At 67.2% G+C, this 922,746-nt stretch carries 831 protein-coding genes, 9 tRNA genes, 3 rRNA genes, 2 other RNA genes, 20 pseudogenes and 4 riboswitches (2 of these 869 cut by a window edge); of the genes and pseudogenes, 549 read left to right on the top strand and 316 right to left on the bottom strand.

What is annotated here, in order from left to right; translation table 11 throughout:
* Together J6U32_RS21385 and J6U32_RS21380 are read left to right on the top strand one after the other, a co-directional pair.
* A protein-coding gene (locus J6U32_RS21385; RefSeq protein WP_208792038.1) for a flavin-containing monooxygenase crosses the window boundary here: on the top strand, positions 1 to 1,435 show its 3' portion. The gene continues 62 nt to the left of window position 1, outside the view; 1,435 of the gene's 1,497 nt are visible here — the last part of the coding sequence; the start codon falls outside the window, past its left edge; its stop codon occupies positions 1,433 to 1,435.
* A gap of 2 nt (positions 1,436 to 1,437) precedes the next feature.
* Positions 1,438 to 2,470: pseudogene (locus J6U32_RS21380) on the top strand (zinc-binding alcohol dehydrogenase family protein).
* A gap of 16 nt (positions 2,471 to 2,486) precedes the next feature.
* On the opposite strand, the gene J6U32_RS21375 reads toward J6U32_RS21380, so the two are convergent.
* The 3 genes from J6U32_RS21375 to J6U32_RS21365 form a co-directional block, all read right to left on the bottom strand.
* Positions 2,487 to 3,236 (bottom strand): SOS response-associated peptidase, encoded by a 750-nt coding sequence (locus J6U32_RS21375; RefSeq protein WP_208792037.1) that lies wholly within the window; start codon positions 3,234 to 3,236, stop codon positions 2,487 to 2,489.
* Between the two features lie 47 nt (positions 3,237 to 3,283).
* Positions 3,284 to 3,784, bottom strand: coding sequence for an aminoacyl-tRNA deacylase (locus tag J6U32_RS21370; RefSeq protein ID WP_208796264.1), 501 nt, complete (start codon positions 3,782 to 3,784; stop codon positions 3,284 to 3,286).
* A 148-nt stretch (positions 3,785 to 3,932) separates the two neighbouring features.
* A complete protein-coding gene (locus tag J6U32_RS21365) occupies positions 3,933 to 4,967 on the bottom strand; it encodes a linear amide C-N hydrolase (protein ID WP_208792036.1) in 1,035 nt (344 codons plus the stop codon).
* Positions 4,968 to 5,789: 822 nt separating this feature from the next.
* On the opposite strand from J6U32_RS21365, the gene J6U32_RS21360 reads away from it, so the two are divergent.
* From J6U32_RS21360 to J6U32_RS21315, 10 genes are all read left to right on the top strand, one after another.
* Positions 5,790 to 6,530, top strand: coding sequence for an ATP-binding cassette domain-containing protein (locus J6U32_RS21360; protein WP_208796263.1), 741 nt, complete (start codon positions 5,790 to 5,792; stop codon positions 6,528 to 6,530).
* A gap of 3 nt (positions 6,531 to 6,533) precedes the next feature.
* A complete protein-coding gene (locus J6U32_RS21355) occupies positions 6,534 to 8,495 on the top strand; it encodes a YhgE/Pip domain-containing protein (RefSeq protein ID WP_208792035.1) in 1,962 nt (653 codons plus the stop codon).
* A gap of 79 nt (positions 8,496 to 8,574) precedes the next feature.
* On the top strand, positions 8,575 to 9,984 hold the full coding sequence (locus J6U32_RS21350) for a glutamate decarboxylase (RefSeq protein ID WP_208792034.1): 1,410 nt from the start codon (positions 8,575 to 8,577) through the stop codon (positions 9,982 to 9,984).
* Positions 9,984 to 10,682, top strand: a complete 699-nt coding sequence (locus tag J6U32_RS21345; RefSeq protein ID WP_244332260.1) for a hypothetical protein — start codon at positions 9,984 to 9,986, stop codon at positions 10,680 to 10,682. The genes J6U32_RS21350 and J6U32_RS21345 overlap by 1 nt, the downstream gene beginning before the upstream one ends.
* 4 nt (positions 10,683 to 10,686) lie before the next feature.
* On the top strand, positions 10,687 to 11,772 hold the full coding sequence (locus tag J6U32_RS27550; RefSeq protein WP_244332258.1) for an AraC family transcriptional regulator: 1,086 nt from the start codon (positions 10,687 to 10,689) through the stop codon (positions 11,770 to 11,772).
* A 277-nt stretch (positions 11,773 to 12,049) separates the two neighbouring features.
* On the top strand, positions 12,050 to 12,922 hold the full coding sequence (locus J6U32_RS21330; RefSeq protein ID WP_208792033.1) for a sigma-70 family RNA polymerase sigma factor: 873 nt from the start codon (positions 12,050 to 12,052) through the stop codon (positions 12,920 to 12,922).
* Positions 12,919 to 13,230 carry a mycothiol system anti-sigma-R factor gene (gene rsrA, locus J6U32_RS21325; RefSeq protein ID WP_208792032.1) on the top strand — a complete coding sequence of 104 codons (312 nt, stop codon included), beginning with the start codon at positions 12,919 to 12,921 and terminating at the stop codon, positions 13,228 to 13,230. The genes J6U32_RS21330 and rsrA overlap by 4 nt, the downstream gene beginning before the upstream one ends.
* Positions 13,231 to 13,324: 94 nt before the next feature.
* Positions 13,325 to 13,399, top strand: coding sequence for a 50S ribosomal protein bL37 (locus J6U32_RS27905; RefSeq protein WP_369758845.1), 75 nt, complete (start codon positions 13,325 to 13,327; stop codon positions 13,397 to 13,399).
* Between the two features lie 136 nt (positions 13,400 to 13,535).
* Positions 13,536 to 13,757: a biotin/lipoyl-binding carrier protein gene (locus J6U32_RS21320; protein WP_208792031.1), complete on the top strand. Its 222-nt coding sequence runs from the start codon at positions 13,536 to 13,538 to the stop codon at positions 13,755 to 13,757.
* A gap of 36 nt (positions 13,758 to 13,793) precedes the next feature.
* The gene (locus tag J6U32_RS21315) at positions 13,794 to 15,320 is read left to right on the top strand and encodes a sensor histidine kinase (RefSeq protein ID WP_208792030.1); all 1,527 of its coding nucleotides are present in this window, start codon (positions 13,794 to 13,796) and stop codon (positions 15,318 to 15,320) included.
* A 96-nt stretch (positions 15,321 to 15,416) separates the two neighbouring features.
* Here J6U32_RS21315 and J6U32_RS21310 read toward each other — a convergent pair whose 3' ends face one another.
* Complete coding sequence (locus J6U32_RS21310) at positions 15,417 to 15,671, bottom strand: WhiB family transcriptional regulator (RefSeq protein WP_006330074.1); 255 nt, start codon at positions 15,669 to 15,671, stop codon at positions 15,417 to 15,419.
* Positions 15,672 to 16,144: 473 nt separating this feature from the next.
* Positions 16,145 to 17,092: a diacylglycerol/lipid kinase family protein gene (locus J6U32_RS21305; RefSeq protein WP_208792029.1), complete on the bottom strand. Its 948-nt coding sequence runs from the start codon at positions 17,090 to 17,092 to the stop codon at positions 16,145 to 16,147.
* Between the two features lie 183 nt (positions 17,093 to 17,275).
* Between J6U32_RS21305 and J6U32_RS21300 the strand changes: the two genes are divergently transcribed.
* Together J6U32_RS21300 and J6U32_RS21295 are read left to right on the top strand one after the other, a co-directional pair.
* A complete protein-coding gene (locus J6U32_RS21300; RefSeq protein WP_208792028.1) occupies positions 17,276 to 17,755 on the top strand; it encodes a hypothetical protein in 480 nt (159 codons plus the stop codon).
* A gap of 107 nt (positions 17,756 to 17,862) precedes the next feature.
* Positions 17,863 to 18,654 (top strand): ParA family protein, encoded by a 792-nt coding sequence (locus J6U32_RS21295; RefSeq protein ID WP_006368657.1) that lies wholly within the window; start codon positions 17,863 to 17,865, stop codon positions 18,652 to 18,654.
* A gap of 50 nt (positions 18,655 to 18,704) precedes the next feature.
* On the opposite strand, the gene J6U32_RS21290 is transcribed toward J6U32_RS21295, so the two are convergent.
* Both J6U32_RS21290 and J6U32_RS21285 read right to left on the bottom strand, forming a co-directional pair.
* Positions 18,705 to 19,928, bottom strand: a complete 1,224-nt coding sequence (locus J6U32_RS21290) for an Rv3212 family protein (RefSeq protein ID WP_244332256.1) — start codon at positions 19,926 to 19,928, stop codon at positions 18,705 to 18,707.
* 125 nt (positions 19,929 to 20,053) lie between these two features.
* Complete coding sequence (locus J6U32_RS21285; RefSeq protein WP_208792027.1) at positions 20,054 to 21,712, bottom strand: DEAD/DEAH box helicase; 1,659 nt, start codon at positions 21,710 to 21,712, stop codon at positions 20,054 to 20,056.
* A 377-nt stretch (positions 21,713 to 22,089) separates the two neighbouring features.
* On the opposite strand from J6U32_RS21285, the gene J6U32_RS21280 reads away from it, so the two are divergent.
* Both J6U32_RS21280 and J6U32_RS21275 read left to right on the top strand, forming a co-directional pair.
* The gene (locus tag J6U32_RS21280) at positions 22,090 to 22,779 is read left to right on the top strand and encodes a ferritin-like fold-containing protein (protein ID WP_208792026.1); all 690 of its coding nucleotides are present in this window, start codon (positions 22,090 to 22,092) and stop codon (positions 22,777 to 22,779) included.
* Between the two features lie 155 nt (positions 22,780 to 22,934).
* Positions 22,935 to 23,165: a DUF3107 domain-containing protein gene (locus J6U32_RS21275; protein ID WP_123929171.1), complete on the top strand. Its 231-nt coding sequence runs from the start codon at positions 22,935 to 22,937 to the stop codon at positions 23,163 to 23,165.
* 76 nt (positions 23,166 to 23,241) lie between these two features.
* Here J6U32_RS21275 and J6U32_RS21270 read toward each other — a convergent pair whose 3' ends face one another.
* Positions 23,242 to 23,934, bottom strand: a complete 693-nt coding sequence (locus J6U32_RS21270) for a TetR/AcrR family transcriptional regulator (protein ID WP_208792025.1) — start codon at positions 23,932 to 23,934, stop codon at positions 23,242 to 23,244.
* A 398-nt stretch (positions 23,935 to 24,332) separates the two neighbouring features.
* On the opposite strand from J6U32_RS21270, the gene J6U32_RS21265 reads away from it, so the two are divergent.
* From J6U32_RS21265 to J6U32_RS21255, 3 genes are all read left to right on the top strand, one after another.
* Positions 24,333 to 25,280 (top strand): DUF3152 domain-containing protein, encoded by a 948-nt coding sequence (locus J6U32_RS21265; protein WP_208796260.1) that lies wholly within the window; start codon positions 24,333 to 24,335, stop codon positions 25,278 to 25,280.
* 88 nt (positions 25,281 to 25,368) lie between these two features.
* Positions 25,369 to 26,544 (top strand): adenylyltransferase/sulfurtransferase MoeZ, encoded by a 1,176-nt coding sequence (gene moeZ / locus J6U32_RS21260; protein WP_244332254.1) that lies wholly within the window; start codon positions 25,369 to 25,371, stop codon positions 26,542 to 26,544.
* Between the two features lie 64 nt (positions 26,545 to 26,608).
* Complete coding sequence (locus J6U32_RS21255; protein ID WP_208792024.1) at positions 26,609 to 27,463, top strand: TIGR02569 family protein; 855 nt, start codon at positions 26,609 to 26,611, stop codon at positions 27,461 to 27,463.
* A 785-nt stretch (positions 27,464 to 28,248) separates the two neighbouring features.
* Here the strand turns inward: J6U32_RS21255 and J6U32_RS21250 are convergent.
* Positions 28,249 to 29,427, bottom strand: a pseudogene (locus J6U32_RS21250) (DUF222 domain-containing protein); the annotation flags it as partial.
* Between the two features lie 51 nt (positions 29,428 to 29,478).
* Here J6U32_RS21250 and J6U32_RS21245 point away from each other — a divergent pair.
* A pseudogene (locus J6U32_RS21245) lies at positions 29,479 to 30,748 on the top strand (IS3 family transposase).
* A 30-nt stretch (positions 30,749 to 30,778) separates the two neighbouring features.
* On the opposite strand, the pseudogene J6U32_RS27900 reads toward J6U32_RS21245, so the two are convergent.
* Positions 30,779 to 30,931 (bottom strand): annotated as a pseudogene (locus J6U32_RS27900) (HNH endonuclease); the annotation flags it as partial.
* Between the two features lie 471 nt (positions 30,932 to 31,402).
* On the opposite strand from J6U32_RS27900, the gene J6U32_RS21235 reads away from it, so the two are divergent.
* The 6 genes from J6U32_RS21235 (at position 31,403) to J6U32_RS21210 (ending at position 38,224) form a co-directional block, all read left to right on the top strand.
* Positions 31,403 to 31,597 carry a hypothetical protein gene (locus tag J6U32_RS21235; RefSeq protein ID WP_208792023.1) on the top strand — a complete coding sequence of 65 codons (195 nt, stop codon included), beginning with the start codon at positions 31,403 to 31,405 and terminating at the stop codon, positions 31,595 to 31,597.
* Between the two features lie 166 nt (positions 31,598 to 31,763).
* Positions 31,764 to 33,263, top strand: coding sequence for a nitrate/nitrite transporter (locus tag J6U32_RS21230; protein ID WP_208792022.1), 1,500 nt, complete (start codon positions 31,764 to 31,766; stop codon positions 33,261 to 33,263).
* On the top strand, positions 33,260 to 35,854 hold the full coding sequence (gene nirB / locus J6U32_RS21225) for a nitrite reductase large subunit NirB (RefSeq protein ID WP_208792021.1): 2,595 nt from the start codon (positions 33,260 to 33,262) through the stop codon (positions 35,852 to 35,854). Before J6U32_RS21230 ends, nirB begins: the two co-directional genes overlap by 4 nt.
* Positions 35,851 to 36,315, top strand: coding sequence for a nitrite reductase small subunit NirD (gene nirD, locus J6U32_RS21220; protein ID WP_208792020.1), 465 nt, complete (start codon positions 35,851 to 35,853; stop codon positions 36,313 to 36,315). Before nirB ends, nirD begins: the two co-directional genes overlap by 4 nt.
* Positions 36,312 to 37,484, top strand: coding sequence for a uroporphyrinogen-III synthase (locus J6U32_RS21215; RefSeq protein ID WP_208792019.1), 1,173 nt, complete (start codon positions 36,312 to 36,314; stop codon positions 37,482 to 37,484). Before nirD ends, J6U32_RS21215 begins: the two co-directional genes overlap by 4 nt.
* Positions 37,481 to 38,224 carry a sirohydrochlorin chelatase gene (locus J6U32_RS21210; protein ID WP_208792018.1) on the top strand — a complete coding sequence of 248 codons (744 nt, stop codon included), beginning with the start codon at positions 37,481 to 37,483 and terminating at the stop codon, positions 38,222 to 38,224. The genes J6U32_RS21215 and J6U32_RS21210 overlap by 4 nt, the downstream gene beginning before the upstream one ends.
* Before the next feature lie 48 nt (positions 38,225 to 38,272).
* Here the strand turns inward: J6U32_RS21210 and J6U32_RS21205 are convergent, their stop codons facing one another.
* Entirely contained in the window at positions 38,273 to 38,581 is a 309-nt protein-coding gene (locus tag J6U32_RS21205; protein WP_208792017.1) for an MGMT family protein, read from the bottom strand.
* A complete protein-coding gene (locus J6U32_RS21200; RefSeq protein WP_208792016.1) occupies positions 38,578 to 39,363 on the bottom strand; it encodes an alpha/beta fold hydrolase in 786 nt (261 codons plus the stop codon). Before J6U32_RS21200 ends, J6U32_RS21205 begins: the two co-directional genes overlap by 4 nt.
* A 114-nt stretch (positions 39,364 to 39,477) precedes the next feature.
* Here J6U32_RS21200 and J6U32_RS21195 point away from each other — a divergent pair, with 114 nt between their 5' ends.
* From J6U32_RS21195 to J6U32_RS21160, 8 genes are all read left to right on the top strand, one after another.
* On the top strand, positions 39,478 to 43,107 hold the full coding sequence (locus J6U32_RS21195; protein WP_208792015.1) for an ATP-dependent helicase: 3,630 nt from the start codon (positions 39,478 to 39,480) through the stop codon (positions 43,105 to 43,107).
* Positions 43,100 to 46,549, top strand: coding sequence for an ATP-dependent helicase (locus J6U32_RS21190; RefSeq protein WP_244332252.1), 3,450 nt, complete (start codon positions 43,100 to 43,102; stop codon positions 46,547 to 46,549). The genes J6U32_RS21195 and J6U32_RS21190 overlap by 8 nt, the downstream gene beginning before the upstream one ends.
* 53 nt (positions 46,550 to 46,602) lie before the next feature.
* Positions 46,603 to 47,673, top strand: coding sequence for a potassium channel family protein (locus tag J6U32_RS21185; RefSeq protein WP_208792014.1), 1,071 nt, complete (start codon positions 46,603 to 46,605; stop codon positions 47,671 to 47,673).
* A gap of 1 nt (position 47,674) precedes the next feature.
* Positions 47,675 to 48,601 (top strand): NAD(+) diphosphatase, encoded by a 927-nt coding sequence (gene nudC, locus J6U32_RS21180; protein WP_208792013.1) that lies wholly within the window; start codon positions 47,675 to 47,677, stop codon positions 48,599 to 48,601.
* 74 nt (positions 48,602 to 48,675) lie between these two features.
* A complete protein-coding gene (locus J6U32_RS21175; protein WP_006372925.1) occupies positions 48,676 to 48,948 on the top strand; it encodes a mycoredoxin in 273 nt (90 codons plus the stop codon).
* 100 nt (positions 48,949 to 49,048) lie between these two features.
* Positions 49,049 to 51,166: an ATP-dependent DNA helicase UvrD2 gene (locus tag J6U32_RS21170; RefSeq protein ID WP_208796257.1), complete on the top strand. Its 2,118-nt coding sequence runs from the start codon at positions 49,049 to 49,051 to the stop codon at positions 51,164 to 51,166.
* Between the two features lie 118 nt (positions 51,167 to 51,284).
* Complete coding sequence (locus tag J6U32_RS21165) at positions 51,285 to 51,560, top strand: hypothetical protein (protein WP_208792012.1); 276 nt, start codon at positions 51,285 to 51,287, stop codon at positions 51,558 to 51,560.
* A gap of 153 nt (positions 51,561 to 51,713) precedes the next feature.
* Positions 51,714 to 52,031 carry a WhiB family transcriptional regulator gene (locus J6U32_RS21160; protein ID WP_244332250.1) on the top strand — a complete coding sequence of 106 codons (318 nt, stop codon included), beginning with the start codon at positions 51,714 to 51,716 and terminating at the stop codon, positions 52,029 to 52,031.
* A 53-nt stretch (positions 52,032 to 52,084) separates the two neighbouring features.
* Here J6U32_RS21160 and J6U32_RS21155 read toward each other — a convergent pair whose 3' ends face one another.
* The 3 genes from J6U32_RS21155 to J6U32_RS21145 all read right to left on the bottom strand — a co-directional run bounded on the left by J6U32_RS21155 (position 52,085) and on the right by J6U32_RS21145 (position 55,999).
* Positions 52,085 to 53,398, bottom strand: coding sequence for an ABC1 kinase family protein (locus J6U32_RS21155; protein WP_208792011.1), 1,314 nt, complete (start codon positions 53,396 to 53,398; stop codon positions 52,085 to 52,087).
* Positions 53,399 to 53,455: 57 nt separating this feature from the next.
* Entirely contained in the window at positions 53,456 to 54,436 is a 981-nt protein-coding gene (locus tag J6U32_RS21150; RefSeq protein ID WP_244332248.1) for a hypothetical protein, read from the bottom strand.
* Between the two features lie 93 nt (positions 54,437 to 54,529).
* Entirely contained in the window at positions 54,530 to 55,999 is a 1,470-nt protein-coding gene (locus J6U32_RS21145; RefSeq protein ID WP_079930529.1) for a zinc-dependent metalloprotease, read from the bottom strand.
* 141 nt (positions 56,000 to 56,140) lie between these two features.
* On the opposite strand from J6U32_RS21145, the gene J6U32_RS21140 reads away from it, so the two are divergent.
* Complete coding sequence (locus tag J6U32_RS21140; protein ID WP_208792009.1) at positions 56,141 to 57,190, top strand: YlbL family protein; 1,050 nt, start codon at positions 56,141 to 56,143, stop codon at positions 57,188 to 57,190.
* Between the two features lie 74 nt (positions 57,191 to 57,264).
* On the opposite strand, the gene J6U32_RS21135 is transcribed toward J6U32_RS21140, so the two are convergent.
* Positions 57,265 to 57,852, bottom strand: a complete 588-nt coding sequence (locus J6U32_RS21135; RefSeq protein ID WP_244332246.1) for a PPA1309 family protein — start codon at positions 57,850 to 57,852, stop codon at positions 57,265 to 57,267.
* Between the two features lie 189 nt (positions 57,853 to 58,041).
* Between J6U32_RS21135 and J6U32_RS21130 the strand changes: the two genes are divergently transcribed.
* The 12 genes and pseudogenes from J6U32_RS21130 (at position 58,042) to J6U32_RS21075 (ending at position 70,463) form a co-directional block, all read left to right on the top strand.
* Positions 58,042 to 61,062 (top strand): UPF0182 family protein, encoded by a 3,021-nt coding sequence (locus J6U32_RS21130; protein ID WP_208792007.1) that lies wholly within the window; start codon positions 58,042 to 58,044, stop codon positions 61,060 to 61,062.
* A gap of 110 nt (positions 61,063 to 61,172) precedes the next feature.
* Positions 61,173 to 61,249 (top strand) — tRNA-Met (locus J6U32_RS21125).
* A gap of 130 nt (positions 61,250 to 61,379) precedes the next feature.
* Positions 61,380 to 63,095: a phospho-sugar mutase gene (locus J6U32_RS21120; protein ID WP_244332244.1), complete on the top strand. Its 1,716-nt coding sequence runs from the start codon at positions 61,380 to 61,382 to the stop codon at positions 63,093 to 63,095.
* Between the two features lie 302 nt (positions 63,096 to 63,397).
* The gene (locus J6U32_RS21115) at positions 63,398 to 63,724 is read left to right on the top strand and encodes a histone-like nucleoid-structuring protein Lsr2 (RefSeq protein ID WP_208792006.1); all 327 of its coding nucleotides are present in this window, start codon (positions 63,398 to 63,400) and stop codon (positions 63,722 to 63,724) included.
* 51 nt (positions 63,725 to 63,775) lie between these two features.
* The gene (locus tag J6U32_RS21110; RefSeq protein WP_208792005.1) at positions 63,776 to 64,039 is read left to right on the top strand and encodes a DUF2630 family protein; all 264 of its coding nucleotides are present in this window, start codon (positions 63,776 to 63,778) and stop codon (positions 64,037 to 64,039) included.
* Between the two features lie 264 nt (positions 64,040 to 64,303).
* Positions 64,304 to 66,217 (top strand): propionyl-CoA synthetase, encoded by a 1,914-nt coding sequence (locus J6U32_RS21105; protein WP_280118963.1) that lies wholly within the window; start codon positions 64,304 to 64,306, stop codon positions 66,215 to 66,217.
* A 170-nt stretch (positions 66,218 to 66,387) separates the two neighbouring features.
* A complete protein-coding gene (locus J6U32_RS21100; RefSeq protein WP_244332242.1) occupies positions 66,388 to 67,095 on the top strand; it encodes an FUSC family protein in 708 nt (235 codons plus the stop codon).
* A gap of 2 nt (positions 67,096 to 67,097) precedes the next feature.
* Positions 67,098 to 67,173: riboswitch (Fluoride riboswitch) on the top strand.
* A gap of 20 nt (positions 67,174 to 67,193) precedes the next feature.
* Complete coding sequence (crcB, locus tag J6U32_RS21095; RefSeq protein WP_208792003.1) at positions 67,194 to 67,697, top strand: fluoride efflux transporter CrcB; 504 nt, start codon at positions 67,194 to 67,196, stop codon at positions 67,695 to 67,697.
* Complete coding sequence (gene crcB / locus J6U32_RS21090; protein ID WP_208792002.1) at positions 67,694 to 68,062, top strand: fluoride efflux transporter CrcB; 369 nt, start codon at positions 67,694 to 67,696, stop codon at positions 68,060 to 68,062. Before crcB (J6U32_RS21095) ends, crcB (J6U32_RS21090) begins: the two co-directional genes overlap by 4 nt.
* Before the next feature lie 146 nt (positions 68,063 to 68,208).
* The gene (locus J6U32_RS21085; RefSeq protein ID WP_244332240.1) at positions 68,209 to 68,553 is read left to right on the top strand and encodes a universal stress protein; all 345 of its coding nucleotides are present in this window, start codon (positions 68,209 to 68,211) and stop codon (positions 68,551 to 68,553) included.
* Between the two features lie 165 nt (positions 68,554 to 68,718).
* Positions 68,719 to 69,745: pseudogene (locus J6U32_RS21080) on the top strand (amidohydrolase).
* Between the two features lie 88 nt (positions 69,746 to 69,833).
* Positions 69,834 to 70,463, top strand: coding sequence for a pyridoxamine 5'-phosphate oxidase family protein (locus J6U32_RS21075; RefSeq protein ID WP_208792001.1), 630 nt, complete (start codon positions 69,834 to 69,836; stop codon positions 70,461 to 70,463).
* Between the two features lie 18 nt (positions 70,464 to 70,481).
* On the opposite strand, the pseudogene J6U32_RS21070 reads toward J6U32_RS21075, so the two are convergent.
* From J6U32_RS21070 to J6U32_RS21050, 5 genes and pseudogenes are all read right to left on the bottom strand, one after another.
* A pseudogene (locus J6U32_RS21070) lies at positions 70,482 to 70,891 on the bottom strand (Lrp/AsnC family transcriptional regulator); the annotation flags it as partial.
* A 329-nt stretch (positions 70,892 to 71,220) separates the two neighbouring features.
* Positions 71,221 to 72,342: an N-methyl-L-tryptophan oxidase gene (gene solA, locus J6U32_RS21065; protein ID WP_208792000.1), complete on the bottom strand. Its 1,122-nt coding sequence runs from the start codon at positions 72,340 to 72,342 to the stop codon at positions 71,221 to 71,223.
* Positions 72,343 to 72,372: 30 nt separating this feature from the next.
* Positions 72,373 to 73,506 (bottom strand): tyramine oxidase subunit B, encoded by a 1,134-nt coding sequence (locus tag J6U32_RS21060; protein ID WP_208796254.1) that lies wholly within the window; start codon positions 73,504 to 73,506, stop codon positions 72,373 to 72,375.
* Positions 73,507 to 73,591: 85 nt separating this feature from the next.
* On the bottom strand, positions 73,592 to 75,082 hold the full coding sequence (locus J6U32_RS21055) for an APC family permease (protein ID WP_208791999.1): 1,491 nt from the start codon (positions 75,080 to 75,082) through the stop codon (positions 73,592 to 73,594).
* Positions 75,083 to 75,121: 39 nt separating this feature from the next.
* Positions 75,122 to 77,092, bottom strand: coding sequence for a primary-amine oxidase (locus J6U32_RS21050; protein WP_208791998.1), 1,971 nt, complete (start codon positions 77,090 to 77,092; stop codon positions 75,122 to 75,124).
* 188 nt (positions 77,093 to 77,280) lie between these two features.
* On the opposite strand from J6U32_RS21050, the gene J6U32_RS21045 reads away from it, so the two are divergent.
* Positions 77,281 to 77,874: a TetR/AcrR family transcriptional regulator gene (locus J6U32_RS21045; RefSeq protein WP_208791997.1), complete on the top strand. Its 594-nt coding sequence runs from the start codon at positions 77,281 to 77,283 to the stop codon at positions 77,872 to 77,874.
* 74 nt (positions 77,875 to 77,948) lie between these two features.
* Here the strand turns inward: J6U32_RS21045 and J6U32_RS21040 are convergent, their stop codons facing one another.
* Together J6U32_RS21040 and J6U32_RS21035 are read right to left on the bottom strand one after the other, a co-directional pair.
* On the bottom strand, positions 77,949 to 79,886 hold the full coding sequence (locus J6U32_RS21040; RefSeq protein ID WP_208791996.1) for an FAD-binding monooxygenase: 1,938 nt from the start codon (positions 79,884 to 79,886) through the stop codon (positions 77,949 to 77,951).
* Positions 79,887 to 79,889: 3 nt separating this feature from the next.
* The gene (locus tag J6U32_RS21035; RefSeq protein ID WP_208796253.1) at positions 79,890 to 81,203 is read right to left on the bottom strand and encodes an MFS transporter; all 1,314 of its coding nucleotides are present in this window, start codon (positions 81,201 to 81,203) and stop codon (positions 79,890 to 79,892) included.
* Positions 81,204 to 81,559: 356 nt separating this feature from the next.
* Between J6U32_RS21035 and J6U32_RS21030 the strand changes: the two genes are divergently transcribed.
* The 8 genes from J6U32_RS21030 to J6U32_RS20995 all read left to right on the top strand — a co-directional run bounded on the left by J6U32_RS21030 (position 81,560) and on the right by J6U32_RS20995 (position 90,777).
* A complete protein-coding gene (locus tag J6U32_RS21030; RefSeq protein ID WP_432277001.1) occupies positions 81,560 to 83,011 on the top strand; it encodes a fumarylacetoacetate hydrolase family protein in 1,452 nt (483 codons plus the stop codon).
* Positions 83,008 to 83,706, top strand: a complete 699-nt coding sequence (locus tag J6U32_RS21025; protein ID WP_208791994.1) for a GntR family transcriptional regulator — start codon at positions 83,008 to 83,010, stop codon at positions 83,704 to 83,706. Before J6U32_RS21030 ends, J6U32_RS21025 begins: the two co-directional genes overlap by 4 nt.
* A gap of 55 nt (positions 83,707 to 83,761) precedes the next feature.
* Positions 83,762 to 85,279, top strand: a complete 1,518-nt coding sequence (hpaE, locus tag J6U32_RS21020) for a 5-carboxymethyl-2-hydroxymuconate semialdehyde dehydrogenase (protein ID WP_208791993.1) — start codon at positions 83,762 to 83,764, stop codon at positions 85,277 to 85,279.
* A 78-nt stretch (positions 85,280 to 85,357) separates the two neighbouring features.
* Positions 85,358 to 86,521, top strand: a complete 1,164-nt coding sequence (gene hpaD / locus J6U32_RS21015) for a 3,4-dihydroxyphenylacetate 2,3-dioxygenase (protein WP_208791992.1) — start codon at positions 85,358 to 85,360, stop codon at positions 86,519 to 86,521.
* Positions 86,521 to 87,306: a 2-oxo-hept-4-ene-1,7-dioate hydratase gene (hpaH, locus tag J6U32_RS21010; protein ID WP_020170609.1), complete on the top strand. Its 786-nt coding sequence runs from the start codon at positions 86,521 to 86,523 to the stop codon at positions 87,304 to 87,306. Before hpaD ends, hpaH begins: the two co-directional genes overlap by 1 nt.
* Positions 87,307 to 87,314: 8 nt before the next feature.
* Positions 87,315 to 88,091 carry an HpcH/HpaI aldolase family protein gene (locus tag J6U32_RS21005; RefSeq protein WP_208796252.1) on the top strand — a complete coding sequence of 259 codons (777 nt, stop codon included), beginning with the start codon at positions 87,315 to 87,317 and terminating at the stop codon, positions 88,089 to 88,091.
* Positions 88,092 to 88,184: 93 nt separating this feature from the next.
* The gene (locus J6U32_RS21000; protein WP_079930512.1) at positions 88,185 to 89,312 is read left to right on the top strand and encodes an NDMA-dependent alcohol dehydrogenase; all 1,128 of its coding nucleotides are present in this window, start codon (positions 88,185 to 88,187) and stop codon (positions 89,310 to 89,312) included.
* 58 nt (positions 89,313 to 89,370) lie between these two features.
* Positions 89,371 to 90,777: an aldehyde dehydrogenase family protein gene (locus J6U32_RS20995; protein WP_208791991.1), complete on the top strand. Its 1,407-nt coding sequence runs from the start codon at positions 89,371 to 89,373 to the stop codon at positions 90,775 to 90,777.
* Between the two features lie 18 nt (positions 90,778 to 90,795).
* Here the strand turns inward: J6U32_RS20995 and J6U32_RS20990 are convergent, their stop codons facing one another.
* The gene (locus J6U32_RS20990) at positions 90,796 to 91,473 is read right to left on the bottom strand and encodes a hypothetical protein (RefSeq protein WP_208791990.1); all 678 of its coding nucleotides are present in this window, start codon (positions 91,471 to 91,473) and stop codon (positions 90,796 to 90,798) included.
* A 137-nt stretch (positions 91,474 to 91,610) separates the two neighbouring features.
* Between J6U32_RS20990 and J6U32_RS20985 the strand changes: the two genes are divergently transcribed.
* Positions 91,611 to 92,918: an MFS transporter gene (locus J6U32_RS20985; RefSeq protein WP_208791989.1), complete on the top strand. Its 1,308-nt coding sequence runs from the start codon at positions 91,611 to 91,613 to the stop codon at positions 92,916 to 92,918.
* A 138-nt stretch (positions 92,919 to 93,056) separates the two neighbouring features.
* On the opposite strand, the gene J6U32_RS20980 is transcribed toward J6U32_RS20985, so the two are convergent.
* Both J6U32_RS20980 and J6U32_RS20975 read right to left on the bottom strand, forming a co-directional pair.
* The gene (locus tag J6U32_RS20980) at positions 93,057 to 94,277 is read right to left on the bottom strand and encodes an acyl-CoA dehydrogenase family protein (protein WP_208791988.1); all 1,221 of its coding nucleotides are present in this window, start codon (positions 94,275 to 94,277) and stop codon (positions 93,057 to 93,059) included.
* A 27-nt stretch (positions 94,278 to 94,304) separates the two neighbouring features.
* On the bottom strand, positions 94,305 to 95,684 hold the full coding sequence (locus J6U32_RS20975; RefSeq protein ID WP_208791987.1) for an acyl-CoA dehydrogenase family protein: 1,380 nt from the start codon (positions 95,682 to 95,684) through the stop codon (positions 94,305 to 94,307).
* Between the two features lie 208 nt (positions 95,685 to 95,892).
* On the opposite strand from J6U32_RS20975, the gene J6U32_RS20970 reads away from it, so the two are divergent.
* Both J6U32_RS20970 and J6U32_RS20965 read left to right on the top strand, forming a co-directional pair.
* Positions 95,893 to 96,552: an MBL fold metallo-hydrolase gene (locus J6U32_RS20970; protein ID WP_208791986.1), complete on the top strand. Its 660-nt coding sequence runs from the start codon at positions 95,893 to 95,895 to the stop codon at positions 96,550 to 96,552.
* A 587-nt stretch (positions 96,553 to 97,139) separates the two neighbouring features.
* Positions 97,140 to 98,811, top strand: a pseudogene (locus J6U32_RS20965) (DUF222 domain-containing protein).
* Between the two features lie 497 nt (positions 98,812 to 99,308).
* Here the strand turns inward: J6U32_RS20965 and J6U32_RS20960 are convergent.
* Positions 99,309 to 99,707, bottom strand: a complete 399-nt coding sequence (locus J6U32_RS20960; protein ID WP_208791985.1) for a VOC family protein — start codon at positions 99,705 to 99,707, stop codon at positions 99,309 to 99,311.
* A gap of 122 nt (positions 99,708 to 99,829) precedes the next feature.
* Positions 99,830 to 100,633 (bottom strand): histidinol-phosphatase, encoded by an 804-nt coding sequence (hisN, locus tag J6U32_RS20955; RefSeq protein ID WP_208791984.1) that lies wholly within the window; start codon positions 100,631 to 100,633, stop codon positions 99,830 to 99,832.
* A gap of 45 nt (positions 100,634 to 100,678) precedes the next feature.
* On the opposite strand from hisN, the gene J6U32_RS20950 reads away from it, so the two are divergent.
* The 10 genes from J6U32_RS20950 (at position 100,679) to J6U32_RS20905 (ending at position 108,933) form a co-directional block, all read left to right on the top strand.
* Positions 100,679 to 101,077 carry a hypothetical protein gene (locus J6U32_RS20950; protein ID WP_208791983.1) on the top strand — a complete coding sequence of 133 codons (399 nt, stop codon included), beginning with the start codon at positions 100,679 to 100,681 and terminating at the stop codon, positions 101,075 to 101,077.
* A 31-nt stretch (positions 101,078 to 101,108) separates the two neighbouring features.
* A complete protein-coding gene (prfB, locus tag J6U32_RS20945; RefSeq protein ID WP_014360767.1) occupies positions 101,109 to 102,224 on the top strand; it encodes a peptide chain release factor 2 in 1,116 nt (371 codons plus the stop codon).
* Positions 102,211 to 103,221, top strand: a complete 1,011-nt coding sequence (locus J6U32_RS20940) for a mechanosensitive ion channel family protein (protein WP_208791982.1) — start codon at positions 102,211 to 102,213, stop codon at positions 103,219 to 103,221. The genes prfB and J6U32_RS20940 overlap by 14 nt, the downstream gene beginning before the upstream one ends.
* Complete coding sequence (locus J6U32_RS20935) at positions 103,221 to 103,961, top strand: hypothetical protein (RefSeq protein WP_208791981.1); 741 nt, start codon at positions 103,221 to 103,223, stop codon at positions 103,959 to 103,961. Before J6U32_RS20940 ends, J6U32_RS20935 begins: the two co-directional genes overlap by 1 nt.
* A gap of 91 nt (positions 103,962 to 104,052) precedes the next feature.
* On the top strand, positions 104,053 to 104,739 hold the full coding sequence (ftsE, locus tag J6U32_RS20930) for a cell division ATP-binding protein FtsE (RefSeq protein ID WP_006372873.1): 687 nt from the start codon (positions 104,053 to 104,055) through the stop codon (positions 104,737 to 104,739).
* Positions 104,740 to 104,834: 95 nt separating this feature from the next.
* A complete protein-coding gene (gene ftsX, locus J6U32_RS20925) occupies positions 104,835 to 105,749 on the top strand; it encodes a permease-like cell division protein FtsX (RefSeq protein WP_006372872.1) in 915 nt (304 codons plus the stop codon).
* A gap of 19 nt (positions 105,750 to 105,768) precedes the next feature.
* Complete coding sequence (smpB, locus tag J6U32_RS20920; RefSeq protein ID WP_006372871.1) at positions 105,769 to 106,242, top strand: SsrA-binding protein SmpB; 474 nt, start codon at positions 105,769 to 105,771, stop codon at positions 106,240 to 106,242.
* Between the two features lie 37 nt (positions 106,243 to 106,279).
* On the top strand, positions 106,280 to 107,557 hold the full coding sequence (locus J6U32_RS20915) for a glycoside hydrolase family 27 protein (protein ID WP_208791980.1): 1,278 nt from the start codon (positions 106,280 to 106,282) through the stop codon (positions 107,555 to 107,557).
* A gap of 127 nt (positions 107,558 to 107,684) precedes the next feature.
* Positions 107,685 to 108,059, top strand: a transfer-messenger RNA (tmRNA) gene (gene ssrA / locus J6U32_RS20910).
* Positions 108,060 to 108,396: 337 nt separating this feature from the next.
* Positions 108,397 to 108,933: a S8 family serine peptidase gene (locus J6U32_RS20905; RefSeq protein WP_244332235.1), complete on the top strand. Its 537-nt coding sequence runs from the start codon at positions 108,397 to 108,399 to the stop codon at positions 108,931 to 108,933.
* Positions 108,934 to 108,981: 48 nt separating this feature from the next.
* On the opposite strand, the gene J6U32_RS20900 is transcribed toward J6U32_RS20905, so the two are convergent.
* Positions 108,982 to 109,887, bottom strand: a complete 906-nt coding sequence (locus J6U32_RS20900; RefSeq protein ID WP_208791979.1) for a hydroxymethylglutaryl-CoA lyase — start codon at positions 109,885 to 109,887, stop codon at positions 108,982 to 108,984.
* Positions 109,887 to 111,131, bottom strand: coding sequence for a CaiB/BaiF CoA transferase family protein (locus J6U32_RS20895; protein ID WP_208791978.1), 1,245 nt, complete (start codon positions 111,129 to 111,131; stop codon positions 109,887 to 109,889). The genes J6U32_RS20900 and J6U32_RS20895 overlap by 1 nt, the downstream gene beginning before the upstream one ends.
* 162 nt (positions 111,132 to 111,293) lie before the next feature.
* Here J6U32_RS20895 and J6U32_RS20890 point away from each other — a divergent pair, with 162 nt between their 5' ends.
* From J6U32_RS20890 to J6U32_RS20845, 10 genes are all read left to right on the top strand, one after another.
* Positions 111,294 to 112,157 carry an ABC transporter permease gene (locus J6U32_RS20890; protein ID WP_208791977.1) on the top strand — a complete coding sequence of 288 codons (864 nt, stop codon included), beginning with the start codon at positions 111,294 to 111,296 and terminating at the stop codon, positions 112,155 to 112,157.
* A 6-nt stretch (positions 112,158 to 112,163) separates the two neighbouring features.
* Positions 112,164 to 113,030: an MlaE family ABC transporter permease gene (locus tag J6U32_RS20885; protein WP_208791976.1), complete on the top strand. Its 867-nt coding sequence runs from the start codon at positions 112,164 to 112,166 to the stop codon at positions 113,028 to 113,030.
* Positions 113,027 to 114,079, top strand: coding sequence for an MlaD family protein (locus J6U32_RS20880; RefSeq protein ID WP_208791975.1), 1,053 nt, complete (start codon positions 113,027 to 113,029; stop codon positions 114,077 to 114,079). The genes J6U32_RS20885 and J6U32_RS20880 overlap by 4 nt, the downstream gene beginning before the upstream one ends.
* The gene (locus J6U32_RS20875) at positions 114,076 to 115,110 is read left to right on the top strand and encodes an MlaD family protein (protein WP_208791974.1); all 1,035 of its coding nucleotides are present in this window, start codon (positions 114,076 to 114,078) and stop codon (positions 115,108 to 115,110) included. The genes J6U32_RS20880 and J6U32_RS20875 overlap by 4 nt, the downstream gene beginning before the upstream one ends.
* On the top strand, positions 115,107 to 116,141 hold the full coding sequence (locus J6U32_RS20870) for an MlaD family protein (RefSeq protein WP_208791973.1): 1,035 nt from the start codon (positions 115,107 to 115,109) through the stop codon (positions 116,139 to 116,141). Before J6U32_RS20875 ends, J6U32_RS20870 begins: the two co-directional genes overlap by 4 nt.
* A gap of 1 nt (position 116,142) precedes the next feature.
* Positions 116,143 to 117,249: an MlaD family protein gene (locus tag J6U32_RS20865; protein ID WP_208791972.1), complete on the top strand. Its 1,107-nt coding sequence runs from the start codon at positions 116,143 to 116,145 to the stop codon at positions 117,247 to 117,249.
* The gene (locus J6U32_RS20860) at positions 117,249 to 118,301 is read left to right on the top strand and encodes an MlaD family protein (RefSeq protein WP_208791971.1); all 1,053 of its coding nucleotides are present in this window, start codon (positions 117,249 to 117,251) and stop codon (positions 118,299 to 118,301) included. The genes J6U32_RS20865 and J6U32_RS20860 overlap by 1 nt, the downstream gene beginning before the upstream one ends.
* Complete coding sequence (locus J6U32_RS20855; RefSeq protein WP_208791970.1) at positions 118,298 to 119,257, top strand: MlaD family protein; 960 nt, start codon at positions 118,298 to 118,300, stop codon at positions 119,255 to 119,257. The genes J6U32_RS20860 and J6U32_RS20855 overlap by 4 nt, the downstream gene beginning before the upstream one ends.
* A 76-nt stretch (positions 119,258 to 119,333) precedes the next feature.
* Positions 119,334 to 120,035 (top strand): hypothetical protein, encoded by a 702-nt coding sequence (locus J6U32_RS20850; protein ID WP_244332233.1) that lies wholly within the window; start codon positions 119,334 to 119,336, stop codon positions 120,033 to 120,035.
* Positions 120,036 to 120,070: 35 nt separating this feature from the next.
* Positions 120,071 to 121,867: a long-chain-acyl-CoA synthetase gene (locus tag J6U32_RS20845; RefSeq protein ID WP_208791969.1), complete on the top strand. Its 1,797-nt coding sequence runs from the start codon at positions 120,071 to 120,073 to the stop codon at positions 121,865 to 121,867.
* Here J6U32_RS20845 and J6U32_RS20840 read toward each other — a convergent pair.
* Positions 121,810 to 123,042: an MFS transporter gene (locus J6U32_RS20840; protein WP_208791968.1), complete on the bottom strand. Its 1,233-nt coding sequence runs from the start codon at positions 123,040 to 123,042 to the stop codon at positions 121,810 to 121,812. The two genes, J6U32_RS20845 and J6U32_RS20840, sit on opposite strands and share 58 nt — an antisense overlap.
* An 87-nt stretch (positions 123,043 to 123,129) precedes the next feature.
* Here J6U32_RS20840 and J6U32_RS20835 point away from each other — a divergent pair, with 87 nt between their 5' ends.
* Complete coding sequence (locus J6U32_RS20835) at positions 123,130 to 123,594, top strand: MerR family transcriptional regulator (RefSeq protein WP_208791967.1); 465 nt, start codon at positions 123,130 to 123,132, stop codon at positions 123,592 to 123,594.
* 35 nt (positions 123,595 to 123,629) lie between these two features.
* On the opposite strand, the gene J6U32_RS20830 is transcribed toward J6U32_RS20835, so the two are convergent.
* Complete coding sequence (locus tag J6U32_RS20830; protein ID WP_208791966.1) at positions 123,630 to 124,250, bottom strand: alpha/beta hydrolase; 621 nt, start codon at positions 124,248 to 124,250, stop codon at positions 123,630 to 123,632.
* A gap of 98 nt (positions 124,251 to 124,348) precedes the next feature.
* Here J6U32_RS20830 and pgm point away from each other — a divergent pair, with 98 nt between their 5' ends.
* Both pgm and J6U32_RS20820 read left to right on the top strand, forming a co-directional pair.
* On the top strand, positions 124,349 to 125,989 hold the full coding sequence (gene pgm, locus J6U32_RS20825; RefSeq protein ID WP_208791965.1) for a phosphoglucomutase (alpha-D-glucose-1,6-bisphosphate-dependent): 1,641 nt from the start codon (positions 124,349 to 124,351) through the stop codon (positions 125,987 to 125,989).
* 10 nt (positions 125,990 to 125,999) lie between these two features.
* Complete coding sequence (locus J6U32_RS20820; RefSeq protein ID WP_208791964.1) at positions 126,000 to 127,073, top strand: PHP domain-containing protein; 1,074 nt, start codon at positions 126,000 to 126,002, stop codon at positions 127,071 to 127,073.
* An 11-nt stretch (positions 127,074 to 127,084) separates the two neighbouring features.
* Here the strand turns inward: J6U32_RS20820 and J6U32_RS20815 are convergent, their stop codons facing one another.
* Positions 127,085 to 127,999, bottom strand: a complete 915-nt coding sequence (locus J6U32_RS20815; RefSeq protein WP_432277000.1) for an alpha/beta hydrolase — start codon at positions 127,997 to 127,999, stop codon at positions 127,085 to 127,087.
* Positions 128,000 to 128,132: 133 nt separating this feature from the next.
* Here J6U32_RS20815 and J6U32_RS20810 point away from each other — a divergent pair, with 133 nt between their 5' ends.
* On the top strand, positions 128,133 to 128,633 hold the full coding sequence (locus J6U32_RS20810) for a methylated-DNA--[protein]-cysteine S-methyltransferase (protein WP_432276999.1): 501 nt from the start codon (positions 128,133 to 128,135) through the stop codon (positions 128,631 to 128,633).
* Positions 128,634 to 128,774: 141 nt separating this feature from the next.
* Here J6U32_RS20810 and J6U32_RS20805 read toward each other — a convergent pair.
* Positions 128,775 to 129,131: pseudogene (locus J6U32_RS20805) on the bottom strand (HNH endonuclease signature motif containing protein); the annotation flags it as partial.
* Between the two features lie 385 nt (positions 129,132 to 129,516).
* On the opposite strand from J6U32_RS20805, the gene J6U32_RS20800 reads away from it, so the two are divergent.
* Positions 129,517 to 130,611: an IS110 family transposase gene (locus J6U32_RS20800; RefSeq protein ID WP_208791962.1), complete on the top strand. Its 1,095-nt coding sequence runs from the start codon at positions 129,517 to 129,519 to the stop codon at positions 130,609 to 130,611.
* Between the two features lie 324 nt (positions 130,612 to 130,935).
* Here J6U32_RS20800 and J6U32_RS20795 read toward each other — a convergent pair whose 3' ends face one another.
* The 5 genes from J6U32_RS20795 to J6U32_RS20775 all read right to left on the bottom strand — a co-directional run bounded on the left by J6U32_RS20795 (position 130,936) and on the right by J6U32_RS20775 (position 136,122).
* The gene (locus J6U32_RS20795; RefSeq protein ID WP_079930453.1) at positions 130,936 to 131,592 is read right to left on the bottom strand and encodes an NUDIX hydrolase; all 657 of its coding nucleotides are present in this window, start codon (positions 131,590 to 131,592) and stop codon (positions 130,936 to 130,938) included.
* Positions 131,565 to 132,965 carry an adenylosuccinate synthetase gene (locus J6U32_RS20790; protein ID WP_208791961.1) on the bottom strand — a complete coding sequence of 467 codons (1,401 nt, stop codon included), beginning with the start codon at positions 132,963 to 132,965 and terminating at the stop codon, positions 131,565 to 131,567. The genes J6U32_RS20795 and J6U32_RS20790 overlap by 28 nt, the downstream gene beginning before the upstream one ends.
* Complete coding sequence (locus tag J6U32_RS20785) at positions 132,962 to 133,915, bottom strand: hypothetical protein (protein ID WP_208791960.1); 954 nt, start codon at positions 133,913 to 133,915, stop codon at positions 132,962 to 132,964. The genes J6U32_RS20790 and J6U32_RS20785 overlap by 4 nt, the downstream gene beginning before the upstream one ends.
* Positions 133,916 to 133,955: 40 nt before the next feature.
* On the bottom strand, positions 133,956 to 134,900 hold the full coding sequence (locus tag J6U32_RS20780) for a hypothetical protein (RefSeq protein WP_208791959.1): 945 nt from the start codon (positions 134,898 to 134,900) through the stop codon (positions 133,956 to 133,958).
* Positions 134,901 to 134,967: 67 nt separating this feature from the next.
* Entirely contained in the window at positions 134,968 to 136,122 is a 1,155-nt protein-coding gene (locus J6U32_RS20775) for a PLP-dependent aminotransferase family protein (RefSeq protein ID WP_208791958.1), read from the bottom strand.
* A gap of 241 nt (positions 136,123 to 136,363) precedes the next feature.
* On the opposite strand from J6U32_RS20775, the gene J6U32_RS20770 reads away from it, so the two are divergent.
* Both J6U32_RS20770 and J6U32_RS20765 read left to right on the top strand, forming a co-directional pair.
* Entirely contained in the window at positions 136,364 to 137,128 is a 765-nt protein-coding gene (locus J6U32_RS20770) for a MerR family transcriptional regulator (RefSeq protein ID WP_208791957.1), read from the top strand.
* Entirely contained in the window at positions 137,125 to 137,784 is a 660-nt protein-coding gene (locus J6U32_RS20765; protein ID WP_208791956.1) for a hypothetical protein, read from the top strand. Before J6U32_RS20770 ends, J6U32_RS20765 begins: the two co-directional genes overlap by 4 nt.
* Here J6U32_RS20765 and J6U32_RS20760 read toward each other — a convergent pair.
* The 3 genes and pseudogenes from J6U32_RS20760 to J6U32_RS20750 all read right to left on the bottom strand — a co-directional run.
* Positions 137,711 to 137,995, bottom strand: a pseudogene (locus J6U32_RS20760) (cytochrome P450); the annotation flags it as partial. The gene J6U32_RS20765 and the pseudogene J6U32_RS20760 sit on opposite strands and share 74 nt — an antisense overlap.
* A 19-nt stretch (positions 137,996 to 138,014) precedes the next feature.
* Entirely contained in the window at positions 138,015 to 138,167 is a 153-nt protein-coding gene (locus tag J6U32_RS20755) for a hypothetical protein (protein WP_208791955.1), read from the bottom strand.
* Positions 138,168 to 138,372: 205 nt separating this feature from the next.
* Positions 138,373 to 139,479, bottom strand: coding sequence for a helix-turn-helix transcriptional regulator (locus J6U32_RS20750; protein ID WP_208791954.1), 1,107 nt, complete (start codon positions 139,477 to 139,479; stop codon positions 138,373 to 138,375).
* 183 nt (positions 139,480 to 139,662) lie between these two features.
* Between J6U32_RS20750 and J6U32_RS20745 the strand changes: the two genes are divergently transcribed.
* Positions 139,663 to 140,451: an alpha/beta fold hydrolase gene (locus J6U32_RS20745; protein ID WP_208791953.1), complete on the top strand. Its 789-nt coding sequence runs from the start codon at positions 139,663 to 139,665 to the stop codon at positions 140,449 to 140,451.
* Positions 140,452 to 140,493: 42 nt separating this feature from the next.
* On the opposite strand, the gene J6U32_RS20740 is transcribed toward J6U32_RS20745, so the two are convergent.
* Complete coding sequence (locus J6U32_RS20740) at positions 140,494 to 141,078, bottom strand: DUF1707 SHOCT-like domain-containing protein (protein ID WP_208791952.1); 585 nt, start codon at positions 141,076 to 141,078, stop codon at positions 140,494 to 140,496.
* Between the two features lie 318 nt (positions 141,079 to 141,396).
* On the opposite strand from J6U32_RS20740, the gene erm reads away from it, so the two are divergent.
* From erm to J6U32_RS20725, 3 genes are all read left to right on the top strand, one after another.
* A complete protein-coding gene (gene erm, locus J6U32_RS20735) occupies positions 141,397 to 142,152 on the top strand; it encodes a 23S ribosomal RNA methyltransferase Erm (RefSeq protein ID WP_208796249.1) in 756 nt (251 codons plus the stop codon).
* Between the two features lie 216 nt (positions 142,153 to 142,368).
* A complete protein-coding gene (locus J6U32_RS20730; RefSeq protein ID WP_006368460.1) occupies positions 142,369 to 143,739 on the top strand; it encodes an LLM class flavin-dependent oxidoreductase in 1,371 nt (456 codons plus the stop codon).
* Between the two features lie 118 nt (positions 143,740 to 143,857).
* Positions 143,858 to 144,313, top strand: coding sequence for an SRPBCC family protein (locus J6U32_RS20725; RefSeq protein ID WP_208791951.1), 456 nt, complete (start codon positions 143,858 to 143,860; stop codon positions 144,311 to 144,313).
* A 72-nt stretch (positions 144,314 to 144,385) separates the two neighbouring features.
* On the opposite strand, the gene J6U32_RS20720 is transcribed toward J6U32_RS20725, so the two are convergent.
* The 15 genes and pseudogenes from J6U32_RS20720 to J6U32_RS20650 form a co-directional block, all read right to left on the bottom strand.
* Positions 144,386 to 145,003 (bottom strand): hypothetical protein, encoded by a 618-nt coding sequence (locus tag J6U32_RS20720; protein WP_208791950.1) that lies wholly within the window; start codon positions 145,001 to 145,003, stop codon positions 144,386 to 144,388.
* Positions 144,954 to 145,706: a hypothetical protein gene (locus tag J6U32_RS20715; RefSeq protein WP_208791949.1), complete on the bottom strand. Its 753-nt coding sequence runs from the start codon at positions 145,704 to 145,706 to the stop codon at positions 144,954 to 144,956. The genes J6U32_RS20720 and J6U32_RS20715 overlap by 50 nt, the downstream gene beginning before the upstream one ends.
* A gap of 344 nt (positions 145,707 to 146,050) precedes the next feature.
* Entirely contained in the window at positions 146,051 to 146,404 is a 354-nt protein-coding gene (locus tag J6U32_RS27895) for an Imm8 family immunity protein (protein WP_208791948.1), read from the bottom strand.
* Between the two features lie 313 nt (positions 146,405 to 146,717).
* Positions 146,718 to 146,879: a hypothetical protein gene (locus J6U32_RS20705; protein ID WP_208791947.1), complete on the bottom strand. Its 162-nt coding sequence runs from the start codon at positions 146,877 to 146,879 to the stop codon at positions 146,718 to 146,720.
* Between the two features lie 286 nt (positions 146,880 to 147,165).
* Positions 147,166 to 148,476: an ISL3 family transposase gene (locus J6U32_RS20700; RefSeq protein ID WP_208791946.1), complete on the bottom strand. Its 1,311-nt coding sequence runs from the start codon at positions 148,474 to 148,476 to the stop codon at positions 147,166 to 147,168.
* A gap of 122 nt (positions 148,477 to 148,598) precedes the next feature.
* Positions 148,599 to 148,844 carry a hypothetical protein gene (locus J6U32_RS20695; protein WP_208791945.1) on the bottom strand — a complete coding sequence of 82 codons (246 nt, stop codon included), beginning with the start codon at positions 148,842 to 148,844 and terminating at the stop codon, positions 148,599 to 148,601.
* 422 nt (positions 148,845 to 149,266) lie between these two features.
* Positions 149,267 to 150,577, bottom strand: a complete 1,311-nt coding sequence (locus tag J6U32_RS20690) for an ISL3 family transposase (protein ID WP_208791944.1) — start codon at positions 150,575 to 150,577, stop codon at positions 149,267 to 149,269.
* A gap of 194 nt (positions 150,578 to 150,771) precedes the next feature.
* Positions 150,772 to 151,220, bottom strand: a pseudogene (locus J6U32_RS20685) (transposase); the annotation flags it as partial.
* Between the two features lie 704 nt (positions 151,221 to 151,924).
* Positions 151,925 to 154,327 carry a hypothetical protein gene (locus tag J6U32_RS20680; RefSeq protein WP_208791942.1) on the bottom strand — a complete coding sequence of 801 codons (2,403 nt, stop codon included), beginning with the start codon at positions 154,325 to 154,327 and terminating at the stop codon, positions 151,925 to 151,927.
* Positions 154,328 to 154,872: 545 nt separating this feature from the next.
* Positions 154,873 to 155,247: a hypothetical protein gene (locus tag J6U32_RS20675; protein WP_244332225.1), complete on the bottom strand. Its 375-nt coding sequence runs from the start codon at positions 155,245 to 155,247 to the stop codon at positions 154,873 to 154,875.
* 105 nt (positions 155,248 to 155,352) lie between these two features.
* A complete protein-coding gene (locus J6U32_RS20670) occupies positions 155,353 to 156,000 on the bottom strand; it encodes an MspA family porin (protein WP_244332223.1) in 648 nt (215 codons plus the stop codon).
* A gap of 570 nt (positions 156,001 to 156,570) precedes the next feature.
* A tRNA-Ala gene (locus J6U32_RS20665) sits at positions 156,571 to 156,643 on the bottom strand.
* 106 nt (positions 156,644 to 156,749) lie between these two features.
* Positions 156,750 to 157,550, bottom strand: a complete 801-nt coding sequence (locus J6U32_RS20660; RefSeq protein ID WP_238534722.1) for a DsbA family protein — start codon at positions 157,548 to 157,550, stop codon at positions 156,750 to 156,752.
* Positions 157,551 to 157,652: 102 nt separating this feature from the next.
* Positions 157,653 to 157,997 (bottom strand): histone-like nucleoid-structuring protein Lsr2, encoded by a 345-nt coding sequence (locus tag J6U32_RS20655; protein WP_026919984.1) that lies wholly within the window; start codon positions 157,995 to 157,997, stop codon positions 157,653 to 157,655.
* Between the two features lie 184 nt (positions 157,998 to 158,181).
* Entirely contained in the window at positions 158,182 to 158,940 is a 759-nt protein-coding gene (locus J6U32_RS20650) for a hypothetical protein (protein WP_244332221.1), read from the bottom strand.
* Positions 158,941 to 158,974: 34 nt separating this feature from the next.
* On the opposite strand from J6U32_RS20650, the gene J6U32_RS20645 reads away from it, so the two are divergent.
* The 6 genes from J6U32_RS20645 to J6U32_RS20620 all read left to right on the top strand — a co-directional run bounded on the left by J6U32_RS20645 (position 158,975) and on the right by J6U32_RS20620 (position 164,698).
* Complete coding sequence (locus J6U32_RS20645) at positions 158,975 to 159,871, top strand: rhodanese-related sulfurtransferase (RefSeq protein ID WP_208791940.1); 897 nt, start codon at positions 158,975 to 158,977, stop codon at positions 159,869 to 159,871.
* Entirely contained in the window at positions 159,868 to 161,016 is a 1,149-nt protein-coding gene (locus tag J6U32_RS20640) for a CobW family GTP-binding protein (protein ID WP_208791939.1), read from the top strand. The genes J6U32_RS20645 and J6U32_RS20640 overlap by 4 nt, the downstream gene beginning before the upstream one ends.
* A 223-nt stretch (positions 161,017 to 161,239) precedes the next feature.
* A complete protein-coding gene (locus J6U32_RS20635; RefSeq protein WP_208791938.1) occupies positions 161,240 to 162,349 on the top strand; it encodes an N-acetylmuramoyl-L-alanine amidase in 1,110 nt (369 codons plus the stop codon).
* 32 nt (positions 162,350 to 162,381) lie between these two features.
* Positions 162,382 to 163,314 carry an SDR family oxidoreductase gene (locus tag J6U32_RS20630; protein ID WP_208791937.1) on the top strand — a complete coding sequence of 311 codons (933 nt, stop codon included), beginning with the start codon at positions 162,382 to 162,384 and terminating at the stop codon, positions 163,312 to 163,314.
* Positions 163,295 to 164,086 (top strand): fructosamine kinase family protein, encoded by a 792-nt coding sequence (locus J6U32_RS20625; RefSeq protein WP_244332219.1) that lies wholly within the window; start codon positions 163,295 to 163,297, stop codon positions 164,084 to 164,086. Before J6U32_RS20630 ends, J6U32_RS20625 begins: the two co-directional genes overlap by 20 nt.
* Before the next feature lie 24 nt (positions 164,087 to 164,110).
* Positions 164,111 to 164,698 carry a nucleosidase gene (locus J6U32_RS20620; protein ID WP_208791935.1) on the top strand — a complete coding sequence of 196 codons (588 nt, stop codon included), beginning with the start codon at positions 164,111 to 164,113 and terminating at the stop codon, positions 164,696 to 164,698.
* A 36-nt stretch (positions 164,699 to 164,734) separates the two neighbouring features.
* On the opposite strand, the gene J6U32_RS20615 is transcribed toward J6U32_RS20620, so the two are convergent.
* The 4 genes from J6U32_RS20615 to J6U32_RS20600 form a co-directional block, all read right to left on the bottom strand.
* Positions 164,735 to 165,742: a DUF6542 domain-containing protein gene (locus tag J6U32_RS20615; protein ID WP_208791934.1), complete on the bottom strand. Its 1,008-nt coding sequence runs from the start codon at positions 165,740 to 165,742 to the stop codon at positions 164,735 to 164,737.
* 76 nt (positions 165,743 to 165,818) lie between these two features.
* Positions 165,819 to 167,054: a DNA recombination protein RmuC gene (locus J6U32_RS20610; RefSeq protein ID WP_244333017.1), complete on the bottom strand. Its 1,236-nt coding sequence runs from the start codon at positions 167,052 to 167,054 to the stop codon at positions 165,819 to 165,821.
* Positions 167,055 to 167,113: 59 nt separating this feature from the next.
* Positions 167,114 to 167,713, bottom strand: coding sequence for a methylated-DNA--[protein]-cysteine S-methyltransferase (locus tag J6U32_RS20605; protein ID WP_208791932.1), 600 nt, complete (start codon positions 167,711 to 167,713; stop codon positions 167,114 to 167,116).
* A complete protein-coding gene (locus J6U32_RS20600) occupies positions 167,710 to 169,362 on the bottom strand; it encodes a DNA-3-methyladenine glycosylase 2 family protein (protein WP_208791931.1) in 1,653 nt (550 codons plus the stop codon). The genes J6U32_RS20605 and J6U32_RS20600 overlap by 4 nt, the downstream gene beginning before the upstream one ends.
* Before the next feature lie 131 nt (positions 169,363 to 169,493).
* Here J6U32_RS20600 and J6U32_RS20595 point away from each other — a divergent pair, with 131 nt between their 5' ends.
* The 4 genes from J6U32_RS20595 to J6U32_RS20580 all read left to right on the top strand — a co-directional run bounded on the left by J6U32_RS20595 (position 169,494) and on the right by J6U32_RS20580 (position 173,932).
* Positions 169,494 to 169,772: a hypothetical protein gene (locus J6U32_RS20595; RefSeq protein ID WP_014360687.1), complete on the top strand. Its 279-nt coding sequence runs from the start codon at positions 169,494 to 169,496 to the stop codon at positions 169,770 to 169,772.
* 84 nt (positions 169,773 to 169,856) lie between these two features.
* Positions 169,857 to 171,134, top strand: coding sequence for an AI-2E family transporter (locus tag J6U32_RS20590; protein WP_208796246.1), 1,278 nt, complete (start codon positions 169,857 to 169,859; stop codon positions 171,132 to 171,134).
* Between the two features lie 51 nt (positions 171,135 to 171,185).
* The gene (gene ychF / locus J6U32_RS20585; RefSeq protein WP_208791930.1) at positions 171,186 to 172,265 is read left to right on the top strand and encodes a redox-regulated ATPase YchF; all 1,080 of its coding nucleotides are present in this window, start codon (positions 171,186 to 171,188) and stop codon (positions 172,263 to 172,265) included.
* Positions 172,266 to 172,444: 179 nt separating this feature from the next.
* Positions 172,445 to 173,932 (top strand): MFS transporter, encoded by a 1,488-nt coding sequence (locus J6U32_RS20580; RefSeq protein WP_208791929.1) that lies wholly within the window; start codon positions 172,445 to 172,447, stop codon positions 173,930 to 173,932.
* A gap of 38 nt (positions 173,933 to 173,970) precedes the next feature.
* Here the strand turns inward: J6U32_RS20580 and J6U32_RS20575 are convergent, their stop codons facing one another.
* Complete coding sequence (locus J6U32_RS20575; RefSeq protein WP_244332217.1) at positions 173,971 to 174,744, bottom strand: RCC1 domain-containing protein; 774 nt, start codon at positions 174,742 to 174,744, stop codon at positions 173,971 to 173,973.
* A gap of 68 nt (positions 174,745 to 174,812) precedes the next feature.
* Positions 174,813 to 175,391, bottom strand: coding sequence for a TetR/AcrR family transcriptional regulator (locus tag J6U32_RS20570; RefSeq protein WP_035726852.1), 579 nt, complete (start codon positions 175,389 to 175,391; stop codon positions 174,813 to 174,815).
* Positions 175,392 to 175,476: 85 nt separating this feature from the next.
* On the opposite strand from J6U32_RS20570, the gene J6U32_RS20565 reads away from it, so the two are divergent.
* The 3 genes from J6U32_RS20565 to J6U32_RS20555 all read left to right on the top strand — a co-directional run bounded on the left by J6U32_RS20565 (position 175,477) and on the right by J6U32_RS20555 (position 177,968).
* Positions 175,477 to 176,358 (top strand): SDR family oxidoreductase, encoded by an 882-nt coding sequence (locus J6U32_RS20565; RefSeq protein ID WP_208791927.1) that lies wholly within the window; start codon positions 175,477 to 175,479, stop codon positions 176,356 to 176,358.
* A gap of 64 nt (positions 176,359 to 176,422) precedes the next feature.
* Positions 176,423 to 176,938, top strand: coding sequence for a GNAT family N-acetyltransferase (locus J6U32_RS20560; protein ID WP_208791926.1), 516 nt, complete (start codon positions 176,423 to 176,425; stop codon positions 176,936 to 176,938).
* A gap of 85 nt (positions 176,939 to 177,023) precedes the next feature.
* Entirely contained in the window at positions 177,024 to 177,968 is a 945-nt protein-coding gene (locus J6U32_RS20555) for a glycoside hydrolase family 43 protein (protein ID WP_208796245.1), read from the top strand.
* 10 nt (positions 177,969 to 177,978) lie between these two features.
* On the opposite strand, the gene J6U32_RS20550 is transcribed toward J6U32_RS20555, so the two are convergent.
* Entirely contained in the window at positions 177,979 to 178,812 is an 834-nt protein-coding gene (locus J6U32_RS20550; protein ID WP_208791925.1) for a LysR family transcriptional regulator, read from the bottom strand.
* Positions 178,813 to 178,902: 90 nt separating this feature from the next.
* On the opposite strand from J6U32_RS20550, the gene J6U32_RS20545 reads away from it, so the two are divergent.
* From J6U32_RS20545 to J6U32_RS20530, 4 genes are all read left to right on the top strand, one after another.
* Complete coding sequence (locus tag J6U32_RS20545; protein ID WP_208791924.1) at positions 178,903 to 179,928, top strand: bile acid:sodium symporter family protein; 1,026 nt, start codon at positions 178,903 to 178,905, stop codon at positions 179,926 to 179,928.
* Between the two features lie 40 nt (positions 179,929 to 179,968).
* Positions 179,969 to 180,532, top strand: coding sequence for a dihydrofolate reductase family protein (locus J6U32_RS20540; protein ID WP_208791923.1), 564 nt, complete (start codon positions 179,969 to 179,971; stop codon positions 180,530 to 180,532).
* Between the two features lie 690 nt (positions 180,533 to 181,222).
* The gene (locus J6U32_RS20535) at positions 181,223 to 182,809 is read left to right on the top strand and encodes an HNH endonuclease signature motif containing protein (protein ID WP_208791922.1); all 1,587 of its coding nucleotides are present in this window, start codon (positions 181,223 to 181,225) and stop codon (positions 182,807 to 182,809) included.
* A 251-nt stretch (positions 182,810 to 183,060) separates the two neighbouring features.
* Positions 183,061 to 183,573, top strand: coding sequence for an HIT family protein (locus tag J6U32_RS20530; protein ID WP_208791921.1), 513 nt, complete (start codon positions 183,061 to 183,063; stop codon positions 183,571 to 183,573).
* Here the strand turns inward: J6U32_RS20530 and J6U32_RS20525 are convergent, their stop codons facing one another.
* Genes J6U32_RS20525 through J6U32_RS20510 form a run of 4 tightly spaced genes read right to left on the bottom strand, consistent with a single transcriptional unit; the run spans position 183,574 to position 187,598 of the window.
* Complete coding sequence (locus J6U32_RS20525; protein WP_208791920.1) at positions 183,574 to 184,902, bottom strand: diacylglycerol/lipid kinase family protein; 1,329 nt, start codon at positions 184,900 to 184,902, stop codon at positions 183,574 to 183,576.
* Entirely contained in the window at positions 184,899 to 185,255 is a 357-nt protein-coding gene (locus J6U32_RS20520) for an HNH endonuclease (protein WP_208791919.1), read from the bottom strand. The genes J6U32_RS20525 and J6U32_RS20520 overlap by 4 nt, the downstream gene beginning before the upstream one ends.
* A 28-nt stretch (positions 185,256 to 185,283) precedes the next feature.
* Entirely contained in the window at positions 185,284 to 186,348 is a 1,065-nt protein-coding gene (locus J6U32_RS20515) for a 2Fe-2S iron-sulfur cluster-binding protein (RefSeq protein ID WP_208791918.1), read from the bottom strand.
* A 5-nt stretch (positions 186,349 to 186,353) separates the two neighbouring features.
* Positions 186,354 to 187,598: a cytochrome P450 gene (locus J6U32_RS20510; protein ID WP_208791917.1), complete on the bottom strand. Its 1,245-nt coding sequence runs from the start codon at positions 187,596 to 187,598 to the stop codon at positions 186,354 to 186,356.
* A gap of 215 nt (positions 187,599 to 187,813) precedes the next feature.
* Here J6U32_RS20510 and J6U32_RS20505 point away from each other — a divergent pair, with 215 nt between their 5' ends.
* The 3 genes from J6U32_RS20505 to J6U32_RS20495 all read left to right on the top strand — a co-directional run bounded on the left by J6U32_RS20505 (position 187,814) and on the right by J6U32_RS20495 (position 191,329).
* Complete coding sequence (locus tag J6U32_RS20505; RefSeq protein WP_208791916.1) at positions 187,814 to 188,806, top strand: AraC family transcriptional regulator; 993 nt, start codon at positions 187,814 to 187,816, stop codon at positions 188,804 to 188,806.
* Between the two features lie 115 nt (positions 188,807 to 188,921).
* Positions 188,922 to 190,163, top strand: coding sequence for an acyl-CoA dehydrogenase family protein (locus J6U32_RS20500; RefSeq protein ID WP_208791915.1), 1,242 nt, complete (start codon positions 188,922 to 188,924; stop codon positions 190,161 to 190,163).
* Between the two features lie 20 nt (positions 190,164 to 190,183).
* Complete coding sequence (locus tag J6U32_RS20495) at positions 190,184 to 191,329, top strand: acyl-CoA dehydrogenase family protein (protein WP_208791914.1); 1,146 nt, start codon at positions 190,184 to 190,186, stop codon at positions 191,327 to 191,329.
* Here J6U32_RS20495 and J6U32_RS20490 read toward each other — a convergent pair.
* Positions 191,293 to 192,387 carry an oxygenase MpaB family protein gene (locus tag J6U32_RS20490; RefSeq protein ID WP_208791913.1) on the bottom strand — a complete coding sequence of 365 codons (1,095 nt, stop codon included), beginning with the start codon at positions 192,385 to 192,387 and terminating at the stop codon, positions 191,293 to 191,295. The two genes, J6U32_RS20495 and J6U32_RS20490, sit on opposite strands and share 37 nt — an antisense overlap.
* A 128-nt stretch (positions 192,388 to 192,515) precedes the next feature.
* On the opposite strand from J6U32_RS20490, the gene J6U32_RS20485 reads away from it, so the two are divergent.
* Positions 192,516 to 193,148 (top strand): TetR/AcrR family transcriptional regulator, encoded by a 633-nt coding sequence (locus J6U32_RS20485; RefSeq protein WP_208791912.1) that lies wholly within the window; start codon positions 192,516 to 192,518, stop codon positions 193,146 to 193,148.
* Here the strand turns inward: J6U32_RS20485 and J6U32_RS20480 are convergent.
* The 4 genes from J6U32_RS20480 to J6U32_RS20465 form a co-directional block, all read right to left on the bottom strand.
* A complete protein-coding gene (locus J6U32_RS20480) occupies positions 193,070 to 194,140 on the bottom strand; it encodes a hypothetical protein (RefSeq protein WP_244332215.1) in 1,071 nt (356 codons plus the stop codon). The two genes, J6U32_RS20485 and J6U32_RS20480, sit on opposite strands and share 79 nt — an antisense overlap.
* A 66-nt stretch (positions 194,141 to 194,206) precedes the next feature.
* Entirely contained in the window at positions 194,207 to 195,649 is a 1,443-nt protein-coding gene (locus tag J6U32_RS20475) for a S1C family serine protease (protein ID WP_244332213.1), read from the bottom strand.
* A 95-nt stretch (positions 195,650 to 195,744) separates the two neighbouring features.
* A complete protein-coding gene (locus J6U32_RS20470) occupies positions 195,745 to 196,539 on the bottom strand; it encodes an ABC transporter permease (RefSeq protein WP_208791910.1) in 795 nt (264 codons plus the stop codon).
* A complete protein-coding gene (locus J6U32_RS20465; protein WP_208791909.1) occupies positions 196,539 to 197,459 on the bottom strand; it encodes an ABC transporter ATP-binding protein in 921 nt (306 codons plus the stop codon). Before J6U32_RS20465 ends, J6U32_RS20470 begins: the two co-directional genes overlap by 1 nt.
* A gap of 124 nt (positions 197,460 to 197,583) precedes the next feature.
* Here J6U32_RS20465 and J6U32_RS20460 point away from each other — a divergent pair, with 124 nt between their 5' ends.
* Positions 197,584 to 198,789 (top strand): sensor histidine kinase, encoded by a 1,206-nt coding sequence (locus J6U32_RS20460; protein WP_208791908.1) that lies wholly within the window; start codon positions 197,584 to 197,586, stop codon positions 198,787 to 198,789.
* Positions 198,790 to 198,820: 31 nt separating this feature from the next.
* Positions 198,821 to 199,474, top strand: a complete 654-nt coding sequence (locus J6U32_RS20455; protein WP_208791907.1) for a response regulator — start codon at positions 198,821 to 198,823, stop codon at positions 199,472 to 199,474.
* 8 nt (positions 199,475 to 199,482) lie between these two features.
* On the opposite strand, the gene J6U32_RS20450 is transcribed toward J6U32_RS20455, so the two are convergent.
* Positions 199,483 to 200,730 (bottom strand): multidrug effflux MFS transporter, encoded by a 1,248-nt coding sequence (locus J6U32_RS20450; protein WP_208791906.1) that lies wholly within the window; start codon positions 200,728 to 200,730, stop codon positions 199,483 to 199,485.
* A 22-nt stretch (positions 200,731 to 200,752) separates the two neighbouring features.
* Between J6U32_RS20450 and J6U32_RS20445 the strand changes: the two genes are divergently transcribed.
* Positions 200,753 to 201,241 (top strand): MarR family winged helix-turn-helix transcriptional regulator, encoded by a 489-nt coding sequence (locus J6U32_RS20445; RefSeq protein ID WP_208791905.1) that lies wholly within the window; start codon positions 200,753 to 200,755, stop codon positions 201,239 to 201,241.
* A 130-nt stretch (positions 201,242 to 201,371) separates the two neighbouring features.
* Complete coding sequence (locus tag J6U32_RS20440; RefSeq protein ID WP_208791904.1) at positions 201,372 to 201,812, top strand: hypothetical protein; 441 nt, start codon at positions 201,372 to 201,374, stop codon at positions 201,810 to 201,812.
* A gap of 15 nt (positions 201,813 to 201,827) precedes the next feature.
* On the opposite strand, the gene J6U32_RS20435 is transcribed toward J6U32_RS20440, so the two are convergent.
* A complete protein-coding gene (locus J6U32_RS20435; RefSeq protein WP_208791903.1) occupies positions 201,828 to 202,328 on the bottom strand; it encodes an acyl-CoA thioesterase in 501 nt (166 codons plus the stop codon).
* A 103-nt stretch (positions 202,329 to 202,431) separates the two neighbouring features.
* Between J6U32_RS20435 and J6U32_RS20430 the strand changes: the two genes are divergently transcribed.
* A complete protein-coding gene (locus tag J6U32_RS20430) occupies positions 202,432 to 203,649 on the top strand; it encodes a cation:proton antiporter (RefSeq protein WP_208791902.1) in 1,218 nt (405 codons plus the stop codon).
* Positions 203,650 to 203,779: 130 nt separating this feature from the next.
* Here the strand turns inward: J6U32_RS20430 and J6U32_RS20425 are convergent, their stop codons facing one another.
* Positions 203,780 to 204,109: a transglycosylase family protein gene (locus tag J6U32_RS20425; protein WP_208791901.1), complete on the bottom strand. Its 330-nt coding sequence runs from the start codon at positions 204,107 to 204,109 to the stop codon at positions 203,780 to 203,782.
* Positions 204,110 to 204,571: 462 nt separating this feature from the next.
* Between J6U32_RS20425 and J6U32_RS20420 the strand changes: the two genes are divergently transcribed.
* Complete coding sequence (locus J6U32_RS20420; protein ID WP_208791900.1) at positions 204,572 to 206,158, top strand: LCP family protein; 1,587 nt, start codon at positions 204,572 to 204,574, stop codon at positions 206,156 to 206,158.
* 127 nt (positions 206,159 to 206,285) lie between these two features.
* Positions 206,286 to 207,107, top strand: a complete 822-nt coding sequence (locus J6U32_RS20415) for an enoyl-CoA hydratase (RefSeq protein ID WP_208791899.1) — start codon at positions 206,286 to 206,288, stop codon at positions 207,105 to 207,107.
* A 17-nt stretch (positions 207,108 to 207,124) separates the two neighbouring features.
* Here the strand turns inward: J6U32_RS20415 and J6U32_RS20410 are convergent.
* Positions 207,125 to 208,318, bottom strand: a pseudogene (locus tag J6U32_RS20410) (AI-2E family transporter).
* A 348-nt stretch (positions 208,319 to 208,666) separates the two neighbouring features.
* Between J6U32_RS20410 and J6U32_RS20405 the strand changes: the two are divergent.
* Positions 208,667 to 209,947 carry an acyl-CoA dehydrogenase family protein gene (locus tag J6U32_RS20405; protein ID WP_208791898.1) on the top strand — a complete coding sequence of 427 codons (1,281 nt, stop codon included), beginning with the start codon at positions 208,667 to 208,669 and terminating at the stop codon, positions 209,945 to 209,947.
* Positions 209,948 to 210,004: 57 nt separating this feature from the next.
* Here the strand turns inward: J6U32_RS20405 and J6U32_RS20400 are convergent, their stop codons facing one another.
* Positions 210,005 to 210,472 carry a hypothetical protein gene (locus tag J6U32_RS20400; protein WP_208791897.1) on the bottom strand — a complete coding sequence of 156 codons (468 nt, stop codon included), beginning with the start codon at positions 210,470 to 210,472 and terminating at the stop codon, positions 210,005 to 210,007.
* On the bottom strand, positions 210,469 to 211,137 hold the full coding sequence (locus J6U32_RS20395) for an RNA polymerase sigma factor (RefSeq protein WP_208791896.1): 669 nt from the start codon (positions 211,135 to 211,137) through the stop codon (positions 210,469 to 210,471). The genes J6U32_RS20400 and J6U32_RS20395 overlap by 4 nt, the downstream gene beginning before the upstream one ends.
* A 164-nt stretch (positions 211,138 to 211,301) precedes the next feature.
* Between J6U32_RS20395 and J6U32_RS20390 the strand changes: the two genes are divergently transcribed.
* From J6U32_RS20390 to J6U32_RS20355, 8 genes are all read left to right on the top strand, one after another.
* Positions 211,302 to 211,802, top strand: a complete 501-nt coding sequence (locus J6U32_RS20390; RefSeq protein WP_208791895.1) for an Asp23/Gls24 family envelope stress response protein — start codon at positions 211,302 to 211,304, stop codon at positions 211,800 to 211,802.
* Positions 211,799 to 212,233, top strand: coding sequence for a hypothetical protein (locus J6U32_RS20385; protein WP_208791894.1), 435 nt, complete (start codon positions 211,799 to 211,801; stop codon positions 212,231 to 212,233). Before J6U32_RS20390 ends, J6U32_RS20385 begins: the two co-directional genes overlap by 4 nt.
* Positions 212,226 to 212,408 carry a hypothetical protein gene (locus tag J6U32_RS20380; RefSeq protein WP_006367671.1) on the top strand — a complete coding sequence of 61 codons (183 nt, stop codon included), beginning with the start codon at positions 212,226 to 212,228 and terminating at the stop codon, positions 212,406 to 212,408. The genes J6U32_RS20385 and J6U32_RS20380 overlap by 8 nt, the downstream gene beginning before the upstream one ends.
* Entirely contained in the window at positions 212,401 to 213,006 is a 606-nt protein-coding gene (locus J6U32_RS20375) for an Asp23/Gls24 family envelope stress response protein (RefSeq protein WP_208791893.1), read from the top strand. The genes J6U32_RS20380 and J6U32_RS20375 overlap by 8 nt, the downstream gene beginning before the upstream one ends.
* Positions 213,003 to 213,611, top strand: a complete 609-nt coding sequence (locus tag J6U32_RS20370) for a DUF6286 domain-containing protein (protein WP_208791892.1) — start codon at positions 213,003 to 213,005, stop codon at positions 213,609 to 213,611. The genes J6U32_RS20375 and J6U32_RS20370 overlap by 4 nt, the downstream gene beginning before the upstream one ends.
* The gene (locus J6U32_RS20365; RefSeq protein ID WP_208791891.1) at positions 213,608 to 214,165 is read left to right on the top strand and encodes a hypothetical protein; all 558 of its coding nucleotides are present in this window, start codon (positions 213,608 to 213,610) and stop codon (positions 214,163 to 214,165) included. The genes J6U32_RS20370 and J6U32_RS20365 overlap by 4 nt, the downstream gene beginning before the upstream one ends.
* A 131-nt stretch (positions 214,166 to 214,296) precedes the next feature.
* Positions 214,297 to 214,494, top strand: coding sequence for a CsbD family protein (locus J6U32_RS20360; RefSeq protein ID WP_006367667.1), 198 nt, complete (start codon positions 214,297 to 214,299; stop codon positions 214,492 to 214,494).
* Positions 214,495 to 214,534: 40 nt separating this feature from the next.
* Positions 214,535 to 215,911: a hypothetical protein gene (locus J6U32_RS20355; protein ID WP_244332211.1), complete on the top strand. Its 1,377-nt coding sequence runs from the start codon at positions 214,535 to 214,537 to the stop codon at positions 215,909 to 215,911.
* Between the two features lie 19 nt (positions 215,912 to 215,930).
* Here J6U32_RS20355 and J6U32_RS20350 read toward each other — a convergent pair whose 3' ends face one another.
* Both J6U32_RS20350 and J6U32_RS20345 read right to left on the bottom strand, forming a co-directional pair.
* Entirely contained in the window at positions 215,931 to 216,893 is a 963-nt protein-coding gene (locus tag J6U32_RS20350; protein WP_208791890.1) for a hypothetical protein, read from the bottom strand.
* Between the two features lie 19 nt (positions 216,894 to 216,912).
* Positions 216,913 to 217,491 carry an HhH-GPD-type base excision DNA repair protein gene (locus J6U32_RS20345; protein ID WP_208791889.1) on the bottom strand — a complete coding sequence of 193 codons (579 nt, stop codon included), beginning with the start codon at positions 217,489 to 217,491 and terminating at the stop codon, positions 216,913 to 216,915.
* A gap of 155 nt (positions 217,492 to 217,646) precedes the next feature.
* Here J6U32_RS20345 and J6U32_RS20340 point away from each other — a divergent pair, with 155 nt between their 5' ends.
* Positions 217,647 to 218,120 (top strand): hypothetical protein, encoded by a 474-nt coding sequence (locus J6U32_RS20340; protein ID WP_208796242.1) that lies wholly within the window; start codon positions 217,647 to 217,649, stop codon positions 218,118 to 218,120.
* A 226-nt stretch (positions 218,121 to 218,346) separates the two neighbouring features.
* A complete protein-coding gene (locus tag J6U32_RS20335; protein WP_208791888.1) occupies positions 218,347 to 219,834 on the top strand; it encodes a sugar porter family MFS transporter in 1,488 nt (495 codons plus the stop codon).
* A 7-nt stretch (positions 219,835 to 219,841) separates the two neighbouring features.
* On the opposite strand, the gene J6U32_RS20330 is transcribed toward J6U32_RS20335, so the two are convergent.
* The 4 genes from J6U32_RS20330 to J6U32_RS20315 form a co-directional block, all read right to left on the bottom strand.
* Entirely contained in the window at positions 219,842 to 220,531 is a 690-nt protein-coding gene (locus J6U32_RS20330; RefSeq protein ID WP_208791887.1) for a lysoplasmalogenase family protein, read from the bottom strand.
* Positions 220,528 to 221,799 carry an alpha/beta hydrolase family protein gene (locus J6U32_RS20325; protein WP_208791886.1) on the bottom strand — a complete coding sequence of 424 codons (1,272 nt, stop codon included), beginning with the start codon at positions 221,797 to 221,799 and terminating at the stop codon, positions 220,528 to 220,530. Before J6U32_RS20325 ends, J6U32_RS20330 begins: the two co-directional genes overlap by 4 nt.
* Positions 221,796 to 222,809, bottom strand: a complete 1,014-nt coding sequence (locus tag J6U32_RS20320) for a hypothetical protein (protein WP_208791885.1) — start codon at positions 222,807 to 222,809, stop codon at positions 221,796 to 221,798. Before J6U32_RS20320 ends, J6U32_RS20325 begins: the two co-directional genes overlap by 4 nt.
* Positions 222,810 to 223,011: 202 nt before the next feature.
* On the bottom strand, positions 223,012 to 223,842 hold the full coding sequence (locus tag J6U32_RS20315) for an Rv1157c family protein (protein WP_208796241.1): 831 nt from the start codon (positions 223,840 to 223,842) through the stop codon (positions 223,012 to 223,014).
* Positions 223,843 to 224,287: 445 nt separating this feature from the next.
* Between J6U32_RS20315 and J6U32_RS20310 the strand changes: the two genes are divergently transcribed.
* The 4 genes from J6U32_RS20310 to J6U32_RS20295 are packed head-to-tail and all read left to right on the top strand — an operon-like array spanning position 224,288 to position 228,481.
* Positions 224,288 to 225,337, top strand: a complete 1,050-nt coding sequence (locus tag J6U32_RS20310) for a thiamine ABC transporter substrate-binding protein (RefSeq protein WP_425324078.1) — start codon at positions 224,288 to 224,290, stop codon at positions 225,335 to 225,337.
* Positions 225,313 to 227,031: an ABC transporter permease gene (locus J6U32_RS20305; RefSeq protein WP_208796240.1), complete on the top strand. Its 1,719-nt coding sequence runs from the start codon at positions 225,313 to 225,315 to the stop codon at positions 227,029 to 227,031. Before J6U32_RS20310 ends, J6U32_RS20305 begins: the two co-directional genes overlap by 25 nt.
* Positions 227,031 to 228,074: an ABC transporter ATP-binding protein gene (locus tag J6U32_RS20300; RefSeq protein ID WP_208791883.1), complete on the top strand. Its 1,044-nt coding sequence runs from the start codon at positions 227,031 to 227,033 to the stop codon at positions 228,072 to 228,074. Before J6U32_RS20305 ends, J6U32_RS20300 begins: the two co-directional genes overlap by 1 nt.
* Positions 228,071 to 228,481 carry a (deoxy)nucleoside triphosphate pyrophosphohydrolase gene (locus J6U32_RS20295; RefSeq protein WP_208791882.1) on the top strand — a complete coding sequence of 137 codons (411 nt, stop codon included), beginning with the start codon at positions 228,071 to 228,073 and terminating at the stop codon, positions 228,479 to 228,481. The genes J6U32_RS20300 and J6U32_RS20295 overlap by 4 nt, the downstream gene beginning before the upstream one ends.
* A gap of 163 nt (positions 228,482 to 228,644) precedes the next feature.
* On the opposite strand, the gene J6U32_RS20290 is transcribed toward J6U32_RS20295, so the two are convergent.
* Positions 228,645 to 229,319, bottom strand: coding sequence for a lysophospholipid acyltransferase family protein (locus J6U32_RS20290; RefSeq protein ID WP_208796239.1), 675 nt, complete (start codon positions 229,317 to 229,319; stop codon positions 228,645 to 228,647).
* Between the two features lie 64 nt (positions 229,320 to 229,383).
* Between J6U32_RS20290 and J6U32_RS27890 the strand changes: the two genes are divergently transcribed.
* Positions 229,384 to 229,986, top strand: a complete 603-nt coding sequence (locus tag J6U32_RS27890; protein WP_208791881.1) for a TetR/AcrR family transcriptional regulator — start codon at positions 229,384 to 229,386, stop codon at positions 229,984 to 229,986.
* 291 nt (positions 229,987 to 230,277) lie between these two features.
* Here the strand turns inward: J6U32_RS27890 and J6U32_RS20280 are convergent, their stop codons facing one another.
* The gene (locus J6U32_RS20280; protein ID WP_208791880.1) at positions 230,278 to 230,454 is read right to left on the bottom strand and encodes a hypothetical protein; all 177 of its coding nucleotides are present in this window, start codon (positions 230,452 to 230,454) and stop codon (positions 230,278 to 230,280) included.
* A gap of 152 nt (positions 230,455 to 230,606) precedes the next feature.
* Between J6U32_RS20280 and typA the strand changes: the two genes are divergently transcribed.
* The 7 genes from typA (at position 230,607) to cofG (ending at position 239,735) form a co-directional block, all read left to right on the top strand.
* Complete coding sequence (gene typA, locus J6U32_RS20275) at positions 230,607 to 232,532, top strand: translational GTPase TypA (RefSeq protein WP_208791879.1); 1,926 nt, start codon at positions 230,607 to 230,609, stop codon at positions 232,530 to 232,532.
* A gap of 91 nt (positions 232,533 to 232,623) precedes the next feature.
* On the top strand, positions 232,624 to 234,507 hold the full coding sequence (locus J6U32_RS20270; protein WP_208791878.1) for an ABC transporter family substrate-binding protein: 1,884 nt from the start codon (positions 232,624 to 232,626) through the stop codon (positions 234,505 to 234,507).
* Complete coding sequence (gene mshB / locus J6U32_RS20265) at positions 234,504 to 235,433, top strand: N-acetyl-1-D-myo-inositol-2-amino-2-deoxy-alpha-D-glucopyranoside deacetylase (RefSeq protein WP_208791877.1); 930 nt, start codon at positions 234,504 to 234,506, stop codon at positions 235,431 to 235,433. Before J6U32_RS20270 ends, mshB begins: the two co-directional genes overlap by 4 nt.
* Positions 235,430 to 235,804, top strand: a complete 375-nt coding sequence (locus J6U32_RS20260) for a facilitated glucose transporter (RefSeq protein WP_208791876.1) — start codon at positions 235,430 to 235,432, stop codon at positions 235,802 to 235,804. Before mshB ends, J6U32_RS20260 begins: the two co-directional genes overlap by 4 nt.
* A gap of 50 nt (positions 235,805 to 235,854) precedes the next feature.
* Positions 235,855 to 236,982, top strand: a complete 1,128-nt coding sequence (locus J6U32_RS20255; RefSeq protein ID WP_208791875.1) for an FO synthase — start codon at positions 235,855 to 235,857, stop codon at positions 236,980 to 236,982.
* Positions 236,979 to 238,484 (top strand): flavin-containing monooxygenase, encoded by a 1,506-nt coding sequence (locus J6U32_RS20250; RefSeq protein ID WP_208791874.1) that lies wholly within the window; start codon positions 236,979 to 236,981, stop codon positions 238,482 to 238,484. The genes J6U32_RS20255 and J6U32_RS20250 overlap by 4 nt, the downstream gene beginning before the upstream one ends.
* 6 nt (positions 238,485 to 238,490) lie before the next feature.
* Positions 238,491 to 239,735, top strand: coding sequence for a 7,8-didemethyl-8-hydroxy-5-deazariboflavin synthase CofG (cofG, locus tag J6U32_RS20245; RefSeq protein ID WP_208791873.1), 1,245 nt, complete (start codon positions 238,491 to 238,493; stop codon positions 239,733 to 239,735).
* A gap of 11 nt (positions 239,736 to 239,746) precedes the next feature.
* On the opposite strand, the gene J6U32_RS20240 is transcribed toward cofG, so the two are convergent.
* Both J6U32_RS20240 and J6U32_RS20235 read right to left on the bottom strand, forming a co-directional pair.
* Positions 239,747 to 240,121 carry a rhodanese-like domain-containing protein gene (locus tag J6U32_RS20240; RefSeq protein WP_208791872.1) on the bottom strand — a complete coding sequence of 125 codons (375 nt, stop codon included), beginning with the start codon at positions 240,119 to 240,121 and terminating at the stop codon, positions 239,747 to 239,749.
* Between the two features lie 18 nt (positions 240,122 to 240,139).
* Positions 240,140 to 240,769 (bottom strand): cysteine dioxygenase, encoded by a 630-nt coding sequence (locus J6U32_RS20235; RefSeq protein WP_208791871.1) that lies wholly within the window; start codon positions 240,767 to 240,769, stop codon positions 240,140 to 240,142.
* Positions 240,770 to 241,126: 357 nt separating this feature from the next.
* Between J6U32_RS20235 and fdxA the strand changes: the two genes are divergently transcribed.
* Genes fdxA through J6U32_RS20220 form a run of 3 tightly spaced genes read left to right on the top strand, consistent with a single transcriptional unit; the run spans position 241,127 to position 243,291 of the window.
* The gene (gene fdxA / locus J6U32_RS20230; protein WP_014360612.1) at positions 241,127 to 241,459 is read left to right on the top strand and encodes a ferredoxin; all 333 of its coding nucleotides are present in this window, start codon (positions 241,127 to 241,129) and stop codon (positions 241,457 to 241,459) included.
* Between the two features lie 7 nt (positions 241,460 to 241,466).
* A complete protein-coding gene (dapC, locus tag J6U32_RS20225; protein WP_208791870.1) occupies positions 241,467 to 242,582 on the top strand; it encodes a succinyldiaminopimelate transaminase in 1,116 nt (371 codons plus the stop codon).
* A gap of 13 nt (positions 242,583 to 242,595) precedes the next feature.
* Entirely contained in the window at positions 242,596 to 243,291 is a 696-nt protein-coding gene (locus J6U32_RS20220) for a helix-turn-helix domain-containing protein (protein WP_208791869.1), read from the top strand.
* On the opposite strand, the gene J6U32_RS20215 is transcribed toward J6U32_RS20220, so the two are convergent.
* The 3 genes from J6U32_RS20215 to J6U32_RS20205 all read right to left on the bottom strand — a co-directional run bounded on the left by J6U32_RS20215 (position 243,273) and on the right by J6U32_RS20205 (position 245,136).
* Entirely contained in the window at positions 243,273 to 243,683 is a 411-nt protein-coding gene (locus J6U32_RS20215) for a VOC family protein (RefSeq protein ID WP_208791868.1), read from the bottom strand. The genes J6U32_RS20220 and J6U32_RS20215 overlap by 19 nt on opposite strands.
* A gap of 78 nt (positions 243,684 to 243,761) precedes the next feature.
* Positions 243,762 to 244,727: a 2,3,4,5-tetrahydropyridine-2,6-dicarboxylate N-succinyltransferase gene (gene dapD, locus J6U32_RS20210; RefSeq protein ID WP_208791867.1), complete on the bottom strand. Its 966-nt coding sequence runs from the start codon at positions 244,725 to 244,727 to the stop codon at positions 243,762 to 243,764.
* Positions 244,728 to 244,833: 106 nt separating this feature from the next.
* Positions 244,834 to 245,136 carry a hypothetical protein gene (locus tag J6U32_RS20205; RefSeq protein WP_244332209.1) on the bottom strand — a complete coding sequence of 101 codons (303 nt, stop codon included), beginning with the start codon at positions 245,134 to 245,136 and terminating at the stop codon, positions 244,834 to 244,836.
* Positions 245,137 to 245,386: 250 nt separating this feature from the next.
* Between J6U32_RS20205 and J6U32_RS20200 the strand changes: the two genes are divergently transcribed.
* The 10 genes from J6U32_RS20200 to J6U32_RS20155 all read left to right on the top strand — a co-directional run bounded on the left by J6U32_RS20200 (position 245,387) and on the right by J6U32_RS20155 (position 254,355).
* On the top strand, positions 245,387 to 245,893 hold the full coding sequence (locus tag J6U32_RS20200) for a DM13 domain-containing protein (RefSeq protein ID WP_208796237.1): 507 nt from the start codon (positions 245,387 to 245,389) through the stop codon (positions 245,891 to 245,893).
* Positions 245,894 to 245,978: 85 nt separating this feature from the next.
* The gene (dapE, locus tag J6U32_RS20195) at positions 245,979 to 247,073 is read left to right on the top strand and encodes a succinyl-diaminopimelate desuccinylase (RefSeq protein WP_208791866.1); all 1,095 of its coding nucleotides are present in this window, start codon (positions 245,979 to 245,981) and stop codon (positions 247,071 to 247,073) included.
* A 66-nt stretch (positions 247,074 to 247,139) separates the two neighbouring features.
* On the top strand, positions 247,140 to 248,024 hold the full coding sequence (locus J6U32_RS20190; protein ID WP_244332207.1) for a TIGR00730 family Rossman fold protein: 885 nt from the start codon (positions 247,140 to 247,142) through the stop codon (positions 248,022 to 248,024).
* A gap of 133 nt (positions 248,025 to 248,157) precedes the next feature.
* Complete coding sequence (locus J6U32_RS20185; RefSeq protein ID WP_208796235.1) at positions 248,158 to 248,697, top strand: TIGR00730 family Rossman fold protein; 540 nt, start codon at positions 248,158 to 248,160, stop codon at positions 248,695 to 248,697.
* An 80-nt stretch (positions 248,698 to 248,777) separates the two neighbouring features.
* Positions 248,778 to 250,547: a long-chain-acyl-CoA synthetase gene (locus tag J6U32_RS20180; RefSeq protein ID WP_208791865.1), complete on the top strand. Its 1,770-nt coding sequence runs from the start codon at positions 248,778 to 248,780 to the stop codon at positions 250,545 to 250,547.
* Between the two features lie 31 nt (positions 250,548 to 250,578).
* Complete coding sequence (gene folP / locus J6U32_RS20175; protein WP_208796234.1) at positions 250,579 to 251,478, top strand: dihydropteroate synthase; 900 nt, start codon at positions 250,579 to 250,581, stop codon at positions 251,476 to 251,478.
* Positions 251,475 to 252,536, top strand: a complete 1,062-nt coding sequence (locus J6U32_RS20170; protein WP_208791864.1) for a glucosyl-3-phosphoglycerate synthase — start codon at positions 251,475 to 251,477, stop codon at positions 252,534 to 252,536. The genes folP and J6U32_RS20170 overlap by 4 nt, the downstream gene beginning before the upstream one ends.
* A gap of 100 nt (positions 252,537 to 252,636) precedes the next feature.
* Positions 252,637 to 253,116, top strand: a complete 480-nt coding sequence (locus tag J6U32_RS20165) for a DivIVA domain-containing protein (protein WP_208791863.1) — start codon at positions 252,637 to 252,639, stop codon at positions 253,114 to 253,116.
* A 172-nt stretch (positions 253,117 to 253,288) separates the two neighbouring features.
* Positions 253,289 to 253,456, top strand: a complete 168-nt coding sequence (locus J6U32_RS20160; protein WP_007320197.1) for a DUF3117 domain-containing protein — start codon at positions 253,289 to 253,291, stop codon at positions 253,454 to 253,456.
* Positions 253,457 to 253,527: 71 nt separating this feature from the next.
* Positions 253,528 to 254,355: a putative RNA methyltransferase gene (locus tag J6U32_RS20155; RefSeq protein ID WP_338837848.1), complete on the top strand. Its 828-nt coding sequence runs from the start codon at positions 253,528 to 253,530 to the stop codon at positions 254,353 to 254,355.
* Between the two features lie 25 nt (positions 254,356 to 254,380).
* On the opposite strand, the gene glgA is transcribed toward J6U32_RS20155, so the two are convergent.
* Positions 254,381 to 255,547, bottom strand: a complete 1,167-nt coding sequence (gene glgA, locus J6U32_RS20150; protein ID WP_208791862.1) for a glycogen synthase — start codon at positions 255,545 to 255,547, stop codon at positions 254,381 to 254,383.
* A 156-nt stretch (positions 255,548 to 255,703) separates the two neighbouring features.
* On the opposite strand from glgA, the gene glgC reads away from it, so the two are divergent.
* The gene (gene glgC / locus J6U32_RS20145; protein WP_208791861.1) at positions 255,704 to 256,918 is read left to right on the top strand and encodes a glucose-1-phosphate adenylyltransferase; all 1,215 of its coding nucleotides are present in this window, start codon (positions 255,704 to 255,706) and stop codon (positions 256,916 to 256,918) included.
* Positions 256,919 to 256,952: 34 nt separating this feature from the next.
* Here the strand turns inward: glgC and J6U32_RS20140 are convergent, their stop codons facing one another.
* From J6U32_RS20140 to cofD, 3 genes are read right to left on the bottom strand one after another with little or no spacing between them, the layout of a single operon-like run.
* Complete coding sequence (locus tag J6U32_RS20140; RefSeq protein ID WP_208791860.1) at positions 256,953 to 257,534, bottom strand: NUDIX hydrolase; 582 nt, start codon at positions 257,532 to 257,534, stop codon at positions 256,953 to 256,955.
* On the bottom strand, positions 257,531 to 258,895 hold the full coding sequence (locus J6U32_RS20135; RefSeq protein ID WP_208791859.1) for a coenzyme F420-0:L-glutamate ligase: 1,365 nt from the start codon (positions 258,893 to 258,895) through the stop codon (positions 257,531 to 257,533). Before J6U32_RS20135 ends, J6U32_RS20140 begins: the two co-directional genes overlap by 4 nt.
* Positions 258,892 to 259,932 (bottom strand): 2-phospho-L-lactate transferase, encoded by a 1,041-nt coding sequence (gene cofD, locus J6U32_RS20130; RefSeq protein ID WP_208791858.1) that lies wholly within the window; start codon positions 259,930 to 259,932, stop codon positions 258,892 to 258,894. Before cofD ends, J6U32_RS20135 begins: the two co-directional genes overlap by 4 nt.
* Positions 259,933 to 260,694: 762 nt before the next feature.
* Here cofD and J6U32_RS20125 point away from each other — a divergent pair.
* Positions 260,695 to 260,916 carry a WhiB family transcriptional regulator gene (locus J6U32_RS20125; protein ID WP_208796232.1) on the top strand — a complete coding sequence of 74 codons (222 nt, stop codon included), beginning with the start codon at positions 260,695 to 260,697 and terminating at the stop codon, positions 260,914 to 260,916.
* A 59-nt stretch (positions 260,917 to 260,975) separates the two neighbouring features.
* Here J6U32_RS20125 and J6U32_RS20120 read toward each other — a convergent pair whose 3' ends face one another.
* Entirely contained in the window at positions 260,976 to 261,479 is a 504-nt protein-coding gene (locus tag J6U32_RS20120) for a metallopeptidase family protein (protein ID WP_244332203.1), read from the bottom strand.
* Between the two features lie 162 nt (positions 261,480 to 261,641).
* Between J6U32_RS20120 and J6U32_RS20115 the strand changes: the two genes are divergently transcribed.
* The 3 genes from J6U32_RS20115 to manA all read left to right on the top strand — a co-directional run bounded on the left by J6U32_RS20115 (position 261,642) and on the right by manA (position 264,599).
* On the top strand, positions 261,642 to 262,109 hold the full coding sequence (locus tag J6U32_RS20115) for a DUF3499 domain-containing protein (protein ID WP_208791857.1): 468 nt from the start codon (positions 261,642 to 261,644) through the stop codon (positions 262,107 to 262,109).
* A 124-nt stretch (positions 262,110 to 262,233) separates the two neighbouring features.
* A complete protein-coding gene (locus J6U32_RS20110; RefSeq protein ID WP_208791856.1) occupies positions 262,234 to 263,355 on the top strand; it encodes a hypothetical protein in 1,122 nt (373 codons plus the stop codon).
* Entirely contained in the window at positions 263,352 to 264,599 is a 1,248-nt protein-coding gene (manA, locus tag J6U32_RS20105; RefSeq protein ID WP_208791855.1) for a mannose-6-phosphate isomerase, class I, read from the top strand. The genes J6U32_RS20110 and manA overlap by 4 nt, the downstream gene beginning before the upstream one ends.
* Before the next feature lie 5 nt (positions 264,600 to 264,604).
* Here manA and eccE read toward each other — a convergent pair whose 3' ends face one another.
* Positions 264,605 to 266,404 carry a type VII secretion protein EccE gene (gene eccE / locus J6U32_RS20100; RefSeq protein WP_244332201.1) on the bottom strand — a complete coding sequence of 600 codons (1,800 nt, stop codon included), beginning with the start codon at positions 266,402 to 266,404 and terminating at the stop codon, positions 264,605 to 264,607.
* A gap of 283 nt (positions 266,405 to 266,687) precedes the next feature.
* Here eccE and eccB point away from each other — a divergent pair, with 283 nt between their 5' ends.
* Positions 266,688 to 268,193 (top strand): type VII secretion protein EccB, encoded by a 1,506-nt coding sequence (gene eccB / locus J6U32_RS20095; RefSeq protein ID WP_208791854.1) that lies wholly within the window; start codon positions 266,688 to 266,690, stop codon positions 268,191 to 268,193.
* Between the two features lie 59 nt (positions 268,194 to 268,252).
* Here the strand turns inward: eccB and hpxO are convergent, their stop codons facing one another.
* Entirely contained in the window at positions 268,253 to 269,416 is a 1,164-nt protein-coding gene (gene hpxO, locus J6U32_RS20090; RefSeq protein WP_208791853.1) for an FAD-dependent urate hydroxylase HpxO, read from the bottom strand.
* A gap of 115 nt (positions 269,417 to 269,531) precedes the next feature.
* Complete coding sequence (locus tag J6U32_RS20085) at positions 269,532 to 270,158, bottom strand: TetR/AcrR family transcriptional regulator (RefSeq protein ID WP_208791852.1); 627 nt, start codon at positions 270,156 to 270,158, stop codon at positions 269,532 to 269,534.
* A gap of 94 nt (positions 270,159 to 270,252) precedes the next feature.
* Between J6U32_RS20085 and J6U32_RS20080 the strand changes: the two genes are divergently transcribed.
* The 7 genes from J6U32_RS20080 (at position 270,253) to J6U32_RS20050 (ending at position 276,911) form a co-directional block, all read left to right on the top strand.
* On the top strand, positions 270,253 to 270,822 hold the full coding sequence (locus tag J6U32_RS20080; protein ID WP_208791851.1) for an NAD(P)H-dependent oxidoreductase: 570 nt from the start codon (positions 270,253 to 270,255) through the stop codon (positions 270,820 to 270,822).
* Between the two features lie 374 nt (positions 270,823 to 271,196).
* A complete protein-coding gene (locus tag J6U32_RS20075) occupies positions 271,197 to 271,430 on the top strand; it encodes a redoxin NrdH (protein ID WP_208791850.1) in 234 nt (77 codons plus the stop codon).
* Positions 271,431 to 271,651: 221 nt separating this feature from the next.
* Positions 271,652 to 272,137, top strand: a complete 486-nt coding sequence (nrdI, locus tag J6U32_RS20070) for a class Ib ribonucleoside-diphosphate reductase assembly flavoprotein NrdI (protein ID WP_208791849.1) — start codon at positions 271,652 to 271,654, stop codon at positions 272,135 to 272,137.
* An 88-nt stretch (positions 272,138 to 272,225) separates the two neighbouring features.
* The gene (gene nrdE / locus J6U32_RS20065; RefSeq protein WP_208791848.1) at positions 272,226 to 274,433 is read left to right on the top strand and encodes a class 1b ribonucleoside-diphosphate reductase subunit alpha; all 2,208 of its coding nucleotides are present in this window, start codon (positions 272,226 to 272,228) and stop codon (positions 274,431 to 274,433) included.
* A 13-nt stretch (positions 274,434 to 274,446) separates the two neighbouring features.
* Entirely contained in the window at positions 274,447 to 275,208 is a 762-nt protein-coding gene (locus J6U32_RS20060; protein ID WP_244332199.1) for a maleylpyruvate isomerase family mycothiol-dependent enzyme, read from the top strand.
* Positions 275,209 to 275,260: 52 nt separating this feature from the next.
* Complete coding sequence (gene nrdF / locus J6U32_RS20055) at positions 275,261 to 276,262, top strand: class 1b ribonucleoside-diphosphate reductase subunit beta (protein ID WP_006367603.1); 1,002 nt, start codon at positions 275,261 to 275,263, stop codon at positions 276,260 to 276,262.
* A 133-nt stretch (positions 276,263 to 276,395) separates the two neighbouring features.
* Positions 276,396 to 276,911 carry a TrmH family RNA methyltransferase gene (locus tag J6U32_RS20050; RefSeq protein ID WP_208791847.1) on the top strand — a complete coding sequence of 172 codons (516 nt, stop codon included), beginning with the start codon at positions 276,396 to 276,398 and terminating at the stop codon, positions 276,909 to 276,911.
* Between the two features lie 8 nt (positions 276,912 to 276,919).
* Here the strand turns inward: J6U32_RS20050 and J6U32_RS20045 are convergent, their stop codons facing one another.
* Complete coding sequence (locus J6U32_RS20045; RefSeq protein WP_208791846.1) at positions 276,920 to 277,723, bottom strand: hypothetical protein; 804 nt, start codon at positions 277,721 to 277,723, stop codon at positions 276,920 to 276,922.
* Between the two features lie 25 nt (positions 277,724 to 277,748).
* Positions 277,749 to 280,718: a DEAD/DEAH box helicase gene (locus J6U32_RS20040; RefSeq protein ID WP_208791845.1), complete on the bottom strand. Its 2,970-nt coding sequence runs from the start codon at positions 280,716 to 280,718 to the stop codon at positions 277,749 to 277,751.
* A gap of 78 nt (positions 280,719 to 280,796) precedes the next feature.
* On the opposite strand from J6U32_RS20040, the gene J6U32_RS20035 reads away from it, so the two are divergent.
* Positions 280,797 to 282,191 carry a DUF2252 domain-containing protein gene (locus tag J6U32_RS20035; RefSeq protein ID WP_208791844.1) on the top strand — a complete coding sequence of 465 codons (1,395 nt, stop codon included), beginning with the start codon at positions 280,797 to 280,799 and terminating at the stop codon, positions 282,189 to 282,191.
* Positions 282,192 to 282,216: 25 nt separating this feature from the next.
* On the opposite strand, the gene J6U32_RS20030 is transcribed toward J6U32_RS20035, so the two are convergent.
* The 3 genes from J6U32_RS20030 to J6U32_RS20020 form a co-directional block, all read right to left on the bottom strand.
* Positions 282,217 to 282,708, bottom strand: coding sequence for a beta-class carbonic anhydrase (locus J6U32_RS20030; protein WP_208791843.1), 492 nt, complete (start codon positions 282,706 to 282,708; stop codon positions 282,217 to 282,219).
* A gap of 108 nt (positions 282,709 to 282,816) precedes the next feature.
* Positions 282,817 to 283,605: an isocitrate lyase/PEP mutase family protein gene (locus J6U32_RS20025; protein ID WP_208791842.1), complete on the bottom strand. Its 789-nt coding sequence runs from the start codon at positions 283,603 to 283,605 to the stop codon at positions 282,817 to 282,819.
* Positions 283,592 to 284,632, bottom strand: coding sequence for an ABC transporter substrate-binding protein (locus tag J6U32_RS20020; RefSeq protein WP_208791841.1), 1,041 nt, complete (start codon positions 284,630 to 284,632; stop codon positions 283,592 to 283,594). The genes J6U32_RS20025 and J6U32_RS20020 overlap by 14 nt, the downstream gene beginning before the upstream one ends.
* Positions 284,633 to 284,907: 275 nt before the next feature.
* Here J6U32_RS20020 and ctaD point away from each other — a divergent pair, with 275 nt between their 5' ends.
* From ctaD to J6U32_RS20000, 4 genes are all read left to right on the top strand, one after another.
* Positions 284,908 to 286,677, top strand: coding sequence for an aa3-type cytochrome oxidase subunit I (gene ctaD, locus J6U32_RS20015; RefSeq protein WP_079930316.1), 1,770 nt, complete (start codon positions 284,908 to 284,910; stop codon positions 286,675 to 286,677).
* Positions 286,678 to 286,760: 83 nt separating this feature from the next.
* The gene (gene serB, locus J6U32_RS20010; protein ID WP_208791840.1) at positions 286,761 to 287,978 is read left to right on the top strand and encodes a phosphoserine phosphatase SerB; all 1,218 of its coding nucleotides are present in this window, start codon (positions 286,761 to 286,763) and stop codon (positions 287,976 to 287,978) included.
* Positions 287,975 to 288,736 carry a peptidyl-tRNA hydrolase gene (locus J6U32_RS20005; protein ID WP_208791839.1) on the top strand — a complete coding sequence of 254 codons (762 nt, stop codon included), beginning with the start codon at positions 287,975 to 287,977 and terminating at the stop codon, positions 288,734 to 288,736. Before serB ends, J6U32_RS20005 begins: the two co-directional genes overlap by 4 nt.
* On the top strand, positions 288,733 to 289,239 hold the full coding sequence (locus J6U32_RS20000; RefSeq protein ID WP_208791838.1) for a cupin domain-containing protein: 507 nt from the start codon (positions 288,733 to 288,735) through the stop codon (positions 289,237 to 289,239). Before J6U32_RS20005 ends, J6U32_RS20000 begins: the two co-directional genes overlap by 4 nt.
* A gap of 6 nt (positions 289,240 to 289,245) precedes the next feature.
* On the opposite strand, the gene J6U32_RS19995 is transcribed toward J6U32_RS20000, so the two are convergent.
* Positions 289,246 to 290,235 (bottom strand): LLM class flavin-dependent oxidoreductase, encoded by a 990-nt coding sequence (locus tag J6U32_RS19995; RefSeq protein ID WP_208791837.1) that lies wholly within the window; start codon positions 290,233 to 290,235, stop codon positions 289,246 to 289,248.
* A gap of 178 nt (positions 290,236 to 290,413) precedes the next feature.
* Here J6U32_RS19995 and J6U32_RS19990 point away from each other — a divergent pair, with 178 nt between their 5' ends.
* Positions 290,414 to 291,280: an ABC transporter ATP-binding protein gene (locus tag J6U32_RS19990; protein ID WP_208791836.1), complete on the top strand. Its 867-nt coding sequence runs from the start codon at positions 290,414 to 290,416 to the stop codon at positions 291,278 to 291,280.
* A 112-nt stretch (positions 291,281 to 291,392) separates the two neighbouring features.
* On the top strand, positions 291,393 to 292,235 hold the full coding sequence (locus tag J6U32_RS19985) for an NUDIX hydrolase (protein ID WP_208791835.1): 843 nt from the start codon (positions 291,393 to 291,395) through the stop codon (positions 292,233 to 292,235).
* Here J6U32_RS19985 and J6U32_RS19980 read toward each other — a convergent pair.
* Positions 292,225 to 293,181, bottom strand: a complete 957-nt coding sequence (locus tag J6U32_RS19980; protein WP_208791834.1) for a quinone oxidoreductase family protein — start codon at positions 293,179 to 293,181, stop codon at positions 292,225 to 292,227. The genes J6U32_RS19985 and J6U32_RS19980 overlap by 11 nt on opposite strands.
* A gap of 78 nt (positions 293,182 to 293,259) precedes the next feature.
* Here J6U32_RS19980 and J6U32_RS19975 point away from each other — a divergent pair, with 78 nt between their 5' ends.
* Positions 293,260 to 293,901: a TetR/AcrR family transcriptional regulator C-terminal domain-containing protein gene (locus tag J6U32_RS19975; protein ID WP_208791833.1), complete on the top strand. Its 642-nt coding sequence runs from the start codon at positions 293,260 to 293,262 to the stop codon at positions 293,899 to 293,901.
* A gap of 46 nt (positions 293,902 to 293,947) precedes the next feature.
* Here J6U32_RS19975 and ligD read toward each other — a convergent pair whose 3' ends face one another.
* Positions 293,948 to 294,937 (bottom strand): non-homologous end-joining DNA ligase, encoded by a 990-nt coding sequence (gene ligD, locus J6U32_RS19970; RefSeq protein WP_208791832.1) that lies wholly within the window; start codon positions 294,935 to 294,937, stop codon positions 293,948 to 293,950.
* Positions 294,938 to 294,960: 23 nt separating this feature from the next.
* Positions 294,961 to 295,554: a TetR/AcrR family transcriptional regulator gene (locus tag J6U32_RS19965; protein WP_208791831.1), complete on the bottom strand. Its 594-nt coding sequence runs from the start codon at positions 295,552 to 295,554 to the stop codon at positions 294,961 to 294,963.
* Between the two features lie 148 nt (positions 295,555 to 295,702).
* Between J6U32_RS19965 and J6U32_RS19960 the strand changes: the two genes are divergently transcribed.
* From J6U32_RS19960 to J6U32_RS19950, 3 genes are read left to right on the top strand one after another with little or no spacing between them, the layout of a single operon-like run.
* Positions 295,703 to 296,683, top strand: a complete 981-nt coding sequence (locus tag J6U32_RS19960; RefSeq protein ID WP_208791830.1) for an NAD(P)-dependent oxidoreductase — start codon at positions 295,703 to 295,705, stop codon at positions 296,681 to 296,683.
* A complete protein-coding gene (locus J6U32_RS19955) occupies positions 296,676 to 297,464 on the top strand; it encodes an enoyl-CoA hydratase/isomerase family protein (RefSeq protein WP_208791829.1) in 789 nt (262 codons plus the stop codon). Before J6U32_RS19960 ends, J6U32_RS19955 begins: the two co-directional genes overlap by 8 nt.
* Before the next feature lie 23 nt (positions 297,465 to 297,487).
* The gene (locus J6U32_RS19950; RefSeq protein WP_208791828.1) at positions 297,488 to 298,522 is read left to right on the top strand and encodes a class I SAM-dependent methyltransferase; all 1,035 of its coding nucleotides are present in this window, start codon (positions 297,488 to 297,490) and stop codon (positions 298,520 to 298,522) included.
* A gap of 92 nt (positions 298,523 to 298,614) precedes the next feature.
* Here the strand turns inward: J6U32_RS19950 and J6U32_RS19945 are convergent, their stop codons facing one another.
* The 3 genes from J6U32_RS19945 to J6U32_RS19935 all read right to left on the bottom strand — a co-directional run bounded on the left by J6U32_RS19945 (position 298,615) and on the right by J6U32_RS19935 (position 301,556).
* Complete coding sequence (locus J6U32_RS19945) at positions 298,615 to 299,871, bottom strand: SMI1/KNR4 family protein (RefSeq protein ID WP_208791827.1); 1,257 nt, start codon at positions 299,869 to 299,871, stop codon at positions 298,615 to 298,617.
* Positions 299,872 to 299,949: 78 nt separating this feature from the next.
* Positions 299,950 to 301,131: an alpha/beta hydrolase gene (locus tag J6U32_RS19940; protein WP_208791826.1), complete on the bottom strand. Its 1,182-nt coding sequence runs from the start codon at positions 301,129 to 301,131 to the stop codon at positions 299,950 to 299,952.
* 71 nt (positions 301,132 to 301,202) lie between these two features.
* Entirely contained in the window at positions 301,203 to 301,556 is a 354-nt protein-coding gene (locus tag J6U32_RS19935) for a hypothetical protein (protein ID WP_208791825.1), read from the bottom strand.
* Positions 301,557 to 301,629: 73 nt separating this feature from the next.
* On the opposite strand from J6U32_RS19935, the pseudogene J6U32_RS27730 reads away from it, so the two are divergent.
* Positions 301,630 to 302,814 (top strand): annotated as a pseudogene (locus J6U32_RS27730) (THUMP-like domain-containing protein); the annotation flags it as partial.
* Here the strand turns inward: J6U32_RS27730 and J6U32_RS19930 are convergent.
* Positions 302,737 to 304,155, bottom strand: coding sequence for an MFS transporter (locus J6U32_RS19930; RefSeq protein WP_208791824.1), 1,419 nt, complete (start codon positions 304,153 to 304,155; stop codon positions 302,737 to 302,739). The pseudogene J6U32_RS27730 and the gene J6U32_RS19930 sit on opposite strands and share 78 nt — an antisense overlap.
* Before the next feature lie 54 nt (positions 304,156 to 304,209).
* On the opposite strand from J6U32_RS19930, the gene J6U32_RS19925 reads away from it, so the two are divergent.
* Complete coding sequence (locus J6U32_RS19925) at positions 304,210 to 305,193, top strand: GlxA family transcriptional regulator (protein ID WP_208791823.1); 984 nt, start codon at positions 304,210 to 304,212, stop codon at positions 305,191 to 305,193.
* Positions 305,194 to 305,235: 42 nt separating this feature from the next.
* Here the strand turns inward: J6U32_RS19925 and J6U32_RS19920 are convergent, their stop codons facing one another.
* Entirely contained in the window at positions 305,236 to 306,570 is a 1,335-nt protein-coding gene (locus J6U32_RS19920; protein ID WP_208791822.1) for a PQQ-binding-like beta-propeller repeat protein, read from the bottom strand.
* Positions 306,571 to 306,686: 116 nt separating this feature from the next.
* Between J6U32_RS19920 and J6U32_RS19915 the strand changes: the two genes are divergently transcribed.
* On the top strand, positions 306,687 to 307,457 hold the full coding sequence (locus J6U32_RS19915) for an acyltransferase (RefSeq protein ID WP_208791821.1): 771 nt from the start codon (positions 306,687 to 306,689) through the stop codon (positions 307,455 to 307,457).
* A gap of 3 nt (positions 307,458 to 307,460) precedes the next feature.
* Here J6U32_RS19915 and J6U32_RS19910 read toward each other — a convergent pair whose 3' ends face one another.
* The 3 genes from J6U32_RS19910 to J6U32_RS19900 are packed head-to-tail and all read right to left on the bottom strand — an operon-like array spanning position 307,461 to position 311,176.
* Positions 307,461 to 308,783: a glycosyltransferase family 4 protein gene (locus J6U32_RS19910; RefSeq protein WP_208791820.1), complete on the bottom strand. Its 1,323-nt coding sequence runs from the start codon at positions 308,781 to 308,783 to the stop codon at positions 307,461 to 307,463.
* Complete coding sequence (locus tag J6U32_RS19905) at positions 308,783 to 310,369, bottom strand: 1,4-alpha-glucan branching protein domain-containing protein (protein ID WP_208791819.1); 1,587 nt, start codon at positions 310,367 to 310,369, stop codon at positions 308,783 to 308,785. The genes J6U32_RS19910 and J6U32_RS19905 overlap by 1 nt, the downstream gene beginning before the upstream one ends.
* Before the next feature lie 3 nt (positions 310,370 to 310,372).
* Positions 310,373 to 311,176 carry a class I SAM-dependent methyltransferase gene (locus J6U32_RS19900; protein WP_208791818.1) on the bottom strand — a complete coding sequence of 268 codons (804 nt, stop codon included), beginning with the start codon at positions 311,174 to 311,176 and terminating at the stop codon, positions 310,373 to 310,375.
* Positions 311,177 to 311,316: 140 nt separating this feature from the next.
* On the opposite strand from J6U32_RS19900, the gene J6U32_RS19895 reads away from it, so the two are divergent.
* The 11 genes from J6U32_RS19895 (at position 311,317) to J6U32_RS19845 (ending at position 325,959) form a co-directional block, all read left to right on the top strand.
* Positions 311,317 to 312,102 carry an electron transfer flavoprotein subunit beta/FixA family protein gene (locus J6U32_RS19895; protein WP_006371767.1) on the top strand — a complete coding sequence of 262 codons (786 nt, stop codon included), beginning with the start codon at positions 311,317 to 311,319 and terminating at the stop codon, positions 312,100 to 312,102.
* Between the two features lie 100 nt (positions 312,103 to 312,202).
* Positions 312,203 to 313,159, top strand: coding sequence for an electron transfer flavoprotein subunit alpha/FixB family protein (locus tag J6U32_RS19890; protein ID WP_014360556.1), 957 nt, complete (start codon positions 312,203 to 312,205; stop codon positions 313,157 to 313,159).
* A 100-nt stretch (positions 313,160 to 313,259) separates the two neighbouring features.
* A complete protein-coding gene (locus tag J6U32_RS19885) occupies positions 313,260 to 314,177 on the top strand; it encodes a GNAT family N-acetyltransferase (protein ID WP_208791817.1) in 918 nt (305 codons plus the stop codon).
* A complete protein-coding gene (locus J6U32_RS19880; protein ID WP_208791816.1) occupies positions 314,174 to 315,232 on the top strand; it encodes a lysophospholipid acyltransferase family protein in 1,059 nt (352 codons plus the stop codon). Before J6U32_RS19885 ends, J6U32_RS19880 begins: the two co-directional genes overlap by 4 nt.
* Complete coding sequence (locus tag J6U32_RS19875) at positions 315,199 to 315,696, top strand: DUF4334 domain-containing protein (protein WP_006371760.1); 498 nt, start codon at positions 315,199 to 315,201, stop codon at positions 315,694 to 315,696. Before J6U32_RS19880 ends, J6U32_RS19875 begins: the two co-directional genes overlap by 34 nt.
* 102 nt (positions 315,697 to 315,798) lie before the next feature.
* A complete protein-coding gene (locus J6U32_RS19870; RefSeq protein ID WP_244332193.1) occupies positions 315,799 to 317,343 on the top strand; it encodes an MFS transporter in 1,545 nt (514 codons plus the stop codon).
* A complete protein-coding gene (locus tag J6U32_RS19865) occupies positions 317,340 to 320,948 on the top strand; it encodes a BTAD domain-containing putative transcriptional regulator (RefSeq protein ID WP_208791815.1) in 3,609 nt (1,202 codons plus the stop codon). The genes J6U32_RS19870 and J6U32_RS19865 overlap by 4 nt, the downstream gene beginning before the upstream one ends.
* 165 nt (positions 320,949 to 321,113) lie before the next feature.
* Entirely contained in the window at positions 321,114 to 322,475 is a 1,362-nt protein-coding gene (locus tag J6U32_RS19860) for an FAD-binding oxidoreductase (protein ID WP_208791814.1), read from the top strand.
* 121 nt (positions 322,476 to 322,596) lie between these two features.
* The gene (locus J6U32_RS19855) at positions 322,597 to 323,796 is read left to right on the top strand and encodes a cysteine desulfurase family protein (protein WP_208791813.1); all 1,200 of its coding nucleotides are present in this window, start codon (positions 322,597 to 322,599) and stop codon (positions 323,794 to 323,796) included.
* On the top strand, positions 323,796 to 324,935 hold the full coding sequence (gene mnmA / locus J6U32_RS19850; RefSeq protein WP_208791812.1) for a tRNA 2-thiouridine(34) synthase MnmA: 1,140 nt from the start codon (positions 323,796 to 323,798) through the stop codon (positions 324,933 to 324,935). The genes J6U32_RS19855 and mnmA overlap by 1 nt, the downstream gene beginning before the upstream one ends.
* A gap of 4 nt (positions 324,936 to 324,939) precedes the next feature.
* On the top strand, positions 324,940 to 325,959 hold the full coding sequence (locus tag J6U32_RS19845; protein ID WP_208791811.1) for a vitamin-B12 independent methionine synthase: 1,020 nt from the start codon (positions 324,940 to 324,942) through the stop codon (positions 325,957 to 325,959).
* A gap of 10 nt (positions 325,960 to 325,969) precedes the next feature.
* On the opposite strand, the gene J6U32_RS19840 is transcribed toward J6U32_RS19845, so the two are convergent.
* Both J6U32_RS19840 and J6U32_RS19835 read right to left on the bottom strand, forming a co-directional pair.
* The gene (locus J6U32_RS19840; RefSeq protein WP_208791810.1) at positions 325,970 to 327,241 is read right to left on the bottom strand and encodes an MFS transporter; all 1,272 of its coding nucleotides are present in this window, start codon (positions 327,239 to 327,241) and stop codon (positions 325,970 to 325,972) included.
* Between the two features lie 136 nt (positions 327,242 to 327,377).
* Positions 327,378 to 327,815: an MmcQ/YjbR family DNA-binding protein gene (locus J6U32_RS19835; protein ID WP_208791809.1), complete on the bottom strand. Its 438-nt coding sequence runs from the start codon at positions 327,813 to 327,815 to the stop codon at positions 327,378 to 327,380.
* A gap of 410 nt (positions 327,816 to 328,225) precedes the next feature.
* On the opposite strand from J6U32_RS19835, the gene J6U32_RS19830 reads away from it, so the two are divergent.
* On the top strand, positions 328,226 to 329,899 hold the full coding sequence (locus J6U32_RS19830; protein WP_208791808.1) for an HNH endonuclease signature motif containing protein: 1,674 nt from the start codon (positions 328,226 to 328,228) through the stop codon (positions 329,897 to 329,899).
* Positions 329,900 to 330,229: 330 nt separating this feature from the next.
* Entirely contained in the window at positions 330,230 to 332,311 is a 2,082-nt protein-coding gene (gene ligA, locus J6U32_RS19825) for an NAD-dependent DNA ligase LigA (protein ID WP_208791807.1), read from the top strand.
* On the opposite strand, the gene J6U32_RS19820 is transcribed toward ligA, so the two are convergent.
* Complete coding sequence (locus J6U32_RS19820; RefSeq protein WP_425324077.1) at positions 332,271 to 333,197, bottom strand: LysR family transcriptional regulator; 927 nt, start codon at positions 333,195 to 333,197, stop codon at positions 332,271 to 332,273. The genes ligA and J6U32_RS19820 overlap by 41 nt on opposite strands.
* Positions 333,198 to 333,326: 129 nt before the next feature.
* On the opposite strand from J6U32_RS19820, the gene J6U32_RS19815 reads away from it, so the two are divergent.
* Positions 333,327 to 334,109 (top strand): SDR family oxidoreductase, encoded by a 783-nt coding sequence (locus tag J6U32_RS19815; RefSeq protein WP_208791805.1) that lies wholly within the window; start codon positions 333,327 to 333,329, stop codon positions 334,107 to 334,109.
* Between the two features lie 38 nt (positions 334,110 to 334,147).
* Positions 334,148 to 334,498, top strand: coding sequence for a nuclear transport factor 2 family protein (locus tag J6U32_RS19810; RefSeq protein ID WP_208791804.1), 351 nt, complete (start codon positions 334,148 to 334,150; stop codon positions 334,496 to 334,498).
* A gap of 114 nt (positions 334,499 to 334,612) precedes the next feature.
* Here the strand turns inward: J6U32_RS19810 and J6U32_RS19805 are convergent, their stop codons facing one another.
* On the bottom strand, positions 334,613 to 335,281 hold the full coding sequence (locus J6U32_RS19805) for an amino acid-binding protein (protein ID WP_208796229.1): 669 nt from the start codon (positions 335,279 to 335,281) through the stop codon (positions 334,613 to 334,615).
* Between the two features lie 247 nt (positions 335,282 to 335,528).
* On the opposite strand from J6U32_RS19805, the gene J6U32_RS19800 reads away from it, so the two are divergent.
* The 3 genes from J6U32_RS19800 (at position 335,529) to gatA (ending at position 338,129) form a co-directional block, all read left to right on the top strand.
* The gene (locus J6U32_RS19800; protein WP_208791803.1) at positions 335,529 to 336,140 is read left to right on the top strand and encodes an antibiotic biosynthesis monooxygenase; all 612 of its coding nucleotides are present in this window, start codon (positions 335,529 to 335,531) and stop codon (positions 336,138 to 336,140) included.
* Positions 336,141 to 336,279: 139 nt separating this feature from the next.
* The gene (gene gatC / locus J6U32_RS19795) at positions 336,280 to 336,639 is read left to right on the top strand and encodes an Asp-tRNA(Asn)/Glu-tRNA(Gln) amidotransferase subunit GatC (protein WP_244332187.1); all 360 of its coding nucleotides are present in this window, start codon (positions 336,280 to 336,282) and stop codon (positions 336,637 to 336,639) included.
* Positions 336,636 to 338,129 (top strand): Asp-tRNA(Asn)/Glu-tRNA(Gln) amidotransferase subunit GatA, encoded by a 1,494-nt coding sequence (gene gatA, locus J6U32_RS19790; protein WP_208791802.1) that lies wholly within the window; start codon positions 336,636 to 336,638, stop codon positions 338,127 to 338,129. Before gatC ends, gatA begins: the two co-directional genes overlap by 4 nt.
* Positions 338,130 to 338,140: 11 nt before the next feature.
* Here the strand turns inward: gatA and J6U32_RS19785 are convergent, their stop codons facing one another.
* Both J6U32_RS19785 and J6U32_RS19780 read right to left on the bottom strand, forming a co-directional pair.
* The gene (locus J6U32_RS19785; RefSeq protein WP_244332185.1) at positions 338,141 to 339,325 is read right to left on the bottom strand and encodes an alpha/beta-hydrolase family protein; all 1,185 of its coding nucleotides are present in this window, start codon (positions 339,323 to 339,325) and stop codon (positions 338,141 to 338,143) included.
* Positions 339,322 to 339,948, bottom strand: coding sequence for a hypothetical protein (locus J6U32_RS19780; protein ID WP_244332183.1), 627 nt, complete (start codon positions 339,946 to 339,948; stop codon positions 339,322 to 339,324). The genes J6U32_RS19785 and J6U32_RS19780 overlap by 4 nt, the downstream gene beginning before the upstream one ends.
* 177 nt (positions 339,949 to 340,125) lie before the next feature.
* On the opposite strand from J6U32_RS19780, the gene J6U32_RS19775 reads away from it, so the two are divergent.
* The 3 genes from J6U32_RS19775 (at position 340,126) to J6U32_RS19765 (ending at position 343,290) form a co-directional block, all read left to right on the top strand.
* On the top strand, positions 340,126 to 341,430 hold the full coding sequence (locus tag J6U32_RS19775; RefSeq protein ID WP_208791801.1) for a sensor histidine kinase: 1,305 nt from the start codon (positions 340,126 to 340,128) through the stop codon (positions 341,428 to 341,430).
* Positions 341,431 to 341,440: 10 nt separating this feature from the next.
* On the top strand, positions 341,441 to 342,124 hold the full coding sequence (locus tag J6U32_RS19770) for a LuxR C-terminal-related transcriptional regulator (RefSeq protein WP_208791800.1): 684 nt from the start codon (positions 341,441 to 341,443) through the stop codon (positions 342,122 to 342,124).
* Positions 342,125 to 342,255: 131 nt separating this feature from the next.
* Complete coding sequence (locus J6U32_RS19765; RefSeq protein WP_208791799.1) at positions 342,256 to 343,290, top strand: 6-phosphofructokinase; 1,035 nt, start codon at positions 342,256 to 342,258, stop codon at positions 343,288 to 343,290.
* Between the two features lie 13 nt (positions 343,291 to 343,303).
* On the opposite strand, the gene J6U32_RS19760 is transcribed toward J6U32_RS19765, so the two are convergent.
* Positions 343,304 to 343,531, bottom strand: coding sequence for a PspC domain-containing protein (locus J6U32_RS19760; RefSeq protein ID WP_208791798.1), 228 nt, complete (start codon positions 343,529 to 343,531; stop codon positions 343,304 to 343,306).
* 128 nt (positions 343,532 to 343,659) lie between these two features.
* On the opposite strand from J6U32_RS19760, the gene gatB reads away from it, so the two are divergent.
* A complete protein-coding gene (gene gatB, locus J6U32_RS19755) occupies positions 343,660 to 345,162 on the top strand; it encodes an Asp-tRNA(Asn)/Glu-tRNA(Gln) amidotransferase subunit GatB (protein ID WP_208791797.1) in 1,503 nt (500 codons plus the stop codon).
* A gap of 19 nt (positions 345,163 to 345,181) precedes the next feature.
* On the opposite strand, the gene J6U32_RS19750 is transcribed toward gatB, so the two are convergent.
* Positions 345,182 to 346,267 carry a PQQ-dependent sugar dehydrogenase gene (locus J6U32_RS19750; protein WP_208796225.1) on the bottom strand — a complete coding sequence of 362 codons (1,086 nt, stop codon included), beginning with the start codon at positions 346,265 to 346,267 and terminating at the stop codon, positions 345,182 to 345,184.
* Between the two features lie 193 nt (positions 346,268 to 346,460).
* On the opposite strand from J6U32_RS19750, the gene J6U32_RS19745 reads away from it, so the two are divergent.
* Positions 346,461 to 347,750: a DoxX family protein gene (locus J6U32_RS19745; RefSeq protein ID WP_208791796.1), complete on the top strand. Its 1,290-nt coding sequence runs from the start codon at positions 346,461 to 346,463 to the stop codon at positions 347,748 to 347,750.
* Positions 347,751 to 347,840: 90 nt separating this feature from the next.
* Here J6U32_RS19745 and ilvD read toward each other — a convergent pair whose 3' ends face one another.
* Both ilvD and J6U32_RS19735 read right to left on the bottom strand, forming a co-directional pair.
* Positions 347,841 to 349,685, bottom strand: coding sequence for a dihydroxy-acid dehydratase (gene ilvD / locus J6U32_RS19740; protein WP_208791795.1), 1,845 nt, complete (start codon positions 349,683 to 349,685; stop codon positions 347,841 to 347,843).
* A 240-nt stretch (positions 349,686 to 349,925) separates the two neighbouring features.
* Positions 349,926 to 350,432, bottom strand: coding sequence for a PH domain-containing protein (locus J6U32_RS19735; RefSeq protein WP_208791794.1), 507 nt, complete (start codon positions 350,430 to 350,432; stop codon positions 349,926 to 349,928).
* A gap of 369 nt (positions 350,433 to 350,801) precedes the next feature.
* On the opposite strand from J6U32_RS19735, the gene J6U32_RS19730 reads away from it, so the two are divergent.
* The 7 genes from J6U32_RS19730 (at position 350,802) to J6U32_RS19700 (ending at position 357,285) form a co-directional block, all read left to right on the top strand.
* Complete coding sequence (locus J6U32_RS19730) at positions 350,802 to 352,733, top strand: acetolactate synthase large subunit (protein ID WP_208791793.1); 1,932 nt, start codon at positions 350,802 to 350,804, stop codon at positions 352,731 to 352,733.
* Positions 352,730 to 353,230 (top strand): acetolactate synthase small subunit, encoded by a 501-nt coding sequence (ilvN, locus tag J6U32_RS19725; RefSeq protein WP_006371017.1) that lies wholly within the window; start codon positions 352,730 to 352,732, stop codon positions 353,228 to 353,230. The genes J6U32_RS19730 and ilvN overlap by 4 nt, the downstream gene beginning before the upstream one ends.
* Before the next feature lie 78 nt (positions 353,231 to 353,308).
* A complete protein-coding gene (ilvC, locus tag J6U32_RS19720) occupies positions 353,309 to 354,322 on the top strand; it encodes a ketol-acid reductoisomerase (protein WP_006371018.1) in 1,014 nt (337 codons plus the stop codon).
* 150 nt (positions 354,323 to 354,472) lie between these two features.
* Positions 354,473 to 354,772, top strand: coding sequence for a hypothetical protein (locus J6U32_RS19715; RefSeq protein ID WP_208791792.1), 300 nt, complete (start codon positions 354,473 to 354,475; stop codon positions 354,770 to 354,772).
* Positions 354,772 to 356,058, top strand: a complete 1,287-nt coding sequence (locus tag J6U32_RS19710) for a hypothetical protein (RefSeq protein WP_208791791.1) — start codon at positions 354,772 to 354,774, stop codon at positions 356,056 to 356,058. The genes J6U32_RS19715 and J6U32_RS19710 overlap by 1 nt, the downstream gene beginning before the upstream one ends.
* Positions 356,055 to 356,894 (top strand): hypothetical protein, encoded by an 840-nt coding sequence (locus J6U32_RS19705; protein ID WP_208791790.1) that lies wholly within the window; start codon positions 356,055 to 356,057, stop codon positions 356,892 to 356,894. Before J6U32_RS19710 ends, J6U32_RS19705 begins: the two co-directional genes overlap by 4 nt.
* Positions 356,887 to 357,285 (top strand): hypothetical protein, encoded by a 399-nt coding sequence (locus J6U32_RS19700; protein WP_208791789.1) that lies wholly within the window; start codon positions 356,887 to 356,889, stop codon positions 357,283 to 357,285. The genes J6U32_RS19705 and J6U32_RS19700 overlap by 8 nt, the downstream gene beginning before the upstream one ends.
* A gap of 95 nt (positions 357,286 to 357,380) precedes the next feature.
* Here J6U32_RS19700 and J6U32_RS19695 read toward each other — a convergent pair whose 3' ends face one another.
* Complete coding sequence (locus tag J6U32_RS19695) at positions 357,381 to 358,046, bottom strand: hypothetical protein (RefSeq protein ID WP_006371022.1); 666 nt, start codon at positions 358,044 to 358,046, stop codon at positions 357,381 to 357,383.
* Between the two features lie 295 nt (positions 358,047 to 358,341).
* Between J6U32_RS19695 and serA the strand changes: the two genes are divergently transcribed.
* The 4 genes from serA (at position 358,342) to J6U32_RS19675 (ending at position 362,463) form a co-directional block, all read left to right on the top strand.
* The gene (gene serA / locus J6U32_RS19690; RefSeq protein WP_208791788.1) at positions 358,342 to 359,937 is read left to right on the top strand and encodes a phosphoglycerate dehydrogenase; all 1,596 of its coding nucleotides are present in this window, start codon (positions 358,342 to 358,344) and stop codon (positions 359,935 to 359,937) included.
* Complete coding sequence (locus tag J6U32_RS19685; protein ID WP_208791787.1) at positions 359,934 to 360,944, top strand: 3-isopropylmalate dehydrogenase; 1,011 nt, start codon at positions 359,934 to 359,936, stop codon at positions 360,942 to 360,944. The genes serA and J6U32_RS19685 overlap by 4 nt, the downstream gene beginning before the upstream one ends.
* A 179-nt stretch (positions 360,945 to 361,123) precedes the next feature.
* The gene (locus J6U32_RS19680) at positions 361,124 to 361,474 is read left to right on the top strand and encodes a GntR family transcriptional regulator (protein ID WP_208791786.1); all 351 of its coding nucleotides are present in this window, start codon (positions 361,124 to 361,126) and stop codon (positions 361,472 to 361,474) included.
* A complete protein-coding gene (locus tag J6U32_RS19675) occupies positions 361,471 to 362,463 on the top strand; it encodes a hypothetical protein (RefSeq protein ID WP_208791785.1) in 993 nt (330 codons plus the stop codon). The genes J6U32_RS19680 and J6U32_RS19675 overlap by 4 nt, the downstream gene beginning before the upstream one ends.
* Positions 362,464 to 362,470: 7 nt before the next feature.
* On the opposite strand, the gene J6U32_RS19670 is transcribed toward J6U32_RS19675, so the two are convergent.
* Positions 362,471 to 363,691, bottom strand: a complete 1,221-nt coding sequence (locus tag J6U32_RS19670) for an MFS transporter (protein WP_208791784.1) — start codon at positions 363,689 to 363,691, stop codon at positions 362,471 to 362,473.
* Positions 363,692 to 363,832: 141 nt separating this feature from the next.
* On the opposite strand from J6U32_RS19670, the gene J6U32_RS19665 reads away from it, so the two are divergent.
* From J6U32_RS19665 to J6U32_RS19645, 5 genes are all read left to right on the top strand, one after another.
* A complete protein-coding gene (locus J6U32_RS19665) occupies positions 363,833 to 364,606 on the top strand; it encodes a fumarylacetoacetate hydrolase family protein (RefSeq protein WP_123928621.1) in 774 nt (257 codons plus the stop codon).
* Positions 364,603 to 365,427 (top strand): alpha/beta fold hydrolase, encoded by an 825-nt coding sequence (locus J6U32_RS19660; protein WP_208791783.1) that lies wholly within the window; start codon positions 364,603 to 364,605, stop codon positions 365,425 to 365,427. Before J6U32_RS19665 ends, J6U32_RS19660 begins: the two co-directional genes overlap by 4 nt.
* 34 nt (positions 365,428 to 365,461) lie before the next feature.
* On the top strand, positions 365,462 to 366,970 hold the full coding sequence (gene gltX, locus J6U32_RS19655) for a glutamate--tRNA ligase (protein ID WP_208791782.1): 1,509 nt from the start codon (positions 365,462 to 365,464) through the stop codon (positions 366,968 to 366,970).
* Positions 366,971 to 367,054: 84 nt separating this feature from the next.
* Positions 367,055 to 367,126 (top strand) — tRNA-Gln (locus J6U32_RS19650).
* Between the two features lie 17 nt (positions 367,127 to 367,143).
* A tRNA-Glu gene (locus J6U32_RS19645) sits at positions 367,144 to 367,216 on the top strand.
* 88 nt (positions 367,217 to 367,304) lie between these two features.
* Here the strand turns inward: J6U32_RS19645 and J6U32_RS19640 are convergent.
* Both J6U32_RS19640 and J6U32_RS19635 read right to left on the bottom strand, forming a co-directional pair.
* Complete coding sequence (locus tag J6U32_RS19640) at positions 367,305 to 367,802, bottom strand: PPOX class F420-dependent oxidoreductase (RefSeq protein WP_208791781.1); 498 nt, start codon at positions 367,800 to 367,802, stop codon at positions 367,305 to 367,307.
* A 90-nt stretch (positions 367,803 to 367,892) separates the two neighbouring features.
* Positions 367,893 to 368,624: an IclR family transcriptional regulator gene (locus J6U32_RS19635; protein WP_208791780.1), complete on the bottom strand. Its 732-nt coding sequence runs from the start codon at positions 368,622 to 368,624 to the stop codon at positions 367,893 to 367,895.
* 104 nt (positions 368,625 to 368,728) lie between these two features.
* Here J6U32_RS19635 and leuC point away from each other — a divergent pair, with 104 nt between their 5' ends.
* The 3 genes from leuC (at position 368,729) to J6U32_RS19620 (ending at position 371,667) form a co-directional block, all read left to right on the top strand.
* Positions 368,729 to 370,207 (top strand): 3-isopropylmalate dehydratase large subunit, encoded by a 1,479-nt coding sequence (gene leuC / locus J6U32_RS19630; RefSeq protein WP_244332181.1) that lies wholly within the window; start codon positions 368,729 to 368,731, stop codon positions 370,205 to 370,207.
* Between the two features lie 77 nt (positions 370,208 to 370,284).
* Positions 370,285 to 370,878: a 3-isopropylmalate dehydratase small subunit gene (leuD, locus tag J6U32_RS19625; RefSeq protein ID WP_208791779.1), complete on the top strand. Its 594-nt coding sequence runs from the start codon at positions 370,285 to 370,287 to the stop codon at positions 370,876 to 370,878.
* A 189-nt stretch (positions 370,879 to 371,067) separates the two neighbouring features.
* Entirely contained in the window at positions 371,068 to 371,667 is a 600-nt protein-coding gene (locus J6U32_RS19620; RefSeq protein ID WP_006371035.1) for an HU family DNA-binding protein, read from the top strand.
* Between the two features lie 185 nt (positions 371,668 to 371,852).
* Here the strand turns inward: J6U32_RS19620 and J6U32_RS19615 are convergent, their stop codons facing one another.
* The 3 genes from J6U32_RS19615 to cofC form a co-directional block, all read right to left on the bottom strand.
* A complete protein-coding gene (locus J6U32_RS19615) occupies positions 371,853 to 372,791 on the bottom strand; it encodes an NUDIX hydrolase (protein ID WP_208791778.1) in 939 nt (312 codons plus the stop codon).
* 105 nt (positions 372,792 to 372,896) lie between these two features.
* The gene (locus J6U32_RS19610) at positions 372,897 to 375,080 is read right to left on the bottom strand and encodes an RNA degradosome polyphosphate kinase (protein ID WP_208791777.1); all 2,184 of its coding nucleotides are present in this window, start codon (positions 375,078 to 375,080) and stop codon (positions 372,897 to 372,899) included.
* A 7-nt stretch (positions 375,081 to 375,087) separates the two neighbouring features.
* A complete protein-coding gene (gene cofC, locus J6U32_RS19605) occupies positions 375,088 to 375,888 on the bottom strand; it encodes a 2-phospho-L-lactate guanylyltransferase (protein WP_244332175.1) in 801 nt (266 codons plus the stop codon).
* 129 nt (positions 375,889 to 376,017) lie between these two features.
* Between cofC and J6U32_RS19600 the strand changes: the two genes are divergently transcribed.
* Positions 376,018 to 377,025 (top strand): NAD(P)H-dependent glycerol-3-phosphate dehydrogenase, encoded by a 1,008-nt coding sequence (locus J6U32_RS19600; protein WP_208791775.1) that lies wholly within the window; start codon positions 376,018 to 376,020, stop codon positions 377,023 to 377,025.
* Positions 377,026 to 377,044: 19 nt separating this feature from the next.
* Here J6U32_RS19600 and J6U32_RS19595 read toward each other — a convergent pair whose 3' ends face one another.
* Positions 377,045 to 377,683 (bottom strand): DUF3515 domain-containing protein, encoded by a 639-nt coding sequence (locus J6U32_RS19595; protein ID WP_208791774.1) that lies wholly within the window; start codon positions 377,681 to 377,683, stop codon positions 377,045 to 377,047.
* Positions 377,684 to 377,779: 96 nt separating this feature from the next.
* Complete coding sequence (locus tag J6U32_RS19590) at positions 377,780 to 378,025, bottom strand: Lrp/AsnC ligand binding domain-containing protein (RefSeq protein ID WP_208791773.1); 246 nt, start codon at positions 378,023 to 378,025, stop codon at positions 377,780 to 377,782.
* 161 nt (positions 378,026 to 378,186) lie between these two features.
* Here J6U32_RS19590 and thiL point away from each other — a divergent pair, with 161 nt between their 5' ends.
* The 3 genes from thiL (at position 378,187) to J6U32_RS19575 (ending at position 380,566) form a co-directional block, all read left to right on the top strand.
* Positions 378,187 to 379,284, top strand: coding sequence for a thiamine-phosphate kinase (gene thiL, locus J6U32_RS19585; RefSeq protein ID WP_208791772.1), 1,098 nt, complete (start codon positions 378,187 to 378,189; stop codon positions 379,282 to 379,284).
* Positions 379,285 to 379,361: 77 nt separating this feature from the next.
* A complete protein-coding gene (locus J6U32_RS19580) occupies positions 379,362 to 379,883 on the top strand; it encodes a gamma carbonic anhydrase family protein (RefSeq protein WP_208791771.1) in 522 nt (173 codons plus the stop codon).
* 2 nt (positions 379,884 to 379,885) lie between these two features.
* Positions 379,886 to 380,566 (top strand): uracil-DNA glycosylase, encoded by a 681-nt coding sequence (locus tag J6U32_RS19575; RefSeq protein WP_006370593.1) that lies wholly within the window; start codon positions 379,886 to 379,888, stop codon positions 380,564 to 380,566.
* Positions 380,567 to 380,745: 179 nt separating this feature from the next.
* On the opposite strand, the gene bluB is transcribed toward J6U32_RS19575, so the two are convergent.
* From bluB to rpmB, 3 genes are all read right to left on the bottom strand, one after another.
* Positions 380,746 to 381,402, bottom strand: coding sequence for a 5,6-dimethylbenzimidazole synthase (bluB, locus tag J6U32_RS19570; RefSeq protein ID WP_208791770.1), 657 nt, complete (start codon positions 381,400 to 381,402; stop codon positions 380,746 to 380,748).
* On the bottom strand, positions 381,383 to 382,195 hold the full coding sequence (locus J6U32_RS19565) for an enoyl-CoA hydratase/isomerase family protein (protein WP_208791769.1): 813 nt from the start codon (positions 382,193 to 382,195) through the stop codon (positions 381,383 to 381,385). Before J6U32_RS19565 ends, bluB begins: the two co-directional genes overlap by 20 nt.
* A gap of 110 nt (positions 382,196 to 382,305) precedes the next feature.
* Positions 382,306 to 382,497 (bottom strand): 50S ribosomal protein L28, encoded by a 192-nt coding sequence (gene rpmB, locus J6U32_RS19560; protein ID WP_006370596.1) that lies wholly within the window; start codon positions 382,495 to 382,497, stop codon positions 382,306 to 382,308.
* Positions 382,498 to 382,917: 420 nt separating this feature from the next.
* Between rpmB and J6U32_RS19555 the strand changes: the two genes are divergently transcribed.
* The 3 genes from J6U32_RS19555 to J6U32_RS19545 all read left to right on the top strand — a co-directional run bounded on the left by J6U32_RS19555 (position 382,918) and on the right by J6U32_RS19545 (position 387,675).
* On the top strand, positions 382,918 to 384,549 hold the full coding sequence (locus J6U32_RS19555; RefSeq protein WP_208791768.1) for a DAK2 domain-containing protein: 1,632 nt from the start codon (positions 382,918 to 382,920) through the stop codon (positions 384,547 to 384,549).
* Positions 384,549 to 386,951 (top strand): ATP-dependent DNA helicase RecG, encoded by a 2,403-nt coding sequence (gene recG, locus J6U32_RS19550; RefSeq protein ID WP_208791767.1) that lies wholly within the window; start codon positions 384,549 to 384,551, stop codon positions 386,949 to 386,951. Before J6U32_RS19555 ends, recG begins: the two co-directional genes overlap by 1 nt.
* Positions 386,952 to 387,027: 76 nt before the next feature.
* The gene (locus J6U32_RS19545; protein WP_425324076.1) at positions 387,028 to 387,675 is read left to right on the top strand and encodes an HNH endonuclease family protein; all 648 of its coding nucleotides are present in this window, start codon (positions 387,028 to 387,030) and stop codon (positions 387,673 to 387,675) included.
* Between the two features lie 46 nt (positions 387,676 to 387,721).
* Here the strand turns inward: J6U32_RS19545 and J6U32_RS19540 are convergent, their stop codons facing one another.
* Positions 387,722 to 388,393 carry a fasciclin domain-containing protein gene (locus J6U32_RS19540; protein WP_208791766.1) on the bottom strand — a complete coding sequence of 224 codons (672 nt, stop codon included), beginning with the start codon at positions 388,391 to 388,393 and terminating at the stop codon, positions 387,722 to 387,724.
* 244 nt (positions 388,394 to 388,637) lie between these two features.
* On the opposite strand from J6U32_RS19540, the gene J6U32_RS19535 reads away from it, so the two are divergent.
* The 12 genes from J6U32_RS19535 to holA all read left to right on the top strand — a co-directional run bounded on the left by J6U32_RS19535 (position 388,638) and on the right by holA (position 401,502).
* On the top strand, positions 388,638 to 390,224 hold the full coding sequence (locus J6U32_RS19535; RefSeq protein ID WP_208791765.1) for a molybdopterin-dependent oxidoreductase: 1,587 nt from the start codon (positions 388,638 to 388,640) through the stop codon (positions 390,222 to 390,224).
* A gap of 138 nt (positions 390,225 to 390,362) precedes the next feature.
* Entirely contained in the window at positions 390,363 to 391,634 is a 1,272-nt protein-coding gene (locus J6U32_RS19530) for a glutamate-5-semialdehyde dehydrogenase (protein ID WP_208791764.1), read from the top strand.
* Positions 391,635 to 391,648: 14 nt separating this feature from the next.
* Positions 391,649 to 392,575: an AAA family ATPase gene (locus tag J6U32_RS19525; protein ID WP_208791763.1), complete on the top strand. Its 927-nt coding sequence runs from the start codon at positions 391,649 to 391,651 to the stop codon at positions 392,573 to 392,575.
* Positions 392,575 to 394,002: a vWA domain-containing protein gene (locus J6U32_RS19520; RefSeq protein WP_208791762.1), complete on the top strand. Its 1,428-nt coding sequence runs from the start codon at positions 392,575 to 392,577 to the stop codon at positions 394,000 to 394,002. The genes J6U32_RS19525 and J6U32_RS19520 overlap by 1 nt, the downstream gene beginning before the upstream one ends.
* A 61-nt stretch (positions 394,003 to 394,063) precedes the next feature.
* Positions 394,064 to 394,837: a nicotinate-nucleotide adenylyltransferase gene (gene nadD / locus J6U32_RS19515; protein WP_208791761.1), complete on the top strand. Its 774-nt coding sequence runs from the start codon at positions 394,064 to 394,066 to the stop codon at positions 394,835 to 394,837.
* Between the two features lie 61 nt (positions 394,838 to 394,898).
* Positions 394,899 to 395,270 (top strand): ribosome silencing factor, encoded by a 372-nt coding sequence (gene rsfS, locus J6U32_RS19510; RefSeq protein WP_208791760.1) that lies wholly within the window; start codon positions 394,899 to 394,901, stop codon positions 395,268 to 395,270.
* On the top strand, positions 395,267 to 395,980 hold the full coding sequence (locus tag J6U32_RS19505; protein ID WP_208791759.1) for a histidine phosphatase family protein: 714 nt from the start codon (positions 395,267 to 395,269) through the stop codon (positions 395,978 to 395,980). Before rsfS ends, J6U32_RS19505 begins: the two co-directional genes overlap by 4 nt.
* Positions 395,981 to 396,039: 59 nt before the next feature.
* A complete protein-coding gene (gene octT / locus J6U32_RS19500; RefSeq protein WP_208796222.1) occupies positions 396,040 to 396,801 on the top strand; it encodes a diglucosylglycerate octanoyltransferase in 762 nt (253 codons plus the stop codon).
* A 46-nt stretch (positions 396,802 to 396,847) separates the two neighbouring features.
* Positions 396,848 to 397,711: a DegV family protein gene (locus J6U32_RS19495; protein WP_208791758.1), complete on the top strand. Its 864-nt coding sequence runs from the start codon at positions 396,848 to 396,850 to the stop codon at positions 397,709 to 397,711.
* Between the two features lie 111 nt (positions 397,712 to 397,822).
* On the top strand, positions 397,823 to 398,998 hold the full coding sequence (locus J6U32_RS19490; protein WP_208791757.1) for a ComEA family DNA-binding protein: 1,176 nt from the start codon (positions 397,823 to 397,825) through the stop codon (positions 398,996 to 398,998).
* On the top strand, positions 398,999 to 400,537 hold the full coding sequence (locus tag J6U32_RS19485; RefSeq protein WP_208791756.1) for a ComEC/Rec2 family competence protein: 1,539 nt from the start codon (positions 398,999 to 399,001) through the stop codon (positions 400,535 to 400,537).
* On the top strand, positions 400,525 to 401,502 hold the full coding sequence (holA, locus tag J6U32_RS19480; protein ID WP_208791755.1) for a DNA polymerase III subunit delta: 978 nt from the start codon (positions 400,525 to 400,527) through the stop codon (positions 401,500 to 401,502). Before J6U32_RS19485 ends, holA begins: the two co-directional genes overlap by 13 nt.
* A gap of 170 nt (positions 401,503 to 401,672) precedes the next feature.
* Here the strand turns inward: holA and rpsT are convergent, their stop codons facing one another.
* The gene (rpsT, locus tag J6U32_RS19475) at positions 401,673 to 401,933 is read right to left on the bottom strand and encodes a 30S ribosomal protein S20 (RefSeq protein ID WP_208791754.1); all 261 of its coding nucleotides are present in this window, start codon (positions 401,931 to 401,933) and stop codon (positions 401,673 to 401,675) included.
* A gap of 335 nt (positions 401,934 to 402,268) precedes the next feature.
* Here rpsT and J6U32_RS19470 point away from each other — a divergent pair, with 335 nt between their 5' ends.
* Positions 402,269 to 403,414: a sulfotransferase family protein gene (locus J6U32_RS19470; protein ID WP_208791753.1), complete on the top strand. Its 1,146-nt coding sequence runs from the start codon at positions 402,269 to 402,271 to the stop codon at positions 403,412 to 403,414.
* An 86-nt stretch (positions 403,415 to 403,500) separates the two neighbouring features.
* Here the strand turns inward: J6U32_RS19470 and J6U32_RS27520 are convergent, their stop codons facing one another.
* Positions 403,501 to 403,668, bottom strand: a complete 168-nt coding sequence (locus J6U32_RS27520) for a hypothetical protein (RefSeq protein WP_244332170.1) — start codon at positions 403,666 to 403,668, stop codon at positions 403,501 to 403,503.
* A 61-nt stretch (positions 403,669 to 403,729) separates the two neighbouring features.
* Between J6U32_RS27520 and J6U32_RS19465 the strand changes: the two genes are divergently transcribed.
* Genes J6U32_RS19465 through J6U32_RS19455 form a run of 3 tightly spaced genes read left to right on the top strand, consistent with a single transcriptional unit; the run spans position 403,730 to position 407,180 of the window.
* Positions 403,730 to 405,355, top strand: coding sequence for a circularly permuted type 2 ATP-grasp protein (locus J6U32_RS19465; RefSeq protein WP_244333004.1), 1,626 nt, complete (start codon positions 403,730 to 403,732; stop codon positions 405,353 to 405,355).
* A complete protein-coding gene (locus tag J6U32_RS19460; protein ID WP_208791751.1) occupies positions 405,352 to 406,335 on the top strand; it encodes an alpha-E domain-containing protein in 984 nt (327 codons plus the stop codon). The genes J6U32_RS19465 and J6U32_RS19460 overlap by 4 nt, the downstream gene beginning before the upstream one ends.
* Positions 406,332 to 407,180, top strand: coding sequence for a transglutaminase family protein (locus tag J6U32_RS19455; RefSeq protein ID WP_208791750.1), 849 nt, complete (start codon positions 406,332 to 406,334; stop codon positions 407,178 to 407,180). Before J6U32_RS19460 ends, J6U32_RS19455 begins: the two co-directional genes overlap by 4 nt.
* On the opposite strand, the gene J6U32_RS19450 is transcribed toward J6U32_RS19455, so the two are convergent.
* Both J6U32_RS19450 and J6U32_RS19445 read right to left on the bottom strand, forming a co-directional pair.
* Positions 407,181 to 407,645 (bottom strand): type II toxin-antitoxin system PemK/MazF family toxin, encoded by a 465-nt coding sequence (locus tag J6U32_RS19450; RefSeq protein WP_208791749.1) that lies wholly within the window; start codon positions 407,643 to 407,645, stop codon positions 407,181 to 407,183.
* Positions 407,642 to 408,307: an alpha/beta hydrolase family protein gene (locus tag J6U32_RS19445; protein WP_208791748.1), complete on the bottom strand. Its 666-nt coding sequence runs from the start codon at positions 408,305 to 408,307 to the stop codon at positions 407,642 to 407,644. The genes J6U32_RS19450 and J6U32_RS19445 overlap by 4 nt, the downstream gene beginning before the upstream one ends.
* 186 nt (positions 408,308 to 408,493) lie before the next feature.
* On the opposite strand from J6U32_RS19445, the gene lepA reads away from it, so the two are divergent.
* From lepA to J6U32_RS19405, 8 genes are all read left to right on the top strand, one after another.
* A complete protein-coding gene (gene lepA, locus J6U32_RS19440) occupies positions 408,494 to 410,419 on the top strand; it encodes a translation elongation factor 4 (protein WP_425324075.1) in 1,926 nt (641 codons plus the stop codon).
* The gene (locus tag J6U32_RS19435) at positions 410,416 to 412,491 is read left to right on the top strand and encodes a M3 family metallopeptidase (protein WP_425324074.1); all 2,076 of its coding nucleotides are present in this window, start codon (positions 410,416 to 410,418) and stop codon (positions 412,489 to 412,491) included. The genes lepA and J6U32_RS19435 overlap by 4 nt, the downstream gene beginning before the upstream one ends.
* A 4-nt stretch (positions 412,492 to 412,495) precedes the next feature.
* Positions 412,496 to 413,401 (top strand): cation diffusion facilitator family transporter, encoded by a 906-nt coding sequence (locus tag J6U32_RS19430; protein ID WP_208791746.1) that lies wholly within the window; start codon positions 412,496 to 412,498, stop codon positions 413,399 to 413,401.
* A gap of 134 nt (positions 413,402 to 413,535) precedes the next feature.
* Positions 413,536 to 413,736, top strand: coding sequence for a hypothetical protein (locus tag J6U32_RS19425; protein ID WP_208791745.1), 201 nt, complete (start codon positions 413,536 to 413,538; stop codon positions 413,734 to 413,736).
* A gap of 381 nt (positions 413,737 to 414,117) precedes the next feature.
* On the top strand, positions 414,118 to 415,170 hold the full coding sequence (locus J6U32_RS19420) for a sulfate ABC transporter substrate-binding protein (RefSeq protein WP_244333002.1): 1,053 nt from the start codon (positions 414,118 to 414,120) through the stop codon (positions 415,168 to 415,170).
* Positions 415,167 to 416,051: a sulfate ABC transporter permease subunit CysT gene (gene cysT / locus J6U32_RS19415; RefSeq protein ID WP_208791744.1), complete on the top strand. Its 885-nt coding sequence runs from the start codon at positions 415,167 to 415,169 to the stop codon at positions 416,049 to 416,051. Before J6U32_RS19420 ends, cysT begins: the two co-directional genes overlap by 4 nt.
* Complete coding sequence (gene cysW, locus J6U32_RS19410) at positions 416,048 to 417,043, top strand: sulfate ABC transporter permease subunit CysW (RefSeq protein ID WP_208791743.1); 996 nt, start codon at positions 416,048 to 416,050, stop codon at positions 417,041 to 417,043. Before cysT ends, cysW begins: the two co-directional genes overlap by 4 nt.
* A 1-nt stretch (position 417,044) precedes the next feature.
* Positions 417,045 to 418,040: a sulfate/molybdate ABC transporter ATP-binding protein gene (locus J6U32_RS19405; protein WP_208791742.1), complete on the top strand. Its 996-nt coding sequence runs from the start codon at positions 417,045 to 417,047 to the stop codon at positions 418,038 to 418,040.
* 55 nt (positions 418,041 to 418,095) lie between these two features.
* On the opposite strand, the gene J6U32_RS19400 is transcribed toward J6U32_RS19405, so the two are convergent.
* The 5 genes from J6U32_RS19400 to J6U32_RS19380 are packed head-to-tail and all read right to left on the bottom strand — an operon-like array spanning position 418,096 to position 423,707.
* Positions 418,096 to 418,836: a sirohydrochlorin chelatase gene (locus tag J6U32_RS19400; protein ID WP_208791741.1), complete on the bottom strand. Its 741-nt coding sequence runs from the start codon at positions 418,834 to 418,836 to the stop codon at positions 418,096 to 418,098.
* Positions 418,833 to 420,197 (bottom strand): sulfate adenylyltransferase subunit 1, encoded by a 1,365-nt coding sequence (locus J6U32_RS19395; RefSeq protein ID WP_208791740.1) that lies wholly within the window; start codon positions 420,195 to 420,197, stop codon positions 418,833 to 418,835. Before J6U32_RS19395 ends, J6U32_RS19400 begins: the two co-directional genes overlap by 4 nt.
* Complete coding sequence (cysD, locus tag J6U32_RS19390) at positions 420,197 to 421,141, bottom strand: sulfate adenylyltransferase subunit CysD (RefSeq protein WP_244332168.1); 945 nt, start codon at positions 421,139 to 421,141, stop codon at positions 420,197 to 420,199. Before cysD ends, J6U32_RS19395 begins: the two co-directional genes overlap by 1 nt.
* The gene (locus tag J6U32_RS19385) at positions 421,138 to 421,887 is read right to left on the bottom strand and encodes a phosphoadenylyl-sulfate reductase (protein WP_208791738.1); all 750 of its coding nucleotides are present in this window, start codon (positions 421,885 to 421,887) and stop codon (positions 421,138 to 421,140) included. Before J6U32_RS19385 ends, cysD begins: the two co-directional genes overlap by 4 nt.
* Positions 421,884 to 423,707: a nitrite/sulfite reductase gene (locus J6U32_RS19380; RefSeq protein ID WP_208791737.1), complete on the bottom strand. Its 1,824-nt coding sequence runs from the start codon at positions 423,705 to 423,707 to the stop codon at positions 421,884 to 421,886. The genes J6U32_RS19385 and J6U32_RS19380 overlap by 4 nt, the downstream gene beginning before the upstream one ends.
* Before the next feature lie 304 nt (positions 423,708 to 424,011).
* Here J6U32_RS19380 and hemW point away from each other — a divergent pair, with 304 nt between their 5' ends.
* The gene (gene hemW, locus J6U32_RS19375; protein WP_244333000.1) at positions 424,012 to 425,325 is read left to right on the top strand and encodes a radical SAM family heme chaperone HemW; all 1,314 of its coding nucleotides are present in this window, start codon (positions 424,012 to 424,014) and stop codon (positions 425,323 to 425,325) included.
* 13 nt (positions 425,326 to 425,338) lie between these two features.
* On the opposite strand, the gene J6U32_RS19370 is transcribed toward hemW, so the two are convergent.
* The gene (locus J6U32_RS19370; protein WP_244332166.1) at positions 425,339 to 425,797 is read right to left on the bottom strand and encodes a MarR family winged helix-turn-helix transcriptional regulator; all 459 of its coding nucleotides are present in this window, start codon (positions 425,795 to 425,797) and stop codon (positions 425,339 to 425,341) included.
* A 26-nt stretch (positions 425,798 to 425,823) separates the two neighbouring features.
* On the opposite strand from J6U32_RS19370, the gene J6U32_RS19365 reads away from it, so the two are divergent.
* The gene (locus tag J6U32_RS19365; protein ID WP_208791735.1) at positions 425,824 to 426,918 is read left to right on the top strand and encodes a substrate-binding domain-containing protein; all 1,095 of its coding nucleotides are present in this window, start codon (positions 425,824 to 425,826) and stop codon (positions 426,916 to 426,918) included.
* On the opposite strand, the pseudogene J6U32_RS19360 reads toward J6U32_RS19365, so the two are convergent.
* A pseudogene (locus tag J6U32_RS19360) lies at positions 426,909 to 428,052 on the bottom strand (AAA family ATPase). The gene J6U32_RS19365 and the pseudogene J6U32_RS19360 sit on opposite strands and share 10 nt — an antisense overlap.
* Positions 428,053 to 428,211: 159 nt before the next feature.
* On the opposite strand from J6U32_RS19360, the gene J6U32_RS19355 reads away from it, so the two are divergent.
* Positions 428,212 to 429,249 carry an aliphatic amidase gene (locus J6U32_RS19355; protein ID WP_208791734.1) on the top strand — a complete coding sequence of 346 codons (1,038 nt, stop codon included), beginning with the start codon at positions 428,212 to 428,214 and terminating at the stop codon, positions 429,247 to 429,249.
* 24 nt (positions 429,250 to 429,273) lie between these two features.
* On the opposite strand, the gene J6U32_RS19350 is transcribed toward J6U32_RS19355, so the two are convergent.
* Positions 429,274 to 429,735 (bottom strand): type II toxin-antitoxin system VapB family antitoxin, encoded by a 462-nt coding sequence (locus J6U32_RS19350; RefSeq protein ID WP_208796218.1) that lies wholly within the window; start codon positions 429,733 to 429,735, stop codon positions 429,274 to 429,276.
* A 156-nt stretch (positions 429,736 to 429,891) separates the two neighbouring features.
* Between J6U32_RS19350 and hrcA the strand changes: the two genes are divergently transcribed.
* The 13 genes from hrcA to J6U32_RS19285 all read left to right on the top strand — a co-directional run bounded on the left by hrcA (position 429,892) and on the right by J6U32_RS19285 (position 442,960).
* Positions 429,892 to 430,926, top strand: coding sequence for a heat-inducible transcriptional repressor HrcA (gene hrcA / locus J6U32_RS19345; protein ID WP_208791733.1), 1,035 nt, complete (start codon positions 429,892 to 429,894; stop codon positions 430,924 to 430,926).
* A 138-nt stretch (positions 430,927 to 431,064) separates the two neighbouring features.
* Positions 431,065 to 432,222 (top strand): molecular chaperone DnaJ, encoded by a 1,158-nt coding sequence (gene dnaJ / locus J6U32_RS19340; protein WP_208791732.1) that lies wholly within the window; start codon positions 431,065 to 431,067, stop codon positions 432,220 to 432,222.
* A 10-nt stretch (positions 432,223 to 432,232) separates the two neighbouring features.
* Positions 432,233 to 432,982: a 16S rRNA (uracil(1498)-N(3))-methyltransferase gene (locus J6U32_RS19335; protein WP_208791731.1), complete on the top strand. Its 750-nt coding sequence runs from the start codon at positions 432,233 to 432,235 to the stop codon at positions 432,980 to 432,982.
* A gap of 34 nt (positions 432,983 to 433,016) precedes the next feature.
* On the top strand, positions 433,017 to 433,787 hold the full coding sequence (locus tag J6U32_RS19330; protein WP_208791730.1) for an alpha/beta hydrolase family protein: 771 nt from the start codon (positions 433,017 to 433,019) through the stop codon (positions 433,785 to 433,787).
* Between the two features lie 130 nt (positions 433,788 to 433,917).
* Positions 433,918 to 436,092, top strand: coding sequence for a PhoH family protein (locus J6U32_RS19325; protein WP_208791729.1), 2,175 nt, complete (start codon positions 433,918 to 433,920; stop codon positions 436,090 to 436,092).
* Complete coding sequence (gene ybeY, locus J6U32_RS19320; RefSeq protein ID WP_208791728.1) at positions 436,089 to 436,691, top strand: rRNA maturation RNase YbeY; 603 nt, start codon at positions 436,089 to 436,091, stop codon at positions 436,689 to 436,691. The genes J6U32_RS19325 and ybeY overlap by 4 nt, the downstream gene beginning before the upstream one ends.
* On the top strand, positions 436,688 to 438,109 hold the full coding sequence (locus J6U32_RS19315; RefSeq protein ID WP_208791727.1) for a hemolysin family protein: 1,422 nt from the start codon (positions 436,688 to 436,690) through the stop codon (positions 438,107 to 438,109). Before ybeY ends, J6U32_RS19315 begins: the two co-directional genes overlap by 4 nt.
* Entirely contained in the window at positions 438,106 to 438,465 is a 360-nt protein-coding gene (locus J6U32_RS19310; protein WP_208791726.1) for a cytidine deaminase, read from the top strand. The genes J6U32_RS19315 and J6U32_RS19310 overlap by 4 nt, the downstream gene beginning before the upstream one ends.
* Entirely contained in the window at positions 438,462 to 439,373 is a 912-nt protein-coding gene (gene era, locus J6U32_RS19305) for a GTPase Era (protein ID WP_208791725.1), read from the top strand. The genes J6U32_RS19310 and era overlap by 4 nt, the downstream gene beginning before the upstream one ends.
* 56 nt (positions 439,374 to 439,429) lie before the next feature.
* The gene (locus J6U32_RS19300; protein ID WP_208791724.1) at positions 439,430 to 440,944 is read left to right on the top strand and encodes a YhgE/Pip domain-containing protein; all 1,515 of its coding nucleotides are present in this window, start codon (positions 439,430 to 439,432) and stop codon (positions 440,942 to 440,944) included.
* 12 nt (positions 440,945 to 440,956) lie between these two features.
* Positions 440,957 to 441,748 (top strand): DNA repair protein RecO, encoded by a 792-nt coding sequence (recO, locus tag J6U32_RS19295; protein WP_208791723.1) that lies wholly within the window; start codon positions 440,957 to 440,959, stop codon positions 441,746 to 441,748.
* Positions 441,729 to 442,550, top strand: a complete 822-nt coding sequence (locus J6U32_RS19290) for an isoprenyl transferase (protein WP_208791722.1) — start codon at positions 441,729 to 441,731, stop codon at positions 442,548 to 442,550. The genes recO and J6U32_RS19290 overlap by 20 nt, the downstream gene beginning before the upstream one ends.
* Positions 442,547 to 442,960, top strand: a complete 414-nt coding sequence (locus J6U32_RS19285; protein ID WP_208791721.1) for a hypothetical protein — start codon at positions 442,547 to 442,549, stop codon at positions 442,958 to 442,960. Before J6U32_RS19290 ends, J6U32_RS19285 begins: the two co-directional genes overlap by 4 nt.
* Here the strand turns inward: J6U32_RS19285 and J6U32_RS19280 are convergent.
* Both J6U32_RS19280 and J6U32_RS19275 read right to left on the bottom strand, forming a co-directional pair.
* Positions 442,933 to 443,376 carry a Fur family transcriptional regulator gene (locus J6U32_RS19280; RefSeq protein WP_208791720.1) on the bottom strand — a complete coding sequence of 148 codons (444 nt, stop codon included), beginning with the start codon at positions 443,374 to 443,376 and terminating at the stop codon, positions 442,933 to 442,935. The genes J6U32_RS19285 and J6U32_RS19280 overlap by 28 nt on opposite strands.
* Positions 443,373 to 443,801 (bottom strand): ArsR/SmtB family transcription factor, encoded by a 429-nt coding sequence (locus J6U32_RS19275; protein ID WP_208796217.1) that lies wholly within the window; start codon positions 443,799 to 443,801, stop codon positions 443,373 to 443,375. The genes J6U32_RS19280 and J6U32_RS19275 overlap by 4 nt, the downstream gene beginning before the upstream one ends.
* 129 nt (positions 443,802 to 443,930) lie before the next feature.
* Here J6U32_RS19275 and J6U32_RS19270 point away from each other — a divergent pair, with 129 nt between their 5' ends.
* The 4 genes from J6U32_RS19270 (at position 443,931) to J6U32_RS19255 (ending at position 448,191) form a co-directional block, all read left to right on the top strand.
* On the top strand, positions 443,931 to 444,713 hold the full coding sequence (locus tag J6U32_RS19270; protein WP_208791719.1) for an oxygenase MpaB family protein: 783 nt from the start codon (positions 443,931 to 443,933) through the stop codon (positions 444,711 to 444,713).
* Between the two features lie 142 nt (positions 444,714 to 444,855).
* The gene (locus tag J6U32_RS19265) at positions 444,856 to 446,256 is read left to right on the top strand and encodes a glycine--tRNA ligase (RefSeq protein WP_208791718.1); all 1,401 of its coding nucleotides are present in this window, start codon (positions 444,856 to 444,858) and stop codon (positions 446,254 to 446,256) included.
* A gap of 116 nt (positions 446,257 to 446,372) precedes the next feature.
* Positions 446,373 to 446,876, top strand: a complete 504-nt coding sequence (locus J6U32_RS19260) for a cold-shock protein (RefSeq protein ID WP_208791717.1) — start codon at positions 446,373 to 446,375, stop codon at positions 446,874 to 446,876.
* Positions 446,869 to 448,191, top strand: a complete 1,323-nt coding sequence (locus J6U32_RS19255; RefSeq protein ID WP_425324073.1) for a deoxyguanosinetriphosphate triphosphohydrolase — start codon at positions 446,869 to 446,871, stop codon at positions 448,189 to 448,191. The genes J6U32_RS19260 and J6U32_RS19255 overlap by 8 nt, the downstream gene beginning before the upstream one ends.
* A 42-nt stretch (positions 448,192 to 448,233) precedes the next feature.
* Here the strand turns inward: J6U32_RS19255 and J6U32_RS19250 are convergent, their stop codons facing one another.
* Positions 448,234 to 450,501, bottom strand: coding sequence for a glycoside hydrolase family 3 C-terminal domain-containing protein (locus tag J6U32_RS19250; RefSeq protein ID WP_208791716.1), 2,268 nt, complete (start codon positions 450,499 to 450,501; stop codon positions 448,234 to 448,236).
* A gap of 331 nt (positions 450,502 to 450,832) precedes the next feature.
* On the opposite strand from J6U32_RS19250, the gene J6U32_RS19245 reads away from it, so the two are divergent.
* On the top strand, positions 450,833 to 452,122 hold the full coding sequence (locus tag J6U32_RS19245) for a PE-PPE domain-containing protein (RefSeq protein WP_208796215.1): 1,290 nt from the start codon (positions 450,833 to 450,835) through the stop codon (positions 452,120 to 452,122).
* A gap of 67 nt (positions 452,123 to 452,189) precedes the next feature.
* Positions 452,190 to 454,106 carry a DNA primase gene (gene dnaG, locus J6U32_RS19240; RefSeq protein WP_208791715.1) on the top strand — a complete coding sequence of 639 codons (1,917 nt, stop codon included), beginning with the start codon at positions 452,190 to 452,192 and terminating at the stop codon, positions 454,104 to 454,106.
* A gap of 22 nt (positions 454,107 to 454,128) precedes the next feature.
* On the opposite strand, the gene J6U32_RS19235 is transcribed toward dnaG, so the two are convergent.
* Positions 454,129 to 454,293: a hypothetical protein gene (locus J6U32_RS19235; RefSeq protein WP_185091005.1), complete on the bottom strand. Its 165-nt coding sequence runs from the start codon at positions 454,291 to 454,293 to the stop codon at positions 454,129 to 454,131.
* Between the two features lie 557 nt (positions 454,294 to 454,850).
* Here J6U32_RS19235 and J6U32_RS19230 point away from each other — a divergent pair.
* The 3 genes from J6U32_RS19230 to J6U32_RS19220 are packed head-to-tail and all read left to right on the top strand — an operon-like array spanning position 454,851 to position 460,002.
* Positions 454,851 to 457,097, top strand: coding sequence for a glycerol-3-phosphate 1-O-acyltransferase (locus J6U32_RS19230; protein WP_208791714.1), 2,247 nt, complete (start codon positions 454,851 to 454,853; stop codon positions 457,095 to 457,097).
* Positions 457,094 to 458,581, top strand: coding sequence for an HAD-IB family hydrolase (locus J6U32_RS19225; protein ID WP_208791713.1), 1,488 nt, complete (start codon positions 457,094 to 457,096; stop codon positions 458,579 to 458,581). Before J6U32_RS19230 ends, J6U32_RS19225 begins: the two co-directional genes overlap by 4 nt.
* Positions 458,578 to 460,002: a wax ester/triacylglycerol synthase domain-containing protein gene (locus J6U32_RS19220; RefSeq protein ID WP_208791712.1), complete on the top strand. Its 1,425-nt coding sequence runs from the start codon at positions 458,578 to 458,580 to the stop codon at positions 460,000 to 460,002. The genes J6U32_RS19225 and J6U32_RS19220 overlap by 4 nt, the downstream gene beginning before the upstream one ends.
* 42 nt (positions 460,003 to 460,044) lie before the next feature.
* Here J6U32_RS19220 and J6U32_RS19215 read toward each other — a convergent pair.
* From J6U32_RS19215 to J6U32_RS19195, 5 genes are all read right to left on the bottom strand, one after another.
* Positions 460,045 to 460,117: transfer RNA gene (locus J6U32_RS19215), tRNA-Asn, on the bottom strand.
* 123 nt (positions 460,118 to 460,240) lie between these two features.
* Positions 460,241 to 461,839 carry a regulator gene (locus J6U32_RS19210; protein WP_208791711.1) on the bottom strand — a complete coding sequence of 533 codons (1,599 nt, stop codon included), beginning with the start codon at positions 461,837 to 461,839 and terminating at the stop codon, positions 460,241 to 460,243.
* An 88-nt stretch (positions 461,840 to 461,927) separates the two neighbouring features.
* The gene (locus J6U32_RS19205) at positions 461,928 to 462,620 is read right to left on the bottom strand and encodes a cysteine hydrolase family protein (protein ID WP_208791710.1); all 693 of its coding nucleotides are present in this window, start codon (positions 462,618 to 462,620) and stop codon (positions 461,928 to 461,930) included.
* A gap of 39 nt (positions 462,621 to 462,659) precedes the next feature.
* Positions 462,660 to 464,138 (bottom strand): allophanate hydrolase, encoded by a 1,479-nt coding sequence (locus J6U32_RS19200; protein ID WP_208791709.1) that lies wholly within the window; start codon positions 464,136 to 464,138, stop codon positions 462,660 to 462,662.
* Between the two features lie 115 nt (positions 464,139 to 464,253).
* Positions 464,254 to 464,946 carry a GntR family transcriptional regulator gene (locus J6U32_RS19195; RefSeq protein WP_208791708.1) on the bottom strand — a complete coding sequence of 231 codons (693 nt, stop codon included), beginning with the start codon at positions 464,944 to 464,946 and terminating at the stop codon, positions 464,254 to 464,256.
* Positions 464,947 to 465,139: 193 nt separating this feature from the next.
* Between J6U32_RS19195 and J6U32_RS19190 the strand changes: the two genes are divergently transcribed.
* Positions 465,140 to 465,213, top strand: a tRNA-Ile gene (locus tag J6U32_RS19190).
* Between the two features lie 51 nt (positions 465,214 to 465,264).
* A complete protein-coding gene (locus J6U32_RS19185) occupies positions 465,265 to 465,690 on the top strand; it encodes a pyridoxamine 5'-phosphate oxidase family protein (RefSeq protein WP_208791707.1) in 426 nt (141 codons plus the stop codon).
* An 18-nt stretch (positions 465,691 to 465,708) separates the two neighbouring features.
* Here the strand turns inward: J6U32_RS19185 and J6U32_RS19180 are convergent, their stop codons facing one another.
* On the bottom strand, positions 465,709 to 466,461 hold the full coding sequence (locus J6U32_RS19180) for a GntR family transcriptional regulator (protein ID WP_208791706.1): 753 nt from the start codon (positions 466,459 to 466,461) through the stop codon (positions 465,709 to 465,711).
* A 163-nt stretch (positions 466,462 to 466,624) separates the two neighbouring features.
* On the opposite strand from J6U32_RS19180, the gene J6U32_RS19175 reads away from it, so the two are divergent.
* A complete protein-coding gene (locus J6U32_RS19175) occupies positions 466,625 to 467,482 on the top strand; it encodes a hypothetical protein (protein ID WP_244332164.1) in 858 nt (285 codons plus the stop codon).
* Position 467,483: 1 nt separating this feature from the next.
* Here the strand turns inward: J6U32_RS19175 and J6U32_RS19170 are convergent, their stop codons facing one another.
* Positions 467,484 to 468,653 (bottom strand): TetR/AcrR family transcriptional regulator, encoded by a 1,170-nt coding sequence (locus J6U32_RS19170; RefSeq protein WP_208791705.1) that lies wholly within the window; start codon positions 468,651 to 468,653, stop codon positions 467,484 to 467,486.
* Between the two features lie 183 nt (positions 468,654 to 468,836).
* On the opposite strand from J6U32_RS19170, the gene J6U32_RS19165 reads away from it, so the two are divergent.
* From J6U32_RS19165 to J6U32_RS19145, 5 genes are all read left to right on the top strand, one after another.
* Positions 468,837 to 469,664 carry an enoyl-CoA hydratase-related protein gene (locus J6U32_RS19165; RefSeq protein WP_208791704.1) on the top strand — a complete coding sequence of 276 codons (828 nt, stop codon included), beginning with the start codon at positions 468,837 to 468,839 and terminating at the stop codon, positions 469,662 to 469,664.
* A 91-nt stretch (positions 469,665 to 469,755) separates the two neighbouring features.
* A complete protein-coding gene (fadD5, locus tag J6U32_RS19160; RefSeq protein ID WP_208791703.1) occupies positions 469,756 to 471,360 on the top strand; it encodes a fatty-acid--CoA ligase FadD5 in 1,605 nt (534 codons plus the stop codon).
* Positions 471,361 to 471,593: 233 nt separating this feature from the next.
* A complete protein-coding gene (locus tag J6U32_RS19155; RefSeq protein WP_208791702.1) occupies positions 471,594 to 472,724 on the top strand; it encodes an NDMA-dependent alcohol dehydrogenase in 1,131 nt (376 codons plus the stop codon).
* Between the two features lie 27 nt (positions 472,725 to 472,751).
* Positions 472,752 to 473,597: a serine hydrolase domain-containing protein gene (locus J6U32_RS19150; RefSeq protein WP_208791701.1), complete on the top strand. Its 846-nt coding sequence runs from the start codon at positions 472,752 to 472,754 to the stop codon at positions 473,595 to 473,597.
* Between the two features lie 124 nt (positions 473,598 to 473,721).
* Entirely contained in the window at positions 473,722 to 474,240 is a 519-nt protein-coding gene (locus J6U32_RS19145; RefSeq protein ID WP_006371495.1) for a DUF3145 domain-containing protein, read from the top strand.
* Between the two features lie 361 nt (positions 474,241 to 474,601).
* Here the strand turns inward: J6U32_RS19145 and J6U32_RS19140 are convergent, their stop codons facing one another.
* The 6 genes from J6U32_RS19140 to aceE form a co-directional block, all read right to left on the bottom strand.
* Positions 474,602 to 476,053, bottom strand: a complete 1,452-nt coding sequence (locus J6U32_RS19140; protein ID WP_208791700.1) for an acyl-CoA carboxylase subunit beta — start codon at positions 476,051 to 476,053, stop codon at positions 474,602 to 474,604.
* A gap of 29 nt (positions 476,054 to 476,082) precedes the next feature.
* On the bottom strand, positions 476,083 to 477,354 hold the full coding sequence (locus tag J6U32_RS19135; protein WP_208791699.1) for a KasA/KasB family beta-ketoacyl-ACP synthase: 1,272 nt from the start codon (positions 477,352 to 477,354) through the stop codon (positions 476,083 to 476,085).
* A complete protein-coding gene (gene acpM / locus J6U32_RS19130; protein WP_208791698.1) occupies positions 477,351 to 477,656 on the bottom strand; it encodes a meromycolate extension acyl carrier protein AcpM in 306 nt (101 codons plus the stop codon). Before acpM ends, J6U32_RS19135 begins: the two co-directional genes overlap by 4 nt.
* A 133-nt stretch (positions 477,657 to 477,789) precedes the next feature.
* Positions 477,790 to 478,698: an ACP S-malonyltransferase gene (locus tag J6U32_RS19125; protein ID WP_208791697.1), complete on the bottom strand. Its 909-nt coding sequence runs from the start codon at positions 478,696 to 478,698 to the stop codon at positions 477,790 to 477,792.
* Positions 478,699 to 478,893: 195 nt separating this feature from the next.
* On the bottom strand, positions 478,894 to 480,165 hold the full coding sequence (locus J6U32_RS19120; protein WP_208791696.1) for a PucR family transcriptional regulator: 1,272 nt from the start codon (positions 480,163 to 480,165) through the stop codon (positions 478,894 to 478,896).
* 111 nt (positions 480,166 to 480,276) lie between these two features.
* Complete coding sequence (aceE, locus tag J6U32_RS19115) at positions 480,277 to 483,183, bottom strand: pyruvate dehydrogenase (acetyl-transferring), homodimeric type (RefSeq protein WP_244332162.1); 2,907 nt, start codon at positions 483,181 to 483,183, stop codon at positions 480,277 to 480,279.
* Positions 483,184 to 483,459: 276 nt separating this feature from the next.
* Between aceE and J6U32_RS19110 the strand changes: the two genes are divergently transcribed.
* The 4 genes from J6U32_RS19110 (at position 483,460) to J6U32_RS19095 (ending at position 486,040) form a co-directional block, all read left to right on the top strand.
* The gene (locus J6U32_RS19110) at positions 483,460 to 483,987 is read left to right on the top strand and encodes a hypothetical protein (protein ID WP_208796212.1); all 528 of its coding nucleotides are present in this window, start codon (positions 483,460 to 483,462) and stop codon (positions 483,985 to 483,987) included.
* Positions 483,988 to 484,129: 142 nt separating this feature from the next.
* Positions 484,130 to 484,567 carry a DUF3052 domain-containing protein gene (locus J6U32_RS19105; protein ID WP_208791695.1) on the top strand — a complete coding sequence of 146 codons (438 nt, stop codon included), beginning with the start codon at positions 484,130 to 484,132 and terminating at the stop codon, positions 484,565 to 484,567.
* The gene (locus tag J6U32_RS19100; RefSeq protein WP_208791694.1) at positions 484,564 to 485,046 is read left to right on the top strand and encodes a peroxiredoxin; all 483 of its coding nucleotides are present in this window, start codon (positions 484,564 to 484,566) and stop codon (positions 485,044 to 485,046) included. The genes J6U32_RS19105 and J6U32_RS19100 overlap by 4 nt, the downstream gene beginning before the upstream one ends.
* A 109-nt stretch (positions 485,047 to 485,155) precedes the next feature.
* Positions 485,156 to 486,040, top strand: a complete 885-nt coding sequence (locus tag J6U32_RS19095) for an SGNH/GDSL hydrolase family protein (protein WP_208796211.1) — start codon at positions 485,156 to 485,158, stop codon at positions 486,038 to 486,040.
* A gap of 26 nt (positions 486,041 to 486,066) precedes the next feature.
* On the opposite strand, the gene J6U32_RS19090 is transcribed toward J6U32_RS19095, so the two are convergent.
* The 4 genes from J6U32_RS19090 to J6U32_RS19075 all read right to left on the bottom strand — a co-directional run bounded on the left by J6U32_RS19090 (position 486,067) and on the right by J6U32_RS19075 (position 495,318).
* Positions 486,067 to 488,937, bottom strand: a complete 2,871-nt coding sequence (locus J6U32_RS19090; RefSeq protein WP_208791693.1) for an acyltransferase family protein — start codon at positions 488,935 to 488,937, stop codon at positions 486,067 to 486,069.
* Between the two features lie 544 nt (positions 488,938 to 489,481).
* The gene (locus J6U32_RS19085) at positions 489,482 to 491,542 is read right to left on the bottom strand and encodes a protein kinase domain-containing protein (RefSeq protein ID WP_208791692.1); all 2,061 of its coding nucleotides are present in this window, start codon (positions 491,540 to 491,542) and stop codon (positions 489,482 to 489,484) included.
* A 52-nt stretch (positions 491,543 to 491,594) separates the two neighbouring features.
* Positions 491,595 to 494,207 carry a protein kinase domain-containing protein gene (locus tag J6U32_RS19080; protein WP_244332152.1) on the bottom strand — a complete coding sequence of 871 codons (2,613 nt, stop codon included), beginning with the start codon at positions 494,205 to 494,207 and terminating at the stop codon, positions 491,595 to 491,597.
* A 193-nt stretch (positions 494,208 to 494,400) separates the two neighbouring features.
* Positions 494,401 to 495,318: a YfaP family protein gene (locus tag J6U32_RS19075; RefSeq protein ID WP_208791691.1), complete on the bottom strand. Its 918-nt coding sequence runs from the start codon at positions 495,316 to 495,318 to the stop codon at positions 494,401 to 494,403.
* A 298-nt stretch (positions 495,319 to 495,616) separates the two neighbouring features.
* Here J6U32_RS19075 and J6U32_RS19070 point away from each other — a divergent pair, with 298 nt between their 5' ends.
* The 4 genes from J6U32_RS19070 (at position 495,617) to J6U32_RS19055 (ending at position 498,478) form a co-directional block, all read left to right on the top strand.
* Positions 495,617 to 496,795, top strand: coding sequence for a tyrosine-type recombinase/integrase (locus tag J6U32_RS19070; protein ID WP_208791690.1), 1,179 nt, complete (start codon positions 495,617 to 495,619; stop codon positions 496,793 to 496,795).
* Between the two features lie 577 nt (positions 496,796 to 497,372).
* The gene (locus J6U32_RS19065) at positions 497,373 to 497,639 is read left to right on the top strand and encodes a hypothetical protein (RefSeq protein WP_208791689.1); all 267 of its coding nucleotides are present in this window, start codon (positions 497,373 to 497,375) and stop codon (positions 497,637 to 497,639) included.
* 235 nt (positions 497,640 to 497,874) lie between these two features.
* Positions 497,875 to 498,045, top strand: a complete 171-nt coding sequence (locus J6U32_RS19060; RefSeq protein ID WP_208791688.1) for a hypothetical protein — start codon at positions 497,875 to 497,877, stop codon at positions 498,043 to 498,045.
* A 10-nt stretch (positions 498,046 to 498,055) separates the two neighbouring features.
* Positions 498,056 to 498,478: a hypothetical protein gene (locus tag J6U32_RS19055; RefSeq protein ID WP_208791687.1), complete on the top strand. Its 423-nt coding sequence runs from the start codon at positions 498,056 to 498,058 to the stop codon at positions 498,476 to 498,478.
* 272 nt (positions 498,479 to 498,750) lie between these two features.
* Here the strand turns inward: J6U32_RS19055 and J6U32_RS19050 are convergent, their stop codons facing one another.
* The 17 genes from J6U32_RS19050 to J6U32_RS18970 form a co-directional block, all read right to left on the bottom strand.
* Positions 498,751 to 499,131, bottom strand: a complete 381-nt coding sequence (locus tag J6U32_RS19050; RefSeq protein ID WP_208791686.1) for a hypothetical protein — start codon at positions 499,129 to 499,131, stop codon at positions 498,751 to 498,753.
* Between the two features lie 154 nt (positions 499,132 to 499,285).
* Positions 499,286 to 499,612 carry a hypothetical protein gene (locus J6U32_RS19045; RefSeq protein ID WP_208791685.1) on the bottom strand — a complete coding sequence of 109 codons (327 nt, stop codon included), beginning with the start codon at positions 499,610 to 499,612 and terminating at the stop codon, positions 499,286 to 499,288.
* Positions 499,609 to 499,977, bottom strand: coding sequence for a hypothetical protein (locus tag J6U32_RS19040; RefSeq protein ID WP_208791684.1), 369 nt, complete (start codon positions 499,975 to 499,977; stop codon positions 499,609 to 499,611). Before J6U32_RS19040 ends, J6U32_RS19045 begins: the two co-directional genes overlap by 4 nt.
* A 1-nt stretch (position 499,978) precedes the next feature.
* Entirely contained in the window at positions 499,979 to 500,818 is an 840-nt protein-coding gene (locus J6U32_RS19035) for a phage major capsid protein (RefSeq protein ID WP_208791683.1), read from the bottom strand.
* A 137-nt stretch (positions 500,819 to 500,955) separates the two neighbouring features.
* On the bottom strand, positions 500,956 to 501,468 hold the full coding sequence (locus J6U32_RS19030; RefSeq protein ID WP_208791682.1) for a hypothetical protein: 513 nt from the start codon (positions 501,466 to 501,468) through the stop codon (positions 500,956 to 500,958).
* Positions 501,465 to 501,776 (bottom strand): hypothetical protein, encoded by a 312-nt coding sequence (locus J6U32_RS19025; RefSeq protein ID WP_208791681.1) that lies wholly within the window; start codon positions 501,774 to 501,776, stop codon positions 501,465 to 501,467. Before J6U32_RS19025 ends, J6U32_RS19030 begins: the two co-directional genes overlap by 4 nt.
* Positions 501,773 to 501,937: a hypothetical protein gene (locus J6U32_RS19020; protein WP_208791680.1), complete on the bottom strand. Its 165-nt coding sequence runs from the start codon at positions 501,935 to 501,937 to the stop codon at positions 501,773 to 501,775. The genes J6U32_RS19025 and J6U32_RS19020 overlap by 4 nt, the downstream gene beginning before the upstream one ends.
* Entirely contained in the window at positions 501,930 to 502,142 is a 213-nt protein-coding gene (locus J6U32_RS19015) for a hypothetical protein (protein WP_208791679.1), read from the bottom strand. The genes J6U32_RS19020 and J6U32_RS19015 overlap by 8 nt, the downstream gene beginning before the upstream one ends.
* Before the next feature lie 19 nt (positions 502,143 to 502,161).
* Positions 502,162 to 503,208: a helix-turn-helix domain-containing protein gene (locus J6U32_RS19010; protein WP_208791678.1), complete on the bottom strand. Its 1,047-nt coding sequence runs from the start codon at positions 503,206 to 503,208 to the stop codon at positions 502,162 to 502,164.
* A gap of 758 nt (positions 503,209 to 503,966) precedes the next feature.
* Positions 503,967 to 504,548, bottom strand: a complete 582-nt coding sequence (locus J6U32_RS19005) for an HNH endonuclease (RefSeq protein WP_208791677.1) — start codon at positions 504,546 to 504,548, stop codon at positions 503,967 to 503,969.
* On the bottom strand, positions 504,545 to 504,751 hold the full coding sequence (locus J6U32_RS19000; RefSeq protein WP_208791676.1) for a helix-turn-helix domain-containing protein: 207 nt from the start codon (positions 504,749 to 504,751) through the stop codon (positions 504,545 to 504,547). Before J6U32_RS19000 ends, J6U32_RS19005 begins: the two co-directional genes overlap by 4 nt.
* 268 nt (positions 504,752 to 505,019) lie before the next feature.
* Positions 505,020 to 505,094 (bottom strand) — tRNA-Val (locus J6U32_RS18995).
* A 91-nt stretch (positions 505,095 to 505,185) separates the two neighbouring features.
* Positions 505,186 to 505,938: a CPBP family intramembrane glutamic endopeptidase gene (locus J6U32_RS18990; protein WP_208791675.1), complete on the bottom strand. Its 753-nt coding sequence runs from the start codon at positions 505,936 to 505,938 to the stop codon at positions 505,186 to 505,188.
* A 4-nt stretch (positions 505,939 to 505,942) separates the two neighbouring features.
* Entirely contained in the window at positions 505,943 to 507,013 is a 1,071-nt protein-coding gene (locus J6U32_RS18985) for an NAD(P)H-binding protein (protein WP_208791674.1), read from the bottom strand.
* A gap of 96 nt (positions 507,014 to 507,109) precedes the next feature.
* Positions 507,110 to 508,093 (bottom strand): helix-turn-helix transcriptional regulator, encoded by a 984-nt coding sequence (locus tag J6U32_RS18980; RefSeq protein ID WP_208791673.1) that lies wholly within the window; start codon positions 508,091 to 508,093, stop codon positions 507,110 to 507,112.
* Positions 508,094 to 508,156: 63 nt separating this feature from the next.
* Entirely contained in the window at positions 508,157 to 509,809 is a 1,653-nt protein-coding gene (locus J6U32_RS18975) for a serine/threonine-protein kinase (RefSeq protein WP_208791672.1), read from the bottom strand.
* Between the two features lie 13 nt (positions 509,810 to 509,822).
* Positions 509,823 to 510,758 (bottom strand): alpha/beta hydrolase family esterase, encoded by a 936-nt coding sequence (locus J6U32_RS18970; RefSeq protein WP_244332150.1) that lies wholly within the window; start codon positions 510,756 to 510,758, stop codon positions 509,823 to 509,825.
* Positions 510,759 to 511,006: 248 nt separating this feature from the next.
* On the opposite strand from J6U32_RS18970, the gene J6U32_RS18965 reads away from it, so the two are divergent.
* Complete coding sequence (locus J6U32_RS18965) at positions 511,007 to 511,825, top strand: maleylpyruvate isomerase family mycothiol-dependent enzyme (protein ID WP_208791671.1); 819 nt, start codon at positions 511,007 to 511,009, stop codon at positions 511,823 to 511,825.
* A gap of 1 nt (position 511,826) precedes the next feature.
* Here the strand turns inward: J6U32_RS18965 and J6U32_RS18960 are convergent, their stop codons facing one another.
* Positions 511,827 to 512,669, bottom strand: coding sequence for a spermidine synthase (locus tag J6U32_RS18960; protein ID WP_208796209.1), 843 nt, complete (start codon positions 512,667 to 512,669; stop codon positions 511,827 to 511,829).
* 35 nt (positions 512,670 to 512,704) lie between these two features.
* On the opposite strand from J6U32_RS18960, the gene J6U32_RS18955 reads away from it, so the two are divergent.
* Entirely contained in the window at positions 512,705 to 513,370 is a 666-nt protein-coding gene (locus tag J6U32_RS18955) for a Type 1 glutamine amidotransferase-like domain-containing protein (protein ID WP_244332147.1), read from the top strand.
* 16 nt (positions 513,371 to 513,386) lie between these two features.
* A complete protein-coding gene (locus tag J6U32_RS18950) occupies positions 513,387 to 514,343 on the top strand; it encodes a cobalamin biosynthesis protein (protein ID WP_208791670.1) in 957 nt (318 codons plus the stop codon).
* A 232-nt stretch (positions 514,344 to 514,575) separates the two neighbouring features.
* Here the strand turns inward: J6U32_RS18950 and J6U32_RS18945 are convergent, their stop codons facing one another.
* The 4 genes from J6U32_RS18945 to J6U32_RS18930 form a co-directional block, all read right to left on the bottom strand.
* Positions 514,576 to 516,255 carry an HNH endonuclease signature motif containing protein gene (locus tag J6U32_RS18945; RefSeq protein ID WP_208791669.1) on the bottom strand — a complete coding sequence of 560 codons (1,680 nt, stop codon included), beginning with the start codon at positions 516,253 to 516,255 and terminating at the stop codon, positions 514,576 to 514,578.
* 404 nt (positions 516,256 to 516,659) lie between these two features.
* A complete protein-coding gene (locus J6U32_RS18940) occupies positions 516,660 to 517,700 on the bottom strand; it encodes an SURF1 family cytochrome oxidase biogenesis protein (RefSeq protein ID WP_208791668.1) in 1,041 nt (346 codons plus the stop codon).
* 119 nt (positions 517,701 to 517,819) lie between these two features.
* Positions 517,820 to 518,302 carry a low molecular weight protein-tyrosine-phosphatase gene (locus tag J6U32_RS18935; protein ID WP_208791667.1) on the bottom strand — a complete coding sequence of 161 codons (483 nt, stop codon included), beginning with the start codon at positions 518,300 to 518,302 and terminating at the stop codon, positions 517,820 to 517,822.
* On the bottom strand, positions 518,295 to 518,978 hold the full coding sequence (locus J6U32_RS18930; RefSeq protein ID WP_208791666.1) for an HAD hydrolase-like protein: 684 nt from the start codon (positions 518,976 to 518,978) through the stop codon (positions 518,295 to 518,297). Before J6U32_RS18930 ends, J6U32_RS18935 begins: the two co-directional genes overlap by 8 nt.
* 33 nt (positions 518,979 to 519,011) lie before the next feature.
* Here J6U32_RS18930 and cobC point away from each other — a divergent pair, with 33 nt between their 5' ends.
* The 6 genes from cobC (at position 519,012) to J6U32_RS18900 (ending at position 524,747) form a co-directional block, all read left to right on the top strand.
* A complete protein-coding gene (gene cobC, locus J6U32_RS18925) occupies positions 519,012 to 520,082 on the top strand; it encodes an Rv2231c family pyridoxal phosphate-dependent protein CobC (protein ID WP_208791665.1) in 1,071 nt (356 codons plus the stop codon).
* Positions 520,083 to 520,107: 25 nt separating this feature from the next.
* Complete coding sequence (locus J6U32_RS18920; protein WP_208791664.1) at positions 520,108 to 521,220, top strand: Nif3-like dinuclear metal center hexameric protein; 1,113 nt, start codon at positions 520,108 to 520,110, stop codon at positions 521,218 to 521,220.
* Positions 521,221 to 521,323: 103 nt separating this feature from the next.
* Complete coding sequence (locus J6U32_RS18915; protein WP_208791663.1) at positions 521,324 to 522,061, top strand: zinc ribbon domain-containing protein; 738 nt, start codon at positions 521,324 to 521,326, stop codon at positions 522,059 to 522,061.
* Between the two features lie 47 nt (positions 522,062 to 522,108).
* Positions 522,109 to 522,726: a histidine phosphatase family protein gene (locus tag J6U32_RS18910; RefSeq protein WP_208796207.1), complete on the top strand. Its 618-nt coding sequence runs from the start codon at positions 522,109 to 522,111 to the stop codon at positions 522,724 to 522,726.
* Between the two features lie 101 nt (positions 522,727 to 522,827).
* An RNA gene (gene rnpB / locus J6U32_RS18905) (RNase P RNA component class A) lies at positions 522,828 to 523,234 on the top strand.
* A 100-nt stretch (positions 523,235 to 523,334) separates the two neighbouring features.
* Positions 523,335 to 524,747 (top strand): RNB domain-containing ribonuclease, encoded by a 1,413-nt coding sequence (locus J6U32_RS18900; RefSeq protein WP_208791662.1) that lies wholly within the window; start codon positions 523,335 to 523,337, stop codon positions 524,745 to 524,747.
* Between the two features lie 49 nt (positions 524,748 to 524,796).
* Here the strand turns inward: J6U32_RS18900 and J6U32_RS18895 are convergent, their stop codons facing one another.
* Together J6U32_RS18895 and pip are read right to left on the bottom strand one after the other, a co-directional pair.
* Positions 524,797 to 526,290, bottom strand: coding sequence for a CYTH and CHAD domain-containing protein (locus J6U32_RS18895; protein ID WP_208791661.1), 1,494 nt, complete (start codon positions 526,288 to 526,290; stop codon positions 524,797 to 524,799).
* Positions 526,291 to 526,339: 49 nt separating this feature from the next.
* The gene (pip, locus tag J6U32_RS18890; RefSeq protein WP_208791660.1) at positions 526,340 to 527,314 is read right to left on the bottom strand and encodes a prolyl aminopeptidase; all 975 of its coding nucleotides are present in this window, start codon (positions 527,312 to 527,314) and stop codon (positions 526,340 to 526,342) included.
* A 212-nt stretch (positions 527,315 to 527,526) separates the two neighbouring features.
* Between pip and J6U32_RS18885 the strand changes: the two genes are divergently transcribed.
* Complete coding sequence (locus J6U32_RS18885; RefSeq protein WP_208791659.1) at positions 527,527 to 527,709, top strand: hypothetical protein; 183 nt, start codon at positions 527,527 to 527,529, stop codon at positions 527,707 to 527,709.
* 48 nt (positions 527,710 to 527,757) lie between these two features.
* On the opposite strand, the gene panB is transcribed toward J6U32_RS18885, so the two are convergent.
* Entirely contained in the window at positions 527,758 to 528,684 is a 927-nt protein-coding gene (panB, locus tag J6U32_RS18880; RefSeq protein ID WP_244332145.1) for a 3-methyl-2-oxobutanoate hydroxymethyltransferase, read from the bottom strand.
* 248 nt (positions 528,685 to 528,932) lie between these two features.
* On the opposite strand from panB, the gene glnA (J6U32_RS18875) reads away from it, so the two are divergent.
* The 4 genes from glnA (J6U32_RS18875) to J6U32_RS18860 all read left to right on the top strand — a co-directional run bounded on the left by glnA (J6U32_RS18875) (position 528,933) and on the right by J6U32_RS18860 (position 535,064).
* A complete protein-coding gene (gene glnA, locus J6U32_RS18875; protein ID WP_208791658.1) occupies positions 528,933 to 530,273 on the top strand; it encodes a type I glutamate--ammonia ligase in 1,341 nt (446 codons plus the stop codon).
* A 78-nt stretch (positions 530,274 to 530,351) separates the two neighbouring features.
* Positions 530,352 to 533,360, top strand: coding sequence for a bifunctional [glutamine synthetase] adenylyltransferase/[glutamine synthetase]-adenylyl-L-tyrosine phosphorylase (locus J6U32_RS18870; RefSeq protein WP_208791657.1), 3,009 nt, complete (start codon positions 530,352 to 530,354; stop codon positions 533,358 to 533,360).
* Between the two features lies 1 nt (position 533,361).
* Entirely contained in the window at positions 533,362 to 534,303 is a 942-nt protein-coding gene (locus tag J6U32_RS18865) for an endonuclease/exonuclease/phosphatase family protein (protein ID WP_208791656.1), read from the top strand.
* Positions 534,300 to 535,064 carry a heme oxygenase (biliverdin-producing) gene (locus J6U32_RS18860; protein WP_208791655.1) on the top strand — a complete coding sequence of 255 codons (765 nt, stop codon included), beginning with the start codon at positions 534,300 to 534,302 and terminating at the stop codon, positions 535,062 to 535,064. The genes J6U32_RS18865 and J6U32_RS18860 overlap by 4 nt, the downstream gene beginning before the upstream one ends.
* Positions 535,065 to 535,102: 38 nt before the next feature.
* Here J6U32_RS18860 and J6U32_RS18855 read toward each other — a convergent pair whose 3' ends face one another.
* Positions 535,103 to 535,918: a TetR/AcrR family transcriptional regulator gene (locus J6U32_RS18855; RefSeq protein ID WP_208791654.1), complete on the bottom strand. Its 816-nt coding sequence runs from the start codon at positions 535,916 to 535,918 to the stop codon at positions 535,103 to 535,105.
* Between the two features lie 97 nt (positions 535,919 to 536,015).
* On the opposite strand from J6U32_RS18855, the gene J6U32_RS18850 reads away from it, so the two are divergent.
* Positions 536,016 to 537,551 carry an MFS transporter gene (locus J6U32_RS18850; RefSeq protein ID WP_244332143.1) on the top strand — a complete coding sequence of 512 codons (1,536 nt, stop codon included), beginning with the start codon at positions 536,016 to 536,018 and terminating at the stop codon, positions 537,549 to 537,551.
* 19 nt (positions 537,552 to 537,570) lie between these two features.
* On the opposite strand, the gene J6U32_RS18845 is transcribed toward J6U32_RS18850, so the two are convergent.
* Together J6U32_RS18845 and glnA (J6U32_RS18840) are read right to left on the bottom strand one after the other, a co-directional pair.
* A complete protein-coding gene (locus J6U32_RS18845; protein WP_026920045.1) occupies positions 537,571 to 537,756 on the bottom strand; it encodes a hypothetical protein in 186 nt (61 codons plus the stop codon).
* Positions 537,757 to 537,949: 193 nt separating this feature from the next.
* A complete protein-coding gene (glnA, locus tag J6U32_RS18840; protein ID WP_208791653.1) occupies positions 537,950 to 539,383 on the bottom strand; it encodes a type I glutamate--ammonia ligase in 1,434 nt (477 codons plus the stop codon).
* Between the two features lie 341 nt (positions 539,384 to 539,724).
* Here glnA (J6U32_RS18840) and J6U32_RS18835 point away from each other — a divergent pair, with 341 nt between their 5' ends.
* Positions 539,725 to 540,222 carry an RDD family protein gene (locus J6U32_RS18835; protein ID WP_006370568.1) on the top strand — a complete coding sequence of 166 codons (498 nt, stop codon included), beginning with the start codon at positions 539,725 to 539,727 and terminating at the stop codon, positions 540,220 to 540,222.
* Between the two features lie 40 nt (positions 540,223 to 540,262).
* On the top strand, positions 540,263 to 541,714 hold the full coding sequence (locus J6U32_RS18830; protein WP_208791652.1) for a hypothetical protein: 1,452 nt from the start codon (positions 540,263 to 540,265) through the stop codon (positions 541,712 to 541,714).
* Between the two features lie 31 nt (positions 541,715 to 541,745).
* Here the strand turns inward: J6U32_RS18830 and J6U32_RS18825 are convergent, their stop codons facing one another.
* The 6 genes from J6U32_RS18825 to J6U32_RS18800 form a co-directional block, all read right to left on the bottom strand.
* The gene (locus J6U32_RS18825; protein WP_208791651.1) at positions 541,746 to 542,492 is read right to left on the bottom strand and encodes a DUF4191 domain-containing protein; all 747 of its coding nucleotides are present in this window, start codon (positions 542,490 to 542,492) and stop codon (positions 541,746 to 541,748) included.
* A 64-nt stretch (positions 542,493 to 542,556) separates the two neighbouring features.
* Positions 542,557 to 543,681: a lipoyl synthase gene (gene lipA / locus J6U32_RS18820; protein ID WP_208791650.1), complete on the bottom strand. Its 1,125-nt coding sequence runs from the start codon at positions 543,679 to 543,681 to the stop codon at positions 542,557 to 542,559.
* Positions 543,678 to 544,442 carry a lipoyl(octanoyl) transferase LipB gene (lipB, locus tag J6U32_RS18815; RefSeq protein WP_208791649.1) on the bottom strand — a complete coding sequence of 255 codons (765 nt, stop codon included), beginning with the start codon at positions 544,440 to 544,442 and terminating at the stop codon, positions 543,678 to 543,680. Before lipB ends, lipA begins: the two co-directional genes overlap by 4 nt.
* On the bottom strand, positions 544,432 to 545,319 hold the full coding sequence (locus tag J6U32_RS18810; protein WP_208791648.1) for a TIGR01777 family oxidoreductase: 888 nt from the start codon (positions 545,317 to 545,319) through the stop codon (positions 544,432 to 544,434). The genes lipB and J6U32_RS18810 overlap by 11 nt, the downstream gene beginning before the upstream one ends.
* Positions 545,320 to 545,325: 6 nt before the next feature.
* A complete protein-coding gene (sucB, locus tag J6U32_RS18805; protein ID WP_208791647.1) occupies positions 545,326 to 547,116 on the bottom strand; it encodes a 2-oxoglutarate dehydrogenase, E2 component, dihydrolipoamide succinyltransferase in 1,791 nt (596 codons plus the stop codon).
* 164 nt (positions 547,117 to 547,280) lie between these two features.
* Complete coding sequence (locus tag J6U32_RS18800) at positions 547,281 to 548,831, bottom strand: leucyl aminopeptidase (protein WP_208791646.1); 1,551 nt, start codon at positions 548,829 to 548,831, stop codon at positions 547,281 to 547,283.
* Positions 548,832 to 548,968: 137 nt separating this feature from the next.
* Here J6U32_RS18800 and J6U32_RS18795 point away from each other — a divergent pair, with 137 nt between their 5' ends.
* From J6U32_RS18795 to J6U32_RS18785, 3 genes are all read left to right on the top strand, one after another.
* Positions 548,969 to 549,580 carry a CHAP domain-containing protein gene (locus tag J6U32_RS18795; protein ID WP_208791645.1) on the top strand — a complete coding sequence of 204 codons (612 nt, stop codon included), beginning with the start codon at positions 548,969 to 548,971 and terminating at the stop codon, positions 549,578 to 549,580.
* A gap of 50 nt (positions 549,581 to 549,630) precedes the next feature.
* Positions 549,631 to 550,740 carry a glycine cleavage system aminomethyltransferase GcvT gene (gcvT, locus tag J6U32_RS18790; RefSeq protein ID WP_208791644.1) on the top strand — a complete coding sequence of 370 codons (1,110 nt, stop codon included), beginning with the start codon at positions 549,631 to 549,633 and terminating at the stop codon, positions 550,738 to 550,740.
* Between the two features lie 83 nt (positions 550,741 to 550,823).
* The gene (locus J6U32_RS18785; RefSeq protein WP_208791643.1) at positions 550,824 to 551,930 is read left to right on the top strand and encodes a branched-chain amino acid aminotransferase; all 1,107 of its coding nucleotides are present in this window, start codon (positions 550,824 to 550,826) and stop codon (positions 551,928 to 551,930) included.
* A gap of 7 nt (positions 551,931 to 551,937) precedes the next feature.
* Here J6U32_RS18785 and J6U32_RS18780 read toward each other — a convergent pair whose 3' ends face one another.
* The 4 genes from J6U32_RS18780 to J6U32_RS18765 are packed head-to-tail and all read right to left on the bottom strand — an operon-like array spanning position 551,938 to position 555,802.
* Positions 551,938 to 552,474, bottom strand: a complete 537-nt coding sequence (locus J6U32_RS18780) for a hypothetical protein (protein WP_208791642.1) — start codon at positions 552,472 to 552,474, stop codon at positions 551,938 to 551,940.
* 41 nt (positions 552,475 to 552,515) lie between these two features.
* Positions 552,516 to 553,304 carry an adenosylcobinamide-GDP ribazoletransferase gene (locus tag J6U32_RS18775; RefSeq protein ID WP_208791641.1) on the bottom strand — a complete coding sequence of 263 codons (789 nt, stop codon included), beginning with the start codon at positions 553,302 to 553,304 and terminating at the stop codon, positions 552,516 to 552,518.
* A gap of 7 nt (positions 553,305 to 553,311) precedes the next feature.
* A complete protein-coding gene (gene cobT / locus J6U32_RS18770; protein ID WP_208791640.1) occupies positions 553,312 to 555,114 on the bottom strand; it encodes a nicotinate-nucleotide--dimethylbenzimidazole phosphoribosyltransferase in 1,803 nt (600 codons plus the stop codon).
* Between the two features lie 4 nt (positions 555,115 to 555,118).
* Complete coding sequence (locus J6U32_RS18765; RefSeq protein ID WP_208791639.1) at positions 555,119 to 555,802, bottom strand: DUF3043 domain-containing protein; 684 nt, start codon at positions 555,800 to 555,802, stop codon at positions 555,119 to 555,121.
* A 114-nt stretch (positions 555,803 to 555,916) separates the two neighbouring features.
* On the opposite strand from J6U32_RS18765, the gene J6U32_RS18760 reads away from it, so the two are divergent.
* From J6U32_RS18760 to J6U32_RS18750, 3 genes are all read left to right on the top strand, one after another.
* Positions 555,917 to 556,978, top strand: a complete 1,062-nt coding sequence (locus J6U32_RS18760) for a glycerate kinase family protein (RefSeq protein ID WP_208791638.1) — start codon at positions 555,917 to 555,919, stop codon at positions 556,976 to 556,978.
* Between the two features lie 188 nt (positions 556,979 to 557,166).
* Complete coding sequence (locus J6U32_RS18755; protein ID WP_006370552.1) at positions 557,167 to 557,526, top strand: HesB/IscA family protein; 360 nt, start codon at positions 557,167 to 557,169, stop codon at positions 557,524 to 557,526.
* A 136-nt stretch (positions 557,527 to 557,662) separates the two neighbouring features.
* Positions 557,663 to 558,628 (top strand): carbohydrate kinase family protein, encoded by a 966-nt coding sequence (locus tag J6U32_RS18750; RefSeq protein WP_208791637.1) that lies wholly within the window; start codon positions 557,663 to 557,665, stop codon positions 558,626 to 558,628.
* A gap of 12 nt (positions 558,629 to 558,640) precedes the next feature.
* On the opposite strand, the gene asnB is transcribed toward J6U32_RS18750, so the two are convergent.
* The gene (asnB, locus tag J6U32_RS18745; protein ID WP_208791636.1) at positions 558,641 to 560,566 is read right to left on the bottom strand and encodes an asparagine synthase (glutamine-hydrolyzing); all 1,926 of its coding nucleotides are present in this window, start codon (positions 560,564 to 560,566) and stop codon (positions 558,641 to 558,643) included.
* 437 nt (positions 560,567 to 561,003) lie between these two features.
* Between asnB and ctaC the strand changes: the two genes are divergently transcribed.
* Both ctaC and J6U32_RS18735 read left to right on the top strand, forming a co-directional pair.
* On the top strand, positions 561,004 to 562,071 hold the full coding sequence (gene ctaC / locus J6U32_RS18740) for an aa3-type cytochrome oxidase subunit II (protein ID WP_208791635.1): 1,068 nt from the start codon (positions 561,004 to 561,006) through the stop codon (positions 562,069 to 562,071).
* Positions 562,068 to 562,484 carry a cytochrome c oxidase subunit 4 gene (locus J6U32_RS18735; protein WP_208791634.1) on the top strand — a complete coding sequence of 139 codons (417 nt, stop codon included), beginning with the start codon at positions 562,068 to 562,070 and terminating at the stop codon, positions 562,482 to 562,484. Before ctaC ends, J6U32_RS18735 begins: the two co-directional genes overlap by 4 nt.
* A 64-nt stretch (positions 562,485 to 562,548) precedes the next feature.
* On the opposite strand, the gene J6U32_RS18730 is transcribed toward J6U32_RS18735, so the two are convergent.
* From J6U32_RS18730 to ctaE, 6 genes are all read right to left on the bottom strand, one after another.
* Positions 562,549 to 563,790: an alpha-amylase family protein gene (locus J6U32_RS18730; RefSeq protein ID WP_208791633.1), complete on the bottom strand. Its 1,242-nt coding sequence runs from the start codon at positions 563,788 to 563,790 to the stop codon at positions 562,549 to 562,551.
* 99 nt (positions 563,791 to 563,889) lie between these two features.
* Positions 563,890 to 565,407, bottom strand: coding sequence for a bifunctional phosphatase PAP2/diacylglycerol kinase family protein (locus J6U32_RS18725; RefSeq protein WP_208791632.1), 1,518 nt, complete (start codon positions 565,405 to 565,407; stop codon positions 563,890 to 563,892).
* 135 nt (positions 565,408 to 565,542) lie between these two features.
* Complete coding sequence (gene qcrB, locus J6U32_RS18720) at positions 565,543 to 567,162, bottom strand: cytochrome bc1 complex cytochrome b subunit (protein WP_208791631.1); 1,620 nt, start codon at positions 567,160 to 567,162, stop codon at positions 565,543 to 565,545.
* Positions 567,159 to 568,334 carry a cytochrome bc1 complex Rieske iron-sulfur subunit gene (qcrA, locus tag J6U32_RS18715; RefSeq protein WP_208791630.1) on the bottom strand — a complete coding sequence of 392 codons (1,176 nt, stop codon included), beginning with the start codon at positions 568,332 to 568,334 and terminating at the stop codon, positions 567,159 to 567,161. Before qcrA ends, qcrB begins: the two co-directional genes overlap by 4 nt.
* On the bottom strand, positions 568,331 to 569,263 hold the full coding sequence (gene qcrC, locus J6U32_RS18710; protein WP_208791629.1) for a cytochrome bc1 complex diheme cytochrome c subunit: 933 nt from the start codon (positions 569,261 to 569,263) through the stop codon (positions 568,331 to 568,333). Before qcrC ends, qcrA begins: the two co-directional genes overlap by 4 nt.
* Positions 569,264 to 569,371: 108 nt before the next feature.
* Positions 569,372 to 569,989 (bottom strand): aa3-type cytochrome oxidase subunit III, encoded by a 618-nt coding sequence (gene ctaE, locus J6U32_RS18705; RefSeq protein ID WP_170320210.1) that lies wholly within the window; start codon positions 569,987 to 569,989, stop codon positions 569,372 to 569,374.
* Between the two features lie 141 nt (positions 569,990 to 570,130).
* On the opposite strand from ctaE, the gene J6U32_RS18700 reads away from it, so the two are divergent.
* Positions 570,131 to 570,652 (top strand): hypothetical protein, encoded by a 522-nt coding sequence (locus J6U32_RS18700; RefSeq protein WP_244332140.1) that lies wholly within the window; start codon positions 570,131 to 570,133, stop codon positions 570,650 to 570,652.
* A 64-nt stretch (positions 570,653 to 570,716) separates the two neighbouring features.
* Entirely contained in the window at positions 570,717 to 571,784 is a 1,068-nt protein-coding gene (gene trpD / locus J6U32_RS18695) for an anthranilate phosphoribosyltransferase (RefSeq protein ID WP_208791628.1), read from the top strand.
* A 4-nt stretch (positions 571,785 to 571,788) separates the two neighbouring features.
* On the opposite strand, the gene J6U32_RS18690 is transcribed toward trpD, so the two are convergent.
* Positions 571,789 to 572,067, bottom strand: a complete 279-nt coding sequence (locus J6U32_RS18690) for an Lrp/AsnC family transcriptional regulator (protein ID WP_006370539.1) — start codon at positions 572,065 to 572,067, stop codon at positions 571,789 to 571,791.
* A 4-nt stretch (positions 572,068 to 572,071) separates the two neighbouring features.
* Positions 572,072 to 573,916 (bottom strand): DEDD exonuclease domain-containing protein, encoded by a 1,845-nt coding sequence (locus tag J6U32_RS18685; protein WP_208791627.1) that lies wholly within the window; start codon positions 573,914 to 573,916, stop codon positions 572,072 to 572,074.
* A 637-nt stretch (positions 573,917 to 574,553) separates the two neighbouring features.
* Positions 574,554 to 574,723, top strand: a riboswitch (cyclic di-AMP (ydaO/yuaA leader).
* A 16-nt stretch (positions 574,724 to 574,739) separates the two neighbouring features.
* On the opposite strand from J6U32_RS18685, the gene J6U32_RS18680 reads away from it, so the two are divergent.
* From J6U32_RS18680 to J6U32_RS18665, 4 genes are all read left to right on the top strand, one after another.
* Positions 574,740 to 575,327, top strand: a complete 588-nt coding sequence (locus J6U32_RS18680; RefSeq protein WP_208791626.1) for a C40 family peptidase — start codon at positions 574,740 to 574,742, stop codon at positions 575,325 to 575,327.
* Between the two features lie 141 nt (positions 575,328 to 575,468).
* Positions 575,469 to 576,548, top strand: coding sequence for an NlpC/P60 family protein (locus J6U32_RS18675; RefSeq protein ID WP_208791625.1), 1,080 nt, complete (start codon positions 575,469 to 575,471; stop codon positions 576,546 to 576,548).
* A 25-nt stretch (positions 576,549 to 576,573) separates the two neighbouring features.
* Positions 576,574 to 578,079: a peptidase MA family metallohydrolase gene (locus J6U32_RS18670; RefSeq protein WP_244332138.1), complete on the top strand. Its 1,506-nt coding sequence runs from the start codon at positions 576,574 to 576,576 to the stop codon at positions 578,077 to 578,079.
* Between the two features lie 19 nt (positions 578,080 to 578,098).
* Complete coding sequence (locus J6U32_RS18665) at positions 578,099 to 579,226, top strand: glycosyltransferase family 4 protein (protein WP_208791624.1); 1,128 nt, start codon at positions 578,099 to 578,101, stop codon at positions 579,224 to 579,226.
* A 96-nt stretch (positions 579,227 to 579,322) separates the two neighbouring features.
* Here the strand turns inward: J6U32_RS18665 and J6U32_RS18660 are convergent, their stop codons facing one another.
* A complete protein-coding gene (locus J6U32_RS18660; protein WP_208791623.1) occupies positions 579,323 to 581,125 on the bottom strand; it encodes an AMP-dependent synthetase/ligase in 1,803 nt (600 codons plus the stop codon).
* A 138-nt stretch (positions 581,126 to 581,263) separates the two neighbouring features.
* Between J6U32_RS18660 and J6U32_RS18655 the strand changes: the two genes are divergently transcribed.
* The 6 genes from J6U32_RS18655 (at position 581,264) to J6U32_RS18630 (ending at position 585,789) form a co-directional block, all read left to right on the top strand.
* Entirely contained in the window at positions 581,264 to 581,686 is a 423-nt protein-coding gene (locus J6U32_RS18655; protein ID WP_208791622.1) for a hypothetical protein, read from the top strand.
* Positions 581,686 to 582,123 (top strand): SRPBCC family protein, encoded by a 438-nt coding sequence (locus J6U32_RS18650; protein WP_208791621.1) that lies wholly within the window; start codon positions 581,686 to 581,688, stop codon positions 582,121 to 582,123. The genes J6U32_RS18655 and J6U32_RS18650 overlap by 1 nt, the downstream gene beginning before the upstream one ends.
* 20 nt (positions 582,124 to 582,143) lie before the next feature.
* Complete coding sequence (locus J6U32_RS18645; RefSeq protein ID WP_208791620.1) at positions 582,144 to 583,322, top strand: ArsA family ATPase; 1,179 nt, start codon at positions 582,144 to 582,146, stop codon at positions 583,320 to 583,322.
* A 121-nt stretch (positions 583,323 to 583,443) separates the two neighbouring features.
* Positions 583,444 to 583,944, top strand: coding sequence for a hypothetical protein (locus J6U32_RS18640; RefSeq protein ID WP_208791619.1), 501 nt, complete (start codon positions 583,444 to 583,446; stop codon positions 583,942 to 583,944).
* Positions 583,944 to 584,921, top strand: coding sequence for an ROK family protein (locus tag J6U32_RS18635; RefSeq protein ID WP_208791618.1), 978 nt, complete (start codon positions 583,944 to 583,946; stop codon positions 584,919 to 584,921). The genes J6U32_RS18640 and J6U32_RS18635 overlap by 1 nt, the downstream gene beginning before the upstream one ends.
* A 160-nt stretch (positions 584,922 to 585,081) precedes the next feature.
* Positions 585,082 to 585,789: a lysophospholipid acyltransferase family protein gene (locus J6U32_RS18630; RefSeq protein WP_208791617.1), complete on the top strand. Its 708-nt coding sequence runs from the start codon at positions 585,082 to 585,084 to the stop codon at positions 585,787 to 585,789.
* A 41-nt stretch (positions 585,790 to 585,830) separates the two neighbouring features.
* On the opposite strand, the gene J6U32_RS18625 is transcribed toward J6U32_RS18630, so the two are convergent.
* Complete coding sequence (locus J6U32_RS18625) at positions 585,831 to 587,162, bottom strand: glycosyltransferase 87 family protein (protein WP_208796202.1); 1,332 nt, start codon at positions 587,160 to 587,162, stop codon at positions 585,831 to 585,833.
* 68 nt (positions 587,163 to 587,230) lie between these two features.
* On the opposite strand from J6U32_RS18625, the gene J6U32_RS18620 reads away from it, so the two are divergent.
* On the top strand, positions 587,231 to 587,722 hold the full coding sequence (locus tag J6U32_RS18620; RefSeq protein WP_208791616.1) for a polyadenylate-specific 3'-exoribonuclease AS: 492 nt from the start codon (positions 587,231 to 587,233) through the stop codon (positions 587,720 to 587,722).
* Between the two features lie 114 nt (positions 587,723 to 587,836).
* A complete protein-coding gene (locus J6U32_RS18615) occupies positions 587,837 to 589,243 on the top strand; it encodes a class II 3-deoxy-7-phosphoheptulonate synthase (protein WP_014360366.1) in 1,407 nt (468 codons plus the stop codon).
* 54 nt (positions 589,244 to 589,297) lie between these two features.
* On the opposite strand, the gene J6U32_RS18610 is transcribed toward J6U32_RS18615, so the two are convergent.
* Positions 589,298 to 590,479, bottom strand: a complete 1,182-nt coding sequence (locus J6U32_RS18610) for a protein kinase domain-containing protein (RefSeq protein WP_208791615.1) — start codon at positions 590,477 to 590,479, stop codon at positions 589,298 to 589,300.
* Between the two features lie 126 nt (positions 590,480 to 590,605).
* Here J6U32_RS18610 and J6U32_RS18605 point away from each other — a divergent pair, with 126 nt between their 5' ends.
* On the top strand, positions 590,606 to 590,971 hold the full coding sequence (locus J6U32_RS18605; protein WP_208791614.1) for an Rv2175c family DNA-binding protein: 366 nt from the start codon (positions 590,606 to 590,608) through the stop codon (positions 590,969 to 590,971).
* Here J6U32_RS18605 and J6U32_RS18600 read toward each other — a convergent pair.
* Complete coding sequence (locus tag J6U32_RS18600) at positions 590,968 to 592,527, bottom strand: alpha-(1->6)-mannopyranosyltransferase A (RefSeq protein WP_208791613.1); 1,560 nt, start codon at positions 592,525 to 592,527, stop codon at positions 590,968 to 590,970. The two genes, J6U32_RS18605 and J6U32_RS18600, sit on opposite strands and share 4 nt — an antisense overlap.
* Positions 592,528 to 592,530: 3 nt before the next feature.
* Positions 592,531 to 593,688 carry a polyprenyl synthetase family protein gene (locus J6U32_RS18595; RefSeq protein WP_208791612.1) on the bottom strand — a complete coding sequence of 386 codons (1,158 nt, stop codon included), beginning with the start codon at positions 593,686 to 593,688 and terminating at the stop codon, positions 592,531 to 592,533.
* 145 nt (positions 593,689 to 593,833) lie between these two features.
* Here J6U32_RS18595 and J6U32_RS18590 point away from each other — a divergent pair, with 145 nt between their 5' ends.
* Positions 593,834 to 594,793, top strand: a complete 960-nt coding sequence (locus J6U32_RS18590) for a methylenetetrahydrofolate reductase (RefSeq protein WP_208791611.1) — start codon at positions 593,834 to 593,836, stop codon at positions 594,791 to 594,793.
* A 42-nt stretch (positions 594,794 to 594,835) separates the two neighbouring features.
* On the opposite strand, the gene J6U32_RS18585 is transcribed toward J6U32_RS18590, so the two are convergent.
* From J6U32_RS18585 to J6U32_RS18575, 3 genes are read right to left on the bottom strand one after another with little or no spacing between them, the layout of a single operon-like run.
* Positions 594,836 to 595,879 (bottom strand): LppM family (lipo)protein, encoded by a 1,044-nt coding sequence (locus tag J6U32_RS18585; protein ID WP_208791610.1) that lies wholly within the window; start codon positions 595,877 to 595,879, stop codon positions 594,836 to 594,838.
* Positions 595,876 to 597,546, bottom strand: coding sequence for a phytoene desaturase family protein (locus J6U32_RS18580; RefSeq protein ID WP_208791609.1), 1,671 nt, complete (start codon positions 597,544 to 597,546; stop codon positions 595,876 to 595,878). Before J6U32_RS18580 ends, J6U32_RS18585 begins: the two co-directional genes overlap by 4 nt.
* Positions 597,543 to 598,271 (bottom strand): GNAT family N-acetyltransferase, encoded by a 729-nt coding sequence (locus tag J6U32_RS18575; RefSeq protein ID WP_244332136.1) that lies wholly within the window; start codon positions 598,269 to 598,271, stop codon positions 597,543 to 597,545. Before J6U32_RS18575 ends, J6U32_RS18580 begins: the two co-directional genes overlap by 4 nt.
* 305 nt (positions 598,272 to 598,576) lie before the next feature.
* Between J6U32_RS18575 and J6U32_RS18570 the strand changes: the two genes are divergently transcribed.
* The 22 genes from J6U32_RS18570 (at position 598,577) to ileS (ending at position 625,199) form a co-directional block, all read left to right on the top strand.
* Positions 598,577 to 599,044 carry an SAV_6107 family HEPN domain-containing protein gene (locus J6U32_RS18570; protein WP_208791608.1) on the top strand — a complete coding sequence of 156 codons (468 nt, stop codon included), beginning with the start codon at positions 598,577 to 598,579 and terminating at the stop codon, positions 599,042 to 599,044.
* A gap of 221 nt (positions 599,045 to 599,265) precedes the next feature.
* Positions 599,266 to 599,685, top strand: coding sequence for a DUF3040 domain-containing protein (locus J6U32_RS18565; RefSeq protein WP_208791607.1), 420 nt, complete (start codon positions 599,266 to 599,268; stop codon positions 599,683 to 599,685).
* A gap of 425 nt (positions 599,686 to 600,110) precedes the next feature.
* Positions 600,111 to 600,551, top strand: coding sequence for a division/cell wall cluster transcriptional repressor MraZ (mraZ, locus tag J6U32_RS18560; protein WP_208791606.1), 441 nt, complete (start codon positions 600,111 to 600,113; stop codon positions 600,549 to 600,551).
* A 324-nt stretch (positions 600,552 to 600,875) separates the two neighbouring features.
* The gene (gene rsmH, locus J6U32_RS18555; protein WP_208796201.1) at positions 600,876 to 601,853 is read left to right on the top strand and encodes a 16S rRNA (cytosine(1402)-N(4))-methyltransferase RsmH; all 978 of its coding nucleotides are present in this window, start codon (positions 600,876 to 600,878) and stop codon (positions 601,851 to 601,853) included.
* A complete protein-coding gene (locus tag J6U32_RS18550) occupies positions 601,850 to 602,719 on the top strand; it encodes a hypothetical protein (RefSeq protein WP_208791605.1) in 870 nt (289 codons plus the stop codon). Before rsmH ends, J6U32_RS18550 begins: the two co-directional genes overlap by 4 nt.
* Positions 602,720 to 602,740: 21 nt before the next feature.
* Entirely contained in the window at positions 602,741 to 604,636 is a 1,896-nt protein-coding gene (locus J6U32_RS18545; protein ID WP_208791604.1) for a peptidoglycan D,D-transpeptidase FtsI family protein, read from the top strand.
* A gap of 201 nt (positions 604,637 to 604,837) precedes the next feature.
* Complete coding sequence (locus J6U32_RS18540) at positions 604,838 to 606,487, top strand: UDP-N-acetylmuramoyl-L-alanyl-D-glutamate--2,6-diaminopimelate ligase (protein WP_208791603.1); 1,650 nt, start codon at positions 604,838 to 604,840, stop codon at positions 606,485 to 606,487.
* Positions 606,484 to 607,116 carry a UDP-N-acetylmuramoyl-tripeptide--D-alanyl-D-alanine ligase gene (locus tag J6U32_RS18535; RefSeq protein ID WP_208791602.1) on the top strand — a complete coding sequence of 211 codons (633 nt, stop codon included), beginning with the start codon at positions 606,484 to 606,486 and terminating at the stop codon, positions 607,114 to 607,116. Before J6U32_RS18540 ends, J6U32_RS18535 begins: the two co-directional genes overlap by 4 nt.
* A 16-nt stretch (positions 607,117 to 607,132) precedes the next feature.
* Positions 607,133 to 608,230, top strand: coding sequence for a phospho-N-acetylmuramoyl-pentapeptide-transferase (mraY, locus tag J6U32_RS18530; protein WP_208791601.1), 1,098 nt, complete (start codon positions 607,133 to 607,135; stop codon positions 608,228 to 608,230).
* 4 nt (positions 608,231 to 608,234) lie between these two features.
* Positions 608,235 to 609,860: a UDP-N-acetylmuramoyl-L-alanine--D-glutamate ligase gene (gene murD / locus J6U32_RS18525; protein ID WP_208791600.1), complete on the top strand. Its 1,626-nt coding sequence runs from the start codon at positions 608,235 to 608,237 to the stop codon at positions 609,858 to 609,860.
* Positions 609,857 to 611,716, top strand: coding sequence for a putative lipid II flippase FtsW (ftsW, locus tag J6U32_RS18520; RefSeq protein WP_208791599.1), 1,860 nt, complete (start codon positions 609,857 to 609,859; stop codon positions 611,714 to 611,716). The genes murD and ftsW overlap by 4 nt, the downstream gene beginning before the upstream one ends.
* Before the next feature lie 84 nt (positions 611,717 to 611,800).
* Positions 611,801 to 613,018, top strand: a complete 1,218-nt coding sequence (gene murG, locus J6U32_RS18515; RefSeq protein ID WP_208791598.1) for an undecaprenyldiphospho-muramoylpentapeptide beta-N-acetylglucosaminyltransferase — start codon at positions 611,801 to 611,803, stop codon at positions 613,016 to 613,018.
* Between the two features lie 71 nt (positions 613,019 to 613,089).
* A complete protein-coding gene (gene murC / locus J6U32_RS18510) occupies positions 613,090 to 614,730 on the top strand; it encodes a UDP-N-acetylmuramate--L-alanine ligase (RefSeq protein WP_208791597.1) in 1,641 nt (546 codons plus the stop codon).
* Complete coding sequence (locus tag J6U32_RS18505) at positions 614,730 to 615,428, top strand: cell division protein FtsQ/DivIB (RefSeq protein WP_208791596.1); 699 nt, start codon at positions 614,730 to 614,732, stop codon at positions 615,426 to 615,428. Before murC ends, J6U32_RS18505 begins: the two co-directional genes overlap by 1 nt.
* A gap of 184 nt (positions 615,429 to 615,612) precedes the next feature.
* Positions 615,613 to 616,782, top strand: coding sequence for a cell division protein FtsZ (gene ftsZ, locus J6U32_RS18500; protein ID WP_006370500.1), 1,170 nt, complete (start codon positions 615,613 to 615,615; stop codon positions 616,780 to 616,782).
* A gap of 2 nt (positions 616,783 to 616,784) precedes the next feature.
* Positions 616,785 to 617,552, top strand: coding sequence for a peptidoglycan editing factor PgeF (gene pgeF, locus J6U32_RS18495; RefSeq protein ID WP_208791595.1), 768 nt, complete (start codon positions 616,785 to 616,787; stop codon positions 617,550 to 617,552).
* Positions 617,549 to 618,280, top strand: a complete 732-nt coding sequence (locus tag J6U32_RS18490; protein ID WP_208791594.1) for a YggS family pyridoxal phosphate-dependent enzyme — start codon at positions 617,549 to 617,551, stop codon at positions 618,278 to 618,280. The genes pgeF and J6U32_RS18490 overlap by 4 nt, the downstream gene beginning before the upstream one ends.
* Positions 618,281 to 618,378: 98 nt before the next feature.
* A complete protein-coding gene (locus J6U32_RS18485) occupies positions 618,379 to 619,152 on the top strand; it encodes a cell division protein SepF (RefSeq protein ID WP_208796200.1) in 774 nt (257 codons plus the stop codon).
* Between the two features lie 136 nt (positions 619,153 to 619,288).
* Complete coding sequence (locus J6U32_RS18480; protein WP_014360347.1) at positions 619,289 to 619,606, top strand: YggT family protein; 318 nt, start codon at positions 619,289 to 619,291, stop codon at positions 619,604 to 619,606.
* Positions 619,607 to 619,880: 274 nt separating this feature from the next.
* Positions 619,881 to 620,708, top strand: a complete 828-nt coding sequence (gene wag31, locus J6U32_RS18475; RefSeq protein WP_208791593.1) for a DivIVA-like cell division protein Wag31 — start codon at positions 619,881 to 619,883, stop codon at positions 620,706 to 620,708.
* Positions 620,709 to 620,732: 24 nt separating this feature from the next.
* Positions 620,733 to 621,605, top strand: a complete 873-nt coding sequence (locus J6U32_RS18470) for a hypothetical protein (RefSeq protein ID WP_208796357.1) — start codon at positions 620,733 to 620,735, stop codon at positions 621,603 to 621,605.
* A gap of 324 nt (positions 621,606 to 621,929) precedes the next feature.
* Positions 621,930 to 625,199, top strand: coding sequence for an isoleucine--tRNA ligase (gene ileS / locus J6U32_RS18465; RefSeq protein ID WP_280118962.1), 3,270 nt, complete (start codon positions 621,930 to 621,932; stop codon positions 625,197 to 625,199).
* A gap of 84 nt (positions 625,200 to 625,283) precedes the next feature.
* On the opposite strand, the gene J6U32_RS18460 is transcribed toward ileS, so the two are convergent.
* Positions 625,284 to 625,721, bottom strand: a complete 438-nt coding sequence (locus J6U32_RS18460) for a MarR family winged helix-turn-helix transcriptional regulator (protein WP_208791592.1) — start codon at positions 625,719 to 625,721, stop codon at positions 625,284 to 625,286.
* Between the two features lie 249 nt (positions 625,722 to 625,970).
* Here J6U32_RS18460 and J6U32_RS18455 point away from each other — a divergent pair, with 249 nt between their 5' ends.
* Positions 625,971 to 626,666, top strand: coding sequence for an MFS transporter (locus J6U32_RS18455; RefSeq protein ID WP_244332134.1), 696 nt, complete (start codon positions 625,971 to 625,973; stop codon positions 626,664 to 626,666).
* A 79-nt stretch (positions 626,667 to 626,745) separates the two neighbouring features.
* Positions 626,746 to 627,641: pseudogene (locus J6U32_RS27885) on the top strand (alpha/beta hydrolase fold domain-containing protein).
* Here J6U32_RS27885 and J6U32_RS18445 read toward each other — a convergent pair.
* Positions 627,624 to 628,361, bottom strand: coding sequence for a TetR/AcrR family transcriptional regulator (locus tag J6U32_RS18445; RefSeq protein WP_208791591.1), 738 nt, complete (start codon positions 628,359 to 628,361; stop codon positions 627,624 to 627,626). The pseudogene J6U32_RS27885 and the gene J6U32_RS18445 overlap by 18 nt on opposite strands.
* Before the next feature lie 76 nt (positions 628,362 to 628,437).
* On the opposite strand from J6U32_RS18445, the gene J6U32_RS18440 reads away from it, so the two are divergent.
* Together J6U32_RS18440 and J6U32_RS18435 are read left to right on the top strand one after the other, a co-directional pair.
* Entirely contained in the window at positions 628,438 to 628,881 is a 444-nt protein-coding gene (locus J6U32_RS18440) for a nitroreductase family deazaflavin-dependent oxidoreductase (RefSeq protein ID WP_208791590.1), read from the top strand.
* A 66-nt stretch (positions 628,882 to 628,947) separates the two neighbouring features.
* Positions 628,948 to 630,432 carry a DNA polymerase IV gene (locus tag J6U32_RS18435; RefSeq protein ID WP_208791589.1) on the top strand — a complete coding sequence of 495 codons (1,485 nt, stop codon included), beginning with the start codon at positions 628,948 to 628,950 and terminating at the stop codon, positions 630,430 to 630,432.
* Positions 630,433 to 630,466: 34 nt separating this feature from the next.
* Here J6U32_RS18435 and J6U32_RS18430 read toward each other — a convergent pair whose 3' ends face one another.
* A complete protein-coding gene (locus J6U32_RS18430; protein WP_208791588.1) occupies positions 630,467 to 631,456 on the bottom strand; it encodes an asparaginase in 990 nt (329 codons plus the stop codon).
* A gap of 193 nt (positions 631,457 to 631,649) precedes the next feature.
* Between J6U32_RS18430 and J6U32_RS18425 the strand changes: the two genes are divergently transcribed.
* Positions 631,650 to 632,201 (top strand): hypothetical protein, encoded by a 552-nt coding sequence (locus J6U32_RS18425; protein WP_006370485.1) that lies wholly within the window; start codon positions 631,650 to 631,652, stop codon positions 632,199 to 632,201.
* A gap of 99 nt (positions 632,202 to 632,300) precedes the next feature.
* On the opposite strand, the gene J6U32_RS18420 is transcribed toward J6U32_RS18425, so the two are convergent.
* The gene (locus tag J6U32_RS18420; protein ID WP_208796198.1) at positions 632,301 to 633,233 is read right to left on the bottom strand and encodes a hypothetical protein; all 933 of its coding nucleotides are present in this window, start codon (positions 633,231 to 633,233) and stop codon (positions 632,301 to 632,303) included.
* Between the two features lie 99 nt (positions 633,234 to 633,332).
* Here J6U32_RS18420 and lspA point away from each other — a divergent pair, with 99 nt between their 5' ends.
* The 5 genes from lspA (at position 633,333) to J6U32_RS18395 (ending at position 640,943) form a co-directional block, all read left to right on the top strand.
* Entirely contained in the window at positions 633,333 to 634,127 is a 795-nt protein-coding gene (lspA, locus tag J6U32_RS18415) for a signal peptidase II (RefSeq protein ID WP_208791587.1), read from the top strand.
* Complete coding sequence (locus J6U32_RS18410) at positions 634,120 to 635,046, top strand: RluA family pseudouridine synthase (RefSeq protein ID WP_208791586.1); 927 nt, start codon at positions 634,120 to 634,122, stop codon at positions 635,044 to 635,046. Before lspA ends, J6U32_RS18410 begins: the two co-directional genes overlap by 8 nt.
* A 187-nt stretch (positions 635,047 to 635,233) precedes the next feature.
* A complete protein-coding gene (gene dnaE, locus J6U32_RS18405; protein ID WP_208791585.1) occupies positions 635,234 to 638,782 on the top strand; it encodes a DNA polymerase III subunit alpha in 3,549 nt (1,182 codons plus the stop codon).
* 82 nt (positions 638,783 to 638,864) lie between these two features.
* Positions 638,865 to 640,535: a potassium channel family protein gene (locus tag J6U32_RS18400; RefSeq protein WP_208791584.1), complete on the top strand. Its 1,671-nt coding sequence runs from the start codon at positions 638,865 to 638,867 to the stop codon at positions 640,533 to 640,535.
* 141 nt (positions 640,536 to 640,676) lie between these two features.
* The gene (locus J6U32_RS18395; RefSeq protein ID WP_208791583.1) at positions 640,677 to 640,943 is read left to right on the top strand and encodes a hypothetical protein; all 267 of its coding nucleotides are present in this window, start codon (positions 640,677 to 640,679) and stop codon (positions 640,941 to 640,943) included.
* On the opposite strand, the gene J6U32_RS18390 is transcribed toward J6U32_RS18395, so the two are convergent.
* A complete protein-coding gene (locus J6U32_RS18390; RefSeq protein ID WP_208791582.1) occupies positions 640,886 to 641,887 on the bottom strand; it encodes an SMP-30/gluconolactonase/LRE family protein in 1,002 nt (333 codons plus the stop codon). The two genes, J6U32_RS18395 and J6U32_RS18390, sit on opposite strands and share 58 nt — an antisense overlap.
* Positions 641,888 to 642,114: 227 nt before the next feature.
* Here J6U32_RS18390 and ilvA point away from each other — a divergent pair, with 227 nt between their 5' ends.
* Entirely contained in the window at positions 642,115 to 643,515 is a 1,401-nt protein-coding gene (gene ilvA / locus J6U32_RS18385) for a threonine ammonia-lyase IlvA (RefSeq protein ID WP_208791581.1), read from the top strand.
* A 9-nt stretch (positions 643,516 to 643,524) separates the two neighbouring features.
* On the opposite strand, the gene treZ is transcribed toward ilvA, so the two are convergent.
* Positions 643,525 to 645,318, bottom strand: a complete 1,794-nt coding sequence (gene treZ / locus J6U32_RS18380) for a malto-oligosyltrehalose trehalohydrolase (RefSeq protein ID WP_208796197.1) — start codon at positions 645,316 to 645,318, stop codon at positions 643,525 to 643,527.
* Positions 645,319 to 645,680: 362 nt separating this feature from the next.
* Between treZ and J6U32_RS18375 the strand changes: the two genes are divergently transcribed.
* The 9 genes from J6U32_RS18375 (at position 645,681) to J6U32_RS18335 (ending at position 655,219) form a co-directional block, all read left to right on the top strand.
* Positions 645,681 to 646,478, top strand: a complete 798-nt coding sequence (locus J6U32_RS18375; RefSeq protein WP_208796196.1) for an MlaE family ABC transporter permease — start codon at positions 645,681 to 645,683, stop codon at positions 646,476 to 646,478.
* A 1-nt stretch (position 646,479) separates the two neighbouring features.
* Positions 646,480 to 647,346, top strand: a complete 867-nt coding sequence (locus J6U32_RS18370; RefSeq protein WP_208791580.1) for an MlaE family ABC transporter permease — start codon at positions 646,480 to 646,482, stop codon at positions 647,344 to 647,346.
* A 9-nt stretch (positions 647,347 to 647,355) separates the two neighbouring features.
* Positions 647,356 to 648,684: an MlaD family protein gene (locus J6U32_RS18365; protein ID WP_208791579.1), complete on the top strand. Its 1,329-nt coding sequence runs from the start codon at positions 647,356 to 647,358 to the stop codon at positions 648,682 to 648,684.
* Positions 648,681 to 649,712 (top strand): MCE family protein, encoded by a 1,032-nt coding sequence (locus J6U32_RS18360; protein ID WP_208791578.1) that lies wholly within the window; start codon positions 648,681 to 648,683, stop codon positions 649,710 to 649,712. Before J6U32_RS18365 ends, J6U32_RS18360 begins: the two co-directional genes overlap by 4 nt.
* 8 nt (positions 649,713 to 649,720) lie before the next feature.
* A complete protein-coding gene (locus tag J6U32_RS18355) occupies positions 649,721 to 650,701 on the top strand; it encodes an MCE family protein (protein ID WP_208791577.1) in 981 nt (326 codons plus the stop codon).
* Positions 650,695 to 651,816, top strand: a complete 1,122-nt coding sequence (locus J6U32_RS18350; RefSeq protein ID WP_208791576.1) for an MCE family protein — start codon at positions 650,695 to 650,697, stop codon at positions 651,814 to 651,816. The genes J6U32_RS18355 and J6U32_RS18350 overlap by 7 nt, the downstream gene beginning before the upstream one ends.
* Before the next feature lie 89 nt (positions 651,817 to 651,905).
* Positions 651,906 to 652,991 carry an MlaD family protein gene (locus J6U32_RS18345; RefSeq protein WP_208796195.1) on the top strand — a complete coding sequence of 362 codons (1,086 nt, stop codon included), beginning with the start codon at positions 651,906 to 651,908 and terminating at the stop codon, positions 652,989 to 652,991.
* Positions 652,988 to 654,160 (top strand): MCE family protein, encoded by a 1,173-nt coding sequence (locus tag J6U32_RS18340; protein ID WP_208791575.1) that lies wholly within the window; start codon positions 652,988 to 652,990, stop codon positions 654,158 to 654,160. The genes J6U32_RS18345 and J6U32_RS18340 overlap by 4 nt, the downstream gene beginning before the upstream one ends.
* Before the next feature lie 99 nt (positions 654,161 to 654,259).
* Entirely contained in the window at positions 654,260 to 655,219 is a 960-nt protein-coding gene (locus J6U32_RS18335; protein WP_208791574.1) for a hypothetical protein, read from the top strand.
* A 14-nt stretch (positions 655,220 to 655,233) separates the two neighbouring features.
* Here the strand turns inward: J6U32_RS18335 and treY are convergent, their stop codons facing one another.
* From treY to J6U32_RS18315, 4 genes are all read right to left on the bottom strand, one after another.
* The gene (gene treY, locus J6U32_RS18330) at positions 655,234 to 657,600 is read right to left on the bottom strand and encodes a malto-oligosyltrehalose synthase (RefSeq protein WP_208791573.1); all 2,367 of its coding nucleotides are present in this window, start codon (positions 657,598 to 657,600) and stop codon (positions 655,234 to 655,236) included.
* A gap of 4 nt (positions 657,601 to 657,604) precedes the next feature.
* On the bottom strand, positions 657,605 to 660,370 hold the full coding sequence (gene glgX, locus J6U32_RS18325; protein WP_208791572.1) for a glycogen debranching protein GlgX: 2,766 nt from the start codon (positions 660,368 to 660,370) through the stop codon (positions 657,605 to 657,607).
* 86 nt (positions 660,371 to 660,456) lie between these two features.
* Positions 660,457 to 662,649, bottom strand: coding sequence for an acyltransferase family protein (locus J6U32_RS18320; protein ID WP_208791571.1), 2,193 nt, complete (start codon positions 662,647 to 662,649; stop codon positions 660,457 to 660,459).
* A gap of 69 nt (positions 662,650 to 662,718) precedes the next feature.
* The gene (locus J6U32_RS18315; RefSeq protein ID WP_208791570.1) at positions 662,719 to 663,288 is read right to left on the bottom strand and encodes a TetR/AcrR family transcriptional regulator; all 570 of its coding nucleotides are present in this window, start codon (positions 663,286 to 663,288) and stop codon (positions 662,719 to 662,721) included.
* Between the two features lie 178 nt (positions 663,289 to 663,466).
* Here J6U32_RS18315 and J6U32_RS18310 point away from each other — a divergent pair, with 178 nt between their 5' ends.
* From J6U32_RS18310 to J6U32_RS18280, 7 genes are all read left to right on the top strand, one after another.
* Positions 663,467 to 664,765 carry an adenosylmethionine--8-amino-7-oxononanoate transaminase gene (locus tag J6U32_RS18310; protein WP_208791569.1) on the top strand — a complete coding sequence of 433 codons (1,299 nt, stop codon included), beginning with the start codon at positions 663,467 to 663,469 and terminating at the stop codon, positions 664,763 to 664,765.
* Positions 664,762 to 665,952 (top strand): 8-amino-7-oxononanoate synthase, encoded by a 1,191-nt coding sequence (locus tag J6U32_RS18305; RefSeq protein ID WP_208791568.1) that lies wholly within the window; start codon positions 664,762 to 664,764, stop codon positions 665,950 to 665,952. Before J6U32_RS18310 ends, J6U32_RS18305 begins: the two co-directional genes overlap by 4 nt.
* A 62-nt stretch (positions 665,953 to 666,014) precedes the next feature.
* A complete protein-coding gene (gene bioD / locus J6U32_RS18300) occupies positions 666,015 to 666,782 on the top strand; it encodes a dethiobiotin synthase (protein WP_208796194.1) in 768 nt (255 codons plus the stop codon).
* On the top strand, positions 666,779 to 667,819 hold the full coding sequence (gene bioB, locus J6U32_RS18295) for a biotin synthase BioB (protein WP_208791567.1): 1,041 nt from the start codon (positions 666,779 to 666,781) through the stop codon (positions 667,817 to 667,819). The genes bioD and bioB overlap by 4 nt, the downstream gene beginning before the upstream one ends.
* 47 nt (positions 667,820 to 667,866) lie before the next feature.
* Entirely contained in the window at positions 667,867 to 668,127 is a 261-nt protein-coding gene (locus J6U32_RS18290; RefSeq protein WP_208796193.1) for a hypothetical protein, read from the top strand.
* Positions 668,124 to 668,747, top strand: a complete 624-nt coding sequence (locus tag J6U32_RS18285; protein WP_208791566.1) for a DUF2567 domain-containing protein — start codon at positions 668,124 to 668,126, stop codon at positions 668,745 to 668,747. Before J6U32_RS18290 ends, J6U32_RS18285 begins: the two co-directional genes overlap by 4 nt.
* Before the next feature lie 155 nt (positions 668,748 to 668,902).
* On the top strand, positions 668,903 to 669,619 hold the full coding sequence (locus tag J6U32_RS18280; protein WP_244332119.1) for an NUDIX hydrolase: 717 nt from the start codon (positions 668,903 to 668,905) through the stop codon (positions 669,617 to 669,619).
* A gap of 43 nt (positions 669,620 to 669,662) precedes the next feature.
* Here J6U32_RS18280 and J6U32_RS18275 read toward each other — a convergent pair whose 3' ends face one another.
* On the bottom strand, positions 669,663 to 670,121 hold the full coding sequence (locus J6U32_RS18275; RefSeq protein WP_208791565.1) for a response regulator transcription factor: 459 nt from the start codon (positions 670,119 to 670,121) through the stop codon (positions 669,663 to 669,665).
* 261 nt (positions 670,122 to 670,382) lie between these two features.
* Between J6U32_RS18275 and nadA the strand changes: the two genes are divergently transcribed.
* Both nadA and nadC read left to right on the top strand, forming a co-directional pair.
* Positions 670,383 to 671,444, top strand: a complete 1,062-nt coding sequence (gene nadA / locus J6U32_RS18270; RefSeq protein ID WP_208791564.1) for a quinolinate synthase NadA — start codon at positions 670,383 to 670,385, stop codon at positions 671,442 to 671,444.
* A gap of 4 nt (positions 671,445 to 671,448) precedes the next feature.
* Positions 671,449 to 672,348, top strand: a complete 900-nt coding sequence (gene nadC / locus J6U32_RS18265) for a carboxylating nicotinate-nucleotide diphosphorylase (protein ID WP_208791563.1) — start codon at positions 671,449 to 671,451, stop codon at positions 672,346 to 672,348.
* Positions 672,349 to 672,439: 91 nt separating this feature from the next.
* On the opposite strand, the gene J6U32_RS18260 is transcribed toward nadC, so the two are convergent.
* Positions 672,440 to 673,327, bottom strand: a complete 888-nt coding sequence (locus J6U32_RS18260; RefSeq protein WP_208791562.1) for an alpha/beta fold hydrolase — start codon at positions 673,325 to 673,327, stop codon at positions 672,440 to 672,442.
* Between the two features lie 257 nt (positions 673,328 to 673,584).
* On the opposite strand from J6U32_RS18260, the gene J6U32_RS18255 reads away from it, so the two are divergent.
* A complete protein-coding gene (locus J6U32_RS18255; protein ID WP_208791561.1) occupies positions 673,585 to 674,358 on the top strand; it encodes an SDR family NAD(P)-dependent oxidoreductase in 774 nt (257 codons plus the stop codon).
* A 10-nt stretch (positions 674,359 to 674,368) separates the two neighbouring features.
* Here J6U32_RS18255 and J6U32_RS18250 read toward each other — a convergent pair whose 3' ends face one another.
* Both J6U32_RS18250 and J6U32_RS18245 read right to left on the bottom strand, forming a co-directional pair.
* Positions 674,369 to 675,895 (bottom strand): glycosyltransferase family 39 protein, encoded by a 1,527-nt coding sequence (locus J6U32_RS18250; RefSeq protein WP_244332117.1) that lies wholly within the window; start codon positions 675,893 to 675,895, stop codon positions 674,369 to 674,371.
* Positions 675,896 to 676,073: 178 nt separating this feature from the next.
* Complete coding sequence (locus J6U32_RS18245) at positions 676,074 to 677,102, bottom strand: alpha/beta hydrolase (RefSeq protein WP_208791560.1); 1,029 nt, start codon at positions 677,100 to 677,102, stop codon at positions 676,074 to 676,076.
* 245 nt (positions 677,103 to 677,347) lie between these two features.
* On the opposite strand from J6U32_RS18245, the gene hisD reads away from it, so the two are divergent.
* The 21 genes from hisD to J6U32_RS18140 all read left to right on the top strand — a co-directional run bounded on the left by hisD (position 677,348) and on the right by J6U32_RS18140 (position 702,826).
* Positions 677,348 to 678,688: a histidinol dehydrogenase gene (gene hisD, locus J6U32_RS18240; RefSeq protein WP_208791559.1), complete on the top strand. Its 1,341-nt coding sequence runs from the start codon at positions 677,348 to 677,350 to the stop codon at positions 678,686 to 678,688.
* A gap of 80 nt (positions 678,689 to 678,768) precedes the next feature.
* The gene (locus J6U32_RS18235) at positions 678,769 to 679,920 is read left to right on the top strand and encodes a histidinol-phosphate transaminase (protein WP_208791558.1); all 1,152 of its coding nucleotides are present in this window, start codon (positions 678,769 to 678,771) and stop codon (positions 679,918 to 679,920) included.
* Positions 679,921 to 680,571, top strand: coding sequence for an imidazoleglycerol-phosphate dehydratase HisB (gene hisB, locus J6U32_RS18230; RefSeq protein ID WP_208791557.1), 651 nt, complete (start codon positions 679,921 to 679,923; stop codon positions 680,569 to 680,571). It begins immediately after the preceding gene.
* The gene (hisH, locus tag J6U32_RS18225) at positions 680,568 to 681,209 is read left to right on the top strand and encodes an imidazole glycerol phosphate synthase subunit HisH (RefSeq protein WP_208791556.1); all 642 of its coding nucleotides are present in this window, start codon (positions 680,568 to 680,570) and stop codon (positions 681,207 to 681,209) included. Before hisB ends, hisH begins: the two co-directional genes overlap by 4 nt.
* Positions 681,206 to 681,478, top strand: a complete 273-nt coding sequence (locus J6U32_RS18220) for a hypothetical protein (RefSeq protein WP_006371438.1) — start codon at positions 681,206 to 681,208, stop codon at positions 681,476 to 681,478. Before hisH ends, J6U32_RS18220 begins: the two co-directional genes overlap by 4 nt.
* 18 nt (positions 681,479 to 681,496) lie before the next feature.
* Positions 681,497 to 682,240, top strand: a complete 744-nt coding sequence (priA, locus tag J6U32_RS18215) for a bifunctional 1-(5-phosphoribosyl)-5-((5-phosphoribosylamino)methylideneamino)imidazole-4-carboxamide isomerase/phosphoribosylanthranilate isomerase PriA (protein ID WP_208791555.1) — start codon at positions 681,497 to 681,499, stop codon at positions 682,238 to 682,240.
* Positions 682,237 to 683,088 (top strand): inositol monophosphatase family protein, encoded by an 852-nt coding sequence (locus J6U32_RS18210; protein ID WP_208791554.1) that lies wholly within the window; start codon positions 682,237 to 682,239, stop codon positions 683,086 to 683,088. Before priA ends, J6U32_RS18210 begins: the two co-directional genes overlap by 4 nt.
* A complete protein-coding gene (hisF, locus tag J6U32_RS18205) occupies positions 683,085 to 683,933 on the top strand; it encodes an imidazole glycerol phosphate synthase subunit HisF (protein ID WP_208791553.1) in 849 nt (282 codons plus the stop codon). The genes J6U32_RS18210 and hisF overlap by 4 nt, the downstream gene beginning before the upstream one ends.
* A 4-nt stretch (positions 683,934 to 683,937) precedes the next feature.
* On the top strand, positions 683,938 to 684,303 hold the full coding sequence (gene hisI, locus J6U32_RS18200) for a phosphoribosyl-AMP cyclohydrolase (protein WP_208791552.1): 366 nt from the start codon (positions 683,938 to 683,940) through the stop codon (positions 684,301 to 684,303).
* 52 nt (positions 684,304 to 684,355) lie between these two features.
* Positions 684,356 to 684,535 carry a tautomerase family protein gene (locus J6U32_RS18195; RefSeq protein ID WP_006371433.1) on the top strand — a complete coding sequence of 60 codons (180 nt, stop codon included), beginning with the start codon at positions 684,356 to 684,358 and terminating at the stop codon, positions 684,533 to 684,535.
* Positions 684,532 to 686,118 (top strand): anthranilate synthase component I, encoded by a 1,587-nt coding sequence (locus tag J6U32_RS18190; protein ID WP_208791551.1) that lies wholly within the window; start codon positions 684,532 to 684,534, stop codon positions 686,116 to 686,118. Before J6U32_RS18195 ends, J6U32_RS18190 begins: the two co-directional genes overlap by 4 nt.
* Entirely contained in the window at positions 686,111 to 686,875 is a 765-nt protein-coding gene (locus J6U32_RS18185) for a TIGR02234 family membrane protein (RefSeq protein WP_208791550.1), read from the top strand. Before J6U32_RS18190 ends, J6U32_RS18185 begins: the two co-directional genes overlap by 8 nt.
* 110 nt (positions 686,876 to 686,985) lie before the next feature.
* Entirely contained in the window at positions 686,986 to 687,804 is an 819-nt protein-coding gene (trpC, locus tag J6U32_RS18180; RefSeq protein WP_006371430.1) for an indole-3-glycerol phosphate synthase TrpC, read from the top strand.
* 59 nt (positions 687,805 to 687,863) lie between these two features.
* A complete protein-coding gene (trpB, locus tag J6U32_RS18175) occupies positions 687,864 to 689,258 on the top strand; it encodes a tryptophan synthase subunit beta (protein ID WP_208791549.1) in 1,395 nt (464 codons plus the stop codon).
* On the top strand, positions 689,255 to 690,076 hold the full coding sequence (gene trpA / locus J6U32_RS18170) for a tryptophan synthase subunit alpha (protein ID WP_208791548.1): 822 nt from the start codon (positions 689,255 to 689,257) through the stop codon (positions 690,074 to 690,076). Before trpB ends, trpA begins: the two co-directional genes overlap by 4 nt.
* Before the next feature lie 74 nt (positions 690,077 to 690,150).
* On the top strand, positions 690,151 to 691,770 hold the full coding sequence (gene lgt / locus J6U32_RS18165) for a prolipoprotein diacylglyceryl transferase (protein ID WP_208791547.1): 1,620 nt from the start codon (positions 690,151 to 690,153) through the stop codon (positions 691,768 to 691,770).
* A 185-nt stretch (positions 691,771 to 691,955) separates the two neighbouring features.
* Entirely contained in the window at positions 691,956 to 696,527 is a 4,572-nt protein-coding gene (gltB, locus tag J6U32_RS18160; RefSeq protein WP_208796190.1) for a glutamate synthase large subunit, read from the top strand.
* Positions 696,520 to 698,025, top strand: a complete 1,506-nt coding sequence (locus J6U32_RS18155; RefSeq protein WP_014360295.1) for a glutamate synthase subunit beta — start codon at positions 696,520 to 696,522, stop codon at positions 698,023 to 698,025. Before gltB ends, J6U32_RS18155 begins: the two co-directional genes overlap by 8 nt.
* Positions 698,026 to 698,225: 200 nt before the next feature.
* A complete protein-coding gene (gene pyk, locus J6U32_RS18150; protein ID WP_208791546.1) occupies positions 698,226 to 699,659 on the top strand; it encodes a pyruvate kinase in 1,434 nt (477 codons plus the stop codon).
* Between the two features lie 303 nt (positions 699,660 to 699,962).
* Positions 699,963 to 700,841, top strand: coding sequence for an acyl-CoA thioesterase (locus tag J6U32_RS18145; RefSeq protein ID WP_208791545.1), 879 nt, complete (start codon positions 699,963 to 699,965; stop codon positions 700,839 to 700,841).
* A gap of 152 nt (positions 700,842 to 700,993) precedes the next feature.
* Positions 700,994 to 702,826, top strand: coding sequence for an AMP-dependent synthetase/ligase (locus tag J6U32_RS18140; protein ID WP_208791544.1), 1,833 nt, complete (start codon positions 700,994 to 700,996; stop codon positions 702,824 to 702,826).
* On the opposite strand, the gene J6U32_RS18135 is transcribed toward J6U32_RS18140, so the two are convergent.
* The 3 genes from J6U32_RS18135 to J6U32_RS18125 form a co-directional block, all read right to left on the bottom strand.
* Entirely contained in the window at positions 702,784 to 703,488 is a 705-nt protein-coding gene (locus J6U32_RS18135) for a DUF998 domain-containing protein (RefSeq protein ID WP_208791543.1), read from the bottom strand. The two genes, J6U32_RS18140 and J6U32_RS18135, sit on opposite strands and share 43 nt — an antisense overlap.
* A 170-nt stretch (positions 703,489 to 703,658) precedes the next feature.
* Entirely contained in the window at positions 703,659 to 703,979 is a 321-nt protein-coding gene (locus tag J6U32_RS18130; protein ID WP_208791542.1) for a hypothetical protein, read from the bottom strand.
* 107 nt (positions 703,980 to 704,086) lie between these two features.
* Positions 704,087 to 704,644 (bottom strand): TetR/AcrR family transcriptional regulator, encoded by a 558-nt coding sequence (locus J6U32_RS18125; RefSeq protein ID WP_244332115.1) that lies wholly within the window; start codon positions 704,642 to 704,644, stop codon positions 704,087 to 704,089.
* Between the two features lie 117 nt (positions 704,645 to 704,761).
* Here J6U32_RS18125 and J6U32_RS18120 point away from each other — a divergent pair, with 117 nt between their 5' ends.
* The gene (locus J6U32_RS18120) at positions 704,762 to 705,937 is read left to right on the top strand and encodes an oxygenase MpaB family protein (RefSeq protein WP_208791541.1); all 1,176 of its coding nucleotides are present in this window, start codon (positions 704,762 to 704,764) and stop codon (positions 705,935 to 705,937) included.
* Here J6U32_RS18120 and J6U32_RS18115 read toward each other — a convergent pair.
* Both J6U32_RS18115 and J6U32_RS18110 read right to left on the bottom strand, forming a co-directional pair.
* Positions 705,883 to 706,827 carry an MBL fold metallo-hydrolase gene (locus J6U32_RS18115; RefSeq protein WP_208791540.1) on the bottom strand — a complete coding sequence of 315 codons (945 nt, stop codon included), beginning with the start codon at positions 706,825 to 706,827 and terminating at the stop codon, positions 705,883 to 705,885. The genes J6U32_RS18120 and J6U32_RS18115 overlap by 55 nt on opposite strands.
* A gap of 3 nt (positions 706,828 to 706,830) precedes the next feature.
* A pseudogene (locus J6U32_RS18110) lies at positions 706,831 to 707,648 on the bottom strand (SDR family oxidoreductase).
* A 178-nt stretch (positions 707,649 to 707,826) separates the two neighbouring features.
* Between J6U32_RS18110 and J6U32_RS18105 the strand changes: the two are divergent.
* Entirely contained in the window at positions 707,827 to 708,219 is a 393-nt protein-coding gene (locus tag J6U32_RS18105; RefSeq protein ID WP_208791539.1) for a YchJ family protein, read from the top strand.
* Between the two features lie 31 nt (positions 708,220 to 708,250).
* Here the strand turns inward: J6U32_RS18105 and pcaC are convergent, their stop codons facing one another.
* The 4 genes from pcaC to pcaH are packed head-to-tail and all read right to left on the bottom strand — an operon-like array spanning position 708,251 to position 711,173.
* Entirely contained in the window at positions 708,251 to 708,598 is a 348-nt protein-coding gene (gene pcaC, locus J6U32_RS18100; RefSeq protein WP_244332986.1) for a 4-carboxymuconolactone decarboxylase, read from the bottom strand.
* A gap of 32 nt (positions 708,599 to 708,630) precedes the next feature.
* Positions 708,631 to 709,836: a lyase family protein gene (locus J6U32_RS18095; RefSeq protein WP_208791537.1), complete on the bottom strand. Its 1,206-nt coding sequence runs from the start codon at positions 709,834 to 709,836 to the stop codon at positions 708,631 to 708,633.
* Between the two features lie 3 nt (positions 709,837 to 709,839).
* Positions 709,840 to 710,391 (bottom strand): protocatechuate 3,4-dioxygenase subunit alpha, encoded by a 552-nt coding sequence (pcaG, locus tag J6U32_RS18090; protein WP_208791536.1) that lies wholly within the window; start codon positions 710,389 to 710,391, stop codon positions 709,840 to 709,842.
* Complete coding sequence (gene pcaH, locus J6U32_RS18085; RefSeq protein ID WP_208791535.1) at positions 710,391 to 711,173, bottom strand: protocatechuate 3,4-dioxygenase subunit beta; 783 nt, start codon at positions 711,171 to 711,173, stop codon at positions 710,391 to 710,393. Before pcaH ends, pcaG begins: the two co-directional genes overlap by 1 nt.
* An 84-nt stretch (positions 711,174 to 711,257) precedes the next feature.
* On the opposite strand from pcaH, the gene J6U32_RS18080 reads away from it, so the two are divergent.
* Positions 711,258 to 712,010 carry an IclR family transcriptional regulator gene (locus tag J6U32_RS18080; RefSeq protein ID WP_208791534.1) on the top strand — a complete coding sequence of 251 codons (753 nt, stop codon included), beginning with the start codon at positions 711,258 to 711,260 and terminating at the stop codon, positions 712,008 to 712,010.
* 57 nt (positions 712,011 to 712,067) lie between these two features.
* Here the strand turns inward: J6U32_RS18080 and J6U32_RS18075 are convergent, their stop codons facing one another.
* Entirely contained in the window at positions 712,068 to 712,700 is a 633-nt protein-coding gene (locus J6U32_RS18075) for a DUF2461 domain-containing protein (RefSeq protein ID WP_208791533.1), read from the bottom strand.
* Between the two features lie 36 nt (positions 712,701 to 712,736).
* The gene (locus J6U32_RS18070; RefSeq protein WP_244332113.1) at positions 712,737 to 714,050 is read right to left on the bottom strand and encodes an ATP-binding protein; all 1,314 of its coding nucleotides are present in this window, start codon (positions 714,048 to 714,050) and stop codon (positions 712,737 to 712,739) included.
* Between the two features lie 233 nt (positions 714,051 to 714,283).
* Between J6U32_RS18070 and J6U32_RS18065 the strand changes: the two genes are divergently transcribed.
* From J6U32_RS18065 to J6U32_RS18055, 3 genes are read left to right on the top strand one after another with little or no spacing between them, the layout of a single operon-like run.
* The gene (locus J6U32_RS18065) at positions 714,284 to 714,535 is read left to right on the top strand and encodes a BatC protein (RefSeq protein WP_208791531.1); all 252 of its coding nucleotides are present in this window, start codon (positions 714,284 to 714,286) and stop codon (positions 714,533 to 714,535) included.
* A 9-nt stretch (positions 714,536 to 714,544) separates the two neighbouring features.
* Positions 714,545 to 715,780 (top strand): cupin domain-containing protein, encoded by a 1,236-nt coding sequence (locus tag J6U32_RS18060; protein ID WP_208791530.1) that lies wholly within the window; start codon positions 714,545 to 714,547, stop codon positions 715,778 to 715,780.
* Complete coding sequence (locus J6U32_RS18055) at positions 715,777 to 716,697, top strand: sucrase ferredoxin (protein ID WP_208791529.1); 921 nt, start codon at positions 715,777 to 715,779, stop codon at positions 716,695 to 716,697. Before J6U32_RS18060 ends, J6U32_RS18055 begins: the two co-directional genes overlap by 4 nt.
* Here the strand turns inward: J6U32_RS18055 and J6U32_RS18050 are convergent.
* On the bottom strand, positions 716,674 to 717,363 hold the full coding sequence (locus J6U32_RS18050) for an MBL fold metallo-hydrolase (RefSeq protein WP_244332111.1): 690 nt from the start codon (positions 717,361 to 717,363) through the stop codon (positions 716,674 to 716,676). The two genes, J6U32_RS18055 and J6U32_RS18050, sit on opposite strands and share 24 nt — an antisense overlap.
* Positions 717,364 to 717,644: 281 nt before the next feature.
* Here J6U32_RS18050 and J6U32_RS18045 point away from each other — a divergent pair, with 281 nt between their 5' ends.
* From J6U32_RS18045 to J6U32_RS18035, 3 genes are all read left to right on the top strand, one after another.
* Positions 717,645 to 717,944, top strand: a complete 300-nt coding sequence (locus tag J6U32_RS18045; RefSeq protein WP_244332109.1) for a hypothetical protein — start codon at positions 717,645 to 717,647, stop codon at positions 717,942 to 717,944.
* A 182-nt stretch (positions 717,945 to 718,126) separates the two neighbouring features.
* Positions 718,127 to 719,458: an ammonium transporter gene (locus tag J6U32_RS18040; protein ID WP_208791528.1), complete on the top strand. Its 1,332-nt coding sequence runs from the start codon at positions 718,127 to 718,129 to the stop codon at positions 719,456 to 719,458.
* On the top strand, positions 719,459 to 719,677 hold the full coding sequence (locus tag J6U32_RS18035) for a hypothetical protein (protein WP_208791527.1): 219 nt from the start codon (positions 719,459 to 719,461) through the stop codon (positions 719,675 to 719,677). It begins immediately after the preceding gene.
* A gap of 16 nt (positions 719,678 to 719,693) precedes the next feature.
* Here J6U32_RS18035 and J6U32_RS18030 read toward each other — a convergent pair whose 3' ends face one another.
* Both J6U32_RS18030 and J6U32_RS18025 read right to left on the bottom strand, forming a co-directional pair.
* Positions 719,694 to 721,727, bottom strand: coding sequence for an amidase (locus J6U32_RS18030; RefSeq protein WP_244332106.1), 2,034 nt, complete (start codon positions 721,725 to 721,727; stop codon positions 719,694 to 719,696).
* Positions 721,727 to 722,758, bottom strand: a complete 1,032-nt coding sequence (locus J6U32_RS18025; protein ID WP_208791526.1) for an agmatine deiminase family protein — start codon at positions 722,756 to 722,758, stop codon at positions 721,727 to 721,729. Before J6U32_RS18025 ends, J6U32_RS18030 begins: the two co-directional genes overlap by 1 nt.
* A 204-nt stretch (positions 722,759 to 722,962) precedes the next feature.
* Between J6U32_RS18025 and J6U32_RS18020 the strand changes: the two genes are divergently transcribed.
* Positions 722,963 to 724,468 carry a purine-cytosine permease family protein gene (locus J6U32_RS18020; RefSeq protein ID WP_208791525.1) on the top strand — a complete coding sequence of 502 codons (1,506 nt, stop codon included), beginning with the start codon at positions 722,963 to 722,965 and terminating at the stop codon, positions 724,466 to 724,468.
* On the top strand, positions 724,465 to 725,127 hold the full coding sequence (locus J6U32_RS18015) for a TetR/AcrR family transcriptional regulator (protein WP_208791524.1): 663 nt from the start codon (positions 724,465 to 724,467) through the stop codon (positions 725,125 to 725,127). The genes J6U32_RS18020 and J6U32_RS18015 overlap by 4 nt, the downstream gene beginning before the upstream one ends.
* Before the next feature lie 7 nt (positions 725,128 to 725,134).
* Here J6U32_RS18015 and J6U32_RS18010 read toward each other — a convergent pair whose 3' ends face one another.
* Positions 725,135 to 725,572, bottom strand: a complete 438-nt coding sequence (locus J6U32_RS18010) for a PaaI family thioesterase (RefSeq protein ID WP_208791523.1) — start codon at positions 725,570 to 725,572, stop codon at positions 725,135 to 725,137.
* A 589-nt stretch (positions 725,573 to 726,161) separates the two neighbouring features.
* Here J6U32_RS18010 and J6U32_RS18005 point away from each other — a divergent pair.
* From J6U32_RS18005 to J6U32_RS17995, 3 genes are read left to right on the top strand one after another with little or no spacing between them, the layout of a single operon-like run.
* Positions 726,162 to 727,319, top strand: a complete 1,158-nt coding sequence (locus J6U32_RS18005; protein ID WP_208791522.1) for a hypothetical protein — start codon at positions 726,162 to 726,164, stop codon at positions 727,317 to 727,319.
* 7 nt (positions 727,320 to 727,326) lie between these two features.
* Entirely contained in the window at positions 727,327 to 727,530 is a 204-nt protein-coding gene (locus J6U32_RS18000) for a hypothetical protein (RefSeq protein ID WP_208791521.1), read from the top strand.
* Positions 727,527 to 727,889, top strand: a complete 363-nt coding sequence (locus J6U32_RS17995; protein WP_208791520.1) for a hypothetical protein — start codon at positions 727,527 to 727,529, stop codon at positions 727,887 to 727,889. Before J6U32_RS18000 ends, J6U32_RS17995 begins: the two co-directional genes overlap by 4 nt.
* A 303-nt stretch (positions 727,890 to 728,192) precedes the next feature.
* Here the strand turns inward: J6U32_RS17995 and J6U32_RS17990 are convergent, their stop codons facing one another.
* Together J6U32_RS17990 and J6U32_RS17985 are read right to left on the bottom strand one after the other, a co-directional pair.
* Positions 728,193 to 729,146, bottom strand: coding sequence for a hypothetical protein (locus J6U32_RS17990; protein WP_208791519.1), 954 nt, complete (start codon positions 729,144 to 729,146; stop codon positions 728,193 to 728,195).
* Between the two features lie 54 nt (positions 729,147 to 729,200).
* Positions 729,201 to 729,446 (bottom strand): helix-turn-helix domain-containing protein, encoded by a 246-nt coding sequence (locus J6U32_RS17985; RefSeq protein ID WP_208791518.1) that lies wholly within the window; start codon positions 729,444 to 729,446, stop codon positions 729,201 to 729,203.
* 109 nt (positions 729,447 to 729,555) lie between these two features.
* Here J6U32_RS17985 and J6U32_RS17980 point away from each other — a divergent pair, with 109 nt between their 5' ends.
* The 6 genes from J6U32_RS17980 (at position 729,556) to J6U32_RS17955 (ending at position 737,407) form a co-directional block, all read left to right on the top strand.
* Positions 729,556 to 730,044, top strand: a complete 489-nt coding sequence (locus tag J6U32_RS17980; protein ID WP_208791517.1) for a hypothetical protein — start codon at positions 729,556 to 729,558, stop codon at positions 730,042 to 730,044.
* A gap of 728 nt (positions 730,045 to 730,772) precedes the next feature.
* Positions 730,773 to 731,471, top strand: a complete 699-nt coding sequence (locus J6U32_RS17975; RefSeq protein ID WP_208791516.1) for a hypothetical protein — start codon at positions 730,773 to 730,775, stop codon at positions 731,469 to 731,471.
* A 511-nt stretch (positions 731,472 to 731,982) separates the two neighbouring features.
* Positions 731,983 to 734,325, top strand: a complete 2,343-nt coding sequence (locus J6U32_RS17970; RefSeq protein ID WP_208791515.1) for an AAA family ATPase — start codon at positions 731,983 to 731,985, stop codon at positions 734,323 to 734,325.
* A gap of 563 nt (positions 734,326 to 734,888) precedes the next feature.
* Complete coding sequence (locus J6U32_RS17965; RefSeq protein WP_208791514.1) at positions 734,889 to 735,101, top strand: hypothetical protein; 213 nt, start codon at positions 734,889 to 734,891, stop codon at positions 735,099 to 735,101.
* A 240-nt stretch (positions 735,102 to 735,341) separates the two neighbouring features.
* Complete coding sequence (locus tag J6U32_RS17960; protein WP_244332104.1) at positions 735,342 to 735,998, top strand: recombinase family protein; 657 nt, start codon at positions 735,342 to 735,344, stop codon at positions 735,996 to 735,998.
* Complete coding sequence (locus J6U32_RS17955) at positions 735,998 to 737,407, top strand: tyrosine-type recombinase/integrase (RefSeq protein ID WP_208791513.1); 1,410 nt, start codon at positions 735,998 to 736,000, stop codon at positions 737,405 to 737,407. Before J6U32_RS17960 ends, J6U32_RS17955 begins: the two co-directional genes overlap by 1 nt.
* Here J6U32_RS17955 and J6U32_RS17950 read toward each other — a convergent pair.
* The 3 genes from J6U32_RS17950 to J6U32_RS17940 all read right to left on the bottom strand — a co-directional run bounded on the left by J6U32_RS17950 (position 737,396) and on the right by J6U32_RS17940 (position 738,979).
* On the bottom strand, positions 737,396 to 738,142 hold the full coding sequence (locus tag J6U32_RS17950) for a hypothetical protein (protein ID WP_208791512.1): 747 nt from the start codon (positions 738,140 to 738,142) through the stop codon (positions 737,396 to 737,398). The two genes, J6U32_RS17955 and J6U32_RS17950, sit on opposite strands and share 12 nt — an antisense overlap.
* A gap of 3 nt (positions 738,143 to 738,145) precedes the next feature.
* A complete protein-coding gene (locus J6U32_RS17945; protein WP_208791511.1) occupies positions 738,146 to 738,742 on the bottom strand; it encodes a hypothetical protein in 597 nt (198 codons plus the stop codon).
* A 160-nt stretch (positions 738,743 to 738,902) separates the two neighbouring features.
* Positions 738,903 to 738,979: transfer RNA gene (locus J6U32_RS17940), tRNA-Leu, on the bottom strand.
* A 146-nt stretch (positions 738,980 to 739,125) separates the two neighbouring features.
* Here J6U32_RS17940 and J6U32_RS17935 point away from each other — a divergent pair.
* From J6U32_RS17935 to J6U32_RS17895, 9 genes are all read left to right on the top strand, one after another.
* Positions 739,126 to 739,752 carry an ANTAR domain-containing response regulator gene (locus tag J6U32_RS17935; RefSeq protein ID WP_208791510.1) on the top strand — a complete coding sequence of 209 codons (627 nt, stop codon included), beginning with the start codon at positions 739,126 to 739,128 and terminating at the stop codon, positions 739,750 to 739,752.
* A 163-nt stretch (positions 739,753 to 739,915) separates the two neighbouring features.
* The gene (locus J6U32_RS17930; RefSeq protein ID WP_208791509.1) at positions 739,916 to 741,142 is read left to right on the top strand and encodes a branched-chain amino acid ABC transporter substrate-binding protein; all 1,227 of its coding nucleotides are present in this window, start codon (positions 739,916 to 739,918) and stop codon (positions 741,140 to 741,142) included.
* 88 nt (positions 741,143 to 741,230) lie between these two features.
* Positions 741,231 to 742,277 carry a branched-chain amino acid ABC transporter permease gene (locus J6U32_RS17925; RefSeq protein ID WP_208791508.1) on the top strand — a complete coding sequence of 349 codons (1,047 nt, stop codon included), beginning with the start codon at positions 741,231 to 741,233 and terminating at the stop codon, positions 742,275 to 742,277.
* Positions 742,274 to 743,479, top strand: a complete 1,206-nt coding sequence (locus tag J6U32_RS17920; RefSeq protein WP_208791507.1) for a branched-chain amino acid ABC transporter permease — start codon at positions 742,274 to 742,276, stop codon at positions 743,477 to 743,479. The genes J6U32_RS17925 and J6U32_RS17920 overlap by 4 nt, the downstream gene beginning before the upstream one ends.
* On the top strand, positions 743,476 to 744,453 hold the full coding sequence (locus tag J6U32_RS17915; protein WP_244332096.1) for an ABC transporter ATP-binding protein: 978 nt from the start codon (positions 743,476 to 743,478) through the stop codon (positions 744,451 to 744,453). The genes J6U32_RS17920 and J6U32_RS17915 overlap by 4 nt, the downstream gene beginning before the upstream one ends.
* Before the next feature lie 97 nt (positions 744,454 to 744,550).
* Positions 744,551 to 745,279: an ABC transporter ATP-binding protein gene (locus J6U32_RS17910; protein ID WP_208791506.1), complete on the top strand. Its 729-nt coding sequence runs from the start codon at positions 744,551 to 744,553 to the stop codon at positions 745,277 to 745,279.
* Positions 745,280 to 745,318: 39 nt separating this feature from the next.
* Positions 745,319 to 745,885: a GNAT family N-acetyltransferase gene (locus tag J6U32_RS17905; protein ID WP_208791505.1), complete on the top strand. Its 567-nt coding sequence runs from the start codon at positions 745,319 to 745,321 to the stop codon at positions 745,883 to 745,885.
* 72 nt (positions 745,886 to 745,957) lie between these two features.
* Positions 745,958 to 748,699, top strand: a complete 2,742-nt coding sequence (gene polA, locus J6U32_RS17900; protein WP_208791504.1) for a DNA polymerase I — start codon at positions 745,958 to 745,960, stop codon at positions 748,697 to 748,699.
* A 64-nt stretch (positions 748,700 to 748,763) separates the two neighbouring features.
* Positions 748,764 to 749,273, top strand: coding sequence for a hypothetical protein (locus tag J6U32_RS17895; RefSeq protein WP_208791503.1), 510 nt, complete (start codon positions 748,764 to 748,766; stop codon positions 749,271 to 749,273).
* Between the two features lie 19 nt (positions 749,274 to 749,292).
* Here the strand turns inward: J6U32_RS17895 and J6U32_RS17890 are convergent, their stop codons facing one another.
* The 3 genes from J6U32_RS17890 to J6U32_RS17880 are packed head-to-tail and all read right to left on the bottom strand — an operon-like array spanning position 749,293 to position 753,077.
* Positions 749,293 to 749,904, bottom strand: a complete 612-nt coding sequence (locus J6U32_RS17890) for a TetR/AcrR family transcriptional regulator C-terminal domain-containing protein (protein WP_208791502.1) — start codon at positions 749,902 to 749,904, stop codon at positions 749,293 to 749,295.
* Between the two features lie 38 nt (positions 749,905 to 749,942).
* Positions 749,943 to 751,538 carry an amidohydrolase gene (locus J6U32_RS17885; protein WP_208791501.1) on the bottom strand — a complete coding sequence of 532 codons (1,596 nt, stop codon included), beginning with the start codon at positions 751,536 to 751,538 and terminating at the stop codon, positions 749,943 to 749,945.
* A gap of 21 nt (positions 751,539 to 751,559) precedes the next feature.
* Complete coding sequence (locus J6U32_RS17880; protein WP_208791500.1) at positions 751,560 to 753,077, bottom strand: APC family permease; 1,518 nt, start codon at positions 753,075 to 753,077, stop codon at positions 751,560 to 751,562.
* A 160-nt stretch (positions 753,078 to 753,237) separates the two neighbouring features.
* Here J6U32_RS17880 and J6U32_RS17875 point away from each other — a divergent pair, with 160 nt between their 5' ends.
* From J6U32_RS17875 to J6U32_RS17845, 7 genes and pseudogenes are all read left to right on the top strand, one after another.
* A complete protein-coding gene (locus J6U32_RS17875) occupies positions 753,238 to 754,332 on the top strand; it encodes an isocitrate/isopropylmalate dehydrogenase family protein (protein WP_208791499.1) in 1,095 nt (364 codons plus the stop codon).
* A gap of 175 nt (positions 754,333 to 754,507) precedes the next feature.
* Positions 754,508 to 754,801, top strand: a complete 294-nt coding sequence (locus J6U32_RS17870; protein WP_244332094.1) for a transporter substrate-binding domain-containing protein — start codon at positions 754,508 to 754,510, stop codon at positions 754,799 to 754,801.
* A gap of 57 nt (positions 754,802 to 754,858) precedes the next feature.
* Positions 754,859 to 756,064, top strand: a pseudogene (locus tag J6U32_RS17865) (IS3 family transposase).
* A gap of 30 nt (positions 756,065 to 756,094) precedes the next feature.
* Positions 756,095 to 756,691, top strand: a pseudogene (locus J6U32_RS17860) (transporter substrate-binding domain-containing protein); the annotation flags it as partial.
* Between the two features lies 1 nt (position 756,692).
* Positions 756,693 to 757,661: an amino acid ABC transporter permease gene (locus tag J6U32_RS17855; protein ID WP_208791498.1), complete on the top strand. Its 969-nt coding sequence runs from the start codon at positions 756,693 to 756,695 to the stop codon at positions 757,659 to 757,661.
* Entirely contained in the window at positions 757,648 to 758,430 is a 783-nt protein-coding gene (locus tag J6U32_RS17850) for an amino acid ABC transporter ATP-binding protein (RefSeq protein WP_280118961.1), read from the top strand. Before J6U32_RS17855 ends, J6U32_RS17850 begins: the two co-directional genes overlap by 14 nt.
* 27 nt (positions 758,431 to 758,457) lie before the next feature.
* Positions 758,458 to 758,913 (top strand): nitroreductase/quinone reductase family protein, encoded by a 456-nt coding sequence (locus J6U32_RS17845; protein ID WP_208791497.1) that lies wholly within the window; start codon positions 758,458 to 758,460, stop codon positions 758,911 to 758,913.
* 21 nt (positions 758,914 to 758,934) lie between these two features.
* Here the strand turns inward: J6U32_RS17845 and J6U32_RS17840 are convergent, their stop codons facing one another.
* From J6U32_RS17840 to J6U32_RS17830, 3 genes are all read right to left on the bottom strand, one after another.
* The gene (locus J6U32_RS17840) at positions 758,935 to 759,780 is read right to left on the bottom strand and encodes a class I SAM-dependent methyltransferase (RefSeq protein WP_208791496.1); all 846 of its coding nucleotides are present in this window, start codon (positions 759,778 to 759,780) and stop codon (positions 758,935 to 758,937) included.
* A 48-nt stretch (positions 759,781 to 759,828) separates the two neighbouring features.
* Complete coding sequence (locus J6U32_RS17835; RefSeq protein ID WP_244332092.1) at positions 759,829 to 761,070, bottom strand: lipase family protein; 1,242 nt, start codon at positions 761,068 to 761,070, stop codon at positions 759,829 to 759,831.
* A gap of 208 nt (positions 761,071 to 761,278) precedes the next feature.
* Complete coding sequence (locus J6U32_RS17830) at positions 761,279 to 761,842, bottom strand: 2'-5' RNA ligase family protein (RefSeq protein ID WP_208791494.1); 564 nt, start codon at positions 761,840 to 761,842, stop codon at positions 761,279 to 761,281.
* 207 nt (positions 761,843 to 762,049) lie between these two features.
* Between J6U32_RS17830 and rpsA the strand changes: the two genes are divergently transcribed.
* Positions 762,050 to 763,525 (top strand): 30S ribosomal protein S1, encoded by a 1,476-nt coding sequence (gene rpsA, locus J6U32_RS17825; RefSeq protein ID WP_026920065.1) that lies wholly within the window; start codon positions 762,050 to 762,052, stop codon positions 763,523 to 763,525.
* A gap of 86 nt (positions 763,526 to 763,611) precedes the next feature.
* On the opposite strand, the gene J6U32_RS17820 is transcribed toward rpsA, so the two are convergent.
* Positions 763,612 to 765,015 (bottom strand): hypothetical protein, encoded by a 1,404-nt coding sequence (locus tag J6U32_RS17820; protein ID WP_208791493.1) that lies wholly within the window; start codon positions 765,013 to 765,015, stop codon positions 763,612 to 763,614.
* Positions 765,012 to 765,641, bottom strand: coding sequence for a hypothetical protein (locus tag J6U32_RS17815; RefSeq protein WP_208791492.1), 630 nt, complete (start codon positions 765,639 to 765,641; stop codon positions 765,012 to 765,014). The genes J6U32_RS17820 and J6U32_RS17815 overlap by 4 nt, the downstream gene beginning before the upstream one ends.
* A 159-nt stretch (positions 765,642 to 765,800) precedes the next feature.
* Between J6U32_RS17815 and aztD the strand changes: the two genes are divergently transcribed.
* Genes aztD through J6U32_RS17800 form a run of 3 tightly spaced genes read left to right on the top strand, consistent with a single transcriptional unit; the run spans position 765,801 to position 768,741 of the window.
* Positions 765,801 to 767,039 (top strand): zinc metallochaperone AztD, encoded by a 1,239-nt coding sequence (gene aztD, locus J6U32_RS17810; RefSeq protein WP_208791491.1) that lies wholly within the window; start codon positions 765,801 to 765,803, stop codon positions 767,037 to 767,039.
* A 53-nt stretch (positions 767,040 to 767,092) separates the two neighbouring features.
* A complete protein-coding gene (gene coaE, locus J6U32_RS17805) occupies positions 767,093 to 767,998 on the top strand; it encodes a dephospho-CoA kinase (protein ID WP_208791490.1) in 906 nt (301 codons plus the stop codon).
* Between the two features lie 35 nt (positions 767,999 to 768,033).
* Positions 768,034 to 768,741: a hypothetical protein gene (locus tag J6U32_RS17800; RefSeq protein WP_208791489.1), complete on the top strand. Its 708-nt coding sequence runs from the start codon at positions 768,034 to 768,036 to the stop codon at positions 768,739 to 768,741.
* 7 nt (positions 768,742 to 768,748) lie between these two features.
* Here the strand turns inward: J6U32_RS17800 and J6U32_RS17795 are convergent, their stop codons facing one another.
* Positions 768,749 to 769,315: a DUF402 domain-containing protein gene (locus J6U32_RS17795; RefSeq protein WP_208791488.1), complete on the bottom strand. Its 567-nt coding sequence runs from the start codon at positions 769,313 to 769,315 to the stop codon at positions 768,749 to 768,751.
* 76 nt (positions 769,316 to 769,391) lie between these two features.
* Between J6U32_RS17795 and uvrB the strand changes: the two genes are divergently transcribed.
* Both uvrB and J6U32_RS17785 read left to right on the top strand, forming a co-directional pair.
* Positions 769,392 to 771,554 (top strand): excinuclease ABC subunit UvrB, encoded by a 2,163-nt coding sequence (uvrB, locus tag J6U32_RS17790; protein ID WP_208791487.1) that lies wholly within the window; start codon positions 769,392 to 769,394, stop codon positions 771,552 to 771,554.
* Positions 771,555 to 771,690: 136 nt separating this feature from the next.
* Positions 771,691 to 772,134 carry a universal stress protein gene (locus tag J6U32_RS17785; protein WP_014360229.1) on the top strand — a complete coding sequence of 148 codons (444 nt, stop codon included), beginning with the start codon at positions 771,691 to 771,693 and terminating at the stop codon, positions 772,132 to 772,134.
* 85 nt (positions 772,135 to 772,219) lie between these two features.
* On the opposite strand, the gene J6U32_RS17780 is transcribed toward J6U32_RS17785, so the two are convergent.
* From J6U32_RS17780 to J6U32_RS17765, 4 genes are all read right to left on the bottom strand, one after another.
* Positions 772,220 to 774,562, bottom strand: a complete 2,343-nt coding sequence (locus J6U32_RS17780; RefSeq protein ID WP_208791486.1) for a HelD family protein — start codon at positions 774,560 to 774,562, stop codon at positions 772,220 to 772,222.
* Entirely contained in the window at positions 774,559 to 775,146 is a 588-nt protein-coding gene (locus tag J6U32_RS17775) for a hypothetical protein (RefSeq protein WP_244332090.1), read from the bottom strand. Before J6U32_RS17775 ends, J6U32_RS17780 begins: the two co-directional genes overlap by 4 nt.
* Positions 775,147 to 775,280: 134 nt before the next feature.
* Entirely contained in the window at positions 775,281 to 776,267 is a 987-nt protein-coding gene (locus J6U32_RS17770) for a DoxX family membrane protein (protein ID WP_094602035.1), read from the bottom strand.
* A 147-nt stretch (positions 776,268 to 776,414) separates the two neighbouring features.
* Complete coding sequence (locus tag J6U32_RS17765; protein WP_208791484.1) at positions 776,415 to 777,101, bottom strand: MBL fold metallo-hydrolase; 687 nt, start codon at positions 777,099 to 777,101, stop codon at positions 776,415 to 776,417.
* A 173-nt stretch (positions 777,102 to 777,274) separates the two neighbouring features.
* Between J6U32_RS17765 and uvrA the strand changes: the two genes are divergently transcribed.
* Positions 777,275 to 780,154, top strand: a complete 2,880-nt coding sequence (gene uvrA, locus J6U32_RS17760) for an excinuclease ABC subunit UvrA (RefSeq protein ID WP_208791483.1) — start codon at positions 777,275 to 777,277, stop codon at positions 780,152 to 780,154.
* Positions 780,155 to 780,202: 48 nt separating this feature from the next.
* Here uvrA and J6U32_RS17755 read toward each other — a convergent pair whose 3' ends face one another.
* Positions 780,203 to 780,625, bottom strand: a complete 423-nt coding sequence (locus J6U32_RS17755; protein WP_208791482.1) for a nuclear transport factor 2 family protein — start codon at positions 780,623 to 780,625, stop codon at positions 780,203 to 780,205.
* A 4-nt stretch (positions 780,626 to 780,629) separates the two neighbouring features.
* The gene (locus J6U32_RS17750) at positions 780,630 to 780,959 is read right to left on the bottom strand and encodes a PspA domain-containing protein (RefSeq protein WP_208791481.1); all 330 of its coding nucleotides are present in this window, start codon (positions 780,957 to 780,959) and stop codon (positions 780,630 to 780,632) included.
* Between the two features lie 114 nt (positions 780,960 to 781,073).
* On the opposite strand from J6U32_RS17750, the gene J6U32_RS27500 reads away from it, so the two are divergent.
* Together J6U32_RS27500 and J6U32_RS27495 are read left to right on the top strand one after the other, a co-directional pair.
* Positions 781,074 to 781,313 carry a nitrilase-related carbon-nitrogen hydrolase gene (locus tag J6U32_RS27500; protein ID WP_244332087.1) on the top strand — a complete coding sequence of 80 codons (240 nt, stop codon included), beginning with the start codon at positions 781,074 to 781,076 and terminating at the stop codon, positions 781,311 to 781,313.
* Positions 781,286 to 781,816 (top strand): nitrilase-related carbon-nitrogen hydrolase, encoded by a 531-nt coding sequence (locus tag J6U32_RS27495; RefSeq protein ID WP_338837847.1) that lies wholly within the window; start codon positions 781,286 to 781,288, stop codon positions 781,814 to 781,816. The genes J6U32_RS27500 and J6U32_RS27495 overlap by 28 nt, the downstream gene beginning before the upstream one ends.
* Here the strand turns inward: J6U32_RS27495 and J6U32_RS17740 are convergent.
* Entirely contained in the window at positions 781,807 to 782,430 is a 624-nt protein-coding gene (locus J6U32_RS17740; RefSeq protein WP_208791480.1) for a LysE family transporter, read from the bottom strand. The genes J6U32_RS27495 and J6U32_RS17740 overlap by 10 nt on opposite strands.
* Positions 782,431 to 782,498: 68 nt before the next feature.
* On the opposite strand from J6U32_RS17740, the gene J6U32_RS17735 reads away from it, so the two are divergent.
* Positions 782,499 to 782,933 carry an Lrp/AsnC family transcriptional regulator gene (locus J6U32_RS17735; protein ID WP_208791479.1) on the top strand — a complete coding sequence of 145 codons (435 nt, stop codon included), beginning with the start codon at positions 782,499 to 782,501 and terminating at the stop codon, positions 782,931 to 782,933.
* 76 nt (positions 782,934 to 783,009) lie between these two features.
* Here J6U32_RS17735 and J6U32_RS17730 read toward each other — a convergent pair whose 3' ends face one another.
* Positions 783,010 to 783,447: a DUF1844 domain-containing protein gene (locus J6U32_RS17730; protein ID WP_208791478.1), complete on the bottom strand. Its 438-nt coding sequence runs from the start codon at positions 783,445 to 783,447 to the stop codon at positions 783,010 to 783,012.
* Between the two features lie 243 nt (positions 783,448 to 783,690).
* Between J6U32_RS17730 and infC the strand changes: the two genes are divergently transcribed.
* From infC to J6U32_RS17540, 38 genes are all read left to right on the top strand, one after another.
* On the top strand, positions 783,691 to 784,338 hold the full coding sequence (gene infC / locus J6U32_RS17725) for a translation initiation factor IF-3 (RefSeq protein WP_079929905.1): 648 nt from the start codon (positions 783,691 to 783,693) through the stop codon (positions 784,336 to 784,338).
* A gap of 111 nt (positions 784,339 to 784,449) precedes the next feature.
* Positions 784,450 to 784,644 (top strand): 50S ribosomal protein L35, encoded by a 195-nt coding sequence (gene rpmI / locus J6U32_RS17720; RefSeq protein WP_006371199.1) that lies wholly within the window; start codon positions 784,450 to 784,452, stop codon positions 784,642 to 784,644.
* Positions 784,645 to 784,678: 34 nt separating this feature from the next.
* Positions 784,679 to 785,059 (top strand): 50S ribosomal protein L20, encoded by a 381-nt coding sequence (gene rplT, locus J6U32_RS17715; RefSeq protein ID WP_006371198.1) that lies wholly within the window; start codon positions 784,679 to 784,681, stop codon positions 785,057 to 785,059.
* A gap of 44 nt (positions 785,060 to 785,103) precedes the next feature.
* Positions 785,104 to 785,919, top strand: a complete 816-nt coding sequence (locus tag J6U32_RS17710) for a TrmH family RNA methyltransferase (RefSeq protein WP_208791477.1) — start codon at positions 785,104 to 785,106, stop codon at positions 785,917 to 785,919.
* A 204-nt stretch (positions 785,920 to 786,123) separates the two neighbouring features.
* Positions 786,124 to 787,200, top strand: coding sequence for a phenylalanine--tRNA ligase subunit alpha (pheS, locus tag J6U32_RS17705; protein WP_208791476.1), 1,077 nt, complete (start codon positions 786,124 to 786,126; stop codon positions 787,198 to 787,200).
* 44 nt (positions 787,201 to 787,244) lie between these two features.
* On the top strand, positions 787,245 to 789,716 hold the full coding sequence (pheT, locus tag J6U32_RS17700) for a phenylalanine--tRNA ligase subunit beta (protein WP_208791475.1): 2,472 nt from the start codon (positions 787,245 to 787,247) through the stop codon (positions 789,714 to 789,716).
* 87 nt (positions 789,717 to 789,803) lie between these two features.
* On the top strand, positions 789,804 to 790,841 hold the full coding sequence (argC, locus tag J6U32_RS17695) for an N-acetyl-gamma-glutamyl-phosphate reductase (protein ID WP_123928236.1): 1,038 nt from the start codon (positions 789,804 to 789,806) through the stop codon (positions 790,839 to 790,841).
* A complete protein-coding gene (gene argJ / locus J6U32_RS17690; protein WP_208791474.1) occupies positions 790,838 to 792,097 on the top strand; it encodes a bifunctional glutamate N-acetyltransferase/amino-acid acetyltransferase ArgJ in 1,260 nt (419 codons plus the stop codon). The genes argC and argJ overlap by 4 nt, the downstream gene beginning before the upstream one ends.
* A complete protein-coding gene (argB, locus tag J6U32_RS17685) occupies positions 792,094 to 793,089 on the top strand; it encodes an acetylglutamate kinase (RefSeq protein WP_208791473.1) in 996 nt (331 codons plus the stop codon). The genes argJ and argB overlap by 4 nt, the downstream gene beginning before the upstream one ends.
* Positions 793,086 to 794,306, top strand: a complete 1,221-nt coding sequence (locus J6U32_RS17680) for an acetylornithine transaminase (protein WP_208791472.1) — start codon at positions 793,086 to 793,088, stop codon at positions 794,304 to 794,306. Before argB ends, J6U32_RS17680 begins: the two co-directional genes overlap by 4 nt.
* A complete protein-coding gene (argF, locus tag J6U32_RS17675) occupies positions 794,303 to 795,226 on the top strand; it encodes an ornithine carbamoyltransferase (RefSeq protein WP_208791471.1) in 924 nt (307 codons plus the stop codon). Before J6U32_RS17680 ends, argF begins: the two co-directional genes overlap by 4 nt.
* Positions 795,223 to 795,735, top strand: coding sequence for an arginine repressor (locus J6U32_RS17670; RefSeq protein WP_208791470.1), 513 nt, complete (start codon positions 795,223 to 795,225; stop codon positions 795,733 to 795,735). The genes argF and J6U32_RS17670 overlap by 4 nt, the downstream gene beginning before the upstream one ends.
* A gap of 134 nt (positions 795,736 to 795,869) precedes the next feature.
* A complete protein-coding gene (locus J6U32_RS17665; RefSeq protein ID WP_208791469.1) occupies positions 795,870 to 797,072 on the top strand; it encodes an argininosuccinate synthase in 1,203 nt (400 codons plus the stop codon).
* Positions 797,065 to 798,507 carry an argininosuccinate lyase gene (argH, locus tag J6U32_RS17660; protein ID WP_208791468.1) on the top strand — a complete coding sequence of 481 codons (1,443 nt, stop codon included), beginning with the start codon at positions 797,065 to 797,067 and terminating at the stop codon, positions 798,505 to 798,507. Before J6U32_RS17665 ends, argH begins: the two co-directional genes overlap by 8 nt.
* Positions 798,508 to 798,629: 122 nt before the next feature.
* Positions 798,630 to 801,617 carry an AMP-binding protein gene (locus tag J6U32_RS17655; protein ID WP_208796184.1) on the top strand — a complete coding sequence of 996 codons (2,988 nt, stop codon included), beginning with the start codon at positions 798,630 to 798,632 and terminating at the stop codon, positions 801,615 to 801,617.
* Between the two features lie 52 nt (positions 801,618 to 801,669).
* Positions 801,670 to 801,885, top strand: a complete 216-nt coding sequence (locus tag J6U32_RS17650) for a Trm112 family protein (RefSeq protein WP_208791467.1) — start codon at positions 801,670 to 801,672, stop codon at positions 801,883 to 801,885.
* 64 nt (positions 801,886 to 801,949) lie between these two features.
* Positions 801,950 to 803,251, top strand: a complete 1,302-nt coding sequence (gene tyrS, locus J6U32_RS17645; RefSeq protein WP_208791466.1) for a tyrosine--tRNA ligase — start codon at positions 801,950 to 801,952, stop codon at positions 803,249 to 803,251.
* A gap of 467 nt (positions 803,252 to 803,718) precedes the next feature.
* A 16S ribosomal RNA gene (locus J6U32_RS17640) occupies positions 803,719 to 805,243 on the top strand.
* A gap of 443 nt (positions 805,244 to 805,686) precedes the next feature.
* Positions 805,687 to 808,851, top strand: a 23S ribosomal RNA gene (locus J6U32_RS17635).
* 119 nt (positions 808,852 to 808,970) lie between these two features.
* Positions 808,971 to 809,087 (top strand): 5S ribosomal RNA (gene rrf / locus J6U32_RS17630).
* Together the 16S, 23S and 5S rRNA genes form the textbook arrangement of a ribosomal RNA operon.
* Positions 809,088 to 809,218: 131 nt before the next feature.
* Positions 809,219 to 811,279, top strand: coding sequence for an HAD-IIA family hydrolase (locus J6U32_RS17625; protein WP_208791465.1), 2,061 nt, complete (start codon positions 809,219 to 809,221; stop codon positions 811,277 to 811,279).
* Between the two features lie 13 nt (positions 811,280 to 811,292).
* The gene (locus J6U32_RS17620) at positions 811,293 to 811,586 is read left to right on the top strand and encodes a hypothetical protein (RefSeq protein ID WP_208791464.1); all 294 of its coding nucleotides are present in this window, start codon (positions 811,293 to 811,295) and stop codon (positions 811,584 to 811,586) included.
* Between the two features lie 29 nt (positions 811,587 to 811,615).
* Positions 811,616 to 812,542 (top strand): TlyA family RNA methyltransferase, encoded by a 927-nt coding sequence (locus J6U32_RS17615; RefSeq protein ID WP_208791463.1) that lies wholly within the window; start codon positions 811,616 to 811,618, stop codon positions 812,540 to 812,542.
* A 30-nt stretch (positions 812,543 to 812,572) separates the two neighbouring features.
* Positions 812,573 to 813,658 (top strand): NAD kinase, encoded by a 1,086-nt coding sequence (locus tag J6U32_RS17610; protein ID WP_208791462.1) that lies wholly within the window; start codon positions 812,573 to 812,575, stop codon positions 813,656 to 813,658.
* 2 nt (positions 813,659 to 813,660) lie between these two features.
* Complete coding sequence (gene recN / locus J6U32_RS17605; RefSeq protein ID WP_208791461.1) at positions 813,661 to 815,409, top strand: DNA repair protein RecN; 1,749 nt, start codon at positions 813,661 to 813,663, stop codon at positions 815,407 to 815,409.
* A 95-nt stretch (positions 815,410 to 815,504) separates the two neighbouring features.
* Positions 815,505 to 816,692: a putative cytokinetic ring protein SteA gene (steA, locus tag J6U32_RS17600; protein ID WP_079929894.1), complete on the top strand. Its 1,188-nt coding sequence runs from the start codon at positions 815,505 to 815,507 to the stop codon at positions 816,690 to 816,692.
* 3 nt (positions 816,693 to 816,695) lie between these two features.
* Complete coding sequence (locus tag J6U32_RS17595; protein ID WP_208791460.1) at positions 816,696 to 817,637, top strand: copper transporter; 942 nt, start codon at positions 816,696 to 816,698, stop codon at positions 817,635 to 817,637.
* Between the two features lie 182 nt (positions 817,638 to 817,819).
* Positions 817,820 to 819,583: a CTP synthase gene (locus J6U32_RS17590; protein ID WP_208791459.1), complete on the top strand. Its 1,764-nt coding sequence runs from the start codon at positions 817,820 to 817,822 to the stop codon at positions 819,581 to 819,583.
* Positions 819,580 to 820,239, top strand: a complete 660-nt coding sequence (locus J6U32_RS17585; protein ID WP_280118960.1) for an NUDIX hydrolase — start codon at positions 819,580 to 819,582, stop codon at positions 820,237 to 820,239. Before J6U32_RS17590 ends, J6U32_RS17585 begins: the two co-directional genes overlap by 4 nt.
* Before the next feature lie 60 nt (positions 820,240 to 820,299).
* Positions 820,300 to 821,229 carry a site-specific tyrosine recombinase XerD gene (gene xerD, locus J6U32_RS17580; protein WP_079929889.1) on the top strand — a complete coding sequence of 310 codons (930 nt, stop codon included), beginning with the start codon at positions 820,300 to 820,302 and terminating at the stop codon, positions 821,227 to 821,229.
* Positions 821,230 to 821,358: 129 nt separating this feature from the next.
* On the top strand, positions 821,359 to 822,324 hold the full coding sequence (locus J6U32_RS17575) for a ParA family protein (RefSeq protein WP_020171117.1): 966 nt from the start codon (positions 821,359 to 821,361) through the stop codon (positions 822,322 to 822,324).
* Positions 822,321 to 823,175 carry a segregation and condensation protein A gene (locus tag J6U32_RS17570; RefSeq protein WP_208791458.1) on the top strand — a complete coding sequence of 285 codons (855 nt, stop codon included), beginning with the start codon at positions 822,321 to 822,323 and terminating at the stop codon, positions 823,173 to 823,175. Before J6U32_RS17575 ends, J6U32_RS17570 begins: the two co-directional genes overlap by 4 nt.
* On the top strand, positions 823,172 to 823,990 hold the full coding sequence (gene scpB, locus J6U32_RS17565; protein ID WP_208791457.1) for an SMC-Scp complex subunit ScpB: 819 nt from the start codon (positions 823,172 to 823,174) through the stop codon (positions 823,988 to 823,990). The genes J6U32_RS17570 and scpB overlap by 4 nt, the downstream gene beginning before the upstream one ends.
* Before the next feature lie 3 nt (positions 823,991 to 823,993).
* On the top strand, positions 823,994 to 825,073 hold the full coding sequence (locus tag J6U32_RS17560) for a pseudouridine synthase (protein WP_208791456.1): 1,080 nt from the start codon (positions 823,994 to 823,996) through the stop codon (positions 825,071 to 825,073).
* Positions 825,070 to 825,753: a (d)CMP kinase gene (gene cmk / locus J6U32_RS17555; RefSeq protein WP_208791455.1), complete on the top strand. Its 684-nt coding sequence runs from the start codon at positions 825,070 to 825,072 to the stop codon at positions 825,751 to 825,753. Before J6U32_RS17560 ends, cmk begins: the two co-directional genes overlap by 4 nt.
* Before the next feature lie 5 nt (positions 825,754 to 825,758).
* Entirely contained in the window at positions 825,759 to 827,207 is a 1,449-nt protein-coding gene (gene der / locus J6U32_RS17550; protein ID WP_208796182.1) for a ribosome biogenesis GTPase Der, read from the top strand.
* A gap of 47 nt (positions 827,208 to 827,254) precedes the next feature.
* Positions 827,255 to 827,521, top strand: a complete 267-nt coding sequence (locus J6U32_RS17545) for a GlsB/YeaQ/YmgE family stress response membrane protein (protein ID WP_208791454.1) — start codon at positions 827,255 to 827,257, stop codon at positions 827,519 to 827,521.
* Positions 827,522 to 827,613: 92 nt separating this feature from the next.
* Positions 827,614 to 827,687 (top strand) — tRNA-Pro (locus tag J6U32_RS17540).
* Between the two features lie 74 nt (positions 827,688 to 827,761).
* On the opposite strand, the gene J6U32_RS17535 is transcribed toward J6U32_RS17540, so the two are convergent.
* Positions 827,762 to 828,904, bottom strand: a complete 1,143-nt coding sequence (locus J6U32_RS17535) for a tyrosine-type recombinase/integrase (protein ID WP_208791453.1) — start codon at positions 828,902 to 828,904, stop codon at positions 827,762 to 827,764.
* Positions 828,891 to 829,367, bottom strand: coding sequence for a helix-turn-helix domain-containing protein (locus J6U32_RS17530; RefSeq protein ID WP_208791452.1), 477 nt, complete (start codon positions 829,365 to 829,367; stop codon positions 828,891 to 828,893). The genes J6U32_RS17535 and J6U32_RS17530 overlap by 14 nt, the downstream gene beginning before the upstream one ends.
* 158 nt (positions 829,368 to 829,525) lie before the next feature.
* Here J6U32_RS17530 and J6U32_RS17525 point away from each other — a divergent pair, with 158 nt between their 5' ends.
* The 14 genes from J6U32_RS17525 (at position 829,526) to tcmP (ending at position 839,616) form a co-directional block, all read left to right on the top strand.
* Positions 829,526 to 829,705, top strand: coding sequence for a helix-turn-helix domain-containing protein (locus J6U32_RS17525; RefSeq protein WP_208791451.1), 180 nt, complete (start codon positions 829,526 to 829,528; stop codon positions 829,703 to 829,705).
* A 43-nt stretch (positions 829,706 to 829,748) separates the two neighbouring features.
* The gene (locus J6U32_RS17520) at positions 829,749 to 831,827 is read left to right on the top strand and encodes an AAA family ATPase (RefSeq protein WP_208791450.1); all 2,079 of its coding nucleotides are present in this window, start codon (positions 829,749 to 829,751) and stop codon (positions 831,825 to 831,827) included.
* Between the two features lie 345 nt (positions 831,828 to 832,172).
* Positions 832,173 to 832,343 carry a hypothetical protein gene (locus J6U32_RS17515; protein ID WP_208791449.1) on the top strand — a complete coding sequence of 57 codons (171 nt, stop codon included), beginning with the start codon at positions 832,173 to 832,175 and terminating at the stop codon, positions 832,341 to 832,343.
* Positions 832,344 to 832,446: 103 nt separating this feature from the next.
* Positions 832,447 to 832,674, top strand: coding sequence for a hypothetical protein (locus tag J6U32_RS17510; protein ID WP_208791448.1), 228 nt, complete (start codon positions 832,447 to 832,449; stop codon positions 832,672 to 832,674).
* Positions 832,667 to 833,125, top strand: a complete 459-nt coding sequence (locus J6U32_RS17505) for a hypothetical protein (RefSeq protein WP_208791447.1) — start codon at positions 832,667 to 832,669, stop codon at positions 833,123 to 833,125. The genes J6U32_RS17510 and J6U32_RS17505 overlap by 8 nt, the downstream gene beginning before the upstream one ends.
* Positions 833,126 to 833,499: 374 nt before the next feature.
* The gene (locus J6U32_RS17500; RefSeq protein WP_208791446.1) at positions 833,500 to 834,342 is read left to right on the top strand and encodes a phage major capsid protein; all 843 of its coding nucleotides are present in this window, start codon (positions 833,500 to 833,502) and stop codon (positions 834,340 to 834,342) included.
* Positions 834,343 to 834,346: 4 nt separating this feature from the next.
* Positions 834,347 to 834,490 (top strand): hypothetical protein, encoded by a 144-nt coding sequence (locus J6U32_RS17495; RefSeq protein WP_208791445.1) that lies wholly within the window; start codon positions 834,347 to 834,349, stop codon positions 834,488 to 834,490.
* Positions 834,491 to 834,651: 161 nt separating this feature from the next.
* The gene (locus J6U32_RS17490; protein WP_208791444.1) at positions 834,652 to 835,041 is read left to right on the top strand and encodes a hypothetical protein; all 390 of its coding nucleotides are present in this window, start codon (positions 834,652 to 834,654) and stop codon (positions 835,039 to 835,041) included.
* Between the two features lie 23 nt (positions 835,042 to 835,064).
* Positions 835,065 to 835,385: a hypothetical protein gene (locus tag J6U32_RS17485; RefSeq protein WP_208791443.1), complete on the top strand. Its 321-nt coding sequence runs from the start codon at positions 835,065 to 835,067 to the stop codon at positions 835,383 to 835,385.
* The gene (locus J6U32_RS17480) at positions 835,382 to 835,792 is read left to right on the top strand and encodes a hypothetical protein (protein WP_208791442.1); all 411 of its coding nucleotides are present in this window, start codon (positions 835,382 to 835,384) and stop codon (positions 835,790 to 835,792) included. Before J6U32_RS17485 ends, J6U32_RS17480 begins: the two co-directional genes overlap by 4 nt.
* 11 nt (positions 835,793 to 835,803) lie before the next feature.
* Entirely contained in the window at positions 835,804 to 836,088 is a 285-nt protein-coding gene (locus tag J6U32_RS17475; RefSeq protein ID WP_208791441.1) for a hypothetical protein, read from the top strand.
* A 32-nt stretch (positions 836,089 to 836,120) separates the two neighbouring features.
* Positions 836,121 to 836,942: a hypothetical protein gene (locus J6U32_RS17470; RefSeq protein ID WP_208791440.1), complete on the top strand. Its 822-nt coding sequence runs from the start codon at positions 836,121 to 836,123 to the stop codon at positions 836,940 to 836,942.
* A 643-nt stretch (positions 836,943 to 837,585) separates the two neighbouring features.
* Positions 837,586 to 837,819, top strand: coding sequence for a hypothetical protein (locus tag J6U32_RS17465; protein ID WP_208791439.1), 234 nt, complete (start codon positions 837,586 to 837,588; stop codon positions 837,817 to 837,819).
* A gap of 813 nt (positions 837,820 to 838,632) precedes the next feature.
* Complete coding sequence (gene tcmP / locus J6U32_RS17455) at positions 838,633 to 839,616, top strand: three-Cys-motif partner protein TcmP (protein ID WP_208791438.1); 984 nt, start codon at positions 838,633 to 838,635, stop codon at positions 839,614 to 839,616.
* Between the two features lie 3 nt (positions 839,617 to 839,619).
* Here tcmP and J6U32_RS17450 read toward each other — a convergent pair whose 3' ends face one another.
* From J6U32_RS17450 to J6U32_RS17435, 4 genes are all read right to left on the bottom strand, one after another.
* Positions 839,620 to 840,366: a DUF5131 family protein gene (locus tag J6U32_RS17450; protein WP_208791437.1), complete on the bottom strand. Its 747-nt coding sequence runs from the start codon at positions 840,364 to 840,366 to the stop codon at positions 839,620 to 839,622.
* Positions 840,367 to 840,800: 434 nt separating this feature from the next.
* Positions 840,801 to 841,595 carry a hypothetical protein gene (locus J6U32_RS17445; protein WP_244332085.1) on the bottom strand — a complete coding sequence of 265 codons (795 nt, stop codon included), beginning with the start codon at positions 841,593 to 841,595 and terminating at the stop codon, positions 840,801 to 840,803.
* Between the two features lie 64 nt (positions 841,596 to 841,659).
* Positions 841,660 to 841,947 (bottom strand): hypothetical protein, encoded by a 288-nt coding sequence (locus J6U32_RS17440; protein WP_208791435.1) that lies wholly within the window; start codon positions 841,945 to 841,947, stop codon positions 841,660 to 841,662.
* Positions 841,944 to 843,413, bottom strand: coding sequence for a hypothetical protein (locus J6U32_RS17435; protein WP_208791434.1), 1,470 nt, complete (start codon positions 843,411 to 843,413; stop codon positions 841,944 to 841,946). The genes J6U32_RS17440 and J6U32_RS17435 overlap by 4 nt, the downstream gene beginning before the upstream one ends.
* Positions 843,414 to 844,241: 828 nt before the next feature.
* Between J6U32_RS17435 and J6U32_RS17430 the strand changes: the two genes are divergently transcribed.
* Entirely contained in the window at positions 844,242 to 845,177 is a 936-nt protein-coding gene (locus J6U32_RS17430) for an AraC family transcriptional regulator (RefSeq protein ID WP_348273367.1), read from the top strand.
* A gap of 37 nt (positions 845,178 to 845,214) precedes the next feature.
* Here J6U32_RS17430 and J6U32_RS17425 read toward each other — a convergent pair whose 3' ends face one another.
* A complete protein-coding gene (locus tag J6U32_RS17425; protein ID WP_208791433.1) occupies positions 845,215 to 846,432 on the bottom strand; it encodes an MFS transporter in 1,218 nt (405 codons plus the stop codon).
* A 78-nt stretch (positions 846,433 to 846,510) separates the two neighbouring features.
* Between J6U32_RS17425 and J6U32_RS17420 the strand changes: the two genes are divergently transcribed.
* The gene (locus J6U32_RS17420; protein WP_208791432.1) at positions 846,511 to 846,885 is read left to right on the top strand and encodes a MerR family transcriptional regulator; all 375 of its coding nucleotides are present in this window, start codon (positions 846,511 to 846,513) and stop codon (positions 846,883 to 846,885) included.
* Between the two features lie 233 nt (positions 846,886 to 847,118).
* Here the strand turns inward: J6U32_RS17420 and J6U32_RS17415 are convergent, their stop codons facing one another.
* Positions 847,119 to 847,697 (bottom strand): TetR family transcriptional regulator, encoded by a 579-nt coding sequence (locus J6U32_RS17415; RefSeq protein ID WP_208791431.1) that lies wholly within the window; start codon positions 847,695 to 847,697, stop codon positions 847,119 to 847,121.
* Positions 847,698 to 847,772: 75 nt separating this feature from the next.
* Here J6U32_RS17415 and J6U32_RS17410 point away from each other — a divergent pair.
* Positions 847,773 to 848,180 (top strand): annotated as a pseudogene (locus tag J6U32_RS17410) (VOC family protein).
* Between the two features lie 71 nt (positions 848,181 to 848,251).
* Positions 848,252 to 848,644 carry a PPOX class F420-dependent oxidoreductase gene (locus tag J6U32_RS17405; protein ID WP_006368110.1) on the top strand — a complete coding sequence of 131 codons (393 nt, stop codon included), beginning with the start codon at positions 848,252 to 848,254 and terminating at the stop codon, positions 848,642 to 848,644.
* Between the two features lie 33 nt (positions 848,645 to 848,677).
* On the opposite strand, the gene J6U32_RS17400 is transcribed toward J6U32_RS17405, so the two are convergent.
* Entirely contained in the window at positions 848,678 to 849,475 is a 798-nt protein-coding gene (locus tag J6U32_RS17400; protein ID WP_208791430.1) for a DUF1684 domain-containing protein, read from the bottom strand.
* Between the two features lie 170 nt (positions 849,476 to 849,645).
* On the opposite strand from J6U32_RS17400, the gene J6U32_RS17395 reads away from it, so the two are divergent.
* Positions 849,646 to 850,560 (top strand): exodeoxyribonuclease III, encoded by a 915-nt coding sequence (locus J6U32_RS17395; protein ID WP_208791429.1) that lies wholly within the window; start codon positions 849,646 to 849,648, stop codon positions 850,558 to 850,560.
* Positions 850,561 to 850,644: 84 nt separating this feature from the next.
* Positions 850,645 to 851,184, top strand: a complete 540-nt coding sequence (locus tag J6U32_RS17390) for a hypothetical protein (protein WP_208791428.1) — start codon at positions 850,645 to 850,647, stop codon at positions 851,182 to 851,184.
* 9 nt (positions 851,185 to 851,193) lie between these two features.
* Here the strand turns inward: J6U32_RS17390 and J6U32_RS17385 are convergent, their stop codons facing one another.
* The gene (locus tag J6U32_RS17385) at positions 851,194 to 852,069 is read right to left on the bottom strand and encodes an SDR family oxidoreductase (protein WP_208791427.1); all 876 of its coding nucleotides are present in this window, start codon (positions 852,067 to 852,069) and stop codon (positions 851,194 to 851,196) included.
* 208 nt (positions 852,070 to 852,277) lie between these two features.
* Here J6U32_RS17385 and J6U32_RS17380 point away from each other — a divergent pair, with 208 nt between their 5' ends.
* The 3 genes from J6U32_RS17380 (at position 852,278) to J6U32_RS17370 (ending at position 854,448) form a co-directional block, all read left to right on the top strand.
* Positions 852,278 to 852,754 (top strand): OsmC family protein, encoded by a 477-nt coding sequence (locus J6U32_RS17380; RefSeq protein WP_208791426.1) that lies wholly within the window; start codon positions 852,278 to 852,280, stop codon positions 852,752 to 852,754.
* Positions 852,755 to 852,823: 69 nt separating this feature from the next.
* Entirely contained in the window at positions 852,824 to 853,246 is a 423-nt protein-coding gene (locus J6U32_RS17375; protein ID WP_208796181.1) for a nitroreductase family deazaflavin-dependent oxidoreductase, read from the top strand.
* A 44-nt stretch (positions 853,247 to 853,290) separates the two neighbouring features.
* Positions 853,291 to 854,448: a GTP-binding protein gene (locus J6U32_RS17370; protein WP_208791425.1), complete on the top strand. Its 1,158-nt coding sequence runs from the start codon at positions 853,291 to 853,293 to the stop codon at positions 854,446 to 854,448.
* Between the two features lie 25 nt (positions 854,449 to 854,473).
* On the opposite strand, the gene J6U32_RS17365 is transcribed toward J6U32_RS17370, so the two are convergent.
* From J6U32_RS17365 to J6U32_RS17355, 3 genes and pseudogenes are all read right to left on the bottom strand, one after another.
* Positions 854,474 to 855,847: an NADP-dependent succinic semialdehyde dehydrogenase gene (locus J6U32_RS17365; protein WP_208796180.1), complete on the bottom strand. Its 1,374-nt coding sequence runs from the start codon at positions 855,845 to 855,847 to the stop codon at positions 854,474 to 854,476.
* A 155-nt stretch (positions 855,848 to 856,002) separates the two neighbouring features.
* Complete coding sequence (locus J6U32_RS17360) at positions 856,003 to 856,776, bottom strand: acetoin reductase (protein WP_208791424.1); 774 nt, start codon at positions 856,774 to 856,776, stop codon at positions 856,003 to 856,005.
* Positions 856,777 to 856,914: 138 nt separating this feature from the next.
* A pseudogene (locus J6U32_RS17355) lies at positions 856,915 to 857,819 on the bottom strand (alpha/beta hydrolase).
* A gap of 254 nt (positions 857,820 to 858,073) precedes the next feature.
* Here J6U32_RS17355 and J6U32_RS27485 point away from each other — a divergent pair.
* Both J6U32_RS27485 and J6U32_RS27480 read left to right on the top strand, forming a co-directional pair.
* Positions 858,074 to 858,505, top strand: a complete 432-nt coding sequence (locus tag J6U32_RS27485) for a hypothetical protein (RefSeq protein WP_244332083.1) — start codon at positions 858,074 to 858,076, stop codon at positions 858,503 to 858,505.
* Positions 858,506 to 858,513: 8 nt separating this feature from the next.
* Complete coding sequence (locus J6U32_RS27480) at positions 858,514 to 858,948, top strand: hypothetical protein (protein WP_244332077.1); 435 nt, start codon at positions 858,514 to 858,516, stop codon at positions 858,946 to 858,948.
* A 51-nt stretch (positions 858,949 to 858,999) separates the two neighbouring features.
* Here the strand turns inward: J6U32_RS27480 and J6U32_RS17345 are convergent.
* Positions 859,000 to 860,099: pseudogene (locus J6U32_RS17345) on the bottom strand (threonine aldolase family protein).
* Between the two features lie 73 nt (positions 860,100 to 860,172).
* Between J6U32_RS17345 and J6U32_RS17340 the strand changes: the two are divergent.
* Positions 860,173 to 861,192, top strand: coding sequence for an LLM class flavin-dependent oxidoreductase (locus J6U32_RS17340; RefSeq protein ID WP_208791423.1), 1,020 nt, complete (start codon positions 860,173 to 860,175; stop codon positions 861,190 to 861,192).
* A gap of 20 nt (positions 861,193 to 861,212) precedes the next feature.
* Here the strand turns inward: J6U32_RS17340 and J6U32_RS17335 are convergent, their stop codons facing one another.
* The gene (locus J6U32_RS17335) at positions 861,213 to 863,084 is read right to left on the bottom strand and encodes an acyl-CoA thioester hydrolase/BAAT C-terminal domain-containing protein (protein ID WP_208791422.1); all 1,872 of its coding nucleotides are present in this window, start codon (positions 863,082 to 863,084) and stop codon (positions 861,213 to 861,215) included.
* Positions 863,085 to 863,196: 112 nt separating this feature from the next.
* On the opposite strand from J6U32_RS17335, the gene J6U32_RS17330 reads away from it, so the two are divergent.
* The 5 genes from J6U32_RS17330 (at position 863,197) to J6U32_RS17310 (ending at position 869,570) form a co-directional block, all read left to right on the top strand.
* Positions 863,197 to 864,192: a hypothetical protein gene (locus tag J6U32_RS17330; RefSeq protein WP_208791421.1), complete on the top strand. Its 996-nt coding sequence runs from the start codon at positions 863,197 to 863,199 to the stop codon at positions 864,190 to 864,192.
* A gap of 83 nt (positions 864,193 to 864,275) precedes the next feature.
* The gene (locus tag J6U32_RS17325) at positions 864,276 to 866,717 is read left to right on the top strand and encodes a Tex family protein (RefSeq protein WP_208791420.1); all 2,442 of its coding nucleotides are present in this window, start codon (positions 864,276 to 864,278) and stop codon (positions 866,715 to 866,717) included.
* Positions 866,718 to 866,724: 7 nt separating this feature from the next.
* Positions 866,725 to 867,186, top strand: coding sequence for an NUDIX hydrolase (locus tag J6U32_RS17320; RefSeq protein WP_208791419.1), 462 nt, complete (start codon positions 866,725 to 866,727; stop codon positions 867,184 to 867,186).
* Positions 867,186 to 867,995: a shikimate 5-dehydrogenase gene (locus J6U32_RS17315; RefSeq protein ID WP_208791418.1), complete on the top strand. Its 810-nt coding sequence runs from the start codon at positions 867,186 to 867,188 to the stop codon at positions 867,993 to 867,995. Before J6U32_RS17320 ends, J6U32_RS17315 begins: the two co-directional genes overlap by 1 nt.
* A 210-nt stretch (positions 867,996 to 868,205) precedes the next feature.
* On the top strand, positions 868,206 to 869,570 hold the full coding sequence (locus tag J6U32_RS17310) for a DUF4185 domain-containing protein (protein WP_244332075.1): 1,365 nt from the start codon (positions 868,206 to 868,208) through the stop codon (positions 869,568 to 869,570).
* Between the two features lie 37 nt (positions 869,571 to 869,607).
* On the opposite strand, the gene poxB is transcribed toward J6U32_RS17310, so the two are convergent.
* The 3 genes from poxB to J6U32_RS17295 are packed head-to-tail and all read right to left on the bottom strand — an operon-like array spanning position 869,608 to position 873,016.
* Positions 869,608 to 871,359, bottom strand: coding sequence for a ubiquinone-dependent pyruvate dehydrogenase (poxB, locus tag J6U32_RS17305; RefSeq protein WP_208791417.1), 1,752 nt, complete (start codon positions 871,357 to 871,359; stop codon positions 869,608 to 869,610).
* 45 nt (positions 871,360 to 871,404) lie between these two features.
* Complete coding sequence (locus J6U32_RS17300) at positions 871,405 to 872,529, bottom strand: hypothetical protein (RefSeq protein ID WP_208791416.1); 1,125 nt, start codon at positions 872,527 to 872,529, stop codon at positions 871,405 to 871,407.
* A 58-nt stretch (positions 872,530 to 872,587) separates the two neighbouring features.
* Positions 872,588 to 873,016: a hypothetical protein gene (locus tag J6U32_RS17295; protein ID WP_208791415.1), complete on the bottom strand. Its 429-nt coding sequence runs from the start codon at positions 873,014 to 873,016 to the stop codon at positions 872,588 to 872,590.
* A gap of 95 nt (positions 873,017 to 873,111) precedes the next feature.
* Here J6U32_RS17295 and J6U32_RS17290 point away from each other — a divergent pair, with 95 nt between their 5' ends.
* Together J6U32_RS17290 and mug are read left to right on the top strand one after the other, a co-directional pair.
* On the top strand, positions 873,112 to 873,462 hold the full coding sequence (locus J6U32_RS17290) for a VOC family protein (RefSeq protein WP_020171143.1): 351 nt from the start codon (positions 873,112 to 873,114) through the stop codon (positions 873,460 to 873,462).
* Positions 873,463 to 873,480: 18 nt separating this feature from the next.
* Positions 873,481 to 874,059: a G/U mismatch-specific DNA glycosylase gene (mug, locus tag J6U32_RS17285; protein WP_208791414.1), complete on the top strand. Its 579-nt coding sequence runs from the start codon at positions 873,481 to 873,483 to the stop codon at positions 874,057 to 874,059.
* A 21-nt stretch (positions 874,060 to 874,080) separates the two neighbouring features.
* Here mug and J6U32_RS17280 read toward each other — a convergent pair whose 3' ends face one another.
* The 4 genes from J6U32_RS17280 to J6U32_RS17265 all read right to left on the bottom strand — a co-directional run bounded on the left by J6U32_RS17280 (position 874,081) and on the right by J6U32_RS17265 (position 876,903).
* Complete coding sequence (locus J6U32_RS17280; protein WP_208791413.1) at positions 874,081 to 874,380, bottom strand: DUF503 domain-containing protein; 300 nt, start codon at positions 874,378 to 874,380, stop codon at positions 874,081 to 874,083.
* A gap of 73 nt (positions 874,381 to 874,453) precedes the next feature.
* Positions 874,454 to 875,284, bottom strand: coding sequence for a polyphosphate kinase 2 (ppk2, locus tag J6U32_RS17275; protein WP_006368082.1), 831 nt, complete (start codon positions 875,282 to 875,284; stop codon positions 874,454 to 874,456).
* A 57-nt stretch (positions 875,285 to 875,341) separates the two neighbouring features.
* Positions 875,342 to 876,334 carry a malate dehydrogenase gene (locus tag J6U32_RS17270; protein ID WP_208791412.1) on the bottom strand — a complete coding sequence of 331 codons (993 nt, stop codon included), beginning with the start codon at positions 876,332 to 876,334 and terminating at the stop codon, positions 875,342 to 875,344.
* 50 nt (positions 876,335 to 876,384) lie between these two features.
* Positions 876,385 to 876,903 (bottom strand): META domain-containing protein, encoded by a 519-nt coding sequence (locus J6U32_RS17265; RefSeq protein ID WP_244332073.1) that lies wholly within the window; start codon positions 876,901 to 876,903, stop codon positions 876,385 to 876,387.
* Between the two features lie 166 nt (positions 876,904 to 877,069).
* Here J6U32_RS17265 and secA2 point away from each other — a divergent pair, with 166 nt between their 5' ends.
* The 8 genes from secA2 (at position 877,070) to gcvP (ending at position 887,004) form a co-directional block, all read left to right on the top strand.
* Entirely contained in the window at positions 877,070 to 879,580 is a 2,511-nt protein-coding gene (secA2, locus tag J6U32_RS17260; protein ID WP_208791411.1) for an accessory Sec system translocase SecA2, read from the top strand.
* Entirely contained in the window at positions 879,577 to 880,221 is a 645-nt protein-coding gene (locus J6U32_RS17255) for a CDP-alcohol phosphatidyltransferase family protein (protein ID WP_208791410.1), read from the top strand. Before secA2 ends, J6U32_RS17255 begins: the two co-directional genes overlap by 4 nt.
* Before the next feature lie 28 nt (positions 880,222 to 880,249).
* Positions 880,250 to 880,654: a glycine cleavage system protein GcvH gene (gene gcvH / locus J6U32_RS17250; RefSeq protein ID WP_208791409.1), complete on the top strand. Its 405-nt coding sequence runs from the start codon at positions 880,250 to 880,252 to the stop codon at positions 880,652 to 880,654.
* A gap of 322 nt (positions 880,655 to 880,976) precedes the next feature.
* Positions 880,977 to 881,426 (top strand): glycogen accumulation regulator GarA, encoded by a 450-nt coding sequence (gene garA, locus J6U32_RS17245; RefSeq protein WP_035727025.1) that lies wholly within the window; start codon positions 880,977 to 880,979, stop codon positions 881,424 to 881,426.
* Positions 881,427 to 881,469: 43 nt separating this feature from the next.
* The gene (gene ftsR, locus J6U32_RS17240) at positions 881,470 to 882,156 is read left to right on the top strand and encodes a transcriptional regulator FtsR (protein WP_208791408.1); all 687 of its coding nucleotides are present in this window, start codon (positions 881,470 to 881,472) and stop codon (positions 882,154 to 882,156) included.
* A 156-nt stretch (positions 882,157 to 882,312) separates the two neighbouring features.
* Positions 882,313 to 882,813 (top strand): bifunctional nuclease family protein, encoded by a 501-nt coding sequence (locus J6U32_RS17235; RefSeq protein ID WP_006368074.1) that lies wholly within the window; start codon positions 882,313 to 882,315, stop codon positions 882,811 to 882,813.
* A gap of 285 nt (positions 882,814 to 883,098) precedes the next feature.
* The gene (locus J6U32_RS17230; RefSeq protein WP_208791407.1) at positions 883,099 to 883,716 is read left to right on the top strand and encodes a MerR family transcriptional regulator; all 618 of its coding nucleotides are present in this window, start codon (positions 883,099 to 883,101) and stop codon (positions 883,714 to 883,716) included.
* 56 nt (positions 883,717 to 883,772) lie between these two features.
* Positions 883,773 to 883,888, top strand: a riboswitch (glycine riboswitch).
* Positions 883,889 to 884,021: riboswitch (glycine riboswitch) on the top strand.
* Positions 884,022 to 884,061: 40 nt separating this feature from the next.
* Positions 884,062 to 887,004, top strand: coding sequence for an aminomethyl-transferring glycine dehydrogenase (gene gcvP, locus J6U32_RS17225; RefSeq protein ID WP_208791406.1), 2,943 nt, complete (start codon positions 884,062 to 884,064; stop codon positions 887,002 to 887,004).
* 49 nt (positions 887,005 to 887,053) lie between these two features.
* On the opposite strand, the gene J6U32_RS17220 is transcribed toward gcvP, so the two are convergent.
* From J6U32_RS17220 to J6U32_RS17180, 9 genes are all read right to left on the bottom strand, one after another.
* A complete protein-coding gene (locus J6U32_RS17220; protein ID WP_208791405.1) occupies positions 887,054 to 888,244 on the bottom strand; it encodes a hypothetical protein in 1,191 nt (396 codons plus the stop codon).
* 82 nt (positions 888,245 to 888,326) lie between these two features.
* Positions 888,327 to 890,516, bottom strand: a complete 2,190-nt coding sequence (locus J6U32_RS17215) for a malate synthase G (RefSeq protein ID WP_208791404.1) — start codon at positions 890,514 to 890,516, stop codon at positions 888,327 to 888,329.
* A gap of 98 nt (positions 890,517 to 890,614) precedes the next feature.
* Positions 890,615 to 891,556, bottom strand: a complete 942-nt coding sequence (locus J6U32_RS17210; protein WP_208791403.1) for a 3-methyladenine DNA glycosylase — start codon at positions 891,554 to 891,556, stop codon at positions 890,615 to 890,617.
* A gap of 1 nt (position 891,557) precedes the next feature.
* Positions 891,558 to 892,634, bottom strand: coding sequence for a hemolysin family protein (locus J6U32_RS17205; protein ID WP_208791402.1), 1,077 nt, complete (start codon positions 892,632 to 892,634; stop codon positions 891,558 to 891,560).
* Positions 892,631 to 894,070: a hemolysin family protein gene (locus J6U32_RS17200; protein ID WP_208791401.1), complete on the bottom strand. Its 1,440-nt coding sequence runs from the start codon at positions 894,068 to 894,070 to the stop codon at positions 892,631 to 892,633. The genes J6U32_RS17205 and J6U32_RS17200 overlap by 4 nt, the downstream gene beginning before the upstream one ends.
* A gap of 7 nt (positions 894,071 to 894,077) precedes the next feature.
* Entirely contained in the window at positions 894,078 to 895,511 is a 1,434-nt protein-coding gene (locus tag J6U32_RS17195) for a GuaB1 family IMP dehydrogenase-related protein (RefSeq protein WP_208791400.1), read from the bottom strand.
* Between the two features lie 52 nt (positions 895,512 to 895,563).
* The gene (gene gndA / locus J6U32_RS17190) at positions 895,564 to 897,021 is read right to left on the bottom strand and encodes an NADP-dependent phosphogluconate dehydrogenase (protein WP_208791399.1); all 1,458 of its coding nucleotides are present in this window, start codon (positions 897,019 to 897,021) and stop codon (positions 895,564 to 895,566) included.
* 75 nt (positions 897,022 to 897,096) lie between these two features.
* Positions 897,097 to 898,053 (bottom strand): M56 family metallopeptidase, encoded by a 957-nt coding sequence (locus J6U32_RS17185; RefSeq protein WP_208791398.1) that lies wholly within the window; start codon positions 898,051 to 898,053, stop codon positions 897,097 to 897,099.
* 47 nt (positions 898,054 to 898,100) lie between these two features.
* A complete protein-coding gene (locus J6U32_RS17180; protein WP_208791397.1) occupies positions 898,101 to 898,499 on the bottom strand; it encodes a BlaI/MecI/CopY family transcriptional regulator in 399 nt (132 codons plus the stop codon).
* Positions 898,500 to 898,803: 304 nt separating this feature from the next.
* Between J6U32_RS17180 and J6U32_RS17175 the strand changes: the two genes are divergently transcribed.
* The 8 genes from J6U32_RS17175 to J6U32_RS17140 all read left to right on the top strand — a co-directional run bounded on the left by J6U32_RS17175 (position 898,804) and on the right by J6U32_RS17140 (position 905,155).
* Positions 898,804 to 899,238, top strand: a complete 435-nt coding sequence (locus J6U32_RS17175) for a PaaI family thioesterase (RefSeq protein ID WP_208791396.1) — start codon at positions 898,804 to 898,806, stop codon at positions 899,236 to 899,238.
* The gene (locus tag J6U32_RS17170) at positions 899,235 to 900,491 is read left to right on the top strand and encodes a DUF6986 family protein (RefSeq protein ID WP_208791395.1); all 1,257 of its coding nucleotides are present in this window, start codon (positions 899,235 to 899,237) and stop codon (positions 900,489 to 900,491) included. The genes J6U32_RS17175 and J6U32_RS17170 overlap by 4 nt, the downstream gene beginning before the upstream one ends.
* A gap of 143 nt (positions 900,492 to 900,634) precedes the next feature.
* On the top strand, positions 900,635 to 900,937 hold the full coding sequence (locus tag J6U32_RS17165) for an urease subunit gamma (RefSeq protein WP_123932178.1): 303 nt from the start codon (positions 900,635 to 900,637) through the stop codon (positions 900,935 to 900,937).
* Between the two features lie 17 nt (positions 900,938 to 900,954).
* Complete coding sequence (locus J6U32_RS17160) at positions 900,955 to 901,284, top strand: urease subunit beta (RefSeq protein WP_208791394.1); 330 nt, start codon at positions 900,955 to 900,957, stop codon at positions 901,282 to 901,284.
* Position 901,285: 1 nt separating this feature from the next.
* The gene (locus tag J6U32_RS17155) at positions 901,286 to 903,004 is read left to right on the top strand and encodes an urease subunit alpha (RefSeq protein ID WP_208791393.1); all 1,719 of its coding nucleotides are present in this window, start codon (positions 901,286 to 901,288) and stop codon (positions 903,002 to 903,004) included.
* A 45-nt stretch (positions 903,005 to 903,049) separates the two neighbouring features.
* Entirely contained in the window at positions 903,050 to 903,670 is a 621-nt protein-coding gene (locus J6U32_RS17150) for an urease accessory protein UreF (protein WP_208796177.1), read from the top strand.
* Between the two features lie 69 nt (positions 903,671 to 903,739).
* Complete coding sequence (ureG, locus tag J6U32_RS17145; protein WP_208791392.1) at positions 903,740 to 904,444, top strand: urease accessory protein UreG; 705 nt, start codon at positions 903,740 to 903,742, stop codon at positions 904,442 to 904,444.
* On the top strand, positions 904,445 to 905,155 hold the full coding sequence (locus tag J6U32_RS17140) for an urease accessory protein UreD (protein WP_208791391.1): 711 nt from the start codon (positions 904,445 to 904,447) through the stop codon (positions 905,153 to 905,155).
* Between the two features lie 9 nt (positions 905,156 to 905,164).
* Here J6U32_RS17140 and J6U32_RS17135 read toward each other — a convergent pair whose 3' ends face one another.
* Positions 905,165 to 906,661, bottom strand: coding sequence for an NAD(P)/FAD-dependent oxidoreductase (locus J6U32_RS17135; protein ID WP_208791390.1), 1,497 nt, complete (start codon positions 906,659 to 906,661; stop codon positions 905,165 to 905,167).
* Positions 906,662 to 906,862: 201 nt separating this feature from the next.
* Positions 906,863 to 907,438: a GNAT family N-acetyltransferase gene (locus tag J6U32_RS17130; protein WP_208791389.1), complete on the bottom strand. Its 576-nt coding sequence runs from the start codon at positions 907,436 to 907,438 to the stop codon at positions 906,863 to 906,865.
* Positions 907,439 to 907,614: 176 nt separating this feature from the next.
* On the opposite strand from J6U32_RS17130, the gene J6U32_RS17125 reads away from it, so the two are divergent.
* The 4 genes from J6U32_RS17125 to recD are packed head-to-tail and all read left to right on the top strand — an operon-like array spanning position 907,615 to position 917,143.
* Positions 907,615 to 908,097 carry an acyl-CoA thioesterase gene (locus J6U32_RS17125; RefSeq protein WP_208791388.1) on the top strand — a complete coding sequence of 161 codons (483 nt, stop codon included), beginning with the start codon at positions 907,615 to 907,617 and terminating at the stop codon, positions 908,095 to 908,097.
* 15 nt (positions 908,098 to 908,112) lie between these two features.
* Positions 908,113 to 911,589, top strand: a complete 3,477-nt coding sequence (recC, locus tag J6U32_RS17120) for an exodeoxyribonuclease V subunit gamma (protein WP_208791387.1) — start codon at positions 908,113 to 908,115, stop codon at positions 911,587 to 911,589.
* Positions 911,586 to 915,110 (top strand): UvrD-helicase domain-containing protein, encoded by a 3,525-nt coding sequence (locus J6U32_RS17115; protein ID WP_208791386.1) that lies wholly within the window; start codon positions 911,586 to 911,588, stop codon positions 915,108 to 915,110. Before recC ends, J6U32_RS17115 begins: the two co-directional genes overlap by 4 nt.
* The gene (recD, locus tag J6U32_RS17110; protein ID WP_208791385.1) at positions 915,107 to 917,143 is read left to right on the top strand and encodes an exodeoxyribonuclease V subunit alpha; all 2,037 of its coding nucleotides are present in this window, start codon (positions 915,107 to 915,109) and stop codon (positions 917,141 to 917,143) included. The genes J6U32_RS17115 and recD overlap by 4 nt, the downstream gene beginning before the upstream one ends.
* 31 nt (positions 917,144 to 917,174) lie before the next feature.
* Here recD and J6U32_RS17105 read toward each other — a convergent pair whose 3' ends face one another.
* Positions 917,175 to 917,927, bottom strand: coding sequence for a PIG-L family deacetylase (locus tag J6U32_RS17105; protein WP_208791384.1), 753 nt, complete (start codon positions 917,925 to 917,927; stop codon positions 917,175 to 917,177).
* Positions 917,928 to 918,110: 183 nt separating this feature from the next.
* On the opposite strand from J6U32_RS17105, the gene htpG reads away from it, so the two are divergent.
* Both htpG and J6U32_RS17095 read left to right on the top strand, forming a co-directional pair.
* Positions 918,111 to 920,168 carry a molecular chaperone HtpG gene (htpG, locus tag J6U32_RS17100; RefSeq protein ID WP_208791383.1) on the top strand — a complete coding sequence of 686 codons (2,058 nt, stop codon included), beginning with the start codon at positions 918,111 to 918,113 and terminating at the stop codon, positions 920,166 to 920,168.
* Positions 920,165 to 921,190, top strand: a complete 1,026-nt coding sequence (locus J6U32_RS17095; RefSeq protein WP_208791382.1) for a hypothetical protein — start codon at positions 920,165 to 920,167, stop codon at positions 921,188 to 921,190. The genes htpG and J6U32_RS17095 overlap by 4 nt, the downstream gene beginning before the upstream one ends.
* Before the next feature lie 29 nt (positions 921,191 to 921,219).
* Here the strand turns inward: J6U32_RS17095 and J6U32_RS17090 are convergent, their stop codons facing one another.
* Positions 921,220 to 921,762, bottom strand: a complete 543-nt coding sequence (locus tag J6U32_RS17090) for a hypothetical protein (protein ID WP_208791381.1) — start codon at positions 921,760 to 921,762, stop codon at positions 921,220 to 921,222.
* A 133-nt stretch (positions 921,763 to 921,895) separates the two neighbouring features.
* Between J6U32_RS17090 and J6U32_RS17085 the strand changes: the two genes are divergently transcribed.
* A complete protein-coding gene (locus J6U32_RS17085; RefSeq protein WP_208791380.1) occupies positions 921,896 to 922,369 on the top strand; it encodes a nitroreductase family deazaflavin-dependent oxidoreductase in 474 nt (157 codons plus the stop codon).
* 30 nt (positions 922,370 to 922,399) lie between these two features.
* Here the strand turns inward: J6U32_RS17085 and J6U32_RS17080 are convergent, their stop codons facing one another.
* Positions 922,400 to 922,746: the end of a crotonase/enoyl-CoA hydratase family protein gene (locus J6U32_RS17080; protein WP_208791379.1), read on the bottom strand. Its footprint extends 481 nt past the window's final position; only the last 347 of its 828 coding nucleotides appear in the window; its start codon lies beyond the right edge, outside the window — the gene reads right to left on this strand; the stop codon is at positions 922,400 to 922,402.

Raw genomic sequence — 922,746 nt, 5'->3', positions numbered from 1 at the left:
CGAATTCCGACGTCTCGGCATCGACGACCTCGCAATCCTCGAACGCGAGGACGACCTCGGTGGCACCTGGCATGTGAACCACTACCCGGGCCTGGCCGTCGACATCGCCTCGGTGACCTACTCGTACTCGTTCGCGCCGAACCCCTACTGGTCGCGATTGTTCGCGCCGGGACCCGAACTCAAACGCTATGCGACGCACGTCGCCGACACCTACGATCTCACACGGCACATGGAGTTCGGCGTCAGCGTCGAGTCCGCCGAATGGGATGAGCAGCAACAGTTCTGGGTGGTGCACACCGATGACGGCACGGCACGCACGTGCCGCTATCTGGTGACCGCCACCGGCTTCCTCTCCCAACCCCACATCCCCGACTTCCCGGGGATCGACTCCTTCGAGGGCACGGTCCTGCACACCGCCGACTGGGACGACTCCGCCGACCTCACCGACAAGCGCATCGCGGTGATCGGAACCGGTGCGACCGCGGTGCAATTGATCCCCGAGGCGGCGCGGGTCGCACGCCACCTGACGGTCTTCCAGCGCACTCCCATCTGGGTGGTGCCCAAGCTCGACATGGCGATCGCGAAGCCGGTGCAGCAGTTGTTCGCCCGGGTGCCCCCGGTGCAACGCGCGGCGCGCCTGGTGAACACGGCAGCGCTGGAACTGCTCATGGTGGTCGGTGTGCTGCACTTCCGCCAGGCCAGACTGGGCAACAAGGGTGCCGCGCTGCTGGCGCGGGCGCACTTGCGGGCGCAGGTCCCCGACGCGGCGTTGCGTCGGGCGCTGACCCCCGACTACGACTTCGGATGCAAACGACCGACGTTCTCCAACAGCTACTTCCGGTCCTTCGTTCGCGACAATGTCACCCTGGAGACGAATGGGATCGGCCACCTGGAACCCGACGCCATCGTCGCGGGCGATGGTCGGCGCACCGAGATCGACACCCTCGTCCTCGCCACCGGATTCGATCTGTGGGACAGCAACTTTCCCGCCTTCCCGGTCCTCGGGCGCGACGGCGTGGAGCTCGGGCTCTGGTGGCGGACCCGCCGGTTCCAGGCGTACCAGGGGCTGACCATGCCGAAATTCCCGAATCTGTTGTCGCTCAACAGTCCCTACTCCTACAGCGGGTTGTCGTACTTCACCACCATCGAAGGCCAGATGATCCACATCGGGCGGCTCTTCGGTGAGCTGAAACGACGCGGGGCGACGACCTTCGAGGTCACCGAGCAGGCGAATGCGCAGTTCCTCGACGAGGTCACCGCCAAGCTCGATTCGTCGGTCTTCTACCGCGGCGACTGCGCGAGTTCGCGGAGCTACTACTTCAACCACCAGGGCGAGGCGGCACTGCTGCGCCCCACGTCGACGCTGACCACCCTGCGGGAGATGGGCAGATTCCCGCTCGACGCCTACGAGTACCGGATGGCGCCTACTGTGTGAGCATGCGTGCATGGGCCGTCACCACACCTGCGCCGATCGACCCGGAGTCCGATCGCGACAGTTCGGATCGCCCCGGGCCGCTGCAGCCGGTCGACAAGCCGATCCCCGAACCCGGTGCCGGTGAGCTGCTCGTGCGGATGCGTGCGTGCGGGGTGTGTCGCACCGACCTGCACGTCTGCGAAGGTGATCTGCCGGTCCACCGGGTCGGGGTGACCCCGGGCCACGAGGTGGTCGGCGAGGTCGTCGGACTCGGCGCAGGCACAGGGATACGCGGTCGGCGACCGCGTGGGCGTCGCCTGGCTCCACCACACCGACGGAACCTGCGGCTACTGTGTGCGCGGGGCCGAGAACCTCTGCCCGAATTCGACCTACACCGGCTGGGATGTCGACGGTGGCTACGCCGAATTCACCACCGTACCCGCCGATTTCGCCTATCACCTACCCGGCGGCGTCGATGATGTGACCCTTGCCCCGCTGCTGTGCGCCGGCATCATCGGCTATCGCGCGCTGATGCGGGCGTCCCTGCCGCCCGGAGGTCGGTTGGGGCTCTACGGATTCGGCGGCAGCGCGCATCTCGCCGCGCAGATCGCCATCGCGCAGGGTGCGCGGGTGCATGTGATGACGCGGGGGGAGCAGGCGCGCGAGCTGGCACTGTCGTTGGGTGCGGTCTCGGCGGTCGATGCCTACGACGCCCCGCCCGAGCCGCTCGATGCCGCGATCACCTTCGCCCCGGTGGGTGAGCTCGTGCCGGTGGCGATGCGGGCCCTCGACCGCGGCGGGGTGCTCTCCATCGCCGGCATCCACCTCAGCGACATCCCTTCTCTCAACTACGAGCGAGAGCTGTTCTACGAGAAGGAGATCCGCTCGGTGACGGCCAACACCCGGGGTGACGGTCGCGAATTCCTGCGGCTGGTCGAGGAATACGGGATCACCGCCACCACCCACACCTACCCGCTGTCGCGGGCCGACGCGGCCCTCGCCGACCTGAAGGCCGGACGGTTCGACGGCGCGGCGGTACTGGTCCCCGACAACTGACCCATCGGCCGCGGCCTCACACCGGGTTCAGGAGCTCCGGAGAATTGTTGGCCACCCGATTCACCAGCGGTGACACCTCACGAATCACGATCGCGGCCGCGACGTCGGCACTCGGCGGTGCGAAGAGCGTATCCGGCGCACGGTGGTCGGGATCGAGCCACGCGTCCCAATTGTCGTAGGGCATGATCAGCGGCATCCGATCGTGCACCTCGCGCAGATCGCCGACGGCGTCGGTCGTCAGGATCGAACAGCTCAACAGCGGCGGCGCCGCGTCATCGGTACGGTCGTGCCACACCGACCAGAGGCCGGCCATGAACAACCGGGTCCCGTCGACCGGTGACATGAAGAACGGCACCTTGGTCGGCTTGCCCTTGGAGTCGGGCGGGCCCTTCTTCCACTCGTACCAACCGTCCATCGGGACCAGGCAACGTCGCGACTTCACCGACGCTCGGAACGAACTCTTCTCCCCGGCCGTTTCGGCGCGGGCATTGAACAGCAGCGGTCCCTTGCCGACCTCCTTGGCCCACGCCGGGACGAGCCCCCAGCGCATGGCGCGCACACGCAGTCGCGGGTCGTCGTCGGGATCATCATGGTCGTGGCGTTTGACGACGGTCATCACCGTCGTGGTCGGCGCGACGTTGTAGTTGGGCCCCGGTGAACCCGGTGTGCCCGCCGCGGCGTCCAGCGGGACCGGCACCTCGTTCACCGCGTCGATCTCGGCAGCGAGTTTCGCCGGGTCCGTGGTCACCGCATATCGTCCGCACATGACGTCATGTCTACCGCAGTGCGCCGGGGCCCGGGCGACAGTGACCGTCAGCCCGCGGCGGCGCAGATGTCGGCGGTCACCGCCGAGGTGATCGCGATCAGATCCGCGGGGGCCACCTCCACCTCGAGCCCCCGGCGTCCGGCGCTGCACCACACGTGCGGCCACCGCAGAACCGACTCGTCGACGACGGTCGGCAGCGTGATGCGCTGGCCGATGGGGGAGACCCCGCCGAGAACGTAGCCGGTGCTCCGGGTGACCGCCTTGGCGTCGGCCATCACCGCGCGCCCGGCGTCCAGCGCGGCGGCCGCTGCCTTCAGCGACAACGAGCGCGGCACCGGCACGACGGCCACCGCGAGACCCGAACGGGTGCCGGACAACTCGATGACCAACGTCTTGAGGATCTGCTCGGCAGCCACCCCGAAGGCCGCGCCGAGCACGTCGACGGCCTCGGCGCCGTATGCGGTGGTTCGCGGGTCGTGGCGGTAGCGGTGCACGCGATGGGGTATCGACTGCGCGGTGAGCGCGGCGACGGCAGGGGTGGCGGCCACATCGATGTCCTCTCGCTGCATGAGTACGGTGGCGTCCACGATGTCGTGGACGCCACCGTCACGGCAAATCGCACCGAGCCGACGTCGCTCGCCGGGGGACGCTCAGGACCTGGCGGCGCTCGCGCTCAGGGCTTCGTGGCGCTCGCGCTCAGGATTTGGTGGCGCTCGCGCCCTGGGCTTTCTCGAGCTGTTCGAGGAGTGCGAAGGACAGGAAGGTCATCGGTCCGTCGTCGGCGAAGTCCGAAGCCACGTTGCCCGCGATCCCGCCCTCGAGGGACAGTTTGCTCAGCAGGTCGAGCTTGAGTTGTCCGCTGCCCTCGGAGAAGTCGAGATCGGCGAGGTCGACCCACACCACGTTGGGTCGGGTGGTGGACTCGTACACGTACCGCTTGTTGGTCAGGTCGAGCACGACCTGCCAGATCGTCTGCGACGCATCCGGCTTGCCGGGGTCGGGGATCCGGAACGGCTGGGCGGCATTGCGTATCACGCTGAACATGCTCGCGATCGATTCGAGCTGGGTACTCGGCTGCGGCAGTCGCTTCGCGTAGTAGGCCGCGCGGGCGAAGCGGTGCTCGGCCTCGGTGTCACCGGGCAGCGGCTGATCGCCACCGAGCCCCTCCCAGCGCGTGAGCAGCGTCAGCTGTTGGTCGTAGGTCGGGGAATTGGTCATCACGTGGTAATCGGCGCTGTGATAGACCTGCGCGCGACCGTCGATGTACTCGATGATCGCCGAGTCGCCGGTGGCGTCGTCCAACGCGAGGTGGATGGTGGGCGGATTGCCACCGGTCGGATCGGGCATCTGGATGACCTGCACCGACGTCTCGTCGATCCAGGCGACCGCCTCGGCGACGGTGGCGAAATTGTCGAGGAAGTACTGCAGCCAGATCGCCTGACTCAACGCCGGGCGGGACTCGTCGAGTTGTCCGTAGGTCGACTCGGCCAGCCACAGGACGTGTCCGCCGAGGCCCGCCTCGTTGAGTCCGTCGACGGAGATGATGTCGAACGCGGTGGCGATGACGCTGCCGTATTTCGAGGTCCAGGTGAGTTCTCCCTTGACCCCGTCGTCGCGCTGCACTCCCCGGGGTTGCTTCCACAGGTTCGTCATGAGGTCTTTGTGGAAATCCATGTTACGACCGACGACAACCGAGCCGTTGGCATCCGGCCAGATCACGCGAGTGCACATTGTTGGGTCCGCTTTCTCGAGGGCGTGCGCCTGGTGCACGCGTGGTGGTCCTGCTGCAGGGGTGAATTCTTTTCGGGCGACCGTGAAAAGTGCGCGACCCCGGACTCCGATTATCCCGGTACCGATAGGTCGCCACGTCGTGTCCGGCTCGATTCTTTGGGTTATGCCGAGAACTGTCGCAGATTCGTCGGCATCATGTCCCAAATCGGGCCATGTCGCACCTCGAATGTGGTGCCCGCGGCGCTCGTGGGCCGACTCCGATCACCCCGGTGACGCCGAATCATGCTGACTGATAGCCGATCTTGTCGTCGTCACCCTAGCGGAGGTCGAGACATCGGATTCGGGACAGATGGGCAACAAATCTGTGTCACAATTCGTGCACCGCCGACACCGATGATCGGCGCGGGCCGAGGCGGCATTCACCAAGATTTCTCCACAATGCGGCGATACCGATGATAAAGTGCTCGCCCCGAGCCCGGCAGAGCCGCATCTCGCGAGGTCGCGAGCGCGGTACCGGGAGCCGCGTTGGTCCGAACGGATGAATCGATGGGCTGCTCGCGAGACGATTGTCGCTCGGATGCGAAGTGGAAGTTTGTTGGCGAATCGGCGAACGCTGAGATTAGATGACGTCGTTGGTTTCACGGCCGCGTGCAGAGAATTCGTGCGAAGTGTCGAGATGGTGGATTCTTCGGTCAGCGAACAAAAGCGGGCCGCCACGGACAACAACGTGCGTGTGGGCACGGGAGAAAGGTAGCCGTGACAGAGGCGAGAGCCGACTTCGGACCGGACGACAACGATGCCGACGGAGCACCGACCGAACAGATCCCCGTCGCCGGGACCGGCACACGGACAGACCCGTCCGACGCCGGTGAAGCGCTGCTGATCGCCGAGGACATCGGGGTCCGGGCATCATGGGGCCACATCTACGGACCCACCACCCTGACCGTTCGGCGGGGCGGCGTCACCGTGCTGGTCGGTTCGGGCGGTCGAGGCCGCACGGCGCTGATGCTGACGCTGGCCGGCCGGATGAAGCCGTCCTCCGGTCATCTCACGGCCTTCGGACGCACCAACAAGGCCCAGCACCTGTTCGCCCGGGCGGCGATCGCCGATATCGACGAGGTCGACGACATCGAGCAGACGATCCGGGTCCGCGACGTCCTCACCGAGACCATCCGGTGGCATGCGCCCTGGTACAAGTGGGTGCCGCAAGCCGACGCCGACGATCTCGAGAGGATCTGTCGGCCGGTCTTCGGCCCGTACGCGCTACCGACGATGGACGCCTACGTCGAGGAACTGCCCGAGTTGACCGCGGCGCTGTTCCGCATCGCGGTGGCCAACGTCGCCAGGCCGGAGTTGCTGGTGGTGGGGGGAGTCGACCGACTCAATCGGGTCAACAGTTCCCACATGCTGCTGCAGCGGCTGATCGACCTGGGCCGGCACCAGACCGTCGTCACCGCCGACGTCAACGGCGGCTTCTCGGATCTGGGATTCCGCGATGTCATCGAGGTGCACAACCTCACCGACCACGAATTCGTCAAGCTCGACCAAGAAGATCGGATCTAGAGGATGCTCGCCGCTTTCTCGCCTGGCAGCGATTTCAAGCGTTACTACCGGGGGCGGATGCCTCGGCTCGCCCTCATCGTCATCATCCTGATGCCGCTGATGTACGGGGCGCTGTACCTGTGGGCGTTCTGGAATCCGTTCGACGCGGTCAACAAGATCCCGGTCGCCCTGGTCAATTCCGACCAGGGCGCCACCGTGCAAGGTCAACCACTCAAGGCCGGTGACCAGGTGGTGCAGGGGCTCGTCGACTCCAAACAGCTCGACCTGCACGAGGTTTCGGCGCAGGAAGCGGCCGACGGGGTGGCCGGCGGCAAGTACTATTTCTCGATCACCTTGCCCGAGGACTTCAGCGAGGCCGTCTCGTCGCCCGCGAGCGGCAATGCGCGTTCGGCGCAGCTCGTCTTCACCTACAACGACGCCACCAACTATCTGGCGACGGTGATGGGGCAGGACGCCGCCGAGCAGGTGGTGAACCAGGTGGGCGCCCAGGTCGGCGCCCAGACCTTCGACATCGTTTTGCAGGAAGTCACCAAACTCATGCCCAAGCTCGCGCAGGTGCAATCAGGGGTGAACCAGCTCAACACCGGGATGAAACAGGCGAACACCGGGGCGCACGAACTCTCGACCAATCTCGTCACCGCCAAGGACGGCGCGGGACAGCTGGCCGCCGGCCTCGGTGAGCTGAACAGTGCCGTCGACTCGGCGACCACGCCGATCCTCAACGCGCTCAACGGAAGTTCCGGGCTCAGTCCGGCCGAGCTGAGTGCCACCGCGACCCGGCTCGCGGCCAACACCGGTGCGGTGACCACCCAGCTGAACGCGGCCGCACAGACCCAGTCGCAGGCCTACAACGCGCTCGGCGCGGTCATCGGTCAACTCCGCACCAGCCTCGACCCCAATGTCCGTGCACTGGCCGGTTCATTGGCGCCGGTGCAGGACTTCCTCGGGAATCAGGGCCTCGGGCCCACGGCGAGCAATCAGCTCACCCAGGTTCGTGGCGACGCCAACCTTCTCTCGGCACAACTGTCCGACCCCAACAGCCCGCTGCGCACCGTGATGGGTCTGCTGCAGAGTGGAACACTCACCAGCGACATTCAGGCGGCGAGGTCGGCGGCGGGTGAGCTGAGCTCGGGTGCCGACCAGTTGAGCAGCGGCCTGGTGCAACTGTCCGACGGTGCCAACCAACTCGCCTCCGGCACAACACAACTCACGGCAGGTACCCAACAGTTGGCGACCGGCGTCGACGAGGGCATCAAGGCCGTACCCCAATGGTCGCAGGCGCAGAAGGATGCACTCGCGAAGGCGCTCGGTCAGCCGGTCGCGTTGAAGGAGACCACCCTCAACGAGGCGTCGACCTTCGGAACGGGATTCACCCCGTTCTTCTTCGGCCTGGCGTTGTTCGTCGGCAGCATCATCGCCTGGATGCTGTTCAAACCCCTGCAGGCCCGGCCGATCGCCCAGGGGATCAACCCGTTTCGGGTGGTGCTCGCGTCGTATGCCCCGACGTTCTTCGTCGGATTCCTGCAAGCCCTCATCCTCTACCTGGTGGTGGTGTTCGCGGTGGGATTGCGTCCGTCGCACCCGTGGGCGACCTTCGGGTTCATGCTGCTGATGGTCGCGATGTTCCTCGCGATGATCCAGATGTTCAACGCGTTGTTCGGTCTCGCGGTCGGCAGAGTGGTGACGCTGGCCTTTCTCATGGTCATGCTCACCTCGGCGGGTGGGATCTATCCGGTGCCGACCACGACCAAACCCTTCCAGTACATCCACTGGGTCGATCCCATGACCTACACGGTGACGGGCCTGAGACAACTCACCGTCGCCGAGAACGTGGACTACAGATTCTGGGGGTCCCTGGCGGTCATACTCGTGCTGACCGCGATCTTCCTGGCGGTCTCGACCCTGGCCGCGCGCCGCAACAGGCAGTACACCATGGACCGGCTGTATCCGCCGGTGGAGGTGTAGTCCTTACGAGGCGACGACCCCGACCCCATCATTCGTGCACTCATCACCGCCCATCTCGTCAGTCGGAAGGACATCAGTCATGACCACGCGAAAGCACACCAATGCCCGCGCCACCACCAATCTCAACGATTCGTTGACGGTGAACCCGGTGTTCGTGCGTCCCGGTGAGGCCACCGAGTATCCGAAGTTCGCCATCCCCGAGGGTATGAGTCTGCCCGAGACGGCGTATCAGATCGTTCACGACGAGGCGATGCTCGACGGGAACGCGCGGTTGAATCTGGCGACGTTCGTCTCGACGTGGATGGATGACGAGGCCCGCAAGCTCTATGCGGAAACCTACGACAAGAACATGATCGACAAGGACGAGTACCCGCAGACCGCGGCGATCGAGGATCGGTGTTGGAAGATCATCGCCGATCTCTGGCACGTGCCGGATGTCGACAAGTCGATTGGGACCTCGACGATCGGGTCGTCGGAGGCGGCGATGCTCGGCGGGCTCGCGCTCAAGCGTCACTGGCAGGCCCGGCGCAAGGCGGAGGGCAAGTCGATCGAGAAGCCGAATCTGGTGTTGTCGACGGCGGTGCAGGTGTGCTGGGAGAAATTCCTCAACTATTTCGAGGTCGAGCCCCGCTGGGTGCCGGTCTCGCAGGAGCACTTCGTGTTCGACGGGCACGAATTGGAGAAGTACGTCGACGAGAACACCATCGGGGTCGTCGCGATCCTGGGCGTGACCTACAACGGCTTGTACGAACCGGTACAACAGATCTCGGCAAAGCTCGACGAGATCGAGAAGAACACCGGGCTTGATGTCAAGATCCACGTCGACGGTGCGTCGGGTGCGATGGTGGCGCCGTTCTGTCAGCCGGACCTGGAATGGGATTTCCGGGTCTCGCGGGTGGTGTCGATCAACACCTCGGGACACAAGTACGGGCTGGTGTATCCGGGTTTGGGATGGATCGTGTGGCGTGACACCGAGGCCTTGCCGGAGAGCATGGTGTTCCACTGCAGCTACCTCGGTGGTGACATGCCGACGCTGGCCCTGAACTTCTCACGTCCGGGCGCGCAGGTGTTGTTGCAGTACTACAACTTCCTGCGGCTGGGGCGCGAGGGTTATCGGTTGATCCAGCAGGGATCGATCGACGTGGCCACGTATCTGTCGTCGGCGATCGCCGAGATGGGGCCGTTCGAGCTGGTCAGCAAGGGGGACACGATTCCGGTCTTCGCGTGGAAACTGAAGGACGGTTACACCGACAAATGGTCGCTGTACGACCTGTCGGATCGGTTGCGGCTCAAGGGATGGCTGGTGCCGGCGTATCCGATGGCCGACGGGTTGGCCGACTGGACCCTGCAGCGGATCGTGGTGCGGGCGGGGTTGAGTCACGATCTGGCGACGGCGTTGGTGACCGATCTGGAGAGTGAGGTCGCGTTCCTGGATCAGCTGGAGTCGCCGATGCCACGCGAGGGAACCGGCTCCCACTTCCATCACTGATGAGCTCCACGTCCGAGAGTGGTTCGGCCGCAGCGACTCCGAGCGCCATGCAGGCGATACTGGTCCCGACCCTGACCAAACAGTGTTGGGGTTTCATGATCGGCTCGGCGCTGTTCGCGCTCGGATCCGCGCCGTGGCTGGGCATCTGGATGGGCGCCGCCAACGCCAACATCTGTTATTTCATCGGCGCGTGGTTCTTCACCGCCGCCGGACTCATCCAGGTGATCAACAGCGGCCCGGTCAGCGTGGCGGTCGACTACGCGCCCGGTCGGATGGTCCGGGCCGAATGGCTCGCCGCCGCCACGCAATCCCTGGGCACCGTGCTGTTCAACGTCAGCACCACCTCTGCGGTCACCGCCCACACCCTGGCCGCCCAGAAACATCTGGTCTGGTCGCCGGATGCGGGCGGTTCGGTGGCCTTCCTCCTGTCGGCGGCGTTCGTCCTCGTCGCGTATTCGCACAGCAACCCGATCTGGAATCCGGGTGACGTCGATTGGTGGGCGGGACAGGTGAACCTGTTGGGCTGCATCGCCTTCGGGGTATCGGCGGTCGGCGCCTACATCACGCCCAACGGTGCCACCGTCGACGACGTGCTCGCCAACACCGGCACCTTCGTGGGAGCGGTCTGCTTCTTCGTCGCCTCGCTGATCGTGCTGCCGGCGTGGCGAGCTCGAGGGCCCCGACAGCGAGTTCGGTGATCACGTGGGCCACCAGATCCGCCGGCTGGGTCTACCGACGAATCTGGTTCAGGCGTGGCGCCGACGCATCGGGGCCGACAACCCGGTGGGCAACAATCCGATCAGCTATGTCCGCAGCTCCGGGCGCGAGGGGCTGGTCAACCGGACCCCGGTCATACACGTCGCCGCCGATGTCGCCGAGGACTTCGACGAGATCGTCTTCTGGCGTCCGCTGACCGACCTGCACGCCTTCGTGATCTTGCGGACCCCGTGCACCGTGTCGCGGTCGGCGGAGCTCATCGGCGACCACCCCTCGCCCTACCTCGTGGTCACCACGACCGTGCCCGACGGCGGTCGCTTTCTCCAGGGGGACCGGTCCGTCACCGACGATTCGCGCGACAGTGTGCTGATCTTCGACAACGATCAGCCCTACTCGCGCACCTCGCAGCGGATCTCCGACATCGCCGGGATCGCGGTTCCGGTGCGTCTGCTCGGTAACGAATCGGGTCCGACGCGTCGGCCGATGTCTCCGGTGCAGTCGGACACGCCGCTGGCGCGGGCGGCGGCCGCGTTCCTCCGTACCTTCGCGTGTGACATCGCAGCCGGTGGCGCCGATACCGACCCCGGATCCGAGCTCGCCGCGATCGACCTCGTCCGGGCTTTGCTGACCCAGGATCGGTCCGACTCGGAGCTCGGCGGCGACTCGGAAAGCGGCGGCGACTCGGAAAACGTCAGGGCGGCGACGCGCGCGCTCGTCGAGCAGTACTTCCAGGATCCCGAGTTCTGCGCGGAGACCATAGCCCGGTCGCTCCACATGAGCCGCCGTCAGCTATATCGGCACTTCGCCGACAGCGAGGAGACCCCCGCGACGATGATCACCGAGCGACGGCTCGTGCGTGCCCGCGAACTCCTGCTCCGTCGGGTGCACCCGAGCCTGGACATGGTCGCCGCGGCATGCGGATTCGGCTCCGTGTCAACACTTCGCAACCGCTTTCGGGCGCAGTACCGCATGACACCCGCCGAGTTCCGCACTGCCTGGACCGAGCCGGTGGACGTGACGGAGGTCCCGCCGGTGGCCGGTGGCGGACCGGCCGATCGCGGACCGTCGTGACCCGACGCCGGCGGGCCTCTCACGCGTCTCGATAGCCCGCCGACCGCATCACCGCACGCCGGGGTGCGGTGATGCTGCCGGAACAATTGTGGTGTCGGTCCTGTTGAGTGCAGTGGCCGGGGCGGACGCGATGCCATCGACGCGATGGTCGATACGACGCTCGGCCCACGACAGACGAACGAGCCGGACACTTGTGTCGGGCATGCGGGTGAACCAGAACCCGCGCCCGGATACGACGGTGTCGGCGGTTCGACAGCGCAGAAAGGCAGGTGGGTAGGTGAGTGCGGACATGCTGCTCGACCGACGCCGATCGAGTGAACCTCGGACGCCGGTGGCCGACCCGGGATCGGTAGACTTGATCGACATCATCGGGCCACCGGCAACGGTGTCCACCGGCGTCACCACCGAAGGGATCGCAGTGACCGAACCCGATTCAGACGGCCGCGAGAGCTCCCCGGGGGCCGGTCCGGAAGCGTCGAGCCCCTCAGATGGATCGAGCCCCACGACCGGAGCGTCCGACGGACCGGGTTCGGCGGCCCCGCGGCGCGCGGACCCGGGTGAATCCGCGCAGGACCTCACCGAGCGCTTCGAGCGCGACGCATTGCCGCTGCTCGATCAGATGTACGGCGCAGCGCTGCGGATGACCCGCAACCCCGCCGACGCCGAGGATCTCGTGCAGGAAACCTACGTGAAGGCGTTCTCCGCATTCGCGTCGTTCCGCGAGGGCACCAACCTCAAGGCGTGGCTGTACCGGATTCTGACCAACACCTACATCAACGGCTACCGCAAGAAGCAGCGGCAGCCTGCGCAATACCCGACCGACGAGATCACCGACTGGCAGCTGGCCGCGAACGCCGAGCACACCTCGACGGGTCTGCGGTCGGCGGAGATCGAAGCGCTCGACGCCCTCCCCGATGACGAGATCAAGGCGGCGCTGCAGGCGTTGCCCGAGGACTTCCGGATGGCGGTGTACTACGCCGACGTCGAGGGACTTCCGTACAAGGAGATCGCCGAGATCATGGACACACCCATCGGAACGGTCATGTCGCGCCTGCACCGCGGACGCCGCCAGCTGCGTGAGTTGCTGGCCGACGTCGCCCGCGAGCGCGGGTTCAACCGCTCGGCGACGACGAGCGAGGTGGCCCGATGAGTGAGCAACCACAGGTACCGGCCGACGACGATCCGGAATTCAGCTCGCTGGACTGCTCGGCGGTGATCGCCGACGTCTGGTTGCTGCTGGACAACGAATGCGATCCGGACGCGCGCGCCCGACTCAAGGGTCACCTCGACAACTGCCCGTCGTGTCTTGCGCACTACGGCATCGAGAGTGAACTCAAAGCGCTCATCAACCGCAAATGCGGTGGCGAGCGGGCGCCGGCCGGTCTACGGGACCGGCTGCGGATCGAGATCCGCAGGTCCGTCATCGTCACCGAGACGCGCTACTCCACCGGTGACTAGGTCCCACCGCCAGGGCGATCCGGACGGGCGATTGTCGGATCGGATGCCGCACGTGGGACAATCGCTGAGCACATCTGGATGAAGGAGGCCCGTCATGGGTAAGCGCGGACGCAAGAAGCGCGCACGGAAGAAGAACGCAGCCAACCACGGCAAGCGTCCCAACGCCTGAGCGCGAACGCGAAACGCCCGGCGCGGTGATCGCCGATCGATATGATCGGCTCCCGCCCGGGCTTTTTCGTGTCCGGGCCCTGCTCGGTCTCGGGCGCTTTCGGCCCGGGGGTCGCCCATGCCCTAGATTCATGGGCATGGCTGAGGACGTCGTGGCAGAGATCGTGGCGAGCGTGATGGAGGTGCTGGTTCAGGCGGGTCAGCACGTCGAGGTCGGCGACACCCTGGTGCTCCTGGAGTCGATGAAGATGGAGATCCCGGTGCTCGCCGAGGACGCGGGCACCCTCGCCGAGGTCAAGGTCGCGGTGGGCGACGTCATCCAGGCCGGCGACGTCATCGCCGTCTACGAACGAGCGTGACCGGCCCGGTGCCGGCGTACTGAGGCCCGATCTCCGATGTCCACCCTGGTCGATCTGCTCGCCGAGCACACCACTCTTTCCGACAGTGCCGCCGGCCATCTGCAGCGGCTCGTCGCCGAATGGCAGTTGTTGGCCGACCTGTCGTTCGCCGACTTCGTCCTGTCGGTGCGCACCGACACCGGCGAGATCGTCAACGTCGCCCAATGCCGGCCGAACACCGCCTCGACGGTCTTCCCCAGTGACGAGGTCGGCACCGTGGTCGATCCGGCGGTACATCCGCAGGTGGCACGGGCCTTCGCCGAGGGCCGCATCCTGCGGGACGAGGACCCGACGTGGCTGGGCGCGATGGCCATCCGGCGCGAGACGGTGCCGGTGCGTTACGTCGACCCGTCCGGGGACGAGCGGATCGTCGGGGTGCTGACCCGTGCGGTCGACCTGACCCATCCGCGGCTGCCCTCGCCGCTCGAACTGGCGTACCAGGATTCGGCCAATGACCTGTGCCAGATGGTCGCCGACGGCACATTCCCGCAGTACGAGGGCAATCCGCAGGGGCTGTCGACCCCGCGTGCCGGCGACGGGTTCGTGCGCATCGACGCCCGCGGCATGGTCGTCTACTCCAGTCCCAACGCGCTGTCGGCGTTTCACCGCATGGGCTGGACCTCCGATCTCAGTGGCGCCCGGCTCTCGGAGGTGACCGCGACACTGCTGACCGATCCGTTCGAGTCGCAGGATGCCGCGGTGATGATCGACGCCGCCTGTGGGATCAGCGATCCGCCCGCGGGCCCCTACCGCGACATCGGGATGCGGATGGAAGCCGACGCCCGCAGTGCCACCGTGCTCATCCGCGCTGTTGCCCTGCGTCCCCGCGGCGTCAGCTCCGGGGCGGTGGTCCTGATCCGCGACGTCACCGAGGTCAAACGGCGCGACCTCGCCCTCATCAGCAAGGACGCGACGATCCGGGAGATCCATCACCGCGTCAAGAACAACCTGCAGTCGGTGTCGGCGTTGCTGCGTCTGCAGGCGCGGCGCACCACCAACGACGAGGCGCGCACCGCACTCACCGAGGCGGTACGACGTGTGGCCTCCATCGCGCTCGTCCACGAATTGCTCTCCGGCAGCGTCGATGAAGAGGTCGACCTCGACGAGGCCGTGGACCGTCTCGTGCCCACCCTCGTCGATGTCGCCTCGGGGGAGCAGCCGGTGATGGTGCGCCGCCGCGACCGGCTCGGCGTGCTCGCCTCGGATCTCGCGATGCCGCTGGTGATGGTTCTCACCGAACTCGTCCAGAACGCGATCGAGCACGGATTCGCTCCGTCGCGCACCGATGCGCGCATCGACATCCGGGCCGACCGAGACGTGCGTCGGCTCCGGATTGCGGTGCGCGACAACGGTTCGGGGCTACCCGACGGGTTCGACCTCGCGGCCTCGGATCGCCTGGGGCTGCGGATCGTGCAGACCCTGGTGTCGATCGAGCTCGGCGGCGAGGTGCGCGCCGGGGCGAATCCCGAGGGGCCGGGAGCCGAGGTTGTCCTCGTCGTGCCGCTGCGCCGCGAACCGCGCTGAGGGCCGGGGATCGCGGCGTGGGCGGGCAACAAAAAACCCGGCCGAGGCCGGGTCTCTTGTGGGCCGCCGGACAGTGGCAGCCGTGATCGCTGTTCGCTAGACGCTGCTACGGGTACGGGTGCGTGCGGTGCGCCGCTTGAGTGCCCGACGCTCGTCCTCGCTCATGCCGCCCCAGACGCCTGCATCCTGGCCCGATTCCAGAGCCCACGACAGGCACTCGGCGGTGACCGGGCACCGCGCGCAGACGAGCTTCGCATCAGCGACCTGGGCGATGGCCGGACCGCTGGTTCCCACCGGGAAGAACAGCTCCGGATCCTCGTCGCGACAGATTGCCTTGTGACGCCAGTCCATTCCTTCTCCTTCAGGTGCGCAGGGCACCACTCGATAACCGTTGGTTGGTTCGTGTTGGCTGTAACCGATCGTTCACGCGGAGGCACCGATTGTTTCCGCGCTGTTGCTTGTGAATACTTTCACGAATCCAGCCGAAGTCAATGGTGTTCCGTTAACACGTGGGCAATATCACTGTTGTCGCAATATCACTTCGGCTGACCCCCGATGGCAGGGGGTCCGTGCGTCAGCTCGAACTCCGATGATCTATCCTACGCTTCGATCACGTGTCGCGTCACGCGTTTTCCCAGGTCGGCTAGCTCTCGATCGTCCGATTGGTCACATCCTCGGGTGACGTGCAACACCAAGCGAACGTGGCAACGGTTCATGTCACAGTGATCGGGCCGCTCTGTCAAGGGTCCCCGCCGTGCTGCGGCCAGGTGTTGACACGATGACGGTGATGTTGCGTCAGGGATGTTGCGTTCGGTGATGTTGCGTCAGGCCCCCGTCGACGCGGCGGGTGCGACCACGTCGAGCGCGTCGTGGCGGTGATCGAACCGGATGTCGGTGTAGGCCCCGATGTAGTCGCCGTCCATCTGCACGTCCACCGGCTCGGTTGCCGCGAACGAGACCCAGGCCACGTCGTCGTCGCGGAAGAGATGATGGGCTTTGGGATTGCGCTGTGCGAGAAGGCGGGTCGCGAGCGGAAGATTGCGCAGTACGCCGGTCGACGTCGCGGCGAAGACGCCGAGCCGGGTGTCGAATCCGGTTCCCGGATTGATCCGGATCTCGCGGCGGCCGAGGTAGGTCCAGGGGCTGGTGTTGGAGACGAAGGCGAACCGCACGCCGGTCCTCGGGTCGTGACCCGCTGCGGTGACCGTGAAACTGGCTGTGCCACCGGCATTTCGAAGGAAGCTGGCGATGGTGGTCCACAGGTAACGGCCGGGGGTGGCGGGTTTGCCCGCGTGGCGCTTGTCCTCCATCGCGTGCACGATGATCGCGTCCATCCCCATGCCCGCGTTGAACAGGAACCATCGATCGGCCGAGTGGCCCAGCCCGATTCGTCGGTGACTGTCGCGGTCGAGCAGATCGATGATCTGACGCGTCGCCTGCAGCGGATCGGGATCGATACCGAGTGTGCGGGAGAACACATTGGCGCTGCCGCCGGGGATCACGGCCAGGGCGGGCAGGCGGGCCGGCGCGGCGTCCCCGGGCGGGCCGAGTAATCCGTTGACCGTCTCGTTGACCGATCCGTCGCCGCCGTGCACGATCACCGCGTCGTAGTTCTCGGCCACCGCGCGCGCACCGAGTTCACCTGCATGTCCGCGGTGGGTGGTGTGCTCGACGTCGACCGGGAAGTGCGCGCTCAGGGTGTTGACGAGAGCGTCGCGGCCCGCGGGGCTGGTCGCGGTGGCGAACGGATTGACGATGAGCATGACGCGCACGACACCCGAGGATATGGGGTCGGCGCCCGGCGCGGTCGGCCGGGCGGGCGCTGTGAGCCCCGTGGCGGGTCCGCTTACCCTGGACAGGTGAGCAAACGCAGTGAGCCGGGGGGTGGGCCACGAGGTCGGCGATCCGGCGATGACCAGCCGCGAGTCACCGAACCGGGCGAGTCGGACGCGTCGATGTCCCACCGCGATCCGGCGGACACCGATCGCCCGCCGACCGCCATTCGGGTGGCGGGGGCGCTGACGACCCTCGAGGGAGTGGTGGCCCTGATCATCGCCGTCGTCCTCGTGGTGCGCGGTCTGACCGAGGACCGGCACGACGCGTTCAACGGTATCGGCACCGCGTTGTGGCTCGCGATCATCTTCGGCGGTGTGCTCGCCGGTGGGGTGGCGTTGCTCGTCGGCCGCCGGTGGGGCCGGGCCATCTCGCTGGTCGCGCAGATCCTGCTGCTGCCGGTGTCCTACTACCTGTTCACCAGTCATCAGCCGCTGTTCGCGGTCCCGCTGGCCGTTCTCGCGCTCATCACCTTGGTGGGCTTGTTCACCCCGGCGTCGATCCGCTGGCTGGCCGGGGATCTCGAGCTCGACGAGCCGACGCCTCCACCCGCACGGCGGGCCGAACGCACGACGCGACGTCCACGAGGGCGCAAACATTAACCTCGCATCGTCGTGGCACCCGGCATCGCCATGGCCCGCGGTGGGCGTCGCGCTGGGGTACGGGTCGGCGCACAGTATTTGCCTGGGTAAACCCTTACAGTGGACCCATGACGCGCTTGCTTGCGGTTGCGAACCAAAAGGGTGGGGTGGCCAAGACCACGACCGTCGCGTCGTTGGGGGCGGCGCTGGCGGACCTGGACTCGTCGGTTCTCGTTGTGGATTTGGATCCGCAAGGGTGCCTTACGTTTTCACTCGGTCACGATCCGGACCAGGTGCAGTCCTCGGTACACGACGTGCTGCTCGGCGACGAGGAGATCGCCGACGTGTTGCTCGACACCGAGGACAACGTCACGCTGCTGCCCGCGACGATCGACCTCGCCGGAGCCGAGGCGCTGTTGCTGATGCGGCCCGGGCGGGAATATGCGTTGAAACGGGCGTTGGCCGAGGTGGCCGAGGATTTCGACGTGATCCTGATCGACTGCCCGCCGTCGCTGGGTGTGCTGACCCTCAACGGGCTCACCGCCGCCGACGAGGTGATCGTGCCCCTGCAGTGCGAGACGCTCGCACACCGGGGCGTCGGGCAACTGATGCGCACCGTCACCGAGGTCCAGCAGATCACCAATCCCGGGCTGACGATGCTCGGCGCGGTGGCCACCCTCTACGACGCGCGCACCACCCACAGCCGCGACGTACTCTCCGACGTCTCCGACCGCTACGGACTGCCCGTCCTCGACCCGCCCATCCCGCGTACGGTGCGCTTCGCCGAGGCGTCGGCCTCCGGGGCGTCGGTGATGCGCGGTCGAAAGAACAAGGGCGCCACCGCATATCGCGAACTCGCGGAGAACCTCTGGAAGTACTGGGACGGCGGCGGCGACGTGCGCACCGCCGACCTCGCCTGATCCGTCACAGGTCATCGAGGCCCGACTCGTCAGGCACTCGGCCCCGACCGTCAGCCCTTGGGCCCGAACACTTCCAGCTGTGCTCCACGCTGCTCGACGACGAGATCGCCGAGAACACGCAGGATCACCGTCCCGCCGTTCGTCGCGGAGCGTCGCGGCAGGGTGATGGTACGGATGTCGGCGCCGTCGGCGGGATCGCGGACGGTGATCCCCGACGGACTCGGCAGCAACAACTGATCGGCCATCACCTCACCGGGACCGAGTGCGGCCGGGATCTGATAGCGCGGGCGCAGTGACTGCGCGTCGAGGACGACGGTGGCCTCGCCGGTGTAATAGGTGATCAGCCCCGACGAGAACGTCGCGACACTGTCGGCCGGAGGTCGCGGCGCGCCCTTGACCTCGCTCGACGCGCCCGCGGCGCCGTCGGCGGTGAACAGTCGGATCCTCGGGGTGGCAGGCGTGGGTCCGTTGCCGTTGGTGCCGCCGTCGTAGACCGCGATCCCGGAGGTGCTCATCGCGATCAGCGCCGGCGGGTCGGCCGACGCCCGATCGGTGATGAGTGACGACCCGTACTGGGTGACCTGCTCGTTGCTGTCGAGTAGCGCACCGAGCACCGTCAGCCGGTATCCGGGATCGCCCGCACAGCGTTCGATGACGGCGACCCGATCGCCCGAGATCGCCGACGAATACAGGTGGCAGTCGGTGCGGCCGGGCTGCACGCCGGGCTTGACCGGTGCGGTCACGCGCCCGTATTCGATGCCGCGCACCATATTTGATCCCCACGTCTCCAGACGGCCGGGACCCTGTGCCAGGACGTAGCCGGAGTCGGTGATCAGGTGCAGCGTGTCGTCGGCATCGCTGGTGCGCGCGCCCTTGCGGACACCGGTCGAACCGTCGAGCGCGGTCACCTCCGAGCAGCCACGCGAATTGCGGTACACCGCGAGCACCTCGTTGACGCTGCCGGGCCACGCGGCCGCGGCGGTGCAGAGTGCGGAGTCACGCGAGTATCGCCACAAGACCCGGCCGGAGGAGGGGTCGTGCCCGGCAACCGTCCCGCCATCGGCGGTCACGATGGTCGATGCGGTGATCGCCGGCACGTCGGTGGCCGCGGACTCGGCAGACCACCGGGACGCGAAGGCCTCGGGCACCCCGGTGGCCGGTGTGACCGTCGGGGGAGTCGAGCGCGCCGGGACGCTGTCGGTGGTCCGCGCGGGACTGATCCACCAGACGATCACCCCCGCCACCACGAGCACGATGACGATGAACAGGCTCACCAGGAGGTCGACACGGGTGCGTCGCTCCGGGCGCACCCGCCGCGCCGGCGGCTTCCGGGATGGGGTCGACGTGCTGATCTCGAATACTCCTCGTCGCGGCTGCGCGTCGGCAGGTCCGGTGGACTCTACTCCGAGGCGCCGCTGTCCGAGGTGGCCGGCGCGTTCTGCCCGCCGCGTCGACGGGCGCCGCCACGCCGGCGACGCCGCTTGCGGGGAGCGTCACCGGTCTCGGTGGCCGACTCCGCGTCGGCCGAGCCCGTACTGTCCGCCGAGCTCCCGGCGGTATCGGTCGTCGTGGGCTCGTCGCCGGTGTTCTGTTCGCCGTCCGTGTCGACCGTCTGGCCGCCACGGGTCCGGCGGCGCGTGCGTGAACTGCGGGCGGGTCGTTCCCGACGCTCGCGTCGCTCGACGCGTTCGCCGTCGCCCTCGGCCGAACTACGTCGGGGGGCGGTGATCCGTCCGGTCGCCGACTCCGGGATGGACAGTTCGCTGAGCAGGTGCTCGGAGGTCGAGTAGGTCTCGGCCGGTTCGGGGACACCGAGTTGGAGCGCCGCGTTGATCAGTTCCCACCGGTGCAACTCGTCCCAGTCGACGAGGGTGACCGCGATCCCGGTGCGTCCGGCGCGGCCGGTCCGGCCGATGCGGTGCACATAGGTCTTGTCGTCCTCGGGGCACTGGTAGTTGATGACGTGGGTGACGTCGTCGATGTCGATGCCGCGCGCGGCGACGTCGGTGGCGACGAGTACGTCGATCTCGCCGGTACGGAACTTCTTCAACGCCTTCTCGCGGGCCACCTGGCCGAGGTCACCGTGGACCGCACCGACGGAGAACCCGCGTTCGGCGAGGTCGTCGGCAACCTTCTGCGCTGTCCGCTTGGTGCGCGTGAAGATCATCGTCGCGCCACGCCCCTCGGCCTGCAGGATGCGTGCGACGAGTTCGGCCTTGTCCAGCGCGTGCGCGCGGTAGACGTACTGTGTGGTCCGCTCGTGGACGGCGGAGTCGTTGGCGTGCTCGGCGCGGATGTGGGTGGGCTGCTTCAAGAACGTGCGCGCGAGGGTGACGATCGGGCCCGGCATCGTCGCCGAGAACAACATGGTCTGCTTCTGGTCGGGCAGCGTGGCCATGATGCGTTCGATGTCGGGCAGGAAGCCCAGATCCAGCATCTCGTCGGCCTCGTCGAGCACCAGGACCGCGACCTTGCCGAGGATGAGGTGTCCCTGCTGGGCGAGGTCGAGCAGACGACCGGGGGTACCGACGACCACGTCGACGCCGGCACGCAGATCCGCGATCTGCGACTCGTACGGGCGTCCACCGTAGATCGAGGTGATCTTCAGCGGCCGCCGGCGAGGCTTCGCGGCGGGCGCGTCGTCGCCCTCGACCGGATCAGGGCTCGGCAGGGTGACGACCAGCTTCTTGGCGGCCACCTCCAGATCGCCGGTCACCTGCAGGCACAACTCGCGGGTCGGCACGATCACCAGCGCGCGCGGGGTATTGTCCAGGGGTCGCACGCCCGACTGCTCGGGGTGGACCAGACGATGCAGCAGCGGAACGCCGAAACCGAGGGTCTTGCCCATGCCGGTACGGGCCTGACCGATCAGATCGCTACCGCCGAGGGCGAGCGGCAAGGTCAGTTCCTGGATGGCGAAGGTTCGGGTCTTGCCGTCGTCGGCGAGGGCCGACACGATGTGCTCGTCGACGCCGAGGTCGGCGAAGGTCGGCGAGGTGTGCTCCTCATCGACGATGGTCGTCTGGACCTCGTCGGTCTGGAGTTCGGGAGTAGTCATGGGTTGTGCGTGCGCCTTTCATGTGTCGCTCGAGCGCGCACGAAAGGCTCCACGAATCCTGCGAGTGGCACCGGGTCGAGTGGTTCTCGGGACTCCCGGTGGTTCGCGTTCGCCGCGCGACCGCCATGGTCGCGTCGGGCGAGCGGGTGGGCTCGGCAGTGCGCGCGCAATGTCCGGGTGGTCTGCGAGGAGTCGGTGGACTCCGACGGGGATTCCGACGGGCTCCCGAGTGTGAGAACCCCTCGGCGTCGCACGCGCGCAGGGCGCCGGAAGGCTGCCTCCACGTGCATGGACGACCGGCGTTCGCCGACCACACCGTTCACGAGTGTACGTGGTGCTCACCGGCCGCCTGCAGGCGCGACCGTTACCATCGGGGCATGTCGTCGCCCACCGCCTCGCCCGAACCGCTCCCGGCAACCCTCGACGACGAGGAGGACAGGGCCGTCGGCAAGCTCTTCGCGGTGCTCCTCGCCGGCGAGTACGCCGCGTTCTACCGGCTGATCGACGAATCCTCGATGGCCCCCGACATTCCCAGCGGGATCGCGATCGCGCGGATGGCGGCGTCGGAGATCGCGCACTTCGAACTGCTCGCCGAGCAGGTGTCACGCCGCGGACTCGATCCCGCCGAGTCGATCGAGCGCTATCGCGCCGTCTTCGACCAGTACCACCGGGCGACCACCCCACGGACCTGGCTCGAGGCCCTGGTGAAGGCCTACGTCGGCGACGGGCTGGCCGCCGACTTCTACACCGAACTCTCCGAGATGATGCCGCCGGTCGCCCAGCAGGTGGTGGCCCAGGTGATGGCCGAAACCGGGAACTCCCAGTTCGCCCGTGAGCAGGTCAAGGCGGCGATCGCCGCCGACCCGGCGCTGCGCTCGCCGCTGACCCTGTGGGGCCGACGACTGCTCGGGGAGGCCGTCACCCACGCCCAGTGGGTACTCGCGGCCGAGGAGGGCGTGACCGACCTGCTGTTCTCGGGGGCCACCTCCCTCAACGGCGTCGCCGACTTCTTCGACTCGATCACCGCACGGCACGCCGAGCGGATGTCCGACATGGGGCTGGGCTGATCGGACTCGGAGATCGTGTGCCGGTGAATGTGGCTTTTCGCTGTGAGCGGAGCCGGTGTGGGTCACGGTGATCGCTGGACTAGCCTTGTGCGGCAGGCACTCGGCGTCTCGTCCGTCGGCGTGGACGCACGAGGTTTCCACACAGAAGGGTGGCCATGACCATTGAAGTGAAGATCGGTATCACCGACAGCCCTCGCGAACTGTCGATCCAGTCTCCGCTGGAGAGCGACAAGGCGTTCGCGGCTGTCGAAGCCGTGCTGACCGGCAAGGAGCCGCTGCTCTCGCTCACCGACGAACGCGGTGCCCGCTATCTGGTGCCCGCCGCCAAGATCGCCTACGTCGAGGTCGGCGCCGCGGAGAACCGACGGGTCGGCTTCGGTTCCTGATCGATTACCCGGTACAACCCGAGAAGAACGCATCGAGCAGATCGGCTCGGTGCGTTCTCTCGTCTCAACCGGCCGACTACTCGGCGTCGGTGGGCGACTCGGCGGCGGTGTCGGCGGCGGCAAGGGCAGACGCCGCGGCGTCGATCTCGACCTGGCGCGGCACATGGGACAGCCCGCCCCACAGCAAGGCGACGGTGGTGTCCACCGCGGTCTGCTTGTCGATCGGCCGGCGAGCCTCGAGCCAATAGCGGGCGTTGACCTGGCTCGCTCCGACGAGTCCGGCCGCCAGCATGCGCGAGCGGTAGGGGTCGAGTCCGGAATCCTGCATGACCAGCCCGTACACGGCGTCCACACACGCCTCGGTGGCGCCCTCGGTACGCCGGATGACCGCCGGGTCCATCACGTCGGAGGCGAAGATCAACCGATATCCGGAATTGTCGGAGTCGATGAAGTCGAAGAACGCCTGCACTGCCGCCCGTACGCGCCGGCGATTGTCGGTGGTGGTGAGCAACGCGTTGTTCACGTCAACGACCAGCTTCTCCGCGTGCGAATCGACCACCGCGATGTAGAGGTCGAGCTTCGACGGGAAGTGTTGGTAGAGGACTGGTTTGCTGACGCCGGCGTGAATTGCGATCTCGTCCATGCCCGCCGAGTGATAGCCGCGCTCGACGAAGATCTCGCTTGCGGCCTCGAGCAACTGCAAGCGCCGTGCACTGCGGGGTAGACGGGTCCCGTTGCGCCCGGAGGAGACATTAGCCGCCGTTGACATGGTTAGAGGGTACTCGGACTCGTGACCCACAAACCGCGTGGATCGCACAAGTGAATTCACAGCCTTCGATGAGGACGTGTGATGTCGCACGTGGTATTGGTCGGTTCTGTGAGAGGGTGTGAACCGTGAGCCGCACAGATGATGCGTCGGGGACGGGGAGCGCGGAGCGCCGGACGGGGCGGCCCCGTGCGCGCGATGCCGATCCGCGGTCACCACACGCCGCCGACCAGGTGCCCGGTGGATCGTTCGCTTCCGGCGGATCGTTTGAGGCAGCCCAGACGCCAACGGGGACAGGCGAGAACCGCACGGACCAGACGCCGCCACGCACCGCCCCGTCTTCGGCAGCCGCGCCTCGGTCTGCGACGACCACCCGTCGGCGTCCGCTCCCGGATCAGCCGCTGCGAGCCCGCTGGGACCCGACCGACGACAACGGCCGGCCACGCTCGGACCGTGACAGCGCGCCACCGCGCAAGAAGCAGAGTGCGATCGGTCGATTCGTGGCGACCTACGGGTGGCGTGCCTATGCGATCCCGGTTCTGGTGGTCCTGACCATCGTGCTGCTCGTCTACACGATTCGTGACGACAACACGACCAACGCCGGCGCGCCGGTCGGCCCGGACTCGTCGGCCCGCAACGCCGAGGTCACCAAGGAGACCCGGCCGATCGGTGCACCCACCGGAGAGATCGCGCCCGCGCAACTGCCCGCGGGGGCGCTGCCGGGCGGAGGTGGCTTCACCACGGTGGGGCGCAAGACCTTTCGCGTGGTTCCGGGCACGACACCGCAGGTCGGTCGTGGCGGGCAGGTGTACACCTACACCGTCGAGGTCGAGAACGGTCTGATCCCGGCCGAATACGGTGGCGATCAGGCGTTCGCGAAGATGGTCGACGCCACGCTGGCCAACGACAAGAGCTGGATCGGTGACGGCAAGGTGTCGTTCCGTCGGATCGATCGCGGCAACCCGGACCTGCGGTTGTCCCTGACGTCGACGAACACCACGCGCGAACTCTGCGGGTACCAGATCAAACTGGAGACCTCGTGCTTCTATCCGCCACAGGAACGGGTCACCCTCAACGAGGCGCGCTGGATTCGCGGCGCGCAGTCCTACGAGGGCGACGACGTCGCCTACCGGCAATACCTGGTGAACCACGAGGTCGGTCACGGCATCGGGTATGAGCATCACGTCCCGTGCCCGGCCAACGGAGCGCCGGCGCCGATCATGATGCAGCAGTCCTTCGGGGTGTCCAACTCGGAGATCATGGCGCTCGATCCGGACATCCGCGCCAACCCGGCGCTGGTCTGCAAACCCAACCCGTGGCCCTTCCCCGATCGGACGAGCGCCGGCTGAGCCGTTGCACTTGCGGGAATGACGAGGTGCGCCGGGTCGTTGTTCGACTCAGTTCACCCGTCCGACTCGCATACTCGGGAGGCCTGCCGTGTCATCCTTGCCCCCGCTGGTGGAACCAGCGGCCGAACTCTCCAACGACGAGGTCGCGCGCTACAGCAGGCACCTGATCATCCCCGACGTCGGGATGGACGGGCAGAAACGACTCAAGAACGCCAAGGTGCTCGTCATCGGTGCCGGCGGGCTCGGGTCGCCGACGCTGCTCTATCTCGCCGCCGCCGGCGTCGGAACGATCGGCATCGTCGAGTTCGACGTCGTCGACGAGTCCAATCTGCAGCGCCAGGTCATCCACGGCCAGTCCGACGTCGGTCGGCCCAAGGCCGAGAGCGCGCGCGATTCGATCCTCGAGATCAACCCGTTCGTCACCGTCAACATCCACGATCAGCGCCTCGAGCCCGAGGGTGCCATCGAGCTGTTCTCCGGCTACGACCTCATCCTCGACGGCACCGACAACTTCGCGACCCGATATCTGGTGAACGACGCCGCGGTGCTCGCACACAAGCCGTACGTGTGGGGATCGATCTACCGTTTCGAGGGACAGGCCTCGGTGTTCTGGGAGGACGCCCCGGACGGTCGCGGCATCAACTACCGCGATCTCTACCCGCAGGCGCCGCCACCGGGCATGGTGCCCTCGTGCGCCGAAGGCGGGGTGCTCGGCATCCTGTGCGCCTCGATCGGTTCCATCATGGGCACCGAGGCGATCAAGCTGATCTGCGGCATCGGTGAGCCGCTGCTGGGCAGGCTGATGGTGTACGACGCTCTCGACATGACCTACCGCACCATCCGGATTCGCAAGGACCCCGAGGGTGAGAAGATCACCGGTCTGATCGACTACGAGGCGTTCTGCGGTGTCGTGTCCGACGAGGCCGCCCAGGCTGCCGCGGGCTCGACACTGACCGCCGTCGAACTCAAGGAGAAGATCGACGCCGGTGAGAAACTGGCGCTGGTCGACGTGCGCGAGCCGGTCGAGTGGGACATCGTGCACATCGACGGCGCGACCTTGGTGCCCAAGGATCAGATCCTGTCCGGTGCCGCACTGGCCCAGATCCCACAGGACCGGCCGACGGTGCTGTACTGCAAGACCGGAATCCGGTCGGCGGAGGCGCTCGCCGCGCTCAAGCGGGCCGGATTCGCCGACGCCACGCACCTGCAGGGTGGCATCACCGCATGGGCCAGTCAGGTCGACAAGGAACTGCCGGTCTATTGACGCGGCACCTCGTAGCCGCGTCGCTGCGCGGCTTCGGGGCGCCATCTCGGTAATCTCTGCAGACGTGAATACCGTCGAGCCCCCCGAGCACGTGCTCAACACGTTCGGGCTGACCGCCCACCCGCCCATCGCCATGGGCGAGCGCTGGGTCGGCGGGTGGCGTGTCGGGGAGGTCGTGCTGTCGCTGGTGCCCGACCACGCGCGCGCGGCGTGGTCGGCCTCGGTCCGCGAGAACCTCTACGTCGAGGGTTTGCGAATCGCGCGACCGTTCCGGGCCACCGACGGTCGGTACGTCGTCTCCGGATGGCGTGCGGATACCTACATCGCCGGCGTCCCCGAACCCCGCCACGACGAGGTGGTGTCGGTGGCCGAACGACTGCACGAGGCCATCGCCGGACTCGAGCGACCACGATTCCTGCTCCAGCAGCCTGCGCCGCCCCACACCGACGTCGACGTCTTCGCCGCTGCCGATCGCGCCGCATGGGAGGACACCCCGATGCGCTCGGCGCGTGCCGCCGGAATGGCCGAGCCGACCTCACCGGATGGCCAGGAGAGCATCGAGATCCTCAAAACGCTTGCGACTCTGCGCAAGAACGTCGACCTGCCGAGCCAGGTGGTGCACGGTGACCTGTTCGGCACGGTGCTCTTCGCCGGTGCGGCTGCGCCCGGCATCACCGACATCGTGCCCTACTGGCGGCCAGCGTCGTGGGCGGCGGCGGTAGTGGTCGTGGATTCGCTGGCCTGGGGCGGCGCTGACGACGACCTCGTACAGCGCTGGTCCGACGAGCCGGAGTGGCCACAGATGATGTTGCGCGCCACAATCTTCCGCCTGGCGGTCCACGCCCTGCATCCGCGATCGACCGCCGGTGCGTTACCGGGGCTCAAGCGCGTCGTCGACATCGTCCGGCTGATGGTGTAGTCGTCCCATCCCGGTGGTCGAGGTGCCGAGGAGCGCCTGCGACGAGCCTCGAGACCCCTTGTGCTGAGCGGCTTCCGGTCCACGGTGGTTCGGTTCCCGCACTGCTGCAAGCGGTCTCGAGGCTCGCCGCGCGCCGCTCGCACCTCGACCATCGGGGGAAGGCGATGATTCGAAGGATGCTCCGCCCTTCCCGCCCGGCGACCCTTCCCACCCGACGCTCCATCCCACCCGACGGCCTTTCCTATCCCGGTGGTCGAGGTGCCGAGGAGCGCTAGCGACGAGCCTCGAGACCGCTCGTGCCGATGGGTTTCCGGTGCACGGTGGTTCGAATCCAGCGTCGGCTCAGGTGGTCTCGAGGCTCGCCGCACGCGGCTCACACCTCGACCATCGGGGGGCGTTCCCACCCCGGGTTTCGTGCCCGATGGCCGTCCCATCTCGGTGGTCGAGGTGCCGAGGAGCGCTAGCGACGAGCCTCGAGACCGCTTGTGCCGATGGGTTTCCGGTGCACGGTGGTTCGAATCCAGCGTCGGCTCAGGTGGTCTCGAGGCTCGCCGCACGCGGCTCACACCTCGACCATCGGGGGGCGTTCCCACCCCGGGTTTCGTGCCCGATGGCCGTCCCATCCCGGTGGTCGAGGTGCCGAGGAGCGCTAGCGACGAGCCTCGAGACCCCTTGTGCCGAAGGGGTTTCCGGTCCGCGGGCACGACACCTCGACCATCGGGTGGGGATTTCGCTATGAAGTTCTCAAAGATCAGATGCGGTCCCGGCCGGGCCGGGTGCGGGAATCAGGCTGCGGCGTCGTCGAGTCGCATGGTCCGTCGGTGATAGGACGGTATCGGTCGTCGTTTCGGATCGATGCTAGCGGGTGGGATCAGCCAGGGGTGTCGGTCGAATCCCATGATGATGTCCCAGCCGTGGTGGTGGACGTCGTCGTGGCAGCTGGTGCAGAGGAGGCAGCCGTTGTCGAGGTCGGTGGGACCACCCTTGCTCCAGTGGACGAGGTGGTGTCCTTGGCATCGTCCGGCGTGGGCACCGCATTTGATGCATCCGCGATCCCGGACGAGTAGTGCTTTGCGTTGTCCGGGGGTGAAGAAGCGTTTCTCTTCACCAACACTGAGCGGTACCTCGTTGGGGTCGAGCACGATCTTGGTGATCGTGGTGTCGCACGACAACATTTTGGCGGTGGCTTCGGTGATGGCTCCCATGTTCTGCAGGTCCCCACCGAGTGCCGGGTTGTCGGCCGACCACGTCCACAACAACCCGTTGGTCGGTTTGGCCGAGAAGGTGGTGTCCGCCAATCCTTGTGCCGCAAGTTCGACGATCGTCTCAAACGCGGCAGCGCAGATCTGTTCGGGCGTCCGCGGATCCGGGGACCCATCGGGCTGCGGCTTGGGAGCCGACAAGGTTTCCATCAGGGTGCGGGTCTTTTCACCGGCGATGATGTCGAGGTTCGCCGAGATCTCCAGCCGTCCGTCGTCGGTGATGCGGTCGGTGTAGGAGTTGATCTTCTTGTCCTCGGCGGCAGGTAACCCACCCGGAGTCTCCGCGGCGAGCTCGTTACCCAACTGCCGTGCGTAGAGGTTGATCTCGGCGGGGGTGAAACCAGCGAAATAGTGGGACAGCAGTTTCCGCAGAAACTCACACCGTTGGACGGTGTCCAAAGGTTCGGGGGAGCGGGTGTCGATGTGGGCCAACCCGCGGACGATGGCATCGGTGTGTTCGGACGAGATGGACCCGTCGGCGGCATGCGCCAAAAGCAGGTCAATGTCGCTGGTGGCCGAGATCCGCACATACCGACCTGCGACGGCGGGTGCGAAACCCATGCTGATCAACAGTTCCCGCAGTCGGGTGGTTTTGTGATCGGCGACGCCCAGTCGGTCCAGTTCGCCGGTGAGGGTGGTGGCGTGGTGATCAACCAGGTTCCGCAACAGGAGGACTTGTTTCATTGCGCCGAAAGCTCGGGGTGAACATCCCCGGGTTTGGTGCACACCTCTTTGTGAGGGAAGGTTGGCATCATGCCGAAGAAGTACGACGAGGCGACGCGGGCCAAGGCTGTGCGGTTGGTCGTTGAGCATCGCGGGGAGTATCCGAGTGAGTGGGCGGCGATCACCGCGACCGCAAAGCGGTTGAAGATCACCTCGGAGACGTTGCGGAAGTGGGTCCGTCAACACGAGATCGATTCCGGGGACAAGCCGGGGGTGACTCGGGAAGAGGCTGCGGAGGTGCGGGCGCTCAAAAGCAAGGTGTCCGAGCTGGAGGAGACAGTCGAAATCCTCAAAGCGGCAACGTCTTTCTTCGCGCGGGAGAGCGACCCGCGACATCGGTAGTGTCGCGTTCATCGCCGAGCATTGTGCTCGGTTCGGGGTCGCTCAGATCTGTCGTGTGCTCACCGAGCACGGTGCACCGATCTCCCCGAGAACCTACTATGCGTGGCGCTCACGGCCGCTGTCGAAGCGGGCGTTGTGGGACATCACGATCACCGAGGTGCTGGCCGGCTACTACGAGCCTGACGCGGACGGTGAGCGCACACCAGAGTCGCTGTACGGGGCGGTGAAGATGTGGGCTCACCTGCGCCGTGAGGGTATCGAAGTGGCCCGGTGCACAGTGGAGCGACTGATGCGCGCCAACGGCTGGCGCGGGGTGACCAGACGCAGGAAGGTTCGCACTACGGTTGCTGACCCGGCTGCGGCGCGGGCTGCGGATCTGGTCAAACGCCAATTCGCGGTACCCGCACCGAACGTTCTGGTGGTGGCCGACTTCACCTATGTGCCGCTGGCGGATGGTTCCTTCGCGTATACGGCGTTCGTGATCGATGCGTTCGCCGGCCGGATCGTCGGCTGGGAATGCTCGCGCTCGAAGACCGACAGGTTCGTGCGGACCGCGATCCGCCACGCCGCCAACCTGCGAGAGGAGGAGGGCAATCCGATGTTGGGCAACACTATTCATCACTCGGATGCCGGGTCGCAATACACGTCCGTGCGGTGTGGGGAGACTCTCGAGTTATCGGGGCTCCTCGCCTCGATCGGCACCGTCGGCGACGCCTATGACAATGCGTTAGCCGAAACGACGATCGGGTTGTACAAAACCGAAGCGGTACGCGAGGATTCGCCGTTTCGGACCGGCTCATTACGTCGGGTTGGCGACGTCGAGCACCTCACCGCCCGGTGGGTCCACTGGTACAACACCCGTCGACTGATGCACCGTCTCGGACGGATCCCACCGATAGAAGCCGAAAGGAACTACTACACTCAAGTTGTCGCCACACCCGTGGAGACACACCAGTAACCAGGTGTGCACCAAACCCGGAGCGATTCAGGGTCCGGTCATGTCCGGATTCCATTGTAGGTCGCTGAGTTGGGTGACGATGGTGGCGAAGACTGCTTCGGCGTCAACATCTTTGACGTCGAGAGTTGCGGGGGATTCGATCATGGGCCCCTCCCCGGTGGCTGATCGGTGTGATGGTTCCAGTCTACAGGAAAGTATGTTCGATGCAAGGGGTGTCTTCGATCAATTCTGCTTGTGGACAACGTGTTTCGGCGCCAATTTTCTGTCGGTGGGGTGTGGTAGACGGAGCGGTTTTCGCTGTAGTTGATGGATGTGGTTGCGATACCTGTCATCTCGCCGGTTCTCGAGGCCCGGCGCCTGGGGCGCCGTGCGCCTCGACCATCGAGGGAAGGGTGTTCGACCATCGAGGGAAGGGTGTTCGACCATCGGGGGAGGGGTGCTCGAGCATCGGCGGGGAAGGGGTCTCGCACCTCGACCATCGGCGGGGAAGGGGTCTCGCACCTCGACCATCGGGAGGAAGGTCCGGCGCGTGGGGCACGGTGTTCCTGGACCATCGGGAAGGGTTCTCTGTCATGGGACAGGAAGGGTTGCTCGACTATCCTTGACCGTGGCTGATCTCACACGAAGAACACACCCGGCAGAAGGGCGTCACTGATGGATCTGCTCGTACCCGGCCTCATCATCCTCGTCGTGGTCATTGGTCTGATCATCAAGATCCGCCGCGACCGGCCGCACCCCGACGGTGAGTACTACAGTTATCCCGGCTGGGCCGCCGGAAGTGATTCGGGGTCAGGTGATTCGGGCTCGAGTGATTCGGGGTCTGGTGATTCGGGATCCAGCAGCGACTGAGTCGGCCCGGTCTCACAGACCACTGGCACAGATGTGAGAACAACGTGACGTCGCGGTCACTGCGGTGACAATCGGCGCAATACGCGCTTCGTAGTTTTGGTTCCAACGACCGACGCCGTCGTCGGTGGTCACGGCATCAGCCCACCCGAGACCGATGGGAACCCACATGGCATTCTCGACCCTCCTGCACGACCTGCGCAGAGACCACACGATCACCGACTGGGATCCGGAAGACCGGCACGCCTGGGACGCAGGCAACGCCGCGATCGCCCGCCGCAATCTGCTGTGGTCGGTGATCTGCGAGCACATCGGCTTCTCGATCTGGTCGCTGTTCTCGGTGATGGCACTGTTCATGGGCCCGCAGTACGGCATCAACGCCGACCAGAAGTTCGTTATCGCGGCGACGGCGACCTTCGTCGGCGCGTGTCTGCGCGTGCCCTACACCCAGGCCACCGCGCGCTTCGGCGGCCGCAACTGGGCGATCTTCTCCGCCGTGGTCCTGCTGATCCCGACCGGTCTGACGATGATGCTGATGATGAACCCCGGAGAGTTCGGTTTCGGCTGGTTCCTCGCGGTGGCCGCGCTGACCGGCTTCGGCGGCGGCAACTTCGCCTCGTCGATGACCAACATCAACGCGTTCTACCCGCAGCGACTCAAGGGCTGGGCGTTGGGACTCAACGCCGGCGGCGGCAACATCGGGGTTCCGGCGGTCCAGCTGATCGGTCTGCTGGTCATCTGGCTGGCAAGTGACAAACCCGAGATCCTGTGCGCGATCTACCTTGTCGCGCTTGCCGTTGCGGGAGTCGGTGCGGCGATCTTCATGGACAACCTCGATCACCAGACCGCCAGCGGGCGGGCGATGATCGATTGTCTCAAGCATTACGACAGCTGGCTGATCTCGGTGCTCTACATCGGTACCTTCGGTTCGTTCATCGGCTTCTCGTTCGCCTTCAGTCAGGTACTCAGCCTCAGCTTCCAGTCGTCGGGTCAGTCTGCCTCGGCCGCATCGCTTTCCGCCGCGCAGATCGCGTGGATCGGTCCGCTGCTCGGCTCGTTGTTCCGACCGCTGGGTGGAAAGTTCGCCGACCGGTTCGGTGGTGGGCGGGTGACCCTGTGGTCCTTCGTCGCGATGGTCGCCTCCTCGGTGATCCTGGTCGTCTCCGGAACCTTCGCCGATTCACATCCCGGCCACCGGATCGAATCCGCGCAACTGGCGGGATTCATCATCGGATTCATCCTGTTGTTCGCGATCTCGGGCATCGCCAACGGCTCGGTGTACAAGATCATTCCGACCATCTTCGAACACAAGTCGCGGACCCTGCCGGGGATCAGCGGAGGTGCCGCGGTGCTGTGGTCGCGGTCGATGTCGGGCGCTCTCATCGGTATCGCCGGGGCCGTCGGAGCACTCGGGGGCGTGGCGATCAACCTCGTCCTGCGCAGTAGCTACAAGGCCAATCATTCGGCGACGGTGGCATTCTGGATCTTCATGGCCTTCTACGTGGTGGCCGGGGTGATCACCTGGTGGTTCTACGCCCGGCGCGAGGTGGTCCTCGATCCGCACTTCCGCCACACCGGCGACATTGAGGTCGCCGACGCCGGTGGCATCGGCGACACCACACCCGCCACTCCTGTCGCCCCGGCCACCCCGGCGGTGGATGCCCGATGATGCACTCCCGCACAGATTTCCAGCCGAAATCGAGGACCGTCGTGGTGATCGGCCACGGCATGGTCGGACACCGGTTCGTGCAGTCGCTGCGAGAGCGCGATCACGGGGGGACCTGGCGCGTGGTGGTGATCGCCGAAGAGGCCGACGCCGCATACGACCGGGTGGGATTGTCGTCCTACATCGGTGCGTGGGACCGGTCATCGTTGGCGTTGTCTGGCAACGACTATGCGGGTGACGACGCGGTGCAGCTACACCTGGGGGAGGCGGTCACCGCGATCGACCGGGGCGGGAAACGGGTGATCACCGATCGGGGGGCCGAGATCGGTTATGACGCACTGGTGTTTGCGACCGGCTCATACCCCTTTGTGCCGCCGGTGGCCGGTCACGACCACGACCGGTGTTTCGTCTACCGCACCCTCGACGATCTCGACGGCATCCGGCGCGCCGCAGAGGCCTCGACGCCCGGCGCCGCCGGTGTGGTGGTGGGCGGCGGGTTGCTCGGCCTGGAAGCCGCCAATGCCCTTCGGCTGCTGGGGATGACGCCGCATGTCGTCGAGTTCGCGCCGAGGCTCATGCCGATGCAGGTCGACGCCGGGGGTGCGGCGGTGTTGCAGAACCTGGTCTCCGACCTGGGGTTGCACGTGCACACCGGGGTGGGTACGTCGTCGATCGCCGACGCTCCGGACGGCGAGTCGCTGACGGTGACACTGAGCGATGGGGCGACGATCGACGCCCCCCTGGTCGTCTTCTCCGCCGGTGTGCGTCCTCGCGACGCGGTGGCCCGGGAGGCGGGTCTTCCCGTCGGGGAGCGCGGCGGCGTGCTGGTGGACTCGGCGTGCCGAACCACCGACCCGGACATCTATGCCGTCGGCGAGGTCGCCGCGGTCGACGGGAGATGCTACGGTCTGGTCGCCCCCGGATACAGCACCGCCGACGTCGTCGCCGACCAACTCCTCGGCGGCAGTGCGACATTCGCCGGTGCTGACATGTCGACCAAGTTGAAGCTGCTCGGCGTCGACGTCGCGAGCTTCGGTGACGCCATGGGGGAGACGGACAACGCGCTGGAGATCGTCTACTCCGACCCGCTCGCCGGCCGCTACGCGAAGATCGTGCTCTCCGACGACGCACGGACCCTGCTCGGCGGGATCCTGGTCGGCGACGCATCGGCCTATGCCACGCTCAAACCCATGGTGGGGCGCGAGATCCCGGGAGATCCCGCCGCACTGATCGCCCCCGCGGCCGGGGAATCCGGCATCGGTCTCGACGCATTACCCGACGACGCGGAGATCTGCTCGTGCAACGGGGTGTCCAAGGGAGCGATCTGTTCGGCCATCACCGAGGGCGCCTGCGACATCGCCGCGGTCAAGGCGTGCACCTCGGCGGGCACCACCTGCGGCGGTTGCGTACCGAGTATCGCCTCGCTGCTGGCGGCCTCCGGCGTCGAGATGAGCAAGGCCCTCTGTGAACACTTCACCCAGTCGCGGTCGGAGTTGTTCGAAGTCGTTGCGGTGACCGGTATCCGGACGTTCTCCGAGCTGATCGCCCGGTACGGAACCGGCTCCGGCTGCGAGGTGTGCAAACCGACGGTCGCCTCCATCCTCGCGTCGACCTCGAGCGATCACATCCTCGACGGTGAGCAGGCCGCGCTGCAGGACACCAACGACCATTTTCTGGCGAACCTGCAGAAGAACGGCAGTTATTCGGTCGTGCCCCGGATGCCCGGTGGTGAGGTCACCGCCGAACAATTGATCGTCATCGGCGAGATCGCCCGCGACTTCGACCTGTACACCAAGATCACCGGTGGCCAGCGGATCGACATGTTCGGCGCCCGGGTCGAACAGTTGCCGCAGATCTGGCGGCGCCTCGTCGACGCAGGAATGGAGTCGGGACACGCCTACGGCAAGAGCCTGCGCACGGTGAAGAGCTGTGTGGGGCAATCCTGGTGCCGATATGGCGTGCAGGATTCGGTCGGGATGGCGGTGTTCCTCGAGAAGCGGTACCGCGGTCTGCGATCGCCGCACAAACTGAAGTTCGGGGTCTCTGGGTGCGCACGAGAATGCGCCGAGGCACGTGGCAAGGACGTCGGGGTGATCGCCACCGAGAACGGCTGGAACCTGTACGTGGCGGGCAATGGTGGACAGAGCCCGAAACACGCCCAACTGCTGGCCGGCGGAGTGGATGACGCGACACTGGTCGCCTACATTGATCGGTACCTGATGTTCTACATCCGCACCGCCGAGCGGCTCCAGCGCACGGCACCGTGGCTGGAGGCGCTCGATGGCGGTCTCGATCATCTGCGAGCCGTGGTGTGCGAGGACAGCCTCGGCCTGGCGGCGGAACTGGAGGCCGCAATGGACCGTCACGTCGCCGGATACCGTGACGAGTGGGCCGAGGTGCTCGCCGACGAGGAGAAGTTGTCGCGGTTCGTGTCGTTCGTCAACGCGCCGGACGTGCCCGACCCGACCATCCGGTTCACCGACGGCGAGGTCACCGGCGACCGCAAGGTCCCGGTGCTGCTGGACATGCCGCGGTTCCGGGCGCAGCAGCCGAGGACCGGCCGAACGACCGAACGCGAAGGAGTGGCCACATGACCGCCGAAACGGCGACCGGCGCAGGGTCCGCACGCCCAGGGCAGACCGGCCCAGGGCAGATCGGCGCAGGGCAGTGGGTGCGCGCCTGCCCCTTCGATCGGCTTGTTGAGGGACGCGGAGTCGCGGTCCTCGGCCCGCAGGGCAGCCAGGCGGCGCTCTTCCGGGTGCCTGCGGCCGAGACCGACCGCGAGGCGGTGGGTCGCTCGCGGATCTACGCCATCGGCAACATCGATCCGTTCGGGCGTGCCGCGGTGCTCTCTCGCGGGCTGACCGGCGATCACGGCGGTGAGCCCACGGTCGCCAGTCCGCTGGGCAAGCAGGTCTTCTCGCTGCGCACGGGGGTATGCCTCGACGACGAGTCGGTGTCGGTGCCCTCGCTGGCGACCCGCGTGGTCGACGGCGTCGTCGAACTCTGGTTCGGCACCCCCGATCGTCTCGTCGCCCCCGACGGGCTGCGATGAGTTCTGCAGCGACGCCGCCGATCTCCGACGATCTGCCGTTGACCGGATTCACCGTCGGGATCACCGCCGCGCGCCGGGCCGACGAGTTCGCCGCGCTCCTCGTGCGCCGCGGCGCCGACGTCGTCATGGCCCCGACGATCCGCATCCTGCCGCTCGTCGACGACACCGAGCTCGAGCAGGTCACCGAACGGATCATCGCCGACCCGCCGGACCTGATGGTCGCCACCACCGGGATCGGTTTCCGTGGCTGGGTCGAGGCCGCCGACGGCTGGGGGGACGCCGAGCAACTCCTCGGCGCGCTCGGCGAGAGCCGCCTGATCGCCCGCGGTCCCAAGGCCAAGGGTGCGATCCGTGCGGCCGGACTCCGCGAGGAGTGGTCGCCGGAGAGCGAGTCCTCCTCGGAGGTCCTCGACCGTCTGCTCGACGAAGGGGTGGAGGGCAAGCGGATTGCGGTGCAACTGCACGGCGCCACCAGCGAATGGGAGCCGCTGCCCGACTTCTGCGCGGTGCTGCGGGCCGCGGGCGCCGATGTCCTCGCCGTCCCCGTGTACCGCTGGAACATGCATCCCGACGTCGGGCGGATCGACGCGATGATCGCGTCGGTTGTGCGCGCAGACCTCGACGCGCTTACCTTCACCAGCGCACCCGCGGCGGCGTCGATCCTCACCCGCGCCAAGGAACTCGGCAAACTGCAGCCGTTTCTGCACGGACTGCGGACCGCGGTACCGGTGTTCTGTGTGGGCTCGGTGACCGCGGGACCGCTCGAGGCGCTGCAGATCCCGACCGTGTACCCACGCCGCTTCCGACTCGGCGCGCTGGCCCGGCTGATCACCGACGAGTTGCCCCGACGCAGCCATACTCTGCGGGTTGCCGGACACGACACCGCAATTCGAGGTCAGGCGGTGGTCGTCGACGGACAGATGCGTGAATTGTCGGCCACCGGGCATCTGCTGCTCAAGATGCTCGCCCAGGTACCGGGCCGGGTGGTGGGTCGTCAGGAACTGCTGCGCGGACTCCCCGGCGACAGCGCCGACACCCACGCGGTGGAGGTGGCCGTCGCGCGTCTGCGAGCCGCGCTCGGCGACCCGAAGATGATCCAGACGGTGGTCAAGCGTGGATACCGCCTTGCCGTCGATCTCGAGTACGACGAAGCCGAGGACGAGTCATGATGATCCGCAACGATATTCGTCCTGCCGCGGGTGACCGGTTGGGCGGGGTCCGCCCCGTGCTCGTTGCGCACGGGACCCGCAACCCCCGCGGCGTCGCGGTGATTGCAGAGATCGCCGAGAAGGTCGCCGCGACGGTTGGTCCGACGCGCACCGCCTTCGTCGACGTCCTCGGTCCGACCCCGAGTGAGGTGCTCGGCGGGCTGGATCGCCCCGCGGTCCTGGTCCCTGCCTTCCTGGCATCGGGATACCATGTGCGCCAAGATATCCCGGAACACGTTCGCGCATCCGGGGTCGGTGATGCCATCGTGACCCGCGCCCTGGGCCCCGATCCGAGGATTGCCGCGGTCCTGCGGCGGCGGTTGATCGAATCCGGGTGGCGACCCGGAGACGCCGTGGTGCTCGCCGCGGCCGGCTCATCCGACGACTCCGCCTGTGCCCAGGTGCATCTCGCCGCGCGTCAGCTCGAGGGGCTGATCGGCGGGCACATCGAGGTCGGCTTTCTCACCACCGCCGCACCGACCGTTGCCGACGCGGTCGCCGCCGCTCGAACCTCCGGTCGCCGCGTCGTCATCGCCGCATATCTGTTGGCCCCCGGCCTCTTTCACGAGCGCCTGCACGCCGTGGGTGCCGACCTGGTAGCCGAGCCGCTCGGCGCCGACCCGGCGATCGTCGAACTCATCGTCACCCGAATGCGTGCCGCGGTCAGTCCGTACCGCACCGATGCGGTCCTGCTGCGCTGACAGCGCCCGCCCTCCCGCCGACAGCGCCCGTCTCCCCGCCGACAGCGCTCAGTCGAGTATGTCGATCTCCCAACGACATTCGCGCATCAGCACCTTGCCGTCGCGGATCGGCACCCTTTCGTCGCGGAGTCGGTCGAGCTGCCGCTGGGCGAGATGCGGTGCGGGCTTGCCGCTCGCCGAGATGACCCGATGCCACGGCAGGTCCGCGGAGTCGGTGCGCATGATCCACCCGACGATCCGCGGGGAACTCAATCCGGCTGCGGCGGCGAGGTCGCCGTAGGTGCTGACCCGGCCGGACGGGATGGCGGCGACCAGGGTTCGCACCCGCTCGACGTCGTCCTCGGTGACCGCACTCACAGCAGCGAACGTACCAAGCGGGCGGTCAACCCGGGTTCGAGGAAGGGCACCATGTGTTCGCAGTCGGCGTGGTGAACCTGCACCTGTTCGCCGCGTTCGCTCGCGCAGGCCTCGAGGAACGCCGGACGCACGAACGGCGGGTCGACGCGATCGGCGACGACGACATGTGTGGGTACCCCGCGCGGCGGAAGCGTTGGCGGACGGCTCATCTCGCTCCATGAGGCGGCCGTCATCGGGGCACTGACGCGCCAGCCGACGCGCCCGCTGTCGCGGGCGGTGAGGTGCTCGGCGATCTCGGCCTCGAGGATCTCCGCGGGCACCGCCGCCCAGCCCTCGGAGAGTTTGGCCGCGCGGGCCGCGTCGGCGTCGGGGTAGTCCCAGTTGTCGAGGCCGGCGGTGGCGACCTTGAGTGCGAACTCCGGGTCGAGGCCCTGCGCGGGATCGAGTAGGACCAACCCGCGCACCGCGTCGGGCCGCTGGTTGGCCAGATGGATCGCCAGCGCGCCACCGAAGGAATGGCCGAGGACCACCAACGGCAGCGCCGCCGGATCGATGGTGGTGTCGATGAACTCCGAGAGCGCACGCACATGGTTCTCGATCGCCCACGGCGGACGCCACGGCGAGCGGCCGTGGCCGATGAGGTCGGGTGCGACGACGTGCAGGTCGGCGAGATGGTCGTGGGCCAGCGGAGCCCACCGCATCCCGTGGCCGGTGAGGCCGTGCAGTGCCAGGACCGTCGGGGCGCGCCGGTCGCCGAACTCGACGTGGTGAAGTGCCGTCACGCCGACGATTGTGCCGTATGCGGCGCAGCGCGCAGCCCCGGCCCGGACAGGGCAGACCGGTTCGGGGAGACGGGCCCACCGGCGATTGTCGGTGGGGCGTGCTTGCATGGACCCATGGCCCGTAAGCGTCCCTCGACCACGGCCGCGCCGAGCTCGCCGAAGCGGGCCGCCCCCGCCAAGCGGGGGTCGTCGCGGTCGGCGCAGGCACGCCCGCGCTCGGCCGACGGCGCGGTCGGCCGCAGTGGTACCGCTCTGCGCGCACATCTCGTCGGCGCCGACGGCGGGCCCATCGTCACCCGCGAGTGGCCGCCGAGCGTGATGCGGGTCATCGAGGCGCAGACCGCCGAGGGGACCGTCGCCGACCCGTGGCGGCCGTTCCGCGTCCACGGCGGGCCCGGCTCGGGCAAGACGGCGTTGGTGGTCGACGCGGCCGTCGCGCGTCTCACCCGTCCGGGCATCGACCCGGAGTCGGTGCTCGTGCTCACCGCGAACCGTCGCGCCGCGGTGGCGTTGCGGGAGGAGATCACCCGCCGGGTGCTGGCGCAGTCCTCGGACGTACCCGCGCTCGGCGGGGCGCTGCGTGAACCGTTGGTACGCACGGTGCATTCGTTCGCGTTCGCGATCCTGAGGCTGCAGGCGCAGGCGCACGGCAACCCGCCCCCGCGGTTGATCACCGGCTCCGAACAAGACGTCGTGTTGCGCGAACTGCTGGCCGGCGACATCGAGGACGGTGCCGAGTACTGGCCCGCCCATCTGCGTCCCGCGCTGGGGACCGATGGGTTCGCGCAGGCGCTGCGCGATCTGATGATGCGTGCCGCCGAACGGGGCGTGGGCCCCGAGGAACTCGCCGAGCTCGGCTCCCGGCACCGGCGTCCCGAGTGGGTCGCCGCGGCGCACGCATACGCGCAGTACGAGCAGAACGTCCTGTTGCGCGGCACGGTCGGATCGCAGACGCCGGGCGCCTCGGCGCCTGCGGTCGACGCCGCGGAACTCGTCGGCTCGGCGTTGTCGGCCTTCGCCACCGACCCCGACCTGCTCGCCGGGCAACGTCGGCGTATCCGGCACCTGATCGTCGACGACGCCCAACACCTCGACCCACAGGCCGCCCACCTGGTGCGGTTGATCGGCACCGGAACGGATTCGACGATCATCGCCGCCGACACCGACCAGTCGATCTTCGGATTCCGCGGCGCCAGTCCGCGGTTCGCCGATTCGCTGGCGGCACCCGGTACCGACCGTGACGTCGTGCTCGACACCGATTTTCGTCATCATCGCCAGATCGCGGTGGTTGGTCGTGCGCTCGCCGCACGGTTGCCCGGCGCGCGCCCGCATCGTTTCCCCGTGGTCCCCGACGCCGACGCACCGCCCGGCGGGGCATCGGTACGGGTGTACAGCTCCGCGGCCAAGGAGGCGACGGCGGTGGCCGATCTCCTGCGGCGTGCGCACCTCTTCGAGGGGGTGGCGTGGTCGCAGATGGCGGTCATCGTGCGGTCGGCGCATCTGGCGCTGCCCGCCCTGCGGCGGGCGTTTCGTTCGGCCGGGGTGCCGCTGACCACCCCGACCTCCGATCTGCCGCTGCACCGGCAGCGGTCGGTGGCCGCGCTGATGGTGGTGCTGCGGGCGGTGGCTGCCCGCGAGCGGCCCGAACACCCTGCGGAGCACCACGTTTACGAGGCAACGCATGTCGACGAGGCTCCGCATACCGACGAGGCTCCGCATGCCGAGGATTTCACCGCCGACGACGCGCTGGCACTGTTCACCGGTCCGGTCGGCATGGCCGACCCTGGGGCGATGCGCCGGCTGCGGCGGGGTGTGCGGCGTCGCGACGAGCAGGCGGGGGGCGAGCGCGCCGGCCGCGATTCGCTGTCGTCGCTGCGTCTGGCGCTCCTCGACCCCGAGCTCGGCGCCGAGTACCTGGCAGCGCTGACCGACCACGAGGGCGCACCGCTGGCTCGGGTGCTCGACGTGATCGCCGCCGGCGCCGCCGCCCATCGCGCAGGACGAGGTGTGGAGGAGACGCTGTGGGCGTCCTGGCAGGCGACCGGCCTGGAGCGGCGGTGGGTCTCCTCGGCGATTCGAGGCGGGCCCGGCGGCGAACAGGCCGATCGTGACCTCGACGCGATGATGGCGATGTTCGAGGCGGCCGCGAACTTCTCCGACACCTTGCCCGCCGCGGGCCCGGCCGGGTTCGTGCACTACCTCTCGCAACTGCAGATCCCGCGCGACAGCCGCACCCCGGCCGCCGCAGCCGACTCGGTATCGGTGCTCTCCGCGCACGCCGCCGCCGGCCGCGAGTGGGAGGTCGTCGCCGTCGCCGGAGTTCTCGACGGATTGTGGCCGTCGCTGCGTAGCCGCGGAAGTGTCTTGGGCACAGCCGAATTGGTGGACCTACTCGACGGGATGGATCCCGCGGCGATCGATCGGGTGGCGCGGGGCGCCGGTGCGCTCGCCGACGAGCGTCGACTGCTGCTCGTCGCGTGCACCCGCGCACGCCGACGACTACTGGTGACCGCCGTCGAGGACGGAGGAGGGGAGTCGTCGCCGTCGAGGTTCATCGGCGAGATCTCCGACGCGCTGCGGATCGACGCCCGGCGGGGCGGGGCGGGCGAGTCCGCCGACGCCGAGCAGCCCGACGATCCCGATGTCCTCGACACCGTGGCCGAGGACGAGTTGCCCATCGACCCCGGTGTCGACCGGGTGTTGTCGCTGCCGTCGCTGGTGGCGACGCTGCGTGCGGTCGTGGTGGCCGGTGCCGGTGCCGGTGCCGGCGCCGACGAACCGGACGAACGCACTCGCGCCGCTGCGCAATTGCTTGCGCAACTTGCTGATTCGGATATTCCCGGAGCGCATCCGCGGGACTGGTTCGGGCTGTCGCGGCCGAGTTCCGCCGAGCCGCTGTGGACGCCTGAGGCCGGCCCCGTGGTGCTCTCACCCTCCAACGTCGACCAACTGTCGCGCTGTTCGCTGCGTTGGATGCTCGAGCGTGCCGGAGGCCGCGACGGCGACGGCACCCCGGCCCTGACCGGCTCGCTCGTGCACACGCTGGTGCAGGCCGTCGCCGGGGAGATCGAACCCGCCGAGGTGACGTCGGCGCTGCGCGAGATCTGGGAGCGCGTCGACACCGGGGCGGTCTGGTACTCGGCGCACGAACTCGAGCGTGCCGAGGCGATGCTCACGAATTTCCGTGAGTGGCTTGCTCTTTCCCGCGACGACCTCACAACGGTGGGCGTCGAGGCGGTCATCGACGCCGTCATCCCGCCGGCCGCGGATTCCGGTGCCCCCGACGCCGCACCGGCCGAGGACGGCTCGGACCTGCCGGTACGACTCCGTGGCCGGGTCGACCGCCTCGAACGCGACGCGCAGGGCCGACCGGTCGTCGTCGACGTCAAGACCGCCAAGTCGGCCATCACCAAGGCCGACACGCTCGACCACGCCCAGCTCGCCGCCTACCAGGTCGCCATCGCGCACGGCGGGGCGCGGGAATTCCCGGGCACCGACGTCGAGCCCGGCGGTGGTCGCCTGGTGTACGTGTCGGCGCCGCACCGTTCGACCGGCGCCACCGAACGCGAACAGCCTGCGCTCACACCGGAATTGCTCGATGAGTGGCGCGCGGTGGTGCGCCGTGCCGCGCGCTCGGGTATCGGCCCGGTCTTCGAGGCGACCCCCAACCCCGGCTGCGCACACTGTGCGTTGGTGACCAGTTGCCCCGCCCAATTGCGTGGCAAGGCGGTCACCGATGACTGACGGCACCACCGGGAGCACCACCACCGAGGCACGGCCCACCCGCCCCCGGGTGTCGGCGACCTCGCTGGCCGCCGCCCTCGGGTTGCCTCCACCCACTCCGGAACAGGTCGAGGTGATCGAGGCGCCCACCGAGCCGATGCTGGTGGTCGCGGGCGCGGGCGCGGGCAAGACGGAGACGATGGCCTCCCGCGTGGTGTGGTTGGTGGCCAACGGCATCGTCGGGCCCGACGAGATCCTCGGACTCACCTTCACCCGCAAGGCGGCCAGCGAACTCGGCGCCCGCATCCGCAGGCGGCTGTCGATGCTCGCCGGCTCCCCGGCGCTGCTGACTTGGGATCCCGACGGTGCACTCGCCGCACGTCTGCGGGCCGGTGATCCGGAGGTCAGCACCTACCACGCCTATGCCGGGCGACTCATCGCCGATTACGGTCTGCTCCTGCCCGTCGAGCCGCATGCGACGTTGATGTCGGAGACCGAGCTGTGGCAGATGGCCTTCGGGATCGTGTCCTCGTGGACCGGGGAGCTGACCACCACCAAGGTGCCCTCCAGTGTCACCGAGGCGGTCTTGCGGCTGTTCGGTGAGATGTCGGAGCACCTGGTCGACCTCGACGCCCTCGCCGCATGGGGCGACGACCTGTACCGGATGGTCGACGATCTGCCCAAGGCCCCGCGCCAGCGGGGCGCACCGAACGCCGCGCTGCGCACCGTTCAGCAGGTGATCGACGAGCGCCGGGAACTGTTACCGCTCGTGGCGACCCTGATGCGCACCATGCGCGAGCAGGCCGTCCTCGACTTCGGCAGCCAGATGTCCCTGGCGGCCCGACTCGTCGCAGGAAACCCGGAAGTTGTTGCCGCCCAGCGGCAATCATTCCGCGCGGTGCTGCTCGACGAATATCAGGACACCGGTCACTCCCAGCGGGTTCTGCTCTCGGCGCTCTTCGGTGGGCAGGCGTCCGCGGGCAGCGACCCGGTGGCCGTCACCGCCGTCGGCGACCCGATCCAGTCGATCTACGGGTGGCGGGGTGCGTCGGCAGCCAATCTGCCACGCTTTGCCACCGACTTTCCCCGCGCCGACGGTTCGCCCGCGCACCGTCGCGAACTGTTGACGAGCTGGCGCAACCCGGTGCAGACGCTGCGCCTGGCAAACGAGGCGTCCGAGGAACTGCGACGTCGCGGTGTACCGGTGAGTGTCCTGCGTCCGCGGCCCGGCGCCGACGCCGGGACGGTGACGTTCGCGTTGACCGAGACGGTGCTCGACGAACGCGCCTGGCTCGCCGACCAGATCGCGGCCCGCTACCACGACGTCGACGGTTCGGGGCCGCCGACCGTCGCGGTCTTGGTGCGCCGCAACGAGGATTCGGCGCCGATCGCGGCCGAGCTGGAGGCACGCGGCATCCCCGCGGAGGTCGTCGGCATCGGCGGACTGTTGCACGTTCCGGAGATCACCGACGTGGTCGCGACGTTGCGCCTGATGGCCGACCCGATGGCCGGAACCGCGGCGATGCGCCTGTTGACCGGTTCTCGATGGCAGCTCGGTGCGCGCGACCTGGCGGCGCTGTGGCGTCGCGCCACCGAGCTGGCCGCCGGTCAGATCGCCACCGGTGGGGTGGTCACCACCCGCGAGGAACTCGACGAGGCGCTCGACGCGGTGCTGCCCACCGAGGTGGTCGACCGCGCCGGGATCGCCGACGCCGTCGTCGATCCCGGCGATCCGGAGGCCTACAGCCCCGACGGCTATGCGCGTATCCGTGCGTTCGGGGCGCAACTGGAGTCGTTGCGGCGCCGGATGGGTCAGCCGCTGCCCGAGCTGGTCGCCGACGTCGAGAACACCATCGGGGTGGCCGTCGAGGCACAGATCCGCGCACGCCGGATGCGCGGCGCGATCACCGGGCGCGAACACCTCGATGCCTTCGCCGACTACGTCACCCGCTACGCCGAGCGGCCCGGCGCGAATCTGGCGGGCCTGCTGGCGTTTCTCGATACCGCCGAGACCATCGAGAAAGGGCTCGAGCCCGGGCGGGTGGAGGTCGCCGAGCAGCGGGTCCAAATCCTGACCGTGCATGCCGCGAAGGGACTCGAGTGGGATGTCGTCGCGATTCCCCATCTGTGTCAGGGGATCTTCCCGTCGTCCAAGGGCGAGACCACCTGGATGCGCAGTGCCCGTGAGCTTCCGGGGCCACTGCGTGGCGATCTCGCCGAACCGGAACCCCGGGGCCCCGCGGCCGCGAAGCTCGCGGCGGCGCGACCGGCCGGCGCCGACGAGGGGTTTCCGGTGCTCGATCTGAGTCGGGTGGGCGACCGCAAGGAGCTCGAGGACGCGCTGACCGAACACAAGGAGGCCATCGCCGAACGCCGGCTCTCCGAAGACCGGCGGTTGCTCTACGTCGCGATCACCCGAGCCCGTCACGATCTGTTGGTCTCGGCGCATCACTGGTCGGAAACCGGGGAGAAACCCCGGGGTGGGTCGCCGTTCTTCAACGAGTTGCTGGCCATCGTGACCGAGACGGTGGAGAACGGAACCGCCGACGAGGCACGGGGTTTGACCGTCGACGTGCTCGCCGACGACCCGCCCGACGGTGCCGACAACCCGTTGGCCGAGCGGGTCGATGCCCGGATGTGGCCGACGGATCGACTCGGTGCGCGCCGCGACGCGGTGGCCGCCGCGGCCGATCTGGTCCTCGACGAACTGCGGCAGCGGGAGGCGCCGGCGTTGTTCGGGGCACCCACCGATCCCGAGCCCGATCCACAGTCGCCGGTGACCCACGACGCGCCGGTCGACGAGATCGAGGCGTGGCGCGCCGAGGTGGAGGTGCTCCTCGCCGAGCACGAGCGCACCAATCAGGCCGAGGTGGATGTGGCGCTGCCGGCTCATCTGTCGGTCAGCCAACTCGTCGACCTCGACACCGACGAGCGTGAATTCGCGCGCAAGCTCCGACGCCCGACGCCGTTTCGTCCCAACCCGATCGCACGGCGCGGCACCGCCTTTCACGCGTGGGTGGAGCGGTGGTTCGGTGCGACCCGACTGCTCGACATCGACGAGTTGCCCGGCGCCGCCGACGAGAGTGCCGCCCCCGACGCCGATCTCGACGCGCTGCGCGAGGCATTTCTGGCCTCGCCGTGGGCGGCCCGCAGCCCCAGCGAGGTGGAGGTGCCCTTCGAGACGGTCATCGGCGACACGGTGATCCGCGGGCGCATCGATGCGATCTTCGCCGAACCCGACGGCTCATGGGTGGTGGTGGACTGGAAGACCGGGGTGGAGCCGAGCGCCGACTCGTCGTCGGTGTTCATCCAGCTCGCGGCCTACCGCATCGCGTGGGCGCAATTGGCCGGGGTGCCGCTGGAGAAGGTGTCGGCCGCATTCCACTATGTCCGGTCCGGGCGCACCCTCGCGCCGCGAGACCTGCCCGATGCCGCGGCACTCGCCGCTTTGCTGGCCCGATGAGCTAGATTCCACACTGTGACAGCAGCGACCCCTCCGAGTGCGCGGTGCCGGCGATGAGATCGCGCGGATTCCGGCGTCGGTTTCGGGGCGAGGATCTCTCCGAGGGGCCCGACTACGCCCTCGTCGGGGTCGTTCGCATACCCGAACTCCAGCAGAGCCCGGGCCGCGCCATCGGCAAACGCGTGGTGTTCGCGGTCATCGCACTGTTCTTCACCGCGGTGCTGGTCTACCTCGATCGCGACGGATATCGCGATGTGCAGGAGAACCCGCTGTCGTTTCTCGACGCCCTGTATTACTCGGCGGTGACGCTGTCGACGACCGGTTACGGCGACATCACCCCGCTGACCCCGTCGGCGCGATTGCTCAACCTGCTCATCATCACCCCGTTGCGGGTGCTGTTCCTGATCGTGCTCATCGGCACCACACTCGAGGTGCTCACCGAACGCTCGCGTCAGGCCCTCAAGATCCAGCGCTGGAGGAACAACTTGCGCAATCACTCTGTGGTCATCGGCTACGGCACCAAGGGCCGTACCGCGGTCGACGCGATGATCGGCGACGGCATCAAGCCCGCCGACATCGTCATCGTCGACTCCGACCCGACGGTGCTCGAGGCCGCCGAATCCGACGGTCTGGTCACGGTGCGCGGTGACGCCACCAAGTCCGACATCCTGCGGCTCGCCGGCGTGGCGCACGCCGCGAGCATCGTGGTCGCGACCAACCGTGACGACACGGCGGTGCTCGCCACGCTGACCGCCCGGGAACTCAATCCGCGGGCCAAGATCGTCGCGAGCATCCGCGAATCGGAGAACACCCATCTGATGCGCCAGTCGGGCGCCAACTCCGTGGTGGTGTCGTCGGAGACCGCGGGCCGGCTGCTCGGCATCGCCACCATGACGCCGTCGGTGGTGGAGGTGATCGAGGATCTGCTGACCCCCGACGCCGGGTATGCGATCGCCGAGCGCGAGGTCGACCCGACCGAGACCGGCGGCTCCCCGGCACACACCCGTGACATCGTGCTCGGCGTGGTTCGTGGTGGTGTGCTCCACCGGGTCGATGACAGTGAGGTGGAGCAGATCGAAGCCGGCGACCGATTGCTCTACGTGCGGAAGGGACCGGCGGACTGACATGGGCGCCTTCGTTTTCGACCAGCCGCCGCTGCTGTCCCGCGGCACCTTCGACCGCGCCGACGAGATCCGCGATGATCCGTCGCGGATGGCGTCGGGATGGTCCACCGCCAGGGTTCTCCTGATCGACCCGGCCGGGCGCTACCCGGTGACCGAGGAACGCGCCCTGCGGTGGCGCCCGGCGGTCGAGATCGCCGACACCCCGCCGCAGGATGCGGTTTTCCTTGCCCACATCGACGTCGATCTGTGGGCGCTGCGCGTGGAGACCCTCGACGGCCGCACCGCCGACGCGCGGCGCGGGGCGGCCCGGCTCTCCGCCGACGAGGCGGGCCTGCTCGCAACCGCCTTGGGAATCCTGAATTGGCATGCGCGAGCACAATTCTCGCCGGTCGACGGCGGTGCGACCCGCCCGGCCCGCGGTGGCTGGGTCCGTCGACACGTCGAGACCGGAGAGGACGAGTTCCCGCGGACCGACCCGGCGATCATCACCGTGGTGCACGATGGCGCCGACCAGATCCTGCTGGGCCGTCAGGCCGTGTGGCCCGCGCGCTGGTATTCCACGTTGGCGGGCTTCGTCGAACCCGGGGAATCGTTGGAGCAGTGCGTGATCCGCGAAGTGCACGAGGAAGTCGGGATCACCGTCACCGATCCGCGGTACCTCGGCAGCCAGCCGTGGCCGTTCCCGCGGTCGTTGATGCTCGGCTTCGCCGCGGTCGGCGATCCGAGCGAGCCGCTGCGCTTCCTCGACGGCGAGATCGGTGACGCGGTGTGGTTCCACCGGGACGAGGTGCTCGAGGCACTTGCCCGCGGTGACGAATGGCAGCGCGACGATCCCGAACCCGACGCCGACGGCCCCCGGTTGCTGTTGCCCGGGTCGATCTCCATCGCCCACGCACTGATCACGACCTGGGCGCACGCGACGCCCTGAACGCACCGGCGCGAAGCGCGCGGTGGCGAGCATCACCGCGCGCCGCGCGGAACAGCCTGCCGTCCGATGATGTTATGGGTGCCATGAGTGAGGCAACGGCAACCCCGACCGATCAGCTGACCATGTACACCACCAGCTGGTGCGGCTTCTGTGCACGACTCAAGACCGGCTTGCGCAGCGCCGGGATCGAGTGGAACGAGATCGACATCGAGGCCCACCCAGAGGCCGCCGAATTCGTCGGCAGTGTCAACGGCGGCAATCACGTCGTCCCCACCGTGCTCTACGCCGACGGGTCCACCGCCACCAACCCCAGCATCGCCGAGGTGCGGGCCAAGCTGGGCGTCTGAGTGCCTGCACGACGTCCCTGTGGAGCGTCCCACGACGGTGTCGGGGGCGGCTGACATAGTGGAAGGCGTGCCGCAACGTTCCACGCAGAAGGGTGCCGAGATGTCCGCCCGACCGGAGGAGGGGACATCCTCGTCGCGCGATCGCGGCATTCTCGACGGACTCGATCCCGAACAGCGTGAGGCGGTACTCGCCCCGCGCGGTCCGGTGTGCGTGCTCGCCGGTGCGGGCACCGGCAAGACCCGCACCATCACCCGTCGGATCGCGCATCTCATCGACACCGGGCAGGTCAATCCGTCACAGGTGCTCGCCGTCACCTTCACCGCACGCGCGGCGGGGGAGATGCGTACCCGATTGCGTTCCTTGGGAATCGGTGCGTCCGGTCCGTCGGTGTCGGCGCAGACCTTTCACGCCGCGTCGTTGCGGCAACTCCGGTTCTTCTGGCCGCGGGTGTTCGGCAACGCGTCATGGGAATTGCTGGACAACAAGTTCCCGTTGATGGCGCGCGCGGCGCGGCGGTCGGGGCTCGGTACGTCCACCGACACGGTGCGCGATCTGCTCTCGGAGATCGAGTGGGCCAAGGCGTCGGTGATCGGGCCGGAAGGCTATGTCGCGGCGGCGACGCGGCTGATGCGCGAGTCCCCGGCGGCGCCGGAGAAGGTGGCCGAGGTCTACGCAGCTTACGAGGACGCCAAGGTGTCGCCGGAGGGGGATCGTCTGCTCGACTTCGACGATCTGCTCATCTACATGACCCAGATGATCGACGTCGATCCCGCCGTGGCCGAGGAGTTCCGCTCGCGATACCGGTGTTTCGTCGTCGACGAATACCAGGACGTCACGCCCGTGCAGCAGGGCCTGCTCGACGCGTGGCTCGGCGAACGCGACGACCTGACGGTCGTCGGTGACGCCAACCAGACCATCTACACCTTCACCGGCGCCAAGGCCGACTACCTGCTCGACTTTCCCCGGCGTTTCCCGGACGCGACCATGGTGCGCCTGGTCCGCGACTACCGGTCCACCCCCGAGGTGGTGAGCCTGGCCAATCGGGTGATCGGTGCCGCGCACGGCCGGATCGCCGGTACCCGGCTCGAACTCGTCGGCCAGCGTGCGCGCGGCCCGGCGCCCCGCTTCGTCGACTACCCCGACGAGCCGGCCGAGGCCGCCGCGGTCGCCAAGCGGATCAAGCGGCTCATCAACGATGGTGTGTCGGCGTCGGAGATCGCGATCCTCTACCGCGTCAATGCCCAGTCGGAGAATCACGAACAAGCGTTGACCGAGCAGGGCATTCCGTACCAGGTGCGCGGCGGCGAGGCGTTCTTCACCCGCACCGAGGTGCGGCAGGCGATGCGTCGCCTCGACACCGTCGCCGAACGTGGACTGCGTGAGGACGTCGACGTGACCACCGCGGTGACCGCAGTACTGCGTGAACTCGGCCTCGACGACACCGAACCCACGGGGGCGCAGGCCAAGGCGCGGTGGCAATCGCTGCGGGCGCTCGCCGAGCTCACCGAGGACATGGTTCATGAAACCCCCGACCTGACGCTGCCCCAACTCGCCGCAGAGCTGCGGACGCGCGCGCAGGCGCGGCACCCACCGACCGTGCAGGGCGTGACACTGTCATCGCTGCACGCAGCCAAGGGACTCGAGTGGGATGCGGTGTTCCTGGTCGGCCTGACCGAGGGATCGTTGCCCATCAGCCAGGCCATCAAGGGCTCTCCCGACGAGGTCGAGGAGGAGCGGCGCCTGTTCTACGTGGGGATCACCCGTGCCCGGGAGCACCTGCAGGTGTCGTGGGCGGCCGCACGCAACGAGGGTGGCCGCTCCCGCCGGCGATCACGGTTCCTGTCCGGCCTGATCCCAGACGATTCGCCGGCGTCGCGGATCGCGCCCGAACGCAAACCCAAACGCGGCCCCACCTGCCGGGTTTGTGGGTCGAAACTGATCGACGCGACGGCGACGCTGCTCGGCAGATGCGAGAGCTGCCCGTCCGATCTCGACGAGGATCTGCTGGTCGCGCTCAAGGAGTGGCGCAGACAACGTGCCAAGGACGACGCGGTTCCGCCCTACGTGGTGTTCTCCGACAAGACCCTGCTCGCCATCGCCGAGCAGCATCCCACCGACGAGCAGGCACTGGTGTCGATCTCGGGGATCGGCGCGAGCAAGCTCGACAAGTACGGACCCGACGTCATCGACATCGTGAAAACCGCAGGTCAAAAATAGGTTGTGCGATCTACGCGTCGGCCCTTAGGCTGGTGGACACATCAGCACGGGGACGGCTGTGTGTCGTGTCGGCACCGGTCACCTGCGTGGCCACACGAGACCAGAAAGGAGCGGATCAGTGAACGCAATCATTCTCGGCGCCGCCGAGTCGACGCAAGCAGCGTCGGCACCGGTGATCGACAGCGGCATCGCCGTCTTCGACAGCGGCATCGCCATGTCCCGTCGGACCGTCGCCCCTCGCTACCGCTCCTGGCTCGACGAATGTGGCCATGCCACCGATCACCGTGGCGGCGCCGTCGCTCTGGCGCAGCCCGTCGGATTTCCGGCTCCCGCGGTAGCGGCAGCACGAGCCGACAAGCGGTTCCCCGTGCAGAACCTCGTATTCAGACGCTGACAGCGTCGGAACGGCGGCCACGGGCGAATCGCGAAAGCGAACCCGTGGCCCTTTTTGGTTGACCTCCCACCCATCTCGTCGATGTGCGGCAGGGCTCCACCAACGGCTCGGGTCGAGAACATCCGAAGAATCCGAATAGAGGTGGAGACAACAATGACGACCGACTGCGTTCTCGAGTCCTGTATGCCCGCCGATCGCTTCGACGCGGTCGGCATCGCGTCCGCCCCGGCTCTCGGGCAGACCGACCTTCCCTGCCAGATGACCGACGCCGACCTCTGGTTCGCCGAGGATCCCCGTGACCTCGAGCGGGCCAAGGCAATGTGTGCCGAGTGCCCGTTGCGGGAGGCCTGCCTGGCCGCGGCCCTCGAGCGGGCCGAACCGTGGGGTGTGTGGGGCGGCGAGATCTTCGATCGCGGTGTCGTGGTGGCGCGCAAGCGTCCCCGTGGCCGCCCGCGCAAGAATGCGGCCTGAACGTGAACCGGCCGTTCCCGACGAAAGTTTTTCGGGGACGGCCGGTTTCGTTGTCAGGCCAGGCCCGGCACCCACTTCTCCATGATCGCCCGGTATGGCGCCTCGGCGTCGAGCTGTGCGGCGATGCCGACGCATCCGGCGAGCACGCGGAACACCATCACATAGTGCTTGGGGACGTTGAGGTGCCGTGAGGTCTTGTACACCTCGCCGCGTACGTCGGTCGCGTGACCGGCCGCGCGCTGCAACCACTTTCGGGTGAAATGGAACGACTCGGAGTACAGCGGATCCACGTACGGACGCAGATACGCCTGCAGGTCGGTCGGTGAGACCTTGTCGACCTGGGAGCGCAGGATGAATCCCGCCGCCACCATGTGTTCCTTGAGTTCGTCGTATTCCTTCTCGCGCGCGAGACGCAGGATCGGGCCGGTCTCCGGTGGCAGACCGTTCGGGTAGTGGCCGACCGCGCCGAAATCCAGTGCCCCGAAACGTCCGTCGTCGGTGATGAAGAAGTTTCCGGGGTGGGGGTCGCCGTGCAGCAGGCCCACGCGGAACGGTGAGGACACCTCGAAGGTCGACATCAGCGCCGCGGCACGGTCGCGAGTTGCCTTGTCGCCGTTGGTGATGATCTTCGACAGTGGTGTGCCGTTGAGCCATTCGGAGACGATGACCTTGGGTGAGCTCGCCACGACCTTGGGCACCACGAAGTCCCGATCGCCGTCGAAGGCCTTGGCGAACGCGCGCTGGTTGTCGGCCTCGCCGAGGTAATCGAGTTCGGCCTCGGTGCGGTCGATGAGCTCGTCCATCATCGATTTCACGTCGGTGCCGGGGGAGAGCTTCTGCATCAGCCCCGACATCCGGGACAACGTCTTCAGGTCGGCCTTGAGTGCGTGGTCGGCACCCGGGTATTGGATCTTGACGGCAACGTCACGCCCGTCGGACCACACCGCGCGGTGCACCTGACCGATGCTGGCCGCGGCCGCGGGCTCGTCGGAGAACTCCCGGAATCGCGATCGCCACTTCGTGCCGAGCTGTTGATCGAGCACCCGATGAACCTTCGACGCCGACAGCGGCGGCGCCTCGGCCTGCAACTTGGTGAGGGCCTCGCGGAACGGTTCACCGAACTCGTCCGGGATCGCCGCCTCCATGATGGACATGGCCTGGCCGACCTTCATGGCCCCACCCTTGAGCTCCCCGAGAACCGCGAACAGTTGCTCGGCGGACTTCTCCAGCAGCTCCTGGTTGACCTCGTCCTTGTCCCGGCCGGCCATCCGTTTGCCGAACCCGGCAGCGGCGCGCCCGGCCATACCGATGGGCAGCGAGACGAGTTTGGCGTTACGGCGACCTTGCCCCCGCGTGATGTCGGTCATAGCTTCCTTTCCCCTCCTCAGGATAGAGGACCGGCGAGGTGTTCCCCGGGCCGCGCCTCACGTCAGCGTGGCGATCTCGTGGCAACCGCACAGCGGATGCGGCAACCAGGTGGTGCTCTCGATGCGCAGCGGCGCCGGGTGTAGTTGCAGGATCCGGTTCACCAGGTGCGGGGGATCGGGCGGTACGGCACGGGCCTCGGCGTCGGGGCTCGGCGCGAGGGCCGCAGCGAGATGATCGACCTGCTCGTGGGCGAGCGCGGCGGTGGCACGGGCGATCGACGCCGAGGAGTGCCCGCTTGTCCCGGCGAGTTGCGCCGCGAGCAACGGCCATGCCGGATCGCGGTCGGCGCGGTGACGGTCGGCGCAGTTCAGGCAGCTCGACAGGCCGGGCAGCACCAGAGGACCGAGCAGCCCGCTTCCGTCGCGCAACCGGACCTGCAGGTGCGGGGTGCCGACGCGCATCAGACGTTCGACCATCCACGGCTCGTGCACGACGTGGTCGGTCAGGACGACCAGATTGGGCAGCGCGATCGGTGACATCTGCGCCGACCCCGGTGCGGTCGGGGTGGGCCGGCGGACGCTGCGTGTGACGCTGTAGCCGGCGTCGGTCAGCGACGCCGACAACAGCGTGCTCAGCGGCCCGGAGCCGTGCACACGAATGCGCAGCGCACCGACCCGTCGCGCGTACGGCGGGCGGAGGGCCTTTCCCGCGGCGACGAGGCGGTCGAGGATCGCGTCGAGTTCGGATCGGGTGAGCCCGGTGTCGACGAGATCGGAGAACACCTCGCCGCGGGTGCGCGGACCGGACAGGGACGCCAACAGGTCGGCCACCGCTCGGCCGGAGACCCGTGCGGGCAGTTCGAGCACCAACGCGGTGTGTGGGTCTGCGCCGATGTGTACCCGGTTGCCGGGCCGGATCAGGACCGCCGTTCCGTCGGCGAGGACCGGCATGCCCGTCGGTACTCGCGAGCCGGTCGCCGGCCAGGACGTCCCGGCATCGGGAGTGGCGGGATCAGATGTCGCGGCGGCCGCTGTCATGTCGATCACCATGCCACCGGCGGCACCGAGCGCCCACGGCGTTATCCACAGGCGGTGGGCGCCGCCCCGGCTGTCACGACCATCGACGTGAGGTCAGGACTTGTCGTCGCCGCCCTCGGACTTGTCGTCGGGATTGACGTCCTTGGCTTTCTCGTCCCCGGCCTCTGCGGCGAGCGACTTCTCGAGTTCGGCGATCGCCGAATCGATGTCGGAGGTGTCGCCGCCGATCACCCGGTCGATGAAGGCCGCCGGAGCATCGAGATCGGTGCCGTCGGGCAGCAGGTCGGGGTGCTCCCACACCTTGTCGCGGGTGGCCACGTCGGACGCCTCGAGCAGCGATCGCCACAATGCGGCTGCCTCGCGCAACTTGCGGGGGCGCAGTTCGAGGCCGACGAGGGTGGCGAAGGTCTGCTCGGCCGGACCACCGCTGGCCCGCCTGCGGCGCATCGTCTCGGTCAGGGCGGCGGTACTGGGGATGCGATCGGAGAGTGCTTGGGTGACAACGTTTTCCACCCAACCTTCGATGAGGGCGAGCAGTGTCTCGAGGCGTTCGAGTGCGGCCTTCTGTTCGGGGGTGGTGGTCGGTTCGAACGACGTCGAGGAGCTGATCAGTTCCTCGAGCTTGGACGGATCGGAGAACAACTCGGTGGGATCGATCCCCGCGGTCGCGTCGGTGATTCCGGAGAAGTCGATGCTGATTCCCCGCGCGTACTCCTCCACGGTGGCCAGCAGGCGCTGGCGTAGCCACGGCACGTGGGTGAACAGCCGCATGTGCGCGGCCTCGCGTGCGGCGAGGAACACGATGATCTCCTGGGCGGGGAGATCGAGGCCGTCGGCGAAGGTCGCGATCGCCTCGGGCAACAGCACACCAACACCCTCGGGCGCCAGGGGCAACCCGATGTCGGTGGAGGTCAACACCTCCTTGGCCAATTGCCCCAGACCCTGACCGAGCTGGGTGCCGAAGGCCATGCCGCTCATCTGGGTCATCATGCCCATCATCGGTCCGGCGAACTGCGCGGCCTCGGCGGGCAGATTCTGCTCCCACGTCTTGGCCAGTTGCGCGGCAACGGGATTGCACAGACCTTTCCAGGTGGGCATGGTTTCGTCGAGCCACTGCACCGGCGTCCATGCGACCGGCTTGCTGATGCCGGCCGGCAGCGTGGTGACATCGTCGAGCCACACCTCGGCCAGGCGGACCGCATCGGCGACCGCCGAGGTCTCCTTGTCGAGGACGGGCGTGAAGTTGCCGATCTGCTGACGCGCGAGGTTGGCGGCGAGCTGGTAGTTGACCGGTCCGCCGGCCGACGGACCGGTCATCGACGACCCCATCCCGCTCAGCATGCTGCCGAGTTGGCTGAACATCTGGCCCAGCGCCGACGGGTCGAGACCGGCCGACGGGTCGAATCCCTCACCCCCGAGGGCAAACCCGAACGGGTTTTGGGCTCCGAACGGGTTCTGGGCGCCACCGGGGCCGTCGTTGCCGGTCGGACCGTCGTCCTTGCGGCGGTCGTCCTTGCCGCTGTCGTCACCGGAGGACGAGAAACCGAAGGGCAAATCACTCATGCCTCCACGGTACCGCCAGCGCGTCGTCGCGACCCCCTCGATGATTTCGCCTTGAGCGTAGTCCGCGCAGGTCGGCTGCGCGGCCGACGCGTCGCGGTCTGCGCGGCGGCCGGATCGGACCCATGTCCTAGGGTGGTCGGAATGAAGGGGCCTACCTCCCGTCGCATCGTCACCGTGGCCGTGACCGTGCTGATCCTGCTGGCACTCGTCGTCGTGGGAACGACCGTTCAGGTGCCGTTCGTCGCGCTCGGGCCCGGGCCCACGGTCAACACCCTGGGCACCATCCAACTCGACAACCGCGAGGTGCCCGTCGTCGACATCAGCGGAGTGCCGACGCAGCGCACCGACGGCAACCTGAACCTGACGACGGTGTCGGTGACCGACGGACTGTCGCTGTTCCAGACGATCGGGATGTGGCTGTCGGGAACGTATTCGGTACAGCCGCGCGAGACCGTGTTCCCACCGAACCAGACCACCGAGCAGACCAATCAGCAAAACGTCGAGGACATGAGCAACTCGGAGAGCACTGCCCAGGCGGCCGCGTTGCGATACCTCGATCGGCCCACCGAGCTCGTGGCCACACTCGTCGCCCCGGACGGGCCGGCCTCGTCGGTGCTCCGGTCCGGCGACGCGATCGTGAAGGTCGGCGGCACCGAGGTCGCGACCACCGAAGACCTGCAGAAGGCGGTGCGCGCGCACAAGCCGGGCGATGAGATCGCCTTCGAGATCCGACGCGGCGGGGCCACCCAGACGGTCACCGTCAAGGCCGCTGCGCGTCCCGGCGAGCAGAACGTGGCCTACATCGGCGTCACCCCGGAGGTGCGCAATGCCGACCCGAACCTCAAGATCACATTCAACGTCGGCGACATCGGCGGACCGTCGGCCGGGTTGATGCTGACCCTCGCGGTGATCGATCGTCTCGGCACCGGTCAACTCACCCACGGCAAGTTCATCGCCGGCACCGGCACCATCGCCGACGACGGCGAGGTCGGACCGATCGGCGGCATCACGCACAAGACCCGCGCCGCACGCGATGCCGGGGCGACGGTCTTCCTCGTCCCCGACCAGAACTGCGCCGAGGCCGCCGGTGACGCCCCCGACGGACTGCAACTGGTCAAGGTCGAGTCGCTGGATTCCGCTGTCGACTCCCTCGATGCCCTCGCCGCGGGTAAGCCGGTGCCGCACTGCTGATCCGGTGATCAGTGGCGGCCGCGAGGCCCCTGGCGGCCAGCTCTTCCCAGACGGCGAGAGCGACCCCCGGCGGGTCAGCTGTCGAGGGCCGTGGCCAGCGCCTGCTGGAGATCTGCCGCCATATCGGGATGGGTCCGCAACTCGCGCGCCTCGTCGGGATCGTCGGGTACCAGCTCGAGCAGGGCCAGGCGCGCACCACCGCGCAACGCGCCGACAGCCAGTCGGGCCGCCCGCGCATCGGGGTGATCACGGGCTGCCGAGCGCAACCGGGGTGCATCCGGCTCGGCGCCGCCGGCGGCCTCGGGCAGATCGAGTCCGGCCTCGGGCGGCAGCACGACGATGTCGAGGACGACCGCCGCCCCCACCACCGCTTCCGGCCACGACGCGGTCGCGAGGAATTCCTCGAGCGCCGCGTACGGTTCGACCGCGTCGGTGTCGCCATCGTCGCCAGGGCGTCGGGCAAGCGGCTCCTCGGCGAGCAGACTCAACGTCGAGTCGTCGTCGGGGTCGACGAGTTCCGGGTGCATCCGGGCCAGCACCGGGGTCGGAACCAGCGCGAAGACCGCAGGCAGGTGATCGGGTCCGTTCGGCACGAGGAAGTCGAGCGCTTCGCGTAGCGAACGGCCGAGGTCGTCGGGGGAGTGGCGGGTCGTGTCGGACATCGCGTCCATCATGCCCGGACGGCCTTCGACCGCGGCGCCCGCACCGCCCGAGTACCCACACCGCGGCGCCGGGATCGCCCCGCTGCCCGAACCCCGCGCCGCCCAGTACAGTGGGTGGCCACGCCGGAGGGGCGGCACAGACGGTCGCCGGGCGCATGTCCGGATTGAGAACTTTGGAGAGTGGGTCAGGTGGGCGTTCGCGGGCCGGCAGGTTTGCCGACACTGTCGCGCAGGAGCAAGATCATCATCGGCATCGCGGTTGCGTTGCTGATCATCCTGCTGATCGGGCCGCGCATCGTCGGCCTCGTCACCGACTGGTTGTGGTTCTCCGATTTGGGCTACTCCGAGGTCTTCTCGACGATTCTGTGGACTCGAATCCTGCTGTTCGTGATCACCGCGGTGATCGTCGGCGGCATCGTCTTCGCCGCGATCGCGTTCGCCTATCGGTCGCGTCCGGTGTTCGTGCCCGCGTCGGGACCCGGTGATCCGCTTGCGCGCTATCGCGCCGCGGTGATGGGCCGGATTCGCTGGTTCGCCATCATCCCGCCGGTCCTCATCGGTGTGCTCTCCGGGCTCGTCGCACAGGGTTCGTGGGCGACGGTCCAGACCTTCTTGCACAGCACCGATTTCGGGGTGACCGATCCCCAGTTCGGTATCGACATCAGCTTCTACGCCTTCAAGCTGCCGTTCATCACCTTCGTCCTGAACTTCCTGTTCGTCATCGTCGTCATCGCCTTCGTGGCGAGTCTGATCACCCACTACGTCTTCGGCGGCATCCGTCTCGGCGGCGGCAGCGGATCGTTGACCGGGTCGGCCAGAATCCAGCTCGCCGCCCTGGCCGGGATCTTCTTGTTGCTCAAGGCAACTGCCTACTGGTTCGATCGGTACAGTCTGCTCTCCAGTGATCGCAAGCAGGAGATCTTCTCCGGTGCGAGTTACACCGACATCAACGCGGTGCTCCCGTCGAAGCTGATCCTCATGGCGATCGCGATCATCTGTGCTCTGGCGTTCTTCGCCGGTGTCGTTCTCAAGGATCTGCGTATCCCCGCGATCGCCACGGTGCTGATGTTGCTCGCGGCGTTGGTCATGGGTGTCGGATGGCCGCTGACGATGGAGCAGTTCTCGGTCAAGCCGAATGCGGCGCAGAAGGAAGCCGAGTACATCAGTCGCAACATCGCGGCGACGACACAGGCGTACGGCATCGTCGCCGGCAAGAACGTGGACTACCAGAACGATTGGGGCGCGACCGCGCCGAGTGCCGAGGCGGTCAATGCCGACGAGGCGACCCTGTCGAACATCCGCATCCTAGACCCCAACGTCATCGCCCCCACGTTCAACCAGCGTCAGTTCCTCAAGAACTTCTACGGCTTCCCGTCCCAGCTGGCCATCGACCGGTACAAGGTCGACGGTCAAGAACGCGACTTCATCGTCGCCGTCCGCGAACTGGACCCGACGAAATACGGTGATCAGCAGCAGAACTGGCTGAACAAGCACACCGTCTACACCCACGGCAACGGCTTCGTCGCCGCGCCCGCCAATCAGGTCGACGAGGCTTCCGGTGACGCGACGTCGGGCAGTGACCGCGGGGGACTTCCCGTGTTCTATGTCAGCGACCTGCAGACCATCCGTGATCCCAACTATGCGTCGACCGCACCGATCAAGGTGAGCCAGCCGCGGATCTACTTCGGCGAGCTGATCTCCAATGTCTCGCCCGATTACGCGATCGTCGGCACCTCCGGTGGTGCGCGGGAGTACGACGAGGACAACAAGACCTACACCTACACCTCTGATTCCGGTGTCTCGCTGAGCAATTGGTTCGTGCGGGCGATGTACGCGGTCAAGTACACCGAACGCAACTTCCTGCTCTCCGACGCCATCAACAGCAACTCGCGGATTCTCTACAACCGTGACCCGCGCGACCGCGTCAAGCAGGTCGCGCCGTGGCTGACCGTCGATTCCAAGGCCTATCCCGCAGTGATGGCCGACGGTTCGATCAAGTGGATCGTCGACGGGTACACCACCCTCGACAACTATCCGTATTCGCAGCAGACGTCGTTGCAGGACGCGACCACCGACGCGCAGGAGTTGATCAACAACCAGGCTCAGCGCAGCCAGGCGAACACGCAGGTGTCCTACGTGCGCAACTCGGTGAAGGCCACCGTCGACGCCTACACCGGCAAGGTCACCCTGTACCAGTTCGACAAGAACGACCCGGTGCTCAAGACGTGGATGAAGGTGTTCCCGGGGACCGTGCAACCGCGCTCGGAATTCGACAAGAACACCAGTCTTGCCTCACATGTCCGCTATCCCGAGGACCTGTTCAAGATCCAGCGCGAACTGCTCGCGAAATATCACGTGACCGATCCGACGGCGTTCTTCCAGAACAACAACTTCTGGTCGGTGCCCCCGGATCCGAGCAACGAGGACAACGCCAATCGGCAGCTGAACCAACCGCCCTACTACTTCACCGCGCGCAATCCGCGCGGCGGCACCGGTTCGGACTCGCAATTCCAGCTGACGACGGTGTTCACCGGCTTCCGCGAGCGCAACCTCGCCTCCTACATGACGGTCTCGTCGGACCCCGGTTCCTACGGCCAGATCACCATGAAGGTGCTGCCCACCGATCGCCAGTCCGGTGTCGGCCCGCAGCAGGCGCAGGACAACATGAACAACTACGGCGCCGTCCTCGGCGACCGAAAACAGTTGGAGGGCACCACCAAGGTGACCTACGGCAACCTGCTGACGCTTCCCGTCGGCGGGGGCGGAATCCTCTACGTCCAGCCGCTGTACACCCAGACCAACAACGGTGGCGGTATCCCCAAGCTGCACCGCGTGCTGATGTATTACAACGCCGCGGCGGGCAATCCGAAGGTCGGTTACGCGGCCACCGTCGCCGAGGCGCTGGCTCAGGTCGGTATCAGTCCGGAGGATGCGACCGCACCGCTCAACGGCGAGCCCAGCGGCAATCAGGCCGGCGCCGACCAACCGACCGTGCCGACGCCACAACCGAACCAGCCCTCCACGGGGAACGGTCAAACGGGCCAGTCGGGGAACTCCCAGCAACGGGATGCGGCCGTCGCGGCGATCGGTGATGCGCTCAACAAGCTGCGTCAAGCGCAGTCCAGCGGCGACTTCACCGCGTACGGTCAGGCGCTCGATCAGCTCAACAAGGCAGTAGCGCAATACGAGTCCCTCGGTGGCGGTAACTGACGTGGAGAGCACGAATGTGGTTGTGGTCACACGTTTTTCCGACCTGCAGGTATCGGGGTGGAGGCGATTTGCATCCGCGCCGAACCACCCTGTAACGTGGTGTTCACCAACGCGGGGTGGAGCAGCTCGGTAGCTCGCTGGGCTCATAACCCAGAGGTCGCAGGTTCAAATCCTGTCCCCGCTACCACGGAGTTTCGGCCCCCGATCGCATCAGCGGTCGGGGGCCGATTCGCATCTGCGCCCTGCACCATCGACACTCATCGATTGCGGCGCGGGCTTGATACGTTCGGGTCCACACAGACGAGCAAGAGGATGCGATGAGTGGCGTGAGCGAGGGCGTGGTCACCGACGGCGAACTGATCGCCCGCGCCGCACACTGGTGCGCACACGACCCCGACGCGGCCACCCGGGCCGAACTCGGCGCCCTCATCACCGGTGCGAGGTCCCACGATCCGGAGGCACTCGCCGAGTTGCGGTCGCGGTGTGCCGGTCCCCTCGAGTTCGGCACCGCGGGCCTGCGTGCAGCGGTGGGCGCGGGCGAATCCCGCATGAACACCGCCGTCGTCATCCGGGCCACCGCCGGGCTCGCCCGCTACCTGCTCGAGGTCGTCGGACCCGACGCCGCGGTGGTTGTGGGTTGTGATGCGCGGCATGGTTCTTCGCGATTCCGGATGGCCGCGTTGCAGGTACTGTCCGGCGCCGGCCTGCGCGCCATCGCCCTGCCCGAGCAGTTGCCGACGCCGATCACGGCGTACGCGGTGCGCGCGCTCGACGCCGACGCCGGGATCATGATCACCGCGTCACATAATCCGCCCGCCGACAACGGCTACAAGGTGTACCTGGGTGGACGAGCGACCGACGCCGACGGAGCGGGGGTGCAGATCGTGCCGCCGGCCGACGCCGAGATCGCGTCGCGGATCGCCGACAGTCCGGCGGCCGACGAAATACCGCGCTCCGACGACCGGATCACCGACGCCGATCCTGAGCTGCCGCGCGGCTACATCGCCCGCACGGCCGGTCTTCGCCGGCGTGCCGAGCTGTCACCGGTTCGCGTGGTCCTGACCGCGATGCACGGCGTCGGGGGCACCACGGCGATGCAGGTCCTGCGGGCCGCCGGCATCCGCGACGTCCACCCCGTGCCGGCGCAGTTCCTCCCGGACCCGGACTTCCCGACCGTGGCGTTCCCGAACCCGGAGGAACCCGGCGCCATCGATCTCGCGATCGCCCACGCCCGGGAGGTCGACGCCGACGTCGTCATCGCGCTCGATCCCGACGCCGACCGCTGTTCGGTCGCGACGAGCCGCGACGGACTCTGGCGGCAGCTGTCCGGCGACGAGATCGGTGCGCTGCTCGGCGAGCAGGCCGCCGCCGACGATTCCCTGCCTGGCGACACCCTGGCGTGTTCGATCGTGTCCAGCAGGCTGCTGGGCCGCATCGCCGCCGCGCATGGTCTGCGATTCGCGCAGACCCTCACCGGCTTCAAGTGGATCGCGCGCACCCCCGGCCTGCGATTCGGCTACGAGGAAGCGATCGGATACTGCACCGACCCCGACGCGGTGCACGACAAGGACGGAATCGCTGCTGCCGTCCGCATGATCGCCCTGGTCGAGGATCTCGCCGCTACCGGTGCGGTTCTGGAGGACCAGCTCGACCATCTGGCTTATGTGCACGGGCTCCACAGCACCTCGGCCATCAGCGTTCGCGTGGAGAATCCCGCGGTGATCGAGGCCACGATGACAAGGCTGCGGTCGGCCCGGACGGACCGACTGGCCGGGGAGGCGATCGTCGAGTTCCGCGATCTCGCACGTGGTGGAGATGACCTTCCGCCGACCGACGCCCTCCTGTTCCGGACCGCCGCCGACGATCGTGTCATCGTCCGGCCGTCGGGTACCGAACCCAAGCTCAAGTGCTATCTCGAGGTGGTCATTTCGGCCGACGAAGTGCGTACCGCAGGGGTGCGGGCGGCACGGGCGACGGCGCAGGCACGCCTTGGCGACGTCGCCACCGAACTCACCTCGCTGCTGGGGCTCTGACCCGCACGGCGAGGCCGGCGGCCGGACCCGCGGTGTCGCCGCGCCCGCCGCGCATCGGGTGCCGAGATAGTCGTTCTCCGTGTCGCATAATCAGACGACATAAACCTCCGAATAATCAAGGAATATCGGCGACGCGTTGTTCCAAGATGGAAAAATCTCGATTTTCTTTACATGTGACAATTATTTATTGATACTCGACGGAAAACGCCCGATCTGGCGTCCGGATACGGAGCACTAATGCCGTACGGTGCTATTGTTCGTTTTGTATTCAGCAACGCAGTACTACGAGGGGGCTCTATCCGATGGCACGTCGAACCGTTGTCACATTCGTCGATGATCTCGACGGAAAAGAACTGAAGGAAGCAGTCACAATCACCTTCAGTGTCGATAACAAAGCCTATGAATTCGATACGTCGCCGGCGCACGCCAAGCAATTCCGGCAGGATCTCGAACGATATGTGACGGCCTCACGCTCGGCCGGTAGCCGCCGGTCTAAGGCGGCCCGAAGTGCGCGTTCGTCACGCGATCTGAAGGCCGTGCGCGACTGGGCGCGGGTCAACGGTTACGACATCAGTGATCGTGGCCGTATCGCGACCGAGGTCATCGAGGCGTACCAGGCCGCGAACTGAGCGGCCGAAACTGTTCCGACGCCTGATGTGCCCGACGCGTAGTGTCGGGGCATGGCCGACGACTTTCCGAATTCCGACAGGTCCATCCGAGACCACATCACCGAGCTGATCGGGGAGGAGCACGAGTTGCGCGAGCGACTCGGGCGCGGAGATATCAGCAAAGGTGAAGAGAATGCGCGTCTGCGCGCACTCGAGGTGGACCTCGATCAATGCTGGGACCTGCTGCGGCAACGTCAGGCACGCCGACATGCCGGGCAGAATCCCGACGACGCGTCGGCCCGTCCAGCCGACGTCGTCGAGAACTACCTGGAGTGACTTCGCGTCCAGGATCGAACCCGACATCGCACACGTCGCCGATTCCACATCGCCGACACCGATGCCCGGCGAACCCATCCGATCGGACACGCTGACCTGCCCGAACGGGTGGGTTCGCCATACCGTTCGGCGCGATCTGCCGACCGATTGGCGCAGGTGATGCCAACCCCTCGCGCCGACGTGTGAGGCTGATTACCCTCGAATCGGCAGCGTGGCGGGTCGCCCGACCTCTCTGCCGCGACATCGATCGACGTGAGGATGGCAGTGGCCAGCAACAGCGACGCGCGCAGCTTCGGTTCAGACAGCTACGACAAGGCATTTCGCGACAGCATCGAGGACCGGGAGTCGTTCTGGCTCACCGCCGCCGCCGACATCGAGTGGTCGGTGCCGCCGACGGTGGCGCTCGACGACTCACACGCGCCGATCTACCGCTGGTTTCCCGACGGCACCCTGAACACGTGCTTCAACGCGCTCGATCGCCACGTCGCCGCCGGTCACGGCGATCGGATGGCGCTCATCTGGGATTCGGCGATGGTCGGTGAGGTGCGGCGCTACACCTATGCCGAGCTCCTCGACGAGGTGTCACGTTTCGCCGGGGTACTCGGCGCGGCAGGCGTCGCGGCGGGCGACCGCGTCGTCATCTACCTGCCGATGATTCCCGAGGCCGCGATCGCGATGTTGGCGTGCGCCCGCATCGGCGCCGTCCACTCGGTGGTCTTCGGCGGTTTCGCCGCACCCGAACTCGCGACCCGGATCGACGACGCCGAGCCGGTGGCGATCGTCACCGCGTCCGGAGGTCTCGAACCCGGCCGCGTCGTGGAGTATCTGCCGATGGTGCACAAGGCGCTCGAGCTCGCCGCCAAGCCCCCGACCACGGTGATCGTCAAGAACCGCGACGAGGTCCCCGGCTCGGCCGCCGACCACGATGGCTGGCTCGACTGGGACGACGAGATCGCCGACGCCACGCCGGCGGCGCCGGTGACGGTCGCGGCCACCGATCCGCTCTACATCCTCTATACCTCGGGGACCACCGGGAAACCCAAGGGCGTCGTCCGCGACAACGGCGGCCACGCCGTCGCACTGGCCTGGTCGATGCCCAACATCTACGACATCCAGCCCGGCGATGTCTGGTGGACCGCGTCCGACGTCGGATGGGTCGTCGGCCACTCCTACATCGTCTACGGTCCGCTGCTGATCGGCGCGACGACGATCATGTACGAGGGCAAGCCGGTCGGCACCCCCGACGCCGGCGCCTTCTGGCGCGTCATCTCCGAACACCGTGCCAAGGCGCTGTTCACCGCGCCGACCGCGATCCGCGCCATCCGCAAGGCCGATCCCGACGCCGCGCTGCTCGCCCAGTACGACGTCTCCTCGCTGCAGACCCTGTTCGCCGCCGGTGAGCGCCTCGACCCCGACACCTTCGAGTGGGCTGGCCAGATCCTCGGGATCCCGGTCGTCGACCACTGGTGGCAGACCGAGACCGGCTGGGCGATCGCGGCCAATCTCCGTGGGCTCCAACCGATGCCGATCAAGGCCGGCTCGCCGACAGTGCCGGTGCCGGGGTACCGCGTCGGCGTCGTCGACGCCGAGGGTGCCGCGGTGGCGCCGGGCACCGAAGGCAACATCGTCATCGAACTCCCGCTGCCGCCGGGAACCCTCGCCGGACTGTGGCAAGACGAAGAGCGCTACCGCAGTTCCTATCTCAAGGCCTTCCCCGGGTACTACCTGACCGGCGACTCCGGATACGTCGACGCCGACGGCTACGTCTTCGTCCTCGGCCGCTCCGACGACGTCATCAACGTCGCCGGACACCGGTTGTCCACCGGCAGTATCGAGGCGGTCGTCGCCGCGCATCCGGCGGTGGCCGAATGCGCGGTCATCGGCATCCACGACGACCTCAAGGGGCAGCGGCCCAGCGGGTACGTGGTGCTCAAGTCGGGAGTGGAGATCGAGCCCGACACCCTGCGCGCCGAGTTGGTCGCCATGGTGCGCAACGAGATCGGGGCCGTTGCGACCTTCCGCGACGTCACCGTGGTGCCGGCGCTGCCGAAGACCCGCTCGGGCAAGATCCTGCGAAAGACCATGCGCCAGATCGCCGATCACGAGGACTACACGGTGCCCTCGACCATCGAGGACCCGGACGTGTTGGCGGCGTTGGCGCGTCAGCTCGGCGGCTGAGCCCCTGGGCGTTCGGCGTCCGGGTGCGGTGAGGTTGGGCTAGGGTGAGCCGGTGGCTCCCGACAGCGCCCGCCCGCCACTGTTCGTCTGGAACTGGCTGCCGGCCCTGGCCGCACTCGTGGCGGGTATCCCGGCGATCGTCGTGACGGCCCTGGTCGACGTGGGCGCCGGTGCTGGCCGTCTGGTCGGCGCCCGCACTGCGCCGTCCGCGACTGTCGATGCTGCTGACGATCATGGCGCCCCCGCTGGTCGGGGTGGGCCTGAGCTCCGACGATGTGGCCGTCGGCCTGCGGATCACCGGACTGTTCCTCCTCGGTGGCCTCGCCGCCTTCGTCGTAGCCGTCGTCATCCCGGAACGCCTCGTCCCGGACGGGCCCGGCGGTGGGCCGGGTCCGCGGGTGCCGGTAATGCAGTATGGCCTGCTCGTCGGTGTGGTGGGGGCGATCACCGCGGGTATCGGATTCGCCTTCGGCTTCGATCACGTCGGATGGGCTTGCGCGGCAGCGCTTCTGGTCATGAGGCCGGATCCGGATCTCCAACTGTGGCGGACCGCCGGACGGTTCGTGTCGGTGGTGACCGGTGGTGCGGTCGTCGTCGTACTCGCCGACCATGCACCCGCCTGGTTGATCGCGCTCGTGGTCGGGGTGGTCCTCGCCGCGGCGGCGGGCACGCGCGGCAGCCGATGGTACGTCCTGCCGACCTTCACCACCTTTCTGGTCATCCTCATGCTCGGCGCGGCGACCACCGGAACCGCACCCGGACGCTTCGGTGAGCGTGTCGGCGAGACGCTTCTCGGCCTCGCGGTCGCGGCGGTGGTCGGTGTGGGTGTTCCGCTTCTGCGCCGGCGCCTGCGCCCGGAGTCGACCGACGTCGAGTAGCATCGGGCGCGGGTGATGGATCTCGCCCGGGCCGCATCGGCCCGAACCGCCGACAAGGCTGATGGCTCCTGTTCCGATTGCCGGAAAGGAGTTCTGTCATGGGCGCACCTCCGCACCCCGAGCCGACCTCGAATCCACCCGTTCCTCGTCCCGTCGACCCCGACAGCCCGGCTCCACGGCCCCTGCATCTGCAGCCGGGAGCGCTCGCGCTGGTCTTTCTCGGCGGCATTGCCGGTACCGGGATGCGGTACCTGCTCGAGGAGTTGTTCCCGGCCCACGGAACCGTTTGGCCGTGGGCGACATTCGGCATCAACCTCAGCGGTTCCCTCGTGCTGGGTGCGCTGCTCGAGGTACTCGCCCTGGCCGGGCCGGACGAGGGATGGCGACGACGCATTCGGGTGCTCGTCGGCACCGGATTCTGCGGTTCGTACACCACCTACAGCACATTCGCCCTGGAAACCGCTCAACTCGGACACCACGGCGCGCCGGGCACCGCGATCGCGTACGCAGCAGTCAGCGTGGTCGGCGGAATCCTGTGCGCCTGGGCCGGTATCGCGCTCGCCGGTGCCGCTCTACGGGGCCGGGGAGGTGAGGTCGCATGACGGTGATCGCGATCCTGCTGGTGGGTGCCCTCGGCGCGGTCGCCCGGTTCGTCGTCGACGGCAGCATCAAACGATGGCGATCGACGACATTTCCGTGGGCCACCGTCGTCATCAACGTGACCGGGTCGTTGGTGTTGGGAATGCTCGCCGGGCTGGTGATCTCGCACGGGGCGCCGACCGGGTTGCAAGCCGTCGTCGGGACCGGATTCTGCGGCGGATACACGACATTCAGCACCGCATCGGTGGAGACGATTCGGCTCGCCCAGCAGCGGCACGGAATGCTCGCGATGGCCAACGCGGTCGGCTCGGTGATTGCCTCGGTGGCTGCGTGTGCCGCCGGGCTGGCACTGACGTGGGCGATCTGAGGAGCGCGATGAGCAACAACAACCGAAACCGCTATTCCCACAACCGAAGTTCCCACAACCGAAGTTCCGACAACCGAAGTTCCAAGGACCGAGGTCCCGAGGACACCGGGCCGCTGCGCCGCCATCGACGCGGGCCCCCGCCGTCGATGACTCCACGAACCGCGCTGGTCGTCGGGCGGAATCGGCACCCCGACAGCGTCGCCGCGGTCCGCTTCGCCGTGATGCTGGCGCGTCGACTCGACGCGCACGTCCACGTGGTCCACATCGTCGATCTCGACGACGAACCACTCGATCCCGATGCGCCCGACTGGGATCAGCAGTTCGCCGCCACCGTTGACCGCGACGCACTCGCCGCCCGGGACCTGCTCGACACACTGCCCGCCTCGTGGACCTCCACAGTGGACACGGGTCGGCCGCCGACCTGCTCGCAGCGGTCGCCGACGAGTACTCGGCACTCCTCGTGGCGATCGGCAGCCCGCGGGGCGGACTGATGGCGCCGCCACCCCGAACTCGCCTTCACCGAGACACGCACGGCCGGCATCGCCGCCACCCACCTGCGAGCCGCGGGATATGTGGTGGCCGAGGGGATCGGCGGCACCGGGGTTGTCGGAGTACTGACCCGCGGAGCGGGCCCGACGGTTCTGCTGCGCGCCGACATGGATGCCCTGCCCGTGCAGGAACAGACCGGACCCGACTACGCCAGCACCGCGGTCGGCACCCACGCCGACGGGACGAGCACCCCGCTGATGCACGCCTGCGGCCATGACGTCCACACCAGTTGCCTGATCGGCGCGGCCTACGACCTCGCCGCCGACGCCACGTGGCGCGGATGTCTGATGCTGGTGTTCCAACCCGCAGAGGAGCTCGGCAGCGGGGCGCGCCATGGTCGACGACGACCTCTTCGGCCGGTTCGGCACGCCGGATGTGGTTCTCGGACAACATGTCGCGCCGCTACCGGCCGGGCTGCTCGGTGTCCACGACGGGGTTTCGTTTGCCGCGGCCGACAGCGTGTCGGTGGTGTTGCACGGCGTCGGTGGGCACGGCTCACGTCCGGAGACGACGATCGACCCGGTCGTCATGGCGTCCTCCTTGGTCATGCGTCTGCAGACCATCGTGTCGAGGACCATGCCGCCCACGGAGACCGCGGTGGTGACGGTCGGATCGTTGCACGCGGGCACCGCTCCCAACATCATCGCCGACCGCGCCGAACTCGCAGTGAGCGTACGCAGTTTCGACCCGGACGTACGCGAGACCGTCCTCGAACGCATTCGCGTTCTCGCGCAAGCGGAGACGATTGCTGCCGGCGGCCATCGTGACCCGGAGATCCGGATCGCCGAGTCGTTCCCGGCGCTGGTCAACGATCCCGGCGCGTGTGACACCGTACGGAAGGCGTTCTCGGACGTGCCCGGGGTGATGGTGGTCGATCCCGGGGTGGTGACCGGCAGCGAGGACGTCGGTCACTTCGCCGACGCGGCCGACGCGCCCTGTGCGTACTGGCTGCTGGGCGGGGCCGATCCGACGTTGTTCGCCGGTGCCGGCAGCGTCGAGGAGATCGCGGCGGTGGTCGCCGGGCTGCCGTCCAATCACTCGCCGCAATTCGCACCGGTGATCCAACCGACCCTCTCGAACGGGGTCAGCGCACTCGTCGCCGCGGCCCTCGCATGGCTGCGGCCCACCACCTGACCGCCCGGCATTTGCGGGAGCCGCAGACCAGGAACTCGCGAGGCAGAAACCGCTGGGCAGTCGCGAGGCGATCTGAGAGCATGGCGGCATGGAGATCACCACCGAAGAACAGTTGCGCGCGATAGTCGGTCATCCCATCGAGATGGTGGTCAAGAAGGTCAAGTCCGCGCTCGAGCCGGTGCACGTCGACTGGCTGGCAGCATCGCCGATGCTGTTCGTGGCCACCTCCGACGCGCAGGGCCGGATGGACGTCTCACCCAAGGGGGATCCGCCCGGCAAGGTGGTGCACGTCCTCGACGAGCACACCATCGTCATCCCCGAGCGTCCCGGCAACAAACGCGTCGACGGTTACCTCAACATCCTGCGCAATCCGCACGTGGGAACCATCGCCATCATCCCGGGACGCGGGGACACGTTGCGGGTCAACGGGACCGCACGCATCGTCGATGGCGCCGACGACGACAGCGGCGGCACATATTTCGATGAGCTCGCCGTCAAGGGTCGCCGACCGATCCTGGCGCTGGAGGTCACCGTGGAGGAGGTGTTCTTCCACTGCGCCAAGGCTTTCCTGCGGTCGGATCTGTGGCGGCCGGAGACGTGGCATCCCGACCACCTGCCGAGCACCGCGGAGATGACCAAGAAACTCATGCCCGAACTCGACGAGGTGGCCCTGCAGGAGCGCTACGCCGAGAGTAATTACCGAAAGTTGTTGTACTGAGCGCATTCCCGGGATTCTTCACCGGTATCCGGGAGCACGGGGCGTGCGGTCCGAGCGCGCGGTGCGTAGCAGTGGCAGAGCCCGATAGGGCACGATCTCCGACAGCACGACGATGCTGATGGAGCGCGCGACCGACGGTGACCGGCAAATCTCGAGCAAAGTCTCCTGCAAATCCTTGTGCGAGGCGGCCGCGACCCGGCACAGCACATCACTGGCACCGGTAGTGGCGAACGCCTCGAGCACACCGGGAATCGCCGACAACGCCGCGGTGACGGTACTCAGCTCACCTGCACCGTTTCGAGCTGGACGAAGCACTGCACGTCGAAACCGGCGGCCGCGACATCGAGATGCGGGTGATATCCGGCGATGATCCGGGCGTCCTCGAGCTTCGCCAGGCGGGACTGCACGGCGGCGCGCGCCACTCGGATTCCGAACACGGTGTCGACGCCGTGCGCGACGAGCCCGTCGACGAGTACCTCCGCAGTGGTGCGCGGGGTGGCGATCGGACGTCGGGTCTCGGCGATCGGGTGGTTGCTCGGTGCGGTGATGGTCATCGGTGGCGTCCTTTCCGCTCGAACCCTGATGTGCTGGAGACAGATGTGCTGCAGACAGATGTGCTGCAGACAACGGTGTGTTCGAGGGAACAACGCCACGTGGAGATGGTCAACAGTGGTAGTGATAACTGGCGATCCCGCGCAGATCGAGCAGCATCACCGCCGCTGATCTATACAATCTGACCGGTGTCGGCCGGTCAGGCTCATCGATGCTGGGCCGACAACGCGAACGACGGATCGTAGAGGTCGGTAGGTGTCCCGGTGATGAGGTCGGCGGCGATCTGCCCGTAGACGGGGGCGAATTTGAAACCGCGCCCGGAGAATGCGGTGAGCAGCAGCATCCCGGTGTCGGCGTCGAGATCCACCAGCGGTAGATCGCCGGGAGTACACAGCTCGTGGTGCATCGAGTACTTCACCGGTTCGGGATTGAGATCGGCAAGGAAGTTCGCCGCCCAACCGCCGATCCGGGTGAGGTCGGCGCGACTGAACTCGGGCACCTCGTCGGGGGAGCCGATGGCGGGCCAGAGGGGCTCGGTCGCGACCTTGATGCTGTACGAGTCGTGGCTGGGGGTGCCGTAGAGGTGTACACCGTCCTCGTCGCGGATGAAGACCGGGAAGCGCTCCGGGGTGAACATCTGCGGGTGGCGGGGCATGAACCAGGTCAGCGACAGCGGGATGATCGAGAGGAATCCCTTGAGATCCGGGCGCAGGCGGGTCGTCCACGATCCGGTCGCCACGACGACCTTGTCGCAGGCGATCGTGCCGTGATCGGTGATGATCTGTAGGCGCCCGCCCGCCTCGTCGAAGTCGATCACCTCGGTGTTCGTGAGTACCTGCGCACCATGGGATTTCGCGGTCTCCACGGCGGCCATCACGCTCGCTTCCGGATACAGGCTGCCGGCGCGGTGATCGAGGACCGCGACGGTGTGGTCGTTGACGCGGTGTTGCGGGTAGCGCGAGCGCAGCGCGGCAGCGTCGAGGATCTCGTGCGGGAGATCGAACTGTTCGGCCGACGCGATCGACTTGAGCAGGCTGCCGGAGCCCGCGTCGCCGATCTGCAGGGCACCGCACTCGTCGTAGAGGTGCCGGCCCGAGTCGTGCTCCAACTCGAACCACAGCTCACGCGCGCGGGCGAGCATCGGGACAAAGCGCGGCCCCTCGTGCACGGCCGATCGGAACAGGCGTGAATCACCGGCATACGAGCCGCGGGCGTGCCCGATGCCGAATTGTTCGACGCCGATGGTGCGTACGCCTCGTTTGGCCAACTGCCACAGCGCCATTGATCCGGCCGAACCCAGGCCGATGACGACGACGTCGGTCTCCATGATGTGAATGTCCTTCGGGTAGAGGGTGACTCAGGCCAGAGCCGGTGAGTCCCAGAGGTTGAGGATGGTGCCGATGCCCTTGGCGACGGCGTTGCGATAGATGACGGTGCCCCAGGCGACATCCTCGACGGGCATCCCGCCCACGGAGAACACGACGATCTCGTCGTCGGAGCGGCGCCCGACGGCGTCGCCCGCGGCGACGGCACCGAGGTCCACGAGGTCGTCGGCGGCCATTGCACCGTCATGGATCATGTCCATGAACTTGCATCCGATGATCGGGATCGTGTGGTGCGACGGGTGCCCGGTCTCCTCGGCCCATGCTTCGTAGAGGCGCACGTTGTCGACCACCTTGCGGACATCGGGTGTCTGCATGCCGGCGTCGATGTTGCAGGGGGCGGGCATGCTCAGGAATGCCCCCGGTTTCACGTCCTCACGGCGGATCGTGGGATAGGTGGCGGGATCGCCGGTGACCCCGGTCGTGCAGAAGGTGACGATGTCGGAATCCCGGACGGCCTCGCCGAGGGTGTCGACCTCGAGAATCGTGGTGATCTGCGGGAATTCGTCGCGCACCCACGCGGTGAAGGCGTCGATACTGCTCCGGCTGCGGCCCTTGATCTTGAGGGTGTCGATCATCGGGCAGGTGGCGACGAACGCCGACAACGACGTGCGGGCCATCACCCCGGGGCCGACGATGCCGACCACCCGCGAGTCCGGGCGCGCCAGGTGGCGCGCGCCGACCCCGGGGACCGCGCCGGTCCGATACGCCGACAACAGGTTCGCCGACATCAGCGCCAGCGGCGCGCCGGTGTCGGTGTCGTTGAGCATGAACATCAGGATCGAGCGCGGTAATCCCTTGTCGCGGTTGGCGACATTGGAGCCGTACCACTTCATGCCGCTGGTGCCGAAGCTGCCGCCGAGGTAGGCGGGCATCGCCATGAACCGGCGGTCGGCGGTGTTGGCGGGCATACCCTCGAACGGCGACTCGTCGGGGAAGGTGATCATCGCGCCGTGTGAGTCGCTGTTGGGTCCGGCCATGCGGTAATCGCCCTTGTGTAGCAACACGAAGGTCTCCTCCATTGCGTCGACGCAGGCGGGCATGTCGGTGACGCCTGCGGCGATCATGTCGGGTTCGGAGAGATAGCGAAAATCGATCCGGGTGGTCATCGGGCGGTCCTCGGTGGTGATCTGGTGCAGGGCAGGGGGTTTCGGCACGATCGGTGTTGTTGCTGTCGTGGCCGTGATTGCTGTCTCACTCACGGTCACGTCCCATCTCGGCGTAGAGCTGCGCTGAGCGTGAGCGGAGCACCAGCGAGGCGCCCGCCCCGAGTACCGCGGCGACGAGCAGCAGGGCAGGGAGCAGCCAGACGAGGATTCCGCCGGAACTGATGAGCAGCCCGAAGTTGGCGATCGCGTACCACAGGATCGCGATCAGGGCGATGCCGGCCACCAGCGGAGCGACCAAGGTGCGCAACAGGTTTCGTTCGAGGTCGCGGTGGCGCAGGAAGAAGGCGACCACGGCGAACGACGATGCGGCCATCAAGGCGATCACGCCGAGCGTGCCGAGGTTGGTCAGCCAGGTGAACAGTGCGAGCACCGGATCTTGGCCGGCGAGGGCGAAGATCGCGACCACGATCACCGCGACGGTGGTCTGGGCCACCGACCCGACGTGCGGGCTCTGGTGGGTGCGGTGGGTGCGCCCGGCCTGCTCGGGCAGCAGTCCCTCGCGTCCGAGGGCGTAGGTGTAGCGGGCGACGGCGTTGTGGAAGGCCAGCACCGCGGCGAACACGCTGGTGATGAACAGTAGTCGCATGATGGTCGTGAACCAGGAGCCGATGTAGGAGTTCGAGAGATCGAACAGGAAGGTCGTCGGGTCGGCGAGTTTCGCGATGTAGTCGGGGATGTTGCCCACGCCCGCACCATTGACCATCAGGAAGGTGACGGCGGTGTAGACCACGCCGATGGTGATCACGGCGAGGAACGTCGCGCGCGGCACCGTGCGCTTGGGGTCCTTGGCTTCTTCGCTGTAGATGGCGGTGGCCTCGAATCCGACGAAGGATGCGAAGCAGAACAGCAGGGCGATCGGTAGTGAGCCGGAGGTGAGGGCGCTCGGCGTCAGCGGGGTGACGCTCAGCGACGTCGTCCCGAAATCGCCGCCCTTGACCGCGATGACGATCGCCAGCACGATCACCACCAGGAATTCCGCGGCCACCAGCACCGAGAGCACCTTCACCGACAGATCGATCTGGCGATAGCCGAGGACTGCGACGATGGCGATGCCGATCAGGACGAACACCCACCAGTCGATGGACACCCCGAATTCGTCGCTGACGAATCCGGTGACCGCGGCGCCGAACAGACCCCACAGGCCGATCTGCATCGCGTTGTAACTGAGCAGCGCGAGATAGGCTGCCGCCCCACCGAATTGCTGGCGCAGGCCGCGGGTCACGTAGGAGTAGAACGCACCGGTGCTGGTGTGGTGGCGGGCCATGGTGGTGTAGCCGACGGCGAAGACGAGCAGGGTGAGTACGGCGACGATGTAGGCGCCGGGCACGCCGGGGCCGTTGCCCAGCAGCATGGCCACGGGCGCACCGCCGGCCATCGCGGTCAGCGGTGCCGCGGCGGAGATCACGAAGAACGTGACCCCGAAGACGCCGAGGCTGCCGCGCCGGAGTTGATGTTGTTCTCGGGTGGATGTGGTGGAGGTCGCGGCGGGGCTCGGCGCGGGGTGCTCGGTGGTCATGGGAACTCCAGGGAGATCGGGGTGGGAGGGATCGAAAGGTCAGCCGTGGCAGGGGGAGTCGTCGGTGGCGGCGCTGTGTGAGGTGTCGCAGGAGGATGAGGTGTTGCAGGATGCGCTCGAGGCGGGGACGTCGAGGGTGGGGTTGCGGTCGAACAAGCCGACCGGTTTGAGGGTGAATCCGGTGTAGTCGACGGGCATGATGGGCCAGTCCTCCGGGCGCGGATAATGCGTGAGACCGAAGGTGTGCCACACGACGATGTCGGTGTTCTCGACGCTGCGATCGCCGTGCACGAAGGCGGGTAGGCCCGAGCCCCCGGGGTGCTGGTTCACCAGATGGCCTGCGGCATAGAGCTCGTCGGCGTCGAAGGGTGTCACCCACAGATGTTTGGTCGCGAATGCGGCGCGACGGGCGATCGACGATCCGTCGTCGGCCAGCAGGGTCTGGCGGCCCTCCGGGAGCAGCGCATAGGCGACCGGCTGGCCGAGTCGGTTCGTCCTCCCGGGGTTGGTGACGTGCCAGACCCGACCGACGGTGTTGTCGGCGTCGCGTTGAGCCTCGGATTCGGTGTGCAGCAACGTCTTCGACAGGGTGAAGGCGTTGCCGTGCGGATTGCCGTCTCCTATCGGGACCCGGACGCTCTGCAGTTCCTCGACGCTGTTGGCATCGCCGTCGACCATCATGTCGAGCCGGGCGCTGAACAGGTGCTGGTGATACGGAGCGCCGAGTCCGGGGGCGATCTGCGAGGAGTACGGGTACTCGTCGCCGGGGTAGGCGGAGGTGAACACGATTCCCGTTGCCTTGACCTCGAATTGGATGGTCCCGTCGAGGTAGAGGTACCAGAAGAAGCCGTAGTCGTAATTGCCGATGGTGGTGAAGAACGAGATCACCAGACGCCGCTGTCTGCGGGTCTCGTGGGAGCCGGCCCACAGGTCGGCGTGTTTCCAGAGGATGCCGTAATCCTCCTCGTGCATGCACACCGCGTTGCGCAGTGTGTGCGGGGCGCCGCTCTCGTCGGCGATGACCGCATCGAAGTAGGTGATGTCGCCGACGCAGTCACAGCCGAGTTCGAGGGCATTGGCGTAACGCCCGACGAGGTATTCGCCGGTGTCGAAGTAGTTCTGCCACGAACGCACCGGCGACGGATCGCCGTAGGGCACCACCATCTCCGCGATCGACGCGCGGTGGATGATCGGCCGCACCTGGCCGCTGTCGGTGAAGCCGATCTGATGCAGGACGAGACCTTCGCGGGCGTCGAAACCGACTCGCAGACTCCACTTCTCCCACTCGACCAGATTGCCGGTCACGGTGAAGCTCGGCCCCTGCGGCTGGGTGATGGCGATGGGCTTCTGCGTGGTGCGCAGCGGGCCGGTGACCTCGGGATCGGCGAAGTTGCCGGACTCCTGCGGGATCGGCACCACGCCCAGGTCGAGGATCTGCAGGACCTCTCGTGCCGTGACGTCGACGAAGGCGACGAGTCCGTCGATCGGATGTGCCCACGGGTGGTCGGTGGGTTCGGGCTGCCAGAAGGCCAGTCCGCGCAGGATGCGGCGCCCCTCCTCGCCCGGATAGTCGAAGACGCCCGCCGAGAGGGGCGCGACGCGGACCTGCGCCACATCGAGGTCGCGGGCGGCGAGTGCCGCCAGCCATCGCTCGTCGGTGGCGAGGACCTCCTCGACGAGACCGAACTCCTCGTCGAGCACGGGCACCTGACCATCCACGGCGGTGTCGAGTACGCGGTGCGACACCACCTCTCGGTCGGTGACGTCGACGACGGCGTCGAGGGATTCGGACGTGGTGGGGTCGAGCAGCAGCGCCCGGAAGCGTCGGTGCGCCGACGCGGGCGCGTCGCGATGGAGCTGTGCCTTCGCGGGTTCGACGAGCCCGACATAGGCGAAGCGGCTCGTATCGCTGACGAGTCCGGCCGCCCTCAGGATCGCGGTGACGTCGTCGATCTCCGCGGCGGTGGGCATGGACAGGGGATGGTCCACGGTGTCAGGACTGACGGCCATCGGTGTCTCCGTTCAAGATGGTGTGCCGCAACCGGAATCGTTTTTCCTACGGTTGTAGGAAATAGTAGGCACGAGTTGTTTCCGGTGTGTGCGTTTCGTGTTACGTACCCTGTAACGGGCGTGGATCCGGCGCAGGATGCGCCGAACGAGGCGGACGGTGGTGAGGCCACCAGGAGGTGAGGGCGGACGTGCCCAAGGTGGTCGATCACGACGAGCGGCGCCGGGAGATCATCGCCGTGGTGTGGCGATTGATCGCGACCCGGGGGATCAGCGCGGTGAGCATGCGCATGATCGCCGAGGAGGCCGGCTACGCGAACGGGGTGCTGGGCTATTACTTCGCGAACAAGGACGAGGTGATCCGGCGGGCCTACGAGCACGTCTCGCTGGCCACCAACGATCGCGTGGCAAGGCGGATGGGCGACGCGCGGGGTCTCGACGCGCTGCGCATCCTGTGCGGCGAGATCATGCCCCGCACCGAGGAGGCCCTGCTCGAGGCGCGGATCGCCACGACGCTGTGGGAGCACGCCATGTACGACCCGGTGATGAAGCAGGTCAACGCCGAGTCGTGGCAGATGTGGCGCACGCAGATGGTCGGGTTTCTCGACCAGGCGGTGTTCGACGGCGAACTGACGTCGGCGGACACCGCATTGGCCGCCGACACCCTGCTGACCCTGTTGATGGGGATGCAGGTGATGGCCGTGCTCACACCCGAGTCGTTGCCGCCCGCCCGGCAGGACGAGATGTTCGAGCGATGGCTCGAGGAGTTGCGCACTGCTGGGTAGGCGGCGGACATGTCAGGCGAACGGGTGGGTGCCTGCACCGAGCGGGCAGGCGGTATCGGTGTCGGCGAGGGTGGTCACACCGACTCCTTGGCACGAGCGGATGTGCCGGCGGGCAGCAGGTTGCGGGCGAAAAACCCTGCGAGCTCGGCTCGGGCGGAGAGCGGGAGCACGTGCGCCACATACTGATCCGGGCGCACCACCACGACCGCGCCACGGCGGTCGATGCCGCGTTCGGCGAAGATGTCGACGTGCGGGTCGGTCGCGTAGACCTTCTCGTAGTCGGTGATCTGGAACGGACCCACCTTGGGCAGGAAGATCTTCGGCACCGCGTTGAGGTCGACGCGGGTGTGGTCGTGCTGGTAGATCACCTTGACGTCGAACACCGAGTCGAGGTCGGTGCCGGCGGGGGTATGACGCACCACCGGTGACTCCGGATCGGTGGCCAGCCAGGTGGCCCAGTCGTCGAGAGCCGAGACATCGGATGCGGCGTTGTTCATGCCGGCGGACGGATCGGCGGCGAATGCGTAGATCCGCCAACGTCCGTCGGCACGGTGATGATGGCCCAGCTGGACCGGATTGGCATCGCCGACGCGGACCACGGGCGCGGACTTGAACCGTTTGCCGATCGGGAAGCCGGTCGCCAGATCCTGGTGGGTGGCATCGGCGACGATCATCGACGGCGCGTACTGCGTCATGAAGCCGGCCGGGAATTCGGCGGTCTTGACGTAGAAGTCCTCCAGCTCCGACGGTGAGTCGAACTCCTCGGGACGTTTGGCCATCATCGACGACCATTCGCGATCGAAGTCGATCAGGTTCTGCGCGATCACCTGCCGCTCGGCCGAATACGTGCTCAGCAGTTCCTCCGGCGCACGGCCGGAGAGCACGTGACCGAGCTTCCAGCCGATGTTGAAGCCGTCTTGCATCGAGACGTTCATGCCCTGTCCCGCCTTGGCGCTGTGGGTGTGGCACGCATCGCCGGTGATGAACACCCGCGGGGTGCGGGTGCCGGCCTGCTCGATGTCGACGTCGTCGAACCGATCGGTGACCCGGTGACCGACCTCGTAGACACTGTGCCAGGCAACGTTTTTCACGTCGAGGGTGTAGGGATGCAGGATCTCGTTGGCCTGCCGGATGATCTCGGTGATGCTCGTCGTGCGGATCCGGCCGTTGTCGTCGGCGGGGACCTCGCCGAGATCGACGTACATGCGGAACAGGAAACCGCCCTCGCGGGGGATGTGCAGGATGGACCCGCCGGAGCCGGACTGGATCGCGCACTTGGTACGGATGTCGGGGAAGTCGGTGTCGGCCAGCACGTCCATCACACCCCAGGCGTGAAAGGCCTTGTCGCCGTGTGGTGTGCAGCCGATCGCGTCACGCACGCGACTGTGCGCGCCGTCGGAACCGACGACGTACTTCGCGCGCACCGTGCGCGTCTGGCCGTCCTGTTCGCCCGCGGTGTGGCGCAGGGTCACCGTCACCGGGTACTGCTCACCCTGGGTGATCTCGAGGTCGACGAACTCGTAACCGAAGTCCGGCGTCATCCGGGTCGGCGCGTTGGCCATCGACTCGGCGAAGTAGTCCAGGACTCGGGCCTGATTGACGATCAGGTGTGGGAACTCCGAGATGCCGGCCGCATCGTCGGGGGTGCGCGCGGCGCGCACGATTCGTGACGGATCGTTGGGATCGGGCTTCCAGAACGCCATCTCGGTGATCCGGTAGGCCTCGGCGATGATCGATTCGGCGAAACCGAACGCCTGGAAGGTCTCCACGCTGCGCGCCTGGATGCCGTCGGCCTGCCCGATCGCCAGCCGCCCCGGCCTGCGCTCGACGATACGGGTGGTGACGTCGGGGAACTGGGCGAGTTGCGCGGCGGTGATCATGCCGGCGGGGCCGGTGCCGACGATGAGCACGTCGACCTCGTCGGGGAGTTCGTCGGGCCGGTCGAGGCCGGTCCCCGCGGCGGGTTGGACCCGCGGGTCGGTGGACACGTAGCCGTGGTGATGGAACTGCATTGTCTAGGCCCTCGCCATTCCTCGGATGGGACTGATGGATTGTTGTGCTTCGTGGTCGGGGCCGAGCGGGATGCCGGTGCGGTCCCGAAGCGTCAGTGTGGCGACAAGACTGATGGCGGCCATGACCGCGAGGTAGATGACGATCGAGGTCGTGGTGCCGGTGGCGCGCATGAGTGCCGCGGCGATCGTCGGCGCGAAGGCACCACCGATGATGGCGCCGATGGCGTAGGAGATCGAGACGCCGGAGAACCGGATCGACGCCGGGAAGAGCTCGGCGTAGAGGGCGGCCTGGGGGCCGTAGGTGAAGCCGAGGCCGACGGTCAGCAGGGCCAGGCCGCAGAACATCAGCCACACGTTGCCCGTGTCGACGAGCGGGAACAGCGGGAGCAGCGCCGCCAGCAGCAGGACCCAGCCGATCAGGTAGGTGGAGCGGCGGCCGATGCGATCACTGACGCGAGCGCCGATCAGGGTGAACAGCAGCCAGGTCGCCGCCGACCCGGCGACCGCGAGGAGCACCGGACCGCGCGACAGGCCGACCGGACCGTCGGGATCGGTGGCATAACTCTGCAGGTATCCGCCGGTGGTCATGTAGCCGACGGCGCTGTTGCCGGCGAAGACGAGTGCGGCGACGAGCACCAGCCCGGCGTGCTTGCGGAACAGCTCGACGATCGGTGTCTTGGTCTCCTCGCGGCGTTCGGCGATTTCGAGGAACACCGGACTCTCCTCGACGCGGCGGCGGATGAAATGACCGATCAGGATCAGGACGAACGACAGCAGGAACGGGATGCGCCACCCCCACGTCTCGAAGGAGTCGCCGGGGGCGAGGACGGCCATCAGGGCCATCACGCCGGAGGCCAGCAGCATGCCCAGTGGCACCCCGACCTGCGGGGAGGCGCCGAAGACACCGCGTTTGCGGTCCGGGGCGTGCTCGACGGCCATCAACACAGCACCGCCCCATTCGCCGCCGGCCGAGATGCCCTGCAGGATGCGCAGGGTGATCAGCAGGATCGGTGCCGCGATGCCGATGGCGGCGTAGGTGGGCAGAAGCCCGACCAGGGTGGTCGCCACACCCATCAGGGCCAGGGTCACCATCAGGACCACGCGCCGGCCGTAGCGGTCACCGTAGTGTCCGGCCAGGAATGCGCCGAGGGGGCGGAACAGGAAGCTGATGCCCACCGTCAGGAACGACAGGATGGTCGCGACCCCGGGGCCGGCGGGCTTGAAGAACAGTTCGCCGAAGACGAGGCCCGCGGCCACCGCGTAGACGAAGAAGTCGTACCACTCGACGGTGGTGCCGACGACGGTGGCGAAAACCACTCGGCGTCGGTCCTTTTCGGTCACCACCACAGTCGGTGATGCGGTACGGGGAGGGGCGTTCATCGGGGCTCCTTCTCTGGCATTCCCGGTGTTCGGTGAGATGCCCGGTGCGGCAGTCGGTGCGGCGAGGGCCAGGGGGGTCGCCCGCGCGGGGCGTTCTGGTGGCCGGGGCCACGGTCTCGAGTCGCTGCGATCTGGATCACTTGCGCTCTGTGTCTCAGACCATATACGATCTCGTATATCGCTCGCAAGATACGTTTTCATATACGATCTGGACGACGGAGAGGACATCCGTGACGACCGACCAGCAGCCCGCGAACCGGGACGGTTCTGCAGTATCGGGTTCTGCAGCATCGGTGGCCGTACCCGCCATCGGCACACCCGGCAAGATCATCGCCGTTCATCTCAGTTACACCTCGCGTGCGCAGCAGCGTGGGCGACGACCGGCACAGCCGTCGTACTTCTTCAAGCCCTCGAGTTCGGTGGCGGCGACCGGCGGTACCGTCGAGCGGCCGCTCGGCACCGAGTTGCTCGCCTTCGAGGGGGAGGTGGCGCTGGTCATCGGAACCCCTGCCCGCCGGGTCGGTCTCGCGCAGGCGTGGGATCACGTCGCCGCCGTCACCGCCGCCAATGACCTCGGACTCTACGACCTGCGGGCGGCCGACAAGGGCTCCAACGTCCGGTCCAAGGGTGGCGACGGATTCACCCCGCTCGGCCCGGACCTCATCGACGCCCGCGCGGTGGACCCGAACGCGATCCGCATTCGTACCTGGGTGAACGGCCGCTTGGCGCAAGAGGATTCGACGGCGGGGATGTTCTTCTCGCCAGCGCAGATCGTCGCCGATCTCTCGCAGCATTTCACCCTCGAACGCGGCGATGTGATCCTCACCGGCACCCCGGCCGGCTCCTCGGTCATCGGTCCCGGAGATGTCGTCGAGGTCGAGGTCGATGTTCCCGGCGGGCCGACCTCCGGTCGGCTCGTCACCACAGTGGTGCAGGGCGACAACGGATTCGACGCCGACCTCGGGTCGCTGCCGGCCGTCGACGACACCCAGCGCGCCGAGGCGTGGGGCTCGGCGCAGGCGGCCGGACTACCGGCACCCGCCGGGCCGGTCCTCACCGACGAGTTGCGCGAGAAACTGACACGCGTGCCGGTCGCCGGTCTGTCCGGACAACTCCGCAAGCGCGGCCTCGACAACGTCTCCATCGACGGCGTGCGCGCGCAGACCCGAGGAACCACGATCGTCGGCACCGCCAAGACCCTGCGCTTCGTGCCCAACCGTGAGGACCTCTTCGACTCCCACGGCGGCGGATACAACGCGCAGAAGCGGACCTTCGACGCCGTCGGCCCGGGTGAGGTGATCGTCATCGAGGCGCGCGGTGAGACCGGATCGGGCACGCTCGGTGACATCCTGGCGATCCGCGCGAAAACCCTTGGCGCCGAGGGCATCGTTACCGACGGCGGGGTACGCGACTACGCGGCGGTCGCCGAGATCGGTCTACCGGTGTTCACCGCCGGACCGCATCCGGCGGTCCTCGGCCGCAAGCATGTGCCCTGGGATCACGACCTGACCATCGCGTGCGGCGGTGCCACGGTCCAACCCGGCGACATCATCGTCGGTGACGACGACGGCGTGATCGTCATCCCGCCGGCCATCGCCGCCGAGGTCGCCGACGCCGCGCTCGCCCAGGAGGAGCAGGACGCCTGGGTGGCCGAGCAGGTCGCGGCCGGACATCCGGTCGACGGATTGTTCCCGCCCAACGCGCAGTGGAAAGCCCGCTATCTCGAATGGAAGGCGAATCGATGAGTGAGCAACCCGGCCAGACGAATCCGAGCCGCAGCAAGTCGCAGATCGCCTACCACTGGATCAAGGAGCGCATCGCTCGTCAGGAGTACACACCCGGCTATCGGCTGGTGTTGAGCACCATCGCCAAGAGCCTGGACATGAGCGTGGTGCCGGTGCGCGAGGCGATCCGACAACTCGAGGCCGAGGGTCTGGTCACCTTCGAGACCAACGTCGGCGCTCAGGTGTCGATGGTCGACGACTCGCAGTACCGCGAGAGCATGCAGGCGTTGTCGATCCTGGAGGGTGCGGCCACCGCGCTGGCCGCCCGTCGGCTCAGCGAGGACGATCTGCGCAAGGCGCGAGACATCAACGAGCGCATGATCGAATCGCTTGGTCACTTCGATCCGGGTCTGTTCACCGCGCTGAACCAGGAGTTCCACGCGACCCTGTTCTCCAAGTGCACCAACCCGCGGATGGTCACCCTCGTCGAAGCTGAATGGGCCCGACTCGGGCACCTGCGCGCCTCGACATTCTCCTTCGTGCCCGGCCGGGCGCAGGAGTCGGTCCGCGAACACGAGAACATCGTGCGGCTCATCGAGATCGGTGCTCCGCTCGGCGAGATCGAGAAGGTCGCGCGGCGGCACCGCGCGGCCACCCTCGACGCCTACCTGGTTCACGAACACCCCGACGAAACCCTTGGCCTGCCGGCCTTCTAGTTCTTCGACGGTCCGTAACCGGACCCCGATCCCGACCCCCCGAAACGGAGAAACCATGACGAACACGGTGAGCTCACCGGTGACCGGTCACGTCCCGGCCGATCTGCCCACGCGCATCCAGCATTACATCGGCGGAGCGTTCGTCGACTCGGTCGACGGCGACACCTTCGACGTCCTCGACCCGGTGTCGAACGAGACCTACGTGCAGGCAGCTGCCGGCAAGAAGGCCGACATCGATCTGGCCGTGGCCGCCGCACGTGCCGCCTTCACCGACGGCCCGTGGCCGACGATGCTGCCGCGCGAACGTGCGCGGGTCCTGCACCGGATCGCCGACATCGTCGAATCCCGTGATGTGCGGCTGGCCGAACTGGAGTCCTTCGATTCCGGGCTGCCGATCACCCAGGCCCTCGGCCAGGCACGCCGCGCCGCGGAGAACTTCCGGTTCTTCGCCGACCTGATCGTTGCTCAGTCCGACGACACCTACAAGGTGCCGGGTAGGCAGATCAACTACGTCAATCGCAAGCCGATCGGCGTCGCGGGTCTGATCACCCCGTGGAACACCCCGTTCATGCTCGAGTCGTGGAAGCTCGGTCCGGCGCTGGCCACCGGAAACACCGTGGTGCTCAAGCCCGCCGAGTTCACACCGCTCTCGGCGTCGTTGTGGGCCGGCATCTTCGAGGAGGCAGGCCTGCCGCAGGGCGTGTTCAACCTCGTCAACGGATTGGGTGAGGACGCCGGCGATGCGCTGGTGAAACACCCTGAGGTGCCGTTGATCTCGTTCACCGGCGAAAGCCGCACCGGGCAGCTCATCTTCGGCAACGCGGCGCCATACCTCAAGGGGCTGTCGATGGAACTCGGCGGCAAGAGCCCGGCGGTGGTCTTCGCCGACGCCGACCTCGACGCCGCGATCGACGCCACCATCTTCGGTGTGTTCTCCCTCAACGGTGAGCGCTGCACCGCGGGCAGCCGCATCCTCGTCGAGCGCTCGGTCTATGACGAGTTCGTGGAACGGTATGCGGCACAGGCCAAACGGGTCGTCGTCGGATATCCGCACGAGAAGACGACCGAGGTCGGTGCGCTCGTGCACCCCGAGCACTACGAGAAGGTGATGAGCTACGTCGAACTCGGCAAGTCCGAGGGACGACTCGTCGCCGGTGGTGGTCGGCCGGAGGGCTTCGACACCGGTAACTTCGTGGCCCCCACCGTGTTCGCCGATGTCGCCCCCGATGCGCGGATCTTCCAGGAGGAGATCTTCGGTCCGGTCGTCGCGATCACTCCGTTCGACTCCGACGAGGAAGCTCTCGCGCTGGCCAACGGTGTGAAATACGGTCTGGCCGCCTACATCTGGACCAATGACCTCAAGCGGGCCCACAACTTCTCGCAGGCCGTGGAGGCGGGCATGGTATGGCTCAACTCGAACAACGTCCGCGATCTGCGCACCCCGTTCGGTGGTGTCAAGGCCTCCGGCCTCGGCCACGAGGGTGGCTACCGCTCGATCGACTTCTACACCGATCAGCAGGCCGTGCACATCACCCTCGGCAAGGTCCACAACCCGACCTTCGGCAAGCAGTAATCCCCACCGCACCAAAATCTTTCGTTCCCGACCCCTCGATCCGCCAACCCCCTCTCGACCCAGGCAAGGACGCCACCCATGACCGCTCGCGAAGAGATGACCCTGACCTCGTCGGGCTACTACGTCTCGCAGGAAGCCCCCATCCGCTCCGACAATCCCGTCTCCACCCCGCAGTCCGCGCCGCCGGACATCCTGCGGTGCGCCTACATGGAGATCGTCGTCACCGACCTGGCCGCATCGCGTCAGTTCTATGTCGACATCCTCGGGCTCTATGTCACCGAGGAGGACGACGAGGCGATCTACCTGCGCTCCACCGAGGAGTTCATCCACCACAACCTCGTGCTGCGCAAGGGTCCGGTGGCCGCGGTGGCCGTCTTCTCCTACCGGGTACGCAGCCCCGAAGACCTCGACAAGGCGGTCGCGTTCTACACCGAGATCGGTTGCCGCGTGGAACGTCGGGCGCAGGGATTCGTCAAGGGCATCGGCGACTCGGTGCGCGTGGAGGACCCGCTCGGCTTCCCGTACGAGTTCTTCTACCAGACCGATCACGTCGAGCGGATGTCGTGGCGCTACGACCTGCACTGCCCGGGCGAGCTGGTGCGTCTGGACCACTTCAACCAGGTCACCCCCGACGTGCCGCGCGCGGTCCGCCACTACCAGGATCTGGGCTTCCGGGTCACCGAGGACATCCAGGACGACAAGGGCACCGTGTACGCCGCGTGGATGCGGCGCAAGCCGACAGTGCACGACACCGCCGCCACCGGTGGTGACGGACCGCGGATGCATCACGTCGCCTTCGCCACCCATGAGAAGCACAACATCCTGGCGATCTGCGACAAGCTCGGCGGCTTGCGCCGCTCCGACGCGATCGAACGCGGTCCCGGCCGTCACGGTGTGTCGAATGCGTTCTACCTCTACCTGCGCGACCCGGACGGTCACCGGGTGGAGATCTACACCCAGGACTACTACACCGGCGACCCCGACAACCCTGTCGTCACCTGGGATGTCCACGACAACCAGCGCCGCGACTTCTGGGGCAACCCGGTGGTGCCGAGCTGGTACACCGACGCCTCGCTGGTGCTCGACCTCGACGGCAACCCGCAGCCGGTGCTCGCCCGCACCGACGACTCCGAGATGGCGGTGACCATCGGTGCCGACGGCTTCTCCTACACCCGCAAGGATGACGAGGGACAGATGCCCGAGTGGAAGCAGGGCGAGTACAAGCTGGGTGCACAGCTCTGATGCTGTCCGCCCAGACGATCACCGAGATTGCCGACGAACTCGCTGCCGCAGAACGGGATCGGACGACGATCCCGCTACTGACCGCACGCCACCCGGAGATGACCGTCGAGGATTCCTATGCGGTGCAGAACGAGTGGCGCCGGCGCGGGATCGCCGCCGGGCGTCGTCCGGTGGGACGCAAGATCGGCCTGACGAGCAAGGTGATGCAGGTCGCCACCGGTATCACCGAACCCGACTACGGCGCGATCTTCGACGACATGGTGTTCGAGAACGGCTCGGTGATCGACCACGGCCGGTTCTCCAACGTCCGTATCGAGGTGGAGTTGGCATTCGTGCTCGGGTCGGCGCTCGACGGCCCGAACGCGACGATCTTCGACGTGCTGCGGGCCACCGAATACGTGGTGCCGGCATTGGAGATCCTCAGCTCCCGCATCGAGATGGCGGGCCGCACCATCGTCGACACCATCAGTGACAACGCCGCCATGGGCGGCATGGTCTACGGCGGAAACCCCATGAAGCCGAACGAGATCGACCTGCGGTGGGTGTCGGCGCTGCTGTATCGCAACGAGACCATCGAGGAGTCCGGGGTGGCCGCCGCCGTGCTCAACCACCCGGCCACCGGTGTGGCGTGGCTGGCCGACAAGCTTGCCGCACATGGGGATCGGCTGGAGGCGGGGGAGATCGTGCTCGCCGGCTCGTTCACCCGTCCGATGTGGGTGCATGCCGGCGACACGGTGCTCGCCGACTACGGCCGGATGGGGACGGTGTCGTGCCGATTCAGCTGAGCCCGACCATGCGCGAGGCGCTCGACGCCGCCGATCGTGCGCTCTATGGCGGCTGGATCACCACCGGCTCACCGGTGGCCGCCGAGATCATGGCCGGTTCCGGCCTCGACTGGCTGCTGATCGACATGGAACACGCTCCCAACGGCCTCGAATCGGTTCTCGCACAGCTGTATGCGGTGTCGGGATATCGGTGTACACCGATGGTGCGGGTACCCGTGGGCGACGCCGTCGTCATCAAACAGGTTCTCGATCTCGGTGCGCAGAACATCCTCGTACCGATGGTCTCCGACGCCGAGCAGGCTCGGCAGATCGCCGCCGCCGCACAGTATCCGCCGCTCGGTCGGCGCGGTGTCGGCAGTGCCCTGGCACGGTCTGCCCGCTGGAATCGGGTGCCCGACTACCTCGCCGACGGCGCCGATCACGTGTCGGTGTTCGTGCAGATCGAGAGCATCGAGGCCGTCGAGCACGCCCGAGCGATCGCCGAGACACCGGGCATCGACGGTGTGTTCGTCGGTCCGAGCGATCTCGCGGCGTCGATGGGTCTGCTCGGCGCGCAAACCCATCCCGATGTCGTCGCCGCCGTGCACACGGCGTTCGACGGAGTGCGCGCTGCCGGAAAACCGTTCGGTGTCAACGCCTTCGTCGCCGACCAGGCCCGCGCCTACGTTGCCGGGGGCGCGACGTTCGTGCTCGTCGGTGCCGACGCCGCGCTGCTGGCCCGCGGGTCGGAGGCGTTGGCCGCCGACTTCATCGGCACCGGCGAAAGGAAACCCAGCAGCTATTGAACCCCGACGTCAATTGATCCCCAGCAGCCATTGAACCCCGACAGTTGTTGATCCCCAGAGCTTCTGACACATTCCCGACGAAAGAAGACACCGATGTCTTTCACCACTCGCACCGCCGTTCTCCGTGAGGCGCCCGGGCGCTACGAGACCGTCACCCTCGACCTCGACGAGCCACGCCAGAACGAGGTGACCGTGAAGATGGTCGCGGCCGGTCTGTGCCACTCCGACGACCACGCCGCCACCGGCGACATCCCGGTCGGCATCTATCCGTTCGCCGGCGGACACGAAGGGGCGGGCATCATCTCGGCCGTCGGCCCGAACACCCCGGGTTTCGAGGTCGGCGATCACGTCGTGTTCTCGTTCTTACCGGCGTGTGGGAAGTGCGAATTCTGTGCTCGCGGACTGTCGAATCTGTGCGACCTCGGCGCGACCCTGCTCTCCGGTGATCGCGCGGAGGATCCGGGGAGTTTCCGGATGCAGCTCGACGGCGCCCCGGTGGGGCAGCAGTGCGGTATCTCCACCTTCAGCGAGTACACCACCGCGTCGGTCGCCTCGGTGGTCAAGGTGGACAAGGACCTTCCGCTCAAACAGGCGGCACTGCTCAGCTGTGGTGTGCCGACGGGTTGGGGATCTGCGGTCAACTCCGCTCGGGTGCAGCCCGGTGACACCGTCATCGTGGTCGGCATCGGCGGGATCGGTGCCAACGCATTGCAGGGTGCGGCGCACGCCGGGGCCACCAGCGTCGTGGCCGTGGATCCGGTCGCGGCCAAGGAGGACAAGGCAAAACTGTTCGGCGCCACGCACTTCTACACAACGCTGGCCGAGGCCACCGAGTACGCCCGGTCGGTGACCAACGGGCAGGGCGCCGACTCGACGATCATCACCATCGGTGTGGTGTCCGGCGACGATGTGGCGCAGGCGCTGGACTCGATCCGCAAGGCGGGCACCGTGGTTCTCACCGGTCTGGGCAACATCACCGTGGCGGGTGCACCCATTCTGCTCGGTGATCTCACCCTCATGCAAAAGCGGTTGCAGGGCTCGCTGTTCGGCGAGTCCAATCCGCGTCGCGACATCCCCAATCTCGCGCGTATGTACCGGGCGGGTCAGCTCAAACTCGACGAGCTGATCACCCGCGAGTACACGCTCGACGAGGTCGCGCTTGCGTACGAGGACATGCACGCCGGCCGCAACATCCGCGGAGTGGTCGTCTTCGACGACTGAGTTTCACAGCCTTTGACGACTGAGTGTCAACAGATTTCGATCAGGAAAGAGAATCACCATGAGCACCACCTATGACAGCTTGCTGCACTCCGTCACCGATCCCGCAGGTCGCGAGATCCTCGATCCCGCGACCGGTGAGGTCGTCGGCGCGGTGGCCTTCGGTTCCGTCGCCGATCTCGATGCCGCCGTGGCCCGTGCCCGCGCCGCACAACCGGCATGGGCGGCGCGCTCCGACGACGAGCGGAAGGCGTTGCTGCTCAAGGCCGCCGACGCCATCGAGGAGGCCGCCGAACCCCTCGCCGAACTCCTCTCGCGCGAACAGGGCAAACCGCTGAACGGTCCCAACGCGCGCTTCGAGGTCGGTGCCTGTTCGGCGTGGCTGCGGGCCACCGCGGCCACCGCACTGCCGGGCGAGACGGTCGTCGACGACGAGGAGACCCACGCCGAATTGCGTTACCGCCCGGTGGGGGTCGTCGGTGCGATCGGCCCGTGGAACTGGCCGATGATGATCACCATCTGGCAGGTCGCCCCGGCCCTGCGGATGGGCAACACGGCCGTCGTCAAACCGTCGGAGTACACGCCGCTGTCGGTTCTCGCCCTGATCGAGGTCCTCAACGGCGTCCTGCCCGCCGACGTGCTCATCCCGGTCGCCGGCGAGGGTGAGGTCGGGGCCAGGCTGTCGTCTCATCCCGACATCGACAAGGTGATGTTCACCGGTTCGACTCGTACCGGTCAGGCGATCATCAGGAGTTCGGCCGACACCATCAAGCGCCTGACCCTTGAACTCGGCGGCAACGACGCCGGTGTCGTGCTGCCCGACGTCGACGCGAAAGCCATTGCGCAGGACCTATTCTGGGGATGTTTCATCAACACCGGCCAGACGTGCGCGGCGCTCAAGCGGCTCTACGTGCATGCCGACGTCTACGACGACGTGTGTGCCGCGCTCGTCGAGGTCGCAGGGCAGATGCCGATGGGTCGCGGCCTCGACGAGAACAACGTGCTGGGTCCGCTGCAGAACCGCGCACAGTTCGACATCGTCGCCCGGCTCGTCGAGGCCGCCAAGGAGTCGGGCGCCAAGGTGCTCACCGGCGGTGACCCCGACACCGCCGCCCCCGGCCACTTTTACCCGTTGACCCTGGTCGCCGACATCGACAACGACAATCCGCTGGTGACCGAGGAGCAGTTCGGTCCGGCGCTACCGATCATCCGCTACAACGACGTCGACGAGGTCGTCGCACTGGCCAACGGCCTCGACGTCGGGCTGGGCGCCTCGGTGTGGAGTGGTGATGCCGGCGCCGCGCGAGCGATCGCGGGTCGTCTGGAGGCCGGCACCGTGTGGATCAACGCGCACGGAGGCGTGCACCCGATGATTCCGTTCGGCGGTGTCAAGCAGTCCGGGTACGGATTGGAGTTCGGCGTCGAGGGTCTCAAGGGTGTCTCGGTGCCGCAGGTGATCAACGGCTGAGCGGCGAGCGCCGCCGCATCACCCGGCGGGTGGCCGGGGCGGTGGGGGACCGAAGCGCAGCACCGGGTTGTCGGGATCGGGATAGTTGATCTCGCAATAGGTGATCAGCGGTGCGTGCAGGACCAGTCCGGTGGCCGTCGGACATCGGTGGATGTCGGCCACTCCGGTGATCTGCCGTGTTACCAGCCAGGAGACGAGACCGTCGCAGGGTTGCGGCGACACCAGGGAGCCACGATCCTCGCCGGCGTCGTAGCAGCTGCCGACGTGGAGGTTCGGTGCCAGACAGATCGGGGCGTAACCGTAGGAGGTGTCGTGGAACAGGAACCGTCCGTGCACCGAGACCGAGCGCATCTCGTAGCGTGCGAATCCGCTGACATCTTTCCCGGGGTCTGGGCAGGTCATCTGGGCCTGGCCGATCGCCGGGACCGCCGGTCGGACCGCCACGACGTAGGTGGCCGCGGGGGTTGAACAGTGCACCGCGGTGTGTCTGCCGTAGCCGCCACCGGGGTGCAGCAGCGACATCTCCGGTCGGTCATGGGTGCCGACGCAGTCGCCGACCCCGACGTCGTCCCAGTCGACACCGTCACCGCGTGTCTGCAGCCACGCGTAACCGGCCAGCGCCGCCGCGACGAACACCAGCGTCAGCGCGATCGGGCGACGCCATCGTGACCTGCCGGCCGTCCTCGGTGTCCGCATCACCATCCCCCCATTCCGGCGACACGGTCAGCGAATTCGGAGGTCGGGCGTCGTCGGTTCTCGACATCGTAGTGGTGGTCTGTCCCGATCTGCGGCGATGTAGCACGATGTAGGCGCGACGAGAGGAGATCGGTCCGGTGAGCGCACCCGCCCGTGTCGGGCACCCGATGGTGGTGTGGACGGTCGCGGTGACCGTCTACTTCATCGCCGTCCTGCATCGGTCGTCGATGGCGGTCGCCGGTCTGCTCGCCGCCGACCGATTTCACATCTCGGCGTCGGCGTTGTCGACGTTCGTGGTGTTGCAGTTGCTGGTGTACGCGCTGATGCAGATCCCGGTCGGGCTCCTCGTCGACCGGTTCGGCCCGCGCCGGGTGCTGCTCACCGGCACCTTGATCCTGACGCTGGCGCAACTGAGTTTCGCCTTCGCCGACACCTACGTGTGGGCGCTCGGCTCACGGTTCTTCGTCGGGGTCGGCGACGCCATGACCTTCGTGTGCGTGCTGCGGTTGGTGACCTCGTGGTTCCCGGTGCGGCGCATCCCGCTGATGACGCAGTTGACCGGAGTGCTCGGCCAACTCGGCGCGGTGGCGGCCGCGGTCCCGATGACCTGGGCGCTGTCGAATCTCGGGTGGACGCACGCCTATTTGGTGACCGCCGCCTGCGGTGCCGCGCTGCTGGTGATCGCGGCGATCGTGGTGCGCGACTCCCCGCAGGCGCGCACCACCTCCGGGCCATTGCTCGGGTTCGCCGGCATCCGTGCCACCCTCGCCGCGGCGTGGGGTCATCCGGGTACCCGGCTGGGATTCTGGATGCACTTCTCCACGCAATTCAGTGCCACCGTCCTCGGATTACTCTGGGGATTCCCGTTTTTCGTCGAGGGCGAGGGGCAGGGCGCGGGCGCGGCGGGCACCCTGTTGACGATCATGGTGTGCTCGATCATCGGCTTCGGACCGATCTTCGCCGCGCTGATCACGCGGCATCCCTGGCACCGGTCGACCCTGGTGCTGAGCGTCGTCGGCGCCATCGCGGGCATGTGGACGATCGTTCTCGCCTGGCCCGGTCCCGCGCCGTTCTGGCTGCTGATGCTGCTGGTCATCGTGTGCGGCATGGGTGGTCCGGCATCGATGATCGGCTTCGATCTCGGCCGCACGTCCAACCCCGTCTCACGCGTCGGCAGCGCGACCGGGATCATCAACCAGGGTGGCTTCTTCGCGAGCCTGCTGCTGATGGCGATGATCGGCATCATCGTCGACTGGCGCACCCCCGATGGCGCGTCCGGCTATCCGCCCGAGGCGTTCACCGCGGCGATGTCGGCGCAGTACCTGCTGTGGGGCGTCGGAGCCCTGCAGATCTGGCGATACCGCCGCAAGGGACGGGCGCATCTGCGGCGCGAGGATCCGATGGTGTGGTCGGAGCAATCCGGGCGGCCGCTGCCGGAGGCGTGAGCCGGTTCGCGTCCTCCCGGACCGACACCGCGACGGACACCGACACATCCGCACCGACGGGAATCGCCCCGCGGACGTGGTGTCCGCGGGGCGATCTCTTGTTCAATGCCGGCCGTGGGGGTCATCGGCCGGTGCGACTCATTTCAGTTCGGCGCTGCTCTTGCCGAGCACCCGGCGGGCGATGATGAGTTGCTGGATCTGCTGGGTGCCCTCGAAGATGTCGAGGATCTTCGAGTCGCGGGCCCACTTCTCGAGCAGCAGACGCTCGGAATAGCCTGGCGTACCGGCCAATTCGACCGCCTTGTTGGTGACGTCCGTACCCGTGCGCCCGGCCTTGGCCTTGGCCATCGAGGCCTCCAGCGAGTTCGGCTGCTTGTTGTCGGCCATCCAGCACGCCCGCATGGTCAGCAGATACGCTGCCTCCCAGTCCGATTCCAGCCGGATGAACTCTGCGGCAGCGGCATGCTGGTCGGCTGCGGGGCGATCGTAGTCGACCTCGATGCCGGCCTCGTCGAGAATCCGTCGGAGTTCCTCCAGCGCGGCACGCGCCACCCCGACAGCCATGCCTGCCACCAGGGGCCGGGTGTTGTCGAAGGTCTGCATGACCCCGCCGAATCCCTTTTTGGTATCCACCTCGGGGCTGCCGAGGAGGTTCTCCTTGGGGATGCGGCAATTCTCGAAGCGGATCACCGCGGTGTCGGAGACGCGGATGCCGAGCTTGTGCTCCAGCCGTGCGATCTCGACGCCGGGATGTTCGCGTGGAACCACGAAGCTCTTGATGGCGGCACGCCCGAGGCTCTTGTCCAGGGTCGCCCACACCACGATGTGGCTGGCGCGGGAACCTGCGGTGACGTAGATCTTCTCGCCGTTGATGACGTACTCGTCGCCGTCGAGGGTGGCGGTGGTGGTGACCGCGGCCGAGTCCGAGCCGAAGCTGGGCTCGGTGATGGCCATCGCCGCCCACACCTTGCCGAAGCGCTCGAGCTGCTCGTCGGTCGCGACCGCGGCGATCGCCGAATTTCCCAGTCCCTGATAGGGAATCGACAACATGAGGCCGACGTCGCCCCAGGAGGTCTCCATCACGTTGACCACCGACTGCATGTTGCCGCCGTTGACCACGACGCCCTCGGGACGCTCCTTGCCCTTGTCCTTGCTCCGGCCGGCATCGGCGCCGGCACCGGCCTGGCCGGTCTCGGCCAGACCGTCGTACAGGCTCGCCAGGGTGTCGAGCTCGACCGGGTAATCGTGTTCGCGCAGATCGTATTTGCGCGAGATGGGACGGAAGATCTCCGCCGCGGCCTGATGGGCCTGATCGATGGTGACGCCGAGCTTCTTCGGCAGTTCCAGATTGATGCTCATGACTGTGTCCTCGATTCCCGGGTCGCCTTACAGGACGACGATGCCCTCGCCGATACCCGCGCCACGCAGGTCGCGGTACCAACGCTCGACCGGATGTTCCTTGGTGAAGCCGTGGCCGCCGAGCAGCTGGATGCCGTCGAGACCGATCTGCAGGCCCTTGTCGATGGTGAGCTTGCGCGCCAGGGCGGCCTCGCGGGCGAACGACAGGCCCTGCTCGGCGCGCGAGGCGCCGCGCAGGGTGACCAGACGGATGCCGTCGAGCTCGGTGGCGATGGTGGCGACCATGAAGGCCACCGCCTGGCGGTTGGAGATCGGCTCGCCGAACGCCTCACGCTCGTTGACGTAGGGGATGACGTAGTCGAGGACGGCCCGACCCGTTCCGGCGGCCAGTGCCGACCAGCCCAGACGCGACAGCCGCACCACGTCGCGATACGCCGCGAAGGCGGCATCGGAGGCTTCGGGCGAGCTTTCGCCGAGCAGCGCCGACTCCGGCACCGCGACGTCCTGCAGCAGCAGTCGACCCATGCCTGCGGCGCGCACACCCATGCCGGGGTCGGCCTCGACGATCAGGCCCTTGGAGTCGGATTCGACGATGAACAGTGCGGGCCGGCCGTCGAGTTGCGCGCCGACGATGAACAGTTCGGACGACCCCGCGGCCGGTACGAACGACTTCACGCCGTTGAGCCGGTAGCCGCTGGGCACGCGGGTTGCCTTGGTCTGCAACGAGAATGCGTCGAACAGCGGGCGCGGTTCGGCGATCACGACCGCCGACTGCGGGACGTTCTCACCGGCGAAGTCGGGCAGGTAGGTCTTCTGCTGGCCGTCGCTGCCGAAGTTCGTCAGCGTGGTGGCCACACCGCTCGGGGCGAGCAGCGGCAGCGCGAGACCCATGTCGCCGTAGGCCATCGCCTCGGCGACCAACGCGTTGGTCACGACCCCGCGCTCGGTGGCCGCGCCGTCGAGTTCCTCGGGGACGTTGATCATGGTGATGCCGAGTTCCGCGGAGCGCTTGACGATGCTCTCCGGCGCGGTGGCCGCGGCGTCGGCGTCGTAGGCGGCCGGACGCAGGATCTCGGTGGCGAACTCCTTGACCGTCTCGGCGATCATCTGCTGTTCGTCGTCGGGCGTGAGATTGAAGTAGCCCTTGGGTGTGGTCGTCAGCCGTTTGGCCGGAGCCGACCCGCCCTGCACCTTCGAGAAGGCGCGGTTGGCGGCGCCGAGGGTCTGGAACCCGGTCTTGGTCGCCTGGTACGCGATCCGGTTGATGGGTTCACGGATCTGGTACTTCTCGGCGAACTCCGAGCCCGTGACCGTGGTCAGCACGCGCATCGCGGTACCGATGAAGTTGCGGGGATGACGGGTCTTCCCGACGGCGGAGGTGTCGCGGGGTTCGGTGTGAGTAGACATGTTCACCATTTCTCGCAGTGGTTGACTGGGTGGGGCGGTACGGCTCCGGGATACCTTACCCGGCGGTAAGAACAGATCTTACTCATGGGTAAGAAGAATGTCACGTGTTTGTCCGCCGGGGCTCGTTCGCCGGCCGTGCGTGCCGGGGCGACCAGGGGTTATGAAGCGGTTCGCTGACACATGAGGCCGCCGGGAGCACAGTGGAGGCATGCAACTCACGCACTTCGGTCATTCGTGCCTGCTGGTCGAACTCGATGGGGCGAAGATCCTGTTCGATCCGGGAAACTTCTCCCACGGTTTCGAGGGCATCACCGGACTCGACGCGATCCTGATCACCCACCAACATCCCGATCACTGTGACCCCGCGCGGCTGCCGGATCTCATCGCGGCCAATCCACACGCCCTCCGATACGCCGATCCGCAAACCGCCCGGCAACTCAACGACGCCGACTCGGCGGGGGAGTGGACCCCGGCGCACCCCGGGCAGCAGGTGGACATCGGCGCGGTCACCGCCCGGATGACCGGCGGTCGGCATGCGGTGATCCATCCGGAGATCCCGGTCATCGACAACGTCGCCTACGTCCTCGACTCGTCGCAGGGCGCCGGGCGGTTCATGCACCCGGGCGACTCGTTCTACATCCCGTTCGAGAAGGTCGACGTCCTCGCCCTGCCTTCGGCGGCGCCGTGGATGAAACTCAGTGAGTCCGTGGATTACCTACGTGCCATGGCGCCACGCGTCGCGGTGCCCATCCATCAGGCCATCCTGTCCGACGCGGGGACCGGCATCCACTACTCACGATTGAGCGAGATGAAGGACGCGGCAACCGAATTCGTCGTAGTCGATCAGGAGTCCGCGGCCGAGTTCTGAAAGATGTGCAGTTGACGGCACATCGTCGCGTTTCAGCCGGTCCCGCATGTCGGCGACCAACACCGCGGGGAAGTCGAGCCCCAAGGTGATCGTGGCGGCAAAGCGGGATGTTCGGGCAGCGCCCCGAGGGCGGCTGCAGTGCCGCTGCTGCAGCCTCCACCGAGAACGAATCCGGGAGCTGTTGCGCGAGAAGATGTTCGGTGCAGTCCCGAGCGCATCCTCAACTGGCACAACCGGTGGGAGGCCGGTCGAGGCATGAGGTCCCCAGGTCCTTCCCAATCAATGGTCGGGGCGCTTCCGCCGGAGCCCTTTCCGATCGGTGGTCGAGGTGCGAGGCGCCCAAGGTCCTTCGCCGATCGATGGTCGAGGTGCGAGGCGCCCCAGGCGCCGAGCCGTTCATCGGTGGTCGAGGTGTGAGGCGCCCCAGGCGCCGAGCCTCGAGACCCTGCCGAACCCACGCTGAAACCCCACCATCAAACCCGTACGAAAAAACTTTCGACAACCCCTTGCCAACCCGACAAACCCGACATATACTCGAACACAACAGCACACAAACACATGTGCGCTATCGCCGGGGGGTGACAATCATGGTCGACACCGCACTGCCCGACGTTTCTGGGTTGTCGACCACCCAGAAACTCGCCCTCGCCCACACGCTGATGGACGAGTTGGCCACCGATGATTTGACCGGCCTGTCCAACGATGACCTGGTGTCGGTCGCGCAGTCCACCGAACGGTTGATCACCCGCGTCACCGTCCAAGGCGATCGGCAGATCGTCGAGTTCTCCGACCGCCATCTGGCCCGCGAGTACGGGTTCGGGTCGATCATCGACGCCATGATCGGCTTGTTGCGTGTGTCGGAACCGTGGCGGCGGTGGAAACAACTCAAAGCGACCGCCACCTTCCACACCGTCACCGGCGAGGTTGCTGCGCCGAAATATCCGGCGTTGGCTGAGGCGATGGCCTCCGGTGCGGCCGGCCCCTCGCATGCGGCGGTGGTGATCGATGTGTTGGACCGCATACCTACGACAGTGCCGTTCGACGAGAAAATGTCGGCCGACGCCACGATGGCCGGGTTCGCCCGCACCCACACCCCCCTCGGATCTGCGGATTTTGGGGGCACGGGTGTTGGCGCACCTCGACCCCGACGGTGAGTTGACCGACGATGCTGATCGGCAACGCCACCGCCAGATCCGCATCGGGCGGCAGAACGCCCAAAAAATGAGTGGCCTGTCGGGGCAGATGACTCCCACTCTGACCGCGCACCTCGAAGCAGTACTCGCCGCGTGGGCGGCGCCTGGAATGAACAATCCCGCCGATCCGGAGTCCCCGACCGGTAGTCGCGAGGATGCCGACCCCGACCAGGTGGCGGCTGCCGCGGCCCGCGATCACCGTGATCAGGTGCAACGCAACCATGATGCGTTGGAAGCAGTCCTACGCGCCGGACTCGATGTCGGACTCGGCCCGCACTCGCATCGCGGCCTACCACCGCATCTGATCATCAAAGCATCGCTGTCGGAGTTGATTGCGCAGACCGGGATGGGCGTCACGGCGACCGGCACCCTCCTCCCAATCCGGGATGTGATCGCGTTGGCTGCCCACAGTCAGCCGTGGTTGGCGGTGTTCGACGACCACACCAGTCTTCCGCTGTATTTGGGTCGGGCGAGGTTAGCGAGCCAGGGGCAGCGGATCGCCCTGTTCGCCAAAGACGGCGGTGAGTACTGCTCGTTTCCCGGGTGTACTCAACCTGCCGCGCACGTCGAAATTCATCACGCCACCAAAGATCATGCGAAAGGCGGACTCACCAACATCGGTGACCTCGCCCCCGCCTGCGGCAAACACAACCGGATGGTCGGCGACAAACCCGGACAATTCACGACCGGCATCTATCGGGACGGGCCGTGGGCCGGACGATGCTGGTGGCGCACAAACACGCCCGTCGGCGCAGCCGAACCGAACCCGAAACGCACCAACGCACTACCGGATGTCGGGGCCACCTACGCTGCGGCACTCGCGCGTATCCGCGCGGAATTGCACCCACCACCCGACCCACCACCACGTGCGGCCGCTGCTGCCGATACCGATCTCGCCACAAGCGACGACCGGGACTCGATGCTGCCCACCAACCGAATCCGCCGCAGCCGAATCCCGATCGGACACGGATACTACGACCTCGTCGAAATCCTCCACCCTGATCCCAGCCCGGACTCGCTGGTCGAAACTCGACTCGCCCAGCTCCTCGGCGACTGCGGGTTCTAGACCGTCACGTGCTTCGGTGTGGGGTTGGAAACCAGCAGCGGTGCAACAGGTCTCGAGGCTCGTCGCTAACGCTCCTCGGCACCTCGACCACCGAGAGAACGGCTCGTCGCTAACGCTCCTCGACACCTCGACCACCGGAAGGAAAGCGCCACCGGGCAGTTCGACCACCGGGATGAAAGCGCCACTGGGCTGCTCGACCACCGGGACGAAAGAGCTCCTCCGCAAATCCATCGCAGAGGAATTGGGAGACACGCCCTGCGGGGTGGGTACCGCTGACCGGTGTTCGGCACGGAACGCCGACAGCCCGCCCGTCCACAGTGATCCTCGATGTGCACGGCGCCTTTAGCGTCTGCGTTCACTCGATCATTCACGGGCCGTTAGAGTTTCGACGGTGCTGCGACGGCGCACGCCATTCCGCGGCGACGATCGCCCGGTAAAAGCCGAAACCGGCCGGCCCGGCTTCGTCACCGACCTCGACCGGGGCCGACCAACGCGATCTACGCCGGTGGGGCGAAGAACTCCAGTGCGATGTTGTCGGGGTCGCGGAAGGAGATGCCCGACCCGTACGCCGCGTGCTTGATGCCGCCGTGGGCGATGCCGAGCTCGTCGAGCCGGGTGCACCACCGCTCGAGGTCGTCCTGTCCGACCGCGAACGCTACGTGGTCGAGTCCGGTGCGCTTCTCGCTGAACACCTCCGACGGCGTCGAGTCGGTGTGGGTGTGCAGACCGAACAGCGTGCCGCCGTCGAGGGCGTACACGGCGTGGTGGAACGCGCCGGACTCCTCGTCCTCCTCGAGGACGGGCTCGGCGCCGAACAGGCGGCTGTACCAGGACCGGCTGATCTCCAGGTCGGCGACGGTGATCGCAACGTGGGTGAGGGCGGGGAAGCCGGGCATGGAGAACTCCTGACGTCGGTGCGGGTCTCCTGTCGACGCTAGGTCGAACAGGGGAGTCCCCGAAGCACTTTCGTCGGCAACTCGTCGATTGGACAGGTGCGTCCGACCCGCCCGGGTCCGTCTCAGTCCGCGGCGAGCGCGGTGAGTACCGCGTCGTGCAGCAGTCCGTTGCTGGCCACCGCGTTGCCACCCCGGGGGCCGGGCGTCCCGTCGAGCGCGGTGAAGCGTCCACCGGCCTCTCGGACGAGGATGTCGAGGGCCGCGAGATCCCACAGTGAGACCTCGGGCTCTGCGGTGATGTCGACCGCGCCCTCGGCGACGAGACAGTAGTTGAAGAAGTCGCCGTATCCGCGCACCCGCCACACCTCGTCGGTGAGCGCGATGAACTTGTCGCGGATGCCTGCCTGCGCCCACCCGGACAGACTGGAGAACGCCAGGCTCGCCGAGGCCACGTCGGCGACGCCCGACACCGACAACGACCGGGTGCGGCCGTCGAACTCCGCGAACGCACCCTGGCCCTGCGCTGCCCACCAACGCCGACGCAGCGCGGGCGCCGAGACCACACCGACCGTCGGAACGCCGTCGACGAGCAGCGCGATCAACGTTGCCCACACCGGAACACCGCGCACGAAGTTCTTGGTCCCGTCGATCGGGTCGATCACCCACTGGCGTCCCGATCTCGTCGCCTCGCCACCGAACTCCTCGCCGAGTACGACGTCGTCGGGACGCCGGCGCGACAGGTGCTCGCGGATCATCTCCTCGCAGGCCAGATCGGCGTCGGAGACCGGGGTGAGGTCGGGTTTCTGCGACACCTGTAGGTCCAGCGCCCCGAAACGCGCCATGGTGAGATCGTCGGCGGCGATCGCCAGCGACAGCGCGATACCGAGGTCGGAATCGTCGGATTCGGGAACGGGGTGGGAGGTCACGCGCGAAAGCCTAACGCGGAGGCCGGGCCCGGTAGGGTGGCCGTCATGTGGATCACCGTCACGATCGCCATCCTCCTGGCGGTCATGGCCGTCGCGATGATCATGCAGATGCGTGGCCGCCGGGTCGGCGGCATCGGAGGCAGCGCCCGCGGCGGTACCGGCCTGGTGCAGGGAACGATGACCCTCACCGGGGTCAGCGAGCGACCCGAGGCCGACAGCAAGGGCGAGGCGTTCTGCACCGTGTCGGGCACCATTGTCGGTCCGGGCACCCGACCGGCCGAGGTCTACGGGACGATGGTGCTCGAACAAGGCCAACCGTGGCCGCAGATCGGCTCCGAACACCCGGTGGTCTACAAGCCGGGCAAGGCCGAGACCAGTTGGCATTTCGGTGAACTCCCGCCGCAGCCGCAGGTCCCGGGGGAGATGCCGCCGCCGACGTCCTGACGGCGCGTCCCAGCCGGTACCCTGAATAACCGTGCATCCCGACGTGACCGCAGATCTCGAATCCCTCGACACCACCCTCACCACCGTGGAGAAGGTGCTCGACGTCGACGAACTGCGCCGTCGGATCGAAGAGCTCGAGATGCAGGCTTCCGACCCCGAATTGTGGAACGACCAGGAGCACGCGCAGAAGGTGACCAGCGAGCTCTCCCACGCCCAGTCGGAGTTGCGACGGGTCACCGAATTGCGTCAACGGCTCGAGGACATGCCGGTGCTGTACGAGCTCGCCGAGTCCGAGGAGGGTGAGGAACGCACGAGCGCGCTGGCCGACGCCGACGCCGAACGGGCCTCGCTACGGACCGACATCGCCGCGATGGAGGTCAAGACCATGCTCGCCGGCGAGTACGACGCGCGTGACGCACTGGTCAACATCCGATCCGGTGCCGGTGGCGTCGACGCCGCGGATTGGGCCCAGATGCTGATGCGGATGTATGTGCGGTGGGCCGAGCAGCACGGCTACGGCGTCGAGGTCTATGACACGTCCTACGCCGAGGAAGCGGGCCTGAAGTCGGCGACCTTCGCCGTCAAGGCCCCCTACATGTACGGCACCCTCTCGGTCGAGCAGGGCACCCATCGTCTCGTCCGGATCAGCCCGTTCGACAACCAGGGCCGCAGGCAGACCTCCTTCGCCGAGGTCGAGGTGCTGCCCGTGGTGGAGACCACCGACCACATCGACATCGACGAGAACGAACTGAAGGTCGACGTCTACCGCTCCTCGGGCCCCGGCGGCCAGTCGGTCAACACCACCGACTCCGCGGTGCGTCTGACGCACCTGCCCACTGGCATCGTCGTCACCTGCCAGAACGAGAAGAGTCAGCTGCAGAACAAGGCGTCGGCGATGCGGGTGCTGCAGGCCAAACTCCTCGAACGCAAGCGTCAGGAGGAGCGCGCCGAACTCGATGCGCTCAAGGGCGACGGCGGATCGAGCTGGGGCAACCAGATGCGCTCCTACGTCCTGCACCCGTATCAGATGGTGAAGGACCTGCGGACCAACGTCGAGAGCAACAACCCGACCGCCATCCTCGACGGCGACATCGACCAGTTCATTGAGGCGGGCATCCGCTGGCGAATGGCCGATGTCGAGGCCTGAGTTGCTCGCGGCGGCGAGTCCGCATCACGTCCTTGCTGCGACCAGTCCGCAGAACGCGACCGAGCAGCTCATCGGGTCCATCTACGTCTGGCTGGTCACCAACGGGCTGCAGATGGTCACGTGGGTCCTCGGCGGCCTGATCGTCATCCGTCTCATCCGATGGTCGGCGGCCAAGTACGCCGCGCGCGTCGACAGCAGCTTCCACAACAGCGACCTGATCGTCCAGACCGAGGACACCAAACATCGTCGGGCCCTGGTCGATGTGGTCGCGTGGGTGCTGATCGTCGTGGTCATCGCGATCGTGCTGATCCGCTTCCTGGTGATCCTCAACGTGCCCATCACCGGTCTGACCGGCCCGGGTGCGGTGATCGGTGCGGCCCTCGGCTTCGGTGCGCAGCGCGTGGTGCAGGACATCCTGGCCGGGTTCTTCGTGGTCGCCGAGAAACAGTACGGGTACGGCGACGTGGTGAGTCTCATGGTCACCGGTGGCCAGAACGCCGACGGCACCGTCGAGGACGTCACCCTGCGCGTGACCAAACTGCGCACCAGCGAGGGCGAGGTCATCACCGTGCCCAACGGCCAGATCATCAAGGCCACCAACCTGTCCAAGGACTGGGCGCGGGCGGTGGTGGATGTCCCGGTGCCGGCCAAGGCCGACATCGGACTCGTCAACGAAACCCTCGACCGGGTGGGCCGCGAGTTCTACGCGACCGCGCGTTGGCACGACCTGCTCCTCGACACACCGTCGTCACTCGGGGTCACCGACCTCGAACTGGACGCGATCACCGTCCGCATCGTCGCGCGGACGCTGCCCGGCAAACAGTTCGAGGTGAGCCGGGCTCTGCGCGTGTCGATCGTGCGCGCTCTCGCCGCCGAGGGCATCACCGTCGCCGCCGGGCACGACGCCCAGTCCGGTGCCGCCCCGCCGGCGACACTCGCCGACACCGTGAGCGCACCCGGCACCTACGGCCGTACCGACCGGGACGGGGGAGCCTGATGGCCGACCGAGAACTGCCCGGCGACAAGACGCCCGAGAACACGCCACCAGGTAAGACGCCTGGTGACCCGACGCCCGCCGGTGAGGGCGAGCCCCGCCACCTGTTGCCGGACGACGCCGCGCGGCCCGTGGTGACGCCCGCTGTGACGCCACCGGCCGCGACACCACCGCCCGCCGCGACACCACCGCCCGCCACGGCACCACCCGCCACGCCGGCTGCGACCAGGCGCACCCATGCCCCCGTCGACCCCATCGTCGACACCGACCAGATCCCGATCGTCACCGACGACGACGCCGAGTCCGACACCGGTGCCCGCGCGGCCACCGATCCCACACCAGCGACGCCGCAGCGCCGTGGGTGGCGAGACCGGAACTGGAAGCACATCAAGGGCACTCGCGTGCGCTCCGGCACGGCGATCCTGGTGGTCCTGTTCGTGGCGTGCTGGGTGATGTACGGATACACCTCGCAGCGCTACGCCCCGCCGGAGCAGCCGTCCACCGGCCGGCAGGTGGTGCGCACGAGCGAGCCGACCTATCGGGAACCGACGACCAGCTATTCGTCGACGACCTCGTCGTCGGTGTCCTCGTCGGACTCGGGCGAGTCGTCGGTGCAGTCCGGCGCGCCAGGTGCGGGGGAGGAGTCGTCGACAGGGCAGTCCTCGGCGCCGAGCGGTGGTCTCATCCCCGGCTTCCGGATGCCCTGGGAGACGACGACCACCACCACCGTGCCGACGCGCTGAGACGTGCGACCGACCGGCGCGTGAGCGAGGTCAACGCGCCGCACGTCCGCCTGAACGGGACTCTCAGGCGTCGTCGTTACACTGGCTCCCTGTGATCACGCTGGACAACGTCACGATGAAGTACAAGGCCTCCTCGCGGCCGGCTCTGTCAGAGCTGTCCCTCGAGGTCGAGAAGGGCGAGTTCGCGTTCCTCATCGGGCCCTCCGGATCGGGGAAGTCGACCTTCTTCCGCTTGTTGCTCAAAGAGGACAAGCCGACCTCCGGCCAGGTCTACGTTGGCGACTTCCACGTCAACACCCTCAAGGGCCGTCTGGTACCCAAACTGCGCCAGTCGATCGGCTGCGTGTTCCAGGATTTCCGGCTGCTGCAACAGAAGTCGGTCGCCGACAACGTCGCCTTCGCCTTGGAAGTGATCGGCAAACCGCCGTCGATGATCCGCAAGGTGGTGCCCGAGGTCCTCGACTACGTGGGTCTGGAGGGCAAGCTGGACCGCATGCCCTACGAGCTGTCGGGCGGTGAGATGCAGCGTGTGGCCATCGCCCGCGCGATCGCCAACCGGCCGCTGGTGCTGCTGGCCGACGAGCCCACCGGAAACCTCGACCCGGAGACCAGCGAGGAGATCGTTGACGTCCTCGATCGGGTGAACCGGCGCGGCACGACGGTGGTGATGGCCACCCATGACCGGCACATCGTCGACGCGATGCGCCGTCGGGTCCTCGAATTCGACAACGGGCGGCTGGTCCGCAACGACGAGCAAGGCGTCTACGGCATCGGCTGAGCGACCAGTGCCGATCCGGTTCGCGTGCACGCGATGCCGAGAACCGTCGGCGCATCCGCGCGAGCCCCCACGACCAGAAGGACATCCGAGCAGCCATGCGAGCTCAATTCATCTTCAGCGAGGTCTTCAACGGCTTCCGCCGCAACCTGACCATGACGGTCGCGATGATCATCACCACCGCGATCACCCTGGGCATGTTCGGCGGCGGGCTGTTGGTGATCCAGATGGCCGACAAGAGCCAGAAGATCTTCCTCGACCGCGTCGAGATGCAGTTCTTCCTCAACGAGGACGTCTCCAAGGCCGACGCCAACTGCCGCAATGCCCCGTGCACCACGCTGCGCGCCGACCTCGAGAAGCAACCCGGCGTCGGATCGGTCACCTACGTCAGCCCCGAAGAGGGCTATCAGCAGGCGAAGGAAATGTTCGAGGAGACCTCGCCCGAGATCGCCGATCAGATCACCCAGGACACCTTCTCGCAGGCGTCGTTCAAGGTCCGGATGTCGGATCCGGATCGTTTCGACGACGTCTACAACGCCTTCTCGGGCCGCCAGGACCTCGGCGTCGAGGGCGCCCTCGATCAACGTGAACTCGTCAAACGGATCTTCGGGGTGCTCGACGGGGTGCGCAACGCCGCGTTCTCGGTGGCCGCGATCCTCGCGGTGGCCGCGATCCTGCTGATCGTCAACACGGTGCAGATCGCGGCGTTCACCCGGCGGACCGAGGTGTCGATCATGCGATTGGTCGGCGCGACCCGCTGGTACACCCAGCTGCCGTTCCTCCTCGAGGCGATGCTGGCCGCGTTCATCGGGTCGTTGCTCGCGATCGGTGGGTTGTTCCTGGCCAAACTCTTCTTCTTCGACAGAGCCCTGGCCGGTTTGTACGGGGTCAACATCGTGCCCAGGGTGACGATCGGCGACGTGTTGTTCGTCTCGCCGTGGCTCGTCATCGGCGGAATTGTGTTGGCAGCGGTGACCGGATATGTCACGCTGCGTGTCTACGTTCGCGAGTGAAGGAGGTGAGACGGCCGACATGGTCAAGGAGAAGGGGCGCAATCTGATCGCGTCCAATCGCAAAGCGCGACACAATTACACGATCCTCGACACCTACGAGGCCGGCATCGCCCTGCTCGGCACCGAGGTCAAGAGTCTACGGGAGGGCAAGGCTTCCCTGGTCGACGCGTTCGCGACCATCGACGACGGTGAGGTCTGGCTGCGTGGACTGCACATCGCCGAATACGGCAGTGGTTCCTGGACCAATCACGCGCCGCGACGGAATCGCAAGCTGCTGATGCATCGTCGTGAGATCGACAACCTCGTCGGCAAGATCCGCGACGGCAACCTGACCCTGGTGCCGCTGTCGATGTACTTCAGCGACGGGCGGGCCAAGGTCGAACTCGCACTCGCCCGCGGTAAGCAGGCACACGACAAGCGCCAGGACATCGCGCGGCGCACCGCGCAACGCGAGGTCGCCCGCGAGATCGGCCGCCGCGTCAAGGGCATGTGATTGCGTGAGGCCGACCTCGACGCACTCGCGCCGGAGGATGTCGCACCGGCGGCTGCGCGCAGCGGTCGTGATCGTGACCCTGGTTGTGCTGGCGCTCGGGTGCACGCCCGAGGGAGACGACACCGTGCGCATCGGCGGTGACGGGCCGGCGATCGACGGAGTGCCGGCGACCCCGCCGATGGGCTGGAACAGTTGGAACAGCTTCGGCTGCACCATCACCGAGCAGATCGTGCGCGCGCAGGCCGACGCACTGGTGTCCTCGGGCCTGGCAGCCAGGGGATATCGCTACGTCGTCGTCGACGACTGTTGGATGGCGCCCGATCGCAACCCCGGCGGGCAACTCGTCGCCGACCCCGTGCGCTTTCCATCCGGGATGGCCGCGCTCGCCGACTACGTGCACGCCCGCGGGTTGAAGTTCGGGATCTACGCCGGCGCACGCGAGAAGACGTGCGCGCAGTTCGGCGGAACCTATCCGGGTACCGCCGGCAGTGGGGGTCACGAGCTCACCGACGCGCGCGCCTTCGCCTCGTGGGACGTCGATTTCGTCAAATACGATTGGTGCTTCGGTGACTCGGCGCACGACGACCAGGTCGCCTCGTTCACCGCGATGCGTGACGCGATCCGATCCACCGGACGCCCCATGGTGTACAGCATCAACCCCAACAGCGGAATCGCCGGATCGGTGCCCGGAGCCCAATTCGATTGGGGCGGTGTGGCAACCATGACGCGTGCCACCAACGACATCTCGCCGGTGTGGACCACTCGGCCGGCCGGTGCCGATGCGACACCGACATCGGGGTACCAGGGGGTCCGCGACATCATCGACGCCGTGGCCCCGATCGGCGCACGGGTTGCCGACGGCAGCTTCGTCGACATGGACATGCTCGTCGTCGGTGTCGGCAACGCGTTGACCCCGGCGATGGAGCGCACCCAGATGTCGATGTGGGCGATGATGGCCGCCCCGCTGATGGCCGGCAACGACCTCACCGCGATGAGCACCCGCACCCGCGACATCCTCGCCAACGAGGCCATCATCGGCATTGATCAGGACGACCGCGTGCGCGCCGGCGCCATGGTCGGCGACAACCCGGAGATCTGGAGCCGCGCTCTGGGTTCCAAGGGCCTCGTGGTCTCGATGACCAACCGTGCCGACCATCCCCGCACATTGACGGTGAGCTTGTCGAGCCTCGGGCTGACCGGCGACTCGTCGGTGTCGGGGGTCGACGCATGGACCGGGCGCCGGTATCAGGCGGAGGGCGGCGAGTTGTCGGTGCCCGTGGGCGTCGACGACACCGCCGTGCTGTCGATCCAGTGACGGTTTCCGCGAGGACTGGATGCGGGCGAGTAACTGCCGGGCGAGCGCCGACGGAAATGGGAATGAACCGCGCGCGTCCGGTTGTTATAATGAACTGCTCGCCGAGAAATCGGAGGGCACCTGTCTCGGGGCTGATCGGTTTCGACTCTGTACGCCGAGGCGGGGGAAGCGTGTCGGTGCAGGCCAGAGACCACCGTATAAGCGTCGCGGCAACCAATTAAGCGCCGATAAGAATCAGCGCGACTACGCCCTCGCTGCCTGACAGCGGGCCCGTAGTCTGTCGGCCCGGACTCTGCTCCCAAGTCCGGTGCCGGCATCATCTTTGGGAGCTCACCGTTCGCACCGGTCGCGGGTGCGAAGGGGACAACCAACAGCGACTGGGATCGTCATCTCGGCTTGTTCACGTGACCGGGAGATCCGAGTAGAGACCCAGTGAACTGCACACGGAGAAGCCCCGCCAACCCGACGGAGGACCCGGGTTCAATTCCCGGCAGCTCCACGATCGACAGCGCCCCACCTGCTCGCAGGTGGGGCGCTGTCGTTTCTCGACGGTGGTGCCGCCGGGGCGGTTCAGACCTGGGAGCCGGTGTAGACGCGCCCCAGGCCCAGGTTGCCCAACACGGTGTTGATGGCCGCACGCATGTCGGTGGCCTCCACCCGCATCAGGTGTTCGGCGTCGAGGTCGTCGAAGTCGATGCCGGGATCCCCGGTCGATGACGACCTGCTCGGCCGCGCCGTGCGCGCCGCTTACCAACGCAACGTGTTGGTGGCAGCCGCAGGCAACGCGGACAAGGATCGCTGCCCTCAGAATTACGGCGTCGACCCGAACGTCGGGAAATGTGACCGCCGACGACGAGCCGGCGTCGACCTCACTGACCGGTCCGTGGGTCTCGGTCGCCGCCCCCGGCGATAACGTCGTCTCATTGAGCAGCACCGGCTCCGGGCTGGTCAACCGGCAGGTCATCAAGGGTGCCCAATCATCGTTCAACGGAACGAGCTTCGCCGCCGCAGTGGTGTCCGGGGTGGTCGCCCTCGTCCGCGCCGAGCGCCCCACCATGTCTGCCGGTGAGGTGATCGAACTGATCAAGCGCACCGCCCACACAGGTGGACGGGGGCCCGACGTGGCGACCGGGTACGGTCTGGTCGACCCGATCGCTGCCGTCGACCCCGACCAGCCTCACGCGTCGAACACCGTGCTGCAGAAGCAGATCGCCGGGCCGGTCCCGCCCGACCGGGCCGCCACCCGGACACGCGACATCGCGCTCGTCGTCGGCGGGATCAGTGTCTTCCTCATCGCCGCCGCCTGGGCGTTGTTCACACCGCTGCGGCGCATGCGTGACGAGAAGACCGCCTACCGCGACATTGACGAGCACTGACCTTACGCATCCCACCGCGCACCGATATTGCGGCGAGGGGTGGCCGGTCTAGCGTGGCTCGCCGGTGGCGAGCTTCCGATCGCCCGCGCGCATCAGCGCGCTCCCGTCACCGCCACCGACCGCACCGATGGCGACGCGTCCGGCGCGGATGGCGGCATCGAGATCGACGCCGGTGTCGATGCCGCAGTCGCGCAACAGATAGACGAGATCCTCGGTGGCGATATTGCCGCTCGCACCGGGTGCGAAGGGGCATCCGCCGAGTCCGCCGACCGAGGCATCGAGCCGGGTGATGCCGGCCTGCACGGCGGCGTAGGCACTCGCCAACCCGGTACCCCGCGTGTTGTGGAAGTGTGCGCCCAGCGGCAGATCACCGATCAACGGGAACACCTGTGCGGCAAGCTCAGTCACCCGTCTCGGGGTCGTCGTGCCGATGGTGTCGGCGATACTGATGCGGTCGGCGCCCGCCGCCACCGCGTGGGTGACGATCGCGGTGACCCGCTCCGGCGGCGTCGGGCCGTCGAACGGGCAGTCCCAGGCGGTCGCAATGATCACCTCGAGTGTGGCTCCCGCGTCGTGGGCGATACCGACGATCTCGTCGATCAGTGCCGTCGACGCGTGGGTGTCGCGTCCGACATTGGCCCGGCTGTGTGAATCAGAGGCCGAGACAACATATTCCAGAGTGCTCACACCGGAGTCGAGCGCACGGCGGGTGCCGTTGACCGAGGCGATCAACGCCGAGAACCGCACATCGGGAAACTCGCCGAGGTGCGTGCAGAGGTTGGCGGCATCGGCGAGTGCGGGTACCTTGCTGGGTGAGACGAACGCGGTCACCTCGACCTCGGTCACCCCGGTATCGCAGATGGCTTGCAACAGTTCCACTTTGGCGTCGAGTGAGATCGGCTCCTCGATTTGCAATCCGTCTCGCATGGCGACGTCGCGGAGGGTGACGTTCATCAGATCACGCCCTGTTCGTGGAGTTCGTCGACCTCGGAGTCCGTCAATCCCAACAGATCGGTGAACACCGCCTGATTGTCGTGACCGGGCACCGGTGGCCCGGCATTGCGGATTCGACCCGGGGTGTCGCCGAAGCGGGGCACCACACCGGGGCCGTGGACCACCCGGCCCACCCGGGCGTCGTAATGCTCGGCAATCATCCCGCGCGCCTGCAGATGGGGGTCGGCGACGACCTGTTCGATCGTGTTCACCGGCCCGACCACGACTCCCGCCGCCGAGAGCACCTCGGTGAGCTTGTCGGCCCCGTGCTGCGCCGACCACTCTCCGATGCGGGCGTCGAGCTCATCCTGATTGCGTCCTCGGGCAGCGTGGTCGGCGAAGCGCGGGTCGGCGGCGAGTTCGGGCTGTCCCATCGCCGCGCACAGCCGGGCGAACACCGAATCCTGGTTGGCGGCGATGATCACGTGGGTTCCGTCGGCGGTCGGATACAGATTCGATGGGGCGATGCCGTCGAGACGGGTGCCCGACGGCCCCCGCACGATACCGCCCATATCGTAGTCGGCCATCGTCGACTCCTGCACCGCCACACATGATTCCAGCAGTGAGGTGTCGACGACCTGCCCCTTGCCGGTGACGGTCCGGCGGTAGAGTGCCGCGAGTGCGCCCTGCGCGGCGTACATTCCGGCGAGGGTGTCGCCCAGCGACAGCGACAGTCTCGGCGGGAGTTGCCCGGGGTAGCCGTTGATGTGGCGCAGCCCGCTGGCGGCCTCGGCGACCGAGGCATATCCCGCGCGCGCCGCGTCGGGCCCGGTCTGGCCGTACCCCGACACCCGCACCACGACCAGTCCCGCGTTGTGCTGCCACAACACCTCGGGCCCGATCCCGAGCCGTTCGAGTGTTCCGGGCCGAAAATTCTCGACGACGATGTCGGCGCGCTGGGCCAATCGCAGGAACAATTCGCGTCCGCGGTCGTCGCGCAGATCGAGGGTGATCGCCCGCTTGTTGCGGGCGTGCACCGTCCAGTAGAAGCGCTGGCCCTCGACCTCGGCCTGCCCCCAGGTGCGGATCGGGTCCGGCCGATCGGGTGGCTCGATCTTGATGACCTCGGCGCCCATGTCGCCGAGCAGGCGAGCGGCATGGGGGCCCGCGATCAGGGTGCCCAGTTCGAGCACGGTGATGCCGTCGAGTGGTCCCGTCGGTTCCGTGTCCGGGGTGATGGTCGGCGGGGAGTCGGGGTCGTCCATGCCACCAGTGTGTAACCAATCACGGTCCAGAAGCAATCCCGGCTGAGCTCGTCACAGGCCGTTGACGTGCCGCGATGCCCTGACAACCGGAAAAAACTGAAAATGAACCCAGAATTTGTTTTTCGTGTCACACTGGCACGACGCGCCCTTCGGGTGGCGTGAGTGTCGGGAGCGGACGAGGACCCGGATCGGGTCGGCGGGGACACCGGAGTGGCGATGCGTGTGAGCGAGCGGGGCCGAGTGGCGGGCATGCTGGGCTCCTCGGTGTCGACCCTCGGGCGCCTACTCGATCTCTTCGCGACCTCGGTGGGGTTCGGCGTCGCAGACGTGGTTCGGGGCCGGTTCCCGGTGCGTGAGGCCTACCGGCAGATGGTGTTCTTCGCGGGGGTCGCCGCGATCCCCGCCGCGTTGGTGGCGATCCCGTTCGGCGTGATCATCTCGGTGCAGGTGGGCAGCCTGACTTCGCAAATCGGGGCGTCCTCGATGGCCGGCGCGGCCGGTGCGCTCGGGGTGCTGCGGCAGGGTGCCCCGATTGCCACCGCACTGCTGCTGGGCGGTGCGGTCGGCTCGGCGGTTGCCGCCGACCTGGGGTCGCGGACGGTTCGTGAGGAGATCGACGCCCTGCGCACCATGGGTATCGACCCGGCGCGGCGGGTGATCGCCCCGCGCCTTGCGGCTGTGGCCGTGATCGCACCCCTGATCTGTGTGGAGATCGTCTTCGTCGGTGTGGCCACCGGATATTTCGTCAACGTCGCGTTCCAGGGCGGTGCGGCCGGCAGCTATCTCGGGTCGTTCGGCGAGTTCGCGGGCCTCGTCGATCTGTGGGCGGCGCTGGGCAAGGCCGAGATCTTCGGTCTGGTCGTCGTCGCCATCGCCTGTCAGCGTGGGATGGAGGCGCGCGGCGGTCCGCGCGGGGTCGCCGACGCGGTCAACGCCGCCGTCGTACTCAGCGTGGTCGCCAGCTTTGTGCTCAATCTCCTTGCCACCCAGCTGCTGTCGATGTTCGTGCAGACGAAGGTCGGGTGATTGCCGATGCTGGGACTCGAGGTGTACCTCGCCGCCCACCCGCGGGTGCGCCGGCTCGGCGCGATCACCGGAGCGCCGGCGCGGCTGCTGGCGCAGCTCGGCCATCAGTTGCGCTTCACCGCACAGGTGCTCGGCGCCATGCCGCACGCGCTGCGTCACTATCGTCGCCAGACGTTGGCCGTCCTCGGTGACATGATGTGGGGCAACGGCACGGTCATCGTGGGCGGTGGGACCGTCGCGGTGCTGGTGGTTCTCGGGGCGTCGGTGGGTGGCTCCATCGGGGTCGAGGCCTTCGGTTCACTGGACATGTTCGGCATGGGTCCGCTCACCGGTTTTCTCTCCGCGTATGCCACCACCCGCGAGATCGCACCCATCGTCGTGGCGATCGGGTTCGCCGCGCAGGCCGGTTGCCGGATGACCGCCGAGATCGGGTCGATGCGGATCGCCGAGGAGATCGACGCACTCGAAGCACAAGCCGTGCAACCGATCCCGTTTGTCGTCAGCACACGTGCCATCGCCGGGGTCATCACCATCATCCCGTTGTTCCTGATCACCTTGATCCTCGCCTACCTCACCTGTGCGCTGGTGGTCACCGGCATGCACGGTCAATCCAGCGGCACCTATGACCACTACTTCACCGCCTTCCTGCATCCGGTCGACGTCGTCTACTCGCTGATCAAGGCGGTGGTGTTCATCGTCGCCGTGGTCCTCGTCCACGGATATCAGGGCTACTACGCCCGCGGCGGACCCGAAGGGGTCGGGACGGCCACCGGCCGCGCCATCAAATTCAGCTTCATCCTCATCGTGGTGCTCGACATGATCTTGACCCTCGTGTTCTGGGGCTCCGACGTCGGATTCAGGTTCTCCGGATGATCGGGCCACCGATCGACGTGTCCGGGCGTGGTCCGTCCACCGGTGTGCTGACCCGGTGGGGCCTCGCGGCGATCGCGGTGCTCGCCGCCATCGCCATACCCGTGACCCTCTACGCGCGCGGAGTCTTCGACGACACCGTCGAGGTGACCGTGACCTCCGATCGCATCTCCGAAGGACTCTCGGCAGGCGCCGACGTCAAATACCAGGGATTGCTCGTCGGGCACGTCGAGTCGATCACCATCGACGATCAGGGGCATCAGCGGATGCGCCTGGCCGTCGACGCCACCCAGGCCGACCACATCGGCGGCCACCTCACCGCGACGTTCGCGCCGTCGAACATCTTCGGTGTGACCGGGATCGAATTGACCCCCACTGCACCGGGACCGGCGCTACGCAACGGACAGATCATTGCGGCGCAGGATGGTTCGTCGGACGTGTCGGCGGTGAGCGTCCTGCGTGACATCGGATCGATCAGCTCCACCCTCACCGGCTCCGAGGTCACCGCGATGATCAACCGGCTCGACGAGGTCGTCACCCAGATCTCGCCGCTGATGCGGTCGGGCTTCGATTTGTTCGCACTCGCGCATCAGCACCAACAGATGCCGTTCGCCCAGATGCTGCGTATCGCCGACGACACCCTGCGCGGTGCGGCCGCGTTGTCGGACCCCTTCGTCAACCTCTTCACCACCCTGGTGGAGAAGACCGCGATGTATGCCGACCCGCAGGAGACGGCCAAGGTCACCGGTGCGCTGACCGGCCTCGTGCAGACCTTCATCACCCTGGGCCAGGTCGTCGGCACCGATCCGGGTGACCTGGCCACCGTTCTCGACGCCTCACTCACTCTCGGGGCCCCGCTCGGCTACACCCTGTCCACCGTGCCCGCAGCAGCCGACGATGCACACGAGCTGATCGGCCGGCTCGACAAGATGCTGCCGCGCGTGGACGGCACCGTGCGGTTACGCCTCGGGCTCACGCTGGAGTCGTTGCCCGCGATCACCTCGGCCTTGCTGGCCGCAGGTGCCGTCCGTACCGGGGGTGGCGGCCGATGAACCGGGTGCGGCCCACGGCCACTGCGGGTTTCGTCCTGTTCGTCGTCGCCATGCTGCTCGCCGGGTGGGTGATCTTCCAGGCGCTCGATCCCTCGGTGCCCGGCGCCGGGCGGACGTTCACCGCCCGCTTCACCGACGTGTCGGGATTGACCGTCGGCAACGACGTCCGCGAACTCGGTGTGCGGGTGGGCAAGGTCGAATCCATCTCGCTGCTCGACGATTCCGGCGACCAGGCCCAGGCGCAGGTGCGCTTCACCGTGAACACCACCACCACGGTCTACGACGACACCCAGATCGCCATCCGCTACCTGAATCTCGTCGGACAGCGGTACCTGGACCTGCAGACCCCCGCAGGTGACTCCACCGCCCCGCAACACGAACTCGCCACCACCGCCGTCATCCCGGCCTCGCGGACCATCGGTTCCTTCGACATCACTGAGATGTTCAACGGGCTCCGGCCGCTGTTCGGCACGTTGCAACCCGACCAACTCAATTCGCTGATGAACAACATCCTGGCGGTGATCGAGGGCCGCGGCCCCGACGTGGGCTCGGTGCTGAACCAGCTGCGTCAGCTCGCCGATGTCGTCTCCGATCGTTCGACGCTCATCGCGACCGTCATCACCCAATTGGGCCGTGTCGCCGGTGAGATCCGGTACAAGTCACCGCAACTCAACGATCTGATCTCCCGGATGGGAGACGCCTTCGGGGTGCTTGCGGCGTCGGCGGACAAGACCCAGGAGTCGATGCGATTGGCCGCGCGCAGTCTCGGGCCCGTACGGCAACTCCTCGAGAGCCTCGATGAGAGTTACTACGGCAACTACGCCACCGTCGATCACCTGCTGCGCACCTGGGTGCCGGCCGTCAACACCGCGACCGCCGCCCTCGGACGACTGCCCGCGCTGATCGACGCGCTCGACGCCACGGCGCACGCCGCGGGGCAGGGTGGTTATCAGTGCGGCTCGGGACAGGCGATCCCCACGCCGCTGACGCGGGTTCTGCTCGCGGGTGTCCCGGTGGTGGTGTGCCGATGACCCGGCGACGCGACGAAGCATCGATGCGGCGCAGGCAATTCCGGCTGGGCATGATCGGCCTCGGGGTGGCGGTCGTGCTCGCCGCGGTGTGCGGGGTCATCTACCTCGACCCGTTCGGCCACCGCGATGTCCTCGTGGCGTTGAGTACCAGCGGCGGCCTGCGATCCGGCGATGAGGTCCGCATCGCCGGTGTGCGGGTTGGTGAGGTGTCGGCGATCGCCCTGCACCCCGATCGCGTCGAGGTCACCATGCGCGTGGATTCCGATGTCGCACTGGGCGATCTGACGTCGGCCGATGTCCGGTTGACCACCGCCATCGGGGGCCACTACGTCGCGTTGTTGCCGGCCGGCCGGACAGCGCTGGGCCACAACATCATCCCGATGCAACGTACGTCGGTGCCATACACGCTCAGTGACGTTCTCGCCGATTCCGGGGCCGTCGTGTCGAAGGTGAACGGACAGACCATCGCCGACACGCTGCGCAAGGTCGATGCCGCGCTGGCCGGACAACCCGACGCGATCCGGCAGATCATCGCCGACACCGAACAACTGACCACCGCGGTCGGGGCGCGATCCGACGACCTCGACGCCGCGGTCGCCCTGAGCGACGAGTACATTTCCGGACTCAACAGCGGGCGCGCCGATCTGGTCGAACTGCTGCGCCTGATCGGCTACGTCGGGGCCAAGGCCTATCAGGTCAAGGCCGAAGGGGTGGAGACCGTGCGGTCGATCGGCGCGCTGTTCGCCTTCATCGCCAAGCCGGTCGATGCCTTCACCGGCACCATCGAACCACCGTTCCGGCAGGTTCTCGACGTCCTCAACACCCTGCGCGCCCAGCCCGCCCGCATCGACGACCTCCTCGGCACACTGACCGCGATCGTCGATCAGATCGGAGATGCCATGGGCGTCACCAACTCCTCGGGTCGGGTGGATCTGTCGTCGGTGGTCGTCAACGCACCGCAGGTGCAGATCACCCCCGATCAGGTGACGGCCGGTGGGCTGTGCGTCCCGAGCCCGGATCGGCGGTGCTGAGATGTCTCGGTCACCGAAGAGGTGGCGCCGGATCATCGTCGGGGTGCTCACGATCGCGGTGATCGTCGCTGCGACGCTGGTCATCGTCGAACGGCGAGCCGGCCACGTGTCGGGGTGCGCGGACATGGCCGACGCCGTCGGCCTCTACCCGGGAAACGACGTCACGATGCGCGGCGTAAGGATCGGCTCCATCACCGCCGTGTCCCCGCAGGCCGGGCACGTGGTCGTGCGGTTCACCCTCGACACGCCCGTCGACTTCCCGGCCGATGTGTCGGCGGTGACCACCTCGGATTCGATCGTCACCGACCGGCACCTGGAGATCCCGTCGGGTCGGACCGCCGGCGCCGCGTGGGACATGAGGCGATGTATTCCGTTGGCGCGCACGCACACCCCGACCAGTGTCAGTGCCGCCTACGCCGCCTTCGACAAGCTCGCCTCCCAGGTCACCGCCGCCGCATCGGAGTCCGGCGAGCGCCGTGAACTGGTGCGCGACAGCATGAATCGCGTCGATGCGACTTTGCGCGGCACCGGCGCGGATTTCAACGCGGCGATCGCCGGGCTCGCCGCGGCGCTGGGCGACCCGGGGCTACGGGATCAACAATTGCGTTCGCTGTTGACCAACGTGGGGGAGCTGACCGATTTTTTCGTTCAGCGCTGGCCGGATCTTCAACTCGGACTGACCAAACTCGGTGAATTCGCCGAGACCTTCGATGCCTGGTTCTCGGTGCTCAATCCGGCCGTCGTCCAGACCACCCAACTGACCCCGTCGCTGTTGCGTCTCATCCGTACCTCCTCGCCGCCGGTGTTCGCCGTCCTCGACGCTCTCATGCCGTTACTCGATCGCATCCCGATGGATCAGATCCTCGCCTTGCTGCGGCGGTTGCCCCTGGTGTCGACAGGAGTCCAACGCATCCTCGCCCGTGGCGCGGCAGTCGGTGGAATCGAGACGGCTCCTCCGGCGGTGCGGGTCACCGCGTCGTCGAGCTCGGCGGTCTGCGCGGCGGTCAACGCGGTCATGGCACAGGCCTGCCGGCCGTCGCCCGGAGCCACCGGACACGTCGACCTCGCGCTGGTCCAACTCGTACTCGCGTCCGCAAGGGGCCGGTGATGATCCGATCCCGATGGTGCGCAGCGTGGGCGGCAGTGCTGGCGAGTCTCACGGTTCTCGTGGCCGCGTGCGGCGTTGCGCCGACCGATCTGCCGTTGCCCGCTACCCGCGTCGACGGTGACAGCTACCCGCTACACATCGAATTCGCCTCGGTACTCAACCTTCCCGCACGCAGCAAGGTGGTCTACAACGGCTCACGGATCGGGGTACTGCGCGGGGTGGGTCTGGCCGAACACGACGGTCGCCGGGTGGCGGTCGCGACCGTCGATCTCTCCGCCGACGTCCGGCTGCCCGCCGGCACGACCGCCGAACTCGTGCAGGCGACCCTGCTCGGCGACTTCTTCATCGCGCTGTCACCACCGGCCGGCGCCACCACCGCGACCATCGCCGCCGGCCAGACGATCCCGCTGTCGAGGACCACGGTGTCACCACAGGTCGAAGATCTTCTCGGAGGTGTGGCCGCACTCGCCAACGGAGGCACCATCGCCACCCTGCAACGCATCATCACCAACGCCAACAAGGCTTTTCCGTCCGACACCACCGAACGTGACGTCGGCATCGAGGTGCTGCGCGCGCTGATCGCGCGCAGCGCGGGTCAGGGCGACGACATCCGGTCGATGATCGATTCGATCGAGACGATCTCGCACACCCTCGACGTCAACCGGTCCCGATTGGCGTTCGCCTTCCAATTCGGGCCGCGACGGGTCAGCGGCGCGGTCTCGGCATTCCTCGGACTGTCGAACGTCTTGAATGCCTTGGGGCCCAAAGTCGTCCCCATCGGCAACCTGATCATCCCGCGCTATGCGACTCTTCAGGGCCTCATCGGGGTCGTCGACCCATTGGTCGCCACGGCCGTACGGCTCGACACACAGGCACCCGCCGACATCCGCCGTCTCGATGACTTGCTCGGCGACCGACTCGTCGCCTGGGCGGGTAACCCGTCGATCGACATCGTCGACGTCACCGAACCCGATGGCCGCAGAACCGGCGGGTCGGCGACCGACACCCGGACCGTCGCCGCGGTTCTCCGGATGATCGGGGCCATGCGATGACCGCACGCCGCACGATCGGGAGCCTGGTGATGCTGGTGGTGGTGTCGATCTCGCTCAGCGCCTACCTCGTCGTCGGCGTCCTGCATCTGCACCCGTTCACCCGATACGACACCGTATCGCTGGAACTCACCGAATCCGGTGGCCTGCAGAATGATTCGTCGGTGCTCTATAACGGCATCCAGGTCGGCACGGTGACCGATCTGCGGACCGGACCCGACGGGCTGCGGGCCACCCTCCGGATCAGGCCCGGTGCGGACGTGCCGGCCGACGCGACGGTGAGCATCGCGAATCTGTCCATGGTCGGCGAGCAGTACGTCGAATTCACCTCGACCACCGGATCGGGCCCGTACCTCACCGACGGTGCCGTGATCGGCAACGGCATCGACCCGGGCGTCTCGGTGGCCGACATGCTGACTTCCATGCACGGACTCACCAGCCAATTCGATCCGGCCACCCTCGAGGAGATCGCGCGGACCATCTCCGAGGGCTGGCAGGGCCGCGACGCCGATCTGGCGACCATCGGCCGATTCTCCTCGCTGACCGCCCGCACGATCGGCACCTACCGATCCGAGTTCTCCGGCCTGTTCGACCACGCACAGGAACTGTTGACGCGCCTCGACGGTGCCCGGATCGGCGCCGTGATGCGCGCCACCGCACCGAAGTTGGCGCACATGAACATTCCGTTCTCCACCTTGTGGAGCCTGCTGCCCGGACTCGCGCAGGCTACTGAGGGCGCCACCGGTTGGTACGACGTGATCATCCCGTTTACCCAGAAGATCGGCGAGTACCTCAACAAGACGATGCCCGACGTCGCCGCGATCATGCGGGTGCTCCAGCCCGCCCTGACCGCAGTCGCACCGGCCGGTCGGGTGAATCTGGCGACCCTGGTCGAGCAAGGATTGCGGATCGTCGACGAGAACGGCGTCCTGCGACTGACCGTGGCGGACCCGCCATGACCGCGCCACCACCGAGCCGCATCGGCCGCCACGAGCCCGAGAATCCCCACCGCCCACCGACACGAACCGAGATGACATGAGTGACACCGACGTTGCCGATACGGACACTGCCGAGGAGCAGGCTGACACGGAGCAGGCCAACACAGCACCGGACGACAGAACACCCGCCGATACCGAATCACCGTACGGGGCAACAGAATCAGACGAGAAGGTGGTAGAAGCCGACCAGCCTCCGGGACGCCGCGCGTCGCTGACGGCCCGGCTGCGTTCGCGGCCGTTCGTGGTGTCGATGATCGTCGCGGTGATCCTGGCGTTGGCAGTCGCGACGGGCGTCGTCGGGTGGCAAGCGCACCAGCGTGGCGACGAGCTCGATGCGTTGCGCGCACAGTCGGCCGACGAGGCGCACGCACGACAACTCGCCTCCGACTATGCGGTGGCCGCCGCGCGGATCGACTACCGCAATTTCGACCCGTGGTTCGCGGCGTTGCGTTCACACGTCAACCAGCCGCTGGCACAGCAGTTCCAGACCAGCGAACCCGCGTTGCGTGATCTTCTCGGGCAACTGCAGTGGGTGTCGACCGGCACGCTCGTCGGCAGCGACATCGCCACCCACAACGACGGCACGTACCACGTTCAGGTCTTCCTCGACGTGACCACCAGTAACGTCCAATCACCGGACGGGGTGAAGACGACTGCGCTATACCCGATAACGGTGGACGGCAAGAACTGGCAGATCACCGACATCAGCGGCGGCATCTCGCCCCTGCCGGGCAAGTGACGGGCACCGAGGTGGATGCCCCGGGAAAGGACGTGATGACAACTCCGCATTCGGCAGATACGGGACTTCTCCCCGACATCACCCTGCGAGACATCCTGTCGGGGCTCGCGTCTCTGCGCCCGGACCTCGGGGGAGTACTGCGGTCGTTGCCGGCGCTGATCCCGCGCCCGCCCGGTCGGCAGATGTCCATCGGGAAGCGTTTCGTCCAGTCCGTCGAGGCCTATCCCGATCGCGATTTCCTGCGCTTCGAGGGGCGGTCGATCACCTACCGTGACGCCAACGCGCACGCCAACCGGATCGCGGACTTCCTGAGTCGGCAGGGGATCTCACGCGGCGACGTCGTGGCCATCGAATCGCGCAACCATCCCGACGTGGTGATCACCATGCTGGCGATCGTGAAACTCGGGGCGATTGCGGGGATGCTCAACTTTCACCAGCGCGGGTCGGTCCTCGAACACAGCTTGGGGCTCATCGGCGCGAAGGTCCTGATCTACCAACCCGATCTCGCCGAGGTGCTCGAGTCCGTACCGGAGTCGGCGCTGCCCGAGGTCCGCCTCGACTTCGCCGAGTTACACGGAGGCGCGGCGCGGTGTTCCCCGCGCAATCCCGCCGTGACCGACTCGATCCCGATGTCGGACAACGCGTTATACATCTTCACCTCCGGAACGACGGGATTTCCCAAGGCCAGCAAGATGAGCCACTATCGGTGGCTCGCGGCGATGTCGGGCATCGGCGGGCTCGGCATTCGGTTGCGCCGCGACGACGTCATGTACACCGCGCTGCCCTTCTACCACAACAACGCACTGACGATCTCGGTGTCGTCTGTGCTCGCCTCGGGTGCGTGCCTGGCGATCGGCCGACAGTTCTCCGCGTCGGGATTCATCGACGAGATCATCGAGAACGACGCGACGGCGTTCTGCTATATCGGTGAACTCTGCCGGTACCTGCTCGCGCAACCGGAGCGGCCCACCGATCGCGCCCACCGATTGCGGGTGGCGGTGGGCAACGGCTTGCGCCCCGACATCTGGGATGCGTTCACCGAACGGTTCGGCATCGACCGCATCGTCGAACTCTATGCCGCGAGTGAGGCCAACATCGGCTTCATCAACGTCCTCGGCATCCCCAAGACGGCCGGCTGGTCGCCCCTGAAATATGCCATCGTCGAGTACGACGAGGACACCGGGCAACCGCGGCGAGGACCCGATGGCAAGGTCGTCAAGGTACCCCGGCATGGGACCGGCCTACTCCTGGCCGAGATCAACCGGCGCGTCCCGTTCGACGGCTACACCGATCCGTCGGCATCGGAGAAGAAGGTCGTCACCGGAGCGTTCACAGCCGGCGACAGGTGGTTCAACAGTGGCGATGTGGTACGCGACCAAGGGTTTTCGCACATCGGATTCGTCGACCGGATCGGCGACACGTTCCGGTGGAAGGGTGAGAACGTGGCGACCACCGAGGTCGAGGCCGTCCTCGATGCCCACCCGGCCGTCGAGGAGGCGGTGGTGTTCGGGGTGCAGGTGCCCGGGGTCGACGGCAAGGCCGGTATGGCCGCGATCAGCCTCACGTCCGGCGCCACGTTCGACCCGGTCGCCTTCGCCGAGCATGTCCGCTCCGGACTGCCCGGATACGCGGTGCCACTGTTCGTCCGGCTTACCGACCATCTCGAGCACACCTCGACCTTCAAGAACATGCGGACACAGTTGCGTACCGAGTCGTTCGGCGACACCGGCGACGATCCCGTGTACGTCCTCGACGGCGACGAATACGTCGAGTTCTACGACGGGTTCGTCACCGCACTCGCCGGACCCCGCGCTGCTGTTCGACCGTCGTGACCGGCGCGGACCGCGAGGATCGCGTTGGCCGCCAGCAAGCCCATCAGCACGATCACCGGCACCCGCCACGAACCGGACAACGCATGTAGGCACGCGAGCAGCACCGGGCCGGTGGCGGCGAGGAGGTAGCCGCCGGTCTGGGCAAAGGTGGACAACGCCGCGATCCGGTCCGGGGTCTTGCCGCGATGGGCGTACAACACCCCCGGAAGTGATTGTCCGCCACCGAGACCGGCGCCGAGAACGGTGGCTGCGACGATCGTGGCCGCGCCGTGGGCGAGGAGCACGCTGGTAAGGCCGAGCGCGCACACCGCGATGACGGCGAGAATGTGTGGCCGGTGCTCGCCACGACGCCCGGCGAGTGCCGGAGCGACGAATCCGCCGATACCAACCCCGACGATGAAACACGACTGGGCCGCGCCGGCCGTGCCGACGGCTGTGCCGCCCGCCACCAGGATCGTCGAGAGCCAGGCGAGGACCGCGTAGAACAACAGCGTCTGAATCCCGAAGAAACACAACAGACTCCACCCGAGCGCGGAGCGGTACGGGGGATCGGTCCGGGCGTGCGCCGTGGCCACGACCGGCCGGCTCGACCGCCACTGTGGGCCGATCGCGACGGCCGCGAGCGCGGCGGGAACGATGGCGACGGCGATCGCCGGTGGCCAACTGCCGGTCGCATGCGCGATCGGCACCATCATCACCGCGACGACCGCCGAACCCACACCCATGCACACGGCGTAGACGCCCATCATGATCCCGGTTGCCGAGGCGGGAAAGCGTGTGCGCACCACGACAGGGATAACGACGTTGATCAGAGCGGTGGCCGCTGCGACGATCGCCGTGCCGAGCAGCAATCCGACAAGGCCGAATGGTCGGACGAGGCAGCCGACGAGCAGGACCGCCGACGCGAGAACCAGGGTGCGGTCGTCGCCCAGGTGTCGGCGCGCCCAGCGGGTAGCAGGGGCGCACACGCCCATCAACGCCGGCGGCAGCACGCCGAGTACCGTCACCGTCGAACTGCCGAACGACGACACCGGGGCCAGTGGCCCGATCTGGCCGAACGCGACCCGACTGTTGAGGCTGACGGCCACGAAGCCGATCACCAGTGCCACCCCGGCACCGGCCGGACCCGCCGCCCGCGATGTCATCGACGCTGTCGTTCGCGTCTGTTCGGTCATCACGCACCCACTTCCGCTCGATGGTTAGGATGGCCTCATCGTGTCCTCTCAAGTGGACTTGAGCGCAACCTCGTGGGGGTGTCGGTGATGACGGTGTCGGACGGCGGGATCTACTCGATCAGTGAGGTGGCCGCGGCCTTCGGTGTCGCGGTCTCGGCATTGCGCTACTACGAGGAGGTGGGGCTGCTCGAGGCCACCGAGCGTCGTGGCCGCGTGCGGTACTACGACCGCGCGGCACTGGCCCGGCTCGCGTACCTACAGCTGTGGCGTGAGGATGGGATGATGTCGATCGAGGCGACCCGCGCGGTCCTCGGCAGCGACACCCTGGCCGACCGGCGCGCGGTCATCACCGACACCCGTGCGCAGATCCGCGACCGCATCGACGGACTTCGACGGGCGGAGGTGGTGCTGACCCACATGCTCGACTGCCGGACCGATCGCGCGCTCGAGTGCCCGATGACCGGTGGCCACATCGCGGCACGGGTCGACGCCGCGCTCGACGGCACCGAACTCGACGACGGATTCCTCCCCGTCCCCGGGCGGGCCGACTGAGCAGGCTCGTTGGGACAGGGCAGGCCCGCTCGGGTTCAGTTCTGGGGCAGGCGTTCTGATCGGCGCGCCAATTCCTCGCGGACGAACGCGAGCGCGGATCCCTGCCACAGGCCCAGATGGTCGAGCATCGGATGGTGCCCACCGGGCACCGACACATAGGTGGCGTCGACGCCACGGTCGCGCATCTCGGCGATGCCCTTGGCGGTCTTGCGGGCCAGGGTGATGGTGTCGGCGTCACCGTGGACGGCGACCACCCGGGCGTCGTCGTTGATCATCCGCCAGTCGGCGAACTGCCACCACGGGGCCAGCGCAAGCACCCCGGTGACCGTGGGGTCGGCGGCCAGTTGCGCCGCGATGCGTCCACCCATCGAGTGCCCGATGAGCACCACCGGGGTGTCGGGATGTGCACGACGCGCACGCGCCAGCGCGGCCCGCGCGTACGGCATGGGCGAGGCCTGCTCGCCGTTCCAGCCGTAGACGCGGTAGCGCACCTGGCGGACGTCGACGGCCCGACCGAAGCGCGCCCGGATCGACCAGGTGAACGGATACATGCGCAGCGCCGAGGCCTGCCACGGTGAGAACGGACGGTAACTCGAATCGGTCCCACCGGGCAAGACGAGGACGACGAGCCGAGGATCGGCGCTGCGCACGGGCATCGAGAGTGCTCCTTGCTGGCGGACGTGCGGGTGGTTCACAGTAACTGTTCGGTTCGCATCGCCCTGCGGACCGCTCGATCGGTGGCAGAATTCGTCACATGGCACACCCTCGAGCCGGTACCCCGGCACTGCCCGAAGACCTCATCGACGTGGCCGCAGTGGAAAAGGCCTACTACGAACGCACTCCTGACCCCGATGATCCGTTGCAGCAGGTCGTGTTCGGCACGTCCGGCCACCGCGGATCGAGTCTGGACTCCTCGTTCAACGAGGCGCACATCCTCGCGACGACCCAGGCGATTGTCGAGTACCGGACGGGCGCCGGGATCGGCGGGCCGTTGTTCATCGGATTCGACACGCATGCGCTGTCGATCCCGGCATGGCGTACCGCACTCGAGGTCCTCGCCGCCAACGGCGTCACCACGCTCACCGCCGAGGGGGACTCCTTCACCCCGACGCCTGCGGTGAGTCGCGCGATCCTGCAGTTCAATGCCGAGAATCCGGGTGTGGAGTCCGACGGCATCGTCGTCACCCCGTCGCACAATCCGCCGCGTGACGGCGGGTTCAAGTACAACCCGCCGTCGGGTGGACCGGCCGACACGTCGATCACCTCCTGGGTGGCCGCGCGCGCCAACGAACTGCTGCGTGCCAAGCTCGTCGGCGTCAAGCGGATTCCGTTCGAGCAGGCCCGGACCGGCGAGTTCGTCACCGACTATCCGTTCATGATGCGGTATTGCGACGGGCTGGCCGACGTGGTCGACATGGCCGCGATCCGCTCCGCGGGCTTCCGCATCGGCGCCGACCCGCTCGGCGGAGCCTCGGTCGGATACTGGGCGGCCATCGGATTCCGCTACAACCTCGACACGCTCACCGTGGTCAATCCGACCGTCGATCCGACGTTCTCGTTCATGACCCTCGACACCGACGGCAAGATCCGGATGGACTGCAGTTCACCGAATGCCATGGCCTCACTGATCGGTGCACGCGATCACTACGACATCGCCACCGGCAACGACGCCGACGCCGACCGGCACGGGATCGTGACCCCGGATGCAGGCCTGATGAACCCGAATCATTATCTGGCCGTGGTGATCGACTACCTGTTCACCCATCGGCCCGGATGGTCGGAGCAGGCCGGGGTCGGCAAGACCCTGGTCTCGTCGTCGTTGATCGATCGGGTGGTCGGTGCCATCGGGCGACGTCTCGTCGAGGTGCCGGTCGGGTTCAAGTGGTTCGTCGACGGACTCCTCGACGGCTCGATCGCCTTCGGCGGCGAAGAGAGTGCGGGAGCGTCGTTCCTGACCTTCGACGGCAAGCCGTGGACCACCGACAAGGATGGGATCATCCTGGATCTGCTGGCCTCGGAGATCCTCGCGGTGACCGGCAAGACGCCCTCGCAGCGTTACCGTGAACTCGCCGACGCCTTCGGCGAATCCGCTTACGCGCGTATCGATGCGCCGGCGTCGCGGGAGCAGAAGGCGGTTCTGGCGAAGTTGTCGGCCGACCAGATCTCTGCGACCGAACTGGCCGGGGAGAAGATCACCGCGATCATGACCGAGGCACCCGGCAATGGTGCGGCGATCGGCGGAGTGAAGGTCACCACCGAGAACGCATGGTTCGCAGCACGGCCGTCGGGCACCGAGGACGTGTACAAGATCTACGCCGAATCCTTCAAGGGGCCTGAGCATTTGGCCCAAGTCCAGGTGCAGGCACAAGAGGTGGTCGACGCGGCACTGGCGTGAGCGTGCCCCGATGAGAACGTTGGAGCCGTTGAGCGCACCCGTCGAGCCGATCGTCGCGTTGCAGCGGATCGCGTGGTTGCTCGAGCGCCAGCGGGAGAGCACCTATCGGGTGGAGGCGTTCCGCAAGGCGGCCAGGGCCGCGGCCCGACTCGACCTAGGTGATCTCGAGAGTCGTTCGCGGGAAGGCAGTCTGACGTCGATCACGGGTATCGGCAAGACCACCGCCACGGTCATCGCCGAGGCCCTCGACGGAGATCTGCCGGAGTATCTGGCGCGTCTGCAGTCGACGGAGTCGCCGTATCCGCCCGGCGCCGCCGCCGACCTCGTCGCCGCGGCGCGCGGGGACTGCCACAGCCATACCGACGCCAGCGATGGCGGTGCCCCGCTGACGGAGATGGCAGCGGCGGCGACCGCATTCGGACTCGAGTGGCTCGCGGTCACCGACCACTCGCCGAGGTTGACCGTGGCACGCGGTCTCAGTGCAGAACGGCTCGCCGATCAGATCGAGCAGATCGAGGCCTACAACCGCGGGGCGAACATGACCGGGAGGCGGCTGCCCGACACGCAGGTTCGATTGCTGGCGGGAATCGAGGTCGACATCCTCGACGACGGTGCACTCGATCAGACCGATGCGCTCCTCGACCGGCTCGACATCGTCACCGCCTCGGTGCATTCGGCCCTGCGGATGGAGCACGACGCCATGACGCGGCGATTGGTGGCAGCCGCGACCGACCCGCGGGTCGACGTGCTGGGACATTGCACCGGGCGGCGCGTACTCACCGGCCGCGGACACCGTCCACCGTCGAGTTTCGACGCCCGAGAAGTGTTCGAGGCGTGCGCAACCCATCAGACCGCGGTCGAGATCAATTCGCGCCCCGAACGTGTCGACCCGCCTGACGAACTCGTCACCATGGCGATCGAGGCGGGCTGCCTGTTCGCGATCGACTCCGATGCGCACGCACCGGGGCAGCTCGAGTTCACCGTGCTCGGCGCGCAGCGCGCCCACGAGCACGGCATCGACCCGGATCGCATCATCACCACCTGGCCGGTGGACCGGTTGCTGGCGTGGGCCGGTCATCGGTGAGCGTGGGTGCGTCAGCGGGCGAGCCGTGCGCGCAGCCACGTGTCGACATCATCGACTGCCCGCCGGCCGATGGGTGTGTCATGCATCGTGAAACCATGCGGTGCAGCCGGATACAGCCGTAGATCGACGTCGTTTCCCGCGGCGGTGAGCCGGGCGAGCATGGCGAGATTGTCGGCCAGCACCACATCGTCCTCCCCGATGACGACGAGCACCGGCGGCAGGCCCCGTAGATCGCCGAAGATCGGTGAGATGTCGGCAACGGTGCGGTCGGTGACATGACCGACGTACGCCTCGATGAAGTACTCGTCGGCAATTGTTGCACCGGAGGGGGTGTGGGCACTGAGGTCGTAGCTTCCGGCCTCGAGGACCACGCCGTCGACCTCGGAAACCACGCCGGCATCGCGCAGGCGGAGAAGTGTCGTCATCGCCAACGTGGCGCCGGCCGACATGCCACCGAGGGTCAGGGCGGTGGTGCCGAATCGTTCGGTGCCCGTCGCGATCAGCCACGATGCCACCGCCGCACAGTCGTCGGGGGCTGCCGGCCACGGCGACTCGGGGGCGAGGCGGTAGTCGACGCCGATCACCACCGCGTCGAGGGCGTCGGCGCGGCGTGCGTTCTGCGCGTCGTGCCGGGCGGCGGAATCCATGTAGAACCCGCCACCGTGCAGGTGGAGGTGAATGCCCGTGGGGTGCCCGGAATCGGGCAGGAGAATGCGGATCGGGATTCGGTGGCCGTCGACCTCGATGATCTCGGAGCGGGCTCGGGTCGGTGCCTGCGGGTCGACGGCTCGCGCGGCCCTGACGGCGGCGAGCTCGGTCGCCGAGCGCGGTCCGACACCGCCGACCCGGGTGGCATAGAACGCGCGGGTGTCGGCGAGATCCGCCGCCGACACCGGTTGCCGCAGATCGGCCAGGCCCAGCTTCACCACGGTTCCGTCATCGTCACGGCACCCACGATAGCGATCGGGGTCGCCGGGTGCCGCGGACCCTGCGGGGGTAGCGTCGGTGGTACACGCGAGAGGGAGCGGGCGTGAAGGCGACACACGGAACCAGTAGTGCATTCCGTCGGTATCGGTCGGTACCGACGCCCGTCGACGATGTTCTCCTGCTCGCAGAGGGGAGTCGCTGATCGGACTGTACTTCGCCAATCACCTTGTTCCTGAGTCGGAATGGGGATCGGTGGCCGGTGACGACGACCCAGTACTGAGCCCGGCGGTCGCTCAGCTCGACGAGTACTTCGCCGGACTCCGTCAGGACTTCGATCTGCCGCTTCTGCCGCGAGGGGGAGCCCTGGCCGAATCGATATGGCGACTCCTGCTCGACATCCCGTACGGCACGACGACGAGCTACGGTGCCATCGCGACGCAGCTCGGCGACCGATCACTGGCGCAGCAGGTAGGCCAAGCGGTGGGCCGGAATCCGATCGCGATCATCATTCCGTGCCATCGGGTGATCGGCGCCGACGGTTCGCTTACTGGATTCGGTGGTGGGCTCGAGCGCAAACGCATCCTGCTGAGTCTGGAGGAACCGTCCGCCGAGGACGCCGGACGGTTGTTCTGAAGCCCTGCCCTTTCCGTGCTCGAGACGCCTTTTCTCAGTGGTCGAGGTGCTCTTTCCTGGTGGTCGAGGTGCGACGAGCGCCAGCGAGGAGCCTCGAGACCCGTTGAGCCACAGCTGGTTCCACCCCACAGCAAAACCCCGTCACCGCGGATAGGTGACAATCACCTGCCCCGCCCGTCGGCTCCGCCACTCCACCCGCCGATCGGTGTACAACGTCGGTACCCACTCCGCGAGATGCTTCCGCTGGTGATCGGCCCGACATAGCGGGATCAGGTCACCGAGCACTGTCCAGCCTCCGGCCTCGGGGTCGGTGTGGTTGAACGGTCGCCAATGATCGAGGTCGCACAGGTGCGACGGCATCCCGCAGTAGGGGTATCGGCACCAGGCGTCGTTGGCGAGCACCTCAGCGCGCAGTGTGGCGCTGGGTGCATAGGTCAGTGCCCCAGGGGGTGGCACGGAGTGACCGCCGTGTCCGGTCGGATCCCCGGGCGGGGCCTGACCATCGGGGGGAGGGGCGAGTGTCGGATGGCGGAAGTCCTCGACCATCGATCGAAAACAACCGAGTGATACTCCTGGCGTTTCCATCCGATGGTCGAGGTGCCGAGGAGCGATAGCGCCGAGCCTCGAGACGGTGAGAATATGGGTAGGGCTTGACCGGGTGTTCTGACTTACCTCGAGACTGACCTCGAATTGGGTGTCTTCAAGTGGACCTGTCGGCATTCGGTGAAGTCCGGAATTGACACCTGGATTCGTGATGACTGGGCCGGGTGAGGTTATGACTTCATAGGAACCTGTCGGCTGCGGTTGGTCCGACTCTTCACCGTCCTGTCTGCCTCACCCGGCGTAGTCATCCTCCACCGAAGTGAAGGAGACAGGAACCGCAATGTCGAGCATGACTGTAGAGGGGGTGTCGACGCAACCGGTGTATGCCGGGGTCGATACCCACAAAGACACCCACCACGCCGGGATCGTTGACGATGATGGCCGGCAGATCAGTGACGCGCAGTTCGGTACTGATCGGGCCGGGAACGAGGCGATGTTGGAGTGGTTGGCCCAGTGGTGGGTGCATCGGGTCGCGGTGGAACAGACCGGTAGTTACGGGTTGGGGTTGACCTCGGTGCTGCGTGAGCATGGTTACACCGTCAAAGAACTCAACCGCCCGGATCCGACGGTGCGGGCCACGGTCGGCAAGTCCGATCCGGTTGATGCCTACACCGCGGCGCAGGCGGCGCGGACCGGGCGTGCCGATATCACTCCGAAGGATCATTCCGGGATCGTTGAGTCGATCCGAATGCTGTCCACGGCAAGGGCTTCGGCGGTCAAAGCGCGTAGTGTCGCGTTGAATCAGATCCGGGATCTGGTGATCACCGCACCGGTGTTACGGGAGAAGCTGGCGGGGTTGACGACCCGGAAAATGGTGGCGGTCATCTGGTCGTGGCGACCCAATCGTGGCGAGTTGGGTGACCCGGTACAGGGTGCGAAACTCGCGTTACGGGGAATCGCCGGACGGGTTCGTGACCTCGATACCGAGATCAAGGCCTACGACACCCAACTCAACACGCTGACCCGCCGGGCCGCGCCGCGGTTGCGGGCCCGCCCGCAGGTCGGTCCGATGATCGCCGCGCAGTTGTTGGTGACCGTCGGGCAATGCCCGGACCGTATCGGTAGTGATGCGCAGTTCGCGCGGCTGGCCGGGATCGCGCCGATCCCCGCGTCCTCGGGGAAGACCAGCCGGATGCGGCTGCACCGCGGTGGGGACCGCCACGCCAACTCCGCGGTCTACCTCGTGGTCATCGGCCGGTTACGTAAACACGAGAAAGCACTCGCCTACCGAGAAAAACGACGAGCCGAGGGAATGGCCGATAAAGACATCATCCGCGCCATGAAACGCCTCGTCGCCCGCGAACTGTTCTACGCCCTCAAAGCCGATCTCAAAGACCTCGACCACACCCCAAAAAACGTCTCCCAGACCCCTTGACACGTTATAGGAACGTCCCCTGTCACCGATCATTGTTCGCATCACCCGCTGAGCTGGAACCAGCACCGGTGCAAGCGGTCTCGAGGCTCGCCGCACGCGGCTCACACCTCGACCATCGGGGGAAACGCTCCGTCGTTCTACTCCGATGGTCGAGGCCTCGAGACCCGGTGAGATGATAGGTATCCGCGTCACTCGCCGAACCGGAACCAGCGCTGGCGCAGGTGGTCTCGAGGCTCGCCGCACGCGGCTCGCACCTCGACCATCGGGGAAGGGGCGGGCGTCGAATGATGGAAGTGCTCGACCATCGGGGGAAGGAATTCTCGATCAAGGGGAGTCGGTCGGGATCGGGGACCACCGCCAGATCTTGGGTGGACGACCGCCGGCGGCGGGCGCGACACCTGCTTCGGTGAGCGTGGTGATCCGGGCGAGGTCGCGATTGAGGTTGGCGCGGTGCACCTCTGCGCCGGTGAGCGAGCGGGTGATCGTGACGGCGTCGGTAGCGGTGAACTCAGGGCCGGTGAGGCCGCGCGTGAAAGTGAGTTCACGCCAGAGTTTCTCGGCAAGGATGGACCGGGTGGCGGTGATGATCTCGGCGTGATCGAACGCGGGTGGGTGGTCGCGGTCGATCGGTGTCCACACGGCCTGTTCCGTCCGGATGTCTGCCGAGTCCCAGAAGGTCGCCCACATGGCCACCGACAGTGACGGTCCGCGTGGATCTCGACTGGGCTCGTCGAAGGTCTGTAGTTGACCGATCGCCGACGGCGGCTCGTCGATGCCGAGTTTCGTGAGGGCTCGTGAGGCGGCATCGGTGAGGCGCTCACCGCTGCGCACGACGACGCCGGGGAGGGCTCGCTCGCCGAGATGCGGTTCGGTCGTACGGCGATGGGTGGCGACGAGCACCGCGCGCGCCTCGGCGTCGTAGGTCAGCGCCACCACATCGACGCTGACGACACTCAGGATGCCGGGCTCGGGCTGGGCCACGTGATACTCCTGTCGGTCCGTGCAGGCCCGGTCGCGCGGATCACGACGGGCGCCCCCGTCGCCTGCGAGATCAACTGTGCCACCCCATCGGCGTCAGCCGGAAGCTGTCGGAGATCCGGCGTGGCGTGCGCGGCGATCTCGGTCAGCCGCGCGAGTGCGGTGAGGTCGCCCCCGCGCGTGGGTGCCAGCGGAGTCGGATCACCGTCCCAGGTGTCTGCGACGCAAAGGCCTGCGGTGCCGAGGACATCGAGGTGCGAGACCGCAACACCGTCGAGCACACCCGCCACGGCCGCGGCATAGCGGAGCGCGGGAATGTCGAGATGTCCTGTCCGCCAGGCACCCTGGTAGCGTCCCTCACGATTGTGGACGTCGGGTAACACGACATCGTCGCTCTCGGTGGGCATCGGACCGTACCCGTGACGTGTTGCGTAACACCGCGTCGTACCCAGAACGTACGGACGGTGGCCGGTGCTTCGCAGCCACTGCACGAGCGGCCCGGGCACGACCGTGGACCACGTGGTGTGCGGGTGAAAGCCGTGCCATTCGTCGAGGAGCGCTCCCTGCGATCCCTCGAAAATGGTGGTACCGGCATCGATCGTCGCGTTCAGGTAGGCGGGCATGTCGTCGACGACGCGAATCGAATCGGCGATCTCACACAGCGTGTCGGCGATGTCGGTAACCGAGTCGACGGGCGCCTCGGCTTCGGGTGCGGCCGCCATCAGCGGTCGTGCGTAGGCCGCCAGCGCGTCGAGGGCACGGATCGTTGCTCGGCGATCACGGAGCAGGCCGAGAGTGGGCACAGCTGCATCCGGAGCGTCGGCATGCATCACGAAGTTGCCGACCCGCTGCCCCCGCCGGGCACCGGACTCCACTGCCAATGCATAGGCGGTGGTCTCGCCGATACCCTCACCGGTGGAGCCATGACGGGCGTTGCCACGCAGCGCTTCTCGGGCGCGATTCATGGCGATGTGCAGCGGTGTGGTGACCTGGCAGCGGGCGTCGGCGGTGAGCAATCCGAACGGGTTGCGGATACCGGCGTCGGCCAGTTCCGCCGCCTCTTGCGCCAACCGCAGGGGATTGACCATCATCGGGGCGGCGAGCAGGGTACGCACGTCGAGGAAACTCGCCGACCCGAACTGTCGGAAGGTGTGGTGCCGGCTGCCGTGGCACACGTTGTGGGCGGCCTGTGCGCCACCGGAAAACCGCACCACCGCAGTGGTATCGGGGATCATCGACGCCAAGAAGTCCACGGTCGCTCCCTTGGCCTCATCGCCGTACCCGAGACCGACGACGATGACGGGAGCGCCGGGCGCGCGCCCGGGCAGGATCTCTGCACCGGGCGCGGCCGTGGTCGACGCCGTCGTGGTTCTCACAGGTCCGCCGGCAACGTGCCGGTCCCGGTGATCGGACGGGGAGTCACCTGCGCCAATGCCTTCCCGACCGCGGATGCCGCGGCAGCACCGGCATCACGCAGATCGGCCACGCCCTCATCGACGGTGATGGCATTCTCCATCACCCCGATGGTCAGCGCGATCAGATCGGCGACCGCGTCGGGATCGTCGAGCTTGAGGAATCGCTCGCCGACGATGGCCCGCCAGTGGTCCTCGATCTGCGGATCGTCGTAGTAGCTGGTCAGATTCGGCAGGATGTAGTGAATGTGGAAGCGCTGAGCCAATTCTCGATAGACGGCGGCGACGTCACGATCCTCACCGATGTCGTCGCCGATGAACCGGCGTACGGAATCCGCGTAGAGCACATCCTTGTTCATCTCGTCGCCGATGAAGAACACGTGGCCCTTGCGGCCGCGCCGGTCCCAGGCATCGGTGACGACCCGAGTGGCCAGGAAGTACGCGGCCAGTGCGTACCCCTCACGCTTGTCGCCTCCGCCGCCGCCCTCGAGGTAGATGTCGCGCAGCTGTTCGTCGATGCGGTTGTCGGACTCGAATTGGCCGATCTGTAGTGGCACGACATCGAATTGGTCGTCGCCGATGGCTCCGACCATGATCTGGGGATCGTCGACGTAGCCGCCGCGGGTCAACAGACCGAGCAGATCGCCGAGACGTTTCTGGACGGTGATCGGCACGCGGCCCATCGAGCCCGTGACATCGAAGAGGACGACGATCGGGGTCGACCGGGGGTGGTCGATGCTGTCACGTGACTCGCGTGTGGTGACGCCGTGGGCGTTGAGCGAGGGCGCCGCGACGCGCAGGTGACGTGGCGTCTCACGCATCCGGGCCGAGTAGCCGAAGTCGTCGGCGCCGGCTGCCCGGCGGGCGGCCGCGGCGCTGCGAAATGCGCTGGTGTCCCAATATCCCTGTCCCATGATGGATTCCTATCTGGTGGTGAAGATGTGGAGGTGGCTGTCACGCCGTCATCGGCTGTGGTCTCGGCAGCGTGAACGGCCGGAATCGGCGCGGACCGTAGAGCGCCGACAACAACAGGTCGTATTCGTGTAGCCAGGTTTCCGGGTCGAGAGTCTCGGCAGCACAGGCGAATGCTCGTTGTCGAGGACAGCGGTCGCCCAGCATGACGCCGAACAACCGTGCCACGGCGTTCCCGTCGCGTGCCGGCGGGCTGCGGTCCCCGGTGGTGTCGGGGCCGGTCCACCCTGTCAACACGACACCGTGTTCGTCGGGATGGATCAGAACGGAGTGGACGCCGAGGTTGCCGTGCGGCCGATCGGCAGCGGCGAGGGTCATGACGATGCGGCGCACCATCCACGCCCAGTCGCGGCCGTCGAGTCCGGCGGGATACGACGCGTGCACCTCGTCCAGGCAGACCATTCCGGCGGGTACCCGGTAGGCGACCCAGGGATGGCCGTCGGTGACGGCGGTGTCGATGACGCTCGGCGCGAAAGCCCGCATACCGTGGCCGGCCAGATGGGCGGCGACCGTCGGCAGCGCAATCACACCCTCGACGCCGGCGATGCGCCCGATCTCGACACGAATATCGGGGTCGTCGGTGCGATACGCGCTCATCTGGTCGGTGACCCAGAGGCGTTCGCGCAGAACGTGGGTGGTCGCCCCGGTCACGAATGCCGTGGTGTCACCGGTGCCCGACGCAGCCGTCACCGTCTCGCACCAGGCGCAATACAGCGCGTTGAGGGTCAGTGCGGCGTCGCGGGCAACCTCCGGCGACAGTCCGAGGATCGTCGCGCGGTCGGGGTGTACCGCGGCGAGTAGGGCGCGGTGACGGCGGCGTGCCGCGCGCTGGGCGGACGGATCGGTCGGTGTTCCCGCGAACACGTCGCCGGGTCGGCGGGCGTTCTCGATTAGCCGGACGATCTCGAAGGGGTCGTACTCGTTCATGCCTTTTACTCTAAACGAGTAATAGCCAGGACGCAACGGTGTCGGTCGAACAGCTGACCGCAGACGGTCAGAGGTGGTCCAGCGCCGCCGCGAGTCGTCGGACGCCCTCGTCGAGTTCCGCCGGTGGCAGCGTCGCGAAACTCAGTCGCAGGTACTCGCCGAGATCGTCGGAGACGGCGAACGCACGTCCCGGCACGAAGGCGACACCCTGGTCGACGGCGGCAGGCAGGAGGTTGGAGGTATCGACGGCGTGCAGGCGCGCCCAGCAGAACATCCCGCCCTCCGGTGGGCGCCAGTCGATCCGGCTCCCGAGATGGCGGTCGAGTGCATCGGTCAGCGCGGTTGCCCGAACCCGGTACTGCGCGCACAGGCGATCCACGTGGTCGGCGAGCCACCCGGTGTCGCTGAGCAGGTCGGCGGTCATCAGTTGACTGAACGCCGAGCCGCAGAGGTCGGCACTCTGACGCAGGCGCTCGACCATGCCGACGATCGACGGCGGTGCCTGCATCCAGCCCACCCGCAACGCCGGTGCGAGGATCTTCGACGCGCTGCCGAGTCGGATGACCCGATCGCCGGGGATCGGGGCGATCGGGTCGCCGGTGAATCGCAACGCACCATAGGGGTCGTCCTCGATCACGAGAAAACCGTACTGATCGGCGAGTTCAGCGAGTCGTATGCGGGTATGCGCGCTCGCGGTGACGCCTGACGGATTGTGAAAGTTGCTGACCGTGTGCACGATCCGGGGCCGTAGCCCGGACCGAAGCCGTGTCTCGAGCTCGGCGACGTCGGTGCCGGCGCCGGTGATGGGTAGGGCGACAATTCGAGCGCACACGGCTTGAAAGCTTTGCAGCGCACCCACATACACCGGGTCGTCGACGACGACCGTCGATCCGGGATCGACGAGCGCCTGTGCCAGCAGCGAGAGTGCCTGCTGTGAACCATGGGTGATGAGGATCTGCTCGGGAGCGGCGCCCTGCAGGTGGGCGATGGCCTCGCGGCACCGCGTAACGCCGGTGCTCGCCGTGTATTGGAGCGCCGAAGCGTCGGCGATCGCGCGCTGCGCCGCAACCGCGATCCGTGCGGTGGGGATGAGGTCGGTGGCAGGCAAACCGCCCGCGAGGCTGAGCACACCGGGCCGTTCGGTGACCGCGAGGAGATCTCGGATGGCCGACCCGCGGATCGACTCGAGGGCGCGCGATGGGGGAATGGACAAGGCAGACATGGGGCATCACTTCCGAAGGGGCTGGTGGGGAAAGTGATGCGGGTGGTCACCGGATCGGCATCCGGGGTTCGATGCCTGACCAGACGGTAGCGCGCGGTATCCAAATGATGAAACCACTTTCCCATTTGTTGGGATGACCGACTGGTGGTGTGCGTCGCTGCGCATCGGGCGACACGCGGCTTGACCTTGACGCGGCGTCAACGTGTGTACTGCGATCACCACAGGCGAGAAAGGGGTGCCGATGCGGATCGGGCAGGTGGCACGGCTGGCGGGCGTCAGCACGCGCACCATCAGGTACTACCACCGGCTCGGGTTGCTTCCCGAGCCGGCACGGGATTCCAACGGATACCGAAGCTACGCACTCGACGACGTGGTGGCTCTCCTGAGGATTCGTCGGCTCACCGCACTGGGATTGGCGCTCGATGAGGTCCGGGACGTCCTTGCCGAGGACGGGGCGGCCGACCTCGACGACGTTTTGACCGAGCTCGACGCGGACCTCGCCCGTCGAGCCGAGGCGATCCAACGGCAGCGGCAGCGGATCGCCGATCTACGCGGCACGTTGTCGGCCGGCGTGCCACGGGATGAGGTCGCCGACATCGCGGACCGACTGGCCGAGATCTACTCCGGCGCGGAGACAACAGTGGAAATCGAGCATTCGCTGTTGGAGGTCTTCACCGAGCTCGATCCGCAGGTCACCTCGCTGTATCGTTCCGCCCTCGCCGACGAGAACATGGCAGCGCGTGGTGCCGAGCTCGCAACGTGCTTCGAGGCTCTGGCGACGGCCGACCCGGGAGACGACGAAGTGGAATGCCTGGCCCGCGACATCGTCGCCTGCAGCAGGGAACTCGGCGAGGTGGCGCGTGGCGAACTCGAGAGAATCGACTTCGGGGGCCGGTTCGGAACCGACGATCTGCTCGACGCACTCACCGGCGCAGACGAACTGTCGGACGCGCAACGCCGATGCGTGCAGCGAATGGTGGCATTGGGCCGGCAGGCGTGGTCATGACGGCCGCGAAAAAGCTGATCGTGCGGCCGATACGCGCGGAAACGCGTCGAGTCGCGGCCCTGACCGCATGGGTCCGGCGTGCGAGACCAACGGGTGACGCCTTCGGCTACCACCGCGACCTTCACCTCATCCTGTGGACCGCCGGGATACTGACCGTGGTGGAAGGCGCTCTCACCCATCTGATCCTGGTGCTGATCTTCGGACATCCGCCATGGGTGTGGATCGTGTTGGGGCTGCACATCTATGGCGTGTACTGGTTGTTCGGACTGCTGGCCGGGATGATGACCCGCCCGCACACGGTCGACGGCCCGATCGTGCATCTGCGCAACGCGTCCGGGACACACGTGTCCTTCCCAGTCGCCGATGTCGACTCGGTCGTACTCGGCGAGCGCTCGGAGTTCGGCCATTCTCGCTGGCGGACAAGCGATGACGGCCGAACGGCCACGATCGCTTCCGGGCCGGCAGTACTTCGCGTCGACCTCGTCGAGAATGCCGGCGTCATCCTCGACGGCAGCCCGATGCCGCTGGCCCCGAAGCATATTCATGTCAGTGCCGATGCCCCGCGGGAGTTCGCCGCGCGTCTCACCACAGCATTGTCGCGGCAGCCCGACGTCGGACGATGCGGGCCGGTACCGGCTCGGCGGCCACCATCGTGAATGGGACGGTGAGGGGGAAGTCCTCTCGGGTGGACACGATCTCCACCTGTCCGATGATGGTGGCGAGTGCCAACGTCGCCTCGAGCATGGCGAAATGATCGCCGATGCACGAGCGCGGACCCGCACCGAACGGCAGATACTGCCAGCGGTCGAGCTGTTTGGCGCGCGCGGAGACGAACCGGTCCGGATCGAAGGTCAGCGGGTTCTCCCAGGCAGCCAGCGGTCCTGCGTCATGTCGAAGAGGTTCTCGCCGGCGAGGTCACCAAGACCATCGGCGCGGCCAGCCAGGCCGGGCCGACGCCGACGTTCGTCACGTCGCCGCCGGCGTCACGCAAGACCTCCTGGCCGTTGTGCAGAGCGCGCAATTCCTTGATACGTCGCATTCCCGAGAGTCGACAGCGCGGCGGTGGTGGTAACCCGCTCGGATCGGTGTCGTGGCGGCGCCGGACATGCGGGTGTTCACGAGACGCGCCTGTCGATTGTGTTGGGGCCGAAGAAGGTTGGGCCATGATGGTGCCTCCGGGGGTGACGGTGAGCAGCAAGGGTTGTCGGACAATCGCACCATTGGTCCGATGTCCGGCGCCTCCGTCATTTAGATGAGGTGTTCGCTCCTGATGGCGTGTACGCAAGGCGGGCGGCGAGCACCGCGAGTTCGGCCTGCCGCGAGGTGTTGGTCTTGTCGAACACATGCTGCAGGTGGGTTCGGATCGTGGAGCGGGCCACGTGCAAGCGGTCGGCGATCTCGGTGAGGTCGAGGCCGGCGGCAAGCAGCGCCGCCACCCGAGCCTCGGTGTCGGTGAGACCGAAGCACTGTCGCAGCGGCTCGGGTGCATACGACGTGTTGTCGAGCTCGGCGTCGATCACGACGACGAGCGCTCGGAGCACCGAGCCCTGTCCGGCCAGCGGTGAAACGGCGGCCACGAGCGGTCGGCGACCGGACGGCCTCGGGATCACCACACCCGAGCCGCGTCGGATGCCGTGCGTGGTGGTGGCCTGGTCGAGGGCGGTGCGGAACTCGCCGTAGGCGCGCGGGGCGGCGACGAGTCGGCCTGACGGATCGACGCGCAACCCGTCGGCCTTGCCGACGAGCGTGTGTGCGGCCGGGTTCGCGAACTCGACCTCGGCGTCGGCGCGCAGCACCAGCACCGCTCGGTCGACGGCGTCGAGGGCCGACGGCAGGCTCGGGTCGAGCTCGCCCAGTCCGACGGTTCGTGCCCCGATCGCAATGGCCCGTCGCAGGTGAGGGGAGAGGAGCGCCACTGCGGCGATCCGCTCGCGGGTGGCGAAGGGATCGTCCCGACGTTCGTGGGCGCATACGAATGTGGTGGATCGGTCGACGCGGACGATTATCCCGTCGCCCATGCCGTTGCGTCGCACCCAATCGGCGTAGAACTCGGTATCGGTGTGCGGCCAGATGAGGTCGGCACCCGAGAGGGGAACCCCGATGGGGCCGGCCTCGACCTCGGCGACGACATGGTCGAGCGGTGCGTAATGGTCCATGTACTCCGTCACCGCGCCGGGTTCGAGCATCGACGCCATGATCGCGCGAGAACCGGCCGCATCCGTACGGATGATCCCGCCGCCGGTCGCTCCGACGAGGGCGTAGACGGCCGAGAGCGCATCGTGCCAACTCTCGGCGGCCGTGCCGGCGGCATAGATCCGTTCTATCGTGGCGGACAAGTGGCCGGCATCCATGGGCACTCCAGATGCTTTAGGGCGTTGAGCTGCGGAGTTGCCGACAATGATCCCACATTCCGGACCACATGTCGTCTGTGTGGCAGACACACCAGTGGCACATGACCGCGGGCGAGCACTGCGGCCCGGGCTCGGAGCAAACTCACAGCAGATGCGAAACTTCGAAGCCTATCGTCAATTGTCATGGCCTCCTTCACCAGAGAACTCATCGGCCGGTATCCCGCCGCCGTCATCGGCTCGGGCCCACCGCTGGTGGTACTCACCGGACTGACCCCGTCCACGGGGATCACCGGCGATGGCTTTGTCCGGGGCTCGTGTGCGCCGCTACGCGAGGTCACCGGTCGACAGTTGATCGTCATCAACCGTCGTCCCGGCCTCCGGTCGCCAATGACGATGAGTGAGATGGCCGACGACCTCGCCGAGTCGCTACGCGATCACCTCGATGGGCCGGCGGAGGTCCTGGGGGAGTCGACCGGCGGCAGCATCGCGCAGCAACTCGCCGCCGACCACCCCGATCTCGTTGACCGGCTGATCCTCGTCAGCACCGGCTGCCGGCTCAGCGCATCGACGCGAGAGTTCCAGGCAGCTGTCGGCGACCTCGTCGAACGTGGCGAGAATCGGCGGGCCATGGCGATGACGGTCGCCGATCTGGTGCCGCGAGGCACGCGGACGCTGGCCTATGGCGCGGGATGGCTGGGGGCGCACCGCATGATGGACGACGCGGCGGCTGCGGATCTCGTGACCACGATTCGCGCCGAGGACGGCTTCGACCTCGCGAAGGCGCCGACGATCAAGGCCCGCACTCTCATCGTTGGCGGCCGTCGAGACCGCTTCTACGACGCCGAATTGTTCTCCGAGACAGAGCGACTCATTCCGCACAGCACGTTGCTGATGGTCCCGCGCCGCGGCCACGTCACCGTGATGAGTTCGCCACGCGCGCGGATGGCCGTCGCCGGGTTTCTCGGCGCCTGAGTGGGACTCCGACGCCTCTTTTCGCAGCCCGGCCGCGCGAATTCACGAACGCTTGACGTAGAGGCCGGACATCCCCGAGATCGATCCGGACACGGTGATGATCGGTCCGCCAAGCTGCGACGGTGATCCGGCCTTGTCCTTGATCGACGACCATCCTGACCTCGATAGGTCCGGATAGCGGATCTCTTGATTGCGCCCCAGCTTGAGCTTCACGCTCGTGGCCGACACCTGCACCTCCAGGTCGAGGGCCGGCCCAAGGAAGACGGCGCTGGTGAAATCGAGATCGGCCGTACCCATCGACCCGGTGACGAGGATGCGTGGCGGTACCTCCCACACGCCCTTGCGGCGCACGGTCTCCCAGTTCGCGTCGAGCTGCATCGGAGCAGTCATCGCGAATGACTCCGAGGCGGTCGTCTGCTCGTCGGGGAACAGCACCGCCGCAGTGGGCAGCCCGTCGACGGTCGCACGGAGCTCGCCGCGGTTGCGTGCCGAATACACCGCGCCCGAGCGTTCCTCGAATGCTGCGACGTCGAGATACCCCGACGAGAAGGCGTCGTTGAGGAGGCCGATCGCCCGCTCTCGCTCGGGATGGCCCACCAAGATGTCGTCTTTATCGGTTTCGCCCATGGTCACATGGTAGGGGTGGCGGGCACTGGCCTGCCGGTACATCCGGCCCATGCCGCGGCGGAAAAGCTGTCGCGGGTGGTGCCCGTGGGCGACTACAGTCGCCGCCATGGGAACGCTGAACAGCGCGCCGTCGTCGGCGCTCAACACGAACATGGGTCGGCTGCGTCTCGCCTGACGGCGCGACGACTCATCATCTTTTTCTCGCGCCGTCGACCGAGATGTCCATCCACCTCGGCCGCGAGATCATCGCCGTGTGCGGTTCATCCGCCGCTGCCGGGGTGCTTCACGTCACGATCCACGCTGGAGCGCACCGTGCCCATCTCCTCATCTCATGGCGGACGCCATGAGCTCGGACAGAACTTCCTCGTCCACCAGCCAACCATCCAACGCATCGTCGGTCTCGTCGACATCACCCACGGGCCCATCCTCGAAATCGGCTCAGGCGGTGGCGCGCTCACCGCTCATCTGGCCGCCCTCGACCGGCCGCTGACTGCCATCGACATCGACGCCCACCTCATACAGTCTCTGCAGCAACGGTTTCCGCACATCCGCGCGCAGCATGCCGATGTGCTCAGCCACGTCATCGACGTGCCGGTGGTCGTGGGCAACATTCCGTTCCATCTGACCACCGCCATCCTGCGCAGACTTCTCGGCAACAACACCTGGACGGACGCCGTTCTGTTGGTGCAGTGGGAGGTGGCACGACGCCGCGCGGGCATCGGGGGTGCCACCATGATGACGGCGCAAGCGGCGCCGTGGTTCGACTTCGCGCTGCAAGGCCGTGTTCCGGCCCGCGCTTTTCGTCCGGCACCCACCGTCGACGGCGGAATCCTCACCATCACACGCCGCCGTCGGCCGCTGATCGATCCCCACGACCGACGTCGTTACGAACGGTTCGTTGGTGACGTCTTCACCGGCCGGGGTCGTGGCCTTGCGGCCATTCTGCGCCGCCGCGGCGGTGGTCGTGAGGTTGCCGGCGAGCTGCGCGCAGCGTTGATCCCCCCGAACGCTTTGCCGCGGGACCTCGATGTCGCGCAGTGGGTTTCGCTATGGGACTCGGTCGGCAGGCGTTGACCCGGGCTTCGTTGGTATGCGCGTTGCGGCGTTGGACAGGCGCCGCCGCCGTCGATGACTCCTCGGCGGCGAGCTTCCATCTTGTCGTCTCGCAGGTACGACCCACAGGTGCAGCCAGGTTGGTCGATGCGATCACTTAGATCACAAACCTGGGCGCAGGCGGGGCTGATCGATTGACTGGGGCGCGTAATCGCTTTCGACGCACAAGGACTCCCCATGACCCGACAGCTGCATCTCGGCGGCTTCCTGATCGCCTCACCCGTCACCCATTCGCATGCGGCGTGGCGTCATCCCGGTTCGGAGACCGACTATTTCGGACCTGAGCACTACCATCGGGTGGGGCGCATCCTGGAGCGCGGCAAGTTCGATTTCGCGTTTTTCGCCGATCTCCTGGCCGCGCCGGATCGCTTCGGCGGTGATCAGTCCGAACCGTTCCGTCGCGGTACGCAGGCTGCTGCGACGATCGACCCCAGTCTTGTCGCTGCGTCGCTGGCCGCGGTCACCAGCCGACTCGGCATCGCGGTTACCAAGTCCGCCACGTACTTTCACCCGTATGAGCTGGCACGCGTCTTCGGCTCGCTCGATCATCTGACGCGGGGCCGGATCGCGTGGAACATCGTCACATCGTTGACGCAGGCAGAGGCCCGCAACTTCGGTCATGACGCGCACGTCGACCATGAGGAGCGCTACGCACGAGCCGAGGAATTCGTCTCGACGGCCATCAAACTGTGGTCGAGCTGGGACGCCGACGCGGTGACCGCCGACAAGGTGACCGGCGTGTGGGCGGACCCGACCAAGATCCATCCCGTCGACCACATCGGCGAGCATTACCGCACCCGCGGGCCGCTCAATCAGCCGCGCTCGCCGCAACATCGACCGGTCTTGATCCAGGCGGGATCGTCGGAGACGGGTAAGAACTTCGCTGCCCGGTGGGCCGAGGCGATCTTCGAGATCGATCCGACCCCGGAGGGCCGGCGCGCCTACTACGACGACGTGAAATCGCGCGTCGTGAACTTTGGTCGCAATCCCGACCATGTGAAGGTGTTCCCGTCGTTCATTCCGTTCATCGGCGAGACCGAGTCGATCGCCCGCGAGAAGCAGGCATTCCACAATGAGCTCGCCGACCCGATCTCCGGTCTGATCACGCTGTCGGTGCACACCGACCACGACTTCTCGCAGTACGACCTCGACGCACCCGTCGAGGACGTGAGGGTGAGCGGTACGCAGGGACTGTTCGAGGTTGCACGCAGGCTCAGCCACCGCGACAGCCTGACGCTGCGCGACATCGGCAAGCTCTACGCCCAGGGCGTGCTGCTGCCGCAGTTCGTGGGTACCGCCACCGACGTGGCCGACCAGATCGAGGCGTCCTTCACCGGGGGAGAGGCCGACGGGTTCATCGTGTCCAGTGCTCAGACACCGGGAACGTTCAACGACTTCGTCGACTACGTGGTGCCCGAATTGCAGCGCCGCGGACTGTTCCGACGCGAATACGAGGGAGCGACCCTGCGTGAGCATCTCGGGCTCGGCGACGCCCACGAGGATCTCCCGGCCGACATCCGGGGGGAGGAGAGAGTGTTGGTCGGCTGACGGCTACGAGCGCCGGCTGGTTCGGGTCCGCAACCCGATGCACCACTGAACCAGGCGCGCATTACTCGCTGATTCGGGGACCTGGCGCCGACCGGGCCGAGGCACCTACGGTTGTGTCGTGTTCGATGTTTCGGAGCCGGACCCATCGATGATCGACCTCGCCGTGTTCGTCGAGCGTTCTCCCGAGGTTGCCTGGCGCGTCCTGACACGGCCGGATCTCATCGCCGAGTGGCTGGCGCCCACAACCGGCTTTGAGCCTGTGGTGGGGACGACCTTCATTGTTCAAGTGGCGGTTCCGGACAAACCGGATGCCGAGATGGCTTGCCAGGTCGTCGTGGCTGACGAACCCCACCACCTTGCGTACAGCTGGACCGACCTCCGAGGAAAGCCGCCGCTGCGATGGATGATGGATTACCGACTGATGCCCCATGGCCGCGGCGCTCGATTGTTCTGGCAGATGAGCGGTTTCGATACCGAGGACCGCTATCAGAGGTTTGCGCGCAACGGAATCGAACGGTCTTGGAACCGGACGCTGCTGCCCAAGTTCGCCGAGATCGTGAATGCGCAACGTTGACGCAGGGGCCGATTGGTCCGATCGCACCCGAGCTTGCCTGAATACGAAGAAGCTGAAATATCGTGATGAGGGTCAGAATTCCGGCCAGTCGAGATCGAGGTTGTGTAGCCACGGCAGGAACGGGTCGGCGATGTAGCCGATGCCGTCTGTGATCGGAGTGGGGTCGGCATCGAGTGCTCGGACCGGGTCGGGGTCCGTGCCGAACAGCTCAGCCAGTTTGGTAGCGGCCGTTGGGCCCGTTACGACGCGGCCGGCCGCCTGGTCGTCGATGGCACCGTCGTCGGCCGGCAGGTAGGCGCGGTAGACGCACTCGGCATCGCCGTCGGTCAGTCGCGAGCCCGATACCGTCACCCCCCATTCGTCGCCGTCTTCGCACATCACCGCTCGTCCAGCGCCCATACCCGTGAACACCTCCGCGGCAGTGCCTGCCGCGACCGCCCCGTTGACCAGCAGCGTCACCCGAACCGACGAGTCGCCGGCATCGATCTCGATTTCGGTGTCATCGAGCGGGTTTCGCATCGGGAACGGCAGATGAGTACGCCGAGTGAACGTACGGCCCAACACCTCGCGGAACTGATCGGATAACCGCTGCGCCGCATCCTCATCCGGGACATCGGCGATGACGACGGTGCCGTAGGACTCATAGCGACACCTGCGGTTCCGGGAACACCACATCACCGATCGCTTCATCCGGAACTCCCAGCAACCGCAAGCTATCGGTGCGGGCCTCCCGGATCACTGTCTCGACCGCACCTCGATCACCACTGGCCACCGCAGCCCGCAACGCGGTGAAGTACTCCTGATAGGTACGCGGATTCTTCCGCGTCGACGCATACGGCATATTCGCCTCGAGGAAACGATCAGCTAATACCGCATCGATATCGTCGAGCAATTCGTCACGCGAACGCGACCCGCACACCACTCGCATCGACACCAACCATTGCAGTGCCGCACCTTCAAATGGGTCGATGTCGGAAGATTCCCAAGAGACTCGGACATCCTCCAGCTCGTTCATTTGCACCGGCAGGTCACTAGTGCGCCGCGAGAAACACTCATGCGTCACAGCCGTGATCCATTCGGCAACCATCTGAGGAGTCTGCATCTCTTCAAACGGTCGCGGGTAACTGTCGTTCGGCATGATGAAATGATCGCTAATCGTTGGCGGCCCGTCACCCGATTGCGAAGCGTGAGGTGGCCGGCCCAGGAACGTGTTGTAAGCGATGAGCCTGCCCAGGCGGGTGTCTTCGTAGCCGACAAACTGCAGCCACCAACCGACGGGCGCCCGAACCAACCGCGTCGAGGCGCCTTTGCCCGCGAGCACCCACTCCTCACCCAGAATCTCAGCAGCGCCGACGGCGAGTTCGCGCCAGCCTCTTGCTCCTATACCCGGCATAAGTCATCCTTGATATTCATTTTCGTTCATTCCCTTCGGAATTGACGCTCCCAGCCGTTCTACTGACCAAGTGAATGACGGTACGCCTCTAACAACTCTGACGGATCTTCTCCCAGATGCGGCCAGCAACATCGGGGATCGTACGGACTCGATACAACTCCGCTTGACCTGGCGGAAAGACCAGTGCTTCGTCTAGCGATTGAAACTTGTCAACAACCGCGTCCCCGGATTCGCGGTACTTGTCTGTCGGCGGTTCGTGCCACACGGAGTGATTGAGCATATGGACTGAGGTGATCAACGACGAGCGCCAGATAGCCGGCTGCCTGCTGAAGCTCCCGGATTGCCTATGTGCGGTAGTCTTCGAACTCCCACTTGCCTACGCGGGCAATCTTCTCGGCCACTTCAGTCCAGTCTTCCCCCTCGACGCCACAAACGTACTCATCGACGAACTTGTACGCGGCAGCGAGGTCGAGCCGACTCTGCAGCAGGATATGTCGGCCAATCAGTGGGCCGCCGGTCTCAAGCTCCGGCTTCAGTGAGTCGGGTGTGCACACGAGGATGTCGAAAGACTCCTCGCCGGGCTCCCCAGGAGGGCCGCACAGAATCCGCACCCAAACGGCATCACTATCGGGGTCTTGCGACTGATAAGTAGTGACGTCGACATTCGTGCTATACCAACTCTTTATTTCTGCCTTCAACCGTCATCCTCCGTTGATACTGAGGCGAACTGTTTCTCCGGAACTTCTAGATCATCTGGATAATTCATCGACTAGTGCAAGTCCTTCTCGAATACAGCTCCGCTCCTGGAACACACGTCCATGAGTCTCCTGATGTTGCATCCGGCGAGTTCCCGTACTTTCCGGCCTCGTTCGTTTGATGCTCTCGGAAGGCTCTCAACTAAACCCATGCCGATCAGAGCGCGGATCGTGAGGTTGTTTTCTGAGTACGCGGAGTCGAAAGCAGAGAGCACTTCGGATACACCTGCCGGATCAGTCTCCACGTTCCTATCGATCAGGATGCAGTGTCTGCAAGGATCATGTAAACCGGTACGTCGAGACCATCTTCTTCGAACTCTTCCTTTCGATTGAGAAATGCGTCATGAATCGGTCTGAACCGGCGAGCCATTTGTTCAATAAAGTCTAGCTGCTCGGCGTGGTCGGGATTGTCCGTCATCGAGGAGCTCCTGATCAGTTTGCTTGATTACCAGTTGCCGGCTCGGTAGAGCGAGGAATTGTCGACCGGACGGTGGTGTTGTGATCGTGCCTTGTCCCTGTCGAGAATTGTATTCATGGCGTTCGCTTTCTGTCGTTCATTGACATTTGTCGAAGTACGTCCCGGGCCGCTACCTCGACTGCCGGCCACCGCGGGTCGCGAACGTGTCCAGCGCCGTCGTTTGCATCGTAGGCCTCCACCACCGGATCGTATTCTACGAGTAGACGTTTAAAGGGCTCTTCCTAATTCAGAGTGCATTCAGGCTTTCTGCGAGTTGGCCGGAGTGGATGAGTGACCGCAAGATGTAGTGCTTGAGGTTGCGGAACCCGAGTGCGATACCCCGGAGGTGCTCGAGGCGCCCGTTGATGGCTTCGACGGGGCCGTTGGAGGCGCCGGTGTCGAAGTAGGCGAGGATCTCGGCACGTCGGGCCCACAACGACCGTCCGAGTTGCGCTACCTCGGCGAGGCCGGCGGGTAGGCCGGTATGGATACGTTTGAGCAGCTTGTACATCGCGATCTTCCCGTCCCGCTTGTTGGACTGGTCGTAAGCGTCGATCAGATCCTGATAGATCGCGTAGGTGATGGCCACCGCCACGTGCTCCTCCCGGGCGTCCAGGCCCGTGCGTAGGCGGGTTTTCTGGTTATCGGTGAGCAGCCCGATCCGGGTCAGCAGGGTGCGGCGGATGCCGTAGAGCGGATCCCCGCTGCGGCCTCGATGTCCGCACGTATCCTGTTGCACGCGTTGACGACACAGGGTGAGTTTCTCTGCGGCGAGGTGTACGACGTGGAAGGGGTCCATCACTGCCCGTGCCTTGTCGAGGGATTCGGCGGTGGCGGTGCGGTAGCCGGTGAACCCGTCCATCGTGACCACCCGGATACGGTCGCGGAACGCCGGATCACGCGCGTCGAGCCAGTCCTTCAACGCGGCTTTGGAGCACCCGGCGACCATATCCAACAACCGGGCCGGACCGGTACCGTCCACGATTGGGGTCAGGTCGACCAGTACCGTCACGAAACTCGGATCACCCTGGCCGCGAACATGTTTCCACTTGTGTTCATCCACGCCTAATACGCGGACGCCGGCCAGGCGTGCGGGTGCGGCGGCCAGCGTCTTCGCCGCCTCACACGCCAGGGTGTTGACGGTGTTCCAGCTCAACCCCACCGCGGCCGCCGCCGCGGTGACCGACATCTTGTCGCAGATCATCGACCGCATGATCCAGGTGGTGGTACGGCGGGTGACCTGCGCACGCGGGGCCACGATCGCGCCCACGTCGGCCCGGAACACCGACGTCGCGCAGGCGTCGTTGCCGCACGTGTAGCGGGGCACCGTCAGGTGCAGCCGGGTCGGATGCCCGACGATCGGCAGATCGGCGACCTCACGGTCGACATGATCACGCAACTGCCCGGCCTGCCCGCAGGACGGGCACATGTTCTTCGGGTCCAGGAGCTGGCAGAACAGGTGGGTACGGTCCTGGCCGTCGACGGCGGCATCGGTGATCGTCACCCCCAACTCGATGGTGCGGCAAATCGTGTCGGCAATAGCGCTACGCTGCGTCATGGGTCCTGTGAGTGTTCGGATGAGTGTGTAGGAGCTTTCATCTTCACACCACAGGACCCGCCCACATCACGCGGCTCACACCCGCAAATCCGACCTACATCTTGTGGTCGATAGAACCTGTTTCACGCACCGTCAATCCTGAAGAGCCGTTTAAAGGCTGTCACTTCGTCGCCGTAAATGGCAGCGCCAACCAAGTATTCCGGGTCTGGAAATACTACGTCTACATCGTAGAGTATTTCAATACACAACGAAGGAGGATACGACGTGTAGTGCTTCTCGTGGAGCCAGTAGTCAGTATCGCAGGCGTGCGCAATCATCTCCACCGCATCTCGCACGCGGCCCCGCATTTCTGGGTAGCGCACTGTCATGGAGTGTCCCATCGCTTCCGTTGACTGTCGACGGCGACCGGCAGTTCGTTTCACCTATTGTAATTGTGCAGTTGGATTTATCTGATATATCGGGGTATCACATCGTCCGCCATGAGTTCGCGGAGTAGATGATTCTGCAAACGCAAAATTCGAGTATTCCTAACCAAGTTCTATTCCAGGTCGAAATGGGCGCGGACTTCCGCCAAAGTCATGGAGTATGCACTGGCTTTCGCTTCTAATCGGGTTCTTAACAATACAATACGCCCTGTTGGCTGTAGAACTGTTCGTCCATGGGATATAGTCCGAGCCTCGCAGCATAATCCACGAGCATTTCCTCAGTGAAACGATCCTTTACCCGGCGCTTCTGGTACGCAGCCACATCCTCAAAGGGCAGGGCGGTGTCATATCCGGCTCTTCCGAATTCAGAGTGCGTCCAGTTGTTCTGCCAGTTGGCCGGAGTGGATGAGTGACCGCAAGATGTAGTGGGTGAGGTTGCGGAATCCGAGGGCGATGCCGCGAAGGTGTTCGAGGCGCCCGTTGATGGCTTCGACTGGGCCGTTGGAGGCGCCGGTGTCGAAGTAGGCCAAGATCTCGGCCCGTCGTGACCACAACGAACGCCCGAGTTGGGCCAGCTCTGATAGTCCGGCGGGCACGCCGGTCTTGATCTTCTTGAGCAGCTTGTACATTGCGATCTTGCTGTCCCGCTTGGTGGGTTGGTCGTAGGCATCGATCAGCTCCTGGTAGATCGCGTAGGTTACCGCAACGGCCACGTGTTCCTCGCGGGCATCGAGGCCACCGCGCAGCCGGGTCTTCTGCTTGTCGGTGAGCAACCCGATCCGGGTCAACAAGGTGCGACGGATGCCGTAGAGCGGATCCCCAGATCGACCGCGATGCCCACACGTATCTTGTTGCACGCGTTGACGACACAAGGTCAATTTCTCCGCTGCCAGATGCACGACGTGGAAGGGGTCCATCACCGCACGCGCCTTGTCGAGGGCTTCGGCAGTGGCGGTGCGATACCCGGTGAACCCGTCCATCGTGACCACCCGAATCCGGTCGCGGAACCCCTGATCCCGCGCGCCGAGCCAGTCTTTGAGCGCGGCTTTGGAGCGACCGGCGACCATATCCAGCAACCGGGCCGGGCCGGTTCCATCCACGATCGGGGTGAGATCGACCAGGACGGTCACGAAACTCGAATCCCCCTTGCCGCGAACGTGTTTCCACTTGTGCTCATCGACCCCGAGGACCCGCACACCGGCCAACCGGGCCGGTGCAGCAGCCAGCCTCTTGACCGCGGCCAGGGCGAGGGTGTTGACGGTGTTCCAGCTCAACCCGACCGCAGCTGCGACGGCCTTCACACTCATCTTGCCGCTGATCATCGCTCGCATGATCCAGGTGGTGGTGCGGCGGGTGACCTGCGCTCGTGGCGCGGCGATCGACGTGAGATCAGCCCGGAACACCGATGTCGCGCAGGCTGCGTTCACACATGTGTGGCGCGGAACCTGCACATGCAGCCGCGTGGGGTGACCCACGATCGGCAGATCGGCCAGCTCCAGATCGACATGATCACGCAACCGGCCCGGCCGCTCACACGCCGGGCAGCGGTCCTTCGGGTCCAGGAGCTGGCAAAACAGGTGGGTGCGGTCTTCGCCGTCGATGGCGGCGTCGGTGATGGTGACGCCGAGTTCGATCGTGCGGCAAATCGTGTCGGCAATAGCGCTACGCTGCGTCATGGGTCCTGTTGGTGTTCGGATGGGTGTGTGAGAGCTTTCATCTTCACACCACAGGACCCGCCACGAGCGCAGCGGCTCACCACCGAATCGGACCTACACCTAGTGGACTCGCACACCCATTCGGGCACTCTCAATCAGGAAGAGCCTCATATCCTCGTAGCAACGGTAGCCGATTCATCACTCGGATGCCGGGATAACGCCCGCTTCGACAGCGGCCGTGAGCGCCACGCATAGTAGGTTCTCGGGGAGATCGGTGCACCGTGCTCGGTGAGCACACGACAGATCTGAGCGACCCCGAACCGAGCACAATGCTCGGCGATGAACGCGCACACTACCGATGTCGCGGGTCGCTCTCCCGCGCGAAGAAAGACGTTGCCGCTTTGAGGATTTCGACTGTCTCCTCCAGCTCGGACACCTTGCGTTTGAGCGCCCGCACCTCCGCAGCCTCTTCCCGAGTCACCCCCGGCTTGTCCCCGGAATCGATCTCGTGTTGACGGACCCACTTCCGCAACGTCTCCGAGGTGATCTGCAACCGCTTCGCGGTCGCGGTGATCGCCGCCCACTCACTCGGATACTCCCCGCGATGCTCAACGACCAACCGCACAGCCTTGGCCCGCGTCGCCTCGTCGTACTTCTTCGGCATGATGCCAACCTTCCCTCACAAAGAGGTGCGCACCAAACCCGGGGATGTTCATACTCACCTGAATGGTGCTCCTCGACCTGGTCCGATTGATACCATCGCAAGTTCAATCATCCCAGGTCAGGGCACCATTCTCCTTTTATGACACGAAATCAGCATGAAAGCCCGAGGCTAACCCCACAGCTTCTGGATCATTCTGCGCTTCTCATCCTCTGGTGACGATGGATCGACTGCGAGAGCGCATAGAGCAAACCATCCTGCGTGCTTGAACGCCATTGGAGATGTCTCGTCAGTGTACGCAGCCCCCCAGACGGTGATACGTGCTGAACCGACCATGTCTTGCTGCTCCGCAAAGAGGTCACGCAGACAATCTTCACTTCTCGCTGGCAGCCCCAGATGTAGCGGATTCTTGCTGAAAGGGCTCGATATCTCCTCGCCATCACGAGAGTCTTCTGGTACGACTCGGAACTCTGTCAGTGCTGATTGGTCGTTTACCAGCTCGATTCCGATCATCGCGCGTTCCAGAATCCCGCCGAGTGGTACGTATGTCTCCACACGAACGGAGCGCGCGTCAAACGGAAGGAAACTCTTCGAGTGGAATCTGGAGGAAATGTTGCGATGTTCACGTACTAGCTTTCCCGGCAAGGTTGGACTATCCCCTTTGCCCTCCCAGCGAGCCTCTACCTTCATCCCGCCTCTGGTGATAATCATCCGTGATTCTCCCATGCGTCTAGCCAGTGCTTTCTGAAATAGTTCGAGAATTGTTCCAACACTTCTCTTGGATAATTCATGTACGGGGGGTGTGTCATGTTCGCAAGTTCGTGAGCATCGTCGTAAGACATCCCGCCGTCCATTAGTTCTTTCTCGGTGAGTTCATGGCGAAGGAAATTCTGCTGGCCCTCCGAGAGCGTTCCCCCATTGTTGAGGGTGTTGCGGATGGATTCTACTGTCGCCGGGTTGTAGGGGGCAGTCGGGTACATTTCACCTGCAACTTTGCCTCCCATTGACGGGCCCATGCCAAGCTCGGGTCGCGACAGGTGCTGCGCGACGGCGTCGATGTCGGCTGTGGTGAAGGTGGTGCGGACAGCGTTGTCGCGCACGACCTGCGGTGCATTGTCGGGGATGTCCGGCATCACGCCCCGCGGTCCCGAACTTGGTAGATCGTCGGGTGAGACTCCACCGAATCTGCGACCAGCGTTGGCGGCGCCCTCAGCGAGCGGAGCGACCGCGTCCGGCACTGCGGGTGCCACTCGAGCGAAGCCTTTACCTACTGCGCCGAGACCTTTGGCAGGCGCGACCGCGAGTAGGCCGGCCATGCCGAGTTCGCCGGCCGCTTCCCAGGGATCGGTGCTGAACTTGTGGAAGTCGACTCCGGTGATCGCTTGCAGCAGCGGGCCCTCACGGTCGGGCGGACTGTAGCTGTTGGTGCCCATTGTTGCCGCCCCCGCCATGGCGTCACCCATCTTGTTGGGCAGGTACATGATCACCGTTTTCGCGCTGCCACCCAACCCTTTCCACGCGTCGGCAGTACCGTACGGTCCGAGCCCGACCAACGACGTCGCCCCGTCCCAGGTGCCCTTGGCCATATTGCTGGCACCACCAACAAACTTTTGCGCCCAGTTGCGGGTATCGGGTGCTTCCTCGAACGAGGTTTGATGGCCCTGCGGGTCAAAGGTGGCGTAGCTGCCGTTGGTGTAGAAGATCGTACCTGAGCCGTCATCGTTGATCAGTTGTGTGGCCCAGTCACCGTTGTTATCGAGGTTGGTGACTGTTTTGGTACCGTCACTGTTCCAGCGTGTCGAGGTGGTGCCGTCGTTGAGCCATCCACTGATCGGTTTCCCGGTGTCACGGTCGATCTGGATACGACCGATCTGTTTGCCGTCGGCGTCGTAGACGTTGGCGTAGGTGCCACCATAATCCGGTTCGGTGAACACATACGTCTTCTGCCCGGTTGTCGGGTCAGTGGTGATCGAGGCGCGGTTGCCGTTGCCGTCGGTGAATGTCTCGACTTTCTGGCCCTGGGAGTTGGTGAACCAGCCATCACCGTTGTGGTCGAGTTGTCCGGTCACCGTGGTGTTTTGCCCGCCTGGCCCAGACTGGGTCAACGTGGTCGATCCGTCCCCGGAGGTGGTGGTGTGCTGCCAGGTTCCGTTGGATTGCTCGACACTGTTGACCTGGGTTTGCGATCCGTCGTCGTTGTTCACGGTGGTCGACGACTGGGTCATATCGGCAGTCTGGCCGTAGGTGGAGCGCGGCGTATCAGTACCCGGGTTCGCGCCGGCATCCCACGACGCACCGTACGGATTCTGGCCTGGCGCGTCCTGCGCCCGGTAGGCCGAACTGCCGTCGGAGTTGTTTGCCCACCGCTGGTAGCCGCCCTGACCGTTCGACACGACTAACTGATTCGAGGTGACGTTCCCCTGGGTATCGGTAAAGGTCTGCTGAACGCTCTGATCGCCATTACCTTGCGGAATGGTGTTGGTGATCGTGCCCGTCTGCTGCCCGGTTGTGGGATCGATGATCGGGGTCTGCCACGTCGACCCCTCCGGACGACCCTGGGCATCAGCCAAACCGATCGACCCAGGATCGCTCTCGTCCGGATCAGCCAGAATCGGATACAACGCGTTCGGTGCTGGTTCAACGTGCTGGACCAGGTCACCGTTCTCGTCGACGGTGTACCACGTCTTCTGTGGCCGGCCGAGACTGTCGTACGCCCACGGCTTCTTCACGTACGACACCGGATTCCCCGCAGCGTCATACACCGTGGCCGACCCGTCCGGATTGATCTCGGTATGCCCACCCGGCGGCACATTCATCCGGAAGTGATATGTCCGCGGACTCGTCTGATCATGAATCAACACCAGCCGCGACGACCCGACCTGCCCACGCGTCGACCCACCCCGCTCCAGCAACGACCAACTCCGCGGCCCCGTGGATCGACCACCCAACGCCGCGCGCCGCACCCGCGGATTCGCCGCGGCGAATGCCGCTGCACCCGCCACGACCCACGCCGCGAGCGGGATGTCGGGCTGCTTCGAGCCGGAATCCAGAGCATGGGGCGGGGTATCTGGTTCAGGGTTCGCAGTGACCGCGCCCGGTACCGTCGTCACCGCAGGAGCAGCGGTCGAGGGCACCACCGGTATCTGCCCGGTGCTGTCGCCTGGTGGTACCGGTTGCGGTGCTGTGGGTCGGACGCCGCCAGTGTTCGGGTTGGTCGGCCCGGAGCCGCCGTTTCCCGCGCGTGCAGGTGGTTGCGGGGCAGCTTGTCCGGGGACGGTGACGATGGGTGTGCCGTTGCCTTCGCCCGGTCCGGGCCCGATGTTGGAACCGACCTGCGGGCCACCCGATCCCGCACCATCGCCCCCGGTCGTGGGTGCCGGGGTGTTCGTGGTCGGTTGGAAGGTGTTGGTGGGCACCGAGATACACGGCCAGTTCGAGCCGTACTGGGCGCGCATCTGATCACACAATGCGTCCGCGTGTGCCGGAGCTGGTTCACTGCCGAGCGCAGCGACCGTGACCCCGCCACCGATCGCGAGGACAGCCGCGGCCAGCAGGCCGGCGCCGAGACGGCGGCGCGGGAGTCGGTGACACCCCCGACGAGGCTTCACCGTCACCGGCCGTTGTGGGTGATCTGCGTGTTGCTGGCTACTGGGAGTCATTTCTTGTTGCCCCACATCAGGGCTCCGAGGATCGCGTCCGCACCGGCCCAGAACCAGCGTCCGGCAATCGACATCACGAGAAAGAACACCAGGAACACCGGGATCACACCCCACCGGTCCGACCATTCACCAAGATTCGACAGGTTCGCCGCAGCCAACACCAAGAGCACGCAGCCGGCGAGGAACAACACCACCTTGAGCACCGGCACACCGCCGCCACCAGCCGCGTTATCAGGTTCGCTTTCGGCGTCGATTCCAGCGGACGAGCGCCCCGCATCATCGGATGCCGCGGGGAGTTCGGTGGTTACGGCGTCGGCATCGATGCGATGTGTGCCACCCGACACCGACGACGAAAAGGTAGGAGCAGTCATACGGGATCACAGCCCTTCAGTGAAAAGATTCAAAGTACAAGGAGAGAGTGAGAGAACGTCGTGCCTCACGCACCGCATACCGGGGCGGAGGTCAGTGCCGTCGGGTCACAGGTAGTGGGGTTTGCCGTACACGTTGATCGTGTTGTCGTTCAACGCTGTTGACACGCTCACGGTCACGTACGCGCGCAGGGCGACCGGCCCAAGACAGCCGTCGACCTTCACATGCACGCCGTCGACGGTGATGCCGGCTTTCCCGGTCTGCATCTTCTTCGACCCGAACGGGATATCGGCGATCGTGCCCGGCCGCAACGTCGTGGAGATGTTCGGGGTGACCGTCGCACCGATCACCACCGCCGGCGGATAGGAAATGTTCATCTGCGCCGACGGACCACCCGAGATCCCCACCGTGGCACCCGACGTCACATCAGTGTTGCAGCCGATCTGGAATCCGGCTGCGACAGTGCCCGCCTGCATCGGCACCGAACCCGACCCGGCGATGACACCCTCACCTTTGAGACTCAGGAAACCCTCTCTCGTCCACGGTGATTGGTTTAGGGGCGGTACCGACCGCACCTGCTCGTGCGACTTGATCGCCGAGACGACCCACCCGTCATCCGTGCGTTTGGTCGTCTGCTGATCAGCAAACGAACTCGGTGCAGCACCAGAGGTACCCGCCCCGATCACCGACGCAGCCACCGCCAGCGCCGCACACACGCCTGTCAGCCCTGATCGTCTCCGCACTTCATCGCTCACCGTGACACCACCCCCACCACACTAGTGCATCACAACAAAACTGCGATGCCAGATTATGAACTGTTCTCGAATACCCAAACACGACTCACAGAATTCGGCAATCTAAAGATCGCCATCGACTTCTTTGATCCTGCAAGTGTGCTGGTCGCAGCGACACGCGAGAGTTCCGGACCGGAAACAATCCCCAAGAATGGGGACACCGGAATCGGTCAGGCAAGGGTGGCAGGAGCCACGGACAGCCCGCTGGCCGCCGATCACCTGGGAGCCCGCCTACGATCGGCCCGCCACGAGCCGTGCGGAGTAGACAGCCCGCATCGCGGAACACGTCGACCCAGCATCCTCGCCGGCGACCTCAACGGCACTCCGCTCGACATCGACGAGGTCGATCCCGCCAGTCGGCCCAGATACAAGCCGCAGAATCACCCACCGAAGCCCGCTCGAACCCCGACGTCATCGAGAAGGGCGCAACCCTCTTCAGGCGAACCTACGGGGGTCACATTTGATCGCGCCCAAGCTCACCCCTGCAACGAAGAAACCTCTCCGACCGAAGTCGGAGAGGTTCCTCTCGAGTGGAGCTAAGGGGACTCGAACCCCTGACCCCCACACTGCCAGTGTGGTGCGCTACCAGCTGCGCCATAGCCCCGTATTCTGTTCTCTCGCCCCTCGAAATGGGCACTGGCGAAGTTACACCATCGCGTGAACGGTAAACAAATCGCCTTGTCAGCGTCGCGGTCTCGGAGGGCAGTGGTTCACTCGGTCTCCTTGGTGAGAATGGCCGTCAGCCACCCTGGTCCGTCGGTGATCCCGTTGACCGGCTCTCCGTTCAGCAACACCGTCGGGGTGCCCACTGCCGTGGTTTCCATGGCCTTCTCGAGTTGAGTGCGCGACTGTGCCGCAGCCTGCTTTGCCTCGGCGAGCTTGGCGCCGGTGGCGATGCACTGCTGCGTCGGGGGAGCGGCTCCCTGCGCGGCGGCGATTTGCGCCAGCTGGGCGTTGGAGTGGTCGGAGTCGCCGTTCTCCTTGGGCTGATCGACGAACAGCGCGGTGTGGAATCGGAAGAACAGCGCCGGGTCCTTGGCGTCACCGACACATTGCAGGGCTCCCGCGGCGCGTTCGGAGTAGTCACCCGACGCCGACCTCGAGTTGAGGAACGTCAGCATGTGATAGCGCACCCGGAGTTTGCCGGAATTGACGGCATCGATGATCGGCTGGCCGGACTGCTTCTCGAACTGCTGGCACACCGGGCAGAGGAAGTCCTCGAAAACATCGATGGTGGTCGGCGCGGCGGGTTCACCCACGATCAGCGCGGCGTTCTCGTTGAGCACGGTGTCGCTGACCGGCCCCAGGTCCTTCTTGTTCGCGTTCCAGACGAAGCCGAGGATGACCAGCGCCGCCACTGCCACCACAGCGACGCCGACAAGTACATAGGTCGCCTTGCTGGAGGTCGACCGGGGCTGATGGCCGGATGGCGTCGACGTGGCGGATTTCCGCGACGACGCGGCCGAGGGCTTCGCGCGCGAGGCGTTCGAGGTCTTGCGCCGCTCAGTCACGCACTCGACTGTAACGGGTGGTCACCAACGAGCGAGCCGAGCGTTCGGACAGGGCCGCGTCGAGCGTCGGCAGGCGTCGCTGCACGGCGGTATAGGGTTGGGTCAGTGAGCCGCTTCGAAGGCCTCGAGCACGTTGGCCGGAATACGGCCCCGGTCGCTGACCTCGAACCCGTTCTTGGTTGCCCACTTGCGGATGGCCTGCGTCTGCTCTTTGCTGCGGGTGCCCGCGCCGCTCGTGGCGCGCTTGGCGGCCGGATTGCGGGCCGAACCAGCGGTGCGCGACACCTCGATGTATCGGGCTACCGCGTCGCGGAATTGCTGAGCGTGGCGAGCCGAGGTGTCGAACTCGTAATCCTTGCCGTCGATCGACCAACGAACGGTCTCGTATTCGTCGAGAATCTTGCCGTCGATGTCGTCGACGATCTCGACCGATTGAACCTTTGCCATGTGGACCTCCAGAGCCTTCACTTCTGCCCGCCCTGAATGACGGCTGCCGGGCGTCACCGAAATGTCGGCACTGCCCAGAATGTGGGGGGCGTAGCCGTATGGTAGCCGGAATCGAATAAGAGAAACCTGAAAGAATCACTCACTCTACAGACGCCGAAAATCGGCGAAAAACGTGAAGGAATCCTCAGCTTGGTGGTGCGGGATTCGACGGTTCATCGGTGTCGGACGGACTGCCGCCGGCGTCGGTGGAGTCAGTGTCGTCAAGCCCGAGCAGCGACTGCGGTGCGCGCTCGTTCGCGTAGATCTTGCGATAACCCGTTGAGGTGACCGCGAATCCGGTATCGGAGGTCGACTCGAGGCAATACGTACCCGACGGGGAGACCAGACACTGGAATCGACCGACGGCGATCGTCGTCCCGAAGTCGACAATCGAACTGCGATAGAGCACCGGATACTCGTTGGAGCAGGCGCCGTGAGTGGGGCCGTCGGCGCTCAGGGTGATCAGGTTTGCTGCCCATTGACAGGTCGATGGCTCCGATGCCGGGGGAGTGCCGTTCGCAGTGGCGTTGTTGATGCGGCATGCCAAGGTGGCCCGCCCATTGGTGCCGGTGGAACAACTGAGGTTGCGGTCGGGGGTGGAGAAGTGAAATCCCGACGTTTCTTGCAGCGGATCCGTCGAGCCGGTGGCGCCGTCGTGATAATTGGAATTATCGGCGCGTGGTGCGAGCGAGACCACTCGGCCGATACTCCAATCCGGTAATTCCGTGGCGGTGTTGGTGATCGAGGCGGTCGTCGTCGACGTGCTCGGAACATCGGACTCGGTGGTCAGCTGATCGGTCGGCGGCAGCACGATCTGGGACGGACCGTTGCCGCCCGACAGCGAGCATGCTGTCACTCCGGCGCCGAGGAGGACGATCCCGATCGCGGCCAGTGATATCGACACGCGGCGCGACCATCGCGATCCGTACCCTTGCACTGTGTCGACCCCCAAGATCGTCCTGTTCTACGTGTTCACCCCGTTGCCCGACCCTGAGGCGATCCGGCTGTGGCAGCAGGCCGTGTGTTCCTCTCTCGGGTTGCGCGGCAGGATCATCCTGTCACGGCACGGCATCAACAGCACCGTCGGCGGAGACCTCGCCGCAGTGAAACGGTACGTCAGGGCCACCCGCGAATACCCCCCGTTCGCCCAAGCCGACATCAAGTGGTCGGAGGGCGCCGGCGACGACTTCCCGCGGTTGTCGGTGCGCGTGCGACCGGAGATCGTCACCTTCGGCGCGCCTGAGGAACTGAAGGTCGATGAGTCCGGCGTGATCGGTGGCGGTGACCGGCTGACCCCCCGCGATCTGCACCAACTCGTCGAGCAGCGCGGCGACGACGTCGTCTTCCTCGACGGCCGCAACCGCATCGAATCGGAAATCGGCAGATTCGCCGGCGCGCTCACCCCGCCGGTGGAGACCACCCGCGACTTCGTGCCGCTGCTCGACAGCGGCGCCTACGACCACCTCAAGAACCGTCCGGTGGTCACCTACTGCACCGGCGGGGTGCGGTGCGAGGTGCTCACCGCGCTCATGCGCAACCGCGGATTCGAGGAGGTCTATCAGCTCGATGGCGGGATCGTCCGCTACGGCGAGGAGTTCGGTGACGACGGACTCTGGCAGGGCTCGCTCTACGTGTTCGACAACCGGATGAACGTCGCATTCTCCGACCATGCCGACGTGATCGCGGCGTGCGTCGAATGCGGATCGGCGACAAGCAATGTGGCCAACCATCCCGATCGGCTCGGCCGCGACCTCGCGGTCATCTGCGCCGACTGTCTCGCCGCCGCGGGTGTCACCGGGTCGGGTGATCCCTCACCGTCGGTGACGCCGCGATGAGCCGGGTAGGCGTTCCCGTCGTCGTGGTCGCCGGATTCCTCGGGTCGGGCAAGACAACGCTGCTCAATCACCTGCTGCGGGAGGGCGGTCGCGATGGTTCCGTCGGCGCGCGAATCGGGGTGTTGGTCAACGACTTCGGAGCGGTGAACATCGATGCCATGTTGGTCGCCGGGCAGGCCGACGGTGCGGTGAGCCTCGCCAACGGGTGCATGTGCTGCTCGGTCGACCGAGACGGACTCGACGCCGCGCTGTCGACTCTCCTGCGGCCGTCGGCCCGTATCGACGCCATCGTCATCGAGGCCAGCGGCATCGCCGAACCACGAGCACTGATCCGCATGGTCACCGGCTCCGACGATCCCCGGATGCGGTACGGGGGACTGGTCTACGTCGTCGATGCGGCGATGTTCGCCCGCACCCGACACGAGCACCCGGAGATCGACCTGCACATCGCCGTCGCCGATCTGGTGGTGCTCAACAAGATCGACCTCGTCGAGCCCGAGGCACTCGACAACATCAGAATCGTCCTGCGTGAGCTCAACCCGACCGCGGCACAGATCTCGGTGATCGACGCCCGGGTCGACCCGGCGATGCTGTTCGATCCGGTCGTCGCGCCGGATGCCGACGCACCGGATAGTGCCGGCGACGACGCAGGACCGGTGCAGCTCACCCTCGATGCGCTGTTTCATGATCCCGGACGCCGTGACTCCGAACCCCTGGATTGCGGCACCGCTGATGAGCACGACCATGACCACGGACACCATCACGGGCCGGGGGCACACTGTCACCGACACCTGCATGACGAGTTCACCTCGGTCGAGTTCACCTCGACCGCGCCGATGGACCCGCGCCGGCTCGCGCGATTCCTCGAGCGGCCGCCGGTCGGTTGCTATCGGATCAAAGGGGTCGCGCACTTCGACCTGCCGGGGCATCGGCAGCGCCACATCGTGCACGGGGTCGGCGGCTTCGTCGAGGTGCGTCGCGACTCGTGGGCCGGCCAGGCCAGGCAGACCAGCATCGTCGCGATCGGAACGGGGATCGACCGTGACGAGGTCCTCAGCGTCTTGACCGCGGCCGTCGCCGACGACGCCACCGCCGACGACGAACACGGCATCCTGCACATCACCCGACACTTGCCCGCGCGCTGACCTGCGCCGACCCCGGGTCGCCCAGGCTGGGCTGACTTCCGTGTCTCGATCCCGTGCCCGTCACGTCACAGCTGGCTAACGAATCCGATCTGCCCAGGTCACCGATTTCCGCATCGCACCCGCGACTGTTTGACTGTGTGAAAGCTGTGGCTATTGTGGCCAGTGTTGCTGCTTTGACTTGGGGTGGCGACGACCGAAACGACGACGCTGAGGATGTGCGAACATGTCGATCGCCCGGAGACGAGGCTCGCGAGCGCGACTCGCGATCACGGCTACGGCCGTCGCCCTGCTGACGGGGTCGGCGGTGCTCACCGCCACCACCGGAAGTGCACCCGCATCGGCCGCACCGGCCACGGGCACCAGCCTTGCGGGCAAGACGGTCTTCCTCGACCCCGGTCATCAGGGCGGCGCGGCCGGCCACGACCTGGCCAAGCAGGTTCCCGACGGACGCGGCGGCACCAAGGACTGCCAGACGACCGGCGCGACCGGGGTGAACGGCGTGGCCGAGCACACCGTCAACTGGGACGTCGCGCAGCTGGTGAAGGCCGGACTCGAGAGTCAGGGCGCGCGGGTGGTGCTGAGCCGACCCGACGACACCGGCTGGGGCGGTTGCGTCGACGAGCGCGCCGCCGCGGCGAGCCGGTCGGGAGCGGCCATCGCGGTCAGCCTGCACGCGGATTCGACCACCACCGGTACGGATACGACCAAAAAGGGCTTCCACATGATCGTGCCGACGCTGCCGATCCCGGATGCGACGGTCAATCAGGTACAGGGCGGCGAAGGCCTCAAGGCGTCGACGATCATGCGTGACGCCTTCCTCAAGGCGGGCTTCCCGGCCGCCAATTACGCCGGGGTGAACGACGGAATCCAGACCCGCTCGGATATCGCCGCGGTGAACCTCACCAAGGTTCCGGCAGTCTTCATCGAAATGGGCAACCTTTCCAACCCGCAGGAGGCCGCCGCGCTGGCCGCCCGTGACGGTCAGGTCAAGTACTCGATGGCCATCACCGACGGGATCATCAACTACGTCAAGGGCTCTGCGGCCGCCACGATCCCCGGCGTCAGCAACCCCGGTGCCACCACGCCCGGTACGACGACCCCGGGTTCCACGACCCCGGGAACGACGACGCCGGGAACGACGACCCCGCAGTCCGGTGACGACGACGAACTGTCGGCGGTCCTGCCGTTCATCCAGCAACTGCTCGGCACCAAGGATCCCGCGGAGATCATGCGGTTGATGCTCACCGAGGGTCAGGACGCGTCGGCGCAGGTGCTCAATGCCATGCTCGAGATCGTCTACGGCCTGTTCGACGGAAAGCTACCGATCGGCTGAGTGTCCTCGACAGTCGGATTAGGGTCGAGGTCATGTCATTACGCGATCTGATCAGAATGGACCCGCCGGTTCCCACCCTGCGCGGACGCCGGGTGTTGATCACCGGGGCGGCCAGCGGAATCGGCTTGGCCACGGCGCTCGCCGCGGCACGTGATGGCGCCGAACTCGTGCTCACCGACCTGCACGCCGACAAGCTCGACGAGGCGGTGACCACCGTCACCGAGGCCGGCGGGCACGTCGCCTTCCATTCTGCGGGCGACGTCTCCGACTACAAGTGGGTCCGCAGCTTTGCCCATGAGGTCGACTCCGAGGTCGGCGTGATGGACGTGGTGATGAACATCGCCGGTATCTCGGTCTGGGGCACCGTGGAGAACCTCGAGCACCGGCATTGGCGATCGGCTGTCGACGTCAACCTGATGGGTCCGATTCACATCATCGAATGCTTTGTCCCGCAGATGGTTCGGCGAGGACACGGCGGACACCTGGTGAATGTGTCGTCGGCCGCGGGACTGTTGGCCTTTCCCTGGCATGCCGCCTACAGCGCATCGAAGTTCGGCATCCGCGGGGTCTCGGAAGTACTGCGATTCGACCTGCGTCGTCATCACATCGGGGTGTCACTGGTTTGCCCGGGTGCGGTCGCCACCCCCTTGGTCAACAGCGTGGAGATCGTCGGCATCGATCGCAGCGACCCGCGGGTGGCCAGGCAGATCGATGCATTCCATCGCGTCTCGGTCACCCCCGACACCGCTGCCGCCGCGATCATCAAGGGGGTCAAGAAGAATCGGTTCATGGTCTACACCTCCTTCGACATCCGGTTCGGGTATTGGTGGGCACGCAAGTTCGCGTTGCCCTACGAGATCGTCATGCGGATCGCCAACGATCGATTTGCGCACCTCGCCCGGATCAGTGCGGTGTCGCAGGTGGACCCCGTGCCGGCCGACCCCGATGCCGCGCGAGAGCGGTAACTCCTTGGGCGAGAACGTCTTCCGCAAGACCCGCCGTGGCGCCGATCCGGATTTCTTCGCGGCCGAGGCCGCCGGTCTGCGGTGGCTGGCCGAGGCCGGAGCACCCGTCGTCGAGGTCATCGCGGTGTGGGACAGCGGAATCGAGCTGCAGCGTTTGGACTCCGCGGTCCCCGACGCCGACGCCGCACGTGAATACGGCGCCGCTCTGGCGCGCATGCATGACGCGGGCGCCGACTCGTTCGGGGCGCCGCCCGCGGGATACCACGGACGACAGTTCATCGGCGAACGGCCACTGAGTTCACGCACCCACGCGAGTTGGGGCGCCTTCTACGCCGCCGAACGCGTCGAGCCCTACCTCGAACCCGCGCGCCGCGCCGGATATCTCACCGCCGACGACGAGGCACTGACCCGCTCGGCCTGTGCGGCCATCGCCGACGGCGTCTTCGACGACGACGAGCCACCGAGCCGGCTGCACGGGGACCTGTGGAGCGGCAACGTGATGTGGACACCCGACGGTGTGGTGATGATCGATCCGGCCGCCCACGGCGGCCACCGCGAGGCCGACCTGGCGATGCTCGCGCTGTTCGGCTGTCCGCACCTCGACGCCATCGTCTCCGCCTACGACCAGATCCACCCATTGGCAGCCGGGTGGCGCGACCGAATCCCGCTGCACCAACTGCATCCGCTGGCCGTGCACGCCGCGGGCCACGGACCCTCCTACGGTTCGGCGCTGGGGCGGGCGGCACAGGCAACCCTCGCGCTCACCCGCTGAGAGGCGCTGACGGACAATCATCGGATGCACGCAGATTCCTCGTCGTCCGATCCCGGGATACTGGTCGTCTCCGCGACCCGGTCGGAGGCACGCCACATCCCCGACGGCACCCGGCTCCTGGTCACCGGCATCGGAAAAGTCGCCGCGTCGGTCGCGCTGACCCGGGAACTGAGCACCGGCCCCGCGGTGACACGCATCGTCAACATCGGGACCGCCGGCGCGCTGCACGACCACCATCTGCCGGTCGGTCACGAGGGGCTGTTCGTACCGTCGGCCGTCGTCGAACACGACATCAGCAGCACCGAATTGCGGGCGATGGGTTACCCGGTCGTCGACCGATGGGAGTTGCCGGACGGCGACGGCACCGTGCTTGCCACCGGCGACACCTTCGTCGCCGACCCGGTCCGACGCGCCGAACTGGCCGCCGGCGCCGATCTCGTCGACATGGAGGGTGCGGCGATTGCCCATGTGGCGGCTGCGTTCGGGGTGCCCTGCCGGCTGGTGAAGGTGGTTACCGACGGCGCCGACGAAGGGGCGATGGACTGGCCGTCACTCGTCGACGAGGCGGCCCGCACGCTCGGGCGGTGGGTGTCCGAGCACCTCACCGTGTAGGAGGTGCGCCGTCGGCGAAACGCGCCGAGGCGGCGGTCAGGAGCGGTTGCGTGAGCGCGTCGACTGGTAGGCCGCGGCAGCGCCGGACTCGTAGCGGTCGAGGTCCGCGGCCGCCGAGCGGGCGCGCGGGCGCGGTCGGTCGGTCTGATCCGTGGGAATGCGTGTGGTCTCCTCGGAGGCGACGGGGACCGGTCGTGCGGTGGTTCGGCCGGCATCGCCGGCACGACGACGCGGTGCCTCCGGTGACTCCGTGGCCTTGCGGGCTGCGTCGCCCGCACGTGCTCGCCGGGGACGCGCCCGACCCGGATCGTCGGCGGCGGTGGCTGCGGCGCCGACCACCGATGCGCTTGCGCGGGACTTCGACGCGGTGCTGCGGGCCTCGGCGTCTTTCTTTCGGGCCGTGCGGGTGCTCGACGAGGTGCTCGTGGCACCACTGGCACCGCGCGACGAACTCGTTCGAGTGGTCGCCGCGCGGCTGCTCGACGAAGTGGCGGTCTCTGTTCGACGAGTACGCGCTGCCTTGTCGCCGTCACCGCGTGCGCCGGAGGTGCGGGCGCCCTTCTCACGAGTGCTCGTGGATGCGCGTCGTTTGGCCGGCGGCTTGTTGTTCTTGCCGCCCCGGAGTTTCGCGTTCCAGCCTTCGGGCCGGGTCAGCACCCAACGGAGCAGAACCAGCACGAGCGTCACCACGAACGTGACAGCCATCCACGGGAAGTTGGCGGCGATCGGCAACAGCACCTTGAGCACCAAGGACTTGAGACCGGATGCGTTGCCGGCATTGAGGCTGTAGAGCGCCAGCACGCCGACGCAGAATGCGATCAGCGGCGGCTGCGCGGCCGCGGTGAACAACGCCCGACGACGAACGGCGAGCGCGGCCAGGCAGCACCCGACCAGCAGGCAGAAATTGAACACCGCGCCGAGGTTGCCGTGATTCTTGGCGTCCATGATCGCGCCGACCGCGGTCAGCGCTGTCGCGATGAGGACGGCACCCCACCAGGGCACCCCACGGACGGTCGGCAGCACCGACTGCTGGTCCAGTGGCACCGCGGAAGAGCTTCGTTGCGGAAAGGGCACATGTAGACGGTACCGGGTGAAGCGTGATTTCCCGCCAACCGCCGGGTCATGTTGGCCGATCCGGCGACCGGATCGGGGCGTCATGTCCGTTCTGTGTGATGTGTGCGTCGAACTGCGTGATCGGGCTCGGCCCGTACCCGTGACCAGCCGTGCGGGTCTCGCGGACGGTGTCGTGAATCGTGCGGACCGTGGTGGGCTCGTCGAGATCGCCGAGCGCCTCCAGCGATGCCAGCCGGCGGGCGGTCACACCGACCCGGGAATCCAGTGCTCCCACAGTGGAGTTGTAGGCATCGACCGCCCTGCGCAGCGACGTTCCGACCCGATCGAGATGGCCGAGTACCGAGTCGAGCCGATGATGCAGCTCGACGCCGAGCTCGTGGATCACCGCCGCGTCACGTGCCATCGCGTCGTGGCGCCAACCGAGTGCGATGGTGCGCAACAACGACACCAGACTCGACGGCGTGGTGAGCACCACATTCTTGGTGATGCCGAACTCGATGAGGGTGGGGTCGGCGCGCACCGCCCACTCGAGCACCGCGTCGGCGGGCAAGAACAGCACGACCATCTCGGGGGTGTCGTCGAAGGCCGACCAATACGACTTCGCCGAGAGCGCGGTGATGTGCGCGCGCACCGCCCGGGCATGGTCGGAGAGCAGGTCGCGCCGCATCTGCGGGTCCTCGCAGTCCGCGGCCTGCAGATACGCTTGCAGGGGCACCTTGGCATCGACGACGATGTCGCGGCCACCGGCCAGGTGCACCACCATGTCGGGGCGGACCGACCCGGCCTCCGAACTCGCCGACACCTGGGTGCTGAAGTCGCAGTGGCGCGTCATCCCGGCGAGTTCGACGACCCGCTCGAGTTGGACCTCACCCCACCGGCCCCGCAGGTGCGGGGTGTGTAGTGCGTTGGTCAGCGCCCGGGTCTGATCGGAGAGCCGCGTCGACATCATCTGCATGCCCCGCACCTGCTCGGACAGGCCGGCGTACGCGCTCGTGCGGTCGCGTTCCACACGCCGTAGTTCGTCGGCCATCTGTCCGACCAGCGTGTGCAGTGGATCGACGATGTGACTGAGCTCGGCGCCGATCGCGTTCGACTGCCGTCGGGCCGCATCCTCGGAGGCCGCGGCGAGCGACCGTCCGACCAGGTCCTGGGAGGACCGCAGCGCCGCGGTCTCGGCGCGTGCGGCAGCGACGGCGCCGGCCGATCGGCTCGTGCACGCGAGCCAACCGATTGCGACGCCGAGCACGATGCCGACGGTGAATGCGAGCACGATGCCGATCATGTCGGTGATCTTGCCCGTGACCACCGACAGAATCGGTTCGCCCCCCGCGATACCGCGGTTCAGCCGGCGTCGGGGAGCGGCGCTTCCTGGTCGGGCGTCTCCCGATGGAGCAGCGATCGCTTGATGTCCAGTCCGTAACGGAATCCGCCAAGGCTGCCGTCGCGTCGCAGCACACGGTGGCACGGCACGAACAGCGCCGCGGCATTGCGCGCGCAGGCCGAGGCTGCGGCCCGGATGGCGGCCGGTTCGCCGGCACGCTCGGCCAATTCGGTGTAGGTCACCGCGGTGCCCGCGGTGACCCCACGCAGAGCGGCCCAAGCCTTTTCGATGAACGGACCCGACCGTTGAACGACCGGTTGGGCCGCGGCCGGACCGAAGTCGTCGGCGTAGTAGGCCTCGACGGCCTCGGTGATCGTGGTCAATTCCGGTGTGCGGCCGAGCTCTGCGGGACCGCGCAGATCGTGTGGCCGCAGGTCGCGGTGCACGAGTGCGACCAGATACTCGGGGGTGTCGGTCCATCCCGATGCCAGGACGACTCCGTCGGTGTCGGCGACGACGGTGAATGCGCCATCCGGCGTCGAGACCGTCGTCCACAGGCCGGAGCCGTCCTTGGGGGTGGAAATGGTTGGGGTGGAGGGTGTTTCGAGGGTGTCGGTCATGGGGTTGCTCCTTGGGTGGTCGTGTCTGCGGTAGTGGTGGGCGGGGTACCGGCGTCTGAGGGGATGAGCCGATGGCGCCACAGGTGCATCGAGGCGTAGGACCGCCACGGTGCCCACGGGGCGGTGTCGTCGAGGTCGATGGCGAGATCGCGGGCGGCGTGGCGAACAACGAGGTCGTGCCGGAGGAGGACGTCGGGGTCACCGGTCACCTGCATCGTGACGTAGTCGGCGGTCCACGGCCCCACTCCGGGTAGGGCGAGCAATTGTGCATGAAGATCGGACGCATCGACCCCCATGTGTGGTTCCACCGAATGTTCGGCAATCGCCTGTGCCGCTCCGACGATCGCCGAGATCCGACGGGCGGGCCCGGTCAGGATCGTGCTGCCGCGTTCGGCGATGGCGGCGGCCGTCGGGAACTGTCGCCACGATCGCGCACCGTCGTAGCCCCCGTCATCGCCGGCCGTCGCCGGCCAGTCCGTCGGCTCTCCGAGGGCGTCGACCAGCCGCGTCACGTGCCGCCGTGCGGCGGCGACGCTGATCTGCTGGCCGATCATGGTGCGGATGAGGGATTCGCCGCCGTCGATGCTTCCGGGTACCCGAACCCCCGGCGCTGCGGCGACGACCGTGCCCAGGGTCGGGTCGGTGGACAGGGCATCGGTTGCAGCCACGATGTCGGCGTCGAGGTCGAACAGCCGTCGCAGTCGATTCACCGCGGCACTCAGGTCCCGGAGGTCCAGATGCTCGAGTCGCACGCGCAGGAATCCGTCACCGGGCGTCGTCTCCGCCAGCGCCGGCCCGTGCGGGAGGGTCAACACGCGCTGATGAATCCACTGCCGATCGGCGTCGGATCGATACCGCTCGACGCCGTCGACCGAGTGCGCGGCGAGATACCACCCGAACCAGGTGGTGTCGAACGGTTCGCGGTATGCCAGGCGCAGCGTGATCGCCGACGATCGCTCGCCTCTACCGGTGGCCGCGGATGCTGCGATCGGGGTGTCGATGTCGCTGCGGGAGTTGGCCCGTCGCAACGAGCGCAGCGCGCGCGGGGTCAGGCCGAACACCTCGCGGATGGTGTCGTTGTACTGACGCACGCTGGTGAACCCCGCCGCGAAGGCGATGTCGGACATCGGTAAATCGGTGCACTGGATGAGGATTCGCGCGCTGGTCGCGCGATGCGCCCGGGCCAGCGCGAGCGGGCCGGCACCGAGTTCGGTGGTCAGCACGCGTGTCAGATGCCGTGTCGAGTACCCGAGTTGGCCGGCGAGACCACCGACCCCCTCGCGTTCGATGACCCCGTCGGCGATGAGCCGCATCGCCCGCGAGGAGAGATCCTTGTTGAGATTCCAACGCGGGGAACCCGGAACCGCGTCCGGCAGGCAGCGTCGGCAGGCGCGGAATCCGCCCGCTTGCGCGCCGGCCGCGGTCGCGACGAAGGCGACGTTCTCGGGTCGCGGGGTCTGCGCCGGGCACGACGGCCGGCAATAGATTCCGGTGGTGCGCACGGTGGCGAAGAATTGGCCGTCGAAGCGCGCGTCCCGTGCCTGCAGCGCGCGGTAACACCCCTCGAAATCGAGCCCCGTCGACGCCGGGACCGGGTCGGCGCCTGCCGTCGTCGAGGACGGGGGTCGCGCGTCGGTGGAAGCGGTCATGGCTCCACCCTCTCACCGACCGGCGGGCTTTTCTGGCGGGAATCGGCCATCGCTACACCTGCCGACGACGCGCCGTCGGCCAGGTTGGGCAATTGAGTGACGTAGCTAACACTTCATGCCACGATGTGTGCATGAGCACGCAGTTCGACGGTCCTCGACAGCGAGGTCAGGAGCCGGAGACCCCGCTTGCAGAGTTACCCGACTGGGGACTCGACATCATGCGCGGGCTGTACGGACCGGACACCATCGATGCCGAATGCGCCCGTCAGCGCAGGACACGGACACATCTCGCGGGCGCCGACTCGATCGAGACCGACGATCCGGTGCGTCCGCTGTCACCTCTGGAGGCGGAGTTGGTCGCGGCCGATGCGCTCGGTGCGCTGGTGCTGCGCTTCCTGCGTCGTCGCTGACCCGATTCGCTCGGGGTCACTGATCCGTGGCCTCGAGACGTGCGAGCGCTCGCCGCGCCGCCCTCGCTCGGGGGTCTCGTCGCAGTGGTGTGTGAGGATCGTGGCGTGACCGATTCTGACGATTCGTCGCCGCGGCCCGTCCCCGCTGCGGACGGCCCGGTAGATGGGGGCATCGCCGCCCCCGCTGCCCCCTCGCGAATGCAGGTGTTCTTGAGTGGCCTGCGGTCGACCTCGATTGTCGGGTTGCAGTTCATCCTGGTGGTCGCCGCCCTGTGGGTGGTGATGTGGGTGGTCGGCCAGGTCTGGGTGATCCTGCTGCCGGTGCTTCTGGCGATCATCGTGTGCACGCTGCTGTGGCCGCCGGTGCGGTGGCTACGGGGACACGGCGTTCCGCCGGCCGGGGCTTCTCTGCTGATGATGCTCGTCGCGGTGGGCCTGCTCGGCGGGGTGATCGGGCTGATCGTGCCCTCGATCGTCGATCAATCCCCGGAACTCGCCGACCGCACCGTCAGCGGTGTCCACAAACTCCAGGACTGGGTGCAGGGTCCGCCGCTGAATCTCGGCGACGACCAGATCGACGGTCTGGTGTCGGCGATCACCCAACGTGTGCAGTCCAGTGCGAGCACCATCGCGGCCGGGGTCTTCAACGGGATCGGCACCGCGACATCGGTGCTGATCACTTTGTTCACGACGCTCATCCTGGTGTTCTTCTTCCTCAAGGACGGCCCGCGCTTTGTTCCGTGGCTGCAGCGCACGATCGGGCATCCGGCGGGTGCGCACCTCGGCGAGGTGCTGTCACGGATGTGGAACTCGTTGGGCGGCTTCATCCGGACGCAGGCGATCGTCAGCTTCGTCGACGCCTCGCTCATCGGTGCCGGACTGTTCATCCTGCAGGTCCCCCTCGCGGGGGTGTTGGTGGTGATCACCTTCCTCGGTGGCTTCATCCCGATCGTCGGTGCCTTCGTCGCGGGCGCGCTCGCGGTGCTCATCGCGCTGGTGTCCAACGGACTCACCACGGCGCTGATCGTCCTCGGCATCATCCTCGCCGTACAGCAGCTCGAGGGAAACGTGTTGCAGCCGTGGCTGCAGTCCAAGTCGATGGACCTGCATGCGGCGATCGTGTTGCTCGCGGTCACCCTCGGCGGCTCCCTGTTCGGGATCATCGGCGCATTCCTCGCGGTGCCTGCCGCGGCGACCATCGCCGTCATCCTGCGGTACCTCAACGAGCAGATCGCGATCCGGGTGGGGGAGAAGCCGCCGCCCCTCGACGAGGCATCCGACGACGGCGGGCCGGGTGTGGGAGCCAACGAGGGCTCGGAGGACGCAGAGGACACCGGCGGGGCGGTGCCGGGCACCGCCTGAGTCCGTCACCGGCCTCGGTGTGCCGAGAGCTGCCCGATAGACTGGGCGCCCGTGAGTCTCACCCTCGGTATCGTCGGACTGCCCAACGTCGGCAAGTCCACCCTGTTCAACGCGTTGACCCGCAACGATGTGCTCGCCGCGAACTACCCGTTCGCCACCATCGAGCCCAACATCGGGGTCGTCGAGCTCCCGGACGCACGGCTCGACCGTCTCGCCGAGATCTTCGGCAGTGAGCGCATCCTGCCTGCGACCGTGTCGTTCGTCGACATCGCCGGGATCGTCAAGGGCGCGTCGGAGGGTGAGGGCATGGGCAACCAGTTCCTGGCCAACATCCGCGAGGCCGACGCGATCTGCCAGGTGGTGCGCGTGTTCGCCGACGACGACGTCGTGCACGTCGACGGTCGGGTCGACCCGCTCGCCGACATCGGGGTCATCGAGACCGAGCTGATCCTCGCCGACCTCCAGACCTTGGAGAAGGCGATTCCGCGGCTGGAGAAGGAAGCCCGCAAGAACAAGGACACCGCCGAGGTGCTCGCCGCCGCGCAGAAGGCGCAGGAGATCCTGAACACCGGCACAACACTGTTCGCGCAGAATGATTCGTTCGATCTGTCGTCGGTGCGCGAACTGCATCTGATGACCGCCAAGCCGTTCCTCTACGTCTTCAACGCCGACGAGTCGGTGCTGACCGACGACGCGCGCAAGGCGCAGCTGAAAGCCGCTGTGGCGCCGGCGGATGCGGTGTTCCTCGACGCCAAGGTGGAAAGCGAACTCCTCGAACTCGACGAGTCCGATGCGCAGGAACTCCTCGATTCCATCGGGCAGGACGAGCCCGGCCTGCGGTCGTTGGCGCGTGCCGGATTCCACACCCTGGGCCTGCAGACCTACCTCACCGCCGGCCCGAAAGAGTCGCGCGCGTGGACGATTCACAAGGGCGACACCGCGCCCCAGGCCGCCGGCGTGATCCACACCGACTTCCAGAAGGGCTTCATCAAAGCCGAGATCGTCTCCTTCGACGACCTCGACGCCGCCGGCTCGATGGCCGCGGCCAAAGCCGCGGGCAAGGTGCGCATGGAGGGCAAGGATTACGTGATGGCCGACGGGGATGTGGTGGAGTTCCGGTTCAACGTTTAGCGCTGGACATGGTGCGTCCTGGTTCGTCCCGCGATCAAGTCCATCGGCGACATGAACTCGCCGATCGGCCGAAGTGAATCGCTTCGTCCATCGGAATCCTCTGTCCATGTAGGGCATCAGCTCCGATGATTCGGCGAGTCCCACGCCGGAGAGCCTGATGGTGGGCACAATGACTGATCGTGAACAGTGCAGGCGCAGTGCGCATTCGTCGGCCGGCCATGAAGTTGCCCCGGCGACCGGAATGGGTCGAGCGGTCCCCGCGGTCCCACTGGTACACCGTCGCCGGAATCAGCTTTGGCGCGTTCATGATTCAGCTGGACTCGAGCATCGTCACACTGGCACTGCCGTCATTGCAGCGGTCCTTCGACGCGTCGCTCGCGTCGGCACAGTGGGTGTCGGTGGCCTACGTGCTGACGGTGGTGGCGCTGGTCGCGCCATGCGCGCGACTCGGTGACGGCTGGGGACGCAAGAACCTGTATCTCTACGGGTATGCGATGTTCACGGTCGGTTCGATTCTCTGCAGCATCGCGCCGGACCTCGCCTCGTTGATCGCGTTTCGGGTGCTGCAGGGCACCGGTGGAGCCGCGATTGCCGGCAACGCCATCGCAATGGTCACCGACAACATTCCCAAGGAAAGATTGCGCGACGGGCTCGCCGTCCAAGCCGCCGTGCAGTCTCTGGGCCTGGCGCTCGGGCCGATGAGCGGTGGCTTCCTGGTCGACGCTTTCGGATGGAGGTCGATCTTCTGGGTGAACGTGCCGATCGGTGTCGTCGCGGTGGTCTCGGCGCTCGTGCTCCTGCCCGACGCGACACAACGGCGTTCGATGCCCCGATTCGACTGGCCCGGAACCACTCTGCTCGCGCTGGCCGCCATCGGGCTGCTGGTCGGTCTGTCCGGGCTCTCCGGCTTGCCGCTGGGGCTGGTCGGGTCACTCATCCTGCTCGTGAGTCCCGCACTTATTCTCCCGGTGTTCTGGCGGAAAGAAAAGCGTGCGGGCGCACCGCTGATCGATCCGCCGACGCTGCGCACCCCACAGATCGCGATCGGCGCGCTGGGCGCCATGGTGAGTTATCTCTTGCTGATCGCGCCGACCGTGCTCATCCCGCAACTTCTCGTCCCACTGGGCTGGTCGGTGTCGGCGACCGGCGTGATCCTGTTCGCGATGCCCGCCGGATTCCTCACGGCGACCGTTGCCTCCACCGCGTGGCTGCACTCCTGGGCCGGAAACTCCATGCGCACCGGTGTGGGATGTGTGGCGATTCTCGGAGCGATTGTGGCGCTCGCGTCCCGGCCGACCGAGATTGCGTGGATTGTCCCTGCATTGGCGGTCCTCGGCATCGGCCTCGGGGTGTACGTACCTGCCAACAACGCCTCGGTGATGGCCGCGGCCACCGCTCGCGGAACCGGTACCGCCGGATCGTTGATCGCACTGTTCCGCAATGTCGGAGTGGCCACCGGCGTTGCCGTTGTCACGTTGACCCTGCACGTTGCCGGACACGACAGCAGACGCGACGCATCCGATCCGGCCGGCGCGGCACACAATGCACTGGTGGGGGCGGCGCACTGGGCCTGGCTGGTGCTGCTCGGCTTCGCTGCTCTCGCAGCACTGGCTGCCCTCGCGGCGGCCGTCGCTGTAGGCCGTACCGCCTCCGCGGCGAGTACCTGACGGCCACGCGGGGGCGCGCCGCTCGGGTGAGCGGCAGGTCATCGATGCAGGCGCCAGGGCCTCACGTCGCACTGACCATGCGAATTCTCCCCGGTCGCGATGACGGTTCCGTCGTCGAGAAGTCCGAGCGTGTGCGCCGATCCGGCCGCGACGGCAGTAACGTCACGCCACTCTGCGACCTCGCACTGTCGGTGGTGATTGTCGCCGACCGCCCGCACGGTTCCGTCAGCGAGGAGCGCCACTGTGTGGTGGCTGCCCGCCGACACCGCGACGACGGTGCGCCATCGGCTGACGTCGCATTGGCCCGCGGTGTTGTCGCCGGTGGCCAGTGCGGTGCCGTCGACGCGCAAGCCGACGGTGTGTAGATAGCCGGCGCCGATGCCGATCAGGTCGTGCCAGCCGCCGACCGCACCCTGCCCGCGCCGATTGCTGCCGGTGGATAGTGCTGTGCCGTCGGCCAATACGGCGACCGAATGCCAGTCTCCGCACGCGATCGAGACGGCGTCTTTCCACGCGGCCACATCACACTGACCCTCCGCGGTGCGACCGGTCGCGACCACGGTGCCATCCGAGCGGAGGCCGAGAGTGGTTCTCCATCCGGCTGCCACGGCGACGATCCCACGCCATCGGCCGATGTCGGTCTGTCCGTCACCGTTCCACCCTGCGGCGAGAACCGTTCCGTCGCTGCGCAACCCGACGCTGTGGGATCGGCCGGTATTGCGCGCGGCATGCACGTTGCCGGCGGCCACGGCGTAGATACCCGACCACGACGAGACGTCACATTCCCCGGCGCGACCGTCGCCGGTCGCCACTGCCGTCCCGTCCTCCCGGCATACGACCGAGTGTCGTCGGCCTGCGGCCAGCGTGTTCATGTGCGGGATCAGCCCAGTGACCCTGCGGCCGAGCGTAATTCGCTGAGCGCTTCGAGTACGAACGGCACGAGCGGCGCGCCGTCGTCCTTCTCGCCCTCGGTCCATTTCGCGTATCCCTGTTTGAAGGCGAGCACACCGAGTTCGGCGGCGACCCGCGCGGTCGCATCCGCCACGCCGCGGGTGATGAGGGCGTCGGTCATCGCGGCGGCGAGCCCGACGCTCTTGAGGGCGTCGCGCTCCTGGAGTTCGGTGCTGGCAGCGATCGCCGCGCTGAGTCTCGGTCCGAGTTCCCGGTTCATCGGCCCCATCTCGCCGGCGGCACGCTCGAGACCTGCGCTGACCATACCGAGTGGTGTCGCGTCGGCGGGTGCCTCGGCGATTCCCTCCGCCATCAGACGGCTGAGCGTTTCCTGGCCGGCCACCAGCACCTCGCGCTTGTCCGAGAAGTGCCGGAAGAAGGTGCTGCGGGTGACGCCGGCACGGTCGGCGATCTGCGCGACTGTCGTCGCGTCGTAGCCGTGTTCGTTGAACAGGTCCACCGCGGCGAGGACGAGGCGCTCGCGTGCGCCGGGTTCCCATCGAGCCATGTGGTCATCATAGTGATGCGACATGTGTCCCGTCGTCGCGCTACAGTGATGAGATAACAGTCGCATCACTCGTCAGGGGAGATCCATGCACGTCTTCGTCACCGGCGGTACCGGCACCATCGGCTCCGCCGTCGTCTCAGAGTTGCTCGACAACGACCACACCGTGCTTGCCCTCGCTCGCTCCGACCGGTCCGCGCAGGTACTCGCCGACGCCGGTGCGCAGGTCCTGCGCGGCGGGTTGTCCGATCTCGACGTGCTGCGCTCCGGCGTCGCGCAGTCCGAGGGCGTGATCAGCCTCGCCTTCGATCGCGGCGACCACGGAGCCGACGCGCTGGCCGCGGCGATCGCTCAGGAAACCGCCGCGTTGTCGGCGATCGGGGAGGAACTCATCGGCACCGACCGTCCGATCGTCACCGTGTCGGGCACGCCGTGGATTCCGGGGCGCGCGTCCACCGAGGCCGATCCGTTGCCCACCGACGGTCCCGTCGGCGGCCGGGCCCGATCGGTGCTGGCGCTACTCGATCTCGCGTCGAAAGGCGTGCGCCCCAGTGCGATTCGTCTGCCTCGGACGGTTCACAACCATGGTGAGGGTGGGTTCGCCGGCCTACTGACCCAACAGGCACGACGCAGCGGCGTGGCCGGCTACCCGGGCGACGGCACGCAGCGCTGGCCGGCCGTGCACGCCCGCGACGCCGCGACACTGTTCCGCCTCGCGCTGGAATCGGCGCCGGCCGGGACAGCGTGGCACGCGGTCGCCGACGAGGGCGACACCGTCGCCGACATCATTTCGGTCATCGGCAGGCGGCTGCGACTGCCGGTGCAGCAGATCCCCACCGAGAGCTTCGGTGCGTTCGGTCCGATCTTCGCGGTGGATCAACCCTCGACGAGCACGCACACCCGCGAGGCACTCGGTTGGACGCCGACGCATCCGAGCCTGCTCGAGGATCTGGAGAACATCGAACCGTGAGACCTAGGATTGGCGTCCGAGTTCGGTGTCGTCACCGGGCGTTCCCGTCAGAAAGGGCCAACCGATGACGACCGACGTCGAAGGGCCCGAGCGCGACTTCGGTGACGTCCACCGGATCGGTGTCGAGCGGGCCGGTGAGATTCTCACCCTGCAACGGGCCGCGTATGTCACCGAGGCGAAGCTGCACAACGATCTCCGGCTGCCCCCGCTGGATCAGACCGTCGACGAGATCGTCGACGAATTACGGAGCCCGGAGGTGATCGCCCTGGGAATCACCTCCGGAGCACGTCTGGTCGCCGTAGTACGACTCACGGTGCACGGTGACACCGCTGAACTCGGTCGTCTCACGGTCGCGCCCGACCTGCAGGGGAGGGGTTTGGGCAGTCGTCTGCTCGACGCGGTCGACACATGGTTACCCAGTGCTGTCACCAGACTCGAGCTGTTCACCGGTGAGCACAGTCTCGCGAACATTCGCCTGTATCACCGTTTCGGTTTTCGAGAGTTCCGTCGCCGGAATGTCGGGACCTACGACCTGGTCTTCCTTGCGAGAAACGTCATCTCAGGCGAAACCGGGGGATAACGATGTGGTACCCGTGTGAGCCGAGGTGTTTGTTGAATTGTCGCCCATCACCGATACTGCTTCGGTGACGAAGCGGACGATATGCGTGGTGATATCGGCGGTCCTGGCTGTCGCGGGGTTGCTGTTCGCCGTTCCCGGGACGGCCGGAGCCGCACCACAATCCGGGTGGCGATACACGATGGTGGCATTCAGCAACGCCAGCGATCGTGACATGGACGTCTACCAGTCCGGCGACGGCACTCATTTCGACGTCCTCCAGAAGGCGGCGTATCGTCCGCCGTCCGGGTTGGTGCGCGATCCACGGATCTTCCGCAACACCGACGGGTCGTACTACCTCACCTACACCACGGCCGCCGGCGCGAGTATCGGGTTCGCGCGCAGCACCGACCTCACCCACTGGACGTTCATGCAGAACCTGGCAGTCCCGTTCTGCTGCTTCCTTCTTCCCGGTACCGGCGATGGCAAGGGGTCGTTGGGCGCGCTGGGTTCGTCGGGTTCCGCCGGGTCGAGCGACCTGCCCTCACTGTCGCCGTTCACCACCAAGGCGTGGGCGCCGGACTGGTTTGTCGAGAACGGTCGCGTCAACATCATCCTGTCGATGTCGACCGGCGGAGGCTTCATCCCGTATCTGATGACGGCGACGGACTCCTCGCTGCGGAATTGGGGGCCGCCGGTACCGCTCGTGGGTATCGGCGCCGACCACATCGATACCACCATCGTGAAGGTGGGCTCGACCTACCACGCATTCACCAAGAACGAGACCAAGAAGGTCATCGAGCACGCCGTTGCCCCCATCCTGGCGGGGCCCTACACCTTTGTCGCACCGGGCAATTGGGGCACCTTCGTGGAAGGGCCGTCGGTCATCCAACTGCCCGGCGGGGCGTGGCGGATGTACTTCGACGCCTACACCAGGGGCAAATACCTCTACTCCGACAGTGGCGACGGCCTGCGAACGTGGACGGCGCCCAAGGAACTGCCGGGGCTGTCCGGAACGGTGCGACACGCGGGAGTGATCCGCGAGCCGGCGTGACACGGCGAACTCACCACGTCGCCGACCGCAGTACCGCGAGCAGCGCTGCCTCGGCGCGCGTCGCCGGCCGCCGCCGGGTGATCACCACGACCTCGGTGAGTCCCGGGTCGGGCAGGCCGTCGAGTTCGACGACGTCGGCGGGCAGGAGCCGACGCGCATGCACCATCACACCGAGCCCGGCCAGTACCGCGGCGCGCAACCCCTGCTGATTGTTGGAGACGCAGGTGATGCGGTGATCGAGCCCCGCGTCGGCGAGTGCGGCGAGCGCCGCGGTGCGCGAGATGCTCGGTTCGGGAAAGGTCACGAGTGGAATCGGCTCACCGGGCCGCAGGACGGTGTCCGGTGCGCCCGCCCAGACCAGAGGTTCGGTGAAGATCAACTGTCCGTGCCGTTGGCCTGGATTGCGTTTGGCCAAAACCAGATCCAGTGAACCCGCACGTAGGCTCGTGTGGAGGTCCTCGCTGAGTCCGATGGTCAGCTCGATATCGACGCGCGGGTGGTCGGTCCGGAAGCGGCGCAGGATGTCCGGCGTCCCCGTGGTTACGAGGTCCTCCGACACCCCGAAGCGGATGCGTCCGGTGATGCCGTCGTCGGTGAAATAGCTCAGCGCGCGATCGCACTCGTCGAGGATGGAGCGGGCGAAGCCGGCCATCACCGAACCGTCCGCGGTCAGCTCGACCGAGTGCGTGTCGCGTCGCAACAGCGTTCTGCCGACCTGTTTCTCCAGGCGGGCGATGTGGCCGGACACAGTGGATTGCCCGACGTCGAGCTGGCGTGCCGCGGCTGAGAACCCGCCGGTGTGGACGACGGTGAGGAAGGTGCGCAGCGCGGTGGGATCGAGCACACGTCTCAGACTAGTTATCGATAAACTCGATCACAATAATCGTGGTCAACGTGTTTCCGAATGGCTCCGGCAGGCGTTGACTTATGTCTCATGCGACTGCTCAGGAAGCTCCCCATCGACGGATTTGTGCTCTCGATCCTCGCGACGGTGGCGCTCGCATCGGTGTTTCCGGTCGCGGGCGCGGCGGCGACGATTCTCGACGGAATAGTGAAAGCGGCTATCGCGCTTCTGTTCTTCCTCTACGGCACGCGGCTCTCGCCCGCCGAGGCGATGGCCGGGGCACGCCACTGGCGACTGCATCTGACGGTTCTGGCGGTCACCTTCGTCGTGTTCCCCCTGATCGGCCTCGCGCTGCGGGTGCTGACCCCACACGTGCTGAGCAGTGCCCTCTACACCGGTGTGCTGTTCGCCTGTCTCGTGCCGTCCACGGTGCAGTCGTCGATCGCGTTCACCTCGGTTGCCCGCGGAAACGTCCCGGCGGCCATCGTGTCGGCGTCGTTGTCGAACCTTCTCGGAGTCGTGCTGACCCCATTGCTCGTCGTCGCCCTCATGACCACCACCGGCGGAGTCCACGTGAGTGCGGAATCGTTCGGCGAGATCATCCTTCAGTTGCTGCTTCCGTTCATTGCCGGCCAACTGTGCCGGCCGCTGATCGCCAGACCGCTCGGACGACACCCCGTGCTGACCAAGACCGTCGACCGCGGCTCGGTGCTGCTGGTCGTGTACTCCGCGTTCAGCGCCGGTATGGCCGAGCACATCTGGTCGTCGGTCAGCATGGGGTCGATCGCCATGGTGATGGCGGTGTGCGCAGGCGTCCTCGGAGTGGTGTTGGTCTTGTCTCGATGGGCTGCAAAGGCTTTGGGCTTCGGTCGCGACGACGCCATCGTCATCCAGTTCTGTGGATCGAAGAAGAGTCTGGCCGCCGGTCTGCCCATGGCCGCAGTACTCTTCGCCGGTGCGCCGGTTGGCCTGATCATCCTGCCGCTGATGATCTTTCATCAGATCCAATTGTTGGTGTGCTCGATGCTCGCCGCCCACCACGGCCGTGTGGCATCTGAGCACGCATGTGCCCCGAGCGATGACGCGAGTCTGGATTTCGCGGTCCGTTCTCCGTAGGGTGTGCGCCACGGAGGTTTCGCCACGAGGGGGTCGGCGCATGGGACAGTTGATGTACACCACCAGCATGTCCCTCGACGGCTACGTCGCCGACGCCGATGGCGATTTCGGTTGGGGTGCTCCGGATGCGGAGATCTTCGACATGCATGTTGATCGGATGGCGGAGACCTCCGCAGAGGTGTTGGGCCGCAAGACCTATGACCTGATGCGGTATTGGGAGAGCCCTCCGGAGGACGGGAGCTGGACGGCTGCGGAACATGAGTTCGCCCGCCGATGGCAGACGATCGAGAAAGTGGTCGTATCGACGACGATGAGTCCCGACGATCTGTCGTCCGATCGCTCGCGGTTGGTACGAGAGCTCGATACCGCAGAACTTCGGCAGCTCACCGAGAGGGCTCCTGGCTCGGTCGAGATCTTCGGGCCGACCACCGCGGCTGCTGCGATCCGCGCCGGAATGGTCTCCGGTTTCCGGCTGTTCGTCGTTCCCGTGATCGTCGGAGGGGGACTCCGTGCCCTGCCCGCCGACGCTGAGCTCGACCTTCGGCTCATCGAGCAGCGGACCTTCGCCAACGGCACCGTCTATCTGCATTACGCCCCGAAGTGAGGGTGCGCTGGGCATCGCCTCCTGCCGCTGATTCTTCTTATCGAATTGCTCGCTTTCTCCCGGATGTTCGGCCCTTCCCGCCGATGGTCGAGCGCTCCCATCACCCGACACTCGCCCCTTCCCCCCGACGGTCCAGCGCGTCCACCTTCCGACGCTCGACTGTTCCCCCCGATGGTCGAGCGCTTCCACCGCCGATGCTCGACCGTTCCCCCCCGATGGTCGAGCGCTTCCACCTTCCGACGCTCGTTCTGTCCCCCCGATGGTCGAGGTGCGAGCCGCGTGCGGCGAGCCTCGAGACCGCTTGTGCCGGTGCTGGTTCGGTTCGGCGGGTGATGCGGATACCTGTCGGCGAGCGGGGTCTCGAGGCCTCGTAGCTGGCGCTCCTCGGCACCTCGACCATCGGAACGGATCTCCCGATGCTCGACCGTTCCTTCCCCCGGTGGTCGAGGTGCGAGCCGCGTGCGGCGAGCCTCGAGACCCGGCGAGATGACAAGCATCGCAACCACATCCACTACCCACTCGACGTGATAGAGCGCCCGGTCGACGAAATTCCACGCCCAGTCGATGAGTAGAAAAAGTTGTCCACAGATTTCTCGAGCCGCGCGATCGCCGGACCGGTTTTGTCGGTACCCCTTCGTACACTTGTGCCCATAGGTTGTATCACCGATCGCGGGAGGGGAGGTTGTTCGGGTGTCGAGTGTGTTGACGTTCACCGATCCGGATGCCGATGCTGCCGCGATCGCATCGATGTCGCGGGATGAGCTCACCGAGACCGGCCCGGACCTGCTCCGCCAGTCCCGCAAGTACGAGGCCCGGACGGTGCTGGCTGCTGCCGCGTTGGCGGAGAGGGTGTTTCGCGACCATCTGGCCGGTCGGCCTGAGACCGGCGTGTGGGGGTCGGTGGTCGAGCATGCCGAGAGACTCGGCCGGGCCGAGGTGTCGTTGCAATTCAAGGTCTCCCTTAGCAAAGCCGGGAGTTGGATAGCGTTGGCGGATCTGTTTGAGAAGTTCCCGCTGATCCGTGCCGCCTATCTGAACGGGGAGTTGTCGACGAATCGGGTGTCGATCATGGCGCGCGCCGCGCAGCGTGGCGGGGACACCGACACCGACACCGACACCGATAGCTTCGATACCGGTGACGAGTCCGGTGACAACGAGGAGATGTCGTTCGAAGAGATCGTCCTGGACTACGGGTCCCGCGCCACCACCGATCCGGTGCTCTCGCAACAGCTTGACGCCGCGTTGATTTCGATGAACCCCGACAGTGTCATCGAGGACCGCGACACCATCACCGACCTGGTGGGAAACGTCACCATCACCCCCGATGTCGCTGGACACTCCGCTCTGGATGCGGTGGTGCCCGCGCACTACGGGGTGTTCCTCACAACCCAGATCGATGCCCTGGTCGGTGAACGCACCTGCCGTAAGGACCCGCGTCGCGTCGGGTCGCTGCGGGTGATCGCACTTGGGGAGATCACCGGCGTGCCCGGAGCGCACCTCGACTGCGCATGCGGACAAGAGAATTGCGCGAAAGGCGGTGCTGCCCGCGACGAGTCGGCGGAAACACCCGCCGACGCTGCGGATGCACAAGCGTGGGACGAATTGCTACCGGAACCTGCCGATGAGCACGACCCAGTTGAGTTGGTGGAGCCCGTCGTCGAACCCGGGATCCCCGACACGAGTGAACCTTCCACCCCGGATGAGGTGCCGGTGGCGTTCGGGCGTGCCCTGGTGGTGCCGAGCGCGCCCGTGTTGACGGTGGTCACTGACCCCGACGGTGTGTTGGTGCCCCGGTTGCAGGGGTACGGGCCGATCGACCGTGACTACGCCACCACCCTCGCCGAGATAGCGAAAACCATCCACTACCCCGAATCCGCCCGTACGGCTAGGCCACTCATCCCGCAGATCGCCGACCGACCCCAAGCACCGCCCGCCGATCCGACCGGACACGGTGGCCACACCGTGCCACCTCCTGGGGCATTGACCTATGAACCCAGCGCCGCCTTGCGCGCTGAGGTGCTCGCCAATGATGCGTGGTGCCGATACCCCTACTGTGGCATGCCGTCGCACCTGTGCGACCTCGATCATTGGCGACCGTTCAACCATGCCGACCCCGAGGTCGGAGGGTGGACGGTGCTCGGTGACCTGATCCCACTGTGTCGGGCTGATCACCAGCGCAAGCACCTTGGGGAGTGGGTGCCGACGCTCCTTTTGGACCGGCGGGTGGAGTGGCGGAGTCGGCGGACGGGGCAGGTGATTGTCACATTCCCGCGGTGACGATCTCTATGTCTGTGGGGTGGAACCAGCTGTGTCTCAACGGGTCTCGAGGCTCGGCGCACGCGCCTCGCACCTCGACCATCGGGGGAAGGGCGCCTCGACCATCGGGGGGACGCCTCGACCACCGGGGGGAAGGGTTCTCGATCGTCGGGGGGAAGGGTCCTCGACCAGCGGGGCGAAGGGGCGACTGCAAGCCGTAGGTCGTCGCCGAACGACGACCAACGATCGCCCGACGTGGGTACCGTCGGGGTATGGCCGACGACTGGCGCGCCGATCGTGTGCGATCTGCGATCGAAGGACGCAACCCCACCGTGCTTGCTGAACTCGATGCAGCGTTCGCGGTCATCGGCGACGTACAGTTCCTGCCTGGATACTCGCTGGCGTTGACGAAGTCTCCTGGGGTCGAACGACTTTCCTCTCTGCCGCGATCCGAGCGTCTTCGATTCCTGGCGGACGTGGATCTGATCGCCACCGCCGTCGAGTCCGTGTGCGCGGCAAACGATCCGGGGTTTCGGCGGATGAACATCGAAATCCTCGGCAACACCCACCCGATCCTGCACGCACACATCTGGCCGCGCTACACCTGGGAGTCGGCGGATCGGGTGGGGATGCCGGTGTGGCGCTATCCGCAGGAGCGTTGGCATGAACCCGCCAGCGCCCTGTCGGCTGCGCACGATGAGCTGAAATCCGCCCTCAGTGCCGAGATCAACCGGCTGCATCACCTCGAGGGGAATCGCAGCGGTCGATCGATCGACGGGCGATGATCAGCCGGGCGGCCGTCCCGCCGCGATCTGCACGAGCGCCCGGACACTGACGTCGCGGGCGCGGCGGCGGGATTCGGCGAGCGGATTGTCGGAGGGCACGAGTAGACGTAAACCCTTGTGGTGGCTGCGGAATCGCAGCGGCGTGGTGAGTTCGAGGGCTTCTCCGTCGACGCCCGCATAGGCGGTACCGCCAGCCGAGGAGACCTCGAAGGTCGGGGTGGTGAACTCGTGCCAGTGCGGACTGGTCTTGCGCAGGCCGACGGCCGACAGGGCGACCAGTGTGGCCGCTTCGGCGCCGGTCCGCGGCGACACGGCGACGACGCCGAGGAGGCCGGTATCCATCCGTCGTCGTTCACCGGCGTCGAGAAGCGCGCCGGAGTACGGGTTGTTGGATACCAGGATGAGGAACGCGCCGTCGACCGCAGTGCCGTTGGCCGCGGTGAATTGCAGGTCGAAGGGTTCTGCGGTGTTGCCGAGGAGTTCGGGCAGCAGCGCCGCGGTGGTTTGAGCCTTGTCGTCGCGGTAGGAGTCCTGCTGCACGATTGTCGCGTACACCCCGAGCGAGACGTTGTTGACGAACAGACGTCCGTTGACGGTGGCGTAATCGACTCGGCGGATCACACCGTCGGAGAAGGCCTGGACGTTGCGTCGTGGGTCGGACCGGTCGAGCCCGAGATCCAGGGCGAAATGGTTGCGGGTGCCCGCGCTGACGCAGACGAACGGCAGGTCGTGTTCGATCGCGATGGCGGCGACGAGCGCTTGCGAACCGTCCCCGCCGGCCATCCCCAGACAGTCCGCACCACGCGCCACCGCGTCACGTGCGAGTTGTTCGAGATCGTCGTCGGGCCCCAGGACGACGATCTCGACACCGATCCGGTGTGCTGTCTCGACGAGTTCGAACCGATCGACCTTGCCGCCACCGGATTTCGGGTTGCAGATCAGAACCGGATGTCGGGGCCGCCACGGCGCGTGCATCAGATCCAACTCGTGCAGATGCGGCGTCAAGGCGTGACGGGCCGAGGCGACGGCGATCACCCCGAGCGCGACGGCGACGATCAGGTGCACGACGAAAGCGCCGGAATCGACGACGGCCAGCACCAGCGCACTGACGAGCGCCGCGACCCCGAGTACCCCGACGGCGATACCGACGCCACGTCGTACCCCGCGTTCGGTGATCGCCCACCACGCGCCGAGCGCGGCGACGGCCAGACCCGCCACGCCGAGCACGAAGTGCAGACCGCTGTTGACCAGGAACACCAGAATCGCCACGAGGAGTCCGGCCGCGGCCAGCAACGCGACGACGGCACTGATCCGTCGCTGGCTCGTCACCTCGAGTCGGGGTCGGTGGTGATCAGAGCGCAGATCTCGGCGTAGCGCAGCAGAAAGCGCTTCTCGTCGAGACGTTTGCGGCGCATCCACGAGGTGACCTCGGTATTGCACTTACCCGCGTTGCACGACCGGCAACTCGGCACCACGTTACCGGCGGTGTACCGGCCGCCCCGGGAAATGGCGAGAACGCAATCCTTCTGTAGCGCAACGCCATCAGCCTCGCAGTAGGCGCATCCACCCCACAGTGAGATCAACTGCTCCCATTGCTCGGGGGTGAGGTCATGGGTGACCGCGTTCATTCGGCGCCGACGACGTTTCGCGTAGCGGCGGGCACGGGTGCGGTTGGCGGGCACGACGATCAGGGTAGGCCATCACCCGGTCTCATGCGCTGAGGCCGGCCGGCACGATCCCGCTCGGTGTGTACTTCTCGCGCCGGATGTTGCGCGCGGGCATGCGCCGGCGTTTGCAGGCCTTCACCCCGGCGTCGACCATCGCCGGCGGCCCACACAGGTAGGCGACGTACCCGCGCAGCGATGCGAAGTCGTCGAGCACCGCGTCACCCACGTAGCCGGTACGCCCGTCCCACGCCGACCGACTCAGACACGGGACGTAGGTGAGCCCGCGGTGGCGCTCGGCCAGCTCTTGCCAGAACTGCTGATGGTAGAGGTCGGACTCGTGGCGGACCCCGTGGTACAGATGGATCTCGCGGTTGGGATCGTCGGTGAGAGCCTGCACCGCAATCGATGTCAGTGGTGCCAGACCGGTGCCGCCCGCGAGCAACAGCATCGGTGCCTCGGGCTCGTCGGCCTCGGGCGCGTAGGCGAAGTCACCCCACGGACCGCGCATCTCGAGTTCGTGGCCGACATCGAGACCGCCGAAGATCCACCCGTCGGTCGCCATACCGCCGGGCACCCGGCGGATCTGGAACTCCAGCCTGCTCGCCGACGCCGGGGGATTGGCCATCGAGTACTGACGCCACTCGCCGGTGCCCGGAACCACGATCTCCATGTACTGGCCGGCCGAGAAGTCCAGTGGCTCATCGATATCCACGAGCACGGTCACCGTGTCGTGAGCCACGGTCTCGATGCCGTGGACGGTCCCGACCACATCGCGGAGTCGGTGCCGAGGGCCGGTCTGCTCACCGGCGTCCACCTCGATCGTGGTGTCCGAGCGCGGACGCGACTGACACGCCAGGACGAATCCACGCGCCTGATCGTCGGCGCCGAGCACCGTCTCCGGGATCTCGGGGGCGTCGACGGTGCCCGAACACAAGCGCACCTTGCACGTTCCGCACGTCCCCTGATTACAGGAATTGGGCAGATACACGCCGTTGCGCAGGAAGGCGTCGAGCAGCGGCTGGTCTTCTGCGCAGATCACGCTCGCCGACGCGGCGCCCACGACGTCGATGCGATGGGCCTGCGAGCCGGTCGTATCGGAAGCAGCCATCGCCCTCACGCCTCCCACGTGACGTGCAGCGAGGTCGGTCCGCGGAACCCCCAACCCCAGAACTCGACGTCGGAATCGGTGTCGCGCTCCAGATTCGGAATCGATTCGAAGAGTTCCTCCAGCCCTATCCGGCACACCTGATTGGCGAAATAGATCCCCGCGCACGCGTGATTTCCGGCCCCGAAAGCCAAGTGCGGCAACGGTGGACGGGTGATGTCGTACTCCGAGGGCGCGGTGTACACAGCCGTGTCGTGGTTGGCCGAGCCGTAGGACATGAGCACGACGGTGCCCGCGGGCAGCGCCACCCCGGCGACCTCGACGTCGGCGGTGCTGATGCGCGCGGTGGCCGACCAGATCGGCGAGGTCCAGCGCATCCCCTCGGAGATGGCCCGGGGGATCAGTCCGGGTTCGTCGACGACCTGCTCCATCTGATCCAGTCGGGTGAACAATCCGACCAGCGTGGAAGCCATCGCGTGACCGGGCTCCTGCATGGCGCCGAGCAGGTAGACGAACAGGGTCGGGTAGATGTAGTCGCGGTCGCGGGTCTGCCCGTCGGGCATGCCGTCGTGCAGCCAGTGGGAGATGGCGCTGTCGTCGGGGTGGGTGATCCAGCGGTCGATCATCGGGTCGACGATCGCGCGGATCTCGGCCTTGGCCTCATCACCCTCGTCGAAACCTTCGGGATTGGTGAACTCGCCGTTCTCGTCGACGCCGGCATTGGTGAATGACCGGGACAGCTTGTGGAACCACTCGCGCAGTGTGTCCGAGCCGACCTCGCGCAGTCCGAGGAGGTCGCCGAGCGCCCGCACACTGACCGGTTCGCAGTATTGCGCGACGAGTTCGGCGTGGCCGTCGTCCTCGAACGTCTCGAGGAACCGGCGTGCGATCGGCCGGACCAGATCATCGATCCACCGATCGACCTCTTGCGGCTGCAGCGCCGGGTCGACCATCGACCGCAGGTCGTCGTGGATGTCCCCGTTAACGCCAATGACCGCGGGGTGCCCGAAGGTCCGCCCGCCGGCCTTGGTGATGATCGCCTCGAAGTGCTCGCTGGTGGCGATCTCCCGGCAGATGTCGGTCGTGGTGGCGACGTACGAGCCGAGGACGGGGATGTAGGCCAACGGGCGCTCGGCACGTAGCCGCTCGTACACCGGGTACGGGTTGCGCTCGAGCTCGGTCATGGTGATCTCGTCGATCCAGCTCGGTGCCGGAGTGGGGTCGGACGGGGTGGGTGTCTCGGTGATCGTCATGGCGTACTCCTCTGGTCGGTGGCAGGCGATCGGGACTGCTCTGGCCGGAGACGGTAGGGCCGATCGGGACCGGTCTCGACACCGATTGCGCGGGGGAGGCACCGAATGCGCGATGGAGTTGTGATCGATATCGCATCAGCCGGTCGATGTGAGGTAGACAAGACCTCAGGCCGGCGCAGCCCGCCGGCCTGGCCGACGAAAGAACCGCCACCCGAATGTTCACCGAACACACGTCCACCGAACACACGTCCACCGGACACTCGTCAACCGGGCACGGGGCACCGGACGGGGAGACCCGGGACTGGGACGCCGCGCACCGTGCCGTCGCCGATGCGTACTTCCCGCACGAACTCACCGACCTCGACGGCACCGGAGGCGTCGCGCTGTCACTGCGGACCGTCGAACTCGGCGGCGTGACGATCGGTCGACTGACTTGGGGTACCGACGTCGCGATCACCTGCGCCTATCCGGGGGCCTACGAGGTCAACATCCCGATGTCAGGACGGCTGCACTCCCGACACGAAACGCGTGAGGTGGTCTCGACCCCCGGACGAGCGACGGTCTTCGCCGCCGACCGGGAGTCGCAGATCACGCGGTGGACCGCTGATTGCGACGTGATCGGCGTCAAGTTCGATGCCGATCACCTCGAACGCGAAGCCGACCGCATCCACGTCGGTGCCGTGCGCCGACGCCTCGTCCTGCCCGATCAGATCGACGTCGCGACCGACGCCGGGCGATCGTGGCTCGACCTGGTCACGGCGTTGTCCGCGCAACATCGCGAACCCGTCGACCTGCTCGCCAATCCATTGGTGGGCCCGCAATTGGCGGGCGCGGTGACCGCGGCATTCCTGCTCACGGTCGCGCCCGATCCCGTCGACGCGGCACATCCACTGCGACCGCGCACCGTCAAAAGGGTCCTCGACGCCCTGCACGCCGACCCGGCGCGACCGTGGACACTGGCCGAGATGGCAGCGCTCGCACAGACCAGCGTGCGTCGTCTGCAGGAGGCCTTCGCCGAATACGTCGGTGCGACGCCCACGGTGGCTCTTCGTGATATCCGATTGGCATACGCGCACAACGACATCAAGCGCGGAGCGGGCACGATCTCCGACATTGCGGCGCGCTGGGGTTTCAGCAGCGCGAGCCGCTTCGCCGCGGCCTATCGGCGGCGGTACGGTGCTCGGCCGTCGGAAGTGCTGCGCAGGTGATCGCGCTCCGACAGCAACGGGGCAACGATCAGCGAGCCCCCGATGTGTAAACACAGTGACCTGTGTCGTACATTGAAGCAGATCATATATTTGATACAGACAGAGGTGCACACCGATGGACATGACCTGGTCGGATGACGACATCGCCTTTCGCGACGAGGTGCGTGAGTTCCTCGACGCCGAACTGACCCCGGAGCTGCGCGCCGCCGGCCGACTGCGCACCAGCGTGTACACCGACCACGAGGCGTCGATGGAGTGGCAGGCGATCCTGCACAAGCGTGGATGGGCCGCGCCGGCGTGGCCGGTCGAGCACGGCGGCTGCGACTGGTCGCTGACCCAGCACTACATCTTCAGCCGCGAATCGGTGCTGGCCGGTGCGCCCGCGCTGTCGCCCATGGGGATCCGCATGGTCGCCCACGCGATCATCGCCTTCGGTACCCCCGAGCAGAAAGCGTTCTACCTGCCCGGCATCCTCACCGGCGACGTCTTCTTCTGTCAGGGCTACTCCGAACCGGAATCCGGCAGTGATCTCGCCTCGCTGTCGATGTCAGCGGTCTCCGACGGGGACGATCTCGTGTGCACCGGCAGCAAGATCTGGACAACCCATGCCGCCGAGGCCAATTGGATGTTCTGCCTGGTCCGTACCTCACGCACCGGCAAGAAGCAGGAGGGCATCACCTTCCTGCTGATCGACATGAACTCCCCGGGCATCGAGGTGCAGCCGCTGGTGATGGCCTCGGGTGAGCAGGTGCAGGCGCAGGTGTTCTTCGACGAGGTACGGGTGCCGAAGAAGAACGTGCTCGGCGCGATCGACGACGGCTGGACGGTCGCGAAGTATCTGCTGGTGTTCGAGCGCGGCGGCGGCGCGGCCGCGCCGGGATTGCAGGTGATGGTGGAAAACCTCACCGATCATGCGTCGACGGTCACCGGGCCGTCGGGGGTGCCGCTGGCCGACGAGCCGGCGTTCGCCGCCAAGCTCGCCGATCTGCGCACGCGCGCAAAGGTTCTCGAGGTTCTCGAATATCGCGCGCTCGCGGAGATGAGCGCCGGACGCAACCCGGGCGCGATCTCGTCGATGCTCAAGATCCTCTCGACCGAGCTGAGCCAGCAGATCACCACCCTCGGCGTGGAGGCGGCGGGCCCCCGCGGACGGGCGTATCAGCCGCACGCCGCCGCGCCGGGCGGACCGATCGCCGACTTCGTGCCGCCGGCCGACGGATACGTCAGCGGGCAGGCGTGGCAGGCGGTGGCGCCGCTGCTCTACCTCAACGACCGTGCCGGCTCGATCTACGCGGGCAGCAACGAGATCCAGCGCAACATCCTCGCCAAGGCCGCCCTGGGCCTGCCCCAGTACTGACCGGAAAGGTATCTCCCACCATGGATTTCGATCTCACCGCCGAACAGCAACTGCTCTCCGACGGGCTCACCCGCTTTCTCGATTCCCGCTACGACCTCACCGAGAGCCGCAAGGTCGCCAAGGTCGGCGACGGATGGCAACCACAGATCTGGCGCGCCTTTGCCGACGAACTCGGCGTCATCGGTGCCTGCCTGCCCTCGACGGTCGGCGGTGACGACGGCGGCCCCGAAGAGCTGATGGTCGTCACCGAGGCGCTCGGCCGCGCCCTCGTCGTCGAACCGTTCGTCGACACGGTGGTCCTCGGCGCCGGTCTGCTCGCGCGTACCGGACACGACGGCGCACTCGAGGTCGCGCGGTCGGTGACCGCGGGCGAGACCCTCGTGGCCACCGCCGCGCTCGAGGACACCTCGGGCGGACGGCTGCACCACGTGACCACCCGCGCCGAGGAATCCGACGGCGGCTGGGTTCTCCACGGCGCCAAGGCCGTTGTCACCACCGCCCCGATCGCCGATCAGCTGATCCTCACCGCGCGGATCTCCGGCGACGACGACGACCGCGACGGCATCGGCCTGTTCCTGATCCCGCTCGGCGACGCCACGCCGGCCGGGCTGACCCAGCACGAGTTCCGTACCGTCGACGACCGCCGTGCCGCCGACCTCACCCTCGACGGCGTGCAGGTGGGTGGCGACGCGTTGATCGCCCGAGGTGCCGACGGGCTCGCGCTACTCGAACGCGCATGGGACACCGCCACCGCCGCGGTGGTCTCCGAAGCGGTCGGGCTGATGCGCAAGGTACTCGCCGACACCATCGCCTACACCACCCAGCGTCAGCAGTTCGGGCGTCCGCTCGCCGGCTTCCAGGCATTGGCGCACCGCATGGTCGACATGTACATCGAACTCGAACAGGCGGTTGCCGCACAGTATCTGGCGATCCTGTCGCTCGACGCCGAACCCGCCGAGCGGGCTGCGGCGGTGTCTGCGGCCAAGGCCACGATCAGCCGGGCAGCACGATTCATCGGCCAGAACTCGGTGCAATTGCACGGCGGGATGGGCATGACCGAGGAACTCGCGATCGGACACTACTTCCGGCGACTGACCGTCATCGAATACGAATTCGGTTCAGCCGACGCTCATCTGGCGAGGGTCGAGAAACTCGCCCGGGCCTGAGCGAACTCCGCCTCGATCTCGGCCCGACCCAGCACCGGGTCGGTGCCGGGCACATGTGTCGGCTCGGTGTGGGCGGCGCTCGTCCCACCGGCCACCCGGCGGCGGGCCGCGGTGAACTCCGGAAGCTCGCCGATGCCGGCATGCGCGGCGTTGAGCAGTGACCACACGGCGCTACGCCGGGCGCGGCGGTCGACGGGATGAGGCGGGGAATACATGACGAGTTGTCCGGCCCACCGGGGCAGGGTGTCGCGGATTGCCCAGTCGACCGCAGCCGCAGCGGGATTGGGCACATTGGTGCCGGTCGCCATCGCCGCCCCATAGGTCACCGCCAGACGCGGCAGATACGACCGCAGGCATTCGAGGGTCTCGGCCTTGGTGGTCGGGAGGTCGGTGCCCCCGAGCGCATGACCGACCCGGACGAACTCGCCGTAATAGCGATCGAGGTCGGCACCGCGCAGCGGCCGCGGATGATAGATCTCGTGTGCCGTCGCCAGTCCCCACACCACAGTGGCGTAATTCCAGCGCAACCACTCGGGATCGTCGGCGTCGTAGGTGGCACCGTCGGGACGAGTGCCCTTGATCGTGTGGTGCATGGCGCGGACCGTGCGCGCCAGTCGTTCGGCGGTCTCGGTGCTGCCGTAGGCGGTACCGATGAAGAAGGCAACCGAGTGTCCCAAGCGAATGGATGCGCCCTCGGGATCGATCCGGGGCAGTGCGGCCGGATCGTCGGAGCGTTGCACCAGCCGGGAGTGGTGCATGCCCATCCAGTAGATGCTCGGGTCGAGGCGCTCCAGATACGAGGCGCACTGCAGCCCGAAGACGAGGGCGGGCGTGTGCGAGTGGACATACCAGGTGGCGCTGTCCGGACCGAACCATCCCGGATCACCGGCGGGGTTCTCGAACTCCATGCCGCGGAAGAACTTTGCGCGGATGTTCGCGTCGAAGAAACCGGTCAGCCAGTCGCCGACCCACTGGTGCGGCAGGGCGAACGGCAGAGTCGGCAGTGGCAGGGATCCCAGGCCGCTGCGGGGCAGCTTGATCGCGGACGGAGTCTTCATCGTCTCTCCCTGCGCTCGTGGTGGTGCGCGACCGGACCGATTCTGGCCACGCGTGTACCCAGACTACGGTCTGGTCGCACCTGTGACCAGACCTTTCGTGACTTCACCACGCGCCGTACGGTGAGACGATGTCGAACACGACCCGATGGGCCGGGGTGCCGTTGAGTGATCGGCGTACCGAACGACGGGCGCTGCTGATCACCGCGGCCTACGACCTGCTGGGTACCGATCTGCTCGGTCACGACCCGTCGGCGTTGTCGGTGCGGGCGCTGTGCCGCGCGAGCGGCCTCAACTCCCGCTACTTCTACGAGAGTTTCGCCGACGTCGACGAGTTACTCGGCGAGCTCTACGACGAGGTGGCCGCCGACCTCGCGGGTGTGGTCGCGGCGGCGATCGAGTGCGCCGGCCCTTCCGTACGATCGCGTACCGCGGCGGGTATCCGCGCCGTGCTCGCCCATGCCGGCGATGATCCGCGGCGCGGTGCCATCCTGTTCACGCATGCGCGCGCCAACCCGGTGCTCGCCGCCCGTCGAGTGGCGACCGAGGAACTCCTCATGTCCTCGGTGCTGGCCGAAACCGTTCGGCGACAAGGTGATCGGACGTCACGTCCGACGGCCGATCAGGTCGGGGCGGTGATGTTCGCCGGCGCGATGGCCGAGCTGGCACGGCAGTGGCTCGGCGGTCATCTGGGGTCGGAGCTCGACGTCGTCGTCGACGCGGCGACCGCCTTCGTCCTACGATCGGCGCCCGCCCGTACCTGATCGGCGGCGGGGGTGGCGAGCACCTCACGCAACAGCATCACGCGCACCGGTGCGAGGCCGGCCACCGACACCGCGATCACGGTCAACGAAATCCACAGCAGCGCACCGCTGGCCAGCAGCAGCAACTGCAGGGTCCAGGACGGGGCGGTCAGCGATTCCGACGCCAGCTGGCGTGCCCACAGGCGCCAGTAGATCATCAGATTCACCGTGAGCCCGACGACGTAGGAGATGCCGAACGACACCAGATACGGACGCCACGTGCCGTCGCGAAGCCGCGCCGAGAGCGATTCGTGTCGCAGAGGCGCCACCACGGAGAGCACGTTGCCCACGCCGAGCCAGACGAGCACCATGACGACGAACTGGTCGATCATCGCCGCGAGGTCGAGATCGGTGGTGACGGCGAGGTAGGCGAGGATGGGTACGGCCGCGATCGCGACCCCGATCACGATCATCAGGTTCTTGGCGACCAGGATTCGCCACAGACGTTCACCGGCCCGGATGTCGGTCCACACCCGCGCGGCGTCGAAGCACAGGGCGTTGGTGCACACCACACTCCCGACGACGCCACCGAAGACATACAGGGTCAACGACCCGGCCTTCTCGTAGGTCGCCCATCCCACCGATCGATAGACGACCACCAGCGACAGGCTGATCGCGAGGGTGATGACCACGCGGATCAGCACCGCGTGCGGTCGGGTCCGCAACGCGCGCGCCACCTCGTCGGTGGTGCGCCGCAGCAGGACTCGGGCCGCGTTGACGACGAGTCGGACCGTCTCGCGACGACCCCCTGCGCGGGCGGGTGAGGCGGCGAGCGCGGCGTCGGCGACGGTGAGATCCCGACGTGCGCGGCGTATCGCGTCATCGGCCATCTGCAGCCGCAGCGCGTCCCCGGATTCCGAGGCGGCGCCCAGCTGCTCGGCCAGGCGCGCCGCGTCGGTGGCCAGTGCGGCAATCTCGGAGGACAGTGAGTCCCCGGTGTCGCTGGTGTTCATGCCGACCATCTGATCACCCGGACCCACTGTCGTGCACGGCAGGCCGCCGGATCGGACGTGCGGACATCAGGGGAAGGGCAGGCCTCCCGTGCCGCCCCCATTGCCGCCGTTGCCGTTGCCGGTGCTGGGCACCGTGGTCTGTGTGTTGTCCACGGCGCTGCCGAGCTTGACCGTGACCGTGTGCTCCTGGCCGCCGCTGGACACGGTGATGGGCACCGACGAGCCGGGTTCGTGGGTGAGGATCTGGGCCATCAGGTCGGCGTAGCTCGTCACGCGCTGATCGCCCACCTTGGTGATCACGTCACCGGACTTGATGCCGGCGGCCGCGGCCGCACCGTCCCCGCTCACCGCGGTCACCTGGGCGCCCTCGACGTCGGCGGCATTGGTTTCGGCCAGCGAACCGGTCACCCCCAGCACGGGCTTGGTCGCGTGGCCGTCGTCGAGCAACTCGTTGGCGACGCGCCGAGCCGTGTTGATGGGGATGGCGAAGCCGAGACCGAAGGCCTGGACGCCACCCTGGGATGCCTGGCCGGTGTCGACCGCCGAGTTCACCCCGATCACCTGACCGGACAGATTGACCAGCGGCCCACCGGAGTTGCCAGGATTGATCGGGGTGTCGGTCTGGAGTCCGTTGTAGACCGCGACCTGCGAACCCTGCTCGTCGCCCGCGGTCACGGTGCGCGAGAGATTGCTGATGATGCCGGAGGTCACCGTGTTGGACAGGTTCTCCGGGCTGCCGACCGCGACCACCTGCTGCCCGACCTGCAGGCCGTCGGAATTGCCGAGTGTTGCCGGGGTCAGCCCGGACGCGTTCTGCAACTTGATCACCGCCAGGTCGTAGGACGGTGAGGTACCCACGACCGAGGCCTGGTAGGTCTTCTGGTCGGCGGTGGTGACCTGGATCGCCGAGGTGCCGCCGGCTCCGGCGATCACGTGGTTGTTGGTCAGGATGTAGCCGTCGGGGGAGAGCACGATGCCACTGCCGACCGCGGTGCCCTGGCTGCCGGCGACCTCGATGTCGGCGGTGAACTTCGACGTCGCCTGCGCAGCGTAGGTGATGGAGCCCGGCTGGGCGGGGGCAGCCGTCGTCGCGGCCGGTGTGGCGAGCTGCGGTGCCGCCGACGTGCTGTGGTCGACGAGCGCGCTGCCGCCGAGAGCGACTGCGCCACCGAGCAATCCCGCGATGACCGCCGTCGCGATGATCGGTTTCATCGACGACCGGCGTGCGGTGGCTCCGGCGGGCATCGGGCCGGTGGGTATCGGTGCGGTGGTGGAGGGGCCCGTGGGGTAGTGGCCACCGGGGTGCCCGGACGGGTCGTATCCTCCGGTCGCATACGGGCCGGTCGGAGGTGGGGTGTAGCCGGGCGTCGGGCCCCACCCTCCGGCGGGTTGGCCGTACGGGTGGGTTGCGCCGGCGGGCACATGCGGTGGCGGGCTCACCGGCGAGGTGGGCGTCTCTGGGGTGCTCTCGCCCGGAACGTGGTTGTCGGGATGGCGATCTGTGGTCACCAGACCACGTTGCCCAAGATCACTGAGAGCAATCCGAGAGGATTGTGTGGAATTGGCTGTCAATTCGCTGTTGAGGCGCCCACCGTCGTCGGTGGCTACTTCACCTCACCGCGCAGGATGCGAAGCACCCCGAAGAACAGCGGGATACCGATCCACACGATTCCGGAGACGACGAGCTTGGCCCATTCGCCGCCGCTCGCCCACTGCTCGGACTGGAAGGGCGCGTTGGTCATTCCGGGGTCGACCCAGGCTCCGAGATGGTCATGGAACCACGGCACCAGCTGACTGACGAGGGTCAGCGTGGTCGGCAGCACGAAGTAGGCGACGATCGCGCCGGGCGTATTCAGGATCAGCGCGGCGAAGCCGAATCCGAGGAGCAGCCCGAACAGTTGCAGCACAAAGGAGTTCACCAGTCCCGCGGCGGTGAACGACCATGCTCCGGCCGGATCGGCGAAAGCGAGACCGGCGATCACGTTGCCCACGGCCCCGAGCACGAGGGCGAGGCCGACGGCGATCACCGAGGCGATCAGCGCCGTCAGCAGTTTCGCGACGATGATCCGTTCACGACGCGGTTCCATCGTGAACGTCGTCAATGCCGAGCGCTGACTCCATTCACCGGTGACCAACAGGATCGCCATCACCGGCAGGATGATGCCCAGCGGAATGTTCATCATGCCGAAGAACTGGCCGAAGGTGAGGTTGGTGAGACTGTTGCGGTTGGCGATCAGCATCGCCACCACGACAACCACCGACAGCAGGCCGATGGAGGCGGCCAGCCAGAATCCGGCGCGGGTGTCGACGAGTTTGCGGAGTTCGACCCGGACCAGGCGGGTCATCGGAATGCCTGCGGTGCGCGTCGGCGCGGCCGGGGCAGCGGCGAGGGTGGTCATCAGAATGCTCCTGCGGTCATCGGTTGTTCGCGTTGGGTGGAGGCGGTCAGTTCGAGGAACATCTCCTCGAGCTTGGCGCCGTCGCCGGCGCGCAATTCGGTGAGCACGATGGCGTTCGCCGCGGCGATCCGTCCCACCTGCTCGGGGTCGGCGTCGGTGGTCAGTCCGCCACCGGACTGCGGCTGCGCACCGATGCCGGAGGCGTCGAGCGCGTCGGCGAGGGCCCGGTCGTCGAGCGAGCGCACCGTGGTCCCGGTGCCGGCGAGCAATTCGGCCTTGGTGCCCTGGGCGACGATGCGTCCGTTGCCGATGACGACGAGGTCGTCGGCGACGATCTCGATCTCGTGCAGCAGATGCGAGGACAGCAGCACGGTGCCGCCACGATCTGCGTAGCCGCGCAGCAGGCTGCGCATCCAGTGGATGCCGGCCGGGTCGAGGCCGTTGGCGGGTTCGTCGAGGATCAGCACCCGCGGATCGCCCATGAGCGCGTTGGCGATTCCGAGTCGCTGCCGCATGCCGAGGGAGTAGTTGCGGACCCGGCGGCCGGCCTCCTGTGGTGTCAGGCTGACCAGTTCGAGCATCTCGTCGACCCGGGTGCGGGGCACCCCGATGGTCATCGCGGTCAGGCGCAGGATCTCCTCACCGGTACGCCCGGCGTGCTGTGCGGACGCGTCGAGGAGTACGCCGACCTCGGCCGCGGGATTGGGGATGTTGCGATAGGCCTGCCCGTCGATCGTCACCGAGCCCGACGTCGCCGGGGTCAGTCCGGTCATCACCCGCATGGTGGTGGACTTGCCCGCCCCGTTCGGGCCGAGGAAGCCGGTCACCTGCCCCGGGCGGCACGCGAACGACACGTTGTCGACGGCGACGTACTCGCCGTAGCGCTTGCTGAGGTTCTCCACTGTGATCATGGAGACCATCGTCGCCGCACCAGGTGGGTGCGCACATCGGGCGCGAGGATGGACCCGATCTACGACGAAAGTCTGACACCGCCTGGCCGTCGGGTGCAGGCGGCTCGGGGATCACCCCCACTACGGTGAGGGGGTGCGTCCCGAGGAGTATCAGCCGCCGCTGAATTGGTGGAGCCATACGTGGCGTCTGCTGCTGATGCTGGCGATCTCCGCGGTGGCGATGATCGGACGCACCGATCACGTGGGCGCTCACGTGATCTGGTGGCTGATCCTCGATCTGGCCCTCGGTGTGGTGTGCTTCGTCGCGACCTGGTGGCGCCGAACCCATCCGGTCCTGGTCTGTACCTTGACCAACCTGGCCGCCACGGTGTCGGTCAGTTCCTCGGGAGCCGGGGCGTTGGCGATGGTCTCGTTGTCCACCCGGCGGCGCTGGCGTGAGATAGCGCCGCAGATCGTGCTGGGAATCGTGTGCAGTGCGGTCGCCGATGAGTTCGTCTATCGACCCGATCCGGGTGAATCACCGTTGGTGCGATACTCGTTCATCGTCGCGATCACCGCGGTACTGGTCGCGTGGGGCATGTACATCGGGTCGCGGCGCGAACTGCTCGCGAGTTGGCGCTCGCGGGCCATGCTGGCCGAGCAGGAGCAGCAGGCGAAGATCGCCCAGGCCCGCTCGGTCGAACGGGCGCGGATCGCACGGGAGATGCATGACGTTCTGGCGCATCGAATCTCGACGGTGAGCATGTATGCCGGGGCGTTGGCCTACCGCGCCGACCTGACGCCGGAGCAGGTACAAGACACCGCGTCGACGATCGAGGAGAACTCGCGACTGGCCCTCACCGAATTGCGTGAGGTACTCGGGGTGCTGCGCGAGGGACCCGGCGATGCCGACCCGGAACAGCCGCAGGCCGGCCGCGACGACGTGGACAACCTCGTCGAGCAGAGCCGGGCGGCGGGCATGCGGGTGAGCTATGTGCGCACCGACGACCTGCAGACGGTCGCGGCCACCACCGCACGGACCCTGTATCGCTGTCTGCAGGAGGGTTTGACCAACGCGCGCAAGCATGCACCGGCGTCGGCGGTGACCGTGCGCATCGAACCCGGACGCTCGGGTGGGATCGATCTGCTGGTGGCCAATCCGCTGCCGATCGGCGACCGGTCACCGGCGCTGCCGCCGTCGGGTCTGGGGCTGATCGGGTTGGGCGAGCGTGTGGAGTTGAGCGGTGGCCGGTACTCGACGACCCGCACCGACGACGGGATGTTCATCCTGCACGTCTGGCTGCCGCCGGCCGTGACGACCAGAGACGACCCGAACAGAGACGACCCGAGAACACGATGATCAGGGCGACGGAGATTCGAGGAGGTGGCCGGTGATCGCACGGGTGATGATCGTCGACGACGACCCGTTGGTGCGGTCGGGACTGAAGTTGCTGCTCGGCGGCGAACCGGGCTTGTCGATAGCCGCGGAGGCGGCCAACGGCAGTGCGGCGCTCGACGCGCACCGCAGCGACCCGGTCGATCTGGTGTTGATGGATCTGCGGATGCCGGTGATGGACGGGATCGCGGCCACCACGGCCCTGAAGGCTGCCGAGCCGGCGCCCGCGGTCATCGTGCTGACGACCTTCGACGCCGACGACTATGTGGTACGGGCATTGGCGGTCGGTGCGGACGGGTTCCTGTTGAAGGACACACCACCGCAGCAGATCGTGGCGGCCATCGGCAACGTCCTCGACGGGCAGCCCGCACTGAGTCCCTCGGTGACCGCGGCGCTCATCAAACAGGTCGTCGACTCCGGGCAGCGGTCGGGGTCGGTCGAGGCGCGCGAGGGCATCGCGCGCCTGACCGAGCGGGAACGCGAAGTGGCGATCGCGTTGGCCAGTGGAGCGTCGAATGCCGAGATCGGCGCCGAGCTCTACATGAGTGTGGCCACCGTCAAGGCGCACATCTCACACATCTTCGCCAAACTCGGGGCGGCCAATCGTGTACAGGTGGCGATCGCCGTCCACGACGCCGGACTGGTCTGAACCTCTTCTCACACAGCCTGTTCGACCACGTGCGGCGACTCGGCGGCGCCGGCGGCGAGGAACGCACACACCGCGATCGCCGCGCAGACCAGCATGACGATTGCGAGAGGGCTGGCGGTCTCGGGCCCGGCGACGCTCACCAAGGGTGACACCAGCGCACCGAGCCCGAACTGCAGGGCGCCCAGTACCGCCGATGCGGCGCCGGCGTTGGTGACGACCGACGACATGGCCAGGGCGGTGGCGTTGCCGAAGACCAGGCCCAGGCTCGAGACCATCACGAACAACGGCACCGCCAGCCAGGCCGGCGGTGCGCCGGTCACCACCAGCAGCGCGAAACCGATGGTGGCCGTGGACATCACGGTGATCCCGACGGCGACGAGCCCGCGGACAGCGCGGGTGGCGACCAACCGTGCGGCCAGCGCGCTGACGGCCATCAGGCCCGCCGCGTTGACCCCGAACGCCAGCCCGTACACGCCGCTGGAGAGTCCCATCATGTCCTGATAGACGAACGGCGACGCCGAGATGTAGGCCATCATCACCGCGAAGGAGAACGCGAAAGTGCCGCTGTAGCCGAGGAATCCGAGCCGACGCAACTCGCGGGTCGATCTCGGGTGATCGGCGCGGCGGCGTGCGAGCCGGCGATCTCGGGGCAGGGTCTCGGTGATGACGCAGGCGATCGAGACGAGCATGACGACCGAGATCGCGAGGACCACCCCGAGGATTCCGCGCCACCCGATCGGATCGACTAGGAACCCGCCGAGCAGCGGCGCGAGCACCGGCGCCACCCCGCCGACGATCATCATCAGCGAGAACGCCCGGGCGGCTGCGCGTCCGGTCGCGAGGTCGGAGATGATCGCGCGGCCGATCACCATGCCCGCAGCTCCACCGAATCCCTGCAGGAACCGGGCGGCGACGAGCACACCGACAGTGGGGGCGAGCGCGGCGAGCACGCCGGAGGCCACACACAGCAGTGCCCCGGCCAGCAGCGGACCCCGACGGCCGAACCGATCCGAAAGCGGACCGAAGGCGAGTTGGCCGGCGGTGATGCCGATCAGAAAGGCGGTGAGCGTCAACTGGATTGCGGTCGCCCCGGTGCCCAGGTCGTCGGTCATCTCCGGGAAGGCCGGCAGATACAGGTCGGTGGCGAACGGAGCCACCGCCGACAGCAGGGCCAGCACCAGCAGAACCGGTCGAGTGACGCCGGAGCGGGTGACATCGCCGTGTTCGGCTGCGATCCCGGGTGTTGTCGACGGCATATGGTTATGAGAACATATCTTTATGGCGCGTGTCGAACGCACACCGAGGTCACGGGCAGCACTCCTCATCGAGATCGCCGACGTGGTGCTGCGCGTGGCACGCGAGGTCGAGCCCCACGGACCGCACGGTCCGTCCGGCGTGGTGCCACTCAACGGCAGCGAGGCCGCGGTGATGCGGTGGGTGCACCGCCACCCCGGCGGCACCCCGGCTCAGGGTGCCACCGCAACGAGGCTGCAGCGCAGCAACTTCAGCGTCGTCATGCGCTCCCTCGAGGACAAGACGATGATCGTTCGGGAACCCGATCCCGGCGATGGCCGCTCGGTGCGGCTGTATCCGACCGAGCTTGCCCTCGCCAGCATCGCCCGGCTCCACGAGTTCTGGGTTCACACGATGTCCGCGGCGCTGCAGGCGCAGACGGCGGCCGGGGCCGAGCCGGTCGACCTCGATCGGCTGCGCACCACCCTTGACGTGCTCCGCGAACTCGACGAGGGATTGCCCCGGACTCGGTGATCGGACCGATCGCTGTCCTCGGATCATCGCTGTCATCGGATCGATCGCGGTGGCGAAGTCGCGACCCGCTCGCCACACTGGAGACCACAGCGCCTGATGCCGACGACAGGCCACGACGGAAGGCCCAACGATGGCTGGTCACAACGAGAACTTCGGATTCGATCCCGAGGACTTCGATCGCTTCGCCCGGGAGGCCGCCGACGGCTTGCGTCAGGTCTTCGGGCGCTTCGTCTCCGAACCGGCGGCGTCGAGTGTGTTCTCGACCTTCGTCGACGCCACGTCGGGCCGCCGCACCAAGCCGGAACCGCCCACCGCGGGCGAGGTCGGGGCAGGCGTCTGGGCGGTGTTCGACGTCGACGAACGCGGCGATGCCCGGGTGGAGCAGGTCTTCGCCACCGAGATCGACGCCCTGCGCGCCAACCAGCACAACACCGACCCCCGACGCCGGGTGCGGTTCCTGCCCTACGGCATCGCGGTCAGCGCGCTCGGCGGTTCGGCGATCGCCGCCGACAACAGCGGCAGCGAGGACGAGGATCGCGGCGGTGCGGCAGGGGAGTCCACCGAGAGCTGACTGCGTGCGGACGGCTCACGTGGCCGAGCGCAGCGCCTCGCGTCGTTGCTGCGCCTCGGTGAACCGTCGGCGCTGCACGTCGTTCTCCGGGACCAGCTGCGGTACCGCGCACGGACGACCGTCGTCGTCCATCGCGACCATCGTGAAATAGCAGCTGTTGGTGTGCCGGCGCTCGCCGGTCTGGATCGACTCGGTCTCGACCCGGATACCGACCTCCATCGACGTCCGACCGGTGCAATTGATGGACGCCGACAGGATCAGTAGTTCACCGACCCGGATCGGCTCCCGGAAGATGACGCGGTCCACCGACAGGGTGACCGCATAGTGGCGCGAGTAGCGGCTCGCGCACGCGTAGGCGACCTGATCGAGCAGTTTGAGCAGGGCGCCGCCGTGCACGTTGCCGGCGAAGTTCGCGAGGTCGGGCGTCATCAGCAGCGACATGTACAGCGTCGACCGGTCGGTTCCCGGATGGATGTGCGCGTCGGGCGGCGACGGCACCTGCGCGGGCGGGGTCATCGGTGCGCTCCTCGCGATCGGGGCCGGCGCTCACGGACGACATGGCGGGCCGGTGGTCGCGTCATGATAGGCACGTCGAGGGCGATGCGGCAGGATAACGCGGGTGAGCGTGCTTGCCGAGGCGGCCTCGGATCCCGACCGCACCACCGCGGTGACCCTGTTCTGGATCGCGGTGGCGGCGGTGGCCGCGCCGCTGGTCGCCCGCCTCACCCGCCGCTACGTCCCCGAGGTCGTGGTGCTGTTGATTCTCGGCATGGTGTTCGGGCCGCACGTCCTCGCCGTGGGTGATCCGGACTCGGTGGCCGCGGTCAGCCAGCTCGGCCTCGGCATGCTCTTCCTGCTCGCCGGATTCGAACTCGATCCGACGATCTTGCGCGGCAAGCCCGGCGCGGTCGCGGGCGGGATCTGGTCGCTGAGTCTGCTCATCTCGACGATCGCGGTGGCGCTGTTGGTGGCGCCGGGCGATTTCACCGCACACGTGGCGATCGCGATCGCGATGACCTCGACGGCATTGGGGACGTTGCTGCCGATCATCAAGGCCGACGGGCTGCTCGAGCAACCGTTGGGGCGCGCGGTGATGGCACACGGGGCGGTCGGTGAACTCGGTCCGATCCTGGCGATGTCGTTGCTGTTGACCAGTCGCAACATCGGCGGCGCGGCGATCGTGCTCGCCCTGTTCGGCATTGCGGCCCTGATCCTGTTCGCGCTGCCGCGGCGAGCCGGCCGGATTCCCGCCCTGCGCGCCGCGCTCGTCGAGATGGAGGGCGGCACCTTCCAGTTGCCCGTCCGTGTCGTCGTGGTGCTGCTCGCGGCGTTCATGGCGGTGGCCGCGGTCTTCGATCTCGACGTGGTGCTCGGTGCCTTCGCCGCCGGCATCGCCCTTCGGCGCCTGCTGCCCGAGGACACCCGGGTGGTCGAGAGTCTCGAGGTCATCGGTTTCGGCCTGCTCATCCCGGTCTTCTTCGTGACCTCGGGCATGAACATCGATCCGTCGGCGGTGGCGTCGGCGCCGATGCTGTGGGTGATCCTGGTCGTCGGCATCGGGGTGGCCCGCGGCGTCCCGGTGTGGGTGGGCGAGCGGCTGGTGACCCACGACGCGAGCCTGCGCGCCGGACGCGAACGCATCTCGCTGGCGCTGTACGCGGCCACCGGCCTGCCGATCATCGTTGCCGTCACCCAGGTCGCGACGAGCAGTGATCTGATGTCACCGACGCTGGCCTCCACGCTCGTCGCTGCGGGCGCCACGACGGTGCTGGTGTTCCCGCTGGCAGCTCGATTGATCGCTCGTGAGGACGCAGCGGCGCCATCCGCGGCGTCGTGATGCCGAAGGACACGCGTGGGCGTCCGTCAGGCGAGCAAGCCCGCCAGACGAGCAAGGGGACGACCCACGCAGTGGATCGTCCCCTCGGCCGGACCCGGGACACACCGGATCCGTGCTGCGTTTTCGTCGATCAGAGGTACTGACCGCAGACGGGCCAGGCGCCCGGTCCCTGGGTGGCCAGCACGTTCTCGGCGACGCGGATCTGCTCTTCGCGCGAGGCGTAGGCCGGGTTGCCGGTGCCGCCGTTGGCTTCCCAGGTGGACTGGGTGAACTGCAGGCCGCCGTAGTAGCCGTTACCGGTGCTGATCCCCCAGTTGCCGCCGCTCTCGCATTGCGCGACGGCGTCCCAGTTGTGGCCGGTGTCGGCCGATGCGGTCGCGGTTGCCACGCCGAACGGGGCCACCGCCAAAGCGCCGATCACTCCGGCGCGCACAGCAAGCTTCTTCATGGTGGTCGTCATCCATTCCTCCTCTCATCCGCCCGGTGGTGGGCAGGTGATTCTCGGACCGGAGGCGACCCTACGGGCTCGGTAACGGTCAGGTCACGCCCACGCTTGCGACCTGCGGGAAAATCATCACGGTGAGATAACGCTGTGAAGTCACCATGAAATGCCTGCGCATCGCGGCGTGTCGCCTTCCCCGGCCAGGGGTCGGGGAGACCCTGGAAATGTGACCAAGCGCACAGTGATTTTATGGTTCATGTCACGTGTTTTCGGTTGTGTCGCTGTCCGTTTCGCGGCATTGATGTCGAAAGTTGCTCGCGGAATGCGCAATTCGTCGTCTACGTCGGACCGGGCGGGCGAGCGCGTGCTCAGTCCCCTCACAGTCCGCGGGGTTAGCCTTGCGCGGTTTACGTGCCGACGCTGCCGGCCCCAGGGGACGACGCGGCGCACAACGGCGCCCTGACGATGAGTGGAGAACGGATGGCCAGCGAGTTCGATCGACGTCGGTCGCGTGCGTCCTCCGGACGTCACCGCGCCGCACGGCCCGATCGGCCGACTGCGGGCGAGGTGTATCGCCGGGCGGCGCAGCGCGGAGCCGACGAGGACACCTCCGTCTGGACGCCGGTCGGGGGCTTCCCCGCGGAACCGGACGTATCCGATCCCCCCGATCTCGCCGGCTCCGGACCCACCGGGCCGCGGCCGAGCCGCCGATCGGTCTCCGAGGATCCGACCCGGCCCATTCCGGCTCGTCGTGGTGGCTCACGGGTCCGCCCGTCCGGCCGCGATTCCGCGCGTCCCGCGCGTCCCGCGCCTCCCGCGCGCCGGCGGACCGCGATCGGACTGGCGCGCGCGGCGGTCGTGGTGTGCTCGGTCGTGGCGTTCGTCGTCTGCGGGGCGATGTGGATGGGGGCCAGCACTTTTCGTGGTGGGCTCGGGTACTCGAACGCGCTGCAGGGTGCGCCGCGGTCGACCGATGGCGCCCAGAACATCCTGCTGATCGGGCTCGACACCCGAAAAGACAAGAACGGCAACGACCTTCCCGACGATGTGATGCGACAGCTCCACGCCGGTGACGGCGACTCGGGTGGCTACAACACCAATACGCTGATCCTGATGCACATCCCGGCCGACCGGAAGAACATCGTCGCCTACTCCATCCCGCGCGACGACCTCGTCGAGACGCCCGATCTCGACGTGTCGCAGGCCAAGATCAAAGAGGTGTACGGCCGCACCAAGGCGGCCACCGAGGACCAGCTGGCCAACGAGGGCATCAGCGATCCGGCCACCCTCGAGGCCAAGGGCCGTGACGCCGGCCGTACCGCGACGATCAAGGCGGTGCGCACCTTGACCGGGGTGCCCATCGACCGGTTCGCCGAGGTCAGCCTGATCGGTTTCTACGACGTCGCCAAGGCGCTCGGCGGTGTCGAGGTGTGCCTCAATCATGCGGTGTCCGACGACTATTCGGGCGCCAACTTCAGTGCGGGCATGCATCGGCTGTCGGCGTCGCAGGCGCTGGCCTTCGTGCGCCAGCGTCATGGGCTGACCCGTGGCGACCTCGACCGCACCCACCGCCAGCAGGCCTTCCTGCTCTCCGCCCTACATCAGGTGCAGAGCGCAGGGACGCTCACCGACGTCGGCAAGCTGAACCGCCTGATGAGCGTCGTCGACGACGACGTCGTCTTCTCCCAGGGCTGGGACGTGGTGTCCTGGGCGCAGGACATGATCGGCGTGCCCGATCAGAAGATCAGCTTCCAGACCCTGCCCGTCGTGCGGTATGCGACCGTCGACGATCAGGACGTCAACATCATCGATCCCGTCGCGATCCGCGCCGAGGTCCAGCGTGCCTTCGGGGTACCGGTCACCGCACCGGCGCCGTCCTCCTCCGGTACCTCCCAGTCCGGCGGTTCGCAGTCCGGTGGTTCGGCGTCGGACTCCGGGTCGGAGGCGACCCCGACCACCGATGACTCCTCCGACGGGGCTCAGGACGCCAGTGCCGACGACTCCGGACCGGCGCCCGACAGCGGTCCGGCCGTGGTCAACACGGGCACCATTCCCTGCGTCGACTGACCGGCTGCCACCTGCCCAGACGGACGGGCCGTGGCGGGTTCGTCGGGAAATGCCGATGCCGGGTCGAGGTGATCGGCACACTGGACCCGGGTACAGCCCTACGCGGGGTGGGAGCGAGGAGAAGACAGTGACGCACACAGCACAGCCGGCAGCAGGGGTCGGCGCCGCCTCATCGGATTCGGATCCGGTCGAGGTGGTCGTCGAGGCGCCACTGGGGATCGTGACGTTGACCCGCCCGCGGCGGCGCAATCCGCTGTCGACGGAGACGATGCGGGCCGTCACCGCGGCCCTGCGGGCGTTGGGGTCCGACGACGCCGTCCGGGTGGTCGTGATCCGTGCGCACGGGCCGGCGTTTTCCGCCGGACATGACCTGTCCGAACTCGTCGCCCGCACCCTCGACGACGAGCGCGCGGTCTTCGACACGTGTGTGGAGATGATGGCCGCGGTCCACGAACTCGATCGACCGGTCATCGCCGAGGTTGCCGGGGCGGCCTTCGCCGCCGGCTGTCAGCTCGTCGCGACCTGCGATCTCGCCGTGGCCGCCACGACCGCGACGTTCTCGACCCCGGGCGTGCGCATCGGATTGTTCTGCTCGACGCCGATGGTGGCGCTCACGCGCGCGATCGGGCGCAAGCGGGCGATGAAGATGCTGCTCACCGGTGACGCCATCGACGCCGACACCGCCGCCGACTGGGGACTGGTCAACGACGTCGTGTCACCCGACGAACTCGCGACGACGGTGCGTGAACTCGCGCTGCGCATCGCCGGGTCGAGCGCCTCCGCCCTGGCCATCGGCAAACGTGCCTTCTATCAGCAGATCGACGAAACCGAAACGCACGCATACGAGCTCATGGCCGAGACGATGGCGACCAACGCGATGACCTGCGATGCGCAGGAGGGGGTGTCGGCGTTCCTGGCCAAACGCGCTCCGGTGTGGACCGACCGGTGAGGTGTGTGCGGGCCTTCCTAGTACTTGTCGGCAGCTGAGCCGGCCGGGCCCGGGTCGTCCTGCGGCGGTGTTGCCGGATCGGGATCGTCGGCATTGTCGTCGCTCTCGACGTGTTCGTCGGACGGCGGCGTCGTTCGTTGCGGGACAGAGGAATTGAGCAGGACGTCGACCCATCGGGTGGACGGATCGATGTCGAGCAGCAGCACCTTGCACATGATGGTCAACGGCACTGCCAGGATCGCCCCGAGCGGACCGAGGACCCACGCCCAGAACAGCAACGACACGAACGTCAGGGTCGTCGAGAGTCCGACGGCGTCGCCGACGAACTTCGGTTGGATCACCGACTGGATGACGACGTTGATCACGCTGTAGACCACGATGACCACCAGCATCGTCGGCACACCGCCGTCGAGGAGCCCGAGCAGCGCGGGAGGGATGACGCCGATGACGAATCCGATGTTCGGGATGTAGTTGGTGATGAACGACAACAGGCCCCACAGGATGGGCAGCGGTATGCCGATGATCGCGAGCGCCACGCTGTCGAACACCGCCACGATCAGACCGAACAGCGTGGAGACCCACAGATAACTGCGAGTGGCCTGGGCAAAGGCGGAGAAGGCCGACGCGATGTCGGGGCGCTCGGCGCGCAGATACTCCATCCGATCGCCGAAACCGACCGAGTCGGCGGCCATGAACAACAGCAGCGCCAGGATCAGGACCAACGACGAGGCGACCCCGGCGGTCGACTGCAGGAGGTCGGTGGCCGCGCCGATGATCTTGCTGGAGTCGATGTTGTGCAGCATGTCGTGCACCTTTTGTTCACTGACCCCGTGCGAGGTCAGGAACCGCTGGAACGAGGCGACGAGATCGTTGAACTTGTCGCTGTAGTTCGGCAGGATCGTCGCCAGGCGCGCCACCGAGTAGGCCAGCGAGGCGAACAGGCCCACCAGGATTCCGTGCACCAGCACCAGGACCGTGACGAAGGCCAGCCAGGCCGGTCAACCCTTGCGTCGCATCCACCCCGCTGCCGGGGCCACCGCCACCGTCAGCATCAACGCCAAGAAGATCGGTGCCACCAGCGAGGAGACCGATCGGATACCCGCGACGGCCACCACGATGCCGGCGATCGAGACCAGCACGATGGCACCGCGCGGCATCGACCACGCCGGTGGGTTCGCGCGCGGCGACATGGGTGCGTGGCCTTTGGCCATATCGGGGGTGCCCCTTCTCCGGCGGGGCGCTCGGAGACCACCGAGCGCCCAGTGCTGACGTGCTCTCCGCAAAGACTAGGTCCGGTGATGCCCGTTGTGGGCGCTTCCGCCACCGCGAGCGCGGACAAATCACCCGGGAGGGATGAGTCACGCCGATCCGCACGCCTTCTGCGCGCGCTGCGTAGAAGTGTGGGCGGCAGCGCAGCGGCGGAGGAGACTGTCGGGGCCTCGTGTCGCGATGCCGCCAGCGGCTCCGACAGGACAGACGACATGACAGACCGCTGACCCCAGACGACCCCTGCCCCCGCGCACGTACACCGCGGCGGCCGGAGTCATGGAAGGACCACCGTGACCGCGACCACCACATCGAGCGCCGCAAGCACCTCGAGCGCCGCAAGCACCACCCCCGCGAGTGGCGAATACACCGACGCCGACCTCGATGCCGTCTTCGGGCCGGTGTTCGCCCGGATCGCCGAGGGAGCCGTCGCGCGAGAGGAGGACCGCCGCCTCGCCCACGACGAGATCTCATGGCTCAAACAGGTCCGTTTCGGTGCGCTGCGTGTCCCCGTCGAATTCGGCGGTTACGGAGCATCGGTGCAGACCCTGTTCCGGCTGCTGATCGACCTCGCGGCGGCGGAATCCAATCTGCCCCAGGCGCTTCGGGTGCACTGGTCCTTCGTCGAGGATCAACTGCTCGCCGACGACTCGCCCGCCCGACAGCGGTGGCTGCAGGCCGTGGCCGACGGCACCCTGGTCGGCAACGCCATCACCGAGCCCGGAGTGGGCGCCGTCGACCGCTATCGCACCACGGTGACCGACATCGAGGGCGGATACCGCGTCGACGGCACCAAGTACTACAGCACCGGCAGTCTCTACGCCGACCACATCCTCGTCGCCGGTGATCATGGGGGAGAACGTGTCTCGGTTCTCGTCGACGCCGACGCCGACGGGGTCGTCCAGCACGACGACTGGGACGGCTTCGGTCAGCGGCTGACCGCGAGCGGCACCACGGAGTTCACCGGTGTCGAGGTGCCCGCCGATCGGCTGCTCGGCGCCGGATACGGAGCCCCCGGCCGGACGTATGCGACCTCGTATCTGCAGCTGGTGCAGCTGGCGGTGCTCGCGGGTATCGCGCAACGCGCGCTGGACGACACCTCCGAATGGGTGCGGGCCCGCACCCGCACCTTCACCCACGCCGCGGCGGATCTGCCCCGCGAGGATCCGTTGGTGCAGCAGGTCATCGGACGCCTGGCCGCTGCCGCATACACCGCGCGCACCCTGGTCCTCGACATCGCGGGCAAGCTCGATCTGCTCCTCGACGGGGGTGCCACCGACGAAACGCTGCTCGACGAGGTCGAATTCGACGTCGCCCGCGCCCAGCACGCGGTCATCACGACGGTGCTCGACGCCACCTCAGCCCTGTTCGAGGTCGGCGGCGCGTCGATCACCTCCGAGCGGCTGCGCCTGGACCGGCACTGGCGCAACGCGCGGGTGATCTCGGTGCACAACCCGCTCATCTTCAAGCTGCGCGCCATCGGCGATCACGTCCTCAACGGTGCGGATCTCCCCTATGCGTGGAGCGCAGGTGACCGCGGGTCGGTGAAAGTCGAGGCAACACAGGGCGAGTAAGGGCAGCCCACCGCCCGGCCCGGGCGCGGGTGAAAGTGACGACGAGTGGTCGGCGGTTCACGCCGACCACTCGTGCGTTTCCAGATCCTGCCAGCGGACATCGAGGTGGCAGGCGGCCACAGCGGCGTGTTCGGGCCCGAGTAACTCGGTCAGCACGTTGGTCATGATGTCGCGCACCTGCTCCGAATCCGACGGCAACACGTCGTGGTAGCGGGCGATCAGGCCGATCCGGATGCGGTCGACGCGTCCGTCCTCGCCGTCGACGAGCAGATGCACCACCAGGCGACCCACGGTGCGGCGGAGTCGTACCGCGAGGACCTGCTTGAGGACCCGGTCGGAGACCTGAACCCCGGGAGTGTCTGTGTCGAGGGGTCGGCCCGGTCGGCGCACCCGCCCGAGGTTCGCGGTGATCGCGGTGACGAGGCGATTGGCGTCCTCGCTGAGACGGTCGGTGGCACCGTCGAGTTCACGTCCGGCAGCAACGAGCCAGGCGTCGGTCTGTTCGTCGTCGAGTTGGCTGGTCACTCCTGGGCTCCTTCCTGCGGTGTCGGGTCGGTGTCGGTTTCGGGGTCGTCGGGCGGGCCAGACGATCGGCCACCCGGCCGCCAGGGTTCCAGCCGGGTGGCGAGGTAGCGGCGACTGCGCTGAAGATGTCCGCGGACCGATCCGGTGCTGATCTGCAGAACTCGCGAGATCTCGGCCAGCGACAATCCCTCGACCTCGCGGAGCCACCACACCGCCCGGGAATTCTGCGGCAGGGTGAGCAATTCGTTACCCAGCGCCTCGACCAGGGTCTGCCGCATCGCCTCATCCGACGGTAGCGGTTCGGCGGCGGCCAGGTCGGCGAATTGGACGTCATCGGTCGGGATGTCGCGACGACGGCGTCGGTAATCGATGGTCTTGCGGTGCGCGATCGCGAACACCCACGTCTTCACACTGCTGCGAAAAGCGAAGTCCGGCAGCCCCCGCCAGGCATCGAGCAAGGTGTCCTGGGCCAGGTCCTCCGCGGTCTGGGAATCGGGCACCATCCGGCGCAGATACCGCAGCAAGGGCGGGGTCAGCCGGGCGACCAGCTCCGAGAACGCCTCGGTGTCGCCGACGGCAGCGGCCGCGGCCAACTCGTCGTCGGACAGATTGCCCAACGCCAGACCCGAAGCCTGGGAGCTGTGACCGGACTCACTCGAATTCATGCGTGCACATTTCGGTTCCACTACGACTCACCTTATACCGGCATCGCGCACCGCAATCCGGGACGACGATGAGACGCACCGAGGTCTTCTCGCCGCGCCCTGTGCGGCGGATGCCGCGAGCAGTGTCCACCGTCGAGTAGTCGAGTGAGTACAGAGGAGTTCTCGTGACCGATTCAACTGTGACCGAAAAGACCAAGACCACCGCCGCCCCAGCGACGGACACCAGCGAGCCCACCGGAAAGGGCCTGGCACTGGCCCGCGAGAGCGGCGCGCCCGGTGACCGTGGCAGGACCGTGATCGCCGATGCTGTCGTCGCGAAGATCGCCGGCATCGCGACCCGCGAGATCGACGGCGTCCACGACGTCGGTGGTGCCGCCGAGCGTGTCGTCGGAAAGATGCGTGAGGTCCTCCCGGGAACCTCGGTGAGCACCACCCAGGGCATCAACGTCGAGGTCGGCGAGAAGCAAGCGGCCGTCGACGTATCGATCGTTGCCGACTTCGGCGTCGCCATTCATCAACTGGCCGCGGCGATCCGGCGCAACGTGATCAACGCGATCGAATCCATGACCGGGCTCGAGGTCACCGAGGTCAACGTCACCGTGCACGACATCAACTTCGGCGATGACGACGACGACCAGACCGACACCCCGCCTCGGGTCCAGTGATCGCTGTGCAGGCCGAATCCGGAAGTGACCGGCTCCCCACACGTTCCGGGGAGCCGGGCGCCGACCTTGCGCAGCGGGTCGCGGACGCGGTGACCGCGGTCGACGGGGTCACCGGTCTGCACGGCGGCGTGTTCGGCGAGATCGCCACCTATCTTCCCGGCGGCCGGGTCAGCGGTGTGCAACTCGACGACGACCGCGGCGGAGTGCACGTGATCGTCGACATCTCCCACGACCTGCGTACCGTCGCCGCGAACGCGGTGGCTGTTGCCACGGAGGTCGCCGGGGTACCGGTCGATGTGACCGTCGAGGACATCAGCTTCCCGGGACAGCGGGCGGAACAAGCTCCGGAACAACAGAATTCGGGTTCCCGACGCGGCACCCCCGCCGGCGATGACACACCCGGCGCGACAGACAGGAAAAACAATGGGTAACAACGCAACCATCGGCCTGATCGTCGGACTGTTGCTTGCGCTCGCGGTCACCACCGGTGGATTCGGCGGCTTCGTCCTCGCGCTGGTCCTCGGTGGTATCGGGCTGGCACTGGGTCTACAACGCGACGGCGCCATCGATCTCGGTGCGCTGCTGCGAAGCCGGAACCGTGGCTGAGTCGTCGAACCCGACGCGCACCGGCGCCACCGTGACGAGAGGCGTCGACAACGTGCGTCCGGACGCCGTCGGGACCGCGGCACCGGCCACCGGGGATGCCAAGGGGGCGTTGATCATCGCCGACCGAGTGGGCGCCAAGATCGCCCGCCGGGCAGCACTCGACATCGACGGGGTCACCCGGTACAGCAACACGATCGGATCACTGCTCGGACCGGGAGCACTGGGCGCGGCATACCCCGCGGTGCGCGTCGACATGTCCGACACCGCCCCGCTGGTGGAGGTCACGGTTGCGCTGACCTGGCCGTGCGCGGTGGCGCAGGTGTGCCGGGACGTGCGCGCCCACGTCGCCGACGAACTGGCGCGATTCACCGGGATTCGGCCCTCGCGGGTCGATGTGACGGTGGGAACGATCACCACCGATAACGGGGACTCGACCACCCGCGACGGCTACGTGGAACTACCGGCCCCCTCGGAGATCGAGAAGCGCGATTCCGCGCCGGATGACAGCCCGTCGGATGACACCGCGCCGGATGACACCGACATCGACATGGTCACCGACACCGACACCGAGACAGTGCAGGGGAGGGTTCACTCATGACCACATCGACGACACCCGAATCCGCATCGCGGCCACGGGCCGAGATCGTCGCCGAGAACCAGGATCTCGCCGGCGGTAAGGTCTTCGCCCCGGCCGCCTACCCGGGCGCGGCGATCGTCGGGTCGGTGATCGGGCTCCTGTTCCTCGGCCTGGCGTGCGTCGGGATCCGAGATCTCATTGTGGACGCCGGATGGATCGACGGGACCCGATGGACGACGAATACCGCCGACTGGATCACGAGAAGTACCTGGCAGGACTGGATGTGGCCGGTCGCGGTGATCTGCGTGATCGTCGGACTGTGGTTGATGTGGCTGGCCGTCAAGCCCCGGCGCCGCACCCACGTCCCACTCGGAGACTTCGAGGTGATGTGGACCCGCCGCGGCGACATGGCGCGCCGCGCGAGTGCCGCACTGCTCACCGTCCCCGGGGTCGAGCACGCCACGACCGTGGTCACCCGACGACGGGCAAAGGTCACCGTCACCGTGTCGGGCGGTGTGGACGAGCAGACCATGTGCGACCGCGTTGCCGAGGCACTGGCCCCGGTGAAACATCCTCCACGCGTGGTGATCCGGCGCGTGGTCCGCAGCAAGGAGGCACGCTCGTGAACCGGCGTCCAGCGATCCTGCACCGATTCACCGCCGCGGTGATCGGCCTGGCACTTCTGGTGGTGGGTGTCGGTGCCATCGGTTGGCAACTCGACATCACCCCCATCCACGGCTGGGTCGATCATCTCGATCCCACCTGGGCGAGCCGCACCACAGCGGAGAACTGGTGGTGGGCTGTGCTTCTCGGGGCCGTCGTCATCGCGGTGGTCTGGGGGTTCGCGCTACTCGGTGCGGCGTCGCGTCCCGGTCGGGTGGACGACCTGACCCTGACCGGCAGCGGTGCCGACGGAATCCTGACGGTTCCGCCCAAGCTGATCGCCGCCGCCGTCGCCGACGAACTGTCCGAACGGACGATGTTCGACAAGGCGACCGTGCGTGCCCTCGATGATCGCGGACGCAGCATCATCCGCATCGACGTCACCGCACCGCCGCGCTACTCCTACGACGAGATCGCCGAGGTACTCGGGCCCGCCGTGGAGAACATCCGTCGCGCGGTCGACGGGGCCGACATCCACGTCCAGGCGTTGGTCCACCTACAGAATCCGAGTCGCTGAGGCTGCACACGAGCGCAGAACTCACGAATATCAGACACGACACCGCATCTCGGTGTCGCCACGAACTCGCCGGGAGCCCCCGGCAGACCCGAGCGCACTGCGCGCCGGGACCATCAAGAGAAGGAGCTGTCATGGCACTCGAGGACAAGATCTCGAACAAGGTCGAAGACGCCAAGGGCAAGGCCAAGGAAGTCGGCGGCGACGTCACCGGCGACGACAGCCTCAAGAGCGAGGGCAAGGCCGATCAGGCCTCGGCCGCGGTCAAGGACGGCATCGAGAGCGTCAAGGACGCCGCAGGCAAGGTCAAGGACAAGCTGACCGGCAACTGAGCCGCGCGCGGTCACACCGGGGCGGGCATCGTCATCGACGATGTCCGCCCCCGGCGCATCCGGCGGTAGGGTGAGCCCGGTGCAGCGGATGAGTGCCGTCGACGCGATGTGGTACTGGATGTCGTCGGCGATGCCCAGTGACCAGTTCCTGGTCTACGGGTTCACCTCGCCGCGAACGTCTCTCGACGTCATCGCCGGGTACCTGCGGCGGCGGGCCGCGACGATCGACGATCTGGGACTGCGTGTCGCCGACGTCCCGGCACATCTCGATCGGCCGTACTGGCGGCGCGCTCCGGTCTCCGCGGATCAGGTGCGGGTGACCCAGGGTCCCATGACGTGGCAGGCGTGTCTCGATCGCATCGCGCAGTCGATGGACGATCAACTCGATGCGCGACAACAGATGTGGCGGTTGTATCTCTACGGGGCGGTCGCCCCCGCCCCGGGCGTGGCCGAGGGCAGCGATCTCGTCGTCGCGGTTCTGCAGGTCGCACACGCGCTCGGCGACGGCCGTCGATCGTCGGCCATTGCGCGACAACTGTTTTCCGAGAAGGAGATCGAGGTACAGGCGCGGTGCCCGGCCGAACGGCGGCCGACGACGGTGATGCACGTCCCGGCCGCCGCGGCACTCGGTGTGGCCCGCATGCCCATCGACGTCGCACGCATGCTCTTCTGGGGCGGTCTCGCGTTTCACCGCCACCGACAGGTTTCGGGGACAACAGGTTCGGGTCAGGCGACCTCAAGTGTCGCGCCGACATCGATCAACGGGCCGCCCGGTCGCGGACGCGAACTGCGCACCCTGACCGTCCCCGCCGATGTGCTCACCGCCCGTGGCGGCACCGTCACCGTCGGGGCCCTCATCGCGATCTCCGACGCACTTCCGCGCTTCCTCGGCGACGCGTCGATGCCGGTGACGATCACCCTCACCGTCGCCCGGCGACGGGCCGCCACGGACCCGAATACCGGTTCCCGCAACGACTTCCGGACCGTCGGCATCGACCTGCGCACCGACATCGCCGACCTCGACGGTCGAGCCTCGGCGATCGCCGCCGAGATCGCCCGCGCCCGTGACGAACACATGACCCCTGAACGCGCAGCCGCCCGTCGGGCCGAACACGCCACACCGGCCCCGCTCCGAATCCTCGGCGCCCGCCAGGCGGGGGCGGCGCCGCTCCCGGAGCGCATCGACGGCATCAGCGTGGTCTCCTCCGTCGATCGGGGACCGGCCGATCTCACGCTCGGTGGGGGCAGCAGATCCGTGATCACCGCAGGCTTCCCGGCACTGTCCCCGGTGCACGGACTCAACCACGGCGTGCACGGTCTCGGTGCGCGCGTGACACTTTCGGTGATCGCTGCACCCCGCCGATGCCCCGATATCGACCGTTACCTCGCGTTGCTGACCGAAGCCCTCCGACGGTGAGCTGCCCGGAACGAGTCGGTCAGGACGTGATCTGGGGAGGGCCGTCGTCCGGCTCCGACCCACGCGTCGACGTCGGAGAATCGTTGCCGCCCCGATGGCCTCGCGTCAGGCGCTTCGGCAGGCGCTCGGCGAGCCCGCCGAGCGGGGCCACCGTCTGATTGAGCAGATCGACCGTCTCGGCCAACTCGTGCACCGTGTCCTGCATGGCGAGCAGGTTGGGTGCGAGCTGACCGATCACCTCGGTGAGCTCGGTGATGCGGTCGAGCGGGCCGTCCGGCGCGATGGCACGCTCGACCGCGCCGTTCTCGCCGACGAGCTGATCGAGCAGACCGCCGTCCTCGGCGAGGCGATCGAGGATTCCGCCGTCGGCGGTGACCTTTTCCAGGACGCCGTCGGGTGCGGTCAACTTGTCGATGATGCCGCCCTCCGACGTCAGGCGTTCGAGAATGCCCTCGTTCTCGGTGAACTGGTCGATCACCCCGCCGGTGCGGGTGAGGCGGTCCAGCGGACCGTCCTTGGCGGTCAACCGCGTCAGGATGCCGCCGTCCTCCGACATCTGATCCAGGATTCCGCCGGGCGCCGTGAGCTTTTCGAGCAATCCGTCCTTGGCGGTCAGGCGGTCGATGACGCCACCGGGATTGAGAAGGCGTTCGAGTGGACCGCCCGCGGCGACGATCCGGCCGAAAGGACGATCGGGACCGAGGAGATCGGCCAGCTGACCGAGTAACGCCAGCGGCGCGCGGGCCCCGCTGAGTTCGTCACCGGAAATACCCAGAGCGTGATTGAGCTCGTGCTGCACGCTGCCGGCGGTGATGCGTGCGATGTTCACCGCCGACTCCGCGGCGGTGAGCGTGACACCGGTGACCGCGAAACCCAACTGGAAAGGGAACTCGATCAGGGACCGGACGTCGATCGGACCAGGGGACTGTCGGCGGGGCACCGACCCACTCGCGCCGGCGTCGCCGGTGTCGGGGGAGTTCATGCGGGAACGATAGCGCGCGTCAGCGCTGAGCGGACTCGGCCTTGGCCGCCGCCTTGGCGGCCTTCTTGAACTCGCGAACCCGAAGCAGCGAATCCGCGTCGGTCACATCGGCGACCGAGCGGAAACCCTTCTTGCCGTAGTCGCCGACCACCTTCGTCCACCCGGCCGGCTTCACGTCGAGTTGTTTGGCCAGCAATGCGGTGAAGATCTTGGCCTTCTGCTCACCGAAGCCGGGGAGCTTGTGCAGCCGCGCGAACAGGTCGGCGCCGGTGGTGGCCTCGGTCCAGATCCGTGCGGTCTCACCGTCGTACTCCGCCACCACGGTTCGGGCGAGCTCCTGAACCCGCCCGGCCATCGAGCGACCATAGCGGTGAATCGCCGGCGGGGTGGCGCAGAGGTCGGCGAATTCGGCGGGGTCGGCGGCGGCGATCGCCTCGGGATCGAGCGAGCCGAAGCGGTCCTTGATCTTCGCAGGCCCGGCGAAAGCGCGCTCCATCGGGAACTGCTGATCCAGGAGCATCCCGGTGAGCAGCGCGAACGGATCGGTCGACAACAATTCGTCGGCGATGGGATCCTGGGCAATCTGCAGTTTCGCCATGGCACCAGGGTAGTGCCCCTACACTGAGCCCCATGCTGCGTGGGTCCGTGGATTCTCGGCGCTCGGGGGAGACGCCGCCGATGACAACACCGCCGACAACAACACCGTCGACGTCTGGGTTGCGTGGCCGATGCCGTCGGCGCTTCCGGTCGGCGGTGATCGCGGTCGTCTCGATGGCGGCGGTGGTGCTCGGGCTGACCGCCCAGGCCTCGGGTACGGCGTCGGCGTTACCCGACCCGCAACCCAATTACGTGACCACGCTTCGCTGCGACAGCGCCAATCCGTGGCCCGCGCCCCGCATTCCGGTGTCGGTGGACGTCTACAACCAGATCGCTTTCCCCTCCGACGGATTGCCCGGGCCGGCGATCTCGCTCGTCGGGTCCTCGCGAGCGAAGCCCGGCGTACTCGAATTCACCGTCGAGGTGACGGTCGCGTGGCGCAATCTGCGGACCGGACGCACCGGCACGGTGCGGGTCCCGACCCGAACCCAGGTGGTGGGCTGGGAAGTGGTGTTGCACCCCGGTAGCGGCCCCGTGAGCTTCACGATCAACCAGAAGATCGGTGCGCTGGCGTTCGTGCCGATGGTGAACCCGCAGTACTCCAGCTGTCGGGGCCAGGCGACCGCCTAGGCCGCCCAGAGACGATACAGCGAGGAGACGATACAGCCCAGAGTTGATACAGCCCGGAGTTGACCTGGTACACCCCGGTATGGCGAGTGCCCGAGGCCGATAACACTTCGGCCATGGCGACATGCGGGTGGGCGAAACCATGGGGGCCGGGCGAATTCGCAGGGTAGCGTAATCCGCGGTAGCCCGATCCCTTCCGATATCGGGCCCGGACGAAGGGGTTCGGATCATGTCAGAAGCGCACAACGCCGAGATCGCCGAACAACACACGGCCAAGGTCATCGGCGTCTCCATCGCCGCCGCGGTCGGCGGCTTCCTGTTCGGATTCGACAGCTCGGTCATCAACGGCGCCGTCAACTCCATTCAGGACACCTTCGAGCTGAGCTTCCTCGTCAACGGATTCGCGGTGGCCGTCGCGCTTCTCGGGTGCGCGGTCGGTGCATGGTTCGCCGGTAGGCTCGCCGACTCCTGGGGCCGCAAACGGGTGATGCTGCTCGGCTCGGCGTTGTTCATCATCTCGGCCATCGGTACCGCATACACCCAGACGCTGTGGGATCTGTTGCTGTGGCGCATCCTGGGTGGCCTCGGCATCGGTATCGCGTCGGTCATCGCTCCCGCGTACATCTCCGAGATCGCGCCCGCACGCTACCGCGGCGCCCTCGCGTCGATGCAGCAGCTGGCGATCACCCTCGGCATCTTCGCCGCGCTGCTCTCGGACACCTTGCTACAGAACCAGGCCGGCGGACCCGAGAAGGACCTCTGGTGGGGACTGGACGCATGGCGGTGGATGTTCCTCGTCGGCGTCATCCCGGCGGTCATCTACGGCCTTCTGGCGCTGTCGATCCCGGAATCCCCGCGTTATCTCGTCGGACGCAACCGTGACGAGGAGGCGGCGCGCATCCTGCAAGAGGTCACCGGTGAACCCCACCCGCTCGAGCGGGTGAAGGAGATCCGGTTGACGGTCAAGCGTGAACGCAACAGTTCGCTCGCCGACATCCGTGGTCCTTCGTTCGGTCTGCATCCCCTAGTGTGGGTGGGCATCTGGCTCGCGATCTTCCAACAGTTCGTGGGTATCAACGCGATCTTCTACTACTCGACGACGCTGTGGCAGTCGGTGGGATTCTCCACCGACGACGCGTTCACCACCTCGGTCATCACCTCGGCGATCAACGTGGGTATGACGTTCGTGGCGATCTTGTTCGTCGACCGCATCGGTCGTCGGGTGCTGCTGCTGTGGGGTTCGGTCGGCATGTTCATCGGACTGGTCATGGCGTGCGTGGCCTTCACCCAGGCGGTCACCACGGTCGTCGACGGTGAACCCAAGACGTCACTGGCCGATCCGTGGGGGCCGCTGGCCCTCGTCGGTGCCAATCTGTTCGTCGTCGCCTTCGCCGCGACATGGGGCCCGGTGATGTGGGTGATGCTCGGCGAGATGTTCCCCAACCGCATCCGCGGCGTCGCCCTCGGTGTGTGCACCGCCTTCAACTGGGTCGCCAACTTCATCATCTCGATGCTGTTCCCGCAGATGAGCAAGGTCGTCGGATTGGGGTGGATCTACGGGTTCTTCGCCTTCTGTGCGGCGGCGTCGTACTTCTTCGTGCGATTCAAGGTCCGCGAGACCAAGGGTATGGAACTCGAGGACATGGATGCGATGGCCGACTCCGAATTGTCGGCGCTACAAAGCAAATACGCGGCCAAGTCCTCGCGCGTCAAGTAGCTCTGGGTTACTCGGCGAGCGTCCCGACGAGCAATGCCTGCGCGGCGAAGTACGAGGCGAGCACCCACACCTCGACGACTCGTCGCCGCGCCGGGTCACTCATCAGATGACGGCGGTTGAGGATGCTCAGATCCGAAGCGAGGAACAACAATCCGCCGATGCGCAGGTCGGGTTGCCCGGTGGGTGCGGATCCGGCGAGCGCCGACATGGTCGCCAGCGTGTTGCCGTAGGGCCCGAGGACCGACAGCAGTCGGGGTCGGTGGTAGCCGATGACCGCCGCCGCCTCGGCGAGTGCGAGCATCCGCGGGGCGACCTCGCGCACCCGTGGGCGCGCTCCACGGCGCCACAGCAGCGAGCAGTACGACAGCTGCGCACCGGCGAACAGTGCAGCCCCCAGCACCAGCCGGGAATCCTTGGTGCTCAACGGATGTGCGCGGGGCCGACGGGTGCGCTGATCCTCCGGGGTTGTCGGCGCGAACTCCTCGGCAAGCATTGCGCGATCACCGGCCGCCGAGAACGCGACCGCAGCGCCGAGTAGCGCGTTGTCGACCGGTGCCCGTGTGCGCCAACCACGACCGACCTCGGCTGCCAGCAACGCCAGCGGTACCGGTTTGGTGAGTGCGGCGGCCCGACGGGGCCCGTAGGCGCCCGCCACAGCGGCGACACCCGCGGCGAGTGCGTAGGGTAAGCGCCTCACCGCATCAGGCCGGCGACGAAGTCACGGGTGTCGTTGTCCGACATCGAGGCTGCCTGGCGCTCGTCGAGGGTCAGGTAGGTGCGACCGGAGACACGCCGGTCGGCGGTGCGGGCGTCGTTGATGTACTTCAGGGCCAGCGGCACAACCACATTCGGGTCCTGCAGGGTCTGCGTCATCAGCACCGGTCGGGTGAAACCGCTCGACGGCAGGGTCGACGCCGACGACAGGATGGTGGTCAGCGTCGAGTTCTGGGCCAGCGGCCTGCTGAACAGCGACCCGAGTGAGAGCCCGGCCACCTCGCGCGTCAGATCGCCGACACATTGGTTCTGCGCCTTGGTCATCCACGCACGTCCGGTGTCGCTGAGGTAGCCGTCGAGGCCGACCTCGGGGTGTGCGGTGCGGATCGCGGCAAGGGTGTACAGCGCGTCGGAAACCCATCCAGGAGGTGCGGTCAGGGTCGTCGTGGGGCCGAGATTGCTGAGCAGAGAAGCAAAGTCTGCGGGAATCGACGTCGCCGCGCTGCCACGGTAATCGAGCTTCGGGCCCTGTAGTTTCGGCGCCGAACGTGCCAGGGCGATCGCCGCCGACGCGCCCTGCCCTTCACCGACGACGGCCCACCGGGCGGAGAGCTCATCGGAGATGTCGCGACCGGCGCGGACCGCGTCGACGATGTTCCGGGTGGTCGCGTCGACGTCGTAATACTGTGGCGTGCCGGTGGTTCCGAGGCCGGCGTAGTCGGTGCCGACGACGGCATAGCCACGGCGCAACCAGGTGCGCAACGCGTCGAGATCGGTGTCGGTCGGGTGGACGGATGGGGCGCAGGCGTCGGCGAGACCGCGAGAACCGTGCGCCCACACCACGATCGGGTACCCCCCGGCCGGTGCCGCCTGCGGTGGCAGGTAGAGCGATCCGGTGCTCAGATGCGGGGCACCGTCGGCGCCGACGCTCCAATAGGTGAACTGGTTGCCCTGACGTGCCCCGGCGAACAGGGTCGACCCGGGGATCTGTCGGTTGGCGTAGACGGTTCCGGCCTGCTGTCCCGCACTCGCCGACGGCATGCCCGTCGAGGTGATGGCTCCGGCGGAGGGATCTGCCGACGGGGTGGTCGAGGTGGCCTCGGCGGTGGGGTCGGCGTCCGGCGCGGCATGTGCCAGGCCGATCACCGAGCCGGTGATGCCCGCGGACACCACCACTGCGGTGGTCGCGAGGGCGGTGCCGAGTCGGGTGCGTCTGGCGACCCAGCGGGGCCGACGTCGCAGGGTGATCATGACGTCGCGTCGACGATGCCGACGGCGGGCAGAAAGAAGCAGGACTGCGATCCGTTGCGAGCCGTGCCGTACACCGCGGACAGGATGGTGCCCTTGCCGGTGTCCACCGGCGCCAGTCGAATGGCGTCGAGTGCCGGGAGCATCCTGGTCAGCAGCGCGGCCTGCGGGTTGTCGGTCAGTGACTGCAGGTCGGCGAAACCGCCCTGCAGGGTGCTGGTGTTGAACCAGGCGACCTGGATCTTGCCGTCGGTGACCGGAGAGGCCGGCACGAACGCATACCCGGTCTGGCCGTCGCGGACGAGATTGATCGGTGCCAGCGGCGGGACCTTGACACCCGGGATCATCTGCAGGATCTGGTTGATCGGGGTCGTCGGCTCGGACGTCATCGGCCACGGCCCGGCCACGGCGCCCGCTCCGGCGGTGACCAGCCCGAGTGGGTTGTCGGCAGTCGGTGCAGCGCAGAACGGTGCGATCGACGGGGTGAAGGTCTGGATGCCCGCGGCGCGCAGGACGGCCAGCGGGTCGGCGACCGCGTCGACATCGCGGCGCGCGGCGACCTGGGAGGTTCCCGAGGAGAGTCCGCCGAGCGGCAGTTGCCCCAGCAGGCCGGTGATCTGGTCGGGGGAGATCTGGCCGAGGCTGCTCTTGACGGCCTCGGCGGCCTTGAGCGCCATCTGATCCACGCCTGCGGCCTTCAGTTTGCGGACGGCGTCGGCGAGTTCGCTGTCGAGCGGGACCGCGCCGAGTTCGATCTGGTTGATCAGGTCACCGAGCTGGTCGGTGGGGGAGACGGTGGCCGTTGCGCGCGCGGTCGGGGCGTGGGTGGTCGGAGCATGCGGCGCGGGCGCCGGTGCGGCGTGTGCCAGGCCGGAACCGCCGGCCAGGGTTATCGCGGTCGCCAGGGCGATACCGCTCACGCCGAGACCCCATCGCCGACGCGTGTGTCGTGCCGAGGGCGTCGGGTGCGGAGACTGCGACGACGATGCCGTCATTCGTGGCGCGATGGACATGGCTCTCCTCAGGCGGCAACTCGCCCCTCAACCAGTGGGACGAATGTGACAGATGGTGCTCAAGTTAAAAGAAAGCATGAGGGTTGCCGGATCGACAAGTCGCGAGTCCGAGTTGTGATACGCCCGCGACCGTGGGGATATGCCCGTCAGAACACGAACGCCCCGGCCACGAGGCCGGGGCGTTGGTGTGACTGCTCAGTGCTCAGATGATCGCGATACCGATCGTCGGTGCGATCGTGCACGAGAGGACCCGGCCCTTGGTCTTGGTGGTGACGTCTCCGTAGATGGTGGAGATGATCCGGCCCTTGCCGGTGGCCGCGATCCCGGTGAACGTGCCCGGTCCCGCGGTGGCGTTGATCTTGTCGTTGCGCTTGAGCTGCAACTGGCCGGTGCGGCCGTTGTCGATGTTGAGCCAGCTCACCCAGAGCTTGCGGACCGGGCTGTTGACGGCCGGGCCGGTGCCGAGGCTGGTGTAGACGTAACCGGCCTCGCCCCTCTTGGGCCCGGGCGCGGGCGCGGCCTGTGGGCCCGCGGTCACCAGCGCCCGACCCAGGGAGTTGCCGTTACCCGGCATACAGCCGAAGCCGAGCGTCGGATACAGGAACTCCTGAATACGCGGAGCGTTCGGGCCGTGCGGGATCACCGGGTCGCCGGGCTTGGCCACGCGGGTCTCGGCGGCCCGCTGGGCAGCGAGTTGCTGACGCCCCGGATCGCCGAGGAAGTCGGTGATCTGCTTCCAGATGTCCTTGATCTGCGGCGGCAGCGCGGGATTGTCGGCGAGTGTCTGTGCCTGGGCCAGCAGGTCGGCGTTGACCTTGCCGTCCGGGCCCGGCGTGGTGACCGCACCGATGATGGCCGGCGCGAAGGCGCCGAGGGAGTCGAGTGTGCGCTGATCCGGGGTCGGCGTCTGCGGTGTCGGCGTCTGCGAGGTCGGCGCCGGGCTGGTCGGTGCCGCCATGGCGACGGCGGGGATGGCGAGCGACGTGGCGATGGCCACCGCGGTGGCGGCGATCAGGCGTCGGGATCGGCTCATCGGTGCTTGCAGACGCACGAGGCGAGGTCCTATCAAAGTCGATGTGCGCCGAGATCATTCACGGCCCACGCTGGCGTTCTCTGGCTCCGACGTCCCCCCGACACCCTCGAGCACTGCGGCGTGCCGAGTAATCGGACCCGGCGCTCAGTGAGCACACCGCGGACGTCGCCGGTCATTCTAAGCCCCTCGGGTGGGGCGGTGTCCAGGCAGCCTAACGCCGATCCGCTGTGACACGTGAGGCAATTGATGCAATTGTTACTGTTGGTGTGTCGCGGGCTGGGCTCGTGTGGGCACTGATCACCTGGTTAGATCAACGCGGACGTACGAACGCGGTGCCACGCGTCGGACATCGGCCGAACCGGTGACCGGTGGCGCCTCCGCCGAGTCCGTCCACCCGTTGCCGCGTCACCGTCCAGGGGAGCCCGTGAGTCACTACAGCGAGTCCGTGCGCAGATCCGTCCGAGCCGGCGCGTCGTCGTTGCGGCGTGTGGGGATCGCTGCCGTCGTCCTCGCCGCAGGCGCCACCCTGGTGACCGCATGTGGTGACGATGCGTCGTCGTCGGCCGATGTCGTGATGCTGACCCATGATTCGTTCAGCCTGCCGCAGTCGGTACTCGACAGTTTCCGCACCGACACCGGGCTGAATCTGAAGATCGTGAAGTCCGGCGATGCCGGCACACTTGCCTCGACGGTGTCGCTGACCCCCGGATCGCCGAAGGCCGACGTCGTGTACGGCATCGACAACACCTTCGCCTCACGTCCGATCGACGCCGGTGCCCTCGAGTCCTACAATCCGCCCGCCGCCGCCGACGGAGCCGTCCAGTTCGCGGTGCCGGATTCGAACAACGAACTGACCGCCGTCGACCGTGGCGACGTCTGCCTCAACATCGATGACAAGTGGTATGCGAGTCACCACCAGCAGCCGCCGACCAGCGTGCGCGATCTGCGCAACCCGACCTACGCCGCGCAGGCCGCGCTCATCGACCCGAGCACCTCCTCACCCGGAATGGCCTTCCTGCTCACCACGATCGGGATGTTCGGCAATGACTGGAAGTCGTACTGGCAGGACGTGACCAAGGGCGGAGCCGCCATCGACTCCGGATGGGAGATCGCCTACAACCAGCAGTTCAGCGCCGGAGAGGGCAAGGGGCCCAAGCCGATCGTGTTGTCCTACGCGTCCTCGCCCGCGGCGACACCGGGAACCAGCGCGCTTCTCGACGGGTGCTTCCGTCAGGTCGAGTACGTCGGAATCCTCAAGGGCACCAAGAACATCACCGGTGCACGCAAGGCCGTCGACTTCATGCTCAGCCCCGCAGTGCAGAAGGCGCTGCCGTCGTCGATGTATGTCTATCCGGTGCAGAAGAACACGCCCTTGCCCGACGGTTGGGCCCAGCGCGCTCCGCTGCCTCAGTGGACGGTCAGCATGCCGCCGAAATACGTTGCCGAGAACCGGGAGTCATGGCTCGAGCAATGGCGCGCCGCGGTCGGTCGTTGATCGATCCGTCCGCCGAGACGACCCGCGGGGAACCGTCCCCGCCGGGGCCGCAGCGCGACCGTGACCGACCACGACGTCAGCCTCCGACAGGGTCGGCGCGCTTTGCCATCGCGGCGCTGCAGGCGATCCCGATGGTGTTCCTCGGGGTGTTCTTCTTGTGGCCGGTGGCGGCCCTGGTGCGGCGGGCGATCGAGGTCGGTTCCGCCGGTGATTCGCCGGTCGTGTTGCTCGAACGCACCCATGCGTTGCACCTACTCTGGGTCACCCTCGGCCAGGCTGCTGCGTCCACCGTGGTCGCAGCCATCGTCGCCGCACCGATCGTGTGGCTCTACGCCCGGCTACCGGGATCGGGGTCGGTGGTCCTCACGGTGATCGTCACCGTGCCCTTCGTCCTGCCGACGGTCGTGGTGGGGGTTGCATTCCGGGCACTGCTGAACGGTCCGCTCGCCGGACTCGGGATGGGCAGCGGCTGGCCCGCGGTGCTCGCTGCGCACGCTTTTCTCAACGTCGCCGTCATGGTGCGGGTGGTGGGTGCGGCCTGGCGTTCGCTCGACACCCGCACCGAGGAGGCGGCCCGTGTGCTCGGTGCGACCCGGACCCGGGCCTGGTGGTCGGTGGTCGCGCCGCGGCTGGCCCCGGCTGCCGGTGGCGCCGCGGCCCTCGTGTTCTTGTTCTGCTCCACCAGTTTCGGGGTGATCATCATCCTCGGCGGAGGCGCCCTGCGGACTCTGGAGACCGAGATCTACACACAGGCGATCGGCTACTTCCGGCTGCCGGAGGCGGTGATGCTGTCGCTGCTGCAGATCGTCGTGGTCGTCGCGGTGTTGCTGTGCACCAGGATCGTCGCCCCGGGCGGCGCGTCCGGCGGCGCAGGCGCGCGGCGTCGGCCGTCGGCGATCACCGGCATCGGATGGATACCGGTGGTGCTGGCCTGGGCGTGGACGGTACTGGTTCTGGTGGGACCGATTGCGGTACTGGCGATCCGGTCGGTGCGTCCGACCGTCGGTGGATCGTGGACGCTCGCCGGGTATCGGGCGCTGTCCGAGCCGGTGAACGGCGTGACGCCGCTGGACACGTTGCGGTACTCGCTGCTCAGCGCGATCCTGGCCACGGTCGTCGCGCTGGTCGTCGGTGGTCTCGCGGCGATCACCCTGCATCGGTCACGGTGTGTTGCCGGCGCAGTGGGGAACACCATCGCCATGATCCCCTTGGGGATCAGTGCGGTCACACTGGGATTCGGATACCTGATCGTGTTGGCCGCCCTGCCGGCTGAGATCGCCGGCTCACCGTTGGTGATCCCGTGCGTACAGGCGCTGATCGCGATTCCTGTCGTCATCCGCATCGTCATCCCAGCCCTGGAATCGGTACCCGAGCGGTTGCGTCAGGCCGCGGCGGTCCTCGGTGCCGGGCCGTGGCGGGTATTCCGCACCGTCGATCTCCCACTGATCGGTCGATCACTCGGTGCCGCAGGCGGTTTCGCTTTCGTCATGGCGCTCGGGGAGTTCGGTGCGACGAGCTTTCTCGCGCGCGCCGACACCACCACCCTGCCGGTCCTGATCGGATCGGCCCTCAACCGTCCGGGCGCCACCGAACTCGCCACGGCGATGGCCGCATCGATGGTGTTGGTGGTCGTGACCACCGTCGCGGTGCTTGCCGTGGAGATCTTCCGGCCTCGCTCGGGGACACTGATCTGATGCTGCAGATCGAGAAGCTGAGCGTCGCCTACGGGGCCGAAGCGGTCGTCAAGGGGCTCGATTGGTCTGTGGGCGGCCAGGATTCACTTGTCACCGCACTGCTCGGGCCGTCCGGATGCGGCAAGTCGACGTTGATTCGCGCCGTAGCCGGGCTGGAACGACCAACCGCCGGGACGATTCGTTTCGACGGGGACGATCTCGCCGAGATCGCCACCCACCGGCGGGATTTCGGGGTCGTCTTCCAAGACGGCCAGCTCTTCCCGGGACGCACGGTGGCCGCGAACATCGGCTACGGACTGCGCGTGCGGGGGTGGTCGAGAGCCGACATCGCCGCACGAGTCGGCCAGATGCTCGAATTGGTACGACTTCCCGGCGTCGAGAAACGCCGCGTCGAGTCGCTCTCGGGTGGACAGGCACAGCGGGTGGCGCTGGCGCGGGCGCTGGCCCCCCGGCCACGGCTGCTGCTCCTCGACGAGCCGCTGGCCGCTCTGGACCGTCGACTCCGCGACAGCCTGGCCGTGGAGATCGCCGAAATCGTCCGTGCTGCAGGGACTCCGACGATCGTCGTCACCCATGACCACACGGAAGCGGCGTTGATGGCCGACTCCGTCGCGGTGATGCGGGAGGGTGAGATCGTCCAGACGGCGCGACCGGCCGGTCTGTGGTCGGCGCCTGCGGACGAGTGGACGGCGCGATTCCTCGGGTGTACCACCATCATCGATGCGCATAAGAAGCGAGAAGGGCTGGCCGACACCGTCTTCGGGGCGGTTGCCGTCGACCTGGCGGACTCGCGCGCACGGTTGGGTTTGCGGGCCGAGTCGGTGCTCGCCGCGCCGGCCGGCGATGGTGACACGATGCAGAGCGAGACGACGTCGGGTGCAGTCGGCACGGCGATGGTGGTCGCCGACCTTCCCGGAGGTCCTCGCGTACGGGTGGCCACCGATCACGGCGAGATCGACGCCATCGGCGCCGGAGCGATCGCGGTCGGTGACCGGGTCCTGGTGCGATTGGTTCCCGACCGGATCGCGGTGATCGGACGATGAGTCGTCGGCACGTGTTGGCCGGCGCCATCCTCGATTCCTCGGGCACGCGGATATTGCTGGCGCGCCGCGCGCGGCCGGTCGAATTGGAAGGCCTCTGGGAACTGCCCGGCGGAAAGGTCGAGGCGGGGGAGAGCGACGAGGAAGCCCTGCGTCGTGAACTCGCAGAGGAGCTGGGTATCGACGTCGGCGTCGAGTCCGAGCTAGCTGAACAGGTGACGCTCTCCGACCAACTGGTGTTGATCGCCCGCTGGGCGCGAGTGATCGCCGGCGAACCCGCCGCGCGTGAACATCAAGCGGTGCGGTGGGTCGATGCGGAGGAACTGTCGACGCTGTGCAGTGAGGGGAGTCTCGTCCCCGCCGACACCGTGTGGGTTCCGGAACTGCTGGCGCGGCTACGCCGCCCCTGATCCGCGCCGACAGCGCTCTTCATTTCGTCGACGGCGCTCTCTATCTCGCCGACAGCGCTCTCCACGTCGGCGACGGCGCTCTCCACGTCGGCGACGGCGCTCTCCACGTCGGCGACGGCGCCCTCCACCTCGCCGACAGCGCTCTGCACATCGGCGACAGAGCTCATGGTGTTGCTGTCGGCGCCTGCGGACGGCGTTCGGCGTAGGAATCCTCATAGGGCCGCCCCGCCATTGCCGCGAGTTCGAACATCAGGCGATCGGTGGCGCTCCGTAAATCGTCGTCCGCCATTGTCTGGTCGACGGGAACTGGGAATCCTATGACGATGTCGACTCGATGCGGGCGCCACATCAGACGACCCGGGGGGTTTACGCGCTCGGTGCCGCGCAGGGCAATAGGGACCACCGGCGCGCCGGTTGCCCGGGCAACCCGCATCACGCCGGTATGGCCGCGGTGCACGCGTCCGTCGCAACTACGAGTCCCTTCGGGATGGATTGCCCACGCGCCACCTCCCGACACCAGGCTGGTCGCCGTGGCCAATGTGGTGGCGGCACGGTCGCCACCGGATCTATCGATGGGAATCTGACCGGCCGCGAGAAAGAACCATCGCTGCATCCGCCCGCGCAAACCCGGTCGGTCGAAGTAGTCGCTTTTCGCGACGAAGGTCAACCGGCGAGGGAGAATGAGACACAGAAGGAGCGAGTCGATGAAGGCGCTATGTGTGGCCGCGACGATGACCGGACCAGTCGCCGGTAGGAGATCGCGGCCGACGATTCGCGGGCGACAGCTCACCCACAATGCCGGCCCGAGTAGGACGTACTTGAACAGCCAGTACCACATGCGTTCCCCTGTGCTTTTCGATGAAAGGACCGTTGAGTTGGCGTAGACACTGTCTACGCGCTCCATGGTAGACAATGTCTACATGGTTGCTGCAGAAGGAGGGAAACCCTCTGACACGACACGTTCTCGTCTGGTGGCGGCGGGAGTGGAGTTGCTCGAGACTGACGGGCTCGCAGCACTGGGGGTGCGGGCGATCGCGAGGAGCGCGGGTGTGTCTCACGGCGCCCCACGGCGGTACTTCCCGACGCACGCGCAACTCTTGGCCGCCGTCGCTCGTCGCGGACTCGACGACCTTGGTACGGAGATCGCGCCGGTACTGCGAGACCGCTCGACGCCTCCGCGGGATCGACTCGTCTCCGCGGCGAACGTGTACGTCGGCTTTGCCCGACGCCGGCGCGCGATGTTCGAGCTGATGTTCCGTCACGACATTCTTGACGGGGCTGGCGGCGACCTGCGATCGCTATCGGTACCGATGATCGCCGAATTGCACTCAGTCGCTGCGGAATTCGTTGGTGATCATCATTCGTGGACCGCCACCGTTCGTTTCTGGATGTCCATTCACGGGTTGGCCGTGCTGGTGGCCAACCGTGCGCTTGAACCGATGGCAGCGTTGATCGAGATTGACGTCGAGGCGTTGGTGATCGGTGCGGTCGACGCCATTGCGTAGTCGCTCCGCGTGGTTACAGCGCTGTCGGGGTTGGGACGGGCGCTGTCAGCGACGAGAAGGGCGCTGTCGGGGTTGGGGCGGGCGCTGTCGGCGGGACAGAGGGCGCTGTCGAGGTTGGGACGAGCGCGCTCGGCGGAACAGAGGGCGCTGTCGGCGACGAGAAGGGCGCTGTCGGGGGTAAAGAGGGCGCTGTCGGCGACGAGAAGGGCGCTGTCGGCGGGACAGAGGGCGCTGTCAGGGGTAAAGCGGGCGCTGTCGGCGGAGGGGAGGGCGCTGTCGCGAGGACTCGGGTCAGGCGGCCCGTGCCTTCTTGAGGGCCTTGCCGAGTTCCTTCTTGCTCATCGAGTCGACGTCGAGTTTGCGCATCCGTGCGATGACGACCGGGCACCGTACGCAGCGGGTCTTGGAGCGACAACACTTCTTCTTGGGCGTGAGGTCGGCGACCTTTGCCGGGTTTTTCTTGCCCATGCGCTGACGCTAGCACCGGCTGTTCACCCGCTGACACTCCGCTGTGATCGCGGTCTCTCCCACGGACCCGATACGCTGTTAGCCGTCGTCAGTCTGCCGGCGCCGGTTCCGCGTGCGCCGAGTGACCGTCCCCGTACACGAAAGAGATCTCAGTGAGCCCTGCTCCCAACTTCCGCAACGTCGCGATCGTCGCGCACGTCGACCACGGCAAGACCACGTTGGTCGATGCGATGCTCCGGCAGTCCGGGGTGTTCGGCGAGCGCGCCGAGCTCGTCGACCGCGTGATGGATTCCGGTGACCTGGAGCGCGAGAAGGGCATCACCATTCTCGCCAAGAACACCGCGGTCCACCGTCGCCAGCCCGACGGCACCGAGGTCGTCATCAACGTCATCGACACCCCTGGTCACGCCGATTTCGGCGGCGAGGTGGAGCGCGGTCTGTCGATGGTCGACGGCGTGGTGCTGCTCGTCGACGCCTCCGAGGGCCCGCTGCCCCAGACCCGTTTCGTATTGCGCAAGGCGCTGTCGGCATCGCTGCCGGTCATCCTGTTGGTCAACAAGACCGACCGGCCCGACGCGCGTATCGCCGAGGTCGTCGAGGAGACCCACGACCTGCTCCTCGATCTCGCGTCCGACCTTCCCGAAGAGGCCGCCGCGGCCGCCGAACAGGTCCTCGACCTTCCGGTGCTCTACGCCTCGGGGCGCGCGGGCATCGCGAGCACCGTGCAGCCCGCCAACGGTGAGGTGCCCGAGGGTGAGAACCTCGATCCGTTCTTCGACGTGCTGCTCGAGCACGTCCCGGCCCCCAAGGGCGATCCGGAAGCGCCCCTGCAGGCCCACGTCACCAACCTCGACGCGTCGCCGTTCCTCGGCCGCCTCGGGCTGGTCCGCATCCACAACGGGACCCTGAAGAAGGGGCAAACCGTCGCATGGCTGCGTGAGGTCACGAAGGAAGACGGAACAGCGGAGCCCGTTGTCGAACGCGCCAAGATCACCGAACTGCTCGCCACCGTCGGCGTCGAGCGCAGCCCGGCCGAGTCGGCTGTCGCGGGCGACATCGTCGCGGTCGCCGGAATGTCGGAGATCATGATCGGCGACACCCTCGCCGACGCCGAGAACCCTGTCGCGTTGCCGCGCATCACCGTCGACGAACCGGCCATCGCGGTATTCATCGGCACCAACACCTCGCCGCTGGCCGGCCGGGTCAAGGGCCACAAGCTGACCGCGCGCATGGTCAAGGATCGCCTCGACTCCGAGCTGATCGGCAACGTGTCGCTGCGTGTCCTCGACATCGGGCGTCCCGACGCCTGGGAGGTCCAGGGTCGTGGCGAGCTGGCACTGGCGATCCTCGTCGAGCAGATGCGCCGCGAGGGCTTCGAGCTGACCGTCGGCAAGCCGCAGGTGGTCACGCGCCGGGTCGACGGCAAGGTGCACGAGCCGTTCGAGCACCTCACCATCGACGTGCCCGAGGAGTACCTCGGCGCGGTGACCCAGTTGCTCGCGGCCCGCAAGGGGCGGATGGACCAGATGAACAACCACGGCTCGGGCTGGGTGCGGATGGAGTTCACCGTGCCCTCCCGCGGACTGATCGGCTTCCGCACCGACTTCCTCACCGAGACCCGCGGCACCGGTATCGCCAACGCGGTCTTCGACGGGTACGCGGCGTGGGCCGGCGAGATCCGCGCCCGGCACACCGGATCACTGGTCAGTGACCGCGCGGGTACCGTCACGCCGTTCGCGATGATCCAGCTCGCCGACCGCGGCACGTTCTTCGTCAATCCCGGTGACGACACCTACGAGGGACACGTCGTGGGCATCAACCCGCGCGCCGAGGACCTCGACATCAACGTGACCCGCGAGAAGAAGCTGACCAACATGCGGCAGTCGTCGGCCGACGTGATGGAAACCCTCGCCAAGCCGATGCATCTCGAACTCGAGGGCGCGATGGAGTTCTGTGCCGCCGACGAATGTGTCGAGGCGACTCCCGAGGTGGTGCGGGTGCGTAAGGTGCATCTGGATGCCACCACCCGAGCCCGCGAGCGTTCGCGCGCCAAGACGCGGGATGCCGCGGCGGGCTGAGCCCCGTACGCGCTCGGGTGAACGTGGTCGTGGTCTGGGGGTGAGTGGATTCGTGATGGACGTGGGATGTGAGCGGTCGAGGCGGCGTCGCGTGACGTATTCGGCCGGGCGATCACTCCTGCTCGTCCTCACGGTCCTGGCGGCGGTGCTCGGGGTGGCGGCGTGTACCGCCAACCCGCCGCCGCCGGTGCGAGACACCGCGACCCCACAGACGCCGACCGAGTATCCCGACGGCAAGACGATCTACGTTGCCACCGACTCGATCGGTACCGGTTTCAATCCGCACCTGGGCGCCGACCAGAATCCGGTGACCACGGCCATCGCCGCGATGACCCTGCCCAGTGCGTTCCTGCCGGTGCAGACGCCCGACGGCGTTGTCTGGCAACGCAACGACGCGCTGGTGACCTCGGCGGAGGTCACCTCGACCCAGCCGTTCACGGTCACCTACCGCATCCATACCAATGCGCAATGGTCCGACGGCCTGCCGGTCACCGGCGACGATTTCAACTATCTGTGGCAGCAGATGTCGCGACAGCCGAATGTGGTGGCGCCGGCCGGTTATCGGCTGATCGACTCGGTCACCTCCAGTGCGGGGAGCAAGGTCGTCGAGGTCCGCTTCGCACAGCCCTATCCGCGGTGGCGCGAGTTGTTCACCAACCTGCTGCCCAGCCACGTGCTGCGTGGCACCCCGGCCGGCTTCCAGACCGGCATGGACTCGGGGAAACCGGTGTCGGCCGGTCCTTTTCAGATCTTCTCTCTCGATCCCACCCGGGACGAGGTGCGGTTGATCCGCAACGACCGCTACTGGATGACGCCGTCGAAGCTCGACCAGGTGGTGTTGCGCCGGGCCGGTACCGACTCGCAGATGATCGATTCGATTCGTTCGGGTGGCTCGGCGCTGGCGACGGTCGGCGCGGGCCCGGCGACGACCGCCGAGCTCACCGCGGTTCCCGGGCTGACTGATCAGCGCGGGCCGACCTCGCGGGCCCTCACGGTCAGCGTCAACGCGCGTACCCCGGTGATGAATCGGGTGGAAATGCGGCGCGCGATCCTGTCGATGATCGACACCAACCTCGCGACGCTGGCCGGTGCGGGCGAATGGGTGGTGCAGCAGTACGCCAACACCGTGTACGCGCCGTCGGACCCGGGGTACTTCCCGGTGAGCCGCCCCCGGCCCGCGCCGCAGGCGATCGACGATCTGCTCGCGTCGGCGGGATACAGGCGCACACCACCCGCTCCGGACACCCCGACATCCGGCTCGCCGAGCCCATCGGGTTCGACCGGCCCGTCGAGTTCGGCGAGCCCGAGCAGTTCGTCGGCACCGAGCAGCACGCCGACGTCCGAGGCGCCCAGCGTTGCCCCGGTACCCGACGGCGTCATCCCGTTCGAGAAGGACGGGCAGGATCTGACGGTCCGGGTCGGCGCGATCAGCGGTGACCCCCGGTCGACATCGGCCGCGGCGAACATCGTCGATCAATTGCGTTCCGCCGGTGTACGAGCCGGGGTGGTGTCGCTGCCCAACAGCGATCTCTACGGCGTCGCGCTGACCGATTCACGCGTCGATCTCGTCGTCGGATGGACGGGGCTCGGTGTGCCCCCGGCGGCCGCGCTGGCCTCCCAGGTCGACTGCGACCAGCCCAAGCCCGGCACCGCGCCGTCGCTGTCGACACCCCCGACCCCCACCAGCGTCGCACCCAGCCAGGACGCGTCCGGCGCGACCACCGTCTACGCCAGCAACATCTCCGGGGTGTGCGATCCCGCGCTGATCTCCCTGGCCCGTGATGCGCTGTCGGCCGACGATCCGACGCCGATGCTCGCCGAGGCCGAGCCGTTGCTGGCCGATCAGGCGATCTACCTGCCGCTCTACCAGGACAGCATGCTCGTGGGGGTGACGCCGGCGGTGACCGGTGTGCCGCTGTCCGGGCCGATCCAGACCTCCATCTACGGCACCGCCGCCACCTGGGACATCAAATGACCGCATCGTTCGAGTCGGCAGGACGCCGACTGCTGCTGCTGCACGCCCACCCCGACGACGAGACCATCATGACCGGCGGCACCATCGCCCGGTATCTCGACGAGGGTGTCGACGTGCGCGTGGTGACCTTCACCCTGGGTGAGGAGGGTGAGGTGATCGGCGACCGCTGGGCGCAACTGGTCGCCGACGGCGGTGCCGATCAGCTCGGCGGCTACCGCATCCTCGAACTGACCCGGGCGCTCGAGGCCCTCACCCCGCCCGGTCGGCCTCCGCTGGCCCCGCGATTCCTCGGTGGTGCCGGACGCTGGCGCGACTCCGGGATGGCCGGGACGCCGTCGGCAGAGCATCCGCGCGCGCTGGCGCAGGGCCCGTTCGACGCGGTCGTCGCGGCGCTGGCCGACGAGATCGCCGAGTTCGATCCGCAGGTGGTCGTCACCTACGACACCGCGGGCACCTACGGGCATCCCGACCACATGACGGTGCACGAGGCCTCGGTGGCCGCGGTGCCGATCGCGTCGGAGCGGACCGGAACCGAGTACCTGGTGTACGAGTCGGTCACCGAGGCGAGTGCACTGCGTGCCGGTCTCGCTGCGGCGGCCGACCGCGTTCCCGACGGCTGGCGGATGCCGCTCGAGGACGAACTGCCCAGCTACCCCGACGACCGGATCACCACCGCCATCGACGTCGGCGGGGTGTATCAGCGCAAGGTCGACGCCCTGGCCGCACACGCGACCCAGGTGAAGGTGGCGCCGTCGCGGACCGAATACGCCTTGTCCAACAACATCCTTCAGCCGATCTTCGACGTCGAGCACTTCATCCTGCGCAGCCCGGCACCGGAGGGGGCCTCGACCCCCGCACCGGAGGCGTCGCGACGCAACGACGATCTGTTCACCCCGCAACGCCGTCCCGCGCAGGCGCACCCGTGACCCGCGCGCTCGACCGCTTCCTCCTCGCGATGCTGATCGTCGACGGGGTCGTGGTCGGGCTGGGATCGGTGGCGTTCTGCTACCTGCGGTTCTGGGGGCAGCCCGTTCCGGTCGTCGCCCTCGTCGCCGGCCTGGTCAACGCGATATTGCTGTGGCTGGCGGCGCGCACGACCGAGTCACCGCTGCGGTTCGCGCCGTTGGCCGCGTGGGTTCTGGTCCTACTGGTCGCGGCGTTCACCGGTCCGGGTGGCGACGTGGTGCTCTATCTCGGCGGCACCACCGTTCCCGCGACGCTGATGCTGGTCTTGTTCGGTCTCGGAATCCCGGTGGCGCTCATCTGGTCGGGACGGCTGCCGCGCCCGGACGCCTGAGCATCCCGAGCCACCCCGAACGCCCGGGACCCTGCGGTTAGAGTGGGTCCATGGTTTTGCGCGCGTGGGCGACCGATCATCGGGCGCCCGTCGAGCGGGTCGCCGCGGCGCTGGAGCGGTTGTCCGCCGCCCCGGTGGGAACGCCGGCCGACCTCTCCGACGACGAGTGGATCGCGCTGCTCGGCGCCGACGGTGATCTCCTCGACGAGCTGTGCGCGCACGCCGACGCGGCCCGCCGAGCGGTCACCGATCCCGAGGCCCTCACCTTCGTGGTGAATCGCAATCTCGACACCGCCGTGGCCGCAGGCCTGACCACCGACCCGGCACTGGAGGATCTGGTCGTCGAGGCCCGCGAGCTCGGGGCGACCGAGATCTGCATGCAGGGGCCACTACCCGCCGATGCCCCGGCCGAGGGGTACCTGAACCTGATCGAGCGGATCACCGCTGCGGCGCCGGTCCATCTGCACGCCTTTCGCCCGCCGGAGATCCGCGACGCCGCCGCCCGGCTGGGCGTCGACGTCGAGGAGTTCCTCCGCCGAGCACGTGCTGCCGGACTCGGCTCGGTGCCGGGCACCGCGGCGCAGATCCTCGACGACGAGGTCCGTGCCGTCCTCGCACCACCCGGGGCCGACCACGCCCGCGACCGATGGATCGAGGTGATCACCGCAGCGCACGAGGCGGGACTGTTTTCGACGGCGACGGTGTTGTACGGGCATGTCGAAACGCCGGGCCAGGTCGTTGCCCATCTGCGGACGCTGTCCGGGATCCAGTCGCGTACAGGCGGGTTCAGTGAGCTCATCCTGATGCCGATGGTCGCCGACAACACCCCACCCCACCTGCGGTCGGCCGCGATGGCCGGCGCCTCACGCCGTGAGACCCGCGCGATTCACGCCGTGGCGAGGCTGTTCACCCTGGGCCGGTTCGACCACATCCAGGTCGCCTGGACCAAGCTCGACGCCGGCGTCGTCGACGAGGTGTTGCGGGGCGGGGTCGACGACATCGGCGGGATGCTGCTCGACGGCACCGTGATGCCGTCGGCCGGCCCGGAGGCCGGTCGCGTCCTCGACGCCGAGCGCCTCGCCGGATTCGCCGAACGCGCCGGCCGCACGCCGGTCCAACGGACCACCGCCTATCGGCAGCCCGGCGACCAGCCGATCCTGCACCGGGCAGGCCGGTGACCGCGGCCGCACCCCAGGTCGACGTCGCGATCGTCGGGGCGGGATTCGCCGGGCTGGGCATGGCCACGCATCTGGCGCGGCGCGCGAGGGAATCGTTTGTGGTCCTCGAACGCGCCGACGCCGTCGGCGGCACCTGGCGTGACAACATCTATCCAGGCATCGCCTGCGACATCCCCGGTCACCTCTATTCGTTCTCGTTCCGTCCCCCCGCCGACTGGTCGGCGATTTATCCCGCCGGCGCCGAGATCCGCGCCTATCTCGACCGGCTCGTACACGACGAAGGACTGGCCGACCACATCCGCCTCGGCCGCGAACTCACCTGTGCCACCTGGGATGCCGAGAGCGATCGATGGCATCTGGTCACCGAAGGAGTCGACGGTGCGCAGTCGCTGACCGCCCGGATCCTGCTGCTGGCCGTCGGCCGGTTGTCGGAGCCGAGAATCCCCGACATCGAGGGCCTCGACGATTTCCCGGGGACCGTGGTCCACACGGCCGCCTGGGAGCCCGATCTCGAACTGACGGGCGCCCGGGTCGGGGTGGTCGGCACCGGGGCGTCGGCGATCCAGATCGTGCCGCATGTGGCCGCGCGCGCCGCCGAACTCGTCATCTTCAGCCGCACCCCGCCCTACATCGTGCCGCGCGAGGATCGTCGCCTCGACGCTGCCGAGCGGGCCGAGCTCGTCGACCCGCAGCGGGCGGCCGCACATCGCAACGAACTGTTGCGCAATGCCGACGCCGCGTTCGCGCAACGGCTGCGCCGCCGTCCCGACATCGACGAGATCCGGGCGCGGGCCCTGACGCACCTGCGCGCCCAGATCCCCGATCCGGTGCTGCGGGCCGAACTCACCCCCGATTACGAGATCGGTTGTAAACGAATACTTCTCAGTGACGATTTCTATCCGACGCTGTTGCGCGAGAACGTCGTCTTCGAGCCCGGCGCCCTCGAGTCGGTGGTCGAATCGAAGGCGCGGGCGGCCAGTGGCGGCAGCCACGATCTCGACATCCTGGTGATGGCAACAGGTTTCGAGGCGGCGCGACCGCCGGTCGCTACGCGCGTGCACGGCCGGGACGGCGAGTTGCTCGCCGACCACTGGCGACACGGCATGGTCTCCTATGCCTCGACCGTGGTCGCCGGTTTCCCGAACATGTTCGTGCTCGACGGCCCGAATGCGGCCCTCGGCCACAATTCGGCGATCTACATGATCGAGACGCAACTCGACTACGTCGTCGGCGCTCTCGATCACATGGCCGAGGCGGGGGTGGCCGCACTGGAGGTCACCGCCGACGCCGAGGCCGCCTACACCCGGGAGATCGACGACCGGAGTTCCGATACGGTGTGGTTGACCGGTTGTGACAGTTGGTATGTCGATCCCGAGAGTGGTCGGCTGACACTGCTCTGGCCGGGGACGGCGTTGTCGTTCCGAGAGCGCAACGGCACGTTCGAGCCGGAGCCGTTCCTCACCCGATTGTCAGCGGCCACCACCAGCGAACGAGGGGAGTGAGCACCCATGGCATCCATGAGCATGGCCGCGGCACTCGATGCCGCGACGAGCGCCGAGGTCACCGACGACGAGGTGGTGAGCACACTGTTGTCGGCGTCCGGCTCCGATCTGCATGCGCTGCAACGGATCGCCGCCGATCTCCGCGACGAGGGCCTCGCGGCCGCGGGACGAACCGGGCAGGTCACCTACTCGCGCAAGGTGTTCATCCCGCTGACCAAACTGTGCCGCGACCGCTGCCACTACTGCACCTTCGTGACGATCCCGGGAAAGCTCGCGCGCGCCGGTGCGGGGATGTACCTCGAACTCGACGAGGTCGTCGACATCGCCCGCAAGGGTGCCGAACTCGGTTGTAAGGAAGCGCTGTTCACCCTCGGCGATCGCCCGGAGGATCGATGGCCGCAGGCCGCGCAATGGCTGGCCGAGCGTGGTTACACCTCCACGCTGGACTACGTCCGCGCCGCCGCGATCGCGGTCCTGTCACAAACGGGACTGTTGCCGCACCTGAATCCGGGGGTGATGAGCGCCGAGGAGATGACCGCCCTGCGTCCGGTCGCCCCGTCGATGGGCATGATGCTCGAAACCACCTCGCGCCGGCTGTTCACCGAGAAGGGTATGCCTCACTACGGCAGCCCCGACAAGGATCCGCTGGTACGGCTGCAGGTGTTGCGCGATGCGGGTGCGGTCGGGATTCCGTTCACCACCGGAATACTCGTGGGCATCGGCGAAAGTCTCACCGAGAGAGCGCAATCGCTGCTCGCGATGGCCGAGATCGCCGCGGCGGGCGGGCACATCCAGGAAGTGATCGTGCAGAACTTCCGGGCCAAGCCGGACACCGCGATGCGCGGCACCCCCGACGCCGAGATGACCGAATTCCTCGCCGCGGTCGCGACCGCGCGGATCGTACTCGGTCCGCACATGCGAATCCAGGCGCCGCCGAACCTGGTGTCGGCAGCCGAGTGCGAGGCACTCATCGCCTCCGGCGTCGACGACTGGGGCGGGGTGTCGCCGTTGACACCCGATCACGTCAATCCCGAACGTCCCTGGCCCAACCTCGACGTGCTCGCCGATCTCACCGCCGGCGCCGGATTCACCCTGACCGAACGTCTCACCGCGCAGCCGCCGTACATCCTCGACGCGTCGTCGTGGATCGATCCGGCACTGCATGATCACGTGGCGGCCCTGAGCGATCCGGACAGCGGTCTGGCCGCCGACCGGATTCCGTCACCCCGGACGTGGCCGGCGGTGGCGTGAGCCCCGCGACATCACCGGCGATCGTGGTGCGCCGCGAGGGCCCGGTAGCCCCCGACGACATCGGTGGCCCGGTGTAATCCCAACTGCTGCAACGATGCCGCCGCCAGGCTCGAGGTGTATCCCTCCGAGCACAGGATGATCCACCGTACGTCGTGGTCGACGGCTTGTGTGATGCGCGCGTCGCTGGCCGGATCGCATCGCCATTCCAGGACGTTGCGTTCGATGACGAGTGCCTCGGGAACCTCCCCTTCGGCGGCGCGTTGCGCGGCGGGCCGGATGTCGACGAGCACGGCACCGGCGGCGAGTTCGGCGTCGAGATCCTCGGCGGGCAGTCGTTGCAGGGACTCCCGCGCGACGAGGAGCATGTCGTCGATGGTCATCGGCATGGGTTCACGATAGGTGTTCTACTCCGGTTCGTCGGTCAGTTCGGTCCGGGTCCGGCGGAGCGCGCCGCCGTCGGTGACCTCGTAGAACGACATCGCGGTCAGCGGCGGGGAGTAGGCGTGGACGCTGAGCGTCGGACCACTCGGAGTGGCCACGCTCGGAGTGGGCACGGAGGTGTCGCCCGTCGGGGCGGTGAGCCCACGCGCGGGCGGGATGCTGCCGTGGTGCTGCACGTCGTGGACCCAGCCGAGAGGAAATGCGGCCTGATCACCGGCCGAGAGGATGCGCAGCGCGAGATCGTCTCCGGTCCAGCGGTATTCGCGCAGTGCGCCGCTCAGGACGGTCAGGGCGCCGAGCGATCCGGCGTGGTCGTGCAGGTCGGTGGAGCGGTCCGGCGTCCAGCTGATCAGCCACAGGTCGAGGTCGTCGTCGGATTCCAGACGGGTCGACCACCGTTCCACCGGGTCCCAGGTTGCGGGCAGCAGGCGGTCATATCGTCCGTCGAGGACGTCGGCGACGCCCTGGTCGGTGATCCGCAGCAGGTCGGCCGGACGCAGCCGGGTCGGTAGGTGGGCGGCGGTGTGGCGGGCGGAGCGGTCCGGGCGGTACGTACGGGTTGGCTGGGTACGGGAGGGCAGGGTCGAGGTCATGAGTTCTCCTGTGAACGAGGGGCGAGGGGAGAGTGCGCCGGATACGGTGACGGCCGCGACATCGCCTCGATGGAGTGCTCACGCGACCAGGGTGGCCGGGCATCGGCGCGAGCGGGAGGGTTCTCCTCACCCTGGGTGCAACCGGGTCTCGGTGTGATTTGTGACTCAACGACCGCCGGCGAGCAGGGGCGGGTGTGGGAGGGCCTGCTGGTGGGCAGATACTCTAGGACGACACGTGTGTGCGGTGTGGAGCTGCGGATTGCCGCTGCATGCGTGTTCGGCGCGACCAGCCCTCGCGTACATCTCGGCCGGCCGGACGACGGCGGCCGACCCGAAGTGCTTGCAGCAAAGGAGTGTGTGGTGACCTACATCATCGCGGAACCCTGCGTGGATGTGATGGACAAGGCATGTGTGGAGGAATGCCCGGTCGATTGCATCTACGAAGGTGGTCGCAGTCTCTACATCCAGCCGGATGAATGTGTGGACTGTGGTGCCTGCGAGCCGGTGTGTCCGGTGGAGGCCATCTTCTACGAGGATGACGTCCCCGACGAATGGGATCCGTACGTCAGTGCCAACGCCGACTTCTTCGACGAGCTCGGCTCGCCGGGCGGTGCCAGCAAGGTCGGCAAGACCGATTTCGATCCGCCTTTCATCAAGCAACTGCCCCCGATGAACGAGGACGAGGACTGAGCTCGAGGTGACCGGTGACCGTCCGGCCCGACGCCGGGTCAGTGCCGCCCTCCCCGATTTCCCGTGGGACACCCTCGCCGAGGCGAAGGCCACGGCGAACTCCCATCCCGGCGGCATCGTCGATCTCTCGGTCGGTACCCCGGTCGATCCGGTCGATCCGGTCATCCGTGAGGCCCTCGCGGAGGCCTCGGGGTTCCCGGGCTATCCGACGACGATCGGTACCGAGGCCCTGCGTGCCGCCGCGGCTGCGGCGCTGAGCCGTCGCTACGGAGCCGTCGGCGTGGACGAGTCGAGCATCCTCCCGGTGATCGGCACCAAGGAAGCCATCGCCGGGGTGGTCTCGACGCTGGGTGTCGGTGCCGGCGAGATGGTCGTCATCCCGGAGGTTGCCTACCCGACCTATGAGGTCAGTGCCCTGCTGGCCGGTGCGACACCGGTGCGCGCCGATTCGACGGTGGCACTCGGACCGGCACGCCCGGCCGTGCTGTTCCTGAACTCACCGTCCAATCCGACCGGCAAGGTGCTCGGGGTCGACCACCTGCGCAAGGTGATCGACTGGGCACGCGAGCGTGGGACCGTCGTCATCTCCGACGAGTGTTATCTCGGTTTGTCGTGGGATGCCGAGGCCGTCTCGGTGCTCGACCCGCGTGTCTCCGACGGCGACCACACCGGTCTGCTCGCGGTCCACTCGTTGTCGAAGATCTCCAACCTGGCGTCCTATCGCGCGGGTTTCTTCGCCGGTGACCGCGACCTGATCGCCGAGCTGCTGGCCGTTCGCAAACATGCCGGGCTGATGGTTCCGTACCCGATCCAGGCGGCGATGACAGCAGCGCTCACCGATGATGCGCACGTCGAGGTCCAGCGCGCCCGGTATGCCGAGCGCCGAACCGAGCTGGCCGCGGCGGTCCGCGCAGCGGGTTTCGCCATCGACCACTCCGAAGCCGGTCTGTACCTGTGGGCCACCCGCGGCGAACCGTGCCGGGAGACCGTCGATTGGCTCGCGCAGCGAGGCATCCTCGCCGCGCCGGGCGACTTCTACGGGCCCGCGGGCGTCGACCACGTGCGGATCGCGTTGACGGCGACCGACGAGCGGATCGCCACCGCGGTGCAGCGGCTCGGCTGAGACGCGGTCGCCGGTGACATTCGCGGAGTGTCCTGCGAGGCCGGCGACGTGCTGGCGCGCCGATACCGCACCCGGCGAGTCGATCATCCTGCCGGACGGATGCATGGATCTGATCTGGACCGGTGAGGAACTGCTGGTTGCGGGTCCCGACACCGGACCGTACGTCTTCCGTACCGACCGGCACCGGGACATGACCGGATTGCGCTTCGCGCCGGGGTACGCGCCCGGACTTCTCGGTGTCCCCGCATCGGAGTTCCGGGACTCGCGGGTGTCGCTGAGCGATCTCTGGCCGGCGTCGGGCGTGCGCCGCTGGGAGGAGACACTCGCTGCTGCCGACGATGTGGGCGCGGTCCTGTCCGCGCTGTGCGACGCAGTGCCGGGTGAGCCACTCCCGCCGTGGATCGGCACGCTGGCCTCGATGCTCGTCCGTGGCGTCCCGGTCTCCGCTTGTGCCGACACGGTGTCGGTGTCGGTGCGCACCCTGCACCGGATCTCGTTGCAGTACTTCGGTTATGGCCCCAAGACTCTCGCCCGGATCCTGCGGATGCAGGCCGCGCTGGCGCTACTCGACGACGCCGGGGAGGATCTGAGCGGCATCGCTGCGCGCGCGGGATACGCCGACCATGCGCACATGTGCCGCGACTTCGCCGAACTCGCCGGCGGGCCGCCGACGGCGTGGACCGGTGGCGGTCAGGCCAGCGGGCTGTAGAGGTCGACGGGGTTGCCGTCGGGGTCGGCGATGACGGCATAGCGCTGACCCCAGAAGGCGTCGAACGGTTCGCGTATCGACCGGTGTCCGGCGGCGACGAGCGCGGTGTGCTCGGCGTCGACATCGGCGGGGGTTGCGCAGGCGAAGGCGAGCGCCATCCGGTGGCCGCCCGCGGGTTCGGTCCACCCCGGCATGAACGATTCGACGACGGCGCGGGTGTCGAAGAGAATCCTCATCGGGCCCACCGAACTCTCCGCGTGCGGGGCGTCGGCGGCGCCGGGATCGAACCGCAGACCCAGATGAGTGTAGAAGTCGACGGTGGCCGCCATGTCGGCGACGACGATGGACAGGGCGTCGAGGATCGGTCCCGTAGTGCGTGTTGTGTCGGTCATACGCTCAACGTATGGCCACCGCACCCCGGGCGTCTTGAACGTTTCGGACAGATCCCGGCAGTCGGCGGTGTGTTGGTGTCAGTTCTTGTGCAGGGCCTCGTTGAGGGCGATGCCGTCGCCCTTCCACGGGACCACCTCGACGGCGCCGTTGAGGCTGTTGCGACGGAACAGCAGATTGGACTGGCCGGAGAGGTCGCGGGCCTTGACGGTGGTCCCGTCGGGCCCGGTGACCTTGGTGCCCGCGGTGACGTAGAGGCCGGCCTCGATGACGCAGTCGTCGCCGAGCGGGATGCCGCAGCCGGAGTTCGCGCCCAGCAGGCAGCGCTTGCCGAGCACGATGCGCTCCTTGCCGCCCCCGGACAGCGTGCCCATCGTGGACGCGCCGCCGCCGATGTCGGAGCCGTCGCCGACGACGACACCCGCCGAGATGCGGCCCTCGACCATCGACTCGCCGAGGGTGCCGGCGTTGAAGTTCACGAAGCCCTCGTGCATGACCGTGGTGCCGGGCGCGAGGTGCGCGCCGAGTCGGACGCGGTCGGCGTCACCGATGCGTACACCACCGGGCGCGACGTAATCGACCATGCGGGGGAACTTGTCGATGCTGTAGACGGTCACCGCGCCGCGGGCGCGCAGCCCGGCGCGGATCTTCTCGAATCCCTCGACGGGGCACGGGCCGTGATTGGTCCACACGACGTTGGCGAGTAGGCCGAAGATGCCGTCGAGGTTGGCGCCGTGCGGCGCGACGAGGCGATGCGAGAGCAGGTGCAGACGCAGGTAGACGTCGTAGGCGTCGACTGGCGGCGCCGACAGATCGGCAATCGTGGTCGACACGGCGACGGTCTTGACCCGGCGGACGGCGTCGACGCCGACGAGGTCACGGAGGTCGCCGGGGGTAGCGGTGTCGTCCAGGATCGTCGTGCCGCTCTGCTCACTCGTACCGAGCTGCGGCTCGGGGAACCAGACGTCGAGGATGACGCCGGGATCGGCGGAACCCCCGTTGGTCACCGTGGCGATTCCGACTGCGTGTGCACCATTGTTCGTCACGGCACCCGAGCTTACCGGTGGGGCGTCGTGTGGTCGGCAGCCGGATCAGACCGCCGGGTCACGCCGCGGCGGAGCCGCCAAGTCAGGCCGCGGCGGAGCCGCCAGGTCAATCACTGTGTCGATAGTCGCGCAGGTAGTGCTCCGTCTCGGTGTCGGTGTAGTCGGGAATCAGTGCGCTGTGATGCAGCTTCCGGCCCAGCATGGTCATCGTCGTGGCGGCGACACCGAAGGCGAGCAGTCCGACGACGGCGGCGGTGACGGCCAGCGCGGTGTTGCCGACCACCACCGACACGAGCAGCACGGCCAGGCTCGCGAAACCGACGATGAGCAGGAAGAACGCCAGCACCCCCGCAGGATGCTGACCGTGGGAATCATGAGAACGGTGGACATCGTGAGAACGAGCGGACATGGCGATCATCTCCTCGGTTCGAACACTCCGCTACACCTCCACGCTACGACGGTCACGACAGTCGAGTAGACGTTTCGCCGATCATCTCCGGACACGATCGAGCTCATCTCCGGACACGATCGAGCCATCATCCGAACGGCCGAACGCGCTGGTCGTGGCCGTGTGATGTCCGTATTGTCGCATCATGGTCGAACGTGGACACCGGACTCCGCACCAGGGCGGGCCGCCCCGACGCCGGCGTTGGCCCTGGGTGCTCGCCGGACTCGGTGTGGTGGTCATCGTCGCGGCGGTGGTCGGCGGCGTGATCTTCAAGCCGTGGTTGGTGTTCGTCGACACCGAGATCGCCGACGAGATCCCGGTCGCCGCGAGCGGCGCGCCGGCGTCGGGTACCTCATCGGCCACGCCCGTGGTGCTCTCGTCGGGGACGTTCATCAGCCACGAACACGACACCACCGGTGCCGTGTCGATCATCGAGAAGCCGTACGGCTCAAGGATTCTCGCCATCGAGAACCTCGACACCACCACCGGCCCCGATGTGCACGTGTGGCTCTCGGCCGGGGAGGTGATCGGCGGCTTCGCCGGCTGGCGTACCGCAGGCGGCGCCCCGCACGTCGACCTCGGCCCGATCAAGGGCAACCGTGGCAATCAGGTGTATCAGGTGCCCGCGACCACCGACCTCGCCCGGTTCCCGGCGGTGGTGCTGTGGTGTGTGCAGTTCGACGTGTCGTTCGGCGCGGCCGAACTTCGTCCGGTATGACCCCTGTGCTGTACACAGTGCGGTGTAAACCACGCAGGCGTAACCCTTTTCGGCGCCGCGCCATCGGCTTCGTTACGGTGGGGGCGTGAATGCCCTCGACCTCCATGGCGATCCGATCGACCTAACCGCGGCGCTGGTCGACATCCACAGTGAATCCCGGGACGAAACTGCCATCGCCGACGCCGTCGAATCCGCGCTCCGGGAGCAGACCACCGGCTTCGAGATCGTGCGTCACGGCAACCGGGTGCTCGCGCGCACCGACCGGGGTCTGGGCAGCCGGGTCATCCTTGCCGGGCACCTCGACACGGTCCCGGTGGCCGGGAACCTGCCGAGCCGGCGCACCGACGACGTCACCGAGGGCGACGTCCTGCACGGGTGCGGAACGGTGGACATGAAATCCGGTGACGCGGTGTTCTTGCATCTCGCGGCAACGCTGGCCGATCCGCGCCACGACCTCACGCTCATCTTCTACGACTGCGAGGAGATCGCCGCCGAGTACAACGGCTTGGGGGTCATCGAACGTGAACTGCCGCAGTGGCTTTCCGGTGACGTGGCGATCCTCGGCGAACCCACGGCCGGGCAGATCGAGGCAGGATGCCAAGGCACCCTGCGGGTGCGGCTGACCGCGACCGGGACCCGAGCGCACTCGGCGCGAGCGTGGATGGGCGACAACGCCATTCACAAGCTGGGGGAGGTTCTCACCATCCTCGCCGGGTATTCGCCGCGCCGCGTCGACATCGATGGTTGCGAGTATCGCGAGGGACTCTCGGCCGTCGGGATCGGCGGCGGCGTGGCCGGCAATGTCGTACCCGATGCCGCCCACGTCGACGTCAACTTCCGCTTCGCACCCGACCGCAGCGTCGAGACCGCACTCGACCACGTTAGTGAGGTGTTCGCCGGGCCACTGGCCTCCGGTGCGGTGACGCTCGAACTCACCGACTCCGCCGCGGGCGCGCTGCCCGGCCTGTCGCATCCGGCGGCGGCTGCACTCGTCGACGCCGCGCAAGGACGATTCCGCGCCAAGTACGGCTGGACCGACGTGTCGCGATTCTCGGCTCTCGGCATTCCTGCGGTGAACCTCGGACCGGGGGATCCGAGCCTGGCCCACCGGGTCGACGAACGCGTCCCGGTCGCCCAGATCCGCGAGGTCACCGAGTTGTTGCGGGCCTACCTGAGCTGATCCGACGCGCACCGGGTTCCCGTCGGTGCGGCGGGGACATCGGCCGGGCGCGCTAGCGTTACGCCCATGACAACCTCTGGCAGCGAGACGACCTCTGGCAGCGAGACGACTTCTGGCAGCGAGACCACGTCAGGCAGCGAGCCCGCCGAGCGTGATCCGGTCACCGATCTCGACATCGAGGATCAGCAGGGCACCCGCTACATCGGCCCGATGCGGGTGCGTCGCACCGACACCGACGAACGCACCACCGATCGTCGACTGCTCGAGTGGGTCGATCCGCGCGACGCCGAGCGCCGGGCCGAACGCACCATGCGCGATTCCTGGCGCGTGCTGCGAATCCAGTCGGAGTTCGTGGCGGGTTTCGACGCCCTGTCCGACGTCGCCGAGGCGGTCACGGTGTTCGGGTCCGCGCGTCTGCAGCCCGGCTCACCCGATTACGAGCTCGCGGTGCGCGTGGGCAGAGCACTCGGCGCGGCGGGCTACGCGGTGATCACCGGCGGTGGACCGGGCGTCATGGAGGCCGCGAACAAGGGTGCCCACGAGTCGTCGGCGACGTCGATCGGACTCAACATCGAGCTGCCGTTCGAGCAGCATCTGAATCCCTGGGTCGACCTGGGCATGAACTTCCGCTACTTTTTCGTCCGCAAGACGATGTTCGTGAAGTACGCGCAGGCCTTCGTCTGTCTGCCCGGCGGCCTCGGCACCCTCGACGAACTCTTCGAGGCGCTGACTCTGGTGCAGACCAAGAAGGTGGTCCGGTTCCCGATCGTGCTCGTCGGCCGTGCGCACTGGGCCGGGCTGCTCGCCTGGATGCGTGAGGTCCTCGTCGCCAAGGGGATGGTCTCGGCCGAGGATCTCGATCTGGTGACCGTTGTCGACGAACCCGACGAGGCGGTCGAGGTCATCCGGGCGGCCGCGCAGCGCCGCGCAGCGCCGCGCGACGCGCGGTGACGCCGACTGACGATCCGGCCCGACCGACACCGGCCCCGACTCAGGGACCGGCAGCGTCCGGCGCGATCGGGCGAGACGAACACACATCCGCCGACCACGAGGTCTGCGGACACAGCGAGAGGGCGGGGGAATGATGAGCGCGATCTGCGTGTACTGCGCGTCGGGACGCAATGTGGGGCAGGAGTATCTGGATCTCGCGGCCGAACTCGGCACCGCGATCGGGGCGGGCGGACACACGCTGGTCTCCGGTGGCGGCAACGTGTCGATGATGGGCGCTGTCGCCGACGCCACGCGCGCGGCCGGTGGTACGACGGTCGGGATCATCCCGCGGGCCCTGATGCAGCGCGAGGTCGCCGACCTCGACGCCGATGAACTCGTCATCACCGACACCATGCGGGAACGCAAGAAGCTGATGGACGATCGGGCCGACGGCTTCATCACGTTGCCGGGAGGTATCGGCACGCTCGAGGAGTTGTTCGAGACGTGGACCGGCGGATTCCTCGGCATGCACAGCAAGCCCGTCGTACTGCTCGATCCGGTGGGTTTCTACACGCCGCTGTTGTCGTGGTTGCAGGGTCTGGTGGCCCCGGGATTCGTCGCACAGAGTTCACTGGACCAGCTCGTCGTCACCGATTCGGTGGAGGGTGCGCTGCGTCATGCTACTGACCGGTAAGGTGTGGACACGAGCTGGCGCCGTGCGTTCACGGCGGACAGCGCGCGCCATCGTCGTCCAACCGGAGAGCGAGTAAGTCGATGTCGTCCCAGGACACCGTCGGAATCACAGATCTGTTCAGAGGCGTGCTCAAGATGGCGCCGCAGGCTCCCCAGATGATCAAGCACGCACCCGGTCTGATCCGCCGGCCCGCCGACGCCAAGCGCACCATCGGCCTGATCTTCCAACAGCACGCGGCCAACCATCCGGACCGGCCGTTCGTGCGGTTCGAAGGCAAGTCGACCACCTACGGCGAGGCCAACCGGACGGTGAACCGGTACGCCGCGGTACTCGCCGACAAGGGTGTGCAGACCGGCGACGTGGTGGCGATCCTGTCGAAGAACTGCCCGACCGACCTGTTCGTGATGCTCGCGACGGTCAAACTCGGTGCGATCGCCGGGATGATCAACTACAACCAGCGCGGCAACGTCCTCGAGCACAGCATGAAACTCCTCGGCGCCCGGGTGTTCGTCCATGACCCGGAGTGCGCGGAGGCCTTCGGGTCGATCCCGGAGAGCGCGCTGCCCGAGCACGTCCTCGATTTCGCCGCACTCGATGCCGCGGCGCAGGGACGGTCGGAGTCCGACCCGAAGGTCACCGCGACCCTGCCGGCATCCACCGAGGCGTTCTACATCTTCACCTCCGGGACCACCGGCCTGCCCAAGGCCAGCGTGATGAGCCACAACCGGTGGCTGGCCAGCCTCTCGGGTATCGGCGGACTCGCGGTGCGCCTGCGCGCCAGCGACACCATGTACGTGCCGCTGCCGCTGTACCACAACAACGCCCTGTCGGTGTCGCTGTCGTCGGTGCTCGCCTCGGGCGCCTGTATCGCCATCGGCAAGCACTTCTCGGCGTCGAAGTTCTGGGACGACGTCATCCTCAATCGTGCCACCGCGTTCTGCTACATCGGTGAACTGTGCCGGTACCTCCTGGCGCAGCCGGAGAAGCCGACCGACCGCGCCCACAGCGTGCGCCTCGTGGTCGGCAACGGCATGCGCCCCGACATCTGGGACGAATTCCGCGAGCGGTTCGGCATCGACCGGATCGTCGAGTTCTACGGGGCCAGCGAACTGAACCTGGTGTTCGTCAACGCCTTCAGCGCCAGCCGCACCGCCGGGTTCTGCCCGCTGCCGTACGCGATCGTGGACTACGACGAGGACGGCAAACCCAAACGCAACGCCGACGGCCGGCTGACCAAGGTGAAGCGCGGCGGAACGGGTCTGCTCATCTCCGGTATCAACGATCGGGTCCCGATCGACGGTTACACCGATCCGGAGGAGACCGAGAAGAAGATCGTCCGCGATGCCTTCAAGGACGGCGACGCCTGGTTCAACTCGGGCGATCTCGTCCGTGATCAGGGTTTCAGCCACATCGCCTTCGTCGACCGGCTCGGCGATACGTTCCGCTGGAAGGGTGAGAACGTCGCGACCACCGAGGTCGAGGCCGGACTCGACGGGCACCCGTCGATCGCCCAGTCGGTGGTCTTCGGTGTCGAGGTCCCGGGCACAGACGGCAAGGCCGGAATGGCGGCGGTGACGCTGCGCGAGGGTGCGGACTTCGACGGCAAGGAGGTGGCCTCGCACCTCTACGAGGCACTGCCGTCGTATGCGATGCCACTGTTCATCCGGATCGTCGGTCAGCTCGAGGCCACCTCGACGTTCAAGAATCGCAAGGTCGAACTGCGCGACGAGGGCTACGAGAAGGTCGGCGACGATCCGCTCTACGTGCTCGCCGGACGATCCGATGGATACGTCGAGTACTACGACTCCTATCCCGACGACGTCGCGGCGGCCAAGGCGCCCAAGAACTGAACGCTTTCGTAGTCTGGACGTCATGGACGCCATGGACGCGCGACGTGTGAAGTACGGGGGCGAGACCCTGTGCGGCCGCCCGGTCGCGGCCGACCGCGCACTCGTGATGGCGATCGTGAACCGCACGCCCGATTCGTTCTACGACCGTGGGGCCAGTTTCACCGACGATGCGGCCAAGGACCGGGTCGACCGCGTCGTGGCCGAGGGCGCCGACATCGTCGACATCGGCGGCGTCAAGGCCGGTCCGGGTGCGGAGGTCGACGCCGCGGGCGAGATCGCGCGGGTGGTGCCGTTCATCGCGTGGATTCGTGATCGCTACCCCGATCTGCTCATCAGTGTCGACACGTGGCGCAGTGAGGTCGCCGATGGGGCGTGCGCGGTGGGCGCCGACCTCATCAACGACACCTGGGCCGGCGCCGACCCGGGATTGGTCGAGGTGGCCGCGGCGCACCGGGCCGGGATCGTGTGTTCGCACACCGGTGGCGCGGTGGTGCGGACCCGACCGCATCGGGTCTCCTACGGCGATGCGGTCACCGACGTCGTGGCCGATGTGCTCGAGGCGGTGACGTCGGCGGCCCGTCGTGCCGAGGCCGCAGGTGTCGCACGTGACTCGATCGTGATCGATCCGACGCATGATTTCGGCAAGAACACTCACCACGGGCTGACCTTGTTACGTCACGTAAAAGATCTTGTTAAGACAGGTTGGCCGGTGCTGATGGCGCTGAGCAACAAGGATTTTGTGGGGGAGACTCTGGGAGTGGACCTCGAACACCGGGTGGAGGGCACACTCGCGGCGACCGCTCTGAGCGCTGAACACGGCGCCCGGATCTTCCGCGTCCACGAGGTCGCCGCCACCCGCCGCGTGGTCGACATGGTCGCCGCGATAGCGGGCACACGGCCTCCAGCCAGAACAGTCAGGGGACTCGCATGACCAAGAAGGTACGTCGAACCCAGAACCGCCCACACGTCGCCGGACGGACACCGTCGGCATCCACCGGTCGGGACAAGGCCGCCATGTGGCCGGCGCCCGCAGACACCGTCGACCGGGGTTCGTGGTCGGCCACCCATACCTGGGAACAACCGGACTGGACGATCGACGAACTCGTCGCGGCCAAGGACGGACGCACGGTATCGGTGGTGCTGCCCGCCCTGAACGAGGAAGAGACCGTCGCCGACGTCATCGCCACCATCCGGCCGTTGGTCGGAACCCTGGTCGATGAGCTGATCGTGCTGGACTCCGGGTCCACCGACGCGACCGCCGAACGCGCGCGGGCCGCCGGCGCCGAGGTGATCAGCCGCGAGGACGCGGTCCCCGAACTCGAGCCCGTCAAGGGCAAGGGCGAAGTGCTGTGGCGCTCGATCGCCGTCGCCACCGGCGACATCATCGCCTTCGTCGACTCCGATCTGATCGACCCCGACCCGATGTTCGTGCCGAAGATGCTCGGTCCCCTGCTGGTGAATCCGGACATCCAGCTGGTCAAGGGCTACTATCGGCGTCCCCTGCGAACCGGGGGCACCCAGGACGCCAACGGTGGCGGCAGGGTCACCGAGCTCGTCGCACGACCACTGCTCGCCTCGCAGAAGCCCGAACTCACCGCGGTGCTCCAGCCCCTCGGCGGGGAGTACGCCGGTACCCGCGAGATGTTCGCGTCGGTGCCGTTCGCCCCCGGTTACGGTGTCGAGATCGGGCTGCTGATCGATACCTACGACCGCTACGGCCTCGAGGGCATCGGCCAGGTGAATCTCGGGGTGCGCACCCACCGCAACCGCCCGCTCATCGAGCTGGGTGTGATGAGCCGACAGATCGTGGGCACCTTGATGCGCCGCTGCGGCATCGAGGATTCGGGCGTCGGGTTGACCCAGTTCACCGCGGAGCCCGACGGCACCTTCACCCCGCACACCACCGACGTCTATCTCGAGGACCGCCCGCCGATGAAGACCCTGCGCGCGGTCGACATCGCCGCCGACGACGAGGAGATCGCCTCGTAGGCCCTCGCCTGGTGGGGCGCTCGCCCGCCCCTGCCGTCGCGACGTGGCATCGGACGGGCCACGGCGGCGCGACCGGTCACCTCTCTGACACCATGGGATCATGCAGACACTGTTGCTGTACCTGCTGATCATGGCGGTCGTGGTGGCCGTCGTCTTCGCCGTGGTCTGGTTCGTGTTCGGTCGCGGCGAGGACCTCCCGCCGGTCGACGCGACCTCGACGCTGACCCGTCTTCCGCGCAACGGGATCAACGGATACGACGTGCGCACACTGCGGTTCGCGCTCACCGTCCGCGGGTACAAGCAGAGCGAGGTCGACTGGGCGCTGGCCCGGCTCGCCGACGAGATCGACGACCTCCGGGCGCTGATCCAGCAACTGCAGGACCGCGACGCCGCATCCGTACACCCGGTCGCCGCGGGTATCGGTCGTCACGAGGCCGGCACGGTGGCCGAGGGAGTCGATGGTCCGCAGGCAAGCGCCGTCGAGTCGCACGCGACAGGAGCCGGGGACCACCACCCGGACGGTGCCGGGGAGGCCTCGGTCGACCCCGCTGCCGGGGCCGTGACCGAATCGCGTGACTGACTTGCGGGCGCGTGGGGCATCTGCACGTCGGTGCGCCACGTATCATTGCTCTGGCGGCAACCACCGTCACCGGCCGCATGGCCGCGATCCGGGCTTCTCCGTCTTGTCGGAATGATCGTCCGGCGACGGCCGGGAGCCCTCGGCGACGCGAGACTCTGAAGGGAGTTTGAGAATGGCGGCGATGAAGCCACGAACTGGGGATGGGCCAATGGAAGCGGCCAAGGAGGGACGTGGGATCGTCGTGCGCATTCCGATCGAGGGTGGTGGACGACTGGTGGTCGAACTGACCCCGGACGAGGCCGCAGCTCTCGGCGAAGAACTCCGCGGGGTCACCGGCTGACCGGGTCGCAGGCCCGCTCGGCGCTGACCGAGCTACTTCCCGACCTGAGGTGTCCGATCTGCTCGGATGCCCTGGATCTCACCGCCGACCACGCCGCGCTGCGGTGCGGTCGGCGACATTCCTTCGACATCGCCCGCCATGGCTACGTCGCGCTCCTCGACGGGCGCTCCGGTGCGCTCCGCGCCGACACCCCGGAGATGGTTGCCGCTCGACTCCGTGTGCACGACGCAGGCGTCCTGTCGCCGGTCGTCGAGGCCACCGCCACCGCCGTCGCCGATCTGTGCCCCGCCGACGAGCAGTCGCCCGATGCGCAGTCGCCCCTGATCGTCGATCTCGGGGGCGGCCCAGGGGTGTATCTCCGCGCGTGTCTGCGCCGGGCCCCGAACGCGCGCGGGGTGGTCATCGACCTGTCCAAGGCGTGCGCCCGGGCGGTGGTGCGCGGCGAGCCGACCGCCGCGAGTGTGGTCGCCGACGTGTGGCGGCAGATCCCGATGAGGTCCGGTTCGGCAGCGGTGGCGTTGTCGGTGTTCGCCCCGCGCAACATCGCCGAGACCGCGCGTGTCCTGCGCGCCGGTGGTCATCTCGTCATCGTGGCACCCCGTCCCGATCACCTCACCGAACTCGTCGGCCCGCTGGGCATGCTGACGGTGGCGCCGGACAAGGACGATCGGATCGAGGCCGCGTTGTCGCCGGTTTTCGACATCGTCGACCGGCACGTGGTGCAGCAGACGCGCACGGTGACCGCGCCGACGATCGCCGACCTCGTCGCCATGGGGCCCTCGGCATTTCATCACGAGCGCGCGCACATCGACGAGGTCGCCGACGGCGTGGCCGCCGCTCACGGTGGCAGCCTCGAGATCACCGTCGCGGTCACCGTCACGGTGTGCCGCATCCGCTGACCGGTCCCGCGCGTCGGGCCGCGGATCAGTGCGTGACGGCCTGATATACCGCGAGGGTCTGCTCGGCGATCGCATCCCAGGAGAATTCCGCAGCGGCCCGTTCGCGTCCGGCCTTGCCCATCGACTCGGCGGTCGCCGGATCCCGCACCACCGCATTGACGCCGTCGGCGAGGCCGCGTTCGAACGCAGCCGAGTCGGCCGGATCGTAGGGGACGAGGACACCGGTGACGGCGTCGCGGACCACCTCGGGAATGCCGCCGACCGCCGAGGCCACCACCGCCGTCCCGCAGGCCATCGCCTCGAGGTTCACGATACCCAGCGGCTCGTACACCGACGGGCAGACGAATACTGTTGCGGCGGTGAGGATTTCCCGGATGCGCGGGAGTGGGAGCATCTCCCGGACCCAGTGCACGCCATGCCGCGAGGCCGACAACGCGGCGACCGCCGACTCGACCTCCGCACCGATTTCCGGGGTATCCGGCGCTCCTGCACACAGGATGAGCTGGACGTCGGGATCGAAATGGTGGGCGGCTGCGACGAGGTGGGCGACGCCCTTTTGTCTCGTGATCCGGCCGACGAAAGCCGCGATCGGCCGATCCGGGTCGACGCCGAGCGCGGTCAATGTCGAGTCCGGACCGAACGGGTCGTCCACCGCGAACCACTGCGACGTGTCGATCCCGTTGCGCACCACGTGAACTCGACCGGGATCGAGGCGCGGATAGGTCTCGCACACGTCGTTGGCCATCCCGGAGCTGACCGCGATCACCGCGTCGGCGTACTCGACGGCGTTGCGCTCCACCCAGCTCGACACCCGATAGCCGCCGCCGAGTTGCTCGGCCTTCCAGGGTCTCATCGGTTCCAGCGAGTGTGCGGTCAATACATGTGGCACGCCGTGCAACTCGGCCGCCAGGTGGCCGGCGAGACCGGTGTACCAGGTGTGCGAATGCACCAGGTCGGCGCCGGCGGCACCCACCGCCATCCGCAGATCGGCGGACAGCGTTGTGATCGCCGCGTTGGCGCCGTTGAGTCCCGGGTCGGGTGCGTACACCGTTGCGGTGTCCCGCGGTTGCCCCATGCAGTGCACGTCGACCTCGATCAGTGCGCGCAGATGTCGCACCAACTCGGTCACGTGGACTCCGGCACCACCGTAGACCTCGGGTGGATACTCCCGTGTCATCATCGCCACCCTCATGACGACGACGCTAGTGCCCGCACGCGCAGTTCGCCACGAAAGCGGGGCAAACTCGGCAAGAGCCGGATGTCGTCGAGGCGAGAACATCGCGAACATCAGTGGATCGAGGTGTGTGTTCGTCTGGCCCGTGCACAGATTGGCGGTTAAGTTGTGAGTGTGAGATCACAGCCGCACGTGCTCGGTATCGTCCTTGCGGGCGGTGAGGGTAAACGCCTGTACCCGCTGACGATGGACCGCGCGAAACCGGCGGTCCCATTCGGTGGCGCCTACCGGCTGATCGACTTCGTCCTGTCCAATCTGGTCAACGCCGGTTACGAACGCATCTGCGTTCTGACGCAATACAAGTCGCATTCACTCGACCGCCACATCTCGCAGACCTGGTGGTCGTCGGGATTCCACGGGGAGTACATCACCCCGGTGCCCGCGCAGCAGCGCCTGGGACCGCGGTGGTACACCGGCAGCGCCGATGCGATCTTCCAGTCGATGAACCTCATCGAGGACGAACAGCCGGAGTACATCGTCGTTTTCGGTGCCGACCACGTGTACCGGATGGACCCGTCACAGATGGTCGAGGCGCATATCGACTCGGGAGCCGACGTCACCGTCGCGGGTATCCGGGTGCCGCGCGCGGAGGCCAGTGCGTTCGGGTGCATCGATGCCGACGAGTCTGGTCAGATCACCCGGTTCCTGGAGAAGCCCGCCGATCCGCCGGGTACTCCCGACGACCCCGACGTGACCTTCGCCTCGATGGGCAATTACGTGTTCACCACCGAGGCGCTGGTGGAGGCGATCCGCGCCGACGCGGCCGACTCCGACTCCGACCACGACATGGGTGGCGACATCATCCCGGCCTTCGTGAACCAGCAGCGGGCGTTCGTCTACGACTTCGCCGACAATGAGGTGCCCGGTGCCACCGAACGCGACCGTGGGTATTGGCGTGACGTGGGGACGCTCGACGCGTTCTACGACGCGCACATGGACCTCGTGTCGGTGCACCCGGTGTTCAACCTCTACAACCGACGCTGGCCGATTCGTGGCGAGACACTGCATCTGCCGCCCGCGAAGTTCGTGCAGGGCGGTCACGCCCAGGATTCGGTGGTCGGCGCCGGCTGCATCGTGTCGGCCGGGTCGGTGAGGACCTCGGTGCTCTCGGCGAACGTGATGATCGAGGACGGCGCCGTCGTGGAGGGCAGTGTGTTGATGCCCGGCGTGCGGGTCGGCAAGGGTGCGGTGGTCCGACGCGCCATCCTCGATAAGAACGTCGTCGTCGGTGAGGGTGAACAGCTCGGTACCGACCTCGAGTCCGATCGTCAGCGGTTCGCGGTCAGTGCCGGTGGCGTGGTGACCGTCGGCAAGAACATCCGCGTCTGAGCGCTCGCGTCCGTGCTCTGGGGCGTCGGTCTGCTCAGCGTTGCGGTGCCTCGCTCACGAGGCGGCGTCCGAGGGCGACGAGGGACACGATGTCGGTGCCCTCGGTGTCGGCGGGCAACGCCTCGACCGGCCACCACCGCAGATCGAGTGACTCGTCGCTGATGGTGATCGGCGGTAGGCCGCCGTCGGACGTCGGCGGGGCCACCGCGACGAAGCGCACGTCGAGGTGGCGGGTCGGCACGCCGAGCGAGCAGGTGATCGGGTGGGTGTGCAATTGCGCGAGCCCGGCCAACGCCAGGCCGTCGATGCCGGATTCCTCGCGGGCCTCACGCAGCGCGGCGTCGGCGATGGACGCGTCGTCGGGTTCGCAATGCCCCCCGAGCTGAATCCATTTGCCCACCCGCGGATGCAGCGTCAGCAGTACGTGATCGGCGCCGGCGTCGAAGACGATCGCCGACGCGGTCAGGTGACCGGGCGCGTGAGCGCGCAGACAGGCCTGCTCGGCGGCGTCGAGGAAGGCGCGATAGGTGTGGCGCAGTGAGTCCTGTTCCGGTGACGGCGCCGTCCAGGTCTCGAGAGTCGCCACCGCCGAATCGTGCAGGGATTCGGCGCTCACCGCAGGATCAGCCAGTCGTCGGTGGGCGCACTCGCACGCAGCCCGGACTCCTGCGCCGGGTGGCCGATGGCGATGGCGCCCAACGGTTCCCAGTCGGCGGGGACCTCGAGGTGGGAGGTCACCACGGGTGCGGCGAAGATGGTCGACCCGACCCAGCAGGAGCCCAGTCCGCGGACCGAGAGGGCCACGAGCAGGGCCGTGACGGCGCCACCGGCGGCAACGGTGAACATGGTGTGCTCGGCGGCATTGCGACGATCGTCGGGATAGGTGTGGGCGCCGTCGGGGATCAGGAACGGGATCACCAATTCCGGGGCGTCGTAGAGGATTCGCCCCCGCGCGACGCGTTTTTCGATCGACTCGGCGGTCTTCTCGTCGGAGCCGAGATCTGCGCGCCACGCCTCGCCCATGGCATCGAGGAGTCGTGTCCGGCGTGCGGCGTCGCGGACCCACACGAATCGCACCGGGTGGGTGTGGTGCGGAGCGGGTGCGGTGAGTGCGTCGGCGCATGCCGCGGTGATTGCCTCCGGGTCGACCGGGGCGTCGGCGAAGGCGCGCACCGATCGCCGCGTCAGCAGCGCCTCCCGGCGGCCCTGCTCGATCGCCTCGGCGGTGCCGAGGTGGAACAGGTCCTCGTCGGTGGGCCGGATCAGATCGGCCGCCCGTGACCCGTCGTCGGTGGGCTGCAACCCGCGCACCACGGCCACCGGCACGCCCGCGAGCTTGCCCTTGACCAGGTCGGCCGCGGCCGCGATCTCGTCGGCTACGGCGATGTCGGTGACCACCAACGGATTTCCGTGGCTGTCGACGCCGCCCTCGTAGGGATGGGTGACCGCGATCCCCGCCGCGCCGATCGCCACGTCGATCTGTCCGGTCCGCCATGCGCGTCCCATGGTGTCGGTGACGATCACCGCCACCTCGATGCCGGCGGCCGCGGCGAGGGACGCGCGCAGTTCGGCGGCGCTGCGGTCGGGGTTCTCCGGCAGCAGCGCGAGCGCGTCGACGGGAACATTCGACCCGTCGATACCGGAGGCGGCCTGCACGAGGCCGAGCCGGTTCTCGGTGATCAGTGTGCGGTTGCGGCGCGCGAGTACCCGCACCGATTCCTGCACGACGAGCCGTCGGCGCAGGGCGTCGCGTTCGTCGGGGTCGGTGGGGGCGGCCACCATGCGCCCCTCGGTCTTGGAGAAGACCTTGCTGGTCACCACCACTACGTCACCTGATGCCAACCACGGTGCGGCCCTGAGGATTTCGCTGGTGAGGTCGGTGGTCGTGTCGAATTCCGGCAACCCGGTCACCGGGCGCACCTCGATGATGCCCGGGGCGCGGTGATCGGTGATCGGGGAGGTGTCGCCGGCGGTCATCGATCGGCCCCGGGGGTGTCGACGCCGACCAGAGCGCACGCCGCGCGCACCATGTGCGCGGTGGCGACCGGGTCGGTCATCAGCAGGGGAGCGGCACCGATGGAGATGCCCTCGACCGCCGCCTCGTCGCCGTCGGCGATGAGCCACCCGTCGAGGATTCCGTTGCCGCTGCGCGCACCGTAGTGTGCGGCGATCGCCTCGGCGGTGGTCTCGACGCCGATCACCGACAGGCACTCGTCGGCCATACCGCGCAGTGGCCGGTTGTCGATCACGGGACTCACGCCGACGACACGCGCCCCGGTGGTGCGCAACGCGCTGCGCACGCCCGGCACGCTGATCACCGCACCGATGCTCACCACCGGGTTGCTGGGCGCGAGCAGGACGACGTCGGCCTCGGCGATCGCCTCGATCACCCCCGGCGCGGCGTGCGTGTCGTCGGAACCGACCTGGGCGAAACCGAATGTCGGGATCTTGGCCCGATGCCGAACCCACCACTCCTGGAAGTGGATTGCCACCCGCGCGCCGTCCTCGCCACCCGGAGCGGACACCACGACGTGGGTCTCGTGGCGGTCGTCGGTGGCCGGTAACAGCCGCACACCGGGCTGCCAGCGCTTGCACAGCGCGGCGGTGACGTCGGAGAGCCGGTAACCCGCGTCGAGCATCTGGGTACGGATGAGATGGGTGGCGAGATCGCGATCACCCAGCCCGAACCAGTCCGGATCGGCGCCGTAGGCCGCGAGTTCCTCCTTGGCGTGCCAGGTTTCACCCTTGCGCCCCCACCCGCGCTCGGTGTCGATGCCCCCGCCGAGGGTGTACATACAGGTGTCGAGGTCGGGGCAGATCCGCACACCGTGCATCCACGCATCGTCTCCGACGTTGACGATCGCCGTGATCTCATGGGGGCCCGGGACGGTTGCGGCCTCGTCGATCGCCGCGCCCTCGGCGGGCGCGGGAAACGGGGTCGGCCCGAACAATTCGCGGACACCCTGCAGGAATCGGGCGCCACCGACGCCACCGACGAGAACGGTCACCTTCACAGCGATCCACTGTAGTGACCCGACTGTGGTGACCCGACCGCGGTGACCCCCCACGCCCGCGCCCCGACGGCCCGACGGACACCGACCCGAGTGGCGCAGCGCCCGCGCATCCGGTAGACCGTACGGGTCGGTGTCCTGGTGCGGTTCGATGTCCTGTGCGGTTCGGTCGCAACCCGGACATCCGGCAGCGCAGGCGATGTGAGATTCCTGACGAATCGGCTTCCCCACGTGTCGCGACTCCGGTTTTCCTCGGCCAGTGGTATCAAGAAGATTTCTCTCTCGGCTTGACCTGAGTGGTCGCCAGCGTGTGTAATCACATCAGTGTCATTTTCGGTTCGAGATCGAGAATCACTGAGAGCTAAGTGTTTTCGATAGGATGTTCGACCGGATGTCGCTTCGGGTCGATGTGTTGCTCGCGTGGTGTGAGCGCGACTCGAAACGCCGGGCACTGGTGAAGATCGAACGACAACAGGTGGACGGGGTGACGCGGCAGTGACGCCGTGGCGCGAGACAGCAGCAGTACAACGACTTCCCAGGCAGGAGGGGCCGGCGATGGCATTCGACAACCCGATCGGCAATCCCCTTGAACCACAAGACCCTTCACGCACCACTGGCTCCGACGACGCGTTGTATCACGGTCTCGGACCGGTCAACGAGACATTCCTGACCTCACCGCAGGTCGGGCTCGCCGACGCCGAGTCCGATGCCCCGCGACGGCATTTGTCGTTGGTGCCCAACGAGTTCGACGATCTGTTCGACGCGATGGAGGAGCAGTGGCAGGACCGGGCGCTGTGCGCCCAAACCGATCCCGAGGCGTTCTTCCCGGAAAAGGGCGGATCGACGCGCGAGGCCAAACGCATCTGCTCCGGATGCGAGGTCAAGGCGGAGTGCCTCGAATACGCGCTCGCCAACGACGAGCGCTTCGGTATCTGGGGCGGCCTCTCCGAGCGGGAGCGCCGTCGCCTCAAGCGCGGCATCATCTGAGCCGCTGACGGCGAACGGCCGTCCAGGTGACCGTCGGCCACCGCATCACCGTGCCAGGGTCAGTCGAGTCCTCGGTCGATCGTGTCCTCGTCGACGCCGAGGTGGGTGGCGACCTGCTGCACGAGCACCTCGTGGATCAGCTCGATCAGTTCGGTGTCGCGACGCGCACGGCTCTCCAGCGGTCTGCGGAACAAGATGATCTTCGCGCGGGTCGGCTGTCCGTGGACGTCGACGCCCGCCGGGATCAGTCGCGCGAGCGGGATCGCGCCGTCGGCGGTCACCTCGTCGGGCCATTGGATGGTCTCCGGATCCCGCGGCAGCATGCGGGGGATCTCGTCGACGGCGATGTCGAGTCCGGCGAGTTCGTCGTGCCACCGCGCATCGATCTCGGCGAAGGCCTCGATGGCCACCGCGTCGAATTCGTCCGATTTGCTCCGCCATGCAGGCACGCTCGGCGGCAGTAATGGTGTCCGCAGTCCACGCCCGCGACGCTCGCGACGCCGGGCGGAGCGCGCGGGTCCGGTGCGACCGGCGTGCGGTGGCCGAAAACCATCGAATCGCATGGCGCGAGTGTAGGAGGGCGTGCACCGAATGTCTCGTGCCGGTGCCGGTCTCGTGTCGGTTGCCTGTCGGTGGGTGTCGGCCGCCGGTCTGCGTGTCCGGTGTCCATGGTTCACGCGTGTCGGGATCGCCGGATCGATCCGGGCCGGGCTAACCTCAATGACGTGAAGCTTCCCCGCCAGTGCTGCAGGCCCGGCTGCACCCGTTCCGCGGTGGCTACCCTGACCTTTGTCTACGCGGAGTCGACGGCCGTGATCGGACCGCTCGCCAGCTCGGCCGAACCGCATTCCTGGGATCTGTGCGACGAGCATGCGCGCCGGATCACCGTGCCCCGTGGCTGGGAGATGCTGCGCAGCGAGCGGGGGTTCTCGGCGCCGTTGGCCGAGGACTACGAGCTGACCGCCCTTGCCGAGGCCGTGCGCGAGGCCAGTTCCGGTGGACGTGCCGGACGGGTCGCCGCAGACATGTCGCATCCCGATCCGATCGATGCCTTCGACGACATGCGTCCGGGTCGCCACCGGGCGCCCAACCGTGACGTGCATCCCGCCGATCCCGGTCCCCGCGGCGGTGCCACCAAGCCGCGCCCGGGCCGCCGCGGCCATCTCCGGGTCCTGCCCGACCCGGTCGACTGAACTGCGCGCCTCGAGAGCCCGCAGTCGGCTTGCGCCCTCCGGCGCGCCGGAGCGGCAGGGCCGGGGATCATCGGGTCGCGCGGTGTGTGGGCGCCGTGCCGAATGCCTGACTACTGTAGGGGTCATGCGAACCGGTGCCCCCGATCTCGACGACGTCGACGACCTGATCGCGGCCGACACCGAGGGACTGCTGCATGCGGCCGCACTCGCCGGGGCGCAGGTGCGCTCGGTCGCCGAGGCCGTGCGTGAGGGTGTCGCAGAGCCGCTATCGGAGTTGCGGCCGCGCAGTGTGGTCATCGTGTGCGCTCCGGGCGGTCCGGCCGCCGGCGCCACTGCGATGGTGTGCGCGATGCTCGCCACCCGGGTCGATGTCCCCATCGTGTGCAGCTCGGCGTTGCCCGGCTGGATCGGTCCGCTCGACGTCGTCGTTCTCGCCGGCATCGATGGTGGTGACATGCGTCTCGCCGACGCCGCGGCGCGGTCGTTGCGTCGCCGCGCCGAGGTGGTGATCAGTGCGCCCATCGAGGGTCCGCTTCGGGATGCCTTGGGGGGCAACGGAATAGACTTCTCGCCTCGGGTGGACGTCGACCCCCGTTTTCGCTTCCCGGGATTCGTGGCGGTGCTGCTCGCGGTGTTCACCGCGCTCACCCAGGTCCGGTTCACCGGATCCGCACCCACGGTGGCCGACCTCGCCGACGCACTCGACTCCGAGGCGGCCGCCGACCATCCCGCGCGTGAGACCTTCCACAACCAGGCCAAGATCCTCGCCGCTCGCCTCGGTGAGGGACCGGTGATGTGGACCGGCGACTCGCCCGCGACACTTGCGGTGGCCGATCGCGCCGCTGCGGTGGTGTTCGCGGTCTCCGGAAGTCGGGGCGCCACAGCCGATCTGGCCGACATCTCGCGTGTCTCACGCGACATCTGGTCGGACGCGGATGCCGGCTCGGTCGCCGATTCCCTGTTCTACGACCCGCAGATCGACGGGCCGCGCGGCGATGCCCCGCCACGGGTGCTGGTGGCCACCACCGCCGCCCGGGAGTGGGACACACGCCGTCGTGTCGGTGCCCTGGCGTCCACGGAGGTCCTCGTCGGAGCCGACGCCGACGCGCAGGCCCCGCCCGTGGTCGGTGGGGACGCGGCCGAGCCGGCCGATGCCCCCGGCGATCTCACGTCCCTGTTGGTGTTGATGTTGCGTATCGAAATGGCAGCGGTGTACCTGCGACTGATCGGAGCCGAGCAAGGATGAAGGTCATCGAGGGAGTCGTCCGCACGTATGCGTGGGGGTCGCGCACCGCGATCGCCTCCCTGCGTGGCAAACCGGTACCGTCACCGCACCCCGAGGCCGAATTGTGGTTCGGCGCGCACAGTGCCGGTCCGGCATGTCTCGTCGAGGAGGACGGGACGACGATCGGCGCAGATCTGCTCTCGGTGATCGAGTCCGATCCGACCGCCGCCCTCGGTGCGCCGACCGTCGAGCGGTTCTCCGGGCGGCTGCCGTTCCTGCTCAAGGTCCTCGCCGCCGACGAGCCGCTGTCACTGCAGGCGCATCCGTCGTCCGAACAGGCCAGTGAGGGCTTCGCGCGGGAGAACGCCCAAGGGCTCGCCATCGACGCGCGTGATCGCAACTACGGCGATCCGTGGCACAAACCGGAGTTGGTGGTCGCGCTCACCGAGTTCGATGCCCTCGCGGGTTTCCGCGACCCGGCCGTCACCGTCGAGTTGCTGCGCCACCTGCAGGTCAGTGAACTCGACCCGTTCCTGGGAATGCTGGTGGGCCAACCGGATTCACACGGTCTGCGCGCCTTGTTCACCACCTGGCTCACGCTGCCGGAGGCCACGATCCAACGCGTGACGCCCGCCGTGCTCTCCGCTGCGGTACGAGTGCTCGAATCAGGTGAGAGCGCATTCGGCGACGAACTGCGCACCCTGCTCGAACTCGGCGAGATGTACCCGAACGATCCCGGGGTGCTCGGTTCGCTCCTGCTCAACCGGGTGCGACTGCAGCCCGGTGAGGGTCTGTACCTGCCGGCCGGCAACCTGCATGCCTACCTCGACGGGACCGGGGTGGAGATCATGGCCAACTCCGACAACGTGCTGCGTGGCGGGCTGACCTCGAAACACATCGACGTGCCCGAACTGCTGCGGGTGCTCGATTTCACGCCGGTCGACGTACCGGACCTGATCCCGGCGATCCGCACGGTGGGCGCCGAACGCATCTATCTCACCCCGGCACCCGAATTCCGGTTGTCCCGTGTGGAACTCGACGGCACCGGGATGACGCAGCCGTCGTCGATCAGTTTCGACATGCCGGGTCCGCAGATCCTCGCGGTGTTGTCGGGGACCATCGAGGTCCGTCCGGCCGGGGGTGCACCGTTGGCGGTCACGGCGGGCCGGGCGGCCTGGCTGACCGACGCCGATCCCGACGTGGTGGTCCGTGCCGCGTCGGCGCGTGCGGTGTTCTTCCGTGCGCTGGTGCCGACCCACGGGTGATCCGGCTATACCCGCTCGACGGGTGCCGGCTCACTCCGGGCGGCGGCCCCATTTCGGGCAGCGGCCTCTCCGATCATCGCCCACTCCTCGGGAAGTGCGACCATGGTCACCGTAGTCCGGCTATTCGGGGTGAGCACCGAGATCTGTTGGGGTACATGCGGATTCTGGATGAGTGAGATCGTGGCGACCGATCCGAGGCGGCGTGTGCCGTCGTCGACGACGAAACGGGTGGTGCCCGGCGGCGGGGGACCGGCCGGTGGGTCGACCCCGTCGTAGAGATCCACCCGCATTCCGCGGGGCGCGTTGTCGGACAGTGCGATGTGCACCATGGGGGGATCGGCGACCGCCGCGACGAGGTGGTGCCAGCGTTGCGGGGCGGATGTGTGCAGCACCACCGGAGCCCCGATCGCGACCGTCCGCAAGACGGTTTGGGCGATCATCGCGTACGTGCCCGAGAGAACGACCATCTCGATGCCCGGACCGACGAGGGGCAACGCGACCGCGTGACCGCTCGGATCGGCGCCGAGGAGTTGTCCGCAGCCGCCGGCGGGCAGCGCGAGGTGCTCGACGAGCCGTGTGGCCCGCGCACCTTCGGCTGCGGGTAGCGCCCGGGCCAGTCGCGGCGGGGATGCCACCGGGAGTGACGTAGTGAACGCGTCGAACTGGCGGCCGCGCAGCGGCACGGTACCGGTCGGGTCACCGCTGTTCGGACTACTGCCGTTCGGCCCACCATCGGCGGGACCACCGTCGAGACGGACCAGCGCGGCGACCCGCAGACGACCATCGGTGCCGCGTCCGAGACGCACGGTCAGCGTCGTCGCCGCGCTCGGCTGTGCCCAGATGTCGGCAGCCACCCGCGGAAGTTCGTCGGGATCGACGGCGAGCGACCGCGTGCTCAGTCGAGAGCTGCGCAACCCGTCCCACTCCTCGGTCAGCTCGTCGAGTTCGTGTCCGGCGGCGAGATGGTCGGTGACCGCGGTCATCTCGGCCGCCGAGAGTGCGGCGACGGTCAGCCCCCGCTCGGTCAGCCGGCGCGCGACCCGTTTGGTGGTGATCGTCGCGGCCCGGAGTGCACCTTCGGCGCCCCCGCCGCGCCGGGCGACGGCGTCGGGGCAGTCGCGGGGATCGAGACGCAGGATCACGAACACGTTGCGGTGTGCGGTGGCGGTCAAACGTCCCAGGGTCCGCAGATAGGTCGACGCCGCGGTGCCACGACCGCGGATGCGCGTTCCCTGGCTCACCACGTCGATCGAGGCGAGTGGGATGTCGAACGGGTCGATGCACTCGACGAGAACATCAAGGGGGACATGCGCGTCGGCGGCATCCGAGCGGTCGCTTCCCGGTACGCCGAGCCGGGTCAGCACAGGTGTGCCGGGGCGGACCCGGAGGGCGGTGATCAGGGTGTCGCCGGCCCATCGGGCGCCGATCGGCGGCTCCCCGACATCGGCGCCACGGGATCTCACGACCGCGCGGGTCGGGATGTCGAACGGCGCGGGCGTGACCTCGTCGGTGCGCCGACGGACACGCGCCCACCCGAACGCGCATCGGCGACCGATGCGCTGAAGGGGTGAGGTGTGCTCGCGCCACGGGATCATCAGAAGCGCCACCACCGCGGCGATCGCCAGCGCCGCAACGCCGAGGTGGGCGCCACCCACGGCCCAGATCGTCAGGCCGAGGGCCAGCAACACCTCGACGAGCACCACGCCGCGTACCAGGGGTGCACCTGCGGCCAACCGGTGCGCCCGCGGACGTGCGCCCGTCGCGCTCTGCCCAGAACCGTGCCGCTCCGGCCTGTTCGATGCCACCCGTGCCCCCCGTTCGATCTGTCACCCCCGACGTATCGGCGCCCGGCCCCACTTGCCACGGTCGACGTCCACCAGCAGGCCGAGCCGATCCACGCGTATCGGTTAGGGTACTACCCAAACCGCACAAATCGCCGAGGAGATGGATCGGTGAATCGGTAGTCCACAGGGGGAACCGAATGGATGTGGGGTGCGTCCAAACGGGGTAATGACCAAGCGGTATCGACCACGTGGGTTTCGACCAAAGTGGGTATCGACACCGACGTGTGCGCAGGGAGGGGATCGCGTGGCGCGGCAACTCACCACGAAGGCTCAGGTCAACGGCTACCGGTTTCTGCTGAGCAGACTCGAGCACGCCCTGGTCCGCCGTGATGCCCGGATGCTGCACGATCCGATGCGCTCGCAGATGCGGGCACTGGTACTCGGAACGGTGTTGGCATTGCTGGCGTTGGCCGGCTTCGGGATCTGGGGGCTGGTGAAACCACAGGGCAGCGTGGGCAAGTCGGCGATCCTGGTGAGCAAGAACAGCGGCGGTCTGTTCGTGGTGATCGACGAGACCTTGCATCCTGTGCTGAATCTCGCCTCGGCGCGCCTGATCGTCGGCGACGACGCCGCGCCGACCTCGGTCAGCGACCGCAAGTTGTCGGGCTATCCGCGTGGTGCCCTCCTGGGCATCCCGGGTGCGCCCGCCGGGCTGCCGGGATCGGCACACCCGGGGACGTCGACGTGGAGTGTGTGCGACCGGATCGCCGACCGACAACCGGCCGGCCGGACGGATGGGCCGCATTCGGTACGGCTGGCGGTGATCGGGGAGAGGCCGGTGCTCGGTGACCGATTCCGCACGGGCGCACCGGACGATGCGGTACTCGCCTCCGACGGCCGTTCGACCTTCCTGCTGTACACGCTCCGGCGCGGGGACAGGTCGATGCCGGTGCGCGCCGAGGTCGACACCGCGGACCCGGCGGTCATGCGGGCATTCGGACTCGAGGGGGCCACGGTGCGTTCGGTCAGTACCGGACTGCTCAACTCGGTGCCGGAGGTGGCGCCGCTGCGAGTACCCGATCTGGCCACCACGGGTGTGCCGGTGATCTCGGCGCCGGGTGTGCGGACCGGTTCGGTGGTGCGCACCGTCGGGATCGATGGTGCCGCACACTATTACGCGGTGCTCTCCGGTGCGGTTCAGCCCGTCGGGGCGGCCACCGCGGAGATGCTGCGTCTCGCCGAGGACGGCGGTGCCGCAGAGGTGATGACGGTGGCGCCGGCCGTCGTCAATGCGGTGCCGCACACCGCCACCACCTTGCCGGTCGGCGAGTTCCCCTCTCGTCCACCGCATCTGGTGGACGTGTCGGCGGCGCCGACGCTGTGTACGACGTGGGACCGAGGTGCCGACGACCCGCACGCAGCCACCTCGATGTTGTTCGGTCGCGGATTACCGATCGTCTCGTCGCAGCGTCCGGTCGCGCTGGCCAGTGCCGATGGCAGCGGCCCCGGCATCGACGAGGTCTTCCTCCGCCCGGGATCGGGTGAGTACCTCCGTGTCACCGGCAACGAGCCGGACAGTACCCGGTCCGAATCGCTGTTCTACCTGAATGATTCGGGCATTCGGTTCGGCGTCGCGGATGTGGCCACCGGCCGGATCCTGGGTCTCGGTGACGCTCCGGCGCTGGCACCGTGGTCGGTGGTCTCACTGCTCACGCCGGGGCCGACGCTGTCGCGCCACGATGCGCTCGTCGCCCACGATGCCATCGCCGCCGACCCGGCCGGCGCACCGGTCGCCGTGCCGGCCGGTTAGGGCCTGCCGTCCGAGCGGGATCCGACGCGGCCGATCGGCATCGTTATCCCCGGCGGCGTTCAGACCGGGGTGACCGGACCGCCCATGATGTTGCCGACGATCCCGCGGATGACGTTGGTGCCGTCCTCTTCCCGCAGTTCGCGATACCACTGCGCGGTCTTCTCCGGGTCCTTGGCATGGGTGACGTCGCAGCGTTTGCGGGCCCGCAACACGAGTTCGCCCGCGCGTTCGGTGCGCGCCTCCTGGTAGGCGGCGAGCGCTGCGGATACGTCGTCGGGATGGTCGCGGAACGCGTACTGCAGTGCGACGGCGTCCTCCATCGCCGAGCACCCGCCCTGTCCGATATCGGGGGTGGTGTTGTGTGCGGCGTCGCCGAGGACCGCGACCCGGCCCTTGACCCAGGTGTGGAAGGGGTCGAGGTCGAGGATCTCGACGCGATTGGTCGTCGCCGGGTCGAGGGCGGCGATCAGCGTCTGTACCCCGGGCGCCCAGTCGGCGAACTCGGCGGCGAGAATCTCTCGGGCGCTGCCCCGTTCGTACGGCACGCCCTCGGGCATCGGGACATCGAAGAAGAAGTAGAACCGGTCACCGGCCACCGGCATCACCGATACCCGGCGGCCGTCGCCGACATAGGTGGTCCACTCGGTGGCGGGTCCGATCTTCTCATCGATCGCAACGAGTCCGTTGAAGTTCACATATCCCGCGTAGCGGCGGGTGACCGGTCCGCCGAGAACATATTCGCGGGTCAACGATTTGGCGCCGTCGGCACCGATGACCAGGTCCGCGGAAACCGTGGTGCCGTCGGCGAATTCGACTGTGGCACTGTCTGAGCCGCCGCTGACCGAGGTCATCTTCTTGCCGAAACGGATGTCGTCGATCCCGTAGGCCGTCATCAGCATCAGTTGGAGTTCGGCGCGTGCCACCGGGTAGGGGCGTTGCCCGACCTCATCGATGAGTGGCTGCATCGAGAAGCGACACATGGTGTCACCGGTCTTGGCCTCGACATAGCTCATCGTCTCGACGATGCCGCCGAGCTCTGCAACCTCCCGCTCGAGTCCGAGGTGATTGAGGCACTTGACACCGTTGGACCACACCGAGATCGCCGCTCCGACCGGCTTGTTCTCGGTGACCTGCTCGAATACCTCGACCTCGATGCCGAGTTGTTTGAGCGCGATCGCCGCGCTGAGTCCACCCATACCGGCCCCGATGATGACAGCCTTCACGACACTTCCTTCCCGCAGAACCACTACAGGCTAAGGGGATCAGGGCGCTCGCGCGCGTCGAGGATGCTCCCCGACGATGCCGTCGGCGAACAATCCGCGGTCGTCACCGGCGCGGTCAGTTGGTGGCGCAGCCGGCGGCGAGGGTGCGCACCATGCGTTCCCACTGATCGGTGATGGTGGCGATGTCGAGTCCCACGGTGTCGGTGAGATGTTGCACCGACGATGCTGCCAGCGGTGCCTGTACCGCGATGGCCACGGTGTGGACGTCATCTCCGAAACCCAACTGGCGCAGCAGGATCTGCACATGCTGGGTGGAGGCACGCCAGACGGGGTGTTTCATGAACTCGCCGCTGTCGGCGCCGGCTTCGAGAAGGACGTCGAGATGGTCCACGGTCATCTTCAGTCGTGCCCGCCCGTAGGCGAGCAGGCGGTCGAGTGGTGGCGCCCCGGGGCCGAGGGGCTCGGGACCGGAGAGGTAGGCCTGCTGGAGCTCGGATTCGGAGTGGTCGAGTAACGCGTGCATCAAACCGGTACGACTGCCGAATCGACGGAACACCGTTCCCTTGCCGACGCCTGCGGCCGCCGCGACGGCATCCATCGTCACTCCCGCGGCGCCGCGGGTGTCGATGAGCGTCTGTGCGGCGGCGAGCAGTAGGCGGCGATTGCGCGCGGCGTCGGCGCGTTCGGGTTCGCCGGTGCCGGACAGGCGCAGAGACAGTGCGTTGTGCTCCGGCTCGGACACGTGATGTACCTAACTCTCGGCGTTGTGACAGAAATATTCGGACCGTGGTCCGGTTGATTCTATCAACTGATACCCGAGTGTAGGAGGAGATGTCGTGTCCGATTCGACCGTTCATGTGGTGGCGCTGGTAGGGAGTCTGCGTCGGGATTCGATCAATCGCCGGTTGGCGCGGGCCGCGGTCGACAGTGCGCCCGACGGCGTGGCGGTGACCCTGATCGACGGCCTTGACCAGCTGCCGTTTTACAACGAAGACCTCGATACCGCGACCGGATCGGAGGCCGGTGATCTCGATCCCGCCGTGGCGCGACTGCGCGCGCAGGTCGGAGCGGCCGACGCGGTTCTGCTGGCCACACCCGAGTACAACGGCTCCACCCCGGCCGTGTTGAAGAACGCCATCGACTGGCTGTCGCGGCCGTACGGAGATGGCGCGCTCAAGGACAAGCCGGTCGGCGTCATCGGTGCCGCGCTGGGACGGTACGCAGGGACCTGGTCGCGCGAGGACACCCGCAAATCGGTCGGCATCGCCGGCGGTCGTGTCGTCGAAGAAGTGGACTTCGGAATCCGAACGGCCGGGCTCGATGATGGTGCGCTCCCCGCCGACGTCGTCGACGGAGTGGGTGCGGCCGTGCGCGTCCTGGCCGAGCAGGTGCCTGCCCGCGTGTGATCGTCGCGTGTCCGCTCGCGGTGGGCGGTGGGGGTGTCGGTGGTCTGTGGGAGTGAGTAGGTGATCGGAGGGACGCGCAAACGCGACACGCCCGGCTGCAACGCAACACGCCGGGATTCGCGATTCTGCATGCATCGCGACCTGCGAGTTTCATGAATGTGATTCACAACTTCTTGGGGTGCTCTGAAATGTCAGGCACTAGGTGTAGTGTTCTCACCACCAGCAGGGCCGAGATGCACAGAGGCGTCAGAGGCCGCGGGTGAGGGCAAGATGTGGTGATCTGCGTCACGTTCTTCACGCTGGAAAACCGAACCCACCGCCACCGTTCAGACGAGCATCTGCCGATCATCACGTGACCCGAGGAGCGTTCATCAATGGCCATCACCGTCTACACCAAGCCGGCATGCGTGCAGTGCAATGCGACCTACAAGGCGCTCGACAAGCACGGGCTGTCCTATGAGGTCGTCGACATCAGCGCCGACGACGAGGCCCGCGACTACGTGATGGCCCTGGGCTACCTGCAGGCGCCGGTGGTCGTGGTCGGCGATGACCACTGGTCGGGATTCCGCCCCGACCGCATCAAGGCGCTCGCCGCCAACGCTGCCTGAGCCGGCCGCGCTCGTTCGATCCGGAGGGGAAGTCGGGATCGAACCGCAGGCGGGCCGACATGCAGCCATGTGCGCGGTTGCCTGCCCCGTGCGACCCACCGGGGCAGGCAACCGGACCACCGAAATTCTTCGTGTGATCGCGGCGTTCAATAGAGACAGCGTTCAACAGACATAGCGTCAAACAGGCACAGCGTTCATCGGACTCGGTAGGGGTGAGACAGATGACGGGCACCGCGCCACTGGTCGTCTACTTTTCCTCCGTGTCGGAGAACACCCACCGCTTCGTGCGTAAGCTGGGGCTGCGCTCGATGCGGATTCCCGTCGTCGATCGGGCCAGCATCGAATCGTTTCGCGTCGACGAACCGTTCGTGCTCATCTGTCCGACCTACGGCGGCGGCAAGTCGTCGTCGACCGCGGTCGGCGGGGGATTCGTTCCCAAGCAGGTCATCAAGTTCCTCAACAACCCCGACAACCGATCGTGGATTCGCGCGGTGATCGCCGCGGGTAACACGAACTTCGGTGAGGAGTTCTGCCTCGCCGGGGACATCATCTCGCGTAAGTGTCGCGTGCCCTACCTGTATCGGTTCGAGCTGATGGGCACCGACCACGACGTCTCGCGGGTGCGGGAGGGTCTCGTCGAGTTCGCAGCGAGTCCCGCCTTCGACCGCCCGGACATGTCAGACCCTCTCACTACAGTGTCGCGGTAGTCGTTTCACTGTCGAATCCGCACCAGGCCGACCCATCCGGTTCAGTCCATTTCGCCAAGTCCACACACCCGAAAGCACAGGAGTTCTCGTGTCGCCCACCGCATCCGTCTCCGACGTGACCACCGACACCACCACCTCGGCCAGCAAGTCGGGTGTGCACGCCTCTCCGGCGGGTCATGATCCGGGCGAGCTCGACTATCACGCCCTCAACGCGATGCTCAACCTGTACGACCGCGACGGCAAGATCCAGTTCGAGAAGGACCGCGAGGCTGCGCACCAGTACTTCCTGCAGCACGTCAACCAGAACACCGTCTTCTTCCACGACCTCGACGAGAAGCTCGATTATCTCGTCGAGGAGAACTACTACGAGCCCGAGGTCCTCGCCCGGTACGACCGGGAGTTCGTCAAACTCCTCTTCGGGCACGCCTACGGCAAGAAGTTCCGCTTCCCGACCTTCCTCGGAGCGTTCAAGTACTACACGAGCTACACCCTCAAGACCTTCGACGGCAAGCGTTATCTCGAGCGGTTCGAGGATCGCGTCTGCATGGTCGCGCTGACGCTGGCCGACGGTGACACCGCACTGGCCCGCAATCTCGTCGACGAGATCATGGAGGGCCGCTTCCAGCCGGCCACGCCGACCTTCCTCAACTCCGGCAAGAAGCAGCGCGGCGAGCCGGTCAGTTGCTTCCTCCTTCGTATCGAAGACAACATGGAATCCATTGGGCGGTCCATCAATTCGGCTCTGCAGCTGTCCAAGCGCGGTGGTGGGGTGGCGTTGTTGCTGTCCAACATCCGTGAGCACGGTGCGCCGATCAAGAAGATCGAGAACCAGTCCTCGGGTGTCATCCCGATCATGAAGCTGCTCGAGGATTCGTTCTCCTACGCCAACCAGCTCGGTGCCCGTCAGGGGGCCGGCGCGGTGTACCTGCACGCCCACCACCCCGACATCTACCGCTTCCTCGACACCAAGCGGGAGAACGCGGATGAGAAGATCCGCATCAAGACGCTCAGCCTCGGCGTGGTGATCCCCGACATCACCTTCCAGCTCGCCAAGAACAACGACGACATGTACCTGTTCAGTCCGTATGACGTCGAGCGTGTCTACGGCGTGCCGTTCGCCGACGTCAACGTGACCGACAAGTACCACGAAATGGTCGAGGACAAGCGGATTCGCAAGACCAAGATCAAGGCGCGCGAGTTCTTCCAGACCCTCGCCGAGCTGCAGTTCGAGTCGGGTTACCCCTACATCATGTTCGAGGACACGGTGAACCGGGCCAATCCGATCGACGGCAAGATCACCCACTCCAACCTGTGCTCGGAGATCCTGCAGGTCTCGACGCCCTCGACGTTCAACGATGATCTGTCCTATGCGCAGGTGGGTAAGGACATCTCGTGCAACCTCGGCTCGCTCAACATCGCCAAGACCATGGACTCGCCCGACATCGGGCAGACCATCGACACCGCGATCCGTGGGTTGACCGCCGTCAGTGACCAGACCTCGATCACCTCGGTGCCGTCGATCGAGCACGGCAACAACGAGTCCCACGCGATCGGTCTCGGGCAGATGAACCTGCACGGCTACCTTGCCCGTGAGCGCATCTTCTACGGCAGCGACGAGGGTATCGACTTCACCAACATCTACTTCTACACCGTGCTCTATCACGCGTTGCGTGCATCGAATGCCATTGCGCGCGAACGGGGTAAGGCGTTCGCCGGGTTCGAGCGCTCGAAGTACGCCAGCGGTGAGTTCTTCGACAAGTACACCGATCAGGAGTGGCTGCCGAAGACCGATCGGGTGGCGGAGTTGTTCGCGCAGGCCGAGATCACCATCCCGACCCGCGACGACTGGCGTGAGCTCAAGGTGGCGGTGCAGCGTGATGGCATCTACAACCAGAACCTGCAGGCGGTCCCGCCGACCGGCTCGATCAGCTACATCAATCACTCGACGAGTTCGATCCACCCGGTGGCGGCCAAGATCGAGATCCGCAAGGAAGGCAAGATCGGTCGCGTCTACTACCCGGCGCCCTACATGACCAACGATAATCTCGAGTACTACCAGGACGCCTATGAAATCGGCTACGAGAAGGTCATCGACACCTACGCCGCGGCGACCCAGCACGTCGACCAGGGCTTGAGCCTGACGCTGTTCTTCAAGGACACCGCGACCACCCGCGACGTCAACAAGGCGCAGATCTACGCGTGGCGCAAGGGAATCAAGACCCTGTACTACATCCGGTTGCGCCAGATGGCCCTCGAAGGGACTGAGGTGGAGGGTTGCGTCAGCTGCATGTTGTGAGCCTCGGGCGACGATGAGTCCGACTCCTGCGATGAGCTTCGAGCAATGGATGGCGGCGATCACCACCCACGGTGCGATGATCGCCGCCACCAGCACCGCCGATCTCGGTGTGCCGGTACCGAGTTGTCCCGAGTGGACGGCCGCCGACCTGATCTGCCATGTCGGCGCCGTGCACCGGTGGGCGACCGCTCGGATCGTCGGCGACGATTCGGTGCGGTCCTACGCCGACTTCCCGGCTCCTCCGGCCGACGAGCTGACCGACTGGTATCGAGCCGGGCTCCGCGGGCTCGTCGAGGCTCTCGGTACCCGGGATCCCGACACGGCGGCACCGACCTTCGTCGGCGAGCGCACCGTCGGGTGGTGGGCGCGTAGGCAGGCGCACGAACTCACCGTTCACCGATGGGATCTGGAGTCCGCGATTCGACCCGGCACGCAGCAGGTGGTCGACGCCGAGTTCTCCGCCGACGGGATCGAGGAGTGGCTCGATGTCTTCGCTCCCCGATTCCTGTCCCGGTCCGGCGGCGTCCCGCAGCACCTGCATGGAGCGACACTGCATCTCCACACCCATGACGAGCCGGTCGGCGAATGGCTGGTCGAGCTGTCCGCGGACGGGCTGACGTGGTCGCGAGAGCACATGAAAGCCGATGTGGCGCTGCGTGGTTCGGCTTTCGACTTGTTGCTCACGCTCTGGCATCGCCGACCACTGTCGGCCGTCGACACGGTTGGGGACGCCGGCGTCGCCGCCGAACTGCTCGACCTCATCCACGTCACCTGACCGCCACCGCTACCGTAGAACCCGCATCCGCATCCATGAGGAGATGATCATCATGACCGCAGGCACCCACAGCCCGGCCGACGGCGCACCCATCAAGCTGGTGAGCCGCGTCTCTGCGATCAACTGGAACCGCGTCCCCGACGAGAAGGACGCCGAGGTGTGGGATCGCCTCACCGGCAACTTCTGGTTGCCGGAGAAGGTGCCGGTGTCCAACGACATCCCGTCGTGGAACACTCTCACCGAGTACGAGAAGCAGCTGACGATGCGGGTGTTCACCGGTCTGACGCTCCTCGACACCATCCAGGGCACCGTTGGCGCGGTCTCGCTCATCCCGGATGCGTCCACCCCGCACGAAGAGGCGGTGCTCACCAACATCGCGTTCATGGAGTCGGTGCACGCCAAGAGCTACAGCTCGATCTTCTCCACGCTGTGCTCGACCAAGGAGATCGACGAGGCGTTCCGCTGGTCGGAGGAGAACGAGCACCTGCAGCGCAAGGCCCAGATCGTCATGGATTACTACCGTGGAGAGGACCCGCTCAAGCGCAAGGTGGCCTCGACCCTGCTCGAGTCATTCCTCTTCTACTCCGGCTTCTACCTGCCGATGTACTGGTCCTCGCGCGCCAAGCTCACCAACACCGCCGACCTCATCCGCTTGATCATCCGCGACGAGGCGGTGCACGGCTACTACATCGGCTACAAGTACCAGCGGGGTCTGGAGGTGCAGACCGCCGAGCGTCGTCAGGAACTCAAGGACTACACCTTCGAGTTGCTCTTCGAGCTCTATGACAACGAGTCCGATTACACCGAGGCGCTCTACGACGAGGTCGGCCTGACCGAGGACGTCAAGAAGTTCTTGCGCTACAACGCGAACAAGGCGTTGATGAATCTCGGCTACGAGGCGATGTTCCCGAAGGACGAGACCGACGTGAACCCGGCCATCCTGTCGGCGCTCTCACCCAACGCGGATGAGAACCACGACTTCTTCTCCGGCTCCGGTAGCTCGTACGTCATCGGTAAGGCGGTCAACACCGAGGACGAGGACTGGGACTTCTGATCATCCGAGACGCCGGAGCCGTTGCGTGATCGCGGGCCAGAGGTTCTCGAGCGCGCTGGGATCCTCATGTTGCGTGGACTAGCATGGTCGCCATGTCGATCACCGAAAGGGGCGCTGCGCCTCACCTGAGTTGATGGCCGGCGTTCGCGTCCGCAGGGCGGACGAACTCCGACGTTCCCGACGATCCCGCTCCCATTCCTGTTGGGGCCACCTGATTCTGGCGCCTCTGTGGGCCCAGCACGGCGCCAACCTGGGCACCCTGCTGCGCACCTGTGATGCGGTGGGCGCCTGTATGGCGGTGCCACCGCACGACTGGGTGGGTCCGGCCCTGCGACGGGGCAACACCGTTCCGGGCCGCTCATGTATCCATCGCACCGGCAACCCGGTCCGGTGGCTCGAGCGTGAGCGAGATGCCGGCGCTCACCTCATCGGCGTCGAATTGGCCGAGGGCGCAACGCGTCTGGCAGATCTACCGATCGCACGGCGACGCACCGTGGTGGTGCTCGGGCACGAACGTACGGGTATCCCCGAGTCCGTCCTCGATGTGCTCGACGACGTCGTCGAGATACCGATGGTGGGACGCGGGGCGAGCCTGAACGTCGCGGTGTCCGGGTCGCTCGTCGCCTACAAGCTCGCGGGATTGGTGTGAGACCGCCCTCAGGGTTCGACGATCCGGTCGTAGAGATCGCCCAACTCGTCGACGGCTTCGGCGATGTCGCCGGGGGCGACCCCGGAGGCCCGCAATGCCGTGCGCAGCGCGGTGCCGTCGAGGTCGGTCAGGGGATTCATCCGCGGCGGCGACGGGAGTGGGGGAGCGGTCGCGCCGGTGCCGTAGAAATCGATTCGCGGTGGCGCGGAGGCGTTCTCGTCGTCGATCCGCGTTCCCTCACGCTGCGGGAAGGAGTCTCGGGCGGGTGCGAGTTCCTCGATCGCGTCGAGCAACTCCGGCAGCGATGTCCCCATCACGGTCAACAGGGTGGTGGGGGTTCGGTCGATCTCGACGGCCACCTCGTACATCGTCGACAGGACGTGGATGCAGCGCCCGGAGTCGTCGGGGCACGTGCAGTCGCCGACGATATCGGCGCTCTCGGTGGGCAACACCAGTTCACCGACGGTTCGCGGTTGCTCGCCACGCGCGAGCGACATCACCTCGGTCACGCCGTCGGCGGCACGCAGCAACGTCGCCACCGTCGCGGTGTCGACGGTGCGGATCTCGATCGTCACCTCGAACGGTTCGAGCTGACTGCCGTCCACCGACGAGGTGACCCGGCCCGCGCCGATCGTCAGCCGATGCACGTGCCGATCGCGAAAGTACCTGCGAGCCTTGGTGATCTTGCGGCTGTCGACTGCCGCATCGGTGCCGTCGCCGGCGAAGCGGCCTTCGGCCACATCGACCAACGCCCGCGACCACGGAGTCAGCGCATATCCGCGCACCGGAACCGTGCCACGCCGTGCACTCATCGGCGTGCACTCATCTGGGCGCCGCTCATTCGCTCACCGCGTCCTCGCGCAACCGAAACAGTTCGAAGAGTTCGTCGTTGCCGAGGTCGCCCATCCAGTTCTCGCCCGCCGACACCGTCAACCGCGACAGTTCGCGCTTCTTCGCGATGAGGTCGTCGACGCGTTCCTCGAGCGTGCCGACGCACACGAAGCGTCGCACGTGCACGCGTTGCCGCTGCCCGATCCGGTACGCACGATCGGTCGCCTGGTCCTCGACGGCCGGATTCCACCAACGGTCCACGTGCACCACGTGATTGGCGGCCGTCAGATTCAGGCCGGTGCCGCCGGCCTTGAGGGTGGCGATCAGGATCGGCGGTCGGGTCCCGGTGTCGCCGTGCTGGAACCGGTCGACGAGCCGGTCACGGTCGCCGCGTGCCAGGCCTCCGTGCAGCAGCGGGATCTCGGTTCCCAACAACTCGGTGAGCCACGCCGACAGTAACTCGCCGAAGGCCGCGAACTGGGTGAACAGCAGGGCCTGATCGCCCTCGGCGACCAGTGTCGTCGCGATGTCGTCGAGCAGTTCGAGCTTCCCCGACCGGTGGACGCCCCGCCGGACCAGTGGTGTGCCGTCGGCCAGATAGTGCGCGGGGTGATTGCAGATCTGCTTGAGGCGCGTCAACGCCGCCAACACCGTTCGCCGGCGCAACGCGCGCTGCTGTTTGTCCTGCAGTGCCTCCATCAGGTTGTCGATGACCGCGCGATACAGCGCAGCCTGCTCGACGGTGAGGTTGGCGCGCACGGTGAACTCGGTCTTCTCCGGCAGGTCGGTGATGATCGACGGGTCGGTCTTCTCGCGCCGGAGGATGAATGGGCGGGTCAGTGCGGCCAGGCGGGCGAGCGCGTCGGGATCGCGGTCGCGTTCGATCGGCTCGGCGAAGCGATTGCGGAAGGTCGATGCCGACCCCAGCAGACCGGGATTGACCAGGTCGATCACCGCGCGTAAGTCCTCCAGCCGATTCTCGACGGGGGTTCCGGTCAGTGCGATCCGGTGATCGGCCGGAATCGCCCGGAGTGCTTTGGCCGCTGCGGTTCTCACGTTCTTGACGTGCTGGGCCTCATCGACGACGAGATGCCGCCAGGGGTGCGCCGCCAGCAACTCGCGGTCCCGGGTGGCGATCGCGAATGTCGTCAGCACCAGCTCGGCGCTGCCGTGGACCGCCGCGAACGCGGCGCCCTTCGCGCGATCGGGACCGTGATGGACCGCGATCGTCATGCTCGGCGCGAACCGGGCCAGTTCGGCAGACCAGTTGCCCACCACCGACATCGGGCAGACGATCAGCGTGGGGGTGTGGGTGGGGGCGGCCGCGGTGTGTGCTTCGTGGGCGAGCAACGCGATCACCTGCACCGTCTTGCCCAGCCCCATGTCGTCGGCGAGGACGCCACCGATCCCGCGGCGCGCCAGATGCGCCAACCACTCCAGGCCGCGCTGCTGATACGGGCGCAGCGAGGCCGCCAACAGTTCGGGCGGCGGGATCGGTTGTGGGCGCAGGGCTCCGGTCTCGGCGATCTCGTCGAGCCAGTCCAATCCGCGCACCGCGCCCACCGGAACCGGCAGGGTCTCGGAGTCACCGGCGAGAAGCCCGAGCAACTCGCCCATGTCGGGTGCGGCGCCCGATCCGGCCAGCGCGCGCTGGGATTTCACATAGGCGGCCGCCCGGCTCAACCGGGCGCCCTCCGCGCGCACCCACACGCCGCGGATGCGGACGAGATCGCCTTTCTGCCTGGACAACTCGTCGAGATCGGCTTCGCCCAGCGTGATCGCATCCGGGCCGTCGCCGAGTGCCAGACGCCACTCGAACTCCCGGATCTCCCGCAGCCCGACCATGCGCGCCGGAGCGCCGCCACCCACCACCGGGCGGGCCCGCATGGTCAGACTCGGCCGAACCTCGGCGATGGTGCGCGGCAACAACACCGGGAACCCGGCATCGGCCAGCGCGGCGGCGCCGGTGATGAACAGCCGTTCGGCGAGCTCGGTGGAAAGGAGGTAGTCCAGACTCGTCCGGTCCGGATCCGCTTGGTGCAGTTCGGGAAACGCCCGGACCGCGGCGGCCAGCTCGGTGGTCACCTCGTCGAGGGCGGTGGCGTCGAGCCGACCCGGCAACACCGGCGCCACATGACCGTCGATCGAGCGTCGGCACACCGCGAGACGCCACCGCAACCGGTCGGGATCGGTGAGCACACGGTCGATGTCGTCGTCGGGGCCGACGTCGTCGATCGGCGAGTCCGGGTCGTCGGGTTCGTGCAGCCGGAAGACCAGGGTGGCCTCATCCGCAGCGGCGCTCGTGCCCCAGCCCGCCCACGCCGACGTCGCCGCCGGGCGGGCGGCGGCCGTCGGCACCGCCCCGTCACCCACGAGCGCGGCGATCAACGGCGTGGCGGGATCGGCCGCACCCAGTCGTGACGCGGAAGCATCTATCCGGCAACGACATTCGTGATCGATGACCTCAGCTGCGAAGTCCATCAGAGCGGCGGCGCCGCCGTTGTCGGCGAGCGCGCCCGGCGCGCCACCGGTGATCACCGCACTCCATGCACGCCACGCCGAGGTCGGTAGCGGTGCCCAGCGGAACACCGTCTCTCCGGCGATGTCGACCAGGGTGGGGGCGACCGAGCCGGCCTCGACGAAGCGCCGGACCCCATCGACGAGATGCCGATACCAGGCGATGTCGCCGGTGACGGGTAGCGACCGGGTGGCATCGAGGAAGGAGACGGCAGAAGCCGTGCCCAGGGTCATCGTGGCGACGAAGTCGCGGCGGCCGGCCTCGTCGATGATGTCGATCTGGCGGCGAAAACGCTTGCCCGCCAACAGTGATCGCAGAGGATCGGGGAGCTCACCGGTGCGCGTGGCGTCCTCCCAGACCGCCAGTCCCACACCCGGGCGCCACAGCGCATGCAATCCGGCCGCCGACCCACCCGGAGCCGACGGCTCGCCGGAACGCGTCGCGAGGGTCGATGCCATGGCCTTCAGGGTAGTTCGCGGCCCCGACACGATCGCGAAACGGCTGCCGGTGGTGCCGACCTGCGAGAGACTTCAGGGATGACCACCCACGATGCCCCGAAGACCCACGGTGAGGCGCTCGCCTCCGGCCCCACCGTCTATTCCGGCAAGGAACACTCGGTGGGCAAGGCCGCGCGCAAGATCGTGCCACGACGAGCCCTCGGTGACTGGGACCCGTCCCGGCGCGGCCACGATGCCCTGCAGACGATCCTCGCGCAGAACGAGACGCGCGATCAGCGGCTCGTGCCCATCCGCCATGGGCGGATGGCGGCGTCGCCGTGGACCTACTATCGGGGCGCCGCCGCGGTGATTGCGGCCGACCTCGGTTCCCGGCCGAACACCGGGATCACCGTCCAGCTCTGCGGCGACGCGCACGTCCTGAACTTCGGGTTGTGGAACACCCCGGAGCGGACGCTGGCCTTCGATCTGCGCGACTTCGACGAGACCCTGCCCGGCCCGTTCGAATGGGATGTGCTGCGCTTCCTGGCGAGCCTGGTGGTGTTGGCGCGGGACAACAAGGTCGCCGACGCGGCCGCCACCGAGGCGGTGCGCGCCGGATTCCGCGGCTACCGGACGTGGATGCGTACCTACTCGGGCTGGCCGATCCTCGATGTGTGGGCCGAGAAGTTCTCGGTCGACGAGCTCACCGGCTACATCGCCACCCCGGCGAACGGGGCGCGCCTGGACAGCGTGATCGAGAAGCGGGCGCAGAAGCGGACCAGCCGGGGAGCCTCGAAGAAACTCACCCACCTCGTCGACGGGCGCCGGTTGATCAAGGAGGCGCCGCCCTATCGCGTGCACGCGTTGGCCGACTACACCGACGTCCTCAACGACGTGATCGTCGCGTATTACGCGTCGGTGCCGGAGAACGTCGCGGCGCTGCTGCGCCGCTTCGACCTCGTCGACGCCGTGCAGCAGGTCGTCGGGGTCGGCAGTGTCGGGATGCGGGTGTTCCTGAATCTCGCCGAGGAGCACGAGACCGGCGACCCGTTGTTCTTCCAGATCAAACAGGCCGCGCCGTCGGTGTACGAGAAGGTGGTCGCGCCCAGCGCCTACGACCATCACGGCCAGCGGGTCGTCAACGGTCAGCGCCTCATCCAGAGCGCCTCGGACATGTTCCTGGGCTGGACGACGATCGGCGACTGGGAGTTCTACGTCCGGCAGTTCCGCGACGGCAAGGTCATTCCGGACGGCCCGACCGTGTCGCGCGCGCTCACACAGTTCGCCGCCGCGTGCGGGCACGTACTCGCGCGGGCGCATGCGCGCAGCGGAGACGCCCGCGCGATCGCCGATTACCTGGGCACCTCCGACAAGGTCGAGGAATCGGTGGTGCGGTTCGCGCACGCCTACGCCGACCAGACCGCGCGTGATCACGCACAACTGGCCGCCGCGGTCGCCGACGGGTCGATCCCGTCGGCGCCGGGCTGGCCCTGAGCACTCGGCGACGAGGCCGGAGTCGTCAGTCGGTGACCTCGTTGAGCGTGCCGGTGGCCACGTCGAAGACGAATCCGCGCAGCGAACTGGTCTTGGTGACGAACGGGCTGTTGCGGATGCGCGCCAACGACTGCCGCACGTCCTCCTCGACGTCGGGGAAGGACTCGGCGGCCCACGCCGGCTTCTGACCGATCTCGTTCTGGATGTCGCGCTTGAAGTCGTCGTCGGTGAAGGTGAGCATGCCGCAATCGGTGTGGTGGATCAGGATTATCTCGGTGGTGCCCGGCAGCCGCTGACTGATGGCCAACGACCGGATCTCGTCGTCGGTGACCACGCCTCCGGCATTGCGGATGACATGCGCCTCACCCTCGTTGATGCCCAGCGCCCGATACACGTCGAGGCGGGCATCCATGCAGGCGACGACCGCGACGTGACGGCTCGGCGGCAGGGGCAGGGGACCGGAGAAGGTCTTGGCGTACTCGGCGTTGTTGGCGAGGTACTCGTCGGTGACAGTCATGTGTCCACGGTGCGCGCCATCACGCCCGGGGCGCGAGAGTTGCGATCACGACGGGCCGAACACATCGGCGTCGGCGCATGTATTTCGCGCCCGGTCCGCTTCGGGCGCTCATTGCCAGCGGGCCAGCAGATCCTTCGAACGTGCGGCCAGATCGGCCTGCCAGAACGGCCCGAAGCTGATCCGTCCGACGCCGAGCTCGGCCAGGTGCGTGAGCGAATCCTCGGCAGGCACGGCGATCGCGTTGACCGGCAACGGCAACGACGAGGTCAGCTCGCGGTGCACCGCGTCGGTGTGACGGCCGACGGGGTAGAGGCTGCTCGCCCCGGCCTGCGCGCAGAGGACCAGTCGTTCGATCGCGCGAGCCACGCGGTCGGTCTCGGCGCCGTCGGCACGCAGGAACAGGTCGGTGCGTGCGTTGATGACCACCCCGACACCGGCGGCGTCGGCGGCCGCGCGCAACGCGCCCACCAGATCGGCATGCTCGTGTGCCGCGCGGAGGCGTCCGCCTTCGGCGTGCACGGTGTCCTCGATGTTCAGACCCACCGCTCCGGCGTCGAGCAGCCCGTCGATCAGTTCGGCCGGAGACCGGCCGTACCCCGACTCCACGTCCACCGACACCGGAAGGTCCACCGCTGCGGTGATCTGGCGGACGCGGGTCAGCAGTTCGTCGAAGGTCATGCCCTCGTGGTCGGCGCGACCGATCGAGTCGGCAACCGGATGGGAGCCGACGGTCAGCGCCGCGAACCCGGCGTCGGCGGCCAGGGTCGCCGACCACGCATCCCAGACGGTGGGCAGCACGACCGGGCTGCCGGGCACGTGCAGATCGAGCAGTGTGCGGGCGAGGGCCGCCGGGTCCGGGGTTGTGCCCGCCGAACCGGTCCCGTCAGGAATTGCCATTCAAGGAATCCTTCACGTCGTTGAGTACGAGCCACGCCGCAGCCAGACCTGTTCCGCTGTACCAGATCTCGTCGTTGACCGAGAGGACGCGCTTCCACGTGGGCGCGCCCATGTCCAGCCAGCGATCACTGAGCAGAACCTGTTTGCCGTGATCGAGGCCGCCGTCGCCGTCGAACGACACGTAGATGAGGTCGGCGTCGGCGTCGGTGAAGTTCTTGTCGGTGACGGTGAAGCTGTCGGTGCCGCGCTGCGGGGCGGGGCGCTGCACGCCGATCATCGTCAGGATCTGACCGGCGAAAGTGCCGGTGCCGGCGATGATCTCGGAGTCCTTGGTGAACCGGACGAGCGACACCTGGTTGTGGGCGGCGTCCATGCGTCGGCCGGTCCTGGTGGCCTCGTCGGTGAACTCCTGCAGCAGGCGGGTGCCGTCGGCGGTGCGGCCGAGGGCATCGGCCACCGCCTGGAAGTGTTCCTGCCAGGTGCCGTCGGTGATCGTCGCGGTCTTGGTACCGGCGAAGGCCTGCGCCGATCCGGCGGTCGCCGGCGTGGTGAGCACGATGTCGGGAGCGGCGGTGCGCACCGCCGATGGATCGGGGGTGGTCCCGATCGCCGGAACGGAGGTCAGTTGTGGTCCGAGGTAGGCGGGGATCGTGCCGGGGGCAGCGGTCACGGCGGTCACCTTGGCACCGATGCCGAGGGCGCAGAGATCATCGAGCAGCGCCGGGTCGGTGACGACGATGCGCGCGGGGTCGGTGCGCGGGTCGGACGCGGTGGTCGGCGCCAGGCAGGTGCGCGAGTAGTCGCGGTCGGCGGAGACGACGTTGACCTCGGCGATACGCGTGGTCGAGGTGGAGATGGTCTTGCCGTCGGGGGTGGTCAGCAGCGGCTGATCGTCGGAGCAGGCACCGAGCACCACGGTTGCGACGCACACCAGCAATGCCGAGGCGACCACGCCACGCCTGCTCGACCGACTCCGAACACCGTCGCCGGATCCGCGTACGACCCGGTCCTTACCGCCACCCTGCACCCGCCCAACCTAGCAGGGCCCGATCGGCACCCACCCGACCTTGCCGCCGGGGGACCGCGGGGCGTCGCGGGGCGGTCCCACGAGCCCGGCGCGTCGGCTCCGGCGTTGCAGCTGACCTGCGCCGATGATGCTCCCGAAAAATCAAGTACGACGGATCGTAGGACCCACTCGGCCGGGGTGGGTGCAAGGGTTTAGGATCGGTAACCAGCGCTCGGTTTGTTCATGTGCCGACCGGCGGAAATCGCATCCCGACCGGTCGGGCAAGAGGAGGATCTGTGACCGCGGTAGACCAGCCCACCACGCAAGTGGCACCAGTACGTCCGTACCCGGAGCGCCATCAGCCCAAGGGTTCGTTCATCTACAAGCTGATCACCACGACCGATCACAAGTTGATCGGCATGATGTACATCGTCGCCTGTTTCGCGTTCTTCCTCATCGGCGGTCTGATGGCCCTGCTGATGCGTGCGGAGTTGGCGCATCCGGGTATGCAGTTCTTGTCGACCGAGCAGTTCAACCAGCTGTTCACCATGCACGGCACGGTGATGCTGCTGATGTATGCGACCCCGATCGTCATCGGGTTCGCCAACTTCGTGCTGCCGCTGCAGATCGGTGCCCCCGACGTCGCCTTCCCGCGGCTCAACGCCTTCGGCTTCTGGCTGTTCGTGTTCGGTTCGACGGTCGCCATCGGTGGCTTCATCACCCCGGGCGGTGCGGCCGACTTCGGCTGGACCGCCTACACACCGCTCACCGACGCGATCCACTCGCCCGGCGTCGGCGCCGACCTGTGGATCATGGGCCTCGGCGTCTCCGGTCTGGGCACCATCCTCGGTGGCGTCAACATGGTGACCACCGTCGTGTGTCTGCGCGCCCCCGGTATGACGATGTTCCGGATGCCGATCTTCACCTGGAACATCCTGGTCACCACCATCCTGATCCTGCTGATCTTCCCGCTGCTGACCGCGGCCCTGCTCGGCCTCGAGGTCGACCGTCAGTTCGGCGCCCATCTCTACGACCCGGCCAACGGTGGTGTGATCCTCTGGCAGCACCTGTTCTGGTTCTTCGGTCACCCCGAGGTGTACGTCATCGCGCTGCCGTTCTTCGGCATCGTGTCGGAGATCTTCCCGGTATTCTCCCGCAAGCCGCTGTTCGGCTACTCGGGCCTGGTGTACGCGACGCTGGCCATCGCCGCGCTGTCGGTGGCGGTGTGGGCTCACCACATGTACGTCACCGGCGCGGTCCTGCTGCCGTTCTTCTCCTTCATGACCTTCCTGATCGCGGTACCGACCGGTGTGAAGTTCTTCAACTGGATAGGCACCATGTGGAAGGGCCACATGACGTTCGAGACGCCGATGCTCTTCTCCGTCGGCTTCATCGTGACCTTCCTCTTCGGTGGTCTGACCGGTGTGCTGCTCGCCAGCCCGCCGCTGGACTTCCACCTCTCCGACAGCTACTTCGTCGTCGCGCACTTCCACTACGTGCTCTTCGGCACCATCGTGTTCGCGACCTACGCCGGCATCTACTTCTGGTTCCCCAAGATGACCGGACGCATGCTCGACGAGCGCCTGGGCAAGTGGCACTTCTGGCTGACCTTCATCGGGTTCCACACCACCTTCCTGGTGCAGCACTGGCTGGGTAACGAGGGCATGCCGCGTCGCTACGCCGACTACCTGCCCTCGGACGGCTTCACCACCCTCAACGAGATCTCCACGGCCGGCGCGTTCATCCTCGGACTGTCGACGCTGCCGTTCCTGTGGAACGTCTTCAAGAGCTACCGCTACGGCGAGGTCGTGACCGTCGACGATCCGTGGGGCTTCGGTAACTCCCTCGAATGGGCGACGAGCTGCCCGCCGCCGCGACACAACTTCACCGAGCTGCCCCGCATCCGTTCGGAGCGTCCGGCGTTCGAGCTGCACTATCCGCACATGATCGACCGGATGCGTGCCGAGGCGCACGTCGGCCCGGGTCACGGGCATGACAGCGAAAGCGCCGAACATGCCCGGCGTGACCCGCTCACCGTCGGCGACCACGAGTCCTCCGCCGACTGACGCGGCGCAGCGCGGTGGGCGACTCCCCGGATTCACACACCACTTCCGCACCCGGATCGGTTCACACCGCTCCGGGTGCGGTCGTGAAGGCGACCCTCCTGATCACCGTCACCGGACCCGATAAACCCGGTGTCACCTCGGTGCTCATGGGTGCACTTGCCGGACAACAGGTTTCCCTGTTCGACGTCGAACAGGTCGTCATCCATGACCGCCTGACGCTCGGGGTGCTCGTCGCCTGCGACACCGACCCCGAGCAGGTGCAGGACGTCGTCGAGCAGGCGATGAGTTCGGTCGGGATGGACGTCCACGTCGAGGTCGGTGGGCAGTCCGGTGGTCATCAGCCCTCGACACACGCCGTGGTGTTGCTCGGCAGTCCGGTGACCGCACGCGCCTTTTCCGCGGTGGCGGCCGAACTCGCCGGGCAGGGCGGCAACATCGACTCGATCCGCGGGGTGGCCGACTATCCGCTCACCGGGCTGGAATTGATGGTCAGTGTGGGCGGACGCGACGACGTCGCGGCCGACGCCGCGCTGCGCAAGGGCCTCGCGGGGGTGGCCACCCGCCACGGCATCGACATCGCGGTCGAACGCGGGGGGCTCGCGCGACGGGCCAAGCGGCTCATCGTCTTCGATGTGGATTCGACCCTCATCCAGGGCGAGGTCATCGAGATGCTCGCCGCCCACGCCGGCCGGGAGGCCGAGGTCGCGGCGGTGACCGAGGCGGCGATGCGCGGTGAACTGGATTTCGCGCAGTCCCTGCATCAGCGGGTCGCGGCGCTCGCCGGTCTCGACGCGAGCGTGCTCGACGACGTCGCCGCGTCGCTCGAGCTGACGCCGGGGGCCCGCACCACGATTCGCACGCTCCACCGCCTGGGCTATCACTGCGGTGTGGTGTCCGGCGGGTTCCGGCAGGTCATCGACGGCCTCGCCCACGAGCTGGAACTCGACTTCGTGCGGGCCAACACCCTCGAGGTCGTCGACGGAACACTCACCGGCCGGGTCGTCGGCGAGATCGTCGACCGGCCGGGCAAGGCCCGGGCGTTGCGGTCATTCGCCGATCAGGTCGGGGTGCCGATGGAACAGACCATCGCCGTGGGCGACGGCGCCAACGACATCGACATGCTGTCGGTGGCCGGTCTCGGTATCGCGTTCAACGCCAAGCCCGCACTCCGTGAGGTCGCCGACGCCGCGCTCAGTCACCCGTTCCTCGACGCGGTGCTGTTCATCCTTGGCGTCACCCGCGACGAGATCGAGGCCGCCGACGCCGCCGACGGGGTGCTGCGCCGGGTTCCGCTGGAATGACCGACACGTCGACCGACTCGGGTGCTGTCGTGCCCGATCCGTTCGAGGACGATCACCGACGGCTGACGGCCTATGTCGGCGGTCACGACGACCCGCCGGATCCCGCCGACGTGCTCGCCATGCAAATGGTGCTGCGCATCGAGAAGGCCGATCCGCCCGATCGCACCGAGTTGCTGGTGGCCGCCGCCCGTGCGGTCGCACTGCTGTGCCTCGATGACCGGTCCGGTGGCGACGGTCCGTGGTCGGCGCCGATGGACGCCTGGTGTGATGCGCGCATCCGCAAGATCGCGCGACGCGCACGCGGTGCGCAGTGGGTTGCCGCACAAGAGGTCTGGGGCCTCACCGCCACCGTAGGCGGCGCGCAGGCGCGGGCTCTGGTGCCCGGCCGGGTCGGCGATGTCGACAAGCGGATCTCCCGATTGCAGATCGGTGGCACCGAGGTCGATGGTGAACTGCCACCGGCGCCCGGCGGGCGTGGGGTATGCCTGTGGCTCGATCCACGACTGGAGATGACGGTCGGCAAGTCAGCGGCCCAGGTGGGTCACGGCGCGATGCTCGCTGTGCGACTGCTTGACGAGGCCACCGCCCGCGACTGGCGTGAAGCGGGATGTCCGCTGATGGTGTGCGCCGCCGACGAATCCACCTGGACGCGGCTGCTCGCCGCAGAACGTGCCGGCGAGGCGGTGGCCGTCCGGGATGCGGGTTTCACCGAGATCGCACCGGGCTCGGTGACCGTGATCGCGGAGGTGATCGTATGACGAAAGATCAAGCGGCATTACCGGAGTGGGCGCTACCGCTGAATCTGGCGCGACACCCGGAGGGCGGCTGGTATGCCGAGACGTGGCGTAGTGAGCTGACGCTGCCCGCCGCGTCGCTGCCCGGATACGACGGTGACCGTGCCGCGGGCACTGCGATCTACTTCGTGCTGCTGCCCGGAGAGGAATCGGCCTGGCACACCGTGCGCGGCGCGGAGATGTGGCTGTTCCACCGCGGTGCACCGGTGGAACTCGACCTCGGCGGTGACGGTGCTGTGCCCCTCAGCGTTGGGCCCCTCGACGTTGGGCCCCTCGGCGTCGGGCCCACCGGCATCGAGCACACCGAGACGATCGTGGTCGGACCCGACATCGCTGCCGGCCACCGACCGCAGGCGCTCGTGCCGCCGGGGCACTGGCAGCGGGCGCGTGCCGTGGGAACAGAAGCGGCGCTGGTCAGCTGCATCGTCGTACCCGGATTCGATTTCGCCGACTTCCGGCTGGCCTGACGGCGCTCAGCTCGCCGGGACCCGCGCCGGCGCCAGGTGCTCCAGCGTCTGCAGCCACACCTGCCGGTCGGGGGCGATCGACGCGACGATCACCTCGTCGGCGTCGGCATGGCCGGCGAACCAGTCGAGATACTCGCGCACCTCGTCCGGGGTGCCGACACCGCAGTAGGTGAGCATCTCGTCGATCTGGCGTCCCTGCGGCATCGACAGGATGGCGTCGGCTTCCTCGTCGGTGAACTTTCGTCCGCCACGGCCGAACAGCGCGGAGACCCGATGCCGCTTGGCCTGGTGGAGCTGGTCGCGGGCGCGCTGCGGATCCTCGTCGGCGATGACGCAGGCCCCGGCGATCACATACGGTTCGGCGAGCTGCTCCGACGGCCGGAACTGCTCCCGGTAGATCTGCACCGCCTGGGTCAGGGCGCCGGGCGCGAAATGCGAGGCGAACCCATAGGGCAGGCCGAGCGCCGCGGCGAGTTGCGCGCCGAAGAGCGACGAGCCGAGGATGTAGAGCGGCACGTCGGTACCGTTGCCCGGCGTCGCGCTCACCCCGGCCACACGCGAATGCCCGGTGAGATACCCCTGCAGTTCGAGAACGTCGTTCGGGAAACGATCGGCGGCGGCCATGTCACGGCGCAGGGCTGCAAACGTGTTCTGGTCACCGCCGGGCGCGCGGCCCAGCCCGAGATCGATACGACCGGGATAGAGCTCGCCGAGGGTCCCGAACTGCTCGGCGATCGTCAACGGCGCGTGGTTGGGCAACATCACCCCACCCGAGCCGAGCCGGATCGTGGAGGTGCGCGCCGCGATGTGGGAGATCAGCACCGCGGGCGCCGACGACGCGATCGACGACATGTTGTGGTGTTCGGCGTACCAGATGCGTTCGTAGCCCCACTTCTCGGCGCGGATGGCCATGTCGGTCGAGGCGGCCAACGATTGGCCGACGGTTTCGCCGGTGCCCACCTGGGCGAGGTCGAGGATCGAAAGAGGCACACTCATGCTCAGATCAAGGTCGTCGGGCACGTGGCTATTCCCTTGCCCGATCCCGACTTTGGTCCTCCCGCACACGGTTGCGCCGGCGGTGTCACGCCGGGGTCGGTGCACCCTCGGCGGACCCCGGCACCGGGCGGACACGCCTCGCGAGGATGGTGCCCACGGGCGCGGTGAGTAGGGCACGATGGAGTCCGTGACCGCCAGCGATCCCGTGCCCGACGAGCCCACCTCCGACCCCGACCTGTTGATCGATTTCCGCGACGTCGCGGTCGTTCGCGGCGGGAAGTCCCTGGTCGGTCCGGTCACCTGGCAGGTCGAACTCGACGAGCGCTGGGTCGTCCTCGGCCCCAACGGCGCCGGCAAGACCACCCTGCTGCGGATGGCCGCAGCCGAACTGCATCCGAGTTCCGGTATCGCCTTCGTGCTCGCCGAACAACTCGGCAAGGTCGAGGTCCGTGAACTGTCCACGCGGATCGGCGTGGCCAGTGCGGCACTGGCCGACCGCATCCCCGACGACGAGGTGGTCAGCGACGTCGTCATCTCCGCCGGCTATTCGGTCATCGGCCGGTGGCGGGAAACCTACGACGACGTCGATCGGGCACAGGCGCTCGAATCACTGGAGTCGATGGGTGCCGAACACCTCGCCGATCGTGCCTTCGGCACCCTGTCGGAGGGTGAACGCAAGAGGGTCCTCATCGCCCGGGCGCTGATGACCGACCCCGAACTGCTGTTGCTCGACGAACCGGCCGCCGGACTCGACCTCGGCGGGCGTGAAGAACTCGTCGGACGGCTCTCCGCGCTGGCCGCCGACCCCGATTCGCCGGCGATCGTGCTCATCACCCATCACGTCGAGGAGATCCCCGCCGGATTCACCCACGCCATGCTGTTGTCGGAGGGGGCGGTGGTGGAGCAGGGACTGCTGAACAAGGTGTTGACGAGCAAGAACCTGTCGACCGCGTTCCGTCAGCAGATCACCTTGTCGAAGGTCGACGGACGGTTCTTCGCCCGTCGGTCCCGCCGCGCCGGCGGACACCGCCGGTCCGCCGGCTGACTAGGGCGATCGGGGTCGGCCGCCCCTGGATGCGGTTGTGCCGCGGCCCGGCGATAGTGTCGACGGGTGTCCCGGCACACACTCCTCGTCCGGGACGGGTTGGAGGTCTTCGATGGCAGGGACGTCGGCACCGCAGGCCGCGCCGTTACGTGACGCGGCGACCGTGGTGCTCGTGCGCGACAGCGGCGAGAACAGCGGTGGTGGCGACGACAGTGGTGGCGGGATCGAGGTGTTCCTGCAGCGCCGCGTCAAGCAGATGGCGTTCGCCGGTGGCATGACGGTGTTCCCGGGCGGTGGGGTCGACCCCCGCGACAGCGATGCCGACCTCGCCTGGACCGGACCAGCGCCGCAGTGGTGGGCCGAACAGTTCTCCACCACAACCGAACTCGCGCAGGCTCTGGTGTGCGCCGCGGTCCGCGAGACGTTCGAGGAATGCGGCGTTTTGCTCGCCTCGTCGGGGGAGGAGTTCCCCGACCCCGCGACCTTGCGTGACGACCGCGCCGCCCTCGTCGACAAATCCCTGTCGTTCGCCGGATTTCTCCGCGCCCACGGCCTCACGTTGCGCGCCGATCTGCTGCGGCCGCTGGCGCACTGGATCACCCCGGTCAACGAGAAGCGCCGCTACGACACCCGGTTCTTCCTCGCGGCCGTCCCGCCCGGTCAGGAACCGGACGGCTCGACCACCGAGGCCGACGTCACGCGGTGGGCGAACGCGCAGGAGGCGATCGACGCGTGGTCGGCGGGCAAGCACTTCCTGCTGCCACCCACGTGGGCACAGTTGACGGAGGTGGCCCGATACGCGACCGTGGCCGATCTCCTCGACGCCGAGCGCACCATCGAGCCGATAGAACCGGTGGTGAGCGCCGGAAAGGGCTTGTCGGGCTTGGCTTTCACCCGTTCCGACGACTATTTCGCCGGTCTCGGCGATCAGCTGCCACCCGACATCACCCTCTAGTCCCGATCGTCACGACCAGCCGGCCGGGCTCGGGGGAGTTCCACGCCTTCTCGACGTCGGCGAGCGCCGCGGTGCGGACATCGATCGGGAGCCCACCGGCGGCGGCGAGATCGAGCAGGGCGGGGAGTTCGGCGAACAACAGACGCGGGTCGATCGAGCCACCACCCGAGCCCCAGATCGAGATCGGGCGCGCGCGCAGGATGGCGGCGTCGAGGGTGATCGAACGTCCGGCCAGCGCTCCGATCTGGACGTAGTCCACGCTGCTGTGGCGTCCGGTGAGGCTGTGCGCCCGTAGGGCTTCCAGGGCCATCTCGGCGACCGGACCCCAGAGGTAGTCGAGGACCACGTCGATCCCCTCGGCGAACGCCGCCGCCAGTCGTCCTCGGGGATCGTCGTCGAGTAGCGACACCGTCTGTACCCGCGGGTCCTCGGCGAGACGGGCCAACACCGCGGCGTTGCGACCGACCGCGACGACGCGACCCGCGCCCAGATGCAGGGCGATCCGGACGGCGAGCGTACCGGCGGTGCCGGTCGCCCCGAGAACTGCGACGGTGCCTCCTTGGGGGACACCGGATTTCACCAGCGGCATCCATGACGACATCGCGGGGTTGACCACGGCGGCGGCGGTCTCGCTCGACAACGCGTCGGGGATCGGCACCGCGAATCCTGCGGGCACCACCGTGCGTTCGGCGATGGTGCCGTAGGGGTCGGGGCATCCGCCGGTGTAGACGCGATGCCCGTCGAGTACGGCCACCCCGTCGACGCCGACGACGAAGGGGAGTTCGTCTCCCGAGGAGTAGTGCGCTCCGCCTGCGATGGATCGCACGATCTGATGCACCCCGGCGGCGAGCATCTGCACCTCGACGTATCCGTCGGCGGCGACAGGAGCGTCGAGGTCGGCGTACACCGGTGGGCGGGTGAGGTCGGTGACGAGAGCTGCTTTCATGACTTCCTCCTTTGAACACTGTTCAAAACATGACTCTGTTAGGGTGGTTGAACATTGTTCAAGAGTCAAGGGGGATCTGTGGCACGGACGCCGCTGAGCCGGGATGCGATCGTCGACGCCGCCTTCGAGCAGCTCGCCGAGACCGGCCTCGACGGGATCACGGCGCGGGCACTGGCCGGCCGATTGGGTGTGCGCGCCGGTGCGCTCTACTACCACGTCCGCGACATGACCGAGCTGACCGACGAGATGGCCACGCGGATCCTGCGGCGACTGCTCGACGAGCCGATCCCCGACGAGGCCGCCGCCGACTGGCGAGAGTTGTTGCGGACCAGCGGACATCGCATCCGGACGACGCTGCTGTCCTACCGTGACGGGGCCACGTTGGTCTCGGGAACCACGCTGCTCGACGACGAAGCCCTGCGCCGACTCGAAGAACCGGTCCGGGTGCTGGTCGCCGCGGGCATGACGTCGCTCGATGCCCAGCGAGCGCTGGTGGCGATCAACGCGTTGGTGACCGGATACGTGATCGAAGAACAGCACCGGCATCCGGTACCGGGGGAGAACCGCATCACCGCCGAGGCGCGACGCGCGCGTCTCGATCCCGACGAGCAGCCCCTGCAATATGCGCTCAGCGAGGAGATGGCGACGTTACCGGTCGACACCTTCGAGTGGGTGCTGGAGGCGCTCATCGCCGGAATCGGTGTGCGCGTGGGACTCTGAGCGGTCTGCGGTGTCACGCTCTGTGGCGTCACTCTCTGCGGCGTCCCTACTCGTCGAGGTCGACGATGTCGGCGTCGTCGCTCTTCTCGCCCGCGGCGTCGTCGCGCTCGGCCCACTCGAGGAGGTGATCGATCCGGTGGGCGACGTCATCGATCTCGGCGTGCAGGTCACCGAGTTCGGCGAATCGTGCCGGCATCGTGGCGATGGTGAAGTCGTCGGGTTCGACGTCGGCGATCTCCGCCCAGGTCACCGGCGCCGACACCGTCGCCCGCGGGTTGCCGCGCACCGAGTACGCCGCGGCCATCGTGTGGTCGCGGGCATTCTGGTTGTAGTCGACGAACACCGCCGACGGGTCGCGGTCCTTGCGCCACCAGGTGGTCGTCACGTCCGTGGGACTGCGCCGCTCGACCTCTTTCGCGAATGCCAGTGCCGCACGACGAACCTGGGTGAATCCCCATTCCGGGACGATCCGGACGTAGATGTGCAGGCCGCGCCCGCCGGAGGTTTTCGGGAACCCGCGGATGCCGAGTTCGTCGAGGACCTCGTGGACGATGCCGGCGACCCGGCGGATTCGCGCGAAGTCGCAGTCGGGCATCGGGTCGAGATCGATGCGCCACTCGTCGGGCGATTCGGGGTCGGCGCGACGGGAGTTCCACGGGTGGAACTCGACCGTCGACATCTGCACCGCCCAGATCGCGCTGCCCAATTCGGTGACGCACAATTCGTCGGCGGTACGGCCGAATCGGGGGAACCACAGCTCGGTCGTCTCCACCCAGTCGGGGGCTCCGGCCGGAATCCGCTTCTGGTGCACCTTCTTTCCGTCCACTCCCTTGGGAAAGCGGTGCAGCATGCATGGACGCTCGCGCAGGGCCCGCACGATGCCGTCACCGACGGAAAGGTAGTACTGCGCGAGATCGAGTTTGGTCTCGCCGCGCTCGGAGAAATAGACGCGGTCGGGGCTCGACAGTCGGATGGTCCGGTCGCCGACGTCGAGCATCACCGGTTCCCCTGCGTCGCTCGCTGCAGCCGGGGCCATCGCCGCTCCTCTCGGGCCGTGCGTCAGCCGACGTCGCGCCCTGATGTGCAGTCTGCCATCGCGGTGGCATGGGCGACGACAGCGGCGCGTCTGCTCGCGGCGTCGTCGGGGCGCACCGGCAGTGTCTGTACCAGGGCACTCAGTGTCCACCAGCCGACGACGAGGGAGATGACGCTGAAGAGCAATTGCTCGGCCCCGGCGCGGTCCAGGCCGGCCACTACGTCTTGAATTCCGGTGATGTTCTTTGCGCACAGCGGATTTCGAGCATCGACACCGACCGCGGAGTCGAGTTCGAGACTCTCGTAGGCCAGAAGCCGGGGCAGGTGCGGGCGCTCGGCGCACCGATCGAACAGTGCTCCGGCGAAGCGTCCGATCGCCTCGGGGCCGGCGTCATCACCCTCGAGATCGACGCCCTCGAGCAGGCTCGCCAACTCCCGGGTCAGGACCGCCGTGAACAGTCCGCGCTTGTCGCCGAAGTAGCGGTAGACCCGCTCCTTGTTCACCTCGGCGTCGCGCCCGATCGCGTCGAGGCGTGCCCCGGCAAAGCCGTGTGCCGCGAACTGACGGGTGCCCGCGTCGAGTAGTCGGCGTCGCGTCGTCTCGGTGTCCCAGGCCACGAACGAACCCTACCGAAAGTCCAAACGAATGGTTGGAAATGGCGCGTCGCCGGGTTAGGCTGCAATCTCCAAACGGATGTTTGGAAATTGTTCTGTCGGGTGATGAGCGTCGGTTTTGATGAGGCTCGGTTTTGATGAGGAGAGTGCGATGCGAGCGTTGGTGATGGGTGCCCGCGGTGCGGTCGGTCGGGTGGTGGTCGAGGAACTGCGTTCGCGCGGGCACGCGGTGACGCGAGCCGGCCGGTGCGCCGGGAACGACCTGACTCGCCTCGATCTGACTGGGCCCGAGGGGCTCCGGACGTTGAGGCATCTGTCGGAGGTACACGACGTGGTGATCAACGCATCCGGGGTGGAGACGCCGGCGCTGGCGCGCTGCGGTGCTCCGGCCGTCGTCGAGATCTCGGCGACCTCGGCGTATCTGGACGACCTGCGCCGGGCGGTGCGCGAGGCCGTCGGCGGGACCACGATGTCGGAGGCGCCGGCGGGCACAGTCGTGACCGGTGCGGGCCTCGTGCCCGGACTGAGCACCCTGTTGATCGCCGATCTCGACACGGGGCCGGGCGACGACGTCGACCTCGGAGTCGTGTTGGGCACCGGCGAACACCACGGTGCGGCCGCGGTCGAGTGGACCGCCGGGCTGCTCGGTACCCCGGTTCATCACCCACCCGAAGGATGCCGGATCGTCAATCTTCGGCAGTCCCGCCGGATCGCCGAACCCGGCGGTCGGCGCAGGCGATACCTGCGTGCGGACTTCCCCGACCACGTCTTGCTCGCCGATCGGGGTGTGCGAGTCCGTAGTCACCTCGCGTTGAGTAGTCGGAGTGCGACCGGGGCGCTCGCTCTGGCCGGTCGGGTCCCTGCCCTGCGGCCCTTGCTCGACCGCGCCCCGCATCTGGGCTCGGACGAGTGGCTGGTGGTTGCGCAGAATCGTCGAACCGGGCGCAGCCGGGCCGCTCGCGGGCGGAGGCAATCGAGGGCGACCGGTGTACTGACCGCGTTCGCCGCCGAACTCGTCGCCGACGGGGTGGTGCGCGGTGCGGTGACGATGGCCGACCTCACCGACGCCGCCGCGGCACAGGGACGGCTCGAACGGCCTGATCGTCAGACGGTAGCCTTCGACCATGGCTGAGTTCGTGACTCTCGAGACCTCCGACGACCATCCCGGTGTGGGCACCATCCTGCTCAACCGGCCACCGATGAATGCGCTGAACCGACAGGTCCAGTCCGAGCTGGCCGCCGCGGCCGCACAGGCCACCGACCGTGACGACATCAAGGCCGTCGTCGTCTACGGCGGTCCCAAGGTGCTCGCCGCGGGTGCCGACATCAAAGAGATGAACGACATGACCTACCCGGAGATGGCCAAGGTCGCCGGTCGTCTGCAGAGTGCGCTGGGGTCGATCTCGGAGATCCCCAAGCCCACGGTCGCCGCGATCACCGGTTACGCGCTCGGTGGTGGTCTGGAGGTCGCGCTCGGCGCGGACCGTCGTATCGCCGGCGACAACGCGAAGCTCGGCGTGCCCGAGGTGTTGCTGGGTGTCATCCCCGGTGGCGGCGGTACGCAGCGTCTGGCCCGCCTCGTCGGACCGGCGAAGGCCAAGGACATGATCTTCACCGGCCGGTTCGTCGGCGCCGACGAGGCGCTGCGGATCGGGCTGGTCGACGAGGTCGTGGCACCCGATGAGGTCTACAACGCGGCCCTGGCGTGGGCCGACCAGTTCGCCAACGCGGCATCGGTGGCGTTGGCGGCCGGGAAGAAGGCCGTCGACCAGGGGCTGGGAGTGGATCTGGCGACCGGGCTGAAGATCGAGGAACAGTTGTTCGCGGCACTCTTCGCCACCGAGGACCGCAAGATCGGAATGGAGTCGTTCGTGGAGAACGGCCCGGGGAAGGCCCGGTTCACGGGTAAGTGAGCCGGGAGAGGGAGAGGGGACACATGACGACGACCGAGAACGAGCCGGAGACGGACAACGAGACGGGTGGCGGGTCGCCGGTCGATCCGGCGCCCAACCCGCATGCCACCGCCGAGGAGGTCGCGGCGGCGCTGACCGACACCAAGCTCGCGCAGGTGCTCTATCACGACTGGGAGGCCGAGACCTACGACGAGAAGTGGTCGATCAGCTTCGACGAACGCTGCATCGACTATGCGCGCGGTCGGTTCGACGCCGTGCCGGCGGCGAGTGATGCAAGTGATGCTGCCGCCGGGAGCGAGCTGCCCCACAGGCGGGCGATGGAACTCGGTTGCGGCACCGGCTTTTTCCTGCTGAACCTCATGCAGTCCGGGGTGGCCGAGAAGGGGTCGGTGACCGACCTGTCGCCGGGCATGGTGAAGGTGGCGCTGCGCAACGCCGAGAACCTCGGGCTCGAGGTCGACGGCCGGGTCGCCGATGCCGAGAAGATCCCCTACGACGACAACACCTTCGACCTCGTCGTCGGACACGCTGTACTGCACCACATTCCGGATGTCGAGCAGGCATTGCGCGAGGTGTTGCGGGTGCTCAAGCCGGGCGGTCGGTTCGTCTTCGCCGGTGAGCCGTCGACCATCGGCGACTTCTATGCCCGGTGGATGAGCCGGGCCACCTGGTATCTGACGACGAATCTCACCAAGCTCGGCCCGCTGCAGTCGTGGCGCCGCCCGCAGGAGGAACTCGACGAGTCCTCGCGTGCCGCCGCGCTCGAGGCCGTCGTCGACATCCACACCTTCGATCCCGACGAGTTGGCGGGCATCGCCCGGTCGGCGGGAGCGTCGTCGGTGCAGACCGCGACAGAGGAGTTCGCCGCGGCGATGCTCGGCTGGCCGGTTCGTACCTTCGAGGCCGCGGTGCCGCCGGGCAAACTCGGTTGGGGCTGGGCCGGTTTCGCGTTCGGTTCGTGGAAGCGCCTGACCTGGCTCGACGAGAACGTGCTGCGCAAGGTGGTGCCGCCGAAGTACTTCTACAACGTCGTAGTCAGCGGGTACAAGCCCAGTTAGCCCAGGCGTGACTGTTCTTCCCCAAGACTTTCACTCTTCCGCAAGAAATCTCCAGCGGAAGAACGAAAGTCTTGGGGAAGAACTGGTCTCGGCTATTCGGAGGTGGTGTGCGGGTCCTGCGTGGCCGGGGAATCCTCGGCGACATATGCCTTGAGGTGATCGGCCGATCGGGCGGTCTCGTACAGCCGATCGGCCACCGTCAACAGGAATTCTCTGACATCGGTGGTCGGCTCATGAGTGAGGCGGTCGGTTGCGACTGCTGGGTCTCTGGTCAGGTTGCGAACGCTCCCGTCGACCACGTCGACACCCAGTATCGAGTGCACCCCGTAGGGGCCGGAGCTGACCAGGAACGGAATCGTCGATAGCCGACTCATCCGTGTGGCCAGGTTGGCTCGTCGTATGCCCAGTTCGTCATTGCTGACGAGGTGTGATTCGTACCAGGGGTCCACCGCCGCGTCGATAGCCGAGTCGACGAGTTGCTGCCAGGCATCGGTGTCGATGATCTCGGCTGCCGACACGACGCGTCCGAACCGTGGAATCACCAGTCCATCAGTGGTTTCGAGTAATTCCCGATGCAGATCGCTGAGCGGATGTCCATGTACCCCCTCAATTGACTGGAGAACTCGGGTATCCGCGGCGTCGAAGCGTTCGAATGGGCCGTCGTCGATGCGGGCACTCAATGCCTCCAGCATCTCGATGATCTCGGCGAAACCGGGCGGATCGACGCGAATATCGCGCGACCAGGCATAGGAATGCGGGCCCATCTCCTCGTGGTCGATGATGTCCCGCAATACCGGCAGCTCGTCACTCAGGTACGTATGGAGATCCGGCCACGGCGATTTCTCGTCCTCGATCACGCCCAACGAGAAGACGCCATGCACGGGATTGCCGTCGACATTGCCGCTGAACATGTAGGCGTGACTTTGGTAGCCGTTGTCGTAATGGATGATGGGGTAGGTCGGTGACCGGTCGTCGTCTGCGATCCCGAGGTGATGGGGGAGGAAGTCCGAGTCGCCATCGGACTCCCAGATCCGGAGACAATCCAGCGAGTCGATCCAGCGTTCGCTTTGTCCGAAGTCGGCCGTTCCGAGGATGGAACATCCTATTGTGTAGTCGTCCCAGCCGTCGGCGACCATCAGCATCGTACGCAGCTCTGGTGCGAGCGGGTGGCCCAGGCGTGTTTCGGCAGCGAGTAGATCGTTCTCGGTGGCGGGTGGGTTCGGCAGAGTGTGATCGGAGAACTCCGACACCGCGGCGAATCGTGCATTCTCGGCTTGCAGAGCCACGAACAGTGAGCGCCATTCCTTTTCGGATGCCGGTGGTGTGTTGGTGAGAGCTCGGTGCTTCATCGGTGTTGTCCCTTGGCAGTGGCTGTCGGACTAATCCACTACAGTAGATCAGGGATTCGCAATAGTGATGTGCCACCCTCACAATCCCGTGATCAGGTGCTCATGCATCTGCCCGAGCACGGCGGCCATATTGTATTGGGCCATCGTCGATTTCCCCTCGACGTCACGCGTGTAGGTGGCGTGACCGGCCGATCCGACGCGCCGGACACCGGTGCGGTCGACGCCGGCGCGGGTGGCGAGGCGGATCAGCGACGGGCTCTCGACGGGGTCGCTGCCGAACAGTCCGAGGTCGGCGATCTGGTCGTCGTCGTTCTTCAGGACATAAGCGGCACCGGACACGAGATTGAAACTCTCCGGCGTGTAATCGAGGTCGAATCCGCGGTCACCGCCGAGGCCGGGAGAGCCGTAGAAGATGACGTCGTCGATGAGGCCATGGGTCAGACGTAGGGCCTCGGCGGTGACCAGTGACCCGTACGAGTGGCCCAGGGCAACCAGGTGGGGTCGGCGATCCGACGCCGCGACGAGGCCGGCGAAGAACCGCGACAGGATCGGTGCGGTGTCGCGCGCCTTGCTCGACGTGGCGACATGCAGCGCGCCGCGGGCTGTGGACACGCGGCGGCCCGGTCCTTTGAAATTCGGTGTGTCATAACCGATCCAGGCGATCGCGGCGACGGTCTCGGTGGGGCGTCCGACGATGGCCAGCTGGCGCAGGGTCTCCTCGCGCAGCAGGCGCCCCTCACCGCCCATACCCTGGTAGGCCAGATCGCCGGTCAGGGACGGTTGAACGGTCGTCCCCAAACCGGGGGTGGTGACGCCGATGTGGTCGGCGGAGTCGGGATTGCCGACGGCCACCGCCGCGTGCCCGCGCTCACCGCTGTGCATGTCGAACGAGATGAGCAGCCGCGGATGGGCCGGCTCGGAGCGGTGGAGCTCCCGTTCGATCGCCCCGATGTCGGCGATCTTCGCGTCGACGTACCACTTGCGCGAATCATCGGAGGTGAACGTACCGCCGAATCGGTTGTCGGCGAGCCGTTCTGCCAATGTGTGGCTCTGCCTCTCCAGACCGGCGCGGACCGTGGGCAGCAGCGCGCGATTCGCGAGATCGCGGTCCGCGGCCGGGAGTCCGTCGCTGTTGCCGATCCACTCCGGATGCTCGGTGTGCAACCGCTCTCGCTGCGCGACAGGCAGATCCGCCCACCACGCAGCACGTGTGGTGGGCGGACCCGAGAGCTCGGCCGGACGGTCGTCTGTCGATGCCACGACGTGAGACTAACGGCTGGCCTCGTCGAAGGTCATGACCGCTGCTCTCGGAGAGCGGCGTGTGCGGCCGGTCAGTCGGTGATCGGGGTGAACGTCGAGGTCGCGACCGGGACGCCGAGAACCGAGTTGATCGCCTTGTACCCGGTACCGGTCTTGACGAAGGTGATCCGGCTGACCGGCGGGATGTCGGCGTAGGCGCCCGAGGGCGTGCTCACGAGGTCGAGGGTGCCCGCCGTCCCGATCAGCTTGTCGCCGTCGACGGTGTAGTCACCGCAGCGTTGTTCGACCGAGCTGCCGTACTGGGTTTGTACGCACAGCCGGTACGCGCCGTCGGGGAGCGCGGCAGCGGCCGCACCGGTACCGGCCACGAGTCCGCCGGCGGCGGTGGCTGCGCCGGCGAGGGCGAGGACGACTGTTCTTCTCATTCTTCCCATGGCCGACATCATCACTGAGGGTTACCTAATAAGTCAAAGGGTGGCCTAACCTTGAGTAAGGGTGATGGTCCGGGGGAGTATTGAGGCGATGGGGTATCGGTTCGGGGTAGACGATGTGGCCTTTCTGCGGTCGCGACACGGGGTGAAGGCCCTCGAGATGGTGTCGGCGTTGCCGCTGACCGATCGGTCGATGCTCGCCGATATCACCGAGGCGCGTAGCCGTTATGCCCCGCACGACGCAGCACTGATCGAGACCGTGCGGTGCCGTCGGCGCGCAGCCGGAAAGCTGCGCCACGCCGACGATCTCCTGCTCACCGATGACGCCCTGCAACAAGCGACCGCATCGTCGGTGGCCGGGCACCGGGCCACCGAGATCGCCGCCCGCTGGCCAGGGGCAGTGGTCCACGACGTCACCTGCTCGATCGGCGGCGAGCTGATCGAGCTGGCCGCTGCTCCGGGAATCGGTGGGGTGATCGGCAGTGATCTCGACCGCGTACGACTGGCCATGGCCCGGCACAACACGGTGGCCCGACGAAACACTGCGATCGGTACCGGCCGGGCCCCGACGCTGCTCGTCGCCGACGCCCTCACGCCGACATCGACCGCCGATGTGGTCATCGCCGACCCGGCTCGCCGTTCGGGCGCCGGCCGCGTCTTCCGTCTCGACGCGTTGACCCCACCGCTCCTCGATGTGCTGATGACCTATTCGGGTCGGCCACTGGTGGTGAAATGCGCTCCCGGACTGGACTATCAGGTATTGCGTGATCGATTCGGGTTCGCCGGGCAGGTGCAGGTGACATCGCTGGATTCGTCGGTGCGGGAAGCGTGCCTGTGGTCGGGCCCGGGTATCGACGACGGCCGTCGGGCGACGGTGATGCGCACCGACGCCGACGGCACGGTACAGGTGTGGGAGATCACCGACGCCGAGTCCGACGACGTGGCCGTGGGTGAACCCGGGACGTTCCTCCTCGATCCGGACGGGGCGGTGGTGCGCGCCGGTCTGGTGCGCCACTACGCGCACCGGCACGGGCTCTGGCAGATCGATCCGCACATCGCCTATCTGACCGGCGATTCGGTGCCCGACGGCGAACGCGGTTTCCGCATCATCGAGCGCGTGCCCTCGACAGGGGAGAAGGTGCTCCGCAAAGCGCTCGCCGCGTACGACTGCGGCTCACTCGAGATCCTTGTCCGCGGCCTCGACGTCGACCCGGATGTCCTTCGAAAGCGGCTCAAGCTCAAGGGTTCCCGTCCGCTGGCGCTGGTGCTCACCCGCATCGGTCGCAAGGGGGTCGGCTTCGTCTGCGAGCCCGGGCTGCGGGCGGGCTGAGAGCCGGATCGCCGCGCAGCATCCGGCGGCGATCACGCACAGGGCGGCGGCCACGTGGAAAGCGTTGTCGTAGGAGCCTTGTGCGTCGCGGATGTAGCCGGCGCCGAAGGCGGCGATCGCCGCCCCCACCTGATGGAAGGCGAAGACCCAGCCGAAGATCACCGGCGTGTCGGCGCCGAAGTAGTGGCGACAGATCGCAATCGTCGGCGGAACCGTTGCGACCCAGTCCAATCCGTAGAAGATGATGAACACCCACGTGCTCGGTTCGGCGTGGGGAGACAGCAGCAGTGGCAGCAGGAGTAGTGACACACCCCGTCCGAGGTAGTAGACGACGAGCAGGACGCGAGGATCGACACGATCGGTGAGCCAACCCGAGAACACCGTGCCAGCGACGTCGAAGATGCCGATCGTGGCCAGCAGTGAGGCCGCGACCGTCGTCGGCATGCCGTGGTCGTGTGCGGCCGGGATGAAATGCGTACCGATCAGACCGTTGGTGGTGGCCCCGCAGATCGCGAAACTCACCGCGAGCAACCAGAAGGCGCGCACTCGCATGCCGTGGAGCAATCCGCTTGCGGCGGCACCGAATCCACGAGTGGGCAGTACCGAGTCCTCGCCACCGGGCCGAGCGCCGTAGGCGGTGGTACCGACGTCGGCGGGCCGGTCGCGGATGAACAGCAGGACCAACGGCACGACGGCCAAGGCGGCCACGGTGACGACGACCGACGCAACACGCCACCCGTGGGAGTCGGTGAGGTGGGCGACGATCGGCAAGAAGATGAGCTGGCCGGTCGCCGAGGCGGCGGTGAGCACTCCGGTCACCAGGCCGCGGCGTTCGACGAACCACCGCGTGGACACGGTCGCGACGAAGCCCATCGAGATCGACCCGGTGCCGAGTCCGACGAGTACCCCCCACAACAACAGCAACTGCCAGCTCGCCGTCATGAAGACGCCCAGACCGGTGCCGGCGGCGATGAGGAGCAGCGCGATGGTCAGGATCGGCCGGACCCCGAAGCGATCCATGAGCGCCGCCGCGAACGGGGCGGTGACGCCGAACAGCACCATGTTGATCGACATCGCCAAGCCGACCGTGGCGTGCGACCAGCCGAACTCCATGTGCAGCGGATCCATCATGACGCCGGGCACGGCGCGGAAACCGGCTGCGCCGAGAATCGCGACGAAGCTGACGCCGGCGACGATCCACGCCCAGTGCGGGCGGCGTCGCAGGCGCGCGGGTGGCCCGGCGCGGTGGGTATCGGTGGTCACCCGAACAAGCATCGGGGATGGCCGGGACCGTGTGCCACTGGCATGATTGCCAATATGTCGGAAAATCGTGCCACTACGGTGCCGCACCGAATCGCGGTACTCCTCGTTTCGCCCGTGGTCGGTTTCGACGCCACCATCCCGCCCCTGCTGTTCGGGCAGGCATGTGACGAGGACGGGCGGTCGTTGTACGAGGTGACCACGGTGTCGATCAGCCCGGGGCCGGTGGCGACCACCACCGCCTATCAGCTGATCGCGGCAGCCGGCCCGGAGGCGATCGCGACGGCCGACACGGTGATCGTCCCGGGCACCCGCGACGAGAACTGTCGCCGCCGGGCGTCGATGCCCGACGGCGTGGCCGCGGCGCTGGCACGGATCCGTCCCGACGCCCGCATCGTGTCGATCTGTACGGGGGCGTTCCTGCTCGCCGCCGCCGGCTTCCTCGACGGTCGCCGTGCCACCACCCACTGGCGCTACGCCGACGACTTCCGAAGGCTGTATCCCGATGTGGCACTGGATGAGTCGGTCCTCTACGTCGACGAAGGGCAAATCCTCAGCTCGGCGGGGCTGGCGGCGGGAATCGACCTGTGCCTGCACATCATCCGTCGCGATCACGGCGCCGCCGTCGCCAATCGGGTGGCGCGGCACTGCGTGGTGCCACCCTGGCGCGAGGGTGGGCAGGGACAATTCATCGAGCGCGGGGTCCCCGGCGACACCGGTCACCTCACCCAGGCCACGCGGGAGTGGGCGCTGACCCATCTCGACGAGGCGCTGAGCGTGGAACGGCTTGCCGCACATGCGCATCTGAGTGTCCGGACCTTCATCCGGCGGTTCCGGGAGGAGACCGGAACGGCGCCGGGATCGTGGCTGCGAGACCGCCGCGTGGATCTGGCGCGCGAACTGCTCGAGACGACTGGCGCCTCGATCGACGAGATCGCCGAACGGTCAGGCCTCGGGTCGGCGGACAATCTGCGACACCATCTACGCAACGAGCTGGGCATGGCTCCGTCGGCCTACCGCAAGACCTTTCGCGGGGCGTGAACCGACCGCGCCCGCCGGCCCGGCATCACCGGGCGCGCAGGTCTACTGCCCGGCGATGTTGCGCTTGCTGTCGAAGAAATACACCTCGCCGATGTTGGTGGCGGTGGCGATCTGACCCGACGACGACACCGCGATCCCGGTGGCGAACCCGCCCGAATCCGGTAGCGGCACCGACTGTTTCGTCTTGCCGTCGGTGGTCGACACCTCGGTCAGCGACAACGTCTGTGCCCCCGCGTCGCGAACCACGGTCCACGCGGTACCGGCACTGGTCAGGGCCGAGAGGCTCACGGTGGCGAGATCATCACGCTGCCACACCTTTTCGGCGCGGTTGCCCTCGTCGCGCAGCAGGGTCAGCGGCGCCCCGATCACACCGGTGGGAATGATCAGGCCATCCGGCGAGACCGTCATGGTGGCAAAGCCGTAGCCGCCGTTGTCATAGGTCCAGCGGGTCCGGCCGGTGGCCGCGTCGAGCGCCACGATCTGGCCGAGCCTGCTGAAGGCGTAGACGGTCGCGCCGTCCGCCGAGACCGTCGCCGGCCCGATGACCCCGCCGGACACCTGGGCCTTCCACAGTTCGGTCACCGTGCGCTTGCCGTCGGTGGCGGCATAGGAGAAGCCGCGGATCTCGCTCGCGATCGCGCCGGTCGGCCAGACGTTGAGGAAGAAGCGTTGATGGGCGACGTCGACCGCTGGTGGTGCGGGGACCGTACAGCGCGGGCCGTTGGTGACGCAGTCACCGAAGCCGTACAGCGGATCCCCCGGATCGGCCTCCGGGCGCAGACGCACCTCCGGGGCCACCGGGTTCGAGGTCTGGGTGTTGAGCAGCAGGATCTGACCCTGCGTGGTGACCACCAGGACCACCCCGCTGTCGGCGAACTTCGCCGAGAGCGGCACGCCGATGACCGGCATCCGCCAGCGGATCGCGCCACCGGCGTTGAAGGCGAGGAAGGTGGTCTCCTCGCCGATGTAGGGCTGATCGTATTGATCGGTGAGCATCGCGTTGGAGGCCACGCCATCGCGCATGTTCTTGCAGAAGTTCTTGCGGCCGTTGCGCTGATCGAGCACCAGCAGGTCGCACCCCGAGGAGTTCGACGTGACGCCCACATTGCCGGTCGCCGAGATGGTCACCGGCGCGGTCACCGTGCCGCCGGTCGGACGGGTCCAGCTCAACGCGAGGTCATCGGGGACGGTGGGGTAGACGAAGTTCGAATTGGCGGCGTTGCCGCCGAAACTCGACCATCCGGCGCCGTAGACGGAGCGGATGTCGATGTGCCCGTCCGAGCAGGATGACAGTGCCATCGCGGTCACCAGACCGAGTACCACGGCGACGAGCGCCGGAAACCGGCCTCGGGCACGTGAGCGTCGGGCAACCGCCATCGGAGCTCCTCTTCGCCTGGCCGTCGGAACCTCGCACCGGCGGCGCCAACGGTAGAGCCTATCGTGTGGCCCGCCGACGACGGCCAGGCCGGGGGAGTCGATTATGGTGGCCATCCATGACGACGATGTGGAATGCCAGCTACCGGTCGAGGTGGCGGGCGGGGCGACGTCGGGATCCGGCGCAGGCGCGATTCGTCAGCCTCGACTCCCTGCGGTGGGTGCTGCGGAATCGGGCATACACGCCCTGGTATCTCGTGCGCTACGTGCGGTTGGCGCGATTCCGGCTCGCGAATCCACACATCGTGTTGCGCGGCATGGTGTTCCTGGGCCGCAATGTGGAGATCCACGCGACCCCCGAGCTGAGCCGGATGGAGATCGGTCGCTGGGTGCACATCGGTGACGGCAATTCCATCCGCGCGCACGAGGGCAGCCTGCGGATCGGTGACAAGACGGTGTTCGGTTGCAACAACGTCGTCAACGCCTATCTGGATCTGGAGATCGGTGGCTCGACGCTGATCGCCGACTGGTGCTATATCTGCGATTTCGACCACCGCATGGACGACATCACCTTGCCGATCAAGGATCAGGGAATCGTGAAGGGGCCGGTGCGCATCGGGCCCGACACCTGGATTGCGACCAAGGTGACGGTGCTGCGCAACACGATCGTCGGGCGTGGGTGCGTACTCGGCTCGCATGCGGTGGTGCGCGGGGAGATCCCCGATTACTCGATCGCCGTCGGTGCGCCGGCGCGGGTCGTCAAGAACCGCAAGGACGCCTGGGACGCCAACGCCGCCCAGCGTGCCGAACTCGAACGCGCACTTGCCGACATCGAGCGCAAGAAGGCGCAGGCCGACCTCGAGCGCAAGCAGGCGCAGTCGGAGAAGTAGGGCTCACTCCCGCTGCGGCTGCGCCGGGTCTCGTTCGGGCAGTGGGCGTTGCGCGATGATCGGGCGTCCCGACGGCTGGCGGACCCGGCGTTTGGCCGAGGCATAGACGGCCGCGGTTCGGGTCGCGACCTCTGTCCACGCGAACTCCTCCGACAACCGTGCCCGCGCCCGCCGGGCGCGCTGGGCCGACATTTCGGGATCGGTCAGGGTGGCACGTACCGCCGCGGCCAGTCCGGCGACGTCGGCGGGCTCGAACGACAGGCCGGTCACCCCGTCGTCGACCGCCTCGCCCAGTCCGCCCGCGGTGGAGGTCACCAGGGGAATCCCGGTTGCCGCGGCCTCGAGCGCCACGATCCCGAACGGCTCGTAGCGGCTCGGCAACACGATCGCGGCACACCGATGCATCAACTCCACGAGGCCCCGATGATCGACCGCGCCGAGGAAGGTCACCGCTCGCCCGACCCGATGCCGGCGGGCCTGCTCGGTCAGCCATTCCAGCTGTGTTCCGGTGCCGGCGATGGTCAGCGTCGTGCCCGGGTGGGTACGACGGATACGGGGTAGCGCGGCGAGGAGGTCCTGCACGCCCTTCTCGTATTCGAGACGGCCGGCGAAGAGCAACTCGGCGGGACCCGTCGGCGTCGGGCGCGGCGCGAACGGCCATGCACGGATGTCGATGCCGTTGTGGATCACCGTGATATCGGCGAGGCGGGGACCCGGAACGGGGCGCTCGGTGCCGGAAGGGTCGGACCCCGATGGTCCGAACAGTCGGGTCACCTCGTCGCGCATCGACTCCGAGCACGTGATCAGGGCGTCGGAGTCGGTCGCCAGCCACCATTCCACCGAGTGGACCTGCCGGTTGATGCGGCCGCTGACCCACCCGCTGTGGCGTCCCGCCTCGGTCGCATGGATGGTGGAGATCAGTGGTACATCGAAGATCTCGGCGAGTGCGATGGCCGGGTGCGCCACGATCCAGTCGTGCGCGTGGACAACCTCCGGGGTCCAGCTCGTCGCCCGTGATCCCCGCTCGCCGGCGAGGATCGTCAGCCCCGCGCGGATGAATGCGTGTCCCATCGCCAGCGTCCAGGCCATCATGTCGGTACCGAAGGAGAACTCCGGCGGGTCCTCGGCCACCGCGATCACCCGCACCCCGTCGACGACACGATCGGTCGTCGGATGCGACACCGCATCGGTACCCGACGGACGACGGGTCAGGACGACGACGTCGTGGCCGAGTCCGGCCAACTCGGTGGCCAGGTGGTGCACGTGACGACCCAGCCCGCCGACGACGACCGGTGGGTACTCCCACGAGACCAGCAGGACCCGCATCACCGGCACCGCCCGGTGGTGTGGTCGGTGGCCGCGAGGAGGCGGCGCGCATCGGCCTCGAGGAGGCGGCGCGCATCGAGGTCGGCGAACAGGTTGTCGGCGCGAGACCAGTTGCGTCGCAACCTCTCCGCTGTCGCGGCGCGGCCACGGAGGGCGGCGTCGACGATCTCGCGGGTGGCGTGGGCGTGGGTGTGGGCCCGGCCGATCGCGTAATCGGCGGCGGTGTCCTTGGACACCATGAACGGCCAGTCCGAGGAGACCGTCAGCAGTGCTTCACGGACGATCTGGTCCGCGACGCGGTTGCGGCCCGCCCGCGGGTCGACGATCTTGTCGATGGCGTCGAGCGCGGTCCGGCTCACCTCGGCGTTGAGCTGCACGAGATGCGACACCTGTGGCCCCTCCCAGACCCGCCAGTCCTTGCCCGATCCCCACGACGACGGCGGAAGATCCACGGGCGCACCGATATAACCGTGTGCGGCGGCGCCGGCGAGGGTGCCCACCCGCACGCCCGCCTCGGGCAGCCTGCGCAGCACGCGCTCGAGCCAGATCGGCCCCTCGTGCCACCAATGACCGAACAACTCGGTGTCGAAGGCCGCGACCACCAGCGCCGGCCGCCCGATGCGCTGCGACTCGGAGATCAGACGTCGGCGGACATGGCCGATGAAGTCGTCGACATGACGGTCGATCACGGCATCGGCCCGCTGCGGGTCGTAGGGCTTCTTATCTTGGGCGGCAACGGTTTTCCCGGTCACCCGAGACGGCTTGAGGCCGGTCGCGTGATCGTAGGTGTGGAAGTCGCGGTAGGCGGCATGCCCGGGATATCCCGACTTCGGGGACCACACCCGGTAGCTGACGGTCAGGTCGCGCCCGAAGGCCACGACGTCGCCGGTGCCGACGGGCCGCCCGAGCGCAGTATCACCGTGCAGTGTCGGTCCGTCGACCATGAAGTGGCCGACGCCCGCGGCGGCGTACTCGGCTTCCATTCCCGGGGCGAAGGCGCATTCGGGGGCCCAGATCCCGTGTGGCCTTGTGCCCCAGCGCAAGCGGGCATCGGCGAGGCCTTCGCCCAGGGAGAATCGCCGCAACCGGGCGTCGAGCAACGGTGCGAACGGATGGGCCAGGGGCCCGCCGAGGATCTCGGCGACCCCGCCCTCGGCCACCGCACGGATCGTCGCAGCACCCCCGTGGCGCCAATGACGCTCGAACTCGGCCAACGCCTGTGTCGCGCTGCGATGTTCACGCACGCCCAGGGCGCGGCGGTCCGGGTCGGCGTCGACGGCCGCCTCCATCGCCCGCAACCGCCAGTCGGCCAGCCACTCATACATCGACGTCGTGCAGTGCAGGTCGTCGAGCTGCGCGGCGAGCACCGGGGTGATCCCGAGCGAGACCATGTCGGAGAAACCGTCGGCGGCCAGTCGTCGCAGCATCGCGAAGACCGGCAGGTACGAGGCGGCCCACGACTGATACAGCCATTCCTCGCCGACGGGCCATCTGCCGTGATTGGCCAACCACGGCAGATGCGAGTGCAGGACCAGGGTGAACTGGCCCGGGACCGGGGACGGTGGAGTCCGCTGAGAGGTGGGCACGCGCTACGACCGCATCGCGATCGCGAGCAGATCCAGACTGGCGTCGATGTCGGCGTCCTCGGCGTCACGGATGTCGAAGTCCTCCGCGCCGATCCCGGCGACGTCGGCCACCAACTCCTCGGGCCAGGGCCGGCCGGCCAGGGCCCGCTCGATCTGTGCGTCGATGAGTGAACCGCCCCACCTGCGATCGAGATGTGCGAGCCGTTCGCCGTGGTGGACGCCGAGCATCGAGGTGAGCGAGAACCCGGCGTCGGCGAGCAATTCACTCAATTCGGCGGCGTCGAGTTCGCGGGTGTGGAACGGATTGAGCGGGGTGTCGCGGCCGGGGGAGAAGGTGATCCGGTTGGGGGTGGAGATGAGCAGTTCACCGCCCGGTCGTAGGACGCGCGCGCATTCGGCGAGGAAGGCCGGTTGATCCCACAGGTGTTCGATCACCTGGAAGTTGACCACCACGTCCACCGAGTCGTCGGGCAGCGGCAGGTCGATCAGATTGCCCTGCACGATCTCCACCTGCGGATACCGACGCCGCGTGTGGGCGACGGCCGACTCGTCGTAGTCGACGCAGGTGACCTGCGCGCCGGCGTCGGCGAGCATTGCCGCCCCGTACCCCTCGCCCGAACCGGCCTCGAGGACCCGGCGTGCGGTACACCGGCCGACGATGTGGGCGTAGGCGACCTCGTGCCGACGGAACCAGTAGTTCTCCGCGGGGATGCCGGGGACCGTGCGCTCCCCGGTGAGGGCGAGCTGTTCGTCCGTTGTCAGGGCCCGCGGCGTGCCGGGTGTTACATCCCGGTGTACGTCGGTCATCCGCACGACAATAGTCTCCCGTCCATTTTGTGAGCTAGTCGATGTTCTGCCCGATAATAGGACGGGCTAAAGTAGGGAAGACCGATGGCCTTACCCGCCGGTAAGTTGCCGAACCCGACGCAGGAGGTCGACGAAGACCCATGACAAATATTGTCGTTCTGATCAAGCAGGTCCCTGACACCTGGTCCGAGCGCAAGCTCTCCGACGGCGATTACACCCTCGATCGTGAGGCCGCCGACGCGGTTCTCGATGAGATCAATGAGCGTGCGGTCGAAGAAGCGCTGCAGATCAAGGAAGCCAACGGCGGCGAGGTGACCGTGTTGACGGCCGGTCCGGAGCGGGCGACCGAGGCGATCCGCAAGGCGCTGTCGATGGGTGCCGACAAGGCCATTCACATCAAGGACGACGCCCTGCACGGCTCGGATGCGGTGCAGACCGCCTACGTGCTCGCCCGTGCGCTGGGCACCGTCGAGGGTGTCGAACTCGTCATCGCCGGTAACGAGGCCACCGACGGTCGTGTCGGGGCGATCCCGGCGATGATCGCCGAGTACCTCGAGCTCCCGCACCTGACGCATCTGCGCAAGCTCACGCTGGAGGGCGAGACCCTGACCGGCGAGCGCGAGACCGACGACGGCATCTACCACATCACCGCGGAGCTGCCGGCGATCGTCAGCGTCAACGAGAAGATCAACGAGCCGCGCTTCCCGTCCTTCAAGGGCATCATGGCCGCGAAGAAGAAAGAGGTCCAGGTCGTCGGCCTGGCCGAGATCGACGTCGAGGCCGACGAGGTGGGTCTGGCCAACGCGGGCTCGGAGGTCACCAGCTCCACCCCGAAGCCGCCGAAGACCGCCGGTGAGCGTGTCACCGACGAGGGTGACGGTGGCGTGAAGGTGGCCGAGTACCTGGTCGCGCAGAAGATCATCTAGCACCGGCCCGCAGACCACCACCGTGCCTGCGGGCTTGCGCTCCGGCGTCATCCGAGTGCGAATTCCGCAGGGCCCCACATACATCCAGGAGTAAACGAAAATGGCAGAAGTTCTCGTTCTGGTCGAGCAGGACGCCGAGGGCGCCCTGAAGAAGGTGACCAGCGAACTCATCACCGCCGCCCGCGCGTTGGGCGCTCCGTCGGCCGTCGTGGTCGGCGCGCCCGGCAAGGCCGACGGCATCATCGACGGTCTCAAGGAGGCCGGTGCGGAGAAGATCTACGTCGCCGAGTCCGAGGACGCCGCGACCTACCTGATCAGCCCGCAGGTCGACGTGCTCGCCTCGATCGCCGAGTCGGCGTCGCCGGCCGGCATCCTCGTGGCGGCGACCGCCGACGGCAAGGAGATCGCCGGGCGCCTCGCCGTGCGGCTGGGCTCGGGAGTCCTCGCCGACGTCATCGACGTCAAGGAGGGCGGCATCGGTATTCACTCGATCTTCGGTGGCGCGTTCACCGTGGAGGCCCAGGCCAAGGGTGATGTGCCGGTGTTCTCGGTCCGTCCGGGTGGTGTCGAGGCGGCTCCGCAGGCCGGTGCCGGCGAGCGCGTTGACGTCGAGGTTCCCGCACAGGCGGAGAACGCGGTGAAGATCACCAAGGTCGAGGCGAACGTCGGTGGCGATCGTCCGGAACTGACCGAGGCCTCGATCGTGGTCTCCGGTGGCCGCGGTGTCGGCAGTGCCGACAAGTTCTCGGTGGTCGAGGAACTCGCTGACTCGCTCGGTGCTGCTGTGGGTGCCTCGCGTGCCGCCGTCGACTCCGGTTACTACCCGGGCCAGTTCCAGGTCGGTCAGACCGGTAAGACGGTCTCGCCGCAGCTCTATGTCGCCCTGGGCATCTCCGGTGCCATCCAGCACCGTGCGGGTATGCAGACCTCGAAGACCATCGTCGCGGTCAACAAGGACGAAGAGGCCCCGATCTTCGAGATCTCGGACTTCGGCATTGTCGGCGACCTGTTCAACGTTGCCCCGCAGCTGACCGAAGAGGTCAAGAAGCGCAAGTAGTCGCCTCGGCGATTCACCGAGAGCGCCCCCGGGATGTCCGATCCCCGGGGGCGCTCTCGGTGTTTGCACAGAGTTCACGCTGCCGTCGGCCGCGCGGGACGTGTTCACCCGACCAGCACCGACACGACTACCCGCCGTCGCACGCGCGATGCCCGGTCTGGCTTTCATCTCAGGTATGACATCTGGACCTGTTACCGCTCTGACCTGCACCGACCGTGGCTTGTCCCGTCGCACCCTGGTGCACGCGGGGCCGTTGCGGATCGTGCTCACCGACGACCCGGCCGACATCGCGGCCGCCCAGCGCTTCCGGTTCGAGGTTTTCGCGGCCGAACCGGGATTCTCCGATGACATCGGCGACGCCGAATCCCGCCGCGACGCCGACCATTTCGACGACCACTGTGAGCATCTGCTGGCCCGGCACGACGAGCACGGCATCATCGGCTGCGCCCGGTTGCTGCCGCCGCCACGCGCCATCGCCGCCGGCGGCTGGTACAGCTCCACCGAATTCGATCTGACCGGGCTCGACGAGATCGCCTCGATGACCGTCGAGATGGGCCGGGCCTGTGTGGCGACCGGACACCGGGACGGGTCGGTCACCGCGTTGATGTGGGCCTCGATCCTGCGCTACCTGCAGGAGTCGGGGTACCGCTACCTGATGGGGTCGGTGTCGATGCCGCTCGGGGGTCCGGCGATCGACGGTGCGGCTCGTGGCAGCGCGCTGCGCGGCGCGCGCGACGAACTCAACGAGCGCTACCCGGCCCGGTGGCGGGTGCATCCGCACGAGAGTCCCCGCATCGACGGCGTGGCGCTCGATGACATCCCTGCGCCGGCCCGGGTGCAACTGCCGCCGCTCATGCGCGCCTACCTGCGCCTCGGTGCGCGAGTGTGTGGCGACCCGGCGGTCGACCCGGCCTTCGACGTCGGCGATTTCCCGACCGTGCTGGATCTCGAGTGTGCCAACCTCCGCTATCTCGACCGGCTCCGCGACACGGTCCTTCGGCTCGGCGGCGCGGCGTGACCGCGGCGGTCAGCGTTCGGGTCCCGTTCGCGGACCCGCGGATCGAATCACCCGGCACTGGATCACCCGAACTCGACCGGTCGGCCGGTACGGTGAGCGCCCCGGGGCGTACCGACGTCGAGGTGAGGCACGCGTGGTATCCGACGAGCCCCTGCGGGTCGCACTGTCTCGACGACGCGGGGCCGCGGGCCGGGCGGATGCTGGTGGTCCTGCGGATCGCCCGTCTGCTCACTACGGCTGTGGTGATCGGATTCGCGGGCCTGATGGCCACCGTGTCGCCCCGGCTGATGCGCCGTGTCTACCTGCGATGGGCGGCACGAGAACTTCTGCGCGCCATCGGAATCCGCGTCGTCATCGACGATCGTCGCCCGTTTCCGTCGCGCGCCCGCGGACTGATCGTCGCCAACCACATCTCCTATCTGGACATCCTGGCGATCGCGGTGGTGCAGCCCGCGCACTTCGTCGCGAAGTCCGATGTCGCCGCGATGCCCGGCATCGCGACGCTGGCACGGCGACTGGGCGTCATCTGCATCGACCGCGGCTCGTTGCGGGCACTGCCGACGGTGATCACCGAGGCCGTCGCCGGGCTCGAGCGGGATTCGTCGGTGGCGGTCTTTCCGGAGGGCACCACGTGGTGCGGCCGCGCGCAAGGCGGGTTCCGGCCGGCCTTCTTCCAGTCCGCCCTTGACGCAGGGGTCCCCGTCCTGCCCATCGGTATCGCCTTCAGTGCCGCCGGAATACCCACGGCCGAACCGGGTTTCATCGGCGACGACGGTCCGTTGGACACCCTTGCGCGGGTATTGCGGATGCGGTCCGTCGCGGTCCACGTCATCCTGCACGAACCGCAGTTGCCCACGGGCGACCGTCGGATGCTGGCCGCGCGCTGCGAACAGCTGATCCGATCGACGCCACAGGTGCACGGGATGCCTCTCCGGCACCGGGAATCAAACAACATATATGATGTCGGAACGCCTGTGCGTGGCGTGACACCGTTGTTTCCCGGGCCGGAAGGGGCCGTTGCATGTCCGACACACTCTCATCCTCGACGAAGCTGACCGTCGATCAGGCGCGTGCCCGATTCGCTGACCTGCGCGCGGCCGACGGTACCGTCGACGACGCCGACCTCGACGCGATCTGGGCGGCGCTGCCGACCCTGCGCCCCGAGGAGATGCTGGGACGTTGGCGCGGTGGCGAATTCACGACCGGACACAAGGTCAACGGGATGCTCCCGCGGGTCGGTTGGTACGGCAAGACCTTCATCTCGCGCTCCGAGGTGCAGCCCCTGGTGTGTCGCAACGCCGATGGCGATCTGTACTCCAACACCGAACTCGGCAAGGGCGAGGCCAGCCTCTGGATGATCGAATTCCGCGGTGAGGTCACCGCGTCGATGGTCTACGACGGCCAGCCGGTGATCGACCACTTCAAGAAGGTCGACGACACCACCGTCATGGGGATCATGAACGGCAAGGGCGGAGTGGTCGACGGCCGGCATCTGTACTTCTACCTCGACCGGGACTGAATCGGGACCGATCTGCCGGGTGGCCAAGCGGTCGGCAAGGGGTTTCCAAGCGGGTGAGGCGACAGTCGGGTCGACAACATCGACCCGACGAGAGGCCCTGACGTGTCCCCGCAGACCGAGCGACCTGAGACAGACCATCCTGGGAGTGAGCATCCTGGGAGTGACCGTCGCACAGCGCGATTCACCCCGACCCAACGAGTAACCCTGCTCGTGGCGTGCGCCGCCACGGCGATGCTGATGCTCGACATCGCCGTGGTGAACACCGCTCTGCCCTCCATCGCACGCGACTTCGATGCCGATTTCACGAGCATCAAATGGATCGTCGACGGCTACACCCTCGCGTTGGCCACCGTCGTCCTGTCGGCCGGCGCCTGGGCCGACCGCATCGGCCGGCGGTTGGTCTTCGTCATCGGCGCGGTGATCTTCACCGTCGCCTCGGTGCTCTGTGCGGTGTCGGCGGACATGGTGATGCTCAACCTCTCCAGGGTCGTGCAGGGGCTGGGTGCGGCATTGCTGTTCGCGACGTCCCTGGCGCTGCTGGCGCACGCCTTTCCCGAGCCCGCGCAGCGAACCCGCTCGTTGGCTGCCTATGGCGCGACGATCGGTGGATCGTTCGCGATCGGCCCGTTGCTGGGCGGAGTGTTCACCGATCTGCTCGACTGGCGGGCAATCTTCGTGCTCAACGTCCCGGTCGGTGTCGCGATGCTCCTCGGCGCCCGCTGGGTCGCCGAATCACTCAGCGTCGCACCGCGTCGCGGGGACTGGGCCGGTTCGGTCAGCGTGGTGATCGGGCTCGCGTCGCTGACCTACGGGCTGATCGAAGCCAACACACGCGGCTGGACCGACCGCGTCACGCTGGCTGCACTGGGGATCTCGCTGCTCGCCCTGGTTGCCTTCGTCGTCATCGAAAGCCTTGTGCGCCAACCGATGGTGCCGTTGGTGATGTTCGCCAATGCCGCGTTCGCCGGTGCCCAGGCGGCGACCTTTGCCATCTCGGCGTCGATGTTCGCGGTGTTCGTCTACGTCACGATCTACCTGCAGAGTGTGGTCGGGATGTCGGCGATCGAGGCGGGCCTGGTGTACCTGCCGGGCACGCTGGCGATGTTCGTCGTCGCCGGACTCACCGATCGCATCGTGGGTCGGGTGGCGCCCCGATGGCTGATCGCCGCCGGATTGACTTTCGTCGCAGGCGGTCTCGCATGGATGACCGTTGCCGGTAGCGCCGGCTCCGGGTGGGAGATGGTGGGCGGATTCGTCCTCGCCTCGATCGGTGCGGGGATCGTCAATCCCGTGATGAGCGGTGTCGTCCTGGCCGAGAGCCGCCACGACGACGCCGGGCTGGCCGCGGGCATCAACGATGTGTTCCGGCAGTCCGGGATTGCGCTCGGTGTCGCCGCGCTCGGCGCGTTCTTCCCCAGCCGGTCGGTCCTGCACGGCGGCTCCCCGCAGGATTTCGTCTCCGGTCTGCACGCCGCGCTCTGGGTGGCGAGCGCGGTGGCATTGGCCGGCGCGATCATCGCCGTCGCGACCATGCGTCGAGCCCGGGCGGCAGGCGGGGAGTCGCAGGCCGACCCCGCGCCCACCGATCGCTGTGGACTGCAATCGGCGGAATCGGGCAGAGACGGCGAGTCGGTCGCGGCGCGATGACCGTGTCGAGGGCCGCCGTGGCGCATACACTCCCGGAGGAAGACGGCGGGAGTGAGGAATTCGGCGTGCGCGAGTATCGGGTGCTCGGTCCCCTCGAGATGCGTCGTGGCCGCGTCGCCGTCGACCTCGGTCCGCCCAAACAACGTGCCGTGCTCGGGGCGCTGTTGCTCGCACGCGGCTGGGTGGTCACGGTGGATCGGCTCGCCGACACCCTGTGGGGCGAGCAGCCCCCCGTCGCCGCCACGACCAGTCTGCAGGCCTACATCTCGAATCTGCGGCGGGCGCTGCGCAACAGCGGTGAGGCGTCGCCCATCGAGCGTGTGGGGGCGGGTTACCGGATCGACCTCGGCACCGATGTCCTCGACGTCGCCGAGTTCGCCGAGCTGGCCCGCAGCGCGCGCATCGCTCGTGACGAGGGGCGGTGGGCGGACGCGCTCGCCGACTCGGCCGCCGCCCTGGATCGCTGGCGTGGTGACCTCCTCGGCGGTGAACTCGACGACGTCGACTGGGTCGCCGCCGAATCGGCCGCCCTCGACGAGAACCTGATGGCCACCCAGGAGATCCACATCAGCGCGCTGATGGCGGAGGGGGATATCGGTGGCGCCCTCGGCGCGATCGTCACCTTGAGATCGCGAGAACCGTTGCGTGACAGGGGCGTCTGGCTGCACATGGCCGCGCTCTACCGCGCCGGGCGGGCGACCGAGGCGCTGGAGGTCTACGCGGAGCACCAACGCGTCCTCGACATCGAGCTGGGCTTGGTCCCCGGATCCGAGCTCGTCGACCTGCACGGCGCAATCCTGCGACACGATCCGGTGATCGCCGCGTGGCCGCGGCCACCGCACTGGTCGGGGGCGGTGACGGTGACCGGTCCGGCCGGCCCCGAGGAATCGGCGACCGAGGAATCGGTGTCGGGACAGTCGGTGCTCGGGACCGGTGGCGAGGAGGGCGCCGCATCGAATGCACCGATGTCGGGATCGATCGCCCGTGAGGTTCCGCTGGTCGGTCGGTCAGCGGAGATCGAGCGTATCCGAACGGTTTTCGGCGCGCCGGGGTCACCGACCCGATGGCTGCTTCTCGGTGGGCCGCCGGGGATCGGCAAGACGCGGCTGGCCGAGGAGGCCGCGCGCATCGGCGCCGAGACCGGCTCGGAGGTGGTGTGGGTCCGGTGCCCCGACGCCGAGGGGGTGCCGGCCTGGTGGCCCATGCGGCAGCTGTGCCGGGCGCTGGGCGTCGACCCGGCGGGTGTGCTGTCGGTGCCCGACGGGGTCGACGCCGACACCGCACGGTTCGCGGTCTACGACCGCGTCCAGACCATGCTCGAACAGGCCGCGAGCAACCAAGGCCTGACCGTCGTCGTCGACGACGCCCAGTGGGCGGACGCGATGACGTTGGGTCTGCTCACGTACCTGACGACCGTCCTGCGAGACGTGCCGATCGCGCTGATCGTGACAGCGCGCGACGGTGAGGGCGGCCACGATCTGCAGCGGTTGCGCACCGCGGTGGCGCGGGTCGGGGGAGTCGGGATCGACATCCCGACACTCGGTCGGTCCGGGGTTGCCGACCTCGTGCGCGCGGTCGCCGCCCAGGACGCCGACGCCGGGGAGCTCGACGCCGACGCGCTCGACACGCTGATGCGTCGTACCGGCGGCAACCCGCTGTTCGTCACCGAGTTCTCGCGTCTGCCCGCCGCTCAGCGCCACAGCGAGGCGGTGCCGGCGGCGATCCGGTCGGTCCTCGACCGTCGTCTGGCCACCCTGGACCCGGCGGTCCTCGACGTTCTCGGTCACGCGGCGGTGCTCGGCGAGACCATCGACGCCGGATTGCTCGCGACCGTGATGGACCGCGACGTCGGTGACCTCGCCGACCGGATCGACGAGGCGATCGACGAACGCATCCTCGTCGCAGCGGGCGGTTCGGCACGATTCGCCCACGCCTTGCTACGAGAACAAGCACTCGCCGGTGTCCGACCGCTGCGCCGGGCACGACTCCACCTGCGGGTCGCCGAGATCCTGTCGCGGCGGCACACCGCGGGCTCGACATCGCGTCGAGCCGCACACCTGCTCGAGGCGCTACCCGTGGCCGATCCCGCCGACGTCGTCGCCGCATGCCGTGCGGCCGCCGACGAGGCCACCGCACAGTGGGATTCGGAGAGCGCGGCGCACTGGCTCGGCGCCGCCCTGCGCACCCACGAGTCGGCCGGGTTGGCCGACCGCGAGGAGCGCGACGACCTGTTGATCGGGATGCTCGCCGCCCAAGCCCGAGCCGGACACGTCGAGACGGTCCTCGACGGTGTCGGGCAGCGGATGCAGCAGGCCATCACCGAGGGCGCCACCGCCACCGTCGGGCGACTCGCGAGCGCTCTGATCCGCGCCGGCGGGTCGTGGCCGTGGGTGGGCCCACACGTCGACAACGAGACCCTGCAGACGCTCCTCGATCGCGCCGAGATCGCGGTGGCGGCCGATCCTTCCGCGTCGGCGCGGGTGGTCGCGGCGTCGGCGATCGGGCAGTGCTACCACAAGGACGCGTCGGTTCCGGCCGGGTTGCTCGCCCGGGCCGATGCCCTCGCCACGGACCTCGGTGACGACGACATCACCGCCGATGTCTGGATGGCCCGGCTGATCACCTACTCGGGGGTGGCCGAGTACGCGGAGTCCTCACTCGCGCTCGCCGAGCGCCTGCGGGCGCTGCCGCACACCGATCAGGCCGTCGACGAGGTCATCATCGACACCGCGCTGACCATGGCCACCATGACCCTCGGCGACGTCGACGGGACCGCGGCCCTGGTGCGCACGGCCATCGTCGGCAGCGAGCGCCTCCGATTACCGATCCTGCGCGCCCAATTGCGGTGGATGGAAGCATCATTGGCGGTGTGGCACGGCGACTTCGCCACCGCCACACACCACTTCCGCACGGCGGTGACCGTCCATCAGATGACCGAGCTGTACGTCGCGGGGACCGGCACCATTGCGCTGCTGGCGCTGGCCGCCGAACGCGGCATGCTCGACGACCTCGCCGACACCGGGGACCGTACGCCGATGGAGTGGGCGCGGATGATCGCCGCCGACTTCACCGACGACCAGGTCGCGATCCTGCTCGCGGCCGGGATCGCGATGATCGCCGGCGCCGAGGGCGACCGCGAACTCGCCGAGCAGATGATCGTGTCCTGGCTCGCCGACGATCGGCCGATGATCTGGACGTCGTTGTGCCAGGCGGTCCTGCTCGCCCATGTGGTGGCCGATCTCGAACTCGTCGAGCACGCGGCACGATTCGCCGACTACCTGACGCCGTACCGCTCGTGTATCGCGACGCTGGGCCAACTCGGCTGTATCGGCTCGGTCGGTCTGGCGTTGGCGCGTGTGTGTTTTCTCCTCGGTCGGGTCGAGGAGGGGGAGGCGGCGCTCGCCGCGGCACGGGAACTCTCGGAGCGCGAGGGTGGGGTGCCGTCGGTGTTGCGGTGCCGACTGCTGGCCGCGCAGCGCAGCCCGCGTTCGGCTCGCCGTGACGCCGAACTCGCCGAGATCGTCGAGACCGCGAGCCGGCTCGAGGTCACGCAGGTGGAGGCCGCGGCCCGGGAACTGCTCGGCGAGCCGGATTCGCCACGCTGATCGGGGCTCGTCGCTCCGAGGTTGCATGCCTGCCGGTCTCCGACAGTGCGCCAAGCCCACTCCAAGAGGCGCCCAAGCGGTACCGAACACCATCGTGAGGCGACAGCAACGCCGTCGCCCCGGCACCGATCGGTCCGGGCCAACCCTTCCCCCAGGAGATCCCCGATGACATCCACCCGCAGCGTCGATCAGGCCGACATCGCCGCCCTGCGACGCGCCGTGCGCGGCAGCGTGCACCGCCCCACCGATCCCGGATATGCCACCGTCGGTTTCAACGTCGCCGTCGCCCAACGCCCCTGGGCGGTCGTGGATGTCGCCGACGCCGCCGACGTGGCCGCCGTCGTCGGCTTTGCCGCCGCCAACTCGATGACCGTGTCGGTGTGGGCCACCGGGCACGGCGCCACCGGAGTCGATGGGCATTCGATCCTGGTGCGCACCACCGGATTGGACGTCTGCGAGGTCGATCCGGCCACCCGCACCGCGCGGGTCGGAGCCGGGGTGCGGTGGCAGCAGGTGCTCGACGCGGCGACACCGCTGGGGTTGGCGCCACTGTGCGGTTCCGCGCCCGCGGTCGGGGTGGCGGGTTTTCTCAGCGGCGGCGGCATCGGCCCGCTGGTGCACACGGTCGGCGCGTCGTCGGATCACGTCCGGTCGATCACCGTGGTCACCGGCAACGGCGCTCTGATCCGGGCGACACCGGAGTGCAATCCGGAATTGTTCTGGGGTCTGCGCGGTGGCAAGGCCACTCTCGGGCTCATCGTCGAGGTGGTCATCGACCTGCTGCCGATTCCCGAGATATTCGGTGGTGCACTGTATTTCGACGGTGAGCAGGCAGAGGCCGTGGTGCGGGGCTGGCGACTCTGGGCGACGGAGCTACCCCGCGAGATCACCTCGTCGTTGGCCCTGATGCGGCTTCCCGCCATGCCGGGGATTCCCGAACCACTCGGCGGACGCCTCACCGTGGCCGTGCGGGTCGCCGCCGTCGGCGACCCCGGGCGCGCCGCCGAACTCTGTTCCGGGCTGTCCGCACTCGGCACGCTGGTGCTCGGCGGGCTCGGCGTGATGCCGTATGCGCGTATCGGGGAGATCCACGCGGACCCGACCACACCCATGCCGGTCGTCGAGGCCGGCGTACTGCTCGGTGAGCTGGACGAACCCGCCGTGGATGCCCTGCTCGCGGCGGCCGGACCCGCGTCGAGCACGGGCCCGGTGATCGTCGAGGTCCGCATGCTCGGCGGGGCGTTCGCCGACGAGCCGCCGGTGCGCAGCGCACTCTGTCATCGTCACGCGACGGCGCATCTGTACACGATCGGGCTCGCGGGCGGGCCCGAGGCGACACCCGGCGCCGGGGTCCTCGACGCGATGGCGCCCTGGGCGACCGGCGGCGAGCTCCCGAACTTCGCGGCGTCCGCCGATGCCGTGCGCATCCGACGTTGCTATGACGAGGACACCTTCGCCTGGCTCGCCGCACTCGCCGCCCAACACGATCCGCACGGGGTCTTCCACGTCGGGCAGGTGGTGCGCTGAGCGCATCCCCGCATCCGCGGGGGGACGCGGCGCGTCGAGAATCTCGGGCCGTCGAGAATTTCGGGCCGATGTGGAATTGGTTGGGACCCCGCGCGCGTTTATCCTTGGCAACGACATGTCCATGCCCACCCGAGCCCCCGTCTACCTCGATCACGCCGCCTCGACCGCGATGCTCCCCGAGGCCATCGAGGCGATGAATGCCGTCTACGCCCAGCCCGGCAACGCCTCGTCGCTGCACGGGGCGGGCCGGTGGGCGCGGCGTCTGCTCGAGGAGGCCAGGGAGACGATCGCGGCCTCGCTCGGTGCGCGGCCGTCGGAGGTGATCTTCACCAGCGGGGGTACCGAGGCCGACAACCTCGCGGTCAAGGGGATCTACTGGGCACGACGCCAGGCCGACGACCGACGCCGTCGGGTCGTGATCTCGTCCATCGAGCACCACGCGATCGTCGACTCGGCGCAATGGCTGGCCACGCAGGGCGCCGAACTGGTCATCCTGCCGGTCGACGACGCGGGGTTTGTCTCGCCTGCCGCACTGCGCGCCGAACTCGCCGCGCACGCCGACGAGACCGCCCTGGTGTCGATCATGTGGGCCAACAACGAGGTCGGGACGATCGAACCGATCGCCGACCTGGTCGCGATCGCCACCGAGTTCGGCATTCCCATGCACTCCGACGCGGTGCAGGCCGTCGGCCACATCCCCGTCGACTTCGGGGCGAGTGGATTGTCGGCTCTGAGTGTGGCCGCCCACAAGTTCGGCGGTCCGCAGGGTGTCGGCGCACTGCTACTCGGCCGCGACGTGGCGTGTGTGCCGCTGGCCCACGGGGGAGGCCACGAGCGCGATGTCCGCTCGGGGACCCAGCCGGTCGCGGCGGCCGTCGGTATGGCGACCGCTCTGCGGATCGCCACCGCCGAGCTGGCCGAATCGATGGTCGCGGTCGCCGCACTGCGCGACGAATTGTTCGCCACCATCCTCGACATTCCCGGCACGAGCGCCAACGGACCGCGCGACGAGCGTCGGCTGCCGGGCAACGTCCACGTGTCCTTCGAAGGGTGCGAAGGGGATTCGTTGCTGATGCTGCTCGACGCCAACGGCGTCGAGTGTTCGACCGGTTCGGCGTGTACGGCGGGCGTCGCGCAGGCCAGCCACGTCCTGTTGGCGATGGGTCTCGACATGGCCGAGGCCCGCGGCTCCCTGCGGTTCTCGTTGGCCCCGAGCACGACCCGGTCGGACATCGAGACCGTCGCCGACGTCATCGGCGAGGTGGTCGAGCGTGCCCGCGTCGCCGGACTGGTGTCGGCGCCCGGCGGAAGGACGCAGTGATGCGGGTCCTGGCAGCCATGAGCGGAGGTGTCGACTCGGCGGTCGCCGCCGCCCGCGCCGTCGACGCCGGTCATGACGTCGTCGGCGTGCATCTGGCGTTGTCGACCGCTCCGGGTGCCCTGCGCACCGGCTCGCGGGGATGTTGCTCGCGCGAGGACGCCGACGATGCCCGCCGCGCCGCCGACGTCCTGGGTATCCCGTTCTACGTGTGGGACTTCGCCGATCGCTTCAAGGACGACGTCATCGACGAGTTCGTCGCCGCCTACGCCGCCGGTCAGACCCCGAATCCGTGTCTGACCTGCAACGAGAAGATCAAGTTCGCGGCTCTGGCCGACAAGGCGATGGCCCTGGGTTTCGATGCGTTGGCCACCGGCCACTACGCGCGCCTGTCCGGAGGACAGCTGCGTCGGGCCGTCGATCCGGACAAGGACCAGTCCTACGTCCTGGCCGTGCTCACCAAGGACCAGCTCGACCGCGCGATGTTCCCGGTCGGCGACACGCCCAAACCCGCGATCCGTGCCGAGGCCGAGCAACGGGGATTGTCGGTGGCCACCAAGCCGGATTCGCATGACATCTGCTTCATCCCCACCGGCGACACCCGCGCATTTCTCGGCGCACGCATCGGCGTGCGGCCGGGTGCGGTCGTCGACGCCGGGACCGGCGAGCGGTTGGCCGATCACGACGGGGTGCACGGCTTCACGATCGGCCAACGCAAGGGCCTCGGCATCGAGGCGCCCGCAGCCGACGGTCGTCCGCGCTATGTCACCGACATCGATCCCGAGACCGGGACCGTCACCGTGGGCTCCGAGGAGCATCTGCAGGTGTATTCGATCCGTACCCGCAACGCGGTGTGGAGCTCCGGAGAGGCGCCCGATGGGCCCGTCGAGGTGACCGTTCAGGTTCGCGCGCACGGCGGCCTGGCGCCCGCGGTGGCCACCCCGGTCGACGGCCCCGACGGCCCGTTCATCGAGATCGCGCTGGGCGAGCCGTTGACCGGTGTCGCGCGTGGGCAGGCCGCGGTGCTGTATCTCCCCGATCCCGACAACGGTGATCTCGTACTCGGTTCGGGCCGAATCGCTTCCACGTCGTCGCGCACGGGATCTGCGGCCCGGCCGGTGTCGGCGTCGCTCGCCGAGTAGACCGATGACCGATCTGCCCACCGGGGTGGGAACGGGTGTCGGTTCGATGCCGGGCACCGACCCGCGCGAGGCTGCGGCGATCATCAACGGCGAACTCGACTTCGCCCATCTCGCCGAGTTGCCGGCTCGCGGAATCGGTGCGGACATGATCGGGCGGATGGCCGCGGTGCTCGTCGACCTCCCGATCGACTCGGCCACCTGGGGTTACCGGCTCGGCGCCCGTGGCTCCTCGGTGGCGCGACGTGCGCGGGGGTTCCTCGCCGCGGATCTCGACGCGATCGAGGAGATCTGGGATGCTGCCGGTTTCATCGGTACCGGACGGCCGGTGAAGGTCGCGGTCGCCGGGCCGTTCACGTTGGCCGCGTCCATCGAACTCGTCAACGGGCACAAGGCCATCCGCGATCGGGGCGCGCTGCGTGATCTCATCGACTCCGGTGCTGAGGGACTGGCCGGGCTGGTCGGCGAGGTCCGCCGCCGGCTGGGTGCCTCGGTGATCGTGCAACTCGACGAGCCGATGGTGGGGACGGTGATCGACGGTCGGGTGCCGCCGCTGACCCGGCTCGACGTGATCCCGCCGATTCCGGTCGCCGACGTCGCCGAGGACTTGCGCGCGGTGCGCGAGCACCTCGACGTGCCGATGATCGTGCACAACTGCGGCGCGCCGAGATGGGATCTCGTGCACGCACTCCCGGGTGTGGCGTACGGTATCGACGTCACGGGCATCGGACCTGCGGACACCGCGGCACTCGACGGGATCGGCGGCCTGATCGACCGCGGCGATGTGCTCGTCGCCGGGGTCCTGCCGGGCGACCACGCAGACCCCGCCATCCATGCCGAGACGGTTGCGACCACCCTCGCCGAGCTGGTCGACCGCATCGGTCTCGCGCGAAAAGTGCTGTCGGACAACGTGATCGTGACCCCCACATGCGGTCTGGCCGGATCGTCCCCGGACTGGGCGCGCACCGCGCTGAGTATCTGCGCCCGCGCCGGGGAGTTGCTGTCCGCCGATCCCGAAGCGCTGTGAAGTCGTCGCATCAGGCGACTTCTTCGACGCTGGCCTGCTCACTGCCGAACTGCACGCCCTTGCGTTCCCGACCGAACGCGGTCAGCACGATGACCGCGATCAGGACCGGGACGATCGTCACGGTCAGCGCGAACGGATAGCCGTGACTGCCGGCCACCGCCTCCTGGATCGGAAGATTGAAGGCGGCCAGGCAGTTTCCGAGTTGGTAGGTGACGCCTGGGTAGAACCCACGGATCTCGTCGGGGGACAGTTCGGTGAGGTGTGCCGGGATAACACCCCATGCGCCCTGCACCATCATCTGCATGAGGAAGGCGCCGAGTGCAAGGTAGCCGGCCGTCGAGGAGTAGGCGAACAGCGGCACGATCGGTAGCGCGAGGACCGCGCACGCGATGATCAGTGTTTTGCGGCCGTACCGTTCCGACAGTGCCCCGGCGATCAGGCCGCCGATGATGGCCCCGACGTTGTAGATCACCGCGATCCAGGTTGCGGTACTCGCGGCCAGACCGGCTCCGGAATCGTTGTGGGCCTTGAGGAACGTCGGATAGACATCCTGGGTGCCGTGACTCATCCAGTTGAACGCCGTCATCAGCAGGACCAGGAAGACAAAGCGTCGCCAGATGACGGGGTTCGACCAGATCTCGCGCGCGGTGGTCTGGGTCTGACGCACCCGGTCACGTGTGGCCTTCCACGCCTCGGACTCTTCCACGCGCGCCCGGATGAGCAGGCTGATCAAAGCCGGGATGATCGACAGCGCGAACATCCACCGCCAGTTCAGGCCGAGCCACGTGTTGAGAACCAGGAATGCCAGTGCGGCGCAGAGATAGCCCATCGAATAGCCGCTCTGTAGAAAGCCGGAGAAGAAGCCTCGGCGGGAGGCCGGGATCTTCTCCATGGCCAGTGCGGCTCCGAGGCCCCATTCGCCGCCCATGCCGATGCCGTAGAGCATGCGCAGCACCATCAACACCCAGAAGCCGGGCGCGAAGGCGCAGAGGAAGCCGACCACGCTGTAGAAGGCGACGTTGGTCATCAGTGGGATGCGCCGGCCCTTGCGGTCGGCCCACAACCCGAAGATGAACGCGCCCACCGGTCGCATCACCAGGGTCATGGTGGTGATCAGCGCCATCCGGGTCAGCGGAACCCCGAAATCCTTGGCGATCTCGGCGTAGATCAGGACGACCAGAAAGTAGTCGAATGCGTCCATTGCCCAGCCGAGATAGGCTGCGGCGAAGGAATTGCGCTGATCGGCGGTGAGTTTCTCCCGCGGGGTCGATGAGGTTGCCATGCTCGAATCTCCTACAGGCGTCGCAGATCTCGCTTTCCCGGCAGAAATCCCACTGTAGTCCGGCCGCGTCCGGAATACAGGTTATTCGCAATCCGAAATACTGACGAAATACCTTTATCGGACAATGTTTCTTGCGTCAGCGGGACGAGTCCGGCGGCAAGGGATGGCGCCGAGCGAGCGTGGTGCCGGCCTCTCGGGCATCGAGTTTCGCGAGTGACCGCTTCGGGGCGATCTGGCGGTAGCTCGCGTCGAGTAACTCGGCGACCTCGATCCAGTCGGTGGCGTCGTCGAGCAGGATTCCGAGCCAGCCTGCGGGTCCGAAATACGCGGGGACGAAAAACCTCGGATCCTCGACGAGTGCGGCACGCTCGACCGGGTCGGCGAGGAACAACACCGAACGGTCGTGGCGGATTCCGCCTTTCTCGCCGCCGCCGTAGTTGCCGAACATCTTGCCGCACCGGAATGTTGGTCGGCCGTGCGCGACCACCTCGGTGGCGTCGGGGAGTGTCAGAGCCACTTCGCGTACGCGGATGAGGAAGGGGTCGGCGTCGTCGAACATGATCGGATGTGGCACGTGTCGACTCCTCGATGCGTGGGCAACTCCGGTGGCGGAACCCTTACGCTACCGCGCCTTCGGTGGCGTGTTCTGCGTCTCGGCGCCCCGGGCTCGTCCTTTGATCGGTGGTCGAGGCATCCCATCGGCAATCGCGCATCCCATCGGCGGCCGAGCTCTTGTATCGGTGGTCGAGGTGCTTCCCGATCGGTGGTCGAGGTCCTTCCGCCGAGTCCTTTCCGATCGATGGTCGAGGTGCGAGGCGCCCCAGGCGGCGAGCCTCGAGACCCTGCCGAACCCCAGGCTGAAACCCCACCATCAAACCCGTACGAAAAAACTTTCGACAACCCCTTGCCAACCCGACAAACCCGACATATACTCGAACACAACAGCACACAAACACATGTGCGCTTATCGCCGGGGGGTGAGAAATGGTGGTCGATACCGCGTTACCGGATGTGTCTGGGTTGTCGACCACCCAGAAAATCGCCCTCGCCCACACGCTGATGGACGAGTTGGCCACCGATGATCTGACCGGCCTGTCCAACGATGACCTGGTCGCGGTCGCTCAATCCACCGAACAGTTGATCACCCGCGTCACCGTCCAGGGCGATCGGCAGATCGTCGAATTCTCCGACCGCCATCTCGCCCGCGAATACGGATACGGGTCGATCATCGACGCCATGATCGGCTTGTTGCGTGTGTCGGAACCGTGGCGGCGGTGGAAACAACTCAAAGCGACCGCCACCTTCCACACCGTCACCGGCGAGGTTGCTGCGCCGAAATATCCGGCGTTGGCCGAAGCGATGGCCTCCGGTGCGGCCGGCCCCTCCCACGCCGCAGTCGTCATCGACGTGTTGGACCGCATACCGGCGACAGTGCCGTTCGACGAAAAAATGTCGGCCGATGCCACGATGGCCGGGTTCGCCCGCACCCACACCCCGTCTGATCTGCGGATCTTGGGGGCACGGGTGTTGGCGCACCTCGACCCCGACGGTGAGTTGACCGACGACACCGATCGGCAACGGCACCGCCAGATCCGCATCGGCCGGCAGAACGCCCAAAAAATGAGTGGCCTGTCGGGACAAATGACCCCCACTCTGACCGCGCACCTCGAAGCAGTACTCGCCGCGTGGGCGGCGCCTGGAATGAACAATCCCGCCGATCCGGAGTCCCCGACCGGGAGTCGCGAAGACGCCGACCCCGACCAGGTGGCGGCTGCCGCAGCCCGCGATCACCGGGATCAGGTGCAACGCAACCATGATGCGTTGGAAGCAGTCCTACGCGCCGGACTCGATGTCGGACTCGGCCCGCAATCGCATCGCGGGCTACCACCGCATCTGATCATCAAAGCGTCTCTGTCGGAGTTGATTGCGCAGACCGGGATGGGCGTCACGGCGACCGGCACCCTCCTCCCAATCCGGGATGTGATCGCGTTGGCTGCCCACAGTCAGCCGTGGTTGGCGGTGTTCGACGACCACACCAGTCTGCCGCTGTATTTGGGTCGGGCGCGGTTGGCGAGTCAAGGGCAGCGGATCGCCCTGTTCGCCAAAGACGGCGGTGAGTACTGCTCGTTTCCCGGATGTACCCAACCTGCCGCGCACGTCGAGATTCATCACGCCACCAAAGATCATGCGAAAGGTGGGCTCACCAACATCGGTGACCTCGCCCCCGCCTGCGGCAAACACAACCGGATGGTCGGCGACAAACCCGGACAATTCACGACCGGCATCTATCGGGACGGGCCGTGGGCCGGACGATGCTGGTGGCGCAAAAACACGCCCGTCGGGGCAGCCGAACCGAACCCGAAACGCACCAACGCACTACCGGATGTCGGGGCCACCTACACCGCGGCGCTGGCTCGCGTCCGGGCGGAGTTGCATCCACCACCCGACCCACCACCAAGTGCGGCCGCTGCTGCCGATACCGATCTCGCCGCAAGCGACGACCGGGACTCGATGCTGCCCACCAACCGAATCCGGCGCAGCCAGGTCCCGATCGGACACGGATATTACGACCTCGTCGAAATCCTCCACCCTGACCCCACGTCAGACTCGCCGGTCGAGAACCGACTCGCCCAACTCCTCGGCGACCACGGACTCTAGACCGTCACGTGCTCGGTCCGTGGTCGGAAACCAGCAGCGGTGCAACAGGTCTCGAGGCTCGTCGCTAACGCTCCTCGGCACCTCGACCACCGAGAGAACGCACCTCGACCACCGAGAGGAAGGTACGCCGGGCTGGTCGACCGCCGAGATTGAAGTGTCCCGGCGGTCTTCTGTGATCGCTGGCGACTCCCCACCCGATGGTCGAGGTGCGCAGGAGCGCCAGCGACGAGGCCTCGAGACCCCGACAGCCGACACCGGCATCGCATGCTGTGCACATGTCCGCCAGAACGCTCGAGGAGGGTTGTCGGGGTGTTTCGATACGCTCGGTGGGTGGCAGAAGCAGATCAGGTGGCAAACGACGGTCCGTCTGCCGACGTGCGAGAACAGTGGTCGGCGTTGGCCGAGGAGATCCGTGAACATCAGTTCCGGTACTACGTCAAGGACGCACCGATCATCTCCGACGGAGAGTTCGACCGGCTGTTGCGGCGTCTGCAGGAACTCGAGGAGGCGCATCCGGAGCTGGCCACCGCCGACTCGCCGACCAAGCTCGTCGGTGGCGGATTCTCCACCGCGTTCACGCCCGTCGACCATCTCGAACGAATGTTGTCGCTGGACAACGTTTTCGACGCCGACGAGATGCGGGCGTGGGTCGCGCGGGTGGCCGACGAGGTGGGCTCGGGAACCGAGTATCTGTGTGAGCTCAAGATCGACGGCGTCGCGCTGGCACTGGTGTACCGCGATGGCGTGCTCGATCACGCGACCACCCGCGGTGACGGTCGAACCGGTGAAGACGTCACCCTCAACGCGCGCACCATCACCGACGTGCCGCAACGTCTGACGGCGTCCGACGAGTTCCCGATACCGCACGTCCTCGAAGTGCGCGGTGAGGTCTTCTTCCGGGTTGAGGACTTCGAAACACTCAACGCCTCACTGGTCGCCGACGGCAAGCCGCCGTTCGCCAATCCGCGCAATTCCGCGGCGGGTTCGCTGCGACAGAAGAATCCCCAGATCACCGCGAAACGTCGGCTGCGGATGATCTGCCACGGCATCGGCCACACCGAGGGGTGGCGCCCGGCGTCACTGCACGACGCCTACCTCGCGCTCGGTGCGTGGGGGCTACCGGTGTCCTCGCACACCACCAAACTCGTTGGTGCTGAGGCGATTCTCGACAAGATCGCCTATTGGGGCGAACACCGCCACGACGTCGAGCACGAGATCGACGGCATCGTCGTCAAGGTCGACGACGTCACCCTGCAACGCCGGCTGGGGGCGACCTCTCGCGCGCCCCGCTGGGCCATCGCCTACAAGTACCCGCCCGAGGAGGTCACCACCGAACTCCTCGGAATCGAGGTGAACGTCGGACGCACCGGCCGGGTCACCCCGTTCGCGGTGCTCGCGCCGGTGCTCGTCGCCGGATCGACCGTGGCACGGGCGACCCTGCACAACGGGTCGGAGGTCAAGCGCAAGGGTGTACTCATCGGCGACACGGTGACCGTTCGCAAGGCCGGTGACGTGATCCCCGAGGTCCTCGGTCCCGTCGTCGACCTGCGTGACGGCAGCGAGTACGCCTTCGAGATGCCCGACACCTGCCCCGAGTGTGGTTCGGTGCTGCGTCCGGAAAAGGACAGCGATGCCGACATCCGTTGTCCCAACGCGCGGTCGTGCCCGGCGCAACTCCGTGAGCGGCTGTTTCACCTCGCCGGACGCAGTTCCTTCGACATCGAGGCGCTCGGGTACGAAGCGGCCGGAGCGCTGCTCGGTGCCGGTGTGATCACCGACGAGGGAGACCTGTTCTCGCTCACCGCAGACGATCTCGCCAAGACCGCGTTGTTCACCACCAAGAAGGGCACGTTGTCGGCGAACGGAACGCGTCTGCTCGCCAATCTCGACAAGGCGAAGCAGGTGCCCCTGTGGCGGGTGCTCGTCGGCCTGTCGATCCGCCACGTCGGCCCGCCCACCGCTCGTGCGCTGGCGACCGAATTCGGCTCGTTGCAGGCGATCGAGGACGCCGACCCGGAACGCCTGGCCGCCGTCGAGGGGGTCGGCCCCACCCTCGCGCAGAGCATTCACGACTGGTTCACCGTCGACTGGCATCGCGACATCGTCGAGAAGTGGCGCGCCGCAGGGGTTTCCATGGAAGACGAGCGTGACGAGTCGATCGAGCGCACATTGGAGGGCAAGACGATCGTCGTCACCGGGTCATTGCAGGATTTCTCGCGCGACGGCGCCAAGGAAGCGATCCTCGTTCGCGGCGGTAAGGCGTCCGGGTCGGTGTCGAAGAAGACCGACTTCGTGGTGGTGGGGGATTCGCCCGGTTCCAAAGCCGACAAGGCCGAGCAACTCGGGGTACCCATCCTCGACGAGGACGGCTTCAAGCACCTTCTGGAGACAGGCGAGCCGGCGCCGAATTGAGAATCGCGGTCCGGAAATCGGAGACGGTGTGCGGCAGCCACAATGCCTGAATCGGGGACAGCGGTGGGTCGGTGAACTCCTTGACCACCACCCGCCCGCCGTGGGTCGAACCAGCGGGCGCGGTCACGAACGCGCACGCAGTGCTGTCCACGAGTACTGCGGTGGTCGGTGGCGTGCCCTGGACCCGATTGATCCGCAAGGTCGGTTCGAATCCCGAGCGTCGATAGTGCGCGACAAGGAAATCGGTGTAATACGAGTGGCGTTCGGGTGCCCAGACGATCACCGGGTGCTCGGCGACGTCGGACATCGAGATCTGATCGAGGGCGGCGAGTGGGTGATCGATCGTCACGGCCAGGCGCAGTTCCTGATAGCCGATCACGGCTGAGGTCAGTTCGGTCGGGGTGTCGATGCCTCGGCGCAGGACCAGATCGACCCGGTTCTGCAGCAGATCGTCGACGAACTGGGAGGGAAACACCGGTCGGGCGGTCACCGGGATGTCCTCGTGACGTTGCACCGCGGACTCGACGACCGAGAAGACCTCGGAACCCGAGAGTGCCGGGGAATGTCCCACGACGTAGACGGGTGGACGCCGCTGTGCCACGGCGCGCACCGAGCGGGTGAGATGACGTGCGCCGGTGAGGATCGCACGTGCGTTGCGGAGCAGATCCTCTCCGGCCGGGGTCAGCGTCAGCCCGCGATGCTCCCTGTTGAACAGGGACACGCCCAACTCGGTCTCGAGCCGTCGGATGGCGGTCGACAGAGCTTGCTGTGTGACGAAGACCCTGGTCGCGGCGTCCGCGAGAGTATCCGATTCGGCGACCGCGACGAATTGCTCGAGTCGACGGATGTCCGGCAAGGGCAGGGATTCTCCGGAGGTATCAGGCACATACAAATGGTAGTTGATCGGATACCAATACAAATCGATGGTGTTTGTGTGTTGTCGCTCGTAGCGTGGTTTTTGCAGGTCGAGCGGTGAAAGCCGATCGACGTCAGGACACAACGAAATGGGGGACCCATGAGCGGCACCGTCGCGGAATCGGCGATCACACAAAAGGACATGGCCGGCAAGACTGCCGTCGTCGCAGCCGGCGCCAAGAATCTCGGCGGGCTCATCTCCACCGAGCTCGCGCGCTCCGGCGCCAACGTGGTCGTCCACCACCACGGTGACTCCTCGCGTGCGGATGCCGAACGCACCGTCGCCGAGATCGCGGCACTGGGCGCCGAGGCGATCGCGGTCGCAGGCGATCTCACGCGTCCGGCCGCGGTCACCGCGCTGTTCGACGCGGCCATCGACGCCTTCGGCAGCGTCGATCTGGCAGTGAACACCGTCGGCAAGGTATTGCGTAAACCTCTCGTCGAGGTCACCGAGGCCGAATACGACTCGATGTTCGACATCAATGCCAAGAGCGCGTTCTTCTTCCTCGCCGAAGCAGGTAAGCGGTTGTCCGACAACGGGTCTGTGGTCACCATCGTCACCTCGCTGTTGGCCGCGTTCACCGATGGATACTCGACCTATGCCGGCAGCAAGAGTCCCGTGGAGCACTTCACCCGCGCGGCGGCAAAGGAATTCGCCGACCGCGGGATCTCGGTCAACAACATCGCACCCGGGCCGATGGACACCCCGTTCTTCTATCCGCAGGAGACCCCCGAGCGCGTCGAGTTCCACAAGTCGCAGGCCATGGGCGGGCGACTGACCGAGATCTCCGACATCGCACCGATCGTGAAATTCCTTGCCACCGAAGGGCATTGGATCACCGGACAGACCCTGTTCGCCAATGGCGGCTACACCACCCGGTGAGCGCGGATCGAGCCGGAACGAATGCGAGGAGTGACCCCATGACCGACGTCTTGCCCAACAGTGCCCTACCCGAACCTGTCCGCGCATCGATCGACGCAACCAATGCGGGTGATCTCGCCGCCTTTCTCGCAACATTCACATCCGATGGAGCGGTGGATGATTGGGGCCGCACGTTCACCGGCCGCGAGGCGATCGCCGCATGGAGTGACGCCGAGTACATCGGCAAGAACATGACACTCGAGGTGCTCTCGGCCGAGGTCCCCGACGCGCGTACCGTCGTCGTCAGAGCCACCGTCGGTGGCGACGGATTCAACGGCCCGTCGACATTCACCTACCGGATCGACGGTGACGAGGGTGCCGCGGTGGCGCTCATGCAGATCCGCGAATAGTGCAGAGTCGCCGACAGTCGTTGTCGGCGGCGCGGTGCACCGCGCCCTTGGTGTGGCTGACCCGTCAGGCGTCGGGGTTGCGTCGAGGTCAGGGGTGAGCTCGGCCCGGGTGGCTCACGACTCCGCCCGCAACACCGTGGAGACGATCCCTGCGAGATAGCCGAGTCGGGCGATCTCCGACGGCCGGAAGTCCGGTCCGCCGATGCGTCCCAACAGGATTGCCTTCGATCCGTCACCGAGCGGGGCGGCCGCCAACCGGGTGTCCATCTCCTGCCAACCCCCGGGTACCCAGCCGGCTTCCGAGTCGAGCCGGACGGCGCTCTGCAGCGGGAGCCAGTCCACGGTTGCCGCATGCGTCTCGGGCGCACCGGAGCTGCCGAACAGCTGCAGCACACCACCCGCGGCCCGGGTCAGCACCGTTGCCCACGACACCCGCAGCACGCGGGGCGCGTTGTCGACGAGGACCTGCAATCGGTCGTCGAGTGCCGTGGCGACCTGATCGACCAACTCCAGCTCGCGATGGGTGTCGAGGACGCCGGAGTACGGGCGGATCGAGTCCACCCGGACGCCCTTGACCTTCTCGGCGGCGGTGATCAGCGTGTCCGGCAGTGAGCCGGGCGCGACCTCGACGACGAGGTCGTCGACCGCGTAGCCGTCCGCACGTTCGACGACCTCGAGGGACAAGATGTCGGCGCCGACCGATCCGAGCTGGACGGCGAGCAGGCCGAGACTTCCGGGCCGGTCTTGGAGGTACACCCGAAGCAGGTAGGACACGGCCGCCATTGTCGCACCGGCCAGGCGGTACTGCCGAGGACGGGCGCCCGGCGCCCGGGTGCGGTCGGCGACGATGCCGCTCACGCGAACCCCCGCGCACTGTCGTCGGCGATCTCGGGTGAGGGGGAACCGCACGTTCGACAGCTTGCGAGCCAAGCGCTCGTGACGATGATCACTCCGGCGATCCTACGCTCGTCTAATCACTTCCCGACGTGGCGATGCTGCAGGGTGATCGAACCGACGCCACGATGGAACCGTGGCCGACACCAACGACGACACAGGACCCGGCGATCCGGCCGGTGCACAGGAACCCGACCGTGACGCGGCCCATGTGACCACATCGGTGGCCCGGCGTATCGAACCCGGGCGTGAGCATGACTTCGTCACGTGGACCGACGCCGGAATCGCCCTGGCGCGTACCTTTCCCGGTTTCCTCGGGGGTGGCTGGTTGCGGTCGGCAAAACAGCCCGACGAGTACTACGTCGTCTATCGGTTCGCCGACGGGCGGGCACTCGACGACTGGGACCGGTCTCCGGTTCGCCGGGCATGGCTGGCGCGAGGCGAGGGCGTGGCGGTCGAACACGCCACGCATCGACTCTCGGGTATCGAGGGATGGTTCGAACCGCAATCCCACCTGACGCATGCGGTTCGCGTGCTCGGGGCGCCGCCGCCGCGCTGGAAGCAGGCGATCACCATCTGGCTGGGGTTCTTCCCTCTGTCGGTGCTGATCAACTACCTGGTGGTTGCCCATCTCGGCGATCTGCCGCTGGCGCTCAAGACGTTGATCGCCACGCTGATCAGCACCCCGGTGATGGTGTACGTGCTGCTGCCGTGGATCACCGCACGCCTGGCGCGATGGTTGCGCTGACCGTGGCCTAGGCTTGGTGGGGTTGCCGGTCGGCAGACCGGCCGCAGCGAGATCGGGCTCAGCGACATCGGGCCCATGACCCGTCGGGCCGATGACGCACCAGGCCCGGCGAAATCCGGTACGGAAGGACACGATCGACATGGCAGGGGACTCGGAGTCCGCGAGCACGGGGTCTGTGGACGGCGGGTCCGCGGCCACCGGATCTGCGATCACCCGTGACGAGGTCGCGCATCTGGCCCGGCTGTCGCGGCTGGCGCTGAGCGAAGACGAGCTCGACGTGTATGCGCAGCAACTCGATTCGATTCTCGCCCATGTCGCGCAGGTGTCGGAGGTGGCCGCCGACGACGTGCCGCCGACCGCCCACCCGGCGGCGCTGGCCAATGTGCTGCGTCCCGATGTGGCGGTACCGGGGCTGACCACCGAACAGGCGCTGTCCGGGGCGCCCGCCGTCGAGCAGGATCGCTTCGCGGTCCCGCAGATCCTGGGGGAGGAACAGTGAGCGCGCCGTCGACCCGTACGTCCACCGAGATCACCGGCCTGACCGCCGCCGAACTGGGCGCCAAGATCGCCGCCCGCGAGGTGTCCTCGGTCGAGGTGACCTCGGCGCATCTCGATCGCATCGCCGAGATCGACGACCAGCTGGGCGCATTCCTGCACGTCAGTGGTCCGCAAGCGCTGGTAGCGGCCAAGGCGGCCGACGATGCCATCGCCGCGGGCGAGGCGCGGTCGCCGTTGGCCGGTGTACCGATCGCCCTCAAGGACGTGTTCACCACCACCGATGCGCCGACCACCTGCGGGTCGAAGATCCTCGAGGGCTGGGTGCCCCCGTACGACGCGACCGTCACCGAACGGCTGCGCTCGGCCGGCTTGCCGATCCTCGGCAAGACCAACATGGACGAGTTCGCGATGGGCAGTTCCACCGAGAACTCCGCCTACCAGGTGACGCGAAACCCCTGGGACGTCACCAGGATTCCCGGCGGTTCGGGCGGCGGTAGTGCCGCGGCACTCGCCTCGTTCCAGGCCCCGCTGGCCATCGGCACCGACACCGGTGGATCGATCCGTCAGCCCGCCGCGGTCACCGCCACCGTCGGCGTCAAACCGACCTACGGCACCGTCTCCCGGTACGGGCTCGTCGCGTGCGCGTCGTCGCTCGACCAGGGTGGGCCGTGTGCGCGCACCGTGCTCGACACCGCGCTGCTCCACGAGATCATCGCCGGTCACGACCCGCGCGACTCCACCTCGATCGACGCGCCGGTCCCGGATGTGGTCGGTGCGGCGAAGGCCGGTGCGGCGGGCGATCTGAGCGGTGTTCGGGTCGGCGTGGTCCGCGAACTGCAGGGGGAGGGCTACCAGTCCGGGGTGCTCGCCTCGTTCGAACAGGCCGTCGCCGAGCTGACCGCGCGCGGGGCGCAGGTCGTCGAGGTGTCGTGCCCGCACTTCACCTACGCGCTCGGCGCGTACTACCTGATCCTGCCCAGCGAGGTCTCCAGCAACCTCGCGCGCTTCGACGCCATGCGCTACGGACTACGCGTCGGCGACGACGGCCACCACAGCGCCGAAGAGGTCATGGCACTGACCCGCGAGGCCGGTTTCGGCCCGGAGGTCAAGCGCCGCATCATGATCGGCACCTACGCCCTGTCGTCGGGCTACTACGACGCCTACTACGGCCAGGCACAGAAGGTGCGGACCCTCATCGCCGCCGACTTCGCCGCCGCCTTCGAGAAGGTCGACGTCCTGGTCTCACCGACCACCCCGACGACCGCGTTCCGCATCGGTGAGAAGGTCGACGATCCGCTCGCGATGTACCTGTTCGACCTCGCAACACTCCCGGTGAACCTCGCCGGTGTCGCGGCGATGTCGGTGCCGTCGGGTGTCTCCGGCGACGACGGGCTGCCCGTCGGGTTGCAGATCATGGCTCCGGCCCTCGCCGACGACCGGCTCTACCGTGTCGGGGCGGCCTATGAAGCCACCCGCGGACCGATCGGGTAACTCTTCCGGCATCACGGCAGCGCGCCCTGTTCGGGCCCGTACCGGTGCCCGGTACCGGCGGGGCCGTCGAGTGCGCCGAGTAGATCCACCGATGTCTGCACGAACGACACCACGGGCAGCCACGGCGGGGTACGCATCCGCGCACCCACGATCCGGGTCTGTGCCGGCCGTGACGGCGGGCGCCACACCGATGCCGTCGACCACCGGGTGACCGGGTCGGACGCGTTGGCGAACACGATGCGCGACGATCCGCCGCCCCGTGGATCGACCGTGTCGGCGGGGACCCCAGCCAGCACGGTGCCGGCCACCGCACCCGGACGGCGGGCATCGGCCCATGCCCGCGCACGGTCGGCGCCCAGGGCGCCCAGACTCTGTCCGTAGAGGTACACCCGCGGACGAGCCAAGCCCGGTGGCAGCGTGTCCCGGGCATCGAGGACATGGCGAAGCAGGGCGACGGTTGCGGTCGCGGCCGAACCGCGGTCGGAGACGAAGACCCGCCAGGACGAGGCCGACGCGTACGGCAACGACAAGAACTCCACATCGCCGTGCAGGCGTGCGCGCATCGCCGTGGTCGCCTGCGGATCGACCCACCCCGATCCGGTGGGAACCGCGATCACCACCGCACCACGGTGCAAGCCGCCCTCGCGAACCCACGTCTCGGTGAGAACGGTTGCCGCGCGGTCGATGTCGGCGGCCGCGGGTGTGGCATCGGTCGATGCGGCAGCCGAGGTGGCGGGTGCGCCGAACAGCACGACCGTGGCGAGCGCTGCGGTTGCCGCCATCGCAGCGCGGCGCCCGAACCATGCGACGGCGACGAACCCCGCGCATCCGGCCGCGGTCAGCGCCACCGTGTATGCGGGCTCCACGCCTGCGATTCCGATGTCACTGCGGATAGCGTTCTGCCACAGAGTGTTTGCGATCGACCCGGCCACCAGTGCTGCGACCGCGAGAGAGGTGACCGACCACGACGCGAAGAGGCGTTCGGGCCGTGCCGACCCGAGCGCACGACCCACCGCCGTCATCACCGCCACGCACACGCCGGTCAGGACGGCCGCGGTGACGACATCCCGGGGCAACGAGCCCGGCCACAAGGCGATGAGCGCGCCGATGAGCCCGCCGAGCACGGTGGCCGAACCCGGCGGGGTTGAACGGCGTGGTACCGGCCGGTGAGGTGCGACTGCCGCTGCGGTGATCATCGCGCCACCCCGCTGTCGCCACCGATCTCGGCGATCACCCGAACGGCGGTCGACGCCGCGATCGTCGTCATCGACTCCGACGGTGCCGGTGGGCCGGAGTACTGCCGCCAGGTGTTGAGGGCCAGGCCGACGCGACTGAGCTCGGCGGCAGCCGAACATACGGGATCGTGGCATGCCGCGTGCATCCGCTCGATGAGCATGTGGTCGAGGGCCGGTCGGGCCCACGGGCCCAGCGGATGACCGGTGCGCTGCGCGTAGCGAAGCAGGTCATAGCCGAAATCATGTGTGCGGCAGGCTGGTTCGAATCGTTCGGGCAAGGGGATCGGCGATGAGCAGCCGCCGTCGGGGTTGGCCGGGTAGCCGTTCTCGAGCAGTGGCCGATAGCCCATGACGGCCTCGAAATCCGTGGGGAGAACCCGCAGTACGCTCTCCGGATCGGGGCCGACGAGCACATGAACCGTGTGCTCCGCGGCGGTGGTGTCGGTCGGGGAGTGATCGTGCACCGCCGATGCCCTCCCGGTAGCCATCACGTGCAACACCAGCACGGCCGCGCCGATCAGAATCCACATCACCGGACGGAAGCCACGCCGCCGCCATGTCCGTCGAGCATCGTCAGAAGTCATGCCGCTGACGCTAGGAACGACGATCACGTGGGCACATCGCCCACGCGAACCGATGGCAATCGGCTCCGCAGAGGGTGATGACAGGCCGGTCTGGCTCGGGAGTAGCGTGCGAATCCCACTCCGCAGTATGAGGACTTCGACCGATCCGCCGCCTAGCGTGGAGGCCGAGGTGATCACATGATGGGACGGATGGTCCGAGCGGCACGCACTGCGGCCGTCGATGAACTGCGCGCGTTACCGGCGCTCGCGCACCCGGGTGTACGTGCCTGGGTCCGGTCTCCGGGCAACTGGTTCTTCGCGATTTTCGCGGGGGTGCTGTTCGCCGTCTCATGGCCGACAATGCCTCTGACACTGGATGTTCCGGCGTACGCCTGGCCGATCCTGGCTGCGGTGGCGGCGTGGCCGGTGGCGATGGCGTGGAGTGCGCCGATGCTGGGCTGGGCGATCTCGGTGATCGGGGCGCAGCTCATCGGGCTGTTCATCCCCGCGGCGCCGGGGTGGCCGTGGACGATCCAGGTCACCCATATCATCGCGTTCCTGGTCCTGACGTTCATGGCGTATCTGCGCTGCCCGTTGCGGTTGCTCGCGCCGGTGTGGATCTGTGCGTCGCTGGTGATTGCCTTCGCGGCGCCGCCGGGCGCGCGGGTCGGCTGGGTGGTCGGTCTGACGTTCATGGCCGTCGTCGTGGCCCTGCTGCGCGGGTTGCTCACCTCGCGTAGACAACTCGCCGTGCGCACCGAGGAGACCAAGGTCGCCGAGTCGACCAGTGCGGTGTTGCAGGAACGTGCCCGTATCGCTCGAGACCTGCACGACGTTGTGGCACATCGGATGTCGATGGTCGTCGTGATGGCCCAGACCGCGCGGTACCGGCTGCCCGACGTCGACGAGGTCTGCGCGGCCGAGTTCGAGGCGATCGCGCAGGCCGCACGCACCTCACTCGACGAGGTGCGGCAATTGCTCGGCGTCCTCCGGGTGGAGGGCGAGGGAGGGGAGGCGGCACCCGCGCCGAGTCCCGGACTCGCCGACATCGATGCGCTGGTCACCCAGACCCGGCGGGCCGGCGCGCGGATCGCCGTGACCGACGAGCTCGACCACGCGGTGTTCGCCGAGTCGTCGGCGTTGGTGATCTATCGCATCGTCCAGGAGTGTCTGGCCAACGCGACACGCCACGCGCCGGGCAGCGCCATCGAGGTGCGTCTGACCCCCGCCGACGGCGAGCCGTACGGGGGTACTGCCGCGCAGATCAGCGTCGTCAACACCGCCCCGACCGAACCGCCGCTGCACCTGTCCGGGGCCGGCGTGGGTATTGCGGGTATGGGTGATCGCGCGCGAGCGGTGGGCGGATCCCTGACCGCCACACCCACATCCGACGGTGGATTCGCGGTGCGCGCCCACATCCCCGCCTCGGCGCGGACTCCGGTGATGTCGTCGATCGCGGGGGCACACGGTGCGGTGCCGGAGCTTCCCGCCGCCAACGGGTAGCGTTGCGGCCGTGTCGATCACGCTCGTCGTCGCCGATGACCAGGCGATGGTCCGTCAGGGATTCTCGGCCCTGCTCGCCGCGCAACCCGACCTGTCGGTGCTCGGTGACGCCGCCGACGGCATCGAGGCCGTGGAATTGTGTCGCCGGGTCCATCCCGATGTGGTCCTGATGGACGTGCGGATGCCGCGCCGCGACGGGTTGTGGGCGGCCGCACAGATTCTCGGTACCCGCGGCGCCGACGAGGTGCAACAACCGGCCGACGGCGTCGCAGGCCGCACGAAGGTCCTGATGTTGACCACCTTCGACATCGACGACTACGTGTACGAGGCGTTGCGGATCGGCGCGTCGGGGTTCCTGCTCAAGGATGCCCCCGCCGACGAACTCGTCCGGGCGGTTCGGGTGGTCGCCGCGGGCGAGGCGCTGCTGGCGCCGTCGATCACCCGCCGCCTCATCCGTGAGGTCACCGGGCGCCGGACCCGTCCGCGTTCGGATCGGGCGATCGAGGCGTTGACCCCGCGGGAGCGTGAGGTGCTCGATCTCGTGGCCGACGGCAAGTCGAACCAGGAGATCGCCACCGACCTGTTCGTCGCCGAACAGACCGTGAAAACCCATGTGAGCAGCGTCCTGACCAAGTTGGCGTTGCGCGATCGCGCCCAGGCGGTCGTCTTCGCCTACGAGAACGGACTCAAGTGAGCACCCCGAGCCTGCCGTGCGGAGACCGACGGCGGGCACGAGTGCGCCGTCGGCACTAGATTGTGTGCAGACGCGGGGTCGCGCGGAATTCCGGCGATCCCGGCTCCAACGGGCAGGAGGCTCACAGCGGTATGGCCAAGAGATTCGGGATTCTCACATCCGGCGGCGACTGCCCCGGACTGAACGCGGTGATCCGCGGCGCAGTACTCAAGGGTGAGACGGTCTACGGCCACGAGTTCGTCGGCTTCCGCGACGGCTGGTACGGCCTGGTCTACGGCGACATCATGGAACTCGACCGCTCGGTGGTGCGCGGTCTGTCCAACCAGGGCGGCACCATCCTCGGCACCAGCCGGTTCGGCCCGTACTCCGAACCCGACGGTGGCCCCGACGCCATCAAGAAGGTCCTCAAGAATCTCGGGATCGACGGTGTGATCGCGATCGGCGGTGAGGGCACCGCATCGGCGGCCAAACGTCTCTACGAGGACGGCATCAACATCGTCGGCGTCCCCAAGACGATCGACAACGACATCAACGCCACCGACTACACGTTCGGTTTCGACACCGCGGTCAACATCGCCACCGAGGCAATCGACCGGCTGCGCACCACGGGCAATTCGCACAAACGCTGCATGGTGCTCGAGGTGATGGGACGCCACGCGGGCTGGATCGCCCTGCATTCTGGAATCGCCGGTGGCGCGCACGCGATCCTGATCCCCGAACAACCCGAGAGCATGAATCAGATCTGCGCATGGGTGACCAGCGTCAAGAACCGCGGTCGTGCGCCGATGGTCGTCGTCGCCGAGGGCTTCAAGCTGCCCGACATGGGAGAAGCCCACTCCACCAAGGGGCTCGACGGGTTCAACCGTCCGCGCCTCGGCGGAATCGCCGATGTGTTGGCACCGATGATCGAGGAGCGCACCGGCATCGAGACCCGCGCGACCGTTCTCGGACACATCCAGCGGGGCGGTACGCCCACCTCGTTCGACCGGGTGCTGGCCACTCGCATGGGTATGGCCACCGCCGATCTCGTCGCCGATAAGTACTGGGGTCACATGATCGCGCTCCGCGGCACCGAGATGCACCGCATCACCTTCGACGAGGCGCTGGCCAACCCCAAGACCGTGCCGCTGGATCAGTATCAGGAGATCCGGGTCATCTTCGGCTGAGGTGCGGCCCGGTTCACGCCGGGTCGCGGGGGATCACTATCCACAGCAGCAGATACAGCAGCACCTGCGGACCGGGCAGAAGGATCGAGGCGACGAACGCCGCGCGGACCAGGGTTGCATCCCATCCGTAGCGTGCGGCGATGCCGCCGCACACCCCGCCGAGCCAGGCGTCGCCGCGTGAGCGGGTGAGCCGCCGCGCCGGGGGAACCGAGGTTGTGTGGGGTGTCTGGTGAATGGTCATCGGCCGTCCTCTCACTGAGTGTTCTGACACCTGAAACGCTAGGAGTCGGCGGCGCCGATGGCATCGGGGACGTTCCTGCTTTCGTCCCCGAGATTTGTCCCGACCCGCGGCCGCATAAACTGGTGGCCATGACTGCCGCAGCTGCCGAATTGATGGACTACGACCAGGTCATCGACGAATTCGATCCGGTGATGGGACTCGAGGTGCACGTCGAACTCGGTACCACGACCAAGATGTTCTGCGGCTGCCCCACAGCGTTCGGGGCCGACCCCAACACCCAGGTGTGCCCGGTGTGCATCGGCCTGCCGGGCTCGCTCCCGGTGGTCAACGCCACCGCCATCGAATACGCGATCCGCATCGGCCTCGCACTGAACTGCTCGATCCGACCCTCGAGCGTGTTCGCCCGCAAGAACTACTTCTATCCCGATCAGCCGAAGAACTACCAGATCAGTCAGTACGACGAGCCGATCGCCTACGAAGGTCACCTCGACGTCGCACTCTCCGACGGCACCACCTGGCGTGTGGAGATCGAGCGCGCGCACATGGAGGAGGACACCGGCAAATCGCTGCACATCGGCGGCGCGGGACGCATCCACGGAGCCGATCACTCGTTGCTCGACTACAACCGGGCCGGGGTGCCACTCGTCGAGATCGTCACCAAACCGATCGTCGGTGCCGGCGCACGCGCGCCGGAGGTGGCCCGCGCCTATGTGACCGCGCTGCGGGATCTGCTGAAATCGCTCGGGGTCTCCGATGTGCGGATGGATCAGGGGTCGCTGCGTTGCGACGCCAACGTGTCCCTGATGCGCAAGGGCGCAAGCGAATTCGGCACCCGTACCGAAACCAAGAACGTCAACTCGCTCAAGAGCGTCGAGACGGCGGTGACCTTCGAGATGCGCAGGCAGGCCGCGGTGCTCACCGCCGGCGGGGAGATCGTGCAGGAGACCCGGCACTACCACGAGACCGACGGCACCACCTCGCCCGGCCGACGCAAGGAGACCGCCGAGGACTACCGCTACTTCCCCGAGCCCGACCTGCCGCCGGTGCAGCCGGCCGCGGACTGGATCGAGGAGATCCGCGCGACCCTGCCGGAACTGCCGTGGGTGCGCCGCGCCCGTATTCAGCAGGAGTGGGGGGTGTCCGACGAGGTCATGCGTGACCTGGTCAACGTCGGCGCGGTCGATCTGATCATCGCAACCGTCGACGCCGGCGCCGCCCCCGAGGCCGCGCGCGGGTGGTGGGTGTCGTTCCTGGCACAGCAGGCCAACAGTCGTGGCAGCGACCTCGCCGATCTGCCCATCACCCCCGAGCAGGTCGCCGAGATCATCGGACTCGTCGACGAGGGCAAGCTGACCACCAAACTCGCCCAGCAGGTGGCCGTCGCGGTACTCGACGGCGAAGGCCAACCCGCGCAGATCGTCGCCGATCGCGGACTCGAGGTGGTACGCGACGACTCGGCATTGCAGAAGGCCATCGACAACGCACTGGCCGCCAACCCCGACATCGTCGAGAAGATCCGCGGGGGCAAGGTGAAAGCGGCCGGCAAGATCGTCGGCGACGTCATGAAAGCGACGCGCGGCCAAGCAGATCCGGCGCGCGTGCAGGAACTGGTGCTGGCCGCCTGCCAGTAGGTGCCGACGGGGGCGACACTCAGGTGTTGCTCGCCGAGCTCGCCGGCGGGATGAACCGCACGACGCGATCATCGGTACTCACCGGCTGCCCGTAGGCGCGGTTCACCGTCGCGAATTGCACGACCCCGTTGTCCAGTGCGGTGATCCGGCCCAGCGCTCCGTAGCGCTTCTCCAGCACCACGGTCGGCGGAGTGATGGTCGGGCGCTGCCGGGTGGGTTCGTTGATCGCTTCGATGCGTTGGGTTCGCGTCTCGGTGACGAGGATCTGCCCGCCGGTGGCGGCGCAGCCGGCGATCTGCGGTTTGTCGGGCCATGTCCACAGCACCGTCGTCGCTCCGGACTCCTCGACCGATTGCAGGCGATCTTCCGTCGGACCCTGATCCGTCATGTACAGACCACCGCCGGAGCTCGGGCACAATGCGACATTCGAGCCGAGGCCGGACGCGAGGATCTTCGGCCGGGTGGTCGACCCGGAGGACAGATCGGTGACCGCGAGGAGTTTGCCGGCGAGCGATCCGGGATCGCCTGCGGCCGCGGGGTTGCCGGCGTTGCCGGTCGCCACCAGCAGCTCCGAGGGCGAGGCGAACATCAGCGCACCCATGTTTCCGGTGGCGCCCTTGGGGATTCCGGTCAGGATCGGCTTGGCGACGTCACCCGGCGCGAGCCGTACCACCCGATTGTCGGTGGGCGTGGTGATCAACGCGTAGATCAGCTGATCCTGCTGATAGGTCGGGGAGAGGGCGAAGTCGATCAAGCCTCCGTCACCCGATCCGTCTACGTCGAAGGACGCCACGACCCGTTGTGGCCCATACCTTTTGGTAGTGATGATCTTGCCGGTCGTGCGTTCGGCGACGACGGTGACCGCGCCCTCGTCGTCGCCGGCGCGCACGCCGCCGGTGGAGGCGAGGCAGGTCGCGATGACGGCGGGGTCGGGGTCGACGCAGGGGCCCGGTGGGGGAGGACTCTCCTGTGCCGGGTTCTCCGGCGTCGACTGCGGAGGCTGGGTCGACTGCACTTCGAACGACTCGTTGTTCGGGCTGAACGGACCGGCAGCCTGATCACGATCCTGCTGCGAGAAATCCGCACAGGCGGCGACGGTCAGCATTACTGCGAGGACACCGATCAGCACCGTCACCCGGTGGCGACACGCGGCGAGCGTCCGACGGCGCCGGCCGGCGCCGGCCACTCGTCGTTGCACTTGCCGCCCCTCTCGCATGCCCACCACAGTAGGCGATTGCGATCGGCCGACCGCGCGGCGATCGGCCGCCCGACGGTCGGAAACCTCTAGCATCGGCCATGTGACCGATCGCGAGCATCCCGACGCGCCGGACAAGACGTTCCAGCCACCGAGCCCCTACGACGAACCGACGGGAGCGTTTCGCCGACCCGAGAGCGCCAGACCCGAGAGCGCCACACCCGAGCTCAGCGACGCCGACCGCGACGCCTTCTACGAGCGGCACCATCGTCGACCCGGACGGTTGTCACGAGTGGATTCGCTCGACGACCTCGATCCCGGCGAGGTGGAGACCCGGCCGATCGGCATCCCACAGCAGCCTCCACCGCGCCGCAATCCCGTGCCGATACCGCCGGTGCCGGCTGCGAATGCGGGAACCGTGGCGGACGCGGAGACGGCGGCCATCGAGAAGCCGGGCACGCCGGAGCCGGTCACCGAGAAGCTCCCCGCCACGCCGATCCCGTCGGTCGAGGAAACGTTTCCCGAACTGTCGCGGAACCGTGCGAAGCTCGCGGAGACGCCGACCCGAGCACTCCTGCACGGTGAGGAGCCGTTGCCGACCACCCGCGCGCTGGGTGAGCAAGAGCCGGCCGGGGACGATCTCGACGGCGATGTCGCGACCGACGGCGAGAAATGGGCCGGTACCGATCGCGACGACCAGCCCGAGACCGCGCGCCGGCGGCGTGGTTTGTTCGGCCGGCGCGCCGCCGACGACCTCGATGCCGTCGACGCCGACCATGCCGACGATGCACCCACCGTCGAGGCCACCCGTGCCGAACCGATCATCGTGACGGCCCCGCGCGGCACCCTCGATCTGGGCCTGCTGCTGCTGCGGTTGGCGATCGGCATCGTCGCCGTCGCGCATGGTCTGCAGAAGCTGTTCGGGCTCTGGGGCGGTCCGGGGCTGTCGGGATATCAGGAGATGCTCGCCAACAATCCCAACCCGACGATCGGCTTCCACTCCGACGTCACCCGGCCGCTGGCGATCGTCGGTGCGCTGGCCGAGACGATCGGCGGCGCAATGGTCGTCCTGGGCCTGTTCACCCCGATCGGCGCGTGCACGATCGTCTCGGTGATGCTCCTGGCATCCGCCTACAAGACGACGCTGGCCGGGGGATTCGCGTTCTTCGCCGCAGCCGGTGGCATCGAGTACGAGCTCGTCCTCGCGGTGGCGGCCGCCGCCCTGGTGTTGACCGGTCCGGGGCTCTACGCCTTCGATGCCACCCGAGGCTGGGCGCGTCGGCCATTCCTCGGGTCGGTGGCCTGGCTGATCGTGGGTATCGCCGCCGCGGTCGCGGTGTGGATGCTGTTCAACGGGACCAACCCGCTCAACTCGCCCGGCAACCCGCGGTAGCCGCGCGCTCGACTCGTTCGTCCCCGAGTATTCGGTTCTTCCCCGGGAAATCTCCCGAGGAAGAACCGAATGCTGCGGGAAGAACCGGATTCAGTCGACCTGACGGACCGCGCCCTTGTCGGCGGAGGTGGCCAGCTTGGCGTAGGCGCGCAACGCCGTGGTGACCGTGCGCTGCCGGTCCTTGGGCTGCCACGGACGTTCGGAGGCCTCCATCTTGGCGCGGCGCTCCGCGAGCACCTCGTCGTCGACGAGAACGGCGAGCTGCCGTGTCTTGACGTCGATGACGATCGGGTCGCCGTCCTCGATGAGCCCGATGACGCCGCCGGCGGCGGCTTCGGGGGAGATGTGACCGACCGACAGTCCCGACGAGCCGCCGGAGAACCGGCCGTCGGTGATCAGGCCGCACTTCTTGCCCATCCCGGTGCCCTTCATGAAGGCTGTCGGGTGCAGCATCTCCTGCATGCCCGGCCCGCCGGACGGGCCTTCGTAGCGGACGACGAGCACTTCGCCGGCCTGCAGCGTCTTGGACAGGATGACCTGCACGGCCTCCTCCTGGGACTCCACGACGCGTGCCGGGCCCTCGAAGTGCCACAGATCCTCGTCGATCCCCGCGGTCTTGAGGACGGCACCGTCCTGCGCGAGGTTGCCGCGCAGCACGCAGAGCCCACCCTCGACGGTGTAGGCGTGGTCCTTGTCGCGGATGCAGCCGCCCTCGGCGTCGGTGTCGAGTTCGTCCCACCGGTTGGCGGTGGAGAACGGGGTGGTGGTACGCACCCCGCCCGGGGCGGCGTGGAACAGTTCGATGGCCTCGTCGGTCGCCTTGCCGCCGCGGATGTCCCAGTCGTCGAGGAACGCCCCGATACTCGGGGAGTGCACGGTCGGCGCCGAGTCGTCGATCAGCCCGGCACGACGCAGTTCGCCGAGGATGGCCGGGATGCCACCGGCCCGGTGGACGTCTTCCATGTGATAATCCGAATTGGGGGCGACCTTCGACAGGCACGGCACCCCGCGGCTGATCTCGTCGATGACCGTCAGGTCGAAGTCGGCGACCTCACCTTCCTGTGCGGCGGCGAGGATGTGCAGCACGGTGTTCGTCGAGCCGCCCATGGCGACGTCGAGGGCCATGGCGTTGCGGAAGGCGGTCGGGCCCGCGATGTTGCGGGGCAGCACCGAGGCATCGTCGTCGCGGTACCACTTCTGGGCGGCCTCGACGACGACACGTCCGGCTCGGGAGAACAGGGCCCGACGGGCTTCGTGGGTGGCCAGGGTCGAACCGTTGCCGGGCAGGGCCAGACCCAGCGCCTCGGTGAGGCAGTTCATCGAGTTGGCGGTGAACATGCCCGAGCACGACCCGCAGGTCGGGCACGCCGAGCGCTCGACCTCGCCGAGTCCGGCCTCGTCGACGTTGCTGTTGGCCGATGCGGAGATGGCGGTGATCAGGTCGGTGGGCGCATGCGCGACGCCGTCGACGACGACGGCCTTGCCCGCCTCCATCGGTCCGCCGGAGACGAAGACCGTCGGGATGTTCAGGCGCATCGCGGCGTTGAGCATTCCCGGGGTGATCTTGTCGCAGTTGGAGATACACACCAGGGCGTCGGCGGTGTGGGCATTGACCATGTATTCGACGCTGTCGGCGATGATCTCGCGGCTCGGCAGCGAGTAGAGCATGCCATCGTGGCCCATCGCGATCCCGTCGTCGACGGCGATCGTGTGGAACTCGCGGGGCACACCGCCTGCGGCGCGGACGGCCTCGGCCACGATGTCACCCACGTCCTTGAGATGAACGTGTCCGGGGACGAACTGCGTATAGGAGTTGGCGATCGCGACGATCGGCTTGCCGAAGTCGTCGTCGGTCATTCCGGTGGCACGCCACAGGGAGCGGGCGCCGGCGGCTTCGCGTCCGACGGTGGTGGTTCGGGACCGCAAGGGTGGCATGGGTTTTCCTCGATCGGGTTCGCTTGCGCGCCCGCACTGCGGACGCGCACGGCACTGACGTGGGGTCAACGCGCGAACCGCTCGAGGGTAGTCACGAGCGGGTCCGACTCAGGAGGTGGGGGTGGGCTTGATTCCTCGCCGCCGGCGCTGACCGCGACCGTCGACACGATGGCGTGGACGATCAGCCGCGTCCACGGTACTCCTGGCTGACGTGCGGGAACAAAACAGTTCTCGCTCGCCTCAGCGTGCGTCGCGGGCGGCGGCGAAGGGATCGGGAATCCGGCCGGCGCTGGCGGCCGAGAGTCGCGGCATGTCCTGGAAGGTGATGGCGGGCAGGCGGACACGATCACCGTCGGCGAGTACCGCCCGTACCGGGCCCCACCGGCTGAACTGCAAACCCTCGATGTCGGGCCACGCGACCTCCCGGGAACCGAAGGTGCCGACCGCGCGTAGTCCGTCCTCGGTCACCACGGTCTTGATGCGCCAGATCCATACCGCGAGCAGGACCGGGACCGCGAAGGTCCAGCCGAACCACGCGAGGTTGGTGCCCGCCAGGATCAGCACCACCAGCAGCGTCGCGGGCACGGCGAAATAGGCGAGCTTGCTGAGCTTGAACTCCTGGGGCAATTCGATCGCGTCGGACGTCGTCCCGGCCGGTGTGGCCTTGGTCGACTCCGCCGGGGTCGACCGTGCCGAATCGGAGGAGGACGGGGTGGACGACCGAGCGCCGGAGGAAGAACGAGTCACGATCCCATTGTGGCATCCGGCAGCCGGTGCTCTCGACGCGCGGGGTGTGCCGAGGACCAGTGATTTCCCAGGATCTGGGACGCGGGGGAGGCGAGTTTGACTCTGCACTATCTGCAGTCCTACCGTGATTGACGTGATGCACAACGAGCTTCTCGTAGTAATCGGCCGGCGCGTCGTCGCCTGACCGGTCACTTCATCGACCTCCCAGCATCGACGCGCCACCCTCGAACAGCAACCGCTGTCGGGGGTTTTTTGTTGCCCACCCCCATTGACCCCGAATCCCCGGTTGAGCGGTAGTAGAGACCAGTACTGCAGTCCACCTGCGACTGAGAACGACGACCGCCGACCACGAACACGAAGGACCGTGCAGTGAGCGCACCAACAGCACGTACGGACACGACCACTCCGGGCGCCGGGTCGCGTCAGGAATCGCCGGCGGCGGGCAGCCTCCGCGCGGTACGGCAGAACACCGTTGCCCCCGAGCGCGTCAGCGGCGCGCAGTCGGTGGTCCGTTCGCTGGAAGAACTCGGTGTCGAGGTGGTCTTCGGTATTCCGGGCGGTGCGGTGCTCCCGGTGTACGACCCGCTTCTCGATTCGCGCAAGGTCCGCCACGTGCTCGTCCGTCACGAGCAGGGAGCGGGCCACGCGGCCACCGGCTACGCACAGGTCACCGGTCGTGCCGGGGTGATGATGGCGACGTCGGGTCCCGGCGCCACCAACCTCGTCACCCCGCTCGCCGACGCGCAGATGGACTCGGTGCCCGTCGTCGCAATCACCGGCCAGGTTGGTCGCGCGCTCATCGGTACCGACGCCTTCCAGGAAGCCGACATCTCCGGTATCACCATGCCGGTCACCAAGCACAACTTCCTCGTGTACAACGCGATCGACATCCCGCGGGTCATCGCCGAGGCCTTCCACATCGCCGAGAGCGGCCGTCCCGGCGCCGTGCTGGTCGACATCCCCAAGGACATCCTGCAGGCCCAGACGACCTTCTCCTGGCCGCCGCAGATCGACCTGCCCGGCTACCGGCCGGTGACCAAGCCGCACGGCAAGCAGGTGCGGGAGGCGGCGCGGATGATCAACGCCGCCAAGAACCCGGTGCTCTACGTCGGCGGCGGGGTCATCAAGGCCAACGCCTCGGCGGAGTTGCTCGAACTCGCCGAGCTCACCGGCATCCCCGTGGTCACCACCCTGATGGCGCGCGGGGCGTTCCCCGACTCGCATCCGCAGCACCTGGGTATGCCGGGGATGCACGGCACCGTCGCGGCCGTCGCCGCGCTGCAGCGCAGCGACCTGCTGATCACGCTCGGCGCCCGCTTCGACGACCGCGTCACCGGCCAGCTCTCGTCATTTGCCCAGGGCGCCAAGATCATTCACGCCGACATCGATCCGGCGGAGATCGGCAAGAACCGCCACGCGGACGTGCCGATCGTCGGCGACTGCAAAGCGGTCATCCTCGATCTGCTCGACACACTGCGTGCCGAACGGGCCACCACCGGCACCACGCCGGAGCTCGAGGAGTGGTGGGACTACCTCGACGGCATCCGTCGTACCTATCCGCTGAGCTACGACCGCCCCGCCGACGGTTCGATGTCGCCGGAGTTCGTGATCTCCCAGATCGGCAAGATCGCCGGACCCGACGCCGTCTACTGTGCCGGCGTCGGTCAGCACCAGATGTGGGCTGCGCAGTTCATCTCCTACGAGAAGCCGCGGACCTGGCTCAACTCCGGCGGTCTCGGCACGATGGGGTACGCGGTGCCCGCCGCGATGGGTGCCAAGATGGCCGCCCCCGACACCGAGGTGTGGGCCATCGACGGCGACGGCTGCTTCCAGATGACCAATCAAGAGCTGGCCACGTGTGCCATTGAGGGCATCCCGATCAAGGTCGCCCTGATCAACAACGGCAACCTCGGCATGGTGCGGCAGTGGCAGACCCTCTTCTACGAGGAGCGCTACTCCAACACCGACCTGGGGACACACTCGATGCGCATCCCCGACTTCGTCAAGCTCGCCGAGGCGTTGGGTTGCGCGGCGTTCCGCGTGGAGACCGAGGCAGAGGTCGACGAGGTCATCGCCAAGGCCCGCGAGATCAACGACCGCCCGGTCGTCATCGATTTCATCGTCGGTGCCGACGCGCAGGTGTGGCCGATGGTCGCCGCGGGCACCGGCAACGACGAGATCATGGCGGCCCGCGACATCCGGCCGCTGTTCGACGATGACGCGTCGGCCTCCGATCCCGCCGACATCCACGAAGTGGTCAATCAGAGCACCAATCTCGGCCAGGAGGGCGAGCAGAAGTGAGTACTCATACCCTCAGCGTCCTCGTGGAGGACCGTCCGGGCGTCCTGGCGCGCGTGTCGGGATTGTTCTCCCGGCGCGGATTCAACATCGAGTCCCTCGCCGTGGGACCCACCGAACTCAAGGGTGTCTCGCGGATGACGATCATGGTCTCCGTCGAGGACTTCCCGCTCGAGCAGGTCACCAAGCAGCTCAACAAGCTGATCAACGTGATCAAGATCGTCGAGCAGGACCCGTCGAGTTCGGTCTCACGTGAGCTGATGATGGTCAAGGTGCGCGCCGACTCCACGGTGCGCTCGGAGGTCATCGAGGTCGTGAATCTGTTCCGCGCCAAGGTGATCGACGTCTCCCCGGAGTCGCTGACCGTCGAGGCGACCGGCACCGCCGAGAAACTCGAGGCGTTGCTGCGGATGCTCGATCCGTACGGCATCCGGGAGATCGCGCAATCCGGCGCGGTCACCCTGGGGCGCGGCCCGAAGAGCATGTCGGCCAACCGCTGACGCACGTAAGTCACATCGCGCCCCACGCGGGATAACCGATTCGTTTGGGGCACAACACATATCGAAGGGAAGTCAACTGTGGCGATCGAATTGTTCTATGACGACGACGCCGATCTGTCGCTCATCCAGGGCCGCAAGGTCGCGGTGATCGGCTACGGCAGCCAGGGGCATGCGCACTCGTTGTCCCTGCGCGACTCGGGCGTCGACGTCGCGATCGGCCTGCGCGAGGGCAGCAAGTCGCGGGAGAAGGCCGCCGAACAGGGCCTGAAGGTCATGACCGCCGCCGAGGCAGCCGCCTGGGCCGACGTGATCATGATGCTGGCCCCCGACACCAGCCAGGCGCAGATCTTCACCGAGGACATCGAGCCCAATCTCAAGGACGGCGACGCGTTGTTCTTCGGCCACGGTCTCAACATCCACTTCGGTCTGATCAAGCCCCCGGCCAACGTCACCGTCGGCATGGTCGCCCCGAAGGGCCCCGGTCACCTCGTGCGCCGGCAGTTCGTCGACGGCAAGGGTGTGCCCTGCCTTATCGCGATCGACCAGGACCCGAAGGGTGAGGGTCAGGCGCTGGCGCTCAGCTATGCGAGTGCGATCGGTGGCGGCCGCGCCGGCGTCATCAAGACCACCTTCAAGGAGGAGACCGAGACCGATCTCTTCGGTGAGCAGGCCGTGCTGTGCGGTGGCACCGAGGAACTGATCAAGACCGGCTTCGAGGTGATGGTCGAGGCGGGCTACGCCCCGGAGATGGCCTACTTCGAGGTGCTCCACGAGCTCAAGCTCATCGTCGATCTGATCTACGAGGGTGGCATCGCCCGCATGAACTACTCGGTCAGCGACACCGCCGAGTTCGGTGGTTACCTGTCGGGCCCGCGGGTCATCGACGCCGACACCAAGGACCGGATGCGCGCCATCCTCTCCGACATCCAGGACGGTAGCTTCGTCAAGCGTCTCGTCGCCAATGTCGAGGGCGGCAACAAGGAGCTCGAGGACCTGCGTAAGAAGAATGCCGAGCACCCGATCGAGGTCACCGGCAAGAAGCTGCGCGACCTGATGAGCTGGGTGGATCGGCCGATCACCGAAACCGCCTGAACACACGCGTGATTCGTGGCCCCGTTCCCGATGGGAACGGGGCCACGGTCGTCTGCGGCGGCCGACGGGGAGGCTGTGGATGAATTCTCGGCCCGTCGACGCATCTGCTCTACGCTTGGCCCATCGGTGTCGATGTGATGGGGGAGAGTCATGGATGTCAATCCGGAAGCGTTGCGGCAGTTCGCCACTCGGGTCGACGAGGTGGGCGCACAGTGCTCCGCGTCGCCCATGCCGCACCACTTCGACGCGCTTGCAGCGTTGATGCCCGGCTCCACCACGGCGTACGCCGCACAGACCGCCGCCTCGGCGATGCGGCCGCTGTTGGCCGGTGTGGGCCACTACTTCGGGCAGGTGTCGGCGGCCGTGTACACCGCTGCCGGCGACTACGAGACCTCCGATGCCGTGCTGGCCGACCGGTTCGGTCGCGTCCCTGCTCCCGGGAGGGCGTGATGATTCCCAGCCGCACGGTGTTCGACACGTGGCGGACCGAATCGGTGGGGGCTGCCGGCCGCACGCTGTGGGACAGCGGCGAAGCACTCGACGACGAGGTCTCGGGCGCCCGGTACGCCATCTCGCGTCTGGCGCAAGACGGTCTGTGGTCCGGCGTGGCCGCGCAGTCCGGTGAGACTGCGATCGACGTCGGCTGCCTGCGGGCCACCTCGGTGAGCGCCATCGCGCGCAACTCGGCGATCGGTATCGCCCGGTCCGTTCCGGACCTCACCTCGGCGGCGTCGAAGATCCAAAACCTGTTGACGGTCATTGAATCCGGCGATCTGTTCGTCACCGACGACTGGCTGGTGCTGCCGCGCGTCAAGAACTACCCGGCGACGTTGGCCGCCACGCTGGCGACCGTCGCCGACACCTTTCAGGTGCAACTCAATCCCGCCCTGGTCGACCTGAGCCAAGCCGATCACGACATCGGCGCATTTGTGCGCCGAACACTGATGGGCGACGGTCTCGGCCTGGCCCTTCCCGAGATCGACGCGGATCCCCACGCGCCCAAGGACTTCACCGAAGCCCCGCACGGTGACAACACCGGCGGCACCAACCCCGAGTTCGGCCGCGGCCTGCAACGTGCGCGCCTCCTCGAGCACATGACCGGTACGGTCGTCGAGACCGAGACCACCACCGCCGGTGACACCACGACGACGATGGTGAGGATGCTCGACGGCTCCCGACAGACCTACACCAGCGGTCCCGGAGTGAACCGGACCGAATTCCGCAGTCCCGAAGGTGTTCTGACCGCCACGCGCACCGTCGCGGGCGATGGCACGGCAACAGTGTCGTTGACTCGTCCGGGCAAGTCGCCCGCAGTCGTTACCGAGCGCCCCGACGGTACGACCGAGGCGGTCGTCGACGGGATCACCTTCCCCATCCCGTCCTCTCGTGACTATGCGATCGCCCTGGCCGCGGGTGGCATGTCCGCGACCGAATCCGTTGTGGCACGCGGGCTTCCATACCTCACCCAGGCCCAGGTCGCGCGCCTGGAGATCGGTGCGAAAGCGGCCGGGCCGGGTCTGACGCTGCTCGGTACGGCGATGGGGGTCGCCACGGCCGAGAACGGCTACGAACGGTGTGTGGCAGGCGTGGCCGGCGGTGTCGGGTTGGGCGCCGATCTGGCACTGCTGGCATTGGCCCCGGAGATGAGTCCGCTGCGAGCCTTCTGGACCGGCGCAGGCGTGAGTCTTGGGGGTTCCATGGTGGGCAACATCGTGGGTCAGGTGCTGTGTCGATGAGGAATCTCGAGGTGGTCGGCAAGCGGCCTGCATACCATCGATGCCCACGTGCCTGGCAGGGAGCACGGTGGCGCCTGTGGGCGGGCAGGGTCTTCTGGGCCGTTGTCTGCTCGATCTTCGTGGGGGCGTCGGTGATGTCGGCTCTCGGCGGCAGCGTCGTCGTGGCGGTGGCGGCGGCGTCCGGCGCCGCGGGGGTCGCCCTGCTGCTGTTGTCCGAAGAACTCCGGTGGATGCGCACGGGCGCGACCCGACCGGACCTCCGCGGCGTGCGAATCGCGGGGGCGGCATTGGTGATTCGTGCCGATGACCGCGAACGTGCGGTGGACATTGCGTTGCCGGCGGCGTTCGCCCTCGGTGGTGCCGGGGCGTTCTATGCCGTGTTCTCCGGAGAACTCGATCTCTCCTTCGTGCAACACTCGCCGCGGCCGGTCTCGCCGTTCACCTTTCTGGCCGTCGCTGTCACCGGTGCGGTCGGTCTCGTCTGGGAAATGGTTCGGCGCCGGCCCGACCCTCTGGTGCTGACCCCGCACGCCCTGATCGTCGGCAAGAGACTCGGTCCACGGGGCGCGATCGCCTGGACCGATCTCGAACGCACCGAGCCGATGCCCACCGATGTGGGCAGACGTCGCAGGGGTGCCGACGCATGGCTGGCCATCGGCGCGGACGAGGAACCACGGCTGCGGTGCAACGTCGTGCGGCTCGGAGCGCCGGCGACGTTCTGGCTTCTGGACTTCTATCGGCGGCATCCGGAACTGCGTGATGAGCTCGGTGACGCCCGGGTGTTGCGGCGCCTGCGTGACGGATCACTCGTCGACGACGGTCGAGCCGATGTCTGATCGGGCCCACTCACCGTTGCCTCCGGAATACGTTGCGGTGCTGCGAGATCTGGCGCGCGAGCCCGCTCGCACCGAGGAGATCCGGAGCATGGTCGCCGGACTCGACGGCGTCACAGGGGTCGAAGCGGGCCTGATCGACGCTGTCCTTCCGTTGCCGAGCACCTGGCGCCCCGATGACCACGCACTGTTCTGTCGTGACCGGCGAGTCCGTGACGCGGAGCTGCGCCGGCGTATCGACGCCGCTCTCGACGAGTGGATCGAGAGCGGTGGATGGTCGTGGAGATCAGGGGGAGTCGACGCCGAGGATCATCGGCGCATCGCCGAGCTGACGCGGCGCGAATTCGAGGCCGAGCTGGCCGATCATCGCCGACGACACGGTACCGGCGGATGAATCGGCGAGGTCTGCCCGCACGCCCGGCCCCACACAGACGAGTGCGCCCCCTCCCGAGGTGGGGAGGGGGCGCACTCGATGCAGCGAGTTCAGGGTCAGTAGACCGAGAAGCCCTTGTACTTGGTGTGATTCACGTAGTTGAGGATCGGCCCGATGTTGGTGCCGGTCTCGGGGCCGAGGCACCCGAGGAAGTAGTAGGCGTTGACCATGCCGACGAGTTTGTCGCCGACGACCACCGGGCTGCCGGAATCACCCTCGATGACGCACATCTGGGAGAAGTGCACGTCGCCGTCGGAGAACCATGCGACACCGCAGGTGCTGCCGGTGGTGCGGCCTTCCTTGCACGCCACGGTCGGGAAGCCGATCGGGCGGGTGTCGATCCCGCGGATCGTCACCGACCGCACGGTACGCAGCGGTACGACCCGCGACGGGTCGAACTCGATGATGGCGACGTCGTCCTTCGGGTCCGAATAGGTCACCACGCCGGCCTGACCGCGATCCTGGAACGTCTCGGAGAGGACCTGCTGCCCGGGCTGGCCGCAGTGTCCTGCGGTGATGCCGATCAGTTGACCGGTCTTCGCATGACCGATGGTGGTCAGGGTGCACGCCTTCGCGGAGTCACCGCCCTGCAGGATCAGGATTCCTGATCCACCGCCGAGGAAGATCTTCGCCGGTGCCGCCTGTGCGGCGCCGGGAGCCCCCCAGCCGGCGAGTACCGTCGCTGCCAGGACAGCCAACAGTACTGTCAGCTTCTTCTTCATCCACACTCCACTCTGCTACCCGACCGGTGCGGCTCGTCGACCGCCGAATCGATTGTTGACACATCACCCGAAGCGCCACCGTACCGGCGGATTCGATGGGTGCCGCGGTTCGGAGACACTCTGCCGCCGCATCGCAACACTTCCGTAATGCCGCTCACAATGTACACGCCGACCCTGTGTATCCCGGCCGCCTCGATGCCCGGCTGTTCGCTGCACAAGTGGAGGTCTCTAAGCTGACTTGCGGATGCCGCTACGGCATCGAGCCCGATCTCGCCACCGATTCTGGAGAAAAACTGTGACCTCAGCTGGCCTGCCGGTCGTTCTCATCGCCGACAAACTGGCCCCCTCGACCGTGGAAGCCCTCGGCGACGGGGTCGAGGTGCGCTGGGTGGACGGACCCGATCGCCCGAAACTGCTCGAAGCCGTCGTCGACGCCGACGCGATCCTGGTGCGTTCGGCCACCACCGTCGACGCCGAGGTCCTCGAAGCGGGCAAGAAACTGAAGATCATCGCGCGCGCGGGCGTCGGCCTCGACAATGTCGACGTGCCGGCCGCCACCGAGCGCGGCGTGATGGTGGTCAACGCGCCCACCTCCAACATCCACACCGCCGCCGAGCATGCGATCTCGCTGATGCTCTCGGCGGCCCGGCAGATCCCGGCCGCCGACGCGACCCTGCGTGAACACACCTGGAAGCGTGCGTCGTTCAACGGCGTCGAGATCTTCGACAAGACCGTCGGCGTGGTCGGACTCGGCCGGATCGGCCAGCTCGTCGCGGCTCGACTGGCCGCCTTCGAAACCCACGTGATCGCCTACGACCCCTACGTCTCGCCGGCACGCGCCGCCCAGCTCGGCATCGAATTGGTCTCGCTCGACGAGCTTCTCGAGCGCGCCGACTTCATCACGGTGCACCTGCCCAAGACGCCCGAGACCCTCGGCCTCATCGGCGCCGACCAACTGGCCCGCACCAAGAAGGGCGTGGTCATCGTCAATGCCGCCCGTGGTGGTCTCATCGATGAGCAGGCGCTGGCCGACGCGGTCGTCTCCGGACAGGTCCGGGCCGCCGGCCTCGACGTCTTCGCCACCGAACCGTGCACCGACTCGCCGCTGTTCGAACTGCCGCAGGTCGTGGTGACCCCGCATCTGGGTGCCTCGACCAGCGAGGCCCAGGACCGTGCGGGCACCGATGTCGCCAAGAGTGTGCGGCTGGCCCTGGCCGGGCACTTCGTCCCGGACGCGGTCAACATCGTCGGCGGCTCGGTCGATGAAGAGGTCGCCCCGTGGCTGGAGATGGCGCGCAAGCTCGGTGTGCTCGTCGGGGCGATCAGCTCCGATTTGCCGACATCACTGGTCGTCGACGTCCGCGGCGAACTCGCCGCGAGCAATGTCGATGTGCTGGGGTTGTCGGCGCTGCGCGGCCTGTTCGAGGCCGCACTGACCGAGCCGATCACCTTCGTCAACGCCCCGAAGGTGGCGCAGGAGCGCGGTGTCACCAGCGAGGTGACCACTGCCACCGAGAGCCCCAACCACCGCAGCGTGGTCGACGTCAAGGCGGTCTTCGCCGATGGGTCGGTCCATAATGTGGCCGGTTCGCTGTCGGAGCCGCGGCAGGTGGAGAAGATCGTCAACATCAACGGACGCAACTTCGACATGCGCGCCGAGGGCTTGAACCTGCTGGTGAGCTACACCGATCAGCCGGGCTCGCTGGGCAAGATCGGTACGCTGCTCGGTGACGCGGGCATCGACATCCTGGCCGCGGCGCTCTCCCAGGACGCCGCGGGTGCCGGTGCCACGATGATCTTGCGGGTCAGCCGCGAGGTCGACGACTCGGTGGTCGAGGCCATCGAGTCCGCAGTCGGCGCAACTCTGATCGAACAGGTGGATCTGTCATGAAGCTCGCCGTCATCGCCGGGGACGGAATCGGCCCCGAGGTCATCGCCGAGGCACTCGAGGTGTTGCGGGTGGTGACCCCCGACGTCGAGACCACCGAGTACGACCTCGGTGCCCGTCGCTATCACCGCAACGGTGAATTGCTGACCGAGGCCGATCTGGATTCGTTGCGTGAGCACGACGCGATCCTGCTCGGCGCGATCGGTGACCCGTCGGTGCCGTCGGGGGTTCTCGAACGCGGACTGCTGCTCTCCATGCGTTTCGCACTCGATCACCATGTGAACCTGCGGCCCTCGCGCCGGCTGCCCGGAGTGAGCTCGCCGCTCGCCGGCGACCCCGACATCGATTTCGTCGTCGTCCGTGAGGGCACCGAGGGCCCCTACACCGGCAACGGTGGCTCGATCCGCGTGGGGACCCCGCACGAGGTCGCCACCGAGGTCAGCGTCAACACCCGCTTCGGCGTCGAGCGAGTCGTCCGGGATGCCTTCGAGCGGGCGAGCCGCAGGCGCAATCACCTGACGTTGGTCCACAAGACCAACGTGCTGACCTTCGCCGGATCGTTGTGGAGTCGGGCAGTCGCCGAGATCGGTGCCGAGTTCCCCGATGTCACCACCGACTACTGCCACGTCGACGCCGCGACCATCTACCTGGTCACCGACCCCGGACGGTTCGACGTGATCGTCACCGACAACCTGTTCGGCGACATCATCACCGACATCGCGGCGGCGGTCTCCGGTGGGATCGGGCTTGCCGCGTCGGGCAACATCGATGCCACGCGGACCAATCCGTCGATGTTCGAACCGGTGCACGGTAGCGCCCCCGACATTGCCGGTCAGGGCAAGGCGGACCCCACGGCTGCGATCCTGTCGGTGGCACTGCTTCTCGATCACCTCGGTGACGCCGAGGGCGCTCGACGCGTCGAACAAGCCGTCGCCGACGATCTGCTCGACCGCGACGGCCAGGAGTTGTCGACCTCGGAGATCGGCAAGCGCATTCGAGAGCGGCTGTAGCGCAACGCATTCTGCACTGTCCGGTGGCCCGGCTCGGTGGTGTGTGGTCGATGAGACCCCACCCCGGGACCGGGTCACCGTCATCTGTGGCCGACGCGAGAGTGTCTCGGCAGGGGATCGCGTGTGCCCCTCGCCGGCGGCCACTTGTTCTAGTTTCAATAGAACTATACAATCAGGTTGTGTTCATTCGAGTCGATCCCACCGATCGCTCGCCGATCTTCGCCCAGATCGCGGCGTCGGTCCGCGGTGCCATCGTCCGCGGTGACGTCGGCGCCGGCGAACGCCTGCCTGCCGCGCGTGAACTCGCCGCCTCGTTGGACGTGAACGTTCACACGGTGTTGCGGGGATATCAGATCCTGCGGGATGAGGGGCTCGTCGAACTGCGTCGCGGGCGGGGTGCGGTGGTGTCCGACCGCGCGCCGGAACAGGCCGAGATCGGTGAGGCCCTCGATCGGCTCGTCGGGGTGGCGCAGCGGTGGGGGCTGGGGCCCACGGAATTGTCGGCAGAGATCACCAGGAGGATGTCATGAGTGCGACGATGTCGAAACCCACTCGGGGACAACGGTTTCGTTGTGTGCTGGTGGGCTTGGTCCCGCCGGTCGTGATGCTGGGCGTCGCGGTGTCGTTGCTGGCGGCGTGGCGTGGCGAGCTTCCTGATCCGATGGCATCGCATTGGGGTACCGGGGGAGTCGACGGCACAAGCAGCGTCGCCGGGGCGATCGTGACGGTGGTGGTCGTGTGTGTACTCGCCGGCGTGGTGAGCACCGTGGCGTCCCTCGCGATGTCGCATCCCCGGCAGGTGCGGGCGAGTGTGGTGCTGATCAACTCTCTCGTGGTGGTGATCGCCGGGTTGATACCGGCCGTGGCGGCCGGGCAGCGGGGAGTGGCCGACGTGCACGACGTTGCCACGCCGGTGGTGCCGATCCTGATGACCCTCGGGATCGCGGCGGTGGTCGCGGCGGGCAGTTGGGTTCTCGTCCCGCAGTGGGCCACCGCGGTCGGCGGGCCGGTGGGTGCGGTGCCCGCCGAAGACCTCGCTTCCGGGGAACGCTTCTATTGGCAACGCTCGGTGGGGAATTCGGTGGTGGCCGATGCCTTCTACGCCGCCACCGCGGTGGCGCTGGTCGTCATCACCGCGCTGACCGGGTTGTGGTGGCTGCTGGTGGTTCCCGCGGTGATCATCGTCGGCGCCGTCCTGATGGGGACCGTGCGGGTGCGGATCGATCGCACCGCGGTGACGGTGCGCGGTGCGCTGCCGTGGCCTCGCCAGGAGATCGCCATGGCCGATATCGTCCGCGCCGAGGTCATCACGGTGCACGCCCTGCGCGACACCGGTGGTTACGGCCGCCGTCTGGCCGTTCGCGGAGAGGCCAAGGGCGCGTGGGGATTCGTGGTGCGCTCCGGTGACGCGGTGCTGGTGACACGCGTCGACGGCCGCCGCGACTTCGTCGTCGTCGACGATGCCGCGACGGCTGCCGGCCTGATCAATGCGGTTCTCGCCCAACGTCTGCCGGGTTGACTCGCGCTCATTCCGGTGTCTCGACCGACACCGGTTCCGGTTGCGGGAGCCGGTCGCGCGGAACCAATGGCGCCGCGATCATCGGTGCCACCGCACTCGCGGCGAAGGCCAGTGGGAAGCCGACCGCGGTGATGAGCGCGCCGAACAGTGGGGTGGTGGCGGCGGTGGCCAGATACTGTGCGGTGTTCTGGATGCCGAGACCGCGTCCGCTCCAGCGCGGCCCGGCGAATTCGGCGATCGCGGTGAAGGCCAGGCCGTTGTCGGCGACGGAGACGATCGAGGCCACCATCATGACGACCACACACACCGGACTGTCGGCCCAATCGGTCAGTGCCAGAACGCCCATCGCGACGCCGGCGACCACGGCGATCAGCCGGATCGGCCGCATCCGGGACAACCAGGCGTCCGACCATCGCCCGGCCGCGATGCGCCCCAGGGCGCCGAGAGTCTGGGTGATCGTCACGAGAACACCGGCCGTGGCCGGGGACCAGTGGCGGGCCACGATGAGCCAGGTCGGAACGAAGGTCCACAGCATCGACTGCGGGATCACCAGTAGCACGCTGACAGCGTGTACGCGTGCCAGGAACCAGCTGTCGCGGTACGGGTTTCGTGCTGGTGCGGTGGCGATCGTGCGAGCCGACGGCGGATCGACGATGCCCAGGACGCACGCGAGCAGGCCGAGTGCGGTCACCACGACGGGGACCACCAGCGCTGCGGCGATGCCGAGGTGTTGGGCGATCGCGGGCATGCTCAACGCGCACACCGCGATTCCCAGGGGTTGGGCCATCTGCCGGACGCCCATGGCCGTGCCGCGCTGGGCCGCGGGGAACCAGCCGACCACGATCCGGCCGCTGGCGCCGTTGGCGGCACCGGAACTCAGACCGCCGAGGAACAGCAGCGCCGCCAACGCGGTGAATGGGGCCGATTGCCATGCCGCCACTGCCGTCGCGATCGCCGCCACCAAGGTCAGTGACAGCGAGATCGTCAGGATCACGCGTTCGCCGTGCCGATCGAGCAGGCTGCCCCAACCGATGATGGCCAGCATCAATCCGACCGTGGGGACCGCGGCGAGCACCGACGCCCGCGACACGCTCATGCCCTCGGCGTGCAGGGCGGGGATGAGATAGGCGACGCCGGACACCACACAGGTCGTGGTCATCGCGGCGATCAGCGAGCACGCGAGCATCGTCCACCTGCGGGTGGTGCCGATGGTGTCGGGGGAATTCATGTCGCCTCCTCGAAGCTCTCACATGCCGCTCCGGCTGTCTCATTATTTGGGAAGTAGCTCCCATATTTTAGAACCGACGATCGGCACGAGGCCAATCGACGTCCCGAAGTGTGGACAACGGCGGTGCGATACCCTCGGGCCATGCGTCTTGGTCGAATCGCCAGTCCCGATGGTGTCGCCTTTGTCTCGCTCGAGGATTCCGGTGACGGTGTCGTCGCCAAGGAGATCGCCGAGCATCCCTTCGGCACCCCGACCTTCACCGGCCGGAGTTGGCCGCTGGCCGATGTGCGACTGCTCGCGCCGATCCTGGCGACGAAGGTCATCTGCATCGGCAAGAACTACGCCGCGCATGCGGCCGAGATGGGCGGCTCGGCTCCCGAGAATCCGGTGATCTTCCTCAAACCGAACACCTCGATCATCGGGCCGGAGGTCCCCATCGTGCGGCCGCCGTCCTCGGACCGTGTCGATTTCGAAGGTGAACTCGCCGCGGTGATCGGTCGTCCCTGCAAGGACGTCAAGGCCTCCGAGGCGGCCGGGGTCATCCTGGGGTACACCGTCGCCAACGACGTGACGGCCCGCGATCAGCAACAGGCCGACGGGCAGTGGACACGCGGCAAGGGCTATGACACCTTCTGCCCGCTGGGGCCGTGGATCGACACCGCCTTCGATCCCTCGGATGCCGAGATCCGCACCGAACTCGACGGAGAGGTGCGCCAGCGCAGCCGAACCTCGTTGATGCTGCACGACATCGGCGCCATCGTCGAGTGGATCTCCCGGGTGATGACGCTGCTGCCCGGTGACGTGATCCTCACCGGAACCCCGGAGGGGGTGGGTCCGATGGTTGCCGGACAACGGGTTTCGGTGTCCGTCGAAGGTCTGGGCACGCTGAGCAATCCGGTGGTGGACAAGCCGTGACGGCACCGGTGAGCACCGCGCGGATCAACGGGATAGACCTGTCCTACGAGGTGGCCGGCGACGGGCCCCTCGTCGTGATGGTGATGGGCACCGGCAGCCCGGGCCGGGTGTGGAAGGCCAATCAGGAACCGGCCCTGCGCAAGGCCGGCTATCGTGTCGCCCTGTTCGACAACCGTGGCATCGCCCCGTCCTCGGAGTGCGCCGCCGGGTTCACGCTCGAGGACATGGTGACCGACACCGCCGGACTCATCGAGCACCTCGGCGGACCGGCTTTCGTCGTGGGCACCTCGCTGGGTGCCCGCATCACCCAGGAACTCACCCTGGCGCGGCCCGACCTCGTCCGCGGCGCGGTGATGTTGGCCACCTACGGCCGCAGCACGCCGCTGCAGGAGGCGATCTCGGCCGGCGAGCGCGCGCTTTACGACCAGAAGATCACCCTGCCCCCGGAGTACGAGGCCGCCATCACCGCGCACCTCAACCTGTCGCCGCACACCCTCGACGACGATCGGGCCGCACAGGACTGGCTCGACATCATCGGGTTCTCACCGCAGACCGTGACCCCCGGGGTGCGTGCTCAGCTCGGACTGCACCACCGCGAGGCCAACCGTCTCGACGCATACCGGCGCATCACCCGGCCCGCGCTCGTCGTCGGATTCGCCGACGATCGCACGTTGCCGGTCAAGCTCGCACGTGAGGTGGCCGAGGCGATCCCGGGAGCCGAGTACGCCGAGGTGGCCAAGGCCGGGCACTTCGGTTATCTCGAACAGCCGGCCGAGGTGAACCGGCTCATCGTCGACTTCTGCGACCGCCACCGGGACTGATTCCCCGGGTGGTCGGTTCGATACGCTGAGCCGCATGGCCAGTACCGATTCCGCCCGCCCTGATCCCGCAGGCACCGACGCCGTGCGCGTCCGATTCTGTCCGTCCCCCACGGGCACCCCGCACGTCGGGATGGTGCGCACCGCGCTGTTCAACTTCGCGCAGGCGCGACACGACAAGGGCACGTTCGTCTTCCGCATCGAGGACACCGATGCCGCCCGCGACAGTCAGGAGTCCTACGAGGCGATCCTGGAATCGCTGCGGTGGCTCGGACTCGACTGGGACGAGGGGCCCGAGGTCGGCGGACCGTACGGCCCCTACCGGCAGTCGGAGCGTCGTGGGATCCACCTCGACGTGGTGGAGCGTCTACTGGCGGCGGGTGAGGCCTACGAGGCGTTCTCGACCCCGGAGGAGGTCGAGGCACGCCATCGCGCGGCCGGTCGGGACCCCAAGCTCGGTTACGACAACTTCGATCGCGACCTCACCGACGAACAGCGTGCGGCCTATCGCGCCGAGGGCCGCAATCCCGTTGTCCGCCTTCGTATGCCCGACCGTGACATCTCCTGGGACGATCTCGTCCGCGGCGCCACGACGATCAAGTCGAGTACTGTTCCCGACTTCGCGCTGACCCGTGCGAACGGCGATCCGCTCTACACCCTCGTCAATCCCGTCGACGACGCGATGATGCGGATCACCCATGTGTTGCGCGGGGAGGACCTGTTCTCCTCCACGCCACGCCAGATCGCGTTGTACGAGGCGCTGATCCGGATCGGCGTGGCCGAGGCGGTGCCCGTGTTCGGGCATCTGCCGTTCGTCATGGGGGAGGGCAACAAGAAACTCTCCAAACGCGATCCGCAGTCCAATCTGTTCCATCACCGGGACCGCGGATTCCTGCCGGAGGGTCTGCTCAACTACCTCGCGCTGCTCGGTTGGGGATACTCGCACGAGACCGACGTGTTCACCCTGGAGCAGATGATCGACAAGTTCGACGTCCGTGACGTGAACTCCAATCCCGCACGCTTCGACCAGAAGAAGGCCGACGCGATCAACGCCGAGCACATCCGGATGCTCGAACTCGGCGACTTCGCCGCGCGGCTCAAGGCCTACCTCGTCGAGCGCGGTCACCTGTCGGAGCCGATCGACGACGCCACCTTCACCGCCCTCGCCGAACTCGTGCAGACCCGGATTCAGGTGCTCGGCGACGCGTGGGCGTTGATGTCGTTCTGCTACGTCTCCGACGCGGAGTTCACCATCGACGAGAAGGCGGCCGCCAAGAACCTCGGGCCCGATGCGGTGCCTGTCCTCGACGCCACCATCGCCGCCGTCGAGGCGCTGTCGTCGTGGCAGACGTCGGCGCTGCACGACGCCCTCAACGCCGCGCTGGTGGACGATCTGGGCCTCAAACCACGCAAGGCGTTCGGTCCGGTGCGGGTTGCGGTGACCGGGTCACAGGTCTCGCCTCCGCTGTTCGAGTCGATGGAACTCCTGGGCCGTGACGTCAGCCTCGCGCGTCTGCGCGCGGCGCGGGAGTTGGCCGCAAAGTAGCCTCTGACCAGCCGATTTGTGGTCCAGGGGTAGTGCTCTGCTAATCTATCGCAGGTTCTTTTCCGAGAGGAAAAGAGAAAACCTTGGGGTATGGTGTAATTGGCAACACAGCGGTTTCTGGTACCGCCATTCTAGGTTCGAGTCCTGGTACCCCAGCGACCACAAAGGTCTATGGCCCCGTCGTCTAGCGGCCTAGGACGCCGCCCTCTCAAGGCGGTAGCGCGGGTTCGAATCCCGTCGGGGCTACAACGAAAGGCGCCCTTCCCGGTAATCCCGGGGAGGGCGCCTTTCGCATGCGCTGCCGGGGATGTTATCGACGCCGGAGGCAGTGGTCCTACAGATGCTGGGCCGTCGATCCGGACACCGGCGTCTGTGGCAGACCGAGCTTGCGGTGATCCCAGGAGCGCGTACGGCTTCCGGTGATGCGTACCGCGACGCGCTTGTTCATCATCTGCTCGACGAAGGGTTTGGACTCCTCGGTGTACGGGGCGGTGTAGCGCTCCCACAACGAGATACCCACCTGCAGGCAGGAATCGGTGTCGTCGAGGATCTCCGCGGTGCCCTCGATGGCGACGCCGCGCAAGGTGTCGTAGGTGTCGCCATCCTCGATGAGAACCGAACACCGATTGTTGCGCCGGAGATTGACGGCCTTCTGCGACTTGGCCTTCGTCTCGAACCAGATCTCGCCGTCGATGATCCCATACCACATGGCAACGAGATGAATGCTGCCGTCGCGTCCGGTCGTGGCGAGGGTGGCGGTTCGGCTGCGGGCGATGAACTCCTCGATCTCGTCGGGACTCATCACGATCTGGGTGCGTTGGTTTGTGCCCATTGCCCGGTCACTTCCTCCTCGTCGCCCGCGGTCGGGAATCCGGTCCGCGGATGGCCTGTGTGGTTCGAGACCGACGCTAACCCAGTGGTCCTATCGGGTCGACACCAACCTCTTGTGGATGGCGTCGGCGGCGGCGAGCAGATCCGCGGCCCAGCGGGCCCCGGGTCGGCGTCCCATCCGGTCGATCGGTCCCGAAACCGAGATCGCGGCAACGACTTCGCCAGCGGCATCGCGCACCGGGGCCGAAACACTGGCGACGCCCGCCGCACGCTCGCCGGCACTCTGCGCCCACCCGCGTCGTCGGATGTCGTGTAGTGAGCGGTCACTGAAGGCACTGTCGGCCAAAAGGTGTCGCTGGGTGCTCGTGTCGGCCCACGCCGCGAGGACCTTCGCGGCCGACCCGGCGGTCATCGGGAACCGGGTGCCCACCGGGACGGTGTCGCGCAGGCCGGTCGGTGGTTCCATCGCCGCGATACACACCCGCTCGGACCCTTCGCGGCGATACACCTGGACCGATTCGCCGGTGATCTCCCGTAGTCGCGGCAGCACCATCAGTGCGGCCTCGCGCACCGGATCATGTGCCGAGGAGGCGAGTTCGCCCAAGGCCGGCCCGGGATACCACCGGCCGGCGGCGTTGCGTGCGAGCAGGCGGTGCGTCTCGAGTCCCACCGCCAGTCGATGCGCGGTGGCCCGGGGCAGGCTGGTGCGTTCGCACAATTCCGTGAGATTGCACGGGGTCTCGGCGATGGCGCGCAGGACGGTGACCGACTTGTCGAGGACACCGATTCCGCTGCTGGTCTCCGATGCGCTATCCTTTCCCATAGGACGATACTAGCTGTCCAAATACTGAGATGCACGTCGGTCGGTGATCCGCAGCCCATTCGGGTCGCCGACAGCGACATGGAGAGACGGATGCGAGTGCAGCCATGACGAACAACCCAACCGGATCGAACAGCCCTGCGGGCGCGACACACAGCGCAGCGGACACCCTGAACACCCCAACGGGGCCACGCACTCTCGCCGAGAAGGTCTGGGAGGACCACGTCGTCGTCCGCGGGGACGGGGCGTCGAAACCCGACCTGATCTACATCGACCTCCATCTGGTCCACGAGGTCACCAGTCCGCAGGCCTTCGACGGTCTGCGGCTCGCCGGCCGTCCCGTGCGCCGGCCCGACCTGACGATCGCCACCGAGGATCACAACGTCCCGACGATCAAGACCGACCTCATCGCCGACCCGGTGTCGCGCACGCAGGTCGAGACCCTGCGTCGCAATTGCGAGGAATTCGGTATCCGACTGCACCCCATGGGAGATGCCGAGCAGGGCATCGTGCACGTCGTCGGCCCGCAACTGGGACTGACCCAGCCGGGTATGACGGTGGTCTGCGGCGACTCGCACACCTCCACCCACGGCGCATTCGGTGCCCTGGCAATGGGAATCGGCACCTCCGAGGTCGAGCACGTCCTCGCGACACAGACGCTGTCCCTGCGCCCCTTCCGGACCATGGCCATCACCGTCGACGGTGATCTGCCGCCCGGAGTCACCAGCAAGGACCTCATCCTGGCCGTCATCGCCGAGATCGGTACCGGCGGCGGGCAGGGCTACGTCCTCGAATACCGCGGCCCGGCCATCGAGAAACTGTCGATGGAGGCGCGGATGACCATCTGCAACATGTCGATCGAGGCCGGCGCCCGCGCCGGGATGATCGCGCCCGACGCCGTGACCTACGAGTACCTCCGGGGTCGCCCCAACGCCCCCACCGGGGCCGACTGGGATGCGGCGGTGGCCTATTGGGATTCGTTGCGCACCGATCCCGGCGCGGAATTCGACGCCGAGGTCCGCATCGACGCGGCCACGCTGTCCCCGTTCGTGACATGGGGAACCAATCCCGGTCAGGGCGCGCCGCTGTCGGCGACGGTGCCCGATCCGGCCGAGATGGGCGACGAAACCGCCTCCGGCGCAGCGGCCAAGGCGCTGCAATACATGGACCTCACGCCGGGTACCCCGTTGCGCGAGGTGGCCGTCGACACCGTGTTCGTCGGCTCGTGCACCAACGGGCGGATCGAGGATCTGCGTGCCGTTGCCGAAATCCTCAAGGGCCGCAAGGTGGCAGACGGACTCCGGATGCTGGTCGTGCCCGGGTCGATGCGTGTGCGTGTACAGGCCGAGGAGGAGGGGCTCGGCGAGATCTTCACTGCCGCAGGCGCCGAGTGGCGTCAGGCCGGATGCTCGATGTGCCTGGGCATGAACCCCGATCAGCTCGCCCCGGGTCAGCGCTGCGCCTCGACGTCCAACCGCAACTTCGAGGGCAGGCAGGGCAAAGGTGGGCGAACTCACCTCGTGTCACCAGCCGTGGCCGCCGCCACCGCGGTGCGCGGCACCTTGTCCTCGCCCGCAGACCTGTAGCGCCCCAGAAGTCTTGGCCCCCGGGCGCTCCCATCGAACGCCCGCCACACCTCCCATCCGCAGACCGGAGTCACATCATGGAACCCTTCATCGAGCACACCGGAATCGGCGTGCCGCTGCGCCGCAGCAACGTCGACACCGACCAGATCATCCCTGCCGTCTACCTCAAACGGGTCACCCGAACCGGATTCGAGGACGGACTCTTCGCCGGCTGGCGCTCCGATCCGGACTTCATCCTCAACGCCGAACCCTGGAACCGGGGGTCGGTCCTTGTCGCCGGACCGGACTTCGGGACCGGGTCCTCGCGCGAACACGCCGTCTGGGCGCTGTCGGACTTCGGTTTTCGGGTGGTCATCTCCTCCCGGTTCGCCGACATCTTCCGGGGCAACGCGGGCAAAGCGGGCCTCGTGGCCGCCCAGGTGGAACAGTCCGACGTCGAACTGCTGTGGAAGCGACTCGAGGAGCAGCCCGGCCTCGAAGTGACTGTGAGCCTTCCCGAGCGGACGGTGACCGCAGCAGACCTCGTGGTGCCGTTGACAATTGATGACTACACGCGGTGGCGTCTGATGGAGGGTCTCGACGACATCGGCCTGACATTGCGGCAGGTAGACGCGATTTCCGAGTACGAGAACAAGCGGCCCGCCTTCAAGCCGGTGACCCTGCCGGCCTGAGTTCCCGCACCTCGCTCGACCCACCGGCAAGCGCCGAACGCCATCGACGGAACGTGTTAGCGGCCTGAAATTTTCGCAACACGTCCCGTCGATTGGCGTGGAAGATGGACGTTTTCGCCTCGGACGTTTACCGTGTGGGGTTAGCTGGCTATATCAGATACGGCCAGAACAGCTTGCGGAGGTATATCAATGAACAAGGCAGAGCTCATCGATGAGCTGACCAAGAAGCTCGACGCTGATCGCAAGACCGCGACCGAAGCGGTCGAGCTGATCGTCGACACCATCGTCCGCGCGGTGAACCGCGGCGAGAGTGTCACCATCACCGGGTTCGGTGTCTTCGAGAAGCGTCGTCGCGCACCGCGCGTCGCACGCAACCCGCGTACCGGTGAGACCGTGAAGGTCCGCGCCACCTCGGTTCCGGCGTTCCGTCCGGGTGCACAGTTCAAGGCTGTCGTCGCCGGCAAGCAGAAGCTCTCGGCGACCGGTCCGGCCGTCAAGCGCGGCAGCGGGGCGGGCACCACCACCGCCGCGAAGAAGACTGCAGCCAAGAAGGCTCCGGCCAAGAAGACTGCGGCAAAGAAGGCTCCCGCCAAGAAGACCGCGGCCAAGAAGGCACCGGCCAAGACCACTGCAACCAAGACCGCAGCCAAGAAGGCTCCGGCCAAGACCACTGCAGCGAAGAAGACCGCGGCAAAGAAGGCTCCCGCCAAGAAGACCGCGGCAAAGAAGGCTCCCGCCAAGAAGACCGCGGCAAAGAAGGCTCCCGCCAAGAAGACCACCCGGCGCTGAGCCCGCAGCCCGGTCACACCCGGGTGACCACGATCGCACTCACCCCTGACGACCTTCCCTCGTCAGGGGTGAGTTACTGTGTGAGGCCCCGCCATCGACGAGTCGGGGAAGATTCAGTGGTGCGAGTCGCCTTCGGCTCAGTGGTGCGAGTCGCCTTCGGCTCAGTGGTGCGAGTCGCCTTCGGCTCAGTGATCGAGCCGCGGGAGTGGGGAATCGATGTGGTCGGCCGCCACCAGAGCGTCGGCACGTGTCGAGAGCACCCACACACTTCCCTTGCGGTTGCGTGCCTTCGGCAACGTCAGACCATCGTGCTCGGCCCACCACTGCATCAGTGGCGGAATCACCTTGCCCTGGCTGCAGACCGCGCGCACCCGCCCGTCCCCGGGCTCCGCGAGCTCCCGAATCCGCTCACGAGCCGGCGCCGGATCGTCGGCATACGCCGCTTCCGACAACGCAGGCTCCTCGATGATGGTGCCCCCGAGGCGATTTCGGAAGGCAGCAAGTGTCTCGACGCAACGCACCGGATTCGCACTGTGTAGTTCGCTCACCCCGAACGCCGCCAGCAAGGGCACCAGCGCCTGCGCCTGCTCACGACCGACGGCGTCGAGAGGACGCATCCGATCCTCCCCCCGATACCGAGAACGGCTGCCCGCACGCGCATGCCGCACCAGCAGCAACGTCGTGAGCTCGACGGGCAGCCGCATGAACTCCTCCAGCACGGAACGATCCAACCGATAGCTCAGACGATCCGCCGCCTGCTCCGTCGACAACCAATCCAGCTCATCGACCTCATGATTGGCCTCGAAGTGCCCACCCACCGACTCCGCCGACCAGTAGCGGACATGCTTGCGCCCGTGCGGCAGATCGTAGGACACCGTCGTCAGCAACCGACCCAGGCGCACCACATGCCCGGTCTCCTCATCGATCTCCCGAACAGCGGCATCGATCAGCGTCTCACCCGCGTCGAGCTTGCCCTTGGGCAACGTCCAATCGTCATACCGTGGCCGGTGCACCACCCCGATCTGCACCGTCCCCTTCGATCGGCGCCACAACACACCACCGGCCGCCCAAATGGTCTTCACGGGAGCGTTCCCCTGTGAATCCGACTTGCCCGACTTGGACATCGCCTCGTTTACACCTCTGCTCTTGTCGACACCCGTGAACCCTTGGGACGCGGGCGATCGTAACCGACCACGGTTACCGGACGGTGTCGACCCACCCCGGCTGGATCATGCGCCCGAGTCCCGGCGGCGATTCCGCCGCATCATCTGGCGCTGATGATCGCGCACCTCTTCACCCGCGGCGGGGGAAGCCACCCAGCTCCCGTCGGAATGCAGCACCCAACACCGGGTTCGCGGGTCCAGAGCGGAGGAGAAGATGTCGCCGAGTTCACCGGTGAGTCGCTCATCGCGCACCTGCACCATCACCTCGATCCGACGATCGAGGTTGCGATGCATCATGTCCGCGCTGCCGATCCAGTACTCGTCCTGCGCGCCGAAATGCATGATGCGCGAATGCTCCAGGAACTGCCCCAGGATCGAGCGCACCACGATGTTGTCACTGACCCCCGGCATCCCCGGTCGCAGTGCGCAGATCCCGCGCACCACGATCTCCACCGGGACCCCGCTCTGCGAGGCCCGATACAGCGCATCGATGACCTGCTCGTCGACGAGCGCGTTGGCCTTCAAGCGAATCCGCGCACGCTCGTCGCCCTTGTGATGAGCGAGGATCTCCCGATCGATCCGCTCGATGATTCCCGAACGGATGCCGTTCGGGGCGACCAAGATGTTGCGGTACTCGGTCTTGCGCGAGTAACCGGTCAGCGTGTTGAACAAATCGGTCAGGTCGGCGCCGATATCCGGTGCGGCGGTGAGCAACCCGACGTCCTCATACAGCCGGGCGGTCTTCGGGTTGTAGTTGCCGGTCCCGATGTGGCAGTAGCGCTTGATCGTCGAACCCTCACGACGCACCACCAAACAGGTCTTGCAGTGCGTCTTCAGGCCGACCAGACCATAGACGACGTGGACGCCGGCCTGCTCGAGCTGGCGCGCCCACTTGATGTTGGCCTGCTCGTCGAAACGCGCCTTGATCTCCACAAGCGCAACGACCTGCTTACCCGCCTCGGCGGCGTCGATGAGCGCGTTGACGATCGGTGAATCACCCGACGTGCGGTACAGCGTCTGCTTGATCGCCAACACGTGCGGATCGGCAGCGGCCTGCTCGATGAAGCGCTGAACGCTGGTGGAGAACGAGTCATAGGGATGATGGACGAGCACGTCGCCTTCGCGCAGCGTGGAGAACACGCTCTTGGGTGTCTCGCGTTCACCGAACGCCGGATGCGTTGCGGGAACGAACGGACGATCCTTCAGGTGTGGACGATCGAGCCCGTAGATCTCGAACAACGAGGACAGATCGAGCAATCCGGGTGCCTGGATGACGTCGGCCGGATTGACGTCGAGTTCGCGCAGCAACAGCTCGAGCATGTGCTCACTCATGTCGTCGGCGACCTCGAGACGCACCGGTGAACCGAAACGACGACGGGCGAGTTCGCGTTCGAGGGCCTGCAACAGATCCTCGTCGCGGTCCTCCTCGACCTCGAAATCGGCGTTGCGCGTGATCCGGAAGACGTGATGCTCGACGATCTGCATCTCCGGGAACAGATGTTCCAGATTCGCCGCGATCAGGTTCTCCATCGGCAACAGCACGGCGGGGTGGTGGCCGCGGCCGTCGGCCACCGCCGACCCGGGGGCGAGCTGGTCGACGCGGACGAAACGATTGACGTTGTCGGGCACCTTGACTCGCGCGAAGTGCTCACCGCCCTCGTTCGTGTCCTTCACCGTCACTGCCAGATTCAGCGACAGACCGGAGATGTAGGGGAACGGATGGGCCGGATCGACGGCGAGCGGGGTGAGCACCGGGAACACCTGCTCGTGGAAGTGCTCCACCATCCGCTTCTGCTGATCGGCATCGAGCTCCGACCACGACACCACGTGAATTCCGTTGGCCGCCAAGTCGGGTCGCACCGAATCGAGGAACACGCGCGCATGCCGGTCGGCCAGGGTCTGAGTGCGCCCGGCGATCCGCAGCAACTGCTCCCGGGGCGAGAGGCCGTCGGCGGACCGCACCGACAAACCGGTCTCGTCGCGGCGTTTGAGCCCAGCGACCCGAACCATGAAGAACTCGTCGAGGTTGGAGGCGAAGATCGCGAGGAACTTCGCGCGCTCCAGCAACGGCAACGAGGTGTCCTCGGCGAGAGCGAGCACACGCGAATTGAAGTCGAGCCAACTGAGTTCGCGATTCAGATAGCGGTCCTCGGGCAGATCGGCCGATTCGTCTGGTGCCAGGGTGGCGGCCGGCGGTGCGCCGGGGATCGCGGTGAGTGGCTGGGTCGAGGTGTCGTCTGCGGGGCTCACCGTTCAATCATGACGCATCGGTCCGGCGAGCCGCAGCCTCACTGCCGGGCTCGGGTTCGCCACGCCGCCGCACACGCGCGATCGGGCCGTCGAGACCGAGAACGGCGCGCGTGTGATCTCCCACGCCCAGTGCGACCGCGGCCTCGAGATCGGCCGCGGTGTCGACATCGGTGCGCAGATCAGGCCACCGCCGGTGCGCCGGATCGATCTCGAGTGCCCCGTCGGCGCGATGAGCCGCGGCCGAGCCGATCCCGAAGCGCGGCAGTCGATCATCGTCGGCGGGACGCAGCAGAAGCGCGGTTCCGTCACCGCCGGCGTCGGTGATCAGTGCATAGGGGACCTCGGCACACTCGTCGAGGACCGCACGGATGCTCGCCGCGTCTGCGGCCGGCAGATCGGCCTGCACCATCAGTACGCGACGAACCTCGCGGTGACGCGCTTGAATCCACTGCGTCCCCTGCGCGTAGGCGTGATTCAGAGACGAGTCGGGCCGGGCGATCTCCGGCAGCGCTCTCGCTCCGGCGGCATCGACGGCGCGCAGGACGTCGTCGTCGGGGCTGACCACGACGATCGGGGCGAGCCCTGCCGATCGCACCGCCGCCAGGGTGTCGAGCAGCATCGACAACACCAGTTCGCCGTGCTCACCGATCCGGGTGGCCGGCAGTGCCGGCGCTGCCGCCCGGCGGGTCACCGACGGTGCGAGGCGGGACGCGGCGAGACGGGTCTTGGCGGCGCGGAGGTGCTTGACGACCAGAACGGCGGCAACCGCCGGCGTCTGCGCGTGATCGTTGCTGTGCTCGCCTCCCACGCTCCCATGATGGACGACGCGGCAGAGTCGGTGGCGACCGCGTGCCCACCGGACACCCCAATCGCCGTGGATCGGCATCGGCTGCGGGCTAGGGTGAAGGCCACAATCGAACGGTGAAGGGGAGTGGACGTGCGCGCGGTGGTCATGGGTGCCGGGTCGTGGGGGACGGCAACGGCGAAGGTTCTGGTCGATGCGGGAACCGACACCGTGTTGTGGGCCCGGCGGCCCGAGCTCGCCGAGACCATCAATGCCGAGCACACCAACCCCGACTACCTCGCCGGCATCGCCCTGCCTGAGCAACTCCGGGCCTCCACTGATCTCGACGAGGTGTTGCCCGGCGCCGACATCGTCGTGTGCGCCGTGCCGTCGCAGTCGTTGCGCGACAACCTGACCGCGTGGAAGCCGCACCTCGGTTCGGACGCCACACTGGTGTCGCTGGCGAAGGGGATCGAGACGCATTCGTTGATGCGGATGAGTGAGGTGATCGCCGAGGTCGGCGACCTGCCCGAGGATCGGATTGCGGTGCTGACCGGTCCCAACCTCGCGCGGGAGATCGCCGAGGGACAGCCGGCGGCGACGGTGATCGCGTGCCGCGACGAACAGCGCGCACAAGCACTGCAGAGCGCCTTCAACACCGGCTACTTCCGTCCCTACACCAACACCGACGTCGTCGGCTGCGAGATCGGTGGCGCGGTGAAGAACGTGATCGCATTGGCGTGTGGGATGGCCAGCGGTGTCGGGTTCGGACAGAACACCCTGGCGACCATCATCACCCGTGGCCTGGCCGAGACGATCCGGCTCGGTGTCGCCGTCGGCGCGCACATCGAGACCCTCGCCGGTCTGGCCGGTATCGGTGATCTGGTGGCGACGTGCTCATCCCCGTTGTCGCGCAATCGAACCTTCGGTGCGCGACTCGGCGAGGGCGCGACGATGGAACAGGCGCAGGCCGCCACCAACGGACAGGTCGCCGAAGGCGTGAAGTCGTGTACCTCGGTGCGTGCGCTCGCCGAACGGCACGAGGTGTCGATGCCGCTGACCGATGCGGTCCACGGTGTATGCCACTCGGGGATGTCGGTCGCCGACGCGGTGGCGTCGTTGCTCGGCCGCACCACCAAGCCGGAGGTCTACCGGGACTGAGGCGCGACCGGGTCGGTGATCATCCGAAATCCAAAGGCCCGGTAGGCAATACGCGCCCGATGGCCGCCGACACGTCGGTGATCGAGGAGTTGCCGCCGCTGACCGGGACCCACAGCGCGACGTAGGGTCGGTGATCGACACACACGTAGGCCTGCCCGCGGTTCTCGATCGTGTCGGTGATGAACCACTGCACACCGTTGACCGTCTGCAGTCGACTCGACGGGGCGAGTTCACTCGGCCGATCCACGCCACAGCGCACGGTCACCGGGTCGCCGCCGTCGGAACCCTTCCACGTCGCGGTGTCACCGCTGACCTGCTTGGTGCCGAATCCCTCGAACGACTCCGGAAGCGCGGCCATCAGCGGCGCGCAGCGACCGGCGTCGGCGGAGGCGGCCGCCGCATACGAATCGACCGGCGTCTGTGGCTGATCCGACGACTTGAGGGCCGCATACGTGATGAATCCGACGATGACCATGATCGGGATGGTGACGAGCGTGGCGATCAGCGCTGGACTCAGTCGTGGGCCCGAGCCGCCCTCGTATCGGGCGTGATCGGGCTCGCCGGTGGTCTTCTCGCCGGTGGTCGTCTCGGTGGGCTCGGGTTTGTCGGGCCCGGGTGTGTCGGGCTCGTCGCCTGCTGCGTCTTCCGGGCTACTCACACGCCACACCCTAACGGTGTCCGGGCTCGCGCCCCGCGCCTGCCCGTGCCGATCCGTCGGGCCCGTGCTGATCCGTCGGGCCCCGGCCGATCCGTGTCAGTGCGCGGCGGTCACCACCGGGCAGGTGAGGGTTCGGGTGATTCCGTCGACCTTCTGGATCTGCGGGACCACGTCGTTGCGCAGATGTGCGGCATCGGCGGCGTCCACCCGGACGATCACGTCGTACGGTCCGCTGACCTCTTCTGACGCGGCGACCACCGAGATCTCTGCGATGGTCGCCGCGGCCAGCGCCGCTCGTCCGACCTCGGTCTGGATCAGTATGTAAGCCTGAACCACGGCCATCCTCTCCACATATGCCACGTCGCGGGAATCGGGCTGATGACCCCGCAGGCGGTGCCGCGGCGATCGGGCTCACAAGGCCCGAACCACTACACTGCTGGGACACATTGTCGCTGACAACCCCGGAGGTGGCGAGTCGGCACCGCAACGGAGGGGAGTTCCAGGTGGTCACCGAGCCCCTCGGTGGTCGGCCCGACCACGGTGGTGATCAGCACGGTGACGGCGGGCACGGTGCTGACCGGTACGGGGTCGATCGGTCGGCGGTCGACAGGTCCGGAACGCTCGGCGAGGTGGGGGAGCGGGCGATCATCGCGATGTTCACCACAGCCGTCGCACACGGGCCCGAATCGTCTTCCGGCAGCGACATCGTGATCGGATCGGGCGACGACGCGGCCGTTTTCGACGTCGGGCCGACCGTCATCAGCACCGACACCGCGGTGCAGGGGCGTCACTTTCGGCTCGAATGGTCCGGTGCCGCGCAGATCGGTGCGCGCACCGTCGTGCAGAGTGCTGCCGACATCGCGGCGATGGGCGGCCGGACGACCGGAGTGGTTGTGGCACTGGCCTGTCCGCCGCACACCACGGTCGGCTGGCTGGCCGATCTGAACGCCGGCATCGTCGATGCGGCGCACCGGCTCGAGGCGCGGGTGCTCGGCGGTGATCTCGTGGCGGCCGACGAGATCGTGGTGAGCATCACCTCGGTCGGAGCCCTCGACGGACTGGCGCCGGTGACGTTGTCCGGGGCGCGGGCCGGCGATGTGCTCGCGGTCAGCGGTCCGCTGGGATCGGCGGCGGCCGGGCTCGCGGTCGCCTCCCGATCCGGCGTCGCGCCGATGCGCCGGTGGCAGCGCGACAGCGATCCGCGCGCGAGCGTGGTCTCGGCATTCCTGTTGCCGGCGCCGGATCTGTCCCAGGGCGTTCGGGCCGCACGCGCAGGGGCCCATGCCATGACCGACGTCTCCGACGGTCTGGTCGAAGAACTCCGCACCATGGCCACCTCCTCAGGAGTGTCGCTGGCCGTCACCGGAGATGCGGTGCCCAGGTGTGCGGAGGTGGACCAGGTCGCTGCCCTGCTGGGTGCCGACGCGCGGACCTGGGCGCTGACCGGTGGCGAGGACCACGAACTGCTGGCGTCGTTCGCACCCGGCGCGGTGCCGCCGGGGTGGACCGAGATCGGTGAGGTGCGAGAAGGACCGGCCCGCGTCACGATCGACGGCGACGACATCGTCGGGCTCAGCGGGTGGCGCGCATTCGATCGGTGAGGCGGCCGGTGCTCGCCACGGACATATTCGCGGGGTGGCGGACGGCGACGAGTCGGTGCGGTGATTAGATCACCCCCATGGCGATCTACGCGCTCGACGACCGAGAACCGGAACTGGGGGAGGACGTCTACGTCCATCCCGATGCGACCGTCATCGGCGCGGTGACCCTCGCCGACGGCGTCTCGGTGTGGCCCGGAGCGGTGCTGCGCGGTGACTACGGCACGATCACCATTGGTCGCCGCACCAACATCCAGGACGGAACCGTCATCCACTGCACGCCGATCCATCCCACCGTCATCGGTGCGGGCTGCGTCGTCGGCCACAACGCCCACATCGAGGGCTCGACCATCGGTGACGATGTGCTGATCGCCTCGGGTTCGGTGGTGCTCAACGGCTCCACGATCGGAGCGGGTGCGATCGTCGGAGCCGGTGCGGTGGTCCCCTTCGATGCCGAGGTGCCCGCACACCGCATGGTGCTGGGCATCCCCGCGAAAGTGCGTGAGGGATACCAGGTGCCGCCCGGACATCTCGAGATGAACGTCGAGATGTACTTCCAGAACGCCCAGCACTACCGGTCATCGCTACGGAGGCTCGACTGATCATGGCGCCCAAGCCACTTGCCGAACTCCTCGACCCCGGTTGGGCACACGCACTGGAACCGGTGGCCGACGTCATCACCGAGATGGGGCAGTTCCTGCGCGCCGAGAACGAGTCGGGGCGTGGTTACCTGCCCGCCGGACAGAATGTGTTGCGCGCCTTCACCAGTCCTTTCGACGATGTTCGAGTACTCATCGTCGGCCAGGACCCCTATCCCACACCGGGGCATGCGGTGGGTCTGAGTTTCTCGGTGGCGCCGGAGGTTTCGCCGATTCCACGGTCGCTGGCCAACATCTACACCGAGTACTGCGAGGACCTCGGCTACCCGCGCCCGGCCAACGGTGACCTGACGCCGTGGGCACGCAATGGTGTCCTGCTGCTCAACCGCGTATTGACCGTGACGCCCGGAGAACCGGCCTCACACCGCGGAAAGGGTTGGGAGAAGGTCACCGAGTGCGCGATCAAGGCGCTCGTCGACCGGGACGAACCGCTGGTGGCCATTCTGTGGGGGCGTGACGCAGCGGGCCTGCAGCAGTGGATGCCCGACGTCCCGGCCATCGTCTCGGCGCACCCCTCGCCGTTGTCGGCGAGTCGAGGCTTCTTCGGGTCACGGCCCTTCAGCCGCGCCAATGCCGAACTCGAGGACCTCGGCGGCGAGCCGGTCGACTGGCGCCTGCCGTCCTGAGCGTCCGAGCGCCCCAGACCTCGCCGACAGCGCCCTTCGTTTCGCCGACGGCGCCCGATATTTCGCCGACAGCGCCCGGCGCAGTCGGGGATGAGCGCCGTCGGCGTCGGGGAGAGTGCTGTCGGCGGAAATCTGAGCGCTGTCGGCGGGGTGTGGGCCGTCGTCCCGACGCCGGCAACTCAGCGGGAAAAGCGCCGCGCGGCCGGATCGGTACGTTCCTGCCAGCCGACCCGCTCGAGTTCGGGGACCTCCGTGGTGGTTTCGGGATATCCGAGGCACAGGTAGGCGGTGAGTGACCAGGTGTCGGGCACCTCGAGCGTGCGGTGCGCGGCGGCTGCGTCGAGGATCGAGACCCATCCGAGGCCGACGCCGTGTGACCGCGCGGCGAGCCACAGCGCGGTGACGGCGGCCACCGTCGAGTAGTCGAGCGTCTCCGGCATCGTGGCACGCCCGAGACCATGCCCTTGGGGCAGTTCATGATCGGTGAACACCGCGAGGTGGACCGGGGCGTCGTCGAGCCCGGCGAGTTTGAGCCCGGCGTAGAGCCGGGCACGTTCGCCATCGTAGCCGTCCAGTGCGTCGGCGTTGCACCGCGCGAAGTTCTCCCGGATCTGTCCACGGCACCGCGGTGATCGCACCTCGACCCATCGCCACGGCTGCGAGTTGCCCACCGACGGAGACAATTCGGCGCGATGCAGGATCGTGTCGAGCAGGTCCGCATCGATCGGGTCGGTACGGAACCGGCGGACATCACGCCGAAGGGCGAACAATCGATCGAGATCGTCGCGGAAGTCCGGGCCGAACTCGGCGGCGGTGTCAGTTGTTGCGTGCGGCAACGAAATCCGGGCTTCGCTTGGCGATGAAGGCGTCGACTCCCTCGATCCCCTCGGGCTCACCACTGCGCTCGGAGATCGACCGGGCCTCGACGAGAAGATGTTCCGGCAGTGACGTGGTCGCCGACGCGGTGAGTAGACGTCGGGCGGCCGACAGTGCAGCGCGCGACCCGGCGGCGAGGGTCTGCGCCACCGCCTCGGCCTCTTTGGCGATCGCGTCGTCGTCGACGACCCGGGACAGGATGCCGATCGAGAGCGCTTCCTCGGCGCGGATCACGCGGTTGGTGAGGATGATCTCGCGAGCGCGGGCGGCCCCGACCGCCCTCGGCAGGGTCCAGGACATGCCGCCGTCGGGGGTCAGACCGATTCCGCCGTATGCGGGTCGCAGAGCCGTCGATGTTCCGCCGATCGCGATGTCGGCGTGGAGCACGATGCTCAGGCCGGCACCGGCGGCCCACCCCTTCACGGCCGCGACGACGGGGCGGTCGGCACCGGCGAGTGCGAGAACGAAGGCATGGAAGTTGTCGGCGACCTCGCGGAGGTAGGCCGGACGGTCCGGCGCGTCGGCGAAAGCGCGGACATTGCCGCCGGCACAGAAATTGGCGCCGGGACCGGTGAGGAGGATCGCGCCGACCTCGCGCTCGCCGCGGGAGATCTCGTTGAGTGCCGCGGTGGCCTCGCCGAGCGCGGTGTCGTCGAGGGGGTTGCCGGCCGAGGGGCTCGAGACGGCAATGGTCAGGACGGCGCCGTCCTGGGTCACGGGAGAGGGGCCTGTGGCGTCGGGGGTGGCAGTCATGTCCGTCACCTTAGCCGGGACACGAAAAAGACCCGACCCCGGCCCGAGCGTTCGCTCGGTGGGTCGGGTCTGCTCGCCGACGGTCGCAGGTCGTACGACCCGAATGTCGGTCAGACCAGGGAGGTCTTGCCGGCCTTCAGGCAGGAGGTGCAGACGTTCTTGCGCTTCCGGTTACCCGGGGCGACCTCGACGCGGACCGACTGAATATTCGGATTCCACCGGCGGTTGGTGCGGCGGTGCGAGTGCGAAACGGACTTGCCGAAGCCCGGACCCTTGCCGCAGACGTCACAGACGGCAGCCATAACGAACTCCTCGGGGGTGAGTGGTGTGTGGTTCTCGGTCAGCCCGCCGTCAAAAGCTCCGAACGGGCGCGACGACAGCGCGCGCCATATACCGGAGCCACGGTGGCGGCAAGGCAACCGTGTAAGGATAGCGGGCCCGGCCGTCGCCGACCAAATCCGTGCCGGACTCCCATGGCGGCGATGTAGGGAGTCCCGGCCCTGCGGAGTCCCGTCCGACACCGTCGGTCCTCGCGAGTAACCTCGACCACAGTTGTCGGCGACGCCGGCAGCTGCGGTGATTCGGTGCTCGCGCGGGTCGAGGACGCGCGTTGTCGGTGGGAGGTGGTCGTGGCGGCGTTCGATGGTGGCATGACCGATGGTGTGGGCGGCGAGGGGGCTGCAGCGCACGGGAGCATGGCGCACGGGGGTACTACACAGACGATGAGCCCGGCGCTGCTGCGTGACTGGGCTGCGGCGAGCGCCGACGGGCTCGAGGCGGCGCGCGGAGAGATCAACGACCTCAACGTCTTCCCCATCCCGGATTCCGACACCGGCAGCAACATGGCTTACACGATGCGCGCCGCCGCCGATGCCGCCGCGGCCCTGCCCCACGATGCCGACATCGCAGCGGTGGCCCGCGCACTCGCCGACGCCGCGGTGGCCGCCGCGCGGGGCAATTCCGGAATCATCCTCTCGCAGGTCCTCGTCGGGGTGGCCGACGCCGTCGAGGTCGCGGCCCCTGGGGAGTTGTCGCTGTCTTATCTCGCGAGCGCGGGCCTGCGTCTGGCCGGGCTCGCCGCCCGCCGCGCGGTCAGCGAGCCGCGCGAGGGGACGGTCCTGACCGTCATTTCGGTGGCCGCGACGACTGCGGCCGCCCACGCCGACGACCTGCCGGGCGATCTCGTGCGTGCGGTGGCCGACCGCGCCGCCGAAGCTCTCGACCGCACCACCGATCAATTGCCCGAGCTGGCCTCCGCCGGGGTGGTCGACGCGGGCGCGCGCGGATTCCTGGTGTTGCTCGATTCGCTGGTCGCGGTGATCACCGGGGTGTCGGCACGGCGACGACGCTACCGGGGTTCGCTGATGGGCGGTGGACGTCCGGGCCATCCCGACGATGCGACGTGTTCGGGGTCCTCGGAGATGGATTTCGAGGTGATGTACCTGCTCGACGGCGCCGCGGGCGAACACATCGGTGCCCTGCGCGACGAACTCGACCGCATCGGCGACGCCGTCGTCATCGTCGGCGACAGCTCCAGCGGCGACGGCGAGCGGTTCTCGGTGCACGTCCACACGTGCGAGCCGGGCAAGGCGGTGCAGGCAGGTCTGGCCGCGGGGCAGATGTCGGACATCCGGATCAGCTGCTTCGCCCTCGACGCGATCCGGTCTCAGGTCGACTCCGCCGAACCGCCGCCCCGATACAAGCGGGCCATCGTCGCGGTGGTCAAGGGGGAGGGAGCCGCCGCCCTGTTCGCCGACGCGGGCGCCGCGGTGGTGCGCGCCGACGACGGGGTGAGCACCGACGCGCTGGCGCAGGCGATCCGCGACACCGATGCCGCGCACGTCATCGTCATGGCCAATGGTGCGATGACCAGCCAGGATCTCGTCTCCGTCGCCGCCGTCGTCCGATCGCAGCAGCGGTCGGTGGTGTCACTGCCGACGCTGTCGATGGCCCAGTGCCTGGCCGCGTTGGCAGTGCACGATCCGGGTGAGTCCGCCGACGCCGATGCCTACGCGATGGCCGAGGCCGCGGCCGGTGCCCGATGGGGGTCGCTGCGCCTCGCCGAGGGCCGCATGATGACCCTGGCCGGCACCTGCGAGATCGGCGACATTCTCGGCCTCATCGGTTCCGACGTGCTCGTGATCGCCCCGGATCAGACCGAGGCCGCGACCGCACTTCTCGACCTGATGCTGGCCACCGGTGGCGAGATGGTGACGGTGCTCGCGGGTTCGGAGGTCGACGACGCCGCACTGGACAGGCTGGCCGAGCATGTGCGGCGCAACTATGCGGGTATCGAGTTGAGCGTGTACGCCACCGGTCAGGGCGACGACCTGATCCAGGTCGGGATCGAGTAGTGGCGGCCAGGCGCACCTCGACCGGTCGGTCCGGACGTACCCCGGCGGCGACGGACGACGCCGTCACGGTTCCGTCGGTGACCCCCGCGACGGTCACGCTGTCCGACGAGTTGACCGGTGTCCTCGGCCCGGAAACGGCCGCGGGTCTGGCGAGCTTGGGGATCTCGACCGTCGGCGAACTACTCCGTCATGCGCCGCGCCGTTACGTGCGACGCGGCCAGCCATCAGCCTCCGAGGAACTCGAGGAGGGGGAGTGGGTCAGCATCGTCGGCCGGGTCACCAAGGCGAACATGGCGAATATGAAGTCGCGTCCGGGGAAAATCCTGCGGCTGGCGGTGATGGACGAAAAGCGAAGCTTTGAGGTGAGTTTCTTCAATCCCTACAGCGTCGCGCGCGCGCTCACCATCGGCACCCGGGTAATGCTGGCGGGGACGGTCAAGTTCTTCCAGGGCCGCCCGCAACTGACGCATCCGCAGTGGCTGGCGCTGCCCGAGGACGGTGACGACGCGGAGAAGGTCATCGGCAGCCCGATGATGGCGGAGATGTTCGAGATAGAACGCGCCGCAAGCGAATCCGATCCCTCGGCGCCCAATCCGATGCTTGCACTGTTTGATCGGTCGATCATTCCGATGTATCCGGCGACGAGTACCTGTCAGACATGGGAGATCTGGAGCGCCATCCGGCGTGTCCTCGACCTCGTCGGGCCCCTGCCCGACGCCCTCGACGACGCGCAACGTCGCGAACGGTCGCTGATCCGTACCGATAACGCGGTGCGTTCGGTCCATTTGCCCGAGGCCGACGGCGAGATCCGCCCAGCCCGTGAACGCATGAAATTCGATGAGGCACTGGCGATCCAGCTGGTTCTCGCGCAGCGGCGGCTCGCCGGTCGCACCGACAGCGCCCCGATCTGCCCGCGCGTGCCGGGGGGCCTCGAAGATCAACTGCTCGCCCGGTTGCCGTTCACACTGACGACCGGACAGCAGGCTGTCGGCGAGGAGATCGGCACCGACCTCGGTCGCGGAGAGCCGATGAGCCGGCTCCTGCAGGGCGAGGTCGGCTCGGGCAAGACGTTGGTGGCGTTGCTCGCGATGCTGCGCGTCGTGGACAACGGCCACCAGTGCGCACTGCTCGCGCCCACCGAAGTGCTTGCCGCCCAGCACTATCGAACGATCTCGGCGATGCTCGGCGATCTGGCCTCGGCCGGGCGGCTCGGCGCCGCAGACGGTGCCACCCAACTCGCACTGATGACCGGATCGATGAAGACCAAGGACAAGCGCGAAACCCTCCTCGACGTCGTCACCGGGCAGGTGGGCATCGTGATCGGCACCCACGCCCTGCTCGAGGAGAACGTCAGCTTCTTCGATCTGGGCATGTTCGTCGTCGACGAGCAGCACCGGTTCGGTGTCGAGCAGCGCGACACCCTCCGCGGACGTGGCCGCGACGGCGTCGCACCGCACGTGCTGGTCATGACGGCAACACCGATCCCGCGCACCGTCGCGATGACCGCCTTCGGTGATCTCGACACCTCGGTACTCACCGAATTGCCCGCCGGTCGTCAACCGATCACCACCAACGTCGTGCCCATGGGTAAGCAACGGTGGGTCGAACGGGCCTGGGAGCGCGTCGACGAGGAGGTTGCCGCGCATCGTCAGGTCTACGTGGTGTGCTCACGCATCGGCGACGATCCCGATGCGCCGGCGCCGAAGAAGGCAGCGCCGAAGAAGTCGACAGCGCGCAAGGGCCGCAAGCCCGCACGCGCTGCCGACGCCGACGGTGACGGGCCCGAGGAGGAGACCGTCGCGGTGATCGATCAGTTCCACGAACTGCTCGCGGGTCCGCTCGGTGGGCATCGGATCGCGATGCTGCACGGACGGATGCCGGCAGACGAGAAGGCCGAGACGATGGATGCGTTCGGCCGGGGTGAGATCGACATCCTGGTGTCGACGACGGTCATCGAGGTCGGCGTCGACGTGAAGAACGCGACGACGATGGTGATCGTCGACGCCGAACGCTTCGGGGTCAGTCAGCTGCATCAGTTGCGCGGACGTGTGGGCCGCGGTGGCCTACCCGGCCTGTGCCTGTTGATGACCAGGGTGTCGCCGGGTTCGAAGTCGATGGAACGACTCGGGGCGGTCGCTGCGTCCAATGATGGATTCGAGCTCGCCCAGATCGATCTCCAACAGCGAAGGGAGGGTGATGTCCTCGGTTCGCTGCAGTCCGGCGGCAAGACGTCACTGCACTTCCTGTCGCTACTCGACGATGCCGAGATCATCGCCGACGCACGGGATTTCGCGCAAGAGATCATCGCTGCGGACCGGACACTGGCCGACCACCCTGCGATGGGTGCTCTGGTGGACGCGATCCTGGTACCGGACAAGATCGCTTACCTGGAAAAGTCGTAACGGACGGGCCGGTCGGCTCCTCGCACCTGCAGCGGTCACCTGGCCGCTGCGCCGCTGGGTACTCCTTCTCGTAGTGGTGGCCACCGCGGTGGGCGTCGCGGTGACCGTACATCTGGACCGACCGTCGCCCGATGAGGCCGTGCACGCCGATGCCCGCCGTGCCCTGCACTCGCTGGCCGCGATGACGGTGGTGGCGCACCGACCCGATCGCGACGACTATCAACGATCGGCGTTCGGTGCGGCATGGACCGACGCGGTCTCGGTCACCGGCGGACACAACGGCTGCGACACCCGAAACGACATCCTGGCGCGTGATCTGTCCGACGTCACCGTCGGGCCCATACGCAGTTGTCCGAGGGCCGTGCTGACCGGCGAGTTCCGCAGCCCCTACACCGGTGCGACCGTGGTCTTCCGCCGGGACCGCTCCGCACTTTCCGTACAGATCGATCACATTGTGCCGCTGTCGCTTTCGTGGGACCTGGGTGCGTGGTCATGGCCGGCGCAGCGTCGCGTCGAGTTCGCCAACGACCCCGCCAACCTGGTCGCGGTCGATGCCGCATCCAATCAGGCCAAGAGTGACGGCGAACCCGCCGTGTGGATGCCGCCGCTGCGGGCATTCCACTGCCGGTATGCGATCGCGTTCGTCGCGGTCGCCGACACCTACCGGCTGGCCGTCGATGCGGCCAGCCGGCGGGTGCTCACCGAGGTACTCGATTCCTGTTGAAGACCTATCCTGTTGGGCGGTCCGGGAGTTCGATTCCGCAGCAGGCTCAGCTCGGGGGCATCAGCACCGAATCGACCAGGTAGACGGTCGCATTCGCGGTCTTGATGCCACCGCAGACGACCGAGGTGTTGTCGTTGACCTTGATGTCGTTGCCCGACCCGGTGACCGTCACCGTGCCACCCTCGAGCGACTTGTGCTGGCCATCGATGTCGGCCGGCGGAATCTGGCCGGACACAACGTGATAGGTGAGAATCTTGGTCAGCAACGCCGAGTCGGTCTTGAGCTGATCCACGGTGGCCGCGGGGAGTTTGGCGAAGGCGGCATCGGTCGGCGCGAACACCGTGTACTGGCCGTTGTTCAGCGTGTCCACCAGGTTGACCTGCGGATTGAGCTTGCCGGAGATGGCCTGGGTCAGTGTCTTCAGTTCGGGGTTGGCTGCCGCCGCGGTGGCCAACGGCGCCATGGCCATCCCGTTCACCGAGGCCGGACCACTCGGGTTGGCCTGTGCGTAGGCGGCGCAACCGCTTCCGACGAGATCGGCGGCGGGCGCTGCGCTTTCGCTCATGCTGGTCATGCCGCTCATCCCGGACATGCTGCTCGTCGCGGTCGACGCCGACGAGCTGGAGTCGTCACTACTGGAACATCCGGTCACCAGGCCGGCTGCGAGTACGAAACCCGATGCGGCCAGGGTGATTCGGGTTGCTGCGGTGCTACGCATTTTCTTCCTCACTGTGGACGGAATGAGCCTGCCCGAGTGGGCGTGCTCACACAGTCATTCGCACCCCCCGGCGTCGCGGATGGGTCACGCGCCGAGAAACTTTCCGGTGCGTCGCGTGGTGCGTTCCGGGCGGTGCGTTCAGATGCGTTGAGACGCGGACCCATCCGGTGGGTGACACCGTGCGAACCCTCCGACGACGCGGCCGGCTGATCGGTCGGCGCGCGAACTCGGCGAGAGGTCCATCATGCATCGAACCGCAGGACGATACCTACGGGCGATGACGGTGGGAGTGCTGTCGGTCGGGGTGGGTCTCGGTGCCGGTGAACTCATCGCAGCTCTGGCCGTTGCGCCCGCATCGCCGGTGGGTGTGGTGGGCGCGCAACTCATCGACCACACACCGTCGGCGATCCGCGAGTGGGCCATCGACACTTTCGGCACCTCCGACAAGACCGCGCTGCTGAGCGGAATCGCGGTGGCCGTCGTCATACTCTCGGCGATCGCCGGGGTTCTGCAGGTGCGCAGACCGCCGTCGGGCGCAGCGGTGATCGGCGCCTTCGGCCTCGTGGGCGCCGTGTGTGCGGTGACCCGACCGACCGGCACCGCGCTCTATGCGGTGCCGTCGTTGTGCGCAGGCGTGATCGGCATTGTCGTGCTCGTCGTCCTGTGTCGGCGTGCGATCGGCAACCGTGGCCAGCCAGAACCCGAGCCCCCCGAACCCGAGCACCCGGTCCCCGACGACGCTCGACCTGTCGCAACCGTCGGGTGGTCGCGCCGTCGCTTCGTCGTGGTGTCGGGTGGGATCGCCGTGTTGATCGCCGCATCCGGCTATGCCGCCCGCTGGATCGCCGCGACCGGCGGCGCGGTCGCCGAACGCATGGGACTGCGCCTGCCCGCGGTTCGTGAGGGCGCACCGCCCATCGCGGCCTCGATGAACCTGGACGTCTCCGGTGCCACCCCGTTTCTGACATCCGCGGCGGACTTCTACCGCATCGACACCGCGCTCGCGGTTCCGCAACTGACGACTCAGGAGTGGCGATTGCGCATCCACGGCATGGTGGCCCGTGAACTCGTCCTCGACTGGGACGATCTGATGGCGATGCCCGCGCGTGAACGCGTCATCACGTTGACGTGCGTGTCGAACGAGGTGGGCGGCGACCTCGCGGGCAACGCCCGATGGCTCGGCTATCCGATGGCCGACATCCTGGCGCGGGTCGGGGTGGAGGCCGACGCGGACATGCTGTTGTCGACGAGCGTCGACGGGTGGACCTCGGGCACACCGCTGTCGGCGATCACCGACGGCCGCGACGCGATGCTGGTGATCGGGATGAACGGGTCGCCGCTGCCGCTCGAGCACGGATACCCGGTACGCCAGGTGATCCCCGGCCTGTACGGGTTCGTGTCCGCGTGCAAATGGGTGATCGATTGGGAGATCACCCGATTCGACCGCGCGCAGTCGTACTGGACCAAGCGCGGCTGGGCCGAGAAGGCGCCGATCAAGACGGCGTCGCGCATCGACCGGCCGGCACCCTTCGCCTCGCTGCCGAGGGGTCCGGTGGTGGTCGCCGGAACCGCCTGGGCCCAACATCGTGGCGTGCGTTCGGTGCAGGTCCGCGTCGACGACGGGCCGTGGCAGGAGGCGACGCTCACCCAGGAGTACTCGATCGACACCTGGCGACAATGGACCTGGACCTGGGATGCCCAACCAGGGCAGCACACGCTCTACTGCCGGGCCACCGACGCCACCGGCGCGACCCAGCCGGACACCCGCGTACCGCCCATTCCCGACGGCGCGACGGGCTGGCACAGCCGGGTGATGACCGTGCAGAGCTGAGGTGTCGTCGGCAGGTGAGCCCGACGCGGGAAGCCGTCGGTGGCCGGACGTACTCTGGTGATCGTCATAGACGCCGATCGTCACCGCCGCACAGGCGACGAGGGAACACGCACCGCCGCACACCTACCGGGAGAATTCATGAGCGCACCCGCCGTCAGTCCCACCGACAGCGGTGTCGAGCAGACCGTCACCGAGTTGGCCACGGCCGCCAAGAACGCATCCCGCGCTCTCGGCCGGCTGACCACCGCAGCCAAGAACGAGGTGCTCACCGCCGCGGCCGAGCAGATCGAGGCCGCGACCGAGTCGATCATCGCCGCCAACGCCGAGGATCTCGCCCGCGCCGAGGAGTCGGGGATCGAGGCCAGCCTGCTCGACCGGTTGCGGCTGACCCCCGAGCGGGTGGCCGGGATCGCCGCAGGGCTGCGTCAGGTGGCCGCACTGCCCGACCCGATCGGGGAGATCGTCGCGGGCAAGACACTGCCCAACGGACTGCGACTGCGTCAGGAACGTGTCCCGCTCGGGGTGGTCGGCATCGTCTACGAGGCGCGGCCCAACGTCACCGTCGATGCCTTCGGGATCGCCTTCAAGTCCGGCAACGCGGTGCTGCTGCGCGGCTCGTCGTCGGCGGCGGCATCGAACGCCGAACTGGTCCGAATCCTGCGGGACACCTTGCGCGCCAACGGGGTCACCGCCGATGCGGTGGCGTTGCTGCCCAGTGAGGACCGGGCCAGCGTGACCGCGCTCATCCGGGCGCGGGGACTGGTCGACGTGGTGATCCCGCGCGGCGGAGCGGGGTTGATCAACGCCGTCGTCGCCAACGCCACCGTGCCGACCATCGAGACCGGTACCGGCAACTGTCACGTCTACGTGCACGCACTCGCCGACGTCGACGTCGCCACCCGCATCGTGCTCAACGCCAAGACCCGGCGGCCCAGCGTGTGCAACGCCGCCGAGACGGTGCTCATCGACAAGGCGATCGCCGCCGAGGCGATGCCCAAGATCAGCCAGGCCCTCCGGTCGCAGGGAGTCGTCATCCACGGCGACGAGGCCGACATGGAACCCGCCAATGACGCCGACTGGGCCGACGAGTACCTCTCGCTCGACATCGCGATGAAGATCGTCGACGACCTCGACGCGGCCGTCACCCACATCGACACCTACGGCACCGGACACACCGAGGCCATCATCACCACCGATTTGGCTGCGGCGCAGGAGTTCACCGACCGGGTCGACGCCGCCGCGGTGATGGTGAACGCCTCCACCGCATTCACCGACGGTGAACAGTTCGGATTCGGCGCCGAGATCGGGATCTCGACGCAGAAACTGCATGCGCGCGGTCCGATGGGTCTGCCCGAGCTGACCTCCACCAAGTGGGTCGTCTGGGGCGACGGCCACATCCGCCAGGCGTGAGAGGAGTCCCTGCAGTGAGCACAACACCCACCGACACCGACACCGGCTCGACGGTGCATCCCTGCTTTGCCGACGTTCCCGACGTGGCCGCCCGTCTGCGTGGCACCGGCTACCTCGCCGACGACGCCACCGCGACCGCCACCTTCCTGGCCGACCGGCTCGGCAAACCGCTGCTGGTCGAGGGCCCCGCCGGGGTCGGCAAGACCGAGCTGGCCCGGGCCATCGCCGCCGCCACCGACGCCGAACTGGTGCGGCTGCAGTGCTACGAAGGCATCGACGAGGCGCGGGCGCTCTACGAGTGGAACCACGCCAAGCAGATCCTGCACATCCAGGCGACCGGCACCCGGGACTGGGCGGAGGCCAAGACCGACATCTTCTCCGAGGAGTTCCTGCTGCCCCGTCCGCTGTTGACCGCGATCTCGCGGCCCGGTGCCACGGTGCTGCTCATCGACGAGATCGACAAGGCCGACGTCGACATGGAGGGCCTGCTGCTCGAGGTGCTCAGCGACTTCGCGGTCACCATCCCCGAGATGGGTACCGTCGTCGCCGCCCGGCGTCCGATCGTGCTGTTGACCTCCAACGCCACCCGCGAATTGTCCGAGGCACTCAAGCGCAGGTGTCTCTACCTGTACATCGATTTTCCGGATGCCAAGCGGGAGAAGGACATTCTCGCATCCCGGGTGCCCGCCCTCACCGAGTCGCTGGCGGCCGAACTCGTCCGGGTGGTCGGCGTCCTGCGCACCCTCGACATCCGCAAGAAGCCGTCGGTGGCCGAGACCATCGACTGGGCGAACACCCTGCTCGCCCTCGGTGCCGGAGAACCGACCTCCGGGTCGTCGGCCCGGGGCCTGGACAACGGGCTGATCGCTCGCACCCTCGGTGTGGTGCTCAAGCATCGGCCGGATCTGACCACCGCCATCAAAGAACTCAAACTCGGCTGATGTCGGCTGCGCCGGAAACCGCACCGTTCGTCGCACACCTCACCGACTTCGTCGACGAACTGCGCCGACGCGGGGTGGTGGTCGGGCCGTCGAACCTGATCGACGCCGCACGCGCCGTCGAGGTCCTCGACCTGCTCGACCGCAGCAGTCTGCGAGAGGGGCTCGCGGCGACGCTGCTCGACAACCACCTGCACCGGCCGGCCTTCGATCGGCTCTTCGACCTGTGGTTCCCGGCCGCGCCCGGTGCGCGCACCAGCACCGAGGATCTGCCGCGCACCGCCGACGGCGAGGTCGACGTCGCCGCCACCCGTGACGCGCTGGCCGCGCTGCTGGCCGACCCCGACTCGGAGGCCGACGGCCGTCTCGACGCGATGGTCGCCGAGATCGTCGAAATGCTGGGGCGGTACGAATCCGCCCGCGGTGAGGCGTATTCGGCCTACCAGGCGCTGTCCTCGATCGACCCGCAAACCCTGATCGCCCGGATCGCGGCGGCGATGGCCGGCGGCTCGCCATCGGATCTCGATCTGGGTACCGAACCGATGTTCCGCCGCGCCGCCGGTGATCGGGCCGCAGCGGTGCGCGCGGCGATCGAACGCGAAACCCAACGGCGGATGTCGGCGCGCAACGGTCGCGAACGCGTCGGCGAGTACGCGGTGCCCAACCTGCCGGAGAACATCAACTTCCTCACCGCGGGCGCCAGGCAACAGGCCGAACTGCGCCGCACCATCGACCCATTGGCCCGATTGTTGGCCGCGCGGTTGGAGATCCGGCGCCGACGCGCCCACCGCGGTCCCGTCGACGTGCGGACCACCCTGCGCGCGTCGATGTCGACCGGCGGGGTGCCCATCGAACTGCGCCACCGCAAACCCCGGCCCGGACGGCCCGAACTGATCGTCATCTGCGACGTGTCCGGCTCGGTCGCCGGGTTCTCCCAATTCACCCTCAACCTCGTCTACGCACTGCGCCGGCAGTTCTCGAAGGTCCGGGTGTTCGCCTTCATCGACACCGTCGACGAGGTGACCGACCTGTTCGACCCGCGCAACGACGCCGACGCCGGATTCGGCGGGGACGCCCGGGCGGCGATGCATCGGATGATCTCGACCGCCCGGCTCATCACCCGCGACGGGCACTCCGACTACGGCAACATGCTGCGCGGCTTCGTCGACGAATACGCCGAGACGCTCACCCATCGCGGCGCACTGCTGATCCTCGGCGACGCCCGGACCAACTTCGGCTTCCCCCGCACCGAACTACTCGCCCAGCTCGTCGAACGCGCACGCCACGCCTACTGGCTCAACCCCGAAGCCGGCGCCGAATGGGGCACCGGCGACTCGGCCGCCGACGACTACGCGGAGATCATCGACATGTTCGAATGCCGCAACGCCCGCCAGCTCGCCACCGTCATCGCCGACCTGCTACCGGTATGACGATGCGCCCGCCCGCCGTCGCGACCGGCTCGCCGGGTCCCACCGCGTAGACTCACCCTTCATGTCCACCGACCGCCCGCAGGCGCGCCGTCGCATCGGCGTGATGGGTGGCACGTTCGACCCGATCCACAACGGTCACCTGGTGGCGGCCAGCGAGGTCGCACACCGGTTCTCGCTGCACGAGGTGATCTTCGTACCCACCGGCCGGCCCTGGCAGAAACTCGGCGAGGACGGTGGATCGGAGACCGGCGGGGATGACCAGCGCCGTAGTGCCGACCAGCGCCGCAGTGCCGACCAGCGCCGCAGTGCCGATCAGCGCCGCAAGGACGACGAGCGCAGCAAACAGGTCTCACCCGCCGAGGACCGCTACCTGATGACGGTCATCGCGACCGCATCCAACCCGCGCTTCTCGGTGAGCCGCGTCGACATCGACCGCGAGGGCTACACCTACACCGTCGACACACTGCGTGATCTGCACGCGATCCTGCCCGACGCGGAACTGTTCTTCATCACCGGCGCCGATGCCCTCGAATCGATCCTCTCCTGGCAGAACTGGGAAGAACTGTTCGAACTCGCCAACTTCATCGGCGTCAGCCGGCCCGGCTACGAACTCAATGCGAGTCACCTCGCCCAGCATCTGCAGGACCTGCCGCCGGAAACACTGCAGATGCTCGAGATCCCGGCCCTGGCGATCTCCTCGACCGAGTGCCGCGCGCGCGCCGCGCAAGGGCGCCCGGTCTGGTACCTCGTTCCCGACGGCGTCGTGCAGTACATCGCCAAGCGGCGCCTCTATCGACCGCTGCGCAACAACTCCGCCCGGGTGTCGGCGCCGTGACCGAACCCGCCGATCGACATCACGCCCCGCACGGGGCGACCGCCGTAATGAAAGGACCTGTGTGACTGCATCAGCCGAGGCATTGGCGATGGCGCGAGTGGCTGCCCTGGCAGCCGAGGACAAACTCGGTCACGACGTCGCCGTCATCGACGTCTCCGAACAGTTGGTGATCACCGACCTGTTCGTCATCGCATCCGCCGACAACGAACGTCAGGTCAACGCCATCACCGACGAGGTCGAGGACAAGTTGCGCGAGGCCGGCTACAAACCGGCGCGCCGTGAGGGCACTCGTGAAGGCCGTTGGGCGCTCCTGGATTACATCGACATCGTGATCCACATCCAGCACGCCGACGAGCGCGCCTTCTATGCGCTGGAAAGCCTGTGGAAGGACTGCCCGACCGTCGACGTGACCGGCGATCAGGACCCCGAGTGAGCGGCGGTCCCGACAGCGGCGACACCTCCGTCGAACGTCTCACGCCGATCGTGCGCCGGTTGATCCTGTTGCGGCACGGGCAGACCGGTTACAACGCCACCAGCCGGATGCAGGGACAGCTCGACACCGATCTCTCCGAACTCGGTGTGCAGCAGGCAAAGTCGGCTGCAGCCGCGCTGGCCGACAAGAATCCGATGGTGATCCGGTCGTCGGATCTGCGGCGCGCCCGCGACACCGCCGAGGCGTTGGCCTTGGCGACCGGACTGACGGTCGACACCGACGAGCGGCTCCGCGAAACACACCTGGGGCAGTGGCAGGGCCTGACCCATCTGGAGGTCGACGCGCAGGCACCCGGTGCCCGGGCGATCTGGCGTGATGACGCCACGTGGGCGCCGCCGGGCGGCGAGAGCCGCACCGACGTCGCCGCCCGGGCGGTACCGGTCGTCACCGAACTCGTTGCCGCACTGGATGACTGGGGGACAGGCGCATCACCTGAGGCGCCGGTCGTGCTGGTCGCGCACGGCGGGGTCATTGCCGCGATGACCGCCGCCCTGCTGGATCTGCCGGTGGCGCGGTGGCCGATTCTCGGCGGCCTGGCCAACACCAGCTGGGTGCAGTTGTCCGGGCACGCGGCACCCGGGGAGAGTCCGCGGTGGCGCCTGGACGTGTGGAACGCCTCGGCCGAGGTGGCCGACGCGGCAATCCAGTGACCGTGCCCGATCCCGCGGGGCCCGAATCCGCGGGGCCTGATCCCGCGGGGCCCGATCCCATACCGGCCGCGGGCACCGACGGTTGCCTGCTCGTACTGTCGGACTCCCTCGCGTACTACGGTCCCGGCGGCGGCCTGCCCGCCGACGATCCGCGGATCTGGCCGAACCGTCTCGGCGCACACGTCGGCCTGTCGACGCGGCTGTTCGGCCGGGTCGGGTGGACCAGCCGTGACGTGTGGTGGGCGCTGACCCAGGATCCCAACATCTGGTCGGCGGTGCCGTCGGCGCGTGCGGTCGTGCTGGCGATCGGCGGCATGGACAGCCTGCCGTCGCCGCTGCCGACAGCCCTGCGCGAACAGATCCGGTACCTACGTCCACCGCGCCTGCGGCAGGTGGTGCGCAGCGGATACCAGTGGTGGCAGCCACGCGCGTCGCGTCTCGGCTGGCCGGTGGCGCTCCCGCCGAAAGTGACCGTCGAGCATCTGGACAAGGTGGTCGACGCGCTCACCCGACTGCGGCCCGATCTGCCCATCGTGGTGTGCCTGCCGCCGACACACCGCAGTCCCTACTACGGGAATGTCCATTCCGGTCGTATCCCGACGACGGCGGCCATGCAACAGTGGGCATCGTCGGCGGGGCTGCCGACCGTCGAGTTCTACTCGATCACCCGGGCCCACTTCGCCGACTCCGCCGCGGAGATGAACCCGGACGGGATTCACTGGGGGTTCGACTGTCACCGGCAGATCGCCGATGCGGTCGCCGGGGTCCTCGACCCGATCCTGACGAACACGGAGCACGGTGGCCGAGCGCACCCGGAGTGACCCGCACCGGCGTGGGACGCCCGGATGCAACGGCTAACGTAGACCCGTGCCTGTCGTCGTCGTCACCGATTCCTCGGCCCGCCTCCCAGCTGCGATCGCCGAGTACTACCGGATCTCGGTGGTCCCGCTGCACCTCGCGCTCGACGGTATCGACTACCGCGAGGGCATCGACGACATCCCCGACGATCTGATCACCCGATCGGGTGTGACGACCTCGGGTGCCAATCCGCAGGAACTCGCCGCGGCATTCGATGCCGCGGTGGCGGCGAGCGACGGTGCCGGGGTGGTCGCGGTGATGATGTCGCGGCGCCTGTCGGGGACGTGGGGTGCCGCGCGGCTGGCCGCCGAGAACCATCCCGGGTTGATCAGGGTCGTCGACAGCCGCTCGGTGGGGCTGGGTCTGGGCTTCGCCGCGATCGCCGCCGCGCAGGCTGCGGCCGCCGGCGCCGACCGTGACCGGGTGTACGAGTCGGCGATCCGGCAGGCCTCCACCGCCGAATCACTGATCTGCGTGCAGAGTCTGGACAACCTGCGCAACAGCGGCCGGATCAGTGCGGCGGGCAAACTCCTCGGGTCGGCGTTGTCGATCAAACCCATCCTCGCCATCGACGATGGCATCCTCACCTTGCGTGAGCGGCAACGGACGTTTTCGCGGGCGGTGGCGAAGATGACCGACACGGCAGTCGAATTTGCCGACGGCCGGGCGGTGACGCTGGGCGTGCAACACTGCCAGATCCCGGACGCCGCACACGATCTCGTCATTGCCGTCCGCGAACGTCTGCGTGTGGTGACCTCTGCACTGACCGTCGACCTCGGTCCGATCCTCGGTAGTCACATCGGACCGGGCGCACTCGGCCTGACGGTGACCACCCATCTGGATCCGATCGAGGGTGCAGACCAGGTCGACTGACCCGCCGGCTTTTCCCGATCCGCAGTCCACAGATCCGCGACACTGCACAGATCGCCGGCGACGACGGCGCAGGCGACCTCAGGGGCTGTGAATCGACTTAGGCTCGCCGCCATGAGTGACACGTCACGAACACCGCGTCGGGCCGGCGTCGAGGACTCCCACGCCCGCTCCCGGCGTCGTTCGGCACTCGACCGACTCTCCGGGCTCGAGCGCGTGAGCGGTGGTGCGCTTGCTCCTGCTGTCGAACCCGATGATGTTGCGCCGCAACGTGATACCTCCGAGAACCCGGAGGTCGACACGTCACCGACGCGGACCGCGGTCGACGACGGGTGGGGTGCGGTGGCACTGCCGGGTTGGCTCGATCCGATCGCCACCGATCCCGCCCCGGCCTACCCGAACTCCGACGGCGCTGCTCACGCCGGTGCCGCCAACCGTCGTCCGGGTGACGGTGATCGGTATCCCGATGAGGACCTCGTCCCCGATCCCGACGACGACATCGAGGACGGACTCGACGACCGTCCGCGTCGTCGCTTCGCCGTCGCCCCGCCGGCCGCGATCGCCATCATTCTCGTCGGCGTCGTGGCATGTGTGATCGCCGGATTCGGCCTGTTCGGCGATTCCGGGGCGGCACCCGCGGTGGACTTCGGCGCACCGGGCGGGCCGGCCACGTCGTCGAACCCCTCGGATGCCGTATCCGCGCCGTCGCGCGCATCCGCCTCGGACACGGGGCAGCCGCCCGTCGCCACTCCCGAGGTGGTCGTCAGCGTCGTCGGACTGGTCCACCGGCCAGGTCTGGTCCGGCTCCGCAGCGACGCCCGGATCGCCGACGCACTCGCCGCCGCCGGTGGCACGCGGGAGGGCGCCGACACGGTGTCGTTGAATCTGGCGCAACCTGTTCGCGACGGCGACCAGATCCTCGTGGGCTACGCGGCCCAGGAGGGCAGGCTCGCATTGCGCAGCGCGGTCGTGCCCTCGGCAGGCACATCCACCGCCGCCGGCACCGCGGTACCGTCGGGGACCGGTGCCACCGCAGGACAGGCCTCGACAGGTGCGGGCGCGTCGTCCCCGGCCGCCGGCGCCGCCGGGAACGCGGGCGGTCCGGTCAATCTGAACACCGCATCGGAGTCCGAACTCGACGCACTACCCGGTGTCGGCCCGGTCACCGCGCAGGCGATCATCGACTACCGCACGCGCAACGGCACTTTCAGCTCCGTCGAGCAGCTCGGCGAGGTCGACGGCATCGGGCCGTCGCGGCTGGCCAAGCTGCGCGGACTGGTGACGGTGTGAATGCGTGATCAGGATCTGCGCCTGCTGTCGCCGGCGGTGGCGGTGTGGATCATCACCGCGGTATGCCTCGGCGCCACGGTGCAGGTGGCGGTGATGATCGCGGTGTCCTCGACGGTTGTCGCGGTCGTCGTCGTGCTGATGTGGCGGACACGGCGCCTGCGATGGGAGATCGCCGGCCCGGCGGTGGTGTGTGCGGTGCTCGCCGCCACGTGCGCGACGGCGATGGCGTTGCGGCTGGAAACCCGTGACCGTCATCCGGTGCACGAGATGCGTGGCAAGGTCACGATGTGGCTGACGCTGCGTGAGGATCCGGTGGCGTTCGGACCCGCCGCGGCAGGCATGGTGCGGGCCCGGGTCGAGATCGACGCCGTCGCACGGCGATCGGTGACCTCAGCTCCGGCCGAACTCGTCGGCCGGATGCAGTCGTGGGCGGGTGTGCTTCCGGGGCAACGTGTTCGCGTCCTGGTGACGGTGCGTCCGCCGCCACCGGGAGAGCTCGTCGTCGCGCGGTTGACCACGTCGGGCGCGCCGACGCTGCTGGGCCGGCCCCCACCGCACCAGCGGTTCGCCGGCCACATCCGGGAACGGTTGCAGCGCAGCGCCGCACGGGCGCTGTCGCCGGAGGCATCGGGATTGTTCCCGGGGTTGGTCCTCGGCGACGAGAGCGCGCTGTCCTCGGAGGTCCGCGACGACTTCCGGGCCGCCGGTCTGCTCCACCTGACCGCGGTCTCCGGGGCCAACTTCGCGGTGGTGTGCGGTGCGGTGATCTTCGCGTTCCGGTTGGCCGGCGCGTCACCGAAGGTGGTGGTCGTCGCCGGTGCCCTGACGATCATCGGCTTCGTCATCCTCGTGCGGCCGTCGCCGAGCGTGCTGCGCGCGGCGATGATGGGCGGGGTGGGCCTGCTGGCATTGCTGAGCTCGCGGCGTTCGCAGGCGTTGCCGGCGCTCGGCGCGGCCGTCATCGGGGGTGTGTTGTGGTGGCCGGAGCTGGCCCGAGAACCGGGATTTGTGCTGTCGGTCGTGGCCACGGCGGGCCTCGTGATGGTCGCCCCCGGTATCCGGGATGCGCTGCGGGCCGTTCGGGTGCCCGCCGGGATCGCCGAGGTGACGGCGATGGCGGTTGCCGCCGCGGTGACCACCTCCCCGATGATCGCGTACCTGTCGGGCACCCTCAGCCTGGTGACGGTGGTGGCGAATGTGGCGGTCGCGCCGGTGGTGGCCGTCGTCGGGATCGTCGGCACCGCGGCAGCGCTGATCGGGGCGGCCGGAGGGACCGATGGCGTGCCGATGATGTTCTCGGAGTTGATGATCCGCGCGATGGCACCCGAGGTGTGGTGGATGATCACGTGCGCCGATCGCCTCGGGTCGTGGCGATGGGCGGTGATCGCGATACCGGAGGGCTGGCCCGGGGTGATGGTGTCGTTGACGTGCTCGGCCGTGATCGTCGCCGTCGCGGAGGTTCTCCGGCGCATCGACGCCGACGCGGTGCGGATCGCGGTGCTCCGGTGTCGGCGGGGTCTGGCACGATGGGGCCCGTGACCGAACGTCTGCATCTGCTCCTGGGGGACGACGACTTCCTCACCGGCCGTGTCATCGACGATGTGGTGGCGCAGCGGTCGGCGGCCACCGGGACCGACGTCCCGGTGACCAGGGTGCGTGCCGGTGACGTCACCGGCCCCGAACTCGCCGAATTGCTGAGCCCGTCGTTGTTCGCCGACGAGCGGGTGGTGGTCGTCGAGTCGGCCGCCGATGCCGGTAAGCAGCCGGCGGCGCTGATCTCCGAGACCGCACGGGAGTTGCCCGAGGGCGTCACGCTGCTGGTGGTACACACGGGTGGCGGCCGCGCGAAATCGCTCGCCGCCGATCTCCGCAAGGCTGACGCCACCGTGCACGAGTGTGTCGCGCCGCGGTGGCCGTCGGAGCGTATGACATTCGTCCGCAACGAGTTCCGGACGCTGGGCGTGCGGGTCTCCAACGATGTGGTGGAGGTGATCGTCGAATCCGTCGGCGCCCAGTTGCGTGAACTGGCGGCCGCGTGCAGCCAACTCGTCGCCGATACCGGTGGCAAGGTCGACGAGGAATCGGTGCGGCTGTACTACCAGGGCCGCCCGGAGGTCAGTGGCTTCGAGGTCGCCGACAAGGCGGTCGCCGGAGACCGTGCCGGTGCACTCGAGTCGCTGGCGTGGGCGTTGCACCACGGTGTCCCGCGAGTGCTGCTGGCCGACGCCCTGGCCGAGGCGGTGCATGCGATCGCCCGTGTGCGTGCGCTCGGGAACGTCGATGCCTCCGCGGCAGCCGAATTGGGGATGTCGCCGCGTCGGGTGAAGAACGCCCAGGCGCAGGGACGGGCGTGGGATTCGGAGTCGATCGCCGAGGCAGTGGTGGTCGTCGCCGCCCTCAACGGGGATGTGAAGGGGCAGGCCGCCGACGCGGACTTCGCGTTGACCGATGCGGTCGCCCGGGTCGCCGGGCTGCGACCCGCGGGTCGCCGGCGCGCGGGCTAGGACCGGGTGCGCCCCACGCACTTCACCCCGGTGACCGCGTGGGGATCACCGGGGTGAAGTACAGAAGCAGCGTCCGATTTCTCCGGACTGCAGCAGCCGTTTCAGGCGCTCGCGGTCGGGAGGGCCCGCCGGCGGTTCGATGCCGCCAGCCGGTCAGGGTTGCCGACGATTCAGAGTTTGTTGAGAGCCAGCGCCATCGCCGACTTCTTGTTGGCGGCCTGGTTGGCGTGGATGACGCCCTTGCTGGCGGCCTTGTCGAGCTTGCGACTGGTGGTCACCAGCAGGTCGCCGGCCTTGTCCTTGTCGCCGGCGTCCACGGCCTCACGGAAACCGCGGATCGCGGTGCGCAGGGAGGACTTGACCGACTGGTTGCGCTGCCGACGGATCTCGTTGCTGCGGTTGCGCTTGACCTGGGACTTGATGTTTGCCACGCGTGTGTACCTCGTCTGTGTAGTTCGTGTTCGTGCTCGGTGTTCGTACTTGCGGTCGTGTCTCGTCGGGTTGCGATGAACCCGACGAACCCCGACGGGCTCGGGCCGGATCTCCAGACGCTCCCGAGCAGGCCGGACCCGATTCCGATGGTCGGGGTCGGGCGACACTGCGACAGCGATCGAGTTTACCAGCCGGACACCTGCCCCCAAAATCGCGACGGCGAGGAGCGTGCGTCGCTTCTCCCGCCCGCCTCATCGATGAGCCGACCCCCCAGCCGATACCCAGCATCGCATCAGCGGCATCGGAGATTTCGGGCACTATCCTGACGATCATCATGTCCGTCGTCTACATCCACATCGGGTTGCCCAAGACCGGCACCACGCACCTGCAGGACCGGCTCTGGCACAACCGGGACCTCGCCCTGCAGGAGTCGGGTCTGCTCTACCCGGGCAACGAGATCTCCGACCACTTCCACGCCGCGGCACATCTGCAGCCGGACCGCTACCTCGACTGGGTCGATCCGGCCCATGCCCGGACCTGGGCGTCGATGGTCGGGCAGATGCGGCCGTGGCCCCAGACCTCGCTGGTTTCGCACGAATTGTTCGCCACCGCCACCGCCGATCAGGCGCGGCGCCTGGTCGCGGACCTCTCGTTCGCCGACGAGGTCCACGTCATCGCGACCGTCCGAGATCTGGCGCGTCAGTTGCCGTCGGTGTGGCAGGAGAACGTCAAGAACCAGCGGCGCGCCTCGTTCGACGAGTTCGTGACCTCGGTGCGGGCACATGCGGCGTCGCCGGGCGGCGTGGCCGGGGCGCCCGCCGCTCTGCCGGAGGAAGAGCCCTTCTGGGAATTCCAGGACCATGTGCGCATCCTGGCTCGCTGGGCGGAGGTGGTCGGCGCCGAGCGGGTCCACGTGGTGACCGTGCCGCGCACCCGTGGCGTCGGCGACGGACTGTGGGAACGGTTCCTGTCGGTGCTCGGTGTCGACCCGACGCCGTTGACCGTTCCGGTCCCGAATCTCAACACGTCACTGTCGGCGGCCCAGACCGAGATGCTGCGACAGCTCAACACCCGGTTGCAGCCCGACGTCGTGGACTGGCAGCGATACGAGCGGGTCCTCAAGGAACAGGTGGTCGCCCACATCATGTCGGGCCGGTCCGACGGGGCTCCGCACGGCTTGTCACCCGAACAGCGGGCATGGGCCGCCGATCGGTCCGCCGAGATGATCGCCGGGCTGCGATCCGCGGGCTATCCGGTCGTCGGCTCACTCGACGACCTGCAGGTACCACACGAGCGCGACGACGCCGCGGCGGCACCTCACGCCGACGAGGTCCTCGCTGCGGCGCTCGACACGCTGGCCGAGATGATCATCCGGTCGCCGATGCCGGTGACACGCCCGGCTGCGCAAACGCGTGCGATGAATCTGGTGCGTCGCGCACGCCGGCGGGTCCTGGCCCTACGGCGCACGATCGGCGGCTGAGTCCCGCCTGGGCCGATCGCCCGGGCCGGCAGCGGCGTCGGGGTCCGCCGACCACCATGCCGAATCGCGGAATCTGAGGCAACATGTCAGGTTATGAGCCCTGCATCGACGGACACGCCCGCGAAGAAGGCGCGTAAGACCTCTTCGGCGAAGACGACCGCGAATCGCTCGTCGACCGCGAAGCCGGACGGCAAGCCGGCGTCGAATGGGCGGGCGGGCAAGGCGAAGACCGCCACCACCTCTGTAAAGCCCACGGAAACAGGGATTTTCGCGGACTATGAGGTGGCCAAGTCGTTCGGCCGGGCCTACGACGAGATGTTCGACCACCAGGGTGAGGTCCGGTCGGCCTACCGCGGGATCTTCAAGGTCATGGCCGAATCCGAGCGCGCCGACATCGAGGGCCGTATCGACGCGCTCGGCCGCGCCTTCATCGACCAGGGCATCACCTTCTCCCTCTCGGGCAAGGAACGACCGTTCCCGTTGGACGTTGTGCCGCGGGTGATTTCGGCGTCGGAATGGTCCAAGCTCGAAGCCGGTATCACCCAGCGCGTACAGGCGCTCGAGTTGTTTCTCGACGACGTCTACGGCGAGCAGGAGATCCTGCGCGACGGGGTTCTGCCCAAACGGCTGGTGCATTCCTGTGAGCACTTCCATCGGCAGGCCGCAAACATCCGGCCGCCCAACGGCGTCCGGATCCACGTCGCCGGAATCGACCTGATTCGCGACGCCAACGGCGATTTCCGGGTACTCGAGGACAATCTGCGGTCACCGTCGGGTGTGTCGTACGTGATGGAGAACCGGCGCACCATGGCGCGCGTGTTCCCGGATCTGTTCTCCTCGCACAAGGTCCGCGCGGTCGCCGACTATCCGAGCCATCTGCTGCGGGCGCTGCGGGCCTCGGCGGCCTTCAATGAGGCCGACCCGAACATCGTGGTACTCACCCCGGGCGTGGCCAACTCGGCCTACTTCGAGCACTCGCTGCTCGCGCGGCTCATGGGCGTCGAACTCGTCGAGGGCCGTGACCTGTTCTGCCGCGACAACGTCGTCTACATGCGCACCACCGAGGGCGAGCAGCGTGTCGACGTCATCTACCGGCGCATCGACGACGACTTCCTCGATCCGATGCAGTTCCGGCCGGATTCGATGCTCGGCGTTGCCGGTCTGCTCAACGCGGCGCGCGCGGGCAACGTGGTGATCTCGTCGGCGGTGGGCAACGGCGTCGGTGACGACAAGTTGATCTACACCTACGTGCCGGAGATCATCGACTACTACCTCGGCGAGAAACCGATCATCGCCAATGTCGACACGCTGCGGTGCTGGCTTCCCGAGGAATGCGAGGAGGTCCTCGATCGCATCGACGAGCTGGTGGTGAAACCCGTTGAGGGATCGGGTGGTTACGGAATCGTCTTCGGTCCCGACGCGACCCGGGCCGAACTCGACACATTGGCCCGTAAGGTGCGCAACGATCCGCGCGGATGGATCGCACAGCCGGTGGTGCAGTTGTCGACCGTGCCGACCAAGGCCGGAGACAACCTCAGCCCGCGTCACGTCGACCTGCGTCCGTTCGCGGTCAACGACGGCGAATCGGTGTGGGTGCTGCCCGGCGGGCTGACCCGGGTGGCATTGCCGGAGGGATCGCTGGTCGTCAACTCCAGCCAGGGCGGCGGATCGAAGGACACCTGGGTGCTCGCAACCCGCAGCTCCGAGGGTGAGCGCGAGCTCGCCGGCGCCAAGGTCGTCACCAAGAGCGGTGTCGCCGCGGCCCGACCGGCCGAGAGCGCGCCGGATCCGTTGGTGGCGCAGACCCAACAGCAACAGCAGCAGCAGAGTGTCGGCACGCACTCGGCACAGACGCACACACTGGGGTCGATGACCCAGACGCAGATGACCCAGAAGCAGTCGTCTCGATCGGTGCCGACCCAGGACGGTGATGCCCGATGATGTTGGCCCGCAACGCCGAATCCCTCTACTGGATCGGTCGTTACGTCGAGCGCGCCGACGACATGGCACGCCTGCTCGACGTCGCGATCCACCAGTTGCTCGAGGACGCCACCGCCGACGTCGACTCGTCGGTGCGGCTGGTCATCCAGGTCCTGGGACTCGACGCACCCCCGAGTGGAACCGAACTCGATGTCTGGTCGCTGACCGAACGCGTCGCCTACGCCAAGGAGTCGACCGGATCGATCGTCGACCTCATCCGTTCGGCCCGCGAGAATGCCAGGGGCGCACGCGAAGTCACCTCCAGTGAGATGTGGGAGTGCCTCAACACCACCTACAACGGTCTGGCCGATGCCGAGCGTCGATCACGCCGCCTGGGCCCTCACGAGTTCTTGTCGTATGTGAAGAATCGCGCCGCGATGTTCGCCGGACTCGCCGACGCCACGCTCAGCCACGACGACGGTTACCGCTACCTGCTGTTGGGCCGCTCGGTGGAGCGGGTCGACATGACCATCCGCATGCTTCTCGCCCGAGCCGGGGACCGAGCCGGGTCGCCCGCGTGGGTCAACGTGCTGGTGTCGGCGGGCGCACACGACACCTTCCTGCGCACCTACCGCGGCGTCATCAACGCCGAGAACATCGTCGAATTCATGTTGCTGGACCGGCTTTTCCCGCGATCGGTGTTCCACGCACTCAGCGTTGCCGAACACAATCTGGCCGATCTGGAGAAGGGCCCGAGCCGGACCGGCGCCCAGGCCGAGGCGCTGCTCCTACTCGGGCGCGCCCGCAGTTCGCTGGAATTCCTGGAGCCGGGCGATCTGCTCGACGGGTTGCAGGAGCGGCTACTCGATCTGCAGGACACCTGTCGCGCGGTCAACGAGGCGGTCACCGCCCAGTACTTCCATGTGTCGCCGTACGTGTCGTGGGCCGATGCCCGCGTCAGCGACGGTGAGGAGCATGTCATCGAGGAGAGTGAACTGTGAGCTGGCGACTGAGGGTCGTGCATTCGACGGGCTTCGCCTACCAGAGCCCGGTCACCTCGTCCTACAACGAGGCCCGGCTGACACCGCGCAGCGACAGCAGGCAGAACGTCATCGTCAATCGTGTGGAGACCGTTCCGGCGACTCGCTCGTACCGTTACACCGACTACTGGGGGACCGCGGTCACCGCCTTCGATCTCCATGCGCCCCATGAGGAACTCGAGGTCTCGGGGATGTCGGTGGTGGAGACCGAACCCGGCGAACGGCCGGAGGACGACCGCAAACGCGATTGGGACGGCATCCGTAACGAGGAGGTCGAGGACCGCTACGACGAGGCGCTCTCGAACACGCCGTACGTGCCCCGCAACCGCAGTCTGGTGGCGACCGCCAAGAGGCTGACCAAGGGCCTCGATCCCGAAGAGGCCGTCGAGGCGGTATGCCGCTACGTCTACGACGAGATGCAATACGTCCCGGGAACCACCGGTGTGCACACCACCGCGGTCGACGCGTGGAACGAACGCAAGGGCGTGTGCCAGGACTACGCCCACCTGACCCTGCTGATGTTGCGCGGCCTGGGGATCCCGTCTCGCTATGTGTCGGGGTATCTGCATCCGAAACCCAATGCGGCCGTGGACAAGACGGTTGAAGGTCAGAGTCACGCGTGGATCGAGGCCTGGACCGGTGGGTGGTGGGGCTTCGACCCGACCAACTTCACCGAGATCACCGAACAGCACGTCTCGGTCGGCGTCGGCCGCGACTACTCCGACGTCTCGCCGCTCAAGGGCATCTACACCGGTGGTCAGGCCACCGACCTCGATGTCGTCGTGGAGATCACGCGGCTGGCGTGATCACCGCCAGCCGAACCGATCACGCAGTTCCGTTGCGACCCTGTCGAATCGGGCTCGGTCCAGGATCGCGCCCTCGCGTCGGATGCCGTCGGCGTCGACGACGAGAACGCGGTCGAGACGGATGAAGCTCTCGCGATGGTCGGAGTCCCAGCCGCCCGCCCCGATCGAGAGCCAGTTGTCGTCGTCACGGTGATGGTCCTTGCTGGACAACATGAGTGCGAGGACCAGTTCCGACATGACGTCGGTGGAGCCGGCCTCACCCGCGGGGTCCTCGGCCGGGTCGCGGCCGACGACGAGCACCGGGCGATCCTTGCCCTGTGACGGATCCTCCTCGAATTCGACCCAGGTCCAGACGATCTCACCGGGATCGGCATCCCCGTCGAGGTCGGGGGAGTAGCTGATGGCGCGGGCCACCTCGGTGGTGGGGCGCATCGCGTGGCCGTTCATGCGCCGATCTCCCATCATGCGCCGATCTCCCCGAGCAGGAAGTGCTCGACCGCGTCGGCGGCGAGGGGAGCGGTCGGTTTCTTCGTCGGATCGAGGTTGTGGCCTGCCTTGGCGATCTCCACCAGCCGGGTCGGGGCGGGGATCAGGTCGATCGCCGCCTCGATCTCGTCGGTCGTGGCGAACGGGTCGGTGCTGCCGTGGACGACGAGCGTCGGGACGGTGATCGAGGGCAGATGTTCGGTGCGGGACTTCTCGGGTTTGCCCGGCGGGTGCAACGGGTAGGAGCTCAACATCAGGCCGTCGGCGGCCTCGGCGCCGTCCTCGGCCAGCACCATTGAGGCCTGTCGTCCGCCGTAGGAGTGGCCGCCGACGATCAGCGGGCCCGTCGACAACGACCGAAAGGCCGCGCAGGCGGCGCGCACACCATCACGGTCGGCGGCCGCGGTCGACGGACTCGGCGGCCCCTTGGGGCGGCGCTGACGGTAGGGCAGGTCGATCCGGGCCACGGCAAATCCGCGGCCGGAGAGTTCGCTCGCGTAGGCGAGCAGGATCGCGGTGTCCCGGTTGCCCCCGGCGCCGTGTGCCAGGACGACGGTCGCCCGCGGTGTCTGCTGGGGATGATGGATGGTCGCGACGACCGAGCCCTCGTCGTACGGTTCGGTTCCGGTGTTCTCCGCCACAGCGACACGGTATCGCGGGCGGCGCGCGCCGAGCGCTGTCGAGGGGTGGGGAGGGCGCTGTCGGCGGATACAAGAGCGCTGTCGAGGGTGGGGAGGGCGCTGTCGGCGGATACAAGGGCGCTGTGGGGGGTGGGGAGGGCGCTGTCGGGGGTTGTGGGGTGATCGGGTCGGGGCCGCACCGAGGTCGTGACCAAGCGAGGTCATGAGAAACTGGTACGACGCAGCACCGTGTTACCACCGAGGAGTAGTCCGATTCCCACCTTCGCCGACACCACGTTCACCGATCCCGCGCAGATCAGGAACTTCTGCATCATCGCGCACATCGACCACGGGAAGTCCACCCTCGCCGATCGCATGCTGCAACTCACCGGCGTGGTCTCCGATCGGGACATGCGGGCGCAGTACCTCGACCGGATGGACATCGAGCGCGAACGCGGCATCACGATCAAGGCGCAGAACGTGCGGCTGCCGTGGACGGTGACCGGCGCGGACGGCACCGACGAGAGGTACGTGCTGCACCTCATCGACACCCCCGGCCACGTCGACTTCACCTACGAGGTGTCCCGCGCGCTCGAGGCCTGTGAGGGTGCCGTCTTGCTGGTCGATGCCGCGCAGGGCATCGAGGCGCAGACCCTGGCCAATCTCTACCTCGCGATGGACAACGATCTGACCATCATCCCGGTGCTCAACAAGATCGACCTGCCCGCGGCCGATCCCGATCGCTATGCCGCGGAGATCGCCCACATCATCGGGTGCGAGGCCGACGAGGTGCTGCGGGTCTCGGGTAAGACCGGTGCGGGTGTGCCCGCGCTGCTCGACGAGGTGATCCGCCAGGTACCGGCGCCGCAGGGTGACCCGGACGCACCGGCGCGCGCGATGATCTTCGACTCCGTCTACGACACCTATCGGGGCGTGGTCACCTACGTGCGTGTGGTCGACGGCGCGATCGTGCCGCGCGAGAAGATCGCGATGATGTCCACCGGCGCCACCCATGAACTGCTCGAGGTCGGCATCGTCTCGCCCGAGCCCAAGCCGTCCAAGGGGCTCGGCGTCGGCGAGGTCGGGTATCTGATCACCGGCGTGAAGGATGTGCGGCAGTCCAAGGTCGGCGACACTGTGACCACGGCCCGGCACGGCGCGAGTGAGCCGCTCACCGGATATCGCGAGCCCCGCCCGATGGTCTACTCCGGCCTGTATCCGGTGGACGGATCGGACTATCCGGTGCTGCGCGATGCGCTGGACAAGCTGCAGCTCAACGACGCCGCACTCACCTACGACCCGGAGACCTCGGTGGCCCTCGGATTCGGGTTCCGCTGCGGGTTCCTCGGTCTGCTGCACATGGAGATCACCCGTGAGCGACTCGAGCGCGAATTCGATCTCGACCTGATCTCCACGGCGCCCAACGTGGTCTACCGGGTGGTGATGGAAGACGGCGCCGAGCACATCGTCACCAACCCATCGGACTGGCCGGAAGGCAAGGCACGCAACATCTTCGAGCCCATCGTCAAGACCACGATCATCGCGCCGAGCGAGTTCATCGGCGCCATCATGGAGTTGTGCCAGTCGCGGCGCGGCGAACTCGGTGGCATGGACTACCTCTCGGAGACCCGGGTGGAGATGCGCTACACCATGCCGATGGCCGAGATCATCTTCGACTTCTTCGATTCGCTGAAATCCCGGACCCGCGGATATGCCAGTCTCGATTACGAGGAGGCCGGTGAGCAGGAGGCCGATCTGGTCAAGGTGGACATCTTGTTGCAGGGCGAGGCGGTCGACGCCTTCAGTGCGATCGTGCACCGCGACGCCGCCTACACCTACGGCAACAAGATGGCGATCAAGCTCAAAGAACTCATCCCGCGCCAGCAGTACGAGGTGCCGATCCAGGCCGCCATCGGGTCGAAGATCATTGCGCGCGAGAACATTCGAGCGATCCGCAAGGACGTGCTGGCCAAATGCTACGGCGGTGACATCAGCCGTAAACGCAAACTGCTCGAGAAGCAGAAAGAAGGCAAGAAGCGCATGAAGACCATCGGGCGGGTCGACGTGCCGCAGGAGGCGTTCGTGGCGGCACTGTCCACCGATTCGCAGGGCGACAAGCCGAAGGGGAAATGATGACCGCCGGTGGACCGAGTATGAATCCCGTTCTCGCAGTGGGTGATCTACCGCACGGACTGCCGGACTTCGCGTCGATCTCCGACGAGGATTTCTTGCCCGCCTTCACCGAGGCCATGGGCACCCACCTCGACGAGGTCGCCGCGATCGCCGACAACCCGCAACCGCCGACCTTCGCCAACACCGTTGAGGCGCTCGAGTTGTCGGGCCGCGATCTGGCCCGTGCGGCGGGCGTCTTCTTCAACCTCGTCGGCCCTGACACCAATCCGCGGCGCAACGAGATCTCCCAGGAGTTGTCCACGCGGCTGACCGATCACGCGAACACCATCGCGATGAACCCGGCGCTGTTCGCCCGGATCTCGGAGCTGCACGGTCGCGCCGACGAGCTCGGGCTCACCGAGCCGCAACGCCGCCTCCTCGACAAGAGCTACCGCGATGCCGTGCGCGCGGGTGCGGGCCTCGATGCGTCCGGGCAGGCCCAGATGCGTGAGATCTCTTCGCGCCTGGCGTTTCTGACGACCACGTTCTCGCAGAAGATCCTCGATGACACCAACGCCTCGGCGCTGCTCGTCGACGATGTCGCCGAGCTCGACGGACTCGGTGCCGGCCAGATCGCCTCGGCGCGGCGTGCCGCGGCCGAGGCCGGTCACGAGTCCGGCTACCTGATCAGCCTGGAACTGCCCACGAGTCAGTCGGTGCTGACCGAACTGTCCGACGCGCAGACCCGCCGGCGGGTCTTCGACGCCTCGATCTCCCGCTGCGCGCGCGACAACGATTTCGACACACGGGTGTTGCTGCGCGAGATCGTCGTGCTGCGGGCCCGGCGCGCACAACTGCTCGGCTATCGCGATCACGCCGACTACGTGATGGCCGAGCAGACCGCGCCCGATGCCGCAGCCGTGGAGCAGTTGCTGACCGAGTTGATCGGCTCGGCGACGGCTGCGGGCGAGCGGGAGATCGCCGCGCTGACCGAGTACGCACGCAGCACCGACCCGGCCGTCCGGATCGGTGCCGCAGATCTCACCTATTGGCTTGCGCGGCAACGTCGTTCACGATCCGAGGTGGACCTCGACGCGTTCGCCGACTATTGCGAACTCGACACCGTGATCACGCGCGGCGTGTTCTATGCGGCCGGCGTCCTCTACGGATTGAGCTTCACCGAGCGCCCGGATCTGCGCGCCTACCACCCCGATGTGCGCATCTGGGAGGTCTTCGACGAGTCCGGCGGCAGCATCGGGCTGTTCCTGGGCGACTTTTTCGCGCGGCCGTCCAAGCGGGGCGGGGCGTGGATGAACAACATCGTCGATCAGTCGTCTCTGCTCGCGACCCAACCGGTCATCGTCAATGTGCTGAACATCCCCAAACCCGATGCGGGACAACCCGCTCTGCTGAGCGTCGATCAGCTGACCACGCTGTTCCACGAGTTCGGCCACGCCCTGCACGGCCTGCTCTCGGCCGTCGCATACCCGTCGCAGTCGGGGACGTCGGTGCCGCGGGACTTCGTCGAATTCCCCTCACAGGTCAACGAGATGTGGGCGCTGCACCCCGACGTCCTCGCCCACTATGCGCGCCACCACGAGACGGGGGAGCCGATCCCCGCCGAACTCGCCGACGCCGCACGGGCCAACGCCGGCGCCGACACCGCCCACGGCACCATCGAGTATCTCGCCGCATCGGCGCTCGATCTGGCCTGGCACCGACTGTCGGTCGCCGACGCCGAGGCGGTCACCGACGTCGAGGCATTCGAGACCGATGCATTGCGTGCGGCGGGTATCGGAACCGACCTGATCCCACCCCGCTACCGCAGCGCCTACTTCAATCACATCTTCGGCGGTGGTTACTCGGCCGGCTATTACTCCTACATCTGGTCGGAGGTGCTCGACGCCGAGACCGAACGCTGGTTCCTCGCCGAGGGTGGTTTACGTCGGGAGAACGGCACCCGCTTTGCCGCGTCGACGCTGTCTCGCGGCAACAGTGTGGATCCGCTTGTGTCGCATGAGAAGTTGATCGGGCACAAGCCCGAGATCGGGCCGCTGATGCGACGGCGCGGGTTGGTCACCGAGGACGCGTGAACCCATGGCGCGCGGGGATCTGACGCGCTACGCGCTGCTCAGTATCGTCACCGCGATCGTGGTGATCATCATGAAGCTGCTCGCCTGGCGGGTCAGCGGGTCGGTCGGACTGCTGTCGGATGCCCTGGAGTCGCTGGTCAATCTGGCGGCGGCGGTCGCGGCATTCCTCGCGCTACGGGTCGTGGCGCGTCCGGCCGATGCGGAGCACAACTTCGGCCATTCCAAGGCCGAGTACTTCTCGGCGGTGTTCGAGGGTGTGCTCATCATCGCGGCCGCCGTGGCGATCGTGGTCGCGGCCGCCGAGCGACTCGCGCACCCGGCCGAACTCGACTCGGTGGGGCTGGGCCTGGTGATCTCGGTGGTCGCCACGGTCCTCAACGGTGCCGTGGCGGTGCTGTTGCTGCGGGCGGGCAAACGGTACCGATCGATGACGCTGGAGGCCGACGGCAAACATCTGCTGACCGACGTGTGGACGACGGTCGGGGTGGTCGTCGGTGTGTTCCTGGTCATGGTGACCGGATGGCAACCGCTGGATTCGATCGTGGCGATCCTGGTCGCGATCAACATCGTGTTCGTCGGTGGTCGCCTGGTGTGGCGATCCGGTGACGGTTTGCTCGATGCGGCGCTGCCGGCCGCCGACCTGGTGAAGATCTCCGGCGTCCTGGACCGATTCCGTTCGGAGAAGGTCGATTTCCACGACATCCGCACTCGAGAGGCCGGGCACGAGCGCTTCGTCCAGCTCCACATGCTCGTGCCGGGGGAGTGGACGATCGATCGCGCCCACGATCTCGTCGAGGCCGTGGAGGACGAGTTGCACGCGACTCTCGACCACCTCCGGGTGACGATTCACCTGGAGCCGATCGACGACCCGCGCGCCTACGAACCCTGGCGGCTGGACGCGCCGGACTGAGTGGGTCGGGTCGGGGCATATGATGGCGTCCGGCCCGGGGCCGGCGCCGAGCGAGTCCGGATCGCACGATCCGAGAGTTCGAATCACGCTGATCAAAACCCCGGGACGACCGGCGGCGGATGAGGTGATCACTGGTGAAGGGGCTACTCGCCTGGTGGGACGGGGTGGAGGAATGGCTGACCGGCCTGGCCTTCGTTCCGCAGCTCCTGGTCACCCTCGTGGTGTTGGTGCCATGCGCGATCGTCGTGGCCATCGCGTTGAACGCACTGGTAAACGCCGTGATGTCGGTGATCGATCGTCGTCGGTTCGCCGATGACGACAGGAAGGGTTTGTAGTCGGTGATTCGTTCACGTGTGACCTGGGCGTTGCTCGCGCTCATCGTTCTGGTCCTGCTGGCCTGGCTCCTGACTCGATAGCATCGTCGCCCGACGGTGTAAAGAGGCGGTGTGTGACGTGCGGCCCGCCCGTGTCGGCGTTGCTAGCGTGAGTCGGTCCGCCGGACGGTACAGACCCACCGATGTGGTGCGTCTTCGCTGCCCGGCGAGCGCGATTCATGCCCCAGCCCGTCATGTCCAGTCCGTCATGTCCAGTCATGGCGACCTCAGTCACGGAGGAACGTGTCAGTGAGTAACGTGCCTGGGACTCGCGTGCCCAGCAGTGCTGCCGCCCTCACGCGACGCAGCGCACCGGTGCTGGTGTGTCTGCTGGCGCTCGCGATGGTCCTGATCTCCGGGTGCGCCGGCGGTTCCACCGACGAACCCGACGGTGTCGACATCTCCAGCGGCAGCCGGCACCTCGACCTTGTGGCGTACGCAACGCCGAAATCGGGGTTCGACCACATCATCCCGGCCTTCCGCGCGACCCCCGCAGGCGCCGACATCGGCTTCTCGGCCTCCTACGGCGCCTCCGGGGACCAGTCCCGCAAGGTCGCGCGCCGCGTGCCCGCCGACGTCGTGAACCTCTCCGTCGAGCCCGACATCACCCGGCTGGTCAAGGCCGGTCTGGTGGACAAGGACTGGAAGACCCAATTCCCGTACAACAGCACCCCCTTCGGGTCGGTGGTGGCGCTCGTGGTGCGCAAGGGCAACCCGAAGAACATCCACAACTGGAACGACCTGCTCAAGCCCGGCGTGCAGGTGGTGACCCCGAACCCCGGTAGCTCGGGATCGGCCAAATGGAATCTGCTCGCGCCGTACGCGGCGATGAGCGACGGTGGCCGCAACTCCCAGGCCGGCCTCGACTACGTCGCCCAGCTCGTCCGTGACCATGTGCGCGTGGTCCCCAAATCGGGTCGCGAGGCCACCACGGCCTTCGAGCAGGGGCAGGGTGATGTGCTGATCAGCTACGAGAACGAGGCGATCATGCTCGACCGGGCCAACGCCACCGCGAGTCCACGCAACCAGGTCGAGTACCTCATTCCGCCGCAGACGTTCAAGATCGAGAACCCGGTCGCGATCGTCAATACGACCTCCGACCTCGCCGGCGCCCGCGCATTCGTCGGATTCCTGTTCACCGATGAGGCACAACGGATCTGGGCTCAACAGGGCTTCCGGCCGGTCGCGCCCGCGATCGCCGAGCAGACCCGCGACCTGTTCCCGGGAGCCATCGAGAAGCTGTGGACGATCAAAGAACTGGGCAAGGTTCTCGGTGCCGGGACCGCCGCGAAGAACGACGGCGTGGACCTCACCGGGTGGAAGGCCGTCGACTCGGCGCTCTTCGGGACCAGTGGGGCGATCACCAAGATCTACGACGCAGGGGGCAGACAGTGACCTCGAACGTCTCGACGACCGAACCCGGAGCGGACGCGCCGCCGCCCGGCGCCGCGCCGCCCGGCGGATTCCTGGGGCGGGCACGCACGTTCACCGGGGTCAGCCCGGCCACCGTGGGGCTGGCCTGGCTGTGGCTCAGTGTCATCGTGCTGCTGCCGCTGGCGGCGATCACCGTGCAGTCCTTCGACGACGGCTGGAGCGGGTTCTGGGATGCGGTCACCGCGCCCGCCGCACTCGACGCCCTGTGGATCACCGTGCTCGTCTCGGTGTTCGCGGCGCTGATCAACGTCGTCTTCGGGACCATCATCGCCTGGGTGTTGGTCCGGGATGAGTTCCCCGGCAAGGGATTCGTCAACGCGATCATCGATCTGCCGTTCGCCCTGCCGACCATCGTGGCCAGCCTGGTGCTGCTGTCGCTCTACGGCCCCAACAGTCCGATCGACATCCAGCTCAACGCCACCAAACCGGCGCTGGTGATCGCCCTGACGTTCGTCACACTGCCGTTCGTCGTGCGACAGGTACAGCCGGTGCTGCTCGAACTCGACGTCGACGTCGAGGAGGCCGCCGCGGTTCTCGGTGCGCGCAACTGGACGACGTTCCGCAAGATCGTGCTGCCGGCACTGCTGCCGTCGATCCTGACCGGGGCGGGGCTGGCCTTCACCCGCGCGATCGGGGAATTCGGTTCGGTGGTCCTCATCGGCGGCAACATCCCCGGCGACACCCAGGTCGCCTCGCAGTACATCCAGCAACAGATCGAGATCGATTCGCCGGTCAGCGCCGCGGCGATCTCGGTGGTGCTGTTGCTCATCGCCTTCGTGACACTGCTGATCCTGCGCATCGCGGGCCGGCGGCAGTCCACCCGGGAGGACGCCGACCGATGAAAGTGTCACCCCTGACCCGATACGGGCTGCGCGCGATCGCGCTGATCTATCTGTTCATCCTGTTGATCGTGCCGGTCGGCACCATCTTCTATCGCTCCTTCGAACACGGCATCGTGCAGTTCTGGGAATGGATCACCACACCGGCGGCGATCTCGGCGTTGCAGCTGAGCCTGCTGATCGTGGTGATCGTCGTGCCGCTGAACGTGGTCTTCGGTGTGCTCACCGCACTTGCGTTGGCGCGCGGGCGATTCCCGGGCAAGGGCGTCCTGCAGGCCGTGGTGGATCTACCGTTCGCGGTGTCCCCGGTCGTCGCCGGCGTCGCACTGATCCTGTTGTGGGGGTACGGCGGGTGGTTCGGCGGAGTCGAGAGTCTCGGCTTCCGGGTGATCTTCGGTTTCCCGGGATTGGTGCTGGCCACCCTGTTCGTCACGCTGCCGTTCGTCGCGCGCGAGGTCGAGCCGGTGCTGCGGGAGATCGGTACCGAGCAGGAAGAGGCCGCGGCCACCCTGGGAGCCAATGCGTGGCAGGTGTTCTGGCGGATCACCCTGCCCGCCATCCGGTGGGGCCTGACCTACGGTGTGGTGCTCACGGTGGCCCGCGCGCTCGGCGAGTACGGCGCCGTGACCATGGTGTCGTCGAACTATCCGGGTATCTCCCAGACGCTGACGCTGTTGGTCAACTCGCGCTACACCGATGACTACAACGAGTTCGGCGCGTACGCGGCGGCCACGCTGTTGATGTTCGTCGCGATCGTGGTGCTGGTGCTGATGTCGCTGATCGAGCGCCGGGCGAAATCCCGTGTCGCCGACGCCAGTGGCACCGGTGCCGGCGGCCCGGCCTCGCCGGACACGGTTGTCGAGACCCAGCTGACCGTGCCGCACGGCCCGGAGTCGATCGACGCCCATCAGGTGGTCACCGAGCATGTCCACCACGACGCCGCGCCACACGGTTCGGCCCCCCGAAATGCCTCTGCCCGTGAGAAAGGCGTGTGACATGTCCATCTCGGTGATTGGAGCGAACAAGCGCTACGGCGACTTCGCGGCTCTCGACGACGTCTCGATCGACATCCCCGACGGTCAGTTGACCTCGCTGCTCGGCCCGTCGGGGTCGGGCAAATCGACACTGCTGCGCGCGATCGCGGGCCTGGACACCCTCGACTCGGGCACCGTGATTATCAACGGCAACGACGTGTCCAAGAAGTCACCGCAGAAGCGTGACATCGGATTCGTGTTCCAGCACTACGCGGCCTTCAAACACCTCACCGTGCGCGACAACATCGCCTTCGGGCTGAAGATCCGCAAGAAGCCCAAGGCCGAGGTGGACGCCAAGGTCGACGAGTTGCTCGAGGTCGTCGGGCTCACCGTGTTCCAGCGGCGCTTTCCCGCGCAGTTGTCCGGCGGCCAGCGCCAGCGCATGGCACTGGCCCGCGCCCTGGCCGTCGATCCCAAGGTGCTGCTCCTCGACGAGCCGTTCGGCGCACTCGACGCCAAGGTGCGCGAAGACCTGCGAAAGTGGTTGCGCCGTCTGCACGAAGAGGTCCACGTGACCACGGTGCTGGTGACCCACGACCAGCAGGAGGCGCTCGACGTCTCCGACCGGATCGCCGTGCTCAACAAGGGCCGCATCGAACAGGTCGGTGCGCCCGATGATCTCTACGACCGACCGGTCAACCCGTTCGTCGCATCGTTCCTCGGTTCGACCGTGCGACTCAACGGCGAACTGGTACGCCCGCACGACATCCGGATCGGGCGCACCCCGGAGATGGCGTGGCCGTCTGCGGACCCGACCCTGGACACCGGGGTCCTCAAGGCGACGGTGAAGCGGGTGGTGAATCTGGGATTCGAAACCCGCGTGGAACTCGTGGCGGTGGCCTCGGGTGAGGAGTTCGCCGCGCAGATCACCCGTGGCGATCAGAACGCTCTGAATCTGGTGGCCGGCGAGACCGTCTACGCGCGGGCCACCAAGGTCGCGGCGCTCTCGGAGAGCTGAGCGGTCCCGGGGCGGAGCGGGTTTCCGGAGTCGAGCGGGTTCCGGGACCGGACCGTCATCGTGAGTGATCGGCGGTCAGACCGTCGAGAGGGGAGCCCGCCACCGCCGTCGTATAACGGTCGGCGATCGCCTCGATCACATCCGGATGGGCGCCGAGCGGACCGGCGACCAGCGCGCCCGGGGCGAGCCGGTCCAGTGCGGTCTCGACGCGCTCGGTCAACAGGCCCGCGGACAAGAAGTAGGGGCTGAGGGCGATGCGCTCGGCCCCGGCGGTACGCAGGCGCCGGATCGCGGTGCGCAGGGCGATCTCACCGGTACCGAGCCGGGTCGCGAAGACCACATCGACCGGGCGGTGCAGCCGGGTCGACAGCTCGACGGCACGTCGCCGGACCACCAGCGCGGCAGCGGGATTCGTCGAACCGACGGCCGTGACCAGCAGACCGTCGGAGTCGGCGAGTCCGGCCTGCTCGAGACGATCGGCCAACGCCGCCGACAATGAGGTCGTGCCGATCACACTGGTGATCACCACATCGCCGGGCGCCCGTGTCGCGGCAACGATCTCGGGCAGATCGATGTCGCTGTGATAGCCGGGAGCCAGCAACAGCGGCACCACGACCACCCGCCCACGCAGTTCCGCCAGCTCGTCGGCGACCAGCGGCTCGTCGAGATCGAGGAACGACAGGCGCACCTCCGTACCCGGGAGACGACGGGCGACGGCGTGCCGCACACGGCGGGCCGTGTCGGCGAACCGGGGGTCCCGGCTGCCGTGCGCGACGAGCAGAAGACTCGCGCTCACACCAACTCTTGGAGGTGCAGGGACCCCAGGGCGTCACCGACCAGCCCGGCAGCCAGCGTGTTGCCGCCCTGCGGGTCGATCAGCAAGAAGCTGCCCGACTCCCGGTTCACCTGATAGTCGTCGGCCGGAATCGGCTCGGCGGTCTGCACGGTGATGCGGCCGATGTGATTGAGCTCCAACGAGTCCGGTGCATCGGTCAACGCCAGGTTCTGCTCGTCGAACAGCACGTCGAGGGTGCCGACGATGGCCTGGGTGGTCTTGGTGCCGTGCTTGAGCAGCAGACGGGCACCCGGGCGCAGAGGCTTGTCGGCCAGCCAGCACACCGTCGCGGAGAACTGCTGGATCGGCTCCGGCGCATCGACGGCCGAGGCGATGAGGTCACCACGGGAGATGTCGACGTCGTCGGCGAGCAGAAGGGTGACACTGCGACCGGTGTGCGCGGTCGCCAATTGACCGTCCGCGGTGTCGATCTGGGTGACGGTCGTGCGGACCCCGGACGGAGACACGACGACCTCGTCACCGACGGAGACCCGCCCGGCGGCGATCTGCCCGGCATACCCGCGGTAATCCGGGTATTCCGGTGTGCGCGGCCGGATCACGTACTGCACCGGGAACCGCAGCCCCACCTCCGACCGATCCGAACCGCTCGCTGCGTCGGTGACATTCGACCCGCTCGCTGCGCTCCCGGCGTCGGTCCCGTTCGGGACCGTCTCGAGATGCTCGATGAGCGTCGGGCCGTCGTAGAACGGCGTGTTCTGCGACCGGGTGGCGATGTTGTCGCCGTGCAGCGCCGACACCGGGATCGCGGTGACCTGCTCGTCGGACCAGCCCAGGGTGCGCGTCAGGGAGCGGAATTCGTCGGAGATCTCGGCGAACACGGTGGCCGCATCCTCGACGAGGTCGATCTTGTTCACCGCGAGCACCAGCTGCGGAACACCGAGCAGGGCCATCACCGCCGCGTGCCGACGGGTCTGGGAGACCACGCCGTTGCGGGCGTCGACGAGCAGCATCACCAGCTGCGCGGTGGAGGCACCCGACACGGTGTTGCGCGTGTACTGCACGTGGCCGGGGGTGTCGGCGAGCACGAATGAGCGTGCGGGCGTGGCGAAGTAGCGGTAGGCGACGTCGATGGTGATGCCCTGCTCGCGCTCGGCGCGCAGGCCGTCGACGAGTAGCGACAGGTCCGGCCCGGCCAGTCCGCGATCGACCGAGGCGCGGGTGACCGCGTCGATCTGGTCGGCGAGCACCGATTTGGTGTCATAGAGCAACCGGCCGACCAGGGTCGACTTGCCGTCGTCGACGCTACCGGCGGTCGCGATGCGCAGCAGGTCGGGGACGTGTCCGAGAGTGTTGTTGGCCATCAGAAGTATCCTTCGCGTTTACGGTCTTCCATGGCCGCCTCCGACACGCGGTCGTCACCGCGGGTGGCACCACGCTCGGTGAGTCGCGATGCGGCGACCTCGGCCAGGACGGCCTCGTTGTCGGCGGCCTCGGACAGCACCGCACCGGTCGACGAACCGTCGCCGACGGTGCGGTAACGGACCGAAAGACGTTGGAGCTCTTCGCCGTCGCGCGGCCCACCCCAGACGCCGGGGGTCATCCACATGCCGTCGCGCTCGAACACGTCGCGCTCGTGGGCGTAGTAGATCGACGGCAGCAGCACCTGCTCGCGGGCGATGTAGCGCCACACGTCGAGCTCGGTCCAGTTCGACAGGGGGAACACCCGGACGTGCTCGCCGGGGGCGTGGCGACCGTTGTACAGGTTCCACAGCTCCGGGCGCTGACGTTTGGGATCCCACTGGCCGAAGGCGTTGCGCAGCGAGAAGATCCGCTCCTTGGCGCGTGAACGTTCCTCGTCCCGGCGCCCGCCGCCGAACACCGCGTCGAAGCGGTTCTCGGTGATCGCGTCGAGCAGCGGGATCGTCTGCAGCGGGTTGCGCACCCCGTCGGGACGCTCGGTGAGCCGACCGTCGGCGAGGTAGTCCTCGACCTTGGCCACATGCAGCCGCAGGTCGTGGCGGGCCACCACCTGGTCGCGGAACTCGAGGACCTCGGGCAGGTTGTGCCCGGTGTCGACATGCAGCAGCGAGAACGGAAGCGGCGCAGGCCAGAACGCCTTGAGGGCCACATGCAGCAGAACGGTGGAGTCCTTGCCGCCGGAGAACAAGATCACCGGACGTTCGAATTCGCCTGCGACCTCACGGAAGATGTGGATCGCCTCGGACTCGAGGGCGTCGAGGGTGGTGAAGTCGTCGCTGCTGTCCACCTCGCGGTCGGCGCTGGCGACTGGATCGGTGATGGTCATGCGTGCAGCCCACATTCTGTCTTGGCGCGGCCGGCCCAGCGGCCGCTGCGCGGATCGGATCCGGGTTCGGGTTTGGCCGTGCACGGGGCGCAGCCGATCGACGGATAGCCTTCGTCGACAAGAGGATTCACGAGTACGCCGTGAGCGTCGATATAGGACTGCATCTGCTCGTCGGACCATGCGGCGATCGGATTGATCTTCACCAGCCCGAAGCCCTCGTCGAACGAGATCAGCGGCGCATTGGCGCGGGTGGGGGCCTCCACCCGACGGATGCCGGTCACCCAGGCGTCATAGGCGTGCAGACCCGACTTGAGCGGCACCACCTTGCGCAGGCGGCAGCATTCGCCGGGATCGCGGGCGAACAGGTTGCGCCCCAACAGTTCGTCCTGCTCGGCGACGGTGTGCTCGGGGGTCAGATTGATCATGTCGACGCCGTACACCTGTTCCACGGCGTCGCGGGTGCCGATCGTCTCGGCGAAGTGATAGCCGGTGTCGAGGAACAGGACCTTGACCGGATCCCCGCCGAGGAGGTCACGGTCGACGTGCTTGACGGCCAGATCGACCAGTGCCGCGTCCTGCATGTTGGAGGCGACGACGAAGTTGTCGCCGAAGGTCCGGGCGGTCCAGGCGAACAGTTCCTCGGGGGTGGCCTCGGTTCCCAGATCGGCGGCACCCTGCTCGGCGATCGCGCGTAGCTCGTCCTCGCTGAAGCGCCGCCCGGTGGTCGGTGCGGTGGAGATGGTCATCGGAGTGCCTCCTCGTCGGCACGAACGGCCCACTGCGCGAACCGTTCTCCGTCCTGGCGTTGGTCGATGAAGTTGCGGACGACGCGGTCGATGTAGTCGCCGAGCTCGGTGGAGGTCACCTTGTGCTGGCGCAGCTTGCGACCGAATGCGGCGTCCTGGCCGAGGCTGCCACCGAGGTGGACCTGGAATCCCTCGGTCTGTCCGCCCTCGCCGTCCTCGACGAGCTGTCCCTTGAAGCCGATGTCGGCGATCTGCGACCGGGCGCAGGAGTTGGGGCAGCCGTTGATGTTCACGGTGATCGGGACGTCGAGTTGGGAGTTGATGTCGGCCAGACGCTCCTCGAGTTCGGGCACCAGCACCTGCGACCGCTTGCGGGTCTCGACGAAGGACAGCTTGCAGAACTCGATCCCGCTGCACGCCATCAGGTTCCGACGCCAGTTCGACGCGCGGGCGATGAGCCCCTGCTCGGCGAGGTCGGCGATGAGCACCTCGACCTTGTCGTCGGGGACGTCGAGCACGATCAGTTTCTGGTACGGGGTGAACCGGATGCGGTCGGAGCCGACGCGTTCGGCGGCCTCGGCGACGGCGGTGAGCTTGGTGCCCGACACCCGGCCCGCGATGGCGGCGAAGCCCACCGAGTTCAGTCCGTTCTTGAGCTTCTGGACGCCCACGTGATCGCGCGGCTGGGTCAGCGGGGTGGGCGCCGGGCCGTCGATCAGCTTGCGGTGCAGGTATTCGTCCTCGAGGACCTGACGGAACTTCTCGATGCCCCAGTCCTTGATGAGGAACTTCAGGCGTGCCTTGGTGCGCAGTCGGCGATAGCCGTAGTCACGGAAGATCGATACGACGCCCTCCCAGACGTCGGGGACCTCGTCGAGCGGGATCCACGCTCCCACCCGCTGGGCGAGCATCGGGTTCGTCGACAGTCCGCCGCCGACCCAGAGATCGAGTCCCGGACCGTGTTCGGGATGCTCGACGCCGATGAAGGCGATGTCGTTGGTCTCGTGCGAGACGTCCTGCAGTCCGGAGATCGCGGTCTTGAACTTGCGCGGAAGATTCGAGTACTGCGGGTCGCCGATGTAGCGGCGCACGATCTCGTCGATGGCCGGTGTCGGATCGAGTACCTCGTCGACGGCCTCTCCGGCCAACGGCGATCCGAGGATGATGCGCGGGCAGTCACCACAGGCCTCGGTGGTCTTGAGCCCGACGCCCTCGATGCGCTCCCAGATGGTGGGGACATCCTCAATGCGAATCCAGTGGTACTGCACGTTCTCCCGGTCGGAGAGATCGGCGGTGTCGCGGGCGAACTCGGTCGAGATCTGGCCGAGGGTGCGCAGCTGTTCGACGTTGAGGGCGCCGGCATCGCAACGGATGCGCATCATGAAGTGGCTGTCCTCGAGGATGTCGATGTTCTCGTCACCGGTCCAGGTGCCGTCGTAACCCTCGGCGCGCTGGGTGTAGAGACCCCACCAGCGCATGCGGCCACGGAGATCCTGTTTGTCGATCGACTCGAAACCCTGCTTGGAGTAGATGTTCTCGATCCGCGCCCGCACATTGAGCGGGTTGTCGTCCTTCTTGACCTGCTCGTTGGGGTTCAGCGGCTCGCGGTAACCGAGCTTCCACTGCCCTTCGGCGCGCCGCTTGGTCGGGCGGGCCTTCTTGCGAGCCGGACGCTCGCCGGTGTCGGTCTTCGCCGTACCGGCTGTCGCGGACTCGGATGTCGCGGTCTCGGGGCGTGCCGAACGGGCGCGGGGGGCTGGGGAGGACTCCTCGGGGACGGGGGAGTTGCCCGCCTCGGTGAGGTCCGTCGTTGACGTCATGAACTCTCCTGTACCGGCGCACAGAGCACCGGCGATCGCACGGTCTGGGCTGTGACGTGGCGGCATACCCGCGTCAGATGCGGGGACTCTCCGGGGCCGGAACGTCGTCTAGAGACGACAGGTAGCGCTGCAGACGCGCTTGAGATCGACGTGGCGTCGCGCGGCGAGCCACACCCCGGGGAAATTCACGGGCTCCATAGTGCCACGACCATCCGTCTCGCGTCTACTTGGGAATACTTTGCACCACGGTGAGGCAAAGTGGCCTGCGGCGATGCCGACACCGTTGCCTGGCCCGACGTCGCGAATGTGGTTGCGTACCGAGAGCAAGGCCCACGCGGCGGTGGGTATTCCCCGATGTGGGGCTGGTGATTCGGGGCTGGGCGGGGTGGGCGCGCATCATGGGGTGGTGACGTCCTTTTCCACCGCCGCCGTGCCGGCCGAGGTCGTCGACGCCTGCGGGGCCGTCGATCCCGGCGTTCCGCTGGGGCTCTACCTGCACGTCCCGTTCTGCGCGTCGAGGTGCGGATACTGCGACTTCAACACCTACACGGCGGGCGAACTCGGGTCGTCGGCGTCCCCGGATTCGTGGTTCGAGGCGGTGGGCCGCGAGCTCGACCACGCCGCGGCCCTGATGACCCCGGACCGCTCGGTGTCGACGATCTTCGTCGGCGGCGGCACGCCGTCGTTGCTCGGTGGCGACGGCCTCGCCGGCCTGCTCGATGCCGTGCGTAGCCGATTCGATCTCACCGACGACGCCGAGATCACCACCGAATCCAATCCGGAGTCGACCTCGCCGGAGTTCTTCGCGCGGCTGCTCGAGGCGGGCTTCACCCGGATCTCGCTCGGGATGCAGTCCGCGGCCCCACACGTGCTGGCCACCCTCGACCGCACACATACCCCCGGCCGCGCCGTCGCCGCGGCCCGCGAGGCGGCCGCCGCCGGCTTCGCCCACATCAACCTCGACCTCATCTACGGAACACCAGGAGAGACCGACGCCGATCTCGACGCGAGCCTCGATGCGGTACTGGCCACCCCGGTCGATCACGTGTCGGCGTATGCGCTGATCGTCGAGGACGGCACCGCGCTGGCACGGCGGGTCCGCCGCGGCGAACTGCCCGCCCCCGACGACGACGTGCTCGCCTCCCGCTACCGGCGAATCGATGAACGCCTGGGCGGCAACGGTTTCGAGTGGTACGAGGTGTCCAATTGGGCGCGATCGACTGCCGCGGAATGTCGTCACAATCTGGCCTACTGGTATAGCCACGACTGGTGGGGAATCGGGCCCGGCGCGCACTCGCATGTGCACGGCGTGCGGTGGTCCAACGTCAAACACCCGGCGCGTTATGCGAGCACCCTGGCCGACGGCACCCTGCCGGTGACCACGCACGAGGTGCTCACCACCGCGGACCGTCACGTCGAATCGGTGATGCTGACGGCCCGGTGCCGCAGCGGTTTACGCCGCGACCTCCTCACCGGGGCGGAGGCGTCGTGCGCCGAGGAACTCGTCGCACGAGAACTGCTCCGTCCGGCCGGGGATGGGTGGGTTCTCACCGACCGCGGCCGCCTGCTCGCCGATGCCGTGGTGCGCGACATCCTGATCGCGGGCGAGGACGGCTGAGCGTGTCGGGCGATCAGGTCCCGATCCGGCCGAGCGCCTCGATCATGCCGACGTAGCCGCGTGCGCCGAGTGCGTCGGCGACGTCGCTTTCGACGGCCGCCTCGGCGCGTTGGACGGCAGCGATACGACGCCGGCCACGGGCGCTCAGGTGCACGACGACCCGCCGCCGGTCGACCGGATCGGCACGCCGATAGGTCAGGCCCAGTGTCACCAGCCGGTCGACCCCGCGTGTGGTGCTCGCCGGTGGTAGAACGGCCAGGCGTGACAGCTCCGACATGGTCCGGCCGTCCTCGGTGGCGAGCACCGAGAGTAGACGCCACTGTTCGGGTGACACCCCCAGTTCGGCGAGGTCGGCCGACAACTGTGACTCGACCCGGTGCGCGGCGCGCAGCAGTTGCAGCAGCAGTGGGTCGGTGGCGGTGCCGTGGTCGTCGCGCCGGGACCCGGCGTCCGGGGTAGCCTGGCGACTCACCGGACAACCCATCGCACGAGGTACCCATGACAGTCCGCCCCATTGCCGTTGGCACCGACTCCGCACGGCGCACCGTGCGGATCGCCTACGTCGTTCCGGTCCAGGGGATCGCGGGCATCTTCGGGCCGTCGTGCGAGGCGTGCGGGGAACTCGCCCTCGCCGAATTGCACTCTGCCGACGGTATTCTCGGCCGGCCCGTGGAGCTGGTCGTCATCGACGGCGGCCGCGCACCCGCACAGGTCGCCCAGGAGGTGGCGCAGCTGTGGCGGACGGGGCGAATCGACGCGATCGCCGGCTGGCACATCTCGGCGGTGCGCAAGGAGATCCTGCGCCTCGTCGGTGGTCAGCTGCCCTACGTGTACGCGGCTCTGCACGAAGGTGAGTTTCGCACACCGGGCCTGTTCATGATCGGGGAGTCGCCGTCGTCGCAGGTGTTGCCGGCATTGGACTGGTTGCGCCGCAACCGCAGTGCCGAACGCTGGTGCGTGGTCGGCAACGACTACATCTGGCCGCGTCAGCTCGCGAGCCACGCCGTCGCGCATCTGGCGGGATCCGGGATGGCCCACTGCGGTTCGACCTTTGTTCCGCTCGGAACGCGCGATTTCGAGCCGACCCTGCGATGGCTGGAGACGGCCGACTGCGACGCCGTGCTGGTTCTGCTGATCGGCGACGACGCGGTGCGGTTCGGCCGCGGTTTCGCCCGTCACGGACTCGACACCGCCATGGTGCGCTTCAGCCCGATTCTCGAGGAGAACCAGGTACTCGCCATGGGTGCGGCGGCCACGGCGAACATGTATGCGGCCGCGGGCTATTTCGACTCGCTGGTCACCGCGGCGACCGCCGATTTTGCCGGCCGCTACCACCGCGTCCTCGGGGACACGGCGCCGGTGCTCAACAGCATCGGTCAGTCCTGCTACGAGGCGATCACTCTTCTTGCTGCCCTCGCCGACCAGGCGGGTTCGCTGGCGGTCTCGCAGGTCCAGGCCGCCGCCGACGGGCTCGTCATGGATGCCACCCGCGGAACCCTCCGTCTGGCCGACAACCGCGTCGACCAGGACATCTACCTGGCCAGCGCCGGTGCGCTCGATCTCGACGTCGTCGATCGGATTCATCACGCCTGACCGTTCGCCGGGGCCGGGTTCGTCGGTCCGCTGAGGGGTTCGGTGCTGAGGGGTTCGGTGCTGAGGTGTTCGGTGCCGACGGGTTCGACTGCGACGCGGATCTTTCCGGCGTCCACCGACGTGCGCATGCGGAATGTGGTTCCGGGTTCGCGGTCCCAGCCGACGATCGCCTCGGCGAGCGGTGCGTGCAGGTGCATCCGGAGGGTGCGCGCCAGGTCACGCGCCCCGTAGACCGAATCGAATCCGATGTCGGCGAGATGCGCGCGGAGCGGGTCGTCGGGTTCCCACTGAATCTGCCGGGCGGCCAATTGTGCTGTCAGTCTGCGTAACTCGACGTCGAGGATCGCTGCGGCGACCTGTGGTCCGATGGGATCGAACCGCACGATCTCGTCGAACCGGTTGTACAGCTCGGGATCGAAAAACTCCTCGACGGCTCGGTCCACGGCGTCGGAGCCCGCGTCGCGCCGGCGGGAGCCCGGCATCGGCAGCCGCGCGCGCCATCCCCGTGACCGGGCCCGATGATGGGCGGCGATCTCGGCGGAGCCGAGGTTGGAGGTGAGTAGGACGATGGCGTTGCGGAAGTCGATCGTCGGCCAGGCGCAGTGTTCCCGAATCGAGGATCTGCAGCAACGAACGCAGCACCGTCGTGTGCGCCTTCTCCACCTCGTCGAACAGGACGATGCCCGGGCGGGACATGTTGCCCTCCACCAGTTCCCGATCGAAGAGGGTGAGCTGTTCCTTCGCCCCCGAATAGCCCGGGGGTGCCCCGGACAGGGAGGCGGCGTAGTGCTCCTGGGCCAGGGTGTTCATGTCGATCCGGCACAGTGTGTCGGCGTCGCCGGTGATCTCCGCGGCCAGGCGGCGGGCCAGTTCGGTCTTGCCGACACCGGTCGGCCCGACGAACAGCAGCGACGCGATCGGACGGCGTGGGTCACCGATCCCGGCGGCCGCGATGGTCAGGGCGCGGACCACCGCATCGATGGCTGCGTCCTGGCCGATGATCGCCGAGCGCAGCGCCGATGAGAGCTGTGCGGGCGAGGACGCCCTCCCCATCCGGAAGGCCCGGTTGTGGCCGGGGGTGAGTTGCTGACCCGAATTGAGGTCGTCGACCTTGCGTGCCAGGTAGCCCGACATTGGCCCTCCTTGTGTGAACGTCACGTAATGATTCCGAATGAAACCATAAATCTCGGGACTTCGCGGAGCGCGAGGGCAGATCGCCGTGGTATCACTTCCATACGGAAGCAATAACTCGCTGGGCGACGTGGGTGCCTGGCCATTCTCAGGAGGCGTTTCATGCGACATGGCGATATCTCATCGAGTCCGGACACCGTCGGGGTGGCGGTGGTGAACTACAAGATGCCCAGGCTGCACTCGAGGGCTGAGGTGTTGGACAACGCCCGTCGGATCGCCGAGATGGTGGTGGGGATGAAGGCGGGTTTGCCGGGGATGGATCTGGTTGTGTTCCCGGAGTATTCGACGATGGGCATCATGTATGACAACGCGGAGATGTTCAACACGGCGGCGGTGATTCCCGGGGAGGAGACCGACATCTTTGCCGCGGCGTGTCGTCAGGCCCGGACGTGGGGGGTGTTCTCGTTGACCGGGGAGCGGCATGAGGATCATCCGAACAAGCCGCCGTACAACACGCTGGTGTTGATCAATGATGCGGGGGAGATCGTGCAGAAGTATCGCAAGATCTTGCCCTGGACTCCGATCGAGGGCTGGTATCCGGGGGAGCAGACGTATGTGACCGACGGGCCGAAGGGTCTCAAGGTGTCGTTGATCATCTGCGATGACGGTAATTATCCGGAGATCTGGCGTGATTGCGCGATGAAGGGGGCCGAGTTGATCGTGCGGCCGCAGGGCTACATGTATCCGGCCAAGGATCAGCAGGTGTTGATGGCCAAGGCGATGGCGTGGGCGAACAATTGTTATGTGGCGGTGGCGAATGCGACCGGATTCGATGGTGTGTACTCGTATTTCGGGCACAGCGCGATCATCGGTTTCGATGGGCGCACCTTGGGTGAGTGTGGTGAGGAGGATTACGGGGTGCAGTACGCGCAGTTGTCGTTGTCGACGATTCGGGATGCGCGGGCCAATGATCAGTCGCAGAATCATTTGTTCAAGCTGCTGCACCGGGGTTATACCGGGGTGTATGCCGGTGGGGATGGTGACAAGGGAATCGCGGAGTGCCCGTTCGATTTCTATCGCAATTGGGTCACCGACGCCGAGGCCACCCAGAAGGCGGTCGAGGCGATCACCCGGGAGACGATCGGTGTGGCCGATTGTCCGGTCTACGACCTGCCGACCGAGAAGACCATGGACGCCTGAGGGCGCGACCGGCCGGCGTCGGGTTCACCAGCGCTGCGGTGGCGGGGTCCAGCCGGTACTGCGGGCCGCGCGTCGGTGCACCCCGCCGGCCGGGGACTCCCCGGGCGGCGGGGCGGCCCCGACGGCGGGGAGTTCGTCGGTCTCGGTGCCGAGTTGCTCGTCGAGCGGCGGCGCCCCCGGTCGCAGATCGAGCGCGTCGAGATCGAGCATCCGGGCGTGGATGACCGTGCGGTTGCGCAGCGCCGATCGGACCGCCCGGTGCAGACCGTCCTCGAGGTAGAGGTTTCCCTCGTAGCGCACCACGTGGGAGAACAGATCCCCGTAGAACGTGGAATCCTCGCTGAGCAACTTGTCCAGGGCCAGCACCGTGGTCACCGTGATCAGCTCGTCGAGACGGAACTGCCGAGGCGGGATCTTGGCCCATCCGCGATGGGTCAACGCGTGGTCGGGATACGGTTTGCCCTCCCGGACGCCTTTGAAGATCATCGCGACCTTCCTGTCGTGGGCGGCGTTCGCCGGGGCGGCGGAGATCGTCGGCGCCTCGCCGGTCGAACACGTGCACCCGTACTTCGTGGGCGGTGTTTCGTAGAATGAACCCACCTACTGTAGGGCAGAGGGCGGGTTCGAGAGGAGGTCTGGCCTGTGTCGACCACCGATGATCGGCGGTTCGAGATTCTTCGTGCCATCGTCACCGACTTCGTTTCCACGCAGGAACCGATCGGTTCCAAGGCACTCGTCGAACGGCATCAGCTCGGCGTCTCCAGTGCCACGGTTCGCAATGACATGGCGGTACTCGAGGCCGAGGGTTACATCGCGCAACCCCACACGAGTTCGGGACGAATCCCCACCGACAAGGGGTACCGGATGTTCGTCGACCGCATCAGCGAGGTCAAACCGCTGTCGTCGGCCGAGCGTCGCGCGATCCTCTCGGTACTCGATTCGGGGGTCGATCTCGACGACGTCCTGCGCCGGTCGGTGCGGCTGCTGGCCCAGCTCACCCGTCAGGTCGCGGTCATCCAGTATCCGGTGCTGTCCACCGCGACGGTGCGTCACCTCGAGGTGATCACCGTGTCGCCGTCGCGGCTGCTGCTGATCGTGATCACCGATACCGGTCGCGTCGAACAGCGTATGGTCGCGCTCTCCCAAGACCTCGACGAGGACGAGATCGTCCGGCTGCGGGACATGTTCTCCGCGGCGCTGCACGGCAAGCGACTCGAGGAGGCGTCGGCGTCGGTGGCCGAATTGGCCAACAACGCACCGGCCGATTTGCGGGACGCGACCGTGAACGTCGCGACCGTGTTGGTCGAGACCCTCGTCGAACGGGGCGAGGACCGGGTGGTGGTGACCGGCACGTCGAATCTCGCACGTGCGGCCGCCGATTTCGCCCCGGTCAACGGCGGGATGGATTCGGTCCTCGAGGCTCTCGAGGAGCAGGTCGTCGTCCTGAAGCTGCTGGCGACGAGTCAGCGGATGGGCCGGGTGACGGTGCAGATCGGGGAGGAGACGCAGACCGAGAACCTGCGTGGCACCTCGGTCGTGTCGACGGGGTACGGTGCTTCGGGCACCGTGTTCGGCGGGGTCGGGGTCGTCGGGCCCACCCGCATGGACTACCCGGGAACCATCGCGTCGGTGGCAGCCGTTGCCAAGTATGTGGGCGAGGTGCTCGCCGAGCGCTGACCTGAAGGTGGCGCAGAGCCGGTCGAGAGGAAATGGACGCGGCCGGCGTCGCGTTCGGTGAGGTAAACGATGCACCGGCTCCGTAAGGGTATCCCCGGAGCCATACGTGAGCTGTGAGAACGAAGGACCGAGACAACCGTGGCAACTGACTACTACGGAATCCTGGGCGTCGCCAAGAGCGCGACCGACCAGGAGATCAAGCGGGCCTACCGCCAGATGGCCCGCAAATTGCATCCCGACGTCAACCCGGGAGAAGAGGAGCGCTTCAAGGAGGTCACGACCGCCTACGAGGTGCTCAGCGACCCGGAGAAACGACGCATCGTCGACGCCGGCGGCGATCCGCTCGGCGGTCCGGGGGCAGGTGGATTCGGCGGAAATTTCGGCGGCGGCGGCCTCGGCGACGTGTTCGAGGCGTTCTTCGGCTCCGGCGGTGGGTTCGGCAGTACTTTCGGTGGTAGCCGCGGGCCGCGCTCGCGCGTGCAGCCGGGTGAGCCCGCCCTCGTCGCCGTCGAGCTCGACCTGGAGGAGTGCGCCTCCGGGGTGAACAAGGAAATCACCGTCGACACCGCGATCCTCTGCGATGTGTGTCACGGGTCGGGAACCAACGGCGACTCCAAGCCGATCAGCTGCGACACCTGTAAGGGTGCCGGCGAGATCCAGGCGGTCCAGCGTTCTCTGCTCGGTCAGGTCATGACGGTGCGCGAATGCCCCACCTGCCACGGCACCGGCGAGATCATCCCCGATCCGTGCCACAAGTGCGGCGGCCAGGGACGGGTGCGTTCGCGCCGCACGATGACCGTGCGCATCCCGGCAGGCATCGAGAGCGGCATGCGGGTCCGGTTGGCCGGCCAAGGTGAGGTGGGTCCGGGCGGCGGACCGGCCGGAGATCTCTACGTCGAGGTCAGCGAACGCCCGCACGAGGTGTTCATCCGCGACAAGGACGACCTGCATTGCACGCTGCGGGTACCGATCGCCGACGCCGCGCTCGGCGGTAGCTTCGAGGTCCCGACGATCCTCGGCGATCTCGCGACCGTCACCATCGAGCCGGGCACCCAGCCCGGGCAGGTCGTCAAACTGCGTGGCCAGGGCATGCCGCACGTGAACACGGGTGCACGCGGCACCCTCCACGTCCATCTCGATGTGGCGGTTCCGGCCAAGCTGACCGCCGCGCAGACCGAGGCACTGAAGGCCTTCCGCGAGGCCTCCGACGACTCCATCGACCTGGTGACGACCTCGGCGGCCGCGGCCCCGGGCGGATTGTTCTCCCGGCTGCGCAACGCCTTCGCGGGACGCTGATCGGCCGAACGTGAGCCCGCCCCTGTTCTGGGTCGACGAGGTCCCGCCGGCCGGCACCACCACCCTGCTCTCCGGGCCGGAAGGCCGCCACGCGGTGACCGTGGCGCGGCTGCGGCCGGGGGAGCCCCTGCTGCTCGGTGACGGTGCCGGGTCGGTCGCCAACTGCGAGGTGACCGCGGTCGAGGGCAAGGATGCGCTGTCGGCGCTCGCCCACCGGTTCGTGTTCACCGACCGGCCGCGGCCGTCGGTGACCCTGGTGCAGGCGTTGCCGAAATCCGAGCGCTCGGAGCTGGCCGTCGACCTCGCCACCGAGGCCGGTGTCGACCGGATCGTGCCGTGGCAATCGGCACGGTGCGTCGCCCGCTGGGCGGGCAAGGCCGACAAGGGTGTTGCCAAATGGCGGGCCGCGGCCTCGGCGGCCGCCAAACAGAGTCGGCGCCCGTGGATTCCGGAGGTCACCGACCTCGCCTCCACGATCGACGTGCGCGCCCACGCCGCCGAGGTGATCGCCGCCGGTGGTGTGGTCGCGGTACTGCACGAGGCCGCTGCGGTGTCGCTGCGGACCCTGCCGCTGGCGCAGGCACGCGAGATCATGCTGGTGGTCGGGCCCGAGGGCGGTCTGGACGACAGCGAGATCGCCGACCTCACCGCGCTCGGCGCTCACTCGGTGATCCTGGGGCCGGAGGTGTTGCGGACCTCGACGGCCGCGTCGGTCGCCCTCGGCGCGCTCGGCGTCCTCACCGATCGGTGGACCCGATGAGACGCGATCGGCGGCACCGATGAGGCGCTGTGCGGTGCACCGGACCGCGATCGCCTACGGCGAGGCGAACTCGCAGTTCGGGCACATCTATCACGCTGCCGAGGAGGCCGATCTCCCCGCCACGATGCGGCCGATCGTGCTGATCCACGGCGGCTACTGGACCACCGAGTTCTCGCTGACCATCGAGTCGGCGATCGCCCGGCAGTACGGCGAACGTGGCGCGTTGGTCTGGAACATCGAGTACCGGCGCGTGGGGGAGGACGGCGGAGGATGGCCGAACACCGGCCGTGACGTCGTCGCCGCGATCAACGCGCTCGACGGGCCGGTCCGGGACGCCCTGCCCGCAGCCGTCGCTGACCGCGTCGACTGGAATTCGGTTGCGGTCGTGGGACATTCGGCCGGTGGTCAGCTTGCGGTGTGGGCCACCGCGCAGCTGCGGGCACAGACCGCGAACACCCGCATCACCATCGTTGTCGCCCAGTCGGCGGCCCTGGATCTCGTGGCCGCGGGACAGGCAGGCCGAGAGTCGGTGCAGGCGTTGATCGGCCGTCCCTACGCACAGGCCGCGCAGCGCTATCGGGCCGCGTCTCCCATCGAGCAGGATCCGTTCGACGCGCACGTCGTGGTCATCCACGGCGACCGCGACACCGCCATTCCGGTGGAGCTCAGCCGCCGCTATGTCAGCACGGTATGCGCGCGCGGCCAGTCCGCCGAACTGATCGTCGTGCCCGAGGAGGGGCATGACGCGTTCGTCGATCCGCGCAGCGTGTGCAATCGGCAGACGATCCGGGCGCTGGGACTGTAGAGCCCCGGGCCCGAGGAGCGCGAAGGTGCGGCGAACGGAATATTCGATCGCGGATCGCCCGTTGGGCAGGGATAGACTTGACCGCACATCGCCGCACGGCGCCCCCCGAACTCCAGGAGTGATCTGATACGTGAGTGACGACAACCCCGACGGCCGCGCGCCGGCGCGAGGCGCCGCAGGGGCCGGACCTGTGGTCACCTCCACCATCGATGTCCCTCCCGAGGTGGTGTTCGGGCTGCTCGGCACCAGCGATGTCAATCTGCGCACGCTCGAGCAACTCCTGCCGGCCGACATCCACGTCCGCGGCAACCAGATCACGCTGCGTGGCCGTGGCGCCGACGTCGCCGCCGCCGAGCGCGTCATGGGTGAGCTCGTGGACCTCGTCGGTCGCGGCACTCCGCTGACCCCGGATCTCGTCCGCCACAGCGTGTCGATGCTGTCCGAGGGCGCCACCGAATCACCCGCCGACGTCCTGTCCCTCGACATCCTCTCCCGCCGCGGAAAGACCATCCGGCCCAAGACGCTCAACCAGAAGCGCTACGTCGACGCCATCGACGCCAACACCATCGTGTTCGGTCTGGGCCCGGCCGGTACCGGCAAGACCTATCTGGCGATGGCCAAGGCGGTGCAGGCACTGCAATCCAAGAGCGTGAACCGCATCATTCTCACCAGGCCCGCGGTGGAAGCCGGTGAGCGACTGGGCTTTCTACCCGGCACACTCAGCGAGAAAATCGACCCGTATCTGCGTCCGCTTTATGACGCACTGCACGACATGATGGACCCCGAGTCGATCCCCAAGCTCATGGCCGCCGGGGTGATCGAGGTGGCGCCACTGGCATATATGCGTGGCCGGGCGCAGCCGGTGTCGACCAGGGTCCTCACGCCACAGGGCTTTCGTCCGATCGGTGACATCGAGGTCGGCGACCACGTCATCGGCTCGAACGGCTCGCCGACCGAGGTCCTCGGCGTCTACCCGCAGGGGTTCAAGGACATCGTGCGGGTCACCACTCAGGACGGTGCGTCCACCCTCTGCTCCACCGATCACCTGTGGTCGGTGTACACGCGAGACGACCGTCGTCGCGGCACCGGCCCGCGGGTACTCGAGACGAAGGAGATGATCGGAAATCTCCGGGCGGCGCACTATCACCGGTTCGAGGTGCCGCTCTTGAGTGGCGCTGCCGAGTTTCCTCGCCAACCGGTGCCGCTCGACCCCTATGCGCTCGGTCTGATGCTGGGTGACGGCTGCATGGCGGGGATGGCCACGCCATCGTTCACGACAGCCGACCGAGAGCTGGTCGATGCGCTGGTCATGGCCGTGCCGGGTATTCGCGCACGGCAGCGATCCGACGTCGACTACGTCCTCAACCGGATCACCACTCCCGGTGAGCCGATCACTATCGAGAACCCGGTCACCCACGCCATGCGCGAACTCGGATTGTGGGGCACCAAGTCCCCTACGAAGTTCGTACCGAAGCAGTACCTTCTCAACTCGTCCGACGTCCGATTGGCAGTGCTGCAGGGTCTTCTGGACACCGATGGCGGCCCCGTGACCCAGACCGGCCGGTCCTGCCGTGTGCAGTACGTGACAGTCTCGGACCAGCTGCGCGATGACGTGATGTTCCTGGTGCGATCGCTGGGCGGCGTCGTCTACGGACGAACCCGCGTCGCGCAGGGACGGCCCCCTGGTAAAGCACGGGGTCGAGAGGTGTTGTACCGACACGACGCCCACGTCCTCGACATTCGTCTCCCGGATGGGCTCGCTCCGTTCCGGATGACACGCAAGGCGCAGAAATATGGTGCGACCACGGCCAAGCCGCCCAAGCGCTACATCGAGAGCATCGAATCGGTGGGTACCGACGAAGCCGTCTGCATCCGGGTGGCGGCGGAGGATTCGCTCTATGTCACCGAGGACTTCCTGCTGACCCACAACACGCTCAATGACGCCTTCATCATCCTCGACGAGGCGCAGAACACCACCGGCGAGCAGATGAAGATGTTCCTGACCCGGCTGGGTTTCGGGTCGAAGGTGGTGGTCACCGGCGACACCACGCAGGTCGACCTGCCCGGCGGTGCGCAGAGCGGACTGATGGCCGCCACCCGCATCCTCGATGGCATCGACGACATCCACTTCGCCACCCTGACCAGTCAGGACGTGGTCCGGCACCGGCTCGTCGCCGACATCGTCGACGCCTACGGGCGGGCCGAGGAGGCGGCGCGGGACAACCCGCGATTACGTGACTCGGATCGCATCGGTGGCCCCAATCGCGCCGCGCGGCGCTCGGCAAGTCAGGGACGGCGCTCATGAGCATCGAATTCGCCAACGAATCCGGCGTCGACGTCCCCGCCGAATTGGTGCTCGCCGCAGCACGATTCGCGACCGAGGCGATGGACGTCCATCCCGGGGCCGAACTCTCGGTGCTCTGCGTCGACGAGCCGACGATGGCCGACATGCACGTGCAATGGATGGACCTGCCTGGTCCCACCGACGTGATGAGCTTCCCGATGGACGAATTGGTGCCCGGCGGGCGGCCCGACGCCGCCGAACCGGGCCCCGCCATCCTCGGCGACATCGTGCTCTGCCCCGAATTCGCGGCCAAACAGGCCCGCGAGGCCCGGCGCTCACTCGAGCACGAACTCGCGATGCTCACCATCCACGGCGTCCTGCATCTGCTCGGCTACGACCACGCCGAACCCGAGGAAGAGAAGGAGATGTTCGGCCTGCAGAACCGTCTGCTCGAGGAGTTCTACGCACAGCGGCACCGTGAAGCACAGCAGCAACGCCAGGCCGATCGGGACACCCGTCTGCTGACCAACATCGGGTTCACCGACTCCCCGTTCCCCGAATTCCCGGGAGGTGACGAGGGCTCCGCGCAGCAGCGGCCCGCGGGCTCGACGGAGCAGTGACCGGCGCCGCCTATCTGTGGTTCGCGCTGTGCGCCGTCGTTCTCGTCGTCCTCAGTGGTGTGTTCGCCGCGGTGGACACCGCGGTCTCGACCGTGTCGATCGCCCGGGTCGAGGACATGGTCAAGGAGCGGCGCGCGGGTGCGGTGCGGCTCATGCGGGTGCTCGCCGCCCGCGCGACCTATGTCGGTCTCGCGGTGTTGTTGCGGGTGGTGTGTGAAACCGCCGCCGTCGCGTTGGTCGCGGTGATCGCCGTGTCCGAACTGGGCATCGGGTGGGGACTGACCGTCGCCATCGCGGGGATGGCGGTGGTGTCGTATGTGGCGGCCGGGGTCGGCCCGCGCACGCTCGGTCGTCAGCACGCCTACACCATCGCCCTGGCCTCGGCGGCGGTCCTGCAGATCCTCGGCGTGATCCTCACGCCGCTGACCCGGTTGCTGATCCTCATCGGTAACGCGGTCACGCCGGGCAAGGGATTCCGCAACGGACCGTTCGCCACCGAGGTCGAGCTCCGCGAGGTCGTCGACCTCGCCGAGGCGAGCGGCGTGGTCGCTGCCGACGAACGCCGCATGATCCAGTCGGTCTTCGAGCTCGGCGACACCAATGCCCGTGAGGTGATGGTGCCCAGGCCGGAGATGATCTGGATCGAGAGTGACAAGAGCGCCGCGCAGGCGACGAGTCTGGCTGTGCGCAGCGGGCATTCGCGTATCCCGGTGATCGGGGAGAATCCCGACGACATCCTCGGGGTGGTGTATCTGAAGGATCTCGTGGAGCGGTCGATGGGCGGCGAGGACGCCCGGACAGTGGGAGTTTCGGCGGTGATGCGTCCGGCGGAGTTCATCCCCGACTCCAAGCCGCTGGACCGGGTTCTGGAGGACATGCGGCGCACCCACAACCACATGGCATTGCTCGTCGACGAATACGGCGGGATCGCCGGACTGGTCACCATCGAGGACGTCCTCGAGGAGATCGTCGGGGAGATCGCCGACGAGTACGACACCGGTGAGGTCGCCCCCGTGGAAGACCTCGGCGACGGGCGCTTTCGCGTCTCGGCACGACTGCCGGTGGAGGATCTCGGCGAACTGTTCGACATCGACATCGATGACGACGAGGTCGAGACGGTCGGCGGGCTCGTCGGTCTCGAACTCGGTCGGGTCCCGCTGCCGGGCGCGCGCGTCGCCAGTCACGGCTTGCAATTGGTGGCCGAAGGCGGACCGAATCGGCAAGGCCGCCAGCGCATCACGACCGTGCTCGTCGAGCAGGTCGAGGAGCCCGAGGCCGAGCGGGATCCGCTCGATGCCCGAGACGACGAGCGCAACGACGCGTCGGGCAGGCGCACCGGCTCGCGGGGTGGTGAACGCTCGCGTCGCAACGGCGAATACGCTGAGCGCCGGGACGCCCAGCAGAAGGAGGCCATGTGAGCGAGCCAATGGGTGACGAGGACGCCAAGCTGGTGGTTCTCGCCCGCGGCGCACGTGGTCGGGCGCAGTCGCCGTCGGGTGCGGCGATCCGCGAGGGGGACGGCCGAACCTATGCCGGTGCCGATGTGCGGACCGCCTCGCTGGAACTGTCGGCGCTGCAGGTCGCGGTGGCCACCGCGCTGTCGAGTGGCGCCGAGTCCTTCGAGGCCGCGGTGATCGTCGGCGGTGGTGTCGACGATCCGGGACGTGCGACGCTCGCCGAGATCAGCCCGGATGCGTTGCTGGTGGTCACCGATGCCGCGGGTGCGGTGCTCGACCGGGTCCGCGCCGGCTCTGGGGCGGACGGTATCTCATGACCGAATTCCGTTCGGGCTTCGTGTGTTTCGTCGGCCGGCCGAATACCGGCAAGTCGACCCTGACGAATGCGCTGGTGGGGGAGAAGATCGCGATCACCTCCAATCGGCCGCAGACCACCCGCCACACCATCCGCGGAATCGTGAATCGGCCCGATGCGCAGCTGATCCTCGTCGACACCCCGGGGCTGCACCGGCCGCGCACGCTGCTCGGTCAGCGACTCAACGATCTGGTCCGCGACACCTATTCCGAGGTCGACGTCATCGGTGTCTGCATCCCGGCCGACGAGCGGATCGGCCCGGGCGACCGGTGGATCGTCTCGCAGGTCCGCCAGATGGCGCCGGGGACCACGGTGCTCGGCATCGTCACCAAGATCGATCGTGTCGGGCCCGAGCAGGTCGCCGCGCAGCTGCTCGCACTCTCCGAACTGCTCGGCCCCACATCGGAAGTGGTCCCCGTCTCGGCGACCTCGGGTGCACAGGTCGACGTGTTGACCGATGTGCTGGTGTCGTTGATGGAGCCCGGGCCGGCGTTCTATCCCGACGGAGAACTCACCGACGAGCCCGAACAGGTCCTGATGGCCGAGTTCATCCGCGAGGCCGCACTCGAGGGTGTCCACGACGAGTTGCCGCATTCGCTCGCGGTGGTCATCGAGGAGATCATCCCGCGCGAGGATCGGGCACCCGAGCAGGCGCCGATGGTCGATGTCCACGCGATCCTCTACGTCGAGCGGGACAGTCAGAAGGGCATCATCATCGGCCACAAGGGTGGCCGCCTCAAGGCGGTGGGCACCACGGCACGACGCCAGATCGAGGCACTGCTGGGTGTCAAGGTGTACCTTGACCTGCACGTGAAGGTGGCCAAGGATTGGCAGCGCGACCCAAAGCAGTTGCGCCGCATGGGCTTCTAGGACACCGCAGCCGGTGTGGGTGAGGTGGGCCCGCACCGCAGACCGGAGGGGTGGCGATGGGCAGGCATGAGGTGACCGGGCACGTCCCCGAGGGGGAGGAACTGGCTCGTCCGGGCGAGCATGAACGTCCGCAGCGTGACGTCCGGGTCACCACCACGATCTCCGGGGTTCTGGGCTCGCCACGGTTCTGGCTGCTCCCGCTGCTGTTGGTGGTGGTCGTGATGTCGTTCATGGCCGCCCTCTACATGGGCGCCATCGCCGATCCGGAGAAGAATCTGCACAACTTCCCGGTCGCGATCGTCGACGAGGACAGTGGCGGCAGCCTCGACAACGGCAACGGCACCACCACGCAGGTCGACTACGGCAAGCAGGTCGCCGACGGCATCATCACCAACGCCGCCAAATCCGGTATCGCCGTGCACCGCACCGACCGGGTCACCGCACTCAACGAGCTCAACGGCGGCAAGGTCTACGGCGTGGTGGCACTCGGCGCCAACTTCTCCGATTCCGTTCTCGCACTGGGCAAGGCCACCGTGCTGCAGGCGCGGCCGGAGCCGGTCACCATCGACGTCTACATCAACCGCGGGTCGGGAACCTTCGCCTCGGCGGTCACCACGACCTTCGCCGACCGGATCTCCGAGCAGGTCAACGCGCAGATGGGTCAACAACTCACCGACACCGTGCGCGCCCAGCTGGCCAAGGCGAACGTCGCGTTCTCCGGGGCGGCGCAACTCGCCCTGTGGCAGCCGGTCAAGGTCGACGTCGTCGAGGCGACACCGCTGCCCGATGGCTCCGGAAACGGCTTGTCCGCCTTCTATTTCACGCTGTTGCTGATCCTGGCGGGGTTCACCGGCGCGATGATGGTGAGCATCGTGGTCGACGGCATGCTCGGCCAGACCCCGATCGAGTACGGCCCGTTCTACCAACTGCGGGTCCGGTTGGCGATCTCGCGATGGGGCACCCTGGCCGCCAAATGGACGATCATGGCGCTGGTGGCCGTGATCCAGTCGGCCATGTACATCGGCGTGTGCACCGCGGTCGGGACCTCCCTGCCCAACGCGTTCACGCTGTGGATGGTCTCGGTGCTCGCGATCTTCGCGGTCGGGGTGTCGGCGAGTTCGATGATGGCGGTCTTCGGCAACGCCGGACTCATCCTCAATCTAATCTTCTTCGTCATCCTCGGACTGCCGTCCTCCGGTGGGACGGTGCCGCTGGAGGCCAGCCCGCGGCTGTTCTCCTGGATCGCCGCGGTGGAACCGATGCACCTGGTGTACCTGGGTGTGCGGGCGGTCCTGTACTTCGACGCCGACTGGGACGCCGGGCTGGGACGATCGGTGATCCAGATGGTGATCGGGCTCGTCGTCGGTGCGCTGCTCGGCTGGCTGGGCACCACCTTCTACGACCGCAAGGGTTGGCATCGTTATCCCGGTGGGATGCGTCTGCCCGAGCGGCTGGCGAAGGCCATGGACAAGACCGGCATGCCCACCATCACCACACCGTCGCCGCACCACTCGCCGGTGGGAGTTGCCGATGCCGGGGTGTCACCGCCGGGCTCTGTCGTTGATCGGTGACAGAATGACCCGGTGAGGTTCTACCGTGATGAGGCTGTCGTGCTGCGCCAGCACAAGCTCGGCGAGGCCGATCGGATCATCACGTTGCTGACCGCCGACCACGGGCTCGTGCGCGCGGTGGCCAAGGGGGTGCGCCGCACCCGGTCCAAGTTCGGTGGACGCCTCGAACCGTTCGCCCACGTCGACATCCATCTCTATCCGGGCCGCAACCTCGATGTCGTCACGCAGGTGCACAGTCTGCACGCCTTCTCCGACGCCATCGTCGCCGACTACGGGCGCTACACCACCGCGTGCGCGGTGCTCGAGACCGCCGAACGACTCGCCGGCGAGGAGCGTGCACCGGCCACCCAGTTGCAGCGACTGACCGTCGGGGCGCTCGAGGCGCTCGCCGAGGATCGTCGCCCACGTCAGCTCATCCTCGATGCATTCCTGTTGCGGGCCATGCATTGTGCGGGCTGGATGCCTGCGCTGGAGTTGTGCGCACGATGCGCCACCCCCGGCCCGCACCGTGCGTTTCACGTCTCCGCCGGGGGAGCGGTGTGTCTGCACTGCCGGCCGCCGGGCGCGGCGACCCCCTCCCCGGGAGTGCTCGACCTGATGGATGCGCTGTTCCGCGGCCAGTGGGAACACACCACCGACGCCTCCGATTCGCTGCGTCGCCAGGCCAGCGGACTGACCGCCGCGCATCTGCAATGGCACCTGGAACGGCAGCTGCGTACCCTGCCGCTGATCGAGCGCGCCGCTCCTCATAGGGTGATCGAGTCAGGCGTGAGAGGAGTCGAAGATGGCGTTGCGGCCGGGTAGCTCCGCCAAGAAGCAGACCACGCACCGGGCACGTACGCTCATCCGCCCGCCCGATCCCCATCCCAGTGGTGCCACCCCACCGAATCTGCCTCCGGAGTTCGTCCCCAATCACGTCGCCCTGGTGATGGACGGCAACGGACGGTGGGCCACCGACCGCGGCCTACCCCGCACGGAGGGGCACAAGCGCGGCGAGGCCGTGCTGATGGACACCGTGTGCGGATGTATCGAGATCGGTGTGAAGTGGTTGTCGGCGTACGCGTTCTCGACCGAGAACTGGTCGCGTAGTCCTGACGAGGTCCGGTTCCTGATGGGGTTCAACCGTGATGTGATCCGACGTCGGCGTGACGAGATGCACGAGATGGGGGTGCGCGTGCGCTGGGCGGGACGACGGCCGCGGTTGTGGCGCAGCGTCATCAAGGAACTCGAGGTCGCCGAGGAACTGACCAAGGACAACGACGTGATGACGCTGACCATGTGCGTCAACTACGGTGGACGTGCCGAGATCGCGGACGCCGCAAAGGAAATCGCGCGGCGAGCGGCGGCCGGCGAGATCGACCCGGAACGGATCACCGAGTCGTCCTTTGCGCGATACCTCGATGAGCCGGACATGCCCGACGTCGACCTGTTCTTGCGTCCCTCCGGCGAGCAGCGCATCTCCAACTTCTTGCTCTGGCAGTCGGCCTACGCCGAAATGGTGTACCAGGAGAAGCTCTTTCCCGATTTCGATCGCCGCGACCTGTGGGCGGCGTGTCTCGAATACGCCTCACGCGACCGACGCTTCGGCGGGGTCAGACCCACATGACCGACGACGACGCGACATCGGTTGCGCGCGTACGCGGGTTGCTCACCGAGGTCGGTGACGTGGTGGGCGGTGACGCCGACTCGGTGGTCGTCCGGGTGGGACGCACCCGCGCCTCGATCCGCGCGGTCGACATCGCCGAGAACCTCGAGGTCCTCAGTGTCACGCAACTGATCGCCGTGAATCTGCCCAACACCCCGGAACTACGCGACGACGTCGAAACCCACGACGCGAAGCTCAGTTTCGGCAGTCTGCGACGCAGCGACCCGGAGGGCGTGACCACGGACGTGTTGCTCTACTACACGTTTCCGATCGGTGACCTCACTGACATGGCGCTGTTGACCATGCTGCATCTGGTGCTGGTGACCGGCGCCGACGTCGCCGGTCATCTGGTGGGCGGCGCCATCTCCTGACGACGGGCCTGGCATTGCGCGCACCGCCCGAAGACCTCGACGGTGTGGTGGATGTCGGTGAATCCGTGTTCCTCGGCGACCTTCGCGGCCCAGCGCTCGACCGGGTCGGCCTGGACCTCCACGGTGGTCCCGCAGTCACGGCAGACCAGATGGTGGTGGTGACCCGACGAGCAGTTGCGATAGCGGGTCTCACCCGTTCCGTCCCACAGCGCGTCGATCTGTCCCGACTGCGACAACGCCTGCAGATTGCGGTAGACCGTGGTCAGGCCGATCGACTCGCCGCGCGCCTTGAGCTGCTCGTGCAGTTCTTGCGCGGACCGGAAGTCCTCACTGTCGGCCAGGGCGTCGGCGATGGCCGCGCGCTGCCGGGTGGAGCGGATGCCGGTGACCGGTCCCGCGGCCGATCGGCTGCTCACGACGCGGCTCCGGTCCGGTCCTCGACCACCGGATCGGCCGGGGTACCGACGGCCCCGGCCGCTTCGGTCTCGTCGGCCGCTTCGGTCTCGACCGACGATTCGGTGGCATGGACCAGGGCGTCGGTCACGATGTGCGCGAGGTGGTCGTCGATGAGTTCGTACATGATCTCGCGCCCGTTGCGGTGCCCGCGCACCACGCCGGCGTCCTTGAGGACCCGGAGATGCTGGCTGACGAGAGGCTGACTCAGCCCGAGTCCGCCGACGAGTTCGTGAACGCATTTCGCGCTCTCCTGCAGGGACAACACGATGGCGATCCGGGTCGGCGCGGCCAGCGCACGGAGCAGGTCGCTGGCGGCCTCACGGGCCTGTGCGTCGGTGCGCCCGGAGAGGGCGTCGCAGGGTCGGTGGGTGTCCATGTCCACCATCTTATGGGAAGTCGTTGTCATTTGGGCTGAGCGTTCTGCGGCTGCTTCGGTGTGCCGGGGAGACGTCCGCTAGTCTGGATACGTACGTTTCCAGAATGGGTGCGGTTGCGCGGACGAGAGGGTTTCGGGATGGCCGACGAGAACGATCCGCATCGCGCGACGATGTCACGCGCAGAACTCGACGCACTCGATGCGGGCCTGTTCGCCCGGTCCTTGATGTCGATGGGCAACACCATGAGCACCGCGAACGTGATCATGCAACTCGCCGATCCCGCGGTCGGCTACGGCGTCGCGCGCAGCACCGTCGAGAACGGGCGGCTCGATCGGCACCCGGTCAACGGCCAGCACGCGCAGGTCCGGTCCACACCGGACAGTCCGGTCGAGTACAACGCCATGAACCCGCAACTGCAGTTGTGGGTCGCGGCATGTCTCTACGTCGGTCTCGAGGACATCTACGAGCGGGTGTACGGGCCGCTCGCCGGTGACCTGCGCGACGAGTTCTACCGGCAGGGAATGGTGTGCGGCACCACCTTGCAGATGCCTGCCGAGAGCTGGCCCGCCGACCGCGACGTCTTCGACGAGTACTGGGACCGGCGGGTCGCCGAGATCTCGATCAGCGACGAGGTCCGCGAGTTCCTCCTGTCGATCGCCCGCTTCGGGTATGCGCCACGGTGGGTGCAACGCCGCTACGGCCCGGTCAAGTACCGGCGCACGATCGGTTATTTGCCGCCGGCATTCCGGACCGCCCTGCGCGTGGACTGGACCGCCGACGACCAGCGCTGGTTCGACGGGTACATCGCGCGCTGCGTCGCCGCGGAACGTCGCCTGCCGCGATGGCGCTCCCAGTTGGGATTCCGGCTCTTGCTCTGGGACACGCGGATACGGCATCGCCTGGGCCGGCCGCTGGTGTGAGCCGGGCTGTCGGGTGGTCGTCGTCGGGGCGGGACGGTCGGGCGGATCTGCGATTATTCTCCGCGTGTGATCGACGGCTACCCTGTAGGGGTTGCCGTCATCGAAGGTGCCGGTGGCGTGACCCTGTCCCAACGTCTGTGGAGTGCGATTCATCGTGGCCGCCGCCCCGTCCAAAGTCGAAGCCGTCGTCAACCTCGCCAAGCGGCGCGGTCTGGTCTACCCGAGTGGTGAGATCTACGGTGGAACGCGCTCGGCGTGGGACTACGGGCCGCTCGGCGTGGAGCTCAAGGAGAACATCAAGCGGCAGTGGTGGCGCACCATGGTCACCTCCCGGGACGACGTGGTGGGCCTCGATTCGTCGGTGATCCTGCCACGGCAGGTGTGGGAGGCCTCCGGTCACGTCGAGGTGTTCACCGACCCGCTGGTCGAATCGCTCTACACCCACAAGCGGTATCGGGCCGATCACCTCATCGAGGCCTACGAGATCAAACACGGCCACCCGCCGGAGAACGGTCTCGCCGACATCAACGACCCCGAGACCGGCCAGCCCGGAAAGTGGACCGAGCCCAAGGCATTCAGCGGTCTGATGAAGACCTACCTCGGTCCGGTCGACGACGAGGAGGGGCTGCACTATCTCCGACCGGAGACCGCGCAGGGCATCTTCGTCAATTTCAAGAACGTCATGACGACGTCCCGGAAGAAGCCGCCGTTCGGCATCGCCCAGATCGGCAAGAGCTTCCGCAACGAGATCACCCCCGGCAACTTCATCTTCCGCACCCGAGAGTTCGAGCAGATGGAGATGGAGTTCTTCGTCAAGCCCGGCGAGGACGAGCAGTGGCATCAGTACTGGATCGACCAGCGATTCAACTGGTACGTCGACCTCGGGATCGATCCGGAGAACCTGCGGCTCTACGAGCACGCGCAGGAGAAGCTCTCGCACTATTCCAAGCGCACCGTCGACGTCGAGTACAAGTTCGGTTTCTCCGGTAACCCGTGGGGTGAACTCGAGGGTGTCGCCAACCGCACCGACTTCGATCTCTCCACCCATTCGAAGGCGTCGGGGGAGGACCTGTCGTTCTTCGACCAGGCTTCCGGCGAGCGCTACACGCCGTTCGTCATCGAGCCGGCGGCCGGCCTGACCCGCTCGGTGATGGCCTTCCTGTGCGACGCACTCACCGAGGAGGAGGTGCCGAATGCCAAGGGCGGCACCGACACCCGCACGGTGCTGCGCCTCGACCGCCGTCTGGCCCCGGTCAAGGTGGCCGTGCTGCCGCTCTCGCGCAACGAGAAACTCTCGCCGAAGGCCAAGGATCTCGCCACCGAGTTGCGCAAGAACTGGAACGTCGAATTCGACGATGCGCAGGGCATCGGCAAGCGTTATCGCCGCCAGGACGAGATCGGCACACCGTTCTGCGTGACCGTGGACTTCGACACCCTCGACGATCACGCGGTCACCATCCGCGAGCGCGACACCATGAGCCAGGAGCGGGTCGCCCTGGACAAGGTGGCCGAGTACCTGGGTGGCAAACTCCTCGGCTCCTGATCGGCGAACCGCTTTCGATTGGGCCTGACCTGCGGCTGTCTGTCACAATTGGGGACGGAGTCGCGAGGTTCGGGCATGGGGTCCGCCGCAGCGATCAGCAGAGAGTGAGTGGAATCGTGGCAGTCAGTGGCAAGGTCGTCCATTACGACGCGAACCGTGGGTTCGGGTTCTTGGCCCCGGAATCCGGTGGGGCAGATGTGTTCTTGCACATCAATGACATCGACATCGACGAGAACGACCTGAAGCCGGGCGCCAAGGTCTCCTTCGACGTCGAAGAGACCGACCGCGGTTCCAAGGCGATCAACGTCGCGGTCACCGAGGCCGCCCCGGCCGACGAGTCCGGCGGAGGACGGCCGCCGCGCCGTGACGATCACCGACGCGATGATCACCGACGTGACGACCATCGCCGCGATGACCACGGTCGTTCGCACGGCGGCGATCGGGACCGTCCGCGCCGTCCGCGCGCCGGTGGGGGCGGATCGTTGGATGCCGCCGCGTTCACCGAAGAGGTGACCGAACTGCTGCTCGATTCCTCCGACGACCTCACGGCCGCGCAGATCGTGGCGATCCGCAGCCGGATCACCGACTTCGCCGTCGCCCGGGGCTGGGTGCTTGACTGACCACCCTCCGACGGGACGGTCCGGGGTTTCCCAGCCCGGGATTCCCCCGACGGCGTTCTACGGCGACGAGGCCACCGAGCGGATGGTGCCGGAAGGTGCCAAGGTCGCGAGCCTGCCCGGAACCCGGACCGACCACCGCAGTGAGTACGCGCGCGACCGTGCGCGCGTACTGCATTCTGCTGCGTTGCGACGTCTCGCCGACAAGACCCAGGTCGTCGGCCCGCGCGAGGGTGACACGCCACGTACCCGTCTGACCCATTCGCTCGAGGTCGGACAGATCGGCCGTGGGATCGCGATCGGCCTCGGCTGCGAACCCGACCTGGTGGAGTTGGCGGGCCTCGCCCACGACATCGGCCATCCCCCGTACGGGCACAACGGTGAGCGTGCACTCAACGAATTCGCTTCCGACATCGGTGGATTCGAGGGCAACGCACAGAATCTGCGAATCCTCACCCGGCTCGAACCGAAATTGCTCGACGATCAGGGCCGCAGTGCCGGGCTCAATCTGACCCGCGCCTCGCTCGATGCGACCCTGAAGTATCCGTGGACCCGGCGGCCGCCGAACGTGAAGTTCGGCGCCTACGCCGACGACGCCGCGGCATTGGACTGGGTCCGACGCGGGGCGCCGGGCGATCGGCAGTGCATCGAGGCGCAGGTGATGGATTGGTCCGACGACGTCGCCTACTCGGTTCACGACCTCGAGGACGGTGTCATCGCCAACCGGATCGATCTGCGCACCCTCGCCGATCCCGACGACCAACGCACCCTCGCCGACATCGGGATCAAGGAGTTCCCTGGTCTCGAACCGGAGCCGTTGATCGATGCCGCACAACGACTCTCGCGCATGGAGATCGTGCGCGCGGTCGGGGTGTTCGACGGCAGTCTGGACGCATCGGTCCGGCTCAAGCGACTCACCAGCGAACTCATCGGCCGGTTCGCCTCGGCGGCGATCACCGGCACCCGCGAGGTGGTGGGTGGACGTTCGCTGTCGCGGTACGACGCCGATCTTGCGGTACCGCCGTTGATCGCTGCCGAGGTGGCGATCCTGAAAACCCTTGCGCTGCGGTTCATCTTCTCCAACGTGCGGCACAAGACCCATCAGGCCCGGCAGCGTGAACGCATCCACCGCGTCGGCGAGTGGCTCAGCGCTGCGGCTCCCGGAGGTCTCGACCCGGTGTTCGTCCCCAGTTGGGAACACGCCGCCGATGATGCCGCCCGCAAACGGGTCATCGTCGACCAGATCGCGTCGATGACCGAGGGCAGGCTCGAACGGATGGACAAGCAGAACTCGGGCGCGCAGGCGCATCTGGGCTGAATGCTCGGGTGTTGCGCCGCGGATGTCCGTGCGCGCAGTGGCTCAGTGGGTGGCGTTGGCCCGATCCAGTATGTCCTGCAACACCTCTCGGGGCAGGGCCCCGGCGGAGAAGTCGACGAGCCGGCCCACCGGTACCGAGCCCATGATCGTCACCAGGTCCATACCCTCGCCGGTGTCGGCGCCATCGGTCAGGGCGCCGGCGATCTGCGTCATCGCCTCGGCGGCAACCGGATCGGCCAGCACCTCGGCGATGCTGGATTCCAGGGTGAGGTCACCGGTGGTGTCGTCACCGACGACATCGACCTCGGCGGTGAGCCGGATGTCACGGCTGGAGGCGCCCACCGACACCGTGTACCGTCCGGACCGGACCACGAACGCGTGCGTCCGCAGGTCCCATCGGGACAGGTCGTCGGCCGTCACCGTCACCTCGACCCGGGTGCTGCGGCCCGGATCGAGGTCGACGTCGGTGAAGGCCTTGAGTTCACGCAGCGCCGTCACCGGGGTCGGCATGGTCACGGGGGTCGGCCCGGTCGCCGGCGCGGAGTTGGCCGCGCCGAGATACACCTGTACCACCTCACGACCGGCCCGTGCGCCGGTGTTGGTGATCGTCGCCGCCACTCGCAGGCCGCCGTCGTCTGTGGTGTGTACCTCGAGGTCCCGGTACTCGAAGGTGGTGTAGGACAAGCCGTGTCCGAAGGGAAACGTCACCGGTAACTCACGTGCGTCGTACCAGCGGTAGCCGATGAACGGACCCTCACCGTAGAGCACGTGCCCGGATTCGCCGGGGAACGACAGATGATCGGGGGTATCGGAGAGCCGCTCGGGAACCGTCTCGGCCAGCCGGCCCGAGGGATTGACGTCGCCGAACAGTACGTCGGCGATCGCGGCGCCCACCGCCTGGCCGAGTAGTGCACCGTCGAGGAGCGCCGGCGCCGTCAATGACGACAGCCGGAGCACCCCGCCATGGGCCAGGACGATCACGGTGCGCCGATTGGCTGCGACGATCGCCTCGGCCAGGGCGAGTTGGGCAGGCGGCAACTCGATGTCGGCCCGATCGAATCCCTCGGATTCCTGCTCGTCGGCCAATCCCAGGAACAGCACCACCGTCGACGCGGATCGAGCCACCGACACCGCCTCTGCGAGCAACGTGCCGTCGGCGTCGGTCTCGCCACCGAGGCGGTAGCCGGCGGCGAATCCGACACCAGCCCCGGCGCGGGCGCGGATCTCCTCGAGAGGGACATCAACGCGGGTGGCGTGCACATGCGATGATCCGCCACCCTGATATCGCGGGTGCGTTGCGAGTTCGCCGATGACGGCCAGATCCGCGGTCGGGGTGAGGGGCAAGAGGTCGTCGTCGTTGCGCAACAACACGATTGCGCGACCGGCGACCTCGCGTGCCACAGCGTGATGCGCGTCGAGATCGGCGGTTTCGGGTGTGGTCGGGGCGTGCGCGGTCGCGGTGCGTGCGAGCGCGGCGACCCGGTCGGCTGCCGACGTCAACGCCTCGGGTGCGAGGCGGCCGTCGGCGACCGCATCGACCACCGCGGCATCGGCGTCGGGCCCGGGGGAGGGCATGGTCAGATCCAGACCCGCGGCCAGCGAAGCAACCCGATCGGCGACCGCGCCCCAGTCACTGATCACCGCACCGGCGAAACCCCATTGATCGCGCAGGATCTCGGTGAGTAACTCCCGATGTTGGGAGGCGTGGACGCCATTGATCCGGTTGTAGGAGCACATCACCGTCCACGGCTGCTCCCGGATGACGATCGTCCGAAACGCGCGCAGATACAGCTCGTGGAGGGTGCGCTCGTCGACGTCGGCGCTGATGCGCATCCGGTCGGTCTCCTGGTTGTTGACCGCGAAATGCTTCAGGGACGCGCCGACGCCGCGAGCCTGCAGACCGTGCACCCACGCGCCGCCGAGCTCGGCGGTGAGATGAGGATCCTCGGAGAAGTACTCGAAGTTGCGGCCACCGCGCACCGACCGCTTCAGGTTGACCCCCGGCCCGAGCACCACACCGACGCCGTGGGCGCGTGCCTCGTCGGCGATGGCGGTGCCGACGCGCCGCGCCAAGGCAGGGCTCCACGTCTGTGCCACGCCGACCGCCGGCGGAAAACACGTCGCGGGCACACTGCCGGAGACTCCCAGATGATCGGTCGCACCGTCTTGTTTGCGCAGACCATGAGGTCCGTCGGTCATCAGGATCGACGGCACGTCGGCGACGGACTCGGTGGTCCAGAAATCGTGTCCGCTGGTCAGGCGAGCCTGCTCCGCGGCGCTCCAGAGGGCACCGTCCGGCTGCTGTGTCACGGGAGAACTCCTCTGCGGACTCTGATGGGTCGGGGCGGAGCGCGGGAGGCGACCGCTCACCCTCGACCGTAGCCGCAACCGAGAGCATTGATGGGCCGCTCGGCGGGCGGTCCGATGCCGGAAATGCGTGATGGTGTGACCGATTGTGCCGCATTGACAACGGGCCGTCGTACAACTCGGCGTTTCCACAACAATATCGTTGGGGCCTTTACCGAAAACCATCTGTACGTGGTAACAAGCGTTTTCTATGCTCAAAGCATCACTATGAGGGCGTCCTTGGGGAAGGTGAGAATCCACTCATCTCGACGGGGGCCACGAAAGGACACCCGTGATGGTGCATGTTCGGCGCGGCCTGCTCGGAATGATCATTGCCTGCGCCATGCTCGTTGTTCCCGCGGTGTTCGCACCGGCGTTTCCGAACGCCACGGCGCGCGCATCGGTATTCCCGTCGCCGGGGTCCGGCACAAAGATCTACACCATCGAGCCATTGGATTTCAATCTGATCGACGCGATGGCATTGCTCTTTCAAGGACGGTGCGCCGCGGCCGGTGCAGCGTGTCAGCAGGTGCCGACCTTGGCGTCGCCGGACTCTTCGCACTTGTTCGGTGTTCCAGGCGAATTCGGGCCCATCTCGCTCGGGGCGGATTCCCTGGATGCCACTCTGCGGGCCAACGGCACCGACGGTGCCGACGCACACCAACCGATTGTGGTTTTCGCATATTCGCAAGGCGCGCAGATCGCCGGATTCTGGTTGCGCAACCTCAGTGCCGATGCCCATTCCTACGCTCCGCCGGCGACCACGTCGTTCCTTCTCGTGGGCGATCCCGAAAACACGTATGGCCCCTGGTGGTTGCCGAAGGTGCCGACCACCACGCCCTATCGCGTTACGGAATTCTGGAAACAATACGACGGCTGGGCCGATTGGCCCTCCGACCCGAATCCGCTTGCCGTCGCGAATGCCCTCGCCGGGATGCTGTTCATTCATCCCACCGCGTATTTCTCGATGGATCCCGATGATCCGAATGACATCACCTGGACCGACGGGAATATCACCTATGTGATGGCGCCGACCGCGAATCTGCCGCTACTCGACCCGCTGCGCTGGCTCGGGCTGACCTCGGTCGCCGATGAACTCAACGCGCAATGGAAACCGATCGTCGACAGCGCCTACACGCGACCGTCGACCCAGGCGGCAGCGAATGCCTACACCGCGGCAGCGTCTGCGTCACAGGCCCGGGCAGCGTCGACGGTCTCGACGGCGACCGCTGCCACTGTGACCGCTGCGGCGGAGTCTCCTGCGCCGGAGTCCCGGCTCGCGGTGGCGGTCACCCCCGCGACCACTTCCACGACCGCGCCGATCCCGGAGGTGGCTCCGTCGAGTTCAGCACCCGTGACGCCTGTGAAGCCCGCCGCAACGACGGCGACCACTCCGACGCCCACCACCGCGACATCCCCGGCCACTGCGCCGCCGGCGATCTCGCCGTCGACGACAGCATCGTCGTCGACCCCGTCATCAACGGCATCCTCGACAGCAGCGACGAGCGATCGCGCACAGCCCGACTCGGCCGCGTCAGGCGCGTCAGGCGCGTCGACTCCGGCGAAGGCCGATTCGGGGAATTGAGGGCGGTTCCTCCTCGCCGGTCACGTCGGTCGCGGTCACCCCGGTCGCGGTCACTACACTGGTCGAAGTGGCAGGCCGAATCCCCGATCGCGACATCACGGCAATTCGTGAGCAGACGCGCATCGAGGACATCATCGGCGAGTACGTGGCGTTGCGGCAGGCCGGTCCCGATCGTCTCAAGGGCCTGTGTCCCTTTCACGATGAGAAGACCCCGTCGTTCCACGTCCGCCCGGTGCACGGTCATTTCCACTGTTTCGGATGCGGTGAGGGCGGCGACGTCTACAGCTTTCTGCAGAAGCAGGAACACATCGGCTTCGTCGAGGCCGTCGAGCAACTCGCCGACCGGATCGGCTATCAGATCCACTACGAGGGCGGCGGACCGAGTGTCGCGCGTGATCGCGGCACCCGTGCCCGACTGGCCGCCGCGAATGCCGCGGCACACAAGTTCTACGTCGACCAACTGCGCTCACCCGAGGCACAGATCGCCCGCGACTATCTGACCGAACGCAATTTCGACGCGGCCGCGGCGGCGCAGTTCGGCTGCGGGTATGCCCCGGCCGGCTGGGACACGATGACCAAACACCTGCTCGGGCAGGGCTTCGATTTCGACGAGCTCCGCGAGGCGGGCCTGTCGAAAGAAGGGCGTAAGGGGCCGATCGACCGGTTCCATCGCCGGTTGTTGTGGCCGATCCGCAATCTCGGCGGCGACATCATCGGCTTCGGAGCGCGCAAACTCTTCGACGACGACAACCTCGGCAAGTACATGAACACCCCGGAAACCATGCTGTACAAGAAGTCTCAGGTGCTCTTCGGTCTGGATCTGGCGAAGAAGAACATCGCCAAGGGTCATCAGGTGGTCATCGTCGAGGGCTACACCGACGTCATGGCGATGCATCTGTCGGGTGTGACCACGGCGGTCGCGTCGTGCGGGACGGCCTTCGGTGAGGACCATCTCGCGCTGGTGCGCAGGTTGATGATGGACGACTCGTATTTCCGTGGTGAGGTGATCTACACCTTCGACGGCGACGACGCCGGAAAAGCGGCCGCGCTCAAGGCTTTCGAAGGAGAGCAGTCGATCTCCGGACAGACCTTCGTGGCGATCGCCCCCGACGGCATGGATCCGTGTGAACTTCGGCAGGAGCGTGGCGAGGCCGCGGTGCGCGATCTGATCGCCCGTCGCATCCCGATGTTCCAGTTCGCGATCAAAACACTGATCGCCGCTCATGACCTCGACACCGCCGAGGGCAGGGTCCATGCGCTGCGGGAAGCGGTGCCGGTGGTGGCGCGCATCAAAGACGTTGCCCTGCGCGACGAGTACGCGCGTCAACTCGCCGGCTGGGTGGGTTGGGAAGAGGTACCGCAGGTGCTCGCGCGGGTCCGTGAGGAAGCCGCCCGGCACAACCGCGCCACCGGCCGCGCGCAGACGTCCGGGGCACCCGGCATGCGACGCGACCGCCCCGAGGCGGCCAAGGACCCGGGATCGGCGCGTCCCCGACCCGACGACCCGCGGCTCTGGCCGCAACGTGAGGCGTTGAAGGCGGCGCTGCAGTATCCGGCGATCGCCGGGACGGTGTTCGATTCGCTTCCGTCCGAGTGCTTCACCGAGCCGACCTACACGCGTTTGCGCGAGGCGATGGCCGACCTCGGCGGCACGTCGTCGGGCATGGGTGGCGCGCAGTGGGTGGACGCGGTGAACCACGCGGTCGACGACCCGGTGCTCTCGCCGATGGTCACCGAACTCGCGGTGGAACCGATGAGTGTGTCCGAGGACAACATCCCGCGATACGTCAACAGTGTGCTCGCACGCTTGCAGGAGGTGTGGGTCGGTGCGCAGATCGCCGACATCAAGTCACGCCTGCGGCGGATGGCGCCCAGCGAGGACCCCGATGCGTACAACGCCGTCTTCGGTGATCTCGTCGCACTCGAGGCCTATCGCCGGAGTCTGCTCGAGCAGGCCGTCGACCCCACCCAGGGCGTCTTCTGACCCGTCGGGGTTGTGGCTGTTCTCAGGCCGCCTCGGTGCGGATACCCGGGCGCAACTCGGCCGGATACATCGGTCGATGCGGGTCGTCGGCGTTGTAGACGCAGCCGCCCGCGTAGGTGTGGATGCCCGAGCAGCGGTCGGGGATCGGGCGCGGACGCCCCCAGATGTGATCGGCGGTCGCAGTCATGGTCGCCTCCCTCGGTACTTCGTGGACGATGCACAGAAGTATGGGGGCATACCTGTCCGAATGGGCAGTGAGCGCGCTGTTTCACTCGCGCTGAGCACAGGTGAGGTGTCTCACAGTGCGCTGGCGGGTGACGCGTCGGCGGACCAAGGAGGCGACGCCGGTGCTGTGGCCGCACTCAAACACGTTGAGCCCGAACCGGTGTCATCACCGGTCCGGGCTCAACGTCAGTTGGTTCGGTCTGGTCAGACTTTTCTGCCGGGAATCCCGATCGCGAATCCGATGCCGATGATCACGCAGGAAACCAGTGCGACGGCCGGCATCACCCACATTGCGTTCATGTCGGGAACGCTACGCTCCGGCGCCCGCGGCGACGGGGCGTTTGCGTGAGATCGGGACCTTGGCCCGCCAAGTGGGGTCTTTGGGCCCGGCATGCCCCGTCCCGAGCGGGGTCGGACGGCGACACGACGCGATTCCCGGCGTTCAGCTGAGCGCGCGGTGTGTTGTGGGCCACAATGGCCGTTGCCCGGAGTCGCCGGGATCAGGGGAGGTGGCGGTCGGTGACAGATATCGTGCTCGCGGAGGTGGGGACGCCGTGCGAGCGGCAGGTGGTGGCGGAGTGGGCGCAGACCGCACATCCCGACGCGTTGCTGCGGACCCTCGACGAGATCGACGCCGAGACCCTCCAACCCGAGACCGCGCTGATCCCCGCACGCGTCGTGTGGCTTCCCCCGGTCCGCAAGGGCGAGCGTCGGGTGTCGGTGGCCGACGTTCTCGTGCTGTCGAATCCGCGGCGACCGCCGGCCTTCCGGCAGAACGCGATCAAGAAACGCCGACCCGATCGGGTGCGGGTGGCCGTCGGGGAGGCGGCCACGGTTGCCGATCTACGTGCCAGGCACGAACAGTCGTCGGCGGAGGGGGAGGCGTTCACCGCGTTCGTGGGCGTACAGGCGGCGTTGTCCGCCGAGCGCGCCGAACGCCAGATCGTCGGTGACCGATACAAGGTGCCCCGGCTGGTCGCCGAACAGATCGGTTCCTCGGCACGTTTTCGTGACAATGCCGCGAAACTGGCCGCCGACCTCGGCCGGCCCGTCGCCGCGGTGGTGACCGAAGCCACCGACAAGATGTCGGCGTTCGTGGCCACCCAGAGCCGGCTCATGGACGACGTGTTCTCCTCCACGTTCCGAGCGCTCTACGAGCGCGCGTGGACGGTGTCGGTCGACCTGGACACCCTCGGCCGGCTGCGTACGCTGAACAAGAGCCACGGTCTGATCTTCCTGCCCTCGCACCGCTCCTACGTCGACACCCTGGTGCTCTCGGAAGTCCTTCGCAGCCATGACTTCCCACCGAATCTGGTGCTCGGTGGCAACAATCTCGCGATCTGGCCGATCGCCCCGGTGGCGCGCCGCGCGGGAGTGATCTTCATCCGGCGCAAGTTCGGCGGCGACCCGGTGTACAAGTTCGCGATGCGCTCGTATCTGTCGTTCATCGTCGACAAGCGCTTCAACCTCGAGTGGTACATCGAGGGCGGCCGCAGCCGAACCGGCAAACTCCGCCCGCCGAAACTCGGCCTGCTCTCGTATGTGGTCGATGCGATCGAACAACTCGACGACGCCGACATGATGGTGGTGCCGACCTCGATCGTCTACGACCAACTCCACGAGATCGCGGCGATGGCACGGGAATCCGCCGGTGGTGCGAAGAAGCCCGAGGACGTCACCTGGCTGTTGAAGTACGCCAAAGCCCAACGCACCCATCTCGGTGAGGCGCGGGTGCGCTTCGGGACACCCTTCTCGCTGCGCGAGGCCATCGCCGACGGCGGGGACGATCCGGCGGCACTGGACAAGATCGCGTTCGGCGTGATGGACGAGATCAACGCCGCCACACCGATCTCGGCCACGTCGCTGGCCGGCTTCGCACTGCTGGGCGCGGGCGAGCGAGCCTACACGGCCGGGGAGATCGAAGAGATCCTCGAGCCGCTGCTGGACTACATCGACCGCCGGGGCCTACCCGGCCCGGACGCGCAATTGTGCCGCGGCCTCGGTTTGCTCTCGACCCTGCGCGAACTCACCACCGCGGGAGTGCTCACCCGATTCGACGGCGGCACCGACACCGTCTGGTCGATCGCGCCGGGCAATCATGCCGTCGCCGCGTACTACCGCAACGGCGCCCTGCACCACTTCGTCGACCGTGCCATCGTCGAGATGGCGTTGGTGGCCGCCGATCGTGGCGATCTCGAGGCCGATGTCGATGCGATGCTGGCAGCGTCGCAGCAGGAGGCACTGCGCATCCGCGATCTGCTGAAGTTCGAGTTCTTCTTTCCGACCAAAGAGGTGTTCCTGCATCGCCTCGGCGCCGAACTCGACCTCATCGCACCCGAGTGGCGCGAGACCCCACCGACCCCGGAATGGATTCACCAGACCCTGCTCGCCACGTCCGGTGCGCTGTTCGCGCGGCGCACACTGCAGACGTTCTTCGACGCGCAACTCGTTGTCGCGCAACGGCTCGTCGCCCTCGACGACGCGCCGATCGACAAGGAGCAGGTGCTCGCCGACTGTCTCGGACTCGGCCGCCAGCTGGAATTGCAGGCGGTCATCCGCAGCAAGGACTCGGTGTCGACCGAGTTGTACGACGCCGCATTCCGCCTCGCCGAGAACCGTCATCTGATCAGCCCGGCAGCGGAGTCCGCGGTGGGCATCGATCTGGCCGGGGCGCGGCGGGCGTGGTTCGACGAGGTCGAGGAGATGCGCGAGCGGCTCGCCAAGATCGCGGCGATCGAGGCCGAGCAGGCCGGGGCCGCCCGGTGAGCGCGCTCGCCGAGCGGCTGGCGCAGATCCGATCGGCCAAGCGCGGCAAACAGATCGGGGCGTTCTTCGACTACGACGGCACGTTGATCGAGGGATTCTCGGCGACCGCGATCATCGGGGCGCGGGTGCGCAGCATGGAATTCGGACTCGGTGAACTCGCCGACTTCCTGCTCATCGGACTGCGCGGCGTCGAATCCGAGCAGGATTACGCCGAGGTGCTCGACGCGACCCGACCCACGTTCGCCGGCAAGACCTATGACGACCTACTCGCGTTGGGCGAGAGCCTGTTCAAGCATGAGACGGCCGCACAACTGCGACCACAGATGTGGCAGATCCTGCGCGCGCATCGGGCGATGGGTCACCGCATCGTCATCGCGTCGTCGGCGACGCGGTTTCAGATCGCCCCGATCGCCCGCGAGATCGACGCCGATCACGCCCTGGCCACCGACGTGGAGGTGATCGACGGCGTGGTGACCGGTCGGGTGGTGGGCCGGCCATTGTGGGGGCCGGGGAAGGCGGCGGCGGTGCGTGCGCTGGCGCGTGAGCACGACATGGATCTCGACGCGTCGTTCGCCTACAGCGATGGCAACGAGGACATTCCGTATCTGGAGTCGGTGGGGCATCCGGCGGCGGTGTCGCCCGGACACGTCCTGCGCGCCGAGGCGCAAGCCCGCGGATGGCCGATCCTGGATCTGCGCAACCCGACCCACAATCGGCTCGAGATGGCGGTGCGCACCGGCGCCTTCTACGGCACCTTTCTCACCTCCGCCGCGGTCGGGGTGCTCGGTGGGCTGGTGCGGCGGGACCGGTCGGCGGAGATGATGCAGTCCGCGGTGTCCGGGGGCATGGACGTCGGGCTCGCGCTGGCCGGGGTGCGTGTCGAGGTCATCAGTGGCGCAGAGCATCTCACATCGGCGCGTCCGTGCGTCTTCGTCTTCAACCATCAGTCGAAACTGGATCTGCCGGTGATGATCCACCTGGTGCGCTCGGATGCGACGGGCGTCGCGAAGAAGGAAATCGGCCGGCTGCCGGTCTTCGGCCAGGTCCTCGACGCCGCCGGGGTGGTGTTCATCGATCGGGCCGACGCCGGTAAGGCCATCGAACAACTCGCCCCCGCGGTGGCAAAACTGCGCGACGAGGGTGCCTCACTGGTGGTCGCACCCGAGGGAACCCGTTCGGCAACACCCCGAATCGGCCCGTTCAAGAAGGGGCCCTTTCACATCGCGATGCAGGCTGGGGTGCCGGTGGTCCCGGTGGTGTTGCGCAATACGGGGGAACTGATGTGGCGTGGGGCGCAGCTGATCAAGCCCGGGGTGGTGGAGGTCAGGGTGCTCGAGCCGGTGGACACCTCGTCGTGGAGCGCCGAGGACATCGGGCGCCACGCCGAAGAGGTTCGGCAACAATTCATCTCGACGCTGGCCGATTGGCCGGTCGACCATGGCGAGGACGGCGGGGCAGCGCCGGACCAGGAAGTGATCGGATGAGCGAGGACCGTCCACTCGACTGGGGCACCGAACCGCACATGAGCCCGGTCGACACCGTGATGTGGCGCGGTGACAGCGATCGCCGCCTGCGCGGCACGATCTGCATGCTGGAGATCTATGACCGTGTGCCGGACTGGGATCGGCTGATCGCCGCCCACGAGTGGGGGAGCCGCATGGCGCCGCGCTTTCGGCAGCGGGTGATCGACTCGCCGTTCGGCACCGGCACACCGAGCTGGGCGATCGACCCCGAGTTCGACCTGCACTATCACGTTCGCCGGCTACGGTTGGCCGGGGACGGCTCGATGCGCGAATTGCTGTCCACCTGTGAACAATTGGCGATGACCGCGCTCGACCCGGCGCGGCCACCGTGGGAGGGCTATCTCATCGAGGGGCTGCCCGACGGCAAGGCGGCGTACTTCCTCAAGGGCCACCACGCGCTGACCGACGGCCTCGGTGCGATCATCGCACTGGCGCAGCTGCATTCGACCACCCGCGATCCGAAACCCGACAAGCCGCAACCACCCGAGCCCGCGCCGGTCGACGTCTCGGCGCTGGAGGTGCTGCGTCGGCAGATAGGCGACGAGGTGGCGCGGGTGCCGCATCGCGTCGACGTCGTGGTGAGTGGTGCCCGCGCGCTGGTCGATCCGAAGCGCGCGCTGAGTAAGATGCTGCGCTACGGGCGTTCGGTGCCGCGGGTCGCCGGTCTGGTGAGTCCACCCGGGTCACCGCTGCTGGCCCACCGCAGTCTGTCGTGGCGGTTCGCCGCGTTCGAGGTGCCCTTCGCCGATCTGCGAGCCGCCGGTTCTGCCGTACGCGCCTCGGTCAACGACGTGTACCTCGGCGGGCTGATCGGCGGATTCCGCATCTATCACGAACGCCTGGGCCGGCCGGTCGAGGCGATCCCGGTGGCGATTCCCATCTCGGTGCGCCGCCCCGAGGACCCCGAGGGAGGCAATCGTATTGCGGTGGGCCGCTTGGCCGGTCCGGTCGGCATCGCCGATCCCTTCGAGCGGGTGCTGACGATCCGCGAGCAGGTGCGAGCGGCACGCACCGAACCCGCCGTCGACGTGTTCAACACCATCGGGCCGGTACTGGCCTGGATACCGGGACGGCTGCTGGGACAGTTCAGCGGCGCCACCAGCGGCAACGACCTGCAGGCCAGCAACGTACCGGGTATCCCGTGGGAGACCTTCGTCGCCGGCGCCAAGGTGGAACGGATGTATCCCTTCGGCCCGCTGCCCGGCTGCGCGGTGATGGCGACGATGATCACCCACAACGGCATTGCCTGTCTGGGAATCAATTTCGATGCGGCGTCGATCACCGAACCGGAGATCTTCGCCGAGAGCGTCGTCGCCGGGTTCGACGAGGTGCTGGCCCTGTCCCGGGCCGACTCGCTGGCAGGGATGACTCACGTGGTGTGAGGCGAAAAGCAAAAAACCGCCTGTGACCAGGCGGTTTTCTTGCTCCCCCAACTGGACTCGAACCAGTAACCGTTCGATTAACAGTCGAATGCTCTGCCAATTGAGCTATGGGGGACTGCTCGGGTGGTGCCGTTGTCACCCCGTCGGGGCGGCATCAGAACCGAACGCTGACTCTAGCGCATGGATCGGGCAAAGAACAAAACGCCAGTTCGCGCCGCCCGAGCAGTCCTCCGGGCTCTCAGTGACCGGCGACGATGTCGGCCTCGTCGACGACCACCGGTGTGCGGGCTCCCGGGAGGAACGAGTAGGCCAGGCAGATCAGGCCGAAGAAGAGGTAACCCAGGGCCACAGCCGGATTGGCGGCCCACGCGACCTCCGGTGCGTGGATGAGCCCGATGAACGACAGCACGGCACCGACGCCGCACGCGATCGCCGCGTAGTGGAACTTCTTGTCGAGGATGAAGGTCACGATGGTGCCCAGGATCAGTCCGACGAGTACCGCACCCTGGCCGAGGGTGGTCAGGCCGCTGTAGACCAGGCCGGCATTGCCGAGAGCGGCGTCGCCGACCTTGTCGGCGGTCGTCCCCGCGGCGGACAGGGCGTTGTCGATCAGCCCGCTGCCCCACTGGGCGAGGTTGGGCAGGGTCGCGGCGACCACCGCGACCGCGTGCAGACGTGGTACCGCCTGGAACGCCTGGGCGCCGATGAGCAGGCCGATGTAGAGCAGGATCGGGACGATCGCCGGAACCGGCAGCAACGCCTCCAGCACCCCGAAGAGCCCGGCGAAACACAACACACCGATCGCGAGGCCACTGGCCAGGGAGTACCCGGCCCGACCGCCGGCATCCTTCCAGCCGGGGTGACCGATGTAGACCGCGGGCGGGAACGGGGACCCGAACGCCGCACCGATGCACGCACCGGCACCGTCGGCGAGCAGCACGCTGCGCAGGTTGTAGCTGTCGCCGGCCGCCGCGGCACTCTCCACGTTGCTCATCGCCTCGGTGAAGTTGTAGACGCCCAACGGGATCGCCGTCCCCAGCAGCGGGGCGAGGTGCCCCAGTCCGGAGAACAGCATGTCGAAGCGCTGATCGGGGATGCCGACCGCGATGTCGGAGACCGCGGCGCTGAGGTCGGGTACCGACATGAAGCCACCGATCCAGCCGATCGCCGTACCGACCAACAGTGCGGCCAGGCCGACGGGGATGTTGCCGGGGAGCCGCACATCGGTGAAGAAACCGATCAGGATGATGCCCAGCACCGGCAGCCCGATCCAGGCGGCGTCCCACATCTGGCCGGCCGGGCGCATCGCGATGAAGGTGAGCGAAATGCCGGCCAGGGTGCCGAGCATCGCGGCGCGCGGGGTCAGCTTTCGGACGTAGGGCCCGACGAACGCCCCGATCATGACGATGACGCCGATCATGAACGCCCACGCGAGACCGGCCTCCCACGCCTGCATCGCGTCCTTGGTCTTGAGATAGACGGGCAACATCACGACGAAGACGACGATGAACATGTGCGGCACGCTCGGGCCGTACGGCAGCGCGGTCACGTCGGTACGGCCTTCACGACCGGCCATGCGGCGGGCCAGGAACGTGTAGTAGACGTTGCCGAGGATCAACGCGACGCCGAGGGCCGGGAGCACCGTCCCCAGGACGTCGTCGGCGGGGATCTTGACCACACCGATCATGAGGCCGGTCAGGGTCAGCACGTTGACCAGGATGTTGAAACCCAGGCCGAAGAACGCGTTGGTGTCGCCACGGGTCCACCAGGGGATCCGCGGGTGTGGTGTCGGGGACGGGTCGGCGGCGGGGGAAGTGGTTTCGGCGGTGGCGCTCATCGCGGTTCCTTCGGATGCTCGGGCGAATGTTGTGTCGGGGGACAGGGAACTGGGGACGACGGTGTCCGGGGTGAAGGGGCGGGGAGAATCAGGAAGCGGCGTTGTCGGTGTCGGGATCGCCCAGGGCGGCGATGACGTCGGCGCTGTGGGCGGTCCACCCGAAGATGCCGCCCTGGGCGGTGATCATCTCCAGGCCGACACGCTGGAATTCGGGGAAATACGAACCGACACAGTCGGACACGACGACGCACTCGTAGCCGCGGTCGTTGGCCTCGCGTGTGGTGGTGTGGACGCAGACCTCGGTGGTGACCCCGGTGACGAGCAGTGAGGTGATGCCGCGATCCTCCAGGGTCTCTGCGAGGCCGGTGGCATAGAAGGCGCCCTTACCCGGTTTGTCGATCACCACTTCGCCTGCGGCGGGAGCGAGTTCGTCGATGATGTCGTGTCCGTACTCGCCCCTGATCAGAATCCGGCCGAACGCCCCGGTGTCACCGATGCGTTTGCTCGGTGCACCACGTCGGAGTTTGGCCAGCGGGCAATCGGAGAGATCGGGTTCGTGTCCTTCTCGGGTGTGGATGACGGGCATGCCCACTCGACGTGCCGCGGCGAGTAGGTCGACGAGCGGCGGGATCACCTTCTGCAGCAAGGTGACGTCGTTGCCGAGAGACTCCCCGAAACCGCCGGGGAGCAGGAAGTCGCGTTGCATGTCGATGATCAGCAGTGCGGTGTGATCGAGATCGAGGTCGATCGGGGCGGGTGCGGCAGGGATGGTCACGGCCATGGGGTCTCCGGTGGGTGTGATCGACGGGGTGGCGGTTGGTTACGGCCTGGGTGTGAGTGCGTCCGAGTCGGAGTCGGCCGGGTGCCGATGCTCGGGGTGCCGATGCCCGGGATGATGGAGCTCGGGGTGCTGTTGCTCGGGGTGATGACGCGGCTCGTCGAGGAGATTCGCCGCCATCTGCAACACCGCGTCGTCGTGCAGGGCGTTGCCGAGCACCATGGCGCTGTGCGGTCGGCCGTCGGCGGTGAGTCCTTGTGGGACAGCCACTCCGGTGAGGTCGAGGAGATTGCCGAAGTGGGTGTAATGGCCGAGCATGGTGTTGGTCGCCAGGGGTTGGGCGAGTACCTCCTCGACGGTGAAGGTGCGGCCGATCGTGGGTACGACGACGACGTCGATCCCGTCCCAGACCCGGCTGACCTCGGCGCGCAGTTCGGCGAGTCGCTGCATCGCGGCGAAGGCATCGACCGCGGTGTACTCGATTGCGCCCTCGAGGATTTCGCGGACTACCGGATGGATCGAGTCGGGATGGTCGGCGAGGAAGTCTCCGAAGACGACGAGTCGTTCGGCGACCCATGGACCCGCGTAGAGCAATTCGCCCGCGGCCAGGAACGGTTCGAGAGAGATTTCCTCTATGGTGACGGGAACCGGGAAGTGCATGTGCGCGAGTCGTTCCCGGAAAGCCTGGTGAGCCTCGCGCAGGGCGTCGTCGCCGAAGAACTCCAGCTGCGACATCGGCTGCAGCCCGACGGTGAGGCCACCGCGGTGGTCCGGCCCGGGCGAGCGGGACCACGGGTCGGCGTCGTCGCGGCCCGTCATCACCGCCATCACGCGGTCGACGTCGTCGATGCCGCCGGCCATCACGGTGATGCAGTCCAACGACTTACACGCCGGAACGAGTCCGACCGCGCTGATCAATCCCCGCGAGGGCTTGTACCCGACGATCCCGTTGAGCGCCGCCGGCACCCGACCGCTGCCCGCGGTGTCCGTCGCCACCGCGAACGGAACCTCGCCGAGCGCCACCGCGAGGGCGGAACCGGAACTCGAGCCGCCCGAGATCATCTCGTTGCCGAAGACGCTGCGCGGCACCGTATACGGGGTACGCGTGCCGTTGAGTCCGGTGGCGAACTGATCGAGATTGGTCTTGCCGACGTAGAGGGCGCCGGCATCGAGCAGGCGTTGCACCGCAGGCGCGGTGGTGTCGGGTGTGTAGGCGTAGTCGGGGCACGACAGTGTCGTCGGCACCCCGGCGACGTCGATGCTGTCCTTGACCCCGAACGGGACCCCGTAGAGGGGCAGCGCGCGGGCGCCGGGGCGTGCCTCGAGGTCGGCGGCGGCGCGCACGAGGTCATCGCAGGCGACCGTCGAGATCCAGGTTCCGTCGTCTCCGCGGGCGGCGATGGCGTCGGCCACCCGCCGGGCGGTCCGTGTCGGCGATCCGCCGCCGCTGATGTGGCTGTCGAGGATCTCGGCGATGGATGGGCCTCCGTATGGCCCGCGGACTTCGCTTGCAATGTTCATATCGTCGATTGTCGACAGAATCATGGCCGTCGTAGAACAACCGTGTGTCGTTCGTGTTAGGCGCCGTCACACACGGCATACCCGCAGGGGCGTCGGGGCGCCTGCGAGGTGATCGTCAGGCGGATGCGGCGTCGTCGTCGAGTGCAGCCACCAGGTCGAGGTACCGCAGATGGCCGTGATCGCGCAGCGCCGCCACGGTCGCCTCGACGTCGTTGGCCTCGAGTGCGGCGAGGATGTCGTGGTGGCGACGCAACCCGTCATGCGAACCGTGATCGGCGGTCTCCGCGCGCAGATTGACCGCCATCGGCAGCTGGAGCTTCAGCAGGATCGGCGCCAGGGCGATGTCGAGCTGCCGGTTGCCGGCAAGCCCCACGACGGCAGCATGAAATCGCCGGTGGGCATCGTCCTTCTCCAGTTCGTCGGAGGCGGTCTCGAGTTGCTCGATCGCCCCGCGAACCGGCGCCAACTGGGTCTGCGGATCGGCCAGCGGCAATGCCGATTCGACGGCGAAGCGCTCGAGCAACTGACGTAGTTCGAACAGCTGCAGGATGTCGCGCGGCGACCACTCGGCCACCCGCGCGCCACGGCGGGGCAGATGCTCGACGAGGCCTTGCTGCGCGAGCAGGCGGAGCGCCTCCCGAATCGGCGCCCTGCTGAAACCCAAACTCGCGCAGAGATTCTCCTCGACGATCTTCTCGCCCGGCGCCAACGCCCCGGACAAGATGGCGTCGCGGATGCGCCGGGCGGCCACGTCGACGAGGCTTTCCGGGAGCCCTCGCCCCGGTCCTGCGTCATCGACCCCGGCCATGCGCCGTCACTCCTGTTCTGCTGATTCTCGTTCGCTCGCCGGACGCGTCCTCGGTGCTACCGCGTCAGGCACGCCGTCGAGTCTAGTGCCCGGGCGCACCGAGGTCGGTTGTGCCCGAGGCGTCGGGTCGACGCATGATCCGGGGTTGCCGCACCGTGCGGTATTGTCGCTGCTCGGGCACGACGTGCCCACTGGGGCGGTAGCTCAGTCGGTTAGAGCCGCGGACTCATAATCCGTAGGTCGCGGGTTCGAGCCCCGCCCGCCCCACCGAGATCGAGTTCCGGCAACGCTGTCGGCGCCTGCGCCTACCCTGGTGACATGGCTCTGAGTATCGAAGAACGACAAGCATTTCTGGCCGAACCCCATATCGGGGCGCTGTCGATCGAGGCAGGCGCCGACCGTGCTCCGCTGGTGGTGCCGATCTGGTATCAATACACCCCCGGCGGCGACCTGTGGTTTCTGACCGGAGCCGATTCACGCAAGATGCGCCTGCTCGACGCCGCCGGACGGTGTTCGCTGATGGTCGAGCGTCTCGACCCGTCGATCCGGTATGTCGCGGTGTCCGGGCCGGTGATCGATACCGCGCCCGGTACGCGTGCCGACCTCGTGGAGATGGCTGCGCGATATCTGCCGGCCGAGAAGGTGGACGGCTATGTCGAGTTCGCCGCCGCCGAGCACGGTAGCCAGACCCGCGTGACCGTCCGGGCAGATCAGTGGGTCTCGGCGGACCTGGGTAGCGTCTGACTCTCGGTCCGCCGCGACTCAGCTGTCGACGTCGTCCCAGATGCCGTTCTGCTCAAGGTGTTTCACCAGTCGCTCGGCGCCGTCGTCGAATTGGCGGCGAGTCTGTGTGATCACCTCGTCGCGATCGCCTGCTCGGTAGGCCGCGATCAGTCGGTCGTGACTGTCCACGGCGACCTCGCCCCATTCCGGGTCGGAGGCGTACAGCTGGGTGGGGGTGTAGCGCGCCGCCGAGAGCAGGAACCAGGCGAGTTTCTTGCCGGCCGCGATCACGTTGTGGCGCCGGTGGAACTCGAATTCCGCGTCGATGATGGCCGCTGTGTCGCCGGAGGCCACGGTCGAGCGCAACTTCTGGTTGCACCATTCGAGGTCGGCGAGTTCCTCGGAGGTGATCACCGCGGCGGTGCGCAGGGCGAGCTTCACCGCGATCTCACCCTGTAGCCAGAAGAGGTCGTCGACGTCGATGCGGTCGAGATCGGAGACCCGGTACCCGCGGTGGGGCTCGAGGCTGACCATTCCCTCACCACGCAGCGTGAGCAGGGCTTCCCGGACAGGGGTGACGCTCACCCCGAGCCGCTCGGCGGTCTCGTCGAGGCGGATGTACTCACCGGGCCGGAAGTCCGCGGTCATGATCAGATGCCGCAGGTGCGCGGCGACCTCCTCGGACAGCTGCGGTCGTCGACGCAGGCGGGCGCGGTCGTCGGCGCCGCCCGCGCGACCACCCGGACGCTCGGACGCCGAGGGCTGTGCCGATGATGTCGCGCTGGATTTCATTGGTGCCACCGTAGACCGTCGAGGTGAGTGCGCCACGCATCCGGCGCCGGGTCGAATCCGGGTGTGTGGGTCGTCCGTGGATCGCCACGGCCGCCTCTGAATCATATGTTTGATATGTCTACCCGTGACCGGCGCCACAGATACTGTCGCTACATTGGTGGCCATGCCCAAATCAGCACGCCGATCCGCGCAGAGTTCTCCAGTGGACGAGAGCGCGCGTGCTGTCGACGGCGATGACGTCGTGACCAGGGAGGACGTCGACACCACGGGCGCCGGCGAGGTCTCGGTCGGAGCAGGTGAGCGCGCCGGATCGGGGACCTCGGAACCCACGCCGCTCGACGGCGACGGCTTCCTCGAGGCCAATCGCCGCGAGCGTGAGCGGTTGCGCGCTGACGCCGAGCGCAAGGCCGCCCGCTCGACGGACCCGGATCGGGTGCCGCGCAAACTCGGCGACGACGAGCCTGCGACGCCGGGACCCGTCCGGCGTCGACGCATGACGATCGCCGGGAGTCGTGGTCTGTTCGCGGTGGTTGCGGTTCTTGTCGTGCTCGTGGTCGGACTCGGCGTGTCCACCGGTGTGCTGGCCTACCGCCTGCACAGCGCCGACAGTGCGGCGGCCGTCGGGCCGTCGGATGCCGACCGGAAGGCCGTGATCGACACCGCCAAGAGTTACGCCGCGACGCTGACCACCTACGACTCGTCGAACTACGGTGATCTCGACGCGCGTATCCGTCGGATCTCCACCCCGGACTTCGCCAAGACGTTCATCGCGTCCTCGCAGGACGCCCGGGCGGGAAATGCCAACGCCAAGGGCGTATCCAAGGCCACGGCCGCGCACGGGGGTATCGAGTCGATGAGCGCCGACAACGCCGTGGTGCTCGTCAGCCTGGATCAGACCATCACCTCACCGGAACTGACGAGCGAGGTGCCCCAGGGCATCCCATATCAATCCAGGGTATTGGTGACGCTGACCAGACAGGACGGACGCTGGATGCTGGCGGGCTTCACCGTCGTCGAGTAACTCACGGGGCCAGCAGGATTCGTCGGCCGATCGCGTCGATGCGCGCCGGTATGGGTGGTCGGGAGCTGCGTACCAGATCGGCGACCACCGCCAGTTCGGCATGGACCAGGAATCGTGCGCGGCCCGCGTCGACCCGGGGGTCCGCCCGACTCACCCAGGCTGCCCACTCCTCCACGTTGCGTCGTTGCTGGGTGCGCAGCGCGGTTTGGGTACGGGCGTCGAGATGGCCGGCCTCGGACAGGTAGACGGTCATCAATTCCGGTGCAGCGCAACAGAGGTCGATGTAGCGTCGCACCATATGCGCCACCGCGTCGGCGGGTGTCTGCGACGCGGCGAGGGCGTCGGCGATACTGGCGGTGGTGCGGTCGGATGCTCGCCAGAACGCTGCCTCCAGGATCGCCACCTTGCTGGTGAAATGCCGGTAGACCCCGGAGGCCGGGATGCCCGCGGCCTGTCCGATCTCCTCGATCGTCACATCGTGGAAGCCGCGCGCGGCGAACAGGGCGATCGATTCGGACAGGATGACCTCGCGTCTGCCCGTCGGCGACAGTCCTGGTCCGGGAACGGGATCCGACGCGGCGGGTTCGAGGAGATCGAGGTCGAGCAGGCTCATCGCCGCGTCGCACAGCAGATGCTGCACCTGCGGTGCCGGCAGGGTGGCCCGATGAGTGGCGGGGCTGGCCACGACGCTGGTCATCGCGGCGGCGAGGATGTCGGCGTCGTCGCGCTCGAGGTCGGTGCGCGAGCGCAGGATCGCCGACCGAATACGACGATGCTGTGCGATCACCACCGCACGCACGTGCGCGGCGTCGGCCCCGCTGAGATACCGCGATTCCCAGCGATAGAGCCCGCCGGTGCGCCGGTTCTCGATCGAGGTGGCCGCGATGGCCGTCAACAGCGCATGCAACTCCCGGCGTGGATCGGTCTCGACCGGGATGACCGAGGTGGCCGCGGTGAGACGGTCGGCCAACACCGTGGTGGCCTCGGCGAACAGGGCGTACTTGTTGGGGAAGTGCCGATACAGCGCCGGTGCGGACACGTCGGCGGCCACGGCGATGTCGTCGAGGCGGACCGCGTGATACCCGCCGTCGCTGAACGCGCGCGCCGCCACCTCGATCAGGTGTCTGCGGCGATCGACCGGCCGCCGCCGGGGCGAACTCCGGATGGTCACCTCGACAGCCTAGCCGGATGGTCTATTCGCAGGGTCGATCGCGCAAAATTGCAGCAAAAGTGCTGTTGGGGCGCTTGTTGATAAAATATATGTTAATCGATATTCTCGTGATCCAGATCTCATGATGGTGTACCGTGAGGCCTGCGGCCCGCGTTCGGCGCCGCGGCGAGAGTCAGGAGAACGGTGAGCGAGAACACGACTATCGACCAGGTCGCAGGCGGGGCGCAGGAGGCCCCCGGCGTGATCGAGTCGCTCGACGACAGGGGAGTCGCGCGGCTGACGATCTCACGACCCGAGCGGATGAACGCCCTCGATACCGAGGCCAACCGACGCATTGTCGAGGCGCTGACGAAGTGGAGCGCCGACGAGTCGGTTCGCGTGGTCGTGCTCGACGGCGCGGGAGGCAGTTTCAGCACCGGTGCCGATGTCACCTCCATCGCTCACGGGGGTGCCCTCGAAGGACTCGGTCGCGAGCAGGCGCACGGGATCATCGCCTCCGGCTCGGATCTGGCCCGCGCATTGCGTGCGGTACCCGTGCCGGTCATTGCTTCGGTCGATGGGGCCGCGGCGGGAATCGGTGCCTCGCTGGCCCTGGGCGCCGACCTGATCTATGCCACCGCCCGGTCGTACTTCCTGCTCGCCTTCATCAACATCGGCCTGATGCCCGACGGTGGGGCCTCGATGCTGGTGGCCGCCGCGGTCGGTCGGGCGCGCGCCAATGCGATGGCGCTGCTCGGCGAAAAGCTCCGGGCGCCTGCGGCATACGACGCCGGGCTGGTTACCGAGGTACTCGAGGACCGCGCGGCACTCGACGCGAAGGTCGCCGCAGCGGTCGACAAACTCGCGGGTCTGTCGCCCTCGGCGGTGCGTCTGACCAAGGCGGCCCTCGACGCGCACACGATGCCCGGCTTCGAGCCCGCGATCGAGCGCGAACTCGACGGGCAGACCGAGTTGCTCCAGTCGCCGGAGTTCCGCGCGGCGCTCGCCGCCTTCACCGGGCGACGAGGCTGATCCCCGGACCTGCCGCCGAGCACAGGCGCCGCCCGTAACACCATTGCCGCACAAGCGTAGCCGCGAAGCACACCAAGGAGAGAACGCCACGATGACCGCCACGATCGACAACACCGCCGACCTCACCACCGAACCACTCCGGTCTCGTCGTAACCATTGGAACAACCAGGTCCGCCGGCATGCGTTCATGAATCCCGACGGGCCGGCCCTGAAGTTCCTGGGCAACCTCACCACGTGGAAGCAACTCGACGAACGCACGCGCGGGTTCGCCGCCGCACTGAGCCGACGCGGCGTGGGTTTCGGCGACCGCATCCTGCTGGTGCTGCTGAACCGCTCCGAGTACGTCGAGGCCGTGATGGGCGCCAACCTGATCGGGGCCATCCCGGTGCCGGTCAACGTCCGGATGAGTCCGGCGGAGATCGCGTTCCTGGTCAGCGATTCCGGTGCCAAGATCATCGTCACCGAGTCCCTTCTCGCGCCGCTGGCCGACGCGGTGAGTGCCTCGACCGGGGCGATCGACGCGACGATCGTCGTCGGTGACACCGACAACCCCGCGCACCTGAGGTTCGAGGACCTCGTTGCCGAGGATTCGTCGGATCTCCCCGAGATCGACGTGCCGGAGGAGTCGGTCGCACTGATCATGTACACCTCGGGTACCACCGGAAAGCCCAAGGGCGCCATGCTCACCCACCAGAACCTGCAGGCCCAGGCCGTCACCTGTCTGCAGGCGCTGAGTACCCGACCCGACGACGTGGGCTCGTGTGTGGCGCCGATGTTCCACATCGCCGGACTCGGCGCGATGGCGCCGCTGATCTACATGGGTGCGTTGTCGGTGATCCACCCGCTCGGAGCCTTCGACCCCGATGACATGCTCGACACCCTTGAACGGGAGGGCACCACCTCGATCTTCCTGGTTCCCGCGCAATGGCAGGCGGTGTGCGCCGCGCAGCAGGCCCGGCCCCGCGATCTCAAGCTGCGGGTCATCAGCTGGGGTGCGGCCCCGGCGTCGGACACGGTGCTGCGCGCGATGAACGAGACCTTCCCGGACGCGCTGAACGTCGCGGTGTTCGGCCAGACAGAGATGTCGCCGATCACCTGTGTCCTCGAGGGCAAGGATGCCCTGCGCAAGATCGGTTCGATCGGCAAGGTGGTGCCGGCCGTCACCGCCCGCGTCGTCGACCCGGAGATGAACGACGTCGCCCCCGGCGAGGTCGGTGAGATCGTCTATCGCGGTCCCAACATGATGATCGGCTACTGGCAGAACCCGCAGGGCACCGCAGATGCCTTCCACGGTGGCTGGTTCCATTCCGGAGACCTCGTCCGCCAGGACGACGAGGGCTTCCTCTACGTCGTGGACCGCGCCAAGGACATGATCATCTCCGGCGGAGAGAACATCTACTGCGCCGAGGTCGAGAACGTGCTGTTCGGCCACGAGAAGATCGCCGAGGCGGCGGTCATCGGTCGCGCACACGAGAAGTGGGGCGAGGTGCCGGTGGCCGTCGTCGTGCTCGCCGAGGGCGTCGACGATCTGACCCTCGACGACCTCGAGCCGTACCTCAACGAGAACCTGGCCCGATTCAAGCACCCCAAGGATCTCGTCATCGTCGACGAATTGCCGCGCAACGCCGGCGGCAAGGTCGTCAAGCCGTCGCTGCGATCGACCTACGGCAGCAAGGACGCCGGTCTGGCGAACTGACAGACCCTTTCATGAACGCGGGGTGGACCCCGGTCGTGAGGTGGTTGCCACGCGCACCACGTCGTCGGCCGGGGTCTTCTTCGTGGTCGGCGGCTGGTCGGTGGTCCGCGGCCAGGTCAAGATTCACAGATTCGAAAACTGAAACACGTTACAATTCAAAACTGGAACACGTTACAATTCTGCCCATGGAGTGGCATGCGCCACGCCGTGCCGGCACGAGTGGAGGTTCGAGGGTGAAGACCAAAGGTGCACTGCTGCGGGAACTGAACAAGCCGTGGCAGATCGAGGAGATCGAGATCGGGGATCCCAAGGCGCACGAGATCAAGATCCGGATGGAAGCGGCCGGGATGTGCCACTCCGATCATCATCTGATGACCGGTGGCATCCCGATGGCCGGATTCCCGATTCTCGGCGGTCATGAGGGGTCCGGCGTGGTCGAGGAGATCGGCGAGGGGGTCACCGACTTCGAGGTCGGCGATCACGTGGTACTCTCCTTCATCCCGTCGTGCGGCAAGTGTCCGTCGTGTAAGTCGGGCATGGCCAACCTGTGCGACATGGGTGCCATGCTCCTGCAGGGGGAGGCGGTGTCGGACAACACGTTCCGTATCCACACCGCCGAAGGCGAGAATGTCTACCCGATGACGCTGCTCGGTACGTTCGCGCCGTACATGGTGGTGCACGAGGCGTCGGCGGTGAAGATCGACAAGTCGATTCCGTTCGAGGTGGCGGCGCTCGTCGGCTGCGGGATTCCCACCGGCTACGGCTCCTCGACCCGCAGTGGCGACGTCCGCCCGGGTGAGGACGTCGCGATCGTCGGCGTCGGCGGCGTGGGCACCGCGGCCCTGCAGGGCGCGGTGATCTCCGGTGCGCGCAACGTCTTCGCGATCGACCCGGTCGAGTGGAAGCGCGAACAGGCCATGAAGTTCGGGGCCACCAAGACCTTCACCTCGATCGAGGAGGCGGCACCGGCCATCGCGGAGATCACCTACGGGCACATGTGCCACAAGGTGATCGTCACCGTCGGCGAGGTTCACGGCAAGGACGTCGACAGTTGGATGGGGATCACCGCCAAGGGCGGCACGTGTGTGTTGACGGGTATGGGCAACATGCTCGAATCCGACGTGACCTTGAACCTGGCGATGCTCACCCTGCTGCAGAAGAACCTGCAGGGCACCATCTTCGGCGGCGCCAATCCCAAACTCGACATCCCGCAACTGCTGTCGATGTATCGGATGGGCAAACTGAACATCGAGGACATGATCACCCGGCAGTACCGTCTCGACCAGATCAACCAGGGCTACCAGGACATGCTGGACGGCAAGAACATCCGCGGCGTCATCCGCTACACCGACGAGGACCACTGAGCGCGATGCCGCGTAACCTCTGCTGATGTGGCGGTACTGGATGCATTAGCTGAGTGGCCGGTGGACAATGTCGCGGCCGCGGTGATCGGCGGCTCGGGCATTGTCTCGAGCCATGGCGACATCGACCGGGTGTACGAACTGGCCTCGGTGACCAAGCTTCTGGTCGCCGAGGCCGTTCTGGTCGCGGTGGAAGAGGGTGCGCTCGAACTCGACGACGAGGCGGGACCGCCCGGGGCAACGGTGGCCCACCTGCTGGCGCATGCCTCCGGACTGGCCTTCGACAGCCGAACGGTGATGGCCCCGCCGGCCACCCAGCGGATCTACTCCAGTGCCGGATTCGAGGTGCTCGCCGAGACCGTCGAAGCCGCGACGGACATCGACTTCGCCGAGTATCTGCGGCAATCGGTGTGTGAGCCACTGGGGATGACCGATACCGTCCTCGATGGTCCGGCCGGGCACGGCGCACGCTCGTCGGTCGCCGACCTGGCGCGCTTAGCCGCCGACCTCATGGTGCCGACGGTGCTGTCGTCGGAGATGCTGGACCGAGCGACCCGCGCCGCCTTCCCGGGTCTCGACGGATTCGTGCCCGGTTATGGCAAACACAAGCCCAACGACTGGGGGCTCGGGTTCGAGATCCGGGGGCACAAGCATCCGCACTGGACCGGTGCGAACAACTCACCGGAGACCTTCGGTCACTTCGGGCAGTCGGGGACCTTCCTGTGGGTCGACCCACGCTTCGGCCGGGCGTGCGTGGTACTCACCGACCGGCCGTTCGGTGCGTGGGCCAAGCCGTTGTGGAGCGAATTCAACGACAGTGTGTGCGAGGCACTGGGCGACTGGCGGTTGTCCACTCCAACCACACAAGATTCATAAAAGCGCATCAGAAACTGGCGCAACACGTACCTCATAGGGCACAATCGGAGTCACGAGTGTGCTATCCGGTGTTGCGAGGTGTGTTGGGGAAGACGTTCCTCGTCGACAACCGGAGGTGACCAAGGTGCGCAACCTGAATCAGTTTGCGGACGTGACAACAGGAGTGGTGTACATCCACTCGGCGCCGGTGGCGCTGTGCCCACATGTGGAGTGGGCTCTGTCGTCGACCCTGAATGCGCGCGCGAACCTGAAATGGTCGGCACAGGATGCCGAGCCGGGGATGCAGCGTGCGACGGTCGATTGGGCAGGGCCGGTGGGCACAGGCGCCCGTTTGGTGACCGCGCTGCGCGAGTGGTCGGCGTTGCGCTTCGAGGTGACCGAGAACGCCAGTGAGGGCGTCGACGGCGAACGCTTCTGCTACGTCCCGGGATTGGGTCTGTGGCGCGGTTCGATGAGCGCCAACGGCGACGTGATCGTCGGGGAGACCCAACTGCGAGCGATGATCGAGTCGCAGCCCGACAGCGCCGGTCTGGCCGGCGAGATCGAATCGGTGCTCGGCACGGCGTGGGATCACGCACTCGAGGCCTACCGCATGGGCGGTTATGGCGCCGAGGTCACCTGGCTGCAGCAGCGCGTCGGATAGCTCACGAGACTCTTCATTCGGCCCCGGCATCCGCCGGGGCCGAATTGCGTGCACGGGCACCGCGTACCGCGCCACACCATCACGACGACAGCGCTGCCAACGTAGGGAAGGGCGCTGTCGGCGCAGGGGAGAGCGCCGTCGGCGTCGAAAAGAGCGCTGTCGCCGTCGAGATGAGCGCTGTCGCCACAAACCCACTCACCACGCTGCCGCGCGCCCGCGTCTGGACTGACGAAGAGCGAGGAGCGCAGCGACAACGCGATGAGGAGGGAAGACGCGGGTTATAGCGCGGTGGCATCGCGACGGCGGAGCCGGCGCCAACAAACACCGCGAGCGGCACCGCGACGGCGGAGCCGGCGCCAAATCACAGGGGTATGTTCTTGTGCCGCCCACGCCGTGCTGGTGCTGCGGCGAGTGCGGCGGTGATGATGCTGCGGGTCTTGGCCGGGTCGATGACGTCGTCGACGACGCCGATGGATTGGGCGCGTCCGACGCCGCCGGCGATGGCTTCGTGTTCGGTGGCGAGGCGGTCGTGGAGGGCTTCGCGTTCGTCGTCGGGGGCGGCGGCGAGTGTTTTCTTGTGCAGGATGCCGACGGCGGCTTTGGCGCCCATGACGGCGACTTCGGAGCCGGGCCAGGCGTAGACGGCGGTGGCGCCCAGTGCGCGGGAGTTCATGGCGATGTAGGCCCCGCCGTAGATCTTGCGGGTGACCAGGGTGACGCGGGGGACTGTGCATTCGGCGAAGGCGTGCAACAGTTTTGCGCCGCGGCGCACGACGCCGTTCCATTCTTGTCCGACGCCGGGGAGGTAGCCGGGGACGTCGGTGATGACGACGAGCGGGATGCCGAAGGCGTCGCAGAGCCGGACGAAGCGGGAGGCTTTTTCGGCGCTCTCGGAGTTGAGGCATCCGCCCATGCGCAGCGGGTTGTTGGCGATGACGCCGACGCTGTGTCCGGCGAGGCGGCCGAATCCGGTGACGATGTTCGGAGCCCATTTCGCTTGCAGCTCTTCGAAACTCGAGATCTCGGTGTCGCCGTCGGCGGCGAGCTGGGTGTCGAGGAGAGCGGTGACGACGGGGTGGACGTCGTAGGCCCGGCGGTTGGATTCGGGCAGTAGGGCTTTGAGGTCGGTGTCGCCCGCCTCGGCGTGTGCGGTGTCGAATCGGCCGGGGCGGGAGAAGGTGGACACGAGCCGGCGGGCCCGCCAGTAGGCGTCGGCCTCGGAGTCGGCGGTGATGTGGCTGACGCCGGATTTCTTTCCGTGGGTGAGGGGGCCGCCGAGTGATTCCATGTCGACTTCTTCACCGGTGACGCTCTTGACGACGTCGGGGCCGGTGACGAAGACACGTCCGGCGGGCGCCATGATCACCACGTCGGTGAGTGCGGGTCCGTAGGCGGCGCCGCCTGCGGCGAAACCGACGACCACCGAGATCTGCGGGATGTAGCCGGAGGCCCGCACCATCGCCTCGAACACTCCGCCGACGGCGTGCAGGGCTTCGACACCCTCGGCCAGACGTGCCCCGCCGGAGTGCCAGATGCCCACGACCGGAGCCTGTTCGGTGATGGCGGTGTCGATGGCGTTGACGATGTGGGCGCATCCCACGACACCCATGGCACCGCCCATCACGGTGCCATCGGTGCAGTAGGAGACGGTGCGAACGCCGTTGACCTCTCCGATGGCCGCCTGCACTCCCGATTTGTCTCGGGGGTGCAGCAGCGACACAGAGCCTTCGTCGAAGAAGTTGGTCAACCGCAGCAGCGGATCACGTGGATCGACTGAGTCCTCACGGCCGGTGATGGGGGCCAATGTGGTCATCGCTGTCTCCTCGGGGGTGTCGCGAATGGTCAGTAGCGACCGAAGGCGAGCGCCACGTTGTGCCCACCGAAGCCGAACGAGTTGTTCAGCGCGTAATCAATCTGACCATGCCGGGGTTGCCCGTGCACCACTTCGATGTCGCACTCGGGGTCCTGGTTCTCCAGGTTCAGCGTCGGCGGGATGACGCTTTCTTCGACGCTCTTGATCGTCAGCACCGATTCGAGTGCACCGACCGCGCCGATGGAGTGGCCCAGGGCCGACTTGGGGGCGTACACCGCAGCGTGATCGCCGATCGCCGACTTGATCCCGACGGCTTCGGCGGTGTCGCCGATGGGTGTCGAGGTGGCGTGCGCATTGACGTGGGTGATGTCCTTCTTGGTCAGCCCGGCCGTCTGGAGGGCCCGTGTCATCGCTCGGGCGTTGCCCTGACCACTGGGGTCGGGGGCCACGAGGTGGAAACCGTCAGAGGTGATACCGGCACCGAGTACCCGTGCGTGGATATGTGCCCCACGGGCTTTGGCATGCTCCTCGCGTTCGAGGATCAGCATCGCGGCGGCCTCGCCGAAGACGAATCCGTCACGGTCCTTGTCGAACGGACGTGAGGCCGCGGCCGGATCGTCGTTGCGGGTGCTCATCGCGCGCATCATCGAGAACGCGGCGATCGGAATCGCATCGATGTGTCCTTCGACGCCACCGGTGACGACCATGTCGGCGTCGCCCATGACGATGTGGCGCCAGGCGTGCGCGATCGCCTCGGCACCCGACGAGCACGCCGAGACCGGGGTGATCACACCGGCGCGTGCGCCGATGTTGAGGCCGACGACGGCGGCCGGGCCGTTGGGCATGGCCATCGACACTGCCAGCGGGGAGACCTTGCGGTAGTTGCCGGAACTCTCGATCGCCTTGACGGCGTCGACCATGGCGTCACCGCCGCCCTGCCCGGTGCCGAGCACCACGGCGAGGCGTTCGGGGTCGACCTCGGGTTCGCCGGCCTGCGCCCACAGGCGCTTGCTCATGACGTGGGCGATCCGCTCGACGTAGGCCATGCGGCGGGCCTCGACGCGGGTGACCTCGTCGGCCGGATCGGAGAGCAGACGCCCGCCGACACGGCAGGGCAACTCGCCGAACTTGGTGACGAAGTCGTCGGTCAGCTCGCGAATGCCGGTCTTACCGTCGAGCAGCCCCTGCCAGGTCGATTCGAGATCGACACCGAGCGAGGTGGTGGCCACCATCGAGGTGACCACCACACTCGGGAAGTTCCCGCCCAGCGTTGAGTATTCGCGGAGGGACGGCGAGCTCACGAGTTCTGTTCTGCCTCGATCTGGGCCTGGATGGCGGCAGCGGCTTCGGGGTTCTCGGACTCGAGCTTCTGGATGTAGTTCACGGCGTCACCGACGGTGCGCAGGCCGGCGAGATCCTCATCGGGGATCTTCACGCCGTACTTGTCCTCGGTCTGCACCGCGATCTCGACCATCGACAGCGAGTCGATGTCGAGGTCATCGACGAACGACTTCTCCATCGTCACCTCGGACGGCTCGATGCCGGTGACTTCCTCGATGATCTCGGCGATGCCGGCAATGAGTTGTTCCTGGGTGGCAGCCACGTGGGTGGTTCCCTTCTAGTGATTTAGCTGTGGGTGGTGATTGTCCGGAGCTACCCGAGGCACGAAAACACCTCGGGTGCTTGGATATCCGGTGACGACCGGATTTCCGGTGGGGTCGCGTGGGACGCGACCACTATCCAAGTTCGATGACCTTCTCGATGTCGTCGGGGGTTTTCCACGCCACGGCGGGGGTCCCCTTCATCTCGCGCTTGGCGATGCCGGCGAGGGCACCGGCGGGCGGGAGTTCGACCAGAGAGGTGACGCCGGCCTCGCGCATGTAGGCCGAACACAGGTCCCATCGGACCGGGCTGGTGACCTGCGTGACGAGTTTGCTCAGCGCGTCGGCACCGCCGGCGACCGGCCGGCCGTCGGAGTTCGACAGCAGGGCCCGGGCCGGGTCGGCGGGGGTGATCTTCGACGCGGCCGCGGCGACGGCGTCGCGCGCCGGGGCCATGTAGTCGGTGTGGAAGGCGCCGGCGACGGCGAGCTTGCGGATGCGTGCCTTCTCCGGCGGGCTCGCGATCAGCTCGTCGATGGCCTCCACCGGGCCGGCGGCGACGATCTGGCCGGCGGCGTTGCGGTTGGCAGGCACGAGTGCGAGTTCGTCGAGCCGGGCGAGGACCTGGGTCTCGTCACCGCCGAGCACCGCGGCCATCGTGGTGGCCTGGCGGGCGCACGCCTTGGCCATCTCGGATCCGCGGATCGCGGCGAGTTTGACGGCCTCGTCGGAGCTGATGACGCCGGTGATGGCGGCGGCGGCGAGTTCGCCGACCGAGTGACCGGCGATCACGGCGTCGTCGGGCAGCTCGCCACGCTTGAGGTACTCATCGAAGGCCAGCAGGGCCGCTGCGACGACGAGCGGCTGGGTGACCGAGGTGTCGGTGATCTCCTCGGCGGTGGCGGTGGTGCCGAGCCGCTCGAGATCGAGTTGGATCAGCTTCGACCATGTCGCCAGCTGATCGCCGACTCCGGGGAGTTCTAGCCACGGAATCAACATGCCGGGTGTCTGAGAGCCCTGGCCGGGCGCAAGCATCGAAAGCACGTGACCAGAGAACACCGTTTCGGCCTCGTATGTCGGTGTGGAGGTCGATAGACCTCATCGGAAGGATTTGTGGGGTTCCCACAAAGGTGTCTCTGGCTGGTTCCGCATCGTCATCACTTCGAGATTCGTTACAGAAATGTGTCCGAAAGGCATCTGCCAGCGGAAATGTTGAAACAGCAGTGTTACTGAAGTTCCTCATGTGGCTGAGTGTGGCGATTCGTTCCTCAGATGTGTCAATCGTCCGACGGTTGCCGCGATACGCAAGACGTAGCCGTCGCGAGGGTTAGTTGGGTCACGTCCTGTCACTTCTGCAATTTTCTTCAGTCTGTACCGGACAGTATTTGGATGGATATACAGTTCGCGGGCGCATGCCTCCACCGAGCCGCCGCAGTCCAGATAGGACTCGAGGGTGTTGTTGAGGGTGGAGCCGCCGGTGGACAGCGGACGCACCAGCGTCTCGATGAGTGTTGCGGTCGCCGACGCGTCACCGTTGAGAGCCCGTTCGGGTAAGAGCTCGAGGCTGTGGACCGGGCGAGGTGCTCCGGGCCAGCCGACGACGGCGGCGATCCCGGCCATCGCCTCGGTGGCGCTGGTGTGCGCCGCTCCGAGGTTGGGCATCGTCGGCCCGATGACCACCGGCCCGTCGGCGAAGTGGTCGAGAAGTGCGTTACTGAACGGGTCGGTCATCCTGATCGGCCCGCTGACGATGGTCACCAGCAGGGTGCCCTGCACCACCGAGAGTGCGGCCCGGTCATGGCGTTTGGCGGTGTTGTGGATCGCCAGAGGCACCGACACGTTCTGCTCGGGAGGCGGCGCGCCGACGATGACGGTCGCCGGGGCGTCGGAATCCCAGTTCAGCGCGGCCGCCCGCGACAACAGCTGCGGGCCGGTGTCACCGCGGACGACGGCGTCGACCACGAGCGCCTCCAGACGCGAGTCCCACGCGCCGCGCGATTCGGCCGCCGACGCGTAGATGGCCGCGGCGGCGAACCCGATCTCGCGGCCGTAACGCAGCACCGACTCGGTCAACGCGCGCAGTTGGGCGTCGTTGCGGGCCAGCAGCGGCAACCATTTCTCGAAGAACTCCATCGCCACGCGCACCATCTCCACGGTCTGCAGCAGCGTGATGCGGCGCGCGAGATCCTGCGGGACGACCTGGAAGGCCTGAACGGTGAACTTGACGTTACCCTCGGGATCCTGAATCCACTCGACGAAGTTCACCACCGCGGTCTGCACGACCAGCTGCACGCTGGCGCGCTGCGCGGCGTCGAGGTCGGCGAAGTAGGGGAGCTGATCCTGCATCGAGTGGACGGCCTCGGTGGCCAGGCGGCCGCTGTACTGCTTGACGCGGCGCAGCAGGGTGTCGGGCAGTGCGTCGTGCACGGTGGCGGGGGCGGGCACGTGCGCGCCGCGTTCCCCGAAGACGTCGCTGGGCGGCGGCGTCTGATTCACCCGATGCTCCGACATGTTGTTCACAGTAGGCGTCCGCGGTCGCCGGGCCCCGACGAATGCGCCGTCAGCGACTGCGGCGGCCGCCCGCGAGGGGGCGACCGCCGCAGTCGACGGATCGGTCGAACGCTAGGCGCTGCCGGTGTCGGCGTAGGACACCTCGGCGGCGTTGACGTCGGTGATCTGGTATTTCTCGGCGGCTTGCGCCGCGACCGCGGCGTCGATGTGCCCGTCGCGGGCCAGGGCCACCAGCACCCCGACGACGATGGACTCGGCGTCGACGTTGAAGACCCTACGAGCGGCCGGACGGGTGTCGGAGAACCCGAAGCCGTCGGCACCGAGTGTCAGATACGTGCCCGGCACGTAGGCGCGGATCTGCTCCTGTACGCCGCGCATGTAATCGCTGACCGCCACGAACGGCCCGGCGGTGTCGGAGAGGACCTTGGTGACGTAGGGCAGGCCCGCATCCTGCGAGGGGGTGCGCACCGCGGCACGGTCGATCGCGATGCCGTCGCGGGCGAGTTCGCTCCATGACGTCACCGAGTACACCGCGGCGCCGACGTTCCAGTCCGCGGCCAGGAGTTCCTGGGCGCGCAGCGCGTCGGGCATGGTCACCCCCGAGACGAGGATGTTGGCCGGATACTGCTTGTCCTGCGGGGCCGGGCTGAACCGGTAGATGCCCTTGAGTACACCTTCGACGTCGAGGTCGTCGGGCTTGGCCGGCTGACTGATCGGCTCGTTGTAGACGGTGAGGTAGTAGAAGATGTTCTCCGGATCCTCGCCGTACATCCGACGCAGACCGTCGACGACGATGTGTCCGAGTTCGTAGGCGAATGCGGGGTCGTAGGCCACCACCGCCGGGTTGGTCGCCGCGAGCAGCGGTGACTGGCCGTCGGCGTGTTGCAGTCCCTCGCCGGTCAGCGTGGTGCGTCCCGCGGTGGCGCCGATGACGAAGCCGCGCGCCATCTGGTCGGCGGCCGCCCAGAAGCTGTCACCGGTGCGTTGGAAGCCGAACATCGAATAGAAGATGTAGAGCGGGATCATCGGCTCGTCGTGTGTCGCGTACGAGGTGCCGACGGCGGTAAACGACGCGGCCGAGCCGGCCTCGTTGATGCCCTCGTGCAGGATCTGGCCCTCGCTGCTCTCCTTGTAGGCGAGCATCAACTCGGCGTCGACCGAGGTGTAGAGCTGTCCGTTGCGGTTGTAGATCTTGAGCGTCGGGAACCACGAATCCATCCCGAAGGTCCGCGCCTCGTCCGGGATGATCGGCACGATCCGGTGGCCGATCTCCTTGTCGCGCAACAGATCCTTGAACACGCGCACCAGTGCCATGGTGGTCGCCACCTGCTGTTTGCCCGAGCCCTTGGCGGTGGTCGCGAGCGCCTTGCTCACATCCGGGGACAACGCCTTGGCCGTGGTGCGGCGTGCGGGCAGGAAGCCGCCGAGGTTCTTGCGGCGGTCGAGCATGTACTGGATCTCCGGGGCGTCCATCCCGGGGTGGTAGTACGGCGGCAGGTACGGATTCTCCTCGAGCTGGGCGTCGCTGATCGGGATTCGCGTCTCGTCGCGGAAGTCCTTGAGATCGTCGAGGGTCAGCTTCTTCATCTGGTGGGTCGCGTTGCGGCCCTCGAAGTGCTTGCCCAGGGTGTAGCCCTTGATCGTGTGCGCCAGGATGACCGTCGGCTGACCCTTGTGCGCCATCGCCGAGGCGTAGGCGGCATAGATCTTGCGGTAGTCGTGGCCGCCGCGCTTGAGGTTCCAGATCTCGGCGTCGGACATGTTCTTGACGAGTTCCTTGGTGCGCGGATCTCGGTTGAAGAAGTGCTCCCGCACGAAGGCACCGTCGTTGGCCTTGTAGGTCTGGAAATCGCCGTCGGGCGTGGTGTTCATCAGATTCACCAGCGCGCCGTCGCGGTCGGCGTGCAGCAGTGCATCCCACTCGCGGCCCCACACCACCTTGATGACGTTCCAGCCCGCGCCGCGGAAGAACGACTCGAGCTCCTGGATGATCTTGCCGTTGCCGCGGACCGGGCCGTCGAGTCGCTGCAGATTGCAGTTGATGACGAAGGTGAGATTGTCCAGGCCCTCGGTTGCGGCGAAACTGGCGAAGCCGCGTGACTCCGTCTCGTCCATCTCGCCGTCGCCGAGGAAGGCCCACACGTGCTGATCGGAGGTGTCCTTGATACCGCGATCGTGCAGGTAGTGGTTGAAGCGCGCCTGGTAGATCGCGTTCATCGGACCGAGTCCCATCGACACCGTCGGGAACTGCCAGAACTCGGGCATGAGTCGCGGGTGCGGGTAGGACGGCAGGCCGCCGCCCTCACCGGCGTGACTGTGTTCCTGACGGAATCCGTCCATCCGCTCGCCGGTGATCCGGCCCTCGAGGAAGGCGCGGGCGTAGATACCCGGCGAGGCGTGACCCTGGATGAAGATCTGGTCGCCGCCGCCGGGGTGCTCGTGGCCGCGGAAGAAATGGTTGAAGCCGACCTCGTACAGCGACGCCGACGACGCGTAGGTCGAGATGTGCCCGCCGACCCCGACACCGGGACGCTGGGCGCGGTGGACCATGATGGCGGCGTTCCAGCGGATGAACTGACGGAAGGTGCGCTCGACGCTCTCGTCGCCGGGGAACCACGGTTCGAGTTCGGTGGGAATGGTGTTGACGTAGTCGGTGGACGTCAGTGAGGGGATGGCGACGTGTTTCTCGCCTGCACGCTCGAGCAGCCGGAGCATCAGATAGCGGGCTCGGGCCGGTCCGGCGTGTGCGACGAGATTGTCGAAGCTCTCCAGCCACTCGCCGGTCTCGTCGGGGTCGATGTCGGGCAGATAGGACGCGACGCCCTCGCGGATGACGCGCACGCGCGGGCCCGACCTGTCGGGGGTGCCGCCGGAGGTCGCGCTGACGTCCTTATCTGCCTGTTCGGTCACGGTGATGCCTACTCCTCGATCGGGCCGGGCGGGGGTGCTGCCCGGCGTGCGATGACACGAGAGTCCGTCGACGACGATGGTGTGCTCGCTCACGGACCCACCCCACATCGTGCCCCATGTCGCCGGTGTTGGCATCGGGGGTGTTCGGATTGGGCGCGCGGCACTTGACCTGCGGTAGCGTTCGGTTTCTGATTACCACGGAGTAAGGAGCGTGCAGTGAGGCGTGCATCGGCCCGTCCGGCATACCGGGCGGGGCTGCGCAACGTCGGGGGGTGCCACAGCGAGACAGCGGAATGCCACCGGTTGGACGCCGGCCCGGGGCGCGCCGGGGTGTTGGGTGGCCGAAGAAGCGCACAGGGTGTGACACGGGCGGGTGTCGCCGTGATGGTGACGGCCGTGGTGTTGGTGCTCGCCGGATGTGCGACATCGGTGCCCGGTGTGCCGACCGTCGACTCCTCGCAGGTGTCGATGTATCGGTCCGAGCAATCGGCCTCGACCTCGGCGGCGCGCCGAGGGCTCGCGGTGACCCTGTGTCGGCAGGCCATGTCGTCGATGGTCGTGATGGTCCGTGGGTACAACACCTTTGTCGGTCGTCTGAACGCGGTGCAGTCCTACGACCGCGTCGGTGACCTCGACGACCGCGCCCGGGCGAGCCTGATCGCCGGCGTGGACCAGATCCGGGCCAAGGTCAGCGATGCGGTCCCCGCGGACGTGACCGGGCCGGTGAACGCCTTCCTGACCAGCTCGGGGAGGCTCGGTGACGCCATCGGACGACGTGAACTCGTCGGGTTGAATCCGATCTCCGACACCTGGACGCGCGACAAACAATCGGTTCTGGCTGCCTGCGCGACGTACCTGCCGACCCCGCCCGGATTGGCCTCGACGCCCGCCGGGGCAGCACCGCCCGGGTAGCCCGCGGCGCGCGAGTTCATGAATTCGTGTCGGTGCGCGATCGTGGTGTGCATTACGCTGTCCCAATAGTCGGCTGATGTGCGGTCGGCTGCGATCGAATTGCCGATACGGCGAAACAAGTTGACTTGGGAGGTCTCGCGCGGTGGTAGCCGCCTCAGGGAGCAATGGCTCCGACGGCAGCAGTGCACAGAAACTGGGGTTCGCCCCCGGCATGGTGGTCCAGGAACTCGGCTGGGACGAGGACGCCGATGACGACCTGCGTGCCGACATCGAGGATGCGATCGATGCCGAGATGCTCGACGAGGATGCCGATGACGTCATCGACTCGGTCGTTCTCTGGTGGCGTGACGACGACGGTGACCTCGTCGATCGGTTGATGGACGCCATCGGGCCGCTCGCCGACGACGGATACGTCTGGGTGTTCTCGCCGAAGACGGGCAATCCCGGTTACGTCGACCCGAGCGAGATCGCCGAGGCCGCGCCCACCGCCGGGTTGACCCAGACCTCGGTGGTCAGTCTCGGTGACTGGTCGGGTTCGCGTCTGGTGCAACCGAAGACGCGTTCTGGCAAACGCCCATGAGCGTTCCGGAGATGTCGATCCCGCTGGGGATCGGCGCCACCGCACCGGACTTCGAACTACGCGACCAGAACAACCAGCGGGTCTCGTTGTCGCGGTTGCGTTCCGAGGGCCGCAAGGTTCTCATCGTGTTCTTTCCGCTCGCGTTCACCGGCACGTGCCAGGGCGAACTCGGGTACATCCGTGACAATCTGCCGCGCTTCGCCAACGACGAGGTGACCACGGTCGCGGTGTCGGTCGGGCCGCCCCCGACGCACAAGGTGTGGTCGGCGGCGCAGGGATTTCTCTTCCCGATCCTGTCGGACTTCTGGCCGCACGGTGAGGTCGCCCGCTCCTACGGTGTGTTCAGCGAGGGTCGCGGGTACGCCGATCGCGGAACCTTCCTCGTCGACACCGACGGACGCATCGTCTTCGCCGACGTTGTCGGCCCGGGTGAGGGGCGCTCGGAGGCGCTCTGGGACAAGGCGCTGGCCACCGTCTGACCGAGCCGTCACGACATTGAGTGCCACAAGTTGGCCGTCAAGTCTTGACCAAGTCGTTGCCTGCCTCGGGTTGCGACAGAAGTGACTGCTGTAGTTCAGTGTGACTATTGTGAATAAACTGTCGCTGTCACAGCTCACCAGGATCTGCACCCGTGGTCGCCTTCGCCGCGTCGGCGTCGGCATGCTCGCCGGGGGTGCGCTGGCCTTCGCCGGTGCCGGACACTGCGCCGCCGCGCCCTCGGATGCACTGCCGGACCTCAACGACCTGCCGGGCGTCGTCGCAGGTATCCCGAACTCCTCGTCGGACATGGGCTTGGGCGATCTGCTGCCCAGCCTGCAGAGCCTGATCCCCGGGACGGGTGCGCAGACCGGCACATCACGATGCACCTCGGTGATCCAGGTCGGCGACTCGACGTCGGTGCGCGCCGACGACCCTGCTTTCGTCCCGGCGGCCGGCGACACCGCCAGTGCCCAGTACCGCAGGGTCGGGGTGAACAGCTTCACCCTCGACGCGGTCAGCGGCCGGGCGATCGTCGGCGGTCCCTCACCCGACGCCGAACACGCCGTCGCGTCCCGGCTCGCGTCCGGCGCCCGCGGCTGCTGGGTGATCGCCATGGGCGTCAACGACGTCGGGGACATCTCGACGGGAAGTTCGATCGACGCCGGTGCCCGCATCGACCGGATCATGCGTCAGCTGTCTGGGCAGCCGGTCCTCTGGCCGACGGTCGCCTCGTCGAACCCGAGTAACAAGGCATTCGATTCGGCCGCCATGGCCACGTTCAACACTGCACTGCGCAGCGCGACCGCGCGCTACGCCAATCTGGCCGTGGTGGACTGGGCCGGAGCCGCCCAGCCGGCGGAATTCACCGACGGCATCCACTACACCGCCGCGGGCACCGCCGACCGCAACAAGCGATTCGCCGACGCGCTGGCCGCGGCCTACCCGTCGGGCAGCGTCGGCGCCTCGCCCTCGACGCGGTGGGTTGCCGGCTGACGCGGTGGATTGCCGGCTGACGGTCCTCAGATCGGGCAGGTGATGTTGGGATCACGCTTGCCGGTGACGGCTTGCTGCAGGCCCGCGGTCACGGCATCGGCATACATCCAGGTGCCCGGTCCCATCGGGTGGACGTCGTCGGGGCCGAGATTCTCCGGATGGGCAGCAGCGGTCTGACACCACGGCGCCAAGAAGACGTTGCGATGTCGTGGTGCGTACTGCAGAACCTGTTGTGCCGCCTGTGGGATGCCGTCAACCGGACCGAACGGGACCAGCAGAACGATCAGGTGACCGGGGCCGATCTCGGAGAGGATCCGGTCGAGCTGTCCGGGGAACGCCTGCCCGTTGGTACCGAATCCGAGCACCACGTACTTGCGGAGCGCGCCGGACGCCCGAAGGTCCTCGATGACGCCCTCGCCGCCGCTGTAGTGACGCGAAACCTGCGCGTCGATGTAGATGCCGGGGAACCGCGCACGAAGCGCCTGCGACGAGGCGAGCATGACCGAGTCGCCGATGCCGGTGATCTCTTGGCCGGTCGGCAGCCGTGGTGCACTGGGCGCGGCGGGACGTGGGGGAGCCGGCGGCGGGCTCGCATTGGACTGCCGTTGTAGCTCGGCGAGGTGGTCGAGTTGCAGTTCGAGCTGCGACTTCGACGGGCTGGTACCCAGCGCGGAACCGGCGAACAGGATCATGACCAGGCCGGCGGCGAACACCGCGGCCGGAATCGGCAGACGTGCCGAATTCCCGAGGTCGCGCAGCACACCGCGGAAACCCTTACGGCGGAACGGTGTCTCGATGTAGCGGTAGGACAGTTCGGACAGGCCGAGCGTGATCACCGCGGCGAGAATGCCGATCAGCCAGCCGGGTAGCGAGAACGACGCCGTACCCGTGCCCTCCCGGAACCAGGCGCGCAGGAAGACCACGACCGGCCAATGCCACAGATACAGGCTGAACGATCGCTCGCCCAGGTAACGCAGGGCTTTCACGCGCAGGATCACCGGGACCGGTCCGGTCTCGCCGACCGCGGTGTGGATCACGCCCGCGGTCAGTACCGATGCCAGCAGGAGCCCGCCCTGATAGGTGAGTGGTGAGGTGTCGGGCAGGGTGAACATGAGGACCAGGAGCCCGACGAAGACGGCCGGTGCGAGGGTCTTGCCCAGGATCTCGGCGGTACGCGGCGAGACCCGACGCGGCCACGAATCGGCGGCATCGGCGGCCGGGGCGGTGCACAGCAACGCCAGCGCGGCGCCGATCAGCAGGCCGAAGGAATGGGTATCGCTGCCGAAGTAGACCCGGCTCGGATCGGTGTCGGGGTTGTAGATCGCAATCATCGCGGCCACCGACGCGGCGCCGAGTGCGATCGTCACCGCGGCGGTGATCCGCAGTTGCGTGCGCGTCGAGGTCCGGCGTGCCAACCACAGCACACCGAGGAACAGCAGTGGCCACACCACGTAGAACTGTTCCTCGATCGCCAACGACCAGTAGTGCATGAAGATCTGTGGCGTCGTCTCGGCGAAGTAACTGTGCGACTGCGCGATCTGCACCCAGTTGTTGACGAAGAACGCCGACCCGAGGAATTGGCTCTTGAGCTGCACGCCGACGTCGCCGCCGATGAGTCCGGCGACGGCGGTGGCCACGACCAGAACCGTGAGCGCGGCCGGCAGAATGCGGCGGGCACGTCGGGTCCAGAACTGCGACAACGAGATTCGCTTCTTGGCTCCGTACTCGCGAACGAGTAGCGAAGTGATCAGGAAGCCCGACAGTACGAAGAAGATGTCGACGCCGAGGTATCCGCCGCGGACCGCGTCACCGAAGAAGTGATACAGCACCACGGCGAGCACCGCGATACCGCGCACGCCGTCGAGCGCACGGCTGCGCCGGATGCGACCCGGCGCCAGAGTGGCTGCGCCGGCCGGTGCCACGGCCGATTCTCGATCAGTTGCCGTCTCGGCGGTCGCCGGGGCGGTCGGTGAGAGGAGCTTCGTGGACAGCGTCCAGACCGGTTTGGGGATACGGACGGTGGATGCCGACGAATTCTCGTCGGTGTCTGTGCCTGTATCTGGCTCGGCGCTAGTCCGGGACGTGCGCCGGTCCCGCATGTTCGGGATCGCCTTGACCGTCGCGGCTGCGGACGCTGTGTCGGCGTCTCCGGCGTCGGTGTTGCCGGCACCGTCGTCGTCCGGCGCGTCCTGGGTCGCCTCGATCGGTATCTCGACGGTGTCGTCGGACGCGGTCTCGGTGCTGTCCTTCGGGGATGTGTCGTCTGCGGGTTCGTCGCTGTCGGGTTCGCCGCTGTCGGGTTCGTCGCTGTCGGGTTGGTCGGAGTCCTCCGCTGCCTCGTCGGCGACTTCCTCGTCCTCGTCCGAGGCGTCGGCGTCGGCGTCGGCGTCGGGAGTGTCCTCGACCACCGACGTCTCGTCGGTCTCGACCTCGGCCTTCTCGCCGGCCTCGTCGGAGTCGGTATCAGGGCTCTCGGTGCCAGAGCTCTCGGTTTCGGGGCTTTCGGCGTCGGCTGCCTCCGTCTCAGTTGCCTGTGCGTCGTCTGACTCCGTCTCTGTGGCGACGACGATCGGGAGTTCGGCGGTGACCTCGTCGGTCAGGCGTCGGAGCTCGACGGTGTCGGCATCGCTGATCTCCCGTATTTCCACGGTCGTGGCATCGGAGCCCTCGATGTCGGGTTCGGTCCCGCGCGGCGGCGCCGGGAGCGCGTACACGGGCTCGGTTCCGGGCTCGTGGAGGACCCCGATGGGGCTCAGGCTCGCCATGGGGCCGGTGATCACCATGTTCGCGGGAGGCGGTGCGCCGACCAGCGTCGAGGTCGAGTGGCCCGAATCGTGATGATGGGTGATCGAGGGGATGTGCCGGCGTGTGCGCCAGGTGCGTAGTCGTGCCTTCATGCGTGTGCCCTCCCATCTCTCGATGCTGTCGTCGATGTCGTGTCTTCCTCGGTGACGATCGATATCGCCCTCGTCGTGGCTCGGTCGAAGTGGCTACGAGACCAGGGATCGGTGACGACAAAACCGACGGCATGCGCGCGCACGTCGTCGAGGGCGGGCAGGTGGGCTGACCCTGTGTGGATGGGGCGTGGCATACAGGCAGGTGAGCGTTTCGTTCGGGTGCGGTGGTGACATGACAGCGATGTCGAGGTGCTCGCAGGGGAGCATCAGCCGCTCAGTGTAGCGGTGTGGCGAGACGTTTCTGCGCACGACCGACCGCAGTGTCCTCCGGTTGGGGGAACGATGACCGATTCGCGAATATGGACTGCGGCCCAAAAGAATTCGTTGCGATTGCAACTACTTTCAGGTCGGCTCGACGCCCACACCGTTGCCGGGGACACCGTGACCAGTCCGTCGGCGAAGCGTGTGTTGCGTGTCGCCGCTGTCCCCACGGAGGTGGTGTTGGGGACACGCCCGTCGACAACACGACCGGCCAGCCGGAGCGTCACCGCCGGACGTTCACCTGAGTCGGTACCTTCCTGCTCTGGGTTGTTCCGTCGCCGATCTGGCCCTCGGAGTTAGGGCCCCAACAGAAGAGCTTGTCGTGCGCGATCGCGCAGGTGTTGTCGTTCCAGACGCTCACCGCGGTTACTCCGTCAATACCGCGTACATCAGTGGGGGTGGTCACGTCCTGATAATTGTTGCGGTCCGCGCCCCAGCACTTCAGGGTGCGGGAACGTGTGATGGCACACGTGGCTCCGCCCTCGGTCACAATGGAGGCGGTGTCTGCAAGGATCTGGGTGGGCACCAATCGATTGGTGGTCGTCCCGTCGCCGATCTGACCGGAGCGATTGTCTCCCCAGCAGAACGCGGTGTAGTCGGCGCGCCGTGCACAGGCCGAGCCTTTGCCCCAATCGCTTCCAGCGCTGATCGACGCCGTATACCGAAGGTTCTTGACCTCGACGGGCGTGGTGCGCATCGCGGCGGTGGTGCCATCGCCGAGTTGTCCGCTCGCATTCTTTCCCCAGCAGTAGGCGCGGCTGTTGGCCAGCGCGCATGTGGAGTCGTCGGTGACCGAGATCTGGGTTACCGACGACAGGGCTTCGACCTTGGTGGGCGCCGTGCGAGCGGTGGTCGTCCCATCACCAAGCTGGCCCTGGGAGTTCGATCCCCAGCAATAGAGGAAGCTGTCGGCGATCGCGCAGGTTGAGAAGGAGTTGGTGGCGATGTCGGTGACGTTTGTCAGTCCCGGAATCTCCTTCGGTGTGAGGATCTTGTCGGTCGACCCCCAGCAGTAGGCCTTCTTCGAGGCGACCGCACAGGTCGCGGAGTCGCCGACGGAGATAGCGGTGACATCGGTGAGTCCAACGACCTTCGTGGGTGTGGTGCGGTTGGTGGTGGTTCCGTCACCGAGTTGACCGTCGTCGTTCTGCCCCCAGCAGTAGGCGGCGCGCTCGTACACTGTGCACGAATTGAACACGGACGTGCTGACGTCGGTGAACGTCGGGGCGGTGGCTGCGGGCGGCGTCGAGTCGGTGCGGCCGACGGTCGCCACTGTGGCGACGACGGCTACGACGGCAACCACGAGGGCGGCCAGCGCCGACAACCACACCGTGCGACTGCGGCGTCGTCTGCGTTGATGCGACTCCACGGTCGCTGCGTCTGCGGAGAGGAGTTCACTCGATCCGCCGACCGGATCGGTGGTTCCCCAGGAGGCGATCGCCGATGCCGGACCGCCAGTAGATCCGGCGAGAACTCCGGCGAGTGCGCGGGCGAAGGACTGGCAATCGCGGAACCGTTGAGTCGGGTCTTTGGCGAGAGCGCGCTCGAACACCGGGTCGAGGGCGGCGAGGTCGGGCCGTCGTGAGCTCAGCGGTGGCGCCGGCTTCGACAACAGCGCGGCCATCATTGCCGAAGGCGTCGGAGCTTCGAAAGGCGCAGCACCGGTGAGTAATTCGTAGACGCTACATCCCAGCGCGTACTGGTCGCTGAACGGGCCGGCGGGTTCGGCGTCGATCATCTCGGGGGCGGCGTAGGCCAGGGTGCCGATGAATGCCTGGGTGGCGGTCATCGACGTCGAATCGGCGAGCTTGGCGATGCCGAAGTCGAGTAGTACCACCTGTTCGATCGCCCCGTCCGCCTCACGGGTGACGATGATGTTGGCCGGCTTGATGTCGCGGTGGATCACTTGGTGGCGGTGGGCGTAGTCGAGCGCCTCGCCGGTACGCAGGGCGACGACTCCGATCTCCTGATCCGATAGCCCTCCGGCGGTCAGGTCCTTGCCGTCGAGATAGGTCATGGTGAACCACGGCGAATCGTCCTCGACGCCGTAGTGGTGGATCGCGACGATTCCCGGATGATTCAACGAGGCCACGGTCCGTGCTTCATTGATGAACCGTTGCTGGAATTCGGTGTTGTCGGCGACGTTGACCGAGATGACCTTCATTGCTTCACGTCGGAGTAGGTGCGGGTGTTCGACCAGATACACCTGGCCCATGCCGCCCGCGCCGAGCTTGGCGAGGACCTGATATCCGGCAAAGGTGCTGCCCGCGTCGAGTTGTGCCACTAACAGATCCTCCTTGGTGCTCGTCCCGCGTCGGCGCACCATATGTTCCCGCTCAAAAGGAGACCTCCGTCGGGCCGTTGACGTAGCCGGTCGACCCGAGGCCGAGCTGGCCATCGCTGTTGGAGCCCCAACAGAACGTCTGGTGATCCGTACGTGCGCAGCTGACCGAGGACTCGGTCGTGACGTCGGTGACGGTGCTGTCGATGCCGGTGATCTTGGCGGGAGTGGCGAAGTACCCGCGGGGATCGGAGTTGATCGAGTTGTCCGAGTTGATCCCCCAGCAGTAGGCGGCACCGCCTGCCACCGCACATGTGGTCTGCGAGCCGAGCGCAACCGATGAGACGTCGGTCAGACCAGCGACCTTGGTGGGGACACGGGTGGTACGACGATCGGCATCGCCGGTTTGCTCGTAGGTGTTGTTTCCCCAGCACCACACTGATCCGTCGCTGACGGCGCAGGTGGAGTTGACCGAGGTGGCGATGTCGGTGACATGTGCCAGGCCGCCGATTCGTACGGGCGTGACGCGGTTGTCGAGGGTGCCGTCGCCGAGCTGACCACGCTCATTCGAGCCCCAACAGTAGACATCACCGGGACGGGTCACCGCGCATGTCTGCGCCGAGTTGGTGGTCGCCGACACCACATCGGCGATGTTCTTCACCCTGGTGGGAGTGGGTCGATCCGTGGTGGTGCCGTCACCGATCTGACCGTCGTGATTGGCTCCCCAGCAGTAGGTTCCGCCGTCGGCGACGGCGCAGGTGGTGGTGTCGGAGGTGATGGCGTCTCCGACGAGCGTGACGTCGGCGCCCACGGTCACCGATGTCACGTTGTGCAACGAGGCCACCTTGGTCGGGTTGAGACGAGCGTCGGTGGTGCCGTTGCCGAGTTGTCCCTGGGCGTTGCTACCCCAGCAATAGAGTGCGCCGTCGGCGATGGCGCAGGCGGAGGTCCACCCGACGTCGACGCTCGTCACCTTGCCCAGACCATTGACCTTGACTGGGATGTTTGAGTCCGTGGTGGTCCCGGTGCCGAGGACGCCATTGGTGTTGGACCCCCAGCAGTACAATTGTGCATCCCGGATTGCGCAGGTCGCATTGTTGCCGGTGGAGATCGACGAGGTGGTCACCTGTGTGAGCGAGGGTTCGCGACCGACGACGAACCACGTTGCGGCGACCGCGATCACTGCGATCACCGCGGCGGCAGCGAGTCCCAGCGCGGACACGAGCACGCGGCGACGGAGTCTTGCGCCTCGACCCGGTGGGTCAGCCGGGAGGTCCATCGGTGGCAGGGTGTCCGGCGAACCGAGGTGTGCGGTCCCTGTCGGTGGCGGTGTGCCCGAGCCCGGCGCCGACGAGCTGGTCGGTGATTCGGCACCCATCGACGTGGGCGAGTCGCCGAATGAGCCCGGTGCCATAGGTGCCCCGGTCGGTATCGGTGTGTCGGGTGTGATGGTCTGACGCGACTGGGAATCCGTTGGGGGCTCACTGACACCTGGAGGCGACGAGCCCGTTTCGGTCGGCACGACCGTCGGCCGCGCGTCCACGTCGACCGAGGGCTCGGCATCCGTCGGGGCATCCGGAGCGGGGGAGTCCGGCGTCATGGCGTGTGTCGGGGGGGCCGTCGCCGACGAGGACGGGTGTGGTCCAGCCATCCGGTCGGGCACGGGCAGTTGCTGCACAGGCGCCTGCTCCGGCTTCTCTGATGACCTCTCCGTCGAGGTGTCGACGGGCCGGGAGTGCGCCGCGGGCGTCGGCGTGGCCACGGGCGCAATTGTTTCCGGCGCAGCCGAGTGGGCGCGCTCGCGGAACGACGACGGCGGTGAGTCGGGTGCAGACGGCTGGTGCTGCGCAGCGGCCCGCGCGGCGAGTGTTGCGACCGTTCCGACGAACGCCCGGCAGTCCGGATAGCGCCGAGCCGGGTCCTTGTCGAGTGCGTAGCCGAACGCCACGTCGAGTGGGGCGAGATCGGGACGCAGCGCGCTGATCGGCGGTGCCTGCCGGTGCAGGTGGCCGCTCACGACCTCGGTCGGCGACGAAGCGGCGAAAGGTGTTGTGCCGGTAAGCATCTGACACAGCAGGCAGGCCAGCGAGTATTGGTCGGACGCGGGACCGGCCGGCTGACCCGCGATGACCTCGGGCGCGGTGTACTCCGGTGACCCCGACAGGGGATTCAGGATCGGGCGACCGGAAAGCGCCAGCGTGCCGACGTCGAGGACGGCCACCGATCCACCTGCCGTACCCGGCCCGGCGGCGGTGGGGAGCAGGATCTCGCCCGGCCCGAGGTCGCCGTGGACGATCCCGCGGCGATGCGCGTGGTCGAGGACATCGGCGACCTGCCCGGCGATGCCAAGGGCCTCGGAGTCGGCGCGCCGGTCCGTGGTCAGCACGTGGCCGTCGACGAAGCGGCTGGTGAACCAGGTCCGGCCGGACTCCTCGCCGTACTGCAGGAGTCCGCCGAGGCCGGGGTGGACCAGTCCTTGCACCACATGCGCCTGCGCGGCGAAACGGGGCCGGAAACCGGGGGCATTCGGGTCGACGGCCAGCAGTCGCATCAGCACACGTCCGGACGGGCCGGGACGGTCGGCGATGTAGACCTGCCCGAGTGCATCGGTGCGGATGGGACCGATCAGGTGATACCCGGCGACCATCCCCGAATTGCCCGCGTTCACACACTTCCCCCTCGGCCAGCCGCTGATACGCCATCAGCGATTCCGGGATGACGATACCCAACACCTCGTCGCGACCGGTGCCGTAGTCGTTCAGCCGGGAGAGGAACGGCGTCGACGATTGTCGATGACGGGCGGCCGACGGCTCATCTGAGCGGACGGTGTGCTGATCTCGGGCAGGTACTCCGCGCGAACTTCAGCCCACCTGGAAAGTGGTCACCTCACGGATATCGGAGGTGTCGGCGGTACGCAACCCCGGGCCGGTGAACGTCCCGGTGAAGGTGCGTGGTTGTTGACCGCCCACGCTCACCGTCACCACGTAATCGGTTGCCGGCGTTCCACACGACGAATACAGATTCACGTACACGGTGTAGGTGCCGGAGGGTGCCTGCGGGTAGGTGATGTTCTCGTTGTTCTTTCCGTCGATGTCGCAGTCGGCGTTGGAGTCGAGATCCAGAGTGCCGCCCGACGAGGACGTCTTGTTGTTGAAGTAGATCTTGTCGCCCGACGGCTCGACGAGGATGAGATCGAGGTCGCTGTCGACGGTCCATGACGTGCTGACCTGTACCGCGCCGGTCCCGACCTTGAGTGCCTTGACCTCCTGACGCACCATCGGACCCTGCACCCCCGATGCGTCGACGCCCGCGAAGTAGAAGGCGAAATCCTCCGACGGCAGTTGCTGGGCCAACGTCATCACCACCGAGGCGGTTGCCGTCGCCGACCCCAGCTTCAGCTCGGTGTATCCGGGTGCCGGTTTGCCGGTCGCCTTGCCATTGTGCTTGGCCTCCAACGCTATTCGCATGGAGGTGATGGGCTTCGACGACGTGGTGTTCTGGAGGACGCTACCGCCGTTGATCGCTGTGACGTTGTCGGGCAACCGCAGAGTCGGTCCTGCCGACTGCCCTGCGCCTAGTGTCCCCGACACCGTTGACGACGACCCGCCGGAGTCGTTGATCGCGGTCACGCCGGTGACGAAGCCGTCGATCGCGGGACCTGCCGCGACGGGTGTGCCGCTGACCGAACAGGCGGTCGTGAGGCCGATGATGACGGTCAGGACGGCGATCGCGGCCCGGCCGGCCCGTGACCGACGGGTGCGAACGTGTACAGAAGGCATGAAAACGATTAAAGCGACCTGAGAGCCGATCCGCGCGACAACAGTCGAACTGCGTCGTTGCGACCTCGTTCACGGTGCGCGCAAAGGGATTCGAAAATTAGAATCTGACCCGACCCGCAAGACAGTGTGACCAGCAGAATTGCTGCTCTGAGCTGCTAGGATGGTGAAAGCGGCCGCCGACCGTGGGTGTCGCGGATTGACACGCATTGTCGCCGTTTAGCCCACGGATAGCCCGCGAACCGACGCGCAAAGGGGACTTTTCCCCTGACGCACAGCACATAGGGGAGAGGGTCCACACATGGCACGTACGGCGGGCACCTTCGGTACTACCGAGCAGCTGAAATCGGGGCAATGGCGGGCCCGGTATCGGCACGGCGGGAAGCGATGGACCGCCCCCGAACCGTTCGCCACCGAGGACTTGGCGCGCGGCTATCTGGCTTCGGTCCGGTACGCCATCGACACCGATACTTGGGTGCCTCCGCACAAGTCCGAACCCGCACGCCCCGACCGACCACGTGCTGTGCCAACGTTCAAAGACTTCGCCGAGGAGTGGGTGACCAAGCGACTCAATGGGGAAGTGGGCAGCCGACCGATGCGCCAGACAACGGCAGCCGATTACCGTCTACTACTCGGGCGAGCGCTCTACCCAACCTTCGGTCGCCGGTCCCTGGACACTATTACCCCAGAGAACGTGACCGCGTGGTATCGCCGTCGGCTCGAGTTGAAGCGGCCCGCAGATACCGCGTCGGCGTACAGCCTCATGAAAACAATCATGAAGTACGCAATTCGGTGCGAACACATCTCGGTCACCCCGTGCCAGTTAGACGGGGCGGGTACGAAGACGCCGAAACACACACCCGTGATCCTCACCCCCGACGAAGTGACGCACCTTGCCGACGAAGTGGGCGACCGATTCCGATTCGCCGTGATCCTCGGCGCATGGTGCGCACTACGGTTCGGAGAGATAGCAGCACTCAAACGCCGAGACATCGACGTCAAGAACCTGACGATCTCAGTCGAACGTGGGGCGATCCGCGTCACGGGCGAACGCGTCAAAGCATCGGCAACAAAAACACGGGCCGGGGTGCGTACGGTTGCGATACCCCCACACGTCGCCGACGAGGTACGCCGACACCTTGCCCGGATTCCCGACGGACCCGATGCCCTGCTGTTCGCCTCGGCCACCGATCCCGGCGTGCCGATCGCAGCCTCGACGTTCTATCGCAAATGGAACCCCGCCCGAAAGGCGGTCGGGCAACCAACAGTCAAGTTCCATGACCTGCGTCATACCGGAGCCACCATGGCGGGCCGCGCGGGTGCATCCATCGCAGAACTGCAAGCTCGGCTTGGCCACACCACGCCGAATGCTGCAATGCGCTACCAGCACGCAACACGGGCTCGCGACAGGGCACTCGCTGACGCAATCAGCGCCATGGTCGCATCGCCACCGAAGCTGAGCGTGGTGGAGTCGGCGTAGGTCGCGTCACCTGAGATACATGGTGTTGTCCGCGCACTCCCAATTCGTACATGTCCAATACGTCGGACGCGCGTTGAGGCCGAACTCTTTGCACTGAGTAAGCGCCTTGCCGCACTGGCAAACCTCGGGGTGTGGTGCGTCGATCATTGGTCCCTCGTCTCCTATCATCCCCGCACGTCACCACACCCACCCCCCGCCCATGTCCGTTTTCGCACGTTTTCGACTGCCTGGACGACAGAAACCGACAGTGCAGAACCGTGGAGGACCGTCCAGAACCAAAATCTGGATACCCCATAGGGGTATAAGCCTTGGTCAGGCCGCTATCGGGTTCGGCCCCATGGGAAAGTTCAGGTATCACACCCTGCGAGAATACGAGCTACGCGGTGAATACTTTGGGGGGCACGGGGGTTGGCGATTCACTGACTCGACGCGGGATCGGCTCCGAAACGGCCTGACATGGCCTCGAAAACGCTCTGAACTGCGACGATATCCTAAGCCGTTGCGGCCCTGTCGATTTGGTGCCATTGTTTGCGCGGTCGAACTTCCCGGCCGCATCCCCTCACCCCAAGGAGTCGCCATGTCGACCCTCGCCCGCATCGCACGCGTCCTGTCCGCATCGCCCGTCGACCCTGTGGCCCTTGTCGCGGTCGCTGACGAGTCCATCGACGGTCTGTACCGCATCCTCGACACCGCACCTTGGTCAGTGCGGAGTGACCTGATGCGGGCGGTGTGGGCAGTCGAGGACAGCCTGGGCTTCCCCGATGACCCCGAACACGCGGCAGCTCTTGAGAATCGACTCGCCCGCGTGCTGTTGCTGGCCACAATCGCAGTCCGGGATTCGTGACAATGCTTGCCGCACTTGGCGACTTGGTTCAGTCGCTCGATGACCTGATCACTCTCGTCGAACTCACCGCCCACGTCCACAAGCACCGGGCCGCGTTCGGTGCGATGGTCGGTGTCTAATGTGTCTAGGCAGTCAGATAGCCAGATACAGTGTGCCCGTGCATATCTCAGGCGTTGCCAGCAGCAGCACGCCATGGCACTATGGCCAGATCAATCGCACGACGATGGGAGACATCATGATCGACTCGACTGACTCGCACGGGATCGCTCTCACCCTTCACACCCTCACCGAGGACGATGGCAGTCGCTATCTCGGGGTCAGCATCGGTGACCGACCAGACAATGTCATCGAGATACCTGTAGCCGACATCCTCGCCATGCTGTTCTCACCCGACACGATCAACTGAGGACTCCGAAATGCTCACGTTCGCAATTGTTTTCATCATCTCCCTATTCGTAATCGGGCTACTCACCCCGACACCAGAACAACGTCAGCCGAACGGGGTGGCATGGCGACCATCCACCACCCCCGGTGCCAGCATCGCACAGCGGCATCGAGAGGCAGACTTGCAATTGGCCAAACAAGTTGCCCGACTGCGGATTAAGGACACCGATCGGGTCAGGCGAGATGCCGAGGTAGCCTACGACTTGGCCCACGAGGACCTTGTGGTCGCGCACGCGTTGTGGCTCGCGCACGGTGCGCCTGACGAGGGTCCTGTGCTCAAGGCTTATGGCCGCGCATCGCAAGCCTTGCGCGATGCCGAACGTGAACTTGTCTTCGCGCGCAACGAATCGTGGCGCTACTCGGAGATGATTTGCAACTTGAACGCGCGCGGGTAGTCACCAAGTCGGTCGGCGTCCTTGCCAATGATGCCGACGCTCATCCCCCGATAGCCCCTGGTCGTCGGCCCACCGATCGTATGCCGTGCGGTGCCGACGTCGCGCGATCATCAGCGCATCCCACCAGTCCGCATCCGTCTGTTCCGGTTCGATACCCGCGTGCTTCTCCCACAGCTCGGGGCACCACTCGGCCACTCGCACCTGGCCACGAAGCTCACCCGGCACCGGCCCATCACCCACCTCGGGACGCGGCCTGACCTTCACCGAGGCCATCAGATCACCTCGGGGCGCCACGAATAGCTCCCTCGCACCTGTGACCTCCGCTGTGTCGTCCCGGTCCGATCGCTGACCTTGTCACTGTCCCCGGCAACCTCCGGTAGCCGCAACGTGTTGATCAGCTTGGTGACCGACTGTGAGAGCATCCGTTGCTCGGTCACAAGCGGTGCGGTCACAGTCTCCCCGAACCGATTCTGAACGGTCAGCGGCGCGCCTTGCAATTGCTTGTTGATCGCATCCAATCGTGTCAATCCACGACAAACCTCGCGCGAAATTAGCATTTCGCTGGGGGTCAATTCGTAGGTTTCCGTCGTCACCGCCCACCATTCGCGGGCAGATTTCGACCATGTCTTTGTTTCAGCTCGGGTAACAATCATTGCGTGTCTCCTAATTCGTAGATACAACAACGGACACCGTGGGGAAGGAAACCAAAGGCTGTCTGACGGCCTTTAAAAGGAAACCCACGGTGCCCGTTGTCGGAGTCGGCGAGGGCTGAATCTCGCCTTTTCGTCACCCGTTTCGGGTGAAGTCTTATCCCTCGAATCGCACTAACTCAATTTTCGTTCGTGCGATTGTTCCGGTGAGACCAGACTTGCGCGGTAAAGGTTTGCCTACAGTCCGGTAGTACAAACCATCAGGCAGTCGATAAATGTCATCCGATCTGACATCGTTTGCATTATCGACCCACACCTTGGCGTGAACAGATTTTGCATTCCGCATCACCTGCTCGGGATTCACACTGTCGGTGTCGCTCATTGATATTACCGCATCGAGGGTATGCGAGAATTCATAACCTTGCATCGACTGTCCGTGTTTAACTCGCTCGGTCGACGCACGTCTATGAATCTCGATAATCATCGGGTAATTGTCCTCGCGTGCAGATAGCCGAATCGCTTTATCGGCTTGCGGAACACTCTCAGATCATCGGCGGTGAAGTGGATCCGACCCGCCGTGTCTGCCGATTGTCCCGACGCGAGTTGCCAGGACTGCTCCTCGATCTGCTCTCGAGTAATTCCTCGAGGATTGTCGAACAATCTAATGACAGCATCGGATACCACGCGGACGATGTTTGTCTTGTCGAGGTCGGTCACGGTCCCTTGAAGCCGAGGCACGAGCGTCAAGAGCAGTGCCTCGGCTTCGGGCACGCGGATGTCGAGCCACTCCTCATCAGGGATCTCTCCGCCGAGGTAGCGGGACTGAACATCCTGCGCGGTGACGTACATGTCAGACCGAGCCAACCGGGGCTGACAGCCGTGCGACCGCCTTCGGCGCGGGGAAGGCCACCGCGAAGCGGGCCACAGCACGAATTGCCTTGCGGTCACTGGAGAAGGCCGCATCATCGCTGACGACAAGCTCGGCATCTTGACGCACGCCAAGGATCACTTGAGTGGTATCCCAGACGTACAAAGTCCCCGGCGTCACCTTCGCTGAGACCAACACAGTCAAACCGTTGGCGTTGCGTCCCACACCCTGCGTCGCATCCGTCTGCAAAAGCGGCACATTCGACCCGGTGCCGGTCTTGAGGATCGACAGCTCGGCGTAAATCTCGGGCGTGGTCACCAAGACACTGGGGTTGTATCCGTTGCTCTGAATAGCAGCAACCGCGAGCTGAATATCATCCAAGTTCGTCAGGTCGGTGTTTTCGTCGTACGCAAGCCCGGCGACCGACTCCACACCAACGGGACCGTTCGTGGTCGTGTTCGCGAATGCGGCCTTATCGAGCTCGGCGGCAATCTGGCGAGCTGCTGCATTACCGATCAGCTCGAGCGTGTTTGGGTTGCCGTCAGCGACTAGTTCATTGGACAAGAATGTGAGCGCTTTAATTGCCTTTGCCGGGGCGACAACCTCGGAGATGGTGGCGTCACTAACGCCAATCTCGGCGCCTTCGCTAGTCCAGGCTGCACTTCCATCAGCGACGCGTGGAATACGCAAATTCGCCGAGTTGAAAGAAATCTGATTGGCAGCTTGCGCGAAGATACTCGCCGACAATGCAGGCTCAATAATAAGTCCGGCAACCTCATCGGGTTTTAGTGCCCCAAGGTTCCCTGCTCGATTCATAGACATGTGGTCTCAATTCTGTTAGATGATTGTGTGCGTCACCCGTGGATCGAGATACGTCTACTGACTTACTCTCGCATTGCCTGGCGAAGATTGCGGCGCGGTTTAACTAACTGCGCCTATTTCAATTATAGGGCAAAATTTTACGAAATGCCCGGTGTTGGTTTGAGGACTTCGGCCCACGTCGGTCCTGATTTCTCCGGTCGGTGCTTCTTCGTTCGCCCCTGCCCGACGTCGCCAAACAGTGCAGTCGAGGCGTGGTCACGCGCGAGGCCGGGGCGAGCGAGCACTACCGCGTCGACTGTCGCCCGGACCTTGCCGGGATCGACCAGGCCGTCGTCATCCAGTAGGTCATCGAGGTCGGCACCACCGAGGGGAGTCGAGAACACGTCAGCCGGTTCCGACAACCCAGCAGCCAGCGCGAGCACCTGCGCGCGTTGGGCAGACTCCAGTCGACCCCGCAGTGCATCACGCTCGCCCTCGGCTGCCTGTGCGCGCTGTCGGTACTTCTTACTCTCAGCGATCAGCTCACCCCGGTCTGAGTCATCGAGGTCGGCATCGGGAGTCTCGTTCCGGTCCCGGTCGACGGTCGCGGGTTCATCGGGGGTGATGGACTCCGGTTCGCCTGCGTCTGACCATGCGGTGTTGTCACTCATTCTGATTCTCCGATCCTTGTCCCGTCCAGGAACTTGAATTGCATTGCTCGCACACCCTTGGTCCACTCAATGTGTGCCTTAATCGCCCGCGTCTCGTCCTCGGCGATATATCCGAGATATGCGAGTAATGCACGCTCCAACTCGGTAGCGTCACGCAGCTTTACCCGGTGCTCAAAATCGGCATACAGGCGAGCATCCATCAGCCTCTGGAGTTCGTCCGGGTAGTCCTCGAATCCGAGGATGCCGCGCGGATCACCGTCGGGTAGCTTCTTACGGCTCTCAAGGCCGGTGAAGTCGAATACCGTCACTTTCCCTCCAATTCCGAGACTCGCAATTCGAGTTGCTGCACATAAATCGCGAGTGCGTTGTGGGCAGTGGCGATCTCCTCGAGAGCGAGGGCGTAGTGGTCGAGCAGTTGAACGGTCCGCGCGTGCTGCTGTGCGTTTTTTAAGTCCAGACTCTCACTCATGAAACTCACCGACTAATCGGCTGGACATGATGCCGCGAAATGCAAGGCCAAGGACTGAACGCAATGTTCGATTCTCGATTTCGAGGTCGCGGATACGATCATCTCGTCGGCGAATCTCGGTCGCGAGGGCATCGGCGATCGCGCGACTTGGATCGACGGGTTCGGCTTTCGGCGCCAGGTCGGCGGGTGAGGGTTTGTGTGTCATGGTTTCCCTTTTGTATTGGCTACTTGCAAGACGAGGTGGTTAAGGCAGGGCGGCAACCGAGATGAGCGCCGTCGTCAAGATCGGCCCGCAGTGTCATGGTGCAGCCGCAGACTTCGCAGTGGTCATCCTCGGCGTCGAGCTGCACCTCGGCGTCGACATCTTCACTGGGGAAGTAGTTGTCAGGATCGTCGTCGCACCAAAAGCGTTCGTAGTGCTCACTGTCCAAGTCCTCGACAACCGACGACATAAATGCCGACAAGGTACCGCCCCAGTTCCGCGACGTCTCGTGGTCGTGCTCGTTCATGTAGCCATGGAAGGCGCGCAGAGCCTCGTCGTGGTCGATCCCCAGACGTCCGGCCTTGGCGAGCGTGGCAGCGTTGCCAACGAAGTCGACATGGAGCGGATAACCCCGCTTGGTCTTCTCGCCACGTCGAGCAAGATCATCTTCGTCTTTGATCTTCGGCGGATCGGCGCAAGCCGATCCAGAAAGAGAGAAGTTCTCTTGAGAGAAGTTGGTAAGAGAAGTTCTAAGAGAAGTTGGTGTGACACTGGCGTCACTGCATTCGGCGAATTCGTCACCGTATTGGTCGAATTCGTCACCCTTTCCCGTCGAATTCGTCACCCTATTTTCTGCGTCCTGACATTTTTTAGCCTCGACGGCGTCGGCCCGCGCATCCGTCTGCCCGTGTTCGCGACACCAGGCGCACCGGCAAGTGAAGCACGACCGACACCTGCAGTTGTCGCGATGGTCAGACTTGTCTTCGCTCGCGATCCAGGGCAACGGGGCGGGCAGGGTGAGGCGATACTCGGTCGCGCGGCCCCGATACCCCTTCTCGACGACCGTGATCCATCCATCCTCGACGGCCGAGTTCAGTTGCTTGATCACGTTGCGTCGAGAGATGCCGGATTCAGCGGCGAGCGTTTCGAGGCTCGGATGTGCTCGACATGTCGTGTTGTCGACGTGCGACCATAGCGCGAGCAGCACGCGAACAGTCTTCGGTCCGTGGCACGCGTAGGCACTCATCCACGTCAGCGCGTCGAAATCTTCTGATACAATTGAAGTCACAGTGAAGTTCTCCTCGAGACCCCCGGCGGCACACCGGGGGTCTCGTCTTTTGCTAGTGATTTGATTTTTCGGAGGCGGCAATCTCAGCGTCGGTTTTGAAGCGTTTACCGGCGTCTGCGAGCATTAACCCATGATTGCGGAGATGGAAGTCGAATAGATCACCCTTTGGCGTTCTCGACTTCAGGCCGCACAAGTCCTCATGTTTCGCGAGATGCAAGTCCGTCTTTACGCTCACCAGATCACCACATCCTGGGCACCGGGTCCGGCCGTAGAGGGTTCGCAGGTGCGCGTTATGCGCCTTCAGTTCTTCGCCCTTAAGTTTCTTCTGTAGTGGTTCCATTTCGGCCCCTTCTGTATTTGTTGAGCCAATTACTAGCTTGTCCGACGTCATCAAGGATCATCAGCGCACCGATTCTCCGGGCCTTCAACTCGCGCGAATTGATCGCGTGAATCAGGTCGGATTCCTTGACGTTAAAGGCGCGGCAGAACGTCGGCCACGTCCACTCATTGCGGGTGATCACCGGGCCAGAACCTCGAGAAATGCAGACAGGGAATACCGCCGACGACTGCGAAGAGTCAAATGCGGTATTTCATGGCTGAGAATGATGTTCTTCACGCCTTGCCATGACATTCCGGTGATTCGGGCGATGTCGGATACGCTGAGATAGTCCCGAACGTTCTCGGGAGTGAGTTGGTCGGGCATTGTTTCCCCTGGGATAGGTAATGGGTTCCGTTTTCCTATGTATGATTATCCCGGGTTATTGTCTTGTTGCAAGGCATTGCTGTGTCGCTCGATATTCGGCTATTGATCGGCGGTCAGTAGTTATCAACTTCGTCCTGTTGCATTCGCCACACAAAGGTCGGCAGTTCGTGATCGAATGCTCGCCACCAGCGGCAACGGGGGTGATGTGGTCGAGCTGCCAATCAGGCGCATTGCATTCGACGCACCGATTGCCCCATGCTGCTGTCAACTCGGCCTTGGTGAATGGCTGGATGACCGGCGCGATGCCATAGATGCCGCATCGGTGTCGATAATCCTTCTCCCAACCGAGCTCGGGCCGTTCTCGGCGTCGCTCTCGGTCGTAGTCGCTGCGATGCTCGCGATTGGCAGCGTGCCAAGTTTGGTTGTACGCGGTGCAATGTTCTCGGTTGTCCTGGTACCAAGTCCGCTTGCGCTCTCGGTCGTGGTCGATGTTCTCTGCACGCCAACGTCGGTCACTCGACGCCTTGCAAGACTTGCATTGAGCCTGCCGACCGTCAGCCTTGGATGCGTTGCGATGTAAGTTGTCGACAGGCTGCGACTGCTGGCACTTGGTGCAGAGCTTCAGCGTGTCGGTCACGCGTTCACCGGGGCAAAGTATCGCGCCAAGCTGTCGGCGTCGATTCGGATCGCTGTGGAGAACCGACGCGCCGCGACATCACCACGCTCGACAGCACGGCGGATCGTGCGGGGGTCGACGCAGAGCATGTATGCCGCGTCGTCATAGGACACCCAACGCGGTGTGTCCGGGCCGAAGATGTCGGTGCGGGCGAGTGTGGACATGGTGAAGCCTCCGGTTTCGGAGTTGGTGACCGTGCCTGTTGCTCGGTCGTCATACTTCGCCGGATTTTTGTCCTGTGAGTTCGTGTCCCGCTGTGGCGTTGACGATCACTCTACCGGGACTAGGGGCGTCAACTCGGGTCAATGCCGCGCAGGAGGACAGCCCAAAATGGGTGAGTCAATGGACGTCCACGTCGGTCAGCGTCTGACGGGATAGCCCACGTCTGGGCCCACAGTGGCGCCTGCGGCGCGTATCCATGCTGGTCAGCAGTGGTGCGCGCAAAGGGATTCGAACCCCTGACCGCTGGTGTGTAAGACCAGAGCTCTACCGCTGAGCTATACGCGCGCGGCCACGGCCGAGGCGGCCGCACCAACACACGAATGTAGCGGCTGAGGTGGCCTTCGCCCAAACCGGTTCGGGTTCGCCGGAACCTGGCTCACACCCCGACGATGGGCGGCAATGCGAACAGCACGATTGCCGACCACACCACGTGCGTACACAGCGGTGCGAGCACACCTCCGGTCGCGCGTCGCAGGACGGCGCACACCGCGCCGAGGATCACCCCGGCGAAGCCGAGCATCACATTTCCGCTGGCCATCGTGACGACGACATAAATGGCCGTCGACACCACCAGTGGGTGCCACGGGCGGGCGGCGGTGTACACCGCCCCACGGAAGAACAGTTCCTCGGCGACGCCGTTGCCCAGGGTGATCGCCGCGATCGCTACGATGTTGCCGGAATCGGCGAACGCCAGCACACGACCGATCAGGTCGTTGAGCGGGGGGATCAGGCGGGTGCCGAAAGCGCCGACGACGAAGCACGCGCCGACCAACAGGCCCACCGACACGCCGAGTAGAACCGCGTTGCGATGCGAGTGTGCGGGTGCGCCGTTCGCCGAGCGTCGACCGAACACCGGGAAGACGCCGAGCGGGAGCGGGCCGGCGAGGAAACCACCGACGACCCAGACGACGCCGAGCGCGACGGTCAGCGGATAGAACCTGCTGTCGCCCGGGGTCGCCGACAACGAAAAGCCGAGAAGTACCGCGCCGATCACCAGCGTCACGCCGACGATCCATCGCCGGCGCACCTGCCGCGTGGGCAGGTCACCATTGCGGTCGGTGCGCAATTCGTCGATCAGCTCGGTGATCGCGCCGCGGTGTTGGACAGGGCTCTGGGTTGGTGAGTCCACGTCGTCAGACTGGCAGCAATGCGCGGCCGAGTCGACCCGCCGTCCCGAACACGCCGCGGACGGTGCCGCCGATCCGGCGTCGTACGCGTGGCCAGTCGCCCCCGGCCCAGGCCGGATCGGTCGACGCCAGGTGATGCGGGTCATCGAGCGCGCAGACCGACCGGGGAGCCGGTGACGCCACCGACGCGGCGACCGCGTCGCGCATCGGCGTCAAGCCTCCGGCAGGTGGCGGCACCAGCTTCCGGATGCGGTGCTCATCGGCGCGCATCGGATGGTCGAGGGAGGTGATGAGCTCTTCGGTGAGCGCAGACGGGATGGGAACGAGGAGCCCGGCAACCTTGCCGGCAAGACGCGTCCCGACGAACGGCACCCACACCCGCACCTTCGGCATGCGGATCGCGTCGAGATAGGCGTCGAGGACCGAGCGATATCGACAGGCGTCGGGGCCGGCGATGTCGTAGTCGCCCGCGGGCAGCTCGGGCTCGCAGGCGGCGGTGAGGTAGTGCAAGACATCGCGAATCGAAATGGGGTCCATCGGGTTTCGCGTCCACGACGGCTCCGGGATGACCGCGAGGCGGTCGCCGACGTAGCGGATGATCTCGAACGACGTCGACCCGGCGCCGAGGATCACCGCTGCGCGCAGCCACACCAGCTCCGGCCCGTCGGCCAGCCGGAGGGCCTCGCCGGCGTCGGCTCGGCTGCGCAGGTGATCGGAGAGGTCGTCGTCATCAGGGACGAAGCCACCCAGATAGATGATGCGGGTGACATCGGCGTCACGCGCGCCCGACGCGAGGTTCGCGGCGGCGTTGCGGTCGGCGTCGGCGAACCCCGACTGACCGATCCCGTGAACCAGGTAATAGATCGCATCCAGTGGCCCGGCCGCGGCCAGCGCCTGCTTCACCGAATCGGGGTCGTCGACGTCCATCGACACCGCGGTGACCGCGTCGAACCAGCCGAAATCGGTCAAGCGGTCCACATTTCGGGAGGACACGACGACCTCATGTCCGGCGGCGAGCAGTGAGCACACCAATCGCGAGCCGACATATCCACTGGCACCGGTGACGAAAAGCCTCATGAGGACCACGGTAGGTATCCGATCCGCTGCCGCCCAGGGACGCGGCGGGGTCGTGGCGGAGTCGAGACGCCGCCCGCCCGGACGGTCACGAAACGATCACGGCGCCGTGCCGCACGCTCGCCGGTACCGGGCCGCCACGCGTTCGTGGTGTTCGGCGACGCCGGCCAGCTCGTCCCGCAATGCGTCCGGGGAGAGCACCGTGAAATCGGCGTCGAAGGCGTGCAACCAGCGGGCGATCGAGGTGAGCGACGTGGAGAACAGGGTCAGTTCACAGGTCTGCTCATCGCCGGATTCCAGGGTGCCCCACGCATCGGAGACCATCGGACCGATCGTCTCCACCGGGGCGTGGATGCGCACGCGCGCCGAGGATTTGCGATACACCGCGCCCAGGCTGCGTTCGAGGAACCTCGACGCCGCGCCCTCGGGGAGCTCGCGTGGGGTGAACCGGGGGCCGGTCGGGATCTTGGGCACCATCCGGTCCACCCGGAACGAGCGCCAACCGTCGCGGCCGAGGTCGAAAGCGATGAGATACCAACGCATCCCGTTGCGCACCAACCGGTAGGGTTCGACCTCGCGCCGCGACTCGGTGCCGTCACCACGCCGGTAGTCGAAGCGGAGCCGTTCGTGGCGATGGCAGGTCGCGGCGATGTCGGTGAGAACATCGGCCGACACCGTCACCTGGCCTCGCGTGCGGGGCACGGCTTCCAGTGACAACGAATCCAGCCGGTGGCGCAGACGCGAGGGCATGACCTGGCGCAGCTTGGTCAGCGCACCGGCCGAGGCCTCCGCCATGTCGGACACGGGACCGGTCGTGACCGCGTCGAGCCCGAGGGCCACGGCCAGCACCTCCTGGTCGTCGAGGAGCAGCGGCGGCATCTCCGCACCTGCGCCGAGCCGATACCCGCCGCCGACACCGACGGTCGCCTCGACCGGATAGCCGAGCTCTCGCAGCTTGTCGACGTCGCGTCGGACGGTGCGCGTGGTGATCTCGAGCCGGTCGGCGAGCTCCCGGCCCGACCACTCCCGTCTCGTCTGGAGCAGCGAGAGCAGGTGCAGGAGCCGAGCCGATGTTTCCAGCATGCGCTCATCTTGCCGGACATTGCGGACGGCGGGTGTCCTCGATAGGCGGAGACGTCGGTCTGCTCACGCCCCGCATTCGCTCGGGGTGATGAACGTGGTCGGGTCGGTGGTGTTGTCGAGCCACTTTCCGTAGGCGGTGCCACCGATCTGGTTGCGGAGGCGGCAGATGTCGGTGGTGGTTCGTCCGGCCACCTGGTACACCGCGTAGATCGGATTGCCGTTGTCGTCGCGCGCCCGCAACGACGAGCAGGACTGGTCGGTGCGCAGGTAACTCGAACCGGGGAAGGCGGTGAGATAGCCCTGCACCTCGGCGGCGTAGTTCGACGGATCGACGGCATTGCCGACCACGACGATCCCCGTGCCGTCACATGCGGGGGTACTGATGGGTGTGGCCAGGCCGAGATCGAAGGCTGCCCTGGCCGAGCCGGTGGGGGCCGCCGTGGCCACCGATGGCGTGGTCGGGGTCGGTGTGGCCTGGCTCGTGGTGTTGGGAGGCGCCGCGGCGGTCGGTGTGGTGATCAGGCTGGCGTCGGTGCTGTCGGCGACGGTGCGGGCCCCGTCGTCGGAGTCGCGCAACAGCACCCACGCGCCGGCCCCGATGCCGCCCGCGAGCAGCACAGCGATGACGACGAGGATCGCGAGCACGGGGGAGCGGCGTCGTGGTGTCTGCGGATAGTGCTGCGGCGCAAACGGATACGGCTCGAAGCGGGGGGCGCCGGAGGCGGCGGCGATCTCGGTCGGTGAGTACGACGCCGGGTTCATCCCGGTCTTGTTCACGGCGGCCGGGTTCACCCCGGTCGGTCGGTCGGTGGTGTGTCCGATCGGCGGTCTCGTGTGCGGGGCGAGCGTCGCGGGTGCCGCCGACGTGCCGGGGAATGGCGCACCGGGCGATTGCGCGTCCGGGGATGCGAGGGCGGCACGCGCCGCGTCGATCAGTGCACCGGCACTCGGGTACCGGTCGTGTGGGTTCTTGGCCATCCCGCGGGCGATGACCGGATCGAGCGCCGTACCCGTCCGCGGCGGTTCGGCCGTGAGGTGGGCGGCGATGAGTCGCTCGAGATTGGTGGCAGATGCGAAAGGTTGTGTCCCGGCAACGCATTCATAGAGCACGCAGGCCAGTGCGTAGATGTCGCCGGCCGCGCCGACCTCGTCGGCGCCGAAGCGTTCGGGTGCCATGTAGCCGAACGACCCGATGGCGGTGCCCGCGGTGGTCAACCGTGTGTCGGCGGCGCCCTGGGCCAGCCCGAAATCGGCCAGATAGGTGAAGTCGCGGGCGTCGACGAGCACGTTGTCGGGTTTGACGTCGCGGTGCACCAGGCCGTCGAGGTGGGCTGCGTCGAGGGCGTCGGCGACCTGCCCAAGGATGGCCACCGCCCTCTCCGGTGCCAGTGTTCCCTGCTCGACCAGCATCGCGCGCAGGTCGCGGCCGGTCACCAGTCGCATGTCGATGAACAGCAGCCCGTCGATCTCGCCCCAGTCATGGATCGGAACGACGTGGGGGTCGTTGATCCGCGCGGCGACCCGTGACTCCCGCAGGAATCGGTCGCGGAACACCTGATCGTCGGCGAACTCGGGATTGAGCAGCTTGAGCGCGACCGTCCGTCCCTTGCGGGTGTCGGTGGCGCGGTAGACCTGACCCATCCCGCCCCGGCCCAGCAGTTCTTCGATGGCATAGTGCCCGAGCGGGGTCCCGGTCCGGTCGTCGATGGCGCTCATCGTGATCGTCCGCCTACACCGCGAGGGGATGCCGGTTGAAGAACTGCCAGATCAGGGCCGTGGCCGAGATGCTGTCGCTGACGCCGGTCCGTCCCCGGTGGGCCGACGATCCGGGCCACACGTGGGCTCCGCCGGTGATGCGGTAGTGCGAGATCTCGCTGCCGACCGACCGGCACAACGGCCAGAGGAACTGCGTGACAGCCGAATAGACGGGGATCTCCAGGGGCGTCGGTATGCATCCGTTGCGCGCCGCCCATGACCGCACGACGTCGAAGATCGGTGCGTAGTGGCCGCCGAGCCGGGTGCCGCCACCGTAGTGGATCGTGGCGTCGGCGGTGCCATGGAAGTCGATGATCGATGCGGGCGCCTTGGACGCCGAGCAGCCGCGCAGGCTCTGGTCGTAGATGGCTCCGTTGACGATGGCGTAGGCGGCGAACTGACCCGGCATCCGGCACGCGAGCATCGACACCAACCCGCCACCGTTGGATCTGCCGACCGCATAGGTGCGGCTGCGGTCGACGCAGGTCGTCGCCCGCACCTCGCGAAGGATCGCCGCGGTGAACGCGATGTCGTCGGCCCGCGGGGAGGAGTACGGCGCGCCCTGCCAGGACAATGCGCCGTCGGTGCCGCGCAAGCCGTCGGGGCAGACCACAACCGCCGGTAACGCCGACAGGCCGGTGTAGCGCTCGAACGTCGTCGGCGCCTCGGTGTGGCCGGGGAACGCGAGGATCAGCGGCATCGGGGTGTGTCCGGTATAGCGCGCGGGTAGATGCACCCGGTACGTCCGTGTCACACCCCCGACATCGGTGGTGCGGACGGTGTTCGCCGGAGCGGCAGCCCGTGGTGCGCATGCCGCGACCGGGGAGGCGTCGGTGGGAGCGGCGTGTGCGGGCGCCCCGGACGCGGTGAGTAGAGCGGCGATGACGGTCAGAACGCTCACCACCAGCATCGTGACGATCGACCCTGACCACCTGCTCGCTACCCGCACCCGTGCAAGGATAGGACATCTCCGGCACGCGTCCGTCCCGGATGCCGGTGTCCGAGAAGCACTCGCGGGGTCGTTTGTCGCCGTGCGTGAACCCGGCGGTCGTGACGGCGCCACCGGGGTAGCGTCGAAGCCGCCCGTACGGTCAGGCGCGTTCGACGCGCCTGTCCCTCCTCGGGCGTAGTCGACCAGCCCGCGAATCGGAGATCTTCATGCCCACGACGTCCATCGACCACACCACGTTGACCCCGGACCTGATCGGCGAGTGGGCAGCCTTGCGGGCGTTGGCCGACGACATCGGTGAGCGGTGGACGCAGCCGTCGATCCTGCCGGGCTGGACCAACGCCGACATCATCGCGCACATCATCGGGACCGAGAGCATGCTCGATGGACGTGACGTCGAGGCACCCGCAGGTCTCACCGATCTCGACCACGTGCGCAATCCGATCGGCGAACTCAACGAGAAGTGGGTCGAACACTTCCGGGGGCGACCCGCAGACGAGGTACTCGCTGCCTACGACGAGATCATCGCGGTCCGCAGCGCGGCCCTGTCGGCGATGTCGCAGTCGGATTTCGACGCCGCGGCGGCCACTCCGGCAGGCCCGGACACCTACGGTCGGTTCATGCGAATCCGGTTGTTCGACTGCTGGATTCACGAGGTCGACCTCCGCGACGGCACCATCGGCGGCAGTCCGTCGACGGCACCGGTGGCCTGGGTGCTCGATGAGGTCGCGGCGTCGTTGCCGTTCGTGGTCGGTAAGCGCGCCAAGGCGCCCGCCGGAAGCGCCGTCGCGTTCGAGATCACCGGTGCGGCACCGCGTACCGTGCGCATTGCCGTCGCCGACCGGGCAGGCCTCGTCGAGGCCTTCGACGGTGGTGACGACGCCGCCGACGTGGTGCTCGAACTCGATGCCGTCGATCTGGTCCGGCTCGCCGGTGGCCGGCGCAGCGCCGATCCGTCGGCGGTGAAGGTTCGCGGCGATCAGGAGCTGGGGCAAGCGATCCTGGGCTCCCTCAACTACATGATCTGATCTACACGATCTGATCCTCGGCGGTTTCGTCGGAGGCGGTCGGTGGATCGTGGGGTGCCTGCCCGGACCCGAATGTCCTGGCCTCGTCGCCGGCGATCACCCGCGCCGGAAGCGGATCGCTGAGCAGGCGCCGGACGAGTGTCGGCGAGGGATCGAGGGGGCCGTCGCTGCCCGCGATGACCACGTTGCCGGTGCGCCGGCCCTTGAACATCGCCGGGTCGGCGATCAGCGCGATGTGGTCGAAGACCTCGGCGAGTGCGGCGGCGTCGGCGCGCACGCGACCGAGATCGCGGGTGTCGCCGCAGTTGGCCAGATACAGACCATTCGGTGTGAGGACCCGCTTGACGGCATGCGTGAACTCCACCGTCGTCAGATGTGTTGGGGTGCGGTCGGATTCGAATGCGTCCCGGATGATCACTTCTCGAGTGTCGGGCTGGAGTGACTCCAGCACCGTCCGGGCGTCACCGACGCGGATACGTAGACGCGGCGCACGCGGCAGGTCGAACCAGTCGCGGACGAGACGCGCCAGCTCGGCATCGATCTCGACCGCGACGTGTCGCGACTGTGGAAAGGTCGCGGCCAGATAGCGGGGGAGCGCGCACGCGGCGCCGCCGAGATGCAGGACGGAGAGCTTCGCCTGCGCGGGGTGGCGGTCCTCGATGACGGCCGCCATCTGTCGTAGGTACTCGAAGTCCAGCACGCGCGGATCGTCGTCGATGTGCGAGCTGTGTGTGCCGTTGATCTGCAGGAGCCATCCGCCCGAGATGGTGTCCGGGGCCAGCTCGGCCATGCCGGTGTCGATCGCATAGGTGCCCGCGACGGGAACGGGGCGGGGGCGTGCCATCACGGCGTGAGTGTATCGGGCAAGGGTGGGCCGCCGTGGGTGCTGTGTCCGCGGGTAGCGTGACCACCGTGAATCTGTTGCTCCTGTCGCTGGGTTTCGGGGCCGTGCCCGGTTTCCTTTCGGAGACCACAGGAAAAGCGCTGTCGGAGTTGCAGATCGGGTATCTCGACGACGCGCGGATCCCCTACGCCGGCCAGCCGGGTGTGCGCGCCGAACGTGACCGCCTGACGGCCGCTGGGTATGCGGTCGTGGACCTCTCGGCAGCGCGGCAGGATCTCGAGGAGTTCGCCTCCACGCTCGACCGCGTCGACGCGGTGTACGTGGCCGGCGGGAACACCTTCGCCTTGCTGTGGGCACTGCGTCGGGCGGGCGCGGGGGATCTGCTCACCGAGCGGGTACGAGCGTCGTTGCCCTACATCGGATGCAGCGCCGGCGCGGTTGTGGTGGGTCCGACCATCGCGCCGGTGGAAGGCCTCGACGATCCGGCCGAGGCGCCGGGTCCGGTCGATCCGCGCGGTCTGGAACTCATCGACACGGTGGTGCTCCCGCATGCCGACGGCCAGTTCCCGGTGTATCCCGCCGACGTGATCGAGTCGGTGCGCCGCAAGTACGAGTCGCGCCACCGCGTGACCCCGCTCGCCGACGACCAAGCTCTCTTGGTGCGTGGCGAGCAGCAGACCGTTGTGGCATCGGACTACTGATGCGGGGGTCACTCTGATGCGGGCATGGAGGTGGTGGGCCGCTGCTGTCCGGCCTTCGCCGACAGGGTTACTGGTCGGATACCTGTTGGACCGTGCGCTCGGCGACCCGAGACGTGGGCACCCGGTTGCCGGTATCGGTTCTCTCGCCTTCGCGTTGCAACGACATACATACGCCGACAGCCGGATCGCCGGCAGCGCACACTGTGCGCTGTGTGTGGGTTCTATCGGTGTGGCTGGGGCACTCGCGGCCCGCCCACTCGCCGAGAACGGTCCGGCGCGAACACTGCTCACCGCCGCGGTGACATGGGCCGTATTGGGTGGGACCACCCTCATCCGCGTCGGTGACGACGTGGCCGACTGTCTCGAGTCCGACGATGTGCCGGGCGCGCGGGAACTCATACCGAGCTTGTGTGGCCGCGACCCAGACGCACTCGACGAACCCGGGATCTGTCGCGCTGCACTGGAATCGGTGGCCGAGAACACTTCCGATGCCACCGTGGGAGCGCTGGTCTGGGGCGCTGTGGCCGGTGTTCCCGGCCTCCTCGTCTACCGGACCGCGAACACACTGGATGCGATGATCGGTCATCGAAATGCCCGCTACAACCGTTTCGGTTGGGCTGCAGCACGATTCGATGATGCGCTCAACATCCTGCCGGCCCGGATCGCGGGGGTGCTCGTCGTGGCCGCCGGGCCTGATCGACGGGGTGCAGTGCGCGCGTGGAAGCGCGATGCATCGGCACATCCGAGCCCCAACGCGGGTGTCGTGGAGGCGAGTTTCGCCGGAGCTCTCGGCATCCGTCTCGGCGGTATCACGGTCTACCCGCACCGCACCGAGCACCGACCCACCCTCGGCGACGGGCGGGCTCCGACCACAACGGATCTCCGTGCCGCCCTGGCTTTGTCCCGACAGGTGCAAGTCGGCGCGCTCGCCACCGCCATGGCCATAGCCTGGTGGCGCGCTCGACGCTCGTGATCTGATGTTCGGCTGTCGGGGGTCTCGAGGCCTCGTCGCTGGCGCTCCTCAGCACCTCGACCATCGGGGAGGGGGCTTCCTCACCGGGCGGAGGTGCTCCTTGATCGGTGGTCGACCAGCCCGGCGGATCTTTCGTCCCGGTGGTCGAGGTGCCGAGGAGCGTTAGCGACGAGCCTCGAGACCTGTTGCACCGCTGCTGGTTTCCAACCCCGAACGGAAGTGCGCCCCGGGTCTAGAACGCGCGGTCGCCGAGGAGTTGGGCGAGTCGGGTGTCGACCGGCGAGTCCGGGTTGGGATCAGGGTGGAGGATTTCGACGAGGTCGTAATACCCGCCGCCGCACCCGACCGGGACCTGGCTGCGGCGTAGTCGGTCAGTGGGCAGCATCGAGTCCCGGTCGTCGCTTGTGGCGAGATCGGTATCAGCACTGGCAGCGGCCCCACTTGGTGGTGGGTCGGGTGGTGGATGCAACTCCGCGCGGATACGGGCCAGTGCCGCAGCGTAGGTGGTGCCGACGTCGGGGAGCGCGTTGGTGCGTTTCGGGTTCGGTTCGGCTGCGCCGACCGGGGTGTTTGTGCGCCACCAGCATCGTCCGGCCCACGGCCCGTCGCGATAGATGCCGGTCGTGAATTGTCCGGGTTTGTCGCCGACCATCCGGTTGTGTTTCCCACAGGCGGGGGCGAGGTCACCGATGTTGGTGAGTCCGCCTTTCGCGTGGTCTTTGGTGGCGTGATGAATTTCGACGTGCGCGGCGGGTTGGGTACATCCGGGAAACGAGCAGTACTCACCGCCGTCTTTGGCGAACAGGGCGATCCGCTGTCCTTGACTCGCTAACCTCGCCCGACCCAAATACAGGGGAAGACTGGTGTGGTCGTCGAACACCGCCAACCACGGCTGACTGTGGGCCGCCAAAGCGATCACATCCCGGATTGGGAGGAGGGTGCCGGTCGCCGTGACGCCCATCCCGGTTTGCGCAATCAACTCCGACAGCGATGCTTTGATGATCAGATGCGGTGGTAGGCCGCGATGCGAGTGCGGGCCGAGTCCGACATCGAGTCCGGCGCGTAGGACTGCTTCCAACGCATCATGGTTGCGTTGCACCTGATCCCGGTGATCGCGGGCTGCCGCGGCCGCCACCTGGTCGGGGTCGGCATCCTCGCGACTACCGGTCGGGGACTCCGGGTCGGCGGGGTTGTTCATTCCAGGCGCCGCCCACGCGGCGAGTACTGCTTCGAGGTGCGCGGTCAGAGTCGGGGTCATCTGCCCCGATAGCCCACTCATTTTTTGGGCGTCTTGACGGCCGATGCGGATCTGGCGGTGGCGTTGCCGATCAGCATCGTCGGTCAACTCACCGTCGGGGTCGAGGTGCGCCAACACCCGTGCCCCCAGGATCCGGAGATCGGAGGGGGTGTGGGTGCGGGCGAACCCGGCCATCGTGGCGTCGGCCGACATTTTTTCGTCGAACGGCACTGTCGTAGGTATGCGGTCCAACACGTCGATGACGACTGCGGCGTGGGAGGGGCCGGCCGCCCCGGAGGCCATCGCCTCGGCCAACGCCGGATATTTCGGCGCAGCAACCTCGCCGGTGACGGTGTGGAAGGTGGCGGTCGCTTTGAGTTGTTTCCACCGCCGCCACGGTTCCGACACACGCAACAAGCCGATCATGGCGTCGATGATCGACCCGAACCCGTACTCCCGCGCCAGATGGCGGTCGGAGAACTCGACGATCTGCCGATCGCCTTGGACGGTGACGCGGGTGATCAACCGTTCGGTGGACTGAGCGACCGACACCAGGTCATCGTTGGACAGGCCGGTCAAATCATCGGTGGCCAACTCGTCCATCAGCGTGTGGGCGAGGGCGATTTTCTGGGTGGTCGACAACCCAGACACGTCAGGGAGTGCGGTGTCGACCATGATTGTCACCCCCGGCGATAAGCGCACATGTGTTTGTGTGCTGTTGTGTTCGATCATATGCCGGGTTTGTCGGGTTGGCAAGGGTTGTCGAAAGTTTCTTCGAGTGGGTTTAGTGGTGGGGTTCCAGCGTCGGTTCGGCTCGGTCTCGAGGCTCGGCGCCCGGGGGCGCCTCACACCTCGACCACCGATGGGGAAGCGTCTCGGCCGTCGATCGGGAAGGACCTCGACCATCGATCGGGAAGCGTCTCGGCCGTCGATCGGGAAGGACCTCGACCACCGATCGGGGAAGGGCCTGGGGCGCCTCGCACCTCGACCACCAATACAAGGGCTTGGCCACCGATGGGGCACGGCACGGGCCGCGCACTCCTGCCGCTGAACGGGAAGTATCCGGTGAAGCGGGGGCCTCAGCCGCCGTAGCGTTCGGTGAGTTTGTCGCGCACCGTGGACGACAAGTGCTCGGTGTCGGGTCCGACGCCGATGCCGGCGGGCGATTGCTCGTCGATGTCGTCGGGGTCGACCGGAGCGGGCGCGGTGGTTGTTCCGGCTGCTGCGCGCAGTTCCTCGCGCATGCGTTTGCGGCGTTCGGATCGCGTCAGCAGATGTGGGGCCGGCTCGGGTTGTGCGGCACCGTTGAGTCCGGAGGTGTCGTCGGGGGTCGTCGGGTCGGGACCGGCGGCGGCCTCGGCCGCGTGGGCTTTCTTGGCGGCGGAAGCTCGTCGACGTTGACGAATTTCGGAGTAGATGAAGTATCCGGCTCCCAGCGGTGCCATCACACCGAAGGCCAGCCACTGCAGGCCGTAGGAGAGGTAGGGGCCCGAATCCAGTTGTGGCAGTGGGATCTCGCCGAGTGAGCCGGGTTGATTCGGCGACAACTGCAGATAGAACGGGTCCATCGGGGTGCCGGTCGCCTTGGCCAGCTGGGTCGGGTCGACCGTGTACATGGTGAGCGCGTTGCCTTCGGTCCGCGCGCCGCGGCCTTCTGACGTGCCCTCCGAAGCCCGGATGCGGGCGTTGATGGTCGTCTCGCCTGTCGGGGGCGCAGGGATCGCGGGCGTGTTGCTCTGATCCGGGCGAACGTAGCCGCGATCGACCGCCAGGACGCGATCGGTGCCCGCGATGCGGAACGGGGTGAGGACCTCGATGGCCGGTCGCTCGTCGACCGAACGCAGGCGGACGAGGGCCTGGTCGTCGACGAGGTAGGTCCCGGTCATCGTCACCTCACGCCACTCGGTGGAGGGAACGAATCCCCTTCCGGCGGGCGCCACCTCGTTGATCGGTACCGGGGCGGTACCGACGGCACTCTTGATCAGATGGTTGCGCTCGGACGTCGCGGAGTTCTTCCCGAGCTGCCACGGCGCCAGCACCATGAAACATGCCGCCGCGAATGCGGCGACAACGATGATCAGGGCGATCCACCCCGGTCGTATGTTTCGCAGCGCGCGCATAGGACAACGGTACCCAGTGCGCAACCACCGCAGCAGCCCCGGCTGCATCTGATGACGGTATGCCGGATTCGGCCGTGACGTGCGCCGCAGTACCCGATCACGGCAGCACCGGCGACGGCTCAGCCGGTGGCGTCGTCGAGGTGTTCGCGGGCCCACTGGAGCAGGCCCGGTACCGCGGCCTCGATCTGCTCGCGGGTGACGGCGAAATCGTCGGCGTTGCCGTAGTACGGGTCGGACAGATCGAGATCGTCGCCTGCGTCGGGATCGAAGCTGCGCAACAGTCGGGTGCGCTCACCGAGTCGTTTGCGCTCGAGTTCCTTGACGTGTCCGGCGTCGGCGGCGACGAACAGGTCGGCACCGATGTGATCGGGCCCGAGCTGATCGGCGATGTGGGCGTCGGAGTAGCCGTGCGCCAGCAGCTCCGTGCGCGCGCGGTTGTCGGCCGCCTCGCCGACATGCCAGCCGCTCGTCCCGCAGCTGCTCACCTCGACGCGGTCGGCGAGCCCCGCGTCGTGCAGCGATTTGGCAAAGATGTTCTGCGCCATCGGCGACCGGCAGATGTTGCCGGTGCAGACGAAACAGATGTGTAGTTGATCAGACACCGAGTACCTCGCGCAGATCTGACATCGAATCGACGCTCCATGCAGCAGCGTCGCGCTCCCCGGCCAGAGCGTAACCCCATCCGACGAGGATCGTCGGGATGCCGAATCGGGCTGCGCCCTCGACATCGTGGGATCGGTCGCCGATCATCACCGCCGGACGAGAGGGTCGGTGTGTGTGCGGGTCGAGCGATATGTCCAATTGTGCCAGTGCGTGGGCGATCACGTCGGGTTTGTGGCGGCGGGTTCCGTCGTCGCTGGCCCCGGCGATGACACGGAAGTGGCCGGCGAGGCCGAAATGGCCGAGGATGGCGCGCGCGGTCGTCTGGTTCTTCGACGTCGCCACAGCCAGCGTCCGACCCGACGCGCCGAGATCACCCAGAAGTGTGTCCATGCCGTCGAACACCGAGTTCTCCAGCCAGCCGACGTCGGTGTAGCGGGCACGATAGGCGCGCATCGCCTCATCCGCGGTGGCTTCGTCGAGGCCGAGCTCGCGCAAGGTGTCGATCATCGGCGGTCCGGCGATCCCGGCCACCACCGCCTCGGGTGCCGGTGGCGCGCCGACAGCGGTCAGGGCGTGCCGAAAACTGTTGGCGATCCCGGTGAAACTGTCGGTGATCGTCCCGTCGAGATCGACGAGCAGAACGGTGTCGGGATCAGTGGGGTCTGGTCGGGACATCACCAACCCATGGTGCACGTAGGCTCACTCGGTATGACATCCGGGCTGCATGCGCTCGACCGGCACGGCGACCGGGACAGCACCGTGGGCATGCTGGATTTCGCCGTCAACGTGCGCGGAGCCGCACCGCCGTTCGTGCAGGCGGCCATCGCCTCCACCCTCGACGACCTGGCCCGATACCCGACGACCGACCAGACCGATCACACCACCGGGATCATCGCCGACCTGCACGGCCGTCCCACTGACGAGGTGATGCTCCTCGCCGGCGCCTCCGACGGATTCGAGCTGCTGCCGAAACTGGGTGCGGCACATGCGGCCCTGGTGCAGCCGTCGTTCACCGAACCGGAACTCGTGTTGCGGGCCGCGGGGATTCCGATCACCCAGGTCATCGGCCGGCCCGACACGCCGCTGGCAGAGCTGGCCGCCGACATCCCCGACGACGCCGACCTCGTGGTCGTCGGCAACCCCACGAACCCGACGTCGGTGCTGCACGCTGCGGAGTCGATCGCAGCGCTTCGACGTCCCGGACGACTCGTCGTCGTCGACGAGGCGTTCGCCGATCTGACCCTCGATCCGGTGACCGGGGCGTGCGAGCCGCAGTCGCTGGCCGACCGGCGAGCCGACGACGTCATCGTGATGCGCAGTGTCACCAAGACTTTCGGACTGGCCGGACTGCGTGCCGGTTACCTGCTCGCGGCGCCCGAGGTGATCGAACGGGCAGCGGCCGGGCGCCGCGCCTGGCCACTGTCCACGCCTGCGCTCGCCGCGCTGGCCGCCTGTTGCGGACCCGACGGGCAACGCTTCTGTTCCGAGCAGGCCGAGCTCGTCGCCATCGAACGCGACCATCTGCTCGCGCGACTTACCGAGGTCGGAGTGATCCCGTGCGCGCCGCCCGCGGCGCCGTTCGTGCTCGTCGAGATCTCCGGTGCACTGGCGGTGCGAGAAAGCTTGCGAGACCAGGGGATCGCCGTGCGCAGTTGCGCGAACTTCGTCGGACTGACCGACGACCACCTACGGTTGGCGGTGCGCCCGGCGGCGCAGGTCGATCGGCTGGTCACGGCGCTCGACCGGGCGCGAGAGGAGATCACCGTTGGCAGCGCATGAGCACACGGGTCACGGTCCGAGCGAGGTGAGTGTCGCCGACGTGGTGGCAGTGCTGGAGGCCGCGTATCCGCCGCGCCTGGCGGAGAGCTGGGACGCCGTCGGGCTCGTATGCGGGGACCCGAGCGAACCGGCCGGGCCGGTCCTGGTGTGCGTCGACGTCACCGACGACGTGGTCACCACGGCATGCGCGCAGGGTCACCGGATGATCGTGGCACACCACCCGTTGCTGCTGCGGGGTGTGGAGTCGGTCGCTGCCGACACACCCAAGGGCCGCATCGTCCACCGACTCATCAGGGCCGGTATCGCCCTGTTCACCGCCCACACCAACGCCGACAAGGCCGATCCCGGTGTGTCCGACGCGCTCGCCGCCGCACTCGGACTCCGTGAGGTCGCGCCCATCGACCCCGAACCGCTACCGCCCGTCGACAAGTGGGTGGTGATGGTGCCCGAGGGCAACGCCGAACAGGTCAGCGAGGCCATGTTCGCCGCCGGAGCCGGAGCGATCGGCGACTACCGCGACTGCGCATGGTCGGTGGTCGGCGTCGGCCAGTTCGAGCCGAAACCGGGTGCCAACCCGACCATCGGTGAGATCGGGCAGCGTGAACGCGTGGACGAAGCGCGCGTGGAGATGGTTGCCGCCCGAGGGCTGCGAACCGCGGTCCTCGCCGCATTGCGCGACTCCCACCCGTACGAGGAACCTGCCTTCGACATCCTCGAACTCGCCGCGATCCCGTCGGCGCTCGGTCTCGGCCGCGTCGGTGTGCTGGCCGAACCGATGACCGCGGCGCAGTTCGCGCAACGCGCGGCCCACGCGCTGCGTACGCCATGGGGCGTGCGTGCCACCGGCCCGGCCGACCGACAGATCAGAACGGTCGCGGTCTGCGGCGGCGCCGGTGATTCCCTGCTGGCCTCCGTCGCCCGGCTCGGCGTCGACGCCTATCTGACCGGCGACCTCCGCCATCATCCGGTGGACGAGGCGCTGCGGTCCGGCGGCGCGGTGCTCCTCGACGCCGGGCACTGGGCCACCGAGTTCCCCTGGTGCCGGCAGGCCGCCGAACGGATCACTGCCGCCACCGGATGTGTGGCGGAGTGCCACGACGAACCCACCGATCCGTTCACCGTGCACACGTCGGCCTGACACGGCGCGTACCGTAAACGTTCACCGCCCGGTGCAACGGCGCGCCGTGACTCACCCGGCTCACCCGACCACCGATTCCCCCCAGTGCACGAGGAGACACCCGATGAAGGTCGATGCCGGACGGCAACGACTCCTGCTCGAACTCGCCGACGTCGACGCCGGCCTGGCCCGACTCGACCATCGAGTCGGCAACCTGCCCGAGGACGCCGAGATCGCCGAGACGATCACCGCGATCGAGGCCGCCCGCGACGACCTCGTGCGCGCGGAGATCGCCGCGGAGGATCTCGACCGCGAGTACCGCCGCATGGATGGTGAGATCACCGGCATGCGAGATCGGGAACAGAAGGACTCGGCCCAGATGACCGCCGGTGGCCTTGCGCCGAAGGCATTGTCGGAGTTGCAACATGAGCTGACCGGATTGGGTCGGCGCCGGCAGGTCCTCGAGGACGACATGCTGGAACTGATGGAACGCCAGGAGGCACTCGGGTCCGAACGCGATCGGGCATCGGCGACCATCGCCCATCTCGAGCAGCGACTCGCCGAGCTGCGCGGTCGTCGGGAAGAGGCCGTGACCGCGGTGGACGCCGACAAGGAGGCGCTGGCGGCGCGGCGTACCCAGATCGTCGCCGAGGTGCCCGACGAACTGCTCCCGATCTACGAACGCCAGCGCAGCGCGGGCAAGGTCGGCGCGGGGCTGCTCCGCGCCCGCCGATGTGGCGCCTGCCGAATGGAACTCGATCGCGGGACGCTCTCCGGGATCGCCGCCGCGCCCGACGACGAGGTGATCCGCTGTGAGGAGTGTGGGGCGATCCTGATCCGGACCCACGAGTCGGGACTGTGACCACCCCCTCCGGGAACACCCCCGCAACACCGTCGTGGCAGGGCCAGATGGCCGCCCCGACCCGCATCGTGTTGGTCCGTCACGGTCAGACCGCGCTGTCGGTGGACCGGCGGTACTCGGGGCGTGGCAACCCGCCACTGACCGACCTGGGAAAGACGCAGGCGCTGCGCGCGGCACAGCGGGCGGCGTCCGAACAGCCGATCGCCGCGGTCGTCAGCTCGCCTCTGGACCGGGCCAGGCAGACCGCGCAGGCGATCACCGACCTCGTGGGCGGCCAGGTGGTGGCCGAGGACGACCTCATCGAGAACGACTTCGGTGCATGGGAGGGACTGACCTTTTCCGAGGCCAACGCTCGCGACCCCGAGGTCCACGCCCGATGGCTCGGTGACGAGTCGGTGCCCGCGCCCGGTGGGGAGAGCTTCATCCAGACCGCCCAGCGGGTGATCGCCGCCAAGGACCGTCTGCTGCAGCGCTATCCGGGTCAAACCGTCGTCGTCGTCAGTCACGTCACCCCGATCAAGTCCCTGCTGCGCCACGCCCTCGACGTCGGACCGCAACTGTTGTTCCGGCTACACCTCGACCTGGCGTCGGTGTCGGTGGCCGAGTTCTTTCCCGACGGCGGCGCTGTCGTCCGCTGCGTCAATGACACCTCGCACCTCCGGTGAAGTGACACGGCGCACCTTCGGTGAAGTGACACGGCGCACCTCCGGTGAAGTCAGACCTCGCATCGTCGCCGACACCCCGGACGCTATCCTGTACGGGCGAACGAGTCGGCCGGGCGGCCGCGGCGCGTGGGACGGCCAGTCACTGGAAACGCCACGCGCCGAGGAAAGTCCGGACTCCGCAGAGCAGGGTGGTTGTCAACGGCAACCCGGGGCGACCCGCGGGACAGTGCCACAGAGAACAGACCGCCGGCCGCAAGGCCGGTAAGGGTGAAACGGTGCGGTAAGAGCGCACCAGCGATGCGGGTGACCGCGTCGGCTCGGTAAACCCCACCCGGAGCAAGGCCGAAGCACGGACCGCTTGCGGTGCGTGTGCGCGGACGTGATGAGGGCTGCTCGCCCCAGTCCGCGGGTGGGCCGCTCGAGGTACCCGGCGACGGTGTGCCCAGATGGATGGTCGCCACCGACCTCACGGTCGGGACAGGATCCGGCTTACACGCCGACTCGTTCGCCCCCCTCCGACACCCCGACGTCATCGTCGGCCCTGATCACGCCCTGTCACCGCATGCACGTCCCCCCATGCACGCCGAGCGCGGCGTTATGGTCGGGGAGTGCAACGCAGACTGTCGGCGCCCGAGATCGACTTCGATGCCATCCGTGGGGAACTCGGCGTCAGCGAGGACTACGGTGGCGCCGCACTCGAGGAAGCCGGCAACGCGCGCGACCGATATGCCGGGCAGCGCGCGGACCACCGCGATCTACCCCTGGTGACGATCGACCCGCCCGGATCGATGGACCTCGATCAGGCCGTGCACATCGCCACCGACGGCGACGGGTTCGTGGTCGACTACGCGATCGCCGACGTCGCCGCCCTCATCGAACCGGAGGGCGCCCTCGACGCCGAGAGCCGCCGACGCGGCGCCACGGTGTACTTCCCCGACGGCTCGGTCCCGCTGCATCCGAGGGTCCTGTCGGAGGGCAGCGGTTCGCTGCTGCCGGGTGTGGAACGCCCGGCCGTGCTCTGGACCATCCGCGTCGGCGCCGACGGCCGGATCGGCGACGTGGCGGTGCGACGCGCGCTGGTGCGTTCGGTGGCCCGCCTCGACTACGCGGGTGTCACCGCCGACGCCGCGGCGGGCCGGCTGCACCCGTCGATCACGGCGCTACCGGCTTTCGGTGCGCTGCGGCAACGGATCGCCTTGTCGCGCGGCGCAATCGAACTCGACCTCCCCGACCAGGAGGTGGTGCGCGACGCCGACGGATGGAGCCTGCAGATAGCGCCGCACACACCCGCGGACAGGTGGAATGCCCAGGTGTCGTTGCTTGCCAAAATGTGCGCCGGAACCCTGATGGCCGATGCGGGCGTCGGGCTGCTGCGGACCCTGCCACCTGCCGAACCCGGTGCGGTGCAGGCATTGCGTGACACGGCACGAGCGATGGGTGTGGACTGGCCGGACAAGCAGGGGCCAGGAGAGTTCCTGGCCGGTCTACCGGCCGACGCGCCGTCGACCCTGGCGTTGATGTCGCACGCCGGCTCGCTTATGCGCGGTGCCGGGTATCTGGCCCTCGACGGCGGCGCGACGCCGGCGCCGGCGGCGATGGTGCACGCAGCGATCGGCGGGATCTATGCGCACGTCACCGCGCCGCTACGGCGGTTGGGTGATCGCTTCGCGACCGAGGCATGTCTGGCGATCAGCGCCGGCGAGCCGGTACCCGATTGGGTGATGCGCGCATTGCCCACCCTGCCGAAGATCCTGCGGTCGGCCGACTCCCTGGGAGCCTCGGCGGACCGGCTCTCGATCGACCTCGCCGAGGCGACGGTCCTCGCCGGCCGGGTCGGAGAGGTCTTCGACGCGGTGGTCCTCGCCGACGCCGACGCGAAGAAGCCGGCCCGGATCTTCATCGACGACCCGGCCGTCATCGCCGGCTGCAGCGGAAATCCCGCGTCGGCGACCAGGATTCGGGTACGACTGATCGCCGCCGACCCGGTACGACGCACCGTGGGGTTCGCGCCGGTCAGCTGAGCGCCCGAGTGCTCAGAGGCGCCCATGTGCTCAGAGGTTTCCCGAGTGCTCAGAGGTCTTTGGCGGCCTTGCGGTAGGCATCGAGGGCGCGTGCTCCGGCGGCCTCCTGCAGGGCGTCGAGGCGGCCGAGCAGGAACATGTCGCGACCGGGGAGGTCGGTGCGCTCGGCAAGCTCGGCCAGGCGCGCCCGGTTGATCCGGGTGTCGTTGAAATCGCCGAGCGCCGACTGGATCTTCTTCGCCACCGCGGCGGTCTTCTGATAGCGCTTGATGCCCAACGGTTCTCCCGCATCTGTGGCGTAGCGCAACTTCTTGGCCCGCTTGCGGATGACGTGCACCTGTTCCTGCCACTCGTGCGACCCCTCGGGGAAGGTGGCGAGCTCTTCCTGAGCCTTCCGGATCTTCTTGCGGCTCTTGGCGATCGCCGCATCGACCGCCGCGGCCGCGGGCATGTCGGCGTCGGGCCCGGCCGGCGGATCGGTGATCAGGACGTCGATGTCGTCGAGCAGCCGGAAGTAGCGCTCGGAGTTCATCGCTGCATGGGCGGCGCGGATCGCGCGATCATGCGAGTCCGACTCGGTCCCCGTCAGCGCCGAGACCAAGGCCTCCGACGGCGACTCCCCACGCAACAGGGCGGTGTCGATCTCGAGCTGGACCTCCGAATCCCGTGCGTCACCGAGGATTCGGGCGAGCAGGCGCAGCTCGTCGTTGATGTGGGCGGTCCGGTGCGGGTCGAGGACCGTCGGGAAACCCGAGAGCACACTGCGGAATCGGCGGGTAGCCACCCGCATCTGATGCACGGCGTCGGGCGCGTCGACCCGGACCTCGGGGTCGTAGGTGAGCAGGGCATTGCGATGCAGGGTCAGGTCGGTGACCACCAGCTCCAGCGCCGAGGGGCGTTTGGGCAACCGGGGTTCGACGGTCGTCGTCGGGGTGGAACCGATGGCACGGGCCAGCTTCGAGGCACTCGACGGTTCCGATCCGCCGGCCGAGCGCAGCAACTTGTGGGCAGCCTTCAGCAATCGGGGAGTACCGCCGGAGAGCAACTCGAACTCCCACTCGGCCCACTGCGCGACCTCGCCGCCGTGCAGCAGCGACCGCGCGGTCACGAGGTCCTCGGCGAACTCCGCGAGCGGCTCCTCGTCGACCCCGAACAGGGTGGTGATGGTGCGGGAGGTGGAGATCACCGCCACCGGGATCAGGCTGCGGTGCCGGGTGAGCGCGAGCACCGGGATCAACAGGGCATCGGGGAGGTCGCCGTCGGCGGGTGCCTCGTCGAACGCGATCTGCAATTCGCGGCGTGCGCCGGGAATTCCGCTGGGACGCTTGAGATGCCAGCCGCTGTCGTGGCCGCCGGTGCGACGGCGCAGGGTGATCCGATTGCCTGCCAGATCCAGGTTGTCGGTGTCGAAGTACGTGGCGTCGAGGGTGAACGTCTCCGGTTCACGTGCGCCGACGACGCCGGGCAACACCCGCAGGTCGGGGGTGGCGGTTCCGGCTTTGACGTCGAACTTCAGCTCTACCTCGACCTGTTCGGTTGCCACTGGTCCTCCTGCCGGATGTCGGATACGCGTGAAGTGTATATGCGGGCGATCACCTGGCGTCGCCGGCGAAGGCGTCGGTCGCCTCGATGAGTGTGCTCCGGATGCCCGGCTCGAAGGAGGCGTGCCCGGCGTCGTCGACGATGTGCAGCTGTGCCGACGGCCACGCCCGGTGCAGATCCCACGCACTGCGCATCGGGCAGACGACGTCGTAGCGGCCCTGCACGATGACGCCGGGGATGTCGGCGATGCGGTCGATGTCGCGCAGGAGTTGGCCGTCGTCGAGGAAGCCGTGATTCACGAAGTAATGGTTCTCGATCGAGGCGAAGGCGATGTCGAAGCGTGGTCCGGAGTCCTCCTTGATCGCCGCCGCCTCCTCGGGCTTCGGGATGAGGTAGCTGGTGGCCTGTTCCCAGCCGGTCCAGGCACGGGCGGCGGCCGCGGCCACCTCCGGTTCGGGTGAGGTCAACAGCCGGTGATAGGCGGCCACGAGATCACCGTCGCGTTCGGCGGCGGGAATCGGCGCCAGATAGGACTCCCAGATGTCGGGGTAGATGTGCGCCGCACCGCCGTTGTAATACCAGTCGATCTCGCTGCGCCGCAGTAGGAAGATGCCGCGCAGGACCAACTCCGACACCCGATCCGGATGGGTTTGCGCATAAGCCAACCCGAGTGTCGATCCCCAGGAGCCCCCGAACACCTGCCAGGTGTCGATGTCGAGGTGCTCGCGCAGCGCCTCCATGTCGGCGATGAGTGCGCTTGTCGTGTTCACCGAGAGGTCGGCGCCATCGGCGATGTGCGGGCGGGAGCGGCCGCAGCCCCGCTGATCGAACAGGACGATCCGATAGCGGTGCGGATCGAAGAAGCGACGCTGATCCGGAGCGGTCCCACCGCCCGGACCGCCGTGGACGAAGACCGCGGGTTTGCCATCGGGGTTACCGGAGGTCTCCCAGTAGATTTGCTGACCGTCGGTGGTGGGCAGGTGGCCGGAGGCGTAGGGCTCGATCTCGGGGTAGAAGTCGCGCATGGTTTACGAGCCTAGACACCCGGGCGCCGTGCGGTGGCGCTGCCGCGATGTCCGTTACGCCGGTGATGGCGCAATCCTGCTGTCGCGGTTGGTCATACGAGCGGATGACGTCGGCGCGGCGATCCGTGCGTCGGGGGTGGCCGGGGGGCTAGCGTGACAACTCAGCGCAGGTGAGCACCAGAGATCACCGAATAGAGAAGGGCACGAGAGCGATGATCCAGCAGGTCGAGCACGTCGAGTTGCTGGCCCGACGGAACTCCGTGGGCCACTTCGGTCAGTTCGCCCATCTCGGAGTCTTCGGCGGTCACATCGGGATGACCGCTGTGGTGACCGCGGTGGTCGTCGTCCTGCTGATCGCCCTGGTTGTGCTGGTCCTGCGCCGCAACGTGCGCTGACACCGACCCCGCCCTGGCGTCGCCCCACCGCACGTCGCGCCGATCGGATCAGTAGCTGTGCTCGGGACCGGGGAAGACGCCCCGACGTACCTCATCGGCGTATTGGGCTGCGGCACCGCGGAGTTCGCCGCCGACATCCGCGAAGCGCTTGACGAATCGGGCGGTCTTGCCGTGGGTGAAACCGGCCATGTCCTGCCAGACGAGTACCTGTGCGTCGGTCTCGTGGCCGGCTCCGATCCCGACGGTGGGGATCGTGAGCTTGCGCGTGATCTGGCCGGCGAGCTCGGACGGAACCATCTCCATGACGACGGCGAACGCACCCGCCTCCTGGACGGCGATGGCGTCGGCGATCAACTGGTCGGCACCGTCACCGCGGCCCTGGACACGGAATCCGCCGAGTCCGTTGACGCTCTGCGGGGTGAAACCGATGTGGGCCATCACGGGGATGCCGGCGCCGGTGAGGGTGGCGATCTGGTCGGCGACGCGCTCACCGCCCTCGAGCTTGACCGCGTGCGCGCCCGCTTCCTTGAAGAATCGGACCGCGGTCGCGAGTGCCTGCTGCGGGCCGGCCTCGTAGCTGCCGAACGGGAGGTCGGCGACGACGAGCGCGTGCGGGGCGCCGCGCACGACGGCGCGGGCGAGCGGGATCAGCTCGTCGGTGCTGACCGGGATCGTGGTGTCGTAACCGAGGACGACGTTTGCGGCGGAATCGCCGACGAGCAACACGGGGATCTCGGCCTCGTCGAAGATGCGGGCGGTCGAGTAGTCGTAGGCGGTGAGCATCGACCACTTCTCGCCCTCGGCCTTCATCTGCGCGAGGTGATGGACACGGGTGACGCGGCGGCGCGGGGCGGATTCGCCCGACCCGGCGGGCGTGCCGCCGTAGACGGGGGTCTCGACTGAGGGGGTTTCGGCCGCGGGGGTGTCAGACGCAGGGATTTCAGACGCGGTGGACACCACAGACTCTGGGGACATCGTTGTCTCTTTTCTTCCTCGAGTCCTGGCTGGCAGGTACCCGGGCGGTTGGGACACTCCATTTTCGCACCGGAGGTGATCGGCCAACACCGGCGTGAGCTGTGCCTTTGATCACACCAGAACCGATGATTCCACTCCGCGGTCGAGGCGTTCCACAATGTGGGATCACTATCGCAAACTCCCAGGGTGAAGAGTTCGACTTGTGAACGTAACACGGATTTAACAGGGCATCCCTAATGTCGGCGTTCATGGATCGCCAAAAGGAATTCGTTCTGCGGACTCTCGAAGAGCGGGACATCCGGTTCGTTCGGTTGTGGTTCACCGATGTTCTCGGATACCTCAAGTCCGTGGCGATCGCCCCCGCCGAACTCGAAGGCGCCTTCTCCGAGGGTATCGGCTTCGACGGCTCGGCGATCGAGGGCTTCTCCCGCGTCTCGGAGGCCGACACCGTCGCCAAGCCCGATCCCTCGACCTTCCAGATCCTGCCGTGGACCACCTCGCAGGGTCGTCACCATTCGGCGCGGATGTTCTGCGACATCGCGATGCCCGACGGCACCCCGAGCTGGGCCGATTCCCGGCACGTGTTGCGCCGGCAGTTGAACAAGGCCGCCGACCTCGGCTTTAGCTGCTACGTCCATCCCGAGATCGAGTTCTTCCTCCTCAAGGAAGCGCCCCTGGACGGCAGCGTCCCGGTTCCGGCCGACTCGGGCGGCTACTTCGACCAGGCGGTGCACGACGCAGCCCCGAACTTCCGCCGACACGCCATCGAGGCGCTGGAGTCGATGGGCATCTCGGTGGAGTTCTCCCACCACGAGGGCGCGCCCGGCCAGCAGGAGATCGACCTGCGCTACGCCGACGCGCTGTCGATGGCCGACAACGTGATGACCTTCCGCTACGTCGTCAAGGAGGTCGCGATCTCCGAGGGCACCTGGGCGACGTTCATGCCCAAGCCCTTCAGCGAGCACCCGGGGTCGGCGATGCACACCCACATGAGCCTGTTCGAGGGGGAGGCCAACGCCTTCCACAACCCCGACGACCCGATGCAGCTGTCGGAGACCGGCAAGAAGTTCATCGCCGGAATCCTGTACCACGCCAACGAACTCAGCGCCGTCACCAATCAGTGGGTCAACAGCTACAAGCGTCTGATCCACGGCGGTGAGGCGCCGACGGCGGCCACCTGGGGCGGCGCCAACAGGTCCGCGCTGATCCGCCTGCCGCTCTACACCCCGAACAAGGCGTCGTCGCGCCGCGTCGAGATCCGCAGCCCAGACTCGGCCTGCAACCCGTACCTGACCTTCGCGGTGCTGCTGGCCGCAGGGCTCAAGGGCATCACCGAGGACTACGAATTGCCCGACGAGGCCGAGGACGACGTGTGGGCGCTGACGCCCGCCGAACGGCGCGCGATGGGTTACAAGGAACTCCCCGGAAGCCTGGCCGAGGCGCTGCACGCGATGGAGGAGTCCGAGCTGGTCGCCGAGGCGCTCGGCGAGCACGTCTTCGACTACTTCCTGCGGAACAAGTGGACCGAGTGGACCAACTATCGCAGCCTGGTCACCCCCTTCGAGCTCAAGAGCTACCTGCCGCTGTAGGTCGAGCGACATCACGACACGCGCCCGGATTCGCCGCCCGGGCACGGACGCGTCGGCGTCAGACGCTATTTTCGTGGGGTGACAACGCTGCACGGCCGTGGTGGCATACCCAGTTCCGGACGCCTGGGGTTGCTCGACGCCACGGCGTCGGCCGATCTCGCGGAATTGGGGTGGAACACCGAGGAATCGGTGGACCTGCTGTGGTCGCTCTCGCGTGCACCCGACGCCGACCTCGCGCTGCGCGCGTTGATGCGCCTACGGTCGGCGGCCGCCGACGAGTGGCCGGCGATCGACGCACTCCTGCGCACCGACAAAGGATTTCGTGGTCGGCTCTTCGGCGTCCTCGGGTCCTCGGATGCCCTCGGTGATCACCTCGCCGCCGAACCGTCGTCGTGGCACCTGCTCGAGACCGACACGCTGCCCGACGTCGCCGAGATCAACGCGACGATGCTCGCCGCCGTCGACGCCGTGGCCGAGCCGGGTGAGCAGGAGAAGGGCAACAAGATCTTCCGCGCCGGGTTCAGCGGGCCGCGTGCCGTGGTCGCCCTGCGTGCGACCTACCGCAGCCTGGTGATGCAACTCGCCGCCCACGACGTGGCGTCGACGGTCGAGGACGAGAAGGTCATGTGGTTCCCCGAGGTCGGGGCCTACCTTGCCGATCTCGCCGACGCCGCGCTGACCGCGGCGCTCGCCGTCGCCTTCCGGGAAGTATGCGGTGACAAGCCGATCCCGGTGCGCATCGGCGTCATCGCGATGGGCAAATGCGGTGCGCGCGAGCTCAATTACGTCAGCGACGTGGACGTGGTGTTCGTCAGCGAACCCGCCGACGGAGTGGCCGCACGCATCGCAGGGGAGATGATGCGCGTCGGCTCGCTGGCGTTCTTCGAGGTCGATGCCGCGCTGCGCCCGGAGGGCAAGGCGGGGGCGCTGACCCGCACCCTGGAATCACACGTCGCCTACTACAACCGGTGGGCCAAGACTTGGGAGTTCCAGGCGCAGCTCAAGGCCCGCCCGATGACCGGTGACATGGAACTGGCCACGGCCTATCACGAGGCCATCAACCCCATGGTGTGGCGTGCGGCCGAGCGCGAGGACTTCGTGCACGAGGTGCAGGCGATGCGGCGCCGCGTCGAGGACCTGGTGCCCGAGGATCAGCGTGAACGCAACCTCAAACTCGGCAGCGGAAGTCTGCGCGACGTCGAGTTCGCGGTGCAGTTGCTGCAGATGGTGCACGGCCGGGTCGACGAGGAACTGCGGGTGCGTGCCACCGTCGACGCCCTCGAAGCGCTCACCGCCGGCGGTTACGTCGGTCGCGACGACGGCGCCAACCTCATCGCGTCGTACCAGTTCCTGCGGCTGCTCGAGCACCGCCTGCAGTTACAGCGCATGTCGCGGACACATCTGCTGCCCGCGTTCGACGACGACGAGGGCATGCGGTGGCTGGCCCGCGCGGCGCACATCCGGCGTGAGGGTGAACTCGACGCGACCGCAGTCCTGCGCCGGCAGATCAAACACCAGGCACTGCGGGTGCGCAAGCTGCATCAGAAGCTCTTCTACCGGCCGCTGCTGGAGGCGGCGACCCGGTTCAACACCGAGGAACTCACGCTCTCCGACACCTCGGCCGAACGGCGCCTGGCGGCCCTGGGTTACGCGCAGCCGCAGCGCGCGCTGAGCCACATCCGGGCTCTCGCGTCGGCGCCCGGGCGACGTGGACAGGTGCAGTTGCTGATCCTGCCGCAGCTGCTCGAACACATCGGGGACACACCGGATCCCGACGCCGGTCTGCTCAACTACCGCCGCCTGTGCGAGGAGATGGACAACGACTGGTTCCTGCGCCTGCTCCGCGACGACGGCGTGGTCGCCGAACGCCTGATGCGCGTGCTGGGCACCTCGGAGTTCATCGCGAACCTGCTCATGCGCTCACCGGAGGTCATCCACCTCTACTCCGACGGTGCGAACGGTCCCAAGCTGTGCGAGACCCGCCCGGAGGACGTGGCCAAGGGGCTCGTCGCCTCGACGGTCCGGCAGACCGATCTGCGTCGGGCCGTGGCCATCGCCCGCTCGCATCGCCGGGCCGAACTCGCCCGGATCGCCTCGGCCGACATCCTCGGGATGATGGACGTCCCACAGGTCTGCCATGCACTTTCGAGTGTGTGGGCCGCGGTCCTCAATGCCGCTCTGGCCGTGGCGATCAAGGCATCGGAGGCCGAACGGAAGTCGCCGGCCCCGGCGCGTATCGCGGTCATCGGCATGGGTCGTCTCGGCGGACTCGAGCTGGGCTACGGGTCCGACGCGGATGTGCTGTTCGTGTGCGAACCGATGCCCGGTGCCGACGAGGCCGCCGCTGTTCGGTGGTCGCAGACCATCGCCGAGAAGGTCCGCTCGATGCTCGGCTCGCCCAGCGAGGATCCGCCGCTGGTCGTCGACACCGGCCTGCGACCCGAGGGACGCAACGGCCCGGTCGTGCGGACCCTCGCCGCGTATGCGGCCTACTACGAGCAGTGGGCCCAGCCGTGGGAGGTCCAGGCGCTGCTGCGTGCCCATCAGGTCGCCGGTGACAACGAACTCGGCATCGAGTTCCTGTTGATGGCCGACAAGGTCCGCTACCCGGCGGGCGGGGTGTCGTCGGCGGCGGTGCGCGAGATCCGGCGGATCAAGGCACGCGTCGATTCCGAACGCCTGCCTCGTGGCGCGGACCCGGCGACCCACACCAAACTCGGCCGCGGTGGACTCGCCGACGTCGAGTGGACGGTGCAGCTGATGCAGCTGCGTTACGCACACCGCTACACCTCGTTGCACAACACCTCGACGTTGCAGACGCTCGACGCGATCGGCTCGGCCGAACTCCTCGCCGAGACCGATGTGGCGATCCTCAAGGAGGCGTGGCTGACGGCGACCAAGGCGCGTAACGCGCTGGTGCTCGTCCGGGGTAAGCCGGTCGATCAGCTCCCGGCGCCGGGAAAACAGTTGCGCCAGATCGCTTTCGCCGCCGGGTGGCCCGAGGACCAGGCCGCGGAGTTCCTGGAGAACTATCTGCGCGTCACCCGTCGCGCGAAGAATGTGGTGCGCAAGGTCTTCGGGGCGTGAGGTGCGCGGCCTGCTGAGGTTCCTCGTCCTGTCGCTGGCGTGGCTACTGGTCGTTGCGACCGGCCTGGCGATCTGGCTGCATTACATCGCCTCCCGTGGGACGGTGGCGGTGTACGCGACCGCAGCGGTGCCCTTCGCGGTGGTGACCGGTGTGGCGGCGATCCTGCTGTTCGCAGCTCTGCGGCGGTGGATCGCGCTGTTCGTGGCGGTTCTGGCCGCGGTCGGAGTGTGCTTCACGCAGGGGCCGCTGTGGGTATCGCAGACCCCACCGGCGGGCGATCGGTTCACCGTCGTCAGCGCCAACCTGCGCTTCGGTGAGGGGTCCGTCGACGACGTCGCCGCGGCGGCGCGTGACGCACAACTGGTGTCGCTGCAGGAGGTCACCCCAGAGGCCCTCGAGCGCATCCGCAACAGCGCACTGGCGCAACGGTTTCGGTACGAGTACGCGCTACCCGGGCCGGCGGCCGCCGGGGGAATGCTGTTGAGTCTGCGCCCACTCGACGACGCGCATCGGCTGCCGAACATGCTGCTCAACAACCTGAGCGCACAGACGGTGGTACCGGGTGGACCGCGCACGCGGGTACTCGCCATCCATGCGCCGGCACCGCTGTCGGGGCATGCGGGGGAGTGGGATCACGACCTGGGACTGCTGCGCGACCAGCTGCACGATCTGCCCGACGGTCCGGTCATCGTCGCCGGAGACTTCAACGCCACCTGGGACCACGCGCAGTACCGGGCGCTGCTGTCCCATGGCTTTGCCGACGCCACCTCGCAGGCGGGCGCCCGACTGCAGCCGACGTTTCCGACCGATCGTCTCGGAGGCCGACCGCTGGCCGCAGTCGATCGGGTCGTGGTCCGCGGCTTCGTCGCCACCGCCGTGCACACGTTCTCCATCGCGGGGTCGGATCACCGTGGAGTGGTGGTGTCGCTGGTGGCCGGGTGAGCGGCGGCGAGCACGGCGAAATCGTTAGCACCGTAGCAGTGGACCCGGCCGTGATCGGCGTTCTCGGGTTACGGATGCCGGTGTGGGGTGGTATCACTGGTGGCAACATGACATCTCTCACCGATTCCCCCGCCACCCAGCCGGTCGCCGTCTCGACGCGTCTGCGCGAGGCGACCGCAGTGGCTCATCAGCAGGCGGAGAACTCGCCGTTCATCGATGATCTGATGTCGGGGCGACTCGACGTCGCCGCGTATCGGCGGCTCGCCGAGCAACTGTTCTTCGTCTATCGCGCGCTGGAGTCGGTCGGCGATGCCCTGGCCGAGGATCCGGTCGGTGGCGCGGTGCACGACGAGCGGCTGCGACGGGTCCCGCGACTGCGCACCGACCTCGCCGCCCTCGGATCCGACGTCGACGCCGTGTCGCCGTTGCCCGCGGTGGCGGCCTATGTCGAGGCGATCGAGGCGACCCGCTCGGATGCCGCGCGGTATGTCGCACACCACTACACCCGCTACCTCGGTGACCTCAGTGGTGGTCAGGTCGTGGCCCATCGGATGCGGCAGCACTACGGTGTCGACGATTCGGCGCTGTCGTTCTACGCCTTCGACATCGACAAGCTCAAGCGCTACAAGGACTCCTACCGCGACCGCCTCGACGCCCTGCCCCTCGATGATGCCGGGGTGGATCGTCTGGTGGCCGAGGCGGTCAGCGCCTTCGAACACAACCAGGCGCTGTTCGCCGATCTCGACCGCACCCGCGGCTGACCCGTCCGCGGGTCCGTACCGTCGGCGGCGGTGCGCAGTCAGTCGAGCGTGTCGATCATGCCGGTGAGGCCGTCGAGGATCACGCCGAGGCCGAACTCGAACTGTTCGCCGTCGAAGTCGTCGTTGCCGTCTGCCATCGTCTGCACGGCCGCTGTCAGGGCGGGGAATCGGTCGGCGTCGATCAGTGATGCCACCACGGCCTCGTAGCCCGGTGTCGGTGGTTGTGCCCCTTTTCGTGCCCCCGCCCGTGCTCCGCCGTCGCCCGGCAGTAGGCCCATCTGCGCCGACTGCCGGATGTGCTGGCGGACGAATCCGTCCACCAGGAGCAAGGCATTCATCTTCTGCGGCCCGGTCAGTGCGGTGGGATCGAAGGCGCGGACGCCCGACTCGGTCCAGGACAGCACGTTGGGTCCGACCGGCGGCCGTGACATCGGGATCTCGGTCAGCCAGGGGCGTGCGCGCAGGGTCGATGCCGCCGCGTGCGCCCAGTCGGTGATCCGTTCGCGCCACGTCCCGCTGGTCGCCAGATGCGGGTCGGCGGTCCCGTAGGCCTCGTCGACGAGGAGATCGATGACGTCGTCCTTGCTGTCGACGTAGCGATACAGCGACATCGCCGTGAGACCGACGCTCTGGGCGATGGCCTTCATCGATACGGACTCCCAGCCGCTGTCGTCGGCGATGGCGACCGCGGCGCGCGCGATGTCGCGGATGGTCAGGGTCGGTTTGGGGCCTCGGCGCGGGGTGTCGGGGACTCGGCCCCACAGCAGTGCGACCGACGTCGGTAACCGCACGGGCATCGGTGCGGGTGCGGCTGGTCCGCGCTCGGCGGCGTCGGGGTCGTCCGGGGCATCCATGTCGACATCCTACTAATTGCTTGCACCATATACAGTTCAGTCCTAATATCTGCGTAGGCAATAAACAGTATATGCCGTATATGAAAGGTTTGGTGTCATGCCCCACGTACGAATCGCGCGCTCGCCCTGGGTGGCTTTGACTGCGCTGTGTCTGCCGATGCTCATCGTCTCGATGGACGTGTCGGTGTTGTTCTTCGCGGTTCCGTTCATCGCCGCGGATCTCGATCCCTCACCTGCACAACAACTCTGGATCTTCGACGTATACGGGTTCGTGCTGGCCGGACTGCTGCTGACCATGGGGTCGCTCGCCGACCGATTCGGTCACCGCCGCGTACTGATGTGGGGTGCGGCCTGCATCAGCGCTGCATCGTTGCTCGCGGCCCTCTCGAGCACGCCGGAGATGCTGATCATCGCTCGCGCGGTGCTCGCCGTCGCCGGTGCGACGCTGATGCCCTCCACGCTGGCACTCATCCGACACGTCTTCGGCGACGATGCCGCGCGGGCGAAAGCGGTGGCCACCTGGAACGCCGTGCTGGCCGGGGGAGTGGCGCTCGGCCCGATCATCTCCGGTGTGCTGCTCGAGCACTTCTGGTGGGGCTCGGTGTTTCTCATCAACATTCCGGTCATGGTCGCGCTGTTGATCGCGGCACCCCTGCTGCTACCCGGAGACACCGCCATACCGGGCCGCCGCATCGACGTCCTCAGTGCGCTCTTGGTGTTCGCGACGATCCTGCCGGTGATTTATGCGATCAAGGAGATCGCCGCCGACGGCTGGTCGCTCGGTCGGCTGGGGATCGGCGTCGTCGGTGTGGTGCTCGGGGTGGCCTTCGTGAGACGTCAACGGCGCCTGGAAGATCCGATGCTCGATCTGACACTGCTCGGTGAGCGTCGCTTCTCGACGTCGATCTGGACCAACCTCATCTGCATGTTCGCGTTGCTCGGCAACTCGATCATGGTGACGCAATACCTGCAGTCGGTCCTCGGATTCAGTCCGCTGCGGGCGGCGCTGTGGAGCGTGGTGCCGTCCCTGTTCGTCGCGGTGGCGGCGCCGACCGCGGCCGTGGCGGCCGGGCGGTTCGGTCGTCCTGCGGTGATGATCGGGGGACTGGTGGTGGCGGCCTGCGGCTTCGTGGTGCTCGCGACGCTCATCGGGCAGGACTCGCTGCTCGTGGTGCTCGTCGCGTCGACGTTGCTCGCCGGCGGGCTCGTGGCCACGACCTCGGTGATCGCCGACCACGTCGTCGGAATCGCACCGGCCGATCGTGCCGGCGCCACGTCGGGGCTGCTGGAGACATCGAGTGAACTCGGCGGTGCACTGGGCATCGCGCTGCTGGGAAGTGTGCTCAACGCGGTCTATCGCGTGAGCTATCCGGCGGGCGTGGGGCCGGTGGAGGCAGGTCGCAGTCTGGCCGGGGCGAGCGCGGTGGCACACCGCGAACCGGCCGAGGCGGCCGCACGGATTCTCGACGCCGCCCGCCACGCGTTCGTCGACGGGATGTCGGTGGTCGCCTGGGTGGGAGCCGGGGTGCTGGTGGTGACCGCGGTACTGATTGTGTGGGCGGCGCGCACGCCATCGGCCCACGGTCGGCCGACGCGTTCCGGGAAGGCGTCGGCAACGTTCGCTCAGGGGTGAGAGCGGAACGGGGTGGGACTCAGTAGACCTCGACCTTGGAGCCGGACTTCAAGATGAGCTCGCTGCGATCGTCGGAGCTGTGGGCGAGTTCGACGAGGCGTTGGTCGGTGCCATGCGGAACCTGCTTGCGGACGACGGCACGGATGCCGTCCAGGGCGATCCGATCGCCGGGGACGAGATCTTCAACAAAAAGCATACGGGACATGAGAAGAAGATTACGGGTTGAGATGTGATCGCGTGAGAGCAAAAGGTCCTCCGTGGCATCATTCACATTTTGTGCTGTGACCTGCGCCATGAGGTGCTGCCGCGATTGTGCGGTCTCACGAACACCGCGGGCCCACCGACTCTGTTGTCGGTGGGCCCGCGGTGCTCTGTGTCAGAGATCAGCGTGTCAGAGATCAGCAGTCGTAGTAGAGCGCGAATTCGTACGGATGCGGACGGATCTGGACCGGCTCGATCTCGTTCTCACGCTTGAGCGCGATCCAGGTCTCGATGAGGTCCTCGGTGAACACGCCACCGGCGGTGAGGTATTCGTGATCCTCTTCGAGCTTGTCGATGACCGCCGACAGCGAGGTTGGGGCCTGCGGGATGTTCTTGGCCTCCTCGGGCGGGAGCTCGTAGAGGTCCTTGTCGACGGGCTCGTGCGGCTCGATCTTGTTCTTGATGCCGTCGAGTCCGGCCATCATCATCGCCGCGAAGGCCAGGTACGGGTTGCCCGAGCTGTCCGGGCAACGGAACTCGAGGCGCTTGGCCTTCGGGTTGTTGCCGGTGATCGGGATGCGCACGCAGGCCGACCGGTTGCGCTGGCTGTACACCAGGTTGATCGGGGCCTCGTAGCCCGGCACCAGACGCTTGTAGGAGTTCACCGTGGGGTTGGTGAAGGCCAGCAGCGACGGCGCGTGATGCAGGATGCCGCCGATGTAGTAGCGCGCCAGATCCGACAGGCCCGCGTAGCCGGCCTCGTCGTGGAACAGCGGCTTGCCGTCCTTCCACAGCGACTGGTGGGCGTGCATGCCCGAGCCGTTGTCGCCGAACAGCGGCTTCGGCATGAAGGTGACGGTCTTGCCGTTCGCGTACGCGGTGTTCTTGATGATGTACTTGAAGAGCAGGACGTCGTCGGCTGCATGCAGCAGCGTGTTGAACTTGTAGTTGATCTCGGCCTGGCCGCCGGTACCGACCTCGTGGTGACCGCGCTCGAGCTCGAAGCCCGCGTTGGTCAGGTTGGTCGACATCTCGTCGCGCAGGTCGACGTAGTGGTCGTAGGGGGCCACCGGGAAGTAGCCGCCCTTGGGGCGCACCTTGTAGCCGAGGTTCGGTGAACCGTCGGGGTCGGAGGGCGAACCGGTGTTCCACCACCCGGACTCGGACTCGACCTCGTAGAAGGTGCCGTTCATCTGCGAGTCGAAGGCGACCGAGTCGAAGATGTAGAACTCGGCCTCGGCGCCGAAGAAGCAGGTGTCGGCGATGCCGGTGGAGGCCAGGTAGTCCTCGGCCTTGCGGGCGACGTTGCGCGGGTCGCGGCTGTAGGCCTCGCGGGTGAACGGATCGTGGACGAAGAAGCTGACGTTCATCGTCTTGGCGCGACGGAAGGGGTCGATCCGCGCGGTGGCCGGATCGGGGAGCAGCATCATGTCCGACTCGTCGATCGACTGGAAGCCGCGCACCGACGAGCCGTCGAATGCCAGGCCGTCCTCGAACACCGACTCGTCGAAGGCCGTGGCCGGAATCGAGAAGTGCTGCATCACACCGGGCAGGTCACAGAAGCGGATGTCGACGTACTCGACACCTTCCTTCTTGATGCCCTCGAGTAGTTCTTCGTTGCTGCTGTACACCGTGCGGTGACTCCTTAACTTGTCGGGGTCAGGCCGGCGTGTGCACACGCGGACCTGACGCGCCTGGACCACCGCGCAAGAAACCGCGGCGGATCTCAGCCAGAACCGTATGGACGCGACGTTGCCCGCACGTCAAGGACGTGTTTCCCCTGTGTTACACGGCCGGGGCTGCGTTGTCGTGCCCACGGCAACTATTCCGTATGCACGCCCCGTACGAAAGCGAACGGTGATCTCATCAGTGAACTCACTGCCTCTACCATGGAAAACATGAACGACGCGCGGACCACCGGCAGAATCGAGCACGCGAGCACCGGGAATGTGCGTGCCGGGGGAGATCTCTCATGAGCAGGGCCACCGGCTCCTGGTTGTCGGGCCCGCAGTCGGGCGCACCGGCCGACCTCGAATATCGCGGCGCCGACCTCGGCCTGCCCGAGAGCGGCCCCGGAGCGCTCGTTCCCGGGTGGCCGCGCACGCTGGCGCTGCTCGTCGACTGGATCATCGGCGGCGGGCTGTCGCTGTTCTTCGTCGGCTTCGGGTCACCGAACCTCGGCCTCGCCGTGCTCGCCGTGTGGTTCGTCATCGGCGTGTTCACCGTGACGATGTTCGGCTTCACGCCCGGGCAGTTCGCCGTGGGCATGCGGGTGGCGCGCGTCGACCACGGACCCGAGCGCCTGGCCGACGAGATCGCCGGCAAGGCTCCCGTCGCCGCGGTCGGCGTGATCCGTGCTTTGATGCGGCAGGTGCTGATCGTGTTCTTGGTGCCCGCGTTGATGAACGACTACAACGGCCGCGCACTGCACGATCGCGCGACCGGCACCGCGATGGTCCGGAGCCGCTGAACGCAGGGGTCGGGTCGCGCAGGGCAGGGGGTCGGCGAGCGTGCGTGTCGGTGCGAACCGAGGTCGGCGCGAGGCGCTGACGCTGACTGCCGTCCTGAGCATCGGCGCATTGGTGCTCTCCGCGTTCGTAGTGCTGGAGCGTGGTGAGGCCCAGCCGCCGCAGAGCCGCACCCTCGAATCGATGTCCACCCGCCCCGATGCCCGTTGGAGAGTCGATGCGGCATCGCTGTTCGGCAAAGACTTCGACGATGCGAGCGTGTCCGTCGAAGCGGCCTACGACCATCTCCTGGTGCGGGCGTCGCGCAACAGGCTCGGCCGTCCGTCCGCGGTGATCGCCATCGACCCTGACACGGGCAGGTCACTGTGGAGGGCGCCGAGGATCGGGTGGGAGAACTCCTGCGCGATCAGTCGCGACAAGCGGCTCGCGTGTACTCGTACGGCCAGAGTTGGTTCCGCGATCGTGACCAGGGTGTCGTTCGTCGATCCGGATACCGGAGACGACCTCGGCACCGCGACGATCCCGATCCCGGGGTCCTCGCGGATCCTGCGCGCCGGCGACGGCTTCCTGGTCCTGACCGTGGAAATGGAGAACATCGCACTCCCTGAGGAGATCCCCACGGATTCCGTGTTGGTGCCCGTGGCGGGCCTTGTCACCGATGACGACATACCGCCGCTACAGACGGTCATCACCAGGTTCGATTCCCGCGGGCATGCGTTGTGGACGGTGCGCCCGCCGGTCGATCAGGGGCAACCGGTGGTCACCGAAGCCGGAAACCTGCTCGCGGTGAGCGGTTTTCGCCATGGGGCCACCGTCATGCGGCTCGATTCCGGCCGACTACTGCACTCCGTGGACGATCGGCAGGCGGTGGTCATCCACCCGTCCGGGTTCGTGACGAGCGGTCTCGCCGGGACGGGTCGGGACACCACCGAGTTCTACGATGCCGACGGGGTGCGGACCGGTGAGATCTCGGGATGGCGTATCTCGTCCGGGGACGGTGCTGCCGACCCGGTGCAGACCATCAACGGCGACATCATCCCTGTGGAAACCAACACCACGATCGGGCTGGCGTCGACAGTCGGCACCGACGTGAGGTGGACGCGGCCGTCGCAACGGTCCTCTCCTCTGGTGCTCGGCGATCGGTATGTCGTCACCGTCGTCGACGAATTCAGCGAAGACCTCAGCAACACGCGCAAGTGGACGGTGCTCGACGCCCGGTCCGGTTCCCGGATCAGTGGTTTCACCGCCGGTTTCGGACAGGGTTTCGTGGGCTTCGACGGCGCTCGCCTGATCCTGGGCGGAGAGGCCGACGCAGACCAGCGGCCGAGCAACCCTGCACTCAGTGCGTATGACATTCGGACCGGAGCGCGACTGTGGCACCTACCGGCACCGCGTACCACGGCGCACTGGCAGGTCGTGGCGGGCCATCTGTTGCTCGTCGACGATGGGGTAGAAGCAGGCACCCGATCGTCGATCGTCGGTTACGCCGCGTGACCGACGCGGTCGGCGTCTGACCGCGTGGTGATCACGCGCCGCGACGCCGCGCGGTGCGCTGCATGCTGCGCATCTTGGCATTGCCGGGCAGCGGACCCTTGGGCATGCCCGGGCCGGGCTGCTTGCCGCCGAGCGCCGACAACCGGCCCTCGAGGGTGTCCATGCGCTTGCGGTCGATATTGCCCGGCAGCTTGTTGAGGTGCCGTTCGAGCTTCGACAGCGGCACCTGGCCGTCGTCGTTGCCGACCATGATCTGGTAGATCGGGGTGTCGCCGACGACGCGCGCGACCTTCTTCTTCTCTTGTCCCAGAAGGGCGGTGACGCGACTTGCCGAGCCCTCGCCGACGAGGATGACCCCGGGCTTGCCGATCACCCGGTGCACGGCGTCGAGGTGGGAGGTGCCGGTGACCGCCTGCTGTACCCGCCACTGACCGCGCATATTCGACAGCGCCCACCCGGCCGCACCCGGTTGCCCCTCGGCCTTGGTGTAGACGGTCTTCTGCACGCGCCGTCCGAAGAGGAGGAAGGCGGCGAGGATGCCGAGCACCACGCCGATGGGAACGAGTAGCCACGGGGAGCCGATGAACAGACCGATGACCACGAAGATCGCCACGATCAGCACGAACAGGCCGACCATGTATGGGATCAGCCGCTTGTCTTCCTTGCGCTGCATCTGGAACGCCTGCCAGAGCTGCGTGAACCGCTCCTTGGAGGCCTTCCGTCGGGCCTGTCGTGCGGCCTTCTTGTCCGCTTTGCTCGCCGCTTGCGCCTTTGCCATGCTCACCAGGATACGTCTGCGGGCGCGGTGATCGACAACGCGGTCACCAGCCCAGGTGTCCGGTTCAGCGGGCCAGTCGCGCCATCAACGAGGAGGCCTCCTGGCTGGCCGAACCCTCGTCGGCGAGGTGCGCCAACGACGGCGGCAGTTGCCGTCCGTGGTGGGCCATCGCCTGCGCGTAGAGCCGGCCGGCACGATAGGACGAACGCACCAGCGGCCCGGCCATCACACCAGCGAACCCGACCTCGCGGGCGAACTCGGAATGATCGACGAACTCCTCGGGCTTGACCCAGCGCTCCACCGGATGGTGGCGCGCGGAAGGCCGCAGATACTGGGTGATCGTCAGGATGTCGCAGCCGGCCTCGTGCAGGTCGACGATCGCCGACTGCACCTCGGTCGGGGTCTCACCCATCCCGAGGATGAGATTGGACTTGGTGACCAGGCCGAAGTCGCGGGCCTGGGTGAGCACGTCGAGGGACCGCTCGTAGCGGAACGCCGGGCGAATGCGCTTGAAGATCCGCGGCACCGTCTCCAGGTTGTGCGCGAGCACTTCCGGCCGGGATTCGAAGACCTCGGCGAGCAGGTCGGGCTTCGCGTGGAAGTCCGGGATCAGATTCTCCACGCCGGTACCGGGGTTGAGCCGGTGGATCGCGCGCACCGTCTCGGCGTAGAGCCAGACGCCCTCGTCGGGGAGGTCGTCGCGGGCGACGCCGGTGATGGTGGAGTAGCGCAGGCCCATCGCCTGCACACTCTCGGCGACGCGGCGGGGCTCGTCACGATCGAGTTCGGCGGGCTTGCCGGTGTCGATCTGACAGAAGTCGCATCGGCGGGTGCACTGCTCGCCGCCGATGAGGAAGGTGGCCTCGCGGTCTTCCCAGCACTCGTAGATGTTGGGGCATCCGGCTTCCTCGCAAACCGTGTGCAGCCCTTCGCGTTTCACCAAACCCTTGAGTTCGGTGTACTCGGGTCCCATCGTCGCGCGCGTCTTGATCCACGAGGGCTTGCGCTCGATCGGGGTCTGGGCGTTGCGGATCTCCAGCCGCAACAACTTACGACCGTTGGGAGCCGGGTCGGTCGGTGCGGCGCTCGATTCGGACGAGGCGCGTGCGGACGCGGTGAGGGCGGGGGGCGACCCTTGTGGGGTCGACGCCGGCGCCGTGGGTGCGGTGCGGGTCTCTGACACGGTCACCGCACCGATGCTACGCGCGCGCCGTCGGCGTGCCCGGCCTGCGGGGTGAGGGTGATCTCACTGTGGTCCAGAGCCGTGAGAACGGCGTCGGCGACCTCGTCGGCGAGCGCGCCGACCGAGAGTTCCCGGCCCGCTTCGCGGCTCAGGGAGGTGACCCCGGCGTCGGCGATGCCGCACGGAACGATCGCGTCGAAGGCACTCATGTCGGGGTCGACGTTGAGGGCGAACCCGTGCAGCGCGACGCCGCGCGCCACCCGGATACCGATCTGGCCGAGTTTGCGTTCCCCGGCTTGCCCCGGGTCGGGTGAGTCGTCGACGACCCAGACGCCCGAGCGGCCGGCCACCCGGGTGGTGGCCACGCCGTGCGCCGCGCAGACACCGATGAGCGCCGCCTCGAGTCGGCGGACGTACTCGACGACGTCGAGAGGTTCGGCGAGTTTGATGATCGGATAGCCGACGAGTTGTCCGGGCCCGTGCCAGGTGATCCGCCCGCCACGGTCGACGTCGATCACCTCGGCGCCGTTGGTCGGACGATCGGCGTCCTCGGTTCTCTTGCCCGCGGTGTAGATCGACGGATGCTCGAGCAGCAGCAACAGATCGTGATCGAGTGTGCCGTCGGCACGTTCGCCGGCGAGCCGGTGCTGCAGTTCGTAGGCCTCGCGGTAGTCGAGGACGCCGAGCCGCCGGATCTCGACAGGGGTGGCGACCGCGCGCAGCGATGCCCGTCGGGTACCTATGGCGGCTGGTGTGTCAGCGTCCATTGGCGTACTCCAGTCCCGCGTCGATGGTGCGATGGGTGAAGACGAAGTCGTGGTCGGTGAGCACACCGGGTGCAACGCGCTGGGAGTACAGAACCATTTCCTCGATCATCTCGCCGCCCGCCTTGCGGGCGACGAACGCGGGAACACCCATCAAGGTCGGCCGGTGCACCGACCGGCCGAAGGCGTCGACGAAGGTCGCGAACGGGACCGCCCCGGGCGCGCACAGGTTCACCGGACCGCTGATCGACGAATTCAGCACGAACTCGATCGCACGGATCTCGTCGACCAGTGAGATCCACGAAAAGTACTGCTGCCCATTGCCGATGGTGCCGCCGAGGCCGAGCTTGAACAGCGGCCGGAGTTTGGCCAGCAGGCCGCCGTGCGGTGCGAGCACGGGTGCGGTCCGCAGCAGGACCACGCGAGTCCCGTCGCCGGAGTTGGCGGTCGCCGCGCCTTCCCAATCGACGGTCAGCTCGGCCAGGAACCCCGAGCCGGGTCCGTCGTCCTCGGTGGCCGTCCGTGCGCCGGTGTCCCCGTAGTACCCGGTGGCGCTCGCGCTCACCAGGGTGGGGACACCGGTCCGGCGGACGGCCTCGGCGATGACCTCGGTCGGCGGAATCCGGGAGTCGCGGAGTTCTTGTTTGAACCGCCCGCTCCACCGGCCGTTGCCGACCCCGACGCCGCCGAGGCTCACCACCGCGTCGACGCCGTCGAGTGCCTCGTCGGGAACACCGAATGTCTCGGGGTCCCAACTGAATTCACCGGGTTCGGTCGCCTCGCGCCGAACCAGCCGGCGCACCGAGTGGCCCGCCGATTCCAGCGCGGTGATCAGAGCCGAACCGATGAGCCCCGATGAGCCGGCGACGGCTACCCGCATCGGTGCCTAGAGACCCAGTTCGGCGGCGAACGAGCCGGCCTCGAGCCGCTTCTTGATCGTTGTCAGGAAGCGACCGGCGTCGGCGCCGTCGATGAGGCGATGGTCGTAGGTCAGCGGCAGGTACGACATCGACCGCACCGCGATCGACTCCGAACCGTCGTCGCCGGTGATGACCACCGGGCGCTTGACGATCGCACCGGTACCGAGCATCGCCGCCTGCGGCGGCACCAGGATCGGCGTGTCGAACAGGGCGCCCTGGCTTCCGATGTTGGTGATGGTGAAGGTGCCACCGGCCAACTCGTCGGGCTTGAGGCCGTTGGTACGGGCACGGGCGGCGATGTCGGCGATGGCCCGGGCCAGCCCGGCGATCGAGAGGTCGTCGGCGTTGTGGATCACCGGCGAGAGCAGGCCCTGCTCGGTGTCGACGGCGATACCGAGATGCACCTTGTCGTAGTAGGTGATCTCCTTCTTGTCCTCGTCGATGGAGGCGTTGACGTTCGGATGCGCCTTGAGCGCCTCCACGACGGCCTTGGCGATGAACGGCAAGAAGGTCAGGTTCACCCCCTCGGAAGCCTTGAACGACTCCTTGGCCGCCTTGCGCAGCGACACGATCTTGCTCATGTCGACCTCGAAGACCTGCGTCAGCTGAGCACTGGTCTGCAGCGACTCGCGGGTCTTCTTCGCGGTGATCTGCCGGATGCGGTTGATCTTCTGCGTGGTGCCACGCAGCGCCGCGAGTTCGGGCTTGACCTCCGGCGACGACGACGCGGCCGAAGCGGCAGCGGGCGCCGGTGCGGCGGCCGGGGCCGGGCTCGAGGCCGGCTCGGGGGCCTTCTTCGCCTCGGCGGCGGCGAGCACGTCCTGCTTGCGGATGCGGCCGCCGACCCCGGTGCCCTTGAGGCTCGACAGGTCGATGTCGTTCTCCGCGGCCAACTTTCGGACCAACGGGGTCACGTACGGGGTGGACTGCAGATCGGTGGAATCGTCGGCGGAGGCCACTTTGACCGGTTCGGGTTCCGGCTCACTCGTGGCGGCCGGCTCCTCGGACTTCGCGGGCTCGGACTTGGCGGGCTCGGGTTCGGGCTCCGGCTCCGGTTCCGGCTCTGGTTCGGGTTCCGGCGCGGGCTTCGATTCGGCGGCCGAGGCATCGCCGATCACCGCGAGCTTGCCGCCGACCTCGATGACGTCGTCCTCCTGCGCGAGGATCTCGAGCAGGGTACCGGCCACGGGGGACGGGATCTCGGTGTCGACCTTGTCGGTCGAGACCTCGAGCAGCGGTTCGTCCGCGGCGACCTCGTCGCCGACGGCCTTGAGCCAGTTGGTCACCGTGCCCTCGGTGACCGACTCGCCGAGTTCGGGCATCAGCACATCGGTTCCCGACGCTCCGTTGTCACCGGTGGCGGCGGCCGGCTTCTCGGCCGGAGCCTCCGCCTCGGTCGAGGGTGCCTCGGTGTCCTCTTCGGCCGCACCGGCTTCGGTCGGTTCGTCGCCGCCCGCCGAGTCGTCGGAACCGGCCGAGTCATCGGATCCGGAATCCCCGGAATCGTCGGCGCTCTCCCCGGCGTCACCGATCAGGGCGAGTTCGCCACCGATCTCCACGACGTCGTCTTCCTGGGCGATGATCTTGGTGAGGACGCCGGAGGTGGGGGCGGGGATCTCGGTGTCGACCTTGTCGGTCGACACCTCCAGCAAGGGCTCGTCGGCCTCGACGGTGTCGCCCTCTTCCTTCAACCACCGGGTGACGGTCCCCTCGGTGACACTCTCACCGAGGGCGGGCATCTGGACGGAGAAGGCCATTGCTGTTGACTCCTGAACTCGACGTGGTGGGTCTGCGTGTGAAGCGGGGTGTCGCGGTGTGTGCGCCGCGTCTCCCAGGCGTGTGGCGGGTGGCCAGGCGCCCATCGCTAGACCCTACCCGCCGTGCGCGCCACGGACGTGGTGTGTGGCGCAAAAGTGGCCGATCAGCCGTTGGCCGCGATGTCCTCGAGGACCTTGGTGATCGTCCGGACCGGTACGCCCGTACCACCCTTGGGTGTGTAACCCCAGGGACCGGCGGTGTTGAAGGCGGGACCGGCGATGTCGATGTGGGCCCACTGCACCCCGTCGGGCACGAACTCCTTGAGGAACAGGCCCGCGGCGAGCATGCCGCCCCACCGGTGCGGCGTGACGTTCGCCAGATCGGCGACCCGCGACTTGAGATCGGCACGCAGTTCCGCCGGCAGCGGCATGGGCCAGGCGTTCTCGCCGATCTCGGCCGACAGTGCCGACACCCGGTCGCGGAAGTCGTCGGTGCCCATGACGCCCGGGGTGCGGGTGCCCAGGGCAACCATCTGCGCGCCGGTCAGGGTGGCGGTGTCGATGAGATAGTCCGGATCGTCCTCGCAGGCGCGCACGATGGCGTCGGCGAGCACGAGGCGTCCCTCGGCGTCGGTGTTGAGGACCTCGACGGTCGTCCCGCCGTACTGGGTCAGCACGTCGCCGGGACGCTGCGCGGTCCCCGACGGCATGTTCTCGGCCATCGGCACGGTGGCGATCACCGACACCGGCAGGTCGAGACGCGCGGCGGCGATGGTCGCCGCGATCACCGCTGCCGCGCCGCCCATGTCGGAGGTCATCTGATCCATGTTGGCGGCCGGCTTGATCGAGATGCCACCGGTGTCGAAGGTGATGCCCTTGCCGACGAGCGCCACCTTCTTGGCCGACTTCTTGCCCGCGTGGGTCAGTCGCACCAGCCGCGGCAACCGGGACGAACCCTTGCCGACGCCGACGATCCCGCCGTAGCCGTCCTTCTGCAGGGAGTCGAAGTCGAGGATCTCCACCTTGAGTCCGGCCTTCGCGCCCAGCTCGCGCGCACGCTCGGCGAACTCCTCGGGGTAGAGGTGGCTCGGCGGGGTGTTGACGAAGTCACGGGCGATGGCCACCGAATCCGCGACCGCGATGGCATGTGCGAGTTCGGCTTTCGCCGCCTTGTCGGCGGACTCGACCACGACGTGCACGGTGCCGGGCAGTTGCTTGGTCGACGCCGAGCGCGACGAGCGGAACTCCTCGAAGCGGTAGGCGCCGAGGAACAGTCCCTCGACCGCGGCACCGATGTCGGTGGAGCCCAGGGTGGTGGCGACGACGTCGAAGCCCTCGAGGGAGCGGATCGCGACGCCGGCGGCCTGGCGGAGTTTCTCCGGGTCGTCGAGCGCCTTCTCGTCGCCGACGCCGACGGCCACCACAACGCGTACGCCGAGTGATTCCGGCGCGGCCAGCCGGGTGACCTCGCCGTGGGAACCGGTGGCGCCCACCGCCGACAGCGCGGCGGTGATCGCCGCCGCCGACGCGTCGTCGAGGACGTCCGCGCCGAGCAGGGTCGGTGCCGCGGGGTCGGCGGTGGTGGCGTCGGCAGTGGTGTCCTCGGAGGAGGCGGCGACGAGGCCGAGTACGAGGGCCTCGTCGTCTTTGCCGATGGAGGTGGTCAGGGTGATCTGGGGACCGCGAGTGCGGTCGACGCTCTCGTTCTTGCTCACCCGACCAACCTTGCCACAGGCGCCTCGTCGGCTGCCCGTCATCCGACCGACCGACGTGCCATCGCAGCGGGAACCCGCCATAACGACGCGGCGTTGCGATGGCGGTGTGACGACGAGAGACGGGGTGGGTAGCGACGATGCGGCGAACCAGGACGGCATGGGTGATCGCGGTGGTGGTGATCGTCACCGCATGCACGGCGACGGTGATCGGTCTGCGGGCGTATCGCCATGGCGACGACGCGGTGTCCCGGGCGGTGAACGGGATGACCGGCCAGTCGAGGCCCCCGTTCCCCGGCGTCGACACCACGGCACTGACGGCCTCCCGGGCCCGCATCATCGAGTCGGTGCGCACGGAATACGCGCGCAACGCGTCGGGTACCACCTATTCCGGCGGCGTCGACGAACCGTGGTGCGCCGACTTCGTCAGCACCGTGATGCACGAATCCGGTGTGCCGCTGGACAATCCGAACTCCGGATCGTGGCGCATCCCGGGGGTGGCGACGCTCTCCGACTACCTGCACACCTCGGGGCGCTGGCGTGGGCCGGGTCATCGTCCGCAGCCCGGCGACATCGTGATCTACGACAAACCCAGCCCGTGGGGCCAACACACCAACATCGTGATCGCCGTCAACGGCGATGAGGTGACGACCGTCGGCGGCAACCAGCCACCGGACGGGGTGACCCTGCACACCGCCGACCTCGCCGCCGATCCTGGGCTGCAGGGGTTCGGGGTTCCCGCCGGGAGCTGAGCTCCCGTGGTGATCGTCCTGGGCCCCGCGCTCGCGGTAGGTTGAGCGCCATGACCGAACTCCTCGCCGGACCCATTGCCGATCGACACGCAGCACTCGGGGCGAGTTTCGCCGAGTTCGGCGGGTGGGACATGCCCGTTGCGTACTCGGGGACCGTCGCCGAGCACACCGCCGTACGCGAGGCCGTCGGCATCTTCGACGTGAGCCACCTCGGGAAGGCGTCGGTCGCCGGGCCCGGCGCCGCGGAGTTCGTCAACGCCACCCTGTCCAACGATCTCGCCAAGATCGCGCCGGGCAAAGCCCAATACACGTTGTGCTGCAACGATTCCGGTGGCGTCATCGACGATCTGATCGCCTATCTCGTCGCCGACGACGAGGTGTTCCTCGTACCCAACGCCGCCAACACCGCAGCGGTCGTCGCGGCGTTGACGGCGGTCGCGCCCGACGGTGTCACGATCACCGATCTGCACCGCGAGTACGCGGTGTTCGCGGTGCAGGGGCCGAAGAGTCCCGAGGTGCTCGCCGCGGTGGGACTGCCCACCGACATGGAGTACATGGCGTTCGCCGACGCCGAACTGTCGATCGACGGGGGTAGCGCGCCGGTGCGTGTGTGCCGGACCGGCTACACCGGAGAACGCGGCTACGAGATCCTGCCCCGATGGTCGCAGGCCGGCCCGGTGTTCGACGCGCTGATGGCTCAGGTCACCGCGTTCGGTGGGCTGCCCGCCGGACTCGGGGCGCGCGACACCCTGCGCACCGAGATGGGATATGCGCTGCACGGCCACGAACTCTCTCCGGAGATCACCCCCGTCCAGGCCCGCACCGGGTGGGCGGTCGGCTGGAACAAGCCCGCGTTCTTCGGCCGCGAGGCGCTGCTCGCGGAGAAGGAGAACGGGCCGGCCCGCCGGCTCTACGGACTGCGGGCCACCGGTCGCGGGGTGCCGCGCGCCGACTGCGACGTGCTCACCGCGGCGGGCGGCGACCGCATCGGCCTGTGCACCTCGGGCACCTTCTCGCCGACCCTCAAACAGGGAATCGCGCTGGCGCTCATCGACACCGCCGCAGGTGTCGGCAAGGGAGCCGAGGTGGTCATCGATGTGCGCGGTCGGGCGTTGCCGTGTGAGGTCGTGATCCCGCCGTTCGTCGAGTCGCACGTCTGAAGCCCGGCACGTCTGAATCCCCGGCCCGGCGGCGACGGGAACCTGGCACCGATCGCCTTGTGCCGCGGCGCTACGATGGGCCAATGACCTTGCAGTTCACCCGTACCGAGCACCCGCACCCGGTGTCGGAGTCGCAGCGCGCGGACATCCTCGCCGCTCCCGGTTTCGGCAAGTACTTCACCGACAACATGGTGATGGTGGACTACGACGTGGACCGCGGTTGGTATGACGCCAAGGTGACCCCGTACGGCCCGATCGCACTCGATCCGTCGGCGATGGTGCTGCACTACGGCCAGGAGATCTTCGAGGGGCTCAAGGCCTACCGTCAGCCCGACGGTTCGATCGCCGCGTTCCGTCCGGAGGCCAACGGCCTGCGCCTGCAGCGCTCGGGTGAACGTCTGGCGATGCCGCCGCTGCCGGTCGACGACTTCATCTCCTCGCTGCGCGCCCTGCTCGACGCCGACAACGAGTGGGTGCCCGCCGCCGGTGGCGAGGAATCGCTCTATCTGCGGCCGTTCATGTTCGCCTCGCAGGCGGGGCTGGGCGTCAACGCCCCGTCGACGCAGTACCGCTACTGCGTGATCGCCTCACCCGCAGGCGCCTACTTCGACGGCGGTATCAAGCCGGTCAGCGTGTGGCTGTCGACCGAATACGTCCGCGCAGCCCCGGGCGGCACGGGCTTCGCCAAGTGCGGCGGCAACTACGCCGCGAGCTTCCTGGCCCAGCAGCAGGCCACCGCACAGGGCTGTGACCAGGTGGTGTGGCTCGACGCCGTGGAGCGCCGGTTCATCGAGGAGATGGGCGGGATGAACCTGTTCTTCGTCTTTGGCTCGGGCGCCGACGCGCGGCTGGTCACCCCGGAACTCACCGGTTCGCTGCTGCCGGGCATCACCCGGGAATCGTTGCTGACCCTGGCCACCGACGCCGGATTCGCCGTCGAGGAACGCAAGATCACCACCGAGGAACTCCGCAAGGGGGTGACGTCCGGCGACATCACCGAGGTCTTCGCCTGCGGGACCGCGGCCGTCATCACTCCGGTCGGCCACGTCAAGAGCGAGACCGACGATTACTCGATCGGGGACGGCACCCCCGGTGAGGTGACCCTCGCGCTGCGCGACACCCTCACCGGCATCCAGCGCGGCAAGTTCGCCGACACCCACGGCTGGATGACCGAGCTCTACCGGCGCTGAGCCGCTCTCACCACTCGGCGCAGTAGACGAACTCGGCGGCGGGACGCCGCAGGGCCTGCGTGATCGTCATGGCCAAGCGCATGTTGGTGGAGTAGTGGGCGGTCCGCAGACCGGTCAGCTGGCCCGGCGAGCAGTCCAGCCGAGCTGCCGTCCGCGCCCACGTGGCGCCGCGACGGGTTCTCGCGGCGTCGAGTGTGGCGTAGAGCCGACCGAGATTCCACCGAAGGCGATGCGCGTCGTCGCATCGTGGGAGTTCGACGCCGACCGTCCCGGGTGCCGGGTCTGTGACGAAGTCCTCCGGAGCCGCGTCCAGCCACCACAGCAGCAACAACGCGTGCTGGCAGCCGGTGTTGCCGTGTGCGCGCAGGCGTGAGATCGCCGACGTGCTGAACGGGTGACCATCGGGGCGCGCAGCGTTGAGTGCCGCCGAGAGGTCCCACACCTGCCGGGCGAGTGCGTTCCAGGTCAACGATTGCTCCCGGCGCCGGGCGTCGAGCGCCGCATACAGTGCGAATCCGTCAAAATTGCAGTCCGGCAATGGCATACGCCAAGGATGCGCCGCGGCTGTGCAGTGTGCAGACCGACTCAGAGGATCAGTCCGACGAGAACGAGCGCGGTGCCGAGTTCGATCACGGCGCCGAGGACGTCGCCGACGATGCCACCCATCCGTCGTGCACAGTGCCGACTGAACAGCCAGGTGAACACGAGCATCACCAAGATCGTCGCCCCCGCCTGCAGCCCGGCGGTGATCGAATGGGCGGTGACCGTGTCGGCGAGGCCGCCGATCACGACACCGACGGCGACCGCCACCACCGACCACACGACGACGGCGATGCGTTGTGTCCCGGCGACCAGCGCACCGAAGCCGTCGGGATGGGCCGGCGGCAGCGCCCGACGGCACGCGAGCACCGCGGCGACGCGTGCGACGCCGATCGCCAGACCGAGCTCCCACCACCGGCTTTGGGTGACCAGCGTCCCAATGCCGACCGCCTGCAGTGCCAGCACCAGGATCAGGGTCGCGGCACCGAACGGGCCGACCGAACCCGAGCGCATCACCTCGGTCACCCGCTCCGGTGGGCCGTAACACCCGAGTCCGTCGGCGGTGTCGGCGAGACCGTCGAGGTGCATACCCCGGGTGGAGACGGCGAGCACGCCGACGACGAGTACGCCGATCAGCGCATCCGGGGCGGCCGTGTACGACAGCCCCCAGGCGATCAGGGTCACTGCCGCCGCGAGGAGCACGCCGACCACGGGTACCGCCGCGATGACCGCGCCGCCGAGCCGGCGATCGGGGGTTGCTGCGGTGACCCGCCGGGGTACGGGGAGCACGGTCAGCCACGACAGCGAGACGGCGATCGCGCGTACCGGTGTCATCGGTGTGTCAGGAGGACGACGAGGGTTGTGTCCCAGCCGGTTCCGGGTCGGCAGCGGAGTCCGGCGCGGCGTCGGCATCGCTGACACCGGCGTCGGCGAAGGTCGACATCGACGTCATGATGTCGACGGCCGAGAGCACCGTCGGCAGCGCGGACAACGCACCGGTGCCCTCACCGAGGCGCATCGAATAGGTGTGCAGCGGTTCGAGATCCAGATACTCCAGGGCGATGGCATGCGCCGGTTCGACCGAGCGGTGACCGGCCAGCCACCACCGCGTGGCGCCCGGGGCCATCTCCACGGCGATGAGTGCGGCCGCCGTGACCACCACGCCGTCGAGGACCACCGGTGTGCGCCGCACCGCCGCCTGCGCGAGGAAACCGGCCATCGCAGCCAGATCGGCGCCCCCGACCGCCGCGATCAGCGCGAGCGGGTCGCTGCGATGACGACGCCCGCGGCGCATCCCGTCGCGGATCGCGGCGGTCTTGCGCATCCATCCGACGTCGTCGATGCCGGTGCCGCGGCCGACCACCTCGACGGGTTCGCGGCGCGCAAGGGTGCCGATGATGATCGCGGCGGGTGTGGTGTTACCGATCCCCATGTCACCGGCGATGAGCAGATCTGCGCCGGAGTCCACGAGATCATCGACGATGGCCCGTCCGGCGGCGAGGCCTCGACGCGCCTCGTCGATGGTCAGGGCGTCAGTGACCCGCAGGTCGTTGCTGGAGCGTCGCACCTTGTAGGCCGAGACCTCCGGACCGGTGTCGGCGTCGACGGCGATGTCGGCGACCCGGACCGTGGCACCGCACCGACGGGCGAGCACGTTGACGGCCGCACCGCCGGCCGCGATGTTGGCGACCATCTGCGCGGTCACCTCCGGAGGGAAGGCCGACACGCCACCCTGGGCCACCCCGTGGTCGCCGGCGAAGACCACGACGGTGGGCATCTCGATCGGCCGTGGGGGACAGACCCCTTGGCACGCCGAGATCCACACCCCGATCTCCTCGAGCCGGCCCAGCGAGCCGGGCGGCTTGGTCAGTTCGAGCTGGCGTGCCCGGGCCGCCTCGGCGACCTGTTCGTCGGGCAGGTCGATCGGGTCGAAGATCTCGGCGTCGGTCGCGTCGGGAATGTGGCCGGTCATCGGCGTCGCGGCTGCGGGCGTGCTCGCCGGAGCAGGCGGGACCGGTGGGGTGGCGACCGGTGGGGTGGCGACCGGTGCAGCGGTCGACGCGGGCGTCTCGGCGTCGGTCGATCCCGGGGCCGCGGCCCGAGGTGCGTCGGTCAGGTCGATGACGCGGCCGGCCACGACGAGGACCACGTGATCACACACTGCGGCCACGGCCTCGTTGAGCGCGCCGAGTTGGTCCTGGAAGAGTCGGCCGGCCGGGGTCGGGGCCACCGGAGCCAATCCGACCTCCGGACTGATCAGTACCAGATCGCCGGTGAATCCGGCTATCGCCGAACACAATTCGGCATTCTCGGCAGAGCGGTCGACGGTGGCCGTCGCCGACCATGCGCCGGTGGCGTCGAGGCCGGCGGCCAGCCAGTTGCCCAGGTCGTCGACGAGTGTCGTCGTGTGCGGGTCGGCCCGCAGTTCCGACGCGAGATCGCTCGTCTCGACCGTCGTGTATCTCGGATCACGCCGTTGCCGATGTTTCTCGACGCGCGCGGTCCACTCGGCATCGGTCGTCAGCGTCGGCCCGGTGGCCACATAACGCACCGATGCGGCCTCGCGCAGCAACTGTTCGCCGTGTGCGGACTTGCCCGACCGAACCCCGCCCAGGACCAGCGTCCGGACCCCTCGTGCGGTCATCGGCTCAGACTTCGTCGCCGGGGGAGACCTGCGGTTTGGGCGCGCGCATCTGACGTAGCTGCATCGCGCGGGTGAAGGCGTACCAGCCGAGCTTCAGACCGCCCTCGCCGGCGTCGGGATAGCGCTCGGCCACCCGCTTGTTGACCATGCGGCCGAGGATGACCCCGTCGATGGCCATCAGGATGACGAAGGCCAGCAGCAGGAAGGTCGAGTACACCGCGATCGAGGGCACGAACATCACCACGATCAACACGATCGCGAACGGCATGAACAGTCCGGCGAAGTTGCGTCGGGAATCGACGAGGTTGCGCGTGTAGCGACGGGCGTCACCGCGATCACGCGGCATCAGGTAGCGCTCGTCGCCGGCCATCATCCGCTCGCGCTGCTCGAGGCGCTGGGCACGGCGGTCGGCCGACGCCTTCTTCTTGTCCTCCCGTGACATCGAGCTGCGCAGTTCCTTCTTGCGCGCGCGGGCCTCGGCCCGGGTCGTCGGCGGCGGGGCGACCGGTCCGCGGCGACGGCCCTCGGCCTCTCGGCGCGACGGGGTCGGGCGGCCCTTGGCGGGCGTATAAGCACTGCCACGCTGCGATTTCGAGAGATCAACCGAATCCGTCGAGTCGGAATCGTCAAGGGTCTCGACGGCCTCGTCCGCGGGTGCGGAGTCGTCCTTCTTCCATGGCAGTTTCACACCGACGAGCCTAGGTGATCCGCGCTGCCGTGATGCGCCGACCTCCCTATACTTGCCCCGCATGGCGGCCCCCGTGTTTTCCCCGGCCTTTCCGACGTCCCTCGGCGAGGTCCGATGCGCATCCTGATCGCACCCGACTCCTTCGGTGACACGCTGACCGCGGTGTCGGCGGCCGAGGCCGTCGCCCGCGGATGGCTCTCCGCCCGACCCGCCGACGAGGTGATCCGCGCACCCCAGTCCGACGGCGGGCCGGGTTTCGTCGCGGTCCTCGCCGAGCATCTCGGGACGCTGCACACCGAGACGGTCTTCGGGCCGCTCGGCGCCGCGGTCGACGCGCAGTGGCTACTCGACGAACGCGATCCCGACCGTCCCGTTGCCTACATCGAATGCGCGCAGGCATGCGGCCTGCACCAACTCGGCGGTCGCCCCACGGCACGCACGGCGATGGCCGCCGACACCTTCGGTGTGGGACAACTCGTCGACGCGGCCCTGCGCGCCGGGGCCGGCTCGGTGGTCGTCGGACTCGGCGGCAGCGCCACCACCGACGGCGGCCGGGGACTCGTCGAGGCCCTCGGCGGCCCGGATCGCGCGGTCGCGCGCTGTGCCGCCATCGAGGTGGTTGCGGCCTCCGACGTGGAGAACCCGCTACTCGGTGCCCTGGGCGCGGCCGCGGTGTTCGGCCCACAAAAGGGGGCCGACGCCGACACCCTCGGGCGTCTCGAAGAGCGCATGACCCAGTGGTCGCGGGTGCTCGCCCGCATGGCCGGGCGCGATGTCGGGGCCGACGCCGGCGCCGGGGCGGCCGGAGGTCTGGGTGCGGCGCTGCTGGCACTCGGTGGTCGGCGCGTCTCCGGCGCGACGGTGGTCGCCGAGGTCACCGATCGTGACGCCCAGATCGCCGCCGCCGACCTGGTGATCACCGGGGAGGGCAAGTTCGACAGCCAGACCCTGCGCGGCAAGGTCGTCTCCGCTCTCACCACCACCGCTCGTGCAGCGTCGGTGCCGACACTGGTCGTCGCCGGGCAGATCGCGCTGACTCCCGAGGAGATCGCCGACGCCGGGATCGCCGCGGCACATTCGCTCGTCGACCACGCCGGATCGGTGCGCCTGGCGATGGACGATGCCGGCAACCAACTGGAGCGGATGGTTCGCGGAATCGCGGCGGCATGGCCGTGACCGTGCTGGGCCGGAGTCGGTGTGAACGTGACCCTGACGACATAGCCGGGGTCGACCGGCGGCGGGAATATGTCAGGACGGGGTACCGTTGAAGCCGACCGTACGAATGTGCGTTTCCGCGCGTCTGCGCGGGGACTGACCGCAACCGGCCCCACCGAGCCGGCCTCGACCAGCACTGAGGAGCATCGATGACTGTGCAGAACGAATCCGGCGCCGCCACCAGCACCGGAGTCATCCTGACCGACGCCGCCGCGTCGAAGGCCAAGGCCCTTCTGGACCAGGAAGGTCGCGACGACCTGTCGTTGCGCATCGCCGTGCAGCCGGGTGGCTGCGCCGGTCTGCGTTACCAACTGTTCTTCGACGACCGCAGCCTCGACGGTGACCTCACCGCCGACTTCGCCGGCGTCACCCTCGCCGTCGACCGGATGAGTGCTCCTTACGTCCAGGGCGCCACCATCGACTTCGTCGACACCATCGAGAAGCAGGGTTTCACCATCGATAACCCGAACGCGACCGGCAGCTGCGCCTGCGGCGACTCGTTCAACTGAGTCCGCGCGAGATCCCTCTTCTTCCGACCGCATTCCCGGACACCGGGGATGCGGTCGGATGCGTTGTGGCACCGGTCGGTAGCGTGAATGGTCGTTGCCGATCAGTATCGCCGAGCAGATAGGGCTGAAGACCCCCGTGACCATTTATGTGTGTGGCTCGATCGCTACCGACCATCTGATGAAGTTCCCCGGCAAGTTCTCCGAGCAGTTGCTCGGCGACCACCTCGACCACATCTCGCTGAGCTTCCTCGCCGAGGACCTCGTCGTCCGGCGCGGTGGCGTCGGCGGCAACATCTGCTACGCGATGGGCGAACTCGGTGGGGCCCCGGTCCTCGTCGGCGCCGTCGGGTCGGACTTCGACGACTACCGGCGCTGGCTGGAGGATCATGGCGTCGACTGCCGCGGTGTGCGGGTGTCGGACAAGCATCAGACCGCCCGATTCACCTGCACCACCGACGAGGTCATGGCGCAGTTGGCGTTCTTCTATCCCGGTGCGATGAGCGAGGCCCGCGAGATCACGCTTGCCGGGGTCTCCGCGAACGACGCCGAGCTCGTCCTCATCGGCGCCGACGACCCCGAGGCGATGGTCGCGCACACCAACGAATGCCGAGAACTGGGCATCCCCTTCGCCGCCGACCCCTCCCAGCAGCTCGCCCGTCTCGACGGGGAGTCCGCCCGCACCCTGATCGACGGCGCCACCTACCTGTTCACCAACGAGTACGAGTGGGGTCTGCTCCGCGAGAAGACCGGTCTCACCGAGGACCGCGTCCGAGAGATGGTCGGCACCCGCATCACCACCCTCGGCGCCGGCGGTGTCGAGATCATCGGCCGCGACGGCGAGCGTATCCACGTACCGGTGGTTCCCGAGTCGGCCAAGGTCGATCCGACCGGTGTCGGTGACGGCTTCCGTGCCGGTTTCTTGACCGCCGTGAGCAAGGGCCTCGGCTTCGAACGCGCCGCCCAGCTCGGGTCGATGGTCGCGGTGCTCGTCCTCGAGACGGTCTCCACCCAGGACTGGACCTGGGACCACGACTCGGCGATCGAACGCATCGAGGGGGCCTACGGCGCCGATGCGGCCGCCGAGATCAGCAAGGTGTTCTAGGCCGAACCCGGCTCACAGCCGCACCGGATACGTGTGGTCGGTGATCTCGGGCACCAGTGACTTCTCCACGAAGATCGCGTGCCACACCATGAAGATCAACACCGTCCACAGGCGCCTGCTGTTGTCGACGGCCCCCTCGCGGTGCTCGGCGAGCATCGCGAGGACGGCCGGCTTGTTCAGCAGGTGCTCGGTCTGCGAATGGCTGATCGTCTCGTGCGCCCAGTCGTACATCTCGCCACCGGCCAGCCAATGCCGGATCGGCACCGGGAAGCCGAGTTTCTTGCGGTGCAACACATGTGGCGGCACGATCTGCTCGAGAGCCTTGCGCAGCGCGTACTTGGTGGTGCCGTGGGCGATCTTCTCGTCGAACGGAAGCGTCTCGGCGACGGCGAACACCTCGGGATCGAGGAACGGAACCCGCAACTCCAGGGAATTGGCCATGGTCATCTTGTCGGCCTTGACGAGGATGTCGCCGCGCAGCCAGGTGAACAGGTCGATGTGCTGCATCCGGGCCACCGGATCCCAGCCCTCGCTGCGTGCGTAGATCGGGGCGGTGACGTCGGTGTGCGTCCACTCCGGTCGGTAGTCGACGAGGACCGCACGCAGCCGCGCGTCGTCGAAACTACGGGCGTTGCCGTAATACCGCTCCTCCAGTGTCAGCGACCCGCGATGGAGCAGGCTCTTGCCGCGGGTGCCCTCGGGGATGCGGTCGGAGACCTTGCCCGCCGCGCGCCGCAGCATGCGCGGCAGCTTGTCGAACGCCGAGAGCGACAGCGGCTCCTTGTAGATGGTGTAGCCGCCGAACAATTCGTCGGCACCCTCTCCGGAGAGCACCACCTTCACGTGTTTGCGGGCCTCGGCGGCCACGAAATAGAGGGGCACGAGTGCCGGATCGGCGACCGGGTCGTCGAGGTACCAGACGATTTTTCCGATCGCGTCGATGAACTCGGTCTCGTTGACGACCTTGATGATGTGGCGCGCGCCGATCGCCTCGGCGGATTCGGCGGCGACGTCGATCTCGGAGTAGCCGTCGCGCTCGAAGCCGGTGGTGAAGGTGATGAGATCCGGGTTGTGGCGGATCGCCAACGCGGCGATCGCGGTGGAGTCGATCCCGCCGGAGAGGAACGAGCCGACCGTCACGTCGGCGCGCATGTGCTTGGCGACCGAATCGGAGAGGACGTCGGCGATCTCGTCGTAGCGTTTCTGACGTGTGGCGTCGGTGACCGGACGGACCCCGAATTGCGGGGTGAAGTATCGGGTCACCGAGGGGGACTGACCGGGCCGCACCGTCGCGTGGCACCCGGATTCCAGACGCCGGACCGCGGCATGCAGGGTTTCCGGTTCCGGGACGTACTGCAGTTCGGTGTAGTGCTCGATCGCGCGCGGATCGAGATCGGTCGACAGCTCGAGCCGATCGAGCAGTTCCAGCAGGCTCTTCTTCTCGCTGCCGAAGGCCGTTCCGCCGGGACCGGTGGCGAGGAACAGGGGTTTGATGCCGAACGGATCACGTGCCAGGAACAGCGCTCCGGTGTCGGTGTCCCAGATGGCGAAGGCGAACATGCCGCGCAGCCGGCGCACCGCGTCGGGGCCCCAGTGGTGGAAGGCCGCGACGATCGCCTCGCCGTCGCCTTCGGTACGGAAGACCGCCTGTTCGTCGGCGGCGAGCTCGGCGCGGATCTCCAGATAGTTGTAGATCTCACCGTTGAAGACGAGTGCGTAACGTTCCGGGCTGTCCGGGGGACCCCACCGCAGTGGCTGGTGCGAATGCTCGATGTCGATGATCGAGAGCCGGTTGAACCCGAAGACGAGGTGTTCGTCATGCCAGGTGCCCGGCTCGTCGGGCCCGCGGTGTCGCATGCAGTGGCAGGCTTCGGCGATGAGGTCGACGGCGGTGGCCGCCGATCCGTCGGGGGTCAGCAGACCGAGCAAGCCACACACAGGGATTCAGGCCTCTTTCGACATCGAGCGGTTCGAATGACAGAACGGGTCCGCAACACCGCGGTTCCGGACGGGTCCGAGTATGCCGCATCGTGGTCGGCAGGGCCGTCCGGCACCGCCGTGCAGAGGGCCGAAACCGCTCCCGAACAGGCGATGTCGGGGTCGGTCACAGGAATTCGACGCGCTGATCCACCCCAACCGAAAAAGTTCCCGTGAGTTGGTCTACGCTGCGTAGTACATAGGCGCGGCCGCGGTGTGACCGCGGTGCCCGCGGGCGTTTCGGCCGGTTGGTCGGATCCCTTCGGAGTCAACGCGTCGAGGCAGGTCATGTGGCATGCGACTCGCACGGCGGGACCGCCGCGGCGAGCGAGCAGGAAGGCGTGAAATTGGCACACGGTGAACGGCCCCGGGCCCGGCGTGTTTCGTCTGCATCGCGGATGATCAAGCGGTTCGGCATCGTCGCGATCCTCGCCGTCGGAGCTGTAGTGATGACGGGCTGCAGTGGCGACGAGATCGTGCGGTTCGGCTGGCCGGTCGGTGTTACCCCGCAGGCCGAGTCGATGCGCCACCTGTGGACCTGGTCGGTCATCGCGGCGTTGCTGATGGGCATCCTGGTGTGGGGTCTGATCTTCTGGACCATCACCTTCCATCGTCACAAGGAAGGCCAGGACGAGTTTCCGCGGCAGACCGCCTACAACGTCCCGCTGGAGCTGACCTACACGGCCATCCCGTTCGTCATCATCGCGGTGCTGTTCTACTTCACCGTCATCGTGCAGACCGACGTGGAGAAGAAGACCAACGACCCGAAGGTCGTCGTCGACGTCACCGCCTTCCAGTGGAACTGGAAGTTCGGATATCGCCAGGCCGAGGTCAACGGCCAGGAGAAGCAGTTCCCGAGCACGCTGGGCAACCCGTTCGACCTGCAGGTCCAGCAGAACACCCACGACGGCGAACCGCTGCCCGGACCGGCCAACGGCCGCGACGACGACATCCGCAACTACCTGCGGTTCGACAAGATCGAGACCATCGGTAGCTCCACCGAGATCCCGATCCTGGTCCTGCCGACCGATCAGCGCATCCAGTTCGAGCTGGCCGCCGCCGACGTCGTGCACTCCTTCTGGGTGCCGGAGTTCCTGTTCAAGCGTGACGTGCTGCCCTTCCCCGAGCAGAACCACACCGACAACGTCTTCCAGATCGAGAAGATCGAGCGGACCGGTGCGTTCGTCGGGCGTTGTGCGGAAATGTGCGGCACCTACCACTCGATGATGAACTTCGAGGTGCGGGCGGTCTCGCCGCAGGACTTCGACCGGTACATCACGTATCGGGATCTTCATCCTCAGGCCACCAATGCCCAAGCGCTGGAATCGATCTGCCAGCAGCCCGAGTCGGTGGTGACGGTTCCGTTCGACACCCGCCGCAAGAGCAATGGCACCGCCACGGCGACCGGCGACCCGAACAACACGCGGCTGGCAGGCTGCACGATCAAGGAGAGTGACTTCCAGTGAAGATCGAAGCCCGGCTCTTCGAGCTCCTGACGGCCTTCTTCTTCCTCGCCGGTGTGATCTACACGCTGTGCACGGCATTCACCTCGCACGGCGTGGAATGGGTCGGCGTGGTCGGCATGTACTTCAGTGCTGGTCTGACCTTGATCGCCGGAACCTACTTCCGATTCGTCGCGCGACGCGTCGAGATCCGTCCGGAGGACTACGAGGATGCCGACATCGAGGACGGCGCCGGTGAGCTCGGCTTCTTCAGCCCGCACTCCTGGTGGCCGATCCTGCTCGCGGCGTCGGCCGCGATGTTCGCGATCGGCTTCGCCACCGGCAACATCTGGTTCTGCATCTTCGCGGCGGCCTGCATCATCGCCGCCGCCGCCGGAATGGTCTTCGAATACCACGTAGGCCCCGAAAAGCACTGAGAGAGAATCGTTCACGCTGTGATCGGCGCGGTCCACGCTTCTGCGTGGACCGCGCCGAGTGCGTTCAACCCGGAGAGGACCAGAGCGTGACACCGGCGGCGTCGTCGATGCGGACGTGCGGCCGGTCGTCGAGATCGATGTGCACGTCGATCCAGTCGCCACCGGCCACGGCACTGCTGCGGTAGCCGTATCGCGTGTTGGTCAGCGTCAGCGACTCGGTTCTCGCCGTGACGAGCCACGGGTGCCTGCGACGTAACCCGATGAGATCCTGGTGCGCCCGCATGATGTCGTGGCCCCAGTCGGCGAGCCCGGCCGGGGTGTCGGGAAAGGCCGGACGGACGGCGTCGTCGCCGCCGACCCGCTCTTGCTTGAGGCCGGTGAATCCCTGCTCGTCGCCGGAGTACACCGACGGGATACCACCGACGGTCAGCAGTATCGCCGCTGCGACGATCGCGTGATCCGGTCCGACGAGGCTCGCGATGCGGGTGACGTCGTGATTGCCGACAAAGGTGTTCGGCACGAACCGGGCCAGGAAGTCGTTGTGGCGCACCAGGGCCCAGTTCAGTTCGAACAGGTTGCGGTCGGTGATGGCCGACCAGATCGCCTTCCACAGTTCGTACTGGGTCACCGAATCGACGCCGGACGCGGCGACGAAGGCGCGGTAGTCGCCGTGGATGACCTCACCGAGGAACCAGGCGTCGCCGTGGCTGCCGCGGACCTCGGGCAGCACCCGAGCCCAGAAGTCGACGGGGACCGAATACGCGGCATCCAGACGCCAGCCGTCGACGCCGCGGTCGAGCCAGTGGTTCATCACGGCCACCGCGTGGTCGGCGGTGCGCTGGGATGCGTGATTCAGTCGCACCAACGACGAATGACCCTCGAACACGCGGGGTCGGGGCCCGCCGTCGGCCGCCCAGTCGATGTCGAACATGTCGGTCTCGGTGCCGGGCCCCTCGTGCAGCGCGCGCAGCACCGCGGGGTGCCGATCGCCGACATGGCTGAAGACCCCGTCGAGGACCACCCGCAGCCCCCGTGCCCGACACTGCGCGACGAGATCGTCGAAATCCTGCTGCCGGCCGAGGCGGGGATCGATCCGGAACGGGTCGACGACGTCGTAGCCGTGAGCCTGCGAGGCGAAGACCGGACCCAGCAACAGCCCGGAGGCACCGAGTTCGACGGCGTAGTCCAGCCAGTTCAGCAGACGGCGTAGTCGGGGAGCCGGGGTCGCGTCGTGGTCCCGGATCGGTGCACCACAGAATCCGAGAGGGTAGACGTGCCACCAGATGGCGTGGTCTGTCCATCGCACGGCGGGCCTCCTGTCGTGATATCGGAAAAGAGCGGCATCGGCAAAGACAGGCATCGGCAAAGATCTGGGACGGATCGGTGTATTCGGGCAGACGCCCTCTCAGGGCTTGCCGACGACGCTGGAGCCGTACACCTTGAGGGCACGATAGGCGACGGTGAAGGTGGCGTCGCGGTACGACTCGCCGATCTCCCCGTCGTGCGCGACGACCACCGGCTCCTCGGAGGTGAACGAGAACTCCGGGACCTGCATCTCCCGATAGGAACGCGAGCGTTGCAGGCGGCCGCTCAGCAGCCCGAAGACCAGCCGCGCAAAGGCCCAGCGCCCGCCGGCGACGAGGAAGCGGATGTCGAGGAGCCCGTCGTCGAGGCGTTCGCGACGGGCCGGGGCGAACCCGGACGAGCCGTACATCGAGTTGCCGAGCAGGAATAACGTGACGTCGAGTTCCTCGCCGTTGACCCGGATGCGCTGCGGGCGTGAGTGGCGCAGAACGTGCACGATCGCCAGGGTGCTGGCCAGCGCCTTCCCGGTCCGGTTCTCCAGCCGTTCGCGTGCTCGCACGAAGTGGGGGTAGGAGCCGATGCTGGCGGTGTTCAGCACGACCCGATCCGAGCCCAGCCGGGCAGCATCGACGCGGGTCACCCTTCCCTCACGCAGGGCGGCGATCGTGTCGTCGGCGGTCGTGGTCCCGACGTCGCGGGCGAAGTGATTGAACGTGCCGCCGGGAAAGACCGCGAGCGGGGTGTCGGTGGCGAGCGCCGCTGCCGCCGCGGTGGCCACCGTTCCGTCGCCACCGCACACGGCGAGCACGTCGCAGGCATCGGCGGCGTCGCGGGCGATCGCGGCGAAGTCGTCACCGGAGTCGAGTTCCACGATTCGGGCGGCGGGCAACTCGGCACGGATGCGGTCGCGGATCCGCGCACCCCGGCCGTCGCCGGACGCCGGATTCAGCAACACGGTGACATTGGCGCCGTCGGTGACCTCGGGTGCCTCGTCGCGAGTGGGGCTGGGGATCGAGATCCGGCGGCGGGTGATCGGCGGTGCGATCTGACCGCCCGCGGTAGCCACGGCGGCGCCGATCCCCAGGCCGATCGCCACGTCTCCCGGATAGTGCACACCGGTGGCCACCCGGGAGAAACCGACCAACCCGGCAAGCGCCGACATCGCCAGTCCCGCAAGAGGGTTCTCGATCGCCACTCCGGTGGCGAAGGCGGCAGCGCTCGCGGAGTGCCCCGACGGCAGGGAGTTGGAGGTCGGGAGCGTTCGGCTTCGGCGGGGAGCGGGTACCAGGGCGGCGGTGGGGCGCGGCCGTCGTCGCACGCGCTTGGCGACCTGGTTGGTGACCAGACTGGTGACGGCCAGCGAGCCGAGCCCGCGCACGGCACCGCGTTGCAGATCCGGCCGGCCGCTGGCGGCGAGCCCGGCAGCGATCGCGATCCACAACTTGCTGTGGTCGGCCGCTCGTGTCAGCGGCGGCATCGTGGCGTCGAGCAGTGGGCTGGGGGAGCGGGCGATGGAGTCGTAGACGGCGGCGTCGAGGGAACCGAGGCCGCGGGTCACGCGGTCGGCTCGCCGCGCGATCGCCCGGGCGCGGAAGCGGTCGACGATGGTGCGGGGCATGGTTGTCACCGTACTGGCCGGGCCGGTGCAGCGGGCGAATCGGACACAAACGAATCGGCTGCCGTCACGTGATCCGTGACGACAGCCGATGTCGTTGTGTTCGTTGCACTTCCGGCGGTTGCGCCGGTGGCGCACCTACTCGAGCGGGTTGCCGCCCTTTTCCTGCAACTCGCGCAGGGCCTTGCGTTCGGCGAGCTCCTGCTCGTGCTCGTGCTCGATGTTGCGGTTCTGCTGCTCGGGCGGATCGGCGAGCAGGATCGAACCCGTACCCGGAGCGCCGGCGGAGCCGAGCTTGTTCATCCGCTTCGGGACAGCCGCACCCTCGTAGGGGAGCGGGATCGGGTGACCGTGGCTGTCGACCGGTCCGAGCGGCTGATGCAGCTCGATGTACTCACCCTGCGGGAGGCGCTTGATGATGCCGGTCTCGATGCCGTGGGCGAGGACCTCGCGGTCGCTGCGCTGCAGCGCCAGCGCCCAGCGGTAGGCGATGAAGTACAGCAGCGGCGGGATGACGATCAGGCCGATGCGGCCCGCCCAGGTCGTCGCATTGAGCGATACGTGGAACTTCAACGCGATGATGTCGTTCATGCACATCAGCGTGAGGATGATGTAGAAGCTGAAGGCCATCGCGCCGAGGCCGGTGCGCACCGGGGTGTCACGCGGACGCTGCAGCAGGTTGTGGTGAGCGTCGTCGCCGGTGAGGCGCTTCTCGATCCACGGGTAGGCGAACATCACGCCGAACATCAGGGTGATGATCACGACGCACCAGAACACCGCCGGAATCGTGTAGTGACCCCAGTACAGCTCCCAGTCGGGCATCAGACGCACCAGACCGTCGGTCCACATCATGTAGATGTCGGGCTGCGAGCCCGCCGACACCTGCGCCGGGTTGTACGGGCCGAGGACCCACACCGGGTTGATCTGGAACACACCGGCCATGATCGCGAGGACACCGGTGACCACGGCGAACATCGCACCACCCTTGGCGGCGAAGACCGGCATGATGCGCACGCCGACGACGTTCTTCTCGGTGCGGCCGGGGCCGGGGAACTGCGTGTGCTTCTGGTACCAGACCAGGGCCAGGTGAGCACCGATCAGCGCGAGGATGATTCCCGGGAACAACAGGATGTGCATCACGTACATGCGCGGGATGATGATGTCGCCCGGGAACTGTCCGCCGAACAGCGCCCAGTGAATCCAGGTGCCCACCAGCGGGATTCCGAGGACGATACCGCTCATTGCGGCGCGCACACCGGTTCCGGAGAGCAAGTCGTCGGGCAGTGAGTAACCGAAGAAGCCCTCGAACATCGCCAGGATCAGCAGCAGGCAGCCGATGATCCAGTTGGCCTCACGAGGCCGTCGGAACGCACCGGTGAAGAAGATGCGCGCCATGTGAATGATGATCGACGCCGCGAACAGCAGGGCCGCCCAGTGGTGCACCTGCCGGACGAACAGACCGCCGCGCACCTCGAACGAGATGTTGAGCGTGGTCTCGTAGGCGCGGGTCATCATGACGCCCTTGAGCGGCTCGTAATCGCCGTGGTAGATGACCTCACTCATCGACGGATCGAAGAAGAAGGTCAGGTACACACCCGACAGCAGCAGGATGATGAAGCTGTAGAGGGCGACCTCGCCGAGCATGAAGGACCAGTGACTCGGGAAGACCTTGTTGATCTGCCGGCGCATACCGGCGGCGAGGTGGTACCGCGAGTCCACCTCTTCGGCCTGTGTGGCCATGCGGTCGGCGATGGTCATGAGTCACGCTCCCAGAAAGCCGGTCCGACGGGTTCGATGTAGTTGCCCTGGTTGTGGGCACGGTTGGCGACCAGGTACCCCTGATCGTTCACCGTTATCGGCAATTGCGCCAGTGCGCGCGCTGCCGGACCGAAGACCGGTTTGGCCGAGTCGAGCGCGTTGAACTGCGACTGGTGGCACGGGCAGAGGATGCGATTGGTGCGCTGCTCGTAGAGCGAGGTCGGGCAGCCGAGGTGACTGCAGACCTTGGTGTAGGCGAAGTAGTCGCCGTAGTTGAAGCTCTCCTGGCCCTTGCGCTTGATGACGTTGGCCGCGTCGGCCGGACGCAAGCGGATGAGCATGACCGGGTTGCTGACGTAGCGCAGACCCCAGACGAGCTTCTCGCGCGACTCCTCGGTCTCGCCGAGTCCGTCGGAGACACGCCACGGGAAGACGGTTTCCATCGCCCCGGAGTCGAGGTCCTCGGGCCTGACGAGAGCCACCCGGAAGGGGTCACCGACATCGCGACGAAGGAACACCGTCTCGGTCGGGTCCTCCTTGGAGTTGTAGATCGGTGACCAGCCCGAGTTCCACAGGGGAGCGTCACCACGATCGGCCCACGGGTTCTTGATGATGCCGCCCACCGCGGCGATCACACCGGTGAAGGCGAGCGCGCCGAAGGCGAAGATGCCCGAGCCGATGATCATCTTGCGGCGGCCGAGGGTGGAGGTGGTCCCGGAGTCCTTCAGCTCGGCGACGATGGTCGCCTTGTCGACGTCACTGGAACCGGGTCCGTCGTGACGGTCCTGCACCGAGATCTCCGAGGGCAGGAACTTCTTGGTGATCAACACCAGTGCGATGCCGATCGACAGGATCGACAGACCGAAGGTGATGCCCAACAGCGGGGTGTTGAGCGTGTACCACCAGTAGTTCGGATCGTCCGGCATGGCGAAGTGCCAGTGATTGAAACAGAAGATGACGAAGCAGGCGAGCGCGGAGATGCCCGAGATCGTCAGCCAGATGGCGACCTGGCGCTCGGCGCGCTTCTCGACACCGGTGCCCGGCTCGGGGTAGCGCTCGCCGCGGTGGATGATCTCCACCCCGTCGAGGTTGGTACCGAGTTTGACCAGCTCGTCGTTGCTCATCTGGTCGAGTTCGTCCTTGGTCGGGACGTCCTTATCGCTGACGGTCATGCTCGAGATCCCATCCACATCGCGGCGGCGACGATCGCCACAACCCCGACAAACCACATCACCATGCCCTCACTGACGGGGCCGAAGCCGCCGATTCCGAGGCCGCCCTGCGGCTTGGATTCGGTGACGTACTTGATGAAGCCGATGATGTTCTTCTTCTCGTCCACCGACAGCTGGCGGTTGGAGAACTTCGGCATGTTCTGCGGGCCGGTCAGCATCGCCGTGTAGATCTGCTGTTCCTTGACGTCGGACAACGTCGGCGCGAACTTACCGCCGGACAGCGCACCGCCACGGCCGGTGAAGTTGTGGCACGACGCGCAGTTCAGTCGGAACAGCTCGCCACCCTGGGCGAGGTTGTCGCCGCGGAGTGACTCCTGGGCAACCACGCGGACACCGTTCTCGGTCTTGATCGAACCGTCCGGGTTGTGCTCGTAGATCACGCTGGGTCCACCACCCATGCCCTGGATGTAGGCACCGAGCTGGTCGATCTGGGCGGTGGTGAACTTCGGCGGCTTGCGCAGCGCCTGCGCCTCACCGCGAGCGGCGGGCATACGGCCGGTCGACACCTGGAAGTACACGGCCGCGTCGCCGACACCGAGCAGCGACGGGCCGCGATCGGGCACACCCTGCAGGTTGGCGCCGTGGCAGGTGACGCACGAGGTCTCGTACAACTGCTTGCCCGCACTGATCAGCGCGGCGTTGTCGACATCGGCGGTGGCGACCTGCGGCTTGGGCGTCAGCAGCGACGCGATCATGCCGGCCATGAACAGACCGGCGAGCAACAGGATGGTGCCGCTGACACGTCGGCGAAGCTTGCGTCGTGCCTTCGACCGGCGGGCGGAACTCGCCGGGGTCGTCGACGGCGTCGCGACCGATTCGACCGCGTCAGTTGCGTCGCTATCCGACGATCGCGGTGGAGATGAACTCATCTCTAGTCTCTCTACTAGCGGACGGACTCTGGGCTGTGATGCGGGTTCACCCCGCGCAAAGCTCGGTTACTGCGCAGGGACTCCGGGTGCTCCCGGCGTGCCGCGTTCTCATCGAATGAAGTAGATCGTCACGAACAGGCCGATCCACACGATGTCGACGAAGTGCCAGTAATAGGACACGACGATCGCCGCGGTCGCCTGGGCCGGGGTGAACTTCGACAGCTTGGTGCGGATCAGCAGGAAGATGAAGGCGACCAGACCACCAATGACGTGCAGGCCGTGGAATCCGGTGGCCATGTAGAACACCGAGCCGTAGGCGCTCGAGGAGAGCGTCGTGCCCTCGTGCACCAGGTGGTAGTACTCGTAGCCCTGGCCGCAGACGAAGAATGCGCCCATGAAGAAGGTCAGCAGGTACCAGCGGCGCAGACCGAAGACGTCGCCGCGCTCGGCGGCGAACACACCCATCTGGCACGTCACCGACGAGAGGATGAGGACCGTCGTCACCGGGATGGCCAGGGCCAGATTGAGTTCGGTGGGCTCCGGAGGCCATCCGTCGACCGGATTGGCGTTGGCGCGCGCGACGAAATACATCGCGAACAAGCCTGCGAAGAACATCAGCTCACTGGACAGCCAGACGATCGTGCCGACACTCACCATGTTGGGCCGGTTGAGTGAGTGCACGCGCGCGGTGATGGCCGTTCCGGAAGTACCTACAGCGCTAGTCACAAGTTGAAGTATGACGGTTCGTAGTACGCGGTGACCACTTGGGTCCGAGATTGGTGGGAACTTTTTCTCTTCGCGCTGGTCGGCGCCGGTTGCGCGGGTGTCTCGGCGTGTCTGTGGGCCCCGTCGTGGTTTGCTCGGGGCATGGGTACTTCGCGATCGGACCACGAGCCGAACCCAGCGCCGCGGGATGTGAACGGCCGCCCGGTCTCCCGTTCCCGTTGGCAACGACTCACCGCGCGGATCGGTTCCCGCAGCGTTCCCGAAGCGATCGGCGTCGATGACGACGATCTCGAGGTGATCGCTTCGTGCGACGACGACGCCGCATCGAGTTCGACTGTGCTGGAAGGGTCTTCGTGGCGTCCGCAGGATCAGGCCGTGGTCCGTCATCATCTGGTTCTGCCGATCTCGCGGGTGTCCGACGCCATCGCGGTCGCCGCGCTCGACGGGTACCGGCCGGTTCTTCAGGAGCACGACGGCCCGGTGCCGGATGGGCACGAGGCGCTGGTGCTGGCGCGGGTGCAACTCGTCGATGCACTGCACCTGTCGCAGGAGCGTTCGAGGATGGCCAGTCTCGGGTCGCGGCACGGCGGCCGCGCGGTGGGGTGGCAGGTGCTGCAACGTGCCGGGAAGACGGACCACTCGGGCGGGCGAACAAGCGGGTGAGCGGCCGGGACGTGGGGTGGGCCCCACGCCCGGGGAGTGTCGGGTCGGCCCTACAGTTCTTGGGGTGAGCAGCGCGCAGACGTACACGTGGCCGCAGATCCTCGGCCGGGTCACCGACGGCATCGACCTGACCGTCGACGAAGCGGCCTGGGCGATGAACGAGATCATGACCGACGGGGCGACAGGAGCCCAGATCGCGGCCTTCGGGGTCGGGGTCAAGATGAAGGGCGCAGCGCCCGCCGAGTTGCGCGGGCTGGCCGCGGCGATGCTCGAGCACGCGGTACCGGTGACCGTGTCCCGGCCGGCCATCGACGTGGTCGGCACCGGCGGCGACCGTTCCCACACCGTCAACATCTCCACCATGACCGCCGTCGTCATCGCCGCGGCCGGCGTCGCCGTGGTCAAACACGGCAATCGCGCCGCGTCGTCGAAGAGTGGTGGCGCCGACGTCCTCGAGGCGCTCGGCGTGTCGATCGGCCTGGGCGCGGGCGACGTCGAACGTTGCGTCGACGAATTGGGTATCGGATTCTGCTTCGCGCCGGTGTTCCATCCGGCGTTCCGTTTCACCGGGCCGCCGCGCAGGGAGATCGGTATCCCCACGGTGTTCAACGTGCTCGGGCCGCTGACGAACCCCGCCCGACCCTCCCGCGGGCTGGTCGGCTGTGCCTTCGCCGACCTCGCACCCGTGCTCGCCGAGGCCTTCGCCGAACGAGGGGCGGCCGTGCTCGTCGTCCGGGGTGACGACGGACTCGACGAACTGACGACAACAAGCACCTCGACGGTGTGGCAGGTCGTCGGCGGCCGGGTCGTCGAACTCACCCTCGATCCGCGTGAACTCGGTATCGAGCTCGTGGAGCTGTCGGCGCTGCAGGGGGGAGACGCCGTCGCCAACGCCGCGATCGCCCGCGACCTGTTCGCCGGGGCACGGGGCCCGGTCCGGGACGCGGTGGTCCTCAACGCCGCGGGCGCCATCGTGTCGGCGGAGATGACCGAGGCCTACGGCGTCGAAAGCCTCACCGCGGCGATGGTGTCGGCGAAGGCACGCGCCGAAGCCGTCATCGATTCCGGCGCCGCGGCCGCGCTACTCGATCGGTGGGCCGCCCGCTCACAGGAGCTGGCCGGCCGGCCGTAGCGCGTTACTCCTCGCCGATGGAGAAGCCGCCCTCGACCTCCGAGCTGGAATAGCTGCGGAAGGCGATGTGGGTGGCGGTATGGGTCACCCCCGGTAGCCGGTTGATCCGGCCGGTCACCACGTCGGCGATCTCGGCGTGATCGCGCACCTTGATCTTGGCGATGAGATCGACGTCGCCGGCACACGAGTACACCTCGGCGACGCCGCTGATGTCGGCGACCGCCTGCGCGGTCTCCGGGATGCGGTGAACGTCGGCGTGGATGAGGACGATGGCGGTGATCATGGCATCAGCTTAGGGCGTGGATCCCACCGGCCCGTAGCGGCTTTGCGTGCTGCGCCACGGCCTTCGGAGGCGGTGCGGGCGTCCGGGTCCGGCGTCGAGGCATGGCGGTCTCGGCGGCCGAGCGGGCCGTGGCGGCCCAGTCGCCGCGGCGCGCCGCCGATCCGACCGGCGACGCGAAACCCTCGGAGCTCGCGACGATTCGCACGCCCGGCTCGCCCAGCCACCGGTGGAGCAGTGCCGATTCCTCCGGGGACGCACCCAGCAGCGGCCCCTCCCCGGGCAGCACCGTCTCCGCGGAGGCGATCAACGCGTCGACGACCGGCATGGGGGCCACTCCCCGTCGGGCATGTCCGGCCGACGCGAGCCGGCCGTGCCGGATCACGGCCAATTCCCATCCTCCCGCGCCGTCGGTCCGGGCGACGACGATCTCGGCGATCCGGCACAGCGCCGAGAGCCGCTGACAGCGTGCCAGCGTGTCGATGGTCGCGGCGACCCGGTCGCGGTGACGCGCCGCGGTCTCGAACATCTGCGCGTCGGTGAGGCGGTCGAGTTCGTCGATGAGCCCCGACAACATGGCCGAGTCGCGACCGGAGAGAAGGTCGTGGGTGGCCTGTACCCGGCCGACGTAGTCGGTGACCGTCAACGGACGGTCGGTGGCCGCGGCGCACCCGCCCAGGGCATCGCCACCGTCGGCGGGGGTCCGGCACCAGTGATGTGTCGCGGCGACCGGCATTCGGGCCCGACAGGTGCGCAGTCCGGCGGCTCGGGAGATCAGCTCGGCGATCTCGGCGGCGCGGGTGCGATTGGCCACCGGTCCGACGGAATCGGTGCCGGGGGTCCGGGTGATCTGCAGTCGGGGAAATCGTTCGCCGGTCAGCGTGATCCACCAGCCGCGGTGTGGGCGGGTGGAGCGCCGGTTGTAGGCGGGCGTGTGCGCCAGGATCAATCGCAGTTCGCGGACCCCGGCCTCGAGTGCGTGGGCACATTCGACGTGGTCGACGCGGACGGCGAGGTTCACCATCTCGGCGATCCGGGGTCGTGGGTCGGATCCGTTGAAATACGACATCACCCGGCGTCGCAGATCCGTAGCGGTGCCCACGTAGAGCACCTCGGCGGACGGTCCGCGAAACAGGTAGACCCCCGGTCGTGACGGAAGTCCTTCGGCGAGATGGCGTTTGGCGCGCAGACGGGGGTTCCCACGGGGGAGATAGGCGGTCAGGTCGGCGTAGGTCCGCACCCCCTGATTTCCGATGCGCTCGAGGAGCCGATGGAGGACCTCGACGGTGGCGCGGGCGTCGTCGAGGGCCCGGTGCGTCGGGCGTACCGAGACGTCGAACAGGTCGGCGAGAGCGCTGAGGCGGACGGTGGGGGCCTCGTCGCGGGTCAGCACCCGGCGCGCCAGCCGGACGGTGCACAAGCTGGTGTGAAAGGGCCACGCCATGTCCAGCCGCGTGGCGTTGTGGCGCAGGAATCCCATGTCGAAGCGCGCGTTGTGGGCCACCAGCAGGCACCCGCGCGCGAACTCGATGAAGGAGGACAGCACCTCACCGATCTGTGGGGCGTCGTAGACCATCGCGCTCGTGATCCCGGTCAGGGCGACGATCTGCGGTGGGATCGACCGTTGTGGGTCGACGAGGGTCGCGAACTCACCGAGCACCTCGCCGCCGCGCACCTTCACCGCGCCGATCTCGGTGATGGCGTCGCGGGCCGGATCGCCCCCGGTCGTCTCCAGGTCGACGACCACGATCGTCGTATCGAACAGGGACTGCTCGCCGAATCCCGCGTCGTCGGTGCCGTCCGCTCCTGCGCCGAGGTCGGCGAAGGAGAGCTGAGCCGTATCAACCACCACGCCGCGAACACTAGTTCGACCCTCCGACAGCCTCGGTTGGGGTGCGAGTGACTGCTGAGATGGGTGTGCTCTCGAGCCCTGTCGATGCCGACGCGACGATTCTGTCGGTGGTCACTTCTACTGTCGGCTGCGGTGGTCGACACCGGAGCTCGCCCGGCCCGTTGCGCAACGGGCCGGGTCGGGCAGACCGGGATGAATCGCCCGCCGACACGTCCAGAGACAGCAAGTGAGATGGAGATCACAATGTACATCGACTGCGCCAGCTGCCCGGGCCGTCACCGCGCGTGTGACGGCTGCATGATGAACCTCTTCGTAGAGCCTGTGACCAGCGGTGATGGGGATGATCTCGGTGGTCGGCGGGTGGTCCGTGAGGTGGGGGATTCCGACGCCGAGATCTGCTCTGCGGTCGATGTGTTCGCCGCCGCTTCGATGGTGAGCACGGAGTCTGCACGATCGGCAAAACTCGCCATCGGCCCTGCGTGCGGACCCGCTTCGCGCCCGGGTCTGCGGATTCTGCGGGCGGGTTAGCCGTCACCGCGAATCGGGCCCTTTGTCCCCTAGTGGACAGACCCGCATCCGATTTCGTAACCTTTCCGAGACCTTCGCAGAGCGTCCCGCTTCAAACCGAAGCGGTCTGGGGAGATCACCGCTCAATCGTCCGACGGACGAACCGGGGAACCACACATTTTCGGAGCAATCCGAATTGGGGTGAGTCGCGCCCTGGACACGACTGTGTCCGGATCGCGTAGGGCCATTCTCTCGGCCCGAACCCGACAGCTAACTCGGTAGGCGGTCAAGGGAGAACCAAAGGAGAACTCGTTTCGTGGCCAAACATCGTTTGGAACAGCCGAATCGCGGAGGCATCGCCAAGAAGGCGATGATCGCGGGCTCGCTGACCGTCGGCTCGCTCGCCGTAGCCGCAGGTCCGGCCCTCGCCGCACCGGCTCCGGCGCCCAGTGCGACCATCGAGATCCCGAATCTCGGCAAGTTCACGGTGCCCGGCATCGATCAGAATCAGGTTCCGAACCAGTTCCGCCCGGGTGGTGGCGGTATCACCGCCCCGGTGCAGAGTGCTGCAGAAAAGGCCGTTCGTGCCGCGGAAACCAAGATCGGCGCGCCCTACGTGTATGGCGCCGCCGGCCCCAATGCCTTCGATTGCTCCGGCCTCGTCTACTGGTCCTACCAGCAGGCCGGCAAGACGATCCCGCGCGACAGCTACGGCCAGCTGGGCGGTGGACGCGCGGTGAACTACGCCGACGCGCAGCCCGGCGACGTCCTGATCTTCAACGGCGGCAGCCATGCCGGTCTCTACATCGGCAACGGCCAGTTCATCCACGCCTCCACCGAGGGTGTCCCGGTGCAGAAGGCGTCGGTCAAGGCATGGTCGCTGACCGGGGTTCGCCGATACTGATCCCGGTCTCGGTGAGAACGTGTGAGCATGTATTCGGGCGGATCGCGCACTGCGCGATTCGCCCGAACGCGTCGAGGACTACGACGCCCCGGTCGAGGCAGAGGTGACGAGCCCGGGTCGGTGGGGAAGTGCAAGGGGAATGTGGTGACAATCGTGGGAGCCGGATCGGCAATCGGTCCCAACCGATCGGCACGCCTGGCGTTGATCACCTTGATCGCGGTGATCGCGGTCGCGGTGACGCAGATCGGCGCGGTGTTCGGGACGCCACACGCCGTGGCCGACCCGCCGCAATCGGCGGATCAACTGCTTGCGCGATACACCTCGCTGAGCCGTGAAGCCGAGACCTCGGCCGAACAGATGCACAACGCCCAGATCGAGTACGACAAGCAGCGTGGCATCGTCGCCCAGTCCAAGAAGGCCGCCGCCGCCGCGCAGAGTTCACTCGACCGCTCCCAGGTCTCGTTGAACGAGTTGCAGACACGCTTCGACTCCCTCGTGCGCATCAGTTACATGGGCGGTCGCTCCAACCGGCTCTATGCCGTCCTCACCAGCAACTCGCCCCAGACCCTGCTCGACCAGATGTCCGGGTTGGAGATGGTCTCGCGTCGCGCCGCCGCCGATCTGGCGGCGCTGAAGAAGGTGCGCGCCCAGACCGTCTCGGACCGCGACGCCGCGAATTCGACGGCATCGACGGCCACCCGCGCGGTCTCCGACGCCGAGCGTGTACGCGGCGATCTACAGAAGAAGCAGGCCGAACTGCAACTGCAGGCCGCACAGATCCGGGTGATCTATGCGAGCCTGACCGGCAAGCAGCTCGCCGCGCTCGCCGGCCCGCGCTTCGACTTCGACCCCGCAGCCGTACCCCGCGGAACCGCCCCCGCACTCGTCGCCGTCCAGGCCGCGCTGACCCGCATCGGCGACCCGTATGTATGGGGCGCGACCGGTCCCGACTCGTTCGACTGCTCGGGCCTGATGGTGTGGGCGTTCAAGCAGGCGGGCAAGCTCCTGCCACGATCCAGTGAGGCGCAACTCGCCGGCGGCACCCCGGTCTCGCGCCAGGATCTGCAGCCCGGCGACCTCATCATTTATTACCCCGACGCCACGCATGTGGGCATGTACGTCGGCGACGGCTACGTGATCCACGCCTCCACCTTCGGTGTGCCGGTCAAGGTCGTCCCGATCGACGACGCGGGACCGTACAACTCCGCGCGTCGGTACTAGGCGCGTGCTCCGCCCGCGGTGGGCGATGGGCGTGCTCCGCCCGCGGTGGGCGATGGGCGTGCTCCGCCCGCGGGTGGCGCCCCGGCGTGCCGCGGTGACCACGGGCGCCGGAGCGGTGCTCGTCGTCACCTCACTACTGATCACCTCCTGCGGTGGCGACGGTGTCGGTGGCGGCTCGGGTACGAGGTCGTCCTCGGCGCCCGCGTCGACGACCAACGTCTATCTGGACCAGCGCTCCCAGGGCGTGACGCGACTGCTCGACGCGCTGTCGACCGCGCTGCGTTCGGGCACCCCCGATCAGCTTGCGGAGTTGCTCGACCCGTCCATCGCCCCGGCGTTACGCGCCCGGCTGCAGACCGTGCAGGACAACCTGTCGTCGTCGGTGCCTCGCCCGGACTCATCATCGCGTGGACAACGCTTGCAGCTCAAGGAGTTTCGTTACCAGCTCGCTCCCACTGAGGAGGTCGAGACCCTGGTCGGTGCCGACGTCCAGACACGGCTGGATCAGCAGGGCAGCTCCGACACCTGGGTGGCCCCGGTGGAATTGCACGTGGCGCTCGGCGGTGCGAGCACTCCCGGCATCGACGAGGACGAGGTGGTGATCGACACCCAGCTCGTCGCCGCCCGCTACGACGACACCTGGAAACTGGTCGGCGACTCGACTCTCGCCGGTGAGCCCGCACCACCGACGCAGATGTGGGACCTCCCGGGGCTGGCCGTTGCCGATGTCCCCACCGCGGGCGGCACCTCGGTCATCGCGTCCTATCCGGATGGTGCCGACGGTTCCGGCACCTCTTCTCCCGGCTCGACAACTCCTGGTTCGACAGCTCCCGGCCCCACCGCCGAGATGGTTGCCCGCATCCGCTCGCTGCTCCCCGGCGCGATCGACGCGGTGTCGGCATTCTGGGGGACCGGGTGGCCCCAGCGTTCGGTGCTGGTGAGTACGGCTGACGACGACCAGTTTCACGCCCTGGCCGCCTCGGCCACCGACACCGCTGCGGCCGCCACCATCTACGCCCACCTCGATCTGTCCGCCGCTTCGGTGACCGGCCAGCGTGTGCTCCTCACGCCGGTGGCCCGTGATCTGCCCGCACCGGCACTCGGCGTCGTCCTGCGTCACGAACTCACCCACGTCGCGACACGCGCGCAGACCGCAACCACCGCGCCGATGTGGCTCACCGAGGGAGTGGCGGAGTACGTGGGGCGAAAGGCCACCTATACCCGCCCCGCCGACGCGGCCCCGGATCTCGCGGCCGCGGTGCAGGCCGGTGACACTCCGTCCGATCTGCCGACCGATCAGCAGTTCTCCGTCGACGCCGATTCCGCGCGGATGGCCTATCAGTCGGCGTGGTCGGTGGCGACCTTCGTCGCGGCGGCGTTCGGCGAACCCAGGCTGCGGGCACTGTATGTGGCGGTGGGTGCATCGGGCGACGCCGCGCGGGCCGACGCCGCGTTGTCGGCCACCCTGGGAATCACGCGGGCTCAGTTCGTTGCCCGGTGGCGGGCGTGGCTGACGGCCGAACTGCGATGAGATCGGCAAGGATGATGGCGTGACCCACCGAACGCTCCTGGTGACCAACGATTTTCCGCCACGGCGTGGCGGAATCCAGTCCTACCTCCAGAATCTCGTGGATCTGCTGGACCCGGACGATGTGGTGGTCTACGCCCCGCGCTGGCGTGGACGCAGCCATGAGGAGTTCGACGCCGCGGTACCCTACCGCGTCTATCGGCATCCGACGACGCTGATGTTGCCCACCCCGTTCGTCGCTCGTCGGGCTGCGAAAATCATTCGGGACGAAGACATCTCGACGGTCTGGTTCGGAGCGGCCGCGCCGTTGGCGGTGTTGTCGGGATATCTGCGCCGGGCCGGGGCCCGGCGCATCATCGCCAGCACACACGGACACGAGGTCGGTTGGTCGATGCTCCCGGGGGCGCGCGGCATCCTGCGCTACATTGGCAACCACACCGACGTCATCACCTTCGTCAGTCGCTATACCCGCGGCCGGTTCGCCTCGGCCTTCGGTCCTCGGGCCGCGCTGGAATATCTGCCACCGGGCGTCGATGTTACCCGGTTCGCTCCGGATGCCCAGGCGCGCCGGCGAATTCGTGCCGAGCTGGGACTCGGTGAACGGCCCACGATCCTGTGTCTGTCGCGGCTGGTGCCGCGCAAGGGGCAGGACGTCCTGATCCGCGCGCTGCCACTGATCCGATCGGAGATCGCCGACGCCGCGCTCGTCATCGTGGGGGGCGGGCCCTACGCCGAGAAGCTGCACGACATCGCCCACGCGGAGGGGGTGAGAGAGCACGTCGTGTTCACCGGGCCGGTGCCGGCCGCCGAGCTCGCCGCCTACCACACCATCGCCGACGTCTTCGCCATGCCGGCGCGCACACGTGGCAAGGGCCTCGACGTCGAGGGTCTGGGCATCGTGTACCTGGAGGCGTCGGCCTGCGGTGTGCCGGTGGTCGCCGGCCTCTCCGGCGGCGCCCCGGAGACCGTCCGCGAGGGGGTCACCGGAACCGTCGTCGACGGCACCGACGTCGCCGGGGTCGCGCTCGCGCTCATCGGGATCCTCTCCGATCGCGCCGCCGCCGCCGAGATGGGCCGTCAGGGTCGCCGATTCGTCGAGGATCACTGGCAGTGGTCGCAGATGGCCGCACGGCTGCGTCAACTGCTGTGATCGGTCAACTGCTGTGATCGGTCAGCGGCTGTGACCGGTCAACTGCTGTGACCGGCCGGCTGCTGGCTGCTGTGAGCGGCTCCGGTCGGGGATGACTCAGCGCTTGGCGTAGAGCGCGTCGATGTCGCCGGCGTACTTGTCGACGACCACGTTGCGCTTGACCTTGAGCGTCGGGGTCATCTCGCCGGTCTCCTCGCTGAAATCGTCACCGAGAATCCGGAACTTCTTGATCGACTCGGCGTGCGAGACGGTCTTGTTGGCCTCGTCGACGGCCGACTGGATCGCCGCGCGCAGGTCGGGGTCGTCGGCGAGGTCGGCCACCGATGCGTCGGCGGGCTTGCCGTTGCGCTCCTTCCACGCCGGGAAGGCCTCGGGATCGACGGTGACCAATGCGGCGATGAACGGCTTCTGATCGCCGACCACGACCGCCTGTGAGACCAGGGCATCGGCGCGGATGACATCCTCGAGGCCGGCGGGCGAGACGTTCTTGCCGCCCGCGGTGACGATGAGTTCCTTCTTGCGGCCGGTGATCTTCAGGAAGCCCTCGTCGTCGAGTGATCCGAGATCGCCGGTGTGGAACCAGCCGTCGGTGATCGCGGCGGCGCTGGCCTCCTCGTTGTGCCAGTACTCCTTGAACACCACGCCTCCGCGCAGCAGGATCTCCCCGTCCTCGGCAATCCGAACCACGTTGCTCGCCAAGGGTTTTCCGACGGTGCCGATCTTGACCGCGCCGGGGGTGTTGACGGTGACCGCCGCGGTCGTCTCGGTCAGGCCGTAACCCTCGTACACCGGGATCCCGATCCCGGAGAAGAAGAATCCCAGGCGGGAACCGAGTGGCCCGCCCCCGGAGATCGCGAGCTCGCACTCGCCGCCGAGTGCCGCGCGGAGCTTGCCGTAGACGAGCTTGTCGAACAGGGTGTGCTTGGCGCGCAACACGATTCCGACGTCGCCGCGTTCGGCTGCCGCGGCGTGGTCGATGGCGGTGGCCGCCGCCATGTCGAAGATCCGGCCCTTGCCCTCGTCGTGGGCCTTCTGGCGGGCGGTGTTGTAGACCTTCTCGAACACGCGGGGCACCGAGAGGATCAGCGACGGCTTGAACACCGCGAATTCCGGTACGAGGCCCGGAATGTCGTTGGTGAAGCCCACCTCGACCCCGGCCTCCATGGCGACCAGGGTGATCGCGCGGGCCAGCACGTGCGCCAGCGGCAGGAACATCAGCAACCGCTTGCCGGGCGCGAGCAACTGCGACATGTTGCCCTCGAGGACCCCGCGGACCTCGGAGAGCATGTTGGCGTGCGTCAGCTCGCAGCCCTTGGGCCGGCCGGTGGTGCCCGAGGTGTAGATCAGCGTCGCCGGATCGTCTGCGTGGACCGTCGCACGACGCTTGGCGACCTCGTCGTCGTCGACCTCGGCACCAGCGGTCGTCAAGTGCTCGAGCGCGCCCAGTCCGTCGGCCGGATCGATCTGCAGGACCTGCACCGGATGGTCGAGATTCGCGGCTTCGTAGAGCTTTCGGTGCTCGTCGGCTTCGACGATGATCATCGACGCCGCGGAGTCGGTCATGATCCATTCGATCTGCGAACTCGACGACGAGTCGTAGATCGGGACGGTGATCGCCCCGGCCGACCAGATCGCGAAGTCCAGCAGCACCCATTCCAGTCGGGTCGCCGACAACAGGGCCACGCGATCCCCGGGCTGAACGCCGGAGGCGATCAAGCCCTTGGCCAGAGCGGTGATCCGCGCGGCGATGTCATCGGCGCGGACCGGTTCCCACGTCGCGCCCTCCTTGCGGCGGAAGACGGTCTGGCCCGGCGTGCGTTCGGCGATGCCGAAGATGATCGAGGTGGCGTTCTCATCGGCTTCGATGGTGAACCTCGCGGGAACGCTGTACTCGCTCATATCCTGCACCTTTCGACCGTCAACGATGACCAGACCATCGTAACGACGATCATTGGCACGATGTGCCGGGGTGGGCCCGGACCGGGCGGAGCAGACGTTGCCTACCGATCGGCCGCGCCGATATGTGAAGCTGGAGTCGTGACGAGCATTCAGGTTGCCGACGACACCTTCGTCGCCGCGGACCCGGAGAGTGCGGCCGAGGTGGTGGGGGACCGGACCAGGTGGCGCCGGTGGTGGCCCGACCTGCATCTCGAGGTCGTTGAGGACCGGGCGGCCGCCGGGGTGCGCTGGCGGGTGTCGGGGCCGATCGACGGGACGATGGAGATCTGGTGCGAGCCCGTGCTCGACGGTTTCGTCCTGCATTACTTCCTGCATGCCGAACCGGCCGCGTCGGTGCTCGGCGGCGGGAAATCGGACCGAGAGCGCGCGGACCTGCTCGCCGAACTCAATCGGCAGCGCCGGGTGGCCGGCAAGGTGATGGCTTTCGAGTGCAAGGACGTGCTCGAGGACGGCCGCGGCGTCGGTGAGCCCGCGACCACAGCCGGCCGGACGGGTGCGTGATGGCCGACCGGACCGAACGCTCGATCGTCGTCAACGCCGACGCCGCCGACATCATGGCGGTGATCGCCGACTTCGACAACTATCCCGAATGGGTCAGTGCCGCACGCGAAGTCCACGTCACCGAACGGGATTCGGCGGGTCGCGCCCGGCGCGTCCGGTTCGTGCTGGACGCCGGGGTGCTGCGCGACACCTACGAATTGCGGTATGCGTGGGACGCCGACGGCACCGGGGTGTCGTGGGAACTGGTTTCCAGTGACCTGCAACGCGATCAGCGTGGCCGCTACGAGGTCGTACAGCAGGTGCCCGGCTCGAGCAAGGTCACCTACACGCTGATGGTGGACCTGATGGTGCCGATGATCGGGCAACTCAAGAGGCGCGCCGAGAAGGCCATCACCGACGCCGCCCTCAACGACCTGAAGAAGAGAGTCGAAGGCTGATCGATCTCACTCCCATCCACGTGGTGCTGGGGCCGGGGGGTTCCGGGATTTCCGTGGTCGCGGCCGCCGGAGCACTGCGCCGTGACCGCGGTCGTGGTCGTGCCCGCGCGCAGCTGGCCCGGCCGGACCGCCACACCCTGCTGATCACCGTCGACCGGCTTTCGCCGACGCCGGATCTGTTGGGGGTCTTCCGAATGCCCGGATCGAGCGTCGCGGTCTCCTCGGGTGTGCACCTGTTGACCCTGGACCGGCTGGAGTCGCTGGAGCAGACCTGGGCGGTGTTCGCCGAGGTGCTCTCCGCCGGTATCCGGGGCGCCAAGTCGACGCTGCCGGTGCTGGCCACACTGGCCGGCATCGACGCCGCGGAACTCGCCGCGCTGCCCGGTGTCGAGGAGTTCTTGTTGCTGCGGCGTATTCGTGACGAGGCCACCAGCGGCACCTGGGAGCGCATCGTCGTCGACCTGTCCGGGGTGGCCGATCCGTACTCCCTGCTGCGCGCGCCGACGATCCTGCTGCAGGCCCTCGAGCGGCTGTGGCCGCGCCACCGGCGTCTCGCGGCGGCCGCCGACACACCGATGCCCGCGCAGCTGACCGCCGCCGTCGACGCCATCGCGGGCGACTGCGACGACATCGTGGAGTTGCTCACCGATCCGCACGTCGTCGCCGGACATCTCGTCGTCGCGGCCGATGCGCGCGGTGCGGGTGCGGTGCCCCGTCACCTGGCGATCGCCGACCTGATGGGCTTTCCGATGCGGTCGGTCGTGGTGAACCGGGGTGTCGGCGCCGGCGCGCCCGCCGAGGTGGTCGTCGACGACCCGCAGGTCGCCGTGTCCACCGTCGACCCCGCCGCCGCCCCGGTGGATCGCCCGGCACGATTGCGCAAACTCGCTGTGTCACTTGCCCGTCCGACCGGAGTTGCGCGCGGCAGCGGTGCTGCAGCGGTGACGACGGTATCCGGTACGGGACTCGACTCCGTCTTCGAGATGTCGTGGGAGCAACGGCTGCCCGAGCCCAGCCGGTTCGACCTCGGCCGCAGTGGCGACGACCTGCTCGTCACCGTCGACGGGTTCCGCCACGCGGTGCGGCTGCCGTCGGTGCTGCGGCGCTGCCACGTCGGCACGGCGAGCTGGGACGGTCGACAGGTCCGGGTGCGCTTCACCCCCGATCCCGCCGTCTGGCCGCGGGATCGCCAGGCCTGAGAAGTGCCGGAGCGCGTACACCCGGAATGGAGGTGGGCGCGCCGCAGAGGGTACCGTGCTTGTGCACACGAATCGCCAGATGGAGTATCGACCGGATGAGCCGAGCGTATGAGGCGAGGGTATGAGCACTGACGACACGAGCCGTGGTGCCGACACCGGGTCGGGTTCTGAGCGCGGCGAGTCGACGGGCGACCCGCTGCGCGACCTGCTCCTCGCGCTGGCTGCCCAGATCGACGTCGTCGCGGGATGGTTCGGCACAGGTGGATCGGTGCCCACCGGCAGAACGGGGCCCACCGGCACCGCGCGACCGGCCGGGGCCGGATCGAGTGGTCCCACCGCGGCCGGCGCCTTCCTCGGCGACGGATCGGCCGCGGCCGCCGTCGGTGAGATCACCTCGCTGATGCAGGAGATCGGTGATCTGCTCGCGCGGCTGATCGCCGCACTCATCACCCTGTTGGAGGCGATCGCGGCGGCGCTGCGCAGTGCCCCCGCCGACGCCGGTGCACCGCCGCGGCGCTACCAGCCCATCGAGGTGCGCCTCGAGGCCGCCCCGCCGACACCGCCGCCCGGCGCGTCGCGTGGGCACCACGCGGTCGACCCGACATCGGAAAGTGAGAAGTGATGGGCGAGTTGACAATCGGCATCGACATCGGCGGCACCAGCGTGCGTGCCGCGGTGGTCGACGACTCGGGCGTCATGCTCGACACGCTGCGCGCGGCGACCCCGCCGACGGCCCAAGCTCTCGAACACTGTCTCGACCGTCTGGTCGGGGAGTTGACCTCACGCTGGGCGGCCAAGGCCGTCGGGATGGCGATCGCGGGCTTTCTCACCCCCGATCGCGAGGTGGTGCGATTCGCCCCCCATCTGCCGTGGCGGGAGGCCCGGGTCGCCGAGGAGATGACCGCACGCATCGGTATCCCGGTGTTCACCGAACACGACGCGAACTCCGCCGCGGTGGCCGAACGTCACTACGGGGCGGCGGCCCGTGGACGCAACGTGCTGGTGCTGGCGATCGGTACCGGCATCGGTGCGGGGCTGCTGATCGACGGGGAGATCTATCGCGGCAGCTTCGGTGTCGCACCGGAACTCGGGCACCTCACCATCGTCCCGGATGGCCGCCAATGCTCCTGCGGCAAGCGCGGATGTTGGGAGAGATACTGCAGCGGAACGGCTTTGGTCGACACTGTGGTCGAGCTCCTGGCCGACGGCGACTGGGGTCGCAGCCAGCTCGCGACCGACGTGGCCGCCGACCCCGGGTCGTTGACCGGCAGACGGGTGGCCGGTGCCGCCGCCGACGGCGACGCGGTGGCGGTGGCCGCCTTCGCCGAGTTCGCCGCCTCACTCGGACAAGGGCTGGCGATGATCGCCGATGTCTTCGACCCCGACCTCATCGTCATCGCCGGCGGTGTCGGGACCGCCTCGGGCCTGTACCTCGACGAGGCCCGCGAACACTATGCGCGTCTGGTCACCGGGGCCGGCCATCGGCAGCTCGCACGCATCCGCGGCACCCAGCTCGGTGAGAACGCCGGGGTGCTCGGTGCCGCCGAGGTCGCCCGCCAGGGGATCGGTGCGCACGGCCGGCACGTCGCCGATGTCTGAGTGCAGGCGGGTGTGTGGGGGCCGGAGATGGACGAGGCCACAGTCATGTCCGTCGGGTGGCCGATATCTCACGGGCATCGGCTGGGGTGAGTAGAGTTCACAACCGGATCGAGTGGCCGGAAAGCACTCGTCGGTGCGACGAAGGGTAGTGACACACGCGATGTGGTACCAGGTGTTCAAGTACGTGCTGCTGGGCCCGCTGCTCCGGTTGTTGGGGCGGCCGACGATCGAAGGGCTGGAGAACATTCCGACGCGCGGACCGGCCATCCTGGCCAGCAACCACCTGGCGGTGATGGACAGTTTCTTCCTGCCGCTGATGTGCCCGCGTCGCATCTACTTCCTGGCCAAGGCCGAGTACTTCAGCGGAACCGGACTCAAGGGCGGGTTCCAGCGCTGGTTCTACACCGCGGTCGGACAGATCCCCATCGACCGGTCCGGTGCCGAGGCTGCCGCCGGTGCGTTGACCGCGGCGAGCCGACAGCTCGAGAAGGGTGAGCTGATGGGCATGTATCCCGAGGGCACCCGATCGCCCGACGGTCGGCTCTACAAGGGCAAGACCGGGCTGGCACGGATCGCGCTGGAGACCGGGGTGCCGGTGATCCCGGTCGCGATGATCGGCACCAACAAGTTCAATCCGCCTGGGACCGTGATGTTTCGGCCGACCAAGGTCACCGTCCGGGTGGGTAAGCCGCTGAACTTCGATCGCTACGAGGGCATGCAGGGCAACCGGTTCATCGAGCGCGCCGTCACCGACGAGATCATGTACGAGCTGATGCGTCTGTCCGGCCAGCAGTACGTCGACGTCTACGCGGCCAGCCTCAAGGATCGCGCGCCCGCCGACGCCGTGGAGTCCAAGCCCGCGGCCTGAGTGGGCCCACAGGCCCGTGTGGCCGCCTTTTCTCGTCCGGGTCAGCTCGTGCGGGTCTGGGCGAGTTCGGCTCGCCCGGTCGCCTCGTCGGCGCTCGGGGCGCGCAAGTCCTCGGCCGGGAAACGCCAGATCACCACGAGTGCGGCGATCCCCCAGATCGAGTACGAACTCCCGACGATCTGCGCGAGCACCGACCACGAGGCCGAACTCTGCGGGAGGAATTGAAAAGGTCCGAGGGAGAACAGGATCAGGCCGACGGCGGCCAACCCCAGATGGGCGATCCGGGTGCTGCGAGACGACGTGCGCGCGGCAACGGTGATGGCGGTCAGGATCAGCGGGATCGCCCACACCCAGTGATGCGCCCACGAGGTGGGGGAAACGAGCAGACCCCAGACCGCGATCGCGCAGGTCGCCAGCACCGCGTTGATCCGCGCCGCGGGGCCCGCGCCGGCCCGGAAGGCCTCCCGGGGACGGCAGACGTGCACCGCGCACAACGCCAGCACGGTGACCGCCAACGAACTGAGCACCCAGGCGATCTGACCGTCGACGCCCGGCATCACACGCACCCATGCCGCGTTGAGGTTCTGGTTGATGCGTCCGGCCGGATCACCGATCCGCGTCGTGTGGAACAGCGTGTGCGTCCAGTAACCCAGCGAATCGCGCGGCAGCCAGACCGCCGCGAACGCACCCGCCAGCACGAAGGCGAGACCGGCGGTGGCGGCCGCACCCCAGCGGCGGGCGACGGCGAACACGGCGAGGAACACCAGCGGGGTCAGCTTGATCGCCGAGGCCAGACCCACCAGGATGCCCTGCGCCCGCGTCCAGGGCTTGCGCACACGTGCGACGACGAAGACGTCGAGCAGGATCATCGCCATCAGGATGACGTTGACCTGACCGAAACCCATCGTCATCCACACCGGATTGAGCCACAGCGCACCCGCGGCGACGAGCGCCGCCAGCCACCATCGATTGGCGCGGGCACCCACCGACAACAGCGACAGCACGATGTGGACGATCAACACCAGCAGCGCGATGGTGAGCACCGACATCACCACCCCGGCCACCGCCAGGGGCATCGCACCGAGCGGGACGAAACCGATCGCGGCGAACGGCGGGTAGGTGAACGGCAACCAGATGCCGTCACTGGTGAACGGCATCGACCCATCGGCATACAGGCTCTGGCCCTGCTGCCAGATCTGCGCGCCGATCCGGTAGACGTCGAGGTCGATGCGGGTCCGGGTGCCGAAGCTGGAGGTGAAGGGCACCCCGAACATCTGCATCCCCGCCGAGGCGAGGAAGATCACGCCGATCACGATGCGCGCGCGCCGGGTCGGCGACCAGCGGCGCAACCGCTCATCCACCGAAGTCAGCATTGTCGTCATGACGGGCTCTTCGTTCCTCTCCGGCGACCCTCGCCGGGCGGCGGGTGATACTTACCAGTATGCGGTTCTTCTACGACTCGGAGTTTATCGAGGACGGCACCACGATCGATCTCGTCTCGATCGGTGTCGTCGCCGAGGACGGTCGAGAATTCTACGCGGTGTCCACCGAGTTCGATCCGGGCCGGGCCGGGGAGTGGGTTCGGGCGAACGTGCTGCCCAAACTGCCGTCGCCGTCGTCACGGGCATGGCGGTCCCGGCGCACCATCCGCGACGACCTCCTGGCCTTCCTCACCGCCGAGCCCGGCGACGTCGAATTGTGGGCCTGGGTGGGCGCTTACGACCACGTCGTGCTGTGCCAGCTGTGGGGTCCGATGACCGCGTTGCCGCGAACGATCCCGCGCTTCACCCGGGAATTGCGCCAGCATTGGGAGTACGCGGGCCGCCCATCCCTGCCGTCGGCACCCGCCGACGCCCACGACGCACTCAGTGATGCTCGACACAACTGGCGCAAGTGGCAGGCGATCGAACATGCACGGCAGGCCCGGGGCTGATCAAACTCGATCAGTCTCGGCCGATGCACGTCCGCGAGGCCGGCCTCGCTGTGTTGAGCCTGATCGATCTCGGCCGATGCGCGTCTGCGGCACACGCCTCGCTACGCTGGAGCGGTGGTGAACTGGACCGTAGACGTTCCGATCGACGAACTGCCCGAACTCCCGCCGCTGCCCGGCGACCTGCAGGCGCGTTTTGCCGACGCGCTGGCCCGTCCGGCGCTGCAGCAGCCGAGCTGGCCCGCCGAGGACGCGCGGCGCATGCGCACGGTGCTCGAGTCGGTGCCGCCCATCTGCATGCCCGCCGAGGTCCGCACGCTCGCCGGACAGCTCGCCGAGGTCGCACAGGGCCGGGCCTTCCTCCTGCAGGGCGGTGACTGCGCCGAGACCTTCGCCGACAACACCGAGCCGCACATCAAGGGCAACATCCGCACGCTGCTGCAGATGGCCGTCGTGCTCACCTACGGTGCGAGCCTGCCGGTGGTGAAGGTCGCCCGCATCGCCGGTCAGTACGCCAAACCACGCTCGGCCGACACCGACGCACTGGGCCTGCCGTCCTATCGCGGCGACATGGTCAACGGGTTCCCGGCCGAGGAGGGCACCCGCATCCACGACCCCTCACGGCTGGTGCGCGCCTACGCCAACGCCGCCGCGGCGATGAATCTGGTTCGCGCGCTGACCCACTCGGAGGCCGACCTGCGGCGCGTCCACGACTGGAACCGGGAGTTCGTCCGCACCTCCCCGGCCGGGGCCCGCTACGAGGCGTTGGCCTCGGAGATCGACCGGGGTCTGCGCTTCATGGACGCGTGTGGGGTCTCCGACTCCTCGCTGGGTGCCGCCGACATCTTCGCCTCGCACGAGGCACTGGTCCTGGACTACGAACGGGCCCTGCTGCGCCTGGCCGAGGCGCCCGAGGACCCGAGTGTCGGTGCCGACGGCAAGGTGCTCTACGACCTGTCGGCTCACTTCCTGTGGATCGGTGAGCGCACCCGCCAGCTCGACGGCGCCCACATAGCCTTCGCCGAGCTGATCCGCAACCCGATCGGCATCAAGATCGGCCCGACCACCACCCCCGAGCAGGCCGTCGAATACGTCGAACGTCTCGACCCGTACAACGAGCCCGGCCGGCTGACCCTGGTGGCTCGCATGGGCAACGGCAAGGTTCGCGATGTGCTGCCGCCGATCGTCACCGCGGTCGAGGCCAGCGGGCACAAGGTGATCTGGCAGAGCGACCCGATGCACGGCAACACCCACTCCTCGCCCACCGGATACAAGACGCGCCACTTCGACCGCGTCGTCGACGAGGTGCAGGGATTCTTCGAGGTGCACCATGCACTGGGAACCCATCCCGGCGGCATCCACATCGAGCTCACCGGTGAGGACGTCACCGAGTGTCTCGGCGGCGCCCAGGACATCTCCGACCTCGACCTCGCCGGACGCTACGAGACGGCGTGCGACCCGCGCCTGAACACCCAGCAATCGCTGGAGCTGGCGTTCCTCGTCGCGGAGATGTTGCGCGGCTGAGGGTTTCGGGTGTCGGGGGTTTTCGGTTGCCGGGGGTTTTCGGGGCCGGGCTCGTCAGGAGAGCAGTAACTGGGAGCCGACCCACCATCCGGCGCCACCCGCCGCGGCGGCCGCGATGAGCACGATCACCAACCAGATCAGTGTGCGCAGCCGCCGATCGGCGAGATCGTCGAAGGGGTCGGGCATGCCCTGCGCGCCGCCGCGCTCGCCGCTCGCCGCCCTGGACGCGGCACCGCGATCGATGACCGCCGAGACCTTCGTCGAGGGCGCGTCGGTCGTCGGTCCGGGCCGCGAGGCCACCCGGGTGCCCTGCGGGCTCGCCGCCGCCCGACGGCGCGCCATCGTCTCCCGCTCGGCGGAGCGTCGTGGGGCCGGCACGGTGAACGGCGGCAGATCGAGATCCTCGGCCACGTCGAGCAGCGCCTCCCGCATCTCGAAGGCGTTCGCATAGCGATCGGCCGGGCGACGTTCGGTCGCCCGTAACACCACCTCGTCGAGTTCGACCGGGACCCCGGCGATCACGTCGCCGGGTGCGGGCACGTCATAGGTCAGTCTCTGGTACGCCAGTGCCAGTGGCGTGTCGCCGCGGAACGGCGTACGCCCGGTGAGTAATTCGAAGAGCATGACCCCCATCGAATAGACGTCGCTGCGCGCGTCGGCGGTCGCGGACTCGACCTGTTCGGGGGAGAGGTAGGCGGCGGTGCCGAGGATGACGCTGGCCGAGGTGACCCCCGATTCGGCGACCGCGCGGACCAACCCGAAATCGGCGACCTTCACCTCGCCGGCATCGGAGATCAGCACGTTCTCGGGTTTGATGTCGCGATGCACCAGACCGGCCGCGTGTGCCGTACCCAGTCCGCCCAGCGCCGGATCGGCAACAGCGACCACCGCATGCGGGGGCATCGGGCCCCGCTCGCGCAACAATTCCCGGACACTGCCGCCCTCGACGAGCTCCATCACCAGGAAGGCGACCCCGTCGTCGATGCCCTGGTCGTACACCGCGACGAGCCCGGGATGTTTGAGGCCGGCCACCGCCCGCGCCTCGAACTCGAAGCGGCGCAAGAACTGTGGGTCCGCGGCGTATCGGGTGTCCATCACCTTGACCGCGACGTCGCGGCCCAGTCGAAGATCGAGACCGAGATACACCGCCGACATCCCGCCACGGGCGATGGGCGCGTCGATACGGTAGCGGTCCTCCAGCACCGCCCCGATCAACTCGTCGACCCCTGCCTGCACGACTGTGAATCTACCCGGATGGCCGTGCCGCGCCCCGGAACCACCGGTGGTGCTGCGCACCGGGCCCGGCGGTGGTGGCGGCGAACCAGGTGAAGACACGGCCCGGGAGACGGTAATCTCTGGGCCGTGAGTTCACTTCCCCTCTCGCGCGACGTCATCCCGGTCGAGGTCGAGACGTATTCGGTCGACGAGGTCTCCCGACTGTTGGGCGTGTCGACCAATCGCGTGCGCACCTTGATCCGCGATCACCGCCTGCTGGCCGTGTCCCGAGACGGCGAGCCCGCGGTGCCGTGTCTGTTCTTCGACGATCTCGGCATCGCCAAGCACTTCACCGGCCTCGTCGACGTGCTGCTCGACGGCGGGTTCACCCGCGACGAGGCGATGCGCTGGCTGTTCACCGAATTCGACGATCTGCAGATGCATCCCGCGGCGGCGCTGCACACGCATTCGGCCCGTGAGGTCATCCGGCGCGCACAGGCGCAGGCGTTCTAGGCCTCACTCCGGGACCGGTTGGGTTCGGCGCCCCACAGTCGTCGGGCCAGGGTGCCCAGGCGCAGCGGGTCGGGACGCAGCAGCGAGATGGCGGCCAGTAGCGAGAGCGCGGCGGCCAATGCCACCTCGGGCAGTTTGTAGAAGACGATCGAGTCGTCGGGCTGGAAGACGATCAGCATGAACGTCGACACCCCGACCACGACGGCCCGCACCCAGCCGGGCAGCGTGAAAGCAACCGCGACGACGAGAACCCAGGTGTAATACCAGGGCAGTGTCGACGGTTCGAGCAGCAGCACCGCCAGCATCGCCCACGCCAGCCCGGCCATGGCGCTGCGTTCGTCGGCACGGTGGCGCCACCACAACGCCACGAGGATCATCGCCAGACACACCGCGCCGATCGCCCGCGTGACGGTCAGCACCGGCCACAGGTTCAGTGCGGTGAACGGTGCCGCCACCAGCGTCACCACATGTGCTGAGGCGGTGGGCAGCGTGAACCAGTTGATGATCTGGTCGGCCCAGCCCAGACCGGTGAGCCAGCCCAGTCCGAGACCGAGAACGGCGGTCCAGGCGGCGAACACCGCGACCGGAACGGCGATCACCACCGCGAACACCCGCGCGACATCGGCGCCGGTGACCTTGCGTTGGGATCGGATGTGCGAGAGCCAGATCCACACCACGAACGGGATCGCCACGCCCGCGGTGACCTTGATCGACACGGCCAGCCCCAGTACCGCCAGACCGCTGACGTGCCGGCCGGCGACGGTCAGGGCGAGTCCGGCGGCCAGCACGCCCATCATCAGCAATTCCACGTGCGGGCCGCCGACGAGGTGGATCAACACCATCGGATTGAGTAACGCCAGCCACACCCCGACCTGCGGCGAGGCGCCGAAGTGGGTCGCCACACGCGGAACGGCCCACAGCGACAACAGGAGTCCGGGTAACAGCACCAGACGCATCAACCAGACGCCGGTGAGGACGTGCTCACCGGATACGGCGACCACACCGCGGGTGATCGCCATGAACATCGGGCCGTAGGGCGCCGTCGTCGACGCCCACACCTGCGCCATGCTGTCGAGGACGGGGCCGGGATGGTGGGCCGGCCCGTCGGCGTAGGGATCGAATCCGGAGGCGAAGACCACCCCCTGCCCGAGGTAGGCGTAGACGTCGCGACTGAACAGTGGCACGGTCACGCACAGCGGTGCGGCCCACCCGATCACGGTCCATCGCAGTGTGGTCAGGCTCGGGAGGGGCCGGTCGGCATCGGGGGAGCAGAGTCGTCGACCCAGCCTCATCCACGCGAACACCATCGCGGCGACGCCGAGCCAGAACACGATCGCGCCCAACGTCTTTCCGTGGCCGTAGGTGATCGCGTCGAGTCCCACGTCCTGCAGACCCGGGTGGTTGCGGGGGATGTCGGCGACCGAGAAACCGCCCAGACACACTGCGATCGCCCCGATCCCACCGAGCCAGATCTCTGCGGGCAGGAACGGTGTGGGGACCGGAGGTGCCGCGGCGGGCCGGCCGGGAGTTGCTGCAACTCGACTGCGCGAGAACATCAATCAGGCCTCGCGGTGGGCGATCCGACCGGCCATCGCGATCAGGTCGGCCCGGATGTCGGTGCCGATCTCGGCGTGTTCGAGCCGGGCCACGGCGGCCTCGAGCAGAGCGGTGACGCGGCGTTCGATCTCCTCGACGGCGCCCACGTCGACGAGAAGCTCACGGATGCGGGTCAACTCGTGATCGTCGAGACGCCGGCCGACCGCATCACGCAACACCGCCGCCAATCGCGGATCGCGCTGATCGGCTCGTTCGAGACCCAGTGCCAGAAGTGCGGTGCGTTTGCCCTCGGCGAGATCGTCGCCGGAGGGTTTACCCGTTCGATCCGGGTCGCCGAACACGCCGAGCAGATCGTCGCGCAGCTGAAAGGCGATGCCCAGATCGTGGCCCACCGAGCGCAGGTCGTCGAGCAGCACCGCGGGCGCGCCGGCCATGCGGGCCCCCAGTTCGAGCGGACGGGCAACGGTGTAGGCGGCGGTCTTGAATTCCATCACCCGATAGGCGGATTCGACGGTGTCGTCGCCGCTGACCTCGTTGACGATGTCGAGGTACTGCCCGCCGAGCACCTCGGTGCGCATCGCCGCCCAGACCGCGGACACCTCGGCCGGAAGCGGATTCGGTGCGGGTGCGCCGGCGTCAGGGCCGGCCGGGCTGTGTCCGCCGACGAGGTCGTCGGCCCAGGCCAGCGCGAGATCTCCGGCGAGGATGGCCGCGGCGACGCCGTGGCCGGCCCCGTCGCCGGACCACCCGGCGTCGCGATGGGCGGTCTCGAAGCGCCGATGCACCGTCGGCCGACCGCGGCGGGTGTCGGAATGATCGATGATGTCGTCGTGGATCAGCGCACACGCCTGGACGAGTTCCAGTGCGGCACAGACCCGCAGCGCGTCGGCGGCGGACTGCTCGGGATGCGGCGGACGCCTCTCGAGGCTGCTGATCCCGGCCAACCAGCCCGCGTAGGCGAACATCGGCCGGACCCGTTTGCCACCGAGCCGGACGAAGTCGGCGACGATGTCGGCGGCGCGTCCCACGACCGGCGAGATGGCGCCGGCGACCGGCAACGTGGCGTCGAAGAAGCGCTCGAGGACTGCGCCCGTGGCGGCGGGCACCTCCGACAACGACGTCGGCTCTGCGTCGGCGGGCGGCGGTGCGGTCGGGCTCATTCCCTCAGGCTAGGGCATGTCGCCCAGGGGCAGACACGCCCCGGAGCGCCTACCGGGCACGGTCCCGCAGCGACGGACCCACGTGCCACTGCAGCCGGGTGCCACGGCAGCCAACGTGCCACAACGACCTACGTACAATGGCGCGGTGACCTCATCCCCACCGGCGCTCTCCGTCGTCGAACGCCTTGCCGCACCGCCGGCCAACGGCGTCGTGCACTTCTCGGTGGAGTTCATGCCACCCCGCGATCACGAGGGCGAGGCGCGGCTGTGGCGCGCGGTCCGGGTGTTCGAGCGTCTCGACCCGGCATTCGTGTCGTTGACCTACGGGGCAGGCGGGTCGACGAGGGATCGTACGGTCCGGATCGCCGGTGAACTCGCGACGCAGACCACCCTGGTGACGGTCGCGCATCTGACCGCCGTCAATCACAGCATCGCCGAACTGCGTGCCCTCGTCGGGTCCTACGCCGATCAGGGCATCACGAATCTGCTTGCGCTGCGCGGGGATCCGCCGGGCGATCCCCTCGGCGAGTGGGTCCGGCACCCGCAGGGTGTGGAGTACGCGCGCGAACTCGTCGAATTGATCTCGGGCCTCGGCGACTTCCACGTCGGTGTCGCTTCGTTCCCCGAGGGGCACCACCGCGCCCGCGATCTCGATCAGGACACCGAGGTGCTCGTCGGCAAACTGCGTGCCGGTGCCGAGTATTCGGTGACCCAGATGTTCTTCGATGTCGAGGACTTCCTGCGGCTGCGCGACCGGGTGGCGCGCGCCGACCCCGAGCAGGCCGCCAAACCACTCATTCCCGGGCTCATGCCGATCACCTCGCTGGCCAGCGCCCGTCGCATGACACAGCTGTCGGGGTCGGTGATCCCACCCGCGGTCGAGCGACGCTTCGCCGAGGCCGCAGGTGACGGACCGGAGGAGGATCGCGCAGCGGTGCGGGCCGTCGGCATCGACTTCGCCACCGAGACCGCGCAGCGACTCATCGCCGAAGGCGTTGCCGGCCTGCACTTCTGCAGCCTGAACTTCGCCAAGGCAACGTGTGAGGTGCTCGACCGCCTCGGCGTCGGCGTGCCCGACGCGCTGCCGACTGTCGGGGCGCGCTGACGGGTCGATCGGCCGGTTCGGGGTGATCCCGCGGGAGTCGGTTCAGGACTTGCCGGTGTTGCCGTCGGGTGCCCCGGCGTCGCGGTGCGCAACTCCCTGATCCGGAGCGGCGTCGGCGGGGACGGTGGCCTTGTCGTCCGTGGCCGCCGTGGCCGAGGTGCCCGCCGCCTTCTTTCCCGCCGCCTTCTTACCGGAGTTCTTCTTTCCGCCCGTCGACGCCGCCCGGGCCGGTCGTCCCGGACGCGGGCTGCGGTCGCGGGAAACATAGGCCAACCGGATGACGACGAGCACCACCGCGGCGCAGATGAGCACCATCAGCCACGTCCAGCCGCCGAATGCGGCGGTCGACGGGTCGGCGTAGGTCGATTCGGCGGTGAAGTCGGCCGACTTGCCGGGCTCGGGCGTCCAGGAGACCGAGGTGTTGGTGTTCTGGTCGCCGTTGGTCGCGGTGATCGGGCCGGCGAAAGAGATCGTGAAGCGGACGTAGTCGCGATTCGGGATCAGACCGGTGAGATCGGTCGACCCGCGGAATCGCACCACCGAGCCGCTGCGCTTGGCCGACAGGTCCATGGTCATCGCGGTGTCGCCGAAGGCGTCGGCGATGATGTCGCCGAGCTGGCTGAGCTGACCCGCGGTCAGGTTGCTGAAGGTCGCACGGCTGCCGACCAGCGTGGCGTCGTCGCTGCTGTCGCCGGACTGCTCCTGGGGTGTCGGTGCCGCCTGTGTGGAATCCGACGGCGCGGAATCAGACGGCGTGGAATCCGAGGACGGCTGGTCGGTGTCCTCCGACGGCGATGGCTGCGCCGACGCCGGCGCGCCCGAACCCTGTGTCGACGTGCTGGCGCGATAGTCCGAGACCGCGATGTTGCCGGTCATCGACTCGGGGATGTCGAATTTCGGTGCGCCACGCGGATTGTCCGGCGAGGTGGCCACGACCACGCTGCCGGCGAATCGATCACCGACCGTCGTGGACCGTTGCAGGCATCCCGACATCAACGGGGCCGCGATGAGCAGCACGACCGTGAGCACGAAGGCAGACGCGCGGGGTGGGCTCAGGCGAGTGATCGGCGGACGCACGCTGCTCATCGTGCCAGATGCCGGGGTGATAGCGGCCATAGGCGCCGACCGCGTGTATCGCCGGGGTGCCGGCCCGTGCCGCGCGCGATCGCGGCCCGTCCGGCGATACGCCCGCTGGCGCCGGTGACCCCACCGCCGGGATGGGTCGAGGCGCCGGCGAGCAGGATGCCGTCGGCGCCGGGCACCTCGTGGCCGGACAGGTCCGGGTGCGGACGAAGCATGAACATCTGGTCGATCGTCATCTCGACGTGCATGATGTTGCCGCCGATCAGTGCCAGTTCGGATTCCAGCGCCTGCGGGGTCTGGATGTGGCGGTGCTCGATGCCATCGGCGAAGCCGGGAGCGTGACGCTCGACCTCGGCGATCACCGCGTCGGCGGCGACGGCGGCCACCTCGTCCCACCCGGATCCGTCGGCGAGATGACGCGGATGCCATTGCGCCCACAGATTGACGAGATGATGCCCGGGCGGGCTGAGGGTCGGGTCGATGCCGGAGAATCCCATCGCCAGACACGCAGGCCGCTCGGGCAGTTCGCCGACCGCTGCCGCGGTCTGTGCGCGGCGGAGCTGATCCCGGTCGGTGACGAGCAACCCCAGTGCCGAATGCACGCCGTGCGCGGGGAGGTCCGCGGGCAGATCCCGATACCCGGGCAACTCGCGGGTCCCCAGACGCACGGCCATCCCGATACCCGAGCCGACGATGATCTGACGTCGCCACCGCGCGAGCGCCTCGGGGTCGAATCCGCCGGCCGCGAGCATGTCGAGGGTGGCCAGGATGTGGCAGGCGCCGATCACCGTGTCGGCACATCGCGGCGCGCTGTCGGCGGTTTCGACCCGCCAGTGGTCGCCGCATCGGGAGATCGAGGTGGCCGCGGCATCGGTGATCACCTCGCCGCCGTCACCGGTGAGCCGGCGCACGAGCGCATCGGTCAGCGCTCCGCTGCCGCCGACGGCGCGGCCGGGTGGGATCTGGTGCATCAGCGCTGCGAACCCGATCATCGGGGCGGTCGCGGGGGCGCTCATCGGCGGGCCCGACTGGGCACCGAACCAGGCGAGGGCGGCCTTGAGGTGCTCGGAACCGAACCAGCGGTCCAGCAGGGCATCCCCGGACGACATCAGGTCCTGGGTCACCGACATCATCCGGCCCGACCGCGCACCGAACAGGCCGGTCCGCGCGGTGGTGGCGGTGGGACCGAGACCACCGAAGGCGCGCGCGAACCGCCCCGGCGTGGCCGGTTCGTAGAAGGAGCGCATGAGTGCTCGGGCGCGCGGCGCCCAGGTCGCCACGAAGGCGCGATAGGCGTCGGCGTCGGCGCGTCCGCAGGCACGTTCGATCGAGACGCAGGTGGCGTCGAGGTCGGTGCGGAAGACGATCGGTCCGGCGGTGTCGGTCGCCGGACAGAACGCCCACGGGTCGCAGTCGAGGTAGGTCAGACCCGCGTCGGCGAGTGCGAGTTCGTCGAGGACCGGGGAGTGGCGGATCATCAGGTGCGCCGACGAGCCGCGGTCGACGCGATAGCCGGGAAAGCGCTCGACGGTCGACACCGCACCACCCGGGATGGTGTCGCGTTCCAGGACGGTCACCGAACGCCCCGCCCGGGCCAGGTAGGCGGCCGCGACCAGACCGTTGTGACCGGCGCCGACGACGATCGCGTCGCCCACCGGATGCGTCGTCATCGGGTCAGGTCGGATTCGCCGGGGACGGGTTGCCCGGGGACGATGGGTTCGCCGGGGCCGATGGGATCGGCGGTGCCCGGCACGACCGTGGGTGCGACGAGGGGTAGTCGTCGCCCGAGGAAGGCGAACGGGCGCGGGTCGCCGGTGAAGGTGAATCCGCGCAGGACGTCACCGAAGCCCATGCGCCGGTACAACGCCCAGGCGCGGTTGCCCTCGTCGGCGATCTCCGGTGTGGACAACAGGACGTGGTGTTCGGGTCGGTCGGCGAGGAGGCGGTGCAGTAGCCATTCGCCGATCCGATGCCCCTGCGCACTCGGGTGGACGTGGAGTTCGGTCAGCTCGAAGTAGTCCTCGGTGATCTCGTCGATGATCCGCGGGTCCCGACCGGTCGATCGCAGACCGGCGCGGAGTTGCTGATTCCACCATTGGTCGGGCGCTCCGCGGTAGCCGTAGGCGATCCCGACGAGCACCTCGTCGCCGCGGGGGGACAGGGGCGGGTCCAGCCGTCGGCGGACGAGATCCAGCGAGCCGTCCTCGGCGGGGGACACGGTCGCGATCGCGCCGTAGGCCTCCCATCCGGGTCGGCGGATGTGCTCACGCCACAGTCCGGCGCGATGCATCTCGGTTCCGCGTGGATAGTTCATCGCTGTGACATAGATCTCGAGTGCCGGGCCCAGCCAGACCGCACAGTCACGTCCGTCGAGACGGGCGATCCGAATCGTCACGTGCGGTCCTTCCTGTTGTCGATCCCGTGCTCGGATGCCCGCACCCTTTTGTCGGTGGCGTCGGGCATGGTGATGCGCATCGGGTTGCCGAACGCCTTGCCCCGGCGATCAGATCTGACTACCATTGAATCCGTCGAACGGGTGTTCGATGAATGTGCCTCCGCAAGCTGTTCGCCGCCACCCGACGACCGACGCGGTCCGGCGGTGGGCGAGGGAAGCGCCTGCCCTCGGACCGCGTTGACACCAAAGGGTCGGCCGGCGCGGCCCACCTGACCCACGAACACCGCGACAACGGAAGGAGGCCCATGATGACACGTCGAACGACCCCACAGGTCGAGGTGGATCCGATCGTCGTCGGGCGCGCGCGTGACCTGCTTGAACGTGCCGATCTCCTTCTCGAGAACGCCGACGGGATCACCGACGACGCCGAACGCTTCCGGCAGCTGTACCTGACCTCGTTGCGGGCTGCCGGTGCGGCCCTGGCCATCGGTGAGCCGACCAGCGGCCGCTCGACGCGCGGGTTGTCGTCGAACGCATGGAATCGTCTGGCGGTGATCATGCCGGACCTGGCCGAACAGGCCGAACGTTTCGCCGCATGGTCTGGTCTTCGAATGAACATCGAGGCCGGATTGGAGCGACATGTCGATCCGGTTGTCGTCGCCGAACTGCACCGCCTGGTGCTGACATTCCTCGACACCGTCGAGGGCGTGGTGATCGCCTATGAGCAAGGCGGACATGGCGCGCAATTGGGATCGCTGGCACATCCCGCGTGATGTGTCGCAACCGGTCGGGCCTCCCGAGCCGGTGCCGCGCGGCGCCATCGCATCGGCGCCGGTAACGGCCCCGAACACAAAAACGATTCAACGAGTGCGGTTATGGTGGTCGCCGCCGGAATCACCTCGTATCATGGTTGTAGGCCGCGAACATAGTCATCAGGCGAGTATCGCGGCGAACATCTCGTCGATGGCTCGTCGGTTACAGGTAAGGAGGGTCGGTGCCACTCTCGGAGCACGAGCAGCGCATGCTCGAAGAGATCGAAAGCGCTCTGTACGCGGAGGACCCGAAGTTCGCGTCCAGCGTCACTCGTCGCCGCCTCGGGCGGTCGACCGGTCGTCGCCGCATCCAGGCGGCCGTCGTTTTCGTCCTCGGTCTGGCGCTGTTGATCGTGGGACCCATCATCGGGCTCGACGTGGGTGGTTTCCCCATCCTGAGTCTCGTCGGCTTCCTCGTCATGTTCGCCGCAGCACTGCTGGCGCTGTGGGGCGGGCTACCCGGCAAGGGAGCGCCGCCGTCGGCCGATCGCGGCCCGGGCGGACGTGGGTCCGGAGGGCGCGGATCGAAGGCCGCGACGCCCAAGCGCAAGTTCACCGAGCGCATGGAAGACCGCTTCAATCGCCGGTTCGAGCAGGAGTGATCCCGCAACGAACCCACTGAGGTTCCGCGACTGATTTCTCACAGCAGCCGCACACCCCCGCCGGGTGTGCGGCTGCTGTCGTATGTGCACATCAGGGGCCGCCCCCACACGGCCCCACCGGAGTCCCCACACAGCCCCACCGGAGTCCCCACACGGCCCCACAGGCAGCCCCACCACACCCGGAATCGCGATCTCACCAGCCACAATTCTCCTCACAGACCTCACCTGTCAGGCAGGGCCACGCCGGTCCACATGGCTGAGACCTACCGTGTCGCGGTCGCAATTGTGCTCTTGACCTGCGTATTCATCTGCGGGTGGGGAATCGGGGTGGTTTTGGGGTGGAAAGTGGTGGAAAGTGGGGTACTGTGGGCGTCACTGGGTGAGGCGATCCGGAACGCCGGACCCGGTGGGCGGGAGGTGCCGACATGTCGACGAGATTTGTCGGTACCTACACGCCCAAGTTGGACGACAAGGGGCGACTCACGTTGCCCGCGAAGTTTCGCGACGCATTGGCAGGAGGGGTGATGGTCACACGTGGCCAGGACCACAGCCTGTCGGTGTATCGGGCCGAGGAGTTCGATGCGATCGCGGAGAAGACGATGGAGGCGTCGCGCAACGATCCCGAAGCGCGCGCATTCCAGCGGTACTTCTTCGCCAGCACCGATGAGCAACGGCCCGACGGGCAGGGGCGGATCACCCTGGCGGCCGAACATCGGCAGTACGCGGGACTGTCCAAGGAGTGTGTGGTGATCGGCAGCTTCGATCACCTGGAGATCTGGGACGCACAGGCATGGCGTGACTACCAGAGTCAGCACGAGGAGAACTTCTCGGCGGCGAACTCCGCGGCGTTGAGCGCGGTGCTCTAACTCCGCAACGTGGGTGCAGGACAGATGCACAGGGCTTCGGGTGGCACGAGGCCCCGACCCGGTCCGACCCTGGCGTACTTCCCCAACGCCAGGTGCGCGATCGGGTCGGGACCCCGCTCCACCACAAGCCGACGCAACCAACACACGACAGCCACCCCTCTTCGAGGCCGGCCCGCGCGACGGGAGCGGCCGCTCGGGGGACGGCGCACTCGGAGGGGCAGGCCGGTGACACCGCAGGACGACGACAACAGTGCGGGTGCGCAGACCCCGCCGTCGCGTCGCTCGGGTGAACGCCGTTCCGGCGAACACGGGCACGTGCCCGTCATGGCTCGACGCATCATCGAATTGTTGCGCCCGGCTCTCTCGAATCCCCCCGCTCTCTCGAATTCCCCTGCTCTCTCGAATTCCACTGTCGCACAACCGGTGTTCGTCGATGCCACGCTCGGCGCCGGCGGGCACACCGAATTGATCCTGCGGGAGTTCGGGTCGGTCCGGGTCATCGGGATCGATCGGGACGCCGCGGCGCTGACCACCGCCGCTGCACGCCTGGCCGACTTCGGGGACCGAATCACGTTCCATCAGGCCAGATTCGACGAACTCCCGGCGGTTCTCGCCGAAGCCGGCGCCGACCGCGTCGATGCCGCCCTCTTCGATCTCGGTGTGTCCTCGATGCAACTCGACCAGGCGGAGCGGGGTTTCGCCTACGCCGTCGACGCACCGCTGGACATGCGAATGAATCCCGAGGCCGGACCCACTGCGGCCGATGTGCTCAACACCTACTCCCATGGCGACATCGCCCGCATCCTCCGCGAATACGGCGACGAACGCTTCGCCGGCAAGATCGCGTCGGCGATCGTGCGCGAACGCGAGCGTGAGCCCTTCACCACCAGCGCGCGACTCGTCGAACTGCTCTATGCCGCGATCCCGGCGGCCACCCGGCGCACCGGTGGGCACCCGGCCAAGCGGACCTTTCAGGCGCTGCGGGTGGAGGTCAACGGCGAACTCGAGGCGCTCCGACAGGCGCTTCCAGGGGTGTTGGCGTCGCTGCGGGTGGGTGGTCGTGTGGCGATGATGAGTTACCAGTCACTCGAGGACACAATCGTCAAGCGGGAGTTCGCATTACGGACGACCTCGACCTCGCCGCCCGGGCTGCCGGTCGAATTGCCCGGCACGGCACCACGATTCCGACTCATCACCCGAGGTGCCGAGCGCCCCGACCAACAAGAACTCGACACCAATCCGCGATCGACGCCGGTCCGGGTCCGTGTCATCGAACGAATCGCAGAGGAGGAGGTGAGATGACCCTTCTCGACGACATCGAACGCCAGGATCGACTGCGCGACAAGGATTTCGACACCACTGAACGCGCCCCCCGGCGCACCCGTGGCGGGGTCGGGAGGCCGACCCGATCGCGGGCGGCCCAGCGTGCGATCGATCGGCACAGCAAGCGGACCGCCTCCCAGGAGCGGGGCGCACGACGCGGCTCGGTCTCGGCGCCCGTGGTCGCGGCGTCTGGCGCCCGGCGAATTAGTCTGTCCGAGCGACTCTCCCGCGTGCCCTTTGTCATCCCGGTGCTGCTCGTGCTTGCCTTCGGCCTGGGTCTGAGTCTCTGGCTGTCCACCAAGGCGGCTCAGGACTCCTATCAGATCGGCATCGCCCGCCAGCAGAATCAGGAGTTGCTCGATCGCAGCGACACCCTCAAGCGCACCTTCGAGTCGGGTAACTCCGCACCCGAATTGTCCGATGCCGCAGGGGCGCTCGGGCTGGTGGTGGATCAGAACCCGGCCCGCATGGTGATCGGTCCGGACGGTAAGCCGCGCATCGTCGGCGACCCGGAGCCGGCCACCGGAAAGCGCATGCCCTCGATCAACCCCGACGATCAGCCGAATCCGGCTGCCACGATCGACCCGAAGAAGGTCGATGACTCGGTGGGTCTTGGTGGCGCCCCAACGGCCTCACCGAGTTCCACCGCACCGAGTTCCGGCACGGCGGGTACCGCCACACCGAGTCCCGGTGCCGCGGCACCGGGTGCAACGACTCCGGCACCTGCCGGGACCGGCACGCAACCACCGGCCCCGGCAGCGACCACGCCTGCGCCCAATGTGTTGCCGCAGGCCGCGCCGGCGACAAGCAACCCGCCGAGCGGAAATTCGCCGGAGACGCGTTAGTACGGTGGACAATTGACGATCATGACGACACGTGCGACCAGACCGGCCGCCTCCGGCCATTCGGCCGCCGGCGGAGCAGGCCGTCCACCGCGGACCCCCCGACAACCCCCGAAACGACCGCAGACCTTCGTCGTACGCAGCCGGATCGCGGGTGTGGTGGTGCTGCTCGCGGTCATCGCCGTGGCGGTCCGCATGGTGGTGGTCCACACCATCGAGGCGCCGGCCCTCGCACAGCAGGCCGCAGCCCAGCGTGAATACACGCAGATCATGACCGCCAAGCGTGGCGCGATCCTCGATCGCAACGGGCGGCCGTTGGCCTACACCGACGATGCACGGTCGCTGACCTTCCTGCCCAAGGCGGTGCGCAACTCGATCGCCAAGGCGCACAAGGACAATCCCAGCCTGCCCGACGTCGAGACAAGACTGCATCAGATCGCCGACGGTGTCTCGGGTGCGCTCGGCGGATCGATCAGCGCCGACGACCTCTACAAGAAGCTCACCAGCGACGACACATTCGTCTATCTCGCGCGCTCGATCAGCCCCGACGTCGCGTCGCGGATCACCACCGACTATCCCGAGGTCGGGGCCGACCCGCAGAGCGTGCGGATCTATCCCGGTGGATCGTTGGCCGCCAACATCGTCGGTGACGTCAACTACGACGGCAACGGACTGATCGGTCTCGAGGCCTCACTCGACTCGGTACTGGCCGGCACCGACGGCTCCAAGACCTACGACCGCGGCTCCGACGGCGCGATCATCCCGGGCTCGACGCGCAACGTCCACCCGGCGATCAACGGCGCCAACGTGCAATTGACCATCGACTCCGACATCCAGTGGTACGTGCAGAGCGAGGTGATGAAGGCCAAGGCCGCATCGGGGGCACGGTCGGCGTCGGCGGTGGTGCTCGACGCGAAAACCGGTGAAGTGCTCGCGATGGCCAACGACGGCACGTTCAACGCGTCCAAGCCGCTGTCGGATCAGCCCGACGCCAACCTCGGCAACCCCGCGGTGACCTCACCGTTCGAGCCGGGATCGGTCAACAAGGTGATTACCGCGTCGGCGGCGATCCAGTACGGATTGACGACTCCCGAACAGGTACATCAGGTTCCCGGCAGCATCCACATGGCCGGGGTGACCGTCAACGACGCCTGGGTCCACGGTGTCGCCCCGTACACCACGACCGGAATCTTCAGTAAGTCCTCCAACGTCGGCACCCTGATGCTGGCCCAGCAGGTGGGCGAGCAACGATTCGCCGGCATGGTCAATCGCTTCGGACTCGGTCGCATCACCGGCGTCGGGCTGCCCGCCGAGAGTGGCGGCGAGGTTCCCGCGTTGAGTCAATGGTCGGGTGGTTCGTTCGCGAACCTGCCGATCGGCCAGGGCCTGTCGATGACGCTGCTGCAGATGACCGGTATGTATCAGGCCATCGCCAACAACGGACTGCGCATCCCGCCACGCATCCTCGAGTCCGAGACGCGAGGGGGTCAGTCACCGTCCGAGGAGCCACGCCCACCGGGAGTGCAGGTCGTGAGCCCGCAGACCGCGGTGACGGTGCGCAACATGTTCCGCGGGATCTTCCAGGACGATCCGATGGGCGAACAGGAGGGTACCGGCGCCAAGGGGGCAGTGCCCGGCTATCAGCTTTCCGGCAAGACCGGTACGGCGCAGCAGGTCGATCCCGCGTGTGGGTGCTACTCGAACTCGAGCTACAACATCACCTTCGCCGGGATCGCCCCCGCCGATGACCCGCGGTTCGTCGTCGGGATCATGCTCGACAATCCCAAGCGCAGTTCCGACGGTTCGGGTGGGCAGTCGGCGGCGCCGCTGTTCAAATCCATTGCCTCGTGGATTCTGCAGCACGACCGCATCCCGCAATCACCGCAGCCCACACCACGTATGGTGCTGCAGGCCTCGTGAGCCCGACGCCCGGCGCCGACCCTGCACGGGTCGGGGTCGGGCTGACGGTATCGTGAGTGCGTTCACGGGCGTATCAGACAACACCGGCCGGTAGCGGCACCGGACAACTGGTACATGACAGCCGGCACACGACAACCGGCACACGGCGAGGGGCTCGGACCCGCGCCGTGTTCGACGGGGTGAGAGGAGGGGATCGGCGCGATGGCAGCACGGAGCGGATCGTCTCGGCGACGTCGGTCGACCGACCTGAGCCGCCCCACCCAGCTCGATCCCACCGAGGTCGGCGTCCTGTCACAGGCCACCGGCGCGCGGCTCGACCTGGTGGGCGAGGCGAGCGCGACAACGGCGGTCACCGGGGTGTCACTGCGTGCGCAGGACGTCCGTCCGGGCGACCTGTTCGCGGCGTTGCCCGGGGCCCGCACCCACGGTGCCCGATTCGCCGCCGACGCCGTCGAGCGTGGTGCGACCGCCGTCCTCACCGACGCCGCGGGACGAGCCGAACTGACGCGTGTCCTACCCACCGAAGCCACCTGTGCGGTCCTGGTGCATCCCGAACCCCGACGTGTCCTCGGCGGGGTCAGCGCCCGTATCTACGGCAATCCGTCGCAACGACTCAAGCTCATCGGTATCACCGGAACCTCCGGCAAGACCACGACGTCCTACATGGTCGAGGCGGCACTGCTGGCCGCCGGACACTCGGTGGGGTTGATCGGCACCGTGGAGACACGCGTCAACGGTGTCGCGGTGCCGAGTTCTCTGACCACCCCCGAGGCCCCGACGCTGCAGGGGCTGCTCGCCGCCATGGTCGAGCGCGGCGTCGACACGGTGGTCATGGAGGTCTCGAGCCATGCACTGGCGCTCGGGCGAGTCGATGGCGCACATTTCGCGGTGGGCGCCTTCACGAATCTGTCGCAGGATCACCTCGATTTCCATCCGACGATGCGCGCCTATTTCGAGGCCAAGGCACTCCTGTTCGCCGCCGGGTCCTCGACCCGCGCGGTCCGTTCGGTGATCTGCGTCGACGACGAGTGGGGACGGCGGATGGCCGAGATCGCCTCGGCTGGTTCGTCATTCGCGCCGGTGACGGTGTCGACGACCGATGTCGGCGCATCCTGGCGGGCCGAACAGGTGACCGTCGAGGCGGACGGGTCACAGCACGTCACGCTCTCCGGACCCGGGCGCAGCGGCGTCGAGATGGTGCTACCCCTGCCCGGCCGGTTCAACGTGGCCAACGCCGCCCTGGCCATCGCGATCGCGGTCGCCGCCGGGATCAGCGCCACCGAGGCCGCCACGGCGCTGGCCCACGTATCGGTGCCGGGTCGCCTCGAGCGGGTCGACCGCGGACAGTCTTTCCTGGCGATCGTCGACTATGCGCACAAGCCCGGCGCGCTCGATGCCGTGTTGTCGACGCTGCGCGCACAGACCACGGGCCGTATCGGCGTGGTCGTCGGGGCCGGTGGCGATCGTGACCACGGCAAGCGCCCCATGATGGGCTCTGCGGCCGCTCGGGGAGCGGAGTTGGTCATCATCACCGACGACAATCCGCGCACCGAGGACCCTGCGGCGATCCGGGCGTCGATGCTCGCCGGGATCGCCGAGGTACCCGCCGAGGAGTTGCCCGCGGGTGCCGATCACCGCGAGATCGGGGACCGGCGAGCGGCCATCACCGCCGCCGTCGAGTGGGCGCAGCCCGGTGACGTGATCCTCGTCGCCGGCAAGGGACACGAGGCGGGTCAGGAGATCGACGGCGTGAAGCACCCCTTCGACGACCGCGTCGTGCTCGCCGACGCCCTGGACCGGATCGCCGGTGAGACCACCGAGGACACCGCGGGCCGAGGGGCTCGCCGGTGAGCGCTGAGCTGACCGTGCTCGCCACCGCGACGCCCGCACGGATCGATGACGTCACCTCGGGTCTGCGGATACTCGTCGAGTCGGCCGACCGGGCCCGACGAGCAGGTGCGGACGATGCGGGCGACGGGCGAGGCCGGCGGACGTGGGCGGTCATCGGCGAGCTCCTCGTCGAGGGCCCCGACAGCGACGACGAGAACCACCGGGCCGTCGAACACGATCGGGTGGGCCGGCTCGCGGTTCGTCTCGCCGTCGACAAGGTGCTGTGCGTAGGCTCCGGCAGGGTTGTGCGCGCACTGCATCAGGGCACCGTGATGGAGGGGTCCTGGGGTGACGAGGTGCGTCAGGTCCAGAGCGTCGAGGAGGTCGTCGACCTGTTCGCCGACGAGCCGCAGTGGCGACCGCAACCGGGCGACACCGTTTTGTGGGCGGTGTCGGAGGCCCCGGCCAGTGGGATCACCGCATTCATCCAGGACGCATTTCATCACCCGGTGAGCCTGCGGACGGTGGAGGCGGAGAAAACGGCGCAGGCCGACAAGACCGCGCAGACCGAGACAGAGCAGACCGAGAACACCGATCAGGCGGGGCGGGCAGAGCAGCCGGACACCCCGGACGCAGGAGTGAACGAGTGAAGGCGAGGACGTTCAGGTGACCCAGATCCTCATCGCGGGGGCCATCGCGGTGGCGGTGTCGATCATGCTCACCCCGTTGCTGATCCGGCTGTTCTCGCGGCAGGGCTTCGGTCAGGAGATCCGGGTCGAGGGCCCGCAGAGCCACCAGACCAAACGAGGAACCCCGTCCATGGGCGGCGTTGCGATCATCATCGCCCTGTGGGCCGGCTATTTCGGTGCCCACCTGGCCGGGTTGTTCATGGACTCCGACGCCGGGCCGAGCGCATCGGGATTGCTCGTGCTGGGACTCGCGACCGCATTGGGCGGTGTCGGATTCCTCGATGACTTCATCAAGATCCGCAAGCATCGCAACCTCGGCCTCAACAAGACCGCCAAATCGATCGGGCAGTTCATCGCCGCGATCCTCTTCGGCATCCTGGTGCTGCAGTTCCGCAACAACTCCGGCCTCACCCCGGCCGGACCGTACCTGTCCTACGTGCGCGACATCGACGCGATCTCCATGGTGTCGGTGGCCTTCGTCGTCTTCGTCTGGCTGGTGGTCGCTGCGTGGTCGAACGCCGTCAACTTCACCGACGGTCTCGACGGACTCGCCGCGGGTTCGATGGCGATGGTGCTCGGCTCCTACGTGCTGGTGGCGTTCTTCCAGTTCGTCAACGCCTGCTCGGGCGGCGCGAAACCGGCCAACGACATCCCCCAGGGCTGCTACAACGTGCGAGATCCGCTGGATCTGGCGTTGATCGCGGTCGCCGGTGGCGGAGCGTGCCTGGGCTTCCTCTGGTGGAATGCCGCACCGGCCAAGATCTTCATGGGCGACACCGGGTCGCTGGCGCTCGGTGGCATGCTCGCCGGGCTGTCCATCACCACCCGCACCGAGTTGCTCGCTGTCGTGATCGGCGCCCTGTTCGTCGCGGAGATCGTCTCGGTGGTCATCCAGATCGCGTTCTTCCGGACCACCGGGCGACGAGTGTTCCGCATGGCTCCGTTCCATCACCACTTCGAGCTCGGCGGTTGGGCGGAGACGACGGTGATCATCCGATTCTGGCTGCTGACGGCCATCGCGTGTGCGCTGGGGCTCTCGCTGTTCTACGGCGAGTTCCTCGCCGTCAAGGGCTGAGACGATGGGTGTGACGCCCCTACCGGGGGCAGCGCTACCGGGCCGGTCGGTACTCGTCGCCGGCGGCGGATCGGCCGGCATGTCGGCCGCCGCCCATCTGCTGGATCTGGGCGCGCAGGTCACCATCGCCGACGACCGCGTCACCACGGCAGGGGTGGGGGCGATTGCCGGGGCCTCGGCCATGGTCGACCGCGGGGCTCGGCTGGTCGCCATCACCGAACTACTCGCCGATCCGACGTGGACCGATCGCACCGACCTGGTCGTCGTGTCGCCGGGCTTCGCGCCCGACCACCCGCTCCCGGTCGCCGCACACACCGCCGGCATCCCCACCTGGGGTGAGGTCGAACTCGCCTGGCGGCTCGACGCGGCCGGGATCTACGGACCCCCGCGTACCTGGCTGGTCGTCACCGGCACCAACGGCAAGACGACGACGACCTCGATGCTCGCCGACATCGTCACCGCCTCCGGGCGTGCGGCCGCGGCGTGCGGCAACATCGGGCTCCCGGTGCTCGACGCGATGGCCGAGAGTCCCCGCGTCGACGTGCTCTGTGCCGAACTCTCGTCGTTCCAGTTGTATTGGGCGCCGTCGATCGCGCCGAGTGCCGGTGTGGTGCTGAACGTCGCCGACGACCACCTCGACTGGCATGGGTCCTTCGACGCCTACGCACAGGCCAAGCAGATCGCCCTGCACGGGGCCGTCGGGGTCGTCGGACTCGACGATCCGGTCGCCGCAGCTCTACCCGTCGCGGGCCGACGGGTCGGGTTCACGTTGTCGGCGCCCGCCGACGGCGAGCTCGGGGTTCGCGACGGGGTACTGGTCGACCGGGCGTTCGACGAGGCGGACGGGATGGCAGGAGTCGGGAGTGCGGAAGGCACGACACTCGCCGACGCCACGGGTATCCGGCCACCGGGACCGTCCGGGCTGGCCGACGCCCTGGCCGCCGCGGCGCTGGCCCGGTCGATCGGGGTGGGTCCCGACGCGATCCGATCGGCACTGGCGGCGTTCCGACCGGCCGCACATCGTGGTGAGGTCGTTGCCGAGCTCGACGGCATCGCCTTCGTCGACGATTCCAAGGCGACCAATCCGCATGCCGCGCAGGCGGCGATCGCCGCCCATCGCCGGGTGATCCTGATCGCCGGCGGTCTGCTCAAGGGCGCCTCGCTGGCGAGCATGCTCGAAGCCGTCGGCGATCGCCTCGCGGGCGTCGTCGCGATCGGGCGCGATCGCGGGTTGGTTGTCGCAGCGATCGCGCGACACGCCCCAGAAGTCCCAACTGTCACAGTGTTCACAGGGGACGATGGCTGCGTGACCGTACAGCGAGAGCTCTCCTTCCCGGCGGGTGTTGATGTGCCCGCAGCTCCGGACGCCCCGGCCATCTCCGATGGGTCGTCCGCACCGGCACCGGCCGACGCCGCCGTGGCGGTGATGGATCGCGCCGTCCACCTCGCGTGGGCCCTCGCCGCCGAATGCCGAGGCGAGGATCGTCCTGACGCGATCCTGCTGGCGCCCGCGGCCGCGTCGCTGGACATGTTCGCCGGCTACGGCCGCCGCGGAGATACCTTCGCCGACGCCGCGCGGTCGCTCACCGCCGGGGACGGAGCTGTCGACGAGCAGGCGCAGCGGCGATGAGCGCCGCGTCGACGGACCTATCGTCCGACGATGCCGACGCGCCCACCGACGACCCGGATGTGCACTCGCACACCGACGCCGACGGTGTTGCGAACGACGGGGCCGCGAACGACAGGGCTGCGAACGACCGGGCCGCGAATGGGGAGACGACGCCCTCGACGCGACGCTCGCGGTCGCGAGCGGATGCGCGAGCCTCCGACACGCGGACGCACGCCGGTCCGGTCGAGATGATCGGTACCGCGTTGTCGACGATCGCGGAGGGTACGCGCAGTTTGCTCGGCCGCCCGCTCGCGTCGTACCACCTCATCCTGACCATGGCGTTCCTGTTGACGGCGTTCGGGCTGGTAATGGTGCTCTCGGCGTCGTCGGTGGAGGGCTATTCGCAGGACGGGTCGGCCTACGGCCTGTTCGCCACGCAGGTCGTCTTCGCGCTGCTCGGCGTCGTGGTCTTCTACCTCACGTTGCGACTTCCGGTGCGGTTGTTGCGTCGGATGGCCGCGCCCCTGATGGTGGTCACCACGGTGCTGCTGGCGTTGGTGCTGATCCCCGGGGTGGGCACGCTCAGCCAGGGTGCTCGACGCTGGTTTGTCATCTCGGGGCTGTCGGTGCAGCCGTCGGAGCTGGTCAAGGTGGCGCTCTGTGTCTGGGGAGCGCATCTGCTGGCGTCGCGTCGTCGGGACAACGCCCCGCTGAAGGAACTGTTGATCCCGTTGTTGCCGGTCGGTCTGTTGATCTGTCTGCTGATCATCCTCGAGCCGAACCTGTCGACCACGATCACCATCGCGATCATCATCGGCACCCTGCTGTGGTTCGCGGGTCTGCCGATCAAGGTGTTCTCCGCATTCGCGCTGACCGGTGCGGGTATCGCGATCGTGCTGGCTCTGGTCGAGGGCTATCGCTCGCAGCGCGTGATGAGTTTCCTCGGCGGTATCGACGATCCGCAGGGTGCCGGATATCAGGCACGTCAGGCGACCTACGCCCTGGCCAACGGCGGTGTGTTCGGGGTGGGGCTCGGGCAGAGTCGCGCCAAATGGAACTATCTGCCCAACGCGCACAACGACTTCATCTTCGCGATCATCGGTGAGGAACTCGGTCTCATCGGCGGTCTGCTGGTGGTGGCACTGTTCGTGATCTTCACCTTCGTCGGTCTGCGCATCGCCCACCGGTCGACCGATCCGTTCCTGCGGTTGATGACGGCGACGATCACTGTGTTGATCACCACGCAGGCGCTGATCAACATCGGATATGTGATCGGCCTACTGCCGGTGACCGGCATCCAGTTGCCGTTGTTGTCGGCGGGCGGTACGTCGACGCTGACGGTGTTGGCGATGCTCGGGTTGTTGGCCAACGCGGCCCGTCATGAACCGGAAGCGGTGGTGGCGTTGTCGACGAGTAGGCCCGGGCGGCTGGGTCGCATCCTGCGGCTGCCGACTCCGGTGGCCTACAAGCCTTCTCGCGCCGAGGTACTGCGTGATCGACTCGATGTACGGCGTTCGGGGTCCGGCTCAGCGCCCGCGCCGGTGCGTCGCGGCCGGCCGGGTCCGGGCCGTGGTCCGGCTCCGACGCCGGAGGCCAAGCGACCGGTGTGGCGCCGGGTGCTGCCGGCTGGTCGCAGGTCGGCTGCTGCCGCGGAGGCGACGATGCGCCCGGCGGGGGCGATGCGGGGCGCCGGCAGGTATCGTGCAGGCGCCGGGAGCGAAGCGAGCGGGCCTGGTTTTCGGGGCGCCGGGAGCGAAGCGAGCGGGCCTGGTTCACGGGGTGCCGGCCATTCGTGGCGGCCCCGGTCGGGGTATTCGGGTACGCCGTCGCGGTCGCAGCCGCGTGGCTATTCCGGTGGTTCGGCCCGTCGCCGCTGAGGTGGGTGTGCGGCGCGTCGGCGTGCGTAGTTGAACGTGATGGTTGACCGCCGAGTGGCGGCGGAACGGAGTTGACGACCCGCGATGGAATCACAGGAGCAGGGTGCTGCCCGGGCCGAGGGATCGGATTCTCGCCCGCTCTCGGTGGTCGTGGCCGGTGGCGGTACCGCCGGGCACATCGAGCCCGCGTTGGCGGTCGCCGATGCGGTGCGGCGGCTGGATCCGCAGGCGAGGATCACCGCGTTGGGCACGAGTCGCGGGCTGGAGACGACGCTGGTTCCCGAGCGTGGTTACGAGTTGTCGTTGATCCCGCCGGTGCCGTTGCCGCGGAAGCCGGGCGTCGAGTTGGCGAAGACCCCGCTGCGACTTGCGCGGTCGGTGGCTGCGGCGCGTAAGGCGTTGGCGGCGGTGGATGCCGACGTGGTCGTCGGGTTCGGTGGTTATGTGTCGATTCCGGCGTATCTCGCGGCGCAGGCGCATCTGCGGGGCAAGCGGCGGTTGCCGGTGGTGATCCACGAGGCGAATGCCAGTGCGGGGATCGCCAACAAGGTGGGTGCTCGGTTCGCCGATGTGGTGCTCGCGGCGGTGGACGGTTCGGGGCTCGCCGATGCGCGGGTGGTCGGTATCCCGGTGCGCGGGCAGATCGCCGAGTTGGATCGGATGGCGTTGCGCGCCAAGGCTCGTCATTACTTCGGTCTCGACGAGGACGCTCCGACGCTGCTGGTGTTCGGCGGCTCGCAGGGTGCGGCGCAGTTGAATGCGGCGGTGGCCGGTGCGGCCGAGGCGTTGGGTCGGGCGGGCATCGGTGTCCTACACGCGTACGGGCCGAAGAACTCGATCGATCCGGTCTCGCCTGCGGGGGCACCGCCGTATCGCGGTGTCGGATATCTCAAGCGGATGGATCTCGCGTATGCCGCGGCCGACCTCGTCGTGTGCCGCTCGGGTGCGATGACGGTGGCCGAGGTGTCGGCGACCGGGCTTCCGGCGATCTATGTGCCGTTGCCGCACGGCAATGGGGAGCAGCGGCTCAACGCGCTGCCGGTGGTGCGTGCGGGCGGCGGGCTGCTCGTGGACAACGACGATCTCACCAGCGCCTGGGTGGCGCGGGAGGTACCCGCGCTGCTGTCGGATCCGGAACGGTTGGCGGCGATGTCGGCGGCGGCGGCGGGTACGGGACACCGCGACGCGGCGACCGAGGTGGCGCGGGCGGCGTTGGACCTGGCTGCACGTTTTCGCGCCGGTGAGCATCGCAAGCCGCTGTCGGCCGCGTTTCGTTCGCCGCTTTCGACGCCTGAGCAGTGAACAATTGGGGAGTCGGCATGTCTGGTGCCGACGTGAGTTCTCGTGCGGGATCCGGCGATGGAGGTGAACCGATGACCGGCGATGTCTCGGGGTCGGTGGTCGGTGAGCTGCCCGACCACCTGCGCCGTGTCCACATGGTCGGGATCGGTGGCGCGGGGATGTCGGGTCTGGCGCGCATCCTGCTCGCGCGGGGCTCGCAGGTGTCGGGGTCCGACGCCAAGAGCAGTCGCGGCATCCTGGCGTTGCGCACCCGCGGGGCCCTGATCCAGGTGGGGCACGATCCCTCGGCGCTCGACCAGATTCCCGGCGGTCCGTCGGTGGTGGTCACGACGCATGCCGCGATCCCGAAGACCAATCCGGAACTCGTTGCCGCGCGATCGCGCCGGATTCCGATCCTGTTGCGTCCGCATGTGCTGGCGGAGTTGATGGTCGGGTATCGGTCGGTGCTGATCGCGGGCACGCACGGCAAGACCTCGACCACCTCGATGACGGTGGTGGCGCTACAGCATTGTGGCCTCGATCCGTCGTTCGCGATCGGTGGTGAGCTCAACGAGTCGGGTACCAACGCCCATCACGGCAGCGGGTCGGTGTTCGTGGCCGAGGCCGACGAGAGTGACGGCTCGCTACTCGAATACGTCCCGGACATCGTGGTGGTCACCAACATCGAGGTCGATCATCTCGACTTCTTCGGCACGGTCGAACGCTATGTCGCGGTGTTCGACGAGTTCGTCGCGCGGATCAAGCCGGGTGGATCGCTGGTGGTGTGTCTCGACGATCCGGGCGCCGCTGCGCTCGCACAGCGGTGTGCGGCGTCCCTGACTTGGCGTGGCGTGTCGGTGCTGGGTTACGGCGCGCCGGAGGTGGAGGTTCCCGACGGTGTGCGGGTGGTGGCGACGATGACGTCGTGGGCGCCGACGGCGGCCGGCAGTGAGATCGGTGTGCGCTTCGGTGCGCCGGTCGTCGGTGCCGGGTCGGTGGAGCCCGAGGCGTCGGCGCCGGACGGCTCCGTGGATCGCTCGGTGGCATTGACGATCCCGGGAATCCACATGGCGCGCAATGCGATTGCCGCGATCGTCGCCGCCACGTGTGCGGGCGGTGATCTCTCGGCGGTGATCGCGGGTATCGAGGCGTTCGCCGGTGTGCGCCGGCGATTCGAATTCAAGGGTCGCGTGGGCCTCGACGACGATGGTGCCGAGGGCGGAGAGGCCGCCGAGCGGGGTTCGACGGCTGGGGGAGTGGTCGAGGTCTTCGACGACTACGCCCATCATCCGACGGAGGTGGCCGCGGTACTCACGGCCGCGCGCGCCATGGTCGACGGCGACGAGTCCGGGCGCCGACGCCGCGTCGTCGCAGTATTCCAGCCCCACTTGTATTCGCGCACAGAGGAATTCGCCGACGAATTCGCTGCCGCGCTCGACCTCGCCGATGCGGTGGTGGTCGCCGACGTGTACGGGGCACGAGAGCAGCCGGTACCCGGTGTCAGCGGCCGGATGATCGTCGAGCGGATGGCGCGTGCGGCACGCTTCGAGCCCGATCTGTCCGCACTTGCCGCCACGGTGGCCGGGTTGGTGCGACCGGGGGATGTGGTGCTGACCCTCGGCGCGGGCGACATCACCATGCAGGGCCCGGAAATCCTGGCCGCCCTCGCACATCGCGGGTCCGGCGGGGATCGTGCTGCCGATGCCGGGGAAACGGGCGGCGGTGAGCGCTGATGCGTGTCCTGCCGCAGCGTCGTCGTCCGCGGATCGTTCTCGGCGTGGTCCTGACCGCCGTGGTGGTCGTGGGTCTGGTGCTCATCGCCTACCTGACGCCGTTGATGTCGGTGCGCAACACCGAGATCAGTGACAACCGGACCGTTCCGGGGGCGCAGATCCTCGATGCCGCCGCGGTGGCTCCCGGGACGCCACTGCTGCAGGTCGACACCGAGGCGGTGGCCAGGCGGATCGCGGCCATCCCGTCGATCGCCTCGGCGCGGGTGCAGCGCGGTTATCCCTCGACCCTGCAGATCACCGTCACCGAGCGGGTGCCGGTCGCGGTGGTTCCCGACGGAGACAAGGTGCACGTGCTCGACCGGTCCGGGGTGGGGTACCTGACGTACCCGAACTCCTCGATTCCGCCGGAGATCAAGAAACTCCCGGTGCTGCAGACCGCGACGCCCGGTCCGGCCGATCCGACGACGCGCGCTGCGCTCGGGGTGACCGCGGGCCTGCCTCCGCAGTTGTCGGGGCTCGTGCTCAGGGTGATCGCGAATTCGCCGGTGGACATCGAATTCGCGTTGACCGGTGACCGCAAGGTCATCTGGGGTGACGACACCCGCAACGACGAGAAGGCGCGCACGCTCGGCTACCTGCTCAGCCAGAAGGCGACCGAGTACAACGTCTCGGCGCCGAATTTTCCCGCCTTTCGCTGAGAATCCGGTGTCGACGCCGTGCGAATCGGTGTCGGAGGACACGAGTTTGGCGACACGCCGGGCCACCTGCTGGCCCACCGGGGTGGTGATGCCTAGCGTCAATCCCAACATCACTACTTGACATAACTCTGAATCTATGGTTGAGGTTTAGGGTTTCGCGATCGACAAGAGGAAGGCGAGCGTCATGACGCCACCGCACAACTACCTGGCCGTGATCAAGGTCGTCGGCATCGGCGGCGGCGGCGTCAACGCCGTGAACCGCATGATCGAGCAGGGGCTCAAGGGGGTGGAGTTCATCGCCATCAACACCGACGCCCAGGCGCTGTTGATGAGCGACGCCGACGTCAAACTCGACGTCGGACGTGACTCGACCCGCGGGCTCGGCGCCGGGGCCGATCCCGAGGTCGGCCGGCGCGCGGCCGAGGACGCCCGCGACGAGATCGAGGAGCTCCTCAAGGGCGCCGACATGGTCTTCGTGACCGCGGGAGAGGGCGGCGGCACCGGCACCGGTGGCGCACCGGTGGTGGCCCAGATCGCCCGCAAGCTCGGCGCGCTGACCGTCGGCGTGGTGACCCGGCCGTTCGCGTTCGAGGGCAAGCGCCGCGGCGGCCAGGCCGAGGCCGGGATCACCGCGCTGCGCGAATCCTGCGACACCCTGATCGTCATCCCCAACGACCGTCTGCTGCAGCTCGGTGACGCCCAGGTGAGCCTGATGGATGCCTTCCGCAGCGCCGACGAGGTGCTCCTCAACGGTGTCCAGGGCATCACCGACCTGATCACTACCCCGGGGCTGATCAACGTCGACTTCGCCGACGTCAAGGGCGTCATGAGCGATGCGGGTAGCGCCCTGATGGGGATCGGCTCCTCGCGCGGCGAGGACCGAGCGAAGAAGGCCGCCGAGTCGGCGATCAACTCGCCGTTGCTCGAGGCGTCGATGGAAGGTGCGCGTGGCGTGCTCATCTCGATCGCCGGTGGCAGTGACCTCGGTCTGTTCGAGATCCACAACGCCGCGACCCAGGTCCAGGAGGCCGCCCACGAGGACGCGAACATCATCTTCGGCACGGTGATCGACGACAACCTCGGTGACGAGGTCCGGGTGACCGTCATCGCCGCCGGATTCGACGGCGGCTCGCCGCGCAAGCGTGCCGATGCCCCGGCTGCCGGAGCGGGCAAGGTCGGCGCCGCGCAGGCCGGAGACGTGTCCCGACCGGCGAAGAACGACCCGCTGTTCGGCGAGATGCCGTCCGGCCAGGGCGATCCCTTCGCCTCGTCGTCGACGCCGGAGCGGCCGCGTCGCAACAACGTGACCCTCGACGACGACGACGTCGATGTGCCCTCCTTCATGAAGCGATAGTCATGGGTGGGACCGGCGGACCGGCGACGGCGGCCCGGGTGCGTCGGGTGGTCACCACCCGCGCCGGCGGCAGCTCGCAGGCGCCTTACGACAGTTTCAATCTCGGCGATCACGTCGGCGACGACCCGGCAGCGGTCGCGGCCAATCGTTCGCGTCTGGCCCGCCAGATCGGGGTGGACGAGTCCCGGGTGGTGTGGATGGAGCAGATCCACAGCCGCAACGTGACCGTGGTCGACGAGTCGACGTTCACCTCGCCCGATGTCGAGAAGGTGGGCCCCTCGATCCGCGTGCCGGCCACCGACGCACTGGTCACCGCCCTGCCCGGGGTGGCCCTGGCGGTGCTCTCGGCCGATTGTGTGCCGGTGTTGCTCAGCGACGACGAGGCCGGTGTCATCGCCGGTGTCCATGCCGGCCGCGTCGGTGCCCGTATCGGCATCGTGCCGGCCACCCTGCGCGCGATGATCCGGCTCGGCGCGCGTCCCGAACGCATCGGGGCCTTTCTCGGCCCGGCGGCCGGAGGTGACCGCTATGAGGTGCCCGACGCGATGCAGCGCGACGTCGAGGAGCATCTGCCCGGCAGTGCGTGCCGGACCGCGAAGGGCACCGCTGGTCTCGATCTGCGCGCCGGAATCCGGCGGCAGTTGCTGGCCGTCGGAGTGAATTCGGTGGCCGTCGACCCGCGGTGCACCATCTCCGACACCGGTCTGTTCAGTCACCGGCGCGGTGCGCCGACTGGTCGGCTGGCGTCGGTCATCTGGATCGACCGGTGAGCGATCCGCGCACCGAGGAGCTCGCGCAGCGCCTGGCCACGGTGCGCGGGGAACTCGACGCGGCCGTGGCCCGCGCCGGTCGGGCGCCGGGCGACGTCGAGTTGCTGGTGGTGACCAAGTTCTTTCCGGCCGCCGACGTCGCGCGTCTGATCGAGCTGGGGGAGCGCGAGTTCGGCGAATCCCGCGAGCCCGAGGCGAGCCGCAAGATCGGCGAACTCGGTTCACTTGTCGACGGCAGCGGAGCCGTGTTCGACATGATCGGCAGCGTGCAGACCAAGAAGGCGAAAACCGTTGCGCGATGGGCGCGTTCGGTGCACTCGGTGGATCGCGACAAGCTCGTCGACCAGTTGGCGTCGGCGGCGGGGGTGGCGCTGGACGAGCAGGTGCGCTCCGAGCCGCTCGGGGTGTTCTGTCAGGTCAGCCTCGACGACGACCCGACACGCGGGGGTGTCGTCGAGGGGCAGTTGCCCGAACTCGCGCAGCGGGTGGCCGACGCACCGACGTTGCGGCTGGCGGGCCTGATGGTCATCGCGCCGACGCACGGTGAGGTGCGGGAGTGGATGGCGAAGACCGCGCGTATCCGCGAGAAGTTTCTGCAGGAGCATCCGGATGCGACAGCGCTGTCGGCCGGCATGAGTGGCGACATGGCGATCGCCGTCGAATACGGCTCGACATGTGTGCGTGTCGGTACCGCGATCATGGGATCCCGGCCGATACTCTCTCAGTAATCACACAAGTCACATCAGAACCATCGAGAACAGCTCACACACCGGCAACATTTGCACCACCCGCTCGTGAGCGTCGGATGACCAGAGAGGCCCAGCACATGACCACGATGCAGAAGTTCAAGGCATATTTCGGCATGGTGCCTCCGAGCGAGTACGAGGACGATTACCTCGACGAGCCCGGCCCCGGCCCGGTCCGGGCCGCCGCGCGTGAGCGCACCTACCGCGACGACTACTACGGCGACTCCTCCTACCGCGAGGAAGCGCTCGCCGACTCCGCGTACGGCGACTACCGCGACGCCGGCTACCGGGACCGTGAGGTCGGCGTGGCCGGCCGCGATCGTGAGGTCTACGCCGAGGAGCGGCGGTACGCGGTGGGCGGTTACGAGGGATACGAACCCGGCTATGCGGGCGCCGAATACGCCTACGCGGGTGGAGGCGTCCGGGCGGCCACCGAGGTGTCCTCCGACCGGGTGCGGGCCACACGACTCGAGCCGCTGCAGCGGTCGAGCGGCGCGACGCTGCGCGCGACCGGAGCCGGCCGGCCGGGCGGCTCCGATCGGGGAGACCTCGAGCGCGTCTTCGCCGACGGCCCGCTGCACAAGATCACCACCCTGCGTCCGTCCGATTACGGTGAGGCGCGCACCATCGGTGAACGCTTCCGCGACGGCAATCCGGTGATCATGGACCTGGTCAACATGACCAATGACGACGCCAAGCGTCTCGTCGACTTCGCCGCCGGACTGGCATTCGCGCTGCGTGGTTCCTTCGACAAGGTGGCCACCAAGGTGTTCTTGCTCTCACCGGCCGACATCGATGTCTCGCCCGAGGATCGGCGCAAGATCGCCGAGACCGGGTTCTACAACCAGTCCTGACCGGTACGGATTGCCCGATGTCGCAGCACAATGCGACATGTGCGGCAAATCCCCCGAATCAGCGTCCTCGCGCCCGCGGCGACGTGCCGGAACCCCGGTGCGGCCGCGGGCGCCTCACGTCAGGCACTCTTGAGAAGTGGCGATTGTGTTCGAAGTCATCTGGTACATCCTGTTCGTCTACTGGCTGCTGTTGCTGGCCCGGCTCGTTGTGGAGTTGGTGCGCACCTTCGCTCGGGAGTGGCGACCGACGGGGATCGTCGTGGCGATCATCGAGATCACCTTCACGGTGACCGATCCACCGATCAAACTGTTCCGGCGGATCATCCCGCCGATTCCGCTCGGCCCGGTGCGGCTGGACCTGTCGCTGATGATCGTGCTGATCCTGGTGGTGATCGCGATGCAGGTGGTCGGGTCATTCCGCATGGGCGCCGCGGCGTCGGCGCTGGGGATGTGACCGGGGACTTGGCCCGAGACCGTATTGCTGATGTCATGGTTGAGTGACTGTTTGATTGCAGGACGACATCGATGTCCTACTACGAACGGTTCAGATGTGACAGGATAAGACGCCAGTTACAGATTTTGACTGGTATGAATGGTCAGTGACAGTCTGTAATGGGACACGTGACAGCGTGGAACTGCTCGACTGACGCAGAACTGCTCGACTGACGCAGAACTGCTGGCACAAGGCTCGACCAAGACAAGCTCGAACGACATTGAGGGGAACCGACATGCGGCTGACACCAGCTGATGTGCACAACGTCGCGTTCAGCAAACCGCCTATCGGTAAACGCGGCTACAACGAAGACGAGGTGGATCAGTTCCTCGACTTTGTCGAAGCAGAACTCGCACGTCTTATCGACGAGAATTCGGATCTGAAACAACGCGTCGAAGAACTCGAGGGCGAGCTCACCGAGGCGCGGTCCGGTGCCGCTGCGGCGCCTGCGCCGTCGGAGGACCACACCCAGGTCTTCGCCGCGGTGTCCACTCCCGAACCCCAGGCCCCGCCTGCCCCCGCGCCGGCGGCGGCGCCGGTCGACGGCGACGCCCACGTCCGTGCGGCCAAGGTCTTGGCGCTCGCGCAGGAGACCGCCGATCGTCTGACCAGCACCTCACGCCAGGAAGCCGACTCGTTGCTGGCCGACGCGCGGCAGCGGTCGGACTCGATGGTCGCCGAGGCACAGAGCAAGTCCGAGGCCATGCTCGCCGATGCGCGACAGCGTTCGGAGGCCATCCTGGCCGACGCGCAGACCCGCTCGGAGGCGCAGCTGCGTCAGGCACAGGAACGTGCCGACGCCCTGCAGAGCGACGCCGAGCGCAAGCACGCCGAGATCATGGGCACCATCAACCAGCAGCGTGGCGTACTCGAGGGACGGATCGAACAGCTCAAGATCTACGAGCGTGAGTACCGTACGCGTCTGAAGACCTACCTGGAATCCCAGCTCGAGGAACTCCAGCAGCGCGGTAGCGCGGCTCCGGTCGAGAGTGGACGCCCGGCCGATCAGTCGTTCTCCACCGATCCCGGCAACGGTGGATTCAGCAGCTACTCGCAGAGCTGAGCGGGACGACACTAGGTCGATGACGTGCTGACCCTGGCGCTGGCTGCCACGCTTGTCGGATTCGTCCTACTTGTTGTCGGCCTGATCACCGGCACCCTGTGGCTCGCGATTGCCTGCATCGTGGTCTGCCTCGTCGGCCTGATCTTCCTCGTCGCCGACATCGTCTGGAGTGGTCGGCGCGGTAAGGCCGACGACGAGCAGGCCGGTGGTGGGTTCGGCTTCGGCGCTGCGCGCGAGGACGCCGGCGACGACACCGATGATGACCGGTACCCGCCGCGGCCGCCGGACACCGGGGATCCGCAGTCGGAGTCGGTGCACGGCCCCGACACCGACGGACAGTCGACCGAGGATCGTCGTCGGGCCCTCTGGGAGGGCGTCATCGCGTCTCCCGACGCACCCGACACCCCGCCGGACTCACGCGCGACCGATTCCCGTCCGCCCGAGTCCGTGCCGACGCAGGCTACTACTCCGCCTCCGCCCGGGCCCGGTGTCACAGCCCCCGGTCGGCCCGCCGCACCCTCGACCGCCGAGCGGGGATACGCCGACTATCTGCGGTCGGTCGGCGCTGCCGACACCCGCTCGCGCCCCCCGGTGTCGAACCCCGGCGTTCCCCACCCTTCCGGCCCGACCGCCGGCAACGACCCACGGGGGCGGCAACGCCCTCCCGGCCCGCCCCAATCCGGTCCGCCCCAGTCCGGCCAGTTCGAGTCCGGCCGGTTCGACTCGGGCTCACCCCGGTCCGGCGGGTTCCGGCCCGGTCCGGCGCCGACTCCGCAGGGCTCTCGGGGGACGCACTCCGATCCCGGGTCCACGACGCCGTCGGGTGAATCGGAGCCCGCAAAGCGGCCGGAGAAGATCGATCCGTTGCATCCGGACTGGCGCCCGCCCCAGCAGTGACAGCAGAGCAGCCGGTGACGACAACGGCCGTGGGTGACGACAAACGATTTGGTCCGACCCGGTCGTGCACGGCTACACTGGGTCTCGCGTCGATCCGGCCATCACCGGGGAGCACCCGGAAGAACCGAACGTCCCCGTCGGGTCGTTCCCAGTAGAACCGGGCGGGTGGGCCCGTCACAGCCCGCGTCCCGTGACACGGTCACCACATGCGCGGGACCTGAGTGGCGTCGATCGTCGTCGACGCAAGCGGGGTGGTACCGCGCAACCGGGAACGGTTAGCGTCCCCGTGCCGAGAAGCATCGAGATGGCACGAGGAGACCAGCCGTGACCGACGTGGGTCAGTCCCCGCACACCCCCCAGTCCGCCGAGACCGGTGCGTCTTCGCACGCCGACGACGGGAGCCGGATCTATCCGCGCGTCGACATGACCGGCGGCGAGCGTGGTGCGCCGTCGTTTCCCGACGTCGAGCGCACCGTGTTGCAGTACTGGGACGCCGACGACACTTTTCGCGCGTCTGTCGAGGAAAAGTCCCAGGCGGAGGAGTTCGTCTTCTACGACGGTCCGCCGTTCGCCAATGGTCTGCCGCACTATGGGCACTTGCTCACCGGTTACGTCAAGGACGTCGTCCCGCGGTATCAGACGATGCGGGGCAAGAAGGTCGAGCGCCGGTTCGGTTGGGACACACACGGTCTGCCCGCCGAATTGGAGGCCGAACGCCAGCTCGGGATCACCGACAAGTCGGAGATCGAGAAGATGGGCATGGAGCGGTTCAACGACTTCTGCCGTGACTCGGTACTGCGGTACACCGGTGAGTGGCGCGAGTACGTGACCCGTCAGGCCCGTTGGGTCGACTTCGACAACGACTACAAGACCCTCGACATCGACTACATGGAGTCGGTGATGTGGGCGTTCAAGCGGCTGTGGGACAAGGGCTTGATCTATCAGGGCTATCGGGTGCTGCCGTACAGCTGGTACGAGCAGACACCGCTGAGCAACCAGGAGTCCAAGCTCGACGACGCCTATCGGATGCGCCAGGACCCGGCGGTCACCGTGACCATGCCGCTCGTGGCGCCCGGCAGCCCGCTCGACGGTGTGAACGCGTTGATCTGGACGACCACCCCGTGGACGTTGCCGAGCAACCTTGCGATCGCGGTGAATCCGAAGGTCACCTACGTCCACGTGCGCGCCACCGACGGGCATGACTACCTGCTCGCCGAGGCGTTGCTGGGTGCGTATACGGGTGAACTCGGCGACACCACCGAACTCGGCCGGTACCCGGGCGCCGATCTCGCCGACCTGCACTACCTGCCGCCGTTCGATTTCTTTGTCGGACACCCGAATTCCCATCGCGTGTTGCTCGGCGACTATGTCACCACCGACAGCGGCACCGGTATCGTGCACCTGGCTCCCGCGTTCGGCGAGGAGGACATGGAGCTCGCCACCGCCAACGGTATCGAGGTCGTTCAGCCGCTCGATCCGGGTGGCCGGTTCACCTCGGCGGTGCCGACCTATGAGGGGCAGATGGTCTTCGACGCCAACCCGGCGATCATCAAGGACCTCAAGGCCGGTGGCGGTCATGTCCAGTCCGGACCGGACGGTCGGGCCGGGCGCATCCTTCGGCACGAGACCATCGAGCACTCCTATCCGCATTCCTGGCGGTCGGGAAAGCCGTTGATCTACATGGCCGTTCCGTCGTGGTTCGTCGCGGTCACCCCGATCAAGGAGCGCATGCTCGAACTCAACAAGCAGATCACCTGGGCGCCCGATCACATCCGGGACGGTCAGTTCGGCAAGTGGCTCGAGGGTGCCCGCGACTGGAACATCAGCCGAAATCGGTTCTGGGGTGCGCCGATCCCGGTGTGGGTCTCCGACGACCCGGATCATCCCCGCACCGATGTCTACGGTTCGCTCGACGAGCTCGAGCGCGACTTCGGGGTGCGTCCGGACAATCTGCACCGGCCCTACATCGACGAGCTGACCCGGCCCAATCCCGACGACCCCACCGGCGCGTCGACGATGCGTCGTGTGCCGGAGGTCTTCGACTGCTGGTTCGAGTCGGGTTCGATGCCGTTCGCGCAGGTGCACTACCCGTTCGAGAACGCCGACTGGTTCGACGGTGACGCCGAGGCCGGCCTGGCGCCGCACAATCCGGGCGACTTCATCGTCGAGTACAACGGTCAGACCCGGGGCTGGTTCTACAACCTGCACGTGCTCGCCACCGCGCTCTTCGATCGGCCCGCATTCAAAAGTGTTGTCGCGCACGGGATCGTGCTCGGCGACGACGGGCAGAAGATGAGCAAGTCCAAGCGCAACTATCCCGACGTCAACGAGGTCTTCGACCGCGACGGCAGCGATGCGATGCGCTGGTTCCTCATGGCCTCGCCGGTGCTGCGGGGCGGGAACCTCGTGGTCACCGAGAAGGGCATCCGCGAAGGTGTGCGACAAGCGTTGCTGCCGTTGTGGAATGCGTACAGTTTCTTGGCGCTCTACGCCGAGAGGCCGGCGACGTGGCGGACCGATTCGACCAACGTGCTCGACCGCTACATCCTGGCGAAGCTGGCGCTGACCCGCGACGAGATGACCACCGCGCTCGACACCTACGACATCGCCGGCGCGTGTGATTCGTTGCGGCGCTTCGTCGAATCGTTGACGAATTGGTACGTGCGCCGGTCCCGGGCTCGCTTCTGGGCCGGTCAGGACGCCGACGCCGATGCCTTCGACACGCTGTACACCGTGCTCGAGGTGGCCTCTCGCCTTGCCGCGCCGCTGTTGCCGATGGCCACCGAGGCGATCTGGCGTGGGCTCACCGGTGAGCGGTCGGTCCATCTGACCGATTGGCCCACCGCCGACGAGTTGCCCGCCGACGCGGCGCTGGTGGCGGCGATGGACGAGGTGCAGGCGGTGTGCTCGACGGCGTCGAGTGTGCGCAAGGCCAACAAGTTGCGGGTGCGTCTGCCCTTGCCGGGGCTGACGGTGGCCTCGCCGACGGCCGGGCAACTCGAACCGTTCACCGATCTGATCGCCGACGAGATGAACGTGAAGTCGGTGACGCTGTCGACCGACGCCGATGCCTATGGGCGACAGGAACTCGCCGTGAACGCGCGGGCTGCCGGTCCGCGGCTGGGCAAGGACGTGCAGCGGGTCATCAAGGCGGTCAAGGCCGGTGACTGGGCGGTGCGCGTCATCGACGACGGCACCGAGGTGGTCAGTGCCGCCGGTATCGACCTCGAGCCGGGGGAGTACACGCGCCGGCTCGTCGCCGAGGAACCCGAATCGACCGCCGAATTGCCCGGCGGTGCGGGGCTGGTCGTTCTCGACACCGCGGTCACCCCGGAGCTCGAGGCCGAGGGATGGGCCAAGGACCGGGTCCGCGAGCTCCAGGAGGCCCGACGCTCTCTGGGCCTGGATGTGTCGGATCGGATCGAGGTGCGTCTGGTGGTGCCCGCCGAACGTCTGGACTGGGCCCGAAGCCACGCCGACATGATCGCCGGGGAGGTCCTCGCGGTGGTCTTCGAGGTGGTGCAGGCCGGTGCCCCGGGCGCCATCGAACTCGGAGACGGTGTCACCGCCGACGTCACCCGCGCCACGACCTGAGCCGCGCTGCGCGGTACTCCCGATCGCCCGTACGCGTCACGCGTGCGGGCGATCGGCGTTTCGGGAGAGGTACTCGGGGATACCTCATTGGGCAGCCGACCCGCCCAGCGCGCGTCGGCTCGACTGCAGAGCCGACCGCAGTGCCTCGACCTCGGTGTCGTCGAGATCGGCGACCATCCGGGTCTCGATGGCCGTGATCGCCGGTTCCAGACGTTCGACGGTCTCGTGGCCGTGGTCGGTGAGGTACAGCCGCATCTGCCTGCGGCTGTGCGGGTCGGTCTCGCGTCGGACGAACTGCCGTTCCTCGAGCCCCGCGGTGATCCGGGCCATCGTCTGCGGTCGCACGAACGAATTGCGGGCGAGTTCGGCGGAGGTCAGCCCCGGGCGGCGGGCCAGCACGGTCAGCGCGGTGTATTGCACCGGCGTCAAGCCCTCGCCGCCGACCACCTCGTCCATGCGGGCGCGCACCGCCAACTCCAGCTGCTTGACGAGGTAGAGCAGTGTGGCGTTGCTGCTGGGCATAGGTGACTCTCTCGCGACGGTGACGAAACGGGGCGGGTGGCGGACGTGAAGCGATGGCGAACTCGACCTTGATTATGCAGAACCGTCGTCCCACGCCGCCGGGCTCCGGGTGAGCCACCCTTCTCCGGAGCGGAGATGAGCGCCACACCCTTGCGCGCACGACAACAAACCGTCAGTATTGCTGTTATCAGCATTGCTGATGATGTCGGCAGCACCACACCGCCCTTCTCGGCTCGGAAAGGTCCCCCCATGACCCAGAGAACATTCGTCACCGGAAAGGCCGACGCCGGCGGCTCCGACAGGTACGTCCTGGACAGTCGGACGCTGATCGCCGCGGCGGCGGCGATCGCCCTGGCGCAGGCTGCGTTGGCCATGCCCGCCGTGCTCAACGGGCTCTTCCAGGACGATCTCGGCACCAGCGCGTCACAGCTCACCTGGATCTCCGCGGCGTTCCTGGTCCCGGTCACCCTGTTCGAGCTCACCTTCGGGGTGCTGGGAGATCTGTTCGGCCGCAAGCGATTACTGATCATCGGCACCATCGTTCTCGGTGTCGGTCAGCTGATCGGCTTCCTCACCCCGGGTTGCCGACGTCGACACCTCGATCCGGGTGGCCGTGCTGCTCGTCGGCCAGGTGCTCACCGGTGTCGGCGCGGCCGCGATCATGCCCACCACCCTGGCGATGGTCGCAGCGGGCACGCACACGCCGGCGCGGTCCACTCCGGGCCGTTGGGCGCCAACGGCGTTCCGGCGACGGTGATGGTCGACGGAAAGTCCGTGCCGCTCAATCCTTTGCAGTCGGTTGCCTTTGACGCTCTCGATCATTCATACTCGATGGCCTTCGTGGTGCGCGCCGGCGCGGCACTGCTCGCCACCCTCATCGTCGGCATCGGGTTCACCGGGGTCGAGTCGCGGTCCCGCGTCAGCGGCGAACCCGAAACCGTATGACCGACCCACGATTTCTCCGGAGGACGTCGAATTGTCTGTGCTTGCCAACCCGCCCGTGGCGCGGGTGATCGCGCGGGGTATGCAGTGGGGGATGGGTCGGGCGGCGCAGCGCACGACCACTCGCGCGCGGGCGCGATTTCCCGACCACCGAGCCGACACCGAGCCGCTGCGGATACCGAGCACTCTGGGGCCGGTCTCGGCGACGATCTACCGTCGCGCACCCGCCGACCGCACACCACCGGTATATGTGAACCTGCACGGCGGCGGATACGTCATGGGCGTGAGGGAGCAGGACGATCCGGCGTGCCGGCTGCTGGCGGTGGAGGCCGGCGTCGTGGTCGTCAACGTGGATTACGCGCTCGCCCCGCAGCATCGGTTTCCGCAACCGCCCGAGCAGATCCACGAGATCCTCGTCTGGATCGCCGAGCACGGAGCAGAGCACGGCTGGGACGGCACCCGGCTGGTCGTCGGCGGTCAGAGCGCGGGCGGCGCGCTCGCGGCGGCCGGGGCGCGGCTCGCACTCGAACACGGTGGCCCGCGATCTCGTTGCAGGTTTTGCATTACCCGCCAATGGATCTGACGGTCCCGGCGGGCGCCAAGCACTCACCGCTGGCCCGGCCGATGCTCCGACCGTGGATGGGTACGGTGTTCGACGCCGCGTACGTCCCGGACGTCGCGCAGCGGTTCGACCGGCTGGTCTCACCCGCCGGCGGCGCCGACGAGGCCGATCTCACCGGTATCGCACCCGCTCTGGTCATCGTGGCGCACAACGACATCCTGGCCGAGGAGGGACGGCGATACGCCCGGCGGCTCGAGGCCGCCGGCGCGCTGCGCGGGCTCCTCGAGGTCCCCGACGCCGATCACGGCTACGACGTCGACGATGACGTCAAGGCGCTCTCGTCGTACGGATGGATCGCCGAGCGGGTACGCGTCGCGACCGCCGTCGAGGAACCTCCGTCAGCGGAACACCGATGACAGGACCGCGTCGATCTGGGCGCTGAACAGGTGCTCGGGAACGGAGAACGTCTCCGAGCCGTATTGGCCGAACACCTCCAGCGAGGTCGCCCCGATCACGGTGGCCCACAACAGGGTTCCGGTGACGAGGGCGGTATCGGGTAGGTCGTTGCCGAACTCGGTGCGGATGGCGTCGAGATCGGCCGACAGTGTGGGGGAGACCTCGCAGTCCGGGGCGGTGAGGACGCCCGCGTCATGTGCGGCGGCGAGTTCGGCGATGAGCCGTGCGATCACGCGGGTGCCGGGGGTGACGGTACGGTCGGCGGGCGCTGCGTATCCGGGGACGGGGCTGCCGTAGAGCAGTGCCCAGCGTGCCGGATCGTCGACGGCCCAGGTGCGGATTGCCTTGGCGGCAGCCATGATCCGGCCGCGATGATCCCCGGCGTCGATACGGTCGGTGGCGGCGTCGACCGACTCGGCGAGGTGGGTGTACCCCTCGACGAGCAGCCGGGTGAGCAGTTCGTCGCGACTCGGGACGTAGCGGTAGACCGCCGACGAGACCACGCCGAGCTCCCGCGCGATCGCACGCAGCGACAGTCCCGCGGCGCCGTGGGTGCTCAGATGCTCGCGACCGAGCCGCAGGATCTCGGTCTCCATTGTCTGCCGATTCTCGGCTCGGGTGCGGGGCGCGCGCGTCGTCGATCCGGGCATGCCGACCATCATCGCACAATGCGAGAGCATTGCTCTTGTTTTTCGGGCCGGATGTCTGCATACTCGAAAACGAGAGCGGTGCTCTCTATCAACGAAAGGTAGTTCGATGACCCATTACCTCGCGCCCACGACGATGGATTCCCGGATGAATGCCCTCGTCCGCTGGCTCACCGACCGCGGCTTCTCGCTCGCCGGCGCCCAGACCCTGACCGTGATCGGTCGGACATCCGGTGCGCCGCAGAGTATTCCGGTCAATCCGCTCGTTCTCGACGGTGTCGAGTACCTGGTGGCGGTGCGTGGCGTCACCCAATGGGTCCGCAACGCCCGCGCGGCGGGTGTGGGCGAACTGCGTCGTGGCCGGCGCTCACGCCGGGTCGCGCTCCTCGAGGTGCCCGCGACCGAGCGGGCCGCGATCATCCGTCGCTACCTCGACAAATGGGGGTGGGAGGTCGGGCGGTTCCTGCCGGAGGGGCTCGGGGTCGACGCGACGGAGGCGCAGCTCGCGGAACATGCCGAACAGATCCCGGTCTTCGTGGTCTCTGCCGCCTAGCCACCCGCTGCCAGGTGTGCCGACGCCGTGACGACCGGTGGTCGGGGCGCGTCCTACTCTGCAAGGGTGTCGGAGTTTGCAGGAGTCCCGGGGATTGCCGGTCGGGATGACGCCACCGAGCGCAGCGAGCCCGATGAGACCGAGCGCAGTGCGCGGTGGGTGATGCATCTCGACATGGATGCCTTCTTCGCCTCTGTCGAACAACTCACGCGTCCGACCCTGCGGGGCAGGCCGGTGCTGGTCGGCGGTACGGGCGGGCGGGGCGTGGTCGCGGGTGCGAGCTATGCCGCACGGGCCTACGGCGCGGCGTCGGCGATGCCGATGCATCAGGCGCGGCGACTCGTCGGTGCGTCCGCGGTGGTGCTCCCGCCGCGTGGTGCGGTGTATCGGGTCGTGAGCGAGCGGATCTTCGCGCTCGTCCGCGAGGCCGTGGGTGTGATCGAGATGCTGTCCTTCGACGAGGCATTCGCCGAGCCCGAGGCGCTCGTCGGATGTAGCGCCGCGCAGGCGCACGCGTTCGCCGACGATGTCCGGCGACGCATCCGCGACGAGGTGGGCCTGGCCGCGTCGGTGGGGTTCGGCTCAGGGAAGCAGATCGCCAAGATCGCTTCCGGAATGGCCAAACCCGATGGGGTGATGGTGATCTCGCCCAGCCGTGAACTCGCGTTCCTGCATGCGTTGCCGGTCCGAAAACTGTGGGGGATCGGCCCGGTCTCCGGGGATCGTCTGTCCCGGTTGGGTATCGACACGATCGGCGACCTCGCGGCCCTGTCGGAGGTCGAGGTCGCCTCGGTGCTCGGTTCCACCGTCGGTCCGGCGCTGCACCGCCTCGCCCAGGGTATCGACGATCGACCTGTCACCGAACGTGCTGCGGCCAAACAGATCTCGGCCGAATCCACTTTCGCCGCCGACATCGTATCGATGGCGGGACTCCGGCCGGCGATCGATCGGTCGGCCGCCGATGCGCACCGTCGGCTCGTCGCCGACGGGCGCGGTGCCCGCACCGTCGTGCTCAAACTCAAACGCGCCGACATGTCGGTGCTGACCCGCAGTTTCACGCTGCCCGCGGCCACCAGCGACCTCGACGCACTCACCGCGGTGGCCCGTCGCCTGGCTCTCGATCCCGAGTCGATTGGTCCGATTCGCCTTGTCGGAGTCGGCTATTCCGGTCTGAGTGAGACCGAGCAATACGCGTTGTTCGATGATGTCGCGGCAGCGGCCGAGCCGGTGCCCGGCGTGGCGACGCCGACCGCGGATTCGGCGCAAGGTGTCGAGGAGACCGACCGCACCGACCGCACCGACCGCGCCGATGGTGCCGAGGGCGCCGAGAGTGCGGTGCGCTCGGCGCAGCCCGGTGAGTGGGCCACCGGCAACGACGTGACCCACCGCGAGCACGGGCACGGCTGGGTGCAGGGTGCCGGGCACGGTGTGGTCACCGTGCGGTTCGAGACCAGAACCACCGGGCCCGGCCCGGCGCGTACCTTCGCCGCCGACGATCCCGATCTGCGCCGCGCCGACCCGATCGACAGTCTGGACTGGCCGCGCGGGTGAGCGCACGGCTCCGGACGGCGCGACACCCGTCCGCTCAGTCGTCCCGCGGCCCGGATGCGGAGAAGAAGTCGGCGACCTCGTCGGCGTCGCAGCCGGTGGTGAGTAGTGCCTGCAGGGCCACGCGCGCCTGAGGTGCGCGCAGCCACCGCGAGAGGATCGCCCCGGCACGTTCGAGATCCACCGCGCCACCCCCGCCGCCGTAGGTGGCGACCACCGGGCCGTGGGGCACCCGGGTGGTGACGACGACCACCACCCCGCGCTGTCGCGCCAGGCTGACCTCGGCGGTGATGTCGGGATGGGTGTTGCCCGATCCGGTGCCGGCGAGCACGATGCCCGCGGCGTTCTGCGACACGGAGGCGGCGATGAGTCCCGGTGAGACTCCCGGATAGAGGGTGTAGGCGTCGACGCGCGCGGGGTGGCCACCCGGCAGCGGACCGGTCAGCAGTGGTCGTGGGAGCGAGTCGTGTACGGAATCGAAGACGTCGAGGTCGACGGTGGAGGCCTTGAATGCGCCGCGAGCCGGGGTGATCCGACCACCGAGGACGATCTGCACCCCGCGTGAGCGCGAGCCCGGGTCGGCGGCATGCGCCAACGCCGCCGCGATGTTGGCGGGGCCGTCGGCGTGCGGGTCGTCGGCCGGGCGTTGCGCGCCGGTGAAGACCACCGGCCGCGGATCGGCGGCGAAGAGGTCGGCGAGGAAGGCGGTCTCCTCCATCGTGTCGGTGCCGTGGGTCACCACCACCCCGTCGATGCCCGGGTCGGCCAACGCGTCGGCGATCGCGGCGACCACGCGGAACTGTTCGGTCGGCGTCATCGCCGAGCTGTCCACCGACATCAGATCGACCGGAACGATCTGCGGCTCGAACGAGGCCCCGGTGGGCACCCCGCGCGCGGCCGACCCCTCGGCCCTGGCCAGCAGGTCGTCGGCGGAGAGCACCGGCACCGCACCGTCGGTTCCGGTGCGGGCCGCGACGGTGCCGCCGGTGGTGATCAGGGCGATGCGTGCGTGCGGCGTCGGTGCCATGGATCACAGGTTGCGGGAACCGGCCGACGGCGTCAACCGTTGCGGTCGTGGTGTCCGGCACTCCGGTGCCGTGCGACGGTTTGGCATAGTGGTGTCACCGTTGACCCATCCGACAGGGTGGGAGCAACCGCGACAAGTCGTAAGGATGACCGCGCCGGTGAGGGCGGGGTCGCACAGACAGTGAGGGAGATCGTTGAAGTTTCCGAAGTTCGTGGGTGCCGTCATGATCACGGCCGCGGTGACCGTCAGCGTTGCAGCGTGTAGCAGCGACGACAGTGCCGACGACATCCCCACCGTCGCCCAGACCACCACCAGCAGCGCCGCCTCGACCGCCGGCGGCGGGACCAACGTCACCGACGCGAGCAACCCGCCCTCGGTGGCGACCCTGAACCAGATGCTGCAGACCGCGCTCGACCCGAATGTGCCGAACGCGCAGAAGACGCAGCTGGTGCAGAACTCGCAGAAGGATCCGGCCGTGTTCGACAAGCTGGTGCAGGCGCGCAAGGAGAACCCGGACGTGACCTACCAGATCCGCGGTCCGGTGACCACCGACGGACCGAACCGGGCGAGTGTTCGTGTGCAGGTCAAACTGCCCGATCAGCAGCCGCAGGACATCGACGCACAGATCGTCTACGACGGTGGCCGATGGAAGCTGGCCAGCAGCTTCGTCTGTCCGTTGATCACCACCAACGGTGTGACCAGCGCGATGTGCCCGACGTCGTCGAGTACCCGCCCGTCGAGCTGAGCTCGCACTCGATCAACACCACCGCAGGGCCCCGACTCGACGAGTCGGGGCCCTGCGGCGTTTCTCCCGGTGTCGGGGGACTTGCGCGGTGTGGACGGGTCACTTCCAGTTCACGCTGAACCCGATGCGTTGCAGTAGCGGCTGGTCGGGATCGGCGCCGACGAGTTCACGGGCACCGCTGTAGTCGGCATGCCCGCCGACGGGTAATCCCCGGGTCAGGTCGACGACGATGTCCCCGGACCCGGAATAGGAATACCGTGCGATCGTCAGGGTGGTGTTGCCGCCGGGGATCGTGAACACCGAGTTGATCGGTGACTCCTCGGCGGTGAAGGCGATGGTCAGGCGATTGCCGTCCCACGCGCTCAGCCGCGCCTCGATGGTCTGCGTCACCGTTGCCGCGCCGACGACGGTGCGTTCGCTGCGCCAGGTGGCGCCGACGCCGATCGGGTCGGTGGGCAACACGATCGAATCCTGCAGCGTCTGTACGAGCGACTGTTCGAGTGCGCGACGTGCGGGAGCCGACGACGCGTCGGTCGGCCGCAGACGCAGCGACATCGGGCTCAGCGCCGGCCCGAGAGCGATCCCGGCGACGCTGCCCTTGGCCTTGGCGAGCTGGTCGGTCAGCTCCGGTTGCGACGACGTCGGCGTTCCGAGGACGAGGTGCAGTTCGGAGGTCGCCGTGCATCCGAACCGGGCGGTCAGCGGGGTGGTGACCTCCTGGGTGGTCTGCGCGGTGGTCGACACCTCGCTCGAGGTGGTCGACAGGATCACCTGCTGTGCCGAACCGACGTCGGGTGCGGGTGTGGCGACGCGGGTGGGAGCCGCGCCGGGGGAAGTGAGCGTGACGGTCGCGGTCGGGATCGGGATCGGTGTGGCCTGGGTCAGACCGATCCCGGGGTCGGTGGCGCACGCCCCGGTCGGGGTCGGTGGTTGCGACGACTCCGCGCTGTCGGCTCCGGAGCCGCAGGCGCTCACCGCGAGGGCGCCGGTGAGGACGGTCGCCCAGACCGTGGCGGTGGACGTGCGTGACAGGCGGCGCCTGCGCCGGATCGGGCGTGCGGCGATCCTGGACGAAGCGGGCGTGGAGGACACGGCAGTCAGCGTATTGCACGCGTCAGGGATGATGGACGTGTGGACGACTCAGCGACCAATGGCACCACCTCGGGTGCCGACGAGCAGATGACGACCGCGACGACGGCCCCTCGCACGCAGCGCGGCGCGAAGGTACTCGCCGTTCTGGCCGCCATCGCCGGCACCGTCGTCGCTCTCGATGTGATCACCAAAACGCTTGTGGTGGCTCTGATCACCCCCGGCGAGCCGGTGCGGGTCATCGGCGACACGGTGACCCTGCGCCTGGTGCGCAACAGTGGTGCGGCGTTCTCGATGGCGACCGGCTACACGTGGGTGCTCACGTTGATCGCCCTGGCGGTCGTCGCGGTCATCATCCGCTATGCCGGCCGGCTCCGATCGGGCTGGTGGATTCTCGGACTTGGCCTGGTTCTCGGTGGGGCGCTGGGCAATCTGATCGACCGGATCTTCCGGGCGCCGGGTCCGTTGCGCGGGCACGTCGTCGACTTCGTGTCGGTGGGCTGGTGGCCGGTGTTCAACGTCGCGGATTCGGCGGTCGTGTGCGGGGCGGTGCTGCTGGTGATCCTGTCGCTGCTCGGATTCGACCACGACGGCACCCGCTCGGGCTGGGCGGCCCGCAACGACCCGGACCTCGACGAGCAGCCGGCGGAGGGCGATCGCGGGGCCGCCGAGGCCGGCGCGGACGACGCCGGCGAGCACCCCGACGCCGGCAAGAACGCGGCTTCCGGCAAGGACGCGGCTTCCGGCAAGGACACCGACGCCGGAGAGCACACCGACACCGGTAAGGACGCCGCTTCCGGCCTGGACACCCAGACCGGAAGGAACGCCGATGCGTGAGTCTCGGGCGATGCCCATTCCCGACGGCCTCGACGGGATGCGCGCCGATGCCGGGGTGGCCCGGCTCCTGGGCCTGTCGCGCACGGTCGTGGGCCGTCTCGCCGACGACGGCGAGGTCACCGTCGACGGCGTCGCGGTCGGCAAATCCCACAAACTCGTCGCCGGCGGATGGCTCGATGTCCTGTTGCCCGCGCCGACCGAGCCGCTGCGGGTCGAGCCCACACCGGTGGAGGACCTCTCGGTCGTCTATCACGACTCCGACATCATCGTCGTCGACAAACCCGTCGGGGTCGCCGCGCATCCCTCGGTGGGCTGGAGCGGGCCGACTGTCGTCGGTGCGCTCGCCGCCGCCGGCTATCGGATCTCCACCTCGGGTGCCTCCGAACGACAGGGCATCGTGTCGCGGCTCGACGTCGGGACGTCCGGGCTCATGGTGGTCGCGGTGTCCGAGCGGGCGTATTCGCTGCTCAAGCGCGCCTTCCGGGACCGCGAGGTCGACAAGGGGTATCACGCGCTGGTGCAGGGACACCTCGATCCGCCCGAGGGAACCATCGACGCCCCGATCGGCCGCCATCGGGGCAACGACTGGAAGTTCGCGGTCACCGCGGGCGGCAAGCCGAGCATCACCCACTACGACACCCTCGAGATGTTCGCGGCGGCGTCGCTGCTCGACATCCATCTCGAGACCGGGCGCACCCATCAGATCCGGGTGCACTTCTCGGCCCTGCACCATCCGTGTTGCGGTGACCTCACCTATGGGGCCGACCCGGTGCTCGCCGCGCGTCTGGGTCTGGACCGTCAGTGGCTGCACGCACGGTCGCTGGGGTTCGCCCATCCCGCCGACGGCCGGTACGTCGAATACACCAGCCCGTATCCGAAGGATCTCCAGCACGCGCTCGACGTGCTGCGCGAGGGCTGAGGCAGGCCCCGGATCGGCGACCACCACGACACGCCGGGCGTGACACACCGGCGCCGACACTCCGCGTACGACGCCTCACCTGCCACAGCTTTCCCGCAGCGGCGTGCCCGGGCGTGCCTGTCGGTCGCAGCGCCTAGAGTTGGTGACGCCCTATCCCAATGACTCGCACCAGAGGTGAGAAGCGTCCGTGGCAGACTCGTTTGTTCACCTGCACAACCACACCGAGTACTCGATGCTCGACGGCGCGGCCAAGGTGTCGCCGCTGTTCGCAGAGGCCAAGCGCCTGGGGATGACCGCGATCGGTATGACCGACCACGGCAACATGTTTGGTGCCAGCGAGTTCTACAACACCGCGGTCAAGAACGACATCACGCCCATCATCGGCATCGAGGCCTATATCGCCCCGGAGTCGCGTTTCAACACCAAACGCGTGCTGTGGGGTACCCGCGACCAGAAGGACGACGACGTCTCCGGCTCGGGTGCCTACACCCACATGACGATGGTCGCCGAGAATGCCACGGGTCTGCGCAACCTGTTCACGCTCTCGTCGTTGGCGTCGATCGAGGGGCAGTTGGGCAAGTGGGCGCGGATGGACGCCGAGATCATCGCCGCGCACGCCGAGGGGATCATCGCCACCACCGGCTGCCCGTCGGGCGAGGTGCAGACGCGTCTACGGCTCGGCCACGAGCGTGAAGCACTCGAGGCGGCCGCGAAATGGCAGGAGATCTTCGGCAAGGAGAACTTCTACCTCGAACTGATGGAGCACGGCCTGGAGATCGAGCGCCGGGTCCGCGACGGACTGCTCGAGATCGGTCGCAAGCTCGGCATCAAACCCATCGTCACCAACGATTGCCATTACGTCACCAAGGAGCACGCTGCCGCGCACGAGGCGCTGCTGTGCGTGCAGACCGGCAAGACCCTCTCCGATCCCACCCGCTTCAAGTTCGACGGTGACGGCTACTACCTGAAGTCGGCCGAGGAGATGCGGGCGCAGTGGGATTCGGTCGTGCCCGGTGCCTGCGACAACACCCTGGAGATCGGCGAGCGGGTGCAGAGCTACGCCGACGTCTTCACCCACCGCGACCGGATGCCGGTCTTCCCGGTGCCCGAGGGTGATTCCCAGGAGACCTGGCTGCGCAAGGAGGTCGCCAAGGGCCTCAAGGAACGTCGCTTCCCCGACTCCGAGGTGCCCGCGGAGTACCAGGAGCGTGCGAACTACGAACTCGACGTCATCATCCAGATGGGATTCCCGGCCTACTTCCTGGTGGTCGGCGACCTCATCCGGCACGCGCAGGAGGTCGGCATCCGCGTCGGCCCGGGCCGCGGGTCGGCGGCCGGCTCGCTGGTCGCGTGGGCGTTGGGCATCACCAACATCGACCCGATCCCGCACGGACTGCTCTTCGAGCGATTCCTGAACCCCGAGCGCGTGTCGATGCCCGATATCGACATCGACTTCGACGACCGCCGCCGCGGTGAGATGGTGCGCTACGCCACCGAACGCTGGGGCAGTGACAAGGTCGCCCAGGTCATCACCTTCGGCACGATCAAGACCAAGGCCGCGATCAAGGACTCGGCCAGAGTCCAGTTCGGCCAGCCCGGCTTCGCGATCGCCGACCGCATCACCAAGGCCCTCCCGCCGCCAATCATGGCCAAGGACATCCCGGTCTGGGGGATCACCAACCCCGAGCACGAGCGATTCGGCGAGGCCACCGAGGTGCGCACGCTCATCGAGACCGACCCCGACGTCAAGAAGATCTACGACACCGCCCTCGGCCTCGAGGGGCTGATCCGCAACGCCGGTGTCCACGCCTGCGCGGTGATCATGTCCTCGGAGCCGCTCACCGACGCCATCCCGGTGTGGAAGCGCGCCCAGGACGGCGCGATCATCACCGGTTGGGACTATCCCTCGTGCGAGGCGATCGGCCTGCTGAAGATGGACTTCCTGGGACTGCGCAACCTCACCGTCATCGGTGACGCCCTGGAGAACATCAAGCTCAACCGCGGGATCGACCTCGATCTCGACACGCTCCCGCTCGAGGACCCGAAGACCTACGAGCTCCTCGCCCGTGGCGACACGCTCGGCGTGTTCCAGCTCGACGGCGCGGCCATGCGTGAGCTGCTGAAGATGATGCAGCCCACCGGTTTCGAGGACATCGTCGCCGTCCTCGCGCTGTATCGCCCGGGCCCGATGGGCGTCAACGCGCACACCGACTACGCCAAGCGCAAAAACGGTTTGCAGCAGATCCGGCCGATCCACCCCGAACTCGAGGAACCGCTCAAGGAGATCCTCTCCGAGACCTACGGCCTGATCGTCTACCAAGAGCAGATCATGCAGATCGCGCAGAAGGTCGCCGGCTACTCGCTCGGACAAGCAGACCTGCTCCGACGCGCGATGGGCAAGAAGAAGAAGGAGATCCTCGACGAGGCCTACGACGGCTTCGCCGAGGGCATGCGCAACAACGGGTTCTCGCAGGCGGCGATCACCGCCCTCTGGGACACGGTGTTGCCGTTCGCCGGGTACGCGTTCAACAAATCGCACGCGGCGGGCTACGGCCTGGTCTCCTTCTGGACCGCCTACCTCAAGGCCAACTATCCCGCCGAGTACATGGCGGGTCTGCTCACCTCGGTCGGCGACGACAAGGACAAGGCCGCGATCTACCTGGCCGATTGCCGCAAGCTCGGCATCACCGTGTTGCCGCCCGACGTCAACGAGTCGCAGCGCAACTTCGCCGCCGTCGGCACCGACATCCGCTTCGGTCTGGCCGCGATCCGCAACGTCGGTTCCGGGGTCGTCGGCGCGATCCTCGAGGCCCGGGAGGCGAAGGGGAAGTTCGCGAACTTCTCCGACTACCTCAACAAGATCGACGTCACCGCGTGCAACAAGAAGGTCACCGAGTCGCTGATCAAGGCCGGTGCCTTCGACTCGCTCGGTCATCCGCGCAAGGGTCTGTTCCTGATCCACACCGAGGCGATCGAATCGGTGATCGGCACCAAGAAGGCCGAGGCGATCGGGCAGTTCGATCTGTTCGGCGGTGGCGACGAGTCGGCCGACGACAGCCTCGCCGAGGTGTTCGCGGTGCCCGTCCCCGACCAGGAGTGGGACACCAAACACAAACTCACCCTGGAGCGAGAGATGTTGGGGCTCTACGTATCCGGGCATCCGTTGGCCGGCGTCGAGCACGCCATCGCCGCGCAGACCGACACCTCGATCACCCAGCTGCTCGAGGGCAATGTGTCCGACGGTGCCCAGATCACGATCGGCGGCATCATCTCCACGGTCACCCGACGGGTGAACAAGAAGGGCGAACCGTGGGCCGCCATCACCCTCGAGGACATGGTCGGTGGCGTGGAGGTCTACTTCTTCCCACGGTCGTTCCTGGCGTACGGGATGGACATCGCCCCGGACAACATCGTGCTCATCAAGGCTCGCGTGACCTTGCGCGACGACGACAAGATGATGATCAGCGCCAACGACCTCGCCGTCCCCGACCTCGACGTGGCGGGCACGACCAAGCCGGTCGCCCTGACGTTGCCGAGCCGACTGTGTACGCCGGATCGGGTCGCCGCACTCAAGCAGGTGTTGACCCGCCATCCCGGGACCGCCGACGTTCACGTCACCCTCGTCTCCGACGATCGCTCGACGCTGCTGTGCCTGACCGAATCGCTGCGGGTGACCCCGAGTTCGGCGCTCATGGGTGACCTCAAGGCTCTGCTCGGTCCGAGTTGTCTGGGCTGAGCTGAGCTGAGGTGCACGGGCCGGCCTCTCGGTGGTCGGCGTCGGCACGCGGGCCGGGCACGGCGCGGGTACGCTCTGCGAAATGCCCGGCCACATCATCGTGCACGGTGACGACGCACTGACGCTGCGGGTCACCGAGGAACTCGCCAGTGCCGGAGCGCGGATCGTCGCGCTGGCGGCGCCCGGAGACCTCGCCGACGCCGACGTCGTGCACGCCGCGGCAGTGGTGTGCGCCGGGTCGGACGATGCGGTGAACCTCGAGATCGCGCTTCTTGCACGCACTCTCGATCCGCACGTGCGGGTGGTGGCCAACCTGTCCAACGCGGTGCTGCGGGACGCGGTCGCTTCGGGCAACGGCCCGGGCGCCGTTCTCGACGTCGCCGAACTCGCCGCCCCGTCGGTCGTCGAGGCATGTCTGGGACGTACGACGCACTCGATCCCGGTGGCGGGCAACGAGTTCGTGGTGTCGGGGGCCTATGCTCCCGGCGCGGGCACGCTGCGCGAACTCTACGGCGACCTCGCGCCGGTGGCCGTGTTGCGCGCCGGCTCCGGGGCGGGCCCGGACTCGGTCGTGCCGTGCCCAGGCCGCGATCTGCCGGTCGACGCGGGGGACTGGGTCGCGATGATCGGCACGGTCGACGACCTCGCCGCGCAGGGCGTGGAGATCGCCACGCCCCGACGACGCACCCGCTCACGCCGACCGCTGCCGCTGCGCGCGATCGGCGCCGTCCGTGCGTTCCGCGACGACGTCAACCCGAATCTCTTTCGCGCACTGGGGGTGTCGTTGGCGCTCTTGGCCTTCGCCACCATCCTGCTGCGCTTCACCTATCACCGGCCGGGGATGAGTCTGGTCGATGCGCTCTACTTCTCCACCGAGACCATCGCGACCGTCGGTTACGGTGATTTCAGCTTCGTCGGACAGCCGACATGGTTGCGATTGTTCGCCATCGGCCTGATGTTCGCCGGTGTCACCACCACCGCGGTGCTGATGGCCTTCGTCGCCGACCTGTTGCTGTCGCGCCGGATCGGCGCGTCGGCCGCCCGACGGCGCGTGCGCGACATGGCCGGTCACATCCTGGTCGTCGGGCTCGGGTCCTTCGGCATCCGGGTGGCCACCGACCTGCGGGCGCTCGGTCATGAGGTCGTGGTGGTCGAACGCAACGACGACAACCGCTTCCTCGAGGTGGCGGCCGAACTCGACATCCCGGTGGTCATCGGTGACGCGACGTTACGGCGCACACTTGCCGACGCCGGTATCGACCGCGCGTACGCGGTGGCGGTGCTCACCCACGACGACATGGTGAACATCGAGACCGGCATCATTCTGCGCGAGGTGCTCGGACGGCGCTGGTCCCGGTCGGCCGGGAGGGCCGGGGTTCCGGTGGTGCTGCGTGTCTACGACCAGTCGTTGGGAGCGGCGGTCGCGCACCGTTTCGGATTCGAGAACGTGCGCTCCACGGTCGAACTCGCCGCACCCTGGTTCATCGGGGCGGCACTCGGTCTGCAGGTCATCTCCACGTTCTCGGTCGGGCGCTATTCCTTCATGGTCGGCGGCCTGTTCATCCGGCGCGGCAGCGCCCTGGACGGCATGCTGCTCGCCGACCTCCCCACACGAACCCGCATCGTCGCGATCATCCGACGATCGGGGACCGTGCTGCACCCTCGACGCGACGACCGGCTGGCCGCCGAGGACACCGCGTACCTGGTCGGTCCGTATCACGAATTGCTTGACACCCTGCAACGCAGCCGTTGAGACGAGGTGGTCGCATCGCCTGACAGCGTCACACGAAACCGCCACACGAAACCCTGGTTTCGGCTCACCGAAACTTTTTGTCACGGCGATGCTATATTCGGTGTCACGGCAGAACGAAGAACCGTCGGCAGGAGTGCACAGATGACCGCGATGATCGAGATGAATCCCGTCCGAGAGCATGTGCGCGCCGTACGTACCGTCGACGTCGCGGGCGTGGCGTGGCCGGTGCACAAGCTGCAGGCGATCGCGGCGGCGGGTGTCGTCGGACTGATCTCGCTGCTGATCCTCACCCCGGAGCTGACCGCGTGGTTGTCCGGCGTCGCGCTGGTGACGACGTGGCTCGTCGCCCGTCACCTACCCGGGAACGCGGCGACCGCCCCGGCATCGAACCCGCCCGGGATCTCATAGATCCGGCCGTCGAAGCCGGCACTGTAGAGCCGGCCCGCCGCGAAGCCGCGGTCCCCGCGGCCGTAACTCAGCACACTGGACAGTCGAAGGCCTTGGGCCAGAACGCAATACGATCCAGGTGTGGTGATCCGGACAATCTGTCCACCGGCATTGAACGGCACCACCGGACGATCCCGCGAATCGAGCGTCAGACCGTCGGGAGCCGCCAGGGCGTCGGCGCCACCGAGGGTGAGCAGACTCTGCACGACGCGCGGATTCGCCGTCGAGATCCGGCTCACGCCCGGATTGGTGAAGGTACGCGACACGTACAGCCACCCATCGCCACGGCCGAGGACGGCGCCGTTGGCGCTCGGCAGCGATCCCCACTGCGCGTTGACCGCGCCGTTCGGTGCGACGCGCCCGATGAGGTTCCCGAAGTCATTGGTGGCGTACACGGTGCCGTTGGCCGCCACATCCATCCCGTCGGCGGCGGAGAGTCCGCCGACCCAGGGTCGCAGAACGTTCGTCCGGGTATCCAGGCGTGCGATCGCGCCCGGGCGGACCGCGTCACCGATGACCACCCGCGGGTCGGCTCCGTAGCCGACGAGCAGCGTGCCGTCGGGAGCCCAGGCCAACGCCCCTGCACCACCGGAGGGAACACGGGCGATCGCCCGGCCGGGTGCACCGGGCCGGTCGAATCGGAACACCTGCCCGCTGATCAGATCGGTCGCATAGGCGCGACCGGCGGCATCGACGGTCAGCCCTTCCAGCGCCGCGCCCGGAACCGCTCCGACGAGCCGGGCGGGTGCGCCGCCGCCGGCGCACACGGGCGCCGCCTGGGCCGGCGCGGTACCGAGGGCGCTGAGAAGTCCGGCGGTCAGCACGCCGCCGCAGGCCGCCGCGAGAAGTCGGCGAGACCCGCGCACGTACGGGCGGGCGAACAGGGTCCGGGTGAGCAGGGGCACAGGGGTTCCCTCCGCAGGCGTGGTGATCGGTGATGTGACGGCGGAACCGGTGTTTCGAGTCCTGCCGACACGCGCCGACGACCATGTGGTGGATGCGTTTCCGCCCGAGTCTAGGCGCGCGGCGCGGCGCGGCGCAGACAATTGCGTGGCAGTGTCACTGTGTCGGTCCCCGGCGGGTCATCGAGCCGTCCGCCCCGCCCGGTCCGGGCGGCGCTGCCGGTGAGAACATGGGTGCCGTGAGCACACCGCATGTCAATGAGTCGCAGCAGGAGTCGGTGCCGGGGTTGTCGGCCGCGGCCATCGATGCTGCCGCGGTACGCATCGAGCCCGCGGTCGCCCACACCCCGCTCGAGGCTGCGCCACGGATCAGCCGTGACGTCGGCGCGCAGGTGTACCTCAAACGGGAGGATCTGCAGACCGTTCGGTCCTACAAGATCCGCGGCGCCTTCAACGTGATGGCGCAACTGTCGCCGGAGGAGCGCTCGCGCGGGGTGGTTGCCGCGAGCGCGGGAAATCACGCACAGGGGGTGGCCTACGCCTGCCGCACCATGCAGACCCCCGGGCGCATCTACGTGCCGACCACCACCCCGAAGCAGAAGCGTGACCGGATTCGTTGGCACGGCGGCGATTTCGTGGAACTTCTGGCGGTCGGCGACACCTACGACGCGGCTGCGGCCGCGGCCCAGGCCGACGTGCTGCGCACCGGTGCTGCCTGGATTCATGCCTTCGACGATCCGCGGACCGCGGCGGGTCAGGGTACCATCGCCCGCGAGATCGTCGATCAACTCGGCCGCGCACCCGACGTCGTCGTCGCGCCCGTCGGCGGTGGTGGTTGTCTGGCCGGGATGGCCACCTACTTCCGGTCGGTGTCACGCGAGGTCGTCATCGTCGGGGTCGAGCCGACCGGCGCCGTCTCCCTGGCTGCCGCCCTGGTCGCCGGTGGACCGGTGACGCTCGATCGGATCGACCCGTTCGTCGACGGTGCGGCCGTCAAACGCATCGGCGCACTGGGGCATCGCGCGATGGCCGACCTCGACGCATCGGTCACCGCCCACCCGGTTCTCGACGATGTCCGCGCAGAAGGCGAGGCGCACAGTGCGATTCGGGTCCTGCCCGACGAGCCGGTGTCGTTGCCCGCCGGGTCGGCGCACATCACCCATGTCGACGAGGGCGCGATCTGCACGACGATGCTCGAGCTCTATCAGAACGAGGGCATCATCGCCGAGCCGGCCGGGGCGCTCGCGGTCACCGGGCTCTCGCAGCTCAAGCTGCCCGACGACGCAGTCGTGGTGTGCCTGGTCTCCGGCGGCAACAACGATGTCTCCCGCTACGGCGAGATCATCGAACGTTCGCTGGTCCACCAGGGGCTCAAGCACTATTTCCTCGTGGACTTCCCGCAGGAGCCGGGTGCACTTCGGCGTTTCCTCGACGAGGTCCTCGGTCCCGACGACGACATCACCCTGTTCGAATACGTCAAGCGCAACAACCGCGAGACCGGCGCGGCACTCGTCGGCATCGAGCTCGGCGACCGTGAGGGACTCGCCGGCCTGATGGATCGGATGGATCGCTCGCGGCTCGATTGCGAACGGCTCGAACCGGATTCGCCGGCATATCAGTACCTGACGTGACGGTGGCGGTCACGGGCGGCGGCCGATCACCACGTTGTGGCCGGGGCTGCGTATCCCGCCGTCGACCGATTCCACCGGCTCCCACCACAACACCGGCTCGAGGTCGATGGGCACGGTGAGCGGCTCGTCGGCCAGGACGCAGACGACCGACCACCACTGCCCGGACGCATCACCGCCCCGGTGCATCGCGAACCATCCCCCGTTGTCGTCGTGGTCGGTGTCGACGGACGCGAAATCGCTGCGGGAGAAGGCCTCCGTGGACTTGCGCAGCGCGATCAGGTCGCGGTAGAAGTCCCGGACCCGGGCGTGCGCCGGCGTGTCGGGTTCCGACCAATTCAGTTTGGAGCGCAGGAACGTCTCCGGATCCTGCGGGTCGGGGATGTCGTCGGTATCCCAACCGTGGTCGGCGAATTCGGCCTTGCGGCCGTTGCGGGTGGCCTCGGCGAGCTCGGGCTCGGGATGGGAGGTGAAGAACGCGAACGGCGTGCCGGCGGCCCACTCCTCACCCATGAACAGCATCGGGGTGAACGGCGACAACAACACCAGGGCCGCCTTGATCGCGAGCCGCCCGTGGTCGAGGTACTGACTCGGCCGATCACCGGTCGCCCGGTTGCCGATCTGATCGTGGTCGCAGGTGTAGACCACCAGCGCGGTCGTCGGCACCGTGTCCGGAATCGGCCTGCCGTGGTGGCGGCCGCGGAAGGACGAGTACGTCCCGTCGTGGAAGAAGCCGCCGCGCAACACCTTTGACAGACCCTCGAGGCTGCCGAAGTCCGCGTAGTAACCCTGTCGTTCACCGGAGACGGCGGTGTGGATCGCGTGATGGATGTCATCGTCCCATTGAGCGGTCAGCCCGCAGCCGTTGACCGTTCTGGGCAGGATCAGTCGCGGATCGTTGAGATCGGACTCCGCGATGAGGGAGCACGGACGGCCCAGCGCGTCCGAGAGCGCGTCGGCGCCGACAGCGAGGGCCTCGAGCAGCGGATAGGCGCGGTGATCGACGAGGGCGTGCACCGCGTCGAGCCGCAGCGCGTCGACGTGGAACTCGGCGAACCAGCGCAGCGCGTTGCGCAGGATGTAGGTGCGTATCTCGTCGGAGTCCGGACCGTCGAGATTCAGCGACGCCCCCCAGCCGGTCGAACCGGCACCCAGGTACGGCCCGAAGTCGGGGAGGTAGTTGCCCGACGGCCCCAGATGGTTGTAGACCACATCGAGGACGACGCCCAGCCCCCGGGTGTGACAGGCGTCGACGAAGCGGGCGAAGGCATCCGGGCCGCCGTATGGTTCGTGCACCGCATACCAGCCGACGCCGTCGTAGCCCCAGTTGTACTCACCGTTGAAGGCGTTGAGCGGCATGACCTCCACCGCATCGACGCCGAGATCGACCAGATCATCGAGGCGCCCGATGGCCGAGTCGAGAGTTCCCTCGGGGGTGAAGGTGCCGATGTGGAGCTCATAGAGCACGGCGCCGCGGATGTCGAGACCGGTCCACTGCGCGTCGTGCCAGATCGACGGGTCCACCACGTGAAGCGCGGACAGACCGTGGACACCGTCGGGCAGACGCACCGACCTGGGGTCGGGCAAGGCGCGTTCCCCGTCGTCGATGAGGAATCCGTATCGCAGGGTGCCGGGATCGGCGTACCCGAGTTCGTCGAGTGCCGCCGTGGTGAGCACGGCCGGGTCGATCCGGTACCACCCCGGCGCATCGGTGCCGATCATCGGCAGGTCACGGGTGCCGGCCGGGGTGACGACCCTGGTGCGCATCCGCGACGCCGCGGGTGCCCAGACCTGCAGGTCCGCCAGGCTCCGAGGGGGTGAATGGGGAGTCGCATCGATTCTGTTGGAACGATTCCCGTGTTTCTTCTCACCCGGGCGGCGTGACCACGTTACTGTGTCGGCACCCACACATGCGTGGCCCTCCACGTCGGGGGGACCATCCTGAGGCTCGTCCACACACCCCACCGTATTGCGTGGAGTACACGGCCGCAGGCCACGCCGGGTGTGACCCAGGGCATATGCCGATTTGACGGTGCCGTATATTACTTCGGGCCAGGCCTGCCAGGGGGGCACGCGACGGATGACAGACGACGCAGGGACGGGTGTTGAGCAGCACTGATGCAGTGGCCTCGGCGGACGAGGCAACAGGGACGCGCAAGCCCGGGGGGATGCGCAAATGGTTTCGCGAACACATCGTGGCGAGCTTCGAGACCTTCGGTCGTCAGCTCGCGATGTTCGTCGAGGTGTTCAAGGTCCTGATCGAGGACATCCTCAAGCGCCGCTTCCCGTTCGGCGAGTTCATCCGCCAGTGCGCCTTCATGTCGAGCACCTCGGTGTTTCCCACCTTCCTGGTCGCCATCCCGATCGGGGTGATCGTGTCGATCCAGGTGTCCAACATCGCCGGTCAGATCGGTGCGACGTCGTTCTCCGGTGCCGCCACCGGACTCGGTGTCATCCGGCAGGGCGCACCGTTGGTCACCTCGCTGTTGCTCGCCGGTGCGGTCGGCTCGGCGATCGCCGCCGACCTCGGTTCCCGCACCATCCGCGATGAGATCGACGCGATGCGGGTGATGGGCGTGAACCCCGTTCAGCGACTGATCTCACCGCGCCTGCTCGCGACCATGGTCGTCAGCTTCCTGCTCTGCGGCTTCGTGTGTTTCGTCGGCTTCATCACCGGTTACGCGTTCAACGTCTACTTCCAGGGCGGCACCCCCGGTAGCTACACCGGCACCTTCGCCTCCTTCGCCTCCGTCTCGGACCTGCTGTTCGCCCTGATCAAATCGGTCATGTTCGGTGCCATCGTGGCCATCGTCGCCTGTGACCGCGGACTCAACACCAAGGGTGGGCCCGCCGGGGTGGCCAACTCGGTGAACGCCGCGGTGGTCAATTCGGTGCTGTTGCTGTTCACCGTCAACGTGGTGCTCACCCAGTTGTTCGCCATCGTCGTCCCGGCAAAGGTGGTGTGAGATGGCCGCATCCCGGTACGTCCCGCCCGTACTCCGGCCCGTCGAGGCCGCCAAGGGCGTCTACCGCGGGCCGCGCGACGCGCTGGCGCGTATGGGACACCTCATCACCTTCCTGGTCCGGTCGATCGGTTCGGTGCCCATCGCGTTCACCCACTACCGCAAAGAGGTCTGGCGTCTGCTCGCCGACGTCGCGTGGGGCAACGGCGCGATCGTGGTCGGCGGCGGCACCGTCGGCGTCATGGTCATCCTCGGCGTCATGGGCGGGGCGACCGTCGGCATCGAGGGCTACACCGCACTGAACCTCCTCGGGATGTCACCGGTGACCGGCGGCCTGTCGGCATTCGCGACGACCCGTGAGATCGCGCCTCTGCTGGCGGCGACCGCGTTCACCGCGCAGTCGGGCTGCCGGTTCACCGCGCAGCTCGGGTCGATGCGGATCAGTGAGGAGATCGACGCGCTGGAATCCATCGCGATCCGACCCCTGCCGTATCTGGTGACCACCCGGATGTCGGCGGCGGTGCTGGCGATCGTGCCGCTGTACTCGGTCTCACTGGCCGCGAATTACCTTGCGTGCCAGGTCATGTTCCAGGTGCAGAGTGGCCAGGGCCCGGGTAACTATCTCGCCTACTTCAACGCCTTTCTGCTGTCGAGCGACATGGTGTATTCGTTCATCAAGGTGATCGTCTTCGTGCTGTTGACCACCTTCATCCAGTGCTACTACGGGTACTTCGCCTCCGGCGGGCCCGAAGGCGTCGGGGTGGCCGCCGGACACGCGATCCGGCTGGCGATCATCGTCATCGTCTTCGCGAATCTGGTCATGACGCTGGTGTTCTGGGGAACATCGCCCGGCATCAAGATCTCGGGGTGAGGGGCAGCCATGCTGATAGCCACCGACGGCCGTAACCCTTCACTGGTGCAATATGTGTTGCGCGGCAGTGCATTCCTGATCGTTCTGGTGATCCTGTTCGTGCTGCTGTTCATGCGGTATCAGGGCGTGTTCAGCTCCACCGTCGCGGTCAACGCCAAACTCACCGACGTCGGTGACGGCCTGACCTCGGGTGCCGATGTCCGCTACAACGGCCTCATCGTCGGGTCGGTCAAGAACGTCGCACTCACCGACGAGCCGGGCCAGTCCGGGGTGAACCTGCGCCAGGTCGACATGGACATCACCCCGGCACAGTCCGAGGGCATCCCGGCCAACGTCACCGCGCGCACGGTGCCCTCCAACCTCTTCGGTGTGAACGCCGTCGAGCTGGTGCAACCGGACCATCCGTCTGCCGACCATCTCCCGGCGGGAGCGTCCATCCCCGCGGACCGATCGCTACAGACGATCAAACTGCAGGACGCGCAGAACCAGCTGCGGACACTGCTGCAGGCCGTGCCACCGGAGCAACTCGCCGGTGTCCTCGGCACCATCGCCGACGCACTGCGCGGCGGCGGGACCACCTTCGGTCTGTTCGTCGGCGTCCTGCAGAACTATTTCGACACCATCAACGCGCAGTTCCCCCCGGGTGCGCCGTCCGGATTCGACAACTTCAACCAGTCCGTACAGGGCCTGTCGCGATCCGCACCGCAGCTGTTGGACACCTTGGGCCGCAGCGTGATCCCGGCGATGACCATCGCGCAGTCGCGGGACGACCTGACCGCGTTGCTCTCGGCGGCGCAGGGCCTGACCGACGAGGTGCAGGCACTGTTCGCGGCCAACGGCGACGGCGGCAAACGCATCGTCGCCGACACCAACACCCTGCTCGGCGCGGCGGTCTACGAGCCGAATGCGTTGCCGCAGGCGCTGAGTGCACTGAACAATCTCGCGGCCAAGGTCCTCACGGTCTTCACCGGCGTCAACGGGCACGCCCAGCTCAACATCGGCGTGAGTTTCAGTGCCTTCCAGCGCTACACCCGCCAGAACTGTCCCGTGTACAACGGCGGGCCCTACGGTCAGCTGCGTGGTCCCGGATGTGTTGGTCCGGGCACCGGCACCGGACCGACGAGTTCGGGTCCGCTGATGATCTATCCGTCCGACGGGATGCGGCGGATGTCGCCGGCGGGCATGGTCACCACCGGCGCCGACAACCAGACGCTGACCGCCGCACTCGATCGTGCGCCCAACGCGGCCGACACCCTGATGCTCGGCCCGCTGGTGCAGTCGGTCTCGACCCAAACCGGCACCGCATCCCAGGCCGGCACCTCGGGAGGGGGACGATGAGCGCCGCGCAGTCGAGTATCCGCAAGCCGCTGATCGGTTTCGCGCTGTTCGCGGTCGTCGCGTTGCTGCTGACCTACATCATCTATTCGACGCTGGAACGGTCGGTGTCGGGCAGCACCAACAACTTCAGCACCTTCTTCACCGACGCCTCGGGACTGGCCACGGGCGACGACGTCCGGATGGCCGGTGTGCGGGTGGGTCGCGTCGATTCGATCGATCTCGTCGACGGCCGCGCCAAGGTCACCTTCGAGGTGCAGGACAACCAGCCGATGTACACCACCACGCAGGCCGCGATCCGGTACCAGACCCTGATCGGTCAGCGGTATCTCGCGTTGTCCCTCGCCGACGGGACCCCGCAACCACTCTCGGTCGGGTCGACGCTCAAAGAGCCCTCGGAGGACTCCTTCGACGTCACCAAACTGCTCGCCGGGTTCCAGCCGGTCTTCGACACCTTGACCCCCGAGCAGGTCAACAATCTCTCCAACGGTCTGGTCCAGGCGTTCCAGGGCGACACGGTGTCGTTGTCCAACACCGTCGCCCAGGTCGGCAAGTTCGCCTCCGACATGTCCAACCGGGACGTGGTGATCGGGGCGATCATCGACAATCTCAGCGGGGTGCTGCGTGATCTGTCGCGTCAGGGCGACCAGATCGGGACCCTCGTCGACAGCGTCTCCGGCGTCATCAAGAGCCTCAACGCGAATTCGGCGGCCTTCGGTACTGCCGTCACCCAGATCGGCAACACCGCAGCGGGATTCGCCGACGTCCTCACCCAATCCCGGGGCAATCTCGCCGACGCGGCCACCTCGGCCAACCAGGCGACCAGGATTCTGATCGGCAACGGCTCCAAACTCGACGGGATGGCCAAGAACCTGCCGATCTTCCTCGGACATTTCCCGCTCGTGCTCGGCCAGGGGGCCTACCTGAACATCTACGCCTGCGACCTCGACATCGCGATCGGTGACGTGTTGTTCCCGCCGGGGATCATCAACAAGATCGGTGGCACCAACCATTCGGTGGTGTGCCGATGAGAAGCCGTATGCGTCGCAGTTTCGACGACCGCCGACTCCTCTGGTACGGGTTGGCCGGCACGGTGGTCATCGTGCTGCTCGTCCTCGGTATCACCGGCATCGGCAAGGCCGACATCGGCAAGAAGACCTATTCGGCGGACTTCGCCCAGGCCGGAGGCGTGCGACCGGGCGACAAGGTCCGGGTGGCCGGCATCGACGTCGGTGAGGTCGGCTCGACCGAACTGCAGGGCAACCACATCCACATCACCATGAAGGTCGACAAGGACGTCGACGTCACCGCCAACGGATCGGCCGAGATCAAACTCTCGACCCTGCTCGGCCAGCGCTACATCGATATCTCGCTGGGCAATTCACCCGATCCGGCGGCCGACAACGTGATCACCGAGACCCGGGTTCCCTACGACCTGCAGAAGACCATCGAGAAGGGCACGCCCATCCTGCAAGGCATCAACGACGAGGACCTCGGCCAGAGCATCCGGACGTTGAACCAGCAACTCGCCGGGGCACCCGCGGTCACCAAACCGACGCTCGACTCACTGACGCAGATGTCGGAGATCATCACCGACCGCCGCGATCAGATCAATCAGCTGATCAGCGACACCAAGTCGGTGACGGCGATCGTGCAGGACAATTCGGCGCAACTGGCGATCATCGTGGGCCAGGGCGCGCAACTGGCGAACAAGATCGTCGCCCGGGAGGCACTGGTGACCCGGTTGCTCGACGGCATCGCCCAGATCACCGAGCAGGCCCAACTCGTCGCCTCCGAGGACGCCGGCCAGTTCGCCCCGATCATGGCCAACCTGAACACCATCACCCAGGGTCTGGAGAAGAACCGCGACAACCTCCGCAAGATGCTCGAGGTCCTGCCGGTCACCGCACGCCTGACCAACAACGTTATCGGCGACGGCCCGTACGCCAACGGCTACCTACCGTGGGGCATCTTCCCCGACAACTGGCTCTGCACGGCACGGGTGGTGGACGGATGCTGAACGCGCACATGGTTTCTCGGAAGTTCACGCGGCGGTCGACGATCCTCGCGGGACTGATCGTGCTCGCCATCGGTGTGCTTTCCGGGTGTTCGCTGATCCCGGCCGGCTGGAAGACCGCGACCGGTCAGGCCATCGAGGTCACCGCGTTCTTCCCGAACACCGCGGGCCTCTACACCACCAATGACGTTGCGGTACTGGGAATGCCGGTCGGTCAGGTCACCAAGATCGAGGAACAGGGCAACCGCGTCATGGTGAAATTCACCATCGACAAGAACGTGCCCGTTCCGGCCGACGCGACCGCGGCCATCGTCAACACCTCGATCGTCACCACCCGCCACATCGAGCTGACCCCGGCATACTCCAAGGGCCCCAAGCTGACCGACGGCGCGGTGATGCGCAACGAGGGCATGAGTCCGGTGTCGGTGGGTGACCTGTTCGACGCGGTCGACAAGCTCGTCAGCAACCTCTCCGGCCAGGCACCGGGGGAGGGGGCGGTCGCCGACCTGATGGACGTGACCTCGGGCATCACCAGCGACAACGGGCAACGGCTGCAGGAGGCGATCAATCAGCTCGGCAGCGCCTCGCAGGTCGTGTCGGGCAACGGCGACGCCATCGTCGACATCGTCAAGTCGGTCCAGCAACTCACCGCCGCCCTCGTCGCGAATTACCCGAAGATGAAGGACTTCTCGAACTCGATCAATCAGGTCAGCGAGATGCTCGGACGTCAGTCGCCGGGTCTGGTGGCGACCCTGGGCGATCTGAATCAGACACTGCTCAACACCTCGGAGTTCCTGCACAACAACGCCGGTACGATCGGTGCCTCCACCGGGCGGCTGGCCGCACTCGCGGAGAACCTGAGCGACTACTCACGTCAGGTCGTCGAGACCATCGACCTCGGGCCGCTGCTCTTCCAGAACCTGAGCAATTCCATCTCTGCCGAACAGGGTGCCTGGCGTGCCCAGGTGCTGCTGGACAAGTCGTTGCTCGACACCCAGCTGGTGTCCCAGTTCTGTAAGGCGATCAATCTGCACAAGAACGGTTGCGAGACCGGTCAGCTCCAGGGCTTCGGACCCGATCTCGGGGTGTTCTCGGCATTGGAGGCACTGACCAAATGACTCCGGCACCCTCCTCCCGCCATCCCTTCACTCGCCGCACTTTCTCCAGACGCCGTCCGGCGCCGGTTCGCTCGTGGACCCGCAAGCTGGTGGTGACCGGGATCGTCGCGACCGTGCTGGCCGTGACCGGCTGTTCGGCGATCCCCGGACTGACCGTCGAGCAGATCCCGCTGCCCGCCCCGGGCAACCTCGGCGACACCATGACGTTGAACGCCAGTTTCGACAATGCGCTGAACCTGCCGACCCGGGCCAAGGTGAAGCTCTACGGCATGGACGTCGGTGAGGTCACCGGAATCCGTGCCGAGAACTACAAGGCGATCGTCACCATGGATGTCAGCACCTCGGCCAAGGTGCCCAAGGGCACCGGTGCCGAACTGCGGCAGGCGACCCCGCTCGGTGACGTGTTCGTCGCGTTGCTCCCGCCGTCGACTACCGACGCCGGCTACATGTCCAATGGTCAGACGCTGACCGGACCGCGGTCGGCCGCGGCGACCGTCGAGGATCTCCTGGTCAGTTTGAGCGGATTCGTCGACAGCGGTTCGCTCGGTTCCACCCAGCAGATCATCACCGAACTCAGCGCCGCGGTGTCGACCTCGCCGGACAATCCGCAGCAACTCAACGGTGCCATCGCCGGATTGACCACGGCCCTACGCAAACTCAACCAGAACTCCGCCGAGGTCGACGCCGCGATGCGCAACACACAGGTGCTGACCGGGCAGCTCGCGGCGGGCCGCGCGCAGATCATGGCGTCGATCAACAAGCTCTCGCCCGCCTTCGACACCATCAACGACGAGATGCAGACGATCCTGACCACGCTCGACAAGACCAATCAGGTCACCGCCGCCACGAACGACTTCCTCGGCAGCGACGGCCAGAATTTCGTCGAGCTCACCGGCCATCTCGCCACCCTCCTCGACGAACTCAAACAGGGCGCGACGATCCTCGGACCGCTGTCGGACAATGTCGCCGAGCTGACCCCCAAATGGGCCAAGTCGACCAGTTCGAGTGCGGCGTCGTTGTCGGCGAAGGTGTACTACCTGAACCCGGGCGCCGGGTTCGATTCGGCCAGCCGGCTTCCCGAGCTCGGCGATGTCGGGGCGGCGGGAGAGTCGTTGCAGCAGACGCTGACCCGCCTGCTGGCCCGGCTGACTGCGACCCAGGGGTGCTGCGGATGAGTGGATTCATGGGGTGGCTGCGCAAACACTCGATCGTGCTGGGCAACCTGGCGCTGATCGGGGTGATGCTCATCGGGCTGGCCTACCTGTCGTTCGGCGCGCTGCGGTGGCAGCCGTTCCAGGGTCACTACACGCTCACGATCAATTTCCCGATCTCCGGTGGCCTGCAGGACACCTCGCAGGTGACCCTGCGCGGCGTCCCGATCGGCGACGTCAAATCCATTCAGGTGCAACCACAGTCGGTGAAGGTGGTGGTGTCGGTCGACGACGACGTGCACATCAACCGCAACACGACGGTCTCGGCGTTGGGCTTGTCGGCCGCGGGTGAGCAGTACGTCGATTTCTCCCCGCCGAGCGCCGAGGGGCCCTACCTGCGCGACGGCGACACCATCAACGTGAACCAGACGAAGGTGACCACGCCGTTCCCGCAATTGCTGGAGACCTCGCTCGGTGTCATCGACCAGATCGACCCGGCCAAGCTCGCGTCGATCGTCGACAACCTCGACGTCGCCCTCAATCCCAAGGGCAACACCAACGACCTGCGCGTGCTGTTCGACGCGGGCGGCACGATCTTCGCCGACCTCTACCGGGTGCTGCCGCAGACCACCAAGCTGATCTCCGAGACGGGCACGATCCTGCAGACCACCTCACAGATCCAGCCCGATCTGCAGGGCACGGTGTCCTCGCTGAGTTCGGTGGTCAATGCGGCGGTTGCCGCCGACCGTGAGCTGCGCACGTTGCTCGGCAAGGGCCCGCAGCAGTTGTCGAGCCTGTCCGGCTCGATCAACGAGATCCAGGACCCGATCACCGACGTACTCGGTCAGCTGCTGGACGTGACCCGCCAAGGTGCGTTGCGCGCACCGGCGGTGGTCAATCTGCTGCCCTCGATCAGGGATGCATCGATCAAGTCCCTCACCATGTTCCACGACGGCGCCTGGTGGGCGTTCGGTTCGATCTACCCGCGCCCGTACTGCGATTATGCGGTCACCCCGGTGCGCCCGACGAAGATCCTCGAGTTGTCGGTGCCGACGAATCTGTACTGTGTCACCGAGGATCCCAACCAGCAGATCCGTGGCTCGGCGAACGCACCCCGTCCGCCGGGGGACGACACCGCCGGACCGCCGCCGAACTACGACCCGAATGCGCGGACGGTTCCGCTGGACAAGTGACGCCCGGCCTCCGGGGGGCTCGCACCGCCTGAACTCCTCGTCGAGGGGAGTTGGTGGGGTGGGGCAGGAGTGGGCGGCGAGTGAGAACGGAAACACGCGATGACAGGTGAGCAGGACGACGTGCGCGACGAGGCGGCCGCCGACGGCCCAGAGGGTGCGGCGATGAATGTGCCGGGTGCCGTGGAGGATTCCGGCGAAGCGGACTCGGCCGTGGCCGACGGCTCCGGCCCCGGCACTGATACCGACACCGATACCGACACCGCGGCGGCGAAGGCATCGCTGACCAAGCAGTCGGGCAAGCCGGTCCCGCGTACCAAGAGCGCACGATCCGGAACGGCCCGGCGTACCGAGCCGGAGAACGTGATTCCCGAGGACGAGGGTCCATCCGCCCGGCCCGCTGCTGTGCCCGAATCCGCCGAGCCCGCACCCACCGGTGGTGGGAAGCAGATCTCGATCACGCTGTCGGCGCGCGCCCTGTGGCGATCGTTGCTGGCATTGGTGGTCGTCGCCGCGATCGTCGGCGTGGCTGTGCTCGGCTGGTTCTTCTACCGCGATCAGCAGCGTCTCAACGCCTTCGACGACGCCAAGAACGCCTCGGCGATCTTCGCCGAGAAGCTGACCAGCAGCATGAACGCCGACACGGTGGCCAACATGAAGGACATCGTCGGGCCGCTGACGACCGGTGAGTATCGCAAGCACCTGGAATCCCAGCTCGGTGACACCACCAAGGCAATCCAGTCGATCAACGTCAAGAACACCAAGATCGATGTCCAGAAGGTGTCGGTGATCGACTTCGGTACCGACCACGCCTCGACCATGGCCGTTGTGCAGGTGACCGGAACGAGCACCCTTGCGCCGCAAGGTGGTACGTCGCTGTTCATGTACTCGCTCAAGCTCGACAAGGTCGACGGCAAGTGGCTCGTGTCCGATCTCGACGCCATGCAGGCCGGTCTGTCCGATGCCGGTGAGGCCGGTGCCGGCGGCGGGTCCACGCCGAACGCAGGGCCGGCGAATACCCCGGTACCCACGCCTGCTCCCGCTCCGGCACCCGGCGGCTGAGGCCGTCGACCCCGTCAGGTACCCGACGGGGTCAGGATCGCCACCGGACCCGCGGTCCGCAGCGCGGCGAGATCGACCGATCCGGCGTGCTCGGACCGCGAATCGGTATCGATCCAGGTGCCGGGCGGCAGCGCCAGGGTGGTCGCCGAGGCGCGGTCGTCGTCGAGGCTGTGGGTGAAGCGGGCGGTCACCACGATCACCCGCGGATCGCTCTCGCCGCGGACACCCCGACCGAAGGCAATCGCGTGGTCGGCGGCCGGTCCGTCGACCCGAATCGGTCGGTAGTCGCCGTGGGGGCCGAAGGCCGCGCGGTGTTCCCGGCGAACCCGCAACGCGGCGACCACCAGCCGTGTCTTGGGGTGATCGAGAGACCGGCGGAAGTCCACCGGACGACGATTGTCGGGATCGACCAGTGAGTCCTCGAACCACTCGGTGCCCTGGTAGATGTCGCCGACACCAGGGCCGAGAAGTGCGATGGCCTTGCGGGCCAACACTTCCTGTTCCCATGCCGGACCGATCCGGGTGATCAGGTCATCGATCATCCCGGCCACCGGTTCGGCGGTGAGCGCACCGATCCAGGTATCCAGCGCATCCTCGAACGCCTCGTCGACCTCGGTCCACGTGGTCCGCACACCGGCCTCGCGGGCCGCTTTGCGCGCATAGGCGCGCAGGCGATCACGTAACTCGTCGTCGACCCCGCCGTCGAGCGGCCACACCCCGATCACGTTCTGCAGCAAGAAGTATCCGGTCAGATGATCCGGTGGCGGAGCGGCGTCCCAGACCTGGCGAACCAGCAGTGACCACCGCTCGGGTACCTGTGCGAGCAACGCGATGCGCGCCCGCACATCCTCGCCGCGCTTGGTGTCGTGGGTCGATGACGCCGTCATGGCTCGTGGCCAGTCCTGCGCCCGGACGACGTTGAGTTCGTGGAACTCACGCAGCGGCAGCGCCGGGTTGGCCGGGTCACCGCCGACCTCCTGCGCCGACACCAGTCGGGCCGTGCGGTAGAACAGGCTGTCCTCGACGCTCTTGGCGGTGACCGCACCGCACGTTTGCGCCAACCGCGACGTCGGGGCACCGGGTGTGGCGGTGGCGTGCACGATGAGTGTCACGGCGTCGGCGAGATCGGGTCGTCGGCGGGTGATCCCCTCGGCCACACCGAGCAGACGAGATCGTAGCGACGGATAGTCCGCGCGATAGACACCGAGATCGGCGATCAACTCGGCGACGGCGTCGGTGAGGGCGGCCGCGTCGGCGGTCGGATCGGAATGGGTCAGCGCACGCACCAGTCTGCGGAGCTCGGCGGGGAACATCTGCGTGAGTGTGGTCAGCTTGCGCTGCCGTTCGGTGTCGTGCAGCCAGTGGGCGTCGGCGGGCACGCCGGTGGTGTGTTCGTGGATCTCGCTGAGCTCGACGATCCCCGACGGAGCGGTGAACACCGACTCGATGAGTCGCAGCTGGTCGTATCCGGTGGTTCCCTCGACGGGCAACGTCGGTTCCAGCGCCTCGTCGGCGGCCAGGATCTTCTCGATGTAGAGCAGGCGATCGGTGCCGATGTCACCGCGCAACCGCTCGAGATAGGACATCGGGTCCCACAGCCCGTCGGGGTGATCGACCCTCACCCCGTCGATCAGATCGGCGTCGATCAGCTCCCGAATCCAGGCGTGGGTGGCGTCGTAGACGGCGTCGTCCTCCTGGCGCAATCCGGCGAGTTCGTTGACCGTGAAGAATCGGCGGTAGCCGATGATCCCGGAATTCCAGGGCACCAGTCGATAGTGTTGCCGCGCATGAACATCCTGCGGTGTACCGCCGAGACTGCCCGGCGCGGTGGGGAATTCGTGGTCGTAATAGCGCAGAATGCCGTGCCGGTCGACGGTCAGTGGAGCCAGGTCGCCGTCGGCGGCGAGGACCGGCAGGGCAAGTTTCCCGTCGCTACCGTTGTCGGAGGAGAAATCCGCGTCGAAGTACCCGGCGTACCGTGAACCGGGCCCGTGCCGCAAGAGATCGGCGAACCAGGGGTTGCGCAGGACCTCGGCCACCCCGGTGTGGTTGGGGACGATGTCGATGAGAATGCCCAGGCCGACCGCGCGCGCCGCCGCGCGCAGGGCGGCCAGACCCTCACGGCCGCCGAGGATCGGTGACACCTGCGGAGGGGGTACCCAGTCGTAGCCGTGGGTGGAGCCGGGCATCGCGGTACCGATCGGCGAGAGGTAGACGTGGCTGACACCGAGATCGGCCAGATGTCCGAGGATGCCGATGACCTCGACGAAACCGAAGTCCGGGGTCAGCTGAACCCGGTAGGTGGCAATGGGTTCCGGGCGGAGGCCGCCGGCGGCGCCCGCACCGTCGCCGGTCTCCGAGCCCGGGACTGTGCCGGCCATCGGGTCAGTGCTGCTTTCGCAGGACGAGTAGCGAGCGGGCCTGAACCGCGAATGTGGTGCCGCCACAGGCGTCCTCGATGTCGGAGTCACCCGTGGGTTGGGCGGTGTCGAGGACACCGGTCCATCCCGCCTCCAGGATGGCCGGCAGCGTGAACTCGATCGGCTCGTAGTGGGCGTTGAAGCAGATGATGAAGCTGTCGTCGACGATCTTCTCGCCGCGCTCGTCCTTTTCGCCGATTCCGTTGCCGTTGAGGAACACCGCGAGACTCTTGCCGAATCCGCTGTCCCAGTCGGCGGTGGTCATCTCCTCGCCCGAGGGGGTGAGCCAGGCGATGTCGAGGTACTGCCGGCCCCACCGGATGGGTTTGCCCGCGAAGAACCGGCGTCGGCGGAACACCGGGTGTTTGGTGCGCAGTGTGATGGCCTTGCGGGTGAATTCCAGCAGATCGGAGTTCTTCTCCGCCAATGACCAGTCCATCCAGGACAACTCGGAATCCTGGCAGTAGACGTTGTTGTTGCCCGATTGTGTGCGCCCGATCTCGTCACCGTGGGCGAGCATCGGCGTGCCCTGGGAGAGGAACAGTGTGGCGAGGATGTTGCGTTGCTGCCGGGCGCGCAGCGCATTGACCTCCGGATCGTCGGTGGGGCCCTCGACCCCACAGTTCCAGGACCGGTTGTGGCTTTCCCCGTCGCGGTTGTCCTCACCGTTGGCCATGTTGTGTTTCTCGTTGTAGGACACGAGATCACGCAAGGTGAAGCCGTCGTGGGCGATGACGAAGTTGATGCTCGCGAGTGGGCGGCGCCCGGTCGCCTCGTAGAGGTCCGACGAGCCGGTGAGGCGAGAGGCGAACTCGCCCAGGGTGGATGGTTCGCCGCGCCAGTAGTCGCGCACGGTGTCGCGATATTTGCCGTTCCACTCGGTCCACAGCGGCGGGAAGTTCCCGACCTGATACCCGCCTTCGCCGACGTCCCACGGCTCGGCGATGAGCTTGACCTGGCTGACCACCGGATCCTGTTGGACCAGATCGAAGAACGCCGAGAGCCGGTCCACGTCATGCAGCTCGCGGGCCAGCGTCGAGGCGAGATCGAACCGGAAACCATCGACGTGCATCTCGAGTACCCAGTAGCGCAGCGAATCCATGATGAGCTGCAGGGTGTGCGGATGGCGGCCGTTGAGGCTGTTGCCGGTCCCGGTGTAATCCATGTACATCTCGGGATTGTCGTCGACGAGCCGGTAGTAGGCGGCGTTGTCGATTCCGCGGAAGGCCACGGTCGGTCCGAGGTGGTTGCCCTCGGCGGTGTGGTTGTAGACGACGTCGAGGATCACCTCGATACCCGCCTTGTGGAAGGCGCGCACCATGGCCTTGAACTCGGTGACCGCGCTCCCGGGCTGGTCGTGATTCGACGCATACTCGACGTGCGGCGCGAAGAAGCCGAAGGTGTTGTACCCCCAGTAGTTTCGCAAACCCTTGTCGAGCAGCACGAAGTCCTGCATGAACTGATGCACCGGCATCAGCTCGATGGCGGTCACACCCAACGACTTCAGGTGATCGATGATCACCGGATGACACAGCCCGGAGTAGGTGCCGCGCAATGCTTCCGGGACGTCGGGATGGGTGGCCGTCATGCCCTTGACGTGGGCCTCGTAGATCACCGTCTGGTGGTACGGCAGTCGGGGCGAGTGGTCGTTCTGCCAATCGAAGTAGGGGTTGATGACCACCGACAACATGGTGTGCCCCAACGAATCCAGCTGCGGCATCGACGGCGACGGTTGCGGCTCGGTGACCGGTTCCGGAGCCGGCGGCACAACGTCGGTGGTGTCGTCGGCGGTCAGTGGATCGGCGTCGGAAGCCCCCTCTGCATCGGGCTGTTCGGCACCCGGTGCCCCGGCACCGGACGCCCCGGCATCGGCCCCCGCTGCATCGGACGCCTCTGTATCGGATGCCTCTGCGCCGGAACCCGCTGCATCGGACCCTGCGGACCCGGCAGCCTGCGTGTCAGCGGCGTGCGAGTCGATTGTTTCCGTAGTGGTCGCTTCTTCGGCAACCGTTGTCGCAGAGTCGGTCTCGTCGGCAGGGTCGGTCTCGTCGGCGGAGTCGGTCTCGGTGACCTCGTCGGCTTCGATCGCGGCGGTATCCGCCTCGTCGAGGCAACCGTCCGCATCGTCGGAGCTCTCGTCCGTGCCCGCGTCGTCGTGGGTGCTCTCGGGCAGCGGATACGAGAACAGTGACGCGTCGCCGTCGAACTCGCCGTGATAGGCCTTGCCGTAGGGATCGAGCAGCAATTTGCTCGGGTCGCAACGCAATCCGCGTCCGGGATCATACGGTCCGTGGACTCGGTAGCCGTAGAACTGGCCGGGACCCACATTGGGCAGATAGCAATGCCAGCAGTATCCGTCGACCTCCTCGATGCGTATACGGCGTTCGTTGCCGTCGCGATCGATCAGGCACAGATCCACCGCTTCGGCGGCCTCGGAGAACAGGGAGAAGTTGGTTCCCACGCCGTCGTAGGTGGCGCCGAGCGGGTACGCCTGACCGGGCCACACCGGAATCGGCGCGGGCTCCGGCTCGACCATCGCCTCCGCCTGGGCGCCGTCGGCGACGAGCTTCTCCGTCGGATGCGGTCGGGTGCTGCTGCTGCGCGGCGCCGCGGTGGTGGCGGTACCGGTCGCGGTGGCAGAAGACTCGGTGCCTGCAGTCTCGGTACCCGTGGTGTCGGTACCTGTGGTCTCGGTACCTGTGGCGTCATCGGCGGTTGGCGGTACGGTCATGCCCACCTTCTGTCGGTCATGCACCGACAGTAGTCGCGATACGGCGCGCATTCATCTCGGAAGCAAGCCACTCGCCTCCGGAGCGCTCACCCTCCCACACCGCCGGTCCAGGGCAGCGCTCGCCGGAGCTGCACACCGAGTCCGTCGGTGAGACTGCGCACGTAGGTGGCGCTGAGGTGATGCCAGTCCTTGTACACGATGATGTTGCCGACGATCGCGGGACAGCGCTCGGGAGTGCAGACCCCGTCGGACAGATCGAGGGCATGGAACAGCGGGTCGGTGGCGGCGAGCGCGGCCGCCGGATCGCGGGCGTCGAGAGCCGAGGCGCGATCGGTTCCGCAGGACTCACCGTTGCCGCCGTCGGCGAGGCAGGTGGGGGTGTCGATGGCACCCCGCGCGTCATGCGGCCAGGGCGTGTCCCGCATACCGAGAACGGGGATACCGGCATCGGTGAATCGTTCGAACACCGGCACGTACGTGTCCGGCAACACGTCGCCGGCGGCTGCGGTGTCCGGGCGGGTCGAGGTGGTGAACACCGCGTCGGGGCGGTCGGCGATAATCCGGGGGATCACCCGCTGCACCCAGTCGTGGCACTGCGGATACGGGACGCCGTTCTGCATCGACGGCAGTTCCTCGGTCGAGAGCGGGCACCCCATCTTCAGGTAGGTGGTGACGCGGAAGTGGTGTCTCTTGCCGAGCAGGTGCAAGGCGCTGATCCACATCTCGGCATGCGAACCGCCCGCGAGCGCGACGGTGCGTTGCGCGTTCGGGTCGCCGTACACCCCGACGTGGATCGACGGGTCCTCGAAGCTGCTCATGTACCCGTCGGTCGAGGTCTCCGGAAAGTCTTCGATGACCGCGAGCGGCGTCGGCTGCGGATCGAGTGCCGGGACCGGCGCACCGTCGAGCAATGCGCGGGCACCGGGGTAGTCACGCGGATCGAGGTCGGCGGTGTCGACGGTCAGCGTCGCCACGTGTCGCTGCCACATCCCGATCGCGACCGCCCCCGACATGCTGAGCACGAGGAGGATCGAGGTGAGCACGGCGGTGTAGGAGGGCAGGCGACGTGTCGCCCGGTCCCGGCCACCGGGTGCGGTCCGGGTGCGCAGCGGGTCCTCGATATAGCGCTTGGTCAGCCATGCCAGACCGATCGAGACCACCAGCAGGCATACACCGTCGAGGAACGACGCTTGCTCTTTACCGCGCCAGTTGAGGAAGAAGATCAGCAGCGGCCAATGCCACAGATAGAGCGCGTAGGCGATGGTCCCCAACCACACCGGCCCGGGGGAGGCCAGCAGCCGGTTGATCATCGGCAGCGGATGGACCGGACGTGCGTGTCGGGCACCGGAGCGCTGTTCGAGGGCCGCCGCGCCCGCCCAGATGAGGATCAGGGTGGATCCGACCGGCACCAGCGCCCACGGGCCGGGATAGGAGTCCACCCCGTCGATCCACCATCCGCAGGTGATGATCAGTCCGAGTGCGATCGCGCCGGCGAGGGTGCGCACCGCTCGAGGGATACGCCATCGGGGCAACCAGACCGCGAGCAGTCCTCCGGCCAGCGGCTCCCACAGACGGGAGAGCGTGTCGAAGTAGTTCCACTGCTGGTTCACGCCCATGCGCATGTCGGCCCAGTAGAACGAGATCGCCGCCGCGCCGAGCAACGCCACCCCCACGCACACGCGGATGGTGTGCGGTGTGGCGATCGGTGCGATCACCCGCGCGGCGAGTTTGACCAGTCCGGCGAAGCCCAGCGCGACCAGGAGCGTGGCGAGAAAGAACTGGCCCTGCACCGACATCGACCAGATGTGTTGCAGGGGACTGTTCGCCGAGCTCGCCGCGAGGTAGTCCTGCGAGTTCAGAGCCAGATACCAGTTCTGGTAGTACAGGGCGCTCGCCGTGAGCTCGCGACCGATGTTGGCCCATCGGGTCGGCGGGAGTAGGAGCACCGTCAGGATCAGCACCGCACCCAGGACGGTGAGCAGGGCCGGCAGCAGGCGGCGGAGGAGTCGGCGCAGGCGGGGCCACGGATTGATGGTCGCGGCCAGGCCGACGTCGGGGGATTGACTTGCGATGGTGTGGCGCAGGAGTGAGCCGATGAAGAAGAAACCCGACAGCGTCAGGAAGACGTCCACCCCGCCGGAGACCCGGCCGAACCAGATGTGAAAGCACGCCACCAGTGCGATCGCGATCCCGCGTAGCCCGTCGAGATCGGTGCGGTAGGACTGCGCCGCGGGGGTCGCCGACCCGGACGGGGTACGGACTGCCTGGGCGGTGGACACGATGGGAGTCGGACTTTCGTGCGGAGGCGGACGTGTGCGCACTCTCGACGCTACCGGCGCCCGGTGGTTCTACGGGTGCCCGGCCACGCGGGCGCGACTGCGGGCGCCGTCGATGATCACCGCGAGTGCGCCGGTGAACTCCGCGTCGAAGTCCCGTTCGGACGGCTCGATGACTCCGAGCCGTTCCATCTGGGCTCGGGTCTGTTCCTCGATCGTCAGTCCGATCACCAGCTGGCAGATCGCGGTCGCGACCGCGCGGGCCCCATGCTCGTCGAGGCCGCCGAGTGCGGCGGCGGAGGCCACGTCGTCGGCGACGGGCCGCCCGGACAGTGCGCTGGCCCAGCTCGACGAGACGACCTCGGCGCTGTCGGGGACGGCCAGCAGGGCCGTGCGCATGCCGGTCGCCAGGGCCTCGAGGCGTTCGTCCCACCGCAGCTCCGGACCGGGCTCGTCGATATCGGCGAGGATGTCGTCGGCCAGTGCCGCCAACAGCGTCTGCTTGTTGGGGAAATGCCAGTACAGGGCGTTGGGGCGGACGCCGACCTCGGTTGCCAGCCTGCGCATGGTCAGGTCGGCGAGGCTGTGTCGGGTGAGCACGTCGCGGGCGGCGGCGAGGACGTCGGCGCGATTGTTGCTCACCCGGACAGCGTAGAGCCCCGTGGCCGGACACCGCCGAGGCGGTCCTGTACACCGTCCAGGGCGGCCCTGTACAGTGTCCAGGCGAAGCTTCGGCGAGGCAGCCCCTCCCGCACCTGTGTGGGCCGCCCGGCCCCGAATCGACACGTCGCCCGCATCGACACATCGAAGGAACGTCCCCGTGGATCAGATGAGCATCAGCCGCATCGATGCGGACCACATCTGGCATCCCTACGGTGCGTTCCCGCCGTCGACCCGGCCGCTCGTCGTCACCGGCGCATCCGGCGTGCGACTGGAGCTGGCCGACGGACGCACGGTCGTCGACGGGATGAGCTCATGGTGGGCGGCCATCCACGGTTATCGTCACCCGGTGCTCGACGCCGCGGTGCGGCGGCAGCTGGACTCGATGTCGCACGTCATGTTCGGTGGACTCACCCACGAACCCGCGGCGCGACTCGCCGAACTGCTCGTCGAGCTCACTCCCGAACCGCTGCGCAAGGTGTTCTTCTGCGATTCCGGATCGGTCTCGGTGGAGGTCGCGGTCAAGATGGCGCTGCAGTACTGGCGTGGTCGTGGTGAACCGGGCCGCACCCGGTTGCTCACGTGGCGCGGCGGCTACCACGGCGACACCTTCACCCCGATGAGCGTGTGCGACCCCGACGGCGGGATGCACAGCATGTGGACCGACGTCCTGGCCCACCAGATCTTCGTGCCGACGCCGCCGCGGGACGCCGACGACACCTATGACGCCGACGTCGCCGGCGTCGTCGCAGCCCATCGCGACGAACTCGCGGCGATCATCGTCGAACCGATCGTCCAGGGTGCCGGGGGCATGCGCTTTCACGATCCGGCGCACCTGCGCGCGCTGCGCCGCATCTGCGACGAGGAGGGCGTGCTGTTGATCTTCGACGAGATCGCCACCGGCTTCGGCCGCACCGGATCGATGTTCGCCGCCGATCAGGCCGGCGTCGCCCCCGACATCATGTGTGTCGGCAAGGCGTTGACCGGGGGATACCTCACCCTCGCCGCGACCCTGTGTACCGAGGAGATCGCGGAGGTGATCAGTTCCGGGGAGGCGGGCGGATTGGCCCACGGCCCGACGTTCATGGCCAATCCGCTGGCGTGTGCGGTCGCCGTCGCCTCGACCGAGCTGCTGCTCTCGCGCCCGTGGCGTGACGACGTCACCCGCATCCGGGACGGCCTGCGCCGCGGACTCGACCCACTGCGCCACCTCGACGGTGTCCGCGATGTCCGGGTCCTCGGCGCGATCGGCGTCGTCGAACTCGACCGGCCGGTCGACATGACCGCCGCCACCACTGCCGCGCTCGACGCCGGCGCATGGCTGCGACCATTCCGCACCCTGATCTATGCCATGCCGCCGTTCCTGTGCTCCGACGACGACGTCGAGGTGATCACGCGCGCCATGGCATCGGCGGCGCAGGCCAGTATCGCCGCAACCCGAGAGGTGGTGTCGCCGTGACCATTACGGACACGCTCACCGGTACGACCGGACCCGCGTTGGACTGGCTGCACGCGGCCCAACATGCCACCGCACAGGCCGGGCTGCATCGCGACCCGGTGGTCCGCGACGGCGGTTCGGGTCTGCTCGACCTCGCCTCGAACGACTACCTGGGGATGTCGAGGAATCCGGCGGTGCTCGCCGCGGCCCGCACGGCGATCGACGAGTGGGGTGCGGGCTCGACCGCCTCGCGACTGGTCGCGGGCACCACCCGGGCGCACCTCGACCTCGAAGGCGAGATCGCCGAATTCCTGGGATTCCCTTCGGCTCTGGTGTTCTCCTCCGGCTATCTCGCCAACGTGGGGGTGATCACCGCGCTCGCCGGGCGCGGTGACCTCATCGTCAGCGACACCGGTACCCACGCCTCCCTGATCGACGGCTGCCGGCTGTCGCGGGCGCGGGTGGTGGTCGTTGACCGCGGAGATCACGACGCCGTGCGTGCCGCCCTCGCGGCCCGGGACGAGGAACGCGCACTGGTCGTCACCGACTCGATCTACAGTGTCGACGGCGCTGCCGCGCCGGTTCGCGAACTCTACGACGCCGCACGAGCGCACGGCGCGGCTCTGCTGGTCGACGAGGCGCACGGCCTCGGTGTCCGCGGGCCGGGCGGACGCGGCGTCGTCGCCGAGGCCGGGCTCTCGGGTGCACCGGATCTCGTGGTGACCACGGTCGCCTCGAAATCCCTGGGCGCACAAGGGGGAGTGGTACTCGGACCGCAGGTGCTGCGCGGCCATCTGATCGACCGGGCCCGCACCTTCATCTTCGACACCGGCCTCAACCCGGGCGCGGTCGGCGCCGCCCGCGCCGCGCTGGGATTGCTGCGGGCGGATCCGGACATGCCACTACGGTTGCGCGACAACGTCCTACGCATCGCCGATCGCCTCGGCCTGACCCTGCCGCTCGGCCCCGACGGGACACCGCAGACCTCCGCGGTGCTCTCGGTGATCGTCGGTGATCCGCACCCCGCGCTCGCCGCCGCGGCGGCCTGCCGGGCCCGCGGGGTGTTCGTCGGATGCTTCCGGCCGCCGTCGGTGCCGCCGGGTACCTCGCGCCTGCGGCTGACGATGCGCGCCGACCTCGATGCCGCCGACGTCGACCGCGCCGCCGACGTGGTGCTCGCCGCCCTCGAGGAGGTGGGCGTCCGATGACCGCCGGTCGGGTTGTCGCACAGGGCCTTGCGGGTTCACATGGCCTTGCGGGCCGTTCCCTGGTGATCACCGGGACGTCGACCGACGTGGGCAAAACCGTCGTCACCGCTGCGCTCGCCGCGACCCTGGCTGCCCGCGGTGTCGATGTCGCGGTGTGCAAACCCGCCCAGACCGGCGTCGGACCCGACGAGCCCGGTGATCTCGCCACCGTCACGGCCCTCGCCGGAACGCTGCCGACCCACGAGTGTGTGCGGTTCGCCGACCCCCTCGCCCCCGAGACCGCGGCCCGTCATGCCGGATCGGCGCAGGCCGACCCCGACACGATGGGCCGTCAGATCGCCGGATTTGTTGCGGCGCACCAGATGACGCTCGTCGAGGGGGCCGGCGGCGTGCTGGTCCGGTTGGCTCCCGAGCACACCATCCTCGACGTGGCCGCCGCCCTCGCCGCCGAGGTCCTCGTCGTCGTCGACCCCGCTCTCGGCACACTCAACCACACCGAACTGACCGTTCGGGCCATCCGATCGGCGGGGCTGCATCCGGCCGGCCTCGTTCTCGGATCCTGGCCGCACACACCAGATCTCGCGATGCGCTGCAATCGCGACGATCTGCCCCGGCTGACCGGGGTGCCGGTGGTCGGCGTGCTGCCAGCCGGCGCAGGCGGGCGCAGCCGGGCCGAATTCGCCGAGTCCGCTCCGGGCTGGTTCGATTCCGGCTGGATCGAGAGTCTCGCCCCCGCAACGCCGGTGCCGTCCGCACCGCCGTCCGCACCCTCACCACAGTCCGCACCCGCACCACAATCCGAGCCCGCATATCAAGGAGTTCACCCATGACCCAGGCCCCCGTACAGTCCGACGTCGCGGCCGGGACCGACACCGACGACATCCTCGCCGTCGCCCGCGCCCAGGTCCTCGAACGCGGTGAGGCGCTGACCCGCGATCAGGTACTCACCGTGCTCCGGCTCGGCGACGACCGGCTCACCGAGTTGCTGCAACTCGCCCACGACGTCCGCATGCGGTGGTGCGGCCCCGAGGTCGAGGTCGAGGGCATCATCTCGCTCAAGACCGGCGGGTGCCCCGAGGACTGCCACTTCTGTTCGCAGTCCGGCCTTTTCGCCTCCCCGGTGCGCAGCGCCTGGATCGACATCCCGTCGCTGGTCGAGGCGGCCAAACAGACCGCCAAGACCGGTGCCACCGAATTCTGCATCGTCGCGGCCGTACGCGGACCCGACAAGCGACTGCTCTCGCAGGTGGCCGCGGGGATCGAGGCGATCCGCAACGAGGTCGACATCCAGATCGCCTGCAGCCTGGGCATGCTCACCCAGGAACAGGTCGACCAGCTCAAGGACATGGGCGTCCACCGCTACAACCACAACCTGGAGACCGCCCGCAGTCACTTCCCGAACGTCGTCACCACCCACACCTGGGAGGAGCGTTGGGACACGCTGCGCATGGTGCGCGACGCGGGCATGGAGGTCTGCTGCGGCGGCATCCTCGGCATGGGAGAGTCCCTCGAGCAGCGCGCCGAGTTCGCCGCCGACCTCGCCTCGCTCGAGCCCGACGAGGTGCCGCTGAACTTCTTGAATCCGCGTCCGGGCACCCCGTTCGGCGATCTCGACGTGCTCCCCGCGGCCGAGGCGCTCAAAGCCGTCGCCGCGTACCGGTTGGCCCTGCCGCGCACGATTCTGCGGTTCGCCGGCGGCCGCGAGATCACCCTCGGCGATCTCGGCGCCAAGCAGGGCATCCTCGGTGGTATCAACGCGGTCATCGTCGGCAACTACCTGACCACGTTGGGTCGCCCCGCCGAGGACGACCTCGATCTCCTCAACGACCTGTCGATGCCCATCAAGGCGCTCAACGACAGCATCTGATCCACACCGACGACGACGTGACTAGGCTCGCCAGCGTGAGTGGTGCGATGACAACAAGCGTGATCTCCGGTGCGGTGCCGATCCCGGGCCCGCTGGATCAGCCGTGCCGGTACGGCGTGTACACCGGGATCGAGGTGGAGATCGAGTCGGCCGACGCGATACCGCCCGCGGCCCGGCTCGGACTCGAGCCACCCCGCTTCTGCGGGCAGTGTGGGCGGCGCATGATCGTGCAGGTCCGCCCGGACGGATGGGATGCGAGATGCTCGCGGCACGGCCGCGTCGACTCCTCCGAACTGGGTCACCGATGACCGCGCCGGGGCCGGTGTCCGCCGGACCCCGCAGGCGCCTCGCGCACCGCACCCCGGCGACCCTGGCGGCGTGCGCAGCGGTGATCGGAGTGCTCGGGGTGGTCGCCGGCGCCCTGTGGGCCGTGATCACACCGTCGATGAGCGCGCTGAAAGCCGCGCATCAGGTGTATCCGATCGACAGCATCGCCGGTGTCTCGGCATTCGCCTTCGTCATGCTCGGGTACGGCGCGCTGGCCGGTGTGCTCGGGTGGCTGGTGGCCCCGGGTTGGCGCGGACTCCCCGGGTACGCCACCGTCTTCCTCGCCACGGTGCTCGGGTCGGGCATCGCGGGATGGTCCGGGACGCTGATCGCGGCGCGTCGCTTCACCGACCCCGACTCGGTCGCGGTAGGTGCCCTCTTCCGTGCCGTCCCGCAACTGTGGCTCGACGGCGCCACCCGCGGAACCCCCAGTGGTCCATGGGCATTGGCGATCTGTGCGCCGCTCGCGGCCACGGTCGTCTATCTCGTGTTCGCCCTGGCGAATCGCCACGGCGATCTCGGCGTCGGGGATGCGCCGCCTGAACTCGTGACGCCGCAACCGGTTCCCGCGCAGCCCGGACCACCGGCCCCGCCCGCGTAGTTCGCCGCCGGCGCTCGTCATCTCGCCGACAGCGCCCGTCACCACCCCGACAGCGCTCGTCATCTCGCCGACGGCGCTCGTCATGACGCCGACGGCGCCCGTCACCTCGCCGACGGCGCCCGTCATGACGCCGAAGCACCCCTACAATCGACGCCATGCCATCAGCCGCACGCGCCGAGGACTCCGCCGAGGCGTCCGTCTCGCCGTTGCGTGTCGAGGTCTTGACCGCGGTATTCCAGGTCCGCGACATCGATGACGCCGCGCCGGAACTCTGTGTGCTCCTGGTGCGCGGCGAGGGATCGACCTGGTGTCTGCCCGGCGGCCGGGTCGGTGCCGAGGACACCCTGGAAACCTGCGCACGGCTGGTCGTCGCCGACATGGTCGACATCGACACTCTCGCGCACCTCGAACAGCTTTCGGTATTCTCCGCGCCGCATCGCGTGCCGGGTATCCGCACCATCGCGTCGACGTACCTCGGACTCGTACCCAGCGATGCGCGCACCACCTCGCCTGATCGAGCCGACTGGCATCGCGTGGACGCGCTCCCCGAACTCGCCTTCGATCACGGCTCGATCATCACCAAGGCTCGCCACCGGCTGGCCGCGAAGCTCTCTTACACCAACATTGCTTTCGCGTTGGCGCCGAGCCGATTCCCGATGTCGGAACTCTCCGAGATCTACGGCGCCGCCCTCGGCTACCGGGTCGACACCACCAATCTCCTGCGCATCCTCAGTCGCCGCGGTGTCGTCGTCGCCACCGGCACCCTGGGCCGGACGGGCCGGTCGGGGGGACGGCCACCGGCGTTGTATGCCTTCGCCGACAACGAACTCCGCGTCACCGATGAATTCGCCACCCTCAAGCCACCCATGTGAACTTCACGGTTGTGGGCTCTTCCGGCTGCTGTCCGCGGCCGCCTCAGAGCTCGTCGAGCACGACCAGCCCGTCCTGGATGGCGCGGGCCACCAGCGATGCCTTGGTGCGTGCGGTGCGTCCGGCCTGCGCGTACTTGCTGCGAATCCTGGCCAGGTGGGTGTTGACGGTGCCCACCGAGATGTTCAGATCGGCCGCTGCCTCCGACTTGGAGTCCACCAGCAGCCAGGTACGCAACACCTCGACCTCTCGGCACGTCAGGGGGACGGCGGGATACTGCCGTGTGTCGGCCGGTTCGGGTGCGGGGACGGGGCGCAACGCCGCCGGTTGTGGCATCGGGGCGACGACACGACGCGCGGCGAGACGTTCGAGCGCCTCCTGACGGCGGCGAACCGCCTGCAGGGGAGTGGAGTAGGCCCGGCGAACCGGCATCACCGGGCGCGGCGCGGCGATTGGGACGATCGGGGTCCGGGAATCTCCGGCGGGGGTCAGGCTTGCGGTCATTGGGGTCAGGCCTCCTGTGAACATGCAGGTGAGGGAATGTGCGGCGACGCAGTACGGACGCTACGGACGACGAGTCTCCGGCAAACGCGTAGTGGACTACTTGGAATGCGCTTGGAACTACTCGCGTGCGACGGAATGTCCCCGCGGGGGCCGGTGTTACGATGATCACCAGGTTTTCGATCAGTAGTCGAAAACCGGTCTCGGAGCACAGCCCGTGCCGCGAGCAGCAATGCCCGAGCGGCATGAAGGACGGAGTGGCAGATGAGCATCACCAGCGACCGCATCGCCGTGGGCGACACCACGCCGGCACTGATCGACGCCCGGTGGGTGGACGGTCCCGGGGGATACACCGGTGTCGAACCGACAGCGGAGTGGGCCGAGGAGATCCGTCGCCTCGCACGGGCCCGCAACGCGACTCTTCTCGCCCACAATTACGAGTTGCCGGCCATCCAGGACGTCGCCGACCATGTCGGCGATTCGCTGGCCCTCTCGCGTATCGCCGCGGAGGTCGATTCCGACGAGATCGTCTTCTGTGGCGTGCATTTCATGGCCGAGACCGCGAAGATCCTGAGCCCCGACAAGCGTGTGCTCATCCCCGACGCCCGCGCCGGTTGTTCGCTGGCGGACTCGATCACCGCCGACGACCTGCGTGTGTGGAAGGACGATTTCCCCGACGCCGTCGTGGTTTCGTACGTGAACACCACCGCCGAGGTCAAAGGACTCACCGACATCTGCTGCACCTCGTCGAACGCCGTCGACGTGGTGGCCTCGATCGATCCCGATCGTGACGTGCTCTTCCTGCCCGATCAGTTCCTCGGCGCTCACGTCAAGCGCGAAACCGGCCGCGACAACATCCACATCTGGGCCGGCGAATGCCACGTGCACGCTGGGATCAACGGCGACGAGCTGACCGCGCAGGCCAACGCCCACCCCGACGCCGACCTGTTCATCCACCCCGAATGTGGTTGCGCCACATCGGCGTTGTATCTCGCGGGTGAGGGCGCGGTCGGCGACGACCGGGTCAAGATCCTCTCCACCGGCGGCATGATCGACGCGGCCCGCGCGACCGGCGCCAAGCAGGTCCTCGTGGCCACCGAGATCGGCATGCTGCACCAGCTGCGAAAGGCCGCTCCCGGCATCGATTTCCAGGCCGTCAACGACCGCGCTTCGTGCCCGTACATGAAGATGATCACCCCGGCGGCGCTGCTGCGCGCATTGCGGGAGGGTCGCGACGAGGTGTTCGTCGCCGACGATGTCGCCGAGCGTGCACGCCGCAGCGTCGAGCGGATGATCGCGATCGGTAATCCGGGCTCGGGGGAGTAATACGATGAGCGCCACCTTCGTCGGGCAGGAAACGGCCACGGGCCGAGACGAACTCGAGATCACCGACGAGATCCGGTCGCTCATCCGCTCCGCACTCGACGAGGACCTGCGCTACGGGCCCGACGTGACCACCTCCGCCACGGTGCCACCGCAGGCAACCACCGACGCCGCGATCGTGTCCCGCCAACACGGCGTCGTCGCCGGAATCCCGGTGGCGCAGGCCGTGTTCGACGCGGTCATCGGCGCAGGCGCATACACGGTGACCGAGATCGTTCCCGACGGCACGCGAGTGGCGCCCGGCGACACCGTCCTTGCCGTACACGCGCCGACCGCGGCTCTGCTCACCGCGGAGCGCACCTGTTTGAACCTGCTATGCCACCTGTCGGGGATCGCCACGGCAACAGCGGCGTGGGTCGACGCGGTCGCCGGAACCGACGTCAAGATCCGGGATTCTCGGAAGACGTTGCCCGGCATGCGGTCTCTGCAGAAGTATGCCGTCCGCGCCGGTGGTGGTGTCAACCACCGGATGGGTCTGGGTGACGCCGCACTGATCAAGGACAACCATGTCGCCGCAGCCGGGTCGGTCCGCGCCGCGCTGGAGGCCGTGCGTGCTGCCGCACCGGATCTGCCGGTGGAGGTCGAGGTCGATTCGCTCGAACAGTTCGACGAGGTCCTCGAGTTGTCGCCGCAACTGGTACTCCTCGACAATTTCGAGCCCTGGGCCACCCAGATCGCGGTGCAACGCCGCAATTCTCGGTCGCCGCAGACCAAGTTGGAGAGTTCCGGTGGCCTGTCGCTCGACGTGGCCGGCGAATACGCCCGCACCGGTGTCGACTATCTCGCCGTGGGGGCGCTCACCCACTCGGTGACCGTGCTCGATCTCGGATTGGACATCGCCACCTGAGACGATCGCCACCTGAGACGAGCGGCGGCCGTGACGATCGGCAACCGAGGCGAACATCGACAGCGATACTCACCTCGGTTGCCGGGCGGCGTCACGATGTCGTTGTGCCCCCGAAGAAGTCGAGCAGCAGAGCCGAGGTCTGCTCCGGACGGTGGGCGGGGATCCAGTGGCCGACATGAGACAGCTGCTCGTAGCGCCACGGTCCGGTGACATACCGTGCCGAGTCGGTCATCTGGCGTTCGGTCAGGGCCATCTCGTCCTCTCCCCACACGCCCATCACCGGACAGGCGACGGGTGGGAGATCGGCCAGCGCGTACCAGTCGTTGTCGGCGAATTCGGCCGGTGTCAGGTTGGCCCGGTAGTAGTTGAGTCCGGCGCTCAGTGCGCCGTCGCGTTCGAGGTCGGTGAGTTGCCGATCGAGATCGGGGTCCGAGGAGCGTTGCGCACCGTCGTAGGCCCACTCGCGGAACCACTCCCAATCGTTGACCGGGAGTGCCGATTCCGCGACGCCGGGTGTCTGCCACCACAGGATGTACCAGGCCAGCTGCTTCTGCGGGAATCCGGCGCCGGCATACGCCCGCGGGTGGCCGACGGAGAACGCGGCGAGCTTGGTGACCCGATCGGGGAGGCTGGCGGCAAGGACCCAACCGATGAGCGAACCCCAGTCGTGCGCGGCCACGCTGAACTCGCCGACACCGAGGTGATCGAGGAGTCCGATGATGTCGTCGAGCAAGGTCGGTGCCGCGTAGGCCGACGGATCTGCCGGCCGGCTGCTGTCGCCGAACCCGCGCAGGTCGGGCGCGATGACGCGATAGCCGGCCTCACGCAGATCGCGGATCTGGGTTCGCCACATGGTTGCTCGATCCGGAAAACCATGGAGCAGAAGGACAGTGGGGCCTTCGCCGACGTCGATGACGCTGAGTGTCACCTCACCGATCTCGATCGGGGTGGCCGCGATGTCGGCTGTGTCGATGGACATGGTCGTTGTCTCCTGTGACTGGCGGCCGACGATCGGCCTGGGTGGACGGATGAATCGGGTGAAACGATCCCGTGACGACGGGTCGCGCCATCGCTGTGGCAGGTGTCACTACGGTCACATCTGAGTTGGCTCGGTCATATTCCACGAAAGTGCTATTTGTGCTGCCCCCGTCGGGGAATGTCCAACGCGCATGTCGCTCCTTACGGTGTGGGGAGCATCACATGCGTGGTGTTAACAACTGACTGAGGAGGACAACGATGTCGCGGTTCGAAGGCAAGGTCGCGCTGGTCACAGGCGGGGCTTCGGGTATCGGCGCTGCGGTCGGCCGAAAACTCGTCGACGAGGGGGCCTCCGTGGTTCTGCTCGATCTCAACGCCGACGGCGTCGCGTCGGTGGCGACAAGCCTCGGCGACACCGCCGTCGGGGTGGCCGGCAACGTGGCACAGGAGGACGACGTCGCCGGTGCTGTCGCACTCGCCGTCGAGCGGTTCGGCCAACTCGACATCGCATTCAACATCGCCGGTATCGCGCGGATCGGCACCATCGTGGACGGGCCTACGTCGGACTGGGACGCCACGATCGATGTCGTGCTCAAGAGCACCTACCTGGTCACTCGACATGCTGCACGAGCGATCCGCGACGGTGGTCGCGGTGGCGCCATCGTCAACGTGTCGTCGCTCAACGCCCATGTGCCGCTGTACGGAGGCAGCTCGTACGCCGCCGCCAAGGCGGGGGTCGAGAGTTTCACCAAGAACGCCGCCCTGGAGCTCGGAGCCGACGGAATCCGCGTCAACGCCGTCCTACCGGGGCTTGTCGACACGCCGATGACCGCACCGTTCCTCGGTATCGAGTCGGTGGCCACGGACTACCTGAATCGGATTGTGATGAACCGGGCGGGCACACCCGAGGAGATCGCCGATGCCTGTCTTTATCTGGCCGGCGACCAGGCGAGCTACATCAACGGCACCAGTCTCGTCGTCGACGGCGGCTGGGAGATCACCAACTACCCCGACCTGAAGGCCTTCACCTGACATCACGGGGTCAGCGGGTCGGGACGAATTCGATCACCTGGAGGTCCTTCCCGGTGAACCTGCCCGACTCGCGAAACCCGTTCGCTCGCAGACTGTCCGACGGAGCCGACGCATTCTCCCGATCGGTGAGCACCCATACCCGCGGGCAACCTTGCGCACGCTGACCGGTCGTGTCCATGGGCAGTGACCGGTCCCAGAGTGCACCGCGATCGAGGGACGACTCCACAGTGTCATCGAGCATGATGTCTCGTCCGCGGGCGAATCCCTGCGGATAGCCCTCGGCGATGTAGCGCGACGTGCCGTCGGCGTGCGCGACATCGCCCTGGACGAGACAATCTTGGGCCGCCAGGTGGTCGGCGAGATACCGTGTGGCCGAACGGTAGTCGATACCGTACGGCTTCGACAGTGGTGTGTGCAGATACGCGACGGTCGGTAGGGCCAGGACGACGTAGGCCGCTGTCCAGACGGCCACCATCGGCACCCCGGCCCGGATTCGGTTGTCGGCGAGACGAATCACACCCGCCGCGAGCAGCAGCGCCACCGCGGGTGCGACGAACCACAGGTACCGCGTCACGAATGACGGGCTGATCAGGGAATACAGGCCCAGGAGAATCGGTGGCGCGATCAGCCACGGCCACGCGACCGCCGCCAGGGTCAGGCCGGGCGGTGGCTTCCGTGTCACGACGGAGTCCCGGTGCGCGCGTGCGCGGGCGATGCCGACAATCGTGCATACCCCCACGACCAGGGCCAAGACCGTCAATTGCGGTGCGTTGGGAAAGGCGATGTCGTTGACGCGCAGCACCGGGTTGTAGTGGTAGTCGCCGATCCAGGCGACCTGACCGGATTGGTCGGCGACCGCGAGCACGAGCGGGGAGACGACGATCACCGCGGCAACCATGCACGCCAGCACGATGAGGATCGCGCGACGAGTCGATCGCGAGATCAGCACACTGAGCGCGTGGGCGGCCATCAGCGGGGCACTCAGGACCGAGAAGGCCATACTCGCCACCAGCAGCACACCATAGGTCAGTGCCGCCGGCCACCAGCGCCGACCGTCCAGGATCGCGCGTACCAGCGTGACCAACGCGACCGTGGCCCACACCGCGGCCGCAACGGTGAAGGCGTACGGGCGGGCCTCCGTCGCGGTCTGGACGGTGCTCGGCAGGAATGCGAAGAACACCGCTGCGACGAGTGCCGTTGTCGGCCCCGCCAGCCGACGGGCGAGCACATGGATTCCGGCGCCGGCTAGGCCGATGGCCATCACACCGGGTAGGCGGGTCCACAACTCGGTGTCCGGGACGAGGCGCAGCCACCCGTCCATGAACCAGTAGTAGGCGCCGTGGACAGCGTCGACGTTGCCGAGGAGCCGCATCAATTCTGCGGGTGTGCGCCGCGCCGCGCCGAGCGTGGCCATCTCGTCGTACCAGAATTGCGGAATCCAGGAACCGACGAAGGACACCAGTGCCGCGAGCGCGCCCGCGGCCACCGCTGCAGATGTTTCAGAAGAATGTCGGCCCGAAATGTGGGTCACGTTCATGACCCTCCACGTAATCACATCTCGTGCCGTGCTTCTCGGACCGCACCGCCGAGGTCGGCGACAACACGCGCGGGCTGCGCAATGGCAATGTGGTGATTTCCATCCGGAATTCGGAAAAATGCGGAAATCATGCGCCAAATGAAGGCCGCGGATCAGCAAAATCTGCGACGGTGACGGCTCACGCCCCGATCGCGCGCCCGATCACCGGCCACGAGGCGCGCAGATCCGCGGCGAACACGCCCCAGGAGTGCGATCCCAGTGGGCGTGCCGAGAATGTGTGCGCAATCCCCAAGGCGGTCAACCGATTCGACATGGCCGCAGTGCACACTCGTGTGTACGCCTCGATCTGACCACCGCCGGCAAGCCCGCCGAGGGTCTCTGCCGGGCCGCCGTCGATCGGACCGGGCATGCCGGTGGCCGCCGACAGGAACACCGCTTTTCCGCGCAACTTGCCCGCATTGACGATCGGGTCATTTGTCACCCAGTCGGGCCCGCCCGGCGGTCCCCACATGTTGAGCACGTTGCCGCCGCCGCGGGTGACCACGGCGGTCACCGCGCCAACGCCGAGCAGATCGGTGGTCCCGGGACACCCGCTGTAGGACGCCACGGCGCGATACAAGTCGGGAGCCGATTCGGCGATCGCCAGCGCCGGACCGCCCGACATCGACACCCCGGTGATCGCGTTGATCCCGTTGGTGTGGAAGGCGCGGTTGACGATCGGCGGGAGTTCTCGTGTCAGAAAGGTTCGCCACTTGTTGCGGCCCAGGACCGGATCGTCGTGCTGCCAGTCGGTGAACATCGACGCGTGACCTCCGACGGGGAAGACGGCCGTCACGGCCTTGCCTGCGAAGAAGGCACGGGCGCCGCCGTTGTTGATCCAGGAGATCCCGTCCTCGCCGCCACCGAGTCCGGGCAGCATGTAGACGGCGGGTCCCGCAGGTCGTCCGGGCGGGTGCAGCACCTGGCTGGTGATCACCCTGCCCATCGACGACGAGTACACCTCGAGCACCGACTCGGTCGGGGAGACGTCGCGGACGGCGACGAGGTGTGCGGCCTCCGCGCGAGCCGGCATCTGCGCACCGACGGCTGCGCTCAGCAGCACCATCACCGCGATGATCCCGAGACGGCGGGCCCACGAGGCCATGGTGAGTCCGGCACGGTGTGGTTCGGCTCCGGGTTGTCGCGGTCCGGGTCGTCGAGTTGTCATCCACGTGCTCCGTTCGCCATTCGAGTGGTTCCCGACGCATCTCTGTGAGGTCGCTGTGAGCATATCCGTGACGAGTGGGGCCAGTGTTACTCATGGTGCGAGTTTGTTAGAGGTGCGTAATGAATCCGAGTCCTTGCATCCGCAAGGTTCGGGCGGCTCGCTCCGATGAGGTGCAGGTGAAATCCGCTCGCCTCGTGCCCGTATCCTGGATGGGTCATTTCCTCCAGTCACGCCAGGAGAGATCCATGCTCGCCCGAACCGACCTGCGCGGTAGCACGCCGACGCTTGCCGAACTGCGTCGCGCGTTGCCCCGTGGGGGCACCGACGTCAACGCCGTTCTCGACACGGTGGGGCCGGTGGTTCATGCCGTCGCCGAGCGCGGCACGGCAGCGGCACTGGAGTACGGGGAGCGCTTCGACGGTGTACGTCCCGCGTCGGTGCGGGTGCCGTCATCGGTCATCGGTGACGCACTCGCGGCGCTGGATCCGGCGGTGGCCGACGCCTTGCGTGAGTCGATCTCCCGCGCGCGGGCGGTGCACGCCGATCAGCGCAGGCAGACCTCGCGGACGCAGGTCGTCGACGGTGGTGTGGTCAGTGAGAAGTGGATTCCGGTGCGGCGCGTCGGTCTGTACGTGCCCGGCGGCAATGCCGTGTATCCCTCGTCGGTGATCATGAACGTCGTTCCGGCGCAGGAGGCCGGTGTGGGGTCGCTGGTGGTGGCCTCGCCGCCGCAGAAGGACTTCGGCGGGTGGCCGCATCCGACGATTCTCGCTGCGTGCGCGTTGCTCGGGGTCGACGAGGTGTGGGCGGTCGGCGGAGCGCAGGGCGTTGCCTTGTTGACCTACGGCGGAACCGACACCGACGCCGCCGATGCACCCGGCGCGGTTCTGGATCCGGTGGACCTCATCACCGGACCGGGGAACATCTACGTGACGGCGGCCAAGCGTTTGTGCCGCGGGGTCGTGGGTATCGACTCCGAGGCCGGCCCGACCGAGATCGCGATTCTCGCGGATGCCACGGCGAGGCCCGAACTCGTTGCCGCGGACCTCATCTCGCAGGCCGAGCACGATGTCCTGGCCGCCTCGGTGCTCGTCACCGACAGCGTCGACCTCGCCGATGCCGTCGATGCGGCCCTTGAGAATCAGGTGGCACAGACCAAACACCGCGAACGGGTGGCAACCGCCTTGGCGGGCAAGCAATCCGGTGTGGTGCTGGTCGACGATCTCGAGGCGGGACTGGCGGTGGTCGACGCCTACGCCGCCGAGCATCTCGAAATCCAGACGCGCGACGCGGCCGCGGTTGCCGATCGTGTGCACAATGCGGGCGCGATCTTCGTCGGTAACTACGCGCCGGTCAGCCTCGGTGACTACTGTGCGGGTTCCAATCACGTTCTGCCGACCTCGGGTTCGGCGCGCTTCGCGTCGGGGTTGTCGGTACAGACCTTCCTCAAGGGCGTCCACGTCATCGACTACGACGAGGCCGCACTGCGTGATGTCGCCGACAAGGTCGTCACCCTGGCGCAGGCCGAAGACCTTCCGGCACACGGGGATGCGATCACCCGGCGCTTCATGGAGGACGCGCGGTGACCGCGGAGAGTGCCGGCGCCGGGAGCGTAGCGAGCGGGCCGAATGTACGCGGCGCCGGGAGCGTAGCGAGCGGGCCGAGTGTGCCCGGCGCCGGGAGCGTAGCGAGCGGGCCGATTGTTCCCGGCGCGTCGATCTCGGTCGACGAGTTGCCGTTGCGGGACACCCTTCGTGGGAAGAGTGCTTATGGGGCACCGCAGTTGACGGTGCCGGTGGTGCTCAACACCAATGAGAACCCGCATCCGCCGTCGGCGGCGTTGATCGCCGATGTCGCCGAGTCGGTCCGGGTCGCCGCGGCCGAGTTGCATCGATACCCCGACCGGGATGCGGTCGCGCTGCGTACCGAGTTGGCCGAGTATCTCAGCCGCGCCACCGGGGTTCGGTTGTCGGTCGAGAACCTCTGGGCGGCAAATGGTTCCAATGAGATCCTGCAGCAGCTGTTGCAGGCCTTCGGCGGGCCGGGGCGGACAGCGTTGGGTTTCGTGCCCAGCTATTCGATGCATCCGATCATCTCCGACGGCACCACCACCACGTGGCTGGAGGCCAAGCGCAACGCCGATTTCTCACTCGACGTCGATTACGCGATCGGTGAGGTCGCCGCGCGTCGCCCCGACGTCGTGTTCCTCACCTCGCCCAACAACCCGACAGGTGCATCGATCCCGAATGCCGGGTTGCGCGCCATCGTCGACGCCGCGCCGGGTATCGTCATCGTCGACGAGGCGTACGGCGAGTTCTCCGAGCAACCCAGTGCGACCGAATTGATCGAGGAGTTCCCGGCGAAGGTCGTCGTGAGTCGCACGATGAGCAAGGCGTTCGCCTTTGCCGGTGGACGGCTCGGGTATCTGGCCGCGTCGCCGGCGATCGTCGAGGCCCTGCAACTGGTTCGGTTGCCCTATCACCTGTCGGTGCTGACCCAGGCGTCCGCGCGGGCGGCGCTGCGCCACGGCGACGAGACCTTGTCGGGGGTCGCCACGATCATCGCCGAACGCAAGCGCGTCGTCGCCGAGCTCGCCGCGGCAGGTTTCGAGGTGGTCGATTCCGACGCCAACTTCGTGCTGTTCGGACGGTTCGCCGACGCCTCGGCGTCGTGGCAGCGTTACCTCGACGACGGGGTCCTCATCCGTGACGTCGGGATTCCTGCCTACCTGCGGGTGACGGTCGGTCTGCGCGGCGAGAACGATGTCTTCCTCGAGGTCAGTCGACGCCTGGCCGCAACCGATCTGGAGAATGGCTGAGTGAGTACCACACAGGAGTCGAGCGCCACCGGGACCGCGGGGGCCCGTATCGGCAAGGGCGAGCGCACCACCAAGGAGTCGTCGATCGCCGTCGAGATCGACCTCGACGGCACCGGTCGCACCGACATCTCCACCGGCATCGCGTTCTTCGATCACATGCTGACCGCGTTCGGTGCGCATGGCAGCTTCGATCTGACGGTCAAGGCGACCGGTGATGTCGAGGTCGAGGGTCACCACACCATCGAGGACACCGCGATCGTCCTCGGTCAGGCGCTGGGGCAGGCGCTCGGGGACAAGAAGGGCATCCGTCGCTTCGGTGACTGCTACATCCCGATGGACGAGACCCTCGCCCACGCGGTCGTCGACGTGTCGGGCCGGCCGTACTGCGTGCACACCGGCGAGCCGGAGCATCTGCTGACCGCGGTCATCGGCGGCTACCCGGGCGTCCCGTATTCGACGATCATCAACCGACACGTCTTCGAGTCGATCGCGCTGAATGCCCGTATCGCGCTGCATGTTCGGGTGCTCTACGGACGCGATCAGCACCACATCACCGAGGCGGAGTACAAAGCGGTCGCCCGGGCGTTGCGCGAGGCCACCGAGGCCGACCCGCGGGTGACCGGGGTGCCCTCGACGAAGGGTGCTCTATGAGCGGGCCCGACGTCGTCGTCCTCGATTACGGGTCGGGGAATCTGCGGTCGGCGCAGCGGGCACTGGAGCGGGCCGGAGCCCAGGTGACCGTGTCGGCCGACTTCGACACCGCCCTGAACGCGACCGGTTTGGTCGTCCCGGGGGTCGGGGCCTTCGCGGCATGCATGGAGGGACTGCGCGCGGTGAAGGGTGACCGGATCATCGGCCGCCGCCTCGCCGGCGGACGTCCGGTCCTCGGCATCTGCGTGGGCATGCAGATCCTGTTCGAGCACGGCGTCGAATTCGGGGAGGAAGCCGACGGATGCGGTGAGTGGCCCGGTTCGATCACCCGGCTGCCCGCACCGGTGCTGCCGCACATGGGATGGAACACCGTCGACGCGCCAGAGGACTCGGTGCTGTTCGCCGGGCTCGACGCCGACACCCGCTTCTACTTCGTGCACTCCTATGCCGCGCAGTCGTGGGAGATGGACAACGACGGCACCGCACTGCGCGCACCGCGGCTGACCTGGGCCGACTACGGTGGGAAATTCCTCGCCGCGGTCGAGAACGGTCCACTGAGCGCCACCCAGTTCCATCCGGAGAAATCCGGCGACGCCGGGGCGCATCTGCTGGCCAACTGGATCAGGGCCCTCTCATGACCGATTCGGGTGCCGGCGGCGATCCGGAGTACCGCTTCTCCTACGGTCGATTCGTCCTGTTCGTCCTCGGCGCAGGTGTCATCGTGCTGGTGATCTGCATCCCGGTGGTGCTGGCGCTGGCCAAATGGAATGCGATCGCCGGGCTGGTCGCGTCGCTGGTCAGCATCGTGCTGATGATCACGGCGATCGGCATCACCTCCAAACGCTTGATCGGCAAGGCCGAACGCGCGCTGCGCGCCCAGCACCGCAGCAATCCCCCGACCTCCTGAAAGGACCCGCGCAACCCCATGGGAACAACCCTCGAACTGCTTCCGGCCGTCGATGTCGCCGATGGTCAGGCGGTGCGCCTGGTCCAGGGTGCCGCCGGTACCGAAACCTCCTACGGTTCACCGCGTGAGGCCGCGCTGGCCTGGCAGAAGGACGGCGCGGAGTGGATTCACCTCGTCGACCTCGACGCCGCCTTCGGGCGGGGCAACAACCGTGACCTGCTCGCCGAGGTCGTCGGCGAACTCGACGTGAAGGTCGAACTGTCCGGCGGCATCCGCGACGACGAGTCGCTCGAGGCCGCACTGGCCACCGGCTGTACACGGGTGAATCTGGGTACCGCCGCGCTGGAGAATCCGCAGTGGTGCGCCACGGCGATCGAGCGATTCGGCGACCGGATCGCCGTCGGACTCGACGTCATCCGGGAAGGCTCGTCGTACCGGTTGCGCGGGCGCGGCTGGGTGACCGACGGCGGTGATCTGTGGGAGGTGCTCGAACGCCTCAACGGCGACGGATGCGCCCGCTATGTCGTCACCGACGTCTCCAAGGACGGCACGCTGGGCGGCCCGAATCTCGACCTGCTCGCCGAGGTCGCCGCGGCCACCGATGCGCCGATCGTCGCCTCCGGCGGGGTGTCGGCGCTCGACGACCTCGTGGCGATCGCCGGTCTGGTGGAGCAGGGCGTGGAGGGGGCGATCGTGGGTAAGGCGCTCTACGCCGGGCGGTTCACCCTGCCCGAGGCATTGACGGCGGTCGGCGGCCGGTGACCGCGGGCGCCGACCTGGATCTGTCCCGACTGCTCGAGGTGGCCGGGGGAGTCCTCGACGGGGTCAGCGACGACTTCATCGCCGGTCTGGGAGCGCCGAGCGCGGTCCGCAAGGGTGCCACCGACTTCGCCACCCAGGTCGATCTCGATCTCGAACGCCGGATCGTCGGCGAGCTGACCGACCTGACCGGCATCGGGGTGCACGGTGAGGAATTCGGCGGCCCTCCGGTCGACGAGGGTGTGGTCTGGGTTCTCGATCCGGTCGACGGCACCTACAACTATTCCGCCGGGATGCCGCTGACGGGCATCCTGCTCGCGCTGCTCGTCGACGGCGAGAGCGTGTTGGGTCTGACGTGGATGCCGTTGTCGCGGCAGCGTTTCGCCGGACACCTCGACTCGCCGTTGCTGTGCAACGGTGAGCCGGTGACCCCTTCCGGCGCAACGTCGTTGGCGCAGTGCGCGATCGGCTTCGGACCGTTCAACGTCGGGCACGGCGGCCGATATCCGGGCGCTCGCCGCGCCGACCTGATCCGGGCGCTGTCCGCGCGGGTGGCCCGGCTGCGGATGACCGGCAGCACCGGGGTCGACATGGCCTACGCGGCGTCGGGGACCTTCGGCGGGTCGATCGCCTTCGGTCGTCACCCGTGGGACAACGCTGCCGGGGCGGCGCTGGTTCGTGCCGCCGGTGGCGTGGCCACCGATCTGTCCGGACGGCGGTGGACCGTCGATTCGCCCTCGTTGGTGGCCGGATCGCCGGGGATTCATTCGGAACTGATGGACGTTGTGTACGAGGTGATCGGTGACGAGTGGTCCACCGATGCGGCCCGACCCGAGGAGACCGACCGATGACTTTGGCCGTGCGTGTGATCCCGTGCCTCGACGTCGACAACGGACGCGTCGTCAAGGGCGTCAACTTCGCGAACCTGCGTGATGCCGGTGATCCGGTGGAACTCGCGGCGCGCTACGACGCGGAGGGTGCCGACGAATTGACCTTCCTCGACGTCACCGCGTCGAGTTCGGGGCGCGCCACGATGATCGACGTCGTCGGGCGCACCGCCGAGCAGATCTTCATCCCGCTGACCGTCGGTGGCGGTATCCGCACTGTCGCCGACGTCGACACGATGCTGCGGGCCGGCGCCGACAAGGTCAGCGTCAACACCTCGGCGATCGCCCGGCCCGAGGTGCTCGAGGAGATGAGCAGGCGTTTCGGTTCGCAGTGCATCGTGCTGTCGGTCGATGCGCGCACCGTGCCCGACGGTGAGCAGCCCACCCCGTCCGGTTGGGAGGTCACCACGCACGGCGGACGCCGTGGTACCGGCATCGACGCGGTCGAATGGGCAAGGCGCGGACAAGAACTCGGCGTCGGGGAGATCCTGTTGAACTCGATGGATGCCGACGGCACCAAGCAGGGCTTCGATCTGCGCATGCTGACTGCGGTCCGTGCGGCCGTCGAGGTACCGGTGATCGCCAGCGGTGGCGCGGGGGCCGTCGAGCATTTCGCGCCCGCGGTCGCGGCGGGCGCCGACGCGGTGCTCGCGGCCTCGGTGTTCCACTTCGGCCAACTGACCATCGGTGAGGTCAAGGAGTCGATGGCCGCCGCCGGGATCACCGTGCGGACCGCACGCGACACTCCGGTGCGGAACGCACGCGACACTCCTGGGCGGACCGCACGCGACACCCCGATGGAGGTGTGAGGCGATGGCTCTCGATCCCGAGTTGGCGGGTCGGCTGACCCACAATGCCGACGGGCTGTTCAGCGCCGTCGCCCAGGAGCGCGAGACCGGCACCGTGCTGATGGTGGCGTGGATGGACGACACCGCACTCGAACGCACCCTGGCCACACGGCGCGCGACCTACTTTTCGCGGTCCCGTCAGGAGTACTGGGTGAAGGGCGAGACCAGCGGTCACACCCAGTATGTGCACGACGTCCGGCTCGACTGCGATGGCGACACGGTGTTGTTGATCGTCGATCAGGTGGGGGCGGCCTGCCACACGGGTAATCACAGTTGCTTCGACACGCCGTCGTTGCCGTTCGCCCAACCCGACGCGACCGGCGCGGGCTGATGCCTGGGAGAATCGGGGCGGACACTCTTTTGACGAAAGGTGGCGACCAGTCATGCCATTGATCCAGATCTCGCAGACCCCCGGGCTCTCGGACCGGGTGAAGCGCGAGACCATCGCGGCGGTGACCGAGGCGTACGCGCGGGCCACCGGCAAGAGCCCGGATTCGGTGTGGGTCACCATCAACGAGATCCCGCGTACCCAGTGGGGCGTGGGCGGCGAGCCCCTGGGATGAGTACGCCCGCGATGAGCACCTCCACGCACGATCATGCGGCGGGTTCGGCGACGACGAGCCTGGCCGAGTTCCTGGATCTGGCTGCCGACCATCGTGTCGTGCCGGTCACCCGCAAGGTCCTCGCCGACTCGGAGACGCCGCTGTCGGCCTACCGCAAGCTCGCCGGCGACCGCGAGGGCACGTTCTTGCTCGAGTCCGCCGAGAACGGGCGGAGTTGGTCGCGGTGGTCGTTCATCGGCGCGGGAGCGCCGTCGGCGCTGACGGTTGTCGACGGCAAGGCCAGCTGGTGGGGGACGGTGCCGTCGGGCGCACCGGTCGACGGTGACCCGCTGACGGTGCTGGCCGAGTCACTACGCCTGCTGGCCACCGATCCGTTGCCGGGCATGCCGCCACTGACCGGCGGGTTCGTCGGGTTCATGGCCTATGACATGGTGCGCCGGCTCGAACGGCTACCCGAGACCACCACCGACGATCTGCACCTGCCGGATCTGATGATGTTGTTGGCGACCGATCTGGCCGCGGTCGATCATCACGAGGGCACCATCACCCTGATCGCCAACGCCGTCAACTGGGATGGTTCCGACGAGCGTGCCGAGGAGGCCTACGCCGACGCCGTTGCCCGGCTGGACCGGATGACGCAGGCCCTCGCCGCGCCGGCCCCGTCGACGGTGTCGCATTTCGACCGGCCGGACCCCGACTATCGGGTGCAGCGCAGCCGCGAGGAGTACCACGAGATCGTGCGCGACCTCGTCGGCGAGATCGAGGCGGGCGAGGCATTCCAGGTGGTGCCGTCAATGCGGTTCGAGATGGACACCGCCGCCGACCCGATCGACGTGTACCGGGTGCTGCGGGCGTCCAATCCGAGCCCGTACATGTATCTGCTGCGTATCCCGGGAATCGAGTCGGACCCGTTCACGGTCGTCGGGTCGAGTCCCGAGGCGCTGGTGACCGTGCAGGACGGCTGGGCGACGACCCATCCCATCGCCGGTACCCGATGGCGTGGGGCGACCGAGGAGGAGGATCAACTGCTCGGGAAGGACCTGATCGCCGACGAGAAGGAGAATGCCGAGCACCTGATGCTCGTCGATCTCGGACGGAATGATCTCGGTCGGGTCTGTCGGCCCGGCACCGTGAAGGTGAGCGATTACCGACACATCGAGCGGTACAGCCACGTCATGCACCTGGTGTCGACGGTGTCGGGGGAGTTGCGTGAGGACAAGCACGCCCTGGACGCGGTGACGGCGTGCTTCCCGGCGGGGACGCTCACCGGCGCGCCGAAGGTGCGGGCGATGGAGCTCATCGACACCCACGAACGGACGCGGCGCGGCCTGTACGGCGGCATCGTCGGCTACCTCGACTTCGCCGGCAACGCCGACACCGCGATCGCCATCCGCACCGCGTTGATCAAGGACGGCACCGCCTATGTGCAGGCCGGCGGCGGTGTCGTGGCCGACAGCGATCCCGACTATGAGTACAACGAGGCCCGCAACAAGGCGACCGCGGTGCTCAATGCGGTTGCCGCCGCCTCGACGATGCGTCGGGTCTCCGGCGGCGCTGCCGAAGGTGGGCCGACAAGTGAGTGAGCAGACCCCCGATCCGACGACATCCGACGCCGCCGACCCCGCCCGCCGGTCCCGGCGGATCAAGGTGATCGCCGCGATCCTGATGGCGTTGGGTGCATTGGCATTCTGGTCGGCCTCGCGCGTGACGTGGGCGACCGTCTACGCCGGTGACGGAATGTCGCCGGACCGATACATGCAGGTCAAGGGTGCCGACTGGAGTCCGTGGCTGACGCCGCTGGCGTTGGTGCTGCTCGCGGCGATCCTGGCGGCGTTCTCGCTGCGCGGGTGGGGATTGCGGATCGTGGCGGTCCTCGTCGCCGCGGGTGGGCTGCTGGCCGCGTTCCCGGCCCTGTCGCTGTTGACCAGCGGCTCGGACTCGCTGTACGCGGCTCGGGCGATCGACCTGTCGGATCGGTACATCGTGCGGTTGACCACCACCCACGGCTGGGTGTCGGCCATCGTGTTCGCGGGGACGGTGTGTTGTGTCGCGGCCGGTGTGCTGTTGCTGCGGTCGGCGTCGGGTGCGGGGATGTCGAGCAAGTATCGGACGCCTGCCGCGCGCCGTGACGAGCTCGAACGTGAGATCTTCGCCGAGCACGAGCGTCGCAAGGCGGCCGGCGATGCGGGGACCGATCCGGCCGGGGCTCCCACCGGCCAGAAGGGTCCGGACGCGGCGGACGCCGGCGGCGACGCCGCGCGCACAGAACCGCCGCACGTGAACGAACGCATGATGTGGGATGCCCTCGACACCGGGATCGACCCGACCGAACAGCGCTGATCTCTGCGGTGCTCGGCGTGACGTGGGTCTCGACGGACCCGCGCACGGGCCGTTGGGAACCCCGGTCTACCCTGGTGAGGGCAAGGAGCGTCGAAAGGGAACCAGCTGTCGTGAGCACGCCGAACGTCCTCGATTCGATCATCGAGGGAGTCAAGGCCGACGTCGCCGCGCGCGAAGCGGTCGTCGATTACGCGGCCGTCAAGGCGGCCTCGGTCCAGGCGCCCGACCCCAAGGACGTGATGGCCGCGTTCCAGCAGCCCGGCATCGGGGTGATCGCCGAGTGCAAGCGTGCCAGCCCGTCGAAGGGTGAGCTCGCCACCATCGCCGACCCCGCCGAACTTGCGCGTGCCTACGAGGACGGTGGTGCACGGATCATCAGTGTGCTCACCGAGGAGCGGCGGTTCCGCGGGTCGCTCGCCGATCTCGACGCCGTCCGCGCGGCCGTGAACATCCCGGTGCTGCGCAAGGATTTCATCGTCGGGCCGTACCAGATCCATGAAGCGCGCGCACATGGTGCCGACATGATCTTGCTGATCGTCGCCGCTCTGGAACAGAACGTGCTGGCCTCGTTGCTCGACCGCACCGAGAGTCTGGGCATGACCGCTCTCGTCGAGGTGCACACCGAGGAAGAGGCCAATCGCGCGTTGGAGGCGGGAGCCTCCGTGGTCGGCGTCAACAACCGCAATCTCAAGACCCTCGAGGTCGATCGCGACAACTTCTCCCGGATCGCTCCGGGCCTGCCCACCAAGGTGATTCGGGTCGCCGAGTCGGGTGTGCGCGGCACCGCCGACCTGCTGGCGTTCGCCGGCGCCGGCGCCGACGCGGTCCTGGTGGGTGAGGGGCTGGTCACCAGTGGCGACCCCCGTACCGCGGTGGCGGAGCTGGTAACCGCCGGCACCCACCCGTCCTGTCCGAAACCCGTTCGCTGACAATGGCATTCGGCTTCGGCCGAAGCCGCTGACGCGTATGTGAAGCAGTGAGGTGTCCTGTGACGACCCATCAGAGCAGCGGCACCGACGCCGCCCCGACCGTCCTGCCCACGGCCAGTCAGGGAGTGGCGACCCGCACCTCCCTCGAGCCCGACGCCGGCGGCCACTTCGGTGTCTACGGTGGGCGGCACGTCCCCGAGGCGTTGATGGCGGTCATCGACGAGGTGACCACCGCCTACGAGAAGATGCGCACCGACGACGACTACCTTGCCGAACTCGACCGGCTGCAACGTGACTACGTCGGTCGCCCCTCGCCGCTGTACGAGGCGACGCGGCTGTCCGACGATGCCGGCGGGGCGCGGGTGTTCCTCAAGCGGGAAGACCTGAACCACACCGGTTCCCACAAGATCAACAACGTGCTCGGTCAGTTGTTGCTGGCCCGCCGGATGGGCAAGTCGCGCATCATCGCCGAGACCGGTGCCGGTCAGCACGGGGTCGCCACCGCCACCGGCTGTGCCCTGTTCGGCATGGAATGCATCGTCTACATGGGTCGCGTCGACACCGAGCGTCAGGCGTTGAACGTGGCACGGATGCGTCTGCTCGGCGCGACGGTGATCGCGGTGGAGACCGGCTCGGCGACCCTCAAGGACGCGATCAACGAGGCGCTCCGCGACTGGGTTACCAACGCGCACAACACCTATTACTGTTTCGGTACCGCCGCGGGGCCGCATCCGTTCCCGATGCTGGTACGAGATCTGCAGCGCATCGTCGGACTCGAGGCCCGGGCGCAGATCCTCTCGCACGCCGGACGGCTGCCCGATGCGGTGGTGGCCTGCGTCGGCGGCGGATCGAACGCGATCGGGGTGTTCCACCCGTTCATCGACGACGCCGACGTACGGCTCGTCGGATACGAGGCCGCCGGTGACGGTGTCGAGACCGGCCGGCACGCGGCGACCTTCACCGGCGGTACACCGGGCGCCTTCCAGGGTGCCTTCTCCTACCTCCTGCAGGACGAGGACGGCCAAACCATCGAATCCCACTCCATCTCGGCGGGTTTGGACTACCCCGGGGTCGGTCCCGAGCACGCCTACCTCAAGGACATCGGCCGGGCCGAGTACCGGCCGATCACCGATACCGAGGCGATGAACGCGCTGGCGCTGCTGAGCCGGCGGGAAGGGATCATCCCGGCGATCGAGTCGGCGCACGCGGTGGCCGGTGCGTTGAAACTCGGCCACGAACTCGCGCGTACCTCACCGCGCGGGGCGCAGGCCGGTACCGAGGGTGCACCGATCATCGTCGTCAGCCTGTCCGGCCGCGGTGACAAGGACGTCGACACCGCCGCGGAATGGTTCCATCTGTTCGATCCGCCACCCTCGGAATCCGACGCCCAGGCCGGCTCGCATACGTCGTCCGAATCCGAAGCGGCCCAATCAGATCCGGGGGAGAGTCGATGACCGCGCCGACCGTCCGACACGCGGGAGCCTCCAAGCTCTCACCGGTCTTCACCCGCTGCCGTGAGCAGGGCCGCGCCGCGCTGATCGGCTATCTGCCCGTGGGCTACCCGACGGTGGCCGGCTCGGTGGAGTCGTTCACCACCATGGTCGAGGCCGGGTGCGACATCATCGAGGTCGGGGTGCCCTACTCGGATCCGGTGATGGACGGGCCGACGATCCAGGAAGCCGCCGATCTGGCACTGACCAACGGGGTGCGGGTGCGCGACGTGTTCACCGCAGTCCGGGCGATCACCGAGGCCGGTGGGCAGGCCGTCGTGATGAGTTACTGGAATCCCATCCTCGCCTACGGTGTCGAGCGGTTCTCCGCCGATCTCGCCGAAGCCGGAGGAGCCGGACTGATCACCCCCAACCTCATCCCCGAGGAGGGGCATGCGTGGCATGAGGCCTCCGATGCCCACGGGTTGGACCGCATCTATCTGGTCGCACCGTCGTCGACCCCGGAACGGCTGGCCTACACCATCGATGCGTGCCGCGGTTTCGTCTACGCGGCCTCCACCATGGGAGTGACCGGTGCTCGTACCGCGGTGTCGAACGCCGCCCCCGAACTCTGTGCGCGGATCCGTGAGTACTCCGACATCCCGATCGGGGTCGGTCTCGGTGTCCGCAGCGGCGAGCAGGCCGCGGAGATCGCCTCCTATGCCGACGGTGTCATCGTGGGTTCGGCCCTGTTGACCGCGGCGCAGGCCGGTCAGGCTCAGTTGCGAGATCTGGTTCGCGAACTCGCCGACGGCGTCGCCCATCCGAACCCGCCGAGGTGACCCGCGCGGGTGAGGTCCGATCGGACGAACCGACCGGGTGGTGCGATCGTGTGCCTCCGACGGTCGGTTAGGGTGTGACCGTGATCGCGCCGACGACGACGTTGCTCGCCTATATCCCCAGTCCGCCGCAGGGGGTCTGGCATCTCGGGCCGGTCCCGCTGCGGGCGTACGCGCTGTGCATCATCGTCGGCATCATCGTCGCGGTCTGGTGGGGTGATCGCCGCTGGATCGCACGCGGCGGCCAGCCCGGCGAGGTCCTCGACATCGCCATCTGGGCAGTGCCCTTCGGTCTGATCGGCGGCCGCATCTATCACGTCCTCACCGACTGGTCGATCTACTTCGGCGGCGGTGGCAAGTCCCCGATCGACGTCTTCAAGATCTGGGACGGTGGTCTCGGAATCTGGGGCGCGGTGATCCTCGGTGCCCTCGGCGCCTGGATCGGTGCGCGCCGTCACGGCATCCGGTTGCCCGCGTTCGGCGATGCCATCGCGCCCGCGATCCTGCTCGCCCAGGCGATCGGGCGGCTCGGCAACTATTTCAACCAGGAGCTCTACGGCCGGCCGACAACGGTGCCGTGGGGGTTGGAGATCTACGAGCGCACCAACGGCATCCAGACCGGCCCCAATCTGATCAACGGAACCTCGACCGGCCAGGTGTACGAGATCGTCCACCCGACCTTCTTGTACGAGTTGGTGTGGAATGTCCTGGTCGTTATCGCGCTCGTGGTGCTCGACCGACGATTCCGCATCGGCCACGGACGACTCTTCGCGCTGTACGTGGCCGGATACTGCGTCGGCCGATTCGTCGTCGAACTCCTGCGCTCGGATACCGCGTACACCTTCATCGCCGGCATTCGCATCAACGTCTTCACCTCCGCCCTGCTGTTCGTGTGCGCGGCGATCTACTTCGTCGTCGCCACCAAGGGCCGCGAGCGCGGTCTGGAGATGTACTACCCCGACCGTGCCGAGGAACTCGAAGCCCTTGGCGTCGTCGGCTACGTCGACGACCGTTACCCGGACCACGAACTCGACGCCGAACGCGAGCCCGACGACGAGCCGGACGAGGACGAGCCGTTCGACTCCGACGGCGAGATGACCGACGCAGGCGACGACAGCACCGCGACCGAGGTCATCGACAAGGGCATCGCCGAACACGACGAGGAAGCCGCCGTCGACCCGGAACTCGACGAAGACGTCGTCGCACCGGCCACTGCGGCCCCGTCCCCGTGGACGTCCCCCGACCCTGCCGCCGACGCCACCCCCGACAGCGCCCCCGATACCCCCGACAGCGCTCAGCCTGATGCCGACAGCGCCCCCGATACCCCCGACAGCGCTCAGCCTGATGCCGACAGCGCCCCCGATACTGCCGACAGCGCCCAGCCTGATGCCGACAGCGCTTCGGAGACCGCCGACAGCGCTCTCACCGACGCCGACAGCGCCGAGCCCGACGCCGACAGCGCTCAGCCTGATGCCGACAGCGCTCCCTCGGATGCCGACAGCGCCCAGCCCGACGCTGACAGCGCTCCCCCCGAGGCCGAGAGTGCCGAGCCCGACGCCCACAGCGCTCAGCCTGATGCCGACAGCGCTCCCGATACCGCCGACAGCGCTCAACCTGATGCCGACGGCGCTTCCCCCGACGAGGACAGCGCTCCCACCGCCCCCGACTCCGCCAAAGACACCCCACCCACCCGCTGACCGGCTTCGGGGGTCGAGCCGGCGAGGATCACCTCGCCATCGCGGGCACCCCGCTGGGTGGTCGGTTACAGTGGGATTTCACGGTTTGCGGCAGCCCATACCCGCGACCGACGTAGTGCTCCACGGGCCAGCGCTGTCCCAGGACATCATGCATGCGATTCGTCACGAATCCGGTGGAGGTATTGATGTTGTTTTCGGCGCTCCCTGCCAAGCAGGGCCTGTATGACCCCGAGGCCGAGGTCGATTCCTGTGGCGTGGCGATGGTCACCGACATTCACGGTCGACGCTCGCATGCGATCGTGTCCGACGGGTTGCTGGCGCTGGAGAATCTCGAACATCGTGGCGCGGCGGGCGCCGAGGCCAACAGCGGTGACGGCGCCGGCATCCTGATTCAGTTGCCCGACGAATTGCTGCGCGCGAGTGTCGATTTCGAGCTTCCTGCGCCGACCGCGTCGGGTGATAACACCTACGCTGCGGGCACCTGCTTCCTGCCGAGGGACCCGGACCTGCGCTCGACGGCGATCGCTCGGGTGACCGACCTCGCGGCCGCGGAGGGCATCACGATCCTCGGTTGGCGCGAGCTCCCGGTCGACGCCGACGGTGCCGATATCGGCGAGACCGCACTCGACTGCATGCCGCACATGGCTCAGCTGTTCGTCACCGTCGACCCCGGGCCGGGAGTCACACGCATCGGTGGCATCGACCTCGACCGGGCGATCTATCCCTTTCGCAAGCAAGCCGAGCGGGTGACCTCGGAGATCGACGCCGAGGGCACCGGCCTCTACTTCCCGTCGCTGTCGAGCCGCACGATCGTCTACAAGGGCATGCTCACCACGATGCAGCTGCCGCTGTACTACCCGGATCTGCGCGACGAACGGTGCATGAGCGCGATTGCCATCGTCCACTCACGTTTCTCGACCAACACCTTCCCGTCGTGGCCGCTCGCGCATCCGTTCCGATTCGTCGCCCACAACGGCGAGATCAACACCGTGCGCGGCAACCGCAACCGGATGCGCGCGCGGGAGGCCCTGCTGGAGACCGACCTGATTCCCGGTGACCTCAAGCGCGCGTTCCCGATCTGCACGCCGGAGGCCTCCGACTCCGCCTCTCTCGACGAGGTGCTCGAGCTGCTGCATCTCGGCGGACGCAGTGTCGCCCACGCAGTGATGCTGATGGTCCCCGAGGCCTGGGAGAACGTGCCGTCGATGGATCCCAAACGACGCGCCTTCCTGCAGTTCAACGGCTCGCTCATGGAGGCGTGGGACGGGCCGGCGTGCGTCACCTTCACCGATGGCACCGTCGTCGGTGCGGTCCTCGACCGCAATGGCCTGCGCCCGGGACGCTGGTGGCAGACCCGCGACGGTCGGGTGATCCTCGCCTCCGAGGCCGGAGTCCTCGACGTTCCTGTTGACGACGTCGTCTCCAAGGGTCGGCTCGAGCCGGGCAAGATGTTCCTCGTCGACACCGCCGCCGGTCGGATCGTCCCCGACGAGGAGGTCAAGGGCGACCTGATCAACGCCGAGCCCTATGACGAATGGCTGCACGCGGGTCTGCTCGACATCGCGACGTTGCCGCCGCGACCGGTCTACAAGCCGAATCACGACACCGTCGTGCGGCGGCAGGTCTCGTTCGGATACACCGAGGAGGATCTGCGTGTCCTGCTCACGCCGATGGCGGCCTCCGGCTACGAGCCACTCGGCTCGATGGGTACCGACACCCCGGTTGCGGTGTTGTCCAAGCGTTCTCGCCTTCTCTACGACTACTTCGTGGAACTCTTCGCCCAGGTCACCAACCCGCCGTTGGACGCCATCCGTGAGGAGATCGTCACCTCGATGGCCCGGGTCATGGGGCCCGAGCAGAATCTGTTGCGCCCCAACGCGGCATCGTGTCGTCAGATCCTGTTGCACTGGCCGGTCATCGACAACCACGATCTGGCCAAGCTCGTCCACATCGACGACGACGGCGACAACCCCGGACTGTCGGCCAAGGTGCTCCACGGGCTCTACGAGGTCGCCGATGGTGGGCCGGGATTGGCTGCGGCACTGGAGGATCTGCGGTTGCGCGCCAGCCAGGCGATCGCCGAGGGGCACCGGACCCTGGTGATCTCCGACCGCCACACCGATCGCGAACACGCACCGATCCCGTCACTGCTGGCGACCTCCGCGGTGCACCACCACCTGGTCCGCACCAAGGAACGCACCAAGGTCGCGCTGGTCGTCGAGTCCGGTGATGCCCGCGAGGTCCACCACATCGCCCTGCTCATCGGATTCGGTGCGGCCGCGGTGAATCCGTATCTCGCACTGGAATCGATCGAAGATCTGATTGCGCAGGGCGAGCTGATCGGGGTGGCCGCCAGCAAGGCCATCCGCAACTACGTCGAGGCACTCGGCAAGGGTGTGTTGAAGGTGATGAGCAAGATGGGTATCTCCACCATCAGCTCCTACACCGCCTCGCAGGCATTCGAGGCCGTCGGACTCTCCTCGGCGGTGGTCAAGGAGTACTTCACCCGAACCGTCTCCCGCATCGAGGGTGTCGGACTCGACGAACTCGCCGAGGAGGTCCGGATGCGCCACCACCGGGCGTTCCCGGAGAATCCGACCGAGCAGGTGTATCGCCGACTCGAGGTGGGCGGCGAGTACCAGTACCGCCGCGAAGGTGAACTGCACGTGTTCACCCCGGAGACGATCTTCCTGCTGCAGCACGCCACCAAGACCGGGCGCGACGACGTGTTCCAGAAATACTCCGACGAGGTCGACCGCCTCCAGCGTGAGGGTGGCACGCTGCGCGGTTTGTTCGAACTCGATCTCGGCTCGTGCGACCCGATCCCGCTCGAGGAGGTCGAGCCGGCCGAGGAGATCATGAAGCGCTTCAACACCGGCGCCATGAGTTACGGGTCGATCTCGGCCGAAGCGCACGAGACGATCGCGATCGCGATGAACCGCATCGGTGCCCGGTCGAATTCCGGGGAGGGCGGCGAGGACGTCGACCGGCTCTACGATCCGGAGCGACGCAGTGCGGTCAAGCAGGTGGCCTCGGGCCGGTTCGGTGTCACCAGCGATTATCTGATCAACGCCACCGACATCCAGATCAAGATGGCGCAGGGCGCCAAACCCGGTGAGGGTGGCCAGCTTCCGGCATACAAGGTGTATCCGTGGATCGCCAAGACCCGACATTCGACGCCGGGTGTGGCACTCATTTCGCCGCCGCCGCATCACGACATCTACTCGATCGAGGATCTCGCCCAGCTGATCCACGACCTCAAGAACGCCAATTCGCAGGCGCGAATCCACGTGAAGCTGGTCAGCGCAGTCGGCGTTGGCACGGTCGCCACCGGCGTGTCCAAGGCGCATGCCGACGTCGTGCTCATCTCCGGTCACGACGGCGGCACCGGTGCCTCGCCGCTGACCTCACTCAAACACGCCGGCACGCCGTGGGAGATCGGTCTGGCCGACGCGCAACAGACGTTGATGCTCAACGGTTTACGTGATCGCATCACCGTCCAGTGCGACGGCGCGCTGCGCAACGGCCGGGATGTGATCATGGCCGCGTTGCTCGGTGCCGAAGAATACGGATTCTCCACCGCGCCGCTCATCGTGACCGGCTGCATCATGATGCGTGTGTGTCACCTCGACACCTGTCCGGTGGGTGTGGCCACCCAGAATCCGCAGCTGCGTGCGCGGTTCAGTGGTCAGGCCGAACACATCGTGAACTTCTTCCGGTTCATCGCCGAGGACGTGCGGAAGTATCTGGCGCAGTTGGGTTATCGGACGCTCGACGAAGCGGTCGGCCAGTCGCAGCGATTACACACCGATGCCGCCGTCGCGCATTGGAAGAGCAAGGGCCTCGATCTCAGCCCGATCTTCCGTCGGATCGAGGACAAGGGTCCGACGCGTCGGGTGCGCGGCCAGGACCACGGACTCGACAAGGCGCTCGACCAGACGCTGATCCAGCTCGCCGAGGGAGCGCTCGAGGACGCACATCCCGTCACCTTGGAACTGCCGGTACGCAACGTGAATCGGACGGTGGGCACGCTGCTCGGCGCCGAGGTCACCCGCCGCTACGGTGCCGCCGGTCTCGCCGAGGACACGATCACCGTCGAGCTGACCGGCTCGGCCGGCCAATCCCTGGGTGCATTCCTGCCGCCGGGGGTGACGATCAAGCTCAGTGGCGACACCAACGACTACGTCGGAAAAGGCTTGTGCGGCGGCAAGATCGTGGTGGCGCCGCACCCCGATGCCTGGTTCATCGCCGAGGATCAGGTCATCGCAGGCAACACCATCCTCTACGGCGCGACATCCGGGCAGGTGTATCTCCGCGGCCGCGTCGGTGAGCGGTTCTCCGTGCGCAACTCCGGTGCTACCGCCGTGGTCGAGGGCGTCGGCGATCACGCCTGCGAATATATGACCGGTGGTCGGGTGGTGATCCTCGGCCCGACCGGACGCAACATGGCGGCCGGCATGTCCGGCGGGATGGCCTATGTCTACGACCTCGACCCCGCCAAGGTCAACATGGCGATGGTCGAGCTGATGCGCCCCGACCCCGACGACCTGCGCTGGCTCCATGAGCACATCACCATCCACACCGAGCTGACCGGGTCGGCGATCGGGGCGTCGATGCTGGCCGACTGGCCACGACGGTGCCTCGCGTTCACCAAGGTCATGCCCACCGATTACAAGCGTGTCCTCGACGCGGCCCAGATGGCCGAAGCCGAAGGGCGCGACGTTGATTCAGCGATCATGGAGGCGGCACGTGGCTGATCCGCGCGGATTCCTGGAGGTCTCGAAGAAGGAGGCCCGATACCGGCCGGTGGCCGAGCGCATCCGGGACTGGGGCGATGTCTATGAGCACGCCGACAACCCGATCAAGGTGCTCTCCGAGGTGAGCGATCAGGCCCGCCGATGCATGGATTGCGGTATTCCGTTCTGCCACTCCGGAACCGCAGGCTGCCCGCTGGGCAATCTCATCCCGGAATGGAACGACCTCGTCCGACGCGGACGATGGGACGCGGCAAGCGAACGCCTGCACGCGACCAACAATTTCCCGGAGTTCACCGGAATGGTGTGCCCGGCACCCTGCGAGGCGGCATGCGTGCTGTCGATCTCGGAGAACACCACCGGCGGCAGCGTCACCATCAAGCGGATCGAGAAGACGATTGCCCACGAGTCCTGGGCCGAGGGGATCATCGGGCCCGAGCCGCCCGCCCTCAAGACCGGTAAGTCGGTTGCCGTGGTCGGCTCCGGACCGGGCGGCCTCGCCGCCGCACAGCAGCTGACCCGCGCCGGACACGACGTCACCGTCTACGAGCGTGACGACCGGCTGGGTGGACTGCTGCGCTACGGCATCCCCGAATACAAGCTGCAGAAGTCCGACATCGACCGCCGTATCGCCCAGATGCGCGCCGAGGGAACAGAATTCGTCACCAGTTGCAACGTCGGCACCGACCTGTCGGTGGCGGAGCTTCGCGAGCGCCACGACGCCGTCGTCCTCGCGATCGGTGCGATGGCCGCCCGCGACAACCCGGTACCCGGCCGCGACCTCAACGGTGTGCACCTCGCCATGGAGCATCTGGTTCCGGCGAACCGGGAATGCGAGGGCGACGGAGAATCACCGATCACCGCCAAGGGCAAACACGTCGTCATCATCGGTGGCGGCGACACCGGTGCCGACTGCCTCGGCACCGCGCATCGGCAGGGAGCGGCCTCGGTGGTCCAACTCGACTACAACCCCGAACTGCCCTCCGATCGCGACGACACCCGATCCCCGTGGCCGACCTGGCCGCTGGTGATGCGCACCTCCAGCGCGCACGCCGAAGGCGGCGAACGCAAATATCAGGTGGCAGTGCAACGATTCGTCGGTGACGAACACGGCAACGTCACCACGATGGTTCTCGCCGAAGTCGCCGTCATCCGCGAATCCGACGGCCGACGGGTGATCACGCCGGTCAGTGAAGAGTTCGAGATCCCCTGCGAACTGGCGCTTTTCGCGATCGGATTCGAAGGTGTCGAACGAGGACCGCTACTCGACGGGCTCGAACTCGCACCCAACGGACGCGGCGCGTTGTCCTGCGGCAGCGACTGGCAAACCGACGCCGACGGGGTATTCGTCTGCGGCGATGCGCACCGCGGTGCGTCGTTGGTGGTGTGGGCGATCGCCGAAGGTCGTTCGGCGGCAAGGTCGGTCGACGAATACCTGATGGGTGCTTCCGATCTCCCGTCACCGGTCCGCCCGGCGGCGCTACCACTTTCGGTGCGTTGACAATTGGCCGGGTCCGCCGTCGCGATCGCGACACAGCCGTCGGGCGGCGCGCCCGGAGTGTGACCCCGATCGGGCTGAACAGAATGAAACGGTGGCGCCGCCACTGACCTCGGGGGAGTGGACGAACGCGGTGTGGCCGGGTGATGACCAGTGGTCGCCACCGATAGAGATGCTGATCCGACACGACTAAGGTGAGCACCGTGACACGTCGTACCAAGATCGTCTGCACCCTGGGTCCCGCCACCAACTCCGAGGAGCGTCTCAAAGAGCTCGTCGAGGCGGGCATGGATGTTGCTCGACTCAACTTCAGCCATGGCAGCCATGAGGACCATCGCACCGTCTACGAACGTGTGCGTCGCGCGGGCGATGCCGCGGAGAAGGCCGTGGGCATTCTCGCCGACCTACAAGGACCCAAGATCCGACTCGGCAAGTTCGTCGACGACGGCGCACTCAACGGACAGGTCATGTGGGCCACCGGAGAAGAGGTCCGCATCACCGTCGACGACGTCGTCGGCACCCACGATCGCGTCTCGACGACCTACAAACAACTCGCCGAAGACGCCGAAGCCGGAGACCGCCTCCTCGTCGACGACGGCAAGGTCGGACTGAAGGTCACCGCCATCGACGGCAACGACGTCGTCTGCGTGGTCACCGAAGGCGGTCCGGTCAGCAACAACAAAGGCCTGAACCTGCCGGGCGTCAAGACCTCGATCCCCGCCCTGAGCGACAAGGACATCGCCGACCTCGAGTTCGCGCTGGAACTCGGCGTCGACCTCGTCGCCCTTTCCTTCGTGCGCAGCCCGGCCGACATCGAACTCGTCCACGAAGTGATGGACCGCGTCGGCCGACGCGTTCCGGTGATCGCCAAACTGGAAAAGCCCGAAGCCGTCGACAACCTCGAAGCCATCGTGCTGGCCTTCGACGGCGTCATGGTCGCCCGCGGTGACCTGGGCGTCGAACTGCCGCTCGAGCAGGTTCCCCTGGTGCAGAAGAAAGCCATCCAGATGGCTCGCGAGAACGCCAAACCGGTGATCGTGGCCACCCAGATGCTGGACTCGATGATCGAGAACTCCCGGCCCACCCGCGCCGAGGCCTCCGACGTCGCCAACGCCGTCCTCGACGGTGCCGACGCCGTGATGCTCTCCGGCGAGACCTCCGTCGGCAAATGGCCGATCGAGACCGTGCAGACCATGACCCGCATCTGCGTGGCCGTCGAAACCGGCTCACGTGACGTGCCGCCGCTCTCCCACGTCCCCCGCACCAAACGCGGCATCATCTCCTACGCCGCACGCGACATCGGAGAACGCCTCGAGGTCAAGGCCATGGTGGCCTTCACCCAGTCCGGCGACACCGTCCGCCGACTGGCACGGCTGCACTCCCGTCTGCCGCTGCTCGCGTTCACACCCACCCAGGCCGTACGCAGCCAACTCGCCCTGAGCTGGGGAACCGAGACCTTCATCGTCGATCACGTCGACACCACCGACCACATGATCGACCAGGTCGACCACCAGCTCCTGCGCATCGGTCGGCTCAAGGACGGCGACGTCGTCGTCATCGTCGCCGGCGCGCCGCCCGGTACCGTCGGATCGACCAACATGATCCACGTCCACCGGATCGGCGAACAAGACCACTGAGCTATTTGCGCGGACTCCGTCCGCGCGTGCCCTGCGAGCTGGAGGCACCGCGCCTTCCTCCTCATCGCATTGTCGCTTCGCTCCTCGCTCTTCGTCGTGCAGGCACGGCGCGCTCGCCGGGCAGTGGGTTGGGTGCACACGGGCGCGCTCTTCATCGTGCAGGCGTGGCGCGCCCGGTGAGCGGGGGGTGAGCCGCTGACGCGGGCCCACCCCCTGTCGCACGGGCACGCCCGGTGAGCGGTGGGCCGTGCGCGCCGCGGTCCCGGTGACCGCCGGACACGCGGGGGTCCCTAGTCTGTTCGCATGACTGCGGACCCCACCAGCGACCTCGGCAAGCTGCTCGAACTGCTCGACGTCGAGCAGCGCGACGCCGACCTGTTCATCGGGCAACACCCCGAACAGAAGACGGCGCGGACCTTCGGTGGGCAGATGCTCGGTCAGGGTGTTGTGGCGGCAGCACGCACCCTGACCCGCGGCACTCCGCCGGTCCACGCCCTGCACGCGCACTTCATCCGCGGCGGCAACGTCAACGAGCCGATGGAGTACCACGTCGACCGGTTCCGGGACGGCAAGTCTTTCGCGAATCGGCAGGTCACCGCCAAACAGAAGGGTGAAGAGATCTTCACCATGCTGGTGGCGTTCCAGGACAATTCGGCCGGTCTCGAGCACGCGGTGGAGATCCCGCAGGTGCCCTATCCGGAGGAATTGCCGCCCCTCGGCGAGCATTTCAAGGGTTTCGAGGACCGGATCGCGACGTTCGTCGACGCACTGCACCCGATTGACATCCGATTCGCCAACGATCCGTCGTGGAAGATGCGTGAGGCGGGGGAGAAGCTGCGCGACAACCGCGTGTGGATGAAGACCGACGGCCAGATGCCCGACGACCCGATCATGCATGTGGCCGCCATGTGCTACGCCTCCGACACCACCGTCCTCGACTCGATCATCACCACACACGGCTTGTCGTGGGGAATCGATCGACTCTTCGCGGCCACCGTGAACCACTCGATGTGGTTCCACCGCGACTTCCGCTTCGACGAGTGGATGCTCTACGCGACCCGGTCTCCGGTGGCAACCGGATCGCGCGGGATGGGCTCGGGACGGTTCTGGATGAGGGACGGAACGCTGGCCACCTCCGTCGTGCAGGAAGCGCTCATCAAGTACTTCCCGCCCAAGAAGTAGCCTGCGCCGCCCCACTGCACCGGCGTGAAACCCCGGCCGAGCTGCCGACTTTACCTTCTCATTACCTTTTCCGCCGATCGGCTGTGCGCTCCGACGCCCGCGGCTAGTGTGATGTGCGTCATCACCCACACCAGTCTCGTCGGGGGTCATCCATGTCCGAATCCGATCCGATTTTCTTCCCACACGAGAGTGGCCGCGAGGTGGCCACCCTGCCCGAGGCGTTCCAGGCGACGGTCGGTATGCGTCCGACCGCGATCGCGCTGCGCACCGTCGGCGGCATCCGGGAGATCTCCTGGGCCGAGTACGGACGCCGGGTCGAGGCGATCGCCCGCGGTCTGGCCGCACTCGGTGTCGGCCCCGGCGACACCGTGGGCATCATGCTGACCAACCGGCCCGAGTTTCATCTCGTCGACACCGCAGCGCTGCACCTCGGTGCGGTGCCGTTCTCGATCTACAACACCAGCTCCCCGCAACAGATCGAGTACCTGTTCGGCAATGCCGGCAACGCCGTCGTCGTCACCGAGCAGATGTTCGTCCCGGCGGTCCGCGCCGCATCCACCGCGGTGACCACCACGATCGTGGTGGACGGGCCGGCCACCGGCGCGATCACGCTGGACGACGTAGAGCAATCGGGCGCAACGGATTTCGATTTCGCGGCCGCATGGCAGACGGTACGGCCCGATGATCTGGCCACCATCATCTACACCTCGGGCACCACCGGTCCGCCCAAGGGTGTCGAGATCACCCACCGCAACATCATCTCCGAGTTGGCCTCACTGGCCGAGGTCGTCGACGTCGGCTTCGACGACCGCGTCATCTCCTATCTGCCCGCCGCACACATCGCCGACCGGGTCTCCTCGCATGCGGCCAACATGGTGCGCGGTATCCAGGTCACCACCGTCCCCGATCCGCGGGAGATCGCTGCCGCGCTCCCCGAGGTGCGACCGACGTTCTTCTTCGGGGTGCCCCGCGTCTGGCAGAAGATCCGGGCCGGCATCGAGGCCAAACTCGCCGAGGAAACCAGCCCGGTCAAGAAGAAGCTGGGTGCCTGGGCGATGAAAACCGGTGCTACAGCAGCGCAAGCGCAGCTCGACGGCCGCTCGCCGAACGCGATCGCCGGCGCCCTGCACGCCCTCGCCGACAAGCTCGTCCTGCAGAAGGTGCGGTCGGCGATCGGCATGGACCAGCTCACCTTCGCCGGGTCGGGTGCTGCCGCGATACCGCCGGAGGTGCTGCAGTTCTTCCTCGGACTGGGGATACCGGTGCTGGAGGTGTGGGGCATGTCGGAGACCACAGGCGTCTCGACGATGACCACGCCGGAGAACATGAGGATCGGAACCGTCGGCAAGCCGGTATCGGGTGTCGAGGTCACCCTCGCCGACGACGGGGAACTGTTGATCCGGGGGCCGGTGGTCATGCGCGGCTATCGCAAACAGCCCGACAAGACGGCCGAGACGATCGACTCCGACGGGTGGCTGGCCACCGGTGACATCGCCGAGATCGACGCGGACGGCAACGTGCGGATCGTCGACCGCAAGAAGGAACTCATCATCAACGAGTCCGGAAAGAACATGTCGCCCACCAACATCGAGAACGCACTGAAAGCGGCGTCCTCGTTGATCGGGCAGGTCGTCGCGATCGGCGACGCCAAACCGTTCGTGTCGGCGCTGCTCGTACTCGATCCCGACGCCGCGGCCGCCCGTGCGAAAGCGCTGAACATGCCCGACGCCGACGTCGCAGCCCTCACCGGGCATCCGCAGGTTGTCGAGGAGGTCATCGGCGCGGTCCGACTCGGCAACGGTCGACTCTCCCGTGTCGAACAGGTCAAACGATTCACCATCGTGCCCGAGGCGTGGGAGCCCGGCGGCACCGAACTCACCCCCACGATGAAGTTGCGGCGCAAGCCCATCGCCGACAAGTACGCCGAGCACATCGAGTTGCTCTACGCCGCCGACGCCGGTGAGGGCGTGATCGACCTTCGCTGAACGGCCACGGCAGCGCCCCACACCACCAGATACAGCGTCATGCCGCCGATCTGAATGCGTTGTGCGAGCCCCAGCAGCCAGTCGCCGGACAGGTTGTCGGCGGCCAACATCCATACCGTCGCGACAGAGATGACCACCAGGATCGCCAGGCCGAGCAGGCGCAGCACCGGCCAGATCGGTGTCCGCCAGGCCGCGACCACGCCGAGGATCATCGCGATGAAGATCGCGAACACCGCCGCACTGCTGGTGAAGGCGTGGATGTGATGCAGTTGGGGCAACAGCCCACTCGGCTCTGACGGGCAATTCGGGTCGACGTGCGGAATGCACTCGATGGGCGACAACGCGTCGGTGATGGTGGACACCCCGAATACCACGAGCGAGACGAGCGCACCGCGGGCGAAGCCGCCGGCCACTGCGGGACGAGGAACGAACGCCAGCACCCCGGCAAGCATGGCGCATACCGCGGTGATGACGTCGCCGTACACGTAGACCAGGCGATGCGGGCGGTGCTCCGCGTCGAGTTCACTCATGAAGCTGCGGAGCGGATCCAGAGGCGAGGCCCAGAAGAACTCCAGCACCCACGACGAATAACAGACGCCTGCGGCGGCGATGAGGATGCCGACGACGATCAGGCGCGGCGACAGCTCCCGGACAGACAGCACCTCGTCAGGTTATGCCATCGGTGTTCACCCACTGTCGACGCCACGTTCGCCGGTCGCATGCCGTATCGACGTCCGCCCCGAACCAGCATGCGAATCCGGCCACGATGGCGACGGTGCGTACGGTGCGGGAGATCTCACGTCACTGAAGGCTGGCACGCGCTCCCCGGGAGTCAGGCGACCTGCCGGTCGGCGGAGTGGACGTCGTGCAGTTGTCCGGCCGGGTCGACGACCATGATCACCGGGCCCATCGTGTCGGTGGCGCGTTCGATCAGCTCGTCGATCTGCGTCGGATCGGCCGGATCGCAGACGACCGCCCAGACCCGGTCGTGGACGGCGGCGTCCACATAGGAGACGAGGTCGCGGGTGTGGCGTCCGGCGACCACGGCGTTGCGGCCCGAGCGCAGGACCTGGTCGATGACTGCGCGAGACCGCAGCGAGCCGTCGGTGACGACGAGGACGGTGTCGGTGTAGGAGTGCTTCGTGGTGTGCATACCGATCATCACACTGCGCGCAGCTGGGACGGCACCGCGATCACGCTGGCAGTTGGCTGGACGTCGCGTGGTGGGTCGCCGTGGCGGTACAACGGGGTGATCAACGATCAGGGAATCGCGAAGGCCGCCAACAGCATTCGTGCACAGGTGTCGACCAGTCGCCGGCGATCGGCGGTTGCCGGGCGAGCCAGGGCCACGCGGAGACACAGGCTCGCGGTGGCACCCATGGTGAGGAACACCAGATCGTCGAGCTCCGCGGGCGACAGATCCGGGCGCAAGCGCGTCGGGAGGATGCGTCCCAGCGGGATCAGCGGCGCCTCGATCTGCGCCCATGCCGACCCGAACTCTGCGCTGTCACCTGCCAGCGAGGCCGCGATCACCGGCGCGTGCCGCTCGAACGAAGAAGTGAGGGCATCGACCACGGTGGTGATCGCGGCGAATGGTTCGGCGTCGATCGCCTGCCCGATGCCGACGGCGAGGTCCGTGCTGATCTGCTGGATCGCTTCCTGCCGGAGATCGAACAGGATGTCGCCGACGTCGGCGAAGTAGCGATACACCGTCCCGATGCTGACATCGCAGTGATCTGCGATGTCCTGGGTTGTCGGGAGACTGTCGGGCCGCTCGGCGAGCAACGTCGTGGTCGCGTCCAACAGGCGCCTGCGCATCGCGATGGCACGCGGCTGACGCGGCGCGACGCGCGTGCGGCGCCCGCGGCGGAGCGGGCAGGGGTTCGGGCCATGAAATGAATGGTAAGTGAGGATTCCTCGTGTTTGCCTGGTGTCATGACTCTTGTGCCGCCCACCGAGCTCGTGAACACCGACCAAGCCCGCACGTTGTACGGACACGCGGGAGACACCTGGATCGCCGCCATGTGGCGTGCCGATGATCTCGCCGACGCCGTCGTCGCCGAACGGGGGTCCGCCGCTCTGATCCACCCGGCTCTCGCCGACGGCATCGGCTCGCTGACCGGCGCGCCACCGGCACTGGTCGCGCTGTTCGATTCGCTCGAGCGCGAGCCCGACTGGCTCGACCACGATCGTTGCGACCGCGCCGCCGACGCCCTCGTGCGGCACTTCCCGGCCATGGCTATCGTGCTGGGGGCGGCCTCGTTGCTGCGCGGCGCGGGCAACAGTATCGCGGGCAAACCGTTGGCGCTGACCGGGCGGTACTCGACGATGCCGGGCGTGCGTTCGGTGGAGGTCGGCGAATGGTTGCGCCGGGTGCTGACGCCGGGTGGGATGCGGCGCGGCGGTGAGGGTTTCGCCTACACGGTGCGGGTGCGGATGATCCACGCGCACGTCCGGGCGCATCTGCTGCGCACTGGTTCGTGGGAGCATGAGGCGTGGGGCGTCCCGATTCCGCAGCCGTACATGGCATTCACGCTCGCCGAGTTCGGGCACATCGCGATCGAGGCGATGGGCACGCTCGGGCTACGTTTCACCGCAGACGAACTCGACGACATCTATCACCTGTGGCGTTACGTGGGTCATGTGATCGGCATGGACGACGACCTGAATCCCCGAAACGAGGCCGATCACCGGCGGATCGAGGAACTGTACCGATTGACCTCGCCCGGCCCCGATGCCTACGACCGCGAATTCGTCACCGCGCTCAACGCCGACTATCTGATTCCCGAGTTCGCCAACACCATGTCGTTGCCGCAGCGGTGGCGGGTGCCGGTCGCCACGGCCGTCATGGAGGGATACGAGCGGGTCTTCCTCGGTGATGCCGACGCCGACGCGCTCGGCATCCGTCGTCGCCGGATCGCCCGGCTGCTACCCCGCTTGTCCGGGATCATGCACCTCATGACCCGTGCACAGATCCGCCGCGCCGGTGGACTCGAGGAGTTCACCCGACGCGCCTATACCGACCGGGACACCGAGATGGCGCGCATGCGTGCCGCCTACGCGATGACCCACGACATGGTCGATACCGCACCGGACCGGGTCTGCGTCTGATCGACGCCCGTATGAAGCCCGGTCTGCCCGTCGCCGATCGCGATCACCGCGCCCGCGGCGTGGAGGCGCTCGAGGTGCAACTGGGCGGTCCGACGCTCCACCGATCGCACCCACGGGGCCTCGACATGTGGCCGATACACCAGCCGGTGTGTCACGATCTCGTCGAAAGTCCGTGGCTGTCGCAGGAATTCGAGTAACCGATCCTCGCGCTCGAGGATCCGGTCGCGGTAGGCCGCGAGGCGCGTACCGAACTCGGGGCGTCCGGTCACCACCCCTTTGTGGTGGAAGGTCCCGTACCAGCGGGCGTCGATCTCGGCGACCCGGTCGATGGAGGCGAGGTAGTCCTCGAGACTCGACCCGAGATCGCCGTACATCGGCCCGAACGAGGTAAGGTCGATGTCGGCGACGTAGAGAAACCCGGCCGGCTCGATCAGCACACCGCAGTGCCCGGCGGTGTGTCCGGGCAGATGGATCACCGTCGCGGTCTGGTCGCCGAGATCGAAGGTGTGGCCATCGGTCACGCCGACGACGCCGTCACGAACGGCCGGCAGGTGGTACTCGTCGGTCAACTCCGCGGTCATCGCGTCGACGACCTCCGGGTCGAGTCCGTAGCCGGCGATCAGCGTGTCGAGGGAGCCGACCGCGGCAGCGTCGTGACGGTGGGCGAAGGTGTCGGCGGTGAAGTGTCGCAGTCCGGCGATGTGGTCCTCGTGTGCGTGACTGATCATCACCGCGTCGGCGCCGACGGGGTCGTCGTCGAGGGCGAGTGACGGATCGATCACCAGAACAGCGTCCGATCCGCGAACCACGACGGTGTTGCCGTACGGTAGGACGCCGCCGTTGTCCGCCGTCAGTACATCGACCGCACCGAAAGCGGTGACACTGTACATTTTTCAGCTCTGGGCGGTCAGGGAAGCGACCACGCCGCCGTCCACGAGCAGGTCGGTGCCGGTGACGAACGACGATTCGGGGCCCAGGAGGAAGGCGGCCGCGGCGGCGATGTCGGACGCGGTGCCCACCCGTCCGGTGCCCGAGCCCTCGATCATCGCTCGCATCGTCTCGCCGCTGGCGCCGGCGAGTTCCTGGCGACCCATCGCCGTGGCGATCACGCCGGGAGAGATGCTGTTGATCCGGGCGCCGCGGGCACCCCAGGTTCGGGCAGCCGCGCGCACGTGAACGTGGTTGGCCTGCTTGGCGATTCCATAGGCGAGCGCCGGATTCGAGGCGACGTCACCCTGCAGGAATCCCAATCCGAGCAGATCTTCTGCGGCGGTGGTGGCCAATGCTGCGGCCTGATCGGCCGGCAGCGGCCCGAACATGTGCCCGGCCATGCTCGCGATCACCACACCCGCACCGCCGTGGGTGATGACCTTGCCGAAGATGTCCAGCGACAGGGCGACCCCGAGGAGATCGACTCGCAGGATCGCCTCCGCGCTCGCCTGCACCGGCGACAACCCGGCCGTGTGGACGACCTGTTCCACCGCGCCGAGCCCGGATGCGTGCTCGGCCAGCGCCCCAACGAATCCGCCGACGCCACATCGACCGGATGGCCGGAGACGTCGAACCCTTCGCCGTCGAGAGTGTCGACCTGCGCGTCGAGAGCGGTCGTATCGGCATCGGCGAGCACCACCCGTCGTCCGCCACCCTGTCGGCGCGCGATGGCCACACCCATGCCCCCGGTTCCGACGACGACCACGACACTGCGGCTCATTGCAGACCCTCTCACCGTTGACTTCAGATCACCTGGTGTTGCCGAATCTTCCGGCCCCCGGCGGGGATGTCAAGAGGCGGGGATGTCAAGGGGCGGCATGTCTGGGGACGGAATGTCACCGACCGTGGACCTTGCTGCGACCCCGGGACGGTGCGACCGGGCGGATACGCTGGCACTCATGCGTGTGGTGTCATCCGATGGGCGGTGCCCGTGTACCTCCGGGCTGACTTTCGGCGAGTGCTGCGGACCGCTTCTCGAGGGTCGGCGGCGCGCACCGACCGCACAGGCATTGATGCGGTCACGATTCACCGCGTTCGCCGTCGGTGATCGGGAGTACCTGCTCGCCACGTGGCATCGACGCACCCGCCCAGACGATCTCGAGCTCGACGACGAGATCGACTGGTATCGCCTCGACGTCACCGAGACCTCCGGTGGTGGCCCGTTCGACGACGTTGGAGAGGTGGCCTTCGTCGCCCACCACCGAATCGACGGAGCGCGCCGGACGATGTCCGAACACAGTCGCTTCGTCCGAGAGAACGGCCGCTGGTACTACGTCGATGCGCTGGCGTGAGGTGATCGGTCGCGACGGCCGCGGCGAAGATTCAGATCTCCTCGGCCAGCACGGATGACGCGATGCGGAAAGCCGAATTGGCATCGGGCACCCCGCAATAGATGGCGCTCTGCAGGATGACCTCCTTGATCTCATCGACCGTGAGTCCGTTGCGGCGGGCGGCGCGGATGTGCATGGCGAGTTCTTCGTGATGGCCGCGCGCGATCAACGCGGTGAGCGTGATCATCGACCGGCTGCGTCGGTCCAGTCCGGGCCGCGTCCAGACCGTTCCCCAGGCATAGCGGGTGATGAACTGCTGGAATTCCTCGGTGAGGCCGGTGCTGGCGGCGTTCGCCCGATCGACATGGGCATCGCCGAGAACCTCACGGCGGAACGCCATTCCGGCGTCGTAGGGATCGGTGTACGGATCGGTCACGGGCTGACTCCTTCGAGGTAGCGGTGTGCGCGCGCCACGACGTCGTCGACCAGGGCGGCGGTGGCGCCGAGATAGTCCGGCGACGCCGCGTGCCCGGCCAGACGCGACATCGTCTCCTGCTCGGTCAGAATGCCTTGGGCCGAGACGAGATTGGCGTCGGCGCGGTCGGGATGGAACTGTAAACCGGTCAGCAACTGCGCGGCCTGGGCGCCGGCGGTGACGGTGTGACGGCTCAGGGTGCGCAGCGTCGACCACTCGGCGTGCCACCCTCCGTCGGAGCGTTCGTCGATGCTCGACGCCGACGCGGCATGCAGGGTCGCGGCGAGGCCCGGTGCGACCAGCGCGGCCCGTCGGAGCAACACCGTGAGGACGGGATTGTTCTTGTGCGGCATCGTCGACGACCCGCCACCGCCGCCCTCGGTGAACTCGCCGATCTCGGGACGTCCGGCGACCGCCAGGTCGCCTGCGAGGTGGCCCCATGCGTCGCAGCAGGTCGCCAGGGCGTCGCCGATGCGGGTGACGGGGGCGCGCGTGGTGTGCCACGGCGGCGAATCGGCCAGACCGACGGTGTCGGCCGCTGCGGACACCAGCGCACGCGCGGCCTGCACCGAACCGGCCAATTCGACCTGCGCCGCGAGAGTGCCTGCGGCGCCGCCGATCTGGACGGGAATCGGAGGGAGAGCGGCCAGGGTGTCGGCGGCGTCGAGGATGGCGGTGAGCCAGACGCCGAACTTGCGGCCCGCGGTGCCCGGCAGTGCGGGCTGGGTCAGGGTGCGGGTGAGCAGGGGAGCGTCACGGTGCGCGTCGATCAGTGCCAGCAGCGCCCGCACCTGCGACCGCACCTGCTGCTCGATGCGGTGCAGGACGTCACGCACACTCATCATGAGTGCCGTGTCGAGGGTGTCCTGACTGGTCAGTCCCCGATGCAGCCACGCCGAAGCGGCGCCGTCGGTGCGCGACCGCAGCAGCGACACCAGCCCGCTGACGGGATTGCCGTCGGCCTCGGCACCGACGGCGATGGTCGTGAGATCGTCCGCCCCGACGAGCGGACGGAGGTCTGCTGCCGCCTCCGCCGGCGCCGCACCGTTGCCGACAAGTGCTGCCAGCCAAGCATTCTCGACCTCGACGAGGGCACGCAAGAGCGCTTCGTCGCTCATCAGGTCGCCTGCGCGGTGATCACCCGGCCAGAACAGATCGCTCAACGTCTATTGCCCCGGGTAGTGGAGAAAGACGGTCTCGTCGGCGCCCTGTAGGCGCAGGTCGAAACGGAATCCGTCGGTGTCGGCCGCGGCGATCAGGGTGGCGCGCCGGTCCGTGGGCACGCCGGCGAGGAAGGGGTCGGCCTCGGCGAGTGGACCTGGCAGGTAGGCGCGGGTGAACAGCCGGTGCAGCAGGCCGCGACCGAACACGGTGATCAGGAAGTAGGGTGCCGCGCCGTCGATCGGTCCGGGTTGGACTGTGCTGAACGAGTATTCGCCGGCGTCATCGGTGGCGCAGCGTCCCCAGCCGGTGAAGGTCCACCCGTCTCGGCGTAGCGATCCGGCTCGCTGCACGACGGTCCCGTCGGCGTCGGCCTGCCAGAGTTCGAGCAGTACATCCGGGATGGGTTGGCCGTCGCCGTCGGTGACGAGTCCGTGCAGGCGGATCGAGCCGGGGGAGCGTGGCGGCACCAGCTCGTTGTCACCCTCGAACGGCAGTGCGTACCCGTAGAACGGCCCGATGGTCTGAGCGGGTGTGGGCGGCAGCAGGGCGGTCATCAGTTCTCCTCGTCGTCGAGCGGGGTGCGATTGCTGCCGGCGAGCACGATGTCCCAACGGTAACCGGTGGACCATTCGTGACTGGTGACGTCGTGATCGTAGGCGGCGACGAGTCGCTCGCGTGCCTTCGCGTCGACGATCGACTGGTAGATCGGGTCGAAGGGGAACAGCGGGTCGCCCGGGAAGTACATCTGGGTGATCATCCGCTGCGTGAAATCGGTTCCGAACAGCGAGAAGTGGATGTGCGCGGGCCGCCACGCGTTGTGGTGGTTCTTCCACGGATAGGGGCCGGGTTTGATCGTGGTGAAGCGGTAGTTGCCGTCCTCGTCGGTCAGGCATCGCCCGACGCCGGTGAAGTTGGGGTCGATCGGCGCGTGGTGCTGGTCCCGTTTGTGGATGTAGCGCCCGGCCGAGTTCGCCTGCCAGATCTCCACGAGTTGGCGACGCACCGGCCGGCCCTGACCGTCGAGTACACGACCGGTCACCACGATGCGCTCGCCGATCGGCTCGCCGCGATGCGCGATCGTGAGGTCGGCTTCGAGCTTGTGGACATCACGTTCCCCGAACACCGGCGAGCACAGTTCGAGGGTCTCCGGATCGGCGTGGTGCGGGTCCTTGGTCGGATGGCGCAGCAGGCTGCTGCGATACGGCGGATAGTCCAGACGCGGCTGGGTCTCCTCGACGCCGGCGTGCTGATACGCGGTCTCGATCGCGGTGATCTCACCACTGATCTCCCGCTGGCTCGCCGACGCGCTGTCGGGGTTGGTGTTGAGGGCTGTCATGTGGATCACAGTAGGTCGGCCGAGGTGATCCGGGAAAGGGTAGGCTTCCGCTGAGCGGAAAGCCTCTGTCGGAAGGAGCTCCCCATGGCCGGCAACACGTCCGTCGCCGGGGCCACCGTCACCTCGCGGGTCCTGGCGATCATCGGGGCATTCGACGAGCGCCATCGGGTGCTCACGCTCAGCGAGCTCGCCCGGCGATCGGGGCTGCCGGTGGCGACCACGCACCGACTCGCGGCCGAACTCGTCGTCGGGGACGCGCTGGCACGTCGTCCCGACGGCCGGTTCGTGGTCGGTCGACTCCTGTGGGAGGCCGGCCTGCGGGCACCGGTCTCCGGCCGACTCAAGCAGGTCGCGGAGCCGTTCCTGCACGACGTCTATGCGGCGACGCTGGCGACCGTGCACCTCGCCGTCCGTGACGGAGCCCAGGTGCTCTACGTGGAGCGGATGGCCGGGCGCGCCTCGGTGCCGATCGTCAGCACCGTCGGCAGTCGACTTCCGTTGCACTGTACCGGCGTCGGCAAGGTGCTATTGGCGCATGCGCCGGATGATGTTGTCGCAGAATCGATGTCGACACTGGTGCGGATCACCCCGCACACGATCACCTCACCGGAGGTCCTTGCACGTCAACTCGAGGACATCCGGGTACGCGGATACGCCACCACCAGCGAGGAGATGTCGCCGGGAGCCTGCTCGTTGGCAGTGCCGGTGATGCCGGTCAGCGATCCGGCGTCGGTGGTCGCGGCCATCGGGGTCGTGGTACCCACGCTCAAACGAGACCGCAATCGGCTGCTGGCGGCTCTGCAGGTCGCTGCCAGTGGTATCGGGCGGCACCTGTGATCGCGGCACGAGCCGCGGTCGCAGTGTGGCGGCGCTGCGGACACACCCAGGGTGTCCTCACGCATTGCCGTGTCGCAGAATCCATTCGATCAACGGTGTGGTGGTCCGCCAGTCGACCCGAATGCGGTCGACGAGATCGGCGGTGTGGATGACCGGATCGAATCCGTAATCCCGCATGACCGTGATCGTCTTATGGCGCAGGAGATCGATCCGCGGATGATCCCGGTCGAATCCCCGCGGCGCGGTCTTGAGCTTGTCGCCGCCGACTTCCCAACCGGCGTCGGACAACTCATCGACGATCCGCTCCAGCTCGGTTCCACTGCGCTCGTTGACGATCGCGGCGCGTATGGCGGTGAGCCGATCGGCCGAGGTGTCGTAGATACCCCCGCCGACCCGGACCCCGGGCGCCCCGATCTGCACGTAGTACCCGGTGGCCGGGGCGACCGCGACGTATGCGCCCTGATGGGTCTTGTAGGGCGACTTGTCCTTGGCGAATCGCACGTCCCGATACGGCCGGAACAGTTTGGCCTCGCCGAACTCGTCGGCGAGGTCTGCGGTCAGCGCAGCCATCGGCTCGGCCACGGCCGAGGCGTACGTGGCCTTGTGCGCCGCCCAGAACGCCTTCGTGTTGTCGATCTCGAGATCGTCGTAGAAGTCCAACGCAGCCTCGGGAAAACCTGTGAAGCCCATGACGTCAGCTTAGGACGCCGACCCGGAGCCCGATGGTCACAGTCGTGCGAGCTGGTCGATGTCGTCGAGGAAGTCCGCGACCACATCGGAGGCGACGGTCGCCCGCGTCGCCGAGAGGGCGTTGAGGTAGTCCGCGGTGGACGGGCCGTCGGAGTCCTCCGGCGCGTCGTCGCGCAGAGCCCGTTCGAGGGCGTCCTGCGCTGCTCGCCGGGCAGCGTACTCGATATCGGCAGGTGTCAGACCGTCGCTGGCCACCACGAGGCGTTCCACGTCGACCCCTCGAGCGGCGGGCGGCAGATACCTACTCCAGATGGCCGTCCTCGCCTCCCGGTCGGGCAGACCGATCGGGATGACGTAGTCGAAGCGTCCGTGCCGCAGGAACGCGGTGTCGAGGGCACGGATGAAATTCGTCGCGCAGATCAGCAATCGTCCTGGACTGGAACGAAACTCGGGAATGAGCTTGAGCAATTCATTGGTCACGCCCTGTCCGGCATGGGCAGGTTCGCCGGTGCGCCGGGACGCGATCTCCTCGACCTCGTCGATGAACACGACCACCCGGTTGATCTCGGCGATTCGACCGAAGGTGTCTCGTAGTCCTGATGCGAGGCCACCTCCGTCCCCGGCCAGCCGAGAGGGGAAGACCTCGACGAACGACCAGCCGAGCCGTGCGGCGACCGCCTTGGCGAAGGTGGTCTTCCCGGTTCCCGGTGGCCCGAACAGGATCACCGCCCGGGGCGGCACGACACCGAACCGCACGGCGAGATCGGGCCGGTCGAGTGGGGTGATCAGCCGCAGTTCGAGCAGTTCCTTTTCCCGGTGCATGCCGCCGACGGCAGTCCACAGATCCGGTGGAAGAGTGTGGCCGCCCAGCTCACGGAGCACGGCGAGCTCGTGCGCACTGACGGTAACCATCCGCTCCAGGTATCGCAGGTTCTCCCGCGCGGAGAAGCCCTCCCGCACGTAGTCGTCGAATCGTGCCTCGTCGCTGGACACGATCGCCGAGAGACGGTCGAGTCCGAGCGGCCCCATCTTGCGAGCCAGATGATTCACCAGAGCACTTGCCACCGTGGAATCGTGACGACTCGGTGTCACGCCGAAGAACACGATCCACCCCTGAGCGTGCGCGGCCCGGCCGACGATTGCGCCGACGACCGTTTCGTTGTCGTCGACAGCCACCAGAGCATGGTCCTCACGGCAGGAGGCGAGCACCTCCGAGAGTGAGTAGACGGCGTCGGCGGGCCGCGTCACGGTCCTCTCCCACAGATCGACGATCCCGTCGATGTCTCCCGGGTGGAAATCCCGGGTGTGCGGTGGTGGCGGTGTGGGGTCATCGCTGATCGTGGAACTCATGTTCTGCCTTCCGCTGTATCGATGAATCGCCACAGCCTAGGGGTTACCCGCGGGTTGGACCAGCGAATTCCGAGGTGCCCGGAGAGCGGCATTCGTGCTGGTGGGCGGTGTCGCGACGAGGAGCCGGACCGTCGGCGTTTCGGGTGGGACGGCCCCATGGGTCGAAAGATGTGCTCATAGTGGAGGTGAGGGCTGTGCCGTTCGGGCATGCCCCATTCGAGGAAGGATCACCGATGGCACTCGATGACGACGACATCACCACCTCCGGCCCCGGCGGTGAGGGACCGGCTGACGGCGGCTCCAACCCGGATGGCCATGACGGCGGAGCGGACGGCACCGCCGGTGGCGGCGAGGGGCCTGCCGACGGCGGCTCCAACCCGGACGGCCATGACGGTGGCGCCGATGGCACCGCCGACGGTGAAGGTCCGGCCGACGGCGGCTCCAACCCCGGTGGTCACGACGGTGGAGCTGACGGAACTGCCTGAACGACAGTGATGTTGGAACGCTGCATCGCGATCGATCCCGATGTCTTCGCTCGCGAGCATTGGGGTCGATCGCCGTTGCTCAGTCGCGCCGAGAACCTACCGCGCGACTTCGCCGACCTACTCTCGCCGGGCGCCGTCGATGAACTCGTCGCCGAGCGCGGCGTCCGCACGCCATTCATCCGCATGGCCAAGGAAGGCACGCTGCTCGCCCGCGAGAACTATGTGGGTCCGGCGGGCTTCGGTGCCGAGATGCCCGACCAGGTGGACTCGGCAAAGGTGTTGGCGCAGTTCGCCGACGGAGCCACCATCGTCCTGCAGGGGTTGCACCGCCTGTGGCCCCCGGTCATCGACCTCGTGAGCGGCCTCGTCGACGATCTCGGTCACCCGGTGCAGGCCAACGCCTATGTGACTCCGCCCAGCAATCGTGGCTTCGATCCCCACTATGACGTCCACGATGTGTTCGTTCTCCAGATCTCCGGCGAGAAACGGTGGACCGTGCACGCGCCGGTGCACCTCGATCCGGTGGACTCGCAACCATGGACCGATCATCGCGACGACATCGAACGACGGACGGATGACCCGCCCGTCATCGACACCGTCTTGCGCAGCGGCGATGCGCTCTATCTACCCCGGGGCTGGGTCCATTCGGCCCGAGCACTGGAGTCCACGTCGATTCATCTCACCATCGGCACCGCCGCACTGACCGCGCTCGACGTCCTCGGAGCAGTTGTCGATGAGCTCACGGAGGTACGCGAGCTGCGCGAATCCTTGCCCATGGGAATAGATCTCACCGATCCCGACGCCACCGCAACGCTGGTCTCCAAGACACTGGCCGCAGCACTCGAGATCGTGCGGGACCGCTCCTCGGAGATCGAGGTGGGGGCCGCCGGCGTGCTCGCCCGCAGGTACGCCGATCGCACCCGGCCGGCACCCGTACGTCCCCTCGCGACGTTGGAGGCGCTGTCACATCCGGCATCGGTGGGGACGGCGCGGTGGAGACAGGGGCTCGCGGGAGCGGTGACCGAGGTGGCCGGCCGCGTTGAACTCCGCCTACCGGATCGGACCGTGAGTTTCCCCGGATTCTGCGCCGACGCGCTCACCGAGGTGCGTCGCGGGGGTGTGGTGCGCAGCGACCGGCTACCGGGACTCGACGCCGCCGACGGAGAGGTCCTGCTGCGCCGACTGCTTCGCGAAGCCGTCGTCGTACCGGTACCCAGAAGTCCTGAGACAGAACGGGAGTCATGACCGACCTCCGCCCGTGCAGCGACCAGTCCCTCGCGCGCAACGACCCGATGTACGGCACGGCGTCGGCGGGCTCCTCGTGGCTGCTGCTCGAACTCTCCGGTCCGTGGGGGCCGTCGGCGTTCCTCACCTCGCCGTCGGTGCTCGATCCCGACCTGGGGCGTGCCATCGTGCGCCGCGCCGAGTCGGCGGGAATGCGGATTGTGGCGATCCGCAGGCCGGGCCGACGACCACCGACACCGCGCTGGCGGTGGTTCGTCGTCGATGCGCGTCCCGGACACGAATCGGTGCGCCGCGGCGAGGTATCGGATCCGACCGGTTACCTGGACCTGGCGCTCGACGGATCGGCCGGTGAGATCTCCGGAGATCCCGTCGTCGCGGTCTGCGCCCATGGCAAACACGATCAGTGCTGTGCGGTGCGCGGTCGCGCGGCCACCGCCGCGATCGCCGAGGCGTATCCCGAATGGACATGGGAATGTTCGCATCTGGGTGGTGATCGGTTCGCTGCGACGATGCTCGTGTTCCCGCACGGATTGAGTTACGGACGGGTCGACACGGCACCCGATCCCGCGATGGTGATCCGGCGCCACTCCGAGGGACGGCTGGTCGACTCACTGCTTCGTGGTCGCACATCGCTGCCGCACGCGGTGCAGGCGGCACAGCATTTCGTGCGTGATCGGACCGGAGAGGATCGGATCGACGCGCTCGATCCGCTCGACGTCCGGCACGACGATCACCGGATCACGGTGACCCTGACCGGTCCGCACGGGCCGATCGAGGTCGTGCTCGCCGAACAACTGACCGATCCGCTCTACTCCAATTGTTCTGCGCGCGCGGCGGGGCGGGTGCGCCAGTTCGTCCTGGTGTCGATCGCGGGGTCGGCATCGTCGGACCGTTCAGATTCCGGCGAGTTCGCGTGACTCGCCGAGTTCCATCGTCTCGAGCGGTGTCGCGGTCAGTGAGTTCTCACCCAAGAACATCGCGGTCGTCGATTTGCCCGCAGCGCTGAGCATCAGGTCGTGAATGGCGATGCTGCGCTGCGGTTTCACCGCCCGCACATAGTCGATGGCCTGCTCGGTGGAGATCCACGGACCACTCACCGGTAGAAGCAGGGTGGTGATCGGTCGTCCCGGATTCAGATAGGCGTCACCGGGATGGAAGACCGTACCGTCGATCAAGAAACCGATGTTGTCCACCGAGGGGATCTCGGGATGGATCACCGCGTGATCGGTGACGAACGCCTCGACCGTGAATCCGCCGACGTCGAGTGTCTGATTCGTCGAGATCATATGTACCCGGTCGGCGACCACCGAGAGGGATTCGGCGATCGAGGCGGGGCCGTAGAGGTGCAGTTCGAGGCGATCACGCAGGGCCGCAAGGATTTTCTCGGCATCGAAATGGTCGAAGTGCTCGTGGGTGATCATGACGGCGTCGGCGTCGGCCAACAACTCCGCCGTGTTCGGCGTGAAGGCGCCGGGATCGACGAGAAGCGTCGAACCGTGATCGGTCAACGTGATGGTGGCGTGGGTGTGCTTGGTGAGGAGCACGGCGACCTCCGATGATCGGAAAGCTGGTGGGACCGCCATCGACACTACTGTCGTGCACATGGTTGTCGAGTGCCGGCCCGGCCGACGAGAAGGTGTGCGATACGGACAAAAAACTCGAAAAGGGTTAGGGTGAATGCTTTTTCGTCATCGTCGTCAGGATGTCCGATCGACCTCGGGCGCCGGCGGTTGTGAGACGATCGGACGATGAACGACGCGGGCGACGCACGGCGTGTCCGACCGGGTCGCGGTGGCCGGACCCGCGGCCGTCGAGGTCCGGTGACGATTGTCGTCGGCCTGATGATCCCGGTGATCGTGACGGGATGTCTGATCGCCGGGGAATCAGTATGGTCACCGCGGCGACGACGTGCGCCGGAGTGGCGATGACCGCCACCGAGGAGTGTGTGCACTTCGGCCGGGACGGTGAGGAACTCATCGACAAGGGCGATCCGTTCCCGCCGCACGCCTCCAATGTGACCGACCGGAATCACGAGGCGAGAACGAACCGGGTGTTCGGCGGATTGCTCATCGCGGTCGGGGTGGGCTTCGGCGCGTTCTACCTGACGACAGTGGGTCGGCCGCTTCTGCAGGCCTATCGGCGGCGGCGTAAGCGACGGGGCTGACACCCTCATAGAGCGTCGGTCCCGGGCGTGGTCACGTCGGTGATGCCGGGAAAGCGTACTTTACGACTCGTTTACTTTCGGTGACATCGTCGACCCATCACCGGCCTAGTCTCACCACTGCGTACACCGTCGGTACGCCTTGTTCAGTGAGATGAAACAGTTCGCGTGCCGGGAGGTTCGATTTGTCCACCGAGGTCACCGACGCCATCACCACGATGGGGTCGGTCAACAACGAGTTCTTCTACTGGGTGTCCATAGCATTGATGATGTTGATCCACGCCGGGTTCCTGGCGTACGAGGTGGGCGCCTCGCGGTCGAAGAATGTGCTGGCCACCGCCATGAAGAATCTGCTCGCCTTCGCCACCATCGTGGCGTCGTTCTACTTTGTCGGGTGGTTCCTCTACAACGCGATGCCCAGCGGTTTCATCGAGTTCAGCGATGCCGCCAAGGCCGCGCTTCCGTGGAGCGACAACATGGGACCCAACGTTGAGGACTCGGCCAGCGGCATCTTCTGGGGTGCGTTCGCCCTGTTCGCCGCGACGACCGGCTCGATCATGTCCGGAGCGGTGTTGGAGCGAATCCGCACCAGCGCTTTTCTCGTTCTCACCGTGCTCGTTGGTTCGGTGGTGTGGATCATCGGCGCGGCGTGGGGTTGGCATGGCGCCGGGTGGATGCTGACGAAGCTGGGGTTCCATGACGTCGGAGCCGCGGGTTGTGTGCACATGATCGCCGGATTCGCCACTCTCGGAATACTTCTCAACCTCGGTCCACGCATCGGCAAGTTTCGCACCGACGGGTCGGCGGTCACCATCCGGCCCCACAATCTGCCTCTGACGATGCTCGGCCTGATGTTGATCTTCACCGGATTCTTCGGCTTCCTGATGGGCTGTGTCATCTACGGGCCCGGCGGTTACGCGACGATCTACGGAAGCCCGACCACGTTGTCCGCGTTCGCCTTCAACACGTTGATGGGTCTGGCCGGTGGCATCATCGGCGCCTATCTGACCTCACGCGGCGAGCCGTTCTGGACGATCTCCGGCGGGCTGGCCGGGGTGATCGGCGTCGCGTCGGGCATGGATCTCTATCACCCGGCACTGGCGTTCATCATCGCCCTGGGTGCAGGAGCGTTGATCCCGTTCATCGGAAAACTGTTGGAGAAGTTCAAGATCGACGACGTCGTCGGTGCGGTGTCGGTCCACGGCGGTATCGGGTTGTATTCGGTGCTCATGGCCGGGGTGTTTCTGGCCGGCTATCCCAACACCGACGGCAACCCCTCGATCTCGTTCTGGGGACAGGTCGTGGGCGCGCTGACCTTTGTCGCGCTAGGATTCGTCCCCGCCTATCTCGTGTCCCTTGCCCTGAAAAAACTGGGGATGCTGCGTATTCCACCCGAGGTGGAGGAGCAGGGTCTCGACCTCACCGAGGTTCCCGCCACGCCGTATCCCGAGGGCATTCCGGTCACCGTCATGCGCACCACCGACGAGTTGCTCGTCGCCACCGAGGAGGTCAAGTAAATGTTCAATCCCATCGATTCCTACGACGGAGCCTCGGTCGTGTTCACCTTCGGCGGGTTCTCCATCGGGGTGTGGATCGTCTTCGTGCTCGCGGTGCTCCTGTTCGTCGCGTTCTTCGTCCGCATGGTGCGTCACGAGAATCACGCGTACAAGTCGATCATCGAGAACACGCCCGTGGAGAAGGGGCCGGCGGCCGAAGGAGAACCGCCGGCCTACTGACCGCGGTTGCCCGTCGTCAGCCGGCCGGTTCGTCGACAATCCGGTAGTCGGCCACTGCTGCCCCGTGCTCGGCCGTCGCGACCGCCAGGACCAGCGCGCCATAGGAGTCACGCCATGACGAGTGGGTTCGGCGCAGCTCGGCGGTCGGCACATGCGTTGTCGCCGTGAATGACTGGTCGTCGCGGTCGACCGCGACCGCCGAGCCGTCGACGAACACCTGCAGCATCGGGGCATCGGTGCTGCCGGTGACCTCGATGACGGTGACGTCGTCATCGCCGCGAGCCGTGGCCGTCACCGTGAGTTCGGGGGCGGCACCGGTGGCGACGGTTCCCGGTCGGGTGAGGGCGGGCAGTTCGGGGGTTCGCGGTGGCGCCGTGCGCCGACGGGTCCGGTGCTCGAAGGCCCACCCGTAGGCGAGCAGCGCGTTGTCGGTGTAGGCGCGGCCGGCGAACGTCAGGTTCACCGGCATGCCGATGTCGCTCATCGTCCCCATGGTGACGTTGACCGTCGGGATGCCGTAGTGCCTGATCATGGTGTTGCCCGTCGACACCCACACCCCGTTGGCCATGGCGCGATCGTGGGCCTGCGGGTCGGTGTCGGCGTTGGCGGCCCCGACGTCGAGAGCGGACGGGAACACCAGTGCATCGAGCTCCAGCTCGTCGAGCCAGTCCTCGAAGTCGATGCGGCGCAGTTCTTCCAGGCCTCGCACGCCGTCGGCGAGGTCGGGGATCTCGGTCAGAGGTGTGATGCCCTGCGCTGCGCGGTGCGGGTACTCGCTGATGTCGAGGTTGTAGCGCGCATAGTAGCCGTCGAGCGGGTCGGGGATCGCGCCGTTGGGTAGCGGGAAGATCAGCTCGCCCTCGACATCTTGGAGGCGGTGCAGGGCCGGATCACCGGTGGTCTGCAAGAAGTCATCCCACGCCCAGGTGGTGAGATCCCACATCTCGGCATCGAAGAAGCCGGCAGGCAGGATGCCCCGTGCATAGCCGTCCTGTGCACCGGGACGGTCGAGTTCGTAATTGGTCAGCGCCGGGAAGTCGACGTCGACCACCGTGGCGCCGGCGGCCTCGAGGTCTGCGCGGGCGCGCTCCCACAGCTGCAGCACCGACGGCCGCGGCGTGATCGGCCACCCGGCCTGATCGTCCTGGCCGAGAATGATGCGTGGCACACCGAAATGTCTGCCGCGCAACGCATCCCCGTCTCGCAGGTCGAGGTAGGAGGCAGGCCGAACCTCGGAGGCGGCGGGTAGGCTCACCCACGGCTGGGTCCGCCAGAAGTCACCGCGGGTCTGCGGATCGTCGTCGACCAAGACGTCGAGCAGCGCCAGCATGTCGTCCATCGTGCGGGTATGCGGGACCACCACGTCCATGGTCGGTGTCAACGGCCAGTTACCGCGCACCGAGATGACACCCCGGGAGGGGGTATAGGCGGCCAGCGCGTTGTTGGACGCCGGAGATCGTCCGCTCGACCAGGTTTCCTCGCCGAGGCCGAAAGTGGCCATACTCGCCGCGGTCGACACGCCCGATCCGTTCGACGACCCCGACAGGTACGCCGCCGCGAGATAGTCACCGTTGTAGGGACTTTCGGCCCGGCCGTAGACGCCGCGCTGCATGCCTCCGTTGGCCATCGGCGGCATGTTGGTCAGACCCACACAGATTGCTCCGGCCGCGCGCAGTCGCTCGATGGTGAAGGCGTCGTCACCGGCGATCAGGTTTTCGAACGCCGGAGAACCCGCCGCCACCGACAATCCCGCAACGCGGTAGCTGTCCTTGGCGGTGTAGGGAATCCCGTCGAACGGCCCGAGCGTCTCACCGCGAGAACGTCGTTCGTCGGAGGCGCGGGCCTCGGCGAACATGTTCGGATTGAGCACGGGGATCGCGTTGAGTGCGGTGCCGTGGCGATCGTAGTATGCGATGCGGTTGAGGTAGGCGGCGACGAGCTCGACGGCGGTCACCCGGCCCTGCGCGAGTGCCGCACTCAGCTCGGCGATGGACGACTCCACCAACGGCGGGGTCTGTGTACGGGGAGTGTTCTCCGGATGGCTGGTCATCACAGGTCCCCGACGGCCGGCTGCTGCTGGGTGATGCAGTGGATTCCGCCGCCACGCGCCAGGATCTCCCGCGCGTCGATGGTCACCACTCGTCGCCCGGGGTACACGGAGGCGAGGATCTCGGCGGCGCGCTCGTCGGCGGCGGGTTCGCCATAGCCGCAGGCGATCACGCCGTCATTGACGACGAGATGGTTGATGTAGCTGTAGTCGACGAATCCGGTCTCGTCGCGAATCGCGTCGGGGGCGGGCAGGTCGACGATGTCCCATCGGCGTCCCGCGGCGTCGGTGGTCCCGGCGAGGAAGTCCCGGAGCTCGTGCATCACGACGTTGTCGGGGTGCTCGGGGTTGGGCTGCTCGTGCAGGAGCAGCGTGCCGGGGGAGGGGATGGTCGCCACCATGTCGACGTGCCCGCGGGTGCCGAAGCGCTCGTAGTCGCGGGTCAGACCGCGTGGCAGCCAGATCACCTTCTGTGCGCCGATCGTGCGGGCGAGTTCGGCTTCGACGGACTCTGTGGTCGCGTAGGGGTTTCGGCCGGGATCGAGCTGGACGGTCTCGGTGACCAGGACGGTGCCTTCGCCGTCGACGTGGATCGCACCGCCTTCCTGGACGAGCATCGAGCTGATGACCGGCACGCCCGCGGCTTCGGCGACGACGCGGCCGATGCGGCGGTCGTTGTCCCATTCGGCCCACTCCTGGGCGCCCCAGCCGTTGAAGGTCCAGTCCACGGCGGCGAGGTGTCCCGCACCGTCGGTGACGAAGGTCGGGCCGATGTCACGCATCCAGGCGTCGTCGAGTTCGGCCTCGATGATGTCGATGGATGCGGTGAGCATCGTGCGTGCGCGGGCCACCTCCGTAGGGTCCACGACCACCGTCACCGGCTCGAAATCGGAGACCGTATTGGCCACCGTACTCCAAGCGGTATAAGCGGTTTCGGCGTCGGCGGCGCTCTCGGCGAGGGTGGTGTTGGGCCTCGGGAAGGCCATCCACACACGGTCATGCCGAGCGGTCTCGGCAGGCATGGTCCACGACACTTGATGTTCCCCTTGCTGGTCCGGTATTGATCTAATGGTCAATAACTGTCGAGAGTAGGCGGTGCTCGCTGCGTGCGTCAAGGGTTTCCGGGAAATATTGATGGGATGATCAATAGCTATTGACTGTGTGATCAACAAGTTCCATGATCGCTGTCACACCCCGACCCGTCGGGTCGCGGATCGAACCAGCCGAGGAGCGCCGCCATGACACCTGCACCATCCGAGCCCGACCAACCCGACGGCGCCGAGGTGATCGCGGACCCGACCGACCGGGTCGGGCGGATCGAGGAGTCCGGCGTCGACCACCTGCCGGAGAGCCAGCGAGACTCCAACCCCCGCAACGTGTTCGCCGTCTTCGCCGGAGGCAACCTGGGCTGGACGATCGCCGTGTTCGGCTGGGTCTCGATCCAACTCGGACTCGACTTCTGGGGAGCGGTGATCTCGACCGTCGTCGGCACGCTCATCGGGACCGTCGTCGTGCTGCCGCTGGCCGGCGTCTCGCCGCGGACCGGAACCAACATGACCGTTTCCAGCGGGGCCTTCTTCGGCATCCGGGGCCGGCTCATCGGATCGGCGCTCTCGCTGGTGATCGCCATCGTCTTCGCCGCCATCACGGTATGGACCAGCGGCGACGCTCTCGTGGCAGCGGCGCATCGTCTGGTGGGTCTGCCGCAGAACCCCGTCATGCTGGGGGTGGGGTACGCGGTGGTCTCGGTCGTGATCGTGGCCGTCGCGCTGTTCGGCCACGCCACCATCGTGGCCATGCAGAAGTTCCTCGTAACCGTGGCCGCGGCGGTCCTTCTACTCGGGTTCGTGGCCTTCGCGCCGACCTTCGATGTGCACAGCGCCACCGGACATTTCGCGGTCGGCGGCTACTGGTCGACGATGGTCCTCTCGACGGTGCTCGCCACCGCCGGACCGATCTCCTACGCGCCGATCATCGGCGACTACACCAGGCGGATCTCGATCAAACGCCACAGTGATTCGTCGATCCGGTGGGCATTGTTCGCCGGCTTGATGTTCGGCACCCTGCTGCCCGCGGTCCTGGGCGCCTTCGCGGGATCGGCGATGACGGTGAACTCGGGGGAGTTCATGGCCGACCTGGTGTCGTCGTCGCCGTTCTGGTTCCTGATCCCCATCCTGATCGTGTCGATTGCGGGTGGTTTCGGTCAGGGCGTGATGTGCATCTACGCGACGGGACTCGACCTGGAGACCTTCTTCCCCCGGCTCAAGCGGGTCCACACCACGGCGCTCGCAGCCGCGGTGGCGGTCGCCCTGCTCTACGTCGGTGTGTTCGTCCTCGACGCCGTCGATGCGATCACCGCCGCGACGGTGGTGGTCAACGCGGTGGCCACACCTTGGGCTGTCGTCATGGTCGTCGGCGCGCTGCGCACCCGCACCTATGACCCCTACGACCTGCAAGCATTCGCTCAAGGACGCCGTGGCGGACGGTACTGGTTCGTCCGCGGCTGGAATCCGGCAGCCGTCGCGGCGTGGGTCGGAGGTTCGGCCTTCGGACTGCTGAGCGTGCAGACGGACCTGTACTCGGGGCCCCTCGCCGACATCTTCGGGGGCATCGACCCCAGCGCGATCGGGTCGGGCGTGGTGGCCGCGATCATCTACCTTGGACTGGTGATGATGTCGCGACAGCGTATGGAGGTTCTCGACGCCCCCGCCCTGGCGACTCCGGCCGGACCGGAGCCCGCATGAGCAGGTCGTCGAGTGCGGTCCGACCGCGCGCCGCGCGCAAATCGCCCGAGGAGCGCGCGGAGGAGATCCGTTCGGCTGCATGTGAACTCGCCCGCAGGGACGGACTCCCCGTGCTGACCCTACGGTCGGTGGCCGCCCGGATCGGTGTCGCCCCGGCGCTCGTGGCCCACTACGAGCCGAGTATGGACGAACTCGTCGCCGCCACCTTCACCACCGTGACCAACGCCGAGGTCGACGAGATCGCCGAATTACTTGCCGAGGCGCCGTCCGCCACCGACAAACTCCGTCGACTCGTCGCGACACTGCTGGAACCCTCGCGCGACGACGTGACCACGGTGTGGGCCGACGCCTTCAGTCTTGGCCGCACCAACGACTCACTCGCCGCCGCGGTGCGCGCAGTGATGGACACCTGGCAGACGCTGGTGGTCGGGGTGATCGAGGAGGGCGTCGCGTCGGGGGAGTTCACCACCGATGAGCCGGCGGATGTGGCATGGCAATTCCTCGGCATGGTCGACGGTGTCAATGCGCACGCCCTGGTGCACTACGCCGGCACGCCCGACCGCGGGCGCCTCGTATGCCGCGCCCTGGAGAACGAGCTCGGCCTCGCTCACGGCACGCTACGAATCAAGAGCGGAATGTCTTCGGAGACAACCGAGTAGGTCGGCGCTAACGTGCTCGTGCCGAGCGGATCGTTGTCGTGGCATTGGCCGTGGCCACGATCGTTCCGCTCGGAGTGAGCAGTTCGCCGGCAAGGAACGCGATGGTGTTGCCCTTACGAACGATGCGGCCGTGACCGACGAACTGGCCAGGTTGTGCAGGTGCGAGGAATTGGACGTGCAATGAGGCTGTCGGTGCCCACTGATCTGGCCCGAGCGTGGCGACAAGAGCAGGTCCGAGCGTGTCATCGAGCATAGCGGCCAGGAATCCGCCCTGCACATGGCCGGCGGGGTTCGTGAAACGCTCATCCACCGAGAACCCGACCTCGGTGGTGCCCGCTTCGGGATCGATCGCGCGCAGCGTCCAGCCGAGCAGGGCGGCCGCCGGAGCCGGCGGTGCAGACCCGTTGATGACGTCCCAGAATGGTCCTGTGCGATTCGTACTCACGGTTGCGAGTCTCACAGATTTGGGTTCGCTGATGTTGTTGTGTCCTCGCGGACAGTGGAAGTCAGGATGACTTGCTCGATAGGGGCGTACCCGATGATGAGAAGTCGAACCCCTGATGAACAGGGGTTTCGCGTGCCCTCGGTGAGACTCGAACTCACACTGGACGGGTTTTGAAAACCTGCGGTGTGCGATTTGGGTGACGTGGTGACCAGCGCGAACGAGGCCGACCAGCAGGAATCGACGCAGGTAGGGCCGCATGAATCGCTACCTATTGCTCAGTAGCGGCTACCGCTAGATCACCGTTGAGATGGCGCGTGTGGGTAGTACGGGGGTGGCATGGCAGCGGCGCGTCACTCGGTGCGCTGAGGCTAGCGATGAGCCGTGGGCGGGGCATAGGGTGGCGGGCAGTACGGCATCGCTGGGCAGTACCCGGCACCGGCTCGCGGTTCGTTTGGTGAGCGTCCGCAAGTTCTACGGCGTGAGGGTTTCCGCCGACAACTTCACATCCAGTTCGGTAGGGCCGAGCTTCCGTCGACCAGACGTCGCGGATTTCTCGCTTTCATCTACTACCGAATCGGAGTTTCGCAGCATGTCCACCATCCAACCCGCCCCGGCGCAGTTCTTCGCGTTCGGCGGCGACAACGCTCGCGGCTACAGCACGCAAGGCGACGTCCTCGTCAACAAGACGGCCGACGGCGTTGATCTCAACGTCATTTGGGACGAGGCGAATCAGGTCATGTCGGCCTGGAATCGGAAGCGCACCGCCTTGGCCGCGTTGATCAGCTACCCGACCATCGCCGTCGGTGACGCTATCCCGCAGACCATCGGCGGGGACCACTTCGAGGAAGCCTCGGAATTCGGCGAGCCGCAGAGTATCGCGACCGCTCCGGACGCGCTGATCGTCGGCTATACCTTCAAGGACTACGACCTGGCCACGCGGGCGACCTGGAAATTCCTCCGTAGCGCCACCGCCGAACAAGTCTACGACCTCGTCAATCGGGCCATGGAATCCGATAATCGACTCATCACCGGGACGCTGTTGCGGCGGCTGTTCGATCCGGCTCCCGTCCTCAACGACGTCGGGCAGACTGCCTATGGCCTCTACACCGGGACGGACGGGATCACCCCACCGTCGTTCGCGGGCCAAGACTTTCCGTCGAACACGTCGCACTACCTCGTGTCCGGCAATACCGCGCTCGATCCCGGCGACCTCACCGACGCGATCAATCAGGTCACGTCCAAGGGCTTCGGCATCGACGGCGCTTCGCGGCTGATCGTGCTGTGCCACCCCCGAGAGTCCGAGGTTATCGCGCAGTTCAGGGCGGGGCAGACCACCAACGGAATTGTCTCCAAATATGACTTCATCCCGTCGAACAGCTCCATCCCGTACCTCACGAGCGAGACCGTCGTCGGGCAGATCGCGCCCGCCGAGTGGTCCGGCCTGGAAGTCAGCGGTTCGTACGGTCCGGCGTGGGTTGTCCTGTCGCACTTCCTGCCGCAGGGCTACGTTGCCGTCGTGGCGACCGGTGGCGTGAACAGCGGCGTCAACCCGGTTGCGTTCCGGCAACACGCCAACGCCGCGTACCGGGGTTTGCGCATGATTCCAGGGAGAGATCAACGCTACCCGCTGCAGGACAGCTTCTTCCAGCGTTCGTTCGGGACGGGCGTCCGGTACCGAGGCGCAGCGTGCATCGTGCAGGTCAAAGCTTCGGGCGCGTACGAAGCTCCTACCTGGAACTGGAAGTAGCGCCGACATGTCGGCCAAATCCGAGTTTCCCTCCGAGTTCTCCTGGGACGGTTTAACCCCGCCGGGCCTCGAAGACGCGCCGCCGAGCGAGGGCGGTCGCTATCAGAGCAAGGCTCCCAAGGTCAATGCGGAGACCGCCGAGGCGATTGCAGCAATGTCCGATGAACTGACACAGCGCCGAGCGTTGCGCAATCGTCCGAGTTCGTCATGAAGGCGCGCAACTACATCCGCGACAGCCGGGGCCGCTTCGCTGCGACCCCCGGTAAGCGGGTGCTGAGTGCGCTGGACGAGGCCGAGGCCGCGCTACGACGCGCGGAAGACGGCGTCACCGAGATCGCGGCGGCTCACCGGTCGGCCAAGGCGCGCCGCAAGCGCACGGTTCGTCGGGCTGCTCTCGCGGGCGCGGCTGTCGGGTTTCTGGCTCCAGCACCGCGAGCGGTGCCGCACACCATTCCAGCGTCGGCGGCCTATGTCGCCGCCACCACCACAGCTGGCTACAAGGTCGGCAAGCTCCTCGGCACCATGAAAATTCGGTACCGATCGCCGGCCGGAACCCGGTTGAAGCGTTGAGGTGCCGCTACCTACCCACGGGCACCCGGCGCACCCCGCAGAGCGGCCTACCGAGAGCTCAGCCGCCCCAGACGGGCCGCAGCGCGGCCACCAAGCGGGCGGGTTGAACGCCCAACCCGCCGAGAACTAGCGGGAGCCTCGGTTCTCTCGCTAGAAGGAGACGTCGACTTGTCCGTCTCCTGGCACCGCGGTCGACTTGTCCCGCCCGTGCCGAGGACGTCCCCGAACCCCAAGCCGGGGGCGTCCTCACGAGACCCCGCCTCACCGACCTGTCCTGGACCGGCGAGGCGGGGTTCTCGCTCGCTACACGCGATCCGGGAATGGCCACCAGGGGTCCTCTCGCATTTCGATCACACCATCCCGCGTCACGATATGCGCGACGTACCCGCGAGTTCCGTAGGCGAAACGCTCAGCTCGTAGATGCGCGAGGTCTCGGGCGGCACTCCAGCCTGGTGGGCCAGATTCCCGACCCTCGTGGAACCAATCGGGCATGTAATTGCATTCTTGATGCCAGAGGAACAGCTCTTTTGCTTTCTCTTGCAACTCGTCGCGGATTGAGCGGTTGCGTTCGTTTACCTCGTTCCAGAACCACTCGTAGAACGTACGAGTTGCGGCCATATAGCGCTCGATGATCGGGGCGAGGTCGAACTTGTCAGGCTGGGCTCCGAGATAGCTCTTTGCGGATCCTCCCCATCCGCTCCATCGAAGGAGTCTATCCCGATCAAGTTGGAGCGTATTCACCTGAATTACAGGGCCACCCCAGGAGTGGCTGATACTCGTGCCGAGGCCAGGGAGGGGGATCGCGTAGTGAGTGCAATAGTTCCGCAGCTTGGTTACAAAGGCGGCTTCGTCAGTCTCGAACGTGCCCGTGCGTTGTTTGTCATATTCTGCTTGGAAAGCAACCCTTTCGGGGTCTTTCTCGTCCGGCCAGCAATGCCGCACGACGACGCGTTGCGCGTCGATGAGCGATGAGACAGACGTTAGGTAGTTGTGAAGAAGACGCACCAGTTCGTTCACGTACTGGTCGTCGAGATTCTGCACGTTCATCTGCGAGTTAACGAATCTCCAGACGTGCGCGGCAAGCTCCTGACCGTTAGTACCGAACACATAGGAGGCACGATTCAGTGCTTCCAGGTCTTCCTTGAATCGTGCGCCTGGCAAGGCTTCGATGTGCGCCTTGCGCCGCTCCATCTCGATACCGAACGGAGATTTGTAGACTTCCTCGACAGTAACGTCGTCGTCTGGATCGTTGGTCATCCCCTGACGATAGCGTCGGCCCCGGACACTCCGAGGGGGCATAAGACGGTTCGTCTATTCGGACGGTAGGCCGTCCAGCAAGCGCCCTGGCGTCGTATCCAGACCGGCCGCGATCTTCAAGACGTTCTCGATGCGGGAACTACGTTGGCCGCGCTCTACCTGGCCGAGGTGTGTCCAGTGAATGCCGATGTGATCGGCGGCGACTTCCTGACTCCAACCGAGCTCATGCCGACGTGCGCGCACGCGCTCACCGAACGCCGCGAGGGTGGCGTTGTGGGGAGGTTTGACGTCGGCGGGCACGGAGCCCTACTCCATACGTCCCGACTGTAACCGTCCAGAGTGTAATCATCGTATCGGCTGGTGGTGTTAGATATCTGTCGAACCAACCAAGTGAACAAAAGGGAGATCCATGAAGCGCGCATTACTTACCACCGTCGGTGTTGGACTCCTGGTGCTGGCGAGTGCTGGATGCAGTGACGACCAGCAGCCGTCGGCAGGCTCGTCGTCGGTTGCGGCTGCGCCGTCCGTCGGTAGCGCCGAATGGCCGATCGCCCTGGACTTGATCGCAGACCTGACGGGCAAGGGGTTTGTATGCACTGACGAACAGGTCATGCCCGCGCAGACCGAGTTCATTGAGTCGGCAGCGAAATGCAAGACCGGACCGGAGAACGGCGGAGGTATCTACGTCTACGCGTTCACGTTCGGTGAGCCCGCGCAAGCTCAGAGCGCTCTGCAGACCAAGACGGCCGGGAACAGCATTCGTCGGGGTCCGACCAAGTCCGCATACGTCTCTGACGCAAACTGGATTGTTGAGTGCCCGGATGGCGATAGCGGCGGACCGGGCGACATCGCCTGCAAGGCTGCTCAGGAGACGATCGGCGGCACTCTCACTCAGTAGCGCAATAGCAATCTGCAGAGCTACGTCCTTCACGCGAACCACTCTCATCACTTTTTTGCCGCGCCGTTGGGGTGCCTGAGTGGCGGGGCGGGCCCCGAAAATGTCTCAGCGACCAAATGAGAGCCGAACCTACCTTGTACGCTCGGATTCTGTTGCGCACCAACGACTATGGGGTACGCTGCGCTTGGCAATAGGTGCGCAATGCTGTAGGGTAGGTGGTGCACCGGCCAAGCGGTGTAGTTTACCGGAATAGCTGAGGCGTCCCAGGGACAGCCGCTTTAGGCGGAGCACGACAGGACGACTACTTGGACAGATTGGCTCCGGATTTGACCCAGAGATATCTGCGCACGTGACGTACGGCGGCAAGCGATAGCCGCCTCACCAACCGAGCAGAGCCCTCGTCAGATCCTGAAAGGCTCAATCATGTCCCAAGCAGCACGAGTCGCCCCGGCCCGACCGGCAGGCGCTCCTCAGCAACCGCCCCGAGACCCGTATCGGCAGCCCGCGAATCGGGTGTGGTCCGAACAACCGATGCTTGTCGGCGTGGAAGCTGTAATCCGTTTTGCCCGTGAAGAGTTGGGCGTCGACCTAACACGGAGCCTCGTCAGGCGGGCTACCGAAGCGCGTCGTATCCAGGTGTTCAAGCTATCGGCCAAGAACGCCTACAGTCCGGCGGGCGTGGTCCGCTTCATCGAGTCGCTGGCTCGGCCTGTCGCCGGGGAGGACCAGTGAGATTTCCTGCCTTCGGAGAGTTTGAACCGGGTGCCGACCCGATTGCCGACGCTGTAGACCGCGTGAACCACCCCCGCAACGCGCACGACCCGGAGGTCTGGTTCTCGCCGGAGGCGGCGAACTACCTGCCGACCGCTCAGGCGATGATTCGGGCGCAGCAGATGCCGGTGGTTCCGGCTCGTGGTCCGGTGGCTTCGTACACCTTGGCAAACTGCGGGCGGAGAATCCTGCCTCTGCGCCGCCGATCCGAGACCGAGTTGCGGCGGCTGTCGGTGGAGCAGGCCAAACGAGAGAGCGGTGGCGTCACGGAGTTTCTGCGTTGCGAGTACGAACACGACGAGGCTGCGGACATTGCGGCGTACGGCGGCAGTCCCATTGAGACGGTGGTCGTCTACGGCGTGAAGGACGCCGGGAACCTGGAGTTTCTGGTTAGCGCGTACTGGACGCCGAAGCGAGTGGCCGAACTCGTGTGCCGTGCTCTCTACGTTCACGACTGCTTCTTCTGTGACACAAAGTCAAAGGTCCGCCTGGACACCTATCTGTTGCTCGGCTGCGGTGGCGTCACCAGGATCATGGCGTGCTGCGACCGCTGCGAGTCGCGGTTCCGCAACGACATGCCCGTCGGCCTGACGTGGCTCCGTGGCTGGGACGACTGGCTGTTTCTGGCCGGATTCCCTGATGAGCGGAGGCTGTGATGAAGACGGCGATCGTGGCGGGGGCGGCGTGTCCGAAGAATCCGGACCTTCTGTTGGGCTTCGTGAAGAAGATCGTGTGGCGGTGGGGCGTGAGGATCGCGGTAGACGAGCGGGGTCGGGAGTGGCTGGTGTCCCGGAGGCGCGGCGTCCGTCTGGTGGAGGCGTTCGAGATCGTTGACGAGGTCGTGTGCGGCGTGCCCGCGCCGGTAGTGCGGCCCTTGCGACGGCTGTCCCCGGCGTCTGACAGGTCGCGTGGCGGGCTGGCGGTGGCGGTAGGCCGTAGCGGCACCCCGCAGGGCTTCTCAACGGGTGAGGCCCGCTCAACGCTGGGCGAAGAGCGGGCCTCGTGGAGAGCGGGGACTTCTCCTGTGACCAGCGCTACCGATCACTAACAGCTTACCTCCGTTGTGGCGCAACGGAGTCTAACTCTGACGCGGCGATAGCCGACCGGTCTTGTTGGGCAGGACGGTCGGCGGTCTCCGCACCTCTACACACATCTGAAAGGCCAGACGTGAGCAACGATACTCCTGCCCACAATCCGAAGCTAGACCGTAATAGGCAGGGCCAGAACCGAATTAAGGCGACAGCGCAGCGTTGGCGAGAACTCGGTTCCGCCCCGATTCCTATGCGGGTTGATGGCAGCAAGGCTCCCGCGACGGAATGGAAGCGGTATCAATCCGAACAACCCAGCGAGGCGCAGATCGAGACGTGGTTCGGCCTGCATCGCGGGCTGGGGATTGTTACCGGTGTCGGTGGGATTGAGCTGTTGGAGTTTGAGACCGAGCCGGTGTTCGTGCGGTGGGTCCGCGACATGGTGGCCGAAGGACATGCCGACGACCTCCGCAAGATTTGCGACGGTTATTTGGCTCGCAGCGGTGGCGGTGGATGGCATCTGATCTACCGGACCCCCGAGCCGGGGAGAAATACCCGGTTGGCCTGCGTCGATAAGTCCAACGAGGACAGCGCGGTGTTCAAAGGCTTTGAGCATGGCGCGGCCAAAACCTCGATGGTGCTGATTGAGACGCGCGGGGTGGGCGGGTTTGCGGTGGTGGCCGGTGGTGATCCTGCTGTTCACGCCACCGGTCGCCCTTACGAGCGATCCAGTCTGCCGGAGTACTTGGTGGCCGAGCCTCTGCGGAATTGGCGGCTCGATCCCGATAAGGGCGTGGTGTTGTTAGATCGTGCGCTGGCTGAGCGGCGTCGCGGCGGCGGTTACGTCGGTGGTCTGTTGTCGCCGGCTCCTGACCGGTTGCATGAGGTGTCGGCCGACCTGCGAGACACGATGTTTTCGATGGCGCGTCTGCAGGATCAGCGGGTTCCGAAAGCTGCGAAGAGCGAGCGTCGGTCCGAGCTGAGCTCTCGTGTTGGACAGGGCGTGCCAGGTGCGCGTCCGGGTGATGCGTGGGCGGCGGTGACTACCTGGGACGAGATTCTGTGTCCGCATGGGTGGCGGCGCGATCACAGCACCGCTGAGAGCGATCGGTGGACACGCCCCGGTAAGGCTTCAGGGACGAGCGCGACCACCAACTTCGACGGTAGTGGCCTGCTGTACGTGTTCTCGTCGTCCACGGTGTTCGAGACCGGCGATGACGAGACGTACAGCAAGTTCGGTGCGTACGCGCAGCTGAACTTCGACGGTGACATGGAAGCTGCGGCAAGCGATCTGGTGAAGAAGGGTTTCGCCGATCCGTTGCGGTCGGAGGCCGACACCCGCGAGCATCGTGTCGCGCAGCTGGCGGTCGAGGCCGAGATGCGAATGGAGGCCCAGGAGATCGCCCGCCGGAACCGAGCGGTCCGGGAGTGGCGAGCGCCGATTACTCGTAGTGGGCTGACGGCGATCAACGATCCGGCTGTGGAGCCGCCGCACTTGGTCGAAGGGTTGGTGATTGGCGAGGGCGTGACGTTGCTGTCTGCGCAGAACAAGACCGGTAAGTCCACCGTCGGCGTGAATATCGTGAAAGCTGTCGTCTCGGGCCAGCCACTCTTCGGGAAACTGACTACACACCTCGACACCGGCAACGTCGGCATTTGGAACGCGGAGGTGTCCACCGCGACCTATGAGCATTGGTGCCGCGAGCACGGCGTATTCGACGATGAGGCTGACGCCGCGCGGGTGCACTTCTATCACTGCGTAGGCGATCACGTCGATATCGAAGTCCCCGTGTGGCGAGAGTGGGCGATCACTTGGCTGCGCGACAACGACGTGAAGTTCTGGGTTCTTGACCCGTTCTCAAAGATCATTCGCGGAAACGAGGACAAGGCCGAGGACGTCAATCCGTTTTGGGCGGCGCTGCGAGAGATTATGAAAGAGGCCGGATGTCGTGCGGCGTTCGTTATCCATCACGCCGGTCATGGCGTGGAAGGGATGAGGGCACGGGCGCGTGGATCGTCGGCCATCGAGGGTGATCCCGAAGTGATCTTGTCCTACGAGCATGGCGGCAAACCGGGCGACTTCCCGCCCGACGACCGACGCTATCTGTCGGGAGTGGGACGTATCGACGTGGTGGACCGGCTGAACCTGACCTACGACCGTGCCACCCGAACGCTGCGAGTAGATGAGAACAGCGGCGGCAAGGTGGCCGACCGGCAAGTCCACGACGATCTGAAGATCGCTTGCGCCGCCTGGAAGATGCTCGCAGGCAAGGACAGTGCTGACGCATGGGTGTCGAAGCAGAAGCTGAAAGAGGCCGACACCGGGATCGGGCACGCGAACACGATCAAGGCGATCGACCGGTGTGTGGCTCGGGGCTATCTGGTCCTTGAGCCCGGCTCTGCAGGCAAGCCCGACAAGATTCGCCGTGGCCGAACTCGCCCGAAAGGCTTTGTTGAGACAGTCGAGGATGGGGAGAGATGACGCGTCGAGAGGCCCGAAAACCATACCCATGCCGACCCATGCTGGACCCATGCCGCATGGGTGCAGGGCCACACCCCAACCCACCCATGCCAGCCCCCGTAGGGGGCGCATGGGTGGTGGGGTGGCACGGGTGCCGGGCCGGGGTGGTGGGCGCTACCTATGCCCAGCATGGGTGCATGGGTCAACGCACATCACGATCCCGGATACGGGCCGCAGGAATCGAGAGGGGCGCACGGACTCCGCACTCACCAGAGTGCAGGCCGACCGTGTTCGAACCGACAGCAACAACGAGTCCTCCGACAACAGGGAATTGTCGTTGAGGCAAAGGTTGGTACAAACCAGCGGCCAAACGGCCTGATTTGGAGCACATCGTGGAGAGAGACACAAGCTCCGCGCGAGACGGATCACTACAAAGTTGGGCGTGGAAAGCGTTCGAGCAGAAGGGAATTGGGACGATGACGAGTAAGCGTGGAAAGCGTTCGGGCAGAACGGATTCGGGACGGCACGAAAGATTCACTGGCGACTACGGAAAGCCTTACGTGCCAAAGGTATACCCGCGATGGGTGTACGACGAGATTGTCGCGGTGAAGCGCCTCGACGACCGCGCCCTGGCTGCGGAAGTGCGCGACGAGGAAGACGACGCCGAGCCGGTGTCCGCGTCGGCTGAGTCGTCGTCCCCTCCGGTGGTCGGGCCTCGCGTGCCGAGGAAGCTGTTGCCGATGGAAGACGCCCTCGAACAGTTGCGTGCTGCGGACCAACGCCCGCCCGCGCCGTAGGCCAGCGCCACCCACGGCGAGGGGTGTCTCGGCCCTCTGGCGTCGCCACCGACGGCCCAATGACGCCGGTGCGGCACCCGCGCACCTCACGCCCCATCTCAACGGCAAAACGAGTCAATTGCTCTGTCGGACAAGCTATTCCAGTTCCGAATAGATTGTGATCTATGTCACTCGAAAGTAGGCTGAGGCGTAAGGCGCAAACGGACGTTAGAGCCTCAACCACCAAGGGAGACAAAGGAAATGAACGAAGCGAAAGTGATGATCGGGTACGTGCGAGTGAGCACTGAAGAGCAGGCCGACAGCCGCCTTGGCATTCAGGCTCAGGAGGCCGCGCTTCACGCCGAAGCCGCGCGCCGAGGCTGGGAACTGACCATCCTTCGGGACGAGGGGCTGTCCGGTTCGCAGGTCAATCCCGGCTTACGTAGCGCTCTGGCCCAGTTGTCGGCGGGTCTTGCTGACGGGCTCGTGGTGACCAAGCTGGACCGGCTCGCTCGTAGCGTTGTCCACGCCGCCGAGATCATGGAGCGCGCCCGCACACAGCGTTGGTCGCTGATCATGCTCGACGTCCAGGTCGACACCACCACGGCCAGCGGCGAAGCGATGGCCAACATGCTCGCGACGTTCGCCCAGTTCGAGCGGCGTCTCATCGGGGAGCGCACCAAGGCAGCGCTCGCAGCGAAGAAGGCTCAAGGCGTCACGCTCGGCAGGCCGCGCCTCGTGTCCACCGTCGTGGCTCGTCGCATCGTCGGGATGCGAGAAGAGGGCCTCAGCTTCGGTGCTATCGCCGCCGAACTCACCGCAGCAGGCGAACTCAGCCCAGCGGGTCGTCCTACCTGGCAGGCCACCACCGTCCGCCGTATCTGCAAGTCCATCGAACAAGCGAAAGAGGCCGCGTAATGGCGTGGATCAAGACCTACGAGACCAAGGACCGCAAGCGCGGGAAGCCGGTCAAGACGTATCGCGTCATCTGGAAGGAGGTGGAGCGCGACGCCTACGGGCTGCCAGTTCCTTTTGACGCGGCGATGCCGGACGGCCGCAAGCGCACCCGCAACCGACAGGAATCGTTTGGAACCCGCGAGGACGCCGAGGCCCGTCGCGACGAACTGAATCTGGCTCGGCACACCGGACAGACAAGCGCCCTGGCCGAACAGCGGAAGGCTGGTGACTTGCCTTTCGGGTACTACGCGCAGGCGTGGATCGAGAGCCAGCAGGTCAAGGTGGCTCAGGGTCGGTTGAAGCAGCGCACCCTCGACGATTACGAGAAGGTGTTGCGGCGCTACTCGCTAGAGCGATTCGGCGGTCAGGCTGTCGCCAGTGTCAGCCCTCGGGACTGCGAGCACTTCCTCGCTGACCTGGCAGCGCGCAACCTCGCCCCGAAAACCGTGAAGCACGCCTGGCTCGCGCTGAGGGCAGTCCTCAAGTACGCGACGCGACACGGCGCTATCCCTGTCAGCCCGACCGAGCAGGTGGATTTCAGCACCGGGCACGCCGTGGGCGACCGCGAAGCGTTCCAGCATCACCCGCTGACCGCCGAGCAGATCGCCGCAGTGGCCCGAATCGTGGGGGAGCGGTATCCGGTCTACGAGTTGCTGGCGCACTTCCTGCCGTACTCGGGACTACGCAAGGCCGAATGCGCCGGGTTGGAGATTCAGGACATGGATTTCACCACGCGCCCCGGCCCAGACGTGTCCGGAACCACTCTCTGCACGGTGCATGTCCGGCGCACCAAGGATCGGAAGGGCGGGCAGTGGGTGACGAGCACCCCGAAGAGCCGCAAGTCGCGTCGGTCGGTGCCCTTGCCGCCGTGGCTGGCCGAACGGGTGCGCGCCTACGTTGTGGAGCATCCCCGCGCCGACGAGCCGACAGCGTCGTTGTGGCCGTCGCGGAAGAACGGCGGACGCCGGGTGAAGGGTGAGCGCACCGTGGCCGAGCTGGATTGGTCGCAGCCGCCCGAGTTGGGGACGTGGTTCGAGACGATTCTTGCTCCGGCGCTGGTTGAGAGCGGTTTGCCGGTAAGTTGCCCGGCCCGCGACGGCCAGCCCGCCCAGCGAGGCGTCCGCCTGCACGACTACAGCCGCCACACGTTCGCCACCATGCAGCTATCGGCCGGGGTCCACTTCATGCAGGTGTCGCAATGGCTCGGCCACGCGCACTACAGCCTGACACTGGACACCTACGGCGACTGGATACCGAGTGAAGACGGCGGCGCGCTCAACAACCTGCCCGAACCGACCATAGCTCGCGCGTCGACAGTGTCTGAGCCGTCAAACGTGATCCAGTTATCCCGACGGAGATCAGGGAGTTAAGAGATGCTCCTCAACTTGCGTTGTGCCGAGAGGTGAGAGTATTGCGACTCCGCCGCTGTACTCGATCATGCGTTGTGAATGCAGTCGGGTGAGAACCCTACGGTAGTTCGGCAAACGGTCTTGCTCGAGCCAGTCTGCTAGATCTGTTTCGGAAACTGGACCAGTGGACGAGTAGATCAGAAGTAAGGTACTGTCCGACAAGCTCATACCTGGCTTCAAGATCCGACGTTTGCCGTTTATCTCCCATACCAGTGGATTTGTGCGCTCCACTATTGCAGTGATCGTATCTGATGCTTCATTCACCGAAACACTGTGAAATAGTCTGACGAGTTCAGCCATGATCCACTGGACTGCGTGGAGAACGTACTCCGCGTCCATTTGATTCGCGTCGACGTCACCACCGACGTGCCCAACGCCCCTGCGATTGCGGATGTCATACAGCCCAACGAGAACGCGGGGAATCGTCATCCGTACCGAGTCGGAGAATTGGGACTGGTTCTCGAGAGATTCGCATGCGCGCTTGAAGTTTCGCGGCTTGGATGCGGACTTTGGGTATGAACCGCTTGTATATCCTTCGAGGATCGAATACACGATTTCACAGAACCGCCCTCCGTTCAGCTCGCTCGCTTCCCATCGGCTTTCACGGTAATTGGTTGTGACCTTGTCGTACTCGGCCAGCAATTCAATGCGAAGGGGAGCAGGAAGATGGCCGAGTGTCTGATCGCGACTGATCACGCGCTACGGTTTCTTCTTCGGAAGGTCGTGCTCTACGAAGTTGCGTCCACTCCAAACCACTTCAATGTTGGACATATCCTTAGTGTCGAGCCAACCCCGGCTGCCCGTCTGATGTAGATTGTTGTCGGGATTGGCTGGTGATCGCCATTCGGCAGCTCTGAAGGCGGCGATTACTTTTCCTATGGTGACCTGTTCTTTTAGGTAATCAGTCAGGTAGTATGCTGCGACAAGCGCTTTCTCGTTATTGCTGGTGGGCGACTTCTCGGCCGCAAAATCTTTGAACGACTTCTCCCCATCCGGCGCGAAGTTAATATCTTTTGGGACCTCGAAATTCGCCTTCTTTGCCCCGGCCTTCCTGCTAGTGGCCTTCTTCGCAGGCTTGACCTTTTCCGCTGGAGCTTCTCGTTCTACAGCATCGCCTGAGTCGCGTGGCGGTGGTGGGGTCTGTCGAGAGACTTGGGCCGGACCGTTTGCGAATACTGTCGAGCTGAGAATCCCGAACGCCTGGGCGCGCAATTCTGCATCGTCGAACTTCTTGACTGCCTCGGCGATCCGGTCCATCGCCGTGATCGCGGAGTCAAGGTCTTGCTTCTCGGTCATTGAGGTCGCCTTTGTCTTGCGAGTCTGTATTGACGCAGATTCTAGGCGGATGAGCTTACCGGGCCATTCACGCCACGCCGTGTGGGTAGCACGGGGGCTACATTGACACCGTTTGGACGACACCCAGACACCAGAAAACCCCTGCTGAACAGGGGGTTCATGGTGCCCTCGGTGAGACTCGAACTCACACTGGACGGGTTTTGAATCCGTTGCCTCTGCCAATTGGGCTACGAGGGCATGCAACTGCGTCGAGCTGCGAGAGCCGAGTCTAGTAGATCGGCCGAGCAGCGATCCAACCGGTACGCTTCCCCTCATCGTCCGTCGTGCGCGACGGGCGTGGCCTGGGTGTTCGCGCAGGTCGATCGCTCGACGTGGAGGAGGGGATGGTGACGGTGGCGGACAGTGCGCCGGTGACGCCGGACGAAGCGCAGGTAGGCCACAAGGTTCTCGTGGCCGAAGACGACTCGCTGATCCGGATGGACCTCATCGAGATGTTGCGCGAAGAGGGCTACGACGTCGTCGGTGAGGCACCCAATGGTCAGGCGGCCGTCGAGCTGACCGAACAGCTCGCCCCCGATCTGGTGATCATGGACATCAAGATGCCCGTCCGGGACGGAATCGATGCGGCCGGCGAGATCGCGAGCAAGCGGCTGGCCCCGGTGGTCATGCTCACCGCATTCAGTCAGCGCGACTTCATCGAGAAGGCCCGCGAGGCCGGAGCGATGGCCTATCTGGTGAAGCCCTTCACCAAGGCCGATCTCGTGCCCGCGATCGAGGTGGCGGTGAGTCGGTATCAGGAACTTCGCGAACTCGAGAAAGAGGTCGCGTCGATGACCGACCGTCTCGAGACCCGCAAACTCGTCGAGCGGGCCAAGGGTTTGCTGATGGAGAAGCAGTCGTTGTCGGAACCTGAGGCGTTCAAGTGGATTCAGCGCGCGGCGATGGATCGCCGTACCACGATGAAGGCTGTGGCGCAGGTCGTGGTGGAGACACTCGGTTCGCAGGAGTGACCTCGACGGGTCGTTCGTTAAATCTCTGAAACAAGCTCAATGCCGATCTGCGCGGTTTCGCTCAGTTACCCCGCGCAGGTCGGTCGTCGGGTCTATGTTCCTCTCAGGATCTACGGGGTAGATCTCCCGGCGACGCCGGGCGGGCGGATGAGAGGCAACAAGTATGCGACGTCGAATGGCGACCGCAGCGATCGCGGTGACACTGACGGGAATCCTCGCAGTCTCGGCGTGTAGTAGTAAGTCCACTGATTCTGGGTCCGGTGCGAGTGGCTCGTCGGCAAGTAATTCGGGTTTGACGATCTCGGCTCTCAATCAGATCAACACCGAGGGCAAAGAGGTTCCGCCGGCCGCGGAGTCGGCGGCACTGAACCCGGCCCAGCCCGGCGGCGCCAAGTGCGATCCGTCGACCATCGCCATGGCCGGCGCCCTCACCGGCGCCAACGCGGCACTCGGTATCAACATCGTCAACGGTGCGCAGCTGGCCGTCGATCAGCACAACAAGGCGAACCCCGACTGCAAGATCACCTTGAAGCGCTTCGACACCGAGGGAGACCCGCAGAAGGCCACCCAGGTCGCCCCGCAGATCACCAATGACAGCTCCATCATCGGCCTGATCGGCCCGGCGTTCTCGGGTGAGACCAAGGCCACCGGCGGCATCTTCAATCAGGCCGGTCTGGTGTCGGTCACCGCCTCGGCCACCAATGCCGCACTGACGCAGAACGGCTGGAAGACCTTCTTCCGCGGTCTGGCCAATGACGACGCGCAGGGCGCGGCGGTCGGCAAGTACCTGACCAACACCCTGGGCAAGAAGAAGGTCTGTGTCATCGAGGACGACAGCGCCTACGGCGTCGGTCTGGCATCGGTGGTCACCAAGTCGCTCGGCTCGGCTGCCGACTCGGACTGCTCGGGCAACGTCAAGACCGGTGAGCGCGACTTCTCCGCGATCATCTCGAAGGTGACCGCGGCAAGTCCCGACGCCGTGTTCTACGCCGGGTACTACGCCGAGGCGGCTCCGCTGGCTCAGCAGTTGAAGTCGGCCGCGCCGAACGTGACCTTCGCCTCCGGTGACGGCACGAACGATCCGCAGTTCGTTGCCCAGGCCGGAGATTCGGCCAAGGGCGCCTACCTGTCGTGCCCGTGTGGTCCGGCACCGGCGACGCTGGCCAAGGAGTACCAGGCGGCGTTCAACCAGGCATCCGGCGTCTACTCGGTGCAGGCCTACGACATCGCGTCGATCATGATGAAGGGCATCGAAGAGGGCAACACGACGCGTCCGAAGCTGCTGGAGTTCATCCGGACCTACAAGGGCCAGGGACTGGCCGGCCCGTACTCGTGGACACCGGACGGCGAGCTCACCTCGTCGCTGATCTGGGTCTACGAGGTCAAGTAAGTCCGACATATCCGGTGCGCCCGGCCACCGTCCGGTGGTCCGGGCGCACCGCATGTTGCTGCTCTCATCCGGCTGAAGGGGAGGAAACGTGAGCACACTCTTCGCGGCGGCCCAGACCACCACCGACGTGGCGTCGACGATCGGCTTCGACGTCCACTCGCTCGTTGACGGTTTCTGGGGTCTGACCATCGAGGGATTGACCTACGGATCGGTATATGCGCTTGTCGCAGTGGGTTACACACTGGTCTACGGCGTATTGAGACTGATCAACTTCGCGCATTCCGAGGTGTTCATGCTCGGCATGTTCGGCACCTATATCGGCCTGCTCATCATGGGTTTCAGTCCGTCGGGCAACGTCTACGCCGAGGGCACATTGATGACTGTGGTGTATCTCGCGCTCGCGGGACTGTGCGGCATGGTCGTGGCCGGCGGCGCCGCCGTGGGGCTGGAGTTCGTCGCCTATCGACCACTGCGACGCCGCAATGCCAAACCGCTGGCTTTCCTCATCACCGCCATCGGCATGTCGTTCGTGCTCCAGGAGTTCGTGCATTACGTGCTGCCCAAGGTGCCGGTGGACCCGCCGCTCGGCGGCTCCAGCGCACAGCCGACGATCCGGTTGGCCCAGGCCGTCGAGGAGTTCACCATCTTCGGTGCGCCGGTCACCAATCTGACGATGGTGATCATCCTGTCGGCGATCGTGTTGGCGCTCGGCACCGATTTCATGATCAACCGGACACGGTTGGGGCGCGGTATCCGGTCGGTGGCCCAGGACCCGGATGCGGCCCTGCTCATGGGGGTTTCACGTGAGCGAATCATCCTCATCACGTTCTTGATCGGCGGCCTGCTCGCCGGCGCCGCAGCATTGCTCTACACCCTGCGTGTGCCGAACGGGATCATCTTCAACGGCGGATTCATCCTGGGCATCAAAGCGTTCTGCGCCGCGGTACTCGGTGGCATCGGCAACGTCCGCGGCGCACTCCTCGGCGGCCTGCTGCTCGGGGTGATGGAGAACTACGGGTCGGTGGTGTTCGGCAACCAGTGGAAGGACGTGGTGGCCTTCGCCTTGCTGATCCTGGTGCTCATGTTCCGTCCGACGGGCATCCTGGGAGAGAAGCTCGGAAAGGCGAGGGTATGACGACAGCACCGACACTGCTCACGTCGCCGGAACGTCATGGACTGGGCGATGCCATCCGCACCTGGTGGGACGGCTTACCGCGGGTCATGCAGTGGCTCGTCGGGGTTCCGCTGATCATCCTGATCGCGCTGCTTCCCGTCATCAATCCACCGCTGATCACCACAACCGCCACCAACTTCGGGGTGGTGATGGCGACCTTCGCGATGACCGCCCTGATCGCCATCGGCCTCAACGTCGTGGTCGGGCAGACCGGTCTCCTCGACCTCGGCTACGTCGGGTTCTACGCCGTCGGCGCCTACGTCGTCGCTTTGATGACCAGCCCGTCGAGCCCGTTGTGGGGCAGCACCGACCACGGATTCTTCTCCGGCCCGTGGGCATGGCTGGCGTGTGTGCCGCTCGCGATCATCATCACCGGTATCACCGGTGTCATCCTGGGTACCCCGACGCTGCGCGTGCGCGGCGACTACCTCGCGATCGTGACCCTCGGCTTCGGTGAGATCGTGCGGTTGCTCGCCGACAACCTCACCGACGTCACCAACGGCGCCACCGGCTTGCAGAGCGTGCTCTACCCGGAGATCGGCCGGTCCGCCGACAGCCCCGGCGGTGTGTTCTCCACCGCCAACAACACCTCGTCGCTCAACTACGGCGTGTGGTGGTACTGGTTCGGCATCGTCGCGGTGATCATCGTGCTCATCGTCATCGGCAACCTCGAACGCAGCCGGGTCGGTCGCTCCTGGGTGGCCATTCGCGAGGACGAGGACGCCGCCGAGATCATGGGCGTACCGACCTTCAAGTACAAACTGTGGGCGTTCGTCATCGGTGCCGGGATCGGCGGTCTGTCCGGGGCGTTCTACGCCGGGCAGGTGCAGTATGTCGACCCCACGGCATTCACCGTCATCAACTCGATGCTGTTCCTGTGTGCTGTGGTCCTCGGTGGCCAGGGCAACAAGCTCGGCGTGATCGCCGGTGCGTTCATCATCATCTACCTACCCGCCCGCGTGCAGGGCATCTCGGTGGGTGGAGAAGCGTTGAGCGAGTACAAGTATCTGTTCTTCGGGATCGCCCTCGTGACGCTCATGATCTTCCGTCCACAGGGTCTGTTCCCGGCACGCGCCCGACTGATCACGTTCGGACGCCAGGTGTACGCCGCTATCCGACGCACCCCCAAACCGGCGCCGTCGAGCGAGGAGGCGGCCGCATGAGTCACCGCACGCCCGACGAGCCGAACCCGGCATCCGGTGCACCGGACCTCACCAAGCAGATCGCCGAGGTGCGCGCCGACCCCGAGGCGACCACCCTGGTCAATCCGGCCGACATCGACCCGGATCTGGCCGATCCCGCAGCGGTCGCCGAAGCCGTTGCACCGCAACGCGACATCGCGGTGGACGAGGGTGAAACCCTGCTCAAGGTGGAGGGACTGACCGTCGAATTCGGCGGGTTGGCCGCCCTGGACGACGTCAGTTTCGAGATCCGCCGCGGTGAGATCCTCGGCCTCATCGGACCGAACGGAGCGGGCAAGACGACCTGCTTCAACGCGATCACCGGGGTGTATCGACCCACCCGCGGGACGGTCACCTTCGACAATGCGCCGCTGGGAAAGCTCAAGCAGCACAAGATCACTCGCCGAGGTATTGCCCGCACCTTCCAGAACGTCCGGCTCTGGGGAGAGATGACGGCACTGGAGAACGTCTGCGTGGGCACCGATGCGCGCCACAAGACCTCGGTGTTCGGCGGCATCCTGCGGACGCCCCGGCATTACCGGGAAGAGCGTGATGCCGTGGATCGCGGGATGGCGCTGCTCGAGTTCGTCGGGATCGGTCCGCGTGCCGCGGAGAAGGCATCCAACCTGCCCTACGGCGATCAGCGTCGACTCGAGATCGCGCGAGCACTGGCCACCGAACCGAAACTCCTGTGTCTCGACGAACCGGCCGCCGGCTTCAACCCCAGCGAGAAGACCGCACTGATGGGCCTGATCGAAAAGATCCGACAGGACGGGTACACCATCCTGCTCATCGAACACGACATGCGACTGGTCATGGGCGTCACCGACCGGATCGTGGTGCTCGAGTTCGGCCGCAAGATCGCCGAGGGGGCACCCAAAGACGTCCGCGACAATCCGGCGGTGATCGCCGCCTACCTGGGGGTACCCGATGACCAGATCGACGAACATGTCTGAGCCGCACGAGTTTGCAGCACGAGAGTCAGCAGCACGAGAGTCGGAACCGCGAGAGTCGGAACCGCGAGAGTCGGAGCAGTCGGCGTCAGGGACATCGTTGTCGGTACCGCCGGTTCTCGAACTCACCGACGTCGTCATCCACTACGGACGCATCCAGGCGCTGCACGGCATCTCGCTGCGGGTCGAGGCGGGCGAACTGGTGACGCTGCTCGGTGCCAACGGTGCGGGCAAGTCGACGACGATGCGCGGGATCTCCGGGCTGAACAAGTTGACGCGGGGCGACATCCGCTTCAACGGAGAGTCGATAACCCGCCTCGCACCGCATGAGCGGGTCAAACGCGGCATCATCCAGGTGCCGGAGGGTCGACGCATCTTCCCGGGGATGACGGTCCTCGAGAACCTCGACATGGGTTGTTACGGGCGGAAATTCGAGAACAAGACGGCCTACAACGAGGCCCTGGAGCATGTGTTCGAGGTGTTTCCCCGGCTCGGTGAACGCCGAAAACAGTTCGGCGGAACGATGTCCGGTGGTGAGCAGCAGATGCTGGCCATCGGGCGTGCGCTGATGGCGCGACCCAAGCTGCTCCTGCTCGACGAGCCGTCGATGGGGCTGGCGCCCATGGTGATCCAGCAGATCTTCCGGATCATTGCACAGATCAACAGCGAGGGCACGACGATCCTGCTGGTCGAACAGAATGCGCAGCAGGCACTGAGCCGATCCGATCGCGGCTACATCCTCGAAACCGGGTCGATCACCAAGGAGGGGGCAGGTAAGGATCTACTCGTCGACGACGCCGTGCGCGAGGCCTACCTCGGCGTCGCCTGAGGCCGGTTCGTTCTCGGCCTCGCACGTAGAGTCGGGGATATGGCCGACACGACGATTGTTCCCACTCGCGATCTCGATGTGACCAGTTCGCTTCTGGCGCAAGCTTTTGCCGATGATCCGGTCACACGGTGGATCACGCCGGATCCGCGCGGCGACGTGCAGATGTTCCGCACCCTGGTCCGGTGGACGCACCGCAGCGGCGTGGCACCGGACCTCGCGATACGTGCCGGGGAGCCGGTCGGCGTCGCGGTGTGGGATCCGCCCGGGTACCGGGTGTCGCGTCTTGACGAGATCCGTGCGCTTCCCGGGTTCGTCCGCTCGCTACGGACGGGAATTCGCCGCGGTGCGGTGGTCGAGTCGACCTTCGCGAGGCTGCGACCCGAGGAACCGCACTGGTACCTCGGGCAGCTCGGCGCGATCCGGCATGGTGAGGGCATCGGCACCGCCCTGCTCGAGGCCGGGATCGCACGCGTCGACGGACCGGCGTACCTCGAGAGTTCCAACGTCGCCAACATCCCGCTGTACGAGCGCTTCGGGTTCGAGGTGGTGCGCGAGGTACGGCTTCCCGGCGGCCCGTCGGTGTGGCCGATGTTCCGCAAGGGATGACCGCCTCGACGGGTTCGGCCGGTGGTTGCGGGCGGCGAAGGTCTGTCAGGGGTCGCCACTAGACTCGTCCGGGTGAGTCCCGCACAGAGTTCGACCGCCACCCGCGGCAAGACCAAGGCCAGCACCCAGCCGACGCTGATGCTCCTCGACGGGCATTCTCTGGCCTACCGGGCGTTCTTCGCGTTACCGGCCGAGAACTTCAAGACCGAGACCGGTCAGCACACCAATGCGGTGTACGGCTTCACCTCGATGCTCATCAACCTGCTGCGCGACGAGGAGCCGACGCATATCGCCGCAGCGTTCGACGTCTCCCGGAGGACTTTCCGTTCGGAGATGTACCCGGAGTACAAGGCGCAGCGGTCGAAGTCGCCGGACGAGTTCAACGGTCAGGTCGACGTCACCAAGGAAGTCCTCGATGCGCTCGGAATCCAGGTGTTCGCCATCGACGGCTACGAGGCCGATGACATCATCGCCACGCTCGCCACCCAGGCCGAGGCACAGGGCTTCAAGGTCCTCGTCGTCACCGGTGACCGTGACTCGCTGCAGCTGGTCGACGATTCGGTGACCGTCCTCTACCCGCGCAAGGGTGTCTCCGACCTGACCCGATTCACCCCGGAAGAGGTCGAGAAGAAGTACGGGCTGACGCCGTCGCAGTACCCCGACTACGCGGCGCTGCGCGGCGATCCGAGCGACAACCTCCCGGGTATCCCGGGCGTGGGGGAGAAGACGGCATCGAAGTGGATTCGCGAATACGGTTCACTGGCCTCTCTCGTCGATCACGTCGATCAGGTCAAGGGCAAGGTCGGCGACGCGTTGCGGGCCAATCTCGCGTCGGTACAGACGAATCGTCAACTCACCGAACTCATTCGCGACATGCAACTGCCTGCCGGGCCTGACGATCTGGCCCGGGTCGGCTGGGACCGTGACCGCATCCACCAGTTGTTCGACGACCTCGAGTTCCGGGTGCTAAGGGATCGGTTGTTCTCCACGCTCAGCTCGGTCGAGCCGGAGGCGGAGGCGGGCTTCGATCTCGACGGTTCGGTGCTGGCGGCCGGACAGATCGCAGGCTGGCTCGACGATCACGCACGCACCGGGCGCACCGGGCTGACCGTGACCGCGCCACATACCGTCGTCGGTGCCGACATCACCGGGATCGCCCTGGCCGCCGCGGACGGCGTGTCGGCATATGTCGACATCACCCAGCTCGATCCGGCCGACGAGAAGGCCCTCGGTGGCTGGCTGGCCGACCCGGACACGCCCAAGGCCCTGCACGAGACCAAGTGGGCGATCCACGCGCTGCGCTCCCGCGGTTGGACGCTGCGCGGCGTCACCAGCGACACCGCGCTGGCCGCCTATCTGGTGCGCCCCGGCCAACGCTCGTTCAACCTCGACGATCTGGCCTTGCGTTACCTGCGTCGAGAGCTGCGCGCCGACGACGGCGCAGGAAACGATCAGCTCTCGCTGCTCGACGAGGACGGTGGGTTGGCCCAGCAGGCCGAGCAGCACATGCTCGAGGCGCGTGCGGTCGCCGAACTCGCCGACACCCTCGACACCGAACTCGATCGCATCGACTCGCGGCCCCTGCTGACCGACATGGAACTGCCGCTGCTGTTCGTCCTGTCGGATCTGGAGGCCGCAGGCATCGCGGTCGACGTCGATCACTTCGGCACCCTGGAGGAAGGCTTCTCCGAGCGCATCCGCGCCGCCGCAGAAGCGGCCTACGAGGTCATCGGGGAGCAGATCAATCTCGGGTCGCCCAAACAGCTGCAGACGGTGCTGTTCGACAAGCTCGAAATGCCCAAGACCAAGAAGACCAAGACCGGCTACACCACCGACGCCGACGCCCTGCAGACGTTGTACGAGAAGACCGAGCATCCGTTTCTCGCGCATCTGCTCGAGCATCGCGATGCCACCCGGCTGAAGGTGACCGTCGATGGGCTGCTGAAATCCGTCGCCGACGACGGCCGGATCCACACAACCTTCAACCAGACCGTCGCGGCCACCGGACGACTGTCGTCGACCGAACCGAATCTGCAGAACATTCCGGTGCGCACCGAGGCCGGCCGCGAGATCCGTCACGGCTTCGTCGTCGGCCGCGCCGAGGACGGGACGCCGTTCGACTGTCTGATGACCGCCGACTACAGCCAGATCGAGATGCGCATCATGGCGCACCTGTCCGAGGACGCGGGGCTGATCGAGGCGTTCAACACCGGCGAGGATCTCCACAACTTCGTCGGGTCCCGCGCGTTCGGCGTGCTGATCGACGAGGTGACCACCGAGATGCGCCACCGCGTCAAGGCCATGTCGTACGGACTTGCCTACGGCCTCAGCGCTTTCGGGCTCGCAGCGCAGCTGCGGATCAGCCGCGACGAGGCCAAGGAACAGATGGAGGCCTACTTCGCCCGGTTCGGTGGGGTCCGTGACTACCTGCACAATGTCGTCGCCGAGGCGCGCCGAAACGAGTACACCGCAACATTGTTCGGCCGCCGACGCTATCTCCCCGATCTGAACAGCGACAACTGGCAGCGCCGACAGGCAGCCGAACGCATGGCGCTCAACGCGCCCATCCAGGGCACCGCCGCCGACATCATCAAGGTCGCGATGATCAACGTCCACAAGCGGCTCACCGCCGAGGAGTTGCGCTCGCGGATGTTGCTGCAGGTGCACGACGAACTGGTCATCGAGGTCGCCGACGGCGAACGCGATCAGGTCGAGACCGTGGTCCGCGAGGAGATGGGCAACGCCATCACGCTGTCGGTGCCGTTGGAGGTGTCGGTCGGCTACGGCCGGTCGTGGGATGACGCCGCGCACTGACGATCACCCTCCGACGATCCTGAGCAACCGACGATCCTGAGCAACCGACGATCACGAGTAGCGCATGCATGACGACCGACGCCCGACCCGACCGCCGTGGGTGGTTCCGGTCGTGGTGGGTTGTGTCGTCGGCCTGATCGTCGTCGCTGCGGTCATCGTGGGCCTCAAACTGTCCGGGGGACAGTGGAATACGGGTTCGGGTACGGCCGCCGCATCGACGACTCCGACGGTCGTGGTGACACAGACGACGACCGAGTCGGCCACACCGACCGAGACCACCACCGACGACACCACACCGGCGGACAGCGAGGCGAGCGACGCCCCGACCCCATCGCTACCGGTGCCACCGGTCGCCGACACCGTCTGGTACGCGCAGTTCGGCGCGTTCGGCAGCTATCGGCGGGCCGAACAAGCCCGCGACAACCACTACGGCTCGTTGATCCTGCCCGGTGAGATGCTCGGATCGGGCAGTCGCTACGTGGTGGCCCGCCCCACCAGCTCACGCACCGACGCCGAAGACGTCTGCGCGCACTTCGACTCCGGATCGTGCGTGGTCAAGCAACGCGTCGAGTGACATGGGTGCGTCGAGGCGTTTACCGGAGCAGCCGGCGTTCCAGCGCGTCGAGTAACAGGCCGAGCCCGAAATCGAAGGCGGCATCGGCGCGTTGGCGTCCGCTCGGGGCGGCGGCGACCGCTCTGGCGAGCGCACTGTCGGCGGCGAGGGACTCGACTGACCACACCGTCGCCGGTGCCGCGGCGTCGAGTGCCGAGCCGAGCGCGAAGGTGTCGAGGAGCGTGATGAGGTGCAGGATTTCCGTGTCGGCGAATCCTGCGGCGACGAGGCACTGCGCGAGGTGGTCGTAGCTGTTCAGGATCGCCGGAGCTTCGACCGTCTGCCCGGTGAGCGCTCGCACCAGCGCCGGATGCGCTCCGAAGGCGTCCCGGTAGGTCCGTACCCACGTGGTGACCGCTCCACGCCAGCCGCCGGACCAGTCGACGTCGTCGGCCATCGCCACCGCGATGGTGCCGCGCACGAGCTCGAGTACCTCTTCTCGTCCGGAGACGTGGTGATAAAGCGAGGAGACCGCCACGCCCAGCCGTTTGGCCAGCCCGGGCATGGTGAAGGTCTCCTTCGCGTCGAGCTCGGCGAGCGCGGCGCGAGCGATCGAGTCGCGGTCGAGGAGCGGCGAGGTCGGTCGGGGCACGACGTCAGCCTAGGACATCGTCGCCCGGCGCGAACCGATCATGCTCGGAACACGAACCGTCCGTCGACCATCGTCGCGACGACGGGAGCGTCGGCCAGCTCGTCGGGTGGGGCGGTCAACGGGTCGACGGCGAATGCGGTGAAATCGGCGCGGGCGCCGACCCCGATCCAGCCGGCGTCGGCAGATCCCTGGGCGCGGGCGGCGTGAGAGGTGTATCCCTCCAAGGCCATCGAGGCGGTCAGCCCCTGCTCCGGGCACACCGGAATCTCGTCGAGATGGCCTGCGCGGCGCCGCAACTGCGCGTCGGCGAGGATCTTGCGCGGGTCGAACGGTGCCACCGGCCAATCCGATCCGAGCGCCAACAGTGCCCCCGAGTCGCGGATGTCGCGGGTGCGGAACGCCCGGTTCGCGCGCTCGGTACCGAGCCGGACCGACCAGTTGTCGCTCTGATCGCCACGCGTGTAGAGGGTGCAGTGGTTGGGCTGCATGCTGGCGACGACGCCGGTCGCAGCGAACCGCGACACGAGATCGTCGGGCAGGGTTTCGATGTGCTCGATCCGGTGCCGGACGCCGGTGGGTGTCGCCGGGGTGTCGGCGAGGGTGTCGAGGGCATATCGGATACCCGCGTCGCCGATGGCATGGGTCACCGTCGGTACCCCACGTGCGGCGAGATAACGGACGGCTTCGCGATACTCGGCCGGATCGGGCCACAGCGGCGCGGTCGATTCGCCGTGTGCGTCGGCGTGTTCGAGCCACGCGGTCCCGCCGTCGATGGTGCCGTCGATCATGAACTTCACCCCGTCGACCCGCCATCGCCGCCCGCCGTGCCTCTGCAACTCGACGATGTGGTCGAGCTGTGCGCGATCGGTGCCGGGCATACAGAACGGTGCGAACCGCAACCGGATCGGTAGATCTCCCGAGTCCTCGAGGGCGGCAACGAGTTCTCCGCTGTCCGCCTCGAAGTCCATGGCGTTGCCCGAGGTGATCCCGGACTGCGCCATGGCGGTCAGCACCTCGTGTAGGCGCCGACGACGAGCAGTCGCCGGTTCGTTCGGTAGGGCGCCGTCAACGAGCTCGACGGCTTCGAGCTCGAGTAGATGTCCGGTGGGAATCCCGTCGGTGCAAACGATCTCGGCGTTGCCCGCAAAGGGGCGCGGCCCGTGAACTCCCGCCGCGTGCAACGCGGCCGGACTCGCGAGCGCCGAGTGCGCGTCGAAGAGATAGATGAACACGGGGACATCGTCACCGAGTGCCTCGACGATCGGCGCATGGGTGATCAGGTGGTCGCCGAAGACGTTGGGATCGAGCCCCCAGCCGAGCACCCACCCGTCGTTGCGGGGTGCGGCGCGCAACGCGACGACGAGTTCGTCGATGGTCGTCACCGACGAAAGGTCGTGTCCGGCGGTCATCTTCAAGCCGAGCACCGGATGAATGTGTCCGTCGATCAGTCCGGGCGTCAGGGTTGCGTCACCGAGGTCGATGACCTCGGTGGCGCCACCGATCTCGGACTTGATCGAGCGCGCGTCGCCGACGGCGGTGACCCGGCCGTCCCGGACGGCGAGCGCCTCGACGGGTGCGCCGGTGCGCAGGGTGTGGATGGTGCGGGCGAACAGGGCGGTGTCTGCCGGGCTCATTCGGTGATCTCCTCGGTGTGGTCAGCGTTCGGTATCGGCATGGGGGTCGTCGTACAGACCGCCGATGCGGTCGAAGATCCTTGGTCGTCGCAGCCGGAAGTATTGGGCCACCGCGATTCCCGCGAGCAGCACGGCACCGACGAGGCCGACCAGCCAGGTGTTGGTGGTGGCATCGGCATTGGTGAGCAGGTTGATCTTCGAGATCAGGACCGCCAGCGCCACACCGAGTACCCCGATGCTGACCATTCCGGCGATGACGGCGACCCGTTCGACTCGAACGAGGCGTTTGCGCGCGAAGTAGGCCACCACGGCGATCGCGGTGATCAGTTGCAGCGCAATGATTCCGACCACTCCGGGGGTGTTCACCAGGAGTAGGAGACGGTAGTAGGGGTCGGCGCCGGCGATGGCGAAGGCGCCCACGACGATTGCGGCGATGACGGTTTGCAGTGCACCGGCGCGCGCCGGCGACCGGAACACCGGGTGTGTGCGGTCGAGGTAGGCGGGCAGCACGCCGTCGCGGGCCAGTGAATAGGTGTAGCGGGTGATCGCGTTGTGGAAAGCGATCTGCGAGGCCAGCGCACTGGTGACGATGAGGACCGACATGACGTCGGTGGCCCACGTCCCGACGTAGTGGGTCATCGCGGAGAAGAACAGTCCCGCAACGTCATCGGTGGCCGCGGCCTGGACCTCGCGAGCACCGAAGGCCTGCACCATCGACCAGACGATGAAGCAATACGCGATGGCCATGAAGCCGACCGCCCAGTACGTCGCCCGGGGGATGGTCCGATCGGGGTCGCGCGCCTCCGAACGGTAGAGCGCAGTGGACTCGAATCCCATGAACGCGGCGAAGGCGAAGGCGAGGATGCCGCCCATGCCGGGAGCGAACACCGCGGACGGATGGAAGGAGTCGAAGCCGATCCCATGCGCGCCGCCCTGCGCCAGCACGGCGAACGCCAATACCAGCAGGATTCCGGTTTCCAGGGAGAGCAGCACCCCGAGGAATTTCGCCCCGACGTCGATTCCGCGGCGACCGACGTACCAGACGATCGCGATCGCGGCGAGTGCGAGATAGGGCCACTCGATGGTGATGCCGAACAGGCGGGTGATCGCGTCCTGGGTCTGGATGGCCATCAAGCCGTAGACGCCGATCTGCAGGGCGTTGTAGGCGACGACGGCCAACAGCCCGCATCCGAGTCCGACGGATCGGCCGAGGCCGAGCGTGATGTAGGAGTAGAACGCTCCCTTTCCGCCGGTTGCCCTGGTCATCGCCATGAAGGCCACGGCGAAGATCGCGAACGCGGCACCGGCAACCAGGTACGCGACCGGTGCGCCGGCCCCGCCGATGGACAGTGCCAAGGGGGCGACGCCTGCCATCACCGTCAGTGGTGCGGCCGCCGCGATCACCATGAAGGCGATGGCGGGTGCGCCGAGGGCATTCTGTTTCAGGCCGATCTCCGGTGGTGGTGGGCTGTCGAGGCCCTCGGGGCGCGCCGGTCCGGGCGGAGTGGCAATCGGTGGGGTCGCCGGTTGTCGGGTCATGGGAGTGCTCTTTTCGCAAGCGGTGAGATCTGCGGTGGATTAAACGAATCAGATTCGGTTAAGAGAATGAGGCACGTCACACGCGGTGTCAACAGCAGGCGTGGATCGGTGCGCAACGCACGTGGGTTCGCCTCCGGTGCGGCCCGATACGCTCGGGCCGATGAACACAACGAGGACGCGACAACGCATCGGTGTCATGGACGGCGACGGAATCGGACCGGAGATCGTCCCCGTCGCCAGGGACGTCGTCTCCGCGGCGGGTCAGCTCGTCGGCGTCGAATTCGATTGGGTCTCACTGCCGCTCGGCCTGACAGCGATCGAGACACACGGGTGTCCGGTCCCCGACGAGACGCTCGCGGCGCTCGAGGATCTCGACATCTGGATCCTCGGCCCACACGACTCGGCCGGCTACCCGGCGCGGTTCGCCGCAGACCTCACCCCCGGCGCGATCATCCGCAAGAGATTCGGGCTCTACGCCAACCTGCGACCGTGCCGGGCGATCCCCGGCGTCGGCGCGCTCGCGCCGGACCTCGATGTCGTCATCGTCCGGGAGAATTCCGAGGGCCTCTACGCCGATCGCAACATGACGGTCGGGTCGGGCGAGTTCATGCCCACCCCCGACGTCGCACTCGCCGTGGGGGTGATCTCGCGTGCGGCGACCGAACGGATCGCGCATCAGGCGTGCCGACTCGCGCGCGAACGCTCGGGTCGGCTCACCATCGTGCACAAGGCGAACGTGCTGCGATTGACCACCGGGCTCTTCCGGGACGTGTGTCGGGAGGTCGCCGAGCAGTACCCGGGCCTCGTGGTGGACGACAAACACGTCGACGCCATGGCGGCCCTGCTGGTTCGCCGGCCCGGCGATTTCGACGTCATCGTGACCGAGAACCTGTTCGGCGACATCCTGTCCGATCTCGCGGGCGAACTCGCCGGATCGCTGGGTACCGCGGGCTCGGTCAACTGCTCCGACACGGTCGTGATGGCGCAGGCCTCGCATGGCGCAGCCCCCGACATCGCCGGACGCGGTGTGGCCGACCCGATCGCGATCATCGCCTCCGCCGCGATGGCGTTGCGATGGTGGGGAACCCGCCACGACGACAGTCGGCTGCTCGCGGCCGCCACGGCCATCGACACCGCCGTGGGTGACAGCGTCGCCGCCGGTGCCAGGACACCGGACCTCGGCGGTACGGCCACCACGGCCGACGTCGGCCGTGCGGTGCTCGATCGTCTGAGTCGGCAAGGCCGAAGCGGTTAATCTCTCGTAACCAACCGGTGAAAGCAGCTCCGCGGAAGTAAGTTCAGACGGCGGGGGACAGCCCTGTCTTCTGATCGGCCGACCTGCCCCGGAGCGTGATTCCGAGGCGCGAAGGGATAGTTGTGATGCGCGATCTCCGATCGTTCGGCAGCCTACGACGTCTGCCGGGATCTTCATGTTGCTCGTGGGGGTGATCGCCCTTGTGGTGGCGGGCTGCTCGAACGATGACAACGACACCGCCACGCTGGGTGCCGACATCAGCCCTACCAATGTGCAAGTCGCCAAGAACGAGGCGATCGCTGCGCTCCTACCCGAGGGCGTTCGGAGCAGCGGCGAACTCAAGGTTGGGGTGAACGTGCCATATTCGCCCAACGAGTTCAAGGACAGCAGCGGCAACATCATTGGTTTCGACGTTGACTTGATGGACGCTGTAACCAAGGTTCTCGGGCTGAAACCGCAATGGGGTTGACCCCGTTTCCCGGACATCTTGATGGCCAGTGTGAGGCTGGCGGGAGAGGATGGAGTGATGGGAGCGAAGCGGAAGAGTTACACGCCGAAGTATCGGCGTGAGGCTGCGCACTTGGTGATCGATACTGGTCGCACGATCGCGGAGGTCGCGCGGGAGGTCGGTGTGGGTGAGCAGTTGCTGGGTCGGTGGGTGGCCATTGAGCGGTCGCGGATGGATGATCCTCCGCCGGCGGTCGATGCCGATGAGCGTGCCGAGTTGGAGCGTTTGCGTCGGGAGGTTGCCGAGTTGCGGATGGATCGGGATTTCTTAAAAACTGCGGCAGCCTTCTTCGCGGCGGAGAATTCGCAGCAGAACAAGCGTACGAGATAATCGACGCGGAGAAGGCCACCTTCCCTGTTGTACGTAGTGTTGAATTGTTGGGGGTGTCGCGGTCGGGTTTTTATGAATGGCGTGAGCGGCAGGAGGCTGGGCCGTCGGCACGTCAGGTACGGCGGCAGGAGTTGGTGGAAAAGATTGTGCGAGTCCATGAGCAGTCGGATCAGGTGTACGCGCGCGCCGCGGATTACCGCTGATCTGCGGGATTCCGGCGAGGTGGTGTCTACGAAGACTGTGGCTAAGTTGATGCGTTCCAATGGTATTGCTGGTATCAGTCCGCGTCCGTGGACTCCTGTGACGACGATCGCGGATCAGAATCCGCATGTGATACCGGATCTGGTGGGTCGTGAGTTCGATCGCGGAGTGTTGAATACGGTGTGGACGTCTGATATCACGTATTTACGTACAACGAGTGGCGGTTGGTTGTATTTGTGCGTGGTGCGGGATGGGTGTTCGCGTCGGGTACTTGGCTACGCATTCTCTGATACTCTGCACACTGATATTGTGGACACGGCGTTGCGGAATGCGGTGATGTTTCGCGAGCCGGAAACCGGGTCGACCGATCAGGTCATTTTCCATGCCGACAGGGGCTGTCAGTACACCTCTGAGCAGATGGCGCAGGTCGCTGACGACCTGAAAGTGCGGCTCTCAGTGGGCAGGACCGGGGTGTGTTGGGACAACGCTCAGCAGGAAAGTTTCTGGTCGACGTTGAAGACCGAGTTCTACGATCGACGGGAGTTCGACACTCACCTGGAGGCCATCGTCGCGGTGTCCCGCTGGATCGATCAGGTGTACAACCGCAGGAGACGACACAGCTCGCTGGGCTACCTTGACCCGGTGACATTCGAACGCAACATGATTGACCAGGCGGCTACCGAAGCCGCTTAACCGATGTCCGGCAAACGGGGGTAACCACAGCAATACATCGAGGCGCAGTTCGACAAGATCATCCCGTCGATCGTTGCGGGGACCTATGACGTGGGTATGTCTTCGTTCACTGTGAATCCCGAGCGACTACAGCAGGTCGACTTCGTGAGTTACTTCAGCGCGGGCATCCAATGGGCGCAGCGAACGGGCGAAGCCATCGATCCGAATAACGCTTGCGGCAAGAAGGTTGCGGTCCAGTCTCACACGGTCGAAGCCGATACTGAACTGCCCGCAAAAAGCAAGGCGTGCACCGATGCAGGTAAGGACGCGATTGAGATTGTCAAGTTCGATAGTCAGGATCAGGCAACCAACGCGCTCCTGTTGAGCAAGGTTGATGCCATGTCCGCTGACTCTCCGGTGACCGCGTACGCGATCGCCCGATCCAACGGAAAGTTGGCGTTGGCGGGCGGGGTTGCGGAATCCGAACCTTACGGGTGGGCCGTGCAGAAGGGATCGTCGTTGGGGCCAGCCATGCAGAAGGCGCTGCAGTATCTCATCGACAACGGTCAGTACAAGGCCATCGCCGAGCACTGGACAGTCCAAGCCGGGATGATTCAGGCGCCGGTGATCAATCCGCCGGTCAGCTGACGTGGGAGCAACCTCGACTTCCGGTCCGTCGCCAATTGACGACGGACCGCGAGAACCGACGGCGATCCAAGCGGTGCCACTTCGCCACTACGGACAGTGGGTGGCAGCTGCGATCGTCCTGATCTTGGTGGTGTTGTTCGTCTACGGTGCGGCAACGAATCCCGCCTACGGATGGGCCACCTACGGCAAGTATTTGTTCGACACTCGGATTCTCGTCGGTGCGGGCTACACGCTGCTGCTCACGGTGCTCGCGATGGTGATCGCCGTCATCCTTGGCGTCCTCCTTGCGATCATGCGGCTATCACCCAACGTGGTTCTGCGGTCGGTGTCGTGGGTGTACCTGTGGATTTTTCGAGGGACACCGGTCTACGTTCAGCTGGTGTTCTGGGGCTTGTTCCCTTCCATATACAAACGCATCGACCTGGGAATACCGTTTGTGGTGCAGTTCGCACACCTGAACATGCAGGATCTCTACTCGGCCCTTCTCTTCGCGATGATCGGGCTGGCCCTCAATGAGTCTGCGTACATGGCCGAGATCGTGCGTGCCGGTATCTCCTCGGTGGGTGAGGGACAGACCGAGGCGTCGGTGGCGCTGGGGATGTCATGGACCCAGACGATGCGCCGGACGGTGTTGCCACAGGCGATGCGAGTGATCATTCCGCCGACCGGTAACGAGGTGATCAGCATGCTGAAGACCACGAGCCTCGTGGTTGCGGTGCCGTTCACAGGCGAACTGTTCGGTGTGCAAGCAGATATCTCTGGTGTCAACTTCCAGCCAATTCCACTGCTCATGGTGGCCTCGACCTGGTACCTCGCGGTCACCAGCGTGCTCATGGTCGGCCAGTTCTATCTGGAGCGCTACTACTCACGAGGAGCGTCGCGACAGTTGACCGGGCGACAATTGAAGGCGATGGCGGCCGCGCAGAACAAGGTGCTCGCCGTCGACGAGGAGAGTGATGAGCTCCGTTGAGACCGCTGCGCCACCGATGGTTCGCGCCGATCGGGTGTGCAAGAGCTTCGGGACCCTGCAGGTGCTCAAGGGCATCAGCCTCGAGGTCGCCAAGGGTGAGGTCCTCTGTCTGATCGGCCCCTCGGGATCGGGGAAGTCGACGTTCTTGCGGTGCGTGAACCATCTCGAGGTGGTCAACACCGGGCGGCTCTACGTCGACGGTGATCTGATCGGGTATCGCGAACGCGGCGACAAGCTCTATGAGATGAGCCCGAAGGATGCGGCCAAGCAACGGCGCGACATCGGCATGGTGTTCCAGCATTTCAACCTGTTCCCGCATCGCACCGCGTTGGAGAACGTGATCGAGGCGCCGACACAGGTGAAGAAGCAGAAGAAGGACGCCGCACTCGCGCGTGCCCGTGAACTGCTCGACCGGGTGGGGCTCGCGGACAAGGCCGATACCTATCCGGCCCAGCTCTCCGGCGGACAGCAACAACGAGTCGCCATTGCTCGTGCTCTCGCCATGGAACCCAAGCTGATGCTCTTCGACGAGCCGACCTCGGCGCTCGATCCCGAATTGGTGGGCGAGGTACTCGGCGTCATGCGAGAGCTTGCGGCGTCCGGGATGACGATGGTGGTGGTCACCCACGAGATGGGTTTCGCGCGTGAGGTGGCCGACCAGCTGGTGTTCATGGACGGCGGAGTCGTCGTCGAAAAGGGCGATCCGCGTGAGGTTCTCGCGAATCCGCAGCACGAGAGGACCAAGAGCTTCCTGTCCAAACTCCTGTGAGTCGGTCTGCGGCTATCCTCGGCGGGCATGACGAATGCGAGCCCACGGCCACCGTGGTGGTTGACACCGATGAACAAGGTGCTGATGGCGGTGACGAGGGTCGGGATACCGATCTTCGGTGACGAGGGTCCGGTGATCCTCACCGTGCCGGGGCGCACGAGCGGTAAGCCCCGATCGACGCCGATCACCCCGATGACCGTGGACGGTCATCGCTACGTCGTGTCCGGTTTCCCCGGCTCGGACTGGGAACGCAATGCCCGTGCCGCCGACACCGCAACCCTGCGCACCCGTCGGCGTTCGGAAACCGTGCGCATGGTGGAACTCGATGCGGCGCAGGCCCGCCCATTGCTTCGACGGTTTCCCGAACTCGTGCCCACCGGTGTCGAGTTCATGACGCGATCGGGTTTGGTCACCGAGGGCACCCCCGACGAGTTCGAGGCGCTCGCCGGCCGGTGTGCGGTGTTCCGGTTCGATCCCGCGTGAGATGACGGCGGCTGATCGACGTCAGCTGTCCGGCTTACGGCAACAGAAGATCGCGGTACCCGGAAAGTATTGTCCCCGAAGCGGACTCCACTGACCCCAGACGCGTTCGAGGTCGTCGGGCCATTCGGGCTCCACGATGTCGTCGAGAATCAAACCGGCGGAACGAATCTCACGGACGCGATCACCGATGGTCCGATGGTGCTCGACGTAGGTGATGGTGCCGTCGGCATCGACCTCGGAGTACGGTGTGCGATTGAAGTAGGGGATCGCGACGGTGAGACCGTCAGGTCCGGGGTCGTCGGGAAACATCCAGCGCATCGGGTGATTGATGGAGAACACCCAACGGCCACCGGGCACGAGAACCCGTGCGGCCTCGGCCATCACGCGCCCCGAATCGGCGACGAACGGCACCGCACCGAACGACGAGAAAGTGATGTCGAAGGTGGCATCGGCGAAGGGGAGTGCCTCAGCCGTGGCCTGGACGAGAGGAACCGGGGTCTCGTCGAAGAGCTCCATCGCCGCCAGCCCGTACCCCAGCATGCGCCGCGAGAGATCGGTCGCGACCACGTCGGCGCCCTGCGCGGCAAGCCACCTGGAACACGGCGCCGATCCACAACCGATCTCGAGCACGGTCTTCCCCCGTACCTCGCCGAGCAGGTGTGCGTCGGACTCCCGAAGATTCTCCGGGCACCACACGAAATCGCCTCCCGGTGTGCCGGCGCCCAGGAAATCGCCGTGTTCGGCGTGGTAGTCGGTGGTTTCGGCGTCCCACCACGCGCGGTTGGCGCGGGCGCTGGTCGCCGAGTCGACGTCATCGAGGACGCGCGGTTGATGAGCGGGGATCGCTGATTCGTCGGAAGAGTCCACGCCCGCGAGTCTAGGGACGTGGACCCTTGCCGGTCAGCGGTGCGCCTGTCAGATCGGTGCGAGGGTGTTTCCGGTCGGGATGCCACTGCAGTACGTCGCCGGTCGGCCGGCGAACCGGTCGGCCAGGAACCGCTCGGCGTCGGCGGCCCACGGAATGAATGCCTCGAAATGGCTGAGCTTCGGATAGGTCTTGTATTGGGTTGCCACCCCTTCGCGGCAGTAGCGCGTTGCCAGACCTGCGACGTCCGCGTCGATCATGATGCCGTCGCCGATCCCGTCGATGTTGCCGACCCCCAGGAAGACCGGACCACGGGGCTTGCCTTTGAGTCCCATGATGTTCTGGTTGAACGCCGCGGGGATGCCTGGGACATCGAGCAGGCTCGGATACTGCGGCTGGAGTAGCTGAGAGTCGGTCAATCCGGGGTATTTCGTCGCGAAATCGATGAGGCATTTGCCCTGGGTCTGGGCGAGGATGGTGGTTCCCTTAGGGGAGAGGTACCGCTCGATACCGAGGTCGAACACGTCGTTGTAGACGTTCATCAGTGCCGGGATGACACCGGCCCACTGCGTGCTGCCATTGACATACGGCAGGTTGTGCGCCGGATCAACGATCACCCCACCCGCTGCGACGGCGATGATGTTGAGCTCGGGCGCGTAGGTCGGCGCGAGATCGGCACCGAATCCGGTGGGGACCGAACCGCCGGAGTAGCCGAACAGACCAACCGGCGTCGATGCCGGAGCGCGCAGGTGTCGCTCGGCGGCGCGGATGCTGTCGAGCGCGGTCTGGGCCGATTCGCGACCCATGGTCCACCGCATCTTCAGACCTTCGTAATCGGGGGCCACAACGGTGTACCCCTGCGCGAGGAGGGTACCGATGGTGAGGTCGTCGAATTCCGGTCGGCGGCCGGTGTTCCCCCCACGCAATGCGTAGGACGGATCGCATTGCGAACCGAGTGCATCGTAGGGCGAATGGTAGGAAATGATCTTACGCGGCCCCGGTGTGAGGGGCTCGATGATCGAGGTCACCGCAGCGGTCGGGGCGCCGAACTGATCGGTGGTGCGGAACAGTATCTGGGTGGCCGTCGCGGGAAAGCGCTTGTCGCCGTAGGCCAAACCGACAACCCTGGTTTTCAGTGCGGTTCCCGGCTCGACGTGGGTCAGCGAGTGTGTCGTACTGTAAAACGGATCCTGGGAGGGCGGTACCAGCGGTGCCGCCGCTGCCGGTGCCGCCAGGGGAATCGCTAGGAGAATCGACAGGAGCGCTGCAAGTGCAGCACCGACCACTGTCACGGAAAAAGCTCTGGGAATTCGGGCCACCGCCGAATTCTAAAGGTATTCAAAGACCGGCGCCAACGATTGCGATAAATCGAGAATTCGACGCTGTCAATGTCATTCTCCGGACCCTATCCACGACCATTCGGGTACAAAAGTCTCTGGCGCTCACGTGCCCGGGTGTGGACATCCCCTGAGGTGAACCGCTCGCCCTATCGAGGTCGCGTCAGCAGGCTCTTCCGCCGATGACACGGGCAGTGCGTGTGTCGGAGTCCCAGCGGCGCAGCCCGACGACTGTCATCGGTGCTTCACCAATGACGGGGTCGTAAGGCTCGAGGGCGTGGAAAAGGGCAGGCAATTGTTCGAGTGGAACGCGGCGCGCCAACGTCACGTGAGGGGTCCATGAGCCTGGAACACAATGGTCGAATACCCCTGCCCGCCCTTTGTGGTCCGTCGCGAACGGAGCACCCAGGCGGACGGCCGCAGCATGGGTGGACAACAACTCGCTCGTGGGCACCACCAGACGTGCGACGACCCGCTTGCGTCCGTAGCCGAAGACGACCACGCCACCGAGTGCGACCGTGAACGGTAGGCGCATGCCGACCGTCGCCAGTGCGGTATCGATACCGGGTGCGATGTGGGCGGCGGCGAGTGCGGTGATATGCGGGCGATTGGTGCTCGAGGCGATGCCGGCCTGAGAGGGGAGCCCGGCGTCGGCGAGCGCTGCCCACTGTGTGCGAATCTGCTGGTCAGAGGCGTCGTCGACGAGGAACTCGACTGAGTGTGCCATCGTGCGTGTCTCCCCGTGTCGGTGCGAATGCGACGGCCCCGGAATGCGGCGGTACGGCATTTGCCCAGCGCAACGCCGCTGGAGTAGGGTTGTTTCCGCGCGTGTGCACCATCTCGCGCGGTTGCGCATGCCCTGAGTATGGGCCGGCGCACTCCCAGCACGACCAAACTGTACCTACTACATATCTGTCCGGAGCAACTCACCAATATGCCGTCCTCCACCATCACCTCGCCGCAAGTAGCCGTCAACGACATCGGCTCGGCTGAGGACTTTCTCGCCGCCATCGACTCCACGATCAAGTACTTCAACGATGGCGACATCGTCGAAGGCACCATCGTCAAGGTCGACCGCGACGAGGTTCTGCTCGACATCGGTTACAAGACCGAAGGCGTGATCCCCTCACGCGAACTCTCGATCAAGCACGACGTGGACCCCAACGAGGTCGTCAACGTCGGTGACGAGGTTGAAGCACTCGTCCTCACCAAGGAGGACAAAGAAGGCCGGCTGATCCTGTCCAAGAAGCGTGCGCAGTACGAGCGCGCGTGGGGCACGATCGAGGAGCTCAAGGAGAAGGACGAGGCCGTCAAGGGCACCGTCATCGAGGTCGTCAAGGGCGGCCTGATCCTCGACATCGGTCTGCGTGGCTTCCTCCCGGCATCGCTGGTGGAGATGCGCCGCGTCCGCGATCTGCAGCCGTACATCGGCAAGGAGATCGAGGCCAAGATCATCGAGCTCGACAAGAACCGCAACAACGTGGTGCTCTCGCGTCGCGCCTGGCTGGAGCAGACCCAGTCCGAGGTGCGCAGCGAATTCCTGCACCAGCTGCAGAAGGGCCAGGTCCGCAAGGGCGTCGTGTCCTCGATCGTCAACTTCGGTGCGTTCGTCGATCTCGGCGGCGTCGACGGTCTGGTTCACGTCTCCGAGCTGTCCTGGAAGCACATCGATCATCCGTCCGAGGTCGTCACCGTGGGTGACGAGGTCACCGTCGAGGTTCTCGACGTCGATCTGGACCGCGAGCGTGTGTCGCTGTCGCTCAAGGCCACTCAGGAAGACCCGTGGCGCCAGTTCGCCCGCACCCACGCGATCGGCCAGATCGTCCCGGGCAAGGTCACCAAGCTGGTGCCGTTCGGTGCGTTCGTCCGTGTCGACGAGGGCATCGAGGGCCTGGTGCACATCTCCGAGCTCGCCGAGCGTCACGTCGAGGTCCCGGACCAGGTTGTCGCCGTCGGCGACGACGCGATGGTCAAGGTCATCGACATCGACCTGGAGCGTCGCCGGATCTCGCTGAGCCTCAAGCAGGCCAACGAGGACTACACCGAGGAGTTCGACCCGTCGAAGTACGGCATGGCCGACAGCTACGACGAGCAGGGCAACTACATCTTCCCCGAGGGCTTCGATCCCGAGACCAACGAATGGCTCGAGGGCTTCGAGAAGCAGCGTGAGGCCTGGGAGGCGCGCTACGCCGAGGCGGAGCGTCGTCACAAGATGCACACCGCGCAGATCGAGAAGTTCGCCGCTGCCGCGGCCGAGGCCGAGAAGGCCCCGACGGACTACTCGTCGGCGTCGGAGAGCCGTAGCAGCTCGTCGACCTCGTCCTCGTCGACCTCTTCGTCGGGCGGCGGATCGCTGGCCAGCGACGAGCAGCTCGCGGCGCTTCGCGAGAAGCTGTCGGGCAACGCCTGATCGCCTGATCTGAACAAACGAGTGCGGCCCCTTCCGGCAACGGAAGGGGTCGCACTCGTTTGATCTCCACCTGATCGTGTCAGGGTTCAGACGTGCGGGCGGACCTGCACCTCCAGCCGCGCCGACAGGTCGACCTCGATGATCGCCTGACCGTCGTGGTCTGCGGTGACCTCGTCGGCCATCGCTCCGCGTAACGCGTACGTCGCGCTCGGTCGGAGTCTCGAGAGTCGCAGCGCAGTTCGGGTCGGACCGGCTCCGGGCCGCAGCACGAGTTGGAGTGTCGTGCCGTCGGTGAGCGCCTTGGCGACCAGAACGTCCGGATAGCCGGCCGAATCGAGGTGAGGGCCGTGGCGCCAGGTGTCGGGGATCTCGCCGGAGGCGAGGTCCCGCATGCCGTCGGGTCTGGTCATACGTCCCAGCACATGGGCGCAGTTGACCCATGTCGAGACGCCGTGGAGTTTGTGCGCGCCGTGCGGAGAGTGATCGAACCCGATGTCGGCGGCGATCTTCTCGGTGATCGTGTCGGCGATCTCGGTGGCGCCCGTCTCGCGCGCGGCGATGAGCAGATTTGCCCACGCCCATCCATCACCGGGTCGATAGGACCCGACGTCGAGGTGGTCGACGGGCGTTGTCCGCAGTCCGACGCGCGTCGAGCGGTTGCGAATGCGTGTCCGACGCAGTACGTCCCAGGTGTCGTGCGCGAGATCCGGCGTCAAGGCGTTGAGCCAGTAGGTCATCACGGCGTCGTTGGCGATCATCGGTGGGAAGACCAGGCCGAGTGGCCCGCGTCCGAAGACAAAGCGTCTGTCGCGACGTCGGAACTTGTTGTCGAACAACGATTGCCTCATCTTTTCGGGCAGATCGCCGGCGAGATCGCGGTGGTGGAGCCGGTCGTAGGCGCACAGTCCCACCATTGCGACGGCGTTGCACATCGGGTAGATCAGGTGCGGCTCACACGGATACAACGTCTGACGACTCTGCCGCATGTTGCGCTCGATGGCCTCGGCGATCGGGGTGTAACCATAGTGGAACGACTTCTCGGTGCTCCATCGCAGTTCCAGGCTTCCCGGATCGTCGAATTCTCCGGTGCCGTTGAGGCTTTCGTAGAGCGCGAGCATCGCGGCGAAGAAGCCCGTGTACATCACGTTGCCGAGGGTCATGGGATCGGGATTCCACCGAAGGTATCCCGCCAGTTGCTCGGTGGCCCAATATCCCCATACGCGTTTGTCGCACATCTTACGAATGAGATTGGCCTGCGCCTCCGCGAGATAGCCGCCGAATGCCGGTGTGCGCGTGTACTGCGCCATCGACAACGCATACCCGGCATAACTGAGTTGGTAGCGCAGCGCGCTGCCGCCGATCTGCTCGAGCCGGGTGAAGCCGGTGAAATCGTCTACCGGCTGGAGCGCGAGATCGAGCAGGTACCGCAGCGACGCGAGATCGTCGCCGGACGACTCGGTGACCGCGACCGGCGCGATGCCCGTGCTCACGCCGACCCGACCGGCGTGCGTGCGGGCGTGTCCGACGTAGCGGCGATTACTGCGATGAATCCGGAGATGATGGCTCCCAACAGGATTGAAGTGACGACGAGGTGCGCGGTTGTCGAGCGGAGTTGATACAGGTCGACCAGACGGGTGTCGATTTCGACGACGGTCAACAGTGCGCCCGCGATCCCGATCGCCATCACACCGAGCGCCCCGACCCCACGAATGCGCCGCGGCCATCGGAGACCGACGAACGCCGCTGCACCCATGACGGCGACGGTGAGCATTGCCACACCCGAACAGTGGATCAGCCACACCCAGCCGGGTGCGCTGGTGCGGGCGAGTCCGCCGGCCATGAGCGCCACGGTCACGGGCAGCGAAGCGGCCACGCCCGTCGCGATCGCTTGCATCACCGACGGGACCGCAGTGTGGAGTGTGGGGCGACCATGCAGTGCGGGGCCGGCCCCGGGCGGCCGCTCGGAGAGGGCGTCGACAAGTGCCGCGAGATCGGTGTCATCCGGGGTGCTGCGCACCGCAGTCGGCGCGAAGCCGCCGTCGTCTCGGACGGTGCGCCACGGCATGAAACGTGAGCCGGCTCCCAGCACGATCACCATCACCAGGCAACACAGCATCACAGCCTCCTCTCCCCGGACGATGGCCCGGGGCCTCGAACCCGTTGGGGCAATATATTAAATATGTCTCTAGGTTCGGGGAATGGATCAACCCGCTCGGCAACGTATTCGTGTATGGCATTTTGACAATAATTGTCATCAACGGCTTAGCTGTGCGGCGTGCTCATACAACGGACAAAACTGACATTCTCCGTGGCCGCCCTCACGGCGGTGACCGCAACGCTCGTCGCGTGTGGCTCTGATGGCGGCGGTGACACCTCGGCGACGAGTAGTGCGGCGTCGGGATCGCCGGTCGAACAAGGAAGTGCCACACCGAGGCTCGCGTTGAGCTATGACGGCGGTGTCCTGGTCTACGACGCCGAGACCCTGCAGCAGGTCGGGGATTTCCCTGTCGAGGGTTTCACCCGACTCAACAGCGCCGATAACGGCCGCAATGTCTTCATCAGCGAGTCCGACGGGTTCCGCGTCCTCGACATGGGCACCTGGACCCGCAAGCACGGCGACCACGGCCATCACTACACGACATCGCCGGTACTCACCGACATGCGATTCGGCGGTGCCGAACCCGGTCACGTCGTGTCCTTCGAGGACCGCCTCACCCTCTTTTCCGACGGTACCGGCGAAGTGAACATCGTCGAACCCGTCGAACTGGCACAAGGGAATGCCGCGTCGACGACCTACCGCACACCTGAGCCACATCACGGGGTCGCTGTGTCGCGCGGCGACGGCACCCTGGTGGTCACCGTCGGCAACGAGGACACCCGCTCGGGCATCGTGATCCTGGACAAGGCCCGCAACGAGATCGCCCGCAACGATCAATGCCCGGGCATTCACGGTGAGGCCGAGGCCGCCGGGGGAGTACTCACCTTCGGCTGCCAGGACGGCATACTCATCGTGCGCGGCAACGAGATTCAAAAGGTGTCGAGTCCTGATCCGTACGGCCGCATCGGCAACCAGGCCGGCACGGCCGAGTCCCCGATCGTGCTCGGCGACTACAAGACCGACAAGGACGCCGAGCTCGAACGCCCGAATCGTTTCACCCTCACCGATACTCGGACCGGAACCCTGCGCCTCGTGGACTTCCCGGCCAGCTATAGCTTCCGGTCGATCGAACGCGGCCCCAACGGGCAGGCGGTAATCCTCGGTACGGACGGTGCACTGCACGTCTACGATCCCGAGTCGGCCACCGAGACGGCGAGCATCCCGGTCATCGCGGCCTGGTCCGAACCCGACGAATGGCAGTCGCCGATGCCGAATCTGTTCATCCAGGGTGACCGGGCCTACGTCAGCGACCCCGCGACGAAAACCCTGTATGCCGTTGACCTGTCCACAGCGAAGGTGGCGAACAAGGCGACCCTTCCGGCGCAGACGATCGAGCTGACCGGCGTCACCGGCTGACGGTGAGATGGTCCGGATCACGGTCCCGTGTGTGGGTTTGCCACACTGGGACCGTGATCCGAGTGGGACTGACCGGCGGCATCGGAGCCGGAAAATCGACAGTGGCCAAGACGTTCATCGAGCGCGGCGGTTTTCACATCGACGCCGACAAGATCGCCCGCGAAGTCGTCGAACCGGGCACCCCGGGTCTCGCGCGACTCGTCGAGGCGTTCGGCGAGGACATCCTGGCCGGTGACGGGTCGCTGGATCGCGCCGCACTCGCGGCGAAGGCATTCGTCGACGACGAGAGCCGCTCCACACTGAACTCGATCACCCACCCGCTCGTCGGGGCGCGCACCCAGGAAATGCTGGAGGCCGCACCCGACGACGCAATCGTCATCCAGGACATCCCACTCCTGGTCGAGGGCAACATGGCCCCGTTCTTCCATCTGGTGATCATCGTGCACGCCGACGCCGAGGAACGTGTGCGCCGGCTCGTCGAGCTGCGCGGAATGCCGGAATCCGACGCTCGTGCACGCATCGCCGCCCAAGCCGACGACGACCAGCGTCGCGCGGTCGCCGACGCCTGGCTCGACAACTCGAGCAGCCCGGAAGCGCTCGCGGCCGCCTCCGCAGAGCTGTGGGCGCGCCGCCTCGTGCCGTTCGAGACCAATGTGCGGACCCGCACTCCGGCGACCGTTGATCCGGAACTCGTTGCTGCCGAACCGAACTCCTCGACACTTCCCACGCGCATCACCCAACGGTTGTGGGCGTTGGCGGGCGCAAACGCCACGGCGATCGATGCTGCGGCGAGCGGTAGCGCCGATCAGGGGTTCGTGATCACCGCGCGCGACGCCGACGCGTCGGACGCACTCGCCGATGCGCTCCCGCCGGGTGGATTCGCACCGATCGGCGACGGCCGGTTCGGGTCTGCCGACCCCGGTCGGCCTGCGACGGTGGGTATCCGAACAGCCGGCTGAACGGAATCCTCGGCCGGCGGCGTAGTGTCGCGACAATGTTGCGCGACAACCGATCTCAGTCGCCGGGTATGCCGGTTTCGCGACGTGGGCTGCTCGCCGCGGTCGGCCTGGGCGCAGGCGCCGCGGCGATCGGGGGTTGCGCCACGACACCCGACACCCCGGGCAGCGAGATGACCGCCGCCGCGACGGCGAGATCGACGCCGTCGACCTCATCCGGACCGCCGCTGGTAATGATCGTTCGGCACGCGGAGAAACCGGCGACGGGCACGCACGGCGTCACCGAGTCCGGGGCCAGGGACTCCGCGTCGCTGACCGTCGCCGGGTGGACGCGTGCCGGTGGACTCGTCGCCCTGTTCGGTGCCGACGGCCAGGCGCCGCGCGACGGTCTACTCACCCCGGATCGGGTCGTCGCGTCGGTCGGCGGAGACGGCGCGAGTCGTCGGCCACTGCAGACGATCACCCCACTCGCCGCGCGGATCGGCGTCGAGCCGGTCACCCGATTCACCCAGGACGACCTCAGTGGTGCGGCGGCCTTCGCGCGTGGGCAGACCGGGGTGACGCTGATCAGCTGGGAGCACCACCGAATCCGCGGCCTGGTCCAGGAGTTCGGAAAGGTCACCCCGAGCCCGCGCGACTGGCCCGACGACCGTTTCGACATGGTGTGGGTGCTCCGACCGAGCGAGACCGGCTGGGCACTCGACGAGGTGGCGCAGTTGCTTCTGCACGGCGATCGAGCGGTCTGAGGCGGACTCAGGGGCGATCGAGCCAGAACACGTGCCCGCCGACCTCAGCGTCAAGCCATGCGTCGACGTCATGGCCATGTTCGGCGACCCCGGCGAGGGCTCGCGTGGCGATCCTCACGGCCGCGACGCAGCTGTCGGTGGGCAGCAACCCGGCGCGATGGGCAGCGAACAACTCGTCGACGTCGATCAGCTCCAAGGGGGTTCCGGGTACATCGACGAGATCGAGATACCAGTCCACGGCATGCCAGCGGCCCTCGCCGTCGGGGCCGTCGAATGCACCCACGTCCAGGTAGAGTCGCTGACCCGTGCGGTGCCCGTCCACGAAATGAAAGATGTTCGCACGGAGCCCGAGCGCCGGGAGCAGCCACGACTCGAGGTGATCGAACCGCGGATGGTCGGCGGTCCGTGACATGTACAACCCGAAATCGGTCACCTCGTACCGTTCGACCGGCCGCACGAATCCCTTGTTGTCGGTGTTGGTCATCGCCGGGACGTCGAAGGTCTCGCGTTTGGGCGGATGGAGGTCCTCGTGAGACGAGACCTCGCGTGATGGGGGGCCGGCCGAGTCGGACATACATCGACCCTAATGGCGCCGTGGCCCCTCGATCGCCTGGAACACACTTGTCGTAGGGCGCGTTTACCCTGGCGTCATGGCCTTTGCAGCAGAGCGACCGGTGATCGCGCACTCCGAGTACCGCCCTATCGGCGAGATCGAACGTACCGAGGGCCACTTCGAGGTGGTCAGCGAGTACGAGCCCGCCGGTGACCAGCCGGCAGCCATCGACGACCTGGAGAAACGGATCGCCGCGGGCGAGAAGGACATCGTGCTGCTCGGCGCCACCGGTACCGGCAAGTCGGCGACGACGGCCTGGCTCATCGAACGCGTCCAGCGTCCGACCCTGGTGATGGCGCCCAACAAGACCCTCGCCGCGCAGCTGGCCAACGAACTACGCGAGATGCTGCCGAACAACGCCGTCGAGTACTTCGTGTCGTACTACGACTACTACCAACCCGAGGCCTACATCGCGCAGACTGACACCTACATCGAGAAGGACTCGTCGATCAACGACGACGTCGAGCGTCTGCGGCACTCGGCCACCTCGAACCTGCTGTCACGTCGGGACGTGGTGGTGGTCGCGTCGGTCTCATGTATCTACGGTCTCGGTACCCCCCAGTCCTACCTGGATCGGTCGGTGGAGATCGCGGTCGGCGACGAGATCGATCGGGATGCATTATTGCGGCTGCTCGTCGACGTGCAGTACGCACGCAACGACACCGCCTTCACCCGCGGCACCTTCCGCGTTCGCGGCGACACCGTCGAGATCATCCCCTCCTACGAGGAGCTCGCCGTTCGGATCGAGTTCTTCGGCGACGAGGTCGAGTCGCTGTACTACCTGCACCCGCTCACCGGAGATGTTGTGAGACAGGTGGATTCACTGCGCATCTTCCCGGCGACCCACTACGTCGCGGGACCGGACCGCATGGAGAGGGCGATGAAGAGCATCGAGGACGAGCTCGAGGAGCGACTCTCGGAGCTCGAACGCAAGGGCAAACTCCTCGAGGCCCAGCGGCTGCGCATGCGCACCACCTACGACCTGGAGATGATGCGTCAGGTGGGGTTCTGCTCGGGCATCGAGAACTACTCGCGCCACATCGACGGCCGCGGTGCGGGTACCGCGCCAGCGACACTCATCGACTATTTCCCCGAGGATTTCCTCCTGGTGATCGACGAGTCCCACGTCACGGTCCCGCAGATCGGCGGCATGTACGAGGGTGACATGTCCCGCAAACGCAACCTCGTCGAGTACGGATTCCGGCTGCCGTCGGCGGTCGACAACCGGCCCCTGACCTGGGACGAGTTCGTCGACCGCATCGGGCAGACCGTCTACCTGTCGGCAACCCCGGGCCCCTACGAGCTCGGCCAGTCCAATGGTGAGTTCGTCGAGCAGGTGATCCGGCCGACCGGACTGGTGGACCCGGAGATCGTGGTGAAACCGACCAAGGGCCAGATCGACGATCTGGTGCACGAGATCCGCGAACGCACCGACCGCGACGAGCGCGTACTGGTGACGACCCTGACCAAGAAGATGTCCGAGGACCTCACCGACTATCTGCTCGAACTCGGTATCCGAGTGCGGTATCTGCACTCCGAAGTCGACACCTTGCGGCGCGTCGAGCTACTCCGGCAACTGCGATCGGGCGACTTCGACGTCCTGGTGGGCATCAACCTCCTGCGTGAGGGACTCGACCTGCCCGAGGTGTCGCTGGTCGCGATCCTCGACGCGGACAAAGAAGGATTCCTGCGCTCGACGACCTCGTTGATCCAGACCATCGGCCGTGCCGCGCGCAACGTGTCGGGTCAGGTCCACATGTATGCCGACAAGATCACCGACTCGATGCGCAACGCCATCGACGAGACCGAACGGCGACGGGCAAAACAGGTCGCCTACAACAAAGAGCGTGGGATCGATCCGCAGCCGCTGCGCAAGAAGATCGCCGACATCCTCGATCAGGTGTACCGGGAAGCCGAGGACACCTCGGCGGCGGTGGTCGGATCGGGCCGCAGCGCGAGCCGGGGCCGCCGCGCGCAGGGCGAGATGTCCGGGGGCAAGGCCGCCAGCGCCGGTGTGATCGAGAAGCGTGATGTGTCGGCGATGCCGAGAGCCGAACTGGCCGATCTGGTTTCGCAACTGACCGACCAGATGATGGCCGCCGCCCGCGACTTGCAGTTCGAACTCGCCGGGCGGCTGCGCGACGAGATCGCCGACCTGAAGAAGGAGTTGCGGGGAATGGATGCCGCCGGTATCAAGTAACGCACACGGGCGCGCCTCGCCCGATCGTGGGACAAATCGCCCCGCGGCGCACTAGCCTGCACACCCAGGGCTCCCTAAAGTGTGGGGGATGGTTGCGCCCGCGAAGTGCGGGGCCGGACACGTAGTGGAGGTACGAATGAGCGCATATACCACGGTGGTTGTCGGAACCGATGGCTCGGAGTCATCGATGGCGGCGGTCGATCGCGCCGGTGCGATCGCCGGAGAGTCGGCAAAACTGGTGATCGCATGCGCGTATTTCCCCAACGACCGTTCCGCCGGTGAGGTGGCCGACGTACTGAAGGACGAGGCCTACCAGGTCACCGGCTCCTCGCCGACCGAGGAGATCCTGCGTCGCGCCAAGGAACGGGCGACCAAGGCCGGAGCCACCCAGATCGTGCAACGTGCGGTCAAGGGCGCACCGGTCGACGCGCTGCTGCAACTCGTCGCCGACGTCCAGGCCGACCTCCTGGTCGTCGGAAACCGAGGACTCAATTCGATCGCCGGACGCCTGCTCGGCTCGGTGCCGGCGGACGCCGCGCGCAAGTCCACCTCGGACGTCTTGATCGTCCACACCACCTAGAGATCATCCCGCACGACCGACAGGGCGCCCCGCGAAGCGGGGCGCCCTGTCGGTTCCGATGGTGTGGCGGTTGTTCGTGTCCGGTTCAGGTCGCCGGTAGATCGGCGAGCTCCGCGGGCAGGTCCCGGCTGTGAATGACGATCAGCCGCTGCGTGCTTCGCGTCAGAGCCACATACAGGTCGCTGTAGCCCCGGGGTGACTGATCGACGAGCTCGGCCGGCTCGACGACGATGGTGGTGTCGAACTCGAGTCCCTTGCACGTGGTGACCGTATGCAACCGTGGCCTCGGTTCGGCGGCCTCCCCGGATGTATCGGTGCCTGCCTCGGTGACACTGCCGAGTGCCTCGGTGACATTCCCGAGTGCCTCGGCGATCATCGGGTGGACCGCATCGGGCACGACGATGCCGGTGAGGCCCGTCAGCTCCGGTGCGGTGGCCGCTTCGACGATGGTCGTGGCCAGGTCGCGCGGGTCGGTGCGAATGGCTGCGGGCTCGATTCCGTTCCTGCGCAACGACGTCGGGGCGGTGGCCCCCGGATCGACCCGGCTCAGCACCCGGGCCGCATAGGCCATGATCTCGGCAGGCGTGCGGTAATTGACGGTCAGTTCCCGCAGTTGCCAGCGGTTGGCGACATACGGGGTGAGTACCTCACTCCACGAGGTGGTGCCTGCCAGGTCCCCGGTCTGGGCGGTGTCGCCGATGATCGTCATCCACCGATTCGGTATGCGACGCATCACCATTCGCCACGCCATCGCGGAGAGTTCCTGCGCCTCGTCAACGATCACATGGCCGAACGTCCAGGTCCGGTCCCCGTACGCACGTTCTGCGGTGGTCGCGCGACTGGTGTGGGTCTGACGTGCGGCGAGTTGTTCGGCGTCGATCAGGTCGTAGGCCATGAGGATCTCGGGGTCCAGCTCGTCCTCGAGATCCTGTGGCGCAGAACCGGTGAGGATATCCAGGGCGTCCTGGGCCTCGGCGAGCTGACGGCGCCACTGCTCCTTCTCCCGCGCCTGGGCCTCGGCCGTGCCGTAACCGATGAGCTCGGCGAGTTCATCGAGCAACGGGACGTCGGCGGGGGTGAGGTCGGAGGCGTCGTCCGCGGGACCTCGATGCAGGACGGCACGCTCTTCGTCGCTCCACCCGGGCGTGCACCGGCGCAGGGCGGCCTTGTCGGCGAAGAGATCTCGCAGAACGTCCTGCGGGGTCAGGGTCGGCCAGAAGTCGAGCAGTGTCGCCCGGATGTCGGTGTCACGGGACATGTCGGCGCGGATGTCGGCGATGTCGGAGGAACTGAGCATCTGGGAGCCGTCGAGCAGGCTCGAGCCGATCGCCCTGGCATGGCGCGCCGCCAGTGCGTCGAGCGCGGAGCGCAAGAACACCGACTGTGCCTGGTTGTGGGCGCGTCGGGAGGACCGTGCCTTCCCGCGGGCGGCCTTGATCAGCTCGCTGTCGATCTCGACCGTGTAGCCCTCGAAGTTGACCGGAATCGCAGTGCGCGGCAAGGACTCCCGGGCACGTACCGCCCGTTTGAGGACGTCGAGCATCGCGAGTCTGCCCTTGACCTCACGAGTTGCCCGCGGCTCATCGGCGCGTGCATGGACGTCGGGGAACAACTCGCCGATGGTCGCGAGCAACACGCCCGACTCACCCAGCGACGGCAGCACCTGGCCGATGTAATCCAAGAAGTCGCTGTTCGGCCCGACGATGAGAATGCCGCTCCGCGAGAGGATCTCACGATGGGTGTAGAGCAGATACGCCGCGCGGTGCAGGGCCACGGCGGTCTTGCCGGTACCCGGGCCACCCTGGATCACGGTCACTCCGCGATGGGTGGAACGGATGATGAGATCCTGCTCGCGCTGGATCGTCTCGACGATGTCGGTCATCTCACCGGTGCGTGCGGTATTCAGCGCGGCGACGAGTGCCGACTCGTTGACGACATCGCCATGACCGAAGTCCTCGGCGGACGCGTCGCCGGCGGTCAGGAGTTCGTCGTTGACCACTTGTACCGAGCGATTTCGGGTGCGGATGTGCCGGCGCCGGGCGACGTCCTCGGGCGCGGCGGGCGTGGCGAGATAGAACGCCCGTGACAGTGGTGCCCGCCAGTCGAGGAGCAGTGTGGTGTCGGCGTCATCGTCGTCGAGAATCCCGATCCGGCCGATCCGCCGGGTCTCGCCATCCTCCAGATCGAGTCTGCCGAAATATAGATTGTGTTCGGCGGCATCGAATTTGGTGAGATCGTCGACGTACATCCGCTCGTAGGACTCGCGCTCCGACTGCGCCTGCGGCGTCCCGCCGGACTCGCGCAGGGTCGCTGCGAGGCGCTTGCGGGTGGTGGCGCGCATGCGGTCGAGACGTGCGTAGACCAGATCGAGGTGCGTCTGCTCCTCGACGGTGCGGGGATCGTCGGTGCGTGCGGGTGACGAACTCATCGGGCCTCCGCGCAGTCGGTGAGGCCGGCGTCCTGCACGAGGCGTGCCGCGCGGATGCCCGCGACGAGCCGCGCGGCCCGGTGGGTATCGGCCAGCTCGGCGCATGACTCTGCCGCGTCGGTGGACAGGCTCAGGTGAAGGCGCCGGTCCAGCCAGCCGAAGATGTCGGACTGGGAACCGAAGGGCGCCAACGAGTCCGGGCTGTCGCCGAGCACCCCATGCCGGGAGGAGTAGAGGCAGAAGGTTGCGGGGAGGGGGAAATCCGGGGATGGTGCCGGCCCGTGGGGGCGCAGGGAAAGTGACGTCGAGCTCACGGTTATTCGATGGTAGTTGGGTTCGGTGGAGTCGAGCGCCGCGAGGTGTGCGGGTTCGAGCCACGCGGCGGTGGTGGCCAACCGGGCGCCGGCTCGGTGATACGGAGCCGCGGGTATGTACCCGCGTCGGGCAACATGCGCCGAGTGGGTGACGCCGAGGTCGGCGACCCACACCCGCACGAGCCTGTCGATCAGATCGGCGGTGTTGAGTCCTGCGTCAACGAACTTGCGGCGCAGCACCTCTGGCGACGCGTTGGAACCGACGGCCACCACGAGGGTGGCTGTTCCCGGCGTCGTCGGAGGACATACCGACGACGCCGGGACGACGGTCTCGTCGTGCCAGGGGTAGAGATGAGGATCGAGACTCCCCGTGACGGTGGGGGATCGACGCCGGGTCGGCAGGGTCAGGACACGGCCTTTCGCCAGCGGCGACGGCCGGCCTCCGCCTTGTCCTGTGCGGTCGCGGCCAGGGACTTGGCCGAATCCGCCAACTCCGGTGCGCGGTCACCGATGAGTTCGGCGACCTCGGCGGAGCGGTCGCCGATCTTCTCGGCCCATTCGGTGGAGCGTTCGCGTGCGGCTTCGGCGAGTTCGGGGGCGCGGTCGCGGACCTTGTCGGCCCATTCGGTGGAGCGTTCGCGTGCGGCCTCGGCGAGCTCGGGGGCGCGGTCGCGGACCTTGTCGGCCCATTCGGTGGAGCGTTCGCGTGCGGCTTCGGCGAGTTCGGGGGCGCGGTCGCGGACCTTGTCGGCCCATTCGGTGGAGCGTTCGCGTGCGGCCTCGGTGAGCTCGGGGGCGCGGTCGCGCAGCAGTTCGGCGGCCTCCTCGGACTTCTCCCCGAGGACCGATGCACCCTCATGGGTGCGTTCGACGATCGAATCCCACGCCGACGAGCCGGCCTTCGCGCCGACCGGCAGAGCCGCGGTGACAGCTGCCGTCGCGGCGCTGGCCTTGCGCTTTCCGCGCCATGCGAGTGAGGGCTTGCCCTCGGTGTCGGCTGCGGCGATCAGCAGTCCACCGGCGAGGCTGACGTTCTTGAGGAACTGGGTGCGCTGGAGGTTGCGCTTGGCCGGATCGGTCTCCTGCCAGAAGGGATGGCCGGCAAAGGTGGTCGGTACCAGCGACCCGGCCAGACCGAGCGCTGCGATTCGCGGGAACTTGCCCGTCGCGAGCAGCAATCCACCACCGACCTGTACGGCGCCGTTGATCCGCACCAGCAACTCGGGGTCGTGGGGTACAGCGGCGGAGACGTTCTCGGGCAGGGCATTCAAGGAACTCTCGATGAAATCACCCGCCATCTCGGCGCGGCCGGTCGGCTTGCGCAACGCGTCGACACCCGACGCGATGAACACGGTGGCGAGCATGGGACGGGCGATACGGCGAAGAATCATCAGTGACACTGCCCTTCGTTCGGTCTGCGTGCGGAGCCGGACGCCCGACGGTGGCCGACCCGGGTTCTCGAATCAGCTCGGTCGATATGGCGCCTCATCGAGGCTACCCGTCGTGGGCAGCGCGCCGGGGATTGCGCGCGACGAGAGTCACCAGCCCCGCTCGCGCCACCCGGGCAATGAAGGTCGCTCGGCGCCCAGCGTGGTGTCCTTACCGTGTCCGGGGTAGACGACGGTGGAATCGGGGAAACGATCGAACACCTTGGTCGAGACGTCGTCGAGGAGGGTGTCGAAATCACCCGGTTGCCAGGTCTTCCCGATACCTCCCGGGAACAGGCAATCGCCGGTGAACAGATGCACGACGCCGTCGGCGGGATCGGTGAGGGCGAGCGCGATGGAGCCCGGTGTGTGGCCGACGAGATGGATCGCCGTGAACGTGAGGTCGCCTACGGTGAGCTGGTCGCCATCGTCGACGAGGGTGTCCGGACGGACCGGCAATTCGTCGGCATCGAGGCGGCCGGCAGCGGTCGGTGCACCGGTGGCGGTGGTGACCTGCTCGAGAGCCTGCCAGTGGTCGAAATGTTGGTGGGTGGTGAAGATCAGGGTGGGGGAGCCGCCGAGTTCGCGCAGGACGGCGAGGATGTCGTCGCCGTCGTTGGCGGCATCGATGATCAACTGCTCACCGGAGGATTTCGAGGTGATGATGTAGGTGTTGTTGTCCATCGGGCCGACGGACATCTTGGTGATGGTCGCGTGGGACAGCGTGCGGCGCTGAGGGCCACCCTCGGACAAGTCGCCGGTGTAGTCGTCGGAGATCGCCAGATCGTTCGAGGTCATAACACCCAACCCTAGACATTCGGGAGCCCCGCGTATCGTGGATCCGTGGCGTGCCGGGAAGCCTGTCCGGTGCGCACGACCCACTCTCCCGGAATTTGTCGGTGGCTCCCGCTACGGTCATGCGCGCGGGGCGCACTGCGCCCGGACATTCGAGTTCTTGAGATAGGAATGCAGTGGTTGATCGCCTGATCGTCCGCGGAGCCCGTGAGCACAACCTGCGCGGAATCGACGTGGACCTGCCGCGTGACAGTCTGATCGTCTTCACCGGTCTGTCCGGGTCGGGGAAGTCCTCGCTGGCCTTCGACACGATCTTCGCCGAGGGCCAGCGCCGCTACGTCGAGTCGCTCTCGGCGTACGCGCGTCAGTTCCTCGGCCAGATGGACAAACCCGATGTCGACTTCATCGAGGGCTTGTCCCCGGCGGTCTCCATCGATCAGAAGTCGACCAACCGCAATCCGCGGTCGACGGTCGGCACGATCACCGAGGTGTACGACTACCTGCGACTGCTCTACGCGCGCGCCGGTAAGGCACACTGCCCGGTGTGTGGCGCGGAGATCGCCAAACAAACACCGCAGCAGATCGTCGACCAGGTCCTCGAGATGGGCGAGGGCACCCGGTTCCAGGTGTTGGCGCCGGTCGTCCGCACCCGAAAGGGCGAGTTCGTCGACCTGTTCGCCGAACTCCAGACGCAGGGCTTCTCCCGTGCGCGGATCGACGGCAAGGTCCATCCATTGGCGGAGCCGCCGAAACTCAAGAAGCAGGAAAAGCACGACATCGAGGTCGTCGTGGACCGCCTGGTGGTCAAGAGCAGTGCCAAGCAGCGATTGACCGACTCGGTGGAGACGGCGCTGCGCCTGGCCGACGGCATCGTGGTGCTCGACTTCGTCGACCTCGAGGCCGACGATCCGCACCGCGAGCGACGCTTCTCCGAGCGGATGGCCTGCCCGAATGGGCACCCCATCGCGATCGACGATCTCGAACCCCGATCGTTCTCGTTCAACTCCCCGTACGGCGCATGTCCCGAATGCGACGGTCTCGGTGTCCGCAAGGAGATCGACGAGGATCTCGTCGTGCCCGACCCGGACCTCGCATTGTCGGAGGGCGCGATCGCGCCGTGGTCGTCGGGACACAATGCGGACTACTTCCTGCGACTGATGGGCGGCCTGGCCGATCAGATGGGTTTCGACGTCGACACCCCGTGGAAGAAGTTGCCCGCCAAGGCGCGCAACGCGCTGCTCAACGGCAGTGATCATCAGGTTCACGTCAAGTTCCGCAACCGTTACGGCCGCACCCGCTCGTACTACACCGAGTTCGAGGGCGTGATGGCCTTCCTCAGCCGGCGGATGGATCAGACCGAGTCCGAGCAGATGAAGGAGCGTTACGAGGGGTACATGCGCGACGTGCCGTGCCCCGCGTGTGGTGGGGCCCGCCTGCGACCGGAGATCCTGTCGGTGACCCTCGACCATCCGACCGACGGGCCCCGATCGATCGCCCAGGTCTGCGAACTCTCGATCTCCGAATGTGCGACGTACCTCGACGGTCTGTCCCTCGACGCGCGGCAGAAGGCGATCGCCGGCCGTGTTCTCAAAGAAGTACAGGCTCGTATCCGGTTCCTGCTCGACGTGGGCCTGGAGTACCTGTCGCTCGAACGCGCGGCCGGGTCGTTGTCCGGTGGCGAAGCACAACGCATCCGCCTGGCCACCCAGATCGGTGCAGGGCTCGCCGGGGTGCTCTACGTCCTCGACGAGCCGTCGATCGGGCTGCACCAGCGCGACAACCGACGACTCATCGACACGCTGACGCGGCTGCGCGATCTCGGCAACACGCTGATCGTCGTCGAGCACGACGAGGACACCATCCGCGCGGCCGACTGGATCGTCGACATCGGCCCCCGGGCCGGTGAACACGGTGGTGAGGTCGTGCACTCGGGCAGCTACAAGGATTTGCTCAAGAACCGGAAGTCATTGACGGGCAACTATCTTGCCGGTCGAGACACCCTTCCGGTGCCGGCGATCCGACGGCCGATCACCAAGAACCGGCACATCACGGTGGTCGGGGCGCGCGAACACAATCTGCGGGGCATCGATGTGACGTTCCCGCTCGGTGTGCTCACCGCCGTGACGGGAGTGTCCGGGTCGGGGAAATCGACCCTGGTCAACGACATTCTCGCCACGGTCCTCGCCAACAAGCTCAACGGCGCCCGACAAGTCCCGGGCCGGCACACGCGGGTCAACGGGTTGGGAAATCTCGACAAGCTCGTTCAGGTGGACCAGTCGCCGATCGGGCGCACCCCGCGTTCCAACCCGGCGACCTACACCGGCGTCTTCGACAAGATCCGAACCCTGTTCGCAGCCACCACCGAGGCCAAGGTGCGCGGCTATCAGCCGGGCCGGTTCTCGTTCAACGTCAAGGGCGGCCGGTGCGAGGCGTGCACCGGTGAGGGCACGATCAAGATCGAGATGAACTTCCTGCCGGATGTCTACGTGCCGTGCGAGGTGTGCCATGGGGCGCGGTACAACCGCGAAACACTCGAGGTCCACTACAAGGGCAAGACCATCTCGGAGGTCCTCGACATGCCGATCGAGGAGGCCGCCGAGTTCTTCGAACCGGTGACCTCGATTCACCGCTACCTCAAAACGCTGGTCGAGGTCGGGCTCGGTTACGTCCGGCTCGGGCAGCCGGCGCCGACCCTGTCCGGTGGCGAGGCGCAGCGTGTGAAGCTCTCCGCCGAACTCCAGAAGCGGTCGTCGGGACGGACGGTCTACATTCTCGACGAGCCGACCACCGGCCTGCACTTCGAGGACATCAAGAAGCTGCTCGCGGTGATCAACGGATTGGTCGACAAGGGCAACACCGTGATCGTCATCGAGCACAACCTCGACGTGATCAAGACCGCCGACTGGGTGATCGACATGGGGCCCGAGGGTGGAACCGGGGGCGGGATGGTCGTCGCTGAGGGCACTCCGGAGGAGATCGCCGATACCCCCGAAAGCCACACCGGCAAGTTCCTCGCCGAGATCCTCGACGACGAACGGGTCGCCTCGGCCGGCTGACGGCGCCCGTCTATTCGCCGACGGCGCCCGTCAGTTCGCCGACAGCGCTCACCTACCCGCCGACGGCGCTCGTGGCGGGCGGTCGTCGTAGTTGTCGAAGGCTTTCATCGAACTCCAGTCCGGCCAGGTCAACTCCCACAGGCGGTGGATGCGTCCACCTCGGAACGTCGCGACGAACATCACTTCGATGTCGGTGGCAGCTTCGTCGGGACGTTTCGTCGTGATCCAGAGACGCCCGGCGAGGCGATCGGACTCCTCGACCCACGCCTCGTCGTCGTAACGCACCGAGTAAGTGATGGGCGTCGAGTAGACGCGCGCATGGCCGGCGTGGAAGGCACCGTAGTCCTGCGTCTGGCCATTGGTGACGAGGATGAATTCTCGGTCGTAGTACGTATCCACCATCGAGATGTTCTTGGCCTCCACCATTTGCGTGAACATCTCTCGCATCACCGCTTGGAGCGGAGCTGCCATCGCGTCACCCACCCATCGACTTCCGGATCTCCTCGAGTCGTTTCTTCGCGGCCTCATCGCGCTTGCGCATCATCTCGTCCACCTGCCGGCCTTCAGGGGTCCCTTCGGCCAGCTCTTGTGACCCGATCGCCGTCGCGATCCGATTCTCGATCTTGTCGCGCACGAAATCGAATGTGGGAACACCGGATTCGGTGTAGTCGGGGTCTGGGATCGACGGCGTGCCGCCGAACTGTCCGGGCGTCGCGGGTGGTACGACCACCTCGGCGTCGATGATCTCGTCGTCGGGTCCACCGGGCCCGGTGGGGGAGGATGCCGACTCGCCAGATTCCGTCATGACCTCCACCCTATGCGCGCCCGGGGACGGCTGTATGCGCTTGCCGAGCGGTGACGAACGAACCAGCACCGGCGACGGTGTGCGGACAGGTGCCGAGCGCCTCACACTGAGAAGATGGCGGTCGACGGCTCGGTTCTGCGCGTCGCGGTGGCGCAGCCGGGAGACGGTTCGTCGTCACTGAGGGACAGTGCGCGTCGTCACGCCGGCTTGGTCCGGCGTGCGGGCGCCGACCTGATCGTTTTTCCCGAACTGTCTCTCACCGGGTATCACCTCGACGCGCGCGATGTCGCCGTCGATGCGACCGAACTCGGGGTGATCGCCGACGCCTGCCACGAAAGCGGTGCACGGCGCTGATCGGCGCGCCGATCAGCGAGAACGGGCATCGTTACATTGCTTTCCTCCGCGTCGATTCGACGACGACATCGGCGGTCTATCGGAAGTGCTTCCCCGGTGCGGACGAGAGTCGGTACTTCGCGGCCGGGCCGGGGCCCTGTGCCGTCACGGTGCAGGGATGGTCGATCGGGCTCGGTATCTGCCGCGACACCGGGGTGGCAGCGCACGTGGCCGACACGGCCGCGCTCGACATCGATCTGTACGCGTGTGGCGTCGTCCACCATCGGTGGGAGTTGGACGAACAACGGCGTCGCGCGGCTCGGATCGCCGAGGCGTGTCGGTCGCCGGTGGCGATGGCGAGTGCTGCCGGGAGAACGGGCGGCGGCTACGACCTGCCGGCCGCGCATTCGGCGATTGTCTCGTCCGCGGGGGAGATCGCGGCCGATGCCGGCACCGCCGTGGACGCGGTGGTGGTGTGTGACCTTCATGCTGCCCCGGGCTCTTGGCCCCGCGGTCATGTGTGAGCCATACCCGCCACAGCCAACACAGCGCCCAGGACACCGACGACGACATACCCCGTGATCGTCAGCCCGCGCCGGAGTCGAGAACCCACTCTGGATCCGAGTAGCGCACCCACGGTCACCAGTCCGGACTGCCAACTCAGCGAGGCCGCGATGACCCCGACGACAAATGCGATCCGCGCCACGGGAGGCAGCGGACCGGTGGAGACCGCCACTGCAGAGAAGTAGACGAAAGTCGCCGGGTTGATTGCGGTCAAGCCGAAGAACACCAGGAATCGGCCGCCGGTTCGGGTCCTCCGACTCGGCAACGCCGTCGTCGCTGTCGGGGATCGACGTCGGATGCCCACCACCGCGATGACGATGAGAACCACTCCGCCGAGCACCTCGGGGAGCGCACCGAGTCGGCGGACCTCCGGTGCCACGATGTTTCCGACGACGACCGACGCGAGCGCGTAGAGACCGTCCACCGAGGCGACCCCGACAGCCGCAGGCAGTCCGTGGCGAATGCCCGCGCTGACACCTTCGTGGATCAACAGAATCCCGATCGCCCCGAGTGGCATCGCCACGCCGAGCCCGGCCAGAAGACCCATACCCATCGCACTCGCCACCTCCCTCATGCCGTTGACCCTGAGGCGCCGGACGGACGCAGAGGAGAGATTGAGCAGCGGAGTGCACAATTTTCTGTATGGACGAAATCGACAGACAGATTCTCGGCATTCTTGCCACCGATGGCCGAGCATCGTTCAGTCACATCGGTCGAGTCGTGGGCCTGAGTACCAACGCTGCGGCTTCCCGCGTCAGGCGACTCGAAGGTGACGGCGTGATCCTCGGGTATCGAGCGGTGCTCGCCGATGCCGCCGAGGTCGACGTCCCGGTCACCTCGATCGAGGCCTTCGTCGACATCCGGTTACGCGAGGGCGTCGACTCGGAGGGATTCCTGGATTGGGCCGGGCACGATCCGGCGGTGCTCGACGCCGTTCACGTGACCGGCTTGTTCGACTACCTGCTGCGCATCCGGGTGTCGGGAACCGCGGACCTCGATCGATTTCTTCGCAGGGTCAAATCAGAGGGCGGGGCCGGTGGCTCACAGACCCGAATCGCGTTGCGCCCCAGGGACTGACGAGTGCGGTGTGAGTCGGCGCAATCGGTTTGGGGGTCGGTGGCGCACGGTGAGCGGAACGCCTCGCGACGCCGTCTCAGCGCCGGCGGTCGCGCACCGGCCCGGTGTACTTCTCGCCCGGTCCTTCGCCGGGCTCGTCCGGGTATGCGCTCGCCTCGCGGAAGGCGAGTTGCAGTTGCTTGAGTCCATCGCGGATGGGTGCGGCGTGGATGCCGAGGTCGGCGCGTGAAGCGTCGACCAGTCCGGCGAGTGCGTGGATGAGCCGCCGGGCCTCGTCGAGGTCCACATCGGACTCCGAAGCACCCTCGGCGAGTCCCAACTTCTCCGCCGACGCGCTCATGAGCATCACGATGGACTTGGTGATGACCTCGATCGCCGGAATATCGGCCAGGTCGCGAATGCTGTCATCGGCGGCAATGGAAGGGTTCGACTCGGTCGGCCCGGTACCTCTCGTCCCGTCGGCAGGCCCGTCACCTGCGGCGTCGGCGGAGGGCGAATAGGTGTTTCCGGTCATGACTGTTAGACTTCCATAGCACGACCGCCCCGGTTCGCCGGGGTTGCAAGTGGAGTCAGGCTCCCACCGCTACGACGCGCCATTGGCGCAGTTGTACGGTCCGGTCCCAAAGGCCCAGGTCAGCCGCATGGCTGCGTGGGCTGGATGCGCCCAGCGTATTCGAGTGGACCGGTCGGCGTTGGAGCCCTGCCGATGATCTCTCGAAGATCATCGCCGGGGCTTTTTTGCTGAGGCCTTCTCCTCCTGCGCCCGACTCATCGCGGCGGCCGACCTGTTCGGAATTATCAAGGAGGCCCCATCAGCACTGAGACCCGCATCAACGAGCGCATCCGCGTACCGGAGGTCCGACTCGTCGGACCGAATTCGGAGCAGGTGGGCATCGTGCGTGTTGAAGATGCGCTCCGCCTGGCCTATGAGGCCGATCTGGATCTGGTCGAGGTCGCACCCGACGCCCGCCCGCCGGTGTGCAAGATCATGGACTACGGCAAGTTCAAATACGAAGCCGCCCAGAAGCAGCGCGAGGCGCGTCGTAACCAGCAGATGACCGTCATCAAGGAGCAGAAGCTCCGCCCGAAGATCGACGACCACGATTACGAGACCAAGAAGGGTCACGTCATCCGGTTCTTGAAGGACGGGTCCAAGGTGAAGGTCACCATCATGTTCCGTGGCCGCGAGCAGTCGCGACCCGAGCTCGGATTCCGGCTCCTGCAGCGTCTCGGCAACGATGTCGCCGACTACGGCTTCATCGAGACCTCGGCCAAGCAGGACGGACGGAACATGACGATGGTCCTCGCCCCGCACAAGGGTGCGAAGACCCGCGTCAAGGCGCAGCAGCAGTCGCAACGCCCGCCTCGCCAGGCCGGCGACGACGGCGCCGACGCCACGAGCTAGTCGACACCGGCGTCGACTGCCCCGGGCGTCGACGCACGGACAGACCACTGCGAACCCAGCGCGCCCGCCGGAGCGGGCGCCGCTGGAGTTCGCCCAAACGAAGGAAGACACATGCCGAAGAGCAAAACCCACAAGGGCACCGCGAAGCGCTTCAAGGTGACCGGCAGCGGCAAGATCGTGCGCCAGAAGGCCAACCGTCGCCACCTGCTCGAGCACAAGCCCTCCCGTCGGACCCGTCGTCTCGACGGCACGACCGTTGTGAGCGAGAACGACGCACCGCGCATCAAGCGCCTGCTCAACCGCTGACGCCCTGACCACCACCGAGAAGAGGATTGACTAAATGGCACGCGTGAAAAGGGCTGTCAACGCCCAGAAGAAGCGTCGGACGACCCTGGAGGCCTCCAAGGGATACCGCGGTCAGCGTTCGCGCCTGTACCGCAAGGCCAAGGAGCAGCAGCTCCACTCGCTGACCTACGCCTACCGGGACCGTCGCGCCCGCAAGGGTGAGTTCCGCAAGCTGTGGATCGCGCGCATCAACGCCGCGGCCCGCGCCAACGACATCACCTACAACCGCTTCATCCAGGGCCTCAAGGCCGCGGGTGTCGAGGTCGACCGCAAGGTGCTCGCCGACATCGCCGTCACCGACCCCGAGGCCTTCACCGGTCTCGTCGAGGTCGCGCGCAAGGCGCTGCCCGCCGACGTCAACGCGCCGGCCGCCTGATCACCACGTAGTTCGAGTTGGTGCAGACCGACAACACACGACCCGTGACGGACGTTCTCTCGGAACGCTCGTCGCGGGTCGTGTCGTTGGCGAAGCTGCACAGATCTGCCACGCGCCGCACCGAGAAGCGTTTTCTCGTCGAGGGCGCCAACGCCGTCGACGCCGCGTTGGCGACCGGCCGCGCGCGCTCGGTGCTGGTCCGCGACGACGCCGAGGATCGTTTCGGCGAACTCCTCGATCGGGCGAGAGCACACTCCGTGCCCGTATACCGGCTGTCCGACCGTGCCGCGGCAAAGCTGGCCGAGACCACCACGGCTCCGGGGGTGTTCGCCGAATGCGATCTCCTCACCGTCCATCTCGACGAGGTGCTCGCCGGATCGCCCCGGTTGCTCGCCGTTGCCGTCGAGCCGCGTGAGCCCGGCAACGTCGGCACGCTGATCCGATGCGCCGACGCGATGGGCGCCGATGCGGTCGTCCTGCTCGGTGACGCCGTCGACCCGCACAACGGTAAGGCGGTCCGCGCGAGCGCGGGAAGTGTCTTCCACATCCCGGTGGTGCGTGAATCGGACACGACCGCCGCGCTGCGGGCATTGCGCGCCGGCGGCATCCTCACCCTGGCCACCGCGGCCGACGGCGAACTGAGCCTCGATGACGCCGACGACGTGTTCGCCGGACCGGTTGCCTGGCTGTTCGGCAACGAGGCCCACGGATTGCCCGACACCCTGCTCGCCGACGCCGACCACCGCATCGCCATTCCGATCCACGGCCACGCCGAAAGCCTCAATCTTGCTGCGGCCAGCGCGATCTGCCTGTATGCCTCGGCTCGGATACAGCACCGACGGTCGGGGTCGCCGGACTGAGGCCGCGCCTCGAGCCGCCGACGTCGTCCGACTGCCCTGCCGACGGACGCGAGCAGTGTCGGGCACCCCGGTGAACGCGGCGACCTGCGCCGCTGGGTCCATACCGGGTCGACTAGTCTGGGATGTCGATGTCCGCCGTCGCGCATTGCGTGATCCGCCAGACGTGACAATCCGGACGTGACGACACCGAGGAGATCACCACCCGTGGCCAGCTCAGCCGACCGCCCCGCCGACAAGGGTTCCGAGGACCTGCGGTTCCCCGAACCATCGGAACTCGACGCCGCCGCCTCCGCCGCGGTGTCGGCGTTCGAGGCGGCGGGCGATCTCGATGCCCTCGCGCTCGCGAAGACCGCGCATCTCGGTGACCGCTCACCGATCGCACTGGCCCGGCGCGCGCTCGGCAGCCTGCCGAAGGACCAGCGGTCGTCGGCGGGCAAGACTGTCAACGAGGTTCGCGGTCGGGTGTCGGCCGCCCTGGACGCGCGGACCGCCCAACTCGAGTCGGAGCGCGACGCTGCCGTCCTCGTCGCCGAATCGGTCGACGTGACCCTGCCCAGCCGACGACGCCCACTCGGTGCCCGTCACCCGATCACCGTCATCTCCGAGCAGGTCGCCGATGTCTTCGTGGCGATGGGCTGGGAGATCGCCGAAGGTCCGGAGGTCGAGACCGAGCACCACAACTTCGACGCCCTGAACTTCCTGCCCGACCACCCCGCGCGCTCCATGCAGGACACGTTCTACATCGCGCCCGAGGGGTCACGACAGGTGCTGCGCACCCACACCTCCCCGGTCCAGGTGCGGTCGATGCTCACCCGCGACGTTCCGATCTACGTCGCATGTCCGGGTCGCACCTTCCGGACCGACGAGCTCGACGCCACCCACACGCCGGTGTTCCACCAGATCGAGGGTCTCGCCGTCGACAAGGGGCTGACACTGGCCAATCTGCGCGGCACCCTCGAGGTCTTCGCGCGGGCACTGTTCGGCCCCGAGACCACGACGCGGATGCGAGCGAGCTACTTCCCGTTCACCGAGCCGTCCGCCGAGGTCGACGTGTGGTTCCCCGCCAAGAAGGGCGGCCCGGGCTGGGTGGAGTGGGGAGGTTGCGGCATGGTGAATCCGAATGTGTTGCGCGCCAGCGGAATCGATCCCGACGTCTATTCCGGGTTCGCATTCGGGATGGGCCTGGAACGCACCCTGCAGTTCCGCAACGACATCTCCGACATGCGCGACATGGTCGAAGGTGACGTCCGCTTCTCCCTGCCGTTCGGCCCTGCGATCTGATCTCGCCACCCGACACCGCAAACGATCGAAAGTAGCTGATTGACGTGCGTGCCCCACAGTCCTGGTACACCGAGGTGTTGCGAGCCGGCGACCCGACCTGGTCGGCGACCGTCGAGGAGATCGACGCCGGATTCGTGCGCGTCGGCTTCGAGATCGAGGACATCGACGTCTTCCCGACGATCACCGGGCCCCTGGTCATCGGCCGGGTGGAGACGATCGAGGAACTGACCGAGTTCAAGAAGCCCATCCGCTTCTGCACCGTCGCGGTCGGCGAGGCCGAGCCCCGCGGAATCGTGTGCGGTGCACGCAACTTCGCCGAGGGCGACCTCATCGTGGCGGCATTGCCCGGTACGGTGTTGCCGGGTCCGTTCGAGATCGCCTCGCGCAAGACCTACGGGCGCATCTCCGACGGAATGATCTGCTCGGTCTCCGAATTGGGGATCGGCACCGACCACAGCGGCATCCTCGTCCTCGCACCGGGCACCGCCGAGCCGGGTGCCGATGCGCGTGAGGTCCTCGGACTCGACGACACCGCCATCGACGTCAACGTCACCCCCGACCGTGGCTACGCCTTCTCCGTCCGCGGGCTCGGACGTGAACTCGCAAGCAGTTTCTCGGTGCCCTTCATCGATCCGGGCCTGCCCGGCGAGGCCCTCGTCGCCGGCGGTGATCCGTGGCCGGTGGCCATCGAACCGGGCTCCGCCGCCACCCGCTACACCGCGCGCCTGATCGCCGGGGTCGACGCGACCGCCATCTCGCCGTGGTGGATGCAGAAGCGCCTGATGGTTGCCGGGGTGCGGCCGATCTCGGCGATCGTCGATGTCACCAATTACGTGATGCTCGAACTCGGTCAGCCGTTGCACGCCTTCGACGCCGACAAGCTCACCGGAACCGTCACCGTGCGCAACGCCGTGGCGGGGGAGAAGCTGACCACCCTCGACGGGGTGGTGCGCACACTCGATCCCGAGGACGTCGTCATCGCCGATGACAGCGGTCCGATCGCCCTGGCCGGGCTGATGGGCGGCGCCGACACCGAGGTCGGTTCGGAGACCACCCGGGTTCTGTTGGAGTCGGCTACCTTCGATCCGGTTCGGGTGTTCCGGACCGGTAAGCGCCACAAGCTGACCTCGGAGGCCACCAAACGTTTCGAGCGCACCGTCGACCCCGAGATCACCGCGGTCGCGTCGGATCGCGGTTCGACGCTCATCGTGGAACTCGCCGGCGGTGAGATCGCCTCCCCGCTGTCGGACCTTCGCATACCTGTCGATGCACCGCAGCCGATTTCGATCGCCGCCGACGAACCCGACCGCACCGCCGGGGTGACCTATGCGCCCGGAACCACCGCGGCCCGACTGACCGAGGTCGGCTGTACCGTCACCGGCACCGACCCGCTCGAGGTGATCCCCCCGTCGTGGCGACCCGATCTGCGTCAGCGTGCCGACCTCGTCGAGGAGGTGTTGCGACTCGAGGGTCTCGAGGACATCCCGGCAGTCCCGCCCACCGCGCCCGCGGGGACCGGTCTGACCCCCGCGCAGCGCCGGCGCCGCGGCATCGGCCGGACACTCGCCCTCGACGGCTTCGTCGAGGTGCTGCCGTACCCGTTCATGCCGGCCGGCATCTTCGACCAGTGGGATCTCCCGGCCGACGACGAGCGACGACGCACGGTGAAGGTGCTCAATCCGTTGGAGTCCGATCGGCCGGAACTCAACACGACCCTGTTGCCCGGTCTGCTGGAAATGGCTGCGCGCAACATCTCTCGTGGTCAGCGTGACCTCTCGTTGTTCACCGTGGGGCAGGTCGTGATCGCCGGAGACAACGTCGTTCCGGTCGGGGCAGTCGATGTGACCCGGCGCCCGACCGACGAGCAGATCGCCGCACTCGATGCCTCGCTGCCGCACCAGCCGCTGCACGTGGCCGCGGTCCTGACGGGGCTGCGTGACCCGGCGGGCCCGTGGGGCCAGGGCCGCGCGGCGGATCATCTCGACGCCTTCGAGGCGGCTCGCACGATCGGCCGCGCCGCCGGCGTGACGGTGGAGTTGTCGGCCGACGATCATCGACCCTGGCATCCCGGCCGCTGCGCTCGAGTGACCGTGAACGGGACGACCGTCGGATACGCAGGTGAACTACATCCCGCGGTCCTCGAACGCGCCGGGCTCCCCAAACGGCTGTGTGCGGTGGAGATCGACATCGATGCGCTGCCGCTGACAGCGAACCTGCCGGCGCCGAGTATCAGTGTGTTCCCGGCCGTATTGCAGGATGTCGCGGTGGTGGTCGGCGAGGCGGTGCCCGCAGCCGAGGTCGAGAAGGCGTTGCGTGACGGGGCCGGTGATCTCCTCGAGGCGATCGAGCTGTTCGACGTCTTCACCGGCGCCCAGGTCGGCGACGGACACAAGTCGCTGACCTTTGCGCTGCGCTTCCGCGCGGCGGACCGTACGCTCACCGAGGACGAGGCCAGTAGTGCCAAACTCGCTGCGGTCGAGACGGCGAGCGAACGTCTCGGAGCACGCTTGCGCTGATCGCAGGAGGGCTACGTCTGCGCGCGGTCGCGGTGAGGCCACCAGGGGCGGTGTGAATTGATTTGCACCGCCATGCATAATGATTGCATGACGATCAAGGTGGCGGTCGCCGGTGCGAGCGGCTACGCGGGCGGTGAGATCCTACGACTTCTGTGCGGTCACCCCCGACTGCGTTCGGGTGAACTGGAGATCGGCGCGTTGACCGCGGGCGGCAACGCCGGCAGCACGCTCGGCACCCTTCATCCCCATCTGCTCCCGCTGGGCGACCGCGTGCTGCAGGAGTCGACGCCGGAGATCCTCGCAGGCCACGACGTGGTCTTCCTCGGCCTGCCGCACGGGACGTCGGCAGCCATCGCGGATGCCCTTCCGCCCACGACGCTCATCATCGACTGCGGTGCCGACTTCCGGTTGCGCGACAGTGCCGACTGGACTGCGTATTACGGGGGACAACACGCGGGCACCTGGCCGTACGGCATGCCCGAGCTGCCGGGTAACCGCGAAGTCCTCTCCGGTGCCAGTCGTATCGCGGTTCCGGGCTGCTACCCGACGGTCTCGATCCTGTCGCTGCTGCCGGCGGTCGCCGCGGGGCTGATCGAGCCGGCGGTCACCGTGGTCGCCGTCAGCGGGACCTCCGGTGCGGGGCGCACGCCCAAGGTCGACCTGCTGGCCGCCGAGGTGATCGGGTCGGCACGGGCCTACGGCGTCGGCGGTGTGCACCGGCACACACCGGAGATCGCGCAGGCACTCTCGGCTGCCGCCGACATGCCGGTGACCGTGTCCTTCACCCCTGTTCTGGTCCCGATGTCGCGCGGCATCCTGGCCACCTGCACCGCCCGTACCTCGGCGACTTCTGACGATGTGCGCGCGGTGTATGAAAAGGCTTATGCGGAGGAACCTTTCGTGCACCTGCTGCCGGCCGGTGCCCTGCCGACGACCGGTTCGGTGATCGGATCCAATGCGGTGCAGCTGGCGGTGACCGTCGACGAGCGCGCAGGTACTCTCGTCGCGGTCGGCGCGATCGACAACCTCACCAAGGGCACCGGTGGTGCTGCGGTGCAGTCGATGAATCTCGCGCTGGGCTGGGACGAGACCGAGGGTTTGAGCACCGTGGGGGTGGCACCGTGACCACATCGGATGATCGGATCGACGCCGACGATCGCATCGCCGGCGGTGCGCCGCTGGATGCACCGCGATTGGTGCGGGAGCAGGGCGTCAGCGCCCCGCTCGGTTTCCGGGCTGCCGGTATCGCGGCCGGTATCAAGGCATCCGGCAAGGAGGATCTTGCACTGGTCTTCAACGAGGGCCCCGACTACGCCGCAGCCGGTGTGTTCACCCGCAACCAGGTCAAGGCCGCGCCGGTGCTGTGGTCGCAGCAGGTGCTCACCACGGGCCGACTGCGTGCGGTGATCCTCAACTCGGGCGGCGCGAACGCGTGCACCGGGCCGGGCGGATTCCAGGACACCCACGCCACCGCGGAGGCCGTCGCACAGGCGCTGAGCAACTGGGGCACCGAGACCGGTGCCGTCGAGGTCGCCGTCTGCTCCACCGGCCTGATCGGCGACCGCCTGCCGATGGACAAGGTGTTGGCCGGCGTCACCGAGATCGTCCACGAGATGGGGGGCGGCCTGTCCGGGGGAACCGACGCCGCCTACGCCATCATGACCACCGACACCGTGCCCAAACAGGTTGCGCTGCACCACCCCCAGGGATGGAACGTCGGCGGCATGGGCAAGGGCGCGGGAATGCTCGCCCCGTCACTGGCCACCATGCTGTGCGTGCTGACCACCGACGCTCGCGCGTCCGCCGAGCAACTCGACACCGCCCTGCGGCGGGCCACGGCGCTGACCTTCGATCGACTCGACGTCGACGGTGCCACCTCGACCAACGACACCGTGCTGTTGCTCAGTTCCGGGGCCAGCCAGATCCCGGTCGATCAAGCAGATCTCGATGCCGCCGTGCTGGCGGTGTGCGACGATCTGGCCGCACAGCTGATGGCCGACGCCGAGGGCGTCACCAAACGCGTCACCATCACCGTCGCCGGCGCGCGGACCGAGGACGACGCGATCACCATCGCACGGACCGTGGCCCGCGACTCGCTGGTGAAGACCGCATTGTTCGGCTCCGATCCGAACTGGGGTCGCGTGCTCGCCGCGGTGGGGATCGCTCCGGTCACCATCGACCCCGACCGGATCTCGGTGTCGTTCAACGGCAACGCCGTCTGCATCGACGGTGCCGGCGCACCCGGCGCACGTGAGGTGGACCTGTCCGGAGCCGACATCGACGTGCGCATCGAGCTGGGACTCGGAGGGGCGTCCGGTTCCATCCGCACCACCGACCTGTCGCATGCCTACGTCGAAGAGAACTCGGCGTACTCGTCATGAGCCCCGACGGAGTGAATCCCGGGGCCGTGGATGCCGGGGGCGCCGATCGCACGGGCATCGACAAGGCGCAGGTACTCGCCGAGGCGCTACCGGCGATGCAGGCCCTCGCCGGTGCGACCGTGGTGGTCAAGTACGGCGGCAACGCAATGGTCGACGACGAGCTCAAGCGTGCGTTCGCCGCGGACATGGTCTTGCTGCGTGCCTGCGGAATGCACCCGGTCGTCGTGCACGGCGGCGGTCCGCAGATCTCGGCGATGCTGCAGCGGCTGGGGTTGTCGGGGGAGTTTCGCGGCGGGTTCCGCGTCACCACCCCCGAGGTGATGGACGTCGCCCGGATGGTGTTGTTCGGTCAGGTCGGGCGAGAACTGGTGGGACTCATCAACTCCCACGGTCCGTACGCCGTCGGCCTGACCGGTGAGGATGCGCACCTGTTCACCGCTACACGCCGGACCGTGATGGTCGACGGCGTGGCCACCGACATCGGACTGGTGGGTGACATCACGTCGGTGAACACCTCTGCGGTGCTCGATCTCGTTGCGGCCGGACGTATCCCGGTGGTCTCGACGATCGCCCCGGACCGTGACGGCGTCGTGCACAACATCAATGCCGATACCGCCGCCGGCGCGCTCGCCGAAGCGCTCGGTGCGTCGCGGTTGGTGATGCTGACCGACGTCGAGGGGCTGTACACCGACTGGCCCGATCGGGGGTCGTTGGTGTCGCGGATCGACGTCGAGCAGGTCGCGAAGCTGTTGCCGCGCCTCGATTCCGGCATGGTGCCCAAGATGGAGGCGTGCCTGCGGGCGGTGACCGGCGGGGTCGGTGCGGCGCACGTGATCGACGGCCGAGTGCCGCACGCGGTGCTCGCCGAGCTGCTGACGTCGACCTCGGCGGGCACCACCGTCGTGCCGTACCGAACCGGCGCCGGTTCGGTCGCCGAACCGGCATCGCAAGCTCACCCCGACATTCCTGATCCGAAGGCCACGACCTCATGACCACTCCCTGGCAGCAGCGGTGGACGACCGCGCTGATGAACAACTACGGCACCCCCGCGCTCACCCTCGAACGTGGCGCCGGCGCGCACGTGTGGGATGCCGACGGCAACCGCTACCTCGACCTCCTCGGCGGAATCGCCGTCAATTCGCTCGGACATGCCCATCCCGCGATCATCGACGCGGTTGCGAACCAACTGGGAACCCTCGGGCACGTATCGAACCTCTACATCAACGAGCGCGTCGTCGAATTGGCCGAACGGCTGCTCGACAAGTTCGGGCAGCCCGGTCGGGTGTTCTTCTGCAATTCCGGGACCGAGGCCAACGAGGCGGCGTTCAAACTCGCCCGGCGTACCGGTCGACCGCAGATCATCGCTGCCGACAAGGCATTTCACGGTCGAACGATGGGTGCGCTGGCCATGACCGGACAGCCCGCCAAGCGCGCGCCCTTCGAGCCGATGCCGCCCGGTGTCGACTTCGTGCCCTATGGCGATGTGGCGGCGCTCGAGTCGGCGGTGTCGGAACGAACGGCTGCGGTCATTCTCGAACCGATCCTGGGCGAGTCCGGTGTGGTGGTGCCGCCGGCGGACTACCTCGCGCATGCCCGGCGGATCACCTCCGAGCATGGCGCGTTGCTGATCCTCGACGAGGTGCAGACGGGAATCGCGCGCACCGGAACGTTTTTCGCCCACCAGGCGGTGGGCGTCGTCCCGGATGTGATGACCTTGGCCAAGGGGCTCGGGGGTGGTCTGCCGATCGGTGCGTGCCTCGCCACCGGCGACGCCGCCGACCTGTTCACGCCCGGTCAGCACGGCACCACCTTCGGGGGGAATCCGGTCAGCGCCGCGGCGGCACTCGCGGTGCTGCGGGTGATCGACGACGAGGGGTTGCTCGACCATGTCGCCGCGGTCGGTAAGGCGATCGCCACCGGCGTCGAGGATCTCGGGCATCCGTTGATCGACCACGTCCGTGGGTCCGGCCTGCTACTCGGGATCGCACTCACCGCGCCGATCGCCGCGCGGGTCGAGAGCGCCGCGCGCGGCGGCGGCTTTCTCGTCAATGCACCCGCGCCGGATGTCGTGCGCCTCGCGCCGCCGCTGATCCTCACCGAGGAGCAGGGCCGCGAATTCGTCTCGGCCCTACCGGGTTTCCTCGACGCCGCAGCGCACGATGCCGCAGCTCATGACGCAGCAGCCCATGATGCGAAGGAGAAGGCATGACCCGCCACTTCCTCCGGGACGACGACCTGACGCCCGACGAGCAGGCCGAGGTCCTCGCACTCGCCGCGGAGGTCAAGCGCGACCCGTACGCACGTCGGCCGTTGGAGGGGCCGCGCGGGGTCGGTGTGATCTTCGACAAGAATTCGACGCGCACCAGGTTCTCGTTCGAGATGGGCATCGCCCAACTCGGCGGACACGCCGTCGTCGTCGACGGTCGGACCACCCAACTCGGTCGTGATGAATCGCTCGCCGACACCGGACGGGTGCTGTCGCGTTTCGTCGACGCGATCGTCTGGCGGACCTTCGGCCAGGATCGTCTCGACGAGATGGCCTCGACCGCAACGATTCCCGTGATCAACGCGTTGTCCGACAGCTTCCATCCGTGTCAGGTCCTCGCCGACCTGCAGACGATCATCGAACACAAGGGAGCCGCCGCGGGACTGCGGATGACCTATCTCGGCGATGGCGCGAACAACATGGCGCATTCGCTCGCGCTCGGCGGCGTGACCGCCGGGATGCATGTGACGATCAGTGCGCCGGAGGGCTTTTCGCCGGACCCCACGGTGATCGCCGACACCGAGAAGCGTGCGCAGCTGACCGGCGGGTCGGTCCAGGTGATGGAGGATCCGGTGCGCGCGGTCGCCGGCGCCGACGTGCTGGTCACCGACACCTGGGTCTCGATGGGGCAGGAGGACGACGGAAGAGACCGCAAGGCCCCGTTCCGGCCGTACCAGATCAACGCCGACCTGCTGGCCCGGGCGGCATCGGATGCCGTTGTGCTGCACTGCCTGCCCGCTCATCGCGGCGACGAGATCACCGACGAGGTGATCGACGGTCCGGCGAGTGTGGTGTTCGACGAGGCCGAGAACCGGCTCCACGCACAGAAGGCGCTGCTGATCTGGTTGCTGGAGCACCGATGACGGCGTCGAGCAGACCCGAACATCCCGAGACGAGGCTGGCCTCCACCAGGGCCGGCCGCCATGCACTGATCGTCGACATCCTCGCCAAGAACCAGGTACGCAGCCAGTCGGAGTTGCAGCATCTGCTCTCCGCCCGCGGCATCGACGCCACCCAGGCCACCATCTCCCGTGATCTCGACGAACTCGGCGCGGTGAAACTGCGTGCCGCCGACGGCGGCGTCGGCGTCTATGTGGTGCCCGAGGACGGGTCGCCGGTACGCGGGGTGTTCGGCGGGACCGATCGGCTCTCCCGATTGCTGTCGGAACTGCTCGTCTCCACCGACGCCAGCGGCAACCTCGCGGTGTTGCGGACACCGCCGGGAGCGGCCCACTATCTGGCGAGCGCGATCGATCGGGCGAGCCTGCCCGATGTGGTCGGCACCATCGCCGGCGACGACACCATCTTCGTCTGCGCGCGTGACCCGATCGACGGCGCCGAACTGGCCCGACGAATCGAGGGTCTCGTGTGACAGCCGCACGTCGCAGGGGACCCGACAACCAGCCCTGATCACCGTGAGTCCGCTTCCGCGGACCCCGATCACCCTCAGCCAACCGCGCATCCGAGAATGGATGGGCACATTCGAAACAGGAGTTCACTGAAGACATGGCCGAACGCGTCGTACTTGCATACTCGGGCGGACTGGACACCTCGGTCGCCATCAGCTGGATCGGCCGGGAGACCGGCAAGGAGGTCGTCGCCGTCGCGCTCGATCTCGGCCAGGGCGGCGAGGACATGGAGGTCGTGCGTCAGCGAGCCCTCGACTGCGGTGCGGTCGAGGCGGTACTCGTCGACGCGCGCAACGAGTTCGCCGACGACTACTGTCTGCCGGCGATCACCTCCAATGCGCTGTACATGGACCGCTATCCGCTGGTCTCGGCGCTGTCGCGGCCGCTGATCGCCAAGCACCTGGTGACCGCGGCGCGCGACCACGGCGGCACCGTCGTTGCTCATGGCTGCACCGGCAAGGGCAACGACCAGGTGCGTTTCGAGGTCGGATTCGCCTCGCTCGCACCGGATCTTGAGGTTATCGCCCCGGTCCGCGACTACGCTTGGACCCGGGAGAAGGCGATCGCCTTCGCCGAGGAGAACGCGATCCCGATCAACGTCACCAAGAAGTCCCCGTTCTCGATCGACCAGAACGTGTGGGGCCGTGCGGTGGAGACCGGGTTCCTCGAGGATCTCTGGAACGCGCCCACCAAGGACGTTTACTCCTACACAGAGGACCCGACGCTCAACTGGTCCTCGCCCGACGAGGTCATCATCACCTTCGACAAGGGCCGCCCGATTGCCATCGACGGCAGGCCGGTGAGCGTGCTCGACGCCATCGAGGAGCTCAACCGCCGTGCCGGGGCTCAGGGCGTCGGCCGGCTCGACGTGGTCGAGGACCGGCTCGTGGGTATCAAGAGCCGCGAGATCTACGAGGCCCCGGGTGCGATGGTGCTCATCACCGCGCACGAAGAGCTCGAGCACGTGACCCTGGAGCGTGAACTCGGGCGATTCAAGCGCCGCACCGACCAGAAGTGGGCCGAACTGGTCTACGACGGTCTGTGGTTCTCGCCGCTCAAGCGCTCGCTGGACACCTTCGTCGAGTCGACCCAGGAGCACGTCTCCGGCGACATCCGCCTGACACTGCACGGCGGACACATCTCGGTCAACGGTCGGCGCAGCGCCGAATCGCTGTACGACTTCAACCTCGCGACCTACGACGAGGGTGACAGCTTCGATCAGTCCGCGGCGCGTGGATTCGTCGAGTTGCACGGCCTGTCGTCGAAGATCGCGGCGCGCCGGGATCTGATCGGTGAGTGAGAAGGCCGGCGGCACCAACGAGGGTTCGCTCTGGGGTGGCCGATTCGCCGACGGCCCGGCCGCGGCAATGGCAGCGCTGAGCAAGTCGACGCATTTCGACTGGGTGCTGGCGCCCTTCGACATCCGCGCTTCCAAGGCGCATGCGCGGGTACTCAACGCGGCCGGACTGCTCGGCGATGACGACCTCACCGCGATGCTCGACGGTCTGGATCGTCTGGCCGCCGACGTCGCCGACGGCACCTTCGGTCCGGCGCCGTCGGACGAGGACGTCCACGGTGCCCTCGAGCGTGGACTGATCGAGCGGGTGGGCGCGGAGTTGGGCGGACGGCTGCGAGCGGGCCGGTCGCGCAACGATCAGGTCGCCACCCTGTTCCGGATGTGGGTGCGCGAGGCCATGAGCCGGGTCGCTCTCGGGGTGCTCGACGTGGTCGACGCGCTCACCACCCAGGCCGCCGCGCACCCCGATGCGGTGATGCCCGGAAAGACCCACCTGCAGGCCGCGCAGCCGGTCCTGCTCGCGCATCACCTGCTCGCGCACGCCCAGCCGCTGATCCGCGACATCGATCGCCTTCGTGACGCCGATCGGCGGACCGCGGTGTCGCCGTACGGTTCCGGCGCCCTCGCCGGGTCGTCGCTCGGACTCGACCCGGGCGCGATCGCCACCGAACTGGGTTTCGACGCGCCGGCCGAGAATTCGATCGACGCGACGTCGGCGAGGGACTTCGCCGCCGAGGCCGCGTTCGTCTTCGCGATGATCGCCGTCGATCTCTCACGGTTGTCCGAAGAGGTGATCATCTGGAGCACACCGGAATTCGGCTACGTGACCCTGTCGGACGCGTGGTCGACGGGTAGCTCGATCATGCCGCAGAAGAAGAACCCCGATGTCGCCGAACTCGCGCGCGGCAAGGCGGGGCGGCTCATCGGCGACCTGACCGGACTCATGGCCACCCTCAAAGCCCAACCGCTGGCATACAACCGGGACCTCCAGGAGGACAAGGAGCCACTGTTCGACGCGGTCGCCCAGCTCGAGTTGTTGCTTCCGGCGATCGCCGGGCTCGTGGGTACCCTGCGGTTCCACGAGGAGCGGATGGCCGAACTCGCGCCCGCCGGATTCACCCTCGCTACCGATATTGCCGAATGGCTTGTGCGTCAAGGCGTTCCGTTCCGGGTTGCACACGAACTCGCCGGGGCCTGCGTCCGGGAGGCCGAGAGCCGTGGGGTCGGGCTCGACGAACTCGACGACGCGGCCTTCGCGGCAATCGATCCGGCGCTCACCCCGCAGGTCCGTGAGGTGCTCACCGTCCGCGGGTCGATCGAGTCGCGCGACGCCCACGGCGGTACCGCGCCCCGGCAGGTTCGACGACAGCTCGACGTGCTGGCCGAGGAGACCGCCCGAGAGCGCGCATTCTGGCAGGACAGGGTGTCGGTCGGATAGCTCGGCGCGCCCGTTGTCGACGCGCCGGCGGACGGACTGGCCGATAGCGGTCCGTCCGCCGAATCGGGTGGGTAGAGTGAGTGCCCACTGAGGAGGGGTGTCGATTGGGCGGAATTCCGGATGTGGGCGCGGTGGTCGGCCGAGTGGTCGCAACCGCACAGAACGGACTCGAGGTATTGCGCCTCGGAGGTCTGGAGACGGGTACCCAGCCCGCGCCCTTCGCGGTCGTGGAGACCGAGAAGATGTTCAAGCTGCGGCGGTACTTCCCCGGCGACGACGCCGACGGTCCGAACGTGGTCCTCATCCCGCCGATGATGGTGTCGGCGAACGTCTACGACGTCACCGAGCACAACGGGGCGGTGTCGATCCTGCACCGGCACGGGATCGTGCCATGGGTGATCGACTTCGGGTCACCCGACACCGTCGAGGGCGGGATGGAACGCGACCTCGCCGACCACGTGGTCGCGGTGAGCCGAGCGATCGACCTGATCATCGATGCGACGGGCAAGGACGTCCACCTCGCCGGGTATTCGCAGGGTGGGATGTTCGCCTACCAGACGGCTGCGTACCGACGAAGCAAGGGACTCGCGAGCCTGATCACCTTCGGCAGTCCCGTGGACGTGCTCGCGGCGTTGCCGCTCGGACTCCCGGCCGGGCTGGTGGTCCCCGGTGCCGAGATCCTCGCCGATCGCGTGGTCAGTCATCTGTGGGTTCCGGGATGGTTGGCGCGCTTGGGGTTCCAGATGCTCGACCCGGTCAAGACCGCACGCAGCCGGCTGGACTTCCTGCGCCAGCTCCACGACCGCGACGCCCTCCTGCCGCGCGAAGATCAACGGCGTTTCCTCGAATCCGACGGCTGGGTCGCGTGGTCCGGTCCGGCGATCGCGGAGTTGCTGCGGCAGTTCGTCGTTCACAATCGCATGGTGTCCGGTGGATTCGTCATCAACGGCGAACTGGTCACTCTCGCCGAGATCACCTGTCCCATTCTCGCGTTCGTCGGCGAGGCCGACGACATCGGCCAGCCGGCCGCGGTGCGCGGAATCGTGCGAGCGGCCCCGGACGCCAAGGTCTACGAATCACGGGTACCCGTAGGGCATTTCGGGCTCGTCGTCGGCAGCACCTCGGGCGCCCAGACGTGGCCGATCACCGCTGAGTGGATCGGGTGGCAGTCCGGCCTGCGCCCGAGGCCGGCGTCGCTGGAGGAGATGACAGTTCCCGAGCCCGGTAGCGGATCGGGGGTGAGCGTGGCATCGCGGATCACCCACGGCCTCGGCGCCGTCGCCGACGCCGGCGCGGGGGTCTCCCGCGATCTGATGGGCATCGCGTCGTCACTGCAGCGGTCGTCGATCGCCGTCGCCCAGGAGTCCGTGCGTACCGTGCCGCGGCTCTTACGCTTGGGCCAGATCCAGGCCGGAACCCAGATCTCGCTGGGAAAGCTGATGTCGGAGAACGCCAAACGCGGCGCCCAGAAAGAGCTGTTCCTGTTCGAGAACCGTGTGCTCACCCACGCGCAGGTCAACCTCCGTATCGACAACGTCGTCGCCGGCCTGGTGTCCTGCGGGATTCGCCCGGGCCAGCACATCGGTGTGCTGATGGACACCCGCCCCAGTGCCCTGGTGGTGGTGGCGGCGCTGTCGCGCTTGGGTGCGGTGGCGGTGATGCTCTCGCCCGAGGGCGACATCGACGAGATGTTGCGTCTGTCCGACTGCGGTGTGGTCATCACCGACCCGAAGAACCTGGACACTGCTGCGGCGCACAGTGATCGGGTACTGATCCTGGGCGGGGGCAGCGGGGATACCCGAGAGATCGACCGTGCCGACGGCCACCGGATCGTCGACATGGAGCAGATCGATCCCGACGAGGTCGAGATGCCGGTGTGGTATCGCGCCGACCCCGGGTTGGCCGGCGATCTGGCGTTCATTCTCTTCACCCGGTCGCAGGGCAAACTCGCCACCTGGCCCATCACCAACCACCGGTTTGCGATGTCGGCGTTCGGTGCAGCGTCGGCGGCGGGCCTGACCGACCGCGACACCGTGTACTGCTTGCCGCCCCTGCATCAAGCGTCGGGGCTGCTCACAACGCTCGGCGCGACCGTCGTCGGACGATCTCGGATTGCGCTGTCCAACGGTGTGGATGCCGAGACCTTCGCCATGGAGGTTCGCCGCTACGGCATCACGGTCGTCTCGTACACGTGGACGATGATGCGCGAGATCGTCCGGGCGGAGAACTTCCACATCGCCGAGCACAACCCCATCCGGTTGTTCATCGGGTCGGGCATGCCCGTCGGGTTGTGGGAGGACGTGCAGGTGGCATTTCCGCGGGCACGGGTACTCGAGTTCTTCGCGACCGCCGACGGTTCGGCGATTCTGGCCAATGTGGCCGGCGATCAGGCGGGGTCGATGGGACGTGAACTGCCGGAGACGAATCCGGTCCAGGTGGCCGCGTTCGACATCGAGAATGCACGGCTGGAGGTGGCGCCCAACGGATTCGTGCGGCGTGCCGATGCGGGGGAGATCGGGCTCCTCCTGGCCCGCACCCGCTATCGATTCGACATCTCCTCGACGGTGTTGAGAGATGTGTTCAGCCGCAACGACCGTTGGGAGGTCTCCGGCCACCTGTTCCGACGCGACTCCGACGGTGACCTGTGGTTCATGGGTTCGGCGGACTCGGCGGTGCGCTCGACCGATGGGATCCTGTACCTCCCACCGATAGAGAACGCGCTGTCCCGGGTGGACGGCGTCGACCAGGTTGTCGCCTACAGCGTGGGTGATCCCGGTGCGCAGCTGGTGATCGCGGCCCTGACACTGAGACCGTCGATGAGGGAGGAGTCGCTGACCGTGACCAAGTTGCGTGTGGCGCTCGGCGAATTGCCGGCACCGCAGCGGCCCCATCTGATCCGGGTGGTCGACGAGATCCCGGTATCGGACTCATATCGGCCGATGGCGACAGGTTTCATCCGTGAGGGGTTGCCGCAGCCGGGCGCCAAGGTCTGGTACCGCGACGCAGAGGGGCGTTACCGCAGGTACACCAGGTCGTCGGCGGCCAAGACCGCGTGGAACACCGTCGCGGCCACGGAGGGGGCGGGCGACGCCACCGGCACGATACGGTGAAGTCGACACGCAGAAGTGTCGCGTGATCGTCGAACGAAGGGAACAAGCGGAAATGTCGTCGCGTGCCGAGGCCATCGATCCGATCGTTCGGGAACGACTCGTGTGTCCGCAGGACCATGGCCCGCTGCTCGACGCAGGCGACGAGCTGTACAACCCGCGCCTTCAGGTGGCCTACCGCATCGACGCCGACGGAATCCCCGTGATGCTCGCCGACGAGGCGAGAGCCGTCGACGATGCCGAGCACGCTTCGTTGACCAGCGGTTCCTGACGCGCGGCCGTCCTGCCGCCGGGCCCTCGGACGGAATCCGGGGGCGGGGTGGGAAGATCGTCGGGTGAGTGCGCAGACCTCGGAGAACGCAGTGACCACCAGCGATATCCTCGAAGAGCTCGAATGGCGTGGTCTGATCGCGCAATCGACCGATCTCGATGATCTTCGTACCGCTTTGGACGCCGGTCCCATCACCCTCTACGCCGGGTTCGATCCGACCGCGGCAAGTCTGCACGCCGGCCACCTCGTGCCGCTGCTGACGTTGCGACGCTTCCAACTCGCCGGCCACCGACCCCTCGTACTCGCGGGTGGCGCCACCGGACTCATCGGTGACCCACGCGAGGTGGGGGAGCGTTCCATGAATGCCGCCGATGTTGTCGAGGGATGGGCGGATCGGATCGGCGGGCAACTGAGGCGGTTCGTCACCATCGACGACGCACCGAACAGCGCTGTTCTCGTGAACAACCTCGACTGGACCGGGCCGATGTCGGTCGTCGACTTCCTCCGGGATCTGGGCAAGCACTTCTCGGTGAACGTGATGCTGGCGCGCGAGACCGTCAAACGACGTCTCGAGACCGACGGGATCAGTTACGCCGAGTTCAGCTACATCCTGCTGCAGTCCAACGACTACCTCCAGCTGCATCGACGACATGGCTGCTCGCTGCAGATCGGCGGGTCAGATCAGTGGGGCAACATCATCGGCGGTGTCGATCTGGTTCGACGAGTCGACGGCGATGCGGTCCACGCGCTGACCGTGCCGCTGGTGACCTCCTCCGACGGGAAGAAGTTCGGCAAGTCCACCGGCGGCGGTAGCCTCTGGCTCGATCCGGAGCTGACCAGCCCGTATGCGTGGTACCAGTACTTCGTCAACACCGCCGACGCCGACGTCGTGCGCTACCTGAGATGGTTCACCTTCCTCGATCGTGAGGAAATCGCCGAACTCGAGCGCGCCACCGAGGAGACCCCGCACCTCAGACTCGCGCAGAAGCGACTGGCAGCGGAGATGACGACGCTGATCCACGGCTCCGAACACACCGCTGCCGTTCAGTTGGCGAGTCAGGCCCTGTTCGGTCGCGGCGATCTCGACGATCTCGACGAACAGACGCTGGCTGCAGCCCTCGGTGAGACGACGGTGGCCGACTACTCCGGGACGCGGCCGACCATCGTCGAGCTGTTGGTGGACACCAAGCTGTGCGACAGCAACAAAGCTGCACGACGCGCGGTCACCGAGGGCGGGGCGTATGTGAACAATGCGAAGATCACCGACGAGGAGTGGCGACCGGCCGACTCGGATCTCTTGCACGGCCGGTGGCTGGTCGTCCGGCGTGGCAAGAAGTCGTTCGCAGGCGCGCGCATCGCCCCTTGACCTGGGGATTTGACGCGATGTTCCAACGCATGTAACTTTCTTGTTGCACCGCAGAGAGCAAATCCCCCGGGGCCGACAGGAATCGGGGGTTGCAGGATGTCCTCACCTCCTCGGAGTGGAGGCAGCCGATCCGCGGTACGTCGGAACGCAGCAAGGCCAGACACCATTTGGCCTAACCGCCGCGATCTGGCACACTGGACGAGTTGCCCGTGATTGGGTGGCGAATCCTGAACGACAACTCGCTGGAGTTCGCCCTTGTGTGGGGTGGTGTTGGTGGGTGTGTGTTCTTTGAGAACTCGATAGTGTGTTGGTGGATTGTTTGATGCCATTTGTTTTGTGGCATTAGAGTTTGTGCATCGCGCCTCTGTTGTGGGGTGTGGTGTGGATTTTTTTGCCAGTTTTTTGGATTGTTTTTGTCAGGTTTTGCTTTCCTGGTTTGTGTTGAAACTGTTTGGTTTCGATGTTTTTTCATGGAGAGTTTGATCCTGGCTCAGGACGAACGCTGGCGGCGTGCTTAACACATGCAAGTCGAACGGAAAGGCCCTGCTTGCAGGGTGCTCGAGTGGCGAACGGGTGAGTAACACGTGGGTGATCTGCCCCTGACTTTGGGATAAGCCTGGGAAACTGGGTCTAATACCGGATATGACCATGGGATGCATGTTCTGTGGTGGAAAGCTTTTGCGGTTGGGGATGGGCCCGCGGCCTATCAGCTTGTTGGTGGGGTAATGGCCTACCAAGGCGACGACGGGTAGCCGACCTGAGAGGGTGATCGGCCACACTGGGACTGAGACACGGCCCAGACTCCTACGGGAGGCAGCAGTGGGGAATATTGCACAATGGGCGCAAGCCTGATGCAGCGACGCCGCGTGAGGGATGACGGCCTTCGGGTTGTAAACCTCTTTCAGCAGGGACGAAGCTTTCGGGTGACGGTACCTGCAGAAGAAGCACCGGCCAACTACGTGCCAGCAGCCGCGGTAATACGTAGGGTGCGAGCGTTGTCCGGAATTACTGGGCGTAAAGAGCTCGTAGGCGGTTTGTCGCGTCGTCTGTGAAATTCTGCAGCTTAACTGCAGGCGTGCAGGCGATACGGGCAGACTTGAGTACTACAGGGGAGACTGGAATTCCTGGTGTAGCGGTGAAATGCGCAGATATCAGGAGGAACACCGGTGGCGAAGGCGGGTCTCTGGGTAGTAACTGACGCTGAGGAGCGAAAGCGTGGGTAGCGAACAGGATTAGATACCCTGGTAGTCCACGCCGTAAACGGTGGGTACTAGGTGTGGGTTCCATTTCACGGGATCCGTGCCGTAGCTAACGCATTAAGTACCCCGCCTGGGGAGTACGGCCGCAAGGCTAAAACTCAAAGGAATTGACGGGGGCCCGCACAAGCGGCGGAGCATGTGGATTAATTCGATGCAACGCGAAGAACCTTACCTGGGTTTGACATACACCAGACGCCAGCAGAGATGTTGGTTCCCTTGTGGTTGGTGTACAGGTGGTGCATGGCTGTCGTCAGCTCGTGTCGTGAGATGTTGGGTTAAGTCCCGCAACGAGCGCAACCCTTGTCCTGTATTGCCAGCGGGTTATGCCGGGGACTTGCAGGAGACTGCCGGGGTCAACTCGGAGGAAGGTGGGGATGACGTCAAGTCATCATGCCCCTTATGTCCAGGGCTTCACACATGCTACAATGGCCGGTACAGAGGGCTGCGATACCGTGAGGTGGAGCGAATCCCTTAAAGCCGGTCTCAGTTCGGATCGGGGTCTGCAACTCGACCCCGTGAAGTCGGAGTCGCTAGTAATCGCAGATCAGCAACGCTGCGGTGAATACGTTCCCGGGCCTTGTACACACCGCCCGTCACGTCATGAAAGTCGGTAACACCCGAAGCCGGTGGCCTAACCCCTTGTGGGAGGGAGCTGTCGAAGGTGGGATCGGCGATTGGGACGAAGTCGTAACAAGGTAGCCGTACCGGAAGGTGCGGCTGGATCACCTCCTTTCTAAGGAGCATGCAACATTCCCAGGCCGGCGGCGTCTGTCCGTTGGGTGGGTGTGTGTTCATAGGGTGAAACATCAAACACGCCATGTGGCTGATCGTGTGTGCGGTTGGTTGCGGGTGATCGTGCTGGGTGACTGGTGCGGTGCTGCTAATACACTGTCGGGGTTCTGAGGGAACACACTCGTGTGTTGTCTTGGTGCTTGCAATGGTTGTCGTGTTGGTGAGGTGTCCTGTGGTGGGGCGCGGAGATGCGGTGATGTTGTGGGTGTGTGTTGTTTGAGAAGTGCATAGTGGATGCGAGCATCTTTATTTTTGCAATGCATATCGAATCAATGTTTTTGGTTTGTGTGTTTTGTTCGAGTTGAAAGAAAATGTTTGTAAGGCAAATGGCTAAACTGGTGGGCGGCTCTGTTGTTTTGGGGGCGTCTGTGGGTTTAGGTGTTGTTGTAAGTGTTTGAGGGCGTTCGGTGGATGCCTTGGCACCAGGGGCCGATGAAGGACGTGGTAGGCCGCGATAGTCCTCGGGGAGTTGTCAAACGAGCTGTGATCCGAGGGTGTCCGAATGGGGAAACCCAGCACGAGTGATGTCGTGTTACCACCAGCTGAATGTATAGGCTGTGTGGGGGGAACGTGGGGAAGTGAAACATCTCAGTACCCATAGGAAGAGAAAACAATTGTGATTCCGTGAGTAGTGGCGAGCGAAAGCGGAGGATGGCTAAACCATGCGCATGTGATACCGGGTAGGGGTTGTGTGTGTGGTGTTGTGGGGTCTGTCTTCCTCGATCTACCTGTCGGGGCGTGAGTGAGAAAGCTGCATGCTAGGTGAAGTGGCCTGGAATGGTCTGCCGTAGGCGGTGAGAGTCCGGTAGCTGAAAGCGTGTGGTCTTGCGTGATGGTGTCCCCAAGTAGCAGCGGGCTCGTGGAATCTGCTGTGAATCTGCCGGGACCACCCGGTAAGCCTGAATACTTCCTGGTGACCGATAGCGGACTAGTACCGTGAGGGAAAGGTGAAAAGTACCCCGGGAGGGGAGTGAAAGAGTACCTGAAACCGGACGCTTACAATCCGTCAAAGCCTGTGGATTCTTTGGTGAATCGTGGGTGATGGCGTGCCTTTTGAAGAATGAGCCTGCGAGTTAGTGCTCGGTGGCGAGGTTAACCCGTGTGGGGTAGCCGTAGCGAAAGCGAGTCTGAATAGGGCGCAATGTCGGAGACATTTGTCTTGCGACGGTAGTCGCCGGGTCTAGACCCGAAGCGGAGTGATCTACCCATGGCCAGGGTGAAGCGCGGGTAAGACCGCGTGGAGGCCCGAACCCACTTCAGTTGAAAATGGAGGGGATGAGTTGTGGGTAGGGGTGAAAGGCCAATCAAACTCCGTGATAGCTGGTTCTCCCCGAAATGCATTTAGGTGCAGCGTGGTGTGTTTCTTGCCGGAGGTAGAGCTACTGGATGGCCGATGGGCCCTACTAGGTTACTGACGTCAGCCAAACTCCGAATGCCGGTAAGTGAGAGCACTGCAGTGAGACTGCGGGCGATAAGGTTCGTAGTCGAGAGGGAAACAGCCCAGATCGCCGGCTAAGGCCCCTAAGCGTGTACTAAGTGGAAAAGGATGTGGGGTCGCGAAGACAACCAGGAGGTTGGCTTAGAAGCAGCCACCCTTGAAAGAGTGCGTAATAGCTCACTGGTCAAGTGATCCTGCGCCGACAATGTAGCGGGGCTCAAGTACACCGCCGAAGCCGCGGCACTCACACGTTAGTCTGGCTTGCCCTTGCGGGGGTGTGTCTAGGTGTGTGGGTGGGTAGGGGAGCGTCCTGCATCCGTGGAAGCGCCGGAGTGATCTAGGTGTGGAGGGTGTGGGAGTGAGAATGCAGGCATGAGTAGCGAAAGCAGAGTGAGAAACTCTGCCGCCGGATGACCAAGGGTTCCTGGGCTAGGCTAATCCGCCCAGGGTGAGTCGGGACCTAAGGCGAGGCCGACAGGCGTAGTCGATGGACAACGGGTTGATATTCCCGTACCCGTGTATCCGCGTCCATGCTGAATCATCTGTACTAACCATCCAAATCCTGATCGATACTCTTCGGAGTACGTGAGGGGGCTGCATGGGACCTTGGGTGGTAGTAGGCAAGCGATGGGGTGACGCAGGAAGGTAGTGGGGCCAGGCGATGGTTGTCCTGGTGTAAGCCTGTAGGACGGGGCATTGGTAAATCCGTGCCCCATATAGTCTGAGAGGTGATGCGTAACCGTTGTGGTGAATTCCATGATCCTATGCTGCCGAGAAAAGCCTCTAGTGAGTTGGTACACGGCCCGTACCCCAAACCAACACAGGTGGTCAGGTAGAGAATACTAAGGCGATCGAGAGAACTGTGGTTAAGGAACTCGGCAAAATGCCCCCGTAACTTCGGGAGAAGGGGGACCCATCCTGGTGACGACATTTACTGTTTGAGCTGGTGTGGGTCGCAGAGACCAGAGAGAAGCGACTGTTTACTAAAAACACAGGTCCGTGCGAAGTCGTAAGACGATGTATACGGACTGACGCCTGCCCGGTGCTGGAAGGTTAAGAGGACCGGTTAATGCCCTTCGGGGTGTGAAGCTGAGAATTTAAGCCCCAGTAAACGGCGGTGGTAACTATAACCATCCTAAGGTAGCGAAATTCCTTGTCGGGTAAGTTCCGACCTGCACGAATGGCGTAACGACTTCTCTGCTGTCTCAACCACAGACTCGGCGAAATTGCAGTACGAGTAAAGATGCTCGTTACGCGCGGCAGGACGAAAAGACCCCGGGACCTTCACTATAGCTTGGTATTGGTGTTCGGTTCGGTTTGTGTAGGATAGGTGGGAGACTGTGAAGTGGCCACGCCAGTGGTTGTGGAGTCGTTGTTGAAATACCACTCTGATCGTATTGGACTTCTAACCTCGGACCCTGATCGGGTTCAGGGACAGTGCCTGGTGGGTAGTTTAACTGGGGCGGTTGCCTCCTAAAAGGTAACGGAGGCGCCCAAAGGTTCCCTCAGCCTGGTTGGCAATCAGGTGGTGAGTGTAAGTGCACAAGGGAGCTTGACTGTGAGACGTACATGTCGAGCAGGGACGAAAGTCGGGACTAGTGATCCGGCACCAACGTGTGGAAGTGGTGTCGCTCAACGGATAAAAGGTACCCCGGGGATAACAGGCTGATCTTCCCCAAGAGTCCATATCGACGGGATGGTTTGGCACCTCGATGTCGGCTCGTCGCATCCTGGGGCTGGAGTAGGTCCCAAGGGTTGGGCTGTTCGCCCATTAAAGCGGCACGCGAGCTGGGTTTAGAACGTCGTGAGACAGTTCGGTCTCTATCCGCCGCGCGCGTTAGAAACTTGAGGAAACCTGTCCCTAGTACGAGAGGACCGGGACGGACGAACCTCTGGTGTGCCAGTTGTTCCGCCAGGAGCATTGCTGGTTGGCTACGTTCGGAAGGGATAACCGCTGAAAGCATCTAAGCGGGAAGCCTGTTCCAAGATGAGGTTTCTCACCACCTTTGAGTGGTTAAGGCCCCCCACAGACCATGGGGTTGATAGGCCAGAACTGGAAGCCCAGTAATGGGTGTAGGTGACTGGTACTAATCGGCCGAGGACTTACAACAACATCCTTATATTCTTTCGTACTCGCATAGAGTAGAAGATGTGTCGCATCCACTATGTACTTCTGAAACAACACCAGAAGAGATAAAAATAGACTCGTCTGGTGCGAGTTTCACAGAGTTTCGGCGGCTATAGCGGTGGGGAAACGCCCGGTCCCATTCCGAACCCGGAAGCTAAGCCCACCAGCGCCAATGGTACTGCACCCTAATCAGTGTGGGAGAGTAGGACACCGCCGAACACAAATTTTGAGGTATGCCCCGCAACACACCGTGTTGCGGGGCATCACCCATTCAACCCACCTCAGATCGGTCCTTGGTGAGACCGGGGTCGGCTCGGCCCAGGCCGTGAAGAGGGAATAGATTGGCAACCATGAATGACCGTGACCGCAACCGCGGCCGCCAGCGTCCGGACCGATCCGATCAGTCGGGCCGCCCGCCCCGAGAGGGTCGGCAACGCAATGACGGTCCCACCGACCCTCCTCTTCCCGACGATGTCGTCGCCTCCGACCTCGACCCCGATACCCGACGTGATCTGCTGTCTCTGGAGAAAGGGACAGCAGAGCGAGTAGCGCGACATCTGGTGATGGTGGCGGAACTGCTGTATGAAGATGCCGATTTGGCTCTGGAACATGCTCGCGCTGCTCGGCGTCGCGCAGCGCGCGTGGGGGTCGTCCGAGAGACCGCCGGCGTTGCCGCGTATAACGCCGGGCAATGGCAGGAAGCCATCTCGGAGCTGCGGGCCGCTCGTCGGATCACGGGTGGTTCGGCGCTGCTACCGCTGATTGCCGACGCCGAGCGTGGATTGGGACGCCCGGAGCGCGCGATCGAGATCGCCCGCAGTGAGGAGGGTCGTGCTCTCCGCGATGAAGAAGCCACAGAGATGCGCATCGTCGAAGCCGGCGCTCGCCTGGATCTGGGGGAGCCCGAGAAGGCACTGGTGACCCTCCAACTGGAAGACATGAGTCCGAGCCGCACCGGCACCGCGGCTGCTCGACTGTTCTATGCGTACGCGTCGGCCCTGGAGGCCGCCGGCCGCCTCGACGAGGCGACGACCTGGTTCATGAACGCCTCGGCTGCCGATACCGAAGACGCGACCGATGCCGAGTTCCGGTTGATGGAGATCTCGGTAGGTAGTCCCGAGGCGGAGGTCGGTCCAGTCCACGACGGCCTGGCAGACACCGAGGCGAACATCGTGGAGCCCGATCCGCAATCCGAGCCGGAACCGCAACCTGAACCCGAGCCGGAAGCGCAGCCCGAACCGGAACCGCAACTCGAGCCAGAACCGCAGCCGAGCGCCGATTCTGTGAAAGGGTCCGCTCGGCAAGCGAGCGTTGCGGAGCCGGAGAGCGAGCAGGTTCCCGAGGTTGCCGCGGCACCGGCCGTGGAGATCGAGCCGGTGCCCTCGGAGCCTGCGCCCACGTGCGTCGTCGATGCGTACGACGCGTTGCTTCTCGACCTGGACGGCACTGTCTTTGCCGGGAAGAGCCCGATAGCCGGTGCGCCGGAGACGCTGGCGCGCATCGAGGTGCCCAAGATCTTCGTCACCAACAACGCGAGTAGGCGCCCGGACGCGGTTGCCGAGCACCTTCGGTCGATGGGCTTCACGGCGACGCCAGAGCAAGTCGTCACCAGTGCGCAATCGGCGGCCCGGTTGCTCTCCGAGCACCTCGAGCCCGGATCGCGCGCCCTCGTGCTCGGTACCGATGGTCTCGCCCAGGAAGTCCGTGAGGTCGGGATCGCGGTGACCCGTAGCGCGGACGATTGTCCACTCGCCGTCATCCAGGGCTTTTCTCCGGAGACGTCGTGGGAGAGCTTGTCGGAGGCCGCTCTGGCGATCCGGGCGGGCGCACTGTGGGTGGCCACCAACGTCGATGCGACGCTGCCGTCCGAGCGAGGCTTACTCGTCGGCAACGGGTCCCTGGTGGCGGCGGTCGCCAATGCCACCGGCCAGGAGCCGCTCGTCGCCGGAAAACCGGCCGCGCCGCTCATGGCCGACGCCATCAACCGCAGTGGCGCAGATACGCCGCTGGTGGTGGGGGATCGACTCGACACCGACATCCAAGGCGCGCATTCGGTGGGCCTCGACAGTCTCCTGGTACTCAGTGGCGTCAGCACGGCCACAGACCTTCTGGCCGCACCGCCACAGCAGCGGCCGACGTTCGTCTGCGCCGACCTGTCCGGTGTTCTCGACCCTGCCGACTCGCTGCGTATCGCCGACAATGACGACTGGCGGATCGAGCAGGCCGGCAACACGTTGACGGTGTCGCCGGTATCCGAGCCGCCCGCGAGGCTGCGCCTGCTGCCGTCATTGGCTGCCCGCGTCTGGGCGCTCGCCGACGCCGACGAGATCGACCTGACGGAAATGACCATCACCGCCGATGACCCGACGACCCGAAGTGCGTTGGAGGATCTGGGTCTCGGCGCCGAGTGAAGGGACGAGAGCAATGACCTTGCCCGACGATGCCTCCGCGCGGCCGGCACCGGCGACGGGGCCGACGCCGCAGATGATGCCCGGTGCACGGCCCGGACAGGTGCACGCCGAGACCGTCGATGCCGTCGACCCCGAGTTGGCCGAGTCTGTCCCGGTGCGGGTGCGTGAACTCCTCGGTCAGGTGGACGATATTCGCGAACAATCCGGTGAGGCAATCGATTTGGTGGCACTGGCCCGCCAGACGCAGCTGCTTGAACAAGCGCACGAGGTGCTGACCTCGGCGTTGTCGGACGTGGACCGTCGGTGACCGGGCGCGCACGGACGAGGTGTCACTGAGTGGCCGCGCGAGCGCGCCTCGACGCCGAGCTGGTACGCCGCGGACTCGCACGCTCACGCGAGCAGGCGCGCGAACTCGTGGAGCGTGGCGCGGTGAAGGTCAACGGCACCATCGCCGCCAAGCCGGCCACCAATGTCGGTCGGGACACCCCGATCGTCGTGGTCGAGGAGGACCGCGACGATTGGGCATCGCGGGGGGCACACAAACTGATCGGTGCACTCGAGGCATTCGAGCCGCAGGGACTGACGGTCGCCGGCAGGCGATGCCTCGATGCCGGTGCATCCACCGGCGGATTCACCGACGTGCTCCTGCGCCGCGACGCCCGCGAGGTCGTTGCCGTGGACGTCGGCTACGGGCAGTTGATCTGGCGTCTGCAGAACGACGACCGCGTCGACATCCATGACCGCACCAATGTCCGGCATCTGACCGCTGAACAGATCGGGGGTGCCGTCGACCTCGTCGTCGCCGACCTGTCATTCATCTCACTCGCGTTGGTCCTACCCGCCTTCGTCGCATGTGCGCGTCCCGGGGCCGACATCGTGCCGATGGTCAAGCCGCAGTTCGAGGTGGGTAAGGATCGCGTCGGTTCCGGTGGCGTGGTGCGCGACCCCGACCTGCGGGTGGAGGCCGTCGTCAAGGTGGTCACCGAGGCCGCGCGGCTCGGCCTGGTCACCCGCGCGGTGACGGCCAGCCCGCTCCCGGGACCGTCGGGCAACGTCGAGTATTTCCTCTGGTTGCAGCGGCCGTCGGGCACGGTGTCGGCGTCGGGCGATAGGGTCGGTAGCCGGGGCGTATCGCCGGTCGAGGGCGAGGCGACAGGCGAGAGCCCGGCACGGGATGCCCTCGATGGGAATGCGTCGCAACCGGACGTGGGTCCGGACATCATCCGGATGATCAGGCAGGCCGTCGCCGACGGTCCGCGCTGAATGTCATCGTGCGAGACGAAAGGAGACCAGGTGGGCAACGCATCGGTCGCGGATTCGGATAGCACAGGCGGTGCATCCGATCCGGCCCGCGGGTTCGAACGAACCGGTTCCGCCCATCGCGAGTTCCTCGTCGTCGCGCACACCGGCCGTGAGACCGTGACCCACACCATCGCCGCGATCGCCCGGCACTGCGCCGAGGGCGGGGTGGCGCTGCGGGTCATCGACCACGACACCCACGTCGATCCCGACCCCGCCAGCGAGGCACGCGCTTACCCGCAGTCGGTGGCCGATACCGGACCCATCCCGCGCCCCCCGGAACGCAACCCCCTCGATCCGGCGCACCTGCGAGAACTCGGTGCGCAGGTGGCGGTGACCTCAGGCGCCCCCGATTCGGCGGAGGGATGCGAGATCGTCATCGTGCTCGGCGGCGACGGCACCTTTCTGCGGGCCGCCGAGCTGGCGTATCCCGCGGGCGTGCCGGTTCTCGGAATCAATCTGGGCCACATCGGTTTTCTCGCCGAGGGCGAGGCCAACCGCGTCGACGAGGTGATGGCCCAGCTCGTGTCCGGTGATTATCGGGTGGAACCGCGGATGACACTCGACGTCACCGTCATCGACCCGGCGGACACCGAGGGCATCCCCCAGACCAGCTGGGCACTGAACGAGGTCGCGATCCTCAATCGCACCAGCACCGGTGTGCTCGAACTCATCACCGAGGTCGATGGGCGTCCGGTGTCGGCTTTCGGTGCCGACGGCGTCCTGGTATCGACGCCGACGGGGTCCACCGCCTACGCGTTCTCCGCGGGCGGACCGGTGATGTGGCCGGATCTCGAGGCGATCCTGGTGGTGCCCAGCAACGCCCACGCCTTGTTCGCCCGACCCATGGTGACCAGTCCACGGTCACGGATCGCGGTGGAGGTCGACAAACTCGGCCGCTCCGGGTTCGCCCTCTGCGACGGCCGCCGACGCCTCGACGTGCCCGCAGGCGCGCGGGTCGAGGTGGTGCGCAGCGACCGATCGGTGCAGTGGGTGCGGATCGACTCCGACCCGTTCGCCGATCGCCTCGTCCGGAAATTCGATCTGCCGGTCACGGGCTGGCGGGGGAGGCAGGCCTAGGAGTGCTGGAAGAACTGTCCATCGCCGGCCTCGGCGTCATCGACGGGGCGTCGGCACAGTTTCCTCCCGGTTTCACCGCGCTGACCGGTGAGACCGGCGCGGGCAAGACGATGATCGTGACAAGTCTGCGTCTGCTGGCTGGCGGCCGCGCCGACGCCGGGCGGGTTCGGTCCGGGGCCGCCAAGGCAACGGTCGAGGGGCGCTTTCGCGTCGCCGATCCCGACCAGGGACCCGACGGGGAGGTCGCCGACCTCCTCGAGTCCAGCGGCGCCGACCTCGACGACGACGGCACCGTCATCGCGGTCCGCACCGTCAACGCCGACGGCCGATCCCGCGCGCATCTCGGTGGACGTTCGGTTCCGGTGGGTACGTTGGGCAAGCTCGTCAGCTCGGTGTTGACCGTGCACGGTCAGAACGACCAGCTACGACTGCTGCGTCCCGACCGTCAGCGCGCCGCACTGGATACCTTCGCCGGAGCGAAGGCAACCAAGGCGCTCGCCGCCTATCGCCGTGCGCGCGCCGAGTGGCTGGCGATACTCGACGAGCTCGACGAACTCCGCGCCAATTCCCGCGGCCTCGCCCAGGAGGCCGACCGACTGCGCTTCGGGATCGACGAGATCGCAGCGATCGATCCACAACCCGGAGAAGACGACTCCCTCGCCGATACCATCCGACGACTCACCGATCTCGAGTCGATCCGGACCGCCGCGTCGGGATCGCACGAGATCGTCGCCGGCGAGTCGGGGTCGGTGATCGAGGGACTCGGTCAGGTGCGGTCGATGCTCGAGGCGGCCGCCGACGATGAGCTCAAACGTCTCGCCGGCCGCGTCGGCGAAACACTGACGGTCGTCACCGACATCGGCGACGAACTCACCGCATATCTGTCGGCGCTACCGACCGACGCCGATTCCCTCGACCAATTACTCTCGCGCCAGGGCGAATTGAAATCGCTGGTACGCAAGTACGCCCCCGACATCGACGGCGTGATCGACTGGCGCACGCAGGCACAGACGCGACTCGAGCAGATCGAGGACCCCCAGGGCAGCGTCGAAGAACTCGAGCGGCGCGCCACCGCGGCGGCCGAGATCGTCGCCGACGCCGCGGCCACCCTGCATCGCATTCGTGCGAAGGCGGCCACAACGATGGCCGGCAAGGTGTCCAAGGAACTCGCCGGTTTGGCGATGGGGGACTCGACGCTGTCGGTCGAGGTCGGACTCGAATCCGCCGATGCCGACGACCGGCTGGCCATCGAGGTCGACGGGCAGCGCGCACACGCCGGCGCCGACGGCGCCGACCGCGTCGAATTCGCCCTGGTTCCGCACAAGGGCGCCCGCCCGCTGCCCATCGCGACCTCGGCGTCCGGTGGTGAGCTGTCACGAGTGATGCTCGCTCTCGAAGTCGTTCTCGCCGAACCGACTTCAGGCTCGGTGATGGTGTTCGACGAGGTCGACGCCGGAGTGGGCGGGCGCGCCGCGGTGGAGATCGGGCGTCGTCTGGCCCGGCTGGCGCGTGCCCATCAGGTCATCGTCGTGACCCATCTCCCGCAGGTCGCTGCGTTCGCCGATAATCACCTCGTCATCGGCAAGAGCACGAGTAAGGGTGCGGTGCAGACGAGTACCGTGCGTGCGCTCGAGCGCGACGAGCGGATCGCCGAACTCGCCCGGATGCTCGCCGGACTCGGGGAGTCCGATACGGGCAAGGCGCACGCCGAGGAACTCCTGACAACTGCTGAGACAGAAAAGGGCTCCTGAGTCGTTCGGTGTTCTTGATGCGTGTGTGACAAAAGTTGCCATTGTTGCGGCGCGCCTCCCGCAGTCGATGCGCGGGGCGGTCAATCATGGCGGTCATGAAGATGCCTGCACTGCTCGCGCGGAACACCGAAGAACTGCCTGGCGTCATTGGTATCGCCAGAATCGACAAGAACACCAAACGCCTCCTCGAACGTGTGGGGCCGGGTGACATCGCGATCCTCGACGAGGTCGATCTCGATCGCGTGACCGCTGACGCGCTCGTGGAGGCGAACGTCGTCGCCGTCGTCAACGCATCCCGGTCGATCAGCGGCCGCTATCCGAATCTGGGTCCCGAGGTGCTGGTCGCCTCCGGCATCGTCCTGCTCGACGAGGTCGGACCGGAGGTCTTCAAGCGGGTCAAGGACGGCGCCAAGCTCCGTGTCCACGATGACCGTCTGATGGTCGGGGACCGGCGTCTCGCGCGCGGCACCACGCTCGAGGAGCACGACATCGCGAGCATGATGATCGACGCCAAGACCGGACTGGTCGATCATCTGGAAGCCTTCTCCGGCAACACGATCGAATTCATCCGCAGCGAGTCGCCACTTCTGATCGACGGTGTCGGCGTGCCCGACATCGATGTGTCCCTGGCCGGCAAGCATGTGGTCATCGTCGCCGACGGACCCGATCGCGGGACCGAACTGCGTTCACTGAAGCCGTTCATCAAGGAGTACTCACCGGTTCTCGTCGGCGTGGGTGCGGGCGCCGACACTCTGGTGAAGGCGGGGTACAAACCGGCGATCGTTGTCGGCGACCCGGAACAGATGAAGGCGGCGACGCTGCGGTGTGGTGCGCAGGTGGTGCTGCCCGCAGACACCGACGGACACGCCCCCGGCCTCGAACGCATCCAGGACCTCGGCATCGGTGCGACGACCTTCCCGGCCGCCGGAACCGCGGCCGATCTCGCGTTGCTGCTCACCGACTTCCATGGCGCCGACCTCATCGTCACCGCCGGCTACGGCGGATCTCTCGACGACTTCTTCGACCGCTCGCGTCGTGAGTCGACGCCGTCGACGTTCCTGACCCGGCTCAAGGTCGGACCCAAACTTGTTGACGCCAAGGCGGTCGCGACGCTGTATCGCAGCCGGGTGTCCGGCGCGGCGATCGCCTGCGTCATTCTCGCCGCGCTGATCGCGGTCATCGCCGCGGTGATGCTCTCGAGCGCGGGACCGGAGATCACCGATTGGGCTGTGGCCCAATGGAACCACTTGTTCGAGTGGGCTCGGGGAGTCTGGAACAGGTAGGACATGATTTCTCTACGCCAGCACGCCATCTCGTTGGTGGCGGTGTTTTTGGCCCTCGCGCTGGGGTTGTTCCTCGGCTCGGGGTTCGTGGGTGATCGCGTCAATTCCCTGACCGGTACGAGCCGTGATCGGATCGGCGACCTCGAGCAGCAGCGCGACGGTCTCAACGATCAGGTGAACGCCGCGAACAGCTTTGACGCCGCGATCGCTCCGCGGCTGATCGCCGATCAGCTCAAGGGCCACGCCGTTCTCGTCGTCACCACGCCCAACGCCGCCGACTCCGACGTCGACGCCGTCAAACAGTCGCTGTCGACTGCGGGTGCAACGTTTTCCGGGCAGCTCGGCCTCACCGACAAGCTCGTGCGCGACGACAGCGCCGAACAGGTTCGCACCATCGTCGACCAGACGATTCCCCCGGGTGCGACACTGCGTGCGGAACTGACCGACTCGGGCGCACGGGTCGGGGATCTGTTGGGGACCTTGGTGATGCACCGCAGCGATCAGAACGCTGCCGCGGTCGCCGATCGCCAGACCGGGCTGCAAACCCTGCGCGACGGCGGTTTCCTGACCTACGTCGACAACGCGATCCGGCCCGCCGATCTGGTGGTGTTCGTCTCCGGCGACGCGCTCCCGGAGAACTCCGGTGCCCAGGGGCAACTGGTCGCCCGGCTGGCCGCGGCGATGACCGCCCGTGCACAGGGCGGTGAACTCGTCGGTCGCAGCGGTTCGGCGACGGGAGTGTCACCGATAGCGGTGATTCGTTCGGACCCGGCGTTGCGCAACGCGATCACCACGATCGACAACGTCGACGCCCAGACCGGCCTGATCACCACCGTCCTCGCGCTCGACGAGGAGAGCCAGGGCCGGTCCGGCTCCTTCGGCTCCGGTCCGGGGGCAAGCGCCATCACCGTCGGCGCGCAACCGGCTCAGTCCCAACCGGCCTGAGCAGTCCAGGCGCAGCGCACCACGCGCGCACATCGTCACCGGTGACCCGACGTCCGCCGCGACACGCGGGGCTGCCCGCCCCGTCGGTGTCGTGGCGGGCGCGAGCCCGCTGTGGTGTTACCCTGGAGTCCCGTAGGTGAGCAGGCTTTCATGACCTGATCCGGCCGACGGGAGAAACGGTTTTGCGACCACTGCGCGTTCATACGGGCACCAAACATATTTTCGTGACGGGCGGAGTCGCCTCGTCCCTGGGTAAGGGCTTGACCGCCTCGAGTCTCGGTCAGCTCCTCACGGCCCGCGGTCTGCGGGTCACCATGCAGAAGCTCGACCCGTATCTCAACGTCGATCCGGGAACGATGAATCCGTTCCAGCACGGTGAGGTCTTCGTCACCGAGGACGGCGCGGAAACCGATCTCGACGTCGGGCATTACGAGCGCTTCCTCGACCGCAACCTGTCGCAGTCGGCGAATGTGACCACCGGACAGGTGTATTCGAGCGTCATCGCCAAGGAACGACGCGGCGAGTACCTCGGCGAGACGGTGCAGGTGATCCCGCACATCACCGACGAACTCAAGTCGCGGGTCCTCGCGATGCGTGAGCCCGGCGACGACGGCGAGGCACCCGATGTGGTGATCACCGAGATCGGTGGCACCGTCGGTGACATCGAGTCGTTGCCGTTCATCGAGGCCGCCCGCCAGATCCGCCACGACGTGGGGCGCGACAACGTCTTCTTCCTGCACGTGTCGCTGGTGCCCTACCTCGCGCCGTCGGGCGAGCTCAAGACCAAACCCACCCAGCATTCGGTGGCCGCGCTGCGCAACGTCGGCATCCAGCCCGATGCGCTCATCCTGCGGTGCGACCGCGACGTCCCCGAAGGTCTCAAGAAGAAGATCGCGCTCATGTGCGACGTCGACATCGAAGGCGTCATCTCCACACCCGATGCGCCGTCGATCTACGACATCCCCAAGGTGCTGCACAGCGAGCAACTCGACGCCTACGTGGTCCGCAAACTCGGTCTGCCCTTCCGCGACGTGGATTGGACCGAATGGGGTGAGCTGCTCAATCGGGTGCACGAGCCCCGCGAGACCGTGCGAATCGCGTTGGTGGGCAAGTACGTCGACCTGCCCGACGCCTACCTGTCGGTGACCGAGGCGATTCGGGCCGGTGGTTTCGCGTGGCGTGCGCGCACCGAGATCAAGTGGGTGCCGTCGGATGAATGCGCCACATCGCAGGGGGCGCAGGCCGCGCTCTCCGACGTCGACGGCGTGCTCATCCCGGGGGGCTTCGGTATTCGAGGCATTGAGGGCAAGGTCGGCGCGATCAGCTATGCCCGCCGTCGCGGCATCCCGCTCCTCGGTCTGTGCCTGGGCTTGCAGTGCATCGTCATCGAGGCGGCGCGCTCGGTCGGTCTCGACCATGCCAGTTCCGACGAATTCGATCCGGACACACCACATCCGGTGATCTCGACGATGGCCGACCAGCACGATGCGGTCGCCGGCGAGGCGGATCTGGGCGGAACCATGCGTCTGGGTGCCTATCCGGCGACGCTGAAAGAGGGTTCGGTGGTCGCCAAGGCCTACGGCACCACCGAGGTCTCCGAACGTCACCGTCACCGCTACGAGGTGAACAACACCTACCGCGACACCATCGCCGAGTCCGGGCTGGTTTTCTCCGGGACCTCGCCCGACGGGCATCTCGTCGAGTTCGTCGAGTATCCCTCCGAGGTGCACCCGTTCCTGGTGGCCACCCAGGCCCACCCGGAGCTGAAGAGCCGACCGACGCGCCCGCACCCGCTGTTCCGCGCGTTCATCGATGCGGCTCTGAAATACAAAGCGGCCGAACGGCTTCCGGTGGACCTCGGTGACTACGACGCGCCGCAGGCCGAGAACGACGAGTCCGAGGTCGCGACCGCCGGGGCAGTCGACGCCGGAGGCGATCGCGCTTGAGCGACACCGCTTCCGACGGCGCCGGAACCCACGACTTCGGGGTTCGTGGTTCACGCCTGGTGTACGACGGAGCGATCCTCGCGTTGCGGGTCGACGAGGTCGTCATGCCCGGTGGCCGAACCGCCGAGCGTGAGGTCGTCGAGCATTTCGGCGCGGTGGCCGTCGTGGCCCGCGACGAGCAGGGTCGGATCGCGATGGTCCGCCAATACCGGCATCCGATCGGACACCGCCTGCTCGAATTGCCTGCCGGGCTCCTCGATCAGGCCGGGACGGAAACGGCGGTGGACGCCGCCCGACGCGAACTGGCCGAGGAAACCGACCTCGCTGCCGATCGGTGGCAGGTGCTGGTCGATCTGGATCTGTCGCCGGGTTTCACCGACGAGGCGCTACGCCTCTACCTCGCCGAGGGGTTGCACGCGCTCACCGCGGCCGAGCGCAGCGATGAGGAAGCCGACATGTCGATCGAGTGGATCGCCACCAATGATGCGGTCCGCCAGGTGTTCGCCGGTGACATCGTGAATGCGACCAGCGTCGCGGGCATCCTGGCTGTCGCGGCGGCCGATCGGGGCGAGGTCACGTTGCGGCCGGTGGAGGCACCCTGGCGCGACGAGCCGAGTGCTTTTCGTGCCCGGCGGGAGCGCGGCGCGCGCCGGTAGGCGCCGACCGGCGGGCCACGCCGGGAGTCGGGGAGTGCGGATCGGAAGCGAGGAGTCGGCATGACCGAGCAGGTGGGCATCGACGTGGCGATCACCCGCTATCTCGATCATCTGACCGTCGAACGTGGCGTTGCGGCGAACACGCTGAGCTCCTATGGTCGTGACCTCGGACGCTATCGGCAGTACCTGCGTGCACGGAAGATCGACGATCTCGCCGACGTGGCCGAAGCCGATGTCCGTGAGTTCCTCGTCGCGTTGCGCAGGGGTGCCCCCGAATCCGGGGAACGGCCGCTCGCGGAGAGTTCGGTGGCGCGAACCCTGGTGGCCACCAGAGGTTTTCACAAGTTCGCCGCGGCGGAGGGGCTGGTCGCCGACGACGTCGCCCACGCGGTTCGCCCGCCGAGCCCGGCTCGCCGGCTACCCAAGGCGTTGTCGGTGAGCGACGTCGAACGCATCCTGGACGCCTCCGGAGCCCCCGATCACGCACGCGCGCTCCGTGATCGAGCACTCCTGGAGCTCCTCTACAGTTGCGGCGCACGCATCTCCGAGGCCACCGGGCTCGATCTCGACGACATCGACACCGACACCCGGGCGGTGCGGTTACGCGGCAAGGGCGGCAAGGAGCGGGTGGTGCCCGTCGGCGGGCCGGCCGTCGATGCTCTCGAGGCATACCTGGTACGCGGACGCCCGACGCTCGTGCGTAGATCGACCGCGGCACTGTTCCTCAACGCCCGCGGGGGCCGGCTCACCCGACAGGGTGCCTGGCAGGTGTTGGCGGCGGCGGCCGAACGTGCCGGACTCGAGGGCGCGGTGTCGCCGCACACCCTGCGGCACAGTTTCGCCACCCATCTCCTCGACGGCGGAGCCGATGTTCGCGTGGTCCAGGAACTGTTGGGGCATGCGTCGGTGACGACGACTCAGGTCTACACGCTGGTGACGGTGAACACGATGCGCGAGGTGTACGCGACCGCGCACCCACGGGCGCGGTGACGCGGTCGGCGACGAACGCTCATGGTTGCGGCGATGCTCCACGGGATCGTCGGCGCGACCCACTAGGCTTTGGTGGAGGTCCGGGCCGAAACGGCCGGGCCGAGACGACAGAAAGGGGGCTGCGCAGCGGTGAGTATCTCGAGCACCCGGCGACCCAGCGCCCACTTCGACGACCAGTACCGTCTCGAGGTTCCCAGCGGCGCGGACATCGACGAGACCGATCACCGCACCGCACGGGTCCAGGCCGACGATCAGATCGGTCCCACCGGTCGTCCCTACCGTCCCGTTCCCGAACCGACCCCGCTCGATCGGCACGGACCGGCGACGGTCATCGCGGTCTGTAACCAGAAGGGTGGGGTCGGCAAGACCACCTCCACGATCAATCTGGGTGCGGCCCTCGCCGAGTACGGCCGCCGCGTGCTGCTGGTCGACCTCGACCCGCAGGGTGCGCTGTCCGCGGGATTGGGTGTGCCGCATCACGAACTCGACGAGACCGTCTACAACCTGCTCGTGCCGCCGCATGCACCCACCGACGAGGTGCTGATGCGTACCCGGGTCGACGGGCTGGACCTGCTGCCCAGCAACATCGACCTCTCGGCCGCCGAGATCCAACTGGTCACCGAGGTCGGCCGCGAACAGGCTCTGGCCCGTGCCCTGCATCCGGTCCTCGACCGCTACGACGTCGTGCTCATCGACTGCCAGCCGTCGCTGGGCCTGCTCACCGTCAACGCCCTGGCCTGCGCCGACACGGTGCTGATCCCGATGGAGTGCGAGTACTTCAGCCTGCGTGGACTGGCGTTGCTCACCGACACCATCGAGAAGGTCCACGACCGCCTCAACATGCGTCTGGACGTCGGCGGAATCCTGGTGACCATGTTCGACGCGCGCACCCTGCATTCCCGGGAGGTGATGGCGCGGGTCGTCGAGGTGTTCGGCGACAAGGTGTACGACACCGTCATCGCGCGCACCGTCCGCTTCCCGGAAACCAGCGTGGCCGGCGAACCGATCACCTCGTGGGCGCCGAAATCTGCTGGAGCACAGGCTTATCGGGCTCTGGCTCGTGAGGTCATCGCGCGCAACGTCAAGCAGGCATGAGCGAACCGAGCGACGTCGGCGGGGCAGATGCTGCTCCCGACTCGGCACCGGCTGAGCCGGACTCCGGTTTTCGCGTACGTTTGGCGAACTTCGAGGGCCCTTTCGACCTGCTGCTCAACCTAATCAGTCAGCATCGCCTCGACGTGACCGAGGTGGCGCTGCACGAGGTGACCGACGACTTCATCGCCTACACCCGGGAGATGGGACCGGAGTTGGGATTGGAGCAGACCACCGAATTCCTCGTGGTGGCCGCGACGCTGCTCGATCTCAAGGCCGCCCGTCTGTTGCCGTCCGGGGAGGTCGACGATCCCGAGGATCTCGCGCTGCTCGAGGCGCGCGACCTGCTGTTCGCGCGGCTCCTGCAATACCGTGCGTACAAGCAGGTGGCGGCGCTGTTCGGTGAGTTGGAAGCCGCTGCGCTCCAACGGTATCCGCGTGCGGTATCGCTGGAGGAGCGTTACGCCGATCTGTTGCCCGAGGTGACGTTGGGTGTCACGCCCGGAGGGTTCGCCGAGGTCGCCGCGGCGGCGTTGCGACCGCGGCCGATACCGACCGTGGGTCTCGACCACCTGCACGACTCGCACCAGGTGTCGGTGCCAGCGCAGGCGCAACGGATGGCGGGACTGCTGGCCGACAGTGCACCCGGCGACGGGCTGACCTTCGGTCAACTCGTCGCCGGCTGCGCCAGCCCGCTGGAGGTGGTCGGCAGCTTCTTGGCTTTGCTCGAACTGTTCCGGGAACGCGCGATCACGTTCTCCCAACCCGAGGCGCTCGGTGACCTGCGGGTGCTGTGGTCGGGGGAGCGAGAACTCGACGATCTGAGTTTCGACAAGGCAGAGGACTACGGATGACCGAGCCGCACGACGCACCATCCCCCGAGCGGGCAGTCGAGGATCAGGGACACAAGGACCAGGAACTCGAGGACCAGGGACACGGGGACCACACAGCCGAGGGTGCCTCCGAGCCCGGTCAGGGCGCCCTCGACGTCGCCACCGACGAGACCGTCGACGACGCGGAACTCCGCTCCGCACTGGAGGCCCTGCTGCTCGTCGTCGACACACCGGTGACCTCCGACGAACTGGCGAACGCGATCGGCGTCGACGCGCTACGGGTCCGGGAGATGCTCAACGAGATGTCGGCGGAGCTGACCTCGGCGCACAGCGGAATCGATCTGCGCTTCGCCGGGGACGGCTGGCGGTACTACACCCGAGCCGACTACGCACCCTACGTCGAGCGACTGCTGCTCGACGGTGCGCGCTCGAAACTGACCCGGGCCGCGCTGGAAACCCTGGCGGTGATCGCCTACCGGCAGCCCGTCTCGCGGGCGCGGGTCAGCGCGATCCGCGGCGTCAACGTCGACGGTGTCATCCGAACCCTGGTGGCGCGCGGACTGATCAACGAGGTCGGAACCGATCCGCAGACCACCGCCACCACCTACGGCACAACCGAATTGTTCCTCGAACGCCTCGGCCTCGCCTCACTGGAGGAACTGCCCGATCTCGCACCCCTGCTGCCCGACGTCGACCTCATCGACGACCTCGACGAGGAACTCAACTCCGATCCCCGATTCGCCAAACTCGCGGGTAAAGCGTCAGACTCAGAGGGGGCACCCGACGGCACATCGCCGATCGGCGTCGCCGACGACGACCTCGAGAATCAGGACTGAGATATGGCAACCGCTGGCCGGGACGGCACACCGGGACGACGCAGGACAGACAAGAACAGCAAGACCGACAAGAACGGTAGGGCGGACAGAAACGCCACACCGCGCGGCAAGGCCACCGGCGACGGTTCGCGGGCAGACAACGCCGCGAGCGGTCGGCGCGGCGGCAAGCCTGCGGGCAAGGGCGCCGGCGGCGCGGGTGCCCAGCAGCCGGCACAGGCCAAGAAGCGGCACCGCAAGGGGAGTTCGCAACCCGATGTGAAGGCCGGTCGGATCCGGCTCAACAACGCCCGGCCCGCACGCCACCAGGGCCCCACACCCGACGTCGAGGAACAGGGCGCCACCTATGTCGCCGACGGGGTGCGCCTGCAAAAGGTGCTCGCGCAGGCCGGTGTGGCCTCGCGGCGCGGCGCCGAGGAGCTCATCGCCGCCGGGCGTGTCGAGGTCGACGGCGAGGTCGTCACCGAGCAGGGTCTGCGGATCAATCCCGACACCGCGATCATCCGGGTCGACGGCGCCCGGGTCATCATGGACGAGACACGGCAGTACCTCGCGCTGAACAAGCCCAAGGGCTGGCAGTCCACGATGTCCGACGACCAGGGTCGCCCCTGCGTCGGTGACATCGTCGCCGAGCGGGTCATGTCGGGTCAGCGACTCTTCCACGTCGGCCGGCTCGACGCCGACACCGAAGGTCTGTTGCTGCTCACCAACGACGGTGAACTGGCCAACCGCCTCATGCATCCGTCCTACGAGGTGCCCAAGACCTATCTGGCCTGGGTGCGCGGTGAGGTGCCCCGGTCGCTGGTGCGCACGCTGCGTGACGGGGTCGAACTCGACGACGGGCCGGTCGCCGTCGACGGCTTCACCATCCTCGGTGTGCACCAGGGCGAGTCCCAGGTCCGAATCGTGTTGCACGAGGGCAGGAATCGGATCGTCCGTCGGCTGATGGAGGAGGTCGGTTTCCCGGTGCAGGCGCTGGTGCGGACCCACATCGGCACCGTGGCCCTCGGCGAACAGCGTCCGGGAAGTCTGCGGGTACTCGGGCGCGATGAGATCGGTGCGCTGTACAAGGCGGTCGGCCTGTGAGCGGCGGTGTGATCGCGATCGACGGCCCCGCCGGAACCGGCAAGTCGAGTGTGTCGAAGTTGTTGGCGCACAAGGTCGGCGCGCACTATCTCGACACCGGCGCGATGTATCGCGCGGCCACCCTCGCGGTGCAGCGGGCCGGGGTGGATCCCGCCGACGCGGATGCGGTTGCCGCAACCGTCGACGCCGCCGATATCGCCTTGCGTCCCAACGGAGACGGCTCATCGCGGGTGTTCCTCGACAGTGAGGACGTCAGCGGTCCGATCCGCTCCGATGCGGTCACCGCCGCCGTCTCCGCGGTGTCGGCGGTCCCGGCCGTGAGAACCAAACTCGTTGCGCTGCAACGCCGCCAGGCCGAATCGGAGCTGCTGGTGGTCGAGGGTCGAGACATCGGCACCGTGGTGTTCCCCGACGCCGCGATCAAGATCTTTCTCACCGCATCACCCGAGGCGCGGGCCGAACGCCGGCACCGCCAGAACCTCGCCGCGGGACGGACCAGCGACCACGCCGAGGTCCTTGCCGCGGTGAACCGACGCGACCATCTCGACTCGACCCGTGCGGTGTCCCCGCTGCGGCAGGCCGACGATGCGGTGCTGGTGGACACCAGCGACATGACCCTGGACCAGGTTCTCGACCGGTTGGTCGAACTGGTCCGCGCACGGATCGGAGTTGCCTCGTGACCGACATGTCCGACGCCACCGGCGGCACAGCCGACGCGCTCGCCCTGCCCGGCGACGGCACCTGGAGCGACGAAACCGAGTGGGATCTCGGCGACTTCGACGACATCGAGGAGTTCGGGGAGGCCGAACGGGTCCCCGAGGTCGCCATCGTCGGTCGCCCGAACGTCGGCAAGTCAACTCTCGTGAACCGTATCCTCGGCCGCCGTGAGGCCGTCGTCGAGGACATCCCCGGCGTGACCCGTGACCGCGTCTCGTATTCGGCGACGTGGTCGGGCCGCCGGTTCACCGTCGTCGACACCGGCGGTTGGGAACCGGATGCGAAGGGCCTACAGCAAGCGGTGGCGGCGCAGGCCGAACTCGCGATGCGCACGGCCGACGTGATCGTGCTCGTCGTCGACGGGACCGTCGGGGCCACCACGACCGACGAGGCCGTCGCCCGCACGCTGCGCCGATCGAAGACCCCGGTCATCCTGGTGGCCAACAAGATCGACAGCGAGCGGCAGGAGGCCGAGGCGGCCTCACTGTGGTCGCTGGGACTCGGTGAGCCGCACCCGGTGTCGGCGGCGCACGGTCGAGGCGCCGGCGATGTCCTCGACGTCATCCTCGAGCGGCTGCCGCATACGCCGCGAGAGGACGCCGGTATCCGGCTCGGCGGGCCGCGCCGGGTCGCGCTCGTCGGGAAACCGAACGTCGGCAAGAGTTCGCTGCTGAACAAGCTTGCCGGGTCGGAACGCTCGGTGGTCGACAATGTTGCCGGTACCACCGTGGATCCGGTGGACGAGCTGATCGAACTCGACGGCAAGACGTGGCAATTCGTCGACACCGCGGGTCTGCGGCGCAAGGTCCGCACGGCCAGCGGTCACGAGTACTACGCATCGTTGCGGACGCGGTCGGCGCTCGACGCCGCCGAGGTGGCGATCCTGCTGATCGACGCTTCCGAGCCCATCACCGAGCAGGATCTGCGCGTTCTTTCGATGATCATCGACTCGGGTCGAGCGCTGGTGATCGCCTTCAACAAATGGGATCTGGTCGATGAGGACCGGCGGTACACCCTGGACAAGGAGATCGACCGGGAACTCGCGCGGGTGCCGTGGGCGCGGCGGGTCAACATCTCGGCGATGACAGGCCGAGCCGTGCAGAAGCTGGTGCCTGCGCTCGAGGGTGCGCTCGACTCGTGGGACAAGCGGATCTCGACGGGGCCGCTGAACAATTGGCTCAAGGAGGTCATCGCGGCCACCCCGCCGCCACTGCGCGGCGGACGCCAACCGCGGGTCATGTTCGCCACGCAGGCCGCGGTACGTCCACCCACGTTCGTCTTGTTCACCACCGGTTTCCTCGAGGCCGGCTATCGCCGCTTCCTGGAGCGCAGACTGCGCGAGCAGTTCAATTTCGATGGTTCGCCCGTGCGAATCAACGTGCGGGTGCGCGACAAGAGGGATCGCCGCAAACGCTGACCAGTCGGGTCCGAGATCGCCGGATTGCCCTGTGACATACTCCTTTCGTGCTCATCTTGGCAATCATCGTGTTCGGAATGGTCATCGGCGCTCTCGCCCAACTGCTCATCGGCGGTAAGAACATGTGGAACATCGACTGGGGCCTCGCGATCGTCGCGGGTCTGGTCGGATCGTTCGTCGGTGGACTCCTGATCAGTCTGATCTCGGGTGACGGAATCAACTTCCGCCCCAGCGGCATCATCGGATCGCTCATCGGCGCATTGATCGTCACCGGCGGTTGGATCTGGTACAAGAAACGCTCTGCCGCTTCCTGATCAGTGCCCTGACCAGCCGATTGGCTCCCTGGGTAGATCGTCGGCTAGTCTCATCTACGCCTTGATAACGAGAGCTTCTCGGATCACGGCAACGGGCTGTGGCGCAGTTTGGTAGCGCACTTGACTGGGGGTCAAGTGGTCGCAGGTTCAAATCCTGTCAGCCCGACCGCAGGTCAGGGGCGGTTTCTGGAAACGGAAGCCGCCCCTTTTCCGTCCTCGTACGCCATTTGAGTACGCCATTCACTTGATCAGCTTGGCCAGGGCGGTCACCGCAGACCGCGCCGCGTCGTCGGTGGTGTGGCCGTACAGGTCGCCGGTAACCGCGATGGAGCCGTGGCCCAACAGGTCAGCGACCGCCTTCACATGAACGCCAGCTTCCAACCAAGTTGTCGCCGCGCTGTGCCGTAGCGTGTGTGCGCCGACGCCTTCGAGATCCGCCGCCTTTGCCGCGACCTGCACAACGCGGAGGAGGTTCCGGGGGTCCACCATCGTGCCCAGTTCGGTGGTCATCACCATGTGCTGGTGACCGGCCCAGGCCGAGCCAGCCCGTAGCTGTTCTTCGGCCTGACGCTTGCGAGTCGCCTTCAGTTCGGTAACCAGGACGTCGGACAGTGGCACCCGTCGCCGCGACCGCTTCGTCTTTGGCTTGCTGAGGGACAGCTCCCCGTCGATCCGGGCCAGGGTGTGGGTCACGTTCAGTTCGCGCTTGGTGAAGTCAATGTCAGTCCACCGAAGTGCCGCCGCTTCGCCCCTCCGTAGGCCGGTATGGGCCATGATCAGTACGCCGACGTAGTACCGGCTGGATCGGGCTTCCTGAAGCAACTGAGCGACCTGATCGGGGCCGATGGACTTGGCTTCGTCGCGGTCCACACGGGGTCGGGGAACCTTCGTCGCCGGGTTTGTCGCCAGCAGGCCATCACGTACCGCGCCGTCGAGTCCGGCACGCAGCACGGTGTAGATGGACCGAACCGTGGAGTCGGCCAGCTTCTTCTTTCGTAGAGCGACGATCAGCGCCTCAATGTCACTGGGCCGCAACCGATCCAGGCGTGTGGCGGCGAAGTCGCCTTCTTCCAGGTGCTTACGGCTGAGTCCGTCGTACAGGGCCTTCGTCGTCGGCTTCCGGTCCGAAGCGACCAGGGAAGTGGTCCGCCAGCGCTTCATCCACGACCCCACGCTGTCCTTGGCGTCTCGTGCAGGAGCCCCGGCTTCCCAGCGCTCACGGACGCCCTTCAGCTTCGCCCGTGCTTCGTCCGCCGTCTTCCCGTAGACCGACACCCGCTCACGCTTGCCGGTGTCTGGGTCGGTCCGCTGGATACGTCCCTGCCACGTCCCGTTCGGACGCTGGGTGATCGTTCCTTCCGAGTTACCCCTACGCTTCGCCATCGTTGACCACCCATCCCCGGCGCTTCGCGTCTCGGCGCGCGCTGGCGATCCGCTTGTACCCGTTCGGGTCGTCCACCACCTTTAGGTCCTGTTCGGTCACCGCGATGTCGAACAGGGGGTTGTAGTCCTGGGCACCTGCGAAGGCCAGGGCCGCGTCCGACGACCGCACGACCACACCCGGGGAGACTTCCACTTCGGCGTCGAGTAGACCCGGGTAGATCAGTTCGAGCGGCGACACGTCCAGGGCCTTTGCCAGGATCAGAACCTCGGTCAGGTCCAGTGCCTTCTTACGTCCCGACTCGGTGTTCGCGATGGCCGACCGGCTAATCGGGTAGCCGAGTTCTGTTGTGCGGTCGGACAATTGCTGTGCGGTCCACCCCTTCACCTTCCGGGCGGCCTGGACCGCCTCACCGAACCTTCTGTATGTGTCCAGCGCCCAACCGCTGGTCTGTTCTTTGCGCATGGGAAACACAATACACCCGGCTAGTTGACTTCCCAAGCGCACGGTGTATCTTGGGTGTCCCGCAAGCACACAGGTCGTCACTAAGTGTTAAATAAACACAAATAGAGACAAGCTGTGTTTAACTGGGTACTACCCAATAACGGAAAGGACGAACCGAAATGGCCGAGAAGCTGTACACCGTAGCCCAGGTATCTGAACACCTTCAGATGTCGAGAATGTCGGTCTATCGACTAATGGATAGCGGCGAAATCAAATCGCTCAAGATCGGTCGGGCGCGGCGCGTAGCCGATTCCGCGCTCCAGGACTTCATCGACCGTTCTCAGGGCATGTCGGCCTGAAGCGAGGTATTCGGAAGAAGGGAAGCACCCCGTGGGTGTAACAGTGAAACGAGCGGACGTTCTGAACGACTTCCGCCGTGACTACGGCGACCGGCGCGGTTACGTGTGCATTGGCCACGTCCGTGACCGCGACCCCGTGACGAAGAAGGGCACCTGGGGCCAGGACTTCTTCCAGTACCCGGACCGGGCGTCAGACGCGGCCAGTCGGGTGGTCGAACTGGTCAAGGCTGGCCGGGATGTCTACAAGCCAACGTCATTGTGTGAGAGCGATTCGCGTAGCGGTCCCACAATCGCGTCCAACGTCATCAGTTTCGAGGTTGACGAACTGGCCGACGACGAAGCGGCTACCGATCTGTTGCGTGCAGTAGGCGCGACGATCACCGACAGCGGGACCGAAGGACACTTCCACGTCCGCGTCATGCTCGACCGCGACCTGGACCACGACGAACTCAAAGACCTTGGGACTCGCCTGTATCGGAAGCTGGGTGTGGTCGATGGTGGGAAGGCTGAGCCGAACGGGGTGCTTCGCATTACGAGCACGTTCAACTTCAAGCACGACCCACCGCGCCCCGTGGCGATCGGCAAGAACCGTGTGGGCACCACGGTTGAAGCGCTCAACGCCATTCTGGCCGACGTTCCCCGTGAAGCGGTGGCCGATACAGGTGGGGCGATCGACATCGCGCCAATGGACCTTGGAGCGCTGTCACTGAAGGCGCGAACGAAGGTTCGCACCGCCTACAGCCAGATTCACTCAGCCCCGGACGTGTCGAAAGCGTTCTGGCGGTTCTGGATGACGTGCGCTGAGCACGGTGTCCCGGTCGAACAGGCACGCGGCTACGACCCCGACGATCTCATGCCAGACCGATGGGCCGAGGGATCACGCGATGAACAGGTTCTCAGCGCATACGCGGCAAAGAACAGCGCCACACCCCGGGGTAAACGGAGTGCGGCGCATAAGAAAGGGAACAAAGGAGTGCCCGACACCAAGAATACCGGATCAGAAGACCGTGACGGTGTTTACGAGAATCCCATACGTTTACGAAGGCTGAATGAAGTGGACGAACAGATATTTGAACCGATCGGCGAAGGGCTATTCGAGGGTGCCGTTACCGTCTTGCTCGGTGGTGAAGAATCAGCGAAGACAACGCTTACGCTCCATATCCTTGCAGCGCTGGCTACTGGGTCCGGATGGGCACCGTGGGACATACCGCCTGGTGAACCTCGTCGGGTCGTGCTGATCGCCACCGAACCCAGCATGGTGGCCACGCGGCTGAAGCTGCTGGGCGTGCCGGAAGACTCGCCCTACCTGGTGATGTTCTCCGACAACTCAGGCGCAGATTTCCCGATGTTCCCCAATGACGAGTACACCGACGCGCTGGTGGACTTCCGCCCGGACTTCGTGGCGATCGACATGTGGGCTGACTCGGTTGAAAAGCTCAACCTGAAGAATCCCCAGGAATCACTACAGGCGATGTCCACCTGGGTTCGGTTCGCGACAGCTACCGGCGCGGGGGTGTTGTTGCTCGCCCACACCAACCGGGGTAACGGTCAGGCGACCGAAGCCCGCGAAGTCTATGGACTCACGCTGTCGCTGCGGAAGAAAGCTCGCGCCACGCTGTTTTCCTACATCGACCCGGAGGACGGTTGCCTGTACACGGGCGTCGAGAAGACCAACCTGAAGCACCCCAAGACGACGCACCGATTCGAGCTTGCCGAGGTCGATACGGGACTACAGACGAAGCGCGGTAAGGCAATCACTGTCGCGCAGTTGGTTCACAAGGAGAGCCTTCCAGTCAAGGTGTGGGACCAGTACGTGGACGCCCGCAAGAGAGCCGCTGCTGACGCTGCACCGGACCGCGAGCGAATGACAGCCGCGAAGGCGTTGGTCCAGGTTCTGAGTCGGGGGCGTACTCCGCGACCGAAGGCCATCATCGAGACCAACGAGGTCCTTGCCGAACACAAGTGTGCGGCAGTGAGTCCCCGGTCGGTTGACTCCGCTTGGCAGAAGATCGTAGACGAAGGTCAAGCGGGCCAGGGTCGGCGCAACGACAGGCGCGAAATGCTGTGGTCGCTGTCCTACGCGGATCACGATCGCGACGACGATTGCAGTTCCGATGACTGAACCTATTACCCCCTGCAAACCTGCAATCCTTCAATCGCTAGGAATATGTGCAGGTCACGTCATGAATTGCAGATTGTGGTGGGTTCAATCTTGGGAATTGAAGCATTGAACCCCGGCGGATGGCGCATAAACAGGTATCTACCAGGTCTTCTGAACTATTGAAGTCCTACAGAAGATATAGGACCCCATTCGGGGGTTCAATCAACAGCCTTCCGGTCACGGTGGCCGGATCAACAGCCCCGCGATGGGGCAGAAAGAAGGATCGAGATGCAAGCACGGGACTTTTCCGAACTACCCGAGTTTCGGGGTGTGATGTCGGACAGCGATCCAGAACCCGATGGACCTATGACCCCCGCTGTCGGTGAGGTCATGCAGGGGTACAACGTGCCACCAGACACGGCCTATGACGATCAGGGCGCGGCCAAGGATCGTTTTCCGCTCAACGGCGGGCAGGTCGTCCACGACAACGATCGCGACCTCTCGATGTGGATTGGCGTCGTTCGGACGGAGGGATGATGTCGTGGCTAACGGACGACGCGGTACGCGGGGCAGTGGCCGAGGTTCTGGCAGTGCTGGCCCTAGCCCTGCCGATCTGGCTGGCGTTCAGCCTGGTGTGGTCGTGACTGACAGCGCGCTGGGTGCGCCGGGTATGCGTGCGCTCCAGGCAGAGCGGGCCAAGAACGCACAGCTACGGCACCAGCTGACAAGCACGCGGAAGGAACTACGGCGGGCACAGCGACAGGTGAAGTGGTTGAGCCGCACGGTATTACGAGCAAGCAACAGGATGGTGGACACCCTGGAAGCAGTGGCACTGATGGACAAGGAAGAAGGTAAGAGCAATGGCTGACAACAACTCTGACGAACTGTCGGGTGTGAATGCGGGTACTGACCAGGGTCAGGCAGGTACAGGCGAACAGAGCGGCGGCAACGATCGCGAAGCGCGGTACCGCGTTGAACGCAACGAAGCACGGGCACAGGTCGATCAACTGAAGGGACAGGTGACTGCGCTTCAGCGTGCAGCGGTGGAATCCGCACTGGGCGAGGGTGTTCGGGCCGAAGCGTTCTGGGCCGGACGCGGTGACGCTGGCCTGGATGGTCTGCTGACCGACGACGGCACGGTGGATGTCGCGGCGGTCGGTGCTGCGGTGCAGGACGTACGCGAACGGTTCGGGATCGTGGATGGTCCACGTCGTCCGGCACCTGATCGCACCCAGGGCCAGAACGTCGATGGGGTGGACGCCACGGTGGACGCGGACGAAGCCTGGAAGGGTGCATTCGCTCCCCGAATCGACGCCTGACCAGCCCAGGGGGATACCCCTATGTGAGGTGCGTCATACCCCCGGTAGACGTAGGTCGCCAGGTTAATTACGGCTGCGGGAGATTTCAGCCACGAGAACGAGGGAATACCTATTCCGGGCTCATAACTGAATAAAGGGAATTGCTCGCCATCGGTGCAGGGGCGGGCTTTTCCCGAGTTGAGAATAGTTCTGATATTGTTGATATATCCGTCAGTGGCGGATTGGGTTTAGGCCAGGTGCCGTCCCATTGAAGCTCGTCAATCCGTGTCCTTTCTAGGCTAAAGCGATCGCCTTGGCTGCCCGGATTGATTGACGCTCATGGGTCGGCACCTTTTTTGTTGGCCCGCGCAATCCAACTACTGAATGAGGAAACAATGGCTACCGCAACAACCAACAACACCGCGAAGGCATGGCACCCCGATGTCGAGACCTTCGCGCCGACCGACATCGTTCCTGACGCGCTGATCGTGCAGGCGTCCACGAAGGCCGCGACCGTGGAAGGCGACCAGATCGCCGTCCGGGTGGCCTACGTTGCCGACGACGACGCCCAGGTGACCGCTGAGGGGGCTGAAATCCCCGAATCTGATCCGGCTCTGTCCGAAGCCCTGGCGTACACCAGCAAGGTGACCCAGCTTGTCCGGGTATCCCGCGAGCAGTTCGAGCAGAACGGCACCGCCGACCAGTTGGCCAAGAGCGTCAAGCGCGCCATCACCAAGAAGGCCGATCAACTCTTCGTGTCCCAGGTGGCCCCGACTTCGCCCGCCGTCGCCCCGGTGGCCGGTCTGGTCAACATCGCTGGTGTGGTCGCTGGTGACCCGGTGGCCGACGACCTGGACGCCCTGATCGACCTGGTGGCCGAACTTCAGGCCAACGGTGCCGCACCGTCACACCTGGTCCTAGACCCCATCGGCTGGGCCGCGCTGCGCAAGCTCAAGACCGCCGCGAACAGCAACGCCAGCCTGATCGGTGCAGGCGTGACCGACGCCGCCGCACTGTTGCTGTCGATCCCGGTCCTGGTCAGTGCAGCGGTACCCGCGTCGTCGGGTCTGGTCATCGACTCCGCCGAAGTCATCTCCGCGTACGGCGAAATCCAGGTGGCCACCAGCACCGACGCCTACTTCAACTCCGATTCGATCGCCATCCGTGCGACCTGGCGTGTGGGCCACGTGGTCCCGCGTGCCAACCGGATCGGCAAGTTCACGATTGGCGAGGAGTGACACGATGGCGCACTTTGAAGGCAAGATCACGCCCCAGGGTCGGACCGCGAACGCTGAGTTCGGTGTCCGCTGGACGAAGAAGCACTACACCAAGCTGGCCGGGGGCAAGATCGGCCCCCTCGGTAGCAAACGCCGCCGTCGCCGCTGATTGACCTGGCCCCGGGCACATACAACCCTCCGTGTGTGCCCGGGGCCTCCTTCATTGAAAGGCATTGAGCACCAATGACTTCAGCGCTACCCACACCACCGATCCAGTTCAGTGACCTGAGTCCATTCGATGACGACCTGACCGAAGACCAGGCCACCCCGATGATCCGATCCGCCTGGGCGCGTGCCATCAGCGTGGCCCCCTGCCTGGGCACCGGATACCCCGGCCTGACGCCGGTCCAACAGGAAATCGTCAAAGACACGCTTCGTGGTGCTGTGCTCAGGGCCGCTGAACGCGGCTCTGGCGCTGCTATCCAGCGTCAGGCCGGTGACTACGCCGAAACACTGAAAGGCAGTAGCGGAGGACTGTTCCAGCCCCAGGAAATCCGCGACCTGACCGACATCTGTGCCGAGCACAAGCGACGACCGCGCGCTTCCACGATCCTGACCGGCGACACCCGGGGTCCAGCGGTGCCCGATGTCCACCCGTTCCTTCTAGGCGAAGACGCCGACTTCATGGGCAACCCGCTACACGGTGGGTCGGACTGGTGAAGGCTCGAATCCCAGTGCAGCACTTGCCATTCCTCGACGGCGGCGAAGATGACTACGGGAACACCATCGAGCAATGGGGCGACCCAATCGACCGAAAGTGTTACGGGTTCAACTTCCCGGACTCGTCCGAACCGATCACGGAAGGTCACAACCGGCTGGTGGTCGATCGCGTCATGTTGACTCCGAAGGGATGGGTCGATCAGGTGGGATCGCGGGACCGTTTCCGTCTACTGGACGAGCCAGACACCACCTACGAAGTCCACGGTGTGCCTGGCTCCGGCAAGTACAACCCGCTGGGCTGGCACCCCGGTGGTGTGGTCCTACTTCAGCGGGTGAACGGATGAAGCCCGCACCCCCGGCCTTGTTGACGATGATGAAAGGCATTGCCTCACAGGTGGATACATCCACGCTTCCGGTGCATGACGACGTACCGGCACGGAGGCCGGCGGAGTTCATCCAGGTGTCACTGACCGGGGGAACCGAAGACCGGACCGGCGTCCTGGCCACACCGACGTTCACCATCGCGGTGTACGCGCTCGATCAAGGGCGGGCCGAAATGCTGGCCGGTCTGGTCCTCGCGCTGGTGAAGTCCAGCCAGTACCGCGTCCTGATGGTGGGTGGTGTGGGCCAGGTCCAGGTTCGCGCCTGGCAGACCACCGCGCTACCGGCCCCGTCACCAGACCCCCGTGTGGCCGACCGCCGCCGCTGGACCTTCACCGGATCATTGGGGATGAGCAATGTTCGACACTGAAGGGACCACCGATGAACGTTGCCGAAGTCGCCGCCATGCTGGGCACCACACCCCGGGCAATACGCCGCCGTCTGCGGCACGCCGGAATCAAACCCGACGACGGGGGCGGGTACGTCCTGGCTCAGTGCGACGTGGACGCCATAACCGGGTCCGTCGTGGTCGCTGACCCCTGCCGGTTGCCTGACGACCCAGGAATGCCGCTGAGCGCCCTGGGCGACCCCGCCATGCGCGAAGCGTTCACCATGCTTCGGTTCCAGCGCGAACACCGACTGATGGACCTGGTGAGTCGCGCCTGATCTGTCCGTACCGCCTGGAATACTCGTTCATTATGGCGATACCGAACAACCCGGCAACGGCGCTGGACACGATACTGCGCAAGGTTGCGACCTCTGGGGCGACAACCGTTGGTGAAGGCTGGAAGCTGACGCTTGGGGCAGAACCAGGAACGGCGGAGTTCGCGTTGCGGCACGGCGAAGCGGTGGGGTTGATGAACAAGGTTCTGGCCCATCTAACTTCGCTGGACCCGGGTGAGGTCGAATCCCGGCTGTATTTGCAGTACGTACCGGCCTGGCATGGCGCGGTTGTCTTCCGGGATGGCTGGGGCAGGACGGACCAACCGGCTTCAAAGATCATCCGACTACCGATTCTGGATCACTTGATGGGCCTCGGTCTTCACATGGAGGTCCAGCGGCGGGCGGTCTACCCGGAGCTGTCTGACGACAAGCTGGAAAATCTGCGCGAATCGCTCGCTGAATGGCGAAAGCTAGTCGAGGAAGCTGGCCTGCCGACCGACCTAGCTCAACAAGTCAAGACGCTCGTCGATCACATCGACTGGTTGCTGTCGAATACCGAGACCTTCGGTACAGAGCCGGTGATGGAGAATGCGCGGACGTTGTTCGGACTGTCCGTGCCGGTTATCCGTTTCGCGGACGGCAAATGGAAGAAGACGGTCGTCGCGGCGATGGCGGGGCTTGTTCTGTTCCTTAATCCAATCGCGGACGCGACCGAAGAGGCAAACCGAATCCTGACCAACGTCAGTGAAACAGTCAGCGAGATTCGCGAGTTCGGAAGTCCCGAGCCGCAGAAAGCACTACCCCCGGGCGATGGGGCGAACGTGACAGCCGACGACGAATCAGCGTCCGATCAGTGAGCCGATCACCCGTTCGACGTACGCCATTTCGTGCGCCATTCCACCCGAATTACTGGGGGTACCAGGACGTACCAGACGTGCCGTGAACAGGCTCGATGTACGTCCCGGTACCCCGAATTGATACCTGGGGGTCAAGTGGTCGCAGGTTCAAATCCTGTCAGCCCGACAAGGAAAACCCCTTCCGAAAAGCATCGGAAGGGGTTTTCCCGTCTCCGGGAAGGCCTCGCCGGTGGCAAGTAAGATACAGGTTGAGATTCAACGTCGGTAATCGCGTCTACCGTCACCTGCATGACGCGCATCCCCAACTACGTGAAGGTCGTAACCCGCCCAGCGGCGCGGCCCGCTACGAGGTCCGCGTCCAGGTGGGAAAAGCTGACGGTAAGCGGCAGCAGCAGAGGCCCAGGTTCAGTAAGGTGCAGGACGCGATCGACGAGTACAAACAGTCGGCGCGGTGATCGCTCCCCCGGGGCGTGCAGGCGACGCCGGTATTCGTCACCTAACGCGAGGCGGCGGATGCGTACCTCGACGCACTCGGCGGGCTATCGAACATTGTCACCGCGTACGCCGCAGTTCTGCGCCCAGCAGTCGCACGTTTCGGTGACCGGCCGGTGCAGTCCTCCGCCGCGAAGCGATCGAGAAGCTGGTGTCCGAGATCGGCATAAGAACGGTGCTGTCAGGTACATGGCGCAAGGCCGGCAACAACGCCGCGTACACGTCCGACACCTGCGGTCCGTGGTCGCCCGCCAGCGTCGGCAAGATGATCACCCGACTGCGCGCTGTTCTGCAGCGACTTGTGGAGGACGGAACTCTGCGTCGGAACCCCGCCAGTCTGGTGAAGCCGCCCGCGCGCGCGGCGAGAGGGAAACGAAGACGCTGACGGTGGCTCAGGTGCAGTCGCTGTCCGCACACTTGAAGGCGACCGCCGACCGCCAATAACACATTCACCACTTTGCCGTCCAGATGGGACTCCGCAGAGGGGAACTCGCCGGTCTTCGGCGGGACTACATTGACCTGAAGAAGGGGATGCTGGCGGCGGTCGGCAGAGGTTCACTCCGATGCCGGCGCGGTGGTCGCGGACACGAAGACCGACGGGGCCCGACGCGTCCTCCCGATCCCGGTCACGCTGCTCCCAGGGCTGCAGCGCGCGAAGACCAGAGCGAGACGGATGAGCGGTTCTTAGGTGCTCCGAGTCGCTGATCTACGCGCAGCTGAAGGACGGTCGCTTGCGCGGCGTGAAGATCGGCCGACGGAGGTTGGTCCCGGCGAGCGAGATCGATAGGCTGATCGCGGGGAACGCCACGGCGCAGGCCACTGCGCACAGAAGCCCGTCACGACGGCTGCGAGGTGGCGGGCTATTGCATCTCCGGGTGCAAGTGCCCGTTGCCGTGCACATGATCGGCGCGAAATCCGCGTCTAACTGCAACGTTTCGACCCTCCTATCGTGCTCAGTGAACGCTACCGACCCCCGAGGACCGCATGCGCCACGAAGAGTTCCCGACACTGCTCGATATCCCGGAGGCCCGGGAGTGTGCTCCGCAGTGGGCAGCATCTCCGCGCGGGGTGCGACCGCGAGGCGCCGTGGATGTGACCAGCGACACGCGGTGTGTCCTCCTCGCGTGATAACCGCCGGCAGGCATCGATACTTGCACGAGGTATCTCAACCTGGAGATTCGCTCGCAGGAGGTGGTTCGTGGGACGTCGTGGGTGGGGTCCGTGGTCCAAAATCAAACTTGAAGCACTCTCGGACTACCTCGGTGCGTTTACCCGCGCTTCCCAAGTCGCGAGCCATACGCTCTACCTTGACCTATTCGCAGGGGCGCCAGACAACTTCGAGCGAGGAACTGGCAACGTCATCCTCGGGTCAGGACACCGGGCGCTTTCGACGGAACCGAAGTTCGATCGGGTAGTCCTCTGCGAGCTGCAGCCACGTACCGCAGCGACCCTGCGACGTGATCTTCAGCAGGCCCACCCCGGGCGGGACCTCGTAGTGCTGCCGGGCGACTGCAACGTCGTGATTCCTCGGCACCTCGACTCGTACGACTACAGCTGGCGCCGCGGCGCCGCGGTCTTCGCGATGGTCGATCAATTCAGTGCCGAGATTCGCTGGGAGACTCTCCGATACCTCGCCAACTGGCGGAAGAACAAGCGCGGGTTCAAAGTCGAATTGTGGTTGTACTTCGGACATGGTCTGCTGCCGCGGGGACTGCAGTTCACGGGCGACGAGCCAGACCCCGAATATGCCGAGCGAGTGGACCGCATGTTCGACACTGACCAGTGGCGTGAGCTCTGGTACGCCCGCAAAGACGGTGTCATCAACGCGGAGACCTTCCGAGCGGAACTCGTGAACCTCATGCGGTGGAGGCTGGAACGTGAACTCGGCTACTCCACGACGATCCCTCTGGAGTTCACGAACACATCTGGTCATCCGATCTACACCGTCATCTTCGCGACCGCGAACGCGACCGGCGACAAGATCATGACCTCAGTCTTCGCTAAGCATGGGGTTGCGCTCGACAAGATGCGGACCGCCGCGAAGATCGAGCGCCGCATCGCGAAAGACGACGACGAGGGGCTGTTCGGAGCTGAGACGATCGTCGAGTTGGCCATGAAGGAGCCCGTCCGTGAGCCACTGGCTCCGCCGGTCGAGCCGTTCCGCTATCACCGAGACGGCTGAGGACTATCCCGCCGCCGAACCCGGCATTTCGTCCCAGAGCTGACCGTCGAGCTCGCGGCCGAGGGCTTTCGGTGTGCGCCCGCCCCACTGCTTGAAGAAGAAGGGCACGTCGGCTTCCTGGCATGCGTCGCGGATGCCCCTCGCCCAGGAGAGTTCCATCGGCCGGTAGTTCGGACCAGACTCTCCGCCTGCGATCACCCAACCGATTCCATCGAGGTTGATGCCGTCCAGCGGGCCGAGGAGCGGCTCGCTGGACAAGAAGCGGACGGCTGCCGGCACCTCACGGAGGTGGTCTACGCGGTTGAGGACGTCGGAATTCTCGACCGAGACGCCCATCCAGAGGTTCTCCGGCCAGTCGAGCCGGTCGGCGACGCGACGCAGACGCAGGCTCCGCTTGGTGAGTACCTGGTAGGTGTGCTGTGGGGTTTCGCGCATCACGTCGAACACGTCACGGATGAAGTCAATGGGAACTCGCGCGTGGAACAAGTCGCTCATCGAGTTCACGAACACCACGCGCGGGTTCCGCCACCGCTTCGGCTCATCGAGCGCTTGAGGGTGGAGCGTGAGGCCGAAGCCGGGGCCGGACGTCCGCGGGTCTCCATCTGCTTGGTACTTGGCTGAACCCATGGCTTTCAGCCGCTTGGCGAGCGTCTGCGCGTAGCAGTGGTCGCAGCCGGGGGAGACGCGGTCGCAGCCGGTGACGGGGTTCCACGTCGCTTCGGTCCACTCGATCGCCGATCGATCTGCCATCGTGAGTGCTCCTAGCCACGCGGTTCGGTCCGGACGCGCCTACTGTATGCCCTCGCTATGACGACAAATCACAATGATGTAATTCGTCGGCGGCGTGTCGCCGAGGTGTAGCGGTGTCGTGCAGGTGAGTCCGTGAAAGACGCGATCTCTCGCGGTCCGCCTGTCACTCGGTCGGACCACGATGCCAGCGCGATCGTTCTCTAAAACGGAGAATCGGTGTGAGTGTGTGGATCAGTGGCGAGATATCTGAGGACGAAGACGTTCAGTTGGTCCTGCAGGTTGTGGTCGAGGACATGCGCGCGATATGTCCCTACCTCACGGAGCGCGTGCTGGCGAATGGGTGGCCCGTCGGCGTCGAGATCGATCGTGACGGTGTGGTGTGGCTGGTGTTCCACACGCCGTTGAGATGGGGGCGTGGGGAGTAGGGCTACTCGTCAAGAATCTTGGTCCACGCGCCGCAGGATGTTCGTAAGCATGATCACCGAGTCCGCTGCAATTCCGGCCTCCCGTCGGGAGGGCGTCGTCGAGTGCTTCACGCTGTGGGCGAGTTCGATGACTTTGTTAGCCACACCGCGTATCGCTTCGTTGTCCTTGCCCGCGAGCGAGTCCTCGATGTAGCGGCCGATTCGCTGCTTCGACCTGTCGGCAGGGGGTTCGGTTTCCCCGTCGCGCAGATGGACTCGCGGGTTGTAGATGGTGCGGCTCAGCGCCTCCAGCACAGCGACTGCGCGGTTGCCAACGTCGCGGTAGTCCTGCGTGGTGGCCGCGGTGCGGAACCGCCTGCGGAGCTCGGTGAGTTCTTCGTCGACCTTCGGCCAGCCCGTCGAGGTGTGCGGCGACACCGCCTCAGCTGTGGTGGCGTGGAACTGCGCCTTCTCTTGCCGGTCCAACTCCTCCTGGACCGGACCGAAGAACTTATCCAGCAGGTTCCGTCGCGCCTGCCACGATCCGTGGCCTTCGTTCGTCAGCCAGTACGACCGGAACGTCGTGAAGTCGCGCCACGGCAACTTTAGAGAGATCCCGAGGCGGTCGAGGGTGGCCGTGAGGGCCCGCTGAGCGAGAGCGATCTCCTTGTCGTCGAGAGTGTTCCCGCCGCCGGTTCCGTAGGCGATTAGGTCGTTCCTCACCAGGCCGGTCAATGCGATGGCTGCGTCGATGTCTGCAGTTCCGGGAATCGACCCAGCTCGGAGCTCGTTGAGTAGGTCCTTCCGCAGCTTCGCAGAGGTCACCGAACCCCAGGGACCATCGGTCGGGGTGGTCTCGGAGAAGAAGTCTTCCTGGTTCATGGACTCCCTATCGGCTCTCGCCGAGTCTGCGGTTGAGCTGCTTCGAGGCAGCGAGGAGGTGCTGAGGAAGCGGTCGTGGCATGCCCCTGATCTCCAGAAACGTCTGCAGTGGTATCGGTACCGGGAACTTGCGCCACTCGTACAGGAAGGGCACGACATCCACCGGCGTGTAGTCGCCTATCCCTTCGAGGAGTTGAAGATCCTGAAGCAGTAAGACGGTCGGTCGCGCGACGCGGCCTTGAAACTCTGAGAAGACATCCTTGCCGCGGCTGCCGTAGTCGAGTTCGGCCATCATCGAGCCTGGAGTGCCGGAGTTCGGCACCACCACGAACGAGATGAAGACCATGTCCGGCTGCGGCCCCCGGAGAATCCAAGTCGGCGCGCCAGCCGCATGACTGAGGCGAACTGTCGGAATTTCCCATCGGTCAGGATCTTGTTTGCGTCGGTGTCATACATCTCCCCGTCCCCTAGGCCCTGTGCGAGCGTGGCGTTCAGAGGGTGGTGGGTTGCGTCTACGAGAACCGTGATGGGGCCGGCACGAAGGGCCCAGTCACACACTGACGGCTTCTGTCCCTTCTTCTCCGTCCACCGCTCCTGCATCTCAGGTTCCGACACCACCTCGTTGACCCTCCGGCTCCGCGCTGCGATTCGGGCGAGAGTCGCCCCGACGATGTCCTCGAACTGGTACTTCACGGCATCGTTGAACCTGTTCGCACTCCTCCTATCGCCCTTCGCTCCAAACGCTGCCATCACGTCGAACTGGGCGGCGTCGCCGAAGAATCGCTCCGTTGCCCATTGGGCGCGCAGGATGAGCAGGCGCCGGTCTCCGAGGTCGAGGAACGGGAACCGGGTGAATGTGTACCGCTGAAGTTTGACGTTCCCCCGGGCCCGGTCCGCCGCAAGCTGCTCGCGGAACCCAGCGAGGTCGAGTGTCATGTTCTCGGCGATGTATCCATGCAACTGCTCGTTGTCGGTCAGGTCGCCGAGCGTGACGATCGTCTGGCCGGCAGCGATGCTGTTGGCTATAGATGCTCCCAGGCGGAGGAAATCGTCGAGATCGATCCCAGTCGCGTCCCCGAAGGTCTCGGCGGGGGTCGCCCCGAGACTGTCGTGAGCCCTGTCCGCCCATGGCGAGTACCAGAAGTCGAGGGCGTCAGCCTTAAGACATTCGATCTTGCGCGGCGTGTTGAACAGAGCATTGGCGGCCTGGTCCTGCAACTCCTCTTGCGACAAGGCGATCAGGTCCTCCGGCGCCATGGCTTGCTGTCGTGCGTCGAGCGCCGCGATCTCGGTGGGCGTGGGCGTGTCCGATGCGAACTCGGGACGTAAGTCGCGCTCGGTAGAGATCGAGATCAGCAGAAGCAGCAGTTCGTCCGCGGTCAGCAATCTCGCGGTGGTCGAGTCAGTCTCCATCAGCGCACGCATCAACCCGGCGGTGACGTGCGGTGCTGCGATCACGTTCCCGCGATCGATCTCGGCTCGCACTGCGGGTACCCAATCTGCGGAGGCAGAAGCCAGAAGTTCACGGTGGAGAGGCTTGAGATCCCAGTGTGTGGTGGATGCGACGTCCCACTTCGCCTGGATCTGCGCTATTCGTAGGAGGGCGTCCTGGACGTCGACCTCGGCAAGCAGTTCCTGCCGCTCGACCTCAGTCAGCGGGGTGATCCCGACCATCCCTGCGGTGATCACCATCGGCTGGTGCTGCTGCATCGACCGCAGTACTACTTCCATTTCTGGCGGCAGGCCAGTCAGGTCGGGCATCGGGACGGTGTAGCCCGTCGAGTTCGCCGGCTGGCGCGGAGGTGAGGTAGGAGTGCTCGTCCTCTGGTGCTTCTCGGCCTTCCGCGCGGCCTTCGCCTGCCGGCGTTCCTCTGCGCGACGCTCTTTCCGATTCACCTGGCAAATATCCCACGGCCGCGGGGCCGCAGGATCGCGGCGCGACGGCGAACAGGCTGCCCTCTGCATAGTCGGGGTCAACGTCTGCGCTGACATGGAGCAGGCCCACCGGTTCGGTGTCACCGAGTGGCTTTGAGCCGCCCACGCTCCTCGACCGGCAACGACGCGATGTGTGCCTCTGAGGATTTCGCCCATGACGGACGAGCGGAACGCGAGCCGCGTAGCCGACGAGGCGGAAGGCGAGGCGGTCGATGATGCGAGTGTCCACAGTGCTTCCCTTCGAGTGCCGGGTGCGCGTCGGGGGCGCCCTTCGAGGAGGCATTCGCCCCGTCTTGAACAGAGCTGCCCCTTGGCTTCCAGCGTGTGGGTCGTCTGTCGTCGGCACCCGATAATCCGTGCCCGATGTCATCGCGAAGAGCTCTCGGGCCTTCGAAGTGTCGGCCATCGGTCGAGGCCCTTGCACATCCACGCGAGCCGATATCTGCCCCAACGCGCTCGTGCGGACCGACCAAGAGCTCCCGGTTTCGGCGAGTGGGGCAGCGTCCGCACCATGCCCGCGCCGCGCGCTGCTCCTGAGATGGTTTGGGAGAAAGCGCGTCCCGCTGCAGGATCTTGGAGCCCCGATCGAACCGGACCGCAACGATCGGGCGTGCTGAGACCGCCCCGCAGGATTGATGGCGAGAGGAGGCATCAGTGATCACTGAGCTCAACAGGCTGATCGAGTTCGTTGAGGCACACCTATCCGACGACCTCGACGTCGCTGCACTGGCGAGGACCCTCGGCACCACCGAGTACCACTTGCGGCGCGTGTTCTCGTCGCTGACGGGCATGCCGTTGTCCGAGTACGTGCGTCGACGGCGGATGACTGTCGCGGCGGCCGACGTGATCGCCGGTGCTCCGGTGTTGGATATCGCAGTTCAATTCGGCTACTGCTCTGCTGAGGCATTCGGGCGGGCGTTCCGGGCCGTCCACGGTGCGGCTCCCGCCGACGTCCGCAACGACGGCGGCCCCCTTCGATCACAACCGCAGCTCAGGCTTCGCCTGACCATCGAAGGGAACACCTCAATGGATACCCGCATCACCGACCGGCCAGAATTCCGGCTCGTCGGCCACGCCACTCGCGTCCCGCGCATCCACACTGGACGGAACCCCCATATCGAGGCGCACATCGCGTCACTGCCCGCAGATGAACATGCACGTCTCAAGGAGCTCGCGAACACGGAGCTCCGGTCTGCTCCAGGTCAGCGCCGATGTCGATCCCGACTACACCGAAGGGAGCGAGCTCACGTACCTGCATGGCGTCGCACTCGACGCCGCGACGACCGCACTCGAAGACCTCGAGGTGATCGAGATTCCCAGCGGCACCTGGGCAGTATTCCGCTCCAGCGCGGCCCTACCCGACTGCCTTGCAAGAGAGCTACGCAGCCGCAGCCTCCGAGTGGTTCCCGTCGAACCCGTGGCTACTGCGCCCCGGCCCCTCGATCGTCGCAGTCGTCGATCGCGCCGAGGACTTCAGCACCGCGACCACCGAGCTCTGGATGCCGATCGAACGCCCACGTGAGAACGGCCAGCCTTGCAATGAGCATTAGGCCCATCAGACCCTCACCCCGTTGCAGCAGGCAGGGGTGATGACGGCGCGACACCTGTGCCGAGACGTGAGAGCTGTTCACGTGGGGCCCATCGGAGATCCGTGGGAGTCGCCACTGCAGCTGAGCGCGAGCATCAGCGTTCCGGTGCTCGCGGCAATCACGGCTGCAAGTACGAGTGCGGGCTGTCCGCGCGTGAGGATGATTCCGCCGAGGGTGGCTCCGGTGGCGACGCCGAGGTTGAGGACGGTGACGATGATGCTGCCGGCGAGGGGGCGAAACGTGGGGGTGGACAGCCGGAGCACCCTGGTTTGGAGGATCGGTGGGAACGCGCCGATCGCGAATCCCCACACGACGGTGCCGGCGAAGAAAAGGGCACGGCAACCATCGCCGAGTAGGAGCAGCGTGAGCCCGACCGCCACGAGCGCCGACGCGGAGACGAGCGAGGCCCGGGGGAAGCGGTCGGCGGCGACGCCGGACGCGAGGACGCCCGCGCTGCCGGTGACTCCGAGCACCAGGAGGATCGCGGGGATCGCCCCTGCGCTGAGACCGCTGAGGTCGGTGATGAGGGCGGTGATGTAAGTGAACGCGGTGAAGTGGCCGACGAGCACGAGGCCGCCGCCGGCCGCGACGAACACCACGCCGCGTGCGCTGCGATCCCACGCCTTGGCCGGCTCGGCGCCGGCAGAGGTGTCGGGGCGGTGGGAGCGGGGAAGGATGAGCCTGAGCGCCAGTGCGGTCAGGGCGAGCATGAGCGAGAGTCCGGCGAACACCCACCGCCACCCGGTGTGCTCCGCGATGAGCGCGGCGGCGGGGAGTCCGGCAAGGCCCGCGAGGGTGGGGCCGGCCAGCACGAGCGACAGCGCACGGCCCAGTCGTTGCGGTGTGACGATGGCGGCGACGTAGGAGACGACCAGTGCCCAGAACAGGCCGTGCGCGGTCGCGGCGAGGATGCGGCCCACCAGCGCCACGGCGAAGTCCGGCGCGAGAGCGGTGACCAGGTTTGCCGGAGCGGTCACCGCGAGGCTGACGGTCAGCAGCACGGTTCGCGGCACGCTCAGGGTGAGCCGGACCAGCGGAATGCCGACGATCGCGATCGTCACCGCCCACGCACCGACCAGCACCCCGATCGTCCCTTCGGAGACTCCGAGGTCGTGGCTCATCGAGGGCAGCAGCGCCGAAGGCAGCATCTCGGCTGTCACGGTCAAGAACGTCGCTGCGGTGAGCACCGCGAGCACCGGCCACACCCGACGAGCAGACGCGGCCGCGGGAGTATTGGCAACGAAGGGCTCGGTCATGTGGCTACGCTAAACATTGACATCACTGTCAAGGTCAAGTGCGGGATCGACCTCGGATTTGCAAGGAGGGGAGCGCGGATGCGGATCGGAGAGGTGTCACGCCACACAGGCGTGGCGGCGCGGATGCTGCGCTACTACGAGGAGCAGGAATTGTTGCGCCCGGGCAGGCGCCCCAACGGCTACCGCGACTACACCGACGCCGACCTCGCGCACGTCGCCACGATCCGCGACCTCAGCAGCGCCGGCGTACCGACCCGGTTCATCAAGATCGTCCTGGACCGCCAGGCCGGCGCCACGGCTTGGACCAGCGCGTGCGACGAAATCCTCGCCGGCATGGTCCGCGAACAGATCGCCGACCTCGACGCCAAGATCACCTGCCTGACCACCAGCAGAGACGCCCTGACTCAGTTTCTCGCCAAGGCGGCCGCGCTGGATCGCCTTACAACTCGGTGAGCGTCGCGGCTGCTTCCCACACAGCGCTGACGCGAGAGAAACCACTTGCCGCGTCAATGGCTTGGGCCGGTACGACGCCGTTGCTGTCATGTCCGACGGCGGTGAACGGTGGCAATGTCCACGCCGTCGCCGGCGAACACCTGAGTGTGCACCGGCCGGCCTTCGTCGTCGGTGGTGTCCTCCGCCTGGTAACAGGCAGGTCCCGCACCAGCCGTCGGGAACCTGGGGCGCTGTCACGAGAGATAGGCGGCGAGGAGTCGGTCGAGGGCCGAGTGTGCTTGGGCGCGAGCGACATCGGTAGTCGCGTGTTGGGCGATCCAGAGGGCGGTTTCGTTCATGGCGCCGGACAGTTGCGCGGTGGTCGCGTCGAGCAGTTCCTCGCCGACGCCGGCCGCACGCAGGGCATCGCGCAGGTGTGCTGCGGAGTTCTCGGCGTCGAGCCGACGCCACTCCTGCCAGCCGACCACCGACGGGGCATCGATGAGCAGGATTCTCACCGCGGTGGCGGACGTGATCGCGTCGAGGAACGCGTGCGATCCGGCGCGGAGTTGGTCGCCGGGGTCCGCGCCGGACGCCTCCGCCGCGTGCACGACCGCATCGGCGACGCGCGCCTGCAGCCGTGCGGCCACAGCGCCGAAGAGGCCGGCTTTGTTCCGGTAGTGGTGGTAGACCGCCCCGCGCGTGACGCCTGCGGCGCCGGCGACATCGTCGAGTGAGACGTCGGCGAAACCTCGTGAGGAGAACAGTTCGGTTGCCGCGTCGAGAACGCGCTGAGCGGTCTGAGCGGCGTCGGCCGCGGAGGCGCGTGGCATGGACTCTTCCTTTACGTGCAGTGTGTATGTAATCTGAATTCGTTACATACTCACTGTACGTAAAGGAGAGTTCTGTTGTCAGCCACGAGCTTCTACCCCGTCCTCATGTCGCGCGACGTCAGCGCCGCGGCAACGTTCTACCGCGAACTCCTCGGGTTCGAGACGACCTTCGAGTCCGACTGGTACGTCAGCCTGCGGCTGGGCGCCTTCGAGGTGGCCGTACTGGCCCACGATCACTCCACGATTCCCGAGGGGTACTGAGCGCTCCCGAAAGGGGTGATCGTGAACCTCGAGGTCGACGACGTCGACGCGGTCCACCGCAGCCTGGCGGCCGATCCGGATACCGAAATCGTCATGGGCCTCAGAGACGAGGACTTCGGCCAACGGCATTTCATCCTCGCCGCACCCGACGGTGTCCTTCTCGACGTTATCCAGCCGCTGCCGCCGAGTGCCGAGTACGCCGACGCCTATGCGTCGGCGTAGCGGTGACACGATGGATCGGTGAGACGACAGGGTGGCTGACACGACAGCCCCCGCGACGAATCGAGGACTCGATGACGCTGCCCGATGACCTTGTTGCCCTGTTGCGCCGACCCGCGCCGTGTCATGTCGCGACGATCATGCCCGACGGGTCGCCGCAGCTCACCCTGACGTGGGTCGACACCGACGGCGAGCACGTTCTCATCAACACGGTGCAGGGGTTCCAGAAGGACAAGAACATCCAGCGCGATCCGCGGGTCTCGATCAACGTCTCCGATCCCGACAACCCCGCACGGTACTTCGAGATTCGGGGCCGCGTGATCGGGTCGACGACCGACGGGGGAGCCGAGCACATCGAGGCGTTGTCGCAAAAATATCTCGGGGCGCCGTATCCCTGGTTCGGGGGACGCGACCAGACACGCATCATCCTCACCATCGACGCCGACAAGATCCACGGAGTCGGCTGAGAAGGCTGTGTCGCAGAGCTGTCTGCGCAGGTGTCACGCTCGCTCGTGGGGGATCTTCTCGCCGGCGGTCACGTCGAACGGCAGAGTGTTGCCGGCCGGCGGTAGGGGGCAGGTCGCGAAGTCGATGAACGCGCACGGCAGGTTCGTCGCCCGGTTGAAGTCGATGATGACCTCGCCTCCACGTCGCACCACCTCGTCGTCGGCCTCGATGGCCACGCTGCGGTTGGCCGCGTACGTGGTCACCCCGGAGGTGCCGTCGGTGAACAGCACGGACAGGCCACCGGCCTTGCCGTTGAATGCGATGAGGCGATGGTCGGCGCCGTCGCGGGTCAGGACGAGCTCGCCAGGCGAGACGTAGACGTGCGCAAGCCCCTCGGCCACGGCACCCACGGTCACCGGGCGGGGTGTCGAGTAGGGCTCGAAGGTGGCCAACAGCGCCCAGGACGGGTCGGGCTCATAGGTGGGCACTCCTCGGAAATCGCGGACGGTGGGCGCATTCTCGTCATGCACCCGGATCAGATAGCCGTCGCCGCGGCGCGCGACTTCGATGTGCACACCGTCGAGTTCGACGATCTCGCCGGCTCCTGTCGCATCGAGGTCGAAGTCGCGGGCCGCGAATGTCTCGCCGCCGTCGGGTCGCAGGTGGCCGGTTACGCCGTCGTACCACCAGGTGCCGGGAAGCCCGTCGAATCGGGTCGGCTCGGCCTCGAGCCACTCGAGACGGTTGATGGACAGCCACCCGAGCGGGTTCGCGAGATCGCGCTCGCGAGCGGTATGCCACGCGTGCCACCGGTCGGCGAAATCGGCGTCGGTTGTCAGGGTTTCGGTCATCGCGCACGGCTCCTGAAGGTGGTGGGGGATTCGGGGGTCAGGGTGGTCAACGCAGTGTTGCGCGTACTTGTGGTAACGCCGATTCCGGTCCTCCCCGATGGCATTTCGTTCATGCTGCGCGCAACTCCTGGCCTCGGCCACGGGATACGGCCCGCGTAGTGTTGCCTACCGTGTCTGATCCACCCGGTGTTCACGGGGCCGACGCCGTGTTCACGGTTGCCGCCTTCAACGTCAACGGTATCCGCGCCGCGCGACGCCGCGGATTCGACGAGTGGCTTGCGGCCCGCGCACCGGATGTCGTGGCGCTTCAGGAATTGCGGTGTCCGGCATCGGAGATCGGCGATTTTCCCGGCTACTCGGTTGCGGCCGACGTCGGATCGATCGCCGGCCGCAACGGGGTGGCCGTATTGACCAGGCGGCCGGGCATCGCGGTGCGCACCTGGCTGACCCACCCGCCGAAAGCGCGCGGTCTTGGTGAATTCGCCACACATGGTCGGTACATCGAGGTCGACCTCGCCGAACAGCCGGTGACCGTGGCGTGCCTCTACCTGCCGAAAGGTGGACTTCCCGCACACCGGCAGCGGCCCGGCTCGATGCGCGAGAAACCCGATGGCGGCCAGAAGTACGAACGCAAACAACGATTTCTCGCGGCATTCGGCCGGGAGTTGCACCGCAATCGTCTTGCTGCGCAACGCGCGGGCCGTGACTTCCTGCTCGTCGGGGATCTCAACATCGCTCACACCCGGCACGACGTGACGAACTGGCGTGCTGCCCGCTCGATGGACGGATTTCTTCCCGAGGACCGTGAATGGTTCGAGTCGATTCTCGGGACCCGTCGCCTCGTCGACGTCGTGCGGCGGGTGCACGGCGATCGGCCGGGCCCGCTGACCTGGTGGAGTTGGGCGGGAGAGTCGTTCACCAAGGATGTGGGCTGGCGAGTCGATCACCAGCTCGCGACACCCCGACTCGCCGCGTGCGCAACCGAGGTGACGGTCGACAAGGAACCGTCGGCCGCGCAACGGCTCTCCGATCACGCCGCACTCGTGGTGAAGTATCGCATGCACACCTGCCCCGATCCCGCATAGGTCTTGTCCACAGCCTTGCGCCGCGTGTGGATGCCTGTGGATGGTCCGGCCCCGCCTCTGCGCCGGCGATGAACACTGTGGCACATGGGAATTCGCTATTACGCATATCCGGTACCCGGCGACCGCATCGACGACGCACACCGTGATCCAGGACTGTTCCTCGGTACCGATCCCCTCGGCGACGCGTGGGGTCTGGTGCCGGTCTCGGTTGAGACCGAGACCGGCGAGACGGTGGCCAGTGACTGCGTCTTCGCGCTCGACGCCAAGCCGCGCCCCACGATGTTGTACCTGGACAAGGCTTTTCGTGTATTCCAGGACATTTTCTCCGGCCGCGATGACGATTCCGGCCCGCGGGAGTCGTATGCGTTGGTCGAGGGGGCGCCCAGGGTGTCCTATGGGCAGGACTATTCGTTCACCCCCTGGGTACGGGTCCTCGATACAACGGACACCGCGGCGATCGCGCGCGATCTCACGCTGGTGCCGCTCGTGGCTGACGACCACCCGGCCCTCGCCCGCGGAATCACCTGGAAGGCTGAGGACATCAACAACTTTCTGCGGACCGCGGTGCAGTTCATGACCGAGCGGGCCGCGGCAGGCGATGGTGTCGTCTACACGATCAGGTAGGCGGCCGGGTCAGCCCTGGGCGAGTTCGGCCACATGCTGCCATTTCTCCCACTCGGTGAGCCGGCTCGCGTAGTCGGCCTTCGCGATGTCGAGCGGGGCGGTGCCGAAGAACACCCGCAGTGGCGGCTCGTCGGCGTCGACGATCCGCAGGATCGCTGCGGCCGAGGCGTGTGGGTCGCCGGGTGCGGAGGTGCGTGACCGGCGCGCCCGGGCCGCGGTCTCGCGGACCTCGTCGTAGGCGGGGAGCGCCGTGGCGTGCTTGGCCGACGCCCCGCCCCAATCGGTGTCGAATCCGCCCGGCTCGACCAACGTCACGTGGATGCCGAACGCCTCGACCTCGGCGGCCAACGCCTGGGAGAAGCCCTCGAGTGCCCACTTGGACGCGTTGTAGATGCCGATGTTGGCGAATGCGCTGATACCACCGATCGAGGACACCTGAATGATGTGACCGGAGCGCTGGGCACGCAGGAACGGCAGCGCCGCCTGCGTGATCCACAGGGCGCCGAACACGTTGGTCTCGATCTGCTCGCGCGCCTGCGACTCGGAGAGTTCCTCGATGAAGCCGAACTGGCCGTAGCCGGCGTTGTTGACCACCACGTCGAGGCGGCCGAAATGCTCGTGAGCACGAGCAACCGCAGCGATATCTGCGGTGCGATCGGTGACGTCGAGTTCGATCGGCAGGATCGCGGACCCGTAGGTGTCGACGAGGTCGGCGAGCGAGTCGAGATTGCGCGCTGTCGCGGCAACGCGATCGCCGCGATCGAGTGCCGCGATCGCCCATTCTCGGCCGAAGCCGCGTGAGGTCCCGGTGATGAACCAGACCTTGCCGCCATCGGTGTTCGTGACCTGGTCGCTCGTCTCGGCACCGCTGTCCACGGGACTCATCGGGATTCTCCTCACATCGTTGGATGGGAATGCGTTGGATGGGCTTGGCTCCCGCGTCGGGAGCGCACTCACCCTTGACATCAACGACACCGCGACGCAGGCATTCCTCGGGTGGCCGGGGTTGCGATCACCGCGGCCACAAAGCTCGTCGGTTGCCGTCCCGGCAACAAAGGTGGGTGGCGACCGCGACCGACCCCCGGGAGGACCCATGACCGCCACCATCCGCACCACCGTTGTCCCGTTCGTCCTCACCGCAGCGGGAACCGGTGTGGCACAGCACCTCGTCAGCGAAGGGCCGGTGTCCCACGAATTCGACACCGATGCCTATCCGGCGTTCGGTGGGCGTGATGCCGCGCCGAGCCCGCTGTTCTACGCACTCGGCGCCCTGACCTCGTGCAACCAGGTGACCGCATCCCTGGTTGCCAAGGACCTGGGAATCTCGCTCGGCGCGTTCGACTTTCGGGTGCAAGGCGACCTGGACACCGCAGTGCTGGTCGCCGGGGCGGACGGCAACGCCAACTTCACCTTGGTCGCCGTGCAAGCAACGGTGCAGACCGACGCCGACGCGGACACGTTCGCCGAGTTCGTGTCGGAGGTGGAGCGACGCTGTCCGGTCAGCCAACTGTTCATCCGGAGCGGAGTCGAGTTCCGCAATGAGTGGACGAACGCGCCTCTCGCCGAGTGACACCAACCGATGGCCGGTGATGAGCGCTACGCGGAAATACCCGGCGAGCCCGGTGCGTTGGCCCCGGTCATGAGCGATGAACCAGAACTGAGTCCGACCGAGTGGGTGCGTGAGCAGACCGCGAAGATCCTCGAGCAGGGAACGACCGACGGGGTCCAGGTGGCCGACCGACCGGTCGTGCTGTTCACCACGACCGGGGCGAAATCCGGGAAGAAGCGCTATGTCCCGCTGATGCGCGTGGAGGAGAACGGCCGGTACGCGATGGTCGCCTCCAAGGGTGGGGCGCCCGAGCATCCGGCCTGGTATCACAATGTCAAGGCCCACCCGCAGGTCACCGTGCAGGACGGACAGAAGGTCGCCGAACTCACCGCCCGCGAGGTCGGCGGAGAGGAGCGAGAGCACTGGTGGAATCTGGCCGTGGCCGCCTTTCCGCCGTACGCCGAATATCAGGTCAACACCGACCGGCTGATCCCGGTGTTCGTCCTGGAGTGACACCCGCGTGGACACCCACTAATGAAAACAATTATCATTAGTGGGTGTCCTCCTCCGCTGCAGCCCAGCTTCCCGTCACGGTCCTATCCGGTTTTCTCGGATCCGGTAAGACCACCCTGCTCAACACCTTGCTCGCCAACCGCGAGGGCAGGCGCATCGCCGTCATCGTCAACGACATGAGCGAGATCAACATCGATGCCTCGCTCATCGACCTCGGTGGTTTTGATCGGACCGAGGAGCGCATGGTCGAACTCACCAACGGGTGTATTTGCTGCACCCTGCGCGAAGACCTCATCGATGCGGTCGGTGATCTCGCCCGGGCGGGTCGATTCGACCATCTCGTCATCGAATCGACCGGCATCTCCGAGCCCATGCCCGTTGCCGCAACTTTCGACTGGGTCTTCGAGGACGGCTCCTCATTGGCCGACCTGGCCGTCCTCGATACGATGGTGACCGTCGTCGACTGCTCGACCTTCCTCACCGAACTGGCCCGGGGCGAGCGCCTCGACGACCGCGACCTGCAGGCCGGTGCCGGGGACGAACGCACCATCGCCGACCTCCTCGTCGACCAGGTCGAATTCGCCGACGTGGTGATCCTCAACAAGACCGACCTGGTTGGTGCCGATCAGCTCGGCCGCGTCGAGGCGACGGTGCGCCGACTCAATCCGCGCGCCCAGGTCATCGTCACCACCCACGGCGAGGTGCCGCTGGACCGGGTGATCGGCACGGGTCTGTTCGACCACGAGGCCGCCGCGGCGGTGGCCGGTTGGGACGACGAACTCCTCGGCGGCCACGTGCCCGAGACGGAGGAGTACGGAATCGGGTCGGTGGCGTTCCGCGCCGAGCGACCGTTTCATCCGGCGCGCCTCGCCGAAGCTCTCGACGGACTCCGAGGGGTCTTGCGCAGCAAGGGATTCTGCTGGATCGCGAGCCGACCCGACATCGTTGCGGTCTGGTCGCAGGCGGGCCCGAACCTCATGATCGAGCCCGCACAGTACTGGACGCCGCCCGAGCACGACCCACTCGCCGGGCCGGGTCAGGAGTTGGTCTTCATCGGGATTCATCTCGACAAGCGCGAGCCCGTGCGCCTCCTGGAATCGGCTCTGCTGACCGACGACGAGATGCTCGCCGGCCCCGGGGCGTGGGTCGGTTACCCGGATCCGCTGCCGCGCTGGAACATTCCCGCGCAACACCACCACTGACGGCCGACGGGGCCGGCGCGCGACGTCAGCCGATCCACACCGTCTTGATGTTGCAGAACTCGCGAATGCCGTGGGCAGTGAGCTCGCGCCCGTACCCGGAACGTTTGGTGCCGCCGAAACCGAGCTCGGGATACGAGGTGGTCATCCCGTTGATGAACACCTGACCGGAGTCGATCTCGTCGATGAAGCGTTGCTGCTCGACGGGATCGGCGGTCCACGCGTTACCGCCGAGGCCGAAGGTCGTGTCGTTGGCGATTGCGATCGCCTCGTCGATGTCGGCGACCCGATAGAGTGCGGCGACCGGCCCGAATGCTTCGGCGGCATAGAGATCCATCGCGTCGGTGACACCGGTGATGACGGTCGGCTCGTAGAACCAGCCCGGTCGGTCCGGGCGGTGCCCGCCGATCAACACGGTGGCACCGGCCGCCACGGCGTCGTCGACGAGCTTCTCGAGATCCTCGCGCCCCTGCTCGGTGGCGAGCGGTCCGACATCGGTGGCGTCGTCGGTGGGATCGCCGACGACGAGTTCGTCGAAACCGGCGACGAAGGCCTCGGCGAACTCGTCGTAGACATCGGTGTGGACGATGAAACGCTTTGCGGCGATGCAGGACTGGCCGTTGTTCTGCACCCGCGCGGTGACCGCGGTCGCGGCGGCCGCGGAGATGTCGGCGCTCGGCATGACGATGTAGGGGTCGCTGCCGCCGAGTTCGAGCACCGTGTGTTTGACCTCGTCGCCGGCCACCGCGGCCACCGCGCGTCCCGCCGGCTCACTGCCGGTGAGCGTGGCCGCAGCCACACGCGGGTCGCGCAGGATCGGTTCGACCATCGACGAGGGGATCAGCAGGGTCTGGAAGCAGCCCTCGGGTAGACCGGCACGCCGCAGCACGTCGGAGATGTAGAGCGCCGACTGCGGGACGTTCGACGCGTGTTTGAGGACACCGACGTTGCCGGCCATCAGGGCGGGGGCGATGAAGCGGACTGCCTGCCACAATGGGAAGTTCCACGGCATCACCGCGAGAATCACACCGAGTGGCTGGTAACGCATGTACGCGCGGCTCGCCCCGACGGCGTCGGCGTCGGCGATCTCGTCGGCCAACATGGCGGCGCCGTGGTCGGCATAGTAGCGAAAGGCTTTCGCGCACTTGAGTACCTCGGCCTTCGCGGCGGAGAGGGTCTTGCCCATCTCCTGGGTCATCATCGCCGCGGTGTCGTCCGCCTCGTCCTCGAGCAGATCGGCCGTCGCATGTAGCCACGCTGCGCGCTGCTCGAAAGTCGTTCTGCGGTAACCGGAAAATGCCCGCACCGCGCGGTCGAGCGCGGCGTCGACCTCATCGTCGGTCATGGGCTCGAACTCGCGGATCGTGCTGCCGGTGGTGGGGTCGACGGTGGCGATGGCCATGATCGTCAGTCCCTTCTGCATCGAGGGCGGTGGATATCGTGGGAGGTGGACGAGATCCACCTCCCACGACTGTCCCTCCACGACTACCACCGTCGAGCCGATCGCAAACCCCCGTCGAGATCAACGACGTCGCCGAGCGGCAGGGGCTACCACGCTCAGACGAAGATCATCCCGCCGTCGACGAGCACCGCCTGGCCGGTCATGTAGTCGGAGTCCGGACCCGCCAGGAAGGACACGAGTTTGGCGACGTCATCCCCGGTCGAGACGCGTCCGAGCGTGATCCCGGCGGCCATGGCCTTCATCGACTCGCCCTTGCCGACGTGATTGATCTCGCCGAGGTCGTGGTCGATCTCTTCCCACATCGCGGTGTCGACGATGCCCGGGCAATAGGCGTTGACCGTGATGCCGTGCGGCGCCCATTCCTGCGCCGCGGACTGGGTCAGGGCGCGCAGTGCGAACTTGGTCGAGCAGTAGACACCCAACAGTGCAAAGCCCTTGTGCGCGGCGATGGACGCGGCCCCGATGATCTTGCCGCCGGACCCCTGAGCGATCATCTGGCGAGCGGCCTCGGTGTAGCACAGGAATGCCCCACGTGAGTTCACGGCATGAATTGCGTCGAACTCCTCCGGGGTGACATCGAGTAGCGCCTTCGTCTGTGCGACACCGGCATTGGCGACCATCACATCGAGTGAACCCAAGGCTTCGGCGGTCCCGCTGACCAACGACCGGACGTCCTGGCGCACCGACACGTCGCCGGTGAGGTCGACGGAGGCGACTCCGGTCGCCTCGATCTCGGCGCGGGTGTCCTTCAGCTCGCCGGCCATGGACGGTAGATCCGAGACGGCCACGTCGTGTCCGTCGCGGGCCAGCCGCAACGCTATCGCTTTGCCGATTCCCCGTGCGGCCCCGGTGACATGCGCGACGCTCATCGCTTCTCCTCGTTCTCGACATCCCGGGCGCTGATCGGCTCGGTGCGCGCATGACGCTACGACGAGGAGTGACGTGGATCATAGGGTTGCATGGCGATGCAACCCCGCATCGGGTTGCCGCGCCCGCCCCACCGCCGATCAGCCGGCGGTGGCGGTGCTGATCAGCTGTGCCAACGCATCGGCCACGATGCGATACGCGACGTCCTCCTCGGGGTGCACGCCGGGAAAGAAGTAGAACCCGTGCGGCATCCCGGCCGGGAAGTACGTGGTCACCGAGGTGCCCGCTTCGCCGAGGCGATCGGCGAAGGCACGCGCCGAATCGATGATCGGGTCGTGGGTGCCGGTCGCGATCACCGTCGGTGGATACGCGCGCAGATCGCCTCGATCGGACTGGCGTACGGGTGATCCCACGGGGTGGTCGGCAGATAGGCGCCACGGATGAACCCGGTGAACGCGGTGTCGTAGACGATGCCGCGCGGAGCCTGCTCACGAAACGACGCCCAGCGCTCGAACCGGAAGTCCACCATCGCGCCCAACAGCACCACGGCGTCGGGGGTGCGAACCCCGTCGTCGGCACACCGCAGAGGTATTGCGGCGGCAAAGTTCGAGCCCGACGAGTCACCGGCGACTCCGAGGAAACGAGTGTCGCCACCGACACGTGAAGCATTGCCCGTCACCCAGTGATACACGCCGTAGGCGTCGTCGAGCGGTGCCGGGAACGGAAACTCCGGCGCGAGACGGTAATTGGCCGAGACGACCAGTGCGCGGTTGGTGGCGGCGAGTTTGCGGGTGAGGAAGTCACAATCGTCGGAGCTGCCGACGGTGAAGCCACCGCCGTGGAAGTACACGAGTACCGGCAGCAGTTCCTCGGGATCGGTGCTCGTCGGTCGATACAGCCGGCAGCGGGTGACACCGCCGTCGACCGGCACGTAGATCTCGCTCACGTCGACATCCGGTACGGCCTGTGCGCCCGAGGGCGGGACGAGCGCCGGATCGGGCTGGTGGCCGTCGCCGATGTAGCCGCTGCGCACCGGCGCGATCATCAAGTCACGCAAGGCGACCGGCGCTCGGTTGTTGGCGATCACCCGATACATGGGCATCGCCGGATCGTCCGGGGCAAAGTGGCTCAGGGCGGCGGCACTCGTTGCCTCGGGCGCGCTCGCCTGGAGAGTGACATCGACGAGTCCGTCGGGAATGGTGCGCAATTCGGGATCGACCACGCCCTGATCATTCCGGGCGCAGTGGGTGTGTGTGTCGCTTCGTCACGATCGAGGGCGGTCACCTACGATCTGCGTCCATGACCACGCGCACGACGCCGACGGCGGACCGGTTGCTCCACGCGTTGGACCTGCCCTCACGGACGTGGTGGCGACTCGTCGGACGGCCGGTCGACCTCGACTCGTCCGAGCATGCCTTCTTACGCAGCCCGATGAATCGTCGGCACACCGTCGGCGACGCATGGTTCGACGATCTCGACCACTCGGGGCGCGTCCGCCCGGTCTCCGCCGATGACGGACTCTTCGGCGACATGAGTGTGCTCGACGGTCCCGATTTCACTGCGGCACAACTGCATCCGCTGGTTCGGAACTTCTATGAACACACTGCGCGGTGGCGGATGGAGGTGTGGGCGCAATGGAATCCACTGCTCGCGCCCGGTGCCACGGCGATCGCCGGCCTCTTCGGCCGGCGCGTTCGGCAGTTGGCGTTACCCACCTCCCGTTGTCGGTGAGCCGCGGCATGACCAGTCGTGTGCGGGTGATCGACGACGTCGACGGGCATCGCGCCGGGGCGGCCTGGCTACGGACGCTGCGCCTGGACGGATCGGCGGTCTACAGCGGCTTCTATCGCAGCGCGATGCTGCCCGGATCGGCGCAACCCCATGTGGCGGTGGCCTTTCCCCTGGAGGCGGGCAACGTCGGCGTATATCTGCGGCCGCGCGCCGAGCCGGATGGCTCACTGGTGTTGACCTCGCGATCGCGGACCTTCGGCGAGGACGGGGCGTATGTCACCGTCGTCTTCGGCCGACGGACCTACGCCGCCCGCGCCCCGCTTCGTGAGCGAATCCATGTGTTCGTCGATGACGAGGGAGAACTGCGCACCGACCACGCATTGGATCTCGGACCAATGCGGGCGTTGCGACTGCACTACCGTCTCGAGCAGCGACCATCGTGAACCGGACCGCCCGTGAACCCCGACAGCCCGTGAACCCAGACCGCTCGATTGTCAGGAGTGATCCGCTTCGGTGCCAGCACCGCTTGCGAATGCGTCGGTGATGACGGTGACGAATCGGTCGACGTCGACGGCGGTCGTGTCCCACGACGTCATCCAGCGGACCACCCCGTCGGCGCGATCCCAGTCGTAGAAGTGCACCTGTTCGCGAATCCGGTCGGCGATGTGGACGGGGAGCCGAGCGAACACCGCATTGGTGGGACTGGCCTGGGCGAACCCGAGACCGGGGAGCGAGCCGGCCGCGGCGAGGCGTTCCAGTGCCGACCGCAGTCGCGCAGCCATCGCATTGGCGTGTGCGGCGTTGCGGAGGCCGAGATCGGCGTCGAACAGGGCGAGGAGCTGCGCCGAGATGAACCGCACCTTGCTCGGCAGCTGGGTCGTCATCTTTCGCACGTAGGCGGTGCCCACGGACCGGTCCGGGTCGATGAGACGACCGCCTCGGCGCCGAGCGCGCCGTTCTTGGTGCCGCCCAGGCTGACCACGTCGACGCCGGCGTCGGTGGTGAAGGCACGTAGCGGGAGGTCCAGTGCCGCTGCCGCATTCCACAGCCGGGCCCCGTCGACGTGCACCGCCATCCCGTGCTCGTGCGCCACCGCGCAGATCTCGGTGATCTCCTCCGCGGTGTACACGGTGCCGACCTCGGTGCACTGCGTCAGACTCACCGCCGATGGCTGGGCGCGTTGTGCATCCCCGAGTGCGCAGGCAGCGGCGGCGATCCGTGCCGGCCGCAACTTGCCGTCCGGGGCGGGCACATGGAGGATCTTCAGTCCCGAAACCTGCTCGGGTGCAGTGCCTTCGGAGCCATTGATATGTGCGTCGGAGGTGGTCACGACGGCACCCCAGCGCGGGGTCACCGCGGTCAGGGCGACGATGTTGGCCCCGGTCCCGTTGAAGACCGGGAAGACCTCGGCTTGCTCACCGAACTGCGCGACGACCACGTCTCGAAGTCGTTCGGTGTAGATATCGGTCCCGTAGGACCCCAGATGTCCGCCGTTGGCGGCGACGACCGCGGCCATCACGTCCGGGTGGGCACCGGCGTAGTTGTCGCTGGCGAAGGCGTGCCACGAGGAGTCGTGCATCGAGGGAAGCGTCACCAGTTCAGGCTCTCACAGGGTCGAAGGTGCTCGGGGCGTGCTCACCACGGCGGGGTGCGGCACACTGAGTGCCATGCCGACGACGGATCGACCCCTGCGGTCGCTGGGTTTTCTCACGATCGGGTCGTTCGATGAGGCGGACCCGGCGGCCGGGCACCGCACGACCCTCGAGGTCATCGAGCGCGCCGAGGACCTCGGCTTCGACAGCGTGTGGTTGCGCAACCGGCATCTGCAGTACGGGATCTCCTCGCCGGTCGCGGTGATGGCCGCGGCCGCCATGCGCACAAGTCGAATCCAGCTCGGCACCGCGGTGATCCCCCTCGGCTGGGAGAATCCGCTACGACTGGCCGAAGACCTCGCGACCGTCGACGTGTTGTCCGGAGGACGGGTCAATCCCGGTGTCTCCGTGGGTACCCCGATGCGCTATGACGACGTCAAGGCCGCGCTGTACCCGGAGACCCACGACATCGAGAACTTCTCCAAGGACCGCGTCGTCCGCCTGATGTCCTGTCTGCGCGGCGACCCCGTCAGCGACTTCGAGGGTGTCGTCGGCATCGAATCGTTCTCGCGGCGGGTGCAGCCGCACTCACCGGGTCTGGCCGACCGGGTGTGGTACGGCGGCGGGCGCGAGTCGGCGATCTGGGCGGGGGAGCAGGGCCTGAACTACCTGACCTCGTCGGTGGTCACCATCGAGGGCACCGAGTCGCGCGACTTCGCGACCATTCAGGCCGAACACATCGATGCCTACCTGGCCCACCATCGTGATCCGGCGTCGGCGCGCGTGTCACAGGGGCTCGTGGTCATTCCCACCGACACGGCGAGTTCCGAGCAGATCGCCCGGTACCGGGCCTACGCCGAGGCCCGACTGCCCCGCACCCTCACCCCGCAGGGCCCGCGCGGCATGCTCTTCTCCCCGGACTTCGTCGGCCCGTCGGAAGAACTCGCGGAGATTCTGTACCAGCACAAGGGTTTCCAGCGTGCCGCCGAGGTGGCGTTCGCTCTGCCGTTCAGCTTCGACGACGAGGACTACCGGCAGATCATCACCGACATGGCACAGCGTCTCGGGCCGGCGCTGGGGTGGACACCGGCGTGAGGTGAATCAGGCGGTGAGGCTCATACCGTGTGCCGTGCGCCGACGAGGAAGCTCACCAGTTCCGCGGTCAAGGACAGGCATGCTGCCGCCTGGTCGGCAGGGCGGCCGCCGAGGGCGATCCCGCCGGTCCTCGACACGGTCGACGGATAGAGTCCGGGCCGCAGGAAATGCCCGGCTCCCTCATACCGAATGTGTCTGTCCGCCGGGTTGTTCCGACGCCCGAGCAGGGCATCGGCCATCGACTCCGCGGGCCAGAGCTCGTCGTCGGAGCCGCTGACCGCGAGGACGGGGCACCCGATGGCCTCGGCGGCGATCACCGCGTCGTCGGTGATCTCACGCGCGAGGCCTTCTTCGTAGGCGGGATGCAGGCGGAGCACGGTCGGACGGTGCGCGGCGACGTCGCGCGACAGCCGCCACGCGTTGCCGACGAGTTGTGGCATCAGCGCGCCGCTCGGCAGCGGGACGTAGGCGCACGGTTGTCCGTGATGGGTCCACGACGAGGTGCCCGGGATCTCCCCGTCGGGCCCGATCGCCTGCCAGGTGACGCTGCTCGGGCTGAGCAGGATCACCGCCGACACGGCGAGGTCGGGCTCGCGGGCCAGGGTGGCCGCGAGCCCCTCGGCGCCGCGCGAGATGCCCATCGTGGCAACGGGCCCGCCGACATGCTCCGACAGCCAGCGCACGGCTGCGGCGAATCGTTCGAGCGGGATGTCGGCGATGGGAGCGGCGTCGGGTCCGTCGTCGAGCCACGCATACGCCAGTGCGGTGACCCCGCGCGACGCGAGAGCGCAGATGGCCGCTCGCTGTGAATCCACGCCGCCTTCGGAACCGCCGAAACAGACGACGGCGGGTCCGGCCGCCGACGCCGGTGCGGCCAGCAGTGCCCGTCGCCCGTCGACGTCGATCTCGGTCACCTCCACTGCCGGGTCGGTGGCCCGACGCAGACAGGTCAAGGCCGCGCTCCGACCGTCCACGGAGGCCTCGACCCGGACTTGCCATGGCTGCTCCGGCGGGATGAACAGGTCGGCGCGGTCGGCCGGGCCGTCGAACTGCATCGCCCAGATCGGTTCGTCGGCGATCGTTTGCCCATTCCCGGCCGACCCGCGCCAGGTCCAGGTTCGACCGTAGAGATCGGCGCCGGAGACCGTCAGCGCCACCGGCGAGGTCGCGCGGGATGTCACGGTGATCGCGAATGGCTCGTCGTGGCGGGAGGCGTGCGGCACCTGCAGTTGCAGATGGGGATCGGTGACCGGTGGTGCAGGAGGCGGCTGGGGTACCGGAGCGCCGGGATCGACGGCCCCCTCACGCTCGGACATCGCGGCGGTCTTCTTGTCGAACCAGGACGGGAACACGCCCGACGCGGTGCCGGCCAACCCCATCAACGTGAACGGGATGACCCAGTAGCACAGTACCGAGGCCACCGAACCGCCGTCGCGAATCGTGGCCTGCCCCTGGATGATCGGGGGTATGCACGAGATGAGGGTCATCAACGCGAAGACCGTGGTCCACATCCACGTCATCGCGGTGGTGATCACCCGGAAACCGTCGCTGCGGGCGGTCGCGGCGTCGACCGAGGCGGCGGCGTATTCGCGGACGAACGGGCGACCGATCATCACACCCGTCAACGCGACGAGGAAGATGCCCGCATTACCCAGGGGCTGCAGCCACTGTTCGAGGAATCTGTCGCTGACGGTGAATGACAACACCGCCAGGATCACGAACACCACGACCGCGCCGACCTCGAGGGAATGCCAGGGCTGTTTGCGGATGCGCTGCACGGCCACGGCGATGACCGACAATCCCAGGGCGATGAGCACGGCACCGCGAAACGGCATGTTGCCCAACAGAATCCAGTACACGATCCAGGGGGAGAATCCGATCAGGAAGCCCATGAAAACCCACATTCTTCCGAAGAAACCCGCACGGTGGGAGTTTACGAGCCCGACCCGTTCCCGACCACGAGAATGCGACGAACTCCTCCGACCGGTGTGACACCCTGGTGAGATGTCCGACGATCTCGCCACGCGTCTGCTCGAGGCCCAGATCTCTTTCACCATGCGCGAACTGCGCGACCCCCACCGATACGGCCAACTCGTGGTCGAGGAGGTCGATGCCTTCCTCGGCGATGTGTCCGGCCTGACCCTCGACGACGTCATCACCCGTGACCTGATCAAGCTGACCGCCCACAAGTACACCGTGCAGTTGCCGGTGGAGGGCTCCATCCCGGAGTTGGTCGGTGAGATCGCCGCCCGCCTGTACCGCCATCGCGTCAACGACGAGGTCGTGATGTCGGAGGTTCTCGACGCACGCCATGCCGACGAACTGTTCACCGCGATCGCCGAGACCGGCATCGCCCGTCGTATCGCTGCGGAGATCGCGACCAGCCCCGCCGCGGTCGACGCGTGCGTGGATGTGGTGTCGCATGCCTTCGACGCCGCAGTCGCCGACGGACGCGCGATGGCCGGTGGCCCGGGCGTGGCCGCGTCGGTGGTCCGCGGGGTCACCCGGCTCGCAAGTCCGCTCGTGCCGGTGGTGTCCTCGGCGCTGACGATCCTCACCCGTCGGGGCGCGAGCTACGTGTTGGCGGCGGCCAAGGAAGACGGAGACGCAGTCCTGCTCGACGCGGCGCGCGATCTGTGGCGGTTGCGTTCGGACGACTCGGTCGGCTGGTGGCGCGAACTGGTGACCGACGAGGACATCGACGACCTCGTCGTCGTACTGTTCGAGTTCTGGAAGTCCTTCCGTGACACCGATTATTTTCGCGCACTCCTCGACGAGGGCATCGACCACGTCTTCGACAAGTACGGTGCGGTGACGCTCGTCGATCTCCTCGCCGACCTGGGTATCGGACGAGCGGACCTGATCGAGGAGGGGCTGCGCTTCGGGCCTGCGGTGATGTCGCGGCTCGACGACCGGGGCATGCTCGAGCCGGTGATACGCCGACACTTCGAACCGTTCTACCGCTCCGAGGAGTTCCGCGCGGCGATCACGGCGCCCTGAGCGGTCGGCGACGACCGACCCGCGACCCGGTGACCCGACACGCATATGCCTGACCCGCCGGGCTGTCACACCCCTTCGGTAGGGTGCTCCGGGTGAGTTCGAGCGCACCGGCAATACCCGGAGTCAAGTCCGTCAACGCACGTCTGGCCGAAGAACTGGCCGTCGGGGAGCACCAGGTCGCCGCAGCCGTCGCGCTGCTCGACGAGGGCTCGACGGTCCCGTTCATCGCGCGGTACCGCAAGGAGGTGACCGGCAGTCTCGACGACGCGCAACTGCGCCAACTCGACGAACGACTGCGGTATCTGCGGGAACTCGACGAGCGCCGCGCCGCCGTGCTGGCCTCAATCTCCGAGCAGGGCAAACTGACCGACGACCTGAAGGCCGCGCTCGTCGCCGCCGACACCAAGTCGCGCGTCGAGGACATCTACCTGCCCTACAAGCCCAAGCGCCGCACCAAGGCCCAGATCGCCCGCGAGGCCGGCCTCGAGCCGCTGGCCCTGCGACTGCTCGACGATCCCACCCTCGTCCCCGAGGAGGTGGCGGCCGGATTCCTCACCCCGGCGGACGGGGATTCCGCGGGTGTCGCCGACGCCGCGGCAGCACTCGAGGGCGCACGCCACATTCTCATCGAACGGGCCGCGGAGGACGCCGAACTCGTGGGCGCCGTCCGTGAGAAGCTGTGGTCGCAGGGCGCGCTGCGGACCGCGCCGCGCTCCGAGGTGGTTGCGAAAACCCCTGCCGGACAGAAGTTCCGCGACTACTTCGAGTTCTCCGAACCGCTGGAGAAGATGCCCTCGCATCGGGTGCTCGCCGTGCTGCGCGGTGAGAAGGAGGACGTGCTCTCGCTGGATTTCGACGCCGGCGAGGACGACGAGTACGAGGCGATGGTCGCGGCCACACTCGGCGTCGACCGGTCGCATCCGGGCCCGGCAACCCCGTGGTTGTCGCAGACCGTGCGCTGGGCATGGCGGACAAAACTGATGGTGTCGGCGGCGGTGGACGCGCGCGTCCGACTGCGTCAGCGCGCCGAGCAGGACGCCGTCACGGTGTTCGCGACCAACCTGAAGGACCTGCTGCTGGCCGCACCGGCCGGCGCGCGCACCACCCTCGGCCTGGACCCGGGATTCCGGACCGGCGTGAAGGTTGCCGTGGTCGACGCCACCGGCAAGGTGCTCGACACGTGCGCGATCTATCCGCATCAGCCGCAGAAGCAGTGGGATCAGGCCAAGGCGACACTCGGTGCGCTCATCGCCCGCCATCAGGTGGAGTTGATCGCCATCGGCAACGGCACCGCTTCCCGTGAAACCGATGCACTGGCAACCGAACTCATCGCCGACATCAAGTCGGCCGGTGCTGCGGCGCCGACCAAGGCGATGGTGAGCGAGGCCGGCGCGTCGGTGTACTCGGCCTCGGAGTACGCCTCGCGTGAACTCCCCGCCCTCGACGTGTCGTTGCGTGGTGCGGTCTCGATCGCCCGACGACTGCAGGATCCGCTGGCCGAACTGGTCAAGATCGAACCGAAATCGATTGGCGTCGGCCAGTATCAGCACGACGTCACCCCGGGCACGCTGGCGCGGAGTCTGGACGCGGTGGTCGAGGATGCCGTCAACGCGGTCGGCGTGGACCTCAACACCGCCTCGGTCCCGCTGCTCGCCAAGGTGTCCGGAGTGACGCCGACGCTGGCCGAGGCGATCGTCACCCACCGTGATTCGGTCGGTGCGTTCCGCAATCGCAGCGCGCTGCTCGATGTTCCGCGACTCGGGCCCAAGGCTTTCGAACAATGTGCGGGCTTCCTGCGCATCCGAGACGGCGACGACCCGCTCGACGGTTCGGGGGTGCACCCGGAGTCCTATCCGGTGGTGCGTCGGATTCTGGATCGCTCGGGCATCGGCCTCGCCGAACTGATCGGGAACGAACGCACCCTGCGGTCCCTGCGCCCGGCCGAATTCGCCGACGAGCGTTTCGGTGTGCCGACGGTGACCGACATCCTCGCCGAGTTGGAGAAGCCCGGGCGTGACCCGCGCCCGGCCTTCACCACCGCAACCTTCGCCGACGGTGTGGAGAAGGTCTCCGACCTCACGCCCGGCATGGTGCTCGAAGGGGTTGTCACCAACGTCGCCGCGTTCGGCGCGTTCGTCGACGTCGGCGTCCATCAGGACGGGCTCGTGCACGTCTCGGCGATGTCGGATCGCTTCGTGTCCGATCCCCATGAGGTCGTGCGTTCGGGGCAGGTCGTCAGGGTCAAGGTCCTCGAGGTCGACGTCGAACGACAACGGATCGGGCTCACTCTTCGCCTCCAGGATGAGGTCTCCGGCGGTGGTGCGCGACGCGGCGGGGCCAAGGACGGAGCCAAGGACGGGGGAGTGAAATCGCAGCCTCGAAATGCTCAGTCCGGCACCAAGAACGACCGCCGCGGTGGCAAGCCGAAAGATGATGGCCGCCGCGGTGGCAACTCGCGGCGACGCGAGGCGGCCCCCAATGGCTCGATGGCACAGGCCCTGCGGGACGCCGGCTTCGGGCGTTGAGAAGCCGGTGACCGATGATCGGGTGATCACCGTCAGTGCCGTCGTGCTGCGGAACGAATCGGGTGCCCTGCTGATCGTGCGCAAGGTCGGCAGCTCCCGGTTCATGTTGCCCGGCGGCAAACCCGAGCCCGGAGAGGATCCGCGTGAGACCGCGATTCGTGAGTGCGCCGAGGAAACCGGTGTGCGGTTGCCTGCCGAGGATCTGACCGAGCTCGGGACCTTCACCGCCGCCGCGGCGAACGAGGCCGGATTCGCGGTGCGCGCCAACGTCTTCGAGTACCGTCGCGTGGTTCAGGGCGCCACCGCGGCCGCCGAGATTGCCGAACTGCGATGGCTGCCTCTCGACGACGCGGGAAGGTCACGCATCGAGGATTCGTCGGTGCCGCTGGCGCCCCTGCTCGTGGAGCAGGTGATTCCTGCGCTGCGCGGCCGGGATCGGCCGCCGGCCGGCGACGTTAGTCTGAACTGATGCCGATCCTCAACAAGGACATGACCCTGTGCATCTCGCTGGCCGGCCGACCGTCGAACATCGGGACGCGCTTTCACAACTATCTGTATGACGAACTCGGCCTGAACTTCATCTACAAGGCGTTCACGACCGACGACATCGCCGGCGCGATCGGTGGTGTGCGAGCCCTGGGGATTCGCGGGTGTTCGGTGTCGATGCCGTTCAAGGAGGCGGTGATCCCGCTCGTCGACGAGATCGAGGAGTCGGCGTCGGTGATCGAATCGGTCAACACGATCGTCAACGACAGCGGTCGACTGATCGCGTCGAACACCGATGTGGAGGCGGTGTCGGCGCTCCTCGAACGCCACGAGCTCGATCGGGATGCCGCGGTGATGGTGCAGGGCTCGGGCGGGATGGCGCGAGCCGTCGTCGGGGCATTCCGCAGCGCCGGGTTCGGCGACCTCACCATCGCGGCACGCAACGAGTCCGCCGGCTCGGCGCTCGCCGACAAATACGGGTATCGCCACATCAGTGCTCCCGCGCCCGGTGCCGACATCATCGTGAACGTGACCCCGCTGGGAATGACCGGCGCCGACGCGGATGCGCAGGCGTTCGACGATGCCACGATTGCCGCTGCCGCAACGGTGTTCGACGTGGTTGCGTTTCCGTCGGAGACGCCGCTGATCGTTGCGGCCCGGACGGCGGGGAAGCGGGTCATCACCGGAGCCGAGGTGATCGCACTGCAGGCGGCCGGGCAGTTCGAGAAGTACACGGGCGTCGCGCTGACCGCAGAGCAGGTCGCTCGGGCATCGGAGTTCTCTCGCCACTGACGGTGCTCATCGCTGCATCGGATCTCGCTGCATCGGATCTCACAGACGTCTCCAAGCTGAGACTCATTCGTGATCGCCACCGGTATCCTCGGCGCGTCTCACCTGGTGCAATTGTCTCACCAGCACCACACATCACTTCTGTCACATCCGTAGCTGTCACCGGAAACGGCGCAGCCCGTGTCGGAACGAACGCCGGGAGAGCCGCCACTCATGAACATCCGTTTCGTTCGACGCGCTCGCGTGGCGGCGGTCGCCGTGGTCGTGTCGACCATGATGGTGGGCGGCGGCATGCTCACCGGGACCGGCGCCGCGAACGCCGCGCCCTGCGGCAACGGTGGCACCGGGTCGACCGGATCCCTGGGATCGAGCGGCTCGCTGGGGTCGGGATCGGCAGGCTCTGGATCACTGGGTTCGGGATCGGGTGGTTCGAGCAATCCCGACACCGGTCCGCAGGGGAATCTGCCGGTCTACCGGGGACCGAGTACCAACACGGTCGCCTGGATCACCGGGCCGAAGAGTCCGAACCGGACCTTCTCGCGGTTCGGCATCTCCGGCACCGATCTCGGGATCAGCTGGGACAACGGTTCCGGGCAGACGCTGATGGCGTTCGGCGACACCTTCGGTGATTGCGCGGTCGCCGGACAACAGTGGCGCCACAACGTGTTGCTCCGCTCCAACGACGACGACTTCACCGACGGGGTCAGCGTGCCCGACGCGGTGCCCGGCGTCACCGAGTCGGGCAGTGTGGTCGGTGCCGACGCCCCGAACTTCGCGACGCAGCTGATCCCGGCCATCGGGGTCAGTCAGGTGGAGGTCACCACCATCCCGACCGCAGCCATCTCGCTGCCGGACGGCAACGGCGGCTACACGCAGTACATGAACTACATGTCCGTGCGATCGTGGGGTGACGCGGGCCATTGGGTCACCAACTTCTCCGCGATCGCCTACTCCACCGACAACGGGCAGACATGGGACACCGATCCCAACACCATCCTGATCAACGCTCCGGTGACCCTCGCGCTCCCGGGCGCCCTGCGTGAGGTCACCTACAACAACGGAAAGTTCCAGCAGAGCGCCTACTTCCGTGGGCACGGAGCCGATGCCGGCTACATCTACCAACTCGGCACTCCCAACGGACGATTCGGTGCCGCATTCCTCGCCCGGTTCGTACCGGGGGACATCCGCAATCTCGAGAACTACGAGTACTGGACCGGCAGCGGGCCCGGACGGGGATGGAAACGTGACATCACCGCCATCCCCGACGACGGTTCGGCGCAGATCCTGCCGCCGCCGGTCACCGAGGCGTCGGTCTCCTGGAGCCCCTACCTGAACAAGTACATGATGCTCGACGGGGACAACGGGATTCGCATCCGTACCGCCGATCATCCCGAGGGCCCGTGGAGCGCTCCCACCTACCTGGTGCCGCCCGTCGCACTCGTCGTGTACGGGCCGATGATCCAGCCGCACTCACCGGCGATCCTCGGCACCGGAAAAGACCTGTACTTCAACGCCTCCCGGTGGAGTGACTACAACGTCATGCTGCTGCACTCGGATCTGTCGAAGATCCCGCACTGACAGGCGACCACACGTGTCGCCGGCGCCGATACCCGGGTCAGTCGTCGGGTGTGGCTGCGTCGAACAGGCGGCGGAACAGATTGGTCTCGGCGAGGTCGACGAGCTCGTCACCACGACCGGACAGCACCGTGCGGATGGCGTACAACGTGAAGCCCTTGGCCTGCGCGGCGGTGATGGTCGGCGGGATCGACAACTCCTGGCGCGCAGTCGCGACGTCGAGGACGGCCGGACCGTCGTGGGCGAGGAACGCGCGCACGGCCTCGTCCAACTCGCCGGGATGCTCGACCCGCCGTCCGTAGATGCCCAACGACTGCGCGACGGCGGCGAAGTCGGGGTTCTCGAGGTCGGTGCCGTAGTTGACGAAGCCGGCCGCCTTCATCTCCACCTCGACGAAGTTCAATGACGAATTGTCGAAGATCACGACCTTCACCGGAAGCCGGTTCTGGGTCAGCGTGATCAACTCACCGAACAGCATCGTCAGCCCGCCGTCGCCGGCGAGTGCGATGACCTGCCGGCCGGGAAGCGACGCCTGCGCGCCGACGGACTGCGACAGGGCGTTGGCCATCGATCCGTGTGTGAACGACCCGATCAGCCTGCGGGATCCGTTCATCGTCAGGTAGCGCGCGGCCCACACCACCGGCGACCCGACATCGGGGATGAAGACCGCGTCGGGATCGGCGTACTTGCTGAGCAGCATCGTCAGGTATTGGGGGTGGATGGGTGTCTTGCCGTCGTCGACGGCGAGTTCGTCGAGAGACGTCCGCGCCTTCGCGTAGTGCTCGAGGGCGGTACTCAGATGCTCCGACGGCCGCTCGCGCCTCAGCAGCGGGGTCAATGCCGTGAGGGTGTCGGCGACACTGCCGACCAGCCCGATGTCGACGCGCGTGCGCCGCCCGATCTGCTCGCCACGGATGTCGAGCTGGATGATGGTCGCCTCGGTGGGGAAGAACTGCTGATACGGGAAGTCGGTGCCGAGCATGACCAGGGTGTCGCACTTCTCGATGGCCCGATAGCCGGAGGAGAAGCCGAGCAGCCCGGTCATCCCGACATCGAACGGATTGTCGTACTCGAGGAACTCCTTGCCACGCAAGGCATGCACGATCGGCGCCTGCAACGCATCGGCGAACGCCACCACCTGGTCGTGGGCGCCGGCCGTGCCCGCGCCGGCCAGGATGGTCACCCGTTGCGCCCCGTCGAGATGGTCTGCCACTCGGCGCAATTGGTCGTCGGTGGGCCGAATCACGTTGGGAATCGCGCGGATCGGTGAACGATTCTTGCGGCGCGCGGTCTTGGCCAGGAAGATCTCGCCCGGGACGATCAGGACGGCGACGCCGCGCTGTTCCACGGCCGTGCGCATGGCGATGTCGAGCAGCCGTGGCAGTTGTTCGGGTGTCGAGACCATCTCGCAGAACGAACTGCACTCGGTGAACAATCGCTCGGGGTGGGTCTCCTGGAAGTATCCGCTGCCGATCTCGGCGGCGGGGATGTGCGCGGCGATGGCCAGTACCGGCACCCGCGATCTGTGTGCGTCGTAGAGACCGTTGATCAGGTGCAGATTGCCCGGTCCGCAGCTACCCGCACAGACGGCGAGTTCGCCGGTGAGTGCCGCGTCGGCCGAGGCCGCGAACGCCGCGGTCTCCTCGTGTCGCACGTGCACCCAGCGGATCGTGCCGTCTTTTCGCAGGGCATCAGTGAAACCGTTCAACGAGTCGCCGGGGATGCCGTACACGCGCTCGGTACCCGAGGTGCGCAGGGTCTCGACGATTTCGGCAGCGACGGTGTGGGCCAAGGGATCTCCTCAGTTGTGGGTGTCGGTGACGTCGGCCGATCGGCCTCAGGCCGATCGGAATCGGAGCCCGGCGACGGCGGTGCCGTTCCAGAGGGAATTGGTGATCTCGTTGTTGCGCACCGGGATCACCTCGCCGCCGTGGTCGAGTACGGTCACCACGATGTCGGACAGCACATCGTGACCGGAGTCGTCGAATGTGACCTCGCCGGTTCGGCTGTCGACGGTGCCGAGCACATCGACGGTGAAGTCGTAGAGCAGTGTCGACACCGCGCCGGAGGTGGCGGCACGGCTGATGTCGGCCAGGTCGGTGGCCACCAGTCCGGAGGAGACCCCGTCGGCGATGCGATCGAGGACGGCGTTGTTCCGCTCGGCATTGAGCGCGGGCATCTCGGCGCGGATGGCGGCGTCGATGCGGTCGGCGTGCAGTTCGTCGGGTGCGCCTGGTATGGCGACGACACGACGTGTTGACTCGATGTTGCGATACAGATCGAGTAGCGGATCGGCGGCGAACAGGAACAACGGTCGCTCGCCGTGCGGATCTCGGGGCGCCAGTTCGATTTTCACGGCCTCGGCCACACGCTTGGCATACTGCTCGAGCAGGACCTTCTTGCCTTCGTCGCCGACGAGGCGGCGAACATGGCCCCGGTCACGGATGGTGGCGCGATTGGTGGCGTCGGCGGCATCGACGGCGTGCTCACCGCTGAGCTCGAGTTCGGTGGCCACCGTGGTCGCGGTGGCCTCCCACAGATTCCATCCGTTGGCGGAGAGGGTCAACCCGAAGGCCGATTGTGTCGCGGTGACCGCCCGTACGATCTGCCCGAGATCGAAGTACGAGCCGACCTGGGACTGGTTCTCCAACCGATTGGGCAGGGAGAAGATCTCGACCTGGTCGGGGGTCAGGAAGATCGCCACCGACCGCGACAAACGCGCCCACACCTCGTCGGAACGGACCTTCTCCCACTGGGCGCGCAATGACTCCTCGACGGCGTGGCGAATCCCGTTCTCCCGCAGGGTTCGGATGGACTGGTCAAACGCGCTCTTGGCGTTCAGATAGCTGGTGTCGCGGGTATCCGGTGCCGGTGAGGTCTCGGCGTAGATCGTGATCGCGTTCTCGCGCGGTGTCCCGAGCTCCTTGAGATCGTCGAGGGTCGGAAGTGTGAAGCGGGCCATGGTCCGTCCTTTCGGGTCGTCCGTACGGCTGCCCCCTCACTGTAACCACGACAGCAGTTCACTCGTGTGGTTTGCGTCGGGTGATCACCGATGGGCCGAGGACCTCTGCGCCGAGATCGGTTACGCGACCCCGCAATTCGCGGTCCGCGGTGACCACTGCGATCCTATGTGTGCGCAGTCGGCGCACCACGTCGACGATCGCGTCATCACCCGAGCCGTCGGCGTCGACGACGGTGACCGACGCGGTCGAGGCGACACCCCGCGCCCGGCCTTCGACGACCAGGACGATGTTCACCGGCCCCTCGAACCCCGCGACACCGGAGTCGGCGATATCGGCGAGCCGATCTCGCACGCGTTCGGTGGCCCCGCGCCGGTCACGCCACCATCCGTCGGGCACCGAACCGACGACGTTGGCGGCATCCACGACGAGGACCGGTTGTCGGTGGCCGAGGTCTGTGGAATTGTCGTCGAGGTCGCTGGGTCGCATGACCCATGCACTCACGACGGCTCGCGCCGGTCAACCCGTGACGCCGAACAACCAGGTGAATGCACCATCACGCATGATTCGGCTACGGTCGAGACATGAGCCTCGCCATCGGCATGATCACCATCGATTCGCTGGACCCGGTACGACTCGGCCGGTGGTGGGCCGACGCGATGGGCGGCACCGTCGTCGCCGAGAACGAGGGCTACTTCGTGATGGTCTCCCTCGGCGAGGGGGCGCCGACGTTGGGTTTCCAGAAGGTGGAGGAGCCGACGCCGGGCAAGAACCGAGTGCACCTCGATCTCACGGCCGACGACCGCACTGCTCAAGCTCAGCGACTCGTCGATGCCGGTGCCACACGCATCGGTGAACACGAGATCGACGGGTTCGCGTGGATCACCCTGGCCGATCCCGACGGCAATCAGTTCTGCGTCGCCTCGGGCCACTGATCGCACGCATCTGCATCGATGGGTTTCACCAGGGCGCAATTACTCTCCCACCGCGACGAGCGGATCGACGACCTCCTCGGTCCCGGCTGTCGACTGCTGTTCGTGGGGATCAACCCCGGGCTCTGGAGCGCGGCCACCGGCGCGCACTTCGCCCGGCCGGGTAATCGCTTCTACCCGGCGCTGTACCGCGCCGGGATCACCGACCACGTGATCGATGCGTCGTCGGGCATGAGCGAGGCCGATGGCGCGGCTCTCCTGAACGCGGGGATCGGCATCACGAACGTGGTCGAGCGGGCCACCGCAGCGGCCGCCGACCTCTCCGCCGACGAATTGCGCTCGGGCGGGCAACGATTGCGCTCGACCGTTGCCCGGATCGCTCCGCGGGTGGTGGCGATCCTCGGAATCACGGCCTACCGCACCGCATTCGGGCAGCGCACCGCAACGCCCGGACGACAGCCCGACACCCCGGACTGGGCCGGGGCGCAGCTGTGGGTGGTACCCAACCCCAGCGGGCTCAATGCCCACGAGACCGTGGACTCGCTGGCTCGGGCCTATCGAGAGGTTGCCGTGGCCGCCGGGGTCGTCACCGACGCCTGAGACCCTGCGGTCGTCGCGGCGTCACTCGATGTCGCCCGACTGCAGCACGCGAATCCGGGCGGAGAGCAACTGCACCTCGGGGCGCGCGGCGGCATAGCGTTCCACCGCATCGAGTATCTCCACCGCATGCGCCCGGTCCGGGGACACGACGGCAACCCCGATCCCCGTGCGCCGGTGCACCTCCCGGTGATCCACCTCGGAGATGGCGACGGAGAACCGCGACTTCATCTCGGCGATGATCGGTCGGATCACCGACCGCTTCTGCTTGAGCGAATGAACATCACCGAGCAGGTAATCGAACTCTGCGAAACCGATCCACATCGTCGGGTGATGCTACGCCCCGCCCGCACGGAGGCGCCACGCGGGGGCGATCCGGGCGTGCGGGTTCGCGGGATCACTCAGGCGAGCCCAGCAGGGTGGCCACGTGGTCGGGAACATATTTCGACAACGACCGCGGGGGCCGGTGGTAGTTGCCGGTCTCGATGGGATGTTTGGGCAGGTTGACCTTGGGGCTCGGGACCTCGTGATACTCGATGGTCGAGAGAAGATGCGAGATCATGTTGAGGCGAGCGTGCTTCTTGATGTCGGATTCGACGACGTACCACGGGCAGATCGAGGTGTCCGTGTGCACCATCATCTCGTCCTTGGCGCGGGAGTAGTCCTCCCACCGGTAGACCGACTCGAGATCCATGGGGCTCAACTTCCATTGCCGCACAGGGTCGTTCATCCGTGCTCGGAACCTGCGGAGTTGCTCGTCGTCGGAGACCGAGAACCAGTACTTGCGCAACAGGATTCCGTCGTCGATGAGCATCTGCTCGAAGATCGGTGTCTGACGCAGGAAACGCGTGTGCTCCTCGGGGGTGCAGAACCCCATCACCTTCTCGACGCCGGCACGGTTGTACCAGGATCGGTCGAACAACACGATCTCGCCCGGGGCGGGAAGGTGCGCGACGTAGCGCTGGTAATACCACTGTCCCCGTTCACGATCGGTGGGGGCGGGCAGGGCGGCGACCCGCGCGACCCGCGGACTCAGGTATTCGGTCACCCGCTTGATGGTGCCGCCCTTGCCCGCGGCGTCGCGCCCCTCGAAGATGACGACGACCCGGGCTCCGGATTCGCGCACCCACTCCTGCAGTTTCACCAGTTCGGTCTGCAACCGGAACAGCTCCGCCTCGTACACCGAGGTGGAGATCTTGACCTTGTCCGGCTTGCCCTTCTTTGCCATGCGGAGAAGCTTAGGCCGCGCACGGCTCCCGTGCGCCCGACACGGCGGAGGCGGTTCTCACGCGGTCGAGAGTTTGGCCACGGCGTCGAGTTCGCCCTCGAGCTCGGCGACGGAGGCATCGATCCGGGCACGGGAGAAGTCGTTGATGTCGAGGCCCTCGACGACTTCCCACCGGCCGCCGACGGCCCGCGCGGGAACCGAGCTGACGAGCCCCTCGCGAATGCCGTACGCGCCGGTCGATGGCATCGCGACCGACGTCCAGTCGTCCCCGGCGGTGCCCAGGACCCAGTCGTGGACGTGATCGATGGTCGCGTTGGCCGCGGAGGCGGCCGAGGATGCGCCGCGCGCCTCGATGATGGCGGTGCCCCGGGTGGCGACGGTCGGGATGAAATCCTCGACGAGCCATCGCTCGTCGGCGGCGATCTCGGCGCCGGGGGTGTCGCCGACCCGGGCGTGGAAGATGTCGGGGTACTGGCTCGCCGAGTGGTTGCCCCAGATGGTGACGCGACTGATCCGGCCGACCGGGGTCCCGGTACGCCGGGCGACCTGGGCGATCGCACGGTTGTGGTCCAGCCGGGTCAGCGCGGTGAATCTCTCGGCGGGAACGTCGGGGGCGTTGGCGGCGGCGACCGCCGCGTTCGTGTTGGCCGGATTACCGACCACGATCACCCGGATATCCTGTGCCGCCACATCATTGATGATCCGACCCTGCTCGGCGAAGATCGCCGAATTGGCGGCGAGCAGCTCTGCGCGCTCCATCCCCTTGGTCCGGGGCCGGGCGCCGATGAGAAGCCCGAACTGGGCGCCGTCGAACGCATCGCGGGCGTCGTCGAAGATGTCGATCGACTCCAGCAACGGAAATGCGCCGTCCTCGAGTTCCATGGCCGTGCCCTCGGCGGCGGTGACCGCGGCAGGCAACTCCAGCAGCCGCAGACGCACCGGACGATCGTGGCCCAGCATCGCGCCGGCGGCGATGCGGAACAGCGAGGCGTAACCGATACTGCCGGCGGCTCCGGTCACGGTCACGACGGCGGGACTGGCATCGGGCATGGTGGGTCCTGTCTGCGAGGGGTTGTCGGTGGTTCGGTGCTGCGCGGTACTCAGGGGTGATCTCGGGCCAGGACGACCACGGTCTCCGGGGTGTCGGCGGACGCGGGTGCGGTCAACGTCAGGGCAGTGGTGTCGAGGTGCCAGACCAGCGGTTGGCTGGTGAAATGTGACAGCCAGGCGTCGGCGCCCTCGCGTGGAGGCGGACACGCCATCATCGTCGATGCCAGTGCACCGACCCGAAGCGTGGTGATCGGTTCCGTGCCGGGTGCGGAACCGGTGTGCAGCGCCGCGCCGCCCACGTGCCGATTGCAGCCGGCGGTCATCGAGATCCGCCCGGCATCGCCGAAGGCGATCACGAGCGGTCCGCCGCCGGGGATCGCCGCACCCGACACCGAGACCGAGGTGAAGGACGCGCCCGCGGGAAGAGCCTGCGGCGCGGCTGGATCGCCGGGTGCCGAATCCGGGTCGCGCAGAACGGTGATCGCCACCGCGGCGGCCACGACAGCGAGGATGGCCGACATGGCGACGGTGCCGGAGACAGTGCTGCGTCGTGACCAGGGGAAGACCACGATGGCCACCGTAGTCGACGTATTCTCCGCCTGCCGTTCTCGACATCCGGCCGACGGGGATCGGCACGGTGGATTCACCGTCCCACGGTGGGCGTCACGGCGGTGGCACCGGCCGCGTACCGTGGACGGCGATTCGATCCGGGAACAACTGGTAGGAGAACGCTCGGTGGGAAAGCTGACGAACAGCATGTGGCGTTTGCTGGGGGCACAGAGTTCGCGGAACCAGTCCAAGTCGTTGAGCCTGCTCAAGGATGCCGAGGCACACACCGACTGGGCGGCCGACCTCGACGACGCGGACTTCCGCGCGGAGGCGGAGAAACTCGACATCGGCGCCGACGGGGGAGATCGCGCGAAGTTCCTCGCCCTCGCCCGCGAGGCCGCCGACCGGTCGCTGGGACTGCGGCCGTTCGACGTCCAGCTGCAGGGTGCGTTGCGCCTGCTCGACGGTGACGTCATCGAGATGGGCACCGGAGAGGGCAAGACGCTCGCCGGCGCGATCGCCGCCGTCGGTCACGTCCTGGAAGGCCATCGCGTCCACGTCATCTCGGTGAACGACTACCTCGCGACCCGCGACGCGGAGTGGATGACCCCACTGTTCGCCGCCTTCGGTATCACCGTGCACGCGGTGTCGGAGAATTCGAGTCGCGCCGAGCGCAAGCAGGCCTACGACGGCGACGTCACCTATGGCTCGGTGAACGAAATCGGCTTCGACGTGCTGCGCGATCAGCTCGCGATTCATGCCGACGAACTCGTCTCGCCGACCCCCGACGTCGCGATCATCGACGAGGCGGACTCGGTGCTCGTCGACGAGGCGCTCATTCCGCTGGTCCTCGCCGGAACCGCCGACGTCGAGGTGCCCGATCAGGCCATCCACGACGTGGTCGCGCGGATGAAGAACAAGCACTACGAGATCGACGTCGAGGGACGCAACGTCTCGCTCACCGACGAGGGCGCGGCCTTCGTCGAGGAGGAACTCGGCGGCATCGATCTCTACGACGAAGAGCATGTCGGCACGACGCTGGTCCACGTCAACGTCGCCATGCACGCCCACCACCTTCTCGAGCGCGACGTGCACTACATCGTGCGCGACGGCGGCGTGCACCTGATCAACGCCTCCCGCGGTCGGGTGGCCCAGCTGCAGCGGTGGCCCGACGGCATGCAGGCGGCCGTGGAGATCAAGGAGGGTCTCGCCCAGACCGACTCCGGTGAGGTCATCGACACCATCACCGTGCAGGCGTTGATCGGCCGCTACCCGACGGTGTGCGGCATGACCGGTACCGCGCTGGCCGCCGGTGAGCAGTTCCGGCAGTTCTACGACCTGCGGGTCTCGCAGATCCCACCGAACACCCCCAACATCCGCAAGGATCTGCCCGATCGGGTCTACGACACCAAGGCCAACAAGGTGGAGGCCGTCGTCGCCTACGTCAAAGAGGTCCACGAGACCGGTCAGCCGGTCCTGATCGGTACCCACGACGTCGCCGAGTCCGAAGAACTCGCGTACTTCCTGGAGAAGGCCGGCGTGGGATGCGTGGTCCTCAACGCGAAGAACGACGCCGAAGAGGCCAAGATCATCGCCGAGGCCGGCACCAAGGACGCCGTCACCGTGTCGACGCAGATGGCCGGACGCGGCACCGACATCCGATTGGGCGGGTCCTCGGACGACGAGACGGCCCGCGAGGAGATCATCGAACTCGGCGGACTGTGCGTTGTCGGCACCGGGCGGCACGACACCGAACGTCTCGACAACCAGCTGCGTGGCCGCGCCGGCCGTCAGGGCGACCCGGGCATGTCGGTGTTCTTCAGCAGCCTCGAGGATCCGGTCGTCACCAAGAATCTCTCGTTCAAGCGTGATCCCGTCGCGCAGTCCGAGGACGGATCGATGGGATCGAAGGGAATCGACCTCATCGAGCAGGCGCAACGCGTGGCCGAGGGCGTGATGCTCGAACTGCACGCCAACACCTGGCGCTACAACCAGCTGGTGAATCAGCAACGCGAAATCGTGGTCAAACGCCGGATGGAGGTGTTGACCACCGATACCGCGCTGAAGGAACTCCGTGATCTCGAGCCGCAGCGCTATGCCGAACTCACCGGAACCGCCGAGGCCGCCAGCGAGTCGAAAACCGATGAGTCGAACACCGACGAGAAGGTCGGTGCCGAGAAGAACGATGCCGAGGCCGGGGCGGACGAGAAGGCCGTCGACGCGCAGGAATCCGACGGCCCGGCGACCGAGGACAGTGCCGCCGAGGAGACCACGACCGCCGAGCCCGACGCGACCGAGGAGAAGTCGCGGTGGATTCCCGTCGAACCGCTCGCCGATGACGTTCTCGAGCAGGCCGCTCGCGAGATCATGCTGTACCACCTCGATCGCGAATGGGCCGATCACCTCGCCTTCGTCTCCGACGTCCGGGCGAGCATCCACCTGCGGGCGATCGGGCGGGAGAGTCCGCTCGACGAATTCCACCGGCTCATCCTCGCCGAGTTCTCCGAACTGCCGACCCGGGCGATCGACAAGTCGCGCAAGACCTTCCGCGAGGCAGTGATCACTCCCGACGGGGTCGACCTGGGAGCCGCCGACCTGCACCGGTCGACGATGACGTGGACCTATATGGTCCACGACAACCTGTTCGCGTCCGGCGGCGCCAAGACACTGCAGGGAATCATCGGTATCTTCCGGTGACCGGACCCGGGGGAGGCGACGACGGCCCGGTGACCGCAGAGGCGTCCGGCGCCGACCGCATCCTCACCGTGCCCAACGCGCTCAGTGTGTTGCGGCTGGTTCTCATCCCGGTCTTCATCTGGCTGGTGATCGTCGAGAAGGCCGACGGATGGGCGTTCGTCGTGCTGTTCGTGTCCGGGGTCACCGACTGGCTCGACGGGAAACTCGCCCGGCTGCTCGACCAGTCGTCACGGCTCGGCGAACTGCTCGACCCCGCTGCCGATCGCCTCTACATCGTGGTCATCCCGATCTGTTTCGGGCTGCGCGACTTCGTGCCGTGGTGGTTGATCGGCGTCATCATCGCGCGGGACGTGCTGCTGTTCGCGAGCGCACCGCTGTTGCGTTCGCGCGGACTGGTGGCCCTGCCGGTGCTCTACGTCGGCAAGGCCGCGACCTTCGCCCTGATGAGCGCCTTCCCGTGGCTGCTTGCCGGACAACTTGATTCGGTGGTCGGCACCATCTGCTATCCGATCGGCTGGGCCTTCCTGATCTGGGGGGTCGGAATGTATCTGTGGTCGTTCGTGCTCTATTGGGCCCAGACGATCATGGTGATGCGCATGATGCCGCGACTCGACCGGGTCTCCTCGGCCGGAGCGGGTTAAAGTCTCGAACGAACAGAAAGGGGGCACAGTGACCGAAACCAACGTGCCGGCCGAATTGACCTACACACCCGAGCATGAATGGGTCCGTCGGGTCTCGCCCACGACCGTCCGGATCGGGATCACCGACTTCGCCCAGGAACAGCTCGGTGACGTCGTCTTCGTGCAGTTGCCCGAGGTCGGGTCGGAGGTGGAGGCCGGCGAGTCGTTCGCCGAGGTCGAGTCGACCAAGAGCGTGTCCGACATCTTCGGGCCCCTCAACGGGACGATCGCGGCCGTGAACGACGAACTCGAGTCGACGCCGGATCTGGTCAATTCCGAGCCCTACGAGGCCGGCTGGCTCGTCGAGATCGCGGTCGAGGAGTCCGGCGAACTCGACGCTCAGTTGGGCGACCTGCTCGACGCCGAAGGATACCGGCAGGTCATCGACGGCTGAGTGGAGACACCCGGGGCGACGCGTAGGTCTCGCCCCGAGGGGCGGCGGCCGGGCCCGATCCACCGGATACGCGGTGGCGTAAGGGGAAACGCGCCCCAACGGTCGTGGTCGTCGGATCCGGGCGGCTATGATCAATCGGTGTCTGCCGGGTCTGATGGGTCGGGTCGGCGCGAAACGGTAGGTTGGATTCGGGCGCCGACAAGGTGCGACGAACCGACTGCCCGCGCGTCGGGTACCCGGTTCCCCGACCCGCTTCGGACGCGGCCGAGCGCCTCGACGGCGCCGCGATCGACAACAGCGCACTTCGGACGACGAAGGAGAGATAGTGAGCGATAACGACAAGGACTTCGAGGCGCCAGTGGAGACCACGTCGGTCTTCCGCGAGGAGTTCATCAACGAACTCGACTCGGCCGGCACCTCGAGTGAGCCCGCCGATACCGGGGTCGAGCGACTCTCACCCGGCACGGCGCTGCTTGTCGTCAAGCGCGGTCCGAACGCCGGGTCCCGGTTCCTGCTCGACCAGGCGACCACCTCCGCGGGCCGCCACCCCGACAGCGACATCTTCCTCGACGACGTCACCGTGAGCCGTCGGCACGCCGAGTTCCGGCTGTCCGATGCCGAGTTCCAGGTGGTCGATGTGGGCAGCCTCAACGGCACCTACGTGAACCGTGAACCGGTCGACACCGCGACGCTGAGCAACGGCGACGAGGTGCAGATCGGCAAGTTCCGGCTCGTGTTCCTGAGCGGCCCGCGCGACGGTTCCGCTTCCTAGGCACGTGCCGGCCTCCCCAGCAGGGCAGCGCGGCGACGGACCGATGTCCATCGGGTCGGTCCTCGCACTGCTGCGTGAGGACTTTCCCGACGTCACGATCTCCAAGATCCGATTCCTCGAGTCCGAGGGACTGATCAGTCCGGAGCGGGCGCCGTCGGGCTATCGACGATTCAGTCAGGCGGACTGCGATCGCTTGCGCTTCGTGCTGACCGCGCAACGCGATCGATATCTGCCGCTGAAGGTCATCAAGGAACAACTCGACACGATCGATCACGGCAACGACGGGCCGGCCGGCAACGGCACACGGCTGCTGTCGTCGGCCCGTTCGGCGGTGGCGCCGGCCACCGACTTCGGGACTCGTGGAGACCGGGTGTCCCGGGAGTCGTTGATGGAGCGCACGGGCGTGGATTCCGCATTCGTGACCGAACTCCAGCGCGGTGGGCTGCTGACTCCCGGACCCGCCGGGTTCTTCGACGAGGACGCGGTGCGGCTGGTGGAAGCCGCTGCGGCACTGGCGAGCTACGGCGTCGAGACGCGGCACCTGCGTGCGTTCAAGGTCTCCGCCGACCGTGAGGCCGGGCTGGTCGCCCAGATCGCCAGTCCGATCGCCAAGGGCAAGGGCACCGGCGCTCGCGATCGCGCCGAGGAGCTGGTGCGTGAGATCGCGGCGCTCTCGGTCACTTTGCACACCCAGCTGGTCAAGGCGGCCGTCCGGGACGTCCTGGACTGACGTCTCGCCCGGACTTCCGTTCCCGTTCATCGGCCGGACCGATGGTCCGGCCGGACCGACTCGACCGTCGCGTGGCGGTGGTGCGGTGTAGCGTCGAGAAGGACCCATCGGGTCAACGAGAATCGGTTCCGTCGTCATCGGGTGGAGGTGCATGACATGAGCGAAATGCGCGTGGTCGGTATCCGCGTCGAGCCGCCACAGAGTCAACCCGTGTTGTTGCTGCGTGAGGTCGACGGGGCACGATATCTGCCGATCTGGATCGGGCAGAGTGAGGCCGCATCGATCGCGCTGCGGCAGAAGGGGATCGAGCCGCCGAGGCCGTTGACCCACGATCTGATCGTCAACCTCATCGAGGAGTTCGGGCAGACCCTCGTCGAGGTACGCATCGTCGACATGCAAGAGGGCACGTTCTACGCCGAGATGGTCTTCGCCAATGACCTGCGGGTGTCGGCGCGGCCCTCGGATTCGATCGCGGTCGCCATGCGCGCCGAGGTCCCGATCATCGCCGACGAGGAGGTCCTCGCCGAGGCGGGTCTGCTCATCCCGGACGAGGACACCGACGAAGCGCCGAACGAGAAGGACGACGAGGTCGAGAAGTTCAAGGAGTTCCTCGACAACGTCTCACCCGACGACTTCAAGGCGAGTGGCGGCGCCTGATCCGCGCGAGGTGAGCCGGTCCGCTGTCGGCGGTAGCGACACATCACGGATCGGCAACCGTCTGGTCTCCGTCTGCCTCCATCTCAAGTAGAGGTTGAGCCTCGTGGCGCGTCGCGTTGATTCGGGGTCGCCGGCAGGCATACCGTCAGTCCCGGATCGCCGCAGGACATCCGTGGCGAGCAGGACATCGATCGGCGCGCGGGCGCGTACAGTGGACCACCAAGGGTGGCCGACTAATGCGCATGCCCGTCCGACCGGTTCTCAAGGTGTGGCGAGGAGTCTGCAGTGGGCGATCAGCCGAAGGACAACGGTGCGAGCGGGGATCGTGGCGCGCCGCGAACGGCGACGCAGGGAAGCCTGGAGGACATCGCTCCCGGCCTGTTTCCCAATGACACGGTGCCCGACGAGCTGATCGGTTACCGCGGGCCGAGCGCCTGCCAGATCGCCGGCATCACCTACCGTCAGCTCGACTACTGGGCACGCACCTCGCTGGTCGTCCCGTCGATTCGCGGTGCCGCCGGGTCCGGCAGTCAACGGCTCTACTCGTTCAAGGACGTCCTCGTCCTCAAGATCGTCAAACGTCTGCTCGACACCGGGATCTCCCTGCAGAACATCCGCGTCGCGGTCGACCATCTGCGTCAGCGGGGGGTCGAGGACCTCGCGCGCATCACCCTGTTCTCGGACGGGACGACGGTGTACGAGTGCACCTCTGCCGAAGAAGTCGTCGACCTGCTCCAGGGCGGTCAGGGCGTCTTCGGGATCGCGGTGAGCGGAGCGATGCGCGAACTCACCGGCACCATCTCCGAGTTCCCCGGTGAACGGGCCGACGGTGGCGTCACCGAAACCGCGCCGGAGGACGAGCTCGCCGCACGCCGCAAGAGCCGCACGCGCCGCACCGGATAGCCATCTCGTGGCGCGCTGCACCCGCCGGGTTACCCGACGGTAGACTGGACGGGCGCCGCTGCATCACGGGAGAGCGTCGCCGCCCACGCCTCGGAGCCGAGGCCACGCGGTGACCGCCGAAGGAGCAATACCTCTCCGTCAAACTCTCAGGCACCCGGACCGTGATGGACGCCGGCGTCTCTGGAAAGTGACGAGCAACTCGTCCGCCCACGGTGAAAGGCCACACGTGTCGGTGACGCCGCGTACGGCCGAATCTCTCAGGCGCCGGCCGGATCTGCGATCCGCGGCATGACAGAGGGGGAGGACCGAACGATCCGGTGCCCGGATCCCGTGAGAGGTCCCGTCATGACCCGTCTGTCCGAATCCCAGTCACCCGTGGAATCCCGGTCGCCCGTCGAATCCCGGTCGCCCGTCCCGTCGGCCTTCGTCGACCGTCATGTGGGCCCCGACGACGCGGAGACCGCGCACATCCTGGGCACCATCGGCGTGTCGGGTCTCGACGAACTCGCCGCGCGCGTGGTGCCCGCGGTGATCGCCGATTCGCCCGACGACAACGGCCTCGACGCGCTTCCGCCGCCGGTCACCGAACACCAGGTGCTTGCCACCCTCGCCGAACTCGCCGCGCGCAACACGGTCTCCCGCTCGATGATCGGGCTGGGCTACCACGACACGCTCACCCCGCCGGTGATCCGTCGCAACGTGCTGGAGAATCCGGCCTGGTACACCGCCTACACCCCCTATCAGCCCGAGATCAGCCAGGGGCGCCTCGAGGCACTGCTCAACTTCCAGACCATGGTCTCCGACCTCACCGGCCTCGAGGTCGCGAATGCGTCGATGCTCGACGAGGCGACCGCGGCCGCGGAGGCGATGACGCTCATGCGTCGGGCGGGCAAGTCGAAATCGGCGCGGCTGGTCGTCGACGCCGACCTGTACCCGCAGACCAGGGCGGTCATCGAGACCCGTGCCGAGCCGTTGGGTATCGAGATCGTCGAGGCGGCATTGCATCCCGGGCTTCCCGGGTACGGTCTGCCCGCCGACGACTTTTTCGGCGTGGTGCTGCAGGTGCCGGGTGCGTCCGGTCGCATCATCGACGCCGCGCCGATCATCGAGGCCGCCCACGAGGCCGGGGCGCTCGTCGCGGTGGGCGCCGACCTGTTGGCATTGACCCTGATCACCCCGCCCGGTGAGCTGGGCGCCGACGTCGCCTTCGGTACCACCCAGCGGTTCGGTGTGCCCATGGGCTTCGGTGGCCCACATGCCGGATACCTCGCGGTGCGTACCGCCCACACCCGGCAGATGCCCGGACGACTCGTCGGGGTGTCCAAAGATGCCGACGACAACCTCGCCTATCGGCTGTCGCTGCAGACGCGTGAACAGCACATCCGCCGCGAGAAGGCGACCAGCAACATCTGTACCGCACAGGTCCTGCTGGCCGTCATCGCGGCGATGTACGCCGGATATCACGGACCGGAAGGATTGCGCGCCATCGCGATTCGGGTCCATGAGCGAGCTGCGCAGATCGCCGACGCACTCACCGCCGCCGGCTTCGCCGTCGAGCACTCGACCTTCTTCGACACGGTGGCCGTCCGAATCCCCGGCGGTGCCGACCGGATCGTTGCCACCGCCCGTCAAGCCGGGATCGCACTGTGGCGCGCGGACGCCGACACCGTGCGCATCGCCTGCGACGAGACCACCACCGAGGACGACGTGCGCACCGTGCTCGCGGTCTTCGATTCGGCCGGTGTGCGGCCCCGGCAGTTCGCCCAGCCGATCGCGACGCGCACGAGCGACTACCTCACGCACCCGGCGTTCAACCGCCACCGCACCGAGACGTCGATGCTGCGATACCTGCGCGCCCTGTCCGACAAGGACATCGCGCTCGACCGCAGCATGATCCCGCTCGGGTCGTGCACGATGAAGCTCAACGCCACCGCCGAGATGGAACCCATCACCTGGCCGGGCTTCGCCGGACTACACCCGTTCGCCCCGGCCGAGGACAGTGCGGGCATCCGCGAGCTGATCGCGACCCTGGAATCGTGGCTGGTAGCCATCACCGGCTACGACCGGGTGAGCCTGCAACCCAACGCGGGTTCACAGGGTGAGTATGCGGGTCTGCTGGCGATCCGTGGCTATCACCACAGCCGCGGCGACACCGACCGCGACGTGTGTCTGATCCCGTCGAGTGCGCACGGCACCAACGCGGCCTCGGCGGTGATGGCCGGGATGCGGGTGGTCGTGGTGGCCTGCCGCACCAACGGGGACGTCGACGTCGAGGATCTGCGGACCAAGATCGCCGAGCACGGCACGCGCCTGGCCGCGATCATGATCACCTACCCGTCCACCCACGGCGTGTTCGAACACGACATCGCCGACATCTGTGCGGCCGTCCACGACGCCGGCGGTCAGGTCTACGTCGACGGAGCCAACCTCAATGCGCTCGTCGGCGTCGCCCGTCCGGGGCGTTTCGGCGGCGACGTGAGTCATCTGAACCTGCACAAGACGTTCTGCATCCCGCACGGGGGCGGCGGGCCCGGGGTGGGTCCGGTCGCGGTGCGCCGTCATCTCGCGGCGTTCCTCCCGGGCCACCCGCTCGCCCCGGAGTTGCCCGACGGCCCGACGATCGCCGCCGCACCCTACGGCTCCGCGTCGATCCTGCCGATCACCTACGCCTACATCGCGATGATGGGCGCGGCCGGTCTGCGTCGGGCGACGCTGACCGCCATCGCCTCGGCCAACTACATCGCGCGTCGTCTCGCCGATCATTATCCGGTGCTCTACACCGGCCACGAGGCCGGCGCCGGGGACACCGGTGAGGTCGGCGGCTGGGTGGCGCACGAGGCGATCCTGGATCTGCGTCCGCTGACCAAGGAGACCGGGGTGACCGTCGACGATGTGGCAAAACGATTGGCCGACTACGGCTTCCACGCGCCGACGATGAGTTTCCCGGTGGCCGGCACGCTGATGGTCGAGCCGACCGAGAGTGAGAACCTCGACGAACTCGACGCGTTCTGCGACGCGATGATCGCGATCCGCGCCGAGATCGACGCCGTGGCCGCGGGCACCTGGCCCGCGGAGGACAACCCGCTGCGAGGGGCACCGCATACCGCGGAGTGCCTGGTCGGCGAGTGGGATCATCCGTACTCCCGGGAGCTGGCCGTGTACCCGCAGGGCCTGCCGTCCGCGGGCGGGCGAGCCAAGGTGTGGCCCGCGGTGCGCCGCATCGACGGGGCCTTCGGTGACCGCAACCTCGTGTGCAGTTGCCCGCCGGTGGCGGCATTCGCCGAGTGACACAGGTGCCCGGGTGTCATACGTGGGGTGGTGACGCCCGGGCGGCCGGTCAACCCTCGCTGGTGCCGTACATGAGCTTGTTGATCGTGACGATGGCCTGATCCTCCGGGTTGGGCATCGGATCGTCGGTCATCGGGAAGGCGACCGTCGCGGTCTTCGGCGGTAGTGGGGCATCGCCGCGGAAACCGAGGCCGGTCAATGCCCGCAGGTGCTCGGGTTTCTCGGCATAGCCGAGGAATTCGGAGATCGCGGCGCTGGCGAACTGCGGGACCTGATCGCCCTTGAGATGCAGGACGGGGAAGTCGGCGATCGGGGTTGGGCCGTCGGGGATCACCTCGGCGAGCCGGGTCTTGGCATCGTCCTTGGTCAGCTGGTACAGCCGTTGCTCGGTGATGGGCACGGCATGGATGGGTGCGCTCGCCGGGTCGGCGGCGGTGGCGATCGCGGTCGCCGCTCCCGCCGGTGAACCATCGGGGGAGCGCGGAGCGGTTCGGGTGAGTGCGTCGATGCTGGAGGACACCCGCGTCGAGGCGGCGTCGGCAGCGGTCAGGGTGCCGACACTGTGGGTCACCCGCATCGCCACCGCCTGCGCGGCGAGGACACTCGGATCCGATTGGCCCTCACGCGGCATCGACATACGCAACGACCCCCACCCGCGCAGCCCGAGGTCGTCGAGACTGTCGTCGCGGCTCTGCAGCGTCGGGAGCTGTCCCCAGTCGAGTTGGCCGGTGAGCTTCGCGCCGAGTTCCGGAGCGGTCGCGAGCACCACCGGCGAGGTCACCAGCGAATCGGGATCGCCGTCCACCAGATCGGGTTTGGCGGTCGTGAGCTGGGCGGCCCACACCGATGACTGGGGCACCCATGCGGCCGGATACGGACCCATCGACGCGGTGTCCCAGCTGCCGGTCAGACCGTCGAGGGTGATCTTGGCGTCGCGGGCGGCGACCGCGATGCGGACACAGTGATCGCGCACCACCGGAGTGGTCGCCGAATATGCCTGCGCGATGGCCTCGAGTCCCGGCGCGATGTCGGGGTCGGCGAGGACGGTGACCGTGGCCGGACCGTCGACGCATTGGGCGGCCGCGGCATCGGCCTCACGGTCGACGTGATCACCGATGCGGAACCACACCACCACACACGCGGCGATCAGGACTGCCGACAACAGAACCATGACCAGGCCGCGGCTCACCCCGCGATGCCGCAGCCTGTTCTTGTCATCGTCGACGCGATGGTGTGCCACCCGTTGGTCCTCCGTTGTCCGACCGGCCCGGGCACACCCTATGGCATGTCAGGGCCGGTCGGAAACCTCACGCAGCGCCGAATCAGCCCTGAGCAGCCGCTTTGAACTCGCGTCGGCGACGATGCAGGATCGGCTCGGTGTAACCGCTGGGCTGGGTGGTGCCCTCGAGGATCAGCTCCTTGGCCGCCTGCCAGGCGATGTTGGTGTCGAAGTCCGGGGCCATCGGCCGGTAATCGGGGTCGCCCTCGTTCTGCCGGTCGACCACCGGGGCCATCCGCTTGAGCGCGTCGACCACGTCGTCGGCGGTCACGATGCCGTGCCGGATCCAGTTGGCGAGGAGCTGACTCGAGATGCGCAGCGTCGCACGGTCTTCCATCAGTGCGATGTCGTGGATGTCGGGGACCTTGGAGCACCCGACACCGTGGTCGATCCAACGCACCACGTAGCCGAGGATGGACTGACAGTTGTTGTCGAGCTCCTCGCGCTTCTCCTCATCGGACCAATCGGTCCTCGGGGCGAGCGGGATGGTGAGGATGTCATCGACCGACGCCGGATCCCGCTTGGCGATCTCGTCCTGGCGCTCGAAGACGTCGACGAGGTGGTAGTGCATGGCGTGCAGTGTCGCCGCCGTCGGTGAGGGCACCCACGCAGTGGTCGCGCCGGCCTTGGGCTGGCCGATCTTCTGCTCGACCATGTCGGCCATCAGATCGGTCATCGCCCACATGCCCTTGCCGATCTGCGCCTTGTGCTGCAGGCCGGCGGCCAAACCGGTGTCGACGTTGAAATCCTCGTAGGCGAGAATCCACTTCTGCTTCTTCATCTCGCCCTTGCGGATCATGGCGCCGGCCTCCATCGAGGTGTGGATCTCGTCGCCGGTGCGGTCGAGGAAGCCGGTGTTGATGAACACCACCCGCTTCTCGGCGGCCTTGATCGCGGCCTTGAGGTTCACCGTGGTGCGGCGCTCCTCGTCCATGATGCCGACCTTGAGGGTGTTCTCCGGCAGACCGAGGACCTTCTCGACGCGGCCGAACAGCTCGACGGTGAAGGCGACCTCGTCGGGGCCGTGCATCTTCGGCTTGACGATGTAGATGGACCCGGTCCGGGAGTTCTGCACACCCGACTGGGTGGACAGTCCGTGGATGCCGGCCAGCGAGGTGACCAGGGCGTCGAGGATTCCCTCGGGGACCTCGTTGCCGTCGGCGTCGAGGACCGCCGGGTTGGTCATCAGGTGACCGACGTTGCGGACGAACAGCAGCGAGCGGCCGTGCAGGTCGAAGCCGGTCCCGTCGGGTGCGGTGTACTCGCGGTTGCCGTTGAGGCGGCGGGTGAAGCTCTTGCCGCCCTTGGTCACCTCTTCGGCCAGGTCGCCCTTGTTCAGGCCGAGCCAGTTGCGGTAGCCGAGCACCTTGTCGTCGGCGTCGACCGCGGCGACGGAATCCTCGAAGTCCATGATCGTGGTGATCGCCGACTCCATGACCACGTCCTTGATGCCCGCCGGGTCGGTGGAGCCGATGGGGGAGTCCGGGTCGATCTCGATGTCGAGGTGGAGGCCGTTGTGGCGCAACAGGATCGACGACGGTGAGGACGCCTCCCCGCGATAACCGGCAAACGCCGACGGGTCGGCGAGGATGGCCGTCGATCCGTCGGCCAGCGTCACCGACAGCGCGCCGTCGACGACGGCGAACGCGGTCACGTCGGTGTAGCTGCATTGTTCGAGCGGAACCGCCTTGTCCAGGAAGTCCTTTGCGTAGGCGATGACCTTGTCGCCGCGAACCTTGTTGTAGGACTTGCCCTTCTCTGCGCCGTCGGTCTCCGCGATGACGTCGGTGCCGTAGAGGGCGTCATACAACGATCCCCAGCGCGCGTTGGAGGCATTGAGCGCGAAGCGGGCGTTGAGGACGGGCACCACCAGCTGTGGGCCCGCGGTCTCGCTGATCTCGCGATCGACGCCGGCGGTGCTGATCTGGAAGTCGTCGGGTATCGGCACGAGGTAGCCGATCCCGGTCAGGAAGTCCTTGTACTCACCGAAGGTGGCGGCATCGGAGAAATCGGCACCCTGATGGTCGCGGTGCCAGGTGTCGATCTTGGCCTGTAGATCATCGCGGACGGCGAGCAACGACTTGTTCTTCGGGGCGAGGTCGGCGACGACCTCGGCGGCCCCGGACCAGAAAGTGTCGGCGTCTATACCGGTGCCCGGCAACGCCTCATCGTTGACGAAGTCGTAGAGGACTCGAGAGACCTGCAAGCCGTTGACGGTGATCCGGTCAGACATGTGCGCCTTCCTTCGTGTGGTCCCCACAGCGCTCACCCCCGGTGGCACCTGGGTGCCCGGACGGGGTGTGAACTCGTGGTTCTGCGGTGTGCGGCCCCCTATGTTACTCGTCGGGAAACATCGCCGAGGGCCCCGGTCGGCTGCGCGCTGCGTGGTTCGCCGACGCCGGGCAGGGCCTCGATCGCCGCGAGGATTCGCGTGCGGACCGCAGCGGCGCGGCGGGTGAGCGCGGTTTGCTCGCGGACGTAGTGCGCACGCCCGGCCGCGGTCTCCACCGCGATCGGCTCGTATCCCAGTGACCGCAGATCGTAGGGGCTCGCGCGCATGTCGATCTCCCGCGCGTCGCGGGCGAGTTCGAAGGCGTCGAGGGTCAGCGTCGCATCGAGCAGCGGGGCCAGGGTGAAGCAGGTGCGGTAGAGGTCCATCGACACATGCAGGCACCCCGGTTGATCGGTGGCGAGGCGGTCGTCGGGGTCCAGGGGACGTTCGTTGCGGGGGCGGGCGGGTTCGGTGAAGAACCGGAACGCGTCGAAGTGGGTGCAGCGCAACGGCATGGCCTCGACCACCGCGTCGGTGCCCGCGGCACCGAGTCGCAGCGGGTGATCGTGGCGGATGTCGTTGGTGCGGTACACCATTGCCCACTCGTGCAGCCCGAAGCACCCGAGGCGTGCGGGCCGGGCGGCGGTCGCGGTGAGCACTTCGCGTGCCGAGCGCACGGCGTCGAGGCGGCGATGCAGGTAGTGCGGATCGACGGTGACGCCCGTCGGTGTGCGGTGGTAGCCGCGAAGCGTGCCGACCTCTCGCGCCCAGGCCTGGTCGCGGGCGGTGTCGTCGATGCGCAGGACGATCCCGTATCCGGGATGCCACCGCCGCACGTGGGAGGGACGTGACGAGTAGTAGGTGAACAGGAAGTCGAGGACCGGATGGCGGTGACCTCGGCGGCGCTCGCGCAGGTACGGACCGATCAGTTCCTCGACGCGCCGGCCGTGGGCGTCGAGGAGTGCGTGCCACCGTGCGGGAGCGAGGATCTCGCCGATCACGTCAGATCCGGTGGGTCTCGTCGCGGACCGTACCCACGAACTCCTCGACGAGGTCTGCCAACGCAACGATCCCGACCGTGCGGCCGGTGTCGTCGACGACCGCACCCAGATGCGAGCTGGTCCGGCGCAGGACGCCGGTGGCCTCGTCGAGCGGGGTGTCGGCGGCGATCACCGGCAGCGGGCGGACCTTGTCGACACCGATGACGGTGTCCGGGCCGATCCGTTCGTCGAGGATGTCGTCGAGGATGTCCTTCAGGTGCAGATAGCCGGTATAGGTGCCGTCCGGGCCACGGACCGGGAACCGTGAGAACCCGGTGGCGCTGACCGCACGCTCGACCGCGCCGAGGGTGGGGCCACTGCCGCCGGTCTGCGGGTCGCGCTCGACGTCGACGCTGCGCATCCGGTCCAGGGGGATCATCACCTCGGCGACGGTTCGGCTCACCGAGCGCAGCGCGCGGTCGAGGCGGTCGTGCTCCTCGGCGTCGATGAGACCCTCCTCGCGGGACTCGCCGAGCATCTGGGCGAGCTCGACGGGCGACACCGACGAATCGAGCTCGTCCTTGGGTTCCACGCGCATCGCGCGCAACGTGATGTTCGCCAGCCAGTTGTAGACGCCGATGAACGGCCGCGCGATCTTGATGAACGCCAGATGCACCGGTACCAGCAGCATCGCCGAGGTCTCCGGTCCGGCGAGCGCGATGTTCTTGGGCACCATCTCGCCGAGCAGGATGTGTAGGACCACCACCAGTGCGAGGGCGATCGCGAAGGCGATCGGATGCACCACCTGCTCGGGGATGTGCACCAGGTCCAAGGGCCCCTCGATGAGATGGGCCACCGCGGGTTCGGCGACACGTCCGAGCAGGATCGAGCAGACGGTGATGCCCAACTGTGCTCCGGCCAGCATCAACGACAGGTGCTCGCCCGTCCGGATCACGGTGCGGGCCCGGGCCTTGCCGTCCTCGGCGAGCGCCTCGAGCCGGTCGCGTCGCGCGGAGATGAGCGAGAACTCCGCGCCGACGAAGAAGGCGTTGCCGGCCAGCAACACCACCGCCAGGACGATGGCGCCGATGTCGTTCATCGCTCACCTGCCGTGTCGGAGTTCCAGTGGAAACGCGCGGCCAGTGACTCCGAGGCGGGTTCGTCGGAGATCGGCTGCAGCGACACCACGTCGACCCGCCTGCCGTCCATCTCGGTCACCGTCGCACGCCAACGTTGATCGCTGAGTTCGTCGGCGTCGTCGGACTCGTCGTCGTCATCGGGGTCGATCACCGGTGTCCGCAGCGGCAGTTCGACAGTGTCGCCGGCCTGCGGGATGCGGCCGAGAACGAACATCACCAGACCGCCGAGGGTGTCGTAGGAGCCGTCCGGCGCCCGATAACCCGTGGCCTCGTACAGCTCGTCGACCCGCAAGAGACCCGCGCAGAGATAACCCTCCCCGTCGGCCTGGACGTCGGGGTGTTCGTCGTCGTGCTCGTCGGTGACATCGCCGAGGATCTCCTCGATGAGATCCTCGGTCGTCACGATGCCCGCGGTCCCGCCGTACTCGTCGATGACCACGCACATCTCCATGCCGTCGGCGCGGATGCGTTCCATGAGCGCGTCGCCGTCCAGCGTCACCGGTACCCGGCCGACGGGACGGGCCAGGGCGGCGACGGTGGTCCTCGACTGCTCGTCGGGGGCGACGGTGAAGGCCTGCTTGATGTGCACGACGCCGATGAGCTCGTCGAGGTCGCCGTCGTCGACGACGGGGAACCGGGAATGCCCGGTGGCCGAGCAGGCGATGACGAGGTCACGCACGCTGGCGTCACGGTCGAGGCATTCCACCGTGACGCGCGGGGTCATTAGATCCTCGGCGGTGAGTTCGCCGAAGCGCAGCGAGCGGTTCACCAGGGTCGCGGTGTCCTCGTCGATGGAGCCCTGTCGCGCCGAGTTGCGCACCAGCGACGCCAACTCCTGCGGCGAACGTCCGGAGCGGAGCTCTTCGGCCGGCTCGATACCGAGGCGGCGGACCACCCAGTTGGCCGAGCCGTTGAGGCCGTTGATGACGTAGCGGAACATCGCCGAGAAGATCGTCATCGGTCCGGCCGTCGCGCGGGCCACCGACAACGGATGGGCGATGGCGAGATTCTTCGGCACCAACTCGCCGAGCACCATCGACAACGAGGTCGCGATGAGCAGCGACAGCGCCAGGGAAATACCCCCGGCAGCGCCGGAGCCGAGACCCAATGCCTGCAGTCCGGGTGTGATCAGTTGCGCCAGAACGGGTTCGGCGATGTAGCCGGTGACCAGCGTGGTGATGGTGATGCCGAGTTGAGCTCCGGAGAGCTGGAACGACAATGTGCGATGGGCGCGCTGCACCATCCGCGCGCGGCGGTCGCCACGAGTGGTGACGTCGGAGTCGACGGCCGATCGTTCGAGCGCGGTGAGTGAGAACTCCGCGGCGACGAACAGCGCGGTGCCCAGGGTGAGCGCGACGAAGCCGACCAGGCCGGCGACGTAGAGGACGATCTGCACCAGGCGATCACCACCCGCCCGGCAACGGGCGTCCCTCGGCGAATCCGGCCGCCGACTGGACGCCGAGGATCACCCGGTCGTGCAGCTCGGTGAGGGTCCGGGCGCCGGTGTAGGTGGCGGTACTGCGCACCCCGGAACAGATGTGATCGAGGAGGTCCTCGACGCTGGGCCGGTCGGGGTCGACGGGAATCCGCGATGAGGAGATGCCCTCCTCGAACAGGCTCTTGCGGGCCCGGTCGTAGGCGTTGTCGTCGGCGGAGCGGGCCACCACCGCACGCTTGGAGGCCATACCGAAACTCACCTTGTACGCGCCGCGCGCATCCTGATGCAGATCACCCGGCGACTCGTAGGTCCCGGCGAACCAGGAGCCGATCATCACATTCGATGCCCCGGCGGCCACCGCGAGGGCGACGTCGCGCGGATGCCGCACCCCGCCGTCGGCCCACACGTGCCCACCGTGCTCCCGGGCGGCGGCCGCACAGTCGGCAACCGCCGAGAACTGCGGACGCCCGACACCGGTCATCATCCGCGTCGTGCACATCGCACCCGGCCCGACGCCCACCTTGACGATGTCGGCGCCTGCGGAGATCAGATCGATGGTGCCCTCGGCGGAGACCACGTTGCCGGCCACGATCGGTACCTCCAAGCCCACCGCCGCGACCGCCGACACCGCGGCGATCATGCGTTCCTGATGACCGTGCGCGGTGTCGATGACCAACAGGTCGGCGCCTGCCCTGACCAGATCGGTGGCCTTCGCCGCGACATCACCGTTGATGCCGACCGCGGCCGCGATCCGCAACCGGCCGTCGGCATCGACGTTCGGGTGATACACGCCGTGACGCAGCGCCCCGACCCGGGTCAGCACGCCGGCCAGCGTGCCGTCGGGATGGGTCAGCACCGCGAGTCCCTGCCGGAGATCGGTCAACGCGTCGAACACCTCGCGGGGCGGGGTGTGCACGGGCAGGGTGACGATCACCGGCGCCGCGACGTCGGAGACCCGGGTGAATCGATCGACGTCGGCACATGCGGCCTCGGTCACCAGACCCACCGGTACGTCGTTCTCGACGACCACCGCTGCCCCGTGCGCTCGCTTGTGCAGCAGCGCCAGCGCGTCGGACACCGAATCCCCGCGGGTCAACGTCACCGGCGTGTCGGCCACCAGATCGCGCGATTTCACGAAGGCGATCGACCGCGCGGCCGCCGCGAGCGGAAGATCCTGGGGCAACACGGCGAGCCCACCGCGACGCGCCAGCGTCTCGGCCATCCGTTTGCCCGAGACCGCGGTCATGTTGGCCGCCACCACCGGGATCGTCGTTCCGGACCCGTCGTGGGTGCTCAGGTCCACGTCGAACCGCGAGGTCACGTCCGAGCGGTTCGGTACGACGAACACGTCGTCGTAGGTCAGGTCATGGGTGAGGTGATGTCCGGACAGGAATTGCATCGCTGCGCTCGACGTCCCTTTCTGCGCTTCGGGGGTGCGGTGGTCGGTCGGGCTACTGCTCGACCTCGCTGCGGTCGCCGCCCCACAGTGTGTGGAAGGTGCCCGGCTTGTCGGTGCGCTGATAGGTGTGCGCGCCGAAGTAGTCGCGCAGGCCCTGGGTCAGCGCGGCGGGTAGGCGTTCGGAGCGCAGCGCGTCGTAGTAGGACAGCGACGAGGCGAACGCCGGGACCGGAACCCCGATGGTCGCCGCCGTGGCCACCACGCGGCGCCAGGCATCGACACCGGATTCGACGGCCTCGCGGAAGTACGGGGCGAGCAGCAGGCTCGGCAGGTCCGGGTTCTCGGCGTAGGCCTCGCGGATGCGGTTGAGGAACTGGGCGCGGATGATGCATCCGCCGCGCCAGATCGTGGCCAGCGCGCCCGGATCGACGTTCCAACCGTATTCCTTGCTGCCGGCCGCGATCTGGTCGAAGCCCTGCGCGTAGGCGACCACCTTGGACGCGTAGAGCGCGGCACGGATGTCGTCGATGAAGGCCGCGGTGTCGGTGGGGGCCGCACCCGGGGTGCCGCCGGCGAGTCCTTGTGCGGCGGCACGCTGATCGGTGGCGCTGGAGAGCGCGCGGGCGAACACGGCTTCGGCGATACCGGTGGTCGGGATTCCGAGATCGAGTGCCGACTTGACCGTCCAGCGACCGGTGCCCTTCTGTCCGGCGGCGTCGACGATCACGTCGACGAGTGGCGAGCCGGTGGCGGCGTCGACCTGGGCGAGTACCTGCGCGGTGATCTCGACCAGATAGCTCTCGAGGTCGCCGGAGTTCCACCCCTCGAAGACCTTGGCGATGTCGGCGACAGGCATGTCGAGGACGCGACGCATCAGGTCGTAGGCCTCGCCGATGAGCTGCATGTCGGCGTACTCGATGCCGTTGTGCACCATCTTGACGAAATGGCCGCTGCCGTCGGGGCCGATGTGGGTGCAGCACGGTTCGCCGTCGACGTGCGCGGAGATCGACTCCAGCAGCGGGCCGAGTGACTTGTAGGACTCGGCCGGGCCGCCGGGCATGATCGACGGACCGTTGAGCGCACCCTCCTCGCCGCCGGAGATGCCGGCGCCGACGAAGTGCAGTCCGCGTTCGGCCATCGCCTTCTCGCGGCGGATGGTGTCGGTGTAGAGCGAGTTACCGCCGTCGATGATGATGTCGCCGGTGTCCATGGCGTCGGCGAGTTCGTCGATGACCGCGTCGGTGGCGTCGCCGGCCTTGACCATGATCAGCACGCGTCGCGGCTTCTCGAGTGCGTCGATGAACTCGGCGATGCTCTCGGTGCGGATGAATGCGCCCTCGCTGCCGTGGTCGCGGATCAGCGCGTCGGTCTTGGCGATGCTGCGGTTGTGCAGGGCGACGGTGTACCCGTGGTGGGCGAAGTTGCGGGCGATGTTCGAGCCCATCACGGCCAGGCCGGTGACACCGATCTGAGCCTTGGTGGCAGGAGTAGACGAGGCGGAGTTGGTCATGACCCCAGCCTATGGGTTATCGGGTCCGGTGCGCGTTGTCGGGTGACCCGCACCGGCGGATGCCGGTGTCGTCGGTCAGTGGTGGTGGGCCGTGAGAAGCCGGCTGATCTCGGTCAGCCAGGGGATGGCGACGGCGAGTGTGGGGATCACGAGGATGGCCACGGCGGCGGCATAGGCGGCCAGCGCCAGCAGGGGGGTGGGCCGGTCGTGACAGAGGCGGTTGACCCGGGCGAGGGTGGTCGGCCCGCCGACGGCCATCGCCCCGCGGGGGGCGACCGCGTCGGCGCAGGCGACGAGCGCACGACCGAGGGTGGTCGGCGCGGTGGCGCGGACCGCTTGATCGTCGGCGAGGGCCTCGACGAGCAACTTCACCGCGTCGAGGGCCGAGCTGCTGCGGACGAATCGCGGGAACGCCTCGTGGAGCGCGATGAATGCCTCGAGGACCAGATCGTGCCGGGCCCGCAGGTGAGCGCGTTCGTGGGCGATGACCGCGATCAGTTCGTCGCGGGTCAGTCGTGACACCACACCTTCGGAGAGCACGACGCGTTGACGCAGGCCGGGTAGGCAATATGCGAGTGGTTCACTGACGTCGAGCATGCGGATGTCGCGAGCGAACAGCGGATGGGTGTGGTCGGAGCGATCGCAGGCGTCGAGGATGTCGATCAGTTGACGGTGATTGGCGCGGCGGGCGCGGGTACGCACCCCGACCCGGATCACCGTGAACAACAACCGCGCACCGATCAGCAGGGTGAGGGCGAAGACCGAGACGTAGATCGACCACAGCGGGATACCGAGGCGTTCGATCTCGTGCAGCGGGTGGGTGGTGGGGGTGCCGTCGGCACCGGGGGCGAGGAGATTCGCCGCGATCGCGAGTCCGCAACTGAATGCCGAGAGCACCGCGGCCAGGGCGATGGCCTGCCACAGTGTCATCGCCGCGCGCGGCGCGCGGATCGGCCACGCGGCGCGGGACAGTGCCTCCGGTACGGGACCGACCAACAGCAACGTCAGGATGCCGAAGAGAAGGGCGGTCATCGTTGGCTGTCCTCGCGGTTGGGCTGTGCGGGCTGTGTCAGGTGAATCTAGCCGGTTTCGTGCGCCGCACGGGCGGCTTCGAGCTCATCGAGCGCATGGCGCAGGGCGGCGGCCTCGTCGGCGCCGACCCGACCGACGAACGACACCAGCGCCGCGTGCCGCGAACCGGGGGCGTCGGCTTCGCTCAGGGCGTCGACCATCAGCGATGCAACCAGGTCTTCGCGCGGATGTGTCGGCACGTACTTGTGGGCGCGGTCCTCGCGGATCTGGGTGACCAGATTCTTCTTGGCCAGGCGCTGCAGGACCGTCATCACCGTCGTGTAGGCCAGTGACCTGTTCTCCGAGAGTGACTCGTGGACCTGTCGGACCGTCTGTGGGGTGGGAGTGGCCCACAGCGTGTCCATGACTGCCCGCTCGAGGTCTCCCAATCCGTTCATCTTTCGCATTTTACTGCCGATTCTCCTCGATGCCGCATCCGACTCGTTGAGCGCGACCGTGGTGGTTGCGCCGTATGTGGTTATGGCGTGTGACCTGCACCTGTACCCGTTTCTGCCGGCCATGCTTGACAGCCGGGTAAGGCTAGCCTACATTAAGTAACCGTTGGACCGCGCGAGAGTCCTGAGGGCTGCAGAGACCCCCGGTCCACGCCACGGTAGGCCCCACATCTCCAACGAGATGTGGGGCCTACCGGTTCCTTCGGGGGTGTTTTCGACTCACCCCGATTGCCTCCGACATGACACTCTTGTCCTCATGACGAGCAATGAGGAGTACGTGAAGTCGACCGAGTGGCGCGGGCTCGACAGCGAGTTGGGCACGGTGATCGAGTCGGTGACGATCGACGGGTTGGTCGCCACTCTCGAACTCGGCCCCAAACATCATCAGCCGTTCGGGATCGTGCACGGCGGCGTCTATTGCGCCGTGGCCGAGAGCGCGGCCAGTATGAGCGGTTTCTTCTGGCTGCAGGAGACCGGTATCGGTGGTACCGCGGTCGGCGTGAACAACAACACCGATTTCCTCCGTTCGATCAGCACGGGCACCATCACCGCACGCACCAGTCCCATTCACCGGGGGCGGCGTCAGCAGTTGTGGGCGGTCGAGATCTTCGATGACCAGGATCGGATGGTCAGCCGCAGCCAGGTTCGGCTGCAGAACATCGAGGTCCCCGAAGGCTCGTTGCCACGATGACCGACGGCATGGCCCACGAGCGCGGCATCACCGACGCCGCCCGAGCGCGGATCGAGGAGCTGCTGTCACCGGTCGACGCCGATCTCGGTCGGTGGTTCCCCGGGGATCGCCCGGAACCACAGCCCGTGCACACGGTCTACGTCAGTGCCGCCGACGTCGACGCCGACACCCCGCGCCGGTGGGGAACCGCCGCACTCGATCTGGAGTCGAATGCGTCCGCGGTGGCCGAACTCGCCGGTGAGGAGGTGCGCGAGATCGTGCGCACCCGGTTGGCCGCCAACCCGATCGAGGATCTGCGCATCGACCTCGAGGACGGCTACGGCTGGCGTGGCGACGAGCGCGAGGACGCCGACGCCCGACGCGCCGGGCAGACCCTGGCCCGCTGGGTCGACGATCGGCCGCACGCCCCCCGGTCGGCGGGCGTGCGTGCCAAGGGACTCGGCGCGTTCGAACGGGCACGGGGGATCCGCACCCTCGAACTCGTACTCGAGGCGGCGGGGGGAGTCCCGTCGGGGTTCGTCGTCACCGTGCCCAAACTGCGCGACGTCCGGCAGGTCGACGCGATCACCGTTCTGTGCGAGGAGTTCGAGCGCGCACACGGCCTCGCCGACGCCACCGTGCGGGTCGAGCTGCAGATCGAGATCCCGCAGGCCGTGCTCGGCCCCGACGGACGCGCCACCCTGGCGCAGGCCATCCATCGTGGCGGCCCGCGCATCTGGGGACTGCACTACGGCACCTACGACTACAGCGCGGCCTGCGGGATCGTCTCGGCGCAGCAGTCACTCGAGCATCCCGTCGCCGACCACGCCAAGGCCGTCATGCAGGTGGCCGCCGCGCAGACCGGGGTGTGGATCAGTGACGGATCCACCCAGGTGATGCCCACCGGGGATGCCGAGCAGATCGACGCGGCACTGCGTCGCCATCACCGGCTGGTCACGCGGTCGCTGGAACGCGGCTTCTACCAGGGCTGGGACATGCATCCGGGCCATCTCGTCACCCGATGGCTGGCGGTTGTCGGCTTCTACCGATCGGCGATGCCGACCGCGGCGAGCCGACTGCAGGCCTATTTCGAGCGACGCTCCGGTGATGTGGTCGACGAGCCGGCGACCGCGATGTCGCTGGCACTGGTGATCCGCCGCGGCATGGCCGCCGCGGCCTTCACCGTCGACGAGGTGTGCGCAGTGGCGTCCTTGTGCACACCGGCGCGGCTCGACGAATTGTCCGCCGGCGGCGGTGCCCTGACCTCCGGCTGACGCCTCGGTGCGCTCGCCGCGCCGAGCACACCGAGAAGTGGCAGGATGACGGAGCCGGAGTGCACCGCAGGTGCCCCGGAGATGAATTCGGACCCGAGGGCGTCGAATTCCAACAGGTACCGACACGGGGAAGGACGGAATCGGTGCGACTGTCGCCGCATGAGCAGGAGCGTCTGCTCATCTCCTACGCCGCCGAGCTGGCCCGCCGCAGGCAGGGACGCGGACTCAGGCTCAATTATCCGGAGGCGGTCGCCGTCATCACCGATCACGTCCTCGAAGGCGCGCGAGACGGTCGCACCGTCGCCGAACTCATGGCGAGCGGCCGTGAGGTGCTCACCCGCGACGACGTGATGGACGGGATCCCGGAGATGCTGCACGACGTGCAGGTCGAGGCGACCTTCCCGGACGGCACCAAGTTGGTCACCGTGCATCACCCGATCGGCTGAGGTAGGGGAGTTATCCAGTGGCGCAACAGAAATCGACGATCGTGCCCGGTGAGGTGATCACTGCCGACGGCGTCATCGAGCTCAACGAGGGGGCCGCGGCGATTACGCTGACCGTCACCAACACGGGCGATCGGCCGGTCCAGGTCGGCAGTCACGTCCACTTCCCGCAGGCCAATCCGGCACTGGACTTCGACCGGGATCAGGCTCTTGGGCGGCGTCTGGACATCCCCGCAGGCACCGCGGTGCGCTTCGAGCCGGGAATCGAGATGACGGTGACACTGGTACCGCTCGGCGGAACCCGTGAGGTGCACGGGATCTCGTTGGATGCGCCCGGGAAGGTGGGTTGAGATGGCGATCCTCGGACGCGACCGCTACGCGCAACTGTTCGGCCCCACCACCGGTGATCTGATCCGTCTGGCCGATACCGACCTGCTCATCGAGGTCACCGAGGACCGTTGCGGCGGACCGGGTCTGGCCGGCGACGAAGCGGTGTTCGGTGGCGGCAAGGTCATTCGGGAATCGATGGGGCAGAGTCGTGCCACCCGCGCCGACGGCGCGCCCGACACCGTCATCACCGGCGTCGTCGTGCTTGACCACTGGGGAATCATCAAGGCCGACATCGGAATCCGCGACGGCCGCATCGTCGCCATGGGCAAGGCCGGAAACCCCGACACGATGGATGGCGTGCACCCCGACCTGGTGATCGGGGCGTCGACGGAGATCATCGCGGGCAACGGCAAGATCCTGACGGCGGGCGGTATCGACTGCCACGTGCACTTCATCTGCCCGCAGATCATGGACGAGGCGCTCGGCAACGGCATCACCACGCTGATCGGCGGGGGCACCGGCCCCGCGGAGGGTTCCAAGGCCACCACCGTCACGCCCGGGGCGTGGCATCTGGCATCGATACTCGCCGCCACCGACCACTGGCCCATGAACATCGCTCTTTTGGGCAAGGGCAACACCGTCAGTGCCGAGGCCATGCGCGAGCAGATCCGGGCCGGCGCATCGGGATTCAAGCTCCACGAGGACTGGGGGAGTACACCGGCGGCGATCGACGCCTGCCTGCGGGTGGCCGACGAGACCGGGGTGCAGGTGGCACTGCACTCCGACACCCTCAACGAGGCCGGTTTCGTCGAATCGACGCTGGGTGCCATCGCCGGTCGCAGCATCCACGCCTATCACACCGAGGGTGCAGGCGGTGGGCACGCACCCGACATCATCACCGTCGCCGCGGCGCCCAATGTGTTGCCGAGCTCCACCAACCCGACCCGTCCGCACACCGTCAACACCCTCGACGAACACCTCGACATGCTGATGGTCTGCCATCACCTCAATCCCACCGTGCCCGAGGATCTCGCGTTCGCCGAGAGCCGTATCCGGCCGTCGACCATCGCTGCCGAAGACCTGCTGCACGACCTCGGCGCGATCTCGATGATCGGGTCGGACGCGCAGGCGATGGGGCGTATCGGTGAGGTCGTGTTGCGCACCTGGCAGACCGCGCACGTGATGAAGCGCAAACGTGGTGCGCTCGAGGGCGACAGCCGCGCCGACAACAACCGTGCGCAGCGCTACATCGCCAAGTACACGATCTGCCCTGCGGTCGCGCACGGTTTCGACGACGAGATCGGCTCGGTCGAGGTCGGCAAGCTCGCCGATCTCGTGCTGTGGGATCCGGCGTTCTTCGGTGTGAAGCCGGATCTGGTGATCAAGGGCGGCGCGATCGCCTGGGCGCAGATGGGAGACGCCAACGCCTCCATCCCGACCCCCCAACCGGTCCTGCCCCGACCCATGTTCGGCGCCGCGGCGCCCACCGCCGCCGACACCTCGCTGAGTTTCGTCGCGCCGGGTTGTGACGCCGACCTGGCCGATCGCATCGGCATCCGCCGCAGGCTGGTGCCGGTGAAGAACACCCGCGCCCTCGGCAAGGCCGACATGCCGCGCAATGCCGCGATGCCGACCATCGAGGTCGACCCCGATACCTTCACCGTGCGCATCGACGGTGCGGTGTGGGATGCCGAGCCGGTGCCCGAACTGCCGATGGCCCAACGGTATTTCCTGTTCTGAGCCACCGTGACCGATCCCGCTGCGCCCGCCACGTCGTCGTTGTCGATGATGCTGACCCTGGCCGACTCGCGCCTACCCGTGGGGGGCCACGTCCACTCCGGTGGTGTCGAGCAGGCGATCACCGACGGCTTCGTGCGCGGCGTCGCCGATCTCGCCGCCTTCCTGCACCGTCGGCTGACGACCAGCGGTCTCGTCGCGGCATCGATCGCCGCTGCCGTGGCCGAGGGCACCCTCGACGTACCGACCGCCCAGATCGAGACCGACGCCCGTACCCCGTCGGCCGCCGCCCGCAAAGCGTCTCTCGCGCAGGGCCGCGGGATGGTCCGGCTGGCCCGACGGATGTTCCCGACCACCGATTTTTCGGCGCACCTGCCCAGCACCCATCTGCCGGTCATCAGCGGTTCGGTCGGCGCGGCGTCGGGCCTGTCGGGACTGCACACCGCGCTCGTGTGCGTCTACACGACGGTCAGCGGTACGGCGACGGCCGGGCAGCGGCTACTCGCCCTCGACCCGGCCGATGTCGCGGTGATGATCGCCGACCTCGGTGCCGAGTGCGAATCGGTGGCCGCGCAGGCCGCGACCGGACTGGCCGATCTGTCCGACCCGGTCCTCGATGTCTTCGCCGAGCGTCACGAGTCCCGGCCCATGCCACTGTTCATGAGCTGACGTCACGGCTCACGAGCCGAATCGACCGCCACCGCGGCCGACCACGATCCGACCCCCGAGAGGAACCTCATGCCCCCGCACCTGATCGACGGCGAACCCCACGATCACGGCCACGACCGGCCCCGCCGCCACCGCGAGCCCGGAGAACCGTTGCGCATCGGCATCGGCGGGCCGGTCGGCTCGGGCAAGACCGCGCTCGTCGCAGCCCTGTGTCGCCAACTGCGCGACGAACTGTCGGTGGCCGTGCTGACCAACGACATCTACACCACCGAGGACGCCGACTTCCTGCGCCGCAACGCGGTCCTGCCCGACGAGCGGATCACCGCCGTGCAGACCGGTGGCTGCCCGCACACCGCGATCCGCGACGACATCACCGCCAACCTCGACGCGATCGATGACCTGATCGCGGCCAATCCGCCGCTGGATCTGATCCTCGTCGAATCCGGCGGCGACAACCTCACCGCCACCTTCTCCACCGGGCTGATCGACGTGCAGATCTTCGTCATCGACGTCGCCGGCGGCGACAAGGTTCCCCGCAAGGGCGGCCCCGGGGTGACCTGGTCGGACCTGCTCGTCATCAACAAGACCGACCTCGCCCCGCAGGTCGGTGCCGATCTGCAGGTGATGCGACGTGACGCCGCCAAGGTCCGTGAGGGCCGCCCGACCGCGATGATCTCGCTCACCGACGATCCGGCCGCCACCGATGTGCTGGCCTGGGTGCGTGGTCATCTCGCGGCCGACGCGCCGGTGGGTGGCGGGGCGGCCGGACGGTAGATGCGCACCGAGGTCGAGATCGTCGTCGAGGCCGGTCGCTCGCCGCGCGTGCGGGCCACCGGCGGGCTGGCCGTTCGCCGGACCGGTATGTCGCGTGCCCACCTGATCGGGACCGCGGCGACCCCGCTGGGCGGCGACCACATCGAGGTCGTCGTACATCTCGGGGAGGGCACCTCACTCGACCTCGGCTCGGTGGCCGCGATGATCGCCCTGCCCGCCGCGGATCGGGTGGGGTCGACCTCGCGATGGCGTATCGAGGTCGGCGCGGGCGCCCATCTGCGGCTCGACCCGCAGCCCACCGTCGTGGCAGGGGGAGCCCACCACGATTCGGTGATCGAGGTGCACGCCGACGCCGACGCGACGATCGACCTGCACGAGCACATCCAGATCGGCCGGTCGGCCGTCGATCACCCCGGTGACGACGCCGGACGATGGCACGGACGACTTCACGTCGACGTCGACCGGCGTCCCATCCTGCGTCACGGACTCGAGTTGGGTGCCGGATCGGCTTGTGCAGCAGTCGGTTTCAACGCACTGTCCAGCGTGTTCCGCTATCCGGACGCGAGTCCGGCACACGTGGACACCGACCATTTCGCGGCCCGGCTCGCCCTGGTCGGCGACGCATCGCTCACCACCGCGCTGGGTCGGGGAGTGGCGCAGGCACGCAGCCACTGCGACGCTCTCGACGCGGCAGCCCTCGCGCAGATCTAGGGCTCAGCCCTAGCTGGCCTCGGCCGCGGAGGCCTTGTCGGCCTCGGTCGTCGTGGCATCGGCATCACTGGTCGGCTCGTTCGCCGACTCGGTCGCCGCGGCGGAGTCGTCGGCACCGGCCGCCTCGGCCTCCACCTCGGGCACCGACTTGTTCTCCAATGCCGACAGCGCGCCGATGGCGGTGCGCGCGTAGACCTGCTGTTCGGTCACCGCGAGCTGCGAGCGACCGCGCGTGCTGAACGCGAAGAACCAGTTGATCAGCGTGTTCAGCCGGTTGCGGAAACCGACGAGGTACACCAGGTGCAATGCGAGCCAGCCGAGCCAGGCGAAGTATCCCTCGGTCTCGAACTTTTTCTTGGTTCCCGGGATCGGCACCTGCATCACCGCGCTGAAGCGCGAGATGGTGGCCATCGAGCCCTTGTCGTAGTAACTGAACGGCTTGCGCTGATCGGGCGTCTGGCCCTTCTGCTCGGCCTTGATCGCGTCGGCGGCGTAGCGCCCGCCCTGGATCGCGCCCTGCGCCACCCCCGGAACGCCGTCGACGGCCATCATGTCGCCGACGACGAAGACCTCGGGGTGGTCGGGGATGGTCAGATCGGGCAGCACCTTCACCCGGCCGGCCCGGTCGAGTTCGACCGCCGATTGCTCGGCGAGCTGCTTGCCGAGCGGACTGGCCTGCACGCCCGCCGACCACACCTTGCACTGCGATTCGATGCGTCGGGTGCTGCCGTCCTTCTCCTTGACCACGAGGCCGTCGTAGTCGAGGTCGACGACCATGGCGCCGAGCTGGATCTCCACCCCCATCTTCTCCAGCCGTGCGGCCGCCTTGCGACCGAGCTTCTCGCCGAACGGCGGCAGCACCGCGGGCGCCGCGTCGAGCAGGATCACCCGGGCCTCGGTGGGATCGATGTTGCGGAAGGCGCCCTTGAGGGTCTTGTCGCTCATCTCCGCGATCTGACCGGCCAGCTCGACGCCGGTCGGGCCGGCGCCGACGACCACGAAGGTCAGCAGCTTGGCGCGTTCGGCCGGGTCGTCGGACAGCTCGGCCTGCTCGAAGGCGCCGAGGATGCGTCCGCGCAACTCGAGTGCGTGATCGATGGTCTTCATGCCCGGCGCGTACTCGGCGAAGTGGTCGTTGCCGAAGTACGACTGGTCGGCGCCCGCGGCGATGATGAGTTTGTCGTACGGCGTCATCGTGATGCGCTCGAGCAGCCGCGAGGTGACCGTCTTGGCGGTGAGGTCGATCTGGAAGACATCGCCCATCAGCACCGTGACGTTGCGCTGCTTACGCAGGACCACGCGGGTGGCCGGGGCGATCTCACCCTCGGCGACGATGCCGGTGGCCACCTGGTAGAGCATCGGCTGGAAGAGGTGGTGGGTGGTCTTGCCGATGAGTGTGACGTCCACATCGGCCTTCGCGAGCCGCTGGGCGGCGAAGAGACCACCGAAGCCGGAGCCGATGATGACGACGTGAGGGCGTGCCGAAGTCGGGGTGGGGCTGCTCATCGGAAGAACGTCTCCTCATCGATCGTGGTCGACATACCCGAAGGCGGGCATGCGTGCTCGATTGTGTCGGGCCGTGGATACGGTCTGGGTGCGGGCGCGATCACGTCGCACACCTCTTCACGGTAGTCCTCGCCGCCGGATCGGTCGCGGTGAGGCATCCATGTCAGGACATTATGGTCCGTCGTCGCGGTGAACGCCGAATCAGGCGGTCAGATCGGTCGAGGCGCCCCAACCCTCGTGACGTCGTTGCCAGTCCTCACGGAGCAGGTCGTATTCGACCTCGCCGAATCCGCCCGGCGCGTTCTCGTCGCCGACGTGAATGCCGCAGATCCGCATGCCCAGCTTTTCCATCACACGACGCGAGGCCGCGTGCGTGGAGGTGGCGCTGGCGAACACCCGCTGCGCATCGAGGTCGGTGAACGCGAGGTCGGTGACGATCCGCGCGGCCTCGGTGGCCAAGCCCCGGCCCCAGTACTCGCGCCGCAACCGATAGGTCAGTTCCAGCTCCGGGCGGCTGGAGTGTCTTGGCGCCCGTAACGACACCCAACCCAGGAACACCCCGTAACGACGATCGATCACCGTCCACAGGCCGCCGCGGCCGGTGCGCAATTCGGTCTGCGCGCGGGGCACGACCCACTCCTCGACGAGACTGCGGGGTGTGGCGATGCCGCCACTGACGAAGTGCATCACGTACGGATCGCTGTCGAGGCGCACGAGATCGTCGACGTCGCAGCGTTCGACCGGCCGCAACAACATCCGCGACGTCTGCACGATCACCCGGCCCCCCAATGCCCCTCATGTCCGCATGCGCCGGGATACTCCTGCAACGTCCGGCTCGGCCCACTCGGGAGATGAGTGTACGGACAACGCCGGACACATGCCGCCATTTGTGGGCGTATCCCGGCGCGGGTCGCCGAGTGTGACCGTCGGTGCGTGGCGCTAGGCTCCCCCTCGTGGACTCCGACACCCAGCCGACGACACCGACACCCGACGCCGAGGTGCCACCGCCGCATGCGCCCGCGGAGGTCGAGCTCCAATTGCGTTGGGGCGACATGGATATCAACGCCCACATCAACAACGTGCAATTCGCGCGGCTGTTCGAGGAAGGTCGGGTGCGCGCGTTCTCCCGATGGTTCCCGGGCGGGTCCGAACGACTTCCGATCCTGGTGGTGCGTCAGGACGTGGAGTTCCGGGCTACCCTGGACTACACCCTCGATCCCGTCGTCATGCGGTTGGCGATCACGCGTCTGGGCACGAGTTCCTACACGATCGGCGCCACGCTGTCGGCCGCCGACGGCACCCTGTGTGCCCTCGCCCGTACCACCATGGTCGTCATCGACCCGGCGACCGGTCGGCCGACCCCGATCCCGCCGTCGGCCCGGGAGATCCTCGAGTCCCACCGGGCGCAACTCCCGGAGCTGCGGCCGAGGGACTGACCGGAGCAAGGCGACATGCTGCGATTACACCGCGCCGAGCGCACCGACGTCCTGGCCGACGCGCTCGCCGACGTCCTGACCACCGGTCTGCCCGACCCGATGGCAAGCGAGATCGTGGCCGTGCCCGCGCGAGGGATCGAACGGTGGTTGTCGCAGCGGCTGGCGGTCCGGTTGGGATCGTCGACCGAGCTCGGTGACGGAATCGCCGCCAACATCGGCTTCTGCTCACCGGGCGAGCTGACCGACGCCGTGATCGACGCCCTCGACACCGACGTGCAACTCGCGGCGGCGTGGCGCGTCGACGCGCTCGTCTGGCCGGTGCTCGCGGTTCTCGACGACCTCATCGACGACCCGCAGATGGCGATGCTGGCGCGGCACATCGGGTCTGCATCCACTGCAGCGGCCGCCGGCGCAGACACGAACACCACCGAGGGCGACGGCCCGGACGGTGCTCGACTCGGCCGCCGGTACGCCACCGCGCGCCACATCGCCGACCTCTTCGAGCGCTACGCCCGCCAACGGCCCGGCATGCTCGCCGACTGGGCGGCCGGCGGGCAGCGCAACGGTGCCGGAGCGGCCCTGCCCGACGACATGGCGTGGCAGCCCCGGTTCTGGTGTGCCGTCCGCGACCGCATCGGGGCCGCACACCCGGTGGAGCGGCTCGGTGCCCTGTGCGAGGCGGTGCGGGCCGACCCCGCCGCCGTGAACCTCCCGCCGCGGGTGTCGGTGTTCGGGCCGACCCGCATCACCGAGACCTTCCGGCAGGTGGCCTCGGCGCTCGGAGCCCACCGCGACGTGCACCTGTTCGTTCCGCACCCCGGTCCCGCCCTGTGGCGTGCGGTGGCCACGACGGAGGTACCCGCCGATACCCGACGTGGGTCGTGGCGTCCGCCATCCTTGCGAAATCCGTTGTTGGCCGGGCTGTCCCACGACGTGCAAGAACTGCAGCTGTCCATTGCCGGGCACCTCGACACCGAGACGCATCATCGGGCGGGCGACGATCCGCCGTCGACGGTGCTGCAGGCCGTGCAGGCCGGCATCCGTGACGACGCCGATCCCCGCGCGTCCCGCGGCACACGAACCGCGGACGACTCGGTCGAGATCCATGCCTGTCATGGTCCCGAACGGCAGGTCGAGGCCATGCGGGACCGGCTGTTGCATCTGTTCGATGCCGACCCGACCCTGCAGCCACGCGACGTGATCGTCATGTGCCCGGACGTCGAGACGTTCGCGCCGTTGATCCGCGGCGCCTTCGGTCAGAGCGGACTCGACCACCCGGCCGCCGCGCTGCGGGTCCGACTTGCCGATCGCGGTCTGCGCCATCTTAATCCGGTCCTCGACGTGGTGGCCACCGTCGTCGAACTGGCCGTCGGCCGGATCACCGCTGGGCAGGTCATCGACCTGCTGACGCGTGAACCGGTGAGCCGGCGGTTCGCGATGTCCGACGACGATCTGGACTGGGTGCGGGAGTGGCTCTCGCGCAGCGGAATCCGGTGGGGTATCGACGAGACACAACGAAAGCGGTTCGGCCTCTCGGGTTTCGGACAGGGAACCTTCTCCGCGGGGCTCGACCGGGTGGCGCTCGGCGTCGTCGCCGAGGAGGACGACGGCGAATGGCTGGGTGCCGCATTGCCCCTCGAGGGTGTGGAGAGCACCCAGATCGACCTCGCGGGGCGGCTGATCGAATTCGTCGACCGTCTGGGCGCGCTCGTGGTGCGCCTGTCGGGGTCCGCGCCGGCGGCTCAGTGGGCCGAGAGCCTGATCACGATCGTCGACGAGTTGACCGAGACCGCGCCCGGCGACGAGTGGCAGACGGCGCAGGCGCGCAGGTCGATCACCGAGGCACTCGGCGCTGTTGACGCTGCGGCACTCGGCGCTGTTGACAGGGCGGCACTCGCATGTGAGAACGAGAACTCGCCGGCGAGCGATCGTGTGCTGCGGCTTTCCGATGTGCGTGATCTCGTCGCGATGATGATCGCCGGGCGTCCGACCCGGGCCAATTTCCGTACCGGTGAACTGACGGTCTGCACCCTGGTGCCGATGCGGTCGGTACCGCACCGGGTGGTCGTGCTGCTCGGCGTCGACGCCGAGGCCTTCCCGAGGGCGTTGCGCGTCGACGGCGACGACATCCTGGGCCGGGTTCCCCTGATTGGCGAACGCAATCCGCGTGCCGAGGACCGCCAGTTGTTCCTCGACGCGCTGACCGCCGCCCAGGAGCACTTCCTGGTCTTCTACACCGGCGCCGACCCGGTATCGGGCAGTAGGGTGCCGCCTGCGGTGGTCGTCAGCGAACTCGCCGACACGGTCGCCACCCTCTGCGGTATCCGGGCCGCCGACGTGATCTGGCGGCACACCCTGCACGGGTTCGATGCCCGCAACTTCGAGCGCGCCGTCGTCGGCGGTGTCGAGGGTCCCTTCAGTTTCGATCGCGGACTACTCGCCGGCGCCCGTGCTTTGCGGGGCACCACACGGCCGGTGCGCCCGATCGCCGGCGCCCACCTCGATGCGCCCGCAGCCGACACCGATTCCGACGTCGAATTGGCTTCGCTTGTCACCTTTTTCGCCAATCCCATCGAGGGTTTCGTGCGTCAGCGTCTCGGTGCCCGGATGCCTGATGAGGAGCACGACGATTCCGACCGTCTCGAGGTCAGGGTCGCCGGGCTCGAGGAGTGGGCGATCGGTGACCGGCTGCTGGCCCGGATGCTCGCCGGCGCCGATCTCCGGGATTGCCAGATGGCCGAGGTACGTCGCGGCACCCTGCCGCCTGCCGAATTCGGGCGACGCGAACTGATCCGCATCTCCCGTCAGGTGGGTGCGGTGTACGACGCGGCCGTCGGTCTGCGCCACGGGGATGCCGCGACCCGCGACTTCGTGCTCGATCTCCCGGACGGTACCCGGGTCCACGGCAGTGTCGGCGACGTGTTCGGCAGCGGTATCGTCGCCGCGACCTACTCGAAAGTTCGTGCCAAACATCGGCTTTCGGCCTGGATTCGGCTCGTCGCGCTCGCCGCTGCGCAACGCTGCGGCGTGGTCGGCGGTCCCCTGATCGACTCGACGACGATGATCGGCCGGGCCGATCGCAAGGCACCCGGGATCTCGGTGGTCCGACTGGCCGGCCCCGACGATCCGCTCGCGCTGCTCGCCGAGCTCGTCGGGATCCGTCGGCTCGGTCTGCGCACCGTGTTGCCGTTGCCGCTGGATCCCGGTGCCGCCTATGGCATCAAACGCGCGAGCGGGAGCTCGGAGATGATCGCGTTGAATGCGGCGGCCACCACGTTCGCCGGCAAGTTCGGTGCACATACCGACCCCTATCTGCGTTTCGTCTACGGAGGCGATGTCACCGCGTCCGTCGACTTCGACACGTTGACCTCGGTGTGCGCCGCCGACACCGCATCGTGGGCGCAGATCGGGCTGACGCCGGGTGAGCCGGTCTTCACCTCGCTCGCCCGCCGGCTGTGGGGACCCGTCGTCGAGCACGAGGTGATCAGATGACCTTCCCCGCAGCAGGTGTCGCCCACGGACGACTCGACGCCCCGCGTCCCTTCCGGCTCGACGAGCCCCTGGCCGAGCACACCACCGTGCTCGAGGCCAGCGCGGGAACCGGTAAGACCTATGCGATCGTCGGCATCGCGGCCCGCCACATCGCCGAGGGCCTGCCGATCGACAAGCTGTTGCTCGTCACCTTCAGCCGATCGGCGACCGCCGAACTCCGCGAGCGGATGCGCGACCGCCTCGCCGGTCTGCTCAGCGCGATCGACGCCCGAGACGACGCGCCCGACACCAATTCCTCGCCGACGCCCGGCGGCGAACCGGACGAACTGCTGACGCTGATCCTCGCCGGCGACGCCGAGACGATCGCGTTACGACGTGATCGGCTCGCCCGTGCCCTGTCGGACTTCGACGCGTCGACCATCGCCACCACCCATACCTTCTGCAACCGCATGCTCGAGGCGCTCGGGTTCCTCGGTGAACGCGAATTGGTCTACGAGATCGTGGAGGACGTCGACGATCTCGTCGAGGAGACCGCCCTGGATCTGTATCTACGCGGCTTCGGTCGCGACCCCGACGATCCGGTGTTCACCTTCGACGATGCGGTGACCATCGCCAAAGAGGCCGTGCGTAATCCGGCTGTGGACCTCGTCCCGGCCGGTGCCGCCGACGCGGAGGGCGCACCGCGGGCCGACCGTGCCGCGACCCGGCGCGTCAACTTCTGCCGTCGCGTACGCGAGATCGTCGAGCGCCGCAAACGCGAATCCCGGCTGCGCACCTACGACGATCTGCAGATGATCTTGTACCGCATCGTGATCGACGAGAACATCGGCGACGACGCGTGTGCGCGTATCCGCGACACCTTCGAGCTGATCCTCGTCGACGAGTTCCAGGACACCGACCCGCTGCAGTGGGAGATCCTGCGCCGGTGCTTTCACGGTCAGCGGCGTCTGGTGCTCGTCGGCGACCCCAAACAGTCGATCTATGCCTTCCGTGGCGCGGAGATCCTCAGTTATCTCGACGCGGTGCGGGTGGCGGGGCAGCGCCTGGCCCTGGACACCAACTGGCGTTCGGACGAGAACCTCGTCGAGGCGCTGTTCCGGATCTATGGCGGCGCCAATCTCGGCAACGACCAGATCACTGTGCACCAGGTGAACGCCCGTCGGCCGGGCAGCCGGCTCATCTCGGCGGCGACCGGCCCAGACGCCCAAACCCCAGACACCCAGACCCCAGACCCCAGACACCCAGACACCCGGACCCCAGACGCCCAGAAGCCGGTGCCGTCGTTGCGCGTGCGCTGGTTTCGCCACGACGATTTCCCGGTTCTCATGCGCAACAGCGCATTCGCCTCGGTCAACGATGTCCGCGCGGCCGTCATCGCCGATGTCGCAGCCGATGTCGCATCGCTGCTCGCGTCGGGCACCCACCTGAGCACCGACTCCGGAATCCGTGCGGTGCACCCGGGTGACATCGCCATACTGGTGTCGGCCAACCGCACCATCGAGCCGCTGCAGAACGCGCTGGGCGCCCACGGTATCGGGTCGGTCGTGGGGACCGGCACGAGCGTGTTCGCCACCATGAGTGCGCGGCACTGGTTGTGGATGCTCCGGGCGATCGAGTCACCCTCGCGTAACGACCGGGTGGCGCTGGCTGCACTGACCCCGCTCATCGGCTGGGACCCCGACCGGTTGGCCGGCGCCGACGACGCCGCACTGACCGAGCTGGCGGCCGGGTTGGCGGATCTGGCACGGACTTTCGACGACGGGGGGTTCGCTGCGATGGCGCAGCGGATACTCGCCGACCACGGCGTGGCCGGTCGTGTACTCGCCGGCGCCAACGGTGAGCGGATGCTCACCGATCTGTTGCAGGTGTCGACGGTGTGCAATCGCCATGTGGTGGAGGAGGATTGCGGACTGTCGAGTCTGTCGGAGTGGCTGGCCGACCGCATCGCCGACGAATCGCTGTGGCGGCGTTCGGATGAGCAGACCCGGCGACTCGACCGCGATACCCAGGTCGTACAGATCATGACGGTGCATGCCAGCAAGGGCCTGCAATTCCCGATCGTGTACGTCCCCTTCGGCTGGGACGGCGCCCGCAACTCCTCGCCGAAGACGTTCCGGTACCACGACGACAACGGCGAGCGGCACCTCGACGTCGGCGGTCAGGACACCACGGGGCGTCCCGAACGTCTGCGCCGCAGTGTCGCCGAGGACGCGGGGGAGGACCTGCGCAAGCTGTATGTGGCGCTGACCCGTGCCGGCTCGCAGGTGGTCGCCTGGTGGGCACCCTCGCGCGGCACGAGCGATTCGGCGCTGCATCGTCTGATCTTCGGCCACCCACCCGGCTACATGGAGCCGGGTACCACCGTCGCCGAGTCGGTGCGGGTGCCCGACCCCGACGAGTGCGAGGCCCGGCTCGTCAAGCTCGGTGCGGGTACCGACACCATCAGCGTCGAATCCGCCGGCGGCCTCGATCCCGGGCGATGGGTGTCCGACACGTCCGAGCGGTCACCGGAGGAACTCTCCGCGGCGGTGTTCGGCGGCCGGATCGACAGCGGGTGGCGGCGCACGTCGTATTCGGCGATCATCGCCGCCGCCGGACACGCCTCCCTCGGTCCGGGTGGCCGGGGCAGTGAACCAGAACCCGAGGCGCAGGCCGTGGACGACGAGCCCGTCGGGGTCATCGAGGAGGCACTGCCGATCGCCGTCGCCGACGATCGGGCCGGGACACCGTCACCGATGAACGGGATGCCGTTCGGTGCGGCCTTCGGCATCCTCGTGCACGAAACCCTCGAGTACGTCGACACCTCGGCACCCGACCGGCGCGCACATGTGCGGGAACTGTGCGAGCGGTCGGCATCTCGCTACGGGTTGCCGGTGGACGCCGACGCGCTGACCTCGGCCCTCGACAAGGTTCTCACCACGCCACTGGGTTTCGGTGACCTCTGGAGTGTCGGACCACGAGACCGGTTGGCCGAGCTGGACTTCGAGATGCCGCTCGGGCCGCCCGAGGTGGCCGGCGATGACCCCCTCGGCGCGGGCGCACCACTGGCCGCCATCGCCGATCTGATGGACGACCTGCTGCCGGAGGACGATCTCCTGCGACCGTATGTGCCGATCCTGGCGTCGCTGCCCACCCAACGTTTGCGCGGATTCCTCACCGGCAGCATCGATTCGGTACTGCGAATCCCCGACGGACGCTTCGTCGTGGTGGACTACAAGACCAATCGCCTGCACCCGGGGGCGTTGATGGTCGAGGACTTCTCGGCCGAGGCGATGGCCGCGGAGATGATCCGCTCCCACTATCCGTTGCAGGCGTTGCTGTATTCGGTTGCGCTGCATCGCTATCTGCGGTGGAGATTGCCCGGGTACGCGGCCGCGTCGCATCTCGGGCCGGTGCAGTACCACTTCGTGCGGGGGATGGCCGGGCCGTCGACGCCTCCGGGTTGCGGGGTGTTCGAGTGGTCGGTACCGCCGGAGCTGATCACGGCGCTTTCGGACCTGCTGGCGGGAGTGCCGCGATGACCCATCCCACGCCACCGGTCACGGCGGTCACGGCCGACGATCCCGCCGGCCCCGGTGACCGCGTCGATGACGGTAGGCGGGTGCGCGGCGCCCGCGGGCTACTCGGCGATGCCAACGCCGCCGGTATCCTCGACGCCGCCGACGTGCACGTCGCGAACCGACTGGTGCGTATGTGCGGTGAGCCGGTGTCGGAGATCGCCGAGTTCGCCGCAGCGCTGGCCGTGCGCGCGGTGCGACTGGGCTCGACCTGTCTGGCCGTGCGCGACCTGTCCGACATCGCCGCGGGGGTAGGACACGACTCCGCGCCCGCAGTGGGTGGTGCCGTCGGGGCGGACGGCCCGGCGGCGATGCCGGCGCTGCCGCCCGCCGACGAACTCGTCGGCGGGTTGCGCTCGAGTCCGCTGGTCGTCGGCGCCTCGGGCGGCCCCCTGCGTCCGTTGGTGGTCGCCGACACCGCCGACGGGCCATTGATCTACCTGCGCAAGTACTTTCAGCAGGAGCAGGTGATCCGCACCGTCCTCGCCGAACGGGCCGCGTCGGTTCCCGACGTCTCGGCCGAGCGGGTCGCCCGTGCTCTCGACGAGGTCTTCGGCGAGGGCGCAGGCCTCGCACCACGTCAGCGGCTGGCCGCTGCGCTCGCCGCCTCGCGGTGGACCTCGGTGCTCACCGGCGGTCCGGGTACCGGCAAGACCTACACGGTTGCGCGCATCCTCGCCGTCCTCGATCGGCTCGCCCCGTCACGCCTGCACATCGCGGTGTGCGCTCCCACGGGCCGCGCGGTCGCCCAGCTGCAGGCCTCACTCGACGGGATGAGCCGCGGGCTCGGTCCGGCCGCGGTGGGTGAACCGTCAGGCGGCCCACCGGTACACGCGGTGACCGTCCACGGACTGCTGGGCTGGCGGCCCGGTTCGCGTCCGCGCTATGGGCGTGGCAATCGCTTGCCGCACGACGTGGTGGTCGTGGACGAGACCTCGATGCTGTCGGTGACCGCGATGAGTCACCTCCTCGAGGCGGTGCGCCCGGATGCACGCCTGATCCTGGTGGGCGATCCCCATCAGCTCGCGTCGGTGGAGGCCGGGGCGGTGCTCGCCGACCTCGTCGAGCGGCCACCCAGCGGCGCAATACACTCCAGCGGCGCAATACACTCCAGCGGCGCAACACATCCCAGCGACGCAGACCACGACAGCGCACTCGATGCCGAGATCATGGCACTGGCCGATCAGTCGCGGATCACCGCATCGGAACGTCCGCGGTTGGCCGATGGGATCGTCGAACTGACCCGCAATTTCCGCAACCGCGACGGCATCGCCACGGTCGCCGCGGCGGTGAACGACGGTGACGGCGATCGCGTGCTCGAGCTCATCGGCTCCGGCGAGCTGGCCGACATCACACTCGTCGAGCCCGACGATCCCGCGATCCACCGCGACGTCGTCGCCTGGGTCACCGATCTGTGGTCGGCGGCCCGTGCCGGCGATGCGCCGACCGCGCTGCAGGTGCTCGATTCACACCGCGTGTTGTGTGCACACCGTGTGGGTCGGTGGGGTGTGCATGGGTGGACGCGTCAGATCGTCGAGTGGTGCGCGGAGATCCCCGGCCATCCGCCTGTGACGACCGATCTCGCGGTGCCACAACCCGGGATGCCGATCCTGGTCACCGCCAACGATCGGCAGAACCGGGTGTTCAACGGCGACTGCGGTGTGGTGATCGCCGAGGCCGGCGATCCGTCGCTGACCGTTGCCTTCCGGCGTAGCGAGTTCAGTGATCCGATGTTCGTCCCGCCGGCGCGGCTGGCCGAGACGATGTGGGCCTACGCAATGACCATCCACCGCAGCCAGGGCAGCCAGTTCGATGCGGTCACCGTCGTTCTGCCACCGCCGGATTCGCCGCTGCTCACCCGCGAACTCCTCTACACCGCCATCACCCGCGCCAAGTCGCGGGTGCGGATCGTCGGAACCCCGGAGACGTTACGGGCGGCGGTCGGTCGTCGCGTGCACCGCGCGAGCGGACTGCGCTCCTCCCCGGCGGGTCAGTGACTGCGCGGACGACGGGCTGGCAGAACACTTCTCACAGATCGACGCCGCCGCGCACGAGGTCTCGGCGGATGTAGCACTCGGTGCCGAACAGGCGGTCACGCCGTTCGCGCGGCAGATTCATCAGGCTCGAGATCATCTGGCTGCGTTCCACCTCCGAGCGATGGGAGGCGACCGCCGCGGCCTTCTGCTTGACCCACGCCGACACGTCGAGTTCGAGGTCGATGCCCGACGGTGGCGTCCCCGGCAGGGCGTACCGGGAGATCGTCGGGAAGAAGTCGTCGACGACGTCCTCGATCATCCAGTCGGCGATGGTGGCCATGTACACCGAGCGGATGCGCCAGGCCGGTCCGGTGCTCCGATGGAGCATGGAGGCGCCTGCGGCATCGGCGGCCGCGAGGGCCAGCCGGTGCGCGTGAACGTGATCGCGGTGCCCGTAGATGCCGACCGGATCGTAAGTGAGCAGGATCTCCGGGCGCAGCCGGCGGATGTGGCCCACCAGAATCCGTACCTGCTTGTCGAAGCTGACGTCGCAGAATCTCTTCGCGCCGGGTGCCGACACGGGCACCCCGTCGTCGGCGAATCCCAGCATGATCGGCTCGCGTGTCACCCCCAGCTCGGTGAGTGCGTTACACAGTTCGCCGTGCCGGGACGTACCCGTCGCCCAGGTCGCGGTCACCACCGACACGTCGCCGCCGAGTTCGACATGACGGGCGATCGTGCCCCCGGTCCACAATGATTCGTCGTCGGGGTGGGCGTGCACGAGCATCATCCGCGGAACCGTCATCTACCGTCGTCACCTCCTCGGTGTCGGGCGACCGGGCGCCGTCTATCGTTCGAGACCCTGTTCAGGGTACTGCGTTCACGGCTCGCTAAAATCCGACGTTGTCCCCCGACCCGGGCAGACCGCCTCCGTCGCGGCGCACGCCCGGTCGGGGATAGGTGATCCAAGAGCATGTGGAGGTCGTCGATGAGTACCGCATCAGAAGTCAGAGAATTCCAGGCCGAGACCCGGCAGCTGCTGGACCTGATGGTCCACTCGATCTACTCCAACAAGGACAGCTTCCTGCGGGAGTTGATCTCGAACGCCTCGGACGCGCTCGACAAGCTGCGTCTGGAGTCGTTGCTGAACAAGGATCTCGACGTCGACACGTCGGATCTGCACATCACGCTCGAGACCGTGACGCCCGCCGAGGGCGAGTCGGGTCCGCGGACCCTGACCGTGCGCGACAACGGCATCGGCATGTCGCGTGAGGAGGTGGTCGATCTGATCGGCACCCTCGCCAAGTCGGGTACCGCGGAGTTGCGCAAGCAGCTCGCCGAGGCACAGAAGTCCGGATCGGATTCCGCCACGACCGACGAGCTGATCGGCCAGTTCGGTATCGGGTTCTATTCCACGTTCATGGTCGCCGACACGGTCACCCTGCTCACCAGGAAGGCGGGCGAGGCAACCGGTACCCGGTGGGAGTCGACCGGGGACGGCACCTACACCCTCGACGAGGTCGCCGACGCGCCGCAGGGCACCGCCGTCACCTTGACGCTCAAGCCCGTCGACACCGAGAACCACCTGCACGACTACACCGACGCGGCCACCTTGCGCTCGTTGGTCAAGAAGTACTCCGACTTCATCGGTTGGCCGATCCGGATGGATGTCGAGAAGACCACCACGACGCCCGCCGAGGAAGAGGGCGGTGAGCCGACCACCGTCACCACCGTCGAGCCCGAGACCATCAACTCGATGAAGGCGCTGTGGGCGCGCTCGCGCGATGAGGTCTCCGATGAGGAGTACGAGGAGTTCTACCGGCACGTCGCGCATGCCTGGGACAAGCCGCTGGAGATCATCACGCTCAAGGCCGAGGGCACCTTCGAGTACCAGGCGTTGCTGTTCATCCCCACCCAGGCGCCGTTCGATCTGTTCATGCGCGAGCGCAACGTCGGGATCTCGCTCTACGTCAAGCGCGTGTTCATCATGGACGACTGCGAAGAGCTGATGCCCGAGTACCTGAGGTTCGTCAAGGGTGTCGTCGACGCCGCGGACCTGTCGCTCAACGTGTCCCGGGAAATCCTGCAGCAGGACCGGCAGATCCGTGCCATTCGGCGCCGCCTCACCAAGAAGGTCATCTCGACGGTCAGCGAGATGCGCGGCTCCCGGCCGGAGGACTACCAGACCTTCTGGTCGAGCTTCGGTCGAGTGTTCAAGGAAGGTCTGGTCAACGACGTCGACAACCGCGGCGCCGTCCTCAAGGCGTCGGTGTTCGCCTCCACCCACAGTGACGAGGATCTGACGTCGCTGGCCGATTACGTGGGCCGGATGCCGGAGAAGCAGGACTCGATTTACTACATGACCGGTGAGTCGCGCCAGCAGATCGAGAGCTCCCCGCATCTGGAAGCGTTCCGCGCCAAGGGAATCGAGGTGCTGATCCTCGCCGACCCGGTGGACGAGATGTGGGTCGGTGCCGGCCTGGAGTTCGAGGGCAAGCAGTTCCGGTCGGTGGCGAAGGGCGCCGTCGACCTCGACGGCATCGACGGGGACTCCGACACCGAAAATGCCGACGACGAGAAGGCCAAGGATTTCGAGGGTCTGCTGACGTGGTTGGGCGAGGCGCTCTCCGACGACATCACCGAGGCCCGGTTGTCCAAACGACTCACCGAATCGGCGGCGTGCCTCGTCGGTGACGACTTCTCGATGTCGCCGCAGTTGGAGAAGCTGTATCGGGCGTCGGGTCAGGAGGTGCCCAAGACCAAGCGGGCTCTCGAACTCAACGCCGGGCACCCGTTGGTTGCCGGCCTGAACAAGGCGTTCGGCGCCACCGCCGATCACGAGTCGCTCGTCGACACCGCCCGACTCGTCTACGGCATGGCGCTGATCGCCGAAGGCGGCGAACTCGACGACCCGGCCGCGTTCGCCCGGCTGTTGGCGGCGACGCTCACCGATTCGCTCGGTGCGCAGGATGGAAACATCGCGGGAGCGGACACCGCGGGGGAGTCGCCGAAGGGTGACGCAGAAGGAGTGGATGCAGAGGGGTGAGTGAACCCACCGCCACGTGGCGTCGCCGGCCGGGACGAGCATGGCTCGCCGGCGCCGCCACGCTGGTGGTGATCGTCGTTGCCGTGGCGACGACGCTGGTGTTCACCTATGGGCGTGAGGATTCCTCGCCGTCCACCCCGGCCGAGACGGTCTCCGCCTTTCTGCGCGCGGTCGCCGACGCCGACGGTGCCGCCGCGCTCGCGCTGATGACCGAGCCCCCGTCGCGCGAATTCCTGACGTCCGACGCATTGGCGCGGGCGCGCGCCGCCGCCGCGATCACCGACGTCTCCGTACACGAGCTCGGTTCTCGTGAAAGCAGCGGCGGCTCAACGACTCCGGTCGCGCCGACCGGTTCCCGGACCCCCGCCGGGTCCGTCGATGTCGGTGCCGAGTTCCGGATCGGTGGCCATCCGGTCCGCACGACGTATCGCACGGTGCGCGACGGCCGGCGATGGCTGGTCGACGACGGTCTCGCCGCGGTGGACCTGGCGTCGTCGACGATTCCCGGTCTGTCGCTGCAGGGTCGGCCGGTGGCCGGGATCGGTACCGCGTATGTCTTTCCGGGTCGCCTGGTCTGGACGAGCAGCAATCGCTACCTCGCCGTCACCGACTCGACCGATGTCACCGGTGGTGCTGCGGCGCCGACGAGGGGCGATCCCGGTGTCACCCTCGGCGACGCCGGCAACGCTGCGGTGGACTCGGCGCTGCACACCTACCTGGATCGGTGCGCGAGTTCGACGCAGGCCGACGCCTCGACGGATCGGCCGGGATGCACACAACGCCTGTACCGTTCGGCAGAGGTGTCCTCGGTTCGCTGGCGCGCGCCGACGGGTCTGCACGACCTGGTCCGGGAACTCGATCCGGCAACCCCCACCTCGGTATCGGTGTTCGGCGGGGTCACCTGGCAGGCGCACTACACCGCGACCTACGGCGGGGGGACGACCGTGGAGGTGGATCAACCGATGAACGGTGCGGTCGACCTCGACGCACAACCCGTCCCGACGTATTCACCTGCCGGCTGAGGCGCCGTCCCGCCGACACACGGTCGAGGTCACGACGCCGCGTCGAGCGCACCCGACTCGGCGTCTCCGGGCAACGCGACCACGGCGATGTCGTTGGCGCGGAACACCGGCTGCAGTGGGACTCGATGGCGCGCAGCACATTCGGTGATCATCGATGCCCACCCGCGGTCTCGGGCCGTCACCCCGTCCGCCCCCGGACGCGCCAGCAGAGCGGCCAGGGACAATCCGCCGCTGGCGGCGATCACCTGGCCGAGGTGCCCCATCATCGTGTCGAGGAGATGGCGATTGGGGGTGTGCGGCAGCGGTAGCTGGTTGATCACGGGAATCATCTGCGTGCCGCGTTCGACGAAGACCAGCCACAGGGTCGACTCGTCGAATCCGAGCGGCCCCAACAGGGCGCGCCACCGTTCGCGGAGTTCGGCGGCGTCGTAGAAGGGCAGCTGGGCGATCTCGGTCGGCGGGATCGGATCGGTGTCGGGAACGGCCCTGTCGGGAATGGTGCTGTCGGGTACGGGGTCGGCGGCCCCGGGGACGTGCTGGGTCGAGGTGGGAATGCGGTGATCGGATGTCATGGGCAGATCCTGCGCCGACGTGGACCTGTGGTGCGCAAGTGCATCCACACCTGTGAGTTCTGTCCTTGACGTATCGGGGCCCGCTGCGCAACCATGCCGGTCTCGTGCGCCGGGCCCATGTCAGACTGGGCGCATGGGCTTACTCACCCCGCTGGCCGTGCGCATCGGCTCGATTCCCTGGATGCCGCGCTATCTTCCGCAGATTGTCAAGTGTGACAACGTGATACGTACGGTGACCGGCGAGCGGTACGGACTGCTCGACATCGCCGGATTGCCGAACACGACTGTGGTGGTGGCGGGCAGGCGTAGTGGTGTGGAGCGACAGACGCGATTGCTTGCGGTCCCGCGTTCCGGCGGGCGCTGGTTGATCGCCGGATCGTATTTCGGCGGCGAGAAGACCCCGCAGTGGGTCTACAACCTGCGCGCCACCGACTCCGCCGAGATCATCGACCGTGGCCGGCGCCGGGCGGTGCGCGTCGCCGAACTCCACGACGACCACCGAGCCGCCGCATGGCAGGAGTTGCGGTCGGTGTGGCCCAACTTCGACCTCTACGAGAAGCGCACCGACCGACTGATCCCGGTCTTCGAACTCACACCGACCGACTGACGGGCGTCTCCGGCGGTGAGCGGCAGGTTCTCAGGAGCCGGAGAACCTGGGCTTGCGCTTCTCGAAGACGGCCGTCACCGCCTCGGTGAGGTCGTTGCTCGGCAGGAACGCCGCGTTCCAGGCCGCCACATAACGCAGACTGTCGGCCTGGGCCGCCGAACGGCTGTGATCGAGCACGGCCTTGACGCCCTGAACCACCAGTGGCGGGTTGTCGGCGATCTCGCGAGCGGTCGCGCGAGCGGCCTCGAGTGCCTCCTCCGGGGTGGCGAACACGTCGTTGACGAGCCCGATCTTCTCCGCGCGGGCGGCGTCGATGTCCTTGCCGGTCAACGCGAGCTCGCGCAGGTGGCCCTCGCCGATGATCCCGGGCAGGCGGG

The sequence above is a fragment of the Gordonia polyisoprenivorans genome (assembly GCF_017654315.1).
Lineage (GTDB): Bacteria > Actinomycetota > Actinomycetes > Mycobacteriales > Mycobacteriaceae > Gordonia > Gordonia polyisoprenivorans_A.
This window is presented reverse-complemented; position numbering and strand designations above follow the sequence as displayed.

Coding starts and splice junctions, on each gene's coding strand:
- J6U32_RS18780 (WP_208791642.1), bottom strand. CDS start 552,474: ATGCCATTGCCGGACTGCAATTTTGACGGATTCGCACTGTATGCGGCG.
- nadC (WP_208791563.1), top strand. CDS start 671,449: ATGAGCGCCACCTTCGTCGGGCAGGAAACGGCCACGGGCCGAGACGAA.
- J6U32_RS17340 (WP_208791423.1), top strand. CDS start 860,173: ATGCCGACGACGGATCGACCCCTGCGGTCGCTGGGTTTTCTCACGATC.
- J6U32_RS18145 (WP_208791545.1), top strand. CDS start 699,963: ATGACTGCGGACCCCACCAGCGACCTCGGCAAGCTGCTCGAACTGCTC.
- J6U32_RS19060 (WP_208791688.1), top strand. CDS start 497,875: ATGATCGACTCGACTGACTCGCACGGGATCGCTCTCACCCTTCACACC.
- J6U32_RS19435 (WP_425324074.1), top strand. CDS start 410,416: ATGATGACCGCCGGTGGACCGAGTATGAATCCCGTTCTCGCAGTGGGT.
- solA (WP_208792000.1), bottom strand. CDS start 72,342: ATGGAGACCGACGTCGTCGTCATCGGCCTGGGTTCGGCCGGATCAATG.
- J6U32_RS17290 (WP_020171143.1), top strand. CDS start 873,112: ATGAGCCTCGCCATCGGCATGATCACCATCGATTCGCTGGACCCGGTA.
- J6U32_RS20435 (WP_208791903.1), bottom strand. CDS start 202,328: ATGACCCCGCCCGCGCAGGTGCCGTCGCCGCCCGACGCGCACATCCAT.
- J6U32_RS17960 (WP_244332104.1), top strand. CDS start 735,342: ATGAACGAAGCGAAAGTGATGATCGGGTACGTGCGAGTGAGCACTGAA.
- J6U32_RS19830 (WP_208791808.1), top strand. CDS start 328,226: ATGGTGGTCGATACCGCGTTACCGGATGTGTCTGGGTTGTCGACCACC.
- J6U32_RS19050 (WP_208791686.1), bottom strand. CDS start 499,131: ATGATTGTTACCCGAGCTGAAACAAAGACATGGTCGAAATCTGCCCGC.
- J6U32_RS18620 (WP_208791616.1), top strand. CDS start 587,231: ATGCGGTTCTTCTACGACTCGGAGTTTATCGAGGACGGCACCACGATC.
- J6U32_RS19530 (WP_208791764.1), top strand. CDS start 390,363: ATGAGCGCACCCGCCGTCAGTCCCACCGACAGCGGTGTCGAGCAGACC.
- J6U32_RS19840 (WP_208791810.1), bottom strand. CDS start 327,241: ATGGCAACCTCATCGACCCCGCGGGAGAAACTCACCGCCGATCAGCGC.
- murG (WP_208791598.1), top strand. CDS start 611,801: ATGGAATCACAGGAGCAGGGTGCTGCCCGGGCCGAGGGATCGGATTCT.
- J6U32_RS18915 (WP_208791663.1), top strand. CDS start 521,324: ATGAAGGTCGATGCCGGACGGCAACGACTCCTGCTCGAACTCGCCGAC.
- J6U32_RS19100 (WP_208791694.1), top strand. CDS start 484,564: ATGAGCGTTCCGGAGATGTCGATCCCGCTGGGGATCGGCGCCACCGCA.
- J6U32_RS20160 (WP_007320197.1), top strand. CDS start 253,289: ATGGCGGCGATGAAGCCACGAACTGGGGATGGGCCAATGGAAGCGGCC.
- crcB (WP_208792003.1), top strand. CDS start 67,194: ATGGGCGCACCTCCGCACCCCGAGCCGACCTCGAATCCACCCGTTCCT.
- aceE (WP_244332162.1), bottom strand. CDS start 483,183: ATGTGGGGTGGGTCCGTGAGCGAGCACACCATCGTCGTCGACGGACTC.
- J6U32_RS20465 (WP_208791909.1), bottom strand. CDS start 197,459: ATGGTCTCCATGATCACAGTGGAGAACCTCAGCAAGCGCTACGGCGAG.
- J6U32_RS21140 (WP_208792009.1), top strand. CDS start 56,141: ATGAAGGGGCCTACCTCCCGTCGCATCGTCACCGTGGCCGTGACCGTG.
- J6U32_RS18855 (WP_208791654.1), bottom strand. CDS start 535,918: ATGGATGCCCCGGACGACCCCGACGCCGCCGAGCGCGGACCAGCCGCA.
- J6U32_RS20620 (WP_208791935.1), top strand. CDS start 164,111: ATGCACGCAGATTCCTCGTCGTCCGATCCCGGGATACTGGTCGTCTCC.
- J6U32_RS18350 (WP_208791576.1), top strand. CDS start 650,695: ATGCTGAACGCGCACATGGTTTCTCGGAAGTTCACGCGGCGGTCGACG.
- J6U32_RS18255 (WP_208791561.1), top strand. CDS start 673,585: ATGTCGCGGTTCGAAGGCAAGGTCGCGCTGGTCACAGGCGGGGCTTCG.
- J6U32_RS19845 (WP_208791811.1), top strand. CDS start 324,940: ATGACCGATCTGCCCACCGGGGTGGGAACGGGTGTCGGTTCGATGCCG.
- J6U32_RS20835 (WP_208791967.1), top strand. CDS start 123,130: ATGACGGTGTCGGACGGCGGGATCTACTCGATCAGTGAGGTGGCCGCG.
- J6U32_RS20770 (WP_208791957.1), top strand. CDS start 136,364: ATGCGGATCGGGCAGGTGGCACGGCTGGCGGGCGTCAGCACGCGCACC.
- leuD (WP_208791779.1), top strand. CDS start 370,285: ATGGAACCCTTCATCGAGCACACCGGAATCGGCGTGCCGCTGCGCCGC.
- J6U32_RS17535 (WP_208791453.1), bottom strand. CDS start 828,904: ATGGCGAAGCGTAGGGGTAACTCGGAAGGAACGATCACCCAGCGTCCG.
- ybeY (WP_208791728.1), top strand. CDS start 436,089: ATGAGCATCGAATTCGCCAACGAATCCGGCGTCGACGTCCCCGCCGAA.
- J6U32_RS20970 (WP_208791986.1), top strand. CDS start 95,893: ATGCAACTCACGCACTTCGGTCATTCGTGCCTGCTGGTCGAACTCGAT.
- J6U32_RS17990 (WP_208791519.1), bottom strand. CDS start 729,146: ATGACCAACGATCCAGACGACGACGTTACTGTCGAGGAAGTCTACAAA.
- J6U32_RS20075 (WP_208791850.1), top strand. CDS start 271,197: ATGGCCATCACCGTCTACACCAAGCCGGCATGCGTGCAGTGCAATGCG.
- J6U32_RS18570 (WP_208791608.1), top strand. CDS start 598,577: ATGATGACACGTCGAACGACCCCACAGGTCGAGGTGGATCCGATCGTC.
- J6U32_RS19000 (WP_208791676.1), bottom strand. CDS start 504,751: ATGTCCACACTCGCCCGCACCGACATCTTCGGCCCGGACACACCGCGT.
- J6U32_RS19580 (WP_208791771.1), top strand. CDS start 379,362: ATGGCGATCTACGCGCTCGACGACCGAGAACCGGAACTGGGGGAGGAC.
- ftsZ (WP_006370500.1), top strand. CDS start 615,613: ATGACGCCACCGCACAACTACCTGGCCGTGATCAAGGTCGTCGGCATC.
- J6U32_RS17385 (WP_208791427.1), bottom strand. CDS start 852,069: ATGAGTCCCGTGGACAGCGGTGCCGAGACGAGCGACCAGGTCACGAAC.
- J6U32_RS18440 (WP_208791590.1), top strand. CDS start 628,438: ATGACCCATTACCTCGCGCCCACGACGATGGATTCCCGGATGAATGCC.
- hpaE (WP_208791993.1), top strand. CDS start 83,762: ATGACGAACACGGTGAGCTCACCGGTGACCGGTCACGTCCCGGCCGAT.
- J6U32_RS21355 (WP_208792035.1), top strand. CDS start 6,534: ATGCTCGCCGCTTTCTCGCCTGGCAGCGATTTCAAGCGTTACTACCGG.
- J6U32_RS20935 (WP_208791981.1), top strand. CDS start 103,221: ATGGCCGACCGAGAACTGCCCGGCGACAAGACGCCCGAGAACACGCCA.
- J6U32_RS21000 (WP_079930512.1), top strand. CDS start 88,185: ATGTCTTTCACCACTCGCACCGCCGTTCTCCGTGAGGCGCCCGGGCGC.
- J6U32_RS20355 (WP_244332211.1), top strand. CDS start 214,535: ATGTCCGCCCCCGGCGCATCCGGCGGTAGGGTGAGCCCGGTGCAGCGG.
- J6U32_RS20025 (WP_208791842.1), bottom strand. CDS start 283,605: ATGGCAATTCCTGACGGGACCGGTTCGGCGGGCACAACCCCGGACCCG.
- J6U32_RS21300 (WP_208792028.1), top strand. CDS start 17,276: ATGTCCCACCGCGATCCGGCGGACACCGATCGCCCGCCGACCGCCATT.
- J6U32_RS18795 (WP_208791645.1), top strand. CDS start 548,969: ATGCGGCGAACCAGGACGGCATGGGTGATCGCGGTGGTGGTGATCGTC.
- J6U32_RS21005 (WP_208796252.1), top strand. CDS start 87,315: ATGCGCGAGGCGCTCGACGCCGCCGATCGTGCGCTCTATGGCGGCTGG.
- treY (WP_208791573.1), bottom strand. CDS start 657,600: ATGGCCGGCACAGTCCCGGGCTCGGAGACCGGCGACGGTGCGGGCGCC.
- J6U32_RS17400 (WP_208791430.1), bottom strand. CDS start 849,475: ATGACCGAAACCCTGACAACCGACGCCGATTTCGCCGACCGGTGGCAC.
- J6U32_RS20280 (WP_208791880.1), bottom strand. CDS start 230,454: ATGGGCAAGAAAAACCCGGCAAAGGTCGCCGACCTCACGCCCAAGAAG.
- J6U32_RS17730 (WP_208791478.1), bottom strand. CDS start 783,447: ATGACCGGAAACACCTATTCGCCCTCCGCCGACGCCGCAGGTGACGGG.
- J6U32_RS20440 (WP_208791904.1), top strand. CDS start 201,372: ATGGCTGGTCACAACGAGAACTTCGGATTCGATCCCGAGGACTTCGAT.
- J6U32_RS18280 (WP_244332119.1), top strand. CDS start 668,903: ATGCCATCAGCCGCACGCGCCGAGGACTCCGCCGAGGCGTCCGTCTCG.
- J6U32_RS19300 (WP_208791724.1), top strand. CDS start 439,430: ATGGGCAGGCATGAGGTGACCGGGCACGTCCCCGAGGGGGAGGAACTG.
- J6U32_RS18285 (WP_208791566.1), top strand. CDS start 668,124: ATGACCGCGCCGGGGCCGGTGTCCGCCGGACCCCGCAGGCGCCTCGCG.
- J6U32_RS19465 (WP_244333004.1), top strand. CDS start 403,730: ATGTTCGACCACCAGGGTGAGGTCCGGTCGGCCTACCGCGGGATCTTC.
- J6U32_RS21145 (WP_079930529.1), bottom strand. CDS start 55,999: ATGAGTGATTTGCCCTTCGGTTTCTCGTCCTCCGGTGACGACAGCGGC.
- J6U32_RS18340 (WP_208791575.1), top strand. CDS start 652,988: ATGAGTGGATTCATGGGGTGGCTGCGCAAACACTCGATCGTGCTGGGC.
- J6U32_RS21060 (WP_208796254.1), bottom strand. CDS start 73,506: ATGACCACCCGGATCGATTTTCGCTATCTCTCCGAACCCGACATGATC.
- J6U32_RS17895 (WP_208791503.1), top strand. CDS start 748,764: ATGCATGACGACCGACGCCCGACCCGACCGCCGTGGGTGGTTCCGGTC.
- J6U32_RS19985 (WP_208791835.1), top strand. CDS start 291,393: ATGGCAGGGACGTCGGCACCGCAGGCCGCGCCGTTACGTGACGCGGCG.
- J6U32_RS20360 (WP_006367667.1), top strand. CDS start 214,297: ATGGCACTCGAGGACAAGATCTCGAACAAGGTCGAAGACGCCAAGGGC.
- J6U32_RS17330 (WP_208791421.1), top strand. CDS start 863,197: ATGTCCGACGATCTCGCCACGCGTCTGCTCGAGGCCCAGATCTCTTTC.
- J6U32_RS17300 (WP_208791416.1), bottom strand. CDS start 872,529: ATGGCCCGCTTCACACTTCCGACCCTCGACGATCTCAAGGAGCTCGGG.
- J6U32_RS17515 (WP_208791449.1), top strand. CDS start 832,173: ATGACCCCCGCTGTCGGTGAGGTCATGCAGGGGTACAACGTGCCACCA.
- J6U32_RS20120 (WP_244332203.1), bottom strand. CDS start 261,479: ATGCGATTCGATGGTTTTCGGCCACCGCACGCCGGTCGCACCGGACCC.
- J6U32_RS21190 (WP_244332252.1), top strand. CDS start 43,100: ATGACTGACGGCACCACCGGGAGCACCACCACCGAGGCACGGCCCACC.
- J6U32_RS20490 (WP_208791913.1), bottom strand. CDS start 192,387: ATGAAGACTCCGTCCGCGATCAAGCTGCCCCGCAGCGGCCTGGGATCC.
- J6U32_RS20850 (WP_244332233.1), top strand. CDS start 119,334: ATGAGTGACACCGACGTTGCCGATACGGACACTGCCGAGGAGCAGGCT.
- gltX (WP_208791782.1), top strand. CDS start 365,462: ATGGCCAGTACCGATTCCGCCCGCCCTGATCCCGCAGGCACCGACGCC.
- J6U32_RS17205 (WP_208791402.1), bottom strand. CDS start 892,634: ATGAACGACATCGGCGCCATCGTCCTGGCGGTGGTGTTGCTGGCCGGC.
- J6U32_RS20205 (WP_244332209.1), bottom strand. CDS start 245,136: ATGTCCGCTCGTTCTCACGATGTCCACCGTTCTCATGATTCCCACGGT.
- J6U32_RS19915 (WP_208791821.1), top strand. CDS start 306,687: ATGACGACGATGTGGAATGCCAGCTACCGGTCGAGGTGGCGGGCGGGG.
- J6U32_RS18015 (WP_208791524.1), top strand. CDS start 724,465: ATGAGCAGGTCGTCGAGTGCGGTCCGACCGCGCGCCGCGCGCAAATCG.
- J6U32_RS21285 (WP_208792027.1), bottom strand. CDS start 21,712: ATGACTACTCCCGAACTCCAGACCGACGAGGTCCAGACGACCATCGTC.
- J6U32_RS21055 (WP_208791999.1), bottom strand. CDS start 75,082: ATGACCACCGAGCACCCCGCGCCGAGCCCCGCCGCGACCTCCACCACA.
- qcrC (WP_208791629.1), bottom strand. CDS start 569,263: ATGAGTTCATCTCCACCGCGATCGTCGGATAGCGACGCAACTGACGCG.
- J6U32_RS17765 (WP_208791484.1), bottom strand. CDS start 777,101: ATGACCTCGAACGATCTGGCGATCTCCGACGACTACACCGGCGACTTG.
- J6U32_RS18760 (WP_208791638.1), top strand. CDS start 555,917: ATGCGCATCCTGATCGCACCCGACTCCTTCGGTGACACGCTGACCGCG.
- J6U32_RS20870 (WP_208791973.1), top strand. CDS start 115,107: ATGACCCGGCGACGCGACGAAGCATCGATGCGGCGCAGGCAATTCCGG.
- J6U32_RS21275 (WP_123929171.1), top strand. CDS start 22,935: ATGACCATTGAAGTGAAGATCGGTATCACCGACAGCCCTCGCGAACTG.
- J6U32_RS21025 (WP_208791994.1), top strand. CDS start 83,008: ATGAGTGAGCAACCCGGCCAGACGAATCCGAGCCGCAGCAAGTCGCAG.
- J6U32_RS18585 (WP_208791610.1), bottom strand. CDS start 595,879: ATGAGCAGCGTGCGTCCGCCGATCACTCGCCTGAGCCCACCCCGCGCG.
- J6U32_RS21170 (WP_208796257.1), top strand. CDS start 49,049: ATGTCCGCCCGACCGGAGGAGGGGACATCCTCGTCGCGCGATCGCGGC.
- ftsR (WP_208791408.1), top strand. CDS start 881,470: ATGTCCATCGGGTCGGTCCTCGCACTGCTGCGTGAGGACTTTCCCGAC.
- J6U32_RS17800 (WP_208791489.1), top strand. CDS start 768,034: ATGTTGCGCGACAACCGATCTCAGTCGCCGGGTATGCCGGTTTCGCGA.
- J6U32_RS20255 (WP_208791875.1), top strand. CDS start 235,855: ATGGTTTTGCGCGCGTGGGCGACCGATCATCGGGCGCCCGTCGAGCGG.
- cysD (WP_244332168.1), bottom strand. CDS start 421,141: ATGACCATCACCGATCCAGTCGCCAGCGCCGACCGCGAGGTGGACAGC.
- J6U32_RS19685 (WP_208791787.1), top strand. CDS start 359,934: ATGAAGCTCGCCGTCATCGCCGGGGACGGAATCGGCCCCGAGGTCATC.
- J6U32_RS17795 (WP_208791488.1), bottom strand. CDS start 769,315: ATGTCCGACTCGGCCGGCCCCCCATCACGCGAGGTCTCGTCTCACGAG.
- J6U32_RS19020 (WP_208791680.1), bottom strand. CDS start 501,937: ATGAGTGAGAGTCTGGACTTAAAAAACGCACAGCAGCACGCGCGGACC.
- ilvA (WP_208791581.1), top strand. CDS start 642,115: ATGGGTGCCGTGAGCACACCGCATGTCAATGAGTCGCAGCAGGAGTCG.
- J6U32_RS17525 (WP_208791451.1), top strand. CDS start 829,526: ATGGCCGAGAAGCTGTACACCGTAGCCCAGGTATCTGAACACCTTCAG.
- J6U32_RS18430 (WP_208791588.1), bottom strand. CDS start 631,456: ATGGCACCGACGCCGCACGCACGCATCGCCCTGATCACCACCGGCGGC.
- J6U32_RS21365 (WP_208792036.1), bottom strand. CDS start 4,967: ATGTGCACTCGCGTGATCTGGCCGGATGCCAACGGCTCGGTTGTCGTC.
- J6U32_RS19925 (WP_208791823.1), top strand. CDS start 304,210: ATGTCGGAAAATCGTGCCACTACGGTGCCGCACCGAATCGCGGTACTC.
- J6U32_RS19015 (WP_208791679.1), bottom strand. CDS start 502,142: ATGACACACAAACCCTCACCCGCCGACCTGGCGCCGAAAGCCGAACCC.
- J6U32_RS20235 (WP_208791871.1), bottom strand. CDS start 240,769: ATGACCTCGACCCTGCCCTCCCGTACCCAGCCAACCCGTACGTACCGC.
- J6U32_RS17665 (WP_208791469.1), top strand. CDS start 795,870: ATGGCCGAACGCGTCGTACTTGCATACTCGGGCGGACTGGACACCTCG.
- J6U32_RS17945 (WP_208791511.1), bottom strand. CDS start 738,742: ATGACCGAGAAGCAAGACCTTGACTCCGCGATCACGGCGATGGACCGG.
- J6U32_RS18540 (WP_208791603.1), top strand. CDS start 604,838: ATGGCAGCACGGAGCGGATCGTCTCGGCGACGTCGGTCGACCGACCTG.
- J6U32_RS19350 (WP_208796218.1), bottom strand. CDS start 429,735: ATGATCTTCAAAGGCGTCCGGGAGGGCAAACCGTATCCCGACCACGCG.
- qcrA (WP_208791630.1), bottom strand. CDS start 568,334: ATGACCGTCAGCGATAAGGACGTCCCGACCAAGGACGAACTCGACCAG.
- J6U32_RS18000 (WP_208791521.1), top strand. CDS start 727,327: ATGTCGGCCAAATCCGAGTTTCCCTCCGAGTTCTCCTGGGACGGTTTA.
- J6U32_RS19120 (WP_208791696.1), bottom strand. CDS start 480,165: ATGTCGGAGCATCGGGTGAATCAGACGCCGCCGCCCAGCGACGTCTTC.
- J6U32_RS20040 (WP_208791845.1), bottom strand. CDS start 280,718: ATGGCATCGACCCTCGCGACGCGTTCCGGCGAGCCGTCGGCTCCGGGT.
- J6U32_RS20125 (WP_208796232.1), top strand. CDS start 260,695: ATGGAGGAGCAGTGGCAGGACCGGGCGCTGTGCGCCCAAACCGATCCC.
- J6U32_RS20540 (WP_208791923.1), top strand. CDS start 179,969: ATGGGACAGTTGATGTACACCACCAGCATGTCCCTCGACGGCTACGTC.
- J6U32_RS19420 (WP_244333002.1), top strand. CDS start 414,118: ATGGTCCTGATCTCCGGGTGCGCCGGCGGTTCCACCGACGAACCCGAC.
- J6U32_RS17375 (WP_208796181.1), top strand. CDS start 852,824: ATGAGCGATGAACCAGAACTGAGTCCGACCGAGTGGGTGCGTGAGCAG.
- J6U32_RS18395 (WP_208791583.1), top strand. CDS start 640,677: ATGACCGCGATGATCGAGATGAATCCCGTCCGAGAGCATGTGCGCGCC.
- J6U32_RS19045 (WP_208791685.1), bottom strand. CDS start 499,612: ATGATTATCGAGATTCATAGACGTGCGTCGACCGAGCGAGTTAAACAC.
- J6U32_RS18460 (WP_208791592.1), bottom strand. CDS start 625,721: ATGCCCAGCAGCAACGCCACACTGCTCTACCTCGTCAAGCAGCTGGAG.
- J6U32_RS21155 (WP_208792011.1), bottom strand. CDS start 53,398: ATGACCGACATCACGCGGGGGCAAGGTCGCCGTAACGCCAAACTCGTC.
- rsmH (WP_208796201.1), top strand. CDS start 600,876: ATGGCTCGACGCATCATCGAATTGTTGCGCCCGGCTCTCTCGAATCCC.
- J6U32_RS17405 (WP_006368110.1), top strand. CDS start 848,252: ATGACGCTGCCCGATGACCTTGTTGCCCTGTTGCGCCGACCCGCGCCG.
- J6U32_RS17570 (WP_208791458.1), top strand. CDS start 822,321: ATGAGCGAACCGAGCGACGTCGGCGGGGCAGATGCTGCTCCCGACTCG.
- J6U32_RS20350 (WP_208791890.1), bottom strand. CDS start 216,893: ATGAACTCCCCCGACACCGGCGACGCCGGCGCGAGTGGGTCGGTGCCC.
- J6U32_RS19635 (WP_208791780.1), bottom strand. CDS start 368,624: ATGGGAAAGGATAGCGCATCGGAGACCAGCAGCGGAATCGGTGTCCTC.
- mshB (WP_208791877.1), top strand. CDS start 234,504: ATGACCGCATCGTTCGAGTCGGCAGGACGCCGACTGCTGCTGCTGCAC.
- J6U32_RS20885 (WP_208791976.1), top strand. CDS start 112,164: ATGCTGGGACTCGAGGTGTACCTCGCCGCCCACCCGCGGGTGCGCCGG.
- trpA (WP_208791548.1), top strand. CDS start 689,255: ATGACCGCGCCGACCGTCCGACACGCGGGAGCCTCCAAGCTCTCACCG.
- J6U32_RS20780 (WP_208791959.1), bottom strand. CDS start 134,900: ATGAACGAGTACGACCCCTTCGAGATCGTCCGGCTAATCGAGAACGCC.
- der (WP_208796182.1), top strand. CDS start 825,759: ATGTCCGACGCCACCGGCGGCACAGCCGACGCGCTCGCCCTGCCCGGC.
- J6U32_RS19665 (WP_123928621.1), top strand. CDS start 363,833: ATGCGTCTTGGTCGAATCGCCAGTCCCGATGGTGTCGCCTTTGTCTCG.
- J6U32_RS20380 (WP_006367671.1), top strand. CDS start 212,226: ATGGGTAACAACGCAACCATCGGCCTGATCGTCGGACTGTTGCTTGCG.
- J6U32_RS19715 (WP_208791792.1), top strand. CDS start 354,473: ATGGATGTCAATCCGGAAGCGTTGCGGCAGTTCGCCACTCGGGTCGAC.
- J6U32_RS19285 (WP_208791721.1), top strand. CDS start 442,547: ATGACCGACGACGACGCGACATCGGTTGCGCGCGTACGCGGGTTGCTC.
- J6U32_RS20290 (WP_208796239.1), bottom strand. CDS start 229,319: ATGTGGTACTGGCTGTTCAAGTACGTCCTACTCGGGCCGGCATTGTGG.
- J6U32_RS18355 (WP_208791577.1), top strand. CDS start 649,721: ATGCGTCGCAGTTTCGACGACCGCCGACTCCTCTGGTACGGGTTGGCC.
- J6U32_RS20530 (WP_208791921.1), top strand. CDS start 183,061: ATGGCCGACGACTGGCGCGCCGATCGTGTGCGATCTGCGATCGAAGGA.
- J6U32_RS19765 (WP_208791799.1), top strand. CDS start 342,256: ATGGCCAAGAGATTCGGGATTCTCACATCCGGCGGCGACTGCCCCGGA.
- J6U32_RS21310 (WP_006330074.1), bottom strand. CDS start 15,671: ATGGACTGGCGTCACAAGGCAATCTGTCGCGACGAGGATCCGGAGCTG.
- J6U32_RS20865 (WP_208791972.1), top strand. CDS start 116,143: ATGTCTCGGTCACCGAAGAGGTGGCGCCGGATCATCGTCGGGGTGCTC.
- J6U32_RS17470 (WP_208791440.1), top strand. CDS start 836,121: ATGGCGATACCGAACAACCCGGCAACGGCGCTGGACACGATACTGCGC.
- J6U32_RS18400 (WP_208791584.1), top strand. CDS start 638,865: ATGCCCGGCCACATCATCGTGCACGGTGACGACGCACTGACGCTGCGG.
- J6U32_RS18075 (WP_208791533.1), bottom strand. CDS start 712,700: ATGGGCTTCACAGGTTTTCCCGAGGCTGCGTTGGACTTCTACGACGAT.
- J6U32_RS20600 (WP_208791931.1), bottom strand. CDS start 169,362: ATGACCGCTTCCACCGACGCGCGACCCCCGTCCTCGACGACGGCAGGC.
- J6U32_RS20675 (WP_244332225.1), bottom strand. CDS start 155,247: ATGACTGCTCCTACCTTTTCGTCGTCGGTGTCGGGTGGCACACATCGC.
- J6U32_RS19210 (WP_208791711.1), bottom strand. CDS start 461,839: ATGAGCGCCACCGCCGAAACCACTTCCCCCGCCGCCGACCCGTCCCCG.
- J6U32_RS18835 (WP_006370568.1), top strand. CDS start 539,725: ATGAGCAGGGCCACCGGCTCCTGGTTGTCGGGCCCGCAGTCGGGCGCA.
- mnmA (WP_208791812.1), top strand. CDS start 323,796: ATGCGGGTCCTGGCAGCCATGAGCGGAGGTGTCGACTCGGCGGTCGCC.
- J6U32_RS19960 (WP_208791830.1), top strand. CDS start 295,703: ATGCGAGCGTTGGTGATGGGTGCCCGCGGTGCGGTCGGTCGGGTGGTG.
- J6U32_RS19430 (WP_208791746.1), top strand. CDS start 412,496: ATGGCGCGCGGGGATCTGACGCGCTACGCGCTGCTCAGTATCGTCACC.
- J6U32_RS20720 (WP_208791950.1), bottom strand. CDS start 145,003: ATGAAGCGATCGGTGATGTGGTGTTCCCGGAACCGCAGGTGTCGCTAT.
- J6U32_RS20425 (WP_208791901.1), bottom strand. CDS start 204,109: ATGACGACCACCATGAAGAAGCTTGCTGTGCGCGCCGGAGTGATCGGC.
- J6U32_RS17830 (WP_208791494.1), bottom strand. CDS start 761,842: ATGGCACACTCAGTCGAGTTCCTCGTCGACGACGCCTCTGACCAGCAG.
- rpmI (WP_006371199.1), top strand. CDS start 784,450: ATGCCGAAGAGCAAAACCCACAAGGGCACCGCGAAGCGCTTCAAGGTG.
- J6U32_RS20050 (WP_208791847.1), top strand. CDS start 276,396: ATGGCCGGCGTTCGCGTCCGCAGGGCGGACGAACTCCGACGTTCCCGA.
- J6U32_RS17175 (WP_208791396.1), top strand. CDS start 898,804: ATGACGAGCAATGAGGAGTACGTGAAGTCGACCGAGTGGCGCGGGCTC.
- ligD (WP_208791832.1), bottom strand. CDS start 294,937: ATGGCCCCGGCTGCAGCGAGCGACGCAGGGGAACCGGTGATGCTCGAC.
- J6U32_RS20545 (WP_208791924.1), top strand. CDS start 178,903: ATGCGACTGCTCAGGAAGCTCCCCATCGACGGATTTGTGCTCTCGATC.
- J6U32_RS20505 (WP_208791916.1), top strand. CDS start 187,814: ATGTTCACCGAACACACGTCCACCGAACACACGTCCACCGGACACTCG.
- J6U32_RS17955 (WP_208791513.1), top strand. CDS start 735,998: ATGGCGTGGATCAAGACCTACGAGACCAAGGACCGCAAGCGCGGGAAG.
- J6U32_RS18625 (WP_208796202.1), bottom strand. CDS start 587,162: ATGCTGACTTCGGTGGATGAGCGGTTGCGCCGCTGGTCGCCGACCCGG.
- J6U32_RS20480 (WP_244332215.1), bottom strand. CDS start 194,140: ATGAACACCAGCGACACCGGGGACTCACTGTCCTCCGAGATTGCCGCA.
- J6U32_RS18785 (WP_208791643.1), top strand. CDS start 550,824: ATGACCTTGCAGTTCACCCGTACCGAGCACCCGCACCCGGTGTCGGAG.
- J6U32_RS19065 (WP_208791689.1), top strand. CDS start 497,373: ATGTCGACCCTCGCCCGCATCGCACGCGTCCTGTCCGCATCGCCCGTC.
- argF (WP_208791471.1), top strand. CDS start 794,303: ATGACCCGCCACTTCCTCCGGGACGACGACCTGACGCCCGACGAGCAG.
- J6U32_RS21110 (WP_208792005.1), top strand. CDS start 63,776: ATGGCCGACGACTTTCCGAATTCCGACAGGTCCATCCGAGACCACATC.
- J6U32_RS19110 (WP_208796212.1), top strand. CDS start 483,460: ATGGTGACGGCCGTGGTGTTGGTGCTCGCCGGATGTGCGACATCGGTG.
- J6U32_RS19460 (WP_208791751.1), top strand. CDS start 405,352: ATGATGTTGGCCCGCAACGCCGAATCCCTCTACTGGATCGGTCGTTAC.
- J6U32_RS18080 (WP_208791534.1), top strand. CDS start 711,258: ATGGCCGGCAACACGTCCGTCGCCGGGGCCACCGTCACCTCGCGGGTC.
- J6U32_RS20570 (WP_035726852.1), bottom strand. CDS start 175,391: ATGGCTCGATGGGAACCCGGCGCACGCGAGCGCCTCGTCCTCGCCGCG.
- J6U32_RS18725 (WP_208791632.1), bottom strand. CDS start 565,407: ATGCCCCGCACCATCGTCGACCGCTTCCGCGCCCGGGCGATCGCGCGG.
- J6U32_RS17475 (WP_208791441.1), top strand. CDS start 835,804: ATGAACGTTGCCGAAGTCGCCGCCATGCTGGGCACCACACCCCGGGCA.
- J6U32_RS17115 (WP_208791386.1), top strand. CDS start 911,586: ATGACCTTCCCCGCAGCAGGTGTCGCCCACGGACGACTCGACGCCCCG.
- rpsA (WP_026920065.1), top strand. CDS start 762,050: ATGCCGTCCTCCACCATCACCTCGCCGCAAGTAGCCGTCAACGACATC.
- J6U32_RS19180 (WP_208791706.1), bottom strand. CDS start 466,461: ATGAAATCCAGCGCGACATCATCGGCACAGCCCTCGGCGTCCGAGCGT.
- J6U32_RS20750 (WP_208791954.1), bottom strand. CDS start 139,479: ATGGATGCCGGCCACTTGTCCGCCACGATAGAACGGATCTATGCCGCC.
- J6U32_RS20035 (WP_208791844.1), top strand. CDS start 280,797: ATGACCACCCACGATGCCCCGAAGACCCACGGTGAGGCGCTCGCCTCC.
- J6U32_RS21280 (WP_208792026.1), top strand. CDS start 22,090: ATGTCGTCGCCCACCGCCTCGCCCGAACCGCTCCCGGCAACCCTCGAC.
- J6U32_RS18050 (WP_244332111.1), bottom strand. CDS start 717,363: ATGGCGGTCCCACCAGCTTTCCGATCATCGGAGGTCGCCGTGCTCCTC.
- cobT (WP_208791640.1), bottom strand. CDS start 555,114: ATGACCGCACGAGGGGTCCGGACGCTGGTCCTGGGCGGGGTTCGGTCG.
- J6U32_RS18065 (WP_208791531.1), top strand. CDS start 714,284: ATGGCACTCGATGACGACGACATCACCACCTCCGGCCCCGGCGGTGAG.
- scpB (WP_208791457.1), top strand. CDS start 823,172: ATGACCGAGCCGCACGACGCACCATCCCCCGAGCGGGCAGTCGAGGAT.
- J6U32_RS19270 (WP_208791719.1), top strand. CDS start 443,931: ATGGCCGACGAGAACGATCCGCATCGCGCGACGATGTCACGCGCAGAA.
- J6U32_RS20420 (WP_208791900.1), top strand. CDS start 204,572: ATGGCCAGCGAGTTCGATCGACGTCGGTCGCGTGCGTCCTCCGGACGT.
- J6U32_RS20005 (WP_208791839.1), top strand. CDS start 287,975: ATGACCGACACGTCGACCGACTCGGGTGCTGTCGTGCCCGATCCGTTC.
- J6U32_RS19055 (WP_208791687.1), top strand. CDS start 498,056: ATGCTCACGTTCGCAATTGTTTTCATCATCTCCCTATTCGTAATCGGG.
- panB (WP_244332145.1), bottom strand. CDS start 528,684: ATGTCCCCAGAGTCTGTGGTGTCCACCGCGTCTGAAATCCCTGCGTCT.
- J6U32_RS18370 (WP_208791580.1), top strand. CDS start 646,480: ATGGCCGCATCCCGGTACGTCCCGCCCGTACTCCGGCCCGTCGAGGCC.
- J6U32_RS19910 (WP_208791820.1), bottom strand. CDS start 308,783: ATGCGGGTCCTGCTGGTCTCGTGGGAGTACCCACCGGTCGTCGTCGGC.
- J6U32_RS20215 (WP_208791868.1), bottom strand. CDS start 243,683: ATGACCGACACAACACGCACTACGGGACCGATCCTCGACGCCCTGTCC.
- J6U32_RS19290 (WP_208791722.1), top strand. CDS start 441,729: ATGGCGTTGCGGCCGGGTAGCTCCGCCAAGAAGCAGACCACGCACCGG.
- J6U32_RS17150 (WP_208796177.1), top strand. CDS start 903,050: ATGATGCTGACCCTGGCCGACTCGCGCCTACCCGTGGGGGGCCACGTC.
- J6U32_RS20840 (WP_208791968.1), bottom strand. CDS start 123,042: ATGACCGAACAGACGCGAACGACAGCGTCGATGACATCGCGGGCGGCG.
- J6U32_RS20625 (WP_244332219.1), top strand. CDS start 163,295: ATGCCGCGCGAGAGCGGTAACTCCTTGGGCGAGAACGTCTTCCGCAAG.
- J6U32_RS19860 (WP_208791814.1), top strand. CDS start 321,114: ATGACATCCACCCGCAGCGTCGATCAGGCCGACATCGCCGCCCTGCGA.
- J6U32_RS19040 (WP_208791684.1), bottom strand. CDS start 499,977: ATGTACGTCACCGCGCAGGATGTTCAGTCCCGCTACCTCGGCGGAGAG.
- J6U32_RS20940 (WP_208791982.1), top strand. CDS start 102,211: ATGTCGAGGCCTGAGTTGCTCGCGGCGGCGAGTCCGCATCACGTCCTT.
- J6U32_RS19950 (WP_208791828.1), top strand. CDS start 297,488: ATGACGACGACCGAGAACGAGCCGGAGACGGACAACGAGACGGGTGGC.
- cobC (WP_208791665.1), top strand. CDS start 519,012: ATGACATCCGGGCTGCATGCGCTCGACCGGCACGGCGACCGGGACAGC.
- J6U32_RS19245 (WP_208796215.1), top strand. CDS start 450,833: ATGGTGCATGTTCGGCGCGGCCTGCTCGGAATGATCATTGCCTGCGCC.
- folP (WP_208796234.1), top strand. CDS start 250,579: ATGGACGCGCGACGTGTGAAGTACGGGGGCGAGACCCTGTGCGGCCGC.
- J6U32_RS19405 (WP_208791742.1), top strand. CDS start 417,045: ATGTCCATCTCGGTGATTGGAGCGAACAAGCGCTACGGCGACTTCGCG.
- gltB (WP_208796190.1), top strand. CDS start 691,956: ATGTTGTTTTCGGCGCTCCCTGCCAAGCAGGGCCTGTATGACCCCGAG.
- J6U32_RS21235 (WP_208792023.1), top strand. CDS start 31,403: ATGGATCTGCTCGTACCCGGCCTCATCATCCTCGTCGTGGTCATTGGT.
- J6U32_RS17595 (WP_208791460.1), top strand. CDS start 816,696: ATGATTTCTCTACGCCAGCACGCCATCTCGTTGGTGGCGGTGTTTTTG.
- J6U32_RS17750 (WP_208791481.1), bottom strand. CDS start 780,959: ATGACGGAATCTGGCGAGTCGGCATCCTCCCCCACCGGGCCCGGTGGA.
- J6U32_RS20640 (WP_208791939.1), top strand. CDS start 159,868: ATGAGCCGGGTAGGCGTTCCCGTCGTCGTGGTCGCCGGATTCCTCGGG.
- J6U32_RS21345 (WP_244332260.1), top strand. CDS start 9,984: ATGAGCTCCACGTCCGAGAGTGGTTCGGCCGCAGCGACTCCGAGCGCC.
- J6U32_RS17650 (WP_208791467.1), top strand. CDS start 801,670: ATGTCGTCGCGTGCCGAGGCCATCGATCCGATCGTTCGGGAACGACTC.
- J6U32_RS17090 (WP_208791381.1), bottom strand. CDS start 921,762: ATGACATCCGATCACCGCATTCCCACCTCGACCCAGCACGTCCCCGGG.
- J6U32_RS17505 (WP_208791447.1), top strand. CDS start 832,667: ATGGCTGACAACAACTCTGACGAACTGTCGGGTGTGAATGCGGGTACT.
- sucB (WP_208791647.1), bottom strand. CDS start 547,116: ATGGCCTTCTCCGTCCAGATGCCCGCCCTCGGTGAGAGTGTCACCGAG.
- J6U32_RS18600 (WP_208791613.1), bottom strand. CDS start 592,527: ATGTTCTCGCGCAGTCGAGTTGCAGCAACTCCCGGCCGGCCCGCCGCG.
- J6U32_RS17980 (WP_208791517.1), top strand. CDS start 729,556: ATGAAGCGCGCATTACTTACCACCGTCGGTGTTGGACTCCTGGTGCTG.
- recC (WP_208791387.1), top strand. CDS start 908,113: ATGCTGCGATTACACCGCGCCGAGCGCACCGACGTCCTGGCCGACGCG.
- J6U32_RS19875 (WP_006371760.1), top strand. CDS start 315,199: ATGTCCGACACACTCTCATCCTCGACGAAGCTGACCGTCGATCAGGCG.
- J6U32_RS18140 (WP_208791544.1), top strand. CDS start 700,994: ATGTCCGAATCCGATCCGATTTTCTTCCCACACGAGAGTGGCCGCGAG.
- J6U32_RS20560 (WP_208791926.1), top strand. CDS start 176,423: ATGACGACCGACGTCGAAGGGCCCGAGCGCGACTTCGGTGACGTCCAC.
- J6U32_RS21230 (WP_208792022.1), top strand. CDS start 31,764: ATGGCATTCTCGACCCTCCTGCACGACCTGCGCAGAGACCACACGATC.
- J6U32_RS18290 (WP_208796193.1), top strand. CDS start 667,867: ATGACAACAAGCGTGATCTCCGGTGCGGTGCCGATCCCGGGCCCGCTG.
- J6U32_RS18125 (WP_244332115.1), bottom strand. CDS start 704,644: ATGCGCAGGCGCCTGTTGGACGCGACCACGACGTTGCTCGCCGAGCGG.
- J6U32_RS19070 (WP_208791690.1), top strand. CDS start 495,617: ATGGCACGTACGGCGGGCACCTTCGGTACTACCGAGCAGCTGAAATCG.
- J6U32_RS17155 (WP_208791393.1), top strand. CDS start 901,286: ATGGCGATCCTCGGACGCGACCGCTACGCGCAACTGTTCGGCCCCACC.
- J6U32_RS21175 (WP_006372925.1), top strand. CDS start 48,676: ATGGGTGCCATGAGTGAGGCAACGGCAACCCCGACCGATCAGCTGACC.
- mraZ (WP_208791606.1), top strand. CDS start 600,111: ATGTCGACGAGATTTGTCGGTACCTACACGCCCAAGTTGGACGACAAG.
- J6U32_RS17380 (WP_208791426.1), top strand. CDS start 852,278: ATGACCGCCACCATCCGCACCACCGTTGTCCCGTTCGTCCTCACCGCA.
- J6U32_RS17930 (WP_208791509.1), top strand. CDS start 739,916: ATGCGACGTCGAATGGCGACCGCAGCGATCGCGGTGACACTGACGGGA.
- J6U32_RS17995 (WP_208791520.1), top strand. CDS start 727,527: ATGAAGGCGCGCAACTACATCCGCGACAGCCGGGGCCGCTTCGCTGCG.
- J6U32_RS17480 (WP_208791442.1), top strand. CDS start 835,382: ATGAAGCCCGCACCCCCGGCCTTGTTGACGATGATGAAAGGCATTGCC.
- J6U32_RS21135 (WP_244332246.1), bottom strand. CDS start 57,852: ATGTCCGACACGACCCGCCACTCCCCCGACGACCTCGGCCGTTCGCTA.
- J6U32_RS17280 (WP_208791413.1), bottom strand. CDS start 874,380: ATGTGGATCGGTTTCGCAGAGTTCGATTACCTGCTCGGTGATGTTCAT.
- J6U32_RS19695 (WP_006371022.1), bottom strand. CDS start 358,046: ATGAAGAAGAAGCTGACAGTACTGTTGGCTGTCCTGGCAGCGACGGTA.
- J6U32_RS17905 (WP_208791505.1), top strand. CDS start 745,319: ATGGCCGACACGACGATTGTTCCCACTCGCGATCTCGATGTGACCAGT.
- J6U32_RS18810 (WP_208791648.1), bottom strand. CDS start 545,319: ATGCGGGTAGCCGTCGCCGGCTCATCGGGGCTCATCGGTTCGGCTCTG.
- J6U32_RS17085 (WP_208791380.1), top strand. CDS start 921,896: ATGGGCTTACTCACCCCGCTGGCCGTGCGCATCGGCTCGATTCCCTGG.
- J6U32_RS20170 (WP_208791864.1), top strand. CDS start 251,475: ATGACCAAGAAGGTACGTCGAACCCAGAACCGCCCACACGTCGCCGGA.
- J6U32_RS21295 (WP_006368657.1), top strand. CDS start 17,863: ATGACGCGCTTGCTTGCGGTTGCGAACCAAAAGGGTGGGGTGGCCAAG.
- J6U32_RS21115 (WP_208792006.1), top strand. CDS start 63,398: ATGGCACGTCGAACCGTTGTCACATTCGTCGATGATCTCGACGGAAAA.
- J6U32_RS20470 (WP_208791910.1), bottom strand. CDS start 196,539: ATGACCACCCTCGCCGCTGCCCCGGCCGCGCCGACGCGCACCGCAGGC.
- J6U32_RS18985 (WP_208791674.1), bottom strand. CDS start 507,013: ATGAGGCTTTTCGTCACCGGTGCCAGTGGATATGTCGGCTCGCGATTG.
- J6U32_RS18580 (WP_208791609.1), bottom strand. CDS start 597,546: ATGACGACGCATCCGGTGGGCGACGCGATCGTCGTCGGCGCCGGTCAC.
- J6U32_RS17670 (WP_208791470.1), top strand. CDS start 795,223: ATGACGGCGTCGAGCAGACCCGAACATCCCGAGACGAGGCTGGCCTCC.
- J6U32_RS19675 (WP_208791785.1), top strand. CDS start 361,471: ATGAGTGCGACGATGTCGAAACCCACTCGGGGACAACGGTTTCGTTGT.
- J6U32_RS20690 (WP_208791944.1), bottom strand. CDS start 150,577: ATGACGCAGCGTAGCGCTATTGCCGACACGATTTGCCGCACGATCGAA.
- J6U32_RS20315 (WP_208796241.1), bottom strand. CDS start 223,842: ATGAGCCGATCCCGACGCCTGATCGCCGCCACCGCGGTGGCCATCGCC.
- nirD (WP_208792020.1), top strand. CDS start 35,851: ATGACCGCCGAAACGGCGACCGGCGCAGGGTCCGCACGCCCAGGGCAG.
- crcB (WP_208792002.1), top strand. CDS start 67,694: ATGACGGTGATCGCGATCCTGCTGGTGGGTGCCCTCGGCGCGGTCGCC.
- J6U32_RS20605 (WP_208791932.1), bottom strand. CDS start 167,713: ATGACCGACACCCTCGAAACACCCTCCACCCCAACCATTTCCACCCCC.
- J6U32_RS18365 (WP_208791579.1), top strand. CDS start 647,356: ATGCTGATAGCCACCGACGGCCGTAACCCTTCACTGGTGCAATATGTG.
- J6U32_RS20705 (WP_208791947.1), bottom strand. CDS start 146,879: ATGACGGACAATCCCGACCACGCCGAGCAGCTAGACTTTATTGAACAA.
- J6U32_RS17440 (WP_208791435.1), bottom strand. CDS start 841,947: ATGATGGCCGAACTCGACTACGGCAGCCGCGGCAAGGATGTCTTCTCA.
- J6U32_RS20395 (WP_208791896.1), bottom strand. CDS start 211,137: ATGAATTCGAGTGAGTCCGGTCACAGCTCCCAGGCTTCGGGTCTGGCG.
- J6U32_RS18035 (WP_208791527.1), top strand. CDS start 719,459: ATGTTCAATCCCATCGATTCCTACGACGGAGCCTCGGTCGTGTTCACC.
- J6U32_RS19030 (WP_208791682.1), bottom strand. CDS start 501,468: ATGAGTGACAACACCGCATGGTCAGACGCAGGCGAACCGGAGTCCATC.
- J6U32_RS17680 (WP_208791472.1), top strand. CDS start 793,086: ATGACCACTCCCTGGCAGCAGCGGTGGACGACCGCGCTGATGAACAAC.
- J6U32_RS20000 (WP_208791838.1), top strand. CDS start 288,733: ATGACGAAAGATCAAGCGGCATTACCGGAGTGGGCGCTACCGCTGAAT.
- J6U32_RS19590 (WP_208791773.1), bottom strand. CDS start 378,025: ATGGCCGTGGTTCAGGCTTACATACTGATCCAGACCGAGGTCGGACGA.
- J6U32_RS17875 (WP_208791499.1), top strand. CDS start 753,238: ATGAACACAACGAGGACGCGACAACGCATCGGTGTCATGGACGGCGAC.
- ppk2 (WP_006368082.1), bottom strand. CDS start 875,284: ATGGCAAAGAAGGGCAAGCCGGACAAGGTCAAGATCTCCACCTCGGTG.
- J6U32_RS20740 (WP_208791952.1), bottom strand. CDS start 141,078: ATGGGCGAAACCGATAAAGACGACATCTTGGTGGGCCATCCCGAGCGA.
- J6U32_RS19810 (WP_208791804.1), top strand. CDS start 334,148: ATGACCGACGTCTTGCCCAACAGTGCCCTACCCGAACCTGTCCGCGCA.
- J6U32_RS19235 (WP_185091005.1), bottom strand. CDS start 454,293: ATGACTGCGACCGCCGATCACATCTGGGGGCGTCCGCGCCCGATCCCC.
- J6U32_RS18275 (WP_208791565.1), bottom strand. CDS start 670,121: ATGACCGCAAGCCTGACCCCCGCCGGAGATTCCCGGACCCCGATCGTC.
- J6U32_RS17105 (WP_208791384.1), bottom strand. CDS start 917,927: ATGACGGTTCCGCGGATGATGCTCGTGCACGCCCACCCCGACGACGAA.
- nadA (WP_208791564.1), top strand. CDS start 670,383: ATGAGCATCACCAGCGACCGCATCGCCGTGGGCGACACCACGCCGGCA.
- J6U32_RS20785 (WP_208791960.1), bottom strand. CDS start 133,915: ATGGGACAGGGATATTGGGACACCAGCGCATTTCGCAGCGCCGCGGCC.
- wag31 (WP_208791593.1), top strand. CDS start 619,881: ATGCGGCTGACACCAGCTGATGTGCACAACGTCGCGTTCAGCAAACCG.
- J6U32_RS17195 (WP_208791400.1), bottom strand. CDS start 895,511: ATGCAATTCCTGTCCGGACATCACCTCACCCATGACCTGACCTACGAC.
- gatC (WP_244332187.1), top strand. CDS start 336,280: ATGGCAGGGGACTCGGAGTCCGCGAGCACGGGGTCTGTGGACGGCGGG.
- J6U32_RS18700 (WP_244332140.1), top strand. CDS start 570,131: ATGGGTACTTCGCGATCGGACCACGAGCCGAACCCAGCGCCGCGGGAT.
- holA (WP_208791755.1), top strand. CDS start 400,525: ATGGGGCCCGTGACCGAACGTCTGCATCTGCTCCTGGGGGACGACGAC.
- J6U32_RS18755 (WP_006370552.1), top strand. CDS start 557,167: ATGACTGTGCAGAACGAATCCGGCGCCGCCACCAGCACCGGAGTCATC.
- J6U32_RS19945 (WP_208791827.1), bottom strand. CDS start 299,871: ATGAAGCACCGAGCTCTCACCAACACACCACCGGCATCCGAAAAGGAA.
- J6U32_RS19865 (WP_208791815.1), top strand. CDS start 317,340: ATGACCGTGTCGAGGGCCGCCGTGGCGCATACACTCCCGGAGGAAGAC.
- J6U32_RS18220 (WP_006371438.1), top strand. CDS start 681,206: ATGACCGATTCGGGTGCCGGCGGCGATCCGGAGTACCGCTTCTCCTAC.
- J6U32_RS19220 (WP_208791712.1), top strand. CDS start 458,578: ATGAGCGAGGACCGTCCACTCGACTGGGGCACCGAACCGCACATGAGC.
- J6U32_RS19485 (WP_208791756.1), top strand. CDS start 398,999: ATGCGTGATCAGGATCTGCGCCTGCTGTCGCCGGCGGTGGCGGTGTGG.
- J6U32_RS20950 (WP_208791983.1), top strand. CDS start 100,679: ATGTGGATCACCGTCACGATCGCCATCCTCCTGGCGGTCATGGCCGTC.
- J6U32_RS20745 (WP_208791953.1), top strand. CDS start 139,663: ATGGCCTCCTTCACCAGAGAACTCATCGGCCGGTATCCCGCCGCCGTC.
- J6U32_RS17170 (WP_208791395.1), top strand. CDS start 899,235: ATGACCGACGGCATGGCCCACGAGCGCGGCATCACCGACGCCGCCCGA.
- J6U32_RS20900 (WP_208791979.1), bottom strand. CDS start 109,887: ATGAACGTCACCCTCCGCGACGTCGCCATGCGAGACGGATTGCAAATC.
- J6U32_RS20980 (WP_208791988.1), bottom strand. CDS start 94,277: ATGAGCATCAATCTGGAACTGCCGAAGAAGCTCGGCGTCACCATCGAT.
- J6U32_RS19760 (WP_208791798.1), bottom strand. CDS start 343,531: ATGACCATTCACCAGACACCCCACACAACCTCGGTTCCCCCGGCGCGG.
- J6U32_RS19575 (WP_006370593.1), top strand. CDS start 379,886: ATGGCGCCCAAGCCACTTGCCGAACTCCTCGACCCCGGTTGGGCACAC.
- J6U32_RS18550 (WP_208791605.1), top strand. CDS start 601,850: ATGACCCTTCTCGACGACATCGAACGCCAGGATCGACTGCGCGACAAG.
- J6U32_RS20485 (WP_208791912.1), top strand. CDS start 192,516: ATGTCGAACACGACCCGATGGGCCGGGGTGCCGTTGAGTGATCGGCGT.
- J6U32_RS20960 (WP_208791985.1), bottom strand. CDS start 99,707: ATGCCCGGCTTCCCCGCCCTCACCCACGTTGCGATCACCGTCGCCGAC.
- J6U32_RS18445 (WP_208791591.1), bottom strand. CDS start 628,361: ATGCTCTCGCATTGTGCGATGATGGTCGGCATGCCCGGATCGACGACG.
- J6U32_RS18960 (WP_208796209.1), bottom strand. CDS start 512,669: ATGGCACGCCCCCGCCCCGTTCCCGTCGCGGGCACCTATGCGATCGAC.
- J6U32_RS27890 (WP_208791881.1), top strand. CDS start 229,384: ATGGTAGACAATGTCTACATGGTTGCTGCAGAAGGAGGGAAACCCTCT.
- qcrB (WP_208791631.1), bottom strand. CDS start 567,162: ATGACCATCGCCGACCGCATGGCCACACAGGCCGAAGAGGTGGACTCG.
- glgA (WP_208791862.1), bottom strand. CDS start 255,547: ATGAGGGTGGCGATGATGACACGGGAGTATCCACCCGAGGTCTACGGT.
- J6U32_RS18660 (WP_208791623.1), bottom strand. CDS start 581,125: ATGAGCGAGTACAGCGTTCCCGCGAGGTTCACCATCGAAGCCGATGAG.
- J6U32_RS20295 (WP_208791882.1), top strand. CDS start 228,071: ATGAGTCGTCGGCACGTGTTGGCCGGCGCCATCCTCGATTCCTCGGGC.
- argB (WP_208791473.1), top strand. CDS start 792,094: ATGAGCCCCGACGGAGTGAATCCCGGGGCCGTGGATGCCGGGGGCGCC.
- J6U32_RS17310 (WP_244332075.1), top strand. CDS start 868,206: ATGAACATCCGTTTCGTTCGACGCGCTCGCGTGGCGGCGGTCGCCGTG.
- hemW (WP_244333000.1), top strand. CDS start 424,012: ATGTGGTTGCGTACCGAGAGCAAGGCCCACGCGGCGGTGGGTATTCCC.
- J6U32_RS20595 (WP_014360687.1), top strand. CDS start 169,494: ATGAGCACGCAGTTCGACGGTCCTCGACAGCGAGGTCAGGAGCCGGAG.
- J6U32_RS20045 (WP_208791846.1), bottom strand. CDS start 277,723: ATGAGTGCACGGCGTGGCACGGTTCCGGTGCGCGGATATGCGCTGACT.
- J6U32_RS21120 (WP_244332244.1), top strand. CDS start 61,380: ATGAGTGGCGTGAGCGAGGGCGTGGTCACCGACGGCGAACTGATCGCC.
- J6U32_RS17295 (WP_208791415.1), bottom strand. CDS start 873,016: ATGCGACCCAGCGACCTCGACGACAATTCCACAGACCTCGGCCACCGA.
- J6U32_RS20240 (WP_208791872.1), bottom strand. CDS start 240,121: ATGCCGATGACCATCGACGACATGCTCCTCGTCGCGCGGGAGTCCCTG.
- pgm (WP_208791965.1), top strand. CDS start 124,349: ATGGCACACCCTCGAGCCGGTACCCCGGCACTGCCCGAAGACCTCATC.
- nrdI (WP_208791849.1), top strand. CDS start 271,652: ATGACGGGCACCGCGCCACTGGTCGTCTACTTTTCCTCCGTGTCGGAG.
- ftsX (WP_006372872.1), top strand. CDS start 104,835: ATGCGAGCTCAATTCATCTTCAGCGAGGTCTTCAACGGCTTCCGCCGC.
- J6U32_RS18630 (WP_208791617.1), top strand. CDS start 585,082: ATGTGGTACCAGGTGTTCAAGTACGTGCTGCTGGGCCCGCTGCTCCGG.
- J6U32_RS18360 (WP_208791578.1), top strand. CDS start 648,681: ATGAGCGCCGCGCAGTCGAGTATCCGCAAGCCGCTGATCGGTTTCGCG.
- J6U32_RS17915 (WP_244332096.1), top strand. CDS start 743,476: ATGAGTCACCGCACGCCCGACGAGCCGAACCCGGCATCCGGTGCACCG.
- glgX (WP_208791572.1), bottom strand. CDS start 660,370: ATGACCGTACCGCCAACCGCCGATGACGCCACAGGTACCGAGACCACA.
- era (WP_208791725.1), top strand. CDS start 438,462: ATGACCGAATTCCGTTCGGGCTTCGTGTGTTTCGTCGGCCGGCCGAAT.
- J6U32_RS20730 (WP_006368460.1), top strand. CDS start 142,369: ATGACCCGACAGCTGCATCTCGGCGGCTTCCTGATCGCCTCACCCGTC.
- J6U32_RS18910 (WP_208796207.1), top strand. CDS start 522,109: ATGGCCGCCCCGACCCGCATCGTGTTGGTCCGTCACGGTCAGACCGCG.
- J6U32_RS19200 (WP_208791709.1), bottom strand. CDS start 464,138: ATGAACATTGCAAGCGAAGTCCGCGGGCCATACGGAGGCCCATCCATC.
- J6U32_RS20830 (WP_208791966.1), bottom strand. CDS start 124,250: ATGCCCGTGCGCAGCGCCGATCCTCGGCTCGTCGTCCTCGTCTTGCCC.
- manA (WP_208791855.1), top strand. CDS start 263,352: ATGAAGGTCATCGAGGGAGTCGTCCGCACGTATGCGTGGGGGTCGCGC.
- J6U32_RS19615 (WP_208791778.1), bottom strand. CDS start 372,791: ATGTCCAAGTCGGGCAAGTCGGATTCACAGGGGAACGCTCCCGTGAAG.
- J6U32_RS21150 (WP_244332248.1), bottom strand. CDS start 54,436: ATGACAGCGGCCGCCGCGACATCTGATCCCGCCACTCCCGATGCCGGG.
- J6U32_RS19365 (WP_208791735.1), top strand. CDS start 425,824: ATGACAGTCCGCCCCATTGCCGTTGGCACCGACTCCGCACGGCGCACC.
- J6U32_RS19895 (WP_006371767.1), top strand. CDS start 311,317: ATGACAAATATTGTCGTTCTGATCAAGCAGGTCCCTGACACCTGGTCC.
- gatB (WP_208791797.1), top strand. CDS start 343,660: ATGACTGCCGCAGCTGCCGAATTGATGGACTACGACCAGGTCATCGAC.
- J6U32_RS17390 (WP_208791428.1), top strand. CDS start 850,645: ATGGGAATTCGCTATTACGCATATCCGGTACCCGGCGACCGCATCGAC.
- J6U32_RS17335 (WP_208791422.1), bottom strand. CDS start 863,084: ATGGGCTTCCTGATCGGATTCTCCCCCTGGATCGTGTACTGGATTCTG.
- J6U32_RS20995 (WP_208791991.1), top strand. CDS start 89,371: ATGAGCACCACCTATGACAGCTTGCTGCACTCCGTCACCGATCCCGCA.
- hpaH (WP_020170609.1), top strand. CDS start 86,521: ATGCTGTCCGCCCAGACGATCACCGAGATTGCCGACGAACTCGCTGCC.
- J6U32_RS19640 (WP_208791781.1), bottom strand. CDS start 367,802: ATGGGCACAAACCAACGCACCCAGATCGTGATGAGTCCCGACGAGATC.
- J6U32_RS17530 (WP_208791452.1), bottom strand. CDS start 829,367: ATGCGCAAAGAACAGACCAGCGGTTGGGCGCTGGACACATACAGAAGG.
- htpG (WP_208791383.1), top strand. CDS start 918,111: ATGAGTACCGCATCAGAAGTCAGAGAATTCCAGGCCGAGACCCGGCAG.
- J6U32_RS18940 (WP_208791668.1), bottom strand. CDS start 517,700: ATGCGCGCGCTGCGAAACATACGACCGGGGTGGATCGCCCTGATCATC.
- J6U32_RS20305 (WP_208796240.1), top strand. CDS start 225,313: ATGGCGCGCCGCGGTCGGTCGTTGATCGATCCGTCCGCCGAGACGACC.
- J6U32_RS19195 (WP_208791708.1), bottom strand. CDS start 464,946: ATGGCCGGGGTCGATGACGCAGGACCGGGGCGAGGGCTCCCGGAAAGC.
- J6U32_RS17360 (WP_208791424.1), bottom strand. CDS start 856,776: ATGAGCGTCGCGCATGTCACCGGGGCCGCACGGGGAATCGGCAAAGCG.
- J6U32_RS20895 (WP_208791978.1), bottom strand. CDS start 111,131: ATGGACGACCCCGACTCCCCGCCGACCATCACCCCGGACACGGAACCG.
- J6U32_RS18945 (WP_208791669.1), bottom strand. CDS start 516,255: ATGGTCGACACCGCACTCCCTGACGTGTCTGGGTTGTCGACCACCCAG.
- J6U32_RS17420 (WP_208791432.1), top strand. CDS start 846,511: ATGCGGATCGGAGAGGTGTCACGCCACACAGGCGTGGCGGCGCGGATG.
- J6U32_RS21215 (WP_208792019.1), top strand. CDS start 36,312: ATGAGTTCTGCAGCGACGCCGCCGATCTCCGACGATCTGCCGTTGACC.
- J6U32_RS17620 (WP_208791464.1), top strand. CDS start 811,293: ATGACCTTGCCCGACGATGCCTCCGCGCGGCCGGCACCGGCGACGGGG.
- J6U32_RS19955 (WP_208791829.1), top strand. CDS start 296,676: ATGGCTGAGTTCGTGACTCTCGAGACCTCCGACGACCATCCCGGTGTG.
- J6U32_RS18635 (WP_208791618.1), top strand. CDS start 583,944: ATGGGCGAGTTGACAATCGGCATCGACATCGGCGGCACCAGCGTGCGT.
- J6U32_RS27480 (WP_244332077.1), top strand. CDS start 858,514: ATGACCAGTCGTGTGCGGGTGATCGACGACGTCGACGGGCATCGCGCC.
- J6U32_RS18060 (WP_208791530.1), top strand. CDS start 714,545: ATGTTGGAACGCTGCATCGCGATCGATCCCGATGTCTTCGCTCGCGAG.
- J6U32_RS20695 (WP_208791945.1), bottom strand. CDS start 148,844: ATGACAGTGCGCTACCCAGAAATGCGGGGCCGCGTGCGAGATGCGGTG.
- J6U32_RS20335 (WP_208791888.1), top strand. CDS start 218,347: ATGTCAGAAGCGCACAACGCCGAGATCGCCGAACAACACACGGCCAAG.
- J6U32_RS19670 (WP_208791784.1), bottom strand. CDS start 363,691: ATGAATTCCCCCGACACCATCGGCACCACCCGCAGGTGGACGATGCTC.
- J6U32_RS20975 (WP_208791987.1), bottom strand. CDS start 95,684: ATGTCTACTCACACCGAACCCCGCGACACCTCCGCCGTCGGGAAGACC.
- J6U32_RS19785 (WP_244332185.1), bottom strand. CDS start 339,325: ATGATCACCGCAGCGGCAGTCGCACCTCACCGGCCGGTACCACGCCGT.
- gcvT (WP_208791644.1), top strand. CDS start 549,631: ATGACCGAACTCCTCGCCGGACCCATTGCCGATCGACACGCAGCACTC.
- J6U32_RS20060 (WP_244332199.1), top strand. CDS start 274,447: ATGAGTCCGACTCCTGCGATGAGCTTCGAGCAATGGATGGCGGCGATC.
- J6U32_RS18845 (WP_026920045.1), bottom strand. CDS start 537,756: ATGTCCCGTATGCTTTTTGTTGAAGATCTCGTCCCCGGCGATCGGATC.
- J6U32_RS19890 (WP_014360556.1), top strand. CDS start 312,203: ATGGCAGAAGTTCTCGTTCTGGTCGAGCAGGACGCCGAGGGCGCCCTG.
- J6U32_RS19090 (WP_208791693.1), bottom strand. CDS start 488,937: ATGAAGGCACGACTACGCACCTGGCGCACACGCCGGCACATCCCCTCG.
- J6U32_RS19990 (WP_208791836.1), top strand. CDS start 290,414: ATGGAGTCCGTGACCGCCAGCGATCCCGTGCCCGACGAGCCCACCTCC.
- ctaC (WP_208791635.1), top strand. CDS start 561,004: ATGATCAAGCGGTTCGGCATCGTCGCGATCCTCGCCGTCGGAGCTGTA.
- J6U32_RS21315 (WP_208792030.1), top strand. CDS start 13,794: ATGTCCACCCTGGTCGATCTGCTCGCCGAGCACACCACTCTTTCCGAC.
- J6U32_RS17885 (WP_208791501.1), bottom strand. CDS start 751,538: ATGAGCCCGGCAGACACCGCCCTGTTCGCCCGCACCATCCACACCCTG.
- J6U32_RS20110 (WP_208791856.1), top strand. CDS start 262,234: ATGCGAACCGGTGCCCCCGATCTCGACGACGTCGACGACCTGATCGCG.
- J6U32_RS18130 (WP_208791542.1), bottom strand. CDS start 703,979: ATGCACACCACGAAGCACTCCTACACCGACACCGTCCTCGTCGTCACC.
- J6U32_RS20565 (WP_208791927.1), top strand. CDS start 175,477: ATGCACGTCTTCGTCACCGGCGGTACCGGCACCATCGGCTCCGCCGTC.
- cofG (WP_208791873.1), top strand. CDS start 238,491: ATGGCATCCATGAGCATGGCCGCGGCACTCGATGCCGCGACGAGCGCC.
- J6U32_RS19175 (WP_244332164.1), top strand. CDS start 466,625: ATGCCCAAATCAGCACGCCGATCCGCGCAGAGTTCTCCAGTGGACGAG.
- ureG (WP_208791392.1), top strand. CDS start 903,740: ATGCCCCCGCACCTGATCGACGGCGAACCCCACGATCACGGCCACGAC.
- J6U32_RS18595 (WP_208791612.1), bottom strand. CDS start 593,688: ATGAGCCCGACCGCACCGCCGCCCGCCGACGCAGAGCCGACGTCGTTG.
- J6U32_RS18970 (WP_244332150.1), bottom strand. CDS start 510,758: ATGCTGGTGGTGAGCGTTCTGACCGTCATCGCCGCTCTACTCACCGCG.
- J6U32_RS18195 (WP_006371433.1), top strand. CDS start 684,356: ATGCCATTGATCCAGATCTCGCAGACCCCCGGGCTCTCGGACCGGGTG.
- J6U32_RS19540 (WP_208791766.1), bottom strand. CDS start 388,393: ATGCGTAGCACCGCAGCAACCCGAATCACCCTGGCCGCATCGGGTTTC.
- J6U32_RS19555 (WP_208791768.1), top strand. CDS start 382,918: ATGAGCCCGGCGCTGCTGCGTGACTGGGCTGCGGCGAGCGCCGACGGG.
- J6U32_RS20500 (WP_208791915.1), top strand. CDS start 188,922: ATGGACATGACCTGGTCGGATGACGACATCGCCTTTCGCGACGAGGTG.
- nudC (WP_208792013.1), top strand. CDS start 47,675: ATGGGCGCCTTCGTTTTCGACCAGCCGCCGCTGCTGTCCCGCGGCACC.
- J6U32_RS18260 (WP_208791562.1), bottom strand. CDS start 673,327: ATGTCCATCGACACAGCCGACATCGCGGCCACCCCGATCGAGATCGGT.
- J6U32_RS19035 (WP_208791683.1), bottom strand. CDS start 500,818: ATGTCTATGAATCGAGCAGGGAACCTTGGGGCACTAAAACCCGATGAG.
- J6U32_RS17735 (WP_208791479.1), top strand. CDS start 782,499: ATGGACGAAATCGACAGACAGATTCTCGGCATTCTTGCCACCGATGGC.
- J6U32_RS20030 (WP_208791843.1), bottom strand. CDS start 282,708: ATGACTGTCACCGACGAGTACCTCGCCAACAACGCCGAGTACGCCAAG.
- hisI (WP_208791552.1), top strand. CDS start 683,938: ATGGCTCTCGATCCCGAGTTGGCGGGTCGGCTGACCCACAATGCCGAC.
- J6U32_RS19935 (WP_208791825.1), bottom strand. CDS start 301,556: ATGAGAAGAACAGTCGTCCTCGCCCTCGCCGGCGCAGCCACCGCCGCC.
- J6U32_RS18690 (WP_006370539.1), bottom strand. CDS start 572,067: ATGATCACCGCCATCGTCCTCATCCACGCCGACGTTCACCGCATCCCG.
- J6U32_RS20755 (WP_208791955.1), bottom strand. CDS start 138,167: ATGCGACGTATCAAGGAATTGCGCGCTCTGCACAACGGCCAGGAGGTC.
- J6U32_RS19780 (WP_244332183.1), bottom strand. CDS start 339,948: ATGACTTCTGACGATGCTCGACGGACATGGCGGCGGCGTGGCTTCCGT.
- fadD5 (WP_208791703.1), top strand. CDS start 469,756: ATGACCGCCACGATCGACAACACCGCCGACCTCACCACCGAACCACTC.
- J6U32_RS27500 (WP_244332087.1), top strand. CDS start 781,074: ATGGCGGTCGACGGCTCGGTTCTGCGCGTCGCGGTGGCGCAGCCGGGA.
- J6U32_RS19355 (WP_208791734.1), top strand. CDS start 428,212: ATGCGACATGGCGATATCTCATCGAGTCCGGACACCGTCGGGGTGGCG.
- J6U32_RS19980 (WP_208791834.1), bottom strand. CDS start 293,181: ATGAAAGCAGCTCTCGTCACCGACCTCACCCGCCCACCGGTGTACGCC.
- J6U32_RS17185 (WP_208791398.1), bottom strand. CDS start 898,053: ATGACCGCCCTTCTCTTCGGCATCCTGACGTTGCTGTTGGTCGGTCCC.
- ftsW (WP_208791599.1), top strand. CDS start 609,857: ATGAGCGCCGCGTCGACGGACCTATCGTCCGACGATGCCGACGCGCCC.
- J6U32_RS19395 (WP_208791740.1), bottom strand. CDS start 420,197: ATGGCCAACAACACTCTCGGACACGTCCCCGACCTGCTGCGCATCGCG.
- glnA (WP_208791658.1), top strand. CDS start 528,933: ATGGATCGCCAAAAGGAATTCGTTCTGCGGACTCTCGAAGAGCGGGAC.
- J6U32_RS20345 (WP_208791889.1), bottom strand. CDS start 217,491: ATGGCGAAACTGCAGATTGCCCAGGATCCCATCGCCGACGAATTGTTG.
- J6U32_RS17435 (WP_208791434.1), bottom strand. CDS start 843,413: ATGCCCGACCTGACTGGCCTGCCGCCAGAAATGGAAGTAGTACTGCGG.
- J6U32_RS18505 (WP_208791596.1), top strand. CDS start 614,730: ATGCGTGTCCTGCCGCAGCGTCGTCGTCCGCGGATCGTTCTCGGCGTG.
- J6U32_RS17495 (WP_208791445.1), top strand. CDS start 834,347: ATGGCGCACTTTGAAGGCAAGATCACGCCCCAGGGTCGGACCGCGAAC.
- steA (WP_079929894.1), top strand. CDS start 815,505: ATGAAGATGCCTGCACTGCTCGCGCGGAACACCGAAGAACTGCCTGGC.
- J6U32_RS19205 (WP_208791710.1), bottom strand. CDS start 462,620: ATGGCCGTGACCATCCCTGCCGCACCCGCCCCGATCGACCTCGATCTC.
- J6U32_RS18640 (WP_208791619.1), top strand. CDS start 583,444: ATGAGCACTGACGACACGAGCCGTGGTGCCGACACCGGGTCGGGTTCT.
- J6U32_RS17935 (WP_208791510.1), top strand. CDS start 739,126: ATGGTGACGGTGGCGGACAGTGCGCCGGTGACGCCGGACGAAGCGCAG.
- J6U32_RS20180 (WP_208791865.1), top strand. CDS start 248,778: ATGTCGTCCCAGGACACCGTCGGAATCACAGATCTGTTCAGAGGCGTG.
- J6U32_RS20775 (WP_208791958.1), bottom strand. CDS start 136,122: ATGTCTGCCTTGTCCATTCCCCCATCGCGCGCCCTCGAGTCGATCCGC.
- J6U32_RS17135 (WP_208791390.1), bottom strand. CDS start 906,661: ATGAGCAGCCCCACCCCGACTTCGGCACGCCCTCACGTCGTCATCATC.
- J6U32_RS18975 (WP_208791672.1), bottom strand. CDS start 509,809: ATGAGCGCCATCGACGACCGGACCGGGACCCCGCTCGGGCACTATGCC.
- J6U32_RS20655 (WP_026919984.1), bottom strand. CDS start 157,997: ATGGCAAAGGTTCAATCGGTCGAGATCGTCGACGACATCGACGGCAAG.
- bioB (WP_208791567.1), top strand. CDS start 666,779: ATGACCCAGGCCCCCGTACAGTCCGACGTCGCGGCCGGGACCGACACC.
- J6U32_RS18375 (WP_208796196.1), top strand. CDS start 645,681: ATGCGCAAATGGTTTCGCGAACACATCGTGGCGAGCTTCGAGACCTTC.
- J6U32_RS19855 (WP_208791813.1), top strand. CDS start 322,597: ATGCCCACCCGAGCCCCCGTCTACCTCGATCACGCCGCCTCGACCGCG.
- recD (WP_208791385.1), top strand. CDS start 915,107: ATGACCCATCCCACGCCACCGGTCACGGCGGTCACGGCCGACGATCCC.
- J6U32_RS20860 (WP_208791971.1), top strand. CDS start 117,249: ATGATCCGATCCCGATGGTGCGCAGCGTGGGCGGCAGTGCTGGCGAGT.
- priA (WP_208791555.1), top strand. CDS start 681,497: ATGGGAACAACCCTCGAACTGCTTCCGGCCGTCGATGTCGCCGATGGT.
- hisD (WP_208791559.1), top strand. CDS start 677,348: ATGCTCGCCCGAACCGACCTGCGCGGTAGCACGCCGACGCTTGCCGAA.
- J6U32_RS18885 (WP_208791659.1), top strand. CDS start 527,527: ATGATCCAGCAGGTCGAGCACGTCGAGTTGCTGGCCCGACGGAACTCC.
- J6U32_RS18650 (WP_208791621.1), top strand. CDS start 581,686: ATGGCCGACCGGACCGAACGCTCGATCGTCGTCAACGCCGACGCCGCC.
- J6U32_RS19185 (WP_208791707.1), top strand. CDS start 465,265: ATGGCTCTGAGTATCGAAGAACGACAAGCATTTCTGGCCGAACCCCAT.
- J6U32_RS21195 (WP_208792015.1), top strand. CDS start 39,478: ATGGCCCGTAAGCGTCCCTCGACCACGGCCGCGCCGAGCTCGCCGAAG.
- J6U32_RS18005 (WP_208791522.1), top strand. CDS start 726,162: ATGTCCACCATCCAACCCGCCCCGGCGCAGTTCTTCGCGTTCGGCGGC.
- J6U32_RS19075 (WP_208791691.1), bottom strand. CDS start 495,318: ATGCCTTCTGTACACGTTCGCACCCGTCGGTCACGGGCCGGCCGGGCC.
- J6U32_RS19900 (WP_208791818.1), bottom strand. CDS start 311,176: ATGACCGACGTACACCGGGATGTAACACCCGGCACGCCGCGGGCCCTG.
- J6U32_RS20190 (WP_244332207.1), top strand. CDS start 247,140: ATGACAACCTCTGGCAGCGAGACGACCTCTGGCAGCGAGACGACTTCT.
- J6U32_RS18850 (WP_244332143.1), top strand. CDS start 536,016: ATGCCCCACGTACGAATCGCGCGCTCGCCCTGGGTGGCTTTGACTGCG.
- rsrA (WP_208792032.1), top strand. CDS start 12,919: ATGAGTGAGCAACCACAGGTACCGGCCGACGACGATCCGGAATTCAGC.
- nirB (WP_208792021.1), top strand. CDS start 33,260: ATGATGCACTCCCGCACAGATTTCCAGCCGAAATCGAGGACCGTCGTG.
- J6U32_RS19995 (WP_208791837.1), bottom strand. CDS start 290,235: ATGAGTGTGCCTCTTTCGATCCTCGACCTCGCCCAGGTGGGCACCGGC.
- J6U32_RS17785 (WP_014360229.1), top strand. CDS start 771,691: ATGAGCGCATATACCACGGTGGTTGTCGGAACCGATGGCTCGGAGTCA.
- J6U32_RS19710 (WP_208791791.1), top strand. CDS start 354,772: ATGATTCCCAGCCGCACGGTGTTCGACACGTGGCGGACCGAATCGGTG.
- J6U32_RS21320 (WP_208792031.1), top strand. CDS start 13,536: ATGGCTGAGGACGTCGTGGCAGAGATCGTGGCGAGCGTGATGGAGGTG.
- murC (WP_208791597.1), top strand. CDS start 613,090: ATGACCGGCGATGTCTCGGGGTCGGTGGTCGGTGAGCTGCCCGACCAC.
- argC (WP_123928236.1), top strand. CDS start 789,804: ATGACGATCAAGGTGGCGGTCGCCGGTGCGAGCGGCTACGCGGGCGGT.
- J6U32_RS21210 (WP_208792018.1), top strand. CDS start 37,481: ATGATGATCCGCAACGATATTCGTCCTGCCGCGGGTGACCGGTTGGGC.
- J6U32_RS20715 (WP_208791949.1), bottom strand. CDS start 145,706: ATGCCGGGTATAGGAGCAAGAGGCTGGCGCGAACTCGCCGTCGGCGCT.
- J6U32_RS18245 (WP_208791560.1), bottom strand. CDS start 677,102: ATGACAACTCGACGACCCGGACCGCGACAACCCGGAGCCGAACCACAC.
- J6U32_RS18950 (WP_208791670.1), top strand. CDS start 513,387: ATGCGGGCATGGAGGTGGTGGGCCGCTGCTGTCCGGCCTTCGCCGACA.
- J6U32_RS19380 (WP_208791737.1), bottom strand. CDS start 423,707: ATGACGTCAACGACGGACCTCACCGAGGCGGGCAACTCCCCCGTCCCC.
- J6U32_RS20915 (WP_208791980.1), top strand. CDS start 106,280: ATGTCGCACCGGCGGCTGCGCGCAGCGGTCGTGATCGTGACCCTGGTT.
- J6U32_RS20325 (WP_208791886.1), bottom strand. CDS start 221,799: ATGATCACCCTGCGACGTCGGCCCCGCTGGGTCGCCAGACGCACCCGA.
- J6U32_RS18045 (WP_244332109.1), top strand. CDS start 717,645: ATGTCTGATCGCCGGGGAATCAGTATGGTCACCGCGGCGACGACGTGC.
- J6U32_RS19750 (WP_208796225.1), bottom strand. CDS start 346,267: ATGCTGACCGTCGCCGCCTGTGCGGATTTCTCGCAGCAGGATCGTGAT.
- xerD (WP_079929889.1), top strand. CDS start 820,300: ATGACCGAGCAGGTGGGCATCGACGTGGCGATCACCCGCTATCTCGAT.
- J6U32_RS17815 (WP_208791492.1), bottom strand. CDS start 765,641: ATGCTGTGTTGCCTGGTGATGGTGATCGTGCTGGGAGCCGGCTCACGT.
- J6U32_RS20880 (WP_208791975.1), top strand. CDS start 113,027: ATGATCGGGCCACCGATCGACGTGTCCGGGCGTGGTCCGTCCACCGGT.
- J6U32_RS17920 (WP_208791507.1), top strand. CDS start 742,274: ATGACGACAGCACCGACACTGCTCACGTCGCCGGAACGTCATGGACTG.
- smpB (WP_006372871.1), top strand. CDS start 105,769: ATGGTCAAGGAGAAGGGGCGCAATCTGATCGCGTCCAATCGCAAAGCG.
- J6U32_RS17425 (WP_208791433.1), bottom strand. CDS start 846,432: ATGACCGAGCCCTTCGTTGCCAATACTCCCGCGGCCGCGTCTGCTCGT.
- J6U32_RS20635 (WP_208791938.1), top strand. CDS start 161,240: ATGTCGATCGCCCGGAGACGAGGCTCGCGAGCGCGACTCGCGATCACG.
- J6U32_RS17850 (WP_280118961.1), top strand. CDS start 757,648: ATGAGCTCCGTTGAGACCGCTGCGCCACCGATGGTTCGCGCCGATCGG.
- J6U32_RS18020 (WP_208791525.1), top strand. CDS start 722,963: ATGACACCTGCACCATCCGAGCCCGACCAACCCGACGGCGCCGAGGTG.
- J6U32_RS18120 (WP_208791541.1), top strand. CDS start 704,762: ATGACTCTTGTGCCGCCCACCGAGCTCGTGAACACCGACCAAGCCCGC.
- J6U32_RS19815 (WP_208791805.1), top strand. CDS start 333,327: ATGAGCGGCACCGTCGCGGAATCGGCGATCACACAAAAGGACATGGCC.
- J6U32_RS21075 (WP_208792001.1), top strand. CDS start 69,834: ATGGAGATCACCACCGAAGAACAGTTGCGCGCGATAGTCGGTCATCCC.
- pcaH (WP_208791535.1), bottom strand. CDS start 711,173: ATGACAGCCCTCAACACCAACCCCGACAGCGCGTCGGCGAGCCAGCGG.
- nadD (WP_208791761.1), top strand. CDS start 394,064: ATGTCCACCGACCGCCCGCAGGCGCGCCGTCGCATCGGCGTGATGGGT.
- J6U32_RS20845 (WP_208791969.1), top strand. CDS start 120,071: ATGACAACTCCGCATTCGGCAGATACGGGACTTCTCCCCGACATCACC.
- J6U32_RS19490 (WP_208791757.1), top strand. CDS start 397,823: ATGAGTGACACGTCACGAACACCGCGTCGGGCCGGCGTCGAGGACTCC.
- J6U32_RS20820 (WP_208791964.1), top strand. CDS start 126,000: ATGAGAACGTTGGAGCCGTTGAGCGCACCCGTCGAGCCGATCGTCGCG.
- J6U32_RS17365 (WP_208796180.1), bottom strand. CDS start 855,847: ATGGCCATCGCCACCGTCGACCCCACCACCGGCAGCACGATCCGCGAG.
- J6U32_RS20185 (WP_208796235.1), top strand. CDS start 248,158: ATGAGCGCGATCTGCGTGTACTGCGCGTCGGGACGCAATGTGGGGCAG.
- J6U32_RS18965 (WP_208791671.1), top strand. CDS start 511,007: ATGCCCACGACGTCCATCGACCACACCACGTTGACCCCGGACCTGATC.
- J6U32_RS21040 (WP_208791996.1), bottom strand. CDS start 79,886: ATGCAGTTCCATCACCACGGCTACGTGTCCACCGACCCGCGGGTCCAA.
- pcaC (WP_244332986.1), bottom strand. CDS start 708,598: ATGGCGTTCCGCCGTGAGGTTCTCGGCGATGCCCATGTCGATCGGGCG.
- J6U32_RS19385 (WP_208791738.1), bottom strand. CDS start 421,887: ATGACCATCTCCACCGCACCGACCACCGGGCGGCGCTTCAGCGAGGAC.
- J6U32_RS19565 (WP_208791769.1), bottom strand. CDS start 382,195: ATGACTGCCACCCCCGACGCCACAGGCCCCTCTCCCGTGACCCAGGAC.
- J6U32_RS17870 (WP_244332094.1), top strand. CDS start 754,508: ATGTTGCTCGTGGGGGTGATCGCCCTTGTGGTGGCGGGCTGCTCGAAC.
- J6U32_RS20370 (WP_208791892.1), top strand. CDS start 213,003: ATGACCACATCGACGACACCCGAATCCGCATCGCGGCCACGGGCCGAG.
- J6U32_RS17770 (WP_094602035.1), bottom strand. CDS start 776,267: ATGATTCTTCGCCGTATCGCCCGTCCCATGCTCGCCACCGTGTTCATC.
- J6U32_RS18190 (WP_208791551.1), top strand. CDS start 684,532: ATGAGTACGCCCGCGATGAGCACCTCCACGCACGATCATGCGGCGGGT.
- ilvD (WP_208791795.1), bottom strand. CDS start 349,685: ATGCCACCCTTGCGGTCCCGAACCACCACCGTCGGACGCGAAGCCGCC.
- pip (WP_208791660.1), bottom strand. CDS start 527,314: ATGCGCGACTTCTACCCCGAGATCGAGCCCTACGCCTCCGGCCACCTG.
- J6U32_RS20610 (WP_244333017.1), bottom strand. CDS start 167,054: ATGATCGGCATCGTGCTCGCATTCACCGTCGGCATCGTGCTCGGCGTC.
- J6U32_RS20765 (WP_208791956.1), top strand. CDS start 137,125: ATGACGGCCGCGAAAAAGCTGATCGTGCGGCCGATACGCGCGGAAACG.
- J6U32_RS18115 (WP_208791540.1), bottom strand. CDS start 706,827: ATGTACAGTGTCACCGCTTTCGGTGCGGTCGATGTACTGACGGCGGAC.
- J6U32_RS20445 (WP_208791905.1), top strand. CDS start 200,753: ATGGCGCGTGTCGAACGCACACCGAGGTCACGGGCAGCACTCCTCATC.
- J6U32_RS18485 (WP_208796200.1), top strand. CDS start 618,379: ATGACCACGATGCAGAAGTTCAAGGCATATTTCGGCATGGTGCCTCCG.
- gndA (WP_208791399.1), bottom strand. CDS start 897,021: ATGACCAACTCCGCCTCGTCTACTCCTGCCACCAAGGCTCAGATCGGT.
- J6U32_RS17235 (WP_006368074.1), top strand. CDS start 882,313: ATGAGCGAAATGCGCGTGGTCGGTATCCGCGTCGAGCCGCCACAGAGT.
- J6U32_RS18335 (WP_208791574.1), top strand. CDS start 654,260: ATGACAGGTGAGCAGGACGACGTGCGCGACGAGGCGGCCGCCGACGGC.
- cysW (WP_208791743.1), top strand. CDS start 416,048: ATGAAAGTGTCACCCCTGACCCGATACGGGCTGCGCGCGATCGCGCTG.
- J6U32_RS18980 (WP_208791673.1), bottom strand. CDS start 508,093: ATGCTGGAAACATCGGCTCGGCTCCTGCACCTGCTCTCGCTGCTCCAG.
- J6U32_RS20875 (WP_208791974.1), top strand. CDS start 114,076: ATGAACCGGGTGCGGCCCACGGCCACTGCGGGTTTCGTCCTGTTCGTC.
- J6U32_RS20320 (WP_208791885.1), bottom strand. CDS start 222,809: ATGTCCATCGCGCCACGAATGACGGCATCGTCGTCGCAGTCTCCGCAC.
- J6U32_RS18105 (WP_208791539.1), top strand. CDS start 707,827: ATGCGTGTGGTGTCATCCGATGGGCGGTGCCCGTGTACCTCCGGGCTG.
- leuC (WP_244332181.1), top strand. CDS start 368,729: ATGACGAACAACCCAACCGGATCGAACAGCCCTGCGGGCGCGACACAC.
- hpaD (WP_208791992.1), top strand. CDS start 85,358: ATGACCGCTCGCGAAGAGATGACCCTGACCTCGTCGGGCTACTACGTC.
- gcvP (WP_208791406.1), top strand. CDS start 884,062: ATGACCCGTCTGTCCGAATCCCAGTCACCCGTGGAATCCCGGTCGCCC.
- pgeF (WP_208791595.1), top strand. CDS start 616,785: ATGGGTGGGACCGGCGGACCGGCGACGGCGGCCCGGGTGCGTCGGGTG.
- nrdF (WP_006367603.1), top strand. CDS start 275,261: ATGACCGCAGGCACCCACAGCCCGGCCGACGGCGCACCCATCAAGCTG.
- J6U32_RS27485 (WP_244332083.1), top strand. CDS start 858,074: ATGACCACGCGCACGACGCCGACGGCGGACCGGTTGCTCCACGCGTTG.
- J6U32_RS19700 (WP_208791789.1), top strand. CDS start 356,887: ATGTCTGATCGGGCCCACTCACCGTTGCCTCCGGAATACGTTGCGGTG.
- J6U32_RS19705 (WP_208791790.1), top strand. CDS start 356,055: ATGAGGAATCTCGAGGTGGTCGGCAAGCGGCCTGCATACCATCGATGC.
- J6U32_RS18455 (WP_244332134.1), top strand. CDS start 625,971: ATGACCCAGAGAACATTCGTCACCGGAAAGGCCGACGCCGGCGGCTCC.
- J6U32_RS20495 (WP_208791914.1), top strand. CDS start 190,184: ATGGATTTCGATCTCACCGCCGAACAGCAACTGCTCTCCGACGGGCTC.
- J6U32_RS19535 (WP_208791765.1), top strand. CDS start 388,638: ATGCATCGAACCGCAGGACGATACCTACGGGCGATGACGGTGGGAGTG.
- J6U32_RS17780 (WP_208791486.1), bottom strand. CDS start 774,562: ATGAGTTCGTCACCCGCACGCACCGACGATCCCCGCACCGTCGAGGAG.
- J6U32_RS20630 (WP_208791937.1), top strand. CDS start 162,382: ATGTCATTACGCGATCTGATCAGAATGGACCCGCCGGTTCCCACCCTG.
- J6U32_RS21270 (WP_208792025.1), bottom strand. CDS start 23,934: ATGTCAACGGCGGCTAATGTCTCCTCCGGGCGCAACGGGACCCGTCTA.
- J6U32_RS18930 (WP_208791666.1), bottom strand. CDS start 518,978: ATGTCCCGACCAGACCCCACTGATCCCGACACCGTTCTGCTCGTCGAT.
- J6U32_RS17625 (WP_208791465.1), top strand. CDS start 809,219: ATGAATGACCGTGACCGCAACCGCGGCCGCCAGCGTCCGGACCGATCC.
- J6U32_RS20855 (WP_208791970.1), top strand. CDS start 118,298: ATGACCGCACGCCGCACGATCGGGAGCCTGGTGATGCTGGTGGTGGTG.
- J6U32_RS21375 (WP_208792037.1), bottom strand. CDS start 3,236: ATGTGCGGACGATATGCGGTGACCACGGACCCGGCGAAACTCGCTGCC.
- J6U32_RS18670 (WP_244332138.1), top strand. CDS start 576,574: ATGGGCGTGCTCCGCCCGCGGTGGGCGATGGGCGTGCTCCGCCCGCGG.
- J6U32_RS17755 (WP_208791482.1), bottom strand. CDS start 780,625: ATGGCAGCTCCGCTCCAAGCGGTGATGCGAGAGATGTTCACGCAAATG.
- J6U32_RS17560 (WP_208791456.1), top strand. CDS start 823,994: ATGGCAACCGCTGGCCGGGACGGCACACCGGGACGACGCAGGACAGAC.
- J6U32_RS17740 (WP_208791480.1), bottom strand. CDS start 782,430: ATGAGGGAGGTGGCGAGTGCGATGGGTATGGGTCTTCTGGCCGGGCTC.
- J6U32_RS19775 (WP_208791801.1), top strand. CDS start 340,126: ATGATGGGACGGATGGTCCGAGCGGCACGCACTGCGGCCGTCGATGAA.
- J6U32_RS17415 (WP_208791431.1), bottom strand. CDS start 847,697: ATGCCACGCGCCTCCGCGGCCGACGCCGCTCAGACCGCTCAGCGCGTT.
- J6U32_RS18070 (WP_244332113.1), bottom strand. CDS start 714,050: ATGAGTTCCACGATCAGCGATGACCCCACACCGCCACCACCGCACACC.
- J6U32_RS17490 (WP_208791444.1), top strand. CDS start 834,652: ATGATCCGATCCGCCTGGGCGCGTGCCATCAGCGTGGCCCCCTGCCTG.
- J6U32_RS19140 (WP_208791700.1), bottom strand. CDS start 476,053: ATGACCACATTGGCCCCCATCACCGGCCGTGAGGACTCAGTCGATCCA.
- J6U32_RS20450 (WP_208791906.1), bottom strand. CDS start 200,730: ATGCCGTCGACAACACCCGGGATCGCAGCCGAACACGGCGATGTCACC.
- J6U32_RS17140 (WP_208791391.1), top strand. CDS start 904,445: ATGCGCACCGAGGTCGAGATCGTCGTCGAGGCCGGTCGCTCGCCGCGC.
- J6U32_RS20700 (WP_208791946.1), bottom strand. CDS start 148,476: ATGACGCAGCGTAGCGCTATTGCCGACACGATTTGCCGCACCATCGAG.
- J6U32_RS18055 (WP_208791529.1), top strand. CDS start 715,777: ATGACCGACCTCCGCCCGTGCAGCGACCAGTCCCTCGCGCGCAACGAC.
- J6U32_RS19450 (WP_208791749.1), bottom strand. CDS start 407,645: ATGATGGGAGATCGGCGCATGAACGGCCACGCGATGCGCCCCACCACC.
- J6U32_RS17315 (WP_208791418.1), top strand. CDS start 867,186: ATGCCGATCCTCAACAAGGACATGACCCTGTGCATCTCGCTGGCCGGC.
- J6U32_RS17215 (WP_208791404.1), bottom strand. CDS start 890,516: ATGTCTGACCGGATCACCGTCAACGGCTTGCAGGTCTCTCGAGTCCTC.
- lipB (WP_208791649.1), bottom strand. CDS start 544,442: ATGGACGCTGACACACCAGCCGCCATAGGTACCCGACGGGCATCGCTG.
- J6U32_RS18250 (WP_244332117.1), bottom strand. CDS start 675,895: ATGAACGTGACCCACATTTCGGGCCGACATTCTTCTGAAACATCTGCA.
- J6U32_RS20165 (WP_208791863.1), top strand. CDS start 252,637: ATGCAGACACTGTTGCTGTACCTGCTGATCATGGCGGTCGTGGTGGCC.
- J6U32_RS17270 (WP_208791412.1), bottom strand. CDS start 876,334: ATGCCCGATGCCAGTCCCGCCGTCGTGACCGTGACCGGAGCCGCCGGC.
- rpmB (WP_006370596.1), bottom strand. CDS start 382,497: ATGGCTGCCGTCTGTGACGTCTGCGGCAAGGGTCCGGGCTTCGGCAAG.
- J6U32_RS17500 (WP_208791446.1), top strand. CDS start 833,500: ATGGCTACCGCAACAACCAACAACACCGCGAAGGCATGGCACCCCGAT.
- J6U32_RS17845 (WP_208791497.1), top strand. CDS start 758,458: ATGACGAATGCGAGCCCACGGCCACCGTGGTGGTTGACACCGATGAAC.
- mug (WP_208791414.1), top strand. CDS start 873,481: ATGGGTTTCACCAGGGCGCAATTACTCTCCCACCGCGACGAGCGGATC.
- J6U32_RS19520 (WP_208791762.1), top strand. CDS start 392,575: ATGTCGGCTGCGCCGGAAACCGCACCGTTCGTCGCACACCTCACCGAC.
- J6U32_RS19805 (WP_208796229.1), bottom strand. CDS start 335,281: ATGGCGGCCGTGTCCTACCTGCTTCGGGTGTACCTCCAAGACCGGCCC.
- J6U32_RS20990 (WP_208791990.1), bottom strand. CDS start 91,473: ATGCGGACACCGAGGACGGCCGGCAGGTCACGATGGCGTCGCCCGATC.
- J6U32_RS19920 (WP_208791822.1), bottom strand. CDS start 306,570: ATGGCGGTTGCCCGACGCTCACGTGCCCGAGGCCGGTTTCCGGCGCTC.
- J6U32_RS18410 (WP_208791586.1), top strand. CDS start 634,120: ATGCGTGAGTCTCGGGCGATGCCCATTCCCGACGGCCTCGACGGGATG.
- J6U32_RS21350 (WP_208792034.1), top strand. CDS start 8,575: ATGACCACGCGAAAGCACACCAATGCCCGCGCCACCACCAATCTCAAC.
- J6U32_RS20510 (WP_208791917.1), bottom strand. CDS start 187,598: ATGACGATCACCGAGACACCCACCCCGTCCGACCCCACTCCGGCACCG.
- J6U32_RS21085 (WP_244332240.1), top strand. CDS start 68,209: ATGACTCCACGAACCGCGCTGGTCGTCGGGCGGAATCGGCACCCCGAC.
- J6U32_RS19620 (WP_006371035.1), top strand. CDS start 371,068: ATGAACAAGGCAGAGCTCATCGATGAGCTGACCAAGAAGCTCGACGCT.
- J6U32_RS19275 (WP_208796217.1), bottom strand. CDS start 443,801: ATGGTGGACATGGACACCCACCGACCCTGCGACGCCCTCTCCGGGCGC.
- pcaG (WP_208791536.1), bottom strand. CDS start 710,391: ATGACCGCCCTGCTGCCGCCCACACCCGCTCAGACCATCGGGCCGTTC.
- uvrB (WP_208791487.1), top strand. CDS start 769,392: ATGGCCTTTGCAGCAGAGCGACCGGTGATCGCGCACTCCGAGTACCGC.
- J6U32_RS21160 (WP_244332250.1), top strand. CDS start 51,714: ATGACGACCGACTGCGTTCTCGAGTCCTGTATGCCCGCCGATCGCTTC.
- J6U32_RS17880 (WP_208791500.1), bottom strand. CDS start 753,077: ATGACCCGACAACCGGCGACCCCACCGATTGCCACTCCGCCCGGACCG.
- J6U32_RS18775 (WP_208791641.1), bottom strand. CDS start 553,304: ATGACACCGGTACGCGCGATCGCCGTCTCGCTGTCGTGGCTGACCGTG.
- J6U32_RS20135 (WP_208791859.1), bottom strand. CDS start 258,895: ATGACCGCCGGCGACACCTCCCCGATCACCGATCACCGCGCCCCGGGC.
- J6U32_RS18825 (WP_208791651.1), bottom strand. CDS start 542,492: ATGGCAAAGGCGCAAGCGGCGAGCAAAGCGGACAAGAAGGCCGCACGA.
- J6U32_RS17180 (WP_208791397.1), bottom strand. CDS start 898,499: ATGCGAAAGATGAACGGATTGGGAGACCTCGAGCGGGCAGTCATGGAC.
- J6U32_RS18545 (WP_208791604.1), top strand. CDS start 602,741: ATGACGACACGTGCGACCAGACCGGCCGCCTCCGGCCATTCGGCCGCC.
- J6U32_RS17450 (WP_208791437.1), bottom strand. CDS start 840,366: ATGGCAGATCGATCGGCGATCGAGTGGACCGAAGCGACGTGGAACCCC.
- J6U32_RS21185 (WP_208792014.1), top strand. CDS start 46,603: ATGAGATCGCGCGGATTCCGGCGTCGGTTTCGGGGCGAGGATCTCTCC.
- J6U32_RS18030 (WP_244332106.1), bottom strand. CDS start 721,727: ATGACCAGCCATCCGGAGAACACTCCCCGTACACAGACCCCGCCGTTG.
- murD (WP_208791600.1), top strand. CDS start 608,235: ATGGGTGTGACGCCCCTACCGGGGGCAGCGCTACCGGGCCGGTCGGTA.
- J6U32_RS20300 (WP_208791883.1), top strand. CDS start 227,031: ATGCTGCAGATCGAGAAGCTGAGCGTCGCCTACGGGGCCGAAGCGGTC.
- J6U32_RS21050 (WP_208791998.1), bottom strand. CDS start 77,092: ATGGCCGTCAGTCCTGACACCGTGGACCATCCCCTGTCCATGCCCACC.
- hisF (WP_208791553.1), top strand. CDS start 683,085: ATGACTTTGGCCGTGCGTGTGATCCCGTGCCTCGACGTCGACAACGGA.
- J6U32_RS19470 (WP_208791753.1), top strand. CDS start 402,269: ATGTCCGTCGTCTACATCCACATCGGGTTGCCCAAGACCGGCACCACG.
- rplT (WP_006371198.1), top strand. CDS start 784,679: ATGGCACGCGTGAAAAGGGCTGTCAACGCCCAGAAGAAGCGTCGGACG.
- J6U32_RS20800 (WP_208791962.1), top strand. CDS start 129,517: ATGTCGAGCATGACTGTAGAGGGGGTGTCGACGCAACCGGTGTATGCC.
- J6U32_RS20515 (WP_208791918.1), bottom strand. CDS start 186,348: ATGGCTGCTTCCGATACGACCGGCTCGCAGGCCCATCGCATCGACGTC.
- hisH (WP_208791556.1), top strand. CDS start 680,568: ATGAGCGGGCCCGACGTCGTCGTCCTCGATTACGGGTCGGGGAATCTG.